General features: G+C 69.8%; 817 protein-coding genes, 7 tRNA genes, 3 rRNA genes, 18 pseudogenes and 2 riboswitches (1 of these 847 only partly in view). Of the genes and pseudogenes, 545 read left to right on the top strand and 300 right to left on the bottom strand.

Going from position 1 to position 919,715, the window contains the following annotated elements:
- Positions 1-159: 159 nt before the first annotated feature.
- Positions 160-1,521 (bottom strand): aspartate aminotransferase family protein, encoded by a 1,362-nt coding sequence (locus OIC96_RS22480; RefSeq protein ID WP_330306108.1) that lies wholly within the window; start codon positions 1,519-1,521, stop codon positions 160-162.
- Between the two features lie 253 nt (positions 1,522-1,774).
- Here OIC96_RS22480 and OIC96_RS22475 point away from each other — a divergent pair, with 253 nt between their 5' ends.
- Positions 1,775-3,892 carry a serine/threonine-protein kinase gene (locus tag OIC96_RS22475; protein WP_330306109.1) on the top strand — a complete coding sequence of 706 codons (2,118 nt, stop codon included), beginning with the start codon at positions 1,775-1,777 and terminating at the stop codon, positions 3,890-3,892.
- A gap of 115 nt (positions 3,893-4,007) precedes the next feature.
- A pseudogene (locus OIC96_RS22470) lies at positions 4,008-5,188 on the top strand (substrate-binding domain-containing protein).
- Between the two features lie 34 nt (positions 5,189-5,222).
- On the opposite strand, the gene OIC96_RS22465 reads toward OIC96_RS22470, so the two are convergent.
- Together OIC96_RS22465 and OIC96_RS22460 are read right to left on the bottom strand one after the other, a co-directional pair.
- Entirely contained in the window at positions 5,223-7,895 is a 2,673-nt protein-coding gene (locus OIC96_RS22465) for an ABC transporter substrate-binding protein (RefSeq protein ID WP_330306110.1), read from the bottom strand.
- 359 nt (positions 7,896-8,254) lie between these two features.
- Positions 8,255-8,995, bottom strand: a complete 741-nt coding sequence (locus tag OIC96_RS22460) for an SLATT domain-containing protein (RefSeq protein WP_330306111.1) — start codon at positions 8,993-8,995, stop codon at positions 8,255-8,257.
- 360 nt (positions 8,996-9,355) lie between these two features.
- On the opposite strand from OIC96_RS22460, the gene OIC96_RS22455 reads away from it, so the two are divergent.
- The 6 genes from OIC96_RS22455 to OIC96_RS22430 all read left to right on the top strand — a co-directional run bounded on the left by OIC96_RS22455 (position 9,356) and on the right by OIC96_RS22430 (position 14,116).
- A complete protein-coding gene (locus tag OIC96_RS22455; protein ID WP_330306112.1) occupies positions 9,356-9,700 on the top strand; it encodes a YbaB/EbfC family nucleoid-associated protein in 345 nt (114 codons plus the stop codon).
- 115 nt (positions 9,701-9,815) lie between these two features.
- Complete coding sequence (recR, locus tag OIC96_RS22450; protein WP_086772885.1) at positions 9,816-10,415, top strand: recombination mediator RecR; 600 nt, start codon at positions 9,816-9,818, stop codon at positions 10,413-10,415.
- Positions 10,408-11,067, top strand: a complete 660-nt coding sequence (locus OIC96_RS22445; RefSeq protein WP_330306113.1) for a DUF5063 domain-containing protein — start codon at positions 10,408-10,410, stop codon at positions 11,065-11,067. The genes recR and OIC96_RS22445 overlap by 8 nt, the downstream gene beginning before the upstream one ends.
- A gap of 148 nt (positions 11,068-11,215) precedes the next feature.
- Positions 11,216-11,527 carry a trypco2 family protein gene (locus tag OIC96_RS22440; RefSeq protein ID WP_330306114.1) on the top strand — a complete coding sequence of 104 codons (312 nt, stop codon included), beginning with the start codon at positions 11,216-11,218 and terminating at the stop codon, positions 11,525-11,527.
- 24 nt (positions 11,528-11,551) lie between these two features.
- Positions 11,552-12,883 (top strand): trypsin-like serine protease, encoded by a 1,332-nt coding sequence (locus OIC96_RS22435; RefSeq protein ID WP_330306115.1) that lies wholly within the window; start codon positions 11,552-11,554, stop codon positions 12,881-12,883.
- Between the two features lie 51 nt (positions 12,884-12,934).
- Positions 12,935-14,116 (top strand): tetratricopeptide repeat protein, encoded by a 1,182-nt coding sequence (locus OIC96_RS22430; protein ID WP_330306116.1) that lies wholly within the window; start codon positions 12,935-12,937, stop codon positions 14,114-14,116.
- A gap of 182 nt (positions 14,117-14,298) precedes the next feature.
- Here the strand turns inward: OIC96_RS22430 and OIC96_RS22425 are convergent, their stop codons facing one another.
- Positions 14,299-14,832 (bottom strand): DUF3592 domain-containing protein, encoded by a 534-nt coding sequence (locus tag OIC96_RS22425; RefSeq protein WP_330306117.1) that lies wholly within the window; start codon positions 14,830-14,832, stop codon positions 14,299-14,301.
- Positions 14,833-14,926: 94 nt separating this feature from the next.
- A complete protein-coding gene (locus OIC96_RS22420) occupies positions 14,927-15,646 on the bottom strand; it encodes a sulfite exporter TauE/SafE family protein (protein ID WP_330306118.1) in 720 nt (239 codons plus the stop codon).
- Positions 15,647-15,858: 212 nt separating this feature from the next.
- Here OIC96_RS22420 and OIC96_RS22415 point away from each other — a divergent pair, with 212 nt between their 5' ends.
- Complete coding sequence (locus tag OIC96_RS22415; RefSeq protein ID WP_330306119.1) at positions 15,859-16,356, top strand: SgcJ/EcaC family oxidoreductase; 498 nt, start codon at positions 15,859-15,861, stop codon at positions 16,354-16,356.
- Here the strand turns inward: OIC96_RS22415 and OIC96_RS22410 are convergent.
- Positions 16,322-17,623 (bottom strand): sensor histidine kinase, encoded by a 1,302-nt coding sequence (locus OIC96_RS22410; protein WP_330306120.1) that lies wholly within the window; start codon positions 17,621-17,623, stop codon positions 16,322-16,324. The two genes, OIC96_RS22415 and OIC96_RS22410, sit on opposite strands and share 35 nt — an antisense overlap.
- Positions 17,620-18,309 carry a response regulator transcription factor gene (locus tag OIC96_RS22405; protein ID WP_330306121.1) on the bottom strand — a complete coding sequence of 230 codons (690 nt, stop codon included), beginning with the start codon at positions 18,307-18,309 and terminating at the stop codon, positions 17,620-17,622. The genes OIC96_RS22410 and OIC96_RS22405 overlap by 4 nt, the downstream gene beginning before the upstream one ends.
- A 295-nt stretch (positions 18,310-18,604) precedes the next feature.
- Between OIC96_RS22405 and OIC96_RS22400 the strand changes: the two genes are divergently transcribed.
- The 4 genes from OIC96_RS22400 to OIC96_RS22385 all read left to right on the top strand — a co-directional run bounded on the left by OIC96_RS22400 (position 18,605) and on the right by OIC96_RS22385 (position 23,173).
- Positions 18,605-19,897, top strand: coding sequence for an aspartate kinase (locus OIC96_RS22400; RefSeq protein ID WP_327430413.1), 1,293 nt, complete (start codon positions 18,605-18,607; stop codon positions 19,895-19,897).
- Positions 19,897-20,973, top strand: a complete 1,077-nt coding sequence (locus OIC96_RS22395; RefSeq protein ID WP_330306122.1) for an aspartate-semialdehyde dehydrogenase — start codon at positions 19,897-19,899, stop codon at positions 20,971-20,973. Before OIC96_RS22400 ends, OIC96_RS22395 begins: the two co-directional genes overlap by 1 nt.
- A 467-nt stretch (positions 20,974-21,440) precedes the next feature.
- Positions 21,441-22,016 carry a SigE family RNA polymerase sigma factor gene (locus tag OIC96_RS22390; protein ID WP_330310217.1) on the top strand — a complete coding sequence of 192 codons (576 nt, stop codon included), beginning with the start codon at positions 21,441-21,443 and terminating at the stop codon, positions 22,014-22,016.
- On the top strand, positions 22,013-23,173 hold the full coding sequence (locus tag OIC96_RS22385; RefSeq protein WP_330306123.1) for a hypothetical protein: 1,161 nt from the start codon (positions 22,013-22,015) through the stop codon (positions 23,171-23,173). The genes OIC96_RS22390 and OIC96_RS22385 overlap by 4 nt, the downstream gene beginning before the upstream one ends.
- Positions 23,174-23,448: 275 nt before the next feature.
- On the opposite strand, the gene OIC96_RS22380 is transcribed toward OIC96_RS22385, so the two are convergent.
- The 3 genes from OIC96_RS22380 to OIC96_RS22370 form a co-directional block, all read right to left on the bottom strand.
- Positions 23,449-24,279 (bottom strand): SURF1 family protein, encoded by an 831-nt coding sequence (locus OIC96_RS22380; RefSeq protein WP_330306124.1) that lies wholly within the window; start codon positions 24,277-24,279, stop codon positions 23,449-23,451.
- Between the two features lie 44 nt (positions 24,280-24,323).
- On the bottom strand, positions 24,324-24,698 hold the full coding sequence (locus tag OIC96_RS22375) for a nuclear transport factor 2 family protein (protein ID WP_330306125.1): 375 nt from the start codon (positions 24,696-24,698) through the stop codon (positions 24,324-24,326).
- Between the two features lie 66 nt (positions 24,699-24,764).
- Positions 24,765-25,589 carry a class I SAM-dependent methyltransferase gene (locus OIC96_RS22370; protein ID WP_330306126.1) on the bottom strand — a complete coding sequence of 275 codons (825 nt, stop codon included), beginning with the start codon at positions 25,587-25,589 and terminating at the stop codon, positions 24,765-24,767.
- A gap of 70 nt (positions 25,590-25,659) precedes the next feature.
- Here OIC96_RS22370 and OIC96_RS22365 point away from each other — a divergent pair, with 70 nt between their 5' ends.
- Entirely contained in the window at positions 25,660-27,501 is a 1,842-nt protein-coding gene (locus OIC96_RS22365; RefSeq protein ID WP_330306127.1) for a S9 family peptidase, read from the top strand.
- 183 nt (positions 27,502-27,684) lie between these two features.
- Here the strand turns inward: OIC96_RS22365 and OIC96_RS22360 are convergent, their stop codons facing one another.
- A complete protein-coding gene (locus tag OIC96_RS22360; protein WP_330310218.1) occupies positions 27,685-29,604 on the bottom strand; it encodes an NAD-binding protein in 1,920 nt (639 codons plus the stop codon).
- Between the two features lie 339 nt (positions 29,605-29,943).
- On the opposite strand from OIC96_RS22360, the gene OIC96_RS22355 reads away from it, so the two are divergent.
- Both OIC96_RS22355 and pyrB read left to right on the top strand, forming a co-directional pair.
- Positions 29,944-30,783 carry an NUDIX domain-containing protein gene (locus OIC96_RS22355; RefSeq protein WP_330306128.1) on the top strand — a complete coding sequence of 280 codons (840 nt, stop codon included), beginning with the start codon at positions 29,944-29,946 and terminating at the stop codon, positions 30,781-30,783.
- A 258-nt stretch (positions 30,784-31,041) separates the two neighbouring features.
- Positions 31,042-32,088 carry an aspartate carbamoyltransferase gene (gene pyrB / locus OIC96_RS22350; protein WP_330306129.1) on the top strand — a complete coding sequence of 349 codons (1,047 nt, stop codon included), beginning with the start codon at positions 31,042-31,044 and terminating at the stop codon, positions 32,086-32,088.
- A 90-nt stretch (positions 32,089-32,178) separates the two neighbouring features.
- Here the strand turns inward: pyrB and OIC96_RS22345 are convergent, their stop codons facing one another.
- Entirely contained in the window at positions 32,179-32,469 is a 291-nt protein-coding gene (locus OIC96_RS22345) for a hypothetical protein (protein WP_330306130.1), read from the bottom strand.
- Here OIC96_RS22345 and OIC96_RS22340 point away from each other — a divergent pair.
- Together OIC96_RS22340 and OIC96_RS22335 are read left to right on the top strand one after the other, a co-directional pair.
- On the top strand, positions 32,456-33,139 hold the full coding sequence (locus tag OIC96_RS22340) for a HalD/BesD family halogenase (protein ID WP_330306131.1): 684 nt from the start codon (positions 32,456-32,458) through the stop codon (positions 33,137-33,139). The two genes, OIC96_RS22345 and OIC96_RS22340, sit on opposite strands and share 14 nt — an antisense overlap.
- Before the next feature lie 151 nt (positions 33,140-33,290).
- Entirely contained in the window at positions 33,291-34,088 is a 798-nt protein-coding gene (locus OIC96_RS22335) for a flavodoxin family protein (RefSeq protein ID WP_330306132.1), read from the top strand.
- 185 nt (positions 34,089-34,273) lie between these two features.
- Here the strand turns inward: OIC96_RS22335 and OIC96_RS22330 are convergent, their stop codons facing one another.
- Together OIC96_RS22330 and OIC96_RS22325 are read right to left on the bottom strand one after the other, a co-directional pair.
- Positions 34,274-35,119 (bottom strand): SDR family oxidoreductase, encoded by an 846-nt coding sequence (locus OIC96_RS22330; protein ID WP_330306133.1) that lies wholly within the window; start codon positions 35,117-35,119, stop codon positions 34,274-34,276.
- Between the two features lie 101 nt (positions 35,120-35,220).
- A complete protein-coding gene (locus OIC96_RS22325) occupies positions 35,221-35,988 on the bottom strand; it encodes an SDR family NAD(P)-dependent oxidoreductase (protein WP_330306134.1) in 768 nt (255 codons plus the stop codon).
- 138 nt (positions 35,989-36,126) lie between these two features.
- Between OIC96_RS22325 and OIC96_RS22320 the strand changes: the two genes are divergently transcribed.
- Positions 36,127-37,086 (top strand): helix-turn-helix domain-containing protein, encoded by a 960-nt coding sequence (locus OIC96_RS22320; RefSeq protein ID WP_330306135.1) that lies wholly within the window; start codon positions 36,127-36,129, stop codon positions 37,084-37,086.
- Positions 37,087-37,222: 136 nt separating this feature from the next.
- The gene (locus tag OIC96_RS22315) at positions 37,223-40,348 is read left to right on the top strand and encodes a BTAD domain-containing putative transcriptional regulator (protein WP_330306136.1); all 3,126 of its coding nucleotides are present in this window, start codon (positions 37,223-37,225) and stop codon (positions 40,346-40,348) included.
- 94 nt (positions 40,349-40,442) lie between these two features.
- Here OIC96_RS22315 and OIC96_RS22310 read toward each other — a convergent pair whose 3' ends face one another.
- From OIC96_RS22310 to OIC96_RS22300, 3 genes are all read right to left on the bottom strand, one after another.
- Complete coding sequence (locus OIC96_RS22310; protein ID WP_330306137.1) at positions 40,443-41,258, bottom strand: ABC transporter permease; 816 nt, start codon at positions 41,256-41,258, stop codon at positions 40,443-40,445.
- A gap of 74 nt (positions 41,259-41,332) precedes the next feature.
- Positions 41,333-42,292, bottom strand: coding sequence for an ATP-binding cassette domain-containing protein (locus tag OIC96_RS22305; protein ID WP_330306138.1), 960 nt, complete (start codon positions 42,290-42,292; stop codon positions 41,333-41,335).
- 336 nt (positions 42,293-42,628) lie between these two features.
- Positions 42,629-43,243, bottom strand: a complete 615-nt coding sequence (locus tag OIC96_RS22300; RefSeq protein WP_330306139.1) for a hypothetical protein — start codon at positions 43,241-43,243, stop codon at positions 42,629-42,631.
- Between the two features lie 485 nt (positions 43,244-43,728).
- On the opposite strand from OIC96_RS22300, the pseudogene OIC96_RS22295 reads away from it, so the two are divergent.
- Positions 43,729-43,986: pseudogene (locus tag OIC96_RS22295) on the top strand (hypothetical protein); the annotation flags it as partial.
- Positions 43,987-44,001: 15 nt separating this feature from the next.
- Here the strand turns inward: OIC96_RS22295 and OIC96_RS22290 are convergent.
- From OIC96_RS22290 to OIC96_RS22280, 3 genes are all read right to left on the bottom strand, one after another.
- Positions 44,002-44,075 (bottom strand) — tRNA-Pro (locus tag OIC96_RS22290).
- A gap of 29 nt (positions 44,076-44,104) precedes the next feature.
- Positions 44,105-44,905 (bottom strand): Pr6Pr family membrane protein, encoded by an 801-nt coding sequence (locus OIC96_RS22285; protein WP_330306140.1) that lies wholly within the window; start codon positions 44,903-44,905, stop codon positions 44,105-44,107.
- 317 nt (positions 44,906-45,222) lie between these two features.
- Entirely contained in the window at positions 45,223-46,149 is a 927-nt protein-coding gene (locus tag OIC96_RS22280; protein WP_330306141.1) for a metallophosphoesterase, read from the bottom strand.
- 139 nt (positions 46,150-46,288) lie between these two features.
- Between OIC96_RS22280 and OIC96_RS22275 the strand changes: the two genes are divergently transcribed.
- Positions 46,289-46,753, top strand: coding sequence for a GatB/YqeY domain-containing protein (locus OIC96_RS22275; RefSeq protein ID WP_330306142.1), 465 nt, complete (start codon positions 46,289-46,291; stop codon positions 46,751-46,753).
- 256 nt (positions 46,754-47,009) lie between these two features.
- Here the strand turns inward: OIC96_RS22275 and OIC96_RS22270 are convergent, their stop codons facing one another.
- The 3 genes from OIC96_RS22270 to OIC96_RS22260 form a co-directional block, all read right to left on the bottom strand.
- Positions 47,010-47,249, bottom strand: a complete 240-nt coding sequence (locus OIC96_RS22270) for a LuxR C-terminal-related transcriptional regulator (protein ID WP_330310219.1) — start codon at positions 47,247-47,249, stop codon at positions 47,010-47,012.
- Between the two features lie 203 nt (positions 47,250-47,452).
- Positions 47,453-47,953 carry a hypothetical protein gene (locus OIC96_RS22265; RefSeq protein ID WP_330306143.1) on the bottom strand — a complete coding sequence of 167 codons (501 nt, stop codon included), beginning with the start codon at positions 47,951-47,953 and terminating at the stop codon, positions 47,453-47,455.
- A 147-nt stretch (positions 47,954-48,100) separates the two neighbouring features.
- A complete protein-coding gene (locus OIC96_RS22260; protein ID WP_330306144.1) occupies positions 48,101-50,371 on the bottom strand; it encodes a transglycosylase domain-containing protein in 2,271 nt (756 codons plus the stop codon).
- A gap of 420 nt (positions 50,372-50,791) precedes the next feature.
- Between OIC96_RS22260 and wblA the strand changes: the two genes are divergently transcribed.
- Complete coding sequence (gene wblA, locus OIC96_RS22255; RefSeq protein ID WP_028799159.1) at positions 50,792-51,130, top strand: transcriptional regulator WblA; 339 nt, start codon at positions 50,792-50,794, stop codon at positions 51,128-51,130.
- Between the two features lie 39 nt (positions 51,131-51,169).
- Here wblA and OIC96_RS22250 read toward each other — a convergent pair whose 3' ends face one another.
- Positions 51,170-52,525 (bottom strand): ArsA family ATPase, encoded by a 1,356-nt coding sequence (locus OIC96_RS22250; protein ID WP_330306145.1) that lies wholly within the window; start codon positions 52,523-52,525, stop codon positions 51,170-51,172.
- Positions 52,522-53,499 (bottom strand): ArsA family ATPase, encoded by a 978-nt coding sequence (locus tag OIC96_RS22245; protein WP_330306146.1) that lies wholly within the window; start codon positions 53,497-53,499, stop codon positions 52,522-52,524. The genes OIC96_RS22250 and OIC96_RS22245 overlap by 4 nt, the downstream gene beginning before the upstream one ends.
- A gap of 118 nt (positions 53,500-53,617) precedes the next feature.
- Between OIC96_RS22245 and OIC96_RS22240 the strand changes: the two genes are divergently transcribed.
- The 4 genes from OIC96_RS22240 (at position 53,618) to OIC96_RS22225 (ending at position 56,251) form a co-directional block, all read left to right on the top strand.
- Positions 53,618-53,779, top strand: coding sequence for a DUF4177 domain-containing protein (locus OIC96_RS22240; RefSeq protein WP_143608830.1), 162 nt, complete (start codon positions 53,618-53,620; stop codon positions 53,777-53,779).
- On the top strand, positions 53,776-54,246 hold the full coding sequence (locus OIC96_RS22235) for a RidA family protein (RefSeq protein WP_327430439.1): 471 nt from the start codon (positions 53,776-53,778) through the stop codon (positions 54,244-54,246). The genes OIC96_RS22240 and OIC96_RS22235 overlap by 4 nt, the downstream gene beginning before the upstream one ends.
- 308 nt (positions 54,247-54,554) lie before the next feature.
- The gene (locus OIC96_RS22230; RefSeq protein WP_330306147.1) at positions 54,555-55,424 is read left to right on the top strand and encodes an NUDIX hydrolase; all 870 of its coding nucleotides are present in this window, start codon (positions 54,555-54,557) and stop codon (positions 55,422-55,424) included.
- Complete coding sequence (locus OIC96_RS22225; RefSeq protein WP_330306148.1) at positions 55,421-56,251, top strand: MBL fold metallo-hydrolase; 831 nt, start codon at positions 55,421-55,423, stop codon at positions 56,249-56,251. The genes OIC96_RS22230 and OIC96_RS22225 overlap by 4 nt, the downstream gene beginning before the upstream one ends.
- A 42-nt stretch (positions 56,252-56,293) precedes the next feature.
- Here OIC96_RS22225 and OIC96_RS22220 read toward each other — a convergent pair whose 3' ends face one another.
- The 3 genes from OIC96_RS22220 to OIC96_RS22210 all read right to left on the bottom strand — a co-directional run bounded on the left by OIC96_RS22220 (position 56,294) and on the right by OIC96_RS22210 (position 59,053).
- The gene (locus tag OIC96_RS22220; RefSeq protein ID WP_330306149.1) at positions 56,294-57,100 is read right to left on the bottom strand and encodes a nucleotidyltransferase domain-containing protein; all 807 of its coding nucleotides are present in this window, start codon (positions 57,098-57,100) and stop codon (positions 56,294-56,296) included.
- An 86-nt stretch (positions 57,101-57,186) separates the two neighbouring features.
- On the bottom strand, positions 57,187-58,272 hold the full coding sequence (locus OIC96_RS22215; RefSeq protein ID WP_330306150.1) for an outer membrane protein assembly factor BamB family protein: 1,086 nt from the start codon (positions 58,270-58,272) through the stop codon (positions 57,187-57,189).
- A gap of 106 nt (positions 58,273-58,378) precedes the next feature.
- A complete protein-coding gene (locus OIC96_RS22210; protein WP_006382668.1) occupies positions 58,379-59,053 on the bottom strand; it encodes a Crp/Fnr family transcriptional regulator in 675 nt (224 codons plus the stop codon).
- Positions 59,054-59,425: 372 nt separating this feature from the next.
- On the opposite strand from OIC96_RS22210, the gene nth reads away from it, so the two are divergent.
- From nth to OIC96_RS22195, 3 genes are all read left to right on the top strand, one after another.
- The gene (gene nth / locus OIC96_RS22205) at positions 59,426-60,457 is read left to right on the top strand and encodes an endonuclease III (protein WP_330306151.1); all 1,032 of its coding nucleotides are present in this window, start codon (positions 59,426-59,428) and stop codon (positions 60,455-60,457) included.
- A gap of 148 nt (positions 60,458-60,605) precedes the next feature.
- The gene (locus tag OIC96_RS22200; protein ID WP_406502274.1) at positions 60,606-61,268 is read left to right on the top strand and encodes an NUDIX hydrolase; all 663 of its coding nucleotides are present in this window, start codon (positions 60,606-60,608) and stop codon (positions 61,266-61,268) included.
- 13 nt (positions 61,269-61,281) lie between these two features.
- Positions 61,282-62,481: a MarP family serine protease gene (locus OIC96_RS22195; protein ID WP_330306153.1), complete on the top strand. Its 1,200-nt coding sequence runs from the start codon at positions 61,282-61,284 to the stop codon at positions 62,479-62,481.
- 28 nt (positions 62,482-62,509) lie between these two features.
- Here OIC96_RS22195 and OIC96_RS22190 read toward each other — a convergent pair whose 3' ends face one another.
- The 5 genes from OIC96_RS22190 to acs all read right to left on the bottom strand — a co-directional run bounded on the left by OIC96_RS22190 (position 62,510) and on the right by acs (position 68,085).
- Positions 62,510-62,689 (bottom strand): hypothetical protein, encoded by a 180-nt coding sequence (locus tag OIC96_RS22190; RefSeq protein ID WP_327430447.1) that lies wholly within the window; start codon positions 62,687-62,689, stop codon positions 62,510-62,512.
- Positions 62,690-62,806: 117 nt separating this feature from the next.
- Entirely contained in the window at positions 62,807-63,745 is a 939-nt protein-coding gene (locus OIC96_RS22185; protein WP_330306154.1) for an alpha/beta fold hydrolase, read from the bottom strand.
- On the bottom strand, positions 63,742-64,218 hold the full coding sequence (locus OIC96_RS22180; RefSeq protein ID WP_327430449.1) for a phage holin family protein: 477 nt from the start codon (positions 64,216-64,218) through the stop codon (positions 63,742-63,744). Before OIC96_RS22180 ends, OIC96_RS22185 begins: the two co-directional genes overlap by 4 nt.
- Before the next feature lie 65 nt (positions 64,219-64,283).
- Positions 64,284-65,714 (bottom strand): Na+/H+ antiporter NhaA, encoded by a 1,431-nt coding sequence (gene nhaA / locus OIC96_RS22175; RefSeq protein WP_406501864.1) that lies wholly within the window; start codon positions 65,712-65,714, stop codon positions 64,284-64,286.
- 370 nt (positions 65,715-66,084) lie between these two features.
- Positions 66,085-68,085: an acetate--CoA ligase gene (acs, locus tag OIC96_RS22170; RefSeq protein WP_330306155.1), complete on the bottom strand. Its 2,001-nt coding sequence runs from the start codon at positions 68,083-68,085 to the stop codon at positions 66,085-66,087.
- A 213-nt stretch (positions 68,086-68,298) separates the two neighbouring features.
- Here acs and OIC96_RS22165 point away from each other — a divergent pair.
- Positions 68,299-68,986 (top strand): annotated as a pseudogene (locus OIC96_RS22165) (RNA polymerase sigma factor).
- Between the two features lie 259 nt (positions 68,987-69,245).
- Positions 69,246-69,758, top strand: a complete 513-nt coding sequence (locus OIC96_RS22160; RefSeq protein ID WP_330462136.1) for a hypothetical protein — start codon at positions 69,246-69,248, stop codon at positions 69,756-69,758.
- A 94-nt stretch (positions 69,759-69,852) separates the two neighbouring features.
- On the opposite strand, the gene OIC96_RS22155 is transcribed toward OIC96_RS22160, so the two are convergent.
- Positions 69,853-72,249, bottom strand: coding sequence for a SulP family inorganic anion transporter (locus OIC96_RS22155; protein WP_330306157.1), 2,397 nt, complete (start codon positions 72,247-72,249; stop codon positions 69,853-69,855).
- Positions 72,250-72,588: 339 nt separating this feature from the next.
- Between OIC96_RS22155 and OIC96_RS22150 the strand changes: the two genes are divergently transcribed.
- On the top strand, positions 72,589-73,860 hold the full coding sequence (locus tag OIC96_RS22150) for a hypothetical protein (RefSeq protein ID WP_330306158.1): 1,272 nt from the start codon (positions 72,589-72,591) through the stop codon (positions 73,858-73,860).
- A 368-nt stretch (positions 73,861-74,228) separates the two neighbouring features.
- Here the strand turns inward: OIC96_RS22150 and OIC96_RS22145 are convergent, their stop codons facing one another.
- On the bottom strand, positions 74,229-75,221 hold the full coding sequence (locus OIC96_RS22145) for an ATP-binding protein (RefSeq protein ID WP_330306159.1): 993 nt from the start codon (positions 75,219-75,221) through the stop codon (positions 74,229-74,231).
- A 101-nt stretch (positions 75,222-75,322) separates the two neighbouring features.
- Here OIC96_RS22145 and OIC96_RS22140 point away from each other — a divergent pair, with 101 nt between their 5' ends.
- Positions 75,323-76,147 (top strand): oxidoreductase, encoded by an 825-nt coding sequence (locus tag OIC96_RS22140; protein ID WP_330306160.1) that lies wholly within the window; start codon positions 75,323-75,325, stop codon positions 76,145-76,147.
- Between the two features lie 415 nt (positions 76,148-76,562).
- Here OIC96_RS22140 and OIC96_RS22135 read toward each other — a convergent pair whose 3' ends face one another.
- On the bottom strand, positions 76,563-77,396 hold the full coding sequence (locus OIC96_RS22135) for an HAD family hydrolase (protein WP_330306161.1): 834 nt from the start codon (positions 77,394-77,396) through the stop codon (positions 76,563-76,565).
- A 597-nt stretch (positions 77,397-77,993) separates the two neighbouring features.
- Here OIC96_RS22135 and ssd point away from each other — a divergent pair.
- The 7 genes and pseudogenes from ssd to OIC96_RS22100 form a co-directional block, all read left to right on the top strand.
- Positions 77,994-79,088 (top strand): septum site-determining protein Ssd, encoded by a 1,095-nt coding sequence (gene ssd / locus OIC96_RS22130; protein WP_330306162.1) that lies wholly within the window; start codon positions 77,994-77,996, stop codon positions 79,086-79,088.
- A complete protein-coding gene (locus OIC96_RS22125) occupies positions 79,085-80,341 on the top strand; it encodes a TadA family conjugal transfer-associated ATPase (RefSeq protein ID WP_330306163.1) in 1,257 nt (418 codons plus the stop codon). Before ssd ends, OIC96_RS22125 begins: the two co-directional genes overlap by 4 nt.
- Positions 80,342-80,377: 36 nt before the next feature.
- Complete coding sequence (locus OIC96_RS22120) at positions 80,378-81,253, top strand: type II secretion system F family protein (RefSeq protein WP_330306164.1); 876 nt, start codon at positions 80,378-80,380, stop codon at positions 81,251-81,253.
- Positions 81,250-82,032, top strand: coding sequence for a type II secretion system F family protein (locus tag OIC96_RS22115; RefSeq protein WP_330306165.1), 783 nt, complete (start codon positions 81,250-81,252; stop codon positions 82,030-82,032). The genes OIC96_RS22120 and OIC96_RS22115 overlap by 4 nt, the downstream gene beginning before the upstream one ends.
- Before the next feature lie 109 nt (positions 82,033-82,141).
- On the top strand, positions 82,142-82,324 hold the full coding sequence (locus OIC96_RS22110; protein WP_330310221.1) for a DUF4244 domain-containing protein: 183 nt from the start codon (positions 82,142-82,144) through the stop codon (positions 82,322-82,324).
- Entirely contained in the window at positions 82,311-82,700 is a 390-nt protein-coding gene (locus OIC96_RS22105; RefSeq protein WP_330306166.1) for a TadE family type IV pilus minor pilin, read from the top strand. The genes OIC96_RS22110 and OIC96_RS22105 overlap by 14 nt, the downstream gene beginning before the upstream one ends.
- Positions 82,697-83,095, top strand: a pseudogene (locus tag OIC96_RS22100) (Rv3654c family TadE-like protein); the annotation flags it as partial. The gene OIC96_RS22105 and the pseudogene OIC96_RS22100, both read left to right, overlap by 4 nt.
- Positions 83,096-83,369: 274 nt before the next feature.
- On the opposite strand, the gene OIC96_RS22095 reads toward OIC96_RS22100, so the two are convergent.
- Positions 83,370-85,823 carry a DEAD/DEAH box helicase gene (locus OIC96_RS22095; protein WP_330306167.1) on the bottom strand — a complete coding sequence of 818 codons (2,454 nt, stop codon included), beginning with the start codon at positions 85,821-85,823 and terminating at the stop codon, positions 83,370-83,372.
- Positions 85,824-85,903: 80 nt separating this feature from the next.
- Between OIC96_RS22095 and bldG the strand changes: the two genes are divergently transcribed.
- The 13 genes from bldG to OIC96_RS22030 all read left to right on the top strand — a co-directional run bounded on the left by bldG (position 85,904) and on the right by OIC96_RS22030 (position 104,917).
- Positions 85,904-86,257: an anti-sigma factor antagonist BldG gene (bldG, locus tag OIC96_RS22090; protein WP_028799135.1), complete on the top strand. Its 354-nt coding sequence runs from the start codon at positions 85,904-85,906 to the stop codon at positions 86,255-86,257.
- A 102-nt stretch (positions 86,258-86,359) separates the two neighbouring features.
- Entirely contained in the window at positions 86,360-86,797 is a 438-nt protein-coding gene (locus tag OIC96_RS22085) for an ATP-binding protein (protein ID WP_330306168.1), read from the top strand.
- A gap of 300 nt (positions 86,798-87,097) precedes the next feature.
- Complete coding sequence (locus tag OIC96_RS22080) at positions 87,098-89,503, top strand: sodium-translocating pyrophosphatase (RefSeq protein WP_330306169.1); 2,406 nt, start codon at positions 87,098-87,100, stop codon at positions 89,501-89,503.
- Between the two features lie 205 nt (positions 89,504-89,708).
- Positions 89,709-90,302, top strand: coding sequence for a small secreted protein (locus OIC96_RS22075; protein ID WP_330306170.1), 594 nt, complete (start codon positions 89,709-89,711; stop codon positions 90,300-90,302).
- A 165-nt stretch (positions 90,303-90,467) separates the two neighbouring features.
- On the top strand, positions 90,468-91,997 hold the full coding sequence (locus OIC96_RS22070) for a class I SAM-dependent methyltransferase (protein WP_330306171.1): 1,530 nt from the start codon (positions 90,468-90,470) through the stop codon (positions 91,995-91,997).
- A 232-nt stretch (positions 91,998-92,229) separates the two neighbouring features.
- A complete protein-coding gene (locus tag OIC96_RS22065; RefSeq protein ID WP_330306172.1) occupies positions 92,230-94,677 on the top strand; it encodes a serine/threonine-protein kinase in 2,448 nt (815 codons plus the stop codon).
- Positions 94,678-94,786: 109 nt separating this feature from the next.
- Entirely contained in the window at positions 94,787-94,984 is a 198-nt protein-coding gene (locus OIC96_RS22060; protein ID WP_330306173.1) for a hypothetical protein, read from the top strand.
- Positions 94,985-95,223: 239 nt separating this feature from the next.
- On the top strand, positions 95,224-98,037 hold the full coding sequence (gene topA / locus OIC96_RS22055; RefSeq protein ID WP_330306174.1) for a type I DNA topoisomerase: 2,814 nt from the start codon (positions 95,224-95,226) through the stop codon (positions 98,035-98,037).
- 160 nt (positions 98,038-98,197) lie between these two features.
- Positions 98,198-101,518 (top strand): dTMP kinase, encoded by a 3,321-nt coding sequence (gene tmk, locus OIC96_RS22050; protein WP_330306175.1) that lies wholly within the window; start codon positions 98,198-98,200, stop codon positions 101,516-101,518.
- Between the two features lie 199 nt (positions 101,519-101,717).
- A complete protein-coding gene (locus OIC96_RS22045) occupies positions 101,718-102,923 on the top strand; it encodes a DNA polymerase III subunit delta' (RefSeq protein WP_330306176.1) in 1,206 nt (401 codons plus the stop codon).
- 36 nt (positions 102,924-102,959) lie between these two features.
- Entirely contained in the window at positions 102,960-103,112 is a 153-nt protein-coding gene (locus OIC96_RS22040; RefSeq protein ID WP_330306177.1) for a hypothetical protein, read from the top strand.
- A gap of 37 nt (positions 103,113-103,149) precedes the next feature.
- The gene (locus OIC96_RS22035; RefSeq protein WP_330306178.1) at positions 103,150-104,736 is read left to right on the top strand and encodes an alpha/beta hydrolase; all 1,587 of its coding nucleotides are present in this window, start codon (positions 103,150-103,152) and stop codon (positions 104,734-104,736) included.
- A gap of 107 nt (positions 104,737-104,843) precedes the next feature.
- Positions 104,844-104,917 (top strand) — tRNA-Thr (locus tag OIC96_RS22030).
- A 154-nt stretch (positions 104,918-105,071) separates the two neighbouring features.
- Here OIC96_RS22030 and OIC96_RS22025 read toward each other — a convergent pair.
- Positions 105,072-106,706 carry a tyrosine-type recombinase/integrase gene (locus OIC96_RS22025; RefSeq protein WP_330306179.1) on the bottom strand — a complete coding sequence of 545 codons (1,635 nt, stop codon included), beginning with the start codon at positions 106,704-106,706 and terminating at the stop codon, positions 105,072-105,074.
- A 138-nt stretch (positions 106,707-106,844) separates the two neighbouring features.
- On the opposite strand from OIC96_RS22025, the gene OIC96_RS22020 reads away from it, so the two are divergent.
- Both OIC96_RS22020 and OIC96_RS22015 read left to right on the top strand, forming a co-directional pair.
- Positions 106,845-107,111 carry a DNA-binding protein gene (locus tag OIC96_RS22020; RefSeq protein WP_330306180.1) on the top strand — a complete coding sequence of 89 codons (267 nt, stop codon included), beginning with the start codon at positions 106,845-106,847 and terminating at the stop codon, positions 107,109-107,111.
- A gap of 16 nt (positions 107,112-107,127) precedes the next feature.
- Complete coding sequence (locus tag OIC96_RS22015) at positions 107,128-108,090, top strand: recombinase zinc beta ribbon domain-containing protein (RefSeq protein WP_330306181.1); 963 nt, start codon at positions 107,128-107,130, stop codon at positions 108,088-108,090.
- 19 nt (positions 108,091-108,109) lie between these two features.
- On the opposite strand, the gene OIC96_RS22010 is transcribed toward OIC96_RS22015, so the two are convergent.
- Positions 108,110-108,898, bottom strand: coding sequence for a hypothetical protein (locus OIC96_RS22010; protein WP_330306182.1), 789 nt, complete (start codon positions 108,896-108,898; stop codon positions 108,110-108,112).
- Between the two features lie 674 nt (positions 108,899-109,572).
- Between OIC96_RS22010 and OIC96_RS22005 the strand changes: the two genes are divergently transcribed.
- The 8 genes from OIC96_RS22005 to OIC96_RS21970 all read left to right on the top strand — a co-directional run bounded on the left by OIC96_RS22005 (position 109,573) and on the right by OIC96_RS21970 (position 113,536).
- The gene (locus OIC96_RS22005; RefSeq protein WP_330462135.1) at positions 109,573-109,758 is read left to right on the top strand and encodes a hypothetical protein; all 186 of its coding nucleotides are present in this window, start codon (positions 109,573-109,575) and stop codon (positions 109,756-109,758) included.
- 164 nt (positions 109,759-109,922) lie between these two features.
- Positions 109,923-111,053 (top strand): ParB/RepB/Spo0J family partition protein, encoded by a 1,131-nt coding sequence (locus tag OIC96_RS22000; RefSeq protein WP_330306184.1) that lies wholly within the window; start codon positions 109,923-109,925, stop codon positions 111,051-111,053.
- A 60-nt stretch (positions 111,054-111,113) separates the two neighbouring features.
- Positions 111,114-111,320 carry a hypothetical protein gene (locus tag OIC96_RS21995; protein WP_330306185.1) on the top strand — a complete coding sequence of 69 codons (207 nt, stop codon included), beginning with the start codon at positions 111,114-111,116 and terminating at the stop codon, positions 111,318-111,320.
- Positions 111,321-111,579: 259 nt separating this feature from the next.
- The gene (locus OIC96_RS21990; protein ID WP_330306186.1) at positions 111,580-111,930 is read left to right on the top strand and encodes a hypothetical protein; all 351 of its coding nucleotides are present in this window, start codon (positions 111,580-111,582) and stop codon (positions 111,928-111,930) included.
- Positions 111,879-112,352 carry a hypothetical protein gene (locus OIC96_RS21985; protein ID WP_330306187.1) on the top strand — a complete coding sequence of 158 codons (474 nt, stop codon included), beginning with the start codon at positions 111,879-111,881 and terminating at the stop codon, positions 112,350-112,352. Before OIC96_RS21990 ends, OIC96_RS21985 begins: the two co-directional genes overlap by 52 nt.
- Positions 112,349-112,573: a hypothetical protein gene (locus tag OIC96_RS21980; RefSeq protein WP_330306188.1), complete on the top strand. Its 225-nt coding sequence runs from the start codon at positions 112,349-112,351 to the stop codon at positions 112,571-112,573. Before OIC96_RS21985 ends, OIC96_RS21980 begins: the two co-directional genes overlap by 4 nt.
- Entirely contained in the window at positions 112,570-112,992 is a 423-nt protein-coding gene (locus OIC96_RS21975; RefSeq protein ID WP_330306189.1) for a hypothetical protein, read from the top strand. Before OIC96_RS21980 ends, OIC96_RS21975 begins: the two co-directional genes overlap by 4 nt.
- A 34-nt stretch (positions 112,993-113,026) precedes the next feature.
- Positions 113,027-113,536 carry a hypothetical protein gene (locus OIC96_RS21970; RefSeq protein WP_330462134.1) on the top strand — a complete coding sequence of 170 codons (510 nt, stop codon included), beginning with the start codon at positions 113,027-113,029 and terminating at the stop codon, positions 113,534-113,536.
- Between the two features lie 104 nt (positions 113,537-113,640).
- Here OIC96_RS21970 and OIC96_RS21965 read toward each other — a convergent pair whose 3' ends face one another.
- Positions 113,641-114,564, bottom strand: a complete 924-nt coding sequence (locus OIC96_RS21965) for a pentapeptide repeat-containing protein (RefSeq protein ID WP_330306191.1) — start codon at positions 114,562-114,564, stop codon at positions 113,641-113,643.
- Positions 114,565-115,098: 534 nt separating this feature from the next.
- Between OIC96_RS21965 and OIC96_RS21960 the strand changes: the two genes are divergently transcribed.
- The 5 genes and pseudogenes from OIC96_RS21960 (at position 115,099) to OIC96_RS21940 (ending at position 120,328) form a co-directional block, all read left to right on the top strand.
- The gene (locus OIC96_RS21960) at positions 115,099-115,845 is read left to right on the top strand and encodes a ParB N-terminal domain-containing protein (RefSeq protein ID WP_330306192.1); all 747 of its coding nucleotides are present in this window, start codon (positions 115,099-115,101) and stop codon (positions 115,843-115,845) included.
- On the top strand, positions 115,842-117,320 hold the full coding sequence (locus OIC96_RS21955; RefSeq protein ID WP_330306193.1) for a ParB N-terminal domain-containing protein: 1,479 nt from the start codon (positions 115,842-115,844) through the stop codon (positions 117,318-117,320). Before OIC96_RS21960 ends, OIC96_RS21955 begins: the two co-directional genes overlap by 4 nt.
- Positions 117,321-117,353: 33 nt before the next feature.
- Complete coding sequence (locus tag OIC96_RS21950; RefSeq protein WP_330306194.1) at positions 117,354-117,872, top strand: hypothetical protein; 519 nt, start codon at positions 117,354-117,356, stop codon at positions 117,870-117,872.
- Positions 117,873-118,129: 257 nt separating this feature from the next.
- A pseudogene (locus OIC96_RS21945) lies at positions 118,130-118,897 on the top strand (transposase family protein).
- 240 nt (positions 118,898-119,137) lie between these two features.
- Positions 119,138-120,328 (top strand): IS110 family transposase, encoded by a 1,191-nt coding sequence (locus OIC96_RS21940; protein ID WP_330306195.1) that lies wholly within the window; start codon positions 119,138-119,140, stop codon positions 120,326-120,328.
- A 69-nt stretch (positions 120,329-120,397) separates the two neighbouring features.
- Here the strand turns inward: OIC96_RS21940 and OIC96_RS21935 are convergent, their stop codons facing one another.
- Positions 120,398-121,417: a hypothetical protein gene (locus OIC96_RS21935; protein ID WP_330306196.1), complete on the bottom strand. Its 1,020-nt coding sequence runs from the start codon at positions 121,415-121,417 to the stop codon at positions 120,398-120,400.
- Between the two features lie 443 nt (positions 121,418-121,860).
- Here OIC96_RS21935 and OIC96_RS21930 point away from each other — a divergent pair.
- The 3 genes and pseudogenes from OIC96_RS21930 to OIC96_RS21920 form a co-directional block, all read left to right on the top strand.
- Positions 121,861-122,502, top strand: a pseudogene (locus OIC96_RS21930) (transposase family protein); the annotation flags it as partial.
- Between the two features lie 115 nt (positions 122,503-122,617).
- The gene (locus tag OIC96_RS21925; RefSeq protein WP_330306198.1) at positions 122,618-123,367 is read left to right on the top strand and encodes a transposase family protein; all 750 of its coding nucleotides are present in this window, start codon (positions 122,618-122,620) and stop codon (positions 123,365-123,367) included.
- Positions 123,368-123,502, top strand: a pseudogene (locus OIC96_RS21920) (IS5/IS1182 family transposase); the annotation flags it as partial.
- A gap of 2 nt (positions 123,503-123,504) precedes the next feature.
- Here the strand turns inward: OIC96_RS21920 and OIC96_RS21915 are convergent.
- The 3 genes from OIC96_RS21915 to OIC96_RS21905 form a co-directional block, all read right to left on the bottom strand.
- A complete protein-coding gene (locus OIC96_RS21915) occupies positions 123,505-123,876 on the bottom strand; it encodes a hypothetical protein (protein ID WP_330306199.1) in 372 nt (123 codons plus the stop codon).
- Positions 123,877-123,885: 9 nt separating this feature from the next.
- Positions 123,886-124,164 carry a hypothetical protein gene (locus OIC96_RS21910; protein WP_330306200.1) on the bottom strand — a complete coding sequence of 93 codons (279 nt, stop codon included), beginning with the start codon at positions 124,162-124,164 and terminating at the stop codon, positions 123,886-123,888.
- Between the two features lie 160 nt (positions 124,165-124,324).
- Positions 124,325-126,421 carry a pentapeptide repeat-containing protein gene (locus tag OIC96_RS21905; protein WP_330306201.1) on the bottom strand — a complete coding sequence of 699 codons (2,097 nt, stop codon included), beginning with the start codon at positions 126,419-126,421 and terminating at the stop codon, positions 124,325-124,327.
- A gap of 165 nt (positions 126,422-126,586) precedes the next feature.
- Here OIC96_RS21905 and OIC96_RS21900 point away from each other — a divergent pair, with 165 nt between their 5' ends.
- On the top strand, positions 126,587-126,856 hold the full coding sequence (locus OIC96_RS21900) for a hypothetical protein (RefSeq protein WP_330306202.1): 270 nt from the start codon (positions 126,587-126,589) through the stop codon (positions 126,854-126,856).
- Positions 126,857-126,866: 10 nt separating this feature from the next.
- Positions 126,867-127,208 (top strand): DUF6233 domain-containing protein, encoded by a 342-nt coding sequence (locus OIC96_RS21895; protein ID WP_330306203.1) that lies wholly within the window; start codon positions 126,867-126,869, stop codon positions 127,206-127,208.
- Here the strand turns inward: OIC96_RS21895 and ku are convergent.
- Together ku and OIC96_RS21885 are read right to left on the bottom strand one after the other, a co-directional pair.
- Positions 127,205-128,125: a non-homologous end joining protein Ku gene (gene ku, locus OIC96_RS21890; protein WP_330306204.1), complete on the bottom strand. Its 921-nt coding sequence runs from the start codon at positions 128,123-128,125 to the stop codon at positions 127,205-127,207. The genes OIC96_RS21895 and ku overlap by 4 nt on opposite strands.
- Before the next feature lie 87 nt (positions 128,126-128,212).
- Positions 128,213-128,734, bottom strand: a complete 522-nt coding sequence (locus OIC96_RS21885) for a hypothetical protein (protein WP_330306205.1) — start codon at positions 128,732-128,734, stop codon at positions 128,213-128,215.
- Positions 128,735-129,642: 908 nt separating this feature from the next.
- Between OIC96_RS21885 and OIC96_RS21880 the strand changes: the two genes are divergently transcribed.
- From OIC96_RS21880 to OIC96_RS21855, 6 genes are all read left to right on the top strand, one after another.
- On the top strand, positions 129,643-130,191 hold the full coding sequence (locus OIC96_RS21880; RefSeq protein WP_330306206.1) for a hypothetical protein: 549 nt from the start codon (positions 129,643-129,645) through the stop codon (positions 130,189-130,191).
- Complete coding sequence (locus OIC96_RS21875; RefSeq protein ID WP_330306207.1) at positions 130,175-131,728, top strand: terminase large subunit domain-containing protein; 1,554 nt, start codon at positions 130,175-130,177, stop codon at positions 131,726-131,728. The genes OIC96_RS21880 and OIC96_RS21875 overlap by 17 nt, the downstream gene beginning before the upstream one ends.
- A gap of 65 nt (positions 131,729-131,793) precedes the next feature.
- Complete coding sequence (locus OIC96_RS21870; RefSeq protein ID WP_330306208.1) at positions 131,794-132,108, top strand: hypothetical protein; 315 nt, start codon at positions 131,794-131,796, stop codon at positions 132,106-132,108.
- 117 nt (positions 132,109-132,225) lie between these two features.
- Entirely contained in the window at positions 132,226-133,383 is a 1,158-nt protein-coding gene (locus OIC96_RS21865; protein WP_330306209.1) for a TIGR02391 family protein, read from the top strand.
- A gap of 60 nt (positions 133,384-133,443) precedes the next feature.
- Entirely contained in the window at positions 133,444-135,318 is a 1,875-nt protein-coding gene (locus OIC96_RS21860; protein WP_330306210.1) for a hypothetical protein, read from the top strand.
- A gap of 11 nt (positions 135,319-135,329) precedes the next feature.
- Positions 135,330-135,407 (top strand) — tRNA-Trp (locus tag OIC96_RS21855).
- On the opposite strand, the gene OIC96_RS21850 is transcribed toward OIC96_RS21855, so the two are convergent.
- Positions 135,396-135,644 carry a hypothetical protein gene (locus OIC96_RS21850; RefSeq protein ID WP_330306211.1) on the bottom strand — a complete coding sequence of 83 codons (249 nt, stop codon included), beginning with the start codon at positions 135,642-135,644 and terminating at the stop codon, positions 135,396-135,398. The genes OIC96_RS21855 and OIC96_RS21850 overlap by 12 nt on opposite strands.
- Positions 135,645-136,087: 443 nt before the next feature.
- Between OIC96_RS21850 and OIC96_RS21845 the strand changes: the two genes are divergently transcribed.
- The 8 genes from OIC96_RS21845 (at position 136,088) to OIC96_RS21810 (ending at position 141,567) form a co-directional block, all read left to right on the top strand.
- Positions 136,088-136,744 carry a hypothetical protein gene (locus tag OIC96_RS21845; RefSeq protein WP_330306212.1) on the top strand — a complete coding sequence of 219 codons (657 nt, stop codon included), beginning with the start codon at positions 136,088-136,090 and terminating at the stop codon, positions 136,742-136,744.
- A 94-nt stretch (positions 136,745-136,838) separates the two neighbouring features.
- Positions 136,839-137,531, top strand: coding sequence for a hypothetical protein (locus OIC96_RS21840; RefSeq protein WP_330306213.1), 693 nt, complete (start codon positions 136,839-136,841; stop codon positions 137,529-137,531).
- A gap of 122 nt (positions 137,532-137,653) precedes the next feature.
- Complete coding sequence (locus tag OIC96_RS21835; RefSeq protein WP_330306214.1) at positions 137,654-138,064, top strand: head decoration protein; 411 nt, start codon at positions 137,654-137,656, stop codon at positions 138,062-138,064.
- A 13-nt stretch (positions 138,065-138,077) separates the two neighbouring features.
- Complete coding sequence (locus OIC96_RS21830; protein WP_330306215.1) at positions 138,078-139,127, top strand: major capsid protein; 1,050 nt, start codon at positions 138,078-138,080, stop codon at positions 139,125-139,127.
- A gap of 1 nt (position 139,128) precedes the next feature.
- Entirely contained in the window at positions 139,129-139,443 is a 315-nt protein-coding gene (locus OIC96_RS21825) for a hypothetical protein (RefSeq protein WP_330306216.1), read from the top strand.
- 74 nt (positions 139,444-139,517) lie between these two features.
- Positions 139,518-139,850: a hypothetical protein gene (locus tag OIC96_RS21820; protein WP_330306217.1), complete on the top strand. Its 333-nt coding sequence runs from the start codon at positions 139,518-139,520 to the stop codon at positions 139,848-139,850.
- Positions 139,850-140,674 (top strand): hypothetical protein, encoded by an 825-nt coding sequence (locus tag OIC96_RS21815; RefSeq protein WP_330306218.1) that lies wholly within the window; start codon positions 139,850-139,852, stop codon positions 140,672-140,674. The genes OIC96_RS21820 and OIC96_RS21815 overlap by 1 nt, the downstream gene beginning before the upstream one ends.
- A 71-nt stretch (positions 140,675-140,745) precedes the next feature.
- The gene (locus tag OIC96_RS21810) at positions 140,746-141,567 is read left to right on the top strand and encodes a hypothetical protein (RefSeq protein WP_330306219.1); all 822 of its coding nucleotides are present in this window, start codon (positions 140,746-140,748) and stop codon (positions 141,565-141,567) included.
- Positions 141,568-141,632: 65 nt separating this feature from the next.
- Here the strand turns inward: OIC96_RS21810 and OIC96_RS21805 are convergent, their stop codons facing one another.
- On the bottom strand, positions 141,633-142,109 hold the full coding sequence (locus tag OIC96_RS21805; RefSeq protein ID WP_330306220.1) for a hypothetical protein: 477 nt from the start codon (positions 142,107-142,109) through the stop codon (positions 141,633-141,635).
- Between the two features lie 51 nt (positions 142,110-142,160).
- Here OIC96_RS21805 and OIC96_RS21800 point away from each other — a divergent pair, with 51 nt between their 5' ends.
- Both OIC96_RS21800 and OIC96_RS21795 read left to right on the top strand, forming a co-directional pair.
- Complete coding sequence (locus tag OIC96_RS21800) at positions 142,161-143,507, top strand: IS630 family transposase (protein WP_330306221.1); 1,347 nt, start codon at positions 142,161-142,163, stop codon at positions 143,505-143,507.
- A 333-nt stretch (positions 143,508-143,840) separates the two neighbouring features.
- Positions 143,841-144,854 (top strand): NAD-dependent epimerase/dehydratase family protein, encoded by a 1,014-nt coding sequence (locus OIC96_RS21795; protein WP_330306222.1) that lies wholly within the window; start codon positions 143,841-143,843, stop codon positions 144,852-144,854.
- On the opposite strand, the gene OIC96_RS21790 is transcribed toward OIC96_RS21795, so the two are convergent.
- Complete coding sequence (locus OIC96_RS21790; RefSeq protein ID WP_330306223.1) at positions 144,855-146,183, bottom strand: DNA-binding protein; 1,329 nt, start codon at positions 146,181-146,183, stop codon at positions 144,855-144,857.
- Positions 146,184-146,458: 275 nt separating this feature from the next.
- Here OIC96_RS21790 and OIC96_RS21785 point away from each other — a divergent pair, with 275 nt between their 5' ends.
- The 8 genes from OIC96_RS21785 (at position 146,459) to OIC96_RS21750 (ending at position 150,895) form a co-directional block, all read left to right on the top strand.
- Positions 146,459-146,938 (top strand): ATP-binding protein, encoded by a 480-nt coding sequence (locus OIC96_RS21785; RefSeq protein WP_330306224.1) that lies wholly within the window; start codon positions 146,459-146,461, stop codon positions 146,936-146,938.
- The gene (locus tag OIC96_RS21780; protein ID WP_330306225.1) at positions 146,935-147,372 is read left to right on the top strand and encodes a DUF6415 family natural product biosynthesis protein; all 438 of its coding nucleotides are present in this window, start codon (positions 146,935-146,937) and stop codon (positions 147,370-147,372) included. The genes OIC96_RS21785 and OIC96_RS21780 overlap by 4 nt, the downstream gene beginning before the upstream one ends.
- Positions 147,373-147,452: 80 nt before the next feature.
- Positions 147,453-148,112, top strand: coding sequence for a hypothetical protein (locus OIC96_RS21775; protein WP_330306226.1), 660 nt, complete (start codon positions 147,453-147,455; stop codon positions 148,110-148,112).
- Entirely contained in the window at positions 148,109-148,549 is a 441-nt protein-coding gene (locus OIC96_RS21770; protein ID WP_330306227.1) for a DUF6415 family natural product biosynthesis protein, read from the top strand. The genes OIC96_RS21775 and OIC96_RS21770 overlap by 4 nt, the downstream gene beginning before the upstream one ends.
- Positions 148,546-148,674 carry a hypothetical protein gene (locus OIC96_RS21765; RefSeq protein WP_330306228.1) on the top strand — a complete coding sequence of 43 codons (129 nt, stop codon included), beginning with the start codon at positions 148,546-148,548 and terminating at the stop codon, positions 148,672-148,674. Before OIC96_RS21770 ends, OIC96_RS21765 begins: the two co-directional genes overlap by 4 nt.
- Before the next feature lie 102 nt (positions 148,675-148,776).
- Positions 148,777-149,886, top strand: a complete 1,110-nt coding sequence (locus OIC96_RS21760) for a radical SAM protein (RefSeq protein ID WP_330306229.1) — start codon at positions 148,777-148,779, stop codon at positions 149,884-149,886.
- A 2-nt stretch (positions 149,887-149,888) separates the two neighbouring features.
- Complete coding sequence (locus OIC96_RS21755) at positions 149,889-150,029, top strand: hypothetical protein (RefSeq protein WP_330306230.1); 141 nt, start codon at positions 149,889-149,891, stop codon at positions 150,027-150,029.
- Between the two features lie 62 nt (positions 150,030-150,091).
- Positions 150,092-150,895: an aminoglycoside phosphotransferase gene (locus OIC96_RS21750; protein WP_330306231.1), complete on the top strand. Its 804-nt coding sequence runs from the start codon at positions 150,092-150,094 to the stop codon at positions 150,893-150,895.
- Between the two features lie 111 nt (positions 150,896-151,006).
- Here the strand turns inward: OIC96_RS21750 and OIC96_RS21745 are convergent, their stop codons facing one another.
- Together OIC96_RS21745 and OIC96_RS21740 are read right to left on the bottom strand one after the other, a co-directional pair.
- On the bottom strand, positions 151,007-151,771 hold the full coding sequence (locus tag OIC96_RS21745; protein WP_330306232.1) for a hypothetical protein: 765 nt from the start codon (positions 151,769-151,771) through the stop codon (positions 151,007-151,009).
- A 368-nt stretch (positions 151,772-152,139) separates the two neighbouring features.
- Positions 152,140-152,418, bottom strand: coding sequence for a hypothetical protein (locus tag OIC96_RS21740; protein ID WP_330306233.1), 279 nt, complete (start codon positions 152,416-152,418; stop codon positions 152,140-152,142).
- Between the two features lie 400 nt (positions 152,419-152,818).
- Between OIC96_RS21740 and OIC96_RS21735 the strand changes: the two genes are divergently transcribed.
- From OIC96_RS21735 to OIC96_RS21640, 21 genes are all read left to right on the top strand, one after another.
- Positions 152,819-152,998 carry a hypothetical protein gene (locus tag OIC96_RS21735; protein WP_330462133.1) on the top strand — a complete coding sequence of 60 codons (180 nt, stop codon included), beginning with the start codon at positions 152,819-152,821 and terminating at the stop codon, positions 152,996-152,998.
- Between the two features lie 342 nt (positions 152,999-153,340).
- The gene (locus OIC96_RS21730) at positions 153,341-153,763 is read left to right on the top strand and encodes a DUF6093 family protein (RefSeq protein ID WP_330306235.1); all 423 of its coding nucleotides are present in this window, start codon (positions 153,341-153,343) and stop codon (positions 153,761-153,763) included.
- A gap of 6 nt (positions 153,764-153,769) precedes the next feature.
- The gene (locus OIC96_RS21725) at positions 153,770-154,189 is read left to right on the top strand and encodes a DUF6093 family protein (protein WP_330306236.1); all 420 of its coding nucleotides are present in this window, start codon (positions 153,770-153,772) and stop codon (positions 154,187-154,189) included.
- A 35-nt stretch (positions 154,190-154,224) separates the two neighbouring features.
- On the top strand, positions 154,225-154,620 hold the full coding sequence (locus OIC96_RS21720; protein ID WP_330306237.1) for a hypothetical protein: 396 nt from the start codon (positions 154,225-154,227) through the stop codon (positions 154,618-154,620).
- Positions 154,607-155,035 carry an HK97 gp10 family phage protein gene (locus tag OIC96_RS21715; RefSeq protein WP_330306238.1) on the top strand — a complete coding sequence of 143 codons (429 nt, stop codon included), beginning with the start codon at positions 154,607-154,609 and terminating at the stop codon, positions 155,033-155,035. The genes OIC96_RS21720 and OIC96_RS21715 overlap by 14 nt, the downstream gene beginning before the upstream one ends.
- Positions 155,032-155,181 carry a hypothetical protein gene (locus OIC96_RS21710; RefSeq protein ID WP_330306239.1) on the top strand — a complete coding sequence of 50 codons (150 nt, stop codon included), beginning with the start codon at positions 155,032-155,034 and terminating at the stop codon, positions 155,179-155,181. Before OIC96_RS21715 ends, OIC96_RS21710 begins: the two co-directional genes overlap by 4 nt.
- Positions 155,182-155,284: 103 nt before the next feature.
- The gene (locus OIC96_RS21705) at positions 155,285-155,728 is read left to right on the top strand and encodes a hypothetical protein (protein ID WP_330306240.1); all 444 of its coding nucleotides are present in this window, start codon (positions 155,285-155,287) and stop codon (positions 155,726-155,728) included.
- A gap of 144 nt (positions 155,729-155,872) precedes the next feature.
- On the top strand, positions 155,873-156,364 hold the full coding sequence (locus OIC96_RS21700; protein WP_330306241.1) for a phage tail tube protein: 492 nt from the start codon (positions 155,873-155,875) through the stop codon (positions 156,362-156,364).
- Between the two features lie 15 nt (positions 156,365-156,379).
- Positions 156,380-156,982, top strand: coding sequence for a hypothetical protein (locus OIC96_RS21695; protein ID WP_330306242.1), 603 nt, complete (start codon positions 156,380-156,382; stop codon positions 156,980-156,982).
- 50 nt (positions 156,983-157,032) lie between these two features.
- The gene (locus tag OIC96_RS21690; protein WP_330306243.1) at positions 157,033-157,311 is read left to right on the top strand and encodes a hypothetical protein; all 279 of its coding nucleotides are present in this window, start codon (positions 157,033-157,035) and stop codon (positions 157,309-157,311) included.
- Positions 157,312-162,120 carry a phage tail tape measure protein gene (locus OIC96_RS21685; protein WP_330306244.1) on the top strand — a complete coding sequence of 1,603 codons (4,809 nt, stop codon included), beginning with the start codon at positions 157,312-157,314 and terminating at the stop codon, positions 162,118-162,120.
- Positions 162,117-163,013, top strand: a complete 897-nt coding sequence (locus tag OIC96_RS21680) for a phage distal tail protein (protein ID WP_330306245.1) — start codon at positions 162,117-162,119, stop codon at positions 163,011-163,013. The genes OIC96_RS21685 and OIC96_RS21680 overlap by 4 nt, the downstream gene beginning before the upstream one ends.
- Before the next feature lie 10 nt (positions 163,014-163,023).
- A complete protein-coding gene (locus OIC96_RS21675; protein ID WP_330306246.1) occupies positions 163,024-163,956 on the top strand; it encodes a hypothetical protein in 933 nt (310 codons plus the stop codon).
- Positions 163,957-163,958: 2 nt separating this feature from the next.
- Entirely contained in the window at positions 163,959-165,047 is a 1,089-nt protein-coding gene (locus tag OIC96_RS21670; RefSeq protein WP_330306247.1) for a hypothetical protein, read from the top strand.
- A 6-nt stretch (positions 165,048-165,053) separates the two neighbouring features.
- Positions 165,054-168,110 (top strand): beta strand repeat-containing protein, encoded by a 3,057-nt coding sequence (locus tag OIC96_RS21665; RefSeq protein WP_330306248.1) that lies wholly within the window; start codon positions 165,054-165,056, stop codon positions 168,108-168,110.
- A gap of 1 nt (position 168,111) precedes the next feature.
- Entirely contained in the window at positions 168,112-168,288 is a 177-nt protein-coding gene (locus OIC96_RS21660) for a hypothetical protein (protein WP_330306249.1), read from the top strand.
- Between the two features lie 71 nt (positions 168,289-168,359).
- Positions 168,360-168,722, top strand: coding sequence for a hypothetical protein (locus OIC96_RS21655; protein WP_330306250.1), 363 nt, complete (start codon positions 168,360-168,362; stop codon positions 168,720-168,722).
- Positions 168,723-168,782: 60 nt separating this feature from the next.
- On the top strand, positions 168,783-169,595 hold the full coding sequence (locus OIC96_RS21650) for a hypothetical protein (protein ID WP_330306251.1): 813 nt from the start codon (positions 168,783-168,785) through the stop codon (positions 169,593-169,595).
- 16 nt (positions 169,596-169,611) lie between these two features.
- On the top strand, positions 169,612-170,469 hold the full coding sequence (locus OIC96_RS21645) for a GH25 family lysozyme (protein ID WP_330306252.1): 858 nt from the start codon (positions 169,612-169,614) through the stop codon (positions 170,467-170,469).
- 82 nt (positions 170,470-170,551) lie between these two features.
- Positions 170,552-170,698, top strand: coding sequence for an Acb2/Tad1 domain-containing protein (locus OIC96_RS49900; RefSeq protein ID WP_443058545.1), 147 nt, complete (start codon positions 170,552-170,554; stop codon positions 170,696-170,698).
- Entirely contained in the window at positions 170,695-170,937 is a 243-nt protein-coding gene (locus tag OIC96_RS21640) for a hypothetical protein (RefSeq protein WP_330306253.1), read from the top strand. The genes OIC96_RS49900 and OIC96_RS21640 overlap by 4 nt, the downstream gene beginning before the upstream one ends.
- Before the next feature lie 172 nt (positions 170,938-171,109).
- Here the strand turns inward: OIC96_RS21640 and OIC96_RS21635 are convergent, their stop codons facing one another.
- The gene (locus tag OIC96_RS21635) at positions 171,110-171,517 is read right to left on the bottom strand and encodes a RidA family protein (RefSeq protein WP_330301834.1); all 408 of its coding nucleotides are present in this window, start codon (positions 171,515-171,517) and stop codon (positions 171,110-171,112) included.
- A 141-nt stretch (positions 171,518-171,658) separates the two neighbouring features.
- Here OIC96_RS21635 and OIC96_RS21630 point away from each other — a divergent pair, with 141 nt between their 5' ends.
- The 27 genes from OIC96_RS21630 (at position 171,659) to OIC96_RS21500 (ending at position 192,798) form a co-directional block, all read left to right on the top strand.
- Positions 171,659-172,039 carry a winged helix-turn-helix transcriptional regulator gene (locus tag OIC96_RS21630; RefSeq protein ID WP_330301835.1) on the top strand — a complete coding sequence of 127 codons (381 nt, stop codon included), beginning with the start codon at positions 171,659-171,661 and terminating at the stop codon, positions 172,037-172,039.
- A 198-nt stretch (positions 172,040-172,237) separates the two neighbouring features.
- Positions 172,238-173,665, top strand: a complete 1,428-nt coding sequence (locus OIC96_RS21625; protein WP_443058543.1) for an IS1182 family transposase — start codon at positions 172,238-172,240, stop codon at positions 173,663-173,665.
- Between the two features lie 223 nt (positions 173,666-173,888).
- Positions 173,889-174,455, top strand: a complete 567-nt coding sequence (locus OIC96_RS21620; protein ID WP_330306254.1) for a hypothetical protein — start codon at positions 173,889-173,891, stop codon at positions 174,453-174,455.
- Positions 174,456-174,685: 230 nt separating this feature from the next.
- Positions 174,686-175,036 carry a hypothetical protein gene (locus OIC96_RS21615; RefSeq protein WP_330306255.1) on the top strand — a complete coding sequence of 117 codons (351 nt, stop codon included), beginning with the start codon at positions 174,686-174,688 and terminating at the stop codon, positions 175,034-175,036.
- Between the two features lie 27 nt (positions 175,037-175,063).
- Positions 175,064-176,254: an AAA family ATPase gene (locus OIC96_RS21610; RefSeq protein ID WP_330306256.1), complete on the top strand. Its 1,191-nt coding sequence runs from the start codon at positions 175,064-175,066 to the stop codon at positions 176,252-176,254.
- 61 nt (positions 176,255-176,315) lie between these two features.
- Positions 176,316-177,464, top strand: coding sequence for a PD-(D/E)XK nuclease family protein (locus tag OIC96_RS21605; RefSeq protein ID WP_330306257.1), 1,149 nt, complete (start codon positions 176,316-176,318; stop codon positions 177,462-177,464).
- 65 nt (positions 177,465-177,529) lie between these two features.
- Positions 177,530-178,432, top strand: a complete 903-nt coding sequence (locus tag OIC96_RS21600) for a hypothetical protein (protein ID WP_330306258.1) — start codon at positions 177,530-177,532, stop codon at positions 178,430-178,432.
- 81 nt (positions 178,433-178,513) lie between these two features.
- The gene (locus OIC96_RS21595) at positions 178,514-179,023 is read left to right on the top strand and encodes a hypothetical protein (protein ID WP_330306259.1); all 510 of its coding nucleotides are present in this window, start codon (positions 178,514-178,516) and stop codon (positions 179,021-179,023) included.
- Positions 179,024-179,115: 92 nt separating this feature from the next.
- Positions 179,116-179,784, top strand: a complete 669-nt coding sequence (locus tag OIC96_RS21590; protein WP_330306260.1) for a hypothetical protein — start codon at positions 179,116-179,118, stop codon at positions 179,782-179,784.
- Positions 179,785-179,851: 67 nt separating this feature from the next.
- On the top strand, positions 179,852-181,408 hold the full coding sequence (locus OIC96_RS21585; RefSeq protein WP_330306261.1) for a DNA cytosine methyltransferase: 1,557 nt from the start codon (positions 179,852-179,854) through the stop codon (positions 181,406-181,408).
- On the top strand, positions 181,405-181,842 hold the full coding sequence (locus OIC96_RS21580) for a hypothetical protein (protein WP_330306262.1): 438 nt from the start codon (positions 181,405-181,407) through the stop codon (positions 181,840-181,842). The genes OIC96_RS21585 and OIC96_RS21580 overlap by 4 nt, the downstream gene beginning before the upstream one ends.
- A gap of 55 nt (positions 181,843-181,897) precedes the next feature.
- Positions 181,898-182,407 (top strand): hypothetical protein, encoded by a 510-nt coding sequence (locus OIC96_RS21575; protein ID WP_330306263.1) that lies wholly within the window; start codon positions 181,898-181,900, stop codon positions 182,405-182,407.
- Complete coding sequence (locus tag OIC96_RS21570; RefSeq protein ID WP_330306264.1) at positions 182,404-182,583, top strand: hypothetical protein; 180 nt, start codon at positions 182,404-182,406, stop codon at positions 182,581-182,583. Before OIC96_RS21575 ends, OIC96_RS21570 begins: the two co-directional genes overlap by 4 nt.
- A 25-nt stretch (positions 182,584-182,608) precedes the next feature.
- Positions 182,609-183,151, top strand: coding sequence for a hypothetical protein (locus OIC96_RS21565; RefSeq protein ID WP_330306265.1), 543 nt, complete (start codon positions 182,609-182,611; stop codon positions 183,149-183,151).
- Between the two features lie 90 nt (positions 183,152-183,241).
- Entirely contained in the window at positions 183,242-183,700 is a 459-nt protein-coding gene (locus tag OIC96_RS21560; RefSeq protein WP_330306266.1) for a hypothetical protein, read from the top strand.
- 78 nt (positions 183,701-183,778) lie between these two features.
- On the top strand, positions 183,779-184,456 hold the full coding sequence (locus OIC96_RS21555) for a hypothetical protein (RefSeq protein ID WP_330306267.1): 678 nt from the start codon (positions 183,779-183,781) through the stop codon (positions 184,454-184,456).
- 273 nt (positions 184,457-184,729) lie between these two features.
- Positions 184,730-185,011 carry a hypothetical protein gene (locus OIC96_RS21550; RefSeq protein ID WP_330306268.1) on the top strand — a complete coding sequence of 94 codons (282 nt, stop codon included), beginning with the start codon at positions 184,730-184,732 and terminating at the stop codon, positions 185,009-185,011.
- Between the two features lie 80 nt (positions 185,012-185,091).
- Positions 185,092-185,463 carry a hypothetical protein gene (locus OIC96_RS21545; protein ID WP_330306269.1) on the top strand — a complete coding sequence of 124 codons (372 nt, stop codon included), beginning with the start codon at positions 185,092-185,094 and terminating at the stop codon, positions 185,461-185,463.
- A gap of 58 nt (positions 185,464-185,521) precedes the next feature.
- Positions 185,522-185,911, top strand: coding sequence for a hypothetical protein (locus tag OIC96_RS21540; RefSeq protein WP_330306270.1), 390 nt, complete (start codon positions 185,522-185,524; stop codon positions 185,909-185,911).
- Between the two features lie 61 nt (positions 185,912-185,972).
- On the top strand, positions 185,973-187,067 hold the full coding sequence (locus OIC96_RS21535) for a PP2C family protein-serine/threonine phosphatase (RefSeq protein WP_330306271.1): 1,095 nt from the start codon (positions 185,973-185,975) through the stop codon (positions 187,065-187,067).
- 90 nt (positions 187,068-187,157) lie between these two features.
- Positions 187,158-187,730 (top strand): hypothetical protein, encoded by a 573-nt coding sequence (locus OIC96_RS21530; protein ID WP_330306272.1) that lies wholly within the window; start codon positions 187,158-187,160, stop codon positions 187,728-187,730.
- Between the two features lie 71 nt (positions 187,731-187,801).
- Entirely contained in the window at positions 187,802-188,773 is a 972-nt protein-coding gene (locus tag OIC96_RS21525) for a hypothetical protein (protein WP_330306273.1), read from the top strand.
- A gap of 94 nt (positions 188,774-188,867) precedes the next feature.
- Positions 188,868-189,968 (top strand): N-6 DNA methylase, encoded by a 1,101-nt coding sequence (locus OIC96_RS21520; protein ID WP_330306274.1) that lies wholly within the window; start codon positions 188,868-188,870, stop codon positions 189,966-189,968.
- A 152-nt stretch (positions 189,969-190,120) separates the two neighbouring features.
- The gene (locus OIC96_RS21515) at positions 190,121-190,441 is read left to right on the top strand and encodes a hypothetical protein (protein ID WP_330306275.1); all 321 of its coding nucleotides are present in this window, start codon (positions 190,121-190,123) and stop codon (positions 190,439-190,441) included.
- 67 nt (positions 190,442-190,508) lie between these two features.
- Positions 190,509-191,135, top strand: coding sequence for a hypothetical protein (locus tag OIC96_RS21510; RefSeq protein ID WP_330306276.1), 627 nt, complete (start codon positions 190,509-190,511; stop codon positions 191,133-191,135).
- A gap of 87 nt (positions 191,136-191,222) precedes the next feature.
- Positions 191,223-191,519 carry a hypothetical protein gene (locus OIC96_RS21505; protein WP_330306277.1) on the top strand — a complete coding sequence of 99 codons (297 nt, stop codon included), beginning with the start codon at positions 191,223-191,225 and terminating at the stop codon, positions 191,517-191,519.
- Between the two features lie 115 nt (positions 191,520-191,634).
- Positions 191,635-192,798: a pentapeptide repeat-containing protein gene (locus OIC96_RS21500; RefSeq protein WP_330306278.1), complete on the top strand. Its 1,164-nt coding sequence runs from the start codon at positions 191,635-191,637 to the stop codon at positions 192,796-192,798.
- A gap of 65 nt (positions 192,799-192,863) precedes the next feature.
- Here the strand turns inward: OIC96_RS21500 and OIC96_RS49895 are convergent.
- The 5 genes and pseudogenes from OIC96_RS49895 to OIC96_RS21480 form a co-directional block, all read right to left on the bottom strand.
- A pseudogene (locus OIC96_RS49895) lies at positions 192,864-193,001 on the bottom strand (IS630 family transposase); the annotation flags it as partial.
- A gap of 1,040 nt (positions 193,002-194,041) precedes the next feature.
- Positions 194,042-194,431, bottom strand: coding sequence for a hypothetical protein (locus OIC96_RS21495; protein WP_330306279.1), 390 nt, complete (start codon positions 194,429-194,431; stop codon positions 194,042-194,044).
- 83 nt (positions 194,432-194,514) lie between these two features.
- Positions 194,515-195,519, bottom strand: a complete 1,005-nt coding sequence (locus OIC96_RS21490) for a DUF3800 domain-containing protein (protein WP_330306280.1) — start codon at positions 195,517-195,519, stop codon at positions 194,515-194,517.
- A 593-nt stretch (positions 195,520-196,112) separates the two neighbouring features.
- Positions 196,113-196,907, bottom strand: a complete 795-nt coding sequence (locus OIC96_RS21485) for a hypothetical protein (protein WP_330306281.1) — start codon at positions 196,905-196,907, stop codon at positions 196,113-196,115.
- Positions 196,904-198,322 (bottom strand): AAA family ATPase, encoded by a 1,419-nt coding sequence (locus OIC96_RS21480; RefSeq protein WP_330306282.1) that lies wholly within the window; start codon positions 198,320-198,322, stop codon positions 196,904-196,906. The genes OIC96_RS21485 and OIC96_RS21480 overlap by 4 nt, the downstream gene beginning before the upstream one ends.
- A gap of 161 nt (positions 198,323-198,483) precedes the next feature.
- On the opposite strand from OIC96_RS21480, the gene OIC96_RS21475 reads away from it, so the two are divergent.
- Genes OIC96_RS21475 through OIC96_RS21465 form a run of 3 tightly spaced genes read left to right on the top strand, consistent with a single transcriptional unit; the run spans position 198,484 to position 204,466 of the window.
- A complete protein-coding gene (locus OIC96_RS21475; protein WP_330306283.1) occupies positions 198,484-201,390 on the top strand; it encodes a DEAD/DEAH box helicase family protein in 2,907 nt (968 codons plus the stop codon).
- Positions 201,387-202,868 carry a restriction endonuclease subunit S gene (locus OIC96_RS21470; RefSeq protein WP_330306284.1) on the top strand — a complete coding sequence of 494 codons (1,482 nt, stop codon included), beginning with the start codon at positions 201,387-201,389 and terminating at the stop codon, positions 202,866-202,868. Before OIC96_RS21475 ends, OIC96_RS21470 begins: the two co-directional genes overlap by 4 nt.
- The gene (locus tag OIC96_RS21465; protein WP_330306285.1) at positions 202,865-204,466 is read left to right on the top strand and encodes a class I SAM-dependent DNA methyltransferase; all 1,602 of its coding nucleotides are present in this window, start codon (positions 202,865-202,867) and stop codon (positions 204,464-204,466) included. Before OIC96_RS21470 ends, OIC96_RS21465 begins: the two co-directional genes overlap by 4 nt.
- A gap of 413 nt (positions 204,467-204,879) precedes the next feature.
- On the opposite strand, the gene OIC96_RS21460 is transcribed toward OIC96_RS21465, so the two are convergent.
- Positions 204,880-205,830 carry a hypothetical protein gene (locus OIC96_RS21460; protein ID WP_330306286.1) on the bottom strand — a complete coding sequence of 317 codons (951 nt, stop codon included), beginning with the start codon at positions 205,828-205,830 and terminating at the stop codon, positions 204,880-204,882.
- A 267-nt stretch (positions 205,831-206,097) separates the two neighbouring features.
- Here OIC96_RS21460 and OIC96_RS21455 point away from each other — a divergent pair, with 267 nt between their 5' ends.
- Both OIC96_RS21455 and OIC96_RS21450 read left to right on the top strand, forming a co-directional pair.
- The gene (locus OIC96_RS21455; RefSeq protein WP_330306287.1) at positions 206,098-206,553 is read left to right on the top strand and encodes a hypothetical protein; all 456 of its coding nucleotides are present in this window, start codon (positions 206,098-206,100) and stop codon (positions 206,551-206,553) included.
- A gap of 529 nt (positions 206,554-207,082) precedes the next feature.
- Entirely contained in the window at positions 207,083-207,391 is a 309-nt protein-coding gene (locus OIC96_RS21450) for a hypothetical protein (RefSeq protein WP_330306288.1), read from the top strand.
- Positions 207,392-207,553: 162 nt separating this feature from the next.
- Here OIC96_RS21450 and OIC96_RS21445 read toward each other — a convergent pair whose 3' ends face one another.
- Positions 207,554-210,376, bottom strand: coding sequence for an N-6 DNA methylase (locus OIC96_RS21445; RefSeq protein ID WP_330306289.1), 2,823 nt, complete (start codon positions 210,374-210,376; stop codon positions 207,554-207,556).
- A gap of 209 nt (positions 210,377-210,585) precedes the next feature.
- On the opposite strand from OIC96_RS21445, the gene OIC96_RS21440 reads away from it, so the two are divergent.
- A complete protein-coding gene (locus tag OIC96_RS21440) occupies positions 210,586-210,756 on the top strand; it encodes a hypothetical protein (protein ID WP_330306290.1) in 171 nt (56 codons plus the stop codon).
- A gap of 296 nt (positions 210,757-211,052) precedes the next feature.
- On the opposite strand, the gene OIC96_RS21435 is transcribed toward OIC96_RS21440, so the two are convergent.
- Together OIC96_RS21435 and OIC96_RS21430 are read right to left on the bottom strand one after the other, a co-directional pair.
- Entirely contained in the window at positions 211,053-212,726 is a 1,674-nt protein-coding gene (locus tag OIC96_RS21435) for a DUF262 domain-containing protein (protein ID WP_330306291.1), read from the bottom strand.
- Between the two features lie 370 nt (positions 212,727-213,096).
- A complete protein-coding gene (locus OIC96_RS21430; protein ID WP_330306292.1) occupies positions 213,097-213,771 on the bottom strand; it encodes a hypothetical protein in 675 nt (224 codons plus the stop codon).
- A 988-nt stretch (positions 213,772-214,759) separates the two neighbouring features.
- Between OIC96_RS21430 and OIC96_RS21425 the strand changes: the two genes are divergently transcribed.
- The 11 genes from OIC96_RS21425 to OIC96_RS21375 all read left to right on the top strand — a co-directional run bounded on the left by OIC96_RS21425 (position 214,760) and on the right by OIC96_RS21375 (position 223,752).
- Complete coding sequence (locus OIC96_RS21425; RefSeq protein ID WP_330306293.1) at positions 214,760-214,930, top strand: hypothetical protein; 171 nt, start codon at positions 214,760-214,762, stop codon at positions 214,928-214,930.
- Positions 214,931-214,990: 60 nt separating this feature from the next.
- On the top strand, positions 214,991-216,196 hold the full coding sequence (locus OIC96_RS21420) for a hypothetical protein (RefSeq protein ID WP_330306294.1): 1,206 nt from the start codon (positions 214,991-214,993) through the stop codon (positions 216,194-216,196).
- A complete protein-coding gene (locus tag OIC96_RS21415) occupies positions 216,193-217,485 on the top strand; it encodes an MFS transporter (protein WP_330306295.1) in 1,293 nt (430 codons plus the stop codon). The genes OIC96_RS21420 and OIC96_RS21415 overlap by 4 nt, the downstream gene beginning before the upstream one ends.
- Positions 217,486-217,495: 10 nt before the next feature.
- The gene (locus OIC96_RS21410; RefSeq protein WP_330306296.1) at positions 217,496-218,419 is read left to right on the top strand and encodes a JmjC domain-containing protein; all 924 of its coding nucleotides are present in this window, start codon (positions 217,496-217,498) and stop codon (positions 218,417-218,419) included.
- The gene (locus OIC96_RS21405) at positions 218,419-219,375 is read left to right on the top strand and encodes an aKG-HExxH-type peptide beta-hydroxylase (RefSeq protein WP_330306297.1); all 957 of its coding nucleotides are present in this window, start codon (positions 218,419-218,421) and stop codon (positions 219,373-219,375) included. Before OIC96_RS21410 ends, OIC96_RS21405 begins: the two co-directional genes overlap by 1 nt.
- Positions 219,376-219,625: 250 nt before the next feature.
- Positions 219,626-220,333 (top strand): restriction endonuclease, encoded by a 708-nt coding sequence (locus OIC96_RS21400; protein WP_406501877.1) that lies wholly within the window; start codon positions 219,626-219,628, stop codon positions 220,331-220,333.
- A 199-nt stretch (positions 220,334-220,532) separates the two neighbouring features.
- Positions 220,533-220,679, top strand: coding sequence for a hypothetical protein (locus tag OIC96_RS21395; protein WP_330306299.1), 147 nt, complete (start codon positions 220,533-220,535; stop codon positions 220,677-220,679).
- Positions 220,680-220,861: 182 nt separating this feature from the next.
- The gene (locus tag OIC96_RS21390) at positions 220,862-221,863 is read left to right on the top strand and encodes a slipin family protein (protein WP_330306300.1); all 1,002 of its coding nucleotides are present in this window, start codon (positions 220,862-220,864) and stop codon (positions 221,861-221,863) included.
- A 189-nt stretch (positions 221,864-222,052) separates the two neighbouring features.
- The gene (locus OIC96_RS21385) at positions 222,053-222,199 is read left to right on the top strand and encodes a hypothetical protein (protein WP_330306301.1); all 147 of its coding nucleotides are present in this window, start codon (positions 222,053-222,055) and stop codon (positions 222,197-222,199) included.
- Positions 222,196-222,957, top strand: a complete 762-nt coding sequence (locus tag OIC96_RS21380; RefSeq protein WP_330306302.1) for a GAF and ANTAR domain-containing protein — start codon at positions 222,196-222,198, stop codon at positions 222,955-222,957. The genes OIC96_RS21385 and OIC96_RS21380 overlap by 4 nt, the downstream gene beginning before the upstream one ends.
- A 78-nt stretch (positions 222,958-223,035) precedes the next feature.
- Positions 223,036-223,752 carry a GAF and ANTAR domain-containing protein gene (locus OIC96_RS21375; protein ID WP_330306303.1) on the top strand — a complete coding sequence of 239 codons (717 nt, stop codon included), beginning with the start codon at positions 223,036-223,038 and terminating at the stop codon, positions 223,750-223,752.
- A gap of 27 nt (positions 223,753-223,779) precedes the next feature.
- On the opposite strand, the gene OIC96_RS21370 is transcribed toward OIC96_RS21375, so the two are convergent.
- Both OIC96_RS21370 and OIC96_RS21365 read right to left on the bottom strand, forming a co-directional pair.
- Entirely contained in the window at positions 223,780-224,193 is a 414-nt protein-coding gene (locus OIC96_RS21370) for a DUF1003 domain-containing protein (protein ID WP_330306304.1), read from the bottom strand.
- A 42-nt stretch (positions 224,194-224,235) separates the two neighbouring features.
- Positions 224,236-225,057 (bottom strand): SigB/SigF/SigG family RNA polymerase sigma factor, encoded by an 822-nt coding sequence (locus OIC96_RS21365; RefSeq protein WP_330306305.1) that lies wholly within the window; start codon positions 225,055-225,057, stop codon positions 224,236-224,238.
- Positions 225,058-225,397: 340 nt separating this feature from the next.
- Here OIC96_RS21365 and OIC96_RS21360 point away from each other — a divergent pair, with 340 nt between their 5' ends.
- Positions 225,398-226,048, top strand: coding sequence for a hypothetical protein (locus OIC96_RS21360; protein WP_330306306.1), 651 nt, complete (start codon positions 225,398-225,400; stop codon positions 226,046-226,048).
- Between the two features lie 83 nt (positions 226,049-226,131).
- Positions 226,132-227,550: a PP2C family protein-serine/threonine phosphatase gene (locus OIC96_RS21355; protein ID WP_330306307.1), complete on the top strand. Its 1,419-nt coding sequence runs from the start codon at positions 226,132-226,134 to the stop codon at positions 227,548-227,550.
- A 110-nt stretch (positions 227,551-227,660) separates the two neighbouring features.
- Here the strand turns inward: OIC96_RS21355 and OIC96_RS21350 are convergent, their stop codons facing one another.
- The 3 genes and pseudogenes from OIC96_RS21350 to OIC96_RS21340 all read right to left on the bottom strand — a co-directional run bounded on the left by OIC96_RS21350 (position 227,661) and on the right by OIC96_RS21340 (position 228,526).
- A complete protein-coding gene (locus OIC96_RS21350; protein ID WP_330310222.1) occupies positions 227,661-228,011 on the bottom strand; it encodes an ANTAR domain-containing protein in 351 nt (116 codons plus the stop codon).
- A 23-nt stretch (positions 228,012-228,034) separates the two neighbouring features.
- Positions 228,035-228,196, bottom strand: a pseudogene (locus tag OIC96_RS21345) (PRC-barrel domain containing protein); the annotation flags it as partial.
- 57 nt (positions 228,197-228,253) lie between these two features.
- Entirely contained in the window at positions 228,254-228,526 is a 273-nt protein-coding gene (locus OIC96_RS21340) for a hypothetical protein (RefSeq protein ID WP_330306308.1), read from the bottom strand.
- A 383-nt stretch (positions 228,527-228,909) separates the two neighbouring features.
- Between OIC96_RS21340 and OIC96_RS21335 the strand changes: the two genes are divergently transcribed.
- A complete protein-coding gene (locus tag OIC96_RS21335; RefSeq protein WP_327430524.1) occupies positions 228,910-229,083 on the top strand; it encodes a CsbD family protein in 174 nt (57 codons plus the stop codon).
- Positions 229,084-229,214: 131 nt separating this feature from the next.
- Positions 229,215-229,838, top strand: coding sequence for a hypothetical protein (locus OIC96_RS21330; protein ID WP_330306309.1), 624 nt, complete (start codon positions 229,215-229,217; stop codon positions 229,836-229,838).
- Between the two features lie 165 nt (positions 229,839-230,003).
- Here the strand turns inward: OIC96_RS21330 and ilvC are convergent, their stop codons facing one another.
- The 15 genes and pseudogenes from ilvC to OIC96_RS21255 all read right to left on the bottom strand — a co-directional run bounded on the left by ilvC (position 230,004) and on the right by OIC96_RS21255 (position 263,575).
- Entirely contained in the window at positions 230,004-231,005 is a 1,002-nt protein-coding gene (gene ilvC / locus OIC96_RS21325; RefSeq protein ID WP_330306310.1) for a ketol-acid reductoisomerase, read from the bottom strand.
- Between the two features lie 168 nt (positions 231,006-231,173).
- Positions 231,174-231,680: pseudogene (gene ilvN, locus OIC96_RS21320) on the bottom strand (acetolactate synthase small subunit); the annotation flags it as partial.
- A gap of 14 nt (positions 231,681-231,694) precedes the next feature.
- A complete protein-coding gene (locus OIC96_RS21315; protein ID WP_330306311.1) occupies positions 231,695-233,581 on the bottom strand; it encodes an acetolactate synthase large subunit in 1,887 nt (628 codons plus the stop codon).
- Between the two features lie 147 nt (positions 233,582-233,728).
- Positions 233,729-234,559, bottom strand: coding sequence for a 4'-phosphopantetheinyl transferase family protein (locus tag OIC96_RS21310; RefSeq protein WP_330306312.1), 831 nt, complete (start codon positions 234,557-234,559; stop codon positions 233,729-233,731).
- A gap of 43 nt (positions 234,560-234,602) precedes the next feature.
- Complete coding sequence (locus OIC96_RS21305; protein ID WP_330306313.1) at positions 234,603-235,928, bottom strand: MFS transporter; 1,326 nt, start codon at positions 235,926-235,928, stop codon at positions 234,603-234,605.
- Entirely contained in the window at positions 235,925-237,379 is a 1,455-nt protein-coding gene (gene argH / locus OIC96_RS21300) for an argininosuccinate lyase (RefSeq protein WP_330306314.1), read from the bottom strand. The genes OIC96_RS21305 and argH overlap by 4 nt, the downstream gene beginning before the upstream one ends.
- Positions 237,376-238,638, bottom strand: coding sequence for an ATP-grasp domain-containing protein (locus tag OIC96_RS21295; RefSeq protein WP_330306315.1), 1,263 nt, complete (start codon positions 238,636-238,638; stop codon positions 237,376-237,378). Before OIC96_RS21295 ends, argH begins: the two co-directional genes overlap by 4 nt.
- On the bottom strand, positions 238,635-239,684 hold the full coding sequence (locus OIC96_RS21290) for a PLP-dependent cysteine synthase family protein (protein WP_330306316.1): 1,050 nt from the start codon (positions 239,682-239,684) through the stop codon (positions 238,635-238,637). Before OIC96_RS21290 ends, OIC96_RS21295 begins: the two co-directional genes overlap by 4 nt.
- A gap of 12 nt (positions 239,685-239,696) precedes the next feature.
- Entirely contained in the window at positions 239,697-240,617 is a 921-nt protein-coding gene (locus OIC96_RS21285) for a GHMP family kinase ATP-binding protein (RefSeq protein WP_330306317.1), read from the bottom strand.
- A gap of 199 nt (positions 240,618-240,816) precedes the next feature.
- Positions 240,817-247,899 carry an amino acid adenylation domain-containing protein gene (locus OIC96_RS21280; protein WP_330306318.1) on the bottom strand — a complete coding sequence of 2,361 codons (7,083 nt, stop codon included), beginning with the start codon at positions 247,897-247,899 and terminating at the stop codon, positions 240,817-240,819.
- A complete protein-coding gene (locus tag OIC96_RS21275; protein WP_330306319.1) occupies positions 247,896-259,262 on the bottom strand; it encodes a non-ribosomal peptide synthetase in 11,367 nt (3,788 codons plus the stop codon). Before OIC96_RS21275 ends, OIC96_RS21280 begins: the two co-directional genes overlap by 4 nt.
- A 104-nt stretch (positions 259,263-259,366) precedes the next feature.
- Positions 259,367-260,614: a glutamate synthase-related protein gene (locus OIC96_RS21270; RefSeq protein ID WP_330306320.1), complete on the bottom strand. Its 1,248-nt coding sequence runs from the start codon at positions 260,612-260,614 to the stop codon at positions 259,367-259,369.
- Positions 260,611-261,627, bottom strand: coding sequence for an asparagine synthetase A (locus OIC96_RS21265; protein WP_330306321.1), 1,017 nt, complete (start codon positions 261,625-261,627; stop codon positions 260,611-260,613). The genes OIC96_RS21270 and OIC96_RS21265 overlap by 4 nt, the downstream gene beginning before the upstream one ends.
- Positions 261,624-262,988, bottom strand: coding sequence for a methylaspartate mutase (locus tag OIC96_RS21260; protein WP_330310223.1), 1,365 nt, complete (start codon positions 262,986-262,988; stop codon positions 261,624-261,626). The genes OIC96_RS21265 and OIC96_RS21260 overlap by 4 nt, the downstream gene beginning before the upstream one ends.
- Before the next feature lie 5 nt (positions 262,989-262,993).
- Complete coding sequence (locus OIC96_RS21255) at positions 262,994-263,575, bottom strand: cobalamin B12-binding domain-containing protein (protein WP_330306322.1); 582 nt, start codon at positions 263,573-263,575, stop codon at positions 262,994-262,996.
- Positions 263,576-263,811: 236 nt separating this feature from the next.
- On the opposite strand from OIC96_RS21255, the gene OIC96_RS21250 reads away from it, so the two are divergent.
- Entirely contained in the window at positions 263,812-264,093 is a 282-nt protein-coding gene (locus tag OIC96_RS21250; protein WP_327430539.1) for a hypothetical protein, read from the top strand.
- A 120-nt stretch (positions 264,094-264,213) separates the two neighbouring features.
- A complete protein-coding gene (locus OIC96_RS21245) occupies positions 264,214-264,426 on the top strand; it encodes an MbtH family protein (RefSeq protein ID WP_327430540.1) in 213 nt (70 codons plus the stop codon).
- A gap of 165 nt (positions 264,427-264,591) precedes the next feature.
- On the opposite strand, the gene OIC96_RS21240 is transcribed toward OIC96_RS21245, so the two are convergent.
- Both OIC96_RS21240 and OIC96_RS21235 read right to left on the bottom strand, forming a co-directional pair.
- Complete coding sequence (locus tag OIC96_RS21240; protein WP_330306323.1) at positions 264,592-265,521, bottom strand: ornithine carbamoyltransferase; 930 nt, start codon at positions 265,519-265,521, stop codon at positions 264,592-264,594.
- A gap of 83 nt (positions 265,522-265,604) precedes the next feature.
- Positions 265,605-266,966 carry a helix-turn-helix domain-containing protein gene (locus tag OIC96_RS21235; RefSeq protein WP_330462132.1) on the bottom strand — a complete coding sequence of 454 codons (1,362 nt, stop codon included), beginning with the start codon at positions 266,964-266,966 and terminating at the stop codon, positions 265,605-265,607.
- A gap of 279 nt (positions 266,967-267,245) precedes the next feature.
- Between OIC96_RS21235 and OIC96_RS21230 the strand changes: the two genes are divergently transcribed.
- Positions 267,246-270,254, top strand: a complete 3,009-nt coding sequence (locus OIC96_RS21230; protein ID WP_330462131.1) for an AfsR/SARP family transcriptional regulator — start codon at positions 267,246-267,248, stop codon at positions 270,252-270,254.
- Between the two features lie 66 nt (positions 270,255-270,320).
- On the opposite strand, the gene OIC96_RS21225 is transcribed toward OIC96_RS21230, so the two are convergent.
- Positions 270,321-270,473 carry a hypothetical protein gene (locus tag OIC96_RS21225; RefSeq protein ID WP_330306326.1) on the bottom strand — a complete coding sequence of 51 codons (153 nt, stop codon included), beginning with the start codon at positions 270,471-270,473 and terminating at the stop codon, positions 270,321-270,323.
- A gap of 99 nt (positions 270,474-270,572) precedes the next feature.
- Positions 270,573-271,001, bottom strand: coding sequence for a hypothetical protein (locus OIC96_RS21220; protein WP_330306327.1), 429 nt, complete (start codon positions 270,999-271,001; stop codon positions 270,573-270,575).
- Between the two features lie 345 nt (positions 271,002-271,346).
- Between OIC96_RS21220 and OIC96_RS21215 the strand changes: the two genes are divergently transcribed.
- From OIC96_RS21215 to OIC96_RS21185, 7 genes are read left to right on the top strand one after another with little or no spacing between them, the layout of a single operon-like run.
- Positions 271,347-272,762: an MFS transporter gene (locus OIC96_RS21215; RefSeq protein WP_330306328.1), complete on the top strand. Its 1,416-nt coding sequence runs from the start codon at positions 271,347-271,349 to the stop codon at positions 272,760-272,762.
- Complete coding sequence (locus tag OIC96_RS21210; RefSeq protein ID WP_330306329.1) at positions 272,746-276,345, top strand: amino acid adenylation domain-containing protein; 3,600 nt, start codon at positions 272,746-272,748, stop codon at positions 276,343-276,345. The genes OIC96_RS21215 and OIC96_RS21210 overlap by 17 nt, the downstream gene beginning before the upstream one ends.
- Positions 276,330-277,382 carry a MupA/Atu3671 family FMN-dependent luciferase-like monooxygenase gene (locus OIC96_RS21205; protein WP_330306330.1) on the top strand — a complete coding sequence of 351 codons (1,053 nt, stop codon included), beginning with the start codon at positions 276,330-276,332 and terminating at the stop codon, positions 277,380-277,382. The genes OIC96_RS21210 and OIC96_RS21205 overlap by 16 nt, the downstream gene beginning before the upstream one ends.
- Entirely contained in the window at positions 277,379-282,238 is a 4,860-nt protein-coding gene (locus OIC96_RS21200) for an amino acid adenylation domain-containing protein (protein ID WP_330306331.1), read from the top strand. Before OIC96_RS21205 ends, OIC96_RS21200 begins: the two co-directional genes overlap by 4 nt.
- Positions 282,235-286,161, top strand: a complete 3,927-nt coding sequence (locus tag OIC96_RS21195; protein ID WP_330306332.1) for a non-ribosomal peptide synthetase — start codon at positions 282,235-282,237, stop codon at positions 286,159-286,161. The genes OIC96_RS21200 and OIC96_RS21195 overlap by 4 nt, the downstream gene beginning before the upstream one ends.
- Positions 286,162-286,164: 3 nt before the next feature.
- A complete protein-coding gene (locus OIC96_RS21190; protein ID WP_330306333.1) occupies positions 286,165-289,497 on the top strand; it encodes a non-ribosomal peptide synthetase in 3,333 nt (1,110 codons plus the stop codon).
- A gap of 4 nt (positions 289,498-289,501) precedes the next feature.
- The gene (locus OIC96_RS21185) at positions 289,502-291,568 is read left to right on the top strand and encodes a beta-ketoacyl synthase N-terminal-like domain-containing protein (protein WP_330306334.1); all 2,067 of its coding nucleotides are present in this window, start codon (positions 289,502-289,504) and stop codon (positions 291,566-291,568) included.
- A 138-nt stretch (positions 291,569-291,706) separates the two neighbouring features.
- Here OIC96_RS21185 and OIC96_RS21180 read toward each other — a convergent pair whose 3' ends face one another.
- The 6 genes from OIC96_RS21180 to OIC96_RS21155 all read right to left on the bottom strand — a co-directional run bounded on the left by OIC96_RS21180 (position 291,707) and on the right by OIC96_RS21155 (position 296,450).
- Positions 291,707-292,774, bottom strand: a complete 1,068-nt coding sequence (locus OIC96_RS21180; protein WP_330306335.1) for an MASE1 domain-containing protein — start codon at positions 292,772-292,774, stop codon at positions 291,707-291,709.
- Between the two features lie 105 nt (positions 292,775-292,879).
- Positions 292,880-294,220, bottom strand: coding sequence for a PP2C family protein-serine/threonine phosphatase (locus OIC96_RS21175; protein WP_330306336.1), 1,341 nt, complete (start codon positions 294,218-294,220; stop codon positions 292,880-292,882).
- A complete protein-coding gene (locus OIC96_RS21170; protein WP_330306337.1) occupies positions 294,217-294,360 on the bottom strand; it encodes a hypothetical protein in 144 nt (47 codons plus the stop codon). The genes OIC96_RS21175 and OIC96_RS21170 overlap by 4 nt, the downstream gene beginning before the upstream one ends.
- Before the next feature lie 394 nt (positions 294,361-294,754).
- Positions 294,755-295,498 carry a thioesterase II family protein gene (locus OIC96_RS21165; RefSeq protein WP_330306338.1) on the bottom strand — a complete coding sequence of 248 codons (744 nt, stop codon included), beginning with the start codon at positions 295,496-295,498 and terminating at the stop codon, positions 294,755-294,757.
- Between the two features lie 153 nt (positions 295,499-295,651).
- Positions 295,652-296,050 (bottom strand): hypothetical protein, encoded by a 399-nt coding sequence (locus OIC96_RS21160; RefSeq protein WP_330306339.1) that lies wholly within the window; start codon positions 296,048-296,050, stop codon positions 295,652-295,654.
- Between the two features lie 151 nt (positions 296,051-296,201).
- Positions 296,202-296,450, bottom strand: coding sequence for a hypothetical protein (locus OIC96_RS21155; RefSeq protein WP_330306340.1), 249 nt, complete (start codon positions 296,448-296,450; stop codon positions 296,202-296,204).
- Between the two features lie 182 nt (positions 296,451-296,632).
- On the opposite strand from OIC96_RS21155, the gene OIC96_RS21150 reads away from it, so the two are divergent.
- Positions 296,633-297,829 (top strand): MFS transporter, encoded by a 1,197-nt coding sequence (locus tag OIC96_RS21150; protein ID WP_330306341.1) that lies wholly within the window; start codon positions 296,633-296,635, stop codon positions 297,827-297,829.
- Positions 297,830-297,966: 137 nt separating this feature from the next.
- Positions 297,967-299,037, top strand: a complete 1,071-nt coding sequence (locus tag OIC96_RS21145; RefSeq protein WP_330306342.1) for a LacI family DNA-binding transcriptional regulator — start codon at positions 297,967-297,969, stop codon at positions 299,035-299,037.
- Between the two features lie 9 nt (positions 299,038-299,046).
- Here the strand turns inward: OIC96_RS21145 and OIC96_RS21140 are convergent, their stop codons facing one another.
- From OIC96_RS21140 to OIC96_RS21125, 4 genes are all read right to left on the bottom strand, one after another.
- Positions 299,047-300,606 (bottom strand): APC family permease, encoded by a 1,560-nt coding sequence (locus OIC96_RS21140; RefSeq protein ID WP_330306343.1) that lies wholly within the window; start codon positions 300,604-300,606, stop codon positions 299,047-299,049.
- Positions 300,607-300,719: 113 nt separating this feature from the next.
- Positions 300,720-301,718, bottom strand: a complete 999-nt coding sequence (locus OIC96_RS21135) for an MBL fold metallo-hydrolase (protein ID WP_330306344.1) — start codon at positions 301,716-301,718, stop codon at positions 300,720-300,722.
- A gap of 253 nt (positions 301,719-301,971) precedes the next feature.
- The gene (locus OIC96_RS21130) at positions 301,972-302,670 is read right to left on the bottom strand and encodes an AfsR/SARP family transcriptional regulator (RefSeq protein WP_330306345.1); all 699 of its coding nucleotides are present in this window, start codon (positions 302,668-302,670) and stop codon (positions 301,972-301,974) included.
- 345 nt (positions 302,671-303,015) lie between these two features.
- Positions 303,016-304,662, bottom strand: coding sequence for a penicillin-binding transpeptidase domain-containing protein (locus tag OIC96_RS21125; protein ID WP_330306346.1), 1,647 nt, complete (start codon positions 304,660-304,662; stop codon positions 303,016-303,018).
- Between the two features lie 453 nt (positions 304,663-305,115).
- Here OIC96_RS21125 and OIC96_RS21120 point away from each other — a divergent pair, with 453 nt between their 5' ends.
- The 5 genes from OIC96_RS21120 (at position 305,116) to argJ (ending at position 311,797) form a co-directional block, all read left to right on the top strand.
- On the top strand, positions 305,116-306,837 hold the full coding sequence (locus OIC96_RS21120; protein ID WP_330306347.1) for a thiamine pyrophosphate-binding protein: 1,722 nt from the start codon (positions 305,116-305,118) through the stop codon (positions 306,835-306,837).
- A gap of 2 nt (positions 306,838-306,839) precedes the next feature.
- Positions 306,840-308,381, top strand: a complete 1,542-nt coding sequence (locus OIC96_RS21115) for an asparagine synthase-related protein (protein ID WP_330306348.1) — start codon at positions 306,840-306,842, stop codon at positions 308,379-308,381.
- A gap of 74 nt (positions 308,382-308,455) precedes the next feature.
- Positions 308,456-309,397: an agmatinase gene (speB, locus tag OIC96_RS21110; protein WP_330306349.1), complete on the top strand. Its 942-nt coding sequence runs from the start codon at positions 308,456-308,458 to the stop codon at positions 309,395-309,397.
- A gap of 62 nt (positions 309,398-309,459) precedes the next feature.
- On the top strand, positions 309,460-310,440 hold the full coding sequence (cs1, locus tag OIC96_RS21105; RefSeq protein WP_330306350.1) for a clavaminate synthase Cs1: 981 nt from the start codon (positions 309,460-309,462) through the stop codon (positions 310,438-310,440).
- 145 nt (positions 310,441-310,585) lie between these two features.
- On the top strand, positions 310,586-311,797 hold the full coding sequence (gene argJ / locus OIC96_RS21100; protein ID WP_330306351.1) for a bifunctional glutamate N-acetyltransferase/amino-acid acetyltransferase ArgJ: 1,212 nt from the start codon (positions 310,586-310,588) through the stop codon (positions 311,795-311,797).
- Positions 311,798-311,852: 55 nt separating this feature from the next.
- Here argJ and OIC96_RS21095 read toward each other — a convergent pair.
- Positions 311,853-311,993: pseudogene (locus tag OIC96_RS21095) on the bottom strand (transposase family protein); the annotation flags it as partial.
- Positions 311,994-312,109: 116 nt separating this feature from the next.
- A complete protein-coding gene (locus tag OIC96_RS21090) occupies positions 312,110-312,763 on the bottom strand; it encodes a TetR/AcrR family transcriptional regulator (RefSeq protein ID WP_330306352.1) in 654 nt (217 codons plus the stop codon).
- A 133-nt stretch (positions 312,764-312,896) separates the two neighbouring features.
- Between OIC96_RS21090 and OIC96_RS21085 the strand changes: the two genes are divergently transcribed.
- Positions 312,897-314,042 (top strand): FAD-dependent oxidoreductase, encoded by a 1,146-nt coding sequence (locus OIC96_RS21085; protein ID WP_330306353.1) that lies wholly within the window; start codon positions 312,897-312,899, stop codon positions 314,040-314,042.
- A 205-nt stretch (positions 314,043-314,247) separates the two neighbouring features.
- Positions 314,248-315,921, top strand: coding sequence for an ABC transporter substrate-binding protein (locus OIC96_RS21080; protein ID WP_330306354.1), 1,674 nt, complete (start codon positions 314,248-314,250; stop codon positions 315,919-315,921).
- Here OIC96_RS21080 and OIC96_RS21075 read toward each other — a convergent pair.
- The gene (locus OIC96_RS21075; RefSeq protein WP_330306355.1) at positions 315,897-317,228 is read right to left on the bottom strand and encodes a LysR family transcriptional regulator; all 1,332 of its coding nucleotides are present in this window, start codon (positions 317,226-317,228) and stop codon (positions 315,897-315,899) included. The two genes, OIC96_RS21080 and OIC96_RS21075, sit on opposite strands and share 25 nt — an antisense overlap.
- A 215-nt stretch (positions 317,229-317,443) precedes the next feature.
- The gene (locus OIC96_RS21070; protein WP_330306356.1) at positions 317,444-318,187 is read right to left on the bottom strand and encodes an SDR family oxidoreductase; all 744 of its coding nucleotides are present in this window, start codon (positions 318,185-318,187) and stop codon (positions 317,444-317,446) included.
- A gap of 265 nt (positions 318,188-318,452) precedes the next feature.
- Here OIC96_RS21070 and OIC96_RS21065 point away from each other — a divergent pair, with 265 nt between their 5' ends.
- Genes OIC96_RS21065 through OIC96_RS21050 form a run of 4 tightly spaced genes read left to right on the top strand, consistent with a single transcriptional unit; the run spans position 318,453 to position 322,398 of the window.
- On the top strand, positions 318,453-319,682 hold the full coding sequence (locus OIC96_RS21065) for a cytochrome P450 (RefSeq protein WP_330306357.1): 1,230 nt from the start codon (positions 318,453-318,455) through the stop codon (positions 319,680-319,682).
- Positions 319,679-319,987 carry a ferredoxin gene (locus OIC96_RS21060; RefSeq protein ID WP_330306358.1) on the top strand — a complete coding sequence of 103 codons (309 nt, stop codon included), beginning with the start codon at positions 319,679-319,681 and terminating at the stop codon, positions 319,985-319,987. Before OIC96_RS21065 ends, OIC96_RS21060 begins: the two co-directional genes overlap by 4 nt.
- Before the next feature lie 33 nt (positions 319,988-320,020).
- Positions 320,021-321,358, top strand: a complete 1,338-nt coding sequence (locus OIC96_RS21055) for a serine hydrolase (protein ID WP_330306359.1) — start codon at positions 320,021-320,023, stop codon at positions 321,356-321,358.
- Positions 321,355-322,398, top strand: coding sequence for an EamA family transporter (locus OIC96_RS21050; protein WP_330306360.1), 1,044 nt, complete (start codon positions 321,355-321,357; stop codon positions 322,396-322,398). Before OIC96_RS21055 ends, OIC96_RS21050 begins: the two co-directional genes overlap by 4 nt.
- Here the strand turns inward: OIC96_RS21050 and OIC96_RS21045 are convergent.
- The 6 genes from OIC96_RS21045 to OIC96_RS21020 form a co-directional block, all read right to left on the bottom strand.
- Positions 322,350-323,414: a GNAT family N-acetyltransferase gene (locus OIC96_RS21045; protein ID WP_330306361.1), complete on the bottom strand. Its 1,065-nt coding sequence runs from the start codon at positions 323,412-323,414 to the stop codon at positions 322,350-322,352. The genes OIC96_RS21050 and OIC96_RS21045 overlap by 49 nt on opposite strands.
- Entirely contained in the window at positions 323,411-325,123 is a 1,713-nt protein-coding gene (locus tag OIC96_RS21040; protein WP_330306362.1) for an ABC transporter substrate-binding protein, read from the bottom strand. The genes OIC96_RS21045 and OIC96_RS21040 overlap by 4 nt, the downstream gene beginning before the upstream one ends.
- On the bottom strand, positions 325,120-326,274 hold the full coding sequence (locus OIC96_RS21035) for a GNAT family N-acetyltransferase (RefSeq protein WP_330306363.1): 1,155 nt from the start codon (positions 326,272-326,274) through the stop codon (positions 325,120-325,122). The genes OIC96_RS21040 and OIC96_RS21035 overlap by 4 nt, the downstream gene beginning before the upstream one ends.
- Entirely contained in the window at positions 326,271-327,572 is a 1,302-nt protein-coding gene (locus tag OIC96_RS21030) for an ATP-grasp domain-containing protein (protein WP_330306364.1), read from the bottom strand. Before OIC96_RS21030 ends, OIC96_RS21035 begins: the two co-directional genes overlap by 4 nt.
- A gap of 160 nt (positions 327,573-327,732) precedes the next feature.
- Positions 327,733-328,122, bottom strand: coding sequence for a hypothetical protein (locus OIC96_RS21025; protein WP_330306365.1), 390 nt, complete (start codon positions 328,120-328,122; stop codon positions 327,733-327,735).
- Positions 328,123-328,249: 127 nt separating this feature from the next.
- On the bottom strand, positions 328,250-332,251 hold the full coding sequence (locus tag OIC96_RS21020; protein WP_330306366.1) for an SGNH/GDSL hydrolase family protein: 4,002 nt from the start codon (positions 332,249-332,251) through the stop codon (positions 328,250-328,252).
- 371 nt (positions 332,252-332,622) lie between these two features.
- Between OIC96_RS21020 and OIC96_RS21015 the strand changes: the two genes are divergently transcribed.
- The 5 genes from OIC96_RS21015 to OIC96_RS20995 all read left to right on the top strand — a co-directional run bounded on the left by OIC96_RS21015 (position 332,623) and on the right by OIC96_RS20995 (position 338,500).
- Positions 332,623-333,126 (top strand): hypothetical protein, encoded by a 504-nt coding sequence (locus tag OIC96_RS21015; RefSeq protein WP_330462130.1) that lies wholly within the window; start codon positions 332,623-332,625, stop codon positions 333,124-333,126.
- A 133-nt stretch (positions 333,127-333,259) separates the two neighbouring features.
- Positions 333,260-333,556 carry a hypothetical protein gene (locus OIC96_RS21010; RefSeq protein ID WP_330306368.1) on the top strand — a complete coding sequence of 99 codons (297 nt, stop codon included), beginning with the start codon at positions 333,260-333,262 and terminating at the stop codon, positions 333,554-333,556.
- 29 nt (positions 333,557-333,585) lie between these two features.
- Complete coding sequence (locus OIC96_RS21005) at positions 333,586-334,056, top strand: DUF3052 domain-containing protein (RefSeq protein WP_330306369.1); 471 nt, start codon at positions 333,586-333,588, stop codon at positions 334,054-334,056.
- A 102-nt stretch (positions 334,057-334,158) separates the two neighbouring features.
- Positions 334,159-335,073 carry a glycosyltransferase family 2 protein gene (locus OIC96_RS21000; protein WP_330306370.1) on the top strand — a complete coding sequence of 305 codons (915 nt, stop codon included), beginning with the start codon at positions 334,159-334,161 and terminating at the stop codon, positions 335,071-335,073.
- Between the two features lie 337 nt (positions 335,074-335,410).
- The gene (locus tag OIC96_RS20995; protein WP_330306371.1) at positions 335,411-338,500 is read left to right on the top strand and encodes an AfsR/SARP family transcriptional regulator; all 3,090 of its coding nucleotides are present in this window, start codon (positions 335,411-335,413) and stop codon (positions 338,498-338,500) included.
- A gap of 71 nt (positions 338,501-338,571) precedes the next feature.
- Here the strand turns inward: OIC96_RS20995 and OIC96_RS20990 are convergent, their stop codons facing one another.
- The 3 genes from OIC96_RS20990 to OIC96_RS20980 form a co-directional block, all read right to left on the bottom strand.
- Entirely contained in the window at positions 338,572-340,278 is a 1,707-nt protein-coding gene (locus tag OIC96_RS20990) for a bifunctional 3'-5' exonuclease/DNA polymerase (RefSeq protein WP_330306372.1), read from the bottom strand.
- A gap of 258 nt (positions 340,279-340,536) precedes the next feature.
- Positions 340,537-342,711 carry an FtsX-like permease family protein gene (locus OIC96_RS20985; RefSeq protein ID WP_406501888.1) on the bottom strand — a complete coding sequence of 725 codons (2,175 nt, stop codon included), beginning with the start codon at positions 342,709-342,711 and terminating at the stop codon, positions 340,537-340,539.
- Between the two features lie 11 nt (positions 342,712-342,722).
- Positions 342,723-343,448, bottom strand: a complete 726-nt coding sequence (locus OIC96_RS20980; protein ID WP_330306374.1) for an ABC transporter ATP-binding protein — start codon at positions 343,446-343,448, stop codon at positions 342,723-342,725.
- Positions 343,449-343,572: 124 nt separating this feature from the next.
- On the opposite strand from OIC96_RS20980, the gene OIC96_RS20975 reads away from it, so the two are divergent.
- Positions 343,573-344,766, top strand: coding sequence for a DUF2786 domain-containing protein (locus OIC96_RS20975; RefSeq protein ID WP_330306375.1), 1,194 nt, complete (start codon positions 343,573-343,575; stop codon positions 344,764-344,766).
- Positions 344,767-344,784: 18 nt separating this feature from the next.
- Here OIC96_RS20975 and OIC96_RS20970 read toward each other — a convergent pair whose 3' ends face one another.
- The 4 genes from OIC96_RS20970 to rpmB form a co-directional block, all read right to left on the bottom strand.
- Positions 344,785-345,336: a DUF4232 domain-containing protein gene (locus OIC96_RS20970; protein ID WP_330306376.1), complete on the bottom strand. Its 552-nt coding sequence runs from the start codon at positions 345,334-345,336 to the stop codon at positions 344,785-344,787.
- Positions 345,337-345,424: 88 nt separating this feature from the next.
- Complete coding sequence (locus tag OIC96_RS20965; RefSeq protein WP_330306377.1) at positions 345,425-345,922, bottom strand: hypothetical protein; 498 nt, start codon at positions 345,920-345,922, stop codon at positions 345,425-345,427.
- A 73-nt stretch (positions 345,923-345,995) separates the two neighbouring features.
- Positions 345,996-346,301, bottom strand: a complete 306-nt coding sequence (gene rpsN, locus OIC96_RS20960) for a 30S ribosomal protein S14 (protein ID WP_330306378.1) — start codon at positions 346,299-346,301, stop codon at positions 345,996-345,998.
- Positions 346,301-346,537: a 50S ribosomal protein L28 gene (rpmB, locus tag OIC96_RS20955; protein WP_330306379.1), complete on the bottom strand. Its 237-nt coding sequence runs from the start codon at positions 346,535-346,537 to the stop codon at positions 346,301-346,303. Before rpmB ends, rpsN begins: the two co-directional genes overlap by 1 nt.
- Positions 346,538-346,600: 63 nt before the next feature.
- Between rpmB and rpmG (OIC96_RS20950) the strand changes: the two genes are divergently transcribed.
- The 8 genes from rpmG (OIC96_RS20950) to OIC96_RS20915 all read left to right on the top strand — a co-directional run bounded on the left by rpmG (OIC96_RS20950) (position 346,601) and on the right by OIC96_RS20915 (position 350,179).
- Positions 346,601-346,765, top strand: coding sequence for a 50S ribosomal protein L33 (gene rpmG, locus OIC96_RS20950; protein ID WP_330306380.1), 165 nt, complete (start codon positions 346,601-346,603; stop codon positions 346,763-346,765).
- Between the two features lie 5 nt (positions 346,766-346,770).
- Complete coding sequence (locus OIC96_RS20945) at positions 346,771-347,019, top strand: type B 50S ribosomal protein L31 (protein WP_330306381.1); 249 nt, start codon at positions 346,771-346,773, stop codon at positions 347,017-347,019.
- Between the two features lie 2 nt (positions 347,020-347,021).
- Positions 347,022-348,167 (top strand): CobW family GTP-binding protein, encoded by a 1,146-nt coding sequence (locus tag OIC96_RS20940; protein ID WP_330306382.1) that lies wholly within the window; start codon positions 347,022-347,024, stop codon positions 348,165-348,167.
- A gap of 8 nt (positions 348,168-348,175) precedes the next feature.
- Complete coding sequence (rpsR, locus tag OIC96_RS20935) at positions 348,176-348,409, top strand: 30S ribosomal protein S18 (RefSeq protein WP_330306383.1); 234 nt, start codon at positions 348,176-348,178, stop codon at positions 348,407-348,409.
- Between the two features lie 84 nt (positions 348,410-348,493).
- The gene (locus OIC96_RS20930; RefSeq protein WP_330310224.1) at positions 348,494-348,868 is read left to right on the top strand and encodes a VOC family protein; all 375 of its coding nucleotides are present in this window, start codon (positions 348,494-348,496) and stop codon (positions 348,866-348,868) included.
- A gap of 7 nt (positions 348,869-348,875) precedes the next feature.
- Positions 348,876-349,220, top strand: a complete 345-nt coding sequence (locus OIC96_RS20925; protein ID WP_327430585.1) for an ArsR/SmtB family transcription factor — start codon at positions 348,876-348,878, stop codon at positions 349,218-349,220.
- Entirely contained in the window at positions 349,217-349,690 is a 474-nt protein-coding gene (locus OIC96_RS20920) for an SRPBCC family protein (protein WP_330306384.1), read from the top strand. The genes OIC96_RS20925 and OIC96_RS20920 overlap by 4 nt, the downstream gene beginning before the upstream one ends.
- A gap of 204 nt (positions 349,691-349,894) precedes the next feature.
- Positions 349,895-350,179: a DUF397 domain-containing protein gene (locus OIC96_RS20915; RefSeq protein ID WP_330306385.1), complete on the top strand. Its 285-nt coding sequence runs from the start codon at positions 349,895-349,897 to the stop codon at positions 350,177-350,179.
- Positions 350,180-350,271: 92 nt separating this feature from the next.
- On the opposite strand, the gene OIC96_RS20910 is transcribed toward OIC96_RS20915, so the two are convergent.
- Positions 350,272-350,790 (bottom strand): ATP-binding protein, encoded by a 519-nt coding sequence (locus OIC96_RS20910; RefSeq protein WP_330306386.1) that lies wholly within the window; start codon positions 350,788-350,790, stop codon positions 350,272-350,274.
- 337 nt (positions 350,791-351,127) lie between these two features.
- On the opposite strand from OIC96_RS20910, the gene OIC96_RS20905 reads away from it, so the two are divergent.
- The 4 genes from OIC96_RS20905 to OIC96_RS20890 all read left to right on the top strand — a co-directional run bounded on the left by OIC96_RS20905 (position 351,128) and on the right by OIC96_RS20890 (position 354,912).
- The gene (locus OIC96_RS20905; protein ID WP_330310225.1) at positions 351,128-351,952 is read left to right on the top strand and encodes a helix-turn-helix domain-containing protein; all 825 of its coding nucleotides are present in this window, start codon (positions 351,128-351,130) and stop codon (positions 351,950-351,952) included.
- 147 nt (positions 351,953-352,099) lie between these two features.
- A complete protein-coding gene (locus OIC96_RS20900; RefSeq protein ID WP_330306387.1) occupies positions 352,100-353,560 on the top strand; it encodes an aldehyde dehydrogenase family protein in 1,461 nt (486 codons plus the stop codon).
- 127 nt (positions 353,561-353,687) lie between these two features.
- The gene (locus OIC96_RS20895; RefSeq protein ID WP_330306388.1) at positions 353,688-354,245 is read left to right on the top strand and encodes a DinB family protein; all 558 of its coding nucleotides are present in this window, start codon (positions 353,688-353,690) and stop codon (positions 354,243-354,245) included.
- 25 nt (positions 354,246-354,270) lie between these two features.
- A complete protein-coding gene (locus tag OIC96_RS20890) occupies positions 354,271-354,912 on the top strand; it encodes a PadR family transcriptional regulator (protein ID WP_330306389.1) in 642 nt (213 codons plus the stop codon).
- 34 nt (positions 354,913-354,946) lie between these two features.
- On the opposite strand, the gene OIC96_RS20885 is transcribed toward OIC96_RS20890, so the two are convergent.
- Positions 354,947-355,750, bottom strand: a complete 804-nt coding sequence (locus tag OIC96_RS20885) for a hypothetical protein (protein WP_330306390.1) — start codon at positions 355,748-355,750, stop codon at positions 354,947-354,949.
- A 185-nt stretch (positions 355,751-355,935) separates the two neighbouring features.
- On the opposite strand from OIC96_RS20885, the gene OIC96_RS20880 reads away from it, so the two are divergent.
- Positions 355,936-357,174 carry a winged helix-turn-helix domain-containing protein gene (locus OIC96_RS20880; protein WP_330306391.1) on the top strand — a complete coding sequence of 413 codons (1,239 nt, stop codon included), beginning with the start codon at positions 355,936-355,938 and terminating at the stop codon, positions 357,172-357,174.
- 47 nt (positions 357,175-357,221) lie between these two features.
- Here OIC96_RS20880 and OIC96_RS20875 read toward each other — a convergent pair whose 3' ends face one another.
- Both OIC96_RS20875 and OIC96_RS20870 read right to left on the bottom strand, forming a co-directional pair.
- Positions 357,222-358,628 carry a glutamate decarboxylase gene (locus OIC96_RS20875; RefSeq protein WP_330306392.1) on the bottom strand — a complete coding sequence of 469 codons (1,407 nt, stop codon included), beginning with the start codon at positions 358,626-358,628 and terminating at the stop codon, positions 357,222-357,224.
- A gap of 28 nt (positions 358,629-358,656) precedes the next feature.
- Positions 358,657-359,937 (bottom strand): ion channel protein, encoded by a 1,281-nt coding sequence (locus tag OIC96_RS20870; protein ID WP_330306393.1) that lies wholly within the window; start codon positions 359,935-359,937, stop codon positions 358,657-358,659.
- Between the two features lie 148 nt (positions 359,938-360,085).
- Between OIC96_RS20870 and OIC96_RS20865 the strand changes: the two genes are divergently transcribed.
- Positions 360,086-360,853: a MerR family transcriptional regulator gene (locus OIC96_RS20865; protein WP_330306394.1), complete on the top strand. Its 768-nt coding sequence runs from the start codon at positions 360,086-360,088 to the stop codon at positions 360,851-360,853.
- Between the two features lie 69 nt (positions 360,854-360,922).
- Here OIC96_RS20865 and OIC96_RS20860 read toward each other — a convergent pair whose 3' ends face one another.
- Positions 360,923-361,288: a YbjQ family protein gene (locus tag OIC96_RS20860; protein WP_330306395.1), complete on the bottom strand. Its 366-nt coding sequence runs from the start codon at positions 361,286-361,288 to the stop codon at positions 360,923-360,925.
- 141 nt (positions 361,289-361,429) lie between these two features.
- Between OIC96_RS20860 and OIC96_RS20855 the strand changes: the two genes are divergently transcribed.
- Positions 361,430-362,374, top strand: a complete 945-nt coding sequence (locus OIC96_RS20855; protein WP_330306396.1) for a DedA family protein — start codon at positions 361,430-361,432, stop codon at positions 362,372-362,374.
- Between the two features lie 94 nt (positions 362,375-362,468).
- Here OIC96_RS20855 and OIC96_RS20850 read toward each other — a convergent pair whose 3' ends face one another.
- Positions 362,469-364,103, bottom strand: coding sequence for a threonine/serine ThrE exporter family protein (locus OIC96_RS20850; protein ID WP_330306397.1), 1,635 nt, complete (start codon positions 364,101-364,103; stop codon positions 362,469-362,471).
- Between the two features lie 108 nt (positions 364,104-364,211).
- Entirely contained in the window at positions 364,212-364,703 is a 492-nt protein-coding gene (locus OIC96_RS20845; RefSeq protein ID WP_327430599.1) for an inorganic diphosphatase, read from the bottom strand.
- 79 nt (positions 364,704-364,782) lie between these two features.
- On the opposite strand from OIC96_RS20845, the gene dacB reads away from it, so the two are divergent.
- The 6 genes from dacB to folE all read left to right on the top strand — a co-directional run bounded on the left by dacB (position 364,783) and on the right by folE (position 372,613).
- The gene (dacB, locus tag OIC96_RS20840) at positions 364,783-366,339 is read left to right on the top strand and encodes a D-alanyl-D-alanine carboxypeptidase/D-alanyl-D-alanine endopeptidase (RefSeq protein WP_330306398.1); all 1,557 of its coding nucleotides are present in this window, start codon (positions 364,783-364,785) and stop codon (positions 366,337-366,339) included.
- Positions 366,340-366,495: 156 nt separating this feature from the next.
- Positions 366,496-367,644, top strand: coding sequence for a zinc-dependent metalloprotease (locus OIC96_RS20835; protein ID WP_330306399.1), 1,149 nt, complete (start codon positions 366,496-366,498; stop codon positions 367,642-367,644).
- A 195-nt stretch (positions 367,645-367,839) separates the two neighbouring features.
- Positions 367,840-368,967: a tRNA lysidine(34) synthetase TilS gene (gene tilS, locus OIC96_RS20830; protein ID WP_330306400.1), complete on the top strand. Its 1,128-nt coding sequence runs from the start codon at positions 367,840-367,842 to the stop codon at positions 368,965-368,967.
- Positions 368,968-369,066: 99 nt separating this feature from the next.
- On the top strand, positions 369,067-369,627 hold the full coding sequence (hpt, locus tag OIC96_RS20825) for a hypoxanthine phosphoribosyltransferase (protein WP_327430604.1): 561 nt from the start codon (positions 369,067-369,069) through the stop codon (positions 369,625-369,627).
- 210 nt (positions 369,628-369,837) lie between these two features.
- Positions 369,838-371,865, top strand: a complete 2,028-nt coding sequence (gene ftsH, locus OIC96_RS20820; protein ID WP_330306401.1) for an ATP-dependent zinc metalloprotease FtsH — start codon at positions 369,838-369,840, stop codon at positions 371,863-371,865.
- 142 nt (positions 371,866-372,007) lie between these two features.
- Positions 372,008-372,613: a GTP cyclohydrolase I FolE gene (folE, locus tag OIC96_RS20815; protein WP_330306402.1), complete on the top strand. Its 606-nt coding sequence runs from the start codon at positions 372,008-372,010 to the stop codon at positions 372,611-372,613.
- Positions 372,614-372,657: 44 nt separating this feature from the next.
- Here the strand turns inward: folE and OIC96_RS20810 are convergent, their stop codons facing one another.
- From OIC96_RS20810 to OIC96_RS20785, 6 genes are all read right to left on the bottom strand, one after another.
- Positions 372,658-373,143: a DUF3180 domain-containing protein gene (locus OIC96_RS20810; protein WP_330306403.1), complete on the bottom strand. Its 486-nt coding sequence runs from the start codon at positions 373,141-373,143 to the stop codon at positions 372,658-372,660.
- 54 nt (positions 373,144-373,197) lie between these two features.
- A complete protein-coding gene (gene folK, locus OIC96_RS20805) occupies positions 373,198-373,809 on the bottom strand; it encodes a 2-amino-4-hydroxy-6-hydroxymethyldihydropteridine diphosphokinase (protein ID WP_330306404.1) in 612 nt (203 codons plus the stop codon).
- Entirely contained in the window at positions 373,806-374,165 is a 360-nt protein-coding gene (gene folB / locus OIC96_RS20800; protein WP_189188543.1) for a dihydroneopterin aldolase, read from the bottom strand. The genes folK and folB overlap by 4 nt, the downstream gene beginning before the upstream one ends.
- Before the next feature lie 248 nt (positions 374,166-374,413).
- Complete coding sequence (locus OIC96_RS20795; RefSeq protein WP_330306405.1) at positions 374,414-374,908, bottom strand: nuclear transport factor 2 family protein; 495 nt, start codon at positions 374,906-374,908, stop codon at positions 374,414-374,416.
- Complete coding sequence (gene folP / locus OIC96_RS20790) at positions 374,905-375,798, bottom strand: dihydropteroate synthase (protein ID WP_330306406.1); 894 nt, start codon at positions 375,796-375,798, stop codon at positions 374,905-374,907. Before folP ends, OIC96_RS20795 begins: the two co-directional genes overlap by 4 nt.
- Before the next feature lie 181 nt (positions 375,799-375,979).
- Positions 375,980-377,785, bottom strand: a complete 1,806-nt coding sequence (locus OIC96_RS20785) for a phosphatidylglycerol lysyltransferase domain-containing protein (RefSeq protein ID WP_330306407.1) — start codon at positions 377,783-377,785, stop codon at positions 375,980-375,982.
- Between the two features lie 224 nt (positions 377,786-378,009).
- Between OIC96_RS20785 and OIC96_RS20780 the strand changes: the two genes are divergently transcribed.
- The 3 genes and pseudogenes from OIC96_RS20780 (at position 378,010) to OIC96_RS20770 (ending at position 381,177) form a co-directional block, all read left to right on the top strand.
- Positions 378,010-379,140 carry an alpha/beta hydrolase gene (locus tag OIC96_RS20780; protein WP_330306408.1) on the top strand — a complete coding sequence of 377 codons (1,131 nt, stop codon included), beginning with the start codon at positions 378,010-378,012 and terminating at the stop codon, positions 379,138-379,140.
- Between the two features lie 64 nt (positions 379,141-379,204).
- Positions 379,205-379,657 (top strand): annotated as a pseudogene (locus tag OIC96_RS20775) (amino acid ABC transporter substrate-binding protein); the annotation flags it as partial.
- 119 nt (positions 379,658-379,776) lie between these two features.
- Complete coding sequence (locus OIC96_RS20770; protein ID WP_330306409.1) at positions 379,777-381,177, top strand: hypothetical protein; 1,401 nt, start codon at positions 379,777-379,779, stop codon at positions 381,175-381,177.
- Positions 381,178-381,260: 83 nt separating this feature from the next.
- On the opposite strand, the gene OIC96_RS20765 is transcribed toward OIC96_RS20770, so the two are convergent.
- On the bottom strand, positions 381,261-382,550 hold the full coding sequence (locus OIC96_RS20765) for a PH domain-containing protein (RefSeq protein WP_330310226.1): 1,290 nt from the start codon (positions 382,548-382,550) through the stop codon (positions 381,261-381,263).
- Positions 382,551-382,666: 116 nt separating this feature from the next.
- Complete coding sequence (locus tag OIC96_RS20760; RefSeq protein WP_330306410.1) at positions 382,667-383,170, bottom strand: PH domain-containing protein; 504 nt, start codon at positions 383,168-383,170, stop codon at positions 382,667-382,669.
- A gap of 31 nt (positions 383,171-383,201) precedes the next feature.
- Here OIC96_RS20760 and OIC96_RS20755 point away from each other — a divergent pair, with 31 nt between their 5' ends.
- Positions 383,202-384,353, top strand: a complete 1,152-nt coding sequence (locus tag OIC96_RS20755; protein WP_330306411.1) for an NADH-quinone oxidoreductase subunit D — start codon at positions 383,202-383,204, stop codon at positions 384,351-384,353.
- Here OIC96_RS20755 and OIC96_RS20750 read toward each other — a convergent pair.
- Complete coding sequence (locus OIC96_RS20750; RefSeq protein WP_330306412.1) at positions 384,318-385,529, bottom strand: SAM-dependent methyltransferase; 1,212 nt, start codon at positions 385,527-385,529, stop codon at positions 384,318-384,320. The genes OIC96_RS20755 and OIC96_RS20750 overlap by 36 nt on opposite strands.
- Positions 385,530-385,647: 118 nt before the next feature.
- Here OIC96_RS20750 and OIC96_RS20745 point away from each other — a divergent pair, with 118 nt between their 5' ends.
- The 3 genes from OIC96_RS20745 (at position 385,648) to OIC96_RS20735 (ending at position 388,377) form a co-directional block, all read left to right on the top strand.
- Positions 385,648-386,853, top strand: coding sequence for a sensor histidine kinase (locus OIC96_RS20745; RefSeq protein WP_330306413.1), 1,206 nt, complete (start codon positions 385,648-385,650; stop codon positions 386,851-386,853).
- A gap of 69 nt (positions 386,854-386,922) precedes the next feature.
- Positions 386,923-387,594 carry a response regulator transcription factor gene (locus OIC96_RS20740; protein ID WP_330306414.1) on the top strand — a complete coding sequence of 224 codons (672 nt, stop codon included), beginning with the start codon at positions 386,923-386,925 and terminating at the stop codon, positions 387,592-387,594.
- Positions 387,595-387,744: 150 nt separating this feature from the next.
- On the top strand, positions 387,745-388,377 hold the full coding sequence (locus OIC96_RS20735) for an AAA family ATPase (RefSeq protein WP_330306415.1): 633 nt from the start codon (positions 387,745-387,747) through the stop codon (positions 388,375-388,377).
- Between the two features lie 39 nt (positions 388,378-388,416).
- Here the strand turns inward: OIC96_RS20735 and OIC96_RS20730 are convergent, their stop codons facing one another.
- Positions 388,417-389,523, bottom strand: a complete 1,107-nt coding sequence (locus OIC96_RS20730) for a DUF5937 family protein (protein ID WP_330306416.1) — start codon at positions 389,521-389,523, stop codon at positions 388,417-388,419.
- A 165-nt stretch (positions 389,524-389,688) separates the two neighbouring features.
- Here OIC96_RS20730 and OIC96_RS20725 point away from each other — a divergent pair, with 165 nt between their 5' ends.
- Positions 389,689-389,904: a hypothetical protein gene (locus OIC96_RS20725; protein ID WP_330306417.1), complete on the top strand. Its 216-nt coding sequence runs from the start codon at positions 389,689-389,691 to the stop codon at positions 389,902-389,904.
- Positions 389,905-389,984: 80 nt separating this feature from the next.
- Here the strand turns inward: OIC96_RS20725 and OIC96_RS20720 are convergent, their stop codons facing one another.
- Positions 389,985-391,205 (bottom strand): threonine aldolase family protein, encoded by a 1,221-nt coding sequence (locus tag OIC96_RS20720; RefSeq protein ID WP_330306418.1) that lies wholly within the window; start codon positions 391,203-391,205, stop codon positions 389,985-389,987.
- 172 nt (positions 391,206-391,377) lie between these two features.
- Here OIC96_RS20720 and OIC96_RS20715 point away from each other — a divergent pair, with 172 nt between their 5' ends.
- The 10 genes from OIC96_RS20715 to OIC96_RS20670 all read left to right on the top strand — a co-directional run bounded on the left by OIC96_RS20715 (position 391,378) and on the right by OIC96_RS20670 (position 399,671).
- Complete coding sequence (locus OIC96_RS20715) at positions 391,378-392,310, top strand: Rossmann-like and DUF2520 domain-containing protein (protein ID WP_330306419.1); 933 nt, start codon at positions 391,378-391,380, stop codon at positions 392,308-392,310.
- Complete coding sequence (gene panC / locus OIC96_RS20710) at positions 392,307-393,299, top strand: pantoate--beta-alanine ligase (protein ID WP_330306420.1); 993 nt, start codon at positions 392,307-392,309, stop codon at positions 393,297-393,299. The genes OIC96_RS20715 and panC overlap by 4 nt, the downstream gene beginning before the upstream one ends.
- On the top strand, positions 393,296-395,095 hold the full coding sequence (locus OIC96_RS20705) for an L-aspartate oxidase (protein WP_330306421.1): 1,800 nt from the start codon (positions 393,296-393,298) through the stop codon (positions 395,093-395,095). Before panC ends, OIC96_RS20705 begins: the two co-directional genes overlap by 4 nt.
- Positions 395,096-395,100: 5 nt before the next feature.
- Positions 395,101-396,093, top strand: coding sequence for a carboxylating nicotinate-nucleotide diphosphorylase (gene nadC, locus OIC96_RS20700; protein ID WP_330306422.1), 993 nt, complete (start codon positions 395,101-395,103; stop codon positions 396,091-396,093).
- A gap of 5 nt (positions 396,094-396,098) precedes the next feature.
- Positions 396,099-396,896, top strand: a complete 798-nt coding sequence (locus OIC96_RS20695; RefSeq protein ID WP_327430628.1) for a type III pantothenate kinase — start codon at positions 396,099-396,101, stop codon at positions 396,894-396,896.
- Between the two features lie 272 nt (positions 396,897-397,168).
- On the top strand, positions 397,169-397,783 hold the full coding sequence (locus OIC96_RS20690) for a hypothetical protein (RefSeq protein ID WP_330310227.1): 615 nt from the start codon (positions 397,169-397,171) through the stop codon (positions 397,781-397,783).
- 13 nt (positions 397,784-397,796) lie between these two features.
- Positions 397,797-397,982 (top strand): hypothetical protein, encoded by a 186-nt coding sequence (locus OIC96_RS20685; RefSeq protein ID WP_330306423.1) that lies wholly within the window; start codon positions 397,797-397,799, stop codon positions 397,980-397,982.
- A 96-nt stretch (positions 397,983-398,078) separates the two neighbouring features.
- A complete protein-coding gene (locus OIC96_RS20680; protein WP_330306424.1) occupies positions 398,079-398,531 on the top strand; it encodes a BlaI/MecI/CopY family transcriptional regulator in 453 nt (150 codons plus the stop codon).
- 9 nt (positions 398,532-398,540) lie between these two features.
- The gene (locus tag OIC96_RS20675) at positions 398,541-399,110 is read left to right on the top strand and encodes an amino-acid N-acetyltransferase (protein WP_330306425.1); all 570 of its coding nucleotides are present in this window, start codon (positions 398,541-398,543) and stop codon (positions 399,108-399,110) included.
- A gap of 225 nt (positions 399,111-399,335) precedes the next feature.
- Positions 399,336-399,671, top strand: coding sequence for a histone-like nucleoid-structuring protein Lsr2 (locus tag OIC96_RS20670; protein ID WP_330310228.1), 336 nt, complete (start codon positions 399,336-399,338; stop codon positions 399,669-399,671).
- Here OIC96_RS20670 and OIC96_RS20665 read toward each other — a convergent pair.
- Positions 399,650-400,333: an SCO3374 family protein gene (locus tag OIC96_RS20665; RefSeq protein WP_330306426.1), complete on the bottom strand. Its 684-nt coding sequence runs from the start codon at positions 400,331-400,333 to the stop codon at positions 399,650-399,652. The two genes, OIC96_RS20670 and OIC96_RS20665, sit on opposite strands and share 22 nt — an antisense overlap.
- A gap of 430 nt (positions 400,334-400,763) precedes the next feature.
- Here OIC96_RS20665 and OIC96_RS20660 point away from each other — a divergent pair, with 430 nt between their 5' ends.
- Entirely contained in the window at positions 400,764-403,289 is a 2,526-nt protein-coding gene (locus tag OIC96_RS20660) for an ATP-dependent Clp protease ATP-binding subunit (protein WP_330306427.1), read from the top strand.
- Between the two features lie 67 nt (positions 403,290-403,356).
- On the opposite strand, the gene OIC96_RS20655 is transcribed toward OIC96_RS20660, so the two are convergent.
- Positions 403,357-406,632 carry an NACHT domain-containing protein gene (locus OIC96_RS20655; protein ID WP_330306428.1) on the bottom strand — a complete coding sequence of 1,092 codons (3,276 nt, stop codon included), beginning with the start codon at positions 406,630-406,632 and terminating at the stop codon, positions 403,357-403,359.
- Positions 406,629-407,000, bottom strand: coding sequence for a trypco2 family protein (locus OIC96_RS20650; protein WP_330306429.1), 372 nt, complete (start codon positions 406,998-407,000; stop codon positions 406,629-406,631). Before OIC96_RS20650 ends, OIC96_RS20655 begins: the two co-directional genes overlap by 4 nt.
- Positions 407,001-407,552: 552 nt before the next feature.
- Between OIC96_RS20650 and OIC96_RS20645 the strand changes: the two genes are divergently transcribed.
- A complete protein-coding gene (locus tag OIC96_RS20645; protein WP_330306430.1) occupies positions 407,553-408,260 on the top strand; it encodes a M23 family metallopeptidase in 708 nt (235 codons plus the stop codon).
- Positions 408,261-408,289: 29 nt separating this feature from the next.
- On the opposite strand, the gene OIC96_RS20640 is transcribed toward OIC96_RS20645, so the two are convergent.
- Complete coding sequence (locus OIC96_RS20640) at positions 408,290-408,886, bottom strand: TetR/AcrR family transcriptional regulator (RefSeq protein WP_330306431.1); 597 nt, start codon at positions 408,884-408,886, stop codon at positions 408,290-408,292.
- Between the two features lie 182 nt (positions 408,887-409,068).
- Here OIC96_RS20640 and OIC96_RS20635 point away from each other — a divergent pair, with 182 nt between their 5' ends.
- The 3 genes from OIC96_RS20635 to OIC96_RS20625 all read left to right on the top strand — a co-directional run bounded on the left by OIC96_RS20635 (position 409,069) and on the right by OIC96_RS20625 (position 411,960).
- Positions 409,069-410,694, top strand: a complete 1,626-nt coding sequence (locus tag OIC96_RS20635; RefSeq protein ID WP_330306432.1) for an MDR family MFS transporter — start codon at positions 409,069-409,071, stop codon at positions 410,692-410,694.
- 328 nt (positions 410,695-411,022) lie between these two features.
- Entirely contained in the window at positions 411,023-411,448 is a 426-nt protein-coding gene (locus OIC96_RS20630; protein ID WP_330310229.1) for a helix-turn-helix transcriptional regulator, read from the top strand.
- A gap of 74 nt (positions 411,449-411,522) precedes the next feature.
- Positions 411,523-411,960, top strand: a complete 438-nt coding sequence (locus tag OIC96_RS20625; RefSeq protein ID WP_330306433.1) for a VOC family protein — start codon at positions 411,523-411,525, stop codon at positions 411,958-411,960.
- A gap of 27 nt (positions 411,961-411,987) precedes the next feature.
- On the opposite strand, the gene cseC is transcribed toward OIC96_RS20625, so the two are convergent.
- The 5 genes from cseC to OIC96_RS20600 all read right to left on the bottom strand — a co-directional run bounded on the left by cseC (position 411,988) and on the right by OIC96_RS20600 (position 416,550).
- Positions 411,988-413,421 (bottom strand): two-component system sensor histidine kinase CseC, encoded by a 1,434-nt coding sequence (gene cseC, locus OIC96_RS20620; protein ID WP_330306434.1) that lies wholly within the window; start codon positions 413,419-413,421, stop codon positions 411,988-411,990.
- 8 nt (positions 413,422-413,429) lie between these two features.
- On the bottom strand, positions 413,430-414,137 hold the full coding sequence (gene cseB, locus OIC96_RS20615) for a two-component system response regulator CseB (RefSeq protein WP_330306435.1): 708 nt from the start codon (positions 414,135-414,137) through the stop codon (positions 413,430-413,432).
- A 19-nt stretch (positions 414,138-414,156) separates the two neighbouring features.
- The gene (locus OIC96_RS20610; protein ID WP_330306436.1) at positions 414,157-414,804 is read right to left on the bottom strand and encodes a hypothetical protein; all 648 of its coding nucleotides are present in this window, start codon (positions 414,802-414,804) and stop codon (positions 414,157-414,159) included.
- Entirely contained in the window at positions 414,792-415,343 is a 552-nt protein-coding gene (locus OIC96_RS20605; RefSeq protein ID WP_327430645.1) for a SigE family RNA polymerase sigma factor, read from the bottom strand. The genes OIC96_RS20610 and OIC96_RS20605 overlap by 13 nt, the downstream gene beginning before the upstream one ends.
- A gap of 298 nt (positions 415,344-415,641) precedes the next feature.
- Positions 415,642-416,550, bottom strand: coding sequence for an A/G-specific adenine glycosylase (locus tag OIC96_RS20600; RefSeq protein WP_330306437.1), 909 nt, complete (start codon positions 416,548-416,550; stop codon positions 415,642-415,644).
- Between the two features lie 313 nt (positions 416,551-416,863).
- Between OIC96_RS20600 and OIC96_RS20595 the strand changes: the two genes are divergently transcribed.
- Positions 416,864-417,673 carry a hypothetical protein gene (locus OIC96_RS20595; RefSeq protein ID WP_330306438.1) on the top strand — a complete coding sequence of 270 codons (810 nt, stop codon included), beginning with the start codon at positions 416,864-416,866 and terminating at the stop codon, positions 417,671-417,673.
- A 186-nt stretch (positions 417,674-417,859) separates the two neighbouring features.
- Here OIC96_RS20595 and disA read toward each other — a convergent pair whose 3' ends face one another.
- Together disA and radA are read right to left on the bottom strand one after the other, a co-directional pair.
- Entirely contained in the window at positions 417,860-418,984 is a 1,125-nt protein-coding gene (gene disA / locus OIC96_RS20590; RefSeq protein WP_330306439.1) for a DNA integrity scanning diadenylate cyclase DisA, read from the bottom strand.
- A gap of 68 nt (positions 418,985-419,052) precedes the next feature.
- On the bottom strand, positions 419,053-420,462 hold the full coding sequence (gene radA, locus OIC96_RS20585) for a DNA repair protein RadA (protein WP_327430649.1): 1,410 nt from the start codon (positions 420,460-420,462) through the stop codon (positions 419,053-419,055).
- 199 nt (positions 420,463-420,661) lie between these two features.
- Between radA and OIC96_RS20580 the strand changes: the two genes are divergently transcribed.
- Positions 420,662-422,437 (top strand): BACON domain-containing protein, encoded by a 1,776-nt coding sequence (locus OIC96_RS20580; RefSeq protein ID WP_406501897.1) that lies wholly within the window; start codon positions 420,662-420,664, stop codon positions 422,435-422,437.
- A gap of 63 nt (positions 422,438-422,500) precedes the next feature.
- On the opposite strand, the gene OIC96_RS20575 is transcribed toward OIC96_RS20580, so the two are convergent.
- Positions 422,501-423,361, bottom strand: coding sequence for a hypothetical protein (locus OIC96_RS20575; protein ID WP_330306441.1), 861 nt, complete (start codon positions 423,359-423,361; stop codon positions 422,501-422,503).
- Positions 423,362-423,432: 71 nt separating this feature from the next.
- Here OIC96_RS20575 and OIC96_RS20570 point away from each other — a divergent pair, with 71 nt between their 5' ends.
- From OIC96_RS20570 to ilvD, 4 genes are all read left to right on the top strand, one after another.
- Positions 423,433-424,365 carry a Ppx/GppA phosphatase family protein gene (locus OIC96_RS20570; protein ID WP_330306442.1) on the top strand — a complete coding sequence of 311 codons (933 nt, stop codon included), beginning with the start codon at positions 423,433-423,435 and terminating at the stop codon, positions 424,363-424,365.
- A 392-nt stretch (positions 424,366-424,757) separates the two neighbouring features.
- On the top strand, positions 424,758-425,582 hold the full coding sequence (locus OIC96_RS20565) for a sugar phosphate isomerase/epimerase family protein (RefSeq protein WP_330306443.1): 825 nt from the start codon (positions 424,758-424,760) through the stop codon (positions 425,580-425,582).
- The gene (locus OIC96_RS20560; protein ID WP_330306444.1) at positions 425,579-426,196 is read left to right on the top strand and encodes a TetR/AcrR family transcriptional regulator; all 618 of its coding nucleotides are present in this window, start codon (positions 425,579-425,581) and stop codon (positions 426,194-426,196) included. The genes OIC96_RS20565 and OIC96_RS20560 overlap by 4 nt, the downstream gene beginning before the upstream one ends.
- 169 nt (positions 426,197-426,365) lie before the next feature.
- Positions 426,366-428,219, top strand: coding sequence for a dihydroxy-acid dehydratase (gene ilvD, locus OIC96_RS20555; RefSeq protein ID WP_330306445.1), 1,854 nt, complete (start codon positions 426,366-426,368; stop codon positions 428,217-428,219).
- A 103-nt stretch (positions 428,220-428,322) separates the two neighbouring features.
- Here the strand turns inward: ilvD and OIC96_RS20550 are convergent, their stop codons facing one another.
- Positions 428,323-430,482 (bottom strand): serine/threonine-protein kinase, encoded by a 2,160-nt coding sequence (locus tag OIC96_RS20550; protein ID WP_330306446.1) that lies wholly within the window; start codon positions 430,480-430,482, stop codon positions 428,323-428,325.
- Positions 430,483-430,616: 134 nt separating this feature from the next.
- Here OIC96_RS20550 and OIC96_RS20545 point away from each other — a divergent pair, with 134 nt between their 5' ends.
- The 3 genes from OIC96_RS20545 (at position 430,617) to OIC96_RS20535 (ending at position 432,692) form a co-directional block, all read left to right on the top strand.
- Entirely contained in the window at positions 430,617-430,937 is a 321-nt protein-coding gene (locus OIC96_RS20545; RefSeq protein ID WP_330306447.1) for a peptidase, read from the top strand.
- A gap of 150 nt (positions 430,938-431,087) precedes the next feature.
- Positions 431,088-431,585, top strand: a complete 498-nt coding sequence (locus OIC96_RS20540; protein ID WP_330306448.1) for an EamA/RhaT family transporter — start codon at positions 431,088-431,090, stop codon at positions 431,583-431,585.
- Between the two features lie 303 nt (positions 431,586-431,888).
- Positions 431,889-432,692, top strand: a complete 804-nt coding sequence (locus tag OIC96_RS20535) for a class I SAM-dependent methyltransferase (protein WP_330306449.1) — start codon at positions 431,889-431,891, stop codon at positions 432,690-432,692.
- On the opposite strand, the gene OIC96_RS20530 is transcribed toward OIC96_RS20535, so the two are convergent.
- Positions 432,656-434,077: a SulP family inorganic anion transporter gene (locus OIC96_RS20530; RefSeq protein ID WP_330306450.1), complete on the bottom strand. Its 1,422-nt coding sequence runs from the start codon at positions 434,075-434,077 to the stop codon at positions 432,656-432,658. The two genes, OIC96_RS20535 and OIC96_RS20530, sit on opposite strands and share 37 nt — an antisense overlap.
- Before the next feature lie 306 nt (positions 434,078-434,383).
- On the opposite strand from OIC96_RS20530, the gene OIC96_RS20525 reads away from it, so the two are divergent.
- The 3 genes from OIC96_RS20525 to proC all read left to right on the top strand — a co-directional run bounded on the left by OIC96_RS20525 (position 434,384) and on the right by proC (position 437,107).
- The gene (locus tag OIC96_RS20525; protein ID WP_330306451.1) at positions 434,384-435,253 is read left to right on the top strand and encodes an ABC transporter ATP-binding protein; all 870 of its coding nucleotides are present in this window, start codon (positions 434,384-434,386) and stop codon (positions 435,251-435,253) included.
- Positions 435,250-436,086, top strand: coding sequence for an ABC transporter permease (locus tag OIC96_RS20520; protein WP_330306452.1), 837 nt, complete (start codon positions 435,250-435,252; stop codon positions 436,084-436,086). The genes OIC96_RS20525 and OIC96_RS20520 overlap by 4 nt, the downstream gene beginning before the upstream one ends.
- A gap of 211 nt (positions 436,087-436,297) precedes the next feature.
- Positions 436,298-437,107 (top strand): pyrroline-5-carboxylate reductase, encoded by an 810-nt coding sequence (proC, locus tag OIC96_RS20515; protein WP_330306453.1) that lies wholly within the window; start codon positions 436,298-436,300, stop codon positions 437,105-437,107.
- A 104-nt stretch (positions 437,108-437,211) separates the two neighbouring features.
- Here the strand turns inward: proC and trpS are convergent, their stop codons facing one another.
- Entirely contained in the window at positions 437,212-438,216 is a 1,005-nt protein-coding gene (trpS, locus tag OIC96_RS20510; RefSeq protein WP_330306454.1) for a tryptophan--tRNA ligase, read from the bottom strand.
- An 865-nt stretch (positions 438,217-439,081) separates the two neighbouring features.
- Between trpS and OIC96_RS20505 the strand changes: the two genes are divergently transcribed.
- From OIC96_RS20505 to OIC96_RS20450, 12 genes are all read left to right on the top strand, one after another.
- Positions 439,082-440,607, top strand: a 16S ribosomal RNA gene (locus OIC96_RS20505).
- 314 nt (positions 440,608-440,921) lie between these two features.
- Positions 440,922-444,043, top strand: a 23S ribosomal RNA gene (locus OIC96_RS20500).
- An 86-nt stretch (positions 444,044-444,129) separates the two neighbouring features.
- Positions 444,130-444,246: ribosomal RNA gene (gene rrf, locus OIC96_RS20495) — 5S ribosomal RNA — on the top strand.
- The 16S, 23S and 5S rRNA genes sit together here, the layout of an rRNA operon.
- Positions 444,247-444,327: 81 nt before the next feature.
- Positions 444,328-444,972 carry an HAD family hydrolase gene (locus OIC96_RS20490; RefSeq protein WP_330306455.1) on the top strand — a complete coding sequence of 215 codons (645 nt, stop codon included), beginning with the start codon at positions 444,328-444,330 and terminating at the stop codon, positions 444,970-444,972.
- Between the two features lie 134 nt (positions 444,973-445,106).
- Entirely contained in the window at positions 445,107-445,880 is a 774-nt protein-coding gene (locus tag OIC96_RS20485) for a VC0807 family protein (protein ID WP_330306456.1), read from the top strand.
- Positions 445,881-446,062: 182 nt separating this feature from the next.
- Positions 446,063-447,274: an MFS transporter gene (locus OIC96_RS20480; RefSeq protein ID WP_330306457.1), complete on the top strand. Its 1,212-nt coding sequence runs from the start codon at positions 446,063-446,065 to the stop codon at positions 447,272-447,274.
- Entirely contained in the window at positions 447,225-448,397 is a 1,173-nt protein-coding gene (locus tag OIC96_RS20475) for an acetoin utilization protein AcuC (RefSeq protein ID WP_330306458.1), read from the top strand. The genes OIC96_RS20480 and OIC96_RS20475 overlap by 50 nt, the downstream gene beginning before the upstream one ends.
- Positions 448,398-448,852: 455 nt before the next feature.
- Positions 448,853-449,668, top strand: coding sequence for a phosphatase (locus OIC96_RS20470; protein ID WP_327430669.1), 816 nt, complete (start codon positions 448,853-448,855; stop codon positions 449,666-449,668).
- Positions 449,669-449,797: 129 nt separating this feature from the next.
- Complete coding sequence (locus OIC96_RS20465; RefSeq protein WP_004984898.1) at positions 449,798-450,010, top strand: helix-turn-helix domain-containing protein; 213 nt, start codon at positions 449,798-449,800, stop codon at positions 450,008-450,010.
- Between the two features lie 152 nt (positions 450,011-450,162).
- The gene (locus tag OIC96_RS20460; protein WP_003948845.1) at positions 450,163-450,261 is read left to right on the top strand and encodes a 30S ribosomal protein bS22; all 99 of its coding nucleotides are present in this window, start codon (positions 450,163-450,165) and stop codon (positions 450,259-450,261) included.
- 253 nt (positions 450,262-450,514) lie between these two features.
- On the top strand, positions 450,515-451,576 hold the full coding sequence (locus tag OIC96_RS20455; protein ID WP_327430670.1) for an NAD-dependent epimerase/dehydratase family protein: 1,062 nt from the start codon (positions 450,515-450,517) through the stop codon (positions 451,574-451,576).
- A gap of 14 nt (positions 451,577-451,590) precedes the next feature.
- A complete protein-coding gene (locus OIC96_RS20450; RefSeq protein WP_330306459.1) occupies positions 451,591-452,640 on the top strand; it encodes a lysophospholipid acyltransferase family protein in 1,050 nt (349 codons plus the stop codon).
- Positions 452,641-452,786: 146 nt separating this feature from the next.
- Here the strand turns inward: OIC96_RS20450 and OIC96_RS20445 are convergent, their stop codons facing one another.
- The 3 genes from OIC96_RS20445 to OIC96_RS20435 all read right to left on the bottom strand — a co-directional run bounded on the left by OIC96_RS20445 (position 452,787) and on the right by OIC96_RS20435 (position 456,760).
- On the bottom strand, positions 452,787-454,007 hold the full coding sequence (locus OIC96_RS20445) for a DUF5667 domain-containing protein (protein WP_330306460.1): 1,221 nt from the start codon (positions 454,005-454,007) through the stop codon (positions 452,787-452,789).
- Between the two features lie 277 nt (positions 454,008-454,284).
- Positions 454,285-455,055: an ECF subfamily RNA polymerase sigma factor, BldN family gene (locus tag OIC96_RS20440; RefSeq protein ID WP_327430673.1), complete on the bottom strand. Its 771-nt coding sequence runs from the start codon at positions 455,053-455,055 to the stop codon at positions 454,285-454,287.
- A gap of 736 nt (positions 455,056-455,791) precedes the next feature.
- Positions 455,792-456,760 (bottom strand): HAD family hydrolase, encoded by a 969-nt coding sequence (locus tag OIC96_RS20435; RefSeq protein ID WP_330306461.1) that lies wholly within the window; start codon positions 456,758-456,760, stop codon positions 455,792-455,794.
- Positions 456,761-456,919: 159 nt separating this feature from the next.
- Here OIC96_RS20435 and OIC96_RS20430 point away from each other — a divergent pair, with 159 nt between their 5' ends.
- The 6 genes from OIC96_RS20430 (at position 456,920) to hemB (ending at position 463,914) form a co-directional block, all read left to right on the top strand.
- Complete coding sequence (locus OIC96_RS20430; RefSeq protein WP_330306462.1) at positions 456,920-457,228, top strand: glutaredoxin family protein; 309 nt, start codon at positions 456,920-456,922, stop codon at positions 457,226-457,228.
- A gap of 398 nt (positions 457,229-457,626) precedes the next feature.
- Positions 457,627-458,391, top strand: coding sequence for a redox-sensing transcriptional repressor Rex (locus OIC96_RS20425; RefSeq protein WP_330306463.1), 765 nt, complete (start codon positions 457,627-457,629; stop codon positions 458,389-458,391).
- On the top strand, positions 458,388-460,091 hold the full coding sequence (locus tag OIC96_RS20420) for a glutamyl-tRNA reductase (RefSeq protein ID WP_330306464.1): 1,704 nt from the start codon (positions 458,388-458,390) through the stop codon (positions 460,089-460,091). Before OIC96_RS20425 ends, OIC96_RS20420 begins: the two co-directional genes overlap by 4 nt.
- Positions 460,088-461,047 (top strand): hydroxymethylbilane synthase, encoded by a 960-nt coding sequence (hemC, locus tag OIC96_RS20415; protein ID WP_330306465.1) that lies wholly within the window; start codon positions 460,088-460,090, stop codon positions 461,045-461,047. The genes OIC96_RS20420 and hemC overlap by 4 nt, the downstream gene beginning before the upstream one ends.
- Complete coding sequence (locus OIC96_RS20410; protein WP_330306466.1) at positions 461,044-462,747, top strand: uroporphyrinogen-III synthase; 1,704 nt, start codon at positions 461,044-461,046, stop codon at positions 462,745-462,747. Before hemC ends, OIC96_RS20410 begins: the two co-directional genes overlap by 4 nt.
- Before the next feature lie 168 nt (positions 462,748-462,915).
- On the top strand, positions 462,916-463,914 hold the full coding sequence (hemB, locus tag OIC96_RS20405) for a porphobilinogen synthase (protein WP_330306467.1): 999 nt from the start codon (positions 462,916-462,918) through the stop codon (positions 463,912-463,914).
- On the opposite strand, the gene OIC96_RS20400 is transcribed toward hemB, so the two are convergent.
- Complete coding sequence (locus tag OIC96_RS20400) at positions 463,900-464,115, bottom strand: hypothetical protein (protein ID WP_330306468.1); 216 nt, start codon at positions 464,113-464,115, stop codon at positions 463,900-463,902. The two genes, hemB and OIC96_RS20400, sit on opposite strands and share 15 nt — an antisense overlap.
- A 265-nt stretch (positions 464,116-464,380) precedes the next feature.
- Here OIC96_RS20400 and OIC96_RS20395 point away from each other — a divergent pair, with 265 nt between their 5' ends.
- Both OIC96_RS20395 and OIC96_RS20390 read left to right on the top strand, forming a co-directional pair.
- Positions 464,381-465,283, top strand: a complete 903-nt coding sequence (locus OIC96_RS20395) for an SAM-dependent methyltransferase (protein WP_330306469.1) — start codon at positions 464,381-464,383, stop codon at positions 465,281-465,283.
- 144 nt (positions 465,284-465,427) lie between these two features.
- Positions 465,428-466,636 carry an aminotransferase-like domain-containing protein gene (locus OIC96_RS20390; protein ID WP_330306470.1) on the top strand — a complete coding sequence of 403 codons (1,209 nt, stop codon included), beginning with the start codon at positions 465,428-465,430 and terminating at the stop codon, positions 466,634-466,636.
- 7 nt (positions 466,637-466,643) lie between these two features.
- Here OIC96_RS20390 and OIC96_RS20385 read toward each other — a convergent pair whose 3' ends face one another.
- Positions 466,644-467,429, bottom strand: coding sequence for a DUF4253 domain-containing protein (locus tag OIC96_RS20385; protein WP_330306471.1), 786 nt, complete (start codon positions 467,427-467,429; stop codon positions 466,644-466,646).
- 364 nt (positions 467,430-467,793) lie between these two features.
- Here OIC96_RS20385 and OIC96_RS20380 point away from each other — a divergent pair.
- From OIC96_RS20380 to OIC96_RS20370, 3 genes and pseudogenes are all read left to right on the top strand, one after another.
- Positions 467,794-468,227, top strand: a pseudogene (locus tag OIC96_RS20380) (ATP-binding protein).
- 11 nt (positions 468,228-468,238) lie between these two features.
- Complete coding sequence (locus tag OIC96_RS20375; protein WP_330306472.1) at positions 468,239-468,712, top strand: MarR family winged helix-turn-helix transcriptional regulator; 474 nt, start codon at positions 468,239-468,241, stop codon at positions 468,710-468,712.
- Positions 468,709-469,125, top strand: a complete 417-nt coding sequence (locus tag OIC96_RS20370; RefSeq protein ID WP_330306473.1) for a hypothetical protein — start codon at positions 468,709-468,711, stop codon at positions 469,123-469,125. Before OIC96_RS20375 ends, OIC96_RS20370 begins: the two co-directional genes overlap by 4 nt.
- A gap of 96 nt (positions 469,126-469,221) precedes the next feature.
- Here OIC96_RS20370 and OIC96_RS20365 read toward each other — a convergent pair whose 3' ends face one another.
- Positions 469,222-469,950, bottom strand: coding sequence for an SDR family oxidoreductase (locus OIC96_RS20365; RefSeq protein WP_330306474.1), 729 nt, complete (start codon positions 469,948-469,950; stop codon positions 469,222-469,224).
- A 205-nt stretch (positions 469,951-470,155) separates the two neighbouring features.
- Positions 470,156-471,916, bottom strand: a complete 1,761-nt coding sequence (gene argS / locus OIC96_RS20360; protein WP_330306475.1) for an arginine--tRNA ligase — start codon at positions 471,914-471,916, stop codon at positions 470,156-470,158.
- A 155-nt stretch (positions 471,917-472,071) separates the two neighbouring features.
- Between argS and lysS the strand changes: the two genes are divergently transcribed.
- On the top strand, positions 472,072-473,814 hold the full coding sequence (lysS, locus tag OIC96_RS20355) for a lysine--tRNA ligase (protein ID WP_330310230.1): 1,743 nt from the start codon (positions 472,072-472,074) through the stop codon (positions 473,812-473,814).
- Between the two features lie 73 nt (positions 473,815-473,887).
- Here lysS and OIC96_RS20350 read toward each other — a convergent pair whose 3' ends face one another.
- The 3 genes from OIC96_RS20350 to OIC96_RS20340 all read right to left on the bottom strand — a co-directional run bounded on the left by OIC96_RS20350 (position 473,888) and on the right by OIC96_RS20340 (position 477,278).
- Entirely contained in the window at positions 473,888-475,234 is a 1,347-nt protein-coding gene (locus OIC96_RS20350) for a DUF2637 domain-containing protein (RefSeq protein ID WP_330310231.1), read from the bottom strand.
- A gap of 190 nt (positions 475,235-475,424) precedes the next feature.
- Positions 475,425-476,303, bottom strand: coding sequence for a DUF3558 family protein (locus OIC96_RS20345; RefSeq protein WP_330306476.1), 879 nt, complete (start codon positions 476,301-476,303; stop codon positions 475,425-475,427).
- Positions 476,304-476,450: 147 nt separating this feature from the next.
- Positions 476,451-477,278: a DUF3558 domain-containing protein gene (locus OIC96_RS20340; RefSeq protein ID WP_330306477.1), complete on the bottom strand. Its 828-nt coding sequence runs from the start codon at positions 477,276-477,278 to the stop codon at positions 476,451-476,453.
- A 202-nt stretch (positions 477,279-477,480) separates the two neighbouring features.
- Between OIC96_RS20340 and OIC96_RS20335 the strand changes: the two genes are divergently transcribed.
- The gene (locus tag OIC96_RS20335; RefSeq protein ID WP_330306478.1) at positions 477,481-478,674 is read left to right on the top strand and encodes an RtcB family protein; all 1,194 of its coding nucleotides are present in this window, start codon (positions 477,481-477,483) and stop codon (positions 478,672-478,674) included.
- Positions 478,675-478,736: 62 nt separating this feature from the next.
- Here OIC96_RS20335 and OIC96_RS20330 read toward each other — a convergent pair whose 3' ends face one another.
- The 5 genes from OIC96_RS20330 to OIC96_RS20310 all read right to left on the bottom strand — a co-directional run bounded on the left by OIC96_RS20330 (position 478,737) and on the right by OIC96_RS20310 (position 482,535).
- Positions 478,737-479,612: an LAGLIDADG family homing endonuclease gene (locus tag OIC96_RS20330; RefSeq protein ID WP_406501900.1), complete on the bottom strand. Its 876-nt coding sequence runs from the start codon at positions 479,610-479,612 to the stop codon at positions 478,737-478,739.
- 144 nt (positions 479,613-479,756) lie between these two features.
- Positions 479,757-481,001 (bottom strand): GNAT family N-acetyltransferase, encoded by a 1,245-nt coding sequence (locus OIC96_RS20325; RefSeq protein ID WP_330306479.1) that lies wholly within the window; start codon positions 480,999-481,001, stop codon positions 479,757-479,759.
- A 37-nt stretch (positions 481,002-481,038) separates the two neighbouring features.
- Positions 481,039-481,209, bottom strand: coding sequence for a hypothetical protein (locus OIC96_RS20320; protein WP_330306480.1), 171 nt, complete (start codon positions 481,207-481,209; stop codon positions 481,039-481,041).
- On the bottom strand, positions 481,209-481,979 hold the full coding sequence (locus tag OIC96_RS20315) for an SDR family NAD(P)-dependent oxidoreductase (protein ID WP_330306481.1): 771 nt from the start codon (positions 481,977-481,979) through the stop codon (positions 481,209-481,211). Before OIC96_RS20315 ends, OIC96_RS20320 begins: the two co-directional genes overlap by 1 nt.
- Before the next feature lie 220 nt (positions 481,980-482,199).
- Complete coding sequence (locus OIC96_RS20310; RefSeq protein WP_330306482.1) at positions 482,200-482,535, bottom strand: YnfA family protein; 336 nt, start codon at positions 482,533-482,535, stop codon at positions 482,200-482,202.
- Between the two features lie 137 nt (positions 482,536-482,672).
- Between OIC96_RS20310 and OIC96_RS20305 the strand changes: the two genes are divergently transcribed.
- Together OIC96_RS20305 and OIC96_RS20300 are read left to right on the top strand one after the other, a co-directional pair.
- Entirely contained in the window at positions 482,673-483,143 is a 471-nt protein-coding gene (locus OIC96_RS20305; RefSeq protein ID WP_330310233.1) for a hypothetical protein, read from the top strand.
- 287 nt (positions 483,144-483,430) lie between these two features.
- On the top strand, positions 483,431-483,922 hold the full coding sequence (locus OIC96_RS20300; RefSeq protein WP_330306483.1) for a MarR family winged helix-turn-helix transcriptional regulator: 492 nt from the start codon (positions 483,431-483,433) through the stop codon (positions 483,920-483,922).
- Here OIC96_RS20300 and OIC96_RS20295 read toward each other — a convergent pair.
- The gene (locus tag OIC96_RS20295) at positions 483,895-484,302 is read right to left on the bottom strand and encodes a winged helix-turn-helix transcriptional regulator (RefSeq protein WP_327430696.1); all 408 of its coding nucleotides are present in this window, start codon (positions 484,300-484,302) and stop codon (positions 483,895-483,897) included. The genes OIC96_RS20300 and OIC96_RS20295 overlap by 28 nt on opposite strands.
- A 123-nt stretch (positions 484,303-484,425) precedes the next feature.
- Here OIC96_RS20295 and OIC96_RS20290 point away from each other — a divergent pair, with 123 nt between their 5' ends.
- Positions 484,426-485,316, top strand: coding sequence for an NADP-dependent oxidoreductase (locus OIC96_RS20290; RefSeq protein WP_330306484.1), 891 nt, complete (start codon positions 484,426-484,428; stop codon positions 485,314-485,316).
- A 14-nt stretch (positions 485,317-485,330) separates the two neighbouring features.
- On the opposite strand, the gene OIC96_RS20285 is transcribed toward OIC96_RS20290, so the two are convergent.
- A complete protein-coding gene (locus OIC96_RS20285) occupies positions 485,331-486,785 on the bottom strand; it encodes an MFS transporter (RefSeq protein ID WP_330306485.1) in 1,455 nt (484 codons plus the stop codon).
- 127 nt (positions 486,786-486,912) lie between these two features.
- Positions 486,913-487,722 carry a helix-turn-helix domain-containing protein gene (locus OIC96_RS20280; RefSeq protein ID WP_330306486.1) on the bottom strand — a complete coding sequence of 270 codons (810 nt, stop codon included), beginning with the start codon at positions 487,720-487,722 and terminating at the stop codon, positions 486,913-486,915.
- Positions 487,723-487,870: 148 nt separating this feature from the next.
- On the opposite strand from OIC96_RS20280, the gene OIC96_RS20275 reads away from it, so the two are divergent.
- From OIC96_RS20275 to OIC96_RS20260, 4 genes are all read left to right on the top strand, one after another.
- Positions 487,871-488,971 carry an LLM class flavin-dependent oxidoreductase gene (locus tag OIC96_RS20275; protein WP_330306487.1) on the top strand — a complete coding sequence of 367 codons (1,101 nt, stop codon included), beginning with the start codon at positions 487,871-487,873 and terminating at the stop codon, positions 488,969-488,971.
- Positions 488,968-489,606 carry an FMN reductase gene (locus OIC96_RS20270; protein WP_330306488.1) on the top strand — a complete coding sequence of 213 codons (639 nt, stop codon included), beginning with the start codon at positions 488,968-488,970 and terminating at the stop codon, positions 489,604-489,606. The genes OIC96_RS20275 and OIC96_RS20270 overlap by 4 nt, the downstream gene beginning before the upstream one ends.
- 452 nt (positions 489,607-490,058) lie before the next feature.
- Entirely contained in the window at positions 490,059-490,787 is a 729-nt protein-coding gene (locus OIC96_RS20265) for a response regulator transcription factor (RefSeq protein WP_330306489.1), read from the top strand.
- Between the two features lie 117 nt (positions 490,788-490,904).
- Positions 490,905-492,404: a HAMP domain-containing sensor histidine kinase gene (locus OIC96_RS20260; protein ID WP_330306490.1), complete on the top strand. Its 1,500-nt coding sequence runs from the start codon at positions 490,905-490,907 to the stop codon at positions 492,402-492,404.
- Positions 492,405-492,640: 236 nt separating this feature from the next.
- Here the strand turns inward: OIC96_RS20260 and OIC96_RS20255 are convergent, their stop codons facing one another.
- Complete coding sequence (locus OIC96_RS20255) at positions 492,641-494,602, bottom strand: amino acid transporter (RefSeq protein ID WP_330306491.1); 1,962 nt, start codon at positions 494,600-494,602, stop codon at positions 492,641-492,643.
- Between the two features lie 877 nt (positions 494,603-495,479).
- On the opposite strand from OIC96_RS20255, the gene OIC96_RS20250 reads away from it, so the two are divergent.
- A complete protein-coding gene (locus OIC96_RS20250) occupies positions 495,480-496,892 on the top strand; it encodes a hypothetical protein (protein ID WP_330306492.1) in 1,413 nt (470 codons plus the stop codon).
- 181 nt (positions 496,893-497,073) lie between these two features.
- Here OIC96_RS20250 and OIC96_RS20245 read toward each other — a convergent pair whose 3' ends face one another.
- A complete protein-coding gene (locus OIC96_RS20245) occupies positions 497,074-499,059 on the bottom strand; it encodes an APC family permease (protein ID WP_406502276.1) in 1,986 nt (661 codons plus the stop codon).
- Positions 499,060-499,206: 147 nt separating this feature from the next.
- Complete coding sequence (locus OIC96_RS20240; RefSeq protein ID WP_330306494.1) at positions 499,207-499,752, bottom strand: hypothetical protein; 546 nt, start codon at positions 499,750-499,752, stop codon at positions 499,207-499,209.
- A 529-nt stretch (positions 499,753-500,281) separates the two neighbouring features.
- Between OIC96_RS20240 and kdpF the strand changes: the two genes are divergently transcribed.
- The 4 genes from kdpF to OIC96_RS20220 are packed head-to-tail and all read left to right on the top strand — an operon-like array spanning position 500,282 to position 504,868.
- Positions 500,282-500,371, top strand: a complete 90-nt coding sequence (gene kdpF, locus OIC96_RS20235; protein WP_190127323.1) for a K(+)-transporting ATPase subunit F — start codon at positions 500,282-500,284, stop codon at positions 500,369-500,371.
- 8 nt (positions 500,372-500,379) lie between these two features.
- Positions 500,380-502,044, top strand: coding sequence for a potassium-transporting ATPase subunit KdpA (gene kdpA, locus OIC96_RS20230; RefSeq protein ID WP_330306495.1), 1,665 nt, complete (start codon positions 500,380-500,382; stop codon positions 502,042-502,044).
- A 44-nt stretch (positions 502,045-502,088) separates the two neighbouring features.
- Positions 502,089-504,194 (top strand): potassium-transporting ATPase subunit KdpB, encoded by a 2,106-nt coding sequence (gene kdpB, locus OIC96_RS20225; RefSeq protein ID WP_406501903.1) that lies wholly within the window; start codon positions 502,089-502,091, stop codon positions 504,192-504,194.
- A gap of 5 nt (positions 504,195-504,199) precedes the next feature.
- Positions 504,200-504,868: a potassium-transporting ATPase subunit C gene (locus OIC96_RS20220; protein WP_330306497.1), complete on the top strand. Its 669-nt coding sequence runs from the start codon at positions 504,200-504,202 to the stop codon at positions 504,866-504,868.
- Positions 504,869-505,060: 192 nt separating this feature from the next.
- Here the strand turns inward: OIC96_RS20220 and OIC96_RS20215 are convergent, their stop codons facing one another.
- The 3 genes from OIC96_RS20215 to OIC96_RS20205 all read right to left on the bottom strand — a co-directional run bounded on the left by OIC96_RS20215 (position 505,061) and on the right by OIC96_RS20205 (position 509,311).
- Entirely contained in the window at positions 505,061-506,533 is a 1,473-nt protein-coding gene (locus tag OIC96_RS20215) for a sensor histidine kinase (RefSeq protein ID WP_330310234.1), read from the bottom strand.
- 89 nt (positions 506,534-506,622) lie between these two features.
- The gene (locus OIC96_RS20210; RefSeq protein ID WP_330306498.1) at positions 506,623-507,372 is read right to left on the bottom strand and encodes a response regulator transcription factor; all 750 of its coding nucleotides are present in this window, start codon (positions 507,370-507,372) and stop codon (positions 506,623-506,625) included.
- Positions 507,373-507,649: 277 nt separating this feature from the next.
- Positions 507,650-509,311 (bottom strand): helix-turn-helix domain-containing protein, encoded by a 1,662-nt coding sequence (locus OIC96_RS20205; protein ID WP_330306499.1) that lies wholly within the window; start codon positions 509,309-509,311, stop codon positions 507,650-507,652.
- A 193-nt stretch (positions 509,312-509,504) separates the two neighbouring features.
- Here OIC96_RS20205 and OIC96_RS20200 point away from each other — a divergent pair, with 193 nt between their 5' ends.
- From OIC96_RS20200 to OIC96_RS20185, 4 genes are all read left to right on the top strand, one after another.
- Entirely contained in the window at positions 509,505-510,899 is a 1,395-nt protein-coding gene (locus tag OIC96_RS20200; RefSeq protein ID WP_330306500.1) for a purine-cytosine permease family protein, read from the top strand.
- 93 nt (positions 510,900-510,992) lie between these two features.
- Positions 510,993-511,472, top strand: coding sequence for a nucleoside deaminase (locus OIC96_RS20195; RefSeq protein WP_330306501.1), 480 nt, complete (start codon positions 510,993-510,995; stop codon positions 511,470-511,472).
- 32 nt (positions 511,473-511,504) lie between these two features.
- Positions 511,505-512,845, top strand: a complete 1,341-nt coding sequence (locus OIC96_RS20190) for an amidohydrolase family protein (protein ID WP_330306502.1) — start codon at positions 511,505-511,507, stop codon at positions 512,843-512,845.
- Between the two features lie 5 nt (positions 512,846-512,850).
- Positions 512,851-513,360: a GNAT family N-acetyltransferase gene (locus OIC96_RS20185; protein ID WP_330306503.1), complete on the top strand. Its 510-nt coding sequence runs from the start codon at positions 512,851-512,853 to the stop codon at positions 513,358-513,360.
- Here OIC96_RS20185 and OIC96_RS20180 read toward each other — a convergent pair.
- Both OIC96_RS20180 and OIC96_RS20175 read right to left on the bottom strand, forming a co-directional pair.
- Complete coding sequence (locus OIC96_RS20180; protein WP_330306504.1) at positions 513,347-514,363, bottom strand: M56 family metallopeptidase; 1,017 nt, start codon at positions 514,361-514,363, stop codon at positions 513,347-513,349. The two genes, OIC96_RS20185 and OIC96_RS20180, sit on opposite strands and share 14 nt — an antisense overlap.
- A 14-nt stretch (positions 514,364-514,377) precedes the next feature.
- The gene (locus tag OIC96_RS20175; RefSeq protein ID WP_330306505.1) at positions 514,378-514,767 is read right to left on the bottom strand and encodes a BlaI/MecI/CopY family transcriptional regulator; all 390 of its coding nucleotides are present in this window, start codon (positions 514,765-514,767) and stop codon (positions 514,378-514,380) included.
- A 333-nt stretch (positions 514,768-515,100) separates the two neighbouring features.
- Here OIC96_RS20175 and OIC96_RS20170 point away from each other — a divergent pair, with 333 nt between their 5' ends.
- Together OIC96_RS20170 and OIC96_RS20165 are read left to right on the top strand one after the other, a co-directional pair.
- Positions 515,101-516,783: an MGDG synthase family glycosyltransferase gene (locus OIC96_RS20170; RefSeq protein ID WP_330306506.1), complete on the top strand. Its 1,683-nt coding sequence runs from the start codon at positions 515,101-515,103 to the stop codon at positions 516,781-516,783.
- Entirely contained in the window at positions 516,780-517,574 is a 795-nt protein-coding gene (locus OIC96_RS20165) for a polysaccharide deacetylase family protein (RefSeq protein ID WP_330306507.1), read from the top strand. The genes OIC96_RS20170 and OIC96_RS20165 overlap by 4 nt, the downstream gene beginning before the upstream one ends.
- Positions 517,575-517,582: 8 nt before the next feature.
- Here OIC96_RS20165 and OIC96_RS20160 read toward each other — a convergent pair whose 3' ends face one another.
- The 3 genes from OIC96_RS20160 to OIC96_RS20150 all read right to left on the bottom strand — a co-directional run bounded on the left by OIC96_RS20160 (position 517,583) and on the right by OIC96_RS20150 (position 520,311).
- Complete coding sequence (locus OIC96_RS20160) at positions 517,583-518,263, bottom strand: class F sortase (RefSeq protein WP_406501905.1); 681 nt, start codon at positions 518,261-518,263, stop codon at positions 517,583-517,585.
- A 184-nt stretch (positions 518,264-518,447) separates the two neighbouring features.
- A complete protein-coding gene (locus tag OIC96_RS20155) occupies positions 518,448-519,380 on the bottom strand; it encodes a hypothetical protein (RefSeq protein ID WP_330306508.1) in 933 nt (310 codons plus the stop codon).
- Positions 519,381-519,762: 382 nt separating this feature from the next.
- On the bottom strand, positions 519,763-520,311 hold the full coding sequence (locus tag OIC96_RS20150) for a universal stress protein (RefSeq protein ID WP_330306509.1): 549 nt from the start codon (positions 520,309-520,311) through the stop codon (positions 519,763-519,765).
- A 204-nt stretch (positions 520,312-520,515) separates the two neighbouring features.
- Here OIC96_RS20150 and OIC96_RS20145 point away from each other — a divergent pair, with 204 nt between their 5' ends.
- Both OIC96_RS20145 and OIC96_RS20140 read left to right on the top strand, forming a co-directional pair.
- Entirely contained in the window at positions 520,516-521,625 is a 1,110-nt protein-coding gene (locus tag OIC96_RS20145) for a magnesium and cobalt transport protein CorA (RefSeq protein WP_330306510.1), read from the top strand.
- Complete coding sequence (locus OIC96_RS20140) at positions 521,622-521,912, top strand: hypothetical protein (RefSeq protein ID WP_330306511.1); 291 nt, start codon at positions 521,622-521,624, stop codon at positions 521,910-521,912. Before OIC96_RS20145 ends, OIC96_RS20140 begins: the two co-directional genes overlap by 4 nt.
- A 55-nt stretch (positions 521,913-521,967) precedes the next feature.
- Here OIC96_RS20140 and OIC96_RS20135 read toward each other — a convergent pair whose 3' ends face one another.
- Together OIC96_RS20135 and OIC96_RS20130 are read right to left on the bottom strand one after the other, a co-directional pair.
- Complete coding sequence (locus OIC96_RS20135; protein WP_330306512.1) at positions 521,968-522,831, bottom strand: SAM-dependent methyltransferase; 864 nt, start codon at positions 522,829-522,831, stop codon at positions 521,968-521,970.
- A 33-nt stretch (positions 522,832-522,864) separates the two neighbouring features.
- Complete coding sequence (locus tag OIC96_RS20130) at positions 522,865-523,500, bottom strand: hypothetical protein (RefSeq protein ID WP_330306513.1); 636 nt, start codon at positions 523,498-523,500, stop codon at positions 522,865-522,867.
- A 431-nt stretch (positions 523,501-523,931) separates the two neighbouring features.
- On the opposite strand from OIC96_RS20130, the gene hemL reads away from it, so the two are divergent.
- The 9 genes from hemL (at position 523,932) to OIC96_RS20085 (ending at position 533,144) form a co-directional block, all read left to right on the top strand.
- Positions 523,932-525,248, top strand: a complete 1,317-nt coding sequence (gene hemL, locus OIC96_RS20125; RefSeq protein WP_330306514.1) for a glutamate-1-semialdehyde 2,1-aminomutase — start codon at positions 523,932-523,934, stop codon at positions 525,246-525,248.
- Positions 525,245-525,946, top strand: a complete 702-nt coding sequence (locus OIC96_RS20120; protein ID WP_330306515.1) for a histidine phosphatase family protein — start codon at positions 525,245-525,247, stop codon at positions 525,944-525,946. Before hemL ends, OIC96_RS20120 begins: the two co-directional genes overlap by 4 nt.
- Positions 525,947-526,152: 206 nt before the next feature.
- Entirely contained in the window at positions 526,153-527,400 is a 1,248-nt protein-coding gene (locus OIC96_RS20115) for a hypothetical protein (RefSeq protein WP_330306516.1), read from the top strand.
- Positions 527,401-527,490: 90 nt separating this feature from the next.
- A complete protein-coding gene (locus tag OIC96_RS20110; RefSeq protein ID WP_330306517.1) occupies positions 527,491-528,117 on the top strand; it encodes a TlpA family protein disulfide reductase in 627 nt (208 codons plus the stop codon).
- A gap of 21 nt (positions 528,118-528,138) precedes the next feature.
- Entirely contained in the window at positions 528,139-528,900 is a 762-nt protein-coding gene (locus OIC96_RS20105) for a cytochrome c biogenesis CcdA family protein (RefSeq protein ID WP_330310236.1), read from the top strand.
- A gap of 3 nt (positions 528,901-528,903) precedes the next feature.
- A complete protein-coding gene (resB, locus tag OIC96_RS20100) occupies positions 528,904-530,790 on the top strand; it encodes a cytochrome c biogenesis protein ResB (protein WP_330306518.1) in 1,887 nt (628 codons plus the stop codon).
- Complete coding sequence (gene ccsB, locus OIC96_RS20095; RefSeq protein ID WP_330306519.1) at positions 530,787-531,896, top strand: c-type cytochrome biogenesis protein CcsB; 1,110 nt, start codon at positions 530,787-530,789, stop codon at positions 531,894-531,896. The genes resB and ccsB overlap by 4 nt, the downstream gene beginning before the upstream one ends.
- 38 nt (positions 531,897-531,934) lie before the next feature.
- Positions 531,935-532,609 carry a CU044_5270 family protein gene (locus OIC96_RS20090; RefSeq protein ID WP_330306520.1) on the top strand — a complete coding sequence of 225 codons (675 nt, stop codon included), beginning with the start codon at positions 531,935-531,937 and terminating at the stop codon, positions 532,607-532,609.
- Between the two features lie 121 nt (positions 532,610-532,730).
- Positions 532,731-533,144 (top strand): SRPBCC domain-containing protein, encoded by a 414-nt coding sequence (locus tag OIC96_RS20085; RefSeq protein ID WP_330306521.1) that lies wholly within the window; start codon positions 532,731-532,733, stop codon positions 533,142-533,144.
- A 27-nt stretch (positions 533,145-533,171) separates the two neighbouring features.
- Here the strand turns inward: OIC96_RS20085 and OIC96_RS20080 are convergent, their stop codons facing one another.
- Both OIC96_RS20080 and OIC96_RS20075 read right to left on the bottom strand, forming a co-directional pair.
- Complete coding sequence (locus OIC96_RS20080) at positions 533,172-534,716, bottom strand: hypothetical protein (protein ID WP_330306522.1); 1,545 nt, start codon at positions 534,714-534,716, stop codon at positions 533,172-533,174.
- Positions 534,716-536,839 (bottom strand): hypothetical protein, encoded by a 2,124-nt coding sequence (locus tag OIC96_RS20075; RefSeq protein ID WP_330306523.1) that lies wholly within the window; start codon positions 536,837-536,839, stop codon positions 534,716-534,718. Before OIC96_RS20075 ends, OIC96_RS20080 begins: the two co-directional genes overlap by 1 nt.
- A gap of 327 nt (positions 536,840-537,166) precedes the next feature.
- Between OIC96_RS20075 and OIC96_RS20070 the strand changes: the two genes are divergently transcribed.
- The gene (locus OIC96_RS20070) at positions 537,167-538,747 is read left to right on the top strand and encodes a serine/threonine-protein kinase (protein WP_330306524.1); all 1,581 of its coding nucleotides are present in this window, start codon (positions 537,167-537,169) and stop codon (positions 538,745-538,747) included.
- 1 nt (position 538,748) lies between these two features.
- On the opposite strand, the gene OIC96_RS20065 is transcribed toward OIC96_RS20070, so the two are convergent.
- Both OIC96_RS20065 and OIC96_RS20060 read right to left on the bottom strand, forming a co-directional pair.
- Positions 538,749-539,732, bottom strand: coding sequence for an isopenicillin N synthase family dioxygenase (locus OIC96_RS20065; RefSeq protein WP_330306525.1), 984 nt, complete (start codon positions 539,730-539,732; stop codon positions 538,749-538,751).
- Positions 539,725-540,195, bottom strand: a complete 471-nt coding sequence (locus tag OIC96_RS20060; RefSeq protein WP_330306526.1) for a nucleoside deaminase — start codon at positions 540,193-540,195, stop codon at positions 539,725-539,727. The genes OIC96_RS20065 and OIC96_RS20060 overlap by 8 nt, the downstream gene beginning before the upstream one ends.
- A 100-nt stretch (positions 540,196-540,295) precedes the next feature.
- Between OIC96_RS20060 and OIC96_RS20055 the strand changes: the two genes are divergently transcribed.
- Complete coding sequence (locus tag OIC96_RS20055; protein WP_330306527.1) at positions 540,296-541,567, top strand: PucR family transcriptional regulator; 1,272 nt, start codon at positions 540,296-540,298, stop codon at positions 541,565-541,567.
- A 79-nt stretch (positions 541,568-541,646) separates the two neighbouring features.
- Positions 541,647-542,222, top strand: a pseudogene (locus OIC96_RS20050) (SPFH domain-containing protein); the annotation flags it as partial.
- A 57-nt stretch (positions 542,223-542,279) separates the two neighbouring features.
- On the opposite strand, the gene OIC96_RS20045 reads toward OIC96_RS20050, so the two are convergent.
- Together OIC96_RS20045 and OIC96_RS20040 are read right to left on the bottom strand one after the other, a co-directional pair.
- Positions 542,280-542,972, bottom strand: coding sequence for a class I SAM-dependent DNA methyltransferase (locus OIC96_RS20045; protein WP_330306528.1), 693 nt, complete (start codon positions 542,970-542,972; stop codon positions 542,280-542,282).
- 124 nt (positions 542,973-543,096) lie between these two features.
- The gene (locus tag OIC96_RS20040; protein ID WP_330306529.1) at positions 543,097-544,071 is read right to left on the bottom strand and encodes a quinone oxidoreductase family protein; all 975 of its coding nucleotides are present in this window, start codon (positions 544,069-544,071) and stop codon (positions 543,097-543,099) included.
- 146 nt (positions 544,072-544,217) lie between these two features.
- Here OIC96_RS20040 and OIC96_RS20035 point away from each other — a divergent pair, with 146 nt between their 5' ends.
- Positions 544,218-544,544: an ArsR/SmtB family transcription factor gene (locus tag OIC96_RS20035; protein WP_330306530.1), complete on the top strand. Its 327-nt coding sequence runs from the start codon at positions 544,218-544,220 to the stop codon at positions 544,542-544,544.
- Positions 544,545-544,563: 19 nt separating this feature from the next.
- Here the strand turns inward: OIC96_RS20035 and OIC96_RS20030 are convergent, their stop codons facing one another.
- Positions 544,564-545,196, bottom strand: a complete 633-nt coding sequence (locus OIC96_RS20030) for a DUF7848 domain-containing protein (protein ID WP_330306531.1) — start codon at positions 545,194-545,196, stop codon at positions 544,564-544,566.
- A 113-nt stretch (positions 545,197-545,309) separates the two neighbouring features.
- Between OIC96_RS20030 and OIC96_RS20025 the strand changes: the two genes are divergently transcribed.
- Together OIC96_RS20025 and OIC96_RS20020 are read left to right on the top strand one after the other, a co-directional pair.
- Positions 545,310-546,254, top strand: coding sequence for a helix-turn-helix domain-containing protein (locus OIC96_RS20025; RefSeq protein WP_330306532.1), 945 nt, complete (start codon positions 545,310-545,312; stop codon positions 546,252-546,254).
- Positions 546,211-546,330 (top strand): DUF397 domain-containing protein, encoded by a 120-nt coding sequence (locus tag OIC96_RS20020; RefSeq protein ID WP_330306533.1) that lies wholly within the window; start codon positions 546,211-546,213, stop codon positions 546,328-546,330. Before OIC96_RS20025 ends, OIC96_RS20020 begins: the two co-directional genes overlap by 44 nt.
- On the opposite strand, the pseudogene OIC96_RS20015 reads toward OIC96_RS20020, so the two are convergent.
- Positions 546,311-546,538 (bottom strand): annotated as a pseudogene (locus tag OIC96_RS20015) (TetR/AcrR family transcriptional regulator); the annotation flags it as partial. The gene OIC96_RS20020 and the pseudogene OIC96_RS20015 overlap by 20 nt on opposite strands.
- 185 nt (positions 546,539-546,723) lie before the next feature.
- On the opposite strand from OIC96_RS20015, the gene OIC96_RS20010 reads away from it, so the two are divergent.
- On the top strand, positions 546,724-548,532 hold the full coding sequence (locus OIC96_RS20010; RefSeq protein WP_330306534.1) for a serine/threonine-protein kinase: 1,809 nt from the start codon (positions 546,724-546,726) through the stop codon (positions 548,530-548,532).
- Between the two features lie 55 nt (positions 548,533-548,587).
- On the opposite strand, the gene OIC96_RS20005 is transcribed toward OIC96_RS20010, so the two are convergent.
- On the bottom strand, positions 548,588-549,985 hold the full coding sequence (locus OIC96_RS20005; RefSeq protein WP_330306535.1) for a purine-cytosine permease family protein: 1,398 nt from the start codon (positions 549,983-549,985) through the stop codon (positions 548,588-548,590).
- Between the two features lie 187 nt (positions 549,986-550,172).
- Here OIC96_RS20005 and OIC96_RS20000 point away from each other — a divergent pair, with 187 nt between their 5' ends.
- Positions 550,173-551,174: a DMT family transporter gene (locus OIC96_RS20000; RefSeq protein ID WP_330306536.1), complete on the top strand. Its 1,002-nt coding sequence runs from the start codon at positions 550,173-550,175 to the stop codon at positions 551,172-551,174.
- Here OIC96_RS20000 and OIC96_RS19995 read toward each other — a convergent pair.
- Both OIC96_RS19995 and OIC96_RS19990 read right to left on the bottom strand, forming a co-directional pair.
- A complete protein-coding gene (locus tag OIC96_RS19995) occupies positions 551,074-551,961 on the bottom strand; it encodes a LysR family transcriptional regulator (RefSeq protein ID WP_330306537.1) in 888 nt (295 codons plus the stop codon). The two genes, OIC96_RS20000 and OIC96_RS19995, sit on opposite strands and share 101 nt — an antisense overlap.
- On the bottom strand, positions 551,961-552,353 hold the full coding sequence (locus OIC96_RS19990; protein ID WP_330306538.1) for a PLD nuclease N-terminal domain-containing protein: 393 nt from the start codon (positions 552,351-552,353) through the stop codon (positions 551,961-551,963). The genes OIC96_RS19995 and OIC96_RS19990 overlap by 1 nt, the downstream gene beginning before the upstream one ends.
- 501 nt (positions 552,354-552,854) lie before the next feature.
- Between OIC96_RS19990 and OIC96_RS19985 the strand changes: the two genes are divergently transcribed.
- The 14 genes and pseudogenes from OIC96_RS19985 to OIC96_RS19920 all read left to right on the top strand — a co-directional run bounded on the left by OIC96_RS19985 (position 552,855) and on the right by OIC96_RS19920 (position 565,929).
- Positions 552,855-554,312 carry a menaquinone biosynthesis decarboxylase gene (locus tag OIC96_RS19985; RefSeq protein ID WP_330306539.1) on the top strand — a complete coding sequence of 486 codons (1,458 nt, stop codon included), beginning with the start codon at positions 552,855-552,857 and terminating at the stop codon, positions 554,310-554,312.
- A complete protein-coding gene (gene mqnP / locus OIC96_RS19980) occupies positions 554,309-555,211 on the top strand; it encodes a menaquinone biosynthesis prenyltransferase MqnP (protein WP_330306540.1) in 903 nt (300 codons plus the stop codon). Before OIC96_RS19985 ends, mqnP begins: the two co-directional genes overlap by 4 nt.
- Before the next feature lie 31 nt (positions 555,212-555,242).
- The gene (locus OIC96_RS19975; protein WP_330306541.1) at positions 555,243-555,923 is read left to right on the top strand and encodes a UbiX family flavin prenyltransferase; all 681 of its coding nucleotides are present in this window, start codon (positions 555,243-555,245) and stop codon (positions 555,921-555,923) included.
- 115 nt (positions 555,924-556,038) lie between these two features.
- Positions 556,039-556,494 carry an Lrp/AsnC family transcriptional regulator gene (locus tag OIC96_RS19970; protein ID WP_327430769.1) on the top strand — a complete coding sequence of 152 codons (456 nt, stop codon included), beginning with the start codon at positions 556,039-556,041 and terminating at the stop codon, positions 556,492-556,494.
- 49 nt (positions 556,495-556,543) lie between these two features.
- Entirely contained in the window at positions 556,544-557,707 is a 1,164-nt protein-coding gene (gene mqnE, locus OIC96_RS19965; RefSeq protein ID WP_330306542.1) for an aminofutalosine synthase MqnE, read from the top strand.
- A gap of 192 nt (positions 557,708-557,899) precedes the next feature.
- Entirely contained in the window at positions 557,900-558,586 is a 687-nt protein-coding gene (locus OIC96_RS19960) for a 2OG-Fe dioxygenase family protein (protein ID WP_330306543.1), read from the top strand.
- Positions 558,587-558,591: 5 nt separating this feature from the next.
- Positions 558,592-559,380: a class I SAM-dependent methyltransferase gene (locus OIC96_RS19955; protein ID WP_330306544.1), complete on the top strand. Its 789-nt coding sequence runs from the start codon at positions 558,592-558,594 to the stop codon at positions 559,378-559,380.
- The gene (locus tag OIC96_RS19950) at positions 559,377-560,687 is read left to right on the top strand and encodes a diaminopimelate decarboxylase family protein (RefSeq protein ID WP_330306545.1); all 1,311 of its coding nucleotides are present in this window, start codon (positions 559,377-559,379) and stop codon (positions 560,685-560,687) included. Before OIC96_RS19955 ends, OIC96_RS19950 begins: the two co-directional genes overlap by 4 nt.
- Positions 560,684-561,934 carry an MFS transporter gene (locus OIC96_RS19945; RefSeq protein WP_330306546.1) on the top strand — a complete coding sequence of 417 codons (1,251 nt, stop codon included), beginning with the start codon at positions 560,684-560,686 and terminating at the stop codon, positions 561,932-561,934. The genes OIC96_RS19950 and OIC96_RS19945 overlap by 4 nt, the downstream gene beginning before the upstream one ends.
- Positions 561,931-563,211: an ATP-grasp domain-containing protein gene (locus OIC96_RS19940; protein ID WP_330306547.1), complete on the top strand. Its 1,281-nt coding sequence runs from the start codon at positions 561,931-561,933 to the stop codon at positions 563,209-563,211. The genes OIC96_RS19945 and OIC96_RS19940 overlap by 4 nt, the downstream gene beginning before the upstream one ends.
- Positions 563,208-564,293 carry a GNAT family N-acetyltransferase gene (locus tag OIC96_RS19935; RefSeq protein WP_330306548.1) on the top strand — a complete coding sequence of 362 codons (1,086 nt, stop codon included), beginning with the start codon at positions 563,208-563,210 and terminating at the stop codon, positions 564,291-564,293. The genes OIC96_RS19940 and OIC96_RS19935 overlap by 4 nt, the downstream gene beginning before the upstream one ends.
- A 289-nt stretch (positions 564,294-564,582) precedes the next feature.
- Positions 564,583-564,777 (top strand): annotated as a pseudogene (locus OIC96_RS19930) (GNAT family N-acetyltransferase); the annotation flags it as partial.
- A gap of 145 nt (positions 564,778-564,922) precedes the next feature.
- Positions 564,923-565,231: a DUF4229 domain-containing protein gene (locus OIC96_RS19925; RefSeq protein WP_330306549.1), complete on the top strand. Its 309-nt coding sequence runs from the start codon at positions 564,923-564,925 to the stop codon at positions 565,229-565,231.
- A gap of 47 nt (positions 565,232-565,278) precedes the next feature.
- Complete coding sequence (locus tag OIC96_RS19920) at positions 565,279-565,929, top strand: TetR/AcrR family transcriptional regulator (RefSeq protein WP_330306550.1); 651 nt, start codon at positions 565,279-565,281, stop codon at positions 565,927-565,929.
- Here OIC96_RS19920 and OIC96_RS19915 read toward each other — a convergent pair.
- The 3 genes from OIC96_RS19915 to OIC96_RS19905 form a co-directional block, all read right to left on the bottom strand.
- On the bottom strand, positions 565,916-566,929 hold the full coding sequence (locus OIC96_RS19915) for a hypothetical protein (RefSeq protein ID WP_330306551.1): 1,014 nt from the start codon (positions 566,927-566,929) through the stop codon (positions 565,916-565,918). The genes OIC96_RS19920 and OIC96_RS19915 overlap by 14 nt on opposite strands.
- The gene (locus OIC96_RS19910; protein WP_330306552.1) at positions 566,926-568,218 is read right to left on the bottom strand and encodes a DUF6716 putative glycosyltransferase; all 1,293 of its coding nucleotides are present in this window, start codon (positions 568,216-568,218) and stop codon (positions 566,926-566,928) included. The genes OIC96_RS19915 and OIC96_RS19910 overlap by 4 nt, the downstream gene beginning before the upstream one ends.
- Positions 568,219-568,438: 220 nt before the next feature.
- Positions 568,439-569,359: a MaoC family dehydratase gene (locus OIC96_RS19905; protein ID WP_330306553.1), complete on the bottom strand. Its 921-nt coding sequence runs from the start codon at positions 569,357-569,359 to the stop codon at positions 568,439-568,441.
- 396 nt (positions 569,360-569,755) lie between these two features.
- Here OIC96_RS19905 and OIC96_RS19900 point away from each other — a divergent pair, with 396 nt between their 5' ends.
- Positions 569,756-571,651 carry an AMP-dependent synthetase/ligase gene (locus OIC96_RS19900; RefSeq protein WP_330306554.1) on the top strand — a complete coding sequence of 632 codons (1,896 nt, stop codon included), beginning with the start codon at positions 569,756-569,758 and terminating at the stop codon, positions 571,649-571,651.
- Between the two features lie 119 nt (positions 571,652-571,770).
- Here OIC96_RS19900 and OIC96_RS19895 read toward each other — a convergent pair whose 3' ends face one another.
- Both OIC96_RS19895 and OIC96_RS19890 read right to left on the bottom strand, forming a co-directional pair.
- Complete coding sequence (locus OIC96_RS19895) at positions 571,771-572,088, bottom strand: AzlD domain-containing protein (RefSeq protein ID WP_330306555.1); 318 nt, start codon at positions 572,086-572,088, stop codon at positions 571,771-571,773.
- On the bottom strand, positions 572,085-572,768 hold the full coding sequence (locus tag OIC96_RS19890) for an AzlC family ABC transporter permease (RefSeq protein ID WP_330306556.1): 684 nt from the start codon (positions 572,766-572,768) through the stop codon (positions 572,085-572,087). The genes OIC96_RS19895 and OIC96_RS19890 overlap by 4 nt, the downstream gene beginning before the upstream one ends.
- Positions 572,769-572,836: 68 nt before the next feature.
- Between OIC96_RS19890 and OIC96_RS19885 the strand changes: the two genes are divergently transcribed.
- On the top strand, positions 572,837-573,412 hold the full coding sequence (locus OIC96_RS19885) for a helix-turn-helix domain-containing protein (RefSeq protein ID WP_330306557.1): 576 nt from the start codon (positions 572,837-572,839) through the stop codon (positions 573,410-573,412).
- A 131-nt stretch (positions 573,413-573,543) separates the two neighbouring features.
- On the opposite strand, the gene OIC96_RS19880 is transcribed toward OIC96_RS19885, so the two are convergent.
- Positions 573,544-573,747 (bottom strand): cold-shock protein, encoded by a 204-nt coding sequence (locus OIC96_RS19880; RefSeq protein ID WP_028805073.1) that lies wholly within the window; start codon positions 573,745-573,747, stop codon positions 573,544-573,546.
- A 343-nt stretch (positions 573,748-574,090) separates the two neighbouring features.
- On the opposite strand from OIC96_RS19880, the gene OIC96_RS19875 reads away from it, so the two are divergent.
- The 3 genes from OIC96_RS19875 to OIC96_RS19865 all read left to right on the top strand — a co-directional run bounded on the left by OIC96_RS19875 (position 574,091) and on the right by OIC96_RS19865 (position 579,306).
- On the top strand, positions 574,091-574,939 hold the full coding sequence (locus OIC96_RS19875; RefSeq protein ID WP_330306558.1) for a menaquinone biosynthetic enzyme MqnA/MqnD family protein: 849 nt from the start codon (positions 574,091-574,093) through the stop codon (positions 574,937-574,939).
- Positions 574,940-575,012: 73 nt separating this feature from the next.
- Complete coding sequence (locus OIC96_RS19870) at positions 575,013-576,737, top strand: serine/threonine-protein kinase (RefSeq protein ID WP_330306559.1); 1,725 nt, start codon at positions 575,013-575,015, stop codon at positions 576,735-576,737.
- 178 nt (positions 576,738-576,915) lie between these two features.
- Positions 576,916-579,306 carry a protein kinase domain-containing protein gene (locus OIC96_RS19865; protein WP_330306560.1) on the top strand — a complete coding sequence of 797 codons (2,391 nt, stop codon included), beginning with the start codon at positions 576,916-576,918 and terminating at the stop codon, positions 579,304-579,306.
- 66 nt (positions 579,307-579,372) lie between these two features.
- On the opposite strand, the gene OIC96_RS19860 is transcribed toward OIC96_RS19865, so the two are convergent.
- Positions 579,373-583,938, bottom strand: a complete 4,566-nt coding sequence (locus OIC96_RS19860; RefSeq protein ID WP_330306561.1) for an FtsK/SpoIIIE domain-containing protein — start codon at positions 583,936-583,938, stop codon at positions 579,373-579,375.
- Positions 583,939-584,312: 374 nt separating this feature from the next.
- On the opposite strand from OIC96_RS19860, the gene OIC96_RS19855 reads away from it, so the two are divergent.
- The 7 genes from OIC96_RS19855 (at position 584,313) to OIC96_RS19825 (ending at position 589,753) form a co-directional block, all read left to right on the top strand.
- A complete protein-coding gene (locus tag OIC96_RS19855) occupies positions 584,313-584,618 on the top strand; it encodes a WXG100 family type VII secretion target (protein WP_330306562.1) in 306 nt (101 codons plus the stop codon).
- A gap of 98 nt (positions 584,619-584,716) precedes the next feature.
- A complete protein-coding gene (locus OIC96_RS19850; protein ID WP_330306563.1) occupies positions 584,717-585,040 on the top strand; it encodes a hypothetical protein in 324 nt (107 codons plus the stop codon).
- Positions 585,037-586,557: a putative T7SS-secreted protein gene (locus OIC96_RS19845; protein WP_330306564.1), complete on the top strand. Its 1,521-nt coding sequence runs from the start codon at positions 585,037-585,039 to the stop codon at positions 586,555-586,557. The genes OIC96_RS19850 and OIC96_RS19845 overlap by 4 nt, the downstream gene beginning before the upstream one ends.
- 76 nt (positions 586,558-586,633) lie before the next feature.
- The gene (locus OIC96_RS19840) at positions 586,634-587,896 is read left to right on the top strand and encodes a hypothetical protein (protein WP_330306565.1); all 1,263 of its coding nucleotides are present in this window, start codon (positions 586,634-586,636) and stop codon (positions 587,894-587,896) included.
- The gene (locus OIC96_RS19835) at positions 587,893-588,543 is read left to right on the top strand and encodes a hypothetical protein (protein WP_330306566.1); all 651 of its coding nucleotides are present in this window, start codon (positions 587,893-587,895) and stop codon (positions 588,541-588,543) included. Before OIC96_RS19840 ends, OIC96_RS19835 begins: the two co-directional genes overlap by 4 nt.
- An 11-nt stretch (positions 588,544-588,554) precedes the next feature.
- Positions 588,555-589,154, top strand: a complete 600-nt coding sequence (locus OIC96_RS19830; protein ID WP_330306567.1) for a hypothetical protein — start codon at positions 588,555-588,557, stop codon at positions 589,152-589,154.
- A gap of 35 nt (positions 589,155-589,189) precedes the next feature.
- Positions 589,190-589,753 carry a hypothetical protein gene (locus OIC96_RS19825; protein ID WP_330306568.1) on the top strand — a complete coding sequence of 188 codons (564 nt, stop codon included), beginning with the start codon at positions 589,190-589,192 and terminating at the stop codon, positions 589,751-589,753.
- A 142-nt stretch (positions 589,754-589,895) separates the two neighbouring features.
- Here the strand turns inward: OIC96_RS19825 and OIC96_RS19820 are convergent, their stop codons facing one another.
- From OIC96_RS19820 to OIC96_RS19785, 8 genes are all read right to left on the bottom strand, one after another.
- A complete protein-coding gene (locus OIC96_RS19820) occupies positions 589,896-590,771 on the bottom strand; it encodes a hypothetical protein (protein ID WP_330306569.1) in 876 nt (291 codons plus the stop codon).
- A gap of 55 nt (positions 590,772-590,826) precedes the next feature.
- On the bottom strand, positions 590,827-591,717 hold the full coding sequence (locus OIC96_RS19815; RefSeq protein WP_330306570.1) for a hypothetical protein: 891 nt from the start codon (positions 591,715-591,717) through the stop codon (positions 590,827-590,829).
- 7 nt (positions 591,718-591,724) lie between these two features.
- Entirely contained in the window at positions 591,725-592,405 is a 681-nt protein-coding gene (locus tag OIC96_RS19810; protein ID WP_330306571.1) for a hypothetical protein, read from the bottom strand.
- Between the two features lie 22 nt (positions 592,406-592,427).
- Positions 592,428-593,321: a hypothetical protein gene (locus OIC96_RS19805; protein ID WP_330306572.1), complete on the bottom strand. Its 894-nt coding sequence runs from the start codon at positions 593,319-593,321 to the stop codon at positions 592,428-592,430.
- A 9-nt stretch (positions 593,322-593,330) separates the two neighbouring features.
- Positions 593,331-594,611: a WXG100 family type VII secretion target gene (locus OIC96_RS19800; protein ID WP_330306573.1), complete on the bottom strand. Its 1,281-nt coding sequence runs from the start codon at positions 594,609-594,611 to the stop codon at positions 593,331-593,333.
- 7 nt (positions 594,612-594,618) lie between these two features.
- Positions 594,619-594,921, bottom strand: a complete 303-nt coding sequence (locus OIC96_RS19795) for a hypothetical protein (protein WP_330306574.1) — start codon at positions 594,919-594,921, stop codon at positions 594,619-594,621.
- 275 nt (positions 594,922-595,196) lie between these two features.
- Positions 595,197-596,246: a hypothetical protein gene (locus OIC96_RS19790; RefSeq protein ID WP_330306575.1), complete on the bottom strand. Its 1,050-nt coding sequence runs from the start codon at positions 596,244-596,246 to the stop codon at positions 595,197-595,199.
- A complete protein-coding gene (locus tag OIC96_RS19785) occupies positions 596,243-596,896 on the bottom strand; it encodes a hypothetical protein (RefSeq protein WP_330306576.1) in 654 nt (217 codons plus the stop codon). Before OIC96_RS19785 ends, OIC96_RS19790 begins: the two co-directional genes overlap by 4 nt.
- A 373-nt stretch (positions 596,897-597,269) precedes the next feature.
- Here OIC96_RS19785 and OIC96_RS19780 point away from each other — a divergent pair, with 373 nt between their 5' ends.
- Together OIC96_RS19780 and OIC96_RS19775 are read left to right on the top strand one after the other, a co-directional pair.
- The gene (locus OIC96_RS19780) at positions 597,270-597,551 is read left to right on the top strand and encodes an Arc family DNA-binding protein (RefSeq protein WP_330306577.1); all 282 of its coding nucleotides are present in this window, start codon (positions 597,270-597,272) and stop codon (positions 597,549-597,551) included.
- The gene (locus tag OIC96_RS19775; RefSeq protein ID WP_330306578.1) at positions 597,548-597,940 is read left to right on the top strand and encodes a hypothetical protein; all 393 of its coding nucleotides are present in this window, start codon (positions 597,548-597,550) and stop codon (positions 597,938-597,940) included. Before OIC96_RS19780 ends, OIC96_RS19775 begins: the two co-directional genes overlap by 4 nt.
- A 122-nt stretch (positions 597,941-598,062) precedes the next feature.
- Here the strand turns inward: OIC96_RS19775 and OIC96_RS19770 are convergent, their stop codons facing one another.
- Positions 598,063-598,776, bottom strand: coding sequence for a hypothetical protein (locus tag OIC96_RS19770; RefSeq protein WP_330306579.1), 714 nt, complete (start codon positions 598,774-598,776; stop codon positions 598,063-598,065).
- Positions 598,777-598,959: 183 nt separating this feature from the next.
- On the opposite strand from OIC96_RS19770, the gene OIC96_RS19765 reads away from it, so the two are divergent.
- The 13 genes from OIC96_RS19765 to OIC96_RS19705 all read left to right on the top strand — a co-directional run bounded on the left by OIC96_RS19765 (position 598,960) and on the right by OIC96_RS19705 (position 612,597).
- Complete coding sequence (locus tag OIC96_RS19765) at positions 598,960-599,610, top strand: hypothetical protein (RefSeq protein WP_330306580.1); 651 nt, start codon at positions 598,960-598,962, stop codon at positions 599,608-599,610.
- Between the two features lie 93 nt (positions 599,611-599,703).
- Positions 599,704-604,197 carry an RHS repeat-associated core domain-containing protein gene (locus tag OIC96_RS19760; protein ID WP_330306581.1) on the top strand — a complete coding sequence of 1,498 codons (4,494 nt, stop codon included), beginning with the start codon at positions 599,704-599,706 and terminating at the stop codon, positions 604,195-604,197.
- Positions 604,157-604,726 carry an immunity 26/phosphotriesterase HocA family protein gene (locus tag OIC96_RS19755; RefSeq protein ID WP_330306582.1) on the top strand — a complete coding sequence of 190 codons (570 nt, stop codon included), beginning with the start codon at positions 604,157-604,159 and terminating at the stop codon, positions 604,724-604,726. The genes OIC96_RS19760 and OIC96_RS19755 overlap by 41 nt, the downstream gene beginning before the upstream one ends.
- A 590-nt stretch (positions 604,727-605,316) precedes the next feature.
- A complete protein-coding gene (locus OIC96_RS19750; protein ID WP_330306583.1) occupies positions 605,317-606,036 on the top strand; it encodes a hypothetical protein in 720 nt (239 codons plus the stop codon).
- Positions 606,037-606,056: 20 nt separating this feature from the next.
- Positions 606,057-606,908 (top strand): hypothetical protein, encoded by an 852-nt coding sequence (locus OIC96_RS19745; RefSeq protein WP_330306584.1) that lies wholly within the window; start codon positions 606,057-606,059, stop codon positions 606,906-606,908.
- On the top strand, positions 606,905-608,218 hold the full coding sequence (locus tag OIC96_RS19740) for a CpaF family protein (protein ID WP_330306585.1): 1,314 nt from the start codon (positions 606,905-606,907) through the stop codon (positions 608,216-608,218). The genes OIC96_RS19745 and OIC96_RS19740 overlap by 4 nt, the downstream gene beginning before the upstream one ends.
- A 50-nt stretch (positions 608,219-608,268) precedes the next feature.
- On the top strand, positions 608,269-609,213 hold the full coding sequence (locus OIC96_RS19735; RefSeq protein ID WP_330310237.1) for a type II secretion system F family protein: 945 nt from the start codon (positions 608,269-608,271) through the stop codon (positions 609,211-609,213).
- On the top strand, positions 609,210-610,136 hold the full coding sequence (locus OIC96_RS19730) for a type II secretion system F family protein (protein ID WP_330306586.1): 927 nt from the start codon (positions 609,210-609,212) through the stop codon (positions 610,134-610,136). The genes OIC96_RS19735 and OIC96_RS19730 overlap by 4 nt, the downstream gene beginning before the upstream one ends.
- 37 nt (positions 610,137-610,173) lie before the next feature.
- Complete coding sequence (locus tag OIC96_RS19725; protein WP_330306587.1) at positions 610,174-610,428, top strand: hypothetical protein; 255 nt, start codon at positions 610,174-610,176, stop codon at positions 610,426-610,428.
- A gap of 44 nt (positions 610,429-610,472) precedes the next feature.
- Complete coding sequence (locus OIC96_RS19720; RefSeq protein ID WP_330306588.1) at positions 610,473-610,934, top strand: TadE family protein; 462 nt, start codon at positions 610,473-610,475, stop codon at positions 610,932-610,934.
- Positions 610,934-611,374, top strand: a complete 441-nt coding sequence (locus OIC96_RS19715) for a TadE/TadG family type IV pilus assembly protein (protein WP_330306589.1) — start codon at positions 610,934-610,936, stop codon at positions 611,372-611,374. Before OIC96_RS19720 ends, OIC96_RS19715 begins: the two co-directional genes overlap by 1 nt.
- Positions 611,374-611,856 (top strand): TadE/TadG family type IV pilus assembly protein, encoded by a 483-nt coding sequence (locus tag OIC96_RS19710; protein ID WP_406501932.1) that lies wholly within the window; start codon positions 611,374-611,376, stop codon positions 611,854-611,856. Before OIC96_RS19715 ends, OIC96_RS19710 begins: the two co-directional genes overlap by 1 nt.
- 30 nt (positions 611,857-611,886) lie before the next feature.
- The gene (locus tag OIC96_RS19705) at positions 611,887-612,597 is read left to right on the top strand and encodes a hypothetical protein (protein WP_330306590.1); all 711 of its coding nucleotides are present in this window, start codon (positions 611,887-611,889) and stop codon (positions 612,595-612,597) included.
- 56 nt (positions 612,598-612,653) lie between these two features.
- Here the strand turns inward: OIC96_RS19705 and OIC96_RS19700 are convergent, their stop codons facing one another.
- The 5 genes from OIC96_RS19700 to OIC96_RS19680 all read right to left on the bottom strand — a co-directional run bounded on the left by OIC96_RS19700 (position 612,654) and on the right by OIC96_RS19680 (position 617,956).
- Positions 612,654-614,492 (bottom strand): serine/threonine-protein kinase, encoded by a 1,839-nt coding sequence (locus tag OIC96_RS19700; protein WP_330306591.1) that lies wholly within the window; start codon positions 614,490-614,492, stop codon positions 612,654-612,656.
- Between the two features lie 104 nt (positions 614,493-614,596).
- Positions 614,597-614,929: a hypothetical protein gene (locus tag OIC96_RS19695; RefSeq protein WP_330306592.1), complete on the bottom strand. Its 333-nt coding sequence runs from the start codon at positions 614,927-614,929 to the stop codon at positions 614,597-614,599.
- 55 nt (positions 614,930-614,984) lie between these two features.
- Positions 614,985-615,611 (bottom strand): hypothetical protein, encoded by a 627-nt coding sequence (locus OIC96_RS19690; protein ID WP_330306593.1) that lies wholly within the window; start codon positions 615,609-615,611, stop codon positions 614,985-614,987.
- Entirely contained in the window at positions 615,608-616,309 is a 702-nt protein-coding gene (locus OIC96_RS19685; protein WP_330306594.1) for a hypothetical protein, read from the bottom strand. Before OIC96_RS19685 ends, OIC96_RS19690 begins: the two co-directional genes overlap by 4 nt.
- Before the next feature lie 60 nt (positions 616,310-616,369).
- Positions 616,370-617,956 (bottom strand): putative T7SS-secreted protein, encoded by a 1,587-nt coding sequence (locus tag OIC96_RS19680; RefSeq protein WP_330306595.1) that lies wholly within the window; start codon positions 617,954-617,956, stop codon positions 616,370-616,372.
- Between the two features lie 400 nt (positions 617,957-618,356).
- On the opposite strand from OIC96_RS19680, the gene OIC96_RS19675 reads away from it, so the two are divergent.
- The 4 genes from OIC96_RS19675 to OIC96_RS19660 all read left to right on the top strand — a co-directional run bounded on the left by OIC96_RS19675 (position 618,357) and on the right by OIC96_RS19660 (position 623,884).
- Positions 618,357-621,359 (top strand): BTAD domain-containing putative transcriptional regulator, encoded by a 3,003-nt coding sequence (locus OIC96_RS19675; protein WP_330306596.1) that lies wholly within the window; start codon positions 618,357-618,359, stop codon positions 621,357-621,359.
- A gap of 59 nt (positions 621,360-621,418) precedes the next feature.
- The gene (locus OIC96_RS19670; protein ID WP_330306597.1) at positions 621,419-622,156 is read left to right on the top strand and encodes a prepilin peptidase; all 738 of its coding nucleotides are present in this window, start codon (positions 621,419-621,421) and stop codon (positions 622,154-622,156) included.
- A gap of 71 nt (positions 622,157-622,227) precedes the next feature.
- Positions 622,228-623,427 (top strand): cyclic dehypoxanthinyl futalosine synthase, encoded by a 1,200-nt coding sequence (mqnC, locus tag OIC96_RS19665; protein WP_327430835.1) that lies wholly within the window; start codon positions 622,228-622,230, stop codon positions 623,425-623,427.
- A gap of 7 nt (positions 623,428-623,434) precedes the next feature.
- The gene (locus OIC96_RS19660) at positions 623,435-623,884 is read left to right on the top strand and encodes an imidazolonepropionase-like domain-containing protein (protein ID WP_327430836.1); all 450 of its coding nucleotides are present in this window, start codon (positions 623,435-623,437) and stop codon (positions 623,882-623,884) included.
- 90 nt (positions 623,885-623,974) lie between these two features.
- Here the strand turns inward: OIC96_RS19660 and OIC96_RS19655 are convergent, their stop codons facing one another.
- Positions 623,975-625,015 (bottom strand): chitinase, encoded by a 1,041-nt coding sequence (locus OIC96_RS19655; protein ID WP_330306598.1) that lies wholly within the window; start codon positions 625,013-625,015, stop codon positions 623,975-623,977.
- A gap of 307 nt (positions 625,016-625,322) precedes the next feature.
- Between OIC96_RS19655 and OIC96_RS19650 the strand changes: the two genes are divergently transcribed.
- The 4 genes and pseudogenes from OIC96_RS19650 to OIC96_RS19635 all read left to right on the top strand — a co-directional run bounded on the left by OIC96_RS19650 (position 625,323) and on the right by OIC96_RS19635 (position 630,347).
- Positions 625,323-625,688 carry a hypothetical protein gene (locus OIC96_RS19650; RefSeq protein WP_330306599.1) on the top strand — a complete coding sequence of 122 codons (366 nt, stop codon included), beginning with the start codon at positions 625,323-625,325 and terminating at the stop codon, positions 625,686-625,688.
- A gap of 19 nt (positions 625,689-625,707) precedes the next feature.
- Positions 625,708-628,038: pseudogene (locus tag OIC96_RS19645) on the top strand (bifunctional polysaccharide deacetylase/glycosyltransferase family 2 protein).
- Positions 628,039-629,484 (top strand): acyltransferase family protein, encoded by a 1,446-nt coding sequence (locus OIC96_RS19640; protein ID WP_330306600.1) that lies wholly within the window; start codon positions 628,039-628,041, stop codon positions 629,482-629,484.
- Positions 629,485-629,651: 167 nt separating this feature from the next.
- Positions 629,652-630,347: a demethylmenaquinone methyltransferase gene (locus OIC96_RS19635; RefSeq protein WP_330306601.1), complete on the top strand. Its 696-nt coding sequence runs from the start codon at positions 629,652-629,654 to the stop codon at positions 630,345-630,347.
- A 44-nt stretch (positions 630,348-630,391) separates the two neighbouring features.
- On the opposite strand, the gene OIC96_RS19630 is transcribed toward OIC96_RS19635, so the two are convergent.
- Positions 630,392-630,724 (bottom strand): PASTA domain-containing protein, encoded by a 333-nt coding sequence (locus OIC96_RS19630; RefSeq protein ID WP_330306602.1) that lies wholly within the window; start codon positions 630,722-630,724, stop codon positions 630,392-630,394.
- A gap of 81 nt (positions 630,725-630,805) precedes the next feature.
- A complete protein-coding gene (locus OIC96_RS19625; protein ID WP_330306603.1) occupies positions 630,806-631,312 on the bottom strand; it encodes a GNAT family N-acetyltransferase in 507 nt (168 codons plus the stop codon).
- Between the two features lie 98 nt (positions 631,313-631,410).
- On the opposite strand from OIC96_RS19625, the gene OIC96_RS19620 reads away from it, so the two are divergent.
- Positions 631,411-632,715, top strand: a complete 1,305-nt coding sequence (locus tag OIC96_RS19620; protein ID WP_330306604.1) for a geranylgeranyl reductase family protein — start codon at positions 631,411-631,413, stop codon at positions 632,713-632,715.
- 12 nt (positions 632,716-632,727) lie between these two features.
- Here OIC96_RS19620 and def read toward each other — a convergent pair whose 3' ends face one another.
- Positions 632,728-633,354: a peptide deformylase gene (gene def, locus OIC96_RS19615; protein ID WP_330306605.1), complete on the bottom strand. Its 627-nt coding sequence runs from the start codon at positions 633,352-633,354 to the stop codon at positions 632,728-632,730.
- A gap of 87 nt (positions 633,355-633,441) precedes the next feature.
- Between def and OIC96_RS19610 the strand changes: the two genes are divergently transcribed.
- Complete coding sequence (locus OIC96_RS19610) at positions 633,442-635,250, top strand: hydroxysqualene dehydroxylase (protein WP_330306606.1); 1,809 nt, start codon at positions 633,442-633,444, stop codon at positions 635,248-635,250.
- Positions 635,251-635,345: 95 nt separating this feature from the next.
- Here OIC96_RS19610 and OIC96_RS19605 read toward each other — a convergent pair whose 3' ends face one another.
- Positions 635,346-636,176: a C40 family peptidase gene (locus OIC96_RS19605; RefSeq protein WP_327430847.1), complete on the bottom strand. Its 831-nt coding sequence runs from the start codon at positions 636,174-636,176 to the stop codon at positions 635,346-635,348.
- Positions 636,177-636,889: 713 nt separating this feature from the next.
- Between OIC96_RS19605 and OIC96_RS19600 the strand changes: the two genes are divergently transcribed.
- Genes OIC96_RS19600 through nuoN form a run of 14 tightly spaced genes read left to right on the top strand, consistent with a single transcriptional unit; the run spans position 636,890 to position 652,784 of the window.
- On the top strand, positions 636,890-637,249 hold the full coding sequence (locus tag OIC96_RS19600) for an NADH-quinone oxidoreductase subunit A (RefSeq protein ID WP_007383963.1): 360 nt from the start codon (positions 636,890-636,892) through the stop codon (positions 637,247-637,249).
- A gap of 14 nt (positions 637,250-637,263) precedes the next feature.
- Positions 637,264-637,818: a NuoB/complex I 20 kDa subunit family protein gene (locus tag OIC96_RS19595; RefSeq protein ID WP_003998928.1), complete on the top strand. Its 555-nt coding sequence runs from the start codon at positions 637,264-637,266 to the stop codon at positions 637,816-637,818.
- Entirely contained in the window at positions 637,815-638,555 is a 741-nt protein-coding gene (locus OIC96_RS19590; protein ID WP_330306607.1) for an NADH-quinone oxidoreductase subunit C, read from the top strand. The genes OIC96_RS19595 and OIC96_RS19590 overlap by 4 nt, the downstream gene beginning before the upstream one ends.
- Positions 638,552-639,895, top strand: a complete 1,344-nt coding sequence (locus OIC96_RS19585; protein WP_330306608.1) for an NADH-quinone oxidoreductase subunit D — start codon at positions 638,552-638,554, stop codon at positions 639,893-639,895. The genes OIC96_RS19590 and OIC96_RS19585 overlap by 4 nt, the downstream gene beginning before the upstream one ends.
- Before the next feature lie 29 nt (positions 639,896-639,924).
- Positions 639,925-640,668, top strand: coding sequence for an NADH-quinone oxidoreductase subunit NuoE (gene nuoE, locus OIC96_RS19580; RefSeq protein ID WP_330310239.1), 744 nt, complete (start codon positions 639,925-639,927; stop codon positions 640,666-640,668).
- Positions 640,668-642,050 (top strand): NADH-quinone oxidoreductase subunit NuoF, encoded by a 1,383-nt coding sequence (gene nuoF, locus OIC96_RS19575; RefSeq protein WP_330306609.1) that lies wholly within the window; start codon positions 640,668-640,670, stop codon positions 642,048-642,050. The genes nuoE and nuoF overlap by 1 nt, the downstream gene beginning before the upstream one ends.
- Positions 642,047-644,551, top strand: a complete 2,505-nt coding sequence (locus tag OIC96_RS19570) for an NADH-quinone oxidoreductase subunit G (protein WP_330306610.1) — start codon at positions 642,047-642,049, stop codon at positions 644,549-644,551. The genes nuoF and OIC96_RS19570 overlap by 4 nt, the downstream gene beginning before the upstream one ends.
- Positions 644,548-645,921 (top strand): NADH-quinone oxidoreductase subunit NuoH, encoded by a 1,374-nt coding sequence (gene nuoH, locus OIC96_RS19565; RefSeq protein ID WP_330306611.1) that lies wholly within the window; start codon positions 644,548-644,550, stop codon positions 645,919-645,921. Before OIC96_RS19570 ends, nuoH begins: the two co-directional genes overlap by 4 nt.
- The gene (gene nuoI, locus OIC96_RS19560) at positions 645,914-646,525 is read left to right on the top strand and encodes an NADH-quinone oxidoreductase subunit NuoI (protein ID WP_327430853.1); all 612 of its coding nucleotides are present in this window, start codon (positions 645,914-645,916) and stop codon (positions 646,523-646,525) included. The genes nuoH and nuoI overlap by 8 nt, the downstream gene beginning before the upstream one ends.
- Positions 646,522-647,337 (top strand): NADH-quinone oxidoreductase subunit J, encoded by an 816-nt coding sequence (locus tag OIC96_RS19555; RefSeq protein WP_330306612.1) that lies wholly within the window; start codon positions 646,522-646,524, stop codon positions 647,335-647,337. Before nuoI ends, OIC96_RS19555 begins: the two co-directional genes overlap by 4 nt.
- Entirely contained in the window at positions 647,334-647,633 is a 300-nt protein-coding gene (nuoK, locus tag OIC96_RS19550) for an NADH-quinone oxidoreductase subunit NuoK (RefSeq protein WP_018568277.1), read from the top strand. The genes OIC96_RS19555 and nuoK (OIC96_RS19550) overlap by 4 nt, the downstream gene beginning before the upstream one ends.
- A 14-nt stretch (positions 647,634-647,647) precedes the next feature.
- The gene (gene nuoL / locus OIC96_RS19545) at positions 647,648-649,561 is read left to right on the top strand and encodes an NADH-quinone oxidoreductase subunit L (RefSeq protein ID WP_330306613.1); all 1,914 of its coding nucleotides are present in this window, start codon (positions 647,648-647,650) and stop codon (positions 649,559-649,561) included.
- Positions 649,562-649,566: 5 nt separating this feature from the next.
- Positions 649,567-651,138, top strand: coding sequence for an NADH-quinone oxidoreductase subunit M (locus OIC96_RS19540; protein ID WP_330306614.1), 1,572 nt, complete (start codon positions 649,567-649,569; stop codon positions 651,136-651,138).
- Positions 651,135-652,784, top strand: coding sequence for an NADH-quinone oxidoreductase subunit NuoN (gene nuoN, locus OIC96_RS19535; RefSeq protein WP_330306615.1), 1,650 nt, complete (start codon positions 651,135-651,137; stop codon positions 652,782-652,784). The genes OIC96_RS19540 and nuoN overlap by 4 nt, the downstream gene beginning before the upstream one ends.
- Positions 652,785-652,860: 76 nt before the next feature.
- Here the strand turns inward: nuoN and OIC96_RS19530 are convergent, their stop codons facing one another.
- Complete coding sequence (locus tag OIC96_RS19530; protein WP_330306616.1) at positions 652,861-653,493, bottom strand: hypothetical protein; 633 nt, start codon at positions 653,491-653,493, stop codon at positions 652,861-652,863.
- A 291-nt stretch (positions 653,494-653,784) separates the two neighbouring features.
- On the opposite strand from OIC96_RS19530, the gene recQ reads away from it, so the two are divergent.
- Positions 653,785-655,800 carry a DNA helicase RecQ gene (gene recQ, locus OIC96_RS19525; protein WP_330306617.1) on the top strand — a complete coding sequence of 672 codons (2,016 nt, stop codon included), beginning with the start codon at positions 653,785-653,787 and terminating at the stop codon, positions 655,798-655,800.
- A 119-nt stretch (positions 655,801-655,919) separates the two neighbouring features.
- Here recQ and fahA read toward each other — a convergent pair whose 3' ends face one another.
- Positions 655,920-657,146, bottom strand: coding sequence for a fumarylacetoacetase (fahA, locus tag OIC96_RS19520; protein ID WP_330306618.1), 1,227 nt, complete (start codon positions 657,144-657,146; stop codon positions 655,920-655,922).
- Positions 657,147-657,374: 228 nt separating this feature from the next.
- Here fahA and OIC96_RS19515 point away from each other — a divergent pair, with 228 nt between their 5' ends.
- Together OIC96_RS19515 and OIC96_RS19510 are read left to right on the top strand one after the other, a co-directional pair.
- Positions 657,375-658,646: a carboxylate--amine ligase gene (locus OIC96_RS19515; RefSeq protein ID WP_330310240.1), complete on the top strand. Its 1,272-nt coding sequence runs from the start codon at positions 657,375-657,377 to the stop codon at positions 658,644-658,646.
- Between the two features lie 28 nt (positions 658,647-658,674).
- Positions 658,675-659,916 carry an FAD-dependent oxidoreductase gene (locus OIC96_RS19510; RefSeq protein ID WP_330306619.1) on the top strand — a complete coding sequence of 414 codons (1,242 nt, stop codon included), beginning with the start codon at positions 658,675-658,677 and terminating at the stop codon, positions 659,914-659,916.
- Positions 659,917-659,984: 68 nt separating this feature from the next.
- On the opposite strand, the gene OIC96_RS19505 is transcribed toward OIC96_RS19510, so the two are convergent.
- Complete coding sequence (locus tag OIC96_RS19505; RefSeq protein ID WP_330306620.1) at positions 659,985-660,581, bottom strand: hypothetical protein; 597 nt, start codon at positions 660,579-660,581, stop codon at positions 659,985-659,987.
- A 101-nt stretch (positions 660,582-660,682) separates the two neighbouring features.
- On the opposite strand from OIC96_RS19505, the gene OIC96_RS19500 reads away from it, so the two are divergent.
- The 3 genes from OIC96_RS19500 (at position 660,683) to OIC96_RS19490 (ending at position 662,280) form a co-directional block, all read left to right on the top strand.
- Positions 660,683-660,865 carry a hypothetical protein gene (locus tag OIC96_RS19500; RefSeq protein WP_330306621.1) on the top strand — a complete coding sequence of 61 codons (183 nt, stop codon included), beginning with the start codon at positions 660,683-660,685 and terminating at the stop codon, positions 660,863-660,865.
- 79 nt (positions 660,866-660,944) lie between these two features.
- Complete coding sequence (locus tag OIC96_RS19495; RefSeq protein WP_330306622.1) at positions 660,945-661,757, top strand: HAD family hydrolase; 813 nt, start codon at positions 660,945-660,947, stop codon at positions 661,755-661,757.
- A gap of 85 nt (positions 661,758-661,842) precedes the next feature.
- Positions 661,843-662,280, top strand: a complete 438-nt coding sequence (locus OIC96_RS19490) for a GNAT family N-acetyltransferase (RefSeq protein WP_330306623.1) — start codon at positions 661,843-661,845, stop codon at positions 662,278-662,280.
- Positions 662,281-662,307: 27 nt separating this feature from the next.
- Here OIC96_RS19490 and OIC96_RS19485 read toward each other — a convergent pair whose 3' ends face one another.
- The 4 genes from OIC96_RS19485 to OIC96_RS19470 all read right to left on the bottom strand — a co-directional run bounded on the left by OIC96_RS19485 (position 662,308) and on the right by OIC96_RS19470 (position 667,418).
- Positions 662,308-663,084, bottom strand: a complete 777-nt coding sequence (locus tag OIC96_RS19485; protein ID WP_330306624.1) for a LysM peptidoglycan-binding domain-containing protein — start codon at positions 663,082-663,084, stop codon at positions 662,308-662,310.
- 3 nt (positions 663,085-663,087) lie between these two features.
- Positions 663,088-663,245, bottom strand: a riboswitch (cyclic di-AMP (ydaO/yuaA leader).
- Positions 663,246-663,514: 269 nt separating this feature from the next.
- Positions 663,515-663,844 (bottom strand): hypothetical protein, encoded by a 330-nt coding sequence (locus tag OIC96_RS19480; protein ID WP_330306625.1) that lies wholly within the window; start codon positions 663,842-663,844, stop codon positions 663,515-663,517.
- Between the two features lie 33 nt (positions 663,845-663,877).
- Positions 663,878-665,875, bottom strand: coding sequence for a CocE/NonD family hydrolase (locus OIC96_RS19475; protein ID WP_330306626.1), 1,998 nt, complete (start codon positions 665,873-665,875; stop codon positions 663,878-663,880).
- 10 nt (positions 665,876-665,885) lie between these two features.
- Positions 665,886-667,418 carry a peptide MFS transporter gene (locus tag OIC96_RS19470; protein ID WP_443058334.1) on the bottom strand — a complete coding sequence of 511 codons (1,533 nt, stop codon included), beginning with the start codon at positions 667,416-667,418 and terminating at the stop codon, positions 665,886-665,888.
- 237 nt (positions 667,419-667,655) lie between these two features.
- Between OIC96_RS19470 and OIC96_RS19465 the strand changes: the two genes are divergently transcribed.
- The 5 genes from OIC96_RS19465 to OIC96_RS19445 all read left to right on the top strand — a co-directional run bounded on the left by OIC96_RS19465 (position 667,656) and on the right by OIC96_RS19445 (position 673,312).
- Complete coding sequence (locus OIC96_RS19465; RefSeq protein WP_330306628.1) at positions 667,656-668,666, top strand: polyprenyl synthetase family protein; 1,011 nt, start codon at positions 667,656-667,658, stop codon at positions 668,664-668,666.
- 194 nt (positions 668,667-668,860) lie between these two features.
- Positions 668,861-669,886 carry a CHRD domain-containing protein gene (locus OIC96_RS19460; protein ID WP_330306629.1) on the top strand — a complete coding sequence of 342 codons (1,026 nt, stop codon included), beginning with the start codon at positions 668,861-668,863 and terminating at the stop codon, positions 669,884-669,886.
- A 242-nt stretch (positions 669,887-670,128) separates the two neighbouring features.
- A complete protein-coding gene (locus OIC96_RS19455) occupies positions 670,129-671,349 on the top strand; it encodes a LolA family protein (protein WP_330306630.1) in 1,221 nt (406 codons plus the stop codon).
- A gap of 33 nt (positions 671,350-671,382) precedes the next feature.
- Entirely contained in the window at positions 671,383-672,420 is a 1,038-nt protein-coding gene (locus OIC96_RS19450) for an ABC transporter ATP-binding protein (protein ID WP_330306631.1), read from the top strand.
- The gene (locus OIC96_RS19445) at positions 672,407-673,312 is read left to right on the top strand and encodes an ABC transporter permease (protein WP_330306632.1); all 906 of its coding nucleotides are present in this window, start codon (positions 672,407-672,409) and stop codon (positions 673,310-673,312) included. The genes OIC96_RS19450 and OIC96_RS19445 overlap by 14 nt, the downstream gene beginning before the upstream one ends.
- Before the next feature lie 3 nt (positions 673,313-673,315).
- On the opposite strand, the gene OIC96_RS19440 is transcribed toward OIC96_RS19445, so the two are convergent.
- From OIC96_RS19440 to OIC96_RS19410, 7 genes are all read right to left on the bottom strand, one after another.
- The gene (locus tag OIC96_RS19440; RefSeq protein ID WP_330306633.1) at positions 673,316-673,912 is read right to left on the bottom strand and encodes a flavodoxin family protein; all 597 of its coding nucleotides are present in this window, start codon (positions 673,910-673,912) and stop codon (positions 673,316-673,318) included.
- 140 nt (positions 673,913-674,052) lie between these two features.
- Positions 674,053-674,646, bottom strand: a complete 594-nt coding sequence (locus OIC96_RS19435) for an exonuclease (protein WP_330306634.1) — start codon at positions 674,644-674,646, stop codon at positions 674,053-674,055.
- Positions 674,647-674,821: 175 nt separating this feature from the next.
- A complete protein-coding gene (locus OIC96_RS19430; protein WP_330306635.1) occupies positions 674,822-675,085 on the bottom strand; it encodes a hypothetical protein in 264 nt (87 codons plus the stop codon).
- A gap of 52 nt (positions 675,086-675,137) precedes the next feature.
- On the bottom strand, positions 675,138-676,241 hold the full coding sequence (locus OIC96_RS19425) for a hypothetical protein (RefSeq protein WP_330306636.1): 1,104 nt from the start codon (positions 676,239-676,241) through the stop codon (positions 675,138-675,140).
- Positions 676,238-679,090, bottom strand: coding sequence for a helicase HerA domain-containing protein (locus tag OIC96_RS19420; protein ID WP_330306637.1), 2,853 nt, complete (start codon positions 679,088-679,090; stop codon positions 676,238-676,240). The genes OIC96_RS19425 and OIC96_RS19420 overlap by 4 nt, the downstream gene beginning before the upstream one ends.
- Complete coding sequence (locus OIC96_RS19415) at positions 679,087-679,974, bottom strand: hypothetical protein (protein ID WP_330306638.1); 888 nt, start codon at positions 679,972-679,974, stop codon at positions 679,087-679,089. Before OIC96_RS19415 ends, OIC96_RS19420 begins: the two co-directional genes overlap by 4 nt.
- Positions 679,975-680,066: 92 nt before the next feature.
- Positions 680,067-682,739 (bottom strand): hypothetical protein, encoded by a 2,673-nt coding sequence (locus OIC96_RS19410; protein ID WP_330306639.1) that lies wholly within the window; start codon positions 682,737-682,739, stop codon positions 680,067-680,069.
- A 50-nt stretch (positions 682,740-682,789) separates the two neighbouring features.
- Here OIC96_RS19410 and OIC96_RS19405 point away from each other — a divergent pair, with 50 nt between their 5' ends.
- On the top strand, positions 682,790-683,344 hold the full coding sequence (locus OIC96_RS19405; RefSeq protein WP_330306640.1) for a hypothetical protein: 555 nt from the start codon (positions 682,790-682,792) through the stop codon (positions 683,342-683,344).
- Between the two features lie 22 nt (positions 683,345-683,366).
- On the opposite strand, the gene OIC96_RS19400 is transcribed toward OIC96_RS19405, so the two are convergent.
- From OIC96_RS19400 to OIC96_RS19345, 12 genes are all read right to left on the bottom strand, one after another.
- A complete protein-coding gene (locus tag OIC96_RS19400) occupies positions 683,367-683,918 on the bottom strand; it encodes an NUDIX domain-containing protein (RefSeq protein ID WP_330310241.1) in 552 nt (183 codons plus the stop codon).
- 108 nt (positions 683,919-684,026) lie between these two features.
- The gene (locus tag OIC96_RS19395) at positions 684,027-685,172 is read right to left on the bottom strand and encodes a zeta toxin family protein (protein ID WP_330306641.1); all 1,146 of its coding nucleotides are present in this window, start codon (positions 685,170-685,172) and stop codon (positions 684,027-684,029) included.
- Positions 685,169-685,486 carry a hypothetical protein gene (locus OIC96_RS19390; protein WP_330306642.1) on the bottom strand — a complete coding sequence of 106 codons (318 nt, stop codon included), beginning with the start codon at positions 685,484-685,486 and terminating at the stop codon, positions 685,169-685,171. Before OIC96_RS19390 ends, OIC96_RS19395 begins: the two co-directional genes overlap by 4 nt.
- A 149-nt stretch (positions 685,487-685,635) precedes the next feature.
- Complete coding sequence (locus OIC96_RS19385) at positions 685,636-686,061, bottom strand: DUF4913 domain-containing protein (RefSeq protein ID WP_330306643.1); 426 nt, start codon at positions 686,059-686,061, stop codon at positions 685,636-685,638.
- Positions 686,058-687,809 carry a TraM recognition domain-containing protein gene (locus OIC96_RS19380; protein WP_330306644.1) on the bottom strand — a complete coding sequence of 584 codons (1,752 nt, stop codon included), beginning with the start codon at positions 687,807-687,809 and terminating at the stop codon, positions 686,058-686,060. Before OIC96_RS19380 ends, OIC96_RS19385 begins: the two co-directional genes overlap by 4 nt.
- Before the next feature lie 281 nt (positions 687,810-688,090).
- Entirely contained in the window at positions 688,091-689,587 is a 1,497-nt protein-coding gene (locus OIC96_RS19375; RefSeq protein ID WP_330310242.1) for an ATP/GTP-binding protein, read from the bottom strand.
- A gap of 17 nt (positions 689,588-689,604) precedes the next feature.
- A complete protein-coding gene (locus tag OIC96_RS19370; RefSeq protein ID WP_330306645.1) occupies positions 689,605-691,098 on the bottom strand; it encodes an SCO6880 family protein in 1,494 nt (497 codons plus the stop codon).
- 106 nt (positions 691,099-691,204) lie between these two features.
- Positions 691,205-692,404 carry a hypothetical protein gene (locus OIC96_RS19365; RefSeq protein ID WP_330306646.1) on the bottom strand — a complete coding sequence of 400 codons (1,200 nt, stop codon included), beginning with the start codon at positions 692,402-692,404 and terminating at the stop codon, positions 691,205-691,207.
- Position 692,405: 1 nt separating this feature from the next.
- On the bottom strand, positions 692,406-693,188 hold the full coding sequence (locus OIC96_RS19360) for a hypothetical protein (RefSeq protein ID WP_330306647.1): 783 nt from the start codon (positions 693,186-693,188) through the stop codon (positions 692,406-692,408).
- 43 nt (positions 693,189-693,231) lie between these two features.
- A complete protein-coding gene (locus tag OIC96_RS19355) occupies positions 693,232-693,531 on the bottom strand; it encodes a hypothetical protein (RefSeq protein ID WP_330306648.1) in 300 nt (99 codons plus the stop codon).
- A 372-nt stretch (positions 693,532-693,903) separates the two neighbouring features.
- Entirely contained in the window at positions 693,904-694,194 is a 291-nt protein-coding gene (locus tag OIC96_RS19350) for a hypothetical protein (protein WP_330306649.1), read from the bottom strand.
- A complete protein-coding gene (locus OIC96_RS19345; protein WP_330310243.1) occupies positions 694,191-694,754 on the bottom strand; it encodes a DUF6668 family protein in 564 nt (187 codons plus the stop codon). The genes OIC96_RS19350 and OIC96_RS19345 overlap by 4 nt, the downstream gene beginning before the upstream one ends.
- 239 nt (positions 694,755-694,993) lie before the next feature.
- Between OIC96_RS19345 and OIC96_RS19340 the strand changes: the two genes are divergently transcribed.
- From OIC96_RS19340 to OIC96_RS19325, 4 genes are read left to right on the top strand one after another with little or no spacing between them, the layout of a single operon-like run.
- Positions 694,994-696,034: a peptidoglycan DD-metalloendopeptidase family protein gene (locus OIC96_RS19340; protein ID WP_330306650.1), complete on the top strand. Its 1,041-nt coding sequence runs from the start codon at positions 694,994-694,996 to the stop codon at positions 696,032-696,034.
- Positions 696,035-696,048: 14 nt separating this feature from the next.
- Positions 696,049-696,735 (top strand): hypothetical protein, encoded by a 687-nt coding sequence (locus OIC96_RS19335; RefSeq protein ID WP_330306651.1) that lies wholly within the window; start codon positions 696,049-696,051, stop codon positions 696,733-696,735.
- An 8-nt stretch (positions 696,736-696,743) separates the two neighbouring features.
- On the top strand, positions 696,744-698,375 hold the full coding sequence (locus OIC96_RS19330) for a hypothetical protein (RefSeq protein WP_330306652.1): 1,632 nt from the start codon (positions 696,744-696,746) through the stop codon (positions 698,373-698,375).
- Positions 698,365-698,850, top strand: a complete 486-nt coding sequence (locus tag OIC96_RS19325; protein ID WP_330306653.1) for a hypothetical protein — start codon at positions 698,365-698,367, stop codon at positions 698,848-698,850. Before OIC96_RS19330 ends, OIC96_RS19325 begins: the two co-directional genes overlap by 11 nt.
- Positions 698,851-699,080: 230 nt before the next feature.
- On the opposite strand, the gene rarD is transcribed toward OIC96_RS19325, so the two are convergent.
- The gene (rarD, locus tag OIC96_RS19320; RefSeq protein ID WP_330306654.1) at positions 699,081-700,058 is read right to left on the bottom strand and encodes an EamA family transporter RarD; all 978 of its coding nucleotides are present in this window, start codon (positions 700,056-700,058) and stop codon (positions 699,081-699,083) included.
- A 151-nt stretch (positions 700,059-700,209) separates the two neighbouring features.
- Positions 700,210-701,064, bottom strand: a complete 855-nt coding sequence (locus tag OIC96_RS19315; RefSeq protein WP_330306655.1) for an NAD(P)H-binding protein — start codon at positions 701,062-701,064, stop codon at positions 700,210-700,212.
- Positions 701,065-701,245: 181 nt separating this feature from the next.
- On the opposite strand from OIC96_RS19315, the gene OIC96_RS19310 reads away from it, so the two are divergent.
- Positions 701,246-701,599, top strand: a complete 354-nt coding sequence (locus OIC96_RS19310; protein WP_330310244.1) for a winged helix-turn-helix transcriptional regulator — start codon at positions 701,246-701,248, stop codon at positions 701,597-701,599.
- Positions 701,600-701,657: 58 nt separating this feature from the next.
- On the opposite strand, the gene OIC96_RS19305 is transcribed toward OIC96_RS19310, so the two are convergent.
- The 5 genes from OIC96_RS19305 to OIC96_RS19285 form a co-directional block, all read right to left on the bottom strand.
- On the bottom strand, positions 701,658-702,737 hold the full coding sequence (locus tag OIC96_RS19305) for a 2-oxoacid:ferredoxin oxidoreductase subunit beta (protein ID WP_330306656.1): 1,080 nt from the start codon (positions 702,735-702,737) through the stop codon (positions 701,658-701,660).
- Positions 702,730-704,661: a 2-oxoacid:acceptor oxidoreductase subunit alpha gene (locus OIC96_RS19300; RefSeq protein WP_330306657.1), complete on the bottom strand. Its 1,932-nt coding sequence runs from the start codon at positions 704,659-704,661 to the stop codon at positions 702,730-702,732. Before OIC96_RS19300 ends, OIC96_RS19305 begins: the two co-directional genes overlap by 8 nt.
- A 290-nt stretch (positions 704,662-704,951) precedes the next feature.
- Positions 704,952-705,611, bottom strand: a complete 660-nt coding sequence (locus OIC96_RS19295; RefSeq protein ID WP_330310245.1) for a response regulator transcription factor — start codon at positions 705,609-705,611, stop codon at positions 704,952-704,954.
- 589 nt (positions 705,612-706,200) lie between these two features.
- Complete coding sequence (locus tag OIC96_RS19290; protein WP_330306658.1) at positions 706,201-707,556, bottom strand: sensor histidine kinase; 1,356 nt, start codon at positions 707,554-707,556, stop codon at positions 706,201-706,203.
- 198 nt (positions 707,557-707,754) lie between these two features.
- On the bottom strand, positions 707,755-708,963 hold the full coding sequence (locus tag OIC96_RS19285) for a sensor histidine kinase (protein WP_330306659.1): 1,209 nt from the start codon (positions 708,961-708,963) through the stop codon (positions 707,755-707,757).
- Positions 708,964-709,313: 350 nt separating this feature from the next.
- On the opposite strand from OIC96_RS19285, the gene OIC96_RS19280 reads away from it, so the two are divergent.
- The 14 genes from OIC96_RS19280 (at position 709,314) to OIC96_RS19215 (ending at position 722,980) form a co-directional block, all read left to right on the top strand.
- Positions 709,314-709,727: an NADH-quinone oxidoreductase subunit A gene (locus OIC96_RS19280; protein ID WP_327430902.1), complete on the top strand. Its 414-nt coding sequence runs from the start codon at positions 709,314-709,316 to the stop codon at positions 709,725-709,727.
- A complete protein-coding gene (locus OIC96_RS19275; RefSeq protein WP_330306660.1) occupies positions 709,718-710,362 on the top strand; it encodes an NADH-quinone oxidoreductase subunit B in 645 nt (214 codons plus the stop codon). Before OIC96_RS19280 ends, OIC96_RS19275 begins: the two co-directional genes overlap by 10 nt.
- Positions 710,359-711,879, top strand: a complete 1,521-nt coding sequence (locus tag OIC96_RS19270) for an NADH-quinone oxidoreductase subunit C (protein WP_330306661.1) — start codon at positions 710,359-710,361, stop codon at positions 711,877-711,879. The genes OIC96_RS19275 and OIC96_RS19270 overlap by 4 nt, the downstream gene beginning before the upstream one ends.
- Complete coding sequence (locus tag OIC96_RS19265; RefSeq protein ID WP_330306662.1) at positions 711,876-712,844, top strand: complex I subunit 1/NuoH family protein; 969 nt, start codon at positions 711,876-711,878, stop codon at positions 712,842-712,844. The genes OIC96_RS19270 and OIC96_RS19265 overlap by 4 nt, the downstream gene beginning before the upstream one ends.
- A complete protein-coding gene (locus OIC96_RS19260) occupies positions 712,844-713,572 on the top strand; it encodes a NuoI/complex I 23 kDa subunit family protein (protein WP_330306663.1) in 729 nt (242 codons plus the stop codon). Before OIC96_RS19265 ends, OIC96_RS19260 begins: the two co-directional genes overlap by 1 nt.
- Positions 713,569-714,267, top strand: a complete 699-nt coding sequence (locus OIC96_RS19255; RefSeq protein WP_330306664.1) for an NADH-quinone oxidoreductase subunit J family protein — start codon at positions 713,569-713,571, stop codon at positions 714,265-714,267. The genes OIC96_RS19260 and OIC96_RS19255 overlap by 4 nt, the downstream gene beginning before the upstream one ends.
- Positions 714,267-714,641, top strand: a complete 375-nt coding sequence (nuoK, locus tag OIC96_RS19250) for an NADH-quinone oxidoreductase subunit NuoK (protein ID WP_327430908.1) — start codon at positions 714,267-714,269, stop codon at positions 714,639-714,641. The genes OIC96_RS19255 and nuoK (OIC96_RS19250) overlap by 1 nt, the downstream gene beginning before the upstream one ends.
- The gene (locus OIC96_RS19245; RefSeq protein ID WP_330306665.1) at positions 714,638-716,629 is read left to right on the top strand and encodes an NADH-quinone oxidoreductase subunit 5 family protein; all 1,992 of its coding nucleotides are present in this window, start codon (positions 714,638-714,640) and stop codon (positions 716,627-716,629) included. Before nuoK (OIC96_RS19250) ends, OIC96_RS19245 begins: the two co-directional genes overlap by 4 nt.
- 6 nt (positions 716,630-716,635) lie before the next feature.
- Positions 716,636-718,213 carry an NADH-quinone oxidoreductase subunit M gene (locus tag OIC96_RS19240; protein WP_330306666.1) on the top strand — a complete coding sequence of 526 codons (1,578 nt, stop codon included), beginning with the start codon at positions 716,636-716,638 and terminating at the stop codon, positions 718,211-718,213.
- Entirely contained in the window at positions 718,210-719,709 is a 1,500-nt protein-coding gene (locus OIC96_RS19235; protein WP_330306667.1) for an NADH-quinone oxidoreductase subunit N, read from the top strand. The genes OIC96_RS19240 and OIC96_RS19235 overlap by 4 nt, the downstream gene beginning before the upstream one ends.
- Before the next feature lie 224 nt (positions 719,710-719,933).
- Entirely contained in the window at positions 719,934-720,797 is an 864-nt protein-coding gene (gene htpX, locus OIC96_RS19230; protein ID WP_327430912.1) for a zinc metalloprotease HtpX, read from the top strand.
- Positions 720,794-721,186, top strand: a complete 393-nt coding sequence (locus tag OIC96_RS19225) for a YccF domain-containing protein (protein WP_330306668.1) — start codon at positions 720,794-720,796, stop codon at positions 721,184-721,186. Before htpX ends, OIC96_RS19225 begins: the two co-directional genes overlap by 4 nt.
- A 33-nt stretch (positions 721,187-721,219) precedes the next feature.
- Positions 721,220-722,362 (top strand): barstar family protein, encoded by a 1,143-nt coding sequence (locus tag OIC96_RS19220; protein WP_330306669.1) that lies wholly within the window; start codon positions 721,220-721,222, stop codon positions 722,360-722,362.
- 51 nt (positions 722,363-722,413) lie between these two features.
- Positions 722,414-722,980, top strand: coding sequence for an SMI1/KNR4 family protein (locus OIC96_RS19215; RefSeq protein ID WP_330306670.1), 567 nt, complete (start codon positions 722,414-722,416; stop codon positions 722,978-722,980).
- Between the two features lie 158 nt (positions 722,981-723,138).
- Here the strand turns inward: OIC96_RS19215 and OIC96_RS19210 are convergent, their stop codons facing one another.
- The gene (locus OIC96_RS19210) at positions 723,139-724,383 is read right to left on the bottom strand and encodes an APC family permease (RefSeq protein WP_330306671.1); all 1,245 of its coding nucleotides are present in this window, start codon (positions 724,381-724,383) and stop codon (positions 723,139-723,141) included.
- A gap of 191 nt (positions 724,384-724,574) precedes the next feature.
- On the opposite strand from OIC96_RS19210, the gene OIC96_RS19205 reads away from it, so the two are divergent.
- A complete protein-coding gene (locus OIC96_RS19205) occupies positions 724,575-724,841 on the top strand; it encodes a GlsB/YeaQ/YmgE family stress response membrane protein (RefSeq protein ID WP_330306672.1) in 267 nt (88 codons plus the stop codon).
- Between the two features lie 123 nt (positions 724,842-724,964).
- Here the strand turns inward: OIC96_RS19205 and OIC96_RS19200 are convergent, their stop codons facing one another.
- Entirely contained in the window at positions 724,965-725,453 is a 489-nt protein-coding gene (locus OIC96_RS19200; RefSeq protein ID WP_028805132.1) for a YajQ family cyclic di-GMP-binding protein, read from the bottom strand.
- A gap of 202 nt (positions 725,454-725,655) precedes the next feature.
- Between OIC96_RS19200 and OIC96_RS19195 the strand changes: the two genes are divergently transcribed.
- Together OIC96_RS19195 and OIC96_RS19190 are read left to right on the top strand one after the other, a co-directional pair.
- Positions 725,656-725,737: transfer RNA gene (locus tag OIC96_RS19195), tRNA-Tyr, on the top strand.
- A 375-nt stretch (positions 725,738-726,112) separates the two neighbouring features.
- Complete coding sequence (locus OIC96_RS19190; protein ID WP_330306673.1) at positions 726,113-726,325, top strand: hypothetical protein; 213 nt, start codon at positions 726,113-726,115, stop codon at positions 726,323-726,325.
- Between the two features lie 97 nt (positions 726,326-726,422).
- Here the strand turns inward: OIC96_RS19190 and OIC96_RS19185 are convergent, their stop codons facing one another.
- Entirely contained in the window at positions 726,423-727,079 is a 657-nt protein-coding gene (locus tag OIC96_RS19185; RefSeq protein ID WP_330306674.1) for an SDR family oxidoreductase, read from the bottom strand.
- A 65-nt stretch (positions 727,080-727,144) separates the two neighbouring features.
- Here OIC96_RS19185 and OIC96_RS19180 point away from each other — a divergent pair, with 65 nt between their 5' ends.
- Positions 727,145-728,257, top strand: coding sequence for a hypothetical protein (locus OIC96_RS19180; RefSeq protein WP_330306675.1), 1,113 nt, complete (start codon positions 727,145-727,147; stop codon positions 728,255-728,257).
- Between the two features lie 262 nt (positions 728,258-728,519).
- Here the strand turns inward: OIC96_RS19180 and OIC96_RS19175 are convergent, their stop codons facing one another.
- Entirely contained in the window at positions 728,520-729,770 is a 1,251-nt protein-coding gene (locus tag OIC96_RS19175; protein ID WP_330306676.1) for an amidohydrolase family protein, read from the bottom strand.
- A gap of 438 nt (positions 729,771-730,208) precedes the next feature.
- Between OIC96_RS19175 and OIC96_RS19170 the strand changes: the two genes are divergently transcribed.
- From OIC96_RS19170 to OIC96_RS19150, 5 genes are all read left to right on the top strand, one after another.
- A tRNA-Thr gene (locus OIC96_RS19170) sits at positions 730,209-730,281 on the top strand.
- A 46-nt stretch (positions 730,282-730,327) separates the two neighbouring features.
- Positions 730,328-730,400 (top strand) — tRNA-Met (locus OIC96_RS19165).
- Between the two features lie 88 nt (positions 730,401-730,488).
- Positions 730,489-730,653, top strand: coding sequence for a 50S ribosomal protein L33 (gene rpmG, locus OIC96_RS19160; RefSeq protein ID WP_004571794.1), 165 nt, complete (start codon positions 730,489-730,491; stop codon positions 730,651-730,653).
- Positions 730,654-730,732: 79 nt separating this feature from the next.
- Entirely contained in the window at positions 730,733-731,185 is a 453-nt protein-coding gene (locus OIC96_RS19155) for a MaoC family dehydratase N-terminal domain-containing protein (protein WP_327430949.1), read from the top strand.
- A gap of 1 nt (position 731,186) precedes the next feature.
- On the top strand, positions 731,187-731,615 hold the full coding sequence (locus OIC96_RS19150; protein WP_330306677.1) for a MaoC family dehydratase: 429 nt from the start codon (positions 731,187-731,189) through the stop codon (positions 731,613-731,615).
- Positions 731,616-731,793: 178 nt separating this feature from the next.
- Here the strand turns inward: OIC96_RS19150 and OIC96_RS19145 are convergent, their stop codons facing one another.
- Complete coding sequence (locus OIC96_RS19145) at positions 731,794-732,732, bottom strand: PhzF family phenazine biosynthesis protein (protein ID WP_330306678.1); 939 nt, start codon at positions 732,730-732,732, stop codon at positions 731,794-731,796.
- 295 nt (positions 732,733-733,027) lie between these two features.
- Between OIC96_RS19145 and OIC96_RS19140 the strand changes: the two genes are divergently transcribed.
- The 4 genes from OIC96_RS19140 (at position 733,028) to OIC96_RS19125 (ending at position 736,880) form a co-directional block, all read left to right on the top strand.
- Positions 733,028-733,597, top strand: coding sequence for a TetR/AcrR family transcriptional regulator (locus OIC96_RS19140; protein ID WP_330306679.1), 570 nt, complete (start codon positions 733,028-733,030; stop codon positions 733,595-733,597).
- A 127-nt stretch (positions 733,598-733,724) separates the two neighbouring features.
- Complete coding sequence (locus OIC96_RS19135; protein WP_330306680.1) at positions 733,725-735,173, top strand: DHA2 family efflux MFS transporter permease subunit; 1,449 nt, start codon at positions 733,725-733,727, stop codon at positions 735,171-735,173.
- A gap of 21 nt (positions 735,174-735,194) precedes the next feature.
- Positions 735,195-735,575 (top strand): DUF3291 domain-containing protein, encoded by a 381-nt coding sequence (locus OIC96_RS19130; RefSeq protein WP_327430954.1) that lies wholly within the window; start codon positions 735,195-735,197, stop codon positions 735,573-735,575.
- A gap of 249 nt (positions 735,576-735,824) precedes the next feature.
- Positions 735,825-736,880, top strand: coding sequence for a UDP-N-acetylmuramate dehydrogenase (locus OIC96_RS19125; RefSeq protein WP_330306681.1), 1,056 nt, complete (start codon positions 735,825-735,827; stop codon positions 736,878-736,880).
- Here the strand turns inward: OIC96_RS19125 and OIC96_RS19120 are convergent.
- Positions 736,877-737,509 carry an NAD(P)-dependent oxidoreductase gene (locus OIC96_RS19120; protein ID WP_330306682.1) on the bottom strand — a complete coding sequence of 211 codons (633 nt, stop codon included), beginning with the start codon at positions 737,507-737,509 and terminating at the stop codon, positions 736,877-736,879. The genes OIC96_RS19125 and OIC96_RS19120 overlap by 4 nt on opposite strands.
- A gap of 136 nt (positions 737,510-737,645) precedes the next feature.
- Here OIC96_RS19120 and OIC96_RS19115 point away from each other — a divergent pair, with 136 nt between their 5' ends.
- Entirely contained in the window at positions 737,646-738,284 is a 639-nt protein-coding gene (locus OIC96_RS19115) for a TetR/AcrR family transcriptional regulator (RefSeq protein WP_330306683.1), read from the top strand.
- Between the two features lie 183 nt (positions 738,285-738,467).
- Here OIC96_RS19115 and OIC96_RS19110 read toward each other — a convergent pair whose 3' ends face one another.
- Positions 738,468-739,508, bottom strand: coding sequence for an adenosine deaminase (locus tag OIC96_RS19110; protein ID WP_330306684.1), 1,041 nt, complete (start codon positions 739,506-739,508; stop codon positions 738,468-738,470).
- A 131-nt stretch (positions 739,509-739,639) separates the two neighbouring features.
- Positions 739,640-740,866 carry a pyridoxal phosphate-dependent aminotransferase gene (locus OIC96_RS19105; RefSeq protein WP_330306685.1) on the bottom strand — a complete coding sequence of 409 codons (1,227 nt, stop codon included), beginning with the start codon at positions 740,864-740,866 and terminating at the stop codon, positions 739,640-739,642.
- A gap of 248 nt (positions 740,867-741,114) precedes the next feature.
- Here OIC96_RS19105 and OIC96_RS19100 point away from each other — a divergent pair.
- The 11 genes from OIC96_RS19100 to OIC96_RS19050 all read left to right on the top strand — a co-directional run bounded on the left by OIC96_RS19100 (position 741,115) and on the right by OIC96_RS19050 (position 755,538).
- Positions 741,115-741,187: transfer RNA gene (locus OIC96_RS19100), tRNA-Trp, on the top strand.
- Positions 741,188-741,294: 107 nt separating this feature from the next.
- Positions 741,295-741,576 carry a preprotein translocase subunit SecE gene (secE, locus tag OIC96_RS19095; protein ID WP_067367170.1) on the top strand — a complete coding sequence of 94 codons (282 nt, stop codon included), beginning with the start codon at positions 741,295-741,297 and terminating at the stop codon, positions 741,574-741,576.
- Positions 741,577-741,653: 77 nt separating this feature from the next.
- Entirely contained in the window at positions 741,654-742,532 is an 879-nt protein-coding gene (gene nusG, locus OIC96_RS19090; RefSeq protein WP_330306686.1) for a transcription termination/antitermination protein NusG, read from the top strand.
- A gap of 193 nt (positions 742,533-742,725) precedes the next feature.
- Complete coding sequence (gene rplK, locus OIC96_RS19085) at positions 742,726-743,160, top strand: 50S ribosomal protein L11 (protein ID WP_330306687.1); 435 nt, start codon at positions 742,726-742,728, stop codon at positions 743,158-743,160.
- A gap of 94 nt (positions 743,161-743,254) precedes the next feature.
- On the top strand, positions 743,255-743,980 hold the full coding sequence (gene rplA, locus OIC96_RS19080) for a 50S ribosomal protein L1 (protein ID WP_330306688.1): 726 nt from the start codon (positions 743,255-743,257) through the stop codon (positions 743,978-743,980).
- 192 nt (positions 743,981-744,172) lie between these two features.
- Complete coding sequence (locus OIC96_RS19075) at positions 744,173-745,084, top strand: hypothetical protein (RefSeq protein ID WP_330306689.1); 912 nt, start codon at positions 744,173-744,175, stop codon at positions 745,082-745,084.
- 118 nt (positions 745,085-745,202) lie between these two features.
- Entirely contained in the window at positions 745,203-746,072 is an 870-nt protein-coding gene (locus OIC96_RS19070; RefSeq protein WP_330306690.1) for a DUF1396 domain-containing protein, read from the top strand.
- 300 nt (positions 746,073-746,372) lie between these two features.
- Positions 746,373-746,903 (top strand): 50S ribosomal protein L10, encoded by a 531-nt coding sequence (gene rplJ / locus OIC96_RS19065; RefSeq protein WP_330306691.1) that lies wholly within the window; start codon positions 746,373-746,375, stop codon positions 746,901-746,903.
- 112 nt (positions 746,904-747,015) lie between these two features.
- Positions 747,016-747,399, top strand: coding sequence for a 50S ribosomal protein L7/L12 (rplL, locus tag OIC96_RS19060; protein ID WP_148010012.1), 384 nt, complete (start codon positions 747,016-747,018; stop codon positions 747,397-747,399).
- 639 nt (positions 747,400-748,038) lie between these two features.
- The gene (rpoB, locus tag OIC96_RS19055) at positions 748,039-751,524 is read left to right on the top strand and encodes a DNA-directed RNA polymerase subunit beta (RefSeq protein ID WP_330306692.1); all 3,486 of its coding nucleotides are present in this window, start codon (positions 748,039-748,041) and stop codon (positions 751,522-751,524) included.
- Between the two features lie 114 nt (positions 751,525-751,638).
- Positions 751,639-755,538: a DNA-directed RNA polymerase subunit beta' gene (locus OIC96_RS19050; protein WP_330306693.1), complete on the top strand. Its 3,900-nt coding sequence runs from the start codon at positions 751,639-751,641 to the stop codon at positions 755,536-755,538.
- Positions 755,539-755,607: 69 nt separating this feature from the next.
- On the opposite strand, the gene OIC96_RS19045 is transcribed toward OIC96_RS19050, so the two are convergent.
- The 6 genes from OIC96_RS19045 to OIC96_RS19020 all read right to left on the bottom strand — a co-directional run bounded on the left by OIC96_RS19045 (position 755,608) and on the right by OIC96_RS19020 (position 763,029).
- Positions 755,608-756,915, bottom strand: coding sequence for a M48 family metalloprotease (locus OIC96_RS19045; RefSeq protein WP_330306694.1), 1,308 nt, complete (start codon positions 756,913-756,915; stop codon positions 755,608-755,610).
- A 32-nt stretch (positions 756,916-756,947) separates the two neighbouring features.
- Positions 756,948-757,466, bottom strand: a complete 519-nt coding sequence (locus OIC96_RS19040; protein ID WP_330306695.1) for a Pycsar system effector family protein — start codon at positions 757,464-757,466, stop codon at positions 756,948-756,950.
- On the bottom strand, positions 757,463-758,884 hold the full coding sequence (locus OIC96_RS19035; protein WP_330306696.1) for a PE-PGRS family protein: 1,422 nt from the start codon (positions 758,882-758,884) through the stop codon (positions 757,463-757,465). The genes OIC96_RS19040 and OIC96_RS19035 overlap by 4 nt, the downstream gene beginning before the upstream one ends.
- 3 nt (positions 758,885-758,887) lie before the next feature.
- Positions 758,888-761,053: a hypothetical protein gene (locus OIC96_RS19030; RefSeq protein ID WP_330306697.1), complete on the bottom strand. Its 2,166-nt coding sequence runs from the start codon at positions 761,051-761,053 to the stop codon at positions 758,888-758,890.
- Positions 761,050-761,898, bottom strand: coding sequence for a hypothetical protein (locus OIC96_RS19025; RefSeq protein ID WP_330306698.1), 849 nt, complete (start codon positions 761,896-761,898; stop codon positions 761,050-761,052). Before OIC96_RS19025 ends, OIC96_RS19030 begins: the two co-directional genes overlap by 4 nt.
- Before the next feature lie 429 nt (positions 761,899-762,327).
- Positions 762,328-763,029 carry a Crp/Fnr family transcriptional regulator gene (locus tag OIC96_RS19020; RefSeq protein WP_330306699.1) on the bottom strand — a complete coding sequence of 234 codons (702 nt, stop codon included), beginning with the start codon at positions 763,027-763,029 and terminating at the stop codon, positions 762,328-762,330.
- Positions 763,030-763,410: 381 nt separating this feature from the next.
- Here OIC96_RS19020 and rpsL point away from each other — a divergent pair, with 381 nt between their 5' ends.
- The 6 genes from rpsL (at position 763,411) to OIC96_RS18990 (ending at position 772,128) form a co-directional block, all read left to right on the top strand.
- Positions 763,411-763,782, top strand: a complete 372-nt coding sequence (rpsL, locus tag OIC96_RS19015) for a 30S ribosomal protein S12 (RefSeq protein ID WP_003948652.1) — start codon at positions 763,411-763,413, stop codon at positions 763,780-763,782.
- Between the two features lie 2 nt (positions 763,783-763,784).
- Positions 763,785-764,255, top strand: coding sequence for a 30S ribosomal protein S7 (gene rpsG, locus OIC96_RS19010; RefSeq protein WP_003974303.1), 471 nt, complete (start codon positions 763,785-763,787; stop codon positions 764,253-764,255).
- A 39-nt stretch (positions 764,256-764,294) separates the two neighbouring features.
- Positions 764,295-766,424 (top strand): elongation factor G, encoded by a 2,130-nt coding sequence (gene fusA / locus OIC96_RS19005; RefSeq protein WP_330306700.1) that lies wholly within the window; start codon positions 764,295-764,297, stop codon positions 766,422-766,424.
- Positions 766,425-766,566: 142 nt separating this feature from the next.
- Positions 766,567-767,760, top strand: a complete 1,194-nt coding sequence (gene tuf, locus OIC96_RS19000) for an elongation factor Tu (protein WP_330306701.1) — start codon at positions 766,567-766,569, stop codon at positions 767,758-767,760.
- A 214-nt stretch (positions 767,761-767,974) separates the two neighbouring features.
- Positions 767,975-770,998, top strand: a complete 3,024-nt coding sequence (locus OIC96_RS18995; protein ID WP_330306702.1) for a glycosyl hydrolase 115 family protein — start codon at positions 767,975-767,977, stop codon at positions 770,996-770,998.
- Between the two features lie 65 nt (positions 770,999-771,063).
- Positions 771,064-772,128: an endo-1,4-beta-xylanase gene (locus OIC96_RS18990; RefSeq protein ID WP_330306703.1), complete on the top strand. Its 1,065-nt coding sequence runs from the start codon at positions 771,064-771,066 to the stop codon at positions 772,126-772,128.
- Positions 772,129-772,132: 4 nt separating this feature from the next.
- Here OIC96_RS18990 and OIC96_RS18985 read toward each other — a convergent pair whose 3' ends face one another.
- A complete protein-coding gene (locus OIC96_RS18985) occupies positions 772,133-773,359 on the bottom strand; it encodes a cytochrome P450 (RefSeq protein ID WP_330306704.1) in 1,227 nt (408 codons plus the stop codon).
- Positions 773,360-773,553: 194 nt separating this feature from the next.
- On the opposite strand from OIC96_RS18985, the pseudogene OIC96_RS18980 reads away from it, so the two are divergent.
- The 5 genes and pseudogenes from OIC96_RS18980 to OIC96_RS18960 form a co-directional block, all read left to right on the top strand.
- Positions 773,554-773,697, top strand: a pseudogene (locus OIC96_RS18980) (DUF397 domain-containing protein); the annotation flags it as partial.
- A 361-nt stretch (positions 773,698-774,058) separates the two neighbouring features.
- The gene (locus tag OIC96_RS18975) at positions 774,059-774,532 is read left to right on the top strand and encodes a hypothetical protein (RefSeq protein ID WP_330306705.1); all 474 of its coding nucleotides are present in this window, start codon (positions 774,059-774,061) and stop codon (positions 774,530-774,532) included.
- Between the two features lie 129 nt (positions 774,533-774,661).
- Positions 774,662-779,119, top strand: a complete 4,458-nt coding sequence (locus OIC96_RS18970) for a hypothetical protein (protein ID WP_330306706.1) — start codon at positions 774,662-774,664, stop codon at positions 779,117-779,119.
- 92 nt (positions 779,120-779,211) lie between these two features.
- A complete protein-coding gene (locus tag OIC96_RS18965; protein ID WP_330306707.1) occupies positions 779,212-779,397 on the top strand; it encodes a hypothetical protein in 186 nt (61 codons plus the stop codon).
- A 19-nt stretch (positions 779,398-779,416) separates the two neighbouring features.
- Entirely contained in the window at positions 779,417-779,713 is a 297-nt protein-coding gene (locus OIC96_RS18960) for a hypothetical protein (RefSeq protein ID WP_330306708.1), read from the top strand.
- A 27-nt stretch (positions 779,714-779,740) separates the two neighbouring features.
- Here OIC96_RS18960 and OIC96_RS18955 read toward each other — a convergent pair whose 3' ends face one another.
- From OIC96_RS18955 to OIC96_RS18945, 3 genes are all read right to left on the bottom strand, one after another.
- Positions 779,741-779,986 (bottom strand): hypothetical protein, encoded by a 246-nt coding sequence (locus OIC96_RS18955; protein ID WP_330306709.1) that lies wholly within the window; start codon positions 779,984-779,986, stop codon positions 779,741-779,743.
- A 244-nt stretch (positions 779,987-780,230) separates the two neighbouring features.
- Positions 780,231-781,097 (bottom strand): helix-turn-helix domain-containing protein, encoded by an 867-nt coding sequence (locus OIC96_RS18950; protein ID WP_330306710.1) that lies wholly within the window; start codon positions 781,095-781,097, stop codon positions 780,231-780,233.
- 233 nt (positions 781,098-781,330) lie between these two features.
- The gene (locus tag OIC96_RS18945) at positions 781,331-781,651 is read right to left on the bottom strand and encodes an ATP-binding protein (RefSeq protein WP_330306711.1); all 321 of its coding nucleotides are present in this window, start codon (positions 781,649-781,651) and stop codon (positions 781,331-781,333) included.
- Positions 781,652-781,723: 72 nt separating this feature from the next.
- On the opposite strand from OIC96_RS18945, the gene OIC96_RS18940 reads away from it, so the two are divergent.
- From OIC96_RS18940 to OIC96_RS18745, 40 genes are all read left to right on the top strand, one after another.
- On the top strand, positions 781,724-781,966 hold the full coding sequence (locus OIC96_RS18940) for a hypothetical protein (RefSeq protein ID WP_330306712.1): 243 nt from the start codon (positions 781,724-781,726) through the stop codon (positions 781,964-781,966).
- Positions 781,967-782,061: 95 nt separating this feature from the next.
- The gene (locus OIC96_RS18935; RefSeq protein ID WP_330306713.1) at positions 782,062-782,529 is read left to right on the top strand and encodes a hypothetical protein; all 468 of its coding nucleotides are present in this window, start codon (positions 782,062-782,064) and stop codon (positions 782,527-782,529) included.
- 287 nt (positions 782,530-782,816) lie between these two features.
- A complete protein-coding gene (locus OIC96_RS18930) occupies positions 782,817-783,782 on the top strand; it encodes a hypothetical protein (RefSeq protein WP_330306714.1) in 966 nt (321 codons plus the stop codon).
- Positions 783,783-784,224: 442 nt separating this feature from the next.
- Positions 784,225-784,533 (top strand): 30S ribosomal protein S10, encoded by a 309-nt coding sequence (gene rpsJ / locus OIC96_RS18925; protein ID WP_003948644.1) that lies wholly within the window; start codon positions 784,225-784,227, stop codon positions 784,531-784,533.
- A 17-nt stretch (positions 784,534-784,550) separates the two neighbouring features.
- On the top strand, positions 784,551-785,195 hold the full coding sequence (gene rplC, locus OIC96_RS18920; protein ID WP_330306715.1) for a 50S ribosomal protein L3: 645 nt from the start codon (positions 784,551-784,553) through the stop codon (positions 785,193-785,195).
- A gap of 5 nt (positions 785,196-785,200) precedes the next feature.
- On the top strand, positions 785,201-785,857 hold the full coding sequence (gene rplD, locus OIC96_RS18915) for a 50S ribosomal protein L4 (RefSeq protein ID WP_037747970.1): 657 nt from the start codon (positions 785,201-785,203) through the stop codon (positions 785,855-785,857).
- Positions 785,857-786,273 carry a 50S ribosomal protein L23 gene (rplW, locus tag OIC96_RS18910; RefSeq protein ID WP_190037503.1) on the top strand — a complete coding sequence of 139 codons (417 nt, stop codon included), beginning with the start codon at positions 785,857-785,859 and terminating at the stop codon, positions 786,271-786,273. Before rplD ends, rplW begins: the two co-directional genes overlap by 1 nt.
- 39 nt (positions 786,274-786,312) lie before the next feature.
- Positions 786,313-787,149 (top strand): 50S ribosomal protein L2, encoded by an 837-nt coding sequence (rplB, locus tag OIC96_RS18905; protein WP_020132633.1) that lies wholly within the window; start codon positions 786,313-786,315, stop codon positions 787,147-787,149.
- 12 nt (positions 787,150-787,161) lie between these two features.
- On the top strand, positions 787,162-787,443 hold the full coding sequence (gene rpsS / locus OIC96_RS18900) for a 30S ribosomal protein S19 (RefSeq protein ID WP_020132632.1): 282 nt from the start codon (positions 787,162-787,164) through the stop codon (positions 787,441-787,443).
- A 41-nt stretch (positions 787,444-787,484) separates the two neighbouring features.
- On the top strand, positions 787,485-787,832 hold the full coding sequence (rplV, locus tag OIC96_RS18895; RefSeq protein WP_006604878.1) for a 50S ribosomal protein L22: 348 nt from the start codon (positions 787,485-787,487) through the stop codon (positions 787,830-787,832).
- A complete protein-coding gene (rpsC, locus tag OIC96_RS18890; RefSeq protein ID WP_330306716.1) occupies positions 787,832-788,665 on the top strand; it encodes a 30S ribosomal protein S3 in 834 nt (277 codons plus the stop codon). Before rplV ends, rpsC begins: the two co-directional genes overlap by 1 nt.
- A gap of 5 nt (positions 788,666-788,670) precedes the next feature.
- Positions 788,671-789,090 carry a 50S ribosomal protein L16 gene (gene rplP, locus OIC96_RS18885; RefSeq protein WP_004927269.1) on the top strand — a complete coding sequence of 140 codons (420 nt, stop codon included), beginning with the start codon at positions 788,671-788,673 and terminating at the stop codon, positions 789,088-789,090.
- Positions 789,090-789,314, top strand: a complete 225-nt coding sequence (gene rpmC, locus OIC96_RS18880; protein WP_003998824.1) for a 50S ribosomal protein L29 — start codon at positions 789,090-789,092, stop codon at positions 789,312-789,314. Before rplP ends, rpmC begins: the two co-directional genes overlap by 1 nt.
- Positions 789,314-789,598, top strand: coding sequence for a 30S ribosomal protein S17 (gene rpsQ / locus OIC96_RS18875; RefSeq protein ID WP_327431000.1), 285 nt, complete (start codon positions 789,314-789,316; stop codon positions 789,596-789,598). Before rpmC ends, rpsQ begins: the two co-directional genes overlap by 1 nt.
- Positions 789,599-789,698: 100 nt before the next feature.
- Positions 789,699-790,067 (top strand): 50S ribosomal protein L14, encoded by a 369-nt coding sequence (gene rplN, locus OIC96_RS18870; protein ID WP_003992364.1) that lies wholly within the window; start codon positions 789,699-789,701, stop codon positions 790,065-790,067.
- A gap of 2 nt (positions 790,068-790,069) precedes the next feature.
- Positions 790,070-790,393, top strand: a complete 324-nt coding sequence (rplX, locus tag OIC96_RS18865) for a 50S ribosomal protein L24 (protein ID WP_327431001.1) — start codon at positions 790,070-790,072, stop codon at positions 790,391-790,393.
- Positions 790,393-790,950 (top strand): 50S ribosomal protein L5, encoded by a 558-nt coding sequence (rplE, locus tag OIC96_RS18860; protein WP_067367099.1) that lies wholly within the window; start codon positions 790,393-790,395, stop codon positions 790,948-790,950. Before rplX ends, rplE begins: the two co-directional genes overlap by 1 nt.
- A gap of 5 nt (positions 790,951-790,955) precedes the next feature.
- Positions 790,956-791,141, top strand: coding sequence for a type Z 30S ribosomal protein S14 (locus tag OIC96_RS18855; protein ID WP_003948630.1), 186 nt, complete (start codon positions 790,956-790,958; stop codon positions 791,139-791,141).
- A 212-nt stretch (positions 791,142-791,353) separates the two neighbouring features.
- Positions 791,354-791,752, top strand: a complete 399-nt coding sequence (rpsH, locus tag OIC96_RS18850) for a 30S ribosomal protein S8 (protein ID WP_190037509.1) — start codon at positions 791,354-791,356, stop codon at positions 791,750-791,752.
- Positions 791,753-791,773: 21 nt separating this feature from the next.
- Entirely contained in the window at positions 791,774-792,313 is a 540-nt protein-coding gene (gene rplF / locus OIC96_RS18845; protein ID WP_327431002.1) for a 50S ribosomal protein L6, read from the top strand.
- Between the two features lie 3 nt (positions 792,314-792,316).
- On the top strand, positions 792,317-792,700 hold the full coding sequence (gene rplR, locus OIC96_RS18840; protein ID WP_327431003.1) for a 50S ribosomal protein L18: 384 nt from the start codon (positions 792,317-792,319) through the stop codon (positions 792,698-792,700).
- 40 nt (positions 792,701-792,740) lie between these two features.
- Entirely contained in the window at positions 792,741-793,343 is a 603-nt protein-coding gene (gene rpsE, locus OIC96_RS18835) for a 30S ribosomal protein S5 (protein ID WP_055513610.1), read from the top strand.
- 2 nt (positions 793,344-793,345) lie between these two features.
- Positions 793,346-793,528 carry a 50S ribosomal protein L30 gene (rpmD, locus tag OIC96_RS18830; protein ID WP_030788246.1) on the top strand — a complete coding sequence of 61 codons (183 nt, stop codon included), beginning with the start codon at positions 793,346-793,348 and terminating at the stop codon, positions 793,526-793,528.
- Positions 793,529-793,530: 2 nt separating this feature from the next.
- A complete protein-coding gene (gene rplO, locus OIC96_RS18825; protein ID WP_266519687.1) occupies positions 793,531-793,986 on the top strand; it encodes a 50S ribosomal protein L15 in 456 nt (151 codons plus the stop codon).
- A 241-nt stretch (positions 793,987-794,227) separates the two neighbouring features.
- Positions 794,228-795,544, top strand: a complete 1,317-nt coding sequence (gene secY, locus OIC96_RS18820) for a preprotein translocase subunit SecY (protein WP_330306717.1) — start codon at positions 794,228-794,230, stop codon at positions 795,542-795,544.
- Positions 795,544-796,200, top strand: a complete 657-nt coding sequence (locus OIC96_RS18815; protein ID WP_330306718.1) for an adenylate kinase — start codon at positions 795,544-795,546, stop codon at positions 796,198-796,200. The genes secY and OIC96_RS18815 overlap by 1 nt, the downstream gene beginning before the upstream one ends.
- A 245-nt stretch (positions 796,201-796,445) precedes the next feature.
- Positions 796,446-797,282, top strand: coding sequence for a type I methionyl aminopeptidase (gene map / locus OIC96_RS18810; protein WP_330306719.1), 837 nt, complete (start codon positions 796,446-796,448; stop codon positions 797,280-797,282).
- A 141-nt stretch (positions 797,283-797,423) separates the two neighbouring features.
- Positions 797,424-797,645, top strand: coding sequence for a translation initiation factor IF-1 (gene infA, locus OIC96_RS18805; protein WP_003948620.1), 222 nt, complete (start codon positions 797,424-797,426; stop codon positions 797,643-797,645).
- 70 nt (positions 797,646-797,715) lie between these two features.
- On the top strand, positions 797,716-797,829 hold the full coding sequence (gene rpmJ / locus OIC96_RS18800) for a 50S ribosomal protein L36 (protein WP_003998809.1): 114 nt from the start codon (positions 797,716-797,718) through the stop codon (positions 797,827-797,829).
- A 210-nt stretch (positions 797,830-798,039) separates the two neighbouring features.
- Positions 798,040-798,420 (top strand): 30S ribosomal protein S13, encoded by a 381-nt coding sequence (rpsM, locus tag OIC96_RS18795; RefSeq protein WP_037626962.1) that lies wholly within the window; start codon positions 798,040-798,042, stop codon positions 798,418-798,420.
- Positions 798,421-798,489: 69 nt separating this feature from the next.
- Entirely contained in the window at positions 798,490-798,894 is a 405-nt protein-coding gene (gene rpsK / locus OIC96_RS18790; RefSeq protein ID WP_003956432.1) for a 30S ribosomal protein S11, read from the top strand.
- Positions 798,895-799,023: 129 nt separating this feature from the next.
- A complete protein-coding gene (locus OIC96_RS18785; RefSeq protein ID WP_003966937.1) occupies positions 799,024-800,046 on the top strand; it encodes a DNA-directed RNA polymerase subunit alpha in 1,023 nt (340 codons plus the stop codon).
- A 162-nt stretch (positions 800,047-800,208) separates the two neighbouring features.
- Positions 800,209-800,721, top strand: coding sequence for a 50S ribosomal protein L17 (gene rplQ / locus OIC96_RS18780; RefSeq protein ID WP_330306720.1), 513 nt, complete (start codon positions 800,209-800,211; stop codon positions 800,719-800,721).
- Between the two features lie 95 nt (positions 800,722-800,816).
- Positions 800,817-801,683: a tRNA pseudouridine(38-40) synthase TruA gene (gene truA, locus OIC96_RS18775; RefSeq protein WP_330306721.1), complete on the top strand. Its 867-nt coding sequence runs from the start codon at positions 800,817-800,819 to the stop codon at positions 801,681-801,683.
- Between the two features lie 198 nt (positions 801,684-801,881).
- A complete protein-coding gene (locus OIC96_RS18770) occupies positions 801,882-803,516 on the top strand; it encodes a glycosyltransferase family 2 protein (protein WP_406501983.1) in 1,635 nt (544 codons plus the stop codon).
- Positions 803,513-804,523 carry a glycoside hydrolase family 26 protein gene (locus OIC96_RS18765; RefSeq protein ID WP_330306722.1) on the top strand — a complete coding sequence of 337 codons (1,011 nt, stop codon included), beginning with the start codon at positions 803,513-803,515 and terminating at the stop codon, positions 804,521-804,523. Before OIC96_RS18770 ends, OIC96_RS18765 begins: the two co-directional genes overlap by 4 nt.
- Positions 804,520-806,217, top strand: coding sequence for a hypothetical protein (locus OIC96_RS18760; protein WP_330306723.1), 1,698 nt, complete (start codon positions 804,520-804,522; stop codon positions 806,215-806,217). Before OIC96_RS18765 ends, OIC96_RS18760 begins: the two co-directional genes overlap by 4 nt.
- Positions 806,214-807,743, top strand: coding sequence for a glycosyltransferase family 39 protein (locus tag OIC96_RS18755; RefSeq protein ID WP_330306724.1), 1,530 nt, complete (start codon positions 806,214-806,216; stop codon positions 807,741-807,743). Before OIC96_RS18760 ends, OIC96_RS18755 begins: the two co-directional genes overlap by 4 nt.
- A gap of 38 nt (positions 807,744-807,781) precedes the next feature.
- The gene (locus OIC96_RS18750; RefSeq protein ID WP_330306725.1) at positions 807,782-809,122 is read left to right on the top strand and encodes a UDP-glucose dehydrogenase family protein; all 1,341 of its coding nucleotides are present in this window, start codon (positions 807,782-807,784) and stop codon (positions 809,120-809,122) included.
- Positions 809,119-809,871 carry a polyprenol monophosphomannose synthase gene (locus OIC96_RS18745; RefSeq protein ID WP_330306726.1) on the top strand — a complete coding sequence of 251 codons (753 nt, stop codon included), beginning with the start codon at positions 809,119-809,121 and terminating at the stop codon, positions 809,869-809,871. The genes OIC96_RS18750 and OIC96_RS18745 overlap by 4 nt, the downstream gene beginning before the upstream one ends.
- 61 nt (positions 809,872-809,932) lie before the next feature.
- Here the strand turns inward: OIC96_RS18745 and OIC96_RS18740 are convergent, their stop codons facing one another.
- The gene (locus OIC96_RS18740) at positions 809,933-810,820 is read right to left on the bottom strand and encodes a hypothetical protein (protein WP_330306727.1); all 888 of its coding nucleotides are present in this window, start codon (positions 810,818-810,820) and stop codon (positions 809,933-809,935) included.
- Between the two features lie 74 nt (positions 810,821-810,894).
- Here OIC96_RS18740 and OIC96_RS18735 point away from each other — a divergent pair, with 74 nt between their 5' ends.
- The 4 genes from OIC96_RS18735 (at position 810,895) to glmM (ending at position 814,846) form a co-directional block, all read left to right on the top strand.
- Complete coding sequence (locus OIC96_RS18735; RefSeq protein ID WP_330306728.1) at positions 810,895-812,106, top strand: glycosyltransferase family 87 protein; 1,212 nt, start codon at positions 810,895-810,897, stop codon at positions 812,104-812,106.
- A gap of 185 nt (positions 812,107-812,291) precedes the next feature.
- Positions 812,292-812,735 carry a 50S ribosomal protein L13 gene (gene rplM / locus OIC96_RS18730; RefSeq protein ID WP_319206688.1) on the top strand — a complete coding sequence of 148 codons (444 nt, stop codon included), beginning with the start codon at positions 812,292-812,294 and terminating at the stop codon, positions 812,733-812,735.
- A 44-nt stretch (positions 812,736-812,779) separates the two neighbouring features.
- The gene (gene rpsI, locus OIC96_RS18725; protein WP_327431018.1) at positions 812,780-813,307 is read left to right on the top strand and encodes a 30S ribosomal protein S9; all 528 of its coding nucleotides are present in this window, start codon (positions 812,780-812,782) and stop codon (positions 813,305-813,307) included.
- Between the two features lie 180 nt (positions 813,308-813,487).
- Entirely contained in the window at positions 813,488-814,846 is a 1,359-nt protein-coding gene (gene glmM / locus OIC96_RS18720; protein ID WP_330306729.1) for a phosphoglucosamine mutase, read from the top strand.
- 239 nt (positions 814,847-815,085) lie between these two features.
- Here glmM and OIC96_RS18715 read toward each other — a convergent pair whose 3' ends face one another.
- Both OIC96_RS18715 and coaA read right to left on the bottom strand, forming a co-directional pair.
- Complete coding sequence (locus tag OIC96_RS18715; RefSeq protein ID WP_330306730.1) at positions 815,086-816,021, bottom strand: DUF389 domain-containing protein; 936 nt, start codon at positions 816,019-816,021, stop codon at positions 815,086-815,088.
- 23 nt (positions 816,022-816,044) lie between these two features.
- On the bottom strand, positions 816,045-817,034 hold the full coding sequence (coaA, locus tag OIC96_RS18710) for a type I pantothenate kinase (protein WP_327431021.1): 990 nt from the start codon (positions 817,032-817,034) through the stop codon (positions 816,045-816,047).
- 157 nt (positions 817,035-817,191) lie between these two features.
- On the opposite strand from coaA, the gene glmS reads away from it, so the two are divergent.
- Positions 817,192-819,039, top strand: coding sequence for a glutamine--fructose-6-phosphate transaminase (isomerizing) (gene glmS / locus OIC96_RS18705; RefSeq protein WP_330306731.1), 1,848 nt, complete (start codon positions 817,192-817,194; stop codon positions 819,037-819,039).
- Here the strand turns inward: glmS and OIC96_RS18700 are convergent.
- Together OIC96_RS18700 and OIC96_RS18695 are read right to left on the bottom strand one after the other, a co-directional pair.
- Positions 819,000-819,209 carry a DUF397 domain-containing protein gene (locus tag OIC96_RS18700; protein ID WP_330306732.1) on the bottom strand — a complete coding sequence of 70 codons (210 nt, stop codon included), beginning with the start codon at positions 819,207-819,209 and terminating at the stop codon, positions 819,000-819,002. The two genes, glmS and OIC96_RS18700, sit on opposite strands and share 40 nt — an antisense overlap.
- A gap of 8 nt (positions 819,210-819,217) precedes the next feature.
- Positions 819,218-820,054 carry a helix-turn-helix domain-containing protein gene (locus OIC96_RS18695; protein ID WP_330306733.1) on the bottom strand — a complete coding sequence of 279 codons (837 nt, stop codon included), beginning with the start codon at positions 820,052-820,054 and terminating at the stop codon, positions 819,218-819,220.
- A gap of 205 nt (positions 820,055-820,259) precedes the next feature.
- On the opposite strand from OIC96_RS18695, the gene OIC96_RS18690 reads away from it, so the two are divergent.
- Both OIC96_RS18690 and OIC96_RS18685 read left to right on the top strand, forming a co-directional pair.
- Positions 820,260-820,676 (top strand): ATP-binding protein, encoded by a 417-nt coding sequence (locus OIC96_RS18690; protein WP_330306734.1) that lies wholly within the window; start codon positions 820,260-820,262, stop codon positions 820,674-820,676.
- A gap of 225 nt (positions 820,677-820,901) precedes the next feature.
- The gene (locus tag OIC96_RS18685) at positions 820,902-821,756 is read left to right on the top strand and encodes a hypothetical protein (RefSeq protein ID WP_330306735.1); all 855 of its coding nucleotides are present in this window, start codon (positions 820,902-820,904) and stop codon (positions 821,754-821,756) included.
- 110 nt (positions 821,757-821,866) lie between these two features.
- Here OIC96_RS18685 and OIC96_RS18680 read toward each other — a convergent pair whose 3' ends face one another.
- The 4 genes from OIC96_RS18680 to OIC96_RS18665 all read right to left on the bottom strand — a co-directional run bounded on the left by OIC96_RS18680 (position 821,867) and on the right by OIC96_RS18665 (position 827,512).
- Positions 821,867-823,588 carry a M16 family metallopeptidase gene (locus OIC96_RS18680; RefSeq protein WP_330306736.1) on the bottom strand — a complete coding sequence of 574 codons (1,722 nt, stop codon included), beginning with the start codon at positions 823,586-823,588 and terminating at the stop codon, positions 821,867-821,869.
- Positions 823,585-824,580, bottom strand: a complete 996-nt coding sequence (locus tag OIC96_RS18675; RefSeq protein ID WP_330306737.1) for a hypothetical protein — start codon at positions 824,578-824,580, stop codon at positions 823,585-823,587. Before OIC96_RS18675 ends, OIC96_RS18680 begins: the two co-directional genes overlap by 4 nt.
- A gap of 183 nt (positions 824,581-824,763) precedes the next feature.
- Entirely contained in the window at positions 824,764-826,527 is a 1,764-nt protein-coding gene (locus OIC96_RS18670) for a M16 family metallopeptidase (protein ID WP_330306738.1), read from the bottom strand.
- Between the two features lie 13 nt (positions 826,528-826,540).
- Positions 826,541-827,512 carry a hypothetical protein gene (locus tag OIC96_RS18665; RefSeq protein ID WP_330306739.1) on the bottom strand — a complete coding sequence of 324 codons (972 nt, stop codon included), beginning with the start codon at positions 827,510-827,512 and terminating at the stop codon, positions 826,541-826,543.
- A 142-nt stretch (positions 827,513-827,654) separates the two neighbouring features.
- Here OIC96_RS18665 and OIC96_RS18660 point away from each other — a divergent pair, with 142 nt between their 5' ends.
- The 6 genes from OIC96_RS18660 to tsaE all read left to right on the top strand — a co-directional run bounded on the left by OIC96_RS18660 (position 827,655) and on the right by tsaE (position 833,858).
- On the top strand, positions 827,655-828,026 hold the full coding sequence (locus OIC96_RS18660; protein ID WP_327431026.1) for a holo-ACP synthase: 372 nt from the start codon (positions 827,655-827,657) through the stop codon (positions 828,024-828,026).
- A gap of 114 nt (positions 828,027-828,140) precedes the next feature.
- Positions 828,141-829,571, top strand: a complete 1,431-nt coding sequence (locus tag OIC96_RS18655) for an NAD(P)H-hydrate dehydratase (RefSeq protein WP_330306740.1) — start codon at positions 828,141-828,143, stop codon at positions 829,569-829,571.
- Between the two features lie 442 nt (positions 829,572-830,013).
- Positions 830,014-830,823: a L,D-transpeptidase family protein gene (locus OIC96_RS18650; RefSeq protein ID WP_406502277.1), complete on the top strand. Its 810-nt coding sequence runs from the start codon at positions 830,014-830,016 to the stop codon at positions 830,821-830,823.
- Positions 830,824-830,910: 87 nt separating this feature from the next.
- On the top strand, positions 830,911-832,068 hold the full coding sequence (gene alr / locus OIC96_RS18645; RefSeq protein ID WP_330306742.1) for an alanine racemase: 1,158 nt from the start codon (positions 830,911-830,913) through the stop codon (positions 832,066-832,068).
- Positions 832,069-832,123: 55 nt separating this feature from the next.
- Positions 832,124-833,359, top strand: a complete 1,236-nt coding sequence (locus OIC96_RS18640) for an alpha/beta fold hydrolase (RefSeq protein WP_330306743.1) — start codon at positions 832,124-832,126, stop codon at positions 833,357-833,359.
- Complete coding sequence (gene tsaE, locus OIC96_RS18635; protein WP_330306744.1) at positions 833,325-833,858, top strand: tRNA (adenosine(37)-N6)-threonylcarbamoyltransferase complex ATPase subunit type 1 TsaE; 534 nt, start codon at positions 833,325-833,327, stop codon at positions 833,856-833,858. The genes OIC96_RS18640 and tsaE overlap by 35 nt, the downstream gene beginning before the upstream one ends.
- A gap of 598 nt (positions 833,859-834,456) precedes the next feature.
- Here tsaE and OIC96_RS18630 read toward each other — a convergent pair.
- Complete coding sequence (locus tag OIC96_RS18630) at positions 834,457-835,011, bottom strand: hypothetical protein (RefSeq protein ID WP_330306745.1); 555 nt, start codon at positions 835,009-835,011, stop codon at positions 834,457-834,459.
- Positions 835,012-835,122: 111 nt separating this feature from the next.
- On the opposite strand from OIC96_RS18630, the gene tsaB reads away from it, so the two are divergent.
- The 13 genes from tsaB (at position 835,123) to OIC96_RS18565 (ending at position 849,938) form a co-directional block, all read left to right on the top strand.
- Positions 835,123-835,776: a tRNA (adenosine(37)-N6)-threonylcarbamoyltransferase complex dimerization subunit type 1 TsaB gene (gene tsaB, locus OIC96_RS18625; protein ID WP_330306746.1), complete on the top strand. Its 654-nt coding sequence runs from the start codon at positions 835,123-835,125 to the stop codon at positions 835,774-835,776.
- A gap of 17 nt (positions 835,777-835,793) precedes the next feature.
- On the top strand, positions 835,794-836,267 hold the full coding sequence (gene rimI, locus OIC96_RS18620) for a ribosomal protein S18-alanine N-acetyltransferase (protein WP_330310247.1): 474 nt from the start codon (positions 835,794-835,796) through the stop codon (positions 836,265-836,267).
- A complete protein-coding gene (gene tsaD, locus OIC96_RS18615) occupies positions 836,260-837,369 on the top strand; it encodes a tRNA (adenosine(37)-N6)-threonylcarbamoyltransferase complex transferase subunit TsaD (RefSeq protein ID WP_330306747.1) in 1,110 nt (369 codons plus the stop codon). Before rimI ends, tsaD begins: the two co-directional genes overlap by 8 nt.
- Positions 837,366-837,623 (top strand): hypothetical protein, encoded by a 258-nt coding sequence (locus OIC96_RS18610; protein WP_330306748.1) that lies wholly within the window; start codon positions 837,366-837,368, stop codon positions 837,621-837,623. The genes tsaD and OIC96_RS18610 overlap by 4 nt, the downstream gene beginning before the upstream one ends.
- Positions 837,624-837,723: 100 nt before the next feature.
- Positions 837,724-838,767: a LacI family DNA-binding transcriptional regulator gene (locus OIC96_RS18605; protein ID WP_330306749.1), complete on the top strand. Its 1,044-nt coding sequence runs from the start codon at positions 837,724-837,726 to the stop codon at positions 838,765-838,767.
- A gap of 313 nt (positions 838,768-839,080) precedes the next feature.
- On the top strand, positions 839,081-840,391 hold the full coding sequence (locus OIC96_RS18600; RefSeq protein ID WP_330306750.1) for an extracellular solute-binding protein: 1,311 nt from the start codon (positions 839,081-839,083) through the stop codon (positions 840,389-840,391).
- Between the two features lie 8 nt (positions 840,392-840,399).
- Complete coding sequence (locus OIC96_RS18595; protein WP_330306751.1) at positions 840,400-841,431, top strand: carbohydrate ABC transporter permease; 1,032 nt, start codon at positions 840,400-840,402, stop codon at positions 841,429-841,431.
- Positions 841,428-842,312: a carbohydrate ABC transporter permease gene (locus OIC96_RS18590; RefSeq protein WP_330306752.1), complete on the top strand. Its 885-nt coding sequence runs from the start codon at positions 841,428-841,430 to the stop codon at positions 842,310-842,312. Before OIC96_RS18595 ends, OIC96_RS18590 begins: the two co-directional genes overlap by 4 nt.
- A gap of 41 nt (positions 842,313-842,353) precedes the next feature.
- Positions 842,354-844,600, top strand: coding sequence for a glycoside hydrolase family 3 N-terminal domain-containing protein (locus OIC96_RS18585; protein ID WP_330306753.1), 2,247 nt, complete (start codon positions 842,354-842,356; stop codon positions 844,598-844,600).
- A gap of 97 nt (positions 844,601-844,697) precedes the next feature.
- Positions 844,698-845,735, top strand: a complete 1,038-nt coding sequence (locus tag OIC96_RS18580; protein WP_330306754.1) for a LacI family DNA-binding transcriptional regulator — start codon at positions 844,698-844,700, stop codon at positions 845,733-845,735.
- Between the two features lie 108 nt (positions 845,736-845,843).
- The gene (locus OIC96_RS18575; RefSeq protein ID WP_330306755.1) at positions 845,844-847,250 is read left to right on the top strand and encodes an endo-1,4-beta-xylanase; all 1,407 of its coding nucleotides are present in this window, start codon (positions 845,844-845,846) and stop codon (positions 847,248-847,250) included.
- Positions 847,251-847,335: 85 nt separating this feature from the next.
- Positions 847,336-848,409: an LCP family protein gene (locus OIC96_RS18570; protein WP_330306756.1), complete on the top strand. Its 1,074-nt coding sequence runs from the start codon at positions 847,336-847,338 to the stop codon at positions 848,407-848,409.
- Between the two features lie 134 nt (positions 848,410-848,543).
- On the top strand, positions 848,544-849,938 hold the full coding sequence (locus OIC96_RS18565) for a VCBS repeat-containing protein (protein WP_330306757.1): 1,395 nt from the start codon (positions 848,544-848,546) through the stop codon (positions 849,936-849,938).
- A 31-nt stretch (positions 849,939-849,969) separates the two neighbouring features.
- On the opposite strand, the gene OIC96_RS18560 is transcribed toward OIC96_RS18565, so the two are convergent.
- Positions 849,970-850,197, bottom strand: a complete 228-nt coding sequence (locus tag OIC96_RS18560; protein WP_330306758.1) for a hypothetical protein — start codon at positions 850,195-850,197, stop codon at positions 849,970-849,972.
- Positions 850,198-850,390: 193 nt separating this feature from the next.
- On the opposite strand from OIC96_RS18560, the gene OIC96_RS18555 reads away from it, so the two are divergent.
- A complete protein-coding gene (locus OIC96_RS18555) occupies positions 850,391-850,747 on the top strand; it encodes a YciI family protein (protein ID WP_327431048.1) in 357 nt (118 codons plus the stop codon).
- A 129-nt stretch (positions 850,748-850,876) separates the two neighbouring features.
- On the top strand, positions 850,877-852,136 hold the full coding sequence (locus OIC96_RS18550; RefSeq protein ID WP_330310248.1) for an RNA polymerase sigma factor: 1,260 nt from the start codon (positions 850,877-850,879) through the stop codon (positions 852,134-852,136).
- A gap of 74 nt (positions 852,137-852,210) precedes the next feature.
- Here the strand turns inward: OIC96_RS18550 and OIC96_RS18545 are convergent, their stop codons facing one another.
- A complete protein-coding gene (locus tag OIC96_RS18545) occupies positions 852,211-853,404 on the bottom strand; it encodes a class I SAM-dependent methyltransferase (protein WP_406501996.1) in 1,194 nt (397 codons plus the stop codon).
- A 90-nt stretch (positions 853,405-853,494) separates the two neighbouring features.
- Between OIC96_RS18545 and OIC96_RS18540 the strand changes: the two genes are divergently transcribed.
- The 4 genes from OIC96_RS18540 to groL all read left to right on the top strand — a co-directional run bounded on the left by OIC96_RS18540 (position 853,495) and on the right by groL (position 857,584).
- Entirely contained in the window at positions 853,495-854,421 is a 927-nt protein-coding gene (locus OIC96_RS18540) for a polysaccharide deacetylase family protein (protein ID WP_406501997.1), read from the top strand.
- Positions 854,418-855,176, top strand: a complete 759-nt coding sequence (locus tag OIC96_RS18535) for a polysaccharide deacetylase family protein (protein WP_330306761.1) — start codon at positions 854,418-854,420, stop codon at positions 855,174-855,176. The genes OIC96_RS18540 and OIC96_RS18535 overlap by 4 nt, the downstream gene beginning before the upstream one ends.
- A 357-nt stretch (positions 855,177-855,533) precedes the next feature.
- The gene (gene groES, locus OIC96_RS18530; RefSeq protein ID WP_327431054.1) at positions 855,534-855,842 is read left to right on the top strand and encodes a co-chaperone GroES; all 309 of its coding nucleotides are present in this window, start codon (positions 855,534-855,536) and stop codon (positions 855,840-855,842) included.
- A gap of 113 nt (positions 855,843-855,955) precedes the next feature.
- A complete protein-coding gene (groL, locus tag OIC96_RS18525) occupies positions 855,956-857,584 on the top strand; it encodes a chaperonin GroEL (RefSeq protein WP_327431055.1) in 1,629 nt (542 codons plus the stop codon).
- Positions 857,585-857,714: 130 nt separating this feature from the next.
- Here groL and OIC96_RS18520 read toward each other — a convergent pair whose 3' ends face one another.
- From OIC96_RS18520 to OIC96_RS18510, 3 genes are all read right to left on the bottom strand, one after another.
- Positions 857,715-858,422, bottom strand: coding sequence for an ester cyclase (locus OIC96_RS18520; protein WP_330306762.1), 708 nt, complete (start codon positions 858,420-858,422; stop codon positions 857,715-857,717).
- 108 nt (positions 858,423-858,530) lie between these two features.
- Positions 858,531-859,304, bottom strand: a complete 774-nt coding sequence (locus OIC96_RS18515; protein WP_330306763.1) for an SDR family NAD(P)-dependent oxidoreductase — start codon at positions 859,302-859,304, stop codon at positions 858,531-858,533.
- Between the two features lie 97 nt (positions 859,305-859,401).
- Entirely contained in the window at positions 859,402-860,070 is a 669-nt protein-coding gene (locus OIC96_RS18510; RefSeq protein ID WP_330306764.1) for an MOSC domain-containing protein, read from the bottom strand.
- 80 nt (positions 860,071-860,150) lie between these two features.
- On the opposite strand from OIC96_RS18510, the gene OIC96_RS18505 reads away from it, so the two are divergent.
- The gene (locus tag OIC96_RS18505; protein ID WP_330306765.1) at positions 860,151-861,047 is read left to right on the top strand and encodes a LysR family transcriptional regulator; all 897 of its coding nucleotides are present in this window, start codon (positions 860,151-860,153) and stop codon (positions 861,045-861,047) included.
- A gap of 69 nt (positions 861,048-861,116) precedes the next feature.
- Here the strand turns inward: OIC96_RS18505 and OIC96_RS18500 are convergent, their stop codons facing one another.
- Positions 861,117-861,446, bottom strand: a complete 330-nt coding sequence (locus OIC96_RS18500) for a WhiB family transcriptional regulator (RefSeq protein ID WP_327431060.1) — start codon at positions 861,444-861,446, stop codon at positions 861,117-861,119.
- 391 nt (positions 861,447-861,837) lie between these two features.
- Between OIC96_RS18500 and OIC96_RS18495 the strand changes: the two genes are divergently transcribed.
- The 4 genes from OIC96_RS18495 (at position 861,838) to OIC96_RS18480 (ending at position 866,402) form a co-directional block, all read left to right on the top strand.
- On the top strand, positions 861,838-862,449 hold the full coding sequence (locus tag OIC96_RS18495; protein ID WP_003948568.1) for a response regulator transcription factor: 612 nt from the start codon (positions 861,838-861,840) through the stop codon (positions 862,447-862,449).
- A gap of 268 nt (positions 862,450-862,717) precedes the next feature.
- Entirely contained in the window at positions 862,718-863,293 is a 576-nt protein-coding gene (locus OIC96_RS18490) for a sigma-70 family RNA polymerase sigma factor (RefSeq protein WP_327431061.1), read from the top strand.
- A gap of 353 nt (positions 863,294-863,646) precedes the next feature.
- Positions 863,647-865,152: an IMP dehydrogenase gene (gene guaB / locus OIC96_RS18485; RefSeq protein ID WP_330306766.1), complete on the top strand. Its 1,506-nt coding sequence runs from the start codon at positions 863,647-863,649 to the stop codon at positions 865,150-865,152.
- Between the two features lie 125 nt (positions 865,153-865,277).
- On the top strand, positions 865,278-866,402 hold the full coding sequence (locus tag OIC96_RS18480) for a GuaB3 family IMP dehydrogenase-related protein (RefSeq protein ID WP_330306767.1): 1,125 nt from the start codon (positions 865,278-865,280) through the stop codon (positions 866,400-866,402).
- A 74-nt stretch (positions 866,403-866,476) separates the two neighbouring features.
- On the opposite strand, the gene OIC96_RS18475 is transcribed toward OIC96_RS18480, so the two are convergent.
- From OIC96_RS18475 to OIC96_RS18465, 3 genes are all read right to left on the bottom strand, one after another.
- A complete protein-coding gene (locus OIC96_RS18475) occupies positions 866,477-866,743 on the bottom strand; it encodes a hypothetical protein (RefSeq protein WP_330306768.1) in 267 nt (88 codons plus the stop codon).
- Positions 866,744-866,745: 2 nt separating this feature from the next.
- Positions 866,746-867,348: a hypothetical protein gene (locus OIC96_RS18470; protein ID WP_330306769.1), complete on the bottom strand. Its 603-nt coding sequence runs from the start codon at positions 867,346-867,348 to the stop codon at positions 866,746-866,748.
- A 154-nt stretch (positions 867,349-867,502) separates the two neighbouring features.
- Positions 867,503-868,711, bottom strand: coding sequence for a nucleotide sugar dehydrogenase (locus OIC96_RS18465; protein WP_330306770.1), 1,209 nt, complete (start codon positions 868,709-868,711; stop codon positions 867,503-867,505).
- Positions 868,712-868,982: 271 nt separating this feature from the next.
- On the opposite strand from OIC96_RS18465, the gene OIC96_RS18460 reads away from it, so the two are divergent.
- Positions 868,983-870,689, top strand: a complete 1,707-nt coding sequence (locus tag OIC96_RS18460) for a glycerol-3-phosphate dehydrogenase/oxidase (protein ID WP_330306771.1) — start codon at positions 868,983-868,985, stop codon at positions 870,687-870,689.
- Between the two features lie 186 nt (positions 870,690-870,875).
- On the opposite strand, the gene OIC96_RS18455 is transcribed toward OIC96_RS18460, so the two are convergent.
- Positions 870,876-871,985: a serine hydrolase domain-containing protein gene (locus tag OIC96_RS18455; protein WP_330310249.1), complete on the bottom strand. Its 1,110-nt coding sequence runs from the start codon at positions 871,983-871,985 to the stop codon at positions 870,876-870,878.
- A gap of 149 nt (positions 871,986-872,134) precedes the next feature.
- Between OIC96_RS18455 and OIC96_RS18450 the strand changes: the two genes are divergently transcribed.
- The 5 genes from OIC96_RS18450 to OIC96_RS18430 all read left to right on the top strand — a co-directional run bounded on the left by OIC96_RS18450 (position 872,135) and on the right by OIC96_RS18430 (position 882,777).
- On the top strand, positions 872,135-874,390 hold the full coding sequence (locus OIC96_RS18450) for a serine/threonine-protein kinase (RefSeq protein WP_330310250.1): 2,256 nt from the start codon (positions 872,135-872,137) through the stop codon (positions 874,388-874,390).
- 171 nt (positions 874,391-874,561) lie between these two features.
- Positions 874,562-877,420 (top strand): protein kinase, encoded by a 2,859-nt coding sequence (locus tag OIC96_RS18445; RefSeq protein ID WP_330306772.1) that lies wholly within the window; start codon positions 874,562-874,564, stop codon positions 877,418-877,420.
- Positions 877,421-877,597: 177 nt separating this feature from the next.
- Complete coding sequence (locus OIC96_RS18440; RefSeq protein ID WP_330310251.1) at positions 877,598-879,220, top strand: serine/threonine-protein kinase; 1,623 nt, start codon at positions 877,598-877,600, stop codon at positions 879,218-879,220.
- Positions 879,221-879,298: 78 nt separating this feature from the next.
- Positions 879,299-880,960 (top strand): serine/threonine-protein kinase, encoded by a 1,662-nt coding sequence (locus OIC96_RS18435; RefSeq protein ID WP_330306773.1) that lies wholly within the window; start codon positions 879,299-879,301, stop codon positions 880,958-880,960.
- A gap of 92 nt (positions 880,961-881,052) precedes the next feature.
- The gene (locus OIC96_RS18430; RefSeq protein ID WP_330306774.1) at positions 881,053-882,777 is read left to right on the top strand and encodes a serine/threonine-protein kinase; all 1,725 of its coding nucleotides are present in this window, start codon (positions 881,053-881,055) and stop codon (positions 882,775-882,777) included.
- A gap of 44 nt (positions 882,778-882,821) precedes the next feature.
- On the opposite strand, the gene OIC96_RS18425 is transcribed toward OIC96_RS18430, so the two are convergent.
- Entirely contained in the window at positions 882,822-883,655 is an 834-nt protein-coding gene (locus OIC96_RS18425; RefSeq protein WP_330306775.1) for a hypothetical protein, read from the bottom strand.
- A gap of 212 nt (positions 883,656-883,867) precedes the next feature.
- On the opposite strand from OIC96_RS18425, the gene OIC96_RS18420 reads away from it, so the two are divergent.
- Entirely contained in the window at positions 883,868-884,428 is a 561-nt protein-coding gene (locus OIC96_RS18420; RefSeq protein WP_330306776.1) for a barstar family protein, read from the top strand.
- A gap of 37 nt (positions 884,429-884,465) precedes the next feature.
- Positions 884,466-884,915 carry a hypothetical protein gene (locus OIC96_RS18415; RefSeq protein WP_330306777.1) on the top strand — a complete coding sequence of 150 codons (450 nt, stop codon included), beginning with the start codon at positions 884,466-884,468 and terminating at the stop codon, positions 884,913-884,915.
- Positions 884,916-884,962: 47 nt separating this feature from the next.
- Here OIC96_RS18415 and OIC96_RS18410 read toward each other — a convergent pair whose 3' ends face one another.
- On the bottom strand, positions 884,963-885,655 hold the full coding sequence (locus OIC96_RS18410; RefSeq protein ID WP_330306778.1) for a hypothetical protein: 693 nt from the start codon (positions 885,653-885,655) through the stop codon (positions 884,963-884,965).
- Between the two features lie 162 nt (positions 885,656-885,817).
- Here OIC96_RS18410 and OIC96_RS18405 point away from each other — a divergent pair, with 162 nt between their 5' ends.
- From OIC96_RS18405 to OIC96_RS18390, 4 genes are all read left to right on the top strand, one after another.
- Positions 885,818-886,285 (top strand): DUF4265 domain-containing protein, encoded by a 468-nt coding sequence (locus OIC96_RS18405; protein WP_330306779.1) that lies wholly within the window; start codon positions 885,818-885,820, stop codon positions 886,283-886,285.
- On the top strand, positions 886,248-886,457 hold the full coding sequence (locus tag OIC96_RS18400) for a hypothetical protein (protein ID WP_330306780.1): 210 nt from the start codon (positions 886,248-886,250) through the stop codon (positions 886,455-886,457). The genes OIC96_RS18405 and OIC96_RS18400 overlap by 38 nt, the downstream gene beginning before the upstream one ends.
- 225 nt (positions 886,458-886,682) lie before the next feature.
- Entirely contained in the window at positions 886,683-888,308 is a 1,626-nt protein-coding gene (locus OIC96_RS18395; protein WP_330310252.1) for a succinic semialdehyde dehydrogenase, read from the top strand.
- 47 nt (positions 888,309-888,355) lie between these two features.
- Positions 888,356-890,188, top strand: a complete 1,833-nt coding sequence (locus tag OIC96_RS18390; RefSeq protein WP_406502001.1) for a GMC oxidoreductase — start codon at positions 888,356-888,358, stop codon at positions 890,186-890,188.
- A 167-nt stretch (positions 890,189-890,355) separates the two neighbouring features.
- On the opposite strand, the gene OIC96_RS18385 is transcribed toward OIC96_RS18390, so the two are convergent.
- A complete protein-coding gene (locus OIC96_RS18385; protein ID WP_330306781.1) occupies positions 890,356-891,357 on the bottom strand; it encodes an LPXTG cell wall anchor domain-containing protein in 1,002 nt (333 codons plus the stop codon).
- 217 nt (positions 891,358-891,574) lie between these two features.
- Here OIC96_RS18385 and OIC96_RS18380 point away from each other — a divergent pair, with 217 nt between their 5' ends.
- Positions 891,575-892,780 carry a hypothetical protein gene (locus OIC96_RS18380; protein WP_406502003.1) on the top strand — a complete coding sequence of 402 codons (1,206 nt, stop codon included), beginning with the start codon at positions 891,575-891,577 and terminating at the stop codon, positions 892,778-892,780.
- Between the two features lie 582 nt (positions 892,781-893,362).
- Here OIC96_RS18380 and OIC96_RS18375 read toward each other — a convergent pair.
- Complete coding sequence (locus tag OIC96_RS18375; RefSeq protein WP_327431083.1) at positions 893,363-893,647, bottom strand: chorismate mutase; 285 nt, start codon at positions 893,645-893,647, stop codon at positions 893,363-893,365.
- Positions 893,648-894,266: 619 nt separating this feature from the next.
- On the opposite strand from OIC96_RS18375, the gene guaA reads away from it, so the two are divergent.
- On the top strand, positions 894,267-895,853 hold the full coding sequence (gene guaA, locus OIC96_RS18370; protein ID WP_330306783.1) for a glutamine-hydrolyzing GMP synthase: 1,587 nt from the start codon (positions 894,267-894,269) through the stop codon (positions 895,851-895,853).
- 9 nt (positions 895,854-895,862) lie between these two features.
- Here the strand turns inward: guaA and OIC96_RS18365 are convergent, their stop codons facing one another.
- On the bottom strand, positions 895,863-896,336 hold the full coding sequence (locus OIC96_RS18365) for a pyridoxamine 5'-phosphate oxidase family protein (RefSeq protein WP_330306784.1): 474 nt from the start codon (positions 896,334-896,336) through the stop codon (positions 895,863-895,865).
- A 55-nt stretch (positions 896,337-896,391) separates the two neighbouring features.
- The gene (locus OIC96_RS18360; RefSeq protein WP_330306785.1) at positions 896,392-896,922 is read right to left on the bottom strand and encodes a hypothetical protein; all 531 of its coding nucleotides are present in this window, start codon (positions 896,920-896,922) and stop codon (positions 896,392-896,394) included.
- Positions 896,923-897,089: 167 nt separating this feature from the next.
- On the opposite strand from OIC96_RS18360, the gene OIC96_RS18355 reads away from it, so the two are divergent.
- Positions 897,090-897,884 (top strand): class II aldolase/adducin family protein, encoded by a 795-nt coding sequence (locus OIC96_RS18355; RefSeq protein ID WP_330306786.1) that lies wholly within the window; start codon positions 897,090-897,092, stop codon positions 897,882-897,884.
- Between the two features lie 74 nt (positions 897,885-897,958).
- On the opposite strand, the gene OIC96_RS18350 is transcribed toward OIC96_RS18355, so the two are convergent.
- Positions 897,959-898,840, bottom strand: a complete 882-nt coding sequence (locus tag OIC96_RS18350; RefSeq protein WP_330306787.1) for a DUF4429 domain-containing protein — start codon at positions 898,838-898,840, stop codon at positions 897,959-897,961.
- Positions 898,841-899,038: 198 nt separating this feature from the next.
- On the opposite strand from OIC96_RS18350, the gene OIC96_RS18345 reads away from it, so the two are divergent.
- Positions 899,039-900,340 (top strand): hypothetical protein, encoded by a 1,302-nt coding sequence (locus tag OIC96_RS18345; RefSeq protein WP_406502006.1) that lies wholly within the window; start codon positions 899,039-899,041, stop codon positions 900,338-900,340.
- 616 nt (positions 900,341-900,956) lie between these two features.
- The gene (locus OIC96_RS18340) at positions 900,957-901,487 is read left to right on the top strand and encodes a DoxX family membrane protein (protein WP_330306788.1); all 531 of its coding nucleotides are present in this window, start codon (positions 900,957-900,959) and stop codon (positions 901,485-901,487) included.
- An 81-nt stretch (positions 901,488-901,568) separates the two neighbouring features.
- On the opposite strand, the gene OIC96_RS18335 is transcribed toward OIC96_RS18340, so the two are convergent.
- Positions 901,569-901,793 (bottom strand): hypothetical protein, encoded by a 225-nt coding sequence (locus tag OIC96_RS18335; protein WP_330306789.1) that lies wholly within the window; start codon positions 901,791-901,793, stop codon positions 901,569-901,571.
- Positions 901,780-903,219 (bottom strand): PspC domain-containing protein, encoded by a 1,440-nt coding sequence (locus OIC96_RS18330; protein WP_330306790.1) that lies wholly within the window; start codon positions 903,217-903,219, stop codon positions 901,780-901,782. Before OIC96_RS18330 ends, OIC96_RS18335 begins: the two co-directional genes overlap by 14 nt.
- Before the next feature lie 218 nt (positions 903,220-903,437).
- On the opposite strand from OIC96_RS18330, the gene OIC96_RS18325 reads away from it, so the two are divergent.
- Entirely contained in the window at positions 903,438-904,727 is a 1,290-nt protein-coding gene (locus OIC96_RS18325; RefSeq protein ID WP_330306791.1) for an ATP-binding protein, read from the top strand.
- Positions 904,724-905,497, top strand: a complete 774-nt coding sequence (locus tag OIC96_RS18320) for a response regulator transcription factor (protein ID WP_330306792.1) — start codon at positions 904,724-904,726, stop codon at positions 905,495-905,497. The genes OIC96_RS18325 and OIC96_RS18320 overlap by 4 nt, the downstream gene beginning before the upstream one ends.
- A gap of 4 nt (positions 905,498-905,501) precedes the next feature.
- On the opposite strand, the gene OIC96_RS18315 is transcribed toward OIC96_RS18320, so the two are convergent.
- Entirely contained in the window at positions 905,502-906,575 is a 1,074-nt protein-coding gene (locus tag OIC96_RS18315; RefSeq protein ID WP_330306793.1) for a C40 family peptidase, read from the bottom strand.
- A gap of 395 nt (positions 906,576-906,970) precedes the next feature.
- On the opposite strand from OIC96_RS18315, the gene OIC96_RS18310 reads away from it, so the two are divergent.
- Positions 906,971-907,324 carry a hypothetical protein gene (locus OIC96_RS18310; RefSeq protein ID WP_330306794.1) on the top strand — a complete coding sequence of 118 codons (354 nt, stop codon included), beginning with the start codon at positions 906,971-906,973 and terminating at the stop codon, positions 907,322-907,324.
- Here the strand turns inward: OIC96_RS18310 and OIC96_RS18305 are convergent.
- Positions 907,302-908,279 carry a tellurite resistance/C4-dicarboxylate transporter family protein gene (locus OIC96_RS18305; protein WP_330306795.1) on the bottom strand — a complete coding sequence of 326 codons (978 nt, stop codon included), beginning with the start codon at positions 908,277-908,279 and terminating at the stop codon, positions 907,302-907,304. The genes OIC96_RS18310 and OIC96_RS18305 overlap by 23 nt on opposite strands.
- Before the next feature lie 97 nt (positions 908,280-908,376).
- Positions 908,377-909,522 carry a C40 family peptidase gene (locus OIC96_RS18300; RefSeq protein ID WP_330306796.1) on the bottom strand — a complete coding sequence of 382 codons (1,146 nt, stop codon included), beginning with the start codon at positions 909,520-909,522 and terminating at the stop codon, positions 908,377-908,379.
- Positions 909,523-909,530: 8 nt separating this feature from the next.
- A riboswitch (cyclic di-AMP (ydaO/yuaA leader) is annotated at positions 909,531-909,703 on the bottom strand.
- A 462-nt stretch (positions 909,704-910,165) separates the two neighbouring features.
- On the opposite strand from OIC96_RS18300, the gene pcrA reads away from it, so the two are divergent.
- The gene (gene pcrA, locus OIC96_RS18295; RefSeq protein ID WP_330306797.1) at positions 910,166-912,637 is read left to right on the top strand and encodes a DNA helicase PcrA; all 2,472 of its coding nucleotides are present in this window, start codon (positions 910,166-910,168) and stop codon (positions 912,635-912,637) included.
- Between the two features lie 101 nt (positions 912,638-912,738).
- On the opposite strand, the gene OIC96_RS18290 is transcribed toward pcrA, so the two are convergent.
- Positions 912,739-914,331: a M23 family metallopeptidase gene (locus OIC96_RS18290; protein WP_330306798.1), complete on the bottom strand. Its 1,593-nt coding sequence runs from the start codon at positions 914,329-914,331 to the stop codon at positions 912,739-912,741.
- 226 nt (positions 914,332-914,557) lie between these two features.
- On the bottom strand, positions 914,558-915,418 hold the full coding sequence (locus OIC96_RS18285; protein WP_330306799.1) for a lipase family alpha/beta hydrolase: 861 nt from the start codon (positions 915,416-915,418) through the stop codon (positions 914,558-914,560).
- A gap of 751 nt (positions 915,419-916,169) precedes the next feature.
- Here OIC96_RS18285 and OIC96_RS18280 point away from each other — a divergent pair.
- Complete coding sequence (locus tag OIC96_RS18280) at positions 916,170-916,586, top strand: cobalamin B12-binding domain-containing protein (RefSeq protein WP_330306800.1); 417 nt, start codon at positions 916,170-916,172, stop codon at positions 916,584-916,586.
- 302 nt (positions 916,587-916,888) lie between these two features.
- Here OIC96_RS18280 and OIC96_RS18275 read toward each other — a convergent pair whose 3' ends face one another.
- Together OIC96_RS18275 and OIC96_RS18270 are read right to left on the bottom strand one after the other, a co-directional pair.
- Positions 916,889-918,511: a DUF5691 domain-containing protein gene (locus OIC96_RS18275; protein WP_330306801.1), complete on the bottom strand. Its 1,623-nt coding sequence runs from the start codon at positions 918,509-918,511 to the stop codon at positions 916,889-916,891.
- 325 nt (positions 918,512-918,836) lie between these two features.
- Positions 918,837-919,715 carry the 3' portion of an SWIM zinc finger family protein gene (locus tag OIC96_RS18270; protein WP_330306802.1) on the bottom strand. 477 nt of this gene lie beyond the right edge of the window, so the window shows 879 of its 1,356 coding nt (coding positions 478-1,356); its start codon lies beyond the right edge, outside the window; it ends in the stop codon at positions 918,837-918,839.

Here is a 919,715-nt window from a genome sequence, read left to right as displayed (position 1 = left end):
GCGCGAGCAACCCCCACCCACCCGCGGCCGAAGAACCGGGGGTGGGCGGGGGATCGTGGGGCGAAGCCCCAGGCTTTTAGGGGCGCGGGGCTGTGTCGATATGCGGCTCCGCCGCGTGGGCGCGACCGGCCCCCACCCACCCGCAGACGAAGAACCGGCCTACGGAGTCGTCGTGTGCTCGTCGGCCACCGACAGGGCGTCGTCCAGCGCGGCCAGTCCCTCCTTGGCCTCGGCCTCCGTGACGTTGCACGGCGGCACGACATGGGTGCGGTTCATGTTGATGAAAGGCCAGAGGCCGTTCGCCTTCGCGGCGGCACCGAACGCGGCCATGGGAGCATTCGCCGCACCGGCCGCGTTGTACGGAACCAACGGCTCCCGAGTCGCCCGGTCCTTCACCAGCTCCAGAGCCCAGAAGACACCGGTACCGCGCACCTCACCCACACTCGGGTGCCGCTCGGCAAGCTCCCGCAGCCCGGGCCCGAGAACCGTCTCACCGATCCGCGCGGCCTGCTTGACGATCCCCTCCTCCTCCATGACGTTGATCGTGGCGACGGCGGCGGCACACGCCAGCGGATGCCCGGAGTACGTGAGCCCACCGGGGTAGGGCCGCTTGGCGAAGGTCTCCGCGATGGCCGAGGAGATCGCCACGCCGCCCAGCGGCACGTACCCGGAGTTCACACCCTTGGCGAAGGTCATCAGGTCCGGCGTCACGTCGAAGTGGTCCGCCGCGAACCACTTGCCCGTACGCCCGAACCCGGCCATGACCTCGTCCAGGATGAAGACGATGCCGTAGCGGTCGCAGATCTCCCGCACTCCGGGGAGGTATCCGGCCGGCGGCGTCATGATCCCCGCCGTACCCGGGATGGTCTCCAGGATGATCGCCGCGATGGTGCCAGGACCCTCGAAGGCGATGGTGTCCTCAAGGTGCTGAAGCGCCCGCTCGCACTCCTGCTGCTCGCTGTCCGAGTGGAAGGGGCTGCGGTACAGGAACGGCGCCCAGAAGTGGACGACACCGGCCGCGCCGATGTCGTTCGGCCAGCGTCGCGGGTCACCGGTGAGGTTGATCGCGGTGGAGGTGGCACCGTGGTACGAGCGGTACGCGGAGAGCACCTTCTGGCGTCCGGTGTGCAGCCGGGCCATGCGCGTGGCGTTCTCGACGGCCTCCGCGCCACCGTTGGTGAAGAAGATCTTGTCCAGGTCGCCCGGGGTCCGCTCGGCGATCAGCCGGGCCGCCTCCGAACGGGCCTCGACGGCGAAGGCGGGCGCGAACGTGGACAGGGTTGCGGCCTGTTCCTGGATCGCGGCGACGACCTTCGGGTGCTGGTACCCGATGTTGGTGAAGACGAGCCCACTGGTGAAGTCCAGATACCGCTTGCCTTCGTAGTCCCAGAAGTACGACCCCTCCGCGCCGGCGACGGCGAGCGGGTCGATGAGCTCCTGCGCGGACCAGGAGTGGAACACGTGCGCACGGTCCGCGGCCTTCACGGCGGCGCCGACCTGGGGGTTGGGCTGAGGGGTCATGCGCCGAAGCGTAAATGTCCACGGTGCGGACGCGATATCGGCGTCCTGTCTGTGGTCGGGGGCTTTCCGCGACATGTTGTCGCGTCGGCGGTCGGCGGGGGCTGGGCAGCACGGTCCGCTCGGGCCACCACGACGCCCGTCACAGAAGCGGCACGCGCTGTTACGGAACCGTAGACACCGCCCCATCCATCTCCCCGTACGGTCGCCGTATCCTCGGTCTGTCGCACACATACGGGGGAGGGTGGGCGCAGCCATGGAGAAGCTGGGGCCGGGGGATCCGCAGCGGATCGGGGCGTATCGGCTGCTGGCACGTCTCGGCGCCGGCGGGATGGGGCACGTGTACCTCGCCCGGTCCGACCGGGGCCGTACCGTCGCCGTCAAGCTGGTGCGGCAGGAGCTCGCCGAGCAGGAGGAGTTCCGGGCGCGCTTCCGGCAGGAGGTGCAGGCCGCGCGGCGGGTCGGGGGGTACTGGACGGCGCCCGTCCTCGACGCGGACACGGAGGCCGAGATCCCGTGGCTGGCCACCGGTTACGTCGCCGGGCCCAGCCTCCAGACCGTCGTCGGCCACGACCACGGCGCACTCCCCGAGCGCTCCGTCCGCATCCTCGCCGCCGGCCTCGCGCACGCGCTCAAGGACATCCACACCGCGGGGCTCATCCACCGCGACCTCAAGCCCTCGAACGTGCTCGTCACCATCGACGGCCCCCGCGTCATCGACTTCGGGATCGCCCGCGCCCTGGAGACGGTGACCGAAGGCGGCCTCACCCGCACCGGCGCGCTCGTCGGCTCGCCCGGCTTCATGGCCCCCGAGCAGGTCCGCGGTGACCGCATCACCCCCGCGTGCGACGTCTTCTGCCTCGGCTCGGTCCTCTCGTACGCCGCCAGTGGCGCCCTTCCCTTCGGGTCGACCAACAGCGGTGTGCACGCGATGATGTTCCGCATCGCCCAGGAGGAACCCGACCTGGAGGGCCTGCCCGAGGGCCTCGCCGACCTCGTACGCGACTGTCTGCGCAAGGACCCCGCCGCCCGGCCCACCCTCGACCAGATCCTGGAGCGCACCGGCGCCGAGGACACCGTCTCGGACGGGCGTACGCGCGACCCGTGGCTGCCGAGTGCCCTGGTGGCCCAACTCGGGCGGCACGCCGTGCAGTTGCTGGACACGGAGAACCCCGACGAGGGGCAGGGGCAGGGACAGGGGAAGGCGCAGGGTCAGGCGGCGGGTGCGGGCGGCGTGCCGAGCGCCCCGGCCGCCGTGCCGGCGACGCCTCCGGCTCCGGGTCAGGCTCCGGCCTCGGCCTCGGCCTCGGTCCCGGACTTCTCCAAGCCCCCCTCCTCGCCCCCCTCCTCGCCCCCGACCGCGCCGCAGTCCCCGTCCCCGTCCTCGCTCCCGCCCGTGCCGCAGTCCGCGCCCCCGTCCGCCCCGCCCGAGGCCTCCCCGGAGCACGCCCCCACCCCGGCCGAGGGGGGTGCCACCCCGCCCGCGCCGGGACAGCCCGCACCCTTCAACCACCTCCCCACGATGGTCGCGGGCACGGGCCAGACACCTCCTCCGGCCGTCCCGCCCGGCACCCCGCACCCCGCGTACGGCTACCCCCAGCAGCACCCCCAGCCCACCGGCCCGGGCACGCCCCATCCCGCGTACGGCTATCCCCAGAGCGGCTGGGGCCAGCAGCCGGGCCCGTACGGCTCGACGCCCCCGTACGGACCGGGCGTCGCCCCCTCCCCGTACGGCCTGGGCGGTGCGACTCCGCCGTACGGACCCGGAGTCGTTCCCCAGCAGCCCGAAGCCTCGCGCGGGAACGGCCGCTCCACCGCCCTCCTGATCGTCGTGGCCGTGGTCGTCGCGCTCGGCGCGGGCGGCAGCGTGTACGCGCTGATGAAGGACGGCGGGAGCGACGACAAGAACAACGGCTCCGCGGCGTCGCCCGCGTCCAGCGCGCCCACGACGCCGGGCCCGAGCACGTCGGAGCCGTCCCCGTCGTCCGAGTCGCCCAGCGCGTCGGCGTCGCAGGGCGGCACGATCCCGGAGGGGTTCCTCGGCACCTGGGACACCAGCATCGACAACAAGACGGGCCACAACACCCGCCAACTGACCATCCAGCAGGGCGAGGTGGGCGACACCGTCCTGTCGCTCATCGCGGACGGACCGGCCGGCAGCGGCACCTACCACTGCGTCTTCCAGGCCACGCTGACCGAGGCGCCGGCCGACGGCGGCCCCCTGGAGATCGGCCCGTCCACGGTCACCGTCGGCGAACCGGCCTCCTCCTGCTCCCCGGGCGCCGCCTCCGAGGTCACCCTCCTGTCCGACGGCAGCCTGCGCCGCGTGAACAAGGACTCGGGCGAGGCGCTGACGTACACGAAGAGCGGCTGACGGTGAATCAGGCAGTTGCAATTGAACGGTAGTTGAAGTTCACCTGACGTCTCCCGGGCGTTCCCGGCCCGCGCCGTACCGTGTCCGCACCGCAGGGCTCGGGGGAGTGGCTCGCATGGAGTGGCTGAGCGCAGAGAACGTCGTGGCCGTGGGCACCGCCGTGATCGGTGTCGTCGCCTCCGCCGTGATGGTCTGGTACGAGCGCCGGGTGCCGCGGCGCAAGAGGATCGGGTACCGGGTCCAGATGGACAACCCGATCGGTGACGACGTGCGTTCGGGGCGTGCGAACGTACGGCTCGGGCTGTTCGACGAGACGCCGGGCATGACGGACGCCACCCTCGTGCTGCTGCGGATCGAGAACGACGGCTCGCAGAGCATCGCCGGGGACGACTACACGAGCCGCGAACGGCACGGCCTGACCGCGGTGTTCACCGACCGCACCATCCGGGGCGTGTCCGTCACCCAGCCGCCCGGCACCGACCACCTCATGGACCACTTCACCCCGACGGCCCTGACGCCCGTTACGCCTGCGGCGGGGGCGGAGAACCCGCCGTCGGCGTCCCGCGCCGCACGGCCGGTGTGCGGGAACTCGCCGCCGCCGGGGCGAAGTCCAAGGCCGGCTCCCCGCCCGTCGTCGCGCTCTCCGACGGCCCCAAGCCGAGCGGCCTCCCGCAGCTGCGCGAGAACCGCGTCGCGGTGTCCGTGTTCGCGCTGGTCGTCAACGACGACATCCCCGTCAGGAACCTCTCGCTCACGGACGTACGCCGTCTCTATCGCGGCGAGATCAGGAACTGGAAGCAGCTCGGCGGCCCCGACCGGCCCGTCCTCCTCGTCAGCCGTGACGCCAACTCCGGTACCCGACAGGTGTTCCAGCGCCGGGTGCTGGGGCGGGGCGAGATCGCGAACTCCTCCCTCGACTGCGTTCACAAGGACGACCCGACGGCCCCCGTCGTGCGCTGCGAACTCGACTCCACCGACCAGGTGTTGAACACGGTGGCCAAACTCCCCGGCGCGATCGGCTACAGCGAACTCAACAGCGCCATCGGCGCCACCGGCCTGCACAAGCTCAGCCTCGACGGCCACACCCCGTCCGTCGAGGACCTGGAACACGGCACCTCCGACTACCCGTACCGGGAGATCGAGTACGCCTACACCTACGGCCAGCCGCCCGCCGACTCCCTCGCCTCCAGCTTCCTCTCCTACATCAGCCGGGGCAGCGGCCAGGACGTGATCCGTACGCATGGGCATCTGCCGTGCGGGACGCCGGTGGGGCTGAGGATCTGCGGCGACGGGTGACCTCGGAGCTTGCGCGGCAGTACCTCCGTGCCGCTCATGAGGCACATGGCGGGCCCTCCGCCCGGCTGGACGCCCCCTGCCTGTACGCCCCGCACACCACGACCGCCTCCGGCCGGTCCGCCAACTGCCGCAGCAGGACGAGGGTCTTGTCGGCGGGCGGGGCGTTGTTGCCCTGGTCGTAGGAGACGTAACCCGTGGCGCCGTTGAAGGTGACACCGCCGCCGAGGGCGACGAGGACGGACTCGCGGGAGACGGACTCGTCGCGCAGCCGGGCCTGGTCGACGGCCTGGGACAGGACGTGGAAGGCGTCGTACGAGACGGCGGAGTGGCCGTCCTGTATCCAGGGGTCGGCGCCCTTGGTGGTGCGCTTCACGAACGCGTTGTAGGCGTCCACGAACTGGAGGGTCTTGTCGCTGACGCGCGGGTCCGTGGCGGGCAGCCGGTGGGCGGAGTAGTAGAGGCGCAGCCAGTCCTTGTTGTTGAAGGCGCCGGTCTGGGCGACGTTGGTGAGTTCGTTGCCGCCGAGGACGGTGATGTCGTCGCTGATACAGGTGCCCCGGGTGTCCATGGCCTCGATGAACGCGGTGAAGTCACGGGCCCGCGCCGACCAGTAGACGACGGATTCCGGCTCCGCCTTGAGCGCCCTGCACAGCTGGCGGGCCAGTTCGTCGGCGCTGGACACGCTGGTCGCGCCGGTCGGCGGCGCGGGTTCGAAGTCGCCGACCTGGTTGAAGTTGAACACCTGGGAGGTGCCCGGGAAGCCGGCGCGGAACTTGTCCGCGAGGCTGCGGCTGTAGAGGTCGGCGGAGCTCTCGATGACGAGGGCGCGGCGGGCGGCGGAGCAGCTCGCCTCGGAGCCGGGCTCGGCCACGATGTTCTCCTGGCTCGCGAAGTCCGCCTCGATCCGCGCCTCGGTCGAGTTGGCCGGGGTGAAGGGCCAGTAGCTGAGGCTCGCGGAGCCGGCCAGCATCTCGTCGGCGGTCGCCGTGGTGCCGATCGTGGGGATCTTCGCGGCGCCGAGCACCTGGAGCGCGGCCCGGGTCTCGTCCCGGCTCTGCGCGTACGCGAGCACGCCGACGACCTTCTCGTACGCCTTGTCGTGGCTCTCGCCCCGCACTTCTGCGACCAGCTTCCTCGCTTCCGGCACGGCGTTCTTGAACGCGCGTCCGGTGGGGCGGACCTCCACCCGCAGCCGTACGGCCGAGTCGTTGGACACCGCGTCGTCGAGCAGCTTGCGCTGCCACATCGCGATACCGCGCAGCTCGGGGATCGTGCCGTCGAAGCGCGTCTCGTTCTCGTCGGTGGGCACGCTGGAGACGAACGCCACCACGGTCCGTACGGTCCTGCCCTGGGCGGCGGCCCGCTCGGCCCGCGTGTTCTGCTCGCCGATCTCCTTGACCGCCGCGTCGTACCAGCCCTTGGAGTCCACCGGGACGGGCGTGTCACGGGCGGACTCGGCCACCGACTCGGTGCCGCCGACGCAGGTGTGGTCCTCGGCGGGGGCGGTGACCTGGCGGATGACCAGGCCCCCGGCGGCCAGCGCGAGGACGGTCACGCAGGCCACGATCCCCGTGGGGACCATCCGGTTGACCTTGAACGTGCGCGGATCGACCTTGCGGAGGTCGAGCCCCGGCGCGGCCACCGCCTCGTCGCTGAAGGTCACAAGGACCGGGGTGGCGTCGTTCTGGCCGAGCCGCAGGCTGGCCTGCGCGAAGGTGGAGTCGGCCGGGTTGCCGAGCTCTTCCAGCAACGCCTCGGACGGCCGGCCCACGGCCACGACGAGGGGTCCCGGCGGCCGGGCGGTGGCGCGCGCCCGGTGCAGCGAGCGCAGAAACCGCTCGGCGGCCAGGGCTCCGGGCGCACCCGGCGGTGGCACTTCCACGAGCAGGACGGGCCGCGCGGTCCTGCGTCTCCTCCCCGGCAGGATCCGCCCGACAGCGGGCGACCGCAGATCTTCGAGCAGCGCCCGCAGCAGAAGCCGGTCGAGTTCCTGAAGCGCTTCCTCGTGGTTCGGGTCGTTCTTCAGCTGCGCCCCCCACACGGCGCCCGCGTTGTCCATCACCCGGAACAGCTTCTTGCCGCCCCCGGCCACCGGCTCCGCGCCCAGCCAGCCCCGCACCACCTTGCGGGACGTCCAGCGGGCCCACAGCCACTTCGGCATCCGCTGCACGAACGACAGCCAGCTGATGCCGACCAGGAATCCGGGGAGTCCGCCGAGGTCCGGCCCCTCCACCCGGGTGAAGCCCAACAGGCCGCCGCGCTGGGCCCGTTGCTCGCTGGCGTAGATGCGCAGGTTCCTGGCCTGCGAGCCCTCACGCCAGGCCGCCGGGTTCTTCCGGATGTAGGCGACGAGGTCCCGCATCACACGGAAGTTCGGGTACCGCTCGGGCGTCATGTGCTCCGGCGCCCCGGTCCCCACCTGGATCCCGGCGCTCTCCGACAGCAGCGCGGAGTCGTCCTCGGCGGGAAGATGGGCGTACGGCACGAGCTTGCCGTTGTCGTACAGCGAGGCACGCAGCGCCCCGACGACACGGTCCACGACGCTCTCGTACGCCGCCGCCGGCACCCGCAGCACGAACAGCGGCGGGCTGGTCGCGAGGTTCGACCGGTTCCGGTACTCGGGCGCCACGGCGGTAGGGAAGCCGAGGACAAAGTCCATGGCCCGGTCGTCGGGAAGCCCTTCGGGTCCACCTTGAGTCGCTGCCACGCAGAGCTCCCCCACTGGTCAACGGTGCGTGCTGCCAAGGATGTTGAGAGATGGAAGTTGAGAGGTTACTGGCCGGATAGCTCCCGTCGCAGCGGGTTGCCGCAAGCGCTTCCGTTTCCTTCACGCATGTGCTTTTGCCCGCGGGCTGGTGGGGGCGGGCTGGGGGCGAAGGGGGCGGGCTGGGGGCGATGGGGCGCAGCCCCGAGCCTTCAGGGGCGCGGGGCTGTGTCGATATGCGGCTCCGCCGCGTGGGCGCGCCCAGCCCCCACCCACCCGCACCCGACACACAACCGAACGGGGTCGAAGGGGCGGAGCCCCTGGAGGATGGGACGGGTAGGGGCGGCGGGGGCGAAAACCCCCTACCGAGGCTCGGGCGGCCGCTGGCGAGGCATGTTCGGCCGGGTGCCCGGGGGCAACGGCACCCGCCCGTTCACGGACCCCTCCACCCGAGGCACCCCGGCCAACGACGACTGAATCCCCAACGGCGCGGGCCCGGTCCGAAACTCCACCATCCAGTCCGCGGTCTCGACGCGGACCAGCTCCGTCACGTCCTCGGAGAACCTCCGCAGCACACCAAGACACCGCTCCGCAGCCTCACTCGCCGTCCCGTCCGCAGGCCCCAGAACCTCCCGCACACTCTCCGACGCCCACTCGAACTGCAACGCCTGAAGCCGCCGCTGCACGGCCTGAGCCGTGGCCACATCCCTTATCCACCCGGAGGTCAGCCCGAAGAACCGGTCCCCCGCGACACAGGCGACCCCGAGCAGCAACGCCAGATACCCCCAGGCGGCACCCCCGCCCACCACCCCGGTGAGGTCGAGCAGGGGAAGCGCGGCCCCGGCCACGGCCCCCACCGCGGCCCCGCCCCGCAGCGCCCACGCCCACCACCGCTTCCACACCCGGTCCGCGAGATACCAGGAAGCCGTGTCGAGTGCGCCCTGCTCCACCCACTGGTACAGCTCGTGGAGCCGCTCGGCGGGCTCCCCCCAGTCCCCGAGCGGAAACGGCCGCCCGGTCAGGTCACCCGGCCGCAGCGCCGCCGCCCCGTCGCCCCGCCCGTCCTGGGGCGGCCCCTCGGGCTGCATCTCCGGCTGACTCACCCGGCACTCCCTACTGACGACGGCGACAGCGATAAGCGATAAGCGACAAGCAATAAGCGACAAGCAGCAAGCGACAAGCAGCAAGCGACAAGCGGCAAGCAGCAAGCGATAACGGTGTGTGACATCACGTGACGCGTGGTGCAAAAGCGCCGCCCCCTTCCTACCGCCCAATGGGTGGCGATGGACCGGGTTTCTTCGCTTTTCCGCCCGGAAGGGGGTCTTGATCAGGTATAGGCCAAGGGATCGACTCACTCGAAAGAGTGCTTGGGCGACGGGCCCGTAGACCACGTAGGCTCATGCTGGACAGGAAAAACGGTCCAGACAGACGTATACACAGCCGTACGAAACCAGGAGCTGATCGTGATTCCCGGTGGTGGCCAGCCCAATATGCAGCAGCTGCTCCAGCAGGCCCAGAAGATGCAGCAGGACCTGGCGAACGCGCAGGAGGAGCTGGCGCGGACGGAGGTGGACGGCCAGGCGGGCGGCGGTCTGGTCAGGGCGACCGTGACGGGCTCCGGCGAGCTCCGTGCCCTGGTGATCGACCCGAAGGCGGTCGACCCCGAGGACACGGAAACCCTCGCCGACCTGATCGTCGCGGCCGTCCAGGCGGCGAACGAGAACGCGCAGGCGCTCCAGCAGCAGAAGCTCGGCCCGCTCACCCAGGGCCTCGGCGGCGGCAGCGGCATCCCGGGCCTGCCTTTCTAAGACAGGCGAACGCCAACTACCGTACGCACCAGGACGAGCAGGATTCAGGACGAGGGAACTCAGGACTCGGCAACTCGGGAACTCAGGGACTTAGGAACTCAGGAAAGGCAATCCGTTGTACGAAGGCGTGGTCCAGGACCTCATCGACGAACTGGGGCGGCTCCCCGGCGTCGGTCCCAAGAGCGCGCAGCGGATCGCCTTCCACATCCTTCAGGCCGAGCCGACGGACGTCCGCCGTCTCGCGCAGTGTCTGATGGAGGTCAAGGCGAAGGTCCGCTTCTGCGCGACCTGCGGCAATGTCGCGCAGGAGGAGCTGTGCAACATCTGCCGCGACCCGCGCCGCGACCTGTCGGTCATCTGCGTGGTCGAGGAGCCGAAGGACGTCGTCGCGGTCGAGCGGACGCGTGAGTTCCGGGGCAAGTACCACGTCCTCGGCGGCGCGATCAGCCCGATCGAGGGTGTCGGCCCCGACGACCTGCGGATAAGAGAACTCCTCGCCCGTCTCGCCGACGGCGTGGTCACCGAGCTGATCCTCGCGACGGACCCGAACCTGGAAGGCGAGGCCACGGCCACGTACCTCGCCCGCATGATCAAGCCCATGGGCCTCAAGGTCACCCGCCTGGCCAGCGGCCTCCCTGTGGGTGGCGACCTGGAATACGCGGACGAGGTCACGCTCGGCCGCGCCTTCGAGGGGAGACGACTCCTAGATGTCTGACGCCACGCTGCACGCGACAAGCCAGGATCCCGACGACTTCGTGGTCCAGATCGCGGACCAGGTAGAGAGCTTCCTGGTAGCCGTCACGGAGGTCGCGAAGGGCGACGAGCCCGACTCGGCGGTCCCCTTCCTCCTCCTGGAGGTCTCCCAGCTCCTCCTGGCCGGCGGCCGACTCGGCGCGCACGAGGACATCGTCCCCGACGAGCGCTACGAGCCGGACCTGGGCCCGGAGCCGGACGTCGACGAACTCCGCGAGCGCCTGGCGACGATGCTGGAGCCGATCGACGTGTACTCGGAGGTCTTCGACCCCTACGAGCCCCGCAAGGCCCCGGTCCCCGCCCGGATCTCGGACGACCTGGCGGACGTCATCACCGACCTCCGCCACGGCATGGCCCACTACCGCGCGGGCCGCACCACCGAAGCGTTGTGGTGGTGGCAGTTCTCGTACTTCTCCAACTGGGGATCCACGGCATCGGCCGCCCTCCGCGCCCTCCAGTCGGTGGTCGCCCACGTCCGCCTGAACCAGCCCCTGGAGGAGCTGAACGGCCTGGACACCGACCAGGACCTCGGCGAGGACGCTCTCGCGGAGGAAGCGGGCAAAGTGATGGTGGAGGAGATCGCGGAGCCGCTGGGGTTGCGGAAGGTCACGTAACGGCGGGGCGGACGGGCGTGCGCGCGCCCCGCCCGCCCGCACATCTGCGCATTGGGCGCGGAGCACAGGGCACGGCGAGTACGCTGCCGCTCACAACGCGTGTACGGGGACGCGTACGGGGACGCGTACGGGAACGAGGGGGCGCTCGGTGGCGGATGAGACGTGGGCGGGTCTGGCCGAGGCGATCGGTGCCATCCGGTCGGAGCTTCAGCAGGCGGCGCGGGACGGGGCGGGACAGGAGATTCAGTTCCGCACCGGCCCCGTCGAGGTCGAGTTCACGGTGGACGTGAAGAAGGACGCGGAGGCCCGCGCGAAGGTGCTGGTCCTGCCGTTCGGCGCCGAGGCCAAGGCCTCCCGCTCCAAGGGCACGACGAGCCGCGTCAAGCTCACCCTCCAGCCCATCGACACCGACGGCACGGATCTGCGTATCGCGGACGACTCCGGGGAACGCCCCAAGTAACGGGGAGCACGGGGGTGTTGGCCTGTGGACGTACGCCGGGTCATGGAGATCTGGAACCCGGTCGGGAAGTGCGCGGGGACCGGCTATCTGGTCGCGGATCGGTTGATCCTGACGGCCCTTCACAGTGTGCTGGGCGGCGGTGGGTTGGAAGTCCGCCCGCTCGGTGCCGACGCCCCGAAGTGGGTCGCGGCCGAGGTGCTGTGGCCGACGGTGACGCCCGATCTGGGGCGGGAGCCGCAGGCGGACGGGGCGTTGATCAGGATCACGGACCCCGGATGGCAGCCACCGCCAGGCGGCGAACCCGTCCGATGGGGCCGCATCGACGGCACGGTCGTACGGGACGAGCGGCTGAAGTGCGTCGCGGTCGGATTTCCCCGGTCGGAGTTGCGTGACGGCGGCGTCCGCGACACGAAGGAGATCCGCGGCCACGTCGAGACGCTGACCGGGCTCAAGTCCGGTGGCCTGATCACGGCGTACGTGGACGGGGTCGCCGTTCCCGGCAGGCCGGACCAGAAGTCGCGGTGGGCGGGAGCGTCCGGGGCGGCGCTGTTCGCGAGCGGACGGCTCATCGGGGTCGTGACGACCGACCGGCAACGGGATTACGTGGCCGACCAGTTGACGGCCGTGTCCGTGGTGTCGCTGGCGGCCCGGCCCGGGTTCGCGGAGGCGGTGAGGAGGGAGGGCGGGGGCGAGCTGGTCCCGGAGGAGGTCACGGCTGCCGGTCCCGAAAGGCCGCGGCGCACGGTGTACGACGTCGAAGTCCCGCCGGGTGTCAACAACCTGCCGGAGCCGCCGTCGCCGATCTTCGTCGGCAGGGAGGGGGCGATGGCCGAGCTGGAGAAGGCCCTTTCGGCGGACTCCCAGACGATCACGCAGACACTGCACGGGCTCGGAGGTGTGGGGAAGACGACTCTGGCCCTGCACTACGCGCACGACCATGCGGGGGCATACCGGCTGGTGTGGTGGATGCGCTCGGACACTCCTGAGCTGATCGAGGCGGGATTTGCCGCGCTCACGGCCCGCCTGCGGGGCGAAGAGGCATACGGCCTCACCACCGGGCAGGCTGCCGAGTGGGCGGTGGGATGGTTGCAGACGCATCCTGGGTGGCTCCTGGTCTTCGACAACGCGGAGAAGCCGGAGGATGTGCACGCCTGGACTGGCCAACTACGAGCATCCGGCCGTCACTTGATCACAAGCCGGTACAAGCGGGGCTGGGTGTGCGAGCCGATCTCGTTGCCCGTGCTGGACGAGGAGGCCGCGCTGGTCCTCCTGTCACGCCTTGTCGAGGACGCCGACGCCGACGAGGCCCGGGCCCTGGCGGATGAGCTGGGCTATCTGCCGCTCGCACTGGAATAGGCGGGGGCCTTCATCGCCCAGACCGGGATCACCATCGCCGAGTACAGCGCCATGCTGCGCCTGCACCCCCAGCGCGCCACGGATGCGGCACCGGGCGGCTCCGACCCGGCACGGACGGTCGCGCGGATCTGGCGCATCACGCTCGACGTGCTTGAGGAGCGGGATCCCAGGGCGGTTGAAATCTTGCGGATCGCGGCGTGGTACGCCCCGACCGCCATTCCGCGCGCCCTGTTCGAGCCGCTGGCCCAGGATCCGGTCGACCTTGCTCAGCTCCTGGGGCTGTTGGCCGATTACAACATGATCACGCTTGATCGGGCGGGGGTCGGTGTTCACCGCCTGGTCCAGAGGGTGGGCCGCACGCCGTCGGGGGACGACCCGCATCGTGATCGGGAGCGCATCCTGACTGCGCGCGAACGGGCGACGGGGCTGCTGCTCGACGAACTTCCGAACGAGCCCCGCGTGAACGTCGCGGGCTGGCCGACTTGGAGAGCCTTACTCCCACACGTCGAGGCCATCCTTGATGCACGCGATCCGGGCGAGGACACGGCTGCGATGGACCTGATACTCACTTGGGCAGGACAGTTCCTCCAAGGGCAAGGGCAGTTGAGTCAGGCGACCGACTACTACGTTCGCTCTCTGGCAGCGGCTATCCGGGTCTTGGGTGAGGATCACCGGGACACGTTGGTTTCGCGGAACAACCTGGCTGGCGCGTATGCGATGTCGGGGGATACGGCGCGGGCGATCCCTTTGTACGAACGGACGTTGGAGGACTACGTGCGGGTGTTGGGTGAGGATCACCCGGGCACGCTGGCTTCGCGGAACAACCTTGCTTACGCATATAGGGCGTCGGGGGATGTGATGCGGGCGATCCCTTTGTACGAGCGGACGTTGGAGGAACATGTGCGGGTGTTGGGTGAGGATCACCGCGACACGCTGACTTCGCGGAACAACCTGGCTTACGCGTATAGGGCGTCGGGAGATGCGGCGCGAGCGATCCCTTTGTACGAGCGGACGTTGGAGGATCGTGTGAGGCTGTTGGGTGAGGATCACCCGGACACGCTGGCTTCGCGGAACAACCTGGCCGGCGGATATCTGGTGTTAGGAGATGTGGTGCGGGCAATCCCGCTGTACGAGCGGGCGCTGGCTGACTGCCTTCGGGTACTGGGCGAGGACCACCCGACGACAAAGACTGTCCGCGGGAATCTGTCCGCCGCGCGTGCCCACCAGCCCTGACCTACAACCCCACCAGTCCCAACACCCCCCGCAACCGCCCCGCCTCCACAAACGGCGCCGTAACCGTAGGCTCGCTGTACCACCGCAACGGCCACGTGTTCCCGTCCAGCGCCGGAATCCCGATGTACGCGACCGTACGACGCCCCGCGGCCCCGCCGAACCGCCCCCCGCCTGGGCCGCCTTCATCGCCCAGCCCGCCGCGGCGGCCACGCCGCGACGCCACCGCTGATCCCAGCGCCGAGCGCAACAAGCCCGATGGTCAGGGCGATCCAGTGGTGGGTCGCCAGGTCGAGGACCCCCTGGTCCAGGGCGCCTTCGGCCTGTGCCAGATCCGGGTGAGCGGGGTCGTAGACGACCGTCGTCGCCACCCGGCCCTCGGCGTCCCGGTGGCCGTCGGGGACGTAGAGGGAGCCGTCGATCGTCTCTTCCGGCTCGTCCACGGGGTCGCCGGAGGTGTCGTTGAAGTCGAGCCACACCGAGGACGTGTCGCAGGTCGTGTCGCGCACTCCGGAGGAGCAGGTGGTGGAAACGGTGGCGTGAGCCGTTGTGTGGCGCCCGTGCTCGCGCAGGTTCGCCAATTCCTGGTAGCTGCCGTGAAGTTGGCGAATCTGGATCGTCAGGATCAGAACGCCGAACAGTGCCACCGTGACCGCCGCCGCCGTCGGCCACCATCGGCTCAGCCTGCTCAGCACACTCTCTACCGGACGACTCTCCACCGGAATTCCTTCCTCAGGGCCGTTGCGTTTGCGTCGGCCCCGCGGCGGCACCGTAATCGATGCCGTCCCCGGTCATCACGGCGGGGCGGGGCAGTCACAGCCCCCACAGTCCCTTCCCCAAAGCCGTCAGCCCGCCCGTCAGCGCCAGCAACAGCACCAGCCACCGGGCCTGTTTCTCCGGCACCCGTCCCGCGAGCACCCTTCCGATCCCGGCGCCCACCGCCATCCCCGTCACCACGAGGGCCCAGCGCGAAGCGCCGAGGTGGGGCACCCCGTTCGCGGCCACCGAGAACGCGTTGACCACGACCCCGTAGAACTGCGCGTTCGGCACGAACTCCCGTACCGTCCAGCCGGCGTTGAGCGCGTACAAGGACACCGGTGGTCCGCCCACCCCCGCGGCGGAGTTCATGAATCCGCCCGCAGCCCCCGCGGCCACCGCGCCCTTGGTCCCGCGCAGGGCCGGTACCCGTGCGCCGCGCATCACGAGCGCCACGGCGACGGTCACCAGGGCGCCCATGAACACTAGGAGCGCGGGCTCCGGCAGCCGTCGTGCCAGCCAGGCCCCCGCCGGGACCGTGCACGCCGCCGCCACGCACAGCGGCACCATCGCGCGGGGCCGTACCCTCCGCCATCCGCCCGCGAGCCCCACGACGCTGATCGCCCCGGCGGCACAGTTGGCGAGCACGACGCCGTCGGCCGACCCGAGCAGCAGCACCAGCGCGGGTACGGCGACGAGCGCGAACCCCATCCCGGTGAGCCACTGCACACAGGACCCCACCAGCACGATGCCGCACAGCGTCAACTCTCCTGTCACGGAGGGATCTTGCCCCGCGGATCGCCGCGCACGCAGGCCGGCCCGGCCAGCCACCGGGCGCACCCCGGAGCGTAATCCCGTGTCACTCCCCGTGAGTTGGACGGGAGTTGGATCAGCCCTGCACGTCCCCTGGGCAGCCCCTAACCCGCGCGCCGCGAGGCTGGAGTCGCTCCCACCGCAGCGGAGCAGCCCCCACTCGCACCGGAGACTTCGTGAAGCCCCAGATACGCAAGCGTGCCGTGATCGTCGCCGCCTCCGCCCTCGTCGTCACCAGCGTGGGCGTCGGCGTCAGCCAGGCCGGTCCGGAGTACAAGGACACGCGGCCCACCAAGGCGCGGATCGCCGCGCTCTTCGACGGCTGGAACGCCGCGCTGCGGACCGGTGACCCGGAGAAGGTGGCCGACCGCTACGCCTCCGACGCCGTGCTCCTGCCCACCGTGTCGAACCGGATCCGGACCGACCACGCGGAGATCGTCGACTACTTCGAGCACTTCCTGGCGAACAAGCCGGTCGGCAAGAAGATCGAGACGATCGTCAACGTCCTCGACAAGAACTCTGCCATCGACACCGGCCTGTACGAGTTCACGCTCACCGACCCGGACACCGGCGCCCAGCGCGTCGTCGAGGCCCGCTACACGTACGAGTACGAGAAGCGCGGCGGCGAGTGGCTGATCGTCAACCACCACTCCTCGATGATGCCCGAAGGCTGATCGCCACGCACAGCCCGCCCCCGGGAGCGTCCTTGAGGGTCACGGTCCCGCCGTCGTCGGTCACCAGCTGCTTGACGATGGCGAGGCCGAGCCCGGACCCGGAGCGCCCGGTCAGGCCCTGACCGCGCCAGAAGCGGTCGAAGGCGCGGGACTTCTCCGCGTCCGACATGCCGGGGCCCTGGTCGAGGACCGACAGCACGACCTCGTCGGAGCGGGCCTGCACCCGCACGGTGATCGTCGATCCGTCCGGGGAGACCTCCAGGGCGTTCGACAGGACGTTGTCCAGCACCTGGTCGAGGTGACCGGGGCTGGCCAGCACGAGCGACCGGTCGCCGGGTTCCCCCTCCCGCGCGATGGTGACACCGCGCTCCTCGGCGGCCGGTCTCCACACCGCCAGCCGGTCCTCCACCAGCTCTGGCAGCGACAGCGCCTCCGTCGCGGACACCTTCGCCTCGGCCCGCGCGAGGACCAGCAGGCCGTTCACGAGGCGGCTCATCCGGACCACTTCGGCCGTCGCCTGCTCGACGTCCTCGCGGACGAAGTCGTCCTCGACGCCGTCCGCGATGTTGTCCAGCGACAGCCGCAACGCCGTGAGGGGCGTACGGAGTTGGTGCGAGGCGTCGGCGACGAAGATCCGCTGGGAGGCGACGAGGATGTCGAGGCGTTCCGCGCCGGAGTTGAGGGTGCGGGCCAGTTGCTGGGTCTCCGGGGGGCCGGTGACGGGTGAGCGGGCGGTGAGGTCGCCGTCGCCGAAGCGGGTCGCCATGTCGTTCAACTGGCGCAGGGGGCGGGTGAGCCGGCGTGCCACGAGCGCGCCGAGGCCCGCCGCCACAGCGAGTACGCCCACGGCCAGCACCGCGCGGAAACCCCAGATCCGCCAGAGCCGTGACGTCAAGTCCGAGGTGGGGTAGGTGACTTGTACGGCCCCCACAGTCCGGCCGTCCCGCTTCGCCGGAGCCGTCACCTTCAGCTCGCCGCCGCCCCAGTGCGCCGTGGTCCGCCCGGCCGCCGGCGCTTGGGAGGCCGGGAGCACGTGCACCGCGCCGGGGGTCTCGGCCGCGTACGCCACGGACATCCGCGTCAGGGCCGCCCGCGACGCCGCGTCCCCGTCCGCCAGCAGCAGCGCCATGGTCCGGGCCTCCCGCCGTACGGACTCCTCGGTGTCCCCGCGCAGCTGCGCGGTCAGGGTGAAGGCCACCGGCACGGTGAAGGCGGTCAGCGCGACGGCGACGAGAAGGACGTAACTGACGATCAGTTGCCGGATCATCCCGAGGACCCGCCGCCCGGCTCGTCGATGTCCAGGCGGAAGCCGACTCCCCGTACCGCCTCGATGGTGAGCGCCCCCGCCAGCTTCCGCCGCAGCGCCGCCACATGGACGTCCAGCGTCTTCGTCGGCCCGAACCAGTTCGCGTCCCAGACCGCTTCCATGATCTGCTCGCGCGACATCAGCGCCCCCGGCTCCTCGGTGAGGAACGCGAGCAGGTCGTACTCCTTGGGCGCGAGGGCCACTTCCTCGCCGTCCAGTCGTACGCGGGCGGCCTTGCGGTCGATGGTGAGGCGGGAGCCGTAGCGGTCGGGGCCGGCGGTCGCGGGGGCGGGCGGCTGTACGCGGCGCATCACCGCTCTTATCCGCGCGATGACCTCGCGTACGCCGAAGGGCTTGGAGACGTAGTCGTCCGCGCCGATCTCCAGGCCGACCACCCGGTCCGTCTCGTCGCTGCGCGCGCTGATCACGATGATCGGGATCCCGCCGCGCGCCCGCAGCGCCTTGCAGACGTCGAGGCCGTCGGTGTCGGGCAGGCCGAGGTCGAGCAGGACGACGTCGTACGGGCCCTCGTGTGCCAGCGCCGCGCCTCCCGTGGTCACCCACTCGACCTCGAAGCCGTAGCGCAGCAGTCCGCGCCGGAGCGATTCGGCGACCGGCTCGTCGTCTTCCACCAGGAGTACGCGCACAGGCGAACCCTAGTGCTTGAAAATTAAGTCACGTCTGTCTCGCCCGACGCTTCTCCCCCTGGCGTTCCCCCTGACCTCCCGTGTGACACAGGGCACTTTCCGGAGTGGCGGGACGGGGCGCGGGCAGGTGCCGTCCCGGAGCGGCCGGAGGACCCGGTTGGCCTGACATCCCGAGTGATCACGTCGTGAGCGGGACATCTCACGATGCGATACCCCGAAAGGGAATTCCGGCCGCTCGTTAGACTGAGCCGACCGCAGTTGTGCGGTGCAGAGACGGACTGAGCGAGGAGCGCACGTGGGCCTTGTCGTGCAGAAGTACGGAGGTTCCTCCGTAGCCGATGCCGAGGGCATCAAGCGCGTCGCCAAGCGGATCGTGGAAGCGAAGAAGAACGGCCACCAGGTGGTCGTGGTCGTTTCCGCGATGGGCGACACGACGGACGAGCTGATCGATCTCGCCGAGAAGGTGTCTCCGATGCCTTCCGGGCGGGAATTCGACATGCTGCTGACCGCCGGAGAGCGGATCTCCATGGCACTGCTGGCCATGGCGATCAAAAACCTGGGCCACAGCGCCCAGTCGTTCACCGGCAGCCAGGCAGGCGTCATCACCGACTCGGTCCACAACAAAGCCCGGATCATCGACGTCACCCCGGGCCGTATCCGCACCGCGCTGGACGAGGGCAACATCGCCATCGTCGCCGGGTTCCAGGGCGTCAGCCAGGACAAGAAGGACATCACCACCCTCGGCCGCGGCGGCTCGGACACCACCGCCGTCGCGCTCGCCGCGGCGCTGGACGCCGAGGTGTGCGAGATCTACACCGATGTGGACGGCGTGTTCACCGCCGACCCGCGGGTGGTGAAGAAGGCGAAGAAGATCGACTGGATCGCCTTCGAGGACATGCTGGAGCTCGCCGCGTCCGGCTCCAAGGTGCTGCTCCACCGCTGTGTGGAGTACGCCCGCCGCTACAACATCCCGATCCATGTGCGCTCGTCCTTCTCCGGACTCCAGGGCACCTGGGTCAGCAGCGAACCACTCGTTCAGAAGACACAGCAGCAAGGGGACCAGAAGGTGGAGCAGGCCATCATCTCCGGTGTCGCTCACGACACCTCCGAGGCCAAGATCACGGTCGTCGGCGTCCCGGACAAGCCGGGCGAGGCCGCTGTCATCTTCCGCGCCGTCGCCGACGCCGAGATCAACATCGACATGATCGTGCAGAACGTGTCCGCCGCGTCCACCGGCCTGACGGACATCTCCTTCACCCTCCCCAAGACCGAGGGCCGCAAGGCCATCGACGCCTTGGAGAAGGCCAAGGCCGGCATCGGCTTCGAGTCGCTGCGCTACGACGACCAGATCGGCAAGATCTCCCTCGTCGGCGCCGGCATGAAGACGAACCCGGGTGTCACGGCCGGGTTCTTCGAGGCGCTCAGCGACGCCGGGGTCAACATCGAGCTGATCTCGACCTCCGAGATCCGTATCTCGGTCGTCACCCGCGCCGACGACGTGAACGAGGCCGTGCGCGCCGTGCACACCGCCTTCGGCCTCGACTCCGACAGCGACGAAGCCGTCGTCTACGGAGGCACGGGCCGCTGATGGCTCCCACCGGGTCTCGGACCGGGCGCCCGACGCTCGCGGTCGTGGGAGCGACCGGGGCCGTCGGCACGGTCATGCTCCAGATCCTGTCCCAGCACGCGGACATCTGGGGCGAGATCCGTCTGATCGCCTCCCCGCGCTCGGCCGGCCGCAAGCTGGCCGTGCGCGGCGAGGAGGTCGAGGTGGTGGCCCTGTCGGAGGAGGCCTTCGACGGGGTCCACGTCGCGATGTTCGACGTACCGGACGAGGTGTCGGCGCAGTGGGCGCCCATCGCCGCCGCCAAGGGCGCGGTCGTCGTCGACAACTCCGGCGCCTTCCGGATGGACCCGGACGTGCCCCTGGTCGTCCCCGAGGTCAATCCGCACGCCGCGCGCGTGCGCCCGCGCGGGATCATCTCCAACCCGAACTGCACGACCCTCTCCATGATCGTGGCCCTGGGCGCGCTGCACGCCGAGTTCGGGCTGCGCGAGCTGGTCGTGTCCAGCTACCAGGCGGTCAGCGGCGCGGGCCGCGCGGGCGTCGACACCCTGCGCCGCCAGATGACGCTCGTCGCCGGTACGGAACTGGGGACCAGCCCCGGTGACGTACGACGGGCCGTGGGCGACCAGACGGGGCCGTTCCCGGAGCCGGTGGCGCTGAACGTGGTGCCGTGGGCCGGGTCCCTCGCCGAGGACGGCTGGTCCTCGGAGGAGATGAAGGTACGCAACGAGTCCCGCAAGATCCTCGGGCTGCCGAAGCTGAAGGTCGCCGTGACGTGCGTACGCGTCCCCGTCGTCACCACGCACTCCCTGACCGTCCACGCCCGCTTCCAGGACGAGGTCACCGTCGCCAAGGCGCGGGAGATCCTCGCCACCGCCCCCGGGGTCGTGCTGTTCGACAACCCCGCCGCCGGTGAGTTCCCCACACCCGCCGACGTGGTGGGCACCGACCCGACCTGGGTGGGCCGGGTGCGCCGCTCTCTCGACGATTCGACCGCTCTCGAACTGTTTGTGTGCGGCGACAACCTGCGCAAGGGTGCTGCATTGAACACCGCGCAGATCGCCGAGTTGGTGGCGGCGGAGATCATCGGGGCGTAGGTTCGGCGTTCAGGACGTGCGAGGGTTCCGCAGGTTCTGCGCTGCGGATGTCCGGCAGCCGGAATCTCGGTGGCCGTCGAGGGATTCGTTTGTAGAATCTGTGTGACTTCTGTGGCTGGAGTAATGGTCCGGACCACTTGAAACGAACCCGCTCAACGTTCGAAGATTTCCCTCCCCGTCCTCCGCAACCGTGCGGAGGGCGGGGAGCGTCTTTGCGGTCGCCATTCAGGGGCGTCCGAGCGGTATGGCATATGGGTCATAGGGGATGAGCTGGTACGCATGAGGGCATTTGACGCACAGTCAAACGGGGTGCCTGACGCAAAAGCGATGCCTGATGCGTACAACCCTCTCGGGGGGACGCGTGTCCAACAGGCGTGGCAGAGGTACTCGAATTCACCGCGGTCCAGACGAGGGGCACAGCCCTACGTCCACCCCGCCGACTCCGCAGCCCCGGCGCGCCCGGCGGCATGCCGGTGATCGCGCCGATGCCCGCAGCGCGGCCGGCCCGCATACCGAACCAGCGCGACGGCGCTGAGGACAGCCTGGCGGCGGGTACCACCGTCGACCATCTGACCGAGACCTACCGCGCCCACTACCGGTCGCTCCTGGGTCTCGCGGCGCTCCTTCTCGACGACACCGCCTCCTGCGAGGACGTCGTCCAGGAGGCCTTCATCCGGGTGCACTCGGCGCGCAAACGCGTCCGCGACCCCGAGAAGACGCTGGCGTATCTGCGCCAGACCGTCGTGAACCTCTCGCGCTCCGCCCTGCGCCGGCGCATCCTCGGCCTCAAGCTCCTCTCGAAGCCGATGCCCGACATGGCGAGCGCCGAGGAAGGCGCGTACGACCAGTTGGAGCGCGACGCGCTGATCAAGGCCATGAAGGGACTCCAGCGCCGCCAGCGCGAGGTCCTGGTCCTGCGCTACTTCGCGGACATGACCGAGGCCCAGGTCGCCGAGACGCTCGGCGTCTCGCTGGGATCGGTGAAGGCGTACGGCTCGCGCGGCATCGCGGCGCTCCGTATCGCCATGGAGGCCCCGGCATGAGCGAGCGACGTGGCACCCACGACCGACACGAGCCCTATGAGTGGCACGAGCCGATGCACCGGCGCGCGCCCCACGAAGACGAGCACGAGCTGCATGCTGGGAACGGAACTGTGAACCACGGCCCCGACGGACACGGCCCCCATACCCCGGGCCCGGACGCACTGGGCCCCGAAGGGCTCGGCTCGGACGAGCTGGCACTGCGGCGGCTGCTGCACCAGGCCGTCGACGAGATCGAACCCACTGACGGCACCCTGGAGCACCTGCGCCGCGCGGTTCCGGCCAGACGGGCCCGCAAGCGCCAGGCCGTGGTCGGCATGGCCGCCGCCGCGCTCTTCATCGGCACGGCCGTCCCGGCTCTGGTGCACGTCTCGAACTCCACCGGTTCGAACGCCGACCCGTCCATCGCCGCCAACAGCTCGCAGGCGCAGGGCGGCGCGGGCTCGAACAAGGGCACGGACGGCGGCGACGGGAAGGTCGCGGGCGGCTCCTCCGGGACGTCCCAGGACAAGGGCACGGACGGCCAGAAGGGCACGCCGGACAAGGGCAAGAGCACCAGCGGCGGGGCCACCGCGGGCGGAGCGAATCCGACGGCCTCGTCCGTGACCGCGACGGCCTGTACGTCGACGCAGCTCGGCGGGGCCACCGGCACCGTCGCCGCCCCGGACTCCACCGGCGCGGTCTACGGCTCCTTCACCGTCTCGAACGTGTCCACGGCCGCCTGTACGGTCACCGGCGCGGGCACCGTGACCGCGACCGCGGCGGGTGCCGCGGACGCCGCCAAGATCGGTGTGGCGACCCATGTGTCGGGCGACGCGGCCACCGGGCTGCCGGACCCCTCCACGGAGGTCACCTCCCTGGTGCTCCAGCCGGGCGCCTCGTACGTGGTGAAGTTCGCCTGGGTTCCCTCGGAGACCTGTCCGACCACTTCGGAGCCCTCACCGGACCCGTCCCCGACGGAGACCACCGACACCGGCACCACCACCGACACCGCGGGCAGCAGCGGCACCTCAACCCAGCTCGTCACGGAGGACGGCGTGGCCGACGGCAGCGTCGTCGTCTCCAGCACGGCGGCGACGGGCTCGGCCACGGCGGCACAGACCGTGTCCAACGCGTGCGCGGGCACGGTGTATCACACGGGGATCCTGGCGTCGTCCTGAGCGTAGGCGCTCCGCTGGGCTGTGCGGTGCGGTGCGTCGTTGGGGGCGGGGCCGTGCCGGTACGTCCAGCCCGTCGCCGGTGGGCATTACTGCTTGCTGCCACAGCATGAACTTGCCCATAACCCCGTATGCGACGGGCTGGACGTACCGGCACGGCCCCTTCGGTGCGTCGCCGACCGCGGGTGCGGCGTCGTACCGGGTGGGGGTGGGTGGGGCCGTCGTGCGTCGCCGGGTGCGGGTGCGTGTCGGCTGGGCGGTGGGCGGCGGTGATGCGTCTACGTCGTGGGCGACGATGACGCGGGGGCGTTCTCGCCCTTGGTCCGCGACTCGGCCGGCTCCTCGGACTCGGCCGGGGCCAGGCCGAGTGCCGTGTCCCGTGCGAACTCCACCTCGCGGCGCAGCAGCCGGAACCACATGAAGACGACGAAGCCCGCGAAGACGAACCACTCGCCGGTGTAGCCGAGGTTCTGGAACGCCTTCAGGTCCAGGCCGGTGTTCTGCGCGGCGGTCGCGGGTACGGCCTTCATCCCGCTGTCGGCCTTTTCGAGGGTGATCCACGCGTCGTACGGCTTGTACGGCACGAGGTTCACCAGTGACGCCGAGCTGATCGCGCCGGTCTGCCCCTCGGGAAGACCGCCGGCCGCACTGACGCCGTTCGCCCCCGGGCTCTCGGACGCCTGGAGCGCACCCGTCACCGTGACCTCGCCGGTGGGCGCGGCCGGCGCCTTCGCCGAGTCCGCGTCACCGGGCAGCCAGCCCCGGACGACGGGCAGTGCCTGGCCGCTGTCGACCCGCAGCAGCGTCAGCACATAGAACCCGCGCTTGCCGTCCAGCTCGCGGTCGGGCACGAGCAGCTGCTTGCCGTACCGGCCGGTCGCGGTGGCCTGCTTGCCGGAGGTGTTCGTGTCCACGGGCAGCAGCTCGGCGAGCGGACGGGCCGCCTCCGTCTTGGCCGCCATGGCCTGCTTGTCCGCCGCCCGGTGGTCCTGCACCCGGTCCTCGAACCGTCCCAGCTGCCATGACCCCATGAAGATGCAGAAGGGGATGGCCAACAGCACGAAGACGTTGATCCCCCACCAGCGGGGCGTCAGCAGGAACCGGTACACGCCTTCCAAGGTACGGGGCTCGTGCGCGCGGCCGGGCCGCGGGGTCAGTACCGCTCGGTCAGGTGATCCCGGCCCGCCGGGGGCTCGTACGGCTCCGGCCAGAAGTCCGTCACCGTGGCGATGCGCCCCTGCTCGTCCGCCGTGAAGAACGTGATCGCGTGCATCTCCTCCAGGCCCACGGTGAAGTGGGTCCAGGTGACGGCCTGGCCGGGCTCGGCTATGACCCGCTCGATCCTGACGTGCCAGTCGCCCGGATACTCGCGGTTGAACTCGACGTACTTCTCCCTGCCGCTGATGCGCTCGCGCGTCTGCGGCAGGGAGTAGACGACGCCGTCGGCCAGCGTGTCCGCGAACGCGGTCCAGTCCCGGGCGTCGGCGGTGGCCCAGTAGCTCTCGACTGTCCTGCACAGATCGGTCATGCGGAAGAGTCTGCACCCGGCCACTGACAATCGCCTCTGACCTGCACAAACACCCTGAAGTCGATGTCAGGCCTTGCTCGCCTTCAGCGAGTACATGAGCGGGATGCGCGGCCGGTCCGCCGGGAAGCGGTGGTACCCGTCACGCACCTCGAACGAGCCGAACCGCGGGAACAGCGAGACGTCGTGCTCGTGCAGGAACTCGATGCGCAGTCCCGCGGCGGCGAGCGCGGAGACCACCTCGCCGAGCGGGTGCTGCCACTCCACGCTGCGGTTGTTGGTGGTGGTGGCGTCCAGATCGGCGTACGTGCCCGACAGCTCGTTGATCCAGGCGTCCCGGGTGAAGTAGTCGTTGATGATCCGCGAGCCGGTCTCGTCGTCGAGGATGTCGGTGAGCGGATGGAACTCGGCGAGATAGAGGAAGCCGCCGGGGGACAGGAGCGCGGTGACGGTCTCGGCCCAGCGCCGGAGGTCGGGCAGCCAGCACAGCGCGCCCACGCCCGTATAGACGATGTCGTACGACGTGTCCGGTACGGCTTCCCGTGCGTCGTACACGTCGGCGGCGACGAAGGCCGCGCGGTCGGCGGTGAAGCCCAGCTCGGCGGCGAGATCGCGGGCCACGTCGACGGCCGGTTCGGAGAAGTCGAGGCCGACGACGCGGGAGGCTCCGTGCCGTGCCCACGACAGGGTGTCGACGCCTATATGGCACTGCAGATGGAGAAGGGACCGTCCTGTCACGTCCCCGACCTCCGCGCGTTCGAAGTCGCGCAGGGCGTCCTTGCCCGCGCGGAAGGCGTCGAGGTCGTAGAAGTCGCTGGCGACGTGCAGAGGGACGCGTTCATCCCAGTGAGCGCGGTTGGCCTCGTGCCAGTCGGCGGGTGTCGGTGAGTACATGGGCGCGAAGTTATCCACAGGCTGGGGACCTCGCCAGCGAATTGTCGGGCGGGCCAGGCACTATGGGGCCATGACTGAGAGCAACAGGTCCATCGAGCAGCAGCAGGCTGTCATGCCCGACTGGGAGAAGCGCTTCCGCGCGCCGCGGGTGTCGCTGCCTGACTGGGCGGAGGACGCCCCGCACCGCTCCCTGTTCGTCTCGAACGCGACAGGGACGTACGAGCTGTACGCGTGGGACCGCGCGACGGGCGAGCAGCGCCAGGTCACACACCGGGCGAACGGCACGACGGACGGGGTGCTCTCGCCCGACGGCGCGTGGATCTGGTGGTTCGACGACAAGGACGGCGACGAGTTCGGCATCTGGCGCCGCCAGCGATTCTCCGGGGAGGCGGAGAGGAAGGGGGACGGGGACAGCGCCGACGAGCCGGCGGTCGCCGGTCTCGAACCCTCCTACCCCTCCGGGCTGGCCATCGGACGTGACGGGCGTACGGCGGTGGTGGGCCGCTCGACGGACGACGACGGCTCGACGATCCATGTGGCCCGGACCGGCGAGGCCCCCGTGGAGATCTACCGGCACCGGGAGTCGGCCGGGGTCGGCGACCTCTCGCACGACGGCTCGCTGATCGCGATCGAGCACACCGAGCACGGCGACGCGATGCACTCGGCGCTGCGGGTGCTGCGCCTGGACGGTTCGACGGTCGCGGAGCTCGACGACTCCAAGGGCGGCACGGTCGAGCTGGGCCTGGAGGTGCTGGGCTTCGCCCCGGTCGACGGGGACACCCGGCTGCTCATCGGGCACCAGCGACGCGGCCGCTGGGAGCCGCTGGTGTGGGACGTCGTGTCGGGCGAGGAGACGGACCTGGCGCTGGACCTGCCGGGTGACGTGGCGGCCGAGTGGTATCCCGACGGTTCGGCCCTCCTCATCGCCCACAGCTTCGAGGCCCGCAGCGACCTGTGGCGCTACGACATCGCGTCCCGCGAGCTGGTCAAGGTGGAGACACCGCCCGGCACGGTGTCCGGGGCGACGGCCCGCCCGGACGGCACGGTGGAGTACCTGTGGTCGTCGGCCGCCGAGCCGTCCGCGGTCCGCTCGACGACCGGCGAGATCGTCCTCGATCCCCCCGGCCTGAAGTCCCCGGGCTCGGTTCCCGTGGAGGACGTCTGGGTCGAGGGCCCGGGCGGCCGCATCCACGCCCTGGTCCAGAAGCCGGCGGGCGCGACGACTCCCCTCCCCACCGTCTTCGACATCCACGGCGGCCCGACCTGGCACGACAGCGACTCGTTCGCGGCGGGCCCGGCGGCCTGGGTGGACCACGGCTACGCGGTGGTCCGGGTCAACTACCGGGGCTCGACGGGGTACGGCCGTGAGTGGACGGACGCGCTCAAGCACCGCGTCGGCCTGATCGAGCTGGAGGACATCGCGGCGGTCCGTGAATGGGCGGTGACGTCCGGGCTGGCCGACCCCGACCGGCTGATCCTCACCGGCGGTTCCTGGGGCGGTTACCTCACGCTTCTCGGCCTGGGTACGCAGCCCGACGCGTGGACCCTTGGTATCGCCGCCGTTCCGGTCGCCGACTACGTCACGGCGTACCACGACGAGATGGAGGCCCTGAAGGCGATGGACCGTACGCTCCTCGGCGGCACCCCGGAGGAGGTCCCCGAGCGCTTCTCGGCGTCGTCCCCTCTCACCTACGTCGACGCGGTCAAGTCTCCCGTCTACATCTCGGCGGGTGTCAACGACCCCCGTTGCCCCATCCGCCAGATCGACAACTACGTCGACCGCCTCACCGCCCGCGACGCCGTCCACGAGGTCTATCGCTACGACGCGGGCCACGGTTCCCTCGTCGTCGACGAACGCATCAAGCAGGTCCGCCTGGAACTCGACTTCGCCAACAGGCACCTACAGCTGTGACCAGGCCTTAGGGGCGCGGGGAACTGCGCGAGCAACCCCCACCCACCCGCAGCCGACGAACCACCCCGTCTTTAAGGGGCGCGGGGAACTGCGCAATCTTTTGGCGGGGGTCTGGGGGCGCAGCCCCCAGGTATGGGATGGGACGGGTAGGGGCGGCGGGGGCGAAAACCGCCCACCCGCACCCTACGTTCCGGCCCGCTCCCGAGGCCGTCGTCCCAACAGCTCCGCCAGCCCCCGCCGGGTCGCCGCCAGCACCACCCGGTCCTCGGCGCGAAGCACATACGTGGAGGGAAGGGACCACACCAGCCCCGAGGCCCGCTCGGCGGACACCGGGCCGGAGGCCTGGCGTTGGGTGTCGAGGGCGAGCACCCGCCACGCCCCCGCCCGAAACGCCTCACCCACCGTGCGCCCCTCCAACTGCGCATGCCCACCCACATCCACGGCAGCGAAGAGCAGCACCCGTCGCTCCACAGGAATCGCCCCGAGAATCTGCCGCCCCATCATGGCCCCGGCAAACGCGGGCGCGGTCAGATGCGACACACTCCGACTCCGGGTGAGCGCATCGGGATACGCGGCACGCAGGGTGCGGTACACGGCGGTCGCGAAGTCGTCGTCGTACAACCGCAGCACCACCCGCAGATCGGGCCGCACGGTCCGCGCGTACAACGCGGCCTCCAGATTCATGGTGTCCGCGCTGGTCAACGCCAGCAGCGCATGCGCCCGATGAATCTTGGCGGCCTCCAGCACGCCCTCCTGCGTCACATCCCCCAGCACCACCGGCACCCGAAGCCGCCGCGCCAGCGCCAGCCCCCGTGCCTCAGGATCGGCCTCGACGCACACCACGGGAATGTGCAGCTCCCGCAGCCGCGCCAGCACCCGCGTGCCGATCTTGCCGACCCCGAGCAGCACCACATGCCCGGACAGCCCACGCGGCGGCTTCCGCAACGCGGACCCGCTGCGGAACGTACCGAGCGCCTCCAGCACGGCGGCCAGCAGCACGGGCAGCAGCAGCAACCCGACCAGCCCGGAGAAGAGCTGGAGGATCTGCCGCCCGAGGGGCTGCCCGATGGCGGGGTCGTTGATGGCGAAGAGATCGAGCAGCGTCAGATAGGTCGCGTGCAGCGGGGTCTCCCTGGTGACCATCATCGACGCGACGGCGAGGCCGACCACACACCCCACCAGCCCGGCGAACGACCACCGTAGCCGCCGCGACAGCAACGACCCGAACGGCATGATGCTGCGCCCGGCGGACAGCGCGGGTCCTGAGTACGAGACGTTCTCCAGTACGACGGTCCCGCGCCCGGTGGCGGCGGCCACCGCCCTTTCGTCGGGCAGGAGTTGGGGTCCGTGCGCTCCACTGCTCTCGGACCCGTCGGCGCCGGCGGGATCGTTGGTCGTGGCGGACAGCAGCGCCAGCGTGCACAGCCCCGGATCGGCGACCTCCCCGGGACCGGGCGGCGGCCGCTCCACCGCGCGCAGCATCAGCCCGTCCGTCTGGACGACCTTGCTGGTGCCGGCCACGGCGGTCGCGGCCAGCGCGGGCGCGGCGGTGTCGGCGTCGGACAGCACGGTGGTGGACGCGTCGAACGCCTCGCCGTCACCGGCATCGTCGCTTCCCGCGGCACCGGCTCCCGCTACGGCACCCGCCGCGGCCAGCGCCGAGGCCTGGTCGAGGAGCGCCTCGATGTGCTGCCCGAGGCGCCGGTTGTAGAGCCGCAGGACCAGCCGGATCCGGGGGTTGAGCCGCCGGGCGGTGAGGGCGGCGCGGATGTTGGTCTCGTCGTCGTCGTACACGAGCGCCAGCGCGGCGGCCCGCTCGACGCCCGCATCGGCGAACACGGCCTCGGTGAGTTCGGCGGCCTCCAACACACGGTCGGAGCGCGGGGGTTCGGTCCGGGTGACTCCCGAGTCGCCGTTCCCGGAAGCCCGGTTCACCGCAGCGGACACCCGGTCGAACAAGGCCGTGGCCCGCGCCCGCCCCACCACCGGTGGGCGCACGCTCCGCTGGGCGGGCGGCACGACGAGGGTGACCTGCTCGCCGTACACTCCGCGCAGTTCGGCGGCCAGCCGGTGTGCCAGGGCGTCGTCCCCGGCCACCATCATGTGCGCGGCGGCGTCGGCGGACGCGCTCTGAGACGGAAGGTTCCCCGGGTTCCCCACGGGAGAGAAGACTGCCGTACTGGGACGGGTGGTTCCACAGGGGCGGGCCGGCCAGTGCCAAGTGCCCACGTACGGACACGAATCGCCGGGCGTCGGGCCCCAGGAATGCCTTACTCCCCGAACCGCTCCCGCACCTCGGCCCGTTCGGCCGGCCGCGCCGGATAGCCGGGCCCGAGCCGCGGCCGGGTGTCCTCCGCGGGCATCGCCTAAATAGGGGCGCGGGGAACTGCGCAGTCCTTTGGGCCCCCAGGGACGGTCAGAGGCTATGGCTACGCTCCCCGCATGTACCTGCACCAGATAGTCCTCGACGCCCATGACCCGCAGGCCCTGGCCCGGTTCTGGGCATCCCTGCTGGGCGGCACGGCGGTCGCGCGGGATCGCGGAGCGGTCCACGTCGGGGCGCCGGGGTTTCCTCAACTCGCCTTCCAGCCGGTATCGGAGGGCGGGGCGGGAGGGGACTGCCGCCCCTTCGAGATCGCGGTGGCGGACATCGAGGCCACCCGCGCTCGGGCCGGTGAGCTCGGCGCCGCCACCCTGCCCCTGCCGGCCGCTGAGGAGCAGGACTCGTTCCAGCCCATGCGGGACCCCGAGGGCAACGAGTTCCGCCTGGTCCTGGTGCCGTCCGCGCCGCCCGTGCCGCTCGCGCCGGCGGCGCTTCCTGGGGCGGTGGCCAAGGCCAGGGTGCTCTTCACCGACAGCCGTGGACGGATCCTGCTGGTGCGGTATCAGCCGAGGCGCGACGAACGGCACTGGGGGCTGCCCGGCGGCACCGTCGAGGCCGGGAGGGAGACACCCCGCCAGGCGGCCGTCCGCGAGATCCGGGAGGAGACCGGCCTGCGGTGTACTCCCGGACGGCTGCTGAGCGTGGACTGGGTGAACCGAAGGGAGGGCCGGCCCCGGATGGTGCATGTCTTCGACGGCGGGGCGCTGGAGGACGGGGACCTGGCGGAGGTCCGGCTTCAGGAGGCGGAGTTGGCGGAGTGGCGGATGTGCTCGCCGGAGGAGGCCGAGGCGCTGCTTCCTCCCGTGTCGTGGGGGCAACTGCGGCAGTCGCTCGCCGTGCTGGCGGCTGCCGGGACCGGTCCCGCGGAGCTCGTGGACGGGGTACCGGCGACCTCCTGAACGCAGGGCCGGTGCCTCGGCACGGACCCGGCAACGATGGTCGCCAGGAGAGTGCACCAGCGGAATGTTTCGTGGGTGGGAGTTGGTGGCGCTCGCCGGCCGCGGAGTCCGACGTAATTCCACCGAATGTCCGCCCCGTTGTTTCCCGCGGCGGGGCGGAACCCGATATCTCCGGTAAAACGCATGCCCCGTACACTGTCGGCGCCCCGAATGCGGAGGCCGGTCACTGCTGAACACCCAAAGGAAGCCAGATCCGCCATGTCACTCACCGGAAAGCACATCCTCTCCAGCGATCTCTTCGACAGGGACGAACTGGAGCGGCTCTTCGAACTGGCGGACGTGCTGACACCGGTGGCCCGGGGCCGGCAGGTGACCCGGATCCTCGAAGGCGCGGTGATGGCCAGTCTCTTCTTCGAGGCGAGCACCCGTACCAGGCTCAGCTGCGAGGCCGCGTTCATGCGCCTGGGCGGCGGGGTGACCACCACGACCGGCGCCGAGATCATGTCCATCGCCAAGGGCGAGTCGCTGGCCGACACCAGCCGTGTGGTCAGCGGATACTGCGACATCATCGTGATCAGGCACCCCGAGGAGGCCGCCGTTCACGAGTTCGCGGCGGCCACGAACATACCGGTGATCAACGGCGGCAACGGAGCCGGCGAGCACCCGACGCAGGCCCTGCTCGACATGTTCGCCCTGCACCGGGAGTTCACCCGTACCGGGGGCACCCTGGACGGCCGCCGGATCGCCCTGGTCGGCGACCTGCGGCACGGCCGTACGGTGCACTCGCTGATGCGGCTGGTCACCCTGTACGAGGACCTCACCATCGTCTGTGTCGCCCCCGAGCCCCTCGGGATGCCCGTCCACCTGCTGGAGCTGGCCGAGAGCCGGGGCCACACGGTCGAGTTGAGCGACCAGCCGGAGATCGGCCTCAAGGACGCCGACCTGGTGTACGCGACCCGCCTGCAGACCGAACGCTTCGCGGACCGGCCGATGCCGTACAGCGACGCCTTCCGCATCGACAAGGCACTGGTCAGCCGGGTGTGCCGGGAGGACGCGGTGATCATGCACCCCCTGCCGAGGGACGGCCGCCCGGGCTCCAACGACCTGGCGACGGACCTCAACGACGACCCCCGGCTCGCGGTCTTCCGGCAGACCGACGCCGGAATCCCGATGCGGATGGCCCTGTTCTCCTCGGTGCTCGGCGTGGCCGACGCCGTTCCCGACTCCCTGCGTCCGGCGGCCTGGTACCGCCCCGACTACACCGGCCCGGACGACGCCCCGTTCTACAAGAACATCGCCCCCTGACGTTTCACAGCACGCAAAGCCGTCCCCCCCCGGGGAACGGAATGAGCGCTGAGGAAAGGCGGGGGACCCTGCCGGGGATTTCTCCACGCATCAGATCTCGCATATCGGATTCCATGCATCGGATTTCACATATCGAATTCCACTTGTTTCCGCCGCGATGGTGAGCGCCTTCTTTCTCAAGCTGGTCTCCTTTCTCCGCATACCGTTCATGACGATTGACTGCCGGACGCCCGCGACCGCCTGTGCGGCCACGTATGCGGCGATGCTCTGCCGGTTTTCAGCCGATTCGGCCCGTTGGCGAATGAAGTCCGGAGCCGTCGGGGACGGGTCTTGCTGCCGCAGACCATCGACCGGAGGGTTCCCGCCCGTGCCCGCACTCATGGCCCGTATCCCGCAGGACCAGGCCGACGTCGCACGTCACCGCTTCCACGCCGACAGCTATCTGCCCCTGCCCGGGCTGCTCACCGCCGACGGCCTCGACGCGCTGCGCGAGGAGGCGCGGCGGCTGGAGAGGATCGCGCGGCGCCGCGACTTCACGATGGCGTGCATGGACGGCTCACCCCGGCACATGACGACGCTCGGCGGCCAGGTCATCGCCCGGGAATCGCGGTTGATTCCCGACCTGTACGCGGACCCCGTGCTGCTCGACCTGCTGGGCAGCCTCACCGGCGAACGGCCCGTCCCCGTCCCCGACACGCTCGAACGCCACGTACTCAACATCCTGCACCGCAAGGGCGACACCCACGGCGCCCACACCGACGACTACCCCTACGCACTCGTCCTGTTCCTCGAAGCACCGGAGACCCCGGCGGACGGCGGCCTCCTCGCCCACGCACCCAGGGCCGCCTCCCTCGGCGACCTGGATGCCGGGCAGGCGCGCGCGGCTCACCACCGACCCGGGGACGCCTATCTCCTGCGCAGCGACACCACCGCCCACCGCGTCACGCCGCTCACCCGCTCCGGCGTACGCCGTACCGTGCTCAACTTCGCCTACACGACGGGCTCCGTGACACCGCGCGCGACGCCGTCGGCCCGCGAACTGTACGCGTAGTGCCCAGACCGGGTGACGATCCTGCCCCGTGGGGCGCTCGTCTCCGCGTCGGTGGGGCCGAGTCCAGGATCGGCGCGAGAAGCTGCTCTGGAGCCACGGCTCGGACCGGCGTGGGGGACCCGCCCCGGCGGTCCCGCGCGAAGGAGCCTCCATGCCCCAGTCATCGCCCCAGTCATCGCCCCAGTCAGCGCCCCCGTCATCGTCGGACCCGAACCCGAACCCGAACCCGAACCCGCTCGACGACTCGTACCGCTTCGACGACCTGCGTGCCCTGATCATCAACTGCACGCTCAAGCCGTCGCCCCAGCAGAGTCACACCCAGGGGCTGATCGACAAGAGCCGGGCGATCATGGACGCGCGCGGGGTCGCCACGGACGTCGTACGCGCCGTCGACCACGACATCGCGCCGGGTGTCTACCCGGACATGACCGAGCACGGCTTCGCCACGGACGCCTGGCCGGCGCTGCACGAGCAGGTGATGGCCGCGGACATCCTGGTGCTGGCCGGCCCGATCTGGCTCGGCGACAACAGCTCGGTCATGAAGAAGGTCATCGAGCGGCTCTACGGCGGTTCGGGACTGCTCAACTCCCAGGGCCAGTACGCCTATTACGGCCGCGTCGGCGGCTGCCTGATCACCGGCAACGAAGACGGCGTGAAGCACTGCGCCATGAACATCCTCTACAGCCTCCAGCACCTCGGCTACACCATCCCACCGCAGGCCGACGCGGGCTGGATCGGCCCGGCGGGACCCGGACCCTCCTATCTCGACCCCGGTTCGGGCGGCCCGGAGAACGACTTCACCAACCGCAACACCACATTCATGGCCTGGAACCTCATGCACATGGCAGCCATGCTCAAGCGCGCCAACGGCATTCCGGCCCACGGCAACCAGCGCTCGGAGTGGGACGCCGGCTGCCGCCTCGACGCGCCCAACCCCGACTACCGCTGAAGCGGGCGCCGCGCGACGGGAGGCCGGTGGCCCGACTCGTCGGCGTACCTGGAAGCGGATCGCGGGGCGTCGTCATCCGTGCCGTCAGCCGCCGGGCCGCAACCACCGGGCCGCGCAGCCGGAGAACGGCTGCGCGGCCCGGACTCACCGCTGCGGCGTGAACTCCCGGCCCGGACCCGGGTGTGTCAGGCGGTGGCGTCGTCGTAGGCCAGGTCGCCGCCCAGTTCGCGGGATGCCTGGGCCTGGGCGAGGAGTTCCCTGGCCTTGGCCTCGACACCTTCGATGGCGTCGGCGCCGGCGACGAAACGCAGCGGCGGCTCGGCCTGGCCGGCGATGGTCAGCAGGGCCTTGGCGAGCTTGACGGGATCGCCGGACTGCCGGCCGCTCATGCTCTTCCACGCCGCGACGGTGGCCGTGGTGCGCTCGGCGTAGTCCTCGATGGTCGGCTCGGGCCAGGTGGTGGAGGCGTCCACGAGCAGCTCGGTGCGGAAGAAGCCCGGTTCTACGACCGTGGTGCGAATGCCGTACGGCTCGACGTCGTAGCGCAGCGACTCCATCCACCCCTCCACGCCGAACTTGGAGGCGGCGTACGCGACGCAGAACTCCTGGCCGATCAGACCGGCGGACGAGGAGAGCGTGATGATGTGGCCGGCGCGCTGCTTGCGCAGGATGGGCAGGACGGCGCGGGTGACGTTCATGGGGCCGAAGAGGTTGGTCTCGATCTGCCGGCGCATCTGCGCGGGCGTGATCTCCTCGAAGTAGCCGGCGAAGAAATTGCCCGCGTTGTTGATCAGGACGTCGATGCGGCCGAAGCGGTCGACGGCGGCCTGCGCGGCGGCCTCGGCGTCCTCAAGGCTCGTGACGTCCAGCTTGGTGACCAGCAGATCGTCCTGCGGTCCGCCGAGGGTCTTCTCGACCTCTTCGGGGCGGCGGCCGGTGGCGACGACCTGGTGGCCGGCGGCGAGGGCTTCGCGGGCGATGTCCGTGCCCAGACCGCGTCCGGCACCGGTGACGAGAATGACCTTGCTCATGAGATGTTCCTTTGTAGATGCTTTCGGGTGTTGCGAGGCGTTTGTGTGGTTCGGTGGTGCTCTTCAGGTGCTCTTCAGGTGCTGCTGGGCGACGGGTGCCGTCAGGCCTGGTCGGTCGGCATGATCCACAGCTCGCCGACGGAGGCGTGGCGGGGCCGGGTGACCATGTAGGCGACGCCGTCGGCGATGTCGTCGGGGGCGAGGACCTCGGTCTGCTCGTAGAAGGCGCCGATCGCTTCGCGGATCTCGGGCTTGTGGTCGTTGTGCGAGCCCAGCTCGGTGTCCACGCCGCCCGGCTCCAGGACACCGACGCGCACGTGCCGCCGCGTGACCTCCTGGCGCAGGGACTCGGTGAAGCCGTTCACGCCGAACTTGGTGAGGTTGTAGACGCCGTAGCCGTTCCAGGCGACGCGGCCGGCGATCGAGCTGATGTTGACGATGTCGGCGACCCGGCGCGGACCGTCTTCGGCGGCCTTGAGCAGGTGTGGCAGGGCGGCGCGGGTGGTGTAGAGCAGGCCCTGGACGTTGACGGCGATCATGCGCTCCCATTCGTCGACGTCCGCGCCGGCGACGGGGCCCAGGAGCATCAGGCCGGCGTTGTTGACGAGGGTGTCCAGTCGTCCGAAGTGCTCGACGGCCTGCTGTACGGCCGCTTCGGCCCGGGCACGGTCGGTGATGTCCGCCTCCACCGCCAGCGCGGTGCCGCCCGCCTTCTCGATCTCGGCGGCCAGGTCGGTCAGACGGTCCTTGCGGCGGGCCACGAGGGCGACGGAGGCGCCGTTCTCGGCGAGCCGGCGGGCGGTGGCGGCGCCGATACCGCTGCTCGCGCCGGTGACGAGAGCGACGGTGCCGGTCAGGTTCGATGACATGGGGGGTGTCCTGTTCTTTGGTTCTCTGGATGCCGCACCATCAACAGAACCGCTTGTCATGGGAGCGTGGGAGTCCCTGATGAGGGGGTCCCTGAGAGGGACCCCCAGCCCTGCGGCAGCGCTCGTAGAGTGGGGCGCATGGCAGGCAGAAACGACCCTTACGGCACCAGCCGTGACCTTCGTGGTGATTTCCGCGCGGAGATCCGGGAATTCCTGGGCACGCGACGGGCCAGGGTCACCCCCGAGCAGGCCGGACTGCCCGTGTACGGCGGAGACCGCCGGAGGGTCACCGGGCTGCGCCGGGAGGAGGTAGCCCTGCTCGCGGGCATCTCCAGCGAGTACTACACCCGGCTGGAGCGCGGCAACGCCACCGGCGTCTCCGAGAGCGTCATCGACGGCATCGCGCAAGCGCTGCAACTCGACGAGGCCGAGCGGATCCATCTGCTCGACCTCCTGCGCGGCGCCGGCACGGCCCGCCCGCCACGCCGCCGGCCGGCCCAGCAGCGCGTCCGGCCCGCGGTGCGGCGCGTCCTCGACTCGATGACCGGCACGCCCGCGTTCGTACTCAGTGGACGCTTGGACATCCTGGCCGCCAACCCCCTCGGGCGCGCGCTGTTCTCCCCGGTCTACGCCGACCCGGTGAGGCCGCCGAACAACGCCCGGTTCGTCTTCCTCGCCCCGCACGCGACCGAGTTCTTCCGCGACTGGGACGAGGTCGCGGGCGACACCGTCGCCATGCTGCGCGCCGAAGCCGGCCGCGGCCCCTACGACCGGCGGCTGACGGACCTGATAGGGGAGCTGTCCACCCGCAGCGAGGACTTCCGTCGCCGCTGGGCCGCCCACAACGTCCGGATCCACACCACGGGCCTGAAGCGCCTCCACCACCCGGTCGTCGGCGACCTCGACCTGCCGTTCGAGACCTTCCCGCTCGGAGCGGACCCCAGCCAGTTCCTCCTCGCCTACACCGCCGAGCCCGCGTCACGTGCGCAGGACGCCCTGAACCTGCTGGCCAGCTGGGCCGCGACCAACGACGGCATCGACGAGTACGCGTCGGCCGACGACTCCGAACCGGCCGAGTCGGCCGAAACCCCCGACTGACCGCCGAAGCACCGCACACCGACGTGCCGTCCGGCGCCGAAGGCCCTTTACCGGCGGCGTCAAGTGGGTGATGCTGACCCGGCGTTGGAGGGTGATCGACACGGAGGGGCCGGTCGGTCGGGAGGGAGAGGCCGCCGTGGTGCGCGTAGAGCTGCTCGGACCGATTCAGGTGTACGCCGATGATGCGACGCCGGTCGAAGTCGGTGGCGTCCGGCTGCGGATGCTCCTTGCCAGGCTCGCCCTCGAAGAGGGCCGCACGGTGCCGGTCGACTCGCTCGTCGACGGCCTGTGGGGAGAGGAGCCGCCCGCCGACGGGGCCAACGCGCTGCAGGCGCTGGTGTCCCGGCTGCGCAGGGCGCTGCGCGGGTCCGCGGCGGTGGAGTCCGCGTCCGGCGGCTACCGGCTCTCGGTGCGGGCCGAGGACGTGGACGTTCACCGCTTCGAGGATCTGACCGCCCGGGGCAGGCGGGAACTGGCGGCCGGGCGGGCCGGCGAGGCGGCCTCGCTGCTCGCGACGGCGCTCGGGCTGTGGCGCGGCGCGGCGCTCGCCGATGTCCTCGACGCCCCGTTCGCCGGGCCCGTCGCGACCCGGCTGGACGATCTGCGGACCGCGGCGGCCGAGGACCGCTGCGATGCCGAGCTGCGGCTCGGGCGGTACGGAGAGGTGCTGGCCGACCTCGAAGCGGCCGGTGCCGAGCGGCCGTTGAGCGAGCGGGTCGCCGGGCTGCGGATGCGGGCGCTGTCCGCGGCCGGACGGCAGTCCGACGCCCTCGCGGTGTACGAGGCGATACGGGAGCGGCTCGGCGACGAACTCGGCGTCGATCCGTCGGCCGGGCTGCGGGAGATCCATCTGGCCCTGCTGCGAGGCGAGTTGGAGACGCCCGCCGAGCGGGCCGAGGCCGCCCCGAGCCGCCTCCCGGCCCGGCTCACCAGCTTCGTCGGCCGTGACAGTGAACTGACGCGGCTTGCCGGGCAGTTGGCCCACAGCAGGCTCGTCACCATTGTCGGCCCCGGGGGCGCGGGCAAGACCCGGCTCTCCTTCGAAGCGGCCACCCGGGACCGCGCCCACGCGCGCGGCCGGGTCTGGTTCGTGCCGCTCGCCGGCGTGAGCGCACCGGACCAGCTGGCCGACGCGGTACTCGGCGCCCTCAGCTCCACCGACGGCCGCCTCTACGACGCGGGCCAGGGGCAGCGGGCCACCCCGGTCGAGCGCATGGCCGGGCTCTTCGGCAGCGGCGACGCCCTGCTCCTGCTCGACAACTGCGAGCACCTCGTCGAGGCGGCTGCCGAACTCACCGCCGAACTCCTCGACGAGCTCCCGGAGTTGCGGATCCTCGCCACCAGCCGCGAGGCCCTCGCCATCACCGGTGAGTCCCTGTGTCACCTCGGCCCCCTCGACGTACCGATGGGATCACCGGAGCCCGCCGAGGCCGCGCAGTCGCCCGCCGTCCGCCTCTTCGTCGACCGGGCCGCCGGAGTCCGGCCGGACTTCACGCTCGACGACGTGACCCTCGACGCCGTGGTCGAGGTCTGCCGGCGGCTCGACGGGATGCCGCTCGCCCTCGAACTGGCCGCGGCGAAGCTCCGCTCGATGAGCGTCGAGCAGATCGCGCGCCGCCTCGACGACCGCTTCCGCCTCCTCGCCTCGGGCAGCCGCACCGCCCTGCCCCGCCAGCGCACCCTGCTCGCGCTCGTCGAGTGGAGCTGGGACCTGCTCGACGAACCCGAGCGGATCCTCGCCCGCAGACTGTCGGTGTTCCCTGGCGGCGCGACCGTCGCCGCGCTCGAAGAGGTCTGCGCGGACCCGTCGCTCCCGGTCGCCGACATCCCGTACCTCCTGGACGCCCTGGTCGAGAAATCGCTGGTCCACACCGTCGACGAAGGGGCGGGCGAGCCGCGCTACCGGATGCTGGAGACGGTCCGCGCGTACGCGGCGCGGCGGCTCGCCGACGCCGAGACCGAGTCCGGGGACGCCGTCACCAGGCGCTACGCCGCCTACTTCCTGGCCCTCGCGGAAGAACACGAACCCCGCCTTCGTACCGGCGAACAACTGCGTGCGATCGAGGTCTTCGACGCCGAACACGACAACCTCGTCCTCGCGCTGCGCTCGCTCGTCGACGCCCCGGACGGGAACCTGGCCGCACGCTTCGCCAGGGCGATGTTCTGGTACTGGGGGATCAGGGGGATGAGCACCCAGCTCGACACCTATGCCGTACGGCCAGGGGGCGGCGAACGTCCGGCCGCCGAGGGCGAGTCGGCGACGGCACGTGAGTTCCACCCGGCCACACTGCTCCTGCGGATGTCCCAAGTCTCCTTCCCCACCGGCCAGTCAGACCCGGGCGGAACCGCGGACCAGGGAGACCCCCTCGACTCACCCGACCCCTGGGTGCGGGCCAGCGCCCACCTGGCACGGGACTTCGCCCTCACCGAACAGGGCGACCTGGTCACCGGCGCCGAGTCCCGGAGGGAGGCCCTGCGCGGCTTCGAGGAGGTGGGCGACCGCTGGGGGCTCGTGATGAGCCTGTTCCCGATCGGCCGCGACCACTCCCTGCGCGGCGAGTACCCGCAGGCCATCGCCACCTTCGAACGGACCGTGGCACTCAGTTCCGAACTCGGCACCGAGGACTACCTCTACCTCAGCAAGGCCCGACTCGCCCGCGAACGCCGGCGCAGCGGCGACCTGGCAGGCGCCTTCCGCGATCTGCACGCCGCACACCGGCAGGCCCGCGAGCGCGGACAGCTGCGCCTGGAGGCCAACATCCTCGTGGGCCTGGCCAATGTCCACCGCAGGGCCGGTGACCTGGCGCAGTCCGACGCGACCCTCGACCGTCTTGAGGCGCTGAGCGCCCGGCGCCCCTCCCTCAGAGAACTGGCCCGCGACCTGATCGTCAGCACCCGCATCGAGAACCGTCTCGCCGAGGGGGACGCCGTGCGGGCCAGGGCCCTGCTGCCCGAAGCGGCCGGCGCCCTGTTCGGCCAGGGAGCGGGCGCCGCGCTCGCCTGGGTGGCCGAACTGCTCGGCGGACTACGGACATGGGAGGGCGCCCCCGAAGACGGCGCCAGGTCGCTCGGCATGAGCCAGGTGATGCGCGGCGCCTTCGACTGGGGCGAGCCGGAGTGGTGCGAGCTGGTCGACCGCATCGTGGCGACGCTGGGCGAGGAGGGCTTCAAGAAGGCGTACGAGGAGGGGGCCGCGTACTCCCGCGAGGACGCGCTGCGCTGGCTGGAGGCAGAGACCTTGCGGGCGGTGCCGCGATTCTGACGACGGCGCGCGGTCATGCGGACAGGCAGCCGGGCGGGGTCCGCACCACCCCTGTAGGTGCGGACCCCGCCCGGCCGTGCCTGTCACCGGAGGATCAGCCGGCGTTCTTGCGGTAGGCGCGCATGGCCAGCGGGAAGAAGACGACGATCACGCCGGCCATCCAGGCGAGAGTGCCGGCCAGGGAACCGGCGACCGGGCCGCCGTTGAGCAGGCCGCGGACCGTGTCGGCCACCAGGGAGACGGGGTTGACGTCGGACCAGGCCTGGAGCCAGCCGGCCATGCCGTCCCTGGGGATGAAGACGTTGCTGGCGAAGGTGAGCGGCAGGATCAGGATGGTCATCAGGCCCTGCACGGAGGCGGGGTTCTTGATCAGCATGCCGAGGTACACCGAGATCCAGGAGAAGCTGAGGGCGAAGCCGACGAGCAGGGCGAGCGCGGCGAGCGCGGCGAGCGGGCCGGTCTCGACGCGGTAGCCCATGACCAGGGCGAGGACGACCAGGGTGCCCAGACAGACGACATAGCGGACGATGTCGGCGAGGACGGCGCCGATCAGGGGGCTGGAGCGGGCAATCGGCATGCTGCGGAACCGGTCGAAGATCCCGGTACTGGCGTCCGCGGAGAGCGAGGCGCCGATGCCGATGCTGGCCTGGAAGACGGCCATGACCATGACGCCGGGGGTGACGAGCCGCAGATAGCCGTCGGTGTCGCCACCGGACATGGCGTCCCCGAAGAGGTAGATGAACATCAGCAGGCTGATGATCGGGGTGAGGATCACATCGACCAGCTGCATCGGCGACTTCATGAACTTGGTGACGCCGCGCCCGGCGAGAGCGAGGCTGTGCTGCGCGGTCTGCGCGAGGCCGATACGGCCGGAGAGCTCGGCGTGGGCGCTGAGGGGCTGGGTGCTCATGACGGGGGTCCTCTCGGATCTAGGGAGAAGCCTTCGCGGACTTCGCGGACTTCGCGGAACGGGGGAGCAGGGGCTCAGACAGCGACGGGCTGCTCGTCGGTCGTGGCGGGCGCGTGTCCGGTCAGGGCGAGGAAGACCTCGTCCAGGCTGGGCAGCCGCAGGCCGAGTTCATCGGCGGTGATGCCGGCGCCGTCCAGGCGGCGGGCGACCGCGGCGACGATCAGCGGGTCGTCGGCCGGGACGGTCAGCACGCCGGAGTCCTGAGCGGGCGAGTGGCCGGACAACTCGGCGAGCACCTGCGTGACCCGCGGCACATCGGCGGCCACGGTGGGCCGGACCTGGAGGATCTGGCCGCCGACGCGGCGCTTGAGCTCACCGGGCCGGCCTTCGGCGACCTTGCGGCCCTTGTCGAAGACGGTGATGGAATCGGCGAACTGGTCGGCCTCCTCCAGGTACTGGGTGGTGAGCAGCACCGTGGAGCCGTCGGCGACCAACTGCCGTACGACATCCCAGACTTCCTGCCGGGCGTGCGGGTCCAGGCCGGTGGTGGGCTCGTCCAGGAAGAGCACCTGGGGCCGGCCGACCAGGGAGGCGGCCAGGTCCAGACGCCGTCGCATACCGCCGGAGAAGGTGGCGATCGGCTTGCGGGCCGCCTCGGAGAGAGAGAAGTTCTCCAGGAGCTCGGCGGCCCGCGCCTTCGCATCGCGCCGGGACAGGCCGAGCAGCCGCCCGATGAGCACCAGGTTCTCGGCGCCGGACAGGGTCTCGTCCACGGAGGCGTACTGACCGGTCAGCCCGATCAGCTGCCGGACCTTGACCGGGTCCTTGACGATGTCGTGGCCGCCGATGGTGGCGTGTCCGCCGTCGGGGCGCATCAGCGTGGCCAGGATGCGCACGGTGGTGGTCTTGCCGGCGCCGTTGGGGCCCAGGACGCCGACGACCTTGCCGGCCGGGACCTCCAGGTCGACGCCGTCCAGGGCGGTGAAGTCGCCGTACTTCTTGACCAGTCCCTCGGCCCGGATCGCGTACGCCATGTTCAACAACTCCTCGTCAGGTCCTCGTCGTTCTCGATGACCATGACGATGCCGGGCCCTGCTGACAGTCCATGGCCAGCCCGCTGACAGCGGCCGCCGACAGCTGTCAGGCGATATCAGAGGACTCCACGAACAGACCCGGCACACGCTCTCTCAGGAGCGTGGGCCGGGCCGAATGAGCCGGTGGTTGATCGAGGGGGGCCGAGGGGGCCGAGAGGGGGGGGCAAACGATCACCAGAGACACAGGAAGGGCGGCCGTGTGTCGTCGTTGTCACGCAGTTAGACACTCACCGGGGACAGGTCCATGCTCGCCCAGGCCTGGCTCTCGGTGCACCGCTAAGCGGGTCTTCCATTCCAGTCGTCCAGGTGGTCACGCGCTACGTCAAGGAACCCTGCGATCGCATTTGAAACAGCTCCGATGGAGGCTGCTACCTCGCGGTATCGGATCAGGGGGCCTTCCGTAATGATCGTGAGATCGTCGCTGTCTACTGACATGAAGGGGCTGCTTTGGACCAGTCCGACGTAGCTCTCCAGGTCACCCAGCGCGTTCCCGCACTTCTCAAGCACTGCATGCGCTTCTTCGGCGACGACCTTTGGGCCGGCGAGTCGTACGCGGATCGCGGCATCGCCCATCGGGTCGAGTTGAGCGAGCAGGTCCTGTAGGGATGGGATGGCACCGCGACGCTCGTCTTCTCCGATGCTTTGGCTGTACGCCCCGACTGAGTTTGCGGCGTCTTGAATCTGACTTACCGCCAGACGCGCCGCCTTGGCAAACTCCTGATACGAGTCCATCCGTGTCTGCCGAACGGACATGCCGTAGGCATCGGCTCCTGATTTCGCGACAGCACCCACGGATCCTCGGCTGGAGGAACGGGCGGCGGCGACGGTGGCCACCCCTCCCACCAGAGCGCCAGCCACGCCGGCAATGGCGGCGATGAAGGCTGTGTCCATGCCCTCAGAAGCAAGTTGAATGGCTATCACAGGTCTGGCTCCAGTGCCCTGAGGTGCTCCTATGTGTGCGGATCGCACGGTACAGCCGCATGCCATCCCCTGTAGAGGGCGTGATCTCGCCACCCAGGCGCAGAGAGTGACACGTTCTGATCCGTAGCTCTAACAAGACCAGGCATTAACGGTCATACAGGTTGCCCGGAGCGGCTGACGGACACCGCTGGGCGTAGCCGGGTGCTGTGGTTGCTGTACTTCGTTGCTGTATCGCGCCGACTCGCCCCGGGCCGCTGCCGCGCTTCCAGCAGCGATCCTCAAGGCCGCAGGGTTTCACCCTGTGGATCAAAACAGACCAATCCGTGGCTCCGGGCCAGTTGGGCAGCGTATTCCGAGACTTCCTCGGCCTGGCTATAGGACATCAGTAGGTACACCATCGGTCCGGACGCCTCGGCGATCAACGGTGGGGACGCCCAGGGACTCCTGTAGCCGTGCTCCGGCACAGCTTCGTGTCTCTGCTCTCCGACCGTGGCGTTCCGCTGGAAGAGATCTCCCGACTCGTCGGGCACTCCGGCACGGGCGTGACCGAGGAGGTGTACCGGAAACAGATCCGGCCCATGATCCAGACCGGCGCCGTGGTCATGGACGGCATCTTCAAGCGGCATCTTCAAGCGGGATCCGGAGCGCTAGTCACGCAGATAGACACGCAGCAACGCCAGAAGGCCCTTACCGAATCGGTAAGGGCCCTCTGAACTGCTATTTAGCTGTCGGGGTGGCGGGATTTGAACCCACGACCTCTTCGTCCCGAACGAAGCGCGCTGCCAAGCTGCGCTACACCCCGATCGTCGCTGCTTGTCGCGGCGACGTCGTTTACTTTAGCCCACTGGTGGCCGGAGACGAAATCCGGTTTTCGGGGCGTCGGACGCGGTGGTGGACCGGGTCGGGGCGGACGTGGTCGAGGGCGACGGTGAGGAGGGCGAGGGCATAGAAGGCGACGCCGAGGATCGCCGTGTTGCCGAGGACGCCGACGTAGCCGTGCTGGTCGACGTCCACGAAGGGGTAGAGATAGCGCGTCGGGGTGCCGGGGGACATCATCGCGCCGCGGGCCAGGGAAAAGCCCAGGTAGGCGAGGGGGTAGAGGAGCCAGGTGGCGGCGTTTCGGACGGCCAGCGGGGTCGGGCGGGTCAGCAGGAGCCAGTCGGCCAGCACCGCGATCGGCGTCGCCGTGTGCAGGAGCTGGTTGGCCACCGCGTGCCAGCCCGTGAGGGTGTCGATCTCCCCGGTCATCGAGAAGCCGCTGGACTGGTTCGCCAGGATCAGGTGGTAGACGAGGCCCGTGATCGAGATGTAGAGCAGTGTGCCGCCGGTCACTGCGCCGGGCAGCGGACGGCGGGCCGTCCACGCACGCCAGGCCGAGGCGGCGAAGACCACCGCCACGAGCACGTTGCTCTGGATCGTGAAGTAGCTGAGGACGTGGAGCGGGCTGCCCAGGATCAGGTCGATGGCCACGCCCGTCGCCGCCGCGAGGGCTACGAGCAGTCGGAAAGCCGCCGCCACCGGGCGGCGTGTGGGGGCCACCACCGCCGTCGCGGGGACGACGGAGAGGGTCGGCGGGGGGATACCCGGTATCGCGGGGATGTCGGGTATGTCCTTGGGTATGGGGGCGATCATGGCCCCACGCTAAGGGGAGCGGACGAATCGGGCGATATGGGTCGCCTGGGTGGGTTACGCCCGCATGGACTGTGCGGCCCGCACGGCCCGCGCAGTTCGTGCAGCCCGCACAGTCCGTGCCGTGGGTGTCGGCGGGGCGCAGCCGTCCGTGCCGTACGGGTCAGCGGCTCACGGTCGTCCGGGTCTGTGCTCCGCGGCCCTCCGTATCAGTGGCGCGCGCCGTTCTCGGCCCGCTTCGTCAGCGGCGCCCCCCGTCGGCGTCCCGAGTCCGCCCCTGCTCTCCGGCCTCTGCTCTCCGCCCCTGCCCTCCGGCCCCCTTACCTCCGCTCCACCAACGTCAGCAGTGAAGCCTCCGGCGGGCAGGCGAACCGTACCGGCGTGTAGCGGTTCGTTCCGCAGCCCGCCGAGACGTGCATGTACGCCGTCCGGCCCTCCGCCGTATGCGTGGACAGGCCCTTCACGCGGTCCGCGTCCAGGTCGCAGTTGGTGACCAAGGCGCCGTAGAAGGGGACACAGACCTGGCCGCCGTGGGTGTGGCCGGCCAGGATCAGCGGGTAGCCGTCGGCCGTGAAGGCGTCCAGGGTGCGCAGGTACGGGGCGTGGACCACGCCCATCGAGAAGTCGGCGGACTCCGAGGGGCCACCGGCCACGCGCGCGTAGCGGTCCCTCTTGATGTGCGGGTCGTCGAGGCCGGTCAGCTCGATCTCCGCGCCCTCGACCTTCAGCGTCCCCCGCGTGTTCGTCAGGTTCAGCCAGCCCGCCGTGTCGAAGCCGTCGCGCAGGTCCTCCCACGGGTTGTGGATGGCGCCCACCACGGGTGGGTTGCCGTTCAGGCCGTGGCGGCCCTGGATCTTCTCGGTCAAGTAGCGGGCGGGGTTGCGGGGTTTGGGGCCGTAGTAGTCGTTCGAACCGAAGACGTACGCCCCCGGGAACTCCATCAGGGGGCCCAGCGCGTCCAGGACCTCGGGCACGCCCTCGGGGTCGGAGAGGTTGTCCCCGGTGTTGATCACGAAGTCGGGGCGCAGACCGGCCAGGGAGCGCAGCCAGCGCTGCTTCTTGCGCTGACCGCCCACCATGTGGATGTCGGAGACCTGAAGGACGCGCAGTGGTCGCATCCCCGGTGGCAGGACCGGGACCGTCACCCTCCGGAGGCGGAAGGAGCGGGCCTCGAAACCCGCCGCGTACAACAGACCGGCGGCGCCCACCGCCGTGATTCCCAGGGGTACTCCGTATCGCGCGCGCATACGTCCATCGTGTCAGACCCCGGCGAGCCCGCTTGCCCGCCTGTGGACAACCCCGCACTCCCGCCCCCCGCGAGGGCACAGGGAGCGCGCCCCGAAATCAACAGGCAACCGGCTGACCACACCTGCGACAATCAGCGACATGACCACGCTCAAGTCGAAGCTTCAGGAAGACCTCAACGCCGCGATCAAGGGGCGCGACGAGCTCCGCTCCTCGACGCTCCGGCTGACCCTCACCGCCATCACCAAGGAGGAGGTCGCGGGCAAGACCAAGCGCGAACTCTCCGACGACGAAGTGCAGAAGGTGATCACCCGCGAGGCGAAGAAGCGCCGCGAGGCCGCGGACGCCTTCGCGGCGGGCGGGCGTCCCGAGTCGGCCGAGCGGGAGAAGGCGGAGGGCGAGGTCCTCGCCGCGTACCTGCCCAAGCAGCTGTCCGACGACGAGCTTCAGCAGATCGTCGCCCAGGCCGTCGAGGAGGCGAAGGCGGCTGGTGCCGAGGGGCCGCGCGCCATGGGGCAGGTCATGAAGATCGTGAACCCGAAGGTGGCCGGCCTGGCCGAGGGCGGCCGCGTCGCCGCCGTGGTGAAGAAGCTGCTCGCCGGCTGAGTCGGCGCCAGAAGGTTCTCGTGGGCCAGGAGTTCGTCCTGGCCCACGATTCCGATATTCCGACGCGTCGCCTCAGATGCTGTCGTCGGCCAGGCGGCCGCCCGTCAAGCGGTTGCGGCCTCAGGCGGCCGTGCGCCCCGCGTGCAACCGAGGCACAGGTCAGGTGAACGAGGCCCCGGCGGTCACCCAGGTGCCTCTGTCGGTCTGTGTCGGCCTGCGTCAGCCTGTGTCGGTCCGTATCGGTCCGTGCGGGTCGTCAGTGATCGGTGTCGGCGCTCCCGAGGAGTCCGAGTTCCTGGGCGCGTGCCCCCAGGGCCACCCGCCCGTTGGCTTCGAGCAGTTCCATGAGTCGCTGCACCTTGCGTTGCACCGTGCGGTGTCCGACCCCCAAGTGCCGGGCAATCGACGCGTCGTTCAGCCCCTCGTACAACAGATTCAGGATCTTTTGGTCGTTGGGATGGATTCCTGGATTGGTGGTGTCACATTCCGGCGTCACGGTCAAAGTCGCCTCCCCCATGAAGCAGCCCGATCACTGCCTTTCGGGATGCCAGTCTAGGAAGCGCCTGTGAGTCCGGACAGCAGAATAAATCTCACCAATGACTGTTAACGGGGCGAGCGGGGTGACGCAATTACGCCAGCCCCGCTCGCGTTCAGGCCATTTGTACTTTCAGGCCATGCGTACGTGGAGTACGGGCACGCTCAGTACCAAGGCGTGCACGATTCGTTGCCCGAGGGATCCTCCGCACAGGCCCGCATTTCGTAACCCGAAGGGTTGTAGTACATCGGCGTGCGTGTGTAGTAGTAGTTCGTTCCGCCAGGGACCTTCGAGGTCCAGCCCGAGGCCCCGCCCTTCTTCTCGCCCAGACGCCAGTAACAGGTCGAGTGGCTCTTGGTACAGCGCTGGACGTAGACCGTCCACTTCTGCTCGTCCGAGCCGCTGATGTACCAGAGACGGCCCCAGCTGTACTGGTCTCCGTCCGTCTTTCCCCAGCGCATTTCATACTCGAATGAGCCGCCGAGGTCGTACGGGCCGTAGGGGCTGACCGGTCCGGTCTGCCAGGTCTGGACGTTCGGGTCATGGCCGTCGCAGCCGAAGTTGTCGCAGGAGGCGGCCTGTGCCGAAGTGGGCACGGCCAGGGCCAGGGTCAGGGAACTGAGCAGGGCTCCGAGTGTGAAACCGAGTCGGGATCTGAGTTTCATGTCCCCTCCATCTGAGACGGCAACAGCAAGGGCACCCTCAAGGCGGGGCCGGACGTGAATATGTCACGCCCTCCGCCGAGAAGGTGCCCTTACGGTGAAGCTGACGTAATTACGCCGGACGCTTCAATCGCAGCTCAAGGGGTACGGTCAGCCGCGCTGCCCGCCGTTTCCGTTTCCCTGAATCAATCCCTCGGGAATGGAGAAGGAAGGCGTGGGGATCACTACACCGCCGTCGGTCTGGCCGCTGATGGTGGTCCCGTTGGTGCTGTTCCCGTTTCCGTTCCCGTTGCCGTTTCCATTGCCGTTGTTGTCGCCGTTGTCCCCGTCGTCGTGGCCCTTGTTCTTGTCGGCGTCGGGAATGTCGACCAGGTTGAAGGAGGGGGCCTCCTTGCCCGTGAGGGCGCCGGTCATCAAGTCCCGCCAAATGGGGCCGGGGACCTGACCGCCGTAGACCTTGTAGCGGTAGACGCCGCCGATCTTGATGTTCACCATCTTGACCTTCTGGGTGGCGCTGCCGACCCAGACCGCGCCCGACAGGTTCGGCGTGTAGCCGACGAACCAGGCGTTCTTGCGCTCGTCCGTCGTACCGGTCTTACCGGCGTTGGCGCGGTCGGTGAGACCGGCCTGCTGGCCCGTACCGGAGTCGATCACGCCGCTCAGCAGGGTGTTGATGGTGTCCGCGGTCTTCTCGGACATCGCCCGCTGGCAGGTCGACTTCGGCACTTCGAGGGACTTCTGCTTGCCGTTGATCTTCTGCGTGATCGACTCGATGGCGACCGGGGTGCAGTACATGCCGCGGGAGGCGAAGGCGGCGTACGCGGTGGCCATCGTCAGCGGGGAGATGCCCTTGGCGCCGAGGGCGATGGAGGGCACCTGGGGGAGCTTGTCGCCGTTGCCCTGGACCACGCCGAGCTTGTCGATCTGGTTCATCACCGGGCAGAGGCCGATGTCAGAGATCATCTGCACGAAGTAGGTGTTGACCGACTTCGCCATCGCCTCCTTCAGCCGGTACGGACCGACCTCGGACGCGCTCTCGTTCGGCACCTGCTCGTTGGCCTGGTTGGTCCAGGGCTTGCTGCCGCAGGTCTGTACGGGGCTGGGGTAGGGCATCTTGTTCGGCGACGAGTACTCCTTTGTCGCCGGCAGGCCCTGCTCCAGCGCGGCCGCGGCCACGAAGGGCTTGAAGGTCGAACCGGTCGGGAAGCCGTAGTTCGAGCCGCCCATGCCGTAGTTGACGGAGTAGTTGTACTCGGTCTCGTTCTTCCCGTAGCCGTAGGGCTTCGACTGGCCCATGCCGAGGATCTTCCCAGTGCCGGGCTGGACCAGGGTGGCTGCCGCCGCGACCTTGTCGGACTTGTAGACGTGGGACTTGAGCGACGCCTGGATCGACTCCTGGGACTGCGGGTCGAGCGTCGTACGGATCGTCAGGCCGCCCTGGTTCCAGATCTTCGCCCGCTCTTCCTTGGTCTTGCCGAAGACCGGGTCGGTCAGGAAGACGTTCTCCACGTACTTGCAGAAGAAGCTGGCGCCCTTGACGGCCGTGATGCAGCCGTTCTTGGGCTGGCTGACGTGCAGGCCGAGCTTCTTCTTCTTGGCCGCGTCGGCCTCCTGCTGGGAGATGTCGTGCACCTCGGCCATGCGCTGCAGCACGGTGTTGCGGCGCTTGGTGGCCTCCGCCTCGTCGTTCACCGGGTCGTACCGGCTGGGCGACTGGACGATGCCCGCGAGCAGCGCCGACTGCTGGAGGTTCAGGTTCTTGGCGGGCTTGGAGAAGTAGCGCTGGGCGGCGGCCTCGATGCCGTAGGCCTGCTCACCGAAGAACGTGATGTTCAGGTAGTTCTCGAGGATCTTCTTCTTGCCGAGCTTCTCTTCCAGCTGGATCGCGTACTTGAGCTCGCGGATCTTGCGGCCGAGGGTCTGCTGGGTGGCCTGGGCGACCTTCGTCGGGTCGTCGCCGGCCTCTTCGACGAAGTAGTTCTTCACCAGCTGCTGGGTGAGCGTGGAGGCGCCCTGGGCCACTCCGCCGTTCTGCGCGTTCTGGTTCACGGCGCGCAGGACGCCCTTCAGGTCGATCGCGCCGTGCTGGTAGAAGCGGGAGTCCTCGATCGCGACGATCGCCTTCTGCATGTACGGCGAGATGTCCTTGAGGTCGACCACCGTGCGGTCGCGCGAGTAGACCGTCGCGATCTGATCGCCCTGGCTGTCCAGGATCGTGGTCCGCTGGCTCAGCGCCGGACTCTTCAGGTTGTCGGGAATCTCGTCGAACCCCTGGACGGACCCCTTGGCCGCCAGACCGAACGCACCCACGGCGGGCAGCGCGATTCCGGCCATGACGGCACCAGCGAGCACGCTGACACCGAGGAACTTGGCGGCCTGCTGCGTTGCCGACAGACCGCCGCCCGAGCGCTTCTTTGGCATGAGGGCAGCCTACGTTCTCATTCGCCGGACACGCGTATATGCCTTGGCCTAAGCTGCTCTCAACTGTCACAGCAGTGCGGCCACGTATCAATACGTCCGGCGACCCCGAATCGTTCCGGAGGTTCCCCAACTTTTTTTGTTGAGGGCTCGTTGAGGACGTGTCCGAATCGGCCTCATGTGTCACCAGGCGTCCGTTGTGACTCAACTGAACTGTCCGGGTTTGCCGGGATCCTCACGTATGTCCTCGGCTCACTCCCCCGGGTGATCTGCCGCTTACGCATAGTCCGTTCGGGCCATTCAAGATTGGGCCCGAAGGGGGTGTTGCGCTGTGCCCACCTTCCGTAACGTCCTCAACTGGCGGCGGTGAATATGCCGCTGCCGCCGTGGGGGAGCCTCGATTCGGGAGAGGACGGCGCCGGTATGGGCTGGGTTACCGACTGGAGTGCGCAGGCGGCCTGCCGCACTACCGATCCGGATGAACTGTTCGTTCAAGGAGCAGCGCAGAACCGGGCGAAGGCAGTGTGCACCGGATGTCCGGTGCGCACGGAGTGCCTCGCCGATGCGCTCGACAACCGCGTCGAATTCGGCGTGTGGGGTGGCATGACCGAGCGGGAACGCCGCGCACTGCTGCGTCGGCGGCCGACCGTCACCTCGTGGCGTCGCCTGCTGGAGACCGCGCGCACGGAGTACGAGCGCGGCGCGGGCCTGCTGCCCCTCGACGAGGAAGAGGTGTACGAGCGCTACGCGGCGGTGGGCTGAGGGCTTTCCCCTCGGGACCGCCTGGACCACCGCGGAATCTCAGCTTTCGGGCAGCTCCGGCCGATTGGCCGCGAGCCGGTCCCCGATGTCCCGCAGCCCGGCGAGGTCATGCACGTCGCCCGGCAACGCGGCCACTTCGGCCACGGCCACCTCGGGGTGGAGCGCGGCGAAGCGGTCACGTGTGCGCTGCTCACGGGAGAGCAGCTGCATGCGCTCGGCATGCAGCCTCAACAGGCCTGCGGTGAGCTGTTCGACGGTCCGGTCGGTATCCGTGGCGGCGGGGGAGCCTTCGTCGGAACCGTCAGGAGCTGATGTCTCGGAAGCGGGAGATTCTGAACTGCCGTACGTGTCGGGAGAGTTACGAAGTCCAGCTTTCCCGCCCCCCTGATCGACAATGCGGGCCTCGTCAAGATTTTCTGCAGCCTCGGAATCAGCCGCGGAATCAGTTGCGGAGTCAGCCGCGGAATCAAGATCTTCCGCGGCGGCGAGCGCCCGCTCGGCGGACAGCTGAGCGGCACCGCTGCCGTGCACCCGGTTGAGCACCAGACCGGCGAACGGCATGTCCTCGGCGGCCAGCCGCTCCACGAAGTACGCGGCCTCGCGCAGCGCGTCCCGCTCCGGGGCCGCCACCACCAGGAACGCGGTGCCGGGCGCCTGGAGCAGTTTGTACGTGGCGTCCGCGCGCGTACGGAACCCACCGAACGTCGTGTCCATCGCGGCCACGAACGTCTGGACGTCCTTGAGGAGCTGGCCGCCCAGCAGCTTCCCCAGGGTGCCGGTCATCATCGACATCCCGACGTTCAGGAACTTCATCCCCGCGCGCCCGCCCAGCTTCGCCGGCGCCGTCAGCAGCCGGATCAGCCGTCCGTCGAGGAACGAGCCGAGCCGCTTCGGCGCGTCCAGGAAGTCGAGCGCCGAGCGGGACGGCGGAGTGTCGACGACGATCAGGTCCCACTCGTCGCGCGCCCGCAGCTGCCCCAGCTTCTCCATCGCCATGTACTCCTGCGTGCCCGCGAAGCCCGCCGAAAGCGACTGGTAGAAGGGGTTGTTCAGGATCGCGGCCGCCCGATCGCCGTCCGCGTGCGCCTCGACGATCTCGTCGAACGTGCGCTTCATGTCGAGCATCATGGCGTGCAGCTCGCCGTCCCCCTCGACGCCCTTCACACGCCTCGGGGTGTTGTCCAGCGAGTCGATACCCATCGACTGGGCGAGCCTGCGCGCCGGGTCGATGGTGAGCACGACCACCTTGCGGCCGCGCTCGGCGGCGCGCAGCCCCAGGGCCGCCGCCGTGGTCGTCTTGCCGACGCCGCCCGAGCCGCAGCACACCACGATGCGGGTCTCCGGGTCGTCGAGCAGCGGGTCGACGTCGAGTACGCGGGCCGGGTTCAGACTCATGAGATCCCTTGCGTGCGCAGTTCCGTGGCGAGCTCGTACAGGCCCGCCAGGTCCATTCCCTCGGCGAGCAGCGGGAGTTCGTGCAGCGGCAGGTCCTGCTCCGTGAGCACGGCGCGCTGCTCGCGCTCAAGGGCGTACCGCTCGGCGTACTCCTCGGCCTGCTGGAGCAGCGGCCCCACCAGCCGCTCGGCGAGTCCGCCGCGGCGGGCGCCGCCGAGTCCGGCCGCGGAGAGCGACTTGGCGATCGCGGTACGGGGAGCGGCGGCCGTGAGCTCCAGGTCGGCTTCGTCCAGGAGCGCGGGCCGCACCATGTTCACGATGATCCGGCCCACCGGCAGCTTCGCCGCCCGCAGCTCGGCGATGCCGTCCGCGGTCTCCTGGACGGGCATCTCCTCCAGCAGCGTCACCAAGTGGACCGCCGTCTCGGGGGACTTGAGGACGCGCATGACGGCCTGTGCCTGATTGTGTATCGGGCCGATCTTGGCGAGGCCCGCCACCTCGTCGTTGACGTTCAGGAAGCGCGTGATCCGCCCGGTGGGCGGCGCGTCCATGACGACGTAGTCGTACGCGAACCGCCCGCTCTTGTCCTTCCGGCGTACGGCCTCACACGCCTTCCCGGTGAGGAGTACGTCTCTGACGCCCGGCGCGACGGTGGTCGCGAAGTCGATGGCGCCGAGCTTTTTCAGGGCGCGGCCCGCGCTGCCCAGTTTGTAGAACATCTGGAGGTAGTCCAGAAGGGCCAGTTCGGGGTCGATGGCGAGGGCGTACACCTCCCCGCCCCCCGGAGCGACGGCGATCTTCCGCTCCTCGTAGGGCAGCGCTTCTGTCTCGAAGAGCTGCGCGATGCCCTGTCTGCCCTCGACCTCGACGAGGAGGACGCGCTTGCCCTCGGTCGCGAGGGCGAGCGCGAGGGCCGCGGCTACCGTGGTCTTGCCGGTACCGCCCTTGCCGCTGACGACCTGGAGCCTGCTCACGTATTCGAGCCTAACCAGTCCGCCGCCGGACTACGCAGGAGGCTGTGGACAACGTGTGCGTGAGGCGGTGGCCGACGCGGGCGGGAAGCGGTGGTCGGCAACGGCTACAGTCGGCCACATGACCAAGTGGGAATACGCAACCGTGCCGCTGCTCGTCCATGCCACGAAGCAGATTCTGGACACCTGGGGCGAGGACGGCTGGGAGCTCGTCCAGGTCGTGCCCGGGCCGAACAACCCCGAGCAGCTGGTGGCCTATCTGAAGCGGGAGAGGTCGGCATGAGCGGCGCCGTCGAAGCGAAGCTGGCGGAACTCGGGCTGAGCCTGCCGGACGTCGTGCCGCCGCTGGCCGCCTACCAGCCGGCCGTGCAGTCCGGTGTGTACGTCTACACCGCGGGCCAGCTTCCGATGGTGGACGGCAAGCTTCCGGTCACCGGCAAGGTGGGTGCCGAGGTCACGGCCGAGGAGGCCAAGGACCTGGCCCGCATCTGTGCGCTGAACGCCCTCGCCGCGGTCAAGTCGGTCGCGGGCGACCTGGACCGCGTCGCGCGCGTCGTGAAGGTCGTCGGCTTCGTCGCCTCCGCCTCGGACTTCACCGGTCAGCCGGGTGTCCTGAACGGCGCGAGTGAACTCCTGGGCGCGGTCCTCGGCGACAAGGGCGTCCACGCCCGCAGCGCGGTCGGCGTGGCGGTACTCCCGCTGGACGCCCCGGTAGAGGTCGAGATCCAGGTGGAGCTGACGGCCCCGTAGGCGAGCACGGCGGGACGCGCTCTCTTCGCCCCCGCCGCCCCTACCCGTCCCATCCCTGGGGGCTGCGCCCCCAGACCCCGCTTAAAAGATTGCGCAGTTCCCCGCGCCCCTTTTAGGGGCGCGGGGAACTGCGCGAACGGCCCCCACCGGCCCGCAGTCGAAACACAACCTCCCGGGGTCGAAGGGGCGGAGCCCCTGGGGGATGGGACGGGTAGGGGCGGCGGGGGCGCAAAACCCGGCCTCGACGTCGGCCCGGAGATCCCCTGACGCCTCTCGAACATCCGCCCGGCTCGGGATAGCCTCCGCCCATGGCGAATGGGCAGTGGTACCCACCGGAGTGGCCAGAGCGGATCCGCGCGCTCGCGGAGGGCACGCTGACCCCGGTCACCCCCAAGCGCGCGGCCACGGTCATGCTCCTGAAGGACACCCAGTCCAACCCCGTCGTGCACATGCTCCGCAGACGCGCCTCCATGGCCTTCGCCGCAGGCGCGTACGCGTATCCGGGCGGCGGCGTGGACCCGCGCGACGACGAGCACCACATCCGCTGGGCGGGCCCCACGCGCGCGTGGTGGGCGAACAGGCTGGGCGTGGACGAGACCTCCGCCCAGGCGATCGTCTGCGCGGCGGTACGGGAGACGTACGAGGAGGCGGGCGTCCTGCTCGCCGGCCCCACCCCGGACACCGTGGTCGGCGACACCACGGGCGAGGAGTGGGAAGCGGACCGCGCGGCCCTGGTCGCCCGCGAGCTCTCCTTCGCCGAGTTCCTCGACCGCAGGGGCCTGGTCCTCAGGTCGGACCTCCTGGGCGCCTGGACCCGCTGGATCACCCCCGAGTTCGAGTCCCGCCGCTACGACACGTGGTTCTTCGTAGCCGCCCTCCCGGAGGGCCAGCGCACCCGCAACGCCTCCACGGAGGCCGACCGCACGGTATGGATCCGCCCGGCGGACGCGGCAGCCTCGTACGACAAGGGCGAGCTCCTGATGATGCCGCCCACCGTCGCGACCCTGCGCCAGCTCATCCCGTACGACAGTGCCGCCGACGCCCTCGCCGCCGCACCCACCCGCGATCTGACCCCCGTCCTGGCCAAGGCCCGCATGGAGAACGGCGAGCTGATCCTCGCCTGGCCCGGACACGACGAGTTCACCAAGCACATCCCGACCGGTGGAGCCCCCGCATGACCGACGCAGCCGCCCTCCCCGGCCAGCCGAGAGGCGGAGTCCTCTCCGGCCCCGCCAGCGCGCGCGCCGTCAACGTCCTCGCCCCCAACGCCTCCGCGATGACCCTGGACGGCACCAACACCTGGATCGTCGCCGAGCCGGACTCCGAGCTCGCGGTGGTGATCGACCCGGGGCCGCTGGACGACGTACATCTGCGGAATGTCGTGGATACGGCGGAGAAGGCCGGGAAACGGGTCGCGCTGACGCTGCTGACGCACGGGCACCCGGATCACGCCGAGGGCGCGGCGCGGTTCGCCGAGCTGACCGGGACGGCGGTGCGGGCGCTGGACCCGGCGCTGCGGCTCGGGGACGAGGGGCTGGCCGTGGGGGATGTGATCACCGTGGGCGGGCTCGAACTGCGCGTCGTGCCGACGCCCGGGCACACCGCCGACTCGCTGTGCTTCCATCTCCCGGCCGACCGGGCGGTCCTGACCGGTGACACCATCCTCGGCCGCGGTACGACCGTGGTGGCCCACCCTGACGGCCGTCTGGGCGACTATCTCGACTCCCTGCGCCGGCTCCGCTCCCTGACGGTCGACGACGGCGTCCACACCGTCCTGCCCGGCCACGGGCCCGTCCTGGAGGACGCCCAGGGCGTCGTCGAGTTCTACCTCGCCCATCGAGCCCACCGACTCGCCCAGGTCGAGACGGCGGTCGAGAACGGCTACCGGTCGTCGGGCGAGGTCGTCGCGCATGTGTACGGGGATGTGGACCGTTCCCTGTGGCCCGCGGCGGAGCTGTCGGTGCTGGCGCAGATGGACTACCTGCGCGAGCACGGCCTCATCTAGGCACTGGGCGCGCCGGCGTTTTTGGGGCTCCTGGGGAGGCGCTCAAGGGCGTGGCGCCTTAACGCCGTGCACGCGCGCGTACTCCTCGGCGAGCCACGGCCCGAGGTCGTCGACGTACGAGCGCAGGACGGCGAGGTCGCCGACCGGCTCGTACCCCAGGACGGCCGCCTCCCGCATCTGCGCGGCCCGCTCCGGGTAGTACGCGCCGAACGCCTCGGCCATCTCCCTCAGGTCGCTGGTCCAGCCGTTCCAGCGGGGCATGACGAGCGTGAAGCCGGTGCGCACGAGACGGCGTGACATGAAGCGGACGAGCGGGCGCCGGGCCTCTTCGGTGTCCGCGACCCCGGCGATCCGCTCGCGCCAGCGCGGCAGCAGCAGCGCGAGGTCGCCGTTCGTCTCGCGGGCCAGGAGCGAGTCGGGGCGGTAGCGCGGCAGATACTCGGCCAGATCCTCGCCCAGGAGCGGCGTACAGAGGCAGGCGACGAACCAGCCGAGGTCGTACCTCTCCAGGTCGCTCAGCAGCTGCGCACGGCTGACCAGCAGCGTCCCGCCGCCGTCGATCTGCGCGAACTCCTTGTCGAGCGCCTCGTCCAGCGTGCGGGCGTCGGCGCGGTCCGCCTCGGTGGGCTCCTCACGCAGGACGAGGAGCAGATCGAGGTCGGAGCGCCCCACGCGCGCGGTGCCGCGCGGAATCGAGCCGTAGAGGTACGCGCTCGTCATCCGCGCGCCGAAGAGGTCCGTCAGCCGGTCACGGGCCGCGGCCACCACGGGCCGGAACTCCCGCGGGATCCGCCCGAGGGAGCCCTCGCGCGCGATGCAGCCCTGCTCGTCGAGCCCCTTGTCGTTCATGGGGCCACTGTGCACCGGCGGAGCCATGGGGTCATGTCATTTCCGGCGGACCAGTTCCTACGACATCTGCTGTGCCGTCTGCTGCTTCACTTCCAGCGGAACACGCGCACCCGATGGTTGGGGCGTGCCGCCGTGCAGATCACGGCGAGGCAGTCCTCTGAGGCGGCCAGGAGCGCCCGGTGGCTGTAGCCGGGCAGGGCGCGCTCGGCCACGACGCGGCCGTCGGCGGGATCGAGCACGGTCGCCCGGTCTCCGTAGCCGTTCAGGACCACGAGGCAGCCCCGGTGGGCCAGCGGGAAGACCGTGCGGCCGGATGTGCTGTGCCACCTCCAGAGGACGTCGCCCGTGGTGCCGGAGAACGCGCGAAGCTCGCTTCCCTCGTCCTCCTGGTCGTCATAGTGGGGCGGGACGAGTTCGACGGCGAGCGTGTCGCCGACGACCGCCGTGTGCGGCCCGAACCCCTCCTGCGACGTGGCCGGTTCGATCGTCTGTTCCGCGTCCTCGCCCATCACGTGGAGCCGGTGGGCAGCACCCTCCTCGCGGCCGACGGCGGACACGACGACGGGGCGGGCCGCCAGGACGGAGACGTCGCCCCAGTCCCCGGGGAGCGGTCGCTCCCACTGGAGGGTGCCGGTGCGCGCGTCGAGCACCCGGATCGTGGGCTCCGTGTCCGCGGCGAGGGCGGGGGCGGGGGTACGGACGGTCGCGATCCGGCCACCGCCGAGGGCCACCTCGCGCGCGTGCCCGCCGACGGATCCCAGTTCGTCGGCGCGCTGCCGGCGTGACCAGGCCACCTTGCCCGTGCCGAGGTCCAGCCCGGTGAGGCGGACATGCTCCGCGCGGCTGTCCCCGCCGTCGTGGCGCGGTATGTGCAGGACGACGCCCACCCCGTCCGGCGAGTCCCGCGAGACGTGGGCGATCACCTCGTCGCCGGGCGGCCGCCAGGTCCACAGGGGTTCACCGGCGGTCAGGCCGTACGCCTGCACCCGGTCGAAGCGGGCCAGGGCGAGGGTCCCGGCCACGGCCCAGGCGCCGAGCGGCGCGCCGGGGTCCCCCTTCTCCCGGCCGATCCTCCACAGCCGCGGCGCCGAGGCCGGCCCCCGCCGCCACCAAGGGCGCGCCGAGGTTCCGCCCCAGACCGACTCCGGCACTCTGTCCTCGTCCGTCCCCACCCCTTGGACCCCGCCCCGGTGACACGAGAAGGGCCCCACCGTACGGCAGGGCCCTTCACATGCGTTCTCAGCTGTTCAGCTGTTCAGCCATTCAGCGAGTCCGGGACTAGCGCGAGCGCTTCGCGAGGCGCTCCACGTCCAGCAGGATCACCGCGCGGGCCTCCAGGCGGAGCCAGCCGCGGCCCGCGAAGTCCGCGAGCGCCTTGTTGACCGTCTCGCGGGACGCGCCGACCAGCTGGGCCAGCTCCTCCTGCGTGAGGTCGTGCACGACGTGGATGCCCTCTTCGGACTGCACGCCGAAGCGGCGCGAGAGGTCCAGGAGCGCGCGGGCGACGCGGCCCGGGACGTCCGAGAAGACCAGGTCGGACATCTGGTCGTTGGTCTTGCGCAGGCGCCGGGCGACGGCGCGCAGCAGCGCGGCGGCCACCTCGGGCCGCGCGTTCAGCCAGGGCTGGAGGTCGCCGTGGCCGAGGCCCAGCAGCTTGACCTCGGTCAGCGCGGTGGCGGTCGCCGTGCGCGGGCCCGGGTCGAACAGCGACAGCTCGCCGATCAGCTCACCGGGGCCGAGGACAGCGAGCATGTTCTCGCGGCCGTCGGGGGAGGTGCGGTGGAGCTTCACCTTGCCCTCGGTGACCACGTAGAGGCGGTCCCCGGGGTCGCCCTCATGGAAGAGAGCGTCACCGCGTGCGAGGGTCACCTCACTCATGGAGGCGCGGAGCTCCGCGGCCTGCTCGTCATCCAGCGCCGCGAAGAGCGGGGCGCGCCGCAGAACGTCGTCCACGAGTTCTCTCCTTGTCGACCTGCTCAGGGGATGTTGCTCCCCCTTGGTACCAGGGGACCGTGTTCCCCATCTTGCCGGACGGTCCAAACAGTGTGATCAGTCACAAGTCTGCCGCACTGGCGTCCCGGGCAGTGCGGCAGGGGGCCAATTGGGGGCCGATCTCCTGGGTCCGGGGCAGATGTCAGTGTCGGGCTTTAGGCTGGCCGGGTGTCCAAATCGCCGGTGAGAGCACAGGCCAAGGGGGCTGGGCTGGTGGTTGTACGTCGCGATTCCGCTGTGGGCGAACAGGGCCCCGACGGAACCAGGAAACCGACAATAGCGACAAAGTCGACGCAGGTGAAGGCACCTGCGAAGACGCCGGTGGAGACGCCCGTGAAGACCCCGGTCAGCGCGGCGGCGAAGAACGCTGCCAAGAAGCCCGCCAAAAAGGCGACAGCCACCGCAAAGAAGGCGGCACCCGCAAAAGTGACCACCAAGAAGGCGACGGCGAAGGTCGCGAAGGCCGCCGTGAAGACCGCGGCCCCGGCGAAGGCCGCGAAGAGTGCGGCCCCCGCCAAGACCGCGAAGAGTGCGGCCCCCGCGAAGCAGGCGAAGGCCACGAAAGCTGTGCCCGCCGTCAAGCCCCCCAGAGCCGAGTCCCCCACCGCCCTCGTCCGCCGAGCCCGCCGCATCAACCGCGAGCTCGCCGAGGTGTACCCGTACGCCCACCCGGAGCTGGACTTCGAGAACCCCTTCCAGCTGATCGTCGCCACGGTCCTGTCCGCCCAGACCACCGACCTGCGGGTGAACCAGACGACGCCGGCGCTCTTCGCCAAGTACCCGACCCCCGAGGACCTGGCCGAGGCCAACCCGGAGGAGGTCGAGGAGATCCTCCGGCCGACCGGGTTCTTCCGGGCCAAGACCAGGTCGGTGATAGGGCTCTCCAAGGCGCTGAGGGACGACTTCGGGGGCGAGGTTCCCGGCCGCCTCGAAGACCTCGTCAAGCTCCCCGGTGTGGGCCGCAAGACCGCCTTCGTCGTCCTCGGCAACGCGTTCGGGCGCCCCGGAATCACCGTGGACACCCACTTCCAGCGGCTCGTCCGCCGTTGGCAGTGGACCGACGAGACCGACCCGGACAAGATCGAGGCGGCCGTCGGCGAGCTCTTCCCGAAGAGCGAGTGGACGATGCTCTCGCACCATGTGATCTTCCACGGCCGCCGTATCTGCCACGCCCGCAAGCCCGCCTGCGGCGCCTGCCCCATCGCCCCGCTCTGCCCGGCGTACGGGGAGGGCGAGACCGACCCCGAGAAGGCGAAGAAGCTCCTCAAGTACGAGAAGGGCGGCTTCCCCGGCCAGCGCCTCAAGCCCCCGCAGTCCTACCTGGACGCGGGCGGCATCCCCGCACCCCCACTGGGCGCCGGATGACGGAACGAACACGGCACCGGCAGGCGTTGGGAACAGCAGAACGGGGGTGGCGATGACGCACGCGAGCAACACGCACAGCAGGCACGACGGATACGGCACGCACGGCACGCATGACTCGCACGGCACGGATGGCTCGCAGGGCGGTTCGGTGGCACTCAGCAAGGAGGGCCTGCCCGACTGGCTGGCCCCGGTGGTGCGCGCCGCCGAGACGGTCGAACCGCTCCAGCTGAGCCGCTTCCTGCCCCCGGTGAACGGCGCGGGGCGGCAGTCCGCCGTCCTCATCCTGTTCGGCGAGGGCGACCGCGGCCCCGAGCTGCTGCTCATGGAGCGCGCGGGCTCCCTGAGATCGCACGCCGGACAGCCCTCGTTCCCCGGCGGCGCCCTCGACCCCGAGGACGGCGACCCGAAGACCGACGGACCGCTGCGGGCGGCTCTCCGCGAGGCCGAGGAGGAGACCGGCCTCGACCCGAGCGGCGTCCAGCTCTTCGCCGTGCTGCCGAAGCTGTACATCCCGGTGAGCAGCTTCGTGGTCACCCCGGTCCTGGGCTGGTGGCGCCGCCCCACCCCGGTCGGTGTCGTCGACCCCGCCGAGACGGCCCGCGTCTTCACGGTCCCCGTGGCGGATCTCACGGACCCCGCCAACCGCGCCACCACCGTGCACCCCAGCGGCCACCGAGGCCCGGCATTTCTGGTCGAATCCGCCCTGGTCTGGGGCTTCACGGCCGGCGTGATCGACAAGCTGCTGCACTACGCGGGCTGGGAGCGCCCGTGGGACCGGGAGAACCAGGTCCCGCTCGACTGGCGCGCATGACAAGGTGACCTCCGTGAATGTGCTGGACATCCTGTTGCTGGTCGCCGCCGTGTGGTTCGCGATCGTGGGCTATCGCCAGGGCTTCGTCGTCGGCATCCTGTCGGTGATCGGCTTCCTGGGCGGTGGCCTCGTCGCCGTCTACGTCCTCCCCGTCATCTGGGGCTGGGCGACCGACGACACCAAGGTGAGTACGACCGCCGCCGTCGTCGCGGTGGTCGTCGTGATCGTCTGCGCCTCCGTCGGCCAGGCCCTCACCACCCACCTCGGCAACAAGCTGCGCCGGTACATCACGTGGTCCCCGGCCCGCGCCCTGGACGCGACGGGCGGCGCCCTCGTCAACGTCGTGGCGATGCTGCTCGTCGCCTGGCTGATCGGCTCGGCCCTCGCCGGTACGACGCTGCCGACGCTCGGCAAGGAGGTCCGTAACTCCAAGGTGCTGCTCGGCGTGTCACGCGCCCTGCCCGCCCAGGCCAACACCTGGTTCGCCGACTTCTCCTCGGTCCTCGCGCAGAACGGCTTCCCGCAGGTCTTCAGCCCGTTCGCCAACGAGCCCATCACCGAGGTCCAGCCCCCCGACCCGGCCCTCGCGAACAGCGCCGTCGCCGCCCGCGCCCAGAAGTCCATCGTCAAGATCATGGGTACCGCGCAGAGTTGCGGCAAGGTTCTCGAAGGCACCGGCTTCGTCTTCGGCGACCGCCGTGTGATGACCAACGCGCACGTGGTCGGCGGAGTCGACGAGCCCACCGTCCAGATAGGCGGCGAGGGCAAGAAGTACGACGCCACGGTCGTCCTGTACGACTGGGAGCGCGACATCGCCGTACTCGACGTACCTAACCTGAACGCGCCGGCGCTGCAGTTCACCACCCAGGACGCGAGCAGCGGCAACAGTGCGATCGTCGCCGGCTTCCCGCAGAACGGGTCGTACAACGTCCAGCCCGCGCGCGTACGCGGCCGCATCACCGCCAACGGCCCGGACATCTACCACCGCAAGACGGTGCGCCGCGATGTCTACTCGCTCTACGCGACGGTGCGTCAGGGCAACTCCGGCGGCCCGCTGCTGACACCCGAAGGCAAGGTGTACGGCGTGGTCTTCGCGAAGTCGCTCGACAACGCCGACACCGGTTACGCACTCACCGCGGACGAGGTCCAGGAGGACGTCACCAAGGGGCGTACCGCGAACCAGCAGGTGGACAGCGACAGCTGCGCGCTGTAGTCCGGCGTGTGGGAGGGGCCCGGTGGGCTCAGCCGCGTGGGTGGCGCAGCCGGACCGAGACCCAGCGGGCCCGGCGGCGCAGAATGCGCGGAATCCCCACTTGGGGGTCCGTGCCCGGCAGCTGCGGGGTGCCCCTCTGATGGGAGCTCAGGCCCGAGGCCGAGCGGCGTGTGCGTGCTGCGTCACTGTAGTCGTGCGTCCAGCCCATACCCCGACGTCTGCCCCTGCCCCAAGGTCGATAACCGTGCCCCGGGCCCCCAATTGGCCTATGCGCCGGGCAATTGGCTGTTCGTAGGACAGGTGTTCTCGGACGGTCACCGAAGGGTCACCGATCGGGCTCGGGATCTTTCAGCCAGTTGACCAATTCGGTCGAAAACGCCACCGGGTCCTCCTCGTGCGGGAAGTGCCCGAGACCGTCGAACAGCCGCCAGCGGTACGGCGCTTCGACGTACTCCCCGGATCCGGCCGCGCTCCGCGTCCGCATCACCGGGTCGAGCGAGCCGTGCAGATGCAGCGTCGGGACGCGAACCGGCCGCTTCATCCGCCGGTTGAACTGGATGCCGTCCGGGCGGGCCATGGACCGCACCATCCACCGGTACGGCTCGATCGAGCAGTGCGCCGTCGACGGGATGCACATGGCGCGGCGGTACGTCTCCACGGCGTCGTCGTCCGGCAGCCGAGGCCCCGACCAGTCCCGTACCAGACGACCCACCAGGGCGCCGTCGTCCGCGACGAGTTGACGCTCCGGGATCCACGGCCGCTGGAACCCCCAGATGTAGGAGCCGGCGGCGGTCTGCTTGACGTCGGAGAGCATGGCGGAGCGCCAGCGCCGGGGATGCGGCATGGAGGACACGGCGAGCCGGCGGACGAGCTTGGGCCGCATGACGGCCGCCGTCCACGCCAGATAGCCGCCCAGGTCGTGTCCGACCAGCGCGGCGTCGGGCTCGCCGAGGGACCGTACGACCCCGGTGATGTCGAGCGCGAGGTTGGCGGGGTCGTAACCGCGCGGGGTGCGGTCGCTGCCGCCGACCCCGCGCAGGTCCATGGCCACGGCTCGGAACCCGGCGTCGGCGAGTGCCACCAGCTGGTGCCGCCACGTCCACCAGAACTGCGGGAAGCCGTGCAGCAGCAGGACGAGCGGCCCGTCCCCCATCTCGGCGATGTGGAAGCGCGCGCCGTTGGCGGCGACATCGCGATGCGTCCAGGGACCGTCGAGTCGTACGGCCGAGGTGGGTTGCGCCGAAGGTGTGGCGGGGTCCGTCATGAGGACGAGCGTGCCACAGCCTTGACGGTGTCCTCGACCCGTTCCGGGCGGGGATGCGGCTTGACGTTCTGCAGGACGCCCGCCGTCTCCTTCATCGAGGCGGCGACCTTCTGCGGGCCCTGGCTCTTCTTGGCCTTCTTCGCGAAGATCACGCCGATCAGCGCGAGGACGACGGCGACCAGCACATTCGCCGCGAACGACAGCACGAAGCAGATCGCGAGGTTCCAGTCGCTCCAGGTCCGGATGCCGTACGCCAAGGCGAAGTTCAGCATCGGCAGGGAGAAGAGCAGGACCGCGCCGGCCGCCGCGAACGCCCCGCCGCCGACCGCACCGCGCTTGACGTCCTGCTTGAGCTGGGCCTTCGCCAGCGCGATCTCGTCGTGCACCAGTGCGGACATCTCGGTCGTCGCCGAGGCGAACAGCTGGCCGATGCTGCGTTCGGCGCCGACCGGGCTGCCGTCGGGTGCGCTCATCGCGATCTCCCTCATCTGCTTCTGTTTGTACCGTCTGGTGCTTCTGTTTGTACCGTCTGGTCAGATCATGCCGGACCGTCGTTCCCCTCGCTTGCCCCGCCCGCCACTTCGGCAAGCCTGCGGTGCTCGGCGGCCTTCCGCTCGTATATCTCCGCCATCCGCAGGTGGTACGCCGGGTTCTCCTGCTCGTAGATATCGGGGATGCCGTCGAGGTCCTCGTCGCGCTCCTCCGCCTCGCAGAGCGCGCGGTACTTGGCGTTGCGTATCTTCAGCAGCGCCGTGGCGAGCACGGCGGCGATGAACGAGCCGATGAGGACGGCGGCCTTGCCCTCGTCGGTGAGCACCGGGTCGCCGCTGAAGGCCAGCTCGTCGATGAGCAGCGACACGGTGAAGCCGATCCCGGCGAGGGTGGCGACGGCGAAGACGTCCGGCCAGGCCAGGTCCTCACTGAGCGAGGCCCTGGTGAACCGGGCCGCGAGCCAGGTCCCGCCGAAGATCCCGACCGCCTTGCCGACCACGAGCCCGAGCACGACACCGAGGGTCTCGGGCCGCGTGAACACATCTCCCAGTGCCCCGCCGGAGATCGCGACCCCCGCGCTGAACAGGGCGAACAGCGGCACGGCAAGCCCGGCAGACAGCGGCCGCACAAGATGCTCGATGTGCTCGCCGGGGGAGTGCTCCTCACCCTCGTGCCGGTGGCAGCGCAGCATCAGGCCCATCGCCACACCGGCGATGGTCGCGTGGATGCCGCTGTTGTACATCAGCCCCCAGATGACCAGGGCAAGCGGAACGTACACGTACCACCCGCGTACGCCCTTGCGCAGCAGCAGCCAGAAGACGGCGAGTCCGACGACGGCTCCACCGAGGGCGGCGAAGTTGATGGTCTCGGTGAAGAAGACCGCGATGATCAGAATCGCGAACAGGTCGTCGACGACGGCGAGCGTCAGCAGGAAGGCGCGCAGGGCGGACGGCAGCGACGTCCCGATGACGGCGAGCACGGCGAGCGCGAAGGCGATGTCGGTGGCGGTGGGCACGGCCCACCCGTCGAGCGATCCTCCGCCGGCGACATTGACGAGCACGTACACGAGCGCGGGAACAGCCATCCCGCACACCGCCGCGACCACCGGCAGCACCGCGGCCTTCGGATCCTTCAGATCCCCCGCGACCAGCTCGCGCTTGAGCTCGATCCCCGCGACGAAGAAGAACACGGCGAGCAGCCCGTCGGCCGCCCAGTGCTCGATGGAGAGATCGAGCCCGAGGGCGGCGGGCCCGATGTGGAAGTTGCTGACGGTCTCGTAACTGTCCCGCAGCGGGGTGTTCGCCCAGATCAGCGCGGCAACCGCGGCGACCAGCAGCAGCACGCCACCCACGGTCTCGGTACGCAGCGCGTCCGCGACGAAGTTCCGCTCGGGCAGCGACAGCCGCCCGAGGAACCTACGGGTGGGAGTACGGGTGCGGGGCGCGGCCACGGCGGGGACCTCCGGTCGGGTGGGCATAACTGAGCACTCGCCGACCAGACTTCCCGGCACACCATGAACGATCTTGTCGCGCTATTGACGCTTTCCTTAGCTTACCTAATATGCGGCCGGGTCTATGCGGCGATCTTCACATTAGGCACAAAAGGGACCATTGGCGCGCTTCGGGGGTGGGGGTGAGGTGGGGTGGTTCGTTTGGGTGCGGACCGGTGAGGGCTGGGCGCGCAGTTCCCCGCGCCCCTAAAGAACCCGCGGTGCAGCCCCGCGCCTTTAAGGGGCGCGGGGAACTGCGCGAACGGCCCCCACCGGCCCGCAGCCGACGAACCGGCCTACGGGGTCTGGGGGCACACAGTGCCCCCAGACACAAAAGGGCGGGTGGGTGGGGGAACCCTCAGTCCTCGCTGGGCGCCGCCGGCAGCTTCGCCTGGATCAGGTCCATCACCGTGGAGTCCGTCAGCGTGGTGACGTCACCGAGCTCCCGGTTCTCGGCCACATCCCGCAGCAGCCGCCGCATGATCTTCCCGGACCGGGTCTTCGGCAGCTCCGCCACCGGCAGCACCCGCTTCGGCTTGGCAATCGGACCGAGCGTGGTCCCCACGTGATTGCGAAGGGCGGCCACCAGCCCCTCATCCTCGGCGGAAGCCGTCCCCCGCAGGATCACGAACGCGACAATCGACTGCCCGGTCGTCTCGTCCGCCGCCCCCACGACCGCCGCCTCGGCGACCGACGGATGCGAGACGAGCGCCGACTCGACCTCGGTCGTCGAGATGTTGTGCCCGGACACGAGCATCACGTCATCGACGCGGCCGAGGAGCCAGATGTCCCCGTCCTCGTCCTTCTTGGCCCCGTCCCCGGCGAAGTACTTCCCCTCGAACCGCGACCAGTACGTGTCGAGGAACCGCTGGTCGTCACCCCAGATGGTCCGCAGCATCGACGGCCACGGCTCGGTCAGGACGAGGTATCCGCCGCCACCGTTCGGCACTTCCCGCGCCTCGTCGTCGACGACCGTCGCCGAGATGCCCGGCAGCGGCCGCTGCGCCGACCCCGGCTTCGTCTCGGTGACCCCCGGCAGCGGCGAGATCATCATCGCGCCGGTCTCCGTCTGCCACCACGTGTCCACGATCGGCGTACGGTCCCCACCGATGTGCTTCCGGTACCAGACCCACGCCTCGGGGTTGATCGGCTCACCCACGGACCCCAGCACCCGCAAGCTGCTGAGATCGAACTTCGCGGGGATGTCGTCCCCCCACTTCATGAACGTACGAATGGCGGTCGGAGCGGTGTACAGGATGGTGACGCCGTACTTCTGGACGATCTCCCAGAACCGCCCCTGATGCGGCGTGTCCGGCGTCCCCTCGTACATGACCTGCGTCGCACCGTTCGAGAGCGGCCCGTACGTGATGTACGAGTGCCCGGTGACCCAGCCGATGTCGGCCGTGCACCAGTAGACGTCGGTCTCCGGCTTGAGGTCGAAGACGGCGTGGTGGGTGTACGAGGCCTGCGTGAGGTAGCCGCCCGAGGTGTGCAGGATGCCCTTCGGCTTCCCGGTCGTCCCGGACGTGTAGAGGATGAACAGCGGGTGCTCGGCCTCGAACGCCTCCGGTGTGTGCTCGGCGGACTGCCGCTCGACGATCTCGTGCCACCACACGTCGCGGCCCTCGGTCCAGGCGACGTCCTGCCCGGTACGGCGTACGACGAGGACGTGCTCGACCTGGTCCACCCGCTCGATCGCGTCGTCGACGGCCGGCTTGAGCGCGGACGGCTTTCCGCGCCGGTAGCCGCCGTCGGAGGTGATGACCAGCTTGGCGTCGGCGTCCTGGATGCGCGTGGCGATCGCGTCCGCGGAGAACCCACCGAAAACAACCGAATGCGCGGCGCCGATCCGTGCGCACGCCAGCATCGCGACGACGGCCTCGGGAATCATCGGCAGGTATACGGCGACCCGGTCACCCTTGCCGACACCCAGCTCGGTCAGGGCGTTGGCCGCCTTGCTGACCTCGTCCTTGAGCTCGGCGTAGGTGATGGCCCGGCTGTCGCCCGGTTCGCCCTCGAAGTGGATGGCGACGCGGTCACCGTTCCCAGCCTCGACATGCCGGTCCACGCAGTTGTACGCGACATTCAGCTTCCCGTCGGCGAACCACTTGGCGAACGGCGGGTTCGACCAGTCCAGCGTCTCGGTCGGCTCGGTGGCCCAGGTCAGCCGACGGGCCTGCTCGGCCCAGAAGCCGAGCCTGTCAGCCTTGGCCTGCTCATACGCCTCCGCGGTGACATTGGCATTCGCGGCCAGGTCTGCGGGCGGCGCGAACCTGCGCTCCTCGCGCAACAGGTTGGCCAGGCTTTCGTTGCTCACGACATCTCCCTTTCCCAGGGTGTCCGTTGTGTCCCAGGCCACAGCTCATCAGACCGGGGGGCCCGGTGACAAGGGCCGACCCGAAATTGGTTTAGACCTATCCATGTGCTGTGGCGCCCCTCTCCCTGCGCTGCGGCACCTGGCAGAGGCACGTACACAGCCACGTACGGTCCAGCGGGCGGGTTCACTCGGTAACGCTTCCCGGGTCTCGGCCCAAGAACAGGCGAAGTGCCCCCGAAGCGAAGGAGACACCGAGTGGAACGGATACGGGGCGGGCCCCTCGCCGCGACACGTGATCCACAGCTCTTCGGACAGTTCTACCGGCGCCATGTCGACGCCGTGACACGTTTCGTCGCCCGGCGTGTCGACGACCCCCACACCGCCGCCGACCTGACCGCCGAGATCTTCCTCGCGGTCCTGGACTCGGCCGACACCTACCGCCCCGGCCTCGGCAGCGAGACCGCCTGGCTGTACGGCGTCGCCCTCCCCCCACTCTCGGCTTCGCTCGAGCGGGGGGACCCCCATCGTCGTCTCCTCCGAGCGCCGCCGGATCGCCCGCGAAGCCCTCCGCGACCAGCGGATCTCCGGCCGCCGTCTCCTCGACGCCGACGACATCGCCCGCCTCGAGGACAAACTCGACGCCGAGAGCCCGGGCCGCCGCGCCCTCGCCGCCCTCGCCCACCTCCCCGAGGGCGAACGCGCCCTGCTGGAACTCATCACCGTCGACCAGCTCACCCTCCCGGAAGCCGCCGCCGCCCTCGGCATCCGCCAGGTCACCGCCCGCGTCCGCCTCCACCGCGCCCGCAAGTCCCTGCGCACGGAGACCGACGCCACACCTGGGCCCACGCCCGATTCACCACTGACGTACACATCCGGGACATCCGGGACATCCGCGATATCCGAGGTATCCGAGGTATCCGAAGGAATCGGGGGAGAGGCATGAACACGAAGGCGACCTTCGAGGACCGGCTGCTGAGCGACCTCCAACGGGAGATCGCACTGCGCGAGGCCGGAGTCGGCGCGGCCACGGCGAGTGAGACCTGCATGAGCGAGACCGGCGTGAGTGGGACCGGCGTGAGTGGGACCGGCGTGAGCGAGACCGGGATGACTGAAGCGCCCGCGCGAGTACGTCGCTTGGTCACCCCGCCCCGCCCCGCCTCGCCCTCGCCGCCGCGGCCTGCGCCGCCGCCGCACTCGCCGTGGTGCTCATCCCCGGCTCCCCGGCCGAATCGAAGGCGTACGCGGTCGAGCGTCACGGCGACGGCAGCGTCACGCTCACGCTGAACGACCTGACACCGCGACCGGACGACCAGCGCGAACTCACCGAACGGCTGCGCGCGAACGGCATCCACGTCGACATCCAGAACCTCGACTTCACCCACCAGTGCAAGCAGCCACGCGGCGAGGCCATCCCGGGCAACTACAACGTCAGCCCGGCCGCCGGGGCCAGGGGCAACGCCTCCGCGCCCCCGCACAAGCCCGAACAGGCGAGCTCCCTCACACCCCTCATGGACACCTGGAAGATCACCCTCCACCGCGGTGACACCCTGGCGTTCGAGAACAACCTGTTGCACGACAGCAAGCACCCCGGCAGCGTGGTGCGCTCCGTGATCTTCTACGCGGTCAAGGGCGCCATCAAGCCCTGTGTGCCGGTGGAGCGCGCCAACCCCATCCTGGAAGGCGTGACCACCCACTCACCCGACACCGGACGCTGACCGGCACGCGGGCCGGTAGACGTGTCGGTACGCGGAACGGCAACCGATACATGGCGCGCGGCCCCGCCGACTGGGGCCGCGCACCACGGCCGGGTCACGCGGGACGGCGCAGATCCTCCGTCGCCCCCACGTGATCGAACAGCTCGCCCCCGTCGCCGTCGGCCAGCAGATACGCCTGAGCCTCCCCGACGTGGAAGTACATCCCGTGCAGTTCGAGCACGCCCTCCCGCAGGGCCCGCGCCACGGACTCATGCGCCCGCAGATGCTCCAACTGCTGCACCACGTTGGTCAGACACAGCTGCTCCACCGCGTCGGCGGGTGCCCTCCCGGCAAGCCGCGCCCACGGCCGGTCCTTGGCGGCCATCCGCTCCAGGCTCGGCTGCCCGTGCCGCAGCCACCGCTTGAGCGGCGTGACCGGTCCTCCGGGCTCCGACGTCAACAGGGCCTGCATCGCCCCGCACCCCGAGTGCCCGCACACCGTGATGGACCGCACCTTCAGCACGTCCACCGCGTACTCGATCGCCGCGGCCACCGAGTCGTCCCCGCTCTCCTCCCCGGGCAACGGCACGAGGTTGCCCACATTCCGTACGACGAAGAGGTCACCCGGACCACTGGAGGTGATCATCGATGTGACGAGCCGCGAGTCGGCACAGGTCAGGAACAGCTGGGACGGCCGCTGCCCTTCCCGCGCCAACCGTGCCAGCTCACCCCGCACCAGGGGCGCGGTGTTCCGCTGGAACGCGCTGATGCCGCGCGCCAGTTGGTGCCCGCTCCGCCCTCGGGATCCGTCCTGCCCGCTCGGTGCGGAGCCGTCGGTCGTCTCCCCCGTCCTGTCCGGCTGGCCACCGGAAGGAACGGACTGCGGGGTCGCTGAGGTCTCACAGTGATGGTTGCGCCATGGCGTCCAGGGCCGGCAACGGCAGTGGGCGGAACTCGCGGGCTCGGCGATCCGGGTCCCGGCCCGCCCGGTGAGCTCGACCCTGCCGCCGCCCGCGAAGTGGGCGTTCTGCCAGTCCTGTAGGGACTCGTACGCCGCGTGGTCCATGAACGAGCCGTCCAACTCCACCACGGTGTCAGCCCCTTGGGGCACCAGATGCAGGGCGCGGCTGAGCCGTGGCACCGCGAGGAACGTCAACTGCCCTCGTACACGTACGTAATGGACTCCCTCCTTCTCTTCGAGTGTGATGTGGGTGCGGGCGAGGCGGTGCATGGCGACCCCGACGGCCACGGAGACCCCCAGCGCCACTCCCTCGAGAACTCCGAGGACGATGACGCCGAGCGTGGTGACGGTGTACACCAGCACCTCGCGGTGGCGGGTGACCGTGCGAATGTGGTGCAGGGACACCATCTGGATGCCGACGGCCATGACCAGGGCGGCGAGCGATGCGAGGGGGATCAGCTCCAGGATCGGGACCATCAGCAGCGCGGCAACTACTACGAAAACGCCGTGCAGCATCGTGGAGTTCCGGCTCACGGCACCGGCTTGCACATTCGCGGAACTTCGTACGGCGACCCCGGCGATCGGCAGCCCGCCGAGCGCGCCGGAGACGATGTTGGCGGCGCCCTGCCCGAGCAGCTCCCGGTCCAGGTCGGAGCGGCCCACCCGGGAGCGCAACTCGGGCCGCCCCGCCACCAGCTTGTCCACGGCGACGGCGCCGAGCAGCGACTGCACGCTGCACACCAGCGTCACGGTGAGGACGGCGGCGGCGAACCCGAGGACCGGACCCTCGGGCAGCCCGGCCAGCGCGTGGCTGCTCCAGGACGGCAGGTCGGCCTTGGGCAGGGTCAGCCCGGCGAGCGAGGCGGTCACGGTGGCCCCGGCGACGGCGACGAGCGCGGCCGGGACCTTGCGCAGCACGCGCCCGATCCGCCCGGGAATCCGCGTCCAGGTGAGCAGGAGCGCCAGCGTCAGCGTGCTCATCGACACCGCGGCGGGGTGGACGTGCGCCAGCTGGTGGGGCAGTGCGCGGAGGTTGTCGAGGACGGAGCTCTGCGGGGTGCCGCCCAGGACGATGTGCAGTTGGGCTACGGCGATGGTCACCCCGATGCCGGCGAGCATGCCGTGCACGATCGCGGGGCTGACGGCGAGCGCCGTCCGGGCCACCCGCAGGCAGCCCAGTCCCAGTTGGGCGATTCCGGCGAGGACGGTGATGGCGCAGGTCGTACGCCATCCGTAGTGGTGGATGAGCTCGGCGGTGACGACCGTGAGCCCGGCGGCGGGCCCGCTCACCTGGAGCGGTGAGCCGCCGAGCCGGCCGGCGAGGAGTCCGCCCACGGCGGCGGCGACGAGGCCGGCCTGGAGCGGCGCGCCGGTGGCGAGGGCGATGCCGAGTGACAGGGGCAGGGCGATCAGGAAGACGGCGATCGAGGCCGAGAGGTCGGCGCCCGCGATACGGAATCGGCGGGGCGGGGTCGGTGGGGGGCTGTGGGGCTGGTGGGTGCGCGTCGGCCGAGTCGAGTCGGCGGCGCGGGTGGGGACGCAGGCAGACATGGTTCCCGTCTCCTCCGGGGCAGCGCGGTCGCGGAACAGGTGGTCCCCCGTCCAAAGCGGCGGGGGGCGGATCGCGGCCGTGGGTCACGGCGTGCAGCGGCGGGATTTTCAACGCTCGGTAAACGGATCGTAATGCAGAGTAAAGGTCGTGTGCGGAATTTCGGAGCAAATGGGGCATTAAATCACCCTCCAGGGTGAACCGAGCTTTTGATCGGCTTGTCGTATTTATTCCTCCTCGGTCCCATGCCACCTTGACGGCGCTGTCGGCAAATCGCTGCACATCACCACAGAACGCCCTAGTGAGCGTTGCCCTGACCGAAGGAAGAAGGAGGGCGGAAGATGGCCGCCACCCAGAGGATTGCCGCAGGCGTAGCGCTCGCCGCGGCCTGCGCCACGGCGCTCGCCGGTTGCGCCGGCGATACGACCGGTTCCAAGGAAGGCGCGCACGGCGCGAAGAAGGGGGCGGGGGCCCCGGCGCCCAAGAGCGTGGTCCGGCTGATCGGCGACGGCTCCACCGCGTACACCGGTGCGCAGCCGCATCTGCCCCGACCCGTGCGGCTGAAGCCCGGCCAGAAGCCCCCGCAGTTCGTGGTCTTCTCGTGGGACGGCGCCGGCGAGGACAGTCAGAAGCTCTTCTCGCACTTCCGGAAGATCTCCAAGGCCAACAACGCGACGATGACGTACTTCCTGAGCGGCGTGTACATGCTGCCGGAGGACAAGCGCGACCTCTACAGGCCGCCGCAGCACTCGCCCGGCAGCTCCGAGATCGGCTTCAACGACGAGCAGGGCATCAAGGACACCGTGAAGCAGCTGCGCGGCGCGTGGCTGGAGGGCAATGAGATCGGCACGCACTTCAACGGCCACTTCTGCGGCAGCGATGGCGGGGTCGGCCAGTGGTCGGTCGCGGACTGGAAGAGCGAGATCGCCCAGGCGAAGTCGTTCGTGAAGTCCTGGAAGACCAACACGGGCATGAAGAAGGCGTCCCCGCTGCCCTTCGACTACGACAAGGAGCTCATCGGCGCCCGCACGCCATGCCTGGAGGGTCAGAAGAACTTCAGGAAGGCGGCCCACCAGCTGGGCTTCCGCTACGACACCAGCGGCGTCAACAACCAGCTCTGGCCCGACAAGAGGGAGGGCCTGTGGGACCTGTCCATGCAGCTCGTGCCCTTCCCTGGCCATTCCTACGAGCAGCTCACCATGGACTACAACTTCATGGTCAACCAGTCGGGCACCCAGACCCAGGGAGACCCCGACAAGCAGGAGTACTGGGGCGACCAGATGCGTGACGGCCTGCTCAAGGGCTTCAACCGCGCCTACGACGGCAACCGCGCGCCGCTGGTCATCGGCAACCACTTCGAGTCCTGGAACGGCGGCAACTACATGCGCGCCATCGACGAGGTCGTCGAGAGCGTCTGCACCAAGTCCGAGGTGCGCTGCGTCTCCTTCCGCCAGCTCGCCGACTGGCTCGACGCCCAGGACCCGGCCACCCTCGACAAGCTCCGCGGCCTCAAGGTCGGCGAGGCCCCGAAGCAGGGCTGGGCGTCCTTCCTCTCGGGCCGCCCCGCCCCTGCCCCGAAGGGTGTCCCCGGCGCACCGGCCGTCAAGCCGTAGCGGCTGTCGGGCCGGGCCGGTCGCTCATGCCGTAGCCACCAGGCCGTGACCGAGGGCGAAGCCGGGGTCGACCTGCGCGGCCAGGTCCGCCCCGGACCTCTCTTCTTTGCACCCCTCGCACCGCTTCGCGGGCTTCGGGGAGCTGCGTCGGACTCCGTCCGTCGGCGGGTGTCGCGTCGCGTCGGGGCGCTCAAGTCAGCTGAGCGGTAGCCGTTGTGCAGCGCTCATCGAGGACGAAGCCGGGGTCGACCTGCGCGGCCAGGTCCGCCCCGGACCTCTCTTCTTTGCACCCCTCGCACCGCTTCGCGGGCTTCGGGGAGCTGCGTCGGACTCCGTCCGTCGGCGGGTGTCGCGTCGCGTCGGGGCGCTCAAGTCAGCTGAGCGGTAGCCGTTGCGCAGCGCTCATCGAGGACGAAGCCGGGGTCGACCTGCGCGGCCAGGTCCGCCCCGGTCTTCTCGTTGCCCCAACTGCTCGCGTTCTTCAGGTGGAAGTGCACCATCTGGCGCGTGTAACGCTCCCAGTCACGCAGTTCGTACGTGGCGTCGGCGGCGGTCTGCAAGGTGCGCAGGGAGCGGCGGTTGGGCTGCTCAAGGAGTTCGAACCGGGGCGGGCGGCCTTTCTCCATGGCGCGCACCCAGTCGGAGTGCCCGACGGTGACCAGGAGGTCGTCACCGACTTCGGTGCGCAGGAAGTCGATGTCGTCCTGGCCCTGCACCTTGTTGCCGACGACCTTCAGGACGACGCCGAAGTCGCGGGCGTACTCCTTGTACTGCCGATAGACGGAGACTCCCTTCCGGGTCGGCTCGGCGACGAGGAACGTGATGTCGAAGCGGGTGAACAAGCCGGACGCGAAGGAGTCGGAGCCCGCCGTCATGTCGACGACGACGTACTCGCTCTGGCCGTCGACGAGATGGTTCAGGCAGAGCTCCACTGCACCGGTCTTGGAGTGGTAGCACGCCACTCCCAAGTCGGCCTCGGTGAACGGGCCGGTGACCATCAAACGGATGGCGCCCCCGTCGAGTTCCACCGGCCACGCGCAGGCGTCGTACACCGGATTGTTCTCGCGCACCCGCAGCAGCCGTGACCCCTCGCCGGGCGGCGTTGTCTTGATCATCGTCTCGGTGGACGCGATACGCGGGTTGGAGCCGCGCAGGTAGTCCTTGATCAGCGGCAGCCGCTCGCCCATCGCGGGCAGTCCGGCGGCCTCCGCCTCGTCGAGGCCGAGCGCGGCCCCCAGGTGCTGGTTGATGTCGGCGTCCACCGCGACGACCGGCGCCCCCGAGGCGGCGAGGTGGCGGATGAAGAGGGAGGACAGGGTCGTCTTGCCGCTGCCGCCCTTTCCGACGAAAGCAATTTTCATGTTCACCAAGAGTAGTGGGATGATTGCTCTGGGTGCCCTGCTTACGTGAAGAAGACCACTCCTTCGTGGGGTGGGCCGTAGGGGTGCGTAGTGTCGTACTCATGAGTACGACAGGCGCGACCGCCGATCCGCTCGCGGCCCTGGGTTCGCTTCCCGGAGTGGCCGAATCCGTGGAGTCCGTCCGCAAGGCCGTGGACCGGGTCTACGGCCACCGGATCATGCGGCGCCGGAGCAACGAGATCACGTCCGAGGCGGCGCTGCGCGGCGCACGCGGTTCCGCGGCGCTGTCCGGTGCCGACTGGGCCCTCGAAGAGGTGCGCCGCCGCACCGATTTCAGCGGCGACGACGAGGCCCGTACGGTCGGCGCGGCCCTGCGGCTGACTGCGGAGGCGGGCCAACTCCTCTCCATCTGGCGGCAGTCGCCGCTTCGGGTACTGGCCCGGCTGCATCTGGTGGCAGCCGCGGACAAGGGCGACGAGGTCGGCCGGCCGCGGCTGAACGGCGAACCGGTCGACGAGCCCCTCGTCGAGCTGCCCCTGCCGGACGCGAACGAGGTGGCCGGCCGTCTTGAGGGCCTCTCGCAGCTGATCATCGCGGGAGGTTCGGCCCCCGCGCTGGTGACGGCGGCCGTCGTCCACGGCGAACTGCTCGCCCTGCGCCCCTTCGGCTCCCACAACGGCCTGGTCGCGCGCGCGGCCGAGCGCATTGTTCTCATCGGCAGTGGACTCGACCCGAAGTCCATCTGCCCGGCGGAGGTCGGTCACGCCGAACTCGGCCGCGCGGCCTACGTGGCTGCCCTGGAGGGCTATGCCTCCGGTACTCCGGAGGGCATGGCGGCCTGGATCGCCCACTGCGGCAAGGCGGTTGAGCTGGGGGCCAGGGAGTCGGCGGCCGTCTGCGAGGCGCTTCAGCGCGGGGCGGCGTAAGGGGCTCGCAAATCGCCCCCCCCACAAGAAAATCGCCCTCTACTAAGAGGGCGGAAAACTCCCTGAACAGGGTTGCGGCGGTACGAGGTCTCGTACCGCCGCTGGCATGCTCACCGCGTTACCAAGCGTCCTCGAAATTTGCCCATCAGGTCGGGAACTGCTGCCCGTAACCTGGTGCGGCTGGCCCGTAATCGACGGGTCGACGTCGCGTGGGTGCCCAGTGTTCATGCGCGGTCCGTGGGGCCTTGGTTGCGGTTAAAGGTGATCCTCTCGGATGTCCTTGGTCTCGCGGGCCGTTAACTTCTTTGTACTCCAGGTCCGGAGGAAGCGGAACCCCTGACTGCACTTCTTTACTTTTAGGTTCAAACGTGAACCAACCGGGCGGGAGTGCGCCGCACGCGCAGGTGTGACGTGATCAGATCACCGTCGCGCGCCGCCGACTCGCGTACCAGACGAGCCCCGCCGTGGCCGCCGCCGCCCCTATCGCGGCCGCCGCGACTAGCGCCGGACGGGGCGGTACCGACAGTGTGGGCAGCCGCTGCTTGAGCCGGACCGGGCGGTGGAAGTCCAGAATCGGCCACGAGCGGGCGAGTGCCTCGCGGCGCAGCGCGCGGTCCGGATTCACCGCGTGGGGGTACCCGACGGACTCCAGCATCGGGACGTCGGTCGCCGAGTCGCTGTAGGCATAGCAGCGCGACAGGTCGTACCCCTCGGACGCGGCCAGCTCCTTGATCGCTTCCGCTTTCGTCGGTCCGTACGCGTAGTACTCCACTTCGCCCGTGAAGCAGCCGTCCTCGCCCACGATCATGCGGGTCGCCACCACGCGGTCCGCGCCGAGCAGTTCGCCGATCGGCTCGACCACCTCGGCTCCGGACGTGGACACGATCACGACGTCGCGCCCGGCGGTGTGGTGCTCCTCGATGAGGGATGCGGCCTCGTCGTAGATGATCGGGTCGATCAGATCGTGCAGCGTCTCGGCGACGATCTCCTTGACCTGCTGGACGTTCCAGCCGCGGCACATCGCGGACAGGTACTTGCGCATCCGCTCCATCTGGTCATGGTCGGCGCCGCCCGCCAGGAACACGAACTGGGCATATGCGGTACGCAAGGCGGCCCTGCGGTTGATCAGCCCGCCTTGGTAGAACGACTTGCTGAACGTGAGCGTGCTCGACTTCGCAATGACCGTCTTGTCCAGGTCAAAGAAGGCTGCTGTGCGAGGCAAGGAGTGGTTTTCCACGTGCCCGAGCATAGGCGGACACCATTCGGGCTAGTGTGGGGCGTGTGGGTTTGCCTGAGAGGGCTCTCGGGTACACCATGGAAGTCACGGATCGTTCGCGACCGTGCTAACCCGGTCTGGCTCCTCCCCCCCCGAGTCGGACCGTGGGGACGACCCCCGCTCTCCCCCCCGGCGGGGGTCGTCGCATGTCCGGATGGGTTTTTCACCGCTCTTGCGCGGCCTCGGGGCCTTCTCGTCACTGCTGTGGCCGCCTTCTTCGCATGCCCATGATCCGTCACTGTGTGTAGCCGTAGGGCTGCTCTGCGGAAGTCGCACAGGGGCCACCGGTATGAGTGAAGGCGATATTCACAACCACTCAGTTGTCCACAGTTATCGACCAAGATCCACACGATTTCCGGGTTCGCTGCACCGTGATTCCAGCGCGCTCCGCTCGCGGCGAGTTCCTCGCGGCAAGTTCATGGCCGGTTCCGTTTGTCGAGCGCGTTTGGCCGGTTCGTATCGGCCGTTCATATGGAGGCCGGTTGCCGGTTCTTCACACGAGCGGGAATCGCGGGTCCGCAGAGGATCCTGCGGGCCCCGCGCAGGAAGCAGCGAAGGGGGCTGGAGATCGTGGCGGGAGCCATCACACATGACCGGCCGCCCGCCGCCGAGGGGCGGCAGGGCGGACCATTGATCGTCACGGAGGACGCCGAACTGCTGGACGACCTGCTGCGCCTGTGCGCCGCGGCGGGCGCCAGGCCAGAGGTCCACCACGGGGTGCCGGAGCGCAGGGGCAGCTGGGAGGCCGCACCTCTCGTACTGGTCGGCGACGATGCCGCGCGCCGTGTGCGCGGAGCCGCGCGCCGACGCGGAGTGGTGCTGGTCGGCCGGGATCAGGACGATTCCGGCGTCTGGCGGCGGGCCGTCGAGATCGGTGCCGACCATGTCCTGATGCTGCCCGACGGCGAGCAATGGCTGGTCGACCGCATCGCCGACGTGGCCGAAGGGGTCGGCAGGCCCGCCCTCACCGTCGGCGTGCTCGGCGGCCGTGGCGGGTCCGGAGCCTCCACGCTGGCCTGCGCGCTCGCCGTCACCTCGGCGCGCGAGGGGCGGCGCACCCTGCTCGTGGACGCGGATCCGCTGGGTGGCGGACTCGACGTACTCCTCGGCGGAGAGGCTGCCGAAGGCCTGCGCTGGCCGGCGTTCGCCGCATCCCGCGGCCGGGTCGGCGGCGGCGCCCTGGAGGAGTCCCTGCCCGAACTGCACGCGCTGCGGGTCCTGAGCTGGGATCGCGGTGACTCGGTCACCATTCCCCCGCAAGCCGTACGAGCGGTCCTGGCCGCCGCCAGACGACGTGGCGGCGCGGTGGTCGTGGACCTGCCCCGCCGCATCGACGAAGGCGTCGCCGAGGCCCTCGCCCAGCTCGACCTCGGACTCCTGGTGGTCCCCGCCGACCTGCGCTCGATCGCGGCGGCCGGACGCGTGGCGTCCGCGGTCGGCATGGTCCTGCGCGATCTCCGGGTCGCGGTACGCGGCCCCTACGCACCAGGACTCGACGACCGCGAGGTGGCCCGCCTGCTCGGGCTGCCCCTGGTGGGCGAAGTGCCCGCCGAACACCCGCCGTTGGACGGTGGCTCACCGCCCGGAGGAGCGGTGCGGGGGCCGCTCGCCCGGTTCTGCGCGGCGTTCTGGGACCGGGTCCCGGTGGAAGGCGGGGGCGTATGAGCTGGGATCCCGCCACGGGGACGGACTGCGGCGCGGGGCTGGAAGGACGTACAGGTTCGTGGGACGCGCACGCGGGTACGCCGGACGGGCCGACCGGACTGCTGGACGGCGTACGGCAATGGCTCGCCGAGAGCGGCTCCGAACCGACCCCCGCGCGCGTGGCGCAGGCGTTGCGCGAGCAGGGGCGTGTGCTCGGGGACGCCGAAGTCCTCGGCGCGGCCGAGCGGTTGCGCTCCGAGCTGGTCGGCAGCGGCCCGCTGGAACCGCTGCTCGCCGACCCTTGCGTGACCGATGTGCTGGTGTCCGCGCCGGACCGGGTGTGGGTGGACCGGGGCGGTGGCCTGGAGCTGACGGCCGTCTCCTTTCCGGACGCGGCAGCCGTACGACGCCTCGCGCAGCGCCTCGCCGCCGTGGCCGGACGACGGCTCGACGACGCCCGCCCCTGGGTGGACGCTCGGCTTCCGGACGGGACACGCCTGCACGCGGTGCTGCCCCCGGTCGCCGTCGGCTCCACCTGTCTGTCGCTGAGGGTCGTACGGCCGCGTGCGTTCACGCTCGACGAGTTGGTGGCGGCGGGGACGGTGCCGCCGGGAGGGGACCGGGTGCTGCGAGCCCTGCTGGACGCCCGGCTGTCCTTCCTGATCAGCGGGGGCACGGGCTCCGGCAAGACGACGCTGCTGAGTGCGCTGCTGGGCCTGGTCGGTCCCGGGGAGCGGATCGTGCTCGCCGAGGACTCGGCGGAACTGCGGCCGGACCATCCCCATGTGGTGCGCCTGGAGGGGCGCCCGGCCAACCAGGAGGGAGTCGGGCTGGTCGCGTTGCAGGACCTTGTCCGTCAGGCCCTGCGGATGAGACCGGACCGGCTGGTCGTCGGCGAGGTGCGCGGGCCCGAGGTCGTGTCCCTGCTGGCCGCGCTGAACACCGGCCATGAGGGCGGCTGCGGCACGGTGCACGCGAACGCGGCAGCACAGGTCCCGGCCCGCCTGGAGGCACTGGGCACCGCCGCCGGGCTCGACCGGGCCGCCCTGCACAGCCAGTTGGCGGCGGCGTTGTCCGTGGTCCTGCATCTCGTACGCGACCGGGCGGGGCGGCGGCGGATCGCCGAGGTGCACGTGCTGGAGCGCGATCCGTCGGGGCTCGTGTTCACGGTGCCGGCGTTGCGATGGGGCGCCGAGGCCTTCGCGTACGAGCGGGGGTGGGAGCGGCTGCGGGGGCTGCTTCGGGACGGGACCGAGGGGGGCCGGGGGCTGTGACGGGGATCGGACGGCGGGATGGAAACGGGGAGTGGCATGGCGATCGGTGAGATGTCTCAGGTGCCGGTGGGGGCGGCCGTGGTGTGTGCCGGGATGGCCGCCTGGTGGATGGGCGGCTGGGATTCGGGGGTACGCAGGGCGCGGTTGCTGTGCGCGGGCGGCGGGGTGAAGGCGAACGGACCGCCGTCGTGGGAGCGGGCGCTCGTCGGCTGGCGGCGGGTGCGCGGGCGGCTGCGGGCCGAAGGGTGGTCTGTGGTCGCCGGGTTGGTGATCGCGCTGCTGGGCGCGTCCGTGGTGCCGCTGCTCCTAGGGGTGGCGGGAGTGCCGCTGTTCGGGCGGGTGCGGCGGGCCGGAGAGGCGCGGCGCGGACGGGAGCGCCGGGGCGATGCGGTGATCGCCCTGTGCGGAGCCCTGGCCGGGGAGGTGCGGGCCGGTCGGCAGCCCGGCGAGGCGCTGCGCAGGGCCGCGCGCGACTCGGGCGGGCTCGGCGAGGCACAGGCGGTGGTGCTCGCGGCGGCGCGGTTCGGCGGCGATGTGCCGGGCGCGCTCACCGACGCGGCACGGCAGCCGGGGGCCGACGGACTGGTGGGACTCGCCGCGTGCTGGCGCGTGGCGGTGGACCGGGGTGCCGGGCTGGCGGCGGGACTCGACCGGCTGGAGGGGGCGTTGCGCGCGGAGCGAGACCAAAGAGCCGATTTGCGCGCCCAGTTGGCCGGATCACGGTCCACGGCGGTGATGCTCGCGGGCCTGCCGGTCCTGGGGCTGCTGCTCGGCACCGCGCTGGGCGCCGATCCGCTGCACGTGCTGCTGCACACCGGCGCCGGCCTGGGCTGTCTGCTGGTCGGCGGGGTGCTGGAGGGCATCGGGCTGTGGTGGGCGCTGCGGATCGTGAGAGGAGCGGAGGCGGTATGAGCGCCGAGGTTGTCCACAGGCTGGGGGCGGTGGTGTGCGGGGCGCTGGCGCTCGGGTGGCTGGTCCAGTCGCTCGGCGCGGTGCGGCGCGAGCGGCAGGCGCGCAGAAGGCTGGCGGAACTGCTGGCCTTGGAGACGGCGCGTTCGGAGCGACGGCGCTTCGAGGTCCGGAGCGTGGTGCGGCGGTGGCTGCCGGTGGCGGGTGCGGTGTCGGCCGGCTGGGTGCTGGTCGGCGGTCCTGCCGGGGTTCTGGTGGGGGCGGCGGCCGGGTTCGGGGTCTGGCTGTGGCGTAGGCGGCGATCCGCGCCGGTGGAGGAGTACGACACGGCGCGGGCCGCGCGGCAACTCCCGCTCGCCGCCGACCTGGTGGCCGCCTGTATCGCGGCCGGGGCGGGTCCCGTGGTGGCGGCCCGGGCCGTGGGCGAAGCCCTGGGCGGGCCGGTGGGGGAGCGGCTGGCGCGGGGCGCGGCGGAGGTGCGGCTCGGCGGTGAACCGGCCGAGGCATGGCGGAGGTTGGCGTCGATACCGGGTGCGCGGGCGTTGGCGCGGCTGCTGGAGCGGGCGGGCGAGTCGGGCGTACCGGCGGCCGTGCCGGTCGGGCGGCTCGCCGCGGAGGCCCGCGCCGAGTGGGGGCGCACCGCGACGGCGCGAGCACGTCGCGCGGCCGTCATGGTCACCGCGCCCGTGGGGCTGTGTTTTCTGCCCGCCTTCATCGCGATCGGCGTACTGCCCGTGGTGATCGGGCTGGCGGACGGGTTGCTGGCGGGAGGAGGCGGATGACGGGAGACGGCGACGGCATGTGGTGCACGACAAGCGATCAACAGGGTTGAACCTTACGGGGGTTGAAATGAGCGGGACGGTACGAAGTGTGGTGCGGGGACGTGCACGGATGCGGGCGTGGATGCTCGGTCTGGCGGCGCGGAGGGACGCGGGAATGGTCACCTCCGAGTACGCGGTGGGAGTTCTCGCGGCGGTGGCCTTCGCGGCCGCGCTCTACAAGGTGGTGACGAGCGGGCAGGTCGGCGAGGAACTGCAGGGCATCGTGGGGCGGGCGCTCGATGTCCAGATGTGAACGGGCGCCCCGGCGCGGGGCTGCCGGTCGGGACCGTGGGTTCGTGACCGCCGAGGCCGCCGTGGTGCTGCCCTCGCTGGTGCTCGTCGGAATGGCGCTGGTCTGGGCCCTGCTCGCCGCGTCCGCGCAGATCCAGTGCGTGGACGCGGCGAGGGCGGGCGCCCGCGCGGCGGCACGCCAGGATCCGCCCGACACGGTCCTGGCGACGACCCGCCGGGCGGCACCCCGCGGCGCGAGGGTCACCGTGAGCCGGGAGGACGACCTGGTCCGGGTGACGGTCACCGCGCATGCGCCGGGCCCGGGCGCGCTCTCCATGGAGCTGAGCGACGAGGCCGTGGCGCTGGCGGAGGAGACGGTGGGGGTGGTCGGCGGATGACGGGCTGGAGGCGCGAGCTCCTTGCGTGGAGGGCCCATTGGGGCAGGTGGCGCACCGTGCGGACCCTGTCCTCGGAAAGAGGTTCGGCGACCGTCTGGACCGTCGGGGCGATCGCCGTGCTGTGCGTCGTGTTCGGGGCGGTCCTGGCCATGGGGCAGGCGGTCGTGGTCCGCCATCGCGCCGCGGGCGCGGCCGACTTGGCGGCACTCGCCGCGGCGGATCACTGGGCGGACGGCGCGACCGCGGCCTGCGCCGAGGCGGACCGGGTGGCACGGGCCCAGCGCGCGCGACTCGTGCGGTGCGCGGTCGAGGGCGAGATCTCGGACGTGACGGCGGCGTCGGGCAGGGGGCCGTTGGCCGCGGAGGTCAGATCGAGGGCGGGACCCGCGGGACCGGTCGAACCCGGCGGAGCGGGAGTTACCGGGGCGGGAGCTGCCGGGTCGGCTGATACCGGCTCGGCGGGACCCACGGGTCCGCTTGGTGCCGGCTTGGCGAGATCTACGGGTCCGCTTGAGGCCGGCTCGGCGGGACTTACGGATCCGGTTAAGGCCGGCCCGCCCGCCGGTCCACCGTGGGCGGTCCCGGAGCCGCCATCAGCGCTCGGTCCACCGTGGGCGGACCCGGACCCGGACCCGGACCCGGACCCGGACCCGGACCCTGCACCGGCGCTCAGTCCTCTGGTGCGGCCCGCAGCAACTCCGTGAGCAGCCGTACGGCTCCCCGCTTGTGCAACGGATCGTTCCCGTTGCCGCACTTGGGGGACTGGATGCAGGACGGGCAGCCGGCGTCGCACTCGCAGGAGGCGATGGCCTGACGGGTGGCGGTGAGCCAGGCGCGGGCGGTGTGGAAGGCGCGTTCGGCGAATCCGGCGCCGCCCGGGTGGCCGTCGTACACGAAGACGGTGGGCAGCAGCGTGTCCGGGTGGAGGGGGATGGAGACGCCGCCGATGTCCCAGCGGTCGCAGGTGGCGAAGAGCGGCAGCATGCCGATCGACGCGTGCTCGGCGGCGTGCAGGGCGCCGCCGAGGATCTCAGGGTTGATCCGGGCCGCGTCCAGCTGGTCCTCGGTGACCGTCCACCACACGGCACGCGTACGGAGCGTACGAGGAGGGAGGTCGAGTTTCGTCTCGCCCAGTACTTCACCGGTGATGACACGTCGACGCAGGAAGGAGACGACTTGGTTGGTGACTTCGACGGAGCCGTAGCACAACCGGCCCTCGCCCCAGGGGACTTCGGTGTCGGTCTCCAGGACGGAGATGGACGTCGTGTCGCGGGCGACCGTCGAATAGGGCGGGTTGGCCTCCTCGACCAGCGCGACCGAGTCCTCCAGGTCCAGGTGCCGCACCAGATACGTACGGCCCTGGTGCAGGTGGACCGCGCCCTCGTGGACCGTCGTGTGCGCGGCGCCGGCGTCGACCGTGCCGAGCAGCCGCCCGGTCCCGTCCTCGACGATCTGCACCGGACTGCCGCCCTCGCCGCGGATGTCGGTCAGGTCGGCGGCCCGCTCCCGGCGTGTCCAGTGCCAGGCCTTCGTCCGGCGGCGCAGCAGCTTCGCGGCCTCCAGCTGCGGCAGCAGACCGGCGGTGGCCGGGCCGAAGAGCTCCAGGTCGTCGTCCGTGAGCGGGATTTCGGCGGCGGCGGCGCACAGGTGCGGGGCGAGGACGTACGGGTTGTCGGGGTCGAGGACGGTGGATTCCACCGGTTGGTCGAACAGGGCCTCGGGGTGGTGGACGAGGAACGTGTCCAGCGGGTCGTCGCGGGCGACGAGGATCGCCAGCGCGCCCTGCCCGGAGCGTCCCGCGCGGCCGGCCTGCTGCCACAGGGACGCGCGGGTGCCCGGGTAGCCGGCGATGACGACGGCGTCCAGCCCGGAGATGTCGACGCCGAGTTCGAGGGCGGTGGTGGCGGCGAGGCCGAGGAGTTCACCGGAGTGCAGGGCGCGTTCCAGGGCGCGGCGTTCCTCGGGGAGGTAGCCGCCGCGGTACGCGGCCACGCGCCGGGCCAGTGAGCGGTCGACCTCGGCGAGGCGTTCCTGGGCGATCACCGAGATGAGCTCGGCGCCGCGGCGGGACCGTACGAAGGCGATCGAGCGCATGCCCTGGACGGTCAGGTCGGTCAGCAGGTCGGCCGCCTCGGCGGTGGCGGTACGCCGAACGGGTGCACCCTTTTCGCCGTGCAGCTCGGTGAGCGGGGGCTCCCAGAGAGCGAACACCAGTTCCCCGCGTGGGGAGGCGTCGTCCGCGACCTCGACGACCGGGAGACCGGTCAGCCGGCGCGCGGCGACCGAGGGCTCGGCGGCGGTCGCGGAGGCCAGCAGGAAGACGGGTGAGGCGCCGTAGCGGGCGCACAGGCGGCGCAGACGGCGCAGCACCTGGGCGACGTGGGAGCCGAAGACGCCGCGGTAGGTGTGGCACTCGTCGATGACGACGTACTTCAGGGCACGGAGGAAGGAGGACCAGCGGGGGTGGGAGGGCAATATCCCGCGGTGCAGCATGTCGGGGTTGGTCAGGACGTAGTTGGCGTACTGACGTACCCATTCGCGTTCCTCGAAGGGGGTGTCCCCGTCGTACACGGCTGGGCGTACGGCATTGCCCAGAGGTTGTGAAAGTTCCTTCACGGAACGGAGCTGATCGGCTGCGAGGGCCTTTGTGGGGGCCAGGTACAGCGCGGTGGCCCCCCGGCCGTTCGCGGCCTCGGAGCCGTCCAGGAGGGCTGTCAGGACCGGGACGAGGTATGCCAGGGACTTGCCGGAGGCCGTGCCCGTGGCGACGACCACCGACTCGCCGTCCAGGGCGTGCTCGGCGGCCAGTGCCTGGTGGGCCCAGGGGTGCTCGATTCCCGCGGCCTGCACCGCGGCGATGACCTCCGGACGGATCCGGTCGGGCCACACGGCATGGCGACCCTCTCGCGGGGGCAAGTGCTCCGTATGAGTGATGCGCGAAGCCCGGCTCGGTCCCGAGGCGAGCCGGTCCAGGACCGTGCCCGGCGAGGGGCGGGAAGCGGTGTCCGTCGAGGGTCGATCGGATCGGTGATTCTTGGCCATCGGCATCGAGTGTGTCACTGGCGTGACGGACAATGGGCCCAAGGCGTCGTGCACGCCTGCCGGTAAGTGATTGAATGCCATCGCGGCTGGCGAACCGTCCAGGGGGCTCTGCCGAGGTGTCCCATGGGGCGACCGCTCGATAGCAAGGTGCTGGAGGATCCGTGGACCTGTCCCTGTCGACTCGCAATGTGTCTGGCCCTAACGGCGACCGTACGGTCGTCGAGGTCGGCGGCGAAATCGATGTATATACCGCGCCCAAGCTGCGCGAGCAGCTGGTCGAGCTGGTGAACGACGGCAGTTTCCACCTTGTCGTCGACATGGAGGGCGTGGATTTCCTCGACTCCACCGGGCTCGGCGTACTGGTGGGCGGCCTGAAGCGTGTACGTGCCCATGAGGGCTCGCTGCGACTGGTCTGCAACCAGGAGCGCATTCTGAAGATCTTCCGTATTACCGGTCTCACCAAGGTGTTCCCGATCCACACCTCGGTGGAGGAGGCGGTCAACGCCACCGACTGACCACCAGTCTCCCCGGGCCGTGGGCCCGGGTTCGCAGAAGTTGGGGGGACTGGGCTCACGGCCCGGTCCCCTGACAGCACGCCCGTAGTCTGAGGGGGATGCATGGCCACCGTTGAGCTCCGCTTCAGCGCGCTGCCCGAGCACGTCAGGACCGCCCGGCTGGTGGCGGCGGCGGTGGCGCGCAGGGCCGGAGTGGACGAGGCCGTACTCGACGAGGTCAGACTCGCCGTCGGTGAGGCCTGCAGCCGTGCCGTCGGACTTCACCAGAGCAGCGGCACCTCGGCGCCGGTGCGGGTGACGCTGACCGAGGAGGAGAAGCAGTTCTCCATCGAGGTCGGCGACGAGGCGCCGCGAACGGCGCCGGGTGAGACGGTGTCCGGTTCCTCCCGAGGAGATTCGGACGCGGAGACCGAAGAGGACGAGATGGGCCTCGCGGTCATCAGCGGCCTCGTCGACGACGTGGAAGTCACGGCCGGGGAGAACGGCGGACTGATCAGGATGAGCTGGCCGACCACGCCGCCGGCCACGCTCGCTCCCTGACCGCGTCCCGACCTCATCCTCGCGAAAAACCCGAAGGGCCCTGCTCAGCAGGGCCCTTTTTGTGTGCGACGCCCACGCGCCCGCCTTTTCGTGAATTGATTCACGATCAATCACGCGATAATTTGATCATGCGTCAACGCTTTTGGGGCATTACCTCTTTCGGGTTCCATGGACACCCGTCGATCATTTGCTGAAGAGCATGTGAAGGCTAATTCCGTTTACCGCGCACTGTTTTGATCAGGTTCCGGTACCTACAATCCGTCCACATCTTGAGCTCAGCACAGGCGTCAAGGAGGACGAATGGCGGGGCTTTCTACCCCTCATCAGTTTGACCAACCCACAACCTTCGCAGCCGCAGTACTGACGGACGACAACCGTCTCATCATCATGGTCATCGGAGTCGTCGCGCTGGCCGCGCTCGCGGTCGCCGGGGTCCTGGTGCGCCAGGTCCTCGCGGCGGGCGAGGGCACCGACAGCATGAAGAAGATCGCGACGGCGATCCAGGAGGGCGCGAATGCCTACCTGGGACGGCAGATGCGCACGCTCGCCGCATTCGCCGCCGTGGTGTTCTTCCTGCTCATGCTGCTCCCCGCGGACGACTGGAATCAGCGCGCCGGCCGATCGATCTTCTTCTTGATCGGCGCGGTGTTCTCGGCGACCACCGGCTATATCGGTATGTGGCTCGCCGTACGCAGCAATGTCCGCGTGGCCGCCGCGGCACGGGAAGCGACCCCGGCGGAGGGTGAGCCCGAAAAGGATCTCACCGCCGTCTCGCACAAAGCCATGAAGATCGCTTTCCGCACGGGCGGCGTCGTCGGCATGTTCACGGTGGGGCTCGGTCTGCTGGGCGCCTCCTGTGTGGTGCTGGTGTACGCGGCCAACGCGCCGAAGGTCCTGGAGGGCTTCGGTCTCGGCGCCGCGCTGATCGCCATGTTCATGCGTGTCGGCGGCGGCATCTTCACCAAGGCCGCCGACGTCGGCGCCGACCTGGTCGGCAAGGTCGAGCAGGGCATTCCGGAGGACGATCCGCGCAATGCCGCGACCATCGCCGACAACGTGGGCGACAACGTCGGCGACTGCGCGGGCATGGCGGCCGACCTCTTCGAGTCGTACGCCGTCACGCTCGTCGCCGCGCTGATCCTCGGCAAGGCGGCGTTCGGCGACTCCGGGCTCGCGTTCCCGCTGATCGTGCCCGCGATCGGCGTACTCACCGCGATGGTGGGCATCTTCGCGGTGGCGCCCCGGCGCTCCGACCGCAGCGGCATGTCCGCGATCAACCGCGGTTTCTTCATCTCCGCGGTGATCTCGCTGGCACTGGTGGCCGCGGCCGTCTACATCTACCTCCCGGCGACGTACGCCGATCTGGACGGTGTCACGGACGTGGCGATCAAGGCCAAGGGCGGCGACCCGCGGATCCTCGCGCTGGTCGCCGTCGCGATCGGCATCGTGCTGGCCGCGCTGATCCAGCAGCTGACCGGCTATTTCACCGAGACCACCCGCCGTCCCGTACGGGACATCGGCAAGACCTCGCTCACCGGTGCGGCCACCGTCGTCCTCGCCGGTATCTCCGTGGGTCTCGAATCGGCCGTCTACACCGCCCTGTTGATCGGCCTCGGCGTGTACGGGGCGTTTCTGCTCGGCGGTACGTCGATCATGCTGGCGCTCTTCGCGGTCGCCCTGGCCGGTACCGGCCTGCTCACCACGGTCGGTGTCATCGTCGCCATGGACACCTTCGGTCCGGTCTCCGACAACGCGCAGGGCATCGCCGAGATGTCCGGCGACGTCACGGGCGCGGGCGCTCAGGTGCTCACCGACCTGGACGCCGTCGGCAACACCACCAAGGCCATCACCAAGGGCATCGCCATCGCCACGGCCGTCCTCGCGGCCTCGGCGCTCTTCGGCTCGTACCGTGACGCGATCACCACGGCCGCGGACGACGTGGGCGAGAAGCTCTCCGGGGCGGGCGCGCCGATGAACCTGATGATGGACATCTCACAGCCCAACAACCTGGTGGGTCTCATCGCGGGCGCCGCGGTCGTCTTCCTCTTCTCGGGGCTCGCGATCAACGCGGTCTCGCGGTCCGCCGGGGCCGTGGTCTACGAGGTGCGGCGGCAGTTCCGCGAGCACCCCGGGATCATGGACTACACCGAGAAGCCCGAATACGGGCGCGTCGTCGACATCTGCACCAAGGACGCGCTGCGCGAACTCGCCACGCCCGGCCTGCTCGCCGTTCTCACCCCGATCGCGATCGGGTTCACGCTCGGGGTCGGCGCGCTCGGCTCGTTCCTCGCGGGTGCGATCGGCACCGGCACGCTGATGGCGGTCTTCCTCGCCAACTCCGGTGGTGCGTGGGACAACGCGAAGAAACTCGTCGAGGACGGCCACCACGGCGGCAAGGGCAGCGAGGCCCACGCCGCGACGGTGATCGGCGACACGGTCGGCGACCCGTTCAAGGACACCGCGGGACCCGCCATCAACCCGCTGCTGAAGGTGATGAACCTGGTGTCGCTGCTGATCGCGCCGGCGATCGTCAAGTTCTCGTACGGCGACGACAAGAACGTCGGTCTACGGGTGGTCATCGCCGTCCTCGCGATCCTCGTGATCGTGGGCGCGGTGTACATCTCCAAGCGGCGCGGGATCGCCGTGGGTGACGAGGACAACGCGGAAAGGGTGGCCAAGTCGGCTGACCCTGCGGTGGTTTCGTAGCTCTCGGGTTCCATGGCCGGTCAGGTGCCGGTCAACGGGCGGGCGTACGGCGTGTATTGATGCGTCGTGCGCCCGCCCTGTGTGTGTTCACACCCTCTTCGTGAGCCTTCTCTCGCTTGGTGCAAATGGCTTCAATAGTGGTCTTAATGGACATTCGGAATGCGGATGTCGCCCACTTGGCGTGTATGTTCCGGGGCCGAGAGCCATGGAAGGGACCAATCCGGTGAACAAGAAGCTCGCGGCCGCACTGTCCGGCGGTGCGGTACTGGTACTGGCGCTGTCGGGATGCAGCAGCGACAACGGCAACAGCGACAAGCTGAACTCCTGGGCCAAGGAGGTCTGCGACGCGGTGCAGCCGCAGGCCAAGAAGATCGAGGCCGCCAACGCCGCGATCCAGAAGGAGACCTCGGACAACAGCACGCCGGAAGCTGTCCAGAAGACGGACGCACAGGCCTTCCAGGACATGTCCGACGCCTACAAGGCGATCGGCACCGCCGTTGACAAGGCGGGCGCCCCGGACGTCACCGACGGCGAGACGAAGCAGACCAACGCGGTCAAGGAGCTCAACGACATCTCCGCGTCGTACGCCGACCTGAAGAAGCAGGTCGACGAGCTCGACACCAAGGACCAGGCCAAGTTCGCGGACGGCCTGAAGGGCATCGCGACCCAGCTCGACAAGCTGAGCCAGAGCGGGAACGACGCCCTGAAGAAGCTTGAGGAGGGGGATGTGGGCCAGGCGATGGCGCAGCAGGAGAGCTGCAAGTCCACGTCCAGTTCTCCGTCGGCCTCCCAGGGCTGAGCCCCGGGGGGAGCGATCCTTCGGTCAGCCGAAAAAGGGCCCGGTACGCGCGCGTGCCGGGCCCTCGGCGTTGCGCCGGAGGTGTCGCGAGGCTCGCGGCGCGCGCCGTCCACAGGTGGCGGCCCTGTCCACAGGTGCACGTCGCTTCCGGCGGGAGCGGACACAATGGGAAGCGTGAGTCATACCAGCCTGTCACCGTTGCCCTCGTCCGACCGCGTCGACGTCGCCGCTCGGCTGCGGGACGCCCTGCTCGGCGCCTCCTTCACCGCCGACGGACTGCTCGATCTGCTCGGAGCCCCCGCGTACGCGGCGCTGGCGCGCAGTGAGACCGTGCCCGCGCTCCGGGCGACCCGCGGGGACACGCCGCTGGAGACGCTCGTACGGCTGTTCCTGCTGCAGCAGCCCGTGCCGCTCGCGCGCGTGGCGGACGTGCTGCCGGTCGAGGACTGTCTGGCGGGCGGCTGGCTGACCAGGGTGGGCGAGGACGAGGTCGCCGCGACCGCGGACGTCCGGCCGTACGGCGGGCCCGGCGGCGAGGACTGGTTCATCGTGTCCGACCTGGGGTGCGCCGTCGGCGGCGCGGGCGGTATCGGCAACCGGGAGGAAGGCGTCGTCCTCGGGGTGGGCGGGGCCTCCACGACCCTCGCCGGCATCACCGTCCGTACGCCCGTCTCCTCCGCCCTCGACCTCGGCACCGGCTCCGGGATCCAGGCCCTGCACGCCGCGCAGCACGCCACACGGGTGACCGCGACCGACCTGAACCCCCGCGCGCTGCACATCACCGCGCTCACCCTCGCGCTCTCCGGCGCCCCGGCCGCCGACCTGCGGGAGGGTTCCCTCTTCGAGCCGGTCGCGGACGACGAGGCGTACGACCTGATCGTCTCGAACCCGCCCTTCGTGATCTCTCCCGGCGCCCGGCTCACCTACCGCGACGGCGGAATGGGCGGGGACGATCTGTGCCGCACGCTCGTTCAGGAGGCGGGGGACCGACTGAACGAAGGGGGATACGCGCAGTTCCTGGCCAACTGGCAGCACGTGGAGGGTGAGGACTGGCAGGACCGGCTGCGCTCCTGGGTGCCGCGCGGCTGCGACGCGTGGATCGTGCAGCGCGAGGTCCAGGACGTCACGCAGTACGCCGAGTTGTGGCTGCGCGACGCGGGCGACCACCGCGACGACCCGGCGGCCTACCAGGCGCGGTACGACGCGTGGCTGGACGAGTTCGAGGCGCGCAAGGTGAAGGCGGTCGGCTTCGGCTGGATCACCCTGCGCAAGGCGGCGGCCGACCGGCCCTCGATCACGGTCGAGGAGTGGCCGCACCCCGTCGAGCAGCCGCTCGGCGAGACCGTGAGCGCGCACTTCGACCGCGTCGACTTTCTGCGGGCGCACGACGACGCGGCCCTGCTCGCCGGACACTTCAAGCTCGTGGCGGAGGTCGTCCAGGAGCAGGTCGGGCTGCCCGGCGCGGAGGACCCGGAGCACGTGGTGCTGCGTCAGAACCGCGGGATGCGCCGGGCCACCAAGGTGGACACGGTCGGCGCGGGCTTCGCGGGCGTGTGCGACGGCACGCTGAGCGCGGGCCGGATTCTCGACGCCATCGCCCAACTGGTCGGCGAGGATCCGGTGTTGCTGCGCGACCGGACGCCCGCGCAGATCCGCCTGCTGGTGGAGCAGGGGTTCCTCGAGCCCGCTAAGTGAAGGGCGGCGGGACCGGGGCGGCAGGACCAGGAGCGTGCGGGCGCCCCGGGGCCGTCCTGACGGCGTAGCTCCTGAGGCGTATCCGTACCGCTGAGCCGCGTGTGCCCGTTCTGGCGGGATTGGAAAGGATTGCTCCGCAAAAGGGCTCCTGTCAGTGGCAGGTGCGAAGCTACCTTCAAGAGACAAGTTCCACGCGTCCTCGGGGGAGGCGCGCTGTCTCGGGGGAGGCGTGATGGCGGGGGAGACGCCGGATCAGGGCGAGGGCAGGCTCATCAGTGGCCGGTATCGGCTGCTGCGGACGCTCGGCGCGGGCGGCATGGGGCGCGTATGGCTCGCGTACGACGAGGAGTTGGCCTGCGAGGTCTCCATGAAGGAGGTCGCGCTGCCGGACATGCCGATGGACGCCGGAGAGACGGCACAGCGCATCGCGCGGGCACGCAGCGAGGCCCGGCACGCGGCGCGCTTACGGGGACATCCCCATGTGGCCACCGTGCACGACGTGGTGGTGCACGAGGGGCTGCCATGGATCGTCATGGAGTATGTGCCGGACGCGGTCGACCTCCAGGCGGTCGTACGGCGGTCGGGGCCGCTGTCGCCCGCGGGGGCCGCCCGGATCGGGCTCGCCGTCCTCGACGCGCTCACCGCGGGACACCGGATCGGCATCCTCCACAGGGATGTGAAACCGGCCAACATCCTTCTGGCGCCGGACGCTTCGGGCGACCCCTACGCGCGCGTGCTGCTCACCGACTACGGAATCGCGCTCCAGCCCGAGTCCCGCGAGCCACGCCTCACCGCCACCGCCGGCATCCTCGGCACACCCGGCTATCTCGCCCCCGAGCGCGCCCGCGGCGAGCCGCCCACCCCCGCCGCCGACCTCTTCTCCCTGGGCGCCACGCTGTACGCCGCGGTGGAGGGCCGCGGCCCCTTCGACCGCCACGGCAGCTACGCGACACTGACGGCCCTGCTCGACGAAGAGCCCACACCGCCGGTCCGCGCCGGTGAACTGGCGCCCGTGCTGCACGGGTTGCTCGTCAAGGACCCCGTCCGCCGGTTCTCGCCGGAGGCGGTCGCGCGGGGGCTGGAGCGGGTGGTGCGGGGAGCGGCGGGCGCGGGGTCCGGGCCACCGCCGGGATGGGAGGCCTCGCCCGCGCAGGGTTCGGCACCGGGCGGATTCGGGCCGCCACCGGGCGCGTTCGGGGCGGCGCCCGACGGATTCGGTCCGACGCCGGGGGGCTTCGGGGCCGTACCCGGCGGCCCGTCCGCGAGCGTGCCCTCGGACGAGATCGCGGGGCCGCCTCCGGGCTATGCGGCAGGCGCACCTCCCGGGTATGCCGCGGGCCCGCCCCCGGGACAGGCGGGGACTCCTTCGCAGGGGCCGTACGGCGGCCCGTACGCGGACCGGGCCGGCGGACCGACGCCGGGCACCCCGCAGCGGCCGGGCACCCCACAGACCCCTGGCGCGCCTCCCACTCCGAACACCCCGCACACGCCGGGTGGTCCGGCCACCCCGGGGACGGGCGCCGCGGCGGGCGGCCCCGCCACACCGGGATCCGGTCCCCCGACGCCGTACGCCCCATGGGGTTCAGCGGCCCCGCAGAGTGCGTACGACTTCCGCAACCCCTACGCGAGCGGCCCGGACTCGCCCTACGCGGCGAGCGGCGCGCCGCCGCCCCACGAGGGCGGTCCGCCCCCGCCGACCCACCCGTACGTGGGCAGCCCATCCGTGCCGCGGCCGTACACGGGCGGTCCGCCCGGACCGCCACCCCCGCCCACGAGCGGCAAGAGGCGCGGCGCCGTGATCGCCCTCGTCGTGGCCGTCGTCCTGGTGATCGCCGGCGGTGCCTGGGCCGCCGTCTCGCTGTCCGGTGGTGACGGCGGCAAGAAGGACAACGCGGCGAAGAAGTCGCCGTCGGCCTCGGCGAGTACACCAACGACGGCGGAGCCGACGGGGCCTGTGTATCCGTACGGCGTGCAGGCGGGCCTCACCGACCCGTTGCAGGCGGGCGACTGTGTGAAGGCGGTCTGGTCGGGCACCCCCTTCAAGTCGGTGCCGAACCTCGGCGTCGTGGACTGCGCCGACGACTGGCCGGACGGCCAGGTGGTGGCGGTCGACACGGCGACCGACTACGCCGACGCCCAGGCCCGGGGCGCGCAGCGCTGCGCGCGGCAGGCCGAGCCGATGGCGACCGCCCTGCCCGACGCGGGCGCCTACGCCCTTCTCCCGACGAAGGCGGGGTTCGATGCGGCCTCCGGCGGTACGGCATGTCTCGTACTCGGGCGGCATGTTCCCATCGGGGGCGAGGTGGGATGGCTCCGGGACAAGGGCATGGACCTGTACGCCGCGCAGATGGCCGTGGGCGACTGCTGGACGTACGTCGACAAGGGGGGCGACTCGTTCCAGTCCCTTCTTACCGATTGCTCCAAACCGCACACCGACCAGGTCGTCGGCTTCGCCGCCGCGCCCGGGAGCATGGACTACAAGAAGGGGATCGACAACGGAGGAAAGCTCTGCAGCAACAAATTCGAGTCGAGTTGGGCGCCCGGATCGGAGCTGAAGACCTACGGCTGGCTGGGCGACAAGGAAGACTGGAACGACGGATTCACCACAGTCGTGTGCACGGTGGGCCACACCGACAACAGCAAAACGACCGGGAAGATACCGACGCCCGGCACGGTCTGAGTGCCCCCACGGGGTGTCGGTTGCCTCGTGTTCACCGCAGGTTCGCATGTGCGCTTCCGGGGCGTGCCAGCCTCCCGACCCTGAGGACTCGGGGCGGAAGGACACACCCATGGAAAGCGGACCGGCGATCTTTGTGGGGACGGTGTTCGCCCTGTTCGGAGGCGCACTGCTGGCCTGGACCGCGGTCCGGCTGCGGCAGGGCGAGCCCGTCGCCCACGGTGTGAGCCGCGTCGCATCGGCGACGGTCGCGAGCGTCGCCGGAACCGGTGCGCTGGTACTCGGAATGTGGTGCTTCACGCGCGCGTGAAGGCCGGTACTCCGGTAACTGGGAGGTCACGCTCCGGATAGACCCGAAAAAGGGCTGGTGGGTACTCCGGGCGGCAGGAATGGCGGTAGTCGGGTTACCGTTCGAGTGGCCGTTGCGGGCTTTTCCCGTTTGACACGGGGGCGGGATGTACCGTCACACTCCGCAGCGTCAGCATGACCCGACCCCCGGGAGCAAAGACCTGGGGAGGATCCCCGCGTCGACCGGAGAGAAGAGCGAAGTTGTCCCCGACCAGCGACACCGCACACGGCGGCCGCCGACTCGTCATCGTCGAGTCGCCTGCCAAGGCGAAGACGATCAAGGGCTATCTCGGCCCCGGCTATGTCGTCGAAGCGAGCGTCGGGCACATCCGCGACCTCCCCAACGGCGCCGCGGAGGTGCCCGAGAAGTACACCGGCGAGGTGCGCCGCCTCGGCGTGGACGTCGAGCACGACTTCCAGCCGATCTACGTGGTCAACGCTGACAAGAAGGCCCAGGTCAAGAAGCTCAAGGACCTGCTGAAGGACTCCGACGAACTCTTCCTCGCCACCGATGAGGACCGCGAGGGCGAGGCCATCGCGTGGCACCTCCTGGAGGTCCTGAAGCCCAAGGTTCCCGTCCACCGGATGGTCTTCCACGAGATCACCAAGGACGCGATCCGCGAGGCCGTCGCCAACCCGCGCGAGCTCAACACGCGCATGGTCGACGCCCAGGAGACCCGCCGCATCCTCGACCGCCTCTACGGCTACGAGGTCTCGCCGGTCCTGTGGAAGAAGGTCATGCCGCGGCTGTCGGCGGGCCGCGTGCAGTCCGTGGCGACCCGCCTCGTCGTCGAGCGGGAGCGCGAGCGCATCGCCTTCCGCTCCGCCGAGTACTGGGACCTGACCGGCACCTTCGGCACCGGCCGCGTCGGTGACAACAGCGACCCGTCCAACCTGGTCGCCCGTCTCACCGCGGTCGACGGCAAGCGCGTCGCCCAGGGCCGCGACTTCGACTCGCTGGGCCAGATCAAGGGCGCCAACACGCTCCACCTGGACGAGGCGAACGCCCGCGCGCTCGCCGCCGCCCTGGAGAACACGAACTTCTCGGTCCGCTCGGTCGAGTCCAAGCCGTACCGCCGCTCGCCGTACGCGCCGTTCCGTACGACGACGCTTCAGCAGGAGGCCTCGCGCAAGCTCGGCTTCGGCGCGAAGGCGACCATGCAGGTGGCACAGAAGCTGTACGAGAACGGCTTCATCACCTACATGCGTACGGACTCCACGACCCTGTCGGACACGGCGATCACCGCCGCCCGCGCCCAGGTCACGCAGCTGTACGGCGCCGACTACCTGCCGGACAAGCCGCGCGTGTACGCCGGAAAGGTCAAGAACGCCCAGGAGGCGCACGAGGCGATCCGCCCCTCGGGTGATCGTTTCCGCACCCCGGCCGAGACGGGTCTGACCGGCGACCAGTTCAAGCTCTACGAGCTGATCTGGAAGCGGACCGTCGCCTCCCAGATGAAGGACGCGGTCGGAAACTCCGTCACCGTGAAGATCGCCGGAGCGGCCGCCGACGGCCGCGACGCCGAGTTCAGCGCCTCCGGCAAGACGATCACCTTCCACGGCTTCCTGAAGGCGTACGTCGAGGGCGCGGACGACCCGAACGCCGAGCTCGACGACCGCGAGCGCCGTCTCCCGCAGGTCGGCGAGGGCGACCCGCTGTCCGCCGAGGAGATCACGGTCGACGGGCACGCCACCAAGCCCCCGGCCCGCTACACCGAGGCCAGCCTGGTCAAGGAGCTCGAAGAGCGCGAGATCGGCCGCCCGTCGACGTACGCGTCGATCATCGGCACGATCCTCGACCGCGGCTATGTCTTCAAGAAGGGCACGGCACTCGTCCCGTCCTTCCTGTCCTTCGCCGTGGTCAACCTCCTGGAGAAGCACTTCGGGCGGCTCGTCGACTACGACTTCACCGCCAAGATGGAGGACGACCTCGACCGCATCGCGCGGGGCGAGGCGCAGGCCGTGCCGTGGCTGAAGCGGTTCTACTTCGGCGAGGGCGAGGCGACCGGTGCCGCCGAGGCCGGCAACGGCGACGGCGACCACCTGGGCGGCCTCAAGGAGCTCGTCACCGACCTGGGCGCCATCGACGCCCGCGAGGTGTCGTCCTTCCCGGTCGGCAACGACATCGTGCTCCGCGTGGGCCGCTACGGCCCCTACGTCGAGCGCGGCGAGAAGGACGCCGAGAACCACCAGCGCGCCGACGTGCCCGAGGACCTGGCGCCGGACGAGCTGACGGTCGACCTCGCGGAGGAACTGCTCGCCAAGCCGAGCGGTGACTTCGAGCTCGGCGCCGACCCGGCGACGGGCCACCAGATCATCGCCAGGGACGGCCGCTACGGCCCCTACGTCACCGAGGTGCTCCCCGAGGGCACCCCGAAGACGGGCAAGAACGCCGTCAAGCCGCGGACGGCCTCGCTGTTCAAGTCGATGTCGCTCGACACGGTGACCCTTGAGGACGCCCTCAAGCTGATGTCCCTGCCGCGCGTCGTCGGCAAGGACGCCGAGGGCGTCGAGATCACCGCGCAGAACGGGCGCTACGGGCCGTACCTGAAGAAGGGCACGGACTCGCGGTCGCTCACCGCCGAGGACCAGCTCTTCACCATCACGCTCGAAGAGGCGCTGGAGATCTACGCGCAGCCCAAGCAGCGTGGCCGTGCGGCCGCCAAGCCGCCGCTGAAGGAGCTGGGCACCGACCCGGTCAGCGAGAAGCCCGTCGTCGTCAAGGACGGCCGTTTCGGGCCGTACGTGACCGACGGCGAGACCAACGCGACCCTGCGCTCCGGCGACAGCGTCGAGGACATCACCCCCGAGCGCGGCTACGAACTGCTCGCCGAGAAGCGCGCCAAGGCACCGGCCAAGAAGACCGCGAAGAAGGCCGTGGCCAAGAAGGCACCCGCCAAGAAGGCCCCGGCCAAGAAAACGGCCGCCAAGAAGACGACGACTTCGAAGACGGCCGCCAAGAAGGCACCTGCCAAGAAGACCGCCGCCAAGAAGACGGCGGCTTCGGAGGGCTGAGGCCGCAGGACGACGGCCGCTTCCGAGGGCCGGATTCCGTGCGCCTGAGCGTGTGCATGAGGTGCCCGGCACGTGTACGCCCCTACACCTTTTGGTGTGGGGGCGTCCGTATGTTCGGCCACCCCTTCGGGGAGTCAGTGGGTCCGGATAGGCTTGCAGGATGACGCGAGCCGAGCAGCCAACGGCCCACACCCCGGCCCCCGACGACGCCCTGGTCGCAGATTCCCGCGAGCGTGCCGTCCGCGCTCTGCTGCGCCAGCCGCAATTGAAGCGGCTGTGGAGCGCACAGCTCGTGGGGGGTGTCGCCGACGCGCTGGCCCTGCTCGTGCTGGTCGTCCTCGCCCTCCAGGCGGCGATCTTCGAGGGTTCCTTCGGCGGTGGCTACCGCGGAGCGGCCTTCGCCGTGGCCACCGTCTTCGGGGCACGCGTCTTCGCGACGCTGCTCTTCGGAGCCGTACTCCTCGGGCCGCTCACGTCGCTGACGTCCCAGGAGGGGCCGCTCGACCGGCGCTGGACCATGGTCGGGGCCGACGGCCTGCGGGCCGCGCTCCTCATCGTCGCGCCCCTGTGGATCGACTGGACCCCGGACAACGCGCTCGCCGTCCTCCTGGTCACCGCCTTCGTCGCCGGCGTCGCCGAGCGGTTCTGGACGGTGTGCCGGGAGAGCGCGGCGCCTGCGCTGCTGCCCGCGCCGCCCCTGGAGGGCGCCACGGTGCGCCCGCTTCCGGACCACATGGACGCGCTGCGGCGCCTGTCGCTGCGTACGGCGTTCATGGCGGTGCCGCTCGCCGCCGCCACGCTCGTCGTGGTGTCGCTCGTCAACAATCTGCTGGGCGCCGGGATCGACTGGTTCGACCAGCACCAGGCGGCGCTCGCCTCGTACGTCGCGGCCGGGCTGTTCGCCGCCTCGCTGTCGGTGCTCACGTTCCTCGAACTGCCCGACGCACGCACCCCGCGCGCGCGGTCGCCCCTTGAGGGACTGCGCCGCCCCAAGACGGGCACCGGCGTCGACAAGGGCCGCACCGGCGCGATTCCGCTGCTCGTCCTCGCTTGCGCGGCGGTCGCCGGGGCGATCTCCGCCGCCGTCGCCGTCTCCGTGCTGCAAGCCAAGGACCTGGGCGGCGGTCCGGTGACGTACGGGCTGCTGGTGCTGGCCCTCACCGGGGGCGTCGTCATCGGCATCCGTACGGCCCCCTCGGTGCTGCCGTCGCTGTCGCGGCGCAGGCTGCTCTCGCTGGCCATCGCCTTCACCGGGGTCGCGCTGCTGGCCGCCGGGCTGGTCCCGGACGTCACCACCGTGTTGCTGATCGTCGCCCTCGCGGGCATCGGCGCGGGCGTCGCCGCGAACACCGGGCACGCGCTGCTCGACCAGGAGACCGAGGAGTACCGGCGGGCGCGCACGACCGAACACCTGCACGCGGTCGTACGGGTCTCCGTGGCGCTCGGCGCGCTGGTGGCGCCGGTGGTGGCCGCCGCGATCGGTCCGCACCGGCTGGAAAACGGCAAGTTCGTGTTCGCGCACGGAGGCGCCGCCTTCACACTGATGCTGGTCGGCGCGCTGCTCCTGCCGGTCGCCGCGCTGGTGCTCGCCAAGGCCGACGACCGCTCCGGCGTACCGCTGCGGCACGACCTGCTGGACGCGCTGCGCGGCGGCGACGACCCCGTGCAGACCTCCGCCTCCAGCGGCTTCTTCATCGCCCTGGAGGGCGGCGACGGAGCCGGCAAGTCCACCCAGGCGACGGCGCTCGCCGAGTGGATCCGCGGCAAGGGCCACGAGGTCGTGGTGACCCGCGAGCCGGGCGCCACGCCGGTCGGCAAGCGGCTGCGGTCGATCCTGCTGGACGTGTCCTCGGCAGGCCTCTCGCACCGCGCGGAGGCACTGCTGTACGCCGCCGACCGCGCGGAGCACGTCGACACGGTGGTGCGGCCCGCGCTGGAGCGGGGCGCGGTCGTCATCTCCGACCGGTACATCGACTCCTCGGTGGCCTACCAGGGCGCGGGCCGTGATCTGTCCCCGACGGAAATCGCCCGCATCAACCGGTGGGCGACGGACGGCCTCGTACCGCATCTGACGGTCCTGCTCGACGTGTCGCCCGAGGCCGCCCGTGAGCGGTTCACGGAGGCGCCCGACCGGCTGGAGTCGGAGCCCGTCGAGTTCCACACGCGCGTGCGGTCCGGTTTCCTGACGCTGGCCGCCGCCGACCCGGGCCGGTACCTGGTCGTCGACGCCGCGCAGGAACCCGAGGCGGTCACCACGGTCGTCCGGCACCGGCTCGACGTGATGCTGCCCCTCTCCGAGGCCGAGGTGAAGGCCCAGGAGGAGGCCCGCAAGGCGGCCGAGGAGGAGGCCCGGCGCAAGGCCGAGGAAGAGACCGCCCGCAAGGCCGAGGAGGAGCGGCTGGAGCGCGAGCGCCAGGAGCAGCTCGCGAAGCTCCGTGCCGAGGAGGAGGAGCGCAAGCAGCGCGAGCTGGAAGAGGCCCAGCGGCGCGAGGCCGAGCGCCAGGCGGAGGAGGCCCGGCAGCGCGCCGAGGAGGCCCGCCGCCGCGCCGAGGAGGAGCGGGTCAGGCGTCTCGCCGAGGAGAAGGCGCGGGCCGCCGAGGAGGAGCGCCGGCGCAAGCAGGCCGAGGAGGAGGCGCGGCTGCGGGCCGAGGCCGAGGAGCGCCGCCTGGAGAAGCAGCGGAAGGCCGAGGAAGCGTTGCTGCGGGCCGAGGAGGCTCGACGGGCGGCTGCGGAGGCCGCGGCGGCGTCGGCGGCTGCGGTGGCTTCCGCTGAGGCCGCGGTGTCGACTGCGTCGGCGACGCCGCCGCCGACGACGGCGAGTGCGGCTGGGACTGGGACCCCGACTGCGAGGGTTTCCGCGCCCGACAACGAGACGACGGTGCCTACGCCGGTTGTGACGCCGTCGAACGCGTCGGGTGGGCGGGCCGTGGACGAGACGGCGGTGTTGCCGCCGGTGCGCGCGGACGAGGGCCTTGCCGGTTCTCGGCCCGGCTCCCGTTCCCGTTCCGGTTCACGTTCCGAGTCCCGGACCGACGTGGAGGAGACGGCGAAGCTGCCGAAGCCGCCGGTGCCGGGAGCGGCGGACGAGACGGCTGTGCTGCCGCCGGTGGTTTCTGGGGCTGCGGACGAGACAGCTGTGCTGCCGCCGGTGGTTTCTGGTGCGGCCGATGAGACGGCGGTGCTTCCTCCGGTACGGGATGGGGGCGCGGGTGCTCCTACGGCGGGCGCTCCCGCCGGTGATCCGGCGGACCGGGTGCCGCCGGGCTTCTTCCGGGACGAGCGGTCGGCGCCGCAGCAGGACGGTCCCAGCGACCGTACGCGCGAGCTGCCCCAGGTCGACGACACCGGCGCCCCGCGGCGTCGGCCCCGCTCCGACTGGGCCGAGGAGACTCCGCTGGACGACCTCCCGACCCTGGCGGACGAACTGCTGGGCCCGCGCGAGGACGATGACTGGGACGAGGGGCGGGGCCGCCGCCGCTGAATTCTGGCGGCGCCGCCGCTGATCCTGGTGGCTGTGGCTGTGGCTGTGGCTACGGCTGTGGTTTGCGGTTGCTGGGATCGGTGGCCGGAGCTGTTGGAACGGCGGCGGAAGGCGCTGGAACGGCGGCCGGCGCCGATTGTCAGTGGCGGCCCGCACAATGGACGCGGCAAGGCAAAGTGCGACGAAAGGGCGGTGCCCCATGCCCGTGTGGGACGACCTGGTGGGCCAGGAGAAGGTGAGCGAGCAGCTCGCCGCCGCTGCCCGGGACGCCGACGCCCTCGTCACGGCGGTCGCGGCGGACACCCCGCTCCCCGAGGCGTCCAAGATGACGCACGCATGGCTGTTCACGGGCCCGCCCGGCTCGGGCCGTTCCACCGCGGCGCGGGCGTTCGCGGCGGCGCTCCAGTGCGTGAGCCCCGACCGGGCCCTCGGCGGAGTCCCCGGCTGCGGCTTCTGCGACGGCTGTCATACGAGCCTGGTGGGCACCCACGCCGACGTGCAGATCGTCCGCACCGACCTCCTCAGCATCGGCGTGAAGGAGACCCGTGACCTGGTCCGCCGCGCCCAGTTGTCCCCGGCGACCGGACGCTGGCAGGTCATCGTCCTGGAGGACGCCGACCGCCTCACGGAGGGCGCGGGCAACGTCCTGCTGAAGGCCGTCGAGGAACCGGCCCCCCGCACGGTCTGGCTCCTGTGCGCCCCGTCCATCGAGGACGTTCTGCCCACGATCCGCTCCCGCTGCCGCCTCCTCACCCTCCGCACCCCGCCCGTGGACGCGGTCGCCGACATCCTCGTACGCCGTGACGGCATCGAGCCCGGCGTCGCGGCGGCCGCCGCCCGCGCGACGCAGGGCCACATCGGCCGGGCCCTCCGCCTCGCCACGGACCCGCGTGCTCGTGAGCGCCGGGCCGCCGTCCTCAAGCTCCCGCTGCGGGTCGACGACATCGGCGGCTGCCTCAAGGCGGCCCAGGAGCTGATCGACACGGCCTCCGAGGACGCCAAGCAGCTCGCCGAGGAAGTCGACGTGAAGGAGACCGAGGACCTGAAGGCGGCCCTCGGCGCGGTCCAGGGCGGCCGGATGCCGCGCGGCACCGCGGGTGTCATGAAGGAGCTGGAGGACCGGCAGAAGCGCCGAAGAACGCGTACACAGCGCGACAGCCTGGACCTGGCCCTGATCGACCTCACCGGGTTCTATCGCGACGTCCTCGCCCTCCAGCTCGGTTCCCGTCTGGCCATCGCCAACATGGAGGCCGAGGACACCCTGGAGCGACTGGCCCGCGGCAGCTCGCCCGAGGCGACCCTGCGCCGCATCGACGCCATCGCCGCGTGCCGCGAGGCCCTCGACCGCAACGTGGCGCCGCTGCTCGCGGTCGAGGCGATGACGATGGCGCTGCGGGCGGGCTGACCGGCGCCCGGCGCGCGTAACGTCGTTGGTGACGTCGTGCGTGACGCCGATGTCGTACGTGACGGGGTGCGTGACGTCGACGTCGTACGTGACGGGGTGCGTGACATCGACGTCGTACGTGACGGGGTGTGCGACGCAGGGCGCGAGGAGTTGACCGAGTCACTCGTACGAGGGCGCATAGGCGACTGAAGGTGATCAAGTGATCGCGCAAGGTTACGCTCGCCAGATGCACATCAGGCGTCCCCTTCGGCCGACCCGGCCCGTCCGTACGAGTGGCGTGCTGCTGGCCGCCGCCGCGCTGCTCATCTCGGCCTGCTCCGCCGGGAGTTCGTCGTCCACGGCGACGTCCACGGCGGACGCCGTGCTGGCCGCGCTGCCGCGCTCCACGCCGTCGACGCTGTCGCCGTACTACGGGCAGAAGCTGAACTGGCGCACCTGCGGGGTCCCCGGCTTCGAGTGCGCCACGATGAAGGCGCCGCTCGACTACGCGAAGCCGGGCTCCGGCGACATCAGGCTGGCGGTCGCCCGCAAGAAGGCGACGGGGCCGGGCAAGCGCCTGGGCTCGCTGATGGTCAACCCGGGCGGGCCGGGCGGATCGGCGGTCGGCTATCTGCAGGCGTACGCCGGCATCGGCTACCCGGCGGAGGTCCGCGCCCGTTACGACATGGTCGCCGTCGACCCCCGCGGCGTGGCCCGCAGCGAGCCGGTCGAGTGCCTCACCGGCCGCCAGATGGACACGTACACGCAGACGGACACGACGCCGGACGACACGAAGGAGAGGGGGCAACTGGTCGACTCGTACAAGAAGTTCGCCGAGGGCTGCGGCCGGCGCTCGCCCGAGCTGCTGAGGCATGTCTCCACGGTGGAGGCGGCCCGTGACATGGACATCCTGCGCGCGGTGCTGGGCGACCAGAAGCTGACGTATGTCGGGGCGTCGTACGGGACGTTCCTGGGAGCGACGTACGCCGGTCTCTTCCCGGAGCGGGTGGGCCGCCTGGTCCTGGACGGAGCGATGGACCCGTCCCTGTCCGCCCGCAAGCTGAACGAGGATCAGACGGCGGGCTTCGAGACAGCCTTCCAGTCCTTCGCGAAGGACTGCGTGCACCAGAGCGACTGCCCGCTGGGCGGCGCGGGCACGAGCACGGAGCAGGTGGGCAAGAACCTGAAGGCGTTCTTCCAGCAGCTGGACCGGGCGCCCATCCCGGCCGGCGACGCGGACGGCCGCAGGCTCGGCGAGGCGCTCGCGACGACGGGGGTGATCGCGGCGATGTACGACGAGGCGTCCTGGCCACAGCTGCGGGAGGCGCTCACCTCGGCGATGAAGGAGAAGGATGGCGCGGGTCTGCTCGCCCTGTCCGACAGCTACTACGAGCGTGACGCCGACGGCAGGTACGCGAACCTGATGTACGCCAACGCGGCCGTGAACTGCCTTGACCTCCCGGCCGCCTTCTCCACCCCCGACCAGGTGGAGAAAGCCCTCCCCGCCTTCGAGAAGGCGTCCCCCGTCTTCGGCGAGGGCCTCGCCTGGGCCTCCCTGAACTGCGCGTACTGGCCCGTGCGGCCCACCGGCGAAGCCCACCGCATCAAGGCGAAGGGCGCGGCCCCGATCCTCGTGGTCGGCACCACCCGCGACCCGGCGACCCCGTACCCCTGGGCCCAGTCCCTCGCCTCCCAGCTCTCCTCCGCCCGCCTCCTCACCTACGTCGGCGACGGCCACACCGCCTACGGCCGCGGCAGCGACTGCATCGACTCCACGATCGACCGCTACCTCCTCCAGGGCACCCCTCCGACCAAGGGAAAGCGCTGCTCATAGCCCTGCGGCAGGCCCCGGGAGCGGGTGCCCCGGGGTGTGTACGGAGCACCCTTGGAAACTGTGTAGACTTACCGACGTTGCTGATCGCACCATAGTGCGGACAGCGTGCCGCCTTAGCTCAGATGGCCAGAGCAACGCACTCGTAATGCGTAGGTCTCGGGTTCGAATCCCGAAGGCGGCTCTGTGGAAGCCCCAGAACTCACTCGCCGTGATCTGGGGCTTTTGCTTTTCCTTGACTGACTCGTGGTCTAAACCACTGCTCCATGACGTGTGTACGAGGGCCAGATGGGGCCCAGATGGGGCCCGCGCGGGCCCGAGTGGGGCCCGGCGGCCCGTCAGGCGACGCGCCTGCGCTGCCTCTTCGCCCGCATCGCCTTCTTCGCGGCTTGCTTCTCAGCCTGCTCGGGCAGCGCCGTCTTGTAGGTGTCGGCCGTCGTCTCCACCGAGGCGTGCCGGAGCGCCACCTGTGCCGCCGCCTCCGCCTTCCGGTAGGCGGTGATGAGGTCCAGGGACGCCGAGGCGGTCGCGGCGTGCATCTCGGGCAGCACCGTCTGGTAGGTGTCGGTGGTCATGCGCATGGAGGCGTGCCCGAGCATCGCCTGCACGGCCTTCGGGGCGACGCCGGCCGCGAGCGCCATGCTCGCCGCCTCGTGGCGGCCGTCGTGGAGGCGGATCGGCGGCAGCCCGGACAGTTCTACGAGCCGGTCCCAGCGGTCGGTGAAGAACTGCGGGTGGTACGCCGTGCCGTCCTCCTTGGTGAAGGCCCGGTTGCCGGTCTTGGCGGGCACGCCGGCCTCCGCCCACTCCTGGCGCTCGGCGGCCTGCTTCTTGCGCCACGCCTGCAGCAGCATCGCTGAGTCCCGGTTGAGCTTGATGTCGCGGACGCTGTCGGCCTTCGGGTCGTCCTCGTGGACTTCGTAGGAGATCGAGACCAGTTGCTCGCTGATGTGGATGATCTCGTCGGCCAGGTCCACCTCGTCCCAGGCGAGCGCGGCCAGCTCGCCGCGGCGCAGGCCGTGGAAGAGGACCAGGTGCCAGGCGGGGAAGTGGCGGTCGTCGACGATGAAGTCCAGGAACTCGGCGGTCTGCTGCAGCGTCCACACCATGACCGGGGACGGCTTCTCCCCGGTGCGCTTCCAGCGGGCCACACGTGGCGGGGTCCAGGCGAGCGCGCGAGGCTTGGTCACCTTGGGGAGGGTCAGGAGCGTCGCGTAGTTCTTGGCGATCAGCTCCTCCTTCACCGCGTCGCTGAGTGCCGAGGACAGGGTGGCCCTGATGCTGACCATGGTCGCCGGGCCGGTGGTCCGCTGCAGGTTCTTGCGCCCGGCCAGGTAGTTGTCGCGGGCGGCCGTCCACAACCCCCGCAGGCGGGCCCGCTCCGCCTTCTCTTCCTTCGTGCCGGTGGGGGCTGCACGCCAGGCTGCGGACGCGGCGTCGGCGCGGGCTTTGAGTTCGGCGACCTTGGCCCTGTGCTCCACGCGGCGCTCGTTGTCGGAGACGATCCAGTCGAACAGGCCCTGGGCGTGGCGGGCGCGCAGGTTGCGCATCTTCAGCGCGCCGAGGTGCGGCACGAGGTACAGCTCGATGTCGCGTTCGTACTCGTGGGCGGTGGTCCGCTTCAGCTCGGTCTTCTTCTTCTTGAGCCAGCGGGCCAGGAACTCGGTGACCGTCTCGTCCGACAGGACGTTCACTCCGGCCTTGGAGGCCCGCCACACCTCCTCGGCCTTTGCGGCGGCGTCGGCCTGGGTGGCGAAGCCGCCCTCGCGGGGCCGCTTGCGTTTGCCGTCCCCGCCGCGCTCCAGCTCGATCTGGTAGTACCACGAGCCGTGGCTGCGCTCCTTGTGCCGGGGGCAGTTGCGGTCCAGGTGGCCTATCTTCTGCTGGCCGTTGTCGTCCAGGACTGGCCTGCCGTCCTTGTCCACCAGCGGGCCCTTGCAGGCGCACCTTTTGAACGTCTTGTCTTCGAACACACCGTCCCCCACCCCTACGCCGGGTTGTCACTGTGGGCGCACATTCTTCCCTAGCGTTGCTTGGTTGGACTCCCTGATATCGAGGTCCCGCATGTATGGTGTGGCACATGTTGGCGCGGGGGAGACGGCGACAACGAGATGACTACGACGAGCACTCTGGCCGGCGATCAGCGCGGGATGAGCCTGGACGAGGTTCTGGCACTGCCTGCGACGGTCAACGTCGTGACCGCGGCCCGCGCACTGGGCATCGGGCACAACAAGGCGTACGACCTGATCAAGGCTGGTCAGTTCCCTGTGCGGACGCTGATGATGGGGAGCACGATCCGTATTCCGACGGCCGCCTTGTGGGAGGCGCTTGGGATCGGCTCGCTGCGTCAGGGAGGACCTGCGCGGGCGGCTGGATGAGTAGGGAACAGGTGGCATGCCGCGTTTGTACGGCTTCGACAACCAGGCTCTGACGCGTGTTCGCGCCGAGGAGCGGCAAGTCGTACGTGAGGCCGTCGGCCGTATCCGGGCCGGACAGTCACAGGCTGAGGTTGCGGCCTGGATGACGGTCGAGGGCCACCGGGGCACCATGGGCGGCGAGTGGACCTCCATGACGCTCGGCCGCCTGCTGGACAATCCGTCGATCGCCGGATTGGAGCGGGATCCTGAAACCGGCGAACTGCGCGAGACCGGCCGGGAGAGGCTGATCGAACCGGAGGAGTTCCTGTGGCTGCAGGAGAACCGACCGAGCCGGCTTGGCAGTATCCGTAGTGGCCAGTCCCGCGAGGACGACTACGAGTACCTGCTGACGGGCGGGGTTGGTGAATGCGGTGAGTGTGGGCAGCAGTTGACCGGTGGTCGCACGAGCGCGGGCACGCCGTCCTACCGCTGTCCGACCAACTTCGAGGGGCGGGGCGGATGTGGCAAGGTCCGCATCACAGCCTCGCTGCTTGAGGACTATGTGGCAGAGCATGTTCTCGGTGAGCTGGCGCGCCCGGGTGCACTGGCCGCGCTGGAGGCGGCCCGTGCGCGCCTGGCCGCAGAGGCCGACCAGGTGCGCACCCGGATCGCCGAGCTGGAGAAGTCGCGGATCGAGCTTGCCGAGCCGTATGCGAAGGGCGAGCTGGCGCGGAGCACTTTCCTCGCCACGGACCGGGCCATCGGGCAGAGCCTGAAGGAGAGCCGGGCGAAGCTGCGGTTCCTGGAGCAGGCCGTGGATGTGCCGCTGGGCGGGGTCGAGGATCTGGCGCGCTGGTGGGAGCACGCACCGCACCGCTCGAAGCGGGCCCTGGTGGTGCTGCTGGTGGACAAGATTCAGGTCCATCCGGCGCGGGCGCGCGGGGTGCGGGATGTGGACAACCGGGTCACGCTGACCTGGCGAAACGCTGTCGCCTCGTAGCCGGGCTATGCCGAGTGCGTCAGTCCTGCACGTCGTGGTCGGGGGATGTCGCCCACCAGTAGATGACCTCGTTGAGGGTCTGCGCGCCGAGCCTCTTGCGGAGCTGTCCCAGCTGCTCGTTGATCCAGGCCGGGCCGATCCCGAGGTTCTTGGCAGCTTGCGCCTGCGTGCGGCCCAGGCAGAGCTCGCGCAGGATCGCCCGCTGGGCGGGAGTGGTGACAAGGCCCTTGTCTTTGCCGCTGTCGCCTCGGCCGTACCACGGCTGGGCGCGCTCCCAGAATAATCCGAAGACGTATGAGGTCCGCGCCACGATCAGCGGTTCGGAGATCATGACGGCTTTGTCTGGGGGAGTCTCGCTCTCGCCGGTGCACGCGGGGATGAAGGCCACGCGGCGGTCGAAGATGATGCTGCGGGGGAAGCGGCCGTTGAACGTGCGGATTTCCCCGCCGGCGGCCGCCATCGCGTTCGCCCAGTCGCCGACCGTGGCGACGCGGCGGACCGAGCTGTGGTACAGCGTCCGCATGGGCAGGCCCCGCTTGAGGGCGCTGCGGTCACGGTCGAAGGAGAACGACAGGTCCTCGGGTGTGCGCTGGCCGGGCTGCGCGGCGATGATCTCAGTGCGCGCGGCGGCGTGTTCGCGGGCGATGTGCTCGTTGATCGCCTCGCGGCCGGTCAGGAGCTGGATCGACTCGTGTCGCTCCCTCGATGCCTGGAACTGGTCCCGCACGGTGGCCAGGAATCCCGGCATCGCGGCCGTGTACGTGGCCAGCGCGGCCAAGTGGTGGTGGACTTTGTCAATCATGTCCATGGCCGGAAATCGAGGCTCGATGGCGCTGTAGAGGTCGTCGCCCGAAGGGCTATCCACTGCCAGACCCATAGTCAACAGTTCGGCCAAACCCGGAGTTTCGGGGAGCACGGGCTTGCCGTCCAGTATGAGCTGGTAAACCTTCGACGCCTGAACGGACAGATCAGGCAGGTCGGGAAGTTGTGGCACCTAACATCCCCTGAATTGTGCGTCTGGTGAAAGTACGGTAACTCTTCGGCTTGATCTTCGCCACAACTCCATCACAAGGTGTTGGTTGACATGCGCAGAGCGCGAACTGAGCGGCTCAGCCTGGTAGTTGCTGGCTGCTGTCTACGCGCGGCGCTCGATTCCCATTGCTTGTGAACCTCAGGGGTATGAGTGGTTATCAACCGTGTTTTCCGAATCTCTGCTGCCGTCGCGCTCACCGTGCTGGCCGTCCTTGTCGGGGTGGAACAGGGGCATGTGACGTCGCGTCATGTCGAAGCTGACGCTGACACGACCTGGTCCGTGCCTGCGGACACCACCGTCGGCGACGGCACGACGGTCCAACTGGACGACACCACCTGGTAGTTGCGCGACTAGCACCCGTAGGGGCGGGCGCCTGGGGGGAAGCATGTTGAGTGGTGATCGTGCATGTGGCCGAAGGCGGGGGAACCCGCCGAGGGGAGGGGAGTGCGGTGTCGATCGATCCGGCACGCATCCGGAAGCGCATGAAGGAGGCCGAGTTGTCCGGCCGCCCTGAACTAGGTGCCCGCGAGGCGACGGCGGCGTTGTATGTGCTGGCCGTCGTGATCAAGGAGGACCCGCAGGACGTCATTCAGGAGCAGCCCTGCGAGGTGGAGGCGCTAGTGCAGGCGAGCTGAACAACTCGCATGCGTCGGGGCGGGCATCTCTCGGTGCCCGCCCCGACGTATGCCCTGACCTGCGAAAATTGCCCCGAAAAATCTGGCCCAAGGCCGAAGAGGCAGCTAAAATAAGAGGACGAGGGGCGGGAAGCGCCCCCGACCACGGCCTCTTGGAGCGAGCCATGACGATCACGACCCTCCCCCTCGACCGGATCCACCGCAACGAGCGCCAGCCGCGCGAGTTCTTCGAGCCGGGCGCCCTGCAGGAACTCGCCGACTCCATCAAGCGGTTCGGCCTCATGCAGCCCATCGAGGTCCGCAAGGACGGCGAGGCCGGCGGCTACGAGATCGTCGCCGGTGAGCGCCGCTGGCGCGCGCACCAGCTCGCCGAACTCACCGAGATCAAGTGCATCGTCACCGACGACGACCTGACCGCCCTGGAGCGTTTCAAGCGGTCGGTCGCCGAGAACATCAACCGCGCCGACATGACGCCGATGGAGGAAGCCAAGGCGTTCCGCCGGATCCTCGACGAGCAGAAGGGCGCCGAACCCAAGGACGTCGCCAAGGAGTTCGGCAAGTCCACGCAGTACGTGACGCTGCGCCTCGCACTCCTCGACCTGACCGAGGAAGTGCAGCAGCACGTCAACTCGGGCGCGATCGGCACCCAGGCCGCCGTCCAGATCGCAGCCCTGACGCCCGGCAACCAGGCCGCGGTCATGAAGAAGTGGGCCAAGGGCGCCTTCGCCGGCGACAACGAACTGGTGCACTTCGCGTACGCGCTCAAGCAGCAGCAGGGTCAGATCGTCGCCATGATCATGGAGGAGATGAGCCCCGAGGAGCGCGAGGAGCGGCAGCGCGAGCGCACCAAGACCCGGTCGAACATCGACCGGATTGAGCAGATCCTCGGCCTGCTGGAGGAGCTGGCCAAGGCGGACCCGATGAAGCTGGCCCTGGCCCTGGAGGGCGAGGTCGGCAAGCGCGTGGACCAGATGGACCGCGTCGCCGACGCGGTTGCCAAGGCACGGTTCAACATGCGGCAGGCCAAGGCGCACGCCGAGGCCCGCGAGATCGCCAGCCTGAACCCCGACGCCGAGCACACGAGCCTCGCCGCGGCCAAGCCCAAGGCCCCCGCCGAGGCCGCCACCCCGGCCGTGCCCGCCGCCGATGCCGCGACCGCCGCGTCCAAGCCGAAGGCCCCGGTCAAGCGCGCCCAGGCCAAGCCCGCCGCCGCCAAGCCGCAGGTCCCGGCCCGGCGCAAGGCCCCAGCCAGGCCGAAGGCCCCGGCCAAGCGCGCCGCCTCCGCCACGGCCTGACCCGAACCGGCCCGCCCGGGGGCGGGCCGGGCCATGCCCCAACCACCGAAGGGAAACCCTGTGAGCGACACAACCGGCCGCCCCGAATGGCAGCGCATGAAGCCCCAACACTTCGGCGCCCCCAACAAGGTCAGTCAGGACGCACTGTTCCTCGTCGACGAGCCCGACGCCTGCGGCACCGACGCCCTGGACGGCTACGGCTTCGGCGCCGTCCTGTGGGCCAACCAGCCCGATACGCCCCAAGCCGCCGCCGACCCCACGGCCTAGATGTGCCACAACACTCGATCGTGGTACGTTCTGCTCGCTGATCGGGAACGGCCGCAGCCGCGGGACCGGCCCGTCAGCACTGCCGTGGCATGCGGCATCCCCCAACGGTGTCTGGCGGGTGGCAACCCCCCGCGCCCTGCCTGCCAGACACCGGCACCGCCCGTGCGGCGCCGTACGGGGACGCCGCGCCACGCACCCGCGAATGGACCCGCCCGCGCCGCCAGGCAGGGCGGGTCCCCGCGTACCCAGGAGAAACCTCGTGAGCGCGACCTACCGCTGTGACCATGCCGCCGACCCCGAGCTGTTCGAACGGCTCATGAGGGAACGCTACGGGCCGCTGGACAAGGTCCTGGCCGAACGCAACCAGCCCGGGCCGCCTGGCCCTGACCCTGCCCGGAGACGAAGACACCTGATGGCCCGCTCCTGCACATCCACCCCCGACCCCGACGCGGCCGAGCACCTCGCCGACCTCAAGGAAGCCATCGCGCAAGGCCCTCTTCGCGGACCCGCCCCAGTTCTCAAGCACCCGCCGGCTCCCGGCATGACCTGGTGCCATGCGTGCGACGGCTGGTGCACGGCGCAGGGCATCTGCGGCTGCAACAACCGGTAGGCGAGGCCTCGTTGCGCTACTTCAACGGTGGTGTCCCCGGGCTGGCGCCCGGGGACCTCATCACCCCCAGCCCCCCGCACGTCGTCGACGGCTGCAAGGTCTGCGAGGCCCGCGCCCAGGGCCTGACCGCCACCGTCGGCGGCAAGGCCGTCGACCCGCCGACCGGACGCCCCGACCGGGTCTACATCACCACCGACCGCGACTACGCGAGGTTTTACGCCTCCCGCTACTGGTACGGCGACCTCTACACCGTCGAGCCGGCCGGCGAACCGCAGCCCTCCACCGAGGATCCGTTCCCCACCTGGTGCCTAACGTCCGCCCGTGTCGTGTCCGTCTACACGCGCGCCGTGCTCCTCACCCCCGGCCAACGCCGCTCCCTGCTGCACCGCTGGTTCCACGCCGACATGGCGCGCGCCCGATGAGCCGGGCCCGCCCCCGGTCGCAGCGGCCGCCCGTCGAGCAGATCCGCAACCTGATCGACCGGACCGAAAGCCACGTCCTCCCCGCAGACGAGGCCGCGCGGCTGCGCGCCGGCGTCGAGCACCTGATCGCCAGCCAGACCGGACTGGCTGCCCAAGTCACCCGGCTCACCCGGCAGCTTGCCTCCGCCGTCCTCCCCGCCGACGACAGGACCCGCACATGACGACAGCCGCCTCCCCGCTTCACGAGCTGCGGGCCGACATAGACACCTGGGCCGAACCCATTGAGCCCCGCGAAGCCCTGGTCGCGGCCGAGTCGATGATGCAGCGCCTGGCCGCCGAGCACGCGGCGGCGCTCGACGCCGCCTACCGCGAGCGCAACCACCTCGCCGCATGGCTGGCCGCCCTCCACCTAAGCTTCCTCGCGCCTGCTGAGACGGGCACACCACCGCCCAGAATTACCTGCGGTCCGCACCCGCACGACATTGCTGATGCTTTTAGGTTCCCCGTGGTAAGTGGGATACTGAAGCTGTGTCGGAGTCTCCCTGGCAGTGTTCTTCGCTGTGACCTCGCGAAGAGGGATGATTATGGTGAACACGCAACAATCTTCCGCAGCAGTATCTCATCCGATCCGGGTGGGTAGTGGGTTCCTTGCCCTAGGTATTGGGCTATTCCTCTTGCTTGTCGCATACGTCGTCACCGACGTCCTCGGTATGGTCCCCAACGGGTTGGATCCTATTGTTGTCGCGACGCTCGCTCTTCTTGCAGTTGCATCCGTGGCCGCCTCTCGTGCTGGGCCGCTGCAGGAGGTAGCTGCTGGCGCCTTCCGTATTCGATTCTTTGAAAAGAAGATCGAAAAATTGGAGGACGACGTCGGCACGTTGGAATTTGTCGTGCGTGGGCTCGTTACCAGACACATGCTCTCCCACCTGAGGAAGCTCGCAGATACCGAGAGTGACTGGGTACGTTTTCGGTGGTCGATGTACAGCGAGTTGGAACATCTTCAAGACGTTGGCTACGTGGTTCCGAACGATGAGCGAGGACTGCAGGCTCTGATTTCAGACCACGAGCATTCCGACGAGGAGTTCCATCTCAAGAGGTATTTGCAACTCACGTCGACTGGTTGGGAATATCTGAGGGCTTGGGAGAAGGTTTCTGGCGAGGCGGGGAAGCTCGCCCACATCTAGTACGCTTCAAGCTCTGAGGTTAGCTCGAGTAATAGTGTCACCTCACGGGGTGTCGGTTAATGAAATCAAACCAGGATCCAGATCCCGATACCCCGGCCGTGGACTCAGCGCCGCGATGACGGTAGCCCACGAACCCCGTCCAACTTTGCCCCGTCCAACTTTGCCCCGTCCAGGTTCGCCCCCGTGAGGTTCGCCCCCGTGAGGTTCGCCCCCGTGAGGTTCGCCCCCGTGAGGTTCGCGGCCGTGAGGTTCGCCTTCGTCAGATTCACGTAGGGCAGGTCTGCCCCGGTCAGGTTCGCGCTGGTCAGAACTGCGTCGGACAGGTCCGCACAGACCTTCCAGCGCCGACCGTTGGTGGTCCCAAGGGCGCATAGTCTCGCGTGGGCCAGGTTTGTGGTGGACAGATCTGTCCCATGGAGTTTCGCGCCGTACAGGGTCGCAACCGAGAGGTTTGCGCCGCGCATATCCGAGTGGCGGAAGTCCACATACGAAAGCTCCGCGCCGCTGAGATCTGATTCCTCAAGGACTACGTCGTGGAAATTGATGTTGGTTACAGCGGTGTTGTAGTACCGCGACATACCCATTGGCTTCAGCCTACGCAGATTCGTGCGGCTCAGGTCGACCATCTCCCCGCTGCGGCTGTCACGGCCGTTACCCACCACATTTATCGCCGCCTGGACATCGGTAGGCGGCGAGTGTTCTGTCGACGTGGCCTCTGTCTGTTTGGCACCGGATACCGGAATGGGCGCGTGTTGACGTACGTACGCAGCCAGTACTGAGATGACAGTGAGATGGTCCCGAGAGGAGTCCTCCATGATGCGCTGCAGGGCATAGATTCCCCCCAGCCTCATGTCCACGGACTGTGATCCCAGATTTGTGATCGCGGCGTTGAACCGGTTGGTGATCTGCCCCTGCTCGCTGATTCTTAGTTCCTTGCTGGACTGCCCCACCTGCATCCAGGTGAACAGCAGCGCGGCCAGCGCAGCCAGCCCCGGCAAGCTGACCGCCACCAATCCGACCCAGTGCATTTGGTTGCCGACCGTGGGCCCTCCCGTCCCTAATCGCCGATTCCGTTGCCGCCGACGTTGCCCCTCGGCACGCCGATGTGCGATCCGGCGCAGCCGTCCGATGCCAAGGTGCCTCGTCACCTTCCCAATGGCACGCCACAGAGCCGAAGCAGTCATGACGCCACACCGCCAGGGCACACGAACGGGCGTCCGCAGGCCGAAACGTGCGGCATACAACGCAAAAGCGAGGCGCGGGAACCATCAGCCCGAACTGTCACAGGAGTGGAATGCCTGTCCTGGCCAGCCCGTAACCCCGGTCCTTGAACCTCTCTAGTTCTCACCCCTCCACGTCGCTGGGGTTGCAGCGACTACCGAGTTTGAACTCGGGTTGTCGCAGGTGAGAGCGCTATGTTGTCCAGATGGAGGCACGCGAGCGGGGAGCTGGTGATGAACGCCGACCCGCTGCGGGCGCAGCTGGAGCTGTCGAGCGCGTGATCCTCTAATGTGGGCGGGCGTAGGGCGCGGGGGCACGCTCCTACATGAAGGGCTCCTGCTGTGAGTGCTGTGCCCGCCCGCATTCCTGAGTCGCTGCTGCCGCTGGCGGTGCCGATCGACGACCTGACCGAGTACCACCGCAATCCGCGCAGCGGCGACGTCGACGCCATCGCCGACTCGCTGCGCGTCAACGGCCAGTACAAGGCCATCGTCGTCAACCGCGGCACGCACACTCGCCGCCTCAACGAGATCCTGGCCGGTAACCACACCTGGGCTGCCGCCAAGGAGCTCGGCTGGGAGCAGATCGCCGCGACGTGGGTCGATGTCTCCGACGAGGACGCGGCCCGCATCGTCGTGGTCGACAACCGGACCTCCGACCTGGCTGGCTACGACAGCGAGCTGCTGGCCGACATCCTGGATGAACTGCCCGACCTCGACGGCACCGGCTACGACCAGACCGCCCTGGACAAGCTCCTCGACAGCCGGGCTCTGCCCGACACGATCGACCTGCCCTCCGACGGGCAGGGCACCGGGGCCATGGCCAAGCTGGAGTACCTGCAGTGGGGCTACCTGCAGTGGTCCACCACCCGCGTGCAGATCACCGCGGCCGAGGTGGAGACCCTCACCGCCATCTACGAGCGGTACCTGTCCGAGTCCCGCACCGACCTCGGTTTCGGCTGGCACCTGCTGCAGGAGGCCCACACCGACACCGCCGAGGTGCCCGGCAACAGTGAGGACGCCCCCGGCGACCAGGCCGAGCCCGCCGGCGCCGACGCCGACACCGAGGCCGAGGACGAGGCCGAATGAGCACCGCTCCCGGTATCAGCGCCCCCAACAGCAGCGGCCCTGCCACCACGTTCTACGAGGCGTACCCCCTGAAGGACCTGCGCCCGGCCGAGTACAACCCGCGGCATCTGTCCGAGGAGGCCTTCGAGCGGCTGCAGGCGTCCATCACCCGTCACGGCGTCGTCAAGCCGGTCATCCTCAACGCCAACGGAACCCTGGTCGCAGGCCACCAGAGAACCAAGGCGATGACCGCGCTGGGGATGACGCACACCCCGGCAGTGAAGCTCGGCCAGGTCGTGCGCCTGACCGACGAGATCCAGTTCAACCTCCTGCACAACCGCGTCGAGACCGAGGCGAGCGTCGTGTACGCGCAGCCCGGACCCATCGGCGAGTGGTCGTGGATCCCGTGGCAGACCATCGACGTGGCCGTCTCCCGCAACAAGCCGTTCCAGCAGGCCATTTCCCACATGACAGGCGGGCACGGTGCGTGGGGCAGCGTCGTCATCGACGACCAGGGGCAGATCGCGCTGAACGCCGAGTACGCGGTGGTCGCCGCCGCGAACCACTTCGACGTCCTCGCCTGGACCTGCCCGTCCCTGGACGCGGCGCAGCTGGTCGCCGACCTCACCGGCGAGTACGGCGTGTACGACTGGTCCGGCCTGGAGGACCAGGCGCCCGTCTACAACCAGCACATCGTGCAGCCCAAGCGGCTGCGCCAGTACACCTCGCTGCGCAGGGCCGGGAAGCTGGCCTACAAGTCGGAGGTGTGGGAGAAGCTGGCGCTGCCCCGGCTGCGCGAACGCCCCCAGACGAGGGTGGTGGACTTCGGCGCCGGGCACGGCGACTACGCCAAGAAGCTGCGCCCCGAGGGCTACAGCATCGACGACTACGAGCCGTACCGCACCACCCCCGGCAAGTACGCCGTCGACATCAAGGGCGTCGTCTCGATGATCCGCACGATCGAGAAGCGGCTCGCCGAGCACGGCCTGTACGAGATGGTGGTGTTGGACTCCGTCATCAACGCCACCACGTCGCTGGACTACCAGCACTGGGTGCTGACCGCCGTGAATGCGCTCTGCGCCGGCGACGGCACGGTGTGCATCGGCACCCGCAACCTGCTGGTGGAGCAGGCGTTCGAGGCCAAGCAGCACACGACCAGCGCCAACGACTCCACCCGGCTGTCGTTCCTGGACGCCGAGAACGTCGACATGCGGTTCATGCAGGGCAAGTGGATGCGGATCCGCTACCACACCCCCGGGTCCCTGACCGAGCTGCTGGAGGCGTACTTCGGGCAGGTGACGGTCGCCGGCCGCTCCAACGCCACACTCCGGGCCGTGTGCAAAGACCCCCTGCCGCTTTCCGACCTCGATTACGAGAAGGCACTCGACGAGGAATTCAACATGCCCTACCCCAACGACTTCCGGCATGGGCGGCATAAGCAACTAACGGAAATTTTGATAAAATTGGTTAAAGAAAGGAATAGTCGGGCCGACTAATCCACAGCCCCAATTCGAAGGGGAAATGCACGCATGTCAAAGCCGCCCGCAAGGGTCGGTATCAACGCCGCCGCACCGTACCTGATCATGTGGCTGGCCGGGGTTCGCAACGTGAACCTCGACCGGCACTGCCTGGAAACGTTCGGCTGGTCTGACCGTCACCCGCTCAACCCGAAGACACCCCGCCAAAACGCCACCCTGCCGGCGGAGAACCCGCCGCTGGCCTGGTACCTGTGCGCCCTTCCCCATCCGTGGGACTGGTCGAAGAACGCACACCTGGCCTTCGAGTACGCCGAGGGCCACCAGTGGGAAGGCCCCGCCCTCGTGCACGGTCTGCAGGTGACCCTCGACAACGCTCGCCCCATCACCGGATGGGGCGAGCATTCGATACCCTCCACCGCCCCGCGGCGGGGCCAGTGGAAGTACCGGACCTGCCGCAACTGGCAGTTCGCGTGGTGGCTGCGAACCAACCGGAAGGCACCCGACGCACCGGCCTCCAGCTGGCAGCCGCCGGACGATCCCGACGCACCCGAGCAGCTGACCTTCCTGTAGGCCGGGCGGCCCGGCGACCGGCCAGGTCGGCGGGCCGCACCGCCAGGCGCCCCTGTCGGCGTGTGCTGGGCCGGGGGCTCACTGTGGCGTGCCTTTGAGGTCGAGCTCCTCCCATACCTCCACGCTTACGTCGAAGGCAGGACTCATTGAGCTCTTTCCAACCTGTCGGGTTGGCCGGGCAGTTGGGCTGACAGACAGGTGAAGCCCCTGGTAGATGGGTTTTCGACCAAGAAATCCGTCTCCACCAGAGGCTTCGTGTGCTTGTCTACCCGTCGGGCGTCGACGTGTCCAGTTCTGCCCCGCGTTTCCTGTCCGCCAAGCTCCGTCAGCGCCGCCAGGAGCTCGGTACCCGTTGGCGGCGTCTGAGCGTCGGTCGGCAGGCTCTGCTCACGCTCGCCCATCTTCGCAACGGCCACCCCTATGCCCAGCTCGCGGCCGGGTTCGGCATCGGGACCACGACCGCGTACCGGTACATCACCGAAGCCGTCGAGGTCCTGGCCGCGCTCGCGCCGACCCTTGTGGAGGCCATTCGGACAGCATCAAAGAAGGCGTTCGTGCTGCTGGACGGGACCCTGCTGCCGATCGACCGGATCGCTGCGGACCGGCCCTACTACTCGGGCAAGCACGAAAGGCACGGGATGAACGTGCAGGTCCTCGCCGATCCGTCCGGCCGGCTGTTGTGGCTCTCCCCGGCCCTGCCCGGCGCTGTTCATGATGTCCGCGCGGCCCGCGAGCACGGTGTCGTCGACGCCGTCACCGAGGCGGGCATCACGTGCTGGGCCGACAAGGGCTACCGGGGTGCCGGCGGCACAGTCCGTACCCCGTACTGGGGACGGCGGGAAACCCTCTCCACCGGTCAGCAGGCGGTGAACCGGTCCCACGCCGGAATCCGCGCCCTCGTCGAACAGGCCATGGCCACCCTCAAGTCCTGACGACTTCTCCGCAAGCTCCGATGCTCGACCACCCGGATCACCCGCCTCATCCAGGCTGTCCTCACCCTGCATCTGGCCAGCTCAGACCGATGATGAAAAAGCCTCCCTACGTTGTTCTGCGGGAGGCGGTGAGCCCTTCGTATGGTTCACCCACCCAGGGGCGCCGGGTGTGGTTGAAAAAGCTCTGCCGCTTGTGGCTCTCAGTGATTGGCCACTCGGCGCCCCACGACGACTCGGCTGCCAATTAGGAATTGCGAATGATCGCCAGGTAGGGAATCGACAGCGAGGTCGTCCGTCGGGAGGCACCAGCACCACACCGCACGGAGGCACCACATGGCCGCGATCTGGGCCGGCATCGACGCAGGCAAGACTCACCACCACTGCGTCGCGATCGACGAGAGCGGCCGTCGGCTGCTGTCCCGACGCGTCGCCAACGACGAACCCGAACTGCTCGAACTCCTCACCGATGTCCTGGCACTGGGCGACGAGGTGATCTGGGGCATCGACCTGGCCGACGGCGGAGCCGCTCTGGCCATCACGATCCTGTTCAACCACGACCAGCCGGTGCGCTACATCTCCGGCCGGGCCATCCACCGCGCCTCCGAGAGCTACCGCGGCGAGGGCAAGACCGACGCCAAGGACGCCGCCGTCATCGCCGACCAGGTCCGTGTCCGCCGCGACCTGCATCCCTTACGCGCCACCGAAGAAGCCGTCACCGACCTCAAGATCCTCACAGGGCGGCGCACGGACCTGGTCGCCGACCGCACTCGCACGGTCAACCGCCTGCGAGCCCAGCTCACCGGCGTCTTCCCCGGCCTGGAACGGGTGTTGGACCTCACCAACACCGGCCCGCTCACCTTGCTGACCGGGTATCAGACCCCGGCCCCCATCCGCCGCATCGGCGCCAAACGGCTGGAGACCTGGCTGCGCACCCGCCACGTTGTTCGCGCCGACCGGCTGGCCGAGACCGCCGTCCAGGCCGCCGAACGGCAGCACACCAGCCTGCCCGGCGAGAAGCTGGCCACCCAGCTGGTGCACACGCTGGCGCAGGAGGTGCTGGCTCTCAACCGGCAAGTCGCCGAGCTCGACAAGCTCATCGAGGCTCGATTCCGCGAGCATCGCGACTTCGAAGTGATCACCAGCATGCCCGGCCTGGGCATCATCCTCGGCGCCGAGTTCCTGGCCGCCACCGGCGGCGACATGACGGTCTTCGGCAGCGCCGACCGCCTCGCCGGCTTCGGCGGCGTCGCACCGGTGCCCCGCGATTCCGGGAAGATCAGCGGCAACCTGCGGCGCCCGCAGCGATACAACCGCCGCCTCCAACGCGTCTTCTACATCTCGGCGTTGTTCAGCATCCGACACTGCGACGAGTCGCGCCGGTTCTACGACCGCAAACGCGCGGAGGGCAAGCGCCACACGCAGGCCGTCCTTGCCCTTGCCCGCCGCCGTGTCAACGTCCTCTGGGCACTCCTGCGCGATGGGAGGTGCTACGAGCTCACCCCGCCCAGAGCCCTCGCGGCTTGACAGACCGCATTAGGAATCACTGTGTGCCTTCTGCCCCGTCGTGGCGTATGGCAGCGAGCATGGAGCAGGTCACAGAAAACCTGTGCAGTCATTGACACGGAATCCCTTTTCGAAGGGAGGGTTATCCAGAACGTCTTGCATGAATTGATAGAACGCCTTTTGGATTGACCACGCAGGTGCCCCCATGTCGAGTAGTTTCGCGATCGCCAGGGCCGCCGCCTCCGCAGCAAACGACGAATCCTCAGCTGCTTCATCAGGGGTGATCACCTTCCCGGTTCGCAACTTTCGCGGCGCTCCGACCTTTATGCCGACCGTTACTTTCTTCGGGTAGCTGCCTAGGGGACTTGTGAAGCTAATGGGCACACAGTCCGTCTCTTGCCAATTGTCCAGGACCTTGCGGAAGCTGAAGACTCGGGGAGGTATTTTTCCTTTCGGCGTGCTGGTCGGGGACGCACCTGAGGCAGGCTTTTCCGCAAATGAAACGTCAGAAGACCCGCCGACCGTGATCGTGACCTCAGTCCACGATGATTCTACGATCACAGTCACATCCGGGTCGTCGAACTCGAACACCCCCATCTCGGGGTTGTAGCGAGCCAAGGCGACCACTCGACCCGATGATCCGTCGACTACTGGGACGGGGTCAGGATTTGGACCAGCCTCGACTGAGGGCTCTCCTACGTCGACTCCGCCGGTATCCGCGGGGTCAGTGACGCCGGCATCCACGGGATCGACTCCACCGGTATCCGCGGGGTCAGTGACGCCGGCATCCACGGGATCGACTCCACCGGTATCCGCGGGGTCAGTGACGCCGGCATCCACGGGATCGACTCCGCCGGTATCCGCGGGGTCAGTGACGCCGGCATCCACGGGATCGACTCCGCCGGTATCCGCGGGGTCAGTGACGCCGGCATCCACGGGATCGACTCCACCCGTATCCGCACCGCCAAAGTCGCTGCTGTCTGAGTCTCCGCCACCTCCGCCGCCACCTCCGCCGCCACCTCCGGCGTCACCACTCTCCATGGCCAACGCGGTCTGATCGGGCTCCGCTTCCAGCATGCGGGGGGGATCGTCTTCGTCTTCGACGCCCATTGCGCCTCCCTTAGGCCAGCGCAGCAGCCGCTCTTCTTGCCAGCTTGCCACCGTCTCAATTTTAGGGATTGGGTCATGCTTTCCAGAACTTCTGGAAAAGGCATGCACCGTGGCGCGCCCGAAAGTTGAGGTCCGCCAGCCTGCGCGTTTCAGCAGTTGAACTGACTGCGCTACCTAATCCCCCTCTAACTAGCCCACCACCGCAACGGGGTGCATGCAACTCGGAGCAGTCGCTAGCGTTTCTGTGGACGGCTCAACTAATGGGCAGAATCATAAGACGCAGCGTCTTGGGCTGGCTATTCCATACAACACATATCAGCGCCCCAGGCGCAGTGAGCCCTTTCCAACCTCACGTGCCAGCCGGGCAGTTGGGCTGACAGACAGATGAAGCCCCTGGTAGATGGGTTTTCGACCAAGAGAACCATCTCCACCAGAGGCTTCGCGTGCTTGTCTACCCGTCCGGCGTCGACGTGTCCACCTCTGCCCTGCGCTTCCTCGCCGCCCGCCTGAGGGAACACCGTCGCGCTCTCGGAACCCGATGGCGGCGCCTGAACGCAGGACGGCAGGCCCTGCTCACCCTCGCCCACCTGCGCAACGGCCAGCCCTACGCCCAGCTCGCGGCCGGATTCGAGATCGGCACCACCACCGCCTACCGATACATCACCGAGGCCGTCAACCTCCTGGCCGTCCTTGCCCCTACCCTCGCCGAAGCCGTACGAGCGGCGTCGACGAAGGCGTACGTGATACTGGACGGGACGCTCCTGCCCATCGACCGAATCGCCGCCGATCGCCCGTTCTACTCGGGCAAACACAAGAAACACGGCATGAACGAGCAGGTCATGGCCGATCCGAAGGGGCGCCTGGTGTGGGCTTCACCAGCCTTGGCCGGCGCCATCCACGACGTCCGGGCCGCGCGCGAGCACGGCATCATCGAGGCACTCACCGAGGCCGGCATCACCTGCTGGGCGGACAAGGGCTACCAGGGTGCAGGCGGCACGGTCCGTCTCCCTTACCGCGGCCGATGGGACAGCCTCTCCACCGGTCAGCAGGCCGTCAACCGGTCCCATGCGAAGATCCGTGCACTGAGCGTTTTCAGAGTGTCCACCGATGGGGTGACGGAGAGGTGGGCCGCAACGCACGAGGCACCCGTGCCGTTGAGGGAGGTGTTCGAAGTCTCAACTCATCAGCGCAGGTGCCTCGTTGGTTCCTTATCCTGCCGCACTCGATCTGCCCCACGCGTTGGTCGAGTGGGTCACCATGCTCATCGTCACCCGCGAGGGTGACCGCCGCTGCAAGCTCCCGCCGCACCAACGTGCGCTCGTCGCTCTGGTGTACCTGCGCAGGCACGACACCCTGGCCCGGATCGCTGCCGGCTTCGGCATCTCGGTGGGTACCGCCCACGCCTACACCACCGCCGTGATCAGCCTTCTCGCCGGTCGGGCGCCGGGCCTGCTCAAGGCCCTGCGCGAGCACGAACCGGAGTACGTCTTGCTCGACGGAACGCTCGCCGAGTGCGACCGCGTGGGCGACGGCCGGGCCGACTACTCGCACAAGCACCGCCGCCACGGTGTGAACGTGCAGGTCGTGACCGACCCAACCGGGCACGTGCTGTGGATCTCGCCGGCCTTGCCGGGCCGGTGCCACGACCTGACCGCGGCCCGCACTCATCGGATCATCCGGATCTGCGAACGTCAGGGCGTCCCCATCCTGGCCGACCGCGCCTACACGGGCGCCGGACCCTGGGTCACCACCGGGCGCAGACGCCCACCCGGCGGGCAGCTGACCCCGACAGAACGGACGGTCAACCGTGCACTGGCCACGTCCCGAGCGCCCGTCGAACGCGGGATGGCACGACTCAAGTCCTGGCGGATCTTCAGAAGATCGCGATGCAGCCCGAATCGAATGACGTCAATCGCCAAGGCCGTCCTCGCCCTGGAGAGGCAGCGCTGAAAACGCTCACTGGTAGAGCAGGCCATCGCCACCCTCAAGTCCTGGCGCCTCCTCCGTAAAATCCGCTGCTCGACGACCCGGATCACCAGCCTCGTCCAAGCCGTCCTGGTCCTCCAGCTCGCTGCCACGGGCTGAGATCAACCCGCAGCATTCACCAAGTCCGTCAATTCGGCCTCGGTCGTCCGGGCCTGCAGACGAACGTCGAAGTTGTAACCCTCATCGCCGAACACCAGGTCGAGGTCCATGGGTGTCAGCCTGCGGAAGACGATCGCCAACCAGATGGCGTCTTCCTGCCAGAGTTCCATGTACAGGCAGGTACCGTCCTCGTGCAGATACGCCTCACCGGGGCCGTTCTCCGTCTCGAACTGCCATATCAGGCTGCGCACTTCGCTGCGGTGCAGCGAGTCGATCTCGACCCCGGACCACCGGCCACGGATCGCGTCGGTCAGCGCCTCCCGATCGATGCCCCATCCGCCCGCATCACCCTCAACCACCGCCAAGAACGTCATAGCCAGGGTCTACCAGACGTCCGTGACACAGCGCCGATTGGCTGTCGCCTGAAGTTGGAATGGGCTCATTGCAGCCAGTCGACTTTCGACCTCTTGCTTGACGTCCCCCGCGAGATACATGACGAGTTGCGTCGGCGCATTCTGAGCCGCAGAGCGCCATGTCTCGATGGGACCGCTGTAGCGGTTCTGGAATTGGAGGTCTCCGCGCAGGAGTTTCAGCACCTCACGGGCGTCGTTCGCCTGGCTGTTCGTCGTCTCGATGTGCACCAGGGTTCGCTGTTCAGCCATCGCAATCACCCTCCTTCGAAGGACAGTTTCGTGCCAACTAGTGGCTGAAGCATCTCGTGCGGCACCGCGAGCACCACGCTCTTGGCGCACCACACTGTGCACCTCGTCCAGGGCGGCGGAAGTCTGAGGCTCGGCTCGGTCGACGCAGGGAGGTGGTTGGTCAGCGTTTGATGCGTCCGCGGACGGCGAGGGCGGCGAGGGCGAGGAGAGTGGGTTCGAGGAGGCGGGAGGCCATCTCGATGTAGGTACCGCGGGTGGTGAGGTTCTGTCCGGATGAGCGGAAGACCACCGAGTTCACAGCGACACGGGTGGCCCTATCCGCGCGCGCCCAGGTCATGCGCTGACCCCATCCGCCGTGAAGGGCGGGATCGGGGGTGCTGGTGGCGAGGCTGATCCTTTGACCGTGAAGGGTGCCGGTCGTGGCGGGGTCGGGGTCGTGGTTGGGCAGGCCAAAGCCCATCAGTAGCAGCACGGTTGCGGTCATGGTGGCGAGCAGCCAGCCGGTGGCGCGGAAGGCGCGCAGGCCGTAGCCGGAGAGTAGCCAGTACGCCCACAGCAGGCGGCGTTCGCCCTTCGGAGTGCCGGTGCGGTCGTGGCGGCGCATCTCGCACTCGCCGTAGTAGAAGTCGGCTGCGCCGGGTTCATTCTTGCTGTCCTCGAAGGCTTTGCGCAGCTGCCGGTAGATCGCGGCGACATCCTCGGGGTCGGGGGTAAGGGCGGGGTTGGGGTGATACGGGCCCGGACGCCACTGCCGGGGCCGCGGTGTAGCGCCTGCGGGGAGGGCGGATTGGCCGGTGGTCTGGGCACGCCAGTGGTGTTCCTCGGCAAGGGTGCGCCGGCGCGTCCAGCGGACCGGCCATATGCCGCGGTGGTGCCAGCCGGTGGGGGGGCGGGCGAGAGTGGTGCGTCCTTCGAGGCGGAGCTGGTCGAGGTGGAAGGCTCCGGAGAACGGACAGTCGGACAGGTCGGTGTCGGTCAGGACCAGGTGGGCGGCGTCCACGCTCAGGACCGAGGCCACCCGGACCTCTGCCGGTCCTGCCAGCAGGCTCTCGTCCACCCGCGTGTTGCCGCTGGTGGTGAAGGGGGCGGGGTGGGCGGCGACCGCTACGGGGGCGGACAGGACTGCGTGACTGAGGTCCACTGTTGCGTATCGCAGGCGGATGGTCGCTGTCGAGTCCCACCGGGTTCGCTCACAGTCCACATGCCGCGCCGCTATCTCCAGCGTCACCGACACCCCGAACACCGCCCGAGCCAGAACAACCCTCCCCGCGCACACCACCGGCCCGAACAGTGACGCACCACCGAACTGCGCCCCGCCGAACCCGGCGTCGCCGGAGAATTGCGCCCCGCCGAACCCGGCGTCGCCGGAGAACTGCGCCCCGCCGAACCCGGCATAGCGGGAGAACTGCGCATCGTCGAACAAGGCGGGGCCGGAGAACTGCGCATGGTCGAACCCGGCATAGCCGGAGAACTGTGCATGGTCGAACGAGACGTCGGAGAACTGCGCCCTGTTGAACGAGGCGGTGTCGGAGAATTGCGCCCCGTCGAACGAGGCGTTGTCGGGGAACTGCGCCCTGTTGAACGAGGCGGTGTCGGAGAATTGCGCCCCGTCGAACGAGGCCTCACTGGAGAACCGTGCCTCGCTGAACCCGGCGTTGCTGGAGAACCGCGCCCAGGCGAACCAAGCGGTTCCGGAGAACTGCGCCCCGCTGAACGAGGCGTGGTCGGAGAATTGCGCCCGGTTGAACCAAGCGGCGCGGGAGAACTGCGCCCAGTTGAACGAGGCGTAGTCGGAGAATTGCGCCCCGTCGAACGAGGCGGGGCCAGAGAATTGCGCTTGGTTGAAAAGGGCGGGGCCAGAGAATTGCGCTTGGTTGAAAGAGGTGGTCTCGGAGAATTGCGCCTGGTTGAACGAGGTGGTCCCGGAGAATTGCGCCTGGTTGAACGAGGTGGTGCCGGAGAATTGCGCCCCGCTGAACGAGGTGGGGCCGAGGTGGCATTCGCCCGTGACGGGGTCGAGGAGCGCGCCGAGGAGTTGGGCCAACAGGTTTTGGGTGAAGGGGGTGCCGCTGTGGTCGATGCCGGCGCCAGGGGTCAGGCCCGCCAGGTAGGCGGCGCGTTCGGGGTCGGTCAGGTGAGCGAGGCATACGTTGTGGCCCGGGACGTGGATGCCGCGGCACCCGACGGGGTCGGTGGCAGGGTCCGCACCGTGTGCGCAATAAGGCCAGGGAGGTACAGGGGGCGGTGGCGTGCTCATCGCGTGGCAGCTCCACAGGTCCGTGCCGGTTCGGGCTGGCCTGCGATACCACGCATGACTGCGTCCAGCCGGTTCCCGGCGTGCGGCTAACTACGAATGTGCGGGGCCGCCTATCGCTGAACGTCACACTGGCCACCTGTTGGAGGGCGCGCTACTTTCGAACGTATGAGCGATGGACGGGAAGCGGAAGTGGCCCCGGTTCCGGACGGCGGAGTCGAGGTCCACTGCTACACGCCCTACGAGGTCGTGCGGATCAACCTCTACATCGGCGGCGACTTCTATCGCGGCGTGGCCGTGGCGCACTACGACGCCCCGGACGGTCGGCGCGCGTACGACCTGCGTCTCTGGCCGCGCCCCGCGTCCGCCCCGCACGGCTGGTACTGGTTCGACGAGGGGCGCATGACCCGGCGGGACTACTCAAGCCCGTCGGCCTAGACTCGAACATGTGAACGATCCGCTTCCGCTTACCCGCCTCGACCTGCTGCGCTTCCTCGAGCGCGTGCAGGAGCGCGACCTCGCCCGTACTCGGAAGTGGATCGCGGACGAGGAGCGGCGCGAGATCGAACGGCGCCGAGGCGAGCAGCGGCGCCCGCCCATTCCCGACTGGGTGATCGAGCTGGGGATCGGCTCTGGCGGGCCACCGGTGTCCGTGCACGCGGGATGGTGTCGCATGGGCAAGCGGAAGAAACCCGTCTCTCGTGAGGACGCCATCCGCTTCATCGTCGACGGCGTGCAGCCGTGCGGTATGTGCCACCCGCACACGGAGCTGGGACTGAGCGAGTACTAGGCGCTGCGGGGCTTCCGGCCGGCCGTCTTCTTGGCCTGCTTCTTCGCGGCTGTCTTCTTGGCAGGCTGCTTCTTCGCCGTCTTCTTGGCCGCAGTCTTCTTCTTCGGCAGGTCGTGGACGGTGGCATCCTCGCCGCGCGTCTCCTGAGCCTTGCGCACGGACGCCTCCAAGGTGGCCATCAGGTCCATGACCTTGCCCGTCGGGGCCTCCTGCTCGGGCATTTCTGGTGGGGCGTGACCTTCCCGCTTCGCCTCGATGACCTGCTCCAAGGCCTCCGTGTACCGGTCAGTGAACTCCTCGCCCTCCAGGTCGTCACGGGCCAGCCGGTCGATCAGATGTTCCGCCTCTGCGATCTCCTCAGCGGTGAGCTCCACATGGTCGGGCGCCAACTCGGCGGGGTCGCGGATCTCGTCGTCCCACCGCATTGCGTGCAGGACGATGACGTTGTCACGCACCCGCAGCAGGCCCAGGCGCTCGCGGCCGGACCAGGCGAACTTCGCCACGGCCACCTTGCTGCTCCGTTCGAGGGCCTGGCGGAGCAGGGTGTACGGCTTTGCCGCCACCTGTCCGTCCGGCTGCAGGTAGTAGCCCTCGCCGATCCGGATGGGGTCGATGCTGTCGGCCAGCACGAACGCTTCGATTTCGATCGCCTTCGCGGTCGGCAGCGGCAACTCCCGCAGCTCCTCATCGGCGATGGCGATGATCGTGTCCTTGCCGTACTCGTAGCCCTTCCCGATCTCTCCCTGGGTCACCTCGCGGTCCTCGAGTTCGCAGTACTTGCGTACCCGCACCCGTCCCATGTCCTCCAGGTGGTACTGGTGGAAGTGGACGCTGTGATCGTCGGTGGCGCTGACTACGTGGATTGGCACCGTGACCAGGCCGAAGCTGATCGCGCCTGACCAGATGGTTCGGGGCATGGCAGTCCTCCGCGACGGGCCCCGAGACGGCCAGCCTACGAGTGGCCGCCCCGCTGGGCACGCGGAGAGTGTGTCGCGGAGCCCACCTCAGGGAGCTGGCGGCTGCACCTGGGAGGCGGCGTTCGTGGAGCTGCGTGCGGCGCCAGCGACGAACTTCATGTCATCGGGGTCGCTGCGCCGCAACACGAAGATCTTGGCCAGAGCCAGGAGGCTGGGCCCGCACAGGAGCGCGGCCAGCCACCAGGCGTCTTGCGCTACGTAGACGCCAGCGCCGAGCATCGCGATGGCCACGACGGCGCCGACTGCGAGACCAGCCATGTGCCGGTTGTGCCTACGCTGCTCCTGTTTTTCCTGGGCCTCGCGCTCTGCGGCTGCTGCGGCGGCCGCGTCAGCACGCTCGGCGGCTTCGCGCTGCATATCAAGCCGCTTCATGAATGCCTGGTGGTCCCGCTTGAGTTGCGGCTCAAGGGCCTTGAGGGCGATCTCAAGTTTCTCCGGGCCAAGGACCTCGCCCCACTTCATGGCGATGTTCATGCCCGCCGAGAGAACGGGGTCGGGGCCTGTCGGGGTCTGCGGGATAGGCAGAGAGCTGCTGTCTTCGACGCTCACCGCTTGGCCCCTCCATCGCCACTGGAAGCGGGTTCACAGTCGGCTTCGGTGGGCTCCGGTGGGGGCCCGAGTCGGAGAAAGAGACGCGCCAAGGCGTGGTCGAGGGTTTCCCCGGAGGCGATGGCTACTGCAGCCGCTTCCGCTCCGGTCAGGGGCTCCTCGATCCACTGGCTGAAGCCGGGGCCGAGGGGGAAGTGGGCCACGTTGACCGATCCGATGACCGGGGTCTCGTCCGCGCTCGGGGGAGGCGGGGGAGGCCAAGCTTCTAACAAGATCTCGTACTGCCTACGCGATGTCAGGGCCTGTTGGGCGTCTCCTGCGTTGAAGTTGACCTGTGTCTTGGTAGAGGAAGCCCCTTCCGCTGGTTCACTCGGGCGCAGAGGAGACGGAAGCGGTGGCGCGGGACGGGTGAACACCTGTGTCAGTGTGCCGAGAGCGCGCTTGAAGAGGGCGAATTTCATTGCTTCCCCCGCCACTTGACGATGCCTCGACGGTAGCGGCCCCCGGCCCCGGCCGCGAGGGTTTCAGCCGATGCCGGGCCCGACGACGTCGGCTGGGGAGAGGCGAGCGGACTACGGGTATCCACAGGCATGTATGTCGCAACTGGGGTGGGATGAAGGCCGTTTGGCATTTGCTTACCATCGCGTTCGGGGGCATCGCTCTCGCTGAGCTACGCCGCATCGCCCGCTTCCGGACGTCCCCACACGCACCGCCTCTACCAGTGGCCGCAGCCCGGACTACGGATAGCAGCCCGGCCCACCGCCCACACCAACGGCGAAGGCTGGCCCACTCCTCCCCGCTACCGGCTCAAGTTCTGGTAGCGCCAGGTCGCCCGCCCCCGCCCGGATCTTGCAGTGCCATCATGTTCCTCAGCGCGGGGGCGCGCAGCAGCGGAAGGAATCCTGCCGGTGGGACGCCCCGACAAGGCCGCGCGCGCCGCCATCGCACAGCGGCGAGCCGACGCCATAGACCTACACCTGGCCGGGGTGGACTGGCTCACCGTAGGCCGCAAGCTCGCCGCCGACCCTGCCGTCAACTCCGACCGCATCGCCTACCCCCAGGGCTACGGCGTCGAGCGGTACAGCAAGGGCCTGGAGCCCCCCGACGACAAGCAGCTCATCCACGCCGCCTGCAAAGACGTGCGCCTCGCTCTGAAGGAACGCACCACCGACCTGGAGGGCAAGGTCGAAGAGCTGCGCGCGGTGGACAACCTGCGCTTGGACCGGCTGTTCTTCGTCGCCTACCGACAGGCCGTCAAGGACGGCAACTTGAACGCCATCGACCGCGCGCTGCGCATCCTCGAACGCCGCGCCCGCCTCAACCACCTCGACAAGGAAGCCCCCTCCAAGAGCCTCGCCCCGGAGACGGCAGACGGCGAGCTGACGGCCGTCGCGCTCGACGAACTCGAAGCCCTCATCGGCATATCGGAGGAGGCCGCGCATGGCTCCGACGAGTAGCAGCGAACGCGAAGCCCAGGTGCTGGCGGCCTATCGCACCAAGCCGCCCGCGCAGCGCCGCGCCATGGCCGCGAAAGCCTCACCCGAGCTGCGGGTCCAACTCGCCCGCATCGAACGCCACATAGCCATGGACGCCTCGCCGGGCGCGATGGCCGCCGTCCTCACCGAACGCCGCGAGATGCAGGCCCGCCACCTCCACCTCATCGACCAGGCGTGGATCGACATGGCCGAGGGCCGCGCCGACCGCGTGATGATCACGATGCCGCCCCGTCACGGCAAGTCCCGCCGGGCCTCCCGCTGGGCACCCCTGTGGTACCTGCGCCAGCACCCCGACCGCCGCATCATGATCGCCTCTTACTCCGGGGACCTCGCCGAGGAGCACTCCCGCTGGATCCGCGACGCCATCGAAACCTGGGGCGACGACCTCGGCATCCACCTCAACCCCTCCAGCCGGGCCGCGATGCGCTTCGACATCGCCGGCCACCAGGGCGGCCTCGTCGCAGCAGGAATCGGCGGCAGCCTCACCGGCAAGGGCGCCACCATCGCCCTCGTCGACGACCCCGTACAGGACATGGCCTCCGCCGACTCACCCAGCATGCGCCGCAAGACATGGGAGTGGTGGCAATCCGTCCTGCAGACCCGCCTCGAACCCGACGGGGCGATCTGCGTCATCCAGACCCGCTGGAACGAAGACGACCTCGCCGGCCGCATCCTCGCCGACGCGCAGGCCAACGAGTGGAAGATCATCGACCTGCCCGCCCTCGCCGACAGCGACGACGACCCCCTCGGCCGCAAGCCCGGCGAGCCCCTGTGGCCCCAACGCTTCGACGCCGAACACCATGCCACCACCCGCCGCCGCGTCGGCGAACGCGTCTGGGCCGCCCTCTACCAGCAAAAGCCCCGCCCCCCGGAGGGCGGCGTGTGGCAGCGGGCCTGGATCACCAACCACCGCCTCACCACCGTCGAGTTCGGCGGCCTCGACATGGCCCGCGTCATCGTCGCCGTCGACCCCGCCGGCGGAGAGTCCGCCATCGGCGACGAGACCGGCATCATCGGCGCCGCCCGCGGCTACGACGGCCACCTGTACGTCCTCGAAGACCACTCCGGAAGCATGGGCGCCAACGACTGGGGCCGCGCCGCCTGCCACCTCGCTCTCGCCCTCAAAGCCGACGCGATCGTCGTCGAGTCCAACTACGGCGGCGACATGGCACGCCAGGTCCTCTCCCAGGCGTGGGAGCAGCTGCGCCGCGAAGGCACCACCAACGGCCAACTCATGCCCCGCGTCCTCGAAGTCACCGCCAAGGTCGGCAAACGCCTGCGCGCCGAACCCATCGCTCAGCTGTACGAACAGGGCCTCGTCCACCACGTCGGCGCCCAAGTCGCCCTGGAAGACCAGATGGTCACCTGGGTCGTCGGCATGGACTCCCCCGACCGCATGGACGCCGCCGTCCACGGACTGACCGAACTCGCCGACCCCGACCAGCTCGCCGCCGTCGCCGGGCACATCCACGACGACCGCCTCGGCGGACGCCGATAACGCCCCGGAAACGGCCCCATAAAGGCCAACGGCCCGCGCACGCCCGGCTGTTAGCCTCTCGGCCCATGTCGATCAGGGGGAAAGTCGCCGCCGCAGCCCTCGTGTGCGCGGCTGGTATCGCCGGGGTGATCCTGCTGTGGCCCGAGCCGGACGCAGCGCCCGCACAGCCCACCTCGGACGAGATCAAAGCGGCGGCGCAGGCCCGCCTGGACGCCTCGCTCAAGGCGGGGCGCACCGCACGGCAGGCGATGGAGGAGACCGGCAAGTGGCCCAGCGAGGAGCTGTGCCAGGCCGTGTGGGACCGGAAGAGCGCCTCGGATCGGCGGACCCTGCGGTACGCGATGTGGATGCACGGCTGCGCCGACGACGCCACCCCGTAGTGGCGCGACCCACGGTGCACGATGCTCATGCTCGGCTGCACGAAAACCCCAACCTCCAATGCCGGGCGCGGTAGTAGCCTGCGGGCATTGCTCAAACTGGACGCTGGGGGACAGCACGTGATCGTTCAGACCTTCGCGCCGGAGGGAATGCCACGCCCCACGGCAGGACACGGCCACGTCCTCCTCGAAGCGATCTGGAGATACTTCGGGACCTACCATCGCTGGCCGACTTTCGACGACATCGATCGGGAGCTCTTCGAGGGGGGCTTGCAGTTCGAAGTGGTCGTACAGCAGCTGTGCCCTGCGTTGCTGCGTGGACTTGGCCCAGATATCTCGCAGTTGCCGCAGGGCATGCAGGAACTGTCCCTAACCATCGCTGGCGCTGCGAACTGCACTGGCGCCGGACCGGCCATCGCTGTATTCCTCGGCATGGTGCGGACAGCGGCCAGCCTGGAGCCTTCCTGGCGGCCCGCGGACCGCAAAGAGCAGCCATGGATGGTGCCCGGGGACCTGGCAAACCTCCCGGGGGTCGACCCGAAGCTCCTGACCAAGGAGGTCCAGTTCGCCGCCGCCGCGCTTGGGCAGACTGAGCCCTGTTTCCGCGGTGGAAGCAGCAACCCGCAGCAGCTGGACTGGTCGCTGAACTTCGACCGGACCATTCGGCCGTTCGCTGGCGTGGACCGGCTGAAGGACTACTGGCGCATCCGCGAGCAGATGCTGGGGCCGACGCGCACCGAGTCCGACAACCGGCCCTTCGCCAAGGGACCCACGATGAACGAATACACAGTGGTGCTTCCCGCGCCGGTGGCGATGCCACTCGCCCCTGTCCCCCCCGCCGCGGGATCGCCGGAGACCATGTCTGTCACCTGCAACCTGCATCCGTTGATCGCGAAGGTCGCTGCCGAGAGGTTCAACAGCGGCCTCTACGTCGACGCGGTGGCTCGCGCCTTCCAGGCGGTGGAGTACCGCGTGCAGACGCTGGCCGGCGTCAACGAGATCGGTGAGAGGCTCATGGGCATTGCCTTCGGCGCCAAGCCGGGTCCCCCGAAACTCACGGTGACCCGCTCCACGGGCGGCTCGCTGGAGAGCGAGCAGAACGGCATGCAGTTCCTCTTCAAGGGTGCGACGGGCGCGCTGCGTAATCCTCGGATGCACGGGCCGGACGAGAAGGATGCCCGCGACGAGGCCGAGGAGATGCTGGTGTTCGCCAGCTTCCTCATGCGGCGTCTCGACATCGAGGACGACAAACGCAAGGCCGCCGCTTCGGGGCCGTGATCGAAGGCTGCCTCTAAGCTGGCTGCGGGCGCGGGGCCCTGCATGCCTGGAGGGGCACCCGTGAGGCTGCGTGAACTGCTCATCGACGCCTGGTCGTGGCTCAACTACAAGCAGGCCATGGCCCATCCGAACCGGCCGGGTCATCACGCGTTCCCCGAGCTGAACTCCTCGTGGGTGCCCGCCGAGGAGCTGCGCCGCCTGGCCGCATACAAGTTCCTCGCCGCCTACGACTCCAACCAGGCCGGGCAGCTCGCCGCCGTCACCGGCGACCACCACGGTGTGGAGCGCCGCGAGTTGGGCGACCCGTCCAAGCTGATCGACACCACCCTCGGCTACCTGCTGGGCGCGGAGCAGACCATCGTGGTGCCCGGCGCCGACCACGCCGAGCAGGACCAGCCGGCCCCGGAAGACCTGGCCGCCGCCGACCTGGAGGAGAAGCTGCGCGCCTGGGCGGACAAGGAGCTGCTGCCGCTGCGTATCCAGCAGGCCGAGCGGTGCGCGGTGCGCTGCGGCGACGGCGTGTACACGCTGGCGTGGGAGCCGGCCAAGCAGCGGGCGCTGCTGCGCACTTACGACCCCGGGTTCTACTTCCCGGAGTGGGACGAGGGCGAGCAGGACGCCCAGGAGTACCCGCAGCGGGTGCACTTCGCGTGGGAGCTGGCCGCCGACCCGGTGCGCGGCCTGAAAGCCCGTGTGCGGCGCATCACCTACGAGCTCGGCCCGATCGGCCCTGCGACCGCGCCCGGGCGTACCGACGACGGGCGCGCCGTGCGCGAGCAGGTGGCCGGCGCGGACGGCGACCCGGTGCTGACGGTCGGCGACACCCTCGACCCGCTCACTGGCACAGTGACCCGCATCTACCCGTGGGCGTCGGGCAAGCCGTCGTCGACGACGTGCTACCTCACCGACGCCGAATGGCTGCTGGAGGACCTGGGACGCGCCCACGACGTGTTCTCCCTGCCCGCCGACAAGGCCGCCTACCGGGTGCGTTCCGACGGTCAGGTGTTGGACCGCCTCGACCTGATGCACGACTTCATTCCGGTAGTGCACATCCCGAACACCATCCCCGACGTCGGCGAGCACTGGGGCAAGTCCACTTTGGCGACGGTGCTGCAGCTGCTGGACGAGCTGGCCGCCACCGACACCGACAGCGCCTCCGCCTCCTCCACCACCGGCACACCGATCGTCGCGCTCGCCGGGGCGCGGCTGCCCATCGACCGCTCCACCGGGCAGCCCATGCCGGTACGTGTGGAGGCGGGGACGGTGTGGCAGCTGTCCGACTCCGGGCGCATGGACACGCTCGACACCTCCGCGCAGCTCGCTGAACTGCGCCAGCGCATCGACCATCTGCTGGACCGGCTCGCCTCGAACACCCGCCTGACCACGGCCGGATTGGGCACCCTCGACGTGGCCAAGGTGCCGTCCGGGTATGCGCTGCAGTTGGCGCTCGGCCCGCTCGACTCCCTGGTCGGCGCGATGCGCCTGGCCCGCAACCACAAGTACCAGCTGCTGCTGCGCATGGTGCAGCGCCTGCACCAGGCAGGGCAGGTGTGGCCCGCTGGCGAGTCGCTGCCCGCACGCCTGGTGTGGGGCGCGCACACCCCCACCGACCGCACCACCGTCCTCGCCGACGTCACGGCGGGCTACGCGGCGGGCGTGTTCTCCCTGGAGACCGGTGTGCGGATGCTGCAGGAGGCCGGGTATCCGATCGAGGACGTGGCCGAGGAGATCGAGCGCATCCAGAAGCGGGCCTTCGACCAGGCCGCCCGCCTCGCGGATGCGACCGGCGACAACGGGGCCGTCCGCGAGTACCTGGGCCTGCCCGAAGCCGACCCGGAGACCGGCCCGGCACCGCTCATCACCCTGCCCGGTGATCCCGCCGTGCCCGGCGCCGCGTCAGGCAGCGCAGAAGGCGGCGAACCGAGCGGAAGCTAGAGTCGCAACGGTCGGGTGTAGCGCAGAGGTTGACGCGCGCGGTCTCCAAAACCGCGAGGACGCCGGTTCGAATCCGGTCACCCGGCCCAGCCGATCTCGCGTACTTCGATCGCGCCCGCGTGCGGCATGTACTGCACCCAGCAGCGGGCCCCGAACGCCTCCCGGATCTCCTCGATTGCCCCCGCATCGCGGACGTCCGGGAACGCGCGCGGCGCCCGCCGTACCTGCTCGATCAGCGCCAGCACCTCGCGCCGCGCCTGCGTCGTGGGTAGCTCCGCCATGACCTCGACGGCCAGCTCCTCGAACACCATTCCGTGGCTGTGCATAACGCCCCCTTGTGATCCACAGGGGCGTCACGGTAGAGCGTGACGTAGGGGAACGGGTGTGCCTGTGGATAACCCGACGGGGGCAGTGAGAGATGAATGCGGAAGTCGCGGGACTGGTGGGTGCGCTCGGCGGTGGTGTTGTCGGCGCCATCGGCGCCTGGGGGGCGCTGTCATTGCCTTCCGAGGGGCCCGCTACCAGGCAGACGGCCAAGTGAAATCTGTCCATGATCAATGGCTCCGCGAGATCAGGCGGGAGGTCTTTAATCTGCAGCTCAAGCGGATGCGCGCCCGTGGCATCGACCTTCCCACGCGTGGGCATCGACCCAGGGGCCGATGCCCGCACTGCGGCGGCGACTTGTCACTGAGTCCTGGAACTGAATACGGGGTCGGAGAGTCCGTCATAGTGTGAACGGTCGGGACGCCAGAGGTGTAGTGGGGGAGTTATGACGGACAGTAGAGGTGGCAATCCGCCGGCGGCGGGCCCGGGCACGCCTGCGCCGGTGCAGCCGCGCTGGGCCTGGTGGGTTGTGGGCATCGTCGTGCCGGTCGTCGGGATCGCGGCGGCGCTGTTTGTCAGCAACCGGCACAGTGCGCCTTATGGTGGGGAGTCGGCTGCCGCAGCGGGGGCGCCTTCAGCCGCACACGACAAGTCCCAACCGTCAGCAGGTGGCGGCTCAGGCTCGAAGAAGCCCAAGTCCCGCGTGCTCTACGGTCCTGTGCCAATCCAGTTCGAAACCAGCGCCTACGGCGTCGACATCGACTTCGACTCCCGAAAGCCGCTGGTTGGGGATTCTCTCAAGGGCGGCGATTTGTCGGCCGTAACCGATGCGAGCGGTATGGCTGGCACCACGAACTTCCATGGCGGTCCTCGGCTCGCTGCGCTGATCGCGCCGATTTCGAATGGCTCGTCCGATCCGTCCGAGGCGGATTGTGCTGAGGCCTTGCAGAGCAACGGCGATGAGAGCTTCAACGATCCGCCGTCGGATGCGCAGTTCTGCGTTCAGACCACCGAGGGCCGTGTTGCTTTTGTGCGCGTTGCACCCGGCGCTCCCGCAGGGCAGAGCATGAAGCTCACAGCGACCGTCTGGGATCTCGTCTAGTCGCTGCCTTTGCTCCTCCGCACAGGGGCCGTTCCGGTGACGCAGCTACACTGATCGTCGGCGCGGGGGCGCTGTGTTGGAGGACATCACCGACATGCCCCGCCCGCTGCCTGACCCGAAGACGCCGCTCGGCTACCGGCGTGACGGCCGCCCCATCTACCCGATCCTGGGCGCCGACCCCACCGACACCTCCAACCAGCAGTTGCCGCCCGGCCCGAACACTGATCCGGCCCTGCCGCCGGCGCAGGTGCCGGACCAGGAGGCGCTGAACCGGCTGTTGGCCCGCGAGAAGCAGCAGGGCGAACGCGCCGCGATCCGCAAGCTCGTCGAGCAGCTGGGCTTCACCAAGACCGACGACCTGACGACGTTCGTGCAGCAGCAGCGTGAGGCGCAGGCCGCGCAGCTGTCCGAGATCGAACGCCGCGAGCAGGTCGCCGCCGAGGCCACCACCGCCGCGCAGCGGCGTGAGGCGCAGGCCGTCGTCCGTGAGCGGGCTGCGGTACGGCGTTCCGCGCTGGTGGCGCTCGGTGCGACCGGCGACGACCTGAAGGACGCCGAACGGCTCCTGGCCGTCGAGGACGACGCCGATGAGGACACCATCGCCGAGGCCGCTACCGCCCTGAAGGCGCGCAGGCCCGAGCTGTTCGCCACCACCACCCTGCTGCCGCCCGCAGCACCTGGAGGTTCCCCCGCGGGTGGGCCGCCGCCGCGCGGCGCCAACATGCCCAAGCCTGGCCAGCACGGCGCCGACATGGCCCGCCAGCGCGGCTTTGTGACGGGCAGCTGAACTTCCCACCGGCGGGTTAAGGCCGGACCTGCGGGGACCACGCCCCCCTTCTCGTGGACGACGCCACCGGCCGGTGAGCGGACGAACCGCCCCCGCTTGTCTGATCGTCCACGGGAGGACTCATGACCGTTCAGCCGGTCACTACCACCCTGAACCTGACAGCCGACCGTTCCTGGCTTGCCAGCCTCCACGGCACCAGCGAGGTCGACTCCATCACGCTCGACATGTCCACGTTCGTGTCCGGCACCCACTACGTGCCGTCGACCGACACGAGCATCCCCTACAGCCGGTTCCTGTCCGGCATCCCCGTCGGCAAGATCACCGCCTCGGGCCTGTACGGCCTGTACGCGACGGGCGCCTCCGACGGCCGTCAGACCCTCGCCGGGTTCGTGTTCGCCGAGGTGCTGTTCGCGCCGGCGCAGACGAAGGTCCCGGCGGCGCTGCTGTGGCACGGCTCGGTGAAGACGGCGAAGCTGCCGATCGCCGTTGCCGCGGTCGCTCCGTCCGCCACCTGCCAGATCCGGTTCGTGTAAGGGAGCCCTGTCGATGACTGTTCAGGACCTCATCAGGGACGTCAACACGGCGGACCTGACCACGTTCGCCCGCTACATCCCCACCCCGGCCGACTTCCTGCTCACGCAGACCGTGTTCGCGAAGGTGTCCATCCAGGACGTCATGTGGCGGATCAAGAACACCGGCCGCTACGTCAACGCCGCGAAGTACCGCAGCTTCGACGCCTCGGTGCCGTTCGCGGACCGGCAGGCGTGGCAGACGTCCACGCAGGGCATGTTGCCCGCGCTGGGCCAGAAGCTCATGGTCGGCGAGGTCGAGCTGCTGCTGCAGGAGGCCTCCCGCGGCCAGGACGCGTCCCGCCTGGAGCAGCTGCTGTACGACGACGTGGAGCGGCACGTCGAGGCCATCAACTCCCGTCTGGAGCTGGCCGCCGGCGACGTCCTCACCGACGGCAAGTTCAGCCTGGCGGCGGAGAACGGGCTGACCCTTGACGTCGACTTCGGTGTCCCTGCGGCGAACATGCCGACTGCGCCGAAGCTGTGGTCCGACGCGACCGCGGATGCGATCGCGGACGAGCTGGGCTGGATCTCCTACCTCGACGGCATCAGCGCGCCCATGCCCGAGCAGGTCGTCACCTCGCGGCGCGTGTACTCCTACCTGGCGGGCAACAACGCCTACCGGGCCGCCTACTACGGGTCGGTGAACCCGTCGACGACGCCGACCGCGTCGCTGACGCCGCAGCAGATCAACGTGGTTCGCGACAACTACGGTCTTCCGCCGATCACCCTGTACCGGGCGCAGGTCCGCGTGGACGGCGTGTCCACGAAGTGCCCGCCTGACGACCGGTGGGTGATGCTGCCCCCGGACCGGTCGAAGTGGGGACAGACCCTCTACGGCACCACTGCTGAGTCGCTGGTGCTGTCGCGGGGCTCCAACCCGCAGATCACCCGCGAGGACGCGCCCGGCCTGATCGTCACCCGTGGCGGCAAGGACGACCCGGTGCAGATCTGGACCAAGGGCGCGGCCGTGGCCATGCCCGTCCTCTACGCCCCGGACTGCCACATCACCGCGAAGGTGCTGTGACATGGCGCGGCGACTGGCGGCAGCGGTGCACGTGCGGCACCCCAAGACGAACGAGCAGCTGATCCTGCAGCCCGGTGACGAGCCGGACGAGGACCTGGCCGAGGCCATCACCAACCCGGCCGCGTGGGAGCCCGACGTGGACGACGACGAGGGCCCGGACGACGACGGGGAGGGTGAGCCGCCCGCCGGCGACACCAGCCCCGACCCGGCTCCCGACCCGACCCCGGAGCCCACGCCCGACCCGGCCCCGGAGCCCACGCCAGAGCCTGAGGCGAAGCCCCGGACCCGTGCCCGCAAGCAGGCCGACGAGAAGTAACCCAGCCCGGCCCGGCACCCCTGTTCCACGCGCGGGGGTGTCGGGCCGCGCCGCAACCCGGAAGGACTCCGCCTGTGGACTCCGCCGTCCTGGCCTGGCTCCTGGCGCAGCTCGGCGCCGCCACCGACCAGAGCGACCTGCAGACCCGCTACGACCGGCTGGGCAGCGCGAGGGCTGTCGCCCTGGAAGTGCTGTCCGAGCGGCGCGCCAAGCTGCTGGCCGAGCCGCTGCAGCTGACCGTCAACGGCGTCGCCACCCTCGACCAGTCCAACAACCTCACCGGCCTGGAACGGCAGATCGCCTCCGTGCAGGAGGCGACCGCGCCCGACGACCCGACCGGCGGGGACACCCTGCTCATTGCCCCGCTTGAGCCTGCTCACTGCCGGCACCACCACTGGCGGCGGTAGTGGCCTACGAGTTCCCGCCGCTGACGCCCGGGGATGCGGCCACCGTGGCGGCGAGGGTCGCCGCGGTGCTGGAGGACGCCTGGCAGCGCCTGGCCGCAGAGCAGGCCGCCGTGCTCGCGGCGATCGGTGACGGGCCCCGCTCCCGGATGGTCGCCGACCGGCTCGCCCAATTCCAGGCCGCCATCACCGACTTCCAGCAGCGTGTGGATGCCGAGGCTAGAGCGTTCGTGGCCCGGCAGCTGCCCCACCTGTACGAGGAGGGCGCGCGGGCCGCAGCCGAGGCGGTCGGCGGCCGGTTCACGTGGACGCTGATCCACTCCGACGCCCTGCAGTCGCTGGCCGCCGACTCCTACGGCCACTTCCTGCGCCGCTCCCAGGAGGAGCAGCGGATGGCGAACGCGTTCTACCGGGCCATACGGGAGGCGGCACGGCGTGAGGTGCCGTTGCTCGCGGCAGGGGGCACCACCGCTGTGCAGGCCGCGCAGGCGCTCGCCGACCGGCTCGCCGCCGAGCACCAACTCGCTTACGTCATATACCGGAACGGGGCCCGCGTACCGGTGCGAGAGTGGGCGAAGTCGGCGACGCTCGCCAAGTCGGCCGTGGCCTACAACGCCGGCACCCTCAACCGGGCACGGGAGGCCGGCGTGCAGTACATGCAGGTCTTCGACGGCGCCGGGTGCGGCTGGACCAGCCACCAGGACCCCGACAAGGCGACAGGAACGCTCAGGACGGTGGAGGACGCCGCTGCCTGGCCGATCTCCCACCCCCGCTGCGGGCGGGCGTTCGGGCCCCGGCCGGACCTGAGCGGGTCGTTGGGCGGCTGATCCTCCCCAAGGTGCGGTGATTCGAGTGCAGCGCGAAGCTGGAAGGGGTGGAGACAACGCGGAGGCAGCTGATGTCAGCTGATGAAAGCCCTGATCGAGACAAAGGCCAAGCGAACCCCCAAACGCCCGGCGAAGGCCAAGCGACCCCCCAAACGCCCGGCGAAGGCGCCGACCCCGGTGACGGGGGTGGCAGCGTTCAGGAATGCAGTGCAGCAGATTGGGAGAAGCGTCGAAAGCAGACCTGGACGGTTCCCTGGCACTTCGGCTACCCGAAGTCAGTTCTTATGGCCAGCTCTGTAGGATCACCGTTCCTCGCTGGCTTCTCGCTAACCGCTGCGATCGTCTTGATTTCTGTGAAAAAGGAGGACGCGCCGACTTTGGTGGACTGGTCGGTAGCGGCCTTCGTCGCTGCAGCAGGCTTGTTCATATTCGCTGTGCACGCCACCTACTGGGCTCGGGTCTACATCACGACTCCGAAGGAGATGCTGGACTGGTGGCCAGAAGGGCTGCAGCGAAACTATCTTCCCTGTCTGATTGAAGAGCAGCAAGACCACTATGATGGGTTTGATAAGTGGCACAGTCGCGCAAAATGGACCTATACCTTTGGCGTCCTTGCCCTATTCGCCGGATTGGCATTGGCTGTGTTTCCTGGGTGGGGTGCTACCGGGGGGTGGTGGCTGGCGTTCGGAATAGCTTCCCTTGCCTTCGCGTTCGAGGTCTTTTGGCAAATAGTCGTCGTTGAGGGTTGCCTTCGTTGGGAGCATCGGGTGCAGGGCGGCGGAGATCTGCTACCAGATTCGCGACCATTGTTTGTTCGCCTCATCAGGCCCCCGGTGCGTAGGCCGCAGAAGATTGAGATGCCCCCTCACCTGAACGACAACGAAAGAATCTGACGTGTCGGCGTAGGCGCGCTGGGTGGAGACGCGCGCCGAGCCTGAGCTGTTGCAATGCGCCCGGGTCAGTCCCGCGTGGCGCCTTCCGGCCACACGATCCGCACGGGTACGCCGACACGGTCCGCGTACGCGACGACGTCGGCGGTGCCGCCGTAGCCGCGGGCCGGTTGGCCGTCCCACACGGCGATCATCTGGTCGGCCAGGCCCACCACGATCTCGCTGCCGGCCTGGTGGGCCTGCGAGTTGGACTCGCGCATCCCGGTGTGGTGGACGTCGGCGGCGCGAGCGGTGAGCTCGTCGTAGACGGGGTGGTGCCAGTCGGGCAGGCTCTCGCGGTACTCGGCGGCGGGGATGACTACCTCGAGGCGGCCGCCGTGCGTGAGGACGGCCTGAGCGAACCAGGCGTCGGGGCCGTCGGCGATGCAGCTGATGCCCACCAGGTCTTCCGGCTGGCAGTCGGCGACCAGCTTGGTGAGTTCGTCGCGGACTTGGGCTTCGACCTCCGGCGACAGACCACGGTGGCCCGTGATGCCCAGGCGCATAGCTAGTGTGATGCGCCAGAAATCGCGGGCTTAAGTCTGTAGCCTGTTTTCATGTCTCGGGGTCCTCGTGCCGTCGAAGTGGTGCTGTCCGATGAGGAGCGCGCCGAGTTGCTGCGCTGGGCGGGCGGGGCAGTGCCGCCCCGTCTTGCCGAGCGGGCACGCATCGTCTTGGCATGCGCGGATGGCGCGCCGAATACGCGTGTCGCGGCGGAGTTCAAGGTGACCGCGGACATGGTGAGGAAGTGGCGCTCGCGGTTCGTTGCCCGGCGGATGGCCGGGCTTGCGGATGAGCCGCGGCCGGGCCGGCGCAAGCTGGAGCTGGTGCTCAGCGATGACGAACGGGCTCAGCTGGTGCGCTGGGCGAGGCGGGCGAAGACCGCGCAGTTCCTGGCCCTGCGGGCGAGGATTGTGCTGCGGTGCGCGGAGGGCGGGACGAACAAGCGGGTGGCGGCGGAGCTCGGGGTGCGAGAGCAGTCGGTGAGCCGCTGGCGGGCTCGGTTCGTCGAACAGCGGCTGGACGGGCTGGTCGACGAGCCGCGGCCGGGGCGGCCGCCGTCCATCCTGCTCGACCAGGTCGAGGACGTCATCGCCGCGACGCTGGAATCCACTCCGGGCCAGGACACGCACTGGTCGCGGGCTTCCATGGCGGCCCGGACCGGGCTGTCGAAGTCCACCATCGGCCGGATCTGGAAACGGTTCGATCTCAAGCCGCACCTGCAGGACGCCTTCAAGCTCTCCACCGACCCGCAGTTCGTCGCGAAGGTCGTCGACGTCGTCGGCCTGTACCACAACCCGCCCGAGAAGGCGGTGGTGTTATGCGTGGACGAGAAGTCCCAGATACAGGCCCTGGACCGCTCGCAGCCGGTACTTCCGATGATGCCGGGCATGCCCGAACGGCGCACCCACGACTACCTGCGGCACGGCATCACCAGCCTGTTCGCCGCCTTCAACATCGCCGACGGCACCGTCATATCGGAACTGCACCGCCGCCACCGGGCCATCGAGTTCAAAAAGTTCCTGGTCACGATAGACAAGGCGGTCCCCGCCGGACTCGACGTGCACCTGGTGTGTGACAACTACGCCACTCACAACACACCGGAGATCAGGACCTGGCTCGGCAGACACCGTCGATTCCATGTCCACTTCACCCCGACCGGCTCCTCCTGGATCAACCAGGTCGAGCGGTGGTTCGGCCTGCTGACCGACAAACTCATCCGCCGCGGCGTCCACACCTCGGTGAAGGCGCTGGAAGATGACATCAGGGCATGGATCGTCTCGTGGAACGAGAGCCCCAGGGCCTTCACTTGGACCAAGACCGCCGACGAGATCCTCAAATCCCTCGCCGACTACCTCACCAAGGTCACTCCGTCAGCCACCGAAAACCAGCAAGAGACTTAAGCCCGCGATTTCTGGCGCATCACACTAGTGTCCTGCGCCAGTAATCCGTCGGTAGATCCGCCTCGTCCTGGCGGCCCAACTTCGGTCGCCGGCCAGGCGTGTTGACCGTCCTCAACTCGGCCGAAACTACCTAGGAATTTCAGGTGCAGGACACTGGCGTCCCCCTTACAGATAGGTGTCGTGCAGCAGGGTGTCGAAATCCCGCAAGATACCGGGCGGCGCGGCGCTACAACGGAACCGGTCGTTCGTTGCGGCGGTACGGGCGGACCCCGCGATCGTCTGGGGCCTTCGGACGCACTTCCCCCGCCTCCGTTCTAACGGCAGGATCGGGCTATGAGGATTCTGGTCATCGGCGGAACGTGGTTCCTGGGGAAGCGCATTGCGGAAGGGGCTCTGGCTAGGGGGTGGGCCGTGACCACCTTCAACCGAGGGCGCTCCGGCCGCGACGTGGTTGGTGTAGAGCCAGTGCATGGCGACCGTACGGTCCGTGCGAATCTTCTGGAACTTGCGCAGCATGGGCCATGGGATGCCGTGATCGACACCTCCAGCTCCGACCTCGCACCGCGAGACGTTTTGCTGGCCGCCCGGACACTTCGGGAGCAGGCCCAGCGGTGGGTACACATCTCCACCGTGTCCGTGTACGAGGGCTGGCCTCACCAGGCCCTCTCTGATGATTCACCTACGTTGCAGTGTCCTGCCGATGCCGATGAGACGTACGGGAACACGGGCGACGATGGCAGCCCCACGGTCTACGGCTTCCAGAAGGCCGGTGGCGAGCGTGCTGTGGAACAGTCTTTTGGTGATGCTGCGGTGTTTTTGCGGCCTGGGGTGATCCTGGGCCCAGGCGAATACGTGGGCCGTCTTCCGTGGTGGCTGGAGCGCGCCAAGAGGGGAGGACGCTTCCTGGCCCCGGCCCCGGCCGAGCGGCGCATCCAGCCCGTCGACGTCCGTGACGTCGCGGAGTTCGCCCTGGACCAGGCAGCAGGTACGGAGGGCGGCGGTTACAACGTGACCCATCCAGAAGGGATCACCTTCGGGGACTTTGTCGGCGAGTGCCTGGCCGTGTCCGGAAACCGGGGCACGCCTGTGTGGGTGCAGCCGGAGTTTCTGCGGGAGCACGACGTGACGCAGTGGACCGAGTTGCCCTTGTGGCGCACACACACCGGCGTATGGGCGGTCGACTCAAGTCGTGCGACGGCCGCAGGACTTCGGTGTCGGCCGATCGTGGAGACGATCCGGGACACGTGGAAGTGGTGGGCGGAAGACGGGCGTCCCGTGCACCACTCGCGGTGGGCAGAGCACGGGATCGCTCCGGAGAAGGAGGAGAGGATTCTCGCCTCGCTGTGATCAAGCTTCTAGTTCGAGCAGCCCGGTTCGAAGGCCGAGGCGGTACGGCTCGGAGGCGACCGTGAAGTCCTCGATACGCTCTCGCAGTTCCTGCGGGAGCTGCGCACCGTGGTAGGTCGGCCGCGACAGATACCGACGTACGCGAGCGGTGCGCACCAGCACACCGGTCATGCGCTGGGGCCCGGGGATGCCCCAGACGGGATCCAATGCGTCGGCAGCCCCTTCGACGTCGTTGTTCATGAGGCGCGCGAGTGCCAGGTCTGCTGCAGCACCGCCGAGCACGTGCGGTGACCGGCTGTCCTGCGGCTGTCCTGCCAGCAGTTCAAGTGCGTGAAGGGCAGTAGCCTCCGCCTGGCGGCCATCACCGATCAGCAGACTGGTCGAGCTGTTGGACATCGCCAGCCGCTCTTGTGAGAAGCCGAACTCGCCGCCCACATCGTCGTGGAGAGCGTCGCGGGCGCCGGTTTCCGTCTGCTCGGAAAGCTGGATTGCATGGCGGGCTGACTCAACGTCGCCCAGGTGCGCGAAGGAGCGGCCCTGGATCGTAAGAAGTCGGCGTGTGGCGACGTCGCCGATACCACCGTGAGACAGCGCACCCTTCGCCTTCCTGACGGCCTCGGTGGTCTCTCCCCTGAAGTACGCGGTGTAGGCCAGAACACCGTCGGCGAAGGCCCGCAGAGGTGTGAACCGTGTGGTTTCTCCGTACAGAGCAGCCGTACGTGCGAAGCTCCTGGCGTCGGCGAGATAGCCGAGGTCGAAGGCGGCTGCGGCCAGCAGAGCTGCGGCTTGGCCGGTCAGGATCATCAGTTCCTGCTGCTGGATCGGGACTTGTGTGCGGTCCCGCTGTCGTTCAGCTTCCTGACGCAGCCTGTTGGCCTCGGTGAAGGCCCGAAGGGGCGCAATGCCGTGGTACTCCCGCGCAAGGTTCACTACCTGATCACGGAGTTCGTCGACGGTGGTATCGGAAATGGACGCCGTGGCGGTCACATCGGCGCCCTCATGGGCTTCACGTGCGGTCATTCGGATCTGCTCTTCCAGGTTGTACGCGGGTGCCTGGGGATCGTCGGCTGAAGGCGGTGGTCCGAACAGCTCCGCTACCGCGTAGCCAGGAAACATCGCTTCTAAGACCTGGCAGGTCTCAGGACCAGGCAGGCCCTTGAGCTTGCCTCCAGTCCACCGCCGAAATTGGGTTTCGCCGCAGGTCGGGTTATTGGCCCCCTTGCCGAGGACCCGTCGCGACGTTTCGTTGAACCGTCTCTCGAACCCGGTGTAGGACATCCGTTGCTGGTCAACGAGCAACTTCAGCAGTGTCTTTGACTCACTGCCCATCTCGCCCCCTGTCCCAAGGCGCTGCCGTCCCGTGGCGGGCGCTCTGTGGATCGATCCCTTCTCGTGAAGGGGATACCGCGGCTCCATGCTGCCGCAACAGGGCCTCGACAGAAGCCACTTCAAGGCCACCCCGAGGCCATTTTCGTCACTCAGGAGAGATCCAGAGGACGCCTCGCAGGGCATGGTCGAGCTACCTGAATCCAGAGGAATCTGATCCACGACCGCTCGCTGAGAGTGCCCGGACGTGCACAATCGTGGACCAGGGAGTTCCCTCCATGCCCCCCAGAGATGCCGGATCGACCGCCCTGTTGGAGGCAGTCCCGCCCCGCGGGACGGTTCCGGAGGCCGTTCTGCCAGCCTTCGACATGGCAATCCGCTCCGAGCCGTGGAGCGTGGAAGTAGCCCGACGCGTCACCAAGGCGTGGATCCGATGCCACTGCTGGATGCCGGACGAACAACTGGACGCCGTCCTTGTCGTGTTGTCCGAGCTGTGTACCAACGCGGTACGGCACGGCCGGCATGAGTTAATCGACGTGCGCGGCTGGATGCCGGCGCAGGACGAATTCCGCCTCGAAGTCCACGACAAGTCGCCGTCGTCCGTCCCCGAGCCTCAGCACGTCGGCCCCGAGTCGGAAAGCGGACGTGGCCTGTTCCTCGTCGACGCCCTCGTCACGGAACTGGGCGGGCACTGGGGCTTCAGCGACGATGGCACGAGGGCTTGGTGCCACCTCGCTTTAGTCGGGGAGGGACTGTGAATGTCTCAGCCTCCATCCCGTGCTGGACCAGGCCCGTCCTGGAGTGGACGCCGCTCCTGGACTCCGCAGCACTGACATCGGTCTTGGCGAAGGTGCGGGAGTGGCGTCCCTACGACGGCGACGCTCTCCTCGACGACATCGGCGCTGTACTGGACGACGTCGTACCGCCCGAGGAAGACCTCGAAGAACTCGCCCAGCGGCTCCGCGGCCACCTGATGCAGCTCGTTGACATTGCTGTGGCCTCCGAAGCCAGCGAAAAGGACGAGCAGGCGGAGCGGCAGATACGCCTAGCCCGCCAGGTGCGCTCCGAGGATATGCCGGGTGACCACTGGCAGGCCGTGGGGCACCTGCGCCGGATGGCCTGGTCCGTCAACGAGTTACTCGAGCGCCTGGTCGCCATCCAGTGTCTCAAGGAGCCGGCCGCCAGCACATAGACCGGCGTCGGCCGCGCGTGTGTCCCCTGTCGCGCACGGTCGGCGCCTTCCAACTCCCTTCCCTGACCGCGAGAAGAGACATGTCCGAACCGCTCAAGTACAAGGGACGTCCCGTCCCGTACATCGCCGCTTGGAGCGGTGAGACGGTGCAGCAGCCGTCTCTCATCGCGATGGGCGAGGGCGTCGCCTACGCGGGTCCGACGCCGGGCCGCGGCTCGGACGGGGTGCTGTGGCAGTTGTGGGGGCTCAAGCCGGGGGCCGGGGAACCACTGTGGAAGCAGGTGCACGGGCCCCGGCAGCGGCGCGCCATGCGCAAGTTCCTGTGCCAGGTGTGCGGGGGGCCAGCGGACCGCAACGAGCAGGGCTGGCTATGGCTGCTGGAGGACGATCGGGCCGAGGGCGCGAAATGGCCCAACGGAGATATGACCGTGCACCCTCCGGTGTGCCTGCCGTGTGCACCGCTGGCTGCCCGCCTGTGCCCGCACCTGCGGCGCCGAGGGGCCGTGCCGGTGCGGGTCGGTGACGTCATCCTCGACGGCGTCTACGGGCAGCGGTACTACACCGGCCCGCCCGGCCTCGGGATGCTGGAAGGGGAGAAGGACGTGTTCCTCATGGGCAACTGGCGCGCGAAGTGGGTGGTCGGCGGCCAGTTGGCGGCGTCCCTCTCGAAGTGCACGGTCCTCGACCCGGCCGAGGTGGACATCGAGACCCCGGCGGCCGGAGCGGCGGTGCGCCGATGACTCCGCTCAGGCCGCCAGCCGCGCCAGCGCGTGTCGACCCCGCCCGGATACGGCGTACGTACGAGGCGGTCCTGGGAGACCCGCGGATCGGCCCCCCGCGCCTGGCGGACGAGGAGCAGCGGGCGCATTTCGCCGGGCTCCTGCGCGGGCACATGTGGCTGCTGCTGCCCCCGGTCGAGCGGCAGGTGCCCAGCATGGCCGGCCCGTTCAACCGGAGCGCCGCCCGGCACGTCATCACCCGGGCGCGTGGCGTCCTGGCCGTTCCCGTCCTCGGGGCGTCGTCGGCCGGCGACCTCTTCGACCTGGCGACGCTGTCCCGGGCGCTCCTCACCTTGTACGAGCACCCGGACAACCACGAAGGAGGAGTCGTCCCATGCAGGCGCAATGGGTCACCGGTGACTGCTGGCTCGGGTGCGAGCGCACCGAAGTGCCGGTGATCTGGCTCGGCCCGGTGCAGTGGGACGGCCAGCACGCCCCGTTCATGGCGTGCGAGGGCTGCCTCGACCGCCTCAAGCGGCAGGCGAACGCGTACTTCATACAGCGGCAGCCAGCTGCCATCTGACCTACCGAGTTCCCGCTCCGGAGTTCCTGCCAGGAGCGTCCTGAATCCCCGCGCCGGGTTCCTGAACCAACCCTGCTCCCTCCCAGACGAAAGGAAGACGACGTGCACCAGCTCGTTGCGACACCGTTCGGAGGGCGACGCCTCATCCTGCGGCCTGGCAGTACCAAGGCCGTGCAACTCCCCCTCGCCAGGTTCGAGGAGCTGCGCGCCCTGGCGTCGGCGTCCAGCACCGTGCCCCAGTGGCTCATCGGCCCCGTACGTGCGCAATGGAACGTGGACCTGACCGGCCGAAGCGTCGGCGACGCCATCCTCGTGCGCGAGGCCGGGCCGTACGAGTTCAGCCGCGCCACGTGGGAGATCAACCTCGGCTGTGACCTCGACTGCAGCATCTGCTACCTCGGCGAGAAGAAGTTCGAGGGCCTGGACATGGACGGCAAGCGGAAGCTGCTGGCGGTCATGCGCGACGCGGGTGTGATCTGGCTCCAGATCACCGGCGGGGAACCGCTCATCGACCGCGACTTCCCCGAGTCGTACCAGTTCGCGCACGAGATGGGCATGCTGCTGGAGCTTCTGTCGAACGGGTCCCGGCTGCGTAAGCCTCACATCCTCAACCTGCTGCGCACGTTCCCGCCGGCCAAGCTGACGCTGAGCGTGTACGGCGCGACGGCCGAGACGTACGACACGGTGACCCGCCGCCGCGGCGGATTCGACCGCTTCCGAGAAGGCTTGGAGCAGGCTGTCGACGCTGGGCTGAACATCGACCTGAGCCTGATCATCGTGCGGGAGAACGCCCACGAGGTCGAGGCCATGCGGGACTGGGCGAGGCAACTCGGTGTGCCGTACCGCGAGTACGCGAACATCTCGCCCACGATCCACGGCACCGCGGAACCGCTGCCCTCGCAGTCCCCCCAGTACCTCACCAACCGGGCGCCGTTCACCGGATGCCCCGCCGGCGTGACGTTCTTCCACGCCGACCCGTTCGGCCGGGCCTCGATCTGCAAGGTCGGCCGCGAACCGAACATCGACCTGATCGCCGAAGGCGTAGAAGGTCTGACCCGGCTCGGCGGAATCGCCGAGTCCCTCATGCTTCGCACCGGAGGATGCAGCGGCTGCAAGCTCTCCGACAGCTGTCGGGTGTGCAGGCCGATGGCGAAAGTCTTCCAGGAGGCGAAGGCACCACTGGTCACCTACTGCCAACACGGAATGAGGTAGTCATGACTGCTGTCATGGTCGAGCTCACGCGCAAGCCGCCGCCCACCGTCGAAGACCCGGACGCCGTCGTTCTCGTGGAGGACGTCGCAGCACTGACCGCAGGCACCGAACCGGGCTGCAACGACGACAACCCTTACAACTGAACCATCCAGCCGGGGCCGTGCGAGGACGCGCGGCCCCGGCGCCGTTCCCCATTGGAGGCTCCATGTCCACCCAGCGCCTGGCCGAGCTCCCGGACGCAGTGCTGCGGCTGATCGAGAAGGCCAGCGGCTCGGTTGTCGATGTCGGGACCGTGAACGCGGGCCGCAACAGCGCCATCGCCGCCCGTGTACGGACGACCGACCACACACTGTTCGTCAAAGGCCTGCCGCTCGATCACCCCTGGGTATGGACACAGAAGCGCGAGGCAGACGTCAGCCCATACGTGCGGGGCATCGCGCCTGAGCTGTGCTGGCACGTAGAAGAGGACGGGTGGAGTCTCCTCGCCTTCGAGTACGTCGAGGGAGGGCACGCCGACTTCACGCCCGGATCGCCTGACCTGCCCCGGGTCATGGCCACCATGGCGCGGCTCGCCCAAGTCCCCACGCCGGGCATCGAGCTGAAGACCATGCCGCACCGGCTCAGGACGTACGTGGACGATCCCGCCGACCTGTCGTGGTTCGCCGGGAACCGCCTGCTCCACACCGAGTGGAACCCTCACAACGTGGTCATGACCGGCCGCGGAGCCCTGCTCGTTGACTGGGGGTGGGCCTCGACCGGCGCCGCCTGGATCGACCCGGCGCTGTGGCTGCTGTGGCTCATCGCCCACGGCCACACCCCCGGCCAGGCCGAGAGCGAGGCCGCCGCACACCCGGCGTGGGAACACGCCCCACGCGCCGGCCTCGACACGCTCGCCCGCGTGCAGCGCCGACTCTGGGACTCCATCGCGGCCGAGAGCACGGACGACTGGGCGAAGCCGATGCAGCGCGCGGCACACGCCTGGGACGAACACCGGAACGCCACGGCCTGACAGACCGGCCCCGGTCGTCCGCATCCCCCGTTGCGGATGGCTGGGGCCTTCAGCCTTCTCTGACCTGGGTCGCCGGTCCGCCGCACCATTGAAACTATGGGAATGCTCGCTTCAGCCCTTCCGTGGACGGCGCCGGTACCAGGAGAGTGCCTTGCCGATGCTTCTGCCCGCAGAAGCGGAAATTGCCAGAATTAGCCAGACCATCCAAAGCCAGCCCAAGATCGGGACGGCAATCTGCCGCCACCAAGGTTCTTCGTTGAGAGGCGTGACGGCTTCTACCAGGATGAATAGTACGGTGTACCCAAAAGCAAGAAGGGTCAGCCAGATGCCAGCCGTATCTACTAGGCCGAGGCGAGGCCCCTCGCCGCTGAACCTTTTTGGCGTTACGTTGTGCAAGCGAATCTGCTGGCGCGTCAAATTTGGGGCGCCATCCACAAGCAGGGACACAGAAATCCGCTGCCCCCGCCTAATCAGGCACTTCGGAACGCTGAGTGTCCTTCCGGCGCATGTGACGTTCGGGATCTCTGCGTCCGAGGGTTCGACTTGAGGTGAGCCAATCGTGGTGATGATGTCGGCCCCAACGTCAAGGATGATTGGTCGATCTTGGTCGAAGTCTGACGATGCGATGTCCTTCGGGCCCTTGCAAATAAGCTGCACTTCGACACGGTGCGGATGCTCTCGAACCGTCCCATCCACCGATAGGACCATCCGTGCCCGAGCGGCGGGTGGCGCATCAATGACTCGTACCGCAACAGGCATTCCGTAGTAGAGCACCGTCCTTTTCTGCCAGAACCACCAAGCCGCTGCCAGCGTGACAATAGAACCTACGATAAGCCCGAAGATTGGAGAGTCAGCAAGAGACGCGCTAAGGGTCATAAGGCTGATCAAACCATCCGATACGCCACCTCTCTCGTACCTTCACCGCGAGGTTTGATCGAGTTCAATAGACCGTAGTAGCGGGGCTGGTTGATCGGCTCGGGCTCGTACGCGGAGCAGGGTGGCATCCGTTAGGCCACGGCGAGAGCGACGCTCGAAGCGCGCCCTTGGCCGGCCGTGGTGCTCCCTCACGCTCGGAGTCCCTGCGGACCCACTTCACCGGCAGCAGCCCTTGCGGCGGGGTGGGAACAAGAGCAGGTCTGCCGAACAATGTGAGCAGGGGTGGCCAATTCCAGAGATCCCCATCAGTACGGGAGGGTGGGGCTTTTCGTGCAGGCGACCTTGTCCGCGCGGACGCCTGCGCTCGTTCAGTCCTGTGGTCGGGATGGCTTGGCGATCAGCATCGGTATGAAGACCGCCAGCGTGTACCCGACGATCGCGAAGACGGTTATCCCGATGCGTAGCCCAACGCCTTCTCCCACTACATCCGTTCCCCACACCAGCCACATTCCCGCAAGCAGGCAGAAGATCCACCAGCTCGTCAGCACCTGCCAGCCCATCAGGTCACTGCGGTACTTGCGCTCCTTGAAGGCCCGGGCCTCGGGAGTGTCGCTGAGGATCCGGCCGTACCAGTCCAGGTACCTCATGCACTGGTCGTGTTCCAAGGAGTCCCAGTCAGCCGGCCTTAGTGGAATCCGTATGCCGTGCTGCTCCAGGTAGGCGTGTCGTTGCGCGCTGCTCAATTTGCGCCATCCGGCTGGCGGCTGCCAGGCCATGAGTTCCCTACTGGTCCTGATCGCCATGCCCCGACACGGTACTGGTCGAACCCGGCGATTGGTACGGCAAGTTGGGATCGAGCTCGGCAGGTGTCCTGTGTCACTGAACCTTGAGCGTGTGCCAACGAAGTCTGAGCGAGGAGAGGCAGGCACGTCGCGGCACTGCATCGCTTGTCGGTGACAGTGACCTTCGACGGCGACGGCCGTTGATCCGATCATGATGAAGCGAAGCATCCTCACCTCTGCCGTTCTCGCTGTTGGCACGGCCGTCATGACCGCTGTACCGGCACACGCGGGACTCCTCGATGGCTCCCTCGACAACCCCCACATCGTCGACCACGTCTCGGCGCTGAACACGAACATCAACAGTGACCCGCAGACCAGCGAGAACAACAACGCCAACACCCGCGCCGACGGCCTTCTCAACAACGCCATCGGCCAGCACCAGTAAGGCGCCCACCGAAACTGCCACCGTCCGGTCTCCCAGTCGGACAGACCGGACGGTGAGGCACTGTGTCCCGTGCCAGCGATCCTTGAGCCGGCGACCGCGAGATCGCCAATGCCTTTTGCTCCGCCCAGGTCTCGTTTGGCGAAGCTAAAGGCATCGAGCGGCGGCGCTGGGTCGACTGCTGGCCCCGCGTCTCGACCTCGCCGTGTGATCAGAGCGGTTAAGTTGCGATGGCACGAAACCGCGTCTTTCTGAGACCGATGGCAATCGCTCAACCTTCCCTGCCACAGGACAGCAGGGAATCGGCCAGGTGGGTTGTCGGCGCGCAGCCCTAGGCTCGAACGCATGAGCAGTCCCATCTCGCTGGCCGCCCTCGCGCCGATCATGGCGCGGATCATGGTGGACACCGTGCAGATCTTCCGGCCGGGCCCGGAGGTGCTGGACCCGGACACGGGCGTGTACATCCCGGGCCCGGACATCATCGTGTACGACGGGCTGGGTGCGGTCTTCGCCGCCGGCGGTCCGGGCCTGGTGGTGGCCTTGGCGGGCCAGCCCGTCCCGGACGACCCCCGCGACCGGTACAAGCTGCTGACACCCCTGGACGCCCCGTTGGCGTCCCGCGACGACAGTGTGCGGGTCACCGCCGCAACGCAGGATCAGGGGCTGCTGAACCGGGTGTGGCGGGTGCTGGACATCTCCGACGCCAACACTCTCGCGGTGGTTCGCACGACGTGGCTGGATGAGTCCACGCAGACGACGGGAGCATAGACAGTGGTGGATATCGGTCAGGCCCGCAACGACCTTGAGGCGCTGATGACGGACACGGTGCGGGTCTCCCGCACGGCCGGTCAGCCCGTTCTCGATCCGGTGACGGGGGAACCCGGTGAGACCCCGACGAGCGTCGTGTATGAGGGGCCGGGCGCGGTGCTGTCCTCGCACGGGCAGATCGTGGTCGCTCAAATTCTGGGCTTCGACTGGCTGTCGGAGGGCGCGGCCTGGTACCGGCTGGTGACCCCGGTGGCGGCGCCGGTCGCCATGCCCGGCGACCTGGTGGAGGTCATCACCACTGAGGGTGGGGACGGCCGGACGGGCCGCACCTGGCTGGCCGAGGACGCCACCGAGGCGTCCACGGTGGAGATCTGCCGCACCACCAGGCTCACGGAGCGGATCACGTTCGCCTCCTCGGCGATCTGACGGGGGTGTCCGTGCCGGTCCGTAGGCTGATCGGCATGGATGATCAGCTGCGTCAGGTGCGGATCACCGCCGACCAGGCCACCAGCACGGTGGCTCTCGACGGCCGCGACATCTCCTCCCACATCTCCGGCTACTCGCTTCGCCAGCACTCCATGCAGCCGGCGGAGCTGGTGCTGTTGCTGTCCCCGAAGACCACGGACGAGTTCGAGGGCCTGGCCCGCGTTGTCGTCGGTGACCCGCCGGATCCGGGCCCGGCCGCCGCGGCGTTCCTCGGCGCCATCGATGCGGGCGAGCTGGAGCGGCATGTGCTGGCCCGGCACGACCTGATGGACGGCGGCCCCAACGAGCTGACCCGGGCCATGCTGCGGCTCCTGCAGGAGTGGGCGTCCGGCGGGTGGCAGCCGCAGGAGGTGGCCGATGCCGTCCCCTAGTAACCCGCCTTCCCATGGGGGTGCTTACAGCAACGCCGCGCAGGTGGCTGCCGCCTTGCAGGGGCGTGCCGAACTGGTGCTGCCGCAGACGGTGTCGGTGGTGCGGCATTACGCGATGCTGCTGGAGACGCAGATCAAAGCGAACGCGAGCGGCAGGCCGGGCCCGAACGTGATCACGGGTGACTACCGGCGGTCGTGGACGCACGAGTTGTTCGTGGGCGGCGACGCGGTGACGGGGGTCGTCGGCACGACCAAGCCGCAGGCGCGGCGCCTGGAGTTCGGGTATATCGGCCCGGACAGTCTGGGACGCATCTTCGACCAGCCTCCCTACCCTCACGTCGGCCCGGCCGTGGAGACGGTGCGGCCCCTGTTCGTTGAGGCTCTGGGGCAGGTCGCCGACGGGAGGCTTCCGTGAGCCGCCTTGCGGAGGATGTGCACGAGGCGTTCGCCGGCGTGATGCGCGCCCACGGCTTCGGCATGGTGTCGCGGCTGGTGTTCGTGGTGGAACTCGTCGAGGACAGCGGCGAGCTGGGGCTGCTGCGCGGGTCGTGCCCCCGGTGACATGCCGGTGTGGTCGGAGCTTGGCCTGCACCGTTACGCGGTCGCCGATATCGAGGCGCTCGTCACCGCTTCCAGGGTGGCGGGCAGTGAGGAGGATGAGTAGATGAGTGTGTCGGGGCGTCAGGTGGCGCTCGCTGTACAGGCGATGCTGCAGACGGCCACCGCCCGGTCCTGCGGGTATGGGACTGCGCCCACTTCGACGTCGCTGCCGACGGGGACCGTCATCCCGTACAGCGTGCTGTACGAGCTGGGGCAGACCTCCGGGATCGGCCCGTCGTTCGGTGACACTGATGCGGATGCCCGGGTGCTGCTGCAGGTGTCCTCGGTGGGCACCACAGCCGAGCAGGCGTCACTGCACGCCGACAAGGTGCGCCAGGCGTTCTTGGCGCGGGTGCCGGGCAGCGGCCAGTTCGCCAACGCGATCAGCGTCGTGGGTGCGACGGTCATCGGCCGGGAGCTGGACCGTGAGGACGGAACCAGTGTCGTTAGCTCCACCTACACTTACGTGCAGCGATTCGTCCTGACGGTCTCGACGCCGAACAGCTGATCGGATCGCACCTCACCGCGGAGGCCCACTCGCGGACGTCCGGCCACATGGCACGGGCTGACCCCCTGGCTCGCATTTGCGACCTGTTGGGGACGGGCCTCCGTGTTTCCGGGGGCCGGGGTCCCCGGAGAGCGAGAATCCCCCTTGGGTACCACCCAGCAGCGGTTCATGCGCCGTGGCGTCACGAAGATCTACTTCCTGAAGACGATCGCCGACGTAGGCAACGTGCCGATCCGTCCCGAGCTGACGGGCACCAACGCCACTGACCTGTCCGGCGCGGTCTCCGACATCGCAGGCTGGTCGCTGGCCAACTCCCCAGTCGACACACCCGACATGGGGTCGACCCTGACCACGTCGATCCCGGGTGAGGACAAGGCCGACTCCTCCAGCCTCACCTTCTACGAGGACCAGGCGGCGGAGACCATCGAGACCCTTCTGTCGAAGGGCGCCGTGGGTTTCGTCGTCATCCTGCGCAAGGGCGACATCCCGGCGAGCAAGTCCATGGACGTCTTCCCAGTGCGTGTCGCGGGCCGCGCCCCCGCCTACTCGGCCGGCTCGGACCCGGCGAAGTTCACCGTCACCTTCGCCATCTCTGGTACGCCGAAGCTCGACGCGGCCGTTCCGGCGTCCAGCTGACCTGGGGGATGTTGCATGACCACTGTTGAACCGCCGGTCGCCGCTGTCGCCAAGGACGCGCATTGGGCCGCGAAGATGGCCCGGCTGCGGGCCCGGAAGCTGCCCGAGCGGACCCTGTCGATCTGTGACGACGAGGACGCCAAGACGGCTGTCACCGATGCGGCGCTGGCCTTGGCGAAGGCCCGCGCCACGGCTTTGGCCGAGTGCGCCGAGCAGGGCATCCGCGAGGACCAGCGCGTCGCCTGGGTGGCATCCAACCCGCATGTCCTGGCCGCTGATGCGGCCCTGACTGGGATTCAGGAGGCCCTTGCAGCGGTGACGCTCACGCTGACCTTCCGGGCGCTGCCCCGGCCGGTGTGGGAGCAGCTGCTGCGCGAGCACGCGCCGAGTGAGGCGCAGGCCGATCAGGGCATGGAGTACAACGTCGAGACGTTCCCGGCCGCCCTGCTCTCCGCCTGCCACGTCGAACGTGACGACGCCGGCGAAGTGGTGGACGGCATGAGCGTCGCCGACGCGCAGGAGCTGCTGGACACGTGGGCGGACGCCGAGGCGAAGGCCCTGTTCACCGCGGCCCTCCTCATCAACCAGACGCTCCGCGCGGACCTGGGAAAAGGCTGATCTCCGACCCGTCGTTCCGGGCTGAACTGGACCTGTGCCACACCTATGGAGTGCCGCACAGTCAGTTCACGGGGGCCGGTGACGGGCGGTGGACGGCGCTGGACCGGGCGAAGGCGCTGGCGTGGCTGGCGTACACGCGGGCGACGTGCTCGGGGTGCGGCACCAGGGCGGATGAGTGGCAGCCGGAGCTGGGCGGGCACCGGTTCGCGTACGTCGCCGACAGCCGCACCTGTCCGGGGTGCGAGCTGCTGGCCATGGAGCGGGAGCAGGTACCGGACGGTCCGGACGGGCGCGGGGTCAAGATCGGGCTCAAGAGACGGGAGCGGTAGGTGAGCACCGCCTACAACCTGTACGTCAACATGCAGGCGCAGACTGCCGGGCTGACGGGCGGTCTGCGCCAGTCAGCGACGCAGCTGCGCCAGTTCGACGGGCAGCTGCAGCAGGTCAACCGGACGCTGCTGGAGACGGGGTCGGCCACGCAGCGCCTCGCCCGCCTGCAGGCGTCCGCGTCGGCTGACGCGGTCCTTGGCCAGGCCCGTGCCACCGCAGCCCTGGAACGCACGACGGCCGCGCAGCGGACTGCTGCGGCGGCGGCCGAACGCTCGGGGCGGGCGCATGCGTTGTCGGCGAGTCTCGCCGCGAAGGCGGAGAGGGAGCGGGCTGTAGCGGCCGCGGCCGGGGAGCGCACCCTGCGCGCCCAGGCTCTCGCGCAGACCATGGCGGCCCGTGCGCAGGCGGCGACGGGGCGGGGTGCGGCTGGGGCGCAGGCCGCCGCGAACGCCTCCGCCGCGGCGGCAACACGGGCCGCGCAGGCGCAGACGGTGCAGGAGGAGCGGGCCGCTGCCGCGCAGGCTGCCGCCGCACGTGCGGCCGGCTTCTCGGCGCGGGCGACGCAGGCCCGGCAGGCGGCCGATGCGCGGGCCGCGCAGACGCTGACCGCCCGCAACGACGCGGAGGCCGCCGCGGCGGCGCGTGCCGCCGCGAATGCCGCCGCCGTACGGCAGGCGGAGGTGGCGGCGCTCGCGGAGACCCGCGCGGCCACGCAGGCCCGCATCGACGGCTACCTGCGCACGGGGGTGGTGCTGTCGGCGATCCTCGCCGCCGGTGTCGTGGGGGCGGTGGCGCTGGAGAAGCGCATGGCGAACGTCATGACGATCTCCCAGCAGATCAACCAGGCCACGGTCGGCTCCTTCACCGACAAGATCGTGGCCCTGTCGACGGACGTGACGCAGTCCGCGACTCAGCTCGCCGAGGGCCTGTACCAGGTCGTGTCGACGGGCTTCGACGGCGCGGACGCGATGGAGATCCTCGGCGTGGCCGCGAAGGGCGCCAGCGCGGGCTTGACGACGACGGAGATCGCTTCGCGGGCCCTGCTGGGTGTGCTGAAGGCGTACGGTCTGCCCGCTTCCAAGGCGTCCGACGTCATGGACGTGATGTTCCAGACCGTCAACAAGGGCGTCATCAGCTTCGAGGAACTGGCCCTGCACCTCGGCGACGTGGTGCCGATGGCCGCTGCTGCTGGCATCAGCTTCGACGATCTGGCCGCCGCGTACGCCGCGGTGACCCTGGCGGGTGTCCCGGCGGCGGAGTCCGCCACCGGCTTGAACATGCTGATGACCAGGCTGATGCAGCCCACCCGCGAGTTGCGCGACGAGATGCACAAGCTCGGCTACGAGTCGGCGGCCTCGGCGGTGCAGCAGGACGGCCTGTACGTCGTCGCGAACAAGCTGGCCCGGGCCACGCACGGCTCTGCCGAGGCGATCACCGGCCTGTTCCACGACGTGCGGGCCTCCCGCGCGATGCTCGCTCTGGCCGCCAACGACGGCAAGAACTACGCCGACACCTACCAGGGCATCGCCAACCAGGTGGAGCGGGCGGGGGCCACGCAGAAGGCCTTCCAGATGCAGATGAACACCACGGCCGGCCAGTGGTCGATGTTCGTCAACCGCAGCAAGGCCCTCGGTATCGACCTCGGGCGGGCGCTGCTGCCGGTCATGCAGACCGTCGGCAACGCCCTGTCGGTGTTCGCCGGGGCGATCGCGGACGCCCCGGGTCCGCTGAAGGACATCGGCGCCGGGCTGCTCGCGGTGTCGGCGGGCGGGATGCTCGCCCTCGCCGCGATCACGAAGATCACGACGCAGTGGGCGGAGTTCCGTGTCGCGCAGACGGCGGCCCGCACCGGCGGGGCGCTGATGCCCGCCGTCCTCAAGGGCGCGGGCCTGGCGGTGTCCGGGCTGACGGCCCTGCTGGGCGTGGGTGTCCTCGCCTATGCGGCGTACTCGGCGTCGAAGGAGAAAGCGAAGCAGGCCACCGACGACCTGGTGGAGGCGCTGCGCCGGGAGCGGGAGCAGGGCGACACCGGGGCCGGTATCCGCACCCTGACCGAGCAGCTGACCTCCGGTGACTTCGCCGCGAAGATGCGGAAGGCCGGCGTCGACGTCACTGATGCAGTCGATGCGGTCGCCTCGGGCGGCTCCAAGCTGCAGGGACTGATGCTGCAACTGCAGTCGCAGAGCACCGAATACGCGCTGAAGGTGAGGTCCGGGAAGGCGCCCGGCAACCCGGAGTACGCGCAGAAGTGGGACGAGGCGGCGAAGGCCCTGCAGGGCGCGCACGGCCGCTGGTCGAAGGCCCTCAAGGACGAGGCTGCCATCGCCGCCCAGACGGAGATCATCAACGCGAAGGTGCTGCAGGCCAAGTACCAGGCCGGTAAAGCCTGGACGCTGGACTTCCTGGTGCCTGCCGGCCAGGACGGCATGCCGCAGTACACCGACGAGATGAAGGCGATGGCGCAGGCCCTCGGTGCCATCGTCGACCCGGCGAAGGCGTGGCAGAACGCGCAGGACAAGGTCGCCAAGTCCAACAAGAACGCCAAGGCCACCCTCTCGGACTACCTGGCGGAGCTGCGCTCCCAGCTCAAGGCGCAGCGCGGCTTCCAGGGCAACCTGACCAAGCTGGCCATGGCCGGGTACGGCGACCTAACCGACCACTTCGCGAAGCTCGGTGCGTCGTCGGCGCCGATCCTCGACCAGCTCGTCAAGCAGCTCGCCAAGGGCAAGACGAAGGTCGCCGACGAGCTGGAGTCGATCATCACCGAGTCGGCGTCCCGTGCGCAGCCCGCGTTCCGGGCGGGCCTGGCGCAGCTGCCCGCGATCGCCGCCCGCTACGGCAAGAAGATCGCCCAGCAGTTCGCGGATGCCGCCGAGACCAACGACGCGGCCAAGTTCGGGCGGGTCATGCAGGCGATGGCCGTCACCGACATGTCCAAGGCCGTACGGGCAGGCAGCACGGCCGCCCGGACGCAGCTGTCGCGCGGCATGGGCCTGCTGGCGCGGGTCGCGGCGGAGAAGGGCTCGGACGCGGCGACCGCCCTGAAGAGGGCTCTGCTGTCGGGTGATGTGACCACCGCTATGGACCAGATACGGGCGATCTGGGGGGCGGACCCGCCGATCAGCGAGAAGGACCTGACCAGTGTGGTCGACGCGTTCCACACGGCCGGAAGCAAGTCCAAGGGCGAATGGTCGGCGATGCTCGACCTGATCTCGCAGGTGTCCAAGACGAAGGGCACCGAGGCCGCGTCGGCCCTGACGGCGGCGCTGCTGTCGGGGGACATGAAGGCCGTCGAGACGCAGCTGGATTCGATCAGGGCGAGCGTGCGGGAGATCCCCGGCACGAAGACCATCTCCGTCAGCGTGAACCCGCCGGCGCCGGTGTCGGTGTCGGTGATCCCGCGCATCGGGGGTACCGGGCCCCTCGCGAACAAGCCGCAGCCGCAGGCCGATGGCTCCGTGCTGTCGTTCTACGCCGGTGGTGGCCTGCGGGAGCGGCACGTGGCGCAGATCGCCCCGCGGGGAGCGTGGCGGGTGTGGGCGGAGCCAGAGACGGACGGGGAGGCGTACATCCCGCTGGCATCGTCGAAGCGGGGCCGCTCCAAGCAGATTCTGGCCGAGGTGGCACACCGGTTCGGGGCGAGCGTCCACTACCACGCCGAGGGTGGCCTCTCGAACTGGTCGTACACGCCGGCGGGCGGCATGGACGGCCTGTTCTCGCTGTCGTCGATCGCGTCGGACTCGATGAACAAGAACGGCACCGCCCTGGACCTCGGCAAGTTCGCCAAGAACCTGCACAAGTCGGTGGCGGAGGCGCAGCGGTGGCGTAAGGACCTGTCGACGGTGGCCCGCCGCGCCGGTCAGGACGTCGCGGACGCCCTGGAGGCGATGGGCGCCGACGGCATCGACCTCACGCACAAGATGGCCACGGGTAGCTCGAAGTACCTCAAGTCCATGGCGGGCGACCTGAAGAAGCTCGCCGACGCCGCGAAAGCGTCCCTGGCGGACTACACCAGCCAGCTCGGTGGGGCGACGAAGCAGACTGCCGAGTTCCAGAAGAACCTCGCGAACCTGGCGGCCGAGGGCTACGGAGACCTGGCGTCCCGGCTGGCCGCGCAGGGCGACCAGGCCGCGCAGGACCTTGCGGCGCAGGCCGTGAAGAGCAAGAAGGCCGCCGCGAAGGCCAACAAGGCCTCCAAGGCGGCGTCGGCGACGCTGTCCGAAGAGGAACTGGCGGACCTGCTGACGGTCATCGGCGCGGTCAAGACATCCAAGACGGGCATCCACCAGGTCGCGGATGCGACCAAGCTCGGTGAGGACCGCATCATCGAGGTCGCGAACGCGGGCAAGGCCCAGCTGCAGAAGGCTCTCGGGTCGAAGGCCACACAGTTCCTGGCGGACCTGGGGCGGGCCAACAAGGGCCTGTCGTACGCGTCCGGGGGTGTGCTCACCCCCGGCCTGTATGCGACGAGCAACGGCCTGGTCAGGTTCGCGGAGCCATCCACGGGCGGCGAGGCGTACATCCCGCTCGGGCAGGCCAAGCGGTCCTCGGCGACACAGGTCCTCGAGGACGTCGCCCACCGCTTCGGATACACGCTCACTGCGCAGGGCGTGACCGGTCCTGCCCGCATGGACGCCCACCCCTCGGGCGGGGTGCAGGTGGTGGTGGTGAAGGAGACGGACAGGCCACTGATCGGCCACATGCCGGTTTCGGTGACCGCCGGCGGGGACGGCCGCGCGGTGGCGCAGGAGATGGGCGCGGAGGTGATGCGCCGCCTGCGGGCCGCGCAGCGAGGAGGCAAGCTGTGACGGTTCTTGGCGACTACCAGCTCGACGTCGGCGGCCTGGTCATCGGGACGGGCACGCTGCTGCCGGTCGGCGAGGTCACCGGGCTGGGTGCCCCCGACCGGCGTACCGCCGACGTCGACAACCCCACCGACGACGGCGGGTTCCCGGGCGTGGACCTGTTCGGGACGCGCACCGTGTCGATCGAGGCCGGTATCCGCACCCCTGATAACCCGGGCGCGGCCCTTGACCTCCTCGCCCAGCTGCAGCAGGTCACCGGCGCCGACAGCATCCGCAAGACGGCGGGCGCCCTGGCAGTGCTGCGCGTCAAGTGGCCCGGGAGGGCCGTGAAACGCCTGTACGGCAGGTGGCGGCGGGTGGAGGCCGTGTCGATGTCGCAGGCCGTGTACGGGTGGATTCCGCTCACGCTGGAGTTCGCGGCGACGGATCCGCGTTGGCATGCCGACGACGCGCAGGGTCTGCTGCTGCCGCTGGACATCTCCGACGACTCCGAGGGCTTCACGGCTCCCCTGGTCGACCCGATCACCACGGGCGTGTCCAACCCTTCGGAGCGGCCCGGCTGGGTGACCAACAAGGGGGATGTGGCCGCGTGGCCGTCGCTGCGTATCGACGGCCCGGTCACCAATCCGAAGGTGTGGGTGGTGGAGACCGGCCGCTCGCTAGAGCTGCAGACGAGTTTGGCCGCCGGGGAGTGGATCGACATCGACACCCGGCCCGGCGCCCGCTGGGTGCTGCGCAACGGGTCCGGTAACGCGGCGCCGGCGCTGACCGCGGCCTCCCGCATGGACCTGTTCCAGATCCCGCCGAGGACGAGCGAGATCCGGTGGACAGCCACCGACTACACGAACACCTGCCGCCTGACCCTGTCGTGGCGCGACGCCTACACCGGCCTGTGAGGACATCGAGATGACGCTGATTCAGCCCCCCATGATGGTCAAGGGCGGCACCCACCCCGCCCGCACCATGCGCATGATGATCCGCGACTTGTCACGCGGGGCGCAGGGCGTGACCGAGTACAACGACCTGAAGGTCACCCAGCAGACCACCCCCGGCGCGGGGGTGCAGGTCGGCGACGGCTCCGGGGTGGTGCGCGGCGCTGCCTGGGGGCAGGGCTCCTACACCCAGTACAACGTGGGTACGGCGCTGGTGAACATCGCCCCGACCGGGGCGCAGGGCCGCACCGACATGGTGGTGCTGCGGGTCCAGGACCCCGAGTACGAGGGCAGCCTGAACCCGGCCAGCGACGACATCGGGTTCTTCGACGTCGTCTCCAACGTGTCGTCGACGGCGACGCAGCCGCCGGCGGGGATGACCGCGATACCGCTCGCGCGGATCGCGCTGCCGTCGAACTGTGCCACCGTCACCAACGCGATGATCACCGACCTGCGGCGGATCGCGAACCCGCGCAGGGACCGGCAGCTGTACACCGCCTTTCCTGGCAGCCCCCTCAACCGGATCGTCTGGCAGGACAACCAGTGGCACACCTGGCCGTCGGCGGCCCACTGGAACATCGCCGTGCCGGTGTGGGCGGTCTCCGCGAAGCTCGTGACCACAGTCGCCGGGCTTCGCCTGGACAGCGCCGACGTCTTCGCCTCCATGCGGCAGGTCCTGGGGATCGTGACGGGCCAGGGCACGGCCATCGACGACGACCAGGGCGCCAACACCCGCCGCAGCACCGTCGTGGTCGCCGACAGCCTGACCATTCCCTTTGCTATGCGCGGCACCACCCAGTCCCTGTATCTGCAGACCTTCATGTCGAAGGCGGAGACCGGGAACCTCGGCGTGGACAACGGCACCTCCCTCATCACGGACGTGGAGTTCGAGGAGGGTGTGGTCTGACGGTGGCCTCCTACCGCTATCTGACGTGCGACGCCACGACCGGGCAGGTCCTGGCGTGGGATCTGCCGCTGTCCGACGTCTCCTACGGCCCGGAAGTGAACGGGCCCGGGTCGCTGCAGGCCACGCTGGAGCCGCACCTGGCCCACGTCCTCGGCTCGATGGTCGACCCCGGCAACACGCTGATCTTCGCTGAGCGGCACTCCCAGCTGATGTGGGGCGGCCTGATCTGGCGGGCCGAGCCGGAGGGCGGCAAGTACCCAATCGAGGCCGCCGGGTTCGGCTCCTACCTGAGTAAGCGGCACGACCTGCACGGCAACCTCGACGGCCGCGGCCCCTACACGTACGGCGACCCGTGCAAGCTGATCGGGGACGTGTGGGCGTACTGCCAGGCTCAGCCGGACGGGGACTTGGGCGTGGTCGTCGACTCGGCCACCTCGAAGGCGACGATCGGCACCCCGGAGGAGCCGTACGCGTCGACCTGGTGGGAGTCCCGGACGCTGGCTGACATCGTCGCCGATGCGGTCGCCGTGTTCGGTGGCCCGGAGTGGACCGAGCAGGTGGCGTGGGTGGGCGGGCAGCCCGAGCGGCGTATCCGTATCGGCTGGCCCCGCCTGGGCACCCGCCGCACCGATGTGTCGCTCACGACCGGGGTGAACGTCGCCGACCTGGAGCCGGTCACCTACGACGGTGACACGTACGCGCAGGTCGTGGTCGCTTTGGGGTCGGGGGAGGGGCAGGCCCGGCTGCGTGCCTTGGAGGCCGTACGGGACGGCCGTCTGCGCCTGGAGGACGTTCTGGACCTGCCCACCATCAAAGGGCAGGACCAGCTTGCGGCGAAGGCCCGCTCGTGGCGGATCGCCCGGCAAAGACGCGGCTCGATCGAGCAGGTCGACATCATCGACCACCCCGCGGCCCGCTTCGGCTCCTTCCAGGTCGGCGACGACGTGTGGGTGCAGGTCCACGACCAGTGGACCGACTACGACGGTTGGGCGCGGGTGACCGGATGGACACTCACGCCGGCGCAGGGGGACCAGCAGGAACGGATGACAGTGAGCCTCGCGCCCGCCGACTCCTTCATCTACGGAGGCTGAACTCCCTTGGCTGACACTCTTGCTGTTCTCGCCGGCAGGATCGCCAACCTGGAGCGGCTGGTGCGTGACCTGTCGCGTACCAGCCGCCTGGCGAACTCCTCGATCGAGAACGGCTCCATAGCCGTCTACGACGACGGCGGCGTGCTGCGCGGCAGCATCGGCCTGCAACAGGACGGCACGGTCGCGCTGGCCGCCGTCAACGGCCCCACCCCGCCCGTCCCGACCGCCCCCACCATCGCCTCCGTCCTCGGGGGCGTCGCCGTCACCTGGGACGGCCTGTTCGCTGACGGCAGCCAGGCCCCGGCCGACTTCGCGTACGTGGAGGTCCACTTCTCCACCAGCGTCGACTTCCCCGACAGCGGCTCCCTGTTCGCCGCGTTCTACTCGACGCACGCCGCCACCATGACCGTGCCCGCGAGCGTGCCGGTCTGGGTGCGCCTGGTGTGCGTGTCCACCTCCGGTGCCGCCTCGGTGCCGTCTGCTGTGGCGGGACCGGCCGGTCCGCAGCCAGTGGTCGCGCAGTCCGTGCTGGACGGCATCGTCGACGAACTGGCTCTCGCCGACGGCGCGGTGACCGCCGCGAAGATCGAAACGGGGGCGGTGGGCAGCGTCGCGCTGGCTGACAGCGCGGTCCTCGAAGGCAAGCTCGCCAAGAATGCCGTTTCGGTCGGCAAGCTCGCCGATGGCGCGGTGTCGGATCTCAAGTTGGCCGACGATGCGGTCACCGAGGCGAAACTCGCCGCGGGTGCGGTGGGTTCAACGTCCATACAGGACGGTGCGATCACCACGCCCAAGATGGTCGCCAACAGCATCAGCGGCGACCGGATCGCCGCGGGCACGCTGAACGCGTCGAAGATCGTCGGCAGGTCCATTACGGCCGCCCAGATCCAGGCCCTGGCCATCACAGGCGCCGAGATCGCTGCGGGGACGATCACCGCCAACCAGATCGCCGCCGGCGCCATCACGACGGACAAGCTGACCGTCGTCGGCGGCGCCAACGTGCTGAGCGACCCGTCCTTCGAGGGCCCATACACCGCGGCGCTCGTCGCCGCAGCAGGCACCTCCTGGTCGGTGGACACCAAGGGCAACGGCTCGCCCAAGTCCATCAAGGTCAACGCCGTCGCGAGCACCGCCACCACCCGCGGCCTTGGCATCACGAGCATTCCGATCCTGGCCGGGGATCAGCTGTATCTGGCGTACGACTACCAGGCATCCTCCGACTACAACGGCACCGTCAAGCTCTACGCCCAGTGGCTGGACAGCTCGGGCACCACCCTGACCTGGGGCGTCGTCCAGGCTTCCCCGCCTGTCCTGGGTGCCACATGGCAGCGCCTCACGGGCACCGTCACCGCGCCCGCGAACACCGTCAAGGCCCTCATCGTGGCCGAGTCTTTCCAGGCGAGCGCCGGAACGGTCTGGTGGGACAACGCGGCGGTGCGCCCTGTGCTGCCCGGCACGATGATCGCCGACGGTGCGATCACCACGCCCAAGCTGGTGGCGAACGCCATCAGTGGCGACCGGATCGCCGCGGGCACGCTGGACGCCGCGAAGATCGTCGGCAAGTCCCTCACGGCCGCGCAGATCCAGGGCCTGGCCATCACAGCCGACCTGATCGCCGGTAACACCATCACCGCCGACAAGCTGTTCGCCGGGACGATCACGGCCGCGTCCGGTGTGATCTCGTCCATCGACGCCAGCAAGATCACCACGGGGACGTTGGACGCGTCGAAGGCCGCCATCACCAACCTGAACGCGTCCGCGATCACGGCCGGGACGATCAGCGTCGACCGGCTGTCCGTGGGCCTGCAGGGCTCGATCGGGCAGAAGTTCTACGACTTCGGCGACTCGGCGACGAAGTGGCTGAACTCGGCGTCGGGCACGATGACGACGGTCGCGGTTGCTGACGCCCAGTCCGGCGGCAACGTGATGCGGTGCGTGGGCTTCGTGCAGGGCGCCTACCGGCCCGACGTGAAGATCCCCTTCGACCCGGCGGTGACGTACCGGGTCAGCATCCGGGTGCGGCAGACCGTCGCCAACTCGACGCCCGGAACGAACCAGAAGACGTTCATGGGGGTGGCGGGGCTCGCCGCCGACGGCGTCACCTTCGTCAACCTCACCGGGGCGAACTCGCTGTCCAGCCAGTTCTATGTGGCGGCCGACGGCGAGGACCTGACCGCCGGCGCGGGCTGGCGGACGTTCACCGGCTACATCAAGGGCACCTCTGCCAGCCCCGTCAGGATGGAGGCGCCGAACGCCAACGCACCTGCCCAGCTGCACTCCAGCGTCCGCTACATCACGCCGCTGCTGTACCTGAACTACACGGGCGGCACGGGCACGGTCGAGGTGGACATGTTCGCCATCGAGGTCGTCGAGGCGGGCGGCATCGCTGCGAGCAACATCAAGGCCGGGGCCATCGACGGGCAGACGATCACGGGCGCCGTCCTTCGGGCCGTTCGTGCCGACGGCTCGGTGGCCGCGCTGATGGCGCCGGATGTCGGCGACGGGTCGGCGGGTTTCCGGACCACGTCAGCTGACGGCACGACGTACGCCCAGTTGGAGTCCGGAGAGGTCACGTTTGGCGCCGCCGGGATCACACAGGTCGTGCCGACCGGCATCACCGGCAAGGCGTCCGGCGGCACCCTGGACATTCAGTCAGGCATGATCGCGGGCGGCGCGCAGGCGCACATCATCCTGGCGAGCGGGGACAGCCCGCTGGCGCCTGGCAACGGCGCGCCGTTCATCTCGCTGGAGTGGGACGGCGATAGCGGCACCAGCAACCCGGACATGGTCGTCGACGTCTCCGGCATTCTCGCGCCCCGCAACTTTGCGTGGGGACGCGCCACCATCAGCCCGGTTGCGAACACGCCGACGTCCGTGACCGTGACCGGGCTCCATATCCGCGGCACCACGTTCCGTGGCCTGGCCACGGCGGCCACCACCGTCCCCGGAACTCAAGTCACGGGCGTCGGCACCTCAAGCGTCACCGCCACGTCCGCCACCATCTGGTGCACCCGCACCAACACGAACACCACGTTCGTGGATTACCTACTGCTGGGAAGCTGACATGGACGAAGAGCAGCCGGTCCTCATGAACGTCACGTGCCGCACCGAAGGGTGTCCCGTCTGCGGAGTGACGTACACGGGGGTCCCGATGTACCCCAACGCGGCGCCGCCGACGTACCGCGCCGTCTGCGGGCAGTGCGGCCAGGCGGTCACCGACCTGGTGCCGTCCACGACTTGATCGCATGAGGCGTCGCCCGGTGCCCGTAGACTCGTGGACGGCGCGGGGCACGCCGATCTGAGGAGTGCGCGGTGACGCAGCCGCCGAACGCCGATCCCACCCTGTGGGAGCTGCACCGCGCACTGCAGCAGTTGCGCCAGGACCAGAGCGACGGCATCAAGTCGCTACGCGACGATCTGCGCGGCGACCTGGCCGCGATGAGCGCCCGCTTCGAAGAGATGGTGACCAAAGAGGTCTACCAGGCCGATCAGCGGCTGGTGAACCAGCGGCTGGGGGCCATCGAAGAGGCGCAGCGGGATGCGGCCAGGGCCCGCGAGAGCGACCAGCAGCAGGCGGCGAACACCCGCAAGTGGCTGGTGTCGGCGTTCGTGGCGCCGGTGCTGATCGGCCTGCTGCAGCTGTGGCTGTCCAGCAGGATCGGCGCAGGGCCGTAGCGGGCCGCCGCGGCGTCGCATCCTTTGTTCGTCCGGCGCGGGGGAGAAACGGCACCGGACGTGCCCCTTACCCACGGCATCCTCACCCACCGCTACCCACATCACACGAAGCTGGGCCGCCACCAGGTCCTCGACGCCCGCTCCCTGGAGTGGCTGCACGAGCACGCCGGGGCGGTCCTCAAGCCTGCCTCGCACACCCCGCGCATCCCGGTCCTGGACCAGGAGGACCTGTTCGCGCAGGGCATCCGCGTGTCCCAGGTCGTCGCCGGCGGCAAGGACGTTGACGCGCTCGGCTCATGCACGGGCAACGCGGGTACGGCCGCGGTGTCGCTGCTGCTCGACGACACGGAGGCGAAGGCGGCCGGGCTGGACCTGACCGGCGCGAAGGGCGCCGAGGAGTGGGCGATCGGCCTGTACGCCGAGGCGACCGCCCTGGACGACGCGGACGGCCGGTTTCCGCCGGTGGACACCGGCAGTTCGGGTCTGGGCATCGCCAAGGCCCTCAAGCGGCGTGGCCTGGTCGGCCACTACCGGCACGCCACCACCGCCACCGCGGTGGCGTCGCTGCTGCAGACCGGGCCCGTCCTGCTCGGAGTGCCCTGGTTCCGCGACTGGTTCGAGCCCGACCGGCACGGCTTCGTCGACGGCGGCGACTGGGCGTCCTCGCCGTTGGCCGGCGGCCACGAGATCTGCGTGATCGCCCTGGAGCAGGTGGTGCAGGACCACGCGGGCCGCATCGAGCCCGGCTCCACCGTCATCCGCTTCCGCAACTCCTGGTCGCGGTCGTGGGGCGACGACGGCGACGGCCTGATGACGCTCGCCACCTACCAGGCGCTGCGCCGCTACATCGACGCCATCCAACTGCGCAAGTAACGAAGGGAACTGACCGATGCTCAAGGCAATCGACATCAGCAGCCTGCAGCCGCACCCGGATCTGGACGGCGTGGACGTCGTCATGATCAAGGCGTCGGAGGGCCGCACCTACGCCAACCCGCTGCGCGACGCGCAGGAGAAGGCCGCGCGGGGCGAGGGCAAGCAGGTGGGCTGGTACCACTTCCTGTGGCCGGGCAACATCCAGGCGCAGGCCGAGTGGTTCATCCGGTGCGCGGACCCCGAGCCCGGCGACGTCCTGGCGTGCGACTGGGAGACCACGACCGCACGCACCGCGGCGACGTGCGCCGACAAGGACGCGTTCCTGAAGGCCGTGAAGAAGCTGAGGCCGCATCTGCGGGTCATCCTCTACTGCAACTTGGACTTCTGGGAGCGGCACGACACCACCTCGCAGTGCCGTGACGGCCTGTGGATCGCCGACCCGAGCGCGCCCGCGGGCAAGCCGCGCGTGAAGCACGCGTGGGTGATCCACCAGTACGGCATCCGGGACCACACCGACGTCAACGTGTGCAACTTCGCCACGGTCAAGGCGTGGAAGGAGTGGGCGGGTGTGCCCGAGCCGGTGGAGCACCCGCCGGCGTCGAAGCCGTACGTGCCGCCCGCGTTCCCCGCCGGGCTTGCGCCGGGCAAGTCGAAGCCGTCGGCGAAGGGGCTGCAGAAGGCGCTGCGCGCGGCAGGGTTCCTGCACATCACGGACGCCGACCTGTCGGACCACTACGGGCCGCGCACGGAGGCCGGTGTCGGCAAGTTCTTCGCCGCGCACCCGCAGTTCCGTGCCAAGGGGAAGCCGCACGATGTGGCGATCGGGCCGCGCGGCTGGGCGTTCCTGCTCACCCTCGCCTACGGCCGGAAGTGAGCACGTGGACGCCGCTCACGTCATCCGCCGGTTCACATTTCATCCGGCCGACACCGACGAGCGCCGCTAGGCCCACGAGGACATCCGTTCCGGGTGCCTGGAGTTGGCGCTGATGCTGCACACCGAGGTGCCCGCCGGCGCGGAGAAGCAGGCGGCGATGTTCCGTCTCGAAGAGGTCATGTTCTGGGCGATCGCCGCGATCGCCCGCCAACCCAAGGAGCCCTCGTGAACCTGTATCTGTCTTTGATCCGTACCGGCATTCCGGCGCTGGTGGGCTGGCTGGTGGCGCTTGCCGCGAGCCACGGCCTGGGCCTGGACGGTGAGGCCCTGTCCGGGGTCCTGACCCCGCTGGCCGCGTTCTGCTACTACGCGGTGTTCCGCCTGGCCGAGCACTACGTGTCGCCGAAGTTCGGGTGGCTGCTGGGCTACGCCCGGCCGCCGCAGTACCCGTACGCGCTCGCCGCGTAGTTCGGCTGATCGGCGCCGCACAGACCAAGGCCCCCACCGCGCGCGGTGGGGGCCCCGACCTCTTGGAGCACCGAGCCTAGGAGCGTGGGTCAGTAACTGTGACTGAGCACGCTGGTTGGCCACTGAGCGCCGTAGTTGGCCATTCCGGCACTCAGTGACAAAGAGCACCTGTTCAGTCGAGGACCGCGGTGGCTTCGATCTCGACCAGATGGTCGGGGACGTCCAGTGCCGCAACGCCTATCAGCGTGGTCGGCGGGGCCGGGGTGATCCCCAGCTTCGCGGCTGCCCGGGAGATCCCTTCCAGGAGCGGGGGCATCTTGTCGGGGGTCCAATCGACGACGTAGAAGGTCAGCTTCGCCACGTCGTCGAAGGAGCCGCCGATCTCGGCCAGGGCGGTGCCGACGTTGAGATAGCTCTGCTCGACCTGGGCGGCGAGGTCGCCTTCGCCGATCGTGACTCCCTCGGCGTCCCAGGCGACCTGCCCGGCGATAAAGACCAGCCTCGACCCGGATGCGATCGACACCTGCCGGTAGACGTCGATCTTGGGCAATCCGCTGGGGTTCACAAAGGTGATGGCCATGCTGCCTGTCTCCTCGTCCTGAGCGCCTGTGGGCTCGCGTCCGCGCCGCCCAAGACGTTCACTCTCTTGTGGTTACTCAGAAACTGTAAGAGAGTGTGCGCTGACGTGGAAGAACGCACTTTTCAGTGACTGGAGAACCTTATGGTGACCAAGCAGTTCACAGGCTCGCCCGAGGATGCAGACCTGGCGCGTGCGGGCTCCTTGGCGCGGGAGATCTTCTCCGACGTCGCTAACAAGTGGGCGTTCCTCATCGTCGAGGGTCTCGGTGATCGCACCCTGCGCTTCAGCGAGCTGCGGGCCGAGGTCGAGGGCATCAGCCACAAGATGCTCACCCAGAACCTGCGCATGCTGGAGCGCAACGGCCTGGTCGAGCGCACCGTATACCCCACCGTCCCACCGCGGGTCGAATACACCCTCACCGAGCCGGGTCAAGCCCTGCGCGCAACGGTCGACGGAATGTGCGGCTGGACCCACCAGTACTTCGGTCACATCGAGGCCGCCCGTCGCCGCTTCGACGCCTGACGGCTGGCTCACGCGCCGCCGTGGGTCGGTCGGCTGCAATGCTCAGAGTGGCCAACCAGCGTGCTCAGTCACAGTAACCGGAAACCCGCGTGTGTCTGGTGATCACTTGAGCGGGATGATCCCGGTATGCGTGATCAGGAGGGGCTCTTTGAGGTCGAGCCGGCCGAGGGCAAACAGCCGCCACGTCGTGCGGCAGCGGTGGATAAGACGTTCCGGGCGTTCGACCCGCACCAGATCCTGCTGCTGCCGCCGTCGCTGGATGCCTGGCTGCCCGAGGATCATCTGGCCCGGTTCGTCGCCGACCTGGTCGACGAGGTGCTCGACTACTCACCGATCCTCGCGGAGTACACCGAAAAGCGCGGCTTCCCGCCCTACGACCCGCGGCTGATGCTGCGGTTGCTGATCTACGGTTACACCACCGGGGTCCGCTCCTCCCGGGCGATCGAGCGTCGTTGCGTGGACGATGTCGCGTTCCGCTTCCTGGCCGCCGACCAGGCTCCGGACTTCCGGTCGATCGCCCGATTCCGCCGCCGCCACCTGGACACCCTCGGCAGCCTGTTCCTCCAGTCGCTGCACCTCGCGCAGAAGCTCGGCATGGTCAAGATGGGCCGCGTCGCCCTGGACGGCACGAAACTGGAGGCCAACGCCTCCAAACACAAGGCGATGAGCTACGGCCGCCTGGTCGACAAGGAGGAGCGGATCGAGGCCGAGATTGCCGAACTGGAGGCCAAGGCCGCCGCTCTGCTGGCCGACGCTGAGGCCACCGACGCCGCCGAGGACCAGGCCTTCGGCGTCGGCGGCAAAGAGACCGACCTGCCCGCCGAGCTGGGCCGACGCGAGAAGCGCCTCGCCAGGCTGCAGGCCGCCCGCGCGCAGATCGAGGCCGAGGCCGCTGCGAAGGCACGCCGCCACGCGCAGGAGAAGGAACGCCGCCGCCAGGACCGCACCGGCACCAGCGACGATCAGGCTGTCACCGACGCGGGCGACAAGGCTGCCGCCAAGGCCCGGCCCAAGCCCAAGGCCCAGGCCAACTTCACCGACCCAGGCTCGCGGATCATGAAGAACAGCGACGGCGCCTACATCCAGGCCTACAACGCCCAGGCCGTCGTCGACGAGGCCCACCAGGTCATCACCGCCGCCGACGTGACGACCAACGCCTCCGACGCGCTGAACTACACCAGCATGCTCGACCAGTCCGCCGTCAACACCGGCGCCCACCCCAAGCAAGCCCTGGTCGACGCCGGCTACTGCTCCGAGGCGAACCTCGAAGCCGCGAAGGAACGCCAACTGGCCTGCGGAACCGACACGTTCATGGCCACCGGCCGCCTCGGCCACGACGAGCAGGTCCCGCCCGCACCCCGCGGACGCATCCCCAAAGACGCAACCTTGAAGGAGCGCATGGCCCGCAAGCTGCGGACCAAGCCCGGCCGGGCCGCCTACCGCCGCCGCAAGGCCATCGTCGAACCCGTCTTCGGCCAGATCGTGACCTGCCAGAACGGCCGCCAGCTACTCCTGCGCGGCGAGGACAGTGCCCGCAGCGAGTGGCAGCTGCTGGCCGCCTGCCACAATTTCCGCAAGATCTTCCGACACGCCGGATCGGCCGGTCTCACCACGGCGATCGCCTGACCGGCCCGGCCGTCAGCCCCTGTCCAGTCGATTCCCGAACCGGAAGGACCAGCCACCGCCGCCGCGGGACACCGGCCGGGCGACCGCGAGCGATCGCAGCTATCAAGACCACCCGGTCAGTTGCCCGTTACTGAGACACGCTCCTAGCAGTCGCGTGAACGGCCCCCTCTGGCCGTGCTAGGTAGAATCTAAGTGCATTCCAGGAGGAGAGAGAGGGGGGCCCGTGGTGGCGAGGAAGAAGCCGTTCCTGGCCGGCAGGCAGGAGTTCGCCGCCCTGTACGGAGTGAAGGGGCCGCAGGTCACGGCGTGGCTGGGGCGAGGCGTGCTGGGTTACGAGCATGCGGTGATCGTGTCCGGGTCGCCGTACTGGCTGCTGTCGTTCGTGCGGGGGTACGGGCAGACGCAGCCGCGGCCCAAGGAGCTGGACCAGACGGTCCTGCAGGAGCTGGTGGCCGCGCAGGAGCCCGGTGTGTGGGCGCGCAGCGTGGACGAGGTGCCGCCGCTGTGCGGCCTGCAGGAGGCGACGCAACTGTTCGGCCTGTCAAGCCAGCAGAACTTGTCGGCGGTGGTGCGGCAGGGCCGGTTCGCGCCGCCGGACTACCAGCTGTCGGGGTCGCCGCTGTGGCTGCTGGACACTCTCATCGAGGCCGCCCCCGACATCCGGGCGAAGTCCCGCACTGTGCTGTGGGCGATCGTGCCGCAGGTCGAGGCGGCGCTGCGACAGGGCCGCTACACCGGACCCGGCTCTGTGATAGTCCCCCGTGGGCCCGCCGCCGCGAAGGCCGTCTGACCTGCGGAAAGTCACTCGACACAAACCCCCATTGGGCTAGAATAAGAGCAGCGGCGCCGGACGGCGCCGCTGCTCTTGCCTTTGGGAGGAACGATGTGCCCCGTCGCAGTTACCGCCCGGTCGCCGACCGCCGGGCGCGGGTTCCGGTGCAGCGCGCTGGTTGATCGCGTCAGACCCTTCATGAAAGATGTGCCACACCATTCGACTGGAGTAGCACTCGCGGGGGTCTTGTGCCCGTTTACCAGCAGCAACTGCCCGGCCTGGACGACATCCAGACCGTCCAGCAGCCCGCCATCGAACCCGGTCGGTCCATCCAGCAGCGGTTCGAGGCATTCCACGCCCTCAACCCGTGGGTGCTGCGGCACCTGGAGGCACTGACCGAGAACTGCGTCGACAAGGGCTTCCGCCGCGTCGGCATCGGGATGCTCTTCGAGCTCCTGCGCTGGCGCTACGGACAGGCCACCCAAGGCGACGCCTTCCGCCTCAACAACAACTTCCGCAGCCGGTACGTGCGGTTCCTGATCGAACGCCACCCCGAGTGGGCGCACCTGTTCGAGACCAGGGCCCTGCGCGCCGCATGAGACCAACGACCTCTTGGAGCAGCCCAGATGGGCATCAAGCTGAAGACCCGCAGGCCGACCGGCATCGTGCCGTGGCCGCTCATCCTCCTGGAAGGTGAGGAGGGTGCCGGAAAGACGTACTCCGCCGCCGAGTTCTCCGCCTCGCAGCGCATCGGCCAGATGTACTGGGTCGACCTGGCGGAGGGCAGCGCCGACGAGTACTCGGCGATCCCCGGCGCCGACTACGAGATCATCGACCACGACGGCACCTACCGCGACATCCTGGAGCAGATCCGGGCCGTGCACGACGAAGCCCGCCGGGCCGCGGCCGCCGGCGAGCCGCCCGTGGTCCTGTCCGTCGACTCGGGCACCGCGCTGTGGCGGATGCTCAAGACCTGGACCCACGAGCGGGCACGGCGCGGGAACCGCAACGCGAAGGCCCTGCAGGAGGACCCGGACGCCGCGATCGACGTCGGCATGAACCTGTGGAACGACGCCACCGAGCGGTGGCTTGACGTCATCCACCTGCTGCAGACGTTCCCCGGCATCGCCATCATCACCGCCCGCGGCAAGCAGATCACCGCCATCGACGACAACGGCAAGCCCATCCAGGACCGCGGCCGCGTCCTGAAGGAGTGGAAGGTCCAGGCGCAGAAGGACCTGGCGTTCGACGCCTCCGTGTGGGTGCGGATGTGCCGGGGACGGGCACCGCAGGTCATCAAGGCCCGCTCGCTGCAGCTGCGCGTCGAGGACGGCAAGCCGCTGCCCCTGCCGGACTTCACCATCGAGGACCTGGTCTTCAACCGGCTCGGCTGCTCGGTGGAGTCGCAGCCCCGCCAGATGCCCGCCCTGGTCGGCGACCGGGTGCAGGCGTGGCTGGACGAGAACAACGTGGCGGAGCTGCGCGACGTCGAGCGGCTGCGCGAGCTGTGGTGGGAGGCCGCCGGGGACGACACGGGCCTGACCCGCGCCGAGGTCGTCTCGATCCGCGCCGCGATCGAGCGGAAGGTCACCGAGCTCGAGAACCCGCCCACGGACATGGGCCAGGGCCCGGTCAGCGACGCCGACCGGCTGCGGGCCGCCGTCGAGCGCCTCGCCGAGGACGGCGACAAGGAGCCCGAGGACGAGCCCGACCCGGACCGCCGCCCCGTCCGCAAGGCCCCCGCCAAGCGCACGGCCGCCAAGCGCACCCCCGCCGCCAAGCGCACGGCCGCCAAGCCTGCCGCCGCCCGGAGCTGACCTGCCTCCGAGGGCCGGGCCCCCTACGGCCCGGCCCGCTCCACGACCTTTGGAGTACCTGATGACCGCTCAGCCTGTGGAATCCACAGCAGCATCCACACCGTCCCTGTGGACGGCCGCGCACGATGTCGACGCCAGACGGCCGCGTTCCCTGCAGCGGCAGCTCGGCGCCTCGGACACGGTGTGCGAGCGCCGCGCCGCCTACATCGTGGCCGGGACCGCCCCGACCGACGAGAGTGAAAAGCGCGCCGCGATCCTCGGCACCTACATCCACGAAGGCCTGCTGGGTGCCGCGCGCAGCGAGTACCGCTGGCTGGTGGAGCGCGCCGTCGCCGACGACACGATCAAAGGCCACATCGACGCCGTGCAGCTCGATGCGGCGACCGCCGCCCGCGTCCCCGCCCGCCACCGCCCCAACGTGCCCGCCCAGCACGGAGTGACGGTGGAGGACGTCAAGACGAAGTCGACGTTCCTGTGGGACAAGGTGCGCCGCTACGGGCCCACCGAGGCCGAGCTGCGCCAGGTGTACCTGTACGCCGACCTGCTATGCACGACCGGCTTCGAGGACGTGCGCGGCCAGCGGTACCTGGCCAAGCTCGGCCCGCTGGAGGTGGCCCGGATCCGATTCCGCTTCGTCAACCGCGACAACGGCGAAGAGCACGTCGAGGAGTTCGCGTTCGACCCGATGGAGGCCACCCGCGCCCGCTGGTGGGTGCAGCGCGTGCGGGAGCTGAACTCCCCGGAGGAGGGGCGCCGCGACTTCGACGGGCCGGGTGTGGACGCCATATGCGACCACTGCCCGTTCATGACGGCCTGCTGGGGCATGCCCAAGCAGCCCGGCACCCCCGTGCAGACCGTACTCATCCACAACGACGCCGACCGGGCCCAGGCTCTCGCCGACTACGTGCGCGGACACGAGCTGGAGACCGAGGGCAAGAAGATCAAGAAACTCGCCCGCGCGAAGATCGACACCTCCCCGGCAGGCGCGTACGGCGCCAACGAGCTGTGGTGGGGCGGCGGCAACCCCAAGTGGGACATCGACGTCGAGGCCATGGTCGACGTGCACGACGAGGCGGGCATCCCGGTGCCGATGGTGCCCGACGAGAAACGCATGGTCGACAACTTGAAGGCCGCGGGCCTGGCCGTCCCTGAGAAGCGGTCGGCCGAGACCACGCCCAAGACCATCATCGTGCGGCCCTTCAAGGCCTGATCGGGCGGCCGCCGCCTGCCCCCGGCCGGGGGCAGGCGGCGGCCTGCCCGTGGAGGGAACTTCCGTTGTCCATTCACCTGATGGTCGTCGCCGCGTACCTGCCCGAGGATGTGGTGACCCAGTCTCAGAAGCTGGCCATGATGAAGATCTGCGACTCGGCCGACGACGAGACGCGCCTGTCCAAGCCAGGCCTGCGCAGGCTGCGCGCGTGGGTCGGCGTGGGCGAGAAGCGGTGCATGACCATCGTGACCGATCTGGTTGCCAAGGGCCTCATAGAGCGCGTGGAGACCGGCAAGTCGGGCCGTAGGGCGGTGTATCGGGTCTTCCCGATGGGTGTGCCGCCGATCCCGTCCAACGACGACCTGGAGGCCCGCTTCAAGGAGGCTGACGCCGCGCCGAAGAACCCGCGGCTGGCCCGCCCGGGCGTTACTCGGGCAGCTCCGTCTAAGCCCGCGATGACGCACCAAGACCTCGACGCCCGCGCGCTGGCCGCCGGCGAGGGCGTGGAGCGGGCAGGGTTCCCCCGGGGGAACCCTGAGGAGAGCGGCGTGAGGGTTCCCCCGGGGGAACCCTCAGGGTTTCCTGAGGGGAACCCACTGGGTTCCCCCGGGGGAACCCCTTCTTTTCCTTCTTCTTCCTCTGTCCTTCCTTCCCCCCTTACCCCCGCGACTGACGCCGCAGGGGAGCCCGCTGGCTGCGCCAGACACCGCGTCCCGGCTGCGAGTTGCCGTGCCTGCGGCACCAGCCCGCGTGCCGCTCGCGCGGCCAGCGAGCGGGACAGGGGGGAAGCGGAGCGGCAGGCCCAGCAGGACTGGCTGCGCGGCTACCAGGCAGAGCTCGACCAGGCGCGGCGGGTTGCGCAGGAGCGGCCTGAGGATGTGGAGGCAGCCCGGCTGCTGGCGCGTCAGATGGCCCGCCAGGGACGGGAGAAGGCCCGCTACTGCGAGTCCCCCGAAAAAAATTCTTGACCCCCTTTTGTGTGCAGGTAAAATAAGAGGAGCAGGGGAGGGGGGAGTGGCCCCCATCCCGCGAGCTGAAAGGCGAGCAGCATGACGGAGCCGATGATCATCGCGCAGGACGTCACGGAGGCGGTCGCCGCCGTCCTTACCGGTCTGGCCCGCGCCTACGCGGACAGCCCCCTCCAGGTGGGGGAGGGCCTGTTGGAGCTGGGGAACGCCGACCGGTCCGTGCGGGACTACCCCGAGCAGGCGGGGGCGGTGGCCGCCCGCGACCACGCCGTGACGAAGCTGCTGGAGCTCGCGCGCCTGCCCAGGGTCCACCGCTTCGACGGCACGACCGCCGGGGCGTACGACGCCACCCAGTGCCGCGACGACATTCGCGACGGTGACGTCCTAGTCGTCAAGGCTGAGGGCGTCGTCGGATTCCTCGCCGCCGCGTGGCCGGTCGCTATCACCGAGGCGCGCGGCGAGTTCCACGGCCTGAAGGTCCCCGCCCGCGAGTATGAGGACGGCCGCTACGCGGCCAGCGCCGAGCGCGCCGAGCAGATCGCCGACGAGCTCGGCTTCCCCCTGGCAGCCAAGCCCGCTCACGCGGCCTGACCCCCCCGGTACGGGCGGCGGGCACCCCTCGCCGCCCCGTTCCAAAATGTGCCACAACTCTGTACCGTACGACCCACCTCTTGGAGATCACGTTGAAACTCGCACCCCTTCCTGATCACGGCCGCGTCGGCCGCCCCGAGTGGCAGGCCCTGTGGATGCAGTACGAGGCGGTCACCACGCCGCTCCGCGCGGCCGGACTCGTCTGCGACATCGAGGGCGACGGCCAGACCGTCATCTACGCTGCCCTGCCCGACGGCACGCACCTGGTCATCGCCGACCACGATGCGCTGCCCGACCGCCTGGAGCAGGTCACCGGCTGGTACGTGAGACGCGGCCACCACGACAACCCGAACTACGACGCCCTCGTCTTCGACTCGACCGAGGGCGGCGAGCACGAAAAGCACGGCGCCGACATCGTCACGATGCTCGCCGCGATCGCCCTGTACCTGAAGTCCCTGACCGACGCGGACACCCAGTCGGCCGGGACCAAGCTCGGCGAGCTGCTGCTGGCGACCGCGCAGCGGTTCGCCGTCAGCTTCGTCGGCGTCGACTCCCAGCACGCCGGCCGCAGCCAGGTCATCACCGGCCCCTTCGACAGCCATGCGGAAGCGGTCAAGGAGTACGGCTGGCAGACCCACCTCCTCAAGGAGGGCGGCTGGCAGATGGTCCACGAACAGGGCGGCACCGACTGGCCCCTGACGGTCTGGCAGCGCCGCGACGTGCTGCAGGTCGTCTTCGTCAGCCGCCAGCCCCTCCTCTGACCCCCACCCGATAAGGCCCGGCCCCGCACCGCGGGGCCGGGCGCTCGACCTCTTGGAGAACACCTTGTTGGCCACTCTTCCCCGCAGCCTTGAGCTGACGTTCAACGACCTGCTCGCCGGGGCCGGCGGATCCTCCTCCGGCCTGGTGGAGGCCGGTTGGCGCGGCAAGCTCGCCATGAACCACTGGCAGACCGCGATGGACTCCCACGCTGCCAACCACCCCACCATCGAGCACCTGACCGCCGACGTCACCGGCTACCCGATGCGGTTCCTGCCGCGAGCCCTGCTGCTGTGGGCGTCGATCATCTGCACCGAGGTCAGCCCGGCCGGCGGCCGCGTTCACCCGACCGATCAGCTCGACCTGTTCGAGGTCCTCGACCAGCTCGGCGACGACGACGATGCCGAGTCGTGGAAGGCCCTGACACCGGAGGCGTTCGAACGCACCCGGGCGACCGCCTGGTGCGTGGTGCGGGCCTGCGAGGCCAAGCGGTTCCCGTACGTGGTGATCGAGAACGTCGTCGAATTCGCCCTGTTCTGGGTCCTCTTCAAGACCTGGGTGAAGGCGATGACGGAGCTCGGCTACGAGCGGCCGCAGATCCTGTGCGTCACCTCCGCGCATATCGGCGACGACGACAACCTGCGTGCCCCGCAGTGGCGGGACCGCATCTACATCTGCTTCCGCCTCAAGGGCATGCCCAAGCCGGACTTGGAGCCCCGCCCGCAGGCGTTCTGCTTCGAGTGCGGCAAGGACGTCCGCGCGAAGAAGGCGTGGTTCGACCCCAGGGTCCGCATCGGCAAGTATCTGCGCGACTACAACTACCGCTGCCCTAGTAGGCGCTGCCGCAACGCCGTCGTCGAGCCGTACGTGCGTCCGGCTGCCTCCGTCATCAACTGGGATGACCTGGGCCAGCGCATCGGCGACCGCAAGAAGCCGCTGGCGGACACCACCATGGAGCGCATCCGCGCGGGCCTGGTCAAGTTCCCCCACACCCCGTACTCGGTCACCCTCAACCACGGCAAGGACGGCACTGACCGGGCCTATGCGGTGGCCGAGCGGCCGTTTTCCACCCGCACCATCAAGCAGGGCGACGCGCTGCTCGTGCCGACCGGCGGGAGCTGGAACACCGCCTGCAGCGACGTCGCCGACCCGATGCGCACCCGGATGACCCGCGAGAGCGAGGCCCTGGTCACCGTCGACCCCGGGCCGTTCGTGATCACCTACCGGCAGAACGCCAACCCGGCGCTGGCCACCGAGCCGGTCACCGCCGTCACCGCTCAGGGCAACCATCACGGCCTAGTCGTCCCTGGCGGACCGGTCCCGGCCGAGCTGCGCAACACGCTGGTCATCCCCTACCGCAAGGCCGCCGTCAAGACAGCCGCCGAGCCCGTTCACACCCTGTCCACCCACGACTCGGCGGCGCTCCTTCGCTCCGCGCCGGCGGTGGAGGACTGCTACTTCCGGATGCTCAAGCCCCGCGAGCAGCTGGAAGCCCAGCGGTTCCCTCGGTTCCCCCGCCGGTACATCGTCCTCGGCACCCAGGCCGAGCAGACGATGCAGGCCGGGAACGCGGTGTCGGTCAACGTCGCCCGGCACATCGGCGAGTGCATCAAGGCGGTCCTGTGACTGGCGGGTGGGCCCTTCACGCGCCCTGTCGCGGCCGGGACGGCTTCACCGTCACCGAGGACGACTGGAACACCGGAGCCGACCTCAAGCGCCTGCTCGGGTACCAGCTCGCCACGTGCGGGCCGTGCCCGTTCCGCGCCGTGTGCATCGCCACCGTCAAACCGGCCCAGGCCAAGTTCGACGGCATCGCCGGCGGACGCCTGTGGTGCAACGGCGAAGTCATCGCCTCCCTCGACGACGTCAGCGAGGAGGAGCTGGCCGAGCCGAAGCTGCGCGCCTCCTGCGGCACCGAGGCCGGAGCCAAGGACCACACCCGCCATGGCGAACGCCCCTGCCTGTCCTGCCGCCAGGCCGCGCGCGAGATGACCGCGCGCCGCAAGGCCGAGAAGGCCAAGGAGCCCAAGCAGCTTCAGCTCGACTTCGCCACCACCTGACCGACCCGCCCGCCCCCAGTCCGGGGGCGGGCCCTTCCCCGCCCTTGGAGAGACCATGCCCCACCCCACCACCCCGCGCCCGCTGCGCCAGGCCCTGCAGCCGATGATCGCCGGTGTCGTCCTGGCCAGCGCCCACCCCGGCCTGGCCGCCGACAGCATCGAGGTCGACCACCTCGGCGTCGCCACCGGCGACGACCCGCTCGGCCTGCGCGTGTTCCTGTACCACCCCGGCGACGGCCTGTTCGAGCAGTGGGCGAAGGCCATCGGCGCCACCGAGTTCGGCGCCCCCCGGACCACCAGCCGCCCCGGCGAGCTGTCCCACACCATGACCGACCGTATCGGCGCGGCCCCCGTCGAAGTCAACTGCGTGAGCCTGCGCGGCGAATGGGTGTGGCGCACCGGCACCGGCAGCGGCGTCCACAAGCGGGACCGCGGCAAAGACGGGGCGGTGGCCGCCTGCGGCGGCCTGATCGTCGGCGTCGCCGACTCCGCCCACTGGGAGACGCCCGCCCTCCGCTGCCCCGGCTGCAGGAGCGTCGATACCGCCCCGGTGGGCGTGCGGTGATCCGCACCAAGGGCCGCGCCTGTACCGGCAAGCGCCGCCACGACACCCGCGAAGAGGCCGAGGACCACCGCGGCCGGCTGATCGCCAAAGGCGGCGTGCGCCTGACCACCTACCTGTGCCGCAACCGCGCCTGCGGCGGCTGGCACGTCGGCCACCTGCCCAAACCCCGCACCTGACCGACAACACCTCTTGGAGACATTCGTGAACCACATCACCGCCCTCGCCGCCCGCCTGGGAGAACGCGCCGCCGGATCGTGGCAGGAAGAAGCCGCCGTGTGGCTGCTGGCCTCGCAAGGCCACTGGCTGCCCGAGCTGGAGCGCACCCGACTGATCCACAACGACGGCGACGGCCAGTCCCGCATCGCCTGGCGGCTGGTGGCCTCCGCATGCCTGTCCGCCGGCGACGGCCAGCTGATCGGAACCCTGTCGGAGTGGCAGGTCCTGCGCCTGGCCTGCGTCCTGACCGGACGTCACGCCCTGTCCCTGGCCAACCTCGACTCGCTGGACGAGGCGAACAGACGCCTCGCCCTGCACGCGGTGGCGTGGGCGTCCGGCGGCCGCGCATGGGTCGCGAGCCTCGGCCTGCTCCCGCCCGAGCACGACGCGGACGCTCCCTCGGCCCGCGTGTGCTGCGAGGCCCACACCGGCGCGCACGTCACGACCGCCGAATGCCGACACCCGCACTACGCCGGTGTCGGCGGGCCCGAGCCGCAGGTCGGACACCCCTACCGCGTCACCGACTGACCGTTCCCCGATCCGGGCCGCGCCCGCGGTGACCATCCCCGCGGGCGCGGCCCCCACCACCCACCCCCTTCTTCAAGGAGCAGATCCATCGTGGACACCCCCCGTCGCGCCCAGCTGGTCATGGACGTCCTGCAGCACGCCGTCAACGGCGACCACGACCGGACGGTGCAGGTGATGGGCGAGATAGCCGCAGCCAGCACCGGTGAGCAGATGTACGGCGTGTGCTGCGCGTTCGCCGAGGCCGCACGCCAGACCCTCGTCCGCTTGTACGGGCACCCCAGCCCGGAGGGCCTGTGGGCGCTGGCCGCACCCGACCCGGCCGACGGCCCCCAGCACCCGGCGCACGCCTTCTCCCTGCGGTTCATCACTGCCTACGCCAACGGCGACATGCCGACCTGCCAGGCCCTGTACCTCGCGGCGGCCAGCGCCAGCGCCGACGACTTCGAGCACTCCGTAGTCGCGCTGGTCGGCGATGTCGCCCACCTGGCGTGCGTCGCCCTGCAGGAGCTGGCCGCCGACAGCGAGAAGCCCGCCCAGCACCCGCACTAACCCCCGAAGACCGGGCCGCGCCTGCGGTGACCACCCCTTGCGGGCGCGGCCCCACCAGCCCCGGAAGGAACACACCCCGTGCACCTGCAGACAGCCCTCGTCCTGGAGCCCGCCGCCGTGGCGGTGCCGACCGCGGGGCCCCCGCTGGTGATCGGCGTGGACTCGTCGCTGACGTGCACGGGCATCGCCGGTGACGGCTGGGCCGACGCGCTGCGCTGCAAGGGCAAGGGGCACCACCGGCTGCGGTGGCTGCGCGAGGAGGTCCGCGAGCGCACCCGCCTCGCGGACCTGGTGGTGATCGAAGGAGCGGCGTACGGGCGGGGCGGGCAGGCCGGGCATCACGAGCTGGCGGGCCTGTGGTGGATCCTCACCCAGGACCTGTGGGAGCGGCAGATTCCGTATGCGGTGGTCAACCCGCACTCGCGCACCATCTACGCCACGGGCAGCGCCAACCCGGCCAAGGACCACCCGAAGGAGAAGCGGGCCCGCATCGCCAAGGGCATGGTGCGCGACGCGGTCGCCGAGCGGTACGGCCTGGAGTGCGACGGGCCGGGCCGCTACGACAAGGCGGACGCGTTCATCCTCGCCGCGATGGGCCTGCACTGGGCGGGCTGGCCGCTGACGGTGGTGCCGGACTCGCACCGCCGGGCCCTTGACGCGGTGCCCTGGCCGGAGCGTAACCCTCGTCTGCAAGCCCCCGACCTGGGCAAACGTGGAGATTTTTCTTGCCCCACCCAAGAAAGGCAGATAGAATAAGAGGACAAGGCGGGGAAAGCCCCCCCCGGTCCATCGTCAAGGAGGCGTGCCATGGAGAGCGGGAACGGGAGTGAGGCCCGCGCTGGCGACGCCGAGTTCGAGGACTCGGCGTTCGGCAAGTGGCTGGCCGTCAGGGCCGCCGACGGAATCCGGGGTGCGTCCGGCTGCTAGTGCAGCGAGCGGTCCGGCCACCGGGCCCCCGATGTGTGCCACAACTTTCGACCGGTCCCGCAATGCTGGACGCCCTCGATCGACGACCTCTTGGAGAAGCCCGTGAATGCTCTGCTGAACCAGTTCGCCGCCTGTCTCGGCGAAGACGAAGACAGCGTCATCGCCACCATCGGCGACAGCCTCTACGTCCGCTACGCCAACGACCTGGCCGTCCTGAAGATCACCTGCCAGTGGCAGGAGGTTGGCGAGGCCAAGGTCACGTTCCAGCACATCCACCCCGACCACGGCCCGATCGACACGGCGAGCTTCACCCAGACCAGAACCCAGAAGTTCTCGGCTGCCCTGGAGCGACTGGAGGCGTACCGGAACATCTGGTTCGCGTGACCCCGCTTCACCGGCCGCCCACCCGCCCAGGTGGGCGGCCGGTGCTGTTCCCGCACGACCACGGCCTCTTGGAGGAAGCCATGAGCAGCACCCCTCGCACCGACCATCTCGCCGCCCCGTACACCCTCACCACCGGCCAGGTGGTCGAACGTCTCGCCGACGTCCTCGAGGGCCCGCACCTGCAGGCCCTGCTCGCCGAGCGTTTCGGCCTCACCGTCGACGCCGCTGGCCAGGCCGCGATCACCGTCGACCAGGTCCTGACCGCCACCTGGCGGGCGGCGGGCTACGGCCAGGCCTTGCACGCGTGGATCGCCTGCATGCCCGAGGTGCTCCTGAAGTGCCTCGTGGAGATGGCCGCCCGCGCCGAGCGGGATGAGTTCTCTACCGGCTTCGCGATGCACATCGGCCGCCAACTGTTCACCGAACTTGCGCTGCAGTTCCGCCCGTTCTGACTCGCCCCGGGGGCCGCCACCGCGGCGGCCCCCACCCCCCACCCGACTGGGAGAAGCCATGAGCAAGACCATTCGCGGCGTCCGCCTCGACCCCGACGGCACCCTCACCGACATACAGCTGCCTGCCGCCACCGGCCTGGTGGAGGCGCTGCGCAAGCAGGTCGACGGCTGGGTCGAGATCGCCCACTACGCCCGCCCCGAGGGCAACCGCCGCCTGGCGGTGGCCGTCGACGCCGACGGTGCGCTCACCAAGCCGGAGAACCTGTACGCGACCTCGCTGGTCAATGCCCTCTACCTCACGCAGCTGCCGTACCCCCTGTACGGGCCAGTCGTCCTGCTGGGCGCCCTGGACGACTCCCGTCACCACACCGACATGCCCGAGCCGCTGCACGAGGTCCTGCCGCAGGTCATGGACGCCCTCAAGTCCCGCTACACCCCTTCCGTCTGACCGTCCGCCCACGGCCGTGCCCCACCGCGCGCCCGCCCCCCCCGCATCAGAAAGGACCACCGTGAACACCGAAGCCCTGTACGTCGAGCCAGGCGGCCACATCGAGGACTTCCCCCTGGCCGACGACGCCGATCGCCAGCACAGGGCGATCGCCGCCGAACTCGACGGCCCGGCCAGCGCCTGGCGGCTCGGCCGCCACCTGACCGTCCACGCCAACCCCAACGCACACCAGCGCCCCCGCAACCAGGTCGCGCTCAGCACCTGGCACGACCTCGCCGGCGGGCCCGGCCCGGACCTGCGCGGCCCCGTCATCGTCACCGGGGCGCCGGATGGCGACGGCCTGCTGCAGCCACTCCCGGCCGCGAGCGCCGAACTGGTCGCACACTGGGCGAGCCTGCAACGCGCGGCGAGCGTCGTCGACGGCGGCCCCGCGGTGTCCGCCGCCCAGGACATCGGCACCCGCGACCTGCAGTGCGACACGTACGCCGTACGCCGCGACAACGCCAGCGGCCGGTGGGCGTTCGTCGTCCTCGACGGCATCGGCGACGAGGCGGACGTGCAGGCCCACGTCCGCCGGTGGGCGCCCGCGCTGGCCCGCGAAGCCGCCCTCTCGGGCGACCCGGCCGACGCGATCGCCCAGATCCGCGCCCAGATCCTCGCCCGATCAGGGGCGCGGCGCTGGCACCCCATGGATCCGGGCGCGGTCGCAGTCGTCGCCGTCTACCACCACGGCGACCCCGCGCTGCGGCTGGCCTGGTCCGGCGACGCCCGCGCCTACCGGCTCTCCCACATCGCAGGTCTCCACCAGCTGACGAAGGACCACAACTACGCGCAGGAACTGCTGGACGCCGGCCGCACCCCCAAGGAGTGGGACCACAACTCGGTGACCGCCAACCTGGAAGAGGGCGAGGTCGGCAGCGCGCAGGTCGACGTGGACCTGGTCGCGCAGCTCATCCTCTGCTCCGACGGGGTGTACCACCCGCTGGAGACCCACGAGCCGGGCCTGCTGGAGGCAGCCGCCGAGCTCGCGCTGGACGCGAAGGACACCGCGGGGTCGCTGGTGGCCGAGGCCCTGGCCGTGGGCCGTTGCCACGACGAGAGCCGCGACAACGCGACCGCGCTCGTGGTCACCTTCCCCCGCCCCACCGCCTGCTGACACCCCCGGGCCGGGCGGCAGGACACCCCACCGCCCGGCTCCAACATGTGCCACAACTCTGGTTTGACCGCCGATCTCTTGGAGTCCCGCATGTCCACCCTCGACCCGCCCAACAGCCGCTGGCTCGTCGTCTTCAATGACGAGCCGTACGCGATGCGCATCGTGGCCGTCGAGCCCGCCAACGGCGACGCCTTCGACGAGCAGCGCAGCGACCCGTACGTCAGCTGCCTGTCCGCGTACGAGGTGGAAGCCGCCTCCAGCGAGGAGGCCCGGCGCACCGCCCGGCAGCTGCACGACGTCGACCGCATCCGCAGCGTCCGCGCCCGCCGCCGCGCCTGCCGTGCCCAGCGCCGCCCCGCCCCGCACGGCCGCCAGGTCTTCGCAGTTGCCGGGCAGTCCCTCGCCCGCGCAGCGCAGGACCTGGACCTGCCCCGCCGGTCCGTCCGCTACGCCGACGCCATCGCCACGGCCGCGCTGCGCGCCGGATTCCAGCACCGGGCCTCGCGGCAGAGCGAGCTGACGTTCGAGCAGTACGCCGACCAGATCCCGGCCACCGCCGCGGCGACCCTCTACCGGTACGCCGCGCTGGCGGTCGCAGGGAGAACCCAGGAGGCCGTGGCGACGCTCGTCAACGCGCTCGCCACCGCCACCTCCGACCTCTGACCCCCGCCCCCACCACCGGGCCGGGCCCCGCACCCGCGGGACCCGGCCCCTTCCCCGCCGAAAGGAAACCCGTGATCGACACCCGGGTCTGGATCGACCACACGTTCGGCCCCTTCGAAGCCAAGTACGACCCCACCAACGATTGGAACCGCTGGCTCCGCCCGTACTTCACCCTCGACAGCGTCCGCAAGATCGCCGCCCGCACGCAGGACGTGGCTGAGGAGTGCGGCTACGACAGCGTCGACACCGTCCACGTCATTGACGGCGGCACCGACCAGGGAGAGCCCCGCGTCGTCGTCCTCCTCGTCCGCTGGCAGCACTTCGACGCAGGCGCCGAGTCGGCCACGTCGATCATCCAGCCCGACGCCGAGGGCCTGTATGGCATCGGCGGTGGCGAGTGGACCTGGCAGGAGGCCCCCGACGCCCCGGCCGCGCCAGACACCTTCCACGGCGACGGAAGGGAACCCGCCGTGAACGGCACCGACCGGCAGTGGCTCGCCGACGCCGAAGGCGCCTACGCCCGCCGCCAGGAAGCCTCCGTTGCCCACAAGACCCTGGCCGCCGTCGACCAGGCCCACCGCATCAACCGCGCTCTCGACGGGCTCGGCATCACCCCGGTAGTGACCGCCGTCGTTCCGGCCGGCCGCAAGACCCTCACCCCGGCCCTGCTCGTGGAGGCAGACCCCGAAGAGGAGCTGTACTCGGTCTACGCCGACTGGGACGAGACCGAAGGCAGGGTCCGCCTCGCCCTCGGCCACTACTGGGGCGACCGCGAGTACTTCGGCCAGCGCCCCGGCCGCCTGCTGACCGCCGTGGACGACGTGGTGGAAGCCCGCCGCGAAGGCCCGACCCCAGAGCCCGAACCCAAGTCCAGCGGGCCGAGCACGGGGGATCTGCGGAAGATCGCCGAGGACGCCGCCAGGAACATCCCCAGCGACGTCACGTCCCACGACGCCGGCGAGATCACCCAGCTGCTCAGCGGCCTGGCCGCCGCCGTCCTCTGCCTCGCCGACACCGTGACCCGCGCGAGCGACCGCCCCTGACCCCACACCAACCCGCCTGTAGCGCCCCGCCGCCCCGGCCGAACCCGGCCCGGGTGGCGGGGCGCCGCCATACCCACACCTCAAGGAGCAACCGATGGACCAGCTGGACCTGTTCGCCGAGGAGATCCCGAAGACCTTCACCGCCCGCCGCACCCCGCCCCGCCCGGCGCCCGCGCCTCGCCCGGCGCCCGCGCCCGAACCCCGCCCGGTCGTGGCGGCCGACGATGAGCCCGACAGCCTGTTCGCCGACCCACGCCCCGAGCTGCCGTCCGTGCAGACCTCCATCCCCGCGCCGCGCCGCATAGCGCCGCTGCTGATCGGCAACCCGCGCGACGCCGGGCAGCGCCTCGGCGAGGCCGTCGCCGACACCTGGCACGCCTCCAACTGGGGCGGCTACCGCATCGACATCCCCGTCAGCATCATCGGCGGCCTGGCCCTGTTCCCCATCAAGGGCCACACCGAGGACGTCACCCGCATCATCAGCAACTCGACCGACTGGGAGCTCCTGCAGGGCTACCGCGAGATCTATGCGCACGCCTGGGCCCACCGGCCCGACCTGGGCGCTCGCATGGCCCCGCTGATGGGCTGGCTCACCGAGGACGGCGTGGAGGAGAAGGCCTACGCGGTGCGCCGGGTGACCGAGACGGCGCTGCGCTACGGCATCCTGCAGCTGACCGGGGACCCCGACCCCTACAACCGTTCCGACACCGACGTGATGTCGTGGACGATCACCTCGCTCCGCTCGCACGGCGCCAAGCAGGGCCTCGGCGAGTACCACACGCCGCCGGAGCTCTGCGACCTGATGGCCAGGATGCTCCTCGGCGACGAGCTGCCCGAGAAGGGTTGGCGGTTCCACGAGCCCGCTGGCGGCACGGGCGGCATGTTCCGCGCCGCCGCCCAGCATCTGCGCGAACTGCAGGCGGACCCCGCCGACTACGCGTGGGCATTGAACGAACTCGAACCGCTCGCGGCGGCCGGCGCGGCCGTCAACGCGATCGTGTGGGGCCTGGGCCCCAACGTCGTCATCGCCTGCGGCGACACCCTCGCCGACGGCGGCCTGTCGGACCGGACCGCGCGAGAGCGCAAGCACCTGTTCGAGGAGCGGGACCAGATCCTCGGCTACATCGCGGCGGTCGACGCGGCCCAGGAAGCGTTCGCGCTCGTCGACCGGCTGACCGGCGCACAGGCCGTCTGACCTGGGGTTATCCCGGAAGAATTCTTGCCCCAAACCCTCTTGACACATAAAATAAGAGGATGAGGGGGATCGGCCCTCCCCTCCTGACCTACCGGCCCCGCCCACCAGGGCGGGGCCTTCGCACAGCACCACCCGACCCCTTGGAGACCCCCATGCAGCTCTCAGCCCCGACCCTCGACCTCCGGTTCGACCTCCCGGACCTCGAAGCCGCCGCCCGCAAGTGGGCAGACCGCACCCGCCAGCTCGCCATCCACTCGACGTGCGACGAACAGGATGCAGCCCTCAGAGTCGTCGCCTTCCAGCTCAACACCGCCCGTCGCCTCCTCGGCCGCGGCGACGCCGACAAGGCCCGCGACGCCCTCAGCATCGCCAGCAACTACGCCTGCAGCGAGGAAGCCAACACCCCCCAGCTCGCCGGCGTGACCCAGCTCGTCCAGGCCACCCGCACCCTCCTGGACAGCCTCCCGGCCTGACCCCCAGCAGCCCCGCCCCACCCGGCCGGGGCCCCAACCAGCACCAACCGACCTCTTGGAGAACCCAGTGCAGCTCGCACCCTCAGCCCTCCATGCCACCGCCGAAACCCTCGGCGGCTACCTCGGCTGGACGCTCAACGAACTCATCATCGACGACATCGTCAGCCTCGACGGCCCCCGCGACTGTCAGATCGGGATGCGCCTCCTCGGTAATGGCAGCAACATCCAGCTGTGGGCCACCGGCGGCACCGAGCCCGCCGACCACGAGCCCATCGAGGGCATCGCCCCCCTGCCGCACGGCGACCGCTGGCACACCTGGGTCCACATCGGCCGCCTCGAAGCCGACAGGGACCCCGCGACCGTCCTCTACAACGCGATCACCGACCGCCTGCTGCCCGCCTTCGACACCAAGCCGCTGTACGTCGGCCACCGGCCGTGGGAAGAGGCCTTCGACAGCGCACTGTCCGAAGTGTTGAACGAGTCTGCCCCTGTCCCCGAGGCAGCGCCCGAGCCGCAGGCCCCGACCGAGCCCGCTCCGGAGCCGCAGGCCCCCGCCGAGCCCGCCGCGAAGGCCATCCCGATGCGGACCCGCCGCACCAAGCCCGCCGCAGCCAAGGCCGACACCCCCGCCGCCGACGCCGAGCCCAAGCCGCGCCCCGCGCGCAAGCGCGCCAGCAAGCCCGCCACCTCCTGACCCCACACCCACGCCGGGCCGCCCACCCCAGTGGTGGGCGGCCCTACCCAAACCCCGAGCAGCAACCAGGAAGGAATACACCGCCCCATGGCCACGAGCTTCTACGACCAGCCCGAGCGGCACCCCCACACTCCCCACGCCGTCGCGTGTGCCGCCCTTGAGTTCCTAGGGGACCAGTGGGGAGCCCTGCCCGGCCCCTGGGGAACGACCGGTCATCTGCACAGCGGCGACCACATCCCGTTCACGGTCGGTGTCTGCGAGGCCGGAGACCTCTACATCCGCAACGACGCCCAGGGCGACAGCCTCCACCTGCCGTTCACCTCCACCGACGACCTCACCGCGATCGGCCAGGCCATCGCCGAGGTCATCGGCGACCTGTACTGACCGCCCCTCCCGGCCCGGCGGCACCCCCGCCAAGCCCGCCACCTCCTGACCCCGCACCCCGCCGGGCCGCCCACCCCACCAGGTGGGCGGCCCGACCCACACCGCGAGGACACCTATGGCCACCGAGCCCAACACCGACTCGGGCAACCCATTGACCTACGACGAAGAACTGCACTCCGCCGCTTATCGACTGCTGACCAGCCTGAACCTGTTCACCAGGGACAGGGAGACGCCGCCCCTATCGGCCCCATCAGTCCAAGGTGTTGTTCCCAGAACCCTTGCATGGTGGAAGGGGTCAAACATGTCCAACACCGATGACGTCGCACCACACCAGCCCAGTTTGGAACGGCCACGGAGGATCGAGCTCCTCTCATTCGTCGTAACCGCCGTCGTGGCTCTGGGCGGCCTGGGGTATTCGGTGTACTCCATCAAGCAGGTGAACAACGAGCTGGGGATCAGCAAGGAAGGGCAGATTACCGACCGGTACACCGCAGCCGTCACGAACCTCGGTGATGACGCCATGGATGTACGGATGGGAGGTCTTTACGCTCTGCAGCGCATCATGGTGGACTCCACTCGCGACCACCCCACCATTGCCAACCTCCTGGCTGCCTACGTTCGTACACACGCCGACAAACCTCTGCCGAAGGGAAAGGAGGTCCCAGCCGACGTCCAAGCCGCGCTCACCGTGCTTGCCACACGCGACTCAAGTCATGACGAAGGCTTCCGGCCCGACCTCCACTCAGCACACCTATTCAGAGCAGACCTGATCGACGCACACCTGACATGGGCAAACCTGGCCGGCGTAGATCTACGCAACGCGAACCTGAGCGACGCGGATCTGCACAGCTCGGACCTGCGGCACGCGGACCTGCGCAACGCGGGCGTGGCCCGCACAGACCTGCATGATTCAGTCCTCAACGACGCGGACCTGACCCAAGCGAGCATGTATAGGGCGAATCTGTCCGACACGGATCTGACCGGCGCGGACCTGCGCGAGGCATTCCTGCTTAGCGCGAGCCTGCGCAACGCGGACCTGCATGACGCGAATCTCCGTAACGCTCACCTGTACGGCGCGGACCTGCATGGCGCGAATCTTCGTGGCGCTGACCTGTATGACGCGGACCTGCATGGCGCTGCACTGACTGGGGTGGAGGGGGTGACCGTGAAGCAGATTGTCTCCGCCCACGTCACCACGACGACGAAGCTCCCCCCAAGCCTCGCCAAAGACCCATCCGTACGAGCTCGGATTGCCGAAGTCGAACGTCTGGGCCTGTGAGCAGTCTCCGACCCCGTCTGCGATCAGTCGCCGTGTAGGACCCGTGTCGTCTGTCCGGTGTTCCTTCTGGGACTGACACGTAACCGCTTGGCGACCGCGGCATTGTCGTGCCCCAGGGCCAATAACTCGGCCGCCGGCACCCGGATGCGCTCACGAAACGCCCGTCGCTCCGAGGTCAGCCCGCCTCCCTGCGGATACCTCATATGACCGGCCTACCGTGGCAACCACCGCTTGTCAGCCACGACATCACGCCAACAAAGTCAGTAAGAGTCCAGTTCATCCGTATTTAGTCCCTTCTTCTCTGCCTGGTATGTGGAGATGGGATTCAGGGAGGCTGAGGCGGTTGCGAGCGTGCATCTCAGGCAGCACGGTCTGGTACGCGTGGGTCGGCATCCGCATCAGCCAGGACAGCTCAACCCACCCGTCCCACCAGATGCTCCAGGCGTGGAATTGCCGGTCGCCGACGATGGAGTCCAGGAACTCCGTGGTCTGCTTCAGGATTCACACCATGACCGGGGACGGTTTCTCGCCGGTCCGCTTCCAGCGGGCAACCCGCGGGGCGGTCCACGCGAGGGCGCGGGGCTTGGTGACCTTGGGCAGGGTGAGGAAGTGGACGTGCGTTCTTGGCGATCAGCTCATCCTTGGCGGCCGCGCTCGGCGTGGAGGAGAGGGTGGCCTTGATGCTGAGCCTCGTGGCTGGGCCGGTGAGCCGCTGCATCTTCTTGCGGACAGCGGTGGTGCCCGTCTCGGGCCTCCTTCCGCCCACGTGCCGCGCAGTCGGACTCGCTCAGACCTCTAGTCCCGTGGGGAGCGCGGAGCGTTGCGCTATGCCTGCGACGCAGCGTCGGCTTTCTCGAGCATCTCCGTGACGTGGGAGCACTGGCCAAGGCGCCGAGAAACGGCCCCAACAGAAAACAGCCCAGGGCGACCGTTGTCGCATGCCGTCAGCGTGACTCCTTGTGGGCACCGTAGGGCCGCTGTGGCTTTGTTCACGAGAACCGACAGCAGATATTCACGAGACCGGAAGGCAGTGGGTGGCGTTGCTGTTCGAACAGCATCTCGGCAGCGCCGTTCGCGGAGTAGGAAGGGCGAAACGGATGACTCGGTCACGGCACCAGGGCGGCCTAGATGACAAATTCCAAGGGATGCCTGCGGAGGGTGCGGGGTGGGCGGCGGCCGAAGCCACGGCGAGACGGTCAGGCGGCGGGCTGCCGGCCCTGGTTGTCGAAGTGGCAGCGGGCGGTCAGGCGTCAGGGTCGACTTCGGGGTGCGTGAACCGCGCGGGCTTGCCCAGCGACCGGGCGTAGGCGATTTCGGCTCGGGTGCTGTCTCCGATGTAGTCGCCGACTACGAGCACCTCATCCGCGAGCCGGATCTTCGCTCGGTGCAGATCGTCGAGTCGAACCTTCAGCGCCTCGGCGTCGGCAGGATCGGACCAAAGTTCGTGCGGCGACTTCATGTCACAGCCCGGTTTGACGACAATCCTTCCGGCTTTGGTCTCCCGCAGATCGGCCTCGTTCATCTCGGTCATGAAGCGGGTGGAGCCGCAGATCACGACGATACGCGGGAGGCTCAACAGCTTCTTCGCGTCGGCGAGCTTCTCCTCGGGGGTGAGCAGTTGCGGGTATGACACTGGTTCCTCCTGGTGGTGTGGTCCAAGGGCGACTCCGACTTCAGGGGAGCCTGTTCAGATCCTGCAGGCGCCCCTCGTCGCCATCATGTCTCTGAGCCCTCCACGGGAGCCGGCCATATGCCGCCGATGAGCCAGGGTCGGGCAACCGGCTCCAACTCGCGGGAGAACTGGTCCCCGCCGCCACCTGCCATCCACTTCGCCCACTGGCGTGTCGCGCCCGCAGCCCAGTCCGCCACCTGGAGCTGCGGGTGGTCCTTGCTGTCCGCGAACTCGATGGCGCCCATGAAGGGGTTCATGAACTCGCCCGGCCGTGCGGGGTCGGGGAGGAAGTGCACGGTGTGCAAGCGGGTGGTGTTGCGGTCGACTACTTTCGATGCGTCGTGCACCAGGCGGAACTTGCCCAGGGTCTGACCGAACGTGGTGGCGAGGCAGTACAAGCTTGGGATCGCCGGATCCAGCTCGTCCCGACGCCCCTGGGATGAGATCTCCGCTGCGGTCTCGTCAGCGACGGGTCGGCCGTATTCCAGGACCTCCACGTACTCGGTGAACTGCTCGCTTTGCACGGAGGCCTTGAGGGCGGCTATGGCCGCGTACAGCTCGTCGGTAGTGGCCTTCTGCCGGACCCAGTTCACGAACGCCTGGAGCATCCGGTCGTAGGCGTCCGCATCCCCCATGACCGGGCCGGCCAGGTGCAGCATGTTCGCCAGGGCGAGGGTCTCCTTCCCCTCATACAGGTTGTAGCCGTCCCGGTGCGCCATGGGTTCCACGATGACGTCGACCATCTTGGTCATCACCATGAATCGCTTGTGGACCAGATACGTCCGCACGCTCCCCTCGGGCAGGCGCGCGAAGGCGTTCATCAGCGCCTTCCGTCCGTCGCTGGAACCCGCCAACGACGTGTACTTCGGCTCGCGCAGATTGCGCGGGAGCTGCCCACGGACCTCGTCGACGATGGAGGCGGCGAGGTCGTCAGGCAGGTGAACTCCGGCCACCGTGAAGACAGGTTGGTGTGGGTCGAGGAGGTTCTGGCCCGAGTTGGCGGACTCGTCGACGTAAACGACGGGGTGCTCCATGGGTGAAGTGGACATGCATGGAGGATGCCCGCCAGCGTCGGGGCGGGCCAGCCGCAGTCGGCGATGGCACCCGCAGCGGTCGGCTATCCCCTCAACCGTCCAGCTGGTGAGCTGTGCGGAGGGCTCGGGAAACCCCGGCTCCGGAAGCCGCAGTTCCCACGCCTTATGGCACTTGCGGGACAGCCCTTTAAGTCGGCCAGTGAGATGGTCCGCCTCCCGGTACGTGCAAGTCAACACACCTGCTTAGTTCGATTTCTCCACGAAGCAGACGCCTCCCGGTCTCGTGAACAACTGCTGTCGGTTCTCGTGAACATAGCCAGCCGCTGTCACGCTGTCATCCGCCGCTCCGGCCTTCGATCGACACGCTCGGAGTCATAGACGCACAACGACGCGTGCACTACCGGCGCTCACGGTCAGCGCCGGTGCAACTGGCCCAATCCGGGGCCGGATGTCACAGCCAGCCGTTGTGCTTGAAGCTGCGGTGGAGGAGGAAGCAGGCGGTGGCGATCACCGCGAGGACGAGGGGGTAGCCGAAGGCATGGCCTGGTCGTAGGTTCAGCACTGTGGGCGGCGACGCAGCATAAGAACTGATCTCCGGAGAGCGGCCATTAGGCGCCCTTCGCCGGTGTCGGCTGCAGAGGGAACTCGATCAGCGTCGCCGCGCGCAGTTCCTCGTTCCGCAGCAGGGAGAGAACCTCAGGCGGCTCGTCGCTCATGACCAAGGCTGCTCCCGGGAGCACGGCTTGGCGCAGCATTGCCTGCCACACGTCGGCGAACGGCTGCCCCTTCAGTACGTCGAGGGCATCGCGCTCGGCCTCTGTGTCTCCCTGTTGCCGGGCTCGGCCCCAGTCTCTCACCACACTCCGAATGTTGAGCTGCGCCAATTTCCGGCCGGCTATCAGGCGTCTCTCGGGCAGGTTGAGGCCGAGCACGTTGACGGTCGTCCGTCCCCTGTCCGTCTCACCGCGGTACTTGCCTTCCCTGAGGTTCAGCAGCAAGTGGTCGAACGGGTCGTCCCGGGTCGGGTCGATCAACGAGGGTTCACCGGTCTCTTCGTCGCACTCCCACCAGTCCCGCTTGTATGTGCTGTTGCACGGGCCGCACACCAGAAGGTGGTTGGGCCAGAAGAAGGTCTTGAGCGCGTCGTGTTCCCGTGGCTCGAAGTGCTCGATGTCGGTCGCGGTGAACCCACCGCAGTACATGCAACAGCCGAGGACTCCTGGGGCCATTCTGAGGAGCACCGCACGCAGCCCCTGCTTGACCTCGTCCTCGTCCTTCCACAGGTTGTCCGCGTATTTCTTGCGCGCACCATTTGCTACGTCCCTGAGCCTGATCCGCCCCGTGAGCACTGTCATCCGTGCGATGACGGCCTCGGGTAACCCGAGGCGTTGAATCGGGATCACGCGTCGCGCTCCCGGGACAGCCGGTACCGCTCCATCACTTCATCGACGCGGGCCACCGGCGAACTGGAGAGGCGCTCGCGCAGCCGCAGGTACTCCTCGGTCTGCTCGGCATCGGCCCGCCCGAGCAGAACGTCATACTCCAACTCAGCCAGTCTGTCCCGCAGATGACGCGCCTCGTCGGAATACGGCGAGTCCAGGCCGAACAAGTCCGAGAGCGCCGCATCGTCCCCCGTCCCGTACACGATCCGCCCGTACAGATCTCTGTCCACTACCTGTGGCGGCCCCTGCTCGCCCGTCCCCGGCAGCCGGATCAGCCCGCCTGGGTCCGCTGCCTGGCAGACGTACGGGCTGTGAGTGGTGACGATGAACTGGATTGCCGGGAAGTGCGCGGTGAGCCATTGCCCGATGCGCTTCTGCCAGGTCATGTGCAGGTGCGCGTCGATCTCATCGATGAGTACCACGCCGGGATGCGGCAGTACGACCGTGCCGCCGGCCCGTTCCTCGAACGCGAGGACCCCGTATGCCGCGTGCATCTGCCGGACGATGTCCAGGACCAGGGCGACCACAGTCCGCTGCCCGTCGCTCATCCGCCGCAGCTCGATCCGGGCGCCCTCCGGGCCGCTGTCACCCTGGCGCCGCAGCCACATCCCGTCCGAGTCCACGTCCTCGATGCGGTAGCAGTCCGGCAGCAGAGCGTCGCCGCCGTCGCCGTCGTTGAGCAGCCTGAGTACCCCAGCCTTGAGCTCGCCGATCCCAGGGCGCGCCTCCAAGGTGCGCAGGTGGAGGGAGAGCAGCCAGTCGAAGGCCTCGGTGAGGGCCGACTGTTCCTCAAAGAGGGTGCGCAGTGCGGTGGCCCGATCCAGCTGCGGCGGAGTGCGCTCGTAAAGGCCGGTGCCGGTGAGACGTCGGAAGGGTCCGTAGGCTGCACAGAACCAGCCGGGTGGCGGGGCCGAGGACCACAAGGCGGAGGTGAGGGTGCGGGGGGCCGTGAAGACCACTTCGGTGGGCGGCTCGAAGTCTTCTGTGGGCTCGTCGAAGAGGCCATCGTCCTGCTCGGGCCGCCAGTCGAGCCTGACCTCTGCTGGTTCGCCCCCGGCTGGAGCCATCGTGTCGGCGGCCCGGTCCGCGAGGATCTTGGCCACCACAGAGCCGTGGGTGGCCCCGAGGGTCAGGTAGTCCTCCAGCTCCGGTTCCAGCTGGTGTGCGCGGCGTCCCCCGGTCAGCGTGAGCGCGAGCAAGCGCAGCAGGGTGGTCTTGCCCGAGCCGTTCCGCCCAGCCATCACGGTCCAGCCCGCGTATCCGCCGCCGGGCCGGGTGAAATCGAGGTCGCAGGCGCGCGGTCCGTGGAAACCACGCACCCCGTCAACCCTGAGCCCCGCTACGTACACCGCCCTGCCCTTCCCCTGGCGTGACATCTCGTACGCCGTGTGTGATGTCGCCCACTGTACGGACCGCCGGTGACAGCGGCAGTCCCGGGCTTGATCTTTGCGTACACTCCCGGGCCGCGTACACCGGCTGCTGTAATCGGTGTACGGACAACTGACCGGTCCGCACAGCGACGTACTGGGGAGGGCCCATGAGCGGCGCCGCACCGGAGTGGGCCAGGACAGTGGAAGCGGCCCTGGCCGCCTCGGGCTGGCGGGTCTACGGGCCCGGCGACCGTGAGATAGGTGTCGCCCATGAGGCGGTGCGCTCCCCGGTCTCGCCAGCTCTGGTCCTCTTCACGCTGTACGTACACCGTCAGCTCTGCGGGATTGTCGCCGCCGGTCCCGCGCAGAGCGACGAGCAGGTCCTGCTCGACGCCGCGGCCGAACAGGCCGCCCGGGTCGCGGGCCGACATGCCGACCGGGCGTGGCGAGGCGCCCAGCCCTTGCCGTTCCAGTACGCCACCAACGGCGTCACCTGGCGGTTCCTCAATGTGCTGGACGCCGAACACCTTGACGGTATTTCCGCCCCTGACACCCCTCAGGGCGGTGCTCGCAGCCGTCGTGTATTCGCCCCCCACCAGCCCGCCACGGTGGAACGCTGGATGCGGGAGGCTGAGCGAATGCCGACCGCTCCGACCTTCCGTGCCCGGCTGCGGAAGCTCCCCGCCGTGCGCCTCGACCACAAGCGGCTGCGCTCCGCCCAGTACAAGTCCATCAAGGCGCTGGAGAAGTCCCTCGCCCGCGACGACCAGCGGGCCCTCATCCAGATGGCGACCGGGGCGGGCAAGACGTACACCGTCGTCCAGAGCAGTTACCGCCTGCTGCGCCACGCGCGCGCCCGACGGGTGCTGTTCCTGGTGGACCGTAACAACCTGGGCAGACAGGCGTACAACGAGTACCGGGACTTCGTACCGCTCGGGGCCAAGACGCCCTTGCACGAGCAGATGCCGCTGCGTTTGTTCAGCAAGGGCGCGGTCGCGGACTCGGACAAGATCGTGATCTCCACGATCCAGCGGCTGTGGTGCAAGCTCTCGGGGATCCCCGTGCCGGCCGAGGACGACGAGAGTTTCGAGACCGAGCGGGCCGACCGGCTGGCGGGCCGCGTGGCGTCCGTGAGCTACTGCCCCGACCTGCCGCCCGACCACTTCGACGTGATCGTGGTCGACGAGTGCCACCGGTCGATCTACGGGCGGTGGCGCCCGGTCCTGGAGTACTTCGACGCCCATGTGGTCGGTCTGACCGCGACGCCGATCCAGCAGACCTTCGCCTTCTTCGACAACAACCTGGTCAGCCAGTACACGTACGAACAGGCCGTCGCCGACAGCGTCAATGTCGACTACGACATCTACAAGATCGGCACACGGATCACCCAGCAGGGATCGGTCATCCCCGCGTCGAGCACGGAGGTCCATCCCGACGACACCGTCCAGCAGGTCAACTCGGTCATCGCCAAGGTCCACAAACTGACCCGCGCCGAGCAGTGGCAAACCGTGGAGGAGGACGACCCCTACGCCCGTACCGAGGTCAACCATCGGGTGCGTTCCGGCGACCAGATCCGCCTGGTCGTGGAGACTTTTCGCGACAAACTCTTCACGGAGATCTTCCCGCCGACCGTTGACCAGGAGACCGGCGAGATCCAGAGCCGGGAAATCGTCCCCAAGACGCTCATCTTCGCCCACAACGACCTGCACGCCGACGCCATCGTGGAGGCCGTACGTGCTGCGTTCGGGGCCGGGGACGGCTTCTGCAAGAAGATCACCAGCCAGGCATCCCGCCCCGACAAGGCACTGTCCGACTTCCGCAACAAGCGCGACCTGCGCATCGCTGTGACCGTCGACATGATCGCCACCGGCACGGACATTCCGGCCCTGGAGTGCCTGGTCTTCATGCGGGACATCCAGACCTGGTCGTACTTCGAGCAGATGAAGGGACGCGGCGCCCGCACCGTCAAGGACGCCGATCTGGTGAAGGTCACAGCGGACGCCGTCCACAAGGACCGGTTCGTAATCGTCGACGCGGTGGGTGTCACCGAGCATCCGAAGACCGACGCCCGCCCGCTGGTACGAGACGACGCCGCACCCGTGCCGAGCCTGAGGCGGCTCCTAAACGCCTGCGAGAAGGGCGAACTCCTCCACCCCGACGACATCGCCACCCTCGCCGGCCGCCTCAGCCGTCTCGGACGCCGCCTGGATGAGCGGGGCCGGGCTGCCATCGAGGAGCACCTGGAGACCGACCAGACGTACGAGGGACTGGTCCGCTCCCTGGTCCGGGCCGCCGACACGGAGCAGCCGGCGGTGGTACGCGCCGAGAGTCCGGCGCCGGACGAGCCGGATGAGCTGGACGGGTTCGTGGAGATCGCTGACGCCGTGGGCCTGCTGACCGTGAGTGACGAACTGCGTGCCGCACTCCTCAAAGCCGCCCAGGACAGCTGGCTGCTGATCGACCACCTCAGCGAGGACCAGCTCCTTGAGGCACGCGGCCTCCTGGACGAAGAGGAAGCCCGCAAGGTCGTCGACGACTGGCGGACGTACATGGCCGAGCACGGGGACGAGATGCTGCCGCTGCGGCTCGCCTTTCAAGAACGACGGCCACCCCGCGAGGTACTCCGCGAACTCCGAGAGTTGATCGACAAGGTCCGGGCAACTCGGCGCGAATGGACCGAGGCCAGGCTCTGGAAGGCATACGTTGACCTGGAGATCGCCAGGGGTGTCACGAGGCGGAAGGCCGGACTGGTCGAGTTCCTGTCCGTCATGCGGTACGAGCTCGGGCTCGATGGGAAAGAGTTCCGGCCATATCGCAGTACGGTTGAGCGCCGCCTGGAAGCGTGGCTCGCCCGCCAGGAGACGGCAGGCGTCGCGTTCGACGACCGGCAGCAAGCATGGCTACAGCAGGTCGTGAACGTTGTAGCAGCCAACGCAACGCTCACGGTGACCTCGCTGGACGAGGGCCGACGAGCGGCGGCCGGCGGGTACGGCGACTTCGTAGATGCTTTCAAGGACAGCCGGTGGCAGCCGGGTGAGCTGGTGGACGAGCTGGACAGGGAATTGGGTGCGTGAGCGCAAGCAAGGTTGAGGATGGCGGCGGGGCCGGTGCAGAAGGGCTGCCGGAGGGGTGGGCGTGGGCGGCAGTAGCGGATGTCGGTGACGTCGAACTCGGTCGATCACGCCATCCCGACTGGCACGAAGGCCCCGAAATGCGGCCCTACCTCCGGGTGTCCAACGTCTTCGAAGACCGCATCGACCCGACCGGTATGAAGGAGATGGATTTCTCCGGGGTCTTCGGCAAGTACCGCCTGGAGCCGGGCGACATTCTGCTGAACGAGGGCCAGAGCCCTCACCTCGTCGGCCGCCCCGCCATGTACCGAGGCGAGCCCGCAGACGTGGCCTACACCAACAGCCTCATTCGCTTCCGGGGCAACACCGGGATCTTGCCCGAATGGGCGCTGCTCGTCTTCCGCCAGCATCTGCATTCCGGACGCTTCATGCGCGAGGTCCGCATCACGACGAACATCGCGCATCTGTCAGCGGCACGGCTGAAGGTCGTGGAATTTCCGGTCCCACCTACCGCTGAGCAGCGCCGCATCGCCGCCGCCCTTGCCATCCGCATGGCCCGGCTAGACACCATCGAGCGCACGGTCATCTCCGCCCGCCGCGACCTCGCTGCCCTTCGCAAGGCCGTCCTGCTTGACGCCGTGCCGGAGCCGGAACAGTGGCCTGCTCACTGGACGGCTACGACGACCGGCAGGGCCGGAACCGTCGAGTTGGGTCGTGCCCGGCACCCCGACTGGCACACCGGCCCGAAGATGCGTCCATACTTGCGCGTCGCGAACGTCTTCGAAGACCGCATCGATAGCAGTGACGTCAAGGACATGGACTTCTCTGGGGTCTTCGGCAAGTACCGCCTGGAGCCCGGCGACATCCTGCTGAACGAGGGCCAAAGCCCTCATCTCGTCGGCCGCCCCGCCATGTACCGGGGGATCCCCGAAGGGGTCGCTTTCACCAATAGCCTGTTGCGCTTCCGCGCAGGCAACGACGTGTTGCCCGGCTGGGCGCTCCTGGTGTTCCGCCGCCACCTCCACGCCCGGCGTTTCATGCGTGAAGTGCGCATCACCACGAACCTCGCACACCTCAGCGGGGCCCGTCTGAAGGCTGTTGAGTTCCCGGTGCCGCCGCGTGGGGAACAGCAGCAGTTGATCCGTACGACCAAGCAGCGCCTCGCTGCCCTCAATCGCATCGAACTCGGCCTGGACCGCACCGTCCGGCACAACGCCGCTCTGCGCCGCGCCCTTCTTGCCGAGGCCTTCTCCGGTCGTCTCGTTGCGCAGGACCCGGCTGACGAGCCTGCCGAGGAGCTGCTCAAGCGAATCCGAGTCGAGCGCGAGGCGGCCGAGGCTGATCGAAAAGCCGCTCGGAAGGCAGCTCGCGCTGGACGGAAGGGGAGGGTGGATACCGCTCCTCCACGCCCTATCAGCACGCACGACACCACCCTCACCGATGGTGAACAGACCGCCCTCCCTCTGGAGTTCAGCTCGTGAATCAGGAAGCCCGCCGGCTCGTAGATCGCCTGTGGAAATACTGCAACGTCCTACGTGACGACGGCGTCTCAGCCTCCAGCTACCTGGAGCAGCTCAGCCTCTTGGTCTTCCTGAAGATGGCTGACGAGACGGAGCAGCTCAATGCCCACCGGCCCGACCCGGCCGATCACGAGCACATGCTGCCCACCGCTCCCGAGTGGCAGGGCCGCGGTTGGCCCGAGCTCATCGACCTCGAGGGCGACCCGCTTGAGGAGGCGTACAGCAAGCTGCTCACGGACCTCGGCCGCCGCAGTGAACAGAACGACCACACCACCCTCAGCTTGATCTTCAACCGGGCCCGCAACCACATCGAGAACCCGGCCCATCTCCGCCGCCTGATCGTCGACCTCATCGACAAGGAGAAGTGGCGCAACTCTCGTTCCGACATCAACGGCGCTGCGTACGAGGCATTGATCGCCCGCAGCGCGTCGGACACCAAGGCCGGAGCGGGCCAGTACTTCACCCCGCGCGCGCTGATCGAGTCCATCGTGCGATGCATGCGCCCCACGCCGTACGACACGATCACCGACCCGGCTTGCGGTACCGGTGGCTTCCTGATCTCCGCATACGAATACATCACCCGCGAATACGGTGACGACCTCCCGGACGACGACCTCCACCGTCTCCGCACGGAGTTGATCTGGGGCCACGAGATCGTGCCCGCGACCGCGCGCCTCGCCGCTATGAACTGCCTCCTGCACTCACTCGGTGACCCCACCGGGAAGCCGATCATCGAAGTTGGCGACGCCCTGGCCAAGCCCCCCGAGCGGCCCGCCAGCCTGGTCCTGGCGAATCCGCCCTTCGGTAATCGATCGGGCATCAAGATGTCCGGCAAGGAAGCCGACGCCGAGGTAGACGACCGCGACAACGTGACATACAACCGCCCAGACTTTTGGGTGGGCGAACAGACAACGACCAACAAGCAGCTGAACTTCCTTCAGCACATCGGAACCCAGCTCACCGACAAGGGCCGGGCAGCTGTGATCGTCCCCGACAACGTCCTGTACGAGGGCGGTTCTGGCAGCGTCGGCGATCTGGTCCGCCGCGAACTGCTCACCGGCTACAACCTGCACACCATGCTGCGCCTGCCGGAGAACATCTTCTACGCCGGCGGAGTGAAGGCCCACGTCCTTTTCTTCGAAGCAGTCTCCGAACATCGCACGGACGACGATCCGCCACACACCGCCCACGTATGGACGTACGACCTCCGCACCGGAAGCCGCTTCACTCTCAAGAAGAACCCGATGAAGCCCGAGCACTTGGCTGACTTCGAGAAGCAGGCTTTCGACCCGTCCGACCCAGACCGCAAGCACCGCAAACAGTCCGACCGGTTCCGCCGCCACAATGCCGCAGAGCTCCTGGCCCAGAAGCAGGTGAACCTGGACATCGCCCGCCTCAGCCCCGAGGCGTCGGCGGCCAAGGAGCCCCAGACGTCCATCGACGAACTGACCCGGTCCGTGGCCGAAGACCTTCGCTCAGCCCTGTCCGAGATTGAGGCTTTCGCTCAGGAACTCGGCGTCGACCTCACCACCGTCGACCTCACCACAGTGTCAGAGTGAGGTGAAGTAGGCCGCCCCTTACCCCCGTAGGGATCCGGGGTATGCAGAAGGGTGCGGGGGCCGCGGTGGTGCCGACTGCTGTGTTCGACGGCGCCCGGTCTGGAACTTGTCGGCAAGCGCCACGGGTGCTGTGGACGCCAGTTGGCCGGAGAACGGATGGACCACGGACCAGTACCGGCTGTACGTGGACGGGGTGCATGAGTGCGCGCAGGCCTGAGGCGTCCTGCCGGATCAATTCGAGGCAGCTCTGTTCGCCCACGGCAAGCAGCTGGCCTGATCGAGAAGCACTCACACGGCAAGGTGATGGTGCTCCGCCGAAGTGTGGGCTGCAGCCGGACGGCCCGGACGCTGGCAGTCCCTGGACCTGACGGGACCAGCAACCTCCACGAGGGAGACGAACGGCGGATGGCGTCTTACAGAGCCGCATGCTTCAGTACCAGCGCCAGATCCGCATCAGCCAGGCCCACGCACCCCTGAGGATGCTGGTTCGCCATCGCCTCCAACGTCACCGGATTCTTCCGCAGCGCCTCGGTCGCGTCGGCATGCAATGTCGCGTTGACCAGGTAGGGCTTTTCCGAGCCAGCCGGTGCTGCGTACGGCTCCGAAGACACCTCGGCCATGGCAGCGATCTTCCTTTCCGGTGCTGCGAAGTAGATCCACAACCGGTCACCGGCTCTCATCTCCTTGAGCTTTCGGCCCAGCCACCATCGCCCCCGCCCGGTGTCCACGCCGGCCAGTTTCGACACCCGCGCAGAAGTCGACGGCCCCTCGTCCACGGTGTCCAGCTTTGGGTCCAGGACGTACAGCCACTCCCGGCGTGCCCCGGGAATGCGGTAAATCGCGCGGCCCCCGACCCCAGGCTTCCGCTCCAGGACCTCGTCCCGGTTCAGGTCTCGCAGCAGCGACCGTGCACCCTTGTCATCCGTCTCGAAGCCGTAGCTCTCCAGCGTCTCGATGACGCGGGCCGCGTCCCACTCGCCGCCTTCGGCGGTGATGGCGTTCTCTACAAGGTCCAAACGAGTCAGCGGTGTGCGGTTCTTGGGCCGGCCATGCTTCTCCAGAATCTTGTACAGCTTCGATGGCGACATGCCCGCTGCCACTCCGAGGTTGACGCGGCTTGCATCGGCATCCAGCTTGTCTGCCTGCACGATGGCCAGCTCTCGCCACTCCTCCAGGTGCTGGATCAGCTGACTGGCACGGGCAATGTCCCGCAGCAGCTCCATGAATTTCGCCTCGGCTGACGGTTCAGCCCCTCTCTCGCCGCGCACCGCCGCTATCAACGCCCGGGCGAGCGCATCGGATTTCTCGACGGCGTGCTCCCGTTCCCCGTTGTCCCCGTAAGTCGCTTCGAGTCGCGCCACCATGGTGTCTCCTCGTCTCTCGATTGGAGGCGAGGCTACATCGCAGGGAACCGAAGTCCAACTTCCCCAGTTCAGCTGTTGCTTGGCGCCCTTCGGACAGCTCAACTCACGGTCGGGGAATCCCACGGCTAGCAGTCGGCCTGATCGAGAGGCGCTGACGCCGCAACGTGATGGTGTTCCGCCGACGTGTGAGCTGAGCCGTCTGCACGATCATCTTCGTGGGGAACGAGGGCGCACCCGACACTGGCGCTCGGCTCCGACAACAGCGAGGTGCTCGACCTGCGCATGAAGCGGGCCGCGGTCCGCTTCCTCGGCGGCGACTACCGCCGGGCTCTGCCCGAGTTCGACGCGCTCGCCGGCGTCTTCTCCCGCACCGCCGGGCCCACCAGCGAGAAGGCACGCTCCTGTCGCGCCCAGGCCGCGCACTGCCGGGCCGAACTGGGCCAGGTGACGGTCGCCCTGCAGGAGTTCGAGGCAGTCCTCCGCCAGGTGCGGGCCGTGGACAGCGACGCCTGCGACGAGGCGATCGAACTGCGGCGCGCCATCGGTTTCCTGGAGCTTTCCGAGGGACGACTCGTCGAGGCCCGGCGGATACTCGAACCGCTCCACGACGACATGTGCGTGGTCTACGGTCCCCACGACGAGGACACCGTGGAAATCGCCGAGGCCGTGGCGCGAATCCGCATCACCCTGGACGGTACCCACCGGGAAGCACCGGAGGACTGACCGGCAAGAGCATGCCCCGGACTCAACGGCACATGGATGTGATCGTCCTCGGGAAAGGCAGCCCCCGCTGTTTTGAGCTCTCGTGGGCAGGAGACACCCGGTCATCTCGGAACCGCCACCCGCCCTACACACCCGGCGGAGCTCTGCTCTAGGATTCCTGCCCTGCGCCACACATCACCTGCGCTTCTCAGGTGTCGCGCACAGCCCGGCTCCCTCCCCTTGCGGAAAGGCAGTCATGACTCGCTGGCTCGCTCCCGGACGTCGACGTCGGGCGGGTGCACTGACTGCTCCTGGCGTCTGCGTCACGGCTCTCCTGGTTGCCGGGTGTGATGGGCCAGCGCCTCAGCCCGCGGTCACAGTCACAGCAACTCTTACCGTCACTGCCACCGTAACGGTCACTGCTACTCCGACAGCGCTGGCTTCCGAGGCACCCGCGCCGGAAACGACACCCGCGCCCGTCAAGGCCCACGTTCCGCAGGGGGCGCTGGCCCTGATCGAGTGGCACGATCAGGCCGCGACGAACAAGTGCGTGCAGGTGATGACCGTGTACGAAAACCGGTCCGACACCGCGGTCAACTCGATCACGCAGAAGTTCCAGACCATGTACACACCGAAGCACGCTGAAGGCGAGTACCCGGACTCGGTAGACGGCCCTGACAAGAGCATGACGCAGGTGGCCGGTATCGCGCCGTACAAGACCCGGACCCTGTACTGGGACGTGTGCGCGCCCGAACTTGCCTCCAAGCAGAACCCGCCGCCAGCCGATGGCACTGACTCCTTCATGTCCGAGATCGGAGCGCAGCCCCGATCCTTCACCTGGAAGTGGGTTGAGGAGTAGACGCTGGTCTCTGGCCCTGGTCGCCATGATCTCCGACGGGCCCGTCACCTACTGCGCTAGCAGCGCCGCTACGAGGAACGCCAGTGACCTTGCCCCGCCGGTCCTGGACGGGATGCGATGGTCCCCGGCGCGCAGAGTCCGGTATATGTCTGTCGGTCCTGGTTATTGGGAAGCTGGCACGCCGGAGGCCAGGGCGGCGACAAGGGCGGCGGTGGGCGTGGCTTCCTTGATCATTTCCGATTCGGCCGCTTCGTGGTAGGCCACGAACCGGATGCCTTCGGTTTGCATGCGGTTGTAGTAGTAGCAGTCGCTGTTCGATCCGAAGGCTGCTGGCTGCAGCTCGACCAGGGGAGCGAGTGGGAGCGCGCTGCCGCCCTCGCGGGAGAGGAGGTACAGGCCGTCTTCCTCCAAGGCCACGTTGCTCGGGACCCGCTTCTGTCTGAACGGAGCATTCGGGCCCATGGCCAGGTCCACGTCATGGTGGAATACCCCGTTTCTAATCCGGGCCCCGCCAGCGCGTATGAGGGGAAAGTCCAGCCAGCCGGCACCGATCAGGTTACGCAGGGTGTGCACGTGGCTGGTCAGGATGCCGATCTGCTCCTTGAGGGAGTCCTCGCCCGTCGCTCCCGAGTGGCCACTCCAGGTGTTGCGTAGGTGGATCACCTCTCCCAACAGGTTCGTGACGTCGGTGCTGAGGAGGGTGTCCAGGAAGTCTGGCGGTGCGTCGGCGAAGGCTGTCCGCACCCGTGCTTGCTCATCGGTGTCGGTTCCGGTCAATGCGGTGCGGTACCTCTTGGTGAGGCGTTGCAGCACGATATGCCAGACACCGAGGGTGGCCCGCTCAGAGGAGAGCCCCACTTTGCTGAACTGCGCGGCGAGGGCAGGGAGTTCCTGCTCGAGGCCTGAGCGGTCCTGGAGAAGGGCGGACAGGACGACAGCGGCGTGGAACTCAATGGTGGCGTCCCAGAAGTGGAACATCTGGGCGTGACGGGCGTGGAGGTTGCTGTCGCCTTTGGACTCATAGGCCCACAGGGCACTGGCCATGGGGAAGGGCAGGCTTGCTGCCCATTCGTCTAGATCTGCCGACGGGATGAGACGGCTGGCCTCCCGGTAGATGTCGGAGCGCCTCTTGGGGTCGTTCCAGAGCTCTCTGTGCGAGTCGACAAGGTGACGGCGGGCTGCGGCCAGTGCCCGTTCCGTGCGGGCCATGTCCCGCTGGACAGGTAGGTCCGGCAGGGCGATCAGAAGGTTGTCTGCCATGCGCCAGGCCTGGGTGAGATTGACGGCGCGGGGGCTGACGTAGCTGCCGCTGCCGGAACCGGTGGCCGCCGAGCGCAGTCGCCGACCGAGTGCGGAATTGAGCCAGCCCGCAAGATATTCGGCGTCGACGTGCGTGTCTCTGGTCTGGAGCACGAGGATGCGGTTGTCGGGAGCAACTTCGCCTGGATCCCCTGTCACTGCATCCAGGTGCGGTTCGATGGGGAGGATGAGCGCCGGCTCGCCCGTGACGGATGACAGCATGGCGGGGCGGTCGGCTGCTTTGGCCGAGGGGATGTAGCAGATGTGCTCGGTGAGTTCGGTTAGCCTGGCGGTCTTCCAGCCGTGCTGGGTGAGGTCGCGCAGTGCGCGCGGGGGTCGGTCGGTCCGGAAGACGCGGTCCACGTCGAACATCGTGAGTTGTGAGTTCGCCACGTCCCTCGCGTCCGGTGGCGTCGTGACGTAGCGGGCGTTGCGCCACGCTTCGGTGGAGGCTGTCACCGGCGCCAGCATGGTGAGGGGCGGGACGTGGCGCTGCCCGGGTTTGCCGGTGGCTGCGGTGGTGTGGTGGATGACGCTGACCTGGCGGAACGAGAGATCACGCACCGAGGCTGTCCTGCTGTAGGTCGTCGGCTTCGGTTGCTTCAGGCTTCGTGACAGCTCATCGAGGGCCGCTTCGCTGATCACGCGGCGCTCAAGTCGGCGGGAGTGCGCGTCCTCGTAGAAGCCACGGAGGTCGATGAACTGAACCTTGTGCCAGCGTACCTTGGGCTTGTCGTTGGAGAAGATCAGGGCGAACAGCCGGATGCCTGTGTTCGCGCTGAGTCCTTCGGGCAGAGCGACCACCGCATCCAGGAGATCCTGGTCGAGCAGCCAAGTACGGATCGCGCTGCCACCCGTGTCGCGCAGCGGCCCTGTAGCAGTGAACATGATCCCTCGCCCGCCACCGTCCGCCGGGTCTCGAAGCTTGCTGAGCAGAATCTGGGCGAACAGCAGGGAGGCATTGTTGGGCTGGGGCAGACCTGCGGGGAATCGTCCATCCGGACGTGCGGCCTCAGCTGCACAGTGCGCGAGGCTGTCGCGCCACGACATGTTGTAGGGGATCTCGGCCACCGTGTAGTCGAACTGGCGGCCGGGGAAGGCATCCTTTTCGAGAGAGTTCGACAAGCTGAACGCGGCGTCCGCGCCGACGAGAAAGGCGTGGGCTCGGGCGCGCTGGACGGTGGACGAGTTGACGTCCTGGCCAGCGATGCTGACCGGTGTTCCTGCCTGATCTGCCAGAGTTTTGGCCACATCGAGTGCCAGGGTGGCGGACCCGCATGCCGGATCGTAGAGATGCATCCCATCCATGCGGCTTCCCCGCTCGTATGCGGTCAAGGTGGCTGTGGCAACCTTCACCAGAGACGCAGAGGTGGGGAACTCGTCGTGGTGGTGCACAGGGCGCAGCAACGCCCTTGCGTAGTAACGGATCTGTGCCGGGGTGTAGGTGTGCAGCACCCCCTGTTCGCCTTCTAGTGTGGGATCCAGCGCAGGGTTTAGGTTCCGCACGCGCTGGGCGACACGCTGCAGGACGTCGATTTCCGGCACTGGCAGGCCAGTGGTGCGGGTCCTCCAGTCGACGGCATTCCATAGCAACGTGTCAGCCAGCTCATTGAAAGAGAAGCGGCCCCGGAGGGAGTCGAAGAGCCTCCACAGATGCTGCTCGACCGTCCGCTGCTCGTCCGTCACGGACCCCCCCGGGGTTGTAGGCACGCGGCACCGGTTGACTGGAGCCAGCCTGCTGGCTGTGCTGTTGCGCTGCAAGGGGGTCAACTTACCGAAAGTGCCTCTAAGCGTGTCGGCAGGGGCACTGCACGGACCGCGGGGCCGTTCATGTCGGCGTTGCCCTCGCCTGGTGGCGCCACGAATCGCCGCTACCCGAGGGCGTCACAGCGGCAGTGAAGCAGCACGAGATCGACGCGAGCCGGCGTCCGGGGACGACGACGGAGGCGTCCGCCCAGATCAAGACGTTGAAGAAGGAGGACGCCGAACTCAAGCGGGCCAACGAGATCCCGAAGGCCGCGGCAGTTTCTTCGCGTCAGCTCGACCGGCCGCACACACGCTCGTAGCGTTCATCGACGAGCACCGGGACCGCTTCGGCGGCGTTGAGCCGATCTGAAGGACGCTTACCGGCCCTGGAGCTGACGGTCTTCCAAGGCGGCGCGACGCCGACCACGAGCTTCTCCGGGCGCTTGTTCGTCCAAGGTGAGCAGACGTTCATGCACTTCCCCGACGAGTTGAGCGCCCACCCCGACTGGTCTGCCCAGCTCATCGCCGGCCTGTCCGTGCTTTCCCGAGCCGAGCTCCCTGGATGAGCGAGCAGCCTGCAGGCGCATGAGCTCTGCAGGCTGCTGCCCCTGACTCCTTACAAATCCCACTCATCGGTCAGCAGACCCACGAGCCGCTGCTGCCGCTTCTGCAGCAGCTCCGGCGCCCACTCCTGGTGTTGCAACACCTGACTGGTCAGGGCGAATGTGGACACGCCGTGCCTGCCGGTGAAGTACTTGGCCTTCTTCTCGGTGAAGTCGTAGTTCTGGGCGTAGGCGTTCTTCGTCCGGTTGAGCAGGACGAGGTTGCCCAGCCGGTGCGTCCACCGCCTGCGCTGCTCGTCGGTGAAGTGCCGCAGCCACTGCGATCCCTGCTTCGGGTTCTGCGGGAGCACGTGCTCGACAGTAATCAGGGCATGGTCGTACGAGACTCCGGGCTTCCCGGCCAGCATTTCGTCCAGGCGCAGCAGGATGTACTTGCGGGTCTTGGTGACGAGGTAGATGTCGCCGTCCAAGCGCGTGAGTGTCTCGGCTTTCTCCGCGTCCGTCAGGGCGAAGGACGTGGCGTCCAGGCCCTTGCCAGCGTCGAGTTCCCGCAGGAGGTCCGCGTAACGCATGACGCGGGGAGTCGTGTAGACACGGCGGATAAACATGCTGGCCGACAGCCGCTCCAGTGCGCCGAAGAATCCGTCGAGCCAGGCCGGATCGTCACCGTGGTTACGCAGCGCCCACAGGGCCGCGGGCCGCCAGTCGTTGTTGTCGACCTGCTGAAGGCGTTTGAACCAGGCGTTGACCTGCTCAGCTCCAGAGGCCGCCGCGTAGCTGGCGTCGCGGATCTGCACGTAGGCGTCCGCGTACGGCACGACGACGTTGTTGACGAACGACTCGGCCTTGCCGGGCAGGTAGTGGCTGAGCACCTGCTCGGGAAACTCTTTGAGCAGCTCCCGCTCTGCCCGCTTCATGGCGAACACCATGCGCAGGTGAAGGAAGAGGTCGGCGAAGTCGTCTCGACCCAGGGCCTCCTCCGCATCTTCCCACTTGCGCGCGCACTCCTCTGAGGTCTTCTGGTCCAGAGCGCCGATAATGTGCGACTTGAAGATGTCCGTGGGCGAAAGGTCCATGCCACGGGAGTTCATGACGCTGAAGATGCGGTGCGCACTGTCCAGATCGGGGGTGCTGACGACGACCAGGAAGGTGCGCTCACCAAGCATCTGCACAAGGTCCAGCCGTCGATCCTCCGACCAGTCGGCGAATATCGCGTGCAACGCCTTCGCGTTGCGCAGGACAGCTTTCTGCGCGTCCGTCGGCAGCGTCTCCTCCTTCAGGGTCCGCAGTGCCTCAGTGGCCCCCTTCGTCTGGACGTACTGCTGAAAGAAGCTGGCGTCGCGGATTCGCAGGGTGAGCCTGGGCCTGGGGTCGAGCCGGCGGACCTTGGTGCCGGGCTCCGTGACCAGCTTGTCAAGATCGCTGCGCAGGTCGGGGTCCTCCGTCAGGTCGCGAAGGAGAGCGAGCAGGATGGTCAGGGTGGTGAGGCGCTGCTGGCCGTCGATGACCTCAGCGGGGGCGTTGCCCTTGGCCTTGACGAGGACGATGGAGCCGAGGAAGTACGGCTCGTCCGTCCCCCTGTCCAGCGACTCCTCCAAATCGGTGAGCAACTGGACGGCCTGCTCGACGTCCCAGGCGTACGGCCGCTGGTAGTCCGGGATCCTGAAGTCGTAGTCGCTGCTGAAAACCTTATGCAGGGACACTTCCTGCGCCTCGAGTTGCTGCATGCCCCAATGATGTCGGAGGCGTTGGCGCTGTGTCCCAGGAGTTCTGCGAGCTGCTTCTATGCGTGGGGTCCTGGCCCGGGCGCAGCGACGTCAAGGACGCCGCAAGGGCCGACGCTGGGCAGCGTCGCTGTGTGCAAATTGCAGGCCTTCACGCCACGGCGCCGTCCACCGGCAGCTCGTGACAGGCCGGATCAGGGAGCGCGTGGAGGCGGCAACACGGTCCGGCTGCGGGCCCCGGCGGCACGGAACGTTGGGCGAGATCAGTACGGCAGGCCGCCGATCGTGGGGCGCGTGCTTCCAGCTGGTGGGTGCTCTCGGCGGCGCGACAGCGGCTGTGCCCCAACCAGCCCCGCGCGGGGCACGGTTGTTCCTACGAGGTGAGGTCTGTCCACGGTTCACCCGACGGCCGGTAGACGCAGTCGGCAGTGATGCGAAATACCGGCGACGAATCGTAGTCCATCTTGCCGTTGGCCTCGACGTTCAGTTCGGAACCGCGGAGCGCGATGATGAAGATGCCGCCGGAGACCCGGATCCAGTACACGGACGGGTCGAGCTCTGCGAGAACCTCAAGCTCGGGCAGGCGCAGATAGCGCGGGGCGCTCTTGTCGTATTCAGTGATCAAAGCGTGCAAGTTACGCTGCAGGCCAGCGAGGACGTCACTGGGAACGTGGTGCTTGACCTCGGGCTCCAAGACGCGCGCAAGGTGGTGGTTCCCGCGTCTGGCTGCAATGTCAACAGGCCGCTCTCCAGTGCTGCTCCGCAAGGTGCGCCACGCCCCGTACTCGAGGAGGCCTTGCACAATGTCGGTGGGAGCTCCATGCCACGCGGCCTGGTGGAGCGGAGCGTACCGTTTCTTTCCATCCAGGCGCACGGCGTTGACCCAGCCGTGCTTGTCCCTGGGACTCAGGATGGTGAAGACCCGTCGCCAGTTGCCGTCGCGGGTGGCGTTGGCCAGCTCATCCCGCTGTGCCGCTTCGTCCGAGTGAAGAATAGCCCGGGTCATACGCCCGTCCCACTGCGCGATGTCTTCGAGCTGGTAGTCCATGCGAGCGAGCGTACGGCCGGTGATCACCCTTGCAGGGGCTGTTGAGCAATGCGAGGTGCCGCGGTTGTTGCGGTGTGGGGCGGCGCCAGGGCCTGATCACCTGCGGCTTCGGCGAGAGGACGCCTCTGTGTTGTTCAGGCCCTGCCGCATGAGCTGGGAGTATGCCTCCCGCTCACGCAGCAGGGTCTTCCGCCCGTGAGCCGTCGGGATCTCCCGGATCTTGAAGTCCATCGCATCCCCTGAGCTGGGGTGTTGCGACGACCACTGGAACGAGCGGCGGAATAGGGCCTCTTCGCTTCGAAAGGTCGGTGCGCTGGACGTCCCTTTGTCCCCCGGCCCTGAACTGGAGGCCCGCCCGGCCGGGGCCCAGCCAGCCCGCCGACGGGACCCTCCCTGGGGCCCGGATGGGGCCGGAAGGACAGTGAAACCCCGTGAACGATCACCAAGCCCTGGACACACCCACGCCATCTGACCTGCGCAGACAGCGAAAGCGGGGACAGTCAGGGAAGCTCGAGGTAACGCTCTGGCGTTCTCGTAATGCGTAGGTCTCGGGTTCGAATCCCGAAGGCGGCTCTGTGGAAGCCCCAGAACTCACTCGCCGTGATCTGGGGCTTTTGCTTTTTTCGGATGCGTGCGGCGCATGGCGTCCTTCGAGAGGCCTCACGCCCGTACTGGGCGACCTCGCGTCCCGTCAGCCCGGTCGGCCCGGTCAGCCCCGTCAGGTGGCCCCACGCGTGCTCGCCCACGACGTACGCAGCGGTGAGGCGGCACCACGGGCGGCCGACGGAGTTGCGGAAGTCCGAGCGGGTGGGGGAGGAGCTGGAGGAGGCGGAGAACGCCGCCCCGGCCTGGCGTGACCAGGGCATACGGCCACCATGGAGGCCCCAAGTCCCAGTAAATACAGGGTAGTTGAGCAGAGGGCCTCATTGACCCGGCTTGGTCGCACCGCTTAGCGTCGCGTGAACGCTGTTGTCTGAGAGGAGTCGAGATGGCACTGAGTCACACCCCGGCAACTGGCGCCACTGCTGAAGCACCCACCTATGAGTCGCTGGTGGAGGACGCGCTGCGCGAGCTCTCCGCTGCCGAGTCGGACGCGGTTCTCGAGCCGGTGGGCAGTGGTGACGAGGGTCCCCTTATGGCCTGGTTCGTAGCCACCTGAGTATTTGTGCGGCGGTATCGGGGGTTCCAGCCGCAGGAGACTCCTTCGGCTGGAACTTCCGTGAACCGGAACTTCCGTGAAAACGATCACAGGCCATGGGGGAGACTCTTGAGCGCTGTACGGACCGGCCATGAACTCCAGGATGGCGTCGATTCACTCCTCGACCGGTACGTCGGTATCTCCCCTGACGATCACTGCGTCGTCGCCTTCTCCCCGGAAAGCCGGGAGGCAGCCGCCTGGCTGGTGGCGGGTCTGAAGCAACGAAAGCTCAGCACGCAAGCGGTGGGTATGCGCCCGCTCGTGGACTACGAGTTCGCCCAGCGCCTGAATGCCGCTGTCGCGGAAGCCGAAGCCGGTCCCTTGTCCGGGCGGCTCGTCATTTTCACGCTTGAGCGAGACACGATGTCTCACTTCTCGCCCCTCGCCGAGGTGCTGCGACGGGTCGGTGGTGACCGGTGCATGGTGGTGCGCATCATCAGCGCGTCGCGTGAGTTCTTCGAGAAGGCCCTGAACCTCGGACCGGATGAGCTCAGTGCGCGGAACGCCGCACTGCTGACGCGACTGACCAGGGCGCGAACCCTTCGGATTCGCACGCGCGGCGGTACCGACCTCCGGATCGGCCTCGACTCGGATCGATTCGAGTGGATCAGCAACCGCGGGGTGTGGCGGCCCGGCGGCTTCACCATTCTCCCCGCGGGGGAGATCGCCACCTATCCCGCCCGGATCGACGGCCGCCTGGTGGCGGACGGTGCGCTGAACTGCAACGTCATCACACGGATCGACACCCGACTGGCAGCTCACCCTCTGACGGTCGACATCGCCGACGGGCGTGCCACGAACTTCGAGTGTGCCGACGGCGACGTCCGTGAACTGGTGGAGCTCTGCTTCAGACAACCGCACGGCGTCCAGGTCGGCGAGCTCGGCTTCGGCACCAACGTGGGAATCGATCAGTTCATCTCCGCCAACTCACACATCAACGAACGGCGCGTCGGAGTGCACATCGGGTTCGGTCAGCACAATCAGGACCGTTCCGTGGTCGGCTACGAGGAAAAGGTGCATCTCGACCTCATCACTGATGGCGCGGAGGTCTTTGTCGACGAGGAGTCCTCGCCCATCGATCTGGCCGACATCCCGATGACGGGGGACGAGCACCCCGCGCTGGTGAGAGACGAGGACATCACGGGCGACTGTTGCGGATTCGGTTATGGCCAATTGACCGACCCTGCCACGGAGGCCCCGAAGGCTCCGAAGACTCCGATCGGATGAGTGTGCCCAGCCTGAGCGGGAAGCTGACCGGACGCATGGCCAACAGCGCCATGGGACTGCGCGATTTCCGGTTCCTCTGGGCCGGGCAGGCAGTCAGCGCCGTGGGAGACCAGCTCTTCACCATCGCTGTGTCCCTCAGGGTGATCGAGGTCGGCGGTGACGCCGGCGACGTCGGGATGGTGATCGGCGGCCGCTTCCTTGCCACCGTCCTGTTCGCACTCCTCGGTGGTGTCTGGGCGGATCGTGTGCCCCGGCGCAGGGCGATGATCCTCGCCGACACGTTCCGGCTGGTGGCGATCACCGTGGTCGTGGTGGGAGCGTTCGACACGGCCACCCTCTCACTCGCCGTCCTGACGTTCCTGGTGGGCAGCGGCGAGGCGTTCTTCCGCCCCGCATACGGCGGACTGGTGCCGTCGCTCGTCCCCGAAGATCGGTTGCTCAGCGCGAACTCATGGCGAGGAGCCATGGACAGTGGCGCAGCCGTGGTGGGTCCGGCGCTCGGCGGTGTGATCGTGGCCACCGCCGGGACCCGGTGGGCCTTCGGCGTCAACGCGGCCACGTTCCTCGTCAGCTTGGTGTGCGTCTTCATGGTCACCGAACCGCCGAGGGAACGGCCCACGACTCGTTCCTCCATCCTCGCCGAGACGAGGGAGGGCCTGTCGGCGGTACGCCGCGTTCGCTGGACGTCGGCCATTCTCGCCATGACCGCATTGCAGACCATGTTCGTCGTCGCGCCGCACATGGTGTTGCTGCCGGTCATCACGCAGGAGGAGTTCGGGGGGCCCACGGCCTACGGTCTGGTGATCGCGATGTTCAGCCTGAGCGGTCTCGTCGGCACGATCGTCGTCGGGCGCGTTCCACAGAAACGGCCCGGAACGAGCGCGCTCATCTTCAACGCGCTCTTCGCCACCGTTCCCCTTGTCCTGCTCACCCCCTTCTCCCTCTGGTGGATGGTGGGCGGATATGTCGTGGCAGGACTCGCGATGATGCCCTTCAACGTCCTCCTGCAGACCGCGCTGCAACGCCAGTTCCCGCCGGCCCTTCTTGGCCGCGTGACCTCGGTCGACTGGCTGTGCAGCCTCGCCTTGCTGCCGATCGGTCTCGCCGTCGTGGGGCCTCTGGCGGACGCGCTGGGCCGTACGACCGTCCTGGTCGTCGCCGTGGTGGTGCAACTCGGCGCCTCGGCGGCGGTGCTGGCTGTGCCTGGGGTGCGCGCATTCCATCAGGAGGAACCACCAGCTGTCGAAAATTCGGAGGTAGCCGAAGATGGCAGTAGAACTAGTTCTTGACGACCCGTCCATGCTGGCGTCCATCCGGGACAAGAAGCCGCATGTGAGCCGGAATCTGGGTGGACTGGGCCATGCGTTCTCCACGGAGATCGCGCAGCAACTCCTTTTCGAACGAGGACTGCGCACCCCGTACGTCAGGCTGTGGCGCCACGGCGAGGACATAGGGGTTCGGGGCACCGCCAAGAGCAACGGCGGTGTCGACGAGCGCAGAGTGCTGGCCGGGCTGGCGGATCCGCAGTACGTGGTGTCGGAGATGCGGGCGGGAGCGACACTCGTCTTTCAGGCGATGTCCACGTACTGCCCTGAGGTGGCATCCTTCTGCTCGGACCTGGCCGACGACATCGGATGCCCTGTCGCGGCCAACGCGTTTCTGACTCCACCCCACGCGCAGGGTGCTCCCGTGCATTACGACATGGCCAGCGTCTTCATTCGACAACTGGCCGGTTCCAAGACATGGCGACTTCACGAGCCGCCCAAGCAATGGCCCATCAGGCGTTCAAAGCCGGGCGACAAACCGGAAACTCCCCTGGCTCAAGAGGTCACTCTCCATCCTGGTGACTGCCTCTATCTACCGCGTGGTTACTACCACGAGGGGATCACGGGAGACGACGGGTCCGTTCACATCACCTTCTCCGACGGTGTGGAGGACCACTGGGTCGATGTGCTGCACGACGTGCTGGACCTGGTGGCCGAGCGGACGGAATCGATGCGGGGCCGTCTGCCCGGCAGGTCCGACGCGTTGAGCGGCCAGTCGAAGGGGATCTGGCAAACAGTCAGAGAGGATGTGTCCCGTGCGCTGGAGGATTTGAGCGACGAGATGATATCCGCGTTGATTCTGCGCCGGCTTCAGGCGCGTGAGCAGGAACTGGCGAGGTCGGAAGTCGTCTCGCTCGCCGAGGTCCTGGCAGTGGAGTCGAAGCCTGGTGAAGAGTGATGGAGGCCGGGCGCGATGAAGTGATCCGGGTCGGGATGACGCCGACCGGGACCGTGAGCTTGATACGAAGCTACCAACGGGCGATCTTCAAGCGCCTCGGCCTCGGTCTTCCGGGAGAGCGGACGCCTTCCTGTTTGCACCCCGGTCTGGTGTGGGCGGCGACGCGGGAATCTACCGGGAGCAGTGCCGCTCACCCCGCCGGAACCGTGCCGGATCGCGAGCACATCGCCGACCTGGTGCGTGGTCAGGCCGCCGGCGGGCTCATGCCCGCGCTGGAACACGTCGAGGCCGGATCGCCGTCGTGCCCCGACTGGTGCCTTGGGGGAATCGAAGAACTCCTGACGGACGTTCAACGCCTCACGGGCGCGGATGAAGCCGAATTCGGCGCACCGGACATGAAAGAAGCAACCGGGCACCTGGAGGCAGCTCGGGACACCCTGCGCAGGGTATGGCCGGAGGCCGCTCTGGAAACGGATCTCCTGATCCGCGTCATCGTGTACGTGCGGGCCGGGCCCTTTCGTTCGGCCACGCTTCGACAGACCTTCGGGGCCATCTACCTCGGTACCGAGAGTGTCGAGAGCACCGCTGCCGCTTTCGAGGCGCTCCTGCACGAAACCGGCCACCACGCCCTGTACTTGCGCAACTCCTTCGAGACGTTCGTGACCAACGGCGACGCCCTGGTGACCCACCCACTGCGTCCCGAACCGCGGCCGGTCGCGGGCGCTGTGCACGCCGCGCATGTCCTCGCACGCATGACGTACGGACTCGCCCGATGGGCGGCGGTGGAGGAGACGGCGCCGCCGGAGATCTTCGAGCGACGTGACAACGCGCTGCAACGGCTCCAGCGAACGATCGCGGCACTGAAGCCGGTCGCCGAGTGGACGGACAGAGGCCGGTTGTACTTCGAGGATCTCCTCAAGTGGGAGCAGGAACTGACGGATGCTCGTGACGGCTGACGGCTGACGGCTGACGGCTCGATCCGAGCAGGCGTGGCCGAAAAGGGCTCTCGCTCGCAGCGGGCAGGGAAATCTGACCTAGTGTCAGAGGTGCGTGCGCCAATACCTGTTGTGCGGTCGGAGCGGCCGCGGGCGGGAGCGCCGAGGGGGATACGGTGCCTTGGACCGATCCGTACGTGAGGAACGACGGTACACAACTCCGGGGGCCCGGTCGCCGCGCTCCAGGAGCGTGGTACGAGCTGAGGCAGTGGTGAGCCGTCGGCCGCCGGTGCGGCGGACTCGTCGGTCTCCGAAGCGTGCCCCGACCCTGACGAAACCCAGAGGGCCCCGGCCGTTGGTGCTCGCCATAGTGGCTGCCGCGGGCGCCGGGCTCTGCGTCGCCGTGGGGCAGTGGCTGCTGGGCAACTGGTGGCTGCTCGCCGTGCTCGCCGCCATCGTGGGCGGGGCCGGCGGTCTCTGGCTCACGCAGTGGGCGGTGAGCGCGCGCTGGGAGCGGGTGCACGTGCGGAGGTTGAGGTACAAGCTCCCCCAGCTCGATGGGCTCCACCACGAGGACTTCGAGTTCGCGGTACGGGACCTGATGCGCCGTGACGGCTGTGCGGATGCCGTACAGGTGGGCGGGGCCGGAGACAACGGCGCGGATGTGACAGCGACCGATCCGCTCGGCAGACGCTGGGTGATTCAGTGCAAGCACCGGCAGGACGGGGCCTCGGGATCGCCGGTGGGTACCCCGGATCTGCATGTGCTCAACGGCACCGGCCGACAACTGCATGGCGGGGACGTGGTGGTTCTGGTGACGAACGGACGCTTCACCTCGGGGTGCGCGCCGCTGGCGAAGTCCCAGAAGCTGCATCTGGTCGACCGCGGAATGCTGGGGGAGTGGGCGGCGGGCTCACGGCCGCTCTGGGAGCTGCTTCAGCGGCTGCCCCCGCGGGGTAAGCGGTCGGCGTTGTCCTGAGGACCCGTTGTCGTACCGATCACGGGCCGGCGACCGCCTCGGCGTACCCCTCCCGCAGCTCGCACAGTCCGCACCGTCGGTCGGAGGAGTACGCTCGGGACACCGAGGGTATTTCGCGCACCGGCCTCCATGCTGGTGTCGTTTTCGGCGATTGATGACGCCGGGCCGGTTGCGACCGGTCCGGAGCAGGGTTCGCATCATGACTGCGACCGTTTCGTACGCGCCGATACCTGAGAACCATCCCTCCGCTCCGTCTCTCCGTACGGCGCCGGCTCCCACTGCTGATCTGGGGCCGGAACTCCCCTCGTTGAGAGCCGTGCTCGATCCGCTGCTGATGGCCGACTAGCCAGCCGTACCAGCAGCATCCGCACCGCTCAGTCCGCACCGCTCAGCGATGCGCGCAACCCGCAGCCCAGGACCCCGGCAGCCGCACCACAGAACCGCAGGCAGGCCGGGGTCCTCCCGTGCCGTGTGCTTCCCGGACCGCTCGGGTTCGGGGACACCACCGACGTAAGGAATGTGAGAACCATGGGTGTTCTGATCACTGTGCTGGTGGTGTGCGCCGCGGCCGGACTGGTCCTGCTCGCCATGAGCCTGCGCAACGTCCAGCAGTACGAGAAGGGCGTGGTGTTCCGCTTCGGGAGGCTGCTGCCGGACATCCGCGGGCCCGGCCTGCGCGTCATCCGGCCGATCGGGGACCGGATGCAGAAGGTGTCCGTCCAGACCGAGGTCCTCGGCATACCGCCGCAGGGATCCATCACCGCCGACAACGTGACGCTCACCGTCGACGCGGTCGTCTACTTCAAGGTCATCGACCCGGTCAAGGCCCTGGTGAACGTTCGCAACTACCCCAGCGCCGTCTCCCAGATCGCCCAGACCTCGCTGCGCGCGGTCATCGGCAGGGCTGACCTGGACACGCTTCTCTCCGACCGCGACCACATCAACGCGGAGCTCAAGAAGGTGATGGACGCCCCGACCGAGGAACCCTGGGGACTGCGCATCGAACGCGTGGAGATCAAGGACATCGCCCTTCCGGAGTCGATGATGCGCTCCATGTCCAAGCAGGCCGAGGCCGAGCGTGAGCGCCGCGCACGGGTCATCGCCGCCGACGGTGAGTTCCAGGCGTCCCAGCGGCTGAGTGACGCCGCGGCGACCATGGCCGATACTCCGGGCGCGCTCCAACTGCGCCTGCTGCAGACCGTGGTGGACGTCTCCGCGGAGAAGAACAGCACCCTGGTCATGCCGTTCCCGGTGGAGATGCTCCGCTTCTTCGAGCACCAGAGCCGGGAAACCGATGGCGAGTCCGCGCGCCACCGCCGTACGACTGCCGATCCGCTCCCCGCGCTCCCCGAACTCCCCGAACTGACCATCCCCGCGCCGCCCACCGCGCCCGCCTTCTCTCTGAGCGGAGAGCGGGTCGGCTCCGGCGGAGAGCGGATCGGCAGTCGTACGGCGGTGGCGCGGGAACGGCGGGACAACTGGCCGGCACGGGCGGATTCCGACTTCGGCGCGTCAGATGACGGCGGCTGATCCCCGCCCGGTCCCGGGCGGTCGCTTCGGATGTGCCGCCGCCTGGCGCACGGTCTGGGAGGGGAGCCGGCGGATCTGCACGTGGTGGAGTCACGCGATATGCCACCCCCGAGGGCATACCTCCTCCGTTTCGGCCGCCGGCACCTTCCGAACCGTCCAGCTTCCGGCATTCTTCGGCCGGGGTTCGCCATGGTGATGTCGGAGACGGACACCGCTGCCAACCTGACGGGCGGCGCCTTCGGATGCCTGGTGCGCGGCGCCCGCCCGCCGCGGGAACGGCTGTTGACCGACCACCGTGTGCCCCTCGGCGCCACGACGACGCGGTGGCCCGGGTGAGGTCCAACGGCCGGTCGGCCCGTGTCCGGGTGCTGGTCGCCGAGCAGGCGGTCCGACGCGGTGGCCGGGTCGGCGTGCTGGACGTGTGCACCGCGGCCGTGGCCGCGCTCCCGGTCGGCGGGGCCGGGCTGTCCGCGATGTCCAAGGCCGCGGCGAGCCATCCGCTGTGCAGCACCGACGACATCAGCGGGCAGTTGGAGGAGCTGCAACTCACCCTGGGCGAGGGGCCCTGCGTGGACGCCTTCACGCAGGGCTCGGCCGTCCTGACACCCGATCTGCTGACCGGTGAACTGCAGGAGCACTGGGCCGTGTTCGCCGATGCGGCCCTGGAAGTCGGGGCACGCGCCGTCTTCGCGCTGCCCCTGCAGATAGGGGCGATCAGCCTGGGCGTCCTGGATCTCTACGCCAACGTGCCGACCGTGCTGGACGCCGGGGAACTGGCCGACGCGCTGGCGTTCGCCGATCTCGCGACGCTGCTCCTGCTCGATACAGAGGTCGACGAGACGGGCCCGCCGGCCGGTGGACCGCTGCCGGACCGCGGCTTCGAGGACCTGGGCGCCTACCGGGCGGAGATCGACCAGGCCACCGGCATCCTCACCGTCCAACTCGGTGTCGGCATCGAAGAAGCCTTCGTCCGGCTCCGTGCCCACGCCTACATGCGGGGACGCCGGCTCGCCGACGTGGCCGCCGACGTGGTGGCCCACCGGCTCCGCTTCTCCCCGGACACGGAACCCACACGGACCGACGAGGAAACCTGACGCACCGGCGCCGACCGACGAACTGGCCGCACTTCCCTCCCTCTCCCGGCGGGAATAGTCTCAATCGAGGGTGACACGATGAATCAGCAGCTCCTGGCCAAGACCTTCGTCGAGCTGGCGGACAACCTGGTCGCCGACTTCGACCTGATCGACTTTCTGCGTCTGCTCACCGACCGCTGTGTAGGGATGCTCGGCGCCGACGCGGCCGGAGTACTGCTCGCGGACCGGGACGGCGAACTGCGCGTGATGGCCGCCTCCGACGAACGGGTGCGGCTGCTGGAACTCTTCCAGCTCCAGAGTGATGAAGGCCCCTGCCTGGAGTGCTGCCGCACCGGCACACCCGTGATCGTCACCGACCTGACCCGGGAGATCGGCCGCTGGCCGCGCTTCGCCACGGCGGCCCACCGCAGCGGATTCGGGGCGGTCCAGGCGCTGCCCATGCGCCTGCGGGACGAGGTCGTCGGCGCCCTGAACCTCTTCCGCGTCGCCCCCGGCCCCTTCGACCCGGCGGGCACACTCATCGCCCAGGCCCTGGCCGACGTCGCCACCATCAGCCTTCTGCAACAACGTTCCACCCACCGCAGCACGATCCTCAACGAGCAACTGCAGACCGCGTTGAACAGCCGCGTGCTGATCGAACAGGCCAAAGGCAAACTCGCCGAACGCCGAGGCATCGACATGGAACAGGCCTTCACCGCCCTGCGCGCCCATGCCCGTTCCCACAACCGGCGCCTGTCCGATGTGGCCCGCGCCTTCATCGACGACTCCGAACCCCTCCCCGGACTGGGCGCCTGACCACCAACCCCACCCCTCAACCGTGGTCTACGGCCGAGACTGTTCCGCGCCGTTCTCGAGCAGACGGCGGTGGAGTTCCGTGGTCATGACATGGATCGCACGGGTCAGCTCGGTGTTGGTCTTGAGTTCCAACTCCTGCTCGACGAAGTCGTGATCGGCCTTGATCTGCTGGAAGGCGGCCTGACGATTCTGGCCGATCATGACGAACGTCGACAGGAAGATCGCCTCCAGTGACACCACCAGCGTCAGTGTGGGCCAGGGGGCGGCCTCGAAGAACAGCATCCACAACGCGAAGGAGACCGCGTGGATGTAGACGAACGGCATCGAACCGGCGAACTTGGTGATGGCGTCGGCGATACGCAGTTGGACGTCCGCGGCACGGCTCTGGTGGTGCGCAACCACCGCGGGATGGTGCATGGCCTGCTTGTCCTGCTTGCTCATCGCAGCGTGCCTCTCGCAGATCGGAGTGCCCCCGGGACGTCATCATGATGCCTTCCTCAGATCACGGGCGTCGGCCATCACCTGGTCGCGCAGGCGGGCACAGGTGCGGGTGATCAGACGGGAGACGTGCATCTGAGAGACACCGAACTGCAGGCCGATGCGGGCCTGCGTCATCCCGCAGAAGAACCTCAGGTACAGGATCTGGCGCTCGCGTTCGGGCAGTGCCCGCAGCAGAGGCCGGAGCGCCTCACGGTTGATGATCCGGTCGAAGCCGGGCTCCACGCCACCGAGGGTGTCGGTCAGGGGGTAGCTGTCCGCGGAGCTGCCGGGCATGGCGTCCAAGGACCGGGCGGTGAAGCTCTCCAGCGCCCCTTGGCCCAGCCGTACCTCGGCCTCGGTCAGCCCGGTGTGCGCGGCGATCTCGTGGACCGCGGGTGTCGCTACGCTCAGCGAACAACTCAGCTCATGCTCGGCGGAGCGCACCTGGCCACGCAGCTCCTGTACGCGTCGCGGCACATGCACGACCCAGAGTTCGTCACGGAAGTGCCGCTTCACCTCGCCGAGGATCGTCGGTATGGCAAAGGCCGGGAAGGCGGTGCCGAAACCCGGGTCGAAGCGGGACACCGCCTTGACCAGGCCCAGTTGGGCGACCTGTTTGAGGTCTTCGAAGGTCTCACCGCGATGGCGGAAGCGCCGGGCCAGCCGTACGGCCATCGGCATCCAGGCGCACACCACCTCCTGGCGCAGCGCGGACTTCTCCGGGCCGTCCGGCAGAGCGGCGATACGGCGGAACGCGGCATCGGTGTCCGGCGCGTCGTCGTAAGGGCGTGCGTTTCGTGGATTCTGCGTGCGTTCGGCCGGCATGGGCACGTGTCTCCCTGATCGGTGGCGTCACTCACCGTGGGAGCCGGCAGACCGCAGCACACAGGGGAGCGGCGAAAACCGCTCCCACGGGCGTGCCTCCGGTCCGAAGCACACCGGACGGCTTCCCGGACAGCCCGCTTTCAAACCCTCGACAAGCCGGCCGGCGCACTCACCGGTCGGCTGCCTCCGCCACAGTGACCCCGTGCCCCCAACGGGCCCCGACGCGGCGTCGATCCGGGGCTATGCTGCTGTACAGACGTCCCGGACCCAGGCGCCGCACCGCCCATCGGCCCCGATGGCACTCCCGTACATCTCACGGTCTCCTGAACCGAGGCGCCCCATGCGCACCCCGCGGCAACCGCACGAACCCGAAGACCCGGAGCGTCCCGTCCTGGACACGGTGCGCCTGCGCCGACTGAACCGCTGGCAGGCCGAGGGCCTGCGGGAGGACCTGGCGGATCTGTACGTGGAGTCGTCCGCCGCCTCGCCCGGTGAGGAGTTCCACGACCGGCAGAAGTTCCTGCACCGCCTGGCGGGTGACGTACAGCTGCCGGGGTTCGACATGCTGGTCGCCGAGGCGGAGGCTTTGACCGGCTGTGTCTCAGGGTTCCCCGTGCCGCGCGACGGCACCTGGTGGCAGGGGTTCGACGGACCGCTGCCGCAGAACCTGGAGCAACTCACCGCGTCCGGGCATGTCTTCGCGATCCTCGAAACCGTCGTCCATCCGCACCAGCACGCCCGTGGGCTCGCCCGCCGGCTCCAAGAGCGTCTGCTCGCCGACCACCAGTCCTCGCTCGGCGTCACGTTGGTGGACCAGTTGGCCCGTTCGGTCTGTGCCGCCTTCAAGGACTGGGGCTGGCAGGAGGCGGGGCAGATCCACCGCCTGCCCGGTCCAACAGCCTTACGCGTACTGGTTCTTCCTCTCGGCGAGCGCACGGAGGACCATCCGGACGGCCTTGCCCACAACGACCGGACCCAACGGCCCGAATAGCCGCCCACAACGACCGGACCCAACGGCCCGAACAGCCGCCCGCACCGGCCGGACACGGCGCGTGCGGAGGCGTGGAGGAGCGGGTGGAGCTGTCTCCCGAGCAGGAGGCGCTGCGGATCGCGGCGGTGCGTCGTTACGACATCCTGGACACTCCGCCCGACGGGGCATTCGACCGGATCGCCGCACTGGCCGCCCGCCTGTTCGACGCGCCGGCCGCGACGGTGACGATCGTGGACGCCGACCGGGTCTGGTTCAAGGCCGCGTACGGTCTGGCGGGGGTCACGCAGATCGGCCGGGATCCGGGGCTGTGCACCTCGGCGATCCTCACCGGCAGTCCTCTGGTCGTCCCCGACACCCTCGACGACCCGGTCGCCCGCGACCACTCCCTGGTGACCGGTCCGGCTCGGGTGCGCTTCTACGCCGCCGCCCCGATCACCACCGGCGACGGTCACCGCCTGGGCACCGTGGACGTCCTGGACACCAAGCCGCGCCGGATCACACCGGACCAGGCCACCGCCCTCACCGATCTGGCCGCGCTCGTGATGGACGAACTCGAACTGCGGCTGTCCGCCCTGCGCATGCTCCGTGTGGAACGGGAACTGGTGGAGGTCGAGCACGCGGCACGGGAGCGCGCCGAGCGGGATCGGTCGGAGATCGCCGCGTACGCCTCCACCCTTCAGCGCACCCTGCTGCCCCCGGCACTGCCGGAAGTGCCCGGCCTGGAGGCCGCCTGCCACTACACCACCGCTTCGGTCCACGACGTCGGCGGCGACTTCTACGACGTCTTTCCGCTCGGCGCCGGGCGGTGGGGGTTCTTTCTCGGCGACGTCAGCGGCCGGGGCGCACCCGCCGCCGCTCTCACCTCGCTGATCCGCTACACCTTGCGCTCCACCGCCCTGCTGGAGCGCGACCCGTGTGCCGTACTGCGGGCGCTGAACTCCACTCTGCTGTCGGCATCGTCCGACGGCAGCGGCTTCTGCACCCTGGTCTTCGGCACCCTCGCCCCCGAGCCCGCGGGCGGTTTCGCCCTCACCCTGGCCGGAGGCGGCCATCTCCCGGCCCACCATCTGCGACCCGCCCGCCGCGACGGGCCGGACCGGGTGGTCGCCCGGACCGAGCCGGTGAGCCTCGCCGGAGGAATGCTCGTCGGCGCCCTGCGCCACGCGGACTTCGTCTCCCGGACCGTTCAACTTCTGCCCGGCGAGGCGCTCTTCCTCTACAGCAACGGACTCACCGAGGCCCGTACTACCCAAGGCGCCCGGTTCGGCGAGAGCGGACTGACCGCGCACCTCACCCACCATGCCGCCACCGGCCGGGCCCTCGGGGCCGCCGCGATCATCAGCGACCTCACCTCGCTGCTGGACACCTTCCCCGCAGGACCCGCCGACGACGTCGCGCTCCTCGCACTCAGCGCGACCTCGGCGACACCCGCCACGGCACCCTCCGGTGCCTCGGGCACCGCGCACACCAGCCTGCCCTTCCCACCCCCCGACAGCACGTGACCTGGCCGAACGGGCGAAGAGGCGGGGCTGGGTGTTTAGGTTCCACGAGGCGGGCTACACAGCAAAGGCGTCCGACGGCCGTCCTGGACGAAGGCACCGGAGGGTTGAGCTCACAGCTCCCGGTGCCGTCCGACGGGCGCGCACTCCGTCACCCCCTGGTCCGCCGCATGAAGGCGCCGCAGCGCCCGGCGCAGTTCCCGCTGTATCGGTTCCGGGAGCGTCTCGTCCTTCGTCGTGGCGACCAGGGCCGTAGCCACGTCCCGGAGCTTGATATTGCAGTTCTGCGACACACACACCAGCAGATCCCACGCCCTCTCGCTGGAACACGGGGCCAGGACCATCACCATGCCGCGCGCCTGGTCGATCACCGCACGGGACGTCAGCGCCCGCGCCAACTGCTCGCTCTTGGCGCGTAGTTCGACGACCTCGACCAGCAGGGCCGCATGGCCGGCCGAGGGCACAGCCGTCAACAGCGGCCGCTCTTCACGTGCCGGTGCCGCGTGGGCAGCCCGTTCCGAACGGTGGCCATGACCGGCTCATCAGTGGTGGTGTCCACAGAGACCGCCTCCAGCACACCGATCTTGTGCGATTCGCTGTCGACGACGTCGCGTTCGTGCCACTCCCGGAGATCGGCAGCGTGAATCATGACCTTCCCCTTCCGGATGTCATCCGGCGGGCGTGCACCACACCCCCGGTCTTCGCGTCACCTGCCGTGTTCGCGGTCCCGCCGGTCCTCGCGCCGCCAGCGTGCCCGGTGCTGGCGGCTGTAGCGACGGTCCCAGCGTTCCTGACGATCCCGGCGCTCCTGGTAGTCCCGGTACTGCCCCAGGTCGGAGCTGCGGCCCCGACTCCCGCCACCACCGCGGCCGTACCGCGTGGTTCCGAAGACCAACACGGCCGCGACCACCCACCAGATGGGGTTGAGGAAGCCGACACCGAACAGGACCAAGACGAGGATGAGAAGCAGGGCGAACACCGCGGGCCTCCCCGGGAGCTGGACACAGCATCGATACCGGGGACTGGGGCCTCACTCAACAGCGTAGTCCTACCCAGAGGTTGCGGATACCGGGGAGACAGCGGCTCGTATGCGTTGACACAGACGGTTGCCGGGCGTTGACTGGCCGCAGGCGTGGGGCTGTACCGCTCCGGGAATCTCCGGGCGAGGCCTCCACCTTTCGCTTCGCCCGGACCCCGCGGAACGCAGGCACTGTCCCTGCGACCGTGTGGAGGCCCGGCCGTGCTCTGGATTCTTCTCCTTCTGCTGATCAGCCGCAGGCAGTCCACACCGGCCCCGATCCCGCCCGCGGGAACGGCGACCTCGCGCGGGAGCCCGCTCAGCAGACAAGTAGGAGGCCGGCCATGAGCGTCGGACAGACGATCAAGCACAAGACGCAGGCACTCAAGGGCCTGGTCACCGAACGCATCGGCCGGACCACCCGCAACAGGCGACTCCAGCGGCAGGGCAGGACCGACCGAGTCTCCGGAAACCTGAAGCAGGCCGGCGACAAGGTCAAGGGTGCCTTCAGGCACTGAGCACAACACGCCCCGGGTGGTGCTCACGTCGTGTGGATGCCACCCGGCCGGCACCAACGCTCCATGAGCCGAACGGAATGGACGGTAGTGAAGCGGACCGACTCGCGAACCGTGAGCCAGAGAAGGCAGCCATGTTCACCGTCGTAGTCATCGTCGTGATCGCCATCGGCCTGGCCGCACTCCTCTACACCGGACGTGGACGAGCCCGCGGCAGTGGCGGACGCGGGCTGAAGCAGCGCTTCGGGCCCGAGTACGACCGTGCCGTCGCCCTCCATGACGGGGATGTCCGGGCGGCCGAGCGGGAACTCGGCGAGCGCGTGAAGCGGCACGGCTCCCTCCAGGAACAGCCGCTGTCTCCCGAGGCCCGCGCGGACTACGTGACGCAATGGGCCGCCGTCCAGGAGCAGTTCGTCGAATCACCGCAGAAGGCCGTCACCGAGGCGGACGCGCTGCTGGCGCGCCTGGCGAGGGACCGGGGTTTCCCCGACGGCGAGCACTTCGAGGAGCAGATGGCCGCCCTCTCCGTCCACCACGCCCCCTTCGTCCAGGGCTACCGCAGCATGCACGCGGCCGCCCGCGACCAGAGCGGCACCGAGGAAATGCGGGAGGCCATGGTCGGATCCCGAAGCCTTTTCGAGGCACTGGTCATCGAAGAGCCGGCCGACCCGGACCGGCATCGGCCGCCGTCCCCCGACGACCGCGGTCACGCGCCATGGGCGTTGAGCCGACGTCATGCGAAGGGAAGCAACACCTGACGTCGCGCAACGCCTGACACGCACGACAGCCCCAGGCCGGGAGGGGGAGCCTGGTTGCGCCGTGCCACGGGGAACCCCAGGTCGGGATTGGCTGACCTGGGGTTTCCTGGTGTTCGTGGTGACTGGTTCCCGTGGGCGTGAGGCCGGGGCGGTCCTGCCCAGGCGTCACGCCTCGTCGTTCACCCACGACATGAGCTTGCGGAGCTCCTTGCCGGTGGTCTCCAGGAGGCTCTTCTCGTCCTGGCTCTTGTACTCGTTGTACTTCTTCAGACCGCCGTGGTACTCGGCCATCCACTCGCGGGCGAACGTCCCGTCCTGGATCTCGGCGAGGACCTTCTTCATCTCGGCCTTGGTGGCGTCCGTGATGATCCGCGGGCCGGTGACGTAGTCGCCCCACTCGGCGGTCTCGGAGACCGACCAGCGCATCTTCTCCAGGCCGCCCTCGTACATGAGGTCGACGATGAGCTTCAGCTCGTGGAGGCACTCGAAGTACGCGATCTCCGGCTGGTAGCCGGCCTCGGTCAGCGTCTCGAAGCCCGCCTTGACCAGCGCGGCCGTACCACCACAGAGGACGGCCTGCTCACCGAACAGGTCGGTCTCGGTCTCCTCGGTGAACGTCGTCTTGATGACGCCGGCGCGGGTGCCGCCGATGCCCTTGGCGTACGACAGAGCCAGCGGGAACGCGGAACCGGTCGCGTCCTGCTCGACGGCCGCGATGCAGGGAACGCCGCGGCCCTCCTCGTACTGGCGGCGGACCAGGTGGCCCGGGCCCTTCGGGGCGACCATGCACACGTCGATGCCGGCCGGGGGCTTGATGAAGCCGAAGCGGATGTTCAGGCCGTGGCCGAAGAACAGCGCGTCGCCGTCCTTCAGGTTGTCCTTGATGGACTCCTCGTAGACCTGGGCCTGGATCGGGTCCGGCACCAGGATCATGATGACGTCGGCCTCGGCGGCGGCCTCCGACGGCGTCACCACGCGCAGGCCCTGCTCCTCGGCCTTCGCCTTGGACTTGGAGCCCTCGTGCAGACCGACGCGGACGTCCACACCCGAGTCGCGCAGCGACAGCGCGTGGGCGTGGCCCTGGCTGCCGTAGCCGATGACCGCGACCTTGCGGCCCTGGATGATGGACAGGTCGGCGTCGGCGTCGTAGAACAGCTCGGCGGGCATGAGGGTTTCTCCTTGTAATCGGTAACTGGGTTGCTGGTAGCTGTTATTGAGGGACAGTCACTTCTGAGGGAACTCGCGTTACGCGCTTTGTGCCTGCGACGCGGATGCGGACGTGGAGGCGGATGCGGAGGCGCTCGCCGTCGCCGTCAGGCGGAACGGGCGGGTGTCTCGTACGCCGCGTTCGGCCAGGGAGCGGGAGCCGCGGCCGATGGCTATCGCGCCGGACTGGACGAGTTCCTTGATGCCGAAGGGGGCCAGCATCCGGAGCATCGCGTCGAGTTTGTCGGCGGCGCCGGTGGCTTCCAGGGTGACGGCCTCGGGGGAGACGTCGACCGTCTTCGCGCGGAACAGTTCGGCGATCTGGACGATCTGGGAGCGGGTCTCGTTGCCGGCGCGGACCTTCACCAGGACCAGTTCGCGCTGGACCGCCGCGTCCGCCTCCAGCTCGACGACCTTGAGGACGTTGATGAGCTTGTTGAGCTGCTTGGTCACCTGCTCCAGGGACAGCGCGTCGTCGACCCTGACCACGATGGTGACGCGGGAGAGGTCGGGGTGCTCGGTGGTGCCGACCGCGAGCGAGTCGATGTTGAAGCCGCGGCGCGAGAACAGGGCGGCGATCCGGGCGAGGATGCCGGGGGTGTTCTCGACCAGGACGGAGAGTGTGTGCTGGGACATGTCAGTGGTTCCTCTCAGTCGTCCGCGGAGTCGCCGAAGTCGGGGCGGACGTCGCGGGCGGCCATGATGTCGTCGTTGGAAGTGCCGGCAGGGACCATCGGCCACACCATCGCGTCCTCGTGGACGATGAAGTCCACCACCACAGGGCGGTCGTTGATCGAGTTGGCCTTGTCGATGACCGCGTCCAGTTCCTCCGGGGTCTCGCAGCGCAGGCCCACGCAGCCCATCGCCTCGGAGAGCAGGACGAAGTCCGGGACGCGGGTGCCGCGGTTGGCGGCGGAGCCCAGGCCCCGCGTCGAACCGGTCTCGGCGTTGGTCGCGCCGTCGTGCAGCACGGTGTTGGAGAACCGGGCGCCGTAGAAGAGGTTCTGCCACTGGCGGACCATGCCGAGGGCGCCGTTGTTGATGACGGCGACCTTGATGGGGATGTTGTTCAGGGCGCAGGTGGTGAGTTCCTGGTTGGTCATCTGGAAGCAGCCGTCGCCGTCGATCGCCCAGACGGTCCGGTCCGGGCGGCCGGCCTTGGCGCCCATCGCGGCCGGCACCGAGTAGCCCATCGTTCCTGCGCCGCCCGAGTTGAACCAGGTGCCCGGCTCCTCGTGCGGGAGGAACTGCGCCGCCCACATCTGGTGCTGGCCGACCCCGGACGCGAACAGCGTGCCCTCGGGGGCGAGTTGGCCGATGCGCTCGATGACCAGCTGCGGGGAGAGGGTGCCGTCCGAGGGCAGGTCGTAGCCGCGCGGGTAGGTGGTGCGCCAGCGGTTGAGGTCCCGCCACCAGTTCGCGTAGTCACCCCGGTGGCCGTCCTCGTGCTCCGCGCGCACCGCTGTCGTCAGCGCGGTGATGACCTCGCGCGCATCTCCCACGATCGGCACGTTCGCGAAACGGTTCTTGCCTATCTCGGCCGGGTCGATGTCGGCGTGCACGACCTTGGCGTACGGGGCGAACGTGTCGAGCTTGCCGGTGACACGGTCGTCGAAGCGGGCGCCGAGGGCGACGATCAGATCGGCCTTCTGCAGTGCGGTGACGGCGGCCACGTCGCCGTGCATGCCCGGCATGCCCACGTGCTGCGGGTGGCTGCCGGGGAACGCGCCGAGTGCCATCAGGGTGGTGACCACGGGAGCGCCGGTCAGCTCGGCGAGGATCCGCAGCTCGTCGGTGGCCTTGGCCTTGAGGACGCCGCCGCCGACGTAGAGCACGGGGCGCTCGGACTGGTTCAGCAGCTTGGCCGCCTCGGCGATCCGGCGGGGGTGCGGCCGGGTCACCGGGCGGTAGCCGGGCAGGTCCGCACGGGGCGGCCAGCTGAAGGTGGTCTTTTCCTGGAGGGCGTCCTTGGTGATGTCGACCAGGACCGGGCCGGGGCGTCCCGTGGCCGCGATGTGGAAGGCTTCCGCGATCGTCTTCGGGATGTCATCGGCCCTGGTGACCAGGAAGTTGTGCTTGGTGATCGGCATGGTGATGCCGACGATGTCCGCCTCCTGGAAGGCGTCCGTGCCGATCGACTTGGAGGGAACCTGCCCGGTGATCGCCACGAGCGGCACCGAGTCCATGTGGGCGTCGGCGATCGGCGTCACCAGGTTGGTGGCGCCCGGTCCCGAGGTCGCCATGCAGACGCCGACCTTGCCGGTGGCCTGCGCGTAGCCCGTGGCCGCGTGACCCGCGCCCTGCTCGTGCCGGACGAGCACATGCCGTACCCGCTCGGAGTCCATCAGCGGGTCGTACGCCGGCAGGATGCAACCGCCGGGAATGCCGAACACGGTGTCCGCGCCCACCTCTTCGAGCGAGCGGACGAGGGACTGCGCGCCCGTGACGTGCTCGACGGCGACGGAGGAACGCTCGGGGGTGCGGGTCCGCACCTGCGGGAGGCGGGCCGCGGGGGCCTCTTGCACAGCGTTTGACATCGTCAGTTCCCAAGGGATGTAGGGGTGTTGGGGATGTGCGGGAAACGTCCTCGTGATCAGTGGCCGCGCGGCGGCGGCCGAGTGGCGCGTGCCCTCGGCCGGCCGGGTGATCACCAAGTCGGTGCACCCGGTCGGCCCCGGGGTGGATCAGGGCGGGGTCCTCGCCGTCTGCAGGGCGTCGTGCGGCTTTCGTACGACGTCCGGACCGGAGGGCAGCTCCAGACCGGAGAGTTCGGTCGTGTACTCCACGACGTCCAGGACGGAGAGCCTGCTGATGGTGGGAGCGGTGACGTTCAGTTCACCGCGCACCGCCACCGCCGCCGCGTAGCCCCGGTCCACCGGAACGTCCAGCAGGGTCCAGCCGGATGGCGGATACGGGCCCTGCGGGCCCCCCGTGCCGACATAGTCGAGCGAGGGGTCGCGGCCCAGACCCGAGCCGAGGCCCTTGAGGTAAGCCTCTTTGCGGGTCCACAGGCGGGCCAGGGCACGCGGGCGCAACTCAGGTGCCAGCGCGTCCAGTTCCGCCTGTTCATCCACGTGCAGCATCGAGGCCAGTTCGGCGGTGGCCGTCTGGTCCGACACCAGGTCCACGTCGACTCCGATCGGAGCGACGGCCGTACCGACGAGCGCCAGGTCGCCCCGGTGGGACAGCGAGAAGAACAACTCGCGGCCCGCGCCGAGAACGGTCGGGCGGCCGTGCGGTCCGCCGCAGCAGGGACAGGTGTCCCGGCCGAAGTGGATCTCCTCGGGACGCAGACCCAAATACGTTCCGAGCAGCCGACGTAGTGCGACATGCGCGGCCGTGAACCGGGTTCGGTCGGCCGCGTGCATGAGGGCGGCGGCGCGCTGACGCTCGGTCGCGTCGAGCACCGCCTCGTCCAGGATGCCGGCGGGGACATCCGAGACCCTCAGGAGCCAGAGGTCCAGTGAGCCAGGGGGTGGCAGCTCACGAACGACCCACGGCAGGGTTGTTTCCACGGGGTCTCTCCTGTTCTTACTCAGGTGACAAGCCGGTCGGGCCTCATGCTGCGCTGGGCTCGACCGTCAGGTCGCGTCCGCCCGACGGGTCGGGTGCGGAAGGCAGGTCGCGCCTGCCGCGCATCGGCCCGATCAGGAGAATCAGGGGGGTCACCGCCAGGCCGGCGGTCAGCATCCACAGCGTCGGCCTGAGGCCGAGCGCCGTGCCGAGTGCGCCGCCGAGCAGTGAACCGAAGGGGATGGCACCGAAGTTGGCCACCGATATGCAGGAAGTGACACGGCCGAGGAGCTGCGGCGGGCAGTAGCGCTGCCGGAAGGCTCCCTGGATCACGTTGGCCAGTACCACGCCCAGGGCGAGGAGTGCGCTGCCAATCGCCAGGGTCACCAGCTGCCAGCCCTCCCCCGCCATGGGAATGAGCAGGCCGAAGGGAGCGGTGAACAGCGTGGCGAGCTGCAGTCCGCGCGCGGTTCCGTGCCGGTCGGCGATGCGCTTCGCCAGGGTGGCGCCCAGGAGTCCGCCGATGCTGCTGGAGGCCAGCAGCCAGCCGACCGCGCCTTCCGCGACCATCAGCTGCCGGATCATGAAGACCGGCAGGATGGCCTGGTACGCCGTCAGGAGCAGGTTGGTGACGGTGCCGTACCCCGTCAGGATGCGCAGGTAGGGGTCCTTCACCGTGTACTGGAGGCCCTCCTTGATGTCCTGGCGCAGCGGGGTGCGCTCCTTGGGCTGTTCGGGTCGGGGTTCCTCGGCGCGGATGCGGGACAGGCACAGGGCCGAGAAGAGGAACGTCAGCGCGTTGACCAGCAGTCCGGAGGCGGCGCCGAAGGCCCCGGCGAGGAGGCCGCCGCCGCCCAGGCCCGCGACCTGCGCCACCGACTCGCTGCCCTGAAGCTTGGCGTTGGCCTCCTGGAGGTCCTTCCGCTCGACTATCGAGGGCACGTACACCTTGTAGGAGATGCCGAAGAACACCGCCGCCAGGCCGTTGAGCAGGGCGACGATCAGCATCTGGGTCATGGTGAGGACGTCGAGCCAGGCGGCTATGGGCACGCTGGCCAGGAGGAGCAGCGAGCCCACGTTGCAGGCCAGCATGAGGGGTCTGCGCCGCATGCGGTCCACCCAGGCGCCGGCCGGCAGGCCGATCAGCAGCCAGGGCAGCCAGGGCGCGGCGGCCAGCACACTCACGGCGAACGTGCTGGCGTTGAGCGTCACCACCGCGACCAGCGGCATCGCGACGGTGGTGATGTTGATGCCGACACGGTTGGTTGTCTCGCCCAGCCACAGCAGGCGGAAGTCGCGCTGGTGCAGCAGTCCGCCGCGTTTGGGTTTCACGGTGATCTCCGGGGGTGGTTCGAGCGTCGGGGCAGTCATGTAAGTACCGCCTTCTGAACGGCTTCGGTGAGAAGCGATTCGGCGCCCGACCAGCGGATCCGCCGGGCGACCAACTCAGTGTGAAGCACACCGAGTTGCGTGGTGAGGGGCGGTAGCCCATCGCTGCCCGGTCCGCCACCGTGGGCGCAGTCCCGGGCGACCCGGTCCGGGGCGAGATCGCCCGCGAAGTCGGAAGTGTCCGCGAGCGACCGGCCGGAGTCCAGCGCCGCGAGGACGGTCTCGCCCACCTGGTGGTGCGCCGCCCGGAACGGCGTGCCCTCCAGGACCAGGCGTTCCGCCAGGTACGTCGCCGAGGTGAACCCGTCCACGGCCCGCTGCTCCATCCGCTCCCGCTCCGGTTCCGTGCCCGCCACGACCAGGCGCAGCAGCGTGACCGCGTCGGTGGTGTCGCTCAGGCCCGGCCAGAGGTGGCGTACGGCCTCGGTGCCGACCGCGATGGCGTTGGTGTAGCCGCCGGTCGTCATCGCGGAGGCCGCGCTCATGAACGCGCCCAGGCTCGCGGTGGACCGGCCCTGGATGTGCTCCAGCAGGAACGGGTTGCGCTTCTGCGGCATCATCGAGCTCGAACCCACCAGCGTGTCGCCCACCCGCAGCAGCCCGGACTCCTCCGACGTCCAGGTGCTCAGATCGCGCGCGATACGGGCGAGCGCGACGCCGAGCACGGCGGACGCGGACAGCAGCTGGAGGACGAAGTCCCGGGAGGCCACGGCGTCCACCGAGTTGGGCGCGGCCGAGGTGAAGCCGAGGAGTTCCGCCGTGCGGGCGGGGTCGATCGGCACGGAGGTGCCGCCGATGGCGCCCGCGCCGAGCGGGTTGACGTCGATCTGCCGGCCCGCGTCGAGGAGTCCGCCGTACGCGCGCAGTACCGCGCCGGCGACACCCGCCAGGTAGTGCCCGTAGGTGATCGGCACGGCGGGCTGGCCGTGCGTGTACGCCGGCATCGTCACGTCCGCGTACTCCTCGGCCTTCGCCAGGAGCACCGCGGCGAGGGTGTCCACCGCGTCCAGCAGCGCCAGATAGGGGGTGCGGACCTTCAGCCGGGTGGTGGTGGCGTTGAGGTCGTTGCGGGAGCGGCCGGTGTGCAGGATGCCGCCGGTCTCGTCGCCCAACTGCTCGATGAGGTGGCCCTCGTACGCCAGGTACACGCCGCGCGGCATCGGCCTGCCGCGCACCGGCCCGAAGTTCTGCTCGCGCAACTCCTCGATCGCCCGCAGCAGTTGCCCGGCACGGGCGGCGTCCACGATGCCGCGCTCGGTCAGCATGACCAGATGCGCACGGTCCACCTCGCTGATGCACCGCAGCTCCGCACCGAGCCCGTCGTCCGCCGCGTCGTCCGGCAGGTACGAGGCGTAGACGATGCGGTGCGCCTCGGCGTCGAGGGCTGCCTTGAGCCGCCCGGTGTCGACACCGGATGCTGTCGCGGTGCTCATGCGAGGGCCTCCGTCGCGGTCAGGTGTGTGTACGACACGGCCTCGGCGAGCAGGGCGGCTCCCCGGTCGGCGGCCTCGGCGGCCGGGGCGGGGTGGTCGGCGACGGCGATGGTGTGGCCGATGCGGCCGCGGAAGTCCTCGGCGGGGCCCACGGGTTCGCCCGGGACGCGGTAGACGACGGCGTCCACGACGTTCGGGACGGCGCGGGCGCGGGCGACGGTCTCGTCGAGCGCGCCGGCGTGGGTGAGGATGCCGTCGCGCTCGGCGGTCAGGAAGCGGATCGAGGCGCGGGCGTAGACGCCGCGCTCCAGTTCGGGAGTCTCGCCGAGCGCGGACAGGACCTGGGCGAGGACCAGGTCGATACCGCAGGCCCTGCGCACGAGTTCGGGGATCATGCCGCCGGCGAGCCGCGGGTTGACCTCGATGACCTTGGCGCCGGTGCTCTCCAGGCGCATCTCCACATGGGCCGCGCCCCAGCCGAGCCCGAGCGCCTCCACGGCGCGCACCGCGGTCTCCCGCAGCGCGCGTTCCGCCTCGGCCGGCAGGGACGCCGGGACGTCGTGGCCGACCTCCACGAAGACGGGGAGCGGACCGACGTGCTTGGCGACCGTCACCACCGCCTGGGTGCCGAACACCTCGACGGAGAACTCCGGTCCGCTCAGGTACTCCTCGACCAGGATCCGGCGCGGTGCCGCGACCCCCCGCTCGTTGACGGTGGCCGCCAGCAGCGTCCGGGCGTGCTCGGCCACCTCGCCGGCGTCCGCGCACAGCCGCACGCCGAGGCTCCCGGAGCCCTGCACCGGCTTCACCACCACCGGAAGTCGGCACGCCTCCGCGGCGGCCACGGCGCCGACGACCTCGTCGACGACGGCGAAGCCCGGCACCCCGACGCCCGCCCCGGCGAGGATCCGCCGCTGCTCGGACTTGTCGCGGCAGGCCCGTACGGCCTCGGCCTCGGGGCCCGGCAGACCGAGCCGCGCGGCGACCGCGGCCGCGGTGGGGACGTAGTACTCGGAGCTGGTCAGCACACCAGCGATGGGCGCCTCGCCGGCCAGTTCGGAGACCGCCATCCACAGCGCGGCCTCGTCCGCGGTGTCCACGGTGACGGTCCGCAGCCCGTCCTCGGCGGCGTACGGATAGCGGCCCGGGTCCGCGCACAGCAGGACCGGCTCCACTCCGCGCTGGGCCGCGCGGCGCGCGAACAGCCGCCCCGTTCCGGTGGTGTTGCTCTCGATCAGGAGCAGTAGCCGCCCGCTCATGAGTCGACCTCCGGCATGACCACGTCGTCGAAGCCGCGGCGCGCCCACAGCAGCCGGGACCAGGCTGCGGTCGCGTCGAGCGGGTGCTCGACGGTGACCGGGCCGCCCGGGGCGGGCGCCGGGACGATGCCCTGGGCGCGCAGCCAGGCATCGTTGTAGACCGTGGACTGGTAGCGGTAGCCCTCGTCCGGCAGCACCATCACCACGGTGCTCCCTGGGTTGTGCTCCGCCCACCAGGACGCCACCTGGAAGGAGGCCCCGCTGGTCGGTCCCATGAACAGGCCGTGCGCGCGGTAGAGCTCGTGGGTCGCGTGGAACGCCTCGGGGGCCGTCACCCAGTGGACCTCGTCGTACGCCGCGTGCTTGACGTTGCCCGGGTGGATGCTGCTGCCGAGTCCGCGCAGCGTGCGGGGCCCGTCGGGGGTGCCGAAGATGATGCTGCCGTGCGTGTCCACGCCGACCAGGTGCAGCGCCGGGTTTCCGGGCCGCAGCGACGCGGCGAGCCCGCCCGTCGAACCGCCCGAACCCACCGGGCCCACCAGGCAGTCGACGGAGCCGACGGTGTCGCCGATCAGGTCGGCGACGATGCTGTACGCGCCCGGGTTGTCGGGGTTGTCGTACTGGCCGGGGACGAAGGCGTCGGGCTGGAGGCGGCGCAGCTCCTCCACCCGGGCCAGGCGTGCGCCCTGGATGCCGCCGGGCTGGCCGGTGTGCTCGACGATCTCCACCGTCGTGCCGAGCATTTCGAGGCGGGTGCGCAGATCCCGGTCGATGGCCGAGTCGCCGACGATGGTCAGCGGATAGCCGCGCAGCCCGCAGACCATGGCCAGGCCCAGGGCGAACGTCCCGGAGGAGGTCTCGATGACCGGGGTGCCCGGGGAGAGCAGCCCGTCGGCCTCGGCGCGGTCGATGATGTGGCGGGCGGGCAGCAGCTTCATCAGGCTGAAGGCCGCCGCGTAGAGGTTGTCGCTCACCTTGATGATGCGTGGGAGCTCGGTGGCCTCCACGATCGAGGAGTGAGCCTTCGGCAGAGTCGTCGTCGTCATGTCAGTCACCCGTCAGTCACCGGTCGTGTAGTTCCACTGCTCGTCGATACCGATCTCTTGCAGGAGGCGCTGGGCCAGCGCGGCGCGGGCTTCGACGTCCGGGTCGTCCCGGTCGAAGAGGAGGCCCGCGATGTCTCCGCTGTGCGCCGCCTGCACGCCCAGCGCGCCGGAGGTCCGGGCGATGTCCCGGATCCGGTCGAGCCCGGGTATCGGCAGATGACGCTGGTTGATCTCCGTACTCGCCGTCGCCACCGAACCCAGCAGCGCGACGTCCTTCATCTGGATGGCCTCCCGGAGCATGTCCCGCAGCCGGGCGAAGAGGTCGATCTCCTCCTGGCCGTAGCTCGCCGGCGCGAACGCCAGCGTGTCCACGCCCCGCCCGCCGCCCTCGGGGCGGGAGCCGAAGCCCAGCACCCGGACCGGCGGCATCCGGTAGCCGAAGTCCTCGATCACCGCGCCCTCGCGCTGTGCGAACAGCACGGTGGACTCCTCGAACATCAGGGAGTCGGAGGCGGTCTCGGCGCGCACGGCCAGCCGGGCCACCTCCTGCGGCGGCAACGGGCTGACGAACGCGTCCTTCACCGCCCAGATCGCGGCCAGCACATCGCTCGTCGACGAGCCGAACCCGCGGCACAGCGGCACATCGCCGGTCAGTTCCAGATGGCCGCCCCAGGGCCCGGCGTCCGGCGGCGTCACGGCCCGGACGGCGAGTTCCGCCGCGCGCCGCGCCTTGCCCTTCCACTCGGGTGAGACGGTGACCTCGGGACCGGGGGCGGGGATGAAGGTGGCTCTGGTCGTGTGGATGGTGCAGGGAAGGGTGACGAGACCCCTGGTGAGTCCTCCCTCACCGGTGAACACGCCTTGCAGAATCTCGCCGTGATGGACGGGGGCCGAAGCGACCCCGACACGCCAGTCGGAATGATCCACCATCATGTCCTTGACCTTCTGTTGCCGGTGAAGCCGTGACCTGCGGACAACATCACGCTATGCAGGCCGGAACCCGTAGCCCGGCGGCAAGAGCGGCAGGCTGCGGGCAATTGCCCAGGCGGACCGGCGGGGCACACGTCGAAGCGCCCGGGCCCACCCTGGTGAGGTGGACCCGGGCGCCTTGGTGGCCCGGTGGTGCCAGACGTCAGTGGTGGACCGCCCGCAGGTGCTCGGACACGACCTTGCCGATCTCCCGCAGGGGCTCGGCGCCGGTCATGTCCCAGTGCTCGCAGTCGATGTCGTGCTCCTCGACACGGCCGAGAACATACGGTGCCCAGGACTCGGCGCCGGTCATGGCGGCGGGCGTGCGGCGCGCGTTGAAGAACAGCATGCCGCCGCTGAACTGCCGCCCGGGAACGTACCGGTAGCGCATCTCCAGGTTCCCCGCGGTGGCCTCGACGACCGCGGCGGCCTGGGCCGGCTCCAGGGCACCCAGGATCGGGTCCTCGGCGCGCAGCACCTCCGCCAGTTCGGCGGCGTCCGGCGCACCGTCCGCGCACGCCACGGCCAGTTCGGCGCCGCGGGTGCCGAGCAGCGCGGTCAGGACCTCGCGCCCGGTGATGGCGGGCGCCTCGAAGCCGTCGGGCAGCGGATAGGAGTCGAGCAGCCCGAGCAGGGCCACTTGCTCGCCCAGCTCCTCCAGGCGGGCGGCGACGGCGTGGGCGATCAGACCGCCGAACGACCAGCCCAGCAGGTGGTACGGGCCGTGCGGCTGGGCGGAGCGGATTTCGGCCACGTACGTGTCGGCCATCTCCTCCATGGAGGCGGGCCGCCCCGAGGGGTCCGTCAACTCCCGTGCCTGGAGGCCGATCAGCGGCCGCTGTTCGCCGATGTGCCGCAGCAGCCCGGCGTAGGACCAGCTCATCCCCGAGATGGGGTGTACGCAGAACAGCGGGGCTTCCCCGCCCTCGCTCGCGGAGCGGATCGGCAGCAGGGTCTCCAGCGGGTTCCCGCCCGAGCCGGCGGCGATGTGCTCGCCCAGCAGCGCGGGGGTCGGGTACTGGAACAGGTCCCGGATGGTGACCGGGGTGTCCCAGACGGCACGGATGCGGCCGATGAGCCGGGTGGCGAGCAGGGAGTGCCCGCCCAGGTGGAAGAAGTGGTCGTCGATGGTGACCGACGGCAGGCCGAGCGTGACCGCGAACAGCCCGCACAGGACTTCCTCGGCCGGGGTGCGCGGCGCCCGCCCGCCGGTCCGGTCGGCCTGCGGCGGCTCGGGCAGCGCCCGCCGGTCGAGCTTGCCGTTCACCGTCAGCGGCAGCGCGTCCAGCGGCACGATGGCGGCGGGCACCATGTACTCGGGCAGGGCCGCCACCGCGTGCCGGCGCAGCTCCGGGATGTCCGGCGCACCGCCGTCCACGGTCACCACGTAGGCCACCAGACGCTTGTCGCCGGGCCGGTCCTCACGGATCATCACGGCGGCCTGGGCGACGGAGGCGTGCCGCAGCATCGCCGACTCGATCTCACCGGGCTCTATGCGAAAGCCCCGCAGCTTGATCTGCTGGTCGGCCCGCCCGAAATACTCCAGCGCTCCGTCCTGGCTCCAGCGGGCCAGGTCGCCGGTGCGGTACATCCGCGAGCCGGGCGCCCCGTGCGGGTCGGCGACGAACCGCTCGGCGCTGAGCCCGGGCTGCCCGATGTAGCCGTGCGCGAGCCCGTGCCCGGCGACGTACAGCTCGCCGGGGACGCCCGGCGGCAGCAGCCGCAGGTTCTCGTCGAGGACGTAGGCGTGCTTGCCGGTGATGGGCCGCCCGATGGGGATGGCGGGCGCGGGGGCGCTGATGGTGTGGGCGGTGGTGAACCCCATGCTCTCCGCGGGACCGTAGCCGTTGACCAGGTGCAGATGGGGGTGGTCGGCCAGCGCCTTGGCGGCGTGCGCGGGCGAGGCCGCCTCACCGGCCGTCATGGCCTCCCGGAGCCGGGAGAAGACCGCCGGGTGCTCGTCGAGCATGTGGTTGAACAGGCTCGCCGACATCTGGAGCGTGGTGATCCCGTGCCGCTCCACCAGCTCCGCGATCTGGTGCGGGTCGGTGTGCTGGCCGGGCTGCAGAACGCAGACCCCGCCGTGCAGCAGCGGCCCGAAGACCTCCAGGGCGAAGGCGTCCCACGACACGGGCGAGCTCTGCAGATACGTCTGCTCAGGGCCGAAGTGCAGATAGTCAGGGCCGATGAAGGTGGCCGCCAGCGCCCGGTGCGAGGCCGCGACGCCCTTGGGCACCCCGGTCGAGCCGGAGGTGAACATCACGCACGCCGTCGTCTCCGGGTGCCCGCCCGTCTCCACCGGCGCCCCCGAAAGACCGCTGATCGCGGGGGTGTCGACGGTCAGATCGACCAGGGTGGCCGAGGTCGGCAGGGCCGCGAGGTGGCTCTGGGTGACCAGCGCCGACGGGTTGGTCTGCCCGAGGACGGTGGTCAGCCGGTCGGCCGGGAACTGCGGGTCCAGCAGCGTGTATCCGGCGCCGGCCTTCAGCGCCGCGAGCAGGGACGCGATCAGATGCGGCGAGCGCTCCAGGTGGATGGCCACGATGCTGCCGGGCTCGACGCCCCGCGAGGTCAGGTGCCGGGCCAGCCGGTTGGACCAGACGTCCAGCTCGGCGTACGTCACCTGCTGGTCCTCGAAGACCAGCGCCACCGAGTCCGGTGTGCGGGCCGCCTGCCCGGTGAACAGCCCGTCCAGACCGAGGACCGGCGCCGGCGCCTGGGGACCGCTCCAGTCCCGTACCCGTACACGCTCGTCGTCGGAGAGCAACTCGATGTCGCCGACGGGGAGTTCAGGCTGGTTGACGGCGGTGGTGAGGAGGCGGACGAGGCGGTCGGCGGTGGCTTCGACGGTGCGGGCGTCGTAGAGGTCGGTGGCGTACTCGATGGTGATGTCGAGGCCGCCCGGCTGTCCGTCCGCCGTCCGGTGCTCCGCGAACGCGAAGGTCAGGTCGAACTTGGCGATGGAGGCGGAGGGAAAGGCGAACTCGCTCTCCAGGCCCGGGAGTTCGGGTGCCCGGGTGCTGGTGTCGCCGACGGTGAGCATGACCTGGAAGAGGGGGTGCCGGGCGGTGGTGCGCTCGGGGTTGAGGGCTTCGACGAGCCGGTCGAAGGGCAGGTCCTCGTGCGCCCAGGCGGAGAGGTCGGTCTCCCGGACGCGGGTGAGGAGGTCGCGGAAGGTCGGGTTGCCCGACAGATCCGTGCGCAGGACGAGGGTGTTGACGAAGAAGCCGATGAGGTCGTCGAGCTTCTGGTCGGTGCGGCCTGCGACGGGGGAGCCGAGCGGGATGTCGTACCCGGCGCCGGAGCGGGCGAGGAGGGTGGACACGGCCGCCTGGGCGACCATGAAGAAGGTGGTGCCGGTGTCCTGGGCCAGCGAGGTCAGCGAGCCGTGCAGCTCGGCGGGGCAGTGGACGGTGTGGGTGGTGCCCTGGTTGGAGGCGGCGGCGGGGCGGGCGCGGTCGGTGGGAAGGGTCGCTTCCTCCGGGAGCTCGGCCAGAGCCTCGCGCCAGTAGTCGAGTTGGCGGTCCTCGTTGTCCTGGAGCAGCTTCTGCTGCCACAGGGCGTAGTCGGCGTACTGGACCGGCAGCGGCTCCCATTGCGGGGTCTCGCCCTGGACGCGGGCCTCGTAGGCGGCGGCCAGATCGCGGAAGAGGGGCCCGTTGGACCAGCCGTCGGAGGCGATGTGGTGGACGACCAGCATCAGGACGTGCTCCTCGGCGCCGAGCCGGAACAGGCTCGCGCGGAAGGGGCGTTCACCCGCCAGGTCGAAGGCGTGTCCGGCCTCGGCGCCCAGCAGCCCGTCGAGGGTGTCCTCGGTCGCGGGGATGATGGCCAGTGCGGTGGTGGCCGCGGGGAGGACGGCCTGGTAGGCCTTGTTCTCGTGGGTCGGGTAGACCGTCCGCAGGCTCTCGTGGCGGGTGACGAGGTCGGTGAGGGCGAGCTGGAGTGCGTCGGGGTCGAGGGTGCCCTTCAGGCGCAGGGCCATCGGGATGTTGTAGGTGGCGGACGGGCCTTCCATCTGGTCGAGGAACCACAGCCGTTGCTGGGCGGAGGACAGCGGCACCCGCTCCGGACGCTCCTCGGGCAGCAGCGCCGGACGCTGTTCCCCGCTGCTCTCGGCCGTGAGCCGCTCGGAGAGCAGCGCGACCGTCGCGTACTGGAACAGGTCACGGATGGTGATCTGGGTGTCCCACACGGCGCGGATGCGGCTGATGAGCCGGGTGGCGAGCAGGGAGTGCCCGCCGCGGTGGAAGAAGTGGTCGTCGATGGTGACCGACGGCAGCCCGAGCACGGCGGCGAACAGACCGCAGAGCACTTCCTCGGCGGGGGTGCGGGGTGCGCGCCCGCCGGTGTCGCCGGTGTTCTGGGGCGCGGGCAGGGCACGGCGGTCGATCTTGCCGTTGGTGGTCAGCGGGATCGCGTCGAGGGTGACGAACGCGGACGGGACCATGTACTCGGGCAGCGCGCCGGAGACCTCGCGCTGGACCGCCTTGGAGTCGAGCCGCGTGCCGTCGGCAGCGACAAGGTAGGCGACGAGCCGCTTGTCGCCGGGCCGGTCCTCACGGATGACCACGGTCGCCTGGGCGACGGAGTCGCAGGCCGCCAGCGCGGTCTCGATCTCGCCGAGTTCGATGCGGAAGCCGCGCAGCTTGACCTGCTGGTCGGCCCGGCCGAGGTACTCCAGGGAGCCCTCGTGGTTCCAGGCGGCGAGGTCACCGGTGCGGTACATCCGGGTGCCGGCCAGGCCGTACGGGTCGGCGACGAACCGCTCGGCCGTCATGCCCGGCCGGTTGAGGTAGCCCTGGGCGAGACCGGCTCCGGAGATGTACAGCTCGCCCGGGGTGCCGGGCGCGACGAGCTGGAGGTGGTGGTCCAGGACGTAGAGGCGGTGGTTGTCGAGGGGCTCGCCGATCGGGACGGAGCCCGCATAGTCGAGCGGGCGGTGGATGTGGTGGGTGGCGGCGAAGGTGGTGGTCTCGGTCGGCCCGTAGCCGTTGACGACGGTGGTGTCCGGGCAGTTCTCGTGGATCCGGCGTACGGCCTCCGGCGGTACGACGTCACCGCCGGCCCACACCTCGCGGACGCCCGCGAACGCGGCCGGTGCCTCCTCGGCCATGACCCGGAACAGGCCCGCCGTCATCCACAGGCTGGTGATCGAGTGCTCGGCCAGCAGCCGCCCGTAGGCCGTGGGGTCGAGGTGGCCGGGGGGTGCGACGACGACGGTGCCGCCGTTGAGCCAGGGCACCCATATCTCGTAGGTGGACGCGTCGAACGCGGCCGGTGAGTGGAACAGGACCCGGCTGTGGTTGCCGTTGGCGTACATGGTCTGGGCGGCCAGGTCGGCCACATTGCGGTGGGTGACCGCGACACCCTTCGGGACGCCGGTGGAGCCCGAGGTGAACATCGCGTACAGCGGCTGGTCGGGGTGGATCGTGCGCGCCGGCGCCGTGGCCGGCAGGTGGTCGAGCCCGGTGGTGCCGTCCAGGACGACGACCTGGGCGGTGGTCTCCGCGACGAGCGGGTGGTCGGACAGGGCCGCGTCGGTCAGCAGGACCGGAGCCCCGGTGTCGGCCAGGATCTGGGTGAGGCGGGAGTCCGGGTCGGTGGTGTTCAGCGGGGCGTACACCGCTCCGGCCTTGGTCACCGACAGCAGCGCGGTGAGCAGGTCGGCCGAGCGCTCCATCAGGACGGCGACCACGTCGTGCTGCTGGACACCGAGGTTGATGAGGTGGTGGGCCGCACGGTTGGTGGTCTCGTCGAGCTGGGCGTAGGTGACCTCGTGGACGTCGTCGACCAGGGCGATCGCGTCCGGGGTACGGGCGGCCTGCGCCGCGAACAGCTCGGCGAGGCTCGCCTCGGGTGCCCCGGTGACCGTGCCGCTCCACTCCTCCAGGAGCAGCCGGCGCTCGTGCTCGCCGAGCAGGTCCAGCACGGAGAGCGGGGTGTCGGGCGAGGTGAGCACCGCTTCCAGGAGCCGCCTCAGCCGGGCCATGAGCGCGTCGATCGTCCGGGCGTCGTACAGGTCGGTGGCGTACTCGATGGTGATGTCCAGGCCGTTCGGCCGGCCGTCGCGGGTGCGGTGCTCGGCGAAGCCGAAGGTCAGGTCGAACTTGGCGATCTGCAGCGCGCTGTACTCGGTCCGGGCGTCGAGCCCCGGGAAGCCGACGGCGTTCGAACCGGTCTCGCCCATGGTGAGCATCACTTGGAAGAGCGGGTGCCGGGAGGCGGAGCGCTCCGGGTTGAGCACCTCCACCAGCCGGTCGAAGGGCAGGTCCTGCTGGCCCCACGCCGCCAGGTCCGTCTTGCGGACCCGGCCGAGCAGCTCCCGGAAGCTCGGGTCGCCCGTCAGATCCGTCCGCAGCACCAGCGTGTTGACGAAGAAGCCGACCAGCCCGTCGAGGGCCTCGTCGATACGTCCGGAGACCGGCGAGCCGACCGGGATGTCGAGGCCCGCCCCGGAGCGCGACAGCACGGTCGCGACCGCGGCCTGGGCCGCCATGAACAGCGTCGCCCCCGACTCCCGCGCCAGATGCGTCAGTCCGGCGTGGACGTCCGCGGGAAGGTGCGCGTCGCAGGTGGCGCCGTGGTACGAGGCGGTGGCCGGGCGCGGCCGGTCGGCGGGCAGGGTCGCCTCCTCCGGCAGCTCCGCCAACGTCTCGCGCCAGAACTCGAGTTGACGCGACCCGGCGCTCTCCGGATCGTCCGCCTCGCCGAGCAGCTCCTGCTGCCACAGCGTGTAGTCGCCGTACTGCACCGGCAGCGGCTCCCACTCGGGGGCCTGCCCCTGGACCCGGGCGCCGTAGGCGGTCGCCAGGTCCTGGAGCAGCGGGGCCGTCGAGCCGCCGTCCGAGACGATGTGGTGCATCACCACGAGCAGGACGTGCTCCCGCTCGTCGAGCGCGATCAGCCGCGCCCGCACCGGCAGGTCCACCGCCAGGTGGAAGACCTGCGCGGACTCCTCGGCGAGCACCGCCTCCAGCGTCCCGGCCGTGGCCGGCACGACGGGCAGTTCGAACTCCACGTCCTCCTCTTCGAGGATGTGCTGGTACGGCGTGCCGTCCTGGTCCGGGAAGACCGTCCGCAGACTCTCGTGCCGGCCGATGACGTCGGCGAGGGCCGACCGCAGGGCGGCCCGGTCGAGTTCACCGGTGAGCCGCACTGCCAGCGGGATGTTGTAGGTGGTCGACGGCCCTTCCATCTGGGCGATGAACCACAGCCGCTGCTGGGCGTAGGACAAGGGGATCACTTGGTCGCTCCCATCCGGCGCATCGGCCGCAGTTTGGGCCTTGCGGCCTCGGCGCCGTCGAGCTTCTCGACGAGCGTTGCCACGATCGGGTTTTCGAAGAGGGTCGCCACGGACAGCTCGACCCCGAGTACGGTGCGGATCCGGCCCACGAGCCGGGTGGCGAGCAGGGAGTGCCCGCCCAGGTGGAAGAAGTGGTCGTCGATGGTGACCGACGGCAGTCCGAGCATCTCCGCGAACAGCCCGCAGAGGACTTCTTCCTTGGGGGTGCGGGGCGCGCGCCCCGCGGTGTCGTGCGTGACCTGCGGCTCGGGCAGGGCCTTGCGGTCCACCTTGCCGTTCACGGTCAGGGGGATGGCGTCCAGCGTCACGAACGCGGACGGAACCATGTACTCGGGCAACAGCCCCGACATCCGCCGCCGCACGTCCTCGTCGTCGATCCGCGCCCCGTCCTGCGCGGTCAGATAGGCCACGAGCCGCTTGTCGCCGGGCCGGTCCTCGCGGACGATGACGGTCGCCTGGGCGACGGCGTCCTGGGCGGCCAACACGGTCTCGATCTCGCCGAGTTCGATGCGGAAGCCGCGCAGCTTGACCTGTTCGTCGGCGCGGCCGAGGTAGTCGAGTGAGCCTTCCTGGTTCCAGCGGACGAGGTCGCCGGTGCGGTACATCCGGGCGCCCGGCTCGGCGCCGTACGGGTCGGCGACGAAGCGGTCGGCGGTCTGTCCCGGCCGGTCCAGGTAGCCCTGGGCGAGTCCGGTTCCGGCGATGTACAGCTCGCCCGGGGTGCCCGGCGCGACCAGACCGAGGTGTTCGTCGAGGACGTAGAGGCGGTGGTTGTCGAGGGGTTCACCGATCGGGACGGTGCCGGGGTAGTCGTAGGGGCGGCGGATGTGGTGGGTGGCGGCGAAGGTGGTGGTCTCGGTCGGGCCGTAGCCGTTGACGACGGTGATCTGCGGGTTGTGGTCCATGACGCGGCGTACGGCCTCGGGCGGTACGACGTCACCGCCGGCCCAGACTTCGCGTACGCCGGTGAATGCGGCGGGTGCTTCTTCGGCGATGAGGCGGAACAGGCCCGCCGTCATCCACAGGCTGGTGATGGAGTGCTCGGACAACAGCTGCTGGTAGGCGGCGGTGTCGAGGTGCCCGGCCGGGGCGACGACCAGCGTGCCGCCGTTGAGCCAGGGCACCCACATCTCGTACGTCGAGGCGTCGAAGGCCATCGGCGAGTGGAAGAGGACCCGGCTGTGGTTGCCGTTGGCGTACATCGTCTGGGCGGCCAGGTCGGCCACATTGCGGTGGGTGACCGCCACGCCCTTCGGGACACCGGTCGAGCCGGAGGTGAACATCGCGTACACGGCCTGGTCCGGGTGGACCGGCACGTGCGGGTCGCTCGCCTCGCCCTCGGACGGGGCCGCCACGGAGATCGCCCGTGCGCCGGCCGGGAGTTGGAGGCTTTCGGGGCCGCGGTCGGTGAGGAAGACCTTGACCGCCGACTGTTCGACGATGAGCTGGACGCGCTCCATCGGGTAGCGGGTGTCGAGCGGGACGTAGACGGCTCCCGCTTTGACCACGGCCAGGGTGGCGATCACGGCGTCGAGCGAGCGCTCCTGGAAGAGCGCCACCCGGCTGCCGGGCCGCACACCTTCCGCGATCAGGTGGTGCGCGAGGCGGTTGGCGCGCTCGTCCAGTTCGCGGTAGGTCAGTTCCTGGGTGCCGTGGACGACGGCCACCGCCTCCGGCGTGCGCGCGACCTGTGCCGCGAACAGCTCCCCGAGCCCGGCGTCGGCGCTTCCGGTGACGGACCCGGCTCGCGACTCCAGCAGCAGCGCCCGCTCCCCGAAGGACAACAACTCAAGGTCCGCGACCGGCAGTTCAGGGGCGGCGACGGCCGCCTCCAGCAGTCGTACGAGACGAGTCGCGACGCTCTCGATGGTGCTCGCGTCATACAGATCGGTCGCGTACTCGACGGTGATGTCCAGACCGCCGGGCTCTCCGTCCGCCCCCCGGTGCTCCGCGAAGCCGAAGGTGAGGTCGAACTTGGCGATCGCCACCTGCGAGAACTCGTACGCCGTGTCCAGGCCGGGCAGTTCGGGCGCCTCGGCCGACGTGTCGCCGAGGGTGAGCATGACCTGGAAGAGCGGGTGGCGGGCGGGTGTGCGCTCGGGGTTGAGGATTTCCACGAGCCGGTCGAACGGCAGGTCCTGGTGGTTCCAGGCGGCCAGGTCGGTCTCGCGGACCCGGTGCAGCAGGTCGCGGAAGCTCGGGGCGCCGGTCAGGTCGGTACGCAGGACCAGGGTGTTGACGAAGAACCCGACCAGGTCGTCGAGTTGCTGGTCGGTGCGGCCTGCGACGGGGGAGCCGAGCGGGATGTCGTACCCGGCGCCGGAGCGGGCGAGGAGGGTGGACACGGCCGCCTGGGCGACCATGAAGAAGGTGGTGCCGGTGTCCTGGGCCAGCGAGGTCAGCGAGGTGTGCAGCTCGGCGGGGCAGTGGACGGTGTGCGTGCTGCCCCGGTTGGAGGCGGTTGCCGGGCGGGCCCGGTCGGCGGGGAGGGTGGCCTCCTCCGGCAGGTCGGCCAATGTCTTCTGCCAGAACCCGAGTTGGCGCTCCTCGTCCTCCTCCATCAGCTGCTGCTGCCACAGCGCGTAGTCGGCGTACTGGACGGGCAGCGGCTCCCACTCCGGTGCCTGTCCCTCGGCGCGGGCCGCGTAGGCGGCGGCCAGGTCGCGGAAGAGGGGGGCGTTGGACCAGCCGTCGGAGGCGATGTGGTGGATCACCAGGAGCAGGACGTGCTCCTGGTCGCCGAGCGCCAGCAGGTGGGCGCGGAGCGGGATGCCGGAGGCCAGGTCGAAGGGGATGGCGGAGAGGCCGGCCAGGCGGGCGGCGAGCGTGTCGTCCGTGACCGGGACGACGGGCAGCTCGACCGGCTCGGGGGCCCGCACCGACTGGTAGGCCTTGCCCTCGTGGGTGGGGTAGACGGTGCGCAGGCTCTCGTGGCGGGTGACCAGGTCGGTTATGGCCTGCCGCACGGCCTCGACGTCCACCGCGCCGGTGAGGCGCAGCGCCATCGGGATGTTGTACGTCGCCGACGGGCCCTCCATCTGGTCCAGGAACCAGAGCCGTTGCTGGGCGGAGGACAGCGGCACGCGCTCGGGGCGCTCCTGCGCGCGGGTCAGCGCGGCCCGGGGAAGCTCACCGCTGCCCTCCGTGACCCGCTCGGACAGCGCGACCACGGTCGGGGACCGGAACAGGTCCCGGACGCCGAGCTGGACGCCGAAGGCCTGGCGGATGCGGCTGATGAGGCGGGTGGCGAGCAGGGAGTGGCCGCCCCGGTGGAAGAAGTTGTCGTCGATGGTGGCCGACGGCAGCCCGAGGACCGCCGCGAACAGGCCGCACAGGACCTCTTCCTGGGGGGTGCGCGGGGCACGTCCGGTGACATCGTGGGTGACCTGCGGGGTGGGCAGCGCACGCCGGTCGATCTTGCCGTTGGCGGTCAGCGGGATCGCGTCGAGGAGCACGAAGGCCGACGGGACCATGTACTCGGGGAGTGCCGAAGTGGCGTGCCGGCGCAGGTCGTTCAGGTCGACGCCGCCCTCGGCGGTCACGAGGTAGGCGACGAGCCGCTTGTCGCCGGGCCGGTCCTCACGGACGATCACCGTGGCCTGGACGACGCTTTCATGGGCCGTCAACACGGTCTCGATCTCGCCGAGTTCGATGCGGAAGCCGCGCAGCTTGACCTGCTGGTCGGCCCGGCCGAGGTACTCCAGCGAGCCCTCGTGGTTCCACCGCACCAGGTCCCCGGTGCGGTACATCCGGGCGCCCGGCTCGGCGCCGTACGGGTCGGCGACGAACCGCTCGGCGGTGAGCGACGGGCGGCCCACATAGCCGCGCGCCAGACCGGCCCCGGCGATGTACAGCTCCCCGGGCGCACCGGCCGGAACGAGCCGGAGCGCGGAGTCGAGGACGTAGAGGCGGTGGTTGTCGAGGGCCTCGCCGATCGGGACGGTGCCCGGGTAGTCGAGCGGGCGGTGGATGCGGTGGGTGGTGGCGAAGGTGGTGGTCTCGGTCGGGCCGTAGCCGTTGACGACGGTCGTGTCCGGGCAGTGCTCGTGGATACGGCGGACGGCCTCGGGAGAGACGACGTCCCCGCCCGCCCACACCTCCCGGAGCCCCACGAAGGCCTCCGGCGCCTCCTCGGCCATCACCCGGAACAGCCCCGCCGTCAGCCACAGACTCGTGATCGAGTATCCGGTGATCAGCTCGCTCAGCGTGCCGGTCTCCAGGTGGCCCCGGGGCGCCACGACGACCGTGCCGCCGGTCAGCCACGGCACCCAGATCTCGTAGGTGGAGGCGTCGAAGGTGTGCGGGGAGTGGAAGAGGACCCGCTGGTGGGCGCCGCCCGCGTACATCCGCTGGCGGGCCAGGTCGGCCACGTTGCGGTGGGTGACGGCGACACCCTTCGGGACGCCGGTCGAGCCCGAGGTGAACATGACGTACAGCCACTGGTCGGGGTGGGTGGGGGCGGTGGGCCTCGTCGCGGGGCGGCCGTCGAGGTCCTTGGCCTCGACGACGAGGTCCCGGGCCTGCGCCCGGGTGACCAGCGGATGGTCGGCCAGCGCCCGGTCGGTGATCAGGACCGGCGCGTCGAGTTCATCGAGGATCTGGGTGTGGCGGGTGTCCGGGTCGGCCGGGTTGAGGGGCGCGTAGGCGCCGCCCGCCTTCACGACCGCGAGCATGGCGACCAGGAGGTCGGCCGAGCGCTCCATCATCAGGGCGACGACGGATTCGGGGCCGACCCCGAGGCCGATGATCCGCTGCGCGAACCGGTCGGACTCGGCGTCGAGTTCGGCGTAGGTGAAGGTGCGCTCCTCGGACGCCACCGCGACCGCGTCCGGCGTACGGGCCACCTGCGCGGCGAACAGCTCCGCGAGGCCCGCGTCCGGGAGGTCGCCCTCGGTGACCGGACCCGCGCCCAGCGCCAGCAGCCGCTCCCGCTCCTCGGGGCCGGTGAACTCCAGCTCCCCGACGGGCAGGTCCGGCGCGGCGACGGCCGATTCCAGCAGTCGTACGAGACGATCCGCGAGCCCCTCGACGGTGCGGGCGTCGTACAGGTCGGTGGCGTACTCGACCCTGATGTCCAGGCCGCCCGGCTGCCCGTCCGCCGTCCGGTGCTCGTGGAAGGAGAAGGTCAGGTCGAACTTGGCGATCTCCAGCGGGGTGAAGCCCGACTCGGTCTCCACACCCGTGAGTTCCAGGGACGGCGTGACCGCTTCCTGAAGGGTCAGGGCCACCTGGAACAGCGGGTGGCGGGAGGTGGAGCGGGCCGGGTTGAGCAGCTCGACCAGCCGGTCGAAGGGCAGGTCCTGGTGGGACCAGGCGGCCAGATCGGTGTCCCGGACCCGGCCGAGCAGCTCCTGGAAACTTGGGTCGCCCTCCACGTCCGTACGGAGCACCAGGGTGTTGACGAAGAAGCCGACCAGCCCGTCGAGCGCCTCGTCCGTACGGCCCGCGATCGGGGCGCCGATCGGGATGTCCGTGCCCGCCCCCGAGCGGGACAGGGCGGTGGCGACCGCGGCCTGCGCGACCATGAACATCGTGGTGCCGGTCTCCCGGGCCAGCCGGGTCAGCGCCTGGTGCAGCTCGGGCGGGCAGTGGACGCCGTGGGTCCGGCCCCGGTAGGTGGCGGCGGCCGGGCGCGGCCGGTCGGCCGGCAGGGTGGCCTCGTCCGGCAGCCCGTCCAGCGTGTGGCCCCAGAACTCCGCCTGGCGCTCGCCGTCCGCCGCGAGCAGCTCCTGCTGCCACAGCGTGTAGTCGGCGTACTGCACCGGCAGGGGCTCCCAGCCGGGGGCCTCACCCAGCACACGGGCCTCGTAGGCGGCGGCGAGGTCACGCAGCAGCGGGGTGGTGGACCAGCCGTCGGAGGCGATGTGGTGGATGACCACCATCAGCACCTGGTCCCGCTCGCCCAGGTCGAACAGGGCGGCGCGGAGCGGGAGTCCGGCCGCCAGGTCGAAGGTGCGCGCGGCCTCGGCGCCGAGGAGCTCCGCCAGGGAGTCCTCGTCCGCCGGCGTGACCGGCAGCTCGACCCGGACCCCGTCCGCGGGCAGCACCAGCTGGTGGAAGTCGCCGTCGGCCACCGCGAACACCGTGCGCAGGCTCTCGTGTCGGACCACCAGGTCGGTCAGCGCGAGACGCAGCGCCTCCCGGTCCAGCTCGCCCTTGAGGCGCAGCGCGAGCGGGATGTTGTACGTCGAGGACGGGCCCTCCAACTGGTCGAGGAACCACAACCGTTGCTGGGCCGACGACAGCGGCACCCGCTCCGGACGTGTCATCTCCCGCAGGGCGGGCCGCCGCACACCGTCTCCGCCGGCGTCGACGAACTCCGCGAGCGCCGCAGGGGTCGGCCCCTGGAAGAGGTCCTTGACGGTGATCTGGACCCCGAACGCCTGCCGCATGCGGCTGATCAGCCGGGTGGCGAGCAGGGAGTGCCCGCCCCGGTGGAAGAAGTGGTCGTCGATGGTCACCGACGGCAGCCCGAGGATCTCCGCGAACAGACCGCAGAGGACTTCCTCGACCGGGTTGCGCGGGGCCCGCCCGCCGGTGTCGTGGCTGACCTGCGGCGCGGGCAGGGCCTTGCGGTCCACCTTGCCGTTCACGGTCAGCGGGATCGCGTCCAGCGTCACGAACGCGGACGGGACCATGTACTCGGGCAGCGAACCGGAGATCTCCCGGTGAATCGCCTTCGCGTCGGTCTTCCGGCCCTCGGCGGCGACGAGGTAGGCGACGAGCCGCTTGTCGCCGGGCCGGTCCTCGCGGACGATGACGGTCGCCTGGGCGACGGCGTCCTGGGCGGCCAACACGGTCTCGATCTCGCCGAGTTCGATGCGGAAGCCGCGCAGCTTGACCTGCTGGTCGGCGCGGCCGAGGTAGTCGAGTGAGCCTTCCTGGTTCCAGCGGACGAGGTCGCCGGTGCGGTACATCCGGGTGCCGACCGGGCCGTACGGGTCGGCGACGAACCGCTCGGCCGTCATGCCCGGCCGGTCCAGGTAACCCTGGGCCAGACCCGCGCCCGCGACGTAGAGCTCGCCCGGGGTGCCCGGCGCCACCAGGCCCAGGTGCTCGTCGAGGACGTAGAGGCGGTGGTTGTCGAGGGGTTCGCCGATCGGGACGGTGCCCGGGTAGTCGTAGGGCCGGCGGATGTGGTGGGTGGCGGCGAAGGTGGTGGTCTCGGTGGGCCCGTAGCCGTTGACGACGGTGATCTGCGGGTTGTGGTCCATCACCCGTCGTACGGCCTCCGGCGGTACGACATCGCCGCCCGCCCAGACTTCGCGTACGCCGGTGAATGCGGCGGGTGCTTCCTCCGCGATGAGGCGGAACAGGCCTGCCGTCATCCACAGGCTGGTGATGCGGTGCTCGGACAACAGCTGCTGGTAGGCGGCGGTGTCGAGGTGGCCGGCCGGGGCGACGACCAGCGTGCCGCCGTTGAGCCAGGGCACCCACATCTCGTAGGTGGAGGCGTCGAAGGCCATCGGGGAGTGGAAGAGGACCCGGCTGTGGTTGCCGTTGGCGTACATGGTCTGGGCGGCGAGGTCGGCCACATTGCGGTGGGTGACCGCTACGCCCTTCGGGACGCCTGTCGAGCCCGAGGTGAACATCGCGTACACGGCCTGGTCGGGGTGGACCGGCACGTGCGGGTCGCTCGTGTCGCCGTCGGACGGGGCCTGCACGGAGAGGGCCCTGGCTCCGGCGGGGAGTTGGAGTTCCCCGGCGTCGCGGTCGGTGAGGAGGATTTCGACGGCCGACTGTTCGACGATGAGCTGGACTCGCTCCATCGGGTAGCGGGTGTCGAGCGGGACGTACACCGCTCCGGCCTTGACCACGGCGAGCGTGGCGATCACGGCGTCGAGTGAGCGCTCCTGGAAGAGGGCCACCCGGCTGCCGGGTTCCACCCCTTCCGAGATCAGGTGGTGGGCGAGGCGGTTGGCGCGCTCGTCCAGCTCGGCGTAGGTCAGGTCGCTGGCCGAGTCGATCAGGGCGACCGCGTCCGGGGTGCGGGCCACCTGTGCGGCGAACAGGGCGCCGAGACCGGCCTCCGGGGCTGCGGTGACCTCCCCGCTCCACTCCTCCAGGAGCAGTCCGCGCTCCTGGCCGGTGAGCAACTCCAGCTCCCCGACGGGCAGTTCGGGGTGGGTCGCCGCCTCCGACAGCAGCCGGACCAGGCGCCCGGCGGCCGCCTCGACGGTGCGGGCGTCGTACAGGTCGGTGGCGTACTCGACGGTGATGTCGAGGCCGCCGGGCTCCCCGTCCGCCGTGCGGTGCTCGGCGAAGGAGAACGTCAGGTCGAACTTGGCGGCCCGCAGCCAGGTGAACTCCGACTCCGTCTCCAGACCCTCGGCGACGAGCGTCGGCGTGGCCGCGTCCGTCAGCGTCAGCATGACCTGGAAGAGCGGGTGCCGGGCCGCCGAACGGTCCGGGTTGACGGCCTCGACGAGCCGGTCGAAGGGGAGGTCCTGGTGGCCCCAGGCCGCCAGGTCGGTCTCCCGGACGCGGGTGAGGAGCTCGCGGAAACTCGGGTTGCCCGACAGGTCCGTGCGCAGGACGAGGGTGTTGACGAAGAAGCCGACGAGGTCGTCGAGCGCCTGGTCGGTGCGGCCCGCGATCGGCGAACCGAGCGGGATGTCGTGGCCCGCGCCGGAACGGGCGAGCAGTGTCGACACCGCCGCCTGGGCCACCATGAACACCGACGCCCCCGACTCCCGGGCAAGGGCCGCGAGGGCCGCGTGCACCTCCGGCGGGCAGTGCACGGAGCGGGTGGCGCCCCGGTAGGAGGAGACGGCCGGGCGCTGCCGGTCGGCGGGGAGGGTGACCTCCTCCGGGAGGTCCGCCAACGCGTCCCGCCAGTAGGAGAGCTGGAGGGACTCGACGCTCTCCGCGTCCGCCGGGTCGCCGAGCAGCGCGCGGTGCCAGAGGGCGTAGTCGGCGTACTGGACGGGCAGCGGCTCCCATGCCGGGCGCTGTCCGCGGGAGCGGGTCGCGTAGGCGGTGCTCAGGTCGCGCATCAGCGGCTGGTACGACCAGCCGTCCGACACGATGTGGTGCATCACCACCAGCAGCACGTGGTCCCGCTCGCCGGTCCTCAGCAGCCGGGCCCGTACGGGCAGATCGGCCGCGAGGTCGAAGGCCCGCTCGGACTCCTCGGCCAGCAGCGCGGTGAGCGTGGATACGTCCGCCGGTGTGACCGGCAGCTCGATCCGTACGTCGTCCGCGGGCAGCACCCGCTGGTAGGTCCGCCCCTCGGCCGTGCCGAAGACCGTGCGCAGGCTCTCGTGCCGGCCCAGCACATCGGTGAACGCCGACTCCAGTGCCGCGACGTTCAGTTCACCGCGCACCCGGACGGCGAGCGGAATGTTGTACGTCGCGGAGGGGCCCTCCATCTGGTCGAGGAACCACAGCCGCTGCTGGGCCGACGACAGCGGGAGCAGCTCGGGCCGCTCCTCGGCCGCCGTCAGCGCCGGGCGGCCGGACTCGCCGCCGTCCGCGGCGATGTACTCGGCAAGGAGCGCCACCGTCGGGCAGGTGAAGAACTCGCGCAGCGTCAGCTGGACGTCCAGGGTGGTGCGGATCCGGCTGACCAGGCGGGTGGCGAGCAGCGAGTGGCCGCCGATCGTGAAGAAGTCGTCGTCGATCCCGACGGACGGCAGCCCCAGCGCGTAGGCGAACAGCCCGGCCAGGACCTCCTCGACGGGGTTGCGGGGGGCCCGGCCGTTCGCGGTGCCGCCGAGCTTGGGGGCCGGCAGCGCGCGGCGGTCCAGCTTGCCGTTCGCGGTCAGCGGCAGCGAGCCCAGCGGGACGACCGCCGAGGGGACCATGTACTCGACCAGCTCCTCGCCGGCGTACCGGAGCAGCTCCGCGCCGTCGAGGACCCCCTCCACGGCGGGCACCACATAGGCCACCAGGCGCTTGTCGCCGGGCCGGTCCTCGCGGACGATCACCGCGGCCTGGGCCACGGACGGGTGGCGGACCAGGACGGTCTCGATCTCGCCGAGCTCGATGCGGTTGCCGCGCAGCTTGACCTGCTGGTCGGCGCGGCCCAGGAACACGACCTCGCCGTGCTCGTTCCAGGCGGCGAGGTCGCCGGTGCGGTACATGCGGGTACCGGCGGGGCCGTACGGGTCGGCGGTGAAACGCTCGGCGGACAGGGCGGGCAGCCGGGCGTAACCCTGCGCCAAGTGGGGCCCCGCCACATAGAGTTCACCGGTCTCGCCGGGGGCGGTGTGGCGCAGCTCGGCATCCAGGATGTACATCGCGGTGTTCGCCATCGGGATGCCCAGGTGGAGCCGCTCCAGCGTGCGGACGTCCGGCGTGAACGCCTGGTAGCTGCAGAAGACGGTGGCCTCGGTGGGACCGTAGACGTGCATGACCGTGGTGTCGGGGCAGTGGTCGAGCACCCGCTGCAGGGCGGTGGCGGACAGTACGTCGCCGCCGGTCCAGATCTCCTTCAGCCGGGCCAGGCCCTCGATCGCCTCGCTGGCCATCGCGTCGAACAGCGCGGTCGTGAAGTACGCGGCGGTCGCGTCGTAGCGGGCGATGGCCTCGCCCAGCTCACCGATGTCGATCTTCGGCGCGGGCAGCACCACGGCCAGGCCGCCGCGCAGCAGCGGCACCCACAGCTCGTACGTCGAGGAGTCGAAGGGCAGCGGCGAGTAGGCGAGGACCCGCTGGTGCGCCTCGGTGCCGAAGCCGGGGTCCAGGGCCAGTTCCACCACGTTGCGGTGGGTGTTGACGACGCCCTTGGGGGTGCCGCTGGAGCCGGAGGTGAACATCACGTACAGCGGCTGGTCCGGGTGGACGGCCACCTCGGGGGCACCGGCCGGCTCCTGCGCCGTCGCGGTGTCCTCGGTCAGCCGCAGGGCCGGCAGCTCACCCGCGAAGCCGGTCTCCTCCTCGGTCGCGCGGTCCGTGACCAGCAGGACGGCCTCGGTGTTGCCGAGGATCCAGCCGAGGCGCTCGGCGGGCTGGCGCGGGTCGAGGGGGACGTACACACCGCCGCTCTTGAGGACGCCGAGCACGGTGATCACATAGGCGAGCGACCGGTCGAAGAGCAGCCCGACCGAGTCGCCCGGCTGTACACCGGCGGCTATCAGCCGGTGCGCGAGGGCGTTGGCCGCCCCGTCGAGCTCGCGGTAGGTGAGCCGGCGGTCCTCGCGGACCAGGGCGACGGCGTCCGGGGTGCGGGCGGCCTGCGCGGCGAAGAGCTCGTGCAGCGCGCCCTCGGGCAGTTCCACCGTCGTGTCGTTGTACGCGGCGACGCCATCGGGCACGCCGACGCCGAGGGGGAGCAGGGGATCGGCTTGCGGCTGGGACATCTCGACACCTTCTTGGAAGCTCGGTTCTGGTGGTCTCGCGGCGTGCCGGGAGACCGACGGAGCCACGACGGGGAAACGCGCGGGTGGTGCGAAGTCGTAGGGAGCTACGGGCTGGTGGGCAGCAACACGTCCTCGTCCGCGAGGGCGTTCACGTGGTACTTGCCGACGGAGCTGATCAGCAGCCGTAGTTCCAGGGCGATGCTTTCCACGAGGCGCACCAGACCGTGGTCGGTGTCCTCGTCGACGGCCAGCAGAGCGGCCCGGCCGAGCCCGACGGCGCGTGCGCCGAGCGCGAGGGCCTTGACGGCCCGGCTGCCCTCCCAGACGCGTCCGCTGGCGAGCAGACAGTGGTCGGTGCGGCCGATGCGGGTCAGGCAGTCGCCGAGCGGCAGACCCACCTGGCCGAGGAAGGCGTTCGGGGCCCAGGCGGTGCCGCCCTCCGCGCCGTCCACCGTCACGGAGTCCGCGCCGGCCGCCCAGGCGGTGGCCGTCGCGAGCGCCACGTCCCGGCCCGGGTGGAGCTTCACCCACACCTTCACGCGGGGGAAGTTGTTGCGCATCAGCCGGATCTGCTGACGCAGGATCTCCTCGGTGAACGTGCCTGGGCTGCTGATCCGCAGGACGGAGTCGCTGTCGGCGCCGAACACCTGGTCGGTGGCGTACTGTTCGGCGACCCTCCCCGCGGCCTCGCGGCCCAGGACGGTGAGGCCGCCGAGGCCCGGCTTGGCGCCCTGGCCGACCTTCAGCTCGAAGGCGAGCCGGCCGGTGGCGAGCAGTGGTTCGGACGCCGGGTCGCTGTAGACGAGGTTCCACACCTCGGCGTCCGCGTCCTCGGTGGACTGCTGGACGACCACACCGCCGTGCTCGTCGTCGGCCGCGTCGGCGTAGGCGGCGATCCGGCCGATCAGCGGGGAGGCCTCGGCGTCGGACGCGGCGCGGTAGCCGTTGACCGGCACCACGTTCTCGCCGATCACCATCGGGATGCCGAGCCGGGCGGCCTGCCGCCCGGCGGCCTCGCCGAGGTCGTGGCTGGCGACCTGGGTGGAGCCGAACGCCGACACGTACAGCGGCAGCCGGGAGGTGAACCCGCCCACCACGGTGTCGAGTTCGACATCCGTGTACAGCGGTTCACGCGCCAGGTCGATGAGCTTCTTCAGCCGCTCGGGCATGAACACCGGAGGCACGATCCGGGCCCGCTCCAGCAGGTCGCCGGGGTCGGCGCCGGCCGGCATCGCGCCCAGCAGGCTGCTGCCGTACGCGTCGAGGGCGGGGAAGACGCTCGCGGCGCCGTGCCGGGCCCGGTGGCGCACCTGTTCCTCGGGGAACCCGGCGGCTGTCAGTACGGCGCTCATGCCGAGACCACTCCCGGAAGCTTGGGGTAGGCGCTGGCCTCCCAGACGGCGGTGCGGCCGGTGACGTACCGGGTGAAGCGCTCCAGGCCGATACCGAAACCGGAGCTGGCGGGGATGCCCCGACGCGCCAGGTCCAGGTACCAGCCGTACTTGGCCGGGTTCTCGCCGGTCTCCCGCATCCGCGTGACCAGGGCCGCGTAGTCGTGCTCCCGCTCGCTGCCGCTGGCCAGTTCGCCGTAGCCCTCCGGGGCGATCAGGTCGAAGTTGCGCAGGACACCCGGCTGCTCGGGGTCCTCGCGGTCGTAGAAGCCGCGCGAGCCCTTGGGGTAGTCGGCGACGAAGAACGGGCGGCTGGTCTTGGCGGAGAGGATCTCCTCGCCCTCCCAGTCGATCTCGGCGCCCGGGTCCTGCGGATGCCCGAGCGCGATCAGGTCCGCGGTCGCCTCCTTGTGGGTGGTCCGGGCGAACGCCCCGGTCACCACCTCCCGGAAGGCGTCCTTGTCCCGGCCGAGCAGCTCCAGGTCGGCGGGCAGCTCACGGACCACCTCGTCGACCACGTACGCCACCAGGCGCTCGGCGAGCTCCATCGCGTCCTCGCGCCGGGCGTCGCGGATCTCCACGTCGATCTGGTGGAACTCGGCGAGATGGCGGTGCGTGACGGCCGTCTCCAGCGGCTCCAGGCGCACGTTGGGCGCGATGTAGAAGATCTTGTCGAAGGCCAGCAGGGAGGCCTGCTTGTAGAGGATCGCGCTGGTCATCAGCTTGTACTTGTGGCCGTAGAAGTCGACGTCGACCTGCTTGGAGCCGCGGATGCCCGGATCGGTGACCGGCCCGATGACCGGCGGCAGCAGCTCCTGGAAGCCCTGCCCGGTCAGGAACGCGCGGGTCGCGGCGAGCATGCGGCTCTGTACGCGGAGGGTGGCCCGGGTGCTCTCGGCCACCAGGTGCTGGTCGGGCGAGGACGGGAACGCGGGCGGGATGCGGACGTCGAGCTCGGCGGACGTGCTGGTCATGGTGCTACCTCCTGGGTGTGCTGCCGATGGACCGAAGGGCGACGGGCCGCCGAGGGAAGAGAGGTCCGGGGGACGGTCGGGAAAGCGGTGCGGTCGTGCCGGCGCTGCACGAACGACAGGGCGTCGTAGAGCCCCGCCGCCGTCAGCCGCCGGCCCTTCTCGGAGACATGGCCGATGGGCATCGCCCCGATCTCGGACCAGGTGAGCCGGCCGGACCGGTCGATGTGACTGCGGGTCCGGCCCGCGTTGTCGGGGTGCAGGCAGTAGGGGACGTCGAGGTATCCGCGGGCGAAGGCCTTCAGGAGCGCCTGGCCCAGGTCGTCGTCCAGGTTGAGTACGGCGTCCACGAGGGCGCGGGCCTCGGCGTAGACGGGGTTGTCGGCGAGGGCGGTGTGCTCGGCGAGGGCGGTGTGCTCGGTTCGCGGGGTGAGCCGTGCCCGATGCCGGGCGGCGGCGCCGGAGGCGACCCGCAGGGCCTCGACGTTCTCCGCGATGGTGGGGATGCGGTGCGACTCGGCCGTCGTCTTCACGATCAGCCGGGCCGCCCCCGTTTCCACCGCCAGCTCCGCCGAACGCTCCAGGAGGTCCAGCGAGCCGCGCCGGGTCCGCGGGTACAGGCCCATGTACGTGTAGAGGACGATGTGCCAGTCGGTGTCCGGCAGCAGCTCGCCGGCCAGCCGCCGCAGTGCGTGCACCGCCTCCCGGTCCTGCGCCGCGTTGGTCTGCTGGGCGTAGCTGAGCGAGATGCTGCGCAGTCCCGCCCGGTGGAAGAAGAGGGCCTCCAGCGCGCTGATCGCCACCAGCAGCCCGGGCGGGCACAGCTGGCCGAGCATGCAGCCGCCGAAGGTCTCCAGGTGCGGTTCCGTGCCGGTGGCGCGCAGAGCGGCCAGGAAGTCGCAGCTCTCCTGCCAGTTGCGCACGGAGTCGAGCAGCGGGGTGCGCCCGTACGGCAGGCAGTACGACACCGGGCCGCCCTCCGTGGCGTCCAGGCCGAGCAGGGCCAGGGCGGCGACGATGCCCTGGGGACGCGCCGATCCGTGCCGGATCTGGACCGGGAAGCCGGCGTCGCGTACGCCGTCCAGGATCCAGCGCGAGGTGTGCGGGCTGTAGGAGGTGATCGGGAACCCGTTCAGCGGGACCCCGTTGTTCAGCGCCCGCACGGCCGACGGCTCGTCGCTGACCCGGGTGTAGCTGTCGATGGTGACGGTGCCGACGACCGGGTCCGCCGCGGTCTTGGTGGCCAGCAGGCCCGCCCGCATCAGCGTGGGGTCGGAGAAGCCCATCCGCGGCTGGACCACGAGGGCGCCACGGGCCTGCGCGTCGGCGACGAAACGGCCGAAGGGCAGGGGGCGTTGATGCAGTGCGGTCACCGTTTCGCCTTTCCGCTCAGGGCCCCGGCGCGGGACGTGCGCCGGAGCGCGGGCCCGGCACTCGCGAGGGCGGAGTCCGCGGGGGCGGGATCCGTGAGGGCGGGATCCGCGAGGGCGGGAGAGGCAGCCCCGGTCAGCGAGCCGACGAAGGACTCGAAGACGGCGAGGCCGACGCCCTCCTGGAAGACCGCGTCGAAGCCGGCCGCCATCAGCTCGCCCGCCTGCTCCACGTGCTCGTCGGCCGCGTCGCCGCCGACACCGAGCTTTCCGCCGATGACGGCGGGCAGCCCGGCCAGCTCCCAGCGCGACCGGATCGCTCCGATCAGCGGCCGGGCATCGTTGAAGCCGTGCCCGTTGACGCTGCTGACGACCAGCAGGTCGGGCTGGAACTTGCAGCAGGACTCGACGATCTCGTCCTCGGGAACACAGGGACCCAGGTTCACCACCTTGTGACCGAGGTCTTCGAGCAGCAGTTGGATGAATACGAGATTCCAGGTGTGCGCGTCGGAGGGGAGTCCGGTGACGACGACATCCAGCGGCCCGGATCGATGACGAGCCGCCCATTCCGCAGGCTTCATTGTTCGCTTCGTCCACATCATTGGATGACAGGGGAGAAGGAGGGTCCTGGCTTGCCGGAACTTCCTTTCGGCCACCACCGTAGATTCGCGCCGGAGTCAATTACGGCGTCCCCGGCGGCAACCGGGCGGCAGGAAAGGAGCAGTTGCCCAACTGCCGTGTTCCGGGCGCCATTCGGGGCGCGACACTGGGCGGACCGCACACAGCGGACATCGCGCCCCGACCGAGGAGTCATGACATGACACACACCGGCGAAAGCGTCCTTGAGGCGGACGCGCTTGAGGACGTCCTGGCCACGGCACTGCGGCGGGTCGACCGGCGCGAGGCGCTCGGCGAGGCCCAAGTCGCGGTCCTGGAGGCCGCGGTGAACATCGTACGGGCGGGCCGGCCCCAACTCGCCCAGCTGCCCCTGGAGCGTACAGAGCTGCTGCGTGAGGCGCTCGGCGCGGTGCGCGCGGCCACCGTGGCGACCGGCGTCGCCCTCACCTACGCGCACCAGACGTCCCGTCGGCTCTCCTGATCCGGCGTGCCCGGATGCCGCCGGTCTGCCGGAGGTTCTGCCCCGCTCGGCGGCCCGGGAGTTCTAGCGTCGACGGCAGGAGTTCACCGCTTACCTTCTCGTCAGACCGAGGTGGAGATCATGGCAACCAACCCGTTCGAGGATTCCGAGGGCCGCTATGTCGTGCTGGCCAACGAAGAGGGCCAGCACTCGCTCTGGCCGTCCCGCATTCAGCAGCCGGCGGGCTGGGAACTGCTGAAGGGCGAGGGCAGCAAGCAGGAATGCATCGAATTCATCGAGGCGAACTGGACGGACATGCGCCCGCGTTCGGTCGTCGCAGCGATGGCCGGCTGACTCGGGTCGGCCCTCTTTCGAAGCGAAAAACCCGGTGCCGCCGGAATGATCCGGCGGAACCGGGTTTTCGCTTTGTTGTTTTCGCGTTGTTCCGGCCGCGCGCTGGATTTCTTGGCCCACAAACGGGAGTCCCGGGGCGGGAACCCCGGGACGGCCACACCTCGGTCAGCTCTGGGCGGAGCCCACGACACACCACTCCAGTACCGCCATCGCGGCCGTCATCTTGTGGTGGGCCTGCCGCCATGCCACGCTCCGCTCCCCGTCCAGCACCTCGTCCGTGACCTCCTGGCCGCGCACGGCGGGCAGGTCGTGGAGGAAGACGGTGCGCGGGCCGCCGAAGCGGTCGAGGAACGCGCTGTTGATCTGGAAGCCGTCGAAGTCGCTGAGCCAGTCCGGGTTCGCCTTGGGCACGCCCATCGTCTGCCACCGGCTGGTGTAGACGGCGTCGACCGGCCCCTCGACCTCGTCCGGGGACACGATCTGGCTCACCAGGGCCTTGCCGCCGCTGAGTTCGGCCACCAGGTCCAGGGTGTCCTTGGGCACCTCGTACCCGCTCGGGCACAGCAGGGTCACCCGCAGTCCGGGCGTGAGCGCCGCGGCCAGCGCGAGCGCGGCGCCGGAGCTGTTGCCCTCGCCCACGGCCAGCAGATGCAGGCCGTCCAGGGAATCGAAGTGCTCGGTGAGCGTGGCCAGGTCGGCGATCGCCTGGGTGGGGTGCTCGTCCAGGCTCAGGGCGTTGACGACGGCCAGGTCCGGGCTGCTGCCGAGCCGGCGTATCTCGTCCACGTCCCCGTTGGTGCGTACGACGAGCGCGTCGAGATACTGCCCCAGCACCCGGGCGGTGTCCTCGACCGTCTCCCCTGTCGTGAGCTGGAGTTCGTTCGGCCCGAACGTGATGACGTCGGCGCCCAGGCGAGTGGCGCCGCTCCAGAACGACGTACGGGTACGGGTCGAGGACTTGCGGAAGTAGATGCCGACCTGCCGGCCGGTGAGCGACCTGCGGTCCGCGCCGCCGCGGCCGAATTCGACGGCCCGCCCGACGATGTGGGCGAGTTCGGCGGGGGTGAGGTCGGCGAGGGAGATCAGGTTGCGCATGGATGCGGTGCCTTTCTGACGGATGACACGTGACGGGTGAGGAGTGAGGGGCGAGGAGTGAGGGGCGAGGAGTGAGGGGCGAGCTAGAAGGCCATTGCCTCCACGGCCTCGTTGATCTCGTCGGCCCCGCCGCGCCCCGCCTCCAGCAGCTCCCGCACCAGGTTGAGCACGGTGAAGCCGACGGGTCCGCCGGGCGCGGACGGGTGCTGGCGGATCAGGCCGCGCAGCAGCAGGGCGTGCACGTCCCGGGCCGTCTCGGCGAGCGCGGTGCCCGCGGCGTGGGCGGCGTCGTCCACCGTCCAGGGCTCGGGCAGCGCGGCCAGCGTGTCGAGGAGTGCGGTCGCGTGCGGGTTGAGGCCGGTGACGACGGCGCTCAGCTGGTCGCCCAGGGTGGCGCCGCTCGCCGGGTCGGCGGGGGTGACTCCGTCGACGAGGACCAGCGGAGTCGTCCGGGCGACGTCGAGAAGCTGCTCGGGCGAGTACAGGAGCAGCCAGGACGCGGCGGCCTCCAGTGCCTGCGGTATGCCGTCCAGGGCATGGCAGATGTCGGCCAGGGTGGTGGTGAGGGCGTCCGTGGGCAGGACGTCGGGGCGCATGTGGCTGACGTACGACAGCATGAGTTCGACCGCGGGCCGGTCCGTGACGAGGGAGTCGCCCGGCAGCGTGCCGGCCGGGACCGGGACGGGAAGCGGGGCCAGCGGCAGCAGCCGTCCCCCGGGGGGCTGCACAGGGCGGCGGCTGGTGATGAGGATCTTGAGGCGTTCGCAGGAACGCAGCAGGTTCAGCACGGGCGGGCTGACGACCGGTGACGCGTCGTGACCGTCCAGCACGATCAGGGTGGGCTTGGACCCTATGACGGCGGCCAGTTCGTCGTACTTCTCGCCGTCGCGCACCAGCGACCGTACCCAGCCGACCATGGTCGACTGCGGACTGCGGTCCGCCGTGTCAGCGTTCTCGTCCGGCCGGTCCATGGGTACCCACAGCACCGGCACCTGGTCCCGGGCGTGGATCCGCAGCGTGGCCTCCTGAGCGAGCCGGGACTTGCCCACGCCGGGCAGGCCCACCAGGGTCAGCAGCCGCTCGTGCTCGGTGCTCAGCCGGAAGGTCAGCGCCTCCAGTTCGGCCACCCGGCCGACCAGCGGACGCAGCGGGGTGGGCGGGGCGGCGAGCTCGGCGCCGTAACTGTCCTGGAAGACGCGGCCCACCGAGTGGGCGTCGACCGCGAGTTCGAGTTCGATGCGCCGCGCGTCGCTCAGCCGCATGGCGCCGGCCAGCAGTCGCAGAGTTTCTTTACGAGGATGTTGCACGCGGCCCTGTTCGAGGTCGCGGATGGCTCGCACGCTGACAGTGGAAAGTCCGGCGAGTTGTTCCTGAGTCAGTCCGGATCGCCTGCGGGCATTCTGCAGCAGGGCGTCCAGCCCGGGCGTCGGCGCCTGGGAATTCATCATTGTCTCCTTGGTCCCCAAATGCGGTGGCAATGGTGTGGCCCGGTTCCCCGATCTCCCAGGATTGTCCGGAACGCGTACGTCCGGACTGGGGTTTCTCCGGTCTGCTCACGCTCTGTTCTCCTTGGCGGCCTTGTTGGTCCGCTGATGGTGAACAGCATCCGGTGCGCCATTCCCGAACCCTTCCCGGTGCGGTACCGCCCGTTTCCGGCGACGGCTACCATCACCTGCGACCAGGCACTACTGGGCGGTCTTAGGACCGAGGGGGAAGGACTGTCCGTGACGGCAGCGGCAGGGGAACAGCTGCGGTTCAACATTCTTGGCCCGATCGAGGGGTGGGCGAACGGGACACGGCTCCGGCTGGGCGGAGTGATTCAAGAACGAGTACTGGCTACGTTGCTACTGGAGGCCGGAAGAGTTCTCCCGGTATCCCGTCTCGTTGAGGCGGCCTGGGACGAGGATCCGCCGCCGACGGCATCCCACCAAGTACGCAAGGCCATTGCGGACCTGCGGCGACGTATCCCGGGTGGCGCGGAAGTGCTCCTCACCGACGGCCCCGGCTATCGCGTCGCGATAGATGAAATTGAAATCGATTTGGCCGAATTCGGTCTGTTGGCGCGTGAGGCGAAGACCGCGGCGGCCGCCGGCCGTACCGCCGAAGCCGCCGAGATACTGCGCGGGGCGCTCGCGCTGTGGCGCGGTTCCGTCCTCGCGGGAACCGGCGGTCCGGTGATCGAGGCCGCGGCGACCGCCATCGAGGAACGCCGGCTGACCGCGTCGGAGCAGCTCTTCGACCTGCGGCTCGCGCTCGGCGAGGCGTCCGAACTCGTCGTGGACCTCAGGGAACTGACCAACCAGCATCCGCTGCGCGAGACCCTGCGCGGACAGCTGATGCTGGCTTTGTACCGCTCGGGACGCCAGGCGGAGGCGCTGGAGGAGTACGGCCGGGTCCGTGAACTCCTCGTCGAGGAACTCGGTATCGATCCCGGCTCGCAGCTCACCAAGATCTACGAGGGCATCCTGCGGGAGAGCCCGGAACTGGCCGGACCGCCGCCGCCGGCACCGCCGGCCGCCCCCGTCGCGCTGCCGGCGGAACCGCCGTGCACTCTCCCGAACGACTTGGCGGATTTCACCGGGCGGGACCGGGAATTGGCCGAACTCCTGCGCTGTGCCGAGGAGAGCGGCGAGCAGGGGCCGCAGATCGTCGCCCTCGACGGCATGGGCGGCTGCGGCAAGACCTCGCTGGCCGTGCGGGCCGCGCACCGGCTCGCGCAGGCCTACCCCGACGGCCAGCTCCATCTGGACCTGCGCGGTCACACCCCCGGCGACCAGCCCGTGACCGCCGGCACCGCGCTCGACAGTCTGCTGCGGGCGCTGGGCATACCGGGTGACCGAATACCCGACGACGTGCTGGGCCGCACCGCTCTGTGGCGCGCCACGCTTGTGGGGAAACGATTGCTCATCCTCCTCGACAACGCCGCCGACGCGGCCGGTATCGGCCCGCTGCTGCCCGCCTCCTCCGGCTGCCTGGTGCTGGTCACCAGCCGGGCCCGGCTGGTGGACCTCGACGGCGCGCAGTGGATCTCCATCGGGGTGATGTCGGCCGAGGAGAGCACGACCCTGATGGCCGAGACCCTCGGCGCGCAGCGTGTCGCCGCCGAACCCGAAGCCGCCGCGGAACTCGCCCAGTTGTGCGGCCACCTCCCGCTCGCCCTGCGGATCGCCACCGCCCGGCTGCGCAATCGCCCGCGCTGGACCCTGCGTTACCTGGCTGAGCGGCTGAGCGACGAAACGCGGAGGCTCGACGAGCTCAGCGCCGGTGCCCGCAGCGTCTCCGCCACCCTCCGACTGTCGTACCAGGCCCTGGACGAGGAGTGCCGCACCGCGTTCCGGATCCTGGCGCTGCATCCGGGCGGGGACATCAACGTCCACGCGGCGGGCGCGCTGCTCGGCACGGGCATCTGGGAGGCGGAGGACCTCCTGGAAACGCTGCTCGACGTCCATCTCGTACAGCAGCCGGAGATCGGCCTCTACACCTTCCACGACCTGGTACGGAGCTTCGCGCAGAGCCTGCTCGGCGAGTCGACCGAGGGCGAGGACGCGGTGGCGGTGGAGCGGCTGCTCGGCTACTACCTGACGGCCACCGAGGAGGCGTGCGACATCCTCTACCCCGGCCGGAAGAAACGTCCCACCGGAATCCCGCCGGCCCCGGCGAAGCTGCCGGACCTCGGGGACGCGGACCGGGCGCAGGAGTGGTTCACCCGCGAGCAGACCGCGCTGATCTCCGCCGTCACGCTGGCCGAACGACGTGGGCACGACCGGTACGCGGTCTGCCTGGTCCGCAACCTGGTCTTCCAGCTCAACGCGCGTGGACAGATGGAGGAGTTCGGCGATCTGGGCCGCGTCGCGGTGGCCGCGGCCCGCCGGCTCGGCGACCTGGGGCTGCTGGGGGTGAGCCTGTCCAACCTGGGCGTCGCCTGCTGGCGGCTCGGCCGATTTTCCGAGGGCCTGGAGGCGGCCCGGGAGGGGCGGGACGTCGCGGTCCGCCTCGGGGACCGGCACACCGAGGCCCACAGCGAGACCACGCTCGGGCAGCTCAGCAGCCTGCTCGGCCGTTTTTCCGAGGCCCTGGTCCACCTGGAGAACTCGATCGCCCAGGAGCGGGAACTGAACATCCCGCGGGCGGAGGCCGAGACACTGACGGTCCTCAGCACGCTCTTCGAGCAATGGGGCCGGTACGAGGAAGCCCGGGACGCGGCCCGGCGGGCGGTCGACCTCAGGGACGAACTGGGCCAGCACGAGCACCAGTTCGGAGCGATCACCGATCTGGCCCTGGCACATGTCGGCCTCCGCGAGTACGAGGAGGCGGCCCGCCTGCTGGAAAAGGCGCGCGAGCTGTGCGCCGATTTCGGCGACCCGGGGGACGTCGCTCTGGTCCTGGCCGCGTCGGCCGATGTCGACGAGCGGCTCGGCCGGCCCGTGGGCACCCCGGACTTCGCGGAGCGTGCACTCGATCTCGTGCGGGCGAACGTACTGCCGGTGCGCCGCGCCAAGGTGGAGAACACCGTGGGCAGGCTGCGGTACCGGCAGGGGGACACGGAGACCGCACTCGCCCTGCACACACACGCGTACCAGATCGCGACGAACACCAACTACCGCGTCGAGCAGGCGTACGCGCTGGCGGGTATGGCCGATGCCCTCGGTGATGCCGGGGACGCCGCCGCGCACCGGGCGGCGGCAGAGTCCCTCTTCGCCGAGATGGGGGTACCCGCGGACCGTCGCCGCTGACTGTCCGGACACGACTGTGCCCCGCACCGGAACTCCGGTGCGGGGCACAGTCGTAGGAGCGGCTGGTCAGACGCCGATGCTCGTCGGGCCGGTGCTCTCCGCAAGCACGTGCTGCGAACCCTGCTGACCCTGCGAGTGACCCGCCTCGACCGTGGCACCGAAGCCGAAGGCCAGCGTCGCCGCGAGGATCCCGAAGATTCCAGCAAGCTTGCGTCCCATTTTTCCGCCCCTTTGTGATGTCTGCGGGTTTTGCGGTGGTTTCCGCTTCCCGACATCACTGACTTTCCTGGGGGGCGTTCCCGGTCCGTTCCCGGTCCGTTACCGCCCCGGGGAACCGTCGCGGGAACGGTTCGTGACCAGGGCTTCTTCACCGAGCAGGCAGGCCACGACGCGTGGTCCGCCGGGGGCCAGCACCACATGGGTACGGGCCGGCCCCGACTCATGGCCCGCCAGGTCGAGCAGGGATCTGACCAGAGAGCGCAGCGCGGCGCGCGAGGCGTCGTCGAGCTCCGCGGGGGCCGAGTTCCCGTGCGGCGGCCAGTCGGTGATCCCGGCCACGCTGTGCATGCCCTCCACCGTGTCGGTGTCGACGCTGAACTCGGGTCCCTCCAGAGTCTCCGGAGAGGTGTACGGCTCGGGCCGGCCGCCGGCCGACACACGCTCCGCCCAGCGCTCCACGGTGGACAGGTCCTGGAGGGCGTGCCGCAGCTCCGCCCCGTCCGGCGAACGATCCCGGGGGTCCTTCACTGGAGTACTCCTTCTGCAGACAGCTTCAGCCGGACCCTCGCCCGTGCGGATCCCGATTCTCTCCCGGAACGTTCCCTTCCGATTCCCGTTCCGATGTTCGCGATGGGAACGCATAGGTAATCGCCGCCCCCATGCTGTGGGCTGTTCAATTCAGGCGCGATCCATGGTGATCCGCAGGGGAATCCGAATTCCTGGGGGATTGAGGCGTGGTAAGCACTCCGCTCGAAGACAGGCCGGCGTATCCGCCATCGCGCCCGTCACTTCTGCGCAACGGGCACGGCTCCTGACATGGGCACCCGGAAAACAGCGGACATTCCCGGACGCTTCACGGGGATGGGGCCGCTCATGCTCGTCTGGTCAGGCCAGACGGTCTCCCTCCTGGGAAGCGCGGCGGTCAGGTTCGCGTTCATCATCGAGGTCTGGTCCGCCGGTGGACATGCCACCGCGGTCACCGCTCTCTCACTCTGCGCGATGCTGCCACAAGCGGTATTCAGCCCCATTGCGGGTGCAATCGTCGACCGGATCACCAAACGGGCCGCACTACAGATAGCGGACACGGGCGGACTGCTGGTCGTCGGCGTACTCGCCCTCCTCCACTACCTCGGGGAACTGCAGTACTGGCAGATCTATCCCGCCACCCTGCTGCTCGGGATCTGCGCGTCCTTCCAGTTCCCGGCGCTGTCCTCCGCAGTCCCGCTCCTCGTCCGCAAGGACCAGTTCGGCCGCGCGAACGGGCTGCTGGCGGGCGCCAAGAGCGCCGCCGGGATCGGCGGGCCGGCCCTGGGCGGTGTCCTGATCGCCCTCTTCGGCATGGGCCCCACCCTCCTCATCGACCTGGCGAGTTACGCCTTCGCGCTGGTCGGCGTGCGCATCGTGCGCCTGCGCGAAGACAAGACCGCCCTGGCCGCCAAAGCCGCCGAGAAGACCGCCGGAGCGCGCCCCAGGATCACGGCCGAGGCCGTGGCCGGGCTGCGCTACCTGTTCCGGGTACCCAGCCTGCGCGCCCTGATCGGCAACTTCTGTGTCGTCAACCTGGTGATGGTCTTCGGCTTCGCGGTGATCCAGCCCATGGTGCTGCTGCGGGCGGGCAACGACGCGCTCGCCGTCGTGAACAGCGCGACCGGCGTCGGCGGAGTCCTCGGCGGTCTGCTGATGGCCGCCTGGGGCGGACCGAAGAACCGGGGCCGGGGCATGATGCTCGGCGTCGTCGGCATGTGTCTGTCCGCCCTGGTGGTGATGGCGCTCGTGGACGGCGTCGTCGGCTGGAGCCTGGCCATCCTGGTCGGCGCGCTGCTCATGACGACCGTCAACTCCTCGATGCAGGCCATCGTGCAGAGCAAGGTCCCCCAGGAATGGCAGGGCCGGGTCTTCGGCGCGGTGATGTTCCTTTCGCAGATCTCCGTCCCGCTGGCCATGGCGCTCTCCGGCCCGCTCGCCGACCACTTCTTCGAGCCGCAGGCCGCCTCGGGCTCCGGCCTCTTCACGGTCCTGGGCCCCCTGCTGGGCGACGCCCCCGGCACCGGCATGGCGGCCATGCTGCTCCTCGCCGGCGTCGCCGGGACCGTCGTCTCGCTGTGGGGCCTGGCCAGCCGCTCGATCAGGAACATCGACGCACTGCTCCCCGACATCGACGTACCGGCCGACGACACCGACGTACCGGCCAGCGAGACCGACACCCCGGCCGACCGGAGCGACGTACCGGCCGCTGAGACCACCGAGAGCCGGGAAACGCGAGGTGAGCGCCATGAAGTGCGTACATGAGCTGTTCGAGGAACAGGCGGAACGGGCCCCGGAGGCCACCGCGCTGATCCATGGCGACGAGCGGCTGAGCTACGCCGAACTCGACGCGCGGGCCGACCGGATGGCGGGCCTGCTCGCCGGACACGGAGTGCGGCGCGGCGACACCGTCGGCGTATATCTGGAGCGCTCGGCCGAACTGGTCGTGGCGGTGCTCGGCGTCCTCAAGGCCGGCGCCGGATACGTGATGCTCGACCCGGACTTCCCCGACGAGCGGCTGCGCGCGATGGCGGCGGACGCGAACGCCGTGGTGGTGGTCGCGTCCCGGGACACGGACCCCGCGACCGCCCCGCCGGCGGGTCCTGGCGCCCGGCCCGTGCACGTCGAAGACGCCGTACAGGCAAGCCCGTTGGCACGCGGAACGGTTGCCGTGGGGCCGGACGACATCGCCTGCGTGATGTTCACCTCCGGTTCGACCGGGCGGCCCAAGGGCATCGCCGCACCGCATCACGCCGTGACGTCCACCCTGACCGGGCAGGACTTCGCCTCCTTCGGCCCCGGAGCCGTCTGGCTCCAGTGCGCGCCGCTGTCCTGGGACGCGTTCGCCCTGGAGCTGTGGGGTCCGCTGATGAACGGCGGCACGTGCGTCCTGCACCTGGGGCGCCGGCCCGAACCCTTCGTGATGGCGCGGCTCGTCGCCGAGCACGGCATCACCTCCATGTATCTGTCGGCGTCCCTCTTCAACGTGATCGTCGACGAGTACCCGAAGGCGATCGAGGGCCTGCACGAACTCGTCGTCGGCGGCGAGGCCCTCTCGGCCCCGCATGTGGCCCGCGCCCTGGAACGCCGGCCCGCGCTGCGGCTGAGCAACGGCTACGGACCCGTCGAGTGCATGGTCTTCCTCACCGTCCACCCCGTCACCCCCGAGGACGTGGCGGACGGCGGCCCCGTGCCCATCGGCCGCCCGCTGGCCGGCAAACGGCTGTACGTCCTCGACGAGCGGCTCGCCCCGGTCCCCGACGGCACGACGGGCGAGCTGTACGCCGCCGGTGCGGGCGTCGCCCGTGACTACCGCGGACAGCCCGGGCTGACCGCCGAACGCTTCGTCGCCGCCCCCGACGGCGAGCGCGTCTACCGCACCGGCGACCTCGTGCGCCGCCGCCCGGACGGGGTACTGGAATACCTGGGCCGGGCCGACAGCCAGCTGAAGATACGCGGCTTCCGGGTCGAGCCCGGCGAGATCGAGAGCGTGCTGGTCCGGCACCCGGACATCGAGCGGGCGGCCGTCGTCGCCCACGAGCACCCGGCCGGCGACCGGCAGCTGACCGCGTACGTCGTACCGCGCCAGGGTCGTGAACACGCCCTGGACGAAGGGAAGGTGCGTGTCTTCGCCGCTACCGTCCTGGCCGAGTACCTGGTTCCCGCCGCCTTCGTCCCGCTGAGCGCGCTCCCCCTGACCCCCAGCGGAAAACTGGACCGGGCGGCCCTGCCTGCCCCGGCGATCGCCGCGGCCCCGCCGCCCGCCTCCGCCACGGATCCCGCGCCCGCCCGCGGCGCCGGACCCACCGCGGCGGACGAGACCGTACGCACCCTGTGCGCACTCTTCGCCCAGATCCTGCGGGTGGACGCGGTCGGCCCCGACGACGACTTCTTCGCGCTCGGCGGCCACTCCCTGCTGGCGGCCCGGCTGCTGGGCCGCGTCCACGCGGTGCTCGGCGCCGAGACGGACATCGTCACGCTCTTCAAGGCACGCACCCCGGCACGGCTGGCACCGCACGTGGAGGCGGACCGTCTGAGCACCCCGGTGGCCGCCCCCAGGGCGGCAACGGCTCCCGTCCCCGGGACCTCCACCGGCGCCCTCCCCGTCTCCCACGCCCAGCACCGCCTGTGGTTCCTCGACCGGATCGGCGCCGGGAACGCGTACAACCTGCCGATGCTGCTGCGGCTGCGCGGCGACATCGACGTGGCCGCGCTCGGCGACGCGCTGAACCTCGTCGCCGACCGCCACGACGTGCTCCGCACCGTCTTCGACGAGGAGGACGGCGCCCCCGTGCGGCGGGTGCTGACGGGGGAGGAGGCACGGCCGCCGCTCACCCATGCGCACGTTCCGGAGAGCGAGCTGGCCGACCACATCGCCGAAGAGGCCCGGCACCTCTTCGACCTGCGGACCGAACTCCCGCTGCGCGCCACCCTGTTCACGACCCGGGAACGTCCGGACGAGCATGCCCTGCTCGTGCTGATCCACCACATCGCCGGCGACGGCTGGTCGCTGCGCCCGCTGTTCCGTGACCTGTCGCGCGCCTACCGCGCCCGGGTGCGGGGCGACGACGGCGCCGCCCCGCACCCGCTCGCCGTGCCCTACGCCGAACACGCCCGCCGCCTGCTCGAACGGCTCGGCTCCCCGGCCGACCCGCACTCCCTGGAGGTACGCCAACTCACCTACTGGCGCAAGGAACTGGCCGGACTGCCGGTCGACGGTCCGCTGCTGCCCCGGCGCCGGGACCGGCCCGCCGTACCGGGACAGGCCGCCGGCGTCGTCGTACGCCGGCTGGACGGCGCGGCCCATGCCCGCCTCGTCGACTCCGCCCGCGACCAGGGCGCCACCCTCTTCATGGCGCTGCACGCCGCCCTGGTCACCGCGCTGGTGCGGGCGGGCTCCGACGAGGACACGGCGGTCGGCGCGCCGGTCGCCGCGCGCGCCGGTGACGGCAGCGTCGAGGACGTCGTCGGGTTCTTCGTCAACATGCTGGTGCTGCGCACCGACGTCTCCGGCGACCCCACCGCGGGCGAGCTGCTGGCCCGGGTCCGGGACACCGACCTGGCCGCCTTCACCCACCAGGACGTGCCGTTCGAGCACGTGGTCGGCGCGCTCAACCCGGCGCGGACCCCGGGGCGGCAGCCGTTCACGGACGTGGTGCTCGCGCTCCAGAACAACGCCCGTGCCGAGGTCGACCTGCCCGGCGCCGACACCGGAGTAGAGGTGGTGCGCACCGGGGCCGCCCGGTTCGAGCTGCTGGTCGACGTCACCGACGAGACCGGCCCCGGCGGCGCCCCGGACGGCCTGACCCTGACCTTCGAGTACCGCACCGACTCCCTGGAGCGGGAGTTCGTCGACTGGCTCGCCGACGCGCTGGTGCACGCCCTTGAGGCGGCGGCGGCCGCCCCCGGGACCCGTATCTCGCGGCTCGGCCTCGCCGAACCGCCCCGCCGCGCCGACGAGAGCGACCAGCTCGCGGCCTCGGCCCGCACCCCGCAGAACACGACGCGCCCCTGGACCGCGCTGGAGCGCAGAACCGCCGCCGTCTGGCGTGACGTCCTCGGCCGGCCGGACATCGGCCTGCACGACGACTTCTTCGCGCTCGGCGGCAACTCGCTGCGCGCCGTGCGGGTCGCGGCCCGCCTCAGCACCGACGAACGGCCGGTGACCGGCGCCCAGCTCTTCGCCGCTCCCACGGTCGCCCTGCTCGCCGCCGACCTGGAGCGGGCCGAAGCCGGTCCCGTGCCCGCCGCGGCTCCCATCACCCGCCGCCCGCGCGTGCCGCGCCGGCCGGAATCGCAGCCCCATGGCAGCCCGAAGCAGAAGGAGAGGCAATGGACCTCAGCGTGATGTTCTTCGGTGCGGACAGCACCGCCGGCGAGACGCGGCACGCGCAGACGTACGAGGACATCCTCACCGTCGCGAAGACCGCGGACCGGCTCGGCTTTCATGCCATCTGGACCCCCGAACGCCACTTCCAGCAGGTCGGGCAGGTCTTCCCCAGCCCACCGGTGCTCAGTGCGGCGCTCGCGGTCGCCACCGAGCGGATCGGCATCCGCGCGGGCAGCGTCGTGCTGCCGCTGCACCACCCGCTGCGCGTCGCCGAGGACTGGGCGGTCGTGGACAACCTCTCGCACGGCAGGGTCGGCCTGTCCGTGGCCACCGGCTGGCACTCCGCCGACTTCACCCTCGCCCCGGGGCACTACGCCGACCGCCGGGAACGCACCCTGGACACCATCCCGGTGCTGCGGTCGCTGTGGGCGGGGGAGAGCGCCGAGTACCCCGACGGCACCGGCGCACCCGTCTCCGTACTGCCGCAGCCCAGGCCCGTGCAGGAGACCCTGCCGCTGTGGGTCACCACGTCCGGCAACCCGGAGACCTGGGAGGCGGCCGGACGGCTGCGCACCGGAGTGCTCGGGGCGACCGTCGGGCAGAGCCGGGACGAACTCGCCGAGAAGATCGCCCGCTACCGGGCCGCCTGCGCCGCCGCCCCCGACCAGCGGGGCACCGACGCGCACGGCCGGGTGACGCTGATGGCCCACTCCTACGTCGGCGCGGACGACGCGGAGGTACGCCGCCTCGCGGGCGCCCCGCTCAAGACATACCTCGCCTCCTACGTCCGGCAGACCGCCGCCAACCGCTCGGCCGACCCCGGGACCGCGCGCCTGACCGACGAACAGACCGCGATGCTCGCCGACTTCGCCTTCGAGCGCTATCTGAGCTGGGGCAGCCTCCTCGGCTCGCCCGGCCACTGCGCCAAGATGCTCGCCGACCTGGCGGAACTCGGTGTCGACGAGATCGCCTGCTTCATCGACTTCGGCCTCGGCCTCGACGACGTACTCGCGGGCCTGCACCGCCTGGCCGAACTGAAAGAAGCCGTCCGATGACCGCCCCCACCGTTTCCGAGACCGCCGCCGTAGCCAACGCCGTTTCCCCTTCCCCTTCTTCTCCCCCTCCCTCTCCTTCCCTGGCCGACCGCTTCAGCGCGCTCGGCGGCGAGCAGCGGGTGCGGCTGATGCGGCGCATGGTGGAGGCAGGGCGGGACCGGGAGGTGCCCGCCGTCGTCCCGCCGCGCGACCCGGCGCGGCCGGTGCCGCTGAGCTCGGCCCAGCGGGACCTGTGGGTGTACGAGGAGCTGTATCCCGGCACCCCCGCGCTGAACCTGTGCTCCGCCTACCACTTCGACCAGCCCGTCGACCCGGCCCATCTGGAGCGGGCGCTGACGCTGATCCAGGCCCACCACGACATCCTGCGCACCCGCATCGTGGCGGGCGAGACGGGGGAGCCGCGCGTCCACTTCCCCGACGACGGCCCCTTCGTCCTGGAGCGCGAGGACCTGCGGGGCACCGGCACGACCATCGCGGAGGCCTTCGACGCCTTCCGTGGCCGCCCCTTCTACCTCAGCAGGGACAAGCTGATCCGGGCGCGGTTCGTCCGGGTCGACGAGCGGCGCTCGACGCTGATGCTGAGCCTGCACCACACCATCAGCGACTGGTGGTCGTTCGATGTGCTGCAGGGCGAGTTCGCCCAGGCGTACGTCGCCCTGCGCGACGGCCAGGAGCCGAAGCTGACCCGGCCGGCCATCCAGTACGCCGACTTCGCCTGCTGGCAGGAGGAGTTGGAGGAGTCGGGAGTCTTCGCGAAACGGCTCGACTTCTGGCGCCGCTACCTGGCCGACCCGCCCGGTCCGCTCACCGTGCGGGGCGGCGGCGGCACCCCCGTCACCGAGGGCGACGGCATCGCGCAGGTCCCCTTCCACATCGACGCGCCGACCGCCGCGGCCGTACGCGCCCTGGCCAGGCAGCGCGGAGCCTCCGTCTACGTCGTCCTGATGGCCGCCTTCGCCGTCCTCGCACACCGGGTGAGCGGCGCCGACGACTTGGTCCTCGGCACCCCCATCGCCAACCGTTCCGCCAAGGGCCTGGACCAGGTCATCGGGTACGTCATGAACGCCGTGCCGACCCGCTGGCGGGTGCGGCCCGACCGCTCCTTCGCCGACGTGCTGGCCGCCTTCGCCACCGACTTCCCGGACCTGATGGCGGGCGCGGACGTGCCGGTCGGCCGGATCGTCTCGGCCGTCGCACCCGAGCGCAGCGCCGGCCGCGCCCCGCTCTACCAGTGGGTGTTCATGCATCTGACGCAGCAGCCGAGCGTCACGGTGATGAAGGAGTTCGCCGAGCCGGAGCGCATCCACACCGGCGGCGAACACGACCTCGTCGGCGTCGTGAAGGACTGCGACGACGGCATGGAGGGCCTCTTCGGTATCCGTACCGACGTGTTCTCCACCGAGACCGTCGCCCGCTGGACCGAGTGCTACATCGAGCTCCTGCACCGGATCACCGCCGACCCCGACGCACTCGTCGGCGATATCGACCTGGTACCCGGCGCGATGCGGCAGCGGCTGCTCGCGGCCTCGGCCGGACCCGCCGCCCCCGAGCCCGTGTCGCTGCCGGACCTGGTGGCCCGGCAGGCCGCCCGCACCCCGGACGCGGTGGCCCTGGAATCGGCCGAGCGGACCCTGACCTACGCCCAACTCGCCGACCGTGTCGACCGGTTGGCCGCACACCTGATACGTCACGGGGCTGGCCCCGGGCGGATCGTGGCGCTGGCCCTGGGCCGCGGCACCGACTGGCCGGTGGCCGCACTGGCCGTCCAGCGGGCGGGCGCCGCGCATCTCCCGCTCGACCCCGACCACCCCGCCGAGCGCCTCGTGCGCACCCTCACCGCCGCCGCCCCCGACCTCCTCGTCACCGGTCCCGAGGGCCTGCCGGCGGAGACGGACGTACCGCGCCTGGTCCTGGACGAGCGGGCGTACGAAGAGGCGTACGAAGCGGTGGACGGCGAGGTGCACGCGGGTGGGTCACTGCCCGTCGCCCCGCTGGACCCCGACCGGCCCGCCTACGTCATCCACACCTCCGGCTCCACCGGCGCCCCCAAGGGCGTGGTCGTCACCCACGCGGGTGTGGCCGCGATGGTGCGCACCCTGGTGGAGCGGCTGGCGCTGGACGGCGGCAGCCGGGTGCTCCAGCTCGGGTCGCCGTCCTTCGACATCTCCATCGGCGAGATGTGCCTGGCCTTCGGCTCCGGCGGCGCCCTGGTCGTGCCGCCCGCCGGGCCGCTGGTCGGCGACGACCTCGGGGCGGTGCTGACCGGGCGGCGGATCTCCTGCGCGTTCGTGCCGCCGTCCGTCCTGGCGACCGTGCCCGAAGGGCCCTTCCCCGGGCTGCGCACGATCGTCGTCGGCGCGGAGGCCTGCCCGCCGGACCTGGTGGCCCGCTGGGCCGTCGACGGGCGCCGCTTCCACAACGCGTACGGCCCCACCGAGGCCACCGTCGTCGTGACGGTGTCCGGGCCGCTGTCCGCCGACGGCACCACCCCGCCCATCGGCACCCCGCTGGCCGGCACCGGCGTCCACCTCCTCGACGAGCTGCTGCGCCCGGTGCCCGCCGGGGTGTGCGGCGAGCTGTATCTGTCGGGGGCCGCGCTCGCCCGTGGCTACCTCGGGCAGCCGGGCCTGACCGCCGAGCGATTCGTCGCCGACCCGTACGGGCCGCCCGGCGGCCGCATGTACCGCACCGGCGACCTGGCGTACCGCGACGACGACGGCACCACCCACTTCCTGGGCCGCGGGGACGAGCAGGTGAAGGTGCGCGGCCTGCGGATCGAACCGGGCGAGATCGCGGCCGTACTCACCGAACACCCCGCCGTGGACCGGGCGGTGGTCGTCGTACGCGAGGGCCGCGGCGGCGGTCCGCGCCTGGTCGCCTACGCCGTGCCGGCCCCCGGACACGTCCTCGACCCGGACGCGCTGCTCGCACACGCCGCCGCGCGGCTGCCCGCCGGCATGGTCCCGGCCGATGTGCTGGTCCTCGACGCGCTGCCGCTGACCACCAGCGGCAAGATCGACCGGGCCGCCCTGCCCGCCCCCGCCGAACGCGCCGCGGACGAGGGCCGGGCCCCCGCGACAGACCGCGAGCGGACACTGTGCCGGCTGTTCGCGGAGGTCCTGGGCGCCGAACAGGTGTCCGTGGACGGCGACTTCTTCCGGCTCGGCGGCGACAGCATCATGGCCATCCAGCTGGCCGCCCGTGCCTCGGCGGCCGGTCTCGCCCTGAGCCCACGGGACGTGTTCACCGTACGGACGCCCGAGCGGCTCGCCACCCTCGCGCGGACGCCCGCCGAGGCCTCGCCCGACGAGGAACAGGACACCGGGGACGGCCGTTTCCCGCTCACCCCGGTGATGCACTGGTGGCGCCAACAGGCCTCGGACACAGGGAAGTTCACCCAGTCCATGGTGTTCCCGCTGCCGCCCGGCACGGACCTGGACCTGGAGCGGATCGGCTCGGCCGTCCGGGGCCTCGCCGAACGGCACCCCGTGCTGCGGATGCGGCTGCTGCGCCACGACACCGCCGACTGGGAACTGGAGGTACCCGCCGACACCGGCCCGGATGCCGGGCAGACCGTCCGTCTGGACGTTCCGGAGACCGCCGAACCCGCCGACATCGCGGCGGAGTTGGCGCGGACCACGGTGCTGCGCCCGGAGGCCGGCGAGATGCTGCGGGCCGTATGGCTCGACGCGGGGCCGCACCGCCAGGGGCTCCTCCTGCTGACCGTGCACCATCTGGCCGTCGACGGGGTCTCCTGGCGGGTCCTCGGTCCCGAGCTGGCCGAAGCCCTGACGGAGGGGTCCGCGGGCAACGCGGGTCACGCGGGGCGCGGGGGTGGCACCGGACTCCCGAAGGGCACCTCGTTCGCCCGCTGGGCCCGGCTGCTGTCCCGCGAGGCCGACCAGCTGAGCGGTGAAGTGCCGTGGTGGACACGGCAGTTGACGGGACCGGACGTCCGGATCGCCGGGGGCCGCGGGGCGGGCGACCGCCGGGCGACCGTCACCGTCGAGCTGGACGCGGAGCTCACCAGAAGCGCGCTCGTCACGCTGCCGGGAGCCTTCAACTGCCGCCCCGACGCCGTCCTCCTCACCGCCCTGACGACGGCCGCCGTGCGGCACCGGGGCACCGGCACGGCCCTGCTGGTCCACATCGAGGGTCATGGCCGCGAGCCGCTCTCGGCTCCCGCGGACGTGTCCAGCACCGTCGGCTGGTTCACCACCCAGTACCCGGTCCGCCTCGACATCGGCGACGTGGCCGACGGGCGGGCGGGGGAGGCCCTGAAGCGCGTGAAGGAACAGCTGCGGGCGGTCCCCTCCGGCGGTCTCGGCTGGGGAGTCCTGCGCTATCTCAGCCCCGAGGCGGGCCCCGCACTCGCCGCACTGCCCGCGCCCGACGTGCGCTTCAACTATCTGGGCAGGTTCAGCGGCGGCGACGCGGCGGGCGGACGGCTGCTCGACATCGGCCCCGACGCGCTGCCGCTCGACCATGCCCTCGAAGTGGACGTACTGGCCCACGAGGTGGCGGGCGAACTGCGCCTGGAAGCCAGCTTCTCCTACGCGGCCGGGGTGTTCACCGAGGACGGGATACGGGACCTGGCCCGCCACTGGTCCGAGGCGCTCACCGAGCTCGCGGACCGGGCCGCGCCGGGCGACGGGGCCGTCCACACCCCGTCCGACTTCCCCTTGGTCGACCTGACGAGTGACCAACTCGCGCTGCTGGAGGGCGGCATGGACTTCGGCGACTTCGAAGACCCCGACGAGTTCGACGACTCCGACGAACTCGGCGACTCTGCTGACTCGGACGACTCCGACGGCTCCTACGACTTCGGCGACCTCGACGAGGAGGCCGTCCGATGAGCGGGCGCATCGCGGACGTACTCCCGCTCTCCCCGGTCCAGGAGGGCCTGCTCTTCCACGCCGTACGGGGCAGCGCGGGACCCGACCCCTATCTCGTCCAGGCCCGCTTCCGGATCGGCCCGTCCGTCGACGGGGCCGCCGTGCGGGCCGCCGTGAACGCGCTCCTGGAGCGGCACCCCAACCTGCGCGCCTGCTTCCGGCACAAGCGCCTCGACCGGCCCGTGCAGATCGTCCCGCAGAAGGCCCAGGTGCCCTGGGCCGAGGCGGACCTGACCGGTCTGGAACCCGCCGAGGCGGACAACCGTATGGCCGCTCTGCTGCGCGAGGACGCGGAGCGCCGTTTCGACCTGGCGCGTCCGCCGCTGGTCCGCGCCCTGCTCGTACGGCGGGACACGGGGACCGAACTGGTCCTGTCGGTCCACCACATCCTCATCGACGGCTGGTCCCTGCCGATCCTGGAGCGGGACCTGAACGAACTGATCGCGGGCCGGCCGCTGCCGCCCGCCGCGCCCTACCGGCAGTACCTGGTGTGGCTGAGCGGACAGGACCAGCAGAAGGCCGAGACGGCCTGGTGCGAGGCGCTGGAGGGCCTCGAACGGCCCGCCCTGCTCGCGCCGACGGCACCCGACGAGGAGTCGGGCCGGACCCGGGTACTGCTGCCGGCCGCGCTCACCGCGGCCCTGACCCGGCGCGCCGCCGAGGCGGGCGTCACCCTCAACACCCTGGTGCAGACCGCCTGGTCCCTGGTGCTCGCCCGGATGACCGGCGCACATGACCTGGTCTTCGGCGCGGTCGTCTCGGGCCGCCCGCACGATCTGCCCGGTGTCGAGAGCATGGCGGGCCTGTTCATCAACACCCTGCCGGTACGGATACGGCTGCGCGACGGCGAGAGCGTCGGCGAGCTCCTCGCCCGCGTCCAGGACGAGCAGTCCCGGCTGCTGAACCACCAGCACGCACGCCTCGCCGAGGTGCAGCACACGGTGGGCGTCGGCCAGCTCTTCGACACGGTCCTCGCGTTCGAGAACTTCCCGCAGCGGTCCGAGGACCAGGACGGGCCCGAGGAGGCATGCCTGCTCGGGGTGAACGACGCGACGCACTACCCGGTGACCCTCGCGGTCGCCGTCGCCGAGCGGATGCTGCTGTCGGTGAGCTGCCGCCGTGGTGTCTCGGCGGACGCGGTCGCCGGTCGTATGGTCCGCGTCTTCGAGGAACTCGCCGGTGACCCCGGGCGGCCCGCCGACCGGCTCGACGTCCTCCCGGACGACGAGCACGGCGCGCTGCTCGCCCTGGCCGAGGGGCCGGTCAGCGCGGTGGCCGAACCGGCCACCGTGGTCGGGCGGTTCGCCGCGCAGGCGGCCCGCACCCCGGACGCGCCCGCCGTGGAGTGGGCTGACGGCGTCCTTACGTACGCCCGCCTCGACGCCGAGTCGGACCGGCTCGCCGCCCGGCTGACCGGCGCCGGAGTGGCCCCCGGGGACATCGTCGCCCTGCTGCTGCCCCGCTCGGCGGACCAGGTCGTCGCCCAGCTCGCGGTCCTCAAGGCGGGCGCCGGCTGGCTCCCGCTCGACGCCAAGCAGCCGCCGGAGCGACTGGCCCGGCTCGCGGCGGCCGGGTCGGTGCGGGTGGCGCTGACCGCGGGGGAGCCGGGGGCCGAACTGCCCGCGCACATCGCCCTGCTGGACGCCCGCGAGCGTGGCGACGGCGGAGCGTTCCACGGCCCCGTGGCCCACCCGGACTCCACCGCCTGCGTGCTCTTCACCTCCGGCTCCACCGGAGAACCCAAGGGCGTGGTCGTCCCCCAGCGGGGAATCGTCGAACTCGCCGCCGACAGCCGCTTCCGGGGCGGCGCCCACCAACGGGTGCTGCTGCACAGCCCGTACACCTTCGACTCCACGACGTACGAGGTGTGGATCCCGCTGCTCAACGGCGGGACCGTGGTCGTCGCCCCCGCCGGGACCACCACACCCGAACTGCTCGGACGGATGGTGCCCGAACAGCGGATCACCGCGCTGCTCCTCACCCCCGAACTGCTGCGCACCGTCGCCGAGATCGCGCCCGGATCGCTCGCCGGACTGCGCGAGGTCTGGGCGGGCGGTGACGTCCTGGCGCCCGGGACCGTACGCCGTATCCGCGAGCACTGCCCCGGCACGACCGTCGTCAACGGCTACGGGCCCACCGAGACCACGGTGTTCGCGACCGCGCACACCGCCCCGGCGGACTCGGCCGCCGTACCCATCGGCCGCCCGCTGGACAACACCCGCGGCTACGTCCTCGACGACCGGCTGCGCCCGACGCCGGCCGGGAGCGTGGGCGAGCTCTATCTCGCCGGTGCCGGACTCGCCCGCGGCTACCTCGGGCAGCCGGGCCTGACCGCCGAACGGTTCGTCGCCGACCCGTACGGTCCGCCGGGCACCCGTATGTACCGCACCGGTGACCTGGCCCGCTGGTCTCCCGACGGCGTCCTGGAGTTCGCCGGACGCGCCGACGACCAGATCAAGGTGCGCGGCTTCCGTGTCGAACCGGCCGAGGTCGAGGCCGCCCTGGCCGGCTGCCCCGGCGTGACCCGCGCGGTGGTCGCCGCCCGCAGGGACGCGGCGGGCGGCAAACGGCTGGCGGCGTGGCTGGTGCCGGAGGAACCGGGGGACCCCTGGCCCGACACCCTGGCCCGGGTGCGCCGGCACGCGGCACGCCATCTGCCCGCCCATCTCGTGCCGTCCGTGTGGGCCCCCATCGACCGGGTTCCGCTCACCCGGCACGGCAAGATCGACCGGGCCGCGCTGCCCGAGCCCGGACCCGGGACCGGCGAGGCCGTCGCCGGGGCGCGGGCGCCGGGCAGCGCGCGGGAGCGGCAGCTGTGCGCGCTGTTCGCCGAGGTGCTCGGGATGCCCGAGGTGTCGCCGGACACCGACTTCTTCGCCTCCGGCGGCCACTCCCTGACCGCGATGCGGCTGACCTCGAAGGTCGAGGCGGCCCTGGACGTACGGGTCCCGCTGGCCACGCTCTTCGACGCGCCGACCCCGACCGCGCTGGCCGCCCGGCTCGACACCGCGCCCCCGGCCGCACCGGCCGCCCGGCTCGGGCGGAGGACCCGGGCCACCCGGCCGGACCGGTCGTCGGCCGACGACAGCCTGGCCCCGCTGCTCACCCTGCGCGCGGGCGGCGAGCGCACCCCGCTGTTCTGTGTGCACCCGGGGCTCGGCCTCGGCTGGTCGTTCGCCTCTCTGCTGCGCCACCTCGACCCGGCCCGGCCGGTGCACGCCCTGCAGAGCCCGGCGCTGCTGACGGGCGCGGACCAACTGCCCCGCACCATGGACGAGATGGCGGACGCGTACACCGCACGTATCCGCGCCCGCAGGCCGCACGGCCCTTATGCGCTGGCTGGGCGGTCCTTCGGCGGCGCGCTCGCCTACGAGATCGCGGTGCGCCTGCGCCGCGCGGGCGAGGAGATCCGTCTGCTCGCCGTGCTGGACTCCATGCCCCAGCCGCCGGAGGTCTCCCGGACCCCACTGGACCCGGCCGTGATCGAGGACGAGGTGCTGCACATGCTGCTGCGCTCCCACGCCCGCGGCCTCCCCGTGCCGCCGGGCCCGCTCTCCCGCGCGAAGGCGTTCGCGACGGTCCGCCGCAGCGAGAACGCCCCCGAGGCGCTGGACGAGGCACGGCTGCACGCGATGGTGGACGCCGGCGCCCACCACGTACGCCTGGCACGGGAGTGGCAGCCGTCCCCGTACGACGGGCCGGTGACCCTCTTCTCCGCCACCCGCGACGCCGAGCCCTCCACGGCCGAGAAGACGGCGGGCTGGCGGCGCGGTACCGCCGTGGTCGAGGTGCACGAACTGGACTGCACCCACAGCGACGTACTCACCCCGGGCCCGGCGGCCCAGATCGCCGCGGTCCTCGAAACCGCCCTCCGGGGGGACTGACCGATGTTCACCGACCTTGTTGAGCACGCCGATCCTGCTGAGCCTGTTGAGCACACCGACCCGCTCGCCGGACAGGACGAGGAGTACGAGTTCCCCGTCTCCGACGCCCAGGGCCGTCTGCTGGTCCTCGAACAGCTGAACCCGGGCACCTGCCAGTACAACGTGCCCGCCGCCTTCGCCGTGCGCGGCCCCTTCGACACCGCCGCGTTCGGCCGCGCCCTGGACGCGCTGGTCGACCGCCACGAGTCGCTGCGGACCGTCTTCCGCACCGCCGCGGACGGCACCCAGACCCAGCTCGTCCGGGCCACCGGCCGCGCCGCGTTCACCGTCGTGGACGACCTGCCGGAGGGCGAGGTGGACGCCTTGCTGCGGGCCGAGGCCGCCCGCCCCTTCGACACCGCCGCCGGACCGCTGCTGCGCTGCACCGTGTACGGCGTCGACGACGGCAGCCACCGGGTGCTCCTCGTCGCCCATCACCTGGTCTGCGACGGCTGGTCGCTGGGCATCATGCTCGACGCTCTGTCCGCCGCCTACCGGGACGAGGTCCGGGGCCTGACCCACGAGACGGACGAACTCCCCTTGCAGTTCCCGGACTTCGCGGCCTGGCAGCGGGAACGCGCGGCCGAAGGCGCGTACGAGGGGTCCGTCGCACACTGGGTGGAGCGGCTGCGTGGCGCGCCCGCCGCCATGGAACTGCCCCTGGACCGGCCGCGCCCGCCGGTGCGCTCGGCGGCCGGCGGCAGCGTGCCGTTCCGGCTCGGGCCAGCGATCCGCGAGCGCCTCGCCGAGGTGGCCGGGGCGCGCGGGGCCACCCCGTTCATGACGATGTTCGCCGGGTACGCGGCCTTCCTCGGGCGGCTGTGCGGCCGTGACGACCTCGTCATCGGCTTCCCGGCATCCGGGCGCGAGCGGCCCGAACTCCACGAGATGGTCGGCATGCTGACCAACACCCTGGCGCTGCGCGTCGACCTCTCCGGCGACCCGTCCCTCGACGAGCTGACCGGCCGGATCCGCGCCGCGCTGCTGGCCGCCCAGCCGTACCAGGACGCGCCGTTCGAGGCGGTGGTGGACCGGCTCGCCCCGGTCCGCGAGACCGGCCACGACCCGGTGGTCCAGGTCGCCCTCACCTACGACGACGAGTCCACCCTGGCCCTGCCCCTCACGGGCGCCGCCACCGAGCGGCTCGAACTCGCCCTGGACACCGCCAAGTTCGACTTCCATCTCTTCGTGGAGCGCTGGGGGGAGGACCTGGCCGCCCAGTTCATCTACCGCAGCGACCTGTTCGAGGCCGAGACGGTACGCCGCTGGGCGGGCAACTTCGAGACGTTCCTCGCCGGAATCCTCGCCGACCCGCACACGCCCCTGTCCGCCGTCGACCCCGTCCCGGCCGACGAGCGCCGCCGGACCATCGCCGGCGCCGACCGCATCGCCGAGGCCGCGCCGCTCGACCGCCTGGTCCCCGACCTGATCGCCGACGTCGCCGCCGAGCGCCCGGACGCCACCGCCCTGGTCCACGGCGACTTGCGGCTCAGCTACCGCGAACTCCTCGAACAGGCCGACGAGCTGGCCGGCCGACTGCGCGCCGCCGGAGTACGGCTCGGCTCCCGGGTCGGCCTGCTGCTGCCCCGCTCGGCCCACCAGGGCATCGCCGCGCTCGCGGTGCTGCGTGCGGGCGGTGCCTACGTCCCGCTGGACCAGGCCCACCCGCACGACCGCCTCCGCTACATGGTCGACATCTCGGGCACCGAACTGCTCCTGACGGCGGCCGCGACCGCCGGGAAGGGGGAGGCGCTCGGCATACCGTGCCTCCGCCTCGACCGCCTGTCCGCCGCGGATGCCACCACCACGGCCGGCACGGCCGCCATGACAGGTACAGCCGCGGAGACCAACGGTGAAGCCCGCGCACCCCGTCCGGAAGACCTCGCCTACGTCCTGTTCACCTCCGGCTCCACCGGTGTACCCAAGGGCGTCGCCGTCGAGCACCGGGCCCTGGTGAACCTGACACGGGCGGTGCGCCACTCCTTCCCGGTCGACCCCGACGACCGAGTCCTCCAGTTCGTGTCGTTCGGCTTCGACGTCGCCGTGTCCGACCTGTTCTTCCCCTGGGTCGCGGGCGCCGAGCTGCACATCCCGAGCGAGGACGAGCGGATCGGCGAGGCGCTCCTGCACCGGCTGCGGGACTCCCGCATCACGTACGTGTTCCTGCCGCCGTCCGCCGCCATGCTGCTGCCGGACGTACGGGGGCTGCTGCCCGAGCTGAGGACGATCGCGGTCGGTGGCGAGGCCTGCCCGCCCCAACTCGTCGAGCGCCTGGCCGAGCCGGGGCGGCGGATCGTCAACGCGTACGGCCCGAGCGAGGTCACCGTCTACGCGACCACCGGCGACCTCGAACCCGGCGAGCCCGTCGTACTCGGCGGCACGGTGGCCGGAGCCCGCGTCTACGTCCTGGACGAGCGGCTGCGGCCCGTCCCCACCGGTGTCACCGGCGAGATCTACGTCGCCGGCGCCTCCCTGGGCCGCGGCTACATCGGCCGGCCCGGCCTGACCGCCGAGCGGTTCGTCGCCGACCCGCACGGGGCGCCCGGCACCCGCATGTACCGCAGCGGAGACCTCGGCCGGATCGACGCCCGGGGCCTCATCCACTACCTCGGGCGCAGCGACCTCCAGGTCAAGCTGCGTGGCGTACGCCTCGAACTCGGCGAGATCGAGACCCTGTTGGCCGCTCACCCGGACATCGCGCTCGCGGCGGCCACCGTGCGCGGCAGCGGCGCCGAACAGCGGCTCGTGGCGTACTTCGTGAGCCGGGACGGCACCGCCCCCGCCGAGGAGACGCTGCGCGCCCACCTCGCCCGGCGGCTGCCCGGCTTCATGGTGCCGGAGCTCTTCGTCCACCTGGACGAGATGCCGCTCAGCGCCAACGGCAAGATCGTCCGCGGCAGCCTCCCGGAACCCGCCACAGTGCGGCACACACCGGACGTCTCGTACGCCGTCGCGGGCACCGGGACCGAGCAGCGGATCGCGGAGATCTGGGCGAAGGTCCTCACCCGCGACCGGGTCGGCGTCCACGACAACTTCTTCGATCTGGGCGGCAATTCGATACGGCTGCTGAAAGCGCTGACCGCCCTGCGCGAACAGGGACTGGACGGCGGGATCGCCCTCGTCGACCTGTTCCGCCACCCCACCGTCTCCGCGCTCGCCGCCCACCTCGACGGCGCCCGGACCCCGAACACCGCCCCCGCCGAACCCGGTACCGGCACGCCGGCCGCCGCGCGCGGCGGCGACCGGCACGCACGGCGGACCGCCGCCGCCCGACGACTGACCTCCCGGAAGGGCTGACACGATGACCGACACCAGCGCCACCACCGAATCCCTCGACTCCGCGATCGCGGTCGTCGGCATGAGCGGACGCTTCCCCGGCGCCCCCGACCTGGACACGTACTGGAACAACCTCGTCGGCGGTGTCTGCTCCCTCACCGACTTCACCGAGGACGAACTGCTCGCCGACGGCGCCGACCCGCAGGAGATCCGCGGTCGCGACTACGTGCCCACCAAGGGCTACCTCCCGGACGCGGACCGGTTCGAGGCCGAGCTGTTCGGCTTCAACCGCACCGAGGCCGCCGCCCTCGACCCGCAGCACCGGCTGCTCCTGCAGACGGCCTGGGCCGCCCTGGAGGACGCGGGCTACAACCCCCTCGACGGGCCGCCCCGCACGGGCGTGTACGTCGGCGGCGGTGTCACCGAGCACATGCTGGCCGCGCAGACCGACCGCAAACTCGCCGCGTCGATCGGCGCGCTCCAGGTGCGGATCCTCACCGACCGCGAGTTCCTCGCCCCCTGGGTCTCCTACCGGCTCGGCCTCGACGGCCCCAGCCTCACCGTGCAGACGGCCTGCTCGACCTCCCTGACGGCGGTGCACCTGGCGGCGCAGGCCCTGCTCCTCGGCGAGTGCGACACCGCGCTGGCCGGCGGCGTCGCCGTGGACACCGTACGCAAGCGCGGTTACGTCCACTACCAGGGCGGGATCTTCTCGCCCGACGGCCGGTGCCGGCCCTTCGACGAGCAGGCCGGCGGCACGGTCCCCGGCAACGGAGTCGGCCTGGTGGTGCTGCGCCGGCTGTCCGACGCGCTCGCCGACGGCGACCAGATCCGCGCGGTCATCCGCGCCACCGCCGTCACCAACGACGGTGCCACCAAGGTCGGGTTCACCGCGCCCGGTGTCGACCAGCAGACGGCCGCGATCGCCGAGGCCTGGGCGGCGGCGGGGCTCGACCCGGCGGACGCCCAGTACGTCGAGACGCACGGCACGGCCACCCAGCTCGGTGACCGCATCGAAATGGCCGCCGCGACCGCCGCGTTCAAGGGCGCCATGGGCACCCGGTCCATCGGCATCGGCTCCGTGAAGTCCAACCTCGGTCACCTGGACGCCGCGGCGGGTGTGGCCGCGCTCATCAAGGCGGTCCTGATGCTGGAGCACCGGACCCTGGTGCCCACCGCCGGCGCCACCCGCCCGCACCCCGACCTCGTCCTCGACGACTCCCCGTTCCACGTGGTCGACCGGACCACCCCCTGGGCGAGCCCCGACCGCGGCCCGCGCCGCGCCGGGGTGAGCTCGGTCGGCATCGGCGGCACAAACGTCCACGCGGTCCTGGAAGAGGCACCGCGGGCACCGCAGGGGACACCCGCCGGCCAGGCGCAGGCGGGCCCCGAACTCCTGCTGCTCTCCGCCCGCACCCGGGAGGCGCTCACGGCACTCGCGGGCCGGCTGGCGTCGGCCCTGCGGGATCCGGCGGCCGCCCCGTCCCTCGCCGACACCGCCCACACGCTGCGGCTGGGGCGCGCCCCCATGGCCGTACGCGCCTATGTCGTGGCCTCGGACCGGGCGGACGCCGCCGCGCAACTCCTCGAACTGGCGGAGGGCCGGGCCATGACGGCGGGGCTCGCGAGCACCGCTGACGGTGAACTGCGTGCACTCGGCGAGGCGTGGCTGAAGGGCGAGCAGGTGCCGTGGGCGGGTGAGGGCCGGCGGGTGAGCCTGCCGACGTATCCCTTCGCGGGCGACAGCTTCGGCGCCCTCGACCTCTCCTCCCGCGCCCAGCCCGTCGAGGAGCCGGCCGAGGAGCGGGCCGACGACCTGGAGACGGCGGTCCGCGCCCTGCTGGCCGAAGCCCTGGACCTGGACTCCCCGGACGACCCGGAGATGACCTACTTCGCGGCCGGCGGCGACTCCCTCACCGCCGTCCACCTCGTCGGCTGCCTCCGCGACGACTTCGGCATCGACGTCCCGATCACCCTGTTCCTGGAGCAGCTGACCCTCCACGAGATGGCCCGCCAGATCGTCGCGGTCAAGGCCTCGGAGAGCGCGGAGGACTCACTGGACGCGCTGCTGGCGGAGTTCGAGGGGGAGTGAGCGGGAGGAGTGAGCGGGAGGAGTGAGTAGGCAGTACGACGAGGGCCGGTGCCCGAACCCGGGAGGGGTTCGGACACCGGCCCTCGTCGTCGTTCGGCGGGGCGTCGGCATCGGGACGGCCGAGACGGCCGACGCGACCTAGGGCCGGTCTTCAGTCGCGATCAAATCCGGGCTCTGGGCCCGTTGGCTGTCGGTGTCGGTGTCGGTGTCGGTGCCGGTGCCGGAGTCGCTGCCGCTGTCGGGGAGCGGTGGGCGGTGGTGGCCGCCGGCGGCGATCTTGGCCGCCATCCCGGCGAGCTGCCCGCAGGCTCGCGCGATCTCCATCTGGGTCTGGTTGCGCTCGCTGACGGCTGCCGCGAGCAGGAGCGCGGTCAGCGAGGTGGAACCGTTGAACGCCTGCAGGGTGATCATGTTGGTGAGCAGGTCATGACCGGCGAACGCGCCTGTTTCCTCGGCGGCGGCGATGATCGCGAAGGTCGACACGGCCAAGGCGCAGGGCGCGGCACCGGCCAGCTGGAAGCGGAAGGCCGCCCAGATCAGCAGCGGGAAGCCGAGGAACATGAGGGACGTGCTGTTGGTCTCGAGGAAACCGACGCAGACCGTGGCTGCCAGAAGCAGCAGTCCCTCCACCCAACGGGACGTCGGAGCGTGCTTCGGCCAGCGTGCCGAGCGGAGTACGAGCAGGACCGGCGTGACCACCAGGACACCCATCGCGTCGCCGGTCCACCAGACCGACCACGTCGGCCAGAAGTCGTCGGAGCCCAGCACACCGGCCAGAAGCAGTGTCCCGCTGCCTGTCGTCGCGCTGACCAGCATTCCGGTGAACGCACCGAGAAAGATCAGTGCCAGCGCGTCCCGCAAGCGGTCCAGCGCGTTGTGGAACCCCGTACGGCGGAGCAGTGCGTACGAGCAGAGGGGCGCGAGGGTGTTTCCCGCGACGATCGCGAGCACGGCCGGTACCGATGGGCCGAGCGGGGCGTTGACCAGGAGTGCGCCGAGTGCGATTCCGGGCCATACTCGCGGGCCGCGGAGGAGCAGGCTCGCCAGGGCGATGCCGGTGGGTGGCCAGAGGGGAGTGACCTGGCCGCGCACCAGCTGCTGGAGCAGTCCCAGCTTGGCGGAGCCGTAATACAGCGCGGCAACGAAGCAGATCTCCAGGGCGGCCAAGCCGCCGCGCCGGATCCACTCACGCCGTGCGTCAGTCATCGGGCGACCTCCGCATCGACATCGCCCCGATGTCCATCATCCGTCGGATCCCCCGGATCCTCCACGGCGCCGTTGAACTGAACGTTCGGTCCTTGGTCACGAGGATCAGCCGTGCGGGGTGCGCAGGGCGAGGATGGCCATGTCGTCGTGACCGTCGCTGGGGTGGTGATCGGCCAGTGCTTGAACGAACTCCTGCAGGGGCAGGTCGGCATACGCGATGGCGAGATCGGCGAGCTGGTTCATGCTTTCGTCGATCGAGTGGTTGGGATGTTCGATCAGCCCGTCGGTGAAGAAGACCACGGTGGTGTCCGGGGGCAGGAAGCGCGAGTGATCGGGGCGGGGCTGCTCGGGGTCGACTCCGAGCGGTAGCCCGGGTTCGCCGAACAGGTATTCGGTTCGGTGCTCAGGAGTGATCAGCAGGGGTGGGACATGGCCCGCGGTGCTCCAGTGGAGGCGCCAGCCGCCTCCCTCCGGTTCGAAACGCGCCAGGGTGGTCGTGGTGACGGGATTGTCCGTGATGGCCTGCAGGGTGCGGTCGAGCTGGGTGAGGACCGCGCCGGGCGGATTGCCACGGTCGAACAGGAACAGCAACGAGCGCAGCATGTTACGGGTGCAGGCCATGGCGGCCGCGGCCTGCAGATCGTGGCCGACCACGTCACCGATGACGACCGCCACGACGTTGCCGGGCAGCGGGATGGCGTCGTACCAGTCCCCGCCGAGTCGACTGGGCTCGGCGGCGGGCTGATAGATGGCAGCGGCGGCGAACGGTCGCAGGTCGGGCAGCGTCGGCAACAGCAGCCGTTGGAACTGCTCGGCTCCGAGGCGAACCCGTTCAAACAGGCGGACGTTTTCGATCGCGATGCCGGCGGCGCTGGCCAGGGCGACGACGACGTTCTCGTCGTGGACGTCGAAGGGCTGTCCGTCACGCCGCTCGGACAGGTAGAGGTCACCGTAGATCTCGCCGCGCACGCTGATGGCGACGCCGAGCAAGGTACGCAGGTACGGGTGGCCGGGCGGGAAACCGACGGATGACGGATGAGTGGAGATGCTGTCGACCCGCAGCGGTTCGGGGTGGCGGATCAGGTGCCCGAGGACACCCCGACCGCGGGGCAGGCCGGTCTCGGCCAGATCAGCGCGTTCCTGTTCGGACAGGCCGACGGCGATGAACTGCTCCAGCTGCTCTTCGGACTCGCCGAGTACGGCCAGCGCCCCGTAGCGGCTGCCGACCAGTTCCATGGCGGTGGTCACGATGCGGTGCAGCACGGCAGGCAGCTCCACCTCCCGGCTGATGGCCACCACCGCGTCGAGCAGGCCCTGCAGCCGGTCCATGGTGTCCAGCAGACCGCGCAGTTGGTCGTCGATCCGGCCCAACTCGTCACGCAACCGCACATGCAGATCGGGAAGCTGCGGCAGCCCCGGTTGCTGCCCTTCGTCCTCTCCTGTCATGACGAGCACCCGCCGGCCCGAAGCGCGGTCTCGGCCACCTTCAGCCGCCGGCGATCGATGCCGATCAGGGCGAACGGGGCGTCGGCGGCCACCGCGGTGGTCCTGCGCCACCGGCACCGCTCCTCACTCGAGCGGTACATTCCGGCCTCCTGACACCGCCCTGATCAATCGAGACCACAGCCTGACACGGCCCGTCAGGGCAAACGGTCATTACTCCAGGAGCGGCATGCCACATCCGGACAGCCCGGGTGGGTCCCAAGGGAGGCGGGGCCGGCAGCGGCATCTTCTTGGTGCCCAGCCCGCCGCGGGACCGGCCGAGCAGGGAAACCCGGATGCGATCACGACCGAAGCCAGGCCCCAGAACAAGCAGCGTCCAGCTTTGGCGAGTGCCTCGCGACATCCCGGACTGGATCACCGAACGGCGTTGCGACCGTTCGAGCAGCCATCCGGCCGGCGCGGCCAGGCCACCGCAAAGGGGGACCTGGCCGACTTCGCCTACATGCTCCGTACGGAGAACACTGCCAGACGAGGTCGTCAGACGGCCGACACGGCCGACCCACATACCGATGTGATCACATCGGCGACATACGTCCGGTGATCGTCGAGATAGAAGTGCCCGCCAGGCAGCACATGGCGCGTGAACGGCCCGTCGGTCTCGCCTTCCCACGCCCCCACGCCGTCGACCGAGACCCGGGGGTCGCTGTCCCCGGTCAGCGCCACGACCGGGCAGCCGAGCGGTGGGCCCGGCGGGCAGGCGTACGCGGCGAGCATCCGGTAGTCGGCGCGCAGTGGTGGCAGCACGAGCTGGAGGAACTCGGGGCTGTCCAGCAGTTCGGCGGCGGTGCCGGACAACAGCCGTAGTTCCGCGAGGAGTTCGTCGTCCGAGGGGCTCTGCGGCAACCGGGTCCTGACCGGCAGCGACGGGCCCTCCCGCCCCGACACGAACAGGACTGCGGGCGCCCGCCCCTCGGTCTCCAGCCGCCGCGCGGTCGCGAACGCCAGGAGCGCGCCCATGCTGTGGCCGAACAGCGCCAGCGGCCGGTCGTCCGCGTCGAGCTCGTCCAGCACGGCGTCCACGACGTCGTCGAGCCGCTCGGCGAACGGTTCGGCGAAGCGGTCGAGCCGCCCCGGGTACTGCACGATCAGCGGCTCGACGGCGCCCTCGACCGAGGCCGACAGCGCGTGGTACGAGCCGGCGGTGCCGCCCGCGTGCGGGAAGCACAGCAGCCGCATCCGGGCGCCGGGCGCGGGGTGGAAGCGACGTATCCAGTTGTCCACAACTGCCCTTCTCTCGTGCTCTGTCGAAACTCTGCGTCTGTCGAACTCGGCCAACAAGCGTCAGTGATTGGCAGATTTGTTCCACGGCCAACCCCGTCCACCTGCCACTTTCGGCTTCTCCAGCGGAACAGATCTGCCAATCACCCCCCACGCTCACTCGGCCGCGGCGATCCAGCCGTCCAGTTGTTCCCGGGTGGTGGAGGGGTCCGCGACGAGCGAGACGAGCTCGTCGTCGCGGGAGTTCAGGGTGCTGACGGCGGGGCAGCGGTGGCAGGCCTCGACGCCGGCCTGGTTCCACCACTTGCAGTGCGGACGGAGGTGGCACCGTGGCACGGCGCTCGCGGTGGTCTCGGACGGTACGACCCGGATCCGCTCGATCAGCCCGCAGGCCTCGCCGATCCGGTTCGCACAGTCCGACACGCAGTGCGAGGCGAAGCGCAGGACACGGTTGGGTGCGATGCCCTCCGGGATGGCACCGAGCACATCGGCGGCCGGGACCGGGTCGGCCAGGTAGACGACCTGGTTGTTCTCCCCGGACCTGACACCGAGCACGACGGACTCCGGACGGTGTGCTTCCCCGCTCGGACACCAGGTGACGGGAGGCTCCCGCCGGTCCTGGGTGTGATCCACGTGATCCAAGTGATCCACAGAGCTGTCCACGGTGCTGTCCACAGAGCTGTCCACGGTGCTCACCTCCATCCCGTCAGCAGGAAGCCTTGTCGACGCCCACGGAGGCGGTCGAGGAGCTGACAAGGCCCGCGATGACGCCGTTGGTGGAGACGGCCCCGTTGCTCTGCTCGGCGGCGACCGCCTTCTGGATGCTCGCTGTGAGCTGCGCCTGCGAGGTGATGCGCTCCGGCCGCGAGGCAGCGGCGGCGGTGGTGCTGCCGGCCGCCACGAGCCCGGTGACGAGCGCGGCGGCCGCGGCCGCCGTACGAAGGCTGTTGTTCATACCTGTCCCTCCTGAAGTCGTCCTACAGCTACGGGATTTGACGGTACGAGCGGAGCGCCCGGGCGATCGGCAGTTGCGGCGGCACCTTCGGTCCGGGCGGGGCGCGGAGTTCTGTGAGAGATCTTGACGGCGGTTTTGTTACCGGTAACATCGCCAGTCTGTCGCCGTCCTCTGGAGTCCACGTGACCGAGCCCACGACCGCACCACAGGTCACGAGCGCCCAAGCACCCCCGGACGCCCCCGTGTTCAGCACCGCCGCCATCGTCGCGTCCTGCGTCGGCTTCGTTCTCATCGGCGCGCTCCAGGCGCTGTACGGGCCGTCGATCCCGGCCTTCCGGCGGGAGTTCGGGCTCTCGCCCTCGGCCGCCGGGCTGGGGCTGAGCGCCCACTTCGTCGGCGGTGTCGCCGGTGTGCTGCTCTTCGACCGGCTGTACGGCCGGCTCGGCAACCGGCAGATCCTTGGCGCCTCGTATCTGCTGATGGCCGTCGGCGCGGCGGGCTTCGCGCTGGCGCCGAACTGGCCCGTCGGCCTGGCGGCGGCCCTGTTCGCCGGGCTCGGTTTCGGCGGCATCGACTACGGCCTCAACCAGCTGTTCGCCGTCGGCTTCGGCCGCCGTTCGACCGCCATGCTCAACATTCTCAACGCCCACTTCGGGGTGGGCGCGATCCTCGGCCCGGCGCTGATCGGCGTGGTGGGCTCGGAGCACTATCCGGCGGTCTTCCTCGCCTTCGCGGCCGCCAATCTGCCGCTGCTGCTCTGCCTGAAGGGCGTACGGGACCGGGCGCCCCAGCCCGCCGGGGAAGCGGGCGCCGGTGGCGGGCAGGTCCTCGGCCGCAGCCTGGGCTCCGTGCTCGCCGTCTTCGTCACCCTCTACGTCCTGCATGTCGGCATCGAGGCGGGTGTCGGCGGCTGGGAGCCCACGCATCTGGAGACCGTCGGTTACGGCGCGGGGGTCGCGGCCACCGCCACCTCCGTCTACTGGCTGATGATGACCGTCGGCCGATTCCTCGTCGCGCCGATCGCCCTGCGCTACTCGGCCCAGTCCATCATCACCGTTTCGTGCGCGGGCATGACGGTCTGCCTGCTGCTGGCCGCGGTGCCGGGGCTCGCACCGTACGCGTACGCCGGTGTCGGTCTGTTCATCGCGCCGATCTTCCCCACCGGGCTGCCCTGGCTCAACAAGGCCGCCCCGCGGGCCCGCAGGGCGGGAGCGGTGGTCATCGCCGCGTCCATGGTCGGCGGAGTCGCGGCGGGGCCCGCGCTCGGCAAGGCGATCGAGTGGTCCGGGATCCGCGCGGTCCCGCTGCTGCTGTGTGTGATCTCCGCGCTGTGCCTGGCGGCCACCGGCTGGCTGATCCGCGCCACCCGACCCCGCTGAACCCGGCGCCTCTCGTGCCCTTGGACGCGACCAAGGACGCCGGGCCCTCCTTGTTCCGCCCGGCCTATCCTGTGGGCCTGCCGGGCGGGACACAAACGCCTGGACGAGGCTGGACGAGGTTGAAGGAAGCATCCCCCATGACCCGAAGTGCCTCTGACGGCGCTGTTCCCAAGGGACGCAGCCGGCGCAACTTCGCGGGATCGCGCCCGGTGATGGACGACGTGGCCCGGCTGGCCGGTGTCTCGAAGCAGACCGTCTCCCGGGTGCTCAACGACCATCCGGCCGTCCGTCCCGAAACCCGGGAGGCGGTGGCGGACGCCATGCGCACGCTCGGCTACCGCCCGAGCCGCAGCGCACGGTCCCTGGCCAGCGGCAGAACCAGGATGCTCGGCGTCATCACCTTCGACGCGGCACGCTACGGTCCCGCCTCCATTCTGACCGCCATCAACACCGCGGCCCAGGACGCCGGTTACCTGGTGAGCTCCATCGCCCTCGACACGGCCGACCGGGACACGGTGGTGCGTGCCGTGGACCGGCTGTCGGCCGAGGGCGCGGACGGCGTGATCGCCATCGCCCCGCAGCTCCGGGTGGGCAAGGCCCTGGCGGAGGCCCGTCTCGACATCCCGCTGGTGGTCCTGGAGAACGACCTCGGGGACGGCACCCCGCTGGTCACCGCGGACTCCCGGACCGGAGCGCGGGCGGCCGTCGAACACCTCCTGCGCCTCGGCCACTCCACCGTCTGGCACATCGCGGGACCGACCGGCTGGACCTCCGCGGACCGACGCATCGCGAGCTGGCGGGAAACCCTGGACGAGGCCGGCGCGGAGGTCCCGGAACCCCTCATCGGCGACTGGAGCGCCGACTCCGGATACGCGCTGGGCCGCCGCTTGGCCGGGCGCCCGGACGTCACCGCGGTGTTCGTCTCCAACGACCAGATGGCGCTCGGCGTGCTCCGCGCCTTCCACGAAGCGGGACGCCGTGTCCCCGAGGACGTCAGCGTCGTCGGGTACGACGACATCCCCGAGGCCGCCCATATGCTCCCCCCGCTGACCACCGTACGCACCGAATTCGCCGAGATCGGCACCCGTTCCCTGCGGCTCCTGCTGGGCCAGATCGACGGCCCGGCCGAGCCGTCGCCCGAGCCCGTCGTCGCCGTGGAACTCATCGTCCGCCGCAGCACCGGTCCGGCACCGGCACCGAAGGGCTGACCACACCCCTCACGGCCCGTCCGGTTCGTGCGCCGAGACGGGGATGGTCTCCTGGCGGAAGAAGCCCGGACGGATCACGTGGTACGCCACCATCAGGACGGCGCCCAGCAGCAGTGCGCCGATACCGGTGACGAAGACGCCGCCGAGCCGCCAGTGCGGCGGGAAGGGGAGCGTCCACGAGGTGCTGCCGTAGTCCGCGGCGGAGTACACCACGCAGGCGTTGACGAAGAAGTAGAGCAGCAGGACGCCGCCGACCCCGGGCATGATGCCCTTCGTCCACAGGTCGCGGGCGCTGCGGGTGAGGACTTTGCGGTAGTACCAGACGCAGGCGAACCCGGTGAGTCCGTAGTAGAAGGCGATCATCAGGCCGACCGAGCCGATCGAGTCGGCCAGGACGTTCTCGCTCACCCGGGTCAGCATGACGTAGAAGGCGATGGATGCCAGGCCCATGCCCACCGTGGACCACGTCGGGGTGAGGAAGCGCGGGTGGATACGGGCGAAGCGGTCCGGGATGGCCTTGAAGGCGGCCATGGAGAGCGTGGTGCGTGCCGTCGGCAGGATGGTGGTCTGGGTGGACGCGGCGGCCGAGGTGAGCACCATCAGGATCAGCAGTTTGGTGGCGGTCTCGCCCCAGGCCCCGGTGCCGAAGACCTCGGCGCCGAGACTGGACAGGACGTCTCCGGAGTTGTCCGGGTTGGCGAGGCCGATGCCGTGCTCTCCGACTCCGGCGAAGGCCTGCGCGGACGTGGTGACCATCAAGTAGACGAGCAGCAGGATGACGGTGGACATGACGGCGGCGCGGCCCGGCGTGCGATCGCGGTCGATGGTCTCCTCGTTGACCGATACGGCGGTGTCCCAGCCCCAGTAGATGAACACACCGGCGAGCACGCTCTTGGTGAGGGCGTCGAGCGAGTCGATCCGGGCGGGGTTGAACCACGACCACGAGAGCTCCGACGAGACGCTCGGCCCCGTTCCCCCGTACACCTTGACCAGCGCGGTGACCGCCAGCAGGAAGAGCACCACGATCTCGATGGTGAGCAGCACCTTCTGCAGGTTCGCCGAGATCTCGATGCCGATGTAGCAGATCAGCGTCATCACGGCGATCCACACCACGCCGACCACGGTGACCCAGAAGGTGTCCTGCGCCAGTCCGTCCGCGCCCACCAGCTGGAAGCCGTACGCCCCGGCGATCTGGGCCAGATTGGCCATCACGATGATGTCGGCCGCGACGATGCCCCATCCGCCCAGCCAGCCGGTACGGGGGCCGAACGCCCTGGAGGCCCAGGTGAAGGTGGTGCCGCAGTCGGGGTCCGCCCGGTTGAGCTCCTTGTAGCCGTAGGCGATCAGGAACATCGGGATGAAGGCGAGGACGACCACGATCGGTGACTGGAAGCCGACGATCCCGACGATGACCCCGAGGGTCGCCGCGAGGCTGTAGGCGGGGGCGGTGGAGGCCAGGCCGATCACCGTGCTGGAGAACAGCCCCAGCGCGCCGCCCTTGAGCCCCTTGTCCGTCGCCCCCGGGCCCGGCGAGGGGTGTGTCGCGGGCGGGACAGAAGGCAGGCTCATGGCGCCCTCCGGGTACGTGTGGCGCACTCCGGCCGAAGAACGCGGAGGTGCTGTTCCCAGCATGAACCCGCTCACCGGCAACAGAAAGTTCGGAGCCGTCGAGGAGACGGGTCCTAGGCCAGCGCCGCCGTGACGTCCACGGCCCTCAGGTGCTGGGGGCTGAGGACGCGGGAGGCGGGGGCGGAGGCGGCGTCGAGTTCCTTGGCCGCCGTGGTGGGGGTGGCCGCCGCCAGGAGGGACGGGGCGTCGGTGAGCGGGGTGGTCATGTCGTCGTGGTGGGTGGGGATGAGGAGGGAGGGGTTGCCGATGGCGGCGAGGAGGCGCTCGACGTAGCGGTGGAGCGCCGAGTGGGAGGTCATCGCGATCGCCGCGATGTCGGGGCGGATGCCGGACAGTTCCCGCTCGGCGAAGTTGCTCGCGCCCATGAGCAGGATGCTCGGGCCGCCGTCCACGGTCAGCTGGTAGGCGAGCGTGTCGCCCTCGACCAGGTCGCCCAGGACGGTGGGGCGCCGGGGCGGGACGGTCTTGTGGCCCGGGGCGAAGTAGCCGTGGTCGGGCTGCTGGCTGTGCAGGCTGCGGAAGACCTCCACGGTGTATCCGTCGAACTGGAGGTACTCGCCGCCCTTGACCTGAATCACATCGTCCAGGCGGGTGCGGGGTGTGTCCATGGCGCTCAGCAGATGACGTACGGTCTCGTCGCACATCGCCCGGACACGGTGCTTCTCCCAGGCGGGGCGCGCCAGGAGCTGCGGGACGTCCGCCACGTGATCGAAGTGGCCGTGGCTGACCAGGATGAGCTCGGGTGGGCCGGTGAGGTGCCGGGCGGCCACCCGTTCCACCGCCGCCCGGTCGAGCCGCAGGGGCAGCCGGGGGTCGAGGGCGCCCTTGGCGTTCCGGTAGGGCATACGGCTCAGATACGGGTCGAAGAGGATGCTGCGGCGGCCGTCGATGACGATCTCCCAGCCGGAGACGCCCAGCCAGCGCATCTGCACCCGGGTGGCGTAGGGCGCGCCCCGCCGGCTCGTCGATGCCGCTCCGACCAGTGCGGTCGCGGACGCCGCCGCACCCGATGCCGCCAGGACTCCCTTGAGGACCGTACGTCGCCCGGCCATGTGCTGCCACGCTCTCTTTGACGACCTTGAGTGCGAGGAACGCTACGGCAGGTGATGACGTATGGGGTGATTTTCGGTCATTGGGGCCGGTGTCGCGGGTGGGGCGGCATCAGGGACGGTGCCGTGCGCGGCGCAGGTGCTCCCTCGGCCTGTGGCGTTCCGGGTCCCGTGTCCTGCGTACCGCGTCGCGCGTCCCGTGACCGACGCGCTGCGCCGGTCAAGGGACGTCACAGAGGGAGGACTCCTGATCGGCTCAGGACACCCGGTCGCCCGCCAGCGGAACCCCGGTCGACCTCAGAAGCTGTTCGTCCTGCTGGAGGATGGCCTGCATCAGTTCCCTCAGCCGCGCTCCCGGGTTGATGCCGATCTGCTCGCGCAGGATCTCCTTCGCCCGGTGGAAGACCCGGATCGCGTCGGCCTGGCGGCCCTCGCCGTAGTAGGCCTTCATCAGGCCGGCGTACAGGTCCTCGCGCAGCGGGTCGTGGTCGACGAGCTCCGACAGCTGGGAGATCGCCTCGCCGTAGTGCCCGAGGCCGACGTCGATCAGCGCGCGTAGCTCGGCGGCCGACGTGCGCTCGCGGTCCAGCCCTTCCCCCTTCATCCGCAGCCGGGCCGAGGTGACGTCGGTGAGGGCCGCGCCCCGCCACATGGCCAGCGCGCCGTCGAGGCGCTCGGAGGCGAGCTGGAACTGTCCGCGGGCGTGCAGCTCGCGGACGTGCCGTACCGCGTCGCGGAAGACGAACACGTCGATACGGTCGGCGGGGACCCGGAGCTCGTAGCCGAGGGCGTGCGAGCCGAGCGCGTCGCGGGTGAGCCCCGCTTCGGCCAGGGCCGTACGGATCATCCAGGCCGAGGTCTGCAGCTGGCCGGAGACGGTCAGCGGCGGCTCGCCGTCCCACGAGTCCTCGATGATCGCTTCCTTGGTGGTGACCTGTCCGGGCTTCAGCGCCAAGGAAGCGAGGAAACGTCGCTGCCGCTGACCCCGGACGGGTATCGGAACGTCGTCTCTCAACAGGGTCACGGGGCCAAGAAGCTGGATCGTCAGGCTGGTCCTGCTGTTCAAGACGGTTCCCCCTTGTATGTGTGAATCAAGCCGTCGCCCAACAGGCGTTGAGGTGTTGACGGGTACGGAGGGGAACCGCCACCCGCGGCGCGGCTGGGCCGCTCCCGGTGACGCTTCGTCGAATCGTGCGGCTGCTGTCCCCCGTACCGTCGGTTCACAAGTGCTCCGTGACCGTTGCTCCGGTCGCGGATGGGTCGATCTCCTGATGGCCTGCTGGCTGGTGGCAGCCCTGGGTCAGTTGAGGTTCTTGAGGAACTTCGCCGCGATGGGGCCCGCGTCGGATCCGCCCGACCCGCCGTCCTCCAGGAGGACCGACCAGGCGATCTCACGGTCGCCCTGGTAGCCGATCATCCAGGCGTGGGTGCGCGGCGGGGTCTCCTTGCCGAACTCGGCGGTGCCCGTCTTGGCGTGGGGTTCGCCGGGCAGGTCCTTGAGGGCCCAGCCGGCGCCGTAGGTGACGGTCGCGCGCATCATCTCGCGCAGGTTGCCGACCACGTTCGCGTCGAGTCGTGAGGGGGCCTCGTACTTCTTCTTCACGGCGTCGGGCACCAGGACGGGCTGCTTGAACTCGCCCTCCTTCACCGTGGCCGCGATCGAGGCCATGACCAGCGGCGACGCCTGGAGCCTGGCCTGTCCGATGGTGGAGGCGGCCTTGTCGTTGTCGCTTTCCGTGACCGGGATGCTTCCGTCGTACGTCGTGGTGCCCACGTCCCACGAGCCGCCGATCCCGAAGGCCTCCGCCGTGTCGTGCAGGGCGGTGTTCGACAGCTTCCCGCGGGCGCCGACGAAGAACGTGTTGCAGGACTTGGCGAAGGCGTCCCTGAAGGTCGATCCCGACGGCAGCACGAACTGGTTCTGGTTCTCGAAGCGCTGGCCGTTGACGTAGGCGAACTTGGGGCAGTCCGCCCGGTCGGTGGGGCGCATCCCCTGCTTCAGCAGGGCGGCGGAGGTGACGACCTTGAAGGTGGAGCCGGGCGGGTAACGGCCCTCCAGGGCGCGGTTCATGCCGGAGGGCATGTTGGCCGCGGCCAGGATGTGGCCGTTGCTCGGGTCGATGGCGACGATGGCCGCGTTCTTCTTCACTCCGTCGAGTGCTTCGGCGGCGGCTTCCTGCACCTTCGGGTCGATCGTGGTCTTCACCGGCTTGCCCGTGCTGCTTCCCGAGCCGGTGAGCTGTTTGACGACGCGGCCGCTCTGGCGTTCCAGGATCACGACCGACTGGGCCTTGCCCCCGCCACCGGCGAGCTGCTTGTCGTAGCGGGCCTGGAGGCCGGAGATCCCTTTGCCGGTCTTGGGGTCGACGGCGCCCACGAGAGAAGCGGACTGGAGCTCGTCGCCATTCTTGTCGAGGACGGCGGCTCGCTCCCGCGACTCCAGGGCGAGGGTCTGTCCCGGAACCATCGCCGGGTGAATCAGTGGTGTATGGAATTCAACGGTCCAGCGCCCGCTCTTCTCGACGAGCTCCGCTTTCGAATCCCACTGGTAATCGCCCGCCCCGGAAAGGGACATCTTCACGGTGAACGGAATCTCTACTTCCCCTTCCGCTTCCCGCTTCCCGGCGCCGGCGGTGATCTCCGTCTTCGACGGCTTCAGGTTCGTCATGACGGATTTGATCAACGACTCGGCGTTGTCCGGCGTGTCCGTCAGCCCGCCCGCCTTCTTGGCGTCGCCCGCCTCCCATGCGTCGAGGAACGTGTTCAGCCGTCCGGTGGCCGCGGCTACCTGTGGGTCGTCTTCGTCGTCTCCGACCAGGGCGTTGTAGGCCCAGTAGCCGATTCCCGCAGTCGCCGCAAGTGCCACAAACGTTGATACGACCGCGCGACGACGGGACCTGCGCCTGTCGTACCGCGGGTGGTCAACGTAGCCATCGGAACGGTTCATATGGCGCAGATTAATCGCCCCTCTCTCTTCGGTCTCTCCTCGAACACATAGTTCAAGACAAGGTAAAGAAGACGGTAAGGAGTGGCGGAGACTCGCAGGTGGTGGCTCCCTCCGCTTGTCGGTCGAGCGGTCTCGGCCATATACGGGCGGGCGAGCTGGCCGAGAATGTTCGACGACCGGGTTTATGTGGTCTAGACCTCCGAAGGAAATGTCTCCGAAACGACTCGTGGCCCGGCCAACAGTGGCCGGAAGTCATCAGATTCGTGGTTCCTCGATAAGTGAAATCGGACGCAGGGTGTCCGAATTAATGGGAGCCGAAACGGAGTCCTCGGCTCCATCGGTCTTCTGTTTCTCTCCGCGCGCTCCCCGATATCCCGGGGAGAGGGAGCGAAGAGCGGTCCTGGTCAGGGTTGGCGCGAAGTGTCCACCGCTGACCGAGTCTGGAGACCATCCATGTCCCGTGTATCGACCGGCCCCAGCAGCAAGCCGACCGCCGCGCACGCCCTCCTGGCGCGACTGCGTGACCATGGTGTGGAGAAGGTGTTCGGGGTAGTCGGCCGGGAGGCCGCGTCGATCCTCTTCGACGAGGTCGAGGGCATCGACTTCGTCCTCACCCGGCACGAGTTCACCGCCGGTGTCGCCGCCGACGTCCTCGCACGCATCACCGGGCGCCCGCAGGCGTGCTGGGCCACCCTGGGCCCCGGCATGACCAACCTCTCCACCGGCATCGCCACCTCGGTCCTGGACCGCTCGCCGGTGATCGCCCTCGCGGCCCAGTCCGAGTCGCACGACATCTTCCCCAACGACACCCACCAGTGCCTGGACTCCGTGTCGATCATCGCGCCGATGTCCAAGTACGCGGTGGAGCTGGAGCGCCCGCACGAGATCACCGACCTCGTGGACTCCGCCGTGACCGCGGCCATGACCGAGCCCGTCGGCCCGGCGTTCATCTCCCTGCCGGTCGACCTGCTCGGCTCCTCCGAGGGCATCGACGACTCCGTGCAGCACCCGCCGGCGAACACCCCGGCCAAGCCGATCGGCGCGGTCGCGGACGGCTGGCAGAAGGCCGCCGACGAGGCCGCCGAGCTCCTGAAGGACGCCCGGCACCCGGTGCTGGTCGTCGGCGCCGCCGCGATCCGCTCCGGAGCGGTCCCCGCGCTGCGCGCCCTCGCCGAGCGGCTCAACGTGCCCGTCATCACGACGTACATCGCCAAGGGCGTCCTGCCGCACGGCCACGAACTGAACTACGGCGCCGTCACCGGCTACATGGACGGCATCCTGAACTTCCCCGCCCTGGAGACGCTGTTCGCCCCCGTGGACCTCATCCTCACCGTCGGCTACGACTACGCCGAGGACCTGCGGCCCTCCATGTGGCAGAAGGGCGCCGAGAAGAAGACCGTCCGCGTCTCGCCCACCGCCAACCCGATCCCGCGCGTCTACCGGCCCACCGTCGACGTCGTCACCGACGTCCTCGCGTTCGTCGAGCACCTCGACACGGCGACGGCCTCCCTCGCGGCCAAGGAGCGGCACGACATCGCCCCGCTGCGAGCCCGCGTCGCGGAGTTCCTCGCGGACCCGACGGCCTACGAGGACGGCATGCGCGTCCACCAGGTCATGGACTCCATGAACACCGTGATGGAGGAGGTCGCCGGGGCGGGCGAGGGCACGATCGTCTCCGACATCGGCTTCTTCCGGCACTACGGCGTCCTGTTCGCCCGCGCCGACCAGCCCTTCGGCTTCCTCACCTCGGCCGGCTGCTCCAGCTTCGGCTACGGCATCCCCGCCGCCATGGGCGCCCAGCTCGCCCGCCCCGGCCAGCCCACCTTCCTCATCGCCGGCGACGGCGGCTTCCACTCCAACAGCGCGGACCTGGAGACCATCGCCCGCCTCAACCTGCCGATCGTGACGGTGGTCGTGAACAACGACACCAACGGACTGATCGAGCTCTACCAGAACATCGGCCACCACCGCAGCCACGACCCCGCGGTCAAGTTCAACGGCGTCGACTTCGTCGCCCTCGCCGAGGCCAACGGCGTGGAGGCCACCAAGGCGACCGACCGTCAGGAGCTGCTCGCCGCGCTGCGCAAGGGCGCCGAGCTGGGCCGCCCGTTCCTGATCGAGGTCCCCATCAACTACGACTTCCAGCCCGGCGGTTTCGGAGCGCTGAGCATCTGATCATGGTCTCCCAGTCCCAGGACCTTCCCGCGGCCTTCGGTTTCCTGGCCTCCGCTCGTCCGAGCGGGGGCCGGATCCCCCCGGCCGCCTTCGCCACCCGGGGCACCCACACCGGCGTCGAACTGAGCCTGCGCTCGCAGACCCTCGGCGCGACCCTGGTGCACGCCCCCGGGCTCCCACCCGACTCCGCCCAGGCACGCGACACGGACACCGCCGTGCTGATCGCCGGTGAGATCTACAACCGTGACGACCTGTACTCCGTACTGGGCCCCAAGGCCGGGCAGCCGGGCGGCGACGCACAGCTGCTCCTGGACCTGCTGCGCCGCTACGGCCCGCACGCCTTCCGCCTCGTCAACGGGCGGTTCGCGGCCGTCGTCAGCACCGGCCGGCGGGTCCTGCTGGCCAGCGACCACGCCGGATCCGTCCCGCTGTACGTGTGCGCGGGCCCCGGCGAGGTCACCGCGTCCACCGAGGCCAAGACCCTGGCCGGGCACGGCGGTCCACGGGGCTTCCCGTTCGCCGACGCCCGCCGGGTGCGCGGCCTGCCCGGGGTCTACCAGGTGCCCGCCGGCGCCGTGATGGACATCGGCCTCGACTCCGGTACGGCCGAGATCCACCGCACCTGGGCCCCGCCCCTGGCCCGCCGGATCATGGACGAGGACGACGCCGTGGCAGCCGTACGCACGGCTCTCGACCGGGCCGTGGGCGCGCGCATCGCACCGGGCGGTACGCCGCTGGTGGTGCTCTCCGGCGGCATCGACTCCTCCGGGGTCGCCGCCCTCGCGCACCGGGCGGCCGGTTCGATCGACTCGCTGTCGATGGGCACCGACGTGTCCGACGAGTTCGCCCAGGCCCGGGCGGTCGCCGACCACCTCGGCACCCGGCACCGGGAGATCACCGTCCCCACCGCCGACCTGCTGCGCCAACTCCCGTACACGGTCTGGGCGGCGGAGTCCGAGGACCCGCACATCATCGAGTACCTGCTGCCGCTCGTCGCGCTCTACCGCGCCCTCGACGGCCCCGCGCGCCGGGTCCTGACCGGGTACGGCGCCGACATCCCGCTCGCGGGCATGCACCGCGAGGACCGGCTGCCGAACCTGGACACGGCTGTGGCGTACGACATGGCGACCTACGACGGCCTCAACGAGATGTCGCCGGTGCTGTCCACCCTGTCCGGCCACTGGTCCACCCACCCCTACTGGGACCGCGACGTGCTCGACCTGCTCGTCTCGCTGGAGGCCGGGCTCAAGCGCCGCTACGGGCGGGACAAGTGGGTGCTGCGCGCCGCGATGGCCGAACTGCTGCCCGAACAGACCGTCACGCGCCCCAAGTTGGGCGTCCACGAGGGGTCGGGCACCACCTCCTCCTTCTCCCTGCTGCTTCTGGAGGAGGGCGTCCCGGAGCGATCGGTCGACGCGGCGAAACAGCAGGTGGTGCGGGAGCTCTTCGACCGCACCGTGGTGGCCGGCCAGAACCCGGGCGAGGTGAGCACCGCCGAGGTGGTGCGGCAGGTGGCCGACCGGCTGGAACGAGGGGCGGCATGAGGCCGTACGCCCCCGTCGGGTTCCTGTCCCTGTTCCTGACCACCGCTGTAGAGACCCCGGAGGGCGACTGAGCCGTGGAACGCATCGACTCGCACGTCTCACCCCGCTACGCCCAGATCCCCACCTTCATGCGCCTGCCGCTCGAACAGGAGCCACGCGGCTACGACGTCGTGGTCATCGGCGCTCCCTACGACGGCGGGACCAGCTACCGGCCTGGTGCCCGGTTCGGGCCGCGCGCCATCCGCAACGAGTCCGGGCTCATCCACGGTGTCGGTATCGACCGCGGTCCCGGCACCTTCGACCTCATCAACTGCGTCGACGGCGGCGACATCGATCTGACCCCGTTCGACATGAACATCGCCATCGAGACGGCACAGCGGCACCTGGCGGAGCTGCTGAAGCACAACGCCGCCTTCATGATGCTCGGCGGCGACCACTCGCTGACCGTGGCGGCCCTGCGCGCCGTCGCCGAACAGCACGGCCCGGTCGCCGTCGTCCACCTGGACGCCCACTCCGACACCAACCCGGCGTTCTACGGCGGCCAGTACCACCACGGCACGCCCTTCCGGCACGGCATCGACGAGAAGCTCATCGACCCGGCCGCGATGGTGCAGATCGGCATCCGCGGCCACAACCCCAAGCCGGACTCGCTGGACTACGCCCGCGGCCACGGCGTACGCGTCGTGACCGCCGACGAGTTCGGTGACCGGGGAGTCGCCGGCACCGCGGCCCTCATCCGGGAGCGGGTCGGCCAGCGCCCCGTGTACGTGTCGGTCGACATCGACGTCTGCGACCCGGCGTTCGCCCCCGGGACGGGCACCCCCGCGCCGGGCGGGCTCAGTTCGCGGGAGGTCCTCGGGCTGCTGCGCTGCGTCGGTGACCTCAAGCCGGTCGGCTTCGACGTGATGGAGGTCTCGCCCCTCTACGACCACGCCGGGATCACCTCCGTCCTGGCGACCGAGATCGGCGCGGAGCTGCTCTACCAGTACGCCCGCGCCCATCGCCCCCCGGCATAGCCCACAGACGCGACCCACAGACGTGACCAACCGCCCACCGCTGCAAAGGAGATATCGCACCCATGGCTTCTCCGATCATTGACTGCACCGCGCACCGGGAGCAGCTGCGCGCTCTCGCGGCCGAACTTCCCGAGGTGCCGCGCGCGGACCTGTACGGCTTCCTGGAGAAGGCGAAGGAGCTGTCCGCGCGGCTCCCGCGCGAACTGGCCGAGGCGCTCGACAAGTTCTACGCCGAGGGCACCGAGGACGGCTATCTGCTGCTGCGCGGGCTGCCGTTGGAGGCGGACGACGAGCTGCCCGTCACGCCCACCTCCACCCCGGCGCCGCTGGACCGCGGGCGGCTGGTCATGGAGGCGATGCTCGCCGTGACCGGCCGCAGGCTCGGACTCCACACCGGCTACGCGGAGTTGCGCTCGGGCACGGTCTACCACGACGTGTACCCGTCGCCGGGCGCCCACTACCTCTCCTCGGAGACCTCCGAGACCCTCCTCGAGTTCCACACGGAGATGGCGTACCACGTCCTCCAGCCGAACTACGTCATGCTCGCCTGCTCCCGCGCGGACCACGAGCGCCGGGCCGAGACACTCGTCGGTTCGGTGCGCAAGGCGCTGGGGCTCCTCGACGACGAGACGAAGGCCAGGCTGTACGACCGCAAGCAGCCCTGCTGCGTGGACGTCGCCTTCCGCGGCGGCGTCGAGGACCCGGGCGCCATCGCCAACGTCAAGCCGCTGTACGGGGACGAGAAGGACCCGTACCTCGGCTACGACCGGGAGCTGCTGGCCCCGGTGGAGCCGGCCGACAAGGAGGCGGTCGCCGCCCTCTCCCAGGCCCTGGACGACGTCACGGAGTCCGTGAAGCTCACCCCCGGCGACCTGCTGATCATCGACAACTTCCGCACCACACACGCCCGTACGCCGTTCAGCCCGCGCTGGGACGGCAAGGACCGGTGGCTGCACCGGGTGTACATCCGGACGGACCGGAACGGGCAGTTGTCGGGCGGCGAGCGGGCGGGCGACGTGGTCACGTTCTCGCCGCGCCGGTAACCACGGCATCGCACGTACGGTCGACCGCACCCCCTCTCCGTGTTCGGGAGGGGGTTGCGGCGCGTTCGGATCGGTCGGGTCGCTCCGATCGCGATGCATGAATATGCTGACCTACTGGAAGTAATGCAGACGGGAGACGATGACCATGTCCGACTCCGAAGTCACCGAGAACACCGAGAACTCCGAAGAGAAGGCGACCCCACGGGGCTTCGTCGTGCACACCGCGCCGATCGGTCTCGCCGACGACGGCCGGGACGACTTCACCGTGCTGGCCTCCACGGTCCCGGCCCAGGTCAGCGCGGTGTTCACTCGCTCCCGGTTCGCCGGGCCGAGTGTCCTGCTGAGCCGGGACGCGATCGCCGACGGGCGGGCGCGGGGCGTGGTGGTGCTGGCCCGCAACGCGAACGTCGCGACCGGGCGGGAGGGCGAGGCCAACGCGCGCGAGGTGCGTGAGTCCGTGGCGCGCACCCTCGGGGTGCCCGAGGGTGAACTCCTCATCGCCTCCACCGGGGTGATTGGCCGGCAGTACCCGATGCCGCAGATCCGTGAGCACCTCAAGTCGCTGTCCTGGCCCTTCCCCGAGGGCGGCTTCGACCGTGCCGCCCGCGCCATCATGACGACCGACACCCGGCCGAAGGAGGTCCGGCTGCGGTGCGGGGACGCGACGCTCGTCGGCATCGCCAAGGGCGTCGGCATGATCGAGCCGGACATGGCGACGCTGCTGACGTTCTTCGCCACCGACGCGCGGCTCGACCCCGCCGAGCAGGACCGGATCTTCCGGCGGGTCATGGACCGGACGTTCAACGCGGTGAGCATCGACACGGACACGTCGACCAGCGACACGGCGGTGCTGTTCGCCAACGGGCTGGCCGGGGACGTCGATCCCGTCGCGTTCGAGTCGGTCCTGTACGAGGCCGCGCTCGCCCTCGTCAAGGACATCGCGAGCGACGGGGAGGGGGCTAGCAAGCTGATCGAGGTCCAGGTCACGGGCGCGCGTGACGCTGCGCAGGCCAAGCGGGTGGGCAAGACCGTCGTCAACTCGCCGCTCGTGAAGACCGCGGTGCACGGCAGTGACCCCAACTGGGGGCGGGTCTCCATGGCCATCGGCAAGTGCTCCGACGACACCGACATCGACCAGGACGCGGTGACGATCCGCTTCGGAGCGGTGGAGGTGTACCCGCCCCGTGCGGACGCCGCCCGCGACGAGGATGCCCTGCGCGCCGCCGTCGCCGAGCACCTTCAGGGCGACGAGGTCATCATCGGCATCGACCTCGGCATCGCGGACGGGGCGTTCACTGTCTACGGCTGCGACCTCACCGAGGGGTATGTGCGGCTGAACTCGGAGTACACCACCTGACGGCTGGGGCCTGGCGTTCGCAGATCCGGATGATTCCGTGGGTACGGGCCGCGGTCAGGGCGCGCAATAGGCCGGGCGCGCGGCTGGCGAGCAGGTGGATTACCGCGGCCGTGTAGGCGTGGGCGGTGCCGACGGAGATGCCGAAGCCGGCTGCGAGTTGGCCGAGGGTGTCGTGCCTGCGCGGGTACACCAGAGCCCGGCTGGGGCTGAGCGTGATCCGCTGCAGGGTGCGTTCGTCGGCTTGAACCCGCAGGCGTCTAAGTAGAACGCCCATAGGTCGTCCTCGAAATCGAGCTGCGGCCAATCGCAGCCCTATGGGGTTGGGGAGGGGGCAGTGGCGGGTCCGCCGGATTCGGGGTCATATTCGGCGACCGCGGTCGTCCAGCCCTGGTCGAGCAGGAGACATGCCTGGTCGATGGCGGCGACGGGGTCGGGGCGGGAGTCGGCGAACGCGAGGATTTCCAGGGTGAACCGGGCGTAGGCGGCGCAGATGAGGTCGCCGTGCGGCCGGCCGGTCTGGTCGGCGAGAGCGAGGGCCAGAGCGTGTTCGTGGCGCAGCCACATCGCGCGGGAGTACTCGCGCAGGGCCGGGGTCTCCTGGACGAGCCGCTGGAAGTCGGCGAAGCGGGGGTCTCGGGTGTAGGCCGAGTCGACGAAGCCCGTGAGGTAGGCGCGCAGAGCGTGGGGGACCGTCTGGCCCGGCGGCCGGTCGGTGACCGCTCGGACCAGGGCGGCCTCGTTGCGGGCGTCCTCGTCGAAGACCAGCGCCTCTTTGCCCTGGGGGAAGTAGTTGAACAGGGTCGACACCGACACGTCAGCGACCTCGGCGATCTCGCGGACGCCCACCTGCTCGTAGCCGCGTTCCAGGAACAGCCGCAGCGCGGTGTCGGCGATCGCCTGTCGGGTGGCGGCCTTCTTGCGCTCGCGCCTCCCGCCCGTTTCTGCGGGGTCGATCGTCTCTGCCATGCCTTCAACCCTACCGGGCTTACGTCAAACTTGGAACGGTTGTATGTTTGTAGCTGTTGCAAGAATGTGCGGTGCCTGACGAGTCCGCGGCGCAGGGCCGCGGCCGTGATCCGGCGCCGGCGAAGGGAACACCATGAACTCCGTAGCACCTGCCCAGGCCAGGATCAGCATCATCGGCGCCGGACCCGGCGGGCTGACCTGCGCCCGCATCCTCCAGCGGCGCGGCATCGCGGTCACCGTCCACGACCGCGCACCGAGTGCCGACGCGCGCAACCAGGGCGGCACCCTGGACCTGCACGCCGACAACGGCCAGATCGCCCTGCGCGAAGCCGGTCTGCTTGAGGAGTTCTTCAAGCTGGCCCGCCCCGAAGGGCAGGAGATGCGGCAGATGGACCCGACCGGCACGATGGCGTCCCATAAGGTCCCGGAGGCCGACGAGATCTTCAAGCCGGAAATCGACCGCGGCCAGCTGCGTGACCTGCTGCTCGACTCCCTGCAGCCGGGAACCGTGCACTGGGGACAAGCCCTCGACACGATCAGCGGGCCCGCCGACGGGCCGCGGCAGCTGCACTTCGCCGATGGCACGACCATCGAGACCGATCTGGTCATCGGCGCCGACGGCGCCTTCTCCCGGGTGCGCCCGGCCGTGTCCCCCGCCGTCCCCGAGTACACCGGGGTGAGCTTCCTGGAGGCATGGTTCTCCGACGTCGAGAACCGCCACCCCGACATTGCTGAGCTGGTCGGCCTGGGCGGCGCCCATGCAGCTGACGGCGACCGCGGTCTGTTCGCCCAGCGCAACAGCGGAGACCACATCCGCGTCTACATCATCCAGCGAGTACCGGTCGACTGGATCACCCAGAGCGGCCTGACCGCCGACGACACCGATGGCATCCGCGACCTTCTCCTCGACGAGTACGCCCACTGGTCGCCCCGCATGCGCCAGATGATCACCGACAACGACGGTCCCTACGTCGACCGCCCGATCTTCTCCCTCCCGGTCCCGCACACCTGGGAGCACAACCCGACCGTGACCCTGCTCGGCGACGCCGCCCACCTCATGCCCCCGCTCGGCGTCGGCGTCAACCTCGCCATGCTCGATGCCGGCGAACTCGCCCTCGCCCTCGCCAACTCCGCCACCGTCGACGACGCCATCCGCACCTACGAGAAGACCATGGTCCCCCGCTCCACCGAGACGGCCAAGATCCTCGAAGGTGGCGCCGAGCACCTGTTGTCCGCCGACATCCCCGACTTCGGCGATGACGGCGACGCCCGGCCCTGAGCCCCTGCCCGCGAGAACAAGGACACTGGGAGAAACCCTGGGGATGGTTAGACCATGGGGGGCGGCGGGGGCGAAAAAGGCCCCGCGCGCGCCCCGGCTATACCGACCCGCCGGAGGCTATGCGTGCCCCGCCCGAGGCCCCCCTCCCCACCCCCCACCCCCCACAAGATGAGGGAAAGCGCATCGCGAGGAGGGCTGTAGGCACATGGAGAGTACGAGGCCGACGACTGAGGGAAGCGGGTTCGATGCGGGTGTGAGGGGGGTGGTCCGGCCGGCCGGGACTTTGGGCGGCGGTGGCACGCTCCGCCTCGTACGCACGGACGACTTCGACTCACTGGACCCCGGAAACACGTACTACGCCTACACCTGGAACTTCCTCCGCCTCATCGGCCGAACCCTGGTCACCTTCGACACGGCCCCGGGCAAGGAGGGCCAGCACCTGGTTCCGGACCTCGCCGAGTCGCTGGGGGAGCCGTCCGAGGGCGGCCGGGTGTGGACGTACCGGCTCAGGCCCGGGCTGCGGTACGAGGACGGCAGCCCGGTGACGTCGAGGGACGTCAAGTACGCCATCGCCAGGAGCAATTACGGGACCGATGTGCTGGGCGCGGGGCCGACCTACTTCCGGCACCTGCTGGGGACCGACTACGGCGGCCCCTGGCGCGAGCCCGACGCCGACGGCCCCGTCACGCTGGAGACCCCCGACGACCGCACCCTGGTCTTCCGCCTGGAGAAACCGTTCGCGGGACTCGACCTGCTGGCGACCATGCCCAGCACCACCCCCGTACCGCGCCACCTGGACACCGGCGCCGAGTACCGTCTGCGCCCGGTCGCGACGGGCCCGTACCGCGTCGTCTCGTACACCCGGGGCGAACTGGCCGTACTCGAACCCAATCCGCACTGGGACCCGGCGACCGACCCGGTCCGCGGGCAGCGGGCCGGGCGCATCGAGGTGCACCTCGGCAAGGACCCGCACGAGGTGGACCGCATGCTGCTGGCCGGCGAGGCGCACATCGACCTCGCCGGGTTCGGGGTGCAGCCCTCGACACAGGAGCGGATTCTGGCGGACCCGGCGCTGCGGGCCGACGCCGACAACCCGCTGACCGGGTTCACCTGGATCTACTGCCTGTCGAGCAGGATCGCGCCGTTCGACAACGTCCACGCCCGTCGGGCCGTGCAGTTCGCCACGGACAAGGCCGCCATGCAGGCCGCGTACGGCGGTTCGGTCGGCGGGGACATCGCCACCACCATCCTGCCGCCGACGATCGACGGGTACCAGGACTTCGACCGGTATCCGGTGGGGAGTGAGGGGACCGGAGACCTCGACGCCGCCCGCGCCGAGCTCGTCGCCGCCGGGATGCCGGACGGGTTCCGTACGAAGATCGCCGCCCGCAAGGACCGGCTCAAGGAGTACCGGGCCGCCGAGGCGCTGGCCGCCGGGCTCGCCAGGGTCGGGATCGAGGCCGAGGTCCTGGACTTTCCCTCCGGTGACTACTTCGACATCTATGGAGGGTGCCCGGCCTATCTGCGCGAGCACGGGATCGGCATCATCATGTTCGGCTGGGGGGCTGATTTCCCCGACGGGTACGGGTTCTTGCAGCAGATCGTCGACGGGCGGGCGATCAAGGAGCGCGGCAACCAGAACATGGGCGAGCTCGACGACCCGGAGATCAACGGGCTCCTCGACCGCGGTGCGACCTCCGGCGATCCGGCCGAGCGCGCGGAGATCTGGCACCGCATCGACCGGCTCACCATGGAGCACGCGGTGATCGTGCCGTACCTGTACCCGCGCTCGCTGCTGTACCGGCACCCGGACGCCCGCAATGTGTACGTCACCGGGTCGTTCGGCATGTACGACTACGTGGCGCTCGGCGCGAGTTGAGCCCGCGGGGCGTTGTCCTGCCGGTGGCTCTGGCCCGCCGGCAGGGCGATGCTCCGGCAGGACGCCGCCGCGTCATGGAACTCGGCCTCGAAACGGCCCAGTTGGTGCAGGAACCGCCGGGTCGGCGTCGTCAGGTCCGTGCCGCGGGCGCTGCGCAGCAACAGCCGGGCGCCCAGGCCGAGTTCCAGCCGGTGGATACGGCGGGTCAGCGCGGACTGGCTGATGGACAGCACGGTGGCCGCCCGGTTGATGCTGCCGTGCCGCGCCACCGCCCGCAGGACGTGCAGGTCCTCGACGTCGAACTTGCGGGTGGCGGGGGTCGCGGCCGGCGCCGTCGACTCCTGTGCGGGGCGCACGGGGCGGGTGAACCTGGCTGTCTGGTCGCGGTGCCAGCGTGTCCACCACGGGTCGCGCAGCAGGTCCTGGTGGTGCTCGGCGAACCGTTGCAGATAGCGGTCCGCGAGCAGCGCGGCCAACTGCTCGGCCAGCGCCCGGGGTACGACGGTCGGATCGACGAGAAGGCTGGTGGAGCGGTGCGGGCGCTCCACCACCGGGCAGTGCACCACGGAGGGCGCGAGCACGGCCGGATGCGTGGGGGAGCCGAGCCCGATGGCGTCGCCGCGGCGCAGCATTCCCCGGGCCACCGAGGCGCCGGTGACGTACAGCGCGGCGGGTGCGGGCAGACCGGCGGCCTGGAAGACCCGGGCCACCAGGATCTCCGAGTCGGGGCCGACCTCGGACACCCAGTTCTCGTCCCGCAGATCGGCCAGCGAGACCGCGTCCCGGCCGGCCAGCGGATGACCGGACGGCAGCGTGACCCACAGCGGATCGTCGAGGACGCCGTACGTGCGCACCGCCCGCTCGGTCGAGTTGCCCGGGGCGTCGAGGCTCCAGGTGTGCGCGGCGTCGACGTGATAGCCGGCCAGCCTGCGCATGACCTGCTGGGGCGTGTCGTGGTGGACCGACAGAAGGATGTCCAGCGAGGCCGCGGCGTCCTCGACCACATCCTCCAGGAGGGGTTCCGCGGAGGCGATGGCCAGGACGGCGGGCGCGTCCACCGCCTCGGAGCCGCGCCCGAAGATGTTCGTCTGGACGGCGAGGTCGACCTGGCGGAAGAACCGGCGCCCGGCCACCAGCAGCCGCGAGCCCGCCGAGGTCAGCCGCGCGGTGTGGCGGCTGCGCAGGGTCAGCGGGAGGCCGACGGTCTTGTCCAGCCGGTCGAGTTGACGCTCGACGGCGCCGTGCCGCGACCCGGTGCGCCGGGCCACTTCCGCGAGATCCCCGCACTGCCCGACCGCGTCGAGCAACGACAGATCGGGGCGGGTGATGGGAAAGGGAAGAAGATGCGCTGGCTTTATTTCTGACCCGGAAGACAATGTCGGTTTCCTTTTGGTGAAGGACTGTGCCGCTTGATTGTCCGCAGTGGTTCACATGCATTCTTCGTGGCTTCTGCGGCGATCTTAGGCGCGTCCTCTCTCCGGGCTCTCCTCGTGCCCGGAGACCGAGACCGTCAGGTCATGGGTCAGGCCTGGTCGGTCGGGCGGATGAAGATCTCGTTGACCGTCATGTGCGAGGGCGCCGTCACGGCGTAGCGCACCGCTTCGGCGATGTCGGTGCTCTGCAACTGCCGGATCTTGGCGACCCGTTCCTCGATGGCGGCCTTCGTCGGCGCGTGGGTGATGTGCTCGCGCAGCTCGGTCTCGACGGTGCCCGGCTCGATGACCACCACGCGCACCCCGCGTTCGGTGACCTCCTGGCGCAGCCCCTCGCTGAATCCGTTCACGGCGAACTTGCTGGCGTTGTAGCCGGCGGCGCCACGGCCCGCCACGCGCCCGGCGATCGAGGAGATCTGCACGACCGCTCCCTGGCTCTTGAGCAGGTGCGGCAGCGCCGCGTGGGTCATGTACATCAGGCCCAGGACATTGGTGTTGATCATGCGGGTCCAGTCCGTGGTGTCGGCCCCCTCGACGGGACCCAGCAGCATCACCCCGGCGTTGTTCACCAGGACGTCCAGCCGCCCCAGCGTCTCCACGGTCGAGCGCACGGCGTCCTGGACCGCCCGCTCGTCGGTGACGTCGAGTTCGAGTACGTGGACGGTGGCGCCGGTGGCTTCCAGTTCGTCCCTCAGGGCGTGCAGCCGGTCGACGCGGCGGGCCGCGACGGCGACGGCGGCTCCCTCGGCGGCCAGCACCCGTGCCGTGGCCTCGCCGATTCCCGAACTCGCACCCGTGATGAGCGCGACTTTCCCCTGCAGTGCTGAAGTCATTATTTCCCCCGGTGCGGTGGGCTGGCGGCATTGCGCGCGAATGTCCGTGCGTTCTTGAGAATTCCGTCAGGACGTTAGCAGGAATGCCATTGCGCGGTGAATGCCTGCCGGCGCCGCAAGTTATGACTGTTTCCGGCCGGTTATGCACGCCGGGGCGCAGGCCAGGACGCCTCCCCGCGGGCACGGCAGATTGGGACGGCGACAGCACGTCGGCGCGACCCCTGTGCGGCGACCTGCGCAGCGACAGAGCGATAGGCGGTGGATGATGCAGAACGACGCAGCGCTCCAGGAAGAGAAGGCGGCGGCACCGTCGTACCCGATGCCGCGCGTCTGCCCCGTGGACCCGCCGCCGCAGCTCGCCGTCCTCCGGGCCGGACGCGCCGCGAGCCGGGTGACGCTGTGGGACGGCAGCGAGGTGTGGCTGGTGACCTCGCACGCCGGTGCCCGGGCCGTGCTGGGCGACCGCCGGTTCACCGCGGTCACGTCCGCCCCCGGATTTCCGATGCTGACCCCCACCTCGAAGCTGGTGCGCGCGGCGCCCCACACGGCCTCGTTCATCCGCATGGACGACCCGGACCACTCCCGGCTGCGCTCGATGCTCACCCGCGACTTCCTGGCCCGCAAGGCGGAGGAAATGCGCCCGGTGCTGCGGGAGTTCCTGGACGAGATGCTGGCCGAGCTGGTGGCCGGCGAGCGGCCCGTGGATCTCGTCGCCGGTCTGACGACGCCCGTGCCGTCCCGGGTCATCACCCTGCTGTTCGGGGTGTCCGACGACAGCCGGGACTTCATCGAGAGCCGCAGCGCGATCCTTATCGACCGCGGCTACACGCCCGACCAAGTGGCCGCCGCACGGGATGAGTTGGACGGGTTCCTGCGCGAGCTCGTCGAGTCGCGGGTCGCCGGTCCCGGCACCGATCTGGTGAGCCGTCTGGTGATCGACCAGGTACGGCCGGGCACGCTGAGCGTCGAGGAACTCGTCCCGATGTGCCGGCTGCTGCTGGTGGCCGGACACGGCACGACCACCAGCCAGGCCAGCCTCAGCCTGCTCAGCCTGGCCACCGACCCCGGCCTGGCGGACGCCCTGACCAAGGACGAGGGCCTGCTGCCCAAGGCGGTCGAGGAGTTGCTGCGCTTCCACTCCATCGTGCAGAACGGCCTGGCCCGGGCCGCCACCGAGGACGTACAGCTCGACGACGTGACGATCAGGGCCGGCGAGGGAGTCGTCCTCTCGCTCTCGGCCGGCAACCGCGACGAGCGGGTCTTCCCGTCCCCCGACACCCTCGACCCGCACCGCGACGCCCGCCGCCATCTCGCCTTCGGCCACGGCATCCACCAGTGCCTGGGACAGTGGCTCGCCAAGGTCGAGATCGAGGAGATGCTGGCCGCCGTACTGCGCTGGATGCCGGGTGTCCGGCTGGCCGTGCCGTTCGAGGAGCTGGACTTCCGCCACGAGGTGTCCAGTTACGGGCTCGGCGCGCTCCCGGTGACCTGGTGAGCGACGCGGACGTGACCGACGCCGACATGAGTGATGCCGGCGTGAGCGACACGGACGTGAGCGGCACCGGGGGAGTGGACACGAGTGACGTACGCCGTCCGACCCTCACCATCACCGTCGACGGGGACGCGTGCTGCGCCATGGGCCGGTGCGCGGCGACCGAACCGGACCTCTTCGACCAGGACCCCGCCACCGGAACCGTGGTCCTCCTCGACCCCACCCCCTCCTCACCCGAACTGCACGCCTCGGCCCGCCTCTGCGCCGACCTGTGCCCGTGCGGCGCCATCACGGTCACCGAGCACTGAACGCCCGCGCCCAGCGGCCGACAAGGAGCGATCATGATCCAAGTCCCCGAATCCGCCCCGTCTGCCCCGTCCGACTCATCGGCCCCGTCCACCCCGTCCGCTCCGTCCGTCGCCGAGGCGGCGCTCGCGGCGGACGACTCCCTGGTGGGGGACGCCTCCCGGTGGGCGGTAGGGCTGTTGACGGCGGCCGGGCTCGCCCCGGACGCGTGCACGGACGGGCGTGTGGTGTCCGTGTTCCCCGGCAGGTACCTCGGGGGCTTCTCGGCGACGCTGCGGGAGTGGCGTACGAAGGGCCCGTTCTCGGTCCGGTCCTACCGGTCCGTCGCGCACAAGAGCTGGACGGACCTCGCCGGGGCGGACGGCGCGTGCCACACCCTCGCGGTGACCATCGACTCCAACGGGCTGGTCCGCGGCCTGAACTTCCAGCCCGAGATCGTGGTCCCCGAAGTACGCGACTGGGACCAGCTGGAGGACGTCGTACGGATACCGGGCGTCGCCCACTCCGTGCTGGCCGCCCGCCTGGAGCCGGGGCGGACCGTCGTCCTGCACGAGACGGACGCCGACCGGCCGATGCCCGCCGGCTCGTCGTACAAGCTCTACGTCATGCGCGCCCTCGTGCGCGCCGTCGAGAACGGTGAGCTGTCCTGGGACGACGAGGTGACCGTACGGCCCGACCTGCGCAGCCTGCCCACCGGTGACATGCAGGAACTGCCCGACGGCACGCGCGTCACGGTGCGCGAGACGGCGTACAAGATGATCGCCTTCAGCGACAACACGGGCGCCGACCTGATCGCGGAGCGCCTCGGCCGTGCCGCCGTGGAGCGGGCCGTCGCGGACTCCGGACACCACGACCCCGCCCTGCTGCGGCCGTTCCTCTACAGCCGCGAGCTGTTCGAGATCGGCTGGGGCGCGCCGGACCTGCGCGCGGCATGGACCGAGCGCGACGAGGCGGGCCGGCGCGAACTGCTGCCGGGGCTCGCGCGGCCGCTGAGCGTGAGCATCGGCGACCTGGGCGAGACGGTGCACCAGCTGGGCCTGGACTGGCACATGAGCGCCTACGACGTGCTGGAGGTGCTGCGCGGACTCGCCGACGACGGCGAGCGCGACACGACCGGAACCGTCGAGGACATCCTCACCGCGTACCCCGGTCTCGTCATCGACCGCGAGAAATGGCCCCGGGTGTTCTTCAAGGCCGGCTCCTGCCCCGGCGTGATGATGTTCTGCTGGCTGCTGGAGAACCGGGCCGGCGTACGGCACGTGCTGGTGCTGCAACAGGCCGCCGACGACCAGAAGTTGATCGGCGACGGACAGTTCCTGCGCTGGCTCGGCGGGCGGGTCGTCGAGTCCGGCCTCCTGGAAGCCACCCGGTGAGCGTCAGGGACCGTCTCCTCGCCGTTCTCGTCGCCGTGCTGTGGGGGCTGAACTTCCTCGCCGTGCGGATCGGGCTCGACCACTACCCGCCGTTCTTCCTCTCCGCGTTGCGCTTCGTCGTCCTGGCCGTGCCGGTGATCCTGTTCGTCCCCCGGCCGAAGGCACCGGTGCGCTGGCTGCTGGTCTACGGACTCGGCTTCGGAGTCCTCCAGTTCGGGCTGCTCTTCCTCGCCATCGACCAGGGCATGCCGTCCGGGCAGGCCTCGGTCGTGGTGCAGGCGTCGGCACCGTTCACCATGCTGCTCGGCGCGCTGCTGCTGGGCGAGCGGGTCTCCCGGCGGCAGCTGGCCGGGGTCGCCCTCGCCGTGCTCGGCATGGCCGTGATCGCGGTGGAACGCGCCCGCAGCGCCGCCCTGCTCCCGCTGCTGCTGACCCTGCTCGCGGCACTCGGCTGGGCGTTCGGCAACATCGCCAGCCGGCAGGCCCGCCCCGACCATCCACTCCGCTTCGCCCTGTGGATGTCCGTCGTACCACCCCTGCCGCTGCTCGCCCTCTCAGCCGCCATGGAGGGCCCGACCACCGGCTGGCACGCCCTCGGCAACTCCTTCAGCACCGACGGCTGGCCCGGCCTGGCAGCCCTGGTCTACACCGCGCTGGCCGGCTCCGTCGTCGGCTCCGGCATCTGGACAACCCTGCTGAAGCGCTACGAGGCGGGAACCGTGGCCCCGTTCTCCATGCTGGTCCCGGTGGTGGGGGTCGCGGCGGCGTGGCTGGTACTGGGGGAGGAGTTGACGGGCTGGTCGCTGGGGGGCGGGCTGGCGGTGGTGCTCGGTGTCCTGGCCGGGACAGGCTGGACCCCATTCCGGCGGAGCGGCTCCGGTGAACTCCCGTCCACTGCCGCGCCCCTTAAGGGGCGCGGGGCTGTGACATCTGCGGCTCCGCCGCGTGGGCGCGCCCAGCCACAATCCACCCGCACCCTCCAAACCGAGAATCAGCCCCCCGAACCGACGAGCCCCGTCCAGGACACCCACCGCTCATAAGGCACGAACCCCATGGCCGCATTGACCGCGATCATGGCGGAGTTGTCCTCGGCATTGGCCGTCTCCACCAGCCGAACCCCCGGCTCGTGCCGCAACACATACTCCAGATTCGCGAGCTTCAGCAGCAGCCCCAACCGACGCCCCCGATGGGCCCGATGCACCACCGTCATCCCCTGAAGCGCGTACGACGGATTCCCCGTGGTCTTCGAAACACTGGTGTACCCGGCCAGCCGCCCGCTCGCCTCGTGGACGACACCGGTGTGGTACGCCCGCCGCCCCCGCCCCACCCGCATGGTCTCGAACTCCCGCGCGTAACTGGTCCCGACCTCCCGCTCCTCGTCGACCTCCTCGAACGCCTCATCCCCCAGCGACTGTTCGAGAACCGACACCCGTACCGCGTACTCGTCCGGCGTGACGGTCCCCCACGTGACGAGGGAGTACCCCTCCGGCACCTCGGGAACGCCGCCGGCCAGCGGATCGTGCGCGCCCAGGTCGAGCCACTGGTGCACGCCCGCCGGCACCGACGCCCGCTCCGCGCCCACCGCCGCCGCGAAGGCCGCCGGTCCCGCGTCCCGTGCCGGACCGTCGGGCAGCGCCTCCACCACGGTCGCGGCCAGCGCCGAACGGCCGTGCCCCGCCGCGATGTCGACGGCCCGCTCGTACAGCGCCCGCCCGATGCCCCGGCGCCGCAGCCCCGGCGCGACCAGCAGCTGGTCCACCCGCGCCACATCGGCCCCGTCGGGCAGCGCCAGCCGCAGCGCACCGACGACCCGCCCGTCCTGCCCGTCCTGTCCATCGGATCCGTCGGACCCGTCCTGGCGTACGACCCAGTCCTCCAGCTTGGTGGCGGGCGGCGGGAAGCGCAGGGAGCCCCGCATGTCCACGGCGCAGGGCGGTGCGGCTCCCGGCACGTCTCCGGCGGAGTCGTCGAGGAGCCGTAGCCACTGGACGACCGTGGTCTCGTCGTCGGCGGCCAGCGGGCTGAAGCGGAGGCCGTGGGTGCGGTCGTCGTTCATGGGGTGTTCTCCCGGTCGGGTACGGGGGCTGCGACGCCCATCGCCTGGACGTCGTACAGCCCGAAGGCCGGATGGACGTACACGTTGGTGACCCACGGGTTGCGGAAGTGCAGGGTCTTGTCGTGGACCAGGGGAAGGATCACGGCGTGTTCCATCACCAGGCGTTCGACGGCACCCCACTGGCGGGCCCGTTCGGCGGGGTCGGTGGTGTGCAGGCTCTGGTCGATGAGGTCGTTGACGCGCGGGTCGTCGAGCTCGGAGATGTTCCAGTTGCCGCCGTTGCGTTTGATCTGGCGGCCGTCCACGAGCGGCGCGAGGAAGCCGTACTCGGTGGGGAAGTCGGCGCCCCAGTCGGTGACGACGAGCCCGAGGCCGTGCTCGCGGATCGTCTCCGGATGTCCGGCGCCCAGGCTGAAGTAGCTCGCGACATCCAGCTCCTTCACGGTCAGCCGGATGCCGACCCTGGCCACCGACTCGGCGACCGCGTCGGCGACCAGCCGGAACTTGCCGCGCTGGGTGCCGATCACCGCGTCGAAGCCGTCCGGCAGCCCGGCGGCGGCGAGTTCGGCCCGCGCCGCGTCGAGGTCACCGCGCAGGCCGGGGCCCGTCGGGTAGGGGTTCAGGCCCGGCTGGTGCGCGGGCAGCCGGGGCGGGAACAGCGCCGTGGTGAGGTCGCCGCCGGTGACCGGGCCGCCGCGCGCCTGCTGGAGCAGGATCTTGTCGGCCGCGTAGTGCACGGCACGGCGCGCGTGCACGTCGCCGAACGGCGGGATGTGCGGCTGGAGGGACACGAAGTGCAGGAAGCTCGTGCGCGGGTTGTCCGTACGGGAGCGCAGGACGCCGTCGGCCGTGACCAGGTTCTGGGCCGCGTGCTGGAGCCCCCGGCCTTCGAGGTTGATGTCGAACTCCCCGGCGATCAGCCGTTCGTCGAGCTCGTCGACGTCCACCCCGATGGTCAGCTCCACCCGGTCGGGCAGCGCGGGCCGGACCGGGTCCGTCGCGCGGTCCCAGTACGGGTTCCGCTCCAGGTGCAGGAACCTGCCCGGCCGGTGGAGGGCCACGCGGTACGGGCCGCTGGAGCGCGGGTTCTCCCCGTAGTCCGCCCCCGTGTCGGCGCGCCGGGGCACCGGGGCCGTGCAGGGCTGGGCCATCAGATGGTCGAAGTCGGAGAACGGGCGGCGCAGATGGAAGACGATCGTGCGCTCGTCCGGCGTCCGCACCGACCCGAGCGGTTCGTCGGTCCGGTACGGGCCGGGGTACGGCCGCCCGGGATCGTCCAGCAGCGGCAGAAGGTAGGTCGGGCCGCCGGGCAGCACGTCCTGCGCGAACACCCGCTGTACGGCGTGGCGTATGTCGTCCGAGGTGATCGGGGTGCCGTCGTCGTAGCGCACGCCGGCGCGCAGCCGGTAGGTCCAGGTGCGGCCGCCGTCGCTCACCCGCCCGGGACCCTCGGCGAGGTCCGGGGCGGGGACGAGCCCGGCGGGGCCCGGGTCCGTGGGGTAGGCCATGAGGGTGCGGTTGAGCATCCTCTGCAGCAGCCACACCCACACGTAGTAGGTGCGGGCCGGATCGAGGGAGTCCACGTCGGCCGAGGAGACCAGACGCAGGGTTCCGCCGCGTACGTCCGAGGGGTTCACCGTCGAACCGACGGCGGCGTTCCAGCCCGCACCCGCGGTGGTGCGTGGTTCCGTTCCCCTGCTCATACTCATCGTGTGGTCGTCTCCTTCCCGGAGCCCGTACGCGGCAGCCGCAGCAGGAACGAGTGCTCCTCGCTCGCCAGGCAACCGCGGGCGAGCTTCGCCTCGACGCTGCCGATCCCGGCGTGCAGGACGGACACGCCCTCGCGCGCGGCGGCTTCGAGGACGCGGTAGTACAGGACGTCGTAGTAGAGCGGCAGCTTGCCCTGGGCGTCGTAGTCGAATCCGGCACGGTGGCCGAACCACTGCTCCTCGCCGCGGGCCCGGGAGCGCAGCACCATGCCGAAGCCGATGATGGCGCCGTCCTTGCGCGCCACCGAGACCATGGCGTCGTCGCCCATGACCTCGGAGATCCAGCTCAGCAGCCCGGCCGAGTGCTCCGGGCTGGCCGGATTGCCGTACTTCCGCAGCAGGTTGCAGTCGAGCTCGCCCAGGCGCGGGGCCAGCGCCTTGGTCAGCGGTTCGAGGTGGACCTCGACCTTGGCCTCGGCCAGCGCCCGGCGCTCCAGGCGCACCCGGCGGCGCCGGTGCTTGCTCATCTCAGCGAGGAACTGGTCCCAGCCGCCGGGCGGAATGGGCAGCCAGGCGTAGTGCGCCGAGAGGTGCGAGCGGTAGCCGCGGGTGCGCAGCAGCTCCACCAACCCGGCGTCCCGCACGTCCACATGGGGGAAGCAGACGGACGCCGCCCCGCGCTCCGCGGCCAGTTGCTCGGCCCGCACGACCAGCGCCTCGACGTCCGAGGGCAGCGCGTCCGGTCCCGCCAGCGTCCGGGTGCGGCCCAGGTGCCGGCCGCCGCACACCAGGGACGGCAGCAGCGACGCCGGGTCGCCCTGGGCCACCTCGGCGAGGACGGCGGCGGCCTCCGGCGGGCCGCCGTCCTCCAGGGCCCGGGAGAGCATCGCGTCCGGCCGGGCGAGCAGCCAGGGCACGGAGTCGTCGGCCCACGCGGCGACGAGGGCCGCGACGGGCTTCTCCTCCCGGTGCTGGACGAGGAAGTCCATCGTGGTGCCGGAGTTGCGCTCCTGCACCGCCAGCCAGCGGGACGTCTGGAAGAAGTCCTCCGCGCCGAGCAGACCGTCCCAGCCGGCGTCGGGCAGCCCGGCGGCATCGGCCACCGCCCGCACGTCCGCCTGGCTGCCCGGATAGTGCGCGCCGCCGCTCACAGCTCCGCCGCCTCGTCCTCCTCGACCACGAAGTCGAGGTAGGCGGCCGCCTTGTCGGCGAGGGCCTGGGCCTCCAGGCGGTCGGGCCCGTTGCAGTAGGTGAACCCGACGCAGGAGGAGTTGTCCATGCGCTGCAACAGGTGATCGCCCTTCTCCACGTGCAGCAGCACCTGGACACCCGGCACCGAGGAGGCGGCCGCCACACCGTCGACCCGCTTGAGGGTGCCGCGCCGCTGCGGGTAGATCATGCGGACGGCGGCGCCCCCGGAGTGCGTGACGGGCTCGATCGGCGGGACCTCGCCGATCGCGAGCAGCCAGGCGTCCAGGATGGGGCTGCGCCCGGTGACGTCCGTGACGAGCATGGTCATGCAGCTCGACGGCGTCCGCGGATTGGCCTCGATGACGCGCCAGCCGGACTCGGTGCGCCGGACCTCGGTGTGGCACGGCCCGCGGTCGTAGCCGATCGCCTTCAGCGTGTCGCGGACCACGGCGTAGAGCGCGTCGCGCTCGTCGTCGGACAGCGGCACGGGGAAGGTGTGCCCGCACTCGATGTAGGCAGGGTCACCGAACAGGTCCTTCGAGGTGACGCCGAAGACATGCGTGTACCCGTCCACCGTCATCGTCTCGACGCTGACTTCGACACCTTCGACGTACGTCTCCAACAGCACGTCCCCGGACCGCGGTTGCCCGCGCAGGCTGTGCCGTATCCCGGACAGCTCCTGCCATGCCTCGACGAGCTGGGCCATGTCGTCGACGCGGCGGACTCCGTAACTGATGGCCTCCGCTGGCGGTTTGGCGATCATCGGGAAGCCCAGCCGCCGCACCGCCTCGTCGAGCTGTTCCTCTGCGCTCACCAGCATGTGCGGGATGTTGAACGGTACGTCGCCGAGCGCGACGCGCAGCCGGTCCTTGACGTTGGCGGTCTCCACGGCCGCGGGATCGGGACCCGGCAGACCGAGCCGCCGGGCCGCCTGCGCGGCGAGCACCGTGTGGTAGTCGGAGAACGACGTCAGACCGTCCACGAGGGGAGCGCCGTCGTCGCCGGTCACCACGGACACCACCGCTTCGAGGTCGGTGGTGTCGACGTCGATCACACGGTCGACGGCCGCGGCGAGCGGGTGGGAGTCCCAGTCGTGGCCGTGGGTGTACCAGGACCGGTCACCGGTGAGCAGCCACACCTCCAGACCGTGCTCGCGGGCCTGGTGCAGGCCGAGGACGAACGGGTGGTTCTGCATGTGCTCGACGATCGCGATGCGCCTGCCGGCGAACTTCGCATAGTCGGCCAGGGGTGTTGTCATGGGACCGCCTCCATGGTCCCGCCGCCGATCATGTCGGTGGCGGTGCAGTCGACTGGCGTTGAGGGCCAGTTGAACGCGCCGCACCCGGCGGAGGCCATGAATCGGGTGGTCACACGCATAGGCGGTCGGCGAGGCGCATAGGAACGCCTCGGCGCTCCGGCTACTCGCCGCGCGTCCCGACCCCGGCCAGCAGACCCCCGAGCACCGCGAACAGGGCCAGGAACCCGGCGGTCGCGCCGGTGCCGACCTCGTCCTCGACCACATGGCCCCCGAGGAAGATCCACGCCAGCGCGCCGGCCGCCACGAGCAGGTGATTGCCGCGCTCCTTCAGCACCCGCATCCCCGCCCACAGCAGCAGCGGCATCGACGCCACCCCGGCGATCCCCGCCAGCAGCGACTCCAGGGACCCGGCGAGGAACGCGTCCTGGTCGGCCTCCCGCACACCTGACGCCCACTCCCGGCAGGACGTCCAGATCCAGTAGCAGACGACGGCGGACACCGCCGACACGGCAGCGCCCTTCACCCAACGGGCGGTCCTGCGGTTCGTCATGACGCCAGCCTTCCATGGCACGGAAACGGGGGCCTGAGTACGAGTACTCAGGCCCCCGTCGCTTCTACCGAGCCTCTTCCGCAGATCTGAGGAGCCTCTTCTGAGGAGCCTCTTCCGCAGAGACCGCCTACAGCGTGTTCTGCAGACTGTCGGCGTACAACCGCGCACCCGCGATCTTCGGGTGGAAGGACTTCATGGACGGCGCCACATTGCCCGGCAGCCAGTTCCAGTCCCGGTTGTCCGCCTGCGAGTGGCCGGACAGGACGATGCCGTTCACGTCCTCCGGGTCACCGCAGATCGCCTTGCCGGCGAACTCGTCACGTGGGTCGGAGAAGACCGCGTTCGCGCCGTACTGGCTGTTGGCGTCGTCGACCGCGCCGTGCATCTCGGTGGCCAGCGTGTCCGCCATGCCGTTCAGCCACGGAGCTTCCTCGGTGCCGATGCCGGGGATGCAACTGCCGTCGTTCTCCAGGAGCTTCGGATAGCCCATGAGAACGATCTTCGCGTGCGGCGCCTTCAGATGGATCGCGTTGAGCGTGCCGGCCAGCCGCGGCCGGATCTGCTCGTGGAGCCACGTCGGCGCCCAGTCCTCCAGTGAGCCGGTCGACTCGCCGTTCTTCTGCCCGGTGTCCGGGTCGACGGCATCGATGGAGTTGTCGTTGCACACGGTCAGGGCCGTGATGCACTCCTGGACGATGTCGGCGAACCGGGCGTCGTTGCCGCCGACGTTCAGGGTGACCAGCGTGGTGTTCTGGTCGAGATAGCCCTGGTCGATCTGTGGCAGCTCACTGCTCTGGCCCTGGCGCAGGATGTTGTAGTGGCGGGCGCCGGAGCAGGCGATGAAGTGGTAGTCCATGTCCGAGTCGCGGTCGTCGGCCATCGCCCCGATCGACTTCGAGTAGCCGGGCAGCGTGGCCTGCCGCGACCAGGAGTACTTCGACCGGTGGCACTTGTCCTCGGTGTCCGGCTGCAGCGGGTCGTAGTAGTCGGACTCCGGGTAGTAGTCGTCGCCGCCGTTCGCCGAGGCCCCCTCACCCGAGGAGTAGGAGTCGCCCATGGCCACGACCATGTTCGTCGCCTTGCCGCTCAGCGGCTGGAAGCCGACCGAGTCCCAGGCGACGTCCTCCGTACCCTTGCCGTCCTGCGTCACGTTCGACAGGGCCACCGTGGGCGCTCCGGTGAAGTTGAAGACGCCGAGCGGCACCCACTCGTTCTTCATCACCCGCTGCGGCAGCGCGCGGTTCGGGCTGGTGGAGTCCGTGCCGCCCACCTTGTACATCGCCTGGCGGGTGTGCGCGCCGTGGTCGGGCAGGTGCACCCAGACGCGCATCCAGCCGCGGTCCGACTTGTTCAGCGTCCAGGTGCCGGTGGTCCGCAGCCGGGCCGCGTCGGTCGTCCCGCTCTTGTTGGTGTGCGAGAACCAGAAGTGGTTGCCGTAGGCCGCACCGATCTGGTGCAGGTCGATCCGGGACGAGGCGCTCCCGAAGTCCATGGCGAACGAGCCCGCGGACGACACCGTTCCGCACGATCGGGTGCTGGAACCGGCTGGGACGATCCCGTCGGCGAGATCGTCGACGATGTACGTCCCGGAGGGCAGGTTGGCCGAGCACTCCGGCGGATACGAGTTGGCGTCCGCCTGCTCGGGATAGGTGTCGTCGAACCGGTGGATCGGGTTGCCGCACTGGGCGCTGGTCGTGCAGTTCTTCCAGGTCGCGGACTTGGTGAACCAGCACTTCAGGTACAGCGGGTCCGACGTGCTCGGGTCGCCGGGCAGCAGGCAGGGGCCGCCGCCGGTGTCGTTCGTGGCATCCGTGCTGATCTTCGACGCGTCGCAGTCGTTGCTGCTGTCGCAGAACAGCGAGATCGGAGGCTTGGCCGCCGTGCGGTAGGCGTTGCTGTTCCACCACGCGGCGCGGTAACCGGCCTGGAAGTCACCGGGCGCGAACATCGCCGAGATCGGCCGGGCCGCCCAGCCGATGACCTTCTCCTCGTACGGCCAGTCCTGCGGGTGCGCGGCGTGGCTGTAGTCGTCGGCGCCGGCCGCGTCCTCCAGGAACGGCGTACGGTTCTCCTTCCACAGCGGGTTGGCCGGGTTGTTGGTCCAGCCGAGGCCCCACTTGCCGGAGTTGAGGCCCGAGTCCGACTGGAGGTGGTAGCCCGTGTTGTACGACCACAGGGCGGCGAACCAGTTCTCGATGTACTTCGGGCTGCCGTCGTTGATGACGATTCCGTCGGCGCGGGTCTGGTTCCACTTCTCGACCAGGATGTTCACGCCGTCCGCGATGTTGGCCGCGTAGTCGAGCGCGACGGCCTCCTGCTGCGTCGTCGTCAACGTGTCCTGGCCATGGCCCGGAAGCCGCATGCCGTCGGTGACCTGGGTGACGCCGTAGCCGCAGTCCGACTTGGTCCAGTCGATGGCCCACGGGTCGGTCTGCGTGCCGTCGGAGGAGTAGACGGTGCCGTAGAAGTTGCCGACCAGCGGGTTCGCCGTGACGCCCGGTACGGCGTAGCGGGTCGCCTGCCACATGTTCGACTCCTGCGCGGTGACGCCGAGCATCACCGTCGCCGGGACGTGCCAGTCCGTGCCGCTGCCGCCGCTCAGCGAATTGAGCGGGAACAGGGTCTGCGGCGCGTACGCGGCCATCCCCGTGTTCTTCCAGTTCGCCGCCCGGGTCGCGCCCTTGTTGAGCGTGCCGACGACCGCCTGGTCCACGGCCCACTCGATCTGCCGCGGAGTCGGCTGGAACGCCTGCTTCTTCGGGTCGTTGCGCGGGACCGCACATGTGCGGTCCGTGTCGACCGGCGTCGACAGGGTCGAGATCCCGCCGGCCTTGGCGGGCGCGGCCAGGGCCGGGCTCGTCGCGGTCGCCGAGCGCTGGGCGGCGGCGCTGCCGATCCGGTTGCCCGGCATGGCGTCCAGTACGGCCGTCCTGCCGGTGTCCAGGGCCTTCAGGGTGATCCTCGCGGCGCGCGCCGAGAAGGAGTCCTGCTGCGTGATCCTGGAGTCCTTGCCGTCGGCCCACGCCGTGGTCACGGCGGCGGCGCCCCGGCTGGAGATCCGCGCGTCCTTGTCGAGGCCCCCCGGGTTGCGGACCGCACCCGGCAGCGAGCCGCCGGTGCGGGCCGTGCCGGTGACGTACACCGTTCCCGCGGGCGTGCGCGTGAGGTCGAACCTGGTCAGCGAGCCCTGCGCGAGCTGCGCGGCCTTCGCCTTGCCGTTCGCCGCCCGCAGCGCCCCCGCGGTGACACGGGAGACGGCGGCCTGGTCATCGGTCGAGGACTTCTTCTTTCCGCCGGGCAGCCGGTCGATGAAGGTGACACCGCCGTCGGCGTCCGGCGCCAGCTGGAACGGTACGGCGTGGGTGCGGGCCACCGTCTTCACCGTGGAGCCGTCGATCCGCACGACCTGAGCGCCGCGCGCGGCGACGATCCTGCCGTCGACCGGCACCGCCGAGGTGACCTGGCCGGCCACCTTCGTCTTCGCGGTCTTCCCCGTGGCGGCGGCGACCGTGACCAGCCGGGTCTCGTTCGTCCTGGACGTGTTCTCGTCGGTGAACTGGGAGAACACGGTGTCGTCACCGGTGCCGCAGCCCGGCGAGAAGTAGCCGAGCGTGGCCTGGAACGGCAGCTTCCGTACGGCGCCGCTGTCCAGGTTCACGATCGCGGTGAAGGCGCCGCGGCTCATCAGCTCGGGCTTGTTGGTGAAGGTGCGTGGCGCGTACGCCACGGCGGCGTACTTGCCGGACCCGGTCACACAGGCGTTGCCGATCCAGGTGTCCGTCTCGAAACCCGGCTCGGACAGCGAGGCGGCGGTCTTCCACGCGTAGCCGTTCTTCTCGGCGGCCACCATCACATGGAAACCCGTGCCGTCACCGGACGTCGTGAACGCCCGGTCCGAGGACGACTTGTAGCTCTTGCCGAGCAGCGCGGCACGCTTCTTGGCGGGAACGGCGCTGGGCTCGGTCGCCGCCTTGTCCTTGGTGGCGGTCTTCGAGGAGGACCATCCGTTGGCCGCTCCGGGTGGGACTGCGTCTGCGTAGGCCTGCGTCGTACCGGTACCACTGGCCACCGCGATCGCGACGGCCATGGTCACCGGGACACGCGCATACCTCACTATGCTGCGTCTCAACTTCCCGTCCTTCTTCTGGAATTCACGCCCGGATCAGGGCGTGCAACCGCACCCGGGGACCGGCGCCGACAGACAGAGAAGGCAAGCCCTCAGAGGGCGGAGATGTGGGGACGCCGGCTCGATGTCACTCCTGTGGCCGGCGGGAGCATGGTGACAGCGGGCCCTCTTCTGGCGATCCCCTACAAATCCCCAGTGGAGTAAGGCTGTTGGCCGCTCCTCGCGGGCTCTTCGCACGCTCTTTCCGGCGGATATGAGTGTCCGTACTCACGTGGCCGGGCCGCCCCCTCTGCCAACCTGGCGTCATGCCTTCCCATGCGAGCCGTGAGAGCCGTAGGAGCCGTCAGAGCGCCATCCGTGCCGCCCTCTTGGCCGTGACCGCCGCCGTGTCGCTCGCCGCGTGCGGAACCCAGACGCCCGGCGCGCAGCCGTCCCGCACCCCGGCCGCCGGCTCCTCCTCGCCGCCCGCGAGCCCGCAGGCCGAGCCGGACCGGGGTGACAGCGCGCCGCACAACGCCGAGAACAACATCGGCCGCCGCCCCGGGGACATGAGCCCGGCGGACGAGGCGGCCGCCAAGGAGAAGGCGAAGAAGGTCGGGCCGGCACTGGAGAAGCTGCGCCGGCAGGGGCGCATCAGCCCCAAGGACGTGCGGCCCGTGCTGCTCTCCCTCGGGTTCCGCGCCTCGGACATGCGGGTCCAGGACCCGTGGTCGAAGTGGAACGTGGACCACGCGGAGAAGGTGCCGGGCACCGCGTACGGCATCTGGGTCGGCAAGACGGCCTGTGTCTCCGGCACGGTGAGTGCGGACAGCGTGTGGACCGAGGTCACCGGCCCCTATCCGGAAACGGCCTGCATCGCACCCCCGGTCGCTCACTGATCCCGCACACCGCGATACGCGACTGCGCGATACGGAATGGGCCCCCTGTCACACATCCGCCCTCCCGCGCGTCAGGGGGACAACGGCGCCGCGACGACGTGGCCCGGTGAGAGGGATACAGGGAGATGACGACATGACCGTTCTGATGGTGCGTTCCACCGCGAAGCCCGAGTTCGTCGGCGAGCTCGAAGAGGCCCTGAAGAAGATGTTCACCGCCATCGAGCGCGAGCGGCCCGCGGGCGTGCGCTACGCCTCGTACCGGCTGCCCGACGGAGTCACGTACGTCGCGCAGCTGGAGCTCGCGGACGGCGTCGAGAACCCGCTGCCCGCGATCGCGGAGTTCCGCGAGTTCCAGGCGGGCCTGAAGGACTGGCTGGCCGGTCCGCCGTCGGCCGAGCAGTTCGAGATCAGGGGCGCGTACGCGGCCTGAGCGGCGCACCGCGGTGCCATGCTGCACGCATGGGTGTCTCCGGCGCTGAAGGTACGGCGGGTACGACGGGTCCGGCGGGCGGTGGCGGGTACTCCGGTACCCCGCTCGCCAAGAAGATCGGCGTCAAGGCAGGACAGCGGGTGCGGCTGACGCACGCGCCGGAGGACTGGGCCATTCCCGGGCTGCCCGAGGGCTGCGACGTCTCCGCCGGAGGCCCGAAGGGGGCGGCCGTGACCGTCGCCTTCTTCCGGGCCCTCGTGGACCTGGCCGCGGAGGCATCCGGGCTGGTCCAGGACCTGTCCGACGACGCGATGCTCTGGATCGCCCGGCCCCGGCGCGCGGCCGGGCACCGGAGCGACATCACCGAGAACGATCTGCGGGAGATCTTCCTGCCGCTCGGAGTCGTCGATGTGAAGGTGGCCGCGCTGGGCGACGACTGGTCGGGGCTGAAGTTCGTACGGCGCAGGGAGAACCGGCGCGGGGAGAACCGGGCGGTTTGAGTGACTACGTCCGTACGTGCATCCGGACGTACACCGGGGCGTACGTGAGGGGGAATTCCGGTGAACGGCTAGCATCGCGGCACAGTTGTCGGCCGGGATGGGGTGGGTGTCGTGTCACAGGCGGAGGAGGGGCCGCGGATCGCCGTTGCCGTGGTGACCATGGGGAACCGGCCCACCGAGGTCGACGCGCTGCTCGCCTCCGTGGCCAAGCAGGACGTCGCCCCCGCGCGGATCGTGATCGTGGGCAACGGCTGCCCGCTGCCCGAGTTCGCCGAGCGTCTCGGACTGCCCGGGGAAGTGACCACCATCGAGGTCGACGAGAACCTCGGGTGCCCCGGCGGCCGCAATGTAGGACTCCAGCGCCTGAGTGAGTTCGGGGACGTCGATGTCGTCGTCGAGCTCGACGACGACGGGCTGCTCGTCGACGCGGATGTGCTGCGCAAGGTACGGGACCTGTACGCGGCCGATCCGCGGCTCGGCATCGTCGGCTTCCGCATCGCCGACGAGAACGGGGAGACCCAGCGCCGGCACGTGCCGCGGGTCGGGGCCAAGGACCCGATGCGCGGCGGCCCGGTCACCGGATTCCTCGGCGGCGGGCACGCCCTCTCCCTGCCCATGCTCGCGGAGATCGGCGACTGGCCCGCCGAGTTCTTCTTCGCGCACGAGGAGACCGACATGGCCTGGCGTGCCATCGACGCCGGGTGGACCGTGCTGTACGAGCCCGGGCTGCTGCTCCAGCACCCGAAGACCTCGCCCGCCCGGCACGCCATCTACTACCGGGTGACCGCCCGCAACCGGGTCTGGCTCACCCGCCGCCGGCTGCCGCTCCCGCTGATCCCCGTGCACCTGGGGATCTGGATGCTGCTCACGCTGGCACGGACCCGGTCCGCCGGCGGGCTGAAGGCCTGGTTCGGCGGGTTCGCGGAGGGGCTGCGGCAGTCCGGCGGGGAACGGCGGCCGATGCGCTGGCGGACGGTGTGGCGGCTCACCCGGCTCGGCCGGCCGCCCGTCATCTGAGGCCCGCGAGACCCGTCACCCGAGCGGTCTCGCTCAGGCCCGCGGCGTCTGGAAGACAGACGGAGGCCCCGGTCGCTCACCTCCGACGACCGGGGCCTCTCGCGTCCCCGGATCCGGCCGCGGCGGCGACACTCCCCCGAGTTACGCGTTGTACGCGCGCACCGTCGGGCCAGATCCGATGAAGTGATCACATCAGGCCACGCCAACGGATCGCTAACATGTGGCCAACGGATCCATCGGGGGCCGTGAGTCGGTCGGCGGGATGTCGCCGTAAGAAGGCGCGAAGTCGCCGGGGCGTGGCCTGAGCGGCCGCGCGGGAAGGCAGTGGGGCGGCGTGATGCGGGACGGGCTGCGGTTCGGGCTGCTGGGGCCGCCGGTCCTGTACGGCGCCGACGGCGAGTTCCGGCCGATCGGCAGCGGGAAGATGCGCGCCCTGTTGGCGGCGCTGCTCCTGGAACCGGGCCGGGTCGTCTCGGTCGACGTACTCAAGGACGCGCTGTGGGGCGGGGCACCACCGGCGTCCGCACAGGCCTCCCTGCAGAACCATGTGACGCGGCTGCGGCGCCTCCTCGACGATCCGGAGCGGCTGCGCGCCGTCCCGCCGGGATACGTCCTGCGGGTCGGCGAGGGCGAGTTGGACGTCCGCGTCTTCGAGGACCACGCCACGGCCGCGCGCGCCGCACACGCCGGGCGGGACTGGGAACGGGCGCTGCGCGAGTCCACGGCGGCGCTCGCGCTGTGGCGCGGCACCCCGCTCAGCGGCCTGCCGCCCGAGACCGGCGGACACGCCTTCGTCCAGCGCCTGGAGGAGGCCCGGCTGCTGGTCCTGGAATGGCGGTACGAAGCCGAGCTGCGGCTCGCTCCCACGGCTGCCCGACTCGACCGGCTGGCCCCCGAGCTGGCCGCGCTCACCGCCGAACACCCGCTCCGCGAGGCCTTCCACCGGCTCCTGATGCTCGTGCTGCACCGCACCGGGCGGCAGGCCGAAGCCCTCGCCGTCCACCGCGACCTGCGGGCCCGCCTGGTGGAGGAGCTCGGCGTCGAACCGGGGCCCGCGGTGCGCGAGGCCCATCTGGAGATCCTCCGGGAGCATCGCGGTCCCGAGGGGGCACCGGAGGCCACCGACTCAGGACGGAGCGAGCCGCAGACCACGGCCGTCCCGGCGGATGCGGGCGGCCCGCCGCGCCCCGCCCAGCTCCCGCCGCCCCCCGCGTACTTCACCGGCCGCGCCGACATCCGCGAGGAACTGCGGCTGGCCCTCGACCCGGAGCGCCGGACCACCGGACCCGGCGCCGCGGGCGCGGCCGAGGGGATGCCCTGTGTCGCCGTGCTCAGCGGCATGGCCGGCGTCGGCAAGAGCGCGCTCGCACTGCATGCGGCACACGGGCTGCGGGACCGTTTCCCCGACGGCCAGTTGTACGTCAACCTGCACGGCGCCACGCCCGGTATGACCCCGCTCACCTCCGGCCAGGCGCTCGCCGCGCTGCTCCGCGACCTCGGCGCCGAGCCGCGCCGGATCCCCGAACACCCGGACGCGAAGGCCGCGTTGCTCCGCTCGATGCTCGCGCCCACCCGCACCCTGATGGTGCTCGACGACGCCGTACACGCCGCGCAGGTGCGGCCGCTGCTGCCGGCGGGCGCGGGCTGCGCGGTGATCGTGACGAGCCGGTCCCCGCTCACCGCGCTGGACGGCGCACACCGCTTCCCGCTCGCGCCGCTGTCGGACGAGGACAGCGCGACACTGCTCCGCGCGGTCTCCGGCCGCCGGGACGGCCTCGACGGCGGCCACGCCCTCGTCGAACTCACCGGCGGACTCCCGCTCGCCCTCCGCGTCGTCGCGGCCCGCCTCGCCGCCCGCCGCGCGCTCACACCGGACGTGCTCGCCGGTCAACTGGCCGCCACAGAAGGCCGGTTGCACCACCTGGAATACGACGACCTGAGCGTCCGCCGGTCCCTGGCCGTCGCGCACGACGCGCTGCGCGCCTCGGAGCGCGAGGCCGACCGGGACGCAGCGCTCGCCCTGTGCCGTATCGGCGCCCTCGACCTCCCCGCGTACGGGGCGCCCCTCCTCGCCCGCCTCTCCGGCATCGACCCGCGCCGCGCCGAGGCCGCCCTCGACCGCCTCGTCGACGTCGCCCTCCTGGAGGAGACGGCGTACGGCCGCTACGCACCCCACGACCTGGTGCGGGACTTCGCCCGGGAGATCGCGGGGGCGACGGGGGCGACGGAGGCAATGGGGGAGCCGGAGAGCGCCGCGACGACGGTCGACGGGTTCGCCGGCCCGGGAACGCCTGACCCCGGCGCCCACGACGCGGCCGTCGCCGAGCTCGCCCTGCGCTGGTACGCCGGTGTCGCCGCCCGCTCCCTCGAAGCCATCCTCGAACCCGGGCTCGACCGCGAGGACCGCAGCCGCCCGACCGCCTCCCAACCGCCCCCGCACACGGTGGACGTCGCGGCGACGCCACCGTTCTGCACCTCGCAGGAGGCCTTCGCCTGGGGCGACCTGGAGCTGGAGAACGTGGTGGCGCTGGTGGAGCGCTACGCGGAGACCTCCCCGTACGTCCCCGTCCTGGTGCGCCTGCTCAACCCGTACGTCCAACGCAGTGGCCGCGTCGCCGAGGTGGAGATCCTCCAGCGGGCCGCGCTCGCAGCGGCGCGCGGGCTCGGCGACGAGGCCGCCGAGGCATACGCGCTCGGAGACCTCGCGGGGCTGCACTTCATGACGGGCCGCGCGGGCGAGGCCCTCGCCCTGAACGACGAGGCACTGGCGATCTGGCGCCGCCTCGGCGTCCTGTCCTGGGTGCGACGGGGCCTGAACAACCGCGGCATGCTCCTCGAAGGGCTCGGCCGCTACGCCGAGTCCAGCGAGGCCCTGCTCCAAAGCCTCGAATTCTCCCGCGAGCTGGGCGACCCGCACATGGAGGCCATCACCTACAGCCACCTCGGCAACCTGTACGAGCACACCGACCCCCGGGCCGCCATCGACCACCACAAGCGCAGCCTGGCGATCGGCGACGCGATGGGGGACGTCATCCTCCGGCACTCCGCACACTGCAACATCGGCTACGCCCACCTCACCCTCGGCGAACCGGCCGCCGCCGTACCGCACTTCGAGGAGAGCCTGCGCATCCTCGGCGGCCACGGCGACTGGCACGGCGAGTCGCAGACCCGGCTCGGGCTGGTGCGCGCCCTGCGCGGGGTGGGGCACTGGGAACGGGCGAGCAGCGAGTGCGACCTGCTGCTGTGCCGCGCCGACCGCCGGGCCGACCGGTACACCGGAGGACTGGCCCGCCACCAGCGGGGGCTGCTCCTGCGCCTGCGCGGTGATACCGAAGCGGCGTACGAGCAGTGGAAGTCGGCGCTGGAGGCGCTGGAGGAGACGGACAGCCCGGTGGTGGGGGAGCTGCGGAAGCTCTTGGCGGAGTAGGTACGAGGAACAGCGGGGAAAGGTATGGCAGTTGCGGCAGTTGCCACAGCGGCCCGGCCCGGACCGGCTGCTCACTTGGCGTCGGCGTAGCACTCCACCACAGCCGTCGTGAACGGAAACCGGACGGGTGTCTCCCCGAAGGTGAGGCGCCCCGCGAGGTCGGCGGCCTCGCGGATCGCGGTCACCACGGCGTCCGCCTCCTCCACCGGACAGTGCACGATCACCTCGTCGTGCTGGAAGAAGACCAGCTCGGCGGTGAGGTCCGTGCAGGTGCGCCGGAGCGCGGCGAGCACCAGCAGCATCCAGTCGGCGGCGCTGCCCTGCACGACGAAGTTGCGCGCGAACCGGCCGCGGGCACGGGAGTTGGAGGAGGCGTAGCCGGGAACCCACCCTTGATCGGCGCCGGTCTCGGCGGCGTCGCCCTCGGGGCGTTCCTGGGGGAGACCCGCCTCCTCCCCGCTGTCCGCCCCCGCCACCCCCACCGCCGGAGGACAGGTCCGCCCCAGCCAGGTCCGCACGAGCCGTCCTTCCTCGCCCGCGCGCGCGGCGTCGTCGACGTACGCCACGGCCTTGGGAAAGCGCCGGCGCAGCAGGGCCAGGTTCTTCAGCCCGTCACCGGACGTCTGCCCGTACACCGCTCCCAGCACCGCGATCTTGGCCTGTGCCCGGTCACCGGCGAACGCCCGGTCGGAGACCGACTGGTACAGGTCGGTCGCACGCCCCGCGACCTCCATCAGCCCGGGATCGCGGGAGATGGCCGCCAGGACCCGGGGCTCCATCTGATCGGCGTCGGCCACGACGAGCCGCCACCCGGGATCGGCGACGACGGCACGCCGGATCACCTTGGGGATCTGGAGGGCGCCCCCGCCGTTGGTCACCCACCGCCCCGTGACCGTCCCACCAGCCAGGTACTCAGGCCTGAACCGCCCGTCGCGCACCCAGTCCTGAAGCCAGGACCAGCCATGAGCGACCCAGATCCGGTACAGCTTCTTGTACTCGACGAGCGGCTTCACGGCAGGATGGTCGATCGACTCGATCTCCCACCGCCGGGTGGACTTGACCCTGATCCCGGCCTGCGCGAAGGCCTTGACGACATCGGCGGGCAGATCGGGTCTGACCCGTCTCCCGAAAGCGGCCGACACCTCATCCGCCAGCTCGGCGAGACGCCGGGGCTCGCCCCCGCCCGCGTACCGCTCCCCGAGCAGCTCGTGCAGCACGTCCCGGTGCACGTCCGCGCTCCACGGCAGCCCTGCCTCGTTCATCTCGGCGGCCACCAGCATCCCCGCCGACTCGGCGGCCGTCAGCAGCCGCATCCGCTCCGGATGCGCGGTGGCGTCATGCCGGCGCTGCTGGTCGGCGTACACCTCCAGGAGATCGCCCAAGGGCAGGTGGACCGGACGCGGCTCAAAAAGCGAGGACTGCGAACCGGGCTCGGCGGAACGCTGCGGCGGATCAGCCGGTACGGGGCCGCCGCGCAGCCTCGCCAGCGCGGCGGCCGCCGACCGGGGCTCGCCGAGCCGCCCCTCGTGCCCGAGCAGCAGGGTCTCGGCGGCCTCCATGTCGTAACACCGCTCGACTCGCACCCCCGCTGCGAGCAGCCGCGGATACACGTCGGCCGTGGACCGCCAGACCCACCGGCTCACCTCCGGCCGCGACCGCACGGCCTCCGCGAGATCCGGCTCCCTGCGCACCGGCCCCGCGGGCAGTCCGCCGGCACCGAGGACGGCGACCTCCGCACCACCGTCCTCGGCCGCCGCGAGAGCCCACCGCCCGGTCATGCTTCCGAGTCTCGCACCAGGGTCTGACAATGGCTTTCGCCCCCGCCGCCCCTACCCGTCCCATCCTCAGGGGCTCTGCCCCTTCGACCCCGTTCGGTTGTGTTTTGACTGCGGACCGGTGGGGGCTGGTCGCGCAGTTCCCCGCGCCCCTTAAAAGCATTAAAAGCACCCGGGACGACGGCGCACCCGCACCCGGCGACGCACAGAAGGGGCCGTGTCGGTACGTCCAGCCCGTCGCATACGGGGTTATGGCCAAGTTCATGCTGTGGCAGCAAGCAGTAATGCCCACCGGCGACGGGCTGGACGTACCGGCACGGCCCCGACCCACAACGCCACCGCCGCCGCCGACGCACAGCAGGCAACCACCAGACACGCCCCCACGCACCCCCCAACCAGCCCCCACGGCACCACAACCCCCACCGGCGCCGACAACCGCCCCAACGCCGCCGCCACCCCCAAGAGGTTCACCCCCGCCACCGCACCCCCGAGGACCGCCCCCACCCAGACCCCCACCACAGCCTCACCCACGACCACCCGCACCACCTGTCCCCCCGTAGCCCCCGCCAACCGCAGCGACCGCAACTCCTCCCCCCGCACCGAGCCGGCCATCAGCAGCGTCGCCGCGAGCGAAATCCCCGCGTAGACAAGGGCGATGCCCAGAACCACCAGCAGCCCCAGCCGTGTCTGCGGCCCGGTGCGCGGGTGCGTCGCGGCCAGCCACGCCGACGTGGACCGCACCGTCCCCCCGGAGGACCGCAGCGCCGCCACCACGGCCGCCCGGTCCACCCCCCGCCCCACGCGCACATCGAGCCGGTCGACCACGGCCCCGGCCGCGTTCGCCGAGGTCACGTACGCGCCGTTGTCACCCGTCCCCCGCGCCAGCACCGCCACGATCCGCAGCCGCGCCGCCCGCCCGTCCCCGAGCCAGACACGCACCCAGGAGCCCACCTCGTGCCGCTTCCACTCCTCGTTCACCACGATCGAACGGTCATCGAGATCCCGTACGTCCCCCGCCACCACCGGCAGCCGCGCCACCGACGCGAACGCCGCCACATCACTCACCGCCCGCGCGTCCGACCGCACCAGAGCGGTCCCCTCCTCCCGTACGAACACGGCAGTGGACGCGGACCCGGAAACCGTCGCCCCGGCCACCCGTACCTCCCGCACCCCCCTCACACCCCCACCGGTGACAACGAATTGAGCCCGCGTCCGCTCCCGCGCCTCCGTGGCCTTCGCCTCCGTCATGGTCGCCGCCGCCCCCAGCAGCGACCCGGCCAGCGCGACCGTCACCAGGACGGGAGCCGCCACGGCAGCCGTACGCCGCAGCGAAGCGCCCGCGTTCTCACGGATCAGCAACCCCACGGCACCGGGCAGCCGGCCGAGGGGCAGCAGCCGTACGACGGGACGGACCAGCACGGGAGCGAGCACCGCCACCGCCGTGACGAGCACCATCGGCTGCGGCGCGTACGTCTTCCGCTTCAGCAGCGCGGCAGGGTCCGTCCCCAGCAGCCACCCCAGCAGCCCGAGCCCGCAGACCAGCAGCCCGTACCCGACGACGCGCCGCGACCACGGCATCACCCCCGTATCGACGGACGCCTCCCGCAACGCCTCCACGGGCCCGACCCGCCCGGCCCGCCGCGCCGCCGCCCACGCACCCCCGAGGGCCACCAACACCCCGGTACAGAAGGCGACTTGGCAAGGCCAGTCCACCGATCCCCGCAGCGCGAACCAAGGCGGCGCCACCCCGCCGTCCACCAGTGCTCGCACCAGCCGAGGCGCTCCCCGCGCCCCCAGCGCGCACCCCACCGCCGACGCGGCGAACCCCACCGCGACGGCCTCCCCGAGCACCATCCGCCGCACCTGCCCGGGCGTCGCCCCGGCCATTCGCAACAGCCCGAACTCCCGCCGCCGCAAGGCCACGACGAACGCGAACGTCGACGCCGTCACAAAGACCGAGACGAACGCCGTCACCCCCGCCGCCGTGCCCAGCAGGGCGTCGACCCCGACCAGCGCCTCGGCGTCCCGCGCGGCGGACGGGTCGGCCTGGTGACGGTCGTCGCCGGTCAGCACGCGACCGCGGTCGCCGACCACTCGGCGTACGGCCGAGGCGGGTGCGTCGACACCGACGGCATCCCGGGCCGCGCCGTCCATCCGGACGGTGCCCAACTCCCGCAGCTCGCGGACCAATTCACTGTCCACAGGGTGTGGATGAGCCAGCGGCTTCGATACGAGCGCGGTCCCCGCCCCCCGCCGCACCTCCACCGTGAGCGTGTCCCGGCCCATCACCACGACGGGCGAGGACGCGAACCGCGCCGGCGGGCGCGCGGGCGGATCGAGCGCGGCGGCGAGGCCGAGCCCCATCGCCGTCATCACCGCGACCCCGAGCGCGACGGCGACGAAGGAGCCGAGAAGGGACGCCCAGCGTGTACGCAACGAGGAAAGGCTCAGCACGTCACACGCTCCAGCCCCGCCATCCGCGCCGCGACCGCCTCCGCCGAGGGTCCCGCCAACTCCCCGCTCACCCGCCCGTCGACCAGAAACACCACCCGGTCCGCATACGAGGCCGCCACCGGGTCATGCGTGACCATGACCGTCGTCTGCCCCTCCCGGTCCACCAACTCCCGCAGCAGCGAGAGCACTTCACGACTGGTCGTGGTGTCCAGCGCCCCCGTCGGCTCGTCACCGAACAGCACCGCGGGACGCGTGATCAGCGCCCGCGCGAGAGCGACCCGCTGCTGCTGCCCGCCCGACAGCTGCGACGGCCGGTGCCCGGCACGGTCGCCGAGCCCCACCCGGTCCAGCGCCTCGCGCACGGCCCCGCGCGCGGGCCGCCGCCGGGCCAGCCGCAGCGGCAGGGCGACGTTCTGCGCGGCGGTCAGGGACGGCAGCAGATTGAAGGACTGGAACACGAAACCGATCCGCTCCCGTCGCAGCAGCGTCAGCCGGCGTGCGCTCAGCCCGGCCAGCTCGACCCCGTCGACGGCGACCGTCCCGGAAGTCGGCCGGTCCAGCCCGGCCGCGCACTGCAACAGGGTCGACTTCCCCGACCCCGACGGCCCCATCACGGCGGTGAAGCTCCCGGCGGCGAGATCGAGATCGACCCCGTCCAGCGCGGCTACGGCGCCGTAATCACGGCGCAGAGATCGCATACGTACGGCAGTAGTGGTCATGCCCTCCAGCGAACCGTCCCGGACGCCCGCGCACACGACCACCAGAGGGCGTCCCGGGGGTGGGGCAGGCCATACCCACCCCCATCCCCGTGGCGATGTCGGTGCCCCGTGGCACGATCGAGGCATGAGCAGCAGTACGTCCAGCACCGGCACCGTGGAACGCGCCTTCGAGACCGCCCTCTACGCGGACTCCGACGCGGCCCTCGACACGGGCGCCTCGCTGCTCGCCGCCGACCCCGCCTCCGACGCCGAACTCACCCGGCGCGGCGAGGAGTTCGTCGCCGGGGCCTGGCGGCGCGGCTGGCAGCCGGCCGACGTCGTACGGATCGTGCGCCGCGAGCTGGACGACGTACACGTACAGCTGGTGTCAGCACTGATCCTCAGCGAGAGCGAGAGCGAGAGCGAGAGCGAGAGCGAGAACCGGAGCCGGAGCCGGAGCGGGAGAGGGGACCACCGGCAGCCCCGAGGCCCCCGCTGGGCCGCCCAGCTCGAAGAACTGGAGGCCGAGCCCCGGGCACCCCGCACCGACCGCTTCTCGTACGCCACCGCCGTCCTGGAGCTCTACCGCCTGCTCCTGCGCCTCCCCGCCATCGAACCCCTGGACATACCCCGGACGGGCCCGGCCACGGCCGCTCCCCAGGACACCCGCATGCTCACCCGTATCCGCGCCCTGCTCGCGAAGGCCGAGGCGACCGGGTTTCCGGAGGAGGCGGAGGCGCTGAGTGCCAAGGCGCAGGAGCTGATGGCGCGGCACAGCATCGACGAGGCGCTGCTGGCGGCGCGTACACACGCGAAGGACGCGCCCGGCGCCTGCCGCATCGGTGTCGAGCCGCCGTACGAGACGGCCAAGGCGGTGCTCCTGGACGCGGTGGCCGGGGCGAACCGCTGCAAGGCCGTGTGGAACGACGCTCTCTGCTTCTCGACCGTCGTCGGCTTCGAACCCGATCTGGAGGCGGTCGAGCTCCTCTACACCTCACTTCTCGTGCAGGCCACGGCGGCGATGACGAAGGCGGAGGCCGCCCAGCGGGCGGGCGGCCGGAAGCGTACGAAGACCTTCCGGCAGTCCTTCCTCGCCGCGTACGCGCACCGGATCGGCGACCGCCTCGCGTCCGCCGCCGAAGGCCAGGTGACGGCCACGGAGGGGGAGTTGCTGCCGGTCCTCGCGGCCCGCGACGTGGCGGTCGCGGACCACATGGACCGTATGTTCCCGGAGACGGTGACCACCCGGCTGCGCGGGGTCACCGACGCGGCCGGATGGCACGAGGGCGCCGCGGCGGCGGACCGGGCACAGGTCAAGGGCCGGCGCCCGATCCCGTGACGGGACCGCCCGTGGGGCTCAGTCGCCCGCGTGCTGGAACGGGCTCACCGACGCGTTCGGATCGCCCGCTCCGCTCTTCCCCACGACCGGGCCGTACGACCACGGGAAGTTCTGCGTGGCGGTGGCACCGGGCAGGCTGATCTTCACCGTCTTCGCGTCGAGGCTCTTCGCGTCGCCTGCCGCGCCCCGTACGTAGGTGATGGTGAAGGACGCGGTGTCGTTCTTGGACAGGCTCAGCTTCTCCGGCGTCGCGGACGTCTCCATGCCCACAGTCGCGGAGACGTTGCCTGCGTACAGGTCGATGCCGGGAAAGCCCTTCAGGGTGCACTTGGCGCCCCGGTTGGTGAGCGTGACGGGGACGTTGCCGGTGTCCCCGGCGGCCGGGGCGGCGTTGGCGGGGCCGACCTGGAAGCCGATCTGGTCGATCGCGCAGGCCGCGGAGTCCGTGGAGTCCGTGGCTCCGGTGGAGGCCTTGGAGGACGACTTGGTGTCACCACCGGCGCCGTCGTCGCACGCGGTCAGGGCGAGGGCGGCGAGGAGGGCGGTGGCAGCGAGAGGGAGGGCGCGCATGGGGATCCTCTGAGGGTCGTGACGATGCTCATGGATCATCACGCACCCGAGCGGCCCCAGGTTGCGCGCCCCCCTGTCCAACGCTCGGTCAGGAGCCCAGGCTCGCCGTCGGCAGCCCCGTGGGCAGCGTCCCGCCGTCGGACTTCGTGTAGATCTCCTGCCCGAAGCCTTCCCACTTCACCCGCATGGACGTGGAGTTGACGCTGGAGACCATGCCGGAGGCGCGGTCCTTGTTCCCGTCCGTGCAGGTCAGGTGGATCATCTGCATGCCCGCCTCCTTGCCGGCAGTACCGCTGCACACGGAGCCCCCCGTGGCGAAGAGCGCGGCCTGCTTGCCGGTGATCACCAGTGCCACGGCCTTGCCGTCCGTGGTGGCCAGCCAGCTGCCCTCCAGCTTGCCCTTGGCGGTGGAGGTGTCGCCCGTGGCGGCCGACTCCGTCGCGGACACGCTCGCACTGGGGCTCGTGGACTTGTCGCCGGACCCGCCGTCGTCGCTGCTGCAACCGGTCAGCGCGAGCGCGGCCGCCAGACCCGCGGCCGCGACCGCGATACGCGCCTGCTTGCGCGGGAAGGTCGCCGAAGTCACTGAAGCCCCCAAGGGTGGGTGATGATGCCGGAGTCGCCCGAGTCACCGGAGTGGCCGGAGCGACCGCAGCAAGCTACCAGGAGGACTTGCGGACCCCGGGGAGGAATCCGGCGTGCGCTTGCTCACGCAGATTCACCCGGGAGAGGCCGAAGGTCCGCAGATAACCGCGCGGACGGCCGTCCACACTGTCCCGGTTGCGTACGCGGGTGGCGCTGGCGTCACGCGGCTGCCTGCGCAGTTCCTGCTGTGCGGCGAGCCGTGCGGCATCGCTCGACGACGGCCGCCGGACGATCTCCTTCAGCTCGGCCCGCCGGACGGCGTACCGCGCGACGGTCTCCTGGCGCTTCTCGTTCTTCGCGATCTTGCTCTTCTTCGCCATCAGACCTTCACTCCTCGGGCGCGGATCCGCGCCACGGCCGCCTCGACCCCGATCGCGTCGACCGTCTTGATGCCCTTCGCGCTCAGCCGCAGCCGTACGAAGCGGCCCTCGCCCGGCAGCCAGTAGCGCTTGTGCTGGATGTTCGGGTCGAAGCGGCGGGACGTGCGGCGGTGGGAGTGGGAGATCTGGTTGCCGAAGCCCGGCCGGGCGCCGGTCAGCATGCAGTGCGCGGACAAGGGTGACGCACCTCTCTCGTCGATGTATTGGAAATGGGATTCATTTTCAGTAACATACCAGCCATGGCACGCAACGAACTCCGTCCCGTCATCAAGCTCCGGTCCACGGCCGGGACCGGCTTCACGTACGTCACCCGGAAGAACCGCCGGAACGACCCGGACCGGATGACCCTGCGCAAGTACGACCCGGTCACGGGCCGCCACGTCGACTTCCGAGAGGAGCGCTGACCGCCATGCGCGAGGGAATCCACCCGGCGTACGGCCCGGTCGTCTTCCGGGACCGCGCCGCGAACCACGCCTTCCTCACCCGCTCGACCATGACCAGTGAGAAGACGGTCGAGTGGGAGGACGGCACCACCTATCCGGTGGTCGACGTCGAGATCTCGAACGTCAGCCACCCCTTCTACACGGGCAACGCGCGCGTCCTGGACACGGCCGGGCGTGTGGAGCGCTTCGAGCGCCGTTACGGAAAGCGGAGCTGAGCGTGCCCGAGCTCTCCGTCGCGATCGTCGGCGGACTGCACGCCGATGCCCGCAGGGCGGCCGTCCAGCATCTGCTGACGGCCGTCCCGGGCAGCGTCGCGCTCCACCACGACCTGGCGACCGCCGCGGCGGGCACGGTCGTCCGTACGATCCGTGACCGCACCGGCGTCCTCTCCACCGGCGAGGCGCCCCTGGTCAACGACTGCGCGTGCTGCGCCCTGCGCGAGGACCTGGTGCCCGAGCTGGAGCGGCTCGCGGACGCCGGCCTCGCGCGGCTGGCCGTGGTCGAGCTGTGGGAGTCCGTGGAGCCCAAGGCCATGGCGGAGGTCGTGGCGGCGAGCGGCCTGCGGCTCACCGGTGTGATCACGGCCGTCGACCCGGCGCTGCTGCTCCCGTACCTCGGCAACGGCGACGACCTCGCCGACGGCGGCCTCGCCACGGCCGCCACCGACCGGCGCACGGTGGCCGACACCTTCGCCCGCCAGCTGGAGTACGCCCCCGTCCTCGCCGTGGCCGACTCGGAGGAGGCCGACGACGAGGACCGGGCACTGCTGGCGCAGTTGCACCCGACCGCCCGCCAAGTGCCCCTCCACTACGGGGGCTTGGCGCGCTCCCCGCTGGCCGAGGCCGCGCTCGCCGGGTTCGACGTCGAGGCGGCGGCCGCGGCCCAGCATCCGGCCTGCGCGCTGCTCCCGGCCGACGCCGACGCGCACGGTGTCGCCACCCTCGTATGGCACCGCCGTCGCCCCTTCCACCCCGAGCGGCTGTACACGGCCCTGGAGGACCTGACCTGCGCGGCCGCGCGCAGCCGGGGGCGGTTCTGGCTCGCCGACCGGCCCGACACGCTGCTGCACTGGGACGCCGCCGGGGGAGCGCTGTGCGTGGAGAACGCGGGCCCGTGGCTCGCCTCGCTGCCGGACGCGGCGTGGGACATGGTCCCGCCGGTACGCCGGGCCGCCGCCGCGCTCGACTGGCACCCGGAGCACGGCGACTGCTGCCAGCACCTGGTGTTCACCTCCCCCGGCCTCGACCGCGACGGACTCGAACTCCTCCTGGAGTCCTGCCTGTTGACCGACACCGAGTACGCCGCCGGACGCGCCGCCTGGAAACGGCTACCGCCCGCCTTCGACACCCTCCTGGAGGCGTGAACCGCCCGATGCCCCGCAAAACGGACCGCAAGCCCGCCAAGTCCCGCCCCAACCCCCTGGACCGCGACGGGATCACGTACATCGACTACAAAGACACCGACCTGCTGCGCAGGTTCATCTCCGACCGCGGCAAGATCCGCAGCCGCCGCGTCACCCGCGTGACGGCACAGCAGCAGCGGACGCTGGCCCGCGCGATCAAGAACGCCCGGGAGATGGCACTGCTGCCGTACTCGTCCCGGTAGGCCCGACCGGGCGCACATAGGTAGGAGATTCCCTACGGTTGACCCGTAGGGAATCTCCTACCTATTGTCGTATCCATGGAACCCATGAACATCACCCACGCCTCCTTCGTCACCCTCCCGGTCGCCGACCAGGGCCGCGCCCTGCGCTTCTACACGGACGTACTCGGCTTCGAGGTCACCGCGGACCGGGACATGCCTCCCGGGCGGTGGCTGCAGGTCGCGCCCAAGGGGGCGCAGACCGTCTTCACGCTCTCGGGTCCGGGGATGGGCGGTTTCGTGCCCGGCGAGACCCGGGGGATCATGTTGGTCACGACTGATGTCGACGCCGACTGCGCGCGGCTCGCCGCCGCGGGCGTCGCGGTGGAGGGTCCCGACGACCTCCCCTGGGGCCGTATGGCCTCGTTCCGCGACCCGGACGGCAACGGTCTGATGCTGATCACGGAGAAGGAAGGCTTCTGATCGCGCCATGACGACCATCGGGGCCCATGAGGACCGCCTCTTCGCCGCGCTCGCCAACGCCACCCGCCGAGAGGTGCTGCGGCTGCTGCGCGACGACGGGCCCCAGCCCGTCCAGGCGCTCGCCGACCACTTCGACATGCGCCGCCCGAGTCTCTCGGAACACCTCAAGGTGCTCCGGGAGGCCGGGCTGGTGTCGGAGGAGCGCGCGGGACGGCAGCGGATCTACCGCCTGGAGGCCGCGCCGCTCGCCGACGTGCAGGACTGGCTCCACCCGTACGAGCGGTTCTGGCGTGACAGGTTCAAGGGCCTCGGCGATCTTCTGGACCGCATGCCCGACGATGACGAGACATGAGCTCCGTTCCGCAGTCCGAGCCGGTGGATGATCTGACCACCATCCGCGTCGACCAGTTCCTCCCGCACCCGCCCGCCAAGGTCTGGCGCGCCCTCACCGAGCCCGAGCTGCTCGTGCAGTGGCAGATGCAGGGGTCGGAGGACTTCCGGCTCGAAGTCGGCCACCAGTACACGCTGACATCCGTCCCGCGCCCCAACTCGAAGTTCTCCGGCACCGTTGACGTGCGCGTTCTCGCGTACGAGCCGGAGCGGATGCTGCGCGTCCGGTGGGCGGACGCGGATCCCGCCAATCCCACGGATTGGACCATTACTTGGACACTGGAACAGGAAGGCCGCGGTACGCGTCTGTTCCTAGTACACGAGGGATTCGATCCGGACGATCCCGCACAGATGATGGCGCGGAAGATCATGGACGGGGGCTGGAGGTCGCATGTGATGCGAGCTCTGGGGAATGCGCTGGATCGGCTGTAGTCCTTTTGCGGTCCGTCGAGCAGCAAACCGTAGTCAAGTGAGCGACAGCCGGTAGTCAAGCGCCGGTAAAAGCTGTAACCGCAGGACCACCCCGCGTGCACGTGCATCTGCCCATGCATCTGCACATGAACAGAGCTATGATCCGGGTCAGTTGACCACTGCATCTATGGCCACTTCAGCCACTGCACGACCGGGGAGCAACCTGTGGACCACGACGTGTACGACGTGGATGACGTGTACAACGGCATGGCTGACGACGTGTACAACGGCATGGCCGCGACCGAGCTGGACGGGGTGGCCTGGCAGAAGAGCCGGCACAGCAACTCGCAGGGATCCTGCGTGGAGTTCGCGCGGCTGCCCGGCGGTGACGTGGCCGTGCGGAACTCGCGGTTCCCCGAAGGGCCCGCGCTCGTCTACACACGTGCCGAGATCGAAGCGATGCTCCTGGGCATCAAGGACGGCGAGTTCGATCACCTGATCATGGGCTGATGCCGGGTCCCTGAGGGTGCAACCCAGCGCGACGGCCGTTCAACCCTGTGTAACGCGCGTAGAACCGCGGCGCCAAAAGGCGCCGCGGTTCGTTATTCGGCGGGGATCGCCGCCGGCCCCGGCTGTGGCAGCCGGAACAGCGCCCACACGACCTTGCCGCTGAGGGTGCCCGCGAGCGGGTGCCAGCCCCAGCTGTCGGCGAACGAGTCGACCAGGAACAGGCCGCGGCCCGACTCCGCCGAGAAGTCGTCCGAGTCGCCCGCGACCGGGCTGTCGTGACTGGGGTCGCGCACCGCGCACACCAGACGTGAGGTCCACCGCATCAAGTGCAGCCGCACGGGCGGCCCTTGGTCGTCCGGGCGGGGCGTGTCCGAGGGCAGTGCGTGCCGCAGCGCGTTGGTGACGAGCTCGGAGACCACCAGACAGACGTCGTCGAAGCGGTCGCCGATGTCCCACTGGTCCAGCGTTCTGCGGGTGAACTGCCGTGCTTCGCGCACCGCTTCATAGCGGGCGGGCAAGGCGCAGGAAGCGGCGTTGGACACGGCCGCGGGGTCGAGCGGCGGAAGTCCCTGCCGTAAGGGCTCGAGCATGGTCGATCCATTCGTCCCCATGCGAGGCACTCCCGGGTGTTCGCGGTCGTTGCGATGCAGCGGTGGCGCGAGGACCATGGTTCCGAATGCGTACAGCAGATGCAAGGGCAGATGCACGTGCACGCGCCCGAATTGGACCTTCCTCTACCGCTTCTTGCTCATTTCTTCTGTCACCTTCTTCCCTCCTGTTGCCCCTCTCCTGATCTTTTTCTGTGTGACTCCTTTGGCTACTTTCCGTTTCCGTAATCGAACGAGTACTGCTTGAAGTGTTTTAGTGGCAGACTTCGGCCCTTGAAGACGGTTGGGGAGGCGGACGAACGTGAGCGCTGGTGAGTCGAGCGGCTCGGTGGTGCGGCGCATGCTGCTGGGGTCACATCTCCGGCGCCTGCGGGAAGCGCGCGGCATCACGCGGGAAGCGGCCGGTTACTCGATCCGTGCCTCCGAATCGAAGATCAGCCGCATGGAGTTGGGACGGGTGAGCTTCAAGACGCGCGACGTCGAGGACCTGTTGACGTTGTACGGCATCAACGACGAGGCGGAGCGCACCTCGCTGGTCTCCCTCGCCAAGGAGGCCAATGTCGCCGGCTGGTGGCACAGCTACTCCGACGTCCTGCCCAGCTGGTTCCCCACCTACGTCGGCCTCGAAGGCGCGGCCCATCTGATCCGCTCGTACGAAGTGCAGTTCGTGCACGGCCTGTTGCAGACCGAGGCGTACGCGCACGCCGTCGTCGAACGCGGGATGAAGGGTGCGAGCGCCGCCGACATCGACCGGCGCGTCGCGCTGCGCCTGGAGCGCCAGAAGTACCTCGTCTCCGAGAAGGCCCCGGAGTTCCACATCGTCCTCGACGAGGCCGCGCTGCGCCGCCCGTACGGCGACCGCGAGGTGATGCGCGGACAGCTCCAGCATCTGATCGACATCTCGGAGCGCCCCAACGTACGACTTCAGGTCATGCCGTTCAGCTTCGGCGGGCACTCCGGCGAGAGCGGTTCCTTCACCATCCTGAGCTTCCCGGAGTCCGACCTGTCGGACGTCGTCTATCTGGAACAGCTCACCAGCGCGCTCTATTTGGACAAGCGCGAGGACGTCACCCAGTACGAGAGCGCGCTCAAGCAGCTGCAACAGGACAGCCCCGGCCCGTCGGAGAGCCGCGATCTGCTCCGGGGGCTGCTCCAGCTCTCCTGAGAATCCGCTGAGACTCCGCGACGAGTCTTCCCGGACTCCGCAGAGGTGTTCTCCAACTCCCTTGAAACACAAGTACGATGACGCGTGATCAGACCGTGATCGGATGTCTGCTTCGGCAGCGCAGGGATTGAGGGATTGAGGGATCACATGTCGTCCTACTTCACCGACCTGGCCCAGCAGTACATCGATGGCGAGTGGCGTCCAGGCACCGGATCCTGGGACATCATCGACTTCAACCCGTACGACGGCGAGAAGCTGGCGTCGATCACCATAGCCACGACGGACGAGGTCGATCAGGCGTACCGCGCGGCCGAGCGCGCCCAGAAGGCATGGGGCGCGACCAACGCGTACGCCCGTCGCGCGGTCTTCGAGAAGGCCCTGCGCATCATCGAGGAGCGCGAGGCCGAGATATCCGAGGTGATCATCGCCGAGCTCGGCGGCACCCACCTCAAGGCGGGCTTCGAGCTGCACCTCGCCAAGGAGTTCCTGCGCGAGTCGATCCAGCTGGCGCTGCGCCCCGAAGGCAAGATCATCCCCTCGCCGATCGACGGCAAGGAGAACCGCGTCTACCGCGTCCCGGTGGGCGTCGTCGGCGTCATCAGCCCGTTCAACTTCCCCTTCCTCCTCTCGCTGAAGTCGGTCGCCCCGGCGCTGGCGCTCGGCAACGGCGTGGTCCTCAAGCCGCACCAGAACACCCCGATCGTCGGCGGCTCCCTGGTCGCGAAGATCTTCGAGGACGCGGGCCTGCCCGGCGGTCTCCTCAACGTCGTCATCACCGACATCGCCGAGATCGGCGACGCCTTCATCGAGCACCCGGTCCCGAAGGTCATCTCCTTCACCGGCTCGGACAAGGTCGGCCGTCATGTGGCCACCGTCTGCGCCTCGCACTTCAAGAGCGCGATCCTCGAACTGGGCGGCAACAGCGCGCTGGTGGTCCTGGACGACGCGGACATCGACTACGCGGTCGACGCGGCGGTCTTCAGCCGGTACGTCCACCAGGGCCAGGTCTGCATGGCCGCGAACCGCGTCCTCGTGGACCGCGCGATCGAGGCCGAGTTCACCGAGAAGTTCGTCGCCAAGGTCAAAACCCTGAAGGTCGGCGACCCGGCCGACCCCCAGACGATCATCGGCCCGGTCATCAACTCCTCGCAGGCGGACGCGATTTCGGGCACCGTCGACCAGGCGATCGCGGAGGGCGCCACCGCCCTCGTACACGGCACGACGACCGACAACCTCGTCGAGCCCTCCGTCCTGACGGGCGTCCCCGCCGGCTCGGCCCTCCTCCAGCAGGAGATCTTCGGCCCGGTCGTCTTCCTCGTCCCCTTCGACGGCGAGGAGGAGGCGGTCCGCCTCGTCAACGACACCCCGTACGGCCTCTCCGGCGCCGTCCACACCGGCGACATCGAGCGCGGCGTGAACTTCGCCAAGCAGATCGACACCGGCATGTTCCACGTCAACGACGGCACCGTGCACGACGAGCCGCTCGTCCCCTTCGGCGGCGAGAAGCACTCCGGCATCGGCCGCCTGAACGGCGAGACGACCGTCGACGCGTTCACCACCCTGAAGTGGATCTCGGTGCAGCACGGGCGGAGCTTCTTCCCGTTCTGAGCCCCGGTTGAGTGACAGGTGAAATCGCCGGGCCCTTGCGGACAGAAGCTGACCGCAAGGGCCCGTAGCTTCGTCGGTGTCGGGCAGAAGGTGCCCGGCAGGCGGACCCGACGAAAGGCGGCCGGTCATGGTGACTCACGTTGCGGCGGAGGCTCACGGCGACGAGCGGGGAGCACTGCTCTCGTTCCTGGAGGCGGAGCGGGGCGGTATCCGCCGGGCGCTGCTCGGGCTTACCGAGGAGCAGGCGGCAGCGCGCCCCAGTGCGAGCGAGCTGTCGCTGTCCGGGCTGCTCAAGCATGTCGCCGAGACCGAGCAGGGCTGGATCGCCCGCGCCAAGGGCGAGTCGCCGGCCGTCAAGCGGGACGAGTCGAACTGGCACGAGTGTTTCGTCCTCGCCGACGGCGAGACGGTCGAGTCGCAGCTCGCGTACTGGGAGAAGGTCGCCGCCGAGACGGAGGCCTTCATCCGCTCGGCGCCCAGCCTCGACGAGAGCTTCGCGCTCCCGAACGACCCCTGGTTCCCGCCGGAGGGCCGGGTCTCGATCCGCTGGGTGGCGCTCCACCTGATCCGCGAGACGGCGCGGCACGCGGGCCACGCCGACATCATCCGCGAGTCCCTGGACGGCGCGACCGCCTTCGAGCTGGTGGCCAAGGAGCAGGGCGAGCAGGGCACGTCCTGGTCCTGACCCCGGGCGCCCTAACCTGGGGCCCATGTCAGCGATCCGTCTCCTCGTGCTCGGCGCCGTCCGCCAGCACGGGCGGGCCCACGGCTACCAGGTGCGCAACGACCTGGAGTACTGGGGCGCGCACGAGTGGTCCAGCGCCAAGCCCGGCTCGATCTATCACGCGCTCAAGCAGATGGCGAAGCAAGGGCTGTTGCTCGCCCACGAGATCGCGCCGTCCACGGCCGGCGGACCGCCCCGTACCGAGTACGAGGTCACGGACCAGGGCACCGAGGAGTACTTCTCGCTGCTGCGCGCCGCGCTGACCTCGTACGACCAGAAGACGGACGTCAAGTCGGCGGCGATCGGCTTCATCGTCGACCTGCCGAGGGCCGAGGCGGTGGCCCTGCTGAAGGAGCGGACCCGCCGCATCGAGGAGTGGCGGGCCGCCGTCACCGAGCACTACGTGCCCGAGGACGGCCCAGGGCAGCTCGGCCACATCGGCGAGATCATGAACCTCTGGATCCACACGGCCGACGCCGAGGCCGAGTGGACCCTGGGCCTGATCGCGCGGATCGAGGGCGGGGCGTACACGTTCGCGGGGGAGGGCGAGCCGTTCGTGGGCGTGCTCGGGGACGGCGAGGAGAACCCGTACGCGACGGGGACGCCGCACCCCGGGGACGCGCGCTGAGGTTCTGGAGGGCGTCAGGCGGTTCCAGCGGGTTCTACTGGACGTTGACGAAGTCGCCGCTCGAGTTCTTGGCGCTGGTGGCCGTGGTGCCCGCGTACGCGAACCGGTAGAAACCGTCGGTCGTCGCGGTGGTGGTGGTCTTCAGGGCTCCGCCGGTGGTGCTGGTGACGGTCTTGAGGGTGGTGTACGTGTCGCTGTCCGCCTTGCGGAACTGGAGTTTGACCGACCGTCCGCTCAGGCCCGCGTACTTGTTGGTCTCCCAGTCGGCGCGGGTGAGGGCGCCCTTGACCGTGATGGTCCTGCCCTTCGTCACCGGCTCGGGGGAGGCGTCGGAGGTCAGGGTGGTGTTGCGCTTGATCTTCACGCTGCCGGCGAAGCCGTCGTTGGTGCTGCCGCTCGGGCGGCCGTAGGCGATGGCGTACGCGTGCCACGTGCCGGCGTAGGCGTTGTCCTTCAGGTCGGTCGTCACGTCCACCGTGAAGTGGACCGTGCACGTCGAGGTCTGGGCGTCGGCCGCCACGCAGGAACCCGAGCCCTCCTCGGCGGGCAGGAGCGTGCCGTCCCGGCCGGCCTCGTCGAAGGTGGTTCCGTGCCACAGGGCGACCCAGCCGCCGGTGATGCCGTCCGGGTCGGTCGCGGTCACCGTGGCGGTGAAGGTCTTCTTGGTGGTGATGCCGAAGACGAGGTCCTTGCCGCCGTTGACGACGACCTTCGTGATCGTCGTGTCGTCGCTGTCCATCGGCCGCGCGTCCGCCTGTGCGGCGGCCGGAAGGGTCAGGGCCGAGAGAACCAGGGCGCCGGGCAGAGCGGCGACAGTGGCGCGTATGCGCATGTGCATCCCCACAGTGAAGGAGTAAGGCCCGCGCGGGATTCCTCCCGGCAAGGGCCATGGGCGCACGCATCGTACAGATCTTTCCCGGCCACAACGACAGCTTCGACCCACTCCTGATTCCCCGCGGAACACGGGCATCATCAGCTACGGCCAACAGGCTCGGACCGGACTCGGGAATGAGGAGCGCCGCAATGCCCACACCCCCGCGACTTCTGACGATCAGCCGGTCGGACGCGCGAAAGCTGGCCCTCTCGCGGCAGCACCTGTCCGCCGCCCGCCCCCCGGCGGACGCGACCGGCCTGCGCACCGTCCTGAGGTCGCTGCGCTATCTCCAGCTGGACCCCGTCAGCGTCGTGGCCCCGAGCCATGAACTGGTCCTCTGGAGCCGCCTCGGCCCCCGGGCCGGCGACCGACTCCCCACCCTCTGGTGGCAGGAGCGGTGGCTGTTCGAGTACTGGGCGCACGCGGCGGCCCTCGTCCTCACCGAGGACTACCCCGTCCACCGGGTGTCGATGGACGGCTATCCCCCCAAGAACCTGTCGTTCACCAGCACCTGGATGGCGGCCAACGACCAACTGAGCGAGCACATACTGCGGCGCCTCGCCGAAGGCACCCCCCTGCCCACCGATGCCTTCGAGGACCGCTCGGTGATGGACTGGCCCTCCTCCGGCTGGACCGCGGGCCGCAACGTCGAGCGGATGCTGACCTTCCTCTGGCTCCAGGGCAGGATCATGGTGGCGGGCCGCGCGGCGGGACAGCGGCTCTGGGGCCTGCCTGACGCCTGTCTCCCGGCCGACGCCGACCGGGTGGCGGTGCCGCCCCGGGAGATGGTCACCACGGCCACGGAGCACACCCTGCGCGCCCTCGGCGTCGCCCGCCCCCTGGACATCAAGCAGTACTTCGTGCGCGGCAAGTACGACGGCCTGCCCGAGGTGCTGCGCACCCTCACCGGCGAGGGCCGCGTCGTCCCGGTGCAGGTCGAGGACGCGCCCACCGCCTCCGAGACCTGGTACGTGCACACCGACGCCCTCGCCGAACTGGAGGCGATCCGGGCCGGCGACTGGCAGGGCCGCACCGCGCTGCTCTCGCCCTTCGACAACCTCATCAACGACCGCCGCCTCACCGAACGCCTGTGGGGCTTCGCCTTCCGCAACGAGATGTACGTCCCGAAGGCCAAACGCGAGTACGGCTACTACCTCCTTCCCATCCTGCACGGCGACCGCCTCGTCGGCCGGACCTCGCCGCGCTTCGACAAGAGCCGGGGAGTCCTGCTGGTCGAGGGCCTCTATCTGGAGCCCGACACGAAGCCGACGGCCGCGCTGTGCCGGGCGGTCACCGCTCAACTCGCCGACCTGGCCGCCCTCGTGGGCGCGATCGGCATCGAGTACGGCGACAAGGTGCCCGACCGCTGGCGCCCGCTCCTTCGTTGACGCTCTCCGCCGAAGCCCTCCGGTGGGCTCTGTGGGCTCTATGGGCTCTAGTGGTGAAAGCTGGTCGCCCCGCTCTTGTCAGGCGTCAACGGGCCCGACTGCCGCCGCAGTTCGGGCAGTAGACTGCGCAGGTCCTCCATGAAGAGGTCGGAGAGGTCGGTCGAGAAGCCGTTACGGCAGACCACGCGCAGGACGGACAGGTCCTCGCGGTTCTCCGGGAAGGTGTACGCGGGCAGCAGCCAGCCACGCTCACGCATGCGCCGGGACACGTCGAAGACGTCGTACGCGGTCACTTCGGGCGCCGTCGTGAAGGCGAAGACGGGCAGTTCGTCGCCCCGGGTGAGGAGGGTGAAGTCGCCCAGCGCCTCGATGCGGTCGGCGAGCCCGCGGGCCACGTCGCGGGTGGTCTGCTGCACCGCCCGGTAGCCCTCACGGCCCAGGCGCAGGAACGTGTAGTACTGCGCCACGACCTGCGCGCCCGGCCGGGAGAAGTTGAGCGCGAAGGTCGGCATGTCGCCGCCCAAGTAGTTGACCCGGAAGACGAGTTCCTCGGGCAGCTCGACCTCGGACCGCCACAGCGCCCAGCCGACACCCGGGTACACCAGGCCGAACTTGTGTCCCGAGGTGTTGATCGACGACACCCTCGGCAGCCGGAAGTCCCAGACCAGGTCTTCGTCGAGGAAGGGCGCGATCATCGCCCCGGAGGCGCCGTCGACATGGACGGGGATGTCCAGGCCCGTACGCTCCTGGAGCTCGTCGAGGGCCGCGCACAGCTCGGCGATCGGCTCGTACGACCCGTCGAAGGTGGACCCGAGGATGCCGACGACCCCGATGGTGTTCTCGTCGCACAGCGCGGCCGCCGCCTTCGGGTCGAGGTGGAAACGGTCGCCCTCCATGGGGACCAGACGTGGCTCGACCTCCCAGAAGTTGCAGAACTTGTCCCAGCAGACCTGGACGTTGACCCCCATCACGAGGTTCGGCCGGGCTCCGGGGTAGCGGTCGGCGTTCCGCTGGGTCCAGCGGCGCTTGAGGGCCATTCCGGCGAGCATGCACGCCTCGCTCGACCCGGTCGTCGAACAGCCCACCGTGGCCGCCGGATCCGGCGCGTTCCACAGATCGGCGAGCATCGCTACGCAGCGCCGCTCCAGCTCGGCCGTGCGCGGGTACTCGTCCTTGTCGATCATGTTCTTGTCCCGGCACTCCGCCATCAGCACCCCGGCCTGCGGCTCCATCCAGGTGGTGACGAAGGTGGCGAGGTTCAGCCGCGAGTTGCCGTCCAGCATGAGCTCGTCGTGGACGATCTGGTACGCGGTCATGGGCGCCAGCGGGCCCTCGGGGAGCCGGTGCTTGGGCGGGGCATCGATCATTCCGCTGACCGGATTCGTCTCCCCGTAGAACGGGTTGACGGACATCGGGCGCTCGTCGGGCTTCTCGTGTCCTTTGTGCAGTGGCATGTTGCCTCCAGACGGTCTTGCGCTGCGATCAGCGGATCGAGGTTCCGTCGTCGTGAAGCTGCATCTGCGGTCGTCCGGTCACCAGCAGCCAGGCCGGCAGGGACGCGATGCACAACAGGGCGATGATCAAGGGGGAGGCCACGAGGGCCGCGGCCGTGAACAGGCTCACCCAGCCCTGCCGGGTGATGGCAAGGAGCATGCCCAGCACTCCCATGGACACGCCGAGCGCGGAAGGGACCGAAGGCACGAGCGCATGGGCGCACAGGCCGAAGGCGGTGCCGACGAAGACGGAGGGGAAGATACGGCCGCCCCGGAATCCGCAGGACGCCGCGACGAGCAGGGCGGCCAGTTTCACCCCGGACATCAGCGCGAACTGACCCGCGGACCAGCCGTCCGGGTTCTTGGCCAGCTCGTCGATCTCGGACAGGCCCTTGAAGAGCGTCAGATGCCCGCCCAGGCACCCCAGGAGGCCCAGGACGATTCCGCCGACCGGGAGCGCCACCATGGGGTGCCCGAGGCGCGAGAAGGCGCTGTGGACATAGGGGAAGGCGTAGACCGCGAGCATGCCGAACACCGCGGCCGCGGACGCGATCACGAGCGCGGCCAGCAGGTCGCCCCAGCCGGGCGGGCCGAGCGGGGGCAGATGGAGGTCGAACGACGGATGGTTCACCAGACTGGTGGTCATCGCGCCCACCGCGGCCGCCGCCAGCGGCGCGAAGAGGTTGTCCCACAGGCGACCCTTCATCTTCTGCCCGGCCAACGCCTCCGAGATGACCAGTGCCGCCGCGACCGGTGTACCGAACAGCGCACCGATCGTCGCCGCCTCGGCCAGCGTCACCCACAGGGCGCCGGGCAGTACGGGCAGAAACCTGCGGCCCAGCCAGAACGCGAGCGCCACGTTGACGGCGATGATCGGGTTCTCGGGGCCCAGGCTCGGACCGCCCGCCAGCATCAGCGCCGTCGCCACCAGCAGACCCGGCAGCACCACGAGCGGCATGGGGGACGCGTTGAGCCCCAGGGTGGCGGGGTCGGGGCCCGCGTGCCCCGGCGCCTTCCACACCACGAGTCCGACAGCCACACCCGTCGCGGTGAGCATGACGATCATCCAGAGCGAGGAGTACCCGCCGATGCCCAGAGCGTCCGGCAGGGTGGTCCACAGCACGTCCTGGAGCTTCTCGGCGAGCTTGCTGACGCCCACATAGAGCAGACTCGCGCCCGCGCCCACGACGACAGCCGGCAGGAGCAGCGCCAGCAGCGTCCGGGCGGGCGCCGCCGGAGCGGGTGCCGGTGGGGCCGCGTCGTGGGTCACGCGCCCACACTAAGCGGACAAAAGGGACATGACATCCCGGGATTCTCTGCGGCCCACCGGGGGTTCGCTCCGACCCCGGGGGCATCGGGCTTGCACCTCACGTCACGTGAGGGCTCATCGTGAAGCGCGTACCGAGAAGGGAGCGGAAGTGAGTTACTCAGTGGGTCAGGTCGCCGGTTTCGCCGGGGTCACGGTGCGCACGCTGCACCACTACGACGAGATCGGCCTGCTCGCGCCCGGCGAGCGCAGCCACGCGGGCCACCGGCGCTACGGCGACGCGGACCTCGACCGGCTGCAGCAGATCCTGTTCTACCGGGAGCTCGGCTTCCCGCTCGACGAGGTCGCCGCCCTGCTCGACGACCCGGAAGCGGACCCGCGCGCGCACCTGCGCCGGCAGCACGAGCTGCTGACCGCCCGGATCGAGAAGCTGCAGAGGATGGCCGCGGCCGTGGAGCACGCCATGGAGGCACGGAAGATGGGCATCAACCTCACGCCCGAGGAGAAGTTCGAGGTCTTCGGGGACGACGATCCGGAGAAGTACAACGAGGAGGCCGAGCAGCGCTGGGGCGGCACCTGGACGTACGAGCAGTCGCAGAAGCGGGTCGCCCGCTACACCAAGGATGACTGGCTGCGCATCAAGGAGGAGACCACCGCCTGGAGCGAGCGGTACGGCGCACTCGTGGCGCAGGGCGTACCGGCCGTCGACGAACGGGCGATGGACCTCGCGGAGCAGCACCGCCGGCACATCACCAAGTGGTTCTTCGACTGCCCGTACAAGATCCACGAGGGGCTCGGCGAGATGTACGTGTCCGACGAGCGTTTCAGGGCGTTCTACGAGGCCATCGGGCCGGGCGTCGCCGAGCACCTGAGGGACGCGATCACGGCGAACGCCGAGCGGCACTCCCAGGGGGCCTGACGGCGGCATGCGGCATGAGAGCTGCCGGTAAGGGGCGCCCGCTCTTGCGGGTGCCCCTTACGCGGGTGGCTATTCCTTCACCAGGACGACCGCCGTCCCGTACGCGCACACCTCCGTGCCCACGTCCGCCGCCTCCGTCACGTCGAAGCGGAACATCAGCACACCGTTCGCGCCACGCGTGCGTGCCTGCTCGATCAGCCGCTCCATGGCCTGGTTGCGGGTCTCCACGAGCGTCTTGGTGAGCCCCTTGAGCTCACCGCCGATCATCGACTTCAGACCGGCGCCGATCTGGCTGCCCAGATGCCGGGAGCGCACGGTGAGGCCGAAGACCTCGCCGATGACCTGCTGGACGCGGTAACCGGGTGCGTCGTTCGTCGTCACGACCAGTACGTCCGACTGGGGACCCTGGCCGCCTCCGTATTCCTCGATGCCCATGGCTCACAGCTTTGTGCCAGGGGGCGCACAGTGCATCCTGGAGACACCGGTGGAACCTGGCGAGGACACATTGCGTTGATAGCTTTGGTCGGCCGTACCAGGAGTGCCGTACCTTCCTTCACCCCTCAGGAGCCCGGAACCGTGACGACGCTTGCCCTTGGTCCAAGCTGGCTGGATCCGAACACGCTCCTGGACAGCTACGGCATCTGGGGCCTGCTGCTCGTCGTCTTCGCCGAGTCCGGCCTGCTCATCGGCTTCTTCCTGCCGGGCGACTCGCTGCTGTTCACCTGCGGCCTGCTGATCACCGCGGGCACGATGGACTTCCCCCTGTGGGCGGCCGTCCTGCTGATCTGTCTCGCCGCGATCCTCGGCGACCAGGCGGGCTATCTCTTCGGCAAGAAGGTCGGCCCCTCGCTCTTCACCCGCCCGAACTCCCGCCTCTTCAAGCAGGAGAACGTGGTCAAGGCCCACGAGTTCTTCGAGAAGTACGGGCCCAAGTCCCTGGTCCTGGCCCGCTTCGTGCCCATCGTGCGCACGTTCACGCCGATCATCGCGGGCGTCAGCGGTATGAAGTACCGCTCGTTCATCACCTTCAACATCATCGGTGGCGTCCTGTGGGGCGCGGGCGTCACGCTGCTCGGCTCCTGGCTCGGCAACATCGACTTCGTCCACAAGAACATCGAGGCGATCCTGATCCTGATCGTCCTCGTCTCGGTGGTCCCCATCGCCATCGAGTTCCTGCGCGCCCGCTCCAAGGCCAAGAAGAACCCGCCACAGGCGACCCCGGCACAGGCACCGGCTCAACAGCATCCGCAGCCCCCGGCCATGGACGACGCGACGACCCAGCTGCGCCGCGTACCGCCGGCCCACCAGGACCAGAACCAGCAGCAGTACGGCTACGACCAGAACCAGGGCTACCCGCAGCAGCCGTACCAGCAGCAGTACCAGGACCCGTACCAGCAGCAGTACGGCTACGACCAGGGCCAGACCTACCCGCCCGAGCAGTACCCCCAGGGCTACCAGCAGCAGCCGTACGCCTCGGACCAGGCCTACTACGACGAGGGCTACCCACAGAACCGAGGCTGAGCAAGAGCGCCCCGTAGGGGCGCGGGGAACGGCGCGACCAGCCACAAACAACCCGCAGTCGCCGTCAGACGGAAGGGACCGAGCTCCTAGGCGCTCAATACCCCCGAGTCCGCTTCGCAGCCCGCCGCCCCCCGGCGGAGCCGCCCGGCACCCGCAGGAACAGCCGCGAGATCTCCGACCCCAGGTTCACCCCGATGGCGATGGCCATGGCGAGCGCGGCAGCCTTGGTGAGCGACACGAACCCCTTGTCCACCTCGTTCTGCGCGATCGACAACAGCCCGAAATAGGTCGCCGACCCTGGCAACAGGGGCCCGATCGCCGCGGTGGTGTACGGCAGCGCCGAAGCGAACCGGTACCGCGACAGCAACTGCCCGAACAGCCCCACCAGCCCCGCCGCGACGGCGGTCGAGGCGACGGGCGAGATCCCGCCCGCGTAGTGCATCGCCCCGTACACCGACCAGGCCACGCCCCCGTTGAGGGTCACCGCGAGCACGGTGGACCGTTCCTGCTGGAGCAGGATCGCGAAGGTGAGCGACAGCAGCATGGACGCGGCGATCTGGAGCAGGGGCCGCTCGGAAATGTGCAGCGCCGCGTCGGGGTTGAGCTGGGCGCCCAGCTTCACGCCGAAATAGAGCACCAGAAGGACACCGGCAACGATGCCGACAAAGAAGTACATGACTTCGAGCAGGCGCGCGGCCGCGGTGATGTAGAAGCCGGTCAGCCCGTCCTGCACGCCCGCGACGAGCGCCCGCCCGGGCAGCAGCGCGAACAGCCCACCGGTGATCACCGCGGACGCGTTCACATCGACGTGCGCCACCGTGAGCGCGACGCCGATCGCGGCCGGCGGCATCGCGGCCACCGTGAACTGGTAGAACTCCGGCAGTCCGCGCCCCGCGCACAGCCACGCGAGCCGGTCGCCCAGCATCGCGCCGAGCGCCGCGGCGACGAACACGAGCGCGTCACCGCCGACTAGGACCGAGGCCGCGCCCGCGAGGAGTCCAGCGGCGGCGGTCAGCCCCCAGCCGGGGTACGGGTGCCGGTTGCGCCGGATCTCCGCGAGCCGCCGGTAGGCGTCCTCCGGGGAGTTCGCGGTCTCCGGGTCGCTGAGGTCGGCGACGAGCCGGTAGACGGCCCCGAGGCGCGTGTAGTCGGTGCCGCGGCGGCGCACCGTCCGGGACGCCGTGACGGGGTCGTCCATCAGTGACGGCTGGTGGGAGATCGACAGCTGGGTGAAGGTGACCGTCGGCTCGCAGCGGTCCAGTCCGTAGGAGCGGCAGACGGCGAACATCGCCGCCTCCACGTCCTCGGCGCCCTCACCGCCCGCGAGCAGCAGTTCGCCGATACGCAGCGTCAGGTCGAGCACGCGCGGGACGGCGGGACCCGACTCGTCCTCCTTGTGCACGGGTTCGGGCGCGGGCCGCTCGGCCACCGGCATGCGCAGCATCGTGCGCATGCGGTCCTGCCAGGGCGCGTCCTTGTACAGGCTGACCGCGGGTATGCCGGCCGCCGGCGTGAAGGCGGGCGGGGCGTCCTGGGCGCTGTACGTGCGCGGGGTGCTGAACGCCGAACCCTCCGCCTCGGCGGGCGGCGGCACGTCCAGTCCCGCGGGGAGCGCGAACTCGGACGTGGTCTGCGACTCGTCCTCGACCGCGGGTTCCATGCCGTCCGGCGGCACGAAGGCGCTCCTCGCCTCGTCCGACTGCGGCTTGCGGTCCTCCGCCTCCGTCACCCATCGCTCCCGACTACGCACTCCAGTACGCCTCAGTATGCGCACTGGCAAACGAACGGGCCGCGCCACCCCGTAAGGGATGACGCGGCCCGCGCGGCACACAAGGGGTCAGTGACCGCCCTGGTCCTTGAGACGCTTGTAGGAACGCTCGATCTCGGCCTCGGCCTCGGCGCGGCCCACCCAGTTGGCGCCCTCGACGGACTTGCCGGGCTCCAGGTCCTTGTAGACCTCGAAGAAGTGCTGGATCTCCAGGCGGTCGAACTCCGACACGTGGTGGATGTCGCGCAGGTGCTCCACACGCGGGTCGTGCGCCGGGACGCACAGCAGCTTGTCGTCGCCGCCGGCCTCGTCCGTCATACGGAACATGCCGATCGCGCGGCACTGGATGAGACAGCCGGGGAAGGTCGGCTCGTCCAGAATGACCAGGGCGTCCAGCGGGTCGCCGTCCTCGCCGAGGGTGTTCTCGACGAAGCCGTAGTCGGCCGGGTAGCTGGTCGAGGTGAAGAGTCGACGGTCCAGGCGGATCCGACCGGTCTCGTGGTCCACCTCGTACTTGTTCCGCGAACCCTTCGGAATCTCGATCGTGACGTCGAACTCCACCGGTGGCTCCTCCATGATCAGCACATAGTTCTGGTGGTTAAGTGTCCCTCACGCAGGTGTGTGATCGCGAAAGGGGCTGGTGGTCGTGCCAGAGCTGAGGGCTTGGCGGGCCGCGAGACCGCATGTGGTGCGGGTCGCGCGGACGGTGAAACCGCACGTGGCGCGGGTCACCCAAGCCGTGCGGCCGCGTCCCGTGAAGTTCACGACCCCGCAGCTCACAGCCGTCGCCGCCACCGTGGGCCTGGCACTCGCGGCCGGGGCGGTGGCCGCGGCCGGTCCCTGGGACTCCACCGGTCAGCGTACGGCCGAGCGCGACTGGGCCGCATCGCGGGAGGGCGAGGGTGTCGCAGATCACGGCCATACGTCCGCTACGTCCCGGAAGTCGCCCCAGCCCGCGCCCAGCGCCGCCTCCGTACTGGCCGGACTCGGCGGTTCCGCGAGCACGGTGCCCGCGCCCGCCGAGAAAGCCCTCGCGGACGTCCTCGACCCGCTCCTGGACAACGCCGTCCTGGGCGCGACGCGCACCGCCGTCGTCGTCGACGTCGCGACCGGCAAGCGGCTGTACGGCAAGAACGCCGACGACGTCCAGATCCCGGCCTCCACCACGAAGATCGCCACCGCCGTCGCCGCGCTGACGGCGCCGGGCCCCGACCACCGCCTCCAGACGCGTACGGTCCTGGAGCCCGACACCAAGGAAGTCGTCCTCGTCGGCGGCGGCGACCCGACGCTGACCGCCCGCAAGGACGCGGAGGGCTGGGCGAGCCTGCGCACCCTCGCCGACGAGACGGCCACCGCCCTGAAGGCCCGTCATCTGGACCAGGTGACACTCTCGTACGACACCTCGCTGTACGCCGGTCCCGCACTGCACCCCATCGGCGTCAACGAGAACATCGCGCAGGTCACCGCCCTGATGGTCGACGAGGCCCGGCTGAACGACTCGACCAGCGGAACGGCCGGGCGCGCCCTGGACCCGGCGGCGGACGCCGCCCGGAAGTTCGCCGACCTGCTGCACGACAAGGGCATCAAGACGACGTCCCCCGGCCCCTCGAAGGCGACGAGCCGTTCGCAGGCCCTCGCCTCGGTCTCCTCGCCGCCGCTGTCCGCCCTGGTCGAGCGGATGCTGACCAACAGCGACAACGACATCGCGGAGGCCCTGGCCCGCCAGGTCGCCCTCGCCTCGGACGAGCAGCCCAGCTTCGAGGGCGACGCGAAGGCGATCCTCGCGCAGCTGAAGAAGCTCGGACTCCCGCTGTCCGGCGCCGACTTCGCGGACGGCAGCGGCCTGAACCGCGCCGACCGGCTCTCGGCCGACCTGCTCACCGCGCTGCTGGCCAAGGCCGGCGACCCGGCCCACCCCGAACTCCGTACGGTCCTGACCGGCCTGCCCATCGCGGGCTTCACCGGCACCCTCAGCGCCCGCTACACCGACGACCCCACCGCCACCGGCGTCGTCCGCGCCAAGACCGGCACCCTGACCGGCGTGAACACCCTCGCCGGCACCGTCGTGGACACCGACGGCCGCCTCCTCGCCTTCGCCTTCCTCACCTCGGACGAGGCCCACCCGCCCAACGCGCTGGAGGCCCGGGCGGCCCTGGACCACACGGCAACGGCACTGGCGGCGTGCGGCTGCCGATAGGCAACCACCTGCCGCACCGCTGTGGGCACCCACGCGGCCAAGGTCCGGCCCCACCCGACCCGGACGGCACCACAGGCACCGCCGGCCCCACACCAGCGGGCGACCCGGACCTCGTACCCCTAACCGCAGCCGGACACGCTCACGTACGGTTGACGCATGACGAGCATCGGTGGTGCTGCATCTACTGGGATGGTCGACTGGAATCTCGCGGTGGCGACCGCGACCCGACTTGTGCGGCCGGGCCCCGAGGTGAGCCGTGACGAGGCCAGGTCCGTCGTCGCGGAACTGCGGCGGCACGCGAAGGCCTCGGAGGAGCACGTCCGGGGCTTTACTCGTATGGGCGACGACATCGTGCGCGACACCCCCGTACTCGTCGTCGACCGGCCAGGGTGGGTACGGGCCAACGTCGCCGGGTTCCGGGAGATCCTCAAGCCCCTCCTGGACAAGATGCAGGAGCGGCGCGGGAGTACCCCGGGTGGAGCCGTCCTGGGCGCCGTCGGCGGCAAGGTCACCGGCGTGGAGCTGGGCATGCTGCTGTCGTTCCTGTCGTCCAGGGTCCTCGGGCAGTACGAGACCTTCGCCCCCGCCGGCCGCGACCTGCCCGCAGGTGGCGCCTCTGATTCGCCGAGTGGCGGAGGCAGGCTCCTGCTGGTCGCGCCGAACATCGTGCACGTGGAGCGCGAACTCGACGTACAGCCCCACGACTTCCGCCTGTGGGTGTGTCTGCACGAGGAGACCCACCGCACCCAGTTCACGGCCGTGCCCTGGCTGCGCGACCACCTGGAGGGCGAAATCCAGTCTTTCTTGGGGGAGACCGAGGTCGACCCCATGACCGTTCTGGAGCGCATCAGGGAGGCCGCCCAGTCGCTCGCGGGCGGGCGCCCGGACACAGAGGAGGACGACGGCGGCCGTTCCCTCGTGGAAATCGTGCAGACGCCCGCCCAGCGCGAGATCCTCGGCCGGCTGACCGCTGTGATGTCCCTCCTGGAGGGGCACGCGGACTTCGTCATGGACGGAGTGGGCCCCGCCGTGGTCCCGTCCGTGGGCGAGATCCGCGAGAAATTCCAGCAACGCCGCGCCAAGGGGGCCTCCCGCCTCGACCTGGCGCTGCGCAAGCTACTCGGTTTGGACGCCAAACTGAAGCAGTACAGGGACGGCGAGAAGTTCGTGCGGGCGGTCGTCGACCAGGTCGGCATGGACGGGTTCAACCGTGTGTGGACCTCTCCGAACACGCTCCCGACCAAGACGGAGATCGCCAAACCGGCGGACTGGGTCGCGCGGGTGCACCGCAAGGCAGAGTCGTGAACCCTACGGGAAGGTCGTGAAACGAATCCGGCCGACGGCAGGCAAACGCCCCTCCAATCACCCGTCCGAGGGACCGTGGGGCATGGGTAGGCGTGCAATGCTCGGGGAACGGCCCGGTTCTGTCACCATCTACACACTCTGAGTGACCGACCATCCCGGGCTCACCCCCCGAAAACTTCATGAAGGGAACCGGACATGGGTCCCCATCCTGCGGTCGCGGCGATACGCCTGGCGGTTCGCCGCGTACTCCACGACATCCTCACCGAGCACACGCCCGTCCCCGACACCCGGCGCGCGCCCGGCATCGGTGCCGCGCGCCCGTACGCCCCCGACGCGGAGCGCGTGCCCGCACCCGGTACGCGTCGCACACCGACACCCACCCCCGCCCAGCCCCCGCACGGGCAACGGCCGACGCCGCTCGTGCTCGTCGCATGCTCCGGCGGCGCCGACTCCGTGGCGCTCGCCTCCGCCCTCGCCTTCGAAGCCCCCAAACTCGGCATCCGCGCCGGTGGCATCACCGTCGACCACGGTCTGCAGCCCGGCTCCGACCTGCGCGCCGACGAAGTCGTGCTGCGCCTCACCGAGCTGGGGCTGACCCCGGCCGAGTCCATCGCCGTCACCGTCGGCCGCGACGGCGGGCCCGAGGCCGCCGCCCGCGACGCCCGGTACGCCGCCCTGGACGCCGCCGCCGATCGCCTCGGCGCCACCGCGATCCTGCTGGGCCACACCCGCGACGACCAAGCCGAAACCGTCCTGCTGGGCCTCGCCCGCGGCTCCGGCATCCGCTCCCTGTCCGGAATGGCCGCGGTCTCGGGGGCCGACGGCCGTTACCGCCGCCCGTTCCTGCACCTGGACCGGCAGATCGCCCGCAAGGCCTGCATGGCCCAGTCGCTGCCCGTCTGGGACGACCCGCACAACGCCGACCCGGCCTACACCCGCTCCCGGCTGCGCCACGAGGGCCTGCCCGCCCTGGAGAAGGCGCTCGGCAAGGGTGTCGTCGAGGCACTCGCCCGTACGGCCCAGCTGTCCCGTGACGACGCCGACGCCCTCGACGCCTGGGCCAGCCAGGCCGAGGCCTCCGTACGCGACGCGGCCGGCCTCCTGGAATGCGCCAAGCTCTACGCCCTGCCGCCCGCCGTACGCCGCCGCATCCTGCGCCGCGCCGCCATCGAGGCGGGCGCCCCGGCCGGTTCGCTGTTCGCCCGCCACATCGAAGAAGTCGACCGGCTGATCACCGGATGGCGCGGCCAGGGGGCCATCAATCTCCCCGGCAAAGTCGTCGCTCAGCGGCAGGGTGGCAGACTGGTGATTCGGCAAGGCTGAAACCGGACCCTCCACCGGAACCGTTCACACGGATCTCCGGGACCCGTCACACGGGTCGCGGGCGGTCCGGGTGGCCGGTGGGACGGACGACCGAAAGTGATGCGGGTGGACGCGAAAGACATGGGCACCGACCTCAAGTCGGTGCTCATCACCAAGGAAGAGATCGACGCGAAGCTGGTTGAGCTGGCCGCGAAGATCGACGCGGAGTACGCGGGCAAGGACCTGCTGATCGTCGGTGTCCTCAAGGGCGCCGTGATGGTCATGGCGGACCTGGCGCGTGCGCTGTCCACCCCGGTCACCATGGACTGGATGGCCGTGTCCTCGTACGGCGCGGGCACGCAGTCCTCCGGTGTCGTGCGGATCCTCAAGGACCTCGACACCGACATCAAGGGCAAGCACGTCCTCATCGTCGAGGACATCATCGACTCCGGGCTGACCCTCTCCTGGCTGATCTCCAACCTCGGCTCCCGTGAGCCGGCCTCCCTCAAGGTGTGCACGCTGCTGCGCAAGCCCGAGGCGGCCAAGGTCGCGATCGACGTGGAGTGGGTCGGCTTCGACATCCCGAACGAGTTCGTCATCGGCTACGGCCTCGACTACGCGGAGAAGTACCGCAACCTCCCGTTCGTCGGTACGCTCGCGCCTCACGTCTACGGCGGCTGAACCCCCGCCCTTTCGAGGGCGGCTCAGTCCCGGTAAGACGTTCGGGAACCCCAGCGGGTTTCGGGCCGTTGGAGCATGCGTAGGCCGGATTGCCAGCAGTCCCCTGCGGCTTCGGGTGACAATGCTGGGGTACCGTCCGACGAACAGCCTTTATAAGTCTTTATCAAACTCACTATGGCAGGAGGGACGGGGCGGCACCGCTCCGTATGGATGGACGTGAAGCGATACTTCCGTGGGCCGGTCATGTGGATCGTGCTGGCCGTCCTTGCCGTGGTCGTGTTGATGCAGGTCGTCGGTTCGTCCGGCGGCTACAAGACGGTGGACACCGGCCAGGTCGTCCAGGCGATCAATGACAACAAGGTCGAGCAGGCCAAGATCACCACCGGCGACGAGCAGACCATCAAGGTCCAGCTCAAGGACGGCGAGAAGGTCGACGGCAGCTCAAAGATCCAGGCGAGCTACATCGGCGACCAGGGCGTGACCCTGGCCAACACACTGCAGAACAAGTACGAGAACAAGCAGATCCCGGACGGCTACACGGTCTCTCCGACGAAGCAGAACGCCTTCGTCGGGATCCTGCTGTCCCTGCTTCCCTTCGTCCTCATCGTCGTCGTCTTCCTGTTCCTGATGAATCAGATGCAGGGCGGCGGCTCCCGAGTCATGAACTTCGGGAAGTCCAAGGCGAAGCTCATCACCAAGGACACCCCGAAGACGACGTTCTCGGACGTCGCGGGTTCGGACGAGGCGGTCGAGGAGCTCCAGGAGATCAAGGAGTTCCTCCAGGAGCCGGCGAAGTTCCAGGCCGTCGGGGCGAAGATCCCCAAGGGCGTGCTCCTGTACGGGCCTCCTGGTACCGGTAAGACGCTCCTCGCGCGCGCTGTCGCGGGCGAGGCCGGCGTCCCCTTCTACTCGATCTCCGGTTCCGACTTCGTCGAGATGTTCGTCGGTGTCGGTGCCTCCCGAGTCCGTGACCTGTTCGAGCAGGCCAAGGCGAACGCTCCGGCGATCGTCTTCGTCGACGAGATCGACGCGGTCGGCCGCCACCGCGGCGCCGGCCTCGGCGGCGGTCACGACGAGCGCGAGCAGACGCTCAACCAGCTGCTCGTCGAGATGGACGGCTTCGACGTGAAGGGCGGCGTCATCCTGATCGCCGCCACGAACCGGCCCGACATCCTCGACCCGGCCCTCCTGCGGCCCGGCCGCTTCGACCGCCAGATCGCGGTCGACCGCCCGGACATGCAGGGCCGTCTGGAGATCCTCAAGGTTCACCAGAAGGGCAAGCCGGTCGCTCCGGACGTCGACCTGTCGGCGGTCGCGCGGCGCACGCCGGGCTTCACGGGCGCGGACCTGTCGAACGTGCTGAACGAGGCGGCGCTGCTCACCGCGCGCAGCAACGGGAAGCTGATCGACAACTCCATGCTGGACGAGGCGATCGACCGTGTGGTCGCGGGCCCGCAGAAGCGGACCCGGATCATGTCGGACAAGGAGAAGAAGATCACCGCGTACCACGAGGGCGGTCACGCCCTGGTCGCGGCGGCGTCTCCGAACTCCGACCCGGTCCACAAGATCACGATCCTGTCGCGCGGCCGTGCCCTCGGCTACACGATGGTCCTGCCGGACGAGGACAAGTACTCCACGACCCGCAACGAGATGCTCGACCAGCTGGCGTACATGCTGGGCGGGCGCGCGGCCGAGGAGCTCGTCTTCCACGACCCGACCACGGGCGCTGCGAACGACATCGAGAAGGCCACCGCAACGGCCCGCGCGATGGTCACGCAGTACGGCATGACCGAGCGTCTCGGCGCGATCAAGTTCGGCGGCGACAACACCGAGCCCTTCCTGGGCCGGGAGATGTCGCACCCGCGTGACTACTCGGAAGAGGTCGCCGCGCTCGTCGACGAAGAGGTCAAGAAGCTCATCGAGAACGCGCACAACGAGGCCTGGGAGATCCTGGTCGAGAACCGCGACGTCCTCGACGCGCTCGTGCTCCAGCTGCTGGAGAAGGAGACGCTGAACAAGGAGCAGATCGCCGAGGTCTTCGCTCCCATCGTCAAGCGCCCGGCCCGCCCCGCGTGGACCGGCTCCTCCCGGCGCACGCCGTCCACCCGCCCGCCGGTGCTCTCCCCCAAGGAGCTGTCACTGACGAACGGGGCGAACGGCTCGGCACCGGCCATCGCCACCGCGACGGAGTCCGTCCCGGTGACGGAGGCGGCTTCGGAGGACCGCACCGAGAGCTGACCCAGGCTCCCGGCGGCCCCACCAGGCCCGGAATGAATGCCGCACCCCCCAGGTTTTAGCCTGGGGGGTGCGGCATTTTCGTCTGCCCGCATGATGGGACGCGTCGACCGGCACGCGCAGGATCCACAGGAACGAGGACCAGATGACCGACCCCGTGACGCTGGACGGCGAGGGCCTGATCGGCGAGTTCGACGAGAAGCGCGCCGAGAACGCCGTACGAGAGCTTCTGATCGCGGTCGGCGAGGACCCGGACCGCGAGGGCCTCAGGGAGACGCCGGGGCGCGTGGCGCGGGCGTACAGGGAGATATTCGCGGGGCTGTGGCAGCAGCCGGAGGACGTCCTGACGACGACGTTCGACCTGGGGCACGACGAGATGGTCCTGGTGAAGGACATCGAGGTCTTCTCGACCTGTGAACACCATCTGGTGCCGTTCCGCGGGGTCGCGCACGTCGGCTACATCCCGGCCACCAGCGGCAAGATCACCGGTCTGTCCAAGCTGGCCCGGCTGGTGGACGTCTACGCCCGCCGCCCGCAGGTGCAGGAGCGGCTGACGACTCAGATCGCCGACTCCCTGATGGAGATCCTGGAACCGCGCGGCGTGATCGTGGTCGTGGAGTGCGAGCACATGTGCATGTCGATGCGCGGCATCCGCAAGCCCGGCGCGAAGACCATCACGTCGGCGGTGCGCGGCCAGCTGCGGGACGCGGCGACGCGCAACGAGGCGATGAGCCTCATCATGGCGCGCTAGCCTCCCGGGGGCCTCCCGTCCGACTTCTGCGAACCGCTCCGGGGCTATGCCACCGGAGCGGTTCCCGCGTTGTCGTCGTCGTCCTCCGGGAGCTTGCAGACGCGCTCCAGGAAGAAGGCGGCCGCTATGACGCCGATGCCGGCGAGGACGGAGAGGCCGGCGTAGATGGCCTGGTCGCGGCGGGCGGGGATGTCGAGGGATTCCAGCAGGAACGCGCCCGTGCCGCCGTACATACCGGCCACCAGGGCGGCCACCAGGGCGCTCGCCTGGCCGAAGACGACCGCGCGGGCCGCCATCAGGGGGTCGACGCCCTTGGCGCCGGGGCGGCGCTCGCGCTGGGCCTTGAGACGGGCGCGCAGCGAGAGCGCCGTCGCGAGGAGGACGACGGCGATCAGGGCCAGGACGATGGGGGCGGCGAGGGGGACCCGGGGGAGGGTGCCCACCGCGTTCCACAGGCGGGCGCCCGCCCAGGACAGCACACCGGCCACGACGAACACGGCGGCCAGCGTCCTGATGCGCAGCTCTTTCACTTTGCCCCTCTGCCCCTGATTGGTAAGCCGGTCTGGTCGTCTTGACCTTAACGACTACTCGGGCAGCCGGAGTTCCAGATCGGCGCGGGGCGTCACACCGTCTCGGGTGAGCGCCGCGAGGAGCTGGGCCACGGGGCCCCGGCCGGGGAACTGGGCCTCGGGTTCCACGTCGTGCCAGGGGGCGAGGACGAAGGCCCGTTCGTGGGCGCGCGGGTGAGGGAGGGTCAGTACCGGGTCGTCGGAGACGACATCGGCGTACGCCACGATGTCCACGTCGATCGTGCGCGGGCCCCAGCGCTCGTCCCGCACGCGGTGGAAGGCCTCCTCGACCGCGTGCGCCCGCTCCAGGAGCGAGGACGGGGGGAGGGTGGTCTTGAGGACCACGACCGCGTTGAAGTAGGTGGGCTGGCTGCCCGGTTCGACGCCCCAGGGCTCCGTCTCGTAGACGGGGGAGACCGCTTTGACGCGGACTCCGGGGGTGTCCTCCAGGGCGTCGATGGCGCCCTGGAGGGTCTCCAGGCGGTTGCCCAGGTTCGAGCCGAGGGAGATCACCGCGCGCTTCGGGTTCTGCAGGGTCGTGTCGGCGGCGTCCACCTGCTCCACCACGGAGGCGGGCACCGGCTGTACGGTCGGGTCGCTCTGACCCTTGGTGGAGAAGGCGGTCATACTCGGCTCCGGGTGATCGTGACGGTCACGTCGTCGAAGGGGACCGTGATCGGCGCGTCCGGTTTGTGGACGCAGACCTCGACCTCCTGGACGCCGTCGTGCTTCAGACACGCCTGGGCGATGCGCTCGGCGAGCGTCTCGATGAGGTCGACGGGCTCGCCCTCGACGACGGCCACGACCTCCTCCGCCACGACGCCGTAGTGCACGGTCTTCGCCAGGTCGTCGTCGGCCGCGGCCGGTCGGGTGTCCAGGCCCAGCGTCAGGTCCACGATGAAGGTCTGGCCCTCCTCGCGTTCCTTCTGGAAGACACCGTGGTGCCCGCGGGCCTTGAGGCCGCGCAGCGCGACACGATCCACGCGAATCACTCCTGCAATCGTCGGTATGGGCCGTCATGAACCGAGTGCGGTCGGCTCACCAGCCTCAAACGAATCTACCTGCGGGCACTGACAGCGCTCGCCCACGGGGGCGTGTGCCCGGGCGAAGGTCAGGAGGCTTCACCGGGCGTTTCCCCTGGGGAACACGGCGGCTCACGGGTTGGTAGCCGCGCCTACCCCGGGATTCGTGATTCCAACCACTTCTTGGTTCCTGTGAGTCGCCCACCCACTCAACCGGCGGTGTCGTCGTCCTCTTCCTCGCCGGATTCGGCGAGCACGGGGGAGGCGTGGTGCGACCAGAGCTTCCAGCCGTCGGCCGTGCGGCGGAACACATTCGTGGCGACGACCAGCTGGCCGACGAGCGGGCCGAGCTCGTCGCTGTCGTCGGGGGCGGGACCGCCACTGAGGATGTTCTCGGTGCAGGTCACCAGGGCGGTGTCGCCGGTGACGGAGACATGCACGTCGGTGAGGAAGAACTGGATGTACTCGGTGTTCGCCATGATCAGCGCGTACGAGCGCAGCACCTCGCCGCGGCCGTTGAGGACGGGCCAGCCGGGGTGGACGCAGGAGATCACCGCGCCCTCGCCCTCGATGTCGTCGTCGGCCGTGTCCAGCGGGGCGAGCCACAGCGAGGACAGCTCTTCGAAGTCGCCCCGTTCCATCGCCTCGTAGAAGGAGGTGTTGGCGAGTTCGACCTGTTCGACGTCGGTGCGGGGGGCGCTCACCGGGCTCCCTCTGCGGCCGGCGCCGCGGTGCTGCGGGCGCTCTCGACGGCCCGGGCGACCCGTACGGCGTCGGCGGTGGCCCGTACCTCGTGGACGCGGACAGCCCACGCGCCCTGGTGGGCGGCGAGCGCGGACACGGCGGCGGTGGCGGCGTCCCGCTCGCGCGCGGGCGGCGGGGCGCCCTCCGGGCCGGCCAGGACGCGGCCCAGGAACCGCTTGCGGGACGCGGCGACGAGCAGGGGGTAACCGAGTTCGCCCAGGCGGTCGAGGTGGGCGAGGAGTGCCAGGTCGTGCTCGGGGTCCTTCGAGAAGCCGAGGCCCGGGTCGACGACGATGCGGTCGGGGGCGATGCCGCCCGCCAGAACGGCCTCCACGCGTGCGTGCAGCTCGTTGAGGACTTCGGAGACGACGTTCTCGTACGTCCCCTTCACGTTGCCGCCCTGCAGGAAGCCGCGCCAGTGCATGACCACGAAGGGGGCGCCGGCCGCCGCGACGGCGGGGATCATCGCGGGGTCGGCGAGGCCGCCGCTGACGTCGTTGACGAGGGAGGCGCCGGCGGCGAGGGACTGCTCGGCGACGGAGGCGCGCATGGTGTCCACGGAGACGGTGACGCCCTCGGAGGCGAGGCCGCGGACGACCGGGATGACGCGCTTGAGCTCTTCGGCCTCGTCGACGCGGGTGGCGCCGGGGCGGGTGGATTCGCCGCCGACGTCCACGAGGTCGGCGCCCTCGGTGACCAGGCCCAGGCCGTGCTTGACCGCGGCGGTCGTGTCGAACCAGCGGCCGCCGTCGGAGAAGGAATCGGGGGTGACGTTGACGACCCCCATGACCGCGCAGCGGTCCCATGTCGGCAGTCCCGCGACTCGGCCGCGCCCGCGCTCGTTGCTCATACGTCCAGCCTAGGCCTCCGGCGGGGGGCCGAATCGCCTGCGGGTTGTCTCTGGCTGGGGTCCTTTGGCCGCTTCGCGGCCTGTTTGCCCATCCACCCACCCGAATCGGCCGGTCGAGCGGCCCCCTCGAAGGCAAGTCGCTCGCTACGACCGCAGCAAGAGGGAGCCGCTCGCCCGGCCGCTAAGCCGCCCTTATGCCGTGCTCCGACACCGTGTGCGCGCACGCGCGTGGAGCCGGTCGGCGGTGGCGCAGCAGGCGGGGGAGGGCGAGGTTGACGAAGCCCTCTGCCTGCATGGCGGCGAAGCCGATGCGCGGGAGGTCGCGGGAGGAGCCGTAGACGACGAAGCGGGGCTCCCAGCGCGGGCGGAACTTGGCGTTGAACTTGTACAGGGACTCGATCTGGAACCAGCGGGACAGGAAGACCAGCAGGCCCCGCCAGGCGCGCAGCACGGGCCCCGCGCCGATCTTCTCGCCACGGGCGAGCGCCGAGCGGAACATCGCGAAGTTGAGCGAGATCTGCTTGATGCCGAGGCGGGGGGATGCCTGGAGTGCCGCCACGATGAGGAGTTCGTTCATGCCGGGGTCGGCCGACCGGTCGCGGCGCATAAGGTCGAGCGACACGCCGTCCGTGCCCCACGGGACGAAGTGCAGAACAGCCTTGAGGTCGCCGTACGGGCCGGGCTGGTCGTCCGCCTTGTGGGCGGTGGCGATCAGGCAGTCCCCGTCGGACGGGTCGCCGATGCGGCCGAGAGCCATGGAGAAGCCGCGCTCGGTGTCCGTGCCGCGCCAGCTCTCCGCGGCGCGCCGTATGCGGTCCAGCTCCCCCTCACTGAGGTCGCGGATGCGCCGTACGCGTGTTTCGTAACCAGCCCTTTCGATGCGTTTCACCATCTGGCGCACATTTCGCATCGCGCGCCCGGCCAGGGAGAAATCCGCGACATCCACCACCGCCTCGTCGCCCAGTTCGAGGGCGTCCAGGCCGGTCTCGCGGGTCCACACCTCACCGCCGGTCTCGGAGCAGCCCATGACGGCGGGCGTCCAGGAGTGCGCCTTGGCCTCGTCCATGAAGCGCTCGATCGCACCGGGCCAGGCCTCGACGTCGCCGATGGGGTCGCCGCTGGCGAGCATCACCCCGGAGACGACGCGGTAGGTGACGGCCGCCTTGCCGCTGGGCGAGAAGACGACGGCCTTGTCGCGGCGGAGCGCGAAGTGGCCGAGCGAGTCGCGGCCGCCGTGCTTCTCCAGGAGGGCCCGCAGCCGGGTCTCGTCGTCCTCCGTGAGGCGTGCGGCCGGGTGTTCGGGGCGGAAGGCCAGGTAGATCGTGGTGACGGCGGTCAGCCAGCCGAGTGCGCCGAGCGAGAAGGCGACCGTCCAGGACGTGGGTCCCGCGTAGTCCACCGGCCCCTCGAAGCCGAACAGGCCGTACAGGACGTGGGTAATGCGGTCGGCCAGGCTCGGGTCGCCGACCATGCGGTTCTCGTGGACGCTGACGATGATGAGTCCGAGAGCGAGGGAACCGGCGCCCATGAGCACGAAGTTGGCGAGCGCGCGCCAGCGGCTGCGCGGATCGGGCAGGGCCGCGAATTCGTCGCGGTGGCGCAGCAGTGGCGCGAGCAGCGCCGCGGAGATGATGACACCGATAACCGAGTGGCGGTACGCGAACTGCGCGACCGCTCCGGCCGGCAGCAGGACGACGGCTGCCCGCCACGCCCGCCGCTTGCGGCGGCGCAGCCCGTGAGCCAGGAGCAGCAGAAGCACGCCGGCGCTGAGCGACAGCGCGGCGGCGAACGGGCCGAGCGCGCCGGGCAGTACCTCGGCGATGGCGTGCATGCGGCTGCGCCGGAAGCGTGGGAAGACACCGGCGGCGATGTCCAGGACTCCTACGAGCGTGCAGGCCCTGGCGACCAGGGCGGGGACGGCCTCGGGGCGCGGACCGCGGAGTATCTGCCGCGACCGGCCTGATCGACTCGGAACCTCGCCCGACATTTCCCCATCTATCCTGACAGACATCGCATCCCGTAGTTCTGCGAGAGACCTTGAATCCGGTGCCATTCCGGCATCCGGCGACATTGCGCCCTCTAGGACGGTGTCTTGGGGAGACAGGTTCACTCCCCACAGGAAAGCCGTTTCAAAAGGCAAGGAAAGTCCGGGGCAAGTGCTCGCGAAGGAGCGGCGCGGCCGGGGACAGGAAGCGCAGGCAGGAACAGCTCATGGGTCTCACGAGCAACAAGGTGATGGTGCTGGCGGCCTTACTCGCCGTGCTGCTGTTCGTCGGCACGGTGTGGTGGTGGCCACGGCTGGCACGGCGCAACTGGCGGGCCGTCAGCGGACGGGTCGGCCTGCTGCTGGCCACCCAGGTGGCGGTCTTCGCCTCGATCGGACTCTCCGCCAACCAGGCATTCGGGTTCTACGCCAGCTGGGCGGACCTCTTCGGCCAGGAGAGCGGCCAGGGCGTCGTCGTCGACCACAACGGCGCGGGCGGCCCGGCCGGCGGCCCCCTCCAAGTGGTCGACACCCAGGACGTGAACGTCTCGGGCGGTTCCCGGCCGCAGATCGGCGGTCAGATCCAGAAGGTCGACATCGTCGGCCGTACGACGCACATCGCGACCCCGGCGTACGTCTATCTGCCCCCGGAGTACTTCCAGTCGCGCTACCGCACCCGCACCTTCCCGGCCGCCACCGTCCTGACCGGCTACCCGGGCACCGCCCAGGCGCTCATCAAGGGGCTGCACTACCCCCAGACGGCCCACGAGATGGCCAAGAACGGCAAGATGCAGCCGATGATCCTCGTCATGCTGCGGCCGACCGTCGCACCCCCGCGGGACACCGAGTGCGTGGACATCCCCGGCGGCCCGCAGACCGAGTCGTTCTTCGCCAAGGACCTCCCCGACGCCGTATCGGCCCACTACAGGGTGGGCAAAAAGCCCGGCAGCTGGGGCATCATCGGCGACTCCACGGGCGGCTACTGCGCGCTGAAGCTCGCCATCCACCACCCCGAGGTGTACGCCGCCGGTGCGGGCCTGTCGCCGTACTACAAGGCACCGATCGACCCCACGACGGGCGACCTCTTCCAGGGGGACAAGCGGCTGCAGGACAGCGCCGACCTGCGCTGGTACCTCAAGAACAAGCCCGCGCCCGACACCTCACTGCTCGTCAGCAGCAGCAAGATCGGCGAGGCCAACTACAAGGCCACGCTCGGTTTCATAGACCTCGTGAAGTCCAAGCAGCTCACCCGGATCTCGTCGATCATCCTCGACAGCGGCGGCCACAACTTCAACACCTGGCGACGGGAGATCCCGGCGACGCTGCAGTGGATGAGCGGACGGCTGAGCGACCGCTGACGGTTACTCGGACCGGGCTTCGGAGGAAACGCTTCGGCGACCGCCGACCTGTGCCGTTCGCGGGAAGGGGGCCATCGACGGGGTCGCCGAATACGCGGCGACGTTCGCGGAATTCCTCAATGTGAAGGACAACGGCGCGAACGCGAAGGCGGTCGCCTCCAGTGATGTCGGCACCACCGTCGCCGCGCTTTGCCGAGAAGCACAACCTCAAGACCTTTCCGATCTCGGCAATTCGGGCCTCAAGGTCACGATCGCGACGGGCGACGAATGCGATACGCGGCCCTTCTGCGCACCCGGTCTGAAGAAGACGTACGGAATCGACATCTCCGGAATCGACCCCGAGGGCGTCGGTACGACATGGGCCAAACAGGCGGCGAGGAACGGCGTGGACCAGGTGGTGCTGACGATCACCAGCACGGATGATCTTGTGGAACTCAACCGGAAGGCCGACGCCGAGCGCCAGAAGGAGGCGGATGTCGCGAAGGGCTATCCGCGAACGATGGGCTTGGTCAAGTAGGGCAAATTGATCGGGCGGTGCGGCTTGTGAGGGCGCGGGGTCGTGCGAAGGCTGCGGGGTGGCTGTGTTTTTACCGGGCGGGGCACCAAGATTCGCCTACGCGCGGTAAGTTTCTGGCCATGCCACGTGGACGTCACCGCCATTCCCCGCCCTTGCACAGGCTGCTGCCTCCTTCGGCGATCGCAGGCGTCTCGCTCGTCTGCGCCGTGGGGCCCTGGCTGTTCACGGAGCCGCTGGTGCTCCGTGGGCTGGCCGCGGGTGCCGCGGTGACGGCGGTCGTCGGTGCGGTCGTCATGCGCCGCTGGGACACGGCGGCCGGTAAACGCGTCGCGGACCTCACGCGCGCGAGGGCGAGCGACGAGTGGCGTCACGAGGAGCGCGTCGCCGAGCTGGAGACCGACCTCGACGAGTCGCGCGAGCTGCGGGTCAAGCTGGAGCACAAGCTGCGCGCGAAGCGTACGGAGCTGGCGGGCCTGCGCAACGAACACGCGGCGCTGCTTCGGCGGTACGCCACGGCGGAGACGGAGCGGGCGAGCGCCCTGGAGGTGCGCCGGCAGCTCGCGATAGAGGCCTCGTCCCCGCCTCCTGCGCTGCCCGCCGCGCGGACGGCGCCCACGGAGCCGGAGCCTCCGGAGGCGGTGGCTGCTCCGGAGGCGGCAGAGGCGGCAGAGGCGGCCGAGGTGACCGAGGTTTCCACGGCCTCCGAGGTTTCCACGGCCTCCGAGTCCTCCACGGCCTCTGAGTCGTCCGTGGCGACCGAAGTTCCGGTGTCCGCTGAGGTCTTCTCCCCGGCCGGGTCCTCGCTCTTTCTGCGGGCCAACGCGGCGCTGAACCGGATCGCGAGCGGTGGTCCGGCGACGGACGGCGCGGAGGGTGCTGAGGGCGCGGGAGACGCGGGAGACGCGGGGGGCTCCGCACCGACCGAGTTGGTGAGGTCCGAGTCGTTGAAGTCCGACTCGGTGCGGGGTGAGCCCGCGAGCGGCGAGTCAGTGAACGTCGAGCCTCCGAAGGGCGGTTCGTCCGAGACGGGTCCGTCCTCGGATGCCGTGGCGGAGGAGGGTGAGGCGCAGGGGAAGCCCGAGGCGGTCGACGGGCATGAGCGCGCGGCCGCCGAGCCGAAGCCGTCCCAGCCCTCCCTGCCGTCCCAGTCTTCCCTGCCGTCCCAGCCCTCGAAGGCGCTCCAGGCCGCGAAGCCCGCCAAGCCCTCCGGGCACTTCACCGTGCCGACCGCCGTGGCTGTCGTACCGGCCACGCCTGTGCGGCGACCCTCGGTCGAGGGCGGTTTCGACTTCTTCGGTACGCAGAAGGAGTCGTCCGCCGCCGCCCTGGAGGCAGTCCAGAACGAGGACCTCGCGGACGTCGTCGGCCAAGAGGCGCTCGCCCTGCACAAGGCCGAGGCCGAGGCCGGGTTCAAGCCCGTGGACGAGGGGTCCCGCGGCGTCGGCCAGGTCATCGATCTGACGGCGCACGACGAGACGGAACAGATCGACATGGCGGGACTGCGGAGCGCGGCTTCCTGAAACCGCGCGTTTCCTGCATACGCGCGCATACGCGTACATAGGTCGTGTACATACGTGAGGGCAGTGGCGCCATGCCACTGCCCTCACGCCATCCATCGATCCGGCCGAGCCTCCCGCCGCCCGGTACGCGACCGGTCGGCCTGTGCCTGAAGAAGCGCCGCCGCCTCTTCGGCGTCCCGCAGTCGCGCCGTCACCGTCTTGTTGGCCCCCGTGTCGACGTGGACGTCGGCAACCCCCTTGAAGCGTTCCCATGGCCCCTGCGTCAGCCGTACGCTCTGGACTTTCGCGTGCGGCACGAGGGAGAGGCTGCGGCGCAGCAGTCCGTGGCGCGCCGCGAAGACGGTGTCGGTGACGGCGAGCCCGTACCCCCGCCACCAGAACGGCATGCACCAGCCGGCCCGTCGCGGCGGCCGGTTCAAGGACGACGGCGACGGCACCGTCACCCCTGGCAGCACCCCGGCGATCACCGACTCGGCGACCTCGCGCGGAGCGACGGGTACGAGCACGGAGTTCGACGACCCGGCCACGTCCAGCTCGACGCGCACCCATCCGCGCCGCCGCCACAGCAGAGGTTCGACGATCCGTACGGTCTGCACGCGCCCGGGCGGCACCGTCTCATGCGTACGGTCGAGGAGCCCGTGGTCGATGCGGAGCCCGTCCGGCGATTCGCCCACCGTCCAGTCGTACTCGCCGAGGAACCGCCCCACACTGCTCGCGCCCGCCGCGCCGAGCAGCGGAACGCCGGTTGCGAGGACCGTCAACACGCTGTGGGTGGCGAACCACAGCAGTGGCGGTACGACGAGCGCGGCGGCCAGCGAGCCCCAGGTGGCGCCGGTGAGCACCAGGGAAACGGCCAGCACGCGCGCGGGGACGTGCAGCAGCTGCCGTACCGGCGCCTCGCCGACCTCGTGCGCCGTCTCCGGTGCGAAACCGGCCGCGCGGGCCAGGAGTTCGGCGCGCAGCGCGCGGGCCTCCCCCTCACCCAAGTACGCCAGTTCGTCCTTCTTGTCCGTCCCGATGACGTCGAGTTTCAGCTTGGTGACGCCCGCGACGCGGGCCAGCAGCGGCTGGGTGACGTCGACGGCCTGGAGCCGGTCGAGCCGGATGTGCGCGGTGCGGCGGAAGAACAGGCCGGTGCGGATGCGCAGTTCGGTGTCGGTCACCGCGAAGTGTGTGAACCACCAGCTCAGAAAGCCGTAGAGGGCGGCACCGGGGACGAACACGGCGAGCCCGATGAGCAGCGCGGTGGTCGTGAGCCTGGTCAGCTGCTCCTGTGCCTGGTTGGGGTCGTGCACGGCCCATCCGGCGATCACGGCGACGGGCGCCCAGGCACGCCGGAACGGGGTCACGGGGTGCAGCCGCCGTTCGACCAGGGCTTTCTCCTCCCGTACGGCGGCCGCGGCATCCTCGGCGCCCGGTGCGGCCGTCGTGGCGGACGGACCGTGCGGCTCGGGCGGCGTCGTACCCGAAGAGCCCGGGGGAGCCGTGCTCACAGCCCCGCCGATCGTGCCTCGCCCAGCTCGGTCAGCCGATCCCGCAGCCGCTCGGCCTCGGCCGGGTCGAGGCCCGGGATGCACGCGTCGGTCGCCGCGGCCGCCGTGTGCAGCTGCACGCTCGCGAGCCCGAAGTGCCGCTCGACGGGCCCGGAGGTCACCTCGACCAGCTGCATCCGCCCGTACGGCACCACGGTCTCCTCGCGCCACAGCACTCCCCGGCTGATCAGCAGGTCGTCCGCGCGCTCGGCGTACCGCCAGGAGCGCCAGTTGCGCCCCAGCATGTGCAGGCCCCAGACCATCAGGGCGAGCGGCAGCAGGGCGAAGGCCGCCCAGGCGGGGCCGGCGAGCAGCCCGAGCAGCAGCCCCACGATGATCGTCAGCAGCCCCAGCCACACCACCAGCAACAGCCGCCGCATCCGCAGCAGCCCCGGGGGCAGTCCGGTCCAGACCGGCTCCGCCGCCGTGTTTCCGGTGCTTTCCATGCTCCCCGTCTCCATATGGCAAGCGTACGTACGAGACACTGTCCCCATGACTCCTACGACGGAGACCATGGTCGGTATCGGCGGCGCCGCGGAGAGCACCGACATGGTGCTCAACATCGGGCCCCAGCACCCGTCCACACACGGCGTGCTGCGGCTGCGGCTCGTGCTCGACGGCGAGCGGATCCAGCACGCGGAGCCGGTCATCGGCTATATGCACCGCGGCGCGGAGAAGCTCTTCGAGGCGCGCGACTACCGCCAGATCATCATGCTCGCCAACCGCCATGACTGGCTGTCGGCCTTCTCGAACGAGCTGGGCGTGGTCCTCGCCGTGGAGCGGATGCTCGGCATGGAGGTCCCCGAGCGCGCGGTGTGGATGCGCACGCTGCTCGCGGAGCTCAACCGCGTCCTGAACCACCTGATGTTCCTGGGCTCGTACCCCCTGGAGCTGGGCGGGATCACCCCGATCTTCTACGCCTTCACGGAGCGCGAGGAACTCCAGCACGTCATGGAGGAGATCTCCGGCGGGCGCATGCACTACATGTTCAACCGGGTCGGCGGCCTCAAGGAGGACCTTCCCGCCGGATGGACCTCACGCGCGCGTGCCTCCGTCGCGGCCCTGCGCTCGCGGCTGGGCGTGTACGACGACCTGGTGCTCGGCAACGAGATCTTCAGGGGGCGCACGCGGGGCGTGGGGGCGCTCGCGCCGGAGACCGTGCACGCCTACGGCGTGAGCGGGCCGATCGCGCGCGCCTCCGGCGTCGACTTCGACCTGCGCCGCGACGAGCCGTACCTCGCCTACGGAGAGCTCCAGGACACCCTCAAGGTCGTCACCCGCCAGGAGGGCGACTGCCTGGCCCGCTTCGAGTGCCTCCTGGAGCAGACCCACAACTCGCTCGATCTCGCGGACGCCTGCCTCGACCGGCTCGCCGAGCTGCCGCCCGGGCCGATCAACCAGCGCCTCCCCAAGGTCCTGAAGGCGCCTGAGGGCCACACATACGCCTGGACCGAGAACCCTCTCGGCATCAACGGCTACTACCTGGTCAGCAGGGGCGAGAAGACCCCGTACCGGCTGAAGCTGCGCTCGGCCTCGTTCAACAACATCCAGGCGCTCACCGAACTGCTGCCGGGCACGCTGGTCGCGGACATGGTGGCGATCCTGGGGTCACTGTTCTTCGTGGTCGGCGACATCGACAAGTAGCGCTCTCCGTAGAGGGGCGTTTTCGTCCGCCGGGCCGTCGTGGAGCGGGTCCGGAAATCCAACGGGCTGGAGCAGCCAGCCGAAGTCGCCGAGGCCGCCGGGCGCGGTGAGCTCCGCGGCGGCGCCGGCGCTCGCGAGGGCGCGGACGTAGGCGGTGGGGTCCGTCGAGGCGAGCGCGAGCGGGGGGCGTGCGCCGCTCACGCCGAGCGAGCGCAACGCGGCGCGCTGCGTCATCACGTGTCCCCCGGGCAGCGCGCACGCGTCCAGTGCGACGTGCGCGGTGATGTCGCACGACCCGTCCGGCACCGGCACCGTCTCCCGCCCCTCCCGGAAGCCGGTGAGCGTACCGAAGGGCGGTCGGCCGGCGGCGAAGTGCGCGTAGTCGACGGCGACGGCGAGACCCCGGTCGAGGGTGGACACGGCGGAGGCCCAGGCGGTGTCCCGGGGGAGCCCGATCTCGGCGCGGGCTCCCGCGGAGGGCGCGTGTGCCTCTTCGGGGAGCGTGGGCGTTTCATCGGAGGGCGCGCGGCCTCCCTCACGCAATGCGCGGGCGCCTTCGGGGTGGGTGCGCGCCCCATCGGACGGCGCGCGCGCTCCTTGCGGCAGCGTGCCCGCCGACGGCGCACCGGCCAGCGGCCACCAGCGCCGCAGCCACTCGGCGTCCGTCCCCTCGACGGGATCCCCGAGGCGTTCGGTTCCGTCCTCCGCTCGTACGAGAACCAGCCGCACCACCCCGTCCGCGTCCACCTCGGCGACATCCACCGGCACGTTGTCCAGCCACTCGTTGGCGAACAGCAGCCCGGTGATCCCCTCAGGAGGGTCGGCGAGCCATTCGATCCGGTGATCAAGGCCGGCGGGGCGGTCGGCGCGTTCGACGGCGTACCCGCGCGCGCGGGAGGCCACTTCGGCGGGGAGCGCGGCGAGTACGCCGGTCACCAGCTCGCCGCGGCCCGCCGCCATGTCGACGAAGGCGAGCGGGGCGGGGTGGCCGAGCGCCTCGTCGACGCGGCACAGCAGCCGGGCCACGGCCTGCGCGAAGAGGGGCGAGGCGTGCACCGAGGTCCTGAAGTGGCCCGCGGGCCCCTCGGGCCTGCGGTAGAAGCCGGAGGGCCCGTACAGCGCCTCTTCGGTCGCCTCGCGCCAGCCCCGCCACTCGTCCGTCGCCTCACGTCTCACCGGGCCAGGCTAAGCGTCAGGGAGAGGGGGGCCTCCACCTTGGGGAGTACGAGCGCCGGTCGCGGATCGATCCTCCGGTTGACCCCTGCACACTGCACGCTTCCCTACCCTGGGTTAGGTGCAGCGCCTCTATGACTTTCTCCGCAGGCACCCGACGTGGGTCGACAGCTTCTGGGCCGTCGTCCTGCTCGGGATCTCCGGCGTGAGCCTCACCAATCTCAACGGCGCCGCGGATCAGCAAGCGTCGCTTGCCGCGGCGCTTCCGATCGCCGTCGTGCTGAGTGCGGTCGTCGCGCTGCGCCGCCTCATGCCCGAGAAGATGCTGGTCCTGGCCGCAGTGGCGGGCTTCGCACAGGTGGTCCTGGATGTTCCGCCGGCGCCCGCCGACTTCGCGATGATGGTGATCATCTATACCGTCGCCGCGGACGGCGACCGCTGGGCATCGCGCATGGGGCTGATCGGCGGCCTCTGCGCGGCGACCGTTGGGCAGCTCCGCTGGCCCGTGAGGGATCAGGGCCCGCTCGGCGCCGTCCTGATCGTGGTCTTCCAGACGGTGCCCTTCGCGCTCGCCTGGGTGCTCGGCGACTCCATCCGCACCCGTCGCGCCTATCTCGCCCAGCTGGAGGAGCGCGCCGCCCGTCTGGAGAAGGAGCGCGAGGCGCAGGCCAAGGTCGCGGTCGCCGCCGAGCGCGCCCGGATCGCGCGCGAGCTGCACGACGTCGTCGCGCACAACGTCTCGGTGATGGTGGTCCAGGCCGACGGCGCCGCCTACGTCATGGACGCCGCCCCCGACCAGGCCAAGAAGGCCCTGGAGACCATCTCCGGAACCGGCCGCCAGGCCCTCGCCGAGATGCGCCGCCTGCTCGGCGTCCTGCGCACCGGCGAGCACCAGGAGAGCGGCGAGTACGTGCCGCAGCCCGACGTCGAGCAGCTCGACGACCTCATCGAGCAGTGCCGCACCTCGGGCCTCCCCGTCGACTTCAAGGTGGAGGGGACCCCGCGCCCCCTCCCCAGCGGCGTAGAACTCACGGCGTACCGGATCGTGCAGGAGGCGCTCACCAACACGCGCAAGCACGGGGGAGCGAACGCCGGCGCGAGCGTGCGCCTGGTCTACTTCGACGACGGCCTCGGACTGCTCGTCGAGGACGACGGCAAGGGCGCGCCCCACGAGCTGTACGAGGAGGGGGGCGTCGACGGGCAGGGCCACGGCCTGATCGGCATGCGGGAGCGCGTCGGCATGGTCGGCGGCACTCTGGACGCGGGGCCGCGGCCCGGTGGAGGCTTCCGCATCAGTGCCCTGCTCCCGCTCAAGCCCGCCCACTGACACCTGTAACGACAACTTTTGATCACTTTTAACCCCTTTTGACCTTGAGAGAGACGGAAGAGGACCCCGATGGCGATCCGAGTCATGCTGGTCGACGACCAGGTGCTGCTGCGCACCGGTTTCCGGATGGTGCTCGACGCCCAGCCGGACATGGAGGTCGTGGCCGAGGCGGGCGACGGCGTCGAGGCCCTTCAGGTGCTGCGCGCCACCGCGGTCGACGTGGTGCTGATGGACGTACGCATGCCGAAGCTGGACGGCGTGGAGACCACGCGCCGCATCTGCTCGGAACCGAACCCCCCGAAGGTGCTGATCCTGACCACCTTCGACCTCGACGAGTACGCCTTCTCCGGGCTGAAGGCGGGCGCCTCCGGCTTCATGCTCAAGGACGTGCCGCCCGGCGAGCTGCTCACCGCCATCCGCTCCGTGCACAGCGGTGACGCCGTGGTCGCGCCCTCCACCACCCGGCGCCTGCTGGACCGTTTCGCACCGATGCTGCCCAATGCCGGCAAGGAGCCCCGGCATCAGGGGCTGGAGCGGCTCACCGACCGTGAGCGCGAGGTCATGGTGCTGGTCGCGCAGGGGCTGTCGAACGGGGAGATCGCGGCGCGCCTCGTCCTGTCCGAGGCGACCGTGAAGACCCACGTCGGGCGCATCCTGACCAAGCTGGGACTGCGGGACCGGGTGCAGGTGGTCGTGCTCGCGTACGAGACCGGGCTGGTCCGGGCGGGCGGGCACGGCTGACCAAGAGTGGGAGCGGAAGCGGGCGCGTGGGCGGCGCGCGCGGGCGCATAGGGCGCATGAGGTTGCGTAGGGGCGCGCGGAGTGTGCGGGGCGTGCAGGGTTGTGCGGGGGCGTGACCGTGGCGTAACCGGCGCCCACTAGGGTCTGCGCATGCTCCTGTGGATCAACGGCCCCTTCGGGGGTGGCAAGACACAGACCGCACACGAGATCCAGCGAAGGCTGCCCGGCAGCGTCGTCTGCGACCCGGAACACGCCGGCTTCGGCCTGCGCCGCATGCTGCCGCCCGAACTGCGCGGAGACTTCCAGGACTTGACGTCCTGGCGGCAGGGCGTGGTCGAGGTGCTCGACCTCGCCCTCAGCAAGCACGACGGCGTGGTCATCGCCCCCATGACGGTCACTAATCCCCGCTACTTCGAGGAGACCGTCGGGCGGCTGAGCGAACTGGGCCACGACGTACGGCACTTCGCACTCCTCGCCGAACGCGAGACCGTACTGAAGCGGCTGCGCGAGCGTGGCTTCGGACACCTCATGCAGTACGTCGCCGGCAAGGACGCCCCACTGCGGCGCGAGAGCTGGGCGGTGCAGCAACTCGACCACTGCCTGGACCGGCTGCGCGAGCCGGAGTTCGCCGAGCACCTGTGGACCGACCACACGACGGTCGCCAAGACCGCGGACCGGATCGCCGTACTGGCGGGGCTGACGCTCACGCCGAACCGGGACGGGCTGGTGCGAGGGCGGCTGCGGAGGGCGTGGACGAGCGCACGGCACATCCGGTTCGACTGACGGGCGCGTGCGTGTGGAGAAGCGCTGGGCCGGCAGGACCTAGCGCAGGATGCCCTCAAGGAAGTCGCTGCCCAGCCGGGCAACCACAGTGACGTCCAGCTGGTGCAGCACATACCGCCCGCGGCGCCTGGTGGTGATCAGGCCCGCCTTCTTGAGCACGCTCAGATGCCGGGATATCTCAGGAGCCGTCATCCCGTGCGTCTGCGCCAGCTCACCCGTGGTGTACGCGCTGCGGGCCAGATGGCGGCAGATGCGCATCCGGACCGGGTGGGACAGCGCGGCCATCCGCAGGGTCAGCTGCTCGACGGAGGGCGGGGCGGCGAGCTCGGGGGAGCCGAGCGGGTAGTGCAACACAGGCTGCCAGCCGGGTCGGTGCAGCACCATCAGGTGCGGCCAGCCGAGGCTGGTGGGGACGAGGAGCAGGCCGCCGTCCGCCGTGAAGGTGTGGCCGTCGGTGAGCTTGTCGATCGTGAGCCGCCCGGCCGTCTCGTCCAGCGACACCGCGGCGGACACCGAGGTCAGCGCCTCGGTCAGGCTCTTGTGCCGGAGCAGATCCGTCTTGTGGCGGGCCTCCGCGGCGAGCTGGTGGCGCAGCCGGGACCAGGAGTCGGCGAAGAAGGCCTCGTCGCAGTCCTCCAGGAACTGCCGCAGCCAGGCCCGCACGCTCGGCGGATCCTCCAGCAGCCGCTCGGTGAACCGCGTCTGCTGCGGCCCGCGCGAGGCGGCCAGGTCCACGGCACGCCGGCGCACCTCAGGGTCGGAGAGCGCACCGGGTTCGGGCGAGCCGTACGCCAGCGCGCACGTGAACTCCAGGGCCGCGTCCACGAACTGCTCGTCGGTGAGCTTGTCCAGCAGATCCAGGTCCTCGGCGAGCGTCGCGCCCGGCAGTGTGGTCCCGCCCGGGATCCCCGCGCAGGCCAGGAACAGGTCCGAGAACGTCGTACGCCACAGGAAGTCCGCCTCGCACATCCGGTCCGCGAGATGCGGGTCGAGCCGGGCGGTCACCCCGGTCGCCCAGCCCTGCAGTCCGGGGTGGTGCCCGGGCTCGGCCAGAGCGTGCAGTGCCATTCCGAGCTCGGCCAGCGGCGACGGCACGACGACGATGCGCTCCCGTCGCAGCCCGGTGATGTCGATGTGCACGCTCATGACCCCATGGTGCACCCCGCCACTGACAACGCCGCCGCCGATTGACGTCGGCCGTCAATCGGGGCGACAGGCGCCGTGAGCAGGCGCAATCTGGGATGACCAACTACCGGGGCAGTCCGCGCGGGGCCTTCGGACCTCATCCCTCGTCCCTGGAGGCGATTCGCCATGAGCATCACCCAGCAGTACCTCCTCGACAGCTACCGGGCCCGGCAGCACGGCGAGCCCGTGCCTCCGGCACCCGGCAGCCACGACTGGCAGGTCGCGCGCGAGCTGCGCGACTACCGGCAGTTCCGTGCGGTCGTGGCGGGGCGCCCGGCCCATGGGCGGATACGGGAGGCCCTGGGCCGGTGGCTGCACGGGCGGCGGCACGCGAGCTGCTGAGCGGCGCCGCGCGGGCCGCCGGCCCGACCGACTCGGCCGGGGCCGGGCCAACCCGACCCGGGCCTTCCGGGGCGGAGCCGTCAGCGGGGCAGCCGCGCCACGAAGTCCGCGACGGCTGCCCTGACGTCGTCGGCCGTCCACTCCAGCCCCTCGGACCGTACCGAGACCTCAGTGACGGTCAGGCCCGGCCCGCGTGGGTCCCAGAAGCCGGAGAACAGGTAGGTCTTCGTCTCCTCGGCCTGCTGCACCGCAGCGTCCTCCAGGACCTCGGCGTCGTACGGAAGCCAGACCTGGAACTCGTGGGTGTGCGGCTCCTCGGGGTGGACGCGGGCCCAGGGCAGCCCGGCCGCCGCGAACCCTTCGCGCAGCGCCGCGGCGACCACGCGCGCGTGGGCCGCGTACGCAGGCAGCCGGGGCAGCTCACGCTCCAGTCCGGCCAGCGCCGACAGCACCGTCGGGAACTGGGTGGCGACCATGCCCCCGTACCGATGGCGCCAGGTCTTCGCCTCGTCGACGAGCGTCTTGGGGCCGGCGAGTGCGGCGCCGCTGTATCCGTCCAGCGACTTGTAGAACGACACGTAGACGCTGTCCGCGAGGCCGGCGATCTCGTCCAGGGGACGGCCGAAGTGCGGGGTGCAGTCCCACAGGCGTGCCCCGTCGAAGTGGACCACCGCGTCGCGTTCCCGGGCGGCTGCCACGACCTCGGAAAGCTCCTCCCAGGAGGGCAGGACGAAACCGGCGTCCCTCAAGGGCAGTTCGAGCATCAGCGCCCCGAAGGGCTCCTCGAAGTCCCGGACCTCGTCGGCGGTCGGCAGCCGGGGCTCATTCGTCACACGGACCGGGCGCAGCCCGCTGACCGTGCTGAGTGCGTTGCGTTCGTGCACCTCGGGGTGGCTCAGACCGTGCAGGGCGACGGTCGTGTTGCCGGTGCGGCCCGCCCAGCAGCGCAGTGCCACCTGCTGGGCCATCGTGCCGGTGGGGAAGAAGGCGGCGGCCTCCATGCCCAGCAGCCCGGCGACCCGCTCCTCCAGGGCCCCCACTATCCGGTTCCCGTACACGTCCACGGGTTCGTCCAGGTCGTACAGGCTCGCCGCCTCGTCCAGGTCCGCCAGCCGCTCCCGGATCGTGGCCCTGTACCCGGGGCGCGACAGGATGCGCTGAGCGCCCCGGTAGGCGGCCGTCCGCCGCTCCCGCCGCTGCTCGGCCGAGGGCGCCTCGCCCAGCCCTTCGCCCAGCTCTTCGCCCTGCTCCGCGGAGGGTGCCCCGGTCCGCTCTTCGTGCTGCTCCGCCGTATCGCTCATCCCCGGATCATCCCTTGAGACGGGCTGCTCGGGCACCCGCATTTCCGTGCCCTCGCGCCCCCGCGGAAACCCACAGCCTGTGGACAACGAAACGGCCCTCGAACCGATCGCGTTAACATGACGAGAAATCGTCCGGTACCCCGAGCGGACTGGAACGGAAGGCCGCCGTCGAGTGAGTACATTCCCACAGCCAGACCCCAAGGACCGCCCCGCGCGGCTCACTGTCGGCGTTGTCGGCGCCGGCCGTGTCGGCCCCGCGCTCGCGGCGGCCCTCCAGCTCGCCGGGCACCGCCCGGTGGCCGTCTCCGGGGTCTCCGACGCGTCCAAGCGGCGGGCCGCCGAGCTGCTGCCCGACGTGCCGCTGATGTCCCCGGCGCAGGTCCTGGAGCGCGCGGAGCTGGTGCTGCTGACCGTCCCGGACGATGCCCTGCCCGGGCTCGTCGAGGGACTGGCCGAGACGGGCGCCGTACGGCCGGGACAGCTGCTCGTGCACACCTCCGGGCGGTACGGCGCGCGGGTGCTCGACCGGGCGCTCCGGGCGGGCGCACTGCCCCTCGCGCTGCACCCCGCGATGACATTCACCGGCACCCCTGTGGACGTCCAGCGGCTGGCCGGATGCTCCTTCGGGGTCACCGCGCCCGAGGAGCTGCGGCTGGCCGCCGAGGCCCTGGTGATCGAGATGGGCGGCGAGCCCGAGTGGATCGCCGAGGAGAGCCGGCCGCTCTACCACGCGGCCCTCGCGCTCGGCGCCAACCACCTGGTGACCCTGGTGGCCGAGTCCATGGAGCTGCTGCGCGCCGCGGGCGTGGAGGCCCCCGACCGGATGCTGGGCCCGCTGCTCGGCGCCGCCCTGGACAACGCCCTCAGGTCGGGCGACGCGGCCCTCACCGGGCCCGTCGCGCGCGGGGACGCGGGCACGGTCGCCGCGCACGTCGCCGAGCTGCGCAAGCACGCCCCGCAGACCGTCGCGGGCTATCTCGCGATGGCCCGCGCCACCGCCGACCGCGCGCTCGCCCATGGACTGCTCAAGCCGGAACTGGCCGAGGACCTTCTGGGGGTACTCGCCGACGGCGCGACCCTGCCGGACGACGGGAGCGACCGATGACCACCGCCCTGCTGCGCACCGCCGACGAGCTGCACGCACGCGCACGCGCGGGCCGCCGAGCCGTCGTGATGACCATGGGCGCCCTCCACGAGGGCCATGCCACGCTGATCCGCGCCGCCCGCGAGATCGCCGGAGACCAGGGCGAAGTGGTCGTCACCGTCTTCGTGAACCCGCTCCAGTTCGGCAAGGGCGAGGACCTCGATCGCTACCCGCGCACCCTCGACGCCGACCTCAAGATCGCCGAACAGGCGGGCGCGGACGTCGTGTTCGCCCCTGCCGCGGACGAGGTCTACCCCGGCGGTGAGCCCCAGGTCCGCGTCAGCGCGGGCCCCATGGGCGAGCGCCTGGAGGGTGCCGTGCGCCCCGGCCACTTCGACGGCATGCTCACCGTCGTCGCCAAGCTGCTGCACCTCACCCGGCCCGACGTGGCGCTGTACGGGCAGAAGGACGCCCAGCAGCTCGCCCTGATCCGCCGTATGGTGCGCGACCTGAACTTCGGCGTGGAGATCGTCGGGGTGCCCACCGTGCGCGAGGAGGACGGGCTCGCCCTCTCCAGCCGCAACCGCTACCTCTCGCCCGAGGAGCGGCGCACCGCGCTCGCCCTCTCCCAGGCCCTGTTCGCGGGCCGCGACCGGCACGCCGCCCAGGAGGCCCTGCGCGCGCGTGCCCGCGAAGTGCCCGCCACGCGTGCGCGTGCCGAGGCGCTCAGCGCGATCGGCGAGTCCCGCGCGGCGGCCGACGCGCACGCCGTCGCCAAGGCAGTCCCCGCCGAACACTCCGGCGTCCGCGCCGCCGCCCGCCTCGTCCTGGACGAGGCCGCCCGCCTCAGGCCGCCGCTGGTCCTGGACTACCTGGCGCTGGTCGATCCCTCCGACTTCACCGAGATCGAGGACGACTTCACCGGCGAGGCGGTCCTCGCCGTCGCCGCCCGGGTCGGGACGACCCGGCTGATCGACAACATCCCCCTCACCTTCGGAGCCGCCTCGTGACCGGCAAAGGCACAGATCCAGGTACTGGTACAGGTACTGGCATACGACTGCACGCGCCCGCCCCCGGCTGGGCCCTCACCGCGGACGTCGTGGTCGTCGGCTCCGGAGTCGCCGGACTCACCGCGGCCCTGCGCTGCGAGGCCGCCGGCCTGCGGACCGTCGTGGTCACCAAGGCCCGCCTCGACGACGGCTCCACGCGCTGGGCGCAGGGCGGCATCGCCGCGGCCCTCGGCGAGGGCGACACCCCCGAACAGCACCTCGACGACACCCTCGTGGCGGGCGCGGGCCTGTGCGACGAGGACGCCGTACGCATCCTGGTCACCGAGGGACCCGACGCCGTACGCCGTCTCATCGCGACCGGCGCGCACTTCGACGAGTCGGCCGAGGGCGACCTGGAACTGACCCGCGAGGGCGGCCACCACCGCCGCCGCATCGCGCACGCGGGCGGCGACGCGACCGGCGCGGAGATCTCCCGGGCGCTTGTCGAGGCGGTACGCGCGCGTGGACTGCGTACGGTTGAGAACGCGCTCGTCCTGGACCTCCTCACGGACGCCGACGGCCGCACCGCGGGTGTGACCCTGCACGTCATGGGAGAGGGCCAGCACGACGGCGTGGGAGCCGTGCACGCCCCCGCCGTGGTCCTCGCGACCGGCGGCATGGGCCAGGTCTTCTCCGCCACCACCAACCCCTCCGTCTCCACCGGCGACGGAGTGGCGCTCGCCCTGCGCGCCGGGGCCGAGATCAGCGACCTCGAATTCGTGCAGTTCCACCCGACCGTGCTGTTCCTCGGCCCGGACGCGGAGGGCCAGCAGCCCCTGGTCTCCGAGGCGGTACGCGGCGAGGGCGCCCACCTGGTCGACGCGGACGGCGTGCGCTTCATGGCCGGGCAGCACGAGCTGGCCGAGCTGGCGCCCCGGGACATCGTCGCCAAGGGCATCATGCGCCGCATGCTGGAGCAGGACGCGGAGCACATGTTCCTCGACGCCCGGCACTTCGGCGCCGACATGTGGGAGCACCGCTTCCCGACGATCCTGGCCGCCTGCCGCACCCACGGCATCGACCCGGTCACCGAGCCCGTCCCGGTCGCCCCGGCCGCCCACTACGCCTCCGGAGGCGTCCGCACGGACGCACGGGGCCGCACCACGGTGCCGGGCCTGTACGCGTGCGGCGAGGTCGCCTGCACCGGCGTCCACGGCGCCAACCGGCTCGCCTCGAACTCCCTCCTTGAGGGCCTGGTCTACGCCGAGCGCATCGCGGCCGACATCGCGGACAGCCGCTCGGAAAACGGCCTCCACGCGCGCGTGCCGGAGCCGGTCCCGCACCCCGAGAAGCCCGCGCACCCGCTGCTCGCCCCGGAAGCCCGGTTCGCGATCCAGCGGATCATGACGGACGGCGCGGGTGTCCTGCGCTCGGCCGAGTCCCTCACCCAGGCCGCCGACCGCCTCCAGCAGCTCCACGCGGACGCGCGCGACGCCCTCGACGAGAACGGCAAGACCTCCGAGCCCGGAGTCGACACCTGGGAGGCCACCAACCTCCTGTGCGTGGCCCGCGTCCTGGTCGCCGCCGCCCGTCTGCGCGAGGAGACCCGCGGCTGCCACTGGCGCGAGGACCACGCCGACCGGGACGACACGGACTGGCGCCGCCATATCGTCGTACGGCTGAATCCCGACCGGACGCTGGCCGTACACACCACGGACACCGCAGACTTCCCCCCGACCCTCCCCCAAGCGCTCGACTCCGTTCGAGCAGGGGGGACCCCCATGCCCCAGCCGGCGCCCCGTTCTCAGGAGCAGTGACAGCAGTGAGCACCCCCGACCTTCCCCTCGCCCAGAGCGGCGGCTGCGGCGATGGCTGCGGCTGCGGCGCCGACATGGACGAGGCGTACCTGGAGTGCGGCCTCGACCCCGCGCTCGCCCAGCTCCTTGCCGACGCCGGTCTCGACCCCCTTGAGGTCGAGGACATCGCGAACGTGGCCATCCAGGAGGACCTCGACCACGGCGTGGACGTGACGACCGTCGCGACCATCCCCGAGGACGCCGTCTCCACCGCCGACTTCACCGCCCGGGACGCGGGCGTCGTCGCGGGTCTGCGGGTGGCCGAGGCGGTCGTCTCCGTGGTCTGCACCGACGAGTTCGCCGTGGAGCGGCATGTCGAAGACGGCGACCGCGTCGAGGCGGGCCAGAAGCTCCTCAGCGTCACGACCCGCACCCGCGACCTGCTGACGGCCGAGCGCAGCGCGCTGAACCTCCTGTGCCGCCTCTCCGGCATCGCGACGGCCACGCGCGCGTGGGCGGACGCCCTGGAGGGCACCGAGGCCCGCGTACGCGACACCCGCAAGACGACGCCGGGCCTGCGCGCCCTGGAGAAGTTCGCGGTGCGCTGCGGCGGCGGCGTCAACCACCGCATGTCGCTCTCGGACGCGGCCCTGGTGAAGGACAACCACGTGGTCGCCGCGGGCGGCGTGGCGCAGGCCTTCAAGGCCGTACGGGAGGCCTTCCCGGAGGTCCCGATCGAGGTCGAGGTCGACACCCTGCACCAGCTGCGCGAGGTCGTGGACGCGGGCGCCGACCTGATCCTTCTGGACAACTTCACGCCCGTCGAGTGCGAGGAGGCCGTCGCCCTCGTCGCCGGCCGCGCCCTCCTGGAGGCCTCGGGCCGCCTCACCCTCGCCAACGCCGAGGCGTACGCCAAGACGGGCGTCGACTACCTGGCGGTGGGCGCCCTCACGCACTCCTCGCCGATCCTGGACATCGGCCTCGACCTGCGCGAGGCGTCGACGGACGAGGCGGAGTAGGACAGATGCTCCTCACGATCGACGTCGGCAACACGCACACCGTCCTCGGCCTCTTCGACGGGGAGGAGATCGTCGAGCACTGGCGCATCTCCACGGACGCCCGTCGCACCGCCGACGAGCTCGCCGTGCTCCTCCAGGGCCTCATGGGCATGCACCCGCTGCTCGGCGAGGAACTCGGCGACGGCATCGACGGCATCGCCATCTGCTCGACGGTTCCGTCCGTGCTGCACGAGCTGCGCGAGGTCACTCGGCGGTACTACGGCGATGTCCCCGCCGTACTGGTCGAACCCGGTATCAAGACCGGCGTACCGATCCTGATGGACAACCCCAAGGAGGTCGGCGCCGACCGGATCATCAACGCGGTGGCCGCCGTCGAGCTCTACGGGGGGCCGGCCATCGTCGTCGACTTCGGTACGGCGACGACGTTCGACGCGGTGTCGGCGCGGGGCGAGTACACGGGTGGTGTCATCGCTCCGGGTATCGAGATCTCCGTGGAGGCGCTCGGTGTGCGGGGTGCCCAGCTGCGCAAGATCGAGTTGGCGCGGCCGCGGGCGGTGATCGGCAAGAACACCGTCGAGGCCATGCAGGCCGGCATCGTGTACGGCTTCGCCGGGCAGGTCGACGGAGTCGTCAGCCGGATGGCGCGCGAACTCGCCGACGACCCCGACGACGTCACCGTCATCGCCACGGGGGGCTTGGCTCCCATGGTTCTCGGCGAGGCGTCCGAAATCGACGAACACGAGCCATGGCTCACCCTGATCGGCCTCCGCCTGGTGTACGAGCGCAACGTGTCCCGTACGTAAGGGTGCTCGCCCCCGCCGCCCCTACCCGTCCCATCGGGTGCGGGTGGGTGGGGCCTGGTCCAAAAGATTGCGCAGTTCCCCGCGCCCCTATTCAGGGGCGCGGGGAACTGCGCAATCTTTTAGGGGGGGCTGGGGGCGCAGCCCCCAGGGATGGGACGGGTAGGGGCGGCGGGGGCGAAGAAACGCACGGCGCGCGCCGCCGGTATGACGGATTTTGTCTGATTAGCGCGTATCGTCGGCGCATGCCCACGCCATACGGATCCCGCGGCGGCATGGCGTTCGGTGCGGAGGAGCTGCGTGTGCTCCGCCGCGCTCTCGCCCTCGCCCTGCACCCCCGCCCCGCCTCCGCAGAGGACGTCCAGGACTGCCTCCGTCTCGCCGAGTCCGTCGATGAGGCGACCCGCGAGGGAGCCAGGCTCCGGGCCTTCCTGCTGGCCGACCTCGCCCGCTACCGAGCCGCGCTGCCGGGCACCGCCGGCGGCTACCTCGTCCTCCTGGAGGAGGCGCTGTGCGCCGGCTACCGGCCGGACCCCGACGACCTCGCCGCACTCCGCGCCCTGCGCGGCAATCCCGTCGCGGCAGCCCTCCTGGACCGCTGCCAGGACCTCGCCGAGCAGGACGTACGCAGCCGCCTGGCGGGCCGTGCGACTCCCGCAGTCCCGCAGTCCCGCACGCGCCTGCTGGCCATCCCTGGAGGCCGGGCCTCCGAGGAACCCGTCAAGAAGCCCGCGGACAGGCCCGCGACGGGACCGAAGCCGCAGTCCCAGCCCCCGGTGAAGACCCCGCGCCCGGACCGGCCCATCCCCACGCCGGGCGAGGTCTTCCCGCCGAAGCGCAAGCCCGCACCGCCACCGGCGAACCCCCCTCAACAGCTCGCGGCGGGGTAGTTACCCTGGAGGCATGGACTATGTCTCCGCGCTCGTGCCCCCCGTAGTGATGGCCGTGTTCTTCATCGGGCTGATCGTGACGATCGTGAAGACCCAGGGTGGGGCCAACAAGGCCAAGGAGGACGCGTTCGTCGACGCGGCCCTCGCGCGCGCGGAGAGCGCTCGCCAGGCCCCCCGGGACCAGCACGCCAAGGGCTGATTCCCGCACCGCACGGAAGCTCACCGGCGTACGACTCATACGTTTTTCGAGTCGTACGCCCTTTTTGTTGCCGATCTCCCACTATTGTTCTGAACTGTGCCTCGCCCATTGGGAGAACTCGAAGACGCGGTCATGACGCGGGTGTGGAAGTGGAACCGCCCGGTGACCGTTCGAGAAGTCCTGGAAGATCTTCAGCAGGAACGGTCCATCGCCTACACCACGGTGATGACCGTTTTGGACAATCTCCATCAGAAGGGCTGGGTGCGCCGTGAAGCGGAAGGCCGGGCCTATCGATATGAGGCGGTCTCCACACGTGCCGCCTACGCAGCCGCACTGATGAACGATGCCTGGTCGCAGAGTGACAACCCCGCCGCCGCTCTCGTCGCCTTCTTCGGCATGATGTCCCCGGAACAGCGCGAAGCCCTGCGCGATGCCGTGCGTATGGTCGCGGGACCGGAAACCCCCGCGCCCGAGAACCCGGCGCAGAACCCGGCCCGGAACCCGGCGGACGAGAACCCCGCCGCCACTGAGGGCGACGGCGGGCGATAGCGTCCGCTCATGCCAGCAGAGCATCCCGCGGAGCTTCCAGCAGAGCTTCCGGCACAGCATCCCGAAGCCACCGCAAAAGCCATCACCGTCCGGCGGGCCAGGACCAGCGATGTCGCGGCCGTACGCCGCCTCCTTGACGCGAACGTGCGCCGCCGCATCCTGCTCGACAAAGCGACGGTGACGCTTTACGAGGACATCCAGGAGTTCTGGGTGGCCGAACGGGACGACAACGCCGAGGTGGTGGGCTGCGGTGCCCTGCATGTGATGTGGGAAGACCTGGCGGAAGTCCGCACTCTCGCGGTGAACCCCGCGGTCAAGGGCCTCGGTGTCGGTCATCAGTTGCTGGAGAAGTTGCTGCAGACCGCCCGCTGGCTCGGCGTTCGACGAGTTTTCTGTCTGACCTTCGAAGTGGACTTCTTCGCGAAGCACGGCTTCGTGGAGATCGGCGAGACACCCGTCGACACCGATGTCTACGCGGAGCTCCTGCGTTCCTATGACGAGGGCGTGGCGGAGTTCCTCGGTCTCGAACGAGTGAAACCGAACACCTTGGGCAACAGTCGGATGCTTCTGCATCTGTGATCGCCGACAACTATTCCGGCGGACTGCCTTGCCCAGGGTCTCTATGTCCGAAACGCGCATGTTTCCGGTCTGCCAGTGCCCTGTGAGTCTCCCCCAGGGGTTTGTGTTTTTCCAGCAAAAGCGGTTTGCTTTCCGACGTACTGCAGTACTGCATATAACAGGGGACGGCGAAACGGCGGACGCCGCAGACCCCCGGCCCTGAAGTTATCGATGAAAGGAAATCCGGTGGCACAGAAGGTTCAGGTCCTTCTTGTCGACGACCTCGACGGTGGCGAGGCGGACGAGACCGTGACGTTCGCGCTGGACGGCAAGACGTACGAAATCGATCTCACGACCGCCAATGCGGACAAGCTCCGTGGCCTTCTCGAGCCCTACGTGAAGGGTGGTCGTCGTACCGGAGGCCGTGCTTCGGGCGGACGCGGAAAGGCGCGCGTCGCTTCCGGTGGCAGCCAGGACACCGCGCAGATCCGCGCTTGGGCGAAGGAGAACGGCTTCGAGGTCAATGACCGTGGCCGAGTTCCCGCGACCATTCGTGAGGCCTACGAGAAGGCCAACGGCTGAGCGCACGCGCGCCGCAGCCTTACCCGATGGCACTGCGTCGCCATCGTTTCGACGAGTCGTACGAGATCGGGGGCGCCCCCACCGCCCCCTCCGACCGCTCCGCCGCCCAGCGCCGACAGCGTCGGCAGTGTCGGCTCGACCTCGCAGCCAGGCTCCGGGGGCCGCAGCCAGACGGCGGCCCCTCGCGAGCCCGTCTGTGTTTCCACCGGCGCTCGCCTTCCCGGTGGAAGTTCCCTTCCAGGTGGCAGCGAAGCCTCGATTCCCGGGGGCAGTGGAGCCTCGATTCCGGGTGACAGCGGAGCCCTGATTCCGGGTGGCAGCGGAGCCTCGATGCTCCCGCCCGCGCCGATCGCCGTGAGGTCCAGCGAGAGTGCGCCCCACTCCAGCCAGTCGAGCAGCCCCGGCAGCTCGTCCGCGCTGCCCGCGGCCACGAGAAGCCGCATCCGTTCTCCGTGCAGCGCCACGGGAGAGGCGGGCCCCAGATGCCGCAGCGCCGCGAATCCCGCCTCCGCCGGCACCTCCAGGACGTCGAAGCGCAGGCCCGTGACCAGCCGTACCGGCGACCCGGGCACTGTCGCCCAGCCCAGTTCGTTCTCGTACCACCGCTGCACCGGATCGGCCGGGCCGAGCGGCCGACGCGGGAGAGGAACCGTGGGAACCATGCCAGGAGCAACCGCTGGAAGGGCCCCGGAGTTACGCTGGGTGTTCCGGCGATTGCGCAGAGTGCCGGAAAGGGGGGCGCTCGGGAGCGTTCGGCGGCGCAAGGATGTTCGCCCATAGCGGAGGGAACCGGTGCGCGCCGCATGGAGTGTCAGTGCGTACGGGTAAGACATCCCTAGTGGGAGGGGCGACACGCGTGGATCGGGCATCTCACGTTCGCCATCGGCGTACAGATGGTGAGGGTATCTGCCTGGCCTGCGGGAACATCGTCTCGCACCATCAGGTTGGAGCATATGTCGGCGTTCGGGGTCAGGAGGCCAAGGACGGTGTCGGCAGTTGGAATGAGCGGTCCCCGCTTGCGGGACTAAGCTGCGGAAGGACAGGGAGGGGAGCGTCCCCTTACTGCCTGACCGCTCTGAGGAGCGATTAACGATGTTCGAGAGGTTCACCGACCGCGCGCGGCGGGTTGTCGTCCTGGCTCAGGAAGAAGCCCGGATGCTCAACCACAACTACATCGGCACCGAGCACATCCTCCTGGGCCTGATCCACGAGGGTGAGGGTGTCGCCGCTAAGGCCCTGGAGAGCCTCGGGATTTCGCTCGAGGCGGTCCGCCAGCAGGTGGAGGAGATCATCGGCCAGGGCCAGCAGGCGCCCTCGGGCCACATTCCCTTCACCCCTCGTGCCAAGAAGGTCCTGGAGCTGTCGCTCCGCGAGGCCCTTCAGCTGGGCCACAACTACATCGGCACGGAGCACATCCTGCTCGGCCTGATCCGTGAGGGCGAGGGCGTCGCCGCCCAGGTCCTGGTCAAGCTGGGCGCAGACCTCAACCGGGTGCGGCAGCAGGTGATCCAGCTGCTCTCCGGATACCAGGGCAAGGAGACCGCCACCGCCGGTGGTCCTGCCGAGGGCACCCCCTCCACGTCCCTGGTCCTCGATCAGTTCGGCCGGAACCTCACCCAGGCCGCTCGTGAGTCCAAGCTCGACCCGGTCATCGGGCGCGAGAAGGAGATCGAGCGGGTCATGCAGGTGCTGTCCCGCCGTACGAAGAACAACCCGGTCCTGATCGGTGAGCCCGGCGTCGGCAAGACCGCCGTCGTCGAGGGCCTCGCTCAGGCCATCGTCAAGGGCGAGGTGCCCGAGACCCTCAAGGACAAGCACCTCTACACCCTGGACCTCGGCGCGCTGGTCGCCGGCTCCCGCTACCGCGGTGACTTCGAGGAGCGCCTGAAGAAGGTGCTCAAGGAGATCCGCACCCGCGGCGACATCATCCTGTTCATCGACGAGCTCCACACGCTGGTCGGTGCGGGTGCCGCCGAGGGCGCCATCGACGCGGCTTCGATCCTGAAGCCCATGCTGGCCCGTGGCGAGCTGCAGACCATCGGTGCGACGACGCTCGACGAGTACCGCAAGCACCTCGAGAAGGACGCGGCCCTTGAGCGCCGCTTCCAGCCGATCCAGGTGGCGGAGCCTTCCCTCCCCCACACGATCGAGATCCTCAAGGGCCTGCGCGACCGCTACGAGGCTCACCACCGCGTCTCCATCACGGACGAGGCACTGGTCCAGGCCGCGACGCTCGCGGACCGCTACATCTCGGACCGGTTCCTGCCCGACAAGGCGATCGACCTGATCGACGAGGCGGGCTCCCGGATGCGCATCCGCCGGATGACCGCTCCGCCGGACCTCCGCGAGTTCGACGAGAAGATCGCGGGCGTGCGCCGCGACAAGGAGTCCGCGATCGACTCGCAGGACTTCGAGAAGGCCGCCTCCCTCCGCGACAAGGAGAAGCAGCTCCTGGCCGCGAAGGCCAAGCGGGAGAAGGAGTGGAAGGCCGGCGACATGGACGTCGTCGCCGAGGTCGACGGCGAGCTGATCGCCGAGGTCCTGGCCACGGCCACGGGCATCCCGGTCTTCAAGCTGACCGAGGAGGAGTCCTCGCGTCTGCTCCGCATGGAGGACGAGCTCCACAAGCGGGTCATCGGCCAGAAGGACGCCATCAAGGCGCTCTCGCAGGCGATCCGTCGTACGCGAGCGGGTCTGAAGGACCCGAAGCGTCCCGGTGGTTCGTTCATCTTCGCCGGCCCCTCGGGTGTCGGTAAGACCGAGCTCTCGAAGACCCTCGCCGAGTTCCTCTTCGGTGACGAGGACGCGCTGATCTCCCTCGACATGTCGGAGTTCAGCGAGAAGCACACGGTGTCGCGTCTCTTCGGTTCGCCCCCCGGATACGTGGGCTACGAAGAGGGCGGCCAGCTGACCGAGAAGGTCCGCCGCAAGCCGTTCTCCGTCGTCCTCTTCGACGAGGTGGAGAAGGCCCACCCGGACATCTTCAACTCGCTGCTGCAGATCCTGGAGGACGGTCGCCTGACCGACTCCCAGGGCCGGGTCGTGGACTTCAAGAACACGGTCATCATCATGACGACCAACCTCGGCACGCGGGACATCTCCAAGGGCTTCAACCTCGGCTTCGCGGCCTCCGGTGACACGAAGACCAACTACGAGCGCATGAAGACCAAGGTCAACGACGAGCTGAAGCAGCACTTCCGCCCGGAGTTCCTGAACCGTGTCGACGACACGGTGGTCTTCCACCAGCTCACCGAGGAAGACATCATCCAGATCGTCGACCTCATGATCGCCAAGGTGGACGAGCGGCTGAAGGACCGGGACATGGGCATCGAGCTCAGCCCGACCGCCAAGTCGCTCCTCGCGAAGAAGGGTTACGACCCCGTCATGGGTGCCCGGCCGCTGCGCCGGACCATCCAGCGCGAGATCGAGGACATCCTCTCCGAGAAGATCCTCTTCGGCGAGCTGCGTCCCGGCCACATCGTGGTCGTCGACACGGAGGGCGAGGGCGACACCAAGGCCTTCACCTTCCGCGGTGAGGAGAAGTCGGCGCTGCCTGACGTCCCGCCGATCGAGCAGGCGGCCGGCGGCGCCGGGCCCAACCTGAGCAAGGACGCGTAACCTCCGGGTTCGCTGAACAGAGGGGCTGCCCTGGGACTTCGGTCCTGGGGCAGCCCCTTTTTGTGTGTCAGCGAACCGCGCGGCCGTCCGGGATGCCGAAGCGTTTGCCTCCGATGACCCGAACAAAACGGCCGTCACTTGTCACGGTCAATTGGAGATCTGGCAGTGCGCGCAGTGGGCGTAGATCCAGAGGGGCCTCGGCGCGGGCGCCCGGCTGAAGACTGAGCGAAAGGCGGGAGAGCGCGGGGAAGGCCGAGGGCAGGACGGCCACATCACTCCAGTCGACGACCCCTGACAGCCGCAGAACCGTGACGCGAGGCAGTGGGCGCATGCCGCTCAGTTCGGAGAGGGAACGGACCATGGTCTCGACGCGGTTGATCCGGTCCGTCGCACGGACGCAGTCCCAGAACCTGGTGGGGGACAGCGGGCACGGCAGGGTGAGGTCGGTCAGCGACTCCCATGCTTCAAGGCCTGTGGTATCCAGCATCCGTGGCACGGGGAGATCGAGACGAGTGACGGTCGGGTGGGCGGGGAGGGATGCCACCGCGGTGAGATGGGGAGCGTTGAGCGTCAGCGAGCGGAGCCGGGGAATGGCTCGTACGTACTCCAGCGCGTCAGCGGGCAGGGGCTGGAGCTGGAGGCTGATGGAGCTCAGAGAAGACATCGTCGCCAGGGGTGAGACGTCCGTGAGTGATGGGCAGGACGACAGGCTCAGCCGGTTCAGGCACTCTTCCTGAGTGCGCAGAAAGGCCAGGTCCTCCAGGACCAGCATTCTGCGCAGAGTCAGTGTGGTGACTTTCGGGAGTGGAGCTTCCTGGAGCTCCTTCGACGAGAAGGGCCCGGTGAGCGTGAGGTCGTTGGCGCCGGGCAGCAGCCGCAGCAGCGACAGTTGCTCCTTGGTGGTCACCAGCAGGCGATGGTCGGCCAGGTTGGCCACGTGTCCGAGGACTTCGAGGGCGTACTCCTCGGCGGGAAAGTTGTCCCACGCAGTGACGAGCCGAGAGACGGCTGGGCGCCACGCGTCCGGGAGGGAAACGAGGCGACCCGCGTAGGGAATGGTCTCGGCGCCTCCGATTCTGGAGACGAGGAGTGCGATCCGGGACTGCTGCACGCTCGACAAGCCGCCGGGGTCCGGCAGGAACGGCAGGACGTAGGGCCCCAGCCGGGCCAGTTGGGCGGTCTGTGTCACGGAGGCGGAGGAGACGAGGCCGCTGATGTGGTCACGGATACGGTCGCGTAGATCCTTCTCCAGCCATGCCGCGTGCTCGGAGCAGAGGGCGGACAGGACGAGGAGCTGGGTGCGCAGGGGCTCCGGAGTGTCCCGGGCCTCCGCCTTGGCGAGGAGTCCGGTCAGCAACTCCCTGATTTCTCGGCGGCAATGGCCCGACGCCAGCAGGATGACGTCGTGCCACAGTTCGTCGTCGGCATTGCGTACGAGTTCCTTCAGGGAGCCGCTTTCGACGAGTTCCTTCGCGGCGAGGAAATCCTGGAACGTGCGGTGGATGAACTGGTAGGAATCCTCGGCGCGTTCCTGGAGCAGGCCCGAGCGGTTGAGGAGGTGTGTGAGGACCTCCTCGGTCGTGCCCTGGCTCCGTACGCGTTCCATGCCCGCCAGGGCGGCTTCGAGTTGGGGACGGGCCTGGGCGCGGGTGAATTCGGACTGGCCGCAGCGGACCAGCCAGACCGCGATGCGCTGGAGGATCTGGTGGTGTTCCTCGACGGACATGGTGATGCCGTCGGGCGCGTCCACTCCACGGCGCTTGTCGCGGTTGCCGAGAAGCATCTCCAGGGCCGACTGGTACAGCTTGAAGCGGGTCTCCGGAAGAAATCCCTGGAGGCGGCGGTGGAGTGCGCAGATCACCGCGCACAGGAGCGGAGTGCGGGCCAGGTCGCTGAGAGCGGGATTGTGGCGGAACTGCTGGGACAGGTCCCTTTCCAGTTCGCGCAGCAGATCGTGGTCGTCGTCGTCCAGGCGGGCGGCGCGATGCCAGGCCTTGATGAACGTCTGGATGTCGTCGTCGCGCATCGGCAGGAGCCGTAACTCCTCGAACTGCTCCGACTCGAGCCAGTCGGGCTCGACGGCGAGGGGACGTACGGTGGCGACGCAGCGCGTGCCCGGGAAACGCCGCAGCAGGGCGGACAGCCAGTGGTGCGCTTCCTCGCGGTCGGTCTGCGGGACCTCGTCCAGGCCGTCGACGAGCAGGAGGGCGCGTCCCGCACGCAGGACCCGGCCCACCCAGCCTTCGGGCGGCTCGTCCATCCCCAGTTTCGCCGCGTGCGGGAGCTGGGACGGGGACGGGAAGTCCACCCGCTGGGCGCGCAGGGTCCGTAGCGGGACGACGAAGGGGACGAGGCCGTTGAGCCCGGCCAGGCTGGGGCCGTGGGTGCCCGAGGCGGAGTGGGCTGCCAGCCACCATGTCAGCGTCGTCTTGCCGGCGCCCGCGTCACCGCGCAGCAGGACGCGGGGGCGGGTGGACAGGAGCGTTTCGACGCGCTGGGGGGTGCGGTCCGTCCGGGACGACCTCTGCCGCGTCGTCGTGGTGTCCAGGTTGCGCGCGTCGGCCTCCGAGATGCGGGTCGCCGCCTCCAGGCTCAGATACGCGGTGTCCAGGTCCCATTCGGCTTCGCGGCGGCTGAGATCGTCCAGGCCGAAGATCTTGGTCTTGTGATAGGTGGCGCCGACGGCCTGCGCGTACTCCGCCTCGTAGATGCGGTCCAGCGGGTGGTGGTGGCTGATCGGTTCGCTGAGCGGCAGGTCGTACGGCATGTCCTTCAGGTCGCTGATCAAGGTGCCCTCGGCGCGGAGGTGGCCGCGCCCGCGGGGGATGGCGCCGACGATGCCGAGCAGGACGTCGCCCGCGAAGACCGGGGCGCCGGACAGGCCCGCCAAGGGGGAGGGGCCGTCGGGGAGTTCGACGGCGGGCGGCTGGTCGAAGGCGAACGTGAGGACGGAGTGGGGGCGGGCCGCGGCCGGCAGGACCGTGCCCGCGTACTGGTCGGAGGCGAGGTGACCTTCCGGGCCCCGGCGCTGGACGTCCGGGTAGCCGATGGTCTCGCAGTGCCGGAGCGGCTGGGTGGTGTCCAGGTGGCCGATGCGGACGTGGGAGGAGCAGGGGAGGTCGGCGTTCGTGAGCAGCAGGGCCGCGTCCAGTCCGGCGTCCTGCCATATGACCTGGGCGGTGATCGGCTCCGCGCTGCCGGGATGGGCGATCTCCGGTGCCGGGCCGGCGCCGATGACGTGGGCGCAGGTGAGGACGAGGCGGCTGTTGAGGGCGACTCCGCTGCCCTGTGCCTGACCCAGTACGACCACCGCCCGGTCGGCCGGACCGGCGGCCGGGGTCATCGCGCCGTGGGCGGGTTGGGTACCTGGCCGAAGGCCGAGGTGCTGCCCTGCCGCTCGTTGCCGACCTGCCACGGGGCGTTGGTCCGCGCGTCCCGCGGGGTGAGGGTGAAGGCGACGCGGTGTGTCCGGCCCGTCTCGCGCGAGGTGTCGGCTCCCGCCTCGACGACCCAGGCCTTGACCTTGCCGCTTCCCTTCACCTCCTTGCGCAGCTCAAGCGTGAATTCCATCTCGATGGCACCGACTTCGAACGACACGGGCTGACCCGATGCCCGTGTCGCGGCCTCGATGAGTTGGTCGCGGACCGAGGCGATGGCGTCGGAGAGTTCGATGCCGTCCAGGTCGGTTGCGCGCGGCGAAGTGGCGGTCATGATCCCCCGGTATCCCTCAAAATCCCGTGCAAGTAGCTGGATTTTACGGGGTGTTGAGGCACCCGCGAACGATGTTGAGACAGTCGGCCGGGGTGCGGTTCACGGGGCCGGGGCTGGGCGGTGTGGTGTAGCCGCCGTCACATTCCAGGGATCCTGGATCTTGCCGCCCGGTGACATGACGCACAGGCGATTTGTCCGTTACTAGGGCGAATAGTGGAAAGACAAGAACGGGCAAAAAGGACCTTTGGCCTGGAACCCGGAGGGCGGGTTGCGCATCAGGGTGTGCCCTGGGGGACACGGAGTTTTTCGGTGGGGCGCGACGCCTCTAAGTGGGGCTAAACGTCATTTGACAGGAGAAATCCGGAAGGCCCCCGTACGGGATGTCCGCGCTGTCAAGGATCGCCAAGTTGTGGGGGTTAAGTACTACTAAAGGTCGTAGATGGGCGGTTTGGGGGTCTGTGGGGTCGCGGGTTACCAAGAGGGACCCCATCCGGTGGCCGGTTGTGCGCCGGGTGGTGTTTGTGTCCTTGTCCCCGTCTCCGCGAGGTCCCCATGTCGAAGCGCGTCACGTCCCGTCACTCCCGCATGTCCCGTATCCGCACAGGGGCGGCCGTCCTGGCCGTCGGGCTGGGTGCCTCGGTCGTGCTGGGCGCCGGGGTCGCGGGCGCCGCCGAGACCAGCCTCGTCAGCACCGGAACCGTCACGGCGGCGAACGCCGTGCAGACGCAGGCCGCCGCCCAGGCCAAGGCCGCCGCCACGGCGAAGACCGCGGCCGCCGCCAAGGCCGCCGCCGCTAAGGCCGCCGCCGCGACCGCCGCGAAGGCCGCCGCCGCGAAGGCCGCCTCCTGGGTCGACCCGGTGAAGAAGTACACCCTGTCCGCCAGCTTCAACCAGGCCGGCAGCATGTGGCAGTCCACCCACTCCGGGCAGGACTTCGCCGTGCCCAGCGGCACCGAGGTCGTCGCCGCGCACGGCGGCACCGTCGTCAAGACCGGCGGCAACGGCGCCGGTGACGGTCCCGCGTACGGCAACGCCATCGTCATCAAGCACGGCAACGGGACCTACTCGCAGTACGCCCACCTGTCGCGCATCGACGTGAAGGTCGGCCAGATCGTCGCCACCGGCCAGCACATCGCGCTCTCCGGCAACACCGGCAACTCCAGCGGGCCGCACCTGCACTTCGAGATCCGTACGACCGCGAACTACGGGTCCGCCATCGACCCGGTCGCCTTCCTGCGCACCAAGGGCGTGACGGTCTAACCGTTCCGCTCCGCTCCGTCCCGCCCCGCTCAGGGCGCGGTGGCGCCGCCGTGCGCCTGTGTCACCAAGTCGATCGCGACCTCCAGGACCGCCTTGCGCTTGTCCTCGGGGTCGCCTTCGACGTCCTTGAGGACGAACATCCCGGCGTGCATCGAGAAGAGCGCGCTGATGCAGCGGACCTGGTCCTTCAGATCGGCGTCCGGCTCCTTGAGCAGGTCGATCATCCGGATCATGCGGTCCTTGAAGTCCTCGCCCGTGCGCAGCTCGCGTACGGTCGCCTGGTTCTCCTGCATGAAGCGGAAGAGCGGGGCCGCGTCGGCGAGGGCCTCGCTGTAACGGTGCAGGATCTCCTGCTTCGTCGCCAGCGTGCGCGGCTGCTGCCTGCCCCACTCGATCAGCTCGTCCATGGGCCTGGACAGGTCCTGGAAGAGGCTGATCAGGATGTCTTCCTTGGTCTTGAAGTGGTAGTAGAGCGCCGCCTTCGTGACGTCGAGGTGCTCGGCGATCTCGCGCAGCGAGGTCTTCTCGTAGCCCTGCTCGGAGAAGAGTTCGAGGGCCACGTCCTGGATGCGCTGGCGGGTGTCCCCGCGGCGCTGTCGCTTGGTGCCGTCCATGGTGCCGCCCATCCTCGTACTCCTTGCGCTCCCTGAAAACTTACCTGTCGCCCGGCTAGTGAAACCACTTAAACTTACTTGACGCCCGGCTAGTTGCGGGTCTAGTTTCCCTGAGTGTAGTCAACTTGCCGGGCGGCAAGTAAGTAGCCGGCGGCGACAGCTGTACCTGAGCGGTACCTAGGGGAGTGGGAACGATGGCGGACAGCACCGAAGCGGCCATACAGGCCGGAAAACAGGCCGGAGACCAGGGCGGGCAACCAGGCGGGGAGCAGCCGCGCAGCGTACGGGTCGTGCTGCTCGCGCTCATGATCGCGATGCTGCTGGCGATGCTCGACAACATGATCGTGGGCACGGCGATGCCGACGATCGTCGGCGAACTGGGCGGCCTCGAACACCTGTCGTGGGTCGTCACCGGGTACACGCTCGCCACCGCCGCCTCCACCCCCATCTGGGGCAAGCTCGGCGACATGTACGGGCGCAAGGGCGCCTTCATGACCTCGATCGTGCTCTTCCTGATCGGCTCCGCGCTCAGCGGCATGGCCCAGGACATGGGCCAGCTCATCGGCTTCCGCGCCATCCAGGGCCTCGGCGCCGGTGGTCTGATGGTCGGTGTCATGGCGATCATCGGTGACCTCATTCCGCCCCGCGAGCGCGGCAAGTACCAGGGCATGATGGCCGGCGTGATGGCGTTCGCCATGATCCTTGGACCGCTGGTCGGCGGCACCATCACCGACCACTGGGGCTGGCGCTGGTCCTTCTACATCAACCTGCCGCTCGGCGTCGTCGCGCTGCTCGCCGTCAGTGCCGTACTGCACCTGCCGAAGAAGCGGAAGCAGGGCACCATCGACTACCTGGGTGCCGGTCTGCTGACCCTCGGCATCTCCTCGATCGTGCTGGTCACCACCTGGGGCGGCACCGAGTACGCCTGGGGCTCCGCCCGGATCATGGAGCTGATCGGGATCGGCGTCGCCTCGCTCGTGGGCTTCGTCTTCTGGCAGACCAAGGCCGCCGCGCCGATCATGCCGCTGCACATCTTCCGCAGCCGCAACTTCACGCTGATGTCGGTCATCGGCTTCATCACCGGTTTCGTGATGTTCGGCGCCGTGCTCTTCCTGCCGCTCTACCAGCAGTCCGTGCAGGGCGCGTCCGCCACCAACTCCGGGCTGCTGCTCCTGCCGATGCTCGGCGCGATGCTCGCCGTCTCGATGGTCGCGGGCCGGGTCACCACCAACAGCGGTCGCTACAAGGTCTTTCCGCTCGTCGGCAGTGTGCTGATGATCGTGGGACTCTTCCTGCTCGCGCAGATGGACACCGGGACCACCCGTCTCACGTCCGGGCTGTACATGGCGGTACTCGGCGCCGGCATGGGCTGCCTGATGCAGATCACCATGCTGGTCGCGCAGAACAGCGTCGAGATGAAGGACATGGGCGTCGCGTCCTCGTCGACCACGCTCTTCCGGACCCTGGGCTCCTCCTTCGGTGTCGCCATCATGGGTGCGCTGTTCAACCACCGGGTGCAGGACGTCATGACCGAGCGGGCCGGGGCACTCGGGTCCAAGATCACCGAGCAGTCCGCGCAGCTCGACGCGGCGAGTCTGGCGAAGCTGCCGGCTCCGGCGCGGGAGGCCTACCAGTTCGCGGTGTCCTCCGGTACGCACTCCGCGTTCCTGCTGGGGTCTGTCGTGGCTGTGGTCGCGCTGGTCGCCGCGGTGTTCGTGAAGGAGGTTCCGCTGAAGGGAGCGGGGGCGCCTGCGGCTGAGGCCGACGAGGGTGCGGTGCGGGACTCTGCGGCCACGGCGACCGTGGCCGAGGCGGTCTGACCTCTTACCTCTGACCTCTGATCCTCCTGGTCTGAAGGCCCCCGGCGTTGTCCGCCCCGGGGGCCTTCTCCTGGGTTTTCGCCCCCGCCGCCCCTACCCGTCCCATCCCTGGGGGCTGCGCCCCCAGACCCCCGCTAAAAGATTGCGCAGTTCCCCGCGCCCCTAAAAGGGGCGCGGGGAACTGCGCGATCTTTTGGGCCAGCCCCCACCCACCCGCACCCGACACACAACCGAACGGGGTCGAAGGGGCGGAGCCCCTGGGGATGGGACGGGTAGGGGCGGCGGGGGCGAAGGACCCCCCCCGTGGCAGCATCGAATCGTGGACAAGATGCGGCAGTTGCGGCTTGCCAAGGATGCGATGGATCGGGACTGGGCCGAGCCCGGGCTCGATCTTGATGTGGTGGCGGCGCATGCCGGGTACTCGCGGTATCACTTCATACGGGCTTTCAAGGCGGCGTACGGCGAGACGCCCGGACAGTATCTGACGCACCGTCGTATCGAGCGGGCGGAGGAGATGCTGCGCAGCGCGAATCTGTCGGTGACGGAGATCTGCAACCTGGTCGGGTTCAGCAGCCTCGGCACGTTCTCGGCGAGCTTCAAGACGTGGACAGGGCTGACACCGAGCGCGTACCGGGCCAAGCATGTGGGGCAGGGGGCCGCGCTCATACCGGGGTGTTACGCGATGTTGTGGGCCGGGGGATTCAGGCACAGGTCCACAGCCGCCGAGGACCGCAACTCTGGAGAAGCACGCTGAGCAGCCCCGCGCCTACCGTGACGAACAGGAAGCGAAACCACAGCGAATCCCACCCCGCACAGGAGAGCAGAGCGATGATCAAGGGCCTGGGCATCACCACCGTCTGGACGTTCGACCAGGAGCGCACCAAAGCCTTCTTCACCGAGAAGCTCGACTTCGAGGTGCACGACGACCTGGCCATGGGCGACATGCGGTGGATCACTGTGGGCGCCAAGGACCAGCCGGATGTGGAGCTGGCCCTGATGAGCCTGGACGGGCCGGGGCTCGACCCCGAGTCCGCGGAGGCGCTCAAGAAGCTGGTCGGCAAGGGCGCGCTGGGCGCCGGCGCGTTCCGTACGGACAACTGCCGCGGGGACTACGAGACGTTCAAGGCGCGCGGCGTGGAGTTCCTCCAGGAACCCAAGGAGCGGCCGTACGGCGTCGAGGCGATCTTCCGCGACGACAACGGCAACTGGTACTCACTCACCGAGCGCAGCGACGAACTCGACTTCTCGAAGGACTTCGACGGCTAGCACCCGACAGCTGGGACCCGAAGGGGACTAGGGCAGCATCGGATAGCTTCCCGTGTCCGTCGGCGCGTGCTCCGGCAGCCACAGCACCGCCACCGCGCCCTCGGCGGGTACGCCGTCCGGTGCGCCCGCGGGCCGTACGTTGCGGAAGGTCAGCCGGGCGCCCAGCACCCGGGCCTGGCCCGCGGCGATGGTGAGGCCCAGGCCGTGGCCGTGGCCCGCGCGGTCGGTGCTGCCGGTGCGGAAGCGGCTCGGGCCCTCGGCGAGCAGCGCCTCCGGGAAGCCGGGACCGTGGTCGCGGACGCGGATGACCCGGCCCTCGACGGTGACCTCGATGGGCGGTTTGCCGTGCCGGGAGGCGTTCGCGAGGAGGTTGAACAGGACGCGCTCCAGACGGCGCGGGTCCGTCGTGACCTCCGACTCGTGCACCACCCGCACCTCGACGTCCGGGTCCTTGGCTGCCACCCGCCGCGACACGAACTCGCCGAGCAGGATGTCCTGCAGCTCGGCCCGTTCGGACGCGCCGTCGAGCCGGGCGACCTCCAGGACGTCCTCGACGAGGGTGCGCATGGCCTGCGCCCGGTCCCGGACGAGTTCGGTGGGGCGGCCGGGCGGCAGCAGTTCCGCCGCCGTCAGCAACCCGGTCACCGGCGTACGCAGCTCGTGCGCGATGTCCGCCGTCACCCGGCGCTCGGCCTCGATGCGCTGCTGGAGCGCGTCCGCCATGGCGTCCACGGCACGCGCGAGGTCGTCGGTCTCGTCGCGGACGACACCGCCGATCGCGTCCCGTACCCGTACGTCGGTCTCGCCCTTGGCGACCTGGTTCGCGGCGGCGGCGGCCTTGCGCAGCCGGCGCGACAGCTGGCCGCCGATGAGCACGCCGAGCGCGCTGCCGCCGAAGACGACCGCGATGGAGCCGATGACGAGGGCCTGGTCGAGGTCCTTCATGACGTCGGCGTTGCGGTCCGTGAACCGCTCGTGCCAGGACAGCACCCGGCCGTCCCTGAGCGGCACGGCGGCCCAGATGTCGGGCACCCCGTTCGGGCCGTCGGACACATAGGTGGCCCGCCGTCCCTCCGAGACCTTCGCCAACAGGTCGGCCGGGATGGCCGGGTCGTCGATCTTGGCTCCGAAGGGGGGCGGCCGGCCGGGCCCGTACATGCGCTCCGCGAGCTGGATGCGCTCGTCCGCCAGATCGCGTGAGTTGTCGAGCATCGAGACGCGGGCCGCGTTGTGCACGACCAGGCTCAGCGCGACCGCCACGAGCGCGCCGACCAGCGCGATCGCGGCGCTGAGCTTCCACCTGATGCCCGTACGGATGCCCCCGGCTCCGAACGGGCCACCGGCCGCGCCGCTGCCGCCGCCCAGGCCCGGTCCCGTACCGCCGCCCGGTCCCGCACCTCGGCCCCGTCTCCCGCCGCCGCCCGGACTCATCGAACCCCGACGCTGAAAAATCCCCCGCATACCCCTGCTCAGGCCTTCAACTTGTAGCCGAAGCCGCGGACCGTCTCGATCCGGTCCTGGCCGATCTTCGTACGCAGCCGCTGCACATGCACGTCGACGACGCGGGTGTCCCCGCCCCAGCCGTAGTCCCACACACGTTCGAGCAGCTTGTCGCGGCTCAGCACCGTACCCGGCGCGGAGGAGAACTCCAGGAGCAGCCGCATCTCGGTGGGCGTCAGCGCCACCGGCGTACCGCCCTTGAGGACCTCCATGCCCTCGGTGTCGATCTCCAGGTCGCCGAAGGCGAGCACGCCGCCGTCCATCGAGGCGGGGCCGTCGCCCGCCGCGCCCTGGCCGCCGTTCGCGTGCCCGAAGCGGCGCAGCACCGCACGGATGCGGGCGACCAGGACGGCACCGTCGAAGGGCTTGGTCACATAGTCGTCGGCGCCCGCCTCCAGGCCCAGCACGACGTCGATCGAGTCGGCGCGGGCCGACAGCATGATCACGGGGACGGTCGACTCGTCACGGATGCGGCGGCACAGGGAGACACCGTCGAGGCCGGGCACCATGACATCCAGCAGGGCGATGTCGGGGCGGTCCGCGCGGAACGCCTCCAGGCCGGACAGTCCGTCGGGCATGGCGGTGACCGCGAAGCCGTCGCGCTCCAGGGCGAGTTGCGTGGCCTCGCGGATGACGTCGTCGTCCTCGACGAACAGGACGTGGGTCTGCTCTGCCATGCGGCTGCTCCGTCTGCTCTCAGTTCGAGGGGGCGGGCGTGTCGGCGCCGCCCACCGCGTTGCTGTACTCGTTGTGGATCCGCGAGTCCTCGGTGAATCGGGTCGCGGACCAGCCGTAGGTGATCACTTCTTCGCTGGAGGGATACGACACAGGGTCGCCCTTCTTGTACAGCTGCTGGGTGACCACCAGGTCGCCCCGGTCGATCTCGGCGTAGACCGGAGGCTCCTCGGCCTTGAAGACGTTCTGGTACCTGCCGTCCTGCTCGCGGTACACGTACGAACCGACGCCCACGGCATCGCCGCAGGTCATCACGTTGACCACGATGTCGTCCGCCGACCCCCCGGTCAGATCCCCGTACGACACGTCGACCGGGTACTCGTCGGCGACACACGGCTTCAGATCGCGCTTGACCGACGCGCTGACCTCCGGGTCGTCCTTGACGAGCTGGACCGCGTCCACCCGCTGGGGTGTCCTGCTGGGCGAGGCGGAGGCGGTGGGCGTGGCGGCGCCCTTGGCCACCGCGTCACTGCCCGCCGGACCCTCGTCGCGGGCACCCGTACCGCCCGTGGCGCAGGCGGTCAGGAAAAGGCCGAGGGCGGCGAGCACGGCCGCTGCCGTACTCCCCGCCTTCAGGACCCCTCTGGCCCGAATTCCTAGGCCGCGCAACGCTCCCGCTCCTCACCCGGTTCGAGCGCGCGGGCGCCGCGCTCGTCGTAGTCCCGGCTCTCCAGCTCCTCGCGGAGCCGGGCCAGCGCCCGGTGCAGCGTGCTCTTGACCGTTCCGGCCGACATGCCAAGCGCGGCGGCCGTCTCCTCGGTGGACATCTGCTCCCAGTGTCGCAGCACCACGACGCTGCGCTGCTTGGGAGCGAGAACCTTCATGATGTCCATAAGGAGCGCCCGGTCCGCGTGCTGCTCGGTGGAGTCGTCGACGGACGCGTCCGGCAGCTGCTCGGTCGGAACCTCCTCCAGCTTCCGGGCCCGCCACCACTCGGTACGCGTATTGATCATCACGCGGCGCAGGTAGGCGTCGGCCAGCCGCTTGTCCGCGATGCCGTCCCAGCGGCCGTACGTCCGTACGAGCGCGGTCTGCAGCAGGTCCTGGGCATCGACCGGGTCGGGGACCAGGCGGCGGGCACTGCGCAGCAGCGCGTCCTGCCGGGTGCGGACGTACTCCTCGAATTCGAGCACCTCGCCGTGCGCCATGATCAACCGCCTCCATCCCCGTTTCCGACCTGCCTGCTGCCGGTTGTCCGTTACCTCTGCGCCGCGTTGTCTGCGGTACGCAAATGAAGCTACGGAGGCGTTGTCACGGGGTTGTCCGAGACAGCCTGCGACGAGCACTCGGCTGTCCGTCGGTTGTGTAACGGATGTGCGTTCGGGGTAAGGCGAGGGGATGGTGCGTCCCGTTAAACCCTGTTTTGCCGGGCCAGTTGTGTCACCTGCCGCACCAACTGCTGTGTGACGGCTGTGTTGGCGGCGATGTCAGGGGCGATACCGGGGGTTATGTCAGCGGCAGGCGATACAGGCCACCCGGGAGCGGTTCGACGAGTCCGTCGGCGACGAGACCGTCGAGCGCGCGGGCACGCTGTACCGGTTCGTCCCATACACGGTCCAGCGCCGCCTGCGGGACCGCGGTGACCGCTTCCCTGAGTACGGCGAGGAGCTTGCCGCGGACCTGGCGGTCCGTACCCGCGTACGTCTGTCCGCGCCGGGGCGGGCCCTCGTGCTCCGGCTTGCCCGCCAGCCGCCACGCACACTGCCCGGCGATCGGGCAGCTGTGGCAGGTCTCGTTCTTCGCCGTGCAGACGAGCGCGCCGAGCTCCATCGAGGCGGCGGCCCAGCGGGAGGCCGTGCGCTCGCTCTCGGGGAGCAGGGCGCGGGCGAGTTTGCGCTCGGCGGCGGTGGTGGCGTTCGGCGGGTACCGCACCCCGGTGACGGCCCGGGCGAAGACGCGCCGGACATTCGTGTCGAGCACCGCGTGCCGCTGCCCGTACGCGAACGACGCGACCGCGGCCGCCGTGTACTCCCCGATGCCGGGCAGCGCGAGCAGCTGCGCGTGCTCCGACGGTACGTCGCCGCCGTGCCGTTCCGTTATGGCCACCGCGGCGCCGTGCAGGCGCAGGGCGCGCCGCGGGTAGCCGAGCCTTCCCCAGGCGCGGACGGCTTCGCCCGGGGCCTCCTTCGCCAGGTCGGCGGGGCGGGGCCAGCGGGTCAGCCACTGCTCGTACACGGGCAGTACGCGGTTCACCGGGGTCTGCTGGAGCATGAACTCGCTGACCATCACTCCCCAGGGGCCGGCCTCCTCGTGGCGCCAGGGGAGGTCGCGGGCGTGTGCGTCGAACCAGGCGATGACGGGGGTGTGCAGGGTCTCGCCGGGGGTGGTTTGGGTGGACTCGGTGGGTGCAGTCATCAGGGTCGATCCTGCCACGTGGGGGTGGGTTTTTCTTTCGCCCCCGCCGCCCCGGCCCGTCCCATCCCGTTCCTGGGGCTCCGCCCCAGACCCCAGGGGCCGGTTCTTTGACTGCGAGTGGGTGGGGGTTGCTCGCGCAGTTCCCCGCGCCCCTGAAGGCTCGGGGCTGCGCCCCATCGCCCCCGGCCCGCAGCCGACACACAAGTCCCGGCGGTGAACAACGGGCTGTGGCCGGGATGATGATCCGGAAAAGTTGATGTCGGGGCGGCGGGTGGGGCGAGCGCCGGGGCGGATCTCTCGTACAGTTTGCGCCGTGGGATCTCTGCGCAATCCGGTCGGGCCGCTTCCCTCCACCATCTACTGGCGTCGGAGGGCCGTTCTGCTGTCCATGGTCGCTCTGTTGGCGCTGCTCATCGTGTGGGTGGTCGGCTCCGGCGGCGGAGGCGACAGGAACAACGCCGGTGAGTCCAACGGCAAGAATCCCGCGCCCTCGACCATCACGCCCGGTCCCTCCGGCTCCGGTCCCGCGATCAGCCAACACCCGGGCGGCCGCGACGAGTCGAGCGGCAGCGCCGGCAGCGGAGGAAGCGGGACCGGCGACGGATCCGGGTCCGGTTCCGGGGACTCCAGCGGCAGCGGCAGCTCCTCCACCGGTGGGTCCGACGACGGATCCAAGGGCGGCGGCGGCTCGGGCGAGCAGCTTCCCGCCGGGTCCGGTCTCCCCAACTGCACCGCCGGTGGCGTGAAGTTGACCCTGCGCAGCGCGCACAACACGTACGCCCCCGGCGAGACACCCACGTTCGAGCTCGTCGCCAAGAACTCCTCCGCCGGCGACTGCAAGGTCGATCTCGGCCCGAAGAGCGCGGTACTGACGATCACTCAGGCAACGAGCGACACCGGAATCTGGGCGTCGGACGACTGCCCGAAGAGCGCCGCCGGCCTCCTCTTCCGGGTGCCGGCCGGCGGGCAGGTGACCCACACGGTGGAGTGGGACCGCAAGGGCAGCGCCCCCGAGTGCGCCACGCCTCCGGCGGGTTCGGCGTCCGCGGGCACGTACTTGGTGGAGGCGACCGCACCGGGGCTGGCGAAGGCCCAGACGTCGTTCGTGCTCTCCAAGGACTGAAGCACTGGAACAGGACCAGGGCTGAAGCACTGGTCGGGGCGAGGGCGAGAGTTTCGGGGCGAGGGCGAGAGTCAAGGCGAGGGCGCGGGACTCGCGCCCTGGGTCCCCCGTTCCCCGCCCCGCTGCTCTTCGCCCGGCCGCCCCTCTGCTCGCCCAGCCGTCCGTTTACTCGCCCAGCCGTAGGCGCTAGACGTACCGCTCCAGAATCGACGACTCCGCCAGCCGCGACAGCCCCTCGCGGACACTGCGCGCCCGCGCCTCGCCCACCCCGTCGACCGCCTGCAGGTCGTCCACGCTGGCGGCGAGCAGCTTCTGCAGTCCGCCGAAGTGCTCCACAAGGCGGTCGATGATCGCGCCGGGCAGGCGCGGCACCTTGGCGAGGAGGCGGAAGCCGCGCGGGGAGACGGCGGAGTCCAGCGCCTCGGGGGAGCCGGTGTAGCCCAGCGCCCGTGCCACGGTGGAGAGTTCGAGGAGCTCCGCGTGGCTGAGCGCGTCCAGCTCGGAGAGGGCCTCGTCGACCGTGCGGGAGCGCTTGGCGGTCGGCTCGGGCACGTAGTCCCGTACGACGAGTTCGCGCTCGGGCTCGACGCCGGCGATCAACTCGTCCAGCTGGAGGGCGAGAAGACGCCCGTCGGTGCCCAGTTCGACTACGTACTCGGCGATCTCGGTGGCGATGCGCCGCACCATCTCCAGGCGCTGGGCGACAGCCGAGACGTCGCGGACGGTGACGAGGTCCTCGATCTCCAGCGCTGACAACGTTCCCGCGACCTCGTCGAGGCGGAGTTTGTAGCGCTCCAGGGTCGCGAGGGCCTGGTTGGCGCGGGAGAGGATCGCCGCCGAGTCCTCCAGGACGCGGCGCTGACCGTCGACGTACAGGGCGATCAGGCGCATCGACTGGGAGACCGAGACGACCGGGAAGCTGACCTGCTTGCTCACCCGGTCCGCGGTGCGGTGCCGGGTGCCGGTCTCCTCGGTGGGGATCGTGGGGTCGGGCACCAGCTGCACGCCCGCGCGCAGGATCTTGGTGATGTCCTTGTCGATGACGATGCCGCCGTCGAGCTTGCACAGCTCGCGCAGGCGGGTCGCGGTGAACTCGACGTCCAGCACGAAACCGCCGGTGCACATCGACTCGACGGTCTTGTCCCAGCCGAGCACGATGAGTCCGCCGGTGTTGCCGCGGAGAATACGCTCGAGCCCGTCGCGCAGGGCTGTGCCTGGTGCCACGGCGCTCAGTGAGGCGCGCATCAGGCCATCGGCACCGGAGCTCCCACCGGATTTTCCGGGAGCTGCTGCCCGGTCGTTGGCTGCCACTGCACTCCTCCGGTCGCAGGTTTCCGGTCGCCCTCTGTTCGTACGGACGGGCGAGACCAGGGCAAAGTCTACCGGCGCTCTTCCTCCTCCCGTGGGGCCTCTCGACGACGGGAGCGCGGGAGGACTCGCAGGGCGTCGCCCATGTCGGCGACTTCCAGGACCTTCATACCGGGAGGGATCTTGCCCGGGTCGGTCGGTACGAGGGCGTGCGTGAAGCCCAGGCGGTGGGCTTCGGCGAGCCGGCGCTGGACTCCCGTGACCCGTCTGACCTCGCCCGCGAGCCCCACTTCGCCGATCGCCACGAGGTTTTTGGGGAGTGGGGTGTCGCTCGCCGCGGAGGCGAGGGCGAGCGCGATCGCGAGGTCCGCGGCGGGCTCGGAGAGCTTCACGCCGCCGACCGTCGCCGAGTAGATGTCCCGCTTCCCGAGGGCGGTGATCCGGCCGCGCTGCTCCAGAACGGCCAGCATCATCGAGACGCGGGAGGTCTCCAGACCGGACGTCGTACGACGGGGGGAGGGGATCTGCGAGTCGACCGTGAGTGCCTGGACCTCGGCGACCAGGGGGCGGCGGCCCTCCAGGGTGACGGTCAGGCAAGTGCCCGGGACCGGTTCGGCGCGGCGGGTCAGGAACAGGCCGCTCGGGTCGGCGAGGCCCGTGATGCCCTCGTCGTGCAGCTCGAAGCAGCCGACCTCGTCCGTGGTCCCGTAACGGTTCTTGACCCCTCGGACCAGCCTGAGGCGCGCGTGCCGGTCGCCCTCGAAGCTCAGGACGACGTCCACGAGATGTTCGAGCAGGCGGGGGCCCGCGATCGCGCCGTCCTTGGTGACGTGGCCCACGAGGAGGGTGGACATGCCGCGGTCCTTGGAGGCGCGGATGAGCGCTCCGGCGACCTCCCGCACCTGGGCCATGCCGCCGGGCGCTCCGTCGATCTCCGGGGAGGCGACCGTCTGCACGGAGTCCAGGATGAGCAGGGACGGCTTCACCGCGTCCAAGTGGCCGAGGACGGCGGCCAGGTCGGTTTCGGCGGCCAGGTAGAGGTGGTCGTCGATCGCCTTGATGCGGTCGGCGCGAAGGCGCACCTGGCTCGCCGACTCCTCACCCGTCACATACAGCGTGCGGTGCTCGTCGCTCGCCGACTTGGCCGCCACGTCGAGCAGGAGCGTGGACTTGCCGACCCCCGGCTCGCCCGCGACCAGGACGACCGCACCGGGCACGAGACCGCCGCCGAGGACGCGGTCCAGCTCGGGCACGCCGGTGGAGCGGGCGGTGGCCTGCCTGCCGTCGACCTGTCCGATGGGCACCGCGGAGGTGGTGACGCGGCCCGGAGTCGTCGTCCGTACCGCGGGCGCGCCGTACTCCTCGACCGTCCCCCACGCCTGGCACTCGGGGCAGCGGCCGAGCCACTTGGCCGTCTGCCAGCCGCACTCGGTGCAGCGGTAGGACGGCCGGTCCTTCGCGGTTTTCGTACGGGCAGCCATGCACGGAACCGTAGCCGAGCCCACTGACAGTCCGGCCCCGCATGTCATATGCCATGGCCTGCCATCGCCGCCCGTGAAGGCCCAGGCCATGGAATCGGAGGTTCGTGTCCCCTTTTGAGGGATCGTTTCACCCGTACGGATTAAATGTGCTCAAGGGGGAAGAAGGGGCCACCTCCGGGCGCCTACGGTCGCACGGGTGATGAGCAGCAGTCCGGAGACCTCCACGCACACCACCGGCGCACACCGGGCGCACGGAGACGCGCGCAAGCGGGTGAGCACGCCCCGTGGCGCGAGCACCCGCACCATGGCTCAGCGCCCTCCCGCGCGCTACGAGCCCTATCTGGACGGCCTGTTCACCTACTGCCTGTCCGTGCTGTGCGACCACGACGCGGCCACCGCCGCCCTCGGGGACGTCCTCGCACTGGCCGAGCGCCGGAGCCCGCGCGGCCCGGAGTCCGCGGACGACCGCAGGGCCTGGCTGTACGCGCTCGCACGCTGGTCCTGTCTGCGCAAACTGACCGAGGCCCGGCGCAGGCGCCAGGCGGCGCACGCCTCCGGGCGCCGCGCGCCCCACAAGGACACCGCAGGCCGGCGTGCCAAGGGCGCCGCCGACCGGCGCGCGGCCGAGGCGCTGAGCGCCCCCGTGTCCGAAGAGGCCCAGGCGCAGCGCCAGCGCGAACTCGCCCTGCTGGCCTGGCCGGAGGCCGCCGGCACCACCCCCGAGCAGCGTGAGGCGCTCGAACTCGCCGTGCGCCACCAGCTCGCCGCCCACGAGGTCGCCGCCGTCCTCGGCCTGGACCTCGTCAAGGCGCGTGAGCTGCTCGCCTGCGCCGCCTGCGAGGTCGAGCGCACCCGCGCGGCCCTCGCCGTGGTGGAGACCGGCACCTGCCCGAGCGTCGCCCGCCTCACCGGCGACCACCAGCTCGTCCTGAGCGCCACCCTGCGCCGCGAACTCGTCCGGCACGTCGACGACTGCCCGCGCTGCCGCCGCACCGCCGAGCGCGCGGTCCCCGGCGCCTGGCCCGGCACCAGCGTCACGCCCGCCGCGCTCCCGGTCCTGGAGGCACCGCGCGCCGCCCTGCACGTCGCGATGGCGCACGCCCCCCGCGCGCGGGGCAGCGCTCCGCGCTTCGACCGGCGCGGTTTCCCGATGGACCCCAAGGATCACGCCGCGCGAAGGGACCGTCTACGCGCGCGTGCCGTCACGACCACAGTCGTCGCCACGGTGGTGGCCGCGCCCGTCCTCGCCCTCTGGGCGGCCTACCGCGGCGCGCCCCTCACGGGCGAGGGCGCCGACGGCCGCTCCGTCACCGCGAGCGAGGCGCACGGCCCCGACGGCATCAATGGTGAAGAGACGGGCGGCTACGAGAACGCGGGCAACGCCAGCACCAAACCCGACGCCCGCTTCACCAAGGGCAGCCGTTCGCCCGACGTCTCCGTGGAAGTCGTCAGCACCCCGGGAAGCACCCCGGGCCAGAACGCCGGACACCTTTCCGTGGCGGCCGGCAGCAGCGGTGACACGACCCTCGTCACGCTGACCGCGTCCGGGAGTGCACCGGTGCACTGGTCCGCGCACACCGGGGTGTCCTGGCTCTACCTGAGCCAGCCGTCGGGAACCCTCGCACCGGGCGAATCGTTGACGATCAAGGTGTACGTCGATCATCTTCGCGAGCCGGTGGGCCCCTGGAGCGCGCGGGTGTCGATCGCACCGGCGGGCGCCGTGGTCACGATCGACGGATACGGGAACGCGGGCCCGTCCGACCCCGATCCCGGCGGCCCGGGCCCCGGCCCGACGCCCGGCGACCCGACCCCCTCCGACCCCGACCCCACACCGAGCGACCCGACGCCGACCCCGACGCCCAGCGATCCGACGCCGTCCGACCCCCAGCCGACCCCCACGGACTCGGCCCCCTCCGACCCGGGGGGCTCGACGCCACCGCCCGGCGACAGCGGCGACCCGAGCCCGTCCTCGTAAGCCTGGTGGGACCAGTGTGGCTGGTGTGGCTGGTGGGCCTCAGCCCACCAGGCCGGCCAGGACTCAGCCCACCGGGTCGGCCGGATGCGGTGCCAGCAGCGGCAGCTGCGAGGCCAGCCGTGCCTCGCAGAGCTCGACCAGGCGGCCGTACCCCTCCTTGCCCATCAGCTCGATCAGCTCCGGGCGGTAGGAGACGTACACCGGGTCGCCCGCGCCGTGCGCCGAGGTCGCCGAGGTGCACCACCAGTGCAGGTCATGGCCGCCCGGACCCCAGCCGCGGCGGTCGTACTCACCGATGGAGACCTGGAGCACCCGGGTGTCGTCGGGCCGGTCGATCCACTCGTACGTCCGGCGCACGGGCAGCTGCCAGCAGACGTCCGGCTTGGTCTCCAGCGGCTCGCGGCCCTCCTTGATCGCCAGGATGTGCAGCGAGCAGCCCGCGCCGCCGGCGAACCCGGGCCGGTTCTGGAAGATGCAGGACCCCTGATACGGCCGGGTCTGCCGGTCGCCGTCCTCGTCCTCCGAGACCCAGCCGGTGGCCACGCCCACGTCATGGTGCTGCCAGACGTCCGGCGTGAGCCTCGCCACATGCTCGGCCACCCGCTTCTCGTCGTCCTCGTCGGAGAAGTGGGCGCCCAGCGTGCAGCAGCCGTCGTCGGCGCGGCCCGCCTGGATGCCCTGGCAGCCGCTTCCGAAGATGCAGTTCCAGCGAGAGGTCAGCCATGTCAGATCGCACCGGAAGACCTGCTCGTCGTCGGTGGGATCCGGAAACTCCACCCATGCGCGAGCGAAGTCGAGGCCCTTCTCGTCGGACACAGCGGCCTTCTTCGTGGACTTCTTGGACGGGGACGCCTTCGCCTGCGAAGAACTCTTCGACGAACCCTTGGGGGATTTGTCGGGCTTCGCCTTTTTCGTCTTTGGCACCCGTCCAGGGTAAGTCGCTTCTGCCCGCTCCGGCGACGGTCGACGGCTGTAGGCGCAGTAGCGTTCCGTACATGAGACTCGGTGTCCTCGACGTGGGTTCGAACACGGTGCATCTGCTGGTGGTGGACGCCCACCCCGGCGCACGCCCGCTGCCCGCGCATTCGCACAAGGCCGAATTGCGGCTTGCCCAACTGCTCGACGAGAGCGGGGCGATCGGCCCCGAAGGCGTCGAAAAACTGATCGAGACGGTCCAGGACGCGCTCGAGGCGGCCGAGGACAAGGGCGTCGAGGCCATGCTGCCGTTCGCGACCTCCGCCGTACGCGAGGCCAGCAACGCCGACGATGTGCTGGCCCGGGTGCAGGCCGAGACGGGCGTCGAGCTCCAGGTCCTGACCGGGGCGGAAGAGGCCCGGCTGACCTTCCTGGCCGCCCGCCGCTGGTTCGGCTGGTCGGCGGGCAAGCTGCTCGTCCTCGACATCGGCGGCGGCTCCCTGGAGATCGCGTACGGCATCGACGAGGAACCGGACGCGGCCGTGTCGCTGCCGCTCGGCGCCGGCCGGCTGACCGCGGGCTGGCTGCCCACCGACCCGGCCGACCCCGCCGAGGTGAAGGCGCTGCGCCGCCATGTGCGGGCCCAGATCGCCCGTACGGTCGGCGAGTTCAGCCGCTTCGGCGCCCCCGACCACGTGGTCGCCACCTCCAAGACCTTCAAGCAGCTCGCCCGCCTGGCCGGCGCCGCCCGCTCCACCGAGGGCCTCTACGTCCAGCGCGAACTCAAGCGCCGCACCCTCGAGGACTGGGTCCCCCGCCTCGCCTCCATGACCGCCGACGAACGCGCCGAACTCCCCGGCGTTTCCCCCGGCCGCTCCGGCCAACTCCTCGCCGGCGCCCTGGTGGCCGAGGGCGCCATGGACCTCTTCGGCGTGGAAACCCTGGAGATCTGCCCCTGGGCCCTACGCGAGGGCGTCATCCTCCGCCGCCTCGACCACATGGCTTCGGAGTAGACACGTAGAAGCAGACGGCTCCACGAGCATGATCCCCGCGCCCCGAAGGGGGCGCGGGGCTGTGACACTGTGCGGCTCCGCCGCGCGGGCGCGCCCAGCCACAACCGACAACCAGCACGAGCATGAGACGCGCGCCCCGAAAGGGGCGCGGGGAACTGCGCGCCCAGCCACACACAACCCGCACGGGCCCACGGCGAGCCCCCACCCCAGGGGCGCGGGGAACTGCGCGCCCAGCCACACACAACCCGCACCCGCCCACGACAGCCCCCTGCAACGGCGAAAAGGCGCCCGGCCGCAGGCCAACCCCCACCCCGGCCGGCAGCCACAAGAACCCCCGGCCGAAGCGAACCACCCCCGCCGAACCGCCGGAGGCACCCCGTACGCTGTCCCTCGTGGCAGAACCAGTCGTACGCATCCCGGATGCGAAGGTCGCGCTGTCCACGGCGTCCGTGTATCCGGAGTCGACGGCGACGGCCTTCGAGATCGCCGCACGCCTCGGCTATGACGGCGTGGAGGTCATGGTCTGGACCGACCCGGTCAGCCAGGACATCGAAGCCCTCCGCCGCCTCAGCGACTACCACCAGATCCCGATCCTCGCCGTGCACGCCCCCTGCCTGCTGATCACCCAGCGGGTGTGGTCCACCGACCCGTGGATCAAGCTCCAGCGCGCCCAGGCGGCGGCCGAGAAGCTCGGCGCGAGCACCGTCGTCGTACACCCCCCGTTCCGCTGGCAGCGCCAGTACGCACGTGACTTCGTCAGCGGGATCTGGCGGATGGCGAACGAGACGGACGTACGGTTCGCCGTCGAGAACATGTACCCCTGGCGTTACCGCGACCGCGAGATGCTGGCGTACGCCCCCGAATGGGACGTGACGAAGGACGATTACCGTCACTTCACGATCGACCTCAGCCACACGGCGACCGCCCGTACCGACGCCCTGCAGATGATCGACCGCATGGCCGACCGCCTCGGGCACGTCCACCTCGCCGACGGCAACGGCTCCAACAAGGACGAGCACCTCGTCCCGGGCCGCGGCACCCAGCCCTGCGCCGAGCTGCTCGAACGGCTCGCGCTCTCCGGATTCGACGGCCATGTCGTCATCGAGGTCAACACCCGTCGCGCGATGTCCAGCATCGAACGCGAGGCGGACCTGGCGGAGGCCCTGGCCTTCACTCGGCTCCACCTCGCCTCCGCGGTGAAGGTGCCCCGCCGGTGACGGACGCCGCCCCCCGTCGCGGCCGGGGACGCCCCACTCGTACGCAGACGGAGGCGGCCCCCGCCACCCGCGACCGCATCCTGGAGGCGGCCCGCGAGGAGTTCTCCGAGCGGGGCTACGAGAAGACGTCGGTCCGCGGCATCGCCAAGGCGGCCGGGGTGGACTCCGCGCTCGTGCACCACTATTTCGGCACGAAGGAACAGGTCTTCGAGGCGGCCATCGAGGTCGCCTTCGCGCCCGCCCTCGGCGCCTCGGACACGGTCGAGGACGGCCCGCTCGACACCGTGGGTGAGCGCCTGACCCGCTTCATCCTCGGCATCTGGGAGAACCCGGCGACCCGCACACCGCTGCTCGCGATCCTCCGCTCCGCCGTGAACAACGAGACCGCGGCCGCCGTCTTCCGCCGCCTGGTCGCCACCCAGCTGCTGCGCCGCATCGCCGGGCAGCTGGACGCCCCCGACGCGGAACTGCGCGCCGAGCTGGCGGCGGCGCAGCTCGTAGGGATCGCGATGCTGCGATACGTGATCAAGGTCGAGCCCCTGGCGTCGGCGGACCCGGAACAGATCGTGGCAAGGGTGGCACCGGTAGTTCAGGGCCATCTGACGGCCCCCTAGTGCAGGGCCACCTGACGGCCCCTGAACCGGGACGAGGACGAGCCCGGCCGCGTACGACCCGCAGCCGAAAGCCGAGACAGGCATCCCGCATTTCGGACACCCTGTCCGTATCGTGGCGCACCGGCGTACGCTCGACAGCAGTCACACATCTCCGAAGGAGCGAGCGACGATGCCCGAGCTGAGGTCCCGCACAGTCACCCACGGACGCAACATGGCGGGCGCACGCGCCCTTATGCGTGCCTCCGGTGTACCGGGTGCGGACATCGGACGGAAGCCGATCATCGCGGTCGCCAACTCCTTCACGGAGTTCGTGCCGGGCCACACCCACCTCCAGCCGGTCGGCCGCATCGTCAGCGAGGCCATCACCGCCGCCGGAGGCATCGCGCGCGAGTTCAACACGATCGCGGTCGACGACGGCATCGCGATGGGCCACGGCGGCATGCTGTACTCCCTCCCGTCCCGCGACCTGATCGCGGACTCCGTCGAGTACATGGTCGAGGCCCACTGCGCCGACGCCCTGATCTGCATCTCGAACTGCGACAAGATCACGCCCGGCATGCTGATGGCGGCCCTGCGCCTGAACATCCCGACGGTCTTCGTCTCCGGCGGCCCCATGGAGTCCGGCCGCGCCACCCTGGTCGACGGCACGGTCCGTACGCTCGACCTGGTCGACGCGATCTCCGACGCCGTGAACGACAACATCTCGGACGAGGACATCCTCCGTATCGAGGAGAACGCCTGTCCGACCTGTGGCTCCTGCTCCGGCATGTTCACCGCCAACTCGATGAACTGCCTGACGGAGGCCATCGGCCTGTCCCTCCCCGGCAACGGCTCGGTGCTCGCCACGCACACCGCCCGCAAGGGCCTGTACGAGGACGCGGCCCGCACGGTCGTCGAGATCACCAAGCGCTACTACGACGGTGACGACGAGTCGGTGCTGCCCCGCAACATCGCCACGCACGCCGCGTTCGAGAACGCCATGGCCCTCGACATCGCCATGGGCGGCTCCACCAACACGATCCTGCACCTGCTGGCGGCCGCCCAGGAGGCGGGCGTCCCCTTCGGTCTGGACGAGATCAACGAGGTCTCGCGCCGGGTGCCGTGCCTCGCCAAGGTCGCTCCGAACGTGGCGAAGGACCGTACGTACTACATGGAGGACGTGCACCGCGCGGGCGGCATCCCGGCCCTGCTGGGCGAGCTGCACCGCGCCGGCCTGCTGAACGAGGACGTCCACTCGGTCCACAGCCCGTCCCTCTCGGACTGGATGAAGACGTGGGACGTGCGCGCCGGCTCCCCGTCCCCCGAGGCGATCGAGCTGTGGCACGCGGCCCCCGGCTGCGTCCGCTCCTCCGAGGCCTTCTCCCAGTCCGAGCGCTGGGAGGCCCTGGACGAGGACGCCGAGGGCGGCTGCATCCGCTCCGCCGAGCACGCGTACTCCAAGGACGGCGGCCTGGCGGTCCTCAAGGGCAACCTGGCGGTCGACGGCTGCGTCGTGAAGACGGCGGGCGTCGACGAGTCGATCTGGACCTTCGAGGGCCCGGCGGTCGTCTGCGAGTCGCAGGACGAGGCCGTCGACAAGATCCTCAAGAAGGAGATCACGCACGGCGACGTCGTGGTCATCCGCTACGAGGGCCCCAAGGGCGGCCCGGGTATGCAGGAGATGCTCTACCCGACCTCGTTCCTCAAGGGCCGCGGCCTCGGCAAGACCTGCGCCCTGATCACCGACGGCCGCTTCTCCGGCGGCACGTCCGGCCTGTCCATCGGCCACGCCTCCCCGGAGGCCGCCTCCGGCGGCACGATCGCCCTGGTCCAGGACGGCGACCGCATCCGCATCGACATCCCGAACCGTACGATCGAACTGCTCGTGTCGGACGAGGAGCTGGACACGCGCCGCGCCGCCCTGGGCGGCGTCTACGCCCCGGCGAACCGCGACCGCAAGGTCTCGGCCGCCCTCCGCGCCTACGCCGCGATGGCGACGAGCGCGGACAAGGGCGCGGTGCGGGACGTCTCGAAGCTGGGCTGACACGTTTCCCGGCCGGGACTTCTCAGCCGGGCTGACGCTTGGTCTGTGGGGCCGCTCCTTCGGGGGCGGCCCCCTTCCGTGTCACCAGGCCGGGGGACCGCGGTCACCAGGCCGAGGGATCGCGCGCGTCGACCGCGAAGAGGGAGCCGTCGGGGGCGGTGGAGTAGACCTTGTTGCCGGCGGCGAGGGGGGCCGGGAGCACGTTGACGAGTGAACCCCGCTTGTCACCCAGGCGCGCCTTCGTCTGCCCGAGCAGGGTGCCGTGGGCGGTGTCGACAGCGAGGAGGCGGCCGTCCGCGGCGGTGAGGTAGAGACGGTCTCCGGCCACGGTGGGGGCCGAAGCCCAGCTGATGGACGTCTCCACCCGCCATACCTGGGCCGACGTCTTGGTGTTCATGGCCACCAGGGAACCGCCGTCGGCCAGCAGATAGACCGTGTCCCCCTGGACGACGGCCTGCGCCCCGGACAGCGGGAAGCGCAGCTCGACACGCCTGACGGTGCGGTCGGCGACGTCGTATCGCACGATCGCTTCCGTGTACTGGGCGGTGTTCGTCGAGGTGAACCAGAGCACGCCGTCATGGGCGCCCACGAGGTTCAGCGAGTTGTCCATACGCCGCTGCCAGCTCATGGCGCCGGTCTCCGGATCGACCGCGGCCACTCGGGTCTGCCCTCCGGCCAGCGTCACGGCGTACGCGACTCCGTCCCCGTACGAGGAGAACCTCGGCAACGACTGCCCAGGGATGGGGTGTTGCCACATCTGCTTCCCGGTCGCCGCGTCGAGCGCGGTGACCTTGGAGTCGCGGCCGGTGAGCAGAACGACGCCGCCGACGTGGGCGATGCCGCCGTCGTAGCGCGTGACGTCGCGGCTCCACCGGGTTGCTCCCGTGGCGGGATCGAGCGCCGTCAGCCGATGTCCACCCCGGCTGAGGACGTGCAGGAGCCCACCGGACAAGACCGGCGCGCTCGTGACGTCGTCGCTCCGCCACCCCGGGTCGCCCCGTGACCACAGCACCTTGCCGTCCGCCGGATCGACCGAGGCGGCCAGCACGCCGGCCCGGATGCAGTACAGCTTGTGGGGCGTGTACGTGCATTGCGGCTGACCGGCGGCCTTGACGCCGTGCGCGCTCAGCTCGACGTCCCACGGCTCGAAAATGCTCTTCGACGTCGGTTCGGCGCGTCGCTCCGGGGTCGGGGTGTCCGACCAGCTGAGGAAGGCGAAGGCACCGACGCCGACGGTGAGCACAGCCGTGGCGATGGCAGCGGGAAGCCGCCGGCGCGGCCGGGACCTCTTCACGGCGGCCGAGTGGGTACGGTCGTCGGTCCGCTCCGGGCGCTCGCCTTTCGGCTGCTCCGGAGAACGTCCCTTCACGGACGGCGCCGACTCCCGTTCATTCCCGGTGCGCTGTTCGGGAATGAACGCCTGAGTGTCGTACGAGGCCGAAACCGACCGCAGCGCGGTCATCAGGTCGTCCGGTGTGGGCCGGTCCTCGGGTTCCTTGGCGAGACAGCGGGCGACAAGGTCGAGCAGATCGTCCGGTACGCCTGTCAAGTCCGGCTCGTCATGGACGACTTGATACGCCACGAGATACGGGCTGTCGGAGTCGAAGGGCCCACTCCCGGTGGCCGCGTGAACGATCACCGAGCCCAGCGCGAAGATGTCGGCGGCCGGCCCGACCTGCCGTGGCCTGCGGAATTGTTCAGGGGCCATGAACGGCGGAGTGCCGATCAACTTCCCCGTCTCCGTACGCAATTCACTGTCAGAAGGCCGCGAGATACCGAAGTCGATGACCTTCGGTCCGTCATCGGCCAGGAGTACGTTGCTGGGTTTGAGGTCGCGGTGGACAACGCCCGCCCGATGAATGTCACGCAAGGCCTCGGCGAGACCGGCCATGAGATGACGCAGCCGGGCCGGGGGCAGCGCCCCATTCCGCTTCACATGCTCGGCGAGGGTCGGCCCGGGGATGAACAGGGTTGCCATCCACGGGTGATCGGCCTCGGGGTCGGCGTCCACGACGGGCGCGGTGAAGGCACCGCTCACCCGCCGGGCGGCCGCGACCTCCTGCTTGAACCGCCCCCGGAACTCGGGGTCTTGGGCAAACTCGGCGTGTACGACTTTGACGGCGAGCCGCAACCCGGAGGCGGACCGCGCCAGATGCACGATTCCCATGCCACCGGAGCCGAGTTCCGCCTCCAGCAGGTACTGCCCGGCATAGCGCGGATGTTCCGCTTCCGGATCCGTACCCGTACTGCGCTGTGGCGGCATCACTCACCCCCGTGTGTCCGTCCGCATGCGCGACGCGCAGAGCCTAGTCGATGCTTCGTGCGAATCCTTGTCGGCTTGCTAGCCTCGGCGCACAGCATGAATTTGGCGTGAACCAATCAACGGGGGAGGCCGGAATGGCCACGGAAGACATAGAGATCACGGGCGCGGGGGAGACGGCGGAAGCGGAGCCGCTGAGCGCGGCAGCGACGCTCACGTACCCGCTCGCACCCGGCTACAACGTCAACGTCCGCAGCGGCCCGGGCACGCACTACCCCGTCGTCCGCACCCTGCCGGCGGGCTCAAGCATCCCGATCCGCTGCCAGTGCCCGGGAGAGTCGGTCACCGGTCCGTACGGAACGTCGAAGATCTGGGACAACATCGCCAACGCGCAGTTCGTCTCGGACGCGTACGTGAAGACGGGCACCGACGGCTACGTCGCGGTGCGCTGCTCCTGACGACAGCGGGGGAACGATGGTGAAGTTCCTGTCGGGCAGACGGGGCATGCTGGTCGGAGGGTTCACCGCAGCGCGGCCCGGGCACGCACTTCACCATCGTCCGCACCCTGCCGGCGGGTTCCCGGGTGCCCATCTAGCAATAATCGTCACGTGAGCGACGAGACCAACACCGGAACCGGCACCCCCGCGGGGCCCCAGCCCGAACCCCTGCGCTTCTTCGGCACGACGTGGGTCGACCACGACGGCGGCTACACCGGCCGCCGGATCGGCGTGGCCGCAGGCTCCCTCGCCGCCGCGGTGGCCGCCTGCTTCGTCCTCCGGTTCGCCTACCAGGGCCTGGCCATCGCGGACGTGGGAACACCCGTGACCCTCATGGTCGTGGTGATGTTCGCGGTGTGCAGCGCCCTCGCGTTCCGCCACACCTGGGACGCGTTCACCAAGCGCCCCGACCCCGACCGCCAGGCCTCCCTCCGCGGCCTCCTGGCCATCGGCTTCATCGGCTCCCTCCTCGCCTACGCCTTCCGCTCCCTCACCGAGGCCCCCGGCGAAAGCCTCCACCGCGAGGAGTACGAAACGGCCCGCGACCAGTACACCCGCCGCACCACCCGCCGCACCGGCAACCCATCCCGAAAGCGCAACCATCGCTGAGCAGGCGGGCGTTGTTTGTTCGGGTGCGGGCCGGTGGGGGCTGGCCGCGCAGTTCCCCGCGCCCCTAAAAGAACCGGGGGCGGGCCGGGGGCGACGGGGCGCAGCCCCGAGCCGTTAGGGGCGCGGGGAACTGCGCGACCAGCCCCCACCGTCCCGCAGACGACTCTCTTCAGGGGCGCGGGGAACGGCGCAATCTTGAGGGGGGTCTGGGGGCGCAGCCCCCAGGTACGGGATGGGACGGGTAGGGGCGGCGGGGGCGAAAAACCCCTCACCCCAACTCCCCCCACCCGCCACCATGAACCCATGACCCCTCCCACCCCACCAACCCCACCCACCCCGCCCTCCCACCCCACCCGAGCCCACTCCTTCAACACGGCGGCAGCCCAATACGCCGCCAACCGCCCCTCCTACCCACCCACCCTCTTCGAAGCCATAGAAGCCCTCGCCGAGCGCCCGCTCACCGGCTCACGAGTCATGGACATCGGCGCCGGCACCGGCATAGCAACCACCCTCCTCCACCAGCGGGGCGCCCACGTGCTCGCCGTGGAACCCGGCGCCGGCATGACCGCCGAATTCCGCCGCACCCACCCCCACATCCCGATCGTCCGAGGCAACGGCAACGCCCTCCCCCTGGCCACCGCCTCCGCCGACTTCCTCACCTACGCCCAGTCCTGGCACTGGACCGACCCGACCCGCTCCGTCCCGGAGGCCCTCCGCGTCCTGCGCCCAGGCGGCGCCCTGGCCCTCTGGTGGAACACCGACGCCCTGGACGTCCCGTGGATCGCGGCGGCAGCCACCCGCGCCGAGCGCTACCTCGGCATCGACCTGGTGGTCGAAAAGAGCGGCAGCGGCGCAAGAGCCGCCACCGCCCTCGCCGACCCGAGCGGCCGGCTCACCTTCGCCCGCCGCCAGGTCCGCTGGAGCCGCCGCGTTCCCCTCGACACGCACCTCGCCAACATCGGCAGCCACTCGGCGTTCCTGGTCCTCGGCGAGGAACGCACCGCCGCGTTCCTCGCCGAGGAGCGACGCCATCTCCTGCCGACCTTCCCGGACGGAATCGTGGAGGAGACCTACGTCGTGGACCTGCTGGTGGCGACCCGTTCGTGATCCCGCCCGGCGGCCCACCCCTCCAGGGCCGCCGCGCACGCGTGGTCGACATGCCGCAACCCGCCCAACTCCAGCCGTACGTCCCGGTCGTGCGGCAACGCCTCCAACGCGTCCAGCAGCTTGGGCAGCCGGAGGAACGTGGCGTTGCCGACGACCCGTACGACCATCCCCGAGGCCCCCCGGTCCTCGGTCTCTACATGCACATGACTGATGTCCCACGCGGTCTTGGCCACGGCGAGCGCGAGCCCGACCAGCACGCCCTCGAACAGATTCCCGACGACGATCGCCACCGCGGTCACGCTCAGCACCACCACCTCCCCGCGATGCCCGCGCCACAACACCCCCACCTCCCGTACGGGCACGAGCTTGCAGCCCGCGTGCACGAGCAGCCCCGCCAGCGCCGCCACCGGAATCACCCCGAGCACCCCGGGCACCACAGCAGTGAAGAGCAGCAACCACACCCCGTGCAGCACCCGTGACACCTTCGTCCGAGCCCCGGCCTGCACATTCGCCGCACTCCGTACGATCACCGCGGTCATAGGCAGCGCCCCGAGCACCCCGCACACGGCGTTCCCCGCGCCCTGCGCGATGAGCTCCCGGTCGTAGTCGGTCCGCGGCCCCCGATGCAGCCGGTCCACCGCCGCCGCGCTGAACAAGGACTCGGCCGAAGCGATCAGCGCGAACGCCAGCACCGTCCCGATCACGCCCACTTCCGTAAGCCGCCCCACATCCGCGAGGCCCGGCGGCCGTACGGCATCCAGCAGCCCACGCACCTCGACCCGCCGCACGGACAGGTCGAACCCCCCGGTCACGGCCGACGCGAGCGCCACCGCCAGCAGCGGCGCGGGAACCACCCGCGCCCCCCGCCGCCACCGCGGCCACAGCAGCAGTACGACGACGGTGGCGCCGCCGATCGCCAACGCCACCGGATCCGCGTCACCGGCCAGCGCGACCAGCCCCGCGATCTTCCCGAGCCCGCTCGCGGGCGCGGAGGCATCACCCATCGCGTACACCTGGCCCGCGATCAGCACGAGCCCGATCCCGGCGAGCATCCCCTGCACCACGGCCACGGACACGGCCCGGAACCAGCGCCCGAGGCGCAGCACCCCGAGCCCGAACTGCACCAGCCCGGCCCCGAGCACCAGCACACCCAGCGCCTGGACGCCGTACGACTGCACCGCCTCGTACACGAGCACGGTGAGCCCGGCCGCGGGCCCACTGACCTGCAGGCTGCTGCCGGGCATCACTCCGGCCACCAGACCGCCGACGATCCCGGTCACCAGCCCCAGCTCGGCCGGCACACCGGAGGCTATGGCGACCCCCACGCACAGGGGCAGCGCCACGAGAAACACCACGAGAGACGCGAAGAGATCGGCTTTGCGCATGACAACTGCACCTCCGGTAGAGAAGCGGGAGATGCGTGGGCGCCGCGCCGGGGGAGGGCGCGGCGGACGTACGGCGCGGCACGGATCGATGGCACCCCGGCACCTCGGCATATGACCGCGCACTGAAATCCATTGTCAGGTAAGGGAGTTGATCGCGCACCCCTTCCGCGTAACCGCCCCGTGAACGCGGAAGCGCACCACCCCGCCGTGCGCCGGAGCGCCCCCTTCCGATCACGCCGACGCGCGCCTGCGCCGCCGGACGCTCCGGGCTTGACCGGCACGCACCACAGGAGGAATATTCATCACATGATGATTATTGAGTCGCGCCCACCCGACCCCGCAGGGCCACCCGACTCCACCACCCCACCCGCCGTCCGCGCCGAAAACCTCACCGTCGTACGCGGCACCCGCACCGTCCTGCGCGGACTCGACTTCGCCGTACCGCGCGGCCAGATCACCGGCCTGCTCGGCCCCTCCGGCTGCGGCAAATCGACCCTGATGCGCTCGATGGTCGGCACCCAGGCGAAAGTCACCGGCACCCTAGAAGTCCTCGGCCGCCCCGCCGGCGACCCCGCACTCCGCTCCCGCATCGGTTACGTCACCCAAGCCCCCTCCGTCTACGACGACCTGACCGTCCGCCAGAACCTCGACTACTTCGCCGCGATCCTCGACCCAGGCCGCGCCGCCGCCGAACGCCGCCATGCGGGCGTCACCCAGGCCATCACCGACGTCGACCTCACCTCCCACGCCGACTCCCTCGCCGGCAACCTCTCCGGCGGCCAGCGCAGCCGCGTCTCCCTCGCGGTCGCCCTGCTGGGCACCCCGGAACTCCTGGTCCTCGACGAACCCACCGTCGGCCTCGACCCCGTCCTGCGCCGCGACCTGTGGAACCTCTTCCACACCATCGCCGCCGAACGGAAAGCGACTCTCCTGATCTCCTCCCACGTCATGGACGAGGCCGAGCGCTGCCACCGCCTCCTCCTGATGCGCGAGGGCCAGATCCTCGCCGACGACACCCCCGACGCCCTGCGTGAACGCACCGACTCCGACACCGTCGAAGCCGCCTTCCTCCGCCTGGTCGACGAGGCGATCGCTGCGGGCAACCAGTCCGCGGCGAGCGACACGACCGACACCGCCTCCCCGTCCGGCGTCCCGCGCAAGGAGACCCACCGATGACCACCACCTCGGCCACGAGCCCCGGCACGGGTACGGGTACGGGTACGGGTACGGGCGCGGGCCCCAGCACCGGCGCGACAGCACGCCCCAGCGCGCTCAACCTCTCCCGCACCACCGCCACCGCGACCCGAGTACTGCGCCAGCTCCGCCACGACCCGCGCACGATCGCGCTGATGATCCTGATCCCGTGCGTGATGCTGTTCCTGCTCCGCTATGTCTTCGACGGCAGCCCGCGCACCTTCGACTCCATCGGCGCCTCCCTCCTCGGGATCTTCCCGCTCATCACGATGTTCCTGGTGACCTCGATCGCCACCCTCCGCGAGCGCACCTCCGGCACCCTCGAACGCCTGCTCGCCATGCCCCTCGGCAAGGGCGACCTGATCGCCGGCTACGCCCTGGCCTTCGGCGCCCTGGCCATCGTCCAGTCGGTCCTGGCCACGGGTCTGGCCGTCTGGTTCCTGGGCCTGGACGTCACCGGCTCCCCCTGGCTGCTCCTGCTGGTCGCCCTCCTCGACGCCCTGCTCGGCACAGCCCTCGGCCTCTTCGTCTCGGCCTTCGCCTCCTCGGAATTCCAGGCCGTCCAGTTCATGCCGGCCGTGATCTTCCCCCAACTCCTCCTCTGCGGCCTGTTCACCCCCCGCTCCAACATGCACCCCGTCCTCGAAGCCATCTCCGACGTCCTCCCCATGTCCTACGCCGTCGACGGCATGAACGAAGTCCTCAAACACACCGACATGACCGCCACCTTCATCCGCGACGCCCTGATCGTGGCGGGCTGCGCCCTGCTGGTTCTGACCTTGGGCGCGGCAACGCTGCGGAGGCGGACGGCATAGGACCGCCGTAGCTGTAGTCGGCGGTCGTGCCGCCGGGGCGGGGCACCAGCCGGTCGTCGCCCGTCAGCGCCGGGTTGCGCAGCCCCCGCGCCCAGCACCAGCGCCGGGCAACCAAGCAACCGGCGTCCGCCCAACGGACAACCCAACCCAGCCCGCACCCCGAGTGCGAGGATGACCCCAGGACGACGCACCCCCGGAGGGCACCCGCACCATGACCCAGAAAGTCGCAGTCCTCGGCACCGGCAAGATCGGCGAAGCCCTGCTCAGCGGAATGATCCGAGCCGGCTGGGCCCCCACCGACCTCCTGGTCACCGCCCGCCGCCCGGAGCGAGCCAAGGAACTCCAGGAACGCTACGGAGTCACCGCGGTCACCAACCCGGAGGCAGCCAAGAGCGCCGACACCCTGATCCTCACGGTCAAGCCGCAGGACATGGGCACCCTCCTCGACGAACTCGCCCCGCATATCCCCGCCGACCGCCTGGTCATCAGCGGCGCGGCAGGCATCCCCACCTCCTTCTTCGAGGAGCGCCTGGCCACAGGCACCCCGGTCGTCCGTGTCATGACGAACACGCCCGCCCTTGTCGACGAGGCCATGTCCGTCATCTCCGCCGGCAGCCACGCCACCGAAGCGCACCTCGCGCACGCCGAGGAGATCTTCGGCGCCGTCGGCAAGACGCTCCGCGTCCCCGAGTCCCAGCAGGACGCCTGCACAGCCCTCTCCGGCTCGGGACCGGCGTACTTCTTCTATCTGGTCGAGGCCATGACGGACGCGGGCATCCTGCTCGGCCTGCCCCGCGACAAGGCCCACGACCTGATCGTCCAGTCCGCGATCGGCGCCGCCGTGATGCTCCGCGACAGCGGGGAGCACCCCGTGAAGCTCCGCGAGAACGTCACGTCCCCCGCGGGCACCACGATCAACGCGATCCGCGAACTCGAGAACCACGGCGTCCGCGCAGCGCTCATTGCCGCGCTGGAGGCAGCCCGCGACCGCAGCCGCGAACTCGCCTCCGGTAACAGCTAGCAAACGCCGGCCTGAGCCAACAGCTGGAACTGAACGACGTGGGACCGGGCCCGCCCCCGGCCCCACCGTCCTTCAGCCCACTGTTCCCTCAGCTCACTGCTACTTCAGCCCGCCGCCAGCAACCCGATCGCCCGATACGCCGCGTCCACCCTCGGCCTGGCCATCCCTCTGGCCTTCTCCGCACCGTCTCGCAGCACCCCCTCCACATACACAGGATCCGCGCACAACTGCTTGTGCCTTTCCTGTACGGGCCTGAGGAGCTCGACCACGGCCTCGGCGGTGTCCTTCTTCAAAGCGCCGTACGACTCATATACACCGCTCAAGGCTTCGGGGTTCCCACCCTCACACGCCGCGAGAATCTCCAGCAGATTGGAGACCCCGGGCCGCGCCTCCCGGTCGTACACGACGTCCTGCCCGCTACCGCTGTCCGTCACGGCCCGCATGATCTTCTTCCGCACGGCATCCGGCTCGTCGAGCAGATACACGACCCCCGGCCCGACGTCATCGCTCTTCCCCATCTTCGACGTCGGCTCCTGAAGATTCATGACCCGCGCCCCAACCTCCGGACGGACGGCCCGCGGCACCACGAACGTGTGCCCGTACCGCTGGTTGAACCGCACCGCCAGATCCCGGGTCAGCTCGACATGCTGCGTCTGGTCATCACCCACCGGCACCTCATCGGTCCCGTACGCCAGGATGTCCGCCGCCATCAGTACGGGATACGTCAGCAGCGACAGCCGAACACTCCCGCCCCGCTCCCGCTCGCGCGCGGCCTTCTCCTTGTACTGGATCATCCGCCGCATCTCCCCGTCGGTCGCGACGCACTCCAGCAGATACGACAGCCGCGCGTGCTCGTCCACATGACTCTGTACGAACACGGTGCACAGCTCAGGATCGAGCCCGGACGCCAGCAACAGCGTCGCCGCCTGCCTACTGAGCCTGCGCACCCGCCCCGGATCGTGGTCCACGGTCAGCGCGTGCAGGTCCACGACGCAGAACAGGGCGTCGGCCCGGTGCTGATCGACCACGGCCCACCGCCGTACGGCCCCCAAGTAGTTCCCCAGCGTCAGATGCCCGGTCGGCTTGACCCCACTGAAGATCCGCGTCATCTCTCCACCTCCTGGTCGAGGCCGCCGCGCCCGCCGGCCGGTCCTCCAGGAGGGAGACACAAAAACGGCCGCCGAGGCGGCGGCCGTTGAGTACATACGTGAGTACGGCCGCCGTCAGGCGGCCCACCACTGCTGGGTGCACGTATGCGTAGTCATGGCTCCGAGAGTACGCCTCCAGGGGGCACCCTGGAGCGGAGTTGACACGCCCCTACCCCGTACGTAGTGTTCTCCGAGTTGTCCGACGTGAGCGCCGACCCCGGTCGGTCCCCGGACAGCCACTCCGCAACAAGCACTCAACGAACGGCGACCCGTCGTCGGATCGTTTTCATGCGTGTTTGCGGAATGAGGAATCCGCGTTCGAAAGGGCGCCACCCCGATTAGCTCGGGAGCCAGGAATCCGCTAAAGTCTCACTCGTCGGAACGGCCCAACAGCCGCGAAGACAAGCCCCGCTGACTGGGAATCAGGCCCGAAAGGATCTGATAGAGTCGGAACCGCCGGAAAGGGAAACGCGAAAGCGGAAACCTGGAAAGCACCGAGGAAAATCGGACCGGAAACGATCTGATAGAGTCGGAAACGCAAGAACGAAACAAAAACAAAGCAAGATCGAAGGGAAGCGCCCGGAGGAAAGCCCGAGAGGGTGAGTACAAAGGAAGCGTCCGTTCCTTGAGAACTCAACAGCGTGCCAAAAATCAACGCCAGATATGTTGATACCCCGTCTCCGGCCGATCGGCTGGGACGAGGTTCCTTTGAAAAAGTCCTGCCGGGCACTGCCTGGTAGGCGCACAGCGAGGACGCTGTGAACCGAGGGGATTATTCCTCCCCTTGGTTCCGCTCTCGTGGTGTCCACCCGATTACGGGTAAACATTCACGGAGAGTTTGATCCTGGCTCAGGACGAACGCTGGCGGCGTGCTTAACACATGCAAGTCGAACGATGAAGCCCTTCGGGGTGGATTAGTGGCGAACGGGTGAGTAACACGTGGGCAATCTGCCCTTCACTCTGGGACAAGCCCTGGAAACGGGGTCTAATACCGGATAACACTCCTGCCCGCATGGGTGGGGGTTAAAAGCTCCGGCGGTGAAGGATGAGCCCGCGGCCTATCAGCTTGTTGGTGAGGTAGTGGCTCACCAAGGCGACGACGGGTAGCCGGCCTGAGAGGGCGACCGGCCACACTGGGACTGAGACACGGCCCAGACTCCTACGGGAGGCAGCAGTGGGGAATATTGCACAATGGGCGAAAGCCTGATGCAGCGACGCCGCGTGAGGGATGACGGCCTTCGGGTTGTAAACCTCTTTCAGCAGGGAAGAAGCGAAAGTGACGGTACCTGCAGAAGAAGCGCCGGCTAACTACGTGCCAGCAGCCGCGGTAATACGTAGGGCGCAAGCGTTGTCCGGAATTATTGGGCGTAAAGAGCTCGTAGGCGGCTTGTCACGTCGGGTGTGAAAGCCCGGGGCTTAACCCCGGGTCTGCATTCGATACGGGCTAGCTAGAGTGTGGTAGGGGAGATCGGAATTCCTGGTGTAGCGGTGAAATGCGCAGATATCAGGAGGAACACCGGTGGCGAAGGCGGATCTCTGGGCCATTACTGACGCTGAGGAGCGAAAGCGTGGGGAGCGAACAGGATTAGATACCCTGGTAGTCCACGCCGTAAACGGTGGGAACTAGGTGTTGGCGACATTCCACGTCGTCGGTGCCGCAGCTAACGCATTAAGTTCCCCGCCTGGGGAGTACGGCCGCAAGGCTAAAACTCAAAGGAATTGACGGGGGCCCGCACAAGCAGCGGAGCATGTGGCTTAATTCGACGCAACGCGAAGAACCTTACCAAGGCTTGACATACACCGGAAACGGCCAGAGATGGTCGCCCCCTTGTGGTCGGTGTACAGGTGGTGCATGGCTGTCGTCAGCTCGTGTCGTGAGATGTTGGGTTAAGTCCCGCAACGAGCGCAACCCTTGTTCTGTGTTGCCAGCATGCCCTTCGGGGTGATGGGGACTCACAGGAGACTGCCGGGGTCAACTCGGAGGAAGGTGGGGACGACGTCAAGTCATCATGCCCCTTATGTCTTGGGCTGCACACGTGCTACAATGGCAGGTACAAAGAGCTGCGAAGCCGCGAGGCGGAGCGAATCTCAAAAAGCCTGTCTCAGTTCGGATTGGGGTCTGCAACTCGACCCCATGAAGTCGGAGTTGCTAGTAATCGCAGATCAGCATTGCTGCGGTGAATACGTTCCCGGGCCTTGTACACACCGCCCGTCACGTCACGAAAGTCGGTAACACCCGAAGCCGGTGGCCCAACCCCTTGTGGGAGGGAGCTGTCGAAGGTGGGACTGGCGATTGGGACGAAGTCGTAACAAGGTAGCCGTACCGGAAGGTGCGGCTGGATCACCTCCTTTCTAAGGAGCACTTCTTACCGATCCCTCCGGGGTGAGGTCAGAGGCCAGTACATCGGCGAATGTCCGGTGCTGGTTGCTCATGGGTGGAACGTTGATTATTCGGCACCGTCAGTCATCTCGGGCTGTGAGTACTGTCCTTCGGGGCGTGGAAAGCTGATCACGAGTGGCGAGGGTGTCGGGCACGCTGTTGGGTGTCTGAAGGTACGGCCGATACGGCTGCCTTCAGTGCCGGCCCCAGTGAACTTGCCCAGTAGGGCAGGGTGATGGGTGGTTGGTCGTTGTTTGAGAACTGCACAGTGGACGCGAGCATCTGTGGCCAAGTTTTTAAGGGCGCACGGTGGATGCCTTGGCACCAGGAACCGATGAAGGACGTGGGAGGCCACGATAGTCCCCGGGGAGCCGTCAACCAGGCTTTGATCCGGGGGTTTCCGAATGGGGAAACCCGGCAGTCGTCATGGGCTGTCACCCATACCTGAACACATAGGGTATGTGGAGGGAACGCGGGGAAGTGAAACATCTCAGTACCCGCAGGAAGAGAAAACAACCGTGATTCCGGGAGTAGTGGCGAGCGAAACTGGATGAGGCCAAACCATATGCGTGTGAGACCCGGCAGGGGTTGCGCATGTGGGGTTGTGGGATCTCTCTTTCACAGTCTGCCGGCTGTGAGACGAGTCAGAAACCGTTGATGTAGGCGAAGGACATGCGAAAGGTCCGGCGTAGAGGGTAAGACCCCCGTAGTCGAAACATCAGCGGCTCGTTTGAGAGACACCCAAGTAGCACGGGGCCCGAGAAATCCCGTGTGAATCTGGCGGGACCACCCGCTAAGCCTAAATATTCCCTGGTGACCGATAGCGGATAGTACCGTGAGGGAATGGTGAAAAGTACCGCGGGAGCGGAGTGAAATAGTACCTGAAACCGTGTGCCTACAAGCCGTGGGAGCGTCGCGCATTGAGTTTACTCAATGCGTCGTGACTGCGTGCCTTTTGAAGAATGAGCCTGCGAGTTTGCGGTGTGTTGCGAGGTTAACCCGTGTGGGGAAGCCGTAGCGAAAGCGAGTCCGAATAGGGCGATTTAGTAGCGCGCTCAAGACCCGAAGCGGAGTGATCTAGCCATGGGCAGGTTGAAGCGGCTGTAAGAGGTCGTGGAGGACCGAACCCACCAGGGTTGAAAACCTGGGGGATGACCTGTGGTTAGGGGTGAAAGGCCAATCAAACTCCGTGATAGCTGGTTCTCCCCGAAATGCATTTAGGTGCAGCGTCGTGTGTTTCTTGCCGGAGGTAGAGCACTGGATAGGCGATGGGCCCTACCGGGTTACTGACCTTAGCCAAACTCCGAATGCCGGTAAGTGAGAGCGCGGCAGTGAGACTGTGGGGGATAAGCTCCATGGTCGAGAGGGAAACAGCCCAGAGCATCGACTAAGGCCCCTAAGCGTACGCTAAGTGGGAAAGGATGTGGAGTCGCAGAGACAACCAGGAGGTTGGCTTAGAAGCAGCCACCCTTGAAAGAGTGCGTAATAGCTCACTGGTCTAGTGATTCCGCGCCGACAATGTAGCGGGGCTCAAGCGTACCGCCGAAGTCGTGTCATTCATACAATAGGGCCAACGCCCGTATGGATGGGTAGGGGAGCGTCGTGTGCCGGGTGAAGCCGCGCCGGAAGGCAGTGGTGGACGGTTCACGAGTGAGAATGCAGGCATGAGTAGCGATACACACGTGAGAAACGTGTGCGCCGATTGACTAAGGGTTCCTGGGTCAAGCTGATCTGCCCAGGGTAAGTCGGGACCTAAGGCGAGGCCGACAGGCGTAGTCGATGGATAACCGGTTGATATTCCGGTACCCGCTGTGAAGCGTCAAACATCGAACCAGGCGATGCTAAGTCCGTGAAGCCGCCCCGGAGCCTTCGGGCAAAGGGGAGTGGTGGAGCCGACGGACCAGACCTGTAGTAGGTGAGTGATGGGGTGACGCAGGAAGGTAGTCCATCCCGGGCGGTGGTTGTCCCGGGGTAAGGGTGTAGGCCGTGCGATAGGCAAATCCGTCGCACATGAGGCTGAGACCTGATGCCGAGCCGATTGTGGTGAAGTGGATGATCCTATGCTGTCGAGAAAAGCCTCTAGCGAGTTTCATGGCGGCCCGTACCCTAAACCGACTCAGGTGGTCAGGTAGAGAATACCGAGGCGTTCGGGTGAACTATGGTTAAGGAACTCGGCAAAATGCCCCCGTAACTTCGGGAGAAGGGGGGCCATCACCGGTGAGGGAATTTACTTCCTGAGCTGGGGGTGGCCGCAGAGACCAGCGAGAAGCGACTGTTTACTAAAAACACAGGTCCGTGCGAAGCCGTAAGGCGATGTATACGGACTGACGCCTGCCCGGTGCTGGAACGTTAAGGGGACCGGTTAGTCACTCTTCGGGGTGGCGAAGCTGAGAACTTAAGCGCCAGTAAACGGCGGTGGTAACTATAACCATCCTAAGGTAGCGAAATTCCTTGTCGGGTAAGTTCCGACCTGCACGAATGGCGTAACGACTTCTCGACTGTCTCAACCATAGGCCCGGTGAAATTGCACTACGAGTAAAGATGCTCGTTTCGCGCAGCAGGACGGAAAGACCCCGGGACCTTTACTACAGTTTGATATTGGTGTTCGGTTCGGCTTGTGTAGGATAGCTGGGAGACTTTGAAGCAGGCACGCCAGTGTTTGTGGAGTCGTCGTTGAAATACCAGTCTGGTCGTGCTGGATGTCTAACCTGGGTCCGTGATCCGGATCAGGGACAGTGTCTGATGGGTAGTTTAACTGGGGCGGTTGCCTCCTAAAGAGTAACGGAGGCGCCCAAAGGTTCCCTCAGCCTGGTTGGTAATCAGGTGTTGAGTGTAAGTGCACAAGGGAGCTTGACTGTGAGACCGACGGGTCGAGCAGGGACGAAAGTCGGGACTAGTGATCCGGCGGTGGCTTGTGGAAGCGCCGTCGCTCAACGGATAAAAGGTACCCCGGGGATAACAGGCTGATCTTCCCCAAGAGTCCATATCGACGGGATGGTTTGGCACCTCGATGTCGGCTCGTCGCATCCTGGGGCTGGAGTCGGTCCCAAGGGTTGGGCTGTTCGCCCATTAAAGCGGTACGCGAGCTGGGTTTAGAACGTCGTGAGACAGTTCGGTCCCTATCCGCTGCGCGCGCAGGAATATTGAGAAGGGCTGTCCCTAGTACGAGAGGACCGGGACGGACGAACCTCTGGTGTGCCAGTTGTCCTGCCAAGGGCATGGCTGGTTGGCTACGTTCGGGAGGGATAACCGCTGAAAGCATCTAAGCGGGAAGCCTGCTTCGAGATGAGTATTCCCACCTCCTTGAGAGGGTAAGGCTCCCAGTAGACGACTGGGTTGATAGGCCAGATCTGGAAGCCCGGTAACGGGTGGAGGTGACTGGTACTAATAGGCCGAGGGCTTGTCCTCAGTTGCTCGCGTCCACTGTGTTGGTTCTGAAACCACGAACAACCGTCGTAGCTATGCCACGGCTCCGGTTGACAGTTTCATAGTGTTTCGGTGGTCATAGCGTGAGGGAAACGCCCGGTTACATTCCGAACCCGGAAGCTAAGCCTCACAGCGCCGATGGTACTGCAGGGGGGACCCTGTGGGAGAGTAGGACGCCGCCGAACTAATTGTAGAGAAACCCCCGTACCGGGAAAACGGTACGGGGGTTTTCTGCGTTTAGGGTCACTCCGTTTTAAAGTTGCAGCATGCGATACGACCTGGTGATCTTCGACAATGACGGTGTCCTCGTGGACAGCGAGCCGATCTCCAACACCATCCTGGCTGCCTATCTGACCGAACTCGGGCACCCGACTTCGTACGAGGAGTCCATCAGGGACTACATGGGGTCCGCCATGCACCGTATCCACGAACTCGTCCAGGAGCGCAGCGGCAGGCGGCTGCCGGACGACTTCGACGACACGTTCCATGGGCGGGTCTTCGCCGCCTTCGAGCGGGAGTTGGAGCCCGTTCCCGATGCCGTGCAGATCCTTGAGAAGCTGGCCGCGGACGGGGTCCCGTACTGCGTGGCCTCCTCCGGGAGTCATGAGCGGATCCGGGTGGGGCATCGGAAGACCGGGCTCGACCGGTGGTTCGACGAGGGGCGCGTGTTCAGTTCGCAGGATGTGGGGCGGGGCAAGCCGGCGCCGGATCTGTTTCTGCACGCGGCCGAGCGGATGGGCGTACCGCCGGAGAAGTGTGTCGTCGTGGAGGACAGTCCGCTGGGGGTTCAGGCGGCGAACTCCGCCGGGATGGACGTCTACGGGTTCACGGCCATGACGCCCGCCGCCAAGCTCGCCGGCGCCACTCAACTCTTCTCCGACATGGGGGAGTTGGCTGACCTGCTCGTATGACGGCGCCCATGGCCCGGCACTGACATTTGTCATGCCGAGCTCCGGACGATCGTTTCTGTTGGCGGGTGGGGTCCGACCGCGAAGCTGAGTACATCGAAACGGGACGTACACGGCGACGACGGAGGGACCCGATCATGAGCATCACGGCCATCGAGACCAGCACCGAAGCGATCAGCACCGAAGCGATCAGCACCGAAGCGATCAGCGGCGGGGCGGCCACGGTCGAGGCGACCGCAGCCGTGAGCGCCGCGGACGTCGCCGCCCGGCCCAGCTTCCTGCCGCTGATCCTCGACGTGGCGGTGCCCGTCGGGTCGTACTACCTCCTGAAGAGCGGGTTCGGCATGAGCACCATGGCGGCGCTCGGCTGGAGCAGCGTGGTGCCGGCCGTGCGGACCGTATGGAGCGTGGTGAAGGAGCGCAAGGCCAACGGGCTGGCCGGGCTCATCCTCTTCGTCAACATCGTCGGGCTGGCCCTCAGCCTCGTCGCCGGTGACCCGCGGCTGATGCTGGCCAAGGACAGCGGCGTCAGCAGCGCGATCGGCATCGGCATCCTGGTGTCGGTCCGGCTCGGGCGGCCGATGATGACGGCGGGTATGAAGCCGTTCCTCATCAAGGGTGACGCTGCCAAGAGTGCCGCGTGGGACCGGCTGATCGCCGCCTCCCCGCGGTTCCGGAAGGCCGAGCGGACCTTCTCCCTCGTCTGGGGTGTGGCGCTGCTCGGCGAGTGCGTCCTGCGCGTCGTGGGCGCGTACACGCTGCCGATCGACACCATGGTCTGGCTCGGCACGGTCGTCATGGTCGCTTCGATCGTGCTGGCCATGCTGGTCAGCGGCCGGCTGGCCGTCGTCCCGATGGAGAAGCTGCTGGAGGCCGAACTCACCGAGCAGGCCGTCGAGCAGGCCCGGTAAGAGTCCAGCCACTGAGCCGGCCACCGCCCCTCCGCAGTGCCGCCGCAGTGCAACGGCAGTCCCTCCGCGGCCAATCCGCGGCCAATCCGCAGTCCAGCCACACCGATCAACCGCAGAGCTGAGAGAAATTCATCTTCGGCTTGATCTACCCACGGGTAAGCCGGGGCCCTACGCTCGCCGCCATGACAGATGTGCTGCGGCGCGGTAGGGCCTCTTTGGCGTTCAGCTTCTTTGCTCAGGGCGCCACCTTCGCGCTGCTCGTGACGCGCATTCCGGCCATCCAGGACCGGTACGGGGTCTCCGACGCGCTGCTGCCGGCGTTCCTGGCCGCCGTGCCGATCCTCGCCGGGGTCGGGAGCGTGACGACCGAGCACCTGGTCAAGCGAATACGGCCCAGCGTGCTGCTGCGCTGGTCCCAGCCCGTCGTGCTGCTGGCGCTGCTCGGGGTCGGGGCGGGGGACCAGCTGGTCGAACTGGCGGTCGCCCTCGGCGTCTTCGGGCTCGCGGTCGGCGCGCTCGACGCCTCGATGAACATGCTCGGGGTGAGCCTGCAACGGACGTACGGGCGCAGCATCATGCTCGGCTTCCACGCGGCGTACAGCCTCGGCGGGATCGTGGGCGCCTCCCTCGCGTGGGCGGGCGCGCACTGGCACCTCGCGCTGTTCACGTCATACCTGCCCGTCGTGCTGGTGCTGTTGCCGGCGGCGTTCGTCGGGAGTCGGTGGTACGTCGACGGGGGCACCCCCGACGAACAGCGCGATGCGGCCGAGGCCGGGCCTCTCGTCTTCAAGCTGCTGCTGCCGCTCTGTCTGGTGATGACGTTCGCGTACATCGGGGACTCGACCGTCTCCAACTGGAGCGCGAAGTATCTGCAGGACGTGCTGGGCAGTTCGGAGCAGCTGGCGACCGTTCCGTACAACGTCTACATGGTGATGACCCTGGTGGGGCGGGCTGCCGGAGACTTCGGGGTGCGGCGGTTCGGGGCGGTGGCCGTCGTACGGCTGGGGGCGGTCGTCGCGGCGCTCGGGTTCGCGGTGGTGGCGGTGGCGCCCGGGGCGTGGGTGGGGATGCTCGGGTTCACGCTGCTGGGCCTCGGGCTGTGTGTGATCGTGCCGCAGACCTTCGCGGCGGCGGGGCGGCTGTTCCCGGGTTCGTCCGACACGGCGATCGCGCGGCTGAATATCTTCAACTACGTCGGGTTCTTGATCGGTTCGCCGCTGGTGGGGGCGCTGGGGGATGCCTGGAGCTACCGCGGCGCCATGCTCGTACCGATGGTTCTGGTCCTGGTGACCTTGGGGTATGCCCGGTCGTTCGCTGCTGAACCGGACCGATACGGTGACGTGCATGAGCGGCCGCGCACAGCTGATGTGGGACGAGGCAGTAACGGGCTATGACTTCGGTCCGGATCACCCGATGGATCCGGTCCGGCTGGCGTTGACGAAGAAGCTCGTCGACGCCTTCGGGCTCGACCGTGAGGTCGACGTGGTCTCGGCGAAGCCCGCCGGGGAGTCGACGCTTCGGCTGGTGCACCGTGAGGACTATGTCGAGGCGGTCAAGGCCGCCTCCGTGGATCCTGAAGCTGCCGACACCTCGTACGGGCTCGGGACCATGGACGATCCCGCCTTCGCCGGGATGCACGAGGTGTCCGCGATGATCGCCGGGCAGTCGGTCGGCGCCGCCGAGGCGGTGTGGCACGGGGACGCGCTGCACGCCGTGAACTTCGCGGGCGGGCTGCACCACGCGATGCCGGGCGGGGCCTCCGGGTTCTGCATCTACAACGATGCCTCGCTGGCGATTGCGCGGCTGCTGGAGCTGGGGGCCGAGCGGGTCGCGTATGTGGATGTGGACGTCCACCACGGAGACGGGGTCCAGGCGGCGTTCTGGGAGGATCCGCGGGTCCTGACGATCTCGCTGCACGAGCATCCGCGGACGCTGTTCCCGCAGACGGGATGGCCGGAGGAGACGGGCGCCGACTCGGCCGAGGGCTCCGCCGTCAATGTCGCCCTGCCGGCGGGGACGGGGGACGCGGGGTGGCTGCGGGCCTTCCACTCCGTGGTGCCCGAGCTCATCGCCGACTTCCGGCCGCAGGTGCTGGTCACCCAGCACGGGGCCGACACCCACTTCGAGGATCCGCTGGCGCATCTCGCCGTGTCGCTCGACGCGCAGCGGGCTGTGCAGGTCGCTTGTCACGACCTGGCGCACGAGTACGCCGACGGGCGGTGGGTCGCGCTGGGTGGGGGTGGGTACGCGGTGGTGGACGTCGTGCCGCGGTCGTGGACGCATCTCGTGGCCATTGCGGCGGGGCGGCCCATTGAGCCCGAGACGGTGATTCCTGACGGGTGGCGGCAGGATGTGTTTGCTCGTACGCGGCAGTTGGCGCCGGTGCGGATGACTGATGGGCGGTGGCCTGTGTCCTGGAAGGGGTGGGAGTCCGGGTACGACCCCGCGGACCGGCTCGACCAGGCGGTGTTGGCTACGCGGCGGGCCGTGTTTCCACTACGGGGGCTGTTGGCGTAGGGGGTTTTCGCCCCCGCCGCCCCTACCCGTCCCATCCCGTTCCTGGGGGCTGCGCCCCCAGACCCCCCTAAGGATTGCGCCGTTCCCCGCGCCCCTGACCGATGCGTGCAGGCCGGTGGGGGCTGGCCGCGCAGTTCCCCGCGCCCCTAAAAACACCCCCCGGAACCGTTCGACGCACGGCACCGCCCACCCCGACCAGGTACAACGACGCACCCGCAGTCGGCGACGCGCCGAAGGGGCCGTGTCGGTACGTCCAGCCCGTCGCATACGGGGTTATGGGCAAGTTCATGCTGTGGCAGCAAGCAGTAATGCCCACCGGCGACGGGCTGGACGTACCGGCACGGCCCCGACCCCCAACGCCGCACAGCACACCCACCCGCACCCACTACGCCAACTGTGCGGCCTTTTCGGGATTTTCAGGGTGAACACCCGGCAAATGCGTCAGCATCGCTGACGTGTTGAGCACCGGAGCATTGCGTGCACACCTGTTGGCCGCCCGGTTGGCCGGGCCCGTGGCCACCTCGCGCGAGGAGAGTCTGCGCAGTTATCGGCTGTTCGCTGCCCGCGATCCACGTGTGCTGCTCGGGCTCGATCCCGAATGGACCTGGCAGCAGCGGGACTTGATCGAGTTGATGGCCGACAAGTGCGGCGTTTCGGCCGATCCGATGCACACGAGTGGGCATGATGTGATCGACCCTGAGCGGACCCTGGCGGCTCTCGACGCCTTCGCGGAACGGATCGGAGCGGCGGCCCGCAACCGTGACTCTGTGCTCCTCGGCACCGGCCACCCACACCGACTGATCGGTTTCTACGCCGCCCTCGCGGACGCCCTGTCGGCGGCGGGGTGTACCGTCCTCACCCCCGCGAGGGGTAGCTGTGTCGACATAACGACCCGGTTCGGTCTACGCACGTACAACCTTGACTACGTACAAGGTGTCGCGCTGGTGCGCGAACCCGGCGTGCAGCCCACCGGTAGTGCGACCGGCGCGCACACCCACTCACCCCTCCCGGTTCGGACCGCTCTGGCCGCCGCCGCGGAGTCCGGCGGGCCGCTCCCGGAGCTGGTCATCGGAGACCACGGATGGGTCTGCGGAGCAGGTCAGCTGGGGTTTGAGGCGATGGGGCTGGCCGATACGGACGATCCTGCGCTCTTCGTCGGAGAGGCAGAGGGGCGGGTGTCCGTCGTCGTTCCGCTTGATGACGCTGTGCGGTCTGATTACTACCGACCGCTTACTCGCTATGTACTCAATCGAGCGTGTCTGTCACAGTAGGCGGCCGATGCCATCCCCTCTTCCCCACTCGCATCACCCGCCCCTACATTGGGGAGTGAGCACGCAACGACGAAGAGTCACCGGAAGGGGAAGCCGGTGGCCGTCGAGTGCGGAAGGTTCAGGTGTGTCATGGCTGCAGCTGGCGAGAGGCCTCTGAACGAGGTTCAGTTCCTTACCGTGGCGGAAGTCGCCTCGGTGATGCGAGTGTCGAAGATGACCGTGTACCGCTTGGTGCACAGCGGTCATCTGCCGGCGATCCGGGTGGGGAGGTCCTTCCGGGTGCCGGAGCAAGCGGTTCACGAGTACCTCCGCGAGAGCTATGTGGGGGTGGAGACAGCCTGACGGCGTTTCGGGAGACCGTCCAAGATCTCCCGGTACTCCTCGATTGACCCTCGATTACGACCTCGGCGCTCGGACGGGTAGGCTGGCCCCTCATAGGTCGTGTGGGCCCATGCAGCCCAGCACCGAGTAAAGAGAAGTGAGCGAGGGTAGTCGTGGGCTCTGTTATCAAGAAGCGGCGCAAGCGGATGGCGAAGAAGAAGCACCGCAAGCTGCTCAAGCGCACTCGCGTTCAGCGTCGCAACAAGAAGTAAGCGGCGCCGCAACTGCGCGTACTGTGGCCCCCCACCGGCTGGTGGGGGGCCACAGTCATATCCGGCCACACAAAGGTGTGCGTACGCCTGTAGGCCGAATGGCTTGGTCTGATCGTACGTCTGTGGCTGTCGTCACTTCGTGCATCGGGCGGTCATCACAGCGCAACATCAACCCGCTAAGTTGGGCGGCACACGGGGAACGCGGCAGGGTACGAGCAGAGCTACGTCCATTTCTGGAAGGAAGGCGCTGATCTTGGGGAAGGTCGTGCTCGTGACCGGAGTGGCCCGACAGCTGGGGGGCCGGTTCGTACGACGGATCCAGCGTGACCCGCAAGTGGACCGGGTGATCGCCGTGGACGCGGTCCCGCCCGAGCACCATCTGGGCGGCGCCGACTTCGTGCAGGCCGACATCCGGCAGCCCACCATCGCGCGGGTGCTCGCCGAGCACTCCGTCGACACGGTCGTGCACATGGACGTGACGGGCACCGCCCTGGGCTCCGGCAGCCGGACCATGGTCAAGGAGACCAACGTCATCGGCACCATGCAGCTCCTGGGTGCCTGCCAGAAGTCCCCGACCGTCAAGCGGCTCGTCGTGAAGTCCAGTACGAACGTCTATGGGTCCGCGCCCCGTGACCCCGCCGTCTTCACCGAGACCACCCCGCCCAAGTCGCTGCCCAGCGGCGGCTTCGCGAAGGACACGGTCGAGGTCGAGGGGTACGTACGAGGGTTCGCGCGCCGGCGGCCCGATGTCGCCGTGTGTGTGCTGCGGTTCGCGAACATCCTCGGCCCGAGCGCGGACTCGCCGCTCGCCTCGTACTTCTCGCTGCCCGTGCTGCCCACCGTGTTCGGCTACGACCCGCGGCTGCAGTTCGCGCACGAGGACGACGTCATCGAGGTGCTGCGGCTCGCCTCGCACGACCCGGAGCGCGGGACGCTCAACAGCGGCACGTTCAACATCGCCGGAGACGGCGTCCTGCTGCTCTCCCAGTGCGCGCGGCGCCTCGGCCGCCCCACCGTGCCGCTGCTGCTGCCCGCGCTCACCTGGGCGGGCACGGCGGTGCGTACGCTGGGCGTCACGGACTTCTCGCCGGAGCAACTGCGGCTGCTCACGCACGGCAGGGTCGTATCGACGAACCAGATGCGCGAAACGCTGGGATACAAGCCCAAGTACACGACGGCGGAGACCTTCGCGGACTTCGCCCGAAGCCGGGGCCCCGGACTCCTGCCCCCCGAGGCCCTTGCGGGGGCCGTCGACCGGATCGCCGCGCTGCCCCTGCTGGGCGGCGGCCACCCCCCGACGCAGAGCGCCAACTGAGGAGCGCATCAACGATGGCGGATGCCAAGGTCATTCCGTTCGACGACGACCGGTCCCGCGGAAGCGCCGTACAACGGCCGCCGCGGCGCCGGAGCGCGGGGAGCCGGCGCAAGGGCGAGCCCGTGGTGGTACGTGAGGTACAGCCCCTGCCCGGGCGGCTCCCGGCGCAGGATGATGTTCCTGTGACGCGTGAGGAACAGCTGCCCCGGCAGCCGCAGGAGGGCAGCGGCCTGGAACGGCGTATCGCCGGTGGCCTGGCCTTCCTGCGCCGCCGGCTCACGGGCGACTACGAGATCGACGACTTCGGGTACGACGCCGAGCTCACCGACCAGGTCCTGATGTCCCTGATCCGCCCGCTGTACGAGAAGTACTTCCGGGTCGAGGTGAAGGGCATCGAGAACATCCCGTCGGAGGGCGGCGCCCTGATCGTCGCCAACCACTCGGGCACCCTCCCGCTGGACGGCCTGATGATGCAGGTCGCCGTGCACGACAACCACCCCGCGAACCGCCATCTGCGCCTCCTCGCGGCCGACCTGGTCTTCATGCTGCCGGTCGTCAACGAGCTGGCCCGCAAGGCCGGTCACACCCTCGCCTGCGCAGAGGACGCCGAACGGCTCCTGGAGCGGGGCGAACTGGTCGGCGTGATGCCGGAGGGCTTCAAGGGCATCGGCAAGCCGTTCAGCGAGCGCTACAAGCTCCAGCGCTTCGGCCGCGGCGGTTTCGTCTCCACGGCCCTGCGCCAGGGGACCCCGATCATCCCGTGCTCGATCGTCGGCGCGGAGGAGATCTATCCGATGATCGGCAACGCGAAGACCTTCGCGCGGCTGCTGGGCTTCCCGTACTTCCCGATCACGCCGACCTTCCCGTGGCTGGGCCCGCTGGGCGCGATCCCCCTTCCCACCAAGTGGACGATCCAGTTCGGCGAGCCGATCCGTACGGACGGCTATCCGCCGGAGGCCGCCGAGGACCCGATGCTGATGTTCAACCTGACGGACCAGGTCAGAGAGCAGATCCAGCACACGCTGTACAAGCTGCTGGTGCAGCGCAGGTCGGTGTTCTTCTAGAGGTCGCTTGCTCCGGCAGCCTGTATGAGTCTTGGGCAGCCTGTATGAGTCCTATGCCGGTACGCGTCTGGGGGCGCCCTTCCTGAGAAGGGCGCCCCCAGACGCGTATGCGGGTCTCTTACTCGCTGTCCTCTACTCGCTGTCCTCTACTTGGTGTCCTCGCTGTTGATGCCCAGGCCGGGCAGCAGGCCGGGCAGGAGGGGCGGCAGCGTGACGTCCGGTTCGCTGGTCGCGCTGCTGCTGGACGGGGATGTGCTGGCACTGTCCTTGGGCGGGTCGAGGAGACCGCCCGTGTTGCCGCCGAGCAGGCCGTCGCTGCTGCTGCCCGAGCTGGAGGGCTTGGGGTTGCTGCTGCTGTGGCTTCCGTTGGCGGAGCCGTTGGTGGCGCTCGGTACCGGACTGTCCGTGCCGGACGAGCCGGTGGACTCCGCGCTGGCGCCCCGGTGTCGGCCGGTGCCCTGCTGGGAGGGTGGCTGCGGGAGCAGCGACTGCAGCGGGCCGACCTCTTCGTCTATGGCGTCGAAGACGGACGAGACCTGGTCACTGACGTCGCCGAGCTGCACCGGCAGCCGGTCGCGCAGCACGCCCCAGGCCTCGCGGTGCGACTGGGAGAAGGCGGACAGGGCCTGGATGGGGCCCAGCGAGCCGTCCCGCTCATACGCCTCGTGCAGTAGGCGGTGGCCTTCCGAGGCGTCGTGCTGCATGCCCGACAGGGCGCGGCGGATCTCGCCCACCGACTCGTGGTCGAGGTGGCCCGAACGGCCGCGCTCCATCAGCCGGCGTGCTTCGCTCAGCCGTGTGGACGCCTGGTCGAGATAGACCTCACCCCTGTCGCTGTCGCCGTGGGCCAGGCCCAGCTTGATGTCCTCCATGCCTCGCTTGAGCCCGTAGAGCGAGTCACCGGGCAGGGCGTCGGAGCTGGCGGCGGCCACGCCGCCGAAGGCTCCCGCGGCCACGCCGACGGTGAGCCCGCCTGCGGCGAGGCCCTTCGACAGCCGGGACCGTGGTCGCAGTTTCCCCAGCCCGCTCGCCCGGTGCGCGCCCTTGGCCCGATGGGACCGTTGCTCCGGCACCGAACGGTCCGGACCCTCGCCTCCGGCGGCGGTGCCTTCCAGCAGCATGGCCTCCATCGCGGCGACGAGCTGGGCTCGCTGCACGATCTTGACCTCGGGGTCCAGCTCCGGTTTGGGCAGCTCGCCGAGACCGGTGGCGAGGGCCAATAGCAGGCCCTGCCCGGTCTGTTCCGACGCAGCCTGGGACGGTGCCGATCCATCGGGCTGCTCGGCCGCCGTGCCCTGGTCGGATTGCTCCTCCAGGGCCAGGGCGAAGGCGTTCGCCCGCCGGTGTGCCGATACGTTCGCGATCACTGGCGGCACCTCCTCTCGTCATGACGGTCGACTCCCCAGGGGGTCCTGAGGGTTGCACGCCCTGACCAGATCCACACGATCGAGTGATCGGCGATGGCCAGGGCGTGACCACAGGGAGCCTGTATCCCGCACAACGAGCGTCGCGGCACTTGGGTTACGGACGACGGATGATCGGACCGCGAAGTCAACGGACTTTTACGGAAGGTGAGTTGAACGTCGCTGAGCGTATGGAGTCGTGCGGGGACCGTGCGCGGTATGGACGTTTCTCAGTGGGGGCTCAGCGGGCGTCGTCCGGGAGGAGCCGGGCGAGGGTGCGCACGGCCCGGTACTGGAGGGTCTTGATGGCGCCCTCGTTCTTGCCCATCACCCGGGCGGTCTCGGCGACGGAGAGCCCTTGGAGGAAGCGGAGCGTCACGCACTCCTGCTGCTGGGGATTGAGCCGCCGTACGGCATCCAGCAGTGCCGCGTTCGACAGGGACTCCAGGACGGAGTCCTCGGGCGAGCGCTCGACCTCGTTGGCGTCGAGCATCTCCCCGGTTGTCACCTCCAGCCGGAAGCGGCTGGACTTGAAGTGATCCGCGACGAGATTGCGGGCGATGGTGACGAGCCAGGCGCCGAAGTCGCGGCCCTGCCAGGTGAAGGTCCCGATGCGGCGCAGGGCGCGCAGGAACGTCTCACTGGTGAGGTCTTCCGCGGTCGCTTTACCTCCCACCCGGTAGTAGATGTAGCGGTACACGGTGTCGCTGTACTGGTCGTAGAGACGTCCGAAGGCGTCGGCCTCGCCGGCCTGGGCGCGCTCCACGAGGTCCATCATCCGGGCGCTGTCACTGTCTGCGGCCGGGCGGCGTGCGGTGGTGGCCGAGCCCGAGCGGCCCCGTCTGCCGACCGCCGCGTTGCCGTCGGCCAGGGCGTAGCAAGGGCCGACGGGTGCGGGGACGGCGAAGGCGGGGACGGCGTACGCGGTGGGGACGAAGCCGCGCAGGCGGTCCAGGACCGTTGCGCGCAGCGTAGCCAGGCCCGAGGCGTCAACCCCGACGTGTGAGTACACGGGACTCCCAGAGGCAGAGCTTCCATCACGTTCAGTGCGGAACCGTTCACCCGTCGTAGCGATGTAGGGGTGCCGGTTTGCGTCTGAGGAGAATAACGCTTCGTACAGGCAGCGCTACACCCAGTTGCTCAAATCATCGATTACGTCGCTTCTGTTACTGATCGACGCCTGTTCAAGTACCGCACGGTGACCGATTGTTGATCGGATTAGTCCGCGTTCCGTTTGAGTGCGGGGCGTGTTGTGGTCGTCTGCGGTGAACGGGACTGGCGGGGGCGTTGTGCGGGTAGGAGGGCCGGATTGGTTCTTCGCCCCCGCCGCCCCTACCCGTCCCATCCCCAGGGGCTCTGCCCCTTCGACCCCGTGCGTTGTTCGTCGGGTGCGGGACGGTGGGGGCTTGTCGCGCAGTTCCCCGCGCCCCTGAAAGAGCCCCCTTCGACCCCGGGTTGTTCGTCGGCTGCGGGCCGGTGGGGGGCTTGTCGCGCAGTTCCCCGCGCCCCTGAAAGGGCAGGTGGCAGCGCCCGGTCGTCAAGCGAGACCGGGGGAGCTGCGCAATCTTTTGGCGCCCCGCTCACCCGCGGTCGGCGACGTACGGAAGGGGCCGTGTCGGTACGTCCAGCCCGTCGCTTACGGGGTTATGGGCAAGTTCATGCTGTGGCAGCAGGCAGTAATGCCCACCGGCGACGGGCTGGACGTACCGGCACGGCCCCGACCCCCAACGAACGAACCGCCGAGAGGGTCAGCGGCGGCGGCGATGCAGGGCGATCGCGGCTGCCGTGCCGCCCGCCACGGCGCCGACGCCGGCGGCCGCCGGGATGCCGACCTTCGCCGCCTTGCGGGCGGTGCGGTAGTCGCGCAGGCGCCAGTCGCAGTTGCGGGCGTGCTTGCGGAGCTTGGCGTCGGGGTTGATGGCGTAGGGGTGGCCGACCAGCGAGAGCATGGGGATGTCGTTGTGGGAGTCGCTGTACGCCGCGCAGCGCGCGAGGTCCAGGCCCTCCGCCGACGCCAGCGCGCGAACCGCCTCCGCCTTCGCCGGGCCGTGGAGCGGTTCACCGACCAGCTTGCCCGTGTAGACGCCGTCCACCGACTCCGCGACGGTGCCGAGCGCGCCCGTCAGGCCCAGTCGCCGCGCGATCACCGTGGCGATCTCGACGGGTGCCGCCGTGACCAGCCACACCTTCTGGCCCGCGTCCAGGTGCGCCTGGGCGAGGGCGCGCGTACCGGGCCAGATGCGCTCGGCCATGTACTCGTCGTAGATCTCCTCGCCGATGGACATCAGCTCCGAGACGCGGTGGCCCTTGACGATCGACAACGCCGAGTCGCGGGCCTCCTGCATATGTTCCGGGTCCTCGACGCCGGCCAGCCTGAACCACGCCTGCTGCCAGGCGAATCGGGCGAGATCGCGCGTCTCGAAGAACTTGCGCTTGTACAGGCCCCGGCCGAAGTGGAACAGGGCGGCGCCCTGCATCACGGTGTTGTCGAGGTCGAAGAACGCGGCAGCCTTGTCGTCGCCGAGCACCGGGAACTCCGGTTCCTCGGCGGAGACATCCGGCGCGAGTTCCGCGAGTTCCGTGAGGTCCGCGAGTTCTGAGAGGTCCTCCAACTCCTGGGAGGACTTGCGCGCTGCCTCTGCCGAGGCCTCGCCTGCCAACACGCTCCGCGCGGTGGCGGAGCGCCTACGGGGAGTGAGCCATCCGAGAGCGGCCATGGCGTGAGCATAGCCAGTTTGTTCGGTGCTTCCGGAGTCGAGAGGATTCGGTGCTGTGAACTCTCCGCGACCGAGCCGTTAAAGAAGCGCTGCCGACGGCGCGTCGGGCCGGTGCCGGAGTGGGCCGAGGGGGTTCCAGGAGGCGTCCGGGGCGCGAGAATGGCCGGTATGAGTCCCATGTTCCGGCGCGACGGGCGTCGTAAGGATCGTTCGGAGAAGCAGGATCCCGCCGAGCGGCTGGTCACCCTGATCAGGAAGCCGGGCTGTCATCTGTGTGATGACGCACAGGAAGTGATCGAGAAGGTGTGTGCCGATCTCGGTGTCCCCTGGGAGCGGAAGGACATCACCGAGGACGAGGAACTGCACCGCGAGTACTGGGAGCAGATCCCGGTCGTGCTGGTCGACGGCGCCCAGCACACGTTCTGGCGGGTGGACGAGCAACGCCTTCGCAAAGCCCTCACACCGTGAACCGCGTGAGGGAAACGCCCTGGCAGGACCCGGGTAAGGGCCGGGGAAGGCCGGGAGCGACGCCCTGGCACGGCCCCGGCGAGGCCCACCGTTGTCCAGATGTGTCCTGACCGTGTAGTCCAAGTGGTCCGGAAAGTCGCCTAGGATCGACGGCGATTGGTCTCGGGGGCGGGATTCGACGAGGAGTGTGTGCGGTTTTGCCCCCTTCAGGTGCGGAACGAAGCTGCCCGCGCGCCGGTTCCATACGGGCGCGGCGGGCCCGCGTGACCCCGGTCACGTTGGGCGGGCAAATCGGACACCATCTTTGTGCACGCGTTCACAAAGACATAGCCTGCTTTCGACGGGGCGGTCTGGGTACGTGTGACCGCCTGCAGCCCCGCTCTACCCGCAGGAGCACCGTGGCAACTGGCCGAACTCACCGACCGGCGACCCGCAGCCGAGGGATTCCCGAGGCCACCGTCGCCCGGCTTCCGCTGTACCTCCGAGCACTGACCGCACTGTCGGAGCGCTCGGTACCCACGGTCTCCTCCGAGGAGCTCGCGGCCGCGGCGGGGGTCAACTCCGCGAAGCTGCGCAAGGATTTCTCCTACCTCGGCTCCTACGGGACGCGTGGTGTGGGGTACGACGTCGAGTATCTCGTGTACCAGATCTCCCGCGAACTGGGCCTGACCCAGGACTGGCCGGTAGTGATCGTCGGTATCGGTAATCTCGGCGCCGCGCTGGCCAATTACGGAGGGTTCGCGTCCCGTGGTTTCCGGGTCGCCGCGCTGATCGACGCCGATCCGGAGATGGCCGGAAAGCAGGTCGCCGGGATCGCCGTGCAGCACAGCGACGGCCTGGAGAAGATCATCGACGAGAACGGCGTCTCCATCGGGGTCATCACCACCCCGCCGGGCGTCGCCCAGGCAGTCTGCGACCGGCTCGTGGCCGCCGGAGTCACCTCCATCCTCAACTTCGCGCCGACCGTCCTGTCCGTCCCGGACGGCGTCGACGTACGCAAGGTCGATCTCTCCATCGAGCTGCAGATCCTCGCCTTCCACGAGCAGCGCAAGGCCGGCGAGGAGGCCGAGGCCCAGGCCGGTGCCGCCGCCGTGGCCCAGGCCGCTCAGGAGAACAACGGCAAAGGGCCTGACGGGGACGTCCCCGCCGTGATGCCGGCATGAGTCTCCTCGTCGTCGGGCTGAGCCACCGCAGCGCTCCGGTCAGCGTCCTGGAGCGGGCCGCGCTGTCCACGGACGCCCAGATCAAGCTGCTCCAGGACACCCTCGCCGCCGAGCCGGCCACCGAGGCCGCGGTGCTCGCCACCTGCAACCGCATCGAGCTGTACGCCGACGTGGACAAGTTCCACGCGGGCGTCGCCGAGGTGTCCACGCTGCTCGCCCAGCACAGCGGGGTCGGGCTCGAAGAGCTCACTCCCTACCTTTATGTGCACTACGAGGACCGGGCGGTCCACCACCTCTTCTCGGTGGCCTGCGGCCTGGACTCAATGGTCGTGGGCGAAGGCCAGATCCTCGGGCAGATGAAGGACGCGCTCGCCACCGCGCAGGAGCTGCACACCGCGGGCCGGCTGCTGAACGACCTGTTCCAGCAGGCGCTGCGGGTTGGCAAGCGCGCCCACTCCGAGACCGGCATCGACCGCGCCGGACAGTCCCTGGTCACCTTCGGCCTGGAGCAGCTGTCGTCCGGCGTCCCCGTCGACGCCTGGATCAAGGGCAAGAAGGCCCTGGTCATCGGCGCGGGCTCGATGTCCTCCCTGGCCGCCGCGACGCTCGCGCGCGCCGGGATCGCCGAGATCGTCATCGCCAACCGCACGCTCGACCGCGCGGAGCGCCTCGCACAGATCCTCACTGAGGGCGACGACACGGACGTGCTGGCCCGCGCGGTACCGATGGACTCGGTGCCGGTCGAGCTGACACGTGCCGACATCGCCGTCTCCTGCACCGGCGCCACCGGCCTGGTCCTGACGGCCGAGTCCGTCGCGGCCGCCCTGGAAGGACGTACGGGCACACCCGCGGTCGTACAGGACATCCCGGCCGGTCCGGCGGGCCAGCTCGCTCCGACCAGCGTCGGCACCGAGGACGGCTGCCCGCTCGACCTGTCCGCCGTGCAGACCGCCACCGGCTTCTCCGTGATGGGCGAGGCCGCCGTGGCCGGCATGGACGCGGCCACCCTGGAGCAGCACGCGGCCTGGGTGGACAAGGGCACCGGAACCGTCGAGCGCCGCGACAGCCGTCGTACGCCCGATGCCGACGCCGAGCTGATCACCGCGCTGGCCGCGGCCGTCGCCACCGTCGGGCGTGTCCCCGAGCGCCGCCGGCCCGAGCCGGTCGTCGAGGCTCCCCGGCCCGCGCCCGTGCTCGCGCTGCTGGACCTCGCGATGCCGCGTGACATCGACGCGGCCGTGCACCGGCTGCTCGGGGTGCGGCTCGTCGACATCGAGTCGCTGGCGGAAGCTTCCGCCGACGCGCCGATGGCCGCCGACGTGGACCAGGTGCGCAGGATCGTCTCCGACGAGGTCGCCGCTTTCAGCGCCGCCCTGCGGGCCGCACACATCACCCCCACCGTCGTCGCGCTGCGCACCATGGCCGCCGACCTCGTCGCGAACGAGATCGCACGGCTCGACGGTCGGCTGCCCGACCTCGACGACAAGCAGCGGGGTGAGATCACCCAGACCGTGCGGCGCGTAGTGGACAAGCTGCTGCACGCGCCGACCGTACGGGTCAAGCAACTGGCCGCCGAACCCGGCGGTGCCGGGTACGCGGACGCGCTGCGGACCCTGTTCGACCTGGACCCCGAGACGGTCGCCTCCGTGTCGCGGGCCGAGAACAACAACGAGAACGCCAAGAACCGAGGGCGAGCATGAATGAGCAGGCACTGAGGCTGGGGACCAGGCGCAGCAAACTAGCCATGGCCCAGTCCGGGCAGGTGGCGGACGCCGTGAGCCAGGTGACCGGACGGCCCGTCGAGCTCGTTGAGATCACGACGTACGGCGACACCTCCCGTGAGAACCTCGCGCAGATCGGCGGCACGGGCGTCTTCGTCACCGCGCTGCGCGATGCGCTGCTGCGCGGCGAGGTCGACTTCGCCGTGCACTCCCTGAAGGATCTGCCGACCGCGCAGCCCGACGACCTGGTGCTGGCCGCCGTGCCGGTGCGCGAGGACCCGCGCGACGTGCTCGTCGCCCGCGACGGGCTCACCTTCGCCGAGCTGCCCAACGGGGCACGCGTCGGCACCGGCTCGCCGCGCCGCATGGCCCAGCTGAACGCGTACGCGCGCAGCCACGGCATGACGATCGAGACGGTCGCCATCCGTGGGAACGTCGACACCCGCATCGGGTACGTCCGCAACGGGGAGCTCGACGCCGTCGTGCTCGCCGCCGCCGGACTCAACCGGATCGGCCGAAGCGACGAGGTCACCGACTTCCTGTCGGTCGACACCGTTTTGCCCGCCCCCGGCCAGGGGGCCCTGGCGATCGAGTGCGCCGCGGACAACGCGGACCTCATCGCCGCGCTCGGAGAGCTCGACGACCCGTTCACCCGGGCCGCCGTGACCGCCGAGCGGTCCCTGCTCGCCGCCCTGGAGGCCGGCTGCAGCGCACCTGTGGGTGCGCTGGCCGACCTTCTGGCCGACGGGCAGATTGTCAAGGAGATGCGCCTGCGCGGCGTCGTCGGCACAACCGACGGCTCGACGCTGGTGCAGCTGTCCACCACCGGTCCCGTGCCCGAGACACATGACCAAGCAATGGCGCTCGGCCGTGAACTCGCCGCCGAGATGCTTGCCAAGGGCGCGGCCGGTCTGATGGGGGAGCGAGCACTTTGAGCCCCACCAACTTTCCCGCCGGTCCGGAACACGGGCACGTCACCTTCCTGGGTGCCGGACCCGGAGATCCAGGACTTCTGACACTGCGCGCCGTGGAGGCGCTGGCGAACGCGGATGTCCTCGTCGCCGAGCACGAGGTGCTCGACGTGGTCCGCGTGCATGCCAGACAAGGCGTCGCCGTACTGAACACGGATCCGGACACGTCTTCGGACCCGTATTTGGGCACAGGCACGCCTCAGCTAACGGTTGTTGACGGCACGTCAACAACCGTTGGTGACCCCGCGTCGAGGGACGCCGCCAATCTTGTCATGGAGGCCGCGCGGGGCGGCAAGCGGGTCGTACGTGCCGTGTCCGGGGACCCCGGACTAGATACGTACGCCGCAGAGGAAATGCTCGCCTGCGCCGCCGCGGGTGTTCCGTTCGAGGTGGTGCCCGGTATCGCGGCCGCCGTCGGTGTGCCCGCGTACGCGGGTGTGCCGCTGCGCGACGCGCACGGCGCGGACGTACGGTTCGTCGACGCGCGTACCGCCTCCGACCGGTGCTGGACCGAGGTCGGGGCGTCCGATGGCACGGTGGTCGTTTCGGCGACGCTTGATTCCGTGGCAGCGGCCGCGGGTGAACTCGTCGCGGCCGGGCGCAAGCCCGACACCCCGATGACGGTGACGATCGCCGGTACGACGACACGTCAGCGCACCTGGTCGGCGACCTTGGGGACGATCGCCCAGACGCTGAAGCAGGCGAAGGTGCTGCCGTCCCCGGACGGCGGCCGGCCCGTGATAGCCGTGGTCGGTGAGCGTTCCGCCGCCGCCCAGCGCGACCAGCTGTCGTGGTTCGAGTCCAAGCCGCTGTTCGGCTGGAAGGTGCTCGTGCCGCGTACGAAGGAGCAGGCGGTGTCGCTCTCCGACCAACTGCGGTCGTACGGGGCCGTGCCGCACGAGGTGCCGACGATCGCCGTCGAACCGCCGCGCACGCCCCAGCAGATGGAGCGCGCGGTCAAGGGCCTGGTGACGGGCCGCTACGAGTGGATCGCGTTCACGTCGGTCAACGCGGTGAAGGCCGTGCGGGAGAAGTTCGAGGAGTACGGGCTCGATGCCCGGGCCTTCGCGGGCATCAAGGTGGCCGCGGTGGGGGAGCAGACGGCGAAGGCGCTGGTCGCCTTCGGTGTGAAGCCGGACCTGGTGCCGAGCGGTGAGCAGTCGGCCGCGGGGCTGCTGGAGGACTGGCCGCCGTACGACCCCGTCTTCGATCCGATCGACCGGGTGTTCCTGCCCCGTGCCGACATCGCCACGGAGACGCTGGTGGCCGGGCTCATCGAGCTGGGCTGGGAGGTCGACGACGTCACGGCGTACCGGACGGTGCGGGCCTCGCCGCCGCCGGCGGACACCCGTGAGGCGATCAAGGGGGGCGGGTTCGACGCCGTTCTCTTCACGTCGTCTTCGACCGTGCGGAACCTGGTGGGTATCGCCGGTAAGCCGCACAACGTGACGGTGATCGCGTGTATCGGTCCTGCCACGGCCAAGACTGCCGAGGAGCATGGGCTGCGGGTCGATGTCATGGCTCCGGAGCCGTCCGTTCACAAGCTGGCTGAGGCGTTGGCGGACTTCGGTCTCCAGCGGAGGGCTGCCGCCCTGGAGGCCGGGGATCCTGTGACCCGGCCGAGCGAGCGCCGCCCGGGTTCGCGTAGGCGCCGGACCACCTGACGCCGGTGGGGGTTGCTCGCGCAGTTCCCCGCGCCCCTTAAGGGGCGCGGGGAACTGCGCAGTCTTTTAGGGGCGCCCCACCCACCCGCAGCCGACACTCAACCGAACTCGTTTCTGCCGACAAGGCGTCGGTATGGGTGGCTGTGGGGCGGGCGTAGCGTAGGGGGCATGACGAAGTACGGATCCTTCCCCGGTACGCGGCCGCGGCGGCTGCGTACGACGCCGGTGATGCGGCGCATGGTCGCCGAGACCCGCCTGCACCCCGCCGACTTCATCCTCCCCGCGTTCGTGCGGGAGGGCGTCAGCGAGCCGGTGCCGATCGCGGCGATGCCCGGTGTCGTGCAGCACACCCGGGACAGTCTCAGGAAGGCTGCCGTGGAGGCGCTGGAGGCCGGGGTCTCCGGGATCATGCTGTTCGGCGTGCCGGAGGACGAGAAGAAGGACGCCTTCGGGACGCCGGGGACGGATCCGGACGGGATTCTCCAGGTCGCCCTGCGCGATGTGCGCGCCGAGGTCGGTGACGAGCTGCTGGTGATGTCCGATCTGTGTCTCGACGAGACGACCGATCACGGGCACTGCGGGGTGCTGGATGCCGAAGGGCGTGTCGACAACGACGCCACCCTTGAGCGGTACGCCGAGATGGCTCAGGTCCAGGCCGACGCCGGCGCCCATGTCGTGGGGCCCAGCGGGATGATGGACGGGCAGATCGGGGTCGTCCGCGATGCCCTGGACCAGATCGGGCGCGAGGACGTGGCGATCCTCGCCTACACCGTCAAGTACTCGTCCGCGTTCTACGGTCCCTTCCGGGAGGCCGTCGGCTCCTCGCTGAAGGGCGACCGGAAGACGTACCAGCAGGACCCCGCCAACGTACGGGAGTCCATGCGGGAGTTGGCCCTCGATCTGGAGGAGGGGGCCGACATGGTGATGGTCAAACCGGCGGGGCCCTACCTCGACGTCCTGGCGAAGGTCGCGGACGCGGTCGAGGTGCCCGTGGCCGCGTACCAGATCTCCGGCGAGTACTCGATGATCGAGGCGGCGGCGGAGAAGGGCTGGATCGACCGCGACAAGGCCATCCTGGAGAGCCTGACCGGCATCAAGCGGGCCGGGGCGCAGAACATCCTCACCTACTGGGCCACCGAGGTCGCCCAGAAGCTACGCCTTCAGTAGTTCCCGTTCCACCGGGCGGCCGTCGGCCGTCGCGTCGCCCCCGCCTGACGCCGGCCGGGTCGGCCCCGCCGAGGACCTGGACGCGGCGGACGGCCCCTCGTCCCGCACGCCCTCTCCGTCGTCGCACGCCGTGAGGGCGAGCGCGGCGACCGCGACCGCCGTGGCGGCGAGGAGACGTATGCGGGCGGTGCGTGCGGACATGGGTGATCCCCCTGTGTGGTGTCGTGCGAGTGGTTGGTGCGGTGCCTGGATGACCTCGGCCCAGCTTGTGCGGTGAACCGTCCCCGACGCCACGGTTGCCGGGGTATTCGGGACGCCGGAACGTACGTACGGGGTCTGACCTGGGGGAACGGCGTCCCTCTGGAACGCGGTCCGGGACGGGAAGCGCCGACCGGGGCACTATCAACTCCCTTGAAGAGTTAGGTTGTTGCTCGTTGAATGACCTCACTCTCCAGGGAGACGCTTTATGCCCGGTGATGCTCTCAGCCAGGACCCCGCCGAGCTGAGAAGGAGGATCGACACCACCAAGGCCCACCCGGCGCGCGTCTACGACGTCTTCCTCGGCGGCAAGGACAACTACCCCGTCGACCGGGACGCGGCCGCCGCGGCGCTCGCCGCCAATCCACGGGGCTACCTCGACGTCCGGCACAACCGCGACTTCCTGCGCCGCGCCGTGACCACGCTGACGGCGGAGGACGGCATCCGCCAGTTCCTGGACATCGGCACCGGGCTGCCGACGCAGGAGAACGTCCACCAGATCGCGCAGCGCATCGCTTCGGACTCGCGGGTCGTGTACGTCGACAACGACCCGGTGGTCCTCGCCCACGCGCGCGCTCTGCTCACCAGCGGGCCCGAGGGCCGTACGGACTACATCGACGCGGACTTCACGCAGCCCGCCCAGATCCTCGAACAGGCCGTCAAGACCCTCGACTTCGACCAGCCGGTCGCGCTCGTGCTGGTCGCGATACTGCACTTCGTCGAGGACGAGCAGGCGTACCCGATCGTGCGCGAGCTCGTCGACGCGCTGCCGTCCGGGAGCCGGCTCGTGCTCAGCCACCTCACCGAGGACCTCAACCCCGAGAACGTGCGCGCGGTCCAGCGGACGTACACCGAACGCGGCTTCACCTTCGTGCTGCGCTCCAAGGCCGAGGTCGAGCGCTTCTTCACCGACAACGGCCTGGAGCTGGACGAGCCGGGCGTCGTCCCCGCCCACCGCTGGCGCCCCGACGGCAACGCCCCCGCCCCCGAGGCCGCCGACCCGGCCTACCTCGCCACCCTCGACGACATCGAGAAGGTCCGCTACCGCGACATCAACGACGTCACGGACGCGGACATCAACGTGTACGCGGCGACGGCCGTCAAGCGCTGACCGAGGGGGCCAGGAGGTCAGGGGCGTGTACGCGGCGTCCGTATCGCGGAATTACGGGTGTAGGCGGCACCTATGCGCCTAGGGTGCGGCACGAGCCGCCGTACGGACGCCGTATGGACGCCGCATGGACAAGGAGCCGTCACCATGACTGTCACCGATTCCGCACCCGCGACCGCCCCTGCGCCCCCGCTCGCCGCGCGGACCACCGCGATCGGCGGTTCGGCGGTACGGGAGATCCTCGCGGTGACCGCGCGGCCCGAGGTGATCAACTTCGCGGGTGGGCTGCCCGCGCCGGAACTCTTCGACGTGGAGGGGATGGCCGCCGCGTTCGGGGACGTGCTCGCGGAGGAGCCCCAGCGGGCCTTGCAGTACTCGACGACCGAGGGGGAGCCGAGGCTGCGGGCCGCGCTCGCGGAGCGCACCAGCGTGCGCGGGCTGGTCACCGCGGCCGACGACCTCCTCGTCACCACCGGCTCGCAGCAGGCACTGTCGCTCCTTGCCACGGCCCTGCTGGAGCCCGGCGACACCGTGCTCGTCGAAAGTCCCTGCTATCTGGCGGCACTTCAGGCCTTCGCGTTCGCGGGGGCGCGGGTGGTGGCCGTGCCCGGCGACGACGACGGGATCGACCCGGACGCCCTCGACGCGCTGGTGATACGCGAACGGCCCAAGCTGCTCTACACCGTGCCCACCTTCCAGAACCCGACGGGACGGACCTTGACGGGTGAGCGGCGCGCCGCGGTCGCCCGTGTCGCCGCCCGGCGCGGGCTGTGGATCGTCGAGGACGACCCGTACGGAGAGCTGCGCTTCGAAGGGGAGCGGGTGCCGTGGATCGCCTCGCACGACGGCGCCGGCGACCGGACCGTGCTGCTCGGATCCTTCTCCAAGGTGATGGCGCCCGGGTTGCGACTGGGCTGGCTGCGGGCGCCCGCGGCGCTGCGACGGGCCTGTGCCGTCGCCAAGCAGGCCGCCGACCTGCACACCCCGACCGTCAACCAGCTCGCCGCCGCACGGTACTTGGCCGACCGGGACCTGGACGCCCATGTCGCCCGGGTCGCGGGCGTGTACCGCGAGCGGCGTGACGCGATGCTCGCGGGCATCGCCGACGCCCTGCCGGCCGGATCGACCTGGACCCGGCCGCAGGGCGGCATGTTCCTCTGGGCGCGTCTCCCGGACGCGTACGACACCACGGCCCTGCTCCCGCGCGTGGTCGAGCAGGACGTGGCGTACGTCCCCGGGGCGCCCTTCTACGCCGGCGAGCCCGACCCGGCGACCTTGCGGCTCTGCTTCGTCACACAGACGCCGGAGGAGATCGGGGAGGGGCTGCGACGGCTGGGGAGGGGGCTGCGGGGCTGAGCGCGGCTCAGTCCCACCAGAAGGACCAGACGCGTTCGCCGATGAGCCGGCCGGCGTACGCGTCCAGGGTTCCCGGGCCTTGCAGGACGTTGTCCGGGCAGAACGCGAAGTGCTCGGCGGCGATGGCCTCGGCCTCGGCGAGGGTGGTGGGCGGGGCGGCCACGGACACGGCGAGGACGTCGAAGCCGAGCGCCACGACCCGTATACCGAAGCGGTCCTCCCAGGAGCGCAGGACCGCGCACAGGCGCGCGGTGTCGCTCTCGTGGTTCGCCGGGCCCGGCCAGCCGACGGCGGCGGGGACGTCCGCGCTGCGGCGTGCGGGCACCAGGGCGAGGTAAGGGTCCTTGAACCAGGAACGGCCCCCGCCCGCCAGGGAGTCGGCGACCTCCGCGGCGCGCACGTCCGCGTCGGCGGCAAGGACGGGGCCGGCGGCCAGTCCCGGCCACTCCTCACCGTCAGCCGCGCACTCCTCCCAGAACTCCGCGAGCACCTCCTCGGCGTCGTGATCCCCCGCGTACGACATCTCCGCGGGCATCAACTCCCACTCCTCAGGCCCGCCTTGGGCACCGCCCAGGTCGACGAGCACCGGGAGCAGCCCCGCACGCCCGGCGGGTGCGCCCAGCGCCGTCCAGTTGCCGGGGGCGGCGGACCGCTCGGCGTGCCAGAGCAACGGCTCGTGCCACGCACCGTCCTCTGTCGTGTCGATCAGCCTCCCGGGCGGGAGTTGAAGCCCGAGGGAACGCCCGCTCGGGTCGGCCGCCAGCTTCGGCAGCGGGTTGGGAAGAGTCGCCATGCCGCCGACTGTAGGGGCAGCCACTGACATGTGGTGGGGGCACCCCTTTGGGACCTCTGGGAGTGTGGTGAAAGCGGTCGCCGAGCCCGGCTCCTGATGTCATGCTCTCGCCGTGGTCTCGCCATGATCCCGCCATCATTCCGCCGGTCTTTGGATGATCCCGAATCACCCTGAGATCACTGGCGACTTCGCGAATTCACCCGGGGGTTCTCGAATGCGTCGCGAAATGGCGCGTACGGCTCGGATTTCATGCTGGTCTGACTCCCCACGCCCGTTTCTGCCTGACGCCGTACGAGCCCGTACAAATTCCGAGTACGGGTTCACTCGCTGATCCAAAGTAGTGACTCTGCGCGACAGTCGTCCCGTGAACGAGGCAACCCAACTCCCCGATTGGCGCCAGCGGTTCTTCCCCCGGGACCGCCGATCCGTCCCCGCCGCCAGGCAGTTCACCTACCGCGCTCTGGCCGACTGGGGACTCACCCAAGTCGAGCGCAGCGACGACGTGTTGCTGTGCGTGAGTGAGATGGCGACCAACGCGTTGGTGCACGGGGTGCCGCCCGGGCGGCGGTTCCTGTTGCTCCTGCGGTACGAGGGGGACGTGCTGCGGGTGGAGGTACACGACAGCGGGCCCGGTACCCCGCGTATCGCGGACGACGCCGACGAGGGTGGGCGTGGGCTTCTGCTCGTCGCGGCGCTGAGTGACAAGTGGGGGTGGGGGAGCGGGACCCCGGGAAGTCGGTGTGGTGCGAGCTGGTCTGTCCTGGGGGAGGTCTTGCCGAAGGTACTACGAAATCGTAATATCCGAAATCGTGAATTCTGGAAGCGATCCATCCACGTCATCCACGCCGCCCACGGCATCCGTGCAGCCGGAGTCGCCGTCCGCACTGCTCGCCCTGCAACGCGCGACCCACACCACGCTGCGAACGCTCGCCGCCGAGCTCGTCGACCTCGACCTGACCGCCTCCGAGATCAACGCGCTGGCCAACCTCGCCGACGGACGCGGCCGTACCGTCTCCGAGCTGGGCGCCGCCGTGGGCGCCCGTCCCACGACGCTGACCAGCGTGCTGGACCGGCTCGAGCGCCGGGGTCACATCACCCGCGGCACCCGAGCGGGCGACCGCCGCTCCGTGCTCATCGAGCTGACCCCCTCCGGACATGCGGCGGCCGACATGATTCGCCAGACCCTGACCGATCTGGAGCAGCGTGCCCTCGGCGACCTGCCCTCGGCGGCGGTGGCCGGTTTCCACGCCGTCCTGCGGGCCTTGACGGACGCGTCCTCATGAACGCCGCGCCCTTCCAGGAGCTGATGGGGGAGGTGATGGCCACCGCCGACCGCTTCGGGCACCGCCAGCACATCCAGCTGACGTGGCTCGCCACCCGGCGATACGGCACCGCCGCGGCGGTGGACCTGGTCAGCGACGGCATCCAGCGCACCGCCCGCTATGCGGGAGCGCCACAGAAGTACAACGCCACTGTCAGCAGGGCCTGGGTCGAGCTGGTCGGTCATCACACGGCGAACGACGACACCTCTCACACTTCCGACAACACCGGCGACTTCGACGCCTTCGCCGCCCGGCACCCGGCGCTGTTCGACAAACGCCTCCTCGCTCGCTTCTACCGGCCCGCAACCCTCGCGAGCACCGAGGCGAGGACCGGCTGGGTCGAACCGGACCTCGCCCCTTTCCCCTGGCGGTAAGCCGGGCGGCCTTTCGGTCACTTCGCAGGGCGAGGGGTGCACCAGTACTGCAACCGCTGTGCCGGCGGCAGCCAGGGGTCTGAGAGCGCGAGCGAGTCAGGAGAGCCAGTCGGTGTAGCGGGTGGGGGCGAGGTGAGCCTGCTTGTCGGTGAGGACGTCACCCTTGACGGCGGCGAACATGCCCGCGGTGGGGTCGGTGACGACGGTACGGTTGTCGCCCTTGTGGGACAGGGTGATCCGGCCCAGCTCGTCCAGGGGGAAGATCTCGGGGCCGCCGATGTTGCGCATGCCATTCAGCGGGGTGCCCGCGGCGACCTCTGTCACCGCGCCGGCCACGTCCTTGGCGGCGATCGGCTGGATGGGCGTGGCGGGCAACCGGACGGTGTCGCCGTCGGCGGTCCAGGACAGGACGGCGTCCATGAACTCCATGAACTGCGTCGCCCGGACGATCGAGTAGGGGATCGGCCCGGCCGCGAGGATCTTCTCCTGGAGCGCCTTGGCCCGGTAGTAGTCCAGCTCCGGCACCTGGTCCGTGCCGACGATCGAGAGGATGACGAAGTGGCCGACGCCGCCCTTCTGGGCCGCGGCCAGAAGGTTGTCCATCGAGGTCTGGAAGAAGGCCGGGGAGGCTTCGTCGAAGGTCGGAGAGTTCGTCAGGTTGACGACGACGTCGGCTCCCGCCACCGCCTCGTCCAGTCCCTGGCCGCTGATGACGTCGACTCCGGTGGACTGCGAGTGCGGTACCGCCTCGTGCCCCGCGGCGTTCAGATTCTTGACGACCTGCGACCCGATCAGCCCGGTACCGCCGATGACTGCGAACTTCATGACATGCCTTTCGTCGAGCGCATGTCCGGAATGTTACATATGAACCACTTCCACATCGCCAAGGGCGAGTGCGGCTGTTGTGCCGCTCACGGCCTTCCGTGCGAACAGGGCTGCCCTCGCAGCGAGTTGACGGCATGCAGAACGCCCGGCCGGGAAACCCCGGCCGGGCGTTCTGAAATCACGTCACATCAGCGACGTACGGACATCAGAGCCGCTCAGGCGTCCTGATCCCCAGCAACGCCATGCCCTGCTGGAGCGTGCGGGCCGTCAGGTCGCACAGGAACAGGCGGTTCTCGATCTGGGCCGGGGTGTCCGCCTTCAGGACCGGGCACTCCGAGTAGAACGTCGTGTAGAGGGACGCCAGCTGGTAGAGGTACGCCGCCAGCTTGTGCGGCGCGTACTCCTCGGCGACCTCCGCGACCGTCTCCGCGAAGCGGTCCAGGTGCAGGCCCAACTCCCGCTCGGCCGGTGCCAGTTCGAGCTCCGAGTGGGCGACCGGGCGAACCTCGCCCGCCTTGCGGAGGATCGACTGGATACGGGCGTACGCGTACTGGAGGTAGACGCTCGTGTCGCCGTTCAGCGACACCATCTGGTCCAGGTCGAACTTGTAGTCGCGGTTCGCGGACGTCGACAGGTCCGCGTACTTCACCGCGCCGATGCCGACCTGGGTACCCCGCTCGGCGATCTCGTCCTCGGAGAGGTCCAGCGCCTTCTCCCGTACGACGGCCGAGGCACGGTCGATCGCCTCGTCCAGCAGATCCACCAGCCGGATCGTCTCGCCCTCACGCGTCTTGAACGGCTTGCCGTCCTTGCCCAGGACCGTGCCGAACGCGAGCTGGTGGGCCTTCACGTCGTCGCTCAGCCAGCCGGCCCTGCGCGCGGTCTCGAAGACCATCTTGAAGTGCAGGGACTGACGGGCGTCCACGACGTAGATCAGGCTGTTCGCCTTGAGGTTGAAGACACGGTCGCGGATGGCGGACAGGTCCGTCGCCGCATAGCCGTAGCCGCCGTCCGACTTCTTCACGATCAGCGGGACCGGGTTGCCGTCCGGACCCTTGACGTCGTCGAAGAAGACGCACAGCGCGCCCTCCGAGCGGACCGCGACGCCCGACTCCTCCAGGAGGCGGCACGTCTCGTCGAGCATGTCGTTGTAGCCCGACTCGCCGACGATGTCCGGGTCCCGAATCTCCATGTCCAGCTTCTCGAAGACGGAGAAGAAGTAGATCTTCGACTCGTCCACGAACTTCTGCCAGCTGGCGAGCGTCGCCGGGTCGCCCGCCTGGAGGTCGACCACCCGGCGGCGCGCCCTCGTCTTGAACTCCTCGTCGGAGTCGAAGAGCTTGCGCGCCGTCTTGTAGAGGCGGTCGAGGTTCGACATCGCCTCCTCGCCGCTCACCTGGGCGTCCTTGTGGTCCAGCTCGTGCGGGTGCTCGTCCAGGTACTGGATGAGCATGCCGAACTGGGTGCCCCAGTCGCCGATGTGATGGCGACGGACGACGTTCTCGCCCGTGAACTCCAGGATCTGCACCACCGCGTCGCCGATCACCGCCGACCGCAGATGGCCTACGTGCATCTCCTTCGCCACGTTCGGCTGCGCGTAGTCGATCACCGTCGTGCCCGGGTGCTCCGCGAGCGGCACGCCGAGGCGCTCGCCGTCCGCGTACCGCTCCGCCAGGTTCTCGGTGATCGCCCGGTCGGTGATCGTGATGTTCAGGAAGCCGGGGCCGGAGACCTCGATGTCCTTGATCACGTCACCCGACTCCACCCGCGCCACGACCTGCGTCGCCAGCTCTCTCGGGTTCGCCTTCGCCTTCTTCGCGAGGGCCAGGATCCCGTTGGCCTGGAAGTCGGCCCGGTCGCTTCGTCGCAGCAGCGGGTCAGCGGAACCGGCCTCCGGCAGGGCTGCCGAGAGGGCGTCCGCGAGGCGCTGATGGACGGAAGCGGTGAGGGACGTGACCGAGGCCATGGAGTGGCTGCCGTTCTGCTCGGGTTCCGGAAATTCACTGGCTGTGACAGCCAGGAAAGCCCAGTATCCCATGCACTGAAAAGCCGTTTTCGCGGTTCAGGCCCGAGCTGGGAGAATGGTGCGGTCAGCGGTACTGGCGTATGAGAAAGAAGGACGTGCCGATCGTGGCTCAGAGCACCGAGACCACCGACTGGGTCTCCCGTTACGCGGATGAGGTCATCGAGGAGTCGGAGCGCCGTGCCCCGGGCAAACCCGTCGTCGTCGCGTCCGGGCTCTCCCCCTCCGGCCCGATCCACCTCGGCAACCTCCGCGAGGTCATGACCCCGCACCTCGTCGCCGACGAGATCCGCCGCCGCGGGCACACCGTGCGCCATCTGCTCTCCTGGGACGACTACGACCGCTACCGCAAGGTCCCGGTCGGCATCCCCGGCATCGACGACTCGTGGCACGAGCACATCGGCAAGCCGCTGACCTCCGTACCGGCCCCGAAGGGCTCGGAGCACCCGAACTGGGCCGAGCACTTCAAGGCCGCGATGGTCGAGGCGCTGGCCGAGCTCGGCGTCGAGTACGACGGGATCAGCCAGACCGCGCAGTACACCTCCGGCGTCTACCGCGAGCAGGTCCTGTTCGCGATGAAGCACCGCGGTGACATCGACGCGATCCTCGACCAGTACCGGACCAAGAAGGCCCCCGCCAAGAAGCAGCAGGGCCAGAAGCCCGTCGACGAGGCCGAACTCGAAGCCGCCGAAGGCTCCGGCGCCGCCGCCGAGGACGACGGCAGCTCGGCCGCCGGGTACTACCCGTACAAGCCCTACTGCGGGCAGTGCGACAAGGACCTCACCACCGTCACGGCGTACGACGACGACACCACCGAGCTGACGTACACCTGCACCGCCTGCGGTTTCTCCGAGACCGTCCGGCTGAGCGAGTTCAACCGCGGCAAGCTGGTCTGGAAGGTCGACTGGCCCATGCGCTGGGCCTACGAGGGTGTCGTCTTCGAGCCGAGCGGCGTCGACCACTCGTCTCCGGGGTCCTCCTTCCAGGTCGGCGGCCAGATCGTGGGCATCTTCGGCGGCAAGCAGCCGATCGGGCCCATGTACGCCTTCGTCGGCATCAGCGGCATGGCCAAGATGTCCAGCAGCAAGGGCGGGGTCCCCACCCCGGCCGACGCCCTCCAGATCATGGAGCCGCAGCTGCTGCGCTGGCTGTACGCCCGCCGCCGTCCCAACCAGTCGTTCAAGATCGCCTTCGACCAGGAGATCCAGCGGCTGTACGACGAGTGGGACAAGCTCGCCGGCAAGGTCGCCGACGGGTCGGTCCTTCCGGCCGACGCCGCCGCGTACGCCCGTGCCGTCGGCACCGCCGCCGGGGAACTCCCCCCGACGCCCCGCCCGATGCCGTACCGCACCCTCGCCTCCGTCGCCGACATCACCGCCGGCCACCAGGACCAGGCCCTGCGGATCCTCAGCGAACTCGACCCCGAGAACCCGCTCACCTCGCTCGACGAGGTCAGGCCCCGGCTCGACAAGGCCGAGACCTGGATCAACACGCAGGTTCCCGCCGAGGAACGGACGATCGTCCGCGACGAGCCCGACGTCGAACTGCTGAAGTCCCTCGACGACCAGGGGCGCGAATCGCTGCGGCTGCTGGTGGAGGGGCTGGAGGCGAACTGGTCCCTGGACGGGCTCACCCACCTCGTCTACGGCGTCCCCAAGATCCAGGCCGGCTTCCCCGCCGACGCCACCGCCAAGGAACTGCCGCCGGAGATCAAGGTCGCCCAGCGCACGTTCTTCGCGCGGCTGTACCACCTGCTGGTCGGGCGGGACACCGGGCCGCGGCTGCCCACGCTGCTGCTGGCGGTCGGACAGGACCGGGTGCGCAAGCTGCTCGGCGCATAAGGCCTTCGGCTCTACGAGGAAGGGGGCGCCCGGTGATCACCGGGCGCCCCCTTCCTCGTACACGCTGACGTGCCTACGCGATGTGCTCTTCCTGGAGATCCGCCGTGTGACGGTTGGTGAAGCGCTTGACCAACCGGTCGGCCTCGCGCTGCGGGAGCGTGGTCCCGAACGTCGCCTCCACGTCGTCCCTGAACTGGCCCGAGGTCGGATAGCTGCCGTCTATCGACTTCTTGAAGACCAGGTAGTAGTCCTCCTCGGTCGGCTCCGAGCCGCCGCCCCCACCCAGCTCACGGGTACGGCCCGGGCCGGACGGGATCGGGAAGGTACCGGTGTCCTCCGGAGAGGGCTCCGGGGCGGGAGCAGGCTGCTCCTCAATCCGCTGCTGCGGGAACGTCTGCTGCTCGAACCGCTGCTGCTCCTCGAACTGCTGCCGAGCCCGGAACCGCTGCTGCTCCTCGAACAGCTGCTGCTCCTCGAACTGCTCGGCCTGCTGCTGCTCCTCGTACCACTGCCGGTACGCGACATCCGGGTCGTACGTCGGGTCGTAGCCGCCCTGATACGCGACGGACTGGGGATCCCGCGCCTGAAGCCACTGACTCTGCGGCTCGGCGTAGTCCTCCGGCTGCTCGGGGGGCTCGTTCGCCTCGGCGGCGGGAAGCTGTTCCCGGACAGGCGCCGCGTTGCTCTGTACGACGGGTGCCGTCGCTTCCGGCTCGCGCGCCACCTCCAACTGCGGCGCCGGGGGCAGCAGCACCGGCTCGATGCCCGCCGCCGCCAGACCCGAGGGGGCCGTCTCCGCCAGCGGGACGCCGTAGCGCGCCAGCCGCAGCGGCATCAGCGACTCCACCGGGGCCTTGCGGCGCCATGCGCGGCCGAAGCGGGAGTGGAGGCGGGCCTGGTAGACGAGACGGTCCTGCTCCAGCTTGATGACCTGCTCGTAGGAGCGCAGCTCCCACAGCTTCATGCGGCGCCACAGCAGGAACGTCGGAACCGGGGAGAGCAGCCAGCGGGTGAGGCGGACGCCCTCCATGTGCTTGTCCGCGGTGATGTCCGCGATCCGGCCGATCGCGTGGCGGGCCGCCTCGACCGAGACCACGAACAGAACCGGGATGACGGCGTGCATGCCCACGCCCAGCGGGTCCGGCCAGGCCGCCGCGCCGTTGAACGCGATCGTCGCGACCGTCAGCAGCCACGCCGTCTGGCGCAGCAGCGGGAACGGGATGCGGATCCAGGTGAGGAGCAGGTCCAGGGCCAGCAGGACGCAGATTCCCGCGTCGATACCGATCGGGAACACGTACGAGAAGTTCCCGAAGCCCTTCTTGATGGCGAGCTCACGGACGGCGGCATACGAACCGGCGAAACCGATCCCCGCGATGACGAGCGCACCGGCGACGACCACGCCGATGAGAACGCGGTGCATCCGTGTGAGCTGAATGGGCGCGGACACCCGTACTCCCCTCCCATTGCACGTTGTTGCGGGCAACAGGGTGGCACATGTGTGCGGCGTACGGTCGAGCGGTACGGCAGGAGCCCGGTCCCCGTAGGGCCCGGGCTCCACCAACTGTCCTGGTGGGACTACGAATTGAGCCGCAGAACGCTGTCCAACGAGCTCAGCTCTTCTTGGTCGCCGACTTGGACGGCGAGGCACTCTTGGACGCCGACTTCGACGGGGAAGCCGACTTCGACGCAGAGGCCGACTTCGACGGGGTCGCCGACTTCGAGGGGGAGGCGCTCGCCTGGGCGCCCCCGTCCTGGTTCGCGGCGGACACCGAGGCCACCGCCTCCTTCGCGGCCTTCTCGGCCGCCTTCAGCAGGGCGGCGGCGCTCGGGGTCTTCTCGCCCGCGAGACCGGCACCGTTGTAGTCGAGGGTGACCACGACGTTCTCGACGCGGGCCACGATCGTCTGCTGCTTGAAGGAGCCTTCCTTCTTCTTCAGGTCGTAGGTCACGGCCGTCGCCTCGTCACCCGTCCCGGCCACCGGCTCCGACTTGGTGTTCTTCGCACCCGTCACCGCCTGCGCGTTCGTGACCTGCTTCTCGAAGTACGTGTGCGCGAGCTGGTCGCCCTCGCCGCGCGAGTCCGAGTCGAAACGCAGCAGCGCCACGTTCAGCCAGCGGAACTGCGAGCCCTTCACACCGTTGTTGTCGAGGCTGCTCCAATAGCAGTTGCCGCGTGTCGCCACATCATCCGACTTGCCCTCCTTGCCGGACTTGGCGCCCTTCGGGACCAGTTCGCCCAGCGTCTTCTTCGACAGCACCGCACACGGCTCGGGAAGCGTCGCGTACGCGGCCGGCTTGACGGCGTTGGCCGAAGCGCTCGCGGACGCCTTCGCGTCAGGGCTCGAACCGGCGCTCGCCTTCGCGTCGTCACCGGAGCCGGAGTCCGAAGAACAGCCCGCGGCGACGAGCATCACCGGGACGGCTGCTGCGCTGACAAGGATGCGGGTGAGTCGCGGTGCTCGGCCTACTCGCTGTACTGGTCGGTGCATGGTTCCTTCACTCGTGGCGCTCGTGGTACGGCCGCACATGGAACGTGCGGCCGGTCGGGTCCGAGGGGCCACGGTACGCGGTGAGGCGGCTGAGCGTTTCCTGTTCGAGGGGTTTGAGAGAGGCCACCGACAGGCGCCGCGGACCCGCTACGCGTTGAGCGTCTCCACGAGCTTCTGCGCCAGTTTCCGCGCGCTGTCCTGCATTTCCTTGCTGTCCGGAGCATCGGTGGACGCGGTCGGCTGCTCCGCGTACTCGATCGTCACGATCACATTCGACGTGCGGAACACCACAGTCACCGTGCGCTGCTGAGCCGTCGAGGACGCCGAACTCAGCTTGTCGTTCAGGAACGCCTCGTCGCCGAGACCGTCGAGCGTACGGGGCTGGAGATCGACGGGGGTCTCGGACGCGGACGCCGACGTGGAGGGGGACGTGGAGAAGGACGACGAGGAGGACGCGGACGGGGATGAGGAGGGAGTGGCCGTGTCCGAGGCGCCGGAGTCGGCACTCGAACCGGTGTCGGCGGGCTCGGGAAGGTCGGCCGCCGTTTCCTTGCGCCCGTAGATCTCCTCGGCCTTGCTGTCGTCGCTCACCGCGTTGTCGTACGAGACCACGCGCTCGAAGTCGATGAGGAGGTGATCGGTGGCGGACGTGGACTCCACCTTCCAGCGGCAGCCGTCGCGCCGGTCCGTGTCGTACGTGAGCGTGGCCTCGCCCTCGTACGCCTTCTCGCGCTGCTCCTCGTCGGCGATCTGCTTGATCCCGGGAAGGAGCGAGTCGAGGGTGTCATCGGAGGCCGCGCCGCAGGCCTCCGGGAGCGTGCGGTACTTGCCCGGCTGAGCCGCCGTCGCCGTGGCGGTGGAGTCGCTCCCCTTGGAGTCCTCTTCCGGACCGCCGCTTCCCGAACCGCCCGTACAGCCCGCCAGCAATGCCGCGAGGAGTACGGCGACGCCGGGTACGTACGCCTTCCGCTGCACGGTCAGGCTCCTCTCGACGGTTCCCGACGGCGCTGCGGCCCGGGTGTCCTGTGGTTATTCGGTTGCCGCGTGGGGGCGGCCCCTGGAGACAATGTGTATCGCACGCACTGCCGTGGACGCCGGTCCGTTGTCCTATACGTCGACCTTGGCACCGGTTTTGCGTTTTATGACTTGTGTTGGGTTCCGGGGGAATGAGGACGATATGTCGTACGTAGAGGTTCCGGGGGCGAAGGTCCCCATCCGCATGTGGACCGACCCGGCGTCGGTCGAGGACGTGGCCCTGCGCCAGCTCCAGAACGTGGCGACCCTGCCCTGGATCAAGGGGCTCGCCGTGATGCCGGATGTGCATTACGGGAAGGGCGCGACCGTCGGGTCCGTCATCGCCATGCAGGATGCGGTGTGTCCTGCGGCGGTGGGGGTCGACATCGGGTGCGGGATGTCTGCCGTCAAGACGTCGCTCACCGCCAATGATCTGCCGGGGGATCTTTCGCGGCTTCGGTCGAAGATCGAGGAGGCGATTCCGGTGGGGCGGGGGATGCATGACTCCGCGGTTGAGCCGGGGCGGTTCCATGGGATGGCTACGGCTGGGTGGGATGAGTTCTGGGGGCGGTTCGATGGGGTCGCCGAAGCGGTCAAATTCCGTCAGGAACGTGCCACGAAGCAGATTGGAACGCTCGGAAGCGGCAACCACATGATCGAGATTTGCCTTGACCAGTCAAATTCTGTCTGGTTGATGCTCCACTCCGGCTCTCGGAACATCGGCAAGGAATTGGCCGAGTACCACATCGGCGTTGCTCAGAAGCTCCCGCACAACCAGGGACTGGTGGACCGCGACCTGGCTGTGTTCGTCTCGGACACCCCGCAGATGGCGGCGTATCGAAACGATCTCTACTGGGCCCAGGAGTACGCCAAGTACAACCGCGCGATCATGATGGCGCTCCTGAAGGACGTGGTCCGCAAGGAGTTCAAGAAGGCGAAGCCGGCCTTCGAGCAGGAGATCTCCTGCCACCACAACTATGTGGCGGAGGAGCGCTACGAAGGCATGGATCTGCTGGTCACCCGCAAGGGCGCGATCCGCGCGGGCTCCGGCGAGTTCGGGATCATCCCGGGGTCGATGGGCACCAGTTCGTACATCGTGAAGGGGCTCGGAAACGAGAAGGCCTTCAACTCCGCGTCGCATGGGGCGGGTCGGCGTATGAGCCGCAACGCGGCGAAGCGTCGCTTCACGACGAAGGATCTGGAAGAGCAGACGCGGGGCGTGGAGTGCCGCAAGGACTCGGGCATCGTGGACGAGATCCCGGGGGCGTACAAGAACATCGAGCAGGTGATGGAGCAGCAGCGCGACCTTGTTGAGGTTGTGGCGAAGCTGAAGCAGTTCATCTGTGTGAAGGGATGAATCGACGCGCGAGGGCCCCCGAGCTGGAGCAAACTCGGGGGCCGTCCTTCAGTGGTCGCTGATCACTGATCACTCGGCGGCATGGGTACTTTCCCGGTGCGTAGGCGCCAGAGCCGGATGTAGCAGCTCTTCTGGGAGCGGCCGAGTTCCTGAGCTGCCAATGCATCGTTGTTCAGGCTCAGCAGCACTCGGTCCTCAGACTCCTTCCAGCGTCGACGGTCGGGTGCGATCCTCATGTCCGCTGGGCGCAGCCAAGTGGCGAGTGATTCGGCGGCCGTCTGCTTCCGCTCCAGCGAAAGGCAGCCTCGGTAGTAGAGATGACTGCCCAATTCCTGGGCTGCCTCCTTCGTGTAGAGGATGTTGTAGATCCCGTCGCGAGTGTTGCGCTTGATGAAGCGCTCGGCTCCCGTGATCTTCTTTGCGTAGAAGCACAGGTAGGCGGCGATGGCCGTACTGGCCGTGGTGAGGGAGATGAAGGTGAAGCCCTTGCCTGTGTAGCCCACTGAACCATCGGCGTCGATTACGCCTCGGAGGTAGTCGCGGCGCGAGAACTCGACGCGCGGCGGGGTGATCTTCTTCGACTTGCGGCCGTAGGGCAGGCCGAGTTGGTTGAGCTTGGTCCTGGCTTCGAGGGAGCACACGGACCAGGTCGCCGAATGGTGGATCTCGGCGAAGTTCGTGGACCGAGTGCGTTCTGTGATGCTGCTGTTGTACGGCGTCAGTCGCTGGAACTCGCGCAGTAGCTCGATGTCCCGCGTATTGATCTCTACCGTCAGGCGCCCTCGCTGCCTGGACTGCTGAGAGAGGTGCCCGTCGGCCTGCAAGAAGCCGAACATGTAGGCATAGTTGGGGTCTTCGAGGTCCATGAACCCCGTCGTGTCGACGCCCAGGGCGTCATCCAGCGTGAATTGGTGCGCGTTAGGCTCGCGTTCAGCCACAGGGAAGTCTGCCTTCCTTGGTGGTCAGGCCCTCGGCCGGGACGGCTATCCCGGCCGAGGGCCGTCGTTTTTGATGTTGTGGCGCGAGCCTAGGTCGGGAGTTCTGGGCCCGTATGGGTGATCTATCCGGTTCACCCTTGTGAGTTACGCGAGCCGCTTCTCCAGCAGCGTCACCGCGTACGGGCTGCCCAAGCCGCCGTCCTTCGTGGACTGTTCGCCGACGACCGTGTAGCCCGCGGCCTGGTAGTACTCCCGTAGGCGTGGGTTGCTGGAGAGGCAGTCCAGGCGGGAGAGGGGGCGGCCGGAGGCTGCGATGCGGCGTTCCGCCTCCGTCAGCATCAGGCGGCCCGTGCCGGGTGGGGCCACCCGGCGGTCGGTCATCAGGCGGTGGATGTAGGCGGCGGTGGGGGGTTGGGGGCCCCAGGCCGCCGGGTCGTCCCACCAGAGTTCCCAGGCGCCCGCGATCTGGTCGCCCAGGAGCGCGAGCCAGACCTCGCCCTCGGTCAGGCGGGTGCGGAAGTGGCGCTCGCCCAGTTGGCCCGGCTTCCATTGGTCGATGCCGTGGGCCTGCTGCCAGCGGGCAGCGTCGTCGCGTAGGCGGACCAGGGTGGGGAGGTCGTTCTCGGTTGCTCCGCGGAAGGTCAGGGGCGGTTCGAGGAGGGCCGTCCGGAGGGACTCCGTGAAGGTGTTGTCCAGGCCGAGGGTGTCGGTGACGTAGGCCTGGATCGAGCCGTGGCGGGTTTTCAGGGTGGAGAGGAACTCCGTCATCACCTCGGCGGGGGCCTTGCCGTAGGCCGGCCAGGTCAGGGTGCGGTTCGGGTTTGCCGTGTGCCAGTCCGACAGGAGGTGGGCCGTTGCCCGTTCTGTGAGGGTGAAGTCCTCGACGATCGTCTTCTCCGGGACTCCCAGGAGGGACAGGACCAGGGCTGCGATCAAGCCCGTGCGGTCCTTGCCCGAGGCGCAGTGGAAGACCAGGGGGGTGTTCGACTCGGCCGACTTCGCGATCAGCTCCAGCGTCTCGCGGATTTCCTTCGTGCCGTCTTCGGCCACTTCCATGTAGCGGGCGGCGAGGTAGGGGCCGGGGGCCACGGACGGCGCCAACGCAGCCTGGTCGTACGGGCGGTGCTCGATGCTCTGGTTGTGGTACGTGAGGGACGGGTGCTCCGGGACCCTGCCTCGCGCCTCGATCTCCCAGGGGTAGCGGAGATCCACGACCGTGCCGATACCGAGGGACGAGAAGCGGTCCCAGTCCGGCGTTCCCGGGGCCAGCTTGCCGAGCGAGTCCGCTCGGAACAGGCGGCCCGGGCGGACCGTTCTGCCGTCCTCGGTCCGATATCCGCCCAGGTCACGGAAGTTGTGCAGACGCTCGAAGCGTATGTGTCTGTTCACATCGCGGGAGCGTACGTCGGCCGTACGCCCGTCGCGATCACTTCGCGTGCGTCACCGCGTAGATCATGACGAACGCCACGATGTGGATGCCGAAGAGGAAGTAGGCCAGGAAGTACCAGACCTTGCGTTCGTTCCTCGTCTCCTCGGCCAGGCGGTGCTTCTCGAGGGAGTCCTCCGGCGACTGCGGTGTTTCCGGCTGCTCCGGCATCACAGCTCCCGGTGGACCTTCGTGTTCGACGCCTGGGCGCGCGGGCGGACCACCAGCAGGTCGATGTTGACGTGGCTGGGGCGGGTGATCGCCCAGGTGATGGTGTCCGCGACGTCGTCGGCGGTCAGGGGGGCCGCCACGCCCGCGTAGACCTTCGCCGCCTTGTCCGTGTCGCCGCCGAAGCGGGTCAGCGCGAACTCGTCCGTCCTGACCATGCCGGGCGCGACCTCGATGACACGGACGGGCGTGCCGACGATCTCCAGGCGCAGCGTCTCGGCGAGGACGTGCTCGGCGTGCTTGGCGGCCACGTAGCCGCCGCCGCCCTCGTACGTGCCGTGGCCCGCGGTGGAGGAGAGCACCACGACCGTGCCGTCGCCGCTCGCGGTGAGGGCGGGGAGGAGGGCCTGGGTGATGTTGAGCGTGCCGATGACGTTCGTCTCGTACATCTGGCGCCAGTCGGCCGGGTCGCCCGTCGCGATCGGGTCGGCGCCCAGCGCGCCGCCCGCGTTGTTGACCAGGACGCCGATCGTCTTGAACGCCGTCGCGAACTCGTCGACCGCCGCGCGGTCCGTGACGTCCAGCGCGTACGCGGCCGCCTCGTGGCCCGCCGCGTTGATCTCTTCTGCCAGCGCCTCGATGCGGTCCTTGCGGCGGGCGGTCAGCACGACGCGGTAGCCGGCCGCGGCGAGTTGCCGGGCCGTCGCCGCGCCGATACCGCTGCTCGCGCCGGTGACGACGGCGATGCGGGAAGGGGCGGAGGGCGCGGTCATGTGTGCTCCTTGGGCGGTGCGCTCGTCTTCTTGGGCGGTGCGCTCGTGTTCTTGGGTGTGCGGCAGTCTTCGCCAGGATAGGCAGGTGGCGGGCGGTGGCGTCGAGCTGTCCGGGTTCCGGGCCCGGTGAGCTGGGCGGTCGGATCCGGTGAGCTGCGCGGTCGGATCCGGTGAGCTGCGCGGTCGGATCCGGTGAGCTCCGCGGTCGGGTTCTGTGGGCTCAGTTGCCGCGTGGCGCGTACATGATGATGGCCATTCCCACGAGGCAGATCAGCGCGCCGGTGATGTCCCAGCGGTCGGGGCGGTAGCCGTCCGCGACCATGCCCCAGGCGAGGGAGCCGGCCACGAAGACTCCGCCGTACGCGGCGAGGATGCGGCCGAAGTCGGCGTTCGGCTGGAGGGTGGCGACGAAGCCGTACACGCCGAGTGCCATGACGCCCGCGCCGATCCAGAGCCAGCCGCGGTGTTCGCGTACGCCCTGCCAGACCAGCCAGGCGCCGCCGATCTCGAAGAGTGCGGCGAGGACGAAGAGGGCGGCGGAGCGGACGATCAGCATGCGTTCACCTTCGCATGGGGGTGCGACAGGGATTGCGACAGGGATTGCGTCACCTGATGGACGGCGCCTGTCGGCGGTCAGGGGTGGGATACATCGGGTGACCCTGTGGTTCGAGCGAAGGAAATGACGTCATGCGGATGCGGATGCGGATGCGGATGCTGTGTGGGGTGGGTGCGGGGGCTCTTCTTGTGGTGGGTGCGGGCTCGCCTGTTGTTGCCCTCGCTCCTGAGGCCGATCTCGCCTACCACGGGTACGTGTCCATGGCCGCGGGCAGCGTCGATGTCCGGCTGACGCCGCAGAACCATGGGCCGAACGCTGTTGCCGATGCGACGGTGCGGCTGCGGTGGTCGGCGGCGCTGGCGGATGTGCAGCGGCTGCCGGAGGGGTGTGCTCGGGTGGAGGCGCGGGCTGTGGTGTGCCGGACGGGGGCGTTGGCGGCGGATGGGCTGGGGGAGGAGATTCGGCTGACGGTGTGGCTTCGGGGGGTGCCGTCGGAGGTCACGATGGAGGTGGACACGGTGTGGAGTGGTGGGGCCGTGGATCGGAACCATGCGAATGATCGGCAGCGGGTGTTGGCGCTGGACACCGGGGATTCGTATGCGTTCTGAGGGGCCGGGTGCGCGTGCGCGTGCGGTGCGGTGCGGTTCGTCGTGGGGGTCGGGGCCGTGCCGGTACGTCCAGCCCGTCGCCGGTGGGCATTACTGCTTGCTGCCATGGCATGAACTTGGCCATAACCACGTAAGCGACGGGCTGGACGTACCGGCACGGCCCCTTCTGTGCGTTGCCGACTGCGGGTGCGTCGTTGTCCCGGGTGGGGGTGGGTGATCGGGTCGGTCCGGTGTGGGTGGGTGTCTGCGTCGTACGATTTCTGTTTCGTGCAGAGGAAAGGTGGGGCATGGCTGGGCGGGAGCGGTTGCTTGGTGAGTTGTCTGTGGTGTCGCGTCGGTACATGGCGTCGTACGCGCTGTTCAACCAGGCCGTTGCCGATCATCTGGGGCTGCATCCGACGGATCTGCAGTGTCTGAATCTGCTCAGCCTGGAGGACGGGGCGGTGACGACCGGGCGGATCGCCGAGCTGACCGGGCTGACGACCGGGTCGGCCACGCGGCTGGTGGACCGGCTGGAGAAGGCCGGGTACGTCGTGCGGGAGCGGGACGTGGTCGACCGGCGGCGGGTGCTTGTGGCGACCGTGCCGGAGAAGATCGTCGAGTTCGGGCGGATGTGGGACCGGCTGGGGGGTGGCTGGTACGCCCTGTTCGATGGGCTTGAGGATGATGAACTCGCCCTGATCATCGGGCATATGAGGCGCACGGTCGATTTCAGTGCGGAGCAGATCGCGCGGCTGCGGGGCGGGGAGTTTCAGGAGGCCTCGGAGGAGGTGTCGTAGTGCTCGCGCGCTTCGTTGACCTCCTCGATGTGTAGTTCCGCCCAGTCCTTCACAGCGGAGAGCAGGCAGCTGAGGCTGGTGCCGAGGGGGGTCAGTTCGTAGTCGACCCGGACCGGTACGGAAGGGGTGACGGTGCGGGCGACGATGCCGTCGCGTTCCAGTGAACGCAGGGTCTGCGTCAGCATCTTGGGGCTTACGCCCGCGATCTTGCGGCCCAGGTCGCTGTAACGCATGGACCCTTCGGCCAGCGCGCTGACGACCAGGCTGACCCACTTGTCGCTGATGCGGTCGAGGAGCTGGTTGGTGGGGCAGCTCCTGATGAACGCGTCGTACTCGATGCGTGCCTGCTTGCGTTGTTGGGCCGCCGTCGTGGTCGCCATGGCTCACCTCCGGGTGACGTACGCACCTTCAGGTGCCTACTTACCAAAGGATAGTAACTCTTCCTAGGGTTGTTGCAGCGGGAGAGATACCCGGTAAATCGCCTTGGAGTGAGGAGAGTTGACGTGCGTGCAGCTGTTGTGACGGGTTTTGGTGGTCCGGATGTCGTGGAGATCGTCGAGGTGGCGGTGCCCGAGCCGGGGGCTCGGCAGGTGCGGATCAAGGTCGCGGCCGCCGCGTTGAATCCGGTCGACGCGGGGGTGCGTGCGGGCGGGTTCGGGGGCGCGGGGAAGAGGTTGGGGCTGGGGTGGGATGTGGCCGGGACCGTCGACGCGACGGGCGTGGCCACGGGGTGGAGTGTCGGCGATGAAGTGGTGGCGCTGGCTTACGGGACCGCCAAGTCCCTTGGTACGCATGCCGATTACGTCGTTGTCGACGCCGATGCCGTGGCCAAGGCGCCCGCTTCGGTCGACGTGGTGCACGCGGCGACCCTGCCGCTGAACGCGCTGACCGCCGCGCAGGCCCTGGACGCGCTGGGACTGGAGGCGGGGCAGAGCCTGGTGGTCACGGGGGCCGCGGGTGCGGTCGGTGGTTATGCCGTGCAGCTCGCCGTCCATCGTGGGCTGTCGGTGACCGCCCTTGCCCGGGAGGGCGACGAGGAGCTCGTACGGTCGCTGGGGGCGGCCCGGTTCGCGTCGGGGGCCGTGGCGGCGGGGAGCGTGGACGGGGTGCTGGACGCGGCGCTGCTCGGTGAAGCCGCCCTGGAGTGGGTGCGGGACGGCGGCGCGTTCGTAGGGGTCATTCCGGGGGCCCACCCCGCGTCCGTGCGGGGGGTGCGGACCGGCGCGGTGGAGGTCGCCCCCGACGGGGCGCGGCTCGCGGAGCTGGCGGCGCTCGTCGACGAGGGGGTGCTGACGCTTCGGGTCGCCGAGACGTACGCCCTGGACGAGGCGGCCAAGGCACACGCGCGGCTGGCGGAGGGCGGGCTGCGGGGGCGGCTGGTGCTTCAGCCTTAAGGGCTCGTATTTCCTTAGTGATGTTGGTCCTCCGGTGCCTTCAGCGGCAGGAGGCGTACGAGGGGGCAGCACAGGAGGGTGACCGCGGCGACGGCGATGAGGCTCATGGTGGTGGCGTGGGCCTCGCCGCCGCCGGTCGGCTTGAGTGCCTTGAAGTAGACGGTGGTGACGGCCGCGGCGCCGATCGCGTTGGCGAGTTGCTGGACCGCGCCGAGCGAGCCGCCGGCGCTGCCCGCCTCGCTCTGCGCGATGTCGCCGATGGTGACGTCGTAGATCGAGCCGAAGCAGGTGCCCATGCCGAGGCCGATGACGAGCAGGGGTGGGACCAGGGCCCAACTGCCGGTGTCCGTACCGGAGGTGGTGACGAGGGCGAGCAGGTATCCCGTCCCGGCGAGGGTGATGAGCAGGCCGAGGAGGACGAGGCGGCGGCCCAGTATGCCGATCAGGCGGTAGCAGGCGATCGCGGCGATGACGATGCCGGCGGACAGGGGCATCAGGCCGAGCGCGGCGCCGGCGGGGGAGCGGCCGAGGGCCTGTTGGAAGAAGAGCGAGACGACGTAGAGGAGTCCGGCGACCGCGGCGAAGAAGACGATGCCGAGGACGAGTCCTGAGGTGAAGCCCCGGTTGTGGAGGAGGGAGGGCTGGATCAGCGGGTTGGCCGCGGTGCGCTGGCGGTGGCAGAAGGCGGCGAAGAGGGTTGCTCCCGCGGCGAGGAGCAGGATGTTCGTGGTCGTCCAGCCGTGTGCCGAGCTCTCGATGAGGGCCGAGAGCAGGGCGAGCATGGTGGCGGCCAGGAGGGCTGAGCCGGGGCCGTCGACGGTGACCGTGCGGTCGCCGGTGTCGCGGGGGAGCAGGCGGGCGGCGGCGAGGAGTGCGGCGCCGCCGAGGACGATGTTGATGAGGAACATCGCGCGCCAGCCGAGGCCGCCGATGTTCGTGTCGATGAGGAAGCCGGCGAGGATCGGGCCGCCGACGGCCGAGAGGCCCATCACCGGGCCGAAGAGGCTGTACGCCTTGCCGATCTGGTCCCGGGGCCAGGTGGCGCCGAGGATGCCGAAGCCCTGCGGGATGACGAGCGCGCCGAAGGCGCCCTGTGCGAGGCGGGCGGCGACGAGTGTCCCCGGGCTCGGCGCGAGGCCGCAGGCGACCGAGGCCGCGGTGAAGCCGGCGAGGCCGGTGAGGAAGAGGGTGCGGCGGCCGTACTTGTCGCCCAGCCGTCCGCCGAGGACCAGCAGCACGCCGAGGGCGAGGGCGTAGGAGGCGCCGAGCCACTGGATGAGGGTGGTGCCGCCGCCGAGGTCCTTGGCGATGGTCGGGGCGGCGATGTTGGTGATCGTGCTGTCGAGGAGGTCCAGGATGTCGGCGGCCAGGACGACTCCGAGGATCAGCCAGCGGGTGCGCGACGACGGGGGCGCGGATTCTTCTTTGGTTTCGTTGGGTTCTTTTGCGTTGTGCAGTGTCTGCGTCACGCAGATAAATGTGGAGCATGGGGGAGGGGGAGGTCAAGTCATTACTCGGCGATGGCGACGATTGCGGCGATGGCGGGGATTGTGGGGGTGGCGGGGGTGACGGGTGTGGCGAATGGGGCGGATGGGGTCAGGTGGACTGGCGGCCGCTCGCGTATGCCGTCGGCGGGACGCCTACCGTCGCCGTGAAGTCCCGTACCAGGTGGGCCTGATCGGCGTAGCCGAGGTCGGCGGCCAGGCCTGCCCAGTCCACCGGCTGGGAGGTCTCGGCTCGTTCCAGGGCCTCGTGGATGCGGTAGCGGAGGATGACCCACTTGGGGCCCACGCCGACGTATCCGGCGAACAGGCGCTGCAGCAGTCGTACGGACATGCCTTCGGCGCGGGCGAAGTCGCCGACGCGGCGGATCGTGCGGTCCGTGCGGATGCGGTCGACGAGGGCCGTCGCCAGATCGGCCTGGGGGTCGGGGTGGGGGCCGAGGGTGTGGACGAAGGCGTCGAGGGCGGCGAGGCGGGCGGCCTCCTCGTCGGGGGCGAGGATCGTGGCGGGGTCCGTGTCCGGGTAGACCTCGGGCCACCATGTCCGCCGGCCCGTCCACTCCGACACCGAGCGCTGCGGGGCGAAGGGGCGGAAGGCGCCGGGCCTGAACTTGACGCCGCACACCCGTCCCCGACCCTCCAGTTTCTGGGTGAACAGGCCGAACTGGACGCCCGCCACCTCGACGGACGGCTCCTGACCCTCGTACTGCTGGAACACGATGTGGACCGAGGGGTGCGGGACCACATGGGAGACGTACGGCTCGGGGAGGTCCCAGTCGATCAGCCAGTAGTGCTCCACGTAAGGGCGGAGGGGTTCGGGGGGTTCGGGGCGTCGGAAGTTCACGCGCGCGAAGAGTTCCGCGGCGTCGACGATGCCACGGGTGTCACGGCGTGGGGCGGCCATGAGGAGATCGTAGGGCGGGGCACTGACAACGCCCCGAGTGCCGGACTGTCGGGCCCCTCGGGCTGCTGGAGTATCTCTGGAATATCTGCGGAGGGGGGATGGTTCGAGGGTATAGTTGAATACTCAACAACCTGGAGGATGAGCGACCATGCAGTTCGGGATCTTCAGCGTCGGTGATGTCACACCGGACCCGACCACGGGCCGGACGCCGAGCGAGCACGAGCGCATCAAGGCCATGGTCGCCATCGCGCAGAAGGCCGAGGAGGTCGGGCTCGACGTCTTCGCGACCGGCGAGCACCACAACCCGCCGTTCGTGCCGTCGTCGCCGACCACCATGCTCGGCTACATCGCCGCGCGCACCGAGAAGCTCGTCCTGTCCACGTCCACGACCCTCATCACCACCAACGACCCGGTGAAGATCGCCGAGGACTTCGCGATGCTCCAGCATCTGGCGGACGGGCGAGTGGACCTGATGATGGGGCGCGGCAACACCGGCCCGGTCTACCCCTGGTTCGGAAAGGACATCCGCCAGGGCATCAACCTCGCCATCGAGAACTACGCGCTGCTGCACCGGCTGTGGCGCGAGGACGTGGTGACGTGGGAGGGCAAGTTCCGTACGCCGCTGCAGTCGTTCACCTCGACGCCGCGGCCGCTGGACGGCGTACCGCCGTTCGTCTGGCACGGCTCCATCCGCTCGCCGGAGATAGCCGAGCAGGCCGCGTACTACGGCGACGGCTTCTTCCACAACAACATCTTCTGGCCGGCCGACCACACCAAGCGGATGGTCGAGCTCTACCGCGAGCGGTACGCGCACTACGGGCACGGCACGGCCGAGCAGGCGATCGTGGGGCTGGGCGGCCAGGTGTTCATGCGGCGCAACTCGCAGGATGCCGTGAAGGAGTTCCGGCCGTACTTCGACAACGCCCCGGTGTATGGGAACGGGCCGTCGCTGGAGGACTTCACCGAGCAGACCCCGCTGACCGTCGGCTCGCCGCAGCAGGTGATCGAGAAGACGCTGGCCTTCCGGGAGTACGCCGGTGACTACCAGCGCCAGCTGTTCCTGATGGACCACGCGGGGCTGCCGCTGAAGACCGTCCTTGAGCAGCTCGATCTGCTGGGCGAGGAGGTCGTGCCGGTGTTGCGCGAGGAGTTCGCCAAGCGGCGTCCGGCCGGGGTGCCGGACGCGCCGACCCACGCTTCTCTTGTCCAGTCCCTCGGTACGGCTTCCCAGGAGGTGACCGTCGTATGAAGATCGTCGTCGTTTCTGCGGGGTTGAGTGTTCCGTCGTCCACGCGGTTGCTGGGGGACCGGCTGGCGGCCGCGACGGTTCGTCGTGCGGGCGCCGATGCCGATGTCGAGGTCGATGTCGAGGTCGTCGAGCTGCGTGATCTGGCCGTCGAGATCGCTCACAACTTCACGAACGGGTTCCCCGGGCGGGAGCTGGCCGCCGCGATCGACGCGGTGACGTCCGCGGACGGGCTGATCGTCGTCACGCCGGTGTTCTCCGCCTCCTACAGCGGGCTGTTCAAGTCCTTCTTCGACGTGATGTCCGGTGGGGACAAGGATGTGCTGGCCGGGAAGCCGGTGCTGATCGCGGCGACCGGTGGTTCGGGTCGGCACTCGCTGGTCCTTGAGCATGCGCTGCGGCCGTTGTTCGCGTATCTGCGGGCTGTGGTCGTGCCGACCGGGGTGTATGCGGCTTCGGAGGACTGGGGGGCCGAGGGGCTGGCGGAGCGGATTGAGAGGGCGGCGGGGGAGTTGGCCGGGTTGATGGTGGGGCTGACGGCGGGGCCGCGGGGGAGTGGGGCGGTGTCGGTGACCGGGGCGGGGGGCCGTTTCGAGGTGATCCCCTTCGCGCAGCAGCTTGCGGCGCTACGGCCGTAGGGCGCCGGGACCTTCTTCGCCCCCAGACCCCGCTAAAAGATTGCGCCACAGTCGTCTGCGGGTGGGTGGGGGTTGCTCGCGCAGTTCCCCGCGCCCCTTTTAGGGGCGCGGGGAACTGCGCAATCTTTTGGACCAGCCCCCACCCACCCGCAGCCGAAACACAACCGAACGGGGTCGAAGGGGCGGAGCCCCTGGGGGATGGGACGGGTAGGGGCGGCGGGGGCGAAAGAAACCGGCGCAGACCCTGCCGCTCCGGCCGCCCCCGAGCCGGGGGGTGTCCCCGGGGCGGCCGGGCGCAGGGACTGTCAGGGCTCGCCCGTCCTGACATACGGGACACAGTGACCCGGGGAGGTAAGGCGACGCGCCAGGCAGGGGTGAGAGGCGGGTAAGAAGGGCGGGGATAGGTCCGCTCATCAGGTCGTACTCGGCCAGGGGCTTGGCAGACTGGTGGGGTGCCCCAGAACGTGCTGCTCGCCGAGGACGACCGTGCCATCCGTCACGCCCTGGAAAGGGCGCTGACACTGGAGGGCTATGAGGTGACGGCCGTCGCCGACGGAGTGGAGGCGCTGGCCCAGACCCACCGCACCCCACCGGACGTCCTCGTCCTGGACGTGATGATGCCCGGCATCGACGGCCTCCAGGTGTGCCGCGTGCTGCGCGCGGAGGGAAACCGCACCCCCATCCTGATGCTCACCGCGCTCGTCGAGACCGCGGACCGCATCGCGGGCCTGGACGCCGGCGCCGACGACTACGTGGTCAAGCCGTTCGACGTCGAGGAGGTCTTCGCCCGGCTGCGCGCCCTGCTGCGCCGCACCGGCAACGGGAACGGCGCCTTCGACGACGTACAGGCATCCGGGTCCAAGGAGGCCCAGGCGTCGAACGGGCAGCTCACCGCGGCCGGGCTGCGCATGGACATCCAGGCGCGGCGCGCGTGGCGCGGGCAGCGGGAGCTGGAGCTGACCCGGACCGAGTTCGAACTCCTCGAACTGCTCGTCCGCAACGCCGGCATCGTCCTCGACCACGCCACGATCTACGACCGGATCTGGGGCTACGACTTCGGCCCGGGATCGAAGAACCTCGCCGTGTACGTGGGCTATCTGCGGCGCAAGCTCGACGAGCCGGGGGGACCGGCACTGATCCACACCGTGCGGGGCGTGGGGTACGTATTGAGGGAGGACTGAGTGGCCCCCGGCTCCACCAAGCCCTCCCGGTCCCTCGCACCCGGCGCACCTGGCGCACCTGGCACATCTGGTCCATCCGGTCGGCTTCGCCGGTTCTCCCGGCTTCGTCTCCGGCGCGTGTCCTCTCTGCGGGCCACCTTCACCGTGTCCTTCGCGGCCGTCGCCGCCGCCGTCACGGTCCTCGTCGGGTTCCTGAGTTACGACGCCGCCGCCCGGCTGGTGCGCGTGGACCAGCAGACCGTCTTCGCCGAGGTCGTGCAGGACCTGCGTGACCAGGTGCGCGAGCATCCGCTGCAGCCGGGCGACTTCGCGTCGTCCGACCCCGACCACGACGGGCCGCTCGACGACATCATCCGGCCCAGCCGTACGGACGTTCAGGTGCTCGGGCCCGGCGGCGCGATCGTGGACCGCGGCAACCCGCAACTGCCCGTGGGCAGCCACGACCGGGCGATCGCGGACGACGGCACGGCGGGAAAGATGGAGGAGCACAAGGAGGTCGACGTCGGCGGCGACCGCTACCGGGTGGCGACCGTCGCGCTCGGCGGCGGGCGGGGCGCGGTGCAGGTGGCGCAGCAGTTCAGCGACACGGAGGATCTGCTGCGGGAGCTGCAGCAGCGGACCGTGCTGCTCGTCGGGGCGGTCGTGATCGCGGCGGGGCTGTTCGGGTGGTGGCTGGCCCGGCGGATCACCCGGCGTCTGGTGCGGCTCGCGGGGGCCGCCGAGGACGTCGCGCGCACCGGGCGGCTCGGTATCCAGGTGCCGGTCACCGGGTACGACGAGGTGGCGCGGCTCGGCCGTTCCTTCGACCGGATGCTGGGCCGGCTCGCCCAGTCCGAGGAGGACCAGCGGCGGCTGGTCCAGGACGCGGGGCATGAACTTCGTACGCCGCTGACCTCGCTGCGTACGAACATCTCCATGCTCCGTCGCATCGACGAGCTGCCGCCCGCGGCCCGGGAGGAGCTCGTCGCCGACCTCGCCCTGGAGTCACGCGAACTGACCGACCTCGTGAACGAGCTGGTCGCCCTCGCGGCCGGGCAGTCCGACACCGAGCCCGTACGGCGGCTCGATCTCGCGGACCTTGCCGAGGATGTCGCGGTCGTTGCCCGGCGGCGGACCGGGCGGGACATCACCGTGCGGGTGAGCGGGGACACGGAGGTCGATGGGCGGCCCACCGCTCTTCAGCGGGCGATTTCCAACCTTGTGGAGAACGCGGCCAAGTTCGATCGGGACGGGAGGGCGCCGATCGAGATCGCGGTTACGGGGATGGGGGGCCGGGGTGTGGGGCTGGGTTCGGGTTTGGGTTCGGGTTCGGGTGGCGGTCGTGGGGGTGCCTTTGATTCCGGCGGTGACGTGCCCGCCGTCGGTCGTCCCGGGCCGGTTCGCGTCGAGGTTCTCGACCGTGGTCCCGGTATCGCGGATGGTGACCTGGTCCGTATCTTCGACCGGTTCTACCGGGCCGCCGATGCCCGGAGCCTGCCCGGTTCCGGGCTTGGGCTGTCCATCGTCCGTGAGGTGGCCACGGGGCATGGCGGCACGCCGTTCGCCTTTCGGCGGGATGAGGGCGGCACGGTGATCGGGTTCACGGTGGACGGGGACGGTCCGGCGGACGAGGGCTGAGGGAGGGGTCTTTCGCCCCCGCCGCCCCTACCCGTCCCATCCGTTCCTGGGGGCTGCGCCCCCAGACCCCCCTAAAAGATTGCGCAGTTCCCCGCGCCCCTGAAGGGGCGCGGGGAACTGCGCAATCTTTTGGACCAGCCCCTACCCACCCGCAGTCAAAACACAACCCACGGGGTCTGGGGCGGAGCCCCAGGAACGGGATGGGACGGGTAGGGGCGGCGGGGGCGAAAACCGTTCTAGCCGACGTGGATGCGTGGGCGTCGTGAGCGGTTGGGTTCTGCCTCGCGGAGGACCTCTCGGGTGACGGGGGCGACCTCGCCCTGGCCGAAGAGGAAGAAGCGGAAGAAGTTGGCGAAGGGGTTGCCCTCGGTCCACTCGAAGTAGATGTGGGGGGTGCAGCCGGTGGTGTCGCGGACGTGGAGGAGGAGGGCGGCGAGGGCGTTGGGGACGGAGGAGGACTCCAGGGTGAGGACGCGGTAGCGGCCGTGCAAGACCTCGCCGCGTACGTTCAGGCCCGCCTCGAATTCCGAAGGGTCGAGGACGGTGACCTCGACGAAGACGAAGTCCTCCTGGGTCGGCAGATCGTTGTCGGCCCGGATCTGCTCGATCTTCTCCCGGTACTCGGTTTTGTCGCGCTTGTCGGGCTCATTGGCGATGAACCGGATCCGGCGGCTGGCCATGTCCCTGATGAAACGTTCGGACATGCCGTCCAGGGTCATGCTGGTGACGCGCAACTCGAAGGCGCGGGCGAGCCGGGACAGGAGCGAGACGAGGATGATGCCCGCGATGAAGCAGGCGCCGATCTTGACGCCGTCGGGGCGCTCGATGACGTTCACGACGGTGACGTAGAGGAGTACCGCGGAGACGATGGCGAAGCCGATCGTCCAGCCGCGCTGCTGGGCGCGGCGGGCGGCGATGGTCACCGCGATCGCGGCGGAGGACATCAGGACCAGGACACCGGTGGCGTAGGCGCCGCCCTGTGCGTCGACGTCGGCGTCGAAGATCCAGGTGACCAGGAACGCGACCAGGGTGAAGACGATCACCATGGGGCGGACGGCGCGGGCCCACTGCGGGGCCATGCCGTAGCGGGGCAGGTAGCGGGGCATGAGGTTCAGGAGTCCGGCCATGGCCGAGGCTCCCGCGAACCACAGGATGGCGATGGTGGAGATGTCGTAGACGGTGCCGAAGGCGCCGCCGAGGTATTCGTGGGCCAGGTACGCGAGTGCGCGGCCGTTGGCCTGGCCGCCGGACTCGAACTCCTTCTCCGGGATGAGGAGCGTGGTGATGAAACTGGTGGCGATCAGGTAGACGCTCATGATCACGGCGGCCGTGGTCAGCAGCTTCTTCGTGCCCCGGATGCGGCCCGTCGGCTTCTCCTCGGTGTCCTCCGGATGTCCCTCGACGTGCGGCATGACCGCCACGCCGGTCTCGAAGCCGGAGAGGCCGAGGGCGAGTTTCGGGAAGACCAGCAGGGAGACACCGATCATGGCAAAAACGTTTCCGTGGGCGGCGGTGAGGCCGGTGGTCCAGTCGGTGACGACGTGCGGTTCCGTCGCAACCTGCCAGAACCCCACCACCACGACTACGGCGTTGAGCGCCAGGTAGATCCCCACCAGGACGACCGCGACCCCGATCGCCTCCAGGAAGCCCTTGAGGAACACCGCGCCGAGCAGGGCCACAAGGATGAGGGTGATCACCATCTGCTTGTCGTGCAGCACGCTGTTGAGGTGGGGGTTCTCCACCAGGTGGGTGGAGGCGTCCGCCGCCGACAGGGTGATGGTGATCAGGAAGTCGGTGGCGGCGAAGCCGAGCAGGGTCAGGACGAAGAGCTTGCCCTTCCAGAACGTCAGCAGCCGCTCCAGCATCGCGATCGAGCCCTCGCCGCGGGGGCTCTCCTCGGCCACTCGCCGGTACACGGGCAGTGCGCCCGCCAGAGTGACGATGACGAGCACGATGGTGGCGATCGGCGACAGCAACCCGGCGGCAAGGGCGGCGATGCCCGGCTGGTAGCCGAGCGTGGAGAAGTAGTCGACACCCGTCAGGCACATCACCCGCCACCACCGCTGCCCCTTGTGCACGGGCTCGGGCACCGGCTCGGCGGCCCGGGGCACCTGGCGGCCCTTGCCCATGTCGGACAGCCCCTCCAGCATCCACGCACGCAGGCGACTCGTGCGGGCGTCGTGGTCGACGGTGGCCATCGGGGTGCTCCTGACGTACGGCTCTTCGAAAGGTTCCGGCCATCAAGGACACGGCAAGCACCAGCGTATGCAGAGAGTGATCCGTGGGCCCATGGGTAGTTGGGCCGAACGCGTCAAAATGGCGTTAAGACCGGGTGGTCGGGCACGGGGGGTGGGCTACGGCCGCTCCGTGTGGGACGGGGTTCCGCCCCCGCCGCCCCTACCCGCCCCATCCCGTTCCTGGGGGCTGCGCCCCCAGACCCCCCTGGGTTGTATGTCGTCTGCGGGACGGTGGGGGCTGGGCGCGCAGTTCCCCGCGCCCCTGAAAGACAAAGGACAAAAGACAAAAGAGCCGGAGGCGGGCCGGGAGCGGGCAGGGGGCGGGCAGGGGGCGGGCCAGGGGCGACGGGGCGCAGCCCCGAGCCGTTAGGGGCGCGGGGAACTGCGCGGCCGGCCCCCACCCACCCGCAGCCGGACGAACCTAGGGCGGGCGGGGATCGCGGGGCAGCCCCGCGCCTTGGGCGGCCCCCTTGGCGGGCGTCAGGCCGCGCGGTATCTGCGGCTCTCTTGCGGACCTTGGGCCGGTGGCGTCAAGGCCCCGTCAAGGTCACCTGAGGAGGCGTCAGGGGCGCGTCAAGGAGTGACGGCGGTGGCCGAAACCGGTCGCAGACTGAGCGGCGCGGGGGACACGGGCGACCGTCCGTGGCGTGACGTTGGAGGGCTCGTGACCATCACGGCCGGTACCAGGCGCGGTCCTGCGGCGGGGGCCAGAACCGGCGCACAGGCACAGCGACAGCGACAGCACGGAACGGTCGCCCCGCCCGGGGGCAGTTCCGGTCCGCGGCCCCGAGGGGGGCCGCGGTCGGGCCGCCCCGGGCGGCGCCTCCATCGGCAGACCGTGGCCGCGCGGGCCGCTCTGCGCCGCCGCTACTGGGCCGCGCTGCCCGCGCGGCTGCGCCTCCTGCGCGCGGTCACGGTCCTGTTCGCCGCCGTCCTCGCCCTGCTGCTCGGGCTCGCCGCGCTCGCCGCCTCCGGTACCTGGAACGCCGTCGCGAACCGCGACGCGCCCCGCACCACCAGCGCCGCCGACCTCAACCTCGCCCTCAACGACATGGACGCGCAGGTCGCCAACCGCCTGCTGTCCAGCGGCGACGCGGGCAAGGGGCGCCTGGAGACGCCGTACCAGAAGGCGTTCGTCTTCTACGGTGACGCCCGCAGGACCATCGGCCACGATCTGCGCGACCTCGCCGTCGCCGCCCAGGGCGACCGGGCCGACGAGCGGACCGTGGAGTCGCTCACGGACAACTTCGCCGAGTACCAGGAACGCATAGGGCGTGCCCTGGAGAACGACTCCCGCGCGGGCGGCAGGGCGGCCGCGCTCGACGACTACCGCACGGCGACCGATCTGCTCCGGGCCACACTCCTGCCGGAGGCCCGCACGCTGGTCGACTCCAACGACCGGGCCTTCGACGCCGAGTACGACCGGGCCCGTTCGACCCTCTTCGTCCAGCTCGCCGCCGTCGTGAATCTCGGCGTGCTGCTGCTGGTCGCGCTCGGTGTCCTTCAGTGGTACCTGGCCCGACGCTTCCACCGGATCCTCAACCCCGGCGTGCTGGCCGCCACGGTGTGCGCCCTGTTCGCCGTGCTCCTCGGCACCCAGGCGCTCGCCGCCTCCGCCGTCCATCTGCGTGTCGCCCGCCACGACGCCTTCGACTCCGTCGTCGCCCTCTCCCGCGCCCGCGCGATCGCCTATGACGCGAACGCCGACGAGAGCCGCTGGCTCCTCGACCCGGACCGGCGCGACCAGTACGGCCCGTCCTTCCTCGCCAAGTCGCAGAAGCTGTACGGGCTTTCGGGCGCGACCCTGTCCGACTACGACGCCGAGCTGAGCCGGACCTGGCAGATGTACGGGACCGATCACCGCGACCTGGAGTTCACGGGCGAGTTCTGGCGCGAGCTCGACAACATCACCTTTGGCGGTGAGCGGGCCGCCGCCGAGAAGACGGTGGAGGCGTACGCCGTCTACCAGCGCGACGACCGGAGGATCCGCGCTCTGGTCGCCGCGGGCAAGGAACGCCAGGCCGTCGAGTTCTGCATGGACTGGCGACCGGGCACGTCCAACGTGCACTTCGCGGCGTGGATGGCCGCGCTGGACGAGGTGACCGACATCAACCGGCAGCATTTCGCGTCCTCGGTCGAGGCGGGTCGTTCCGAAGCCGCCGGGGTGCTGCCCTGGGCGTGTGGGCTGCTGCTGGCGGCCGGTGCGCTGACCTTGCTGGGCCTGCGGCCACGGTTCGCCGAGTTCCGCTGAGGGCTGCGCCCCCAGACCCCCGCTAAAAGATTGCGCAGTTCCCCGCGCCCCTTTTAGGGGCGCGGGGAACTGCGCAATCTTTTGGACCAGCCCCCACCCACCCGCAGTCGAAACACAACCCAACGGGGTCGAAGGGGCGGAGCCCCTGGGGGATGGGACGGGTAGGGGCGGCGGGGGCGGACTACTTCTGGCGGGAGCCGACCCGGGGCTCCGGGCCCTGGGGCTCGCCGCGGCGGAAGGAGCCGGGGGCCCGGGCGGCGGGGCGGTCCGCGTGGGCCGAGGACGTCAGTTGCCAGGGGACGCTGGTGACCATGACACCCGGAGTGAAGAGCAGGCGGCTCTTGAGCCACAGGGCCGACTGGTTGTGGAGGAGGTTCTCCCACCAGTGGCCGACGACGTACTCGGGGATGAAGACGGCGACGACGTCGCGCGGGCTCTCGCGCCGGATGGAGCGGACGTATTCGACGACCGGGCGGGTCACCTCGCGGTAGGGGGAGTCGATGATCTTCAGGGGGACATCGATGCCGTACTCCTCCCAGCGCCCCCGCAACCCCGCCGCCTCCTCGCGGTCCACCGACACCGTCAGCGCCTCCAGCCGGTCGGGGCGGAACGCGCGCGCGTAGGCGAGGGCCCGCAGCGTCGGCTTGTGGATCCTGGACACCAGCACGATCGCGAACACCCGGCTGGGCGGGACGAGTTCGTCGTGCGGGTCGGTGACCGCCAGTTCGGCGGCCGTGGCGTCGTAGTGGCGTCGGATTCCGCGCATCATCACCCACAGCACGATCGCGGCGAGGACGGCCAGCCACGCGCCCTGCGTGAACTTGGTGGCCAGCACGACGACCAGGACGAGGCCGGTGACCACCGCACCGACCGCGTTGATCACGCGGGCCGTGTGGTGACCGCGGCGCGCGGCGGGCGCGAGCTCGGTGCGCAGCACACGGTTCCAGTGCCGGACCATGCCGAGCTGGGAGAGCGTGAAGGAGGTGAACACGCCCAGGATGTAGAGGTGGATGAGGTCGGTGACGTTCGCCTGGAAGCCCCACAGGAGCAGCGCGGCGACGATCGCGAGCGCCAGGATGCCGTTGGAGAAGGCGAGCCGGTCGCCGCGGCTGTGCAACTGGCGGGGGAGGTAGCGGTGCTGGGCGAGGATCGACGCCAGGAGCGGGAAGCCGTTGAAGGCCGTGTTCGCCGCCAGGACCAGGACGAGAGCCGTCGCGGCCTGGATGAAGTAGAAGCCCACGCTGTGCTCGCCGCCGAACACCGCCGCCGCGATCTGCGCGATCACCGTGCGTTGGGTGTAGGAGCCGCAGTCGCCCTCAAGGCCCGTCAGCCGGCACGCGTCGTCCGTGATGTGCACCTTCGTGATCAGCGCGAGCGCGGTGACGCCGACGAACATGACGATCGCGGTGCTGCCCATCGCCGCCAACGTCGTCGCCGCGTTCTTCGACTTGGGCTTGCGGAACGCCGGTACGCCGTTGGAGATGGCCTCCACGCCGGTCAGCGCCGTACAGCCGGAGGAGAACGCGCGCAGCACCAGCATGAGGAGGGCCAGGCCCGCCAGGTTCGCGTCCGACGGGTCCGGCGTGATGCCGTACTGCGCGCTCTCGGCGACCGGCGCGTCCCCGAGGACGTACCGGATCAGGCCCGTGATCACCATGACGAGTACGCCGCCGATGAAGAGGTACGTCGGCGCGGCGAAGGCCCGTCCCGACTCGCGGACGCCCCGCAGGTTCATGGCGGTCAGGATCGCGACGAAGCCGATCGCCATCAGGACGCGGAAGTCCGCCAGTTGGGGGATCGCCGAGATGATGTTGTCGACTCCGGAGGCGACCGAGACCGCCACCGTCATGACGTAGTCGACGAGGAGTGAGGCGGCGACGACCAGGCCGGCCGACGGGCCGAGGTTCGTGGACACCACCTCGTACGAGCCGCCGCCGCTCGGATAGGCGTGCACCACCTGGCGGTACGACAGCACCACGACCGTCATCAGCGCCACCACCGCGGCCGCGATCCATGGCGTGAAGTGCAGATACGCCAGTCCGCCGAGCGTGAGGACCAGCAGGATCTCCTGCGTCGCGTACGCCACCGACGACAGCGGGTCCGAGGCGAAGATCGGCAGGGCGAGCCGTTTCGGCAGCAGCGTCTCGTGCAGCTCTTCGCTGCGCATGGCCCGGCCGATCACCAGCCGCTTGAGGATCTCCGTCACGTTGAACACGGGCGGAGGGTAAGCCGGGGGAGGGGGACTGAGGGGGCCCCGACACTCACTCCGGCCCTGCTCCTCTCCCCAGCCCTGCTCCTGGCTCCCATCCGCTCCTCACTCCAGCCCCGACACCTTGAACACCGTCTGCGCCGTCTCGCGGTCGATCCGGTCCGACACGTGGCGCAGCGCGGTCGCCCCGCACAGGAGCGAGCCGCGGAGGGCGGAGACGCGCGCGTCCTCGTCCAGGCGGTGCCACAGCTGGGGGTTGGAGACCAGGACCTGGGGGTTGATCTCGACGCGCGCGCCGAACGTGTCCCGCAGGACGAGCCGCCGGCCCACGCCGTCCAGACAGCGCACCGACACCAGATGGTCGGTCCGCACCCGCCGCGCGCGCAGCAGCCCGCGCGAGGTCAGCCAGCCCTCACCGGCGGCGACCCGGACGGGGCAGAGGACCAGGAACAGCACTACCGCGAGTGTGACCCACAGCAGGGCCCGCGGGTCTGTGAGGGTGCCGGCGGCCCGGTCGATCAGCAGCAGAAGGGCGAGGAGTACGCCGGCACAGCGGATCGCGCTGCGCACGTCCCGGGCCCAGAGGCGGTCGTACGCCACTTCCGCGGGCGGCGGGGTGGGTGCGTCGACCGCGTCGTTGCGGCGTTCCATAAGACCGACGGTAGTGACCCGGGAGGCCGGAGGCAGCATGCCTTGACGGGTCTCTGACGGGCCGGGGCGTCAAGGATTCGACAAGGTCCCGGGCTTCGGCGCGAAGAACGCGCAAGAGACGTACGCGCGCGGCCACGGGTGGGCACAACCTGTGCGGAGCCGCGCACCGCTTCCCCGCGTGCGCGGCCCTTTTCGTGCGGTGACGTTCAGTGCGTTCGTGCGGTGACGTTCAGCGCGGCGCCGCGAAGTGCCAGCTCGCGGACGCGTCGGGCCTTCCTGGAACAGGGGTCCGCATGTCTCGGAACCCGGGTTCCGAAGGTGTCCGTAAGGGATGCGTCAAAGGCGTACCGCGCCCCGTATGGGAGCCGTCAACGCCGGTCGATTCCGGCCACGGAGGAGCTTTGCTCTAACCGTCCGATCCGTTTCCGAACCTCTTCTAGGAGCTCACGATGGCCGACGTGGCCTTCGTCGTCACCACGATCGCGGTGTTCGCGCTGGTGGCCCTCGTCGCCAAGGGGGTGACCAAGCTGTGACCGCCGAGAACATCGTCGGCCTCGTCGTGGCCGTCTCCCTGCTGGGCTATCTCATCCTCGCCCTCGTCTTCCCCGAGAGGTTCTGAGCACCGACATGAGCCCCGTCCTCGCCGGCGTGCTCCAGCTGCTCGCTCTCATAGCGGCACTGGCACTCGCCTACCGTCCCCTCGGCGACTACATGGCCAAGGTCTACTCCTCCGACAAGCACCTGCGCGTCGAGAAGTGGATCTACAAGGGCATCGGCGCCGACCCGAACACGGAGATGCGCTGGCCCGCGTACCTGCGCGGCGTCCTCGCCTTCTCCGCCGTCAGCGTGCTCTTCCTGTACGTCCTCCAGCGCGTCCAGGGTTCGCTGCCCGGCTCTCTCGGCTTCAAGTCCATCGACCCGGACCAGGCGTTCAACACCGCCGCGTCCTTCGTGACGAACACCAACTGGCAGTCGTACTACGGCGAGCAGGCCATGGGCCACGTCGTGCAGACCGCCGGTCTGGCCGTCCAGAACTTCGTCTCCGCCGCCGTCGGCATCGCGGTGGCCGTCGCCCTCGTGCGCGGCTTCTCCCGCTCCCGCACCGGTGAGCTCGGCAACTTCTGGGCCGACCTGGTGCGCGGTGTCGTCCGCATCCTGCTGCCGCTGTCTGTCGTCGCCGCGATCATCCTGGTCGCCTGCGGCACGATCCAGAACTTCTCCGGCATCCACTCGGTCGGCCAGTTCTTCGGCGGCTCCCAGCAGTGGAACGGCGGCGCGGTCGCCTCGCAGGAGGCCATCAAGGAGGTCGGCACCAACGGTGGCGGTTACTTCAACGCCAACTCGGCCCACCCCTTCGAGAACCCCAACCCGTTCTCCAACCTCTTCGAGATCTTCCTGATCCTGCTGATCCCGTTCGCGCTGACGCGGACCTTCGGCCGGATGGTCGGCAGCCTGAAGCAGGGCTACGCGATCCTCGCCACGATGGTCACCATCTGGATCGGCTTCACCGCCCTGATGATGTGGACCGAGTTCGCCCACCACGGCCCGGCGTTCCAGATCGCCGGTGGCGCGATGGAGGGCAAGGAGACCCGCTTCGGCGTCGGCGGCTCGTCCATCTTCGCGGTGGCGACCACGCTGACCTCGACCGGTGCGGTGGACTCCTTCCACTCCTCGTTCACCGGCCTCGGCGGCGGCATCACCATGCTGGGCATGCAGCTCGGCGAGATCGCGCCCGGCGGTACCGGCTCCGGCCTCTACGGCATGCTGATCATGGCGATCATCGCGGTGTTCATCGCCGGCCTGATGGTCGGCCGCACCCCCGAGTACCTGGGCAAGAAGATCGGCACCCGTGAGATCAAGTTCGCGGCCTGCTACATCCTCGTCACCCCGGCGCTGGTGCTCATCTTCACCGCCGCGGCGATGGCCCTGCCCACCCCGGGCCACTCGATGACCAACAGCGGGGCGCACGGATTCTCCGAGATCCTGTACGCCTACACGTCCGGCGCCAACAACAACGGCTCGGCCTTCGCCGGTCTGAACGCCGACACCCAGTGGTTCAACACCACCATCGGGCTGGCCATGCTGCTCGGCCGCTTCGTGCCGATGATCTTCGTCCTGGCGCTGGCCGGTTCGCTCGCCGAGCAGAAGCCGGTCCCGGCGACCGCGGGCACCCTGCGCACCGAGAAGCCGCTGTTCACCGGCCTCCTCGTGGGCGCGATCCTGATCATCACCGGTCTGACCTACTTCCCGGCGCTCGCGCTGGGTCCGCTGGCCGAGGGGCTGGCGCCATGACCACTCGTATAGAGAAGTCCCGTTCAGAGGATCAAGAGGACTCGATGTCCACAGCCACTCCGACCCGGGCGCCGCACAGCGATGTGCCGACCGGCCACAAGCCCGACGAAGGACGTGTGGGCGCGGGTCTCTTCGACCCCAAGCAGCTGCTCAAGTCGCTGCCGGACGCCTTCCGCAAGCTCGATCCGCGGGTGATGGTCAAGTCCCCCGTGATGTTCGTGGTGCTGGTCGGCTCGGTGCTGACGACGGTCTTCTCCTTCAAGGACCCGAGCGACTGGTTCGGCTGGGCGATCAGCGCTTGGCTGTGGCTGACCGTGATCTTCGCCAACCTGGCGGAGGCGGTGGCCGAGGGCCGCGGCAAGGCGCAGGCGGACACCCTGCGCAAGGCCAAGACCGACACGGTGGCCCGTCGTCTCTCCTCGGACGGCAAGAGCGAGGAGCAGGTGCCCGGCACCGAGCTGCGCGTCGGTGACCTGGTCGTCTGCGAGGCGGGCGACATCATCCCCGGCGACGGTGACGTCGTCGAAGGTGTCGCCTCGGTCGACGAGTCGGCCATCACCGGTGAATCGGCTCCCGTCATCCGCGAGTCCGGCGGCGACCGCTCGGCCGTCACCGGCGGTACGAAGGTCCTCTCCGACCGGATCGTCATCAAGATCACGACGAAGCCGGGCGAGACCTTCATCGACCGGATGATCGCCCTGGTCGAGGGCGCCGCGCGGCAGAAGACGCCCAACGAGATCGCGCTGAACATCCTGCTCGCCTCGCTCACGATCGTCTTCCTGCTCGCGGTGGCGACCCTGCCCCCGTTCGCGGACTACGCGGGCACGCATCTCACGATGGTCGTCCTGGTGGCCCTCCTGGTCTGCCTGATCCCGACCACGATCGGTGCCCTGCTCTCCGCGATCGGTATCGCGGGCATGGACCGGCTGGTGCAGCGGAACGTACTCGCCATGTCCGGCAGGGCAGTTGAGGCGGCGGGCGACGTGTCGACCCTGCTCCTCGACAAGACCGGCACCATCACCCTCGGCAACCGCCAGGCCTCCGAGTTCGTTCCGGTGACCGGCACCACCGAGCCCGAGGTCGCCGACGCCGCCCAGCTCTCGTCGCTGGCCGACGAGACGCCCGAGGGCCGCTCCATCGTCGTCCTGGCGAAGGAGAAGTACGGGCTGCGCGAGCGGCACCAGGGCGAGCTCGCCGGTGCCGAGTGGATCGCCTTCACCGCCCAGACCCGTATGTCGGGTGTGGACGTCGACGGGCGCAAGATCCGTAAGGGCGCGGCCGGTTCGGTCATCGCCTGGGTGCGGGAGCAGGGCGGCGAGGTGTCCGAGGACGCCGACACCCTGTCCAGCCGGATCTCCGAGGCGGGCGGTACGCCGCTGCTCGTGGCCGTGGAGGACAGTGAGGGCGCCCGCGTCCTTGGTGTCATCCACCTCAAGGACGTCGTCAAGGAAGGCATGCGCGAGCGGTTCGACGAGCTGCGCCGCATGGGCATCAAGACCGTCATGATCACGGGTGACAACCCGCTGACGGCCAAGGCGATCGCGGACGAGGCCGGCGTCGACGACTTCCTCGCGGAGGCGACTCCCGAGGACAAGATGGCGCTCATCAAGCGGGAGCAGGCGGGCGGCAAGCTCGTCGCGATGACCGGTGACGGCACGAACGACGCGCCGGCGCTGGCCCAGGCCGACGTGGGTGTGGCCATGAACACCGGTACCTCGGCCGCCAAGGAGGCCGGGAACATGGTGGACCTGGACTCCAACCCCACCAAGCTCATCGAGATCGTGGAGATCGGCAAGCAACTGCTGATCACCCGTGGTGCGCTGACGACCTTCTCGATCGCCAACGACGTCGCGAAGTACTTCGCGATCATCCCGGCGCTGTTCGCGGCGGTCTACCCGGGCCTGGACAAGCTGAACATCATGCACCTGTCCTCGCCCGACTCCGCGATCCTGTCCGCGGTCATCTTCAACGCGCTGATCATCATCGCGCTGGTGCCGCTCGCCCTGCGGGGTGTGCAGTACCGGCCGATGAGCGCCGACAAGATGCTCCGCCGCAACCTCGGGATCTACGGCATCGGCGGACTGATCGCGCCCTTCATCGGCATCAAGATCATCGACCTGCTCATCTCCCTCATCCCCGGAATCGGCTGATCCCCATGAACAACTCGGTTACGAACACGGCCCGGTTGCTCTGGGCCGGCCTGCGAGCGCTGCTCGTGTTGACTCTGGTCACAGGCGTGATCTATCCGCTCGCCATCACGGGTGTGGCCCAAGGTCTCTTCTCCGACAAGGCGAACGGCTCGGAGATCAAGTCCAACGGCAAGGTCGTCGGCTCCTCCCTCATCGGCCAGGCCTACAACCTGCCGCTGAAGAAGGGGCAGGAGACGCCGGAGCCCGACCTGAAGTGGTTCCAGGGCCGTCCACAGAACGGGTTGGGTGTGAACTCGGTCAACACCCAGTACAAGCTGATCCTGTCCGGTGCCACCAACCGTTCCGGTGACAACGCCGACCTGATCAAGTGGGTCAAGGACGCCAAGGCCGCCGTCATCAAGGACAACTCGGCGGGCGGCTACACGGTCAAGGCCTCCGACGTACCCGCCGACGCGGTGACGTCCTCCGGCTCCGGCCTGGACCCGGCGATCTCCCCGGAGTACGCCGACATCCAGGTCCACCGGATCGCCGAGAAGAACAACCTGTCCGTCGCCCAGGTCCAGAAGCTGGTCGACGAGCACACCGAGGGCCGCACCCTCGGCTTCATCGGCGAGCCCCGCGTCAACGTCCTCGAACTCAACATCGCGCTGAAGGAACTCGTGGCGAAGAGCTGACGGGCTGATGGGCCCTGCGCGGCTGGACCCGCGCCTCTTGAGGCGCGGGGAACCGCGCGACCAGCCCCCACTAACCCGCAGCCGACACACGACCGAACGGGGTCTGGGGCGGAGCCCCAGAAGGATGGAACGGGTAGGGGCGGCGGGGGCGAAGAAGACACCACGCCCCCAGCGCGCACGGGCCTCGGAAGTTCAGGTCTGCGGGAGGACGAGCCGGAACGTGCAGCCCTTGCCCGGGGCGGTGTCCAGTTCCAGGCGGCCGGCGTGGCCCTGGGCGATCGCGGCGGCGATGGCGAGGCCGAGCCCGCTGCCGCCCTGGCTGCGGGAACGGGCCGGGTCGACGCGGTAGAAGCGTTCGAAGACGCGCTGGGCGTCCTCGGGGGCCAGACCCGGACCTTCGTCGGCGATCTCCAGTACCGCGACGGGGGTGCCATACGGGAGGGGCGGGGAGGCGCTGGTGCGGCCGGGCGTGTCCACACCGCCCGTGGCAGGACCCGCCAGGCCCGTTCCGACGCGTACGTGGACGGGGGTGCCCGCGGGAGTGTGGGTCCGCGCGTTGGAGATCAGGTTCTCGACGACCTGCCGCAGCCGGTGCGGATCACCGGCGGTCTCCACCAGCTCCAGTTCCGCCGCCTCCGGAGAGAGGGAGCCGAGAGTGATCGGGCGGTCGGGAGCGCCCAACGCGGCGGCGCTCACGGCGTCGGCGGCCAGGGACAGGAGGTCGACCGGGTCCTGGCGGTAGGAGGGTTCCTGGTCGAGTTGGGCGAGCAGTTGGAGATCGTCGACGAGCAGGCTCATGCGTTCGGCGTTCTGGGCGATCAGCCGGTTCGCCTCGCGTCGGCCCTCGGTGGGCTGCTCTTCGTGGCGCAGCGCCAGTTCGGCGAAGCCCTGGATCGTGGTCAGCGGCGTCCGCAGTTCATGGCCGGCGTCGGCGACGAAGCGGCGCAGTCTGGCTTCGGAGGTCTCGCGTTCGCGCAGGGCGCCCTGGAGCCGTTCGAGCATGGTGTTCAGGACCCGGCCGAGCCGCCCGGTCTCGGTGCGCCCGTCGGTGTCGGGCAGCCGCAGGTCGAGGTTGCCGTCGGTGATGTCCTCGGCGGTGCGCTCCATCCGGGTCAGTGGGAGGAGCCCCAGCCGGACGACCCAGCGGCCGAGCAGGACGACACAGGCGATGGTGAGGGCCAGCAGGACGCCGTCCACCAGGAGGATCTTGGAGGTGGCGCCGTCCACGGTGTCCATGGGCAGCGCGACCACCGACTTCATGCCGTCGGGGCCGTCCCGCAGGACGACCCGCCAGTGGCCGTCGCCGATGGTGGCGGGCACGGTCGTGGGCCGTCCCGCCGTCAGACCGAGGTCGCCGGCCGAGAACGCCAGCTCGGGTTCCGAGGGCTGCGGGTCGCCGAGCGAGGCGGTCAGGAGGTGGCCGTCGGAGCCGTAGAAGAAGATCCGGAAGTCGGAAGGCAGCGCTCCGGGGGTGGTGAACCTGCTGGGGAACCCCTTCTCGCTCACCGCGTCCGTGTACGCCTTGCGGTGTGTCTGGAAGTGGGTGAGCTGGTCGTCGAGGCTGTCCATCAGCCAGGACCGCAGCACGACGAAGCCGACGACCTCGGCGGCCAGCACCGCGGTGGTGGCGACGACGGTGATGCCGAGGACGAGACGGCGCCGCAGGCCCGCCGGGCGATTCCGGCGCCGTCCGAAGAGCCGTCCGAAGAGCCGTCCGAAGAGTCGTGCGAAAAATTGTGCGAACGGACGCCGTTTCACCGGTCGGCGGTCCGGTCCTGGCCGGGGACGCGCGGCAGCCGCAGGCAGTAGCCGACCCCGCGGACCGTGTGGATCAGCGGCGGCTCGACGCAGTCGATCTTCTTGCGCAGATACTTCACATACGTCTCGACGATGCGGGCGTCACCGGCGAAGTCGTAGCCCCACACGTGCTGCACGATCTGGGTCCGGCTCAGCACCCGGTTGGCGTTGGTCATGAGGTAGCCGAGCAGCTGGAACTCGGTGGGGGAGAGCGGAACGTACCGGTCCGCGCGGTGCACCTCGTGCGCGACCTCGTCGAGCCGGAGGTCGGCGAAGAGCAGGATGCGGTTGTCGTCCGGATCGCCGGACGGCTGCTCCTCCACGCCGGTGCGGCGCAGGATCGCCTGGATCCGCAGCAGCACCTCTTCGAGGCTGAAGGGCTTGGTGACGTAGTCGTCGCCGCCGGACCGCAGCCCGGCGATGCGGTCGGACAGGTCGGTGCGCGCGGTCAGGAACAGTACGGGGGTGTCCTTGCCGGCCGCCCGCATCGCCCGGGTCACCTCGAAGCCGTCCAGGTCGGGCAGCATCACGTCGAGGAGCACCAGATCGGGGCCGAACCGCTCCATCTCCCGCAGGGCGGCCGCCCCGGAGTCCGCGCTGCTCACGTCGTAACCGGTGAGCCGCAGCGTCGACTCCAGCAGGGCACGGATGCTCGCCTCGTCCTCCACGATGAGGAGCTTGTGCGGGGGCGTGGAGTGCTCGGCCATGGCGCCGACTCTTCCCTGCGTTCATGAGGAGCGGCTTGGAGCTTTCTGGGTGTTTCCTGAGAGCGGCCCATGTGAAAGGCCCCGGGCTCCTCCACTGTGGGAGCCCGGGGCCGCCCCGTGTATGACTGAGACCTGGCTCTGACCTGGCTCCACGAGGTGCCCCGCAGATTAGGGGCGGCCCGTGGGAGACCCCGGGAAGAATGCTGAGAGATCCATGTGGATCGGCCCCCGGTCAGGTCCGTCAGGTCAGCCAGGTCGGTCAGGTCAGCCAGGCCGGTCAGGTGATGCTGAGCGCCAGGCAGAAGTCCACGCGGTCGCGCAGGGTGGCCAGACTGTGCCCGGTGAGCTGTTCGACGCGCTGGAGGCGGTAGCGCAGGGTGTTGACGTGCACGTGGAGCTGCTCGGCGCACCGGTGCCAGGAACCCGAGGCGTCCAGGAACGCGGTGAGGGTGCCCACGAGATCGCTGCGGTGCTCGGCGTCGTACCGCTCCAGGACCCCGATCAGCCGCTCCCGGTAGAGCCTGCGCACGTCGTCGGGGACGGAGGCGAGCAGCAGCATGTACGAGGAGAGGTCGCCGTCCGTCGCGGTGCGGACCGTGCCGGTGCCCAGGCGGGCGATGCGGTGGGCGTGCCGTGCCTCGTCGAGCGAGCGGCGCAGCCCGGCCGCGCCGATGGCGGGGGAGCCAGTGCCGAGGGCGGCCCAGCCGTGGGTGAGGAGGGGGGACAGCCGGGTGGCGGCCTGTTCGAGGAGGGCGGGGAGGGAGGGGAGAGCGGGTACGCGGTCGCCGTCATCGGCGGCGGCAACGGGCTGTTCAGGGTGCTCGGGCCGCCCGGGATGCCCGGGAGTGTCCGCGGCCGGCGCCCGCTCCGGACGTCCGGTGTCCTCGGCGACCGGCACCGGCACCGGCGCCAGCATCAGATACCCCTCGCCCTCCGCGACCGCCGCCGAACACCCCGGTATCTGGTCGAAGACGTCCTCCAGGACGACCGCCGCGAGCTCGGCGCCGTACGGGCTGCCGGTCGTGCTGACGTACACGGCGGTCAGCGGTTCGGCCGGGTCGAGGCCGAGGCTGCGCAGCCGTCCCTCGGCGGCCTCCGCACGCCCCTCCCGTACGAGGTCGACGGACTCTCGCAGGAAACGTTCCTCGATGCGGCGGCGTTCCTGGCGGGCCACCCGGTCCATCGCGAGCAGCGCGCACACCTCGCCGGCGGCGTCCGCGACGCCGGGCGCCCAGTCGCGGAAGTCGCCGGAGGCGGCGAGGTAGGCGGCGGGCGGGCGGCGGGCGACCGGGGACTGCACGGGGAAGAAGGTGAGGTGGCCGCCGCCGGGCACCGGCCGTACGGACGGGAAGCTGCCCGCGGCGAGCGCGTCGCGGTGCGCCCGGTCCAGGTGATGGGCGCTCACTTCGGGCACGCCACCGGCCGTCGGCCGTCCGGTCGCGGACAGCACCGCGCACCATAGGCCGGTGGCCCGCGCGAACACCTCGACGAGCCCCTCGGACCCGGCCCCGGACGCCATGCTCGCGACCAGGCCGCGGTGCAGGTCCGCGCCGGGGGAGCGGCCGGCGGGTCCGGCGAGCGCGGCGAGGACGGTCTCGGTGAGGGCCGCGTACGACACGTCGTCGCCGACCGTGAACAGCGCGAGCCCATGCCGCTCGCAGGCCCCCGCGAGCGCGTCCGGCAGCGCCCCGATACCGGCGGTGCCCGCGACCAGCGCGGCGGCGCCCGCGCCCGCGAGCGCGGCGACGAACACATCGGCGTCGTGCGGCTCGCGGTACCAGGTGGTGGAGGTCAGGACGAGTTCGCCGCCGTCGAGATAGCGGCCGGGGTCGGGGAGGTCGGTGGTGTAGACGCCGCGGACGCGCTGGTCGCGGGAGGTGACCGGGGTGACGGGGACAAGGCCGAGGCGGGGGATGCCGAGGAGTTCGGTGAGCAGCATCGGGGTCGTCGTCCCTTGGCGCGTGTTACGGGCGTGCACACCGGCGGGCACGGAGTTTGGAGAACAGTACAGGCCGGGGTCTCGTCCGCCACCCGTCGTCTGTAGGGCGGTGCAGGTCCCCGCGTGCCGCGCGCCGAGTTCACTGAGGGCAACCCGCCCGAGCCGCATGCCCCCCTTCAGTGAGGAGACCGCCGTGCGCGCCGAACCCGACAGCACCGCCCTGGAAACGCCGTTCACCGTCGAACAGGCGGGCGCCGAACCCGTACCACCGGACCACCGGCACGGCCGCCCCTGGTCGCTGTTCACCCTCTGGTTCGGCGCGAACGTGCAGTTCGCGACGCTCAGCGTCGGCGCCCTGTCGACGTCCGTGTTCGGCCTCGACCTGCTCCCGGCGGTCCTCGCCATCACCCTCGGTACGCTCCTGAGTTCGGCGCTGGTGGGCCTGTTCTCCACCCGTGGCCCGCTGACCGGAGTGCTCCAGCTCATCCAGTCCCGGGGTCCGTTCGGCCGCCTCGGGAATCTTCCCTCCGCCGCTTTCACCGTCGTCAACGGTGTCGGCTGGTGTGTCGTCGACTCCCTGCTCGGCATCTTCATCCTGCGCGACCTGACGGGAATGGCCTTCGTGCCCGCCCTCCTGCTCATGGCCGCGGCGCAGCTCGCCATCGCGGTCATCGGCTACCGGATGATCCACTACGTGGAGCGCGGCCTCGCCGTCCTGCTGGTCGTCGTCTTCGCGGTCGTATCGGTGTACGGCTTCGGCGACGCGCACGCCGCCGCCCCGGCCGAGCCCTTCGCCGGCACCACGGCCGCGTTCCTGCTCGTCGTCGCGGTCACCGCGGCCCGTGTCCTCGGCTGGTCCGCGTACGCCTCCGACTACAGCCGCTATCTGCCGGCCACGGCCGCCCCGAAGCGGGTGTTCCTCGCGGCGGGCGGCGGCAGCGCGGTCGCCGGGGTGTGGATCGGCGCCCTGGGCGCGGCGATCGGCACGGCGGGAGCGGTGGACAACCCCAGCTCGATGGTGAGCGGCCTGCTGCCGGACGCCCTCGGCACCGTCGTCCTCCTCTCCCTGCTCCTGTCGACGCTCGCCTCGACCGTCATCGACCTGTACTCGGGCGCGATGGCCGCGCTGGTCGCCGGGTTCGCGATCCCGCGCTGGGTGTCGGTCCTGGTCGTCGGCGGACTCGGCACCGGCCTGTCCTGGTACGCCGGACACGGCGACTTCGCCCAGCAGCTCCAGGACTTCCTGCTGATGACCGGCTACTGGCTGGCCCCGTGGACCGCGGTGATCGTCGTCGCGTACTGGTGGCGCGAGCGCGGTGCGTACGGCCTCCGGCGGCTGTACGACGCCGAGCACCGCTTCGGCTGGGGGCTTCCGGCGCTGTTGCTCGCCCTCTTCACCGAGATCCCGTTCATGAACCAGTCCTTCTACACCGGCCCGCTCGCCGAGGCGCATCCGGCGATCGGCCCGCTGGGGCTGCTCGTGGGGTTCGTGGTGGCGGGGGCGGCGTACGCGGTGCTGGAGGCGTGGCGGCCGGTGCCGGTCGCGGCCGCGGTGGAAGCACGGGTGCCGGTGGTGGCCGCCGAATAGCCCCTTCCCGTACGTCAGTTGACCCTGCCCGATCAATCCATCGGTGATCGACCCATCCTGATCAACCCTTCCCGATCCCATGAAGGAGCCGCAGTGCACCACCCCACACCCGAGGACGAGAAGTTCCTGACCGCGGCCGTCGAACTCGCCGCCCGCTCCCGCCAGGGCGGCAACCACCCCTTCGGCTCACTCCTCGTCCTCGACGGCTCGGCGGTGCTGGAGGCGGGCAACAGCGTGGTGACCGGGCGGGACGCGACCGGCCACGCCGAGACCAATCTCGTACGGCTGGCGACAAGGACGTACACCCGCGAGGAGCTGGCGAAGGCCACGCTCTACACCAGCACCGAGCCCTGCGCGATGTGCGCGGGCGCCGTGTACTGGAGCGGTATCGGGCGGGTCGTCTATGCCCTCGGGGAGGACGAACTCCTCGCGCTGACCGGCGCGAACGAGGAGAACCCGACGATGGCGCTGCCCTGTCGCGAGGTGTTCGCGGCCGGGCAGCGTCCGATCGAGGTCGTCGGCCCGTGCCTGCGGGAGCGGGCGGAAGCCGTGCACGCCGGCTTCTGGAACTGACCGCCCGCAAGGCTGAGTTGAGGAGACATCCCATGACCCGCACCCGTACATTGATCCGCAACGGCATCGTCATCCCCTGCGAGGGCGGCAAGGCGGTGTACGACCCCGGTTCCGTGCTCATCGAGGACGGCAGGATCGTCGCGGTCGGCACCGTGGAGGAACTGGACGCGGCCGCCGCCGACGCCGAGGTCGTCGACGCCACCGGCCACGCCGTGATCCCAGGTCTGCACAACACCCACCTCCACTCGGGCCTGTTGCGCGGCACGGCCGAGTCCAAGTCCCTGTGGGACTGGCTGCGCGACTACGTCGACCCCGCCCACAAGGCGCTCACCCCGGAGATCGCCGAAGCGGCCTCCCTCCTGTGCTACACGGAGTCGCTGCGCGCGGGCACGACCTCGGTGATGGACATGTGGCGCCACATGGAAGGCTCGGCGCACGCGGCCGAACAGGTGGGAATCCGGGCGACGTTGGTCCCGTACGTGGCGGACCTGCCGGGCTACGACTACTTCGAGACCCTCGACACGAACCGCCGTCTGCTGGAGAACTACCGCACCTACGCGAACGACCGCGTCCGCTCCTGGGTGGGCCTGGAGCATCTCTTCTACTGCAGCCCGGAAGCCTTCAAGGCGGCGGCCGCGCTCGCCGACGAGTACGACACCGGTCTGCACACCCACTCCTCCGAGACGATCTGGGAAGTGGAGGAGTCCCTGCGGCAGTTCGGCCGCCGCCCGATCGAGGAGTTCTACAACCGGGGCATCCTCGGCCCGCGCACGGTCGTCGCCCACTGCGTCTGGCTGGACGACCGCGAGATCGAGCTCCTCGCGCAGACCGGTACCAGCGTCGCGCACTGCCCGTGCTCCAACATGAAGCTCTCCTCCGGCCCGGCCCGTGTCATCGACATGCGCCGCAAGGGCATCGCGGTGGGCCTGGGCAGCGACGGCGAGAAGGAGAACAACAACCTGGACCTGCTGGAGGAGATGAAGTTCGCGTCGTTGCTGCAGAAGGTCTCGACCCTCGACCCGACGACGGGCGACCCCTGGGACATCCTGACCATGGCGACCCTGGAGGGCGCCCGCGCGCTGGGACTCGACGCGGACACGGGCTCCCTGGAACCCGGCAAGAAGGCCGACATCGTCACCGTCGACCTCCGCAAGCTGCACACCACCCCCCTCCTGCACGGCGAGGACTTCAACGCGGTCGCACACCTCGTCTTCTCGGCGGGCGCGGCGGACGTCGACCACGTCTGGGTGGACGGCCGCCAACTGGTCTCGGACGGCGAGGTGTTGAGCGTGGACACCGAGCGGGTGCGGGTGCGTGCACAGGCGGCGGCGGAAAAACTCTTCGCGCGCAGGGCGGCGCTGAATGAACACTGATCCGCATGACTGATCACAGCGATCTCAGGGAACCGCCGGGTCTCGTGTGGCCGACGGCGGTGGTGCGGGACTCGTATCTGGCCGGTGAGCGGGCCGATTGCGAGGCGGAGGGGCGGAGTACGGAGTGGCTCGGCCCGGCGGGCGGCGACTTCGAGGCCTTCGTCGAGGAGAGACGCGGCGTACGGGTCCGTTGGGGCGTCCCTTCCACCGTGTTCTGGTACGTCTCCGGTGCGCACTACCTCGGCACGCTGGTCGTCCGGCACAGCCTGACACCGGAACTGGCCGAGGCCGGCGGCCATGTCGGCTACCACGTCGTCAGGCCGTGGCGCCGGCAGGGCCACGCGACGAGGATGCTCGCGGCGGGGCTCGTCGAGTGCCGCCGGCTGGGCCTCGACCGCGTCCTGCTGACCTGCGACACCGACAACGAACCGTCACACCGGGTCATCCGGTCCAACGGCGGCGTCCCCGACGGCCGGGCGCATGGCGAGGACCGCTACTGGATCAGCCTCGCCTGACGGTGGTGAGCAGGGCCGTGTGGTCCGGGCCGTCCATGCCGACGTGATGCGGGCCGTGGTGCGCGATGCCCACCAGTTCCAGGAACGCGTGCAGGTCGTGGGTGGCCGCGACGGTGGACAGCACCGTGAGGGCGAGGACCGCCGTGGTGGCGAGGGCGAGTCCGGGGCGGCGGGCGAGCGGTGGGGCGAGGAGGGCGGCGACGCGGCGGGGGACCGGGCCCGCGCCGGCGAGCGGGTTGCGGCGGCCGAGGAAGCCGCGGAAGCCGAGGGTGGCGGGGCGCACGGGTGACAGCGAACCATGCGCGGCCAGGGCCGCCTTGCCCACCGCTCGGGCCACCCGCCTGCGGTCGCCGGTGGCGCGGACGGCCTGTTCGTCGGCCCAGCGCTCCACGGTGTAGGTGACGGCGGTGGCGAGGGGGCGGAGCAGGGGGTTGGCGGCGGCGCCGAGGCCGGCGAGGGCGACGAAGGCGTAGTGGTGGGCGGCGAGATGGGCGCGCTCGTGGGCCAGCAGGATGTCGTGCTCCGACGTGTCCAGGGTGCGCAGCATGCCGGTGGAGACGACGACGCGGCCGGGCAGTCCGGGCAGCGCGTACGCGTCCGGCGTCTCGTCCTCGACGATGACCAGGCCGTCGTGCGTGGGCATGCACGCGGCGTCCCAGAAGGCGGAGGCGAGGGACCTGGTGCGGCGCCAGAGCATGCGGCCCGCGGTGAACAGCGCGCCGCCGAGCAGCAGTCCGGCGAGGAGCGCGACGGGCGGTTCGGCGGGGTCGTTGATCTGCGCGGTGCGGGCCGACCAGTGGCCGAGAGCGGCGAGGAGCGGGACGCCGGTCAGGCCGGTGATCGCCAGCAGTCCCAGGGAGATGGTGGTCGCCGTGCCGAGTATCAGCGCGCAGGCGGTGAGCAGCCAGGTGGCCAGGCGGGGTTCGCAGCGTTCGGCGAGCGGGCGCGCGCCGAACGGGACGAGCACGGACAGCAGCAGCGGGAGATAGACGGCGATGCGCATCCGGGCGGGCCCCTCTACCGGTCGTTGTCCGCGTCGGGCCCCAGCAGCTGGCGCAGCAGGTCCGCGTCCGTGTCGGACAGGCTGTCGGCGAACCGCGCCAGCACCGCCTCGCGGTCGGAGCGCTCCTCCAGGACGGTGCGCATCCGGCGGGCGGCGAACCCGGGGTCGTCGGTGACGGGCGTGTAGGCGTAGGCCCGCCCGCGCCGGGTGCGGTGGAGCAGCTGCTTGGTGTGCATGCGGGTGAGGATCGTGACCACACTGCTGTACGTCAGCTCGCCGCCGAGGAGTTCGGCGACCTCGCCCGGGGTCAGCGCGTCCTCGGCCCGCTGGAGCACCCCGAGGATCTCGGACTCCCGCTCGCCGTTGGCCCGCTTCGGGCCCCGCGCCTGTGCATCGCCGCTCATGGGGTTTGTCGTTCCCTCGCCCATCTTCTACAGTCGTGTAGAACTTCTACGGCGGTGTAAATGCTGCCGTGGTCCGAGTCTGCCATGCGCGCGTGCCCGGGGGAAAGCTTCGCCCCCTCCCGGGCGGGCGCCGGGATCAACCCCGTAATTCCGGGCGGGCACAGGAACTGCGGCGACCCCGCACCCCTGCCGCGACCGCACGTTCCACCACGCGCCGCCGCGTCCTCGCCGGCCGACCGCTCCCGTTCACCCCGCCCCGCCACGCTCCTGCCGACCGCCCGCTCCGCTTACTACGCCCCGCCGCGCCCGCACCACTTCGGAGGCTGATCTGCTGTGCCGTACCTCGACAACCCGGCGGACGGACAGCCGGGCGCGCCGTCCGCGGTGGATCTGGGCGGCCCGGGCCCCCGGCGGATCACCGTCATCTCCGCGAGCATGGGAGCCGGGCACGACGGCGCCGCGACCGAACTCACCCGCCACCTCACGGCGTTGGGCTTCCTCGTCGACCGGCACGACTTCCTCGATCTGCTGCCCGCCGGGATCGGGAAGCTGCTCTGCGGCGCCTACCTCCGGCTGCTGACCTGGGCCCCCACCGGCTATCAGCGCATCTACGCCGCCACCGAGCACGACCGGCGACCGGGCCTGGCCGTACGGCTCCTGCTGCGCGGTGCGCGCCGCCGCACCCTGGCCACCGTCACCCCCGAGACCCGCGCGGTCGTGTCGACGTACCCCGGAGCCAGTCAGGTCCTCGGCGCGCTGCGGCTGCGCGGCCGACTCGGGATACCGGCCCTGACCTATCTCACCGACTTCTCCGTCCACTCCCTGTGGGTGGCGCCCGGCATCGACGCGCATCTCGCCGCACACGCGATACCCGCCGCCCAGGCGCACGAGCAGGGCGCCACGGGCGTCACCGTGACCGGGCCCCTGACCGACCCGCGCTTCACCCCCGCCACCGAGGACGACCGGCGCGCCGCCCGCGCCCGCTTCGGCCTGCCCGAGGACGCGCCGCTGGCCCTGCTCGTCGCCGGTTCGTGGGGCGTCGGCCCGGTGCGGGAGGCCGCCGCCGAGATCCGCGACACCGGGGCCGCGCTGCCCGTCGTGGTGTGCGGACACAACCACGCCCTCGCCGAACGGCTCCGCGCGGACGGCATCACCCACGTCCACGAGTGGGTCGACGACATGCCCGGCCTCATGCACGCTTGCGACGTCCTCGTCCAGAACGCGGGCGGCCTCACCTCCCTGGAGGCGCTCGCCAGCGGCCTCCCGGTCGTCAGCTACCGCTGCATCCCCGGCCACGGCCAGACCAACGCCGCCGCGCTGGAGGAGGCGGGCCTCGCCCCCTGGATCCGCGAACCCGGCCGACTGGCGCCGACACTGACCCAACTCCTGCACGGCCCACGCCGCCAGGCCCAGCGCGCGGCCGGTCTCGCCCTGTACACCTCCGCCGCGTCCGGCCCCGCCCAGACCGTCGTGGCGATGGCCCGACGGCCGCTGTCCGTCGTACGGAAGGGGGAGCGGGGGCGTACGGTCGCGGTGCCGTCCGAGGCGCTGGGTCTCCTGGCCGCCGCCGTACCGTCCGACGAGCGGGGTCTCGCGGCCGCCGTACCGTCCAAGGCGCCGGGCCTCCCGCTCGCCGCGTTGCCCGGGCCGTCGCGCCGGCGGTCCGCCGTGCGGCGTGCGATACCGGGGCTTCCGGCCGCCGTACGGCGGCCGGCGCCGGCGCTGACCGCCGCCGTGCGGTCCGCGGCATCGGTGCTCCCGGGCGCGGTACGGGCCGCGGCGCCGGGTCGCCCCGCCGTCGTACGGTCCTCGGTGCGGGCGCCCGGCGAAACGGCGGCCGCCCGGCTCGCGGTCACGGCGCCTCGGCACAGCCGGCGGCGGATGATCCTGATGGCCGTCGCCGTGGCCGCCACCGTCTCGCTGGGTATCGGCGCCCCGCTCGCCGACGCCTACGGCGAGGCCCCCGGCCATCACCTCGGGGCGCTCACCCACTACTTGGAGGACGACGACCGATGAGGGCGGGAGAGATGGGGGCGGAAGCGATGGGGGCGGAAGCGATGGGAGGGGCGGACCGGCTCGCTCGCGCCGCGCGGTGGGCGGGGGCGGTGGCCCTGCCCGTGCTCGCCGCCGTGCACGCCGCACCGGTGATCTCCACGTTCGGCCCGCTGCGCAACCGGGCCATGCCCCGGCTCGCCGGACGCGGTCGCGCCGACCACATCGCCCTCACCTTCGACGACGGTCCCGACCCGCTGTCCACCCCGCACTTCCTGCGGCTGCTGGACGCCCGCGGTGTCCGTGCGACCTTCTTCCTCCTCGGCTCCATGCTTCACCGCGCACCGGGCCTGGCCAGGGAACTGTCCGCCGAGGGCCACGAGATCGGCATCCACGGCTGGCACCACCGGCCCCTGCTGCTGCGCGGCCCCGGTGCCACCTACGACGACATCGCCCGCGCCCACGACGCCGTCGCCGACGTCACCGGCCGACCGCCCACGCTGTTCCGGCCCCCGTACGGGGTGATGAACACCGCCGCCCATCTCGCCTGCCGCCGCCTCGGCCTGGCCCCCGTGCTGTGGACCGCCTGGGGCGAGGACTGGCGCGGACGGGCCACACCGGAGTCGGTCCACCGCACCGTCACCCGCGACCTGTCCGGCGGCGGCACCATCCTGCTCCACGACTCCGACTGCACCTCCGCCCCCGGCTCCTGGCGGACCACCCTCGCCGCCCTGCCCCGCATCCTCGACACCTGCGAGACCCACGGCTGGGGGATCGGCCCGCTGCGCGACCACGGCATCCCGGGCGCCCGCTGATCCGTGGTTCAGATGAGGTGGGCGAAGACGACCAGGTTCTCGGTGTAGTCCTTCGCGGCATGGTCGTACTCACCGGCGCAGGTGATCAGCCGGACCTCGGCGTCGGAGGTGTCGGCATACACCCGCTTGTCGGGGAAGTCGTCCTTCTCGAACGTCTCGGCACTGTCGACCACGAACGAGGCCTTGCGCCCGTCGGCCCTCTTGACGGTGAACTTGTCGCCCTTGTCCAGGTCACTGAGCTCGGCGAACACGGCGGGGGACGTCGTCGTGTCGACGTGCCCGGCGATGATCGAGGTGCCCGCCTCGCCCGGGGACACGCCCTTGGCGTACCAGCCGACCAGGTTCGTGTCGGCGGCGGGCGGCGGCTGGAGCTTGCCCGACGAGTCGATGGCGAGGTCGGTGAACGGGGCGTCCACCGAGATCTTCGGGATGAGCAGCCGCGTCGGCTTGGACCGCGGCAGAGGCATTCCCCTCTTCCCGACGGCTCGCGCGGCCGACGACGACGGCGCGGGCGCCGCCACGGTATGGGGCTTGGCGGAGGCGTCGGACGTCTCGTCCTGGCCACCGAACAGACTCAGCGCCAGGACCACGATTCCGGCGCACCACACCATCAACGGCACGCCGGGGCTAGAGCCCTGCCCCGGGGGCACGGACTTGGTTTCTGCGGGGGAGGGCAACCGGGCTGCCATCGGGCACCACCTCACTAGGACGGGGCAGCAGAGCGGGCACAGCGGGAAACAGACACAGCGGTAATCAGGAAGACAACACAGCGGGGAGAGAACAAGCAGGACGAGAACAAGCAGGACGAGAGCGAGCCGGGCCGCCGCGCGGGGCGCGGGCGGCGGCCCGGGCTGCTATGTCGTCAGGCATGGGTCAGGACACACCGCCCTCCGCGTTCCTGCGGCGCACCGCGTACGCACCGGCCGCACCGAGCGCCAGGACCGCCAGCCCACCGGCCGTGAGACCCGGCGAGGCGAGCCCGCCGCCACCCGTGTGCATGCCGCCGCTGGGCTTGCCGTAGTCGGAGTCCGAGTCGTCCTTGCCCTTGCTGTAGCCGGAGTCCGAGTCGTCCTTGCCCTTGCCGTGGTCGGAGTCCGAGGAGCCCTTGTCCTTGTAGGTCTCCGGGTCGAACTTCTTGTCACCGCCGTCGTCCTTGGACCAGTCGTCGCCCTTGATGGCGGTCAGCGCGCCGCCACCGGTGTGCATGCCACCGCTGGGCTTGCCGTGGTCGGAGTCCGAGTCGTCCTTGCCCTTGCCGTGCTCGGAGTCGTCGTCGCCCTTGCCCTTGCCGTGGTCGGAGTTGTCGTCGCCCTTGCCGTGGCCGGAGTCCGAGTCGTCCTTCTTCTCGTCGTCGCCCTTGGTCCAGTCGTCGCCGTTCACGAACGCGAGCGCGCCGCCACCGGTGTGCATGCCGCCGCTGGGCTTGCCGTGGCCGGAGTCGTCGTCGCCCTTGCCCTTGCCGTGCTCGGAGTCGTCGTCGCCCTTGCCCTTGCCGTGCTCGGAGTCGTCGTCGCCCTTGCCCTTGCCGTGGTCGGAGTCCGAGTCGTCCTTCTTCTCGTCGTCCCCCTTGGTCCAGTCGTCGCCCTTGATGGCGGTCAGCGCGCCGCCACCGGTGTGCATACCGCCGTTCGGCTTGCCGTGGTCGCTGTCCTTGTCGTGGCCGCTGTCCTTGTCGTGCTCCTTGCTGTAGGAAGAGTCATCGTCGCCACCCCAGTCGCCGGCCGTCACGGCGTGGGCGCCGGGAGCGGCGATGGCGAGGGCGGCCGTAGCCGTCGCGGTGGCGAGGAGCATGCGGGCAGATCGCATCGTCGGAGTCCTTCCGTCGTAGCCGGGCAGCTGATACCGCATCAGCTCAAGAGAACCCGACCCCGACGTGATCCACCGTCAGGCCGTCCCGCCCCGCGCACCACTCGAGCCGCGCACCTGGCGGACCACTGAAGTCACACTCACTCGGCCTCCCTTCGCTCGCCCGGGGGCCGTCAGATCCCTTCTGACCTGGTGTTTCGCCTTAGCTCAGCAGTCGCGTCCCGGGTCTGCGCCACGCCGTGGGCACAACCCGATCGGTCGCGACACGACTGCCCGCACGAGGGTGCGTCAGGTCCGCCTGGAGTAAGGGGAGTCGCCCCCCCTTCTCGAACCCTTCCGAACCTTCCCGAACTCGCGACGCGGACGGGAGCGCCGGAGGCGGTCAGGACGTGGGTCGCGGACTGCCGTCCGTCAGTTCCCGGGCGTCGAGCGGCAGTCGCAGGCCGATGCGGCGGTGCACGGTGGCGAGTTCGCTCCGCAGGGGCGAGGGCGGAACGGCCAGGACGGGGCAGCCGGCGTGCGCGACGCAGTACCGGGCGACGGAGGGGAACAGGGCGCGGCGCATCCGGCCGCGGCACCCCGCGCCGACCACCAGGAGGTCGTCGGCCTGGTCGGCGGTCACCACCAGCGCCCGCCCGGGCGAACCCCGGACGACCAGGCCCTGGAAGGGAACCCCGGGCCCCGAGTCGCCGAACGCCGCACGCAGCGCGGTGCGCAGCCGCTCGCCGGCCGCGCGCCGGAAGTCGACGACCGGGGACGCGTACATCGCGCGCCGGTGGGCGAGCTCACCGCCGGGCGGCTGCCAGGCGAGCACGGCCAGCAGCTCGGCACCGCCGCGCCGGGCCTCATGCGCGCCCCGGTGCAGCGCCGCGAGGCTCTCCAGCGAACCGCTCACCCCGGCAACGACGCGCCGCCGCTCACCCTCGCCCATCGCGTGCCCCCTGGTCGTACGCCCGTGACGATGTCCGCCTCCCATGGAAGCGGCCGAGGGGGCGGCGGACCGTGGTGCTGACGTTCGTCTGACGGTGCGGAGCCGGTTCATGACGCTCCTCTGACGCCGGGGACACGGGCGCTGACGTCGCCCTTACCCCTTCCTGGCACACTGGCTGGCCGCACCCCGCTCAAGGAGTACCGCATGTCGATGGTCGACAACCTGCGCAAAGTCGCCCGTCTGGCACGGGGGCGGGGACGCCGGGTGGACCTCAGCCACCCGGCCCGCTCCCCGCTCGGCTCCACGGTGGTCAACTGCGTCATCTACCGCGACGGCAAGCGCCAGGAGGCCGAGCCCAGCGTCGAGGAGTCCGTCGCCCGGGTTCGCGGACGCGGCGGTCGCGGCGGTCACGGCTTCGTCTGGCTGGGGCTGCACGAACCCACCGAGACGGAGTTCGCGCGGGTCGCCGAGCTGTTCGGGCTGCACCCGATCGCCGTCGAGGACGCCGTCCACGCCCACCAGCGGCCGAAGGTCGAGCAGTACGGCGACGTCCTGTTCGCCGTCTTCAAGTCGGTGACCTACGTCGAACACGCCGAACTCACCGAGACCAGCGAGGTCGTCGACACCGGCGAGATCATGGTCTTCACGGGCCCCGACTTCGTGGTGACCGTACGGCACGGACGGCACGGTTCGCTCGGCCCGCTGCGGGAGGGCCTCGAAGCCGATCCGAGCCAGCTGGCCAAGGGCCCGGCCGCGGTACTGCACGCCATCGCCGACCATGTCGTCGACGACTACCTGACCGTCACCGACGCCGTCCAGAACGACCTGGAGCAGGTGGAGGAGGACGTCTTCTCACCCCGCAGCCCCCGCAGCGCGGACGCCGGCCGCATCTACCAGCTCAAGCGCGAACTCCTGGAACTCAAGCGGGCGGTGGCACCCCTGGCCCGCCCCCTCCAGCTGCTGGCCACCGAGCCGACGCGCGCGATCGCCCCCGAGATACAGGCGTACTTCCGCGACGTCGCCGGCAACCTGGCCCGCGTCACCGAGCAGCTGGGCGCCTTCGACGCCCTGCTCGACTCCATCCTCCAGGCGCACCTCGCCCAGGTGACCGTCGCCCAGAACGAGGACATGCGGAAGATCACCGCGTGGGCCGCGATCATCGCCGTACCGACCATGGTCTGTGGCCTCTACGGCATGAACTTCGACCACATGCCCGAACTCCACTGGCGCTACGGCTACCCGCTCGCCCTCGCGGTCATCGCGACGGCCTCTTTCGTCATCCACCGAGGGTTCAAGAGGAACGGCTGGCTGTGACCTCCCGTGAGATCCGCATCCCCCTCGACGAGGTCGTCACGGTCCTCCAGGACCTGAACGAGTTCGTCGTCTCCCTCGACCGGCTCGGATCCCGCATGGCGTCCGGAACCGCCGACGAGCACACCGTCGGCACCTTCGTCCTCGACTGGGATGTCGCCCGGCGACTGTCCCGCGCCCGACGCTTCATCGACGTCGCGCTGGACGCGCAGCTGAGCGAGGAGGAGAACGCGGCCCTCGACGCCCTGTGCGAGGAGGGCCGCTTCTACGGCGACGAGAGCGAGCGTTGAGCGGGATCGGGCCGACGGGCCTGTCGGTCGGTCAGCCGGTCAGCCGGTCGGTCGGTCAGCCGTTCTTGCGGGCCACTCCGCCGTAGATGCCGATCGGCGGGGCGTCTCGCCCCGGGGGCTCGTCGGGGCGCCAGTCCGGGACCTGGACCAGGCCCGGGGCGACGAGGGTGAAGTCGCCGAAGAAGCCCTGGACCCGGTCGTGGGGGCGGAGGTTCAGGGTGGCGGTGGCCTTGTTGTAGACGGACGCCGCGTCCTCGCGCCGGTCCTCGTGGATGTCGCCCGTCGCGTGCGACAGGACGAGGTAGGAGCCGGTGGGCAGCGCGTCGCGGAGGGTGGCCACGATGCCGTCCGGGTCCTCCGCGTCGGAGAGGAAGTGCACGACGGCCACCAGCAGCAGCGCCACCGGCCGGCCGAAGTCGATGGCCTTGCGCACCTCGGGGTGGTCGAGGAGGGCGCGGGGATCGCGCAGGTCGGCCAGGACGACGGAGGTGAGGGCGGCGGTGGTGCTGCCGGTGCCGTCCATGAGGGCCGTCGCGTGGGCGCTGACGATCGGGTCGTTGTCGACGTAGACGACGCGGGTCCCGGGAGCGATGGCGTGCGCGATCTGGTGCACGTTGGGCTCGGTGGGCAGGCCCGTGCCCACGTCGAGGATCTGCCGGACACCGCCCTCCGCGACGACGTGCCGGACGGCGCGGTGCATGAAGCGGCGGTTGGCGCGGACGCCGTCCCGAACCTCCGGTGCCACCTTGATGAACTGCTCGGCGGCTGCCCGGTCGGCCTCGTAGTTGTCCTTCCCGCCGAGGAAGTAGTCGTACATCCGGGCCGGGTGGGGCTTGCTCGTGTCGATCGCCCATGGCTGGGCGTCACTGCCGCCGCTGTTGTCGCTGCCGTCGCTGCCGTCAAAACGGGGAGAGGTCATGATGCCCGGCTCCGTCCTGGACTCGTGTCGGGATCAGGGCCAGACCAGGCAGTACGGCTGATGCCCCGCCTCATGCAGACGATGGCTGAAATCCTGCCACTCGTGGAGGAGCTGGTAGACGTTGAAGGCGTCCCGGGGCCCGCCCCGGTCCGGCACGGTGGACCAGATGAAGGCGGCCGCGCCGACGGCCTCCTCGCCGATGCCGCGCAGGGGGTCCACGACGGTCATGGGGAGCTTGACCACGGCGTAGTCGGGGTGGAGGACGACCAGTTCGAGCGGGGGCACCTTGTGGAGGGGGACGCCTTCTATGCCGGTGAGGACCATCGCGGCCATCGTCTCCGGCTTGATCTTGGTGAACATGCCGTTCATGCCGAGCTCGTCGCCGCCGAGTTCCTCGGGGCGCATGGAGATCGGGACGCGGGCCGCCGTCGCTCCGTCCGGCGCGCCGAAGTATTTGTACGTCACCCCCACCCGGCCACCATTCCCGCTCCCAGCCCGCAGCCGGTCGACCGTGCGGTCGAGCCGCTCGGAGTCGCCACCCTGCGATCCTTGTGTCTGTCCGGCCCGGGTCTCGGCCGCTTCCTCCGCCTCGCGCCGGTGCTTTCCCCGCCGGGCACGCCGAGGACCGAGGTCATCGGTCCCCTCGCCCAGTCCGCCACCGCGATGCATATCTCCACCCGACTGCTTTTCTAAGGCGCGCGACCCCCGCCACGCAACCCGATCATCGTGACAGTGACCTCCCCCACGGCCGCACGCCGAAACGTGCGCTGAAACACCTGTCCGCAGGATCTTCGCGGCCTCTGAACACCCATGATTCATGTGAGCTGTCCGTACGCGGTCCCAGTTTCGCAGATGGCCGGGGAACCGCGCCCGGTTGTCGTACCGGGCATCGGTCCACCGGCCCCCGCGATGGCCGGGATCTTCCGTATGAGGAGCCGTACGTGGCGCCGGGATCGTCCGTTCACGGTCCCGTGCTCTTCCGGTCACGGCGGCGGATGCTTCCGGTCATGGTGCCGCACTCTTCCGCTCACGGTCGCCCGGAGCCGCTGGCCTACCCTGAGGAGGTCACTAGCCCCCCGGAGTCGGAGACGTCGCAGGTCATGACAGAACTGCCTTATCCCTACGAAGCCCCAGCCTCGCAGTCGCTGTTCGACCGTGCGGCGGCCGTCACACCCGGCGGCGTGAACTCTCCCGTGCGCGCCTTCCGCGCCGTGGGCGGTACGCCCCGGTTCATGGTGTCCGGTACCGGTCCGTACCTGACCGACGCTGACGGCCGTGAGTACGTGGACCTCGTCTGTTCCTGGGGGCCCATGATCCTTGGGCACTCCCACCCCGAGGTCATCGCCGCCGTCCAGGAGGCCGTCTCGCGCGGTACGTCCTTCGGTACGCCCGGTGAGGGTGAGGTCGCCCTCGCCGAGGAGATCGTCGCGCGCGTCGAGCCCGTCGAGCAGGTCCGGCTGGTCTCCAGCGGCACCGAGGCGACCATGTCCGCGATCCGGCTCGCCCGCGGCTTCACCCAGCGGGCGAAGGTGATCAAGTTCGCCGGCTGCTACCACGGGCATGTGGACTCGCTGCTCGCCGCGGCGGGCAGCGGCCTGGCCACGTTCGCCCTTCCCGACACCCCCGGCGTCACCGGAGCCCAGGCCGGCGACACCATCGTCCTTCCCTACAACGATCTCGAAGCCGTGCACGCCGCCTTCCACGCGCACCCCGGTGAGATCGCCTGTGTGATCACCGAGGCCTCGCCCGGCAACATGGGTGTGGTGCCTCCGGCGCCCGGGTTCAACCAGGGGCTCAAGGACGCCTGCGCCAAGAACGGCGCCCTCTTCATCTCCGACGAGGTCATGACGGGCTTCCGTACCAGCAAGGCCGGTTGGTACGGCATTGACGGTGTACGTCCGGATCTCATGACCTTCGGCAAGGTCATGGGCGGTGGCTTCCCCGCCGCCGCCTTCGGTGGCCGCAAGGACGTCATGGCCCATCTGGCTCCGGCGGGGCCGGTGTACCAGGCGGGCACGCTGTCGGGTAACCCCGTCGCCACCGCCGCCGGGCTCGCCCAGCTGCGGCTGCTCGACGACGCCGCGTACGCGAAGGTCGACGCGGTGTCGGAGCGGATCCGGACGCTGGTGACCGAGGCGCTCACCAAGGAGGGCGTGGCGCACCGGTTGCAGAACGCCTCCAACATGTTCTCGGTCTTCTTCACCGGGCGTCAGGTGCGCGACTACGAGGACGCGAAGGGGCAGGAGTCCTTCCGGTACACCGCGTTCTTCCACTCGATGCTGGCGCAGGGCGTGTATCTGCCGCCGTCCTCGTTCGAGTCGTGGTTCGTGTCGACGGCACACGACGAGCAGGCGGTTCAGCGGATCGCCGACGCCCTTCCGGCGGCGGCACGGGCAGCGGCGGAGGCCACGGCATGAGTGAGACCATCGACACCACCGACAACAGCGCCATCACCGTCGTCCATGTGATGCGGCACGGCGAGGTCGCCAACCCGGATGGGGTGCTGTACGGGCGGCTGCCCGGGTATCACCTGTCCGAGCTGGGGCGGCAGATGGCCGACCGGGTCGCCGAGCACCTCGCGTCGCGCGACGTCACGCATGTCGTCGCCTCGCCGCTGGAGCGGGCGCAGGAGACGGCCACCCCGATCGCCAAGGCGCACGGTCTCGACCTCGCGACGGACGGCCGGCTCATCGAGGCCGACAACGTCTTCCAGGGCAAGACCTTCGGGGTGGGCGACGGCGCGCTGCGGCGGCCGGAGAACTGGAAGCACCTCGTCAACCCGTTCAAGCCGTCGTGGGGCGAGCCGTACGTCGATCAGGTCGTACGGATGATGGGGGCGCTGGACGCGGCCAAGGACGCCGCCCGCGGGCATGAAGCGGTGCTGGTCAGCCATCAGCTGCCGATCTGGATCGTGCGGTCCTTCGTGGAGAAGCGGCGGCTGTGGCACGACCCGCGCAAGCGGCAGTGCACGCTGGCGTCCCTGACGACCTTCACCTACCGCGGCGACAAGATCGTTTCCGTGGGCTACACCGAGCCCGCCCGCGATCTCGTCCCGGCCCATCTCCTCGCGGGCGCCAAGCCGGTGAAGGGGAAGGACAAGGCGTTCGGGGCCTGAACAGGCCGCTTTCCGGACGGCGTAATGACCGGCGTAATGACCGGCGTACGCCCCGTCACAAAGCGTATGCAGTCATGCCATCCGAGCGTATCTTCGTAAAATCATATAAATCTGCGCGAGTTTGACGGAACCCCCGTCTTCATCGCGCCCTCTCATTGGGTACCAGCTGGGAGCCAGCTGAGAGGGCGCGATGAAATGGGGACCGCATGCGGGACATCAGCCGGAGGGGAATGATCGGCCTCGGGGCAGGTGCCGCGGCCACGCTGGGGCTTGCCGCGTGCGGTACCGCTCCGCTAGACGGTCCGAGCCGGGGCAGCGGTTCCCGCAGTGGCCGGCCCGGCGCCCCGAAGCACCCCGCGCGTCCCCTCGGTGACGGCTCCACCTCCTACACCGGCAAGCAGCCCCATCAGCCGAAGCGGCCCGAACCGCTGGAGCCCGGCGAGACCCCTCCGCAGTTCGTGATCTTCTCCTGGGACGGGGCCGGAGAGGTCGGGACCGGTCTCTTCGACCGCTTTCTCGAACTCGCCAATGACCACGAAGCCCACATGACGTTCTTTCTCTCCGGGCTCTATCTGCTGCCCGAGTCGAAAAAGCGCATGTACCTGCCGCCCAATAACCCCAAGGGCGCCTCGGACATCGGTTATCTCACCGACGAGCACATCAAGGCGACGCTGAAGGGCGTCCGCCAGGCCTGGCTCGACGGCCACGAGATCGGCACGCACTTCAACGGCCACTTCTGCTCCGGCTACGGCACGGTCGCCAACTGGACGCCCGCGCAATGGCGCAGTGAGATCGACCAGGCGAAATCCTTCGTGAAGGAGTGGCGCACCAACACGGGCTGGACCGACATGCCCGCGCTGCCCTTCGACTACGAGAAGGAACTCATCGGCGGCCGCACCCCGTGTCTGCTCGGCCAGAACAACCTGCTGCCCACCGCCAAGGAACTCGGCTGGCGCTACGACGCCTCCTCGCCCGGCGGCCGCCAGCGCTGGCCGCAGAAGAACCAGGGCGTGTGGGACCTGCCGCTCCAGGCGATGCCGTTCCCCGGGCACTCCTTCGAGGTGCTCTCGATGGACTACAACATCCTCGCCAACCAGTCGATCAACACGACCAGGGCGCCCTCGTACAACTACCCGGCCTGGCGCACCCAGGCGACCCAGTCCTATATCGCCGGGTTCAAGAGGGCGTACGAGACAAATCGCGCACCCTTCTTCATCGGCAACCACTTCGAGCAGTGGAACGGCGGCATCTACATGGACGCCGTCGAGGAAGCGTTCAAGCACATCGCGCGCGAGAAGGAGAAGGGTGCCGACGTACGCCTTGTCTCCTTCCGGCAGTTCGTGGACTGGCTGGATGTGCAGAAGCCCGAGGTGCTGACCAGGCTTCAGTCGATGGACGTGGGGCAGGAACCGGCCGGCGGCTGGAAGTCCTACCTGGGTGGACAGGCCGCCTGAGCCCCCGGTGGGCAGGCCGCCTGATATGCGGGTTTCCGCCCGCAAGGGGGGTGCGGAAGATCCCCGAAACGGGCATGCGAAACTTTTCACATGAGTGCCGCCTGCCGCGCCGACCAGCGCCCGAACCGCACCTCTCGTAGCCGCGCCGCCCTGCTCACCGCCGGGGCCGCCGTCGCGGCGCTCGTCCTGTCCGCGTGTGGTTCCGGGGGAACCTCCGGAGGCGCGGGCAACACCAACTTCATCGCCGGCAAGAACGGCATCGACACCGCCGCCAAGAGCGAGCGGGACGCCGTCCCCGACCTCTCCGGCAAGACCATCGACGGCAAGCAGCTCGATGTCGCCGACTACAAGGGCAAGGTCGTCGTCGTCAACGTCTGGGGCTCCTGGTGCGGGCCGTGCCGCGCCGAGGCCAAGAACCTCGAGAGGGTCTACCAGGACACCAAGGACCAGGGCGTGCAGTTCGTCGGGATCAACACCCGCGACACCAGCACCAGTCCGGCCCAGGCGTTCGAGAAGGAGTTCGGGGTCACCTACCCGAGCCTGTACGACCCGACGGGCAAGCTGATGCTCCGCTTCAAGAAGGGCACGCTGAACCCGCAGCTGATCCCCTCCACGCTCATCATCGACCGGAACGGCAAGGTCGCCGCCCGGACGCTGCAGGCGCTCAGCGAGGAGACCCTGCGCAAGATGCTCAACCCCGTCCTCGCGGAGAAGTGACCTGACGTGTCCCTTCTCGCCATGACCCTGGCCGAGTCCACCGGCAGGAACGAGACGGTCTACAGCGGCGCGCTGCTGATCGCCCTGCCGATCGCGATGCTCGGCGGACTCGTCTCCTTCTTCTCGCCGTGCGTGCTGCCGCTGGTACCCGGCTACCTCTCGTACGTCACCGGGGTCAGCGGCACCGATCTGGCCGAGGCCAGACGGGGGCGGATGGCGGCGGGCGCCAGCCTGTTCGTGCTCGGCTTCACCGTCGTGTTCGTCTCCGGCGGGGCGCTCTTCGGGTACTTCGGCTCGACCCTGCACGAGCACCAGGAGAGCCTGTCCAAGGTGCTCGGCGGGCTCATGATCCTCATGGGCGTCTTCTTCATGGGGCTGATGCCCTGGCTCACCCAGCGCGAATTCCGCTTCCACAAGCGGCCGGTGGCCGGACTCGCGGGCGCTCCGATACTCGGCGCGCTCTTCGGGATCGGCTGGACCCCCTGCATCGGCCCGACCCTCGCCTCCGTGCAGGGTCTCGCGATGACCCAGGCGGGCGCCGGGCGAGGGGCCATACTGACCGTCGCGTACTGCCTCGGTCTCGGCATCCCCTTCGTCCTCGCCGCGGTCGCCTTCCGCAAGGCGCTCGGCGCCTTCGGCTGGGTCAAGCGCCACTACACGTGGGTGATGCGGATCGGCGGCGGCATGATGATCGCGACCGGCCTGCTGCTGCTGACCGGTGCGTGGGACAGCATCGTGCAGGAGATGCAGACCTGGTCCGACGGCTTCACGGTAGGGATCTGATCCATGAGCACGACTGACACCGGCCGGACGACGGACGGCGCCGACGAGACGGCGGACGACGCCGGCCGGGCGACGGAACCGGCGGCGGCCCCCAAGCGGCACGTCGGCGTGAGCGCCGACGGCGAACTCGGCGAAGCCGGTTCGCAGCTCTCCACCGCGCCGGTGGACACCGCGATGCCCGGATCCTTCGGCGGTGTCCGGGCCCCCGGTGCCAAGGGATGGATCGCCTGGACCGGGCGTGAGGTCATCGGCTGGGCCCGCTGGTTCTGGCGGCAGCTCACCTCCATGCGGGTCGCGCTGATCCTGCTCTTCCTGCTGTCGCTCGGCGCGATCCCCGGCTCGCTGATCCCGCAGTCCGGGACCGACGCCCAGAAGGTGGCGGACTTCAAGGACGCGCACAGCCTGCTGGGGCCGGTCTACGACAAGCTCGGGCTGTTCCACGTCTACAGCTCGGTGTGGTTCTCGGCGATCTACATCCTTCTCTTCGTCTCGCTCATCGGCTGCATCGTGCCCCGCACCTGGCAGTTCGTGGGGCAGCTGCGCGGCCGTCCGCCGGGCGCCCCGAAGCGGCTGACCCGGCTGCCCGCGTACGCGACCTGGCGCACCGACGCCGCGCCCGAGCAGGTCCGTGAGGCCGCCCTCAAGGTGCTCAAGCAGCGCCGCTTCCGGGCGCATGTCGCCGGGGACGCCGTCGCCGCCGAGAAGGGCTACCTGCGCGAGACCGGCAACCTGCTCTTCCACATCGCGCTGATCGTGATGCTCGTCGCCTTCGCCTGGGGCCAGCTCTTCAAGTCCGAGGGCAACAAGCTGATCGTCGAGGGCGGCGGCTTCTCCAATACGCTGTCGCAGTACGACGACTTCAAGTCGGGCAACCTCTTCAGCAACGACGACCTCACGCCGTTCAGCTTCCACCTCAAGAAGTTCACCGCCACGTACGAGCGGACCGGCCCCAACAAGGGCACCCCGCGCACCTTCCAGGCCGACATCACCTACAGCGTGGGCGCCTACGGCAAGGGCAAGAAGACCACCGTCAAGGTCAACGAGCCGCTCAAGATCGGCGACTCGAAGGTCTACCTCGTCAGCCACGGCTACGCGCCCGTCGTCACCGTCCGCGACGGCAAGGGCAACGTCGTCTTCCATGAGGCCGTGCCCATGCTGCCGCTCGACGCGAACGTCACCTCGCAGGGCGCGATCAAGGTCATGGACGGCTACAAGAACGGGCAGGGGCGCAGCGAACAGCTCGGCTTCTCCGCCTTCTTCGTGCCGACCTTCGCGGGTGCGGGCAAGGGCACGATGTTCTCCCAGTTCCCCGCGCTCGACTTCCCCGTGCTCGCGCTGTCCGGCTTCCACGGCAGCCTGGGGGTCAACTCGGGCATTCCGCAGAACGTGTACCAACTCGACACCTCCAACATGAAGCAGTTCAAGGACTCGAAGGGCGACATCCTCAAGAAGAGGCTGCTGCCCGGCGAGACCATGAAGCTGCCGAACGGCGCCGGCTCGATCACCTTCGAGAAGGACATCAAGGAGTGGGCCGGCTTCCAGATCACCCAGCAGCCCGGCAGTGACTGGGCGCTGGCCGGGGCCTTCACCGCGATCTTCGGTCTCGCCGGGTCGCTCTTCATCCAGCGCCGCCGCGTCTGGGTGCGGGCCACCACCGGCGCCGACGGTGTCACCGTCGTCGAGATGGCGGGCCTGGGCCGCAGCGAGTCGGCGAAGCTGCCCGAGGAACTCGGCGACCTGGCCGCGCTGGTGCACGAGCAGGCGCCGACCAAGTCCGACGAAGCCGAAGCCGCAGACGGCGCAACAGCCGCAGACGTAGACGCAACAGACGAAGACGAACCGCACCCCGACGCCGAACCCCCCGTACCTGCCGAAGGGGCTGAGAAGTGACTCTCGCCACCGCAACCGAACTGGCCACGGCCACCAACGAACACCTCGCCAATATCAGCAACACGCTGATCTACTCCGCGATGGCCGTCTACATGCTGGCGTTCTTCGCGTACATCGCCGAGTGGCTCTTCGGCAGCCGCAGCAAGGTCGCCCGCACGGCCAACGCGCTCACCGCGCAGAACGACAAGAGCGCGAAGGCCAAGGCGGCTCCCGCTGTCACGGTGAAGAAGGCGGGCGGCACCACCGTCCTGGAGCGGCCGCAGGTCGTCACCCGGTCCGCGGTCGGCGCCCGTGACGTGCCCGACGGGCCCGGTGCGCACGGCGGGGACGAGCAGGGCGACCTCTACGGCCGTATCGCCGTGTCCCTCACCGTGCTCGCGTGGGCCGTCGAGGCGGCGGGTGTGGTGGCCCGCGCCACGTCGGTGCGGCGTGCCCCGTGGGGCAATATGTACGAGTTCAACATCACCTTCTCCACCGTCGCCGTCGCCGTGTACATCGTGCTGCTCGCGCTGAAGAAGAACGTCCGCTGGATCGGCCTCCCCCTGGTCACCACGGTCCTCCTCGATCTCGGTCTCGCCGTCACTGTCTTGTACACCGCGAGCGACCAATTGGTTCCCGCGCTCCACTCGTACTGGCTGTACATCCACGTCTCGACGGCGATCATCTGCGGCGCGGTCTTCTACGTGGGCGCGGTCGGCACCCTGATGTACCTGTTCAAGGACTCGTACGAGAACAAGCTCGTGAACGGTGGCCAGCCCGGCCGCTTCGCGACCTCCGTCATGGAGCGGCTGCCCTCGGCGGCCTCGCTCGACAAGTTCTCGTACCGGGTGAACGCCGCCGTCTTCCCGCTGTGGACCTTCACGATCATCGCGGGCGCGATCTGGGCGGGCGACGCCTGGGGCCGCTACTGGGGCTGGGACCCCAAGGAGACCTGGGCGTTCATCACGTGGGTCGCCTACGCCTGCTATCTGCACGCCCGCGCGACGGCCGGCTGGAAGGGACGCAAGGCGGCCTACATCGCGCTGATCGCCTTTGCCTGCTTCCTCTTCAACTACTACGGGGTCAACATCTTCGTGAGCGGCAAGCACTCGTACGCGGGTGTCTAGCCGGTAAGTCCTTCTCGGCCGAGGCCGGTTCCTGTGACGTGGGTCATGGGAACCGGCCTTCGTCGTACGGCGCCACGCGGCTGCGGCCCGCCATCGCCGTGGCCGCGGTCGCCGCCGTGGCCGCGACGGTCGTCCAGTTCGTCTACATCGAGAGCAAGGTCGGCTACTCCACGCAGGAGGAGGGCAAGCCGGCCCGGCTCGACCCGATCCACCAGCGGGAGATCTGGCTGTCGGTGGACGGCACGCGCTGGGGTCTGCTGGAAGAGGACCGCGACAGACTCGGCCACGTCAAGCTGGAGCCCAGCACCCCCGGCGTCCCCAGCAACACCGACTACCGCAACCTCCAGACCCTGCCGACCGACCCCGACAGGATGCTGGAGTGGCTGCACAAGAACAGCCACGGCGGCAAGAGCGAGGACCAGAACACCTTCGTGCTCGTCGGCGACCTGGTGGGCGAGTCGCTGCTGCCGCCGGACGTCGCCGCGGCCCTGTTCCGGGCGGCGGCGAAGATCCCCGGGGTCGTCGTGGTCCCGGACTCCGTGGACGCGGCGGGCCGGCACGGCGTGGCCGTCGCGCGGGTGGACAGCGGGGAGCGCGAGGAGCTGATCTTCGACAAGAAGACGAAGGAATACCTCGGCGAGCGTATGTCGCCGTCGAGGACCGGCCCGCCGGCTTCAAGAAGGGACAGACCACCGGATCCAGCGCCGTCCTGAAGCGGGAGATCGTCGACAAGGCGGGGCAGCGGCCCTGAGCGGTCCGCTCCCTCACTTGTAAAGGAGCAGGTCAGCGGCCTTATCGGGTGCGGAACGCCCCGCCACGCGCCACGCTGGTGTCATGACCCGACCCATCGATCGACCACCCATCGAAGAGGGCGCCACCGAGACCCGGGGGGACGCGCGGGTCCTGCACTACCTGCTGCGCTTTCCCCAGCCTGTGGAGAAGGTCTGGAAGGCGCTGGCCACCCCCGAAGGCCTGCGGGGGTGGCTGGCCACCGCCGAGGTCTTCGAGCCGCGGCTCGGCGGGGCCGTCACCCTGCACGGGCTGGGCAGCGGGCGGATCACCGCCTGGGACGTGGAGCGCGTCGCCGAGTACACCGTGGAGGAGCGCGGTCGGGTCCGGTTCCATCTGGAGCGCGGGGCGCCGGACGGCACCGGGACCACGGTCCGCTTCACGCACGAGCTGGAGGAGGAGCGGGAGCCGCCGTGGCGGGCCCGGTTCGAGCGGCTCCTGGCCGCACTCGGAGGCTAGGACGGCGGCGGCTCCCGTAAGAAACGGCTAGGACGGCGGCAGGCACTCCTGCGCCGGAGGCTTCCCCTCCGGCCAGGCGATCTTCACGAAACGGGAGTGGCTGTCGGGGGTCAGTTCCACGATCGGTACGGCCTTGTCGTACGGATTGCCGTGGGCGTCGAGGCAGATCCACCCGCTCGCCCCGTTGACCCGCAGCTGCTTGCCCTTGACCTGCGGCCACTGGAGGCCGACGTCCGCGAGGGCCGGGATCTTCCCGGTGGGCGACGCCCCGCGGATGCCGTGTACGGCGAGCCGCATCGCGTCGTACGCGATGATCAGCTGGCCGTCGTCCAGGGCGACCTTGCCGACCGGGCCGACCGGTTCCCGCCCGGCGCTGTCGAGCAGCTGCTGGAGCACCTTGGCGTCGGCCATGCTGCCGCCGGTCCTCGCGGTGTCCTTCAGCCAGGCGTCCGGGTGGGCGAGGGCGGTGTACCGCACGGTCAGCCGCGGGTCCTTGAGGGCGGCCGGGTCGAGGTCCTTGTCCCCGGCGAGGTACGAGCCCTCGTCGCCGGTGAGCACGGTGAAGCGGCGGTCGGAGCAGCCGCGGGCGCCCAACGCGTTGATGAACTGGCGCAGTTGGGTGTGGCGGCCCGCGAAGAGGATGGTGTCCGTGCTCTTCGGCGTGTTGCACAGGATGTTGGCGATCTGCGCGAAGACGTTGGCGGTGCTGCCCTCCTTGCTGCGGTCGGCGGGCGGCGTGAACGGCTGGGCTTCGTAGCGCGCGCCCTTGAGCATCTTCTCGAACGACTTCTGGAGCGTGCGCGTGTACGGGTCGCCCGTGCGGTCGTACACCAGGAACGCGTTGGCGGCCGAGACCTGGGCGAAGGAGGCGAGGGCGCGCGCCTCGTCGGTGTTGGTGGGGGAGACGCGGGCGAGCCCGGGGAAGGGGTCCTTGCCGTTCTGTCCGTTGGCGAGGTTGTCGGCGGTGATCGAACTCCCTATCACCGGGATGCCGAGGCGGGTCAGCTCCTGCACGGCCTTCTTGTTGTTCTCGGTGCTCAGGCCCACCCCGGTCACCGCGCGCAGCCGGTCGCGCCCCTTCGTCATGCCTTCCAGCTGGTCGACCGTGTGCTGCCAATACGCGCCGGTGGAACCGGGGTTGGCGAGCACCAGCCGGATCTTCGGCTTCAGCCCGGTGGTGACATGGTTGGCCTGGTACTGGGCCAGATAGGCGCCCTGGAGCTCGTGCAGCACATCGCCCAGGTTGTCGGCGTCGGTCGCGGTGAAGGGTTCGAGCAGGGCGACGGTGACGTAACTGCCGGGCTTGAGGCGGTGGTTCTCGCGGTTGATCGCCTGGACGGTCTCGGCGAACTGGGGCCGTGCGAAGGCGTACGTCGTCGACGAGACGCCCACGCATTCGTCACTGCCCTTCGGCTGGACGACCCCGGGGGCGCAGGACCGGTCCTCCTTCGTGGCCGTCATGCCGCCCCATACGCCGAGGGCCGCGAGGGCGGCCGCGAGTGTCAGCGCGACATACCTGCGGAAACGAATCTCCCAGACGTCCTCGCGCAGCCAGGTCCACACACGTGCCATCACCGGCCCCCGTCCCCGTTCTCGTCGTCGTCGCCCGGGATGCGGAAGGGGTGGCCGGCCAGGGCGTCCGACGGCCAGTCCCGCGAGGCCCGCCACAGCAGGGCGTTGCCCGCGGGCCGCAGATTCGACAGCTGCTCCAGCTCGAACCGCAGCCGCTCGGTCACCTTCGGGTCCGGCAGCACCAGCGGATCGGTCAGCTGCCACACGGCGTGCAGCAGCCGTCGTACGCGCAAGTGCAGTACGGCGTCCACGCTGTCCGGCGGCTGCTGGGCCGCGTCCGTGTGCCCGAGCGCGACGGAGGCCCGGTGGTCGTGGCCGTCGAAGTCCCGGCCGTCCGGGTCGTGTGCGTGGTAGTAGGGCGCGGACGCGATGAAGACCAGGGACGACAGCCAAGTCCGGGTGTCGGTGCGCGGGAAGGTGTCGCGCAGGTGCGCCACCGCGAAGTCCGCCTTGCCCAGGGCGAGTTCGTGGTGCAGCCGGTAGCGGGCGTTGCCGTGCGGGTCCTCGTCGTCGTAGTGGTCGATGAGGGTGCGGTGCACGGCCCGCCACCGCTCGTGGTTCCGGTCGCCGTGGTGCAGCCGCAGCAGGAGCAGGGCGCGCAGGAACGGGTCGCCGACGAACTGCCCGGCCGACGTCGGCCAGCCCTCCGCCGAGAGCCGCTCCTCCAGGTCGAGGACGCCCGACGCGCCGAAGTCGTCGGGCAGTTGGGCTTCTGCCAGCGTGCACGCCGACTCGCGGTCGTGGGCCGCGGCGAGCACGGTCAGCTCGTCCAGGCGGCCGCCCGGCACGAGCCGGTCGAGGAGTTCCTGATAGGTCGGGCGGCCGTCGTGGTCCTCGTGCACGGCGACGTCCGCGGTGAGCAACGCGCCCAGCGACGCGGCCCCTTGGGGCAGGTTCTGCCGGGCCGACTCGGCGAGCAGGGTGATGCCGAGCGGGCTGCCGCCAGTCAACCGGTGGGTGGCGTGCGGGAGTTGTGGCGGCACGACCGTTCCGCCGGAGGTGGCGCCCAGCCGGTCGGAGGCGGTGTCCACGATGTGCAGCGTGTCGTCGGGCGTCAGCGGCGGCAGCGACACGAGCAGCGCCCGCGAGGAGGGCGAGGTGCCCGGCGTCCAGCCGGACTCCCGGGCGGTCTCGGGGAGCGTACGGCGACCGGCGTTGCGCAGCGCCGGGTGGGTGTACCCGCGGAGCGCCGTGAGGAACACGACCTGATCGGCGATGCCGTCGGCGCGGTCGCGCAGCACCGGCTCCAGGAGCCCGAGACCCGCGGGCTCCTGGACGTTGTCGATCAGCACGAGGGGGCGCCCCCGGCGGTGCGAGCGCTGCATGACCCCCGCGTACGCGTCGTCGAGGTCGGCCAGCAGGGCTCGTACGAGATAGCGCTCGGCGTGTCTTCGCGAGTCGCCGCCGGCCCTGAAGTGCCGGGACAGGAGGATCAGCGCGAGCTTGGGGCTGCCGCCCGCGTTCGGATAGTCGCGGTACCAGGCGGCGGCCCTGCGTAGCCGGCGGGGGGCGGGGCCGATCCCCTCGGCGAACGCCTCCAGGGTGGCCTCGATGATCGGCGCGATCACCGGACCTGTACCGCTCAGCGAGGCGATGACCTTGGAGATCACCTTGCTCACCCAGCGGCCCGCGAACCCCGACAGCCGGCCGCCGCCCGTCTCGTTCAGCAGCAGGATCCGCTCGGCCTCCTGCCGGATGCGCGGCACGTCACGGTCGCTCCAGCCGCCCGCCGCGACCGCGAGCAGCCCCGCCGCCAGCCGGGGAAAACCGATCCGCCCGGCGCCCGTCACCGGCTCGGCCAGCTGCTCCGCGACCGTGGTCAGCGCCTGCCCCACCGGCGACCACGACTCCACCGGGCGCTCGGCCGGAGGAGCACCGAACTGCCGCTCCTCACCGTCGATCAGCGCGACCGGGGTGTGCCCGCGATAGGCGTCGCGCAGCTCACCCAGCACGGCACTCTTCCCGAGCCCCCGACCGCCCGCGAACACCACGAACGGCAGCTCGTCAGGGTGTTCGTACGGCGTCGCCCGAAGCTGATACGGCCGCAGACCGACCAGCCGTGACGCGAGCCCCGGCGGATCGGTGTCGAACAGCGCCCCCCGGCCGTGCAGCCCTCTGTGCACCGCATCTCCCCCTGTTGCGGTCCGAGTCCCGCCTGCTGCTGATCCCGCTGCTGATCCTGCTGCTGTTCCTGTCGTCATGGCTGCTTTGAGGTGTAGCAACAACAGTTTAAAAAGGGGGAGTTGGTTCGGGATAGGGCGCCTGGTGTCCGTTGGGTTACGAAAGTGTCGGGGCCGTGGACCTGCTTTGAGCGAGAAGGACCTCTGCCGTATCTTCTGCCGCGCCTCATCTTCTGTCGCGCCTCGTGACTTCTGCCAAAGCGCGCGCCACAGGGCTACCTTGATCGATGGTGGCCGGGGCCGGGAGGCGCGGGGGAGCGGGGGAGCGGCATGGAGGCACTCGGGGTCGGTGACCCGCCATACATCGGGCCGTACCGGCTGATCGGGCGGCTCGGCGCGGGAGGCATGGGGCAGGTCTATCTCGCCCGGTCGGCGGGCGGGCGTACCGTCGCCGTGAAGGTGGTCCAGGCCGGGTACGCCCAACAGCCGGAGTTCCGGCGGCGGTTCGCGTACGAGGTCGAGGCGGCACGCAAGGTCGGCGGCACCTGGACGGCGCCCGTGATCGACGCCGACACCGAGGCCGGGACACCGTGGGTGGCCACGAGGTACGTCGTGGGGCCCGATCTGCACACGGTGGTCGCGGGGCCCCACGGGCCGCTGCCCGAGGACTCGGTGCGGGTGCTCGCGAACGGCCTCGCCCACGCGCTGCGGGACATCCACGCGGCGGGCCTGATCCATCGTGACCTCAAGCCCTCCAACGTCCTTGTCACCGTCGACGGGCCCCGCGTCATCGACTTCGGCATCGCACGAGCCCTGGACACCGTGGTGGAGGGGATCAGGACGCGCACGGGCGCGGTGATCGGCTCGCCGGGGTTCATGTCGCCGGAGCAGGTGCGCGCACAGCGGCTGACACCCGCGTCCGACGTGTTCTGCCTGGGATCGGTGCTCGCGTACGCCGTCTCGGGGCGGACTCCGTTCGGCCAGCCCGACAGCGAGCTGCACGTCCTGATGTTCCGGGTGGCCGAGGAAGAGCCCGACCTCACCGGAGTCCCTTCCGGCCTACGGGAGTTGGTGAGCGACTGCCTGGCCAAGGACCCGTCCCGGCGCCCCGCTGTCGACGAGGTACTGCGGCGTACGCGGGCGGGGACGAGTCCGTGGCTGCCCGGGGAACTGCTCGCCGATCTGGGGAGGAGGGCGGCGCAGTTGCTCGACACGGAGGGCGGGCATGAGCCGTCGGCGGCACCTGCCGCGCCATCGACTCCGGCCTCGCATCCGGCTCCGGCCTCGCCTCCGGCTGTGGCGGCGCCATCATCACCCACACCGGTTCCGGCCCAGCCGCCGAAGGCCCCGCCGCTCGCGGACCAGCCCGCGGCTGCGCTGCTGCCCACGGCCACCGCGACGGTCTCGCCGTCCTCCGGCACCCCGGCGGCGCCGCCCCGGCCGAAGCGGCGTCGCGGCCGCACGCTCAGCGTGGCGCTGGGCGGTGCGGCCGTCGTGGCGGCGCTCGGAGTCACACTCGCGATGAATCTGCCGGGTGGCGGGGACACTCCGACCTTCGACGGTGTGTGGGAGACCAAGACCGTCAGCGGTACGGAAGACGCATACCGGCGTATCGAGCTGACCGGCGTGGACGCGGCGCACGGCGCGCATACGGCAACGTTCACGTTCCGTGAGCCGGGCAAGCACTGCTGGGGCACGGCGACGGTCGAGTCCCGCGGCGACGACAAAGTCGTACTCACCGCCACTACGGTCAATTACGACCCGGCCGGCATGATCTCCGATCCCATGTGCGCCGGGTCGGGCACCCAGTACACGTTGGAGAAGATGGACGGCGGCCTGCGCTGGACGGCCTACGGCTACACCGCGGATCTGGAGCGAAGGGCGGCTCAGCCGACTGGCTCGGCCGGCTAGTTCAGCCGACCGTGATCGAGTCCAGCTTCTCGCGCAGATAGACGTGGGAGTCGACGGGGCCGTACTCGACCCGGCCCACCGGCGCGGGCACGGACTCCACGACCGTCCCCGGTGTGCACTCGCCGAAGTAGACCAGCGACATCAGCTCCTCGGCGGGCGCGTCGGCGGGCGGCGGCAGGACGCGGTGGCGGCCGGAGCGCCACCTGTCTCCCGTCCAACGGGCCATCAGGTCACCGATGTTGATGGTGAAGGCGTCCGGGTCGAAGGGCGCGTCCTCCCAGCCACCCTCGTCCGTGTAGACCTGGAGGCCGCCCTTGCCGGCCTGGCGGTCGAGGATCGTGACGGTGCCGAAGTCGGTGTGCGGGCCGATGCGGAACTGGCCGGGCTGGGGGTTCCCGATGACCTCCGTGCCCGGGTACCAGTTGATGTTGAAGCCGTACGTCGGGTGGTCCATGTGCTTGGTGAAGAAGTCGGGGTCCAGGCCGAGGGCCTCGCCGAGGAGGGCGAGGAGGTGGTTCTCCAGTTCGCCCATGCGCGTCAGGTACTCCTCGCACAGCTTCTGGAGTTCCGGGGTCTCCGCGGGCCACACGTTCGGCGCGTACCACTCCGCGTTGGTCTCCGGGTCCTCGAACGGCTCGTGCGTCGCGAAGGTCAGCGACTCCTTGAGGTCCGGCGGGGTCTCCGTACCCTCCGAGTACCCGTTCGCCTCGGCGCCCGGGCCGAGCCAGCCACGGCCGCCGACCTGGGCGGCGTACGGCTGCTTCGTCCCGGTGGGGAGGGTGAAGAAGGCGCGGGCGGCCTCGCGGATGCGGGTGCGGAGGGTGGGGTCCACGCCGTGTCCGGTCACCAGGAGGAAGCCGGCGGTCTGGAGGGCTTCGTCGACCGTGCGGGCGGTGTCCGCGCGGGACTCCGGGTCCCCCGAGAGCCAGGGGCCCAGGTCGATGGTCGGGATGCGCGGGGCGCGGGGGGTACGGGCGTCACTCACCGATGTCCTCGTTCCACAGTGCCGGGTTGTTCTTGATGAAGTCGCGCATCAGGGAGGTGCACTCGGGGTCGTCCAGCACCACGATGTCCACGCCGTGCTCCGCCAGCCAGTCGTGGCCGCCGTGGAAGGTCTCGGCCTCGCCGATCACCACCCGGGAGATCCCGAACTGGCGGACCAGACCGCTGCAGTACCAGCACGGCGAGAGGGTCGTCACCATCGTCGTACCGCGATACGTCCGTTGCCGTCCGGCGTTGCGGAAGGCCGCCGTCTCCGCGTGCATCGAGGGGTCGTCGTCCTGGACGCGGCGGTTGTGGCCGCTGCCGAGGAGGGTGCCGTCCGCGCCGTACAGCGCGGCCCCGATGGGGATGCCGCCCTCGGCGAGCCCGGCGCGGGCCTCCGCGACGGCGGTGGCGAGCCATGCGCGTGCCTGTGCCTGATCGACTGGTTGATCGATGCGCTCCATGACTCCACTCTGCTGTGGCCGAAACACGAGGGCAACGTGCGGAAAGTACTCTCCGGGCAACCCGCACCCGGACGGACTGTCAGCGCCCTTGGAGGTTCCCGTGCCCGCACTCACCCTCCGAGACATCCTGGCCCTCGACCCCGTCCGCGGCACCGAGCCCGAACTCCTCGCGGGCGAGGGCGCCCTGGACCGGCCCGTCCGGTGGGTGCACTCCAGCGAGGTGTACGAGGGCGCGAACTTCCTCGACGGCGGCGAACTGCTCCTCACCAACGGCTTCGGGCTCACCGACGCCGATGAGGGGACGCGGCGACAGTACGTCCGCGAGCTGGCCGCGCGCGGTGCGGCGGGGCTGGCCGTGGAGGTCGGGCGCTCGCTGGTGCGGATGCCCGAGGAAGTGATCGACGAGGCCCGGCGGCTGGGGCTGCCCCTGCTGGCCCTGCACCGTGTGGTCCCCTTCGTCCGCATCACCGAGGCGGCGAACCGGGCGATCGTGGCGCGCGGCCTGTCGGGGCGTTCGGCCGGGCGCCTCTGGGGCGGCGACCACACCGCCGCCCTGCTGGCCGACCTCGCCGACGGGCAGCCGCTCAACCAGCCCGAGGTGGAGGCGCGGGCGGCGCTCGCCGGGTTCCATCCGGGGTCGGCGGCGCGGCTGGTCGGGGTGTCGGCGCACGGGGCGCGGGCGGATCTGGGAGTGGTCGACCGTGCCGCGCGGTCCCTGGGCGGGGTCGCGGTGCTGCGGGCGGCGTTCCCGGGGGACGTACTGGCGCTGGTGGCGATGTCCGGGGACGCCGGGGCGGGTGCGCGGGATGTCGTACGGGCTGTGCAGGAGGCCTTCCGGGCGGTCGCCGAGGCCGGAGTGACCGTGGCGGTCGGGCACGCGGTCGTCGCGGGCGGCGGCTGGCTGCGCTGGAGCGAGACGCTGCGGGCGGCGCGTACGACGCTGGAGCTGGCCCTCACCGTGCCGTCGGCCGAACCCGGTGTGTCCGGGGGCCCGGTCGTGACCTCCTCGCGTGCGTTCACCCTTGAACGCGAGCTCACCCGCGGTGGCGTGGACGCCAACCGCGACCGCCTCGCCCGTCTCGTCCAGCACACCCTGGGCCCCCTGCTGGCCTGGGAGGCGGCCCACCCCAGCGACCTCGTCCGCACCCTGGAGGTCCACCTCCGCCACGGCTGCTCACCCACCCGCACGGCCGCGCTCCTGCACATCGGCCGCCAGTCCCTCTACCAGCGCCTCGAACGCATCGAGACCCTGCTGGGCCTGGAGATCGACGACCCCGACCTGCTGGGGGAGTTGCTCGCGGCGGCTTGTGCGCATCGGGTGGTGCGGGGGATGGGAGAGGCTTCGGTACGGCGGCTTCGCACGGTGGCCTGAGACCGGGAGGTCTGGGACACTCCGGACAGCGGCATCCGAGGGGCACGACACGGTGGCCCGGGAGGCGGGGGGAGTCGCGATGAAACCGCGCTATGCGTTCCTGATCGCCGGGGGAGCGGTCCCCCTTTTCCTGGGGACGTTCATCCGGCGCCTTCCACAGGCCAACGCCGTCGTTGTCGAGCGCTTCGGTCGCTACACGCGGACGCTCAACGCCGGCCTCAACATCGTGGTGCCGTTCGCCGACGTCATGCGGAATCGGATCGACATCCGCGAGCAGGTCGTGCCGTTCCCTCCGCAGGAAGTCCTCACCGCGGACGCCCTGGTCGTCAAGGTCGACACCGTCATCTACTTCCAGGTGACTGACGCCCGGGCCGCCACCTACGAAGTCACCAGCTACCTGCGGGCCATCGAGCAGCTCACGGTGACCTCCTTGCGCGACATCTGCGGCTACCTGGACCTGGAACGCATCCTGAGCTCCCGCGAGGAGATCAGCGCGGCCCTGCGCGGCATCCTTGACGAAGCCACCGGCAAGTGGGGCATCCGGGTCAACCGCATCGTGGTCAACGAGATCGACCTGCCCGCCGCCGCCCGTGAGGCGATGGAGCGGGGGGCGCACGCCAGGAGCGACGGACGCGTCGTCCGCCTGGGGGCCGAAGACGAAGCCGGCGAGCGGTAAGGGCAGTACTGGGCAGGGCGGCTTGTGGCTCCGCGCTCACGGTGCCGCCTCCGCCTCCGTCTCCGCCTCTGCATCCGCCTCCGGCTTCCGGGCGAGGATGAACGCCTGCGGCGTGTTCTCCCGCGCGTCGGCCTCACGTACGAGCCGGGCGACCTCGACGAGCCCGGCGGCGCGCAGCAGTTCGGCGATGCGCTCGGGCGGGAACCGGTAGACGTGGAGGTCCACGTCATGGCCGTAGGCGTGCTCCAGGCGGACCCGCTCGTCGCCCACCTTGAAGGCGATGAGCAGGTGGCCGCCCGGCGTCAGTACGCGGTTGAACTCGCGGAAGAACAGCGGAAGTTCGTTCAGCGGCGTGTGCACCGTGGAGTACCAGGCGAGGGCCCCGGCGAGCGAGCCGTCCGTGATGTCGAGGCCGGTCATCGAGCCGACCTCGAACCGCAGTTGCGCGTGAGTGTGCCGGGCCACCGCCACCATCTCGGGCGACAGATCGATCCCGTACGCATCCAGCCCGAGCCCCTCCAGATGCACGGTCACCCGCCCCGGCCCGCACCCCAGGTCCGCGACCTCTCCGCCCCCACCGGCCCGCACCTTGTCCGCGAAGGCGGCCAGCATGGCCCGGTCGAACGGCTTGTTCTCCAACTCGTCCTTGAGGAGCGCGGCGTAGTCGACGGCGACGGTGTCGTACGAGGCCCGGATGGCGTGGAGGTGAGAGGTCGGGTGAGAGGTCATGGCCGTGAACCTAGCGCGGGGGTCCGACAATCGGCCGTGTCACCGGAGTTGCTCGTTCGAGTGGTTGCCCGAGTGAAGGTGCGGGTGGGTGGGAACCGAGTGGGCAGTGCCCGTACGCGGGCCCTCAGCCGCCCACCCGCAGCAGCAGCTTGCCCGTGCTGCTGCGGGTCCCCATCAGGCGGTGGGCCTCGCTCGCCTCCGCAAGCCCGAACTCCGCGGTCACCGGCAGGGAGACGACCCCCTCGACCACGGTCCGGAACGCCTTCTCGGCGATCGCGCGCAGCTCGCCCGGTGCCGTCTGGGCCAGCCCGAGGATGGAGAACCCGGCGACCGACAGTCCCGTCGGATAGAGCTCGGGCTGTCCCACCTTCCACGGCTCGGCCGAGCTGGCGTTGCCGAAGGAGACCAGGCGGCCGAAGGGGGCGAGGGAGGCGAGGCTGCCGCGGAATGTCTCGCCGCCGACCGGGTCCAGGGCCAGCTCGATGCCCCGGCCGTTCGTCGCGGCTCGTACTTCCTCCGTGAAGGAGCCGACGAAGACCTCGTCGTAGCCGTGGTCGAGGGCGTACTTGGCCTTCGGCTCGGCCGACACGACGCCGTACACCGCGCCGGCCCCCGCCGCCTTCGCCAGCTGCCCGGCCACCGTGCCGATTCCGCCCGCCGCGCCCTGCACGAGCACCGTCTCGCCGGGTTGCAGCCGGCCCACCGTGTGGACGAGGGCGTACGCCGTCGGAAGCACCGTCGGCAGGGTCGCGCCCGTGCGCAGGTCCACGCCCTCCGGCAGCGGGAAGACGGTCACCGCGTCGGCCACCGTCACCTCGGCGTACGCGCCGCCCTCCGTCAGGGCGGTGACCTCCTGGCCGACCGCCAGCCCTTCGACGCCCGCTCCGACGGCCCGGATCCGGCCCGAGACCTCAAGTCCCGGACGGAACGGGAGACTTGGTACGCGATAGCCCTCCGAGCGCGCCTTCAGGTCCGCGAAGTTCACGCCGACGTAGGCCACGTCGATGCTCACCTGCCCCGGGCCGGGCTCGGGGACCTCCGCCTCCACGACCTTGAGGACCTCGGGACCGCCGTACTCCAGGAACTCCACCGCGCGCATGGCACACCCCTACCGAGTGCTCGACTGTTCAACGGAAAGCGAACACTCGGGAGTGTATGGTTTTCATCGAACACTCGGCAAGCGGACGCGGCGGACGCGGCGGACGCGGCGGATGTAGTGGATGTAAGGGACCCAGGGAGGCGGGCATGGTGGAGCGCACCAGTCATCGGGCGGCGCCCGAGCACACCCACCCCGACGACGTCCCCGTGCTGACCGCGCTCGCCGCCCTCGCCGATCCCGTACGCATCACGCTCGTACGGGAGCTGGCGGGATCCCCCGTGTGGACGCGCAGCTGCGGCAGCTTCGAGGTGCCGGTCGGCAAGGCGGCCCTCAGCCACCACTTCTCGGTGCTGCGCGGGGCGGGTCTCGTGGAGCAGCGGGACGAAGGGCCCAAGCGCGTCAACCGGCTCCGCCGCGAGGAGTTCGACGTCCGCTTCCCGGGGTTGCTCGCGCTCGTGCTCCGCGAGGACTGACGGTGAGCACCGGGAACGGTCAGCGTGGGGGCTCCATCACCGCGTAGTCCGCGAAGTTGCGGCGGTAACGCGTGTGCCGGGTCTCCTGTGTGTGCCTGCGCTGCCACTCCTCGACGTCCGCCGGATCGCTGCGCGGACCGGACCCGGCACCGCAGTCGGCCTCGTCCCCCGAGACGCACCGCGCCTCGTACTCCGGCTCCGCCGTCGCGTCCTGCACGATCGTGAACGGCACGTAGCGGAAGATCCGGCGGCGGGCCGGGGTGCCTCCGTGGGCCGCCCTCAGGTGTCGGCGCAGCAGTACGTTCGCGTCGGTCTCGTCGGTGCCGTCGCAGCGGGAGCGGGCGTCGTCGCGTCGTACGGCGAGGTCCCCGCATGCCGCGCAATCGGGGACGGGTACGGGCGGGCGGCTCACCTCGTCACCCTGATGTTCTGTCGCGGTGGCGTTCCCTGAACGGTGGTTGACCGCCTTCACTTCGGCGCTGAGCCGTTCCTCCGGTGTCGCCGCGCGGATCAGTGCCGGGTCCGCCTGCCACTCCCGGCCGCCGCCGAGCGGGCGCAGCATCGCGTAGGGGCCCGCCTTGCCTCGGTACTCGCCCACCTTGCGCGCCTGGGGGTCGTGGACGAGAGTCCCCGGCTCGACTTGTTCCACCATGTTCTCACTCCGTACATGCCTGATCACTCTGGGTGTATCGAGCGTGGCTCAGGGGAACGGTCGGTATCAACGGCCGACGCGTGACAGTGGTGCACTGTCACGAAGGGGGTGCGGTGAGCCGACGTAACGCCGACGGAGGAGCGGCCGCTACGACCGCTGCCGTTTTCGGGGAGCTGCTGAAGCACTACCGCGAGGCGGAGGGTCTGACGCAGGAGGGCCTGGCGCGCCGGATCCCGTGCGACCGCTCCCATGTGGCCCGGGTGGAGGCGGGTGCGAGGGTTCCGCAGGACACCTTTGCCAAGGCGTGCGACGAACTGCTCGGTACGGGTGGGGTGTTGGTGCGGCTGTGGTGCCGGATCGACTGGTATCCGGTGGTGCAGCATCCGGACTGGTTCGAGCGCAGGGCCGATATGGACGCCAGGGCGGTGGCCCTGCGGGAGTATCAAGAGCGGGTCATCCCGGGCCTGTTGCAGACACCGGGTTATGCCCACGCGCTCTTCTCTCAGGTCGCGAGCGGTGATGAGGTCGAGGAGCGCGTCCGAGCCCGGCTGAGCCGCCAGCCGCGCTTCCTCGCCGACGACGGCCCGCTGTACGTCGCGGTCCTCGACGAGAGCTGTCTGCACAACGCGGTGGGCAGCCCGGAAGTCATGCGTGACCAGTGCGCCCATCTGCTGAACGTCGGACAGCGCCTCAACATCCGTATCCAGGTGGCCCCGGCGGGACTCTACGGGCTCGTTCGCCCCCGGGGCTCGATGTCGTTGATCAGGCTGCCCGGCGGGCACGAATGGATGTACTCGGAGTCGCTGGACCGTGGGCATTTCAACGACGATCCGGCCGCCTTCGCGCGCTACAGCCAGACCTATGATGTGCTCAGGGCGGACGCTCCGTCAGCTCGCGAATCCGCCGCTCTGATCAGCGACGTGATGGAGGGGTACGAGCACGATGGACAGTCACGAACTCGGCGCGGCGACCTGGATCAAGAGCAGCTACAGCGACAACAACGGCGGCAACTGCGTGGAAATCGCCCCCGGTTTCCCCGCCGTCGTCCCCGTCCGTGACAGCAAGAACCCCCACGGCCCGGTCCTCGTCATCACCCGCTCCGCCTGGTCGGCGTTCACGTCGGCTCTGCGCTGACCGACCGCCAGATCCTGTCCGGCAGCACCCGTACCGCTTCCTCCAGATCCACGTCCCCGATCCCGGACAGCCACCGCCGTGCGACGCCGATGACGGGGCCCAGCACCAGGGACTCGATCAACGGCAGGGGAAGCGCGGAGTGCAGGAGCAGGGCCGCGTCCCGGTGTTCCTCGATGAACGCGAAGTACGTGCGTACGATCCCGCTGACGTCGGACATGAGTCGCTGCGACAGCAACTCCCGTACGCAGTACGCGTTTTCCTACACCGATACCCTCAACGGGACGCCGATCAATCAGTACGTTTACTGCTTGATCGGCCTTGGCTCGTAGGCGCGCTGAAACGCGTACGCGCACCGAAAGAGGAATCACCGTGAACGGGGAAAACGGGGCAGGCGTGACAGATCTGAACGGCAGCGGAGCCGAGCCGCTGGAGGCGGAGGATCCGCGGTGGATCGGGGAGATCCCGCTGGTGGGCCGACTCGGGTCCGGCGGCATGGGTCGGGTGTACCTCGGTGTGCACGAGGGGCGGTACGCCGCCGTCAAGCAGGTGCTGCCCTCCGTCGTCGCCGAGGACAAGGACTTCCTGCGGCGCTTCGGACATGAGCTGGACAACCTCGCCCGGCTGCCCGAGGAGGCCACCGCGCCGCTGCTCGCCAGTGACCGCGACGCACGGCCGCCGTGGTTCGCGACCGCGTACGTTCCCGGGCTCACCCTGAGGGAGGCCGTCGAACTGCACGGGCATCCGCTGCCCGCCGACGCCCTGTGGCTGCTGCTGCGGGAGGCGGCCTCGGGGCTGGCCGCGGTGCACGCGCTGGACATGGTGCACCGGGACCTCAAGCCGTCCAACGTCATGCTGACCCTCGACGGGCTCACCCTCATCGACTTCGGTGTCGCCCGTGCCGCCGAACAGAGCCAGCTGACGAGGACCGGCATCGTCGTGGGCACCCCCGCCTACATGTCGCCCGAACAAGCCTCGGGGACACGGCAGTTGACCGGTGCCGTCGATGTGTTCGCGCTGGGGTCGATGGCCGCGTACGCGGCGTGCGGCCGGCCGCCCTTCGGCGACGACTCCGGGCACGCCGTGCTGTACCGCATCGTCCACGAGGAGCCCGACCTGGCTCCGCTGCGCGCGCTGGATCCCGAACTCGCCGAGGCCGTCGCGGCCTGCCTCGACAAGGATCCCGAGGGCCGTCCCACCGCCGCCGAGCTCGCCGAACTCGCCGCAAGACATGGTCCGTTCGCCGATCCACCGTGGCCGGAGACCATCGCCGAGCCGCTGTCCGAGCGGGCCGCCTTCGCCGCGACGGTGCCGGATGCCGACAAACTGCCCGCCCGTCCCGTGCCGACCCTGCCCTCCCCCGGGCCGAAGGCGGAATCGGACAAGCCGAAGCCTCCGGAGCCGGAGCCGACCCCGGAGGCCGCCCCGGACCCGAAACGACGCGAACGCCGCCGGACCCGCGTTCTGTTCGCCGTCGTTCCCGTCGTGGTCGTGGCGACCGGCACGACCCTCGCCATCCAGCTGCTGCCGTACACGTCCTCGCCGGACGACGAGGCACGGACCACGCCCTCCGCCTCGGTGTCGGCGTCGCTCGATCCCACGTCGTCCTCCTCGGGCACGACGAAGTCGCCGTCCCCGTCGGCGGATCAGAGCAAGGGCAAGGGCAAGGACAAGGACAAGAGCAAGGGGACAGGCGGGACGCAGGCGGACGCCGGGGGCACGAGCACGGGCACGGGCACGGGCGCACAGGACGGCTCCGGCGGGTCCGACACCTCGGACAGCGACGGCTCGGGCGGAAGCAGTAGCAGCTCAAGCAGTTCCGGCGGCACCTCGGCGAAAGCCCCCGCCAGCGGCTACTACCAGCTCACGAACGCCGCCGACGGCCAGTGCCTGGTGATGAGCGACTACAGCGGCGCGGTCCTCGGAGCTTGTTCGGACAGCCCGGCGGCCTCATGGGCTTACAAAAGCGTGTCGGGCGGCGCATTCCACGTGGTCAACGAGCACACCGGCAAGTGTCTGAGTGTGAGCGCCTACAACATCGTGACGGCCGACTGCGACCAGAGCACCCAGCTGTCCTGGCGCACGGGCTCCGGCGGCACCCTGCAGAACATCTACAACAGCCGGTGCCTCGACGAGTCCGCAGGCTGGCCGGTCACCTCGACCTGCGTGTCCGGAACCGCATCGCAGCGCTGGACGAGGACATGACTTCCCCCGCCGGCCAGTTGCCCTGGCCGGCGGGGGAGCGACCGCCGGTGTTCTCTCAGGCCTTGGCGGCGAAACGTCCGCGCAGCACCGCGTACAGCCCCGCGCTCACCGCGAACCCGACCAGGCAGGTGATGTCACCGAACGACGCCCAGTGCTCCGGCACCCACCCGACGTACTTCTCCTGGTTGGAGAAGAGCGGCACCGACACCGCGACCCCGATCAACAGGGCCGCCAGACCGGGCCAGTTGGTGTAGGAGGCGTCGCCGAGGCGGCGGGACAGTTCCTCGTCCGTGGCCGTGCGGGACTGAAGCCACCGCTCGGTCAGGACGACGCCCAGCCACGGGCCCACCCAGTACGCGATGATCAGCAGGAACGCCTCGTACGCCGATCCCGCGTCCGACAGGGACGCCCACGCCGCCGCCGTGCCGACGACCCCGGACAGCACGACCAGCACGCTGCGGCCCAGCCAGGCGGGGAGCTTCAGGCCGAGCGAGGTGATGGAGATCGCTGAGGAGTAGATGTTCAGGGCGTTCGCGGAGACCGCGCCGAGGATGATGGCGAGCAGCACCAGGTTGCCGAGCCAGCCGGGCAGATGGCCGGTGAAGGCCGCCGTCGGGGTGGCGTCCTTGGGGGCCACGATCGTTGCCGAGGCCGCGCCGATGATCGCCACGATCGCGACCGACACGAACAGTCCGACCGCCGGGTAGAGGACCGTCTTGAACTTGCTCGCCGTACGGGGAAGATAGCGCGAGTAGTCCGTGGCGTACGGGTTCCAGCCGGCCGCGTAGCCCCACGCCGTGCTGAACGCCAGCAGGAAGCCGCCGAGGCCGCCGCCCCCGCCGCCTGTGCCGAGGTGCGCGTCCTTGAACGTCCACACGCCGGCCAGCAGGAAGACCACCGCGAGCGCCGGGAACGCGTACTTCTCGAAGACGTGCACGAAGTTGTGGCCGATGAAGCCGATCAGGATCTCCGCCACCACCACGAGCAGCAGGGAGGGCAGCGGCCGCAGGTCGGTCAGCGTGTTCAGCGCGAAGGCCGCGCTCAGGCTGTTCACCGCGAACCAGCCGACGCCCGCCACCACCGCGTTCACGCCGGACGGCAGGAGGTTGCCCTTGTGGCCGAAGGAGAACCGGCCGATCACCATCTGCGGCACACCGAACCGCGGCCCGTCCAGGGACAGCACGCCCTGGGTGAGGGCGCCGATCGCGGTGCCGAGGAGGATGGCGGCGGCGGCCTGCCAGAAGTTGAGGCCGAAGAAGAGGACCGAGATCACGCCGATGTAGACGGTCGCGAACTCGATGTTCGGCGACGCCCACGTCCACAGCAGCTGCAAGGGGCTGCCGTGCCGTTCGGCGTCGGGGATGGGTTCCGAGCCCGCCGTCTCGACGGCGATGACCCGGTCGCCGTACTCGGGGGCGATCGTGGTGGGTGAGCTGGCGGGAGCTGTCGTCATGCGAGGTAAGTGTCCGGCCCGGGCGGGGTCCGGCCCAGGGGCGCATTGTCCGCTTCGGGAGGCTCGTCGGCGTACAACCTGCACGCATCGGCCGACCTGGGGGTATCGGCGGCGCCGATGAGCCCATCGGCAGGACGCCCCACTGGCGCGTGGACCGGCCGCACGGCCCGCTCGTAGCTTCGTCGGCATGACCTCAGAGAACAAGGGCACGGCCCAGCTGACGACCGCGATGGTGCTCTCCGGCACCCTCGGCGTCTTCGTCGTCGAGTCGGGCGCCTCGCCCTTCAACGTCGTTTTCTTCCGTGTCCTGTTCGGCGCCCTGGCGCTGGGCTCCTACGTCGTCGCCCGCGGCTGGCTGCGCGGCCACGGCTTCACCCCCCGCACCCTGGGCCTGGCCGTCCTCGGCGGCGTGTTCATCGTCTTCAACTGGGTCTTCCTCTTCCAGGCGTACGAGAACACGTCGATCTCCGTCGCGACGGTCGTCTACCACACGCAGCCGTTCTACGTGGTCCTGCTGGGCGCGCTGTTCTTCCGCGAGCGGCTCACCGCGGCGAAGGTCGGCTGGGTGGCCGCGGCCTTCGCGGGGCTGATCCTCGTCTCGGGCGTCACACCCGGCGACTTCACGAGCGGCGGATCGTACGTCGTAGGCGTCGGCCAGGCTCTCCTCGCCGCGCTCCTCTACGGACTGTCCACCCTGGTCACCAAGCGCATCACCGGCGTCCGCCCGCACCTCATCGCCCTCGTCCAAGTCCTCGTGGGCATCCCCCTGTTGCTCCCCTTCGCCGACTTCGGCGCGATGGCCGGGACGGGCGCCGACTGGGGCTGGCTCGCCGGCCTCGGGCTCATCCACACCGGTCTGATGTACGTCCTCATGTACTCGGCGTACGCCAAGCTTCCGACCGCCAAGATCGCCGTACTCGCCTTCACCTACCCGGCGGTCGCGATGGTCATGGACTGGGCGGTGTACGGCCACCACATCGGGCTCGTGCAGGCCCTCGGCGTCCCGCTGATCGTGACGGCCAGCCTGAAGGTCACACTGGCGAAGACCGCGAAGACCGCGAAGACCGCGAAGACCGCGAAGACCGCCGCTACTCCTCTGACACCAGCTTCCGCGCCTGCTCCGCGAACAGCCGCACATGCGCCGGAAGCCGCTTCCCGGCCCGCCACGCCAGTTGCGTCCGAAGCGTGAACGGCGGCTTCCACGGCAGCCGTACCAGCGTCCCCTCCGCCAACTCCGCGGCGACCGTTACCTCGGGCAGCAGTGCGACCCCGAGGCCGGCCGCCGCGGCGCGTTTGGTCGCCTCGATCGTGCCGAACTCCGTGAAGGAGACGGGGCTGAGGGAGTTCAGATTCAGCTCTCGCTCGAACAAGTCCCGGTAGGCGCAGCCGGGTTCGGTGGCGAGCAGCGACTCCCGTACGAGGTCGGAGGTGAGCACGGCCGACGGTTCCGCCAGTGGGTGGCCGGGGGCGGCCACCAGCGCCAGCGGCTCCACCGCCAGCACCTCTGCCTCCAGCCCCGCGTGCTCGGTCTCCTCCTCCATCAAGAAGCCCACGTCGTACGTGCCCTGGCGCAGTGCCTGCCGGGTTTCGTCGCCGATCGTCGTCCGCAGCGAGAGCCGTACACCCGGATAGCGGTGATGGAACAGCTCAAGGAGGGGCAGCAGCCGGTAGGAGGTCAGCGACTCCATCGTGCCGACGGTGAGCGCGCCGGACGGTTCCTCCGTGCCGGCGACCGCCGCCCGCGCCTCCTCGCTCAGCTCGATGATCTGCCGGGCGTAGGGGAGCAGCCGCTCGCCCGCCTCCGTCAGCCGGATACGGCTGCCGAGCCGGTCGAAGAGTTCCGTGCCGAGCGAGGACTCCAGGGCGCGGACCTGACTGGTCACACTGGACTGCGCGTACTTCAGCTCGGCCGCGGCCTGCGTGAAGCTCAGCACGGTCGCGACCTTCTCGAAGGTGACCAGCAGCCGCAGCTCCATCAGCTCTCGTTCTCCTCGCCGCGCTCGCGCCGCCGCAGCTCGTCCTCGCGGCGCCGGAGGTCGGCCTCCCAGTCCTTCAGGAGTGCCTCGTCCTTCTTGTTCTCGGCCTTGAGGGAGTTCAGGAACTCGGGGTTGTCGTCGGGGGCGACGAACTGCGTGCGCTGGTTGCGGTGCCACTCGGAGGGGGTGGCGCCGTTCGCCGGGGCCTGGCGGGTCTTGCCCGCCACCAGCCAGGCGATCGGGCCGACCAGGACCTCGCCGAAGAGCAGGATGATGATCACCCACACCACCTTCGGCAGGCCCCGTACCTGCTCCTCGGGTGTGTTCAGGCAGTCGATGAACGCGTAGATCCACAGCGCCAGGACCAGCAGAAAGGGCAGATACCTGAGCATGGCCGAACGATCCCCCAGTGAGCGTTGGTTGTTCGGGGCGGTGTGGGGCCCCGGTGACGCGCACAGGGTAGCGGGTGCCTTCCGGTGGGGTGGGGCGGGTTTCCTCGCCCCCGCCGCCCCTACCCGTCCCATCCGTTCCTGGGGGCTGCGCCCCCAGACCCCCGCTAAAAGATTGCGCAGTTCCCCGCGCCCCTTAAAGGGGTGGTTCGTCGGGTGCGGGGCGGTGGGGGTTGCTCGCGCAGTTCCCCGCGCCCCTGAAGGCGCGGGGCTTCGCCCCGCGATCCCCCGCCCGCCCCGGGGTCTTTTAGGGGCGCGGGGAACTGCGCAATCTTTTGGGCCGGCCCCCACCCACCCGCAGCCAAAGAACCGACCCACGGGGTCTGGGGCGGAGCCCCTGGGGGATGGGACGGGTAGGGGCGGCGGGGGCGAAGAACCGTCCGGTCGCACCCTGACGGTGGGGCGCGCGTAGGCGTCGGGTGGGGCTCGGCGATACTGGAACGCATGGCTTACGACGATCTTCGCTCCCTGCTGAGGGCACTGGAGCGCGAGGGCGACCTCAAGCGCATCAAGGCAGAGGTGGACCCGTACCTGGAGGTCGGGGAGATCGTCGACCGGGTACAGAAGAGCGGTGGGCCCGCGCTGCTCTTCGAGAACGTGCGCGGGGCCACCATGCCGCTCGCGATGAACGTGTTCGGGACCGATCGCCGGCTGCTGAAGGCCCTCGGCCTGAAGTCGTACGGCGAGATCAGCGACAAGATCGGCGGGCTGCTCAGGCCCGAGCTCCCGCACGGGTTCGTCGGCGTCCGCGAGGCCTTCGGCAAGCTCGGCGCCATGGCCCACGTACCGCCGAAGAAGGTGAAGTCCGACAACGCGCCCGTGCAGGAGGTCGTCCTGCACGGTGACGAGGTCGATCTCGACGCCCTCCCCGCCCTCTTCACCTGGCCCCAGGACGGCGGCTCCTTCTTCAACCTCGGGCTCACCCACACCAAGGACCCCGAGTCCGGCATCCGCAACCTCGGGCTCTACCGCCTCCAGCGCCACGACAAGCGCACCATCGGCATGCACTGGCAGATCCACAAGGACAGCCGGAACCACTACCAGGTCGCGGCCAGGCGCGGGGAGCGGCTGCCCGTCGCCATCGCCTTCGGGTGCCCGCCCGCCGTGACGTACGCCTCCACGGCCCCGCTCCCCGGCGACATCGACGAGTACCTCTTCGCCGGGTTCATCCAGGGCAAGCGGATCGAGATGGTGGACTGCAAGACCGTTCCGCTTCAGGTCCCCGCGAACGCGGAGGTCGTACTCGAAGGGTGGCTGGAGCCCGGGGAGATGCTCCCCGAGGGGCCGTTCGGCGACCACACCGGGTTCTACACGCCGCAGGAGCCGTTCCCGGCGCTCACCATCGACTGCGTCACCATGCGCAGGCGGCCGTTGATTCAGTCGATTGTGGTCGGGCGGCCCCCGACCGAGGACGGGCCCCTCGGGCGGGCCACCGAGCGGTTCTTCCTTCCGCTTCTCAAGATCATCGTGCCGGACATCGTGGACTACCACCTGCCCGAGGCCGGCGGCTTCCACAACTGTGCGATCGTCGCGATCGACAAGAAGTACCCCAAGCACGCACAAAAGGTGATGCATGCCATTTGGGGTGCGCACATGATGTCCCTGACGAAGCTCATCGTGATCGTCGACTCGGACTGCGACGTCCACGATCTGCACGAGGTCGCGTGGCGGGCGCTGGGGAACACCGACTACGGCCGCGATCTCACGGTCGTCGAAGGACCGGTCGACCACCTCGACCACGCCTCCTACCAGCAGTTCTGGGGCGGCAAGGCGGGCATCGACGCGACGAAGAAGTGGCCCGAGGAGGGCTACACCCGGGACGGCGGCTGGCCCGAGATGGTGCTGTCCGACCCGGAGACGGCGGCGAAGGTCGACCGCCGTTGGAAGGAGTACGGCCTGTGAGTTCAGCTTCCGCGGCGCTCCCGCAGCCGGGCCGCACCAAGGCGTTCCTGCGCCTCGTCATGATCGAGCACTCGGTGTTCGCGCTGCCGTTCGCGTACACCGCCGCGCTCACCGCGATGTTCCAGTGGGACAAGAACATCCACTGGGGGCGGCTGCTGCTCGTCACGATCGCGATGGTCGGCCTGCGGACCTTCGCCATGGCCGCGAACCGGATCATCGACCGCGAGATCGACGCCCGCAACCCGCGTACGGCCCATCGTGAGCTGGTCACCGGCGCGATGAGCGTGAAGCACGCGTGGACGGGTGCGTTGGTGGCGCTCGTCTTCTTTCTGGGGGCCGCGGCGCTGCTCAACCCCCTCTGTCTCGCCCTCGCGCCGATCGCCGTGATCCCGATGGTCGTGTACCCGTACGGCAAGCGGTTCACGAACTTCCCGCAGGCCATCCTGGGTATCGCCCAGGCGATGGGCCCGGTCGGCGCCTGGATCGCCATCTCCGGCGAGTGGTCCTGGGATGCCGTCGTCCTCGGACTCGCGGTGGGCATCTGGATCGGTGGCTTCGACCTCATCTACGCCTGCCAGGACGTCGAGACCGATCGTGAGGTCGGAGTCATGTCCGTCCCCGCGCGCTTCGGGATCCCGGCTGCGATCTGGGGTGCGCGTGTCTGTCACGCCGTCACCACGGCCCTGCTCGTCTGGTACGCCCTGGCCACCGGGGCCGGTGCCTTCTTCTGGTTCGGCCTGGTGATCGTCGCGGGCGCCTTCCTCTACGAGCACTCCATCGTCAAGCCGAACGACCTGTCCCGCCTGAACCGCGCGTTCTTCAGCGTCAACGGCTTCATCGGCATCGCCCTCTTCGCGTGCGCCCTGCTCGATCTGCTGGTGCGCGGCCTCACGGTCTGAATCTCGGCGGTGGCCGGATAGGCTCGACACCATGAAGCCAGGACAGACGCAGCGCCGGCCTTGGATCGTGGGGGTGTCGGGCGCCTCCGGTACGCCGTACGCCGCCGCTGTGCTGCGTGCGCTTCTGGAGGCGGGGGAGAGCGTCGACCTGGTCGTCAGCAGGGCCTCGCGGCTCACGCTGCTCGACGAGACCGGCCTGCCCTTCCGCGACGCCCACTGGCAGAACGACCTGCGGGAATGGCTGGCGCGCGGCGCCGACGGCAAGCCCGGCACCTTCGACGTGGACATCGATGACGTACGTCACTGGAGTGCCGGTGACCTGGCGGCGGGGCCGTCCTCGGGCTCGTACCCCACGAAGGGCATGCTCATCGTGCCCGCCTCCACGGCCTGCGTGGCCGGCGTCGCCCTCGGGCTGTCGAAGGACCTGTTGCAGCGTGCGGCGAGCGTCACCCTCAAGGAGGGGCGGGGGCTCGTCGTCGCGGTCCGCGAGACTCCGCTGAACGGGCAGACGCTGCGGCACCTGGTCTCCCTGGACGACGCGGGCGCGACCGTGCTGCCCGCCTCGCCGGCGTTCTACGCGGGGGCCACGCACATCCAGGACCTGGTGGACTTCGTCGCCGGACGGGTGCTCGACGCGGCGGGCGTCGAGCACGGCCTGTACCGGCGGTGGGAGGGCGAACTGGGCGGCGGGTCCCGGTCCGGCACCACCTGAGCAGCACCTGCACAGCACTTGAACGGCACCTGAGCACGTCGCACTACCCGCTCAGCACTCAGCACTTACTTTCAGGAACACTCTCCAGACCTTTTCAGTGGAAGGCTTCGATCGCATGGACGCGGTGGACAGGCAGCTCATCCAGGCCCTGAGGGAGAACGGCCGGGCCTCCTACGCCGAGCTGGGGCGCCTCGTCGGTCTGTCGGGACCCAGCGTCACCGACCGCATCAACCGGCTGGAGGCGGCGGGCGTCATCACCGGCTACCGCGCGACGGTCGACTCGGCCTCGCTCGGCCTCGGCGTCACCGCCCTGATCGGCATCTCCCTCTCCGACGCCGCCGACCACGAGGACGTGGCCCGGCGGCTGCGGGACCTCAGCGAGATCGAGGACTGCTGGTTCATCGCGGGCGACGACTCGTTCATGCTCAAGGTGCGGTCGAACGACGTGGACGGCCTGGAGAAGACCATCCGGCGGCTGTCGGGAACGAAGGGCGTCTCCCGGACCCGTACGACCATCGTGCTCTCCACGAAGTGGGAGAACCGGGTCGGAGAGCTGCCCGAAGAGGAGTAATGGGGTAGGCGTACGGTTGGGTTGGTTCGTCACGAGGAGAGGTAAACGCATGGATGTCGGGCTCAAGCGCGAGCTGGAGGACAAGGTCCGGGCCGGTGAGCGGCTGACCCGCGAGGACGGCATCGCGCTGTACGAGTCGGACGACCTGGCCTGGCTGGGCGGGCTCGCCCACGAAGTGCGGACGCGGAAGAACGGCGACGTCGTCCACTTCAACGTCAACCGTCACCTCAACATGACGAACGTGTGCACCGCGTCCTGCGCCTACTGCTCGTTCCAGCGCAAGCCGGGCGAGAAGGACGCGTACACGATGCGCATCGAGGAGGCCGTCCGCCTCGCCAAGGCGATGGAGGGCGAGAACCTCACCGAGCTGCACATCGTCAACGGCCTGCACCCGAACCTGCCGTGGCGCTACTACCCGCGGTCGCTGAGCGAGCTGAAGAAGGCCCTCCCGAACGTCTCGCTGAAGGCGTTCACGGCGACGGAGATCCACCACTTCGAGACCATCTCCGGGCTGTCCGCCTCCGAGATCCTCGACGAGCTCATCGACGCGGGGCTCGAATCCCTCACCGGCGGTGGCGCCGAGATCTTCGACTGGGAGGTCCGGCAGCACATCGTCGACCACCGGACGCACTGGGAAGACTGGTCGCGCATCCACCGGCTCGCGCACGAGAAGGGTCTCAAGACCCCGTGCACGATGCTGTACGGGCACATCGAGGAGCCCCGCCACCGCGTCGACCACGTGCTGCGGCTGCGTGAACTCCAGGACGAGACCGGCGGCTTCCAGGTCTTCATCCCGCTGCGCTACCAGCACGACTTCGTGGACATGAAGGACGGCAAGGTGCGTAACCGCCTTCAGGCGCGTACGCAGATGGCCACCGGCGCCGAGGCCCTGAAGACCTTCGCGGTCTCGCGTCTCCTCTTCGACAACGTGCCGCACGTCAAGGTCTTCTGGGTGATGCACGGCGTGCAGACCGCCCAGCTCGCCCTCCAGCACGGCGCCGACGACATGGACGGCTCGGTCGTCGAGTACAAGATCACGCACGACGCGGACAACTACGGCACGCCGAACAAGCTGACCCGCGACGACCTGCTCGACCTGATCCGCGACGCCGGCTTCCGGCCGGTGGAGCGGAACACGCGGTACGAGATCATCCGCGAGTACGAGGGTGCCGACCCGGAGCGCCGGGAGTCGCCGCAGCCGATGCGGGTCTGACCCCACCTGCCCCACCTGCTCCACAACGACAAGCCCCCGGCCTCCCCGGGGGCTTGTCGCGTTTCGGCACAGTGCACTCACAGCTCCCGGAAACATCGATTTAACACGCAGACATCTACGCGTGTTGACTCTGCTGACTACAGTCTTGATCCCTCGTCAACCAGCTGATGCTGAAGGGGAGTTGGACAGGGAATGGGGCTCAACGCACAAGGCTTCACGATCTTCGACATACCGGCGCTGAACGAGGAGGCGCTGGCGGAGTTCGCGAAGCTTCCGCTCGACAAGTACACGGGGTCACGGCAGCGCTACCGCCGCTACTCGCAGTTCCGGCTGACGCACGAGGAGAGCTGGACGGCCGAGCTGCTGCCGCACCGGGAGTTCGCGCAGTCGAAGGAGTACAACCCGCTCGTGGGCGGCCAGCCGCGCGGCTTCGAGCCGCTCACCGTCGTGCCGGCGGCGCTGATCTCCGCCGCCGCCGAGGCCCTCGGGCTCGACCGGGACGCGGCCTGGCAGATCAACCTGCACCAGGTGCGCATCGTCTCCGCCCCCGGCGTCCAGGGCGTCGCCGTACCGGAGGGCCCGCACCGCGACGGCCACCACTACACCGTCACCGCGGTCAGCCGCCGCCACAACATCAGCGGCGGCGAGACCCAGCTCCTGCCGTCCGGCGGCGGCGAACCGTTCTTCCGTACGGTGCTGCAGCCGGGGCAGGCCATCGCGCTCAACGACCGCGAGATGTTCCACCACGCCACCGACATCGAGCACCTCGACGAGAGCGGCGGGCTGCGCGATGTGTGGCTGATGGCCGTGAACCCGTGGGACGAGCGGCGGTACGGGGAGGAGTGGGAGGCGAAGGTCCTCCAGGGACAGCGGGCGTAGCCGCGATGACGACAGAAGCACTATTGGAGCAGGCGGCGCTCTACGACCGGATCGGCGTCGGCTACGCGGGGGTGCGCAGGCCCGATCCGCGCTGGGCCGCCGCGATCCGGGCGGCCGTCGGGGACGCGCGCAGCGTCATCAACGTCGGCGCGGGCGCGGGTTCCTACGAGCCGGCGGACGTGCCGCTGCTCGCGGTCGAACCGTCGGCCGCGATGCGCGCCCAGCGCCCGGCCGGCGCCGCCCCCTGCCTGATCGGACGGGCCGAGGAACTGCCCTTCGACACCGGGCAGTTCGACGTGGCCCTCGCCGTGCTCACCGTGCACCACTGGTCGGACCTCGCGACCGGGATCGCCGAACTGCGGCGTGTGGCACGGCGGTTCGTGGTCGTCACGTACGACATGGCGGTGCAGCGGGAGTTCTGGCTGACCCGGGAGTATCTGCCGGAGATCGCGGAGGCGGAGGAGTCCCGGGTGCCGTCGCTGCCGTATCTGACGGAACTCCTGGGTACGGATGCCCCGGAAGTGCCGGACGTGCGGGTGCTGCCCGTGTGGCACGACTTCACCGACGGTTTCATGACCGCCTTCTGGCGGCGGCCCGACGCCTATCTGGACCCGGCCCGCCGCCGGTCCTGTTCGGCGTTCGCGCTGACCGACCCGGGCGCGGTGGAGCGGGGCATCGGGCGGCTGCGCGCCGACCTGGAGTCCGGGGCGTGGGCGCGGCGGCATGCCGGGCTGCTGGAGCGGGACCGTATCGACGCCGGGTTCCGGCTGATCACAGGGGGGAGTGGCGGATGACGGACGGCACGCGGGGCGGGGAAACCCCCGGCGGGGACACGCGGGGCTGGGACGGCGAACGGCTCGCGGAGATCGCGGGGCGGTACGGCACCCCCGTACACGTCCTCGACATCGCGCGGGCCGAGCGCGCGGCGGACGACCTGCTGGCCGCGCTCGGCGGGCTCGGGCGGCCGGGGCGGGCGTACTACTCGGTCAAGACCAACTATCTGCCCTACCTGCTGGAGCGGTTCGCGGGGCGCGGGCTCGGTGCGGACGTGGTGTCCGGCTATGAGCTGCGGGCCGCGCTGCGCGCCGGGTTCGCGCCGCAGGACATCGTCTTCAACGGGCCGGTGAAGACCGAGGACGAACTCGCCCTGGCGGTACGGGAGTCGGTGCGCGTCAATATCGACGGCGAGCACGAGATCGCCGCGCTGGAACGGGCGGCGGCGTCGGCCGGGGTGACGGCGGAGGTGGGGCTGCGGCTGTTTCCGGGCGTGCCCGTCGCCACCTCCAGCGACCCCGCGTTCGTGGCGGCGGCCGAACGGACCGCCGTGCGGGGGAGGTTCGGCTGGCCGACCGGCTCGCGGGAACTGGAGCGGGTCATAGGCGCGATACGGGCGGCCCCGCATCTGCGGCTGACCGCCGTCCACGCGCACCTCGGCAGCCAGATCGTGTTCCCCGAGCTGCTTCTCGCCGCCCTCGACCCGGTGCTCGCCGAGGCGGCGCGGCTCGGGGTGCGGGAGGTCAACGTCGGCGGCGGCTTCGGCGTGCCGGGGATTCTGCGGCCGCGCGGCTCCGACCGCTCACCGGGGCCCGGGCTCGACCCGGCCGCCTTCCTCACCTCGGTCGACAAGCGGATGGCCGAACTCGGCCTCGCGGACGCGGTGTTGGCCTGCGAGCCGGGGCGGCTGCTCGTCTCCGACGCGATGTGCCTGCTCACCCGGGTCATGTCCCGCAAGGAACTCCCGGACTCCCGCTGGCTGATCCTCGACGCGGGGCACCACATCGCCCCCTGGACGGGCACGGGCGAGGTCCACCGCTTCCAGCCGGTCGGCCGTGACTTCTCGCCGGACCTCGTCCCCTGGTCCCTGGCGGGCCCGCTCTGCTACGAGGCGGACATCCACGCCCCGGACTCCGATCTGCCGGCCGACCTGAACGCGGGCGATCTGCTGGTGATGCACGACTCGGGCGCGTACGCGCTCGGGCGCAGCAACAACTTCATCCGCATGCGCGCCGGTGTCGTCGCCATCGAGGGGGAGCGGGCGGACGTGGTGTGGCGGGCGGAGACGGACGAGGACGTGTTCCGGTTCGCGGTGGCGCCCTCATGAAGGGGCTCGTCGCGCGCTACGGCGAACTCCTGCGCCTCCCCGGCGCCCGCGACGCCGTCGTCTACGCCGCCTGCGCCCGGCTCGCCGTGACCATGATCCCGGTCGCGCTGCTGCTCACCGTCGTGGAGGCGGGGCGCTCGTTCGGGGTCGCGGGCGGGGCGGCGGGGGCGTACGCCGTCGGCAGTGCCTGCGGGCAGCCGGTGTCGGGGCGGATCATGGACCGGGCGCGCGCCTCCGTCGTGCTGCGCGTCCTGGGGACGGCCGTGTTCGTGGCGCTGCTCGGCACGGCGGGCGCCGCCCGGCACGCCCCGGTCGCCGCCCTGTTCGGCTGCGCGCTCCTCGCGGGCGCCCTCGCGCCCCCCGTCGGCGCCTCCGTGCGCGCGCTGTGGCCGAGGCTCACCGACGACGAGACCCTGCGGCAGCGGGCGTACTCCTTCGAGGCCACGCTGACCGAGTTCCTGTACATCGCCGGGCCCTCGCTGATCACGCTGCTCGCGGCGACGATCGGCGCGTTCGAGGCGCTCCTGGTGGCGGCCGTGGTGATGGCCTCCGGCACGTGGGGGTACGCGCGGGCGCGCGTCGTGAGGGATCTGCGCCCCGCGCAGGCCGTGAGCGCTCCCACCGCGCGCCGGGGGCGGCGCCCTGTCGCCGCGCTCACCGTCCTCACCGCCATCGGCCTGACCGCCGCCCTCTCCAGCGCGCTCGCCGTCGCGGTCGCCGCCCTGCTCGACGACATCGGCACGAGGACCGCGCTCGCCGGAGTGCTGCTCGCCTCGCAGTCGGCCGGCAGCGTGGTGGGCGGTCTGGTGTACGGATCGCGGCACCGGTCGGGCACCACGTACGCCCGCTACATCCGGCTGCTCGTCGTCCTCACCCTGGGCCTCGCCCTGCTGCCCCTCGCCTCGCTCGCGCACGGCACCGTCGCCGTCGTCGTGCTCGCCGCGCTGCTGATCGGCAGCGGTACGCCCATCGCGCCCGCCGGAGCCGAGGAGTTCCAGCTCATCGGCGATATGACCGAGGACGGTCGGATGACCCAGGCCTTCGCGGGCGTCGGCAGCTTCATCCAGGCCGGCAGCGCCGCCGGGTCCGCGGCGGCGGGTGTCGTCGCGCAGCATCTCGGCGCCTCGCCCGCACTGCTGATGCCCGCCGCGTGCACGGCGCTCGCCCTCGTCCTCGTGTGCGCCGCGCGGCGCCCCATCGCGGCGGCGACCACCCCCACAGGACCGTTGGAAAGGAACCCGGCATGAGCCCTGAACCCACCCCCGTGATCGCCGTCATCGAGAGCCAGCTCTCCGACTTCGGGCTCACCCCGCTGCGCGCCGCCCACGAACTCGGCTACCGCGCCGTCCTGGTGAGCAACGACCCCGACCGCTACCGGGCCGTCTCCACCGCCGACGAGGTGTACGCCAAGTACATCGACGGCATCCTCACCGCCGACACCAACTCGGCCGAGGCCGTGATCGAGGCGCTCACCCCCTTCCACACCGAGGGTGTGCTGCGCGGGGTGATGACGGTGACGGACTACAACATCCCGATCGTGGCCCGGATCGCCGCCCACTTCGGGCTGCCCGGCATGGACGTGGACGCGGCCGCCGCCTGCCGCGACAAGCTGGTCCAGCGGGAGATGATGCGGGCCGCCGGCGTCGCCGTACCGCGCTTCACGCAGGCGGTGACCCAGGAGGACGCGCTCGCGGCGGCCGAGGAGTTCGGGCTGCCCGTCGTCGTCAAGCCGATGACCGAGTCGGCGAGCATCGGCGTCAGCCTGTGCCGCACCCCCGAGGAGGTCGCCGCCGCGCACCACGCCATCGCCTCCGTCCCGCTGAACTTCCGCGGCCAGCCGCGCCGCCCCGGCGCACTCGTCGAGGAGTACCTGATCGGCTACGAGCTGAGCGCCGAGATCGTCCACGACGGCACGGAGCACCGGGTCATCGGGCTGACCGACAAGGCGCTCGGCCCGCACCCCTATTTCGCCGAGCTCGGCGAGATCTTCCCCTCCGTGCTGTCGGAGCCGGTGCGGGCGGCCTGCTCGGACCTGGTGATCAGCGCCCTGCGCGCCGTCGGCCATGACTTCGGCGCCGCGCACGTCGAGGTCAAGGTCACCCAGGACGGCCCGTACATCGTCGAGATCAACGGGCGGATGGCCGGCGCCGAGATCCCCCGGCTGATCCTGGAGTCCACCGGCATCCACATGCAGCGCGAGGTCACCCTCCTCCACGCGGGCCGCTCCGCCGACCTCACCCCGACCCAGGACCGCGCCGCCGTCTCCCGCTACCTCACCGCGTCGACGGCTGGTGTGCTGGCCGGCGTCGAGGGCGCCGACCTGGCCCGCCGTGTCCCCGGAGTCGTCGCGGTCGTCCTGCACCCCAAGAACGGCAAGCCGGTGAAGCCCGCCCAGAGCAACCTCGACTACCTCGGCACGGTCGTCGCCACCGCCGACACCGCGGGCGACGCCCTGCGCTGCGCGGACGCGGCCGTCGGCCAGCTGACCCCGGTCGTCGTCGCCGAGTCGGAGGGCGTCGCGTGAAGGTACGGATCCAGCGCAGCCCGTACGGCCTGGACGACGCCTGGGACACGGCCTTCGGGGCGCGGTCCTTCTTCTCCGCGACCCCCTGGCTGAAGCACGCGTACGCGACGGCGGCGACCGCCCCGTACTACTTCATGGGCCACGAGGACGACGACCTCCTCGCCGCGCTCCCCGCCCACCCCCTCGAAGCCGATGTGCCGTACGTCTTCTGCCGGCCCGACTTCGTCCTCGGGCGCCGCTACGAGGTGCCCTGGGCCGAGGAGCTGATGCCGGCGCTCGCGCTCGGCGGGCGCAACCCCTCGCACGGGAAGGCGGCCGCCCGGGACGCGGGCGCGCTGCGGGCCGTGCTCGACGCCGCCGAGGAGCGGGCGCGCGAGGACGGCATGCGGTCCGTGTGCTTCCTGTACGTCGACCAGGACGACGAGGCCTTGCGGGCGGCGCTCTCCGGGGCCGGGTACACGGACCTGCCGTTCGAGACGGCGTACTCGCTCGCCGTGCCGTCCGCGGCCGAGGGCGGCTTCGACGCGTACCGGGCCCGCTTCGGGCGCGAGACACGGCGCCGCATCCGCCGCGATCTGCGCGCCCTGGACACGGCGGGCGTGACGTACCGCCTGGAGGGCCTGACCGGCGACCTCATCGACCGGATCGCCCCGCTCGAACTCAACCTGTACGCCAAGTACGGCACCCCCGCCGACGCGGACGCCTTCCGCCGCGTCCTGCACAGCATCGCGACGCACACCGGCGACACCGTCCGCGTCCTCACCGCCGAGCTGGACGGGAAGCTCGCGGGCTTCGTGCTCTTCTTCACCCACAGCGGCGAGATGTACGCCCGCCAGACCGGCTACGACTACACGGTCAAGGGCGAGGTCCCCCTCTACTTCGGCCTCCTCTATTACGAGCTGCTCCAGCTCGCCGTCGCCGAGGGCGTGACGGCGATCCACTACGGCACCGGCTCGGGGAACGTGAAGCTGTCGCGCGGGTGCGTGGGGCGGGCGCAGCTGGCGTACGTGAAGGCGTTCGACCCGGTCACGGCGGATCGGGTCGTGGAGCTTGGGCTCACCAGTCGGATTAGCCAACCGTAGCGACGTCGTGGCAGAGTGTGACGTGCACGCCCGGCGCCCAGGCGACGTCGGGCACCCTCCCCGGTCGGGACCTGTGTTCCTGGCCGGCCAGCGTCCGGAGGGACGTGCCACGCGGGCCGTCGGCTTTGTCCAGCGGCACCAGGGCACGAAGGCGATTGGCGTCACGGGGTGTTTCCCCGCCTTCTGATCCTGTGGAACCCGCAGGATCACCAAGCCAATCTGAGACGCTCGCTGACCATGGAGCTGAGCATCGTCATGGTCGACCCGTCGCTCCAGCGCGCGGGGCGTGCTCCTCGCCGCAGTCGAGGAGCATGCCCGCGCGCTGGGCCTGGAGGCCCTGAAGCTGACCTGCCGCGGCGGCCTCGGCCTGGAGCACTTCTACGCCTCCTGCGGCTACAAGGAGGTGGGCCGGGTGCCCGGGGGACTGCGGGTGTCGGCCGACGACTACCGCGACGACATCATGATGTGGCTCCCGCTGCACTGATCCGGCGCCGATACCCACCGCTGCCGCTGCCGCTGCCGCTGCTGCTGTCGCGGCCCCCGTGCAAGATCGCCGCCCGGGCGTGCTTCACTGGACGGTGCCCTTTGGGAACGTTCGAAACGGATTCGGAACGGAAGAGTGGATTGACATGGGCCGCTACACGCTGATGCGCCTTGGGATCTTCGCGGGCTGCCTCGTGGTCGTCTGGGGCCTCGTCTACTCCGGCATCGCCCCGCGCGGACTCGGCGACTCCAACTACATGTGGGTCGTCCTGCTCTCCCTGCTGATCTCCGCCCCGATCAGCTTCGTCGCGCTGCGCAAGGAGCGCGACCGGGCCTCGGCCCAGGTCGTCGCGCGCGTCGACCGCATGAAGGCCAACCTGGAGAGCAACCGCAGCCAGGAGGACGACACCGTGGACGACGCCGCCCGCCAAGGCGCGCAGGGTCAGACCTCCTGAACCTTCCCTGTGCACGGTAGGCGGCGGCCGATCGTACGCTTGCCCGCATGGGTGCTGTGAAGAACAAGCGCATGCCGCGTGCGGTACGTGAACAGCAGATGCTGGACGCGGCCGTACGGACCTTCGGGCAGCGGGGGTACCGGGCCGCGTCGATGGACGAGATCGCCGAACTGGCGGGCGTGTCCAAGCCGTTGGTGTATCTGTACCTGAACTCGAAGGAAGACCTCTTCACCGCGTGCATCCGGCGCGAGGCCAAGGCGCTCACCGACGCCGTCCGCGCGGGCGTACAGCCCGGTCTGGCCGCCGACCGTCAACTCTGGGAAGGGCTGGCGGCGTTCTTCACGCACACCGCCGAGAACCCCGACGGCTGGGCGGTCCTGCACCTCCAGGCCCGTACGCACGGCGAGCCGTTCGCCGCCGAGGTCTCCGCGATGCGCGAGGAACTCGTCGTGTTCGTCACGCAGTTGATCGTCGTCGGGGCTCGTGAGGCACACCGCGACCCGACCCTGCCCGAGCGCGAGGTCGCCGGGCTCGCGGAGGCGCTGGTCGGCGCCGCCGAGTCCCTCGCTGCCTGGGCCAACGCGACCCCGGGCGTCTCCGCCAAGCAGGCCGCCGCGACCCTGATGAACTTTGCCTGGGCGGGCCTGGGCGACCTCATGGAGGGGCGGCCCTGGTCACCTCCCGTCAGGCGTGGATGACCTCCGTCAGGAAGGCCTCCGTCAGGAAGGCCGCCGCCCGCTCGGACACGTCCGGCTGCAGCCAGTCGGTGACATCCGCGCACACGGTGACCTCCACGCCCGTACCGGCGAGGACCCGGGGCAGGGTGTGCAGGGCCGTGGACGGCAGCGCGACCAGGGTGTCGGCGACCGGACCCTTCAACAGCTCGACCTCCAGGGGGAGTTCGGGGCGTACGATCTCCAGCTCGCCGTACTCGGCGAGCAGGCGCAGCTTGTCCGGGTCCTCGCGGCGGTGCGCGAAGTAGCGTTCGACGTTCAACTGGTGGGCCAGCGCCGCCACTTCATGGACGTACCGGCCGGGGTCGACCAGTCCCGTCTCGGCGAGCGAGGTGCCGATCATGTCGACGCCCGGGCTCACCTGCGGCGGCCCGTACCGCTGTCGCGCCCAGCTGTAGGTGTGCGGGGAGACGATCACACCGGGCGGGGCACTCGCGGCGGCCCGGCAGTTGAAGACCTCAAGTCGCGTGCCGGGCCCGGGAGTCAGGCGGCGAGCGGCGCGGGCGGCCGCCCCCGGCGCGGATCCCGTGTGGTGCCAGCGGACCAGCGGACGGCCCGCGAGCGGCTCGGGGGAGAGCTCCAGGGTGGCCGTGCCGTCGTCGAGCAGGACGAAGTCGCGGGTACGGGTGAGGGGCAGCAGCCGCTGGATGATCCCCGAGAAGGGGTCGCCGATGACGAGCCGGTCGGCGGTGGTGAGCTTCCGTACGAGCGAGGTCAGGGCGCGCGTGAAGCCGACCGGGACCTTGCGGATGTCGTACAGGCCGACGTCGATGCCCTCGGCGCGGGCCACCTCCGCCATCACGCGCAGCTGGTGGCGGGTGGCCGGGTCGAGGGGAAGGAGTACGGCGGCCTCGCACCGCGCGGGCTCCGGGGCTCCGTCGCGCTCACCGAGCGCCCACTCCAGGAGGTTGAGGAGCTGGGCGGGGCTCTCGACGAGGGCGAGGGCGACGGGGCGGGCTGTCATCCCTGTCCCCAGCGGCGGAGGGTGGGGGCGACCTTCTCGCGGCCCACACGGTAAAGGGACTTGGCGCCGCTGCGCGCGACCCGGCGGACGACCGCCTTGACGGGGCCCGCACCGCCCATGGCCGGCGGGACCGGCAGCGGCCTGCCCTTCTCGTCGAAGCCGTTGCGTTCCAGGATGCCGCCGAGATAGACGCCGGCGCGCTGCGGTGAGTAGTACGGCCGCAGTAGCGGCAGCGGGCCGGCGGCGCGCAGCGCGGCGAGGCGGGCGCGGGCGGCGGCGTAGGGGTCGGTCTTGCCGATGCCCTGACGTGCCGCCCACGCCGGGTCGGGGAGGGGCCGCGCGCCCGCGTCGAGGTCGTCCCAGGAGGCGAGGCAGCCGGAGTGCACGAAGTAGTGGTTGCCGTGCGCCTCGCGGACACCGAAGTCGGTGAGGATCGCGGTCGGGATGTCCCGGTGCATCGACTCCAGCGCGGCCGTGGAGCTCACGGTCACCAACAGGTCGGTGCGGTCGAGGACTTCGCCCATGTGACCGTAGACGAGCTGGAGGTTGGGCGGCGCGGGCTCGGCCAGCTCCTCGATGAGCACCTGGTACGGGTTGGCCTCGACATGGGTCGTGTGCTCGCCGGGGAGGCTGCGCAGCTTCATCAGGACGAGCCGGTCGGGATGGCGCCGGGCGTGCGCGGCGGCGCGTTCCAGCAGCTTCAGCCGGGACTCGCGGCCCTTGGGCACGGAGGGCTGGACGGCGAAGGTGAGCGTGAACGGCCGGTCGGGGGAGGGCGTGTACGGATCACCGCCGAGGAACGGCAGCGCACACTCCACCACCGCGTCCGGATCGACACCGACACTCGTGAAGGCTTCGCGGAACCGGTCGGCGTCGTACGCGCTGTTGGCGAGGACGACATCGGTGCCGGCGCGGGTGAGGAGCCCGTCGACCATCTTCTCGTAGACGACTCCGACGTACCCGGTGACGGTGACGGGCCGCCGCTCGCGCGCCGCCCAGGCGATCCCCAGGCTGTGGGTGAGCGCCAGCGTCGTACCACCGGCGGTGGCCAGGACGAGGACATCCGCCCCGGCCAGCTCCTCGTCGTCCACCAGCTCGGCCGCCGTGACCTCGCGCCGGGTGTCGGGCACGATCCCGATCTCCGCGAGCTGGCGTTCCGTCGGGGTGGCCCGGGTGCGCAGGAAGACGGCGTCGAGCGTGTGCTCGGGCGCGATCTGCCGTGCGACCGACGCGCCCCACTTCCAGCGGGTGTCCGAGTCGGCGAGTACGGCGATACGTCTGGGGGGCATGGCTCAGGAGCCCTTCCTGGCGTGGGTGCGGCGAAGTGAGCCGAGGCTAGGAACGGTGTCTGAGCGTGGGATGAGGACCTGCTTGAAGGAACCTTGGGTGACTAGGGGCAGCCTGTGAGGGATTTTTCAACCGGCGCCGCTGACCTGCGGTTTGGCGATGACGTTCCGGCCGGCGCGGTTGCCCGCCCCGCAAACTGTTCGCCCGCTTTTGGCCCGCTGTTCATCCGCTTTCCACGGGCAAGGGCCGCACCTCGCCGGTGAGATGCACGCGGTCACCGCCACGGAGCTCGAAAGCGGACCCCTCGGCGGCGTAGGTGACGGTTCCCGGCAGCAGCACCGGCGCCTTGAACGCGGCCCGCACGGTCACCGCGTCGCGCGGCCCGTACTCGGCGAGGCAGCGGGCGACGGTCCACATGCCGTGGGCGATGGCGCGGGGGAAGCCGAAGAGGCGGGCGGTGAGGGGGTGCAGGTGGATGGGGTTGCGGTCTCCGGAGGCGGCGGCGTAGCGACGGCCGACGTCGCCGGAGAGGCGCCATTCGGTGAGGGTGGGGAGGGCGGGGAGGGGGTTGGTGTCCCCGGGTTCCTGCGGGATGGCGGGTGCTTCGGTTGCTATGTCCCGGCACTTCCGGCGGTGCCGCGCGAGGTACGTACTCCTCGACTCCCATACGAGGCTGCCGTCCACCCTCGCCTCGGTCGCGACGGTCGCCTCGGTGCCCCGTCGGTGGGGCGTCAACCCCTCGACGTACACGGTGAGTTCGTAGGCCGCTGTGGCTGCCAGCTCCCTCCATTGCGTGATCTCGATCGAGGTGTGCACCAGGCCGAGCAGCGGGAGCGGGAACCTGCGGCTTGCCATGATCCGCATGGCCACCGGGAATCCGAGGATGTGGGGGTACGTGACGGGCAGTGCGTCCGCTCCTGTGGCGAATCCGCAGACTCGTTCGTAGGCGGCGAGGCGGGCGAGGTCGACGCGGGTGTCGGGGAGGACGAGTCGGGTTGGGGAGACGGTGGCGTTGGGGCGGGGGTGCTTGAGGGGGGAGAGGAGGGCTCCGCGGGCGAGGAGGGGGGTGAGGGAGGGGGGTGCCGCGAGGGTGTGGGAGGGCCGTTCGGCGGTGCCGGTGAAGCCCGGATAACGGTCGGCCATGGTCCAACTCCCAGCTCGGACGTGAATTTACTCTGGAGTAAGGTTACCCAGGGTAAGGCGACGTGAACGAGCCTTTGCTTCTTGGGGGCGCGAGGAACTCTTAAGGGGCGCGGGGAACTGCGCAATCTTTTAGGGGGGTCTGGGGGTGCAGCCCCCAGGAACGGGATGGGACGGGTAGGGGCGGCGGGGGCGAAAGAACCCCTGATACCCGCGGTAACTCGCACCGCGCCCGCCCCAAAGCCCCACAAACCCCACACGCATGCCCCGTAGGATCCCCGTCTCACCCGCTCGCGGGCACCCCCATGAACCCCCCACCCCCCAGGGCCGTATGAGGATTCACGCCCCTCACAACCGCCCTCGCCCGCTCCGGCCCCCCGGTCGACTAGGAGCCGCCCCGTGTCCAGCCTGTACTCCCCCGAACCTCCCTCCACGGAGCCCGAGATCAGGCGCCTGGACGGAGTCGTGCGCGAGGTGGCCCTCCCCCCGCTCGTCGGACACGTGACCCACGGCTCCCTCGCGGACATCCCGTTCGACAACGCGGCGGCGACACCGAACGAGGCCGTCCTCAGCAGAAGGACACCGGACGGCGGCTGGACGGACGTGAGCGCCGCGGAATTCGCCGCGCAGGTACAGGCGGTGGCGAAGGGGCTGATCGCGGAGGGCCTGGCCCCGGGCGACCGTATCGCCATCATGGCCCGGACCACGTACGAGTGGACGCTCCTCGACTTCGCCGCCTGGGCCGCGGGCCTGGTCACCGTCCCCGTCTATCCCACGTCCTCCGTCTTCCAGACCCGCTGGATCCTCCAGGACTCGGGCGCCGTCGCGCTGGCCGTGGAGTCCGTGGCGCAGGCGGCCATGCTGGGCCCGGAGCGTGACCGGATCCCCGATCTGAAGCACATGTGGGTCTTCGAGAAGGGCCACGTCGAGCGCCTCGCGGAGCTCGGGCAGGACATACCGGACCAGGAAGTCGCCGTACGACGAGGGGTGTTGGGCCCGGACACGCTCGCCACCCTCATCTACACCTCGGGCACCACAGGCCGCCCCAAGGGCTGCGCCCTCACCCACGGCAACTTCTTCGCCGAGGTCGACAACGCCGTCGAGCTGCTCTACCCGATCTTCAAGTCCCGCACCCAGGACCCGGCTTCCACCCTCCTCTTCCTCCCCCTCTCACACGTCTTCGGCCGCATGGTCGCCATCGCCTGTCTGCGCGCCCGGGTGAAAATCGGCCACGCGCCCAGCCTCCAGACCGAGGACCTCCTCGCGGACCTGGCGTCCTTCAAGCCGACCTTCCTGCTGGCCATCCCGTACGTCCTGGAGAAGGTCTACAACACGGGCCGCGCCACGGCCGAACGGATGGGCCGCGGCTCGTCGTTCGACCGGGCGGCTGGCATCGCCCGCAAGTACGGCGAGGCGGTGGAGGCGAAGCAGCACGGCACCGGCCCGGGCCCCAGCCGCAGCCTCCGCGCGGCTCGCGCTCTCTACGACCCGCTCGTCTACCGCCGTATCCGCAACGCCCTCGGCGGCAGGGTCCGTTACGCCATCTGCGGCGGTTCCCCGCTCGGCCGCCGGCTCGCCGCCTTCTACGCGGGCGCCGGGATCGAGATCTTCGAGGGGTACGGGCTGACGGAGACCACCGCCGCCGCGACCGTCACGCCACCCCAGAAACCCCGGCTGGGCACAGTGGGCTGGCCCCTCCCGGGCACCCGCGTACGGATCGCCGCCGACGGCGAGGTGCTGCTGAGCGGCGGCCAGCTCTTCCGCGGCTACTGGGATCCGCACGCGGGCGGTGTCGTCGACGCCGCGCCGGACGGCTGGTTCGCGACCGGCGACATAGGCGAGCTGGACGACGGCGGCTACCTGACCATCACCGGCCGCAAGAAGGAGATCCTGATCACCGCGGGCGGCAAGAACGTCGCCCCGGCACCGCTGGAGGACTGGCTCCGCTCCCACCCCCTCATCGCCCAGTGCATAGTGGTGGGCGACCGCCGCCCGTACGTCGCCGCCCTCATCACCCTCGACCCCGAGGGCATCACCCACTGGCGTCAGATGAACGGCAAGCACGCGGTCCCCGCCGAACTCCTCCTGGACGACCCCGCGTTGCGGTCCGTCATCCAACGCGCCGTCGACGAGGCCAACAAGCTCGTCTCCCGCCCCGAGTCCATCCGCCGCTTCACCGTCCTCCCGGTCGACTTCACCGAGCAGGCCGGCCATCTCACCCCCTCCATGAAGCTCAGGAGGACGGCGATCGAACGGGACTTCAGCAAAGAGATCGAGGGCTTGTACGTGAGGTAGAGGGGGAGTGAGGTAGAGGGGGAGTGAGGTAGAGGGGGAGTGAGGTAGAGGGGGAGTGGGGCGGAGGGGGAGTGGGGGGTAGCGAAGTAGTCGATGGGTGAGACGGGCGGCGATTCCCCCTAGCTCACTCCGCACGCCCGGAGCGCCGCGGCCGTGACCGCCGCCCCCAGCACCACCACCACGAACGGCGCCCTCCGCCACGCCAGCACGCCACCGACGAGCACCCCGAGGGGGCGCGCCCACCCGGCGAATCCGTGTGCCTCGGTGAGCGCCCCCGTGACGAGCAGCGCGGCGAGCAGGACCACCGCGCCGGCGGACAGCAACTCCTGCGCCCGTACGGAAAGTTCGATCCGCCCGTGCAGCAAGGGCCCCACCAGCCGGAAGGCGTACGTGCCGACGGCGAGGGCAAGGATGGCGGCGGCCACGGCCGATGTCATGCCGGCCTCCTTACGACCAACAGCCCCGCCAGCGCCAGCAGTACGGGGACCCCGGCGGGGACGACCGGCGTCACCGCCAGTGCCACGACCGCTCCGGCGAGCGCGGCCCGCCGTACCCCCGCGTCCTTCCGCAGCGCGGGCAGCACCAGCGCCGCCAGCACCGCGGGGAATGCCGCGTCGAGCCCGTACGTCCCGGTGTCGCCCAGCGCGCTTCCGGCGAGGGCGCCGCCGAGAACGCAGAGGTTCCAGGTCGCGAACAGGCCGATGCCGGAGATCCAGAAGGCGGCCCGGCGCCGCCCCGGATCGGGCTGGGCCAGGGCGAAGGCGACCGTCTCGTCGGTGACGAGGTGGGCGCCGACAAGCCGGCTGACGCGTCCGCTTCCGATGACGTCGGCGACGGCGAGGCTGTAGGCCGCTGTGCGTGTGTTGAGCAGCAGTCCGGTGGCTGCCGCGGCGAACGGTCCGCCCCCGGCCAGTAGCACTCCCACCGTGCTGAACTGGGCGGAGCCCGCGTACACCACCAGCGACATCACCACCGGCACCCAGACGGGCAGCCCGCCCGCGACGGCGATCGCCCCGAACGAGACGCCGACGACCCCGCCGGCGAGACAGACGAGGGCCACGTCCCGGAGCAGCTCCGGATCGTGCACGGCAAGGGGTGTTCGGAGAAGCGAACGCATGTTTTCTACAATGAACAGTGAGCCCCCTGTTCGTCAAGGCGAACAATCGTACCGACGGAGCGAACAACGTGACCGATGCAGAAGGCGGCCCCCCGTCCCGCCTGCCCCTCGACTGGATCGCCGCCTCCCTGCGCCGCGAACGCACCCGCGCCGGACTCTCCCTCTCCGAGCTCGCCAAGCGCGCCGGGATCGCGAAGTCCACGCTGTCGCAGCTGGAGGCGGCGAGCGGCAATCCCAGCATGGAGACGCTGTGGTCGCTGGGTGTGGCACTCGGCGTGCCCTTCAGTGCCCTGGTCGAGCCGCCGGCTCCGGCGGTCCAGGTGATTCGCGCGGGCCAGGGGCCCGCTGTCGCCTCGGAGCGGGCCGACTACGTCGCGACCCTGCTGTCGGCCAGCCCGCCCGGCGCCCGCCGGGACATCTACCACCTGAGGGCGGAGCCGGGCGCGGCCCGCGAGTCGGAGCCGCACATTCCGGGCACGGTGGAGCATCTGATCGTGAGCACGGGGAGGGTGAAGGCGGGGCCTGTCGGGGACGCGGTGGAGCTGGAGCCCGGCGACTACATGGCGTACCGCGGCGACGTACCGCACGCGTACGAGGCGCTGGAGCCCGGGACGACGTTCGTGCTCGTGATGCAGCACGTGTGAACACACTCGTGACGCAGGACATGCGGCACGTGTGAACACAAAGGCAGGAGCCCCGCGACCGGCTGGCGCGGGGCTCCTTGGGTACTGCTATCCGTTCCGGATCAAACCATTGGGCTCATGGAGCCGCAGGCTTAGATCGGGGTGACGTTCTCCGCCTGCGGGCCCTTCGGACCCTGCGTGACGTCGAAGGAAACCGACTGGTTCTCTTCGAGAGAGCGGAATCCGCTCGCGTTGATCGCGGAGTAGTGGACGAAGACGTCCGGGCCGCCGCCTTCCTGGGCGATGAAACCAAAGCCCTTTTCGGCGTTGAACCACTTCACGGTTCCGGTAGCCATAAGCCCTCCTTGGGCCCAAAGGGTTGCCCTGCTCCAGAACCTGCGATTGTAAAAACAACTGCATACGTCTGAAAACGACGAGAGCCCGCGGTCACATGCTCCGCAGGCTCTGTACTGCAAGGGAAACCAAACTGCAACTTGCGGCGAGCTTAGCACTCGGGCAGCCGAAAGCAATAGAGGGCAAGATCACGTCACCCGGATGTTTGACCTCGGTAGGTTCTGGGTTGACGTCAAGGGTGTCGAATCCCTGTCGCAGGGGTTGACATGAGGGGGCGGGATGGTTTCCGAAACCACACCGGACCCTGGAGACTGCACCGTACCTCATGGGGTCTAGCCTCGCGATGTGGACAATCCTCGCAACCGGCCGCGCGTCGGCCACATCCAGTTCCTGAACTGCCTGCCCCTGTACTGGGGGCTCGCGAGAACGGGCACGCTCCTCGACTTCGAGCTCACCAAGGACACCCCGGAGAAGCTCAGCGAGAAGCTGGTGCAGGGCGAACTCGACATCGGGCCCATCACGCTCGTCGAGTTCCTCAAGCACGCCGATGAGCTGGTCGCCTTCCCCGACATCGCGGTCGGCTGCGACGGTCCGGTGATGTCCTGCGTGATCGTCTCGCAGGTCCCGCTGAACCAGCTGGACGGCGCCCGGGTCGCCCTCGGCTCCACCTCTCGTACGTCTGTTCGGCTCGCTCAGCTGCTGCTGGCGGAGAGAGTGGGCGTCCAGCCGTCGTACTACACGTGTCCGCCCGACCTCAGCCTGATGATGCAGGAGGCCGACGCCGCCGTACTCATCGGTGACGCGGCACTGCGCGCCAACCTCCTCGACGGCCCGAAGTTCGGCCTGGAGGTGCACGACCTGGGCACCCTCTGGAAGGAGTGGACGGGTCTGCCGTTCGTCTTCGCCGTGTGGGCGGCCCGCCGCGACTACCTGGAGCGCGAGCCCGCCGTCACCCGCAAGGTGCACGAGGCGTTCCTGGCGTCCAGGGACCTCTCGCTGGACGAGGTCTCCAAGGTCGCCGAACAGGCGGCCCGCTGGGAGGAGTTCGACGAGCAGGTCCTGGAGCAGTACTTCACCACGCTCGACTTCCGTTTCGGCGAGCCGCAGTTGAAGGCCGTACGGGAGTTCGCCCGGCGGGTCGGCTCGACCACCGGGTTCCCGGCGGACGTACGGGTGGAGCTGCTGACGCCCTGAGCGGGTTCGCGGGGGCGTACGGAACTACCCTGCTGGGCAGTGCGTCCGTGCGTACGGGGGAGGTGTGAGCGTCATGCAGCCGCTCGGAGTCGACGAACCCACGGTCGTGGGGCCCTACCGGCTGCTCGGCCGGCTGGGCTCCGGCGGCATGGGGCGGGTGTACCTGGGCCGCAGCGCGGGCGGCCGTACGGTCGCCGTCAAGATCGTGCACCCGCACTTCGCGCTCGACGAGGAGTTCCGCGCCCGCTTCCGCCGCGAGGTCGAGGCCGCGCGGCGGGTGGGCGGCGCGTGGACGGCACCGGTCCTGGACGCGGACCCGGAGGCGTCGGTCCCGTGGGTCGCCACGGGGTACGCGGCCGGCCCGTCGCTCGCGGCCGCCGTCGCGGACGGCGGCGGTCCGCTTCCGGCCCATTCGGTACGGGTGCTGGGCGCGGGTCTGGCCGAGGCGCTCTCGGCGGTTCACGCGCTGGGCCTCGTCCACCGCGACGTGAAGCCCTCCAACGTCCTGCTCACCCTCGACGGCCCCCTCCTCATCGACTTCGGCATCGCCCGCGCCACCGACGGCACGGCGTCCCTGACGTCGACGGGCGTCTCGGTCGGCTCCCCCGGCTACATGTCCCCCGAGCAGATCCTCGGCAAGGGCGTCGCGGGAGCGGCGGACGTCTTCTCCCTCGGCGCGGTACTCGTATACGCCGCGACGGGCGAGCCGCCCTTCCCCGGCGACTCCTCCGCGTCCCTCCTCTACAAGGTGGTGCACGAGGAGCCCCAGTTGGGCGCCATGGAGGGGGAGCTGCGGGAGCTGGTCGCCGCGTGCCTGACCAAGGACCCGGCCGCCCGCCCGACTCCGGACGAGGTGGCGGTCCGGCTCGCTCCGCAGGGTGCGGCCCGGCTGGTGACGGCGGGGTGGCTGCCGGGAGCCCTGGTGGAACAGGTGAGCCGAAGTGCCGTACAGCTGCTGAACCTTGACGCGACGGAGGCGACGCCTTCGGGGCCGGTGGGGTTCAGCAGCCCTTCGGTGGGGGCGAGTTCAGGGTCCGGGTTAGGGGCAGGGGCAGGAGCAGGGGTCGAGGGGCCGGTGTCCGGTGGGGTGTTCGGGCCGCCGCCCGTGATGCCGGCGTACGGACCGGGCGTACCGGGGCAGCGCGAGGTGCTGGGGGTGCCCGAGCCGAAGGACGCGGCCCCACCGCCCGCCGGCCGTCCGGGCGGGGTCTCCGTCAGCGTGGCCGCGACCTCCGTCCCCGGGGCGAACGGCCGTGGCCGCAGGATGAGTTGCACGGTGGCCCTCGCGGTTGCGGGAGCGCTGGCGGCGGTGACGGTGGGGTCCGCGTTCCTGTTCGACTTGATGCCGGACGGCGGCGGGACGAACGACGCGGGCAGTTCGGCGGGCGGTGCACATCCCTCGGCCACGGTGAGCGCGAGTGCCCCAGGCCCCGGGGAGCAGCCGTCCACGATCCCGGCCTCCTATCTGGGCACCTGGGAGGGCGACGGCCTGGCCCTCAACGGCGCCCTTCCCATGGGCACCTTCCGCGTCACCGTCCACCAGGCCGCCGTGGGCGAGGAGTTGGGCACCTTCCGGCAGACCGACCAGATCGGCGGCATCTGCGACGACGTACTCATCCTGAAGAAGGTCACGAAGACCCGGCTCGTCGTCACGAGCGTCGCCAAGGAATCCAACCGTGAGGTGTGCACCAAGGGCAGGCACGAGGTGCGGCTCACTCCCGTCGGGAGCGACCTCAAGTACGAGACGGACAACGCGGATGCCGGTGATCCGGTGGCCCGGATGACGAAGGTCAAATAGCCGGCCGGGGCGACGTCGCCCCGGATTCCGGGCCCGCCTTCCTCGTCCGCCCCACCCGTCACCGCTGTGTGGCTGCTCACTACTGTGTCTGCGATAGCGAACACCATCCGACTCGCCGCGCGCAGCAGAAGAGCGGACGCCGGGAAGGCGACAGGCGACAACGGGGAAGGGCCCAGCCATGGAGACACTGCAGCCGGACGATCCAAGGGAGTTGGGAAGCTACCGGTTGCTGCGAAGACTCGGTGCGGGCGGCATGGGCCGGGTGTATCTGGCCCGTTCGCCCGGCGGACGCACGGTCGCGGTGAAGGTCGTACGCCAGGACCTGGCCGCCGACGCCGACTTCCGCCGCCGCTTCGAGCACGAGGTCGAGATAGCCCGGGCGGTCTCGGGCCGCTACACCGCCCCGGTCGTCGACGCCGACCCGAGCGCGGCGCTGCCGTGGCTGGCCACGTCCTACGTGCTCGGCCCGGACCTCACCGACGTGGTGGAGGCCCACGGCGCCCTCCCCGAACGCACGGTCCGCGCGCTGGGCGCCGGGCTGGCCGCCGCGCTCCAGGAGATCCACGCGGCGGGCCTGATCCACCGCGACCTCAAGCCCTCGAACGTCCTGCTGGCCGCCGACGGCCCGCGTGTCATCGACTTCGGCATCGCGCGGGCGGTGGACGGAAACCGTATGACCCAGACGGGAGTTGTGGTCGGCTCACCCGGCTACATGCCGCCGGAGCAGGCCCTCGGCCGCGATGTCGGCACCCCGGGCGACGTCTTCTCCCTCGGCGCCGTCCTGACCTTCGCGGCCACCGGCCACAACGCCTTCGGCGACGACGCGGCCTCCCACGCGGCCATGCTCTACCAGATCGTCCACGGCGAACCGGACCTCACGGGCGTATCGCAGTCCCTGCTCGGCCTGATCCGCGCATGCCTGCAGAAGGACCCGGCCCAGCGGCCCGCTCCCGCGGAGATCGTGGCCGCCCTGGCGCCGGGCGGCACCGCGACCGTACTGACCGACTGGCTTCCGTCGGCCGTGGCTTCGACGATCGCTACACATGCGGCGGGGATCCTGGACCTGGAGGCCCCCGACGTCCCGGAGGCCCCCGGAGTCCCGGAGATGCCGAAGACCCCTTCTTTCGGGCCGCCGCCGGTGATGGCTGACGGCACGGCCTCCTCGACGGGCACGCCCACGCCCGCACCGCAGCCGCAGGGGTACGGCTATCCGCCCGCGCCCGGCTACGGGACGCCGCCCGGGGGCACTCCGGCACCCGGGTACGGCACGCCCGGTTACGGTTCCCCTCTCCCCGACGCCACGGTCCACCTCGGCAGGCCCGCCTCCGCCGCCGCCTCCGCTTCCGGAGCGGCTCCTTCCCGCCGCCGCTTCCTCGGCCTGACGGCAAGTGTCGCGGGTGTCGCGGTCGTGGGCGGCGGGGGCGCCTGGTGGCTGTCCCGGAGCGGGAACGCCGGCACGGAGTCCACGGGAGCGAACGGCAAGGGCGGCTCGACCGAGCCCGCCGCCGAGAACTTCACGACGCCTCCGGCGGGCGTGGCCCCGCAGCCGCTGTGGCACAAGTCGGTGGCGGAGGACAGTACCAACGACGAACTGCCGCTGATGATCCACGACGGGACCCTGCTGATCAGCGGTGACCCGCTGGTGGCGTACGACGTGAAGACGGGGAAGGCGCGCTGGACCCGCAAGGGCATGACCCGGCCCGGCGCCCTGCCGCTCGTCGCCGGCGGCAAACTGTTCCTGGGCGACAGCGACTACGACGGTGCGCTCGTGGCCCTGGACATGAGCACGGGCAAGGAAGCCTGGCGTACCCGCGTCAGCAAGAAACTGGACCTCGACGAGCCCATCGCCATCGACGCCGAGAACGTCTACGTCACGGTGACCGACCTCAACGACGCGAAGAGCGGCACCAATTACCGCAGGGGCATCGCGGCGATCAACCACACCACGCGCAAGCAGGTATGGGTGCAGATGCGGGACTGGGGGACCGACAACTGGGACGTCGAGGCCACGGTCAACGGAAAGTACCTGGTCTACGCCGACTCCAAGTACAACCTCACGGTGCGCGACACCGCGACCGGCAAGCAGCTGTGGACCAAGAAGGTCGGTGACGACTGGAGCTGGACGCCCACCGTCGCCGCGGGCCTCGTCTTCCTGCCGGGAGAGAAGCTGACGGTCCTCGACGCGGACACCGGCAAGACCCGCTGGACCCTGTCGCCCAACGGCCGCCGCGGCTTCGACAACCCCGTGGTCATCGACGACGTCCTGTACGCCGCCGACTTCGACCATGGTGTGTGGGCCGTCCATGTGAAGACGGGCAAGAAGATCTGGCTCTGCGAGGACCCCGGGGCCGTAAGGGCACCGGTGAACTTCCTGCGTGCGGGGGCGACCCTGTACGGCGCGTCCTACTGGGACGAGGGCGGCATCTTCGCCATGGACGCCAAGACCGGAAAGTCCCGCTGGGTCTACAACGACAACAAGGGCGGGGGCGAGCCCTGGCAGGTCGCGATCTCCGGCAACCGGCTGCTGGCGACGCACGGATTCGAGATCTACGCGCTGCCGGCGGTGTGAACGCGTGGGGCGGGCCCCGGTAACTCCCGGGCCCGCCCCACGCGCCTACCGCGTCGGCGTCGCGTACTACATCGGCGTCGTGACGGTGAGCGGTTCCCCGTCCCCGAGGTGCAGCAGGCCCTTGCCCGGTGCGACCGGTCCGCCGACCATGCTGCGGTTGGTACGGATGCCGATCAGCTCGCCCGCGGAGGAGTCCTGCGGGGAGAGCAGGATGCCACGGCGCCCCTTCTTCATCTCGACCTGCCAGCCGGAGAAGCCGCTGCACACGTCTTCCTCGTCACCGGCGATGACCAGGGCGAGGCCACGCTCGCCGCCGCGCTGGACGATCCGCTTGAAGACGGTCTCGGCGTCACAGTCCTCCAGTACCTCGCCGTCGTCGACCAGGACGACGATCGGCTCCTCGGGCGTGGCCGACTCGATGGCCTCGCTCAGGTCGTCGCTCTCGATGTCGTCCTCGTCGAAGACCTTCAGCACGCCTTCCTGGCCGTCCAGTTCGCGAAGAGGCGAGGGACGCGGTGCGGCGACGACGATCCGTACGCCCTGCGTCAGATACGAACGCGCCATGTTCATCAGCGTCGTACTGCGGCCCGACTTGGCCGGTCCCGCGATGACGAACGTCGGGACGCCCTGCGCGAGGTCGGGGCCGAAGCCCATGATGTCGTCGCCGCCGATGCCCGCCAGACCCCACAGCTTGGAGCGCGAGGCGTCCGGGTCGCGCATCTCCCAGGCGTCCGTGAAGTTGATCCGGGTGGGCAGGACGTCGACACGGAACGGGCGTCGGCCGCGCGGCAGTTCGGCGTCGCGAACCGCCGCGGCCTCGCCGATCGCCGTGATCGCCGCGGCCTGCCCCTGACCCGTGGCGTCCTCGGTGAGCAGGGCGAACTGGGTCTCGGTGCCGTGCTCGTTGCGGTAGCCGCGGCCCGGCGGGATCTCCTCGGGGACCTTGCGGGCGTTGACGCCGATCAGCGAGAAGTCGGAGCGGTCCGCGAGCCGCAGTGCGTACTTGTCCTCGGTGAGGGAGCCGATCCGGGACGAGAGGATCTGGCGGTCACCCGTCATCACCAGGTGGAGGCCGACGCTCGCGCCTTCCCGCATCATCGCGGTCACCTGGTCCGTCAGATCGCCGTGGTCGTACTCGCCGAGCGTCGGCAGCCAGCCCTCCCACCGGTCGAGCAGCACGACGATGTGCGGGAGCCGCTCCTCCTCGGCGGCCGCGGCCCGCTGCTCGCCGATGTCGGCGAAGCCCTTGTCGGCCAACAGGTCCTGGCGGCGGGTGAGTTCGCCCTTCAGGCGGGCCATGAGGCGCACCACGCGCTCGGTCTGGTTGCGGCTGACCACGGCACCGCAGTGCGGCAGCCGCGTGAGCGCGTTGAGCGCGCCGTTGCCGCAGTCGATGCCGTAGAGGTGGACGTCCGCCGCGGAGTGCGTCCGGGCGAGCGAGGCCGCGATGGTCCGCAGGATCTGCGAACGGCCACTGCGCGGCGCACCGCCGATGAGAAGGTGCCCGAAGGAGGCGAAGTCCACGACGACCGGGCGGCGGGCCTGGTCGGCGGGCAGGTCCTCGACACCGTACGGGGCGGGCGGCAGCTTGCCCGGTCCGCCCGCGAAGGCGGGCAGCTGGACCTCGTCGAGCAGCAGCGTCTCGGAGAGCGCGGGCAGCCAGGGACTGTGCTGGGCCGGAATGCCGAGTACCTGGTTGGCCTCGCGGACCGCGTCCACCAGCACCTTGAGGTCGGTGATCTCCTCTTCCTCGCGCGCCTCGGCCTTCGGCTTCACCAGCGTGGCCCGTCCCAGGTCCTCCCAGCCGAGGGGGCCGGCCCAGGGGGCGAGCGCCGTGGGGTCGGCGGCACCGGGACGGCGTCCACCGACCCGGCCGGACTGGAACGGCACGAGCGAGGCGTGCCCGAGACGGACGTACGCCCGACCCGGTGTGTTCTTGGAGATGTGCCCGGCCTCGGGGGAGTCGATGACGTCGCTGGACTCGCCGCCGTCGGTGACGCGCAGGGCGATACGGAGGTTGGTGTTGGCGCGGATCTCGGGGGACACGACACCGCTCGGGCGCTGGGTGGCGAGCAGCAGATGGATGCCGAGCGAACGGCCTCGCTGGGCGATGTTGACGAGACCGGAGACGAAGTCGGGCAGGTCGCGCACCATCGAGGCGAACTCGTCGATGACGATGAGGAGCCGGGGCACGGGCGCGTGCGAGGGGTCGCGGCGCACCAGGTCCTGGTAGTCCTCGATGTCCTTGGCGTCGGCGGCGGCGAGGATGTGCTCGCGCCGCTTCAGCTCGGCGCCCAGCGACTCCAGGGCCCGCTCGACGAGGTGGGCGTCGAGGTCGGTGACCATGCCGACGGTGTGCGGGAGTTTGACGCAGTCCTTGAAGGCGGATCCGCCCTTGTAGTCGACGAGGACGAAGGTCATGTTCTCGGGCGTGTTGGCCACAGCGAGTGAGGCGACGATCGTCTGCAGCAGCTCGGACTTACCTGAACCGGTCGTACCGGCGATGAGGCCGTGCGGGCCGTCCTTCCGCATATCGATGCCGAACGGACCGTCGTACGACTCACCGATGACCGCCATCGTCGACTGCCCGCCCATGCGCCACCGCGCGGTGATCGCGTCGCGGGTCGGCGGCTCCAGCTGCAGGACGTCGAGCAGCCGGCTGGCCCCGGGCAGGGCCGAGTCCTCGGTCTCGCCGCTGATGTCACGCAGCGGAGACAGGGCCCGCGACAGGCGTCCGCACCAGGCCGCGGAGACGAAGTCCGGCCGTACGTTCCGTACGCGCGCGATGCCCGTCTGCTGGACGCGCAGCCGCAGTTCGAGCGGCTTCTGTGCGCCGGAGGAGGAGTCGTCGGCCTCGGCGGCGTGCCAGGCGTGGAAGGAGGGGAAGCCGCCGGGAGCCGCGGGGGCACCCTGCGCGATGCGCTGCTGCGGGGTCGCGTGCTCCTCGGGCTTGGGCTCCGCGATGACGATGGCCTGGCACTCGCCGGGCAGGAACCGCTCCTCGGCGTCGAGGCAGATCGCGTACATCGACATGGCCGGTCCCTCGCGCAGCAGCCGCACCACACCGGGCATGGAGCGAAGCCGCCGCGAACCGTCCCACACCACGATGATGTCGGGATCGCTGAAGGAGGCCTTGTTGCCGTTCTGCTTGGCGGCCTTCTGGCGGGCGTCGAGGAGTTGGGTCAGCTCACCGATGCGGGCGCCGACGGTCTCCGCGTCCGTGCCGATGAGGACGTTGGCGTCCTGGGCGCCGCCGGGGCGGCTGTGCGGCAGCCACCGCGTCCAGTCCCAGCTCTCCCGGCCGCTGTTCTCGGTCAGTACGTAGAACTGGACGTCGAGCGGGCTGTGCAGCACGGCGGCCTGGGCGACGATCCAACGCCCCAGCGCCTGCGCCGAATCGCCGGGCCCCGCGATGCCGATGACCCCGCGCTCACACAGCGGGAGTGCGACCGGCGCGTCCTCGATGGTCCAGGTGACCTCGCGCTTGTGGTCGTCCTGTTCCGGGTCGTCGAGCACGACCTCGGAGGGCAGCTGCCCGGTCCCGACCCGCAGCAGCAGATGGTCCGCGTCGGTCCGCCGCCGCTCCCACAGCCGCGTACGCGGCCCGGTGCTCAGCGACAGAACGGTGGCCGGATCGGGTATCGCCTGACGCCGGTCGAGCCGCTCGGCGACCAGGGCCTCCTGGGCCTCCTTCTCGATCCGCTCCTTGTGCTCCTTGTACTCCTTGACCTGCTTCGCGTGGGACTTGCGCCCCTGCTTCTTGTCCATGAAGAAGTTGCCGAACATGATGAGCGGGCTCAGCAGCGCCATGATCAGGTAGTACCAGCGCCCGAAGATCATCACGGATACGACGGCACCGACCAGCGGCGTCACGGCCATCAGCCAGGGCAGCGGCCGGGCCTCGTAGTCACGGATCGGATTGGGCAGCCGGAACTTCGTCTCACGCTCCGGCGGATGCAGCCGCGGCGGCCGGTTGTAGTCGAGCCCGGCGCCGTCGTCGGACCACTTGAGGGCGGCGTTGGGCGGCGAGTACCGGTCGAGCTCAAGGAGCGTGTTGCCGACGGCGACCTGACTCCCGAGGGGCCACTCGTCACCGTCGTGCGCGTCGATGGCCTCGCCGTCGAGCGTGACACCCTCTTTGTCCCCGTGTACGGCGACCCGGCAGGTCCCGTCCGTTGCAACTGACAACGTCAGCGCTCTTTGCGGAAGTTCGGGATCGTCGATACGGATGTACGACGAAGCCCCGCCGCCGATGTCGTACCGCCCGATCCCCAGCCGGTGCACGGCCCCGGCGGCCGGACCGCCGGCGACCCGCAGTTCGACGAGCCCGGTCGGCTCACCGGGAAGGCACCCCGCGGGATCATGCAGGCTGACGACCGCACCCTCGCGCAGCGGCGAGGTCCCGATGGTGGCGGTGGGATCGACGGGATACCCGTCGACGTACGCGACGGGCGCACCGCTCGCCGCGGCCTGATGCTGCCCGATCGGAATGATCTGCGCACCGCCGCTGTACCCGACGTGCCCCGCCAGTTCCTTGGCGATGTCCCCCACCGAGGACTCAGGATCCGCATCAAGAACCACGTCGGCGGTGGCGCCGCCGAGCGGGTCGACGACGGTCAGAGTCAGGCGCACGCTCGTCCTCCCCAGGCACCTGAGGCCGCTTCCGGAACGCAGGCCACAGTGACATCGACGATAGCCGCTCCCCCCTTCCCACAGGCATCGGCCCGTGTGAGAGGTCCTTGGAGGCGCCGGGCGGATTCGGCGGGCGATGCGGTGGCCGACCCGACGGCCGATCCGGATGCTGTTCCGACGGCCGTTCCGGCAGCCGTTCCGACGGCCGATCCGGCGGGGCGGATCAGGCCTCTGGTGCGGGACGGTGACAGAACCGGGGTGTGCTCCTGCAAGCGCCGTAAGTAAGCTGCTGGCTCAATGCGGACGAGCGCATCATCCGCATCAGGAGCCACGGGGGTTGGCCCTGCGGCGAGTTGGAGCATGGAGGACGCCACATGGCCGGCGGCAAAGACGCAGATATCACATACGAGAAGATGCGGCACGCTGCGAAGAAGCTCGGGCACGAGAAGGAGAAGATGGAGGACAAGCTCCACGGGCTCGACAGCTACATCGACGGCCTCGTCGCCGACGGTTACACGACCTCGAAGGGTTCCCAGGCCTTCGACGACTCCTTCAAGGAGTTCACCAAGGGCATGAAGGACACCCTTGAGGGCCTCAAGGGCATGGCCAAGTTCCTCGACGACGCGGCGAAGGCGTACGAGGACCTTGATGACCAGCTGGCCAAGGGCGTTAAGGGCTAGTAACCACCAGCCCCGCGCGGCTGTTGCATCCGGCGTGGCGGTCCTTGTGGCCGCCACGCCGCTCTTGCTTTCCGTGACGTCTATCAACGGGGGATTCCATGTCGGACCAGACCGCCGATATTTCACGCATCAAAGAAAGTGCGAGATCGCTCTCCAAGATCCATCGGGAATTCAAGGGTAACGCGAACCCGGCCGACGGACTTGGCGTCGACACGCTGGGTGAGCGGGGCCTGGTCGACGTCTTCGACGACTTCGGGGACAACTGGAAGATTCATCGTGAGCGTCTGACGGACGAACTTGAGAAACTCTCCAAGATTCTGTCCACGGCGGCCAAGGCTTATGAGGACATCGACCATCAGCTGGCCGAGGCCCTCCGCGGCACGGACAAGAAGGACCCGGGTGGCAAGGGAGGCAAGAAGTGACGCGCCCCCGGGCCGACGAGTGGGCAGTGATTGGCGAGTCCTCGGACCCGATCCCCGGCAATCCGGAGGAAGTTGCGAAACTCGGCCGCGACCTGCGGAAGACTGCGGAAGCGATCCAGAAGCAGGCTAAGGAGATCAAGGCACTCTCGTCCGTCGAATCGTGGAAGAGTAAGGCGGCGGAGGAATTCCGCAAAGAGGCCGAAGAAGCCGAGGGGAAGCTGCGGAAGGCGTTCAAACGCTATGACGCGGCGGCGGATGCCCTGGGTGAGAAAGTCGTCGAGGGCGGCAGCTCCACGGAGTACGCCTCGGAACTGCACCGCGCGCAGACCATGGCTGACAAGGCACTTCGTGACGCGAAGGACGCGCACGACGAGCACGCGACGAGCGCCGGCGCGATCGACAAGTTCCCCAAGGACACGGCGGACGACGACCCCGACCGCAAGAAGCTGGAGAAGCGCCAGGAGGCGGCGACTTCGGCGATGGAGCGGGCGAAGAAGGACCTCGAAGCAGCCAAGGATGTTCGCGACGCGGCAGCCAAGAGTGCACGCGACGCCATTCGGCACGCCATTGACCACGACGGCTTGAAGGACAGCCGCTGGGACAAGTTCAAGGACTGGGTGCACGACAACGCCGGGTGGATCAACAAGGTTCTCGATGTGGCCGGTTGGGTTGCCACCATCTGTGGAACGTTGTCCCTTCTGGTGGGGTGGATTCCCATCGTCGGACAGGCACTCGCCGGAATCCTGGGATCCATCGCCATGGCCGCCACGATCATCTCGCTGGTCGGACACGTCCTGTTGGCGCTCGCGGGTGAGGGCAGCTGGTTTGACGTCGCCTTGGATGTCGTGGGCCTCGCCACGATGGGCATCGGCCGCGGGGCGATGGCGGGAGCGAAGGGTGCGATGCAGGGAGCCAAGGGAATGGCCCGCTCGGCCGCTTTCAGGCAGGCCATGGAACGCGTCGTGGCGAAGCGGGGAAGCGCCGCCTTCAAGAAGGCGGAGCAGGCTGCCTGGAAACAGGCCAACCGCATGAGTGGCGGAGCCCTGCGGGGCAAGGCCGGTGCCGAAGCGTTGGCCACCGCGCCCAAGGGATGGTTCCCGGGTGCCGGGCGCGTCGCGGAGGCGTTCAGTCCAAAGGCCATCGGTAAGGAAATGGTCGACGGCTTCAAAGGGGTCAAGGACCTCGGGTGGAGCAACCTGAGACAGCTGGGCCATGGCAGCACCTGGCAGAGCGCGGCGTTCAAGGTCGGTGACAGTGGACTCGACGATCTCAGTCGGCAGATCGACGACATCGCCCCGGAAATCCGTAACCTCGACGAGGTGAAGGGCGCGATGGACGTCTTCAAGACTCAGACGCACATCTGGCAGGGTACGACTGCAGCGGCAACGTTCATCGATGCCGCGGACAAGAAGGAATTGACCGCCCCGATCGGTCATGCCCTCGGTACCGACGCGCTGGACGACGGACTGTGGGCGGCCACGGGAATCAAGGACGCTTGGACAACGAGTAATGGTTAGTCGACCCGACTCCGGGACCGCGCTTCCGGAACCCGCCCTGCGGCCGAGAAGAGCGAGCTCGCACGCCGTGGAGGTGGTGCGTCACGCGCGATTCTACGGGCGAGGGAAAGAACTGATCGTCCGGGACCGGCAGTCGCGGGAACGCCGGTACACCGTCGGAGAGGGCGGTATCGTCCGCGCGGTCTTCGTCCCGCCGGCCGACTCGGGGACGGCCGTGAAAGGACCTTCGGCCGATCGGTGGGGTGTGGTCGACTTCGAGGGCGCTGACGAGAAGACGATCCTCCAGGTTCCGTTGGCCGAATGGCTTCCTGAGGCGGGCGTGGTCGGACTGTTGCACCTCAGCCCCTCGCAGTGCCTCGACCGGACCGGTCTGCGCCGACTCGTGACCGACCTGGGGATTCCCCTGAAGGAGAGCCCGGAGCCCGGGCAGCGATCCGAGGATCAGCCGTCCGCGGCGCGGCCCGACCACGCGGTGCACCGAGACCTTCCCGCCTGGCACAACTGGGCGAGGGGAATCGGGATGCTCGTCTGGTTCGTCTCCTTCCTCGTCGTTCCCATGACGGGCAACGGAAGCGCCTGGACGGCCCTGGTGGCGTCCGCCGCACTGTTACTCGTGCCGGGGGCGGACCTCGTCGTGCGTCTTGCGCAGAGGTCACGCGGCCGAAAGGACACCTCGCTTGCGGGCGCCGAGATCGTGGTGCCCGATCCAGAGGCAGGCGGGGGAGCCACCCGTAGATTCTGTGGCACAGCAGCCGTACGAGTTCTCCCGCGGGACGTCGTACTGACCGACACCCTGGGCGCGGAGCGCTGGATCCCGCGGGGCGGAGTGTACGGAGTGAGCAAGCTGGTGCGTCTGACGCACCCGACGTCAGGCGCCGTTCTCGGCGTGGAGTTCAGGGACGGCGCGAACGCGTCGCGCGCCCTCCTGCCCTGGGCATGGTGGTTCGCCGGTCCCCAGGGGCAGGAAGCCTGGTCCAAGCTTGTCACCGCACTCGGGGTTCCCGTCTCGGACGAGAAGGTACGGCACGCCCAGAAGGCGGATACCTGGTGGCAGAACCACGAACTGGCAGCGGATGCCAGGAGGATGTCGCCGATGGACGCCAAGGAAGCGCGCACGGAGACGAGCTGGCACTCATCGGTCATCGGAGGCGGCGAACCCATCATTGTTCCGGTCTTTGCCGCGCTCCTGCTGCCTCAGCTCGTCTCGGACGATTGGCCTTCCCGAGTGGCCGGTGTCCTGGCCGCTCTGACCGTCGTCGCCGAACTCGCGCCGGTCGTCGCCCACCAGCTGACTGCTCGACTCAACCTCGACCGCCCCGCCGCACCGGAGTCGCCGTGACCACCCCACTCGAAAGAGGCCGAACCCAGCCGCCCCCCGCCGACTACCAACTGCTGCTGCCAGAAGGGTGGTTCCGGATCGACCTCGAACCCGAGCGTCGACAACGGTCCGTCGACGCCTTGGTGAACCGGCAGTTCAGCGGAGTCGACAACGAACCGCGCCTTCGCCGGCTCCTCCGGCAGCAGCTGGTCGAACGCGCCACCAACGCCTTCGACCAGGGAGGAATCGAGCTCTACATCAGCCTCCAGCAGGCGGGGACCCTCACAATTCCCGCCTCCTTGCTGATCACGCTGATCCCTCCCAGAAGGCCCGGAGAGCGGTTGCCGTCGCTGCTAGGCCTGGCCGCGGACCTCGAAGCCGAGGGAGGCGAAGGGCGCACGGTCTCGATGGCCGAGCTCGCCGCCGGCACAGCGCTGAGGGTCCGCGTCGATCCCGACACGTCGGTCGCTCCGCCGCCGGCCGGTATCACGGCCGGCGAGGAGGCCGACTACGCGCTGCCGTCTGTGACGGTGGACTACCAACTCGGCATTCCCCGCAGCGAGATGAACTTGCTGATGACGTTCTCCACGCCCCTCGTCCAGATCGCCGACGCCATGGTCGAACTCTTCGACGCGGTCGCAGGATCACTCACCTGGATGGGCGAGTGAGGATGCGCGAGGTGAACCCCATCCCCACACTCACCTATGGGATCTCCTGCCCGCCGGACTGGATTCCCCTTCCTGTCGGGCCGAATGACGACATCATGAGCTGGGCGGAGCAGACCGCGCAGGGGATCGTCGGAAGAAGCCTGGCGGCTGGATACGACATCGATCCGGAGACCGTACGGACCGATCTGCGGGCCAGAACCGAGGACAGCCGTGGCCGCGATCCCTTCTACGCATTCGCGTTCTACCCCGACGGCTTCGACGCCGCGCTGGGGCTCCTGGAAGTCGATCTCATCCATCCCGACGAATCCGTCCCGCGCATGACCCTGGACTGGCTGACCGAGACCTTCAGCACAGACGACTTCGGACCTCCGCACGTCACGCGTACCGAGGAGCCGATCGGCCCCGCCGTACGCATCCGCCAGAACTTCGCAGCGGACGGCGCCCCGCCCGGCGGGCCGGGCATCCTGCTGGAGACCCTCACCTACGGATTGCTGCCGACCGGTACCGAGAGCCTGGTGGTCCTCCTCATGTCCTGGACTGTGCCGGGCATCGCCGAGGCGATGGAGGAAGCGGCGGACGCCGTCGTCAAGACGCTGACCGTGGAGTCCTGAGCCTCACCGACGGTGGTTCCGAGAGGAAGAAGTCGATGCCGACCCAGCACGACGACAGGTTCAGGGCGCGACACGTGCTCGCGATCGGTGGGTTCGTCCTCGCCCTGCTGGCGGCCGGCGCCGCGATTGTGCTCCTGCTCGGGACCTGGAGAGGGTTCGTCCGGGAGACGGCGCCGGAACTCCTGGACCGGCCCGGCGGCCCCTGGGCCGTGGGATGCGTCCTCGGGCTGGCCACTGTGCTCGGCGCGCTCGGAGGAATGCAGGTCGAGACAGAAGTCTCCGGCCAAACTCGCCTGTTCCGCGCGGTACGTGTCACAGGCGCCGCCATCTGCTGGGCGGCCGCCATGGTTCCGGCGATGTACATGTTGGGCGCCCTGTCCGGCAAGAACTGCCCTTCATACCAGGCTAGTTGTCGTTACATTCCAGGCACGGGCAGCGCCCTTCTGGCCTATGTGGCCAGCACGGCTCTGCTGGGATGGTGCCTCCTCCGCTGGAACAGCGCGCGGACCGAGGCACGCCGGGCGGGTGAACGCGAGCGCCTGCGGAGGCTCCGCAAAAAGGGCAGGGGGAAGAGCCGGGCGGCTGCGCGGCGGGGGTAGAGGCCAGGGGGTGTTTCAGACCGGATCCGCGAAGTGAGGGGTCGGGACCGTAGGAGAGACTCGGGCCCGCCGTCGTCGCCCTCAGGGCCCCTTGCGAGGGTGGACGATGGCGGCAGAAGGTAACGGCCGCCGCGGCCACAGCTCAGACGCGAGCCTCCTCGTGCGCCACCTCCTCGCCTTCCGGGCCAATGAGCTGCCAGTCGGTGAGGACTCCATGTCGTGCGCTGGCTTCGGGGGATGTGACGGCCTCGATCAGATAGCTACCGCCGGGACGACAGGTGACCGTGACCGCGCCAACGGCTCCCGTCCTTTCCCTGAATGCGTCGACTGCCTTCCGCTGGACAGGAGTCAGGGCCTCGGGATCGATTGGCTCGTACGCTACGGACAAGTGGCGCACCAGCGCACTGCTGCTACGCGGTGCGAGCCGGCACCAGGAGCCGTCCACGAAGAGGAGCCGAACGTCGGGCTCGCCGTGGCCGAACGTCCTGTGCTCGACTGCGGCGATCTTCGCCCGCTTCGCCTCCCAGAGGACTTCCTCCCAAGGATCCTCGTCATCGTCGAGCATGCCCAGGATGACGAGACGGCGGTCGGTCACAACGGCGTGGGTGCGGTCGGTGGCGGGCCTCCGTGCGGGATCGAGCTGCCAGGGCAGAGTGCGGGCGAGGGTGCCCGGAGCCGCCCACATCACCGGAAAGTCCTCGACCTCGTCCTCTGGATCGTCGGAACGGCCGAGCACGTCCACGCTGCCCACACCGGTGCCTCCAAGCGCGCCGGCGATCGCGATGACCACCAGTGCGAGGGCCGTTCGCCCGATGCCCCGGGCGATGCGATGGGTCTTCGAACGCACGCGGTACGTCGGACCCGTGGGCCAACCGGGCAACTCGGCCTGGATATCGCGTCGGTCGGCGTCACGGAACCAGCGCCGTCCGGAGACCGGGGTGGCGGCACCGGTCGCGAAAGAGACCGGAACCCGGGCCAGCAGGTGCTCGCCGGGGTCGGGCTGCCAGCGTTCGGCCATTTCGTCCTGCCTTTCGGGAAAGCGCCCGCGCTTCCCGCCGATGGAATCGACATGCCTAGAGATCGCCGGGATGCGGTTTCGCCGGACCCCCGGAGGCGTCCATCAGGATCGAGTGCGTCTCGTAGAGGTCCTTTCCGGCCTTTGCCGGAACGCGGAGCTCGACCATGACGATGCCGCTCGGCAACCGAGTGATCAGCGGAGGCTGTGCGCTGCCCGGGAGTTCGGAGAGGAAGCGGGTCAGTCGGTCGCGCTGTCCGCTCGACAGCTCGCTCTCTGGCACGGCTTGGACCGTCCCGTTGAGCAGTTCGCAGAGACGCCCGGCGCTGTCCGGATTGCCGGTGAACAAGCGGATCCAGGACTGATCGGCGAAGGTGAGGCGTACGTCCGCGCTGATCTCGCTGTACTTCATCTGCCTGGCCTCGGCGATGGAGTCCCGAGTGAACTCACCGAGCACGTCGGCCTTGTCCAGGGTGCCGCTGCGGGTACCGAGGAAGAGCAGGCGCCGATCCGTCAGGACGAGATCGGTGACGTAACCCTCCGGGCGGCGTGCCGGGTCGAGCTGCCAGGGGACCGTCCGGGCGAGGGTGCCGAGGGCGGCCCACATGACGGGGAAGTCCTGGACCTCGTTCTCCGGATCTTCCGGGTTTCCTCGGACAGGTACGTCACCGAAAGGCGACCCCGAGGCCCCGCCGATGTTCGCGATGATGTTCGCGATCAACGGAATTCCCACCATGAAGGCACGGCCGGTACGCCGGGCCGCTCGATCGCCGGTCTTGCGCAGGGTGTAGGTGGGGCCCGGGGGCCAGCCGGGCAAGTCGCCCTGGATGTCGTTACGTTCACGGTCCCGGAACCATCGGTAGCCCGAGACGGCCGGTGCCATTCCGGTGGCGAACTTCGCCGTCGTACGGACCAGGAGGTCTTCGTCTCCGCCGGGGTACCAGTCCATGGACGGTTCAGTTCTCCGGCTCTGGAGAGGCGGCCTGCGGGGAGTTGGCCTCGGAGTCAGTGAAGGACACCGTCCGGAGAACGGCCACCAGCATGTCGCAGAACTCGCCCCAGTACTCGGTGGATGCCGTGTGGAGGGTGAACACGGCCGTGTACGGGCCGGTAGGGAACGGTACGTGGACCTGGATCTGGCCCGTGAGGAGTTTCTTCTGCTCACCGTCGGCGGTGATCTCCGGCGAGAGCACCACCTCGCGGAAGGTCACGCAGGAGACCGCGGGACCGCAGGGCAGGTCCATCCACCGGGCGTCGTTGTACGGATCCTCGGCCAGGGCAGTGAGAATTCCGTGGGCCGCGATCTCCGGGTCGCTCTGGTCGGTTTCGACGGCGGCCACGGTGAAGGCGCACTGGACGACGCCCCCGTCGTCGTCGGTGGAGAAGAGGCCCATCGCCGAGTACGACAGTCCGGTCTGCGCCAGTCGCTCGGCAAGAGCCGCGTAGTAGGGCGCGGCAGGGGTCCATAGGGAGTCGTCGCCGCGGGAGTAGAGCTCTCGTACGAAGGTCTCGGACAGGGTGGCGCGCTCGTCCGGTGTGGCGGCCAGGGGGAGCGCGAAGAAGCTCTCGGGGGTGGTGAACGTCAGTGGGGGGATGTCGTCGAGTGTCGACAGGACCGATATGGCGGGTGTTGTCACGGAAGTTCGGGTTCCATTCCGGTCATCGGTCGCCTTCCTGGTACGGGACGTCTTCGCCATCGGCGCCCATGAACCGGCCGTTGCAGAAGATTCCGTAGTCTCGATCGATCTTGCCGATCCGCAGGAGTTCGACCAGGAAGTGTCCGCTTGGACGGCGAGTCACCACGAGGTCACCTGGCTTGTCCTGGCGTTTGACGAATTCCGCGACGGTCTGACGTTGTCCCGCCGTCAGATCCTCGGGCGCAACCAGTTTCAGCGGGTTGGCGAGTGCTCGGGTGACGTCGTCCCGGCAGTTGCTGTTCCAGCCCGCGAGACGGCACCAGGAACCGTCCGTGAATTCCACAGTGAAGTCCACCTGGTGGCGACTGAACTTCTTTCGCTCCACGGCGGCGATGTTGGATCGTTCGGTTTCCCAGAGGATTTCGTCGCAGAGATCGTTCTTGTCGTCGACCAGACCGAGGACAAGGAGGCGCCGGTCCGTGACCGCCAGGTGGGTGCGATCGATGGGAGTGCGGCGGCCCGGATCGAGCTGCCAGGGCAGGGTACGCGCGAGTGTCCCGGGAGCCGCCCAGATGACCGGAAAGTCCTCGACCTCGTTCTCCGGTTCCTGCGGGCTGCCGAGGCGCGATGCGGATCCGGTGCTTCCCGAGCCGGCGAGGGACTCGAGAACACCGAGAGTGGCCACGGCCAGAAAACCCAGCCCGAACTTGCCGCCTTCCCGGACTTGACGGCTCTTCTTCGAGCGGACCGTGAACGCGGGGCCTTCCGGCCAATCCGCCAGCTCGGTCTGCATGTCATTGCGCTCGGTGTCGCGGAACCAGCGCATTCCGGACACGCCGTCGGCTGTACCCGTTGCGAAGCTGACGCCGCACCGTGCGATAAGCGTTTCGCCGGGATCTGGTTGCCAGGTCGTCATGTCCGTGCCTCAGTGTGCGGTGGCGGATTGGTGGAGACGGTCACCGGGACTGGTGGAGTCGCCACTGTGCAGCAAAATGCTCGCTCCCTTGGGGAGAACCTTGCCGGCGACGTCGATGCCCCTGCCCAGGGTGCTCAACGGATCGACGGTGAACCTCTCTCCAAAGAGTGCCGCTCCCTTGGTGCCGAGCCATTGTCCCTGGTGATACCCCGCCTCGGCGAGGCCTGCCAGCCGGTTCATTGTTCCGCTCTCGCTGCTGAGCAGCCCGATGTTCTCGGCCGTTCCGCCGAGTACGATCTTCCTGCTCAGGAGTCCGATACCACCCTTGACCGAGGCGGCCATGTCGCCCGTCGCCAACACGTTGAAGGCGGACTCGATTCGGGACGCGGAAAAGCCCTTGCCGAATTCAGCGATACGAAGTTCGGCAGCCGCCTCGTTGGCCACCTTCGCCCCCTTGCCGAACAGCCCGATACCGGGCAGCAACCCGAGCGCATCGGTCCCCATCGTGAGCCAACTGACATCCGCACCACCCGCCATGGCAACCCCGTGCGCCAGCAGTGCCAATCCACTCGTCAGTACGGCCGCGGCCCCGAAGATGGCGCCGAGCGGTTCGAAAGGCAGGGTGATGATGGCGAGGACACCCAGGACCGCGGTGATGTCACTGAGAACGTCGCCGATCTCCTTGATCAGATCGGCATGGTCCTTCACCCAGTCCGCGGTTCCGTCCCACGCATTCGCGATCCCATCCCCCAGCTTGTCCCAGAACCCCGGTTCGTCCGGCGCGATGTCCGCCGCCTTGTCGAGGTCCTTGCTGATGAGGTGGGCGGCCTTCTTGTAGCGGTCTTCGAGGTCATGGACGTCGCTGGTGACCTTGTCCACCGCGCCGGAGGCTTTGCCGAGTTCCTCGCTGCCCTTGCCGTCGCCCTTCTGGTCGGCCTTCTGCTGGGCCTCGGCCTTGGCGTCGAGTTTCTCGCCGGCGTCCTTCTCCAGCCGGTCGGCCTCGTCCTGGAAGTCGGCGAGCTGCCCGGCCCAGCGGTGCAGGGCGCGTGACGCCTTGTCGAAGGAGTCGTGGCTCTTCTTGATCAGGGGGGTCACATCGGTAGAGATGTGCTCACTGAACGCGATCGCGGTCTTGCCCTTCCAGGCCCCGGTCTCGATCTGTTTCAGCTCACGCAGGGCTGTGCCCAACTCGCCTGCCAGTCCGCCGAGTTTCTTGGCAAGATCACGGGTCTGCTCGACGTCGCCGGGGGTCGGGTCCCAACCTATGTGCGGGAAAGCGGGGCGTCCCATGCCTGCCTCAATGCCCCTTCTTCTTAGGGGCTTTGAGGGATTCCGCGAGGTCCAGGTCCAGCTTCTCGAAGGACTTGCCGATGTTGTCGATCATCTTGATCGCGCCCTGGGTGTGCTTGCCGAGCTGCTTGATGCCGTAGCCCCAGTCGTCGGCGAAGTCGTGTACGTCGTCCACGAGGTCCTTGTCTCCCACGACCGAGCCGTCGGTGCCGCGCAGGGTGCGGCGGGCGGTGTCCATGCGGTCGGTGACGGTGGAGAAGGTCTTCCTCAAGTCCTCGAAGATCGTGCCGTCAAGCCGTAGATCACTCACGATGTGTTCCCCGTTGCCTCCGTGAAGGGACCGCCGGGAGGGGCCGCACGGGGTCCCCCGGCGCCCGCAGCTGCGGCGATTGCCCGAGCAATCCTATGTAGTGGACGGGGGCAACGGATTGGGCGGGGGAGCGGGATCGGTGTTGTTTGAGGGGGCCATGGGGTTGCGTTTGCCGGGACTTGGTGGGGGTGTGATGTTCTCGTGATGCCGGATCGTCAAGGGGGGACGCCTGGGGTGCGCAGCCGACGCCAGCCGCGCACCCCAGGTCGACGCTGTCAGCGGTTGACGGACTGGATCTCCTGAACGGTGATGTCCTGGGTGTTGCCGAAGGTGCCGTTCGGCAGGTTCTTCGGGTCCGGGTTGCCGGTGCCGGTCCAGCTGATCTGCCAGGTGATGGTCGCCCGCAGCTTGTACGTCCCGCCGCCCGACGAGCGCAGGTACTTGATCCCGCACGGCGGGGTCTCGCCCGCCTTGCCCTTGGCGTACGCCTCACCGACCGAGTCGTCGTCGTTGATCTTGCACACGCCGGAGGCGGGGTAGGTCTCTGCGTCTTCCGTGCCCGGTTCGAGCTTCAACGACACAGGCTTCGCCGTCGTGGTGGCCTGGATGTTGAGGCCGTTGACGTTGAGGGCTGCAGTGACCGAGACCTCCTTGAACGTGGCCTTGTCCAGCCAGGCCCAGGTGGGCAGGTTCACCTTGGTGATGTCTTCGGGCGCGAGGGTGACCTTCGTGTCCGGGACCTGGACGCGGTTGTAGGCGAGTTCGGCGAGGACTTCGGGCGTGACGGCATTCTTCACGTTCGGGGTGTCGCCGTTCTTGACCCAGAACGGGAGCTCGCTGCACGTGAAAGCATCTGGATCGTCGAGGCGACTCTCATCCTGGACGGCGACGAACCAATTGCCTTCGTCGGCCTCGTCGAGGTTGTAGTTCTTGTACTTGCCGTCCTTGTAGATATCCCGGAACTGACCCGTCGCGGTCTTCGCGTAGTTGGGCTGGTCGGGGTCGTTGACGACAAGGTCGTAGCTTGCTTCGGTCTGCTTCTTGAATTCCTCGGCGGACATGGGCTCGTACCAACAGGCCGGCGGTGTCCAGTTGCCCACCGCGGTGAGCCCGCCGGACGACTTGCCGCCGCTGCCTTTGGTGGAGCCGCTGAAGGTGATCCGAGACTCGAGAGTCTGACCGTCCCGCTTGTGCTCGGTCTGCACGCCGGAGCCCTGCTGGGTTCCTCCTTGGCCGGTTCCCTTGTCCGCGACGGCGACTCCGGCCGGAGCGAGGGTGAGGGCCGCAGAGACGGTCGCCAGCGTCAGCCACCTGTGCGTCTTCACGGCGTGCACGGTTCGACCCCCCTCTTCGAGACCAACTGCGTGGTCTGCCAGACCCCTTGCTTGTTCTTGTCCACGCGCGTGTTGTAGAGCACGTACGAATTATCCGTGGCCGGCGTTTTGTCGATCTTTCCGGTCTTGCGGTTCTTGTTGTACGCCTTACTTTCGTCCGAGCAGTACCTGACGCTCGCGGACGTCTTGTCGAACATCGTGATCGTGGGCTCGAAGTAGCGGGTCTTGCCGTTGATGGTCAGACCCTCCTTCTTGAAGCTCGCGATCCAATCAGCTGCACCCAGCAGTGCGTCTCCCTTGTAGTAAAAGGGAATTGCCGAGCTCTCGCTGTCGCCGCTGGCAATGGCCGCGTCCGTGGCGTTGATGCGTCCGGAGACGTCCGCCAGGACGGCGTCCTTCGTCGTGTCACCCGTCTTCCAGCTGTCGAAGACGTTCGTGACATCGCTCGGCAACGTGACCTTCGGGCGTTGCGCGGAGTCGGTGCTCGCGCTCGGCGAAGCCGACTCAGTCGAGTCGCCGGTGTCGGCCCCCGCGATCTTGTCGTTGTCGCTGGACTTGTCGTCCCCGCTGCCGCATGCCGTCAGCAGCAGGGCTGCGGTCGCGGCGAGCGCGGCAGCAACGGGCAAAGAGCGGCGCTTCACAGTTGACTCCCCGTGAGACAGAAGTGCAGTCACGAGCAATGACGGTATCCGTGTAGCGATCGGTTTCGCCACAGCGAACTTTCTTGCACGACTGGGCAGAAGGGGAGGAATGGGGGCCGGTTGGCTGGACGTGTGGGTCGATCGTGTCCAGTTGCACAACGGCCCCGGACGCCGGCTGTGCGGTAGGGGCCGTCTTCCAGAGTTTGCTTCCTGCAGGGTGCAGCTTCGTGATCATTAACTTCCAGCCTCGTGCTGGAATTGATCAGTACGGGCTGACGCGTACCACCGTGCGTCGCGCGATCGCCGCACTCGTTGAGGGCGGGGTGGGGTCGAAAGCGTGGCGGGGTGCGTATACGCCACGTATACTCACTGTATGTCCGACGTCATGATCCGAGTCCCCGCCGAGGTCCGTGACCAGCTCGCCGCCGTAGCGGAAGCCCGTGGCACCAGTCTTCGTGCCCTCATGCAGGAGATAGCCGCTCAGACGCTCACCCCGGATCAGATCAGGGAACGAGCCGATCGCACGCGCAGCCTTCTCGCCGAGCGGTTCGGGCATTACGTGACGGACGAGGAGTCCGCCGAGATGCGCCGCAAGATGCGTGAGGCCACTGCCGCACACCGTGCCGCCCTCGCCGAGACGGAGTCCTCCCGTTGAACGAGACCGAGCACTACGTCTTAGACGCCCCGACCCTCCTGGCGATGGGGGGCAACAAACAGGTCTCCGGTCTCATCCATGCTGCGGCGGCCAGCGGTGATGTGCGCCTGTGGGTGCCCGTCCTGTGCCTGCTGGAAGCGGAGCGTGAGCGGGCCGGGATCGTTGGCCACATCGGGGTGCTGGTGGACGTACTGCACCTGATCGACGATGACTATGCGATGGCCCTGACCATTGCGGAACTGTGCCGCGACGGCGTCTCCTTCGGTGTCGGCGCCGCCGTGCACGCCGCGCGGCCGAACCAGATGCTTCCCGAGGGAGCGCTTGTCGCCACCATCGCGCCGGAGTCCTACGAGGGGCTCGGAGTCGGGGTCATGGACCTGAATCGCTGAGCTGCCGATTCCGGCGGAACCCGAGACGTGGTGCGCGGGTCGGTTCCCGGGTCCCGCGCACCCAAGCCCGGTGCAGCGCACCCAAGTCCGGGTCAGGAAGGCCAGTAGCGACCTTCCCTGCCTCACCCCAGCTTCGCGTTCTGCACCGTGACGAGGTCGGCCGGGATCTTGGCCGTGCCGGCGTGGGCGTTCATGAATGCGCTGCTGTCCAGAGTGAAGTAGTTGGCGATGGTGTCGCCGAAGCGGAACGTCTGGGTGCGGATCGTCTGGGTGAAGCCCTGGAACTTGAAGGTGGCGGCGGTGGCCCCGGACTCGTCGCCGCCCGAGGGGGCGGTCTCCACGGTCACGGAGTCGTACGTGGTGCTGCCGCTGTCCGACTTCGCCGTGAAACCGCTGCCGCAGGAGCCGGCCGCCGTGGAGAGGCTCTTCATGGCGGCCGCCGCTTTGCCGTCGGCGTAGGTGGAGAGGGTGATGTACGTGAGCATGCCGGTGGACTTGTTGGCGACGTGAGTGAGCGTGGCCTCCGGGGTGCCGACAGGGAGTTCGTTCATCGCGTACGCCAACGGGGCGCATACGGCCTTGTCGACGCTCATCTCGGCCTGGGACTTGGCGAGTGCGTCGCCTTCGGCGGGCTTCTTGACCGAGTAGCCGCCGGACTCTGCCTCGGTGACCATGAGCTGCGCGACCTGTTCCGCCGGACTGAGCGTCTTGCTGGGCGAGGCCGTCGCCTTCGTGGGCTCGCTCTTGCTGTCGGTGTCCTTGTCCGAGCTTCCACAGGCTGTGAGGGCGGCGGCGAGGCACAGGGCGGACACGGCGGCCAGGGTCATGCGCTTCATGTGGGGGGAGCTCCTCAGTGGGGTCGGAGTGTGCGGTACGCAGGATGCCGGTGGGGTGGCGGAAGCAAAGGACGATAGCCCGTCGGACCACGAGGACGCCCGGCGCCCCGCGCGCCCGTCCACCTCGTAGGCTGACCCGAGCCGAACAGAGGACCGAACAGAGAAACCGAACGGGGACACGCCATGGCCCGCTACATGGAAACGCTCACCATCGAGCGCGGCGGCTTCCGTATCAAGGTGCCGGAGTCGTGGTGGGAGTTCGACGTACGCCCCGAGTCGCGCGACGACTCCATCCGGCGGATGGTGAGCGAACGGGTGCGACAGCACCCGGAGTTGGCCGACTATCGCGACACGTACACCGCCTTCCTGCAGAAGGCCGCGGCCGACGCCTGGAAGTCCGGTGCCCTGTACTGCGGATGCATGGCGGAGGCCTTCGGCGGAGACACCCCGATCACCGGGTCGGTCACCGTCTCGATCGTTGGCGGTCGCTCGGAGAAGACCGGTGAGCCCCTCTCCACCGACCCCCAGACCATGGCGGGCCAACTCGCCGTGCGTGAGGCGAAGAAGGAGGGCGACGCCTGGCGCAAGGTGACCACCGTCGACATTCCCGGCGTCGGTCCCGCCGCGCGCACGTACGGAATCGAGGACATCGTCGTACCCGACGACACCCTCAAGCGGACCATCCGCGCCGTACTCATGCAGACGTTCATCCCCGTACCGGGGCAGGAGGGCAAGGTCGCCCTCGTCGCCGGTAGCAGCCAAGTCCTCGACCTCGCCGACTCGTTCTTCGACATCTTCGACGCGATCACGTCTACGTTCCGCTTCGCGGAGTAGTGCCGCCGACCTTTCCGTGGCTCGCGCAAATCCAGTAACTTCGCTCGTGCGTACGAGTGTTGCTGTTGGTGTTGCTGTCACGGGGGTTGCGGCATGGCGGGGAATCGGCCGGGGGACTGGCATGTCCTGGATCTGGACAAGGACCCCACTCCCGGGGATCCGGACCGGGTGCGGCATCTGGCCAAGAATCTGCATGACTTCGCCGACGATGTCTCGGATGCCCTTCGCCTGATCAAGGGGATGGCGGACGAGGACACGGTCCTGAAGTGGGCGGGGAAGTCGGCGAAGGCGTTCCAGGACGAGTTCTCCGGTGTGCCCAAGCAGTTGAAGAAGCTGAAGAAGTCGTACGAGATGGCGGGGGATGCGCTCGCCGACTACTGGCCGAAGCTGGAGCGCGCGCAGGCCCTGGCGGACAAGGCGCTCGCGAAGGGGCGGGAGGCGCAGTCGGATCTATCTTCCGCCAAGTCCCGTTTGTCGTCTGCCGATTCGTGGGTGACGAAGGCCAACAAGGAAGCCGACAAGTACAAGGACGATCCGACCGGCAGCAAGGACACCGAGAAGCCGGACGAGGCGAAGGTCCGCGCCGCCACCCGGGACGCACAGCACGCCAAGTCGGCCCAGTCGTCCGCCCAGTCGGATGTGACGTCCGCGAACAGTGCGCTGGACGCGGCGAAGAAGATGGCCGAGGACGCCCGCAAGATGCGGGAGGAGGCCGCCCACACCGCCAAGACGAAGATCGACGACGCCTCCGATGCCGGGATCCACAATCGGAAGTGGTGGGAGGAGGTCGGGGACTGGTTCTCCGACAACTGGGACACCATCGTCGCGGTGTGCAAGGTCGTCGTTGCGGTTGTCGGGATCATCGCGATGATCATCGGCGGTCCGATCCTCGGCGCGATCGTGCTGATCGCCGCGCTCGTCGTCCTCGCCGACACGCTCAACAAATATGCGAAAGGCCAGGCATCCCTATGGGATGTGGCGTTCGCCGCGTTGGACTGCATACCCGGCGGCAAGGGCCTCACCAGTCTTGGCAAACTCGGCAAAGGACTCAAAGGCCTCAAAGGTTTGGGCAAGACCGGCCTCAAGGGCATGGCCCTCGGGATGAAGGGCCTTGGCAAGAGCAGCCGCTCTCTCGGTCGCCAGATGAGGAAGCTCTTCACCTGCGGTGACCCGATCGACATCAGCACCGGTCAGATGGTCATGTCTGAAACGGATGTCACCTTCCCGGGCGTTCTGTCCCTTGTCCTTGAGAGGCACCATCGAACCGGGCTGCGATCCGGCCGCTTCTTCGGGGTGAGTTGGTCTTCAACCTTGGACCAGCGACTGTTGCTTGATGCGACGGGAGTTCGGTTCGTCAATGACGACGGAATGGTGCTCTTCTATCCGGTTCCCGAGCCTGACGTGCCGGTGCTTCCCGTCGAGGGACCACGATGGCCGATGGAATGGGACGGCACCCGCAGCGGGCAGATCACCTTGCACCGGCCTGAGACCGGCCAGACACTTCGGTTCGCGTCGCAGCCTGGTGGAACGCCCGCAGAGCTTTTGATAGCGGGTATCAGTGATCGCAACGGCAACAGCATCGCGATCACCTATTCCGGTGACGGGACGCCGACCGAGGTCGCCCATCACGGCGGCTACCGCATCGGGGTGACGTGTGAGTTCGGACGCATCACGGCGCTGAGCCTTCGCAGCGACCCCGACGAGCCAACGTTGGTGCGTTACGGCTACGACAGCCAGGGCAATCTCACCGAGATCTACAACTCCTCCGGTGTTCCGCTGAAGCTCACCTATGACGAGCGCCATCGCATCACTGGCTGGGACGACCGGATCGGTACCTGGTACCGATACTCATACGACAGCACAGACAGGTGCGTTGCGTCGCACGGCATCGACGGGATTTTCGATTACACCTACGCGTACGACGACGAAGCCCGCACCACGGCGGCTACCAATTCGTTGGGACACACGAGCCACTATCAGTTCAACGACTCGTACCAGCTCGCCTTCGAGACCGACCCTTTGGGCCACACGACACTACGCACCTGGGACCGCTACGACAGTTTGCTCGCGCTCACCGATCCGATCGGCCGCGTCACGGAGTTCGACTATGACGAAGCCGGACGCCTCACCCGGATGCAACTGCCGGACGGTTCTGTTACCACGACTGAATTTGGTGAACTCGGGCTGCCGGTCCGAGTGGTGGAACCCGACGGTGCGACCTGGCGGCAGAGTTACGACCTTTACGGCAACCTTGTCGAGGCCGTGGACCCGACAGGCGCGATCACCCGATACGCCTATGCACCGGGGGGCCGGCTCAGTACACACACCGACCCACTTGGACACACTCGCACGCTCACCACGGACGCGGCCGGCCTCCCGCTGGAGCTGACGGATGCGCTGGGTGGTACCACACGGTGCGGTCGCGACGCCTTCGGGCGAGTCGTCGAGATCCAGGATCCAGTGGGGCAGATCACCCGCATGGAATGGACCATCGAAGGACAGCTGACTCTCCGGGAGAGTCCGGACGGTTCCCTGGAGCGATGGGAGTACGACGCCGAAGGAAACGAGATTGCTCACCGCGAGCCTTCCGGTGGTACGACGCTCCATGAGATCGGGCCGTTCGATCTACCACTCAAGCGCATCAACCCCGATGGAAATACCTACACGTTCGCCTACGACGCCGAGCAGCAACTGCGTGGCGTGACGAATCCGCAAGGCCGGACATGGAGCTATGACTTCGACCCCGCGGGACGGCTGATCGCGGAGCGGGACTTCAACGGTGCCGACCAGGCCTACTTCTATGACCCTGCCGGTCAGCTCACACGCCGGGTGAACGAGAGCGGTGAGGCAGTCGACTTCTCCTACGACGCGCTGGGGAACACGACCGAACAGCGCTCCTCCGACGGCAGCGTCTCCACCTTCCGACACGATTCCGCCGGGCAGCTCGTTGGGGCGCGCAATGCTGATGCCGAGGTCGAGCTGCGACGAGATGCGATGGGGCGAATCGTCCACGAGTCCGTCAACGGGCGCCACGTCACTTCCGTGTACGACCCGCTGGGCCGTCGCACCGAGCGGGTGACCCCGTCGGGGGCGGTGTCCCGATGGACATACGACGCGGAAGACCGTCCTACCAGTCTCACGGTGCAGGGGTACTCCCTCGGGTTCGAGTACGACCTGGGGGGACGCGAGGTGCGACGACGGCTGGGGCGGCGGGTCGGCATCTCCCAGTCCTGGCATCCAGGTGACCATGTTCGGGATCAGGAGATCGTCGCGGCGAGTTCGGCAGGTACCTCTCCCCTGCGGCGCCGTTTTTCCTACGCATCCGGCGGTCACGTCTCGGCCATCGACGAACTCGGAACTGGCACTCGCCGGTTCCAGCTGGATGCCGTCGGCCGGGTGACGTCCGTCGTTGGCGCACAGTGGCAGGAGCGATATGCCTACGACACGGCGGGAAATGTCTCGAGTGCCGCCATATCGGGCCCGGACGGCCTACTTGCCGACGAGCGGGAGACCGTCGGAACGCTGGTTCGCCGGGCCGGGAACTCCCGTTACGAACATGACCGTCAGGGCCGTGTCGTTCGCCGTATCAAGCGGACACTATCCGGGATCCGGAAGATGTGGACGTATGCGTGGAGCCCGGAGGGCCGACTCGCCGAACTTGTCACACCCGACGGGGTCCACTGGCGCTACAGCTACGATCCGCTCGGTCGACGGATATCGAAGAAGCGCGTGGACGGTGACGGAAAAGTCGGAGAATTCACTCTCTTCGACTGGGACGGCGAGACGCTGACGGAGGAGATGACCGACTCCGGTGCGGTGCGGACCTGGGAATATGAACCCGGAACGCATAGTCCAGTCGTCCAGATCAACCGTACTCCCGAAGAGGTCGGCTACGACCAGCGGTTCTATGCCATCGTCACCAACATGGTCGGTACCCCGACGGAGTTGATTTCCGAAGAGGGGGAGGTTTCGTGGCAGAGCAGAACCACCCTCTGGGGACAGGACGCAGGGACGACCGTCGGTGAGACGGATTGTCCTTTGCGTTTTCCTGGCCAGTACTTCGACACCGAGAGCGGCTGGCACTACAACTTCTACCGCTACTACGATCCGGAGACGGCTCAGTACACCTCCCCGGATCCGCTGGGGCTTCTGCCGGAAGACAATCAACACGGCTACGTGCGCAACCCACTGTCGTGGCTCGACGCGCTGGGTCTGGCACCGTGTGCCAAGGCCATCGCCCTCAGACTGTGGAGGGGCCGGAACAGCCAGGGGGGCTACTCCGTCTATCACGGGCTCGATGCTCAGGGAAACAAGATCTATGCTGGCATAACCAATAAATTGGCCCGACGCGAGCGGCAGCATATCGCGAAGAACTATGGGATTGTGCGACTTCAGGAGGTGCGGGGAGCTACTGGCCTCAAGAAGTGGCAGGCGCGCGCGATCGAGCAGGGTCTGATCGAGGATGTCAGGGCATCGGGGTTCAGCAGGTTGAAGAACGGTGTCTCCATCCCCCAGATCAACTCCATATCCCCCAAACGCTCCATATATGGAACGGCATTGCGGTACGGCCGGATTTTCCTGGCATAACCTGTTTGAAATCAAAGAAAGGATGGCTTCCATTATGCCGTTGAAGAAGATGAAGGGGCAGCGTCGCCAGCATGAAGTGGGTGACATTTTCACCCTCCAGTTGGATGACTCAAGCTATCGGTTTGGCCGTGTCGTCAAAATGGGGGAGAGTGGACCACAGGGGCGGTTCCCGGGTGGGATCCTGGCGTATATCTACGATGTCGCTTCCAGCGCCCCAGAGCCGGACCTCGCTCTGCTGACACCGGACCGGCTGCTGCTGCCCCCCTTCTTCACGATGAACTGGGTTTGGCAGAAGGGGTACTTCCGGACTGTGGCCCATGAGGACCTGGAAGCCGTGCACCTGTTGAAGCGGCACTGCTTCTACGACGCCAGTATCGAGGGCTACGTAGACGAGAACGACAACGAAATCCCCGAACGCATCGAACCGTGCGGTTGGTTCGCTCTGACCAACTTCGAGCACTTCCAGTACGAGCTGGACGAAGCTCTGGTGGGTCGTCCGGTCCATGGGGCGTATGCCAAGAAGAAGTGACGGGGCAGATCCTCATGTCCAGGGAAATCCGGGCAGCGGTAACGGCCATGCCAGGCGCGGTACCTCTTCCGGGCCTGACCGACGCCTGGCACTGGTCGCCCGCCCCAGGCGTCGACTTCGCCACCGCCCGGCTGCGGGACTGACGCGACCCGAGACGCCGCAGCCCGCCATGAAGAGGCAGTCCGGTCCGCCCGGTCACCCCTGTGACTGAAAGATCACCCCGCCTGGCCTCCCACCCGTGAGCACCTCGTGCAGGCCTGGTGCACACCCCGTAACGAACCCCCCAGGCCAGGCCCATACCGGATTCGCGCCCGCACAGCACCCCCACCCTCCGCGATCCCCGCCCCCAACAGGGAACCGCCCACCACCCGTTGCGCGTGGAGAACACCGAGCCCCCCGAGGTTCGCGCGTCATAACGCGCCTTGAGGGGCTTATGTGCGGCTGATACGGTGCCATGGCTTGACACTCGCTTCAGCGCTGGCTATTTGGCCAGGTCGGGCGGTACGTCCGACTAGGGCGGACCGGGGTGAAGTGTCCCAATTGGCATGTGAATTGGCAGAAATCTTCTTGGGTGTACGGGGAGCGGTTGCGTGAAGATCCAAGAGCGTACGGGGGCGGGCAATCACCGTTCCGCTGCGTCGGCCCAGCCGGCGATGGGTGAGCGTCTTCCCACGCCGCCTCGCGAGCGCAAACCCGCGCTCGCCGCTCTCGCGGTGCTCCTGATCCTCGTCGGCGCGCTCGGTGCCACGATGCTGGTGTTGCGCGCCGGGGATCGCGTCGAGGTCGTACAGGTGACGAGCGACATCCAGGCCGGTGAGTCCGTGGGCAGCCACGTGACCTCCGTGATGGTCGCAGACGACACCAGCGTCAACTACGTCAGGTGGGACCAGCTCACGACCCTCAAGACGCTCAAGGCCCGGTCCACCATCTACAAGGGGACTGTGGTCATCGGCGAAATGTTCGCCAGCAAGAGCAACCTCCCCGCAGGCAAGGCCTCCGTCGGCCTGGCCCTCAAGGAGGGCCAGTACCCGGCGGACATCAAGGCAGGCGACATCGTGTCCGCCTACCGCGTCGGCGACGACACCTCCAGCTCCCGCTCCAGCAGCAGTTCGTCCGGTACGTCGTCGAGCAGCAGCAACTCGCTGATCGTCGAGAACGCGCGCGTCAACACCAAGAGCGACACCAGTGACGCGACCGTGAGCACCGGCAATCTCTCCATCACCCTGCTCGTCGACCAGAGCGACGTGCCCGCCCTCACCGCGGCCGCCGCGGCAGGCGACGTCTCCGTCGTTCTCGTTCCCGGCAACTAAAGGCGAGTGAGTAAAGAGACATGGCGCTCATCGCCCTCGCCGCAGACAAGGGTTCCCCTGGCGTCACCACCGCCGCGGTAGCACTGTCGGCGGTCTGGCCCCGCAGAGTCCTGCTCGCCGAGACCGACCCGGCCGGCGGCGACCTCGTCTACCGCAGCGCCGCGGCGCACGGCGGGCCCCTCAACCCCAACACCGGGATGCTGTCGATAGCGGCTACCGCCCGCCGAGGCCTCGTACCGGACCAACTCTGGGACCACGTGCAGCCGTTGAGCGGAGGACTCGAAGTCCTCGTCGGCCTCGGTGTCGCCGAGCAGGCCGCCGGGCTGGCCGGACTCTGGCCCACCCTGGGCCGGGCGTTCGCGCAACTCGCCGACTCCCCGCACGCGCCCGCCGACGTCATCGCCGACTGCGGGCGCATCAGTGGAGACACGCCAGCCGTCGAGATGTTCTCCCAGGCCGCCCTCGTGCTTCTCATCTCGCGGACCGAGCCGGAGGCCATCGCGCGCGTACGCGACCGGGCCGCGGCCCTCTCCGCCAAGCTGCACGGCGGCCCGCGCGGCGCCGCGACCCTCGCCACGCCCCTCATCGGCGTCATCCTCATCGCCGACCCGAGCGACTCCGCCAAGCTCGTCCACCAGGTCAACGACATGCTGGTGGCGGCGCAGACCGGTGCGCGGGTCGTGGGCACGCTCGCCGACGACCCCGCCGGCGCCGACCAGTTGGCCGGCCGCAAGCGCGGGCGGCTCGACAAGTCGCTGCTCATCCGCTCGGCCCGCAAGGTCACCGCGGATCTGTATCAGCAGTACGGCGCCGCCTGGGCCGTACCCGCCAATGGACCGCATGGTCAGCCCGCCGCCGGGGCCGGTCGATGACCGCCGTCGACCATCAGCTGGTCAAGCGGTTCCGGCAGGACGCCGGTGACCGTATCGCCGAGCAGCGCCGCGAGGACCAGGTCCGCAACGTCACGCCGATGTCCAACGAGGACGAACGGCACTACGCGCGGGCGGTGATCGCGCAGATACTTGAGGACTACGCCCGCACCGAGATCAACCTCGGCCGCACCCCCCTCGACGCCGAGACCGAGGAGCAGTACGCGGCCGCCGTGCACGCCGCCCTCTTCGGCGTCGGGCGCCTCCAGCCGCTGCTCGACAACCCGGAAGTCGAGAACATCGACATCAACGGGTACGACCAGGTCTTCATCGGGTATGCGGACGGGCGGGAGGAGAAGGGCGATCCCGTCGCCGAGACCGACGAAGAGCTCGTCGAGCTGATCCAGATCCTGGGTGCGTACTCCGGTCTCTCCTCCCGGCCCTTCGACTCCGCGAACCCGCAGCTCGACCTGCGGCTGCCGGACGGGTCCCGCCTCTCCGCCGTCATGGATGTGACACGCAGGCCCGCGCTGTCCATCCGTCGTGCACGCATGGGCAAGGTCTTCGTCTCCGACCTGGTGGGCAACGGGACGATCTCGCCCGAGGTCGCGCACTTCCTCGCCTGTGCCGTACGGGCGCGCAAGAACATCATGATCGCGGGTGCCACCAACGCCGGTAAGACGACCCTCCTGCGCGCCCTCGCCAACGAGATCCCGCCGCAGGAGCGCCTCATCACCGTCGAACGCGCCCTGGAGCTCGGGCTCGACACCTTCGCCGACCTCCACCCGAATGTGGTGGCCTTCGAGGAGCGGCTGCCCAACTCCGAAGGCCAAGGCACCATCTCCATGGCCGAGTTGGTGCGCCGGTCCCTTCGCATGAACCCCTCCCGCGTCATCGTCGGTGAGGTGCTCGGCGACGAGATCGTGACCATGCTCAACGCGATGTCGCAGGGCAACGACGGCTCGCTGTCCACGATCCACGCGAACAGCTCCAGCGAGGTCTTCAACCGTATTTCCACGTACGCGCTCCAGGCGACCGAGCGGCTGCCCATCGAGGCCAGCCAGATGCTCATCGCGGGCGCGGTGAACTTCGTCGTCTTCATCCAGCGGCGCAACAACTACGAGACGGGCGGCCGCCTGCAGCGCATGGTCACCTCCGTCCGTGAGGTCAACGGCGTCGACGGACGCGTGCTGTCCAGCGAGGTGTTCGCCGAGGCTCCGGACGGCCGGATCGTCCCGCACGCGCCCATCGCCTGCCTCGACGACCTCGTCGCGCAGGGCTACCGGCTGCCCGGCGGCGGGCATTGGGGATGATCATGACTCAAGAGATGAACTCCCTCGCGGCTCTCGACTCGCTCGGTTCCATGGGCGGGCTGTTCTCCACGACCGTCCTGTTCGCGCTCGCGTCCGGTGTCGCCGTCGGCGGGGGCCTCGCGCTGTTCGCCGTCGCCGTACGCGGACTGCCCGCCAAGCCCGAGCACGAGAAGCAGAAGGCGAACGAACGAGCCGGAGAGCTGATCCGGTTCGCCGGGCAGCGCGGCTCGATCGCCGCCATCGCCGGTCTCGTCGTCCTGCTGCTCACCCGCTGGGCCGTTGCCGGTATCGCGGCCGGGATCCTCGTCTTCTTCTGGGACAAGCTCTTCGGCGGCGCCTCGGAGGAGCGGGCCGCCATGCGGCGCGTGGAAGCCCTGGCCTCCTGGACCGAGTCGCTGCGCGACACGATTGCGGGCGCGGTCGGTCTGGAGCAGGCCATCCCCGCCTCGGCGCGCGCCTCCGCTCCCGTACTGCGGCCGCATCTCGACGCGCTGGTGGACCGGCTGCGCTCCCGTACGCCACTGCCCGAGGCCTTGCAGCACCTGGCCGACGAGATCAACGACGCCTCCGCGGACATCATCGTCGCCGCGCTCATCCTCAACGCGCGGCTGCGCGGCCCCGGTTTGCGGCAGGTACTGGGCGCGCTGGCCAAGTCGGCGCGCGAGGAAGTCGACATGCGGCAGCGGGTCATGGCGCAGCGTGCCTCGACCCGCCGCTCGGTCCAGATCGTCATCGCGGTGACCATCGCCTTCGTCCTCGGCCTGTCGATCTTCAACCGCGACTTCGTCGAGCCGTACAGCACGGCGGTCGGACAGGTCGTACTCGCCGGTGTCTGCGGCCTGTTTGCACTCGGCTTCCTGTGGCTGCGCAAGCTGTCCACCATCGAGACGCCGGAACGGTTCCTGGTGCGGGACGAGTCGTCGGTCCAGTTCGTACGTCCCCGTACGCCTGGTACGCCTGCCCAGTCCCTGCCGGATGAGGGGGTACGTCGATGAACCTGACCATGCCGATCGTGATCGGCGCCGTCCTGGGGCTTGGGTTCTACGCTCTCGTACGCGCCCTCATGCCGTCGAAGCGCAGTGCGGTCGCTCAGGTCGCGCGCATCGACGCGATGCGGGCGCGGGGAGCGGCGTACGAGTCCGCGCACCACAGCAAGGACACGGACACCGGGCGGATTGGGAGCCTTCGGGCCCAAGTGGGCCGACGGATCGCCGAGTTGTACATGCAGCAGGGCTGGGAACAGCGCTCGCTCCGTGCCGACCTGGCGGTCCTGGACCGGAGTTGGGAGAAGTTCCTCGCGACGAAGGTCCTGCTGGCCGCGGCGGGTGTCTTCTTCGGCCCGCTCCTGTTCGCCGTCGTCTGGACCCTCGGCTTCGGCAGCAGCCCGATCATCCCCGTCTGGTTGGCACTGCTCTTCGCGGCCGTGTTCTTCCTCCTCCCGGATGTGGAGGTACGGCGCGACGCGGCGGACAAGCGGCGCGACCTGCGGCGCGTGATCGGTGCGTATCTGGACCTGGTGTCGATGAGCCTGGCGGGCGGTCGAGGTCTCCCTGAGGCGCTGATGGCCGCCGCCGAGATCTCCGACGGCTGGGCTACGCAGCGCATTCGCAACGCGCTCTCCGACGCCCGGATCACCGGCATCAGCCAGTGGCAGGCCCTCGGTTCGCTCGGCGAGGAGCTGGGCGTCGAGGAGCTCAAGGATCTTTCCGCCTCACTGGCGCTCGTCGCGGACGACGGCGCGAAGGTGCGCGAGTCGCTCGCCTCGCGCGCCGAGACAATGCGACACCGCGAACTCTCTGAGATCGAGGGCAGCGCGGGCGAGAAGTCGCAGTCGATGCTGGTCGCGCAGCTGCTGCTCTGTGCAGGCTTCCTGGTCTTCCTGATCTTCCCCGCCGCGATGCGCGTGTTCCAGGTCTGACGTCGACCATTATTTCTTTTCGAGAGGACAACACACCATGAACGGACGGAACTTCAGCACCGGGATCCCGGGGGTGGACTTCCTGATCACCTTCCTCCAGGGCCGGGTGCAGCGCGCCCGCTCCGGCGAGCTCGACCGCGGTGCGTCCGCGGTGGAGTGGGTCATCATCTCCGCGGTCGTCGTGGCGATCGTCGGTGTGGTGGCTGCGATCATCAACACCGCGCTGAGTGACGGCGCGAACAACGTCAAGGACTGCATCGCGGGCGCCAACCAGAGCGGAACCTGCAAGTAGTCCTGGCCTCTCGCCACCGTGAACTCACTGGAACTGTGAATCCCATGAAGAGTTGGGCCCCGGCCTGGTTGCGCCGCCGGGTGGAGGCCGCCAAAGAGGCCGCCTCCACCCGCGGTGACTCCGGCATGACCGCGATCGAGTTCGTGCTGCTCACGCCGGTGCTCTTCTTCATGATCTTCGCGACGGTGCAGTTCGCGCTGTACTTCTTCGCGGACCACGTCGCCCAGGCGGCGGCCCAGGCGGGCGCCCGCAAGGCCCGGGCCATGGCCGACGAGCAGCCCGGAGCGTGGCGCGGCGAGGCGCGTGACGTGGTCGACAGCTACATCCGCCAGCTCGGCCCGCAGCTCGTCCTGTCCCCTCACGTGACGATGCTCCAGCCGGAGCAGACCACGGTCGGGGTGGAGATCACGGCGAAGGTACCTACGGTCTTTCCGGGGCTGGACTTCACGGTGCACGCGCAGTCGTCCGGGCCCGTGGAGAGGTTCGTGAAGGAGGAGCAGAACTGATGACGAGTCTGCTCTCCCTCGTACGGGACCGGATTTCCCGTGACAGCGACAGCGACCGCGGGCTGTCGACGATCGAGGTGGTGATCCTCGCTCCGGTGATGATCCTCTTCATCCTCGTGCTGGTGGCCTTCGGGCAAATGGTGGACGGACGCGGGGCGTTGGACGGCGCCGCGCGCGACGCCGCACGCGCCGGTTCGATCCAGAAGGAAGAGGGCGTCGCGATGTCGGAGGCCCGCAAGGCGGCCGACGCCGACCTGTCGGACGTCTGCTCCGGTCCGGTGACCGTGACCAAGACCAGCGCCGGCTGGGCGAATGCCGAGCTCTTCACGGTCGAGGTGAGCTGTGAGGTACGGGGTCTGGCCATGCTGGGCCTGGACATCCCGACCCACCTGACGGCGTCGTTCACTTCGCCGCTCGATCCCTTCAAGAGGAAGGCGTGATGGGGGAGATGAGAGCGTCCTCCGGGTCCGCCGTCCGCACCTGGGTGGAGGCGCGGCGCACCCGCCTCGACGACCGCGGCTCGGGCGCCGGCGCGGTCATCATCTTCGCGATCGTCTTCCTCTCCCTGTCAGCCTTCGTCATCGACGGCGGCATGTCCATCTCCAAGCGGGAACGCGCCGCCGACATCGCCGAACAGGCCGCGCGCTACGCCGCCCAGGACATCGACACGGAGCAGCTGTACGAGAACCAGAGCGGCCCCGCCCCCATCCGGTACGAGAACTGCGGCGCTCGCGTGAAGGCCTTCGCCCGCGAGATGGGCATGTCCGGCGCCGACATCGCGGCGACCCATTGCGTCGCCGCCAACGCCGACCAGGTCGAGGTCGAGGTCCAGCTGACGTACTCCCCGGTCTTCACCGGCATGTTCTACGGCGGCGACGTGGTCGTCCACGGCCAGGCAGTGGCGGAGAACGAGGTCGGCTGAGGGCCTGCCGGTCCCGAGGAGGGTTGACTGATGGCGGTGTTCGGCCGGAAGAAGGAAGAGCCGGTGATCGAGCCGGTGCCGTGGGACCACCCGGGTTGGTTCACGGTCGGTGAGGTACTGCGGCCCGCCACTCTCCGCCGCAAGGCCGTGACCGGGGACTTGGCCGTGCGGGTGGCGACGGCGCACGCGGGGGTGCGGTATTTCGCCCCGTCGGTGCTCGTCTCCCGGGCCGGCGAGGAGGTGCCCTCGTACGAGCTGTACGACGCCACAGAGCCCGGAAACCTGCTGTGTGCCCTCGCCGCGGCGAAGGGCGGCGCGCGCTACCGCGTGACCGACGGGCAGGGCCGGGAACTGGGCCTCGTCCACCGCACTCCGGCCGCCAAACGCACCATCCAGCACAGCTGGTGGCTCCAGCAGCCGGGGCACCCGGACATCGTCGCCCGCTACCACTGGGCGAAGGGCACCGCGAAGGAGATCGCGACGCGGGGCAAGGAGAAGGCGGTCCGTGGCGCGGGTCAACTGGTGGAAGGGGTCGTCGACTCCGTCCTCAGCTTCGGGGCGGAAGGCGGGGACCAGAGGAGTTCCTACACGTCCAAGCCGGTGACCTGGCGGGCGGACGGCGAGGAAGAGGACGTGGCCGTGACGTCCGGGCACGTGGAGGGCGTCAGGACGTACCTGCCCCGGGCGAGCTGGCTGGACCGCCGACTGGCCTTCGCGCTGGCGGTGTTGAGAGATGCGTGAGGGGGCGCGCTATTTGTCGGCACCCTTCCCCCCACCCTTGCTGACGCAGGCTGGCGTCACTCCGGCTTCCACTGAGTGGCCGTGATCACGTAGGTGCGGAGATTATCGTTGTCCGATTCCTTGTTGACCTTTGTGATCCAGAGGTGAGAGACGGCGCCGTCGCTGGACGCGATGCAGATGCCGGTGTTGGCCTTGAGCAGTGAGTCGTCCCTGATCTTGCTCAGCGGAATGGGGTTGGGAAGGGCGGCTTCTTGCGCCGCGTCCTGGCATGCGCTGGGGGTGGGGCGGCGCTCGGTGGTGGTGCTGTAGGACCCGCCGTCGTCGGCGAGGTTGATGCCGTTTCCGTCGATGGGCTCCGCGCAGTCCGTGTAGGTGAGCCAGCCACCGGAAGTCGGCCTGAATCCCTGGTTGGTTTCGATGCCGAGATCATTGATGTCGAGAATGGTGATGTCCGACGGCGTGCACTGCGCGCGGAGGCCGACGTCCTTACTGTTCGGGGTGAACTTCGGGGCCCGCAGCACCAGATTCTTGTTCTGCGCGCTGATCTGCCACCCCGCCTCCGTCTTGGGAGCATCCGTGGACGTCGCCCCCGCACTCGCCTCCCCGGTGGCACCGGCACTGGGGCCGGCGTCCCCCTGAACGCTGGACTTGGTGCCGTCGGACGCCGTGGTGTCCTTGCCCTTGTCGGCGTCGTCCCCGAGTAGCTGGTACGCGGCGAACGAGCCGCCTCCGACCGCGAGTACGCCCACCACCGCGACGGCGGCGATCAGCGGCGTACGACGGCGCTTGGCGGCCGGAGCTGCGGTGTCGGTCGAGGGCGTCGACGGGGGCGTGGACGACGGCGCGGTGGGCGCGGACCTCATGAAGCCGTCGGACGGAGAGTGCGCGGGCCGCGTCGGGGCGGCGGCCGCGAAGGCGGCACCCGGCGAGAGCCCGGGCTGCGTGGGCACCGGAGGCATCTGCGGAGCGGCAGGAGCCGGAGCGGGATTGGCGGGCGCCGAGTGCAGCCGCATCGTCTGCTCCTGCTGGGCGATCTGCTGCGCCACGGCCGGGGGCAGCCACCAGCCCTCGTGACGCACCAAACCCCCAGTACCCGCAAGGGTGTTGCACGCCTCGATGATCTGCGCCGGTGTCGGCCTGGCGGCCGGGTCCTTGGCCAGGCAGGCGTTGACGATGCCGCGCAGTTCCTCGGGGCAGGCGGTCAGGTCGGGCTCGTTGGAGACGATGCGGTACAGCAGTGCGTGCGAGGAGCCGTCGCCGAACGGGTGGCGGCCCGTCGCCGCGAAGTACGTGATCAGGCCCAGCGCGAAGACATCCAGGGCAGGGGTGACGTCGCCGCCCATGGCCTGCTCCGGGGCCATATAGGCGGGCGTACCGAGTCGGACGTCCGTTCCGGTCAGCGCGGTGGTGTCGGCGGCACGGGCGATACCGAAGTCGATGACACGCGGTCCGTCGGAGGCCAGCAGCACGTTGGACGGCTTGAGGTCGCGGTGAACGATCCCCGCCGCGTGGATGGTCTGGAGAGCCTCGGCGATGCCCGCCGTCAACTGCAGGACGGTGCGCACTGGCAGCACGCCGTGCTGGTACACGGCGGAGGAGAGGGAGGGTCCCGGTACGTAGCTGACGGCGAGCCAGGGCTCGGGGCCGTCGGTGAAACTGTCCAACACCGGTGCGGTGTACGGACCCTGCACCCGGCGGGCGGCGGTGACCTCCTGGGTGAAGCGCCGCCGGAACTCCGGGTCCTGCGCGTACTCCCGCCGGACGACCTTCAGAGCGACCGGCTGACCACCACGGGTGTGCGACAGATACACCATCCCCATGCCGCCCTCGCCGAGCCGGGCCCGAAGTCGGTAACCGGCTATCTCCCGGGCGTCTTCCGGCGCCAGCGCTTCCATGGGTGCGTCCCTCCGCGAACTCGTTGGACTGGTCATCGTACGGAAGGGGCTGGAGGGGCAGTGTGGACGAAATGTGATGGAGGGGCTGGCGTGACCGAGGAGAGCTACTTCCCGCCCTCCTTCTTGCCGCCCTCCTGCTTCACTCCGTCCTTGACGTCTTTGGCGAGCTTGTCGTCGAGCTTCTTGAACTCGCGGACGACGGCGTCGGACATGTCGGCCAGGGCGTCGAGGGCCTGGGTGATGTCCTCGCGGCCGTCCTCCCATCCCGACTCGAAGTCGTCGAGGGCGTCGTAGACGGTGTGGTCGCCGAGGTCGTCCTTGTAGGACTCGAAGAGCTTCTTGGTGTGGTTCAGGCGGGACTTGATGTCACGCAGCCGCCCGCCGTAGTCCTCCAGCTCGCTGAGCGGGAGCGCGAGGTCGCTCTTGCCACTGCCCATGTCCGATCCCCCTCCTGGAGCTTTGATCCCTCAACTGTCAGTTGTCAGCCATCAGCTATACGAAGCGGAAGGTGCTGGTCACCGCGTCGAAGATGTCGTGGAACGCCTCCGCGAGGTCCAGCACCGGGCTGGCCCCGGAGACGAGCACGACCTGGTCGGTGGTTCCCGGGACGGGAATGTACGTCTGGGTCAGCACCATCCGAAGGGTACGCGTGTCGCCCTGTGCGACGGGAACGTCCTCGACACCGAACGTCCGGGCGGCGGGCCCGACTTCGGGAATGTCGACGGTCGTCACGGTCCGCCAGGCGTCGCCGTCCCGGCGAGGGGTGATCGTCCGCAGAGTCTCGGCGATGGCGCGGGGGTCGGTGGAGAGAGTGACTCCCTGCTTGTCCTTCGCGCCGAGCACGGACACGGTGACGGTCGCGGACAGCGGTACCCCGTCGAAGTTCTCCGCCATGCAGCCCATGTAGACGGCGCCGGAGTCCTGGGCGTCCTTGGCCATCTTGCGGAGCATGTTGGTCAAGTCGGCCCGGTAGGGGGCGAGTTCGGGGATCTCGCGGGTCCGCTCGTCAATGAGGGTGCGGATGGTCGCTTCGCGGCCCTCGGGGCGGATGTCGAACTCCCACCAGGAATCCGGGACGGACAGTGAGATGCCTGCGGCGGCGGTGCCCGCGACGGTCATGGGCCCTCCTCGTCATCGAAAGTAATGGGAACGTAGGTCTCCGCGTGATTCGCCAGGAAAGCGCGAGCCTCCTCGGGAAGAGGTAGGGGAGCCCTGACGACGTAGTCGAGCAGGTGCTTGGGTGCGTAGTATTCGACGAATCGGTAATCCACGAGTGCCAGATCGGCGACGGCGGTATACCTGTCCTCAACTCCGAGGGTCGCGAGCAGATCCGTAAGACTCCACTCTGCGATCTCATTGCCGGGATCCACGGGAAGGCGATACCGGGTCACGTCGGACGGCGACTTAGGTAGGTTCCCCTTGGTGATCTCCTGAAACTGGGAATAGTTGAGGGAAAACCATGGACCGCTCTTTTTTACTACCATCCAGCGATCGGCAATTCCGCTCTGGAAGATATGGCATTCGGCGCCGGAGAAGATCTGGAACATTCCCAGTCCCATCCGGGTGAGCGGCGGAGGCGATCCGTCCAGACTGTCGACTTCCTCATGCCCGGCCTGCACGAGATGCGTGAACTCGTCGAAGAACTCAGTCCGTTTGTCGGAACCTTCGAGGCAGGAGAAATGAACGTTGCCGTCCAGGAAGGAGGGCACGGTGGCCCATGGGTCCCGAACGAGCCGGTAACCGATGATCTCTCCGCAGTAGCCCTCGATAGGGGGAGCCGCCTCGCCGCAGATCTGGCAGCAATTGATGTCGGGCATGTGTCTCCTGCCTTGTCAGGCTCTCGGGAACCGGCGTCCTCGCAGTGTATGTGCTGGATGCTAGATACCAGGCACCGGGATAATCCCGCCCCTGTCGCTCACTGGGCCGCCTGCCGGATATGTTCCCTGCGGGAGGTCCAGGACCCCGTTGTTGTCGAAGAAGCGGAGATTGCCGTCGCGGCTGATGACCACTTCCGTATGCGGTGTGCTCTTGTTGTCCAAGTCTCGGCTCATACTGTTCTTGATGTTGCGGGCGGCTTCCATGTCGTCGGGAGGGCCGGGTATCCGGTCCTCCGGATGTGTGTGGGCAACGAACTTGTATCCGTCGCCCGCCAGCTCATCAGGAATCCTGGTCGTGATCTCCGTGCCCTGGAAAAGCCGGAGTTCACCGGCGGCGTTCTGAACCACCGCGTGTTCTACACCATGAAATTTCTGCAGCTCAGCCATGTGGGAAATGTTCACCTCGTTCGGGCTGATCCGCACAGGGCCGCGGGACAGGGATTTGGCCAGTTGGCGTGCCTTGGGAGAAAGCGCACGGTACGGAATTGTTCCGCCGAACAGCCGCGTCGATCCCTTGAACGGCCGGGAGATGGCGCGAAGGCCCTCTCCCGACCTGAGTTGCATGGCCTTTTTGAGGAGCCCGCCGCCGATACCCTTCATGAAGGCGCTGCCAAGGGATCGGAGACCGCCCGCCTTCCAGAGTTTGCCGAGCTTGGCGAGGCTGGTGAAGCCCTTGGTGGCGGGTATGCAGTCCAGGACGGCGAAGAGTAGGTCGCCCCAGCCGGCTTGGCCGTTGGCCATCTTTCTTATGGTGTCGGCAAGGACGACGAGGGCCGCGGCGAACACCAGCCACCCCAGCGGGCCGCCGACGATCATCACGATGATGCCGACGATGGTCACGACCCACTTGCAGACGGTGACGATCTCGTCCCAGTGGTCGGTGACCCAGTCGACGGCCTCTTCCCACCAGTGCCGGTTGTGGATGCCGGCGTCGGAGGCTTCGTGGAGCTTCTTGACGGTGCGGCGGGCGGCGTCCTCGCGCAGGCCCTTGGCGTGGGCGGCGAGCTTCTTGGCCGCGTTCAGGGCGTCCTGGGCGTCGTCGACGTTCTTCTGGGCGGTGGTCTGCTGCGCCTTGGCGTGCTGGGCGTTGCGGGTGGCCCGGCGGACCTCGGCCTCGTCGGGCTTGGGGACGTCCTTGCTCTTGTTCTTGTCCGGGTCGTAGGAGTCGGCCTTCTCGGTGGCCGTACGCACCCAGTCGTTCGCCCCGGTCAACGCGGTCTGCGCGGTGGACAGTTCCCCGTGGGCCTTGCGGCCGTCGCGCAGTGCCTTGTCGGCCTTTTCCTGGGCGTCTTCCAGGTCGGGCCAGTACGAGGCGAGTGCGTCGCCCGCGAGGTTGTAGGACTTCTTGAGCTTCTTCAGCTTGCCGGGGACGTCCTCGAACTCCGCCGTGAACGCGTCCGCGGTCTTGCCCGCCCACTTCAGCACCGCGTCCTCGTTCGCCATGCCCTTGATGTCCCGCAGGACATGGGAGACGTCATCGGCGAAGTCATGAAGGGAACCGGAGAGTTTCCGGACGCGCTGGGGATCGCCCGGTGTCGGGTCGTGATCCAGGTCGAGTATCTGCCAGTCCGTCGGCCTGAGCGACACGTGTTCCCCCGTAACACCTACAACGTAAGCGAGTTCAGTAACGAAACGTGCTCGCGAACGTATCGCACGCTTGTTGCTGGTGAGACGCCGAGTGCGGTGTGTGCGGTTCCGTCGCAGTTGTTATGTCGAGGGTGTGGTGGGGGCGCCCGAGCGTACGCCGTGCAGGAGGTGGGCGAGGCAGGCCGGGCCGGAAAGGGGGATGTGTGGGGACCGTGAGAACTGTGACATGGCGGTCACGAAGAGGGTGGCGCAACTCGGGCGTAGCGGGCGGGCGGTGGGTAATCGGGCGTGCGGTGGGCCCTTGGCCCCTGTCTGGCCTTCGACTCCCTCTCTAAGATCTCGGTAGGCTCAGTACACCCCCGCCCCCACTCCCTCCCCACACGACCCCAGGACACCCGCCATGGCGCGACGCACCACTTCCAGCTCGACGGGCAGCTCGCCGGGTCCGAGGAACCGGACGCCGCAGCCCCTGCCCCGGCGTCGTCGGACGTTCGGGGACTTCGTGAAGGCGTTCGGGGCGTTCGTCGCCCTGGTCGTGCTGCTTGTCGGGGTGCCGGGGGCGCTGGTCGTCAGCGTCGGGTGGCCGTTTCCGCACGGGACGCCCGAGTTGGCGTGGTTGCAGCAGGAAATCACTGTCGGCACGTTCATTCATGTGCTGACCGTGATCGTGTGGTTCGCCTGGGCCCAGTTCACCGCCTGCGTGCTCGTCGAGATGAAGGCCGCGCTGTCCGGCGTCGGGCTGCCGAACCGCGTACCGGGCGCGGGGGGCAGCCAGTTGCTCGCGCGACAGCTCGTCGCCGCGCTGCTGCTCGTCGGTGCCACCGCGGCCAGCCTCACCCCGGGGCTCTCGCAGCTCGGGCAGAGCCTGGAGGGGAACCAGCGGGGGAGCGTCGCCGTCGCTCAGCAGACGCCGGGCGGACTGTTCGGGCAGCAGCAGGAGCAGGCCGCCTCCAGCGCGGCCGCCGCGATCGCCGAACAGGCCGCCAACGCGGCGGCACATGCCGACAGCGGGGGCGGTCACGCCACCAAGGAAGGCGACACCAAGTACTACCGGATCCAGCCGCCCGAGGGACGCCACCACGACTCCCTCTGGGAGATCGCCGAGCGGCATCTCGGCGACGGGCGCCGGTACAAGGAGATCTACCAGCTCAACAAGGACCGCACGCAGCCCGACGGCTCCAAGCTGTCGGAAGCCAGTCTCATTCGGCCTGGGTGGATCCTCGAAATGCCCGGCGACGCCCACGGCGGCGAACTCGTCGAGATGCCCGACGAGGCCCCCAAGGTCTCCGAGCAGGTCCAGCAGCAGATCCACGACTACTCCCAGACCGGGGATCACGCGCAGGGCGGCGGCCAGAAGCAGCAGGCTCAGGGCGGCGACCGGGACACCGCGCACATCCAGCTGCCTCATCAGCGGCCCGGCGGTGACCAGGGAAGCGGTCACCAGCGGCAACAGAACCAGAACCAGAATCAGCAGCAACAGCACGCGCAGGCCGGGTCGGAGGAGGGGAGCGGGTTCTCCTTCGGGCTTCCCGAAGCCCTCGTGGGCGCGCCCCTCCTCGCCGCCGGTCTCCTCGGCGCCCTCGGCCGCCGCCGCCGTCAGGCGCTGTGGCAGTCGGCGCTCGGTGCCGTCGGCGGGCGGCGCGGCATGGAGCCGCCGATCCCGACCGGGTCCGCCGCGGACGCCCAGGACGCGCTGCTCGTGGGCGCCGACCCCGAGGGCGTACGACTGCTCGACCTGTCGTTGCGCGGACTCGCGGCGGCGCTCGCGGCCGAGTCGCGCCCGCTGCCGACCGTCTACGCGGCCTGGCTCAGCGGCAACGGCGATCTGCATCTGCAGCTCGCCCAGCCGGCCGGCAAGCCGCCCGCGCCGTGGCAGCTCGGTCAGGACCAGACGTTCTGGATGCTGGCGCGGACGGACGCGGAGCGGTACGAGGACGTCGACACCGCCGCTCCCTACCCGGGCCTGGTGAGCCTCGGGACCATGGACGACTCCCGGCTGCTCCTCAACCTCGAGTCCGTTCCCGGCATCGTCTCCCTCAGCGGCAGCGCGAGCGACCGCGCGGGCGTCTTCGCCTCCGTCGCCGCCGAGTTGGCCACCAACGGGTGGTCCGACCGCATGACGATCACGCTCGTCGGCTTCGGGCAGGATCTGACCCCGCTCGCGCCCAGTCGGCTGCGCCACCTCGACGACGTCGAGGCGCTGGTGGAGACCATGGAGGCGGAGACGCGGCAGCGCCGCGGTGCGCTGGGGGCCGCCGGGCACGACTCCGTGCTCACCGGCCGCACCGGGCCCGCCCAGCACACCCGTTGGGCCCCGCACCTCGTGCTGCTCGCCGCCGAACCGTCCGCCGAGGACGCCGTCAAGCTCGCCGAACTCGCCGCCGACGCGAGCCGGCTGGGCATCGGCTACCTCGTCGGCACCGAGAGCGGCGATCTGCCGGGAGCCGCCTGGGAGATGGAGATCACCAGCCAGGGCAAGCTGCTCGCGCCGCTCCTCGGGCTCGAACTCGACGCGCAGCTGCTGCCGGTGGAGCAGCAGCGGGCGGTCGTCGAGCTGTTCGTCGAGGCGGACCCCGAGCGGGAGGACACGAACGCGTCGGCGCCGCCGTTCCTCGTCGACATCAGCGAGCAGGGGCGGCCGGCGGTGTACGCGCGGCTCGTGGGCCCGTACGAGATCATCGGCCTGGAGACGCCCGACGGCGAGCGCAGCCCGCTGATGCACGAGGCGCTGGCGCTGCTGCTCCTGCACCGTGAGGGTGTGCACCCCCGGGTGCTGTCCTCGGCCCTCTGGCCGCGCGGTGTCACCGAGGACGTACGCGACGCGCTCGTCGAGCGGCTGCGCGGCTGGCTCGGCCACGACCCCGACGGCACGCCCCGCCTCGGCACCGACGCCACCGGGCGCCTCACGCTCGCCAAGTCGGTCGTGTCCGACCTGGACGTACTGCGCTCCCTCTACCACGAGGCGACGCAGGGCAAGGGCGCCAACAGCCGTGCCGTACGCGGGCGTCTACTCACCGACGCGCTCGTCCTCGTACGCGGGCCGCTGCTCGCCGACCGCGTCCAGGGGCGCTACGGCTGGCTCACCCACGAGATCATCGACGCCCAACTCCCGCTGCTCGTCGCGGACATCGGGCTCGCGCTCTCCGCGTTCCACCTGGAGAAGGACCGCGCGGGGCAGGCCATCGAGGCGTTGAACGCCTCGCTGAACTCGGCGCCGGGAGATGAGCGGTTGTGGAACGAGTTGCTGCGGGCTACTCATGCGACCGGCGACAGTGAGCGGTTGAAGGCTCTGGCTGCCGACCTGGTGTCTCGTAGTGGGGCTCGGGGGCTGCCGCCTCGGACTGAGGCGTTGCTGGACGAGTTGCTGCCGGCTTGGCGGAGTGGCGTGGCCGCGGCCGGGTGACCTGGCGCCAGGCGCCGGGGCCCAGCCCAGCCGTAACGGACTCTTCCTGGGGGGAACACGTGGATCTCGACCTCTGGCTGACCCTCGTCGCCGCCCTCTGGGGCGCCGCGGCCGGGCTGCTGGTGCCCCGGGCCGCGTACCGCTTCTCCGTCGAGCCGGACCAGCCGTGGCGCGACCGCTGCCCCGAAGGGCACCTGATCACCGGGGTCGCACGCGGCTGGATCGGGCTCGCCCGGTGCGCGGACGGCACCCGGTACGGCCCCGGCACTCCGCTCCTCTCCCTCGCCACCGCGCTGGTCTGCGCCGGGCTCGCGCTCGCCACCGGTACCCGGCCCGAGCTCGCGGTCTGGCTGCTGCTCGCACCCCTCGGTGTGCTGCTCGCCGTCGTGGACTTCACCGTGCAGCGGCTGCCCGATGTGCTCACGCTGCCGCTCGCGGGTGCCGCGCTCGCGCTGCTCGGGGCGGTCGCGGTGGTGCCCGAGCACGCGGGGGACTGGCTGACGGCGCTGTTCGGGGCGCTCGCGCTCGGGGGCGCGTACTTCCTTCTCTTCCTCATCAACCCGAACGGCATGGGGTTCGGGGACGTGAAGCTCGCGCTGGGCCTCGGCGCCGTGCTCGGCTGGTACGGCTGGAGTGTGGTGTTCCTGGGGACCTTCGCCGGCTTCCTGTTCGGCGGGCTGTACGGGATGCGGCTCGTCGTGGTGCGGCGCGCCGGGCGCAAGACATCCATCCCCTTCGGCCCGTTCCTGATCGCGGGGGCATACGCGGGGCTCCTGATCGGGGCGTACACGGCCTGACGTCGGGCGATCGAAGGGGCTGGCGTAGGCTGGTTCGGTCCGTCCTCAACCCTTACGAAAGGGACGCCCCGGTGACCGAGAAGGCCGACCTTCAGTCCGTCCTCGACCGTGCCGCCGAGGGTGGGCGGATCACCCCGGAAGAGGCGCTCGACCTCTACCGCGACGCCCCGCTGCACGCGCTGGGCGCCGCCGCCGACGCCGTACGCCGTCGCAGGTACGCCGGTACGGAGCACATCGCGACGTACATCATCGAGCGCAACATCAACTACACGAACGTGTGCGTCACGGCGTGCAAGTTCTGCGCCTTCTACGCGGCCCCGAAGGACACCGACAAGGGCTGGACGCGCGACCTCGACGACATCCTGCGCCGCTGCGCGGAGACCGTCGAGCTCGGCGGTACGCAGATCATGTTCCAGGGCGGGCACCACCCGGACTACGGCGTCGAGTACTACGAGAAGCACTTCGCCGCGATCAAGGCCGCGTACCCGCAGCTGGTCATCCACTCCCTTGGCGCGTCCGAGGTCGAGCACATGGCCCGTATCTCCAAGGTGAGTGTCGAGGAGGCCATCCAGCGCATCCACGCAGCCGGTCTGGACTCCTTCGCCGGCGCCGGCGCGGAACTCCTTCCCGCGCGCCCCCGCAAGGCGATCGCGCCCCTCAAGGAGTCCGGCGAGCGCTGGCTGGAGATCATGGAGACCGCGCACGGGCTGGGTGTCGAGTCGACGTCCACCATGCTGATGGGCACCGGCGAGACCAACGCCGAGCGCATCGAGCACCTGCGGATGATCCGTGACGTACAGGACCGGACGGGCGGCTTCCGCGCCTTCATCCCGTACACGTACCAGCCCGAGAACAACCACCTCAAGGGCCGCACCCAGGCCACGCTCTTCGAGTACCTGCGGATGATCGCCATCGCGCGGCTGTTCATGGACAACATCGCCCACATCCAGGGCTCCTGGCTGACCACCGGCAAGGAGGTCGGCCAGCTCTCCCTGCACTACGGCGCGGACGACCTCGGCTCGATCATGCTGGAGGAGAACGTCGTCTCCTCGGCGGGCGCCAAGCACCGCTCCAACCGCATGGAGATCATCGACCTGATCCGCAAGGCGGGCCGTGTCCCGGCCCAGCGGACCACGACGTACGAGCACATCGTCGTGCACGACGACCCGGCGAACGACCCGGTCGACGAGCGGGTCATGTCCCACATCTCCTCGACCGCGATCGAGGGCGGCACGGCACATCCCGAGCTGAAGCTGCTCGCGTCCAACTGACCTGAGAATGCTGACGATTCACGCCGCGGACGAGCTGCGGTTCGGGTGGGACGACTCCGCGCCCGTCAAGGGCGGTGCCGTCGTGGTGGAGGGCGCGAGGGTCGCCGCCACGGGGCCGCTGAGCGAGCTCCAGGAGAGGTTCCCGGGGGCCCGCGTACGCCGCTGGCCCGGCGTCCTCGGCCCCGCCCGCATCCACGAGGGACCACTGCCGGACGCGCCGACACCGCGTGAACGCATTCACGCGGTGTTGAAGCTGGGCGCGGTGGCGGTCCTGGCGGAGCACGCCGACTCGCCCGAACTGCGGGCCGCCGCCGAGCGCAACGACGTGCTCGTCCTGCCCCGCACCCGCCCCACAGCGATCACCGACCTGGCCCGCGCCGACCTCGCCGTCTTCGACGAGACCGGCGCGTGCATCGCGACGGTGTGCGCGGGCCGCTTGGTGCACAGACGCCGCTGAGCCCTGTCAGCCAAGGGGTTCGGAAGCGCCCTGCCTGTAGGGGCGCGAGGAACTGCGCGCCCAGCCACAGACGACCCGCTCCCGACAAACTCACCCAGCGAACGCCTCAGCAAACGCCCCCGAGTCCTGCTCAACCCCGCTGCAATCAGTAGCCGCATCATCAGACGCAGAGTCATCGTCCTCGCACTGCTGATCCCGGAACGTCGACCACATGGACACCCACGCCACCTCCTTCTCCTCAGCGAACGCCCGTACCTGCGCCGCGTCCGAGAGGGTGAACGTCTCGCCCGAGACGTCGTTGTCCCCGATCATCGACGTGAGGGCGAGCCCCTGCCACGCCCCCGCGCTGGACAGCCCGAAGACGTCCTCCAGCTGATCGTGGGCCGCCTTGGCGGACGTGATGGCGTAGTCGCCCATGTCACCGCTGTACGAGGTGCCGTAGTTCATCGTCATGATGTTGACGGTGGAGACCTTCACGGAGAAGTCGTTGGCGGACTCCAGCAGCGCCAGGCTGTCGGAGTCGAGGCCGGACGGCATGACCGGCAGCGTGAAGGAGACCTTCAGATCGGGGCGCTCCTTCTGGAGCACCGCGATCGCCGCCGAGCGCATCTTGACCGAGGCGGAGTCGGTCAGCTGGTCGCCCTCGATGTCGAAGTCCGCCTGCGTCGACCCGGCGGCATCCAGCGCCGCCCCGTAGGCCGCGGCCAGCTTGGTCACGTTGTCGCAGGTGGACGCCAGCTCCTTCCCGGACGCCCCGCCGAAGGAGACGCGCACGCTCGCGCCGGACTCCTTGAGCGCCGAGATCCGGGACTTCACGGCCGCGTTGCCGATGGCGTACGTGCCGTTCCACTTCGCCGCACAGTCGCTGCCGTCCGAGATCACGAAGGCCAGGTTGTACGTCGTCGGTGACCCGGTCGAGTCCATGTCGGACGCGGTGGTGGCGCTCACGTACGGGGCGTACGAGGTGGAGGACGAGGACGACGACGACTCGCTCTCGGAGGGTGCCGCACTCGTCCGCGGGGTCTGCGAGGGCGCGGCGTCCGACGTGTCGTCACCGCCCGAGGAGCACCCCGCACAGGCCAGAGCCACCAGGCAGACGAGCCCGGCGGCCGGCTTCAGGAAACTCCTCATTGCACATGCACCCGCTCTCGTGATTTCTGTCTCAGGACGGAAACAAAGTGCGATTCCGGAGTTCAAAGGTGGCACATCCGATGGAGATCCAGAAACGCGGAAGGTGCATGGAAAGTGCATAGGAAAATGGGTGCACATCGGATGAATCGGTCGTGAAAATGGGGCATAAGGTCTGTATGTATTGGGCCTGAGCTGCGCAGATGTTCATGGATTCTCTCAGGGAATGAACAGGTTGGGGCCAGTCTCATGGTTCTCTCACATGAGAACCTTGGAATTGGCCACATAAAGGCCTCCTAATATCCGGGGAATGCAATCCGAGTCAGTCATCGAAAGCCGCGCCGAAGTGCGCGGACGCCGCCGCAAACGCGGCAGCGGGGCCCTGGAAGGTCCCGTGTTCGTCGACAACTCTGGGCGCAGAGCCCGCCTGCTGCGCAGAGTCGGCATCCTGATCGGCGTCGTATGTCTCGGCTACGCGGCCGTGCTCGGCATGGCCTTCATGGGCTGGGGCACCTCGCTGACGCCGTCCTCGCTGTTCCCCTTCGGCGGCGGCCAGTCCGGTTCCGCTCCGGGCGGCAACCTGCAGCCGCAGGGCGGCATCGCCCCCAGCGGCGTTCCCACCGGCACCCCGCCCTCCTCCGCTCCCTCCGTGTCCGCCTCCACAGGCGCCAAGTGACCGGGACGCACCCACTCTCATGACTACGACGACGCCCTCGCGCGGCCGTCGGCGCGCCCCCTCCAAGATGGAGCGGGCGGCCGGCAAGGCCGCGGCGCTGCAGAAGCCGCGTGTCATCCTCGCCCTGCTGCTCCTGCTCGGACTCACCAGCGTGATGCTGCTCGACGGCTACCTGCGCTCCTAGATCGGCAACGACTCGCGCGTACGCGACGGCGCGGCCTACGACAAGGTCCCCGAGAAGATCCTTGACGGCGGCCCCATCCTGACCTTCAACAACGGCACGGCGAAGACCCAGTCCGTGCCCAAGAAGACCATCGTGCTCACCTTCGACGACGGGCCGACCGGGGAGTGGACTCCGCAGGTCCTCAAGGTCCTTGAGGACAACGACATCGAGGCCACCTTCTTCATGGTGGGCTCGATGGTCTCGCGCTACCCGAGCGTGGTGAAGAACCTCGTGGACCAGGGCAACGAGGTCGGCATCCACACCTTCACGCACGTCGACCTCTCGTACCAGAGCACGGCGCGCCTCAAGCGCGAGCTGCTGCAGACCCAGCTGGCCCTCGCGGGCGCGGCGGGCGTCACCACCACGCTGTTCCGTGCCCCGTACTCGTCGGAGATCAACGCCGTCGACAACTACAGCTGGCCGGTCTACCAGGAGATCGGCGGCCTGGGCTACACCAGCGTCTTCGTCAACACCGACAGCGACGACTGGAAGAAGCCGGGCGTCTCGAAGATCGTCCAGTGGGCCACGCCGAAGAAGAACAAGGGCGCCATCGTCCTCATGCACGACGCGGGCGGTGACCGTTCGCAGACGGTCAAGGCGCTCGACACGTACATCAAGAAGATGAAGGCGAAGGGCTACACCTTCACCACGGTCAGCGGCGCCCAGGCCAAGCTGAACCAGGCCGCGCGGGCGAGCGGCGCGGGGCAGGCCGCCGGAGCCGGTCAGCAGGCCGGTCAGCAGCCGCCCGGTGTCACGGGCAAGGCCTCGGGTTCGGGTACGGCCGCGGGTTCGGGCACGGCAGTCAAGATCAACACCGCGCAGGCCGCTCACCGTACGGCCACCGGCACCACGCTCTACGAGGGCAAGGCCCTCATCTGGGCGGTCGCGGTCGCCGAATGGGTCGTACCGGCGCTGTCCTGGTTCCTGGTCGTCGTCGGCGTCGCCGTGATGGGCCGGTTCGGGATGATGCTGATCCTCGCCCGCCGCCACTACAGACAGCGCAACAGGAAGCGCGGCAGGGGCGGGAAGTTCAGCTGGGGCCCGACGGTCACCCGGCCGGTGACCGTGATCGTGCCCGCGTACAACGAGAAGGAGTGCATCGCCAACACCCTCAAGTCGCTGGCGAAGAGCACCCATCCGATCGAGATCATCGTCGTCGACGACGGTTCCGAGGACAACACGTCCGAGATCGCCGAGTCGCTCGGCATGCCGAACGTCCGCGTCATCCGGCAGGAGAACGCGGGCAAGCCGGCCGCCCTCAACAACGGTGTCCGCAACGCGAGTTACGACATCGTCGTGATGATGGACGGCGACACGGTCTTCGAGCCGGACGCCGTGCACCAGCTCGTGCAGCCCTTCGCGGACCCGGAGATCGGCGCGGTCGCGGGCAACGCCAAGGTCGGCAACCGCAACACTGTGATCGGCGCCTGGCAGCACATCGAGTACGTGATGGGCTTCAACCTCGACCGCCGTATGTACGACCTGCTGCGCTGCATGCCCACCATCCCGGGCGCCATCGGCGCGTTCCGCCGGGACGCGGTCCTCCAGGTCGGCGGGATGAGCGAGGACACGCTCGCCGAGGACACCGACATCACCATCGCCATGCACCGCGCGGGCTGGCGGGTCGTCTACCAGGAGCACGCCAAGGCCTGGACGGAGGCGCCCGGTTCGCTGAAGCAGCTGTGGTCGCAGCGCTACCGCTGGTCGTACGGCACCATGCAGGCGCTGTGGAAGCACCGCAAGTCCCTGACGGACAAGGGGCCTTCGGGCCGCTTCGGCCGCGTGGGCATGCCCCTGGTCGTGCTCTTCCAGATCGTCACGCCGGTCTTCGCGCCGCTCATCGACGTGTTCACCGTCTACTCGATGATCTTCGTGGACTTCCAGGCCGCGCTGCTCGCCTGGCTGGCCGTCCTCGCCGTCCAACTGGTCTGCGCGGCCTACGCGTTCCGACTCGACCGGGAGAAGTACCGCTATCTCGCGATGCTGCCGCTGCAGCAACTCGCGTACCGCCAGATGATGTACCTCGTTCTGATCCACTCCTGCGTCACGGCCCTGACCGGCGGACGTCTGCGCTGGCAGAAGCTCAAGCGCACGGGTGAGGTCGGGACTCCGGCAGGAGTGAGCTAGATGAGCTGGGGCTCGGAACAACAAGGACAACAGGGGCAACAGGGACGGCAAGGGCCGCAAGGGCCGCAGGGCCAGCAGGGCCAGCAGGGTTACGGCTACGGCGGGTACGGGGGGCAGCAGGCCCCGCCCCAGCAGTACGGGCAGGGGTACCCCCAGTACGACCAGGGATACGGCCAGGGCTATGCCCAGCCGCAGCCGTACGCCCAGCCCGCGCAGCAGCCGTACGCGCAGCCCGTACAGCCCACGCAGTACGAGCAGCCGTGGTCGTACGCGCCCGAGAAACCGGAAGCGGCCTCCACCACCGCTCAGCTGGACGCCGTTCCGTCCGAGCCCCCCGCTCAGACCCCCGCTCCCGCTGCGGTGGAGGAGCCGCCGCCCACGGAACCGGAGGAGCCGAAGCCGAAGGCGAAAGCCGGCGGCCGTGACCGCTACTTCGACGCCCTGCGCGCCGTCGCCCTGGTCCGCGTCGTCACGTACCACACGTTCGGGTGGGCCTGGGCCGGCATGGTCTTCCCCTCCATGGGCGTGATGTTCGCGCTCGCCGGCACCCTGATGGCCAAGTCCCTGGAGCGCCCCGCGTTCAAGGTGGTCAAGAGCCGGATGCGGCGGCTGCTGCCGCCCTTCTGGTTCTGGGGCTTCTTCGTCGTGGTCGCGATGATGATCCACGACTGGATGCCGGGCTGGCAGATCGTCTTCTGGGTCGTCCCGGTCGGCGACCCGCCGGGCAACCACTGGGGCATCCAGGCCTGGGAGATCCTCTGGTACCTGCGCACGTACCTCTGGTTCGTGCTGCTCTCCCCGCTGCTCCTGTGGATCTTCCGCAAGGCCCCCATCCCGGTCCTGCTCCTCTCCCTCGTGCCGATCGTGGTCTTCCAGTACGGCTGGACGCCGCCGTGGGACCGCTTCGGCAGCGCCATCACCGACCTGGCCACCTATCTGTTCTGCTGGCTCGTCGGCTTCGCGCACCGCGAGGGCGTGCTCCAGCGGCTGAAGCCCGCCCTGGTGGTGCTGGCGTCGCTGGCCGCGCTCGGGTACGGCGGCTGGTTCGCCTTCGGCCACCAAGGGGAGTTCGGCACCTACGACCTGGACGAGATCCCGATCGCCCAGGCCTTCTGGTCGGCCGGCTTCGTCACGCTGCTGATGTACTTCAAGGCGTACTACAACGTCGACTTCGCATGGCTCGCCCGCTTCAAGCGGCTCGACCGGATCGTGACGATCTTCAACGGGCGCGCGGTGACGATCTACCTCTGGCACGAGATCGCCCTGATCCTCGCGGTACCGCTGATCGACCAGTTCTGGAAGGTGCCCGCCTTCGAGAAGTGGCTGCCGCTGGAGAGCCAGTGGTTCATGTTCGGCATCGGATGGGTGCTGATCTGGGTCGCGATCCCGCTGTTCGGCTGGGTCGAGGACGTGGCCGCGAAGAAGAAGCCGAAGCTGCTGCCCTGAGGGCGGCCCCCGCGGAGTTCCCCGGGAGTGGCCTCCGAGGGGTTCCCCGGGGTGGCCTCCGGGGGCTCCCCGAGAGGGGCGCCGAGGGGAGCCGAGGGGGTCGCATAAGACCGGCGTACGGGCCGGGCGCTGGAGAGTCGCCCGGCTCGTACTGCCACAATGGGACCGTGACCCGCGCATCCCTGGACAAGCAGCCGCACGAAGTCGCTTCGATGTTCGACGACGTGGCGGAACGGTACGACCTGACGAACGACCTGCTGTCGCTCGGGCAGGACCGGGTGTGGCGCCGGGAGGTCGCGAAGGCCGTCGACGCCCGGCCCGCGCAGAAGATCCTGGACCTGGCGGCCGGTACGGCGACCTCGTCCCTCCCCTTCGCCCGCACCGGCGCGTACGTCGTGCCCTGCGACTTCTCCCTCGGCATGCTCCGGGTCGGCAAGAGGAACCACCCCTGGCTGCCGCTCACGGCGGGCGACGCGACGAAGCTGCCCTTCAAGGACGACACCTTCGACGCGGTCACGATCTCCTTCGGACTGCGCAACGTGCAGGACACCGACGCCGCGCTGAGCGAGCTGTACCGGGTGACCAAGCCCGGCGGCCGTGTCGTGATCTGCGAGTTCTCGCACCCCACGTGGGCGCCGTTCCGCACGGTGTACACCGAGTACCTGATGCGCGCGCTGCCGCCGGTCGCCCGCGCGGTCTCCTCCAACCCCGACGCGTACGTCTACCTCGCCGAGTCCATCCGCGCCTGGCCGAACCAGCCCGAACTGGCCGAGCGGCTGCGCAAGGCGGGCTGGTCGAAGGTGGCCTGGCGGAACCTGACGGGCGGCGTCGTGGCGCTGCACCGGGGCTTCAAGCAGGCCTGAGCACGCCTTTCCCGCCGGGCCGGGTCACCTGACGACCGGCCCGGTCACCTGAGGACCTCGAACGGGTCGCCCGGCTCGTCGAGCTCGCGACGCATCCCGCCCGACGGCGGACGTGGCAGCCGCGGCTCGCGCACTCCCGCGCCGCCCTCCGCGTCACCGAGGTCGAACCATACGGTGACCACGGCACCGCGCGGGATCTCGGCGCCGGGCGGGGGATATTGCCGTACGACGTAATCGACGACCGTGAGATGGAAGTCGGGCCGGTCGGGCGCGGCGAGCACCATCCCTCGCGCCTCGGCCGTCTCGCGCGCGTCCATGGCCATCAGGCCCACGAGCCGCGGTACGCGCACTTCGGGTGTCTTGGGTGTTATACGCACAGACGTCACCCCCAGCGGTACCGGAAGGGTAAGCCTCGCCCGTGCCCTTCCGGAAGCCGTAAGGAGACGTGCCCGGCTCCGTCAGAGGGCCAGCCGGTAGCGGTGCCCCTCCTGCCCCGACGCCGGCAGGGTGAACCGCTCGGCGAGCTCCATGCCGAGCCGTCGCGTCACCGCGATGGAGCGTTCGTTGCGGGCGTTGACCATGGCGACGACGTGGCCGACGCCCGCCGCGCGGACCCGCTCCAGGGTGGTGCGGGCGGCCGCCGTGACATACCCCTTGCCCCAGTGCGCCCGCCCCAGCCGCCAGCCGATCTCGATCTGCCCCGTCGGCCCCCAGGCGTGCGGCCACGGCTGCGCGCCGGTGAAGCCGAGCACGTCACCCTCCGAGTCGACCATCGTCCACAGACAGAACCCGTACTCGGCGTCGTGCCGCCGCTGCCGTGCGGTGAGCTCCTCGTACACGGACAACTCGGCCGCCCTGCCCCCGTGGAACTCCATGACCTCAGGGTCGGCGAAGATCCGGTGCCAGGCGAAGGCGTCCTCGTCGGTGGGGACTCGGAGCTGTACGTCGGGGAGAGCTCGGTTCACGGGGCAGCCCTTCAGCCAGGTGATCAGTACCGCTGCATAGACTGCCCATGTCCAGTGCCCGTCGGCACGTTGATTCCGAATCTTGGGGAGAACCCGCCGTGACCGAGCCCCAGCCCCTCTCCGAGAACACCGCCGATGTCATCGTCGTCGGGGCCGGGCCAGCCGGTTCCACCACCGCCTACTACCTGGCCAAGGCCGGACTGGACGTCCTGCTCCTGGAGAAGACCGCGTTCCCGCGCGAGAAGGTGTGCGGTGACGGCCTGACCCCGCGCGCCACCAAGCAGCTCGTGTCGATGGGCATCGACATCTCAGAGGAGGCCGGCTGGCTCCGGAACAAGGGCCTGCGCATCATCGGCGGCGGCGTCCGACTCCAGCTGGACTGGCCGGATCTCGCCTCCTTCCCCGACTACGGCCTCGTACGCAAGCGGGACGACTTCGACGAGCAGCTGGCGCGGCAGGCGCAGAAGGCGGGCGCGCGGCTGTACGAGCGCTGCAATGTCGGCGCCCCGATCATCGACGACCGCACCGGCCGCATCACCGGCGTGCACGCCAAGATCGGCGACGCGGACTCCAAGGAGAAGCGCGAGGTCACCTTCCACGCCCCGCTGGTCGTCGCCGCCGACGGCAACTCCACCCGCCTCTCCCTGGCGATGGGCCTGCACCGCCGCGAGGACCGCCCGATGGGCGTCGCGGTCCGTACGTACTTCACCTCCCCGCGCCACGAGGACGACTACCTGGAGTCGTGGCTGGAGCTGTGGGACAAGCGGGGGCCGGGCGAGGACCGCCTGCTCCCCGGCTACGGCTGGATCTTCGGCATGGGCGACGGCACCTCGAACGTCGGCCTCGGTGTCCTCAACACCTCCAACTCCTTCAAGGAACTGGACTGGCGCGAGGTCCTGAAGGCGTGGTGCGCCTCGATGCCGGAGGACTGGGGCTACACCCCCGAGAACATGACCGGCCCGATCCGCGGCGCCGCCCTCCCCATGGCCTTCAACCGCCAACCGCACTACACCAAGGGCCTGTTGCTGGTCGGCGACGCCGGCGGCCTGGTGAACCCCTTCAACGGTGAGGGCATCGCCTACGCCATGGAGTCCGGCCAGATCGCCGCCGACGTCATCGTCCAGGCCCACGCGCGCGCCACCCCCGGCCAGCGGGAGCTGGCGTTGCAGCGCTACCCGCAGGTCCTCAAGGACACCTTCGGCGGCTACTACACCCTCGGCCGCGCCTTCGTGAAGCTCATCGGCAATCCGAAGGTCATGAAGATCGCCACCCAGCGCGGCCTGACGCACCCCCTGTTGATGAAGTTCACGCTGAAGATGCTCGCGAACCTGACGGACCCGACGGGCGGCGACGCGATGGACCGCATCATCAACGGCCTTTCGAAGGTGGCCCCGAAGGCGTGAGCCCCGCGCGGGCTACCGGCTGAGCTCCGCCTCCTTGTCGGCGCGGCGGGCGAACACCCGCTCGCGCCGGTCCTCCATCTGCCGCAGCGCGTCCCGCCGTTCGCGCTGGGAGAGCCGGTCCAGGTAGATCTGGCCGTTGACGTGGTCGGTCTCGTGCTGGAGGCAGCGGGCGAAGTACCCCGTCCCCTCGATGACCAGAGCGTTCCCGTCCTGGTCGAAGCCGCGTACGACGGCGCGGTCCGGCCGGAGTACGTCCATGACGGCGCCCGGTACGGAAAGGCACCCCTCGCCCTCGTCGAGCAGGCGCCGGCCGGCCGGGTCGAGCGGGTCCAGGACCGGGTTGGCGATGTGCCCGACGTGCCGGACGCCGTCGTCGTCCGGGCAGTCGTACACGAAGAGCCTCAGATCGACACCGACCTGGTTCGCGGCGAGCCCCGCGCCGTCGGCGACATGCATGGTCAGGAACATGTCGGCGATGAGCGCGGCGAGATCGGGACCGAACTCGGTCACGTCCCGGCACGGCCGGTGCAGGACCTCCTCGCCCACCTCGGTGATCCGCCGCACCGATCCGCGCCGGGCCTCCGGCGCGAGTCGCGGATACGCGTCGACGGGCCTTCCCTGAACGAACACACGGGGCATCGCTGTCTCCTTCGGGTGTGAGGATGCTGTGGGTGGCCGGGTCGCGGCCTTCCGGCCTCCGGCGCCGCTCCCTACCCTCCCGTATTCATGACAACAGAACACGCGCAACAGCCTCAGGAGCAGACCGGCCACACCCGCAGACGCTTCCTGGCGGGGGCCGGGGGAGCGGTCGGTGCCGTCGCGTTATGGCCCGGCAGCGCGAGCGCCGCCTCCGGCAAGCACGTCGCCGTACTGGGCGGCGGCGTCTCCGGTCTCAGTGCCGCCCATGAACTCGCCGAGCGGGGTTACGCGGTGACCGTCTACGAGTACTACGACGTCCTCGGCGGCAAGGCCCGCTCGATGGACGCGCCGGGGACGGCGGGCGGCGGACGCAAACCCCTCCCCGGCGAACACGGCTTCCGCTTCTTCCCCGGTTTCTACCGAAACCTCCCGGACACGATGCGCCGGATTCCCTTCCCCGGCAACGCGAACGGCGTCCACGACAACCTCCGCGGCGGCACCGAGGCCCTGTTCGCCCGCGCGGGCGGCCGCCCCGATCTGCACTTCCCCCTGCGGCGGGTGACGACCCCGCCCGCGCCCGGCGACCTCACCCCGTCCTGGATCCGCGACCAGCTCCTGTCCGTCCTCGACCTGGGCACCCGGCTGCCCGCCCACGAGGCGGCGTACTTCGCCGACCGTCTCCTGGTCCACCTCACCAGCTGCGACGCCCGCCGCGAGGACCAGTGGGAGAAGACCTCCTGGTGGGACTTCATCCGCGCCGAGGACATGAGCGAGGAGTACCGGACGCTCCTCGGCATCGGCCAGACCCGCAACCTCGTCGCCACCCGCGCCGAGGTGGCCTCCACCCGGACCGTCGGCCGCGTCATCATCGAGGCCCTGCTGCTGTGGGGCCTCCTCGGCCGCGGTATGGACGGCGACGCCGACATCGACCGCGTGCTCAACGCCCCGACGAGTGAGGCCTGGATCGCCCCCTGGGAGACATATCTGCGCTCCCTGGGCGTCGAGTTCGTGACGCGTACGCAGGTGCGTGAGGTCCTGTACGCGGGCGGGCGTGTCACCGGCGTACGCGTTTCGGCCCCCGACGGCAGCCAGGAACGTACGGTCACCGCCGACCACTACGTCTCCGCGCTCCCCGTCGAGCACGCCCGCGGCACCTGGGGCCCGGCCCTGCGCGCCGCCGACCCGCAGCTCGCCAAGTGCGACGCCCTGAAGACGGACTGGATGGTGGGGATCCAGTTCTATCTGCGCACGCCGACGCCGGTGGTGCACGGGCACATCAACTGCCTCGACTCACCGTGGTCGGTGACGGGCATCGGACAGGCCCAGTTCTGGGACGTACGCGACTTTTCGGCCGACTACGGAGACGGCACCGCCCACGACTGCCTCTCCGCGATCGTCTCGGAGTGGGACAAGCCCGGGATCCTGTACGGCAAGACGGCCCGTGAGTGCACCAAGGAAGAGATCGTCGCCGAGACCTGGGCGCAGCTCAAGGACGGCCTCAACGACTCCGGGAAGACCACGCTCACGGACGCCGACCGGCTCGGCTGGTTCATGGACCCGGCGGTGACGGGACTCGGCGGCCCGGACCCGCAGAACCGCGAGCCGCTCCTCATCCATCCGACGGGAACCCTCTACAACCGCCCCTCCGCCCGGACCGCGGTACCGAATTTCTTCCTCGCCGGCGACTACGTGCGCACCGACGTGGACCTGGCGACCATGGAGGGCGCCAACGAGTCCGCGCGCCGGGCGGTCAACGCGCTGCTGGACGCGGACCATTCGGGCGCCGAGCGCTGTGAGATCCGGGAGCTGTACCGGCCGCCGGAGATGGAGCCGCTCAAGCGCGTGGACGAACTCCGCTACAAACTGGGCCTGCCCAACACATTCGACCTCGGATAGGGCGAATCGGAAGAGCTGAACGAGATGGGGCGAATGGGGTAGCCGAAAGGGCCGCTGCCCGATGGGGGAGCGGCCCTCCGGAAGACACCCGCGCGTCAGAGAACGCGCACCGCGCCCGTGGCCGGGTAGCCCGAAAGGTCCTGAATCACCACACCCTTGGAGGGGTTGGCGGCGTCCAGGTACTGGCCGTTGCCGATGTACACACCCACGTGGTACGCCGAACCGGCCGAACCCCAGTACAGGATGTCGCCGACCTGGATGTTGGACAGCGAGACCGGCGTACCGGACGTCGACTGGTCCTGCGAGACGCGCGGCAGGTCGACGCCGACCTGCTTGAACGCGGCCTGCACGAGACCGGAGCAGTCCCACGCGTTGGGGCCGGTGCCGCCCATGACGTAGGCGTCGCCGACCTGCGCCTTGAGGAAGGCGATGACGGTCGCGACACTGCCGCTGGCGGGGGCCGAGACGCTCGTGGACGCGGATGCGGACAGAGTGGTCCGCGCGGAGGAACGCGAGACGGCCTCGGCGGCGGCGGCCTTGCGCGCGGCCTCGGCCGCCTTCTTCTTGGCCTCCGCCTTCTCCTTGGCGTCCGCGAGGTCGGCCTTGGCCTGCTTTGCGGCCTTCGCGGCGGCCGCGTCACGCTCAGCCTGCAGCTCGTAGTTCGCCGCGGCCTGCTGCGTGGCGTCCGCGGACTGCGCGACCTGGGCGGCCAGGTCGGCCGTCAGGGCGGGCAGTTCGAGGGTCTGCGTCGTGGACTCGGCGGCGTTCGCCGAACCGGACGCACCAGCCACTGCCAGGGTGCTGAGAACGCCACCGGCAACTCCGGCGCGCATCGCGAGCGACGACGCGTTGCGGCGGGGCTTCCGGTGGCTTCGTATGTGAGCGGTGTGGGACATGAGTACAAGCGGTACCAGGGGGTCCTCCATACCTTCAAGAAACGTGTGCTGCGCCACAGTTGTTCAATCCACGGCCGAATTCAACGCGCGTCACCCTTTATTGACGCCGTAACGGGCATTGCGGACACGGCCCATCAAGCCCGTGATCAAGGCCTTTCCGTATTACGTCCGAATTGCCCGTCGCCTACCACCGGTTGAAGCGGATGGCCAAGCCCGGCTTATCTGACCCATAGGGAGATGTGGCGCAGGTCACGGAACGGCCACCGCGGCGGTGGCGTCTCGCGCGTGAGTCCCGGCCGCCTCCGCTCGTGAACGCGTGCACGCGTCCACACCCGGCCGCGCAACTCCCCCCGAAGTGTGAACGCGCTCCTCTATCAAGGCTCCGCGTCCATCACCAATTTGCATGCAGAGGAACTCTCTTGATATGGAGACGCCGCCCTGGACCTGCGGTGACGAGCGGAAATGTCACCTCTGGTGATCACTCGGACGCTTCGCGTATGAAGATCACCGCTCATCCGACTTCATGATCGTTCGTCAGGTGGTGGAGATCACAAAGCTTGTGCAATACCCCGTGTCGCAGATCACAGACCGGCGGGCATAAGATGCGAGGCAGTTGGGCTTGTGACCTGCTTCACATGTTCGCGATCTTCACCGGGACGGGTGTGGTTCGTGGGGCTGGTGAGGCAGAAGTGCTTGCCCGCCGAACCGCCACCAGTCAGTGCCGACTGAGAGGAGCGAGGAGCGTGAACGCGTATGCGCCGATCCTCGTACTGGGAGCCCTCGGGGCAGGCTTTGCGATCTTCTCCGTGGTCATGGCCACGCTGATCGGTCCGAAGCGGTACAACCGCGCCAAGCTCGAAGCGTACGAGTGCGGTATCGAGCCGACCCCCACGCCGGCCGGCGGCGGGCGGTTCCCCATCAAGTACTACCTGACGGCGATGCTCTTCATCGTCTTCGACATCGAGATCGTCTTCCTCTACCCCTGGGCCGTCACCTTCGACGCCCTGGGTGTTTTCGGGCTCGTGGAGATGTTGCTCTTCGTGCTCACCGTCTTCGTCGCGTACGCGTACGTATGGCGGCGCGGCGGCCTGGAATGGGACTGAGGGGCCTTTAAGACATGGGACTCGAAGAAAAGCTGCCGAGCGGATTCCTGCTGACCACCGTCGAGCAGGCCGCGGGCTGGGTGCGCAAGGCGTCCGTCTTCCCCGCCACGTTCGGACTCGCCTGCTGCGCCATCGAGATGATGACGACCGGCGCGGGGCGCTACGACCTGGCGCGCTTCGGTATGGAGGTCTTCCGTGGATCGCCGCGCCAGGCGGACCTGATGATCGTGGCCGGCCGGGTCAGCCAGAAGATGGCGCCGGTGCTGCGGCAGGTCTATGACCAGATGCCCAACCCCAAGTGGGTGATCTCCATGGGGGTTTGCGCATCATCAGGTGGAATGTTCAATAACTACGCCATTGTGCAGGGAGTCGACCACATCGTCCCGGTCGACATCTATTTGCCCGGCTGTCCGCCGCGGCCCGAGATGCTGATGGACGCGATCCTCAAGCTCCACCAGAAGATCCAGACCTCCAAGCTCGGCGTGAATGCCGAGGAGGCGGCCCGCGAGGCGGAGGAAGCGGCGCTCAAGGCGCTTCCCACCATCGAGATGAAGGGCCTGCTGCGGTGAGCGACGCGAACAGCAACGGGGTCAACCCCGAGAAGGACCTCGGCGCCTCGAACCTCCCCGGCCAGCGCGGCGACGGCGGCGAGGAGATCCGCGTCCAGCGCGGCATGTTCGGCGCCAACAACGGCGGCGACACCTCCGGCTATGGCGGCCTGGTCCGCTCCGTCCGGCTCCCCGGCCCGGCCACCCGCCCCTACGGCGGCTGGTTCGACGAGGTCGCCGACGAACTGGAAGGCGCCCTGGAGGAACAGGGGCTCGTCCCCGAGAACGCCATCGAGAAGACGATCGTCGACCGCGACGAGCTCACCTTCCACATCGAACGCGAGTACCTGGTCCGTGTCGCCCAGACCCTGCGCGACGACCCGGCCCTCCGCTTCGAACTGTGCACGGGCGTGAGCGGAGTGCACTACCTCGGTGACAAGGGCCGCGAGCTGCACGCCATCTACCACCTGCGCTCGATCACCCACAACCGGCTGATCCGCCTGGAGGTCAGCGCCCCCGACGCCGACCCGCACATCCCCTCGCTCGTCTCCGTCTATCCCACGAACGACTGGCACGAGCGCGAGACGTACGACTTCTTCGGGCTGATCTTCGACGGTCACCCGGCGCTGACGCGGATCATGATGCCGGACGACTGGCAGGGCTTCCCGCAGCGCAAGGACTACCCCCTCGGTGGCATCCCCATCGAGTACAAGGGCGCCCAGATCCCGGCTCCGGACCAGCGGAGGTCGTACTCATGAGCACGCAGACCCCTTCTTCCGCGGCATCACCCGCTTCGGGCCGCGAGACGACCGAGGGAACCGTATATACGGTCACCGGCGGCGACTGGGACGAGATCGCCCAGTCCGCGGCGAAGTCCGACGATGAGCGCATCATCGTCAACATGGGGCCGCAGCATCCGTCCACGCACGGCGTGCTCCGGCTCATCCTGGAGATCGACGGCGAGACGGTCACCGAGGCCCGCTGCGGCATCGGCTACCTCCACACCGGCATCGAGAAGAACCTCGAATACCGCACGTGGACCCAGGGCACCACGTACGTGACGCGCATGGACTACCTGACGCCGTTCTTCAACGAGACGGCGTACTGCCTCGCCGTCGAGAAACTCCTCGGCATCACGGACCAGATCCCCGACCGCGCCACGATCATCCGCGTGCTCCTGATGGAGCTGAACCGGCTCTCCTCCCACCTGGTGTGCATCGCCACCGGCGGCATGGAGCTGGGCGCCACCACGATCATGATCTACGGCTTCCGTGATCGTGAACTCATTCTCGACATCTACGAGCTGATCACCGGCCTGCGGATGAACCACGCGTTCATCCGCCCCGGCGGACTCGCCCAGGACCTGCCCCCGGGCGCGGTGGACCAGATCCGTGAGTTCGTGAAGAAGATGAACAAGAACCTTCCCGAGTACGACAAGCTCGCCACCGGGAACCCCATCTTCAAGGCCCGTATGCAGGACGTCGGCTACCTGGACCTGGCCGGCTGCATGGCCCTCGGCGCCACCGGCCCGATCCTCCGCTCGGCCGGCCTGCCGCACGACCTGCGCAAGTCGCAGCCGTACTGCGGCTACGAGACGTACGACTTCGACGTCCCGACCGCCGACACCTGCGACTCCTACGGGCGCTTCCTGATCCGGCTGGAGGAGATGCGCCAGTCGCTGCGGATCGTCGAGCAGTGCCTGGACCGGCTGCAGCCCGGCCCGGTCATGGTCGCCGACAAGAAGATCGCCTGGCCCGCCCAGCTCGCGCTCGGCCCCGACGGTCTCGGCAACTCACTCGACCACATCAAGAAGATCATGGGCACCTCCATGGAGGCCCTGATCCACCACTTCAAGCTGGTGACCGAGGGCTTCCGAGTCCCGCCGGGACAGGCGTACGCGGCGATCGAGTCACCCAAGGGCGAACTCGGGGTGCACGTCGTTTCCGACGGAGGCACCCGCCCCTACCGGGTCCACTACCGTGACCCGTCCTTCACCAACCTGCAGGCCATGGCGGCGATGTGCGAGGGCGGCCAGGTCGCCGACGTCATCGTCGCCGTCGCGTCCATCGACCCTGTGATGGGAGGCGTCGACCGGTGACCACCACCCCCGAGGGCGTCAGCCTGGGCATGCCCCAACTGCCCGCGCCCGACTACCCGGACGACGTTCGAGCCCGGCTCGAAGCGGACGCGCGCGAGATCATCGCCCGCTACCCGGACTCCCGCTCGGCGCTCCTTCCGTTGCTGCATCTCGTGCAGTCGGAGGAGGGCCACGTCACGCGCACGGGCATGCGGTTCTGCGCGGACGTGCTGCGTCTGACCACGGCCGAGGTCACCGCGGTCGCGACCTTCTACTCGATGTACCGGCGCAAGCCGAGCGGTGACTACCAGGTGGGTGTCTGCACCAACACCCTGTGCGCGGTCATGGGCGGCGACGCGATCTTCGAGGCCCTCCAGGACCACCTGGGCGTCGGCAACGGCGAGACCACCGGCGACGGCAAGGTCACCCTGGAGCACATCGAGTGCAACGCGGCCTGCGACTTCGCGCCGGTCGTGATGGTCAACTGGGAGTTCTTCGACAACCAGACCGTGGACTCCGCCAAGCGCCTCGTCGACGAGCTGCGCGCGGGAGCACAGGTCGAACCCACCCGCGGCGCCCCCATGTGCACCTTCAAGGACACCGCCCGGATCCTGGCGGGCTTCCCCGACGAGCGCGAGGGCGCCGTGGAGGCCGGCGGCAGCGCGGGCCCGGCATCACTGATCGGGCTGCGCCTGGCCAAGGGCGAGACGCAGCCTGCGCGCGTAGTACATCCGCGTGGTGAGGGTCCTCAGGACGAGCGGCCTGCCGGCCCGGCCGTAGAGGAGGGGGAGTGATGACCTTGGCACCCGAGAATGGGGGCACCGCCCGCGTGAGCGAGTTCGAGCGTGGGGGAGAGACCAGCCCCGAGAAGCTGCTCACACCCGTGCTGTCGGCCTTCTGGGACGAGGAGAAGTCCTGGACGCTCGATGTCTACCGAAGGCACGAGGGGTACGAGGGCCTGCGCAAGGCGCTCGCGATGTCGCCCGACGACGTGATCGCGTACGTCAAGGACTCCGGGCTGCGCGGCCGAGGTGGTGCGGGATTCCCCACCGGAATGAAGTGGCAGTTCATTCCTCAGGGTGATGGCAAACCTCACTATCTAGTTGTCAACGCCGACGAGTCGGAGCCGGGAACCTGCAAGGACATCCCGCTCCTCTTCGCGAACCCGCATAGCCTCATCGAGGGCATTGTGATCGCGTGTTATGCCATCCGGTCTTCGCATGCCTTCATCTATCTGCGCGGTGAAGTGGTCCCCGTATTGCGGCGGTTGCACGAGGCCGTGCGTGAGGCCTACGCGGCGGGCTACCTCGGCGAGAACATCCTGGGCAGCGGACTCGACCTCCAACTCACCGTGCACGCGGGCGCCGGCGCGTACATCTGCGGTGAGGAGACCGCACTGCTCGACTCGCTCGAAGGCCGCCGTGGTCAACCGCGGCTTCGTCCCCCTTTCCCTGCCGTCGCGGGCCTCTACGCGTGCCCGACTGTGGTGAATAACGTCGAATCGATCGCGTCAGTTCCCGCAATTCTCCACAAAGGCAAGGAATGGTTCAGGTCGATGGGGAGCGAGAAGTCCCCCGGCTTCACGCTCTACTCGCTCAGCGGCCACGTCACCAACCCCGGCCAGTACGAAGCCCCGCTCGGCATCACCCTCCGTCAGCTCCTCGACATGAGCGGCGGGATGAGGCCCGGCCACCGGCTGAAGTTCTGGACGCCGGGCGGCTCCTCGACCCCGATGTTCACCGACGAGCACCTCGACGTCCCTCTTGATTACGAAGGAGTGGGTGCCGCGGGTTCCATGCTCGGCACCAAAGCGCTCCAGTGCTTCGACGAGACGACCTGCGTCGTCCGCGCCGTCACCCGCTGGACCGAGTTCTACGCCCACGAGTCCTGCGGCAAGTGCACGCCGTGCCGCGAAGGAACGTACTGGCTCGTGCAGTTGCTGCGCGACATCGAGGCCGGCAAGGGCGTCATGTCCGACCTCGACAAGCTGAACGACATCGCCGACAACATCAACGGCAAGTCGTTCTGCGCCCTCGGCGACGGCGCCGCCTCGCCGATCTTCTCCTCGCTCAAGTACTTCCGCGAGGAGTACGAGCAGCACATCACGGGCCGCGGCTGCCCCTTTGACCCGGCCAAGTCCACGGCTTGGGCCGATCGCACGGAGGTGAACGCATGACAGTGACCACCAGCGCTCCCTCCGGAGGCGGGGAGGCGGCGGTCCCGCGGGAAGATCTCGTCTCGCTGACGATCGACGGCGTGGAGATCAGCGTGCCCAAGGGCACCCTGGTCATCCGGGCCGCCGAACAACTCGGCATCGAGATCCCCCGGTTCTGCGACCATCCGCTGCTCGACCCGGCCGGCGCCTGCCGCCAGTGCATCGTCGAGGTCGAGGGCCAGCGCAAGCCCATGGCGTCCTGCACGATCACCTGTACGGACGGGATGGTCGTCAAGACCCACCTCACCTCGCCCGCCGCCGAAAAGGCCCAGAAGGGTGTGATGGAGCTCCTGCTCATCAACCACCCGCTGGACTGCCCGGTCTGCGACAAGGGCGGCGAGTGCCCGCTGCAGAACCAGGCCATGTCGCACGGCCACTCCGAGTCCCGCTTCGAGGGCAGGAAGCGGACGTACGAGAAGCCGGTCCCGATCTCCACCCAGGTGCTGCTCGACCGCGAACGATGTGTGCTGTGCGCCCGCTGCACCCGGTTCTCCAACCAGATCGCCGGCGACCCGATGATCGAGCTGCTCGAGCGGGGCGCGCTCCAGCAGGTCGGCACCGGCGAGGGCGACCCCTTCGAGTCGTACTTCTCCGGGAACACCATCCAGATCTGCCCGGTCGGTGCGCTGACGTCGGCGGCGTATCGCTTCCGCTCGCGCCCCTTCGACCTCATCTCCTCGCACTCCGTGTGCGAACACTGCTCCGGCGGCTGCGCCACCCGCACCGACCACCGGCGCGGCAAGGTCATGCGCCGCCTCGCCGCTCCCGACCCGGAGGTCAACGAGGAGTGGCTCTGCGACAAGGGGCGGTTCGGGTTCCGCTACGCGCAGCAGCGGGACCGCCTGGACACGCCTCTCGTCCGCAACGCCGACGGTGTCCTTGAACCCGCCTCCTGGCCGGAGGCGCTCGAAGCGGCGGCCGAAGGGCTGCTGGCGGCCCGCGGCAGGACCGGCGTCCTGACCGGTGGCCGGCTCACCGTCGAAGACGCCTACGCCTACAGCAAGTTCGCGCGCGTGGCCCTCGACACGAACGACATCGACTTCCGCGCGCGCGTGCACAGCGCCGAGGAGGCCGACTTCCTGGCCGCCCGGGTCGCCGGACGCGGTCGGGACCTCGACGGTACGGGCGTCACGTACACCTCTCTGGAGAAGGCGCCCGCCGTTCTGCTCGTCGGGTTCGAGTCCGAGGAGGAGGCCCCCGGCGTCTTCCTGCGGCTGCGCAAGGCGTGGCGGGGGCACGGGCAGAAGACCTTCTCGCTCGCCACGTACGCGACGCGCGGCCTGGAGAAGGCGGGCGGCACGCTGCTGCCCGCCGCTCCCGGCACCGAGACCGAGTGGCTGGACGCCCTCGCGAGCGGCGTCGGCCTGGAGGGCGACGGCGCCAAAGCCTCCGAGGCCCTGCGCGCCGAAGGCGCCGTGATCGTCGTGGGCGAGCGCCTAGCCGCGGTGGCGGGCGGGCTCACCGCCGCCGTACGGGCCACGTCCGCGACCGGCGCCCACCTGGTGTGGATTCCGCGCCGGGCCGGGGAGCGCGGCGCGATCGAGGCGGGCGCGCTGCCTTCGCTGCTGCCGGGCGGACGTCCGGCCACCGACCCGCGCGCGCGGGACGAGGTCGCGGCCGCCTGGGGCGTCTCCGAACTCCCGCACCGCTACGGACGCGACACCGGCCAGATCGTCGAGGCCGCCGCCGGGGGCGAACTGCGGGCCCTGCTGGTCGCCGGCGTGGAGATCGCCGACCTTCCGGACCCGGCACGCGCGCGTAGGGCACTGTCCGAAGTGGGCTTCCTGGTGTCGCTGGAACTGCGCCCCGGCGAGGTCACCGAGCACGCCGACGTCGTCCTTCCGGTCGCCGCGGTCGCCGAGAAGCCGGGCACCTTCCTCAACTGGGAAGGCCGGGTCCGCCTCTTCGAGGCGGCACTCAAGCCGGACCAGATGACCCGTCGCCTGGCGCCCACCGACGCGCGCGTCCTGCAGATGCTCGCCGACGCCATGGACGTACACCTGGGTCTGCCGGACCTGCGCACCACGCGCGGGGAACTGGACCGGCTCGGCGCCTGGGACGGACCGCGGGCCACCGAACCCCTGGAGGTGGCGGCCCAGTTGCCGCGTCCCGCCGCCGGAGAGGCCGTACTGGCAGGCCACCGGATGCTGCTCGACCAGGGCCGCCTCCAGGAGGGCGACGACGCGCTCGCCGGGACCCGGCACGCCGCACGCGCGCGTGTGTCGGCCGCCACGGCCGCCGAGGCCGGCGTCAAGAACGGCGACGTCCTCGCCGTGACCGGCCCCTCCGGAGTGGTCGAACTCCCGCTGGAGATCACCGAGATGCCCGACCGCGTGGTCTGGCTCCCGCTGAACTCCACCGGAGGGGGCGTCGCCTCCGACACCGGGGCGCTGCCCGGCGCACTCGTCCGCATCGGCCCGGCGACCCTCGCCGCCGAGGCCCCCAAGGAGGTGGAGGCATGAGCCCGTACCTCGCCGCTGAAGACCTCTCCATGTTCGGCCGCGACCCCTGGTGGCTGGTCGTCATCAAGGCGGTCTTCTGCTTCGCCTTCCTGATGGTGACCGTGCTGTTCTCCATCGTGTGGGAGCGCAAGGTCGTCGCCTGGATGCAGCTGCGCATCGGCCCCAACCGGCACGGCCCCTGGGGGATGCTCCAGTCGCTCGCCGACGGCGTCAAACTGATGCTCAAGGAAGACGTCATCGTCAAACGCGCGGACAAGGTGGTCTACGTCCTCGCGCCGATCGTCGCGGCCATCCCGGCCTTCATGGCGATCGCGGTGATCCCCTTCGGGCCCGCCGACAACGAGATCTCGATCTTCGGGCAGCGCACCACGATGCAGCTCACCGACCTGCCGATCGCGATGCTCTACATCCTCGCGGTCGCCTCGGTGGGCATCTACGGGATCGTGCTGGCCGGCTGGAGTTCTGGATCCACCTATCCGCTGCTGGGTGGCCTGCGGTCCTGCGCGCAGATGATCTCCTACGAGATCGCCATGGGCGCCGCCTTCGCCTCGGTGTTCCTCTACTCCGGGTCGATGTCGACCTCGACGATCGTCGAGCAGCAGCACGACCGCTGGTACATCATCCTGCTGCCGGTCTCCTTCGTGATCTACATCATCACGATGGTCGGCGAGACCAACCGCGCCCCCTTCGACATGCCGGAGTCCGAGGGCGACCTGGTCGGCGGCTTCAACACCGAGTACTCGTCCATCAAGTTCGCGCTGTTCATGCTCGCCGAGTACGTGAACATGGTGACGGTCTCGGCCGTGTCGACCACGCTCTTCCTGGGCGGCTGGCGGGCCCCCTGGCCGATCAGCACCTTCTGGGAGGGCGCCAACCACGGCTGGTGGCCGATGGCCTGGTTCGTGCTGAAGGTGCAGCTGCTGCTGTTCTTCTTCATCTGGCTGCGCGGCACGCTCCCGCGCGTCCGCTACGACCAGCTGATGAAGCTCGGCTGGAAGGTCCTCATCCCGGTCTCCGTGGTCTGGCTCATGCTCGTCGCGACCGTACGGACGCTGCGGAACGAGAACTACGACTTCGCGGACATCGCCCTGTACGTCGGTGGAGGCGTCCTCGCCTTGCTGCTGCTGTCGTTCGCCGCGGACATCTTCCGCGACAAGCAGGGCGCTCAGGAGGCGCCCGCCGAACCCGCCGCCTTCGACCCGATGGCCGGTGGATTCCCGGTACCGCCGCTGCCGGGACAGGAGCTGCCGCCGGTGCCGCGGCGCCGCCCGCGCCGCGAGCGGGAGCTGATTGTCAGTGGTGGGTCCGATACTGCGAGTGACGGATCAATTGGCGGATCTCGTGACGGAAAGGAGGGGTCCGATGGCTGAGGAGCCGAAGGAGACCGGGCAGACGAAGCCTGGCTTCCAGAACCCCGTCGCCGGCTTCGGCGTGACCTTCAAGGCCATGTTCAAGAAGCGGCTGACCGAGCAGTACCCGGAGCAGCAGAAGACCACGGCCCCGCGGTTCCACGGCCGGCACCAGCTCAACCGCCATCCGGACGGCCTGGAGAAGTGCGTCGGCTGCGAGCTGTGCGCCTGGGCCTGTCCGGCGGACGCCATCTATGTGGAGGGCGCGGACAACACCGACGAGGAGCGCTACTCGCCGGGCGAGCGGTACGGCCGCGTCTACCAGATCAACTACGCCCGCTGCATTCTGTGCGGCCTGTGCATCGAGGCGTGCCCCACGCGCGCGTTGACGATGACGAACGAGTTCGAGCTGGCCGACTCGAGCCGCGCCAACCTCATCTACACCAAGGAGCAGCTGCTCGCCGGTCTCGAAGAGGGCATGGTCGACACACCGCACTCGATCTTCCCCGGCACGGACGAGCAGGACTACTACCGGGGCCTGGTGACCGAGGCGGCACCCGGCACGGTGCGCCAAGTCGCTGTCTCCAAGGGCGAGCAGCCCGCTGGAGAGGAGGTGGAGGCATGAGCAATCTGGCCGCCTACTCCACCTCCACCGGAGAGGCCTTCCAGTTCTGGGTCCTCGGCACTGTCGCCGTGATCGGCGCCCTGTGCACCGTCTTCATGAAGAAGTCCGTGCACAGCGCACTGTGCCTCGCCGGGACCATGATCGTCCTAGCGGTGTTCTACCTCGCCAACGGCGCGTACTTCCTGGGCGTCGTGCAGATCGTCGTCTACACCGGCGCGATCATGATGCTGTTCCTGTTCGTGGTCATGCTCGTCGGTGTCACCGCGGCGGACTCCCTGAAGGAGACCATCAAGGGCCAGCGCTGGCTGGCCCTGGTGTGCGGCCTCGGTTTCGGCGTCCTGCTGATCGCGGGCATCGGCAACGCGTCCATCAAGGACTTCAACGGCCTGGGCAAGGCGAACGCGAACGGCAATGTGGAGGGCCTCGCCGCCCTCATCTTCACGAAGTACGTGTTCGCCTTCGAAATCACCGGTGCTCTGCTCATCACGGCCGCCGTCGGCGCCATGGTGCTCACGCACCGCGAGCGCACCGAGCGCGCCAAGACCCAGCGCGAGCTGTCCGAGCAGCGCGTACGGGAGGGCAAGCACGTACCGCCGCTCCCGGCGCCCGGTGTCTACGCCCGGCACAACGCGGTGGACATCGCGGGCCTCCTCCCGGACGGCACCCCGTCCGAGCTGACCGTCAACAAGACGCTGCGGGAGCGCGGCCAGATCCGGGACGTGTCCTCCGAGGCGCTGAGCGATCTGAAGGCCCTGGAGCAGCGCGCCGAGGAGCGTCTGGAGCGCGCGAAGCCGGAGGAGGCGTCCAAGTGAACCCGGTCAACTACCTCTATCTCGCCGCCCTGTTGTTCACGATCGGTGCCACCGGCGTACTGATCAGGCGGAACGCGATCGTGGTGTTCATGTGCGTCGAGCTCATGCTCAACGCCTGCAACCTCGCGTTCGTGGTCTTCTCCCGTATGCACGGCAATCTCGACGGCCAGATCATCGCCTTCTTCACGATGGTCGTCGCCGCCGCGGAGGTCGTGGTCGGGCTCGCGATCATCGTGTCGCTGTTCCGTTCCCGCCACTCGGCCTCGGTCGACGACGCCAGCCTGATGAAGCTGTAAGGGGTCGCTGAATCGTGGAGAACCTGATTGCGCTGCTGGTAGCGGCGCCTCTGCTCGGAGCGGCCGTACTGCTGTGCGGCGGAAGGCGGCTTGATGCCGTCGGCCACTGGATCGGTACCGCGCTCGCGGCCACCTCCTTCGTGATCGGCGTCGTGCTCTTCGCCGACATGCTGGGGAAGAGCGCCGGGGAACGGACCCTGACGCAGCACCTGTACAGCTGGATCGCCGTCGGAAACTTCCAGGCGGACGTCGGCTTCCAGCTCGACCAGCTGTCGATGACCTTCGTCCTGCTGATCACCGGCGTCGGCTCGCTGATCCACCTGTACTCGGTCGGGTACATGGAGCACGACGAGCGCAAGCGCCGCTTCTTCGGCTATCTGAACCTGTTCCTCGCGGCGATGCTGCTGCTCGTCCTCGCCGACAACTACCTGCTGTTGTACGTCGGCTGGGAGGGCGTGGGCCTCGCCTCGTACCTGCTCATCGGCTTCTGGCAGCACAAGCCCAGCGCCGCCACCGCCGCGAAGAAGGCCTTCCTGGTCAACCGCGTCGGCGACATGGGCCTGTCCATCGCCATCATGCTGATGTTCACGACCTTCGGGACCTTCGCCTTCGGGCCGGTGCTCGGCACCGAGGAGCACCCGGGGCTGGTCACAGACGCCACCGAGGGCAAGCTGACCGCCGTCGGCCTGATGCTGCTGCTCGCCGCCTGCGGCAAGTCCGCCCAGGTGCCGCTGCAGTCCTGGCTCGGGGACGCGATGGAGGGCCCGACCCCGGTCTCGGCCCTCATCCACGCCGCGACCATGGTGACCGCGGGTGTGTACCTGATCGTCCGCTCGGGCGCGGTCTTCAACGCGGCGCCCGACGCGCAGCTCGTCGTCACCGTGGTCGGCGCCGTCACGCTCCTCTTCGGTGCGATCGTCGGTTGCGCGAAGGACGACATCAAGAAGGCGCTCGCCGGCTCGACCATGTCGCAGATCGGCTACATGGTGCTGGCCGCGGGCCTCGGCCCCATCGGCTACGTCTGGGCGATCATGCACCTGGTGACGCACGGCTTCTTCAAGGCCGGGCTCTTCCTCGGCGCCGGTTCGGTCATGCACGGCATGAACGACGAAGTCGACATGCGGAAGTACGGCGGCCTTCGGAAGTACATGCCGATCACCTTCGTCACCTTCGGCCTCGGCTACCTCGCCATCATCGGCTTCCCGTACTTGTCCGGCTTCTTCTCCAAGGACAAGATCATCGAGGCGGCCTTCGCCAAGGGCGGCACCGAGGGCTGGATCCTCGGCGGCGCGGCCCTGCTGGGCGCGGCCATCACGGCGTACTACATGACGCGCGTGATGATCATGACCTTCTTCGGCGAGAAGCGCTGGCAGCCGGACGCGGAGGGCCATGGGCCGCACCCGCACGAGTCCCCGAGGTCCATGACGATCCCCATGATCGTGCTGGCCTTCGGATCGGTCTTCGCGGGCGGTTTCTTCAGCATCGGCGACCGCTTCCTGAACTGGCTGGAGCCGGTCACCGGGCACTCGGAGGGCGACTCGCCCGTCAGCGCCCTCACGGTCACGCTGGCCACGATGGCGCTGCTCGTCGTCGGCGCCGGAATCGCGTACGCCCAGTACGGGCGCAGTCCCGTCCCGGTCGTCGCCCCGCGCGGCTCCCTGCTCACCCGGGCCGCCCGGCGCGACCTGCTCCAGGACGACTTCAACCACGTCGTGCTGGTGCGCGGCGGTGAGCACCTCACGCGCTCCCTGGTCTACGTCGACCACACCCTGGTCGACGGGGTCGTCAACGGCACGGCGGCCTCGATGGGCGGCCTCTCCGGGCGGCTGCGCAAGCTGCAGAACGGCTATGTGCGCAGTTACGCGGTCTCGATGTTCGGCGGTGTGGCGATCCTCATCGCCGCGACCCTGCTGATGAGGGCGGTCTGATACCGATGTCCTTTCCACTGCTGACAGCGACGGCGGCGCTCCCGGCCCTCGGGGCGATCGCCACGGCCGCCGTGCCGGCCGCGCAGCGCGTCGCCGCCAAGTGGCTGGCGCTGCTGGTCTCGCTCGGCACCCTGGTGCTCGCGGCCGTGACCCTGGTGCGCTTCGATCCCGGCGGCGACCGCTACCAGCTCACTGAATCCCACTCCTGGATCAAGGACTTCGGGGTGCAGTACGAGTTGGGGGTGGACGGCATCGGGGTGGCGCTCGTCGCGCTGACCGCCCTGCTGATCCCGTTCATCATCCTGGCGGGCTGGCACGACGCCGACCCGCACGAGACCGGCAACAAGAGGTGGCGGCCGACGCAGGGCTTCTTCGCCCTGATCCTGGCCGTCGAGGCGATGGTGATCATCTCCTTCGAGGCCACCGACGTCTTCCTCTTCTACATCTTCTTCGAAGCCATGCTGATCCCGATGTACTTCCTCATCGGCGGCTTCGGGGACAAGGCCCACGAACACGGCGACGAAGTGGCGGCCACACAACGGTCGTACGCCGCGGTGAAGTTCCTCCTCTACAACCTGGTCGGCGGTCTGATCATGCTGGCCGCCGTCATCGGCCTCTACGTGGTCGCCGGGAACTTCTCGCTTCCGGAGATCGTGCAGGCCCGCGCCAACGGCTCGCTGCACATGGCGACCAGCACGGAGCGGTGGCTGTTCCTCGGCTTCTTCTTCGCGTTCGCGGTGAAGGCGCCCCTGTGGCCGCTGCACACCTGGCTGCCCAACGCCATGGGTGAGGCCACCGCCCCGGTCGCCGTACTGATCACGGCGGTGGTCGACAAGGTCGGCACCTTCGCGATGCTCCGCTTCTGCCTCGGGCTGTTCCCGGAGGCCAGCAAGTGGGCGACGCCGGTCATCCTCGTACTCGCCCTGATCAGCATCGTCTACGGGGCGCTGCTCGCGGTCGGCCAGCGGGACATCAAGCGCCTGGTCGCGTACGCGTCGATCTCGCACTTCGGGTTCATCATCCTGGGCATCTTCGCGATGACCAGCCAGGGCCAGTCGGGCGCGACGCTCTACATGGTCAACCACGGGATCTCGACCGCCGCCCTGATGCTGGTGGCGGGCTTCCTGATCTCGCGGCGCGGCTCGCGTCTGATCGCCGACTACGGAGGGGTGCAGAAAGTCGCCCCGGTACTCGCCGGCACCTTCCTGATCGGTGGCCTCGCGACCCTCTCGCTCCCCGGGCTCGCGCCCTTCGTGAGTGAATTCCTCGTCCTGGTCGGCACGTTCACGCGCTACCCGGTCGTCGGCATCATCGCCACCTTCGGCATCGTCCTCGCCGCGCTCTACACGCTCGTCCTCTACCAGCGGACGATGACGGGCCCGGTGAAGGCGGAGGTCGCCGAGATGCCCGACCTCAGGGTGCGGGAGCTCCTGGTGGTCGCTCCGCTGATCGCACTGCTGATCTTCCTGGGCGTCTATCCGAAGCCGGTCACCGACATTGTCAACCCGGCGGTCCAGCAAACCATGTCAGACGTACACAAGACGGACCCCAAGCCCGAGGTGGAGGCGGCCAAGTGAGCGCAGCAGCCGTCCACAGCCTGTGGACAACCGCGGCCGACCCGATCTCCAAGATCGACGCGCCGAAGATCGAATACGGGCAATTGTCGCCCACCTTGATCGTCATTGGTGCGGCGATCGTCGGGGTGCTGATCGAGGCGTTCGTGCCGCGCAAGTCGCGCTACTACGCCCAGGTGTTCGTCGCCGTCGTCGCACTCGCCGCCGCGTTCGCCGCGGTCGTCGCGCTCGCGGCGGGCGGATACGGCACGACGAAGGCGCACATCGCGGCGATGGGCGCGATCGCCGTCGACGGACCTGCCCTGTTCCTCCAGGGCACGATCCTCCTGGCCGGACTGCTCGGCGTGTTCACCTTCGCCGAGCGACGCCTCGACCCGGAGGCGCACGGAAACCGCGTCGACTCGTTCGCCGCTCAGGCCGCGTCCGTGCCCGGCAGCGACAGCGAGAAGGCCGCCGTGAAGGCCGGGTTCACCACCACCGAGGTGTTCCCGCTCCTGCTCTTCGCGATCAGCGGCATGCTGGTCTTCCCGTCGGCCAACGACCTGCTGACGCTGTTCATCGCGCTGGAGGTCTTCTCGCTCCCGCTCTACCTCCTGTGCGCCGTGGCCCGCCGCAAGCGGCTCCTGTCGCAGGAGGCCGCGGTGAAGTACTTCCTGCTCGGCGCGTTCGCCTCCGCGTTCACGCTCTTCGGCATCGCCCTGCTGTACGGGTACGCGGGCTCGGTGTCGTACGCGACGATCGCGCAGGTCGTCGACGGCACCGTCCAGAACGTCGACCCGGCGCTCGCCGGCACCATGGGCAACGACGTACTGCTGCTCATCGGCGTCGCCATGGTCGTCATGGGCCTGCTCTTCAAGGTCGGCGCGGTGCCGTTCCACATGTGGACGCCGGACGTCTACCAGGGCGCGCCGACACCGGTCACCGGCTTCATGGCGGCGGCGACGAAGGTGGCCGCCTTCGGCGCGCTGCTGCGTCTGCTGTACGTCGTCCTGCCGGGCCTGCGCTGGGACTGGCGGCCGGTCATGTGGGCCGTCGCGGTCGTCACCATGCTGGGCGGCGCGATCGTGGCGATCACCCAGACCGACATCAAGCGGCTCCTGGCGTACTCGTCGATCGCGCACGCGGGCTTCATCCTCGCGGGTGTCATCGCGACCTCGCCGGACGGTGTCTCGTCGGTGCTCTTCTACCTGGCCGCGTACTCGTTCGTCACGATCGGCGCCTTCGCCGTCGTGACGCTCGTACGGGACGCGGGGGGCGAGGCCACGCACCTGTCCAAGTGGGCCGGTCTCGGGCGCAGGTCCCCGCTGGTGGCGGCCGTCTTCGCGGTCTTCCTGCTGTCCTTCGCGGGCATCCCGCTGACCTCCGGTTTCGCCGGAAAGTTCGCCGTGTTCAAGGCGGCGGCGGAGGGCGGCGCGGCCCCGCTGGTCGTGGTCGGTGTGATCTCCTCGGCGATCGCGGCGTTCTTCTACATCCGGGTGATCGTGCTCATGTTCTTCAGTGAGCCGCGGCCGGAGGGCCCGACGGTCGCCGTGCCGTCGCCGCTGACCATGACGGCGATCGGGGTGGGCGTGGCGGTCACGCTGGTACTGGGTGTGGCGCCGCAGTACTTCCTGGATCTGGCAGGGCAGGCGGGGGTCTTCGTCCGCTGAGCCAAGCAGCCGACGGTGAACCAAGCAGAACCGGGCCCCGCGTCCTCCTCGGGAGGGAGCGGGGCCCGAGCCATGTTCAGTGGGCCATGTTGGCCATGCCGGCTGTTTGGGCCGTGGGGGTCTTGGGAGCCGTGGGAGACGCGTGGGCTGTGTGGGCCGGGCGGGGTGGGCACTTCACCGTGGGATTCCACCGGTTGAACAAGCCGTTGGGGTTGTCCTTCCAGATCCAGACGTGCAGGTCGTAGTGGATCGGCATGGTGGCGTTGTGGCCGGGCATCGGGCCGTCGAACTTCTGACCGCCGAACATCGAGGGTCTGTCGTTGCTGGTCTTCAGGTTGTGGTCGGCGTCCGGAACGATCCACTCCACCCCAGCGAGTCGGCGCCTCCCGTTCTCCCCGTCCTCATAGAGGAGAGACGCGGGTTTCGCCGGGTCGACCGAGCCGTAGAGGGACTCCTTGAAGTAGTGGTAGCCCATGCTGCCGTGACCCGCGGGGTCGGAGGAGCACGGATTGGGGACGTATCCATCGGCGATCGCGGCCGACTCGTCGAGGTACTTCGCGGTCGCGGCATACGCCGTGGCCAGCTCCTCCTGGACCTTCGGGTCGTCGGGGTCGTCCGCGGTGGCATGGGCGGGGACGGTGGCCAGAGCGAAGGACGCGGCAGCGGCTGTCGCGAGGGCGATGACGGTCCTGAGAGGACGCTGGGACATGCGATGACTCCTAGAGGCACGAGAGGCGTACGGGACGGCGCCGGCCCGTCGGGCGCGGGCAAGCCCCCTCCTCCCGCCCGAGCAGCATGTCCCGTGGTCGCGGGGCGTCGCCATGCATAGGGGGCCAACGGGCTGAACGCCGGCGGGTGCGCCGCCCGGGTGAGTGCGGTGAACCGGGAACCGGTGCGGACGGGAGCCGACCGGTCGCAGCCTGTGGATAACTCTGAGGCTGTCGGTGCGGAGCCCTATGGTGGCTGTCGTGGGCGAAGCACGACGGACGGGGGACGGGCGATGGGCGGGACGGGTGTGATGACCGAAGCGGACGCGACGGAGACACGGAGTGACAGCGAGGCACGGGCCACGCTCCACCGGGTCTTCGGGTACGACGCCTTCCGCGGCGAGCAGGAAGCGATCATCGAGCATGTGGTGGCGGGCGGTGACGCCGTCGTCCTGATGCCGACGGGTGGCGGCAAGTCGCTCTGCTACCAGATTCCGGCACTGGTCAGACCCGGTACGGGCGTCGTGGTCTCCCCTCTCATCGCGCTGATGCAGGACCAGGTGGACGCGCTGCGCGCGCTGGGCGTGCGTGCCGGGTTCATGAACTCGACGCAGGACTTCGACGAGCGGCGGGTGGTCGAGGCGGAGTTCCTGGCCGGGGAGCTGGACCTGCTCTACCTGGCCCCGGAGCGGCTGCGTCTGGACACCACCCTCGACCTGCTGTCGCGCGCGAAGATCTCGGTCTTCGCGATCGACGAGGCGCACTGTGTGGCCCAGTGGGGTCACGACTTCCGTCCCGACTACCTGGCGCTGTCGCTGCTGGGCGAGCGCTGGCCCGACGTCCCGCGGATCGCGCTGACGGCCACGGCCACCCGCGCGACGCACAAGGAGATCACCCAGCGCCTGGGCATGCCGAGCGCCCGCCACTTCGAGGCGAGCTTCGACCGCCCCAACATCCAGTACCGGATAGTTCCGAAGGCCGACCCCAGGAAGCAACTGCTGTCCTTCCTGCGCGAGGAGCACACGGGCGACGCGGGCATCGTGTACTGCCTCTCGCGCAACTCGGTGGAGAAGACCGCCGAGTTCCTCTCCCGCAACGGCATCGAGGCGGTGCCGTACCACGCGGGCCTGGACGCGGGCACCCGCGCCACCCACCAGTCGCGCTTCCTGCGCGAAGAGGGCCTGATCGTGGTCGCCACCATCGCCTTCGGCATGGGCATCGACAAGCCGGACGTCCGGTTCGTCGCCCACCTCGACCTGCCGAAGTCCGTCGAGGGCTACTACCAGGAGACGGGCCGCGCGGGCCGCGACGGACAGCCGTCCACGGCATGGATGGCTTACGGCCTCCAGGACGTGGTCCAGCAGCGCAAGATGATCCAGAGCTCGGAGGGCGACGAGGCGTTCCGCCGCCGGGCGGCCTCCCACCTGGACTCGATGCTGGCCCTGTGCGAGACGGCGCAGTGCCGGCGCTCCCAGCTCCTGGCCTACTTCGGCCAGGACCCGAACACCCCCGCGTGCGGCAACTGCGACACGTGTCTGACGCCGCCCGAGACCTGGGACGGCACGGTCGCGGCGCAGAAGCTGCTGTCCACGGTGGTGCGCTTGCAGCGCGAGCGGGGGCAGAAGTTCGGCGCGCTCCAGATCGTCGACATCCTGCTGGGGCGCCGGACCGCCAAGGTGATCCAGTTCGACCACGACCAGCTGTCCGTCTTCGGTATCGGCGAGGACCTCTCCGAGTCCGAATGGCGGGGTGTCGTACGGCAGTTGCTGGCCCAGGGGCTGCTCGCGGTCGAGGGCGAGTACGGGACGCTGGTGCTGACAGAGGACAGCGGGACGGTGCTGCGGCGCGAGCGCGAGGTGCCGTTGCGCAAGGAGCCGCCGAAGCCGGTGACCTCCCGGTCGGGGTCCGGTTCCGGCTCGGGACGCGGCGAGCGCAAGGCCAAGGCCGCCGTCGCCGAACTGCCCCCGGAGCTGATCCCCGCCTTCGAGGCGCTGCGCACCTGGCGCGCCGAACAGGCCCGCGAACAGGGAGTCCCGGCGTACGTCATCTTCCACGACGCGACACTGCGGGAGATCGCCACGGCGTGGCCCACCTCGGTGAGCGGCCTGGGCGGCATCAGCGGGGTCGGCGAGAAGAAGCTGGCGACGTATGGCGAAGGCGTCGTGGCGGTCCTCGCGTCACTGGGAGGGGCTCCTGGAGCCGCTCCGGAAGCTGCTCCCGAGCCGGCTCCCGCGCGGGTGAGCGCTGAGGGGCCGGACCCGGACTGGCCGGAGATGTACGAGGAGCCGGCGCCGGAGGACTGGATATAGGGGGTAGGGGCGGGGTGTCCTGACCGCCCCGCTGCGGGCGTGCCTACCACTGTCGAAGGTGGCGGCCGGTGTCTGGGGGCTCCGCCCCCAGACCCCCGTACCGCGCTTCGCGCTCGTGCTCAGACGCCGGACGGGCTGATGCGTCCCCTCACCTCGCCCAGGCCCACCCGCGTGCCACCCGGCCCAGGAGCCCACGCCGTCAGTGTCACCTCGTCGCCGTCCTCCAGGAACGTGCGCTTGCCGTCGGGGAGGTCGAGGGTGTCGCGGCCGTTCCAGGTGAGTTCGAGGAGGGAGCCGCGTTCGGCTTCGGAGGGGCCGCTGACGGTGCCCGAGCCGTACAGGTCGCCGGTGCGCAGGGAGGCGCCGTTGACCGTCATCTGGGCCAGCTGCTGGGCGGCCGTCCAGTACATGGTGGAGAAGGGGGGCTCGGAGACGACGTGGCCGTTGAGGGCGACGGAGATACGGAGGTCGTAGCCGCCGGGGTCCTCGGAGGAGTCGTCGAGGTAGGGGAGAAGGGGGTGCGTGCGCGTGGGGGGCGCGACCCGGGCGTCCTCCAGGGCGTCGAGCGGGGTGATCCATGCCGACACCGACGTGGCGAAGGACTTGCCGAGGAAGGGGCCGAGGGGGACGTACTCCCAGGCCTGGATGTCGCGCGCCGACCAGTCGTTGAGGAGGCAGAGGCCGAAGACGTGGTCGCGGAAGGAGGAGAGGGGGACGGACGTGCCCATGGCCGACGGGGTGCCGACCACGAAGCCGACCTCCGCCTCGATGTCCAGGCGGATGGAGGGGCCGAAGACGGGAGCGGCGTCGGCAGGGGCCTTCCGCTGGCCCGAGGGGCGGATCACCTCCGTCCCCGACACCACCACCGTGCCCGAGCGGCCGTGGTAACCGATCGGCAGGTGCTTCCAGTTGGGGGTGAGGGAGTCGGCGGCGTCGGGGCGGAAGATCTGGCCGACGTTCCGGGCGTGGTTCTCGGAGGCGTAGAAGTCGACGTAGTCCGCCACGTCGAAGGGGAGGTGCAGGGTCACCTCGGAGAGGGGGTGGAGATGGGGTGCGAGGGTCTCCCGGTGGGACGGGACCGTTACCCAGGCCGTGAGCGCGCGCCGTACGTCGGACCAGGCCGTGCGGCCCGCCGCGAGCAGCGGGTTCAGGGTCGGCCGGCCCAGCAGCTCGGCGTACGGGGAGCCGAGTGCCCGGGCCGCCGCGCCCGCGTCGAGTACGTGGTCGCCGAGGCGGACGCCGACAGTTCGTTCCGAGGAGCCGGCCGCGTCATTCGGGGAGAACACGCCGTACGGCAGGTTGTGCGGGCCGAAGGGATCGCCCTCGGGGACATCGAAGGGGGGCATCGGTTGGTGCCTCGCTTTCGGATTCGTACTCGCCATGTGATCCATGTGTTCCACGCGTTCCATGTGGTCGCGGCACACGTTACGGGGGAGTGACCGTGCTGTGGCAGTGCCTAAAGAGTTCGCAATGTCCGAATAGGCCTTGTCGGACGGGTCAATTCCGGCTTAGCGTCCTTTGGGGGACACGGACGGGGTGGGTCCGGTCCGTAGGGGGGACGCGTGGGGGGACCCGTGGCCAAGGGCTCCAGCAGTGTCCCGGTCGACGCCGACCGGGATGTTCCTGGGCTCATCGTGAAGTTCGGCGACTATCCGCTGCACCACGGCGGGGTGGGCGCCATCCGAAGCCTGGGCCGGCTCGGCATACCGATGTATGCGATCACGGAGGACCGTTACACACCGGCCGCGGCTTCGCGCTATCTGCGCCGCGCCTTCGTCTGGCCGACCACCGGGACGGAGGAGCCGGAGCGGCTCGTCGAAGGGTTACTGCGCATCGGCCGTCGCATCGGCAGGCCGACCGTCCTCGTCCCGACGGACGAAGAGGCCGCCGTACTGATCGCCGAACACCAGGACGAGCTGGGGGACCGCTTCCTCTTTCCGCGCATCGACGCCAAGCTGCCGCGTCGGCTCGCCAGTAAGCAGGGGCTCCACGAACTGTGCGTGGAGCATGGCATTCCGAGCCCCGCGGCGGCCTTTCCGCAGTCGTACGAGGAGATCGCGGCGTTCGCGGAGAGCGCCCGCTTTCCGCTCGTCGCCAAGAACCGCGAGGCGTTCGTGCGCCGCAGTCAGCCGGCGGTGCACGGGACGACGAAGATCGCGACCCGCGAGGGGCTGCTCACGCTCGCCCGGGACTGGGGCGCGCAACCCGGCGTGATCCTCCAGGAGTACCTGCCGAGAGAGGAGGCAGAGGACTGGATCGTGCACGCGTACTTCGACGCGGACTCGACGCCGCTCGCGATGTTCACGGGCGTGAAAGTCCGCTCCTGGCCGCCGCACGCGGGAATGACGGCGAATGCGTACGTCGTCGACAATCCGGAACTCGCGGACCTCGCCGCGCGTTTTATCAAACAGATCGGCTTCAGCGGCGTCATCGACCTGGACCTGCGCTTCGACCGGCGCGACGGACAGTACAAGCTCCTTGACTTCAACCCACGGATGGGCGCGCAGTTCCGGCTCTTCGAGAACGAGTCGGGGATCGACGTCGTCCGTGCCATGCATCTGGATCTGACCGGGCGCAGCGTTCCTGAGGGGGAACAACGCGCCGGTCACCGGTACATCGTGGAGAACATCGACCTGCCGGCCCTGCTCGCCTACCGGCGCAGCGGCTATACGACACCGCACGCGCCGGCTCGCGCGAGTGGTACGGAGCTGGCGTGGCTCGCGGGTGACGACCTGCGGCCGTTCTTCACGATGCTCGCGCGCTTCGTGCGGCCGGGCGCGAAGCATCTGTATCAGCTGTGGCGGACCAACCGCCGCGGCAGCACCAACAGTTCCACCACGAAGTAGACGTAGTACGTCCTGGGGAGGGGACTTCGTGATTCATCCGGTAGCAGTCATCGGTGCCGGGCCATTCGGCCTGTCCACCGCCGCCCATCTGCGGGCGCGTGGTGTTCCGGTGCGTGTGTTCGGCGAGCCCATGGTGAGCTGGCGCGATCACATGCCCGAGGGAATGCTGCTCAAGTCGACCCCGGCCGCGTCCAGCATCGACGCCCCGCAGCGCGGGCACACGCTTCGCGACTACTGCGACGCGGCGGGGATACCGCGGCTGGTCACGGACGAGGACATCATCCCGGTCGAGACGTTCATCGCGTACGGGGAGTGGTTCCAGCAGAAGCTCGTGCCCGAGCTGGAGCGGGTGCGGGTCGTCTCGGTCGACCGCAAGGGCGGCCGCGATGGATCCGGGGGCTCGGGGGGCTCCGGGGGCTCCGGGGGCTTTGAACTCAAGCTGGACTCAGGGGAGTTGTTCACGGCTCGGGCGGTCGTGGTGGCCACCGGGCTGTCCGGCCTCGCCCATCTGCCCGCCGAACTCGCGGGTGCGGCGGCGGACGGGCCCACGCCCACGGGCCCGGTCTCCCACAGCTCCCAGCACCACGACCTGAAGCGGTTCTCCGGCAAGGAGCTCATCGTCGTCGGCGCGGGCCAGTCCGCCCTGGAGACGGCGGCGCTCGCGGCGGAGGCGGGTGCGCAGGTGCGGCTGGTGTCCCGCGGCAAGGGCGCCGTCGACTTCGGCGCGCCGCCGTGGGAGCAGCCGAAGCTGCGCCCCGAGTCGCCGTTCGGCCGTGCCTGGTCCCTGTGGGCGCTGAGCTACTACCCGCAGCCCTACCGCTATCTGCCCGCCCAGGCCCGGCACTTCCTGGTCCGCCGGGTGCTCGGGCCGCTCGGTGCCTGGTGGCTCCGGGACCGTTTCGAGGGCAAGGTCGGTGTCCGCGAGGTCTCCCGGATCGTCAGCGCCGGGGCCACCGACGGCAGCCCCGTGCTCTCCGTCCAGACCCACGGCGGCCGGGTCGAGGAACTTTCCGCCGACCACGTCATAGCCGCGACCGGCTACCGCGTCGACATCGCCGCGATGGACTTCCTCGGGCACGAGTTGCGTACGGAGCTGGCGGTGAGCCGGGGCACGCCCAAGCTGGGCGCCGGGTATCGGTCCTCCGTGCCCGGGCTGTACTTCACGGGGTTGCCGGCGGCGGCTTCGTACGGGCCGGTGATGCGGTTCGTGTGCGGGACGGAGTTCGCTTCACCGCGGTTGGCGAAGCATCTGGTGGCCGCGCACGGGTGAGGTCGTACGGCTGAGGGGTGCCGCCCGGCGGCCGCGCCCCTCGCCCGTTGGCCGTCGCCCCCTCGGCGTCAGGCCGACTTCTGCCAGGCCAGGTAGTCGGTGATGAGCTCCGGTGGGTTGGCGGCTTCGGTCGCCTCGATCTCCCAGCCCGGGCAGTCCATGTCGAAGACCACGACGGGCAGCGGGCGGCCGAAGACCTTCTCGATCCGGCCGCTCGCGTGCAGGTGGCGGGCGAGGTCGATGCAGGCGTCGTAGAAGTGGAGCCGGAGCAGGTCGGACCTGGCGTCCAGCTCGTCCTCCTCTTCCTCGGGCAGATCCATGGTGAGGAAGTCGTACTCGCCGTCGAACCAGATCCCCAGCCGCTTGACCTCGTCCACGTACAGCGGGCTTCCGGTGGGGTCCTCGGGCACGTTGCCGAGCATCTCGAAGCCGTCGAGCAGCCAGCAGGCGTAGTTCCAGCGGGCCTCTCCTGGGTCCTCCGGGTAGGTCTGCTGCTCGTACTGGGTCTCGGTGTTGTACCCGATGGCCACGTACGGGTGGCGATCATCGCCGTCGATTCGCCAGATACGGAAGGAGAGGGCGTAGATCTCGGGCTTGAGGGTCTCCGGGAAGCGCCGGATGACGTCTTCGGCGGCGGTTCGGAGGTGTTGCCGGAAGGGGGTCACCGCGTGGAGTCCGGCAGGAAGGTGGCCTGGGTGATGGTGAGTTGGGGGCCGTCCGAGCCGCTGTAGCCGCTCTTGGTCCACAAGTCAGGCTTGAGCTTCATGTGTCTCCCCGCACTCTCTCGATGAAGGCCGGCGGCTCTTGGGGCGTCAGGGCCCGCGCCCGGATCATTCCACCCCGCCAACTCTCCGCCCCCACCGACCACTTCACCGTCCTCCTCTCCGCGCCCCCGGAGGTGCTCGTGCTGCCCGAACCGGCCGCGCTGTCCGCGCCGCCCGTGCGGTGAACGGCGTTGCGGACGGGATACCGGACGTCGTCCGGTTCACGCCGGGCCGATGTGTCGTTCGATCCGTATTCTTCGGATCATGGCCGCTCCGACTGCATATTCACTCATCGCCACTGACCTGGACGGAACGCTGCTGCGCGGCGACGACACACTCTCCGACCGGTCGCGGGCCGCGTTGGCGAGAGCCACGGCCGAGGGGGCCCGGCATCTGGTGGTGACGGGACGGCCGGCGCCGAGGGTCCGACCGCTCCTCGACGAACTCGGCGGCGAGGGGCTGGCGGTGTGCGGTCAGGGGGCGCAGCTGTACGACGCCGGGGCGGACCGTCTGCTGTGGTCGGTGACCCTGGACAGGGAGCTGGCGGAGACGGCGCTGGGCAAGATCGAGGCGGAGGTCGGGCTGCTCTACGCGGCGGTGGACCAGGACGGCGTGGACGGGCTGACGCTGATCGAGCCGGGGTATGTCATGCCGCATCCGACACTGCCGGCAGTGCGGGTGCGGCGGCGCGACGACCTGTGGACGGAGCCGATCAGCAAGGTGTTGCTCCGTCACCCTTCCTTGTCCGACGACGAGTTGGCGTCGGCGGCGCGCGGAGTGGTGGGTTCCCTGGCGACGGTCACCATGTCGGGGCCGGGCACCGTCGAACTCCAGCCATGCGGCGTGACCAAGGCGACGGGGCTCGCCCTCGCCGCCGAACACCTCGGGCTCGGCCCCGCCACCACCCTCGCCTTCGGTGACATGCCCAATGACATCCCGATGTTCGACTGGGCCGCCCACGGCGTCGCCATGGCCAACGCCCACCCGGAACTCAAGGCGGTGGCCGACGAGGTGACCTTGTCGAACGAGGACGACGGGATCGCCGTGGTGCTGGAGCGGCTGTTCGAGGCTCGTTAGGCCCGGCCGCGCCGACATCCCCGTCCCGCCGCCGTCCCGCTGTCGTGCCCCTGCGGTCCGGGAGGCGGCCGATACGCTCCGGCGCATGAGCGTTCAGGTGGAGATCATCCGGGAAGCGAGTCAAGAACTTGTCGACGCCTTCGGCCGGTTGCTGCCTCAGTTGTCGTCGACCGCCAAGCCCCTCGACGGCGAGGCGGTCGACCGGATGGTGTCCTGCGATGCGAACACGGTGCTGGTCGCCCGTGCCGCGGGCGAGATCGTCGGCACGCTGACCCTGGTACTGCTTCCCATGCCGTCCGGGCTGCGCGCCCGCATCGAGGACGTGGTCGTGGACGTTGCGGCGCGCGGCCGGGGAGTCGCGGCGCTGCTGACTCAGGAAGCTCTGCGGATGGCCCGGGAAGCGGGCGCCCGGACCGTCGATCTGACCTCCCGGCCGGACCGGCCGGCGGCGAACCGGCTGTACGAACGTCTTGGGTTCCAGGCCCGGCAGTCGACGGTCTACCGGTACCTGGTGGACGAGTAGTAGGGGGACGGGCAGGGGGAGGGCTGGTCAGTAGGCCCCGTTGACGTTGTCGATCGAGCCGTACACCGCCGCCGCGTAGTTGCAGGCCGCCGTGATGTTCGCGACCGGGTCGTAGGGGTTCGTCGAGGTGCCGGCGACGTGGTAGGCGTTGAAGGTCGGGTCGATGACCTGGAGGAGGCCCTTGGACGGGGTGCCGGCGGCGGCGTTCGAGTCCCAGTTGTTGATGGCCAGGGGGTTGCCCGAGGACTCACGCATGACGTTGCGGTAGATGCCGTTGTAGGTGCCCGGAATGCCCGACTTGGCCATGATGGCCAGGGACTGCTTGATCCAGCCGTCGAGGTTGTTGGCGTACGTCGTGGTGGAGGCGGGGGTGGCCGTGGTCGCCGCGGACTTGGCGGTCGCCGTGGTTGCCTTCGCCGTCGAGCTCGACGCGGTCGACTTCACGGTCTTCGTGCCCACCGTCAGCGTCAGGCCCGGGCGGATCACGGCCGGGTTCGCGCCGATGACCGCGCTGTTCGCCTCGTACAGCTTCTTCCAGCCGCCGCTCGTGGGGTTCTTCGCCGCGATCGTGGAGAGGGTGTCGCCCGCGGCCACCTTGTAGGTGAGGAGCTGGATGTCCGTGGTCGTGGTCGCGGCGGTCTTCGCGACCTGCGCCACCTGCGCCACCTGTGTAGGTGTGGCCGCGTGGGCGCCGGTCGCGCTCACGAGGGGGAGTGCGAGCGCGGCTCCGCTCGTGCCGACGGCGACCATGCCGCGGGTGAGGGTGCTGGTCTTCGTGCGGCGGTGCTTGCCTCGTGCGGGCATGGCGATTTTCCTCTCCGGTGCCTGCGAGGTGAGCTGTCGGGTTCGGGCGGGAGATGCCCGGCCGCGCTGTGGACGCGGCTTCACCCCTAGCCGTTCCGGGGGTCCGGATCGGCGGCTTACCTGGGTCCCCCGCTCCTGCCGTGCGTGGGTGGGTGGGGTTTCCGGGCGGCGGCAGGATTCGGCGTTCCGCTCGGATCGGGGCGAACGTATGCGAGAGCACATGTCGGGAACAAGACCTGATGTCGCAGTGAAGATCGCTTTAGCCTGGATATGGCGAGGGCGAAACGTCCGATTGCGCCGGAATTCGATCCTCAACTTGCCTTTTGCAAAGGGGGAGTCGTCGAGGGGACTCTGACGCCGGGTTTGGTCGGGCGTGACCCAATTCACGCGACCAAGCGCAATCAAAGCGGCAAGGCGGGCAACTCGGGCATTACGGTGCGAGCGTCCAGGCGGGGGAGTGCCTCGGCGGAGCCGGGCGGACCTCCCACGCGGAGAGATCCGTGTCGGGGTCGTCGTCGGGGAGGCGGCCCGCGTTGGGCTTGAAGTAGAGGCCGTAGCCCCAGTATTCGGGAAGCTCGTGGCACATCAGGTCGGGGTACGGCTCGAACTGCTGCCCCTCGTATGCCCTGTTGATCCTCGCCACCGCCTCCGCCCGCGAGATCCCGAAGCGCGTGACCATCTCCTGGGCCATCTCACGGAAGTACGCGAGCATGCCCTCGTCGAGGTCCATCAGGAATTCCCCGGTCCGCGATCGCGCCATGGTGCGATCGTTCCCTATGGCGCCCCTGGGCCTCTAGCCCGCCGTTCTGGGGATTCTCCTTTCCCACGTCCGGTGGAAGACCACCTCGTCGCCGTCCTTGCAGATCACCTCGTTGGACGTGATGAAGTCCTCGGCGTCGCAGGTGATCTCGGACGTCGTGGACACCCGTGCGTCCCACGGCAGGTCCGGGCGGTGGAGGCGGACCGACCAGGTCGAGCGGGCGCGGGCCGACAGGGGATCGGAGGCGTCGATCGTGTACGTCTCCAGCGCGTCCTCGGTGAATTCGAGGCCGTCGGGGTACACGCGCGTGCCGCCGTAGCGCGGGTCCACCTCCAGACGCCAGGTGCCAGCGGCAACGTCACGGACGACCAGGCGTTCCGGGCGGGGTTCGTCCAGCGTCGCGGGGACGACGACTCCCAGGGGCTCGGACTGCTCCGGTTCCTCGAACGTGAGCGAGGGCGTCGACTCCCGTGCCCGCAGCGGGAGTTCCAGCGTGCTGCCCGCCGGATCCAGGGTGAAGCCGGCCTCCGAGCCCGGCTGGGGCCAGATCCAGGGCCAGTACGCCGAGGAGACGGAGAGGCGGATGCGATGGCCCGCCGGGAACGCGTAGCCGATGCCGTTCAGGTCGAAAACCACGTCCTCCGTAGTGCCCGGTTTCCAGGAAACCGCCTGGTCACGGCCGTAGCGCGCTGACAGGTTCAGCACACCTCGGGTGACGAGCGTCGAAGCTCCGTCGGGGGCCACGTCGCAGAGGCGGGCGATCACCTGGCCCCGGGGGGTCGAGGACGTCAGCCGCAGCCGGACCCGGGTACGGCCCAACACCCAGGTTTCCTCCGGCACTTCGAACTCGAAGCACGCCGATCTCGCGTCCTCCTCCCGCTGGTCCGGCGGCAGATCCGCGTCGTTCCCGAAGGGGAAGAAGCGGCCCGCGTCCACCCCCGTGTGCTGGGGGGAACGGACCAGGACCGGCGCCCCCTGGAGCGCGTACGAGACCGGGGTCACCGAGGGGGAGGGCCAGGCGGGGTCACCCACCCAGCGGCCGGGCAGGGACGGGTACGTCGTCGCCGGGGGATGCGCGTCCATCACGTACGAGCGGAGCACGGGGGTGGACATGGCGCCGGTGTCCTTGTCCCGGAGCCAGTGGTCCCACCAGCGCAGGGTCTCCTGGAGGAAGCCGATCGCCGGGCCCGGTGGCAGGCCGCGGTCCGGGTACTGGTGCGACCAGGGGCCGATCAGGCCTCGTACGCGGTCGGGCGGCAGGTTCTCGACCAGGCGCAGCACCGTGTCGCGGTACGGGTCGTGCCAGCCGCCGACCGCCAGGACGGCCGCGCGGATGGCGCCGTAGTCCTCGCAGGCGCTGCCGTGGCGCCAGTACGCGTCCCGGGTCTGGTGGGACAGCCAGGTGTGGACGAACGGGTCGACCGCCTCCAGGCGCTTCACCCACATGTCCCGCCACATCACCTCGCCCACGTGCACCGGGTCCGGCGGGCGGGAGACGAAGGCCAGCATCGTGGCCGCCCAGGCGTGCATGTCGACGGCGAGGACGGAACCTCCCATGTAGTGCACGTCGTTGTCATAGCGGTCGTCCGTCGAGCAGACCGTGACGATCGCCTTGAGCGGCTCGGGCGCGAGGGCCGCGATCTGGAGGGAGTTGAAGCCACCCCAGGAGATGCCGAACATGCCGACCCTGCCGCTGCACCAGGGCTGGGCGGCCAGCCAGTCGATGACCTCCACCCCGTCGGCCAGCTCCACCTGCGAGTACTCGTCCGTCGGCATGCCCTCCGAGTTGCCGTGACCGCGGACGTCCACGCGGACGGAGGCGTAGCCGTGGCCCGCGTACCAGGGATGGCGTTGCCAGTCGCGGGGCGCGGTCCAGTCCGTGAGGCGGTACGGGAGGTATTCGAGAAGGGCGGGCACGGGCTCGTCGGTCAGCGGGCGCCAGATCCGGGCGTACAGACGGGTGCCGTCCGGAAGGGGGATGAGGACGTCCTCGTGAGTCGTCTCGTAGGGGAAGGACGTACGGATGTGCATGAGTGTCACCTCAGTGGACGGGGTGCATCGTGCGGCGCAGCCAAGGGGCGAGCGCCATCACGGCGAGGCCGGCCGCCACCGCGATCGCCCCGTTGACGCCGAAGTACGCCGGCTTGGAGACGTCGTCGTACAGCTTCACCGTCTGGGCCTGGATGCCGTTGGCGAGCGCGAGGGACAGGAACCAGAGGGACATCGTCTGGCTGGCGAAGGCGACGGGGGCGAGTTTGGTGGTGGCGGACATGCCGGAGGTTTCGAGGAGGACGTCGCCGAGGCCGAGGAGCAGGTACGAGCCGACGATCCACCAGGCCGACATCAGGTAGTCGTCACTCGCGTGGCCGCTGGTCGGCAGCACCATCAGGAGGAAGGACAGACCGCCGAGTACGACGCCGATCGCGATCTTGTTCGAGGCGTGCGGCTGGCTGTGGCCCATCCGGACCCAGAGGGCGGCCACGACCGGGGCGAGGCCGACCTCGAAGGCGCCGAGCGCGGAGGCGTACCAGCTGGCCGGGAAGTCGAAGCCGAGGATCGTCGTCTCGGCGTTCGACGCGGCGAGCAGCATCATCGTCGAGTACGCCTGGAAGAGGATGAAGTTGAAGACGGTCGAGGCGAGGAAGAGGACCACGTACGGGCGCAGCCGGCCGCGCTCCTCGGACGTCACCCGGGGGCTGGTGAACATCACCGTGAAGTAGACGACCGGCGCGATCACCGAGACGAGGGTGAGGAGATCGACGAAACGGCCCATCGTCAGCCAGCCGCCGGCCGCGAGGAGCACCGCGAGCACGGCGACCGTCAGCAGGCCCGCGACGATCATGCGGACGGCGCGGCGCATCCCGTCCGGCGTGAGAGCGAATTCCGCCGCGCGTCTGCGTCCGGCCAGGTGACGGCGGCCCATCACATACTGGATCAGGCCGAACGTCATGCCGATCGCGGCCGCCGAGAAGCCCCAGTGCCAGCCCTTGTGGTCGCCGAGCCAGCCGGTGATCAGGGGACCCGCGAAGGCGCCGATGTTGATCGCCATGTAGTAGAGGGCGAAGCCGGCGTCGCGACGGTCGTCGTCGGTGCGGTAGAGCTTGCCGACCATCGTGGCGACGTTGGGCTTGAGCAGGCCGGTGCCCGCGCTGATCAGGCCGAGGCCCACCCAGGTCATGGTGGCCGTGGGGACCGCCATGGAGTAGTGGCCGCAGGCGATCAGGATGCCGCCCCACAGGACCGCGCGGTACGAGCCGAGCATGCGGTCGGCGAGCCAGCCGCCGGCGACGGAGACCAGGTAGACGAGCGTTCCGTACGCCGCCGACACCGACGCGGCCGTGCCCGCGGCCATGCCCAGGCCGCCGTGGGCGACGGAGTCGGCGAAGTAGAGGACCAGGATCGCCTGCATGCCGAGGAACGAGAAGCGTTCCCAGACCTCCAGGCCGGAGAGGGTCAGCAGGCCCCTGGGCTGGCCGAAGAAGGCGTGGTCGTCACCCGGCGGCGGCTGGCTGCCGGGCTCGGCTTCGACGGTGCTTCGGGCCACGGGCGCCTTCCTCTTCGTAAGTCGGTACATGTCATGTCGTATCAACTGATCCAGAACATACCGCCCGTGATCCGATACCGCCCGGGCGTAGGGGGGTACCTCCCCCTGGAGCGAAGTCGCACAAGGGACGGTGGGCGCTCGTGGTGATCGAAACGTGACCGGATACGCTGACTTGAGTGATGGCAGCGACACATCGACAAACCGTGTCATCGACCGAATGATCGACCGAGTTCGCCATGTGATCGTCAGCAGACAGGAGAACCTCTCGTGACCGTCGTCGGGCCGTTCGGGCTGAGCGTGCGGGACCAGGCTCTCGAAGCCGATGTCCAGGCCGGATTGGCGGCTGTCGAGGAGGGTTTGCTCGAAGCCACCAAGAGCGAGGTCCCCTTCATCACGGAAGCCGCCCAACACCTCGTGCGTGCCGGCGGGAAGCGGTTCAGGCCGCTGCTCGTGATGCTCGCCGCGCAGTTCGGTGACCGCTACGCGCCGGGTGTCGTGCCCTCGGCGGTGGTCGTCGAGCTGACCCATCTCGCCACGCTGTACCACGACGACGTGATGGACGAGGCCGAGGTGCGGCGCGGGGTGCCCAGCGCGAACGTCCGCTGGGGCAACTCGGTGGCCGTCCTCACCGGCGACTTCCTCTTCGCGCGCGCCTCGTACATCCTGGCCGACCTCGGGCCCGAGGCCGTCCGGATCCAGGCCGAGGCGTTCGAGCGGCTGGTGACGGGGCAGATCCTGGAGACGGCCGGTCCGCGCGACGGGCGCGACCCGGTCGACCACTACCTCGATGTGCTGAGCGGCAAGACCGGCTCGCTGGTCGCCGTCGCGTGCCGGTTCGGCGCGATGATGTCGGGCGCCGACGAGACGGTCGTGGACGTGCTGACGCAGTACGGGGAGCGGCTGGGTGTCGCCTTCCAGCTCGCGGACGACGTGCTGGACATCGCCTCCGACTCGCACGAGTCCGGGAAGACACCGGGCACGGATCTGCGCGAGGGCATTCCCACGCTGCCGGTACTGCGTCTTCGTGAGCGTGTGGAGCGGCTCGGGCTCGCCGAGGACATCGCGCTGTGCGAGCTGCTCGACTCCGACCTGACGGACGACGCCCGGCACGCCGAGGCGCTCTCCCGGCTGCGGGTCCACCCTGCTCTCGAACAGGCCCGCCGGGACACCGTGCGGTACGCGGAGGAGGCGCGCGCGGCGCTGGCTCCGCTGCCGGAGTGCGATGCGAAGGTCTCGCTGATGGAGCTGGTGGACGCTGTGGTGCACCGGGCCGGCTGACCTGTTGCCCGGCGCTTGCGGGGTGCCGCCGCTGTGCCCACCCGTGCCGCCCCTGGCGGCACGCATGCCCACATCGGTAGCGATGTGACGCAGGTCACATACTTGGATTGAGTCCAGGATCAGATCCATTCCGTACTCATGCCCAGAAGCTGACGCAGGGGGTGTCAGCTGAGATGCGGGGAGAAAACGGAATCATGGGATCGAACGTCACGTTCACCACGCGTCGCAAGAGCCTGATCCTGACCGGTGTCGCGGTAGCCGCCGCGGCCGGTGTCGCCGCCGCCGTCATCCCGGCTGCCGCCGCCGGCGGCAGCCACGGCAAGAGCAACGGCATGGCCGGCATGAGCCACTCCGCGCACGACGACCAGACCATCGTCACGCAGAGCGGCGTCATGGGCGGCAGCGGTGGCACCATCCTCGCCACCAGCCTCAACGGAGCCAACGAGGTGCCCGTCCAGGGCGGCCCCGCCGTCGGCGACAAGGACGGCGCGGCGCTGGAGTTCATCAAGGTCAAGGGCAATCAGGTGTCCGTCGCCGTGACCTGGCGCGGCACCGGCAAGCCCACCTTGCTCCACATCCACCAGGGCGCCAAGGGCACCAACGGCGGCGTCAAGGTCGACTTCACCAAGCTGCTCGACAAGATCAAGGGCCACCACGTGGTCGGCACGGTCAAGGTCGAGGACGCGGCGCTGCTCGACGCGCTGAAGACCGACCCCGGTTCCTTCTACGCCAACCTGCACACCACCGAGTTCCCGGGCGGCGCCGTCCGCGGCCAGCTCCACAAGGTGACCAGCTCCTTCGACTTCCGGAACGCCCTGAACAACTTCCAGGCCTCGGTCGTCAAGGGCAAGCAGATCTACGAGTGCAAGGCGGTCGAGGGCGGCGGCTACGCCTTCGCGCAGCGCGACGTCGCGGCCCTGCTCGGCGGCCACATCGCACACTCGTTCGTGAAGCCCAACTCCGGTACGCCGCAGTGGGTCGCGCCCGACCGCAGCGCGGTCACCGGCGCGTTGATCTCCAAGACCCCGAACGGCGCCACGAACATCCCCGAGCTCGACCTCAAGGCCACCCAGTCCGGCAAGTACCGCGGACTGCTGGCCGGGACGCAGGAGATCCTGCGCCTCAACACCGTGGGCGGCGTCGCCCCGGCCGGGTCCTGCTCGCCGGGCGCGATCGTGGGCGTGCCGTACCAGGCTGACTACGTGTTCGTGCAGCGCTGAGCCACGGCTGGAGCAGGGGCGGTGTCTTCCCCGTACAACGACCCTTACGGGTCAGGGGAGGCGCCGCCCTCTCACGTCATACCGCAGGAGTACGTGGAGTTGAGTCCGGGGTCTGACGCTTCTCACGGGCCGATTTGGTCAGATTGGGAGCACCACTCCTCACCGGTTCGGGTGAGAATGGCGGCTCAGGGTGGAATGTGCAGGGACGGTAAGCCGCCGCCGACGACGGAGGTAAGGCACACATGGCACCGTACGCATCCGACGACAGCACGAAGGCCGACGAGGCCGAGGACGTGCGCGCCGGCCGACGCAAGGCCGCGCGTTACGTCGTCCCGGTCGCGGTGGTGGGGGTGGCGGCGGCGACCATCGGGCTCGTCCCGGCGCTCGCCGACTCCGGTGACCCCGACCTGCCGAAGATCACCGCGCAGCAACTCATCGAGAAGATCGCCAAGTCGGACGTCCAGCAGCTGTCCGGCACGGTCAAGATCAGCACCGATCTCGGACTGCCCAGCCTGGGCGGCCTGGAGAGCGGCCTCCTGTCCGGCGCGGCCAAGGGCGACGGCGGCTCCTCCGCCGACCCGCAGTCCAAGCTCCTCGAACTGGCCTCCGGCACGCACACGCTGCGCGTCGCCACCGACGGCCAGGACAAGAGCAAGATCTCCCTCCTGGACAGCGCCGCCGAGTACAGCCTCATCCACAACGGCAGCGACGTATGGGCGTACGACAGCAAGTCGAACGAGGCTTACCACTCGACGGCCCCCAAGCCCGAGGGTACGAAGGAGAAGGCGCCCGAGGACGTTCCGGCCACGCCCGGGGAATTCGCCGACGAGGCCCTGAAGTCGGTCGACGACACGACCTCCGTGACCGTCGACGGCACCGCGCAGGTCGCCGGCCGTGACGCGTACAAGCTGCTCATCAAGCCGAAGCAGTCCGGCTCCACGATCGGCGCGATCACCGTCGCGGTGGACGCGAAGACGGGGCTGCCGCTGAAGTTCACGCTGACCCCGGCGAGCGGCGGCGCGGCCGTCGTGGACGCGGGCTTCACCCAGGTCGACTTCGCCAAGCCTGCCGCGTCGACGTTCGACTTCACTCCGCCGAAGGGCGCGAAGGTCACGGAGGGGGACAGCGGCGAGAAGGCGTCGGAGTCCGCGCCGAAGCCCGGCGAGGACTTCTCCAAGGACGGCCTCGGCGGCTTCGACGGTCTCAAGACCCTCGGCAAGGGCTGGACCTCCATCGCCGAGTTCGACACGGGCGGCCAGGGCGTACCGTCGGGCTCGTCGTCCGGCAACAGCGACGTCTCCGGCTTCCTCGACTCCCTCGGCGACCACGTCACCGGCAAGTTCGGCTCGGGCACGGTCTACTCGACCCGCCTGGTCAACGCGCTGATCACGGACGACGGCAAGGTGTACGCCGGTGCCGTCACCAAGGACGCACTGGTGAAGGCGGCCAGCGCGGCCCAGTAAGTCGCGTACCGGCAGACCGAACCGAGGGAGCCCATGGAGGAGCTGTCCGCCGCCGAGTCCGACTCGGCGGGCGACACGGTAGGCACCGGCACGGTGTCCGTCGAGGAGACGGTGGAGGTCGGGGAGTCCGTGCCGGTCGGGGAGACCGTGATCGCCACCCGTGCGCTCACCAAGCGCTACCGCGGCGGACAGCTCGCCGTTGACGGCCTGGACCTGATCGTCCCGGCGGGCAGCGTCTTCGGCTTCCTCGGGCCGAACGGCTCGGGCAAGACCACCACCATTCGCATGCTGATGGGCCTGATCGAGCCGACCTCGGGCACGGCGCGCGTGCTGGGGCAGCCCATGCCCCGGGCCACCCGCGCCGTGCTCCCGCACGTGGGCGCCCTGATCGAGGGCCCCGCGCTGTACGGCTTCCTCTCCGGGCGCGACAACCTCATCCGGTACGACTCCGCCGACCCGACCGCCGACCCGCGCACCCGGCGTACGCGGGTCGCGGCCGCCCTCGACCGGGTCGGCCTCACCGCCGCGGCCGGCAAGAAGGCGAAGGCGTACTCGCTGGGCATGAAGCAGCGGCTGGGGCTGGCTGCCGCGCTGCTCCAGCCCCGTCGGCTGCTTGTCCTGGACGAGCCGACGAACGGCCTGGACCCCCAGGGGATGCGGGAAATACGTTCCCTGGTCAGGGAGCTGGCCTCCGACGGCACGACTGTCTTCCTCTCCTCGCACCTGCTCGACGAGATCGAGCAGGTGTGCACGCACGCGGCCGTGATGGCGCAGGGGAGGCTCATCACACAGGGGCCGGTGGCCGACCTCGCGGCGGGTGCGCGCGGCCGCCTCGTGGTGACCACGCCCGACCCGGCGGACGCGGCCCGCGTCCTGAAGGAACAGGGCGTGGCCGATGTGGTCGTGGCGGAGGAGCGGGTGACCGGGGACCCCCCGGACGGCGAACTGGCCGAGGTGAACGCGGCGTTGGTGGCGGCCGGGGTCCGCGTCCGCGGCTTCGGGGTCGAACGGGCCTCGCTGGAGGACGCGTTCGTGGCGTTGACGGGGGAGGGGTTCGATGTCGCGGGCTGAGGTCCAGGTCCTTGAGGTCCTCCCGGATGCCGGGGTCAAGCGCGCGCCCAGCCCGCTGTGGACGTTCGGGCTCTTCCGTAGCGAGCTCGTCACCACCTTCCGGCGCTGGCGGACGATCGCGCTGCTCACCGTGCTCGCGGCCGTACCGATCCTCATCGGCGTCGCCATCAAGATCGAGACGAGCGACGGCTCCACGGCGGGCGGTGGCGGTGGCGGCGAAGGGCCGGCGTTCATCTCGCAGATCACCAACAACGGCCTGTTCCTGGTGTTCACGGCGCTGGCCGCGACGCTCCCCTTCTTCCTGCCGATGGCGATCGGCGTCATCGCGGGCGACGCGATAGCGGGCGAGGCGAACGCCGGAACGCTCCGCTATCTGCTGGTCGCCCCCGCGGGCCGCACCCGCCTCCTCCTCACCAAGTACGCGACCACGATGACGTTCTGCCTGGTCGCGACCCTCGTGGTGGCGGCCTCGGCACTGGCGGTGGGCACGCTGCTGTTCCCTCTCGGCGAGCTGACGACGATCTCCGGGACGCGGATCAGCTTCGGCGAGGGGTTGGCGCGGGCGCTGTTCATCGCGCTCGTCGTCGCCGCGTCACTGATCGGGGTGGCGGCGCTGGGCCTGTTCATCTCCACCCTCACCAACAGCGGCATCGCGGCGATGGCGACGACGGTCGGGCTCCTCATCACCATCCAGATCCTCGACCAGATCCCCCAACTGCACGCCCTCCAGCCGTACTTCTTCTCCCACTACTGGCTGTCCTTCGCCGACCTCATGCGCGACCCGGTGTACTGGGACGACCTGGTCCGCAACCTCGGCCTGCAAGGGCTCTACGCCGCGGTGTTCGGGTCGGCGGCGTGGGCGCGGTTCACGACGAAGGACGTCACGACGTAACGGTCACCGGTTCGCGTTCGCGTTCTCGTACGGGAAGCGGGCGAGCGGCGGCTCCTGCGCGAAGAACGTCTTCGCGCGCACCAAGGCCGCCTCGTCCTTCAGTACGTCGCCGGGCTTGCTGCCGTTGCCCAGCAGGACCCCGCCGAAGCGCATGCCCATGTACGCCGCCGAGTGGTTGAGGGTGCCGATCAGCGGCTCGGCGACCTCTTCCTCCTCGTGCGCGAGCGCGGTGACGCCCCACAGCCGACGCCCCGCCATGGTGGCCTTGAAATCGACGCCCGGAGTGCGCAGCCAGCCCGACCAGTGGTCCAGGTAGCGCTTGGTGTGGGCGGACACCGAGTACCAGTACAGCGGCGAGGCGAAGACGATGTCCGTCGCGGCGAGCGTGGCGTCGAGCAGCAGTCCGACGTTTCCCTCGGTCGGCCGCACATGATCCGCGTCGTGCCGCAGATCCTCGAAGTCGGGCAGCGGGTGCTCGGCGAGACTCAGCCAGCGCTGCTCCACATCGGTGGGCAGCTGCTCCGCCGCCCTGCGGGCCAGCAGCTCGGTGTTGCCGGTGGGGCGGCTGCTGCCGAGAAGGAAGAGGAAGGAGCGGCTCATGGGGACCCCCGGGTGCATGGCGTGCGGCGACTACGTGCGTACACAATATATGCACACGCATGCAGTCGTCCAGGGGTCGGCGGAGGCTTGCTCCTGCTTCCACAGGATGGCCCTGAGGGTGCGGAGTGTTCGAACGCGACCTACAGCTCGGATCGGTTCCAATGCATCAGGTTCTGGAACAGTTCGGCCTGCTCGATCGCGTCGTCCAGCGCATTGTGCGTATGAGGCCGCGAGGAGAGCAGATGCCGCGGCATCGAGCGCTTCGTCGAGCCAATGATCGGCGAGTCGGCTTTGGTTGCGTACAGAGTCTTGAGGTCCAGGCATCGGGAATGCCCAAAGGGCGAGCCGTTGCTGGCAAATTGCATGAAATACCAGTACATCCACATCCAGTCGTAGCCCAGTGGATAGGCTACGAACACCGGAGCGGCGTCCAGTTCGTCGGAGACAGTCGTGAGCCAATCGGCCGCAGCGTTCATGGCTTGGGCAGGTTTCTGCCCCTCCCGGGTCAGTCGACCGCGATCCAGGCCGCTGATCGCCAGGGCTTCCGGATCGTAAGCATCGCTGATCGGTTTCAGCTCGGCATAGAACGTGCGCTCAGCCGGGTCGAATGCTTGGAACGCGACACCGTCGCGGACGCCCGCGACCGCCAGCCCGAAGCTCGACATCGAGAACGGTCCCGGCACCGGCCCGTCGGCCTCCATATCGGCCGAGACGTAAAATTCCGTTTTCGTCATTGTTCTCTTCTCGTTGTGAAGTCCGCGAGGGGTTCTGGCAGCGGATGCTCCGCAAGACTCGCCCAACGCTGCTCCATGTCTCCGGGCAGCTGCTCCGCCACCCTGTGCGCCAGGAACTCGGTGTTGCCGCCGGGGCGGCTCTGCCGAGCGGCAAGCAAGTTGTTGTCGTAGCGGTTCAGTCTCGTCCGGTGCCCTCGTCGGGCAGCTTCGGTGGCTGGGCATTACGGCGTTCTTCCGGGATCAACTTCTCGTACAGCGCCAGCACTCGTTCTTTGCCATGCTGGAGTTCAAACCGAATGCCATGGTCTCCGGGGTAGGGGAGCCGATGGTCGAAACCATCCTGGTAGATGGCACTCGGAATGCCTTCGGGGAAGGCGTCGCAGTAAGGGATCCACTGGTCCAGCGAAGTCCTCGCCTCCGGGTTTTGACTCTGCTTCACCCTGGTGCATGAGTCACAGATGTTGGGGAGTCGGCGCACGACTCATCGCCTCCTATTTTCCTTTGAGGTGCTTGTCGATTACTCCGCCGATCGCTGAAGCGAAAGGGCGGGGAGCGGCAGCGAGCTTGTGCTCTGTGAACGCCTCCGCCATCATCTCGTGCGGCGTCGTCGAGCCGTAGTCGGAGAGCAGCTGGCTGATCGCCTGGCCGGTCGGCTTGTCATGTGGAGCCGAAGAATCATATGGGCGGGCTATGGACTGGGACACTGCCTCATCCAACTCCTGTCGCGCCGACGGCGAGTCAAAAATCCGCTGTGCGCAATGATGGCCGAATTCATGGTAGAACACGCCCTTCGGTGAGCCACCGCCAGGTACGGTGAATCCGGAGGCTTCCTCTTCGGCTCCTCTGAGGGCAGCTGCTTCTGCATCCGAGAATGCTTCGGAGTTGACGTATATCCCAGAATCTGGGTATCCGGCGTACGGTAATGCGTACGCCAATATACTCGGATCTTCGGGCTGCTCGGTCCGCACATGGTTCATTTCGTCGAATAGTTTTGGATAGTCGGCCGACAGTTCCCTCATTGCTTCATTGAATTTACCGGCACATTCCGGGGATACCGGCTCCGTCGTGTAGTCGAGTGCGATGCCATGCGGCTCTACGATCTCCCGGCCGTCCTTTTCGACCGCTTTGAGCTGCTGAGCGGTCTCTTTGGTCATATCGCTGGTATCACCGGCTGGGTCGCCCGTACTCGCAGCGGGCTCCGACCCCGGCTCGACGGCGTTCTCCTTTCCAAGAGGAGCTAGGTCGGTATCGCCCTCTTCCGCCGTCACGGGGTCGGGTGCTTCGTTCTCGTCCGCCGGTGTCGGGGTGGCCGCATCCGAAGCCTCTGGGGGCTCCGGTGCCTCGAAGGTCTCCCATGCCTCCCATGCCTCCGGCGCATCAACGCCTTCCAAGCGTTCCGGGGCGTCCGTGGGCTTGGTCGTCTCCGTCGGCTGCGCGGTTTCCGTCGGGTCCGGGGCCTCCGTAACCGCCCAGGTCTCCACTGGCTCCGGGGCCTCCGCAACCGCCCCGGCCTCCGCCGGATCCGGCGCGTCCGTGACCGCGACGCCCGCCGGAGCTTCGACCGGTGTCGGGTGTTCGGTCGGGCGGTCGCTCACGAGGGGGCTCCGGGGGGTGTCGGGGCGTGGGTGCGGTAGAGGCGGGTCCAGGGGAGGGTTTTGCGTTGCCAGGCGGAGCGGGCGATGTGGATGAAGACGCAGGCGTGGTAGTCAGTGACGGCGTTGGCGTTGGCGTTTGTGACGGCGTCCGCGGCGGCGTTGCCCTTGGCGTTCGTGTCGGGCTGCGGCAGCGGTACCTTCTCGGCCACCGACGCCACCCACTCCGTCGTTGACCGCCACCAGTCCGTTTGTTCAGCGGGCGACTTGGGGTACCCAGTAACCCGTTTCCTCAGCTCGGCGCCGTGCTCCGGCCATACCGCCGTACCGGCACGCGAGCGGAACGCGCAGCGATGCCGGCATCCCTCGCAGTCCGCGAAGGGGGCGAGGGCCGAGTCGACGCGCGGGGTTGTGTCAGCGAACTCGCGGAAGCGGGCTGCCAGTTGAGAGCTGTCGGCCAGTGGTGCGCGTGCGACGCCCGCTGCCCGTGCCGCCTCCGCCCGTACGTCCGGTACGCGGATCAGTGCGGGTCGATCGATGCGGTCGTGGTGGGCGAACGCCTGGAACGGCTCCAGGGTCGCCGCATAGCGCTCCTGGTCCGGCGAGAAGCGCATCGTGCCGCCGATGAGTTCGCGGTCGGCGGCGGACGGGAGGCGGTGCATGACCTTGAGGTTGGTGTTCTTGTACGCGTCCTCGACGAGCTTGCCGGGCACCTGCTCGACGATGACGATGCCCTCCCCGTACTTGCGGTTCTCGGCAAGGGTGTTGGCGAACGCCTGGGCGGCGCGGGCCTGCGCGTTGCCCTCCTTGGCGTCGCCGGACTGGGCGAGGGGCTGCCCGAGGAGCCGGTGGGCCTCTTCGATCACCGTGACGTGGGAGAGGGAGCCTCCGGCGCGGTTCGCCTTGTAGTGCTCGGTCATGGACTGCAGGAGCAGTGCCGTGACCAGCGACTGTTCCTTCTCGTTGTCGCCGACCGCAGCCAGTTCCAGCACCACCGGGCGGCGCAGCAGTTCCTCGACCGGGTACGAGCGCGCCACGTCCAGGGTGCTTCCGCAGGCGCCCTCGGCGAGCGACTCGGCGCGCAGCCGTGACGCGGCGACGATGTTGTCCCGTACCTCACCGGAGTAGTCGAGTCGCTCGCACTGCTCGCGCATCTCGGTGATGAAGTCCCTCAGAGTGGGCCAGTTGCCGTCATGGGCGGGGCCCGCGATGTCCGTCGGGACGATGCCCTTGCGGGCGTAGGTGGCGCGCAGCGCTCGGTTGTAGATGCCGGGCAGCGGATCCCACAGCCCGAAGGCGGCGTCGAAGCAGGCCAGCAGCCCGGCGACATGGGTGCTGATCCTGACCCCGGCCGGGACCTCGAAGGGGTTCAGGCGCAGCGGTGCGATGCTCTCGTCGCCCACGGTGAGGACCACGAGATCGTCGAAACCGGGGCGGGTGGCCAGCCAGCGGTAGTCGTCCAGAGCGGAGTTGACCGGCTCGATGACGAGGAAGGGGATCCGGTGGTCGCGCCACAGCTGCTCGCAGAAGGCCAGCGTGGTGTTGGTCTTGCCGGAGCCGGTGGTGCCGACGAACAGGGCGTGCCGGGTGAGATCCTCCAGGCCGATGCCGAGCGGTCCCGCGGGGGTGTCGTGGACGAGCTGGCGGCCGAGGGTGACGGCAGGGCCGTCGGCGCGGTAGGCGGTCTCGCCGGCCATGCCCGGACGCCGTACGGGAAAACCGGCCATGTGGCCGCTCACCGCCAGCGGCAGCCGGAAGGCGGCCCCGGCCTCCCGCGCGTCCACGAGATCGGCGAGCAGCCGCAGCGGCGGCGAGAGCGGTTCGGGCAGCCGCCAGCAGTGGTCGCCACCCCAGCGCGCCTGCTCCAGTGTGGTCAACCCCTGCCAGATGGCCGGGAGTTCACCCGGCCCCGGCCACGCCACACTGTGGGCGGGACCGGTGAACGTCTCGGTGAGGACCCCGCCCTCGCGAGCCCGCTCCTGCGGGGACACCGTCGCCCCGACCAGCTCGGCGAGCGACTCGGGGACGGGCGCGGGCGAGGCCAGCGCGACCCGCATCCGGAACGCGCGGCCGGTGTAGCGGCGTGCGGCATCCGCGTAGACCTGGGACGCGTCCACGGCGAAGGCGTCGGGCGCGAGCTGGGTGCCGGGCGACCACAGGCCGTCCGGCAGTTGCCCGGCGGTGCCGAGCCGTCCGTACTGCGTGGCGACGCGGTGCAGCAGCGGGCCGAGGTCGTCCGGTACGGCGTACGGCTCAAGGCCTATGCTCAGCATCACCGGATACGGGTGCTCGGCCAGCGCCTGCCACAGCGCGTCCCACGGCGGGGCGGACGCGGTGAACGGCTGCGGTGCCAGGTAGTAGCGCACGCCCGCGTCGGGACGGTTGGGCAGCCCGGTGCGGTAGCGCTTGCGGATCTCGGCCACGCCCGCGACGGGCTCGGGCGCGAAGGGGGTCAGCAGCCGGGCCACCTCGGCCGTGTCCTCGACGGGTGAGGCGTGCACGTGCCGGGGCAGCGCGGCGAGGCGGCCCCGCAGCGCGAGTGCGGACGACATGGCCAGTGCGGGGGTGGGGGCCGAGACCCGGCCGAGCAGTGCGCAGGTGAGGCCGCGCTCGGCGGGGTCGGTGAGATAGCGCAGTTCGACGCGCTCGCCGTGCGCGGTGTCCCACTGCCCGGTCAGCCAGGCGGTCTCGGCGGCGACCGCCTTGATCCGGCGCTCGGCCTCGGGCAGGTCCGCGTACTCCTGGGTCTCGGTGAGGTCGGCGGCGGCGTCGATCCGTACGGCTGTCCAGGCCCAGACGGTCGTCCCGTCGGAAACCGTCAGCACACCGCCCGACGCTTCGATGGCGGTCAACTCCCGTTCCAGTGACCGGTGTTCTGACCCTGCGGCGGCACGGGCGGGCTCGGCGGCGCCGACGGCAGGTGACCCGGCGGAGCGTAGGCGGGAGGAGCAGGCGGGGCCGGAGTGCCCGCCTGGACCGGGGGTTCCTGGCCGAAGGTCGAGGCGATCGGCACCTCGATGCCCTGAACGGCGATCTCCACCCCCTCGCGCGCGGCGGAGTGCACGGCCTCCCGCATGGCGCGCGGACGCTCGGTGCGCAGCATCTGCTGGACGTTCCCCGCGCGGTTCAGGATCCCGCCGACGATGTCCTTCACGAAGTGGCCGATGACCACGGCGCCCGGACGGCTGCGCCACATGGTCCAGCCGACGTACAGGCTGGTCCCGTACGCGAAGACGGTCACGTAGGCGACGTACCGGCCGCTGGTGATGACCAGCCGGTTGTGCACGACCTCCGGAGTGATGTCACTGCGGACGCGGGCCGGCACGGCCGAGACGGGGATGCGGCGGCGGGCCAGCGCGCCGTAGATCGCCGCGTACGCGGAGGAGGAGGCGGCGGCCTTGTCCTCCAGGAGCGTCTTCCACTCCGAGACCGGCTCATTGAGGCGGACGGCCAGGAGCACGACCCAGAAGACAACGATCGAGAAGAGCAGACCGGGGCTCATGGCATCGGGGTCACCCGCGAGGATCGCGGGGAGCAGACCGAGCAGGACGAAGACGAGGACGGAGGACCAGAACGCCGTGAGCGCCAGGTTCTTCAGTGTCGAGTACGACACGGTCTCGTCGAAGTTCAGCTCGACGTCCCGGTATTGCAGTGTCTGGCTGCGGTAGGCCCCGTTCGGGCCCACCGCACCGGATGCCGCCCAGTCGGACGGCCCTCCGGTGGGTATCGCGTCCATCGTCACCGTTTCCCCGTTCTCCCCTGCGGATCCCCGGTGGATCCCTTGTGGGCCAAGGCAGTTGATCACCCTAACGGAGCGTCGCGCACCGGTCACCGCCCGGGCGCGCCACCCCCGCCGCCCGGTTGCGGGGGCCGAGTGGCACGCGGGGGCTGCCCGGGCGTGGCGGGTCCGGGCGTCGAGCCGGAGACGGGGCCGCTGGGAGTGGCCGAACCCCGGGCGGACTGGCGGCGGGCGGCGCTGGCGATGGGGTTGCCGGAGCCGGGCGTCGCCGTCGCGGCCGTCGCGGGGGCGGTTGTCGTCGGACCGGCCGTCGCGGGGGCGGCCGAAGCCGAACCGGCCGGCGTGGGACCGGCCGAAGCCGGACCCGTCGGTGCGGGCCCCGAAGGCGTCGGGTTCGGTGAGGTCGGTGCGGGCCCCGTAGGCGTCGGGTTAGGTGAGGCCGGTGTAGTGCTCGGCCCCCCCGGTCCGCCCTCCGCAGCGCGGTGTCTGGCCAGGTGGGAGCCCTGCAGCGCGGTCGCCATGAAGCCGGCCGAGACGTTGCCGCTCTCCGGTGGGGCCGTCTTGGGGTCGAGGGCGGTCAGGCGGGCCATGTCGTCCTGGGAGAAGACATTGCCGGGGAGCATGCGGGAGGCCGCGCCGGTCACGTCGACCGTCTGCTTCTGGCCGGCCGCCTCGAACTCCATGCGGTAGCCCAGGTATTGGCGGTCCTTGTCGAAGAGAAGCTCGCCGCGGACCTGGCCGCCCGACTCGCGCGCCCAGGACTCGACGGAGTCGAGGGCGTGCGGGAGCCGGGAGACGCGGCCGAGGCAGGCGACGTACGCGTCCCCTTCGATGCCGAGCGAGCGGCCCTGGTCGTCGAGGGCCGCGACACGCACCTGGCCGTCGGGCGCCGTCACCGTACCGACCTCGCCGAGGCGCCGGTCGGAGTAGGTCACCAGGCGCCCGTCACCGCCGTACTCGGCGTCGTGCGCGCGCCGCAGCGCCGTGTACTGGGCGTCGTTCTTGAGCACGAACGGCGCGTCCTTGCCGACCATGGACACCTTCGCGTCCGGGTTGGCCTGGAGGATGATCTCCGCGTTGGCGATGGCCGCGCCACCGACCCCGGCGATCACCCACTCGTTCGCCGCCCGCGGGTTGTAGTCACCGTCGCCGACCTCGTCGCCCATCAGCACCCGGCCCGGCGCGGCGGCGACGGCCCGTTCCCAGGCCGCGGTCGCCCGGAGGGTCTCGGCGGCCCCGGCCACCCGCGGGTCGCCGGCGGAACGGAGGGCGTCGGCGACCCGGGGGTCGGCGAGCGCGTCGAGCGACGCCGCGGCGCGGCCCTCGCCCGCGGGCAGCGAGAGCAACTGGTCGCGCGCCCGCAGCGTCTCCGGCGTACCCACCGCGGTGAGGTGCTCCGCGAGGACGCCGGTGGCCTCCGGCACGGTCGGCACCTGGCGGTTGGCCCCGGGGATGATCTCGGGCGGGATACCGGTGGCGACGAGCGGGGACCCCTGCACCTCGACCTTGACCGGGGACGAGCCGTCGGCCGGGGTGATCTCGGCGATCAGCCGGCCCTCCGCGCCGATACCGAGCCCGGCGCGCCCGTCCACGAGAGGGCCGCGGGCCGCCGCGGTGTCCTCCCAGAGCTGCAACGCCGGCAACGGCACCCGCTGCTGGGGGTCGGCGAACTGGTACGGGTCGCCCATGCCGCTCTGCCGCAGATGCCGCACCTGGTCGGCGGACTGCACGATCGCCTCGATGGGGTCCACGTGCCACCGCCCCCGCGCGTCCACCAGCAGGACGTTGGGATCGCGCCCGGCGAGCGCGGCACCGCCGCCGATCATGATCTGGCGCTGCGGATACCGGCCCTCGGGCAGGGTGGCCTGCTCCGCGCGCAGCGCGTCCAGCGTCCGGCCGCTGAGCGCGGTGCGCTGCTCGGCCACCTCGGCGGCGGCCCGCGCCAGCTCCTCGCGGGGGATCGGCGTCCCGTCGGCGCGCAGACCGGGCATGGGGAACGACGGGCTCGCGCCCAGCGCGGACACCTGCGTGTCCCGTGCCTGCGCCTGCGCACGCGCTTCGCTCAGTGCCCGGGCGTCCTCGACCCCCAACCGTTCGATGGGCACGGCGAGTTCGGCCATCGCGTCACGCGCCGGCTCCCGCAGATGGGGGCGTGCGATGTCCAGCCGTACGTTCGCCGCGTACTGCTCGACGGAGTGCGCGGCGGTGTCGTGGGCCGGGGAGACGGGCCGCAGACCCGAGTCGTCGATCAGTGCGGAGAACCGGTCGTGGGCCTCCCGGCGCTCGGGGGCGCCGGCCGACGCGTCGTTCATGCGCGTCGCCAGGTAGTTGAACTCGCCGACCCGGCCCAGGTCCTCCTCGGACAGCCGCGGACGCGCGGGCAGCGTGGCGCCGCCCGCCAGCAGGTTCTCCCGCGGCGCCGTTCCGTTCACGGCGGCCCGGTCGCGTACGGCGAGCAGTTCGCCGACCTCGCGGCTCAGCACCTGGCCGAGCCGCTCGGGCGGCAGCCGGTCGGAGAGCTGCGTCACATAGCGGTCGTACGTGGTGTTGGTGAAGGTCCGCGACAGGCTCCCCTCGGGCAGCGGGGCCGTGTCCAGGCGCAGCTCCAGCCGCTTGCCCGCGGTGTCGCTCAGCGCGAAGAAGCGCCGCCCGTCCTCCTCGACGAGGTTTCCGCCGCGCAGCCGGTCGGCGTACAGGTCCCGTAGCACGACGGGCAGCGCCGCCTCGGCCTCGGCGAGCAGCCGTCTTTCGTCGGTGCTCACGTTCACTGACGTTCCCCCGTCCAGCGTCCTGATTCCCGTAGGATCATGACATGTTGATCGCTCGTTCCCTGCAAGAAGCGCACCTCTACATGGACCTCCACGCCTGTGTGTGCGGCGCGGAGGAGTTCGATCGGCAGCACCGCCTGGAGGACCGGGACGGGGTCCTGGTCACCGTGTACGAGGGCGTGTGCCCGCAGTGCGGTCGTACGCGCTCGTTCGAGTTCGCGCTCGCCGGCGAACAGCCGCCCGCGCCCCCGGTGTTCGGCGGCCCGGAGCCCTCGCGGATCATCGACCCGGGCGAGTTCCTGTGGATCGGCGACCGGGTGTCGACCGAGTCGGGGCTGCGGCTGCTGAACACACCGCTCGCCGAGCACCGCGAGATCCGTCCGGCCACCGCGTACGCGATCGCCGCGTTCGAAGAGGTCGCCAAGTTCCTTCCGGAAGGCGCCGACCGCATCCCCGAGGAGCGGTTCACCTCCGCGCGCGGGCGCGAGATGTACGCCAAGGACCCGACGCGGTTCACGCGCAAGGAGATCGACGCGGCGCTGGAGCTGAAGCGGAAGATCCTCGCGGACATCGACCGGTTCAGCCCGCCGCAGGGCTGAGCGGCGCTCGCGAGGCCACTGCTCAGGCACCCAGCAGCGTCGCCCACGCGCCCTGCTCCAGCAGCAAGGCCATGACCCCGACCAGCGTCGCGCCGCTCACGATCTCGCGGCGGGCGATCATCCCGGGAATCGCGGCCAGCGGGATCCACTCCAGCCGGTCGGACTCGTTGCGCTCGGTGGGCTCGCCGATCCGCGTCGCCCCGTCCGCGCGGAACACGAAGTGCTGGGAATCGGTGATCCCGTTCGCCGGCTGCGCGTACATCAGCTCCCGCATCGATTCCGGACGCCATCCCGTCTCCTCCTCCAGTTCCCGTGCGGCGGCCTCGACGGGCTGCTCGCCGTCCTCGACCAGCCCCATGGGCAGCTCCCAGGCCCAGGTGTCCGTGACGAAGCGGTGCCGCCACATCATCAGGACCCGCCGGCGGTCGTCGACGGCCGCCGTCACGGCGAGGTCCCGCAGGCGTACGACGTGGTAGTCGCCGCGGGTGCCGTCGGGCCGTTCGACGTCCAGTGAGCGCAGCCGCACCCATGGCGTGTCCTGGAGTGTGTGCTCGCCGTGGACGGTCCACCGCATGTCGGTCCTGCCTCCGCTCACTTCTCGAATTTCCTGTACGGGCGCTGCACTCGGCCACGATGACGCCCATGACGCCCATGACGCCGATCGGGCCGACCGGCCGACCGCTCACCTCGCGGGTCCGCCGCCCCCGCCCTGTGCCTGAGCGGGCCGGGGAACGCGCGGTACCGTCGCGGGTGCGGCGTTGTTGGTGGCGGTGCCCGGGACGGCGGCCGTGCCCGAGCCGGAGCGGATCCTGCTCGCGGCGGCCGTACGGATGGTGGCGTCGTTCTGCTGGAAGGCCGGTGACGCCTCGACGGGGCCGCCCGTGCGGACCGCCGGCCCCTGACCGGTGGTGGGCGCACCCGTCGCCGTCGGTACGCCGAAGTTCCCCCGCTCGGACGTGATCAGCCCCGTCGCGAGTCTGCTCTCCACCAGTTTCTCCGCGTTCTCCCGCCCGATGGAGAAGCCGCGCCCCGAACCGCTCTGCTCGTAGATGCCCTTGATCATGCCTTCGGGAGCCATGCGCCCGCCGTACCAGTCGCGGCCCGCGTCGAACTCGGCGCGTCCTTGCTGCCAGCGGTTCGCGTTCTGGGCCAGGCACTGCTCGACAGGCACCTCGACCGACATCAGGACACGCTTGTCGTAGCCGTCCTGGCGCAGGTCTTCGAGGAGCTTCCCGGTCCGGTCCCCGTCACGCAGCAGGGTGTCGTAGAGGAGGTTGTGGCCCTCGGACCTGGCCCACTGCTCGACGACGCCCAGGAGGTACGCCGATTCCCGGTGGGTGAGCGAGGCCATCTCGGCCGGTGAGACCTGTCGGCCGTCCGGCAACTCGCGGACCTGCGGGTCCAGCTGAGGAGCACCCCCGTGCTCGAAGATGGCCACCTTGAGCTCATCGGGATCGAGGACCACGTAATCGCGTACGTCGACACCGTGCACCTCGGCCAGCGCGCGCCCCAACTCGCTGTCCTGGCCCTGCCATTCGGCCAGCCCGCGCAGTGCGCCGCCCTTGCCCGCGCCGGGCGCGCCCGCGGTGAACAGGGCCGCGTGGCCGTCGCGGGGCAGCCCCTCGCAGCGGGACTTGAAGTCGTCGAGGATCGCGGCGTGCATGCGTTCGCGCTCAGGGGTCCAGAGCACTCCATCCCGGAACTGCCCGAAGGTGTCCCGGTCACTGGGTCCCAGATCGCCGCCGAAGGAAATGCGGCCCTGCAACTCCCGGTACAGAGTGCGGTATTCGGGTGCGAGTCCGGTCTCCGGGCCGTTGTCGGGTGTCATGACCGCCACCCCTTCCGACCGGTCCGGCCCGTCCGGTCCGCCCGGTCGATGCGACGCTGGATCTCCTCCAGGTCCTCGCGCGTCAGCTGTCCGAGCAGGCGGGCCGAGGCCACCACCAGCATCGTGTTGTCCTGGTGGCTCGGCTCGGTGTGCCCCTCGTCCACCTCCTCCTCGGCCTCGAAGGGCCAGGAAGCCACGGTGGCGATCATCTGCTCGCGCGCGACCAGTCCGGTGGCGTAGAGCCCTAAGTAGGCGCGGAGGGAGGGGGTGGTGGTCGGGTCGCCGGTGGGGGCGACGCGGGGGATGTCGGTCATGAGAGGTGGTTCCTCCTTGTTGGTTGGAGGGGCGGAGGGGCGGAGGGGTGGAGGGGTTACGGATATGGACGGGCAGAGGGGCGGAGAGAGGCGCGGGACAGCCGGCAGTCACCGGAGTGTGGCCTCGCGGAAGGGGACTCGCCGTAGGCCTAGACGGCGCGCCCGGTGTCGTACGGTTCGGCCGTCGGCGCCGCCTTCGCCCGGTGGCTGCCCGCCTTGCAGCCCGCGAACGGCCCGCTGGGCGAACGGAGTTCCGCGAGCACGGGCCCGACGTGGTCGCGATGCCAGACGGCGGGGCCGGACGCGCCCGCCGCCGGGTCCGTGAGCTCCTGCCAGGCCAGCCACAGGCCGTGCAGCCGGGCGACCGCCTCCAGGTGTTCCCACCAGCGCGGACACCACGGCTGCTGGGAGGTGACCTCACGGCCGTAGACGGGCAGGAGCAGGTCGGACACCCAGACGGCCAGGCCGCTCATCTCCTCGGCGTACTCCTGGCCGTCGAGGTAGAGGATGAACGGCGGGGCGGCGGGCGCCTCCTGCTGGACCTGATCGGGCGCGGGCTCGGTGGCGGTGGTCATCGGGTGATCCCTTCGACAGCGCGGGCGGTGATGGCCTTGACCTCGGTCTGCGCCGCGGTCGCGATCCGGTCGGCGCCGGGTTCGGCGTACCAGGGGCGCAGTCTGACCAGCGCGGGCTTGATGCCGGTGGCGAGGAGCAGCGCGGTGCCCTTGGGCAGGGCGCGGATGCGGTCGGCGGGCAGGATGCGCTCCAGGCGGTACGAGGTCGAACGGGACCGCCCGTCCTTGCTCTTGGACCAGCTCACCGTCGACACGTCGTGCTCGCCGACCAGCCGGGAGATCTTCTCCACGAAGTCCGCGTCGTCCAGGCCCGCGCCGAGCAGCTTGATGGTGGCGGCTCCCCACAGGGCGTCCATACCGGCCTCGCCCCACACCCGCGCGCCCTGCCGGTAACTCTGCAGCAGGGTCACGATGTTGATGCCGCGCGAGCCGAAGTGCGAGTACAGATCCGGGAGATCGGAGATCCGGCAGACGTTGGCCGCCTCGTCGAGCACCGCCGTCATCGGCGGATCGAGCCGCCCGCCCATCCGCTCGGCGGCGACGACTCCCGCACGCAGTACGGAGTCGGCGGCCGCCGCGATGACACCGGCCGCCGAGCCGCCGCCGTCCTTGGAGAGGAGGTACAGCGTGTCGGTGGACAGGACGTGCCGCTCAGGGAAGAACTGCGGCAGGTCGGGGTCCGGGGTCACCCAGGCCGCGATGGCGGGGTCGAGCAGACAGGCCACGCACTGGCGGGCCGTCTCGTAGATTCCGTCGCGGGTCTCCACGGCGCCCTGCATGGTGCCCTGGAGCTGGTCCGCGAGGGCCGCCATTCCGGCGTCCCGCAGCAGGTCGACGGGGGTGCGGTCGGCCGGGTCGGCCAGCCATGCGAGCACCTCGCCGATCTGCTGCTTGCCGCGGTACGCCGCGTGGAAGAGCGCCGTGAGGGTGTTCTGCGCGGCCGAGATCCAGAAGTCGCGCTTCGACGCGTCGTCGTTCACCGCGCCGACGAAGTGGCCCGCCAGGCGGCGGGCGCCCTCGATCGTGGCGGCGTCGGCGAGCATGTCCCACCACAGGGCGCGGGGCGTGTGGGCGATGCCCTGGGGGTCGAACGTCCACACCAGCCCCACGCGTTCGCGCTCCGCGCGCGTCACGGCGTACACGTCCGCCTTGTTCGACGTCAGCAGCACGCTGCCCCGTGCCCGCAGTACGCGCGGTACGGCGATGCTGGTGGACTTGCCCGCGCGGGGCGCCATGAGGTCCAGCTCGACGTCCTCGTAACTGGACCGCAGCTCCGGGCCGTTCGGCTCCAGGTTGCCGAGCAGGTTCCCGGTGTCGTCCGCGGTGACCTTGCCCAGCTTGGCGAGCGACGGCCTGAGTTGGCGGGCCCGCTGCGCGGCGCCCTTGGGGAGGAGGCCGGCCAGTTCCTTGCGGCCCGCGAGGCCGGTGGGCCTGGCGATGCGGCGCCGTACGAGGGCGATCAGTACGACGATGAGGGCGACGACCGTGCCGAACACGCCTGCCATGCCGGCCTCGACCGCCTCCGCCGACGCCGTGGGCCACACCGCGCTCGGCCCCTCCTTGACCAGCGTCGACAGGGTCGACAGTCCGAACGGCGGCGGGTCCCATCCCGCACCGCTCACCGCCGCGCCGACGGTTCCGCCCAGCCACGCCCCGAAGAACAGGGTGCCGATGAGGAACGCTGCCCCCGGCACGATCCAGGGCAGCAGGTCCTCCCCACTGTGCGAACTCTTACGCGTGCCACTCATTCCCGTTCCCCCGTCCGATGTTGATCGCCCCCGCCGCCCCTACCCGTCCCATCCCGTTCCTGGGGGCTCCGCCCCCAGACCCCCTGAGTTGTGTGTCGTCTGCGGGCCGGTGGGGGCCGTTCGCGCAGTTCCCCGCGCCCCTGAAGGCGCGGGGCTCCGCCCCGCGATCCCCCGCCCGCCCCGGGGTCTTTTAGGGGCGCGGGGAACTGCGCAATCTTTTAGCCCAGCCCCCACCCACCCGCAGCCGACACACAACCCCCGCCCACCCCGCAGGGGTGTCGTCACCGCACCCCACCCTCCCGCTTGGAGAGCGACGGCTTCCCCGCCTCCGACCAGCGGGTGTTCGTGTTGTGCAACGCCCGCTCCGTATCGGTGATGGCCACCTTGATCGGGATACCAGGACGCCCGCCCACCTTGATCAGGAAGCGGCCACGCCCGGGCGGCTCCTCGTTCCCGCCCGTACTCGCCCATCCGGGCGGCGACGACCAGGACGACACCAGTTCGATCTCCCGCTCGGACATCCCCACGATCTCGCCGAGTTCCTTCATTTCCTGACGGGGAAGCCCGGCGCAGACGACCATTCCCGCCCGCTCGACGAACCCGCGCGCCTTGGCCCGGTCCGCCTCGCTCCCGAGCGCCTCCGCGTCCTTGAGCGTGTGCGTGATCTTCGCGTCGCCCAGGCCGAGCGAACGGTTCAGCCGCGTCAGCGCATCGATCCGCTCGACGATGCCGGAGGCGGCCCGAAGGGGACGCCACAGCTCGTCGAGCACGGTGAAGAACCACCGCTGCGGAGCGAGCCCGGCGTCCGCGAGCGCGTGCGCGGCGGCCACCGTGCCGAGCCCGTCCGACCACGCCGCGAGCATCGCCGCAGCCGTCAGCTGGGTGTCCGCCTCGCCGATCCGGGAGATGTCGACGCAGACCGCCGGAGAGGCGGGGTCGATCCGGGTCGACGTCTCGGACGCGAACGTGTCGCCGAGCGGCCCATCCAGCACACCCAGCAGCGAGCGGTGCAGCGGATCCACCGCCTCCTGGTAGCGGGCCTCGTTCCCGCGGTCGAGCGTCACCGCCCTGACCCGGTCCGGCCCCTCGTCCAGCACCTTCAGCAGATCCGGCAGCAAGGGCGCCCGCCCCGGCTTCGTACGCTCCGCGAGATGGTGCAGGCACGCGGACAGCACCGACTGCTCGTGGTCGTCCATCGGGCGGCCGCGGACGATGGTGATGAGCGCCGCGACCATGTTCAGGACGCGGCCGTGCGCCTCCGCCGCGAGGATGCGGCCCCGCTCGCCCCCGATCCGTACCGCCGCCTCGCCCATCGCGCCCGGGTCGAGGACGTTGATGCCGCCGACGCCCCGGCCGATCGAGATCACCTGGCCGCCCAGCGCCCGTACGGTGTCGGCGTAGTCGGGCTTGAGGTCGCCGAGGACCAGCGGAGTGATGCCCGTCGCCGCCATGCCGATCAGCATGCGGTTGACCAGCGTCGACTTGCCCAGGCCCGGCATGCCGAGCATGAACAGGGACGGGTTGGAGATGTAACGGGCGCGGGTGAACCAGGAGATGGGGTCGCCGCAGACCGTCGCGCCGGTGTGCAGGTGCTGGCCGAGCGGGACCCCGGTCATGGGCGCGCCGGAGCCCGCCGCGAAGGGCCAGAGGCCGCACGCCTGGACCGTGGTCGCGCGCCACATCGAGGGCGGGTCCAGATGCCCGACCTGGCCGCCGCCGGGCCCGTACCAGCCGCGCGGCGGCACGGACGGCATGGGCGGCATGGGCGGCACGGACATCGCGGACTTCGACGCGCTCACAGCGCCTCCCTGATCTGGTACGGAACGAGGGTGTGCTCCCACGGCAGCAGGCCGACCGGCAGCGTGCAGGTGAAGGCCGAGGCCTGCATCCGGTCTGCGGGGCGCATCTGGATGCGGGACGAGGCCTGGAGGTTGCGCACGGCGATGCCCGCGTCCTGCAGCTGCTCCTCGTCGTCGACGGTGACCGTCACCATGAGGGAGAACTCCACGAGCCCGGCGCCCGCCGCCTCCTCGGCCGCCGTCTGCTCGGCGGCCTGCATCTCCGAACTGGCCCGCGCCTGGACGAGCCCGCGCCGCGAGCCCGCCATGAAGTGCGCGGTACGGCGGTCGGACTCCACGATGCGGGCGGAGGTCGCCGGGTCGATGGGGCGGTAGATGAGGGAGACCCGCTTGCGCCGGGTGCCCGACGCGGGTTCGAGCAGGCCGCGCAGGACGCTGGAGCGGACCGTGCCGCGCGGCGCGAGCGTCAGCATCCAGGTGCGCGAGACACCCGAGTCGTGCCGGTACGACGTCACGGTCTCGACCGCGGCCGCGGGGCCGGCGTCGTCCCACTCCAGGCCGGTGGTCGCGTGCTCGGCGCGGGCGCTGAGCACGTCCGGGGCGATCGCCGGGTCGTAGGCGACCCGCACGATCTCGGCGAGCCGGTCCGCCGCGAGCGGATAGGCGGAGCCGCCGCCCGCCGCGACCAGCCCGGACAGCAGGCCCGGCAGCCGCATCGACAGGTCGGTGATGATGTCGTCGACGTTGCGCTTGGGGCCGCCCGTCGGGCCGTACGTCAACGCGATGTACGTGTGCATCTCCGAGGACGCCGACGGATAGCGCGCGACGACCTCCTCCATCACGGCGCGGGCCGCGGCCGGGGCGTCCGGTGTGATGCGCGGAAGGACCTCGGACGCCAGCCGCGTACCCGTGTCCGGGGCGGTCTCGACGACCACCTGGGCGCCGCGCAGCCCCGGCTCGTGCGAGAGCCGCGCGAGCCAGTCGCCCCAGGACGCCACCCAGATGTCGATCTGCTGGGGGTCGACCAGCGAACCGCCGTCCGGCTCACAGGCCAGCACCACCGTGTAGAGGCCGCGGCCCGGGTGGTGCAGCACGCCGAAGGTACGGCTGTAGGCGTCGCGGCCCTCGTACATCTTGGTGCGCGCGAGCAGGCCGGGCGGCTGGTAGCGGCCACCGGGACGCCTGGACAGCGGCCCCGAGACGTAGGTGTGCGAGCCGTTCGCCTTGCGCCGCATCCAGCCGATGCGGATCGCGAGGACCTGGTAGACGTTGCGGCCGTCGACGGTGCGCAGCGCCAGCGGGGCGAGGAAGAGTCCGGTCGGCACCAGGACGATGATCGCGGCCGCCAACGAGACCAGCGAGGCCAGCAGCGCCACCAGGAGTCCGCCGAAGGCGACGACGGTGCCGAGCAGACCCAGCGGGCCGAGGCCGGGACGGCGGGGCCTGCGCCAGTTTCCGTACGTGGGACGCGTCAGGGCGTCGGTGGACATGGGTTTCCTTCTTCCGGCTCAAAGCTTCAGGCGTGCGGGGGTGGTGGGGCCCGGGGTGATGACCCCGGGCCCCGGGAGGCCCACCGGGCCTCCTTGTTGTCGGGGCCTACTGGTTGTGGCCCTTCATCCCGTCGTTGTCGTCAAGGGAGTGGGTGACTTCCGAAGCGGCCTGGATACCGGTCTGCACGACGACCGCGGCGGCCTGCACGGCGAGCGCCGCGCCACCCGTGGCCGCGCCCGCGGCGGCTGCACCGCCCGCGGAGGCCGCGCCACCCGCGGCGCCACCGCCACCGGCACCGCCCGCGCCACCGGCCGGAGCCCCGGCGCCCGCGGAGGGCGAGCCCTGCGGACCGCCTCCGCCTCCACCGCCTCCGCCTCCGCCGCTGCTGTTCGCGGCGATGTTGACGGCGCCGCTGGCGACGTTGCTGACAGCGTTCATGGTGACCGTGCCGCCGGACGTGCCGCCCAGTGCGGCGGTGGCCGGCACGATCAGCTTCAGCAGGGCGGGCAGTGCGAAGACCGAGAGGATCAGCATGCCCATGCCCGCGATGGTCTGGTTGAGGTTCCCGGCGTCGTTCGTCTGGCCCTTGGCACTGTTGGTCATCGCCGTCGCCGAGTAGATGATCAGCGCGGCCGCCGGTTTGTAGAGGAGCCAGGCCGCGAGCCAGCCGATGTGTTTCTTCCACCAGCCCTCGCCCCACCCGGTCATGGAGGAGACGGCGGCCAGCGGCAGGGTGCCGACGAGCATGATCAGTACGCCGATGCGGATGTACATCAGGCAGATCTGCACGAAGCTCGACAGCATCACCAGCAGACCGAAGATGAGCACGAGCCCCGGTGAGTCCAGGACCATGACGCCGAGGATCTTGTCCGCCGTCTCGCCGAGGTTCGCCTTCTGATAGACCTCCTGCGCGTACGCGTCCGACGCGTCGCTGAGCAGTTTGACGCCGGTCGTCGCCACCCCTGCGACGAGGATGACCTTCCACATCCCGTTGAAGGCCTGCCGCATGGTCTGGCCCTTGCGGTCGATGGCCATCCGTATCGCCGCGACCAGCAGGGAGGCCACGGCGACATACGCCACCAGCCAGCTGGTCTCGCCCTGGATGTCCGCGACGGGATTGGTCGGATCGCCCGGACTGACGCTCATCCATACGCCGTTGAGTGCCTTGAGGACCTGCGACGCGGCCTCGCCGATCGCCTTGGCGAAGGTTTCGACGGCGCCGGCGGCCAGCGCCTCACCGGTGCCTCCGACGATCCAGTTGAAGCCGGCGCCTATGCAGTCGTAGGCCTTCCAGGTGCAGGCCATCTCACGCCTCCCAGGTGACGAAGCCCTTGGTGCCCGAGACCTGGGCCATCCCCGCGTAGACCGTGCCGTCCGTGTCGGGCGCGAGCTTCCAGTCGCCGTCCTGCCAGCGCACGCTCACCGAGACGGTGCCGTAACCGGCGCTGGGGCCGCGGAGCAGGAGCATGACGGTTGCCTCTTCCTTGTCGTACGCGAGGACGGAGAAGCCGGCGTAGCCTCCCGCGTCGGCCTTGCCCGAGGTGGGCTTGTCGTCTTCCTGGGAGCGGCTGGCGATCAGGGCGTCCCGGCCCGCACCGGGCACGACCTGGCGGTCGACGACCGTGCGCCAGCCCGGATAGCTGAGGTGGTCGGTGATGGAGTGGGCGGCGAGCACCGCACCCATCGGCGTGTGCGCGTAGCAGGACCACACGGGGCCGTCGTACTTGAGCGGACCGATGGTCTTGGACACGGGCACCAGACCGGTGCCGTCCGCCTTCCAGTGGAAGTCCGAGGGAACCTTGGCCGGCTTGGCCTGGTCCTTGTCGTCGGTGCGGCAGCCGGCGGGCCGGGTGTCCGACCCGCTGCCGCTGCCGTTGCTGCCGCCGTTGTCGTCGCCCTTCGTGGCGGTCGCCGTCGGGGTGGGGTCCGCCGCGGCGCCCGCCGGCTTGTCGTCGTGGGTCACCATCGTGAAGACGGCGAGGACGAGCAGCACCAGCAGGAACCCGGCCGAGAGGATCCAGCCTCGCTGCTGCCAGAACGGCTGCTCCCACTCCCCGCTGCCCCCGCGGGACCGGCCGGAGTTCAGCATGCTTGTGCTCCCTTCGAATCAGTGGACGCGTACGGGGCGTGGGTCAGGCGAAGACGAAGGTGACGACGGGGCCCGCGGTGGCGACCAGGACACAGCCGCCGAGGACCATGCCGAGGCGGCCCATGTGCTCCGAGCCCTCGCCGCGGCGCATGGAGATCGCCATCATGGCGCCGGTGATCAGGACGCCCGCGACGCCGGCCGCGGTGCCGGCCCAGGCGAGGATGCCGAGGACGGTGTCGACCTTGCCGGTCAGCGCCTCGGGCGCGTCCTTCGTGGGGTTGGGGACCGTTCCGTCCGCCAGGTAGAGGTGCTGGTGGGCCTTGGCTGCTATCGCCTTGAACATGGCTACTCCCCGATGTGGTCGGCTGCCGGCCGACGTCGTGCGTGCTGTGAGCGGTCGTTGCGAAGGACGCCTAGTGAGAGGCGATTGCCGGTGGAGGGCGGATGTGACGCCCGGGTTCCCGGCTGCACAGTGAGCTTGGCGACTCCTGTGAGGTTGAGCCAAGCGATGTAGTGATCCAGCACCGGTCGGTGACGTGTCCGTGACAGACGGGAAGGTCTCGTCACGTCAGGGGGTGTCAGAGCCGGGGCATGACAACGGATCAGGTCCTGCTTCCGGGCCGGAGGCTGACGTGGGATCAGGTCCTGGGCGGGACGGGACGCGGGATCAGGTCGTGGGCGGGACGCGGGATCAGGTCCCGGGTGGGACGCGGGGTCAGAGCCAGGGCATGACGGTGGACACGATCGGTCCGGCCGTCGCGCCGATCACACAGGCGCCCATCACCATCAGGAACTGGCTCAGATGCTCCTCGGCGTCACCGGTCCGCACGGCGATCGCCATCCGAGTGCCCACGATCAGCAGACCGGCGACCCCCGCCGCCGTGACCATCCAGGCGATCCAGTTCAGCACCGTGTTCAACGGGCCGGTCACCTTGGCGCCGGGGGCGGCGAGCGTTGTGCTGAGAGGTGTGTCCAGTACGGCGTTTGCCATGTGCAGCATGCTCATCGGTTGCCCCTCCTTGTGGGCAGGGGGGCCGGGCTCCCGGTCAGTCGGGCCAACTGGGCGCACTCGCGCGGCGGTTCGGCGGCGAGGTCGCCGGTGCGCCACGCGGGCACCCACGGCACTCGGTAGACGTCGATCACCGAGGCGATCACCTTGATGCGCTGGGCGAGTGGGCGGGGCAGCCGCCCGGGCGCGTCCGCGACCAGCACGATGGCGTCGAGGTCGAGTCCCGGAGGCGCGTCGCCGCGCCGGAAGATGTCCAGGGTGTGTGACACGGCCTCCAGTCCCGCGGCGTGCGTCCGTCCGACGAGGAGGACCGATCCGGGCTCGCCCTGGTCGGGCCGGGGCCAGTTGCGGCCGGCGTCATGGCCCCCGAAGACGGCGGCGAGCGTCGAGGCGCCGGCTCCGCCGTGCGTGGCGACCCACGCGAACTGCCGTGCCGTCACCATCAGTTGGCCGGGGTCGTCCGGCTGTGGCTCCGGCTCGTCGCCGATCACCGGCCCGCGTATCCATATCTCGGGCCCGGCGTCGTGCCCGACCCCGTGCCCCGCCTCGGGTCCCATCTCCTGCCCCCGCGCGCTCTGTTGCGCGAATCCCTGCGCACCGCGCGCTCCTCGTGTCGCCTGCATGGCCACTTCCCTTCGTCGTCGGCTCACCGATCTTCACGGCGCACGGACGGATTCGGTAACGGGGCGTGAGTTCCTGGGACGAGCCTGTGACGCCGCAGTGACGCAGGAAGCGGGTGTGAGCCGAGAGACTCAACGAGGAACATACGAACGGATCTTGAGGCTGAGGGGAGCCGATGTCCAACGGGGGCGGAAGCATGGGCTGGGTGGTCGGCGGCTGCGTGGCCGCTGTGCTCATGCCGGTGATCATGATGGTCGCGGTGAGCGGCGGATCGCAGGGCGCCGCGGCCGACGGCCAGGGAAACGGCGTCGGCGGCGGCCTCAAGGAGGGCGAGGTGCCGGCGCAGTACGTGCCCTGGGTCCTGAAGGCGGGCGGGATCTGCGACGTCATCAAGCCGGCCGTCATCGCCGCGCAGATCGAGGCGGAGTCGGGCTGGAACCCCAACGCCCAATCGCCGGTCGGCGCCGAGGGGTTGTCGCAGTTCATGCCCGGTACCTGGACGACCTGGGGCCGGGACGACGACGGCAACGGCCGAATATCCCCGTACGACCCAGGGGACGCGATCATGGCCCAGGGCCGTTACGACTGCGCCCTCGCCAAGCAGGTCCAGGGCTACAAGGACCGCGGCCAGGCGTCGGGCGAGACCCTCGACCTGGCGCTCGCGGCGTACAACGCGGGCCCGGGCGCGGTGCAGCAGTACCACGGCATGCCGCCGTACCAGGAGACCCAGGCCTACGTCGCCCGGATCAAGTCGCTGATATCCAAGTACGAGTCGGTCGACGACGCGCCGGGCAACATCCCGGCCGGGCAGCAAATGGCGATGCCGATCGCCGGCAACCCGCCCGTCACCTCGCCGTACGGCATGCGCATGCACCCGATCCTGCACGTCTACAAGCTGCACACCGGCATCGACTTCGGCGCCGCGGCCGGTACGCCGTTCAAGGCGGCCCGGGACGGCACGGTCACCTCGGCCGGCTGGTCCAACGGCTACGGCAACCGTGTGGTCATCTCCCACGGAACCATCAATGGCGACCAGATCTCGACGACGTACAACCACATGTCCGCCATCAACGTCAGTGTCGGTCAGAAGGTGAAGGTCGGGCAGCAGGTCGGCGCGGTGGGCTCCACCGGCTACTCGACCGGACCGCACGCGCACTTCGAGGTCATGCAGAACGGCAAGTACGTGGATCCGGCACCCTGGCTGGGGCTGAAGTGAGGAGGGAGGCGAGGATGCGTACGAGGACGATCATCGCCGTGGTCGTGTCCGTCACGGGGCTGCTGGCGTTGACGGGCTGTGGTCTGCGGGACCAGGGTGAGTCCGTGGGCGCCGCCGGTTCGTCGCCCTCCGCGGTGCCGTCGGTCGCGCCCAAGGCACCGCTCCCCTCGGGGAAGCCGCTGGGCGCGGACGCACAGGTGCCGAGCCCGTCGGGTGTCGACGGGACGGATGCGACGGAGGTGTCGGAGGCGTGGGCGGAAGTGGCGTACGGCTACGACACGAAGTACGACTCTGGTCCGCACGACGCCGTGCTGCGCTCGGCGCGCTGGTTCACGGCGAAGAAGGCCGCCGCCGAGCGGTCGTACCGGCCCGCGAGCGGGGCGGGCGACGACTGGAACACCTGGGCCGGCCACAAGGCGTGGACCACGGTGGACGTGACCTCGGACGACGACGGCGACGGCCCCACCGACACGGCCGTCCTGGCCTACCGCGCCCTCTTCGTCGAGGGCTCGGCCCACGGCCGCGACGGCTGGACGGGCACGGGTCCGCGCGCCAACGTCTTCCTCAAGCTGACGCGAACGGGCCGCGGCGAGCCGTGGCACGTGGCGGAGGTGACGGCGGTGGAGGCCGCGGTCCCGCCGTCCCCGTCTTCCTCTCCTTCCTCTCCGTCCACCCCTTCCTCCCCTGATCACCCCGAGTGAGGGAACCGATGTCTCGACTCAGCCGCGAACAGAAGCGGGAACTCAAGCGGCAGCGCTCGGCCGGTGCCGTGCCCAGGGGGCAACAGGCCGCCGGGGTGACACCCATCGAGGTGCATGTGCCGGCGCCCACAGCCGGGACGGCGGGGGGTGCCACGGTCGGCGGGATGCCGGTCGTGGCCGCCCCCGGTGAGACGGTCCAGGCCGCCGTCCTGAACTACCTCCACCGCCTCGCCCTCGCCACCGGCCACCCCGTCCTCGCCACCATCCACGACGAATGCATCGGCTTCGTCGTACCGCTCCAGGTGTACGTCGACGGCTCCAGCCGGTATGCCGGGGAGCCGGTGCGAGTGGGCGCGGGGGCGGGGACGGGCACTTCGGCCGTGGGGAGTACGGGGGAGGCGCAGCCACAGCCACAGCCGCGACGCCAGGTCCAGCAGCCGCAGCCGCAGCCGCCGGCGCCGCCGTCCGCACCGGTTCCGCCGGCTCCCGTATCCGCTGCGCGGGCACAGGAGGAGCCGGCGACCGGAGCGCCCGCGGCACCCGAAACTCCGCCGGTTCCGCGTCGGGACAAGGCGACGTACGTGCTGCGAGCGGTACCGGAGCCGACACCGGAGCCGGCGGTCGCGCCCGCACCTGCGCCTGTCGCGAGGCCGGAGCCCGCGCCCGCACCTACGCCCACGCCGGAGCCCGAGCCGGTGCAGACGCCGATGCCGATGCCGGCGAGGCCCGCGGCGTCCGCCGTTCCGGCACCCGAACCCGTACGTTCCCCCGGGCCCAGCACGCCCACGCCCACCCCCACTCCGTCCCCGACTCCATCCCCCACTCCGCCTTCCACCCCCACCCCGTCGACCTTCGTCCTCCGGGCGGTGCCGGAGCCCAAGCCGCTGCCCGGGGCCGCGGCGACGCATGTGCTGCGGGCGGTACCGGAGTCGGCGGCCGGGGTCGTGGCGGCGCCGACGGGGGAGTTCGGGCCGGCTCCGGTGGCCGAGCCCGCTCCCGTGCGGAAGTCGGTCTCCGCGATGGAGGCCATGTCCTTGATGGAGCCCGAGCCGGAGCCGAAGCCCGCTCCGGTGCGGGGCTTCGACGCCGTCGCCGAGGCGGTGCTGGCGCCGAGTACGGCTCCGGAGGGAGAGGGCGAGGGCGCGGCTGCGTTCCTCGTGGAGCCCGTGGCGCGGATCAACGAGGCCGTGAAGATGGGCCGGATCGAAGCGGCCGCGGGGATGGCGGAGCGAGCCGTCGCGGAGGCGGCGCAGTCGCTGGGCGAGGAGCACCAGGAGGTGCTGAAGCTGCGCGAACTGACCGCGTACATCGCCTACTTGGCCGGTGACGCGCTCAGGTCGTTCCACCTGTCGCTCGACCTCGCCAGGGTCCGCCGTCGCCACCGTGACCCGCGCGCCGCGTACGGCAACGTACAGAGCGCGGCCGCGGCCTGGCGCGCCGTCCGCGACCCCTTGCAGGGGCTGCACCTCGGACGCGACCTGATCGGCGTGTGGACCGAGCTCACGGCCGACGGAGGCCCCGCCGCCGACGACATCGAGCAGCTCGAATCGGCCCGCACCCGCATGGGCCGCCTCGCCGAACGCGCCCGCGTCCTGGCGGACAACCCCTACACCCAGAGCCCGCGCGCCCATGGCCAGTGACGACCGCGACCGGGCCGCCGCCGCGCGCCGCCGCTCACCGCGAGCAGGTGCGCCGCGCCCGCGCACCGAGGTGTACGTCAACGAGCTGACCGGCACGATGAGCTGGCGCACGGTCCGGCCCGGCGGAACCGACCGCGACGGCCGCCCGCGCACTCGCGTCACCGCCCAGGGTGCCGCTCCCCTCCCCACACACCCGGCCGCCGTACGGTCCGCGGTGAACGTCCACGTCGAGGCGCTCACCCCGGACCAGTTGCAGCATCACCTGGCCCGTGTCGGCGCCCTGCGCTCCCACGTCGCGGCCGATGTCGCCGCCGGCGCGCGCATGCCGACGTCCGTGGCGGCCCGCCTGCGCTCGGGCTCCACGCCGGCGGCCGCACACGCCCTCACCGCGGAACACTCCTCCGCGGCAAGGGAGTTGCCCCGTAGACCCCCTTCGCCGCCGGCACCGGCCGCGTCCAGAGGCCCAACCCGCTGAACAGGCCGCACGTTTCTCGCCCCCGCCGCCCCTACCCGTCCCATCCCTGGGGGCTCCGCCCCCAGACCCCCAAAAGATTGCGCAGTTCCCCGCGCCCCTAAAAAGGGGCGCGGGGAACTGCGCAATCTTTTAGGCCAGCCCCCACCCACCGCAGCCAAAGAACCGGCCCACGGGGTCTGGGGCGGAGCCCCAGAAGGATGGGACGGGTAGGGGCGGCGGGGGCGAAAACCCTACGCGGGCTCCCGCGCCGGGCTCACCGTGTCGCCGGCGCCGGAGGCTGAGGCGGAGGCGTTGGTCGAGGCGCGCAGCGCACGAGCCCCCCGCCGCGCGGCACGCAACGCGTCAAACGTGAGCAGCGACAACGCGACCCAGACCAGCGCGAACCCGGCCCAGCGCTCGGGCGGCATGGCCTCGTGGAAGTAGAGGATGCCGAGGAGGAACTGGAAGACGGGGGCCAGGTATTGGAGGAGCCCCAGCGTGGACAACGGCACCCTGATCGCCGCCGCACCGAAGCAGACCAGCGGAAGCGCGGTCACCACCCCCGTCGCCGCGAGCAGCGCCGCATGCCCCACCCCCTCCGTAGCGAAGGTCGCCTCCCCCTTCGCCCCCAGCCACAGCAGATAGGCCAGCGCGGGCAGGAACTGAATCGCCGTCTCGGCGGCGAGCGACTCGATACCGCCGAGGTTGACCTTCTTCTTCACCAGCCCGTAGGTGCCGAAGGAGAAGGCGAGGCAGAGAGAGATCCACGGCGGACGGCCGTATCCGATCGTCAGAACACCGACCGCGGCGAAACAGACACCGACCGCCGCCCACTGCACCGGCCGCAGCCGTTCCTTCAGAAGCAGCACACCCAGCGCGATGGTGACGAGCGGATTGATGAAGTAGCCGAGGGACGCCTCGACCACGTGTCCGCTGTTCACGGACCAGATGTAGACGCCCCAGTTGACGGTGATGACCGTCGCCGCGATCGCCACGAGGCCGAGTTTGCGCGGCTGACGCAGCAGCTCGCCCGCCCAGGCCCAGCGCCGCATCACCAGCAGCACGGCGCCGACGACGACGAGGGACCACACCATCCGGTGGGCGAGGATCTCGACCGCGCCGGAGGGTTTCATCAGGGGCCAGAAGAGAGGGACGAGTCCCCACATGCCGTATGCGGCGAAGCCGTTCAGCAGACCTATGTGCTGCTCGCCCTTCGGCTTTCCGGCCACCGGCGCCTCCTTCTCGTCACACGGCCGCTCCCGTGGTGCGGAGCGGCACGGAAGAAGGTAGCGCCGAGCACCCCTGCCTGTCATGCCCGTATCGCCATACGGTCATGACAGGCAGGGGTGGGGAAGGCGGCGCCCAGGGCCCGAGGGGGAGTCAGCCCTTCAGTGCCGCCGCGATCGACTCGGTGATCGGCGTGGTCGGACGGCCGGACAGCCGGGACAGGTCACCGGGGGTGCCGGCCAGCTCGCCGTTCTCGATGGACACGTCCACGCCCGCGAGAATCGCGGCGAGCGGCCCGGGCAGCCCGGCGCCGGTCAGGATGCCGGTGTAGACCTCGACGGGGACGGCGTTGTAGGCGATCTCCTTGCCGGAGTACTCGGCCACCGCGGCGGCGTACTCGGCGAAGCTCCACGCGGTGTCGCCGCTCAGCTCGTACGTCGTGTTCTCGTGGCCCTCGCCGGTGAGTACGGCGACGGCGGCGGCCGCGTAGTCGGCGCGCGAGGCGGAGGCGACCTTGCCGTCACCGGCGGCCTGGGTGACGGCGCCGTACTCGAGGACGGGGGCGAGGTTCTCGGTGTAGTTCTCGTTGTACCAGCCGTTGCGGAGCAGGGCGTAGGGCACACCGGACGCGACGATCGCCTGCTCGGTGCCCCGGTGGTCGTCGGCGAGGGCGGCCGTCAGGCTGCCCGGGGCGCTGGTGTACGCGAAGAGCGCGACCCCGGCGGCCTTGGCGGCGTCGAGGACGACCTGGTGCTGGCCGACGCGGCCCTTGTCGAACTCGTTGCCGGAGATCAGCAGCACCTTGTCGCCGGCGGCGAAGAGGCCGTCGAACGTCTCGGGGGTGTTGTAGTCGGCGACCGCGAGCTTCACACCGCGGGCCGCGAAGTCGGCGGCCTTCTCCTTGGCGCGGACGACGGCGGTGATCTGGTCGGCCGGGACCTTCTCCAGCAGCTGCTCGACGACGTGATGGCCGAGGTGTCCGGTGGCTCCGGTGACGACGATGCTCATGAGTGAACTCCTTGTGGGGTGGTCTGCCACTAACCATAGGAGGTGCGCTAACTCTACGAAAGTACCCACTTTGAAGTAAGGTACTGGCATGACCGTAAGTACGGCAGCGGCAGCCGACACCTCAGCCGCGAGCGAGTCGGGCGAGTCAGGCGAGTCGAGCAAGTACGACACCGGCGAGGCCATGTGCCCATACCGCCTGGTCCTGGAGCACGTGACCAGCCGCTGGGGTGTCCTCGTCCTGATCGAGCTCCTGGACCGCTCCTACCGCTTCAGCGAGCTGCGCCGCGCCATCGGCCGCGTCAGCGAGAAGATGCTCACCCAGACCCTCCAGACCCTGGAGCGCGACGGTCTCGTCCATCGTGACGCCAAGCCCGTGATCCCGCCACGCGTCGACTACTCCCTCACCGACCTGGGCCGCGAGGCTGCCGAACAGGTCCGCGGGCTGGCCCTGTGGACCAGTGAGCGCATGACCGACGTGGAGAAGGCCCGCCGGACATACGACGAGGCCCGGGCAGTCAGGGCCCGGGCCTCGTAAACCGTCGACGGACTCGACGGACTCGACGGACTCGACGGACTCGACGGACTCGGCGGACTCAGCCGACGACCGTCCAGGAGTCGCCGCCGGCGAGCAGCGCGGCCAGGTCGCCCTTGCCGTTCTGCTCGATGGCCGTGTCCAGCTGGTCGGTCATCTGTGTGTCGTAGACCGGCCGGTCCACGGAGCGGAACACGCCGATCGGTGTGTGATGCAGGGTGTCGGGGTCGGCGAGCCTGCTGAGCGCGAAGGCGGTGGTCGGGGACGCGGAGTGGGCGTCGTGGACCAGGATCTGGGACTCGTTGTCCGGCGTGACGGTGACGACCTTCAGATCGCCGGTGCGCTGATCCCGTACGACACCGCGCGCGCCGTCCGGCCCGAAGCGGATCGGCTGTCCGTGGTGGAGGCGGATGACGGCTTCCTCGGCCTGCTGCTTGTCCTTCAGTGCGTCGAAGGCGCCGTCGTTGAAGATGTTGCAGTTCTGGTAGATCTCCACCAGTGCCGTGCCGGGGTGGGCGGCGGCTTCGCGCAGTACGCCGGTGAGGTGCTGCCGGTCGGAGTCGATCGTCCGGGCGACGAAGGACGCCTCCGCGCCGATCGCCAGGGACACCGGGTTGAAGGGCGCGTCCAGCGAACCCATCGGCGTCGACTTGGTGATCTTGCCGACCTCGGAGGTGGGGGAGTACTGGCCCTTGGTGAGGCCGTAGATCCGGTTGTTGAAGAGCAGGATCTTCAGATTGACGTTGCGGCGCAGGGCGTGAATGAGGTGGTTGCCGCCGATCGACAGCGCGTCGCCGTCACCCGTGACGACCCACACGCTCAAGTCCCGGCGGCTGGAGGCCAGTCCGGTCGCGATCGCGGGTGCGCGGCCGTGGATGGAGTGCATGCCGTAGGTGTTCATGTAGTACGGGAAGCGCGACGAGCAGCCGATGCCCGAGACAAAGACGATGTTCTCCTTGGCCAGGCCCAGCTCGGGCATGAAGCCCTGGACCGCCGCGAGGATCGCGTAGTCACCGCAGCCGGGGCACCAGCGCACTTCCTGATCGGACTTGAAGTCCTTCATGGACTGCCTGGCCTCGGCCTTGGGAACGAGAGAGAGCGCCTCGATCGTGCCCGTGCCTTCCGTGGACGTCTCAGCCATCGATGGCCTCCTTGAGAGCCGTGGCGAGTTGTTCGGCCTTGAACGGCATGCCGTTGACCTGGTTGTACGAGTGCGCGTCCACCAGGTACTTCGCCCGGATGAGGGTGGCGAGCTGGCCGAGGTTCATCTCGGGGATCACCACCTTGTCGTAACGCCTCAGCACGGTGCCCAGATTCCGCGGGAAGGGGTTGAGGTGGCGCAGATGGGCCTGCGCGATGTTCTCCCCGGCGGTGCGCAGGCGGCGTACGGCGGCGGTGATGGGTCCGTAGGTGGAGCCCCAGCCCAGGACGAGGGTGGTGGCCTCGTCGGAGGGGTCGTCGACCTCGATGTCGGGGACGTCGATGCCGTCGATCTTGGCCTGGCGGGTGCGGACCATGAAGTCGTGGTTGGCGGGGTCGTAGGAGATGTTGCCGGAGCCGTCCTGCTTCTCGATGCCGCCGATGCGGTGTTCCAGGCCGGGTGTGCCGGGGATGGCCCAGGGGCGGGCGAGGGTCTGCGGGTCGCGCTTGTAGGGCCAGAACACCTCGGTGCCGTCGTCCAGGGTGTGGTTGGGTCCCTGGGCGAACTGCACGCGCAGGTCCGGGAGTTCGTCGGTGTCGGGGATACGCCACGGCTCGCTGCCGTTGGCCAGGTAGCCGTCCGAGAGCAGCAGGACGGGCGTGCGGTACGTCAGCGCGATCCGGGCGGCCTCGATGGCGGCGTCGAAGCAGTCGGCCGGGGTGCGAGGAGCCACGATGGGCACCGGCGCTTCGCCATTGCGCCCGAACATCGCTTGCAGCAGGTCCGCCTGCTCGGTCTTGGTCGGCAGACCGGTCGAGGGGCCGCCGCGCTGGATGTCGATGACGAGCAGCGGCAGTTCGAGCGAGACGGCGAGCCCGACGGTCTCCGACTTCAGCGCCACGCCGGGGCCGGAGGTGGTGGTGACGCCGAGCGAGCCGCCGAACGCCGCGCCCAGGGCGGCGCCGATGCCCGCGATCTCGTCCTCGGCCTGGAAGGTGCGTACGCCGAAGTTCTTGTGCTTGCTGAGCTCGTGCAGGATGTCGGAGGCCGGCGTGATCGGGTACGAGCCCAGGTAGAGCGGCAGATCCGCCTGCCGGGAGGCCGCGATCAGACCGTACGACAGCGCCAGATTCCCGGAGATGTTGCGGTAGGTGCCGGTCGGGAAGGTGTGGGCGGCCGGAGCGACCTCGTAGGAGACGGCGAAGTCCTCGGTGGTCTCACCGAAGTTCCAGCCCGCCCGGAACGCGGCGATGTTCGCGGCCGCGATGTCGGGCTTCCTGGCGAACTTGGTCTCAAGGAACTTCTCGGTGCCCTCGGTGGGCCGGTGGTACATCCACGACAGCAGACCCAGCGCGAACATGTTCTTGCTGCGCTCGGCCTCCTTGCGGGAGAGCGAGAACTCCTTCAGCGCCTCGACCGTCATCGTCGTGAGGGGGACGGGATGGACGCTGTAGCCGTCGAGCGATCCGTCCTCCAGCGGACTGGCGGCGTAACCGACCTTCGACATCGCCCGTTTGGTGAACTCGTCCGTGTTGACGATGATCTCCGCGCCGCGCGGCACATCCGCGATGTTCGCCTTCAAGGCGGCCGGGTTCATCGCGACCAGGACGTTCGGCGCGTCACCGGGCGTGAGGATGTCGTGGTCCGCGAAATGCAGCTGGAACGACGAAACGCCCGGCAGGGTGCCTGCGGGCGCTCGGATCTCGGCGGGGAAGTTGGGAAGGGTCGAGAGGTCGTTTCCGAAGGAAGCCGTCTCGGAGGTGAAACGATCACCGGTGAGCTGCATACCGTCACCCGAGTCACCCGCGAACCGGATGATCACCCGGTCGAGCCGGCGGACGTCTTTCGCCCCCGCCGGTTTGCGCTGTTCTCCTACGACGGTTCCATCGGCGTGCTCCGCTGGGCTACTGACCTGGCTCGTCACTGAACTGGACCTCCCTCGAGGCGGCTGTCTGGGAGCGGCCTTCCCGCAGGCCCTTCCCTTTTCAACCCTACGTCGGTAAGGGTCGCCTTCCTGCGGCCATTCGCATGATGGACACCATTTTGAGACGGCCGGACGCCCTGATTTGTCATGATTTACCCGCCCCGGTCCTTCCTTGGAAGACGCTCCCCGCTCATCCTTTGGTTCTAGGTGGGCCCTGGATGGGTTTAGCTGGTTCCAGGCTCCTCGTGACACATCGAGTCGCACTCAACAACTGACACAGTGTCAGGTGGTCATGAGTTCAGGTAGGTGAGTACCGCCAGAACACGCCGGTGATCCCCGTCACTCGGAGACAGGCCCAGCTTCAGGAAGATGTTGCTGACGTGCTTCTCGACCGCGCCGTCGCTGACCACGAGCTGCCGTGCGACGGCCGAGTTCGTCCGCCCCTCGGCCATCAGTCCCAGGACCTCCCTCTCCCGCGGGGTGAGTCCCGCGAGCACGTCCTGCTTGCGGCTGCGGCCGAGCAGCTGCGCCACGACCTCCGGGTCGAGCGCGGTACCCCCCTGGGCCACCCGCACCACCGCGTCCACGAACTCCCGCACCTCGGCCACCCGGTCCTTGAGCAGATAGCCGACGCCGCGGCTCGAACCGGCCAGCAGTTCGGTGGCGTACTGCTCCTCCACGTACTGTGACAGCACGAGCACACCGAGTCCGGGATGCGCCTTGCGCAGCTGCACCGCCGCCCTGACCCCCTCGTCGGTGTGCGTCGGCGGCATCCGCACATCGGCGACGACGACGTCCGGCAGCGCGTCCTGAGCCGCGAACTCGGTAATGGTCTTGATCAGCGCGTCGCCGTCGCCGACACCGGCCACGACGTCATGCCCACGGTCGGTCAGCAACCGGGTCAGGCCCTCCCTGAGCAGCACTGAATCCTCGGCGATGACCACCCGCACCCTGTCCTCCACGATTCTCGGCCCCCCAGAGCCCGTCCCCGGACCGCACCGAGACTTCCCGGCCGGGCCCGGGTCCACTCCCGGCCAGTGCCGGGTTCGTCCCCGCTAGTACGTCAAGCCCCCAGCATTCCAGCATTCGCACCGGCCTGTGCCTGGGCAGCGGGAATGGGCGGACACAACTCCCGGTTTCGGCCGCCATACGACCGATAACGATCACCGGCGGTGCTGAGGATGTCGTAGAGCGGGGAGGAGGGCCTTCTTTCGCCCCCGCCGCCCCTACCCGTCCCATCCTTCCGGGGCTCCGCCCCAGACCCCGTGGGCCGGTTCGTCGGCTGCGGGCCGGTGGGGGTTGCTCGCGCAGTTCCCCGCGCCCCTTCGGCGGGGCTTCGCCCCGATCCCCCGCCCGCCCCGGTTTCTTTGGCTGCGGGTGGTTGGGGGCCGTTCGCGCAGTTCCCCGCGCCCCTAAAAGGGGCGCGGGGAACTGCGCAATCTTTATAGCGGGGGTCTGGGGGCGCAGCCCCCAGGAACGGATGGGACGGGTAGGGGCGGCGGGGGCGAAAACCCTCCCACCCCAGCCCGCCGCACCGACTCACCCCCGCCAGGGCAGCTCCGCGGTAACCCGAGTAGGCCCACCCACCGGCGAATCCACCACCAGAATCCCGTCCACCGCATCCAGCCGCTCCGCCAGCCCAGCCAGCCCCGACCCCCCGGAGACATCGGCCCCACCCGCACCGTCGTCGCAGACCTGGATCATCAGCCGGTCCTCGACCCGCCACACATCCACGCTCGCGCTGCCCGCCCGCGCGTGCTTGCTGATGTTCTGCAACAGCTCGGACACCGTGAAATACGCGATCCCCTCGATCGCGGGCGCCGGCCGCGACGGCAGATCCACCTCGACCCGCACCGGCACCGTGCACCGCGAGGCCACCGCCGACAGCGCGGCGTCCAGACCCCGGTCGGTGAGCACCGCCGGATGGATCCCACGGGCCAGATCCCGCAGCTCCTGCAAGGCTGTCTTCACCTCACCGTGCGCCTCGTCGACCATCCGTGCCGCGGCCTGCGGATCCTCGGTCAGCTTCTCCTTCGCCAGCCCCAGGTCCATCGCCAGCGCGACCAGGCGGGCCTGCGCCCCGTCGTGCAGATCGCGTTCGATGCGCCGCAGGTCAGCCGCGGCGTGGTCGACCACGACCCCCCGGTCGGACTCCAGCTCCACCACCCGCGTCGCCAGCCGTGACGGGCCGAGCAGTCCGTGCACCATCAGCCGGTCCACGGTCGTCAACCCCCGCACGATCCACGGTGTGGCCATCGTGAAGAGCAGCCCCACCAGCGCGGTCACCGTGATCTCGAACGGGTTGTCGAGGTAGATGGAGTGCGTGCCGTCGCCGTACAACTGAAGCCCGCCCTGCCCGCCGTACATCGGGAAGAGCCAGAACCACAGCGGATACGTCAGCAGCGCCCACCCGTACGCCCAGAAGTTCAGCGCCACCACGAAGGAGAACACCGACCACGGGAACTGGAGCACCGCGTACAGCAGATGCCGCCAGGACGCACCGCTCTTGAGGACCGCGCCCATCCACGCCATCGCCCCGTGCTTCTTCACACGCAGCGGCTCCGGCTCGGACACCTCGATGCCGAGCAGCCCGCGCGCCCGCGCCCGTTCCAGCGCGCCGAAGCCACGGCAGCCGGCGAGGGCGGCGGCGAGTACCGGTATCCCCAGGAAGGTGATCAGCAGGCCGGCGCCGAGCGAGACCATCGTGACGGCGAACGTGAACATGATGATCCCAAGCGGCAGGCTCAGCATCACATAGCCGAACTCACGCCAGCTGCGGGCCTCGATCGGCGCCCGCAGCGGGGCCGGGAGACGGTGCCGCCGCTCATCGGCGCCCGCCCCGCGGAATCCGGGCCCGTTCCGGTGCCCGTATCCCTGTCCGTACTCCGTGGCCATCGGTCCCATCCGTTCTACTCGTCCTGCTCGCCGACTCGTACCTCCACCCTGCTGTCCAGGGCGCCCATCGGCCATGGAGCGGGTCGGCGTCTTGGAGCGGGGGTTTTCCCTACCTCGGGACCTACGGCGCCGGCAGGGTCGTATGGACCGTCTCCGACTCTGTCTCCGTCCCCGTCCCCGTCCCCGTCCCCGTCTTCGTCACCGTGCGGGCGGGCTCGGCTCGTTCTGCCGGTCCCGCCACGGCAGCTCCGCCGTGATGACGGTCGGACCGCCGGCCGGCGACTCGATGACGAAGAGCCCGTCGACCGCACCGAGCCGGTCCGCGAGCCCCGCCATCCCCGTACCGCCGTCGAGGCCGGCCCCGCCGCGCCCGTCGTCCCACACCTGTATGAGCAGCCGCTGGTCCGCCCGCCACACATCGACGGATGCGGACCGCGCCCCGCTGTGCTTGCTCACGTTCTGCAGCAGCTCGGAGACGGTGAAGTAGGCGATGCCCTCGATGGCCGCGGCCGGTCTCGTCTCCAGCGCGGCCGACACCTTCACCGGCACGGTGCAGCGCGAGGCGACCGACGACAGCGCCGCGTTCAGACCCCGGTCGGTGAGCACCGCCGGGTGGATGCCGCGGGCCAGATCGCGCAGCTCCTGCAACGCGAGCTTCACCTCGCCGTGCGCCTCGTCGACCATCGCCGCCGCCGCGTCGGGGTCCTCCAGAAGCTTCTCCTTGGCCAGGCCGAGCCCCATCGCGAGGTTGACCAGGCGGGCCTGCGCCCCGTCGTGCAGATCGCGTTCGATGCGCCGCAGGTCAGCCGCGGCGTGGTCGACCACGACCCCCCGGTCGGACTCCAGTTCGGCGATCCGCCGCTCCAGCTCGTCGGAGGGCGACAGCAGCCCGCGCACCATGGCGCGGTCCACGTTCGTCAGCCCCCGCGCGAGGAACGGCAGCACCGGCCACAGCAGGAACAGCGACACGGACATGACCGTGAAAGTGACGATGCCCCACGGCAGCCGGATGAAGTCGTACAGCACCGTCCGCCAGGCCACCGGGTCCTTCAGGCTCGACCACAGCCAGCCGAAGAAGCCGGTCCCGCTCACCGGCATCGGGCTCGGCTCGTCGATCCGCACACCCAGCAGCGCCCGCGCCCGCGCCCGCTCGGCCTTGCCCAGCAGACGCGCGCCCACCAGCCCGCCCGCGAGCAGCGGCAGCCCGACGACCGTCACCGCGAGCCCCGCACCCGTGAACACCAGCGTCACGACGTACACGAAGCCGAAGATGGAGACCGGCAGATTGGCCAGCAGATGAGCGATCTCCTTCCACGTCTGCCCGTCGAGGGCGAAGCGCGCGGGAGGCAGCCGGTCGCCGTCGGACGTCTCGTCCGACGGACCGGTGAGCGTGATGCGTTCGGTCATAATCGCTAGCCTGCCCGGCGGCGAGCCGCCGCGCCATGAGGTGGACCGCCACGATCCACTGGGGAAAACCCCACCCTCGCGAGGTACAGACACGAGCTACAGACACGAGCTGCAGAGAGGTACACAGGAGAACCCTGAGGACCGCTGCGAGGTGAAGAAGGGAACCCTGCGGCGCGTGAGCAGGACGGGTTCGAGGCGCATTCCCGTTGATCGAGGCGTGACAGGCTGCTTACGGTCTCTTTAGCAGGCCCTAGACTCCCGTCCGTACAGATCGTCGAACACGGCGCATCACAGAGTGCGCGACGGCGTACTCCGGGGCGCACAACGAGGTCAGGGAGCGAGGGGCTGACGTGCCGGAACCGACCGTTGTCACGGCAACCGGGACCGTCGTCGCGGCGGGCTACTTCCAGTCCTACTCGGTCGTCGGACTGCTCGCCGTCGTGGGCGTGCTCTTCGTCGCCGTCGCCTTCGGGGCCGGCCGCCTGCTGCGTCCCGTGGTCCCCACCCCCGAGAAACTCCTGACATACGAGTGCGGCGTCGACCCCGTCGGCGAGGGCTGGGCCCACACCCAGGTCCGCTACTACGTCTACGCGTTCCTCTACGTGATCTTCGCCGTCGACTCGATCTTCCTCTTCCCCTGGGCGACGGTCTTCGCCGCGCCCGGCTACGGCGCCGCGACGCTCGTGGAGATGTTCATCTTCCTCGGCTTCCTCGCCGTCGGCCTGCTGTACGCATACAAGAAGGGCGTCCTGACATGGACGTGACCCCTGAGACCCCTGGCCAGCCGGAACCGGTGCTCCTCCCGGAACCGAAACGGCTCGGCGCGCTCTCCCGGCTGGCCCCCGAGCCGATGAAGGTGGTCCTGAACTGGGGCCGCCGCTACTCGCTCTGGGTCTTCAACTTCGGGCTCGCCTGCTGCGCGATCGAGTTCATCGCCGCGTCCATGGCCCGCCACGACTTCATCCGCCTCGGCGTGATCCCCTTCGCGCCCGGCCCGCGCCAGGCCGACCTGATGGTGGTCTCCGGCACGGTCACGGACAAGATGGCCCCGGCCGTGAAGCGCCTCTACGAGCAGATGCCCGAGCCGAAGTACGTCATCTCCTTCGGCGCCTGCTCCAACTGCGGTGGCCCGTACTGGGACTCGTACTCCGTCACCAAGGGCGTCGACCAGATCATCCCCGTCGACGTGTACGTCCCCGGCTGTCCGCCCCGCCCCGAGGCACTGCTCCAGGGCATCCTCAAGCTCCAGGAGAAGATCGCCCGGGAGTCCCTGGGCGAGCGCTACGGCTACGGCTCCGGTTCGGCCCGCCCGTCCACGGCCGCGCTCCAGAGCGACCTGGTGAAGCCGCCCGTTGCGGGTGCTGCGGGTGCCGCGGGTGTCGTGGGGGAGGACCGATGAGCATCGGCTGGCTCCCCGCCCCCGTAGAGGAACTCTTCGGCCCGGAGGCCACGGCCGAGGAGTCGTACGGGGTCCTGACGGTCGATGTCCCGCCGACATCCTGGATCGCGGCCCTGGAGACGGCCCGGACTGCGCTGACCTGCACATACTTCGACTGGCTGAGCGCCGTCGACGAACCGGGCACCGGCTTCCGCGTCTTGGCGCACGTCGTGGCGCTCTCTCCCGTACGCCGCCTCCTCGTCCGTACGACGGTCCCGCACGAGTCCCCCGTACTCGCGTCGGCGGTCTCCGTGTACGCGGGCGCCGGCTGGCACGAGCGCGAGACCCACGAGATGTTCGGCGTGACCTTCGAGGGCCACCCGGGGCTGGCACCTCTGTTGCTGCCCGAGAGCTTCGAAGGCCACCCCCTCCGCAAGGACTTCGTCCTGGCCGCCCGCGTCGCCAAGGCCTGGCCCGGCGCGAAGGAGCCCGGCGAGTCCGAACACGGCGGCCCGAAGCGCCGCCAGATGCTTCCCCCGGGCGTCCCCGACCCCAACGAATGGGGCCCTCTCAAGGGCCAGCTCCCCCCGGCCCCGGCCCGCCCCGCCCGCGGCGCCGCCCGCGCAACCGGCGACCGCCCCGTCCGCCGGGCCCGCACAGCGGGAGAGGGCTCAGCGAGCCAGACTCCCGGCGCCGGCGGCGCCGACGCTGGCACTGGGGGTGAGGCTGGGAGTACGGCTACCGGTACGGGTCCGGCAGGTGCTGGCGCTGAACCGGGTACCGGCACGAGCGCCGCCTCCAGTGCTGCTCCGCAGACCCCGGCATCGCCCCGCCGCGCCCGCAGCGCGAGCCAGGGCTCGGCCAGTCAGCAGACCGGGGCTCCGACCCCTGACCAGCAGACGGCGACTTCGGACCCGACAGCCCCGCAGGCCGCCGAGCCGACGGCTCCCGCCGGCCCCCGCCGCGCCCGCAGCGCGAGCCAGGGCTCGGCCAGCCAACAGGCCCAGGCCCCGGCCTCGGACCAGCCGGCGCCCGCCCCGGCCCCGGCAGCTACCGAACCAACGCCACCCGCCCCCGCAACAGCTCCTGAAACGGCAACGGCTCCCGCAGCACCCCGCAGCTCGGACGCCCCGTGGCACCACGCCCGCCCCGCTTTCGAAGAGCCGGAGCCGGAGCCCGCGTCGGAGCCGAAGCCGGAATCGACGCCGAAGCCGGAATCGAACCCGGAGCCGGAGCAACGCGCTGCGGTCACCCCGGAGTCCGACGCCGCCCCCGAGCCCGAGACTGCCCCGAAGCCTGAGGCCACCTCGGAATCCGACGCCGGCCCGGAGCCACGGGCGAGCTCGGAGCCTGGGTCGGGCCCGGAGCCGGAGGCGACCCCGGAACCGGGAGCCGCCCCGAAACCCCCAGCCGCACCCGATGCCGCACCTGACGGCACAGCCGGCGGCGCTGCGGACCCCGCCACCGAGACTCCCGCCCCCAAGACTGCCGACGCCAAGACACCCGACCCCGACGACCCCACCGGAGGCACGCCGTGAACGACGCTCTCGACGTCGCCCTACGCCTCCTCGTGGTCTTCGTCGTGTTCCTGACGTTCCCCCTGATCGTCGGTCAGACCGAGCACAAGGTGATGGCCCACATGCAGGGCCGCCTCGGCCCGATGTACGCGGGCGGCTTCCACGGCTGGGCCCAGCTCGTCGCGGACGGCGTGAAGTTCGCGCAGAAGGAAGACGTCGTCCCGACCGGCGCGGACCGCCGTATCTTCCAACTCGCCCCCGCCGTAGCCCTCCTCCCGTACCTCCTCGTCCTCCTCGCCATCCCGATCGGCCCGGGCGAGGGCGCGGTCGGCGAGGTCGTCGACGCTGGCATCTTCTTCGTCCTGGCCGTCATGGGCGTAGGCGTCCTCGGCTCGCTCATGGCGGGCTGGGCCTCGGCCAACAAGTTCTCCCTCCTCGGTGGCCTGCGCACCGCCGCCCAGCTCCTCGCGTACGAACTCCCGATGCTGCTGACCGCCGCCTCCGTCGCGATGGCGGCCGGCACCGTCTCCCTCCCGGGCATCGTCGACGCCTTCGAGTGGTGGTGGCTGCCCTGGCAGATCGTCGGCGGGATCGTCTTCTTCGTGGCGGGCCTCGCCGAACTCCAGCGCCCGCCTTTCGACATGCCCGTCGCCGACTCGGAGATCATCTTCGGCGCGTACACCGAGTACACGGGCCTGCGTTTCGCACTCTTCCTCCTCGCTGAGTACGCCGGAATCGTCGTCCTGAGCGGTCTGACCACCGTCCTCTTCCTGGGCGGCTGGCACGGCCCGTGGGGCGCCGACGGCCTCGGCTGGGTCTGGACCCTGCTGAAGTCGGCCGTGCTCGCCTTCATCGTCATCTGGCTGCGCGTCACCTATCCCCGCCTCCGCGAGGACCAGCTCCAGAAACTCTCCTGGACCGTCCTCGTCCCCCTCTCCCTCGTCCAGATCGCCCTCACCGGCATCGTCAAGGTGGTGATCTCGTAGTGGCCCCGATCCCTGGCTCCGGCCTTGCCAAGGGCCTGGCCGTCACCCTCCGCACGATGACGAAGAAGACCGTCACCGCGCAGTACCCGGACGCCCAGCCCGAACTCCCGCCCCGCACCCGCGGTGTCATCGGCCTCTTCGAGGAGAACTGCACGGTCTGCATGCTGTGCGCCCGCGAGTGCCCGGACTGGTGCATCTACATCGACTCCCACAAGGAGACGGTCCCGCCCGCCGCCCCCGGTGGCCGTGAGCGCAGCCGCAACGTCCTCGACCGCTTCGCCATCGACTTCTCCCTCTGCATGTACTGCGGTATCTGCATCGAGGTCTGCCCCTTCGACGCCCTGTTCTGGTCCCCGGAGTTCGAGTACGCCGAGACCGACATCCATGAACTCACCCACGAACGCGACAAGCTCCGCGAGTGGATGTGGACCGTCCCGGCCCCGCCGGCCCTCGACCCCGCCGCCGAGGAACCGAAGGAACTGGCCGCCGCCCGCAAAACCGCCGAAAAGCTCGCCGCCGAGGCGACCGCGTCAGCGGAGGCATCGGAGCCGGCCGAACAGCCGGCCCAGGCCCAGCCCCCAGCTCAGGCCCAGCCCCCAGCTCAGGCCCAGGCTCCCGCCCAGGCCGAGCCCCCGGCTACGGGCACGTCCGAACCCGCCAAGCCTTCTGAGTCGGCCAAGCCTTCCGAGCCCGCCAAGCCCTCCGACCCACAGGACGGTGAGTCGTGAGCCTCGCAGCAGCAACGGCCGCCGCGGCACGGGCCACGACCACCGCCGCCGAAAGCCACGGTTTCCTCTCCCCGACCGGCGTCGAGATCGCCTTCCTCCTCGTCGGCCTGGTCACCTTCGGCGCCGCGATCGTCACCGTCACCACCAAGCAGCTGGTGCACGCCGCCCTGTGGCTGGTGGTGACGCTCGGCGGTCTCGCCGTCGAGTACCTCCTGCTCACAGCCGAGTTCATCGCCTGGGTGCAGGTCCTCATCTATGTCGGTTCCGTCGTCGTACTCCTCCTGTTCGGTCTGATGCTCACCAAGGCCCCCATCGGCCGCTCGCCGGACGCCGACTCCGGCAACCGCTGGGCCGCCCTGACCGTGGCCGTCGCCTCGGCCGCCGCCCTGGTCTGGGTCGTCGTCGACGCCTTCCGCACGACCTGGGTCGACCTGGGCGGCGCCGCCGCCGGCTCCACCGAGGTGACCGGAGCGAGCCTCTTCCAGAGCTGGGTCCTCCCCTTCGAAGCGCTCTCCGTCCTCCTCCTCGCCGCCCTGGTCGGCGCGATCGTCCTCTCCCGCAAGGCCGCCGCGGACAAGGCCACACCGGCCCTCCCGACGCCGGCCACGCCGTCGGGCACCCTGCCCCCGAGCCGCACCGCCGACGGCGCGACGGCCCCGGGCGAGCAGCCCCCGGCCAAGGAAGGGACCCGCTGATGCACCTCGCCTATCCCGCCGTGCTCTCCGCCCTCCTGTTCTGCACGGGCCTGTACGGAGTCCTCGCGCGCCGCAACGCGATCCTGGTCCTGATGTCCGTCGAGCTGATGCTCAACGCCGTCAACCTCAACCTCGTCGCCTTCGACGTCTGGCTGTCCAAGACCGCCCGCGACACGCTCCACTCCGGCCAGGCACTGACCCTGTTCACCATCGCCATCGCCGCCGCCGAGATCGGCATCGGCCTGGCGATCGTGCTCTCCGTGTACCGGGGCCGCGGCACCTCGGACATCGACAAGCTCCGCGACAGCGCCGAGCCGCACGGCCCCGAAGGAGCCACCGCCACGGCAGACGAGAAGGCTGAGGCCACCGCGTGACCACGACCACCCTCGCCGTCCTCGTCCCCCTCCTTCCGTTCCTGGGCGCCGCGGCCGGACTCCTCCTCGGCCGCACGGCCCCCGGCTTCGTACGCCCCCTCGCCGTTCTGCCGCCCCTCACCTCGCTCGTCCTCGCCGTGCTGGTCGCGGTACGCCAGGGCGGCGGCCCGGCCATCGACGCCTCCACCGAGCTGACCCCGACCGGCTCGATCCCCATCGAACTCGCCCTGCACATCGACGGCTTCGCCGCCCTCGTCGCCGTACTCGTCGGCGTCGTGGCCACCTGCGTGCAGATCTACTCGACGGGCTACCTGCGCGACGACCCGCGCTACCCCTCGTACGCCGCTCTCGTCTCCCTCTTCACCTCCGCGATGCTGCTCGTCGTCTACTCCGGCGACCTGATCGTGTTGCTGGTCGGCTGGGAGGTCATGGGCATCTGCTCGTACTTCCTGGTCGGCCACTACTGGGAGACCCCCGAGGCCCGCGCCGCCTCGATCAAGGCCTTCCTGGTCACCAAGCTCGGCGATGTCCCCTTCCTCATCGGTCTGTTCGCCCTCGCCACCGACGCCGGGTCCTTCCAGATCACCACGGTCCTCGGCACCGTCGCGAGCGGCGGACTGCACCACCCGACACTGATCGCCCTGTTGCTCCTGGCCGGTGTGGCGGGCAAGTCGGCGCTGTTCCCGCTGCACACCTGGCTCCCCGACGCGATGGCGGGCCCCACACCCGTCTCCGCGCTGATCCACGCGGCGACGATGGTCGCCGCCGGTATCTACTTCGTCGCCCGGCTCCTTCCCGTCTTCCAGGCCTCCTCGGCCGCGATGGTCGTCCTCGCCGTCATGGCCGCCGTCACGATGGCCGGTTCGGGGCTCGCCGCGCTCGCCCAGGACGACATCAAGCGCGTCCTCGCGTACTCGACCATCGGCCAGCTCGGCTACATGGCAGGCGCCCTCGCCGTCGGCGACCGCGGTGCCGCCGTCTTCCACCTCCTCGCCCACGGCGCCTTCAAGGCGCTGCTGTTCCTCGCCGCGGGCGTGATCATCCACGCCTCCGGCACCAACTCGCTGGCCGTCATGTCCCGTATGAAGGACCTGCGCGCCCGCGTCCCCGACGCCTACTGGACGATGACCGTGGCGCTGCTCGCGCTCGCCGCGATCCCGCCGTTCAGCGGCTTCTTCTCCAAGGAGGCCGTCCTCGGAGCCGCCGAGCACGTCGCCACCGGCCACACCGAGCACGCCCCCGGCGCCGCGGGCTGGATCGTCCTCGTCGCCGGCCTGATCACCGCCGTGCTCACCGCCGCGTACGCCACCCGCCTGTGGCTGCTCGCCTTCCGCGGCCGGGGCGCCGAGGCCCCCGACCACGGCAGGCAGCCGCTCACCATGACGGTCGTGCTGTGGGTCCTCGCCGTCCCGTCGCTCGCCTTCGGCCTGGCGTACGGTCCGCTGCCCGAGTGGTTCGACGGCCGCGACCTGACACCGGTCCTCACCACCTCCGTCCTCGGCACGGGGCTCGCCCTGGTCGGCGGACTCGTCACATACGGCGCCTGGCGGCATACCAGCGCGATGGCAGCCCGCGTACCGATGGGTGCGGTCGTGGCCCACCCCGACGCCGACGCCGGAGCGGTCGAGGCCGAGGCCATCGCGCTCCACGAGCAGGCGTTCGGAGACGTGGCCTACGCCGCCGACCCTGCGGACCCGGGCCGGCTGCTGCTCGGCCCGCTGCACCGCCACGCGGCTGTCGGCTTCCACCTCGACGCCGTGTACACGGCGCTGTTCGTCCGCCCGGTCCAGGCCGGAGCCGTACTCGTCCGGTTCCTCGACCGCGAGGTCGTCGACACCTACGTACGCGGTGCGGCCGCTCTACCCCGCTGGCTGGGCGCCGCCGTACGGCGTGCCCAGACCGGCAATGTGCAGACCTATGTGAGCGCGCTGCTCGCCGGCACCGTCGTCCTGGTGGTCGCCGCCCTCCTCGTCGCCACGGGAGCGTGAGCAGGCGTGATCGATATCAGTGAATCCGTGATGCAGATCCTTCTGGCATTCATCGTCGTCGGCCCGCTCATCGGCGCCGCCGCGGCTCTTCTGCCGGCCCCGCCCGGGCTGAAGGGGAAGTCGCCCGAGCAGGCCGTGCTGCGGCACGGAGTGATCGTGACCGGCGCGGTGCTCATCGCGGCGATCGTCCTCGCGCTCGGCTTCGACCACGACCAACCGTCGAAGATGCAGGCCACGACGGACATCAGCTGGATCCCCGCACTCGACGTGCGGATCCACCTCGGCGTCGACGGCATTTCCCTCCCCCTTCTGGTCCTGACCGCGCTGCTGACCTTCCTGTGCGCGCTGTACTCCTACTTCAAGATGCCCGCGGGCCCGACCCCGAAGGCGTTCGTCGCACTCGTCCTCATGCTCGAGTCCGGCACCCTCGCGACCTTCGCCGTCCTCGATCTGCTGCTGTTCTTCCTCGCGTTCGAGATGGTGCTCATCCCGATGTACTTCCTCATCGCCCGCTGGGGCGGTGCGCAACGGCAGGCCGCTGCCTGGAAGTTCATCCTCTTCACCCTGCTCGGTTCGGTCGTCATGCTGCTGGGCCTGCTCCTGATCGGAATCAAGGCGGGCACATTCGACATGGTGGCACTCGCCACTGACAACGGCCGGTCGCTGACCACATCCGTGCAGGTCATCGCCGTTTTGGCGATCGGGATCGGGCTGGCGGTCAAGACGCCGATGTGGCCGCTGCACAGCTGGCTGCCGGACGCTCACACCGCCGCGCCCACCGTCGGCTCGGTCCTGCTGGCCGGCGTGCTGCTGAAGATGGGTACGTACGGGTTCGTCCGGATTCTGCTGCCGATCGCGCCCGATGGGATGCGGACCTTCGCGCCGTACCTCGCCGCCTTCGCCGTGGTCGGGATCATCTACGGATCCCTGGCCTGCCTGGCCCTCGCCAAGCAGGGCGCGAAGGGCGATCTCAAGCGGCTCATCGCCTACTCGTCCGTCGGTCACATGGGCTTCGTGCTGCTCGGCATCGCGACCATGACCCCGACCGGCGTGAACGGCGCGCTGTTCGCCAACATCGCCCACGGCCTCATCACCGGCCTCCTCTTCTTCCTCGTCGGCGCGCTCAAGGACCGCACGGGCACGACCGACCTCGACACCCTCGCCGAGGAGACCGGCGCCGCCCTGTACGCCAGGACCCCGCGCCTCGGCGGACTGCTCGCCTTCGGCGCCGTCGCCTCGCTCGGGCTGCCGGGCCTCGCCGGGTTCTGGGGCGAAATGCTGGCGATGTTCGGCGCGTTCAATCCCGCCGACGACCTCAGCCGTCCCGCGTTCCTCACCTTCATGGCGATCGCCGCCTTCGGCACACTCCTCACCGCCGCGTACATGCTCGCCGTCGTACGCCGCGTCTGCATGGGCGCCACCCCGCAACAGGGGAGCCCGCAGCTCGCCGACGTCCAGAGCTACGAGTTCGCGGCCTGGACGCCGCTCGTTGCCCTCACCGTCGTCGCCGGCCTCTGGCCCAAGGCCCTCCTCGGCCTGACCGATCCGGCCGTTCAGCAGCTCCTCGCAGGAGGCACCCGATGAGCTCCCTGGTCCAGTCCGTCGACTGGCTCGCCATCGCACCGCCCACCATCGCCGCGGTCGTCGGACTCGTCGTGCTCGTCGCCGACCTCTTCATCGGCGACACGAAGAAGGCGGTGCTGGGCTGGGTGTCGGTGGCCGGACTCGCCGTGTCCGTGCTGATGCTGCTGCCCATCCTGGACGGCGACCGCGCCACCTTCTGTCTGACGGGCGACGCGAGCGCCTGCAGCTACACGGCGGACCGGTTCACGCTCGTCATCCAGTTCCTGGTTCTCGGCGGCGCCCTCCTGACAGCCCTGCTGTCGGTCACCGCCCTGAAGGACGCCAACAGGGAACTCCCCGAAGGGGAGTTCTGGTTCCTGCTGCTCTCCTCGGCCGCGGGCGCCGCCCTGCTGCCCGCATCCCGCGACCTCGCGACCCTCATCGTCGCCCTGGAAGTCGCCTCCCTGCCCGCCTTCGCGCTCGTCGGCATCAAGCGCGGCGACAAGAAGTCCTCCGAAGCGGCCCTGAAGTTCTTCCTGTCCTCCGTCACCGCGACCGCCGTGAGCCTGATGGGCGTCAGCTTCGTCTACGCGACGACCGGCACCCTGTACCTCACCCAGATCGCGGACAAGATCCAGCACGTCGACGGACAGTTCCACACGCTCGCCCAGGCGGGCGTCGTCCTCACCCTCATCGGCTTCGCCTTCAAGACGGCCGCCGTGCCCTTCCACTTCTGGGTGCCCGACACCTACGTAGGGGCCCCTTTGCCGATCGCCGCCTACTTGTCCGTCGTCGGCAAGGCGGTCGGCTTCTCCGGGCTGATCCTCGTCACCGTCGTCGCCTTCCCGTCGTACGCGGACGTCTGGGGTCCGGCGCTCGCCGCGCTGGCCGCCCTCACCATGACGGTGGGCAACGTGGGTGCCCTGCGGCAGCAGGCCACGCGCGCGTACAGCGCGGTACGCCTGCTCGCCTGGTCCTCCGTCGGCCAGGCCGGCTACCTCCTGGTGCCGATCGCGGCCGCCGCCTACTCCAAGGACGCCGAGAACGCCATCGGCTCCACCGTGGCGTACGCCCTGATGTACGCCGTCGTGAACCTGGGCGCCTTCGCCGTGGCGGCCCTCGTCGGCCGTACGAGCCCCCTGAACCGCATCAGCGACTACCGGGGCCTCTACGCCGCGAGCCCCCTCTCGGCGCTGGTCCTCGGCTTCTTCCTGCTCTGCCTCGCGGGCCTGCCGCCGGGCATCATCGGCCTCTTCGCCAAGGTCACCGTGTTCTCGTCGGCCGTCGACGCGGGGCTCGGCTGGCTGGCCGTGGTCATGGCCGTCAACGTCGTGATCGCGCTCTTCTACTACCTCCAGTGGACGACACTCCTCTTCCGCGCCCCCGAGGGCGAACCCGCGGTGCACCGCGTCCCGGCCCCGCTGACGGCCGCGATCGCTCTGACAGCCGTCCTGGGGGTCGTCCTCTCCGGGGCACCCCAGCTGGTCCTGCGCTTCTCGGCGACCAGCCTCTTCTGATCGTTCCGCAGGACCTGCCGCCAAGAAACACCTCGCAAAACACCCCGCACGCGCGCGTGGCCGCCGTCCGCCATCACCCGGACGGCCTACGCGCGCCGGTGTGCGCACAAGGGAACTAGTGCTCCCCGTCTGGCGTTGACCAGTACGGGAGGGTCCACTGAAGAGTGGAAGCAGAGCATCAGCAAGCAAAGGGTTCCCCTGCCGCACCACTTGGAGGGCGTACCGTGCACCGCCGGCACAACGGGCTCAGGACCGCCGTACTCCTCGGGGGACTGTCCGCACTCATCATCGTCATCGGCAGTTTCTTCGGGCGTACCGGTCTCATCGTCGCGCTGTTCATCGCGATCGGGACGAACGCGTACGCGTACTGGAACAGCGACAAGCTGGCTCTACGCGCGATGCGCGCGCGCCCGGTGAGCGAATTCGAGGCCCCGGCCCTGTACCGCATGGTCCGCGAGCTCTCCACCCAGGCCCGTCAGCCCATGCCACGTCTGTACATCTCGCCGACGGAGGCGCCGAACGCCTTCGCGACAGGCCGCAACCCGCGCAACGCGGCCGTGTGCTGCACAGAAGGCATCCTGCGCCTGCTGGACGAGCGTGAGCTGCGCGGTGTCATCGGCCACGAGCTCAGCCACGTCTACAACCGCGACATCCTGATCTCCTCGGTCGCGGGAGCCCTGGCCTCCGTGATCATGTTCCTGGTCAACTTCGCCTGGCTGATCCCGGTCGGCCGGTCGAACGACGACGACGGTCCCGGCATCCTCGGCATGCTGCTGATCATGATCCTGGGCCCGCTCGCCGCATCCGTCATCCAGCTCGCCATCAGCCGTTCCAGGGAGTACGAGGCGGACGCGTCCGGCGCCCAGCTCACCGGCGACCCCCTCGCCCTCGCGAGCGCGCTGCGCAAGCTCGACGCGGGCACCAAGCAGCTGCCGCTGCCCCCGGAGCCGCGCATCGAGACCGCAAGCCACATGATGATCGCGAACCCCTTCCGCCCGGGACAGGGAATGTCGAAGATGTTCTCTACGCATCCGCCGATGGCGGAGCGCATCGCCCGGCTCGAGCAGATGGCAGGTCGTCACAAGTGAAGACAATTCTGAACGTCATTTGGCTCGTCCTGAGCGGCTTCTGGCTGTTCCTCGGATACTTGGCCGCCGGTGTGCTGCTCTGCATCACCATCATCGGCATTCCCTTCGGCATCGCGGCGTTCCGCATCGGTGTCTACGCCCTGTGGCCGTTCGGCTATACGACGGTGGAGCGCCAAGACGCGGGCGCGCCGTCCTGCATAGGCAACGTCCTGTGGCTGGTCCTCGCGGGCTGGTGGCTCGCCCTCGCCCACATCGTCACGGGCATCGCCCTGTGCATCACGATCATCGGCATCCCGTTCGGCATCGCCAACTTCAAGCTCATCCCGGTCTCGCTGCTCCCCCTGGGGCGCGAAATCGTACGCACGGACCAGCCGTTCGCGTCGCGCTAGCGGGTGAGCTCGGGGGTGGAGCCGCCCAGGGACGTGCTGCTTTCGTACGACGCCGAAGCCGAGTTCGACGGCGAGGACGGGTACGAGGAGACGTGGGCCCTGTGCGCCGACGCCGAGGGTCTCTTCGGCGATCCGCCCCCTCCCGCGCGCGGAACGTACGAACTGCTCGGATGCGCACCCGAGGGCGAGTTGAGCACCGCCCTCGCACGCGCGCGTGCCGGGGGTTCCGCACCGCTCGGCACCCTCGCCCTGGAAGCCCTCGACAAGAAGAGCGAGCGCGTGGGCGTAGGGCTGTGGCAGCTGGACGACGTACGCGTCCTCGGCGACCGCCCGTGCGCGCGTGACCTGTCGCTGCGCGACATCACGATCGAGGCGTCCGAGTCCGAGGACAACGCGTCCGACTATCCGCAGTGCCCGCCGCTCTCCCCGGGCTACCGGATTCTCAGCGCCGAGGAAGCCCTGTGGGGCACCTGCAAGGACCTGGCACACGTCCGATACGAACCCGAACTGACAGAACCCCCGCTGCGGCTGCTCGGCTGCTCCCCTCGCGGAACCCTCCAGACGGCGCTGAACGCGGGCGAGGAGGACCTGGGACACGTGAAGGTGCTCCGCCTCGACGCGCACGGCCGCACCGTCCAGCCGGCCGTGGAGGGCGAACTCACCGCGTGGATCCCGTCAGCGCGCGGCCGCGGCCTGATCGACCTCACCCTCGAACCGTGGTCGGAGCGCCCGCCGAACGCGGCCTCCGAGGTCTGGGACCTGTGGTGGCGGGGCCGCCCGTCCGAGCCCAGCCTCTGGGCCCGATGCAGCCCCGAGGGCCGCGACTTCTGGCTCGGCACCGCCCGGGACAACCGCGTACACGGAGAGCCGGACGATCCCCCCGGCGTCACCTACCACCTCGACGGCCGCCACATCATCGACGAGCGCGGCTTCTTCTGCGCACTCGGCGAAGCGGTGAACGGCCCCGGCGGGTACTTCGGCTGGGGCCTCGATGCCCTCAAGGACTGCCTGCGCGGCCGCTGGGGTGCCGAGCCGCCGTTCACGCTCGTCTGGCATGACGCGGACGTCGCCCGCGGCTGCCTCGGCGTCACCCCGCACACCGGCTACCGCCCGCTGACCTTCGAAGAACTGCTCGCCTTCCTCGCCGAAAAGCGCGTCGACGTCCGTCTCGACTGAGGGTTGTCCACAGGCTGCCCGATTGTCAGTGGCGCGCTGCATCATGAACCCATGACCGAAATCGAGCAGTTGCTGGCACGGGTCGCTGCGGAGGCCCGTAACACCCGCCCGTGGGGCTGGCCTTCGCTCCCCGAGCCCGTGGACGAGGCCGCGCTCTCCCGCGCCGAGGCCGCCCTAGGCTTCGCCCTGCCTCCCCTGCTCGCCGCGCTCTACCTGCGTATAGGGGACGGCGGATTCGGTCCGGAATACGGCCTGTTGCCCCTGCTGGACAGCCCTCCGTCGGGCGAGCCGGCGGTCGTTCCGCAGTACCTCGCCAACCGCGAGAGCGGCCGCAAGGACCCCGACTGGCCCTGGCCCGAGGACGTCCTGCCGATATCCCACTGGGGCTGCGGAATGTACGCGTGCGTGGACTGCCAGAGCCCCGAGGGCCGGGTCCTGCTCTTCGAGCCGAACGCTGACGAGGCCGACGACGCCTGGTACGTGGACGCACCCGATCTGGCGACCTGGCTGCACACCTGGCTCGACGGCACGGGATGGTACGAGGAGTCCAACGACGGTACGGACATGGACCCGTGGCCCGACTTCCGCATACGCACGGCGGCGGCACAGGCCTCCTAGCCCACCGTCTTTCCTGCGGGGGCGGCGCGAGGGCGCGGAAGCGGGCCACACCGTCGGCGCCGACGGTGGCGTACCGCGACCCCGTCGTGGGCGCAGACGGTGGCGCGCCCGCGACTCCATCGTCGAGACAGGCGATGGCTGCCCGTGACCCGTTGCGGCTACCGCGAAGCCACCCACCGTCGTGCGCCATACGCCGCGGCCCCGACCACCAGCACAGCCGTGCCCACGACCACGGAAACCACCGGCAGCGCGAACGCCAGCGTCACGCACCCGACGAGTCCGACCACCGGCACCACCCGCGCAGCCGGAGCCGAACTCAGCGTCCAGGCAGACGCGTTGGCCACCGCGTAGTACGCCAGCACACCGAAGGAGGAGAACCCGATCGCGCCCCGCACATCCACCGTCGCGGCCAGCACGGCGACCACCGCGCCCACGGCCAGTTCTGCCCGGTGCGGCACTTGGAAGCGCGGATGTACGGCGGCCAGGGCGCCCGGCAGATGATGGTCACGAGCCATGGCCAGCGTCGTCCGCGAGACGCCCAGGATCAGGGCGAGCAGCGAGCCGAGCGCGGCCACGGCGGCCCCCACCCGAACCACCGGCACGAGCCCCGGCGCACCGGCCGCCCGCACCGCGTCGGCCAGCGGCGCCGAGGCCTGCCCGAGCCCACCCGACCCGAGCACGGAAAGGACAGCCACCGCGACCGCCGCGTACACCACGAGCGCGAGGCCCAGAGCCAAGGGGATCGCGCGCGGGATGGTGCGCGCCGGATCCCGTACCTCCTCACCGAGCGTCGCGATCCGCGCGTATCCGGCGAACGCGAAGAACAGCAGCCCCGCCGCCTGAAGCACCCCGCCCGCGCCGGCGGAGAGCCCGATGTCCAGCCGCCCGGCGTCTGAGGCGCCCGAGCCGAGGCACACGACCACCACGGAAGCGAGGACCGCCAGGACCACCGCCACGATCGCCCGCGTCAGCCAGGCCGACTTCTGTACGCCGCCGTAGTTCACTGCGGTCAGGGCCACCACGGCCGCGACCGCCACCGCTTGCGCTTGCTCCGGCCAGACGTACGCGCCCACGGTGAGCGCCATCGCCGCACAGGAGGCTGTCTTGCCGACGACGAACGACCAGCCCGCCAGATACCCCCAGAAGGCCCCGAGTCGCTCCCGCCCGTACACATACGTGCCACCGGAGGCGGGATACAGGGCCGCCAGCCGCGCCGAGGCCATCGCGTTGCAGTAGGCCACCACGGCGGCGACCGCGAGGCCGAGCAGCAGACCGGATCCGGCCGCCCGCGCCGCGGGGGCCAGCGCCGCGAAGATCCCGGCACCGATCATCGAACCGAGCCCGATGACCACGGCGTCCCCGACGCCCAGGGTGCGCCGCAACTCGGATTCGGACTGTGTCATGGGCCGCACCCTACTGATCAGTGCAACCGACAGGCGCCGAGGAGACGTCCTGCTCTTCAACACGGCACCAACACACGTGCGACCTACGGCAGGCAACATCCGCGCAGGCGCAGGCGGATTCACAGCCCGGCCGGACCGACGTCACAGCGCCGGGACAGTGTGGGCACAGCGCGGAAGGGCAGGTTCAGGGCATGGGCATCATCAGCTGGATCATTCTGGGGCTGCTGGCCGGCGCCATCGCCAAATTCCTGCTGCCGGGACGCGACCCGGGCGGCTTCATCGGAACGACCCTCATCGGCGTCGCCGGCGCGTTCATAGGCGGCTGGATATCAGCCCGCTGGCTGGACCACCCCATCACCAAGCAGTTCTATGACGGAGCCACCTGGGCCGCCGCGATCGGCGGTTCGCTCGTCCTGCTGGTCGTCTACCGCATCCTGTTCGGCGACTCGCGCCGCTGAGCACGTACCCCTGAGACCGCGGCCAGCAGGCGAGAAGGGTGGGCACTCCGGTGCCCACCCTTCCTCGTACGCGCAACGAACCGACCGCGGGGGCCGGTTGACGAGCCACCGCCGGCGGTCGTTCTACCGGTAGTTCACGAACTGCAGCGCGAAGTCGAAGTCCTTGCCCTTGAGCAGGGCCTGCACGGCCTGCAGGTCGTCACGGCTCTTCGAGCTGACGCGCAGCTCGTCGCCCTGCACCTGTGCCTTCACGCCCTTCGGGCCCTCGTCGCGAATGATCTTCGCCACCTTCTTCGCGTTCTCCTGGGAGATGCCCTCCTCGATCGACGCGAAGATCTTGTACTCCTTGCCGGAGAGCTGGGGCTCACCGGCGTCCAGCGCCTTCAGCGAGATGCCGCGCTTGATCAGCTTGGTCTCGAACACATCGAGGATGGCCTTCACCCGCTCCTCGGAGTTCGCCTCCATCAGGATCTTCTCGCCGGACCAGGAGATGGAGGCGCCGACGTTCTTGAAGTCGTAGCGCTGCGAGATCTCCTTGGCGGCCTGGTTGAGGGCGTTGTCGACCTCCTGCCGCTCGACCTTCGAGACGATGTCGAAACTGGAGTCGGCCATGTCCTGTGGCTCCTTGTATCGGGGTGCGTAGGGGCGGCCGTCGAGCCCGGCGTAGGCCCCCGGCCGCATCCGCATAAGCCTAGCCACCCCCCTCCCTCCAAGCGTCGATCAATTGGGTGGCGAAGCACCCCCGAGCATCAGGTATCGTTTACGTCGTTGCCACGGAGCACCGCCGAAAAGCGGGTCTCACGGCAGCAACCCCGGCGGTGTGCCCGAGCGGCCAAAGGGAGCAGACTGTAAATCTGCCGGCTCAGCCTTCCCAGGTTCGAATCCTGGCGCCGCCACATGAAGGTAGACCCCCTCCGAACTGCGATTTCGCGGTTCGGAGGGGGTTTCTTCATGTGTGGGGTCCTATTCGGTTGGCGACGCTCGTGGGCGGTTGGGATCCTCTCCCGCATGGCCAACTGGGCAACCTTCGTCGTCCTGTCGGACGACGGCGGTCATGAGGTGTACGAATCCCGCTTCGGAGCGGTCGGACTCGATATCGATCTGCTCGCGGGGCCCGGGGCCGTGCTGCCGTTCATCCGTGCCAAGAGTCGCGTGGAGGGCCCATGGCGGGACGACACCACTCCGTGCCCGTGCGGAGATCCGGGAGGAGGCGCGCTGTCACTGGAGCCGCACGCCGATACGACCTGTCGCCCACGGGGCACACTGATCCCATGTCATCGCGTCGCAGGAACTGCCCCGAGTGCCGTCGACAGATCGCCGTCGTCGCGGGGCGGTTCGCTCGGCATGATCCGCCGGGTGCGCGGGGGAGCGGGGAGCTGGTCTCGTGTCCGGGGTCGCGCCGGCAGGCGCAGCTCGGGGCGGCTCAGCCGGCGCTGGACGGGTACGCCGTTGCGGAGTTCCCCGGGCAGCTTCCGCTGTTCTGACCGACCGGGCACCCGACCGGGCACCCGACCGGGCACGGCATGCCAGGGACCCCGCGCCCGCTCCTCGCTCCTTGGCTTCCCCCTGGCTCCTCGCCGCCTAGTTCCCCGCGACCGACTTGATCGCCACCGAGATCGGCGTCGAGCCGCTGATCAGTTCCAGGGTCAGGCCGGCTGTCGCCGGGGTGTCCACCAGTTCGGCGAGGGCCGCGGCGACGTCGTCACGGGGGATGGCGCCGCGGCCCGTGGACGCCTCCAGGCGTACGAGGCCGGTGCCGGCGTCGTCGATCAGGCTGCCGGGGCGCAGGATCGTCCAGTCCAGGCCCGTACGGCCGCGAACGTACTCGTCGGCCTCGCCCTTGGCACGCAGATATGCGTCGAAGACGTCGTCGCCCGGGTGCGCCGGGTCCGCGCCCATCGAGGAGACGACCACATGACGGCGTACGCCCGCGCGTTCCGCCGCGTTCGCGAACAGGACGGCGGCGCCCCGGTCCACCGTGCTCTTGCGGGCCACGCCGCTGCCCGGGCCCGCGCCCGCCGCGAAAACGGCCGCGTCCGCGCCCTGCAGATGCGCGGCGACCTCCTCCACCGAGGCCGACTCCAGATCGCACAGGACCGGCTCGGCGCCGGCCGCCCGCAGATCGTCGCCCTGTTCGGCGCGGCGGATGATCCCCGCGACCTCGTCGCCGCGCGCGGCGAGCAGCCGCTCCAGCCGCAGCGCGATCTGACCATGACCTCCAGCGATGACAATGCGCATGTTTCCGACCGTACGCCCGGACGGACGCGTTCGCCGCACAACCCTGTGGACAACTCGTGTGTCACATGTGTGATCCATCGAATGAGCGAACGAGGGGATGTCGTGCGAACCCGCACGGCACCGCAGAGGAGACCATCATCACCGCCATACGCAAGACCGTCACCGCGGCCGGCTGCGCCGCCGTCCTTCTCGCCACGGCGGCCGCCTGCGGCACGGTCCAGAACCTCACCGCCGGGCAGAAGGTGGACCACGCCGTCGACCGGCTCGGCGAACAGAAGTCGCTCGCCTTCCAGTTGGACCTCGACGCGGACTCCGACGCGCTCACCGCGCTCGCGGGGGACTCCGGCTCGGACGATGCCATCCCGCCCGAGGCCGCGAAGTTCCTCAGCGGGCTGCGCGTCGACGTCGCCGTCAAGTCGAAGAAGGCGCTGGCCGATTCGGGCGAGAAGGACCTTATCGGCACGAGCATGAAGATCACGGGGGCCGACGGCGTCCTGGTCGAGTACCGGATCGTCGGCGACTTCACGTACTACCGCGTCGACATGAAGGCCGTCGGCGAGGCGATGGGCATTCCCATGCCGACCGCCGACGAACTCCCGGACAGCGAGAAGGAGTTCAAGCACGTCCTCGAAGGCGACTGGGTGAAGATGAACACCCGCGACCTGGAGAAGGCCCAGAAGTCCTCGCAGGGCTCCGCGAAGGGAGCGGACGGCGCCGGCGACGTCGACGCCAAGACCCAGCGGAAGATCGTCAAGGCCGTACGCGGTGTCATCGCCCACGACGTCACCTTCCGTGCCAAGGACGGCAGCGACGGCACCGAACACGTCATCGCCAGCGGCAACTTCCGTACCCTGATCAGGGGCGTCTTCGACAAGCTCCGGCCGCTTCAGGGCGACCTTCCGGCGGGTGCGGACCTCCCCTCGGACAAGGAGCTCAAGGACGCCCCGAACAAGAAGGTCGCCGTCGACTTCACGCTGAAGAATGGCGACCTCACCCAGGTCAAGGTCGACCTCGCCGTCCTCGCCGAGAAGCCGAAGGCCACCAAGCTGCCGCTGGTCCTGAAGTTCTCCAAGGCGGGCGACATCAGCGCGCCGTCGGGGGCCACCGAGATCCCCGCGGACAAGATGCCCGGGGGCAGCCCCCTCGGTGGCGGGCTGTTGGGCGGCAGCGAGCTCTGAGGACTCCGGCCCGCCGGTGGCACCGGCGGGCCATCACCGGGCACGCGCGCGTGGACGTTACGAGTGGACGTACAGACGTACAGACGTACAGACGTACAAAAAGCATCCACGCGCGCGTGGGGCCTTCAAAGGACACCCACGCGCGCGTGACGGCCTTCAAGGCGCCAACGCGCCCCCCACGCGCGCGTGACGGCCTTTGACGGCCCCCCACGCGCAGGCGGGGGGCCGTCAAAGGCCGCTTCCCATAACCGCTCTCCTATGACTACGACGGTTCTCCCCGCCCCTGCCGAGGCAACTCCATCCCCGCAGCGGCCGCCGAGTTGCAGTACTCCCGCACCGCGCTGGTCCGCGCCACCACGCGCCCCCGGTGCACCACGATCCGGCTGTACGCCAACGACAGCGCCCCCGCGAGCCGATCCCCGCGCACGGCGAGCAACTCGGCCGGAAATCCAGCCTCCACGCGCACCTCGGGCAGTCCGAGCGCGGCCCGGGCGCCACAACTCACCGCGTCGTAGGCGTCCGTGGGCCGCAGCCCGTACCGCGAGGCCAGCAGATACGCGGCCTCCAGCGGGTCGCCGCGCCCCACCGGGTTCGATACGTCGCGCAGGGCGCCGCTGCCCGCCGCGACCCGTACCCCGGCCGCCCGCAACAGCCGTACGGGAGCGGTCCCGCGCCGTTCCACGGCCCCGCAGCCGCCCTGCGGCAGGCACACCACGGTCACGCCCGCCGCGGCGAGCTGGTCGGCTGCCCGGGAGGCCGTCTCCGAGGGCAGCCGACCGAGCCCGCCGCACGGGCCGAGCGTCACCCCGGGGCGCAGCCCGCCGGCCATCGCCGCGAGCCGGGCGAGCCGGGCGGGGTCCGCGCCGTCCGTGTGCAGGTCGACCGGGCAGCCGTGCTCGGAGGCGAGCTCCAGGATCGCCTCCACGTACCCCGTCGGATCGGGGTCGGCGTCCGGGCAGCCGCCCACCACGGAGGCGCCCATCTTCACGGCGTCCCGCAGCATGGCCAGTCCGTCGGCCCCGGCCACCCCGGTCAGCACCCGAGGCATCGCCACCGCCGTCAACTCGGCGAGCCCGCGCAGCGAACGGCGCACCTGGAGCACCGCCGCCAGCGCGTCGAGCCCCTGTACGTCGCCGACGTGCACGTGCGAGCGCAGTGCCGTCGCGCCGTGCCCGAGTTGCAGCAGCGCGGCCTCGGTGGCCCGGCGCTGGACCTCCTGGGCGTCGTACGCGAGGGGGCCGTCGCCCTCGGCCGTCAGGGCCGTGTCGCTGTGGGCGTGGGGCTCGGCCGGGGCCGGCAGGAGGAGGTAGCCGTCGAGGTCCACCTTCGCCGCGAGGGCCCCGTGGGCGCCTCTCGTCAGGCTCCCGGCGGTGCCGACCGCCTCGATCCGTCTGCCGCCCAGCCGCACGTCCACGGTCCGGCCGTCGGTGAGCCGCGCCCCGCACAACAGGAGCGTGGCCGTGTCGGTCTGTCCCGAACGGGAGTGGGGTGGCTGCGGCTGACTGTCGGGCATCGCGCTCCTGGGGCTCGGGGGCGGCTGCGGGAGGGGCGACTGCGGAGCGTGAGGACACAAGATCACGCAGCGTGAGTCGAGCCTAGGGCGGCGATCCGTCCGCGTCGGGGAGGAGCGCAATAGTCGTACCGGTGTGGTCCGTAGCCGTATCGGTGTGGTCCCGCGGCTCGTATCCCTGGTGCTCCGCGACTCGTATCCGTGGTGTTCCGCGGCTCGTACCCGTGTGGTCCCGCGGCTCGTACCCGTGTGGCCGCCCGGGCGAGGGCGGGCCTCGGGCATGGGCGGGAACGCTCCTGTGATCGGTGGTGATCCGTGGTGCGTGAGGGGCTCGTGAGCGGCTGCGGGAACGCGCGGGAAACGGCCGGGAACAGGCCGGGGCGGGTGCCGCGAAACGGATTTGGGCGATCGGCGGCCGACCGTGTAATGTCTTCATCGCTCGCCCCAATAGCTCAGTCGGCAGAGCGTCTCCATGGTAAGGAGAAGGTCTACGGTTCGATTCCGTATTGGGGCTCTGGTGGGTGAGGTTCCCGTCGCAAGGCGGGACCTGATCCCATCAAAGCGGTGTAGCTCAGTCGGTAGAGCAAGCGGCTCATAATCGCTGTGTCACCGGTTCAAGTCCGGTCACCGCTACTGACAGTAGCCGATTGTGGGGTCGGTCCTTCGATCGGCTACTCTTTTATGCGTTAATCGTCCCATCCGTTCGTCAAGGAGCACTCCTGTGGCTGCCACCGACGTCCGCCCGAAGATCACGCTGGCCTGCGTGGAGTGCAAGGAGCGGAACTACATCACCAAGAAGAACCGGCGTAACGACCCGGACCGACTGGAGATGAAGAAGCACTGCCCGCGTTGCAACGCGCACACCGCGCACCGCGAAACGCGATAAATCAGGCTCGTACACGAGGCCGTCCCCTTCACGGGGGGCGGCCTCGCGTCGTTATGGAGAACCAGGAGGTGCCGAGCCCATGGCGCTCGACCAGTCCTTCGTGGGGCGGTCCTACCCGCCCACCGACCCCTATGAGGTCGGCCGGGAGAAGATCCGCGAGTTCGCGGAGGCCGTCGGGGACAGTAACCCTGCGTACACGGACCCGGAGGCCGCCAAGGCGCTCGGCCACCCCGATGTGATCGCCCCGCCGACTTTTGTGTTCGCGATCACGTTCAAGGCCGCGGGCCAGGTCGTCCAGGACCCGCAACTGGGCCTCGACTACAACCGCGTGGTGCACGGCGACCAGAAGTTCGCCTACACCCGCCCGGTGCGCGCGGGCGACCGGCTCACGGTCACCTCGACCATCGAGTCGATCAAGTCCCTGGCGGGCAACGACATCCTGGACATCCGTGGCGAGGTTCACGACGAGGCGGGCGAGCATGTCGTCACGGCCGTCACCAAGCTCGTGGCGCGCGCGGCGGAGGTGGGCTGACATGACCGCGAAGATCTCTTACACGGACGTCGAGGTCGGCACCGAGCTGCCGGCCCAGACGTTTTCCGTGACTCGTGCCACGCTCGTGCAGTACGCCGGTGCCTCCGGGGACTTCAACCCGATCCACTGGAACGAGAAGTTCGCGGTCGAGGTCGGTCTGCCCGACGTCATCGCGCACGGCATGTTCACCATGGCCGAGGCGATCCGCGTCGTCACCGACTGGGTCGGCGACCCGGGCGCGGTCGTCGAGTACGGCGTCCGCTTCACCAAGCCCGTCGTCGTCCCGAACGACGAAAAGGGCGCGACCGTCGAGGTCAGCGCCAAGGTCGGTGCCAAGCTCGACGACAACACCGTTCGCGTCGACCTCACCGCGACCAGCGCGGGTCAGAAGGTCCTGGGCATGTCGCGCGCGGTCGTACGACTGGCGTGAACGGGCAGCGCGGACAGTAGCTGTGCGTGAAGTAATGCGGAGCGCGGGCTGTTGCCGTGTGTGAAGTGGCGCACAGCCCCGGCGGTAGTCGTGTGAGGTAACGCATGGCGTCGGCCGTGGTCGTACGTGAAGTAAGTCGTACGTGAAGTAAGGGGCGCTCGCCATTGGCGGGCGCCCCTTACTGATGATTCAGCCGGACCACCCGGGTGAGTCTCGCGGCGCCGCCCAGGTGGATCACCGGCCCCGCTGGGCCGGGCTGTGCCGTGGCGGTGATCGTGGCCGGGCTGCCCAGCGAGTCGCCCATGTCCACGGCGATACGGGTGATGCCCCGACCGGCCAGATGGGCGGCGAGGCAGGCGGTGCTGTTGGCGTTGGCGATGTCCTCGGGGACGCCGATCGACGGGGCGAACATACGGGCGGCCGCGCGGCCCGTGGGCTCCGGCACGGAGTAGACGTAGCAGCCGAGGAGGCCCAGCCGGTCACAGGCGGCGCGGAGAGCACCGGAGTCCGGGGTGAGCGCGGCGAGGGCGGACCGGGTGGTCAGGGGCACCAGCAGACGCGGCCGTCCCACCGAGGCGACGGCGGCACCGGGCGCCAGCGTGTCCCGGGTGATTCCGAGAGCGGTGAGCACGGCCCCGCACTCGGTCTCCGTGGGCTCCCGCAGATCCACGGGGCCCGGTTCGAAGGCCGCGTTCACCGATGCCCCCTGAGACGTCCCCTCAGGGGTCTCGGGTGTCCCGTCGCGTGTCCCGTCGCGCAGGGACCAGCCCTCGAAGACGCGTCCCGAGGCGTTCAGAAGGGTCCGGTACTCCTCGCCTCCGGCTCGTGCGGCGAGAAAGGCCAGGGCGGCGACCGTTCCATGGCCGCAGGCCGGCAGCTCTCCCTCGGAGGTGAAGAAGCGCAGGGAAACCGCCGCACCGCTGTGCTGGGCGCCGGACGGGGAGACGAAGACCGCATGCGATGTCCCGGCCAGCACGGGCACGAGACGACGCTGCTCATCGCTGAGCGCCGTCTCGTCCAGCACCGCCGTCGGGCTCCCGCCGCCGCCGTTCCGCAGACATGCGTCCACGATCGCGACGGGCAGTCCCTGGGCGAGGGGCAGTTCATGCGCACTCATCGGCAGCCGGCCGGCACGGCAGTCAACATCACGCCAAGCAACGTACCAAGTAGGCGACTTGGGAATCCTGGACGCCGGTCTGCGGATCGCCGGAACGCCGGATCGGCCAGTCCGGATCGGCCAGTCCGGCTCGCCCGCCCGGCCCGGCAGAGAGTCCGGCCCGGCAGAGAGTCCGTCGGCAGAGAGTCCCCCGTCGGGGACGCGGCGACTCCGGCCGGGCGCCTCCTCGGCCCAGCCGACCGACGTCCCAGAACCCCCCTTGACGTAGTTAGTGATTGAGTACTAACTTAGTCGCATGGTCAGGATGAGCGCAGAAGAGAGGCGCGAGAGCGTCATCCGCGCGGCGATGAGCGAGTTCGCCCGAGGCGGCTACTACGGCACGTCCACCGAGGCGATCGCCAAGCGTGTGGGTGTCTCGCAGCCGTATCTCTTCCGGCTCTTCCCGGGTAAGAAGGCGATCTTCCTCGCGGCGGCGGAGCGCTGCATGGAGCTCACGCAGCGCACCTTCGAGGAGGCCTCCAAGGGGTTGGAGGGCGAGGAGGCCCTGCATGCCATGGCGAACGCGTACGTGAAGGTCATCGCGGAGCAGCCCGAATGGCTGCTCATGCAGATGCAGATGTACGTGGCGGTGTCGGCGGCCGAGGAGGCCGGCGACCACGAACTCGGTGAGGCGGTGCGGGCCGGCTGGATGCGGCTGTGGGACACCGTTCATGTGCCGCTCGGGGCCGATGTGGACGAAACCGCGACGTTCATGGCGTACGGAATGCTCATCAACTGCCTGGTGTCCATGGGGTTTCCGCCCGAGCACCGGGTCTGGGAAGGGCTCTACCCGTCGGCGCGCGTCACGGGCCGGCTGGAGAAGTAGGGCGGAAGCAGGGCGAAAAGCAGGGCAGGGAAGGCGGAGATCGGCGCCTTTTCGTGGGCACGTTCATGGGCGCAAAAGTTAGTCATCAATAACTAACCGTTGGCAGTAATCACGCTCTGGGGGAGCGATGTCACAGCAGACCGCACAGACCACACGTCGCGGGGGAGCCGTCTGGGCCCTCGTCATCACCAGCGTCGCCGGATTCATGGCGGCCCTCGACAACCTCGTCGTCACCACCGCACTGCCCTCCATCCGCAAGGACCTCGGGGGAGCGCTGGGCGACCTGGAATGGACCGTGAGCGCCTACACGCTCACCTTCGCCGTGCTGCTGATGTTCGGCGCGGCTCTGGGTGACCGGTTCGGCCGCCGTCGGCTCTTCATGACCGGACTCACCGTCTTCACCGGCGCGTCCGCCGCCGCGGCCCTGGCGCCGGGCATCAACTCCCTGATCGCGGCCCGTGCGGTCCAGGGCGTCGGCGCGGCCATCATGATGCCGCTCACCCTGACCCTGCTGACCGCCGCGGTCCCGGTCGCCAAGCGTGGGATGGCGTACGGGATATGGGGCGCCGTGAACGGACTCGCGGTCGCCTCCGGACCCCTCATCGGCGGCAGCCTCACCGAGCATGTGTCCTGGCAGTGGATCTTCTGGCTGAACGTCCCGCTGGGCCTGGCCGTGCTGCCGCTCGCCCGGCTGCGGCTCGCCGAGTCGCACGGCACCGGCGCACCGCTGGACATCCCCGGCACCCTGCTCGCCAGCGGCGGTCTCTTCGGCATCGTCTACGCCCTGATCCGCGGCAACATCGACGGCTGGACCAGCGGCCCCGTGCTCACCGGCCTGATCGCGGGCGGTGCGCTCCTCGCCGGCTTCGTCCACCACGGCATCCACAGCAAGAACCCGATGCTGCCGATGCGCCTCTTCCGCAGCCGCGCCTTCTCCGCGATCAACGCCGCGAGCCTGCTGATGTTCGTCGGGATGTTCGGATCGATCTTCCTGCTCAGCCAGTTCCTCCAGGGCGTCGTCGGCTACTCGCCCACCGAGGCGGGTCTGCGGATGCTTCCCTGGACCGGGATGCCGATGATCGTCGCCCCCATCGCCGGATACCTCTCGGACCGGATCGGCGGCCGCCCGGTCGTCACCGTCGGCCTCGCGCTGCAGGCCGTCGGGCTCGGCTGGTTCGCCGTGATCGTGTCGCCCGACGTGTCGTACGCCGCGCAGCTCCCCGCTCTGATCATCAGCGGGATCGGTATGGCGCTGTACTTCGCCCCGGCCGCGAACCTCGTGATGTCCAGCGTCCGCCCGTCCGAGCAGGGCATCGCCTCCGGCGCCAACAACGCCCTCCGCGAGGTCGGCGGCGCCCTCGGCATCGCGATCCTGGCCTCGGTCTTCTCGGCCCAGGGCGGCTACGAGTCCGCACAGCGCTTCGTGGACGGGCTCTCGCCGGCGCTGTGGGTGGGTGCGGTGCTGGTCGGCGTGGGAGCGGTGGCCGCGGCGCTGCTGCCCCGGCGGCAGCTGGTGACCGAGACGCCGGTGGCTGCCTCGGCCTCGGCGCCCGCTCTCGAAACCGTCTCCCACTGAAACCCCGGAAGGAGCCTCGCGATGCCTACTCTGCCCTGGACCGTGCCGAACACGCCGCCGCTCCACGCCGAGGTGCACGTCATGGCCTCCCGGTTCGAGACCCGCACCTTCTGGGGAGCGCTCCGGTTCCTCGTACGGACGCCGGGCGTGTGGCGCCAGGTCGGCAAGGCGCCCGGCGCGTACGGCGCCTCCCTGAAGGCGGCGCCCCTGCGGCGGACCTTCTGGACCCTGTCCGCCTGGGAGTCGCCCGCGGCGCTCAAGCAGTTCGCACGCTCCGGCGCGCACGCCCCGTCCGCGGGCGGCCTCCGGACCCAGATGAAGGACGCGACCTTCCTCACGTGGACGGCGTCCGCCGACGAACTGCCCCTTGACTGGGCGCAGGTGCTGCGGCGCTTCGACTGAGCCGCGGATGAGCGGGAACGGCCCTGCCCTGACGGGCGGGGCCGTTCGCGTGCGGTGCGCGCTGGGGGCGTGAACTCGCACACCGCGCGCCGGGGGTGTGGAGTCTGGAGTTCGGGCGCGGGGGAGGGGCGTGATCTTGTGTCTTGCGCCCGGGGCGTGCGCTCATGCCTTGCGCGCCGGTGGTGCGATCCCATGCCTCGCGCCCCCGGGTGGCCAGGCGATCCCCCGCCTTCTCGTAGTCTTGGGCCCGTGCAGGAACTCCACGATGCCCCGCTCGCCCCGCTGACCACCTTCCGGCTGGGGGGTCCCGCGACCCGGCTGATCACCGCCACGACCGACGCCGAGGTGATCGCCGCCGTGCGCGAGGCCGACGACGCCGGTACGCCGCTGCTGGTCATCGGCGGTGGATCGAACCTGGTCATCGGCGACAAGGGCTTCGCCGGGACCGCCCTGCGCATCGCGACGAGCGGCTTCGCCCTCGACGGTACGAGGCTGGAGCTGGCGGCGGGCGAGGTGTGGACCGACGCGGTCGCCCGCACCGTCGAGGCCGGGCTCGCGGGCATCGAGTGCCTCGCCGGTATCCCCGGCTCCGCGGGTGCGACGCCGATCCAGAACGTGGGCGCGTACGGTCAGGAAGTGTCGTCGACCATCACCGAGGTGATCGCGTACGACAGGAAGACGCGCGAGACGGTCACGCTGACGAACGCCGACTGTGCGTTCTCGTACCGCCACAGCCGCTTCAAGGCCGACCCCGAGCGCCATGTCGTGTTGCGCGTCCGCTTCGAGCTGGAGGACGCGGAGGGCCTGTCGGCGCCGATCAAGTACCCGGAGACGGCTCGCGCGCTGGGCGTGGAGGCCGGGGACCGGGTGCCGCTGGCCGCCGCCCGCGAGACGGTTCTCAAGCTGCGCTCGGGCAAGGGCATGGTGCTCGACCCCGAGGACCACGACACCTGGTCCGCCGGGTCGTTCTTCACCAACCCGATCCTCACGGACGAGGAGTTCGCCGCGTTCCACGCGCGCGTGAAGGATCGGCTCGGCGCGGACGCCATGCCGCCCGCGTATCCGGCGGGCGACGGCCACACCAAGACCTCCGCGGCCTGGCTGATCGACAAGTCGGGCTTCACCAAGGGCTACGGCAGCGGGCCCGCCCGGATCTCCACCAAGCACACGCTCGCCCTCACCAACCGGGGCGAGGCCACCACCGAGGATCTTCTCGCGCTGGCCCGCGAGGTCGTCGCCGGCGTCCGCGACGCCTTCGGGATCACACTGGTCAACGAGCCGGTGACCGTCGGAGCCGAGCTCTAGTAGGCCACGCCCACCCCCTGCTTCACCGTCCCCGCGTCGTCGATCATCGCCAGCATCGCGTGTGCCACATCGGCGCGGCCGATGAACCGGCCCTTGAGCGGGAAGCTGCCGACAACCGTGCGATACGTGCCGGTCACCGGCTTGTTCTGGAGGCGTGGCGGGCGGACGACCGTCCAGTCGGTCGCGCTGCGAGCCAGCTCGTCCTCCATCTCCTTCAGGTCGGCGTAGACGTCCTTCAGGATCCCGGAGATCACGCCTCGCATGGCACGGTCGACGAGTGCGGAGCCCTCCGGGTCGGGGCCGACCGGACTCGCGCTCACCACCAGCAGCCGCCGCGCGCCCTCCGCCTCCATGGCGCCCAGCACCGTACGGGTCAGCCGGGCCGCGACCCCGGCGTCCTTGCGGCTGCGGGCGCCGAGTCCAGAGAGGACCGCGTCCCTTCCCGCGACCGCCGGGCGCAGCGCCTCCGGGTCCGTGAGGTCGGCACGGAACACCTCCAGGCCCGCGCCCGTGACCGTCAGCCGCGCGGGGTCCCGTACGACGGCCGTGACCTGGTGGCCCGATTCCAGGGCCTGCCGGACGATCTCCTGGCCGATGCCGCCTGTGGCACCGAAGACGGTGAGTTTCATGGCCTGCTCCCCTTCCGCTCCCCGTAGATGGATGAGTGGTGGGTGAGTGTTCACTCACCACTCCACCTCCTAGAGTGGGTAAGTACTCACCCACCCGTCAAGCTTGATTGGTTGCGTCATGGAATCCTTGGGCCCCATGCAGCAGAAATCCGCCGCGGAGCCCGCGCCGCAGAAACCGGCCAGGATCCGCATTCTCGACGCGGCGCACCAGCTCATGCTCACCGTCGGACTCGCCCGCGCGACCACCAAGGAGATCGCCAAGGCGGCGGGCTGCTCCGAAGCGGCGCTCTACAAGTACTTCACGAGCAAGGAGGAGCTGTTCATCCGCGTCCTGCAGGAGCGACTGCCCACACTGGGTCCCCTCCTGGGCAGGCTCACGGCGGAGCCGGGGGAGCGCACCGTCGAGGAGAACCTCACGGAGGTCGCCCGCCAAGCGGCCCTCTTCTACGAGCAGAGCTTTCCGATCGCCGCCTCCTTGTACGCGGAAACGCAGCTCAAACGCCGCCACGACGCGGCCATGCGGGCCATGGGCGCGGGCCCGCACATGCCCATCAGAGGCGTCGACGCGTATCTGCGCGCGGAACAGCGGGCCGGGCGCATCCACCCCTACGCCGACACCTACGCGGCCGCGTCACTGCTCCTCGGCGCGTGCGCCCAGCGGGCCTTCGCGTACGACTCGACGGAGGAGGGCGAGCCGCCGCCCCTGGACACCTTCGCCCCGGCCCTGGCGCGCACGCTGCTGCGGGGTATCTCCGTTGCCGAGGGCCCTTACTGAGCCGCGCACTCGCCCCATGAGGCACTCCCCACGCACCCGCGGTCGGCGACGCACGGAAGGGGCCGTACCGGTACGTCCAGCCCGTCGCTTACGTGGTTATGGGCAAGTTCATGCTGTGGAAGCAGGCAGTAATGCCCACCGGCGACGGTGGACGTACCGGCACGGCCCCGACCCACCACCTCATCAGCGCTCGCGAGGCGCGACCGGACCGCTGAGCCAGTCGTCCACCCCGGCCAGCAGCTTCGCCCGTACGTCCGCCGGGGCGGCCGAGGCGCGGATGGACTGCCGGGCCAGCTCGGCCAGTTCCGCGTCCGTGAAGTCGTGGTGGCGGCGGGCGATCTCGTACTGGGCGGCCAGCCGGGAGCCGAAGAGCAGAGGGTCGTCGGCGCCGAGGGCCATCGGGACGCCTGCCTCGAAGAGCGTGCGCAGGGGGACGTCCTCCGGCTTCTCGTAGACCCCCAGAGCGACGTTCGAGGCCGGACAGACCTCGCAGGTCACCCCGCGGTCCGCGAGCCGCTTCAGCAGCCGCGGGTCCTCGGCGGCACGCACCCCGTGGCCGATCCGCGAGGCGCCCAGGTCGTCCAGGCAGTCGCGGACGGAGGCCGGCCCGGTCAGCTCGCCGCCGTGCGGAGCGGACAGCAGCCCGCCCTCCCGCGCGATCGCGAAGGCCCGGTCGAAGTCCCGCGCCATGCCCCGCCGTTCGTCGTTGGAGAGCCCGAAACCGACGATGCCCTGGCCCGCGTACCGCACGGCAAGGCGGGCCAGCGTACGGGCGTCCAGCGGGTGCTTCATCCGGTTCGCGGCCACCAGGACACGCATCCCGAGCCCGGTCTCGCGCGCCGTCGTGTCCACCGCGTCCAGGATGATCTCCAGGGCCGGGATCAGACCGCCCAGGCGAGGTGCGTACGACGTCGGATCGACCTGGATCTCCAGCCACCCCGAGCCGTCCTTGAGGTCCTCCTCGGCGGCCTCGCGCACCAGGCGCCGAATGTCCTCGGGGTCCCTCAGGCACGACCGCGCGGCGTCGTACAGCCGCTGGAACCGGAACCAGCCGCGCTCGTCCGTCGCCCGCAGCTTGGGCGGCTCCCCGCTGGTCAGCGCGTCGGGCAGATGGATCCCGTGCTTGTCGGCCAGTTCCAGCAGGGTGGTGTGCCGCATCGAACCGGTGAAGTGCAGGTGCAGATGGGCTTTTGGCAGTTCAGAGACATCACGTACGCGCTCCATCCCAGGATCTTGCCGTACGTGGATGGCGTGCCGGTAGCGCTTTCCCTGATCGGGGGCTTGCCCGAACGAAGAAGCGGGCCGCCTCCCCGAAGGGAAACGGCCCGCACACGCACGCGTGGAGCGCGAAAACGTCAGTCCCGCGCCTCGGCCAGCAGCTTCTGGATCCGGGAGACGCCCTCGACGAGGTCCTCGTCACCCAGGGCGTACGACAGACGCAGGTAGCCCGGCGTGCCGAAGGCCTCGCCCGGGACGACCGCGACCTCGGACTCCTCCAGGATGAGCGCGGCCAGCTCGACCGTGTCCTGGGGGCGCTTGCCGCGGATCTCCTTGCCGAGGAGGGCCTTCACCGAGGGGTACGCGTAGAAGGCGCCCTCGGGCTCCGGGCAGAGCACGCCGTCGATCTCGTTCAGCATGCGCACGATGGTCTTGCGGCGGCGGTCGAAGGCCTCGCGCATCTTCGCGACGGCCGTCAGGTCCCCGGAGACGGCGGCGAGCGCGGCGACCTGGGCCACGTTCGAGACGTTCGAGGTGGCGTGCGACTGGAGGTTGGTCGCGGCCTTGATGACGTCCTTCGGGCCGATGACCCAGCCCACGCGCCAGCCGGTCATCGCGTACGTCTTGGCGACGCCGTTCACGACGATGCACTTGTCGCGCAGCTCGGGGACGACCACCGGGAGGGAGTGGAACTCGGCGTCCCCGTAGACCAGGTGCTCGTAGATCTCGTCGGTCAGGACCCACAGGCCCTTCTCGGCGGCCCAGCGGCCGATCTCCTCGATCTGCTCGCGGGTGTAGACCGCGCCCGTCGGGTTGGACGGGGAGACGAAGAGCAGCACCTTGGTGTTCTCGGTGCGGGCGGCCTCCAACTGCTCGACCGAGACGCGGTAGCCGGTGGTCTCGTCGGCGACCACGTCCACGGGGACACCGCCGGCGAGACGGATCGACTCCGGGTACGTCGTCCAGTACGGCGCCGGGACGATGACCTCGTCGCCCGGGTCGAGGATCGCGGCGAAGGCCTCGTAGATGGCCTGCTTGCCGCCGTTGGTGACGAGGACCTCGGCGGCCTCCACCTCGTAGCCGGAGTCGCGCAGGGTCTTCGCGGCGATCGCGGCCTTCAGCTCGGGCAGACCGCCGGCCGGCGTGTAGCGGTGGTACTTCGGGTTCGAGCAGGCCTCGATGGCGGCCTGGACGATGTAGTCCGGGGTCGGGAAGTCCGGTTCACCCGCGCCGAAGCCGATCACCGGACGCCCGGCGGCCTTCAGGGCCTTGGCCTTGGCGTCCACGGCGAGAGTGGCGGACTCGGAGATCGCGCCGACTCGGGCGGAGACCCGGCGCTCGGTGGGAGGGGTTGCAGCGCTCATGGGCCCCATCGTTTCAGACCGGAAACGCCCCCGGCACGCGGGTTTCACAGACTGAACATCGGCAGAACATTCATCCGGATCCGGACGGCTCACCAGTCGATCTTCGGCGGACAAAGCCCGTACGGACACTTTCTGTTCGACGACCGGCCCCGGACCACGTACACTCTCACCTCGTTGGCCTTCACGGGCCGCACTCATCCGGTGCACACCGAGCACTCGGGCGGATGCGGTACGTTGGGGGAAATCAAAGGGTCGTAGCTCAATTGGTAGAGCACTGGTCTCCAAAACCAGCGGTTGGGGGTTCAAGTCCCTCCGGCCCTGCTACACACTCCTTCGCCAGGATGTGTGCGCATGTACGTACTGCAATGCACCGCCGTGCGGCTCAACCGGGCGCGGCACGGCCACGACCCGGAATCAGGTGAGGACGAGTGACGGACGCCGTGGGCTCCATCGACATGCCTGATGCCGAGGCGCCCGAGTCCCAGAAGAAGGCTCGCAAGGGCGGTAAGCGTGCCAAGAAGGGCCCGCTGAAGCGCCTCGCCACCTTCTATCGCCAGATCGTCGCGGAACTCCGCAAGGTCGTCTGGCCGACTCGCAATCAGCTGACGACGTACACCACAGTGGTGATTGTGTTCGTCGTCATCATGATCGGCCTGGTGACCGTGATTGACTATGGGCTCAACCACGCCGCCAAGTACGTCTTCGGCTGAGCCGAGAGCGAAGGGCGCCGTCACCGGCGCCCCTTTCGCGTGTTCCACCCCCATGTATCCAGGAAGAAGCAGCCACCGTGTCTGACCCGAACCTGAACGACGCCATCGAGTCGGTCGAGTCCGTAGACGACGAACTCGACATCGTCGAGGGCGCGGACGTCGAGGACGACGAGGTCGAGGCTGCCGACGCCGCCGCCGGCGAGCCCGCCGAGGAAGCGGCCCTGCACGTCGAGGACGAGTCCGGTGAGGACGTCGAGGACGAGGACGTCTCCGAGGAGGACCTCGCCGTCGACGCCGAGGACGCCGACGAGGAAGAGGCCGAAGAAGAGGCCGAGCCCGTCGACCCCGTCACCGCCCTGCGCGAGGAACTGCGCACGCTCCCCGGCGAGTGGTACGTCATCCACACGTACGCCGGTTACGAGAACCGCGTGAAGACCAACCTCGAGCAGCGCGCCGTTTCGCTGAACGTCGAGGACTTCATCTTCCAGGCCGAGGTGCCGCAGGAAGAAGTCGCGCAGATCAAGAACGGCGAGCGCAAGACGATCAAGCAGAACAAGCTCCCGGGCTACGTCCTGGTCCGCATGGACCTGACGAACGAGTCCTGGGGCGTCGTCCGCAACACCCCCGGCGTCACCGGCTTCGTGGGCAACGCCTACGACCCGTACCCGCTGACCCTGGACGAGATCGTCAAGATGCTCGCCCCGGAGGCCGAGGAGAAGGCCGCCCGCGAGGCCGCCGAGGCCGAGGGCAAGCCCGTCCCGCAGCGCAAGGTCGAGGTCCAGGTGCTGGACTTCGAGGTCGGCGACTCGGTCACCGTCACGGACGGCCCGTTCGCCACGCTGCAGGCCACCATCAACGAGATCAACGCCGACTCGAAGAAGGTCAAGGGCCTCGTCGAGATCTTCGGCCGCGAGACCCCGGTCGAGCTCTCCTTCGACCAGATCCAGAAGAACTAGCTCCTTCTGGACGTACGTCTTCCGAACAGGTCAGACGGGCTGTCACAGCCGGTCTGACCTGCTCGGTTTTTAGCCGCACATGGATACCCGTTATCGTTGTGCGGTATGCCTCCATCCGGATCATCACCTCGGTTGAAGGCAGCCGTCCGGGGCGACTCGGACGTAGGAAGGCGAAAACGAAAGAGGACCCGGAATGCCTCCCAAGAAGAAGAAGGTCACGGGGCTTATCAAGCTCCAGATCAACGCCGGTGCGGCGAACCCGGCCCCGCCGGTCGGCCCCGCGCTCGGTCAGCACGGCGTCAACATCATGGAGTTCTGCAAGGCCTACAACGCCGCGACCGAGTCGCAGCGTGGCTGGGTGATCCCGGTGGAGATCACGGTCTACGAAGACCGCTCCTTCACCTTCGTCACCAAGACTCCGCCGGCCGCCAAGATGATCCTCAAGGCCGCGGGTGTCGAGAAGGGCTCCGGCGAGCCGCACAAGACCAAGGTCGCCAAGATCACCGAGGCGCAGGTCCGCGAGATCGCCACCACCAAGATGCCCGACCTCAACGCCAACGACCTGGCCGCCGCGTCGAAGATCATCGCCGGCACCGCCCGTTCCATGGGCATCACGGTCGAGGGCTGACACCCACCTTCGTAGGAACCATGCGGCTTCGGCCGCACGTGGCAGGGCCTGCTCGGTCCGCACCACGACTCCTCAGAACACATCAGGAGCAGCAGTGAGCAAGCGCAGCAAGTCTCTCCGCGCTGCGGACGCCAAGATCGACCGGGAGAAGCTTTACGCCCCGCTCGAGGCCGTCCGTCTCGCCAAGGAGACCTCCACCTCGAAGTTCGACGGCACCGTCGAGGTCGCCTTCCGCCTGGGTGTCGACCCGCGCAAGGCCGACCAGATGGTCCGTGGCACCGTGAACCTCCCGCACGGCACCGGCAAGACCGCCCGGGTCCTGGTCTTCGCGACCGGTGACCGTGCCGAGGCCGCACTCGCCGCGGGTGCCGACATCGTCGGCTCCGACGAGCTCATCGACGAGGTTGCGAAGGGCCGTCTGGACTTCGACGCCGTCGTCGCCACCCCGGACCTCATGGGCAAGGTCGGCCGCCTGGGCCGCGTGCTCGGTCCCCGTGGCCTGATGCCGAACCCGAAGACCGGCACCGTGACCCCGGACACCGCCAAGGCTGTGACCGAGATCAAGGGCGGCAAGATCGAGTTCCGCGTCGACAAGCACTCGAACCTGCACTTCATCATCGGCAAGACCTCGTTCGACGAGACCAAGCTGGTGGAGAACTACGGCGCCGCGCTGGACGAGATCCTTCGTCTGAAGCCGTCGGCCGCCAAGGGTCGCTACATCAAGAAGGCCACGATCAGCACCACGATCGGCCCCGGCATTCAGCTCGACTCGAACCGCACCCGCAACCTCCTCGTCGAGGAGGACCCGGCCGCCGTCTGAGCCTCCCGCTCACCCCGGTGACCGCGTCGCGTACGCGTTCTTGACACGGGCCCCGCAACCTTTCGAGGTGCGGGGCCCGTCTCCTTTTCCGGAGACGTTCCCGGGGCGAACCCGCGGACGATATTCCGGATACGAGTGTCAGTGGGCTGCGCTAGCGTGCAGAGCACAGGATTCGCATAGGGGTGGGGACCAATGAAGAGCATGACCGTGCGCCGCGTGACCCTTTCGATCGCGCTGACGACCGCTCTGGCGGGGGTGGCCGCCTGTGGTTCCTCAGGCGGCTCGGGGAGCTCCGGCAAGGACGACAAGGCGGTGCACAAGGGCACGACGCATGTCAGCCCCATAGCCGCCCTGCGCTCCGCCGAGAAGTCCACCGACGGCGCCGACTCCGCCAAGGTCGAGTCCTCGACGACCATGGGCACGATGATGTCCATGACGGCGAACGGCACCATGGGCTGGGCCGACGGTCTCACCGGCACCATGACGATCACGTACACCGGCGGCACGCTGGCCGACACGATGCGTCAGACGGGCAGCACGTCCATGCAGGCCCGCTATCTGCCCGACGCCTACTTCGCGAAGATGAGCGACAAGTTCGCCGAGCAGACCGGCGGCAAGCACTGGATCAGGTACGGGTACGACGATCTGGCCAAGCTCGGCGGCAGCTCGGGCGCGTACCTCAAGGACCAGATGCAGAACACCACGCCGAACCAGTCGGTGAAGCTCCTGCTGGCCTCCGGCGACGTCAAGAAGGTCGGCGAGGACAGGGTGCGAGGCGAGCAGACCACGCACTACTCGGGCACGGTGAACGTCGCGGACATGGCGACCAAGACCTCCAACCTCAGCGCGAGCCAGCTGGCCGACCTGAAGAAGCAGCTCACTGCGGCCGGCGTCAGCACGGAGAAGGTCGACATCTGGGTCAACGGCGACAACCTGCTGGTCAAGAAGGTCGAGAAGGGCGAGCTGTCCAGCGGCACGATGTCCTCGACGGCGTACTACAGCGACTACGGCGTGAAGGTCTCCGCCACGGAGCCCCCGGCCAGCGACACCGCCGACTTCAAAGACCTGCTGAAGGCGCAGAGCACGGGCGGCACCACCTCCTGATCGAACCTCCGGATCGAACCTCCTGAACCCCACAAAACTCAGAAGACCGCCTGAACCCCCTGGGCTACGCTCACGGCCGACTGTCTGTGAATCGACCATTTGTTTCCTGGGGGGAATCATGGGGTTTTCTGTGGATGCGGCCGTGCGGCGCAGGGCTGCGGGCGTGACGCTCGCCGTCCTGGTCCTCGGCGGGGGCGGCGTCGCCTGCGCGAAGGGCGACGCGGGGGAGTCGCCCAAGATGTCACCCGCGGCGGCCGTCGCCAGGGCGGCGAAGAACGCGGACGACATCACCTCCCTCCGCTACCGCATGTCGGGCCGGGTCCCGCAGGAGGGCCGGGTCGGGGGCGAGGGGGCGCTGAGCCTGAAACCACCGGCCATGAGCCTGAGGACGGCTGCGCTGGACGGGCCCGACAAGGGGAAGAGCGTCGAGATGCGGCTGGTCGACGGGGTGCTGTACATGGGCGGGGGCGCCGAACCCGTCGGGGGGACGGACGGCAAGCACTGGATGAAGTTCGACCTGTCCGGGCACAGCCGCACGTCCGGCGGGATGACGTTCGACACCACCAAGTGGCGGGACGAGACCGGCAAGAACCCGGCCCAGGAGGCCGGCTTCCTGGCCGGCTCCAAGGACGTGAAGAAGGTCGGCACCGAGAAGGTCGACGGCGTCCGGACCACCCACTACAAGGGGACGGTGACCCTCGACGCCATCCGCGCGAACCTGAGGACCAAGGACAAGGCGGTGCGGGAGCGGCGCGAGAAGAACCTCAAGCAGTACGAGGAGATGGGCGCCGACAAGCTCACGATGGACCTGTGGATCGGTCCGGACGACCACACCAAGCAGTTCCGGGTGCGCGCCGCCGCGGACAAGGGCCCGTTCGACGTCACCATGACCTTCCTCGACTACAACAAGCCGGTGACCGTCAAGGCCCCGGCCGCCAAGGACACGGTCGACCTCGCCAAGGCCATGAAGGACGCCCAGAAGGGCTGAGCCGCGCGGAATCCTGGCGTCGTACGACCGGATTTGCCTGACCTCGACGCCTTCACGTACTCTTCCCCAGAAGCCAAAGACCGCTGGTCGTTGCCTTGCGCTCGTAAGAGGGCGGGGTGGCCGAAGGATCCGCTGAAACTGCGGACGACCCGCGTAGGTGACCGTGGATGTGCTCCCGGAGTTCGCTTGCCCAGCTTGCGGATGTTCCGGTCGAGCTACGCCCCGTGCGCCTGCGCCGGGGCGTTTCGTTTTGTCAGCCCCTTCTGAGCGGTCCTCATCACCCGGAAGGAGGCCACGCTTATGGCAAGGCCCGACAAGGCTGCCGCGGTAGCCGAGCTCGCGGATGCGTTCCGCAGCTCGAACGCCGCCGTGCTGACCGAGTACCGGGGTCTCACCGTGGCGCAGCTCAAGACGCTGCGTCGTTCGCTCGGTGAAGACGCCCAGTACGCCGTGGTGAAGAACACGCTGACCAAGATTGCGGCCAACGAGGCCGGGATCTCCACGCTCGACGACCTGTTCAACGGTCCGACGGCGGTCGCCTTCATCACCGGTGACCCGGTGACGTCGGCGAAGGGTCTTCGTGACTTCGCCAAGGACAACCCGAACCTCGTCATCAAGGGCGGTGTCCTTGACGGCAAGGCGCTGTCCGCCGACGAGATCAAGAAGCTTGCGGACCTTGAGTCCCGCGAGGTTCTGCTCAGCAAGCTGGCCGGTGCGTTCAAGGGCAAGCAGTCCCAGACTGCCTCGCTCTTCCAGGCGCTCCCCTCGAAGTTCGTCCGCACCGCGGAGGCGCTTCGTGCCAAGCAGGCCGAGCAGGGCGGTGCCGAGTAATTCGGCTCGCGCATTGACCGCCGCCGCCTGAGGCGACGGTCGTAGCGGGCCGAACGTACGCCCGCCTCACCAGTACATCCGGCACCTGCCGAATTAGTGGAAGGACGCCATCATGGCGAAGCTGTCCCAGGAAGAGCTGCTCGAGCAGTTCGAGAACCTCACCCTCATCGAGCTCGCCGAGTTCGTGAAGGCCTTCGAGGAGAAGTTCGACGTCACCGCCGCCGCCGCGGTCGCCGTTGCGGGTCCCGCCGCCGCCGGCGCCCCGGCCGAGGCCGCTGAGGAGCAGGACGAGTTCGACGTCATCCTCACGGGTGCCGGCGAGAAGAAGATCCAGGTCATCAAGGTCGTGCGTGAGCTGACCTCGCTGGGCCTGAAGGAGGCCAAGGACCTCGTCGACGGCGCTCCGAAGCCCGTCCTCGAGAAGGTCGCCAAGGAGGCCGCCGAGAAGGCTGCCGAGTCCCTCAAGGGCGCCGGCGCCTCCGTCGAGGTCAAGTGACCCGACGAGTCGTCACGACTCCTCTCGCGGGCTGATACAGCCGCTCAAGTAGCGCTGTAACGCTGACGCACTGAAGAGCGATCACCCATCTGGGTGGTCGCTCTTCGGCGTTCCAGGGGGTGCCCGTAGCGGCTGCCTTGCGCTGTCGGTCGCGACGAGTATGGTGATCTTCGTTCGTGTCTCCAGCCGCCCGTGACGGGCTGCAGGACGGGTTGCAAGACGGGCGGCACGTGACGATCGCAGCACTTGCTCAGGGCATGGGGGGCCTTGACGAACCGCACGCAGCGCGCAATTCTCAGGACGCGTCGTCACAACGATCCGGATCCGAGGCATGGATCGACGGCGAAGAGGGCAGTATCGATGTGCATTGAGGGCGTGGCTTGCCGCAGGTGTTGAGAACAACGAGGGTCTCAAAAAACCGGGACTGGACATCAGTGGGCCTTGTGGCTACACTGACCCTTTGCGCTGCCTGTTAGCTGCCTCCTGCCCGTCACCAGGGGCATGCCCTCGCTTGAGCACCGATGACTTGATCATCCCTGACCTGGCCTTATCCGGCTGAATCAGGAACGACCTGTCTCTGTGTCCCAGTGGGGGGCCGGTACGCGCGTAGTGAGTCCGAGCCCTCGGAAGGACCCCCTCTTGGCCGCCTCGCGCACTGCCTCGACCGCGAATACGAACAACGGCGCCAGCACCGCCCCGCTGCGCATCTCCTTTGCAAAGATCAAGGAGCCCCTCGAGGTTCCGAACCTTCTTGCGCTGCAAACCGAGAGCTTCGACTGGCTGCTCGGCAACGACGCGTGGAAGGCTCGTGTCGAGGCGGCTCTGGACAGTGGACAGGACGTCCCCACGAAGTCCGGTCTGGAAGAGATCTTCGAGGAGATCTCTCCGATCGAGGACTTCTCCGGGTCGATGTCGCTCACTTTCCGCGACCACCGCTTCGAGCCTCCCAAGAACTCCATCGACGAGTGCAAGGACCGCGACTTCACGTTCGCGGCCCCGCTCTTCGTCACGGCTGAGTTCACCAACAACGAGACCGGCGAGATCAAGTCCCAGACGGTCTTCATGGGCGACTTCCCGCTCATGACCAACAAGGGCACCTTCGTCATCAACGGCACCGAGCGTGTCGTGGTGTCGCAGCTCGTCCGCTCGCCGGGCGTCTACTTCGACTCCTCCATCGACAAGACGTCCGACAAGGACATCTTCTCCACGAAGGTCATCCCGTCCCGGGGTGCCTGGCTGGAGATGGAGATCGACAAGCGCGACATGGTCGGTGTCCGCATCGACCGCAAGCGCAAGCAGTCCGTCACCGTCCTGCTCAAGGCTCTCGGTTGGACGACCGAGCAGATCCTCGAGGAGTTCGGCGAGTACGAGTCCATGCGCGCCACCCTGGAGAAGGACCACACCCAGGGCCAGGACGACGCGCTGCTCGACATCTACCGCAAGCTGCGTCCGGGCGAGCCCCCGACGCGTGAGGCTGCGCAGACGCTGCTCGAGAACCTCTACTTCAACCCGAAGCGCTACGACCTCGCGAAGGTCGGCCGCTACAAGGTGAACAAGAAGCTCGGCAGCGAAGCGCCGCTGGACGCCGGGATCCTGACCGTCGAGGACATCATCTCGTCGATCAAGTACCTGGTGAAGCTGCACGCCGGTGAGACCGAGACCGTTGGTGACAACGGCGCCTCGATCGTCGTCGAGACCGACGACATCGACCACTTCGGCAACCGTCGTCTGCGCAACGTCGGCGAGCTCATCCAGAACCAGGTCCGCACGGGTCTGGCTCGTATGGAGCGCGTCGTCCGCGAGCGCATGACGACCCAGGACGTCGAGGCGATCACGCCGCAGACCCTGATCAACATCCGGCCGGTCGTCGCCTCCATCAAGGAGTTCTTCGGCACCAGCCAGCTGTCGCAGTTCATGGACCAGAACAACCCGCTGTCGGGTCTCACCCACAAGCGCCGTCTGTCGGCGCTTGGCCCGGGTGGTCTCTCCCGTGAGCGGGCCGGCTTCGAGGTCCGTGACGTGCACCCGTCGCACTACGGCCGCATGTGCCCGATCGAGACCCCTGAAGGCCCGAACATCGGTCTGATCGGCTCGCTCGCCTCCTACGGCCGGGTCAACGCGTTCGGTTTCGTCGAGACCCCGTACCGCAAGGTCACCGGCGGCGTCGTCACCGACGAGGTCGACTACCTCACGGCCGACGAAGAGGACCGATTCGTCATCGCGCAGGCCAACGCGCCGCTGACGGACGAGCTCCGCTTCGAGGAGTCCCGCGTCCTGGTCCGCCGTCGTGGCGGAGAGGTCGACTACGTCCCCGGTGACGACGTCGACTACATGGACGTCTCCCCGCGCCAGATGGTGTCGGTCGCGACCGCCATGATCCCGTTCCTCGAGCACGACGACGCCAACCGTGCCCTCATGGGCGCGAACATGATGCGTCAGGCCGTGCCGCTGATTAAGTCCGAGGCGCCGCTCGTCGGCACCGGCATGGAGTACCGCTGCGCCGTCGACGCCGGCGACGTACTCAAGTCGGAGAAGGACGGTGTGGTCCAGGAGGTCTCCGCGGACTACGTCACCACCGCCAACGACGACGGCACGTACACCACGTACCGCCTGCACAAGTTCTCCCGCTCGAACCAGGGCACCTCCGTCAACCAGAAGGTTGTCGTGGACGAGGGCGCCCGCGTGATCGAAGGCCAGGTCCTGGCCGACGGTCCCGCGACCGAGGACGGCGAGATGGCGCTCGGCAAGAACCTGCTCGTGGCGTTCATGCCGTGGGAGGGTCACAACTACGAGGACGCGATCATCCTGTCGCAGCGCCTCGTGCAGGACGACGTCCTCTCCTCGATCCACATCGAGGAGCACGAGGTCGACGCCCGTGACACCAAGCTCGGCCCCGAGGAGATCACCCGGGACATCCCGAACGTCTCCGAAGAGGTCCTCGCCGACCTCGACGAGCGCGGCATCATCCGCATCGGTGCCGAGGTCGTCGCCGGCGACATCCTGGTCGGCAAGGTCACGCCCAAGGGTGAGACCGAGCTGACCCCGGAGGAGCGTCTGCTCCGTGCGATCTTCGGTGAGAAGGCACGCGAGGTGCGCGACACCTCGCTGAAGGTGCCGCACGGCGAGATCGGCAAGGTCATCGGCGTCCGCGTCTTCGACCGTGAAGAGGGCGACGAGCTGCCGCCGGGCGTGAACCAGCTGGTTCGTGTCTACGTGGCGCAGAAGCGCAAGATCACGGACGGTGACAAGCTCGCCGGCCGCCACGGCAACAAGGGTGTCATCTCCAAGATCCTGCCCATCGAGGACATGCCGTTCCTCGAGGACGGGACCCCGGTCGACATCATCCTCAACCCGCTCGGTGTGCCGTCCCGAATGAACCCGGGACAGGTTCTGGAGATCCACCTCGGCTGGCTCGCCAGCCGCGGCTGGGACGTCTCCGGTCTCGCCGACGACTGGGCGCAGCGCCTGCAGGCCATTGGTGCCGACCAGGTCGCCCCGGGCACCAACGTCGCCACCCCCGTCTTCGACGGTGCGCGTGAGGACGAGCTCGCGGGTCTGCTGCAGCACACCATCCCGAACCGCGACGGCTCGCGCATGGTCCTCCCGACCGGCAAGGCCCCGCTGTTCGACGGCCGCTCCGGCGAGCCGTTCCCGGAGCCCGTCTCCGTCGGCTACATGTACATCCTCAAGCTCCACCACCTGGTCGACGACAAGCTGCACGCTCGGTCGACCGGTCCGTACTCGATGATCACCCAGCAGCCGCTGGGTGGTAAGGCCCAGTTCGGTGGCCAGCGCTTCGGTGAGATGGAGGTGTGGGCGCTGGAGGCTTATGGCGCCGCGTACGCCCTCCAGGAGCTGCTGACCATCAAGTCCGACGACGTGACCGGCCGCGTGAAGGTCTACGAGGCCATCGTCAAGGGCGAGAACATCCCTGAGCCCGGCATCCCCGAGTCCTTCAAGGTGCTCATCAAGGAGATGCAGTCTCTGTGCCTCAACGTGGAGGTGCTGTCCAGCGACGGTATGTCCATCGAAATGCGTGACACCGACGAGGACGTCTTCCGCGCGGCGGAGGAGCTCGGCATCGACCTGTCCCGGCGCGAGCCGAGCAGCGTCGAAGAGGTCTGACGGGAGTCCGGCCGGGCCTTGGCCACCTGTGGAAAAGGTGATCAAGGCCCGCCGGCCCCAGGACCCCCGTATCAGACCCCTAAGACTTACAACCCTGAGAGGGATTGACGCATAGTGCTCGACGTCAACTTCTTCGATGAGCTCCGGATCGGTCTGGCCACCGCTGACGACATCCGTCAGTGGAGCCACGGCGAGGTCAAGAAGCCCGAGACCATCAACTACCGCACCCTCAAGCCCGAAAAGGACGGACTCTTCTGCGAGAAGATCTTCGGTCCGACCCGGGACTGGGAGTGCTACTGCGGCAAGTACAAGCGCGTCCGCTTCAAGGGCATCATCTGTGAGCGCTGTGGCGTCGAGGTCACTCGCGCCAAGGTGCGTCGTGAGCGGATGGGCCACATCGAGCTGGCCGCTCCTGTCACCCACATCTGGTACTTCAAGGGCGTTCCGTCGCGGCTGGGCTACCTGCTCGACCTCGCCCCGAAGGACCTCGAGAAGGTCATCTACTTCGCGGCGTACATGATCACGTACGTCGACGACGAGCGCCGCACCCGTGACCTGCCCTCGCTGGAGGCGCACGTCTCCGTCGAGCGTCAGCAGATCGAGAACCGTCGCGACTCCGACCTCGAAGCCCGCGCCAAGAAGCTCGAGACCGACCTAGCCGAGCTTGAGGCCGAGGGCGCCAAGGCCGACGTACGCCGCAAGGTGCGCGAAGGTGCCGAGCGTGAGATGAAGCAGCTGCGTGACCGTGCGCAGCGCGAGATCGACCGTCTCGACGAGGTGTGGACCCGCTTCAAGAACCTCAAGGTCCAGGACCTCGAAGGCGACGAGCTCCTCTACCGCGAGCTGCGTGACCGCTTCGGCACGTACTTCGACGGTTCGATGGGTGCCGCGGCGCTGCAGAAGCGCCTGGAGTCCTTCGACCTGGAGGAGGAGGCCGAGCGCCTCCGCGAGATCATCCGCACCGGCAAGGGCCAGAAGAAGACCCGTGCGCTGAAGCGGCTGAAGGTCGTGTCTGCCTTCCTGCAGACCTCCAACAGCCCCAAGGGCATGGTCCTCGACTGCGTCCCGGTCATCCCGCCGGACCTTCGCCCGATGGTGCAGCTGGACGGTGGCCGCTTCGCGACCTCCGACCTGAACGACCTGTACCGCCGTGTGATCAACCGCAACAACCGTCTGAAGCGACTCCTTGACCTCGGTGCCCCCGAGATCATCGTGAACAACGAGAAGCGCATGCTTCAGGAGGCCGTCGACGCGCTCTTCGACAACGGCCGTCGTGGTCGCCCGGTCACGGGCCCCGGCAACCGTCCGCTGAAGTCGCTGTCCGACATGCTCAAGGGCAAGCAGGGTCGATTCCGTCAGAACCTGCTCGGCAAGCGTGTGGACTACTCCGCGCGTTCCGTGATCGTCGTCGGTCCGCAGCTGAAGCTGCACCAGTGTGGTCTGCCCAAGGCCATGGCGCTGGAGCTCTTCAAGCCGTTCGTGATGAAGCGCCTGGTCGACCTGAACCACGCGCAGAACATCAAGAGCGCCAAGCGGATGGTCGAGCGCGGCCGCACGGTCGTCTACGACGTCCTGGAAGAGGTCATCGCGGAGCACCCGGTTCTGCTGAACCGTGCGCCCACGCTGCACCGCCTCGGCATCCAGGCCTTCGAGCCGCAGCTGGTCGAGGGCAAGGCCATCCAGATCCACCCGCTCGTCTGCACCGCGTTCAACGCGGACTTCGACGGTGACCAGATGGCCGTGCACCTGCCGCTCTCCGCGGAGGCGCAGGCCGAGGCCCGCATCCTGATGCTGTCCTCGAACAACATCCTGAAGCCGGCTGACGGTCGCCCCGTCACCATGCCGACCCAGGACATGGTTCTTGGTCTGTTCTTCCTCACCACCGACGGCGAACTCCGCGACGTCAAGGGCGAGGGCCGCGCGTTCGGCTCCACCGCCGAGGCGACGATGGCGTTCGACGCCGGGGAGCTCGCGCTCCAGTCGGCCGTCGACATCCGCTTCCCGGTGGGCACCATCCCGCCGCGCGGCTGGACCCCGCCGGCGCGCGAAGAGGGCGAGCCGGAGTGGCAGCAGGGTGACACCTTCCGCCTCCGTACGACTCTGGGCCGTGCGCTCTTCAACGAGCTGCTGCCCGAGGACTACCCGTTCGTCGACTACTCGGTGGGCAAGAAGCAGCTCGGCGAGATCGTCAACGACCTGGCCGAGCGCTACCCCAAGGTCATCGTGGCGGCGACGCTCGACAACCTGAAGGCGGCGGGCTTCTACTGGGGCACCCGCTCCGGCGTCACCGTGGCCATCTCCGACATCGTCGTCCCCGACGCGAAGAAGGAGATCGTCAAGGGCTACGAGGCTCAGGACGAGAAGGTCCAGAAGCAGTACGAGCGCGGTCTGATCACCAAGGACGAGCGCACGCAGGAACTCATCGCGATCTGGACCAAGGCGACCAACGAGGTTGCCGAGGCGATGAACGCGAACTTCCCGAAGACGAACCCCATCTTCATGATGGTTGACTCGGGTGCCCGAGGAAACATGATGCAGATGCGTCAGATCGCCGGTATGCGTGGTCTGGTGTCGAACGCCAAGAACGAGACGATCCCGCGTCCGATCAAGGCCTCCTTCCGTGAGGGCCTGTCGGTGCTGGAGTACTTCATCTCGACGCACGGTGCTCGTAAGGGTCTGGCGGACACGGCCCTCCGTACCGCCGACTCGGGTTACCTCACCCGTCGTCTGGTCGACGTCTCCCAGGACGTCATCATCCGCGAGGAGGACTGCGGCACCGACCGTGGCCTCAAGCTGCACATCGCGGAGCGCGGCGCGGACGGTGTCCTGCGCAAGGCGGAGAACGTCGAGACCAGCGTGTACGCACGTGCGCTGGCCGAGGACATCACCGTCGACGGCAAGGTGCTGGCCCCGGCCAACACCGACCTCGGCGACGTCCTCATCGACGAGCTCGTCAAGCACGGCATCGAGGAGGTCAAGACCCGCTCGGTCCTGACCTGTGAGTCCGCCGTCGGTACCTGCGCCATGTGCTACGGCCGTTCGCTGGCCACCGGCAAGCTGGTCGACATCGGTGAGGCGGTCGGCATCATCGCCGCCCAGTCCATCGGTGAGCCCGGCACGCAGCTGACGATGCGTACCTTCCACACCGGTGGTGTGGCCGGTGACGACATCACCCAGGGTCTGCCCCGTGTCGTCGAGCTCTTCGAGGCTCGTACGCCCAAGGGTGTCGCCCCGATCTCGGAGGCGGCCGGCCGCGTCCGTATCGAGGAGACCGAGAAGACCAAGAAGATCGTCGTCACCCCGGACGACGGCAGCGACGAGACGGCGTTCCCGATCTCGAAGCGTGCCAAGGTCATGGTGCACGAGGGCGACCACGTCGAGGTGGGCCAGAAGCTCACCTTCGGTGCGACCAACCCGCACGACGTGCTGCGGATCCTCGGTCAGCGCGCGGTCCAGGTCCACCTGGTCGGCGAAGTCCAGAAGGTCTACAACTCGCAGGGTGTGTCGATCCACGACAAGCACATCGAGATCATCATCCGGCAGATGCTGCGCCGTGTGACGATCATCGAGTCGGGCGACGCGGAGCTGCTGCCCGGCGAGCTGGTCGAGCGTTCGAAGTTCGAGACCGAGAACCGTCGTGTGGTCCAGGAAGGCGGCCACCCGGCCTCCGGCCGTCCGCAGCTGATGGGTATCACCAAGGCCTCGCTGGCGACCGAGTCGTGGCTGTCGGCGGCGTCCTTCCAGGAGACGACCAGGGTTCTGACGGACGCGGCGATCAACGCCAAGTCCGACTCCCTGATCGGCCTCAAGGAGAACGTCATCATCGGTAAGCTCATCCCGGCCGGTACGGGTCTGTCCCGCTACCGCAACATCCGGGTCGAGCCGACCGAGGAAGCCAAGGCCGCGATGTACTCGGCCGTCGGCTACGACGACATCGACTACTCGCCGTTCGGCACGGGCTCCGGCCAGGCCGTCCCGCTGGAGGACTACGACTACGGTCCGTACAACCAGTGAGCTAGGCAGTAGGTAGTACGAAGGGCGGTCACCCCACTTGGGGTGGCCGCCCTTCGGCGTGTGCGGGCCTCAGCGCGGCAGTTGCAGATACGGCTCCAGGGCGCGCAGCCGGGTGTAGTTGTCCGGGTGGCTGGTCAGGAGCTTGGCCAGCCCGCCCGGCTCCTTGAGCCTCTTGCCCTGCGCGGCGGCGTACGCCTTCGCCGCGTCCTCCTCGGCCTGGAAGTGGTGCAGGACCTGGGCCATCTCGGTCGCGAAGCCGAGGGCGGCGGCCTGCTGGTCGGCGCGCAGTTCGCCGAGGCGGCCGGCGTAGGCGAGCAGGTAGGGCGCGATGACGAGGGGAATGGTGATGTACCAGGCGACGATGAACCCGAAGACCACGAACATCCCCATGAAGAGGACCAGGATCCCGGTCGCGGCCAGCGAGAAGACACTGGCGACGGCGAGCGCGATCCGGGCGAGCCCCCGGGTCAGCGCCCAGGCGATCCGGCCGGGCAGCGAGTACCAGTGGCCGAGCAGCCCGGCCCAGGCGTGACCGCCGGTGTGGTGACCGAGTTCATGGGCGAGTACGGCGGCGAGGTTGCTGCTCGGGATCCGGTTCAGCGAGTACGTGGTGACGCTGACGACATGGCCGGCGACCGCGGACGCGTTGAGGTCGTCGCTGTTCTCCACCATCAGTTCGTAGGTGTCCGCCTCGATGCCCGCGCGGGCGGTGACCTCGCGCCAGATCGGCTCCAGGCGCGCCCGCTCCTCCGCCAGCGGCGCCCGCAGCTTGACCACGCGCCGGGCGAAGAGCAGCTCGGTGGGCCGGTGGAAGACGAGGGCCCCGGAGGCCAGCCAGGCCAGCACGACCAGCCATCCCACCACCGAGCCGAACAAGGGCACCGCGACCGCCGCGACCACGGCGAAGCTCACCAGGAAACCCGGGATCTGCGTCGCCAGCTGCCCTATCGCGGTGGCGTCGGCACCCCGCTGATGAGCCGCCACGTGGACGCGGGAGCCCTGGTGGCGGTAGTCGAGGTCGTCGGGCGCGACGGCGGGCCGCGGCACGAAGGGGGCCGGCTGCGGGGCCTGGGCGGGGTACTGCGGGGCGGGGCCGGGGTACGGAGCCGCGGCTCCCGGGTGCTGCGGGGGCGCGCCGGGGTAAGCGGGAGGTGCCGTCGGGTACTGGGGCGGCGCGGGGGTGGCCTGCGGGTAGGGCGGGGGAGCGGCCGGGGCACCCGGGTACGGGGGCGGGGTCGCGGCGCCGGGGTATTGCGGCGGGGTGGCGGCTCCCGGGTACGAGGGCGGGGGAGCGGAGGTGCCCGGGTACTCGGGCGGCGGTGTGGCCGTGCCCGGGTACTGGGGCTCCGGGGACGCCGGTTCTGGTGGCTGGGACATGGGGCTCCTTCGGGTCGTGCTGTCTGGGGACGTCAGCCGATGAGCAGGGCGGTGGGCAGCAGGGCCGTGCCGGCGCAGAAGGCGATCAGGCCGGTGCGGATCCACTGGTGCTTGCGGGCGGCGATACGGCTGGTCTCGGTGAGCGCCGCCGTGAGTCCGGCGGCGGGGTCGCGGTCGGTGTCGGCGAGCGCGGCGGCCAACTGGCCCTCGCGTACGGCCTGTTGGATGTCGCCGAAGTAGCACAGCGGCTGGCCGGGCGCCCAGGAGCCGCGGCGGTAGCGGGGAAGTACGGCGAGGAGCAGCGCGAACAGCGAGAGCGCCAGGGCGGCTGCCCCGGCCCACCACACGGCGGTCCCGGCCCAGGTCAGCTCTCTCGGCGTCCAGCCCCGCCCGGCCAGCAGCCCGCTGAACACCCCCGCCGTCATCCCGAGCGCCGCCACCAGCACGGACGCCTTGCTGTCGGCCCGGGCGATCTCGCCGCGCAACTCGGTGAGCAGCCGCTCGGCGGTGCGGGCGCCACCGGTCACGGGCAGGGTGCCGGGGGTGGTCACGCGGACCCCGCTTCGGGGGAGTCCTGCGGCGGTACGTCGGAGGTGGCGGGCTCTCCCGTGCCGGGGGCCGGGGGCACGACGGGGGTGGGGCCCGCGGCGGCGTACGGCGGCGGCGGTGCGTAGGGGGCGCTGGGCGGCTGCGGCGGGCCGTACGGGGCACCTGGCGGCTGCTGCCGGCCGTACGGCGGTGCCGGTGGCTGGTCCTGCGGTGCCGGGCTGTACGGCTGCTGCGGAGGGGCGGGAGGTGGCGCGGCCTGACCGGCGTACGGGGGCTGACCGGCGTACGGGGCCTGGCCGGCGTACGGAGGCTGACCGGAGGAGGGAGGCTGAGGTGCGTACGGCTGTGCGCCGGGCTGTGGCGGCTGGCCGGGGTGGGACGGCTGGCCCGGATACGGCGGCTGCGGCGGTACGTACGGCTGTCCGGGTGTCGCCCCCGCGGGCAGCGCCGCCTGGCCGCCGTCCTGCGCCGGCGAGGTCTGCTGCTGGATCAGGTCGTTGACGGCGCGCAGGGTCGAGCGGGCGGACTCGGCTTTCTGGAAGTCCTCCAGGGTGTCCCCGGCGATCAGTTCCAACTGGGTCTTGATGATGGACAGTTGGTCCCTCTGGATGGAGCCGACGACCAGCTGGGTGTCCTCGGGGTGCTGGGCGAGGTGCAGGGCCCAGGCGCCGACGCCGCCGTGCTGGAGGTGGTACTGGTAGAAGTTGATCTTCTCGGTGATCAGCTGATGGTTCTGCTGCTGGTGCAGGAACTCCAGCTCGTGCTGGAGCCGGGCCTGACGCAGCCGGAACTCGTGCTCGGGGTCGAGCATTTCGGACTCGTAGCGCAGGGTGCGCTGACGCTTGCGGTGCGCGATCGCCTCGTCGTCCAGCCGAAGGCGTACGACACAGGTCACGGCGAGGCCGATGCCGGCCGCGAAACCGCCTGTCTCGACGGCCTGTTGGACCGCGCGCTCGGCGGACGGGCTGTCCTCGATGGGGAAGCGGCGGCTGACCGGCCGTGCGAACTGGTGGAGTTCACGGGTCAGCCGCGTGGGCACATCGCGCTCACCGCTCGCCACGTACGCGATCGGATCCGCCACCCGCCAGGTCAGATCGGCCGTGGCGCCGAAGGAGAACGCGTCGTCGTCGCTGGGCAGTTCCAGGTCCAGCTGCACCGGGTGGCTGCCCATGTCCACCTCGTACACCGAGGTGTAGCGGCGGGTCGCCGCGTCCGAACGGCTCGGCCGGTGCGGCGGGATGTAGACGTCGTACGAGCCCTTGGCGGTGACGAAGACGAGCGCGTGGTCGATCGCGGTCATCTGACGCCGGGCGGTGTAGTCGAAGCGCGAGATGGGCTTCACGGTCAGCACGGGGTCTCTCAGCGTGCTGTGCCTGTTCGCGTCCTGCTGCCACTCCGGCTGACGGCGGAACTCCGCCATGGTTCAACTCCTCGATGGATCTGGATCTGTGGTGGAGGGGATCAGTACGCCGAGCAGCCGGTCGGCGATCGGTGGGCGCGGGCCGCCGTCCGGGGCGCGCAGGTTGAGCAGCTCATGGCTGAGGCGCTTGCGGTCGTCCGCCGTCACGACCAGCGCGGGCAGCAGGAACTCCAGGGCCCGCGCCGTGTCCGCCCGGCGCTCGGCCACGTGCACCCAGGTGTGCAGGGCGTCCAGGGCTCCGTGGGTGTGCGCGCGGTCGCCGAGAGCGGTGCGCCAGAGGGCGGCGAGGTCGTGGGCCGAGTACGTCTCGTACATACCCGTGGTGGCGTACCACTCGACGAGCGCGTCCTCCTCGTCGTTGTCCAAGGCACGGACGAACGCGGCGAGCGCGAGCGCGCGGACCGAGGCCGTGTCGTGGTGGAGCAGCCGCACCAGCTCGGAGAGCATCTCGCCGCGCCGGACGCCCACGGAGAGCAGCAGGGCCGTCGAATCGATCAGGTTGTCCGCCTCGGCCTGGCTGCTGCCCCCGGCGCGGGCCCGGGCGGCGAGCGCGCTCAGCGCGGGCCCCGCGAGGTCGGGGCGGAGCGGTGTGAGCAGTCCGAAGGCGCGGATCGCGGTCCAGCGGCGGGCCCAGTGGGAGTCCGTGCACCACTGGGTGAGCAGGCGCAGCACGACGGGCGCGTCGAGGAGCTGGGCGAGTGTGAGCGTGTTCGCCGCGGTGACCCGGGGGCCGAAGGCCTTGGAGACGGCCCAGCCGTCGATCAGCAGCGCCACCGCCGAGGGCAGGTCGGCACGGGCGAGCAGCGCGGTGGCCGCGGCGGCCCGGGTCCGGACGACCGGGCGGCCGTCGCGGGCCAGCTCCTTCAGCCAGGCGACCAGCGCGGGCCGGGCCGACGGATGGCCTGTCCACACCTCGGTGAGCAGGACGCGCGGGGTGTTCTCCTTGCGGAAGTACGCCGTGAACTGCGGAACCGCGCCCCATTCGGTCGCCTCGTCGCGCACTTCCCCCGTGGCCCGCGCCCGCTCCAGGCGCGTCTCGGCGGCCAGCCCGAACACCGGGATCTCCGGCGGCTGTTCGGGGTGCTGGAGTCGCTGGAAGTGCACGAACAGCTGGTCCGCGAGCTCGGCGGCGAGGACGTAGGGTGCCTGGTCGAAGACGGCGAGCGAGATGAGGAACGCCTTGTCCCGCAGGGTGGCTTCGGGGTCGCTCAGCCACTCCCGGCACTGCTGCTCGACCGCGGCCTGCCCGAAGTCCGCGAGCCGCGCCGCCGCTTCCTCGCTGCCGTCGTAACCAGCCACCTCCGCCGCGAACTTGGCGGCCTCGGCGGGACGGTGGGCGCCGCGGGAGAGGAAGTCGCGCACGGGGGAGAGAGCGAGGAGGCCGTCGATGTCCCGGTGTCCGGCCAGGTGTGCGCGCAGCACGGCCGCCGCCTCCGGTGCCTCCCAGCGGGACGGAGTGACTCCCAGCAGGAACGGGGTGTTCTCGACGGTCACCACCAGATACCCGTCGACCTTCTTGAGCTGGTCGCGGGCCACGTTCAGATGGGTGTCCCGCAGCGGCCGGTTGCGGCTCAGCGGCAGGTCGCGCAGGACGTGACCGCCCGGCGCGGAAAGCCCCGCGCCCAGGGCCGCGGGGCTCGTCTCCGAGGAGAGGGCGTGCACGGCGGGGACGCCCAGGCGGCGCAGCAGCATGCGGGCGGCCGCGTACCGGCCGCTGGAGTGGGCGCCCGCGAGGACGAGGACGCGTTCCTCGCGCAGCCGGGCCAGGGCGGCCGTGAATGCCGGGGTCTCGACGAAGACCGCGGCCAGCGCGTCGAGCTGCTGACCGGGGATCTCTCCGGAGGCGTAGGCCGCCGAGGCCGCCGGGCCGTGGTGGTGGATTTCCGTCTTGCCGCCCATGAACACATCACGGGCGGTGCCGCCGGACACGCCGTGCTGGGAGCCGCCGACCAGGCTGCCGCCGACGGATGCGGCCTCGTTGAAGATGAACCCCGGGGTGTGCGCGACGAGTTCACGCTGCGCGGCCCGGGCCTCCTGGGTCCGCTCCACGGGCTCGCCGCCGTGGTCGTCGCCGTCGGCGTGGTGCGGTTCGGCGGTCCGGTGCGGCTCTCTGGGCTCCGCCGGTGGTACGTCGTCGGGGGCCGGCGCCGCGGGCGGGGGCACCGTCACGCCGACTCACCCCCGGACCCGCCCAGGTGTACGTCTCCGGTGACCTGGCCGCCGGAGACGCCGTGCTGGTCGCCGCTGACGAAGCTGCCGCCGAAGGTGGGGGAGCCGCCGTTGAACTGGATGACGACGCCGCCGGGAGGGCTGGCGGGACTGGCGGAACTGGCGTGGCCGGCAGGTCCGGGGGAAGCGGGCGGTTCCGCGCCCGGCGCCGGGCTCTCCCCCGAGTCACCCGGCGCCGGGGCTCCCCCCTTTTCACTGTGGTCGTCGGTGCCGTGCGGTACCGGGCCGTGCAGCCAGGCCCGCAGCGCACCGTTCTTGCTGTCCACCGTCACCGGGTGGAAGTCCTCCGCCGGGATGCCGGGGTGGCCGTGGCGCACGATCCCCGTGTGCACGCCCTCCGAGACGCACAGGGCGAAGTCGTCCGCCCGCTCGCGCAGGGCCGCGCGCAGCAGCTGGGCGTCGAGGAGACGGCAGGCGTGGTTCAGGTCGGAGCCGACCCAGCCGTCGTGGTCGTCGATGGCGACGTAGCCCGTGGCGACGACGCCGCGCAGGCGGATCTGGGCGGAGCTGGATGCCATGCGGTTGACCGCGCGCAGCTGGACGGGGACCTCGGTGAGGAGGGCGCGGAGGAGGGCGGTGACCGAGGCGTTGGCGTCGATCAGTTCCATGACGGAGTCGCCGCGGTCGGCGCGGAGCCTCAGGCGTTCGTCGATGCCCGCGCTTTCCAGGGTGCGGTCGGTGATGTCGTACAACATCCGCCGCAGATAGGCCTGTTCGACGTCGTCCCGGTCGCTGTACTTCTCGATGTCCAGCAGAAGGATGGTCCGGCTCACGGGGTCGGTCATGGTCGCCTTTCGGTGGGGGCCTTGCGCCTGGCAAGCAGAGTGGCGGCCACGGGGGGCGATGTGTGAGGGCGGATTTCCCACTTGAAGTGTGACGGGGTGCACAGAACCAGGCGGGCGTCACTTGAGCCACGGTTCTTCGCCCCCGCCGCCCCTACCCGTCCCATCCCCAGGGGCTCTGCCCCTTCGACCCCGTTCGGTTGTGTGTCGGGTGCGGGTGGGTGGGGGCTGGTCCAAAAGATTGCGCAGTTCCCCGCGCCCCTAAAAAGACCCCGGGCCGGGGGCGATGGGGCGCAGCCCCGAGCCGTTAGGGGCGCGGGGAACTGCGCGACCAGCCCCCACCCACCCGCAGCCAAAGAACCGGCCCACGGGTCTGGGGCGGAGCCCCAGGAACGGATGGGACGGGTAGGGGCGGCGGGGGCGAAGAACGGCTCAGCCTCGGGCGATCTGGCGTAGTACATCCATCCGTACGATCACCATCGCCCGCCGCCCCGTCACGACCGCCCCCCGCTCGCGCAACTCCTTCAGCAACCGTTGGACCATCTCCCGCGACGCCCCCACCGACCCCGCCAGCTCCTGCTTGCTCAGGGGGACGGAGAGTTCGATGCCCTCGGCGGTGCGGCGGCCGTTGGTGCGGGCGAGGTCGAGGAGGAGGGCGGCGAAGCGTTCGCGGACGCTCATGGAGGCGAATTCCAGGCGACGGCGGTCGGCGGCGCGCGTCCGGTCGGAGGTGAGGCCGAGGAGGGCGAAGGAGACGGCGGGGGAGCCGGCGAGGAAGGCCGTGAAGTGTTCGCGGACGACTGCGACAGTGCGGACGGGTTCCAGGGCGGTGACCGTGGCCGAGCGGGGGCGGCCGGTGAGCGCGGCCGACTCGCCGATGATGTCGCCGGGACCGCGCAGCGCGAGCAGCGCCTCGTAACCGTTGGCGGCCGCCGCGGTCACCTTCGTCCAGCCGTGCGTGACGATCAGCACGTGCGAGGACGGCTCGCTCTGGTGCAGGAGCACCATGCGGGGGGTGAAGGAGAGCTCGTGGCCGAGGGAGAGCAGCGCGGAGCGGTCCTCGCTCTCCAGGCGGGCCAGGAACGGCACCCGGTCGTCCAGGCCCTCGTCCCCCGGTAAGTGTGCGGCCGTCATGAAGTCCCCCGTCCCCCGTCCCTCATCCCCGCGACCGATCAACGTACTGAACGGTTCATAGTCAGCGCCGCGAAACCGCACATATTCACAGAGTGACCGGCTGCGACGGCCGAAGAGAAGCGTGACAAGTCCGGCGTGTCGGGCCCCACGGCATTTGTTTTGACCGAAGTCCGTGAGGTAGGTACGCTCAGACCTTGTGCCTGGGGTGTGCCCTGGCTCCCGTGCGTGCCTTCAACCGCACAGGGGGAGCCGTAGGTGGCCACCGTATTCTGCGCTCTTTCCGCCTCGCGGCGGGAGTCTGCAGCTTCGACACACCCGACCGCGTGGGTCGGCGACGTTCCAGGTTAGCTTCACCATCGGCACACAGAAACCGGAGAAGTAGTGCCTACGATCCAGCAGCTGGTCCGGAAGGGCCGGCAGGACAAGGTCGAGAAGAACAAGACGCCCGCACTTGAGGGTTCGCCCCAGCGTCGCGGCGTCTGCACGCGTGTGTTCACGACCACCCCGAAGAAGCCGAACTCGGCCCTGCGTAAGGTCGCGCGTGTGCGCCTGACCAGCGGGATCGAAGTCACCGCTTACATTCCGGGTGAGGGACACAACCTGCAGGAGCACTCCATCGTGCTCGTGCGTGGTGGCCGTGTGAAGGACCTGCCGGGTGTTCGCTACAAGATCATCCGAGGTTCGCTTGACACGCAGGGTGTCAAGAACCGCAAGCAGGCCCGCAGCCGCTACGGCGCCAAGAAGGAGAAGTAGAAATGCCTCGTAAGGGCCCCGCCCCGAAGCGCCCGGTCATCATCGACCCGGTCTACGGTTCCCCTCTGGTGACCTCCCTGATCAACAAGGTGCTGCTGAACGGCAAGCGCTCCACCGCCGAGCGCATCGTCTACGGCGCCATGGAGGGCCTGCGCGAGAAGACCGGCAACGACCCGGTCATCACGCTCAAGCGCGCTCTGGAGAACATCAAGCCGACCCTCGAGGTCAAGTCCCGCCGAGTCGGCGGTGCGACGTACCAGGTTCCGATCGAGGTCAAGCCCGGTCGCGCCAACACGCTCGCGCTGCGCTGGCTCGTCGGTTACTCCCGCGCCCGTCGCGAGAAGACGATGACCGAGCGTCTGCTCAACGAGCTTCTCGACGCGTCCAACGGCCTTGGTGCCGCTGTGAAGAAGCGCGAGGACACCCACAAGATGGCCGAGTCCAACAAGGCCTTCGCGCACTACCGCTGGTAGTCGCAGCCCACATCGAGACCGAGAGAAGACTGAAGCCTTATGGCTACCACTTCACTTGACCTGGCCAAGGTCCGCAACATCGGGATCATGGCTCACATCGACGCGGGTAAGACGACCACCACCGAGCGGATCCTCTTCTACACCGGCGTCAGCTACAAGATCGGTGAAGTCCACGACGGCGCTGCCACCATGGACTGGATGGAGCAGGAGCAGGAGCGTGGCATCACGATCACCTCTGCTGCTACCACCTGTCATTGGCCGCTTGAGGACAACGACTACACGATCAACATCATCGACACCCCGGGTCACGTCGACTTCACGGTCGAGGTGGAGCGTTCGCTCCGCGTCCTCGACGGTGCCGTCACCGTGTTCGACGGTGTGGCCGGTGTTGAGCCGCAGTCCGAGACGGTGTGGCGTCAGGCCGACCGTTACGGCGTGCCGCGCATCTGCTTCGTGAACAAGCTCGACCGGACCGGCGCGGAGTTCCACCGCTGCGTGGACATGATCAAGGACCGGCTTGGCGCCGTTCCGATCATCATGCAGCTGCCCATCGGTGCCGAGATGGACTTCAAGGGCGTTGTGGACCTGGTCCGCATGAAGGCGCTCGTGTGGTCCGCCGAGGCGGAGAAGGGCGAGATGTACGACGTCATCGACATCCCCGCCACGCACGCCGAGGCTGCCGAGGAGTACCGCGGCAAGCTGGTCGAGACCGTCGCGGAGCACGACGACGAGATCATGGAGCTGTTCCTGGAGGGCCAGGAGCCCACCGAGGAGCAGCTGTACGCCGCGATCCGTCGCGTCACCATCGCGTCCGGCAAGTCCAACGGCGTCACGGTCACCCCGGTGTTCTGTGGCACCGCGTTCAAGAACAAGGGCGTCCAGCCCCTGCTCGACGCGGTCGTGCGCTACCTCCCGACTCCGCTTGACGTCGAGGCCATCGAGGGCCACGACGTGAAGGACGCGGAGATCGTGATCAAGCGCAAGCCGTCGGTGGACGAGCCGCTGTCCGCGCTCGCGTTCAAGATCATGCGCGACCCGCACCTCGGCAAGCTCACCTTCGTCCGGGTTTACTCGGGCCGCCTGGAGGCCGGCACTGCGGTGCTGAACTCCGTCAAGGGCAAGAAGGAGCGCATCGGCAAGATCTACCGCATGCACGCGAACAAGCGTGAGGAGATCGAGTCGGTGGGCGCCGGTGACATCGTCGCCGTCATGGGCCTGAAGCAGACCACCACCGGTGAGACGCTGTGTGACGACAAGGCACCCGTGATCCTGGAGTCCATGGACTTCCCGGCTCCGGTCATCCAGGTCGCCATCGAGCCCAAGTCCAAGGGTGACCAGGAGAAGCTGGGTGTCGCCATCCAGAGTCTCGCGGAGGAGGACCCCTCCTTCCACGTTCACTCGGACGAAGAGACCGGCCAGACCATCCTCGGTGGTATGGGCGAGCTGCACCTCGAGGTGCTGGTCGACCGTATGAAGCGCGAGTTCAAGGTCGAGGCCAACGTCGGCAAGCCGCAGGTCGCTTACCGCGAGACGATCCGCAAGACCGTCGAGCGTCACGACTACACCCACAAGAAGCAGACCGGTGGTACCGGTCAGTTCGCCAAGGTGCAGATCGCGATCGAGCCGATCCTCGAGGCCGACGGTCCGGCGTACGAGTTCGTGAACAAGGTCACCGGTGGCCGCATCCCGAGGGAGTACATCCCCTCGGTCGACGCGGGTGCGCAGGAAGCCATGCAGTTCGGCATCCTCGCGGGCTACGAGATGACGGGCGTCCGCGTCATTCTTCTCGACGGTGGCTACCACGAGGTCGACTCCTCGGAGCTCGCCTTCAAGATCGCCGGATCGCAGGCCTTCAAGGAGGCCGCGCGCAAGGCGTCGCCCGTTCTGCTCGAGCCGATGATGGCCGTTGAGGTCACCACGCCCGAGGAGTCCATGGGCGATGTCATCGGTGACATCAACTCCCGCCGTGGCCAGATCCAGGCCATGGAGGAGCGTCACGGCGCTCGCCTCGTGAAGGGCCTCGTGCCCCTCTCGGAGATGTTCGGCTACGTCGGCGACCTCCGCAGCAAGACCTCGGGTCGCGCAAGCTACTCGATGCAGTTCGACTCCTACGCCGAGGTTCCCCGGAACGTCGCCGAGGAGATCATCGCGAAGGCCAAGGGCGAGTAACACACCCCGTTTACACGCTTTAGGCTTGACACCGACCGCCGGGGACGACCCGGGAGGGAAAACCCCGGCGGGCGGCATCCCAGCAAAGATCACCTGGCGCCGATGAGTAAGGCGTACCAGAACCACTCCACAGGAGGACCCAGTGGCGAAGGCGAAGTTCGAGCGGACTAAGCCGCACGTCAACATCGGCACCATCGGTCACATCGACCACGGTAAGACGACCCTCACGGCCGCCATTACCAAGGTGCTGCACGACGCGTACCCGGACCTGAACGAGGCCTCGGCCTTCGACCAGATCGACAAGGCTCCTGAGGAGCGCCAGCGCGGTATCACGATCTCGATCGCGCACGTCGAGTACCAGACCGAGACGCGTCACTACGCCCACGTCGACTGCCCCGGTCACGCGGACTACATCAAGAACATGATCACGGGTGCGGCGCAGATGGACGGCGCCATCCTCGTGGTTGCCGCCACCGACGGCCCGATGCCGCAGACCAAGGAGCACGTGCTCCTGGCCCGCCAGGTCGGCGTTCCCTACATCGTTGTCGCCCTGAACAAGGCCGACATGGTGGACGACGAGGAGATCCTGGAGCTCGTCGAGCTCGAGGTCCGTGAGCTCCTCTCCGAGTACGAGTTCCCGGGCGACGACCTGCCGGTCGTCAAGGTCTCGGCGCTCAAGGCGCTCGAGGGCGACAAGGAGTGGGGCCAGTCGGTCCTGGACCTGATGGCCGCCGTCGACGAGGCGATCCCCACCCCGGCGCGTGACGTCGACAAGCCGTTCCTCATGCCCGTCGAGGACGTCTTCACGATCACCGGTCGCGGTACGGTCGTCACCGGCCGTATCGAGCGTGGTGTCCTGAAGGTCAACGAGACCGTTGACATCATCGGCATCAAGCAGGAGAAGACCACCACCACGGTCACCGGCATCGAGATGTTCCGCAAGCTGCTCGACGAGGGCCAGGCCGGTGAGAACGTCGGTCTGCTCCTCCGTGGCATCAAGCGCGAGGACGTCGAGCGCGGCCAGGTCATCATCAAGCCCGGTTCGGTCACGCCGCACACCGAGTTCGAGGCCCAGGCCTACATCCTGTCCAAGGACGAGGGTGGCCGCCACACGCCGTTCTTCAACAACTACCGTCCGCAGTTCTACTTCCGTACGACTGACGTGACCGGTGTTGTGACCCTCCCCGAGGGCACGGAGATGGTCATGCCGGGCGACAACACCGAGATGACTGTCTCGCTGATCCAGCCCGTCGCCATGGAAGAGGGCCTGAAGTTCGCCATCCGTGAGGGTGGCCGGACCGTGGGCGCCGGCCAGGTCACCAAGATCAACAAGTAGTTCTTGTTGGCTTGACAGCCTGGTAGCTCCTCAGAGCTCCAGAAGGGGCCCGTACGACTTCGGTCGTACGGGCCCCTTTGCCATGCCCGGAGCCGCTTGCCGGGACCTCCGAAACTATTCGACGCCGACGACCCATTCCCCCCACGTGCCCCTCCCTCCACTATTTGTCATGCCGATGAGCAAATTCGTACGCCGTCGGGGCTAGGGGTGAGGCATGTCTGGAGACGTCAGCCGCAGAACCGTTCTCGGTGCCGGGATCGCCGCGTTGCCGGTGCTGTCGGGGGTGGCGTGGGCGGCGGACTCGGGGCCGCGTGCCACCGACCCCGGCGCGTACATCTCCTTCACCGGTGGGGCGTTCTCGCTCGTGGGCGCCCCGGTGGTGGTCTCCCAGGAGGATCACCCCGGAGTCGTACGGGTGGCAGGGGACCTCCGGGACGACATCGAGCGGGTGACGGGCGTGCGGCCCGGTGACGCGATGGCGCGCGAGGTCGTCCTGGTCGGGACGATCGGGCGCAGCCCGCTGATCGACGGGCTCGTCGCCTCCGGGAAGCTGGACGTCACAGGGGTGCGGGGGAAGTGGGAGACCTCGCTGCAGACCGTCGTGGAGCGGCCGATGCCCGGGGTCGACCGGGCCTTCGTCGTCGCGGGCGGCGACCCGCGCGGCACGATCTTCGGGGCGTACGACGTCTCGTACGGCATCGGGGTCTCGCCCTGGTACTGGTGGGACGACGTACGCCCGGTCCACCGCGACGCGCTCTACGTGCTGCCGGGGCGGCACACGCAGGGCACGCCGGCGGTGAAGTACCGCGGGATCTTCATCAACGACGAGAACCCGGCGCTGGGCACCTGGGCGCCCGGGTACTTCGGCCCCGGCAAGGCCCCCGGCCACGAGGGCGGCTTCACCGCGGACTTCTACGCCAAGGTCTTCGAGGTGCTGCTGCGCCTGAAGGCGAACTACCTGTGGCCGGCGGTGTGGGGCCGCGCCTTCGCCGAGGACGACCCCGAGAACCACGCCCGCGCCAAGGAGTACGGCATTGTCATGGGCACGTCTCACGAGGCGCCCATGATGCGGGGCATCGAGGAGTGGAACCGGCACGCGGTCCCCGCCGTGCGCGACAGCGGGGGAGCCGTCGTGACGCCGGGACACGACCCGTACGGCGGTACGGGGGAGTGGTCGTTCCGCCGCAACGCCGACGCGATCAAGGCGTACTGGCGCGAGGGCATCCGGCGGATGGCCGACCAGGACTTCGAGGGCGTCGTCACGCTGGGGATGCGCGGCAACGGGGACACGAGCCTGCCGGACGGCGACGGCGTCGAGCTGATGCGGGAGATCATCGACGCCCAGCGGGAGATCATCGCCGAGGTCACCGGCCGTGATCCGGCCTCGGTCCCGCAGGTGTGGACGCTCTACAAGGAGGTCCAGCGGTACTGGGACCGGGGGCTTCGGGCGCCGGACGACGTCACGGTCGTCCTCACCGACGACAACTGGGGCAACATCCGCAAGCATCCCGACCCGGCCGAGCCCGCGCGGACCGGCGGCTACGGCCTGTACTACCACTTCGACTACGTCGGGGCCGGCCGCAACTACAAGTGGGTGGACACGACCTCCCTCCCGAACCTGTGGGACCAGCTCCACCAGGCCGTCGCGTACGGGAACCACGGGCTGTGGGTCACGAATGCCGGAGACCTCAAGGGCAATGAGCTGCCCACCGAGTTCTTCCTCGACTACGCCTGGAATCCGGACCGTTGGGGCCTGTCGTCGCTCGGCGAGTGGGAACGCCGTTACGCCCGGCAGAACTTCGGCCCGGCGCAGGCCTCGGAGATCGCGGACGTACTGGCGACGTACGGGCAACTCCAGTCGCGACGGAAGCCCGAGCTGCTCAACCGCCGTATCACGGGAAGCGGTTCGGACATCGTGTACGACGACCAGGCCACCCCCTTCTACGGGCGCGAGCTGGAGCGGGTGACGGACGAGTGGCGGGAGCTCGCGGCGCGGGCCGGGCGGATCGCGCGGCGGTTGCCGGAGTCGGCGCAGGACGCGTGGTTCGAGCTGGTCGGGTACGAGGTGCTGGCGACGGCGAACCTGTACGAACTGCGGGAGGCGGAGTTCACGAACCTGCGGTACGCCGAGCAGGGCCGGGCGGCGACGAACGGCCTGGCGGCAGCGGCGGAGGCGGGCCTGGAGAAGGACCTGGCCCTTGCCGAGCGCTTCAACTCCCAGGTGGCGGGCGGGAAATGGCGCGGCTTCCAGACGCAGCCGCACATCGACTACGGGGATGTGGAGCGGTACGGGGCGAACGCGGGGTGGCAGCAGCCGGAGCTGAACAACGTGGCACTGCCCGATGTGCTGTTCCCCGCGGTGCGGCGCGTCCCGCTTCCGGACGCGGCCGAGCTGGGGGTGGCCGTCGACGGCTCCCTGGACGAGACGGTCGTGCTGAACCCGTACCGCACGGGCCCGGCGCCGTACATCGAGGTGTTCAACCGGGGCCGTGACGCCTTCGACTACCGGATCGAGGTGTCGGTGCCGTGGATCACCGTGGACCGCCCGCGGGGGAGGGTCTCGGACCAGGTGCGGGCCGTGGTGAAAGCGGACTGGGCGCGGGCGCCCCTGGGCCGTACGGAGGCGGAGATCACCGTACGCGGCGCGGGTGCCGTCGTGACCGTACCGGTGATCGCCGAGCATCCGTCGGCGCGTGGCCTGCGGGGATTCGTGGAGGCGGGCGGGTATGTCGCGGTGGACGCGGACCATTACGCGCGGGCCGTGGGCACCTGGCAGCGGATCGAACGGATCGGCCGTACGGGGGCGGGGATGACACCGTTCCCGGTCACGGCGGCCCGTCAGACGCCGGGGCGTGCGGCATCGCCCCGCCTGGAGTACGAGGTGAGCGTGCTGACGCCGGGTGCGGTGACCGTCTGGGCGTACGTGTCCCCGCGCAACCCGGCGCTCGCGACCGGTGGCCTGCGCTACGCGCTCTCCTTCGACGGCGCCGAGCCGCAGACGGTCGACATCCACGCGGCCACCGGCGCGGACGACGGCCTGATGAACAAGCAGTGGGCGCGCCACACCTCGGACAACGTGAACCTGACGTCGACGAGGCACACGATCGCGGCGCCCGGCGTGCACCGTCTGACGTTCTGGACGGTCGACCCGACCGTGGTGCTCCAGCGCCTGGTGATCGACACCGGCGGACTGACACCGACGTACCTGGGCCCGCCGGAGAGCCACCGCGTCAGCTGACGCCCACGCCCCCACGTCCCCACGCCCTTTCGTGCCCTTCGCGTACTTCTATGAGAGGACAGCACATGAAGAACCTCCGCCTGCCCGCAGTCGCCCTGATGGGCGCCGCTCTGCTGGTCACGGGCGTCGCGCAGCCGGCGTCGGCGCACTCCTCGCAGCCCGCCCCGCTCCGGGCACTCGCCGACCGGGCGGACGTCCGGATCGGCACCGCCGTGAACATGACGGCGCTGGCCGACGACACCACGTACCGCCGTACGACCGCCCGCGAGTTCAGCTCGGTGACGGCCGAGAACGTCATGAAATGGGAGTCGGTCGAACCCCAGCGCGGGACGTACGACTGGTCGGAGGCGGACGCGCTGGTGCGGTTCGCGCGGGACCACGGTCAGGCCGTACGCGGGCACACCCTGCTCTGGCACAACCAGCTGCCGGGCTGGCTGACGACGGGGGTCGCGGACGGGTCGATCGACGCGGCGGAACTGAGAGGGATCCTGCACGACCACATCACCACCGAGGTGAAGCACTTCAAAGGCGAGATCTACCAGTGGGACGTGGTGAACGAGGTCTTCAACGACGACGGCACCCTGCGGAACTCGATCTGGCTCCAGCAGCTCGGCCCGTCGTACATAGCCGACGCCTTCCGCTGGGCCCACGCGGCCGACCCGAAGGCGAAGCTCTTCCTCAACGACTACAACGTCGAGGGGATCAACGCGAAGTCGACGGCGTACTACGAGCTGGCGAGCCGGCTGCGCGCCGAGGGCGTACCGGTGCAAGGGTTCGGCATCCAGGGCCACTTGGGCATTCAGTACGGCTTCCCGGGCGATGTCTCCGACAACCTCGCCCGCTTCGCCGGCCTGGGCATGCAGACGGCCTTCACTGAGGTGGACGTGCGGATGGTCCTGCCCGTGGACGCCGAGAAGCTGGCGACCCAGGCGGCGTACTTCCGCGGTCTGCTGGACGCCTGCCTCGGCTCGCGCGGCTGCACATCCTTCACCGTCTGGGGCTACACCGACAAGTACTCGTGGGTGCCGGGCGTCTTCACGGGGCAGGGCGCGGCGACCCTGATGGACGAGGACTTCGTGACGAAGCCGGCGTACGCGGCGGTGCGGGAGGGCCTGGCGTCCGGACGGTGACAGGTCACCAGGCGATCGGCAGGGAGAGGGGGCCGCGGATCATCGTGCGCTGCCGGAAGGGGACCTTGTCGGCGGGTACGGCGAGGCGGAGGTCCGGGCAGCGCGGCAACAGGGTGTCGAACAGCATCTCGATCTGCATACGGCACAGGACGGCGCCCGTGCAGAAGTGCGCCCCGTTGCCGAACGCCACATGCGCGCCGGCGTCCCGGTCGAAGTCGATGCGATCGGGGTCGGGGAAGACGTCCGGGTCGCGGTTGGCGGCCAGGTAGGAGACGTAGACCGGTTCGCCCGCGCGGATGCGGATGCCCTGGATCATGACGTCCTCCAGGGCCACGCGGGGCAGGCCGACGGCGGCGCGGTGCGGGATGTAGCGCAGGAGTTCCTCGATGGCCGCGGGGCGCACTGCGGGGTCGTTGCGCATGCGTTGCATCAGGTCGGGCCGGGTCAGCAGGAGGTAGAACATCTGGCCGCTGTTGTTGGTCAGCGCCTCGCCGCCGATCTGGAGTGGGCCGGCGACGCTGACCGCCTCCTCCTCCTTGAGCTCACCGCTCTTCACCGCGCCGCTGAGCAACGACAGGACGTCGTCCCCGTCGCCGTCCTGCCGGTCGCGGATGGCCTGCGCGATCCACCCGAACAGGTTCTTCTTGGCGCGCTCGGCGGCCTCGACGCCGCCCGCGGTGGAGATGATCTCCCGCGTCCAGGTGTGCACCTTCTGCCGTTCGTCGACGGGCACGCCCATGATCTCGCAGACGACGGAGATCGGGAACGGTTCGAGGACCCGCTCCACCAGGTCGGCGGGCGGCCCGTCCTGCACCATGGCGTCGACCAGCTCGTCGAGGATCTCCTGGGCACGGGAGCGCAGCCGCTTCACCGCGCTCACCGTGTACGCGGTCGAGGCGGCGCGGCGCAGCCGGTTGTGGTCGGGCTGGTCGGCCCACGCCAGCGCCCCGGGCCGGGGCGCGAAGTGCGGCGCCAGCCGGGTGAACTGCCGCACGGAGGCCTCGCGGCGGCTGAACCGCGGATCGTTCGTGATCATCTTCACGTCGTCGTACCGCGTCGCCAGCCAGGCCCACTCCTCGTCCCCATGAGAAAGCCGGATCCGCGTCAGCGGCCCTTCCCTCATCAGCTCCGCGAGCACCGGTTCGAACTCGGTGCCGTTCAGCTGCCCGGCGGGCCAGTCGTGAACGGGCGGAAGGGGCGGCTCGGCCAGGGTGATGGTCTCTTCTGCCATGGCTCAACCATCGGGCGCGCGGGGTGGGGTGTCGCGGGGGAGTGCTCCAGACGGGCGGTGGCTCCGGCGCCCAGTTCACCCTCGTACCGCCCGCATGGCTTCGTCTTCCTGAAACTCGGTGGTGCTGACCAGCATGGACTCCGCCTCGTCCAAGGAGACGGAGTACCAGGTCATGCCGACCGACCGAGAGCAGTGGCAGCGAGGCCGGTGACTGCGTCGGGATAGCCACCACCCCCGCCACCATCCGCATCCGCGACGCCAAGAACACCCAGGGCCCCCGCCTCACCCTCGCCCTCACCGCGTGGGCCGACCTCCTCACGTACGACTCCGAGGTCTGACCTCTCGTCAACTGAGCTTTGTCTCGCCTGTAGTTGAGGCCATGGGCGGGGCATCTCTTCGGTGCCGGGTTTGAGTTGTCACATGTTGTGGCGCACGTCACTTCATATGCGAAGGTCGCGGAGAGTAGCTACCTAAACGGGACGCATGTTGAAGTTTTGAGTGAAATCCCATGAGGCTACAACGAGTTCGCTACTTTCAGGCGCTACCCCTGTCCGGCGCGCAGGAGTTTATGCGTTGCCTGTGAAGAGCCCGTGTGACTACAGTCCCGACGTCTTCATTCGAACGGGGTTTTGAACGGGGAGGCCAGTCCTCGTCCCGCCGTGGAGACGCTCCGCAACACGACCAATTCCAGGGGGAATTATGTCTGCATTCAGCAGGAACCTGACTCGCCTCGCCGTAGCCGCCTCAGCCGTTGCCGCGATGGGGGTCGCCGTGCCGAGCACCCCGGCGGCCGCCGCTTCCGCGACGGTCTGCGGCACCGGGTACGAGTTCACCGACGCCAAGGCGCTGCCCAACGCCACCACGCGCTACGCGACGCTCTTCTTCTACATGAAGGGCAACAGCGCCTGCGCGATCCTCGACAACAACACGGGGGGCTCCGCCAACTACATGGACCTCCAGATGTGGCCGGGTGACAACAAGGCGGCCGGTGACCGCGACCACGGCACCTTCTCGGAGTACGCGGGTCCGGTGTACAGCAGCACCCTCGCGACCGGAGGCCGCTGTGTCGGCATCTCCGCGCTGATGAAGAACGAGGCGGGCACCTCCAACCTCGTCAACTGGAAGGGCGGCTACGTCTTCGCCGTCGACAACAGCTCTTCCGACTGCGCCTGACCGGCTGCGCGTCCTGACCCGGCGCGCGGCATCGTGGATCCGAACTCTCAAGTAAATCGGGGAACTTCAGCCTTGAGACCCAGGCGAAAACTTCACAGACCTTTGGTCGTCATAGCAGCGTGCACCGCGTTGAGCGGTGGCCTGCTGAGTGCCGTTCCGGCGTTCGGTGCGCCGGACGCCGGATCCGACTCGAAACCCGGGGCCGGCCACAACACGCAATCCGGCTCGGCCTCCGCAACCCCGGGTCCGTCAGGATCCGGCCGGGTCAAGGATCCGGGCAAGAAGCTCGGCACTGGGTGGAAGTCCTCACCCGACCGGGCCGTCACGGCCGCCGCCGACGCCGACGGCCTGCACATTCTCGTGGCGGACTCGAAGGAAGCGTACGCGTGGAAGACCGCCGCGATCCTTGCCGAGCCCGGGATGCCGGCCGATTCCTGGATCGGCAACCAGTGCCTGATGGACCGGGACCACGCGGCCGTCGTCTACGCGCCGCGTACGTTCACGAACAAGCCCGACCTGTTCCAGGGCGGGGCATTCACGGCGATCGTCAACACCAGCACGGGCGCGGTCACCAAGCTCGGGTTCACCGCCTCGCTGGCGTACTTCGACCCGACCTGTAACACCTCCGCCCACACGGCCGCCTTCACCGCGTACCGGGACATGAACGACCCGGCCGCGGTGAAGACCCGTGTGGTCACCGTGAACACGGCGGGCAAGCAGCTGACCCAGGCGTCGGTGCACGGCGAGGTCACCTCGGCCGCGCCGGTCACCGGCGGTGCCATCGGCGCGATCGGCCGCGATCTGGTGCGACTCGGCGACACCGGCAAGAGCAGGACCGGGAAGACCAGCAAGGTGACGTCCGTCGACGCGGTCGCCTTCGACATCCAGCCGCTCGACGCCCGTGGCAAGGAAATCGCCTTCGTCGAGCGCGGCAACAAGAAGCACACGGCGAAGATCTGGCGCGGTCACGGCAGGCCGGCCACGGTCGCCTCCGGCGCTCCCGGCGCGCTCGACCTCGCCCCCGGCGCTCCCGGCAAGGCGTTTCTGACCGGGAAGACGACCGGTGTCGTGCACACCAAGGGCACGGGCATCACCCGGCTCGACGCGCCCGCCGACTCCGATGTCTCCACGCAGGGCCGGCTCGCCGTCGACCCCGTGCTCATGCCCGGCATGAGGGCGGGCCTGGAGCACATCGGAAACGCCGGCCGCGGCTTCACCAAGGCTCCGCAGGACAAGCACGGCAAGGCGGTCGACTCCGCCGTAGCGCCGACAACGTTGGCGAAGACGGAGTCGGCCACCATCACCTCCACCGCCACCACCACGGGCACCGAGGTGACCCAGCAGGTGGCGCCGCAGGCGGCGGCGGGTACCGAGGAGTCCTCGCCCGCCCTGGGCGGCAGCACCAAGCCGGTCACGGAGACCGCGCCGGGTGGGCTGGACACCCAGATGGAACGCACAGCCCTCGCCACCACCGCCACGGCCTCGGACCCGGCGCACGAGCCGACCGACCCGGACCGTTGGTGCTCGGTCTCCCGCAACGACGTCAGCGTGCAGGCGCTCCAGCCGACCTCGAACCAGGTCGAGTGGGCCGCCGACATGGCCGTACGCGGCAACCTCACCTCCGGGTGGATCCGGCAGGGCGGCTACCGGGACCAGGCCGGTCTCGGAACCGTCGACCCGCAGGGCCTCTTCCCCCGGCCGACGCTGAACGGCAAGACCGGCGCCCAGATCCCGGTCAACGTCCTGCTCGGCATCCTGTCCCAGGAATCGAACCTGTGGCAGGCCGAGTCCGGTGCGGTCCCGGGCCAGATGGGCAGCCCGCTCGCCGCGGTGGACGGCTACTACGGCCACAAGACCGGCGGCACGGTCGCCGACTTCTGGAACATCCACTGGGACAAGTCCGACTGCGGCTACGGCGTGGGCCAGGTCACCGACGGCATGCGCATGGCAGGCCACGAGAAGAAGGACGAGACGGCACTCTCCCCGGGGAAGCAGAAGATCGTCGCAGTCGACTACGCGAGCAACATCGCCGCGTCGATGAAGATCCTCGCCGACAAGTGGAACGAGGTGCACAAGGCCGGCCAGACGGTCACCGTCAACAACGACGACCCGTCGAAGGTGGAGAACTGGTTCACCGCCGTCTGGAACTACAACCTCGGTTTCAACCCCCCCGGTGCCAACGGCGCCTCGTGGGGCCTGGGCTGGTACAACAACCCGGCCAACCCCGTGTACAAGAACGACAACCCGTTCATGGACACCACCGTCGACTCCAACGCCAACCACGACGCGGCACACCCGCAGGACTGGCCGTACGAGGAGAAGGTGATGGGCTGGGCCGCCTGGTCCACGGACACCGGATTCTCCTACGCCACCTCCGGGCGCCAGGACTGGGCGGGCGAGTCCGGGTTCTCCTCGGCGGGCTTCCGCCCCGCCTGGTGGATCAACAACATCCAGCGTTCCTGGGTCTCCCCGGACAAGAGCACCTTCTGCAACAGCCACAACAACTGTGACCCGAGCAGTCCGCCGGACTGCCCGGACGCCGACTGCTACAAGAAGTACTGGTGGAACCAGTCGAACGCGACGTGGAAGGACGACTGCTCCAGTAGCTGCGGCAACGAGAACATCAAGTACCAGTCGCTCGTGGCAGAGCCGGGCCGCGGCTACCGGCTGAAGAACGGCACCCCTGTGTGCAGCGGGGCCCCGTCGGGCGCCACGGTCGTCGCCTCCGTACCGAACGGCACCCCGACCTGGAGCGACTGCGGCGCGGTCAAATCCGACGGTACCTTCCGCTTCACGTTCTACGCGGACACCCAGGGACAGTACGAGGCCAAGGCCGACCTGCACCAGATAGGCGGTGGCTACGGCGGTCACTTCTGGTACACGCACTCCCGCGACACCGACCATCTGGGCGGCACCACCTCCGGCCCGCTGACGGTCCGCGGCACGTGGATCCCGAACGGCAGCTTCGATCTCGCCCAGGTCTGGGTGCACGTCCCCGACACCGGAGCGCAGGAGAAGCGCGCCCACTACGAGATCAGCGGTGCCGTCGGCGGTCCCTACGACCGCTATGTCAACCAGGACGGCAACAACAACAAGTGGGTCTCGCTGGGCGCCTTCAAGTTCAACAGCACCCCGAGCGTGTCCCTGTCCAACTACTCGCCCACCGGGTCCGCGGACAGTGACGTCGCCTACGGCGCCATCGCCTTCCAGCCGCTGAAGGGCACGTTCGTCCACCGCACCCTGACGGCGGCCTCGGTCTTCGACCCGAACCAGGAGCTCAACTCCAACTGGCCGGTCACCGAGCTCAACACGCCCATCCGGTCGGAGAAGTCGCTCTACGACTGGGCGACCGAGCTCTCCCACGGGACGGACGGCGGCCCGCTGTGGGATGGCGCCGCCAGCAACTCCGTGTCGTCGGAGGGGCTGACGGGGTGGCCCCGGTGCACGGACGAAGCGAACAAGGACGAGTGCGTGGGTCCCAAGACCTATGACGCGGGCAAACAGTGGTACCAGGACGTCAAGGCCGGCGGGTACACGCCGACCGCCGACGGATCGGTGCCGTCGATGTCCATTCCGATGTGGATGGGCATGTCCAACACCCGTCCGAACCCGTCGGCCTCTCCTGACCAGGCGTACCAGGACGCGAACAGCTACAAGATCAAGAGCAATGTCGACGTGACGTTCGTGAAGGACGACACGGGACACATCATCCCGGGCAGCGAGAGCGCGAGCTACGACGCCCGGGTCGGCAACGCCCACCTGCCCGTCTTCGTCACCCAGCTCATCAAGGGGATCTCGGCGGACTACAACATCCCTGCCCCCGACCTGACCTACACGACCCCCGACGCCCTGGAGTACGGGCGTACCTACACCGCGGATCCGCTCGTGGACGGGGACACGCCGGGGCAGGCGTACTTCCCGCACTTCAGGGGCGCGCGTCTGAACTCGGACAACACCTGCGTGGACTTCCGTGCCGTGGGTGGAGGCGTCCACGGATACCGCGCCATGATCGGCCACAAGTCCATCAACGACAACGTCAAGGCCTGGCTCGACAAGGTCAACGCCAGCCCTGACACCAACTTCTCGGTGCGCCGGGCGGCGGGGGACATCTACTCGATGTTCTTCAAGAACTCCGGCGAGTGGAACAACAACATGTGGGGCAGCATGATCGGCAACGCGCCGCCGATCTGGCACGACATCGCCGCCGCGTTCTGCGCGGACGGCTCCGTGAAGCCGACGCACCTGCAGGCGAACAATGACGCGGATCCGAGCAATGGCCTCGTGTGGCAGAGCTACATGCCCGATCTCTACGTCTACATCGACGGAAAGATGACGGACGACCTCGGCCGTCCGGCCGGCGGCCGGGTGCACGTGGGGGACTGGAAGAACTTCTCCAACTTCCCCGTCAGCGCTCCCAACGGCAACGGGTTCGCCAGCTGCGATGCCTTCCACAGAGGAAGCGGCGGTAACCCGTGGAGCGTGGACGCACCTGTCCCGGTCTTCGGCGAGGGTCCCGGAAACCGGCCGTCGAGCGCCGTCCACTGTGACGATTCGAGCGTCAAGTTCACGACCAACCTGACGCAGTGACCACGGATGATTGAATGACAGGGGGCCGGGCCACAGGCCCGGCCCCCTGTGTCCGTTCCGGGCAATGCCTCGGTGAGACAGAAAGGTGCGTCGTGGGAGCGGGATTCCTGTTCATATTCGTCCCGCTGTTCCTGTACCTGACCCCCATGACCCTGCTGTGCGTGAAAATCGCCGACAGGAACTCGTGGAAAATGGGACTCGTATTCGCGAGCGGCCTGATATTCCTCCCCGCCGTGCTGGTCACGGGCTGGATCCTCGTGGGGACCGGAGTCCTGTGATGCGAAAGGCCGAAGACGCGTGACTGTCATAGTCGTCGCACTGGCGGTGGCACTCATGGCCACTTCGTACGTATGGCCGTTCGTACCGTTGGTCATCTACCCGATGCGCAGATGGCGAGGGTTCTGGGCCGCGCTCTACTGCGGTGCGCTCGGTGCGGTCTGCGCGGTGGAGTTCCGCGACTTCCACTACATGGTCGGCGTTTTCTTCGAGATCTCGGTAGCCGTCTCGGTACTCAGAGCGATCGTCGAAGCGTCCGGGCTCGCGGAGCCGGCTCGCAGAAGGCGGCAAGAGTCCCGGGCCCGCGCCCTGCGGTGAGCGAGCGCTCCAGACCGAGGTCGGGGCTCAGTCCTCCACGAAGACCTCGGACGCCGATGTGGCGGTGATGGCCCGATCCAGCCAGAGGTCCAGCATGTCGAGGTCGTCGCAGGACGCGATGCGCTCACGGTCCTCGTCCGAGACGTCGATCCCACGGCGGTCCAGGACTCGCAGTATGGCTCCGGCCGTTCCTTCGGCCCTTCCTTCGGCTCTGCCTTCATCCCGGATTTCCTCGGCCAGAGGGGACTGGAAGAAGGAGAGGTCGACGGCCATGAGATGCCTCCACAGATCTGCGCCCGGAGCTTTTCCCAGGCCCTGTGCGATGAGTTCTATGACGGTTCTCGGTGAGGTCCGTCGGTAAGGGTGAGGTGGAGACGGGGTCGGCGAACGGCACCCCGAGTGCTCTGGCGGCGCGGACAAAGACGCCGGGGTCCTGCTGAAAGATCCTGTGCATCGCCTCGTGCGGGGAACTGACCATAGTGCTGTCGGGAACCTTTCGTAGGGCTTCGCTTGCCTGTCAGGCGGCTACGGGAACTCGGGGCCGGCAGTCGCGGCAGCGTCCAGGGGCTGGGGCGCGGAAAGCGCGGTCGCAGCCCTCGCAGTTCTGGAGGGGCTGCGGGCGTAAGACCACTGGAGCTGCGGGCAGGGGTGGAGGCAGCAGTTCCGTGAGGCGGTGGGCCAACAGGGCCGCCGGGTGGTGCAGGGGCTCGCGAGGGAGGCTCGCCGTCAGAGTGCGGCGTACGGCTTCGGGGGCGGCACCGCGCTCCAGCCAGGCGGTGACGGCCGGGGCGAGGCGGTGTACGTCGCGCTCGGGGAGCAGGAGGCGGGGGTCGTCGCGGTGCAGCCCGGCGAGGAGCGCGGTGGCCGTGCGGTGGCCGTCCAGGTCGGGGGTGCGCGGTACGGGGAGCGTGGGCTTCGCCGTGGGTGCCGCCTGCGGCAGAGCCTCGGGGGCATGCCGTACGGGGACGGGTGCGGACCTTGGCGGGGAAGCGGGCCGGGGTTCCGGAGCGGGCCGAGTGACCGGGTTGTGGAGCCCCCTCGGCTGGTTGTACGACACCGCGTGCGTCACCACCCGCCCGCTCGGCAGCCGCTCCCGCGTGCGGGACAGATAGCCGTGCGCCTCCAGCTCCCGCAGGGCCGCCGCGATCCTCGTCTCGCCCTCGGGGAAACGGGCGGCCAGCGTCTTGATGTCCACGCGGGCCTCGGCGGGCAGCGACTGGATGTGGGCGGCGAGGCCGATCGCGGTGAGGGACAGCTCGCGGTGCTGGGCGAGGTGGTTGCCGATGACCGTGTAGCGGGTGGTGTGGCGGACGTTGATGTGGGTGACGCCCCGCAGAATCCGGGGCTGGGCGCACGGGGGCGCGCTAGGGTTCTGCGTATCCATCGGGAAGCTCCTACTTCCTCGGTGGTCAGGCCCTCGATCGGGATTGCAGTCCCGGCCGGGGGCCGTCGCATGTCTGCGGTTGTGGTCGTGAGCATATGCGTGCCAACGGGCGGAAAATCCAGCCGAGTTGGTGATCGTCACCCTTGCGAGTGACGGGAGGCTGGTGGGGTTGGGAGGGGTTTTCTCCCTGGGGGATTGAAAGACTTTGATGTCGCGACCGACCGCTTCCCGGTTCACCGGGACGTGGTGGACCGCGTTTCGGTGAGAGCCCCCTCCGGTGCTTCCGGTACGAGGCGCAGCTCCGCCCAGACCGTCTTGCGTGGCGGTGGACCGGACGTCACGCCCCAGCGATCCGCCAGCGCCTCGACCAGCACAAGCCCGCGCCCGGACTCGCCCTCGGGGAACGCCCGTTGAGCCTCGGGGAGTCGGTCACCCCGCGTGTCGGTCACCTCGACGCGGAGGGCGCTCTCCGTCGCCGTAACCGTGAGGTGGAAGTCCCTTCCCGGTACCCGCCCATGCGTCGGAGAGCTGGACGGTGAACTCGCGTGCGGCATGATCAATAACCTCAAGAAGCAGAAGGTGCTCCCGCCACCATGCGACTGATTACAGATGCAAGGAAGTCGGCTATGGCGTCCAAGTGGGACTGGGGCACTGGCGAGGGCGTGTCGCATATCGACGACCCCGCCGAGGTTGACGCCGCCTTCGAGCGGGGTGAGTGGCCTCTGGGTTCGGCGGTGATCGGGTTGGCCTTCAATTGTTGGACGGAAGAGGCATCGCCTCGGATTGTCAGGGCGATGCAGTTGCAGGATCTCGCTCAGCGGGGGTTCGCGTTCACCGAGGCCGGTGCCGCGGCGCGGATCAACGGCTGACTGACCCTCGAGCTGTACGCCGCGCTGCGCGCGGAGGGGATCAAGAGATGCATGGCGGCCCTGCGCCGACGTAGCTGACATCGGGAGAGGCGAACATGGTGTCCGGGTGGAACTGGGACGGTGACGAGAGCCTGCTGCGCTTCGACGACCCCGTCGAGTGGGACGCGGCGTACGAACGCGGCGAGGGCCCACTGGGCTCCGCCGCGATCGGGCTGGCCTTCAACTGCTCTCTGGCCGAGGCCTCGCCGCGGATTGTCCGGGCGATGCAGTTGCCAGACCGCGATCAGCGAGGGTACGCGTTCACCGCGGCCGGCACCGCGGCCCGACTCAACGGTGAGCTGACCTCGCAGCTGTACGCCGCGCTGCGCGCCGAGGGCCCCGGCGGCACCGCCGAGGACGCCATCAGGGACACCCTGACCTTTGTGCCGTTCCGGCAGTTGCCGCCGTGGTTCAAGTGGCAGATGGTGCGGATGACCGTGCTGGACAAGCTGGAGTACTGGTGGATGCTGTCCAAGGATGCCGTCGGCGACGCCTGGCGGGCCCTGCGCGGCCGCCGCTCCTGAGCAAGCACAGCCTCCGGTCGTACCCTCTCCCCCTGAATGCCTCACGTCATGTTCACGCCACGGTCAGGGGGAGCCCGTATGCGTAGATCCACTCCGTTCGCCCGAGCCCTCGGGGGCGCCGCGCTGCTGTGTGCCGCGGTCGGGATGGTGCTCGGGATCGCGCGGTACGGGGCCGGGACACCGCGGCTGGACGCCCTGATCCCGCTCGCCCTGGCCGCTGTCCTCGCCGGTGGCTGGGTGCTCGCCGTGCGCGCGGCTCCGCCCGTGGGAGGCTGGCGTCGGCGGGGATGCCGGCCGGGATACCCGCCGCTCTCGGGTCGATCCGGCGCGACTGGGGATACGTCGCCGGGGCCTACCTGCTGATGTGGGCGCCGTACGCCGCCGCGCGGGTCGCGTACGGCACCGACTACGGCAAGAGCGGTTCGCCGGCCGCGAGCGCCCTGTGCGCCCTCACCCTGCTCTACGCCGTCATCGGCTCCCTGTACGGCATCGGCCTGCTCGGCAGGCAACTCGGCGCCGCCCAGCGGCTGTTGCGGGAGGACGCCACCGCGGGGCGCGTCCACGCCGTACGGGTGCGGAACACCGGCGCCGTCCAGGAGAACTACCGCAGCCCCGCCCGCACCGGCGTCGGCAAGACCAGCGTCTCCGTCTCGCGCTGGCTGGAACTGGAGGCGGACGGCGCGGGCGATGTCCGGCCGCTGCGGCTGAGGGCGATGGAGGGCGTCAACTTCAAGATCGCCACGGGGGAGAAGCATCTTTCCCAGGCCGCCTCCCAGCTGGCCGGGCACGAGGGCTGGCTGTGCTGGCCCACCCGGTGGAAGGAGATCGCGGCCACCGACCGGCGGATGATCGTCCCCGCCGCGTTCGTCACCGACAGCGGGCATGTGGTGTGGGGGTGCATGTACGAGGAGGACTGGCGGCCCTGGCTGCGCGGCGAAGCCGCCGGCGCGGGCGACACCGAGCCGGGTCTCGCCGCCGTACACGGCACCGAGCCGGGCCGCGCGGCCGTGCCCGCGCCGCGGCCCTCCCGGTTCACGGCCGCGTACCGTGGGTTCCTGCCGGTCCTGCTGGCCGCGCTGCTCGCCACCGTTCCGTACCTGCTCGGCCTGGTGCCGGTGCTCGCCGCGGCGGGGCTGGCCGCGCTGTCGGGCTTCCTGACCTTCTTCGGCGCCGCGATCCTGTCGGGCAGCGGCACGGACGGCGGGCCGGACGTATGGGCCGTGCGCGAGGAACTGCACCCCTCGCTGCGCTGAGCACCCGCGCCGACGCGCGGCGGACAGGGTTTGACGTGCGTCACCTTCGGGGTACGATCCTCGGCTCGATTGGCCAGGCCCCTGTCGCATATGGCAGACTGTCGGAGTTGCTCGGTCGAGTGCCGATGCTGCGCGCCTCCCGTCGGGAGGACCGGAAGCGAGTCCCACAGTACTCGTCGCCTCAACTGCCGTAAGGCAGCGCTGGGGCGGACGTACGGGAATCTTCCGGGAAGTGTCAGCGGGGTGCAGGCCAGGCGCCCGGTGGGTGTTTTGCCCCCGGTCCTGCGGTTGCTTTCGGGCGAGCCGCGTCCCTCGTAGGGAAATCCGTAACGGATATCTGTGCGGCAGGAGCGCGACACACCCGACCGCGTGGGTCGGAGGACAGGACGCGAACCCCCGGGTTCCAGAGCGTTTTCACTAGACAAAGGACTACTGAGTAGCCATGGCGGGACAGAAGATCCGCATCCGGCTCAAGGCCTACGACCACGAGGTCATCGACTCCTCGGCGAAGAAGATCGTCGAGACGGTGACCCGCACTGGTGCGTCGGTTGCAGGCCCGGTGCCGCTGCCCACTGAGAAGAACGTGTACTGCGTCATCAAGTCGCCGCACAAGTACAAGGACTCGCGCGAGCACTTCGAGATGCGCACGCACAAGCGCCTGATCGACATTCTCGACCCGACGCCCAAGACCGTTGACTCTCTGATGCGACTCGACCTCCCGGCCGGTGTCGACATCGAGATCAAGCTCTAGGGATCGGTGATCTGAGAATGGCTAAGCAGATCAAGGGCATCCTGGGCGAGAAGCTCGGTATGACGCAGGTTTGGGACGAGAACAACCGTGTTGTTCCCGTGACTGTCGTCAAGGCCGGGCCCAATGTCGTTACCCAGGTCCGCACGAACGACATCGACGGCTACGAGTCGGTCCAGATCGCCTTCGGCGAGATCGACCCTCGCAAGGTGAACAAGCCCCTCAAGGGTCACTTCGCCAAGGCCGACGTCACCCCCCGCCGTCACCTCGTCGAGATCCGTACCGCTGACGCCAGCGAGTACACCCTCGGCCAGGAGATCACCGCCGAGACCTTCGAGGCCGGCGTCAAGGTGGACGTGACCGGCAAGAGCAAGGGCAAGGGCTTCGCCGGTGTCATGAAGCGTCACAACTTCAAGGGCCTCGGCGCCGGTCACGGCACCCAGCGCAAGCACCGCTCTCCCGGCTCCATCGGTGGCTGCGCCACCCCGGGCCGCGTGTTCAAGGGCCTCCGCATGGCGGGTCGCATGGGCAACGAGCGGGTCACCACCCAGAACCTGACCGTTCACGCCGTTGACGCGGAGAAGGGCCTGCTCCTTATCAAGGGCGCGGTTCCTGGTCCGAACGGCGGCCTCGTCCTGGTCCGCACCGCGGTCAAGGGGGCCTAAGGACTATGAGCACCATTGACATTCTGTCGCCCTCCGGCGACACCGCTGGGACCGTTGAGCTCCCGGCCGAGATCTTCGATGTAGAGAAGATCAGCATCCCGCTGCTTCACCAGGTCGTCGTCGCACAGCTGGCCGCTGCCCGTCAGGGCACGCACAAGGTCAAGCGTCGTGGCGAGGTCCGCGGTGGCGGTAAGAAGCCTTACCGCCAGAAGGGCACCGGCCGCGCGCGCCAGGGTTCGACCCGTGCGCCGCAGTTCGCCGGCGGTGGCGTCGTCCACGGCCCCACGCCGCGTGACTACTCGCAGCGGACCCCGAAGAAGATGAAGGCCGCGGCCCTGCGCCACGCCCTCACCGACCGGGCCCGCAACGCTCGCATCCACGTCATCACCGGCGTGATCGAGGGCGAGACCCCCTCCACCAAGGCCGCCAAGAGCTTCCTCGGCAAGGTCAGCGAGCGCAAGAACGTGCTCCTGGTCATCGAGCGCTCCGACGAGGCCGCGCTGCTTTCCGCGCGCAACCTGCCCCAGGTCCACATCCTGGAGCCGGGCCAGCTGAACACGTACGACGTTCTCGTCTCGGACGACGTGGTCTTCACCCAGGCCGCTTTCGAGTCCTTCGTGTCTGGCCCCCAGGCCGCTGACACCGAAGGGAGCGAAGCCTGATGGCTACGCGTCACCCGAGCATTGCCTCGAAGGCCGCCAAGGCCAAGAAGGTCGCGCGCGTCGCCAAGGCGAAGCGCCACGAGACCGAGGGCAAGAACACCGTAGAGACGCCGCTGAGCAAGAGCTTCACGGATCCCCGTGACGTCCTCCTCAAGCCGGTCGTCTCCGAGAAGAGCTACGCGCTTCTCGACGAGGGCAAGTACACCTTCGTCGTGGACCCGCGGGCCAACAAGACCCAGATCAAGCAGGCCGTCCAGGCGGTCTTCTCGGTCAAGGTCACCGGAGTCAACACGATCAACCGTCAGGGCAAGCGCAAGCGGACCAAGACGGGCTTCGGCAAGCGTGCTGACAGCAAGCGCGCGATCGTGACCCTCGCTGAGGGCGACCGTATCGACATCTTCGGCCAGGCCTCCTAACGGAGCGCCCTGGTCCGAATATCGGACGAGGACTGAGAAATGGGAATCCGCAAGTACAAGCCGACTACGCCGGGCCGTCGTGGCTCCAGCGTCGCCGACTTCGTCGAGGTCACGCGGTCCACGCCGGAGAAGTCGCTGGTCCGCCCGCTGCACAGCAAGGGCGGCCGTAACAACGCCGGTCGTGTGACCGTTCGCCACCAGGGTGGCGGACACAAGCGCGCCTACCGAGTGATCGACTTCCGTCGTCACGACAAGGACGGCGTGCCGGCGAAGGTCGCGCACATCGAGTACGACCCCAACCGCACCGCGCGCATCGCGCTGCTGCACTACGCGGACGGCGAGAAGCGTTACATCCTCGCCCCCCGCAACCTGTCGCAGGGTGACCGCGTCGAGAACGGTCCTGGGGCCGACATCAAGCCGGGCAACAACCTGGCGCTCCGCAACATCCCGGTCGGTACCACGATCCACGCGATCGAGATCCGTCCCGGTGGCGGCGCCAAGTTCGCCCGCTCCGCCGGTGCCTCGGTGCAGCTGCTCGCGAAGGAGGGCACCATGGCCCACCTCCGCATGCCCTCCGGTGAGATCCGCCTGGTCGACCAGCGCTGCCGCGCCACGGTCGGCGAGGTCGGCAACGCCGAGCAGAGCAACATCAACTGGGGTAAGGCCGGCCGCAAGCGCTGGCTGGGCGTTCGCCCGACCGTCCGCGGTGTGGCGATGAACCCGGTTGACCACCCGCACGGTGGTGGTGAGGGCAAGACCTCCGGTGGTCGCCACCCGGTCTCCCCGTGGGGTCAGAAGGAGGGTCGTACTCGTTCGCCGAAGAAGGCTTCGAACAAGTACATCGTCCGCCGCCGCAAGACGAACAAGAAGCGCTAGGAGCGGGTTTAGATGCCGCGCAGTCTCAAGAAGGGACCCTTCGTTGACGGCCACCTCGTAAAGAAGGTGGACGCTCAGAACGAAGCCGGTTCCAAGAACGTCATCAAGACCTGGTCCCGTCGCTCGATGATCATCCCGGCCATGCTCGGCCACACGATCGCGGTGCACAACGGCAAGACCCACATTCCGGTGTTTGTCACCGAGTCGATGGTCGGCCACAAGCTCGGCGAGTTCTCGCCGACGCGCACCTTCCGGGGTCACGTCAAGGACGACCGGAAGTCGAAGCGCCGCTAACGCGGGGTGGAATGACCATGACAGACACTGGAAGGACAACCATGGAAGCCAGGGCCCAGGCGCGGTACATCCGCGTTACGCCCATGAAGGCCCGCCGCGTGGTGGACCTTATCCGTGGCATGGATGCCACGGAGGCTCAGGCGGTCCTGCGTTTCGCCCCGCAGGCCGCGAGCGTGCCCGTTGGCAAGGTGCTTGACAGCGCCATCGCCAACGCCGCGCACAACTACGACCACACCGACGCCGGCAGCCTCGTCATCTCTGAGGCGTACGTCGACGAGGGTCCGACCCTGAAGCGGTTCCGTCCGCGCGCCCAGGGCCGTGCCTACCGGATCCGCAAGCGGACCAGCCACATCACCGTGGTCGTCAGCAGCAAGGAAGGAACCCGGTAATGGGCCAGAAGGTTAACCCGCATGGGTTCCGGCTCGGCATCACCACGGACTTCAAGTCCCGTTGGTACGCCGACAAGCTGTACAAGGACTACGTCAAGGAAGACGTCGCCATCCGTCGGATGATGACGTCCGGCATGGAGCGCGCCGGTATCTCGAAGGTTGAGATCGAGCGCACCCGTGACCGCGTGCGGGTGGACATCCACACCGCGCGTCCCGGCATCGTCATCGGCCGCCGTGGCGCCGAGGCCGACCGCATCCGCGGTGACCTCGAGAAGCTCACGGGCAAGCAGGTCCAGCTGAACATCCTCGAGGTCAAGAACCCCGAGACCGACGCTCAGCTGGTTGCTCAGGCCGTTGCCGAGCAGCTGTCCTCCCGCGTCTCCTTCCGTCGTGCCATGCGTAAGAGCATGCAGGGCACGATGAAGGCCGGCGCCAAGGGCATCAAGATCCAGTGTGGTGGCCGTCTCGGCGGCGCCGAGATGTCCCGCTCGGAGTTCTACCGCGAGGGCCGTGTGCCCCTGCACACGCTCCGTGCGAACGTCGACTACGGCTTCTTCGAGGCCAAGACGACCTTCGGCCGTATCGGTGTGAAGGTCTGGATCTACAAGGGCGACGTCAAGAACATCGCCGAGGTCCGCGCCGAGAACGCCGCTGCCCGCGCCGGCAACCGCCCGGCTCGTGGCGGCGCTGACCGCCCGGCCGGCCGTGGTGGCCGCGGTGGCGAGCGTGGCGGTCGCGGTCGTAAGCCGCAGCAGGCTCCCGCTGCCGAGGCCCCCAAGGCCGAGGCTCCGGCGGCTGCCGCTCCGGCTGAGAGCACCGGAACGGAGGCCTGACCGACATGCTGATCCCCCGTAGGGTCAAGCACCGCAAGCAGCACCACCCGAAGCGCCGTGGTCAGGCCAAGGGCGGTACGACGGTTGCGTTCGGCGAGTACGGCATTCAGGCCCTCACGCCGGCGTACGTCACGAACCGCCAGATCGAGGCCGCGCGTATCGCGATGACCCGCCACATCAAGCGTGGCGGCAAGGTCTGGATCAACATCTACCCGGACCGCCCGCTCACGAAGAAGCCTGCCGAGACCCGCATGGGTTCCGGTAAGGGTTCTCCCGAGTGGTGGATCGCGAACGTGCACCCGGGCCGGGTCATGTTCGAACTGTCCTACCCCAACGAGAAGATCGCCCGTGAGGCCCTCACTCGCGCAGCCCACAAGCTGCCGATGAAGTGCCGGATCGTCAAGCGCGAGGCAGGTGAAGCGTGATGTCGGCCGGTACCAAGGCGTCCGAGCTGCGCGAACTGGGTGACGAGGAGCTTCTCGCGAAGCTCCGCGAAGCCAAGGAAGAGCTGTTCAACCTCCGCTTCCAGGCGGCGACCGGTCAGCTCGAGAACCACGGTCGGCTCAAGGCCGTCCGCAAGGACATCGCGCGGATCTACACCCTGATGCGTGAGCGCGAGCTGGGCATCGAAACGGTGGAGAGCGCCTGATGAGTGAGAGCAACGTGACTGAGACCGCTGAGGCCCGTGGCTTCCGCAAGACCCGTGAGGGTCTCGTCGTCAGCGACAAGATGGACAAGACCGTCGTCGTCGCCGTCGAGGACCGCGTGAAGCACGCGCTGTACGGCAAGGTCATCCGCCGTACCAGCAAGCTCAAGGCCCACGACGAGCAGAACGCCGCAGGCGTCGGCGACCGCGTCCTCCTCATGGAGACGCGTCCGCTGTCCTCGACGAAGCGCTGGCGCATCGTCGAGATCCTCGAGAAGGCCAAGTAATTACCTGAGGGGTATCCCTCGGGTTCGTTCCGCCAGGCTCGGGGCGGGGTCGCCGTAAGGCACCCCGCCCCGGGAACCGGCAGACAATCAGGAGATAGACGTGATCCAGCAGGAGTCGCGACTGCGTGTCGCCGACAACACTGGTGCGAAGGAAATCCTTTGCATCCGTGTGCTCGGTGGCTCCGGTCGCCGCTACGCGGGCATCGGTGACGTCATCGTCGCCACCGTCAAGGACGCGATCCCCGGCGGCAACGTGAAGAAGGGTGACGTCATCAAGGCGGTCATCGTTCGCACCGTCAAGGAGCGCCGCCGTCCGGACGGCTCGTACATCCGCTTCGACGAGAACGCCGCTGTCATTCTCAAGAACGACGGCGACCCTCGTGGCACCCGTATCTTCGGCCCTGTCGGCCGTGAGCTGCGCGAGAAGAAGTTCATGAAGATCATCTCGCTCGCGCCGGAGGTGCTGTAAGCATGAAGATCAAGAAGGGTGACACGGTTCAGGTCATCACCGGCAAGGACAAGGGCAAGCAGGGCAAGGTCATTGCCGCTTACCCGCGCGACGAGCGCGTCCTGGTCGAGGGTGTCAACCGGGTCAAGAAGCACACCAAGGCCGGCCCGACCGCCAAGGGTTCGCAGGCCGGTGGCATCGTCACGACCGAGGCCCCGATTCACGTGAGCAACGTTCAGCTCGTCGTGGAGAAGGACGGCAACAAGGTCGTCACGCGTGTCGGTTACCGCTTCGACGACGAGGGCAACAAGATCCGCGTTGCCAAGCGGACGGGTGAGGACATCTGATGGCTACCACCACCACTCCGCGTCTCAAGACGAAGTACCGCGAGGAGATCGCGGGCAAGCTGCTTGAGGAGTTCTCGTACGAGAACGTCATGCAGGTTCCCGGTCTCGTCAAGATCGTGGTCAACATGGGTGTCGGCGACGCCGCCCGTGACTCGAAGCTCATGGACGGTGCCGTCCGTGACCTGACCACGATCACCGGTCAGAAGCCGGCCGTCACCAAGGCCCGCAAGTCCATCGCGCAGTTCAAGCTGCGTGAGGGTCAGCCGATCGGTGCCCACGTCACGCTCCGTGGCGACCGCATGTGGGAGTTCCTGGACCGCACCCTGTCGCTCGCGCTGCCGCGCATCCGCGACTTCCGTGGTCTGTCCCCCAAGCAGTTCGACGGCCGTGGCAACTACACCTTCGGTCTCACGGAGCAGGTCATGTTCCACGAGATCGACCAGGACAAGATCGACCGTACCCGGGGCATGGACATCACCGTGGTGACCACGGCGACCAACGACGCTGAGGGCCGCGCCCTTCTCCGTCACCTCGGCTTCCCCTTCAAGGAGGCGTAAGCGAGATGGCGAAGAAGGCTCTGATTGCCAAGGCTGCTCGTAAGCCCAAGTTCGGCGTTCGTGGCTACACGCGCTGCCAGCGCTGCGGCCGTCCGCACTCCGTGTACCGCAAGTTCGGCCTGTGCCGCGTCTGCCTTCGTGAGATGGCTCACCGTGGCGAGCTGCCGGGCGTGACCAAGAGCTCCTGGTAGTCCCCGCTTTTCAGGGATTCCAGGGCTCTCGGTAAGCAAAGGGTTCGGTCAGGTGCCCTGCTCTCCATGGCTTAGGCTAGGAGGGTTGGGCGCCTGCCGCCCCAATCGACTTACTACGCCGTAGGTCCCCGCACCGCACCCGTCCCGCCACTGAGTGGGGAGAGGGATGGCGCATACAGGAAACCCCGGCGAGAGAGGCCGAAGGCCAATTCATGACCATGACTGATCCGATCGCAGACATGCTTACGCGTCTGCGTAACGCGAACTCGGCGTACCACGACACCGTGGGAATGCCGCACAGCAAGATCAAGTCGCACATCGCGGAGATCCTCCAGCAGGAGGGCTTCATCACGGGCTGGAAGGTCGAGGACGCCGAGGTTGGCAAGAACCTCGTCCTCGAGCTGAAGTTCGGCCCGAACCGTGAGCGCTCCATCGCGGGCATCAAGCGGATCTCCAAGCCCGGTCTCCGGGTTTACGCGAAGTCCACCTCCCTGCCCAAGGTGCTGGGCGGCCTCGGCGTGGCGATCATCTCCACGTCGCACGGTCTCCTCACCGACAAGCAGGCCGGCAAGAAGGGCGTAGGCGGAGAAGTTCTCGCCTACGTCTGGTAGCGGAAGGGAACGGAAGAAGCTATGTCGCGTATTGGCAAGCTCCCCATCACGGTTCCCGCCGGCGTGGACGTCACCATCGACGGCCGTACGGTCTCGGTGAAGGGCCCCAAGGGCACCCTCTCCCACACCGTCGCGGCGCCGATCGAGGTCGCCAAGGGTGAGGACGGCGTTCTGAACGTCACCCGCCCGAACGACGAGCGTCAGAACAAGGCCCTGCACGGCCTGTCCCGCACGCTGGTGGCGAACATGATCACCGGCGTGACCCAGGGTTACGTGAAGAAGCTCGAGATCAGCGGTGTCGGTTACCGCGTCCTGGCGAAGGGCTCCAACCTGGAGTTCTCGCTCGGCTACAGCCACTCGATCACTGTCGAGGCCCCCGAGGGGATCTCCTTCAAGGTCGAGAACCCGACGCGGTTCTCGGTCGAGGGCATCGACAAGCAGAAGGTCGGAGAGGTTGCGGCCAACATCCGCAAGCTGCGCAAGCCCGACCCGTACAAGGCCAAGGGCGTCAAGTACGAAGGCGAAGTCATCCGCCGCAAGGTCGGAAAGGCGGGTAAGTAAGCCATGGCATACGGTGTCAAGATTGCTAAGGGCGACGCTTACAAGCGTGCTGCCATCAAGCGTCGTCACATCCGGATCCGTAAGCACATCTCGGGTACGGCTGAGCGTCCGCGCCTGGTCGTGACGCGCTCGAACCGCCACATCGTGGCCCAGGTCATCGACGACGTTAAGGGTCACACCCTGGCGTCGGCGTCGACCCTGGACACGACGGTCCGCGGTAGCGAGGGCGACAAGTCCGCGCAGGCCAAGTCGGTCGGCGCCCTGGTCGCCGAGCGCGCCAAGGCCGCCGGTGTCGAGGCTGTCGTATTCGACCGTGGTGGCAACCAGTACGCCGGGCGCATCGCCGCCCTGGCGGACGCCGCCCGCGAAGCCGGACTCAAGTTCTGAGCCGCTTCCGTAGCTAGCGGAAACAGAGAGAGGTAATCCAATGGCTGGACCCCAGCGCCGTGGAAGCGGTGCCGGTGGCGGCGAGCGGCGGGACCGGAAGGGCCGTGACGGCGGCGCTGCTGCCGAGAAGACCGCGTATGTTGAGCGCGTTGTCGCGATCAACCGCGTCGCCAAGGTTGTAAAGGGTGGTCGTCGCTTCAGCTTCACCGCGCTGGTCGTGGTGGGCGACGGTGACGGCACCGTGGGTGTCGGTTACGGCAAGGCCAAGGAGGTGCCGGCCGCCATCGCCAAGGGTGTTGAGGAGGCCAAGAAGCACTTCTTCAAGGTCCCCCGTATCCAGGGCACCATCCCGCACCCGATCACGGGCGAGAAGGCCGCGGGCGTCGTCCTGCTCAAGCCTGCTTCCCCCGGTACCGGCGTTATCGCCGGTGGCCCGGTGCGTGCGGTGCTCGAGTGCGCCGGCGTTCACGACATCCTGTCGAAGTCGCTCGGCTCGTCCAACGCGATCAACATCGTGCACGCGACCGTGGCGGCCCTCAAGGGCCTGCAGCGTCCCGAGGAGATCGCGGCTCGCCGTGGTCTGCCCCTCGAGGACGTCGCCCCCGCGGCTCTGCTGCGTGCGCGTGCGGGAGCGGGTGCGTAATCATGGCTCAGCTCAAGATCACGCAGACGAAGTCGTACATCGGCAGCAAGCAGAACCACCGCGACACCCTGCGTTCGCTCGGGCTCAAGCGCCTGAACGACGTGGTCGTCAAGGAGGACCGCCCCGAGTTCCGCGGAATGGTGCACACCGTCCGCCACCTCGTGACGGTTGAGGAGGTCGACTGATCATGGCGGAGAACAACCCGCTCAAGATCCACAACCTCCGTCCCGCCCCGGGCGCCAAGACCGCGAAGACCCGTGTGGGTCGCGGTGAGGCGTCGAAGGGTAAGACGGCCGGTCGTGGTACCAAGGGCACGAAGGCTCGTTACCAGGTTCCGGAGCGCTTCGAGGGTGGCCAGATGCCCCTCCACATGCGTCTCCCGAAGCTCAAGGGCTTCAAGAACCCCTTCAAGGTCGAGTTCCAGGTCGTGAACCTGGACAAGCTCGCCTCGCTGTACCCCGAGGGTGGCGAGGTCACCGTTGAGGGCCTGGTCGCCAAGGGCGCCGTTCGCAAGAACAGCCTCGTCAAGGTCCTCGGCCAGGGCGAGATCTCCGTGGCGCTGCAGGTGACGGTCGACGCCGTCTCCGGCTCCGCCAAGGAGAAGATCACCGCCGCCGGCGGTACCGTCACCGAGCTCGTCTGATTTCAGACGTCTCGATGACATGAGCGATCCCGACCGGGGATGCCCCACAAAAGGGGCATCCCCGGTTGGTCGTTCCAAGGGGGGCAGTGTCGCCGGTAAGGTGGCCTGCACTGCAAATTTTCGTCCAGGGTGACCCAAGGGAACTCCGGGCGGCCTTTGACTGTTGGTTAGCTGTCCCTTATCCGTCGAACCTCAAGACCGTCACCTCTGACGCAGTAGCGCGGGGGTCGCAGGAGGCACCGTGCTCACCGCGTTCGCCCGGGCGTTCAGGACGCCCGACCTGCGCAAGAAGCTGCTCTTCACGCTCGCCATCATCGTGGTCTACCGGGTCGGTACCCACATTCCGATCCCTGGCGTCGACTACAAGAACGTCCAGACCTGTATCGACGCGGCGTCGAAGGGCAACCAGGGTCTGTTCGGTCTGGTCAACATGTTCAGTGGTGGCGCGCTGCTGCAGATCACGATCTTCGCGCTCGGCATCATGCCGTACATCACGGCGAGCATCATTCTGCAGCTGTTGACCGTGGTGATCCCGCGCCTCGAAGCCCTCAAGAAGGAGGGCCAGGCAGGCACCGCGAAGATCACGCAGTACACGCGTTATCTGACGGTGGCGCTGGCCATCCTCCAGGGCACCGGCCTGGTCGCGACCGCGCGCAGCGGCGCGCTCTTCAGCAGCTGCCCCGTGGGCAACCAGATCGTCCCCGACCAGTCGATCTTCCAGACCATCACCATGGTCGTCACCATGACCGCCGGTACGTGTGTCGTCATGTGGCTCGGCGAGCTCATCACCGACCGCGGCATCGGCAACGGCATGTCGATCCTGATGTTCATCTCGATCGCCGCGACGTTCCCGTCCGCGCTGTGGGCCATCAAGGAGCAGGGTTCGCTGGCCGGCGGCTGGATCGAGTTCGGCGCGACCATCGCCGTCGGTTTCGTCATGGTCGGCCTGGTGGTCTTCGTCGAGCAGGCTCAGCGCCGCATCCCCGTCCAGTACGCGAAGCGCATGATCGGCCGCCGGTCCTACGGCGGTACGTCCACCTACATCCCATTGAAGGTGAATCAGGCGGGTGTGATTCCCGTCATCTTCGCGTCGTCGCTGCTCTACATCCCGGCGTTGATCGCTCAGTTCTCCAAGGACACTTCCGGTTGGAAAACCTGGGTTGAGCAGAATCTGACCAAGAGCAACCACCCGATTTACCTCAGCTTGTACTTTTTGCTGATCGTGTTCTTCGCGTTCTTCTATGTGGCGATCTCCTTCAACCCCGAGGAAGTCGCCGACAACATGAAGAAGTATGGTGGCTTCATCCCGGGTATCCGGGCTGGCCGACCGACCGCTGAGTACCTCAGCTACGTACTCAACCGGATCACCTGGCCGGGTTCGCTGTATCTGGGTCTGATCGCTCTCGTGCCGACGATGGCGTTGGTTGGCTTCGGGGCAAGCCAGAACTTCCCGTTCGGTGGTACCAGCATCCTGATCATCGTGGGTGTCGGTCTGGAGACGGTGAAGCAGATCGAGAGCCAGCTTCAGCAGCGCAATTACGAAGGGTTCCTCCGCTGATGCGAATCGTCCTCGTCGGGCCGCCCGGTGCCGGCAAGGGAACGCAGGCCGCGTTCCTCGCCAAGAACCTGTCGATCCCGCACATCTCCACGGGCGACCTCTTCCGCGCCAACATCAGCCAGCAGACGGAACTCGGCAAACTGGCGAAGTCCTTCATGGACAAGGGCGAGCTGGTGCCGGACGAGGTCACCATCGCGATGGCCAAGGACCGCATGGAGCAGCCCGACGCGGAGCACGGCTTCCTGCTCGACGGCTTCCCGCGCAACGTCTCGCAGGCCGAGGCGCTGGACGAGATGCTCAGCGCCGAGGCCATGAAGCTGGACGGGGTTCTGGACCTGGAGGTCCCCGAGGACGAGGTGGTCAGGCGTATCGCCGGCCGCCGCATCTGCCGCAACGACTCGGCGCACGTCTTCCACGTGACGTACAAGCCGGCCAAGACCGAAGGCGTCTGCGACGTCTGCGGCGGCGAGCTGTACCAGCGGGACGACGACTCCGAGGAAACCGTCCGCACGCGCCTTGAGGTCTACCACACGCAGACCGAGCCGATCATCGACTACTACAAGGCCCAGGGCCTGGTCGTCACGATCCTGGCGCTCGGCAAGGTGGAAGAGGTCACGGCGCGCGCGATGGAGGCGCTGTCCCGCCAGGCCGCGTAGGCGGTCTGACGCAGGTTGTACGTTCCCTCGGCCGCGGTACCCCTTGGTGGGTGCCGCGGCCGAGGTGTGGGGTGGGTGTCGCTCCCGGTTCGTCGTGGGCCCCTTGGCGCCGTCAGCGGCTGTCTGTGCGTGGTGGCTGTCTCCCCTCCGTTTCCGTTGTACGGCGGCCGGGCCGCGGAGCCGGTGCTGTCACCCGTATCGTTGATGTCGTCCGTACTCTCCGGTCCAGAAAGGCCGCAGCCGACATGGTGCAGATCAAGACCCCCGAGCAGATCGCCAAAATGCGCGAGGCGGGGCTGGTCGTCGCTGCCATCCACGCGGCGACGCGTGAGGCGGCCGTGCCGGGGGCGACGACGAAGGATCTGGACGAGGTCGCCCGCAAGGTGCTCGCCGAGCACGGGGCGAAGTCGAACTTCCTGGGGTACGGGGGGTTCCCCGCCACCATCTGCACGTCGGCCAACGAGGTCGTCGTCCATGGCATCCCGGACGAGAAGACCGTTCTGAAGGACGGCGACATCATCTCCATCGACGCCGGCGCGATCGTGGACGGCTGGCACGGTGATGCCGCTTACACCGCGTTCGTGGGCTCCGGTCACGCTCCGGAGCTGATCGAGCTGTCCCGGGTGACCGAAGAGTCGATGTGGGCCGGCATCGCGGCCATGAAGCTCGGCAACCGCCTGGTCGACGTCTCCCGTGCCATCGAGACGTACATCCGCCGCCAGCCGAAGCCCGGTGGCGGCAAGTACGGGATCGTCGAGGACTACGGCGGCCACGGCATCGGCACCGAGATGCACATGGACCCGCATCTGCTGAACTACGTCGAGCGCAAGCGGGGCAAGGGTCCGAAGCTGGTCCCCGGCTTCTGCCTCGCCATCGAGCCGATGGTGTCCCTGGGCACCCCGAAGACCGACGTGCTTGAGGACGACTGGACGGTCATCACGACCGACGGCACCTGGTCCTCGCACTGGGAGCACTCGGTCGCCCTGACGGAGGCGGGCCCGCTCGTCCTGACGGCGCCTGATGGTGGCAAGGCAAAGCTCGCCGAGTACGGGATCACCGCCGCCCCGGATCCGCTCGCTTAATGATCTCCATAGCAGGGCATTCTTTCTCGATTCGTCTTTCCGAGGGCCCTGACGTAGACTGACTCGTCGGCTCTCGTGCACCCGCATGTCTGCATGCGCTCGTGCGAAGTCGATCAAGGTAGTCGATTCGAAGGGCGAAGCGTGGCCAAGAAGCAAGGTGCCATCGAGATCGAGGGCACTGTCGTCGAGTCTCTTCCGAACGCCATGTTCAAGGTTGAGCTCCAGAACGGCCACCAGGTTCTGGCACACATCAGCGGCAAGATGCGTATGCACTACATCCGCATCCTCCCTGACGACCGGGTCGTGGTGGAGCTGTCTCCGTACGACCTGACGCGTGGCCGGATCGTCTACCGGTACAAGTAGATCTTGCCCTTACTCCGTGTTCCCGGTTCCGGGACACGGGGGGTGGCACTGACCCGGAGAACCTCACCTAATGAAGGTCAAGCCGAGCGTCAAGAAGATCTGCGACAAGTGCAGGGTGATCCGCCGTCACGGCCGGGTCATGGTCATTTGCGAAAACCCGCGCCACAAGCAGCGCCAGGGCTGACGCACGACCGCACCTTCTGCACCCGCAGATACTTCGCGCGACGCAAGCAGTACATGTTCATACGCAGAATCCAGGGCTGAGTCTCATCAGGCCTGACACCCCCGGTCGGAGGCCGGGGACCCGGTTCGTACCGAATCTTCCGAAGAGAAGACGACGGCGGGCGGGATCCGGTTCTGCGGAAGACCTCCGAACGACAACTGGAGCCATTGAATGGCACGCGTTTCCGGTGTTGACATCCCGCGCGAAAAGCGTGTGGAGGTCGCCCTCACCTACGTGTTCGGCATCGGCCGGACCCTTTCCCAGCAGACGCTGGCCGAGACCGGCGTGAACCCCAACACGCGCGTTCGTGACCTCTCCGAGGAGGAGCTGGTCAAGATCCGCGAGTACGTGGACGCCAACATCAAGACCGAGGGTGACCTCCGTCGCGAGATCCAGGGCGACATTCGCCGCAAGATCGAGATCGGCTGCTACCAGGGTATTCGCCACCGTCGTGGCCTGCCCGTCCACGGCCAGCGCACCAGCACGAACGCCCGTACCCGCAAGGGCCCGCGTCGCGCCATCGCCGGCAAGAAGAAGCCGGGCAAGAAGTAGTCCTCAGCGGACAACGCTTCATCAGCGGTCTTCGCTGTAGGACCGACCACCTCCCCGTAGGAGTAATAGATGCCCCCCAAGGGTCGTCAGGGCGCTGCCAAGAAGGTGCGCCGCAAGGAAAAGAAGAACGTCGCTCACGGGCACGCTCACATCAAGAGCACGTTCAACAACACGATCGTCTCGATCACGGACCCCTCGGGCAACGTGATCTCCTGGGCCTCCGCCGGCCACGTCGGCTTCAAGGGCTCGCGCAAGTCCACCCCCTTCGCCGCGCAGATGGCCGCCGAGTCGGCCGCCCGCCGCGCGCAGGAGCACGGCATGCGCAAGGTTGACGTCTTCGTCAAGGGTCCCGGCTCCGGCCGTGAGACCGCGATCCGCTCCCTCCAGGCCACGGGCCTCGAGGTCGGTTCGATCCAGGACGTCACCCCCACGCCGCACAACGGCTGCCGTCCGCCCAAGCGCCGTCGCGTCTGACGCACGGCCGCCGGTTGGTGGTTTGAGGTTTTCGGGCGGTACGGCTCCGCAAAGGGGCTGTATCGCCCGTACCCTTGCAGTACTCAAGGGCATCAAATAGTGGGTGTCCATGACTGAAGGATTCACTTCATGCTGATCGCTCAGCGTCCCTCGTTGACCGAAGAGGTCGTCGACGAATTCCGCTCCCGGTTCGTGATCGAGCCGCTGGAGCCGGGCTTCGGCTACACCCTCGGCAACTCCCTGCGTCGTACGCTCCTCTCCTCGATCCCCGGTGCGGCTGTCACCAGCATCCGGATCGACGGCGTTCTGCACGAGTTCACCACCGTGCCGGGCGTCAAGGAGGACGTCACCGACCTGATCCTCAACATCAAGCAGCTGGTCGTCTCCTCGGAGCACGACGAGCCGGTCGTGATGTACCTGCGCAAGCAGGGTCCGGGTCTGGTCACCGCCGCCGACATCGCGCCCCCGGCCGGTGTCGAGGTGCACAACCCCGACCTCGTCCTCGCCACGCTCAACGGCAAGGGCAAGCTGGAGATGGAGCTGACCGTCGAGCGCGGTCGCGGTTACGTCTCCGCCGTTCAGAACAAGCAGGTGGGCCAGGAGATCGGTCGTATCCCGGTCGACTCCATCTACTCGCCCGTTCTGAAGGTCACGTACAAGGTCGAGGCGACCCGTGTCGAGCAGCGCACCGACTTCGACAAGCTGATCGTCGACGTCGAGACCAAGCAGGCCATGCGTCCGCGTGACGCCATGGCTTCCGCGGGCAAGACGCTGGTCGAGCTCTTCGGCCTCGCCCGCGAGCTCAACATCGACGCCGAGGGCATCGACATGGGCCCGTCCCCCACGGACGCCGCCCTCGCCGCTGATCTCGCCCTGCCGATCGAGGAGCTTGAGCTCACCGTTCGGTCGTACAACTGCCTCAAGCGTGAGGGCATCCACTCCGTGGGTGAGCTCGTTGCGCGCTCCGAGGCCGACCTGCTCGACATTCGCAACTTCGGTGCGAAGTCGATCGACGAGGTCAAGGCGAAGCTGGCCGGCATGGGCCTGGCCCTGAAGGACAGCCCGCCCGGATTCGACCCGACCGCCGCCGCCGACGCCTTTGGTGCCGACGACGACGCGGATGCCGGGTTCGTCGAGACCGAGCAGTACTAAGAGCTCGGGTTCGGCTGCCGGATTTCGGCTGCGGGACCGTTGTGGCTGGTCGCGCAGTTCCCCGCGCCCCTTACGGGGCGCGGGTCTCCGACGGGTGATCGCCCGCTCGGACACTGACCTCGGTACCTGATACGGCCGGGGCAGACACCTAGGAGAAACACCATGCCGAAGCCCACCAAGGGTGCCCGTCTGGGCGGCAGCGCCGCGCACGAGAAGCTGCTCCTCGCGAACCTCGCGAAGTCGCTCTTCGAGCACGGCCGCATCACCACCACCGAGGCGAAGGCCCGTCGCCTGCGCCCGTACGCGGAGCGTCTGGTCACCAAGGCGAAGAAGGGTGACCTTCACAACCGCCGTCAGGTGCTCGCGGTGATCACGGACAAGAGCATCGTGCACACGCTCTTCACCGAGATCGGCCCCCGCTACGAGAACCGCCCGGGTGGCTACACCCGTATCACCAAGATCGGTAACCGTCGTGGCGACAACGCGCCCATGGCTGTCATCGAGCTGGTGGAGGCCCTGACCGTGGCCCAGCAGGCCACCGGTGAGGCCGAGGCGGCGACGAAGCGCTCCGCCAAGGACGCCGAGGTCAAGGCTGAGGCTCCGGCCGAGGTCGTCGAGGACGCCAAGGTCGAGGACGCCGCTGAGGCTCCCGCCGAGGAGTCGAAGGACGCCTGAGGCACTGCCTTGCTGTGAGCGGGTCCGTCCCTTCGGGGGCGGGCCCGCTTTCGCGTATCTGAATGAAGTGGTTGCGGTGCTGAGAGGATCTAGGTGTGAGTGACGAAGCACAGCCCGGTTTCGTGCGGGTGCGGATGGATCTGTCGTACGACGGGACCGCGTTCTCCGGGTGGGCCAAGCAGGCCAGCGGGCGCAGGACCGTACAGGGGGAGATCGAGGACGCGCTGCGGACGGTCACCCGGTCGAAGGACACCACGTACGAGCTGACCGTCGCCGGGCGCACCGATGCCGGTGTGCACGCGCGCGGGCAGGTGGCGCATGTCGATCTGCCCGAGGAGCTGTGGGCCGAGCACGAGGAGAAGCTGCTCAAGCGGCTGGCCGGGCGGCTGCCGACGGACGTGCGGATCTGGTCGCTGAGGGAAGCCCCCAGCGGGTTCAACGCGCGGTTCTCCGCGGTCTGGCGGCGGTATGCGTACCGGGTGACGGACAACGCCGGGGGAGTGGATCCGCTGCTGCGCAATCACATCCTCTGGCACGACTGGCCACTTGACGTCGACGCCATGAACGAGGCCGCCCAACGGCTCGTCGGAGAGCACGACTTCGCCGCCTACTGCAAGAAGCGCGAGGGCGCCACGACCATTCGTACGCTCCAGGAGCTGAGCCTGGTGCGGGGTGAGGACGGCATCATCACCGCGACCGTGCGCGCCGATGCCTTCTGCCACAACATGGTGCGGTCGCTGATCGGGGCCCTGCTGTTCGTGGGGGACGGGCACCGTGGGCCGGAGTGGCCGGGCAAGGTGCTGGGCGCGGGCGTACGGGATTCGGCCGTTCACGTCGTACGGCCGCACGGGCTGACGCTGGAGGAAGTCGGCTATCCGGCCGACGAGTTGCTGGCGGCGCGGAACAAGGAGGCGCGGAACAAGCGGACGCTGCCCGGAGTGTCAGGATGTGAAACCTGTTAGTTACCTATAATTTCCACGCAGATTACTCACATGTCGGGACTTACCCGGCGTAAGTCGCTAGTTGACTCTTACATCCTTCTTACCCCTCGGATAGCCTTTCGTCTCTCGGTCTCGCGTTCGATGCGAGGCCGTTCGGGGTGGGGGTAACACGGGCCATCGGCCCGGAGGGTAGGAATGTCATCAACTGACTCTGCCCGCATGTCTGGAGCGGCAGGCGCTGGGGGGCGCAGGGCCGCACGGCACGGAGGACGGCGTGGTGCTGCCGAAGCACCGCTCGGGCTGCTGCCCGCGCCGCCCTCGCATGCGGAGAAGTATTCGTACGTGAAGCGGCGCCTGTGGGTGCTGACGCTGGCGTCGGTCGTCAGCTTCGGTTGCCTGACCGTCAGTCAGGTGGCGCTCACGCAGGCCAGTCCCCTCATGTGGATCTTCGCGCCGCCGCTCGCCTTCACGGTGGTCTATTACCTGGTGTCGCTGAAGGTGAACGGTTTCACCAGGGACTTCGACTTCGCGTACCACCAGGAACTGGTGCGCGGCTGGCGGCCGGCGGTCTACCCGACCGTCGATGTCTTCCTGCCGGTGTGCGGCGAGCCGATCGAGGTGCTGCACAACACCTGGACGCACGTACGGCAGTTGGCCGACCGGTATCCCGGGCGGTGCGTGCCCTTCGTGCTCGACGACGGGGCGAGCCCGGAACTGGCCGCGATGGCCGCCGATTTCGGGTTCCGCTACGGCACTCGGGAGAACCGCGGCTGGTTCAAGAAGGCCGGCAATCTGCACTACGGCTTTGGACAGTCGGACGGCAAGTACATCCTCATCCTCGACGCCGACTTCACGCCGCGCTCCGACCTCCTGGAGGAGCTGCTGCCGTACATGGAGACGGACGAGCGCGTCGGCATCATCCAGTCGCCGCAGTACTTCCGGGTGCTCGACTCGCAGAACTGGATCGAGCGGGGTGCGGGCGCCGTACAGGAGCTCTTCTACCGTTCCGTGCAGGTGTCACGGCAGGGGAGCGACGGTGCGATATGCGTCGGCTCGTGTGCCATCTACCGGCGGGCCGCGCTCGACACCAACGGCGGTACGACGCTGATCGAGCACTCCGAGGACGTGCACACCGGCTTCGACCTGCGCGGACTTGGCTGGGACCTGAAGTACGTGCCCGTCGCGCTGTCGACCGGGGTGTGCCCGGACACGGCCGGGGCTTTCTTCAACCAGCAGTACCGCTGGTGCTCGGGCTCGATGTCGCTGCTCGGCAGCAAGAAGTTCTGGGACGCGCCGATCCGGTTCTCCAGCCGGCTCTGCTACATGTCCGGGTTCTTCTACTACATCCACACCGCGCTGTTCACCTTCGTGGCGCCGCTCGTGCCGATCCTCCTGCTGCTCACCAGCCCCGAGATGCTCCAGGTCAAGCACCTGGTGTGGGTACTGCCCAGCATCGTCTACACGACCATGATCTTCCCGATGTGGCACAAGTCGCCGTACCGGCTCGAGGCCTGGTCGGCGCGGATGATGTACGGCTGGGCGCACGTCTTCGCCATCTGGGACATCCTGCGCAAGCAGCGCATGGGCTGGCAGCCGACCGGGTCCAAGGGCGCGAAGAAGAACAAGACCCGGCGGTTCTGGCTGGGGATGTGGATCTGGAGCGGCGGTACGGCCGTGGTCTGGGTCGGCGCCGCCGTGTACAGGCTGTTCACCGGCTATCCGCCGGACTTCGCCCTCGTCCTGTCCTCCGGGCTGTTCTACGCGCTGGTGGTCGCCCGTGCGCTGATCCAGCCCAAGGAGCATCACACAGAGGCGCAGGCTCCGGAGCTCCAGACCGTAGGTGACACCGCATGATCCGCAAGACCCTGCTCCCGCTGGCCCTGGTGCTCATGGCCCTCGCGGGGGTCTCTGGCTGCGGCCTGCTCGGGGGCGACAGCGACCCCGCGGCCGACGCCGCCCGTGAGCCGTCCGCCGGTGCCTCCTCCGCGGGGGCCGCGGCGCAGCTGCCGTACGACGTGACGCCACTGCTGCACCCGGCCAAGAAGTACTTCGGGGTGGCCGTGGACGGCGCGCCCAGCTCGATGAAGCCCGTGGACGCCTTCGCCAAGACCGTCGGCAAGCAGCCGAACCTGGTCGGGTCGTACTCGTCGTGGGGCGACGGCTTCAACGCCGAGGGTGCGGAGAACGTCTTCGACGACGGCGGGATGCTGTACGTCTCGTGGGAGCCGTTCAAGCCCGGCCTCGCCAAGATCGCGGACGGTTCGCAGGACTCGTACATCAAGAAGTACGCGGCGAGCGTCCGTAAGACGAACGTGCCCGTCGCGATCAGCTTCGGGCACGAGATGAACGGCCACTGGTACCCGTGGGGGACCAAGGACACGACGGCCGCGACCTTTGTGAAGGCCTGGCGGCACATCCACGACCTCTTCCAGGAGGAGGGCGCCACGAACGTGGTCTGGGTGTGGAGCCCCAATGTCGTCAACCCCGTGCCTACCGTGAAGCTCAAGCCGTACTGGCCCGGCGACGCGTACGTCGACTGGATCGGGATCGTCGGCTACTGGACGACGTCCGGTGCCCACACCTTCGACACCCTGTACGGGCCGACGCGGCGCCAGGTGGCGGAGTTCACCGACAAACCGGTGCTGATCAGCGAGACGGCGGCGGAGCCCGGGGAACGGCGGCGCGCCGACGTGCGCGGGCTGCTCGGCGGGGTCGAGGAGAACGACGACGTCATCGGCTTCCTCTGGTTCAACATCCCCAAGCGGGCCGACTGGCGCATCCAGAGCAGCCCGCTCGCCCTGGCCGAGTTCAAGCGCCTCATCGCCGACGACGCCTTCGGATTCGAGGTGCCGCGGTCATGAGTAATGAGCAGCAGCAGGAGTACGAGCGGCAGCAGGAGTACGCACGCCAGCAGTACGAGCAGCAGTACTGGCAGCAGCAGGCCTCGCAGGCCTCGCAGGTCCCGCATGCTCAGGAAGCTCCCGAAGCGTTTCTGCAACATTCGGGTCAGCCGCAGCCGGGCTATCAGCAGCCGACCCAGCCACACTCGGACCAGCCGGGCGCCTGGCAGCAGCAGTACCCCCCGTACAGCACCCCGCCGGCCCCCGCCGACGAACCCGACTCCGACGCCGACTACTACGTCCCGCACTACACGGTCCTCGCACCGGAGCCCGAGCCCGAACCCGGCTATGTGCTGCCCGAGGTCCCCGTCTCCGCCTGGTCGGTCGACAACAGCCGCTCGGCGTGGATCAGCCGCGGTGTGCTGGTGCTGATCCTGCTCGTGCAGGCGGGGCTGTCCTTCCGGCTGGACGGCAGCGCCTTCGCGCAGGAGGCGAAGTTCCTGCTGTCCGACGGTACGTTCACGGGGCCGCTGGCCGACCTCGGACTGACCGGTGTCCGGACGCTGAGCCTGGCTTGGGCGCTGGGCGCGACGGCCCTGCTGTTCGGCGCGACCCGGCTGCTGTTCAACGCGCGGGCCGGTCTCGCGGCCGCCGCGATGTACTCCGTACTGCAGTCGACCGCCTTCACCGGCCGGTACGCCTCGCTGCACTCCCTGTCGCTGTTCCTGCTCGCCGCGGCCCTGTGGCTGCTGTCCAGGACCCGGCAGTCGAGCCCCGCGGCCGTGCTGGTGGCGGCGCCCTTCGCGGCGCTCGCGCCGTTCGCCGCGTACTCGGCGGCGCTGTACCTGCCGTCGCTGACGGTGCTCGCCGTGCTGACCGCCTACCGTTTCCGCGGTGCGGGCGCGTTCGTGCGCGGGGCGCTCTTCGCCGCGGCCACCGGGGTCCTGTGCTTCGTGGGCGTCCAGCTGAACGGCACGCCGAGCGGCTGGAACGCGCACGGCACCGACAGCGCGACGAGCCTGCTCAAGGAGAGCGCCGAGTGGGGCGGGGTCGTCCTGCTGGTGGCCGTGATCGGCGCCGTCGGCTTCGCCCGCCGGGCCCGGATGGGCGAGATGCCCTGGGCCGAGGGCTCCGCGCCGGGCACGGTCCGCCGGTCCGCGCTGGGCCTGACGATGTGCGCCACCGCGCTGCTCGCCCCGCTCTACCAGGCCTACCTGGGCAACGGCAGCTCGCTGCACATCCACGTCGGCTTCGGTCTGCTCTTCGCGGTGCCGATGGCGGGCCTGGGCATCTCCCGGATGATGGGCGCGCACTTCCGCTACCCGCAGATCGGCATCATGCTCTACGTCGCCGCGCTGGTCGTGGGCATGGCGCAGACCCAGGAGCTGTACCGGCCGCCGGACTCGGCCGCCATGATCGGCGCGCTGCGCGAGGTCGCGGACGGCAAGGGCAGCTACCTCACCGACGAGCCCGAGATCTCCGCGTACTACCTGCGCGCGAAGACCGACCCGGGCCAGTGGCACCGGGCCGGGCGCGGGGCCGCGCTGACCTCCGCCCTGAAGAAGGGCTCGTACGACGCGATCGTGCTGCGGGCCGCCTCCGTGCCCGACGCGCTGCGCGGCAACGCGCAGTACCGCCTGCTGGCCGTGCTGCGGCCGGCCGACAAGGACAGCGCCGGCGGGCGGGCGCCGTACCGGATCTGGGTGAAGCGATGACGGCGTACGCACAGGCTCCGCAGGCGGAGCCGGAGGCCACGGAGGGGCGCGCGGCCAGACGCCGTGCCGATCGCGGTGGAAAGGGCACCGCGCTGCTCGTCTTCGCGCTGCCCGCGCTGGTCGCGCTCGCCTGTGTGCTGCCCGGGCTCGGCAAGCGGCAACTGTGGCGCGACGAGCACGCGACCTGGTGGGCGTCCTCGCTGTCGTGGCACTTCCTCGGGCGGCTGATCGACAACATCGACGTCGTCTTCACGCCGTACTACGCGAGCATGCACCTGTGGATCGCGGTGGCCGGTGACTCGCCGGCCGCGCTGCGGCTGCCCGGCGCGCTGGCCATGGGCGTCTCGGCCGGTCTGGTCGGGCTCCTCGGGCGGCGGATGTTCGCCGTGCGGACCGGGCTGCTGGCAGGGCTGCTGTTCGCGGTGGTCCCGGCGATCACCCGGTACGGGCAGGAGGCGCGGCCGTACGCCTTTGCGACGCTCTTCGCCCTGCTCGCCACGCTGCTCCTGCTGCGTGCCCTGGAGAAGCCGAGCCTGCGGGACTGGACGCTGTACGCGCTGGCGATCGCGGCGACCGGATTCGGCCATCTGGTCTCGATGTCCGTGATCGCCGGGCACCTGGGCCTGGTCGTCCTGGCGAAGAAGCGCGGCGACCGGATCGTGCACTACGCCTTCGCGGGCGCGGCGCTGCTCGGTCTGTCCATCACGTTGCCGATGGTGGCGCAGGGGTCCGGGCAGAGCGGGCAGATCGCCTGGAACAACCCCACGACCCAGGACCTGATCGACTTCCCGAAGGATCTGTTCGGTTCGTGGATCACCGGCGGGGCCGTGATGGGCCTCGGTCTGCTCGGGCTGCTGGCGGCCCGCCGTTACGCGCTGCTGCTCGGCACCTGGGCGGTCCTGCCGCCCGTGCTCACCTTCCTGACCGCCGATCAGCTGCACCTGTTCCTGCCGCGCTATCTCCTCTTCACCATCCCGGCGTGGACGCTCCTGGTGGCTGCCGGGGTCACCCGGCTCGCGGGGCGGCTCGACCCCGAGACCCGGCCGGGCGCCGCGGCGAAGGCGGTCGGCGGGCTGCTGGTGGCGGCTGTCGCCGCCGGGTACGCCTTCGTGGCGTGGCCCGCGATCGGTGACGCCAAGAAGGACCTGCCCATGGAGCCGGACTACGCGGCGGCGGCGAACGCGATCGCGTCCGGCGAGAAGACCGGCGACGGAATGATCTTCAACGGCGGGATGTCCGAGCGCCGCGCCATCGCGTACGAACTGCGGGACCGCAAGGCCCCCAAGGACGTGCTCATGGAGTGGACCCCGCAGCAGAACGGCTCGTACGGCGCGAGCGAGTGCAAGCGCCCGTCCCGCTGCCTCAAGGGTGTCGACCGGCTCTGGCTGGTCTCCACGATCAGCGACGGCCGGCCGCTGCTGACCGGCGCGGACAAGAAGAAGACCGCGGCGATCGAGAAGGACTTCAAGGCCACGCGCACGGTGAAGCTGAACCACGTCGTCGTGCAGGTGCTGGAGCGCAAGTAGCGGTGGTCGACAGCATGAAAGGTAAGGAGGCCGCCCGTATGCGGCTCACAGTCATAGGCACCGGCTACCTCGGTGCCACCCACGCCGCCTGTATGGCGGAGCTCGGCCACGACGTGCTCGGGGTCGACGTCGACCCCGACAAGGTGGCCGCGCTGGCCGCCGGGCGGGTGCCGTTCCACGAGCCCGGGCTCGGCGAGCTTGTGCGGAAGCATCTCGCGTCCGGGCGGCTGCGCTTCACGACATCGTGTGAGGAGGCGGCGGCTTTCGGACAGGTGCACTTCGTGTGTGTCGGGACCCCACAGCGCAAGGACTCCGAGGGTGCCGACCTGACGTACGTGGACGCGGCGTTCGCGGCGATCGCCGGGCACGCGGCGGAGGGCGCGCTGCTCGTCGGGAAGTCCACCGTGCCCGTGGGGACCGCCCGGCGGCTCGCGGACGCGCACGCCGTGGAGGTCGCCTGGAACCCGGAGTTCCTGCGCGAGGGCTTCGCCGTCCAGGACACGCTGCGGCCGGACCGGCTGGTGTTCGGGGTCGAGTCGGAGCGGGCGGAAACGATCCTCCGAGAGGTGTACGCCCCCGTCCTCGCCGCCGGGACCCCGCTCGTCACCGCCGACTTCCCGACCGCCGAACTGGTCAAGACGGCGGCCAACGCCTTCCTCGCCACGAAGATCTCGTTCATCAATGCGATGGCGGAGGTGTGCGAGGCGGCGGGCGGTGATGTCTCCGTACTGGCCGAGGCCCTGGGGCACGACGAGCGGATCGGCGGCAAGTTCCTGCGCGCCGGTGTCGGCTTCGGCGGCGGCTGTCTGCCCAAGGACATCCGCGCCTTCGCGCACCGCGCCGACGAACTGGGCGTCTCGCTCGGCTTCCTGCGCGAGGTCGACGCGATCAACATGCGGCGCCGGGACAAGGCGGTCGCGCTGGCCCGCGAGCTGTGCGGAGGCGGGGTGCTGGGCGCGCGGATCGCGGTCCTGGGCGCCGCGTTCAAGCCGGACTCGGACGACATCCGCGACTCGCCCGCACTGAACGTGGCCGCACGGCTGAAACTCGACGGTGCCGACGTCACGGTCTACGACCCCGAGGCGATGGACAACGCCCGCAAGGCGTTCCCGCTCCTCGGGTACGCGGTCTCGGCCGAGGAGGCGCTGCGCGGGGCCGACCTCGTGCTGCATCTGACCGAGTGGTCGCAGTTCCGTGCGCTGGACCCCGGGCGGCTCACTTCGCTGGTCTCCCGTCCGCGGATCGTGGACGGCAGGGGGGTGCTCGACGCGGACCGCTGGACCGCGGCGGGCTGGCAGTTCCGGGCGCTGGGAAAGCCCGCGCCCGCTGGGGAGGGGCCCTTTGGGGAGGGCTCTTTTGGGGAGGGAACACAGAGATGACGGACGAGAGCTACGCCGGGGTGCCGGTCACCGTGGTGATGCCGACGTACAACGAGGCCGCGAATCTGCCCCGGATGGCTGAGGCGGTCCTTCAACTGCCGCTCGCCGGGCTCCACTTGAAGATCGTGGACGACTCCAGTCCGGACGGCACCGGGCGGATCGCCGAGGAGCTCGCCGAGAAGTACAACGCCGACGGACGGCGCCGGATGAGTGTGCTGCACCGGACCGAGAAGGACGGTCTGGGGCGGGCGTACACGGCCGGGATGAGCGCCGCGCTCGACGAGGGCGCCGAGTACGTCGTGCAGATGGACGCCGACGGCAGCCACCCCGTGGACGCCGTGCCCCGGATGCTCGGCACCGCCGTGGCCACCCGCGTGGGGCTCGTCATCGGCAGCCGGTACGTCGAGGGCGGCTCGCTCGACGAGGACTGGGGCGCGCACCGGGTGCTGCTCTCGCGCTTCGCGAACGGGTACGCGCGCGCCGTGCTCGGCACCAAGATCCGGGACATCACCGCCGGGTTCAACCTGTGGTCGGCGGCGACCCTGCGCGATGTCGACCTGGCCACGCTGGACAGCGCGGGCTACAGCTTTCAGGTCGAACTCAAGTACAAGGCCGTACGCGCCGGACACAGCGCGGTGGAGATCCCGATCCGCTTCGAGGAGCGGACCGAGGGAGTCTCCAAGATGACACTGCGTACGCAGCTGGAGTCGGCGGTGGTGCCGATCCGGCTGCGGCTGAAGCACAAGTAGCGGGGGTCTTCGCGCAGGTGGCGGCCGGCTGTGCGTCGGCCGCCCCCGCGGGCGCCACCTGCTACTCGTTGGCCGCCGCCGACGCCTGGGCCTCGCCTCGCCGGCGGATCTGCCGGAAGGCGAACTCGGCGAGGTCGTCGCCGGTCGTGAAGACCTTGGTGTCCTTGGTCGTCACGTCCTTGCCGTTGGTGAAACCGGCGAGCGTGAAGTAGGCGTAGCGGCCATAGGAGTTGGTGGTCGAGCGGCAGACCGCCGCGTCGCAGAAGGACTTGACGCCGTTGCCGGACAGCGAGTTGATGATGCTCTTCTTGTCCGCGTCGCCCTTGGCCTTGGTCGCCTGGGCCTCGGTGTCGAAGACGGCCACGCCGACCGTCACCGCGACGCCGTCCCTGGTGTAGGTGACGCGCAGGACGCGCGTGCAGTTGTTCTTGGTGAGGACCCGGGGCAGGGTGCCCTTCGCGGCCGACTTGCAGCTCTTCGTGTCGGCCGTCGGGCCCTTGCGGTAGACGCGGTCACCCATCGTGAGCTGCGTACCGGGGAAGAGGATGTCCGGGCTGAGCGCCGCCGTGTCCTTCTCCGCGCTGGATATGAAGTCCTTGGGATCCAGCGGGGGAGGGGCCGAGGTCGGCGCGAACGACGGGGCCGGAGCGGTGGTCTCGCTCGGGATGGTCGCGGTCGCCGGCAGGTTGGAGGGCTGGTTCGAGGCCGTCGTGTCCCCGTTCGCGGACACGACGGCCACGGCGACGGCCGCGCCGACCGCGACCGTGGCGAGCGCTCCGCCGCCGATGAACAGCACTCTGCGGCGCTTGTTGCGTGACTCGGACGCCTCGGCGAGTGCCGCCCAGTCAGGAGTCCGATCGGCGTTCTGGCCGCCCCACTGAGGCTGCTGAGAACCCGGCTTCCAGGGATCCCACGGGGGCTGCCCCTGCCCACCCTGCCCATAACTCATGCGCCGCATCTTAGACGGGCGTTGGGGGGTGCCGTTCCGCTTCACAGAGCACCTGAGCCCCTAGCGTGACCTGCATGGATACGGATAAAAGCGATATCTCCGGGTGGTTGGTGCGCCGGGCCTCCCGGCACGCGTGGGCGGTGCTGGCCCTGGTGCTGTGCCTGCGGGTGGTGAACGTCGCGCGCGCCAGTTCGGACGGCGGGATGGACAACGCGATCGTCGTCCGGGCGGCCCGGACCTGGCTGGACGGGGGCTCGCCCTACGCCGACCCGCACTTCCTCTATCTGCCCGGCGCGGTGCTCGCGGCCGTCCCGCAGGCGCTGCTGCCGCTGTCCGTACTGCGGGTGCTGGTCCCGCTGACGGTGACCGGGCTGCTGGTGGCGGGCTGGGCCTGCGCGCTCCGGGTCCATGAGATTTCCTGGCGCAGCCGCTTCGCCGTGCTCGGCCTGACCGGGCTCGCGCTCGGCTTCGCACCCTTCGGCCACCTGGTGACGCTCGGCAACTGGACCGTGACGGCGGCGGTCGCGCTGCCGCTGGGGCTGCTGTGCGCGGTGCGCGGGCGCTGGGTCCTGGCGGGGGCGGTGATCGGTACCGCGATCGTCCTGAAGCCGCTGCTCGCACCGATGGCGCTGCTCTTCGTCCTCGCCCGGCGATGGCAGGGGCTGGCCGCCCTGGTGCTGGTCCCGGCGGTGGCCTCCGGCGGGGCGGCCCTGCTGATGCCCGACCCTGCGGGATTCGTCACACGGACGCTGCCGTTCCTGCTGCGGGGACACGACAATTTCGTACGGCTGTACGAGGCATCGCCGGGGGCGGTGCTGACCCGGCTCGGCGTGCCGCAGGGGGCGGCGGCCTCGATCGCCCTCGCGGCCGCCGGCGCGGGGGTCTGGTGCGCGTACCGGCGCTGGAACCGTGCCGATCCCGGGCCGCTGCGGCTCGTCGAGACCGCCGCGACGCTGATGCTCTCGGCGTTCCTGGTGTCCCGGCCGTCGTACGACCACTATCTGCTCGTCGTGCTGCCGCTGCTGCTCGCGGGTGTGCCGCACCCGGGTTCGGTGGCCCGTAGCCCCTGGTTCTGGCTCGCCCTGCTGCCGCAGGTGCCGGGCTTCAGCTGGCCCTGGCTGGAGCCGGTGACGCGCCGGGCCTTCCGGGACTGCCTTACCCTTTGTGTACTGGCCGCCGCGGTGGCGACAGCCCGGCGCCCGGCGCCGGGCGGACCCGCAGCGGTACCCAAGCCAGTCACGGACCGCGAGGCTCGCGTTTTGACCCGTACGGGGCAGCGCGGGTAAGCTCGCAGTTCGTTATGTGTATTGGCTTGCTCATTCTCACGTGAGGGGCCCTTACACCGGTCCACCGGGGCCGATGACCAGCGACCAGCGTGCGGTATGCGTCACCGCCATGCGGTCAGGGCTGTCGTGATCGTCCGTGGTGGCCATGTCAGGACCCACTCACTGAAGAAGCGAAGGCTACGACCGTGCGTACGTTCAGCCCCAAGCCCGGCGACATCACTCGCCAGTGGTACGTCATCGACGCCCAGGATGTCGTCCTGGGTCGTCTCGCGACCACTGCCGCGAACATCCTGCGGGGCAAGCACAAGCCGATTTTTGCCCCCCACGTCGACGCTGGTGACTTCGTCATCATCATCAACGCGGACAAGGTGCACCTGTCCGGCAACAAGAAGACCCAGAAGATGGCTTACCGCCACTCCGGCTACCCGGGTGGTCTGCGCTCCGTCCGTTACGACGAGCTGCTGGCCAAGAACCCCGAGAAGGCCGTCGAGAAGGCCATCAAGGGCATGATCCCCAAGAACACCCTGGGCCGTCAGGTGCTCTCGAAGCTGAAGGTCTACTCGGGCGACCAGCACCCCCACGCTGCCCAGCAGCCGGTGCCGTTCGAGATCACCCAGGTCGCGCAGTAGTTCCGGCCACACCCCCAAAGACAGAAAAGAATCTGAGGAGCATCGTGGCCGAGACCACCGTTGAGCAGCCGGTCGAAGAGACTGAGACCGAGCTTGTCGACATCGAGAGCTACACCAGCGAGTCCGAGGTGCCCGTCGAGGGCGAGTACACCTCTGAGTCGCTCGCGGGCCGCTTCGGTGACCCGCAGCCGGCCGCCGGCCTGGGCCGTCGCAAGAACGCCATCGCCCGCGTCCGGATCGTCCCGGGCACCGGCAAGTGGAAGATCAACGGTCGCACCCTTGAGGACTACTTCCCCAACAAGGTGCACCAGCAGGAAGTCAACGAGCCCTTCAAGGTGCTCGAGCTCGACGGCCGCTACGACGTCATCGCCCGCATCTCGGGTGGCGGCGTCTCCGGTCAGGCCGGTGCCCTGCGCCTCGGCGTGGCCCGCGCCCTGAACGAGGCCGACGTGGACAACAACCGCGGCGCCCTCAAGAAGGCCGGCTTCCTCAAGCGCGACGACCGTGCGGTCGAGCGCAAGAAGGCCGGTCTCAAGAAGGCCCGCAAGGCCCCGCAGTACAGCAAGCGTTAATCTTCGCTGCCTGCTCGTACGCGTAGCAGTACGCGTAGTACGTCCGATCGCCCCGGCGGCACGCCACAGTGCCGCCGGGGCGTTCGTTTATCACTGCCATGGGCGTATAACGGCACAAGGTGCTCAAAGGCTCGTGTGATCGGATGACTTCCGAACTCTGAAGCTTCCTCAGGAGGACAAGTGGGACGACTCTTCGGCACGGACGGCGTGCGCGGTGTCGCCAACGCGGATCTGACGGCCGAGCTCGCGCTCGGACTCTCCGTGGCGGCGGCGCACGTACTGGCCGAGGCGGGCTCGTTCGAGGGCCACCGGCCGGTCGCGGTGGTCGGGCGGGACCCGCGCGCGTCCGGGGAGTTCCTGGAGGCCGCCGTGGTGGCGGGCCTGGCCAGCGCGGGCGTGGACGTCCTGCGGGTCGGTGTGCTGCCCACCCCGGCGGTGGCGTATCTCACCGGCGTGCTCGGCGCCGACCTCGGCGTGATGCTCTCGGCCAGCCACAACGCCATGCCGGACAACGGCGTCAAGTTCCTCGCACGCGGCGGGCACAAGCTCGACGACGAGCTGGAGGAGCGGATCGAGGCCGTCTACGACGAGCACCGCACCGGCGCTCCCTGGGACCGGCCCACCGGCTCGGGCGTCGGGCGCGTGCGCTCCTACGGCGAAGGGTTCGACCAGTACGTCGCCCACCTCATCGGCGTGCTCCCGAACCGTCTCGACGGTCTGAAGATCGTCCTCGACGAGGCGCACGGCGCCGCCGCCCGGGTCTCGCCCGAGGCCTTCTCGCGCGCCGGTGCCGAGATCATCACGATCGGCGCGGAGCCCGACGGCCTGAACATCAACGACGGCTGCGGCTCCACCCACCTCGGCCTTCTGAGGGCCGCCGTCCTCGAACACGGCGCCGACCTCGGCATCGCGCACGACGGCGACGCCGACCGCTGCCTCGCCGTGGACCACACGGGTGCCGAGGTGGACGGTGACCAGATCTTGGCCGTACTCGCGCTGGCGATGCGGGAGCGTTCCGCACTGCGCTCCGACACCGTTGTCGCGACTGTCATGTCCAATCTGGGCTTCAAGCTCGCCATGGAGCGTGAGGGAGTCTCCGTCATCCAGACCGCGGTCGGTGACCGTTACGTCCTGGAGGAGATGAAGGAACACGGCTACGCGCTCGGTGGCGAGCAGTCCGGGCACGTGATCATTCTCGACCACGCCACCACCGGCGACGGCACGCTGACCGGGCTGCTGCTGGCGGCCCGGGTCGCCCAGACCGGGCGTACGCTCCAGGATCTCGCGTCCGTCATGGAGCGGCTGCCGCAGGTGTTGATCAATGTGCCCGACGTCGACAAGTCGCGGGTGGGGACGTCTGCCGAGCTGGCCGCCGCGGTGGCTGACGCGGAGCGGGAGCTTGGGTCTACGGGGCGGGTGTTGTTGCGGTCTTCTGGGACCGAGCCGCTTGTTCGGGTCATGGTCGAGGCTGCGGATATCGACCATGCGCGGTCTGTGGCTGGGCGGTTGGCTGATGCGGTGAAGTCTGCGCTGGGGTAGTGCCGGGGTTGCCGGGTAGGGGTGGGGGGTTCTGTGTGTTGCGGGCTGCGGGAGCGTCGTGGCTTGTCGCGCAGTTCCTCGCGCCCCTGAAAGACTGCGCCGTTCCCCGCGCCCCTAAAGGCTGCGCAGTTCCTCGCGCCCCTAAAAGATTGCGCCGTTCCCCGCGCCCCTAAAGGCTGCGCCGTTCCTCGCGCCCCTAAAAGACTGCGCCGTTCCCCGCGCCCCTAAAGATTGCACCCCTAAAGGGGCACGCTGGTTCGTTGTTTGGCCCAGAACCATTTCTGGAGCAGCAGGGTGAGGGTGCCCGCCAGGACGATGCCGCCCAGGTTGGCCAGGAGTTGCCAAGTGGAGCCCCACATCTGGGAGTAGTCCGTGTAGCTGAGGGCCACGGCGGCGTTTGCGGCGGCTGGGACGGTCGTCACCGAGATCGCCACGCCGATCAGGGCGCCCGACTTCGCGGAGGTGAGGGACAGGGTGCCGGCGATGCCTGCCAGGAAGGCCACGACGAAGGACATCCAGTCGGGCTTCCAGATGAAGGCGGTGTTCGGCCGGGGCGCCTCCACCATGGACTTCTCGAACAGCCCGAGCGCGTCCAGCAGCCAGCTGAAGCCCGCCGTCAGCACCATCGCCACCGCGAAACCGGCGAGCAGCGCCCACAGTGAGCGCCACACCAGGTGCGGGGCCCGCCGCACCAGAGCCGTGGAGATCCCCGCGAGCGGGCCGAACTCCGGGCCCACGGCCATCGCGCCGACGATCAGGATCGCGTTGTCGAGCATCACACCGCAGGCCGCGAGCATCGTCGCGACCGCCAGCAGTGCCACATAGGTGACGCTGAGCGTCGACTCCTCGTGCGAGGCGTCCGCCAAGTGCTCCCACAGCACCGCGTCCGCACCCTCGCCCGGCGCCTCGGCCTCCGCCTTGTCGGCACGCTTCGACAGCGACAGATCGATGTCCTCGACGGCGATCGAACCGGTCTTGTCGAGCTCCAACTCCCTGAGACCACCGATGAGTTCGTCGCCCGCCTCGCGCGCGACGTCACACATCACGACATCCCCGGCCGGGTTGCGGGCCGCGCCCGGCAGGACCACGAGGTGGGTGGTGCCGACCGTCTTCTCGATGAGCCGTACGACGTCATCGGTGCGGTCGGCGGGCGTGATCAGGCGCAGGTGCAGCATGGGCGCAGAATAGTCGTACGGGATTACAGCTTGCGCAGGCTCAGCCGCTGCACCTTGTGGTCCGGGCCCTTGCGCACGACGAGGGTCGCCCGGCCGCGCGTCGGGGCCACGTTCTCCAGCAGGTTCGGCTTGTTGATGGTCCGCCAGGTCGTGCGGGCGTAGTCGAGCGCCTCCTCCTCGGAGACCTGGGTGTACCTGCGGAAGTACGAGTCGGGCTTCTGGAAGGCGGTCGCGCGCAGCTTGCGGAAGCGGTTGAGGTACCAGGCCTCGATGTCCTCGGCGCGGGCGTCGACGTACACGCTGAAGTCGAAGTAGTCCGCGAGGCCGACGCGGGTGCGGCCGTCCTTGCCGGGCAGGGCGGGCTGCAGCACGTTCAGGCCCTCGACGATGAGGATGTCGGGGCGGCGGACCGTGAGCTTCTGGTCGGGCACGATGTCGTAGATGAGGTGCGAGTAGACGGGGGCCGTCACCTCGTCCTTGCCCGCCTTGATGTCGGCGACGAACCGGGTCAGGGCGCGGCGGTCGTACGACTCGGGGAAACCCTTGCGCGACATCAGGCCGCGCGCCTCCAACTCCTTGGTGGGGAGCAGGAAGCCGTCCGTGGTGACCCGCTCGACGCGCGGGTGCTCGGGCCAGCGTGAGAGCAGGGCCTGGAGGAGGCGGGCGACGGTGGACTTGCCGACGGCCACGGACCCGGCGACCCCTATGACGAACGGGGTGCCGGCCTGGGAGCCCTTCTCGCCGAGAAAGGTGTTCAGGGCGCCTCTGAGCCCGTCGGTGGCACCGACGTACAGATTGAGCAGTCTGGACAGTGGCAGATAGATGTCCCGCACCTCGTCGAGGTCGATGACATCGCCCAGACCGCGCAGCTTCTCGACCTCCTCGGCGTTCAGCGGGAGCGGCGTCTTTTCGCGCAGCGCGCTCCACTCGGCACGGGTGAGGTCGACGTAGGGAGTCGCCTCCGGCTTGGGCCGGTGGGCGCTCCGCTGCAACGGGGAGACCGGAGAGATCACAGTCCATTGTTACGGGAGTATGGACGGGATGGGGGGTGGGGTCCGTCACGCGGGGTACTCGGCGTGCTCGGTGACCTCTGCCGAGGGCCGCTGGAATTTCCGATATCGGGCACGAGGTGCCGGGTTCGGGCGGGCCTCGGACCGTAGGCTGCGGCCCATGTGCGGAATCGTGGGATACGTGGGGTCGCAGTCGGCGCTTGACGTGGTGATGGCCGGACTGAAGCGGCTGGAGTACCGGGGATACGACTCGGCGGGCGTCGCCGTGCCGGCGGACGGGGGGCTCGCCGCCGCGAAGAAGGCCGGCAAGCTCGTCAACCTGGAGAAGGAGCTCGTCGACCGGCCGCTGCCGACCGGGACGACGGGCATCGGACACACCCGCTGGGCCACCCACGGGGGCCCCACCGATGCGAACGCGCATCCGCATCTGGACAACGCGGGCCGGGTCGCCGTCGTCCACAACGGCATCATCGAGAACTTCGCCCTGCTGCGCGCCGAGTTGGCCGAGCGCGGGCACGAGCTGGCCTCCGAGACGGACACCGAGGTGGTCGCGCATCTGCTCGCCGAGGAGTTCTCCTCGTGTGCGGACCTGGCGGAGGCCATGCGGTTGGTGTGCCGGCGCCTGGAGGGCGCGTTCACGCTGGTCGCGGTGCACGCCGACGATCCGGACGTGGTGGTCGGGGCGCGCCGGAACTCGCCGCTCGTGGTCGGCGTCGGAGAGGGCGAGGCCTTTCTCGCCTCGGACGTCGCCGCGTTCATCGCCCACACGCGCTCCGCGATCGAGCTGGGCCAGGACCAGGTGGTGGAGCTGCGCCGGGACGGCGTGACGGTCACCGGCTTCGACGGCCGGCCCGCCGACGTGCGCTCCTTCCATGTGGACTGGGACGTCTCGGCGGCCGAAAAGGGCGGCTACGACTACTTCATGCTCAAGGAGATCGCCGAGCAGCCCAAGGCGGTCGCCGACACGCTGCTGGGACGCATCGACGCGTCCGGCCTGCTCACGCTGGACGAGGTACGGATCCCCGTCCATGAGCTGCGCGAGATCGACAAGGTCGTCATCGTGGCCTGTGGGACCGCCTTCCACGCCGGGCTGATCGCCAAGTACGCCATCGAGCACTGGACGCGGATCCCGTGCGAGGTGGAGCTCGCGAGCGAGTTCCGCTACCGGGACCCGATTCTCGACACCCGGTCGCTGGTGATCGCCATCTCCCAGTCCGGCGAGACCATGGACACGCTGATGGCCCTGCGGCACGCCCGCGACCAGGGCTCCAAGGTGCTGGCGATCTGCAACACGAACGGCTCGACCATCCCTCGTGAGTCGGACGCGGTGCTGTACACCCACGCGGGCCCGGAGGTCGCCGTCGCCTCGACGAAGGCGTTCCTGACGCAGCTGGTCGCCTGCTATCTGGTCGCCCTGTACCTGGGCCAGGTGCGCGGCACCAAGTGGGGCGACGAGATCCTGGCCGTGATCCGGGACCTGTCCCACATCTCCGGCGAGGTCGAGCGGGTCCTGGAGACCATGGAGCCGGTACGCGAGCTGGCGCGCTCCCTCGCCGACAAGAACACCGTGCTGTTCCTGGGCCGGCACGTGGGCTACCCGGTGGCGCTGGAGGGGGCCCTGAAGCTCAAGGAGCTCGCCTACATGCACGCCGAGGGCTTCGCGGCGGGCGAGCTGAAGCACGGGCCGATCGCGCTGATCGAGGATGACCTGCCGGTCGTCATCGTGGTGCCGTCACCGCGCGGGCGCTCGGTCCTGCACGACAAGATCGTGTCCAACATCCAGGAGATCCGGGCGCGGGGTGCGCGCACGATTGTGATCGCGGAGGAGGGCGACGAGGCGGTCGTTCCCTACGCCGACCATCTGATCCGGATCCCGGCCACGCCGACGCTGTTGCAGCCGCTGGTGGCGACCGTTCCGTTGCAGGTGTTCGCTTGTGAGCTGGCTACGGCTCGGGGGAACGAGGTGGATCAGCCTCGGAACCTGGCGAAGTCGGTGACGGTGGAGTGAGTCTTTAGGGCTGCGATGAAGGGGGTGAAGGCTCCGGTCGGGAAGGTGAGGGTGGCCCTGGCCGGGGTTTTCGTGTCGCGGACGGCGACGTGGGTGGGGGAGTTGGCTATCTCCACGCACTCGTTGCCGTCGCCCGGGCCTGAGTAGGACGACTTCCGCCAGTTGTCCATGGGGTTCCTCACAGCTCTTTCGCCAGCTTGTGGATCAATTCACGTGACCGTTCGGGGTCCTGTGACGCAGCCTCTACCCTACGGAAGCTCGTTCGATAAATGTTGAGCTGAGCCTCGGAATCGACAAGGACTGTGCCGTGGGGTGCGTCCCGCACCACTGTGTCCAGCTTGGGCAGGGGGCCACCCACGTACGTCATCGTGTTTGCGGCGCTGGCGAAGCCATCCAGGTCAAAGGGGATGACGCGCAAGGTGATGTGGTCCGCCTCGGAGAGCTCAAGGAGCCGGGTGAGTTGGGCCTTTGAGGTGGCGCGGTCGCTGACCCTGATCCGAAGCGCCGCCTCATGGATCACTGCTTCGTACGGGATGGTGATCTCCTGGCGCGCCTTTCGGTGCCGGATACGCAACTCAAGCTCGTCATGGGTGAGTTCGGGCAGCCTGGATGAGAAGACGGCGCGGGCGTAATCCTCCGTCTGCAACAGGCCCGGCACGTACAGGATGGCCACGTGGCGCTGAAAACGGGCGTGGTGCTCCAACTCGGCCAGGTCCAGGAATGATGTGGGCAGCAGGCCCCGGTACTCCTCCCACCAGCCGCGTGTCCGGTCGGTGGCCATCACCACCAGGGCGTCGATGAACTCCTTGTCCGTGCAGGCGTAGTGGGATGCGAGGCGACGTACCCGTTCCTCGCTCACGCCCACGAGTCCGGATTCGATGTGGCTGATCTGGACACGGTTCGCCCCGAGTAGCGCCGCTGCCTCGATGGCGGTGAGTCCTGCCGCTTCGCGGAGCCTGCGTAGTTCAATCCCCAGGCGCATTTGGCGTGCGGTTGGTTCGCGCCTCTGGACCATCAATTGCTCCTCGTTCGGGGCTGATTACGCGATCGGCTTGCTCGGGGTTACAGGTTACCCCTACCGTCAGTGATGCGACGCACACTCTGCGGAACGCCGGGACCCCGGAAGCGCACCGCCCCGTCCTGCCATGACGGCTGCGGCCATGCCACCGCCCGCCACCCGCAGAGCTCCGAAACCCCCACCACCGAACCGGAGTTGCCGCATGCCCGAAAACGAACCCGACGCCTCCTGGGAGTACTCCCTCTACATCCCCAACGACCTCCGCGCCGTCACCGTCAGCCGCCGCACCGTCCGCCTGATCCTCACCATGCACGGCCTGATCGGACTGGTCGACACCGCGGAGCTCCTCGCAGCGGAGCTGGTGTCCAACGCCGTACGGCATACCAAGGGGCCCGCCGCTCTCCGCGTCCGCTGGTCGGCGGGAGTCCTGCGGATCGGGGCGTGGGACGCCGACCCCGAGCCGCCCGAACCGCCGGGGATGCTGGAGCGGCTCGGTGAGGCGGAGGAGGGGCGGGGGCTGGCGCTGGTCCGGGCGTGTTCGGACCTGTGGGGGTGGCAGCCGCTGTCCAGGCTGGGCCTGCGGGGCAAGTACGTGTGGTGCGAGCTGGCCGCGGCGTAGCGGGTGAGTGATTGGCGGTTCTGTGCCGGCCCGGGCAGCCGCGACCAGGCCTTTTCGAGGTCACGCGTGGCACACATCTGCCAATCCCCGCTGCCGCCATGATTCGGGTCACACGGCGAGTTCGGGTGCGGGGCGGCGCTGCGTCTGTACGATGCGAGGCCTCAACAGGCCTGGCCAGGGGGAGAGTTCGGCCGGGCCTCTCGACCTTTTCACGTGGGGGATTCCATGCGTATACGCACCGCTGCCGTCGTTCTTTCCAGCACCGTCGTTCTTTCCGCGCTCGCCCTTCCGGCCACCGCCCAGGCGTCTGAGCGTGCGGACGGGGCGGCGAAGCTCAGATCCTTCGCCTCGAAGACCGTGTCGCCGAAGGACTCGCTGGGTGCCACCAAGTTCTCGGACGCGGTCGTCAACGGCGGCAAGGACATCGTCCTCGGCGTGACCGCCAAGAAGTCCGTCACCGTCACGTACACCGCCTCCAACGACAGCGGCATCGCCCTCACCGAGGCCTTCCTGTGGCAGGGCACCGATAGCTCGAACGTGGACGACATCACCGGCTCCCTGGGGACGGACGACGACGCCACCTGCACGGAATCGACGACCCAGCAGGGTGTCTACAGCTGCAAGGCCGTCTTCAACATCGACCCCGCGCACGACTTCGCGGACGGCAACGGCGTCGCGGGCACCTGGAAACTGTTCCTCGGCGCCTGGGACCTCTACGCGAACGCCAGCTACAACGACGACGTCACCACCACCAAGCTCAAGCGCGCCGCCAAGCTGACCGTCAACGCCACCCCGGAGCCGGTGAAGAAGGGCAAGACCATCACGGTCACCGGCAAGCTGAGCCGCGCCAACTGGACCACGGGCCTGTACGCGGGCTACTCGACCCAGCCGGTGCAGCTTCAGTTCCGCAAGAAGGGCAGCGACACGTACACCACCCTCAAGACGGTCACGTCCAGCAGCACCGGCGCTCTGAAGACCACCACCACGGCCGGCGTCGACGGCTACTACCGCTTCAGCTTCGCCGGCACCACCACCACAGGTTCTGTGAAGGCGACCGGCGACTTTGTCGACGTCCAGTAGGTAGGGCCTTTTAGGTAGGGCTTTTTAGGGCGAGGAGCGCCGGAACCAGTGGCCCTGCCCGTAAGGCTGGGTGCCGTCGCCCGCGCGGCGACGGCACCCAGCCGGCGGGATCAGCCGCGCCTGCGGCGGCGGTACAGCCGCCACGTCAGGAAGAGGCATGGCAGCTCCATCACCCACAGGCCGATGATGGCCTCGGAGTCAGGGTTTGCCGCACCGGCCTCGTCGAGGGTGACGAGCACACTGAGCAGGCCCCACACCGCGGCCACCGAGCCGACGAGCCAGAGCGCGAGCGTCCAGCCCCAGTGCGCCTTGCCCTGGGAGCGCGGGGCGGGCGTGCGTGCCTCGGGTTGTGGGATGCGGGACGGGTCCCGCTGCGGCATCCGCACCACCGCCGCGGGCGGTACGGCCGCGTCCACCGCCGCGATCCGCTCGGGCGTCACGCTCTTGTAGAGGGTCGGCTCGATGGTGACCGCGAAGCCGTCGTGCCCGGTCAGCGTGCGGGCTCCGTCCGGGCGGGCGGTCATTGCCGCGCAGGCGTCGTACCGGACGGTGACCGGGCCGCGCGGCGTCGTCAGAGACACCCCCTCCGCCCCGATCGTCAGGGTGACGTGCTCGTCCTCCAGCGAACGGTGCCGGGTCCCCGTCAGCGCGTGCGTCGAGTACTGCGGCGCGAGGAAGAAACCCGCCCAGTCGGCGCCCCGGCCCGGCACCTGGAGCAGCCCGGTCGACCACATCTCGCGGGCGACCTCGCGCAGATCCTCGACGGTTAGCGCGCGCAGCTCCGCCCGGTGCTCGTCCGGGCTGAGGATCGGATGGCCGAGGAGCAGGCTGAGGGCGTACGAGGGCAGCGACACGGCGGCGAGTTCCGGGGTGTCGTACATCTTCAGGGCCTTGGCGCGCGCCGAGTCGAGCTCGGCCTGCTCGATGCGGCCCGCGCGCAGCCGGGCGAGGACGTCGACGAAGCCGCCGACCACCGCGTCCTGCTTCTTGGGCAGCGCGTCGGCGTACGCCGTGAGGGTGGCGAAGTCAGCGTCGCGCGGGGTGTAGTCGGCCTCGGCCGAGTACGAGTAGCCGCCCTCCTGGCGCAGGTCCTGGAAGAGGGCGCGGCCCAGGACGTCGGCGAAGACGGCGCCCGCGGTGGAGCGGCGCAGCACCGAGTTGAAGACGACGTGGCCGTCGTCGCCGTGGATGTAGGCGGGGGTGACCGGCAGCGCGTTCGAGGCGGCGGGCGCCGGGAGGCGTGTACCGGCGGGCAGCGTCAGATCGAGTCCCTCCGGCACGGAGTCGCTGGTGATCCACAGCACCGCGTTGTCCCGGGTGAAACGCGTCTGCGCCCAGTGCCGCACCTCGTCCGGGGTCAGCCGCCAGGTGCCCAGCTCGCTGTAGCTGGACAGGCCGTAGCCCTGGGCGCCGTAACGCCACAGCGGCATCTGGTGGCTGGGCCCGCCACCGCGGCCGGCCGCCTCCGTCCGCAGGATCTCCTTCTCGGTCTCCAGCCGGTCCAGCGGCAGGTCGCGCAGGGCCGCGCAGACGCTGTTGAGGTAGGCGACCACCTCGTCCTCGCTGCCCGTGACGTGGAAGAGGGTGTACGCGTTCGCCGTCGCGCCGTTGTAGTGCAGGTCGGACAGGCCCAGCCGGTGCAGCGCGAGGTGCTCGACGAGATGGGTGATCCCGGCCGTGGCCAGGGTCTCGTCGGCGCGCCCCACGCGGAAGAAGAGCCCGGCGGTGATCTCGCCCTGCCGGGGCGTGTAGAGCGTGGGGATGCCCTGGGTGGTGGTGTGGCCGACGAGTCCCGCCAACTTGGCTACGGGGTTGGTGACTTCGGTGGTCATCGCGACTCCCCCCAGGCCGCCGACAGCGCGGCCTTGCGGTACTTGACGAAGGCGGCCGCCGGATCGGGCGTGTACTGCCACGGGAACTCGGCGGCCCGGTCCTCCAGTTCGAGGAAGTGCGGGATCGCGTCCTGGTGGTGGCCGCCGAGCGAGAAGGCGAGGGCGAACGCGCTGTGCGCGCCGATGCCGTGGAAGCCGGGCCGGTAGTCCTTGTGCAGCACGGACACCTGGGCCGCGAACCGCAGATCGTCACGGACGGGCACACCCCGCATGTACGCGGCGGCCTCCATGCCTCCGTCACCCAGGAGCTCCAGCCAGTGCTCCAGATGCGCGATGGCCACCAGGGCTCCGGAGTGCGAGCCGTCCGGGGCCGCTGCCGCACACTCGCGGGCGAAGCCGTGCGCCGCCTCCCAGGAGCCGCTCCACTTGGGGCACAGGTTCTGCAGCAGCTGTGTCTGCGCCGGGTAGTGGTGCGGATGCTGGGCGGCCAGCCGGTCGTAGCGGCGCCGGGCCTCGGCCTGCCCGAGCTCCAGACCGCGCGCGGTGGTCACGCGCACCGTCCAGGCATGGGCGTACGAGGGGTGCTCCGCGCACACCTCGATCAGCAGCTGCTCGGCCCGCCGCAGCCACTCGTGGAAGCGGTCGAACTGGTCCCGCGAGACATGCTGGGCGCGGGCGCCGCTGCGGATGTCCCAGCCGATGTGGAGATACCGGTCGGCGAGCAGCGTACGGGGCAGCGGGTCGCCGGGCAGGGCGGCCACGGCCTGCTCCAGATACCGCTCCACTCCGTCGATATCGGCCAGCAGGCCCGCGGCGAAGGACCGCTGCGCCTCCGTGCCGAGGCCCGCGAAGAACGCCGCCGTGGCGGGCCAGTCGCCGTGCGCCGCCGCGGTGCGCAGCGGGACGAGTTCGGCCAGGGTGTCGAACGGGTCGAAACGAGGCGGCGCGGATATCCCTGGTGCTCCGCTCACGCCGCCGGTTGTGCTGGTCATGCCTCCGCCCCCATGGCGTACTTGGAAGTGTCGCGCACCGGCAGGCCCCCCGTGCCTGTGCGCTGGATGTGAAGTCGCCGCAGGCTAGCAGGGGGGTGAGACATTCCCGGCGGCTGGACCGGGGCCCGCGGGGCAAGTACGTGTGGTGCGAGCCGCCGCCGCTTGACGGCGTGCGCCGCAGGGTCAGCGGCCCGCGCGGGCCCGGGCCCGCCGTTGGCGCATGGACCGCATTTGCCACAGCAGCGGCAGCTCCAGGAACCAGAAGAGGAAGATGCGCGCGCCGTCCGTGTGTGCGGAGCCGATCTCGTTCAGGGTGACGACCGTGCCGAGCACAGCCCAGGCGACCGCGAGCACACCGAAGAACCAGAGCGCGGCCGTCCAGTCCCGCCCCGCCGCCCTACCCTGGCCTCGCCGCAGCCTGGAGAGCTCCGGCTGCTGCTCCGGCTCCGGCTCCGGAGGCTGCGGGATCCGCTCCGGGTCCCGCGCCGGCATCCGCACCACCACGTCGGCCGGAACCGCCGTGTCCACGGCCGCGATCCGCTCCGGTGTGACGCCCCGGAACAGGGTCGGCTCGATGGTCACCGAGAAGCCGTCGTGGCCGGTGAGGGAACGGCCCCCGTCGGGGCGGGCGGTCATCGCCGCGCAGGCGTCGTACCGCACGCTGACCGGGCCGCCCGGGGTCAGCAGGCTGACGCCTTCGGTGCCGATAGACAAGGTGATCCGCTCGTCCTCAAGGGACTGGTGCCGGGTGCCGGTCAGGGCAGCCTGGGAGTACTGCGGCGCCGGGGTGAAGCCCGCCCAGTCGGCGTCCTGGCCCGGCACCTGGAGCAGCCCGTCGGCCCACGCCTCCCGGGCGACCTCGCGCAGATCGGCGACGGTCACCGCGTGCAGCTCCGCCCTGCCCTGCTCGGGGGTGAGGAGGCGATGGCCGAGGAGCAGGCTGAGCGCGAACGACGGCAGCAGGGCGGCTGCGAGGTCCGGAGTGTCGTACGCCTTCAGCGCCTTGGCGCGCGCCGAGTCCAGTTCGGCCTGTTCGATCCTGCCCGCCCGCAGCCGGGCGAGCGTGTCGACGAAGCCGCCGACGACCGCGTCCTGCTTCTGCAACAGCGCGTCGGCGTACGCGGTGAGGGTGGCGAAGTCGGCGTCGCGCGGGGTGTAGTCGGCCTCGGCCGCGTACGAGTAGCCGCCCTCCTGGCGCAGATCCTGGTAGAGGGCGCGGCCGAGGACGTTGGCGAAGACCGCCGCGGCGGTGGAGCGGCGTACGACCGCGTTGTACGCGACGTGACCGTCGGCTCCCCGGATGCAGGCGGGCGTGACCGGTAGCGCACTGGTCGGGGCGGGCGCGGAGATGCGGGTCCCGGCGGGCAGGGTCAGGTCCAGGCGGTCCGGCACATGGTCGCTGGTGATCCACAGCACCGCGTTGTCGCGGGTGAACCGGGCTTCGGCCCACTGCCGCACCTGGTCGGCGGTGAGGGTCCAGGTGCCGAGCTCGTTGCAGCTGGACAGGCCGTAGCCCTGGGCGCCGTAACGCCACAGCGGCAGCCGGGAGTCGGGCCCGCCGTTCCGGCCCGCGGCCTCGGTCCGCAGGATCTCCTTCTCGGTCTCCAGCCGGTCCAGCGGCAGGTCGCGCAGGGCGGCACAGACGCTGTTGAGGTACTCGACCACCTCGTCCTCGTCGCCGGTGACCTGGAAGTGGGTGTACGACATCGACGTGGTGCCGTTGTAGTGCAGGTCGGACACGCCCAGGCGGTGCAGCGCGAGATGCTCGACGAGATGCGTGATCCCGGCCGTGGGCAGTGTCTCGTCGGCACGGCCCACGCGGAAGAGCAGTCCGGCGGTGATCTCGCCCGCGCGGGGTGCGTAGAGAGTGGGAATGCCCTGGGTGACGGTGTGGGAGACCAGGTCGGAGAGGGCGTCGAGGCCGGAGCCGTGCAGGTCGGCGGTCATGGATCGGTCCTCCTCAGAGCGTCGCCAGCGCGGATGTGCGGCACTCGACGAAGGCGGCCTTCGGATCGTGCAGATAGCGCCATGGGAACTCGGCGGCCCGGTCGCCCAGGGCGGCGAAGTGAGGGGCCGCGTCCTTGAAGTGGCCGCCGAGGGAGAAGGCCATCGCGAACGCGCTGTGCGCGTCGATCCAGTGCCAGCCCGGCCGGTAGTCGTGGTGCAGCACGGAGACCCGGGCGGCGGAGCGCAGATCGTTGCGGACCGACACGTCCCGCAGATACACCTTGTGTGCGGCGCCGTTGAGGCCCACCCAGTGCTCCAGATGAGCCAGGGCGACCAGCGCCCCCGCGTGAGAGCCGTCGGGCGCGGCGCTCGCGCACTCCTGGGCCAAACCGTGCGCCGCCTCCCAGGAGCCGCCCCACTTCGGACACACTTGCTGGAGCAGCTGCGTCTGCGCCGCGTAGTGGTGCGGATGGTGGGCGGAGAGGCGGTCGTAGCGGCGGCGGGCCTCGGACAGTCCCAGCTCCAGGCCGCGCGCGGTGAGCAGCCGGGCGGTCCAGGCGGGGGCGTAGTCGGGTTGCTCCGCGCACACCTCGATCAGGATTCGCTCGGCCTTTCGCAGCAAAGTGTGGAACTGGTCGAACTGCTCCCGCTTGACCTGCGTGGCCGCGGCGCGGCCACGGGTCTCCCAGCCCAGGTGGATGTACCGCCCGGCGAGCAGCGTGCGCGGCAGCGGATCCGCGGGGGTGTCGGCCGCGGCCTGCTCCAGGTACGTCTCGACCCCGGCGGTGTCGCCGAGGACGTCCGCCGCGAAGGTGACCTTCTCGGCGGAGTCGAGATCCGCGAAGAACGCCCGGGTGGCGTCCCAGTCGCCGTTCGCCGCGGCGGTGCGCAGCGGAGCGAGTTCGGGCAGCGTGTCGAACGGGTCGAAAGACGGGCCCGGCGAGGTGCCGGATCTTCCGCCCTCGCCGCTGGTCGCACTGTTCATGCCTCCGCCCCCCTGGCGTTCCCGGCCCACGGCACGCGCCTCCTGGCCCCCCAGGGCGAGCTGACGTGTACAGGCCGAAGTGATGAGGTCGCAGCAGGCTAGCAGCCGGTTCGGACGGTGCGTCAGCCGTAGGCTGCTCGGCATGAGCATCATCGGGGTCGGTATCGACGTGGCCGAGATCGACCGGTTCCGGGCGTCGCTGGAGCGCACACCCGGACTGGCCGAACGGGTCTTTGTGGAGCAGGAGTTGCATCTGCCGAGCGGGGAGCGCAGAGGCATCGCGTCGCTGGCCGCCCGGTTCGCCGCGAAGGAGGCGCTCGCCAAGGCGCTCGGTGCCCCGGCCGGTCTGCACTGGACCGACGCCGAGGTCTACGTCGAGGACAGCGGGCAGCCGCGGCTGCGGGTGAAGGGCACGGTGGCGGCCCGGGCGGCCGAACTGGGCGTGCGGTCGTGGCATGTGTCGCTGAGCCATGACGCGGGGGTGGCTTCGGCGGTGGTGGTGGCGGAGGGATAGCCGCCGCGTTGGGGGAATCGCTCGTCGCGGGTGGTTCGTCGGCCGCGGGATGGCTGTGGTCGCTGGCGCAGTTCCCCGCGCCCCTCGCGGGGCGCTGATGCGAGACTCGGGCCTATGCGTACTGCCTACAGCGTGGAGACGGTAAGGGCGGCCGAGCGGGAGCTGATGGCGCGGCTCCCCGAAGGGGCGTTGATGCAGCGCGCCGCCGCCGGACTGGCCGCGGCCTGCGCCGATGTGCTGGGGCGGGTGTACGGCAGCCGGGTCGTGCTGCTGATCGGCAGCGGCGACAACGGGGGCGACGCGCTGTACGCGGGGGCCCGGCTGGCCCGGCGCGGGGCCGGTGTCACCGCCGTACTGCTCGCCCCCGAACGGACGCATCCCGGGGGGCTGTCCGCGTTGCGGCGGGCGGGCGGCACGCTGGTCACCCCCGGTGCCGCCGAGCAGATCGTCCGCCGTGCCGACCTCGTCGTCGACGGCATCGTCGGGATCGGCGGCAAGGGCGGGCTGCGGCCGGACGCGGCGGCGCTGGCCGCCTGGGCCGAGCGGTCGCGTGCGGCCGTCGTCGCCGTCGACCTGCCGAGCGGCATTGAGGCGGACACCGGGGAGGTCCTCGGCGCGGCGGTGCGCGCCGACCTGACCGTCACCTTCGGGACGCACAAACCGGGGCTGCTCATCGATCCGGCGCGTGAGTACGCCGGTTCCGTACGCCTCGTCGACATCGGTCTCGAACTGCCGGACCAGGCCGAGCTGGAGGCGCTCCAGCACGCGGACGTCGCGGCGCGGCTGCCGGTGCCGGGGGCGGCGAGCGACAAGTACCGGCGCGGTGTCGTCGGGATCGCCGCCGGGTCCGCGCGCTATCCCGGGGCGGCGGTGCTCGCCGTGTCCGGTGCGCTGCGGGGTGGTGCGGGGGCCGTGCGGTACGTGGGGCCCGCCGGGGACGCGGTGATCGCCGCCTTCCCCGAGACGCTCGTGTCCGACAAGGGGCCCCACAAGGCGGGGCGGGTCCAGGCGTGGGTCGTGGGGCCCGGGGCCGGGGACGACGCGTCGTCGGTCGCCGAGGTGCTGGCCGCGGAGGTGCCGGTGCTGGTGGACGCGGACGGGTTGCGGCTCGCGGAGCGGGGGGTCGTGCGGGCGCGGAGTGCGCCCACGCTGATGACTCCGCATGCCGGGGAGGCGGCGGCGTTGCTCGGGGTTTCACGTGCGGTGGTGGAGGGGGCTCGGCTTGCTTCCGTGCGGGAGCTTGCGGGGCTTTATGGGGCGACGGTGTTGCTCAAGGGGGCGACGACGTTGGTGGCTGATGCGGGGGGTGGGGTGGTGCGGGTGAATGCGACGGGGACGGCTTGGCTGGCGACCGCGGGGAGTGGGGACGTGCTGTCGGGGCTTGCCGGGTCGTTGTTGGCGGCGGGGTTGTCCGCGGTGGATGCGGGGAGTGTTGCTGCGTACGTTCATGGGCTTGCGGGGCGGTTCGCGGCGGACGGGGCGCCTGCGGGGGCCCATGACGTGGCGTCGGCGATCCCGGCCGCGTGGCGGGACATCCGCGACTGACGCCCACCCGGGGGGTTTCGCCCCCGCCGCCCCTACCCGTCCCATCCCGTTCCTGGGGGCTGTGCCCCCAGACCCCCCTAAAAGATTGCGCCGTTCCCCGCGCCCCTAAAAGCTCCCGGGGCGGGCCAGGGGCGATGGGGCGCAGCCCCGAGCCGTTAGGGGCGCGGGGAACTGCGCGACCAGCCCCCACCCACCCGCAGCCGAAGAACCCACCCACGGGGTCTGGGGCGGAGCCCCAGGAACGGGATGGGACGGGTAGGGGCGGCGGGGGCGAGAGAACGGGCCGGGCGAATGGGGGACCCCTTCCGCGCGGCTCACTCGGGGGCGGGGGCGGGTTGCGTTGGGTGGTCGCATGATGATCAGACGAATGGTGTGGTGGGGTCGGAGTGCGGCGGTGGTGCTGGCGCTGCTGGCGGTGTCGCCCGGGGAGAGTGCCTGGGCGATGAGTGGACCGCCGGCTCCCGGACCGGGGAGCGAGCTGGTGCCGGGCGTGGCGCCCGGTCCGCATCAGCCGTGGCAGATCGATACACCGGACCAGATGCTCGCGCCCAGGGTGTACACACCCACCGCGGACGAGGATGCCGTCGAGCCGCGCAACGCCCCCGCCGGCACGGACGCGCTCATCGAATACGTACCGCTCAGCGACGCCGCCGCAGGCACGGCGGTGACATGCAGCAAGCGGACGGGACCGTATCAGCGGCAGGTCGAGCGGTGGCTGAAGCTGAAGGTGGACGGGAAACAGTCCGCTGCCGATTGTCTTGCCGTCCGTGCGTTCCAGACGCGGTACAAGATCAAGCCGAACATCGGCTTCGCCGGACCCGTCACCTGGGCCCGCATGCAGCTGCTCTCCGCGATGAAGAACCCGAACGCCGCCGGAAAGTGTCCCGTGCGGTCGTACCGGATCGCCTGCGTGGACCTGGCACGACAGCTCACCTGGGTGCAGAAGGGGAAGAAGGTGGTGTGGGGGCCGGTGCCGATGCGCAGCGGGCGGGCCGGGTACCGGACCCGTACCGGCTGGTTCAAGATCTACTGGAAGCACAAGAACCACTGGTCGACCCTCTACAACAGCCCCATGCCGTACAGCCAGTTCTTCAGCGGCGGACAGGCCTTTCACGCCATCTACGGCAGCATCTACAACCCCAACGGCTCCTGGGGCTGCGTCAATCTGCGGCTCGCCGACGCCCGCACGTTGTGGAACGTCCTCAAGACGGGCGACCGCGTCTACGTGTGGGGCCGTAGAGCCGGCACCTGATGCCGCGGACGGCCAGACGGGCCTGCGGGGTCCTAGCGGTACCGGCGCCGGGGGGCTGTCAGGCCCCTCTGAGACACTGGGGGCGCGATGAACGAGACAGCACCCCTGCGCGCCCGCGCCGAGATCGACCTGGCAGCCCTGCGGGCCAACGTGCGGACCCTGCGCGCCCACGCGCCGTCCGCGGCCCTGATGGCCGTGGTCAAGTCCGACGCGTACGGCCACGGGGCGGTGCCGTGTGCCCGAGCGGCGCGCGAGGCCGGCGCCACCTGGCTCGGCACCGCCACCCCCGAGGAGGCCCTCGCGCTGCGGGCGGCCGGACTGCCGGGGCGGATCATGTGCTGGCTCTGGACACCGGGCGGGCCGTGGGCGCAGGCCATCGAGGCCGACCTCGACGTCTCGGTCAGCGGGATGTGGGCCCTGCGGGAGGTCGTGGCGGCCGCTCGGACGGTCGGCGCGCCCGCCCGCGTCCAGCTCAAGGCCGACACGGGCCTCGGGCGCAACGGCTGCCAGCCCGACGACTGGCCGGAGCTCGTCGGCGAGGCCCTGAGCGCCGAGGCCCGCGGGCTCATCACCGTCACCGGCCTCTGGTCGCACTTCGCCTGCGCCGACGAGCCCGGTCACCCCTCCATCCAGGCCCAACTCACCCGCTTCCGCGAGATGGTGGCGTACGCCGAGGAGCAGGGCGTCCGCCCCGAGGTGCGGCACATCGCCAACTCGCCCGCCACGCTGACCCTCCCCGAGAGCCACTTCGACCTCGTACGCACCGGCATCGCGGTCTACGGCATCTCGCCCAGCCCCGAGCTCGGCACCCCGGCCGACTTCGGACTGCGTCCGGTGATGACGCTGACCGCCTCGCTCGCGCTGGTGAAGCACGTCCCGGGCGGCCACGGCGTCAGCTACGGGCATCACTACACCACGCCCGGCGACACCACCCTCGGCCTCGTGCCCGTCGGCTACGCGGACGGCATCCCGCGCCACGCCTCCGGCACCGGACCCGTCCTGGTCGGCGGCAAGTGGCGTACGGTCGCGGGCCGGGTCGCGATGGACCAGTTCGTCGTCGATCTGGGCGGGGACGAGCCCCTGGCCGGGACGGAGGCGGTCCTGTTCGGGCCGGGCGACCGCGGCGAGCCGACCGCCGAGGACTGGGCCCGGGCGGCGGGCACGATCGCGTACGAAATCGTCACCCGGATCGGAACCCGCGTACCCCGCGTCTACGTGAATGTGAACGAGGAACAAGACGGGTAGTACCGAATAACCGAGCAGGACCCGGCGAAGAGCTGACAGCGAAGAGGAGCGGGACGTGAGCGAGAGCAGCGCGGAGGCCGTCGCGAGTGCGGCCTCGGCGGCCGCCGCCTCCGCCGGGAACTGGCGCAGGGCCGGTGTCGCGGGCGCCGCGATAGGCGTCGTGGCAGCGGGCGCCGCCGCCGGAGTCGCCATAGAGCGCCTCACGGTCGGCCGTGGCATGCGCAGGAAGGCGCTCCTCGCGCTCGACTCCACGGGCCCTTACGGCGCGCTGCGCGGCACCCCCGGCAAGGCGTACGCCGACGACGGCACCGAGCTGTACTACGAGGTCGACGACGCCGAGCCGGAGGCCCCCCTCGCCCCGCGCCGTCGCCGGCTCTTCGGCCGCAAGGCGCCGGCCCCCGTCACCGTCGTCTTCAGCCACGGCTACTGCCTCAACCAGGACTCCTGGCACTTCCAGCGCGCCGCGCTGCGCGGTGTCGTGCGCACGGTCCACTGGGACCAGCGCAGCCACGGGCGGTCCGGGCGGGGCGTCGCCCAGCTCAAGGACGGGACGCCGGTCACCATCGACCAGCTCGGCCGCGACCTGAAGGCCGTCATAGACGCGGCCGTGCCCGAGGGCCCCATCGTGCTCGTGGGCCATTCGATGGGCGGGATGACCGTCATGGCCCTCGCCGACCAGTACCCCGAGCTGATCCGCGACCGGGTCGTCGCCGTCGCCCTCGTCGGTACGTCGTCGGGGCGGCTCGGCGAGGTCAACTTCGGGCTGCCCGTCGCGGGCGTCAACGCGGTGCGACGCGTGCTCCCCGGCGTACTGCGGGCGCTCGGGCAGCAGGCCGCCCTGGTGGAGCGGGGGCGGCGAGCCACCGCCGACCTGTTCGCCGGGGTCATCAAGCGCTACTCGTTCGCCACCCGGGACGTCGACCCGGCGGTCGAGCGGTTCGCCGAGCGGATGATCGAGGGCACCCCGATCGACGTGGTCGCCGAGTTCTACCCGGCGTTCACCGAGCACGACAAGACCGCGGCGCTCACCCACTTCGCCGACCTGCCCGTCCTCGTCCTCGCCGGGGTCAAGGACCTGGTGACCCCGAGCGAGCACAGCGAGGCCATCGCCGACCTGCTGCCGGACGCCGAGCTGGTGCTCGTCGCCGACGCCGGGCACCTCGTCATGCTGGAGCACCCCGAGGTCGTCATAGACCGTCTGGCCGACCTCCTCATGCGCGCGGGAGCCGTCCCGGCAGGGGCTACCGTGGGTGGCTATGGAAGCACCAGCAGCAGCGCACAACCCGGCTGAGCCCGCGCAGGACGGGGTCAGCGCGCAGATTACCGTCAACTCCCCCGAACAGATGCAGGAGTTGGGCCGCCGGCTCGCCAAGCTGCTGCGCGCGGGCGACCTCGTGATGCTGAACGGGGAGCTCGGCGCGGGCAAGACCACGCTGACCCGCGGGCTCGGCGAGGGGCTCGGCGTGCGCGGCGCGGTCACCTCCCCGACCTTCGTCATCGCCCGCGTGCACCCCTCCCTCGGGGACGGTCCGCCGCTCGTCCACGTGGACGCGTATCGCCTCGGCGGCGGGCTCGACGAGATGGAGGACCTCGACCTCGACGTCTCGCTCTCCGACTCGGTGATCGTCGTGGAGTGGGGCGAGGGCAAGGTCGAGGAGCTGACCGACGACCGGCTGCACGTGGTCATCCACCGGGCCGTCGGGGACACCACGGACGAGGTACGGCATGTGACGGTCACCGGTCTGGGGGAGCGCTGGGTGACGGTCGACCTGAGCGTGCTCTCGGCCTGACCGGCACCGTTCTCACCGCGTCGGCGCGCCTGCCGTTCGTAGTTTTGCTTAACGTTCCGACAAGACGTCGGCAAGATATTGCGTTCGGCGTCCCGGCCGTGTTCACATGGACATCAGTCCGTAGTTAGGTCTACCTAACCACGCTTGCCCCCGAAGCCCCAGGAGGCGTCCATGCCGGCTTCAGAACGTGACGTGCCGCAGCCGCCGCGTGGGGTGGCGCAGCCGGGCGGGGTGTCGATGCGGGAGTTGTTGGCTTCGTGTGCGGCGGCGGAAGCGGTGTCTTTGCCGCCGCGTGAGCCTCCGGCGGTTTCGCGGGGTGTTGAGGAGCCTCGCAAGGCTGCGTGAGCGCTCCGCTGGGGGGTTCGTTTTCGTCTGCGGGTTCGGTGGGGGCTGGTCGCGCAGTTCCTCGCGCCCCTAAAAGGTTGCGCCGTTCCCCGCGCCCCTAAAAGGTTGCGCCGTTCCCCGCGCCCCTAAAAGGTTGCGCCGTTCCCCGCGCCCCTAAAAGGTTGCGCCGTTCCCCGCGCCCCTAAAAGGTTGCGCCGTTCCCCGCGCCCCTGATGGGGCGCCTCTGACGGGGCGCGGCTCTGGCAGGGGGCCGTTACTGGATGACCTCGACCTTTACGCCGATCGTTGCGAACTCCCACATCGCGGTGCCGTTCTTGCGGGACTCGCGGATGCCGCCGAGCTTCTTGGTGGAGTCGGGGGAGGCCGTGGAGCCGTTCACCGCCGCGCTGAAGCCGATGGCGATGCCGTCGACCAGGGTGAAACGGACGACGTGCTCGATCTGTGCGCCATCCGATCCGGTGACCGCGTTGGAGCGGGTGGTGACGGCGTAGGTGCCGACGGCCGGGTCGATCGTGCCCGGGGTGACCTTGAAGGTGTGCTGGACCTTGTTGTCCGCGCCGACCAGCCATACGCGGTCGTCGTCGGTGGAGTAGACGACCCGCTCGCCCGTGCCGGACTGGGTGGGCAGTGCCGCCGGGTTCTTCTTGTCCCGGGGGGCCTTCGAGACGGATGCCTTGGGCGAGGCGCTCGCGTGCGGCTTGCCCAGGGTGTCCGGCACGCTCGCGGACGCCTGGTAGGCGAGGAAGCTGACTGCGGCGATCGCCGCCACGGTGAGCCCGGCCACGATTCCCGAGCTGCTCCTAGCCACCTTGTGTGCCCACCTCTCGTACTGCGTACGTCTTTGCTGTTGACGGTAGCAGCCGGGGAGCGGCACTCCCGGGCGGCCGTACGTCCGGCTCGGGCGCCGTAGGCTGTTTGCGTGCTCTTGCTCGCTCTGGATACCGCCACCCCCGCTGTGACCGTCGCCCTGCACGACGGCACGTCCGTCATCGCCTCGTCGAGCCAGGTGGACGCGCGCCGGCACGGAGAGCTGCTGCTGCCGGCCGTCGACCGGGTGCTCGCCGACGCAGGCCTCAAGCTGGACGCCGTCACCGGCATCGTCGTGGGCGTCGGCCCCGGCCCGTACACGGGGCTGCGTGTCGGCCTCATGACCGCCGACACCTTCGGGCTCGTGCTCGGGGTGCCCGTGCACGGCCTGTGCACCCTCGACGGGCTCGCCTACGCCGCCGAGGTCGAGGGCCCCTTCGTCGTCGCCACGGACGCACGGCGCAAGGAGGTCTACTGGGCGCGGTACGCCGACCGCCGTACGCGCGTGTCGGAGCCCGCCGTGGACCGGCCCGCCGAGATCGCCGACGCCGTGGCCGGACTGCCTGCTGTCGGCGCGGGCGCGCTGCTCTACCCCGACACCTTCCCCGACGCCCGCGAGCCCGAGCACGTCACGGCCGCCGCGCTCGCCTGCCTCGCCGCGGAGAAGCTCGCCGCGGGCGAGGAGCTGGAGGCGCCCCGGCCGCTCTATCTGCGGCGCCCGGACGCCCAGGTCCCGAAGAACTACAAGGTGGTCACCCCCAAGTGACCGCCGAGCTGCGCGAGATGCGCTGGTGGGACATCGATCCCGTACTGGAGCTGGAGAAGGACCTCTTCCCCGAGGACGCCTGGTCGCGGGGGATGTTCTGGTCCGAGCTGGCCCACGCGCGCGGGGCGGAGGCGACACGGCGGTATGTCGTGGCCACCGAGGGGGAGCGGCTCGTCGGGTACGCCGGACTCGCCGCCGCCGGGGACCTCGGCGACGTACAGACCATCGCCGTACGCCGCGAACAGTGGGGCACGGGGCTCGGCGCCCGGCTGCTCACCGAGCTGCTGCGGGCGGCGACCGCGTTCGAGTGCGCCGAGGTGATGCTCGAATGCCGGGTGGACAACGTCCGCGCGCAGAAGCTGTACGAGCGCTTCGGCTTCGAGCCCATCGGCTTCCGGCGCGGCTACTACCAGCCAGGGAACATCGACGCCCTGGTCATGCGCCTGACCGACCCATCGAGTTCAGTACAAGGAACAGAGAGCAATGGCTGACGAACCGCTCGTCCTCGGCATCGAGACCTCCTGCGACGAGACCGGCGTCGGCATCGTCCGCGGCCACACCCTGCTCGCGGACGCGATCGCCTCCAGCGTCGACGAGCACGCGCGTTTCGGCGGGGTCGTGCCCGAGGTCGCCTCCCGCGCCCACTTGGAAGCGATGGTGCCGACCATCGACCGGGCGCTGAAGGAGGCGGGGGTGAGCGCGAAGGACCTGGACGGGATCGCGGTCACCGCCGGGCCCGGGCTCGCCGGTGCGCTGCTCGTCGGGGTCTCCGCGGCGAAGGCGTACGCGTACGCGCTGGGCAAGCCGCTGTACGGGGTCAACCACCTCGCCTCCCACATCTGCGTGGACCAGCTGGAGCACGGCGCGCTGCCGGAGCCGACGATGGCGCTCCTCGTGTCGGGCGGCCACTCCTCGCTGCTTCTGTCCACGGACATCACCTCCGACGTACGGCCGATGGGCGCGACCATCGACGACGCGGCGGGCGAGGCCTTCGACAAGATCGCCCGCGTGCTGAACCTCGGCTTCCCGGGCGGCCCGGTCATCGACCGGTACGCGAAGGAGGGCGACCCGAAGGCGATCGCGTTCCCGCGCGGGCTCACCGGGCCGCGCGACGCGGCGTACGACTTCTCCTTCTCCGGTCTGAAGACGGCCGTGGCCCGCTGGATCGAGGCCAAGCGGGCGGCGGGGGAGGAGGTGCCGGTGCGCGATGTGGCCGCGTCCTTCCAGGAGGCCGTGGTGGACGTGCTCACCCGCAAGGCCGTACGGGCCTGCAAGGATCAGGGCGTCGACCACCTCATGATCGGCGGCGGCGTGGCCGCCAACTCCCGGCTGCGCGTGCTCGCCCAGGAGCGCTGCGAGGCCGCCGGGATCCGGCTGCGGGTGCCGCGGCCGAAGCTGTGCACGGACAACGGTGCGATGGTCGCGGCCCTCGGCGCGGAGATGGTGGCGCGGAACCGGGCCGCCTCCGACTGGGACCTGTCCGCGGACTCCTCGCTGCCGGTGACCGACCCGCATGTGCCAGGACACGGGCATGCGCACGGGCACGGGCACGACCATGTGCACGAGGTCTCGAAGGAGAACCTGTACTCGTGACCGTCGCGCTGATGTGGGAGGCGCGGGCCGTCCCCGGGCGGGGCGAGGAACTGCTCGCCTGGGCGCGGGCGCAGGCGCAGGAGCTCGCGGTTCCGCCGCTGCGCCGGGAACTCTTCCGGGCTCCTGAGGACCGCGTGCTCGTCATCACCTGGTGGGACGCGGCGTACGACGCCGAGCTGCCCGAACTTCCCGAGCCGGGCGCGGAGTTGGTGACCCGGGCGGTCCATCGGTGGCGGTTCGAGTCGGTCTCCTGACGCCGTCGTTCCCGGCCGGGCTTCACGCCGAGCTCGCTTTTCCGGAAGACTCCTGCAAAGTTTCGCTGGTGCGGCCGGCACGGTAGGGGGAGTCTTGGACATGTCGACGGAGGTGGGCGCAGTGGCCCGGGAGAGCATCAAGAACAAGGTGACGATCACCGAGATCGCCCGGCAGGCCGGGGTCTCGGTGCCCACCGTGTCGCGTGTCGTCAACGGCCGCTCCGATGTGTCGCCGGAGACCCGGGCCCGGGTCGAGGACCTGCTGCGGCACCATGGCTACCAGCGCAAATCGTCCGCGCCTGGCGACCGGGCCGCCCTCATCGACCTTGTTTTCAACGATCTCGACAGCCCCTGGGCCGTGGAGATCATCCGGGGCGTCGAGGAGGTCGCGCACGCGTCGGGCGTGGGCACGGTGGTCTCCGCGATCCACGACGCCTCGGGCTCGGCCCGGCAGTGGATGACCAATCTGCGCGCCCGCGCCTCGGACGGCGTGATCCTGGTGACCTCCGTCCTCGAACCCCGGCTGCACGAGGAGCTGCGGCGCCTCGGCGTACCGCTCGTCGTCATCGACCCGGCGGGGTCGCCGTCCCTGGACGCGCCCACCGTCGGCGCCACCAACTGGGCGGGCGGCATGGCCGCGACGGAGCATCTGCTCGGCCTCGGCCACCGCCGGATCGGCTTCATCGCCGGGCCGGTGCGGTTGCTGTGCTCGCGGGCGCGGCTCGATGGGTACCGGGCGGCGCTGGAGGGGGTCGGTGTCGACGTCGACGACGCCCTGATCGTGCCGGGCGACTTCTATCACCAGGCGGGGTTCGACGGCTGCAACACCCTGCTCGACCTGGGGGAACCGCCCACCGCGGTGTTCGCCGCGAGTGACCAGATGGCGCTGGGGGCGATCGAGGCGTTGCGGCGGCGGGGGTTGCGTGTGCCGGAGGACATGAGCGTGGTGGGGTTCGACGACCTGCCCGAGGTGCGGTGGTCCGCGCCGCCGCTCACGACGGTGCGGCAGCCGCTGGCGGACATGGGGAAGCTGGCGACGCGGACGGTTCTGCGGCTGGCGTTGGGGGAAGAGCCGGCGTCTCCTCGGGTGGAGCTGGCCACCGAGTTGGTTGTGCGGGCGAGTACGGCTGTGCGGGCCGTCTGAGGTGGTTCGTCGTCTGCGGGCCGGTGGGGGCTGGTCGCGCAGTTCCCCGCGCCCCTAAAAGATCGCGCAGTTCCCCGCGCCCCTTAAGGGGCGCGGGGAACTGCGCGAGCAACCCCCACCGCCCCGCACCCGACAAACAACCCCAACCGCCCACCCACCCAAGGGGCGCGGGGAACTGCGCGACCAGCCCCCACCCACCCGCAGTCAACGAACCACCCGATATTTGTCAGGAGCGTTGACATACCCGACGCGCACCCGTAATTTCCGAGCGCACTCCACCGATAATTTTCGGCCCTCTTCCGGAAGGTGCGCGATGCGAGCGTTGGGCAACACCTACACCCCCCTCAACCGCCGGAGGTTCCTGGCGGCGTCCGCGGCGACCGGCCTGGGCGCGGCCGCCCTGAGCGCGTGCGGCTCGTCGGACAGTGGGAACAGCTCGGGCAAGACCACCGTCGAGTGGTGGAACATCACCACCACCCAGCCCGCGAAGAAGCTGTGGGCCCAGCGCGCCAAGGAGTTCGAGGCCGCGCACCCGGACGTGAAGATCAAGGTCGTCACGATGGAGAACGAGGCGTACAAGCAGAAGATGACCGCGCAGATCGCCTCGGGCAAGCTGCCGGACATCTTCCACACCTGGGGCGGCGGCGTCCTCAAGCAGCAGATCGACGCGGGCCTGGTCGAGGACCTGACGGACCGGATCGCCTCCTGGACCGGCAACTACGTACCCGCCTCGATGACGGCCTACAAGTACGACGACAAGATGTACGCCGTCCCCTTCGACATCGGCGCGGTCGGCTTCTGGTACAACAAGGCGCTCTTCAAGAAGGCCGGCATCACCACCCCGCCCACCACCTGGTCCGGCTACCTCGACGCCATCAAGGCCCTCAAGAAGGCCGGCATCACGCCCATCGCCCTGGCCGGCAAGGAGAAGTGGCCCGGCATGTACTTCTGGGCGTACCTCTCGATGCGCGTCGCCGGTCTCGACGCCATGCAGAAGGCCTCCGACGACGCGGACTTCACCGGCGACGACTTCGTCAAGGCCGGCCAGCACCTCAAGGACCTCGTCGCGCTCCAGCCCTTCCAGAAGGGATTCCTCGGCGGGGCCTACTCCGACCCCAACGGCGAGGCGGCCCTGATGGGCAACGGCAAGGCGGCCATGGAGCTGATGGGCCAGTGGGCGCCGATCGTCGAGGCCGACTCCGGCAAGGGCATCGGCAAGGACCTCGGCTTCTTCTCCTTCCCCGCGGTCGAGGGCGGCAAGGGAGCGCTCACCGAGGTGTTCGGCGGAGGCGGCGGCCACGCACTGCGCAAGGGCGCGCCGGACGCGGCCCTGGAGTTCCTGAAGTTCTTCGGCGAGAAGGAGTTCGCCGAGAAGCTCGTCAAGGAGACCGGCCTGATCCCCGTCTCCAAGGACGCCGCCGGCGCGCTCACCGACCCCAACCTCACCGCCGTCTCCGACATGCTGAACAAGGCCACCGGCTTCCAGCTCTACCTCGACCAGGCGTACGCCCCCGCGGTCGGGCAGGAGATCAACGACAGCGTCGCCGCGCTCATCGCGGGCTCCAAGTCGCCTGAGCAGGTGACGCGTTCGGTCACGCAGGTCGCCAAGAGCGAGAAGAGCTAGCGCCGCCGATGACCCACTCGACTTCGACCTCCGCGACCTCCTCGGCGGGCTCGGCGCCGTACGTGCCCGAGGTCGGCAAGTACGACGACCAGGGCGTCGCCGCTCCCGGCCCGGGGCGCCGCCGGTCGCCGCTGCTCCGGCTGCGCGACTGGCTGTCGGCCGTCGTGTTCACAGTCCCCGCCCTCATCCTGTTCGGCCTGCTCGTGCTGGTGCCGATGGGCTACGCGATCTACGTCAGCTTCTTCAACTGGGGCGGATTCGGCTCGCCTTCGGACAGCATCGGCTTCGACAACTACACCCGGCTCTTCAAGGACCCCGTGTTCCTCGGGGACTTGGGGCGCGGCGCGCTGCTCATCGGCTTCTCCATCGTCGTGCAGTTGCCGTTCGCGCTCGCCATGGCCGTGCTGCTCAACCAGAAGCTGCGCGGCCGGGCCGTGTACCGGATGCTGTTCTTCGCCCCGTACATCCTGTCCGAGGTCATCACCGGCGTGCTGTTCAGCATGATCTTCGCGCCGGGGGAGGGGCTCGCCGACAAGGTCCTCGACAAGGTCGGGCTCGGCGGGCTGGGGGGCGACTGGTTCGCCGGTCAGCACAGCGTGATGCCCACCCTCTTCATCGTCATGACCTGGAAGTACTTCGGCTTCCACATGATGCTGTACCTCGCGGGCCTCCAGGGCATCCCCGCCGAACTGCAGGAGGCGGCGCGCATCGACGGCGCCGGCACCTGGCAGCGCTTCTGGCACATCACGCTGCCGCTGCTCGCGCCGACCCTCCGGATCAGCGCGTTCCTCTCGGTCGTCTACTCCATCCAGCTCTTCGACCTGGTCTGGGTCATCACCACCGGCGGCCCCGACCACGCTTCCGAGACCATGGCGATCAGCATGGTCCAGTACGGCTTCAAGCGCTATCAGATGGGCTACGCCAGCTCCATCAGCGTTGTGATGTTCCTGATCAGCCTGGTCTTCGCCCTCGCCTACCAGCGCTTCGTGCTGCGCCGGGACACCGAAGGAGCCATCACCACCATGCGAGGAAAACGATGAGCGCCACGACGGGGACCCCGGTGACCGCCACGACGGGGACACCGAAGGAGGTGCGGCGGCGCCGACGGCTGCGCTCCCTCCCCGTGTACGTGATCCTCTGGGTGGTCGGCGTCTTCATGGTCACCCCGCTCCTCTACGCCCTGATCTCCGGCTTCAAGTCCACCGACCAGCTCTCCTCCAACCCGTTCGGGCTGCCCTCGCCGTGGGTGACCTCGAACTACACCTCGCTGCTCGGCTCGGGCTCGTTCTGGCGGGCCATCGGCAGCAGCACGGTGATCGCGGTGGGCGCCACCCTGCTCACGGTGTCGGTGGCGGCCCTGGCGGCGTTCGCGCTCGCCCGGTTCTCCTTCCGTGGACGGGAGTTGATGTTCACCCTGTTCACGATGGGGCTGATGTTCCCGTTCGCGGTGGCGATCCTGCCGCTGTTCATCCTGCTGCGCACCTTCGGGCTGCTGGACAACCCGTGGGGTGTGATCCTGCCCGAGGCGGCCTTCGGACTGCCGGTGACGATCATCATCCTGCGCGGCTTCTTCCGGGAGATCCCGGCGGAGCTGGAGGAGGCGGCGACCCTCGACGGCTGCACCCGCTTCGGGTTCTTCTGGCGGATCCTGCTGCCGCTGGCCCGGCCCGCGCTCGGCACCGTCTCCGTCCTTGCCATCGTGGGCAGTTGGAACCAGTTCCTGCTGCCGCTGCTCGTCTTCAGCGAACCCACCTGGTGGACGATCCCGGTCGGCATCCAGCAGTTCCAGGGCCAGTACGCCTCCGACGTGGCCCGCATCTTCGCCTATCTGGTGCTCGCCATGGTGCCCGCCCTCGCCTTCTACGCGGTCGCCGAGCGGCAGCTCATCGGCGGCATCACGCTCGGCGCGACCAAGGGCTGACCCGTCTCAGGGGCCCATCCCCTCTCCACGTGAGGAGTTACATGATCCACCCCTGGCAGGACCCCGCTCTGCCCGCAGGCGTCCGCGCCGCCGATCTGCTCGCCCGGATGACCCTGCAGGAGAAGATCGCCCAGCTCTACAGCGTCTGGCCCGGCTCGAACGAGACCCCGGGCGGTGACATGGCGCCGCTCCAGCACGCCCTGTCCGAGGACATCGACCTGACCGAGCTTCTCCCGCACGGGCTGGGCCAGTTGACCCGCCCCTTCGGTACCGCGCCCGTCGCTCCGGCGGAGGGCACGGCCCGGCTCGCCTCCCTCCAGGAACGCGTACGCTCCGCGAACCGCTTCGGGCTGCCCGCCGTCGCGCACGAGGAGTGCCTCACCGGGTTCACCGCCTGGCAGGCGACGATCTTCCCGACCCCGCTCGCCTGGGGCGCGAGCTTCGACCCCGCCCTGGTGAAGGAGATGGCGTCGTCGATCGGCGCCACCATGCGGGCCGCCGGCATCCACCAGGGGCTGGCCCCCGTCCTCGACGTCGTGCGGGACCCGCGCTGGGGCCGCACGGAGGAGTCGATCGGCGAGGATCCCTACCTCGTGGCGACCGTCGGCACCGCCTACGTCCAGGGGCTGGAGTCGGCGGGCGTCGTCGCCACCCTCAAGCACTTCGCCGGGTACTCGGCCTCGCGCGGCGCCCGCAACCACGCGCCCGCGTCGATCGGCCCGCGCGAACTGGCGGACGTCATCCTGCCGCCGTTCGAGATGGCCCTGCGGGAGGGCGGGGCGCGGTCGGTGATGGCGGCGTACAACGACGTCGACGGGCTGCCCGCGCACGCGCACTACGGGCTCCTCACCCAACTCCTGCGCGAGGAATGGCAGTTCACCGGCACGGTCGTCGCCGACTATTTCGCGGTGTCCTTCCTGGAGTCGGCGCACGGGCTCACCGACTCCCCGGCGGGGGCGGCGGCGCTCGCCCTCGCGGCGGGCGTGGACGTGGAGCTGCCCGCCGTACGGTGCTACGGATCCGGGCCGGTCGACGAGGAGCTGGTGGACCGGGCCGCGCTGCGCGTCCTGACGCAGAAGTGCGAGCTGGGGCTGCTGGACCCCGACTGGGCGCCCCCGGCCGCGGACGGCCCGGTCGACTTCAATCCGCCGCAAATGCGGGAACTGGCACGGCAGTTGGCGGAGGAGTCGGTCGTGCTGCTGGCCAACGGCGACCGGGAGGGCACCGGCACCGGCACACTGCCGCTCGCGCCCGGCGTGCGGCGGATCGCCGTACTCGGCCCGCTCGCCGACGACCCGGCGGCCATGCTCGGCTGCTACACCTTCCCCCGCCATGTCCTCCTCGACCACCCCGACGTCCCGATGGGCGTCGCCGTACCGACGCTGCTCGAAGCGCTGCGCGCGGAGCTGCCGGACGCCGAGTTCGGGGACGACCCGGCGGCGGCCGACGTGTGCGTGGTCGCGGTCGGCGACCGCTCGGGGCTGTTCGGACGCGGCACGTCCGGCGAGGGCTGCGACGCGGCCGACCTCGAACTACCCGACGGACAAGCAGAGTTGGTGGACAAGGCGCTGGCCTCCGGGACACCGGTGGTACTGGTGCTGCTCTCCGGGCGGCCCTACGCGCTCGGGCGCTGGGCGGACCGGTGCGCGGCGGTGGTGCAGGCGTTCTTCGCCGGCCAGGAGGGCGGGCCCGCGCTGGCCGGGGTCCTGTCGGGGCGGGTCAACCCGTCGGGGCGGCTTCCGGTGAGCGTGCCGCGCGACCCCGCCGGACAGCCGTGGACGTATCTCGCCCCGCCGCTCGGGCAGCGCGGCGGGGCGAGCACCCTCGACCCGACGCCGCTGTTCCCGTTCGGGCACGGTCTGTCCTACACGTCGTACGCCTGGCAGGAGCCGACGGTCGACGACGCCACGTTCGCGACGGACGGCGAGACGACGCTGCGGCTGACCGTCCGCAACACGGGGGAGCGGGCCGGTACGGAGGTCGTCCAGCTCTATCTGCACGACCCGGTCGGCAAGGTGGCGCGACCGGTGGCCCGGCTGATCGGCTACGCGCGGGTGCCGCTGGAGGCGGGGGCGTCGGCGGAGGCGCACTTCACGGTCCCGGCGGACCTGGCCGCGTACACCGGACCCGACGGGGACCGGATCGTCGAACCGGGTGCGCTGGAACTGCGGTTGGGGGTGTCCAGCGCCGACGGCGACGTGCGGTACGCGGTGCCGGTCACGCTGACCGGGCCCGAGCGGGTGGTGGGGCCCGGGCGGCGGATGCGATGCGAGGTGCGGGTGAAGTGATGTTCGAATCTTTCGAGCCGCACCGCGAACTTTCCGGGAGGTGTATGGCGTCAAAAGGGGGTTCGACGCGTCGATGCGCGAGGCTACGATCGCGCCCATGAACCCCTCGAAGCCGCTGACCGCACGGTCGACGCAGACCGCGACGCTCGCCGAGATCGCCCGCGAGGCCGGCGTATCGGCTCCGACTGTTTCGAAGGTACTCAACGGCCGCGCCGACGTGGCCCCGGCGACCCGCACCCGCGTCGAGGAGCTGCTGCGCTCGTACGGCTACCGGCGGCGCAGGGCCGAGGCGACCCGGTCACCCCTCATCGACCTGGTCTTCCACGAGCTGGAGAGCGCCTGGGCGATGGAGGTGATCCGGGGCGTCGAGAACGTCGCCCGGGACGAGGGGCTGAGCGTGGTCCTCTCCGAGAGCGCGGGGCGGCTGACCCCCGGCCGCACCTGGGCCGACCAGGTCGCCGCGCGCCGCCCGTACGGGGTGATCCTCGTGCTGTCCGGGCTCGACGAGTCCGGACGGGCGCTGCTGACCAGCAGGTCCATCCCGTTCGTGGTGATGGACCCGGCCGGCGACCCCGGCGACGACGTGCCGTCGATCGGCGCCACCAACTGGCACGGCGGGCTGGCCGCGACCCGCCATCTCGTCGAGCTGGGCCACACCCGGATCGGCGCGATCAGCGGGCCTTCGCGGATGATGTGCAGCCGCGCCCGGGTCGACGGCTATCGCGCCGCGCTGGAGACGGCGGGGCTGCCGGTCGACCCGGCGCTGATCCGGCCGGGCAACTTCCACCACGAGAGCGGGTACCGGGCGGGGCTCGAACTGCTGCGCTCGCCGAACCGGCCCACCGCCGTCTTCGCGGGCAACGACCTCCAGGCGCTCGGCCTGTACGAGGCCGCGCGCGAGCTGGGGCTGCGCGTTCCCGAGGACCTGAGTGTCGTCGGGTTCGACGATCTGCCGGTGGCGCGCTGGGTCGGGCCGCCGCTGACGACCGTACGGCAGCCGCTGACGGAGATGGCGGAGGCGGCGGCGCGGCTGGTGCTCGAACTGGGGCGTGAGCAGGGGGCGTCGGCGGCGACAAGAGTGGAACTGGCCACAAGCCTCGTGGTGCGCAGCAGCACCGGCGCGCCCCCGGCGTAGAGGCCTGGGGATACGGCCGTGACGGATGTCTTGACGAGGGATGGGAGCGGTCCCACACTGCTCCGAAGTCAATCGGTTGCACGACCGAAACTTTCGGAGGCACCCGCAATGAGAACCTCCAGAACCCCCAGAACCCCCAGAACCTCGTTACGCTCGCGAACCCCCAGAACCTCGTTACGCTCGCGCCTCACCGCCCTGCTCACGGGCGCCGCGGCCGTGGGCGCCCTGCTCGCGGCCGGTACGACGGCGCACGCCGCGGACACCCCGCTCCGCGACCTCGCCGCCGCCAAGGGCAAGGTCATCGGCACCGCCGTCACCGGCTCCAAACTCACCGGGACATACGGCGACATCGCCGGGGCCCAGTTCAACTCGCTGACCCCGGGCAACGCCATGAAATGGGGCTCCGTCGAGCCCACCCGGGGCACCTACAACTGGGCCGAGGCCGACCAGATCGTCGCCTTCGCGCAGGCCCACAACCAGCAGGTGCGCGGCCACACCCTGGTCTGGCACAGCCAGAACCCGAGCTGGCTGACGAACGGCACCTGGACGTCCGCCGAACTGAGCACCCTGCTCCAGGACCACATCACCACCGAAGTCACCCGCTACAAAGGCAAGCTGGCCGCCTGGGACGTGGTCAACGAGCCCTTCAACGAGGACGGCACCTACCGCTCGACCCTCTGGTACAACGGCCTCGGCGCCGACTACATCGCCAACGCCCTGACCTGGGCCCACGCGGCCGACCCGAGCGCCAAGCTCTACATCAACGACTACAACGTCGAGGGCGTCAACGCGAAGAGCACCGCCCTCTACAACCTGGTCAAGTCGCTGAAGGACCGTGGCGTCCCCATCGACGGGGTCGGCCTCCAGGCCCACCTCATCCTCGGCCAGGTGCCGTCCACGCTCCAGCAGAACATCCAGCGCTTCGCCGACCTCGGCGTCGACGTCGCGATCACCGAGCTGGACATCCGGATGCAACTCCCGTCCGACAGCACGAAGCTGGCGCAGCAGGCCGCCGACTACAAGGCCGTGTTCGACGCGTGCGTGGCCGTGACCCGGTGCTACGGCGTCACCGTCTGGGGCTTCACGGACTCCGACTCCTGGATCCCGGACGTCTTCTCGGGATACGGCGCGGCGACACCGTACGACGAGAACTACGCGCCGAAACCGGCGTACTACGCGATCGCGACCTCGCTCGGCGGGACGACCACACCTCCGACGACGGGCGCGTGCACGGCGACGTACAGCGTCACGAACCAGTGGAACACGGGGTTCACGGGCCAGGTGAAGATCGCCTGCTCCGGGGCCGCGCTGTCGTCGTGGAAGGTGAGCTGGACCTACGGCGCGGGCCAGCAGATCACGCAGGCCTGGAACGCGACCTGTACACAATCGGGTGCGGCCGTGAGCTGCGTCAACGCCTCCTACAACGGGGCGGTCGCGGACGGCGGCTCGGTGACGTTCGGGTTCAACTCGTCATGGAGCGGCAGCAATCCGGTGCCGACAGTGACGCTGGGCTGAGGTCCGCCTGAGAAGTGTGAGATTTTCCGAAGGAAACCCGAGAAGTGGTTCCTGCTCGTAATAATTCGGACTTACGTTCCTCCGCGTGACTTCTGAAGACGAGCACGGGGATGACAAAGAGGGCGCCGCGAGACGCGGCAACCGGCGGTCCAGCCTGGTGAAGGCCGCCGGCGTCGTGCTCGCCGGCGCCCTCGTACTCTCCGCCGCGGGGGCGGGCTGGGCGTACTGGCATCTGAACCACAACATCAAGAGCGTCGACATCAACAGCGCGCTCGGCGACGACCGTCCGGCGAAGGCGGTGACGACACCGACCGCGTCCGCGTCCGCCTCGGCCTCCGCCGCTCCGCTGCCCAGCGGCGCCGTGAACATCCTCGTCCTCGGCTCCGACTCCCGCAGCGGCAAGGCGAACGCCAAGCTCGGCGGCGGCAACAGCTCCGGCGCCCGCTCGGACACGGCGATGGTCGTCCACATCGACGAGGGCCGCACCAAGGCGACCGTGGTGAGCATTCCCCGGGACACCCTGGTGACCCGCCCCTCGTGCCCCACGTCGTCGGGCGGGACGACATCGGTGGCGTACAACGCGATGTTCAACAGCGCCTATTCGGTGGGCGGTCCGGTCTGCGCGGTGAAGACGGTCGAATCGATGACCAACGTCCGTATGGACCACTACATCGAGATCGACTTCTCCGGTTTCGCGAAGCTCGTCGACGCGCTCGGCGGCGTCACCGTCACCACGGACGAGGACATCGACGACGACAAGAGCCATCTGCACCTGAAGGCCGGCGAACACCACCTGGGCGGCACCAAGGCGCTGGCGCTGGCCCGCACCCGCCACGGCATAGGCGACGGCAGCGACCTGGGGCGCATAGGTCTCCAACAGAAGCTGGTGAAGGCGCTGTTGAAGCAGATCTCCTCGACGGACCTCCTCATCAACCCCACCAAGCTGTACAAGGTCGCGGACGCGGTGACCGGAAGCCTCACGACCGATACGGGCCTGGACTCGCTGGGTGAGCTGATGAAGCTCGGCCAGAGTCTCAAGGGGCTGTCGTCCGACGAGGTCAAGACGGTCATGATGCCGGTGGTGACGGCTCCGTCGGACCCCAACCGGGTGGTGGCGAACGAGCCGGAGGCGAGCGATCTGTGGGCCTCGCTGAAGTGAGCGTCCGTGACGTGAGCGTCCGTGAACTGGGCGTCCGTGAACTGGGCGTCCGTGAACCGGGCTTCGGTACAACCAAACCCTGAGCCGGAGAGTCTCGTGCGGTGACCATGTAGCCGTAATGGGAGGGTTCGCCGATGTTTTCCCTGCGTTCGCGTGCTCGTTGGGCAGGACCGCTGGCGGTGGCCCTCCTCGCCCTGGGGGTCGGCTCGCTGGGCACGGCCGACGGTGCGGCCGCCGCCACCGCCGCCCCCGTCCGCGACGACTTCAACGGTGACGGATACATGGACCTCGCCATCGCCGCGAACCACGCCACCGTCGGCGGGATGAGCAAGGCCGGCTATGTGGCGGTGATGTACGGCGGACCGCACGGACTGTCGGCGACCTCCGCAAGCCGACGGACCGTCATCAGCCGTGCCACCAGCGGCATTCCGGGCAGTCCTACCAAGGGCCAGGGCTTCGGAACACAGATGTCGAAGGGCGACCTGGACGGCGACGGGTACGCGGACCTCGTCATAGGCACCGACCTGACCGGTGACGCGGTCGTCGTCTGGGGCGGGTCGCACGGCCTGTCCGGAGGCACGTCGGTGCCCGCCTACAAAACCCAGACCGGCGACTTCGACGGCGACGGCAAGCTCGACCTGGCGCTGTTCCGCCCCGGCCACAGCCTCGGCGACGACCCGGCGGGCACCACCGCCACCCTCTGGACGGGCCCCGTCAGCCGCACCGCGACCCCGGCCGCGACCGCCCCGATCGATCCCGACCACCTCCAGTACTACGACGTCCTGGACGGCGCTGTCGGAGACGTCAACGGCGACGGCCGCGACGACCTCGCGCTGACGGTGTACTGCGGCGACGGCAATTACTGCACGCAGCTGTACCAGGCCTCCGCCACCGGACTGGTGCGCACCGCCTCGAACGGCAACTACCGCGGCGTCGCGTTCGGCGACCTCAACGGCGACGGATACGACGACATGATCGACGGTGTCGGCTACGACAACCGGGTCGACATCGCGTACGGCTCGGCCTCCGGCATCGGCGCCGACACCACCTGGAAGACATTCACGCAGGACAGCCCGGGTGTGCCGGGAACCGACGAGAGCAACGACCTGTGGGGTGAGGCCGTGGCCGCCGGGGACGTCAACGGCGACGGGTACGACGATGTCGCCATCGGCGCCCCCTGCGAGAGCCTGGGCGAGGCCCAGTGCGCCGGCGCCGTCACCCTCCTGCATGGCAGCCGCTCCGGCCTCACCGCCACCGGCGCCCAGTTCATCAGCCAGAACACCGCCGGCATCCCCGGCACGAACGAGGCCGGCGACGACTTCGGCTACGGCCTCCAGCTGCTCGACATCAACGGCAACGGCTACGCCGACCTGGCCGCGAGCGGCCCGAGCGAGAACAACGGCAACGGCTCGGTCTGGTCGCTGCGCGGCCGCCCGACCGGGATCGTGCCGGACGCGGCGCTCGTGTTCGGCGGGAAGGCGATCGGGGCGCCCTACACGAAGGCACAGTTCGGCTTCGAGATCGGATAGCCGGATCGGTGGAGCGGACAGGTCCCGGGCCTCAACTCCGCGGTACGAACACCGCGGTGTATCCGTCCGGGAGCTGCCCGTCCGCGTAGCTGGTGTCGGTCTTCGTGGCGGCGCACGACGGGGGAGCGAGGGTGTGCGGCGCGGTTCGGGGTGATGCGGCCGGGCACCATGCCGGAGTGCTTTCAGGGCCCTCACGAGACTCACGGCGCCGTGTGGTGCGCCGCTCGATGTTGCTGGACCGGGCGGTCTCCTCGGCCATCTGGGCGGTCCTGCCCGGCCCGGATGGCGCGAACGAGGGGCTGCGACCTGCGGAAACGAACCTCGCGGAAGAAAATTCGAAGAAATCCGGAGACGGTGTCGATTCAGGCGTCTCCCGATCGACGCATGGGTGAGAGGCAGGAAGAAGCCCCGCCTCCGGGACACACGAGACACACGAAACACGAGGAGTCACCATGCCGCGCTACCTGTCGCTGGTCCAGATCGACGAGGCCACCGCCCCCGCCGAGGGCCCCAGCCCCGAGCTGATGCAGCGGATGGGCGAGCTGCTGGAGGAGATCACCAAGGCGGGCGTCATGCTCGCGACCGACGGGCTGACGCCGTCCGCCCAGGGCAAGCGGGTGCACTGGGAGGGCGGACAGCTGTCCGTCACCGACGGGCCCTTCACCGAGTCCAAGGAGGTCGTCGGCGGCTACGCGCTCATGCAGTGCAAGGACATGGCCGAGGCCATCGAGTGGACCAAGCGGTTCCTGAAGGTGCACGAGGAGCACTGGACGGTGACCTGCGAGGTGCGGGAGATCGCGGAGGGCTGAGTCGCGGCTTGGCCTCACGGCCCGGCGGGTGTCTGATGGTGGGTTGTGGAACCACAGCCCACCGTCACCCCAGCCGATGCCGAGCCAGCCGATGCCGACCCGGCCGGTACCGACCCGGCCGAGGCCACCGTGGACGAAGCCACCGCCTCCGGCGCCGGCGACGCCGTCGAGACGATCTTCCGCATCGAGTCGCCCCGCATCATCGCCGGCGTGGCCCGGATCGTCCGTGACGTCGGTATCGCCGAGGAGCTGGCCCAGGATGCCTTGGTCGCAGCCCTTGAGCAGTGGCCGCGGGACGGGGTGCCGGAGAACCCGGGCGCCTGGCTGACGGCCACCGCCAAGCATCGCGCGATCGACCTCGTACGCCGCCGGGAACGGTACGCCCGCAAGCTGGAGGAGATCGGGCGGGACCTGGACACGACCACCCCGTTCGAGGAGCCCGCCGACCCGGACGACATCGACGACGACCTGCTGCGGCTCGTCTTCACCGCCTGCCACCCCGTCCTGTCCGCCGAGGCCCGCATCGCGCTCACCCTGCGGCTGCTGGGCGGCCTGACCACCCCCGAGATCGCCCGCGCCTTCCTCGCCCCCGAGGCGACGATCGCCCAGCGCATCGTGCGCGCCAAGCGGACGCTGGCGACGAAGGGGGTCGCCTTCGAGGTCCCGTACGGCCCGGAGCGCGAAGCCCGGCTCGGGTCGGTCCTCGAAGTCATCTACCTGATCTTCAACGAGGGTTACGCCGCCACCGCGGGCGACGACCTGCTGCGCCCCGCCCTGTGCGAGGACGCGCTCCGACTGGCCCGGGTGCTCGCCGAGTTGATGCCCAAGGAGCCCGAAGTGCACGGGCTGGCCGCCCTGTTGGAGCTCCAGGAGTCCCGCGCGGCCGCCCGCACCGGCCCCTTGGGCGAACCGGTGCTCCTCAAGGACCAGAACCGCCGCCGCTGGAACCGCCTGCTCATCCGCCGGGGCTTCGCCGCGCTGGGCCGCTCCAACGCCGTCGCCACGGCAGGCCCCGGCCCGTACGCCCTGCAGGCCGCCATCGCCGCGTGCCACGCGCAGGCGTACGCGTACGAGGACACGGACTGGGCGCAGATCGCCACCCTGTACGGGCTGCTGGCGGCCCGCTCGCCTTCCCCGGTCGTCGAGCTGAACCGCGCCGTCGCCGTCTCGATGGCGGAAGGCCCGGAACCGGCCCTCGCCCTCGTCGACACCCTTGCCGCCGAACCCGCCCTGCGTGACTACCACTTGCTGCCCAGCGTGCGCGGGGATCTGCTGGCCCGGATGGGGCGTACGGCGGAGGCGCGGGCGGAGTTCGCACGCGCGGCCTCGCTGGCGCGGAACGAGCGCGAGCGGGCACTGCTGCTCGCCCGGGCCCGGGAGTGCGGCTGAGTGACGCCCACTTCTCCAAGTGGCCGTCGCCGTACCCCTCCTACCCGATCATGGCGAGCACCAACGAGGGCACCTCAAGACGGTCCACCCCCAGTGGACGGCGTCGCGGGTGCCCCCACCAGCATGGTCGGGGCACCCGCCACCCGCGTCAGGAACACGGTCGCCGCATGCGGCCCCTGGGGCTTCACCTTCCGCCGCAGCTCCTCCGGCTCGACGGCCGACCCCCGCTTCTTCACCGTCAGTACGCCGACCCCCCGCTCCCGCAGCAGCGCCTTCAACTTCTTCACGCCGAAGGGCAGTTGGTCGGTGATCTCGTACGCGGTGGCATACGGCGTCGGCCGCAGCTCGTCCGCGGTGATGTACGCGATCGTCTCGTCGACCAGCCCGCCCCCCAGCTCCTCGGCCACCTCCGCGACCAGATGCGCGCGAATGACGGCGCCGTCGGGCTCGTACAGATAACGCCCGACCGGTCGCACGGCGGGATCCGGCAGCCCCCGCCCGCGCAGCACCCGCGGGCCCGGCAGCAGCGTGGCCCGCACCAGGCCGGGCTCCGTGCCGAACCACAGCACGGCCTCCTTCACATCGCCGCCGTCGGAGATCCACTCGGCCTCCGCTTCGGCGGGGATCGCCTCGTGGGGGATGCCGGGGGCAATCTTCAGGGCGGCCAGGGGCGCCGCGAGCGCCGTCCCGATCGCCCAGGACAGCGGCGGCGAGTACGCCTCCGGGTCGAAGATCCGGCCACGTCCGCCGCGCCGCGCGGGGTCCACGAAGACCGCGTCGTACGTCGCCGTGTCCACCTCGGTGACATCCGCCTCGCGCACCTCGATGAGGTCGGCTAGGCCGAGGGCGTCGGCGTTCGCGCGGGCGACCGCCGCGGTCAGCGGGTCGCGGTCGACGGCGAGGACACGGATCCCGGCGCGGGCCAGCGCGATCGCGTCGCCGCCGATGCCGCAGCAGAGGTCGGCGACCGAGCGGACGCCCAGCTCCGCGAATCGCCTCGCGCGGTGCGTCGCGACCGTCGTACGGGTCGACTGCTCGACCCCGTTCGGCGTGAAGAACATCCGCTGCGCGTCCTCGGCCCCGAACTTCGCCACCGCCCGCTGCCGCAGCCGCGCCTGTCCGAGCGCCGCCGAAACCAGCTCGGCCGAGTGCTCGCGGCGCAGCCGGGTGGCGACGGCCAGCTCCTGCGCCGGTTCGGTGCCGCGCACCTCGTCGAGCAGGGCGCGGCCCTCGGGGGTGAGGAGGGAGGCGAAGGAGACGTCGTTCACCGGGCCATTGTGGGCCAGTCGGTGGACGGCGCGCTTCCGGCCGCGGTGTCGGGGCCTCGTACGGGCCATGGCCTGGGAGGATCCCGCACCATGCGACCAGTGCGACAAAATTATAAAAATGGGGCGAAGTGGATGGGTCTTCGCGGTGGAATCGCCCTGCTCGCCCTCACCGCCGTCGTCTCCGGCTGTGCGGACGACGGCTCCGGCGGTGTGTGGCCGGCCCATGGTCAGCAGCCGCTGAAGGCGCCCCCCGCCCGCGCTCTCGACGCGTACGCCTCCAAGCTCCGCATCGCGCAGGCCCAGCGGGTCGCCGCGGCCAAGCGCTGGGGGCTGGCCGAGACGCCGCTGACGGCCCCGCCCGCACCCGCCAGGAAGCCGGTGATCAAGGCACGCAAGGGGTTCGAGGTCGACGGCCAGGAGGAGCTGGGGCTGCCCCCGGTCTTCACGACCATCCCCACCAAGGACAGGGTCGTCTTCCTCACCATCGACGACGGCGCGGAGAAGGACCCGCGGTTCCTGCGGATGATGAGCGAACTGAAGATCCCGTACACCGCGTTCCTCAGCAACTACCTGGTCAAGGACAACTACCGGTACTTCCGCAAGATGCGCGACCGGGGCATCACCCTCAACAACCACACGCTGACCCACCCCTACCTGCCCGGACTCTCCTACGCCGAGCAGAAGGACGAGATCTGCGGCATGCAGCGCGTGATGAGGAAGCAGTTCGGCAGGCGCCCGACGGTCTTCCGGCCCCCGTACGGCAACTACAACCAGGACACCCTGCGCGCCGCGAAGGCCTGCGGCATCAAGTACGCGCCAATCTGGGACGAGGAAGTCTTCGTCGACCACTGGGAGTACCGCGAGTGGGACCGCGACCTGCACCCCGGCGACATCGTCCTCAGCCACTTCCGGGGCCGGAACGACTGGAAGGGCAGCATGCCCGACATGGTCCGCCGCTTCATGAAGAAAGTGACCGCCAAGGGGTACGCGGTGGCCCGCCTGGAGGACTACCTGTGAGGCACCGGGTGCGCGCCCTGGCCACCGGGCTGCTCGCCGCCGCGTTGCTCACCGGCTGCGCCCAGTCCGTCGACCCGATCGAACGGCTGGGCAAGAAGGCGGCGCAGAAGGTACGGCCGCATGAGTCGGCGTACCGCCGCTGGGGGCTCGCCGCGCCGCTCGCCCGGCCGCCGAGACCACCCGCCAGGACCACCGCGCGCACCGCGGGCCCGGGGCTGCCGCCCGTCGTGGACCATGTCCGGACCCGCGACAAGGTGGTCTTCCTGACGTACGACGACGGTGCCGAACGCGATCCCCGGTTCGTCGACATGGTGCGTGAACTGCGGCTGCCGGTCAGCATGTTCCTCACGAACAGCGTCGTCGGGCCGGGGTACGGGCACTTCGCGCAGCTGGGCGACGTCGGCGCCAGCGTGCAGAACCACACCCTCGACCACGCCTCCCTGCGCGGCCTGCCCTACGCCGGCCAGCGCGCCGAGATCTGCGGCCAGCAGGACAAGCTCAAACAGCGCTTCGGCGTCCGGCCCCGGCTGCTGCGCCCCCCGTACGGCACCTACGACTCCACCACCCTGCGTGCCGCCGCCGACTGCGGGGTCGCGGCGGTCGTCCTCGGCCGCCCGGCCGACGCCCACCCGCTGCGGCCCGGCGACATCCTCTCCGGCTTCAGGGAACCCAACTTCACGGACGCGACACTCGGGCTCCTCAAGCGCATCCAGGCGGAGGGCTTCACGCCCGCGCGCTTGGAAAATTATCTGTAGCCGCTCGGGGCAGGCAGGCGTTACGTCAATGCGGGCGGCTGACACTCCAGCGCGGGCCGGCACCACCCAGCCCGTCCGGCGTTTGAGGGCGAGGCCGTTCAGGCCGATAGGGGGTCTGGGGCGCAGCCCCAGGGCACGCCCGCACCCACGCACGGCTCCCGGAACCCCACGCCACGCCGGAGGTCTTTGGCACTCCGCTTGACCGAGTGCTAATCGCAGTCATAGTCTCGGGTCTGGCACTCCCCCCTGGAGAGTGCCAATAGCGACGGGCAGGTCCGGCACCCGCGACGACGGATCGACCTGGTCGCCACCTCAGACAGTTAACCCCGTGAGATCTCCGAAGGGGGAGGTCGGATCGTGACGACCGCCAGCTCCAAGGTTGCCATCAAGCCGCTCGAGGACCGCATTGTGGTCCAGCCGCTCGACGCCGAGCAGACCACGGCCTCTGGCCTGGTCATTCCGGACACCGCGAAGGAGAAGCCCCAGGAGGGCGTCGTCCTGGCCGTCGGTCCGGGCCGCATCGAGGACGGAAAGCGCGTCGAACTCGACGTCTCCGTCGGCGACATCGTGCTGTACAGCAAGTACGGCGGCACCGAGGTGAAGTACAACGGCGAGGAGTACCTCGTCCTCTCGGCTCGCGACGTGCTCGCGATCGTCGAGAAGTAATTCACCCAGAATTGCAGTGAGCTGCGCCCCTGGCCCCCGCGTCCTTTAACAAGCCGGGTGCTGGGGGCGCAGTTCGTTCTCCCAAAGATTTCCGAGAGGGCTGAATCGCTCCCATGGCGAAGATCCTGAAGTTCGACGAGGACGCCCGTCGCGCCCTTGAGCGCGGCGTCAACAAGCTTGCCGACACGGTCAAGGTGACGATCGGCCCCAAGGGCCGCAACGTCGTCATCGACAAGAAGTTCGGCGCCCCCACCATCACCAACGACGGCGTCACCATCGCCCGCGAGGTCGAGCTCGACGACCCGTACGAGAACCTCGGCGCCCAGCTGGTGAAGGAGGTGGCGACCAAGACCAACGACATCGCGGGTGACGGTACGACCACCGCCACCGTGCTCGCCCAGGCGCTGGTGCGCGAGGGCCTGCGGAACGTTGCCGCGGGTGCCTCCCCGGCCGCCCTGAAGAAGGGCATCGACGCCGCCGTCAAGGCCGTGTCGGACGAGCTCCTCGCGACCGCCCGTCCGATCGACGAGAAGTCCGACATCGCCGCCGTCGCCGGTCTGTCCGCCCAGGACCCGCAGGTCGGCGAGCTCATCGCCGAGGCGATGGACAAGGTCGGCAAGGACGGTGTCATCACCGTCGAGGAGTCCAACACCTTCGGTCTGGAGCTGGACTTCACCGAGGGCATGGCCTTCGACAAGGGCTACCTGTCGCCGTACATGGTCTCCGACCAGGAGCGTATGGAGGCCGTCCTCGACGACCCGTACATCCTCATCCACCAGGGCAAGATCAGCTCCATCCAGGACCTGCTGCCGCTGCTGGAGAAGGTCATCCAGTCCAACGCCTCCAAGCCGCTGCTGATCATCGCCGAGGACGTCGAGGGCGAGGCCCTGTCGACCCTGGTCGTGAACAAGATCCGCGGCACGTTCAACGCCGTCGCTGTGAAGGCCCCCGGCTTCGGTGACCGCCGCAAGGCGATGCTGGGCGACCTCGCCACCCTCACCGGCGGTCAGGTCATCGCCGAGGAGGTCGGCCTCAAGCTCGACCAGGTCGGCCTGGACGTGCTGGGCACCGCCCGCCGCGTGACCGTCACCAAGGACGACACCACGGTCGTCGACGGTGGCGGCGACCACGAGGCCGTCCTGGGCCGCGTCAACCAGATCAAGGCCGAGATCGAGAACACCGACTCCGACTGGGACCGCGAGAAGCTCCAGGAGCGCCTCGCGAAGCTGGCCGGCGGCGTGTGCGTGATCAAGGTCGGCGCCGCCACCGAGGTGGAGCTCAAGGAGAAGAAGCACCGTCTGGAGGACGCCATCTCCGCGACCCGCGCCGCGGTCGAGGAGGGCATCGTCTCCGGTGGTGGCTCCGCGCTCGTCCACGCCGTCAAGGTCCTCGAGGGCAACCTCGGCAAGACCGGCGACGAGGCCACGGGTGTCGCGGTGGTCCGCAAGGCCGCCGTCGAGCCGCTGCGCTGGATCGCCGAGAACGCCGGCCTGGAGGGTTACGTCATCACCTCCAAGGTCGCCGAGCTCGACAAGGGCCAGGGCTTCAACGCCGCCACCGGCGAGTACGGCGACCTGGTCAAGGCCGGCGTCATCGACCCGGTCAAGGTCACCCGCTCCGCCCTGGAGAACGCCGCCTCCATCGCCTCCCTGCTCCTCACGACCGAGACCCTGGTCGTCGAGAAGCCGGCCGAGGAAGAGGCCGAGGCCGGTCACGGCCACGGTCACGGCCACTCCCACTGAGGTTCGTAGCTGACGGTTCGTAGCCGACACCGAAGGCCCGGTCCCCCTGGCGGGGGAGCCGGGCCTTCGTGCTGCGGAGTTGCCTGAGTCCGTCAGAGTCTCTGGAGTCCGGCGGAGTCACTGGAAGCCGTCAGAGTTCAAGCTGGTCCAGAACGCCGAGCTGGCCCATCAGCCCCAGCTGGTCGTACTGCCACCACCCCTCGGCGATCTTGCCGTCATCCTGGCACCGGAAGATGGTCGTGCCGGTCATGGTGACCTGCTTGCCGGTCGCCGCGATCCCGCGGAAGTCGCCCGTGTGGGTGGCGTTCCAGGTCCAGCGCGTGCAGACGCGATCGGCCTCGGTGACCTGGTCGTCGACGGTGAACGTGAAGTCGAACGCGCCACGCCACATCCCGATCTCGCGCCGTATCGCGTCGAGCCCGATGGTGTCCTGCTCGTTGGCGGGATCGTGGTCGTGGTAGTTCTCCGCGATCAGGTCGTTGAGCGGTGACAGCTCGCCCTTGGCGGCTATCGTCTCGAAGAACTTGCGGATGTTGGCCGAGTACAACTGCTCGTCCCGGACCACGTCCAGGTCCGTGAACGTCGGCGTCTCGTCGCAGAGAGCCACCATCTCCTGGAAGATCCTGGCCGTCTCGGGAAGGTTCGAGTTCCGCATCGCCTCTTCGTACGACGGGAACTCCACGATCTCTATGTAGTGGGTCGCGTCGGACCGGTCCTTGCCGATCACATCGTGCGTCGCGGTCCGCTTGCCCCTGGTCTGTTCGACCCATGTGTCCATCAGCTGGTTCATCTCGTCGAACCGGCTGGTCTTGCAGTCGATGAGCTGTACGAATGTCATGGCGCCGCCTCCGGCCCCCTGGGTCCGGTTGAACACCCTCATTTTCCCACCGGAGGGACGACACCACCTATTGAACGGCGGCCCTTTCCCAGAGCCGTACGTCCACCGTCACTGAGGGCCGTACTTCCGCCCCGTCTTCGACGTGATCCCGCCCAGCAGCGACCGCGGGGCCAGCTTCACCACGCCCATCAGCGCCTTGTAGCGCGGGTCGGGGATCGACAGCGACTTGCCGCGGGCCAGATCCGCGAGCGCCGCCGCGACCAGCTTGTCCGCGTCGAGCCACATCCAGTTCGGGATGTTGTCCGTGCCCATCCCGGCCCGCTGGTGGAACTCGGTGCGCACGAAACCGGGGGCCAGCGCCATCAGCCGTACGCCGCTGCCCGCCAGATCCCTGGCCGCGCCCTGCGTGAACTGCACGACCCACGCCTTGGACGCCCCGTACGTACCCCGCGGCACGAACGCGGCCACCGACGCGACATTGACGACCCCGCCACGGCCGCGCTCCCGCATCGACTCGGTCGCCGCCGACGTCAGCCGGAGCACCGCCTCGCAGTGCACCTTGAGCATCTTCAGCTCGTCGGCCATCGATACGTCGAGGTAGCGGCCCTTGTTGCCGAAGCCCGCGTTGTTGACCAGCAGGTCGACGGGGTTCTTGCGGTCGCCCAGTCGCCCGGCCACCGCTTCGATGCCGTCGTCGGTCGCCAGATCCGCCGTCAGCACCTCCGCCTCGATGCCGTGCCGGTCGTGCAGTTCGGTGGCCTGCTCGTGCAGCCGCTTCGTATCGCGCGCCACCAGGACGAGGTTGTGCCCATCAGCCGCCAGACGCCGCGCGAAGGCCGCGCCGATGCCCGCGGTCGATCCCGTAATCAGAGCCGTTGTCATGGCGCAAGGTTAGTGACCTGGCCAGGCGTCCGGCGCCCCCCGCCACCCAACGCCCGGCCAAGCTCCACGAGTTCCGCGCACCATGGTTTTCAGGGGCTTAGCCGGCGTACTTCGCCACGTACTTCTCCGCCGTCGCCAGCGACTCCGGATGCAGCGCCTCGCCCGCCGCCAACAGCCTTGGCAGCAGCTCCCGTTCGGTCGTGACGGCGCGGAACTGGAGGGCGACCGTGACGTCGTGTCCGGGCCGGTGCACGATCTCGATCGGGTCGCCGGAGCGGATCTCGCCGGGCTCGACCACCCGCAGATACGCGCCGGGCGCGCCCTTCTGGGTGAAGCGCTTCACCCAGCCCTTCTCCCCGACATGCCCCTGGAAGGTGAGGCAGGGGATGCGCCCGCAGGTGACCTCCAGGACGACCTCGGAGCCGACGCGCCAGCGCTCGCCGATCCGCGCGCCGGACACGTCGAGCCCCTGCGTCGTGAGGTTCTCGCCGAACACGCCGTTCGGCAGCGTGCGGCCGAGCTCGCGCTCCCAGTCGTCGAGGTCCTCGCGCGCCACCGCGTACACGGCCTGGTGGTCCCCGCCGTGATGCCGCATGTCGCACACCGCGTCCCCGGCGAGGCCGCTCGCGCCGACCCCCTTGGGCCCGGGCGCGGTCACCCGGACGGGCCCGTCCACCGGCTGCTTGTCGATGCCGGTCACGCCCTCCGGCTGGTCCGTGTACTCGACGGCCCGCGCACGGCCCAGATTCAGCGACAGAAGCTTCATGACAACAACGCTAGGCGACGGCGGTCAAAGCGTCGACGCAATATTCGGCGCCACCCCCAAGACCCGCTTATGCTCGACACATGATCGAGGCCCGCCATCTCCGCGTTCTGCGCGCCGTCGCCACCACCGGCTCCTTCTCGGCGGCGGGGCGCGAGCTGGGCTGCACCCAGCCCGCCGTCAGCCAGCAGATGAAGGCACTGGAGTCGTCCGTCGGCACACCGCTGCTGATCCGCACGGGGCGCGAGATGCGCCTGACCCAGGCGGGTGAGGCACTGGTCCGGCACGCGGCGGGCATCCTCGCCGGGCTCACGGCCGCCGAGGAGGAGGTCGCCGCGATCGCGGGCCTGCGCGCGGGCCGGGTCCGGCTCGTCTCCTTCCCCAGCGGCAGCTCCACGCTCGTCCCCACGGCCCTCGCCGCGCTGCGCGCCGCGCACCCCGGCACCCGTGTCTCCCTGGAGGAGGCCGAACCGCCCGAGTCCGTCGAGAAGCTCCGGGCCGGCGACTGCGACATCGCGCTCGCCTTCCGGTACGAGGGGGCGGCCGGCGCCGAGGAGTGGGACGACCTGGTCGTACGGCCGCTGCTGACGGACCGGCTCGTCGGGCTCGTGCCCGAGGGGCACCGCCTCGCCCGGGCGGGGTCGGTCGCGATCGGCGAGTTCGCCGGAGAGCCGTGGATCGCCGGGTGTCCGCGCTGCCGCGGACAGCTGATCGAGGTCTGTCGCAACGCGGGCTTCGAGCCCCGTATCGACTTCGCCACCGACGACTACCCGGCCGTGGTCGGCCTCGTCGGCGCGGGTCTGGGGGTGGCCGTCCTTCCGGAGCTCGCCATCGAGTCCGTACGTCCCAAGGGGGCGCGCACGGTGACGGTGGAGCCCCCGGTGCGACGGGAGATCGTCGCGCTCACGCTGCCGGATCTGGCCCAGGTGCCGGCGGTGGCGGCAACGCTGGACCGGCTGGCCCGGGCCGCGACGCGGTAGCGGGGAAAAGGCGCTGGCGGGGAAAAGTTGGGGCACGTGTGCGCGTGCCCACCGTGCAGAAACGTTCCTTCAGTTGTTCGAAGCGTGACCGCTTCCGGTGGCCGCCGCCGAGACCAGCCGGTTGCGCGCCCGGCCCATGAGTTCTTCGCGCTCGTCCTCGGTCAGCCCGCCCCACACGCCGTACGGCTCACGCACCGCCAGCGCGTGCGCCGCGCACTCCGCGCGTACCGGGCATCTCATGCAGACCTCTTTGGCCGAGTTCTCACGAGCGCTCCGTGCCGCACCACGCTCGCCCTCCGGGTGGAAGAAGAGCGAGCTGTCGACCCCGCGGCAGGCCGCGAGGAGCTGCCAGTCCCAGAGGTCCGCGTTCGGACCGGGAAGGCGGGAGAAATCTGCCATTGCGTGTCCCCTTGTTGCCGTTCTGGGCTGCTCTGTGCCCACCGACCGTACATCTATGATCTAAGGAGATGAAAATATGACTCATTGCGAATCTAGCCGCAGACACCAGCAAAGGGGAAGAAATCGGGCTAAATGGGGCATAGGTTGTGATGAAACGTTGAGGGTCCGTTGTGCATGTCTGCACCGTGTCCGCACCCTCACGTAGAGTGCCGAAGATGACTGACTGCCCCGTAACTCTTTCGAGTGACCATCGTTGAGAGTGCGGAGGCGGTTGAAGGAACAAGCGCTCGGGCAGGCGGCAGTATCCGTCGGCGAGTGTCAACCGCACAGGTGACGATTCGTACCCAGCCTGGAGGCTCAAGGTGACGCGCATCAGCTGCGGAGGGCGGCCATGACATCCGTCCTCGTCTGCGACGACTCCCCGCTTGCCCGAGAGGCGCTCCGCCGCGCGGTCGCGACCGTGCCCGGCGTCGAGCGTGTGACGACGGCAGCCAACGGCGAGGAAGTCCTCCGCCGCTGGGGTGCCGACCGTTCGGACCTGATTCTGATGGACGTACGCATGCCCGGACTGGGCGGCGTGGAGACAGTCAGGCGGCTGCTGTCCGCCGACCCCGGTGCGCGCATCATCATGCTCACCGTCGCCGAGGACCTGGACGGCGTGGCGCTCGCCGTCGCCGCCGGTGCCCGCGGCTATCTGCACAAGGACGCCTCCCGCGCGGAGCTGCGGGCGACCGTGACGCAGGCACTCGCCGATCCCACCTGGCGGCTCGCTCCGCGCAGACTGCGCTCGGCCGAGATGGGTGCCGCGCCCACGCTCACCGCGCGTGAGATCCAGGTGCTGGAAGGCATGAGCCACGGCCGCTCCAACGCGGAGATCGGCCGTGAGCTGTTCCTCTCCGAGGACACTGTCAAGACACATGCCCGGCGGCTGTTCAAGAAGCTCGGTGCCTCGGACCGCGCGCACGCCGTGGCGCTCGGTTTCCGGTGGGGTCTGGTTCGCTAGGTGAGCCGCCTCGAGGGTATGACGGTAGTAGCCCCTGCCCGCCTCATGGCGGGTGGGGCCGGGCCCTCAGGGCGAGTCTCTTCGGTGCCCGATGCCCGTTTCCCGGCGGATGCCGCATCCTTGAGGTGTGGAGTCTCTCGGGGACGAGTCGGTCGAGCGGAAGGGGAGGGCGCAGGAGATGAGTTCCGGCGCACCTGCTCATAACGCTTCGGTGCACAACTACGGACGCGGTGCCACGGATCGGACGACGCCAAGGCACCATGGACCGATGCGCGACGACGGGACGACGGTGATCGGTGCGCTCGTCCATCGCGCGGTCGACGGCGACGAGCAGGCCACACACGACCTGCTCGCCCATGTACATCCGCTGGCTTTGCGCTACTGCCGCACCCGTCTGTCCCGACTTCCGGGCGACGCGCGGCACTTCGTGGAGGACCTGGCGCAGGAGGTCTGCGTCGCGGTGCTCCTGGCGCTGCCGCGCTACAAGGACACCGGGCGTCCCTTCGAGGCGTTCGTCTTCGCCATCGCCGCGCACAAGGTCGCCGACCTGCAGCGCGCCGCGATGCGCCACCCCGGCTCGACGGCCGTCCCCTCGGACGAGATGCCCGAGCGCCCGGACGACTCACTCGGCCCCGAGGAGCGTGCCCTCCTCAGCAGCGACGCCGAATGGGCCAAGAAACTCCTGGCCAACCTCCCCGACAACCAGCGCGAGCTGCTGCTGCTGCGCATCGCGGTGGGCCTCACGGCTGAGGAGACGGGCCAGATGTTGGGAATGTCACCAGGAGCCGTACGGGTGGCACAGCACAGGGCGCTGAGTCGCTTGCGGGCGCTGGCGGAACAGTAGGGATTTCGCCCGTCGGGGGGCGACGGTGTCGCTCGGCGGGGTGCCTGTGTTCCCCGCGCCCCTAAAAGAACCTGGGGCGCGGCCTTGCCTTTAGGGGCGCGGGGAACTGCGCGACCAGCCCCCACCGGCCCGCAGACGCATTCCCGCAGGGGCTTTTTCTTCTCCGCTCTTCTCCGCTCTTCTCCGGCCGCAACGGCATCCCGGAGCCTCCCCGGCAAGCGGCTGAACAGGGATGACACCAGCCCCGTACGAACATACGAAGCCCAACCGCACCCTCAACCGTGGAATGAGAGAGCCATGCTTCCCGTTAGCATGGACATCCGCACCGATCAAGGCCATTTGGGGAAGGTGTCATGACTGCCAACGTCGACGGAGTGCCCGCCAAATTCGCGACACTCGGGCTGACCTACGACGACGTGCTGCTGCTGCCGGGCGCATCCGAAGTGCTGCCCAACGCGGTCGACACCTCGTCCCGTATCTCCCGCAACGTCCGTGTGAACATCCCGCTGCTCTCGGCCGCGATGGACAAGGTGACCGAGTCCCGCATGGCGATCGCCATGGCCCGGCAGGGCGGCGTCGGTGTGCTGCACCGCAACCTTTCCATCGAGGACCAGGTCAACCAGGTCGACCTGGTGAAGCGCTCCGAGTCCGGCATGGTCACCGACCCGATCACCGTGCACCCGGACGCGACGCTGGCCGAGGCGGACGCGCTGTGCGCGAAGTTCCGCATCAGCGGCGTCCCGGTCACCGACGGTAACGGCAAGCTGCTGGGCATCGTCACCAACCGCGACATGGCCTTCGAGACCGACCGCTCGCGCCAGGTCCGCGAGGTCATGACGCCGATGCCGCTGGTCACCGGCAAGGTCGGCATCTCCGGCACGGACGCCATGCAGCTGCTGCGCCGCCACAAGATCGAGAAGCTTCCGCTGGTCGACGACGCGGGTGTCCTCAAGGGCCTCATCACGGTCAAGGACTTCGTGAAGGCCGAGAAGTACCCGAACGCCGCGAAGGACGCCGAGGGCCGCCTGCTGGTGGGTGCCGCCGTCGGCGCCAGCCCCGAGGCGCTGGAGCGGGCCCAGGCGCTGGCCGAGGCCGGTGTGGACTTCCTGATCGTCGACACCTCGCACGGGCACAACAGCAACGCCCTCAACTGGATGGCGAAGATCAAGTCGAGCGTGGGCGTCGACGTGATCGGCGGCAATGTCGCCACGCGTGACGGCGCCCAGGCGCTGATCGACGCCGGTGTCGACGGCGTCAAGGTCGGCGTGGGCCCCGGCTCGATCTGTACCACCCGTGTCGTCGCCGGCATCGGCGTCCCGCAGGTCACCGCCATCTACGAAGCCGGCCTCGCGGCCCGCGCCGCGGGTGTCCCGGTGATCGGTGACGGTGGTCTGCAGTACTCCGGCGACATCGGCAAGGCGCTGGCCGCCGGTGCCGACACCGTGATGCTGGGCAGCCTCCTCGCGGGCTGTGAGGAGTCGCCCGGAGAGCTGCTCTTCATCAACGGCAAGCAGTTCAAGTCGTACCGCGGCATGGGCTCGCTCGGCGCCATGCAGTCCCGCGGCCAGGGCCGGTCGTACTCGAAGGACCGCTACTTCCAGGCCGACGTGGCCTCCGACGACAAGCTGGTCCCCGAAGGCATCGAGGGCCAGGTGCCCTACCGCGGCCCGCTGGCCAACGTGCTGCACCAGCTCGTCGGCGGTCTGCGCCAGACCATGGGCTACGTGGGCGCCGCCACGATCGATGAGATGGAGTCCAAGGGCCGCTTCGTGCGGATCACCTCCGCGGGCCTCAAGGAGAGCCACCCGCACGACATCCAGATGACGGTCGAGGCGCCGAACTACAGCCGTAACGACTAGCCGTAATCGTGCTCCACGCGTGCGTGGGGCACGTCCAAGGGCGGTCCCGGAGGTTCCGGGGCCGCCCTTGTCGTAGGCGTCGGGGATACTGGGAGCGCAGAAGCGAAGAGGGAAAGGCCACACACGTGACTGAGATCGAGATCGGGCGCGGCAAGCGCGGCCGCCGGGCGTATGCCTTCGACGACATCGCCGTCGTCCCGAGCCGCCGTACGCGAGACCCGAAGGAGGTCTCGATCGCCTGGCAGATCGACGCCTACCGCTTCGAGCTGCCGTTTCTGGCCGCCCCGATGGACTCGGTCGTCTCCCCGGCCACCGCGATCCGCATCGGCGAGCTGGGCGGCCTGGGCGTCCTCAACCTCGAAGGCCTGTGGACGAGGTACGAGGACCCGCAGCCGCTGCTCGACGAGATCGCCGAGCTGGACGTGGACGCCGCGACCCGCCGCCTCCAGGAGATCTACGCGGCTCCCATCAAGGAAGAGCTGATCGGGCAGCGCATCAAGGAGGTGCGCGACTCCGGCGTCGTCACCGCCGCGGCCCTGTCCCCGCAGCGCACGGCGCAGTTCTCCAAGGCCGTCGTGGACGCGGGCGTGGACATCTTCGTCATCCGCGGTACGACGGTGTCCGCGGAGCATGTCTCGGGCGCCTCCGAGCCGCTGAACCTGAAGCAGTTCATCTACGAGCTGGACGTCCCGGTGATCGTCGGCGGCTGCGCCACGTACACCGCGGCCCTGCACCTGATGCGCACCGGCGCGGCCGGTGTCCTCGTCGGCTTCGGCGGCGGCGCCGCGCACACCACGCGCAACGTGCTGGGGATTCAGGTCCCGATGGCAACCGCCGTCGCGGACGTGGCCGCGGCCCGCCGCGACTACATGGACGAGTCCGGCGGCCGGTATGTGCACGTGATCGCCGACGGCGGCGTCGGCTGGTCCGGCGACCTCCCCAAGGCCATCGCCTGCGGTGCCGACTCCGTGATGATGGGCTCCCCGCTGGCCCGTGCCACGGACGCGCCCGGCAAGGGCCACCACTGGGGCATGGAGGCGGTCAACGAGGAGCTGCCGCGAGGCAAGAAGGTCGACCTCGGCACCGTCGGCACGATCGAGGAGGTCCTCACGGGCCCCTCGCACACCCCCGACGGCTCCATGAACTTCTTCGGTGCCCTCCGCCGCGCCATGGCCACGACCGGTTACAGCGAGCTCAAGGAGTTCCAGCGCGTCGAGGTGACGGTCGCGGACTCCCAGCACAAGCGCTAGCCCGCGGCCCGTACGCGGCGAAAGGGCCCGTCCACCGAGTGGTGGACGGGCCCTTTCGCGTGACGGGTGCCGGGTCAGCCGCCCGACACCAGCTCGGCGACGCCGACGAGTGTCAGGAACACACCGGCCAGAGCGATGGAGCCACCGAGTACGCGGTAACCGAGGGCGGTGATCCACTTGTCGGGCGGCGTGAAGTTGCCGACCGCGGTGGTGCGCAGTTCGTGATTGCGCTCCTGGTAGGCCTCCAGCGCCGCGGACGAGCCCCGGATGTCGAAGGCGACCCAGCCTCCGCTCATGACGGCCGAGAGGCCGAAGAGCAGGAGGAACAGGAAGACGGGCAACGTCAGGCCCCGGCCTTCCGGGCGCTCGAGAAGGCCACGTACGCGGCGATCGCGAAGAAGACGAAGGTCAGCGGGTCGGCCTCGGCCTTCCAGGCTTCCTGGACCACGTCGAAGTGGTCGAAGAACAGCTCGTTGAAGCCGATGCCGACCTCCTTGGAGCCGATCATGGCCTCGCCGACCAGCTGGCCGAGGTAGACCGAGCCGGCGGACAGCACCACGCTGACGATCGGCAGGATCGGGTTGCGGCCGCCGAAGCGGCCCGCGGCGAGGCCGATCAGGAAGCCGACGCCGACGGCGGCCCAGCCGATCTCGTGCTTGGTGAGGCCGATGATGGCGCCGTAGACGCCCGCCGCGACCAGGGCGGCACCGACGGCGGCGGCGAGACCGAGCCCCAGGTTGTTGCGCACCGGAGCGGCCGGGGCGACGGGGGCCATCGGGAAGCCGGGCTGGGGCGTGCCCAGCGGGGCGCCCTGCTGCGGGAAGCCGGCCTGGTCGGCACCCTGCTCCGGGGCGGGCGGCTGGCCGGGCTGGCCGGCGTACGGGTTCTGGCCCGCGTACGGGTTGTCGACCGGTGGACCGGACGGCGGCGGAGTCGACTGACTCATATGGTTCCCCCCAGGGAATGTGTGCGCACTTGCGGTGTGCGCCAGGGACGTGAGCGCACATCTGAGGGCGCCCGGGACGCGGGCGCACTTGTGTGCGAGAGCTGCCGCACATTAGCAGGCCGGAGTGACAGCCCGTGAGGAGATTTCGGGGAGGTCAGAGCCGGTGCGCCGCCCCGGTCGGGGTCGCCCCCCGGGTGTCCAGCAGCAGCTGGGCCTTCACGGACAGTCCTTGCAGGTCGTACGTGCGGTGCTGCTGGAGCAGGATCGTGAGATCGGCGTCGGCCGCGGCCTCGTAGAGGGAGTCCGCGCGCGGGACGGGGCGCCCGAGAACGCTCCAGGCAGGGACGTGCGGGTCGTGGTAGCTGACGGACGCGCCGAGTTCCATCAGGCGCAGCGCGATCTCGTGGGCGGGGGTGCCCTGCTGGTCGGCGAGGTCGGGCTTGTAGGTGACGCCGAGGAGGAGCACGCGCGCGGCGCGGGCCGATTTCCCGTGCTCGTTGAGAAGCGTGGCGGCGCGCTGGATGACGTACTGCGGCATGTGGCTGTTGACCTGCTGAGCCAGTTCGACCATCCGGAGTGAGCGGGTCGTGTGGCCGGTCAGGTCCTGGGGGATGCCGTGGCCGCCCACACCGGGGCCCGGCCGGAACGCCTGGAAGCCGAACGGCTTGGTCTCGGCGCAGCGGATGACGTCCCACAGGTCGACGCCCAGGTCGTGGCAGAGCACGGCCATCTCGTTGACGAGGGCGATGTTGACATGCCGGTAGTTGGTCTCCAGGAGCTGCACGGTTTCCGCTTCGCGTGGTCCACGCGCGCGTACCACCTTGTCGGTGAGGCGCCCGTAGAAGGCGGCGGCCGACTCGGTGCACGCGGGGGTCAGACCGCCGATGACCTTCGGAGTGTTGGCGGGACCGAAGTCGCGGTTGCCGGGGTCTACCCGACTGGGTGAGTACGCGAGGTGGAAATCACGCCCCGCGCGCAGTCTGGAGCCCTCTTCGAGGAGCGGGCGGAGGAATTCCTCCGTGGTGCCGGGGTGCACGGGTGATTCCAGGATCACCGTGGTGTGCGGGCGCAGCTGCGCGGCCAGGGTGCGGGCGGCGGCCTCCACCTGGCTGAGGTCGAGGTCGCCGTCGGCGCCCCGTGGGGTCGGTGCGCAGATGACCGCGGTGCGTACGCGGCCGAGCTCGGCCGGGTTGCCGGCGGGCCGGAAGCCCCCCGAGAGCATCCGGCGCAGTTCGGCGGGGGTGAGGGAGCCGCCTTCCGGCCCTGTTTTGTAGCCGAGCGTGGGGATGCCGGCGGCGACGGCGGCCTGGGCCAGCGGCAGGCCGAGATGACCGAGTCCGATGACGGCGAGATCTGCGGGCATGGCGTGGGCCGTCCTTCCCAGTAACCGAAGCGGGACAGGTGCGCAAGCCCTGTGGACAGGATGGGCGAGCGCAATGTCAGACTAGGAGTAAATATGACCGATTTGCGGGATTGTTCGGCCGTGATTCCTTGCGAGTCGCCGAGAGTTGTCCACAGGCTGCGGGCGGGCGGTGGCCGATGTCGGGCTAGGAGGTCAGACTTTGGGCATGGGGGATGTGAGCCGGGCGTCGCCCGACAGGTGCGGCCAGCGCGACATATAGCGGGAGGCAGCGGTGAGGACAGCGACACTGGGGCCGGCGGAGCGCGCCGAGTCATTGGCGGGAATGGCCGAGCGCGAGCTGGATGTGCTGGTCGTCGGCGCGGGCGTGGTCGGCGCGGGTACCGCACTCGACGCCGTGACACGCGGCCTGTCCACGGGCCTGGTCGAGGCGCGTGACTGGGCGTCGGGCACTTCGAGCAGGTCCAGCAAGCTGATCCACGGAGGACTGCGCTATCTGGAGATGCTCGACTTCGCGCTGGTGCGCGAGGCCCTTAAGGAACGCGGTCTGCTCCTCGAACGGCTCGCACCGCACCTGGTGAAGCCCGTCCCCTTCCTCTACCCGCTCCAGCACAAGGGCTGGGAGCGGCTGTACGCGGGCTCGGGCGTCGCCCTCTACGACGCCATGTCGATTTCGAGCGGCCACGGCCGCGGACTGCCCACACACCGTCACCTGACCCGCGGCCATGCCCTGCGCGTCGCCCCCGCGTTGAAGAAGGACGCGCTGGTCGGCGCCTTGCAGTACTACGACGCGCAGATGGACGACGCCCGTTATGTGGCGACCCTGGTGCGCACGGCGGCCGCGTACGGCGCGAAGGTCGCCAACCGCGCGCGCGTGACCGGATTCCTGCGCGAGGGCGAACGCGTTGTCGGCGCCAGGGTGCAGGATGTCGAAGGCGGCGGGGAGTACGAGATCCACGCCAAGCAGGTCGTCAACGCCACCGGCGTGTGGACCGACGACACCCAAGGGATGGTGGGGGAGCGCGGGCAGTTCCACGTACGGGCGTCCAAGGGCATCCACCTGGTCGTACCGAAGGACCGGATCAACTCCTCCACAGGTCTGATCCTGCGCACCGAGAAGTCCGTGCTGTTCGTGATCCCGTGGGGACGCCACTGGATCATCGGCACCACCGACACCGACTGGGACCTCGACAAGGCCCACCCGGCGGCGTCCAGCGCGGACATCGACTATCTGCTGGAGCATGTGAACTCGGTGCTCTCGGTGCCGCTCACCCGCGACGACGTACAGGGCGTGTACGCGGGGCTGCGGCCGCTGCTCGCCGGCGAGTCGGACGCCACCAGCAAGCTGTCGCGCGAGCACACCGTGGCCCATCCGGTGCCGGGGCTCGTGGTCGTGGCGGGCGGCAAGTACACGACGTACCGGGTGATGGCCAAGGACGCGGTGGACGAGGCGGTGCACGGCCTCGACCAGCGGGTCGCCGAGTGCGTCACCGAGGACATCCCGCTCCTGGGCGCCGAGGGATACCGGGCGCTGTGGAACGCGCGAGCGCGGATCGCGCAGCGCACCGGGATCCATGTGGTGCGCGTGGAGCACCTGTTGAACCGGTACGGGGCGCTCGCCGAGGAGCTCTTCGACCTCATCACCGAGAACCCGTCCCTGGGCGAGCCCCTGCCGGCCGCCGACGACTACCTCAAGGCCGAGATCGTCTACGCCGCCTCGCACGAGGGCGCCCGCCACCTGGACGACGTGCTGACCCGGCGCACCCGCATCTCGATCGAGACCTTCGACCGGGGCACGCGCAGCGCCCGCGACGCCGCCGAGCTGATGGCACCGGTCCTCGGCTGGGACAAGGACCAGATCGAGCGCGAGGTGGAGCACTACGAGAAGCGGGTCGAGGCCGAGCGGGAGTCCCAGCGCCAGCCGGACGACCTGACGGCGGACGCGGCGCGGCTGGGAGCGCCGGACATCGTGCCGCTGTAGATCCGTGGGGTGCGGTGCCACGGGCCGGATGGCGTGCGCCGACGAGGTGCGCCGACGGGTTCTGTCGGCGGGCCCTGTCGGCGAAGGCGCCGACAGGGTGCGTCGGCACACCTCGCCGGGTCGCCCGGCGGGATGTCACCCGATCGAGTGTCGCGTTCCGGGATCTTCGTTCGGAACCCGCACGTTCTACGAGGTGCGGGGGCAGAACTCGGCGGCGAGCAGCGCGGGTTCGAGGTCGGGGTCTGCCATCGCATCCGTGTTCACCCGGAAGGTGAGGACACGACGACCGTCGACGGTGGCCGCGGTGCGCACGTAGCTGCCGGAGATCCGGCCATTGTGCCCCCACACCGTGGTCCCGCACGGGAGCTTCACGGGGAACAGCGCCATGCCGTACTCGCCCTGTGCGGTACGGGTGTTGAGCATCTCGCGCAGCCAGTGCGAGGGCAGCAGGTCGCCGCCCAGCAGGGCGGAGTAGAAGCGGTTGAGGTCGGCGAGCGTGCTGACCAGCTCACCCGCCGCGCCGGCCACGCGCGGGTCGAGTTCCGTGACGTCCGACCCGTCGGCGGTGTACGAGCGACCGTGCGGCGAGGGCAGCGAGGTGCGGGCACCCGGGAAGGAGGTGCCGGTCAGACGGAGAGGAGTGATGATCCGGCGCTCGGCCTCGGTGGCGTACGAGTGGCCGGTGACCTGCTCGACGACCATGCCGAGCACTACGTAGTTGGTGTTGGAGTAGGCGAAGCGGCCGCGGTCGGCCGGGGGGTGGGTGAGCGCGATGCGTATGGCCTGAAGCGGGGTGACGGGGACCAGGCCCTTGGTGTCCGCGGTGAAGTCGTACAGGCCGCTGGTGTGGGTGAGCAGGGCGCGCAACGTCAGCCGGCGGCCGTCGTTGCCCGCGCCGCGCACCAGGCCGGGGAGGTGATCGTCCACGGAGTCGGACAGGGACAGCCGGTGCTCGGCGGCGAGTTGCAGGACCACCGTCGCGATGAACGTCTTGGTGATGCTGCCCGCGCGGAAGTGGTCGGAGCGCGCCATTCCGGATCCGGCGCGGGCGAAGCGTGAGCCGGAGTCGTCACGTGCCAGCATGGCCGCGGCCGGGACCTTGCCGCGGGTGACGAGGAGGGCGAGGGCGGCGTCTGTCGCCGGGGATGTGAGGGCTGGTGAGGCCGTTGGGGTCGCGGAGACGGGGGAGGTGAGGGGGGACGGGGTCAGGACCAGAAGACCGCTCGGGGCCAGGCCGAGCAGCGCCAGGGACACAGGTATGGCCAGAAGTGTCCGAGGTGTCCTGGTCGGAGGCATCGGCGGTCCTTCCTTGTCGCGGTCCATCATGTGGGACGTAGCTGTGTGGACGCCGGGCGGTCGGGGCATGAGGGGGCCCCTGGGCGTTGAGTACTTGTCGGGTGAGGGACAATGGAGGCTCTGTCAGGGCGGGTTGCATGAGGGGACGCATGTCGGAGGCGGAGCGGGCGGGAGCATCCCGTCAGGACAAGAGCGAACGTCTCCTCGCCGGGCGATACCGGCTGGGGGATGTTCTCGGCCGCGGCGGCATGGGCACGGTGTGGCGGGCCAAGGACGAGACCCTGGGCCGTACGGTCGCCGTGAAGGAGCTGCGGTTCCCGTCGAGCATCGACGAGGACGAGAAGCGGCGGCTGATCACGCGCACGCTGCGCGAGGCCAAGGCGATCGCGCGGGTCCGCAACAACGGCGCGGTGACGGTCTTCGACGTGGTCGACGAGGACAACCGGCCGTGGATCGTGATGGAGCTCGTCGAGGGCAAGTCGCTCGCCGAGGTCATCCGCGAGGACGGCCTGCTCACGCCGAGGCGCGCCGCCGAGGTCGGCCTGGCGATACTCGACGTGCTGCGTTCGGCGCACCGTGAGGGCATCCTGCACCGGGACGTGAAGCCGTCCAACGTGCTGATGTCCGACGACGGCCGCGTGGTGCTGACCGACTTCGGTATCGCGCAGGTCGAGGGCGACCCGTCCATCACCTCGACCGGCATGCTCGTCGGCGCGCCCTCGTACATCTCGCCGGAGCGGGCGCGCGGGCACAAGCCCGGTCCCGCGGCCGACCTGTGGTCGCTGGGCGGGCTGCTGTACGCGTCGGTGGAGGGCGTGCCTCCGTACGACAAGGGTTCCGCGATCGCGACGCTCACCGCGGTGATGACTGAGCCGGTGGAGCAGCCGAAGAACGCGGGGCCGCTGGAGAACGTGATTTACGGGCTGCTCGCCAAGGACCCCGAGCAGCGGCTCGACGACGCGGGCGCCCGGGCGATGCTCAACAAGGTGCTGCACGCGCCCGAGCCCCGGGAGACGGTGCCGGAGCCGGCGGACGCGACCAAGGTCGTGGCGTTGCCGCCGGTGCCCGACGAGGGCCCGGGCAAGGGGAGTTCGGGCGGCTCCGGGGCCAAGCGGGGCGAGGAGGCGGCGGATCGTTTTCGCGGGGCGCTGCGTTCCGTGCGGAAGGCGGCATCGGCGGCCGGGGCTGCCACGGCGGCGGCCACCGCGGCGGCGACGGCACGCGCGAAGGCTGTCGGCACGGAGGGTTCCGGGTCGGCGGCGGGCGACGGGGCGGCTTCCACGGGTGCGGGTGCGGGTGCCGGTGCCGGTGTGTCCACGACTGCGTCGCCTTCGGCGCCGGTGCCTCCCACGCCGTCCGCGCCGCCTGTGTCGCCCGGGTTGCGGAAGGCTTCGGGTGCTGGTGCGGCTGCCGCCGGGACGGGTGCCGGTGCGGGTGGCGGTGCGAGTGCGGCTTCCTCCGGGAAGGCGGGGGTTCGTGACAGTACGTCGGTGAACTCCAGTTCGGCGGGGGCTGCTGGTGCCGCGGGTTCCGTGGATGCTGGTGGGTCGGCCGGGCGAGCCTCGGGATCCGGGTGGCCGGTGGCTCCGGAGCGGCCGCCGCGGCCGGTGCCCCGGGCGCCGTTGACGGATGTGGTGCCGAAGCGGACGTTGGTGATCATCGCGCTGGTCGTGGTGCTGGCCGTGCTCGGGACCGTGCTGGCGCTCACGCTCGGTGGCGGGGACGACGACGGGTCGAAGGGCAGCAAGAGCGGCGACACCAAGGCGGCCGCCTCCAGTGGAGCGACCGCGGGAAGCGGCGGCAAGGACAGCGGCGGCAGCGGCGGCGACCACACGGACAGCGGTGCCAAGACGGGCTCCACCGCGGGTTCCGACCCGGAGGAGACCGCGAACGCCACCTCGGGCGCGAGCGCCAGTGCGAGCGCGTCGAGCGGGACGGACAGCGGCGGCAAGGAGTCGGGCTCGTCGGGCTCCACCGCGGTGACGACGTACAAGGGCGGGCAGGGTTTCTCGATCGGGCTGCCGAAGGGGTGGAAGTACGAGTCCACGGGCAGCGCGGGAGCCCGGTTCACCGGCCCCGACGAGCAGAAGCTTCTGGTCGGCTGGACGACGACGCCCAAGGATGACCCCGTCGCGGACTGGAAGAACCAGGAGAGGTACATGACGCGCTCGCAGTACAAGCGGGTGCGCATAGAGAAGGTGGAATACCGCGACTGGAACACGGCCGACTGGGAGTTCACCTACACGGACGGCGGCACGAAGTACCGGTCGATCGACCGCGGGTTCGTCGTCAACTCCCATCAGGGATACGCGCTGATGTACACGGCGAAAGCGGCCAAGTGGGACAGCGAGCTGCGCAAGGACACATGGAAGACATTCACCACGACGTTCCAGCCGAAGTCGTGACGTACCGCTCGCCGATGTGACGTTCCGCCACGCATGGGGGCCGTGAGATCTCGCAATCCGCACTTTGCGGGTTGCCTCCGGCACGTATCGTGAGTGGTTGCGGACCGTACGAAGCCGTAACGGGACGCAAGGCGAACGGAATTGACCAACCGGTCGGCCGGGGGAGGCATCGTGGACGACTATGCGGGACGGGTACTCGCCGACCGCTACCGCCTGCCGCTACCGCCCTCCGACGAGTATGAACTCGCCGAGACCCGGGCCTTCGACACCTACAGCGGGCAGGAAGTCCTGGTACGGCAGGTGCCGTTGCCGGAGGTCGTCGAGGCCGAGGTGCTCGACGCGGACGGGCTGCCCGAGGGATTCGTGCCACGGGACGGCGGGGTACGGCGGGCGTCCGCGCGGACCACACGACGGCCCACCGAACCGGCCGTGCGGCGGGCGATCGAGGCCGCTCAGGCCGCCGCGCAGATCCCCGACCACCCCCGGCTCGACCAGGTCTTCGACGTGTTCGCCGAGGGCGGGTCGCTGTGGATAGTGAGCGAGTTGGTGCCCGCGAGGCCGCTGGCCGCGCTGCTCGCCGAGAAGCCGCTGAGCCCCTATCGGGCCGCCGAGGTCGCCTCCGACGTCCTCACCGCGCTGCGAGTGCTGCACGCACACGGCTGGGTGCACCGGAACATCACCGCGCGCACCGTGCTCGTCTGCGACGACGGCCGCGTCATGCTGACCGGCCTGGCGGCGGGGGCCGCGGAAGAGGCGCTGTGCGGGTACGACCCGGTGCCGGTCCGGGAGGACGTGGAGGCTGAGCCCGGTTCCGGGGCCGGTCCCGGTTCCGGTGGACACACCGGGCGGGCGGGGAACGGCGGTTCGCCCGGCGTGGGCGGTGCCCAGCGCGGTGCCGGCGCCGGCACCGGTGGGGCTGTGCCTGGTGCGCTCGGCGGATCCAGCGGTGCCGGTGTACGTGGTCCGGGTGGGGTCGGGTTCGGTGGCGGAGGTTCGCCCGGCGGCGACCCCGAAGCCGCGCGGCGGGCCGCGATCGAGGCTCGGGCGGAGCAGGGGACGCCCGTAGCGGGTACGCCCGCGGGGGGTGCGCCCGGTGCGGGCCGGCGTGCGCTCGAAGCGGGCGGGGCAGGGGGCGCGGGGGGTGCCGAGGCCGACATTCGCGCGGCGCGCGCCGGAGCCATCGCCGCGTACCGCGCCGGGGCGCGTGCCGCCGCCCGCGTGCAGGAAGAACAACGGGGCAACCAGGTGGCGCTGCCCGCGCCCCGGCCCTCGACACCGTCCGAACAGGCCGGGACGGCCGGACAGTCCGCCGCCTCGGCACCCCCCGGCCAGATAGCCGACCCGTACGGAGTGGGGGGCGGTACCACCTGGCATGGCGCCCAGCCGCGTACCGGCACCGCCGGCGGTGGCAACGGCCAGGGGCGCGCGGCGCTTCCCGGAGGCGCGAACGGCGCGGCGGCCGCGGGGTACGGCACTCCCGCGCTCGCGCCCGGGCAGCAGTCCTCCCCCGCCGGGCGTGGTGGCGGACCTGGCTCCCAGGCTCCCGCCCGCACACCCGACAACAGCCGGGAGTCCGACTACACCCGAGAGCCCGACTACACCCGAGCTTCCCACCACCCCCAAACGCCTCAAACCCACCCAGCTCCCCAGACCGCTCACAACGCCCAGGGCCAGGGCGGTCGTTGGGACGAGCTCGTCGCCAGCGCGCCGCCGAGCCGGGGGCCCAGCACCGCGCTCGCCGCGGAGCGGGCCCGGCAGGCGCGGATGGCTGTGGTGGGGCCGGTGACCGAGCGGTGGGCGCCGGAGCAGGCCGGGCCGGTGCACGAGAACTGGCAGCTGGCGGCGCCGATCGGGCCCCGGACCGATCTGTGGGCGCTGGGGGCGCTGCTCTTCCGGGCCGTGCAGGGGCACGCGCCCTATCCGGAGGAGAACACCGCCGAGCTGGTGCAGCTGGTGTGCGCGGAGCCGCCCGCGTTCGCCGAGGAGTGCGGGCCGCTGCGGCCCGTCGTGGAGTCGCTGCTGCGCCAGGACCCCACCGAGCGGCTCGACTTCGAGGAGTTGCGCGGCTGGCTGCGTTCCCTCGTACGGTCCGCGCCGGAGCCCGAGGCGGGCGCGCATGTCGTCGCCGCGCCCCCCGTCGACCCGAGCCGGCTGCCGATCGTACGGCGCCGGGGCGAGCTCGTCCGCAGGCGCCGCGCCGGGCTGCCCGCGACCAGCCCGCACGCCCGCCACAAGCGCGCCAAGCAGGACAGGCCGGCCAGGCAGGCCAAGGCGACGAGATCGGCCAAGCCCCGCCGTCTGGGCCGGAATCTGCTCCTGCTCGTCCTGCTCCTGCTGGCCGCGGCGATCACGTACGCCATGGTCTTCATGCCGAAGGCCGAGTCGAGCAGCGGCAGTGGCAGCGTTACGGACGGAGAGCGGACGGGCGCCGCCGGAGGTGTCAGCCCCGCCCCCGACACCAGCGGGGACGGCAGGGCGAGCAGTGAGCCGCGGCCGGACCAGACCTCGCCCGGCACGGACAAGAGCCCCTCAGGGTCGTCCAGTTCGACGAAGTCGCAGACCGGCGACCCCGATGTCGCCCAGGGGTTCAAGCTCCGCAAGGACGCCGAGGGCTTCAGTGTCGCGGTGGCCGACGGCTGGGACCGTACGCCGAAGAACGGCAGCGGCCAGGTCGTGTACTCCCACGGGGACTTCGAGCTCATCGTCGTACCCGGCCGGGACAGCACGTCGACGTACGGCAGCGACCCGATGACGTACCAGCGGGAGAGCGAGAAGGAACTGCAGCCGTTCCGGGACTCGACCTGGGCCACGTCCAGCGGGATGCGGCGGATCGAGGTGGGCGGACGGACCATGGCCGAGGGGCAGTTCACCTGGCAGGACTCCGCGGGACGCTCGCTCTATGTGCGCAACCTCGCGATCGTCGTCGGCGGGCGCTACCACGTGGTGCAGGTGCGCGGCCCGGAGGCCGAACGGGACGAGGTGACACGGCTGTACGAGCAGGCGTCGGCGACGTATCAGGTCACCGGCTGAACCGGCCTCAGCCCCTCACCCGGCCCATGTGGCCCTGAACGCCGAACGGTTCCCTCCCGTACCCGGAAGGGAGAACCGTCACAGTGCGGTCTCCGTACGACCGCGCCGGTTCCCTGTGCGGGGCGGCGCTCCTTAGTCTGACCCCTGTCAAGAACATTGCGGGGAAACGTGAATCAGATGCAGGGCCTGCTCCTCGCGGGCCGCTACCGGCTTGTCGACATCATCGGCAGCGGTGGCATGGGCCGGGTGTGGCGCGCTCACGACGAGGTGCTGCACCGCGCGGTCGCGGTCAAGGAGCTGACCGCGGCGCTGTACGTCGCCGAGAGCGACCTGGCCCGGCTGCTCGCGCGTACCCACGCCGAGGCGCGTGCCGCCGCCCGGATCAACCACGAGGCCGTCGTCACCGTGCACGACGTCCTGGAGCACGACAACCGGCCGTGGATCGTCATGGAGCTGGTCGAGGGCAACTCGCTGGCCGACGAGGTCAAGGAGCGGGAGCGTATTGAACCGGTCGAGGCGGCGCGGATCGGGCTGTGGGTGCTGCGCGCGCTGCGGGCCGCGCACGCCGCCGGCGTCCTGCACCGTGACGTGAAGCCCGGGAACGTACTCCTCTCCGCCGACCGGCGCGTGCTGCTCACCGACTTCGGGATCGCGCAGGTCGAGGGCGATACGACGATCACGCGCACCGGCGAGATCGTCGGCTCGGTCGACTATCTGGCGCCCGAGCGGGTACGCGGCCACGACCCCGGGCCCGCCTCCGACCTGTGGGCCCTCGGCGCCACGCTGTACACGGCGGTGGAGGGGCGGTCGCCGTTCCGGCGCACCTCGCCGCTGACCACCATGCAGGCCGTGGTCGACGAGGAGCCCGCGCCGCCGCTCCAGGCCGGCCCGCTGGAGCCCGTCATCACCGCGCTGCTGCGCAAGGATCCCGCCCAGCGCCCCAGCGCGTCGGAGGCCGAGCAGATGCTCGCCGAGGCTGCGGAGGGGCGACGGCCCAATGCCGCGCAGGCGTATGTGCCGACGGAGCACATGGAGGGCGGCGGAGGCGACGCGGCGACCAGCTCCGTACGCCCGCCCCAGGCCACCCCGGTCGTGACCCTGCACCAGCCGCTGCCCGCGCCCGCCTCCGTCCCGCCGAGAAAGCGGCGTCGGGGCCGCACGGCCGTCCTCGTGATCGTCATGGCCGCGCTCGTCGGCGGTGGCAGCGCCGCGGCCATGCGGTACGCGGACGAGTGGCGCAAGGACAACACCGCGTCGACCAGCACCGTGGGCGGAAAGAGCAGCCCGGGTGGGACGGGCGGGACGGGTGGGAAGAGCGCGACGCAGACGCCCGCCGGTGCCGTCCCCGACAACTGGCACCGGGTCCACGACGTCGAGGGCTTCAGCCTCGCTCTGCCCAAGGGCTGGGAGCGGCAGGCCAACGGCACCCAGGTCGACTACACGCCCGACGGCGGCGAGCACTTCGTCCGCATCGCCGTGGACGACTCGCCCGACTTCGACAACCCGTACATGCACCAGCTGGACCTGGAGCAGCAGTTGACGAAGCTGAGCGAGTACCACCGGGTGAGTCTCCAGGCCAACACCTTCCGGGACTGCCACGGTTCGCTCTGGGACTTCACCTGGACAGCGCTGCCGAAGCAGACGCCGTTCCCGGGGCCGCGCCGGGCCATCGAGCAGACGTATCTCGCGCGGGACGGTGTCGAGTACGCGATCTACATGTCGGCGCCGGCGGCGGACTGGGACACAGCCCGTCAGCAGTTCGACGCGATACTGCGCGGCTGGCGCCCCCAGGCCTCCTAGCAGCCCTGTCGCCCGAAGCCCCCAACTAGGCCGGTTGCCGTCCGGAGGGTCCTCGTCCGGTGCGGCATGATGGGGCCCATGGGGACCGAGGGGGAGAACGTCCGTGTGATCGCGGGCCGGTACCGGCTGGAGGCCAGGATCGGGCGGGGCGGCATGGGCGTCGTATGGCGCGCCACCGACCAACTGCTCGGCCGCCGGGTCGCGGTGAAGGAACTCGCGGTCGACGACTCGCTCTCGGAGGACGAGGCCCGGCTGCAACGGGACCGCACCTTGCGTGAGGCCCGCGCCGTCGCGCAGCTGCGGCATCCGCACATCATCGTCGTGCACGACGTGGTCGTGGACGACGAACGGCCGTACATCGTGATGGAGCTGATCGACGGCGGCTCGCTCGCCGAGCGGATCTCCGCCGACGGCCCGGTCGACGCGCGTGAGGCCGCCCGCATCGGCATCGGCCTCCTCGGCGCGCTGCGCCGCGCGCACGACGCGGGCGTCCTGCACCGGGACCTCAAGCCCGCCAACGTCCTGATCGAGGCGGGCACCGACCGCGTGGTCCTCACCGACTTCGGCATCGCCCAGGTCGCGGGCGCGACCACGCTCACCGAGAGCGGGGCTTTCGTCGGCTCGCCCGAGTACACCGCGCCCGAGCGGATGTCCGGGGTCAGGACGGGCCCCGAGTCCGACCTGTGGTCGCTCGGCGCGCTGCTGTGCACCGTGCTGAGCGGCGAATCGCCCTTCCGCCGCGACTCGTTGGGCGGCATCCTGCACGCCGTCGTCGTCGACGAGATTCGTCCACCCGCCCAGGCCGCGCCGCTGCTGCCGGTCGTACGGGGGCTGTTGGAGCGCGACCCCGAACGGCGGCTCGACGCGGCGGAGGCGGAGCGCATGCTGCGCGCCTTCCGGGACACGGGCCGTACGCCACGGCTGCTGACCCCGTACACGCCCACGCAGCGGGACGTACCGAAGCGGAAGCCCGCACCGCCGTCGTCCTCGACCTCGGCCTCGTCCTCGCCCTCCACGGTGGAGGAACGATCCGCGAAGCACTCCGCGCGCGGCATCCTCGTCGCCGCCGCGCTGGTCGCCGCGATGGCCGGGGCGGGCGTGTCGGCCGCGGCGCTGCTGATGAACGACGGTGGGGGCGGTACGCCGTCCCCGTCGAGCACGTCCTCGTCCAGGTCTACGGCTACGTCTACATCCAGGGCTACGGCGGGAGGTGCGTCGGGGTCCTCCTCGACATCCGCGAGCCCCGGACCCACCGTCACCGTGACCCGGCAGCAGAGTCCGACCTCCACCGCGCGTACGGCGCCCTCGGGTTACAGCATCGCCGACGACCCGTACGGGTTCTCGCTCGCCGTGCCCGACGACTTCACGCGGGATCCGCAAGGCGAGCGGGTCTTCTACATGTCACCGGGGCAGATCTTCCGTCTCGGCATCAAGGTGACCGATCCCGAGACGGGCGGCCCGCTCGGGGTGATGCGGCGGGCGGACGCCAAGGGTCCGTCCACGAACCCGGGTTACCGCGACGGCACGGTCACGCGGACCACGCACAACGGACAGACCGCCGCGCTCTGGGAGTTCACCTGGAACGGCTTCACCAAGGCGGAGGGCGCGCGGCACACGTACGACCTCTGCTGGGAGGAGGGCGGCCGGATGTACGACGTGTGGGTGTCGGCGCCGGTCGGGAAGGTGACGGAGGCGAAGGAGTACTTCGACGTGGCGGTGGATACCTTCGTACGCACCTAAAAACCGCATAAGCGGCGAGGTGCGTCACGGGTGTGTGACCACGAAGGAATGGGGCTGGATGACGGAGCGCCTGCCGCGATAGAGATGGACTCATGAGCAACAACGGGGGAGTCCCTTACGGGTCCGACGAGCCGACGAGTTTTGGTCTGCAACCGCCGAGTCCGGCGGTGCCGGGGCAGCAGCCGGGTGGTCCCGGACAGCCTTCCGCGGTCCCGTACCCGGGGAATCCGTACGCCGCGCCCACTCAGGTCGTACCGCAGCAGCAGGCGCGGACGGATGCCCAGGTGGACGCTCAGGAGCCGGGCGCCGGGCGGTTGATCGCCGGGCGCTACCGGCTTCTCTCCAAGCTCGGCCACGGCGGCATGGGCACGGTCTGGCGGGCCAAGGACGAGACGGTGGACCGTGAGGTCGCCGTCAAGGAGCCGCGCGTTCCGGACCATCTTCCCGAGCGCGAACGCGCCAACGCCTTCGAGCGGATGCGTCGCGAGGCGCGGGCGGCGGCGCGGCTCGACCACCCGGCGGTCGTGAACGTCCACGACGTCGCCGTCGTGGACGGACAGCCCTGGATCGTCATGGAGCTGGTGCGGGGCCGCTCGCTCGGCGACGCCCTCCAGGAGGGCACGCTCGGCGTACGCGAGGCCGCGCGTGTCGGTCTGGAGGTGCTCGGCGCGCTGGAGGCCGCGCACGCCGCCGGCATCCTGCACCGTGACGTCAAGCCCGACAACGTCCTGCTCGGCCGCCACGACCGCGTCGTCCTCACCGACTTCGGCATCGCCCAGATCGAGGGCGAGACGAACCTGACGGACACCGGCGGCTTCGTCGGCTCACCCGAATACATCGCTCCCGAGAGGGTGTTGGGTCAGCGCCCCGGACCGGCGTCCGACCTCTGGTCGCTCGGCGTGGTGCTCTACACGGCCACCGAAGGCGTCTCGCCCTTCCGCCGCAGCAACACGCCCGCCACCCTCCAGTCGGTCCTCAACTCCACGCCCGCGCCGCCCGGTTCGGCGGCCGGCGGCCCGCTCGCCGAGGCCATCAACGGTCTCCTGGACAAGGACCCCTCCCGCCGCCCCGGCGCGGGCCAGGTCCGCAGCCTCCTGGAGGACGCCGCGAAGCCGCCCGCGCCGGCGCCTACGCAGGTCGTGCGGATCGAGGGGCAGCAGACGGCAGGGCAGCTCGCGGGGCCGGGCGCCAAGGGCCTCCGTGTCGGCCGTAAGGCCCTGTTCGGGCTCGGTGCGGCGGTCGTCGCGGCGGCGGTGGCGGCGTACCTGGTGATCGCGGACCCGTTCGCGGGCCCGCTGCCGGACGGCTGGAAGAAGCACCACGTGCAGGATGTCGCCGCGACGCTGGCGGCGCCCGCGTCCTACAAGCAGTCCACACCGGACCGGTCGACGGACAAGGGCCACTGGGTCACGTACACCGACCCGAGCGGCAGCATCTGGATCGGCCTGACCCTCGCCAAGAAGGCCGAGGACACCAGCAAGACCATCAAGGATTCCTCGGCGGCCGAAATGTACGCCGACAACGACACGTTCAAGGCTGACGGCGAGTACGACCTCGGCATGCCGGGGAACCCGAAGACGGACACGAACGGGAGCACGACGTACCAGGGCAACAAGTCCGCCGAGAACACGGTGAGATACACGACCACCGACAGCCAGAACCCCCGCCCCCGCGAGCTGAAGATCTTCTACTACAAGTCCAAGGCGGGCGACATGTACAAGCTCACGATCAGCTACCCGGGCCAGGGCGACTTCACGGCACGGGGTCGTGAAGTCGCCAGGACGGCGATCGCGAACCTGGACATCGACAAGCTCTGAGGGGCTGTTCGCGGAGGTTGTCCGGGGGAGCTGTTCGTGGAGGCTCAGGCGAGCTTGGCGGCCTGGGCCTTGATGATCTCGGCGGGGATCTCGTAGTCGCCGGCGCCGTCCTCGCCGGAGAAGGCCGCCAGGCTGAAGGCGTAGTACGTGGCGATCGTGCTGCCATGGCGTACGACTTCGCAGTGCACGACGACGTCGTCACCGTCCGCGTCGCCGGTCACCGCGAACGCCAGTGACTCGTCGCCGGTCCCGGACGCCTTCTCGGCCTCGACCTTGGTGAACTTCTCGGCGTCGTCCTTCGCGCCGCCCTTCGGCGTGGCCGTGAACCCGCTCGCGCACCCCTTGATCGCGTCCGAGACCGAGGACATGGTCTTCTGGGCGCCCTCACCCTCGTACGACGAGAGCGAGACGATCGTCACCGTCTGCCCGAGGGCGCCGGTGATGTTCTTCATCGCCTCCTCGAACTCCTCGTCCGTCATGTCCTCCATGCTCTTGGTGGAGGACGCGCTGGGCGAGGCGGCCTGCTCCGAGACCATGCGGTTGACGAACGCGGCCGAGTCGCCGGGCGCGAACCCGGTGAGGACGTACGCGAGCGGCTCGCACTTCTCGTCCACGACCGTGACGTCCTCCTTGGAGGACGCGAACCCGGCGGTCTGGTCCGCCGCTCCGACCTTGTACCCGTCGACGTCACCCGTCGCGATGATCCGGCTCTTCAACTCGGAGGCGCTCAGGGCCTTCGCGGCGGCCGTCGACTTGTCGGAGCCGGCGGCCTTGTCGCTGTCGCCTGAGCCGCTGTCGGAGCAGCCGGTGGCCAGGGCGAGCGAGAGGGCCGAGGCGGCCACTGCGATGCCGGTGCGCGACAGCGCGAATCTCTTCATTTTTAAGGAGGTTCCTTCGATGCTCGTGAGGTGAGGGGACTATGAGGCTCAGGTCAAGGGAACGTCAAGTTCTTAAAATCCTGACGCCCGGCTTGACCGGATCCGTGCCACATAACCTGTGGATAAGCCATGAGCTCACGGGCGACAAACGGCCGGGCCGGTGGCGGTTGTTAAGGTCCAGCTCTCGCCGACTCGGCATAGAGGAGGGCCCTGTGGCGCGCCTGGACGATCCTGGCCGGAGTCCGTTCGAGCTCACTCGTCGTGAGGAGCCGTGGGTTGTCTTCGCCCCGGAGGGCGACGCGGTGCTGGCGCGGCAGTTGGCCGTACTGGAGCAGCAGCGGGGAGGTCTGGTCGTTCACCTGCCCGCAGAGGAACTGACCACCCCCGAGAGCCTGTTCCTGGCCTTCGCCCGCTCGCTCGAGTTCCCCGGCTACTTCGGCCACAACTGGGACGCCCTGGTCGACTGCCTGGATGACCTGCACGGCTCCTGGCACGGGAACCGTGACATCGCGGTCGTCGTCGACGACGCCGACCTCCTGCTCGATGTCGGCCACCTGCCGCTCTTCGTCTCCGTGCTCTGCCAGGCCGCCGCCCGCGCCAACTCCGCGGTGGACGCCGACGGCGACTCCCGGGACGACAGACCGGCGATCGCCCAGCACTTCGTCTTCGTGTGCCGCGATGTCCCGCCGGGGGAGTTCGCCTCCCGGATCGTGCGGCCGGATGTGGATGTCGAGTCGTCCGGCGCGTACGTGACGGTGTCAGTGACCCAGTAGGCCACCAGCAGGCCACCAGTAGGAGGGATGGCGTCGTATGACCTACGGAAGCCGCCCGGGCTACCTCCCGGGCTTCATGAACGACCCGAACGACGACGACGGCAGCCAGGTCGTGAAGCTGGACCACGCCGAGAGCCGTGAGCTGGAGGCCCTGAGCCTGAACAGGTTTCCGCCCACCGTGAGCGCAGGCCTCGACTGGGACTCGGCCGAGTACGACGAGCGGCGAAGCTGGGACGACGAGGACGACTGGGCGAAGATCGCGGCGGATCTGCTCACCCCCTACGTGTCGGAAGGCAGGCGCGTCGCCGTCTTCTGGGGAGACCTCAGGGTCCCGACGGTGACCATTCCCGCCGAGACGGCGGTACGCCACGCACGCAGACTCCTGAGCATGGAGCCCCACTTCTGGATCTACCCGCTGGGCGGCCCGGTCCTCATCGAGTGCCTGATGGACGGCCAGGTGACGGTCGCGCCGATTCCGTCCGGCTGATCAGTCGGTCACCCTGCGGGGGCGCGCAGCTCAGTAATGGCTGGTCGTCAATCCAGAGTCGGAGACGCGGGAACCCGAACGGCGGCCTGAAGGCAGTGGACGACCCGCCGATGCGTGTCCCCGACCTGGTCCGTGGCATCCACCTGGATCAGGAGCTCCTCGATCTCGGCCATGGCCCGACGGGTGAAGAGGGCGAGTATCCCTGCCTTCTGACTGGAGTTGGACAGCGGAAAGGACGGCCCGAGCGAGCGCAGCGAGTAGTCCTCCCCGTGCACCAGCCCCGCCTCGCCCAGTACGGAGACGGCGTCGTCCCGGGACATCCAGGCGGACGCGGCCACCCGGGCACCATGCTGCCGGTCGCCCCGGAGGACGACCCGGTACTTCGGATCGTGAATCTGCGCCGCCGCCCCCGTCCCGTTGACCAGCCGGACCATCCAGGCGAGCGGTTCGGTGAGCTCGGACACCGCAACGACGTATCCCACCCAGCCGATCATCGGCCGTACGGCAGAGGCGTATTGGGCCCGCGCGAAGATGAGCCCGGCGGTGACGGTGGTGGCGGTGGTGGCGGACTGGACATCGAGCAGTTCGAGCTTCCAGGGCCAGGAGTCCCGAGCCGAAGCCGGTACGTTGACCCGCACGACGCTCCACACGAGCACCAACGCGGCCAGGCCAAGAAGGGTGACCGGAACTTTGAAGAGAGCCGTGTTCCGAAGCACCCGCCGCTGCGGCTCATTGTCCATGCCTCTCCTGCCCCCTGGGGAGAACACTGACGCGAGCGTCGATGGTAGGGGGCGGGAGGTGGGTGCGACAGGGGGCGGTCGGTGCGGGTGCTTTTCGATCGGTAGCGGGGTCTGCTTCTGTGCCGCGGTTGAGCGAGTAGTTCAGGAACGTGGGGTCAGGCTTTGAGTGAAGCGGCGGATGTCGGATTTATGCGCGTGGTATTCCCCCTTGAGCAGGACGAAGAAGGATATCCGCCTTTCGCGGAAGAGGTCCTCCATGCTCGCATCCTGTCGGATTCGGTGTGCGAGCTCGTCAGTATTCCGTTCTTTGTCCAGGGGGTGAGTAAAGGGGACCTGGTCTCCTACTCCGTGGGAGGCGCCGGTGAGTTCGAGTTCGATGAACTCCTCTCTGTCCGGGGCCATTCGACATTGCGCATCATCTTCTTCGACCGGTCGCGAATCGAAGATTTGGTGGCTCAACTTCAGGAGGTGGGATGCTCGACGGAGTCGGGGAGGGTGCAGGATCTGATGTCCGTCGACATCCCGCCCGGTGTTGAATACCGTTCGGTGATGACCCTCATTGAGGCGGGACTGAGTAGCGAACTCTGGGACTATGAAGAGTCCTGTATCGCTCAAGGCCATCGCATGTGACGTCAGGAACCGGTCGCGGACCACCGTCCCCTTCGGGAAGCCCCTCCACGTACCCGCACCCTTCGACTTCGAGCTCGACACCTCCGGTTTCGCCGCCCGCCCGGACGGTGAGGCTCAGGTGGATGCCCAGGTGGATGTCCCGGAGGATGCCCAGGTGGATGTCCAGGAGTGATCAACCCGTGATCGTCGGGCGAACAACGCCCTGATCAGCGCATTCGTTGCCAGCGATCACTGGCGCCGTGTGTGCGGTCGGTGAAAGCCGATTACCGACGGGTACCCAAAGCCGCCGGTCGGGCATACCCTGCGGCTCATGACGGACTCGCAGGCCGCGGAGCAGGCCAAGGAAGACGCTGGTACGGACGCCCCCGGCACGGACGCCACGGACGCCACGGATGTCATGGACGGCACGGACGCCACCACCGGCGCTGCCGCCAAGGTCGGCACCAACCCGCTGGCCCCCGCCCCCGCCGGCGCCCGAACCGCCGTCGACGTGGTCACCCCCGAGCTGGTCGCGCAGCTCACCAAGGGTGTGGCCGGTTCCGGGCGGACCGCCAACCACACGCCGTTCACCGGTGAGAAGCTGGCCGATCTGCCCGAGTCCACCCCCGAGGACGTGGCCAAGGCCTTCGAGCGGGCCCGCGCCGCCCAGGTCGCCTGGGGCGCCACCCCGGTGCGGCAGCGTGCCGCCGTGCTCCTCCGCTTCCACGACCTCGTGCTCGCCCGCCAGGCCGAGGTCCTCGACCTCATCCAGCTGGAGACCGGCAAGGCCCGGCTGCACGCGCACGAGGAAGTGCAGGCCGTGGTCGTCGCCGCGCGGCACTACGGGCGCAAGGCACCCTCGTACCTCCGTCCCAAGCGGCACACCGGCGCCGTCCCGACCCTCACCAAGGTCACCGAGCTGCGCCACCCGCGCGGGGTCGTCGGCCAGATCGCGCCCTGGAACTACCCCCTCGAACTGTCCGTCGGCGACGCGCTGCCCGCCTTCGTCGCCGGCAACGCCGTCGTCATGAAGCCCGACACCGAGACCTGCCTCACCGCCCTCTGGGCGCGCGACCTGCTCGTCGAGGCCGGGCTGCCTGCCGAGGTGTTCCAAGTCGTCATAGGGGACGGGCCTGTTGTCGGCCCCGAGGTCGTCAAGCACGCCGACTACGTCTCCTTCACCGGCTCCACCCGCACCGGGCGCGAGGTCGCGCAGGGCGCCGCCGCCCGTCTCGTCGGCGTCTCCCTCGAACTCGGCGGCAAGAACGCCATGGTGGTCCTTGAGGACGCCGACATCGACAAGGCCGCCGCGGGCGCCGTCCGCGCGTGCTTCTCCTCCGCCGGTCAACTCTGCATCTCCATCGAGCGGTTGTACGTCCACGAGTCGATCGCCGACGCGTTCGCGGAGCGGTTCGCCGCCCGCACCAAGGCCATGCGGCTCGGCACGTCGCTCGCGTACGGCGCCGACATGGGCTCGCTCGTCGGGGAGCGGCAGCTGGAGACCGTGACGCGGCATGTGGAGGAGGCCGTGGCGAAGGGGGCCAAGGTGGTCGCGGGCGGTGTGGCCCGCCCGGACATCGGGCCGTACTTCTTCGAGCCCACCATCCTCGACGGCGTCGAAGCCCCCATGGCCGTCTGCGCCGAGGAGACCTTCGGGCCCGTCGTCTCCCTCTACCGCTTCAAGACCGAGGACGAGGTCGTCGAACTCGCCAACTCCACGCCGTACGGCCTCAATTCGTCCGTCTGGACGAAGGACGGGCGGAGGGGACGCGCGGTCGCCGCCCGGCTGCGCACCGGGACGGTGAACGTCAACGAGGGGTACGCGCCCGCGTACGGCAGCGTCCAGTCGCCCATGGGCGGCATGAAGGACTCCGGCCTCGGCCGCCGGCACGGCTCCGAGGGCATCCTCAAGTACACCGAGGCGCAGACCGTCGCCCAGCAGCGGCTGCTGCCGATGGCGCCGTCGCTCGGCATGGACGACGAGAAGTACGCCGCGTTCATGAGCCGGAGCCTCAAGGTCATGAAGGTATTTCGTCTGCGCTGAGCCCCCTCGGGGAGGCCGCGAACCGTTCTCAATGAGGAGAGCAGCACGTGTCACAGGAGAACTCTGTCCAGGAACAGCTGGACGAAGGGCCGCACGAAGCGGCGTCCGAATCCGTGTACGACTATGACGTCATCGTCGTCGGCTCCGGCTTCGGCGGTTCCGTCACCGCCCTGCGGCTGACGGAGAAGGGCTACCGCGTCGGCGTCCTCGAAGCGGGCCGCCGCTTCACCCGTGACGCGCTGCCCAAGAACTCCTGGGACATCAAGAACTACCTCTGGGCCCCGAAGCTCGGCATGTACGGCATCCAGCGCATCCATCTGCTGGGCAATGTGATGGTGCTGGCGGGCGCCGGCGTCGGCGGCGGTTCCCTGAACTACGCCAACACCCTCTACGTACCGCCGAAGCCCTTCTTCGACGACCCGCAGTGGAAGGACATCACCGACTGGGAAGGGGAGTTGAAGCCGTACTACGACCAGGCCCGGCGCATGCTGGGCGTGCGGCTCAACCCGACCATGACGCCGTCGGACGTCCATCTCAAAGCGGCGGCCGAGCGGATGGGTGTCGGCGACACCTTCCACATGGCGCCGGTGGGCGTCTTCTTCGGGGACGGGGAGGACGCCGACGGGAGCGCGAAGGCCAAGGCCGGCGAGGAGGTCGCCGACCCGTACTTCGGTGGCGCCGGACCCGCCCGCAAGGCCTGCACCGAGTGCGGCGAGTGCATGACCGGCTGCCGCCACGGCGCGAAGAACACCCTCAACGAGAACTATCTTCACCTCGCCGAGAAGGCGGGCGCCGTCGTCCATCCCATGACGACCGTCGTGTCCGTCACCGACGACTCGCAGGGCGGGTACGCCGTCCAGACCCTCCCCACGGACGAGAAGCGCAAGGGCGCCGGGCGGACCTTCAAGGCGCGGAGGGTCGTCATCGCCGCCGGTACGTACGGCACCCAGACGCTGTTGCACCGCATGAAGGCGGGCGGTCAACTGCCGTACATCTCACCGAAGTTGGGCGAGCTGACCCGTACCAACTCCGAGGCGCTGGTGGGCGCGCAGACCGACAACCGCCGGTACCGCAAGGTCACCGGTGAGCCCAAGGTCGACTTCACGCGCGGGGTCGCGATCACGTCCTCGATCCACCCCGACGAGAACACCCACATCGAGCCGGTCCGCTACGGCAAGGGATCCAACTCGATGGGCGGCCTGTCCATCCTCCAAGTCCCCTACGCGGAGGGCTCGTCGAGGGTGGTGGGCTGGCTGGCCAACGCCGCGAGGCATCCGCTGCTGGTGCTCCGCTCGCTCTCCAACCGCAAGTGGTCCGAGCGGACCATCATCGGATTGGTGATGCAGTCCCTCGACAACTCGCTGACGACCCATCTGAAGCCGAAGGGTGCGGGGAAGGGGCTGCTGACGGCACGTCAGGGCCACGGTTCCCCCAACCCCAAGCAGATCAGGGCCGCTTCGGATGCCGCCTCCACGATCGCCGCCGAGATCAACGGCTTCGCGGGGAGCAACGTCGGTGAGCTGATGGGTACGCCGCTCACCGCGCACTTCCTGGGCGGCTGCCCGATCGGCGCCAGTGCCGAGGACGGGGTCATCGACCCGTACCACCGGCTGTACGGCCACCCGGGCATCTCCGTCGTCGACGGCGCCGCGGTCTCCGCCAACCTCGGCGTCAACCCGTCGCTCACGATCACCGCCCAGGCCGAGCGCGCGATGTCGTACTGGCCCAACAAGGGCGAGGCCGACCCGCGCCCGGCGCCGGGCGCGGCGTACGAGCGCCTCGCCCCGGTCGAGCCACAGCATCCCGCCGTCCCCGCGGACGCCTTCGGCGCACTGAAGCTGCCGTTCCTGGGGATGCCGCCGGTGCCGCCGAAGTCGTAACGCCGCGGCACCTCTAAATCCCCGTACTGATCCCCGTACAGATCTCTGTACTGATCCCTGTACTGATCCCCGTACGGACAAAGAAAGAAGGACCTGCGCCCCCCTCCGAGCGCAGGTCCTTCTTCTCTTACGAGGCGTGATGCCTGAGTGGACTGTGTCCGGCCGCCTTACGCGGTCGCGTCACCCGACTTGCGGCGACGAACGACGAACACCGCACCGGCACCGGCGACGACGGCGAGACCGCCGGTGAGGCCGATCAGCGGGAGGACGGAGCTGGAGCCGGTCTCGGCGAGGCTGCCGTCGACCTCCGGCGTGTTGCCCTTGTCGGCGGGCTTGTCCGAGACCGGGGCCTTGCCGCCTTCCTGCGGCTTGGTGCCGTCGGTGTCCGTGCCGGCGGCGACGATCTGGAACTTGTACGCGACCTCGCCGTAGCCCGTGCACTCCGCGTCGGCGTCGCCGTAGATGCTGGCGCCGAGGGAGAAGCCGGCGCCGACCGGGGCGCTGGACTTCACGTTGATACGGAGCGGGATGTCGACCTCGTAGTCGGGCTTGAGCTCGTCGGTGTAGCCGACGAAGCCGACCGCGTAACCCTCGGAGTCGACGTCCTCCCAGACCTTGTCGTCCGGGTTGTAGGCCTGGAGCTGGACCTTCTTGCTCTGGAAGAGGTCCTCACCCGCCTGGTCGGAGGACGCACCGGCGAAGAAGCCGAGGTCGCTCAGGTTGGAGTCGGAGTTGTTGAGCACGTTCAGGGAGAACTTGTGCCAGCCGCTGCCCGCCGCGATCTTGCCGGGCAGACCCGTGATGGACACGTCGACCTTGGAGTCCTCGCACTCGGACGGCTCCGGGTCCGGCGACTCGGATTCCTCGGGCGCGGAGGTGCTCGGCGCCGGGGTGGAGGCGGAGGCGGACGCGCTCGCGCTGGCGGAGTCGCTCGGGGCCGGAGCGGTCTCGCTCGCGGACTCGGACACGGACGCGGAGGCGGTCGCCTCGGGGGTGGTCTCGGCCGCGGTCGGCGACGCCGACTCGCTCGGAGACTCGGACTCGGGCGCGGACGCACTCGCGACCGGAGTGGCCGTCTCGTCCGCGAACGCGGCCGGCGCCGACAGCAGCGCCAGTGGGGCTATGGCAGCCGTCGCGGCCGCGACGGCCATGGCACGGCGAAGCTTCATGAAGACCTCGGAAGTCCAGGTGCACCGCGGCATCGCGGCACTCGAGTGTGGTGTGAGGCCTCCGCGTGTGGGGCGCGGGTGTGGCCGGTGGTTCAGCAGGTGTGACCCGTGATGGCTTCAAATGGTTGTCCGTCCTCTCACAGAATTTTTATGTGGGCTGAGTCACACCCAAGTGCTGCTTGTGCAAGGGCTTTCGATCCACTTAGAAATGTCACTCGTGTCTGACAAGCAGCCCGACCAGCCCGAGGGCCACGGGGAACCCGAGCAGCCGACTGTTCCTGACGACGTCTGGGAGCGCTTCGCGCGCGACACCGAACGCGACATCCGCACGTCGGCGCCGAAGGAGCCGTCCGCGCGGGCGCGCATGGTGACCGAGCGGCTGCGGCAGGAGGAAGCGCGAGGCGCTCAGCCGGAGGGCTGGCGGGCGGCCCCCGCATGGCGTGAAATGAACGGTCGCGCGGCTCGGCGCCGCCGCCTGTGGGCGATCATCGGCGTACCGCTCGCGGCAGCAGTCGCGGTGGTGGCGATGAAGCCGTCGCTGCTGCCCGGCGATCCCTTCGGCACCTCGTCCGACAGGCCCACGGCCGCCGCCCCGCTGCCCGACGAAACCGTGCCCCCGACCGCGGCGCCCTCCTCCATGGCGCCCGACACGCCCACCCTGGACAGGCCGTTCGCCGGATCGCCCGCCGAACGCTGGGCCGACGGCGCGGCCGGCATCGTCATACCCGAAGCCACGCCGGTCGGTTCACTCACGCGGGCCCAGGTGGCCACTGCCCTGCGACAGACGAAGACCCTTCTCGTCGACGCGAACCTCAACCCCGCGACCCTGCGCGGCGAACGCCCCGAGGCCGCACTCGGCACGTTCGACCCGAAGCAGCCCAAGATGCTCGACGACCTGCGGAGCTGGCTGCGCGAGCCGGGCAAGGGGCACGATCCGCTGTCGATGTTCAGCCGGTTCGATCCCGAGGAGACGCGGCTGGTCGGCGATGTGGTCAAGACCCGCGGCCGTATGACGTTCAAGGCGGGCGAGCACGCTTCCGTCGCCATCCACGTCGACTACACCTTCGTCTATCCGGTGGCCCCCGCCGACCAGGGCTCGGACCAGGGCTCGGACCAGAGCGCGGACGACGGTTCGACCGAGGTGACCCGCACCATCGTGCGTCGCGTCCTCGACCTGGAGGTCTCCGACCCGACCAAGTACCGGGCCACTCCCGGCAAGTTGGCGGTCGTCCGATACGACGAGAGTCTCGCCAACTCGGCCTGCGGCGTCCACGACGGTTTCCTGCACCCGCATTTCCCCTCGGCCGCCCCCACCGGAGCGGCCCCGACCGGTTCGACCACCGACCCGTACGACCGGAGCCGCGACCTCGGGCATTCCGGGAACTCCGGGACCGACTCCTGCGGCACGGTGTCCCGAACCTGAACCGTGCGGCGAAGAGCGAGACCGGGCGAGGGCATGACGAAGGGCCCCGCAGGACGGATCTGCGGGGCCCTTCTTTCGTCAGCACCGACGTCAGGGCAGCGTCGGTGCCTGGAGGCGGCGCCGGGGGGTTGCGCCGCTGGTTCGGGTGGCCTCCGGTCGTGCGCCCCGGCGCACGGGGGCGCGCACGTGGTGTCGACCATTGGCGGTTGGCAGTGAACTTGGGCTGTTCTCGCATCGTGCTGGATGGACGACGGCCTCCGCAACCGTCGCGACCACCTCTGAACAGCTTCCGCCGGTCGGCCCCGGGCGTCCCCGGAGCCGGCCGTTCTCTTGAGTGACCGGGCTGCTGTCCCCTGCCGTCCGGTCACAACCCTGGAGCGAGGTCCCACGACGCACAGCACGATCCGTACGTCTCATCGTTCCAGCGGAGCCAGCCACGCGTGGTTCTTTCGGGCCCGCCCCTGGCTGACACGGACACCGGGACCAACGAAGCCCGCGGGGGCCCGGTCACGCGCCGTATGGGTGAGACGGGATGCGTACGTGCGTACGTTGCGTAGGCCGAGGACGGGCTTCTGTACGGGTTCAGATGCGGCCGCGGCACAGCTCCAGCAGCGTCATCGCCAGTGCGGTGCCCGGCTTGCCCAGCGCGTCGCTGAAGTGGCCGAGGACCTCCATCTCGCGGGAGAGGTTCACGCGGCGGCCGCCGGACTCGATCCGGGCCTTCTGGATCACCGCCGAGACGGCCATCCGTTCCTGTACGAGGCCGATGATGCGGTCGTCGAGGGCGTCGATGCGTTCGCGGGCGCCGGTGATCACGTCGGCGGCCTCGTCGGTGCGGGCGCCGGTCTTGTCGAGTACGTCGGCCATGGTGGGGCTCCTCTGGTTTCTCGGAAGGGGTGCCCCGGAGCGGCAGGGCCCGGAAACGGCAGACGCCCCGGGCCTTGTCGGCCCGGGGCGCCTGGGAAGTCGCTTGTCAGTTGCTCAAGCAGCACGACCATGGCAGCCGGTGGGCCGGTTGCCATAGGTAAAGAGGAAGGTCGTGTGCGTGAGCATGGGGGCAGTATGCCCGGGTGGGCGTGCCGGGACCAGGTTGGTTCGGATGGTGAGACTCGGGCGGCCGGCCATGCGTTTCTTCGCCCCAGCCGTCCCTACCCGTCCCATCGGTTGTGTGTCGGGTGCGGGTGGGTGGGGGCTGGTCGCGCAGTTCCCCGCGCCCCTGACGGCTCGGGGCTGCGCCCCTTCGCCCCCGGCCCACCCCCGGCCCGCCCCCGGTCTTTTGTCTTTTAGGGGCGCGGGGAACTGCGCGCCCAGCCCCCACCGTCCCGCAGACGACATACAACCCAGGGGGTCTGGGGGCGCAGCCCCCAGGTACGGGATGGGACGGGTAGGGGCGGCGGGGGCGAAAAAGCTCGGCGTAGGCAGGTCCGTGCCGACCCCCGGTAGAATCGGCAACACAGACCCCTCGCTCACCGCCGGAAGGCAACCCGTGTCATCAGCGACCCCCGCTGCCGCCACCCCCGACACCGTCCTGGTCGTCGACTTCGGTGCGCAGTACGCCCAGCTCATCGCCCGCCGAGTCCGCGAGGCCCGGGTGTACAGCGAGATCGTGCCGAGCACCACGCCGGTCGCGGAGATGCTCGCCAAGAACCCGGCGGCGATCATCCTCTCCGGCGGCCCCTCGTCGGTGTACGCGGAGGGCGCTCCCCGCCTCGACCGCGAGCTCTTCGAGTCCGGCGTCCCCGTCTTCGGCATGTGCTACGGCTTCCAGCTGATGGCGACGACCCTCGGCGGCACCGTCGACAACACGGGCGCCCGCGAGTACGGCCGTACGCCGCTGCATGTCTCCAAGTCGTCCTCCACCCTCTTCGAGGGCACCCCGGACGAGCAGCCGGTGTGGATGTCGCACGGCGATGCCTGCTCCGCCGCCCCCGAGGGCTTCACCGTCACGGCCTCCACGGACGTCGTCCCGGTCGCGGCCTTCGAGAACGACGAGAAGAAGCTGTACGGGGTCCAGTACCACCCCGAGGTCATGCACTCCACGCACGGCCAGCAGGTGCTGGAGCACTTCCTGTACCGGGGTGCGGGCCTCAAGCCCAACTGGACCACCGGCAACGTCATCGACGAGCAGGTCGCCCTCATCCGCGAGCAGGTCGGCACCAAGCGCGCCATCTGCGGCCTCTCCGGCGGTGTGGACTCCGCCGTCGCCGCCGCCCTCGTCGCCAAGGCCATCGGCTCCCAGCTCACCTGCGTGTACGTCGACCACGGTCTGATGCGCAAGGGCGAGAGCGAGCAGGTCGAGAAGGACTTCGTGGCCGCGACCGGCGTACAGCTGAAGGTCGTGGACGCGGAGGAGCGCTTCCTCGCCGCGCTGGCCGGGGTCTCCGACCCCGAGGAGAAGCGGAAGATCATCGGCCGCGAGTTCATCCGGGTCTTCGAGCAGGCGCAGGCGGAGATCATCGCCGAGGCCGCGGAGGGCGAGGACGTCGCCTTCCTCGTCCAGGGCACCCTCTACCCGGACGTGGTCGAGTCCGGTGGCGGCACCGGCACCGCCAACATCAAGTCCCACCACAACGTGGGCGGCCTCCCCGAGGACCTCGAGTTCGAGCTCGTCGAGCCGCTGCGCAAGCTGTTCAAGGACGAGGTCCGGATGGTTGGCCAGGAGCTCGGCCTGCCGGACGAGATCGTCCAGCGCCAGCCCTTCCCGGGCCCCGGCCTCGGCATCCGTATCGTCGGCGAAGTGACCAAGGAGCGGCTCGACCTGCTCCGCGAGGCCGACGCCATCGCCCGCGAGGAGCTGACGGCCGCCGGTCTCGACCGTGACATCTGGCAGTGCCCGGTGGTCCTGCTCGCGGACGTCCGCAGCGTGGGCGTCCAGGGCGACGGCCGGACGTACGGCCACCCGATCGTGCTGCGTCCGGTGTCGAGTGAGGACGCCATGACGGCCGACTGGTCGCGGCTGCCGTACGAGGTGCTCGCCAAGATCTCGACGCGGATCACGAACGAGGTCGCGGACGTCAACCGGGTCGTCCTCGACGTGACGTCGAAGCCGCCGGGCACCATCGAGTGGGAGTGACGCCCCGGCTCACTTCCGCCTGAGAGCGCGCACCGGCTCTCCTGGCTTCCAGATTTCGGCGACCAGATACGTGTCGTCCTCGACGTAGGTCCGTACGACCTCCGTCAGCTCGGTGCGGAAGAGGTGGAACGGCTCCGGCGGTTCCACCTCTTTCACGTACGCGGCCTTCGCCGCGGAGTCCTCGACCTCGATCGCCCGGCCGCTGATCCGGACATCGCCTCCCGCCATCTCCGTGCCCGGCCCCGGGTTCGCCTGGAGCGCGAAGCGCGGGTCTCGGCGCAGGTCGAGCGCCTTGAGGGAGTTCGGCATCATGCCGAGCCAGAGCTCGCCGTGCAGGAAACGGACTTCGAGGCCGGTGGTCCGCGGTGAACCGTCCTTGCGGAGCGTCGCGAGGACGTGGTGCGTGAAGCTTCCGAAGCGGTTCTCGATCTTCTTGGCGAGGTCCGGTTCGGCGGTGGTGAAGGCTGCCCAGTTCGACGTCATACGGGGAGTGTGGCGCGGATACCCGACATCTTCTGTCCGGTTTCTCTGGCCCTTGTCAGCCGGACATCGGGACTGCCGCCTGGACGCGGCGCGCGATCCTGCGGCGGCGGACGACGTGCAGATACAGGAAGCCCATGAAGAAGGCGTCCATGCAGAAGAAGCAGACGAGTGTCGCCTGCCAGCCGGCGGCGAGACAGCACAGAGACGTGAAGGCGGAGCAGCCGGTCACGATCGCCGCCCGGGACCGCACGCTCAGATCGCCGGCCATGGCGTCGAGCTCGATCCGGTCTCTGAACAGCCGGACCGCCGGTGCCGTCTCCGGCAGCGGTTTGAGGGTGCCGGGGCGCAGTCCGGGGACCGAGGCGGAGTCCGGCGGTCGCGTGTCGGCGTGCTCGGTGCGTACGAGGTGGATCTGCAGCGCCCGGCCCACCCGGTGTGCCTCCACGTAACGGAAACCGTGCTGATCGGCGACGTACGCGAGGATCGCGAGCCGGCGTGGAGAGCCGCCGAGATCGCTGAGGACGGCGAAGTCCCGCTCCGCGAGCTGCCGGAGCAGGGCGCGGATCCGCCGCTCTGCGCGGTTCATGCGTGCCTCCTGGGTTTCACCGGGTCGTCGCAGGCATCGACTCATCCAGGCAGACAAGTGACCCCGGGCCACGGTTGTGCTCATCTCTTCACCGAACTGCTCTGTTCTCCTGCGCTGACCGGGGGTAACTTCCGCTCCGTACCGAATCCGCCAGTGCTGGAGGACACATGCACGGGCCCACCCCGCCGCTGCCACTGCCCACCGACCAGCTGCGGTTCGCCATGCCGCCGATGCACGAGTCGCCGCAGGACGAGCGGCGGCATCGCAAGGAACGGCTGGCCGGAGCGCTGCGGCTCTTCGGCCGGCTCGGATTCGAGGACGGGGTCTCCGGGCACATCACGGCGCGCGACCCGGAGTACAGCGACTGCTTCTGGGTGAACCCCTTCGGGATGCCGTTCAAGCACGTCACCGTGAGCGACCTGGTCATGGCCAACGAGGACGGGCAGGTGATCGAGGGCCGCTACCACGTGAACCAGGCGGCGTTCACCGTGCACGCCCAGGTGCACGCCGCCCGGCCCGATGTCGTCGCCGTCGCCCACTGCCACTCCGTGCACGGCCGCGCCCTGTCCGCGCTCGGTGACCTGCTCGACCCGATCACCCAGGAGAGCTGCGCCTTCTACGAGGACCACGCGCTGTACGACACCTACAGCGGCGTCGCCGTCGACGCCGAGGAGGGCCGCCGGATCGCCGCCGCGCTCGACACCCGCAAGGCGCTGGTGCTGCGCAACCATGGGCTGCTGACGGTCGGCGACTCCGTGGACGCCGCCGCCTGGTGGTTCCTGTCCATGGAGCGGTCGAGCCAGGTCCAGCTCACCGCGCACTCCGCCGGGCGGCCGATCCTCATCGACCACAAGCAGGCGGTCGCGACCCGCGAACAGCTCGGCGGCGACCTGGTGGCGTGGATCAACTACCAGCCACTGTGGCAGGACATCAGCCGCAGCGAACCGGATCTGCTGTCCTGAGGGCTGGTCTGGAAGCCGCGCGGTACCGCTGTCCTGAGGATCTGGAGGCCGCGCGGTACGGCCGTGCTGAGGGGCTAGAAGCCGCGCAGTACCGCCGCCTTCGTCGCCGCGAACTCCTCGTCCGTCAGCACGCCGTCGCGGTGCAGCTCGCCCAACTCCCGCAGACGGCGCAGGAGTACGTCGTGATGGTCGGACTGCGGCGGTACGGCGGCGGCGAGTTGGGGGCGGTCCACGGACTCGCCGGTGCGGATGGACGGATGCGGCAGGCGCGCGGTCACCGCGGCGGCGACCAGCGCCGTGAGGAGGTCGCGGCGGGCGCTGCCCCACAGGTCGAGGGCGTACGGGTCCTTCTCGGACGGCAGTTTGGAGAACACCGTCTCGCGCGTCACAAAGCGCAGAAAGCCGTCCTCGTAGCCGGAGTTGGGCAGCCACTCGACCTGTACGAGGTCGCCCACGGCGATGATCCGCGGCCCCGTCGCCCGCTTGACCCGGTCGGAGGTGTCCGCCCAGTCGATCCGCACCTGCGCGCCGTCGAACGAGACCGTGCCGTCGCTGGAACGGACGGACACGGGGACGGGCGGCCCGGCGAGGAGGTAGGTCTTCGCGGGTTCCTTGGGGATCTGGTCCAGGAGCAGCGCGCGGCGGATCTCCTCGGCGACGTACTCGGCGACCCCGGAACGGTCGATGTCGACGTGGAGTTTGTAGGGGTCCGCCGACTCGGGCAGCCGGCCGCCGGTCGCCTGCAACAGCGGGTCGGCGCCCTCGCGAAGCCTGAGGCGCAGACGGCCGCGCTTGCGTTCGGGCTCGTAGACGATGCCTGCAACCGCCTCCAGGGGGATGGCGATCTCTCCGTACGTCTGCCGGAACAGCGGCACGGAGCGGTGGAGTCCCGGCGTGATCCTGACCGTGCTGCCGTCGAAGGCCCAGGTCCCGTCGCGCTGGATGATCTCGGCCATAGGGAAATTCTCGCAGCCGGGTCAACACGGGGTAACCGCACTTCACCCGCCTGACCAGACCTGGCGGATGCGGGCAGTGATTCGTACGGCACAATTCGCTGTCATCGCGAGGCAGTTGTAAGGCAGTTGTACGGCAGTCAGGCGTACGGAACGTCTGGCCGCACGGTGTTTTCTGGCGCGGGGAAGGCGGCAGCGGGCGTGGCGGTGCAGGAGGCGAGACACGGCGCGGGGCATGGTGCCGGGCAGAGCGGGGACCAGGGTGCGCACGAGGGTGGCTGCACGTGTGGGGACTGCCCGCACGGGGCACGTGCGGGGCACCGGCGTGCCGTCGCCGAATTCCTCGCGAAACGCGACGAGTTGGCGTCCGGACAGGGGCTGCCCGCCGGCGTCGCGCACTCGGCGTCCGCGTCCCGGCAGTGGGTCTCCGACGAGCTGACCCAGTCCGCGGACCTCGTCGCCGAGCGCGGGCGGGTCGACGGCGAGGCGTGGCTGGGGCGGCTCTGGCGGTACACCGCGTGCGCCGTCTGGGGCGGCGCTGTGGCCCTGCTCCTGGTGCAGGCGCTCACCGCGATCGGGGCGGGATGGACGGCCGCGCGGACGGCCGGGCTGCTCGCCGGGCTGGTCCTGGCCGGACTGCTGACCGGGGCGGCCTGGCTGCACCGGGCCCGTGGTGGTGCCCTCGCCCCGGTCATCGGCGAGGACAACCGGCTCTCCACCTCCCGCGCGGTGGCCGCCGGATGGGTCCTGTTCGTGGTGTACGCGGTGCTCGTGCTGGTCGGGCAGCTCGCGGCGGCCTCCGCGCATCGCTCGCGCGACGAGCTGATCGCGGGGCTCGAACTCGCCCGGGGTGCCGGTGTGGTGACCGTCGTCGCCGTGGTGTGCGGGATCGCGGTGCTGGTGCGGCGGGTGGTGGGGCTGCGGGTGCTGGGGCAGCGCCTGCAGAAGGTACGCGCGGACCGGCCGCGCGCCGCCGATCTGCTGACCGACGACTCCGGGCGGGGCAGCTTCGCCGACATCCAGTACGTCGTGATCTGCGCCGTCGCCCTTGTCTTCGCGGCGGTACGACTGGCTCGGCGGCCCTCGCAGCTGCCGGATCTGCCGTGGGGGCTGGCGCTGCTGGTGCTGGTGTCGGCCGCGACGTACCTCGCCGGGAAGTACGCCGAGGGCGGGCGCCCGGTGATCCTCTCCGTCGTCCGCTCCCGCGAGGCGGGGGACCTGGACGCGCCGATCCGCACCGGCGACGACATCGAGATCCGGGGCGCCGGGTTCGTGCCGCCCGGCGCGACGACGGCCGACCGGTTGTCGCGGATGGTGGTCCGGATCGGGGCGGTGCATGTGCATGTGCCGTTGGTGCCGGTGGCCGGGGGGTTCAGCAACCCTACGGATGCGGTGCTGACGGTGCCTGTGCCGGTGGATGTGGAGCCGGGGCGGGTGGAGGTGCAGGTGGTCACGGCGGCCGGGGTCGAGACGAACCGGTGCGTGATCGATGTGACGGACTGACGTGTCGGGTGGGGCGGTTCGGTTGGGTGTCGGTGGGTGGGTCGGGGCCGTGCCGGTACGTCCAGCCCGTCGCCGGTGGGCATTACTGCTTGCTGCCACAGCATGAACTTGGCCATAACCCCGTATGCGACGGGCTGGACGTACCGGCACAGCCCCTTCGGTGCGTCGCCGGCTGCACCGCCGTCTTGGCTGGGGGTGGGTGGGGCCGTGCGTCGCCGACTGCGGGTGCGTCGCCGTGCCAGCTCGTGCGTCGACGGGTGCGGTGCGGGTCCGTGTGGCGAACGGTTCCTGGGGGATCGCGGGGCGCAGCCCCGCGCCTTTGCTTTTGCTTTTAGGGGCGCGGGGAACTGCGCGACCAGCCCCCACTGCCCCGCAGACGACGAACAACCCCGGTCTTTCCAGGGGCGCGGGGAACGGCGCAATCTTTGGGGGTCTGGGGGCGGAGCCCCCAGGTACGGGATGGGAGGGGTAGGGGCGGCGGGGGCGAAGAACGTCTTTGGTCGGTTGGGCCGAAGCCAGGAAAAAACGGGCTCCGAGGATTGAGCGGAGGTCGGCTGTCGTACGTATGGTCTGTTTGAGGGGTAAACGGCACGCGGGTGAGAGGCGGCGGAGAGCGATGACTCACGGTATGCGGACGGACACTCACTCGCCCTATCTCGACGAGAGGCGGGACTGGCGAGACACCGCCACCCGCTACGCCCTGCTACCGCTGCGCGTCTTCCTCGGCGTCACCTTCATCTACGCCGGCCTGGACAAACTCACCAACAGCACCTTCATGCACGACTCGGGATCGGGCTCCATTGGGGACCTGATGCGCAGCGTGCGCGATTCCTCGGCGATCCCGGCGCTGGTCGACCTGGCCCTGAAGAGCCCCGTCGGCTTCGGCTACGCCATCGCCCTCGGCGAACTGGCCGTCGGCATCGGCACCCTGCTCGGCCTGCTGGCCCGCCTCGCCGCACTGGGCGGAGCACTCATCTCCCTCAGCCTGTGGCTGACGGTGAGCTGGGCCTCCGACCCGTACTACTACGGCAATGACCTCGCCTATCTGATGGCATGGCTCCCTCTCGTCCTCGCGGGTGCCTCGGTCTTCTCCCTGGACGCGGCCCTGCGAGCCCGGCGCGGGCAGCGCGCCGGGGGCTATCGCTAGGGCCTGTCCGGCGGATCATGCGGCAGACGCGGGGTCTATAAGGCGCCGCTGCTCTCCTGCGACCAGATCCGCCGGACAGACCTAGACGCTGACGTCGGACCGGCTGGGTTCGGCGCGGCGTCTGCGGAAGGCGTGGGTGACGAGTGCCACCGCGCCTGCCAGACAGAGGCCGCCCGTGACGACGGGGATCACCACGAACCACGGGGTGTCCCAGGCGTCCCCCGCGTCACCGGCGTAGATGACGCCCGTGAGGGTGAGGAAGAAACCCGCGATCAGCTTTCCCGGCTGGAACTCATGACGTAGCACGGGTCACCTCCGCCTGTCCCACGCCGACCTGGAGGTCGAGCTCGAGGGTGCCGCCGTTCTTGTCGCCTGTCGTGGGCGGCAGGGTCACCTGCTTGTGCTTGCCCGGTTCCACGTCCACGTCCTTCTTGCCGTCGCCCGGCAGCTGGATGTCTCCGACGCCCACCTCGATGTCCAGCTTCACGGTCGCGTCGTTGGGGATGATCACCTTCAGCCGGCCCGCACCCACCTCCGCGTTCGTCTTCACCGTCTGGCCCTTGGCGAGGTTCAGGTGGGTGAGGTCCAGGGTGCCGACGCCCGTGCCGAGGTCGTAGCTCTTCTGTACGTCGGCCGTGGCCGTGGGCGTCCACTCCGTCCGTATCCAGTGGGTGCTGATGTCCTTCGGGAGGGCCGCGGAGGCGGCGAGCAGGGCCGCCGTGAGCACGGCGAGGAAGATCGAGCCCGCGCCCGTGCGTCCCAGGAACGAGCTGATCGCTATGCCCAGGCCGAACACGATCAGCGCGCAGGCCAGGCCGGTCTGCAGGCTGGTGCCGAGCGCGTGGTCGTTCCAGGTGAGACCGGTGCCGAGGCCGCCCGCGAGGAGGGCGAGCAGGAAGACCCGGCCGCCGATCCAGCGAGGGCCGCGCGGCTTCGGCTCGCGCGTGGTGCGTATGTCCGGGCGGGATGTGCCACGGGCGATGTTGACCGCTGCCGCGACATCCCGGTCCCGCGCGTCCTTCGGGCCCCACAGATAGCCGGTGCCGCCCACATGCGATCCGTCCTTGACGATCGGGTCGCGCCACCAGGAGGGGTAGGAGGCGGGGACGGGCGGCGCCTGCGCCTCGGGCGGGGCGTCGGCGACGGCCTGGGCGGCGAGCGGGTCGGGGTCGGGGGTGCCCCGCTGCTGCGACCAGTACCCCGCGCCCGCCAGGAGGAGGGAGAGGACGACGGCGAAGGTCAGCACCCCGCCGTTCTTGAGCATGGAGAGGAACACTCCGCAGCCGACGAGCGCGAAGAGAACGGCCGTCAGTGCCTGGCCGTCCACGCGGCCGGTGAGCAGCTTGCGTACCTCGTTCTCCTCCTCGTCGTCGTACGGGACGAACAGCCACACGAAGCCGTAGAAGATGAGGCCGATGCCGCCGGTCGCGGCGAGCACCGCGAGGACGATCCGGAAGATCACCGGGTCCATGTCGCACTGCCGGCCGAGACCGGCGCACACCCCGCCCAGGATCTTCTGCCGACGGTCGCGCCGGAACTTGCGCGGGACGTCGGGCTGGAGCGGGGCGGTGGGCTCGGCCGGGTTCTCGTGCGCGCGCGGCTCCTCACCTTGGGCGCCTTCGGCAGGGCCCGGTGCGGGCGGCACGGCGTCCCGGTGCCCGGTGCCCGGTGTGGGGGCGCCCGGGCCGGGGCCGGGGTCCGGCTCCGCCGCCGCGTGCTGCTGATCTGTCATGCGTCCATGGTGACGGGCGGGAAGGCGTGACGGCAGTCGGGATGACCCTGGCCGAACCCTGATATCGGCCCTGATGGGGATGGAGGGGGATGGAGGCGGGGAGGGGAACTGTCGATCGTCGGCTTCCCGCGGGTCCATCGCCGGATTTTCGAAGATCAGGGGCGTCTCGGGGGTCGACCCTGATGCCCGGGCCCGCCGGGCGTGTGAACATCGATGGCATGCCGGAAGCCGCAGTCATGCCCCTCGACGACCCGCGGCCCCCGCGCAAGCTCTACCGCAGCAGCGACGGACGCTGGCTCGGGGGCGTGGCGCGAGGGCTCGCCGGGCATCTCGGGCTGCCGGTGATCTGGGTGCGGCTCGTGTTCGTCGGACTGTTCATGGCGGACGGGCTGGGGGCGCTGCTGTATGCCGCGTTCTGGTTCTTCGTGCCGCTCGGCGTCGGCGGCGTCGGCTCCGGGCGTACGCCGGCGTTCACCACCGAGACCGCTCCGGACGGCCGCCGCAGACTCGTGGCCCGCAAGCCGGACAAGGGCCAGATCGTCGCGCTGCTGCTCATGGTCGTCGTGGCCATGGTCTTCGTGGGCAATGTGAATCTCGGGGGCGGGGCGAAGGCCTATCTCTGGCCGACCGTTCTCGTCGGCGCGGGCGTCGCTCTGGTCTGGCGCCAGGCGGACAACGCGCGGCGGGCCCGCTGGGTGGAGGTCGGCCGCCGCCGCCGTACGATCACGCTGCTGCGTTCCGCCGCGGGCGTGCTGCTGGTCACCGCGGGCGTCTCCGGGATATTCGTCCTCCAGGGCTCCGCCGCCCACCTCGGCTCCGTCCTGCAGGCGGCGCTCGCCGTGCTCGTCGGCATAGCGCTCCTCGCCGGCCCCTACCTCGTCCGCATGACCCAGGACCTCTCCGAGGAGCGCCTCATGCGTATCCGCGCCCAGGAGCGGGCCGAGGTCGCCGCCCATGTCCACGACTCCGTGCTGCACACCCTGACCCTGATCCAGCGCAACGCGGACAATGGCAACGAGGTACGGCGGCTGGCCCGAGCCCAGGAGCGCGACCTGCGCGCCTGGCTCTACAAGCCGGAGGGCACGGGCAAGGACGAGGCCGACGAGCCCGACACCCTCGCCGAGGCCGTCCGGCGGCATGCGGCCGAGGTCGAGGACAAGCACGGTGTCCCCCTCGAGGTCGTCATCGTCGGCGACTGCCCGCTCGACGAGGGCCTGACCGCACAGATGCAGGCCGCGCGGGAAGCGATGGTGAACGCGGCCAAGTACGGTGGCGAGGGCGGCGCCGTACAGGTCTTCGCCGAAGTCGAGGGCAGGACGGTCTTCGTGTCCGTCCGCGACCGCGGCCCCGGCTTCGACTTCGACGCGATACCCGCCGACCGCATGGGCGTTAGAGAATCGATCATCGGCCGCATGGAGCGCAACGGCGGCACGGCGCGACTGCGCGCGGTGCCGGACGGCGGCACGGAGGTCGAGCTGGAGATGGAGAGGGCGGAGAAGACGTCATGAGCGATGCGAACGGGCCTGTGGAGTCCGGCAGTTCTGCTGAGGAGACCCCTTCGGCCGCCGCATCCGGAGAGGCCGCGGGCGCGGCCGATCCGGCCGGCGCCGGGGGCGGGCGTCGGGTGCGCGTCGTGCTCGTCGACGACCACCGGATGTTCCGTACGGGCGTGCAGGCCGAGATCGGGCAGACCGAGCGGACCGGCGTCGAGGTGATCGGCGAGGCCGCCGACGTCGACCAGGCGGTCACGGTCATCACGGCCACCCGGCCCGAGGTCGTCCTGCTCGACGTCCATCTGCCGGGCGGCGGCGGTGTCGAAGTGCTGCGCCGCTGTGCCCCGTTGATGGCCGACGCCGAGCAGCCGGTCCGCTTCCTCGCGCTGTCCGTGTCGGACGCGGCGGAGGACGTCATCGGGGTGATCCGCGGCGGCGCCCGGGGGTACGTCACCAAGACGATCACCGGCACGGACCTCGTGGACTCCGTCTTCCGTGTCCAGGACGGCGACGCGGTTTTCTCGCCCCGCCTCGCCGGGTTCGTCCTGGACGCGTTCGCCTCGACCGACGCCCCGCCCGTCGACGAGGACCTCGACCGCCTCACCCAGCGCGAGCGCGAGGTACTGCGCCTCATCGCCCGCGGGTACGCGTACAAGGAGATCGCCAAGCAACTGTTCATCTCCGTCAAGACGGTGGAGTCCCATGTCTCCGCGGTCCTCAGGAAGCTCCAGCTCTCGAACCGGCACGAGCTGACCCGCTGGGCCACGGCACGACGGCTCGTCTAGTCGCTCACACCACCCGAGTGGCCCCCGCGAACGGCATCTCGTCGATCGGCGCCACGCGTACCGGCGCCGTCGGGTTGGGGGCGTGGATCATCATGCCGTTGCCCACGTAGATGCCGACGTGGCTGATGCCGGAGTAGAAGAACACCAGGTCGCCCGGGAGGAGTTCGGAGCGCGAGACACGGCGTCCGGCATTGATCTGGGCGTAGGTCGTCCGGGGCAGCGAGATGCCCGCCGAGCGGTACGCGGCCTGGGCGAGGCCTGAGCAGTCGAAGGCGTCGGGGCCCGTGGCGCCCCAGACATAGGGGCTGCCGAGCTTCGCGTAGGCGTAGGAAACGGCCGCTGCCGCACGGGAGTTGGCGGCCGCGACGGTACCGGACGACGACACCGGGTCCAGGTCCCGGGCCGACGAGCGCGAGGCGCGCTGCCCAGCGCCGTCGATGCCACCGGCCTCCCCCAGCCGCGCGCGCTGATCGGGGCTGAGCTGGGACAACAGCAGCCGTGCCGCGTCGAGTTTCCCGTTGATCGTCTTCTTGTGCCGCTTCAGCTCGGCCTGCCGCGACTTGAGCGAGGCGAGTTCCACGTGTGCGGCGCCGCGCAACTGCTCGATCTCCCGCAGCTGTTTGCGTACGCGGCCCACGGCCGCCGCCTGCCGGCTGCCCGCCCGCTCGGCGAACGCGGCCCCGTCCAGGTACTGGTCGGGATCGTCGGAGAGCGCGAGCTGCAGTGCGGGGTCGAGGCCGCCGCTGCGGTACTGCGCCGCCGCTATCGAACCCAGGGCGTCCCGCGCCGAGTTGAGCCGGTCCTCCCTGCGCGCGGCCTCGTCGCGCAGCGTGTTCAGCCGCTCCTCCGCCTTGTCGGCCTTCTCCTTGGCACCGTTGTACTTCTCGGTGGCGACCTCCGCCTCCTCGTACAACTTGTCGACCTTGGCCTTCACCTGCGCCGGAGACAGCTGCGGATCGGCGTGCCCGGTCCCGTCGAAGCCGGTCGCCGTCGCCGCGCCCGCGAGGGCGATCGTGGCGGCTGTGCGGGCCGTGTTTCCGCCGAGCGAGCGCGGTCTGGGCTTGCGGTGCGCTGCCACGAGGGCCACATCCTTCGGTACGACCGCGAGGGGAGCGCGGTCAGCGGTGACGCGTCCGGCGGCGGCCCACACAGGGGGAGCGGGCCACCGCCGGACCTTCTCGGCGGTGGTGGCCGGCTGCCGCCCCTGGCCCGGGCGGCGGTGGGGAGCCGGTCACCTGGTGGAGGACGCTAAACCTGGGAGTGAGGCGTGGGTAACGCCATGTGCGGAACTGTCGCCACTGGATCGCCCAGTGACCGTATGTGACCGTGATCACCGCCTGGCGCCGCCGACTTCACGCAGTGCGATGACCGATGCGGCGAATCCGGGAAAACCGGGGTTGCCCGGGTGCTAGGGGTTACAAGGGGTGGGCCGGTGACAAGAGGGACTTGGGCGTCCGATTAGGCTCCGGCCTCATGGACGTACTCATCCATCTCTTCGTCGGCCTGCACATCATCGGCATCGCCTCGCTTCTCGGCGGCTTTCTCACCCAGATGAAGGCGATGGGCCAGGGCACCGCCCGCTTCGTTCCCGCGATGCTGCATGGCGCGCTGACCATGCTGGTCACGGGCGTCGTACTGGTCGGCCTCAACCAGGCCGACGACAACACGGTCAACACCATCAAGATCGGCGTGAAGCTGGCCCTGCTGATCGTGATCCTCGGGCTCGTCTATGTGAAGCGGGACGACGAGAAGGTGGACAAGGGCCTCTTCGGGCTCGTCGGGCTGCTGACCACCGCGAACATCTTCATCGCGGTGCTCTGGACCTGACGGCCGCGGCGGAGGACCGCACGGCTCCCGCCGCGACGGCCAGCCACGCCGCCACCGCGATCCACAGCAGCACCTGCCCCGGCCCCTTGAGCCAGGGGATGTAGAGGGCGGTCGCGACCGACAGGGCCGCCACCGCCGTCATCCCCATCGGGAAGACGGACGCCCAGCGCCGTACGTCGTACTGGGGTCTACGCCACACCAGCTCAGCGACGGCGAGGACGCAGTACCAGGCGAGGCCGAGCACCAGCAGCGCGACGGTCACGGCGCGCAGGACGCCCTGGTCGTCGTTGTTCCACAGGTACGGGTTCACGTGGTGCGCGGCGATGAGCTTGGCCCCGGCCAGCGCCGAGATGGCGAGCGCGCCGCCGGCGACCCAGTGGTCCCCGGCGCCCCAGGCCACCTCGCGGAGGTCGAAGTGGGCGAGCGCCACCCCGTAGAGGGCGATCCCGAGCCAGAACAGCACCAGTGCGGCATGCGCGAGCAACTCCGCGTCCACGGCCGCGGCGAGCGTGGCGCCCAGCACCGCGAGCCCCTGCGTGGCCACGCACACGAGGAACACGCCTCCCGGCATACGGCGCTTCCAGTGCCGTACGACGCGGAAGAGCAGCACCGGCCAGAGCACGGCCGACAGTGCGAGCAGGGCCTCGGCCGGCCCCTGCCACCCCAGTGCGGACAGCCCCGTACCGAGCACGGTGGTCGCCGCGACGGCGGTGAGCCCGGCCGGTGTGCCCGCCTCCTCCACCCACCGCTCCCGCTCCCGCGCCAGCCGGACGACGAAGTCCGCGGCGAGCGCGAGCCAGCCGGCGGACGCCAGGGCCAGCGCGATACGGGACAGGGTCTCGTAGCCGGTCAGATGCAGCCCGACCGACATGACGCCGGTGGCCATGACGGCGGCACCGGCGGCGGGCGGTCGCTGGGCCCACCAGGTGCGGAGCGGGGAGACGGCTGCTGGCATGGGGCCGATGCTAGGGATCTTCGGGCCGGTTGCCCGCGGGCCACGCGCGCGCGTGGCGGATGACAAGCCTCACGCGCGCGTGCACCGCAAAAACGCCTTACGCCGGACGCACCACGCTGTGGATGATCGAGGTCCCGCCGTAGTAGATCGACTCCTCGCGGACGTACGCACCCGGCTTCGGCGCGTGGATCATCATGCCGTTGCCGATGTAGAGACCCACGTGGCTGACGTCGTCGTAGAAGAAGACCAGGTCACCGGGCTGGGCGTCGGAGAGGGAGACCGTCGTGCCCGCGTTCACCTGGTCGGTCGTGACGCGCGGCAGTGTGACGCCGGCGGCCTTCCAGGCGGCCTGGGTGAGTCCGGAGCAGTCGTACGAGCCCGGGCCCGTCGCGCCCCAGACATACGGCTTGCCGATCTGGGCGCGGGCGAAGGCGATGGCCTTGGCGGCCTTGGTGGCGTACGAGGAGTCCGTGGTGGTCGAGCTCGACGACGACTCCTGCTGGGCCGCCTTCGCAGCCGCCGCCTTCTGCGCGGCCGCCTGCTGCTGTGCCAGCTCGGCCGCCTTGCGGTCGGCCTCCTCCTGCTTCTTCTTCTCGATCGCCGCGAGCCGCGCCTTCTCCTCGGCGGTCAGGTCCGAGAGCAGTTCGCGGGCCGCGGAGAGCTTCTTCTGGACGTCTGCCTTGGACGTCTTGAGCGCGCTCTGCGAGGTGGTCAGCGTCTGCAGGCTCTTGGAGGCCTCCGCGCGCTTCTTCGTCGTGGCGGCCTGCTCCGTGATGTAGTCGTCGACGGCCGCCTTCTGGCGGGTGGTCAGGCGGCTCATCAGCTGGGTCTGGTCGAAGTAGTCCTGCGGGTCGTCGGCGAGCAGGAGGGTCGCGGTGTCGGGGGCGGCGGCCCCGGTGCGGTACTGCGCCGCCGCGAACGAACCCAGCTCCTCGCGCGAGGTGTTGAGCTTCTCGGTGCGCTTGGCGACGTCGTCGAGGAGGCTGTCGACCTTCTTGCGCTGCTTGGAGGTCTTCTCCTTCGCCGCGTTGTACTTCTCGGTGGCCGTCTCGGCCTGGTGGTAAAGGTCGTTGACCTTCTTCTCGACTTCTTCGAGGCTCGGCCTCGGCTCGGCCGAGGGCGCGGCGTTCGCCGTCTGGGAGAGCAGGGCCACCGAGGTGAGCGCCGCCGTCGCCAGGGCGGCGGGGGTCCGTATGCCTGCTACGCGCGTACCCGTAGGACGCGGTGTGCGATGCGACGCCAAGAGAGGCGACTCCTTCCGTCATCCGCCTACCGAGTTAGCTGTCGGGTTCGGGCGGGTGGTTCCGGAAGGTTTGCCCTACGGTCCTTGCCCCACAAGGCAGGTGGACCGATTCACCCCAAGGTCGGTTGGGTCCCCGGCTCCGGCTGCCGCGAGGGCGCGCCGAACTCGGCGGAGGCCGCACGGCCCGGCGATGTTCGCCGGTGCGGGTCGAGCGGCCTGCCCGGCACGCTAGCCAACTCGTGTGGCCCGTGTGAAGGTTGATGTGCGATATGCCCGATACATTTTCGTGACCTTTGCCCTGGGCGTCACCCCGCGCGGTCAATCCGGAATGATCTATGGCGACTTGTCAGGAGTAGTGACGTCCGCCCCGCTCCGGGCGTTAGTTTCCGGTCGGTCACGATCGGATGCCGCGTCGGCTCTCGCGCGACAGCGGGCAGCCGTACGCCGCCGAAGCCGGGCTGCCTGGCAAGGCGGCGACCGTCACCGACCGTCACCGAACGTGACGGAACGGTTCTGGGGGGGGTGGGAGGGTGCCGGCGGCCGGCACCGGAAGATCCTGGGTTCCTGAGCCGCGTCACGACTTCCGGTCGAGTTTTCAGGGTGGCGGCGGGCTGTCAGTGGGGCGGCCTAGACTCGGAGAGCGATGAGCAGCCTCTTTGATGACAGCTTCCTGGCGGACCTCAAGCCCTCACGGGCCCACGAGGAAGAGCCCCCGCCGCCGCCCGAGGACGATCACGTGCCGGAGCCCGTTCCGGACGATCTGTTCGGCGGGAAGTTCGACGTGCCGCCGGACCGGGACGCGTACTACCGCGACGGCGCGCCCCGGCCCGCCGTGGACGCGGCGGCGCTGCTGGACGGGCTGAACGAGAACCAGCGGGCGGCCGTGGCGCACTCCGGCTCCCCGCTGCTCATCGTGGCCGGCGCGGGCTCCGGCAAGACCCGTGTGCTCACGCACCGGATCGCGTATCTGCTGGCCGAGCGCAATGTCCACCCCGGCCAGATCCTCGCGATCACCTTCACCAACAAGGCCGCGGGCGAGATGAAGGAGCGCGTCGAGCACCTCGTCGGCCCGCGCGCGGGTGCGATGTGGGTGATGACCTTCCACAGCGCGTGTGTGCGGATCCTGCGCCGCGAGAGCAAGAAGCTCGGCTTCACCTCCTCGTTCTCGATCTACGACGCCGCCGACAGCAAGCGCCTGATGGCCCTGGTCTGCCGCGACCTGGACCTCGACCCCAAGCGGTTCCCGCCGAAGTCGTTCAGCGCCAAGATCTCGAACCTGAAGAACGAGCTGATCGACGAGGAGGACTTCGCGGGCCAGGCCGCCGACGGCTTCGAGAAGACCCTCGCTCAGGCCTACGCGATGTACCAGTCGCGGCTGCGCGAGGCCAACGCGCTCGACTTCGACGACCTGATCATGACGACGGTCAATCTGCTGCGCGCCTTCCCGGACGTCGCCGAGCACTACCGCCGCCGCTTCCGCCACGTCATGGTCGACGAGTACCAGGACACCAACCACGCGCAGTACGCCCTGGTCAGGGAGCTGGTGGGGCCCGCCGACAGCGACCCCGGCGAGCTGTGCGTCGTGGGCGACGCCGACCAGTCGATCTACGCCTTCCGCGGCGCGACCATCCGCAACATCCTCCAGTTCGAGGAGGACTACTCGGACGCGACGACGATCCTGCTGGAGCAGAACTACCGCTCCACGCAGACGATCCTGTCCGCCGCCAACGCGGTCATCGAGCGCAACGAGTCCCGCCGCCCCAAGAACCTGTGGACCAACGCCGGCGCCGGTTCGAACATCACGGGCTATGTCGCCGACACCGAGCACGACGAGGCACAGTTCGTCGCCGACGAGATAGACCGTCTCACCGACGCGGGCGAGGCCAAGGCGGGCGACGTCGCCGTCTTCTACCGTACGAACGCGCAGTCCCGTGTCTTCGAAGAGATCTTCATCCGCGTCGGCCTGCCCTACAAGGTCGTCGGCGGTGTCCGCTTCTACGAGCGCAAGGAGGTTCGGGACGTCCTCGCGTATCTGCGCGTGCTGTCGAACCCGGAGGACTCCGTCCCGCTGCGCCGCATCCTCAACGTCCCCAAACGCGGCATCGGCGAGCGCGCCGAAGCGATGATCGACGCGCTGTCGCAGCGCGAGAAGATCAGCTTCGCGCAGGCCCTGCGCCGCGTCGACGAGGCGTACGGGATGGCGGCGCGCTCGACGAACGCCGTCAAGCGGTTCAACACGCTCATGGAGGACCTCCGTACGATCGTGGAATCGGGCGCCGGCCCGGCCACCGTGCTGGAGGCGGTCCTCGAACGCACCGGCTATCTCGCCGAGTTGCAGGCCTCGACCGACCCGCAGGACGAGACCCGTATCGAGAACCTCCAGGAACTCGCCGCCGTGGCCCTGGAGTTCGAGCAGGAGTCCGGCGAGGGCGAGGCAGCGGGCGAGGCCGCGGCGCCCGGCGGGCTCTCCGCGTTCCTGGAGCGGGTCGCGCTCGTCGCCGACTCCGACCAGATCCCGGACGAGGAGGACGGCAACGGCGTCATCACCCTGATGACCCTGCACACCGCCAAGGGCCTCGAATTCCCCGTGGTCTTCCTGACCGGCATGGAGGACGGCGTCTTCCCGCACATGCGTGCGCTGGGACAGGCCAAGGAACTGGAGGAGGAGCGGCGCCTGGCGTACGTCGGCATCACGCGCGCGCGGGAACGGCTGTATCTCACCCGGTCGTCCATGCGCAGCGCGTGGGGGCAGCCCTCGTACAACCCGCCGTCACGCTTCCTGGAGGAGATCCCGGAGGCCCACCTGGACTGGAAGCGCACGGGTGCCATGGCTCCCGTGTCGTCGGGTCCGGCCTCGGGCATCGCGGCGTCCCTGTCGTCCTCGCGCTCGCGGTCCGCCGCCTCGGGGGCCTCCGGGTTCGCGACGCGCCGCGGTGCCTCCGAGAAGCCGGTGGTCTCGCTGGCGGTCGGGGACCGCGTCACACACGACCAGTTCGGCCTCGGAACCGTCGTCGGCGTGAAGGGGACGGGCGCGAACGCGGAGGCGACGGTCGACTTCGGGGAGCCGAAGCCGAAGCGGCTGCTGCTGCGGTACGCGCCGGTGGAGAAGCTGTAGGGCGGTAGGCGTGGGCGGGGCCCGGCAGTTGTTACGCCGGGTCCCAGGCGCGGGCGATGACCCCGGTTGTCATGCCGGGGGTTGTCACGTCGCGGGGGTGGTTACGTCGGGTCCAAGCCGTGGCTGCGCAGCCACGGCAGCGGGTCGATCGCCGAGCCGCCGGCCGGGCGGACCTCGAAGTGCAGGTGCGGGCCGGTGGAGTTGCCGGAGTTCCCGGAGAAGGCGATGGGGTCACCGGCCTTGACGGTCGTGCCCGACGCGACCTTGTAGCTGGAGAGGTGGCAGTACCAGGTCTCCGTGCCGTCCTTGGCGGTGACGATCGCCATGTTCCCGTACGCACTGTTCCACTGCGTGCGGACGGTCCCGTCGGTCGCGGACATCACCGTCGTACCGTACGAGACCGGGAAGTCGATGCCCGTGTGCACGGACATCCAGTTGACGCCCGCCTGGCCGAAGTAGGCGCTGAGCCCCTTCTGCGTGACCGGCAGCGCGAACTTCGGCCGCAGCCGCTCCTTGCGGGCGGCTTCCGCCGCCGCCTTCTGCCTCTCGGATTCCTGCTGGGCCTTGAGGTCGATACGTTCCTGCGTCCGGCTGGCCCGGTCGGCGAAGTCGTCGGCGCCCGCGGAGAGACTCTGCAGCTGGGTGTCCAACTTGTTGTTGGCGGCGGACGGTTTCACCGAGGTCGTGTCGGCCGCGCTGGCCGAGGTGTCCTTGCTGTCGCTTCCGCCGATGCTGCCGACGGAGGCCGCGGCGATCCCCGCGACGCCCATCACACAGGCCGAGGGCACGGCGACGGTCAGCAGAGCGGAACGTTTCGCGGGAGTACGGCGACGGGAGCGGGACGCGGACCGCGATGCGGCGCGCTGGGCCGGGATGACCTCTTCCATGTCGTCGAGCAGCGGCGTCTCGTGCTCGTCGCCGGTGTCGTCCGTGTCGGCGGAGGTCTCGAACTCGTCGTCCGCGGCGGCGGGTTGCTCGTACGGGAGCTGCTCGAACGTGGCGGTCGCCTGCTGGTCGAAGGACTCGGGCGCGAGCGGCTCGGCCTGGTGCTCATACGACTCGGCCTGCGGATGCTGCTGTTCGTAGGCGTCGGCCTGCGGGTGCTGGTGCTCGTACGCGTCGGGCTGTGTGTGGTCGTACGACTCGTAAGTGTCGTGGCCGCCGACGGTGTTCCACTGCGTCGCGTCGTACGCGCCCGTCTCCTGAGCCGGCGCGCTCCACTGCTGGGCGTGATCGAGTGGCTGATCGGGCTGGAGCCAGGCGGTCGCGTCCCATTGGCCCGAGGCGTCGGGGCCCGGATGCTGCGCGGGGATGTCGGCGAGCTGCTGGTAACCGGTCGCCCACGTGGTCGTTTCGTAGCTGCCGGTGTCGTACGCGGCCTGGTGCTGCGCGGCGTACGGGTCGTAGTTCAACGTCTGGTGACTGCCGGTGCCCCACTGCGTGGCGTCGTACGAACCCGTGCCGCCGTTCTGGCCCGTCATGTCGCCGAAGAGGGGGTCGGTCGCGAAGCTCGTGGTCGCGTAACTGCCCGTGGCGCCCGCGCCGGTGTCGAAACCGGTGGTGGTGTAGCCGTCGTACGTGGTGAAGTCGCCGTACTGGACTTCCTGCCCGCCGTAAGACGCGTAGAGCGCCGAGGCGGCATCGGAAGCCGGAGCCGGGGGAGTTGCGGTCCCCGACGGGTGACGGTCGTTCACCAACTTCTCTTTCGCCTCGACAACAGGGGCTGGTAGAGCAGTGCGGCTGGCAGAGCAGTGCGGTGACTGTACCCGGCGGTACGCGGGCGGGACAATCTTCGGCAGGTTTCCCTCGCGCAGGAAACGGGCATTCGGCCGTGTTTCGGGGGAGGGCAGGCACGGCTTTGGCCTGGCGTTCGAAGAGTGTTCGAAGCCAAGAGGGTGTTGGGCGGCTGTATGGCGGCTGTTACGCCACTGTCAGGCCGTCGGTCTGGGTGCCGGAGCCGACTCCTGGCTCCTCCATGTCGAGCGCCTGCCGTATCCCTGCCGCCACGGCGGGATGCACGGGCAGGGCGAGATGGCCGACTCCGCTCACGCGTACGTTCTGCGCGAGCAGGTCCGGGTGGTCGACGCAGGCCGTCTCCAGCGGGTCCATCAGATGGTCGAGATCGCTCCAGAAGCTCACGAAGTGCGTACGGCAGCCCGGTGCGGGCTGGCGCAGTTCCTCGATGACCTCGGAACCCGGGCGCATCTGGCGGACGATCGGGTGCGCGTTCATCAACGGGGCGACACGGGTGCCCGAGTGCGGGGTGCCGAGCGTGACGAGGGTGCGTACATGGAGGTCGCCGCCGAGGCACTGCACGTAATAGCGCGCGATCAGTCCGCCGAGGCTGTGCCCGACGATGTCCACCCGGTCGTGACCGGTGCGCTCACATATCTCCTCTATGTGGCGGCCGAGCAGCTCCGCGGCGGTACGGATGTCGCAGGTCAGCGGTGAGTAGTTGAGCGACTCGACGTGCTGCCTGCCGTGCTGGGCGAGGTTGCGGCGCAGCAGGACGAAGACCGAGCGGTTGTCGATGAAGCCGTGCAGCAGGACGACCGGGGGCTTGACCTCGGTGGGCAGCCGGGCGGCGTCGGGCGAGGGGAGGGCGGGGGTGGTGCGGCGCTCCGGGGTGATGCCCGAGGGGTAGAGGAGGAGGTGCCCGGCGAGGATCGCGAGCTCCAGGGCCGTCGCCTTCAGGAGGGTCACCGAGAGTCCGGCCAGTCTGCTCGGAAACAGGAGCTGACAGAGGGGGAGAAGGGGCGACGCCGCCCTGGTGACCTTCATGGCCGACCTCCAGTCGGCACGCGGAGGACCGCTCTGTCCCCCGTGTGCCCTCATGGAAAGCCACGGTGGCGGTGACGGCGGCGGCCGACGGTGCGTGTGCGGCACGTGAGGTGCCGGTTACGCTACGGGGTTGCCCTGCCGGGGGGTGTGAGGGTCGCGATGGATGGCGCGACGGTACGAGGGGCGCGACCGTCGCGGATTCCCGTCGTTCCGTCGTTCCGCAGTTCCAAGTTCCATCGTCCTCGTGCCGGCGTGGCCCCTCGCTGTCGTGCCGTTGCCGTTGTGCCCCACCACCACGGTGTCCCGCTGACGGTGCGGTGGTGCGGCCACCTGGTCGCGGCTCTCCTTGCGCAGGCTCCGGTTGTGGCCCCTGTGCCACAGATCCATGCGGCACGTGTGCCGCAGGATGTGGAGTGTGCGCGGCTAACTTGTCCCAGTGTGTGATTTCCCCCTCGGTCTCCACCGCGAAACTGCCCATTGCGGGATGCTGGCGATAACGTTCGTTCACTTCCCCGGCGGGTTTGGCGCGGGATGCCAGTGCTGGGTGGTGTATCCGGTGTGGTGGGCGGCGAAATATGCGAAATGTGTAGGTTTTCGGTAGTCGGCAATCGGTAGTCGATAGTTAGCGGTTCGTAGTCGCCTTTTAGCGGTCCGTAGTCGGTCGCTAGCGGTCCGTAGCCCGTAGTCAGTAGTCAGCGGCCATGTGTCGGTAGTCGGTACAGGTTGATGTAGTCCGTTCATGGAGGCAGTGATGGGTGTGGCAACCGGTCCGATCCGCGTGGTGGTGGCCAAGCCGGGGCTCGATGGCCACGATCGGGGGGCCAAGGTGATCGCGCGGGCGTTGCGCGACGCCGGTATGGAGGTCATCTACACCGGCCTCCATCAGACCCCCGAGCAGATCGTCGACACCGCGATCCAGGAGGACGCCGACGCGATCGGTCTCTCGATCCTCTCCGGCGCCCACAACACGCTCTTCGCGGCCGTCATCGAGCTCCTCAAGGAGCGCGACGCGGAGGACATCAAGGTCTTCGGCGGCGGCATCATCCCTGAGGCGGACATCGCGCCCCTCAAGGAGAAGGGCGTCGCGGAGATCTTCACGCCCGGGGCGACGACTGTGTCGATCGTGGACTGGGTACGGGCGAATGTCAGGCAGCCCGCAGGCGCGTAGCGCCTCCGGCGGGGGCGCGGGTGACTCTTTCGCTCCCGCCGCTCCTACCCGCCCCGTCCCTGAGTTGTGTGTCGTCCGCGGGCGGGTGGGGGCTGGGCGCGCAGTTCCCCGCGCCCCTAAAAGAACCCGGGGCCGGCCGGGGCGACGGGGCGCAGCCCCGAGCCTTCAGGGGCGCGGGGAACTGCGCGCCCAGCCCCCACCCACCCGCAGCCAAACGAACAACCCCCACCCACCCCCACGGGGTCGAAGGGGCGGAGCCCCTGGCGATGGGACGGGTAGGGGCGGCGGGGGCGAAAACCGCCTCATGGCCCCGCGAGCTCTGATGCCATGGTCGCGCGCAAACGCAGTGTGGTGACAAGGCGCTGGAAGGCCTCGGCCCAGTAGCTGCCGGCTCCCGGCGCGGTGTTCTCCGACTCGTCGGGCACAGAGGTCAGCCCATCGAGCCGCACAGCCTCCCCCGGATCGAGACACCGCTCGGCCAACCCCATCACCCCACTGAAGCTCCACGGATAACTCCCGGCATCCCGCGCGATATCGAGCGCGTCGACCACGGCCCGCCCCAAAGGCCCCGCCCAGGGAACCGCACACACCCCGAGCAGCTGAAACGCCTCGGACAACCCATGCGTCCCGATGAACCCCGCCACCCACTCGGCCCGCTCCCCGGCCCCCAACGTGGCCAGCAGCTTCGACCGTTCCGCAAGGGACACCGCCCCCGGCCCGCCGGCCTCCGGCGCGGAGGGTGCCCCGAGGAGCGCCCTGGACCACCCGGGATCACGCTGCCGCACCGCCGCCCGGCACCACGCGGCATGCAACTCGCCCTGCCAGTCGTCCGCCACGGGCAATGCCACGATCTCCTCCGGCGTACGGCCCCCGAACCGACCCGGCCACGTCCCGAGCGGCGCCGCTTCGACCAACTGGCCCAGCCACCAGGACCGTTCGCCCCGCCCCGTTGGAGGCTTCGGCGCCACACCGTCCCGCTCCATGCCCGCGTCGCACTCGTGCGGTGCCTCGACGACGATCGTGGGCGTGCCTCGCATACGGTCGACGGCCACGCACGAACCGGCCCGGGCCGCCATCCGCGCGGCGAGCGCGGAACCCGGCAGCGCGGACAGCAACTCCGCCGCCGTCGCCCGTACATTGCGGCTCCGGTCGGTCAGCGCCCGTTCCAGGAACGGCTCGTCCGCCGCGCACAGCCCCGACCGCAGCGAGTCGAGGAACATCAGCCGGTCCTCGGCCCGCTCCGTCGCCCAGGTCGTGGTGAGCAACTCGCGTGCGGCGTCGGGTTCCTTGGCCCGTATCGCCGAGAGCAGCGCGACCCGCTCGGCGAACAGCCCCTCCTGCCACAGCTGTTGTACGCGCTCGGCCTCCTCCGGTCCCGGCAGCGCGGCCCCGCCGCCCGGTGCGGAGCGCAGCGCGAAGCGCCACTCCTGGTTCAGCCGCGCCAGCCAGAACGCCCGTGGCCCCGCGAAGGCCAGGGCCGCCGGCCGTAGATCCGTACGTCCCCGGGCCGCGTCGAGCAGCGCGGGCAGGGCCTGTGGGGGTGCCGCGAATCCGCGGGCGTTCGCGAGCGTGAGCCACTGGGGGAGCAGCTCCATGAGGTCCGGCGCCGTCCCCCGGCGGCCACCGCCTCCCGCGCCGGGCCGGTCCGCCAGCAGTATCGCCAGCCTGCGGGCCGCCGCGGGTGGCAGGGCCGGCCGGGGATCCCGCGCCGCCGGCTCCGGACGGGCCGCCGCCCGGGCGGGCCGCACTCCGGCCCGCCGCCGCAGCGTCTCCACCGCGGCCGCGTCCAGCAACGCCACCGGAGCCTCCCGCCCCGGCCCCCACCCCGGAGGCGTACGCCGCTCGGTCCCGAGCAATGCCACGGTGACGAGCTCCTCCCAGGAGCCGCCGGCGGGCGCGCCCGCGGAGGCCGAGGTCGTGTTCATGAGCGTCCTTTCCGTACGGAGTTGGTGGGCGCAGAGGTGATGGGCACGGTGGTGATAGGCGCGGGGTTGGTGGGCGCGGAGGTGACGGGCACGGTGGTGATAGGCACGGGGTTGGTGGGCGCGGAGGTGATAGGCGCGGAAGGGGGCGTCGCGGAGGTGCTAGGCGCGGAAGCGGGCGTCGCGGATGTGATGGGCACTGAGGTAGTAGCCACGGATGTGGTGATCACGGACACGCCACGGGTGGTCGGGGCATCCGGGGCATCCGGGGTCGTCAGGGTGCCCGGGCTGCGTAGGACGCCCGGGGTGCCCAGGAGGCCCGCGATGGTCAGCACAGCGGCACCGCTTCCCCCGCGCCCTCCGGCCAGGCCGTCAGTGGAGTGAAGCCGCGGTGGCCGCACTCGCCGAAGACCGTGACGGGGGCGCCGCCGGAGAGGGCGACGAGCCGCCACAGGTCGGGGCGGGATCGGGCGGAGTGCGTGAGGGGGAGGGCCAAGCCGCCCTCGGCATCCGCGAGTTGCCAGGTGTCGCCGTCCGGGGTGGGGACGACCCGGTCCAGGGTGACCGGGCAGGAGTCCAGCCAGGGGTCGGCCCGCAACGCCTCTCCGTAGCGGGCGGCCGCCTGGGGTGTGGTCAGCCCTGGTGGCCGTATCGCCGCGGGTGTGGGAGGCGTGAACTGCTCGCCCAGCGCGGCCCGCAGCTGTCCGGCGCCCGGATACGAGGACACCTCCGCCTCGAAGGCCAGCCCCACGGGCAGCGCCAGCTCCGGTGCGCGGCCGGCCGCGCCGTAGGAGAGGAGCAGGACCGTGCGGCCGGACTCCGTGCCGTACAGCCAGATCCTGCGCGTCGTGAGACGGGCGTCCGCCGTGTCGTACTGGGCCAGGACCAGCCAGCGGTCCCGCAGCGGCGGGCCGTCCGCCGAGCCGGACAGCCCGACCCGTGAACGGACCGTCGCGGCAAGGTCGTCCGACAGCCGCTCGCGTCGCAGCCAGCCCTGGTCGAGGAGGTGGAGCAGCGCGCACTCCTCCAACAGTCGCACCGGCCAGCCCGGACCGGACGACGGGATCGCCCCCAACTCCCTTACGCGCGCGGCCAGACCGGGTGCCTGCGCGTCGACCATCCGGGCCGCCGTCTCCTCCCACATCCCATACCCCTCCCGCTCGGCCGAGGCGAGGCCGCCGCGCAGCAGATCCGCCAGCCGCTGCTC

Source organism: Streptomyces sp. NBC_00775 (genome assembly GCF_036347135.1).
GTDB lineage: Bacteria > Actinomycetota > Actinomycetes > Streptomycetales > Streptomycetaceae > Streptomyces > Streptomyces lutosisoli.
This window is presented reverse-complemented; position numbering and strand designations above follow the sequence as displayed.

What these genes read in the sequence shown, in the direction of transcription:
- OIC96_RS19865 (WP_330306560.1), top strand. Translation starts at nt 576,916, where the DNA reads ATGGAGACACTGCAGCCGGACGATCCAAGGGAGTTGGGAAGCTACCGG.
- OIC96_RS20350 (WP_330310231.1), bottom strand. Translation starts at nt 475,234, where the DNA reads ATGCACCGCGTTCTCATCGGCGTGGTCGTCGCCGGTGCGCTCGTCATC.
- OIC96_RS22390 (WP_330310217.1), top strand. Translation starts at nt 21,441, where the DNA reads ATGCCGGTGATCGCGCCGATGCCCGCAGCGCGGCCGGCCCGCATACCG.
- OIC96_RS19150 (WP_330306677.1), top strand. Translation starts at nt 731,187, where the DNA reads ATGACCGCGAAGATCTCTTACACGGACGTCGAGGTCGGCACCGAGCTG.
- OIC96_RS19800 (WP_330306573.1), bottom strand. Translation starts at nt 594,611, where the DNA reads ATGGGACGCCCCGCTTTCCCGCACATAGGTTGGGACCCGACCCCCGGC.
- OIC96_RS22385 (WP_330306123.1), top strand. Translation starts at nt 22,013, where the DNA reads ATGAGCGAGCGACGTGGCACCCACGACCGACACGAGCCCTATGAGTGG.
- OIC96_RS18350 (WP_330306787.1), bottom strand. Translation starts at nt 898,840, where the DNA reads ATGGCCGAGATCATCCAGCGCGACGGGACCTGGGCCTTCGACGGCAGC.
- OIC96_RS19045 (WP_330306694.1), bottom strand. Translation starts at nt 756,915, where the DNA reads ATGTCCCAGCCACCAGAACCGGCGTCCCCGGAGCCCCAGTACCCGGGC.
- OIC96_RS18465 (WP_330306770.1), bottom strand. Translation starts at nt 868,711, where the DNA reads ATGCCCGCAGATCTCGCCGTCATCGGACTCGGTCATCTCGGCCTGCCG.
- OIC96_RS18715 (WP_330306730.1), bottom strand. Translation starts at nt 816,021, where the DNA reads ATGCTGCACCTGCGCCTGATCACGCCCGCCGACCGCACCGATGACGTC.
- OIC96_RS19905 (WP_330306553.1), bottom strand. Translation starts at nt 569,359, where the DNA reads ATGGCCGACCGTTATCCGGGCTTCACCGGCACCGCCGAACGGCCCTCC.
- OIC96_RS22370 (WP_330306126.1), bottom strand. Translation starts at nt 25,589, where the DNA reads ATGTACTCACCGACACCCGCCGACTGGCACGAGGCCAACCGCGCTCAC.
- OIC96_RS21175 (WP_330306336.1), bottom strand. Translation starts at nt 294,220, where the DNA reads ATGACAGGAGAGGACGAAGGGCAGCAACCGGGGCTGCCGCAGCTTCCC.
- rpmJ (WP_003998809.1), top strand. Translation starts at nt 797,716, where the DNA reads ATGAAGGTCAAGCCGAGCGTCAAGAAGATCTGCGACAAGTGCAGGGTG.
- OIC96_RS22085 (WP_330306168.1), top strand. Translation starts at nt 86,360, where the DNA reads ATGGCCACCGTTGAGCTCCGCTTCAGCGCGCTGCCCGAGCACGTCAGG.
- OIC96_RS18400 (WP_330306780.1), top strand. Translation starts at nt 886,248, where the DNA reads ATGAAGAGTCCTGTATCGCTCAAGGCCATCGCATGTGACGTCAGGAAC.
- OIC96_RS20695 (WP_327430628.1), top strand. Translation starts at nt 396,099, where the DNA reads ATGCTCCTCACGATCGACGTCGGCAACACGCACACCGTCCTCGGCCTC.
- OIC96_RS22310 (WP_330306137.1), bottom strand. Translation starts at nt 41,258, where the DNA reads ATGAGCACCCAGCCCCTCAGCGCCCACGCCGAGCTCTCCGGCCGTATC.
- OIC96_RS21385 (WP_330306301.1), top strand. Translation starts at nt 222,053, where the DNA reads ATGGTGATGTCGGAGACGGACACCGCTGCCAACCTGACGGGCGGCGCC.
- OIC96_RS20945 (WP_330306381.1), top strand. Translation starts at nt 346,771, where the DNA reads ATGCGCGAGGGAATCCACCCGGCGTACGGCCCGGTCGTCTTCCGGGAC.
- OIC96_RS21270 (WP_330306320.1), bottom strand. Translation starts at nt 260,614, where the DNA reads ATGAGCGCCGTACTGACAGCCGCCGGGTTCCCCGAGGAACAGGTGCGC.
- OIC96_RS21755 (WP_330306230.1), top strand. Translation starts at nt 149,889, where the DNA reads ATGACTGCTGTCATGGTCGAGCTCACGCGCAAGCCGCCGCCCACCGTC.
- OIC96_RS18690 (WP_330306734.1), top strand. Translation starts at nt 820,260, where the DNA reads ATGCCCGAAAACGAACCCGACGCCTCCTGGGAGTACTCCCTCTACATC.
- rplV (WP_006604878.1), top strand. Translation starts at nt 787,485, where the DNA reads ATGGAAGCCAGGGCCCAGGCGCGGTACATCCGCGTTACGCCCATGAAG.
- OIC96_RS19725 (WP_330306587.1), top strand. Translation starts at nt 610,174, where the DNA reads ATGAACGGACGGAACTTCAGCACCGGGATCCCGGGGGTGGACTTCCTG.
- rpmG (WP_330306380.1), top strand. Translation starts at nt 346,601, where the DNA reads ATGGCACGCAACGAACTCCGTCCCGTCATCAAGCTCCGGTCCACGGCC.
- OIC96_RS20720 (WP_330306418.1), bottom strand. Translation starts at nt 391,205, where the DNA reads ATGAGCGATACGGCGGAGCAGCACGAAGAGCGGACCGGGGCACCCTCC.
- OIC96_RS20760 (WP_330306410.1), bottom strand. Translation starts at nt 383,170, where the DNA reads ATGGAGACGGGGAGCATGGAAAGCACCGGAAACACGGCGGCGGAGCCG.
- kdpB (WP_406501903.1), top strand. Translation starts at nt 502,089, where the DNA reads ATGTCCACAGCCACTCCGACCCGGGCGCCGCACAGCGATGTGCCGACC.
- OIC96_RS20875 (WP_330306392.1), bottom strand. Translation starts at nt 358,628, where the DNA reads ATGCCACTGCACAAAGGACACGAGAAGCCCGACGAGCGCCCGATGTCC.
- OIC96_RS21540 (WP_330306270.1), top strand. Translation starts at nt 185,522, where the DNA reads ATGAGCAAGACCATTCGCGGCGTCCGCCTCGACCCCGACGGCACCCTC.
- OIC96_RS22010 (WP_330306182.1), bottom strand. Translation starts at nt 108,898, where the DNA reads ATGGACATGATTGACAAAGTCCACCACCACTTGGCCGCGCTGGCCACG.
- OIC96_RS20300 (WP_330306483.1), top strand. Translation starts at nt 483,431, where the DNA reads ATGGCTGGGCGGGAGCGGTTGCTTGGTGAGTTGTCTGTGGTGTCGCGT.
- OIC96_RS20180 (WP_330306504.1), bottom strand. Translation starts at nt 514,363, where the DNA reads ATGCGCATCGCCGTCTATCTCCCGCTGCTGCTGTCCGTGCTCGTCCCG.
- trpS (WP_330306454.1), bottom strand. Translation starts at nt 438,216, where the DNA reads ATGACGCGGATCTTCAGTGGGGTCAAGCCGACCGGGCATCTGACGCTG.
- OIC96_RS20280 (WP_330306486.1), bottom strand. Translation starts at nt 487,722, where the DNA reads ATGGCCGCCCCACGCCGTGACACCCGTGGCATCGTCGACGCCGCGGAA.
- OIC96_RS18385 (WP_330306781.1), bottom strand. Translation starts at nt 891,357, where the DNA reads ATGAAGCTTCGCCGTGCCATGGCCGTCGCGGCCGCGACGGCTGCCATA.
- tsaE (WP_330306744.1), top strand. Translation starts at nt 833,325, where the DNA reads ATGGAAGCACCAGCAGCAGCGCACAACCCGGCTGAGCCCGCGCAGGAC.
- OIC96_RS20480 (WP_330306457.1), top strand. Translation starts at nt 446,063, where the DNA reads ATGACAGATGTGCTGCGGCGCGGTAGGGCCTCTTTGGCGTTCAGCTTC.
- OIC96_RS20150 (WP_330306509.1), bottom strand. Translation starts at nt 520,311, where the DNA reads ATGGGCGAGGGTGAGCGGCGGCGCGTCGTTGCCGGGGTGAGCGGTTCG.
- OIC96_RS20145 (WP_330306510.1), top strand. Translation starts at nt 520,516, where the DNA reads ATGTCGATGGTCGACAACCTGCGCAAAGTCGCCCGTCTGGCACGGGGG.
- OIC96_RS18435 (WP_330306773.1), top strand. Translation starts at nt 879,299, where the DNA reads ATGGGGACCGAGGGGGAGAACGTCCGTGTGATCGCGGGCCGGTACCGG.
- OIC96_RS21660 (WP_330306249.1), top strand. Translation starts at nt 168,112, where the DNA reads ATGGACGAAGAGCAGCCGGTCCTCATGAACGTCACGTGCCGCACCGAA.
- hemC (WP_330306465.1), top strand. Translation starts at nt 460,088, where the DNA reads ATGAATGAGCAGGCACTGAGGCTGGGGACCAGGCGCAGCAAACTAGCC.
- OIC96_RS19605 (WP_327430847.1), bottom strand. Translation starts at nt 636,176, where the DNA reads ATGGAGGACCCCCTGGTACCGCTTGTACTCATGTCCCACACCGCTCAC.
- OIC96_RS19415 (WP_330306638.1), bottom strand. Translation starts at nt 679,974, where the DNA reads ATGGACGCGATACCCACCGGAGGGCCGTCCGACTGGGCGGCATCCGGT.
- rplW (WP_190037503.1), top strand. Translation starts at nt 785,857, where the DNA reads ATGGCTACGCGTCACCCGAGCATTGCCTCGAAGGCCGCCAAGGCCAAG.
- OIC96_RS18500 (WP_327431060.1), bottom strand. Translation starts at nt 861,446, where the DNA reads ATGGCAGATTTCTCCCGCCTTCCCGGTCCGAACGCGGACCTCTGGGAC.
- OIC96_RS20395 (WP_330306469.1), top strand. Translation starts at nt 464,381, where the DNA reads ATGCCCGGTGATGCTCTCAGCCAGGACCCCGCCGAGCTGAGAAGGAGG.
- OIC96_RS19895 (WP_330306555.1), bottom strand. Translation starts at nt 572,088, where the DNA reads ATGACATCGGCCGTGGCCGCCGCCATCCTTGCCCTCGCCGTCGGCACG.
- OIC96_RS21735 (WP_330462133.1), top strand. Translation starts at nt 152,819, where the DNA reads ATGACCGCTGTACCGGCACACGCGGGACTCCTCGATGGCTCCCTCGAC.
- OIC96_RS18650 (WP_406502277.1), top strand. Translation starts at nt 830,014, where the DNA reads ATGAGTGGACCGCCGGCTCCCGGACCGGGGAGCGAGCTGGTGCCGGGC.
- OIC96_RS20275 (WP_330306487.1), top strand. Translation starts at nt 487,871, where the DNA reads ATGCAGTTCGGGATCTTCAGCGTCGGTGATGTCACACCGGACCCGACC.
- OIC96_RS20115 (WP_330306516.1), top strand. Translation starts at nt 526,153, where the DNA reads ATGCGGGACATCAGCCGGAGGGGAATGATCGGCCTCGGGGCAGGTGCC.
- tilS (WP_330306400.1), top strand. Translation starts at nt 367,840, where the DNA reads ATGGGTCCCCATCCTGCGGTCGCGGCGATACGCCTGGCGGTTCGCCGC.
- OIC96_RS21360 (WP_330306306.1), top strand. Translation starts at nt 225,398, where the DNA reads ATGCGCACCCCGCGGCAACCGCACGAACCCGAAGACCCGGAGCGTCCC.
- OIC96_RS20600 (WP_330306437.1), bottom strand. Translation starts at nt 416,550, where the DNA reads ATGACTGCACCCACCGAGTCCACCCAAACCACCCCCGGCGAGACCCTG.
- OIC96_RS18680 (WP_330306736.1), bottom strand. Translation starts at nt 823,588, where the DNA reads ATGACCACCGAAGTCACCAACCCCGTAGCCAAGTTGGCGGGACTCGTC.
- OIC96_RS20835 (WP_330306399.1), top strand. Translation starts at nt 366,496, where the DNA reads ATGACGAGCATCGGTGGTGCTGCATCTACTGGGATGGTCGACTGGAAT.
- OIC96_RS22120 (WP_330306164.1), top strand. Translation starts at nt 80,378, where the DNA reads ATGGCGATCGGTGAGATGTCTCAGGTGCCGGTGGGGGCGGCCGTGGTG.
- OIC96_RS19960 (WP_330306543.1), top strand. Translation starts at nt 557,900, where the DNA reads ATGGGGCTCAACGCACAAGGCTTCACGATCTTCGACATACCGGCGCTG.
- rplO (WP_266519687.1), top strand. Translation starts at nt 793,531, where the DNA reads ATGGCGGAGAACAACCCGCTCAAGATCCACAACCTCCGTCCCGCCCCG.
- OIC96_RS19455 (WP_330306630.1), top strand. Translation starts at nt 670,129, where the DNA reads ATGGCACCGTACGCATCCGACGACAGCACGAAGGCCGACGAGGCCGAG.
- OIC96_RS21750 (WP_330306231.1), top strand. Translation starts at nt 150,092, where the DNA reads ATGTCCACCCAGCGCCTGGCCGAGCTCCCGGACGCAGTGCTGCGGCTG.
- OIC96_RS21005 (WP_330306369.1), top strand. Translation starts at nt 333,586, where the DNA reads ATGGGTGTCTCCGGCGCTGAAGGTACGGCGGGTACGACGGGTCCGGCG.
- OIC96_RS20785 (WP_330306407.1), bottom strand. Translation starts at nt 377,785, where the DNA reads ATGTCGGGCGAGGTTCCGAGTCGATCAGGCCGGTCGCGGCAGATACTC.
- OIC96_RS18320 (WP_330306792.1), top strand. Translation starts at nt 904,724, where the DNA reads ATGAGCGATGCGAACGGGCCTGTGGAGTCCGGCAGTTCTGCTGAGGAG.
- OIC96_RS21405 (WP_330306297.1), top strand. Translation starts at nt 218,419, where the DNA reads ATGGAGGCCGGGCGCGATGAAGTGATCCGGGTCGGGATGACGCCGACC.
- OIC96_RS19190 (WP_330306673.1), top strand. Translation starts at nt 726,113, where the DNA reads ATGTCATCGCGTCGCAGGAACTGCCCCGAGTGCCGTCGACAGATCGCC.
- OIC96_RS20900 (WP_330306387.1), top strand. Translation starts at nt 352,100, where the DNA reads ATGTCGTCCTACTTCACCGACCTGGCCCAGCAGTACATCGATGGCGAG.
- OIC96_RS20880 (WP_330306391.1), top strand. Translation starts at nt 355,936, where the DNA reads ATGCCCACACCCCCGCGACTTCTGACGATCAGCCGGTCGGACGCGCGA.
- OIC96_RS19495 (WP_330306622.1), top strand. Translation starts at nt 660,945, where the DNA reads ATGGCCGCTCCGACTGCATATTCACTCATCGCCACTGACCTGGACGGA.
- OIC96_RS19480 (WP_330306625.1), bottom strand. Translation starts at nt 663,844, where the DNA reads ATGGCGCGATCGCGGACCGGGGAATTCCTGATGGACCTCGACGAGGGC.
- rplD (WP_037747970.1), top strand. Translation starts at nt 785,201, where the DNA reads ATGAGCACCATTGACATTCTGTCGCCCTCCGGCGACACCGCTGGGACC.
- OIC96_RS20400 (WP_330306468.1), bottom strand. Translation starts at nt 464,115, where the DNA reads ATGTCCGCACGCACCGCCCGCATACGTCTCCTCGCCGCCACGGCGGTC.
- OIC96_RS21845 (WP_330306212.1), top strand. Translation starts at nt 136,088, where the DNA reads ATGACGGACAGTAGAGGTGGCAATCCGCCGGCGGCGGGCCCGGGCACG.
- OIC96_RS19285 (WP_330306659.1), bottom strand. Translation starts at nt 708,963, where the DNA reads ATGACCGAACGCATCACGCTCACCGGTCCGTCGGACGAGACGTCCGAC.
- OIC96_RS19380 (WP_330306644.1), bottom strand. Translation starts at nt 687,809, where the DNA reads ATGAGTGGCACGCGTAAGAGTTCGCACAGTGGGGAGGACCTGCTGCCC.
- OIC96_RS20080 (WP_330306522.1), bottom strand. Translation starts at nt 534,716, where the DNA reads ATGGCACGTGTGTGGACCTGGCTGCGCGAGGACGTCTGGGAGATTCGT.
- mqnE (WP_330306542.1), top strand. Translation starts at nt 556,544, where the DNA reads ATGGATGTCGGGCTCAAGCGCGAGCTGGAGGACAAGGTCCGGGCCGGT.
- rplF (WP_327431002.1), top strand. Translation starts at nt 791,774, where the DNA reads ATGTCGCGTATTGGCAAGCTCCCCATCACGGTTCCCGCCGGCGTGGAC.
- OIC96_RS18505 (WP_330306765.1), top strand. Translation starts at nt 860,151, where the DNA reads ATGATCGAGGCCCGCCATCTCCGCGTTCTGCGCGCCGTCGCCACCACC.
- rplL (WP_148010012.1), top strand. Translation starts at nt 747,016, where the DNA reads ATGGCGAAGCTGTCCCAGGAAGAGCTGCTCGAGCAGTTCGAGAACCTC.
- OIC96_RS18745 (WP_330306726.1), top strand. Translation starts at nt 809,119, where the DNA reads ATGACGGACGAGAGCTACGCCGGGGTGCCGGTCACCGTGGTGATGCCG.
- OIC96_RS20135 (WP_330306512.1), bottom strand. Translation starts at nt 522,831, where the DNA reads ATGACCTCTCCCCGTTTTGACGGCAGCGACGGCAGCGACAACAGCGGC.
- OIC96_RS19185 (WP_330306674.1), bottom strand. Translation starts at nt 727,079, where the DNA reads ATGCGCATTGTCATCGCTGGAGGTCATGGTCAGATCGCGCTGCGGCTG.
- OIC96_RS20645 (WP_330306430.1), top strand. Translation starts at nt 407,553, where the DNA reads ATGTCGAAGCGCGTCACGTCCCGTCACTCCCGCATGTCCCGTATCCGC.
- OIC96_RS21915 (WP_330306199.1), bottom strand. Translation starts at nt 123,876, where the DNA reads ATGACGTTCTTGGCGGTGGTTGAGGGTGATGCGGGCGGATGGGGCATC.
- OIC96_RS21435 (WP_330306291.1), bottom strand. Translation starts at nt 212,726, where the DNA reads ATGCAGCAACTCGAGGCGCAGGAAGTGTCCCTGCATAAGGTTTTCAGC.
- OIC96_RS18470 (WP_330306769.1), bottom strand. Translation starts at nt 867,348, where the DNA reads ATGAGTCAGTCGACTCCGCCGCCGTCCGGTCCACCGGTCGACAACCCG.
- proC (WP_330306453.1), top strand. Translation starts at nt 436,298, where the DNA reads ATGACCCAGAAAGTCGCAGTCCTCGGCACCGGCAAGATCGGCGAAGCC.
- nuoE (WP_330310239.1), top strand. Translation starts at nt 639,925, where the DNA reads ATGCCCCAACTGCCCGCGCCCGACTACCCGGACGACGTTCGAGCCCGG.
- OIC96_RS19570 (WP_330306610.1), top strand. Translation starts at nt 642,047, where the DNA reads ATGACAGTGACCACCAGCGCTCCCTCCGGAGGCGGGGAGGCGGCGGTC.
- rpsM (WP_037626962.1), top strand. Translation starts at nt 798,040, where the DNA reads ATGGCACGCGTTTCCGGTGTTGACATCCCGCGCGAAAAGCGTGTGGAG.
- OIC96_RS19700 (WP_330306591.1), bottom strand. Translation starts at nt 614,492, where the DNA reads ATGGAAGCGCTGGCGCCGGAAGACGCCCGGGAGATAGCCGGTTACCGA.
- OIC96_RS20370 (WP_330306473.1), top strand. Translation starts at nt 468,709, where the DNA reads ATGAACGCCGCGCCCTTCCAGGAGCTGATGGGGGAGGTGATGGCCACC.
- nuoH (WP_330306611.1), top strand. Translation starts at nt 644,548, where the DNA reads ATGAGCCCGTACCTCGCCGCTGAAGACCTCTCCATGTTCGGCCGCGAC.
- OIC96_RS20755 (WP_330306411.1), top strand. Translation starts at nt 383,202, where the DNA reads ATGACTCCTACGACGGAGACCATGGTCGGTATCGGCGGCGCCGCGGAG.
- OIC96_RS22110 (WP_330310221.1), top strand. Translation starts at nt 82,142, where the DNA reads ATGCGGGCGTGGATGCTCGGTCTGGCGGCGCGGAGGGACGCGGGAATG.
- OIC96_RS22330 (WP_330306133.1), bottom strand. Translation starts at nt 35,119, where the DNA reads ATGAGCAAGGTCATTCTCGTCACCGGTGCCGGACGCGGTCTGGGCACG.
- OIC96_RS21010 (WP_330306368.1), top strand. Translation starts at nt 333,260, where the DNA reads ATGACCGTTCTGATGGTGCGTTCCACCGCGAAGCCCGAGTTCGTCGGC.
- OIC96_RS19335 (WP_330306651.1), top strand. Translation starts at nt 696,049, where the DNA reads ATGCGTACGAGGACGATCATCGCCGTGGTCGTGTCCGTCACGGGGCTG.
- OIC96_RS20450 (WP_330306459.1), top strand. Translation starts at nt 451,591, where the DNA reads ATGGCGGATGCCAAGGTCATTCCGTTCGACGACGACCGGTCCCGCGGA.
- OIC96_RS20605 (WP_327430645.1), bottom strand. Translation starts at nt 415,343, where the DNA reads ATGGCGCACGGCGAGGTGCTCGAATTCGAGGAGTACGTCCGCACCCGG.
- OIC96_RS19115 (WP_330306683.1), top strand. Translation starts at nt 737,646, where the DNA reads ATGCAGCAGAAATCCGCCGCGGAGCCCGCGCCGCAGAAACCGGCCAGG.
- OIC96_RS19135 (WP_330306680.1), top strand. Translation starts at nt 733,725, where the DNA reads ATGTCACAGCAGACCGCACAGACCACACGTCGCGGGGGAGCCGTCTGG.
- hemL (WP_330306514.1), top strand. Translation starts at nt 523,932, where the DNA reads ATGACAGAACTGCCTTATCCCTACGAAGCCCCAGCCTCGCAGTCGCTG.
- rpmC (WP_003998824.1), top strand. Translation starts at nt 789,090, where the DNA reads ATGTCGGCCGGTACCAAGGCGTCCGAGCTGCGCGAACTGGGTGACGAG.
- OIC96_RS20110 (WP_330306517.1), top strand. Translation starts at nt 527,491, where the DNA reads ATGAGTGCCGCCTGCCGCGCCGACCAGCGCCCGAACCGCACCTCTCGT.
- OIC96_RS19325 (WP_330306653.1), top strand. Translation starts at nt 698,365, where the DNA reads ATGGCCAGTGACGACCGCGACCGGGCCGCCGCCGCGCGCCGCCGCTCA.
- pyrB (WP_330306129.1), top strand. Translation starts at nt 31,042, where the DNA reads ATGTCACTCACCGGAAAGCACATCCTCTCCAGCGATCTCTTCGACAGG.
- OIC96_RS21025 (WP_330306365.1), bottom strand. Translation starts at nt 328,122, where the DNA reads ATGACGAACCGCAGGACCGCCCGTTGGGTGAAGGGCGCTGCCGTGTCG.
- cs1 (WP_330306350.1), top strand. Translation starts at nt 309,460, where the DNA reads ATGGCTTCTCCGATCATTGACTGCACCGCGCACCGGGAGCAGCTGCGC.
- OIC96_RS20270 (WP_330306488.1), top strand. Translation starts at nt 488,968, where the DNA reads ATGAAGATCGTCGTCGTTTCTGCGGGGTTGAGTGTTCCGTCGTCCACG.
- OIC96_RS20650 (WP_330306429.1), bottom strand. Translation starts at nt 407,000, where the DNA reads ATGACCGCCACTTCGCCGCGCGCAACCGACCTGGACGGCATCGAACTC.
- OIC96_RS18815 (WP_330306718.1), top strand. Translation starts at nt 795,544, where the DNA reads ATGCGAATCGTCCTCGTCGGGCCGCCCGGTGCCGGCAAGGGAACGCAG.
- OIC96_RS21275 (WP_330306319.1), bottom strand. Translation starts at nt 259,262, where the DNA reads ATGTCCCAGCCGCAAGCCGATCCCCTGCTCCCCCTCGGCGTCGGCGTG.
- OIC96_RS18510 (WP_330306764.1), bottom strand. Translation starts at nt 860,070, where the DNA reads ATGAAGCTTCTGTCGCTGAATCTGGGCCGTGCGCGGGCCGTCGAGTAC.
- OIC96_RS21115 (WP_330306348.1), top strand. Translation starts at nt 306,840, where the DNA reads ATGGTCTCCCAGTCCCAGGACCTTCCCGCGGCCTTCGGTTTCCTGGCC.
- OIC96_RS18685 (WP_330306735.1), top strand. Translation starts at nt 820,902, where the DNA reads ATGCGTATACGCACCGCTGCCGTCGTTCTTTCCAGCACCGTCGTTCTT.
- OIC96_RS22020 (WP_330306180.1), top strand. Translation starts at nt 106,845, where the DNA reads ATGACTACGACGAGCACTCTGGCCGGCGATCAGCGCGGGATGAGCCTG.
- OIC96_RS22190 (WP_327430447.1), bottom strand. Translation starts at nt 62,689, where the DNA reads ATGGGCTGGACGCACGACTACAGTGACGCAGCACGCACACGCCGCTCG.
- OIC96_RS18940 (WP_330306712.1), top strand. Translation starts at nt 781,724, where the DNA reads ATGGCGTCCAAGTGGGACTGGGGCACTGGCGAGGGCGTGTCGCATATC.
- OIC96_RS21155 (WP_330306340.1), bottom strand. Translation starts at nt 296,450, where the DNA reads ATGAACAACAGCCTTCGTACGGCGGCCGCGGCCGCCGCGCTCGTCACC.
- OIC96_RS18365 (WP_330306784.1), bottom strand. Translation starts at nt 896,336, where the DNA reads ATGACGTCGAACTGGGCAGCCTTCACCACCGCCGAACCGGACCTCGCC.
- OIC96_RS19760 (WP_330306581.1), top strand. Translation starts at nt 599,704, where the DNA reads ATGGCGGGGAATCGGCCGGGGGACTGGCATGTCCTGGATCTGGACAAG.
- OIC96_RS22065 (WP_330306172.1), top strand. Translation starts at nt 92,230, where the DNA reads ATGGCGGGGGAGACGCCGGATCAGGGCGAGGGCAGGCTCATCAGTGGC.
- OIC96_RS19755 (WP_330306582.1), top strand. Translation starts at nt 604,157, where the DNA reads ATGGAACGGCATTGCGGTACGGCCGGATTTTCCTGGCATAACCTGTTT.
- OIC96_RS22335 (WP_330306132.1), top strand. Translation starts at nt 33,291, where the DNA reads ATGCCCCAGTCATCGCCCCAGTCATCGCCCCAGTCAGCGCCCCCGTCA.
- rplR (WP_327431003.1), top strand. Translation starts at nt 792,317, where the DNA reads ATGGCATACGGTGTCAAGATTGCTAAGGGCGACGCTTACAAGCGTGCT.
- OIC96_RS18325 (WP_330306791.1), top strand. Translation starts at nt 903,438, where the DNA reads ATGCCGGAAGCCGCAGTCATGCCCCTCGACGACCCGCGGCCCCCGCGC.
- OIC96_RS19815 (WP_330306570.1), bottom strand. Translation starts at nt 591,717, where the DNA reads ATGGACTGGTACCCCGGCGGAGACGAAGACCTCCTGGTCCGTACGACG.
- OIC96_RS21595 (WP_330306259.1), top strand. Translation starts at nt 178,514, where the DNA reads ATGACGGAGCCGATGATCATCGCGCAGGACGTCACGGAGGCGGTCGCC.
- OIC96_RS19880 (WP_028805073.1), bottom strand. Translation starts at nt 573,747, where the DNA reads ATGGCTACCGGAACCGTGAAGTGGTTCAACGCCGAAAAGGGCTTTGGT.
- OIC96_RS19695 (WP_330306592.1), bottom strand. Translation starts at nt 614,929, where the DNA reads ATGGGCAGTGGCAAGAGCGACCTCGCGCTCCCGCTCAGCGAGCTGGAG.
- OIC96_RS19470 (WP_443058334.1), bottom strand. Translation starts at nt 667,418, where the DNA reads ATGTACCGACTTACGAAGAGGAAGGCGCCCGTGGCCCGAAGCACCGTC.
- OIC96_RS19945 (WP_330306546.1), top strand. Translation starts at nt 560,684, where the DNA reads ATGAAGGGGCTCGTCGCGCGCTACGGCGAACTCCTGCGCCTCCCCGGC.
- OIC96_RS20655 (WP_330306428.1), bottom strand. Translation starts at nt 406,632, where the DNA reads ATGACCCCGGCCGCCGGTCCGGCCGACCGGGCGGTGGTCGTACTGGGT.
- OIC96_RS20660 (WP_330306427.1), top strand. Translation starts at nt 400,764, where the DNA reads ATGTTCGAGAGGTTCACCGACCGCGCGCGGCGGGTTGTCGTCCTGGCT.
- rpsQ (WP_327431000.1), top strand. Translation starts at nt 789,314, where the DNA reads ATGAGTGAGAGCAACGTGACTGAGACCGCTGAGGCCCGTGGCTTCCGC.
- OIC96_RS19740 (WP_330306585.1), top strand. Translation starts at nt 606,905, where the DNA reads ATGACCGCCGTCGACCATCAGCTGGTCAAGCGGTTCCGGCAGGACGCC.
- OIC96_RS18360 (WP_330306785.1), bottom strand. Translation starts at nt 896,922, where the DNA reads ATGAACCGCGCAGAGCGGCGGATCCGCGCCCTGCTCCGGCAGCTCGCG.
- OIC96_RS21365 (WP_330306305.1), bottom strand. Translation starts at nt 225,057, where the DNA reads ATGCCGGCCGAACGCACGCAGAATCCACGAAACGCACGCCCTTACGAC.
- rpsS (WP_020132632.1), top strand. Translation starts at nt 787,162, where the DNA reads ATGCCGCGCAGTCTCAAGAAGGGACCCTTCGTTGACGGCCACCTCGTA.
- OIC96_RS20520 (WP_330306452.1), top strand. Translation starts at nt 435,250, where the DNA reads ATGACCACCACCTCGGCCACGAGCCCCGGCACGGGTACGGGTACGGGT.
- OIC96_RS22000 (WP_330306184.1), top strand. Translation starts at nt 109,923, where the DNA reads ATGACGATCACGACCCTCCCCCTCGACCGGATCCACCGCAACGAGCGC.
- OIC96_RS21245 (WP_327430540.1), top strand. Translation starts at nt 264,214, where the DNA reads ATGGCAACCAACCCGTTCGAGGATTCCGAGGGCCGCTATGTCGTGCTG.
- OIC96_RS20920 (WP_330306384.1), top strand. Translation starts at nt 349,217, where the DNA reads ATGAGCTCCGTTCCGCAGTCCGAGCCGGTGGATGATCTGACCACCATC.
- OIC96_RS21170 (WP_330306337.1), bottom strand. Translation starts at nt 294,360, where the DNA reads ATGTACCGCTCGAGTGAGGAGCGGTGCCGGTGGCGCAGGACCACCGCG.
- OIC96_RS22300 (WP_330306139.1), bottom strand. Translation starts at nt 43,243, where the DNA reads ATGGACACAGCCTTCATCGCCGCCATTGCCGGCGTGGCTGGCGCTCTG.
- OIC96_RS20255 (WP_330306491.1), bottom strand. Translation starts at nt 494,602, where the DNA reads ATGGCCACCGTCGACCACGACGCCCGCACGAGTCGCCTGCGTGCGTGG.
- OIC96_RS22480 (WP_330306108.1), bottom strand. Translation starts at nt 1,521, where the DNA reads ATGACCCCTCAGCCCAACCCCCAGGTCGGCGCCGCCGTGAAGGCCGCG.
- OIC96_RS18590 (WP_330306752.1), top strand. Translation starts at nt 841,428, where the DNA reads ATGAGCGCCACGACGGGGACCCCGGTGACCGCCACGACGGGGACACCG.
- OIC96_RS21120 (WP_330306347.1), top strand. Translation starts at nt 305,116, where the DNA reads ATGTCCCGTGTATCGACCGGCCCCAGCAGCAAGCCGACCGCCGCGCAC.
- OIC96_RS21475 (WP_330306283.1), top strand. Translation starts at nt 198,484, where the DNA reads ATGAGCGGCGCCGCACCGGAGTGGGCCAGGACAGTGGAAGCGGCCCTG.
- OIC96_RS18675 (WP_330306737.1), bottom strand. Translation starts at nt 824,580, where the DNA reads ATGACCAGCACAACCGGCGGCGTGAGCGGAGCACCAGGGATATCCGCG.
- argS (WP_330306475.1), bottom strand. Translation starts at nt 471,916, where the DNA reads ATGGCCTCGGTCACGTCCCTCACCGCTTCCGTCCATCAGCGCCTCGCG.
- rpsH (WP_190037509.1), top strand. Translation starts at nt 791,354, where the DNA reads ATGACCATGACTGATCCGATCGCAGACATGCTTACGCGTCTGCGTAAC.
- OIC96_RS19365 (WP_330306646.1), bottom strand. Translation starts at nt 692,404, where the DNA reads ATGGCCTGCACCTGGAAGGCCTACGACTGCATAGGCGCCGGCTTCAAC.
- OIC96_RS21545 (WP_330306269.1), top strand. Translation starts at nt 185,092, where the DNA reads ATGAGCAGCACCCCTCGCACCGACCATCTCGCCGCCCCGTACACCCTC.
- OIC96_RS20740 (WP_330306414.1), top strand. Translation starts at nt 386,923, where the DNA reads ATGGCGATCCGAGTCATGCTGGTCGACGACCAGGTGCTGCTGCGCACC.
- recQ (WP_330306617.1), top strand. Translation starts at nt 653,785, where the DNA reads ATGGGCGGGACGGGTGTGATGACCGAAGCGGACGCGACGGAGACACGG.
- OIC96_RS21520 (WP_330306274.1), top strand. Translation starts at nt 188,868, where the DNA reads ATGGACCAGCTGGACCTGTTCGCCGAGGAGATCCCGAAGACCTTCACC.
- OIC96_RS19215 (WP_330306670.1), top strand. Translation starts at nt 722,414, where the DNA reads ATGACCGAAATCGAGCAGTTGCTGGCACGGGTCGCTGCGGAGGCCCGT.
- OIC96_RS20175 (WP_330306505.1), bottom strand. Translation starts at nt 514,767, where the DNA reads ATGAGCGGCGATGCACAGGCGCGGGGCCCGAAGCGGGCCAACGGCGAG.
- OIC96_RS19915 (WP_330306551.1), bottom strand. Translation starts at nt 566,929, where the DNA reads ATGACAGCCCGCCCCGTCGCCCTCGCCCTCGTCGAGAGCCCCGCCCAG.
- nuoK (WP_327430908.1), top strand. Translation starts at nt 714,267, where the DNA reads ATGCACCTCGCCTATCCCGCCGTGCTCTCCGCCCTCCTGTTCTGCACG.
- OIC96_RS21190 (WP_330306333.1), top strand. Translation starts at nt 286,165, where the DNA reads ATGTTCACCGACCTTGTTGAGCACGCCGATCCTGCTGAGCCTGTTGAG.
- OIC96_RS22265 (WP_330306143.1), bottom strand. Translation starts at nt 47,953, where the DNA reads ATGAAACTCAGATCCCGACTCGGTTTCACACTCGGAGCCCTGCTCAGT.
- OIC96_RS22375 (WP_330306125.1), bottom strand. Translation starts at nt 24,698, where the DNA reads ATGACCGATCTGTGCAGGACAGTCGAGAGCTACTGGGCCACCGCCGAC.
- OIC96_RS18995 (WP_330306702.1), top strand. Translation starts at nt 767,975, where the DNA reads ATGTCTGGAGACGTCAGCCGCAGAACCGTTCTCGGTGCCGGGATCGCC.
- OIC96_RS19735 (WP_330310237.1), top strand. Translation starts at nt 608,269, where the DNA reads ATGGGCGGGCTGTTCTCCACGACCGTCCTGTTCGCGCTCGCGTCCGGT.
- OIC96_RS19205 (WP_330306672.1), top strand. Translation starts at nt 724,575, where the DNA reads ATGGGCATCATCAGCTGGATCATTCTGGGGCTGCTGGCCGGCGCCATC.
- OIC96_RS18515 (WP_330306763.1), bottom strand. Translation starts at nt 859,304, where the DNA reads ATGACAACGGCTCTGATTACGGGATCGACCGCGGGCATCGGCGCGGCC.
- OIC96_RS20925 (WP_327430585.1), top strand. Translation starts at nt 348,876, where the DNA reads ATGACGACCATCGGGGCCCATGAGGACCGCCTCTTCGCCGCGCTCGCC.
- OIC96_RS21905 (WP_330306201.1), bottom strand. Translation starts at nt 126,421, where the DNA reads ATGAGCACGCCACCGCCCCCTGTACCTCCCTGGCCTTATTGCGCACAC.
- guaB (WP_330306766.1), top strand. Translation starts at nt 863,647, where the DNA reads ATGACTGCCAACGTCGACGGAGTGCCCGCCAAATTCGCGACACTCGGG.
- OIC96_RS18395 (WP_330310252.1), top strand. Translation starts at nt 886,683, where the DNA reads ATGGACGGCACGGACGCCACCACCGGCGCTGCCGCCAAGGTCGGCACC.
- OIC96_RS19345 (WP_330310243.1), bottom strand. Translation starts at nt 694,754, where the DNA reads ATGGGACCCGAGGCGGGGCACGGGGTCGGGCACGACGCCGGGCCCGAG.
- rplJ (WP_330306691.1), top strand. Translation starts at nt 746,373, where the DNA reads ATGGCAAGGCCCGACAAGGCTGCCGCGGTAGCCGAGCTCGCGGATGCG.
- OIC96_RS19395 (WP_330306641.1), bottom strand. Translation starts at nt 685,172, where the DNA reads ATGACACCCGACAACGGCCCGGAGACCGGACTCGCACCCGAATACCGC.
- OIC96_RS19020 (WP_330306699.1), bottom strand. Translation starts at nt 763,029, where the DNA reads ATGACGGCCGCACACTTACCGGGGGACGAGGGCCTGGACGACCGGGTG.
- OIC96_RS22475 (WP_330306109.1), top strand. Translation starts at nt 1,775, where the DNA reads ATGGAGAAGCTGGGGCCGGGGGATCCGCAGCGGATCGGGGCGTATCGG.
- OIC96_RS19390 (WP_330306642.1), bottom strand. Translation starts at nt 685,486, where the DNA reads ATGACCGACATCCCCCGCGTCGCCCCCACCGGCGACCCGACCACCACC.
- OIC96_RS19270 (WP_330306661.1), top strand. Translation starts at nt 710,359, where the DNA reads ATGAGCATCGGCTGGCTCCCCGCCCCCGTAGAGGAACTCTTCGGCCCG.
- OIC96_RS22140 (WP_330306160.1), top strand. Translation starts at nt 75,323, where the DNA reads ATGAGTACGACAGGCGCGACCGCCGATCCGCTCGCGGCCCTGGGTTCG.
- OIC96_RS19610 (WP_330306606.1), top strand. Translation starts at nt 633,442, where the DNA reads ATGACAACAGAACACGCGCAACAGCCTCAGGAGCAGACCGGCCACACC.
- folK (WP_330306404.1), bottom strand. Translation starts at nt 373,809, where the DNA reads ATGACCGCCTTCTCCACCAAGGGTCAGAGCGACCCGACCGTACAGCCG.
- rplE (WP_067367099.1), top strand. Translation starts at nt 790,393, where the DNA reads ATGGCTACCACCACCACTCCGCGTCTCAAGACGAAGTACCGCGAGGAG.
- OIC96_RS18760 (WP_330306723.1), top strand. Translation starts at nt 804,520, where the DNA reads ATGAGTAATGAGCAGCAGCAGGAGTACGAGCGGCAGCAGGAGTACGCA.
- folE (WP_330306402.1), top strand. Translation starts at nt 372,008, where the DNA reads ATGACCGACCCCGTGACGCTGGACGGCGAGGGCCTGATCGGCGAGTTC.
- OIC96_RS19985 (WP_330306539.1), top strand. Translation starts at nt 552,855, where the DNA reads ATGGCTTACGACGATCTTCGCTCCCTGCTGAGGGCACTGGAGCGCGAG.
- OIC96_RS20735 (WP_330306415.1), top strand. Translation starts at nt 387,745, where the DNA reads ATGCTCCTGTGGATCAACGGCCCCTTCGGGGGTGGCAAGACACAGACC.
- OIC96_RS21720 (WP_330306237.1), top strand. Translation starts at nt 154,225, where the DNA reads ATGGATGATCAGCTGCGTCAGGTGCGGATCACCGCCGACCAGGCCACC.
- OIC96_RS18600 (WP_330306750.1), top strand. Translation starts at nt 839,081, where the DNA reads ATGCGAGCGTTGGGCAACACCTACACCCCCCTCAACCGCCGGAGGTTC.
- OIC96_RS21285 (WP_330306317.1), bottom strand. Translation starts at nt 240,617, where the DNA reads ATGATGGTGGATCATTCCGACTGGCGTGTCGGGGTCGCTTCGGCCCCC.
- OIC96_RS19970 (WP_327430769.1), top strand. Translation starts at nt 556,039, where the DNA reads ATGGACGCGGTGGACAGGCAGCTCATCCAGGCCCTGAGGGAGAACGGC.
- OIC96_RS18855 (WP_003948630.1), top strand. Translation starts at nt 790,956, where the DNA reads ATGGCGAAGAAGGCTCTGATTGCCAAGGCTGCTCGTAAGCCCAAGTTC.
- OIC96_RS21240 (WP_330306323.1), bottom strand. Translation starts at nt 265,521, where the DNA reads ATGCGCAACCTGATCTCCCTCGCCGACCTCACCCCCGCCGAACTCGCC.
- ilvD (WP_330306445.1), top strand. Translation starts at nt 426,366, where the DNA reads ATGCCCGAGCTGAGGTCCCGCACAGTCACCCACGGACGCAACATGGCG.
- OIC96_RS19720 (WP_330306588.1), top strand. Translation starts at nt 610,473, where the DNA reads ATGAAGAGTTGGGCCCCGGCCTGGTTGCGCCGCCGGGTGGAGGCCGCC.
- OIC96_RS19315 (WP_330306655.1), bottom strand. Translation starts at nt 701,064, where the DNA reads ATGAGCATCGTCGTCACCGGAGCCACCGGACACCTCGGCCATCACGTC.
- OIC96_RS19175 (WP_330306676.1), bottom strand. Translation starts at nt 729,770, where the DNA reads ATGCCCGACAGTCAGCCGCAGCCACCCCACTCCCGTTCGGGACAGACC.
- OIC96_RS20430 (WP_330306462.1), top strand. Translation starts at nt 456,920, where the DNA reads ATGGCCGGTATGAGTCCCATGTTCCGGCGCGACGGGCGTCGTAAGGAT.
- OIC96_RS20120 (WP_330306515.1), top strand. Translation starts at nt 525,245, where the DNA reads ATGAGTGAGACCATCGACACCACCGACAACAGCGCCATCACCGTCGTC.
- rpsN (WP_330306378.1), bottom strand. Translation starts at nt 346,301, where the DNA reads ATGGCGAAGAAGAGCAAGATCGCGAAGAACGAGAAGCGCCAGGAGACC.
- OIC96_RS20365 (WP_330306474.1), bottom strand. Translation starts at nt 469,950, where the DNA reads ATGAAGTTCGCAGTCATCGGCGGTACCGGGCTGATCGGGTCGCAGGTC.
- OIC96_RS22220 (WP_330306149.1), bottom strand. Translation starts at nt 57,100, where the DNA reads ATGAACGACAAGGGGCTCGACGAGCAGGGCTGCATCGCGCGCGAGGGC.
- OIC96_RS19780 (WP_330306577.1), top strand. Translation starts at nt 597,270, where the DNA reads ATGTCCGACGTCATGATCCGAGTCCCCGCCGAGGTCCGTGACCAGCTC.
- OIC96_RS19070 (WP_330306690.1), top strand. Translation starts at nt 745,203, where the DNA reads ATGGGGTTTTCTGTGGATGCGGCCGTGCGGCGCAGGGCTGCGGGCGTG.
- OIC96_RS20685 (WP_330306423.1), top strand. Translation starts at nt 397,797, where the DNA reads ATGGACTATGTCTCCGCGCTCGTGCCCCCCGTAGTGATGGCCGTGTTC.
- OIC96_RS22225 (WP_330306148.1), top strand. Translation starts at nt 55,421, where the DNA reads ATGACCGACGCAGCCGCCCTCCCCGGCCAGCCGAGAGGCGGAGTCCTC.
- OIC96_RS20085 (WP_330306521.1), top strand. Translation starts at nt 532,731, where the DNA reads ATGACCCGACCCATCGATCGACCACCCATCGAAGAGGGCGCCACCGAG.
- ilvC (WP_330306310.1), bottom strand. Translation starts at nt 231,005, where the DNA reads ATGCCCGCCGAGCTGTTCTACGACGCCGACGCCGACCTGTCCATCATC.
- OIC96_RS22275 (WP_330306142.1), top strand. Translation starts at nt 46,289, where the DNA reads ATGACCACGCTCAAGTCGAAGCTTCAGGAAGACCTCAACGCCGCGATC.
- OIC96_RS19910 (WP_330306552.1), bottom strand. Translation starts at nt 568,218, where the DNA reads ATGCCCCCCAGACGTATCGCCGTACTCGCCGACTCGGACACCCGCTGG.
- rplB (WP_020132633.1), top strand. Translation starts at nt 786,313, where the DNA reads ATGGGAATCCGCAAGTACAAGCCGACTACGCCGGGCCGTCGTGGCTCC.
- OIC96_RS18430 (WP_330306774.1), top strand. Translation starts at nt 881,053, where the DNA reads ATGAGCAACAACGGGGGAGTCCCTTACGGGTCCGACGAGCCGACGAGT.
- OIC96_RS19685 (WP_330306594.1), bottom strand. Translation starts at nt 616,309, where the DNA reads ATGCCCGACATCAATTGCTGCCAGATCTGCGGCGAGGCGGCTCCCCCT.
- OIC96_RS20210 (WP_330306498.1), bottom strand. Translation starts at nt 507,372, where the DNA reads ATGGCCGAGCACTCCACGCCCCCGCACAAGCTCCTCATCGTGGAGGAC.
- OIC96_RS21900 (WP_330306202.1), top strand. Translation starts at nt 126,587, where the DNA reads ATGAGCGATGGACGGGAAGCGGAAGTGGCCCCGGTTCCGGACGGCGGA.
- OIC96_RS18410 (WP_330306778.1), bottom strand. Translation starts at nt 885,655, where the DNA reads ATGGACAATGAGCCGCAGCGGCGGGTGCTTCGGAACACGGCTCTCTTC.
- OIC96_RS21295 (WP_330306315.1), bottom strand. Translation starts at nt 238,638, where the DNA reads ATGAGCGGGCGGCTACTGCTCCTGATCGAGAGCAACACCACCGGAACG.
- OIC96_RS21430 (WP_330306292.1), bottom strand. Translation starts at nt 213,771, where the DNA reads ATGGACTACCAGCTCGAAGACATCGCGCAGTGGGACGGGCGTATGACC.
- OIC96_RS21840 (WP_330306213.1), top strand. Translation starts at nt 136,839, where the DNA reads ATGCCCCGCCCGCTGCCTGACCCGAAGACGCCGCTCGGCTACCGGCGT.
- OIC96_RS20040 (WP_330306529.1), bottom strand. Translation starts at nt 544,071, where the DNA reads ATGCGCGCGGTGGAGTTCCTGGAGTACGGCGGTCCCGAGGTCCTCAAG.
- OIC96_RS21610 (WP_330306256.1), top strand. Translation starts at nt 175,064, where the DNA reads ATGGGCATCAAGCTGAAGACCCGCAGGCCGACCGGCATCGTGCCGTGG.
- OIC96_RS20035 (WP_330306530.1), top strand. Translation starts at nt 544,218, where the DNA reads ATGGTGGAGCGCACCAGTCATCGGGCGGCGCCCGAGCACACCCACCCC.
- OIC96_RS21070 (WP_330306356.1), bottom strand. Translation starts at nt 318,187, where the DNA reads ATGACTTCAGCACTGCAGGGGAAAGTCGCGCTCATCACGGGTGCGAGT.
- OIC96_RS22230 (WP_330306147.1), top strand. Translation starts at nt 54,555, where the DNA reads ATGGCGAATGGGCAGTGGTACCCACCGGAGTGGCCAGAGCGGATCCGC.
- hpt (WP_327430604.1), top strand. Translation starts at nt 369,067, where the DNA reads ATGCGGGTGGACGCGAAAGACATGGGCACCGACCTCAAGTCGGTGCTC.
- OIC96_RS21040 (WP_330306362.1), bottom strand. Translation starts at nt 325,123, where the DNA reads ATGAGTATGAGCAGGGGAACGGAACCACGCACCACCGCGGGTGCGGGC.
- kdpA (WP_330306495.1), top strand. Translation starts at nt 500,380, where the DNA reads ATGAGCCCCGTCCTCGCCGGCGTGCTCCAGCTGCTCGCTCTCATAGCG.
- OIC96_RS19180 (WP_330306675.1), top strand. Translation starts at nt 727,145, where the DNA reads ATGTGTGATCCATCGAATGAGCGAACGAGGGGATGTCGTGCGAACCCG.
- OIC96_RS19940 (WP_330306547.1), top strand. Translation starts at nt 561,931, where the DNA reads ATGAGCCCTGAACCCACCCCCGTGATCGCCGTCATCGAGAGCCAGCTC.
- OIC96_RS18310 (WP_330306794.1), top strand. Translation starts at nt 906,971, where the DNA reads ATGGACGTACTCATCCATCTCTTCGTCGGCCTGCACATCATCGGCATC.
- OIC96_RS20310 (WP_330306482.1), bottom strand. Translation starts at nt 482,535, where the DNA reads ATGCTGATCGTCCGCTCCGCCGCCCTCTTCGTCCTCGCCGCACTCTTC.
- OIC96_RS22280 (WP_330306141.1), bottom strand. Translation starts at nt 46,149, where the DNA reads ATGCGCGCGCGATACGGAGTACCCCTGGGAATCACGGCGGTGGGCGCC.
- rpsG (WP_003974303.1), top strand. Translation starts at nt 763,785, where the DNA reads ATGCCTCGTAAGGGCCCCGCCCCGAAGCGCCCGGTCATCATCGACCCG.
- OIC96_RS20295 (WP_327430696.1), bottom strand. Translation starts at nt 484,302, where the DNA reads ATGGCGACCACGACGGCGGCCCAACAACGCAAGCAGGCACGCATCGAG.
- OIC96_RS22155 (WP_330306157.1), bottom strand. Translation starts at nt 72,249, where the DNA reads ATGTCTGCCTGCGTCCCCACCCGCGCCGCCGACTCGACTCGGCCGACG.
- OIC96_RS20860 (WP_330306395.1), bottom strand. Translation starts at nt 361,288, where the DNA reads ATGGGCATCGAGGAATACGGAGGCGGCCAGGGTCCCCAGTCGGACGTA.
- alr (WP_330306742.1), top strand. Translation starts at nt 830,911, where the DNA reads ATGAACGAGACAGCACCCCTGCGCGCCCGCGCCGAGATCGACCTGGCA.
- OIC96_RS21775 (WP_330306226.1), top strand. Translation starts at nt 147,453, where the DNA reads ATGTCCGAACCGCTCAAGTACAAGGGACGTCCCGTCCCGTACATCGCC.
- OIC96_RS21605 (WP_330306257.1), top strand. Translation starts at nt 176,316, where the DNA reads ATGACCGCTCAGCCTGTGGAATCCACAGCAGCATCCACACCGTCCCTG.
- rplC (WP_330306715.1), top strand. Translation starts at nt 784,551, where the DNA reads ATGGCTAAGCAGATCAAGGGCATCCTGGGCGAGAAGCTCGGTATGACG.
- nuoI (WP_327430853.1), top strand. Translation starts at nt 645,914, where the DNA reads ATGGCTGAGGAGCCGAAGGAGACCGGGCAGACGAAGCCTGGCTTCCAG.
- OIC96_RS22150 (WP_330306158.1), top strand. Translation starts at nt 72,589, where the DNA reads ATGGCCGCCACCCAGAGGATTGCCGCAGGCGTAGCGCTCGCCGCGGCC.
- OIC96_RS19200 (WP_028805132.1), bottom strand. Translation starts at nt 725,453, where the DNA reads ATGGCCGACTCCAGTTTCGACATCGTCTCGAAGGTCGAGCGGCAGGAG.
- OIC96_RS19450 (WP_330306631.1), top strand. Translation starts at nt 671,383, where the DNA reads ATGGAGGAGCTGTCCGCCGCCGAGTCCGACTCGGCGGGCGACACGGTA.
- OIC96_RS20630 (WP_330310229.1), top strand. Translation starts at nt 411,023, where the DNA reads ATGCGGCAGTTGCGGCTTGCCAAGGATGCGATGGATCGGGACTGGGCC.
- OIC96_RS19990 (WP_330306538.1), bottom strand. Translation starts at nt 552,353, where the DNA reads ATGCTCAGGTATCTGCCCTTTCTGCTGGTCCTGGCGCTGTGGATCTAC.
- OIC96_RS18425 (WP_330306775.1), bottom strand. Translation starts at nt 883,655, where the DNA reads ATGAAGAGATTCGCGCTGTCGCGCACCGGCATCGCAGTGGCCGCCTCG.
- panC (WP_330306420.1), top strand. Translation starts at nt 392,307, where the DNA reads ATGACCACCGCCCTGCTGCGCACCGCCGACGAGCTGCACGCACGCGCA.
- OIC96_RS22355 (WP_330306128.1), top strand. Translation starts at nt 29,944, where the DNA reads ATGTACCTGCACCAGATAGTCCTCGACGCCCATGACCCGCAGGCCCTG.
- OIC96_RS18580 (WP_330306754.1), top strand. Translation starts at nt 844,698, where the DNA reads ATGAACCCCTCGAAGCCGCTGACCGCACGGTCGACGCAGACCGCGACG.
- OIC96_RS20105 (WP_330310236.1), top strand. Translation starts at nt 528,139, where the DNA reads ATGACCCTGGCCGAGTCCACCGGCAGGAACGAGACGGTCTACAGCGGC.
- ftsH (WP_330306401.1), top strand. Translation starts at nt 369,838, where the DNA reads ATGGACGTGAAGCGATACTTCCGTGGGCCGGTCATGTGGATCGTGCTG.
- OIC96_RS21745 (WP_330306232.1), bottom strand. Translation starts at nt 151,771, where the DNA reads ATGACCCTTAGCGCGTCTCTTGCTGACTCTCCAATCTTCGGGCTTATC.
- OIC96_RS21490 (WP_330306280.1), bottom strand. Translation starts at nt 195,519, where the DNA reads ATGTCCACTTCACCCATGGAGCACCCCGTCGTTTACGTCGACGAGTCC.
- OIC96_RS19660 (WP_327430836.1), top strand. Translation starts at nt 623,435, where the DNA reads ATGCTGACGATTCACGCCGCGGACGAGCTGCGGTTCGGGTGGGACGAC.
- OIC96_RS21335 (WP_327430524.1), top strand. Translation starts at nt 228,910, where the DNA reads ATGAGCGTCGGACAGACGATCAAGCACAAGACGCAGGCACTCAAGGGC.
- OIC96_RS20070 (WP_330306524.1), top strand. Translation starts at nt 537,167, where the DNA reads ATGGAGGCACTCGGGGTCGGTGACCCGCCATACATCGGGCCGTACCGG.
- OIC96_RS18990 (WP_330306703.1), top strand. Translation starts at nt 771,064, where the DNA reads ATGAAGAACCTCCGCCTGCCCGCAGTCGCCCTGATGGGCGCCGCTCTG.
- OIC96_RS19475 (WP_330306626.1), bottom strand. Translation starts at nt 665,875, where the DNA reads ATGCACATCCGTACGTCCTTCCCCTACGAGACGACTCACGAGGACGTC.
- OIC96_RS20905 (WP_330310225.1), top strand. Translation starts at nt 351,128, where the DNA reads ATGCTGCTGGGGTCACATCTCCGGCGCCTGCGGGAAGCGCGCGGCATC.
- OIC96_RS21575 (WP_330306263.1), top strand. Translation starts at nt 181,898, where the DNA reads ATGCCCCACCCCACCACCCCGCGCCCGCTGCGCCAGGCCCTGCAGCCG.
- OIC96_RS20975 (WP_330306375.1), top strand. Translation starts at nt 343,573, where the DNA reads ATGAGCAGCAGTACGTCCAGCACCGGCACCGTGGAACGCGCCTTCGAG.
- OIC96_RS19360 (WP_330306647.1), bottom strand. Translation starts at nt 693,188, where the DNA reads ATGCTGAACTCCGGCCGGTCCCGCGGGGGCAGCGGGGAGTGGGAGCAG.
- OIC96_RS20640 (WP_330306431.1), bottom strand. Translation starts at nt 408,886, where the DNA reads ATGGGCGGCACCATGGACGGCACCAAGCGACAGCGCCGCGGGGACACC.
- OIC96_RS21480 (WP_330306282.1), bottom strand. Translation starts at nt 198,322, where the DNA reads ATGTCACGCCAGGGGAAGGGCAGGGCGGTGTACGTAGCGGGGCTCAGG.
- OIC96_RS19730 (WP_330306586.1), top strand. Translation starts at nt 609,210, where the DNA reads ATGAACCTGACCATGCCGATCGTGATCGGCGCCGTCCTGGGGCTTGGG.
- OIC96_RS19675 (WP_330306596.1), top strand. Translation starts at nt 618,357, where the DNA reads ATGGCGCGACGCACCACTTCCAGCTCGACGGGCAGCTCGCCGGGTCCG.
- OIC96_RS19110 (WP_330306684.1), bottom strand. Translation starts at nt 739,508, where the DNA reads ATGGAGCGCGTACGTGATGTCTCTGAACTGCCAAAAGCCCATCTGCAC.
- OIC96_RS21850 (WP_330306211.1), bottom strand. Translation starts at nt 135,644, where the DNA reads ATGCACAGCCACGGAATGGTGTTCGAGGAGCTGGCCGTCGAGGTCATG.
- OIC96_RS22070 (WP_330306171.1), top strand. Translation starts at nt 90,468, where the DNA reads ATGGGAAGCGTGAGTCATACCAGCCTGTCACCGTTGCCCTCGTCCGAC.
- OIC96_RS21805 (WP_330306220.1), bottom strand. Translation starts at nt 142,109, where the DNA reads ATGCGCCTGGGCATCACGGGCCACCGTGGTCTGTCGCCGGAGGTCGAA.
- OIC96_RS21940 (WP_330306195.1), top strand. Translation starts at nt 119,138, where the DNA reads ATGGCCGCGATCTGGGCCGGCATCGACGCAGGCAAGACTCACCACCAC.
- OIC96_RS22060 (WP_330306173.1), top strand. Translation starts at nt 94,787, where the DNA reads ATGGAAAGCGGACCGGCGATCTTTGTGGGGACGGTGTTCGCCCTGTTC.
- OIC96_RS22180 (WP_327430449.1), bottom strand. Translation starts at nt 64,218, where the DNA reads ATGAGCGCACCCGACGGCAGCCCGGTCGGCGCCGAACGCAGCATCGGC.
- OIC96_RS21630 (WP_330301835.1), top strand. Translation starts at nt 171,659, where the DNA reads ATGGTGACCAAGCAGTTCACAGGCTCGCCCGAGGATGCAGACCTGGCG.
- OIC96_RS22345 (WP_330306130.1), bottom strand. Translation starts at nt 32,469, where the DNA reads ATGAGTGCGGGCACGGGCGGGAACCCTCCGGTCGATGGTCTGCGGCAG.
- OIC96_RS21030 (WP_330306364.1), bottom strand. Translation starts at nt 327,572, where the DNA reads ATGACAACACCCCTGGCCGACTATGCGAAGTTCGCCGGCAGGCGCATC.
- tmk (WP_330306175.1), top strand. Translation starts at nt 98,198, where the DNA reads ATGACGCGAGCCGAGCAGCCAACGGCCCACACCCCGGCCCCCGACGAC.
- OIC96_RS20160 (WP_406501905.1), bottom strand. Translation starts at nt 518,263, where the DNA reads ATGGCAGCCCGGTTGCCCTCCCCCGCAGAAACCAAGTCCGTGCCCCCG.
- OIC96_RS19850 (WP_330306563.1), top strand. Translation starts at nt 584,717, where the DNA reads ATGTCGGACCAGACCGCCGATATTTCACGCATCAAAGAAAGTGCGAGA.
- OIC96_RS18285 (WP_330306799.1), bottom strand. Translation starts at nt 915,418, where the DNA reads ATGAAGGTCACCAGGGCGGCGTCGCCCCTTCTCCCCCTCTGTCAGCTC.
- resB (WP_330306518.1), top strand. Translation starts at nt 528,904, where the DNA reads ATGAGCACGACTGACACCGGCCGGACGACGGACGGCGCCGACGAGACG.
- OIC96_RS18735 (WP_330306728.1), top strand. Translation starts at nt 810,895, where the DNA reads ATGGATACGGATAAAAGCGATATCTCCGGGTGGTTGGTGCGCCGGGCC.
- OIC96_RS20385 (WP_330306471.1), bottom strand. Translation starts at nt 467,429, where the DNA reads ATGGCGACTCTTCCCAACCCGCTGCCGAAGCTGGCGGCCGACCCGAGC.
- OIC96_RS19340 (WP_330306650.1), top strand. Translation starts at nt 694,994, where the DNA reads ATGTCCAACGGGGGCGGAAGCATGGGCTGGGTGGTCGGCGGCTGCGTG.
- OIC96_RS21265 (WP_330306321.1), bottom strand. Translation starts at nt 261,627, where the DNA reads ATGACCAGCACGTCCGCCGAGCTCGACGTCCGCATCCCGCCCGCGTTC.
- OIC96_RS21810 (WP_330306219.1), top strand. Translation starts at nt 140,746, where the DNA reads ATGTCAGCTGATGAAAGCCCTGATCGAGACAAAGGCCAAGCGAACCCC.
- OIC96_RS20475 (WP_330306458.1), top strand. Translation starts at nt 447,225, where the DNA reads ATGAGCGGCCGCGCACAGCTGATGTGGGACGAGGCAGTAACGGGCTAT.
- OIC96_RS19405 (WP_330306640.1), top strand. Translation starts at nt 682,790, where the DNA reads ATGTTGATCGCTCGTTCCCTGCAAGAAGCGCACCTCTACATGGACCTC.
- OIC96_RS20525 (WP_330306451.1), top strand. Translation starts at nt 434,384, where the DNA reads ATGATGATTATTGAGTCGCGCCCACCCGACCCCGCAGGGCCACCCGAC.
- OIC96_RS19210 (WP_330306671.1), bottom strand. Translation starts at nt 724,383, where the DNA reads ATGACACAGTCCGAATCCGAGTTGCGGCGCACCCTGGGCGTCGGGGAC.
- OIC96_RS19715 (WP_330306589.1), top strand. Translation starts at nt 610,934, where the DNA reads ATGACGAGTCTGCTCTCCCTCGTACGGGACCGGATTTCCCGTGACAGC.
- OIC96_RS22445 (WP_330306113.1), top strand. Translation starts at nt 10,408, where the DNA reads ATGTCTGACGCCACGCTGCACGCGACAAGCCAGGATCCCGACGACTTC.
- OIC96_RS21235 (WP_330462132.1), bottom strand. Translation starts at nt 266,966, where the DNA reads ATGAATTCCCAGGCGCCGACGCCCGGGCTGGACGCCCTGCTGCAGAAT.
- OIC96_RS20045 (WP_330306528.1), bottom strand. Translation starts at nt 542,972, where the DNA reads ATGACCTCTCACCCGACCTCTCACCTCCACGCCATCCGGGCCTCGTAC.
- OIC96_RS19105 (WP_330306685.1), bottom strand. Translation starts at nt 740,866, where the DNA reads ATGAGCGCTGCAACCCCTCCCACCGAGCGCCGGGTCTCCGCCCGAGTC.
- OIC96_RS20005 (WP_330306535.1), bottom strand. Translation starts at nt 549,985, where the DNA reads ATGACGACAGCTCCCGCCAGCTCACCCACCACGATCGCCCCCGAGTAC.
- OIC96_RS19805 (WP_330306572.1), bottom strand. Translation starts at nt 593,321, where the DNA reads ATGACGACCTGGCAACCAGATCCCGGCGAAACGCTTATCGCACGGTGC.
- OIC96_RS18440 (WP_330310251.1), top strand. Translation starts at nt 877,598, where the DNA reads ATGCAGGGCCTGCTCCTCGCGGGCCGCTACCGGCTTGTCGACATCATC.
- rpsR (WP_330306383.1), top strand. Translation starts at nt 348,176, where the DNA reads ATGCCCCGCAAAACGGACCGCAAGCCCGCCAAGTCCCGCCCCAACCCC.
- hemB (WP_330306467.1), top strand. Translation starts at nt 462,916, where the DNA reads ATGACGAAGTACGGATCCTTCCCCGGTACGCGGCCGCGGCGGCTGCGT.
- OIC96_RS19855 (WP_330306562.1), top strand. Translation starts at nt 584,313, where the DNA reads ATGGCCGGCGGCAAAGACGCAGATATCACATACGAGAAGATGCGGCAC.
- OIC96_RS18670 (WP_330306738.1), bottom strand. Translation starts at nt 826,527, where the DNA reads ATGACCGCCGACCTGCACGGCTCCGGCCTCGACGCCCTCTCCGACCTG.
- OIC96_RS19890 (WP_330306556.1), bottom strand. Translation starts at nt 572,768, where the DNA reads ATGCGTTCGCTTCTCCGAACACCCCTTGCCGTGCACGATCCGGAGCTG.
- OIC96_RS19350 (WP_330306649.1), bottom strand. Translation starts at nt 694,194, where the DNA reads ATGAGCATGCTGCACATGGCAAACGCCGTACTGGACACACCTCTCAGC.
- OIC96_RS21375 (WP_330306303.1), top strand. Translation starts at nt 223,036, where the DNA reads ATGAATCAGCAGCTCCTGGCCAAGACCTTCGTCGAGCTGGCGGACAAC.
- rpsJ (WP_003948644.1), top strand. Translation starts at nt 784,225, where the DNA reads ATGGCGGGACAGAAGATCCGCATCCGGCTCAAGGCCTACGACCACGAG.
- OIC96_RS19650 (WP_330306599.1), top strand. Translation starts at nt 625,323, where the DNA reads ATGCAATCCGAGTCAGTCATCGAAAGCCGCGCCGAAGTGCGCGGACGC.
- OIC96_RS18750 (WP_330306725.1), top strand. Translation starts at nt 807,782, where the DNA reads ATGCGGCTCACAGTCATAGGCACCGGCTACCTCGGTGCCACCCACGCC.
- OIC96_RS21715 (WP_330306238.1), top strand. Translation starts at nt 154,607, where the DNA reads ATGCCGTCCCCTAGTAACCCGCCTTCCCATGGGGGTGCTTACAGCAAC.
- OIC96_RS20675 (WP_330306425.1), top strand. Translation starts at nt 398,541, where the DNA reads ATGCCAGCAGAGCATCCCGCGGAGCTTCCAGCAGAGCTTCCGGCACAG.
- OIC96_RS19530 (WP_330306616.1), bottom strand. Translation starts at nt 653,493, where the DNA reads ATGTCCCAGCGTCCTCTCAGGACCGTCATCGCCCTCGCGACAGCCGCT.
- OIC96_RS18985 (WP_330306704.1), bottom strand. Translation starts at nt 773,359, where the DNA reads ATGGCAGAAGAGACCATCACCCTGGCCGAGCCGCCCCTTCCGCCCGTT.
- OIC96_RS21065 (WP_330306357.1), top strand. Translation starts at nt 318,453, where the DNA reads ATGCAGAACGACGCAGCGCTCCAGGAAGAGAAGGCGGCGGCACCGTCG.
- OIC96_RS21835 (WP_330306214.1), top strand. Translation starts at nt 137,654, where the DNA reads ATGACCGTTCAGCCGGTCACTACCACCCTGAACCTGACAGCCGACCGT.
- OIC96_RS21425 (WP_330306293.1), top strand. Translation starts at nt 214,760, where the DNA reads ATGGCACTGAGTCACACCCCGGCAACTGGCGCCACTGCTGAAGCACCC.
- cseB (WP_330306435.1), bottom strand. Translation starts at nt 414,137, where the DNA reads ATGGCAGAGCAGACCCACGTCCTGTTCGTCGAGGACGACGACGTCATC.
- OIC96_RS19490 (WP_330306623.1), top strand. Translation starts at nt 661,843, where the DNA reads ATGAGCGTTCAGGTGGAGATCATCCGGGAAGCGAGTCAAGAACTTGTC.
- OIC96_RS22365 (WP_330306127.1), top strand. Translation starts at nt 25,660, where the DNA reads ATGACTGAGAGCAACAGGTCCATCGAGCAGCAGCAGGCTGTCATGCCC.
- OIC96_RS19770 (WP_330306579.1), bottom strand. Translation starts at nt 598,776, where the DNA reads ATGAAGCGCATGACCCTGGCCGCCGTGTCCGCCCTGTGCCTCGCCGCC.
- OIC96_RS18415 (WP_330306777.1), top strand. Translation starts at nt 884,466, where the DNA reads ATGACCTACGGAAGCCGCCCGGGCTACCTCCCGGGCTTCATGAACGAC.
- OIC96_RS18495 (WP_003948568.1), top strand. Translation starts at nt 861,838, where the DNA reads ATGACATCCGTCCTCGTCTGCGACGACTCCCCGCTTGCCCGAGAGGCG.
- OIC96_RS18785 (WP_003966937.1), top strand. Translation starts at nt 799,024, where the DNA reads ATGCTGATCGCTCAGCGTCCCTCGTTGACCGAAGAGGTCGTCGACGAA.
- OIC96_RS19025 (WP_330306698.1), bottom strand. Translation starts at nt 761,898, where the DNA reads ATGACCGACCCCGTGAGCCGGACCATCCTTCTGCTGGACATCGAGAAG.
- OIC96_RS20780 (WP_330306408.1), top strand. Translation starts at nt 378,010, where the DNA reads ATGGGTCTCACGAGCAACAAGGTGATGGTGCTGGCGGCCTTACTCGCC.
- OIC96_RS20000 (WP_330306536.1), top strand. Translation starts at nt 550,173, where the DNA reads ATGACCTCAGAGAACAAGGGCACGGCCCAGCTGACGACCGCGATGGTG.
- OIC96_RS20890 (WP_330306389.1), top strand. Translation starts at nt 354,271, where the DNA reads ATGTCAGCGATCCGTCTCCTCGTGCTCGGCGCCGTCCGCCAGCACGGG.
- OIC96_RS20245 (WP_406502276.1), bottom strand. Translation starts at nt 499,059, where the DNA reads ATGCGCAGCGAAGAGCTGCACGAGACGCTGCTGCCGAAACGGCTCGCC.
- OIC96_RS18595 (WP_330306751.1), top strand. Translation starts at nt 840,400, where the DNA reads ATGACCCACTCGACTTCGACCTCCGCGACCTCCTCGGCGGGCTCGGCG.
- rplQ (WP_330306720.1), top strand. Translation starts at nt 800,209, where the DNA reads ATGCCGAAGCCCACCAAGGGTGCCCGTCTGGGCGGCAGCGCCGCGCAC.
- OIC96_RS18305 (WP_330306795.1), bottom strand. Translation starts at nt 908,279, where the DNA reads ATGCCAGCAGCCGTCTCCCCGCTCCGCACCTGGTGGGCCCAGCGACCG.
- argH (WP_330306314.1), bottom strand. Translation starts at nt 237,379, where the DNA reads ATGAGCACCGCGACAGCATCCGGTGTCGACACCGGGCGGCTCAAGGCA.
- OIC96_RS20155 (WP_330306508.1), bottom strand. Translation starts at nt 519,380, where the DNA reads ATGCGATCTGCCCGCATGCTCCTCGCCACCGCGACGGCTACGGCCGCC.
- OIC96_RS21975 (WP_330306189.1), top strand. Translation starts at nt 112,570, where the DNA reads ATGACGACAGCCGCCTCCCCGCTTCACGAGCTGCGGGCCGACATAGAC.
- OIC96_RS21875 (WP_330306207.1), top strand. Translation starts at nt 130,175, where the DNA reads ATGGCTCCGACGAGTAGCAGCGAACGCGAAGCCCAGGTGCTGGCGGCC.
- OIC96_RS21135 (WP_330306344.1), bottom strand. Translation starts at nt 301,718, where the DNA reads ATGGCCGGGCGACGTACGGTCCTCAAGGGAGTCCTGGCGGCATCGGGT.
- OIC96_RS21395 (WP_330306299.1), top strand. Translation starts at nt 220,533, where the DNA reads ATGACTGCGACCGTTTCGTACGCGCCGATACCTGAGAACCATCCCTCC.
- OIC96_RS20190 (WP_330306502.1), top strand. Translation starts at nt 511,505, where the DNA reads ATGACCCGCACCCGTACATTGATCCGCAACGGCATCGTCATCCCCTGC.
- OIC96_RS19375 (WP_330310242.1), bottom strand. Translation starts at nt 689,587, where the DNA reads ATGTCCGTGCCGCCCATGCCGCCCATGCCGTCCGTGCCGCCGCGCGGC.
- OIC96_RS22360 (WP_330310218.1), bottom strand. Translation starts at nt 29,604, where the DNA reads ATGATGGTGGCCGGGGACGACGCCCTGGCACACCGGCTGGCCGCCGAA.
- OIC96_RS21305 (WP_330306313.1), bottom strand. Translation starts at nt 235,928, where the DNA reads ATGACTGCCCCGACGCTCGAACCACCCCCGGAGATCACCGTGAAACCC.
- rpsK (WP_003956432.1), top strand. Translation starts at nt 798,490, where the DNA reads ATGCCCCCCAAGGGTCGTCAGGGCGCTGCCAAGAAGGTGCGCCGCAAG.
- OIC96_RS20550 (WP_330306446.1), bottom strand. Translation starts at nt 430,482, where the DNA reads ATGCCGCCACAGCGCAGTACGGGTACGGATCCGGAAGCGGAACATCCG.
- OIC96_RS22105 (WP_330306166.1), top strand. Translation starts at nt 82,311, where the DNA reads ATGTCCAGATGTGAACGGGCGCCCCGGCGCGGGGCTGCCGGTCGGGAC.
- OIC96_RS18770 (WP_406501983.1), top strand. Translation starts at nt 801,882, where the DNA reads ATGTCTGGAGCGGCAGGCGCTGGGGGGCGCAGGGCCGCACGGCACGGA.
- OIC96_RS21530 (WP_330306272.1), top strand. Translation starts at nt 187,158, where the DNA reads ATGTCCACCCTCGACCCGCCCAACAGCCGCTGGCTCGTCGTCTTCAAT.
- OIC96_RS20530 (WP_330306450.1), bottom strand. Translation starts at nt 434,077, where the DNA reads ATGCGCAAAGCCGATCTCTTCGCGTCTCTCGTGGTGTTTCTCGTGGCG.
- OIC96_RS19585 (WP_330306608.1), top strand. Translation starts at nt 638,552, where the DNA reads ATGAGCACGCAGACCCCTTCTTCCGCGGCATCACCCGCTTCGGGCCGC.
- OIC96_RS22035 (WP_330306178.1), top strand. Translation starts at nt 103,150, where the DNA reads ATGCACATCAGGCGTCCCCTTCGGCCGACCCGGCCCGTCCGTACGAGT.
- OIC96_RS18975 (WP_330306705.1), top strand. Translation starts at nt 774,059, where the DNA reads ATGTCTGCATTCAGCAGGAACCTGACTCGCCTCGCCGTAGCCGCCTCA.
- OIC96_RS21980 (WP_330306188.1), top strand. Translation starts at nt 112,349, where the DNA reads ATGAGCCGGGCCCGCCCCCGGTCGCAGCGGCCGCCCGTCGAGCAGATC.
- OIC96_RS18565 (WP_330306757.1), top strand. Translation starts at nt 848,544, where the DNA reads ATGTTTTCCCTGCGTTCGCGTGCTCGTTGGGCAGGACCGCTGGCGGTG.
- rplP (WP_004927269.1), top strand. Translation starts at nt 788,671, where the DNA reads ATGCTGATCCCCCGTAGGGTCAAGCACCGCAAGCAGCACCACCCGAAG.
- OIC96_RS18930 (WP_330306714.1), top strand. Translation starts at nt 782,817, where the DNA reads ATGCCGGCCGGGATACCCGCCGCTCTCGGGTCGATCCGGCGCGACTGG.
- OIC96_RS21635 (WP_330301834.1), bottom strand. Translation starts at nt 171,517, where the DNA reads ATGGCCATCACCTTTGTGAACCCCAGCGGATTGCCCAAGATCGACGTC.
- OIC96_RS18955 (WP_330306709.1), bottom strand. Translation starts at nt 779,986, where the DNA reads ATGGCCGTCGACCTCTCCTTCTTCCAGTCCCCTCTGGCCGAGGAAATC.
- OIC96_RS19950 (WP_330306545.1), top strand. Translation starts at nt 559,377, where the DNA reads ATGACGGACGGCACGCGGGGCGGGGAAACCCCCGGCGGGGACACGCGG.
- OIC96_RS22320 (WP_330306135.1), top strand. Translation starts at nt 36,127, where the DNA reads ATGGCAGGCAGAAACGACCCTTACGGCACCAGCCGTGACCTTCGTGGT.
- OIC96_RS21290 (WP_330306316.1), bottom strand. Translation starts at nt 239,684, where the DNA reads ATGACGACGACGACTCTGCCGAAGGCTCACTCCTCGATCGTGGAGGCC.
- OIC96_RS21315 (WP_330306311.1), bottom strand. Translation starts at nt 233,581, where the DNA reads ATGTCAAACGCTGTGCAAGAGGCCCCCGCGGCCCGCCTCCCGCAGGTG.
- OIC96_RS19655 (WP_330306598.1), bottom strand. Translation starts at nt 625,015, where the DNA reads ATGAGGAGTTTCCTGAAGCCGGCCGCCGGGCTCGTCTGCCTGGTGGCT.
- folP (WP_330306406.1), bottom strand. Translation starts at nt 375,798, where the DNA reads ATGAGCAACGAGCGCGGGCGCGGCCGAGTCGCGGGACTGCCGACATGG.
- OIC96_RS20390 (WP_330306470.1), top strand. Translation starts at nt 465,428, where the DNA reads ATGACTGTCACCGATTCCGCACCCGCGACCGCCCCTGCGCCCCCGCTC.
- OIC96_RS21790 (WP_330306223.1), bottom strand. Translation starts at nt 146,183, where the DNA reads ATGGGCAGTGAGTCAAAGACACTGCTGAAGTTGCTCGTTGACCAGCAA.
- nuoF (WP_330306609.1), top strand. Translation starts at nt 640,668, where the DNA reads ATGACCTTGGCACCCGAGAATGGGGGCACCGCCCGCGTGAGCGAGTTC.
- OIC96_RS20545 (WP_330306447.1), top strand. Translation starts at nt 430,617, where the DNA reads ATGGCCACGGAAGACATAGAGATCACGGGCGCGGGGGAGACGGCGGAA.
- OIC96_RS19825 (WP_330306568.1), top strand. Translation starts at nt 589,190, where the DNA reads ATGCCGACCCAGCACGACGACAGGTTCAGGGCGCGACACGTGCTCGCG.
- OIC96_RS21225 (WP_330306326.1), bottom strand. Translation starts at nt 270,473, where the DNA reads ATGGGACGCAAGCTTGCTGGAATCTTCGGGATCCTCGCGGCGACGCTG.
- rpmD (WP_030788246.1), top strand. Translation starts at nt 793,346, where the DNA reads ATGGCTCAGCTCAAGATCACGCAGACGAAGTCGTACATCGGCAGCAAG.
- OIC96_RS21390 (WP_330306300.1), top strand. Translation starts at nt 220,862, where the DNA reads ATGGGTGTTCTGATCACTGTGCTGGTGGTGTGCGCCGCGGCCGGACTG.
- OIC96_RS20335 (WP_330306478.1), top strand. Translation starts at nt 477,481, where the DNA reads ATGTCGTACGTAGAGGTTCCGGGGGCGAAGGTCCCCATCCGCATGTGG.
- rpsC (WP_330306716.1), top strand. Translation starts at nt 787,832, where the DNA reads ATGGGCCAGAAGGTTAACCCGCATGGGTTCCGGCTCGGCATCACCACG.
- OIC96_RS22045 (WP_330306176.1), top strand. Translation starts at nt 101,718, where the DNA reads ATGCCCGTGTGGGACGACCTGGTGGGCCAGGAGAAGGTGAGCGAGCAG.
- OIC96_RS20305 (WP_330310233.1), top strand. Translation starts at nt 482,673, where the DNA reads ATGCGGATGCGGATGCGGATGCTGTGTGGGGTGGGTGCGGGGGCTCTT.
- OIC96_RS21205 (WP_330306330.1), top strand. Translation starts at nt 276,330, where the DNA reads ATGGACCTCAGCGTGATGTTCTTCGGTGCGGACAGCACCGCCGGCGAG.
- OIC96_RS19385 (WP_330306643.1), bottom strand. Translation starts at nt 686,061, where the DNA reads ATGACCACCGCCACCGAGCCCGCGCCCGATCAGGTCCAGCAGGAGGCG.
- OIC96_RS21125 (WP_330306346.1), bottom strand. Translation starts at nt 304,662, where the DNA reads ATGAACCGTTCCGATGGCTACGTTGACCACCCGCGGTACGACAGGCGC.
- OIC96_RS19235 (WP_330306667.1), top strand. Translation starts at nt 718,210, where the DNA reads ATGAGCTCCCTGGTCCAGTCCGTCGACTGGCTCGCCATCGCACCGCCC.
- OIC96_RS18330 (WP_330306790.1), bottom strand. Translation starts at nt 903,219, where the DNA reads ATGACAGATCAGCAGCACGCGGCGGCGGAGCCGGACCCCGGCCCCGGC.
- OIC96_RS21695 (WP_330306242.1), top strand. Translation starts at nt 156,380, where the DNA reads ATGACCACTGTTGAACCGCCGGTCGCCGCTGTCGCCAAGGACGCGCAT.
- OIC96_RS21215 (WP_330306328.1), top strand. Translation starts at nt 271,347, where the DNA reads ATGCTCGTCTGGTCAGGCCAGACGGTCTCCCTCCTGGGAAGCGCGGCG.
- fahA (WP_330306618.1), bottom strand. Translation starts at nt 657,146, where the DNA reads ATGCCCCCCTTCGATGTCCCCGAGGGCGATCCCTTCGGCCCGCACAAC.
- OIC96_RS22325 (WP_330306134.1), bottom strand. Translation starts at nt 35,988, where the DNA reads ATGTCATCGAACCTGACCGGCACCGTCGCTCTCGTCACCGGCGCGAGC.
- OIC96_RS21870 (WP_330306208.1), top strand. Translation starts at nt 131,794, where the DNA reads ATGTCGATCAGGGGGAAAGTCGCCGCCGCAGCCCTCGTGTGCGCGGCT.
- OIC96_RS21910 (WP_330306200.1), bottom strand. Translation starts at nt 124,164, where the DNA reads ATGGCTGAACAGCGAACCCTGGTGCACATCGAGACGACGAACAGCCAG.
- OIC96_RS19400 (WP_330310241.1), bottom strand. Translation starts at nt 683,918, where the DNA reads ATGCGGTGGACCGTCCACGGCGAGCACACACTCCAGGACACGCCATGG.
- OIC96_RS19460 (WP_330306629.1), top strand. Translation starts at nt 668,861, where the DNA reads ATGGGATCGAACGTCACGTTCACCACGCGTCGCAAGAGCCTGATCCTG.
- OIC96_RS20690 (WP_330310227.1), top strand. Translation starts at nt 397,169, where the DNA reads ATGGCGTTCGGTGCGGAGGAGCTGCGTGTGCTCCGCCGCGCTCTCGCC.
- OIC96_RS19640 (WP_330306600.1), top strand. Translation starts at nt 628,039, where the DNA reads ATGAGCTGGGGCTCGGAACAACAAGGACAACAGGGGCAACAGGGACGG.
- OIC96_RS21675 (WP_330306246.1), top strand. Translation starts at nt 163,024, where the DNA reads ATGACGCTGATTCAGCCCCCCATGATGGTCAAGGGCGGCACCCACCCC.
- OIC96_RS20060 (WP_330306526.1), bottom strand. Translation starts at nt 540,195, where the DNA reads ATGGAGCGCATCGATCAACCAGTCGATCAGGCACAGGCACGCGCATGG.
- OIC96_RS20490 (WP_330306455.1), top strand. Translation starts at nt 444,328, where the DNA reads ATGCGATACGACCTGGTGATCTTCGACAATGACGGTGTCCTCGTGGAC.
- OIC96_RS18665 (WP_330306739.1), bottom strand. Translation starts at nt 827,512, where the DNA reads ATGAACAGTGCGACCAGCGGCGAGGGCGGAAGATCCGGCACCTCGCCG.
- OIC96_RS20980 (WP_330306374.1), bottom strand. Translation starts at nt 343,448, where the DNA reads ATGACCACTACTGCCGTACGTATGCGATCTCTGCGCCGTGATTACGGC.
- OIC96_RS19595 (WP_003998928.1), top strand. Translation starts at nt 637,264, where the DNA reads ATGGGACTCGAAGAAAAGCTGCCGAGCGGATTCCTGCTGACCACCGTC.
- OIC96_RS19955 (WP_330306544.1), top strand. Translation starts at nt 558,592, where the DNA reads ATGACGACAGAAGCACTATTGGAGCAGGCGGCGCTCTACGACCGGATC.
- OIC96_RS22250 (WP_330306145.1), bottom strand. Translation starts at nt 52,525, where the DNA reads ATGAGTCTGAACCCGGCCCGCGTACTCGACGTCGACCCGCTGCTCGAC.
- OIC96_RS18450 (WP_330310250.1), top strand. Translation starts at nt 872,135, where the DNA reads ATGTCGGAGGCGGAGCGGGCGGGAGCATCCCGTCAGGACAAGAGCGAA.
- OIC96_RS21950 (WP_330306194.1), top strand. Translation starts at nt 117,354, where the DNA reads ATGTCAAAGCCGCCCGCAAGGGTCGGTATCAACGCCGCCGCACCGTAC.
- OIC96_RS19075 (WP_330306689.1), top strand. Translation starts at nt 744,173, where the DNA reads ATGAAGAGCATGACCGTGCGCCGCGTGACCCTTTCGATCGCGCTGACG.
- OIC96_RS19555 (WP_330306612.1), top strand. Translation starts at nt 646,522, where the DNA reads ATGAGCAATCTGGCCGCCTACTCCACCTCCACCGGAGAGGCCTTCCAG.
- OIC96_RS20165 (WP_330306507.1), top strand. Translation starts at nt 516,780, where the DNA reads ATGAGGGCGGGAGAGATGGGGGCGGAAGCGATGGGGGCGGAAGCGATG.
- OIC96_RS19145 (WP_330306678.1), bottom strand. Translation starts at nt 732,732, where the DNA reads ATGAGTGCGCATGAACTGCCCCTCGCCCAGGGACTGCCCGTCGCGATC.
- OIC96_RS20665 (WP_330306426.1), bottom strand. Translation starts at nt 400,333, where the DNA reads ATGGTTCCCACGGTTCCTCTCCCGCGTCGGCCGCTCGGCCCGGCCGAT.
- OIC96_RS19705 (WP_330306590.1), top strand. Translation starts at nt 611,887, where the DNA reads ATGGCGGTGTTCGGCCGGAAGAAGGAAGAGCCGGTGATCGAGCCGGTG.
- radA (WP_327430649.1), bottom strand. Translation starts at nt 420,462, where the DNA reads ATGGCTGCCCGTACGAAAACCGCGAAGGACCGGCCGTCCTACCGCTGC.
- OIC96_RS21210 (WP_330306329.1), top strand. Translation starts at nt 272,746, where the DNA reads ATGAAGTGCGTACATGAGCTGTTCGAGGAACAGGCGGAACGGGCCCCG.
- OIC96_RS21505 (WP_330306277.1), top strand. Translation starts at nt 191,223, where the DNA reads ATGGCCACGAGCTTCTACGACCAGCCCGAGCGGCACCCCCACACTCCC.
- OIC96_RS20910 (WP_330306386.1), bottom strand. Translation starts at nt 350,790, where the DNA reads ATGGGGACGAATGGATCGACCATGCTCGAGCCCTTACGGCAGGGACTT.
- groL (WP_327431055.1), top strand. Translation starts at nt 855,956, where the DNA reads ATGGCGAAGATCCTGAAGTTCGACGAGGACGCCCGTCGCGCCCTTGAG.
- OIC96_RS21785 (WP_330306224.1), top strand. Translation starts at nt 146,459, where the DNA reads ATGCCCCCCAGAGATGCCGGATCGACCGCCCTGTTGGAGGCAGTCCCG.
- OIC96_RS19155 (WP_327430949.1), top strand. Translation starts at nt 730,733, where the DNA reads ATGGCGCTCGACCAGTCCTTCGTGGGGCGGTCCTACCCGCCCACCGAC.
- OIC96_RS18575 (WP_330306755.1), top strand. Translation starts at nt 845,844, where the DNA reads ATGAGAACCTCCAGAACCCCCAGAACCCCCAGAACCTCGTTACGCTCG.
- OIC96_RS19290 (WP_330306658.1), bottom strand. Translation starts at nt 707,556, where the DNA reads ATGGCCACGGAGTACGGACAGGGATACGGGCACCGGAACGGGCCCGGA.
- OIC96_RS18660 (WP_327431026.1), top strand. Translation starts at nt 827,655, where the DNA reads ATGAGCATCATCGGGGTCGGTATCGACGTGGCCGAGATCGACCGGTTC.
- OIC96_RS21330 (WP_330306309.1), top strand. Translation starts at nt 229,215, where the DNA reads ATGTTCACCGTCGTAGTCATCGTCGTGATCGCCATCGGCCTGGCCGCA.
- OIC96_RS21415 (WP_330306295.1), top strand. Translation starts at nt 216,193, where the DNA reads ATGAGTGTGCCCAGCCTGAGCGGGAAGCTGACCGGACGCATGGCCAAC.
- OIC96_RS22395 (WP_330306122.1), top strand. Translation starts at nt 19,897, where the DNA reads ATGGCTCCCACCGGGTCTCGGACCGGGCGCCCGACGCTCGCGGTCGTG.
- OIC96_RS19745 (WP_330306584.1), top strand. Translation starts at nt 606,057, where the DNA reads ATGGCGCTCATCGCCCTCGCCGCAGACAAGGGTTCCCCTGGCGTCACC.
- OIC96_RS18555 (WP_327431048.1), top strand. Translation starts at nt 850,391, where the DNA reads ATGCCGCGCTACCTGTCGCTGGTCCAGATCGACGAGGCCACCGCCCCC.
- OIC96_RS21180 (WP_330306335.1), bottom strand. Translation starts at nt 292,774, where the DNA reads ATGACTGACGCACGGCGTGAGTGGATCCGGCGCGGCGGCTTGGCCGCC.
- OIC96_RS20465 (WP_004984898.1), top strand. Translation starts at nt 449,798, where the DNA reads ATGGCTGCAGCTGGCGAGAGGCCTCTGAACGAGGTTCAGTTCCTTACC.
- OIC96_RS20625 (WP_330306433.1), top strand. Translation starts at nt 411,523, where the DNA reads ATGATCAAGGGCCTGGGCATCACCACCGTCTGGACGTTCGACCAGGAG.
- OIC96_RS18490 (WP_327431061.1), top strand. Translation starts at nt 862,718, where the DNA reads ATGCGCGACGACGGGACGACGGTGATCGGTGCGCTCGTCCATCGCGCG.
- OIC96_RS21195 (WP_330306332.1), top strand. Translation starts at nt 282,235, where the DNA reads ATGAGCGGGCGCATCGCGGACGTACTCCCGCTCTCCCCGGTCCAGGAG.
- OIC96_RS19130 (WP_327430954.1), top strand. Translation starts at nt 735,195, where the DNA reads ATGCCTACTCTGCCCTGGACCGTGCCGAACACGCCGCCGCTCCACGCC.
- OIC96_RS21140 (WP_330306343.1), bottom strand. Translation starts at nt 300,606, where the DNA reads ATGAGCCTGCCTTCTGTCCCGCCCGCGACACACCCCTCGCCGGGCCCG.
- OIC96_RS19035 (WP_330306696.1), bottom strand. Translation starts at nt 758,884, where the DNA reads ATGGCGGAGTTCCGCCGTCAGCCGGAGTGGCAGCAGGACGCGAACAGG.
- OIC96_RS21200 (WP_330306331.1), top strand. Translation starts at nt 277,379, where the DNA reads ATGACCGCCCCCACCGTTTCCGAGACCGCCGCCGTAGCCAACGCCGTT.
- OIC96_RS21955 (WP_330306193.1), top strand. Translation starts at nt 115,842, where the DNA reads ATGAGCACCGCTCCCGGTATCAGCGCCCCCAACAGCAGCGGCCCTGCC.
- OIC96_RS20185 (WP_330306503.1), top strand. Translation starts at nt 512,851, where the DNA reads ATGACTGATCACAGCGATCTCAGGGAACCGCCGGGTCTCGTGTGGCCG.
- OIC96_RS21770 (WP_330306227.1), top strand. Translation starts at nt 148,109, where the DNA reads ATGACTCCGCTCAGGCCGCCAGCCGCGCCAGCGCGTGTCGACCCCGCC.
- OIC96_RS18740 (WP_330306727.1), bottom strand. Translation starts at nt 810,820, where the DNA reads ATGAGTTATGGGCAGGGTGGGCAGGGGCAGCCCCCGTGGGATCCCTGG.
- OIC96_RS18950 (WP_330306710.1), bottom strand. Translation starts at nt 781,097, where the DNA reads ATGGATACGCAGAACCCTAGCGCGCCCCCGTGCGCCCAGCCCCGGATT.
- OIC96_RS18945 (WP_330306711.1), bottom strand. Translation starts at nt 781,651, where the DNA reads ATGCCGCACGCGAGTTCACCGTCCAGCTCTCCGACGCATGGGCGGGTA.
- OIC96_RS22095 (WP_330306167.1), bottom strand. Translation starts at nt 85,823, where the DNA reads ATGGCATTCAATCACTTACCGGCAGGCGTGCACGACGCCTTGGGCCCA.
- OIC96_RS19120 (WP_330306682.1), bottom strand. Translation starts at nt 737,509, where the DNA reads ATGAAACTCACCGTCTTCGGTGCCACAGGCGGCATCGGCCAGGAGATC.
- OIC96_RS20885 (WP_330306390.1), bottom strand. Translation starts at nt 355,750, where the DNA reads ATGCACATGCGCATACGCGCCACTGTCGCCGCTCTGCCCGGCGCCCTG.
- OIC96_RS22115 (WP_330306165.1), top strand. Translation starts at nt 81,250, where the DNA reads ATGAGCGCCGAGGTTGTCCACAGGCTGGGGGCGGTGGTGTGCGGGGCG.
- OIC96_RS18280 (WP_330306800.1), top strand. Translation starts at nt 916,170, where the DNA reads ATGGGTGTGGCAACCGGTCCGATCCGCGTGGTGGTGGCCAAGCCGGGG.
- OIC96_RS21705 (WP_330306240.1), top strand. Translation starts at nt 155,285, where the DNA reads ATGAGTGTGTCGGGGCGTCAGGTGGCGCTCGCTGTACAGGCGATGCTG.
- OIC96_RS22015 (WP_330306181.1), top strand. Translation starts at nt 107,128, where the DNA reads ATGCCGCGTTTGTACGGCTTCGACAACCAGGCTCTGACGCGTGTTCGC.
- OIC96_RS20930 (WP_330310224.1), top strand. Translation starts at nt 348,494, where the DNA reads ATGAACATCACCCACGCCTCCTTCGTCACCCTCCCGGTCGCCGACCAG.
- OIC96_RS19690 (WP_330306593.1), bottom strand. Translation starts at nt 615,611, where the DNA reads ATGACCGTCGCGGGCACCGCCGCCGCAGGCATCTCACTGTCCGTCCCG.
- OIC96_RS19925 (WP_330306549.1), top strand. Translation starts at nt 564,923, where the DNA reads ATGGGCCGCTACACGCTGATGCGCCTTGGGATCTTCGCGGGCTGCCTC.
- OIC96_RS18340 (WP_330306788.1), top strand. Translation starts at nt 900,957, where the DNA reads ATGACTCACGGTATGCGGACGGACACTCACTCGCCCTATCTCGACGAG.
- OIC96_RS19710 (WP_406501932.1), top strand. Translation starts at nt 611,374, where the DNA reads ATGGGGGAGATGAGAGCGTCCTCCGGGTCCGCCGTCCGCACCTGGGTG.
- OIC96_RS18935 (WP_330306713.1), top strand. Translation starts at nt 782,062, where the DNA reads ATGGTGTCCGGGTGGAACTGGGACGGTGACGAGAGCCTGCTGCGCTTC.
- OIC96_RS18655 (WP_330306740.1), top strand. Translation starts at nt 828,141, where the DNA reads ATGCGTACTGCCTACAGCGTGGAGACGGTAAGGGCGGCCGAGCGGGAG.
- rimI (WP_330310247.1), top strand. Translation starts at nt 835,794, where the DNA reads ATGCGCTGGTGGGACATCGATCCCGTACTGGAGCTGGAGAAGGACCTC.
- OIC96_RS21410 (WP_330306296.1), top strand. Translation starts at nt 217,496, where the DNA reads ATGCTGGCGTCCATCCGGGACAAGAAGCCGCATGTGAGCCGGAATCTG.
- OIC96_RS20130 (WP_330306513.1), bottom strand. Translation starts at nt 523,500, where the DNA reads ATGCATCGCGGTGGCGGACTGGGCGAGGGGACCGATGACCTCGGTCCT.
- OIC96_RS20345 (WP_330306476.1), bottom strand. Translation starts at nt 476,303, where the DNA reads ATGCACCGACCAGTACAGCGAGTAGGCCGAGCACCGCGACTCACCCGC.
- OIC96_RS19435 (WP_330306634.1), bottom strand. Translation starts at nt 674,646, where the DNA reads ATGACGAAAACGGAATTTTACGTCTCGGCCGATATGGAGGCCGACGGG.
- OIC96_RS20420 (WP_330306464.1), top strand. Translation starts at nt 458,388, where the DNA reads ATGAGTCTCCTCGTCGTCGGGCTGAGCCACCGCAGCGCTCCGGTCAGC.
- OIC96_RS20725 (WP_330306417.1), top strand. Translation starts at nt 389,689, where the DNA reads ATGAGCATCACCCAGCAGTACCTCCTCGACAGCTACCGGGCCCGGCAG.
- OIC96_RS20220 (WP_330306497.1), top strand. Translation starts at nt 504,200, where the DNA reads ATGAACAACTCGGTTACGAACACGGCCCGGTTGCTCTGGGCCGGCCTG.
- OIC96_RS18355 (WP_330306786.1), top strand. Translation starts at nt 897,090, where the DNA reads ATGCACGGGCCCACCCCGCCGCTGCCACTGCCCACCGACCAGCTGCGG.
- OIC96_RS22125 (WP_330306163.1), top strand. Translation starts at nt 79,085, where the DNA reads ATGAGCTGGGATCCCGCCACGGGGACGGACTGCGGCGCGGGGCTGGAA.
- OIC96_RS19355 (WP_330306648.1), bottom strand. Translation starts at nt 693,531, where the DNA reads ATGTTCAAGGCGATAGCAGCCAAGGCCCACCAGCACCTCTACCTGGCG.
- OIC96_RS20535 (WP_330306449.1), top strand. Translation starts at nt 431,889, where the DNA reads ATGACCCCTCCCACCCCACCAACCCCACCCACCCCGCCCTCCCACCCC.
- OIC96_RS21145 (WP_330306342.1), top strand. Translation starts at nt 297,967, where the DNA reads ATGACCCGAAGTGCCTCTGACGGCGCTGTTCCCAAGGGACGCAGCCGG.
- OIC96_RS22240 (WP_143608830.1), top strand. Translation starts at nt 53,618, where the DNA reads ATGACCAAGTGGGAATACGCAACCGTGCCGCTGCTCGTCCATGCCACG.
- OIC96_RS22135 (WP_330306161.1), bottom strand. Translation starts at nt 77,396, where the DNA reads ATGCTCGGGCACGTGGAAAACCACTCCTTGCCTCGCACAGCAGCCTTC.
- rplK (WP_330306687.1), top strand. Translation starts at nt 742,726, where the DNA reads ATGCCTCCCAAGAAGAAGAAGGTCACGGGGCTTATCAAGCTCCAGATC.
- OIC96_RS21185 (WP_330306334.1), top strand. Translation starts at nt 289,502, where the DNA reads ATGACCGACACCAGCGCCACCACCGAATCCCTCGACTCCGCGATCGCG.
- OIC96_RS21460 (WP_330306286.1), bottom strand. Translation starts at nt 205,830, where the DNA reads ATGGTGGCGCGACTCGAAGCGACTTACGGGGACAACGGGGAACGGGAG.
- OIC96_RS18540 (WP_406501997.1), top strand. Translation starts at nt 853,495, where the DNA reads ATGCGACCAGTGCGACAAAATTATAAAAATGGGGCGAAGTGGATGGGT.
- OIC96_RS22430 (WP_330306116.1), top strand. Translation starts at nt 12,935, where the DNA reads ATGCTGCGCCTGCACCCCCAGCGCGCCACGGATGCGGCACCGGGCGGC.
- tsaD (WP_330306747.1), top strand. Translation starts at nt 836,260, where the DNA reads ATGGCTGACGAACCGCTCGTCCTCGGCATCGAGACCTCCTGCGACGAG.
- OIC96_RS21830 (WP_330306215.1), top strand. Translation starts at nt 138,078, where the DNA reads ATGACTGTTCAGGACCTCATCAGGGACGTCAACACGGCGGACCTGACC.
- OIC96_RS20435 (WP_330306461.1), bottom strand. Translation starts at nt 456,760, where the DNA reads ATGGCCGCTCTCGGATGGCTCACTCCCCGTAGGCGCTCCGCCACCGCG.
- OIC96_RS20730 (WP_330306416.1), bottom strand. Translation starts at nt 389,523, where the DNA reads ATGAGCGTGCACATCGACATCACCGGGCTGCGACGGGAGCGCATCGTC.
- OIC96_RS21085 (WP_330306353.1), top strand. Translation starts at nt 312,897, where the DNA reads ATGAACTCCGTAGCACCTGCCCAGGCCAGGATCAGCATCATCGGCGCC.
- OIC96_RS20315 (WP_330306481.1), bottom strand. Translation starts at nt 481,979, where the DNA reads ATGACCGCGCCCTCCGCCCCTTCCCGCATCGCCGTCGTCACCGGCGCG.
- OIC96_RS21500 (WP_330306278.1), top strand. Translation starts at nt 191,635, where the DNA reads ATGGCCACCGAGCCCAACACCGACTCGGGCAACCCATTGACCTACGAC.
- OIC96_RS18605 (WP_330306749.1), top strand. Translation starts at nt 837,724, where the DNA reads ATGTCGACGGAGGTGGGCGCAGTGGCCCGGGAGAGCATCAAGAACAAG.
- OIC96_RS19445 (WP_330306632.1), top strand. Translation starts at nt 672,407, where the DNA reads ATGTCGCGGGCTGAGGTCCAGGTCCTTGAGGTCCTCCCGGATGCCGGG.
- OIC96_RS18700 (WP_330306732.1), bottom strand. Translation starts at nt 819,209, where the DNA reads ATGGACAACTGGCGGAAGTCGTCCTACTCAGGCCCGGGCGACGGCAAC.
- OIC96_RS22305 (WP_330306138.1), bottom strand. Translation starts at nt 42,292, where the DNA reads ATGGCGTACGCGATCCGGGCCGAGGGACTGGTCAAGAAGTACGGCGAC.
- glmS (WP_330306731.1), top strand. Translation starts at nt 817,192, where the DNA reads ATGTGCGGAATCGTGGGATACGTGGGGTCGCAGTCGGCGCTTGACGTG.
- OIC96_RS19275 (WP_330306660.1), top strand. Translation starts at nt 709,718, where the DNA reads ATGGACGTGACCCCTGAGACCCCTGGCCAGCCGGAACCGGTGCTCCTC.
- OIC96_RS21515 (WP_330306275.1), top strand. Translation starts at nt 190,121, where the DNA reads ATGCAGCTCTCAGCCCCGACCCTCGACCTCCGGTTCGACCTCCCGGAC.
- OIC96_RS21055 (WP_330306359.1), top strand. Translation starts at nt 320,021, where the DNA reads ATGATCCAAGTCCCCGAATCCGCCCCGTCTGCCCCGTCCGACTCATCG.
- OIC96_RS20030 (WP_330306531.1), bottom strand. Translation starts at nt 545,196, where the DNA reads ATGGTGGAACAAGTCGAGCCGGGGACTCTCGTCCACGACCCCCAGGCG.
- wblA (WP_028799159.1), top strand. Translation starts at nt 50,792, where the DNA reads ATGGGCTGGGTTACCGACTGGAGTGCGCAGGCGGCCTGCCGCACTACC.
- OIC96_RS22260 (WP_330306144.1), bottom strand. Translation starts at nt 50,371, where the DNA reads ATGCCAAAGAAGCGCTCGGGCGGCGGTCTGTCGGCAACGCAGCAGGCC.
- OIC96_RS22075 (WP_330306170.1), top strand. Translation starts at nt 89,709, where the DNA reads ATGGAAGGGACCAATCCGGTGAACAAGAAGCTCGCGGCCGCACTGTCC.
- OIC96_RS18585 (WP_330306753.1), top strand. Translation starts at nt 842,354, where the DNA reads ATGATCCACCCCTGGCAGGACCCCGCTCTGCCCGCAGGCGTCCGCGCC.
- OIC96_RS21795 (WP_330306222.1), top strand. Translation starts at nt 143,841, where the DNA reads ATGAGGATTCTGGTCATCGGCGGAACGTGGTTCCTGGGGAAGCGCATT.
- OIC96_RS20895 (WP_330306388.1), top strand. Translation starts at nt 353,688, where the DNA reads ATGGTGACTCACGTTGCGGCGGAGGCTCACGGCGACGAGCGGGGAGCA.
- def (WP_330306605.1), bottom strand. Translation starts at nt 633,354, where the DNA reads ATGCCCCGTGTGTTCGTTCAGGGAAGGCCCGTCGACGCGTATCCGCGA.
- OIC96_RS19305 (WP_330306656.1), bottom strand. Translation starts at nt 702,737, where the DNA reads ATGGCTGAGACGTCCACGGAAGGCACGGGCACGATCGAGGCGCTCTCT.
- OIC96_RS20485 (WP_330306456.1), top strand. Translation starts at nt 445,107, where the DNA reads ATGAGCATCACGGCCATCGAGACCAGCACCGAAGCGATCAGCACCGAA.
- rpsE (WP_055513610.1), top strand. Translation starts at nt 792,741, where the DNA reads ATGGCTGGACCCCAGCGCCGTGGAAGCGGTGCCGGTGGCGGCGAGCGG.
- nhaA (WP_406501864.1), bottom strand. Translation starts at nt 65,714, where the DNA reads ATGCCCACCCGACCGGAGGTCCCCGCCGTGGCCGCGCCCCGCACCCGT.
- OIC96_RS18765 (WP_330306722.1), top strand. Translation starts at nt 803,513, where the DNA reads ATGATCCGCAAGACCCTGCTCCCGCTGGCCCTGGTGCTCATGGCCCTC.
- OIC96_RS20240 (WP_330306494.1), bottom strand. Translation starts at nt 499,752, where the DNA reads ATGGAACGCCGCAACGACGCGGTCGACGCACCCACCCCGCCGCCCGCG.
- OIC96_RS18560 (WP_330306758.1), bottom strand. Translation starts at nt 850,197, where the DNA reads ATGGCCGAGGAGACCGCCCGGTCCAGCAACATCGAGCGGCGCACCACA.
- OIC96_RS19820 (WP_330306569.1), bottom strand. Translation starts at nt 590,771, where the DNA reads ATGGCCGAACGCTGGCAGCCCGACCCCGGCGAGCACCTGCTGGCCCGG.
- OIC96_RS19765 (WP_330306580.1), top strand. Translation starts at nt 598,960, where the DNA reads ATGGCCCGCTACATGGAAACGCTCACCATCGAGCGCGGCGGCTTCCGT.
- OIC96_RS19870 (WP_330306559.1), top strand. Translation starts at nt 575,013, where the DNA reads ATGCAGCCGCTCGGAGTCGACGAACCCACGGTCGTGGGGCCCTACCGG.
- OIC96_RS19995 (WP_330306537.1), bottom strand. Translation starts at nt 551,961, where the DNA reads ATGGAGCTGCGGCTGCTGGTCACCTTCGAGAAGGTCGCGACCGTGCTG.
- OIC96_RS21965 (WP_330306191.1), bottom strand. Translation starts at nt 114,564, where the DNA reads ATGCACTGGGTCGGATTGGTGGCGGTCAGCTTGCCGGGGCTGGCTGCG.
- OIC96_RS20770 (WP_330306409.1), top strand. Translation starts at nt 379,777, where the DNA reads ATGCCACGTGGACGTCACCGCCATTCCCCGCCCTTGCACAGGCTGCTG.
- OIC96_RS21825 (WP_330306216.1), top strand. Translation starts at nt 139,129, where the DNA reads ATGGCGCGGCGACTGGCGGCAGCGGTGCACGTGCGGCACCCCAAGACG.
- OIC96_RS20990 (WP_330306372.1), bottom strand. Translation starts at nt 340,278, where the DNA reads ATGACCGGGCGGTGGGCTCTCGCGGCGGCCGAGGACGGTGGTGCGGAG.
- argJ (WP_330306351.1), top strand. Translation starts at nt 310,586, where the DNA reads ATGTCCGACTCCGAAGTCACCGAGAACACCGAGAACTCCGAAGAGAAG.
- OIC96_RS22080 (WP_330306169.1), top strand. Translation starts at nt 87,098, where the DNA reads ATGGCGGGGCTTTCTACCCCTCATCAGTTTGACCAACCCACAACCTTC.
- OIC96_RS19140 (WP_330306679.1), top strand. Translation starts at nt 733,028, where the DNA reads ATGGTCAGGATGAGCGCAGAAGAGAGGCGCGAGAGCGTCATCCGCGCG.
- OIC96_RS22185 (WP_330306154.1), bottom strand. Translation starts at nt 63,745, where the DNA reads ATGACGGACCCCGCCACACCTTCGGCGCAACCCACCTCGGCCGTACGA.
- OIC96_RS20995 (WP_330306371.1), top strand. Translation starts at nt 335,411, where the DNA reads ATGCGGGACGGGCTGCGGTTCGGGCTGCTGGGGCCGCCGGTCCTGTAC.
- OIC96_RS20580 (WP_406501897.1), top strand. Translation starts at nt 420,662, where the DNA reads ATGAGCAGCAGTCCGGAGACCTCCACGCACACCACCGGCGCACACCGG.
- OIC96_RS18755 (WP_330306724.1), top strand. Translation starts at nt 806,214, where the DNA reads ATGACGGCGTACGCACAGGCTCCGCAGGCGGAGCCGGAGGCCACGGAG.
- OIC96_RS21935 (WP_330306196.1), bottom strand. Translation starts at nt 121,417, where the DNA reads ATGGGCGTCGAAGACGAAGACGATCCCCCCCGCATGCTGGAAGCGGAG.
- OIC96_RS22410 (WP_330306120.1), bottom strand. Translation starts at nt 17,623, where the DNA reads ATGATCCGGCAACTGATCGTCAGTTACGTCCTTCTCGTCGCCGTCGCG.
- OIC96_RS21250 (WP_327430539.1), top strand. Translation starts at nt 263,812, where the DNA reads ATGACACACACCGGCGAAAGCGTCCTTGAGGCGGACGCGCTTGAGGAC.
- OIC96_RS20320 (WP_330306480.1), bottom strand. Translation starts at nt 481,209, where the DNA reads ATGCCGGAGCAGCCGGAAACACCGCAGTCGCCGGAGGACTCCCTCGAG.
- OIC96_RS18520 (WP_330306762.1), bottom strand. Translation starts at nt 858,422, where the DNA reads ATGACATTCGTACAGCTCATCGACTGCAAGACCAGCCGGTTCGACGAG.
- OIC96_RS21800 (WP_330306221.1), top strand. Translation starts at nt 142,161, where the DNA reads ATGTCTCGGGGTCCTCGTGCCGTCGAAGTGGTGCTGTCCGATGAGGAG.
- OIC96_RS20205 (WP_330306499.1), bottom strand. Translation starts at nt 509,311, where the DNA reads ATGCTGCTCACCGAACTCCTCGGCATCCCCCGCCTCGGCCTTGTCCCC.
- OIC96_RS20570 (WP_330306442.1), top strand. Translation starts at nt 423,433, where the DNA reads ATGAGACTCGGTGTCCTCGACGTGGGTTCGAACACGGTGCATCTGCTG.
- rplX (WP_327431001.1), top strand. Translation starts at nt 790,070, where the DNA reads ATGAAGATCAAGAAGGGTGACACGGTTCAGGTCATCACCGGCAAGGAC.
- OIC96_RS19485 (WP_330306624.1), bottom strand. Translation starts at nt 663,084, where the DNA reads ATGCCCGCACGAGGCAAGCACCGCCGCACGAAGACCAGCACCCTCACC.
- OIC96_RS18695 (WP_330306733.1), bottom strand. Translation starts at nt 820,054, where the DNA reads ATGGTCCAGAGGCGCGAACCAACCGCACGCCAAATGCGCCTGGGGATT.
- OIC96_RS18455 (WP_330310249.1), bottom strand. Translation starts at nt 871,985, where the DNA reads ATGCCTCCGACCAGGACACCTCGGACACTTCTGGCCATACCTGTGTCC.
- OIC96_RS21370 (WP_330306304.1), bottom strand. Translation starts at nt 224,193, where the DNA reads ATGAGCAAGCAGGACAAGCAGGCCATGCACCATCCCGCGGTGGTTGCG.
- OIC96_RS22235 (WP_327430439.1), top strand. Translation starts at nt 53,776, where the DNA reads ATGAGCGGCGCCGTCGAAGCGAAGCTGGCGGAACTCGGGCTGAGCCTG.
- OIC96_RS19975 (WP_330306541.1), top strand. Translation starts at nt 555,243, where the DNA reads ATGAAGCCAGGACAGACGCAGCGCCGGCCTTGGATCGTGGGGGTGTCG.
- pcrA (WP_330306797.1), top strand. Translation starts at nt 910,166, where the DNA reads ATGAGCAGCCTCTTTGATGACAGCTTCCTGGCGGACCTCAAGCCCTCA.
- OIC96_RS20635 (WP_330306432.1), top strand. Translation starts at nt 409,069, where the DNA reads ATGGCGGACAGCACCGAAGCGGCCATACAGGCCGGAAAACAGGCCGGA.
- OIC96_RS20970 (WP_330306376.1), bottom strand. Translation starts at nt 345,336, where the DNA reads ATGCGCGCCCTCCCTCTCGCTGCCACCGCCCTCCTCGCCGCCCTCGCC.
- OIC96_RS21645 (WP_330306252.1), top strand. Translation starts at nt 169,612, where the DNA reads ATGCTCAAGGCAATCGACATCAGCAGCCTGCAGCCGCACCCGGATCTG.
- OIC96_RS19540 (WP_330306614.1), top strand. Translation starts at nt 649,567, where the DNA reads ATGTCCTTTCCACTGCTGACAGCGACGGCGGCGCTCCCGGCCCTCGGG.
- OIC96_RS19310 (WP_330310244.1), top strand. Translation starts at nt 701,246, where the DNA reads ATGTGCCCATACCGCCTGGTCCTGGAGCACGTGACCAGCCGCTGGGGT.
- OIC96_RS21080 (WP_330306354.1), top strand. Translation starts at nt 314,248, where the DNA reads ATGGAGAGTACGAGGCCGACGACTGAGGGAAGCGGGTTCGATGCGGGT.
- fusA (WP_330306700.1), top strand. Translation starts at nt 764,295, where the DNA reads ATGGCTACCACTTCACTTGACCTGGCCAAGGTCCGCAACATCGGGATC.
- OIC96_RS19370 (WP_330306645.1), bottom strand. Translation starts at nt 691,098, where the DNA reads ATGTCCACCGACGCCCTGACGCGTCCCACGTACGGAAACTGGCGCAGG.
- OIC96_RS22285 (WP_330306140.1), bottom strand. Translation starts at nt 44,905, where the DNA reads ATGATCGCCCCCATACCCAAGGACATACCCGACATCCCCGCGATACCG.
- OIC96_RS21255 (WP_330306322.1), bottom strand. Translation starts at nt 263,575, where the DNA reads ATGAAGCCTGCGGAATGGGCGGCTCGTCATCGATCCGGGCCGCTGGAT.
- OIC96_RS18275 (WP_330306801.1), bottom strand. Translation starts at nt 918,511, where the DNA reads ATGAACACGACCTCGGCCTCCGCGGGCGCGCCCGCCGGCGGCTCCTGG.
- OIC96_RS21730 (WP_330306235.1), top strand. Translation starts at nt 153,341, where the DNA reads ATGAGCAGTCCCATCTCGCTGGCCGCCCTCGCGCCGATCATGGCGCGG.
- OIC96_RS19440 (WP_330306633.1), bottom strand. Translation starts at nt 673,912, where the DNA reads ATGAGCCGCTCCTTCCTCTTCCTTCTCGGCAGCAGCCGCCCCACCGGC.
- OIC96_RS19330 (WP_330306652.1), top strand. Translation starts at nt 696,744, where the DNA reads ATGTCTCGACTCAGCCGCGAACAGAAGCGGGAACTCAAGCGGCAGCGC.
- OIC96_RS19920 (WP_330306550.1), top strand. Translation starts at nt 565,279, where the DNA reads ATGGGTGCTGTGAAGAACAAGCGCATGCCGCGTGCGGTACGTGAACAG.
- OIC96_RS21740 (WP_330306233.1), bottom strand. Translation starts at nt 152,418, where the DNA reads ATGAGGTACCTGGACTGGTACGGCCGGATCCTCAGCGACACTCCCGAG.
- map (WP_330306719.1), top strand. Translation starts at nt 796,446, where the DNA reads ATGGTGCAGATCAAGACCCCCGAGCAGATCGCCAAAATGCGCGAGGCG.
- OIC96_RS18375 (WP_327431083.1), bottom strand. Translation starts at nt 893,647, where the DNA reads ATGGCCGACGTACTCGACAAGACCGGCGCCCGCACCGACGAGGCCGCC.
- cseC (WP_330306434.1), bottom strand. Translation starts at nt 413,421, where the DNA reads ATGCGGGGGATTTTTCAGCGTCGGGGTTCGATGAGTCCGGGCGGCGGC.
- OIC96_RS21045 (WP_330306361.1), bottom strand. Translation starts at nt 323,414, where the DNA reads ATGAACGACGACCGCACCCACGGCCTCCGCTTCAGCCCGCTGGCCGCC.
- OIC96_RS22145 (WP_330306159.1), bottom strand. Translation starts at nt 75,221, where the DNA reads ATGAAAATTGCTTTCGTCGGAAAGGGCGGCAGCGGCAAGACGACCCTG.
- ku (WP_330306204.1), bottom strand. Translation starts at nt 128,125, where the DNA reads ATGCCCCGAACCATCTGGTCAGGCGCGATCAGCTTCGGCCTGGTCACG.
- OIC96_RS21090 (WP_330306352.1), bottom strand. Translation starts at nt 312,763, where the DNA reads ATGGCAGAGACGATCGACCCCGCAGAAACGGGCGGGAGGCGCGAGCGC.